Genomic DNA, 922,746 nt, shown 5'->3' with positions numbered 1-922,746 from the left:
TGAAATAATAGGAACGCCGCCACCTAAAGTTCTCAATTCTCATCCCGTTTGGGATCCTACTCTTGTAAGCCAGTATATCAGAGCTATTTTTCAGGATTCAAAAGGGAATTACTGGTTCGGTCCGGCTGGTCAAAGCGTAGCCAGATATGATGAAAAAACTTTAAGATACTACAGCAAACTTGAGTTTTTTCATGGTAACAGCAATAATGTAGAGAATGATTATGGCAATAGTGTACACGCTATTACTGAAGACAAGAATGGTAATATATGGTTTGGAACAGACTATGGAGCTATTAAATATGATGGAAAAACTTTTAGAAGTTATACAGAGAAGGATGGGCTGAGCAATATCAGGGTCGGCCGCAAAAGTATTCTGGTAGACAAAGCCGGTACTGTTTGGGTAGGCACTGTGGGTGGTGTTTTTCGATATGACCCGGCTGCCGACAGCACAGGCGGCAAATGCTTTTCGCTGTTTCATTTACTTCCTCCTGTAAATGTTAAAGACATAATGGAGGACAAAACCGGAAACATTTGGTTTGCTTCACAAGACAATGGGATTTTTCGGTATGATCCTTCGGCTTCGCTCAGGACAGGAGGAAAAGTGATCAAAAATATTACCGAGAAAGAAGGGTTGGGTGATAACTATGCAGGTGGCATGGCACAAGATAAAGCAGGGAACTATTGGTTTACCATGAAGGGTGGTATTTGCCGGTATGACCCTTCGGCTTCGCTCAGGCCGGGCGGAAAAACCTTTACTGAGTTCACAACCAAAGACGGATTAGGCGGAAGTGAAGTTTGGGGTATACACATGGAAAAATCGGGTATCATTTGGATTTCAGCCAGAGGCAGTATGACGAGATTCGACCCTTCTGTCGCCATTTCAGATTCAAAAGCATTTACCGTGTTTACAGAAAAAGACGGGATCAATTGTTGTGTCCAAAGTATGTACCAGGACAAGTTTGGAAATATGTGGTGGGGTGCCGGAGCCGGACTCTATCGCTTTGACGGCTACCGTTTTTATCAGGTTAAACAGAAAGGACCTTGGTAGTATCAACAATTTTAGGCGACAGCATTGAATTGAAAAACAAATATTCTGAATAATGAAAAAATGTTTCCCGAAAACCAACGCTTTTACCTATCTGATAATATTAATTATTGGCATTTCCTGCAACGGACAAGTTAAAAAAGACATACCAACAGAAAAGCCAAGTGATTCAAAAATACTATCCGACGGACAACCAAAACTTATAAAAACCCAAGGCTCACATAAAAGCAACAACGTTTGTTGCAGCCTGCAGGACAAAGCAGGCAACCTTTGGTTCGGCACATCAGGCGAAGGCGTTTATAAATATGACGGAAAATCGTTTAGCCAATTTACAGCAACAAATGGACTTAACAGTAATCATGTTTACTGTATTCTGGAAGATAAAAATGGTAAAATCTGGATAGGTACGGAAGCCGGAGTTTGTATTTACGATGGTAAGGCATTTGCTGAAATCCAAATCACTTTACGGAAAGACCTTCCCCCAAACAAGTATCCCAACACGCATGATGTATTCAGCATAATGCAGGACAAAAGCGGAAAACTATGGTTCGCAACAATTGATGGTGTTTATAGTTACGATGGCAAAACCTTTACATCTTTTATAGTTGGTAATGGCGGAGGTGGTTTTATGAGCAGCAACAATAACGTAGAATACATTTTAGAAGACAAAGCAGGCAACATTTGGTTTGGCGGGCGGGTTAACGATGGTGTGTTTCGTTACGACGGAAAATCTTTAACCAACCTTAAACTTAACAAACAAAAAGATTCCGGTTGGGCCTGGCCTGTTTTGCAAGACAAAAAAGGAAATATTTGGTTCAGCAATTGGAACGGGGCCTTCAGCTATGATGGCAAATCATTTACAAAAAATGAAGGCGTATCTACCGGTCCGATTACCCGAATTATAGAAGACAAAAAGGGTAATCTTTGGTTTGGAGGCGGTGACCGTGGCATTTGCCGTTACGACGGAAAGTCATTCACTTGTTTTACAACAAAAGACGGACTGATCAATAACGATATTTGGTCAATTTTGGAAGATAAAGCCGGAAATCTTTGGATAGGTTCAAGGGACACCGGTTTATGCCGTTACGATGGAAAAACCTTTACCCGTTTTTCGGAATAAACACAAGCAGGTAACGAAAGGAAGCAGTAAATCCGTACTATCGGATCGAAGCCACCTCCTACTTTCGATTACTTTTTAAAAACCACAGATTTAGTGATTGTACATATCTAACTTTATTCTTATATTTGATAGTGAGTTAGTTACATAAAAAACTGACAAAAGTCCCCATCTATATTTAAAGCCCTATTTTCAAAAGAATTAATAAGCTCGCACAGGGATTGCGCGAGGTCAAAGTTTTTTTGCATATACATATTTCATAATTTGTTTACAAAACACATTAAATAAACCGCAATAAATAACACAATATGGATAATCTGGATAATTACTCGTCAAAATTCATGGATTGGCTCACAACCTTCGGTCCAAAACTTATCGGTGCTTTATTAGTCTTTATCATAGGGCTTTATTTAATCAACATGGTGTCACGACTGCTTTCTAAAGGACTAATTAAACGTGGACTTGATGTATCCTTACAATCTTTTCTGGGAAGCGTAGTTAGTGTTGGGTTGAAAATACTGTTGCTTATTTCCGTTGCCGGCATGTTAGGCATTCAAACCACTTCTTTTGTTGCTGTGATTGGTGCCTTAGGTTTAGCTGTAGGTTTGGCTTTGCAGGGATCATTGGCCAATTTTGCAGGCGGCGTTTTAATATTGGTTTTTAAACCTTTTAAAGTCGGAGATGTAATTGAATCCGGCGGTCAAACAGGACGTGTTCAGGAAATCCAGATTTTCAACACTATTTTACTTACGCCTGAAAACAAAACAGTAATACTTGCTAACGGCGGCGTATCAAATAATACAATAGTTAATTATACCCGACACGGGAATCTGCGTGTGGATATTACAATGGCGGTAGCTCCGGACAGTGATATTGAAAAAGCGCGCAGTATTGCTATGCAGGCAATTGAAGCAAACAGATTTGTTTTAAAGGAGCCTGCTCCATCAGTAAATGTAATTAAAGTGGGTGATGGGATGATTACATTTGCAATTCGTCCTTATGCAGCATCTGACGACTACTGGGATGCATTTTTTACAGTACAGGAAGGTGTGAGAAATGCCTGGAATAAAAATGATGTTTCAGGACCAATTCCAACAAGGGTTATTATAAATAAATAACTGTTTGAATTGGAATTTAACCTCACACTACATGTGGTTAAAGTCCTTATTTTTTTTGCATACATAATTTCATAGCCAGCAGTAATGTACCACAATCGCCTAAAATAGCTTATGAAAATTTCTGCCTCAATAAAAAGTTCTCTTCAAATCCACGAAGTGAACGTTGAAACTGAAAACAATAAAAAAAGTATTTCGATTGCTCCAAAAATTGAAGGTTATGGTTCGTCAATTAATGGAGGTGAATTACTTTTCTTATCTCTGGCTACTTGCTTTTGCAATGATTTATATAGAGAGGCAACAAAGAAAAATATAAAAATTGATTCCTTAGAAATTATTGTTTCAGGAGAATTCGGAGGCGAAGGCGAGGCAGCAAAAAATATTACTTATAAAGTCCAAGTTCATGCAAAAGAACATTCGGACGCCCAAATTTGTGAGCTAATTGAGAAAGTTGACAAGATTGCAGAAATTCACAATACTTTACGGCAAGGCATAAATGTTAAATTAATAATCTAACATATTACTGTTAGCAACGATTTTACCAACATACAATAAAAAAGAACTAGCATTAAATTTTAAAACTTATAAACACTATAAAATGGCACAAATTAATCCTCATATTAACTTCAACGGAAACGCCGAAGAAGCATTTAATTTTTACAAATCCGTTTTTGGTGGCGAATTCGCCACGATTGTCCGTTTCAAAGATTTACCAAGCGACCCAGACAATACGTGGGCTGAAAGTGAAGCAAATAAAATAATGCACATTGCTCTGCCTATAGGCAAAAGCAATATGTTAATGGCAAATGATGTCCCGCAAAGTATGGGGCGGGTAAACGAAAACGAAAACAGAAGTAAAATTTCAATCAGCGCAGAAAGTAAAGAGGAAGCAGACAAATTATTTAATGGACTTTCAGCAGGCGGACAAATTGAATTCCCAATTGAAGACAGCCCCTGGGGTTCCTATTTTGGCATGTTTAGAGACAAATACGGTATTGAATGGATGGTAAACTTTGACCCGAGACTAACGGATAAAGAATAAACAGAGATATCGAAAACTGAATGGAAAAAGCAATAAATTCAAATAAAAATAAAAGTGGAAACATTTAGATTTATTACTATCATATCAATTATTACAACTATTTCGGTTACAGTTCTCTGTCTTATTGGTATTGCAATATATTTCTCTTTTCATCATAAAAACACGGAACGATTAATGAAAATTTTTAGACTTGCCACCTCTGTATCCATGATACTAATCATTACAATAGCTGCACTTAGCGTTATTGGCATTACAATTACAGGCCTTTATCCGGGGATTATTGTGTTATCATTAGTAACGCTGATTCCAATCGCCTCTAAGTTTTACGAGAAAAAAATTATTATCAAGTCCATTGCTTTTCAGAGAAAATATTACATAATGCTCACAATTATTAATTTACTATCAATCCTGCTTGTATTATTCATGACATTTGTAATTGTTCATGACCGTATTTTTCAAGACTGCTGTTAATTATTACAAAGTGACACAATGGTAATTCTGAATCCCAAACGACTTCCCGGCTATTCAAATTCGGGAAACTTTGCGGAGCAGGTTTTCAAGTATCCTGATAGCTATCGGGACTGTAAGCCTTTTTTGTATATTTGATATAGAAGTAAAACAAACTGAAGCCCTTTCCTTCTTATAACAGGCGGAACTTTAAGCATAGTTTATTTAAACCCTTAATCTAAAAAAAAATGAACCATACATTTTTAAAGATTGTAATGACAGTATTACTTCTTCATAGCTGCATTGGCAACGGAATCCATGCGCAGATTAAGGATGACACAGTTAAAAAAATTGAAGCCACCTACCCTGTTATTGACAAAATGTTTAGCGACTATGCCAAACAAAATCATTTTCCCGGATTGGTGTACGGACTGGTAGTAAACGGAAAGTTAATCCATACCGGGAATTTCGGTTATTTAAACACTTCACAAAAAAATACAGCAAATAGTAAATCAGAATTCAGGATTGCTTCAATGACAAAGAGTTTTACAGCTATGGCAATTGTAAAACTTAGGGATGAAGGCAAACTTAAGCTCGATGATCCGATATCCCTATATATTCCCGAAATGGCAGCGCAAAAGTATCTGACTACAGATGCCTCCCCCATAACTATTCGTCATTTACTGACTCACGCGGCGGGGTTTCCGGAAGACAATCCTTGGGGAGACCGCCAAATGGCTAAAACAGATGAAGAATTTATTGCTATGATTAAAAAAGGAATTTCTTTTTCAAATGACCCGGGATTAAAATATGAATACAGCAATATGGGTTATGCCATGCTGGGCTATATCATTAAAAAGGTTTCCGGATTGTCTTATCAAACCTATATCACTAAAAACATTTTGGAACCTCTCGGTATGATGCATACTTATTTTGAGTACAGCAAAGTACCTCCAAATGAACTCGCGCATGGATACCGTTGGCTCAATGACCAATGGGTAGAACAACCCATGTTGCATGATGGCACTTATGGAGCTATGGGCGGTATGATTACTTCCATTGAAGATTTCGGCAAATATACTGCATTGCATCTTTCTGCCTGGCCTCCGCGAAATGATACAGACAATGGCCCCATAAAAAGAAGCTCTATCCGTGAAATGCAGTTTCCTTCAAACATGGGTTCTTTTGATCCTCAAAACACTTATCCTTATGATCGTATATGCCCTACGGTAGGAGCCTATTGTTATGGTTTGGGCTGGAGAAAATATTGCAACAACAACGTATATGTCGGACATAGTGGCGGATTGCCGGGTTTTGGAAGCAATTGGAAAATAATGCCTGACTACGGAATAGGGATTATCTCTTTCAGCAATCTTACTTATGCCAATATGAATCTGATAAACTTAAAAGTTTTAGACACAGTTATATCCCTTGCAAAACTGAAACCACATCAATTACCCGTATCGGCTATATTAAATCAGAGAAAAAATGAATTAATCAGTTTATTGCCTGAATGGAAGAATCCAGAGGCAAAGCATATTTTTGCGGAGAACTTTTTTATGGATTATTTCCCAGATTCTTTAAGAAAAGAAGCAACTACCCTGTTTAATAAAGCCGGTAAAATAATTAAAACGGGAGAACTTATTCCTGAAAACAATCTGAGAGGATCATTCATTTTGGAAGGGGAAAATATTGATATAGAAATAAGTTTTACGCTAACACCTGAGAATCCGCCATTGATTCAGGAATATAATATTAAAGAAATAAAGAAAAGCAAAAAATAGATTAATCCCCGACAGCAAGGATTTGCAATTGAGTACAGCGATTGCTGAAGGAATACGTACCCGCCCACTAACACGAGTTTGGGATTATATGAACAAAACAACAGTTACTAACATTTAATTTATATGCTCATGAATAAATTTCTAATAAAAAATCAACGGTTAATTATTCTCATAAGCAGTCTGCTGACCCTGGCTTATTCCATCTTTTCCATCTATGGACGTGTACGCGTTACCATCCTCTCTCCTGCAGAAGACAGAGTTTGGGAAATGGTAACTATTATAGCGGATTTACCTATGTTGATACCCGCTTTTCTGGGGCTGTTTTATTTTGCAAAAAGGAATAATACAAAAGTATTAATTCCTATTGTTTACACCCTATTGCTATTTGCTATGCTTTTTACTTTCATTTTGCAGTTTACGCAAGATAATGCTTTGGGATTTGCCTTGCCAATGTTTTTCATTGTTATGCCAATTTGTATTTATGCAACTATTGCATTAATTGGCCAAATTTTCAAGAGCAAGAGCGCATAAAGTTTTAAATTAGCCATCATTTTGATAATTAATACATGAAAATGAAAACTCAAATAGGAGAACAAAATGTACAAGCTTGGATTGATGGAGTAAAACCCGAGCATAGTTCAATCGTGTCACGTATTGACAAACTCATAAGAGAAGTAATACCCGAAATTAGATCTACTACAAAATGGCATAAACCTTCCCAACCGCTTGGTGTGCCTTTTTACGGACTGCCAGATAAAGGTTGGATGATTGCTCTTTGGTCGTTCAAGGACAGCGTAGGGATTGGATTTATAGCCGGAACACTTCTGCACCCCGAACCTCCGGTGGCAAAAATGGCGGGACCATGGAACAGAGCGATAGAATACAAGGCTCGTAGAATTGATATTCATGACGACACAGAGTTCGATGAGAAACTGATACGTTCATGGTTGAAACAAGCCCTAGAATTACCTGGATGGAGTAAAATAGATTAATGGCAGCATAACTCCGCAAAACCTCCTGACTTTGGGCAGATGAGGGTGACTGAGTTTAGGGAAGAAATTAGCCATCAGACAGCTTTATTTTTTGACGATTATCTGAAAAACCAAAAGAAATGGCCATCACTTGATCTTCATGGTGGATAAGCTACTGCACACAACATTGCATTGACTTATATGTGGGGCTTCGGAAGTTACAGTTTGGAAGCCCCATATTTTTTTAGATAAAGTCTTGACCCCGATGGTCTCAGTTGTGAAGCTATTAAACCGTAACTTCACGAAGATAAAAGCATCGAACGAAATTATAAATTATTGTATCGTATAATCCCTGCTATCAACCTCAGACAGTCGGAAAAATCCTAAAGCATAGTTTTTAACATTGGTTTGATTGACAATATTACCTTTAACCGCAGTTGGAGTGGCTTGAAACGGATTACCATCATTTCCTGTTGCTAATAAGATTTTATTGAAATACTCATAAAACCGTTTCGAAACACCATACAGTTTTATGTTTACCAAATCACCTTGCTCAAGGTCTTCATTAAAATAAAATTCTACTATTTGGTTACCCTGATAAAATTCATCGGATTCAAGGGAATATTCCGGGAAAGCCACATGAACCGTTTTTATACCGGTCATATAATAATTCTCCTGAGCGCCATTATCCTGATATGAAAAGCGGATTTCCGTTTGATCTCCTCCAAAACCTCCCGCATCATTTTGGGTAATTGTGCTTTCAATTACCGGCACCTCAATTAAGGTTTCTGTTGCCGTGTAAGTTTCACCGTTTAAAACAACCGTTAACAGATAAGTTTCACCTATAACAGGCACAAAATCGGTACAAATGTATTCACCAACACCACCTGTTTCAAAAAAATTAAAAACCGTATTGGCTGAATTGGTTATAAAAACCGTTGCCCCGGAAACCGTAGGAAATTCAGAACTATAATATCCTGTTGTTGTAGACAATTTAATTTTCTGTTCGTTTCCCGGCGTGTTTTTAATCCAATCAATAGAGGCATCAATTACCAATTTCGGTGAAGCCGTATCTAAATCTACATCAATCACTTCTGTACAGGCTGTCAAAAACAGACCGAGCGCAAGGACTAAAATTCTGCTGAATATTTTCATTACTTCTATTTTTTTAATGCTGTTTTTAGAATTTAAAATTGTAGGTTACACTCGGAACAATTCCGAATATAGATGTCCTTTTGGCTTCACTTATACCGGTTTCCGTATTTTGTCCGAAAGAATATGCTGCGGCATTACTTCTGTTATAGATATTATAAATACTGAAAACCCATTCACTTTGCCACCCTTTTTTCTTTTCGGGTTTCGGTTTGTATGTTGCCGATACATCAAGATGGTGATAAGCCGACAACGAGTTCTCGTTCCTTAAACCATAACTTGCAACAGTTACCCCATAATACTGGTATTTTCCGTTAGGAAACGTTGCCGCCTTACCGGTCTGAAAAGTAAAAATCCCGCCGAAACTCCATTTATCGGTTAATTCATAAGAAGTCGTAACAGACAAATTGTGGAGTTTATCATAATTCGCACGGTACCATTCTCCTCCATTAATTCCAGTCTCATCCGGTGTTCTTCCCGGCGTCCTCTGCTCGGCTTTGGAAAGCGTGTAGGAAACCCAGCCGTTAAGCTTTCCAGTATTTTTCCTGAACATCATTTCCAATCCGTAGGAACGCGCTTCACCATTCAACAATACTTCCTCAATGGCATCGTTTGCGATTAATTGGGCTCCATCGATATAATCGGCTTTATTTTTTATCTTTTTATAAAAGGTTTCAACTTCCAACGAATAGGCTCCTTCTTTTATGTTCTGAAAATACCCCAATGCCACCTGATCTAAAATTTCTGGCTTTAAATATTGATCACTCGGGGCCCAAATATCAAGCGGAGAAACCGAAGCTGTATTAGAAATTAGGTGGATGTATTGGCTCATGCGGTTATAACTCGCCTTAAAGGATTGATTGTTGTTCAACGAGTAAGCCACCGCCAGACGTGGTTCGAGATGATCAAACCCAATAATTTTCTCGTTTTTACCATATTTTATGGTTCCTGTTGGTGTTGCGCTTTCGTAAATCCCCAATTCCGAATTGAACACAACGGGCTGATTATTGGCATAAGTGTTTATTTCCTGTTCGCCCATTCTTTGAAAATTGCTGTATCGGAGCCCATAATTCACTGACAGTTTGTTGGACAGCTTTTGTTCGGCACTGATGTATATCGCGTTTTCAAATCCGTATTTCTTTGGAATCTGGTCTGGAATAATAGTAGCCGATTCATTAAAAGCGCCGATAGTTCCGGGATTGAATTTGTAGTAAATCGAATTTATCCCATAATTTAAAGACAACTTGTCGGATACATAATGTTTGAAATCGTATTTGAAACTGTAATTTTTAATATCCGATTCCCAATTGATCCCAACAATTTTCAGCTTTAACCCATAAGTATAATCACTGTAGATTACCGAAGCGTTAGAAAATATTTTACCCGAAAACACATGATTCCATCTTACGTTGAAGAGCGAATTCCCATAAGTATTTATAATATCATCGTTAATATTAAAATTATCGTTGCCAAAATATCCGGAAACAAAAACATTATTCTTATCGTTGAACTTATAATTCAGCTTTGCATTGATATCGTAGAAATAAGCCGAATTAGACTCGTTGGCCATTTTCAGAAAAAGATGGGCATAAGAAGCTCTCCCGGCCACCACAAACGAGCTTTTTTCTTTGAAAATCGGACCTTCGGCTAATAAACGGCTTGATATTGCACCTATACCACCGTTCATATGAAATTCTTTATTATTTCCTTCCTTTTGATAAATGTCAAGTACAGAGGAAACTCTTCCTCCATAATTTGCAGGTATTCCTCCTTTGTATAATTTCAGGTCTTTAATTACATCTGAATTAAAAACGGAGAAAAAACCAAACAAATGCGAGGTATTGTAAACCGTAGCTTCATCCAGCAATACCAGATTCCCATCAACGGAACCTCCTCGAACATTAAAGCCCGTAGCTCCTTCCTGCGCGTTAGTAACGCCGGGCAGTTGTAAGACCGATTTTAAAACATCGACTTCTCCCATCACAGCAGGCATTTTTTTAATGGTTGCAATAGAAAGTTTGTTGGTACTCATTTCAGGTTTTCGGATGTTCACCTTGGTCTTATTGGATTGGATTACAACCTCATCGAGCGATTTGCTGCTTTCATTCATCACGAAATTTCTTTTTGTGTTTTGTACTAAAGAAATTTTTTCTTCCACACTGTCAAATCCCACATAACTGATCACAAGCGTATATTCTCCTTTTGGCAACGTTATAGAGTAGAAACCGTAGGAATTGGTCGCAACCGAAATATTTGCTTCGGGAATAGTAATGTTTACACCAATCAGCGTTTCGTTATTTGATTTGTTGGCTACTGTTCCGCTAAGAGTATACTTTTCGTTTGTTTCCTGTGCATATGCACTAAATACAAATGCAAAAAAGAACAGTAAGCAACCCTCGATTTTGTTTTTCATTTTAAAAAATTTAAATTAAAAAATCACATTTTCAGATAAACTATACTTTCCCTGAATAGCATTAATCTGAATTATACTAAACGGATTGTTTTTATATCAAAAGGGAATTTACAACTACTAAAAATACAGGCTGCAAAACTCGGAAATATTCAGAAATTTTTTATCTTTTTTTTCATATAAAAAGAACATGCTTTTGTATAAAATTTGAATTTTGCCCCTGTTTTATGCTTTCCTTTTGTTTGATATAGATTCACGGCTATGAAAAGAGATTTACCCGAACAGTTTATTAATGAAAATTGGGCAATTCAATTTCTAACTTCTGCCAAACTGAGGTTGTACAGGCTTTTGTTTATGATTGCTTTTTAAGGCCTAAAGGATTATGTAGTGATACACACCGAAAATCAAAAAGTGATTACAGCCATGAATATTAAAACCATCCAGGATCAGCTGCCCAAGGCTATATTTGTAAGAGTAAGCAAGTCTTACATTATTAATACAAAGCAAATAGAATCTGTGGATAACAATACGGTATACATTGGCAAAAACGAAATTCCCATCGGAAATATTTACAGGGATTACTTTTTTAATGAATTTGTCACTAAAAAAATTGTGAAGCGCTAGTTTCCTGCTATTAAATGCGGCTTTGAAAGCCCCATCACCAAGTTATTTCTTCCCAAAAAGCGATTTCGGCATGACCTCTTTCAACGGAATGATTTTGAAGATTTGATTACCCAAAGCAAAAATCACAAAAGCAACGGCTGGTTTATAACACAGGGTGATAAATTTATTGTCAAAATCCGGCAAGAATTTCCCAACGGCAAGAACAACAGTCAAAAGTCCCAAAACATAAAGATACTTACTGCTAAAAGGATGCACACCAAACTTTTTATAATTGAAACCTATTTTAATCAGATTGTAGACAGTTAATGAAATAGTGGTCGCAATGGCTACCCCGATAATTCCCATTTTGAAAATCAGAAGGAAAATAAGGTTGTTTACTACTGTCAGTAAAGCCAAAGCAATTGTGGTTGTATTATTGAATTTATAATATTTAGAATTTGTGATAATGTAACCATTAAATCCGGTGGCTAAATCAAACAAGAGCGCGAAGCCCAGAATGTAGACGACCGGAAGCCCTTGTGCCAATTCGCTGCCGTTTTTCATTAACCCGAACAAATCTTCAATACCTGAAGCGACCAATCCGAACAAAACCGCCCCCATGGTAAACAGATACAAAGAGGTTTTATGGTGCAGGTCTTTCAAATCAGACATATTGTTTTCTTCGATGTACTTTGCAATGATGGGTGCCGAAATCGTGTACACACCCAATGCCGGAACAGTAATCATGCGCACTAAATTGGCCGAAGTATTGTAAATGGCTAATTGGGAGAAATCGTCTATAAACTCGCCTATCATGAAAGCATCAATATTAAGCGCAACGATCGAACCTAAGCTTCCAAAGAAGGTGTAGAACGAATATTGCATCAGTTCTTTCTGGAAATTATTTTCTTTTAGGAAGGCAAACGATGTCTTTCCTGTGAATCGGTCCAAACGCTGCACGTAAAAGAACATTCCTATAAGTGCGAACACAAAAAACAACACCACGATCCAAATCGCTGTGGCGGCCTCCACTTTCAAAAAGAAATAAGCGCCGAAAGCAAAAATCAAACCTAATTTCGGAAAAACGTTTTCGAAAATATTGGGAACAACAATTCGTTTTCTAATCGAAATAAAGCGCGAAAACAGCTGAATCAAAGCCAAACACAACATCACCGGAAAAATGTATTCTCCAAAGGCGTAAAACTGGGTTTGCCTGATTTGTTCGATAAAATAAGAAAGCCCCCAAAACAAAACGGTGACAATCACAAAATTTCTAATAATAAACCAAATGGAATACTTCAAAAGATTGTGTTGGTTTTGCGACTGCTCCATTCTAGGGTAAAAGCGAACATTTGCGTGCATGATCCCAAATGTCACCAATGGTAAAGCAAGCAAAGCGGTGGGTAAAATGTATTGTATTTTCCCGGCAAAATCCAAATCATGCGGATATAAGAAAACCGTCGACAGGATACCTATCAACGTACTGAAATAGCCTACGATACTGTATTTTAAACTTTGACGCGCGACAACACTCATTTTTTTCAATTACGAATTACGAAGCTCAAATTCCAAATTATCAAACAGGAATCACAAACAACTTTAAAATTATCTCTTTTCTCTTTTCCCTTTTCTCTTTTCCCTTGTCCCTTGTCACTTATCACTCAAACTCAATTCGGAATAAAAATAAAGTTATTGATATATCGGTTAAAATCGTTCAGGTATTCGTCTTTTTGAAAATCGGCCATCTGGTTGTAATCAAACGGAACGGTTTTCAGGTTTTTTCTGTCGAAGTAAAATACTTCGTAACCAAAACCTTTTATGTATTCAAAAATTTCGTGAATGGGATAATGGGCGTGGCGCAATTCAATTTCTATGATGAAAATTGGTTTGATGGTTTTCAGGATGTTTTCGCAACCTTTTACCGAATCAAATTCGTGACCTTCCACATCTATTTTCACTACATCTATTTTCGAAAGGCTTTTCTCTTTTGCAAATCCATCCAAAGTCACCATTTGAATTTCGACTTTCTCCACGTCCTCCCCCATTGCTTCCAACGAGGCTCGAGTATCCTGCAGTCCATTCCCTTTTTTTGGAATGTTCAAAACCGCTGTTCCTGATTTTGACGAAACAGCAAACGGATAAATCTCTGCTTTCGGAAACAATGGTTTGATGTAATTCACCAAACTTTTGTTGGGTTCGAAACCGATTATCCTTCCGTTCGTAACCACCTTTTCTGCCTGATACAGATAAATCCCTTTGTTGGTTCCGATGTCGATAAACACCGAATCCGGTTTCAGGATTTGCTGGATATACAACAACTCGGGTTCGCATTTGTAATTCCCGGTTGACAATGAGTCCAGGGTTTTGTAATAACGCTTTTTGTATAACGACGGCCAAAATTGATAGGCCAAATTGATTAATAGTTTCAGCATTTTTTATGAGTTTGCCAATTGTAGCAATTGGTTTTCGAGATTATTTTTCACACTTTCAAAAGTATATTGCTCCAAATACGGTTGCAAATTTTCGTATTCCGATGAAAGTTGTTCGATAGTAAGGTTGTTTAAAATGGTTTCCAAATCCGACGCAGTTTCATAGTACAGATTGTGCCAGTTCATTTTTGGATACGATGTTGGAAACAAACCAATTTTTCCGTTGTATATGCAATCGCCTTCGCTGCCGCTAACTTTAGTTTTTCCGTAAATCTCATCCACCCAGTAAAACGATGTTTGGCTTTTAATCGGACACAGCAATAGATGGGCTTTCGCAACCGTTTGACTGTATTCTTCCCACGGAATAAACTGATTGTAATGGGTAATCTCAATATTTTCATTGCATTGCTTCTGCAAGGATTCAAGCTGACCTAAAACAGTATCGTTTTCAGGTTTTCCCAAAAAAGTAAAATGAAGTTTTGATTTCGGATGAAGTTTTGGCAATACCGAAAGTAACATCGTAACATCTTTGCGTTTGTTGGAAACATTGCCTGGCATTACAATATTGATGGTGTCGGATGGCTGAAAAGTACTCGACTGACAGTAATTCATCTGAACGAGTTGTGTCCGGTCTGCATACCTGCTTTTTCCGGCAACCTCATCCTGCAAACTTTTCGACAAGACTCCGAATCGGCCGGCTTTCAAAATCAGTTTTCGGTTTGAACCGACTTTTTCTTTCAGGTATAGTTTCAGGAAATACGTCAAACGTTCTTTTTCGCTTAAAACATTCCGCAATGAAATCCCTTTAAAAAAAAGACTGAAGTTGAGATTATGCAGCAAACACAATGTGGGCTTTTGGTCAAAAACTGCTTTGTATTGTTCAAAATTGCGATGAAAGGTATTTACAACCACTGCATCAAAATGGTGCACAGGAATTTCCAAAACCGATTTTACTACGGTTATCATTTCCTTGGGGATGCTGCTGAGTTTGTGCAGCACTTTTTCGTGGACAAAAAACTCAAATTCGATCTGATTCATCTCCTTCAGTAATAAATACCACTGTTCCAGCAGGACTGAATGGGTTTCCATTTCGATAAAGGCGAATCGTTTCTTTTCCACTACTGAATTTTCTAATCCCACAAAAATAAAGATATTTCCTCTTTAAAATTGATTATTCAAAGGAAACAAGTTAGTCAACCTAAAATTTATGTACGTTTGCAAACTCCTTTGGCTCAATTATGATATATTACTTTGAAATAATCATATAAAAGTTCCCCCAGAAAAAAATTATGTAAAGAAACATATATTTTCACTCACGATTCATCGACCAATATTAATCACTGACATTACATGAATAAAATTACACTTTTTACCCTATTTTTTTTGAGCTTGAATCTGAACGCTCAAACCGAGTTTTTTACTTCTGAAATTTATTTGTCTGAAAATAGCAAGCAAACTTTTTATTCTGCAATCAGCGTAAGCGACAACTATGCTTATTTTGTTGCTAATGATTACAACCTGTATGCTTTTGATAAAAAAAATGGCAGTTTGATCTGGAAGAAATATTTGGCCAGTAAAACGAATATGCCTCCAATAATTCATCAGAATACAGTTATAGCAAACAGATATCTTGATAATTCTGAAGCAAGCATTATGCTGGATGCTTTAACGGGAGATGAACTCAAAACCTTAAGCATAGGCCCAATAAAGACCGATCCGTTTTTTAAGGACAACATCATGTATTGTACGGCTTTACAGGACGGCGGAAATATTATGGCCTATGATTTAACTAACAATCAAATTGTCTGGAAAAAATTTATTGCTCACGGTGTAGAAGTTCAGCCGTATTTTTTTCAGGACAAAATTGTAGCCAATGCCGAAGGTGATAACTGGTTTGAAATGGATTATGAAGGAAAGTCGCTGGACACCCGTTGCAAAAACAAAATGACCCTTAACGATGACAGTGAAATATGTGTCAGAAATTTTAAGCGACTGACACATAATCAAAAAGAGATTTCTGAAAAGATTCTTCAACAGGATTATGACTTCGATATCCGTTACGAAAAGGATAAAACGATCCTTTTAAACCAAAATCAACTGACGATTATCAACAATAAAAATAAAGTTTTCAGACAAGTGGTTTTAGACGAGGTTCTCGAATTCCCCGAAACAGCTACTATCGAAAATGATTACAAAAGTATTTGTCAGATAACAGACAATAAGATTTGGGTTTTTTATCAGAACCTTTTAGCGCTTTACGATATTGAAAGCAATGCGGTTTTAAGGACGATTGATTTGACAAAATGGAATCCGCACAGAATAGCTATGGATGGAGACAATTTATGGATTATTTCCAGAAACGATGCTCAGTTGCATGGCATCAGAATAAATTAGTCCCGAAAAAACACACAGATACTTACCGAAAGAAACAACTACGAGGCTATCTCTCTGGAAAGAAACCATTTAATTTAAAGCTAAATCATCATCGAAAAAAGCCGATTATGTTTGAGTATTTTATGGTGATTTATTAAAAAGACATGCTTGACAAAGAAAAAATTTCTACAGGTTTTCATTCCGTTACTGGTGAGAAAATCTACCTTGGCGATAAAATCCGACAGTTTATTATTGGAGATATGTCAACAGCTTTTGTAGTTATGTATGACGATTCAGAGCAAAATTATGTGATGATACCAATAGGAAGAAATTCCAAAAATGGACTTTATCGAAAATATCCGTTAAAGGGCAATCTCGATTCACCGCATTCGAAATTTCACGTTGCCGGAAATGTTGTTTTTCTCATACGCCCAATATTGGAGATAAAGTAAAAATTATTGTCACCAATAAGGGCGAGAACTTTCCTTTTGGCAGTTTTGCCGAAGTTCTTTCAGTGGATGAATGGGCAATCCGGTTAAAATCTCCTTTAGCAGACGACGAAAAAGAATTTCAGTTCGGTGAATTCATGGAAAACCGAATATAGCAGGTAATTTCACTTATTAGCTCAGTACTCACTCTTTAAATTTGATTATTCAAAGGAAACAAGTTACTCAACATAAAATTTATGTACGTTTGCAAACTCCTTTGGTACAATTATGAGATATTATATTGTAATTCCTTCGCATAACGAAGAAAAATTTATGGCGCTAACACTCGAATCGTTGGTAAAGCAAACCGTTTTGCCTTCGAAAGTCGTAGTTGTAAATGATAATTCGACGGATCGGACTGCGGAAATCGTTCAGGCTTTCGCCGAAAAACACCCATGGATCTCATTAGTGAACAAAACTTCGGAAGCGATTCATTTACCGGGAAGCAAAGTGATTCAGGCGTTTCAGAAGGGATTTGAAACTGTCGACCAAAACTACGACCTCATCGTTAAGGCGGATGCCGATTTGATTTTTCCCGACAACTATTTTGAAACGATTATCAGCCACTTTGAAAGTGATGAAAAAATCGGTATGGTGGGTGGATTTGCCTACATCGAGAAAAACGGCGATTGGATTTTAGAGAGCCTGACAGACAAAGATCACATCCGCGGTGCTTTTAAAGCCTACCGAAAAGCCTGTTTTGAGCAGATTGGCGGATTAAAACCCGCTATGGGCTGGGACACCGTAGACGAATTATTGTGCAAATTCTACAATTGGAAAGTGGTTACTGATGAATCACTGAAAGTAAAACACCTAAAACCCACTGGAGCGAATTACAATCAAGCCTCCCGTTACAAACAAGGCGAAGCATTCTACACTTTGGGCTACGGATTTTTCATTACAGCGATTGCTTCCTTAAAACTGGCGATGCGCAAAGGAAAACCTTTTTTGTTTTTGGATTATATCAAAGGGTTCTGGAAAGCGAAATCGGAAAAGAAAACCATGTTGGTTACGCCAGAGCAGGCAAAATTTGTTAAGTCTTATCGCTGGAAGAAGATGAAAGAAAAGTTGTTTTAACAAGGCACCTTACTCCATAAAAAACAAACCATTCTTAAAATAAATCTCAAGAATGGTTTGCTCAAAAAGCAATAAACTGCCCTGATAATGCCTTAATTCAAAAAAGCTAAAGCAATGTATTTGTCTACAACCGCTTTAAACTCTTCTTTATTAACCGGTTTGGAAAGATAACCATTGAAAGCCTTGCGGTAATTCTCTTTGTCATCATTCTGTAAATAGGCAGATTGTGCTATGATCGGAATTTCCGGCGACTCATTTTTAATGAGTTGGGCAGCGGTATACCCATCAACTTGCGGCATGCGAAGATCCATTAAAATCAAATTGATGTCCGGGTTGTTTTTGTATATTTCGTATGCTTCTTCCCCGTTTTTGGCTCTTATGATTTCAACGTTCCCTTTTTCCAACAGTTTTTTCAAAAGCATATAACTAATTTCCTCGTCTTCAGCAATTAACACTTTAATCGTTTTTTTAGACGCTGTTGCTTCTACATCTGCCAGTGCCGGTTCATAAGGAACTTTGAAATAAAATTCGGTTCCAACGCCAGGTTCTGATTCTATTTCTAAATTTCCGCCCAATAAATCAACATAGTGTTTTACCATAAAAAGACCTAAACCAACATTATTATTCTCATCAGCAACTTTTTCCAGAGTAACCTTTGATGCCAATTGATCTTCTATTACTCTCTTATCGAAACCAACACCGCTGTCTTTTACATAAAATTTGATTTCATCTTTTTCCAATCGGTAACCCATTTCAACAAAACCTTTGTGCGTATATTTCAATGCATTGCTTAACAGACTGGTAAAAATGTGATTGATCTTAACTCCATCTACCATAACTAAATCGTCCCTATCCACCAAACCTTTTCCAGATCTGAAATTCAACCCTTTATACAACACTCTGCCAACAAATTTTACTTTTAATTCGTCCAGCAAATTATTTAAAGAAACCTTTTGTTTAGTAACGGTTTCATTTTGGGATTCGTAGGAATTATAATTGAGAAATTCAGAAAAAACTTCTTCCAACTCACTCGAACAATTAGCTATGATTTCAGCAAAATTATTTCTTTCTTCTAAATCTAATTTAGACGTACTCAACAGATTGGCTAGACCAACAATGGTATTCAAAGGTGTTTTGACTCTATGTAGAACAGATTCGATAAGCTCTGTTTTCAATGATTTACTTCCAGCGGATTCACCGCTCTCCAAATTATCCGAAACTCCTCTAACTCCTTTATAGGTTTCACTCAACACCAAAGACAAACTTGCCAACTGATCGCGCAATGCATTCACTTGGCTTTCTAACTCTTCATAAGATGGTTTATTTGCATTCATCTCCCTTGTTTTTTAATTAACTATTCCACTTTTAGACACAACAAAAACACATTAAATCAAATCCGAAACACACAAATAAAAACGTGTATCTATTTGATTCTTACAAAGTTACAACATTAAAAAATCAAAAGACAGAATTTTACAATTTCATGACAAACTAATATTCTTCTTTGCTTTAATATTTCACAATATCATGAAGCAGTATTCATATTTTATTATTTCCTAAATCAATTGGAATACCGGTTTCAAAATATTCATGAATCCAAATCCTAACTCATAACTATTTTCGTATTTTCGCTAAATATTTATAAGCATGATTCGATATTTATCCCAAATAGGAAAATACTTTTTGATGTTGAAGGAAGTATTCAACAAACCCACCAAATGGTCCATGATGAAACAGCTTATCATGAAGGAAATAGACGATTTAGTCATGGGGTCTTTAGGAATTGTAGCATTCATCTCGTTCTTCGTGGGCGGGGTTGTGGCGATTCAGACGGCATTAAACTTAACCAATCCATTGATTCCTAAATACCTAATCGGATTTGCAACCCGCCAATCGGTTATCCTTGAGTTCGCCCCTACCTTCATTTCCATCATTATGGCCGGTAAAGTAGGATCGTTCATAACTTCAAGTATTGGAACCATGAGGGTGACCGAGCAAATCGATGCTTTGGAAGTAATGGGTGTAAACTCGTTGAATTACCTGGTATTCCCTAAAATTGTCGCCATGATGTTATACCCGTTCGTAATCGGACTGAGTATGTTCCTTGGAATTTTTGGCGGATGGATAGCCGGTGTATACGGGGGGTTTGCTTCGAGTACCGAATTCCAAACCGGACTTCAGGTTGAATTCATACCGTTTCACGTGACTTACGCCTTCATCAAAACGGTTTGTTTTGCTTTTTTATTGGCGACAATTCCGTCTTTTCACGGGTATTACATGAAAGGTGGCGCTTTGGAAGTTGGAAAGGCCAGTACAACTTCGTTCGTTTGGACTTCCGTTGCCATCATTTTGGTGAATTATATCCTAACACAGTTACTTTTAAGCAAATAATAAGATGATTGAGGTAAAAAATGTAGAGAAATCCTTTGGAGAACAAAAGGTCTTAAAAGGAATCACAACCAGTTTTGAAACCGGAAAAACCAACCTGATTATTGGACAGTCCGGTTCCGGAAAAACGGTTTTGCTTAAAAGTTTATTGGGAATTCATAAAGTGGATTCAGGCACCATCTCTTTTGATGGCCGAATTTATTCTGACATGAATGATGATGAAAAAAGAGAATTGCGAACTGAAATCGGAATGGTATTTCAAGGAAGTGCGCTTTTTGATTCGATGACAGTAGAAGAAAACATCGGTTTCCCACTAAAGATGTTCTCAAACAAAAATGCACGTGAAATTAAAGAACGTGTCGATTTTGTAATTGATCGTGTAAAACTGATTAATGCCCATACAAAAAAACCTTCTGAAATATCCGGAGGTATGCAGAAACGTGTGGCGATTGCCCGAGCTATAGTAAACAATCCGAAATATTTGTTTTGTGACGAACCCAACTCGGGGCTGGATCCGAAAACTGCTGTAGTCATCGACAACCTTATTCAGGAGATTACAGAAGAATACAACATTACAACGGTTATCAACACGCACGACATGAACTCGGTAATGGAAATCGGAGAAAAAATCGTGTTCCTAAAAGAAGGCGTTTTGGCTTGGGAAGGCACTAAAAAGGAAATTTTCAAAACCGATAACGAAGCGATTGTAGACTTTGTTTACTCGTCGGAATTATTCAAAAAAGTAAGAAAGGCTCAAAACAGAGCTGACAAATTATAAAAAAAAGGAGTCAAAATTGACTCCGTTTTTTTATACAGTTCACTTACTTCAATTCGTTCGCCATTGCGGTTATCCTCTTAATGTCCTGCTCTTTGCCTTTTGGATAAATCAGCAATACATCTTCTTTATCAACAATAATGAAATCCTGAAGTCCATCAACAACAACAAGTTTCTTCCCTTCCGTACGGATTATGTTGTTAGACGCATTTTCAAGAATTACAGTAGCATTCACAACTGCATTATCCTGTTCATCTTTTGGCAATTTATCATATAATGAACCCCAGGTTCCTAAATCGTTCCAGTCGAATGTTGCCGGTAAAACATACACATTTTGAGCTTTTTCCAAGATGGCATAATCCACTGAAATATTTTCAGAATTAGGATAATATTCTTTTATGAACTGTTTTTCATCTGCAGTATTAAGAACATCAAATCCGTTCATAAATTCAGAAAACATCACCGGATTAAAATCCTCGTAAGCTTTCAAAATAGATTCTACGCTCCACACAAATATCCCTGCATTCCAAAGAAAATTTCTGCTTTGAATAAACTTTCTCGCCGTGGCATAATCCGGTTTTTCACGGAACTGCACCACTTTTTTTATCGGTCGCGAATCCAATTTATCGTACTCAATATAACCGTAACCTGTATTTGGGAATGTCGGCAAAATTCCTAATGTCATCAATTTGTCTTCACGCTCGCAAAAATCGAAGGCATGTTGCAAATTAGAGACAAACTGCAATTCATCTTCTATCCAATGGTCGCTGGGCGCCACCACCATAACAGCGTTCGGATTTTGTTTTTTTATTTTTAGCGATGCATATAAAATACACGGAGCGGTATTTCGCATAGCAGGTTCCAAAACAATCTGCTCCTGTTTTACCCCCGGAAGCTGTTCCAGAATCAAGTCGTTGTAGACTTCGTTGGTAAGGATTAAGATATTTTCTTTGGGAATCAACTGTGACAAACGGCTGAACGTTTTCTGAATCAGCGTTTCCCCTGTTCCCAACATATCGTGAAACTGTTTTGGAAATTCTGTTGTACTTACCGGCCAAAATCTGGAGCCTACTCCACCAGCCATTACTATTGCATAATAATTCTTATTCATCTGTTTTAAACTTGATAAGTTACCGAGTTGTTGGTAATTTAATTTGGCAGCAACTCTACTTCGGCATTGGGATTAAAAAGATAGATTCTTCCCGAATTTATCTCGACACACTCGTACCGTTTTGTTCGCAATGCCACTTTTTTAAATATTTTTCCATTATGGATGCGAAACACACTTCCGTACGGAATCTCAAAGATATAATTTTTATCGCTAACCGGATCGAATTGTTTCAAAGCCAGCGACAAGGTTGCATCGGTATCGCTGCTTGCTTTTGGATTCCTAAAATGCCTCGCAAGCAATGGCAGCAGCTGACTGGGAAAAATCTCCGGACGGATAAAAGATACCATCAAACGCTGGAATGTTATTTTCCATTCGTCCCCATGTGGTTTTATGTTTCTCCCGAATTTTTCGAACGCCACCAAATGAGCAATCTCATGGATCAACGTTATCAGAAAGCGGTATTTATTCAAACTTGCGTTGACAGTTATCTGGTGAAAGCCATCGGGATGTCTTCTGTAATCGCCATGGCGGGTCACACGCTCGTTTACGATTTTCAGGTGCACGTGATTGGCCCTGATCAGCTCAAAAACGGCTTCAACAGCAAGTTCGGGAATATACTTTTCTAAAATCGATTTCATTTACGGAGTAGTTGAGGACACCTGCAACACTTTTCCATTGTAATATTTATTTCCGGTAAGTGCGAAGTTAAAAATGTAATCTGCCATTTCTTTAGCTGTTATCGGTGCTTCATATCCTGGAAAGGCTTCTTGTAACATTTCTGTCTGAACCGCACCCAAAGCCAGCACATTGAATGCTATTCCCCTTTCTTTGTACTCTTCAGCCAATACCTCAGTTAAAGTAATTACTGCTCCTTTACTGGAACTGTAAGCCGTAAGCCCCGGAAACTTCATGCTGCCCTGAATTCCTCCCATGGAACTGATGGTTACCACATGGCTTCCTTTTTCAAGAAACGGAAGACAGATCCGCGTTAAATTAGCTACACCGAAAACATTTACTTTATAGACGTTTTCGAATTCTTCTGCAGACATCTTTCCGAAAGACTTCGACAAAAGCGATCCTGCGTTATGAATAATTACATCCACTCTCTTCCAGTCGGAAGCAATAAAATGAGTTACTTTTTCCAAATCCTCTTCTAAAGCCAGATCAACACTTAAACAAGTGATATTTTCATTTCCGAGCAGCTCTGGAGCAATTTTTCTGGAAATTGACAACACCCTGTGACCGGCTTCTGCAAACTGCAGGGCCAATTCACGCCCAATTCCTCGGGAAGTTCCCGTAATGATTATATTTTTCATATGGAATTTATTCTTTTTATGGTCTTAAGGAATTCGTACATTCATTAAAAACGATTCAATTATGCAAGTCCTTCATTCCTAAAACTAAAATACTAAAAATCCCGTTCTGAATTTCAAAACGGGATTTAATTTATTATAAACAACGGGCTTACGCCAACATTGTTACAGGGTTTTCTAAAAACAATCTTAGTGTTTGTAAAAACTGTGCTCCAGTTGCACCATCAACTGTTCTGTGATCACAAGCCAAAGTAAGCGTCATAGTGTTACCCACAACGATTTGCCCGTTTCTCACCACTGGTTTTTCTTCGATAGCCCCAACAGACAAAATAGCTGAATTCGGCTGGTTAATGATTGATGTGAATGACTGAATACCAAACATACCTAAGTTAGAAACAGTAAATGTACTACCTTCCATTTCTGCCGGTGTCAGTTTTTTGCTTTTCGCTTTTACCGCCAAATCTTTCACATTAGCACCAATTTGAGATAAACTCATTTGATCAGTAAAGTTCAATACCGGTACAACCAAACCGTCTTCAACAGCCACAGCAACCCCAATATTCACATGATGATTGATGATCATTGCATCTTCTCTCCATTGCGAATTAACTTGCGGATGCTTTTTCAATGCCATTGCACAAGCTTTCACCACCATATCATTGAATGAAACTTTCGTATCCGGAACAGTATTGATAACCGCTCTTGATTTCATTGCCTCATCCATTGCCACTTCAATAGTTAAGTAGTAATGAGGCGCCGTGAACTTCGATTCTGCCAAACGACGCGCAATCGTTTTACGCATTTGCGAATTTTTGATTTCTTCCTGGAATTTCTCTCCGGCCGGAACAAATGGTTTAACAGCAGGAGCTGCAGTAGAAGCCGCGGGGGCTGAAACCGCTTGTACAGCTGCAGCTTGAGGCGTGAACCCTTCCACATCGCTTTTCACGATTCTTCCGTTTTCGCCTGAACCTTTTACCTGAGAAAGGTCAATCCCTTTTTCCTGCGCAATTTTCTTTGCCAACGGAGATGCAAAAACTCTATCTCCTGTATTTGTATTTTGTACTGGAGCAGCAGGAGTTTCTGCTTTTACTTCAGCCGCTTTTTCAGTAACAGGAGCCGTTCCAGCACCACCTGATTTGAAACCGGCTACGACACCGGAAACATCTGTCCCCGCAGGTCCGATAATCGCTAAAATACTGTCAACCGGAGCTGTTTGCCCTTCGTCAACACCAATATATAAAAGCGTTCCGGAATTGAATGATTCAAATTCCATTGTCGCTTTATCAGTTTCAATCTCTGCAAGGATATCCCCTTCTTTTACTTCGTCACCAACTTTTTTCAACCAAGTTGCCACCGTTCCGTCAGTCATTGTATCACTTAAACGCGGCATGGTTACCACTTTTACACCTGCAGGAAGTGCAGCAGCCTCTTTCGGAGCTTCCTCTTTAGTTTCTGCAACAGGAGCAGACTCAACCTTAGGAGCAGGAGTATTTCCGCTTATCAAAGCCGAAATATCTTCACCCGAAGCACCAATAATTGCCAAAAGAGCATCTACCGGAGCCGACTCACCTTCCTGAATTCCTATATGTAATAATGTTCCCGCATTAAACGATTCGAACTCCATCGTAGCTTTGTCCGTTTCAATTTCAGCAAGGATATCTCCTTCTTTAACAACATCACCAACTTTTTTCAACCAAGTTGCCACAACGCCTTCGGTCATGGTGTCGCTTAAACGCGGCATTGTAATTACTACTGCCATAATCGATTATAATTTATGTGGTATAAATGGATAATTTTCCTGTTCGTAAACAACGTCATACAACTGATTCACTTCTGGAAAAGGAGATTCTTCTGCAAATTTTTCACATTCATCCACCAAATCTTTTACTCTTTGGTCGATAGCTTCGATTTCTGCTTCAGTTGCATAATTTTTTTCTTTGATGATATCAAGAACCTGAGTAATTGGGTCGATTTTTCTGTACTCGTCAACTTCTTCTTTGGTTCTGTAGTGTTGGGCATCCGACATGGAATGACCTCTGTAACGATACGTTTTCATTTCCAGGAAAGTTGGTCCGTCGCCACGACGCGCTCTATCGATCGCTTCGTGCATCGCTTCCGCAACTTTGATTGGGTTCATCGCATCTACCGGTCCGCATGGCATTTCATATCCTAAACCTAATTTCCAGATATCGGTATGGTTCGCTGTTCTTTCAACAGACGTACCCATTGCATAACCATTATTTTCAACGATGAATACCACAGGAAGTTTCCACAACATGGCCATATTGAAAGCCTCGTGAAGCGATCCCTGACGAGCAGCTCCGTCACCGAAATAAGTTAGCGTAACACCTCCGGTTCCGAAATACTTATCTGCGAAAGCAATTCCGGCTCCTACTGGAATTTGAGCACCTACGATACCGTGACCTCCGTAAAACCCGTGTTCTTTATCGAAAATATGCATCGATCCTCCCATCCCTTTCGATGTACCGGTAACTTTTCCTAACAGTTCCGCCATAACTCTTTTGGGATCTGTTCCCATACCGATTGGCTGAACGTGGTTACGGTAAGCCGTTATCATTTTGTCCTTAGATAAGTCCATCGCGTGTAAAGCTCCCGCTAATACCGCCTCCTGTCCGTTATATAAGTGCAAGAACCCACGAACTTTCTGTTGAATGTATAATGCAGCGAGTTTGTCTTCGAACTTTCTCCAGAACTGCATGTCTTCATACCATTTAAGGTAAACTTCTTTTGTAATTGGTTTCATTGTTGCTCTTTTAAGCTTTATTACACAATTTTGCGAAGGGCAAAAATAACACATCTTGTTAAGAAGTGAAAATTTAACCCCATTAAATTACTCTTTTTATAGAAAGTTTTTATCAAACATCAGTGGCAGCAAACTCTTCAGGGAATCTGATTTATACACTTCCCCCACAGCACCCATAAAATAAATCTCAATCGGCTGCTCCTGACGGATTTCATACTCTGCTATAGACTGACGACAGGCGCCACAAGGAGGAATAGGCTCCGACACCTCTTTACTGTCTCCCGTAGCGGAAATTGCCATTTTTAAAATCTTAGCATCCGGATAAATTGCTCCTGCCTGAAACACCGCTACCCTTTCAGCACACAATCCGGAGGGATAGGCAGCGTTCTCCTGGTTAGACCCCAGGACAACCTTTCCGTTATCCAGCAAAATTGCAGCACCTACCCTAAACTTAGAATAAGGAGCATAGGCTTTTTTACGTATCGCTACAGCCTGAGACATCAAATCATTTACCTCGCGAGCAAGTTCATCGACAGAATCATAAACTGTAAAAGAGGCAGTCACATTAACATTCTTCATCTGACAGATTATTACAGACAAAAAATCCAAACTCATTACAAGTTTGGATTTTTCATTCATTATTCTTTTCTACTAATATTCATCATAGGAATCTCCGAAACTAAATGTTAGAGAGAAACGCAATGTATTTTCCAGCGGATTTCTTACTGTAGATGTAGAGAACAAATACGAAACATCCACTTTAACGGTATTGTACTTAAATCCTGCACCAATAGTCGCGTACTGTCTTGCTCCTTTGTCTGGACTTTCATGGAAGTAACCCGTTCTGAAAGCGAAGGATTCCTGATACCAGTACTCCGCTCCTAATGCCCAAGCGATTTCTTTCATTTCTTCGCTGAATCCGCCCGGAGCATCACCAAACGATTTAAACATCCCTTCAAACCAGCCTATTTGCCTGTAATCCTCATTAACTATAGCCTCATCCGTCTCATCAATAACACCATTACCATCTTCATCACCAACTTCTTGAGGGGTCGGAACCATCAGTTTGTTTATTTCCGCTAAAGCCGTAATCTTATTATAATCATCCAAAATAAAATCAAAACTACCTCCTAACTTAAAATTAGCCGGGAGAAAGTTAGAACTTCTTTCAACATCACCATCATAGGAAATTTTTGGCCCCATATTCTGAAGATTCAAACCGATTCTGTATCTGGCATTAAAATCACTCATTGCAAATTCTTCCGACTGATAAAACCCTGAAACATCCACCGCAAATGAATTAGCAGAAGAAGCATCGGTATTACCATCAGGAATTTTTAAATTGGAACGGATATAACGACCGGCAACCCCCATTGAAAACTGATCGCTTAATTTCAACGCATAAGAAAGATCGAAAGCTAACTCATTCGGATTTACCTTATATAGCTCAGTTCCAATATCATCAGTTATGGTAATATCCCCTAAACCAAAGTAACGCAAACTGGCAGCAAAAGCACTTCGCTCGTTAAAACGATCATAGAAAGTAACCTGCCCTAACGATATATCATTGGCAATACTGGTCAAATAAGGCGTATAACTAACAGAAGCCCCATATTTAGTGGTTGCGAAAGCATATTTGGAAGGATTGTATTGTTGTGAAAAAACATCTGCTGAAGTTGCCGCCCCCATATCAGCCACACCAGCTGCACGGGCATCTGCAGCTATAAGCAAAAAAGGAACTCCTGTCGTAATCACATTTTCCTGAGCTTTAACCAACTGAAACACAAACAGGAACAAGGACACTATGACTATTTTTTTCATTTTTTTATTATAATTTATTTAACAAATATACTATTTTCTTAAAGTATTACAAGTTTCTCAATCTTTTCTGCAGTTTTATTCGAACTTAATGATTTTACGGTAAGCTTATAAACATAAACCCCTTTTCCGATTTTATCCCCAAAATCATCCCTGCCATCCCATTTAATACTACGAGATAAAAAACCTTCTGTCGCTAAAGACTGATTGATAGTTTTAACCACTTTTCCAGTAATTGTCATAATCTGAACCTGCACATCTAATGACTCAAAAGGTCGGTTATGAGAAAACCAAAACTCTGTATAATTCACAAACGGATTCGGGTAATTCAACACGTTTGAAAGCTCTACATTTTCATCCCCCATCACAATAAACTGAATTTCTGCCGTGGAAAAATTATTATACACGTCCCAAACCTTCAATGTAAGAGTATGCAATCCCTTAGCTAAATTCCTAAACGGATAGCGCACCTTTCCTTTTGTATAATCATTCGGATCGGTTTCAAAATAATCGTTCAGGATATAAGGCTTATTCTCGTTCCCATCCAAAATCGCCACGATATCATGACCGATTCCGCTGGCCGTATTGATTCCGTGCTCATCATCCAAAAAAGCCAGGAATATTGGAGAAGCATTAGTAATCCCTCCCGAAACAAACTTATCATCGTTCATGTACAACCTTATTTTAGGAGGCAGATTATCTGCTACTGCATTTTCATTAATCCCTCCCACCTTAACTGTTAAATCATGACCGGTATTATCAACTAAAGTTCCATTTTTTTTAGCATAAAAACTCACCCTCCCGGTTCCGACAGGAATCTTAATATCCCTTGGCACGACAAATCCAAATTCAAACAAACCATTAGTAACCGAAGCATTCCCTCTGAAAATCGTCTCCCCCAGGGTTTTAAATTCCATAATATCCAATTGCCCATTACCACCCAGAGCACCATCATTACCCAACGTTCTTCTGTCTATATCTTTATCAAAAATCTGAACCATTAAATCTCCGTTATAATCAGATTGCAGGTTGTCCGATTCATCCACCACTTCACCCGATATCTTAACATAACTCAGCGCTTCCAACGTATCTGTGGGCTGCGTTACTGGCACATCATTTATTTTTGTCAGCTTTATTTTCGGTTTAGGGATCGCCAATTTCAAAGCAGGATCTCCTACATAAAATGCAACATTCTGATCGCTCTGACTCACTTGATTTTTTGCCTGACGAAGCGCCTCAGCAATCGAAACTTCATTATTAGGCCCTAAACCATACAATATAGGAGTTAACGCCTCATTAATCAACTTGCCCGTCCATAATGTTATTTCCCTCGTAGTAGTGACTAACGAAATGGCACCTCCGGCTATATTCCAATACATGTACTCACCCGCGGTTGGGCGGCTTGGATTATCAAAACGAGTAAATTCACATGTAATGGTAATAAACAAAGGATATCGGTATCGGTTTTTAAGATTTTGTGCGGTTGTCTTTTCAAAAATGCGTTCCTGAGCCAATCCGTCCTCTCCACCATGCCCGAAATAATTGAACACCAATCCGCCACTTTCAAATTCATTCACAAAATCTGTATTAACGGATGGATAGCGTTCCCCTCCTGCAGCAGTAACCTGCACATAGGAATCGGAATGTATTTTTTTTACGTTAACAAATTGTTTTTGATCATATAAATCATCACTTATAACATCAATTATCCGCTGTATTGGCTCATCACCTTGTTTATCGATATCATCAGAAATAATAACGAATTTATTACGCCATCTTCCATAGGATTTCTCATTATGATATTCAAACACTTTGTTAACCATTTGATCAGCATCGACAGGAGAATTCACCAACATTCTTCCTACAGCCACATCTACCCCTTTAACAGAAGTCATCGTACCTTCATCATCACCCATCAAACCATAAAAATCATCTGACATAAAGGTCATGAAATTTGAAAAATTCAACGAATTAGTTCCGGAATTGGCCGCCACTTTATACAACGCTTGAAAAACAGGCACTACATTGGTATTTCCAACAATACGGTTTTTATAATCATAAGAGGCATCTCCGAAAAGATTCAAATATTTAATTTTTCCTGTCTCTGCCGGAAAAGTCGGATAACTGGTATAAATATATTTGACAAAATTACGAATCGCACCTATATCCTGCTTCCCAGAAGAAAACTCCTGATAAATCGAACCTAAATCCACAACTTTCACATTCAACTTTGAATAATTTCGGTGAAACTCAGCCAATTTTTCCGCCTGAGCTTTTAACCTGGACGGTGTCACAATTAAATAATCTATATCCTTTGGAATGCCCTGAGCATCATTAAAAATAGTTCCTTTCAGATTTTGATTAGCAATTCGTTCTCCCGATTGACTTGGAGGCGTATAAATATCGTCAACATCCAACGCTACATATTTTCTGACATCTCCTAAAGTCGATTTAAACGAAAAATTAGGTTGGCCGGAGTTAACAACTTTTGAAACATTATAAATATCGGTCACATCCCAAACCTGCGAAATTTTACCGGCACTTGACAATTGATATTCGCCTATCCCAAAATTGGTCCCAGCCAAATCATTCCTAAACAAAAACTGTTTCCCATAGCCTTGCAGCTTTCTTTTGGCTACCAAAGAAATATTATCCAAATAACCATTTGAAGAAGGCACTCCTCCATTATCATACTCTAATTGAATGGAAACATTAGAAGAAGACGAAGAAAAAACGCCTCCATAAACCGATTCATAACCTCCAACGTGCTCCGTAGGGCTTAAAGCAGGAAAATCCATAGTGGTTAAACTACTGCTGTTCGCCGAGATTTTAAAAGCAGTTCGCCCAAAAGAAGCAGAAACTGCATTGACTTTAATCTTCACAGGAACAGAAATTACAATATTTGGGAAACTAAAACTAAACGACTGGACATTCTCGATATTGAAATTTTCTCCCACCCATTTTCTTCCCAATTTCGCAACATTTGTTTTATCCACTTCATGATATTTGTAATCGTCAAAATCAGCAAAAACCATATCAGGAGAACCAACAGGCTGTTCATTCAACGCTATTCGTTTCCCCTCGCCTCCATGAGAAGTTACATAATAATAGGTTTTAGAATCATATAGATTGACGCTCGTATCACTGTCATCGTTCCAAACATCTACACCTTCCGCATAAAAGATTACATAATCATTATTATCAAAAGACCCGTCACTTTCCCCAATTACCTGAATGGCATTCTCTGCAAGATCCATTGGATAAGGGACAGAATTCAGCAACGGAATCATCCTACCTCCATTCCCGTAGATTTTTATTCGTCTCGGATCCACATTCACGTCAAATCCCATTTGCTGCAAAAAGCTCCTGGACAATTTATAAATCCCAGATTTTTCAACGTAAAAGCGATACCAATTGCCTGATGCCAATACAGAATTAACAATGGGATTTCTACGTACTTCCGATTTCCCGCTATTAGCATCCGGGGAGAAAGAAACAGAAAGAGATTTTACTCTTTTAATAACATTTCCTTCCTTAATAATAGGAGAAAAAGAAAGCAATACGCTTTTCAGGTCCCTTGCCACGATATAATCAATAGCAGCATTAAGCTTTGTTGGAAGTTTTGAAAAAGAAAGGTCTTTTAAATCTTCTTTAGATACCGTCTCATAAACTACATTCGAAACCAATAGCGATTTTTCATCAACCTCATACTGAACCGAAAATCTTTTTTTGAAAGTCAGAACTTTATCTATCGGATTAAATTCAAGATGTTCTTGCTTAAATTGAGGTATAAAAAACGGGATTGTATCTATATAATATTTGGAAGGGGATTTCCATTCAACAATAACATCCTCCTTCTGTTGGCTAAACCCAACAAAAGAGACGAATATCAATATGAGAAGCAGGCATTTTTTCATTATATTGAAAACGTATTATTTCAAAAGTTATTACAAATAGAAAAAATATTTTCATTAATAGCTAATTTTACACAATATATAATTATCACAAAGCGTTAAGATATTGGTCTTTAAACCAATTTTATATTTTTTTTAATAATTTACAAAAAACGTGTTGCGGTTTAATGGTTAATTACTATATTGCGGCACTAAATTTATTACCTACTTGAAGTATGAAAATTAGAAGAATTATGACCTTACAGATGTTTGCAGCGCTTGCGTTGACAGTGTCTTTTACTAGCTGTAGTAAGAAGGGGTCGTCCAAAGGAGGTTCACAGGCAACTGGATGGAAAATCAACGACAAAAAAGGTGGTTTCCAGTACAATGACAAGTTCAAAAAGCAAGAAACCCCTCCAGGAATGGTTGCTGTAGAAGGCGGAACCTTCACTATGGGTAAAGTCGAGGATGACGTAATGCACGACTGGAACAACACACCAAATCAGCAACACGTACAATCATTCTACATGGATGAAACAGAGGTTACCAATATGATGTATTCAGAATACTTATTTTGGTTAAAAACTGTATTCCCTCCAGATGATGAAAATTACAAAAATATCTATACAGGCGCACTACCTGATACTCTAGTTTGGAGAAATCGTTTAGGCTACAACGAAACGATGACAAACAACTACTTAAGACACCCAGCATATGGAAGCTATCCTGTAGTAGGTGTTAACTGGATTCAGGCTACTGAATTCTCTAAGTGGAGAACTGACCGTGTGAATGAGGCTATCCTTGAAAGAGAGCAGTACTTGAAAAAAGACTCTAAAGTAAACGAGGTTGACGCTTCTAACACTTTCAGTACAGAAGCTTATTTAGCAAGTCCATCTACTGCACGTGGTGGTAGCGAAGATATCGTTTACCGTGGAAAAGGCGCTAAGAAAGGAAAAAATACTAAGCCTCAAACTACTAAAGACGGTAAAACTATCGAGCCTAAAAATGTGTTCGCTCAAAGATCTTCTGGGATCATCTTACCAGAGTACCGACTACCAACTGAAGCAGAGTGGGAATATGCTGCTCTATCTTTAGGCGGAATCAGAGAGTACAACATTTACAAAGGGAAAAAGAAATATCCTTGGAACGGACAATACACTCGTAACGGCAAGAGAGCTCAAAGAGGAGATCAATTAGCCAACTTCAAACAAGGTAAAGGAGATTACGGAGGAGTTGCAGGATGGTCTGATGACGGTGCCGATATCACCAACAAAGTTAAATCTTACGCTCCGAATGATTTTGGATTGTACGATATGGCAGGTAACGTTGCAGAATGGGTACAAGACGTTTATCGTCCAATGGTTGATGACGAAGCAAACGACTTCAACTACTTCAGAGGTAACGTTTACACTAAAAACAAAATCGGTGAAGACGGAAAAGTTGAAATGGTTACTGCCGAAAACGTTAAATACGATACTTTAAGCAATGGTAAAGTAATGGCTAGAAATTTCCCTGGTCAGATTGCTCAAGTTCCGGTTGACGAAAACGAAACGTATTTAAGATACAACTTCTCTACTTCTGACAACAGAAACTACAGAGACGGTGACAAACAATCAACTCGTTATTTCAAATTCGCTGATACTGACGAAAGCGCTGGAGATCCAAAAGCTACTGACGGCAAAAGAATGTACGATTCTCCTAAACACCAGATTTCTGTTGACAGTTTAGGAACAATGAAAAGACAGTTCGACAAATCTTCAAAAAGAACCACTCTTGTTAATGACGACGCAAGAGTTTACAAAGGAGGTTCTTGGAGAGACAGAGCTTATTGGTTAGACCCTGCTTCAAGAAGATACTACCCACAAGATATGGCAACAGACTACATCGGTTTCCGTTGCGCAATGTCTAAAGTAGGTCCAAAAGACAACAAGAAAAAACCAAGAGGTTAATCTTTAAAATTTTCATACAATTATAATAAAAGCCCTAACTTAGGGCTTTTATTATTTTACACATTTTTCACATGAGAATAGAAGACATCTACCAATGCTTTTTACAAAGTACCGGAGTATGTACTGATACCCGAAAAATAACACCCGACTGTTTATTTGTCGCGCTGAAAGGCGATAATTTTGATGCTAATGAATTTGCTCAACAAGCTTTGAATAACGGAGCCGCCTTTGCTATTATTGACAACAAAAAATACTTCACAGACGAAGACAAAATGCTACTTGTTCCAGACAGCTTAAAGGCCCTACAGGATTTAGCAAACTACCATCGTCAGGAATTAGGCTTACCCATAATAGCATTAACCGGAAGCAACGGAAAAACCACAACGAAAGAACTAATTAACACGGTTCTTTCAAAAAAATACATCACCAAAGCAACCGTTGGAAATTTAAACAACCACATCGGAGTACCTTTAACCCTACTTTCATTTGATGAAAATACCGATATTGGCATAGTGGAAATGGGTGCGAATCATCAAAAAGAAATTGAAATGCTTTGCGAAATTGCAGAACCCGATTATGGCTATATAACCAATTTCGGAAAAGCACACTTGGAAGGCTTTGGTGGCGTGGAAGGAGTAATCAAAGGAAAGAGTGAACTTTACCAATATTTGGAAGCCCATCACAAAACTGTCTTTGTAAATTTAGATGATCAGATTCAAAAAGAAAAAACAGAAAAGCTGACCCGCTTCACTTTCTCAACTGGCAAAGGAAGCGATGTACAAATCAACGCTGTAACCGCCAATCCAATGGTTAAAATCGGATTCGAAAACATAGAACTTAATTCTCATTTAATCGGCATCTACAACGCTAATAACATAAATGCTGCAGTCACAATCGGCAAATACTTCAATGTAGACGATAATGATATCAAACAGGCAATTGAAGATTACATCCCCGCCAACAACCGCTCCCAATTAATGGAGAAAAACGGCAATCATATTATTTTAGACGCCTATAACGCAAATCCGAGCAGTATGGCAGCCGCTATAGAGAACTTTATTCAATTGGACGGAAGCCACAAAATTGCCATTCTAGGAGATATGTTTGAGCTGGGAAAAGAAAGCATCAACGAGCATAAGAAAGTTATCGATTTATTACTGAATCAAACCCAAATTGAAACTTACTTCGTCGGAAAAGATTTTTTCGCAAATAAAACCGAAAATAATCACCTTCACTTCCATGACAGTTACGACTCTTTTGCAACAGCTTTCCAAAGCAAAAAGCCCACTGGAAAAACCATACTAATTAAAGGATCAAGAGGCATGGCACTGGAAAGAACATTAGATATACTTTAAAAAACAAACGCTGCTTAACGCAGCGTTTGTTTTTTAACCTTACACCATAATGAACTTACCCAAAAGCAAATCCAAAATACACAATAACCTTTTTTGAGCACCTGTGCTTTAGCAAAATAGCTTTAGCCGTACTTTCTACCAGAAATCAAACAATCCCTGCTAACAAAAAAAGCAGTCGCCCTCAAAAACACTAACACCCAAACTACAAATAGCAGGTTATAGTCAAAGATAAAAACCTTCAGAGTACAAAATAAAAAAACTCCTTAATTGCTTAAGGAATTTGTTTTGTGGGCGATGAGGGGTTCGAACCCCCGACCCCCTCGGTGTAAACGAGGTGCTCTGAACCAGCTGAGCTAATCGCCCGATAATTCTTTTTATTATCAGTAAGTAGTGATAAAAGTGGTGGGCGATGAGGGGTTCGAACCCCCGACCCCCTCGGTGTAAACGAGGTGCTCTGAACCAGCTGAGCTAATCGCCCTTTTATCTTGCAACCGGTTTTACCCGTATTGCGAGTGCAAATATAGACGTATTTTTTACTTCTGCAAAATTATTTTACATAATTTCTGCGACTACAAACGTACTTCCTCCGACATAAATAAAATCATTTTTACCAGCAGCTTGCAGCGCTTCATTATAAGCTCCTGAAACAGAATCACATACTCTTCCTTCCAACCCAAAAACCGATGCCTTCTCACAAAGTTCTTCTGCATCAAGTCCGCGAAAAATATTTGGCTTGCAGAAAAAATAATTCGCATTTTTTGGAAACAAAGGCAAAATAGAATCCAAATCCTTGTCATTTACGACACCTAAGACGAAGAATAATTTTTCAAATTTTTCTTTTGCTATCTGATTCAGGACAATCTTAAGTCCGTGGCTGTTATGGGCCGTATCACAAATTACCTTTGGATTAGAACTAAGCTGCTGCCATCTGCCCAACAATCCGGTATTACTGACAACATTTAAAAGTCCGGTTTTTAAATCTTCTTCTGAAACCGCAAAATGTCCTTTTAAAACATCAATGGTTTTCACCACCGTTTTCTTGTTATGAAACTGATAATCGCCCAATAACCCACAAGGATAATCTTCCAGTATCAAATCTGAAGCAAAATAAATATCCGAACCACATGCTGCAGCTTTAGCCAAAAAAACCGGTTTTGTCTCAGGAGTATACTCTCCGACAACCACCGGAACATTCGGTTTGATAATTCCGGCTTTTTCACCAGCAATTGCTCCCAATGTATCTCCCAAAAACTGGGTATGATCAAATCCGATATTAGTAATCACCGAAACCAAAGGCGTGATGATATTGGTAGAATCCAATCGCCCTCCCATACCGACCTCAATAACGGCCACATCAACTTTTTCCTTGACAAAATAGTCGAAGGCCAAACCTACGGTCATCTCAAAGAAACTCAATTGATTTTCTTCAAAAAAAGACTTATTATCTGCTATGAAATCCACCACAAATTCTTGTGAAATTTCATTTCCGTCGATTTTGATACGCTCCCGGAAATCTTTTAAATGCGGCGAAGTATACAAACCCACTTTGCACCCAGCTTCCTGCAGTACTGAAGCAATCATCGATGAAGTAGAACCTTTTCCGTTGGTTCCTGCCACGTGTATAAATCGCAGCTTTTTTTCGGGATTTCCTAAACGCGTCGAAAGTAAAATCGTGTTGGTCAAATCCTTCTTATAGGCTGATGCACCCTGCTGTTGAAACATCGGCAATTGGGCAAACATCCAGTCTAAAGTTTCCTGATAAGTCATTTTGGAATACTATTTGATGTTAAAATCCGTACCCATAAAATAAATAACCTTTTTTTTAGTTTATTAGGGTATAGAAATTTATCTTTATTGCAAAATTGAGATTATTATTTAAAATAAATACAATTCCCAAGATTTTATGACTGGATTTTTTTTACAAGTACAAAATGACACCCTGACCAAAGCAACCGGCGCTGTTGTAGAAGGTGTAGTGAAAAACAACGAAATTTCCGTATTGGAGTTCATCTTAAAAGGAGGTATTTTCCTGATTCCGATTGCTGTCTTACTTTTCTATACGATATACATCATCATTGAACGATTCATGTACATCAAAAAAGCCACAAAAACCGATCCTCATTTAATGAAAGATATCCGCACGCATCTTAATGCCGGAAATATCGATATGGCAATTTCTTCTGCGGAACGTGACGGAGCCGCTTCAGCGATTGTTATCAAAGAAGGCATCCAAACCATTGGCCGCCCTATTTCCGAAATCGAGTCCAACATGGAAAAAATGGCTAACATTGAAATCGGGGAAATGGAGAAAAAACTGGGCGTTTTAGGCCTTGTTGCCGGTATCGCTCCCACTCTTGGGTTTATCGGTACGATTTCCGGGGTAATTAAAATTTTCTACAGCATTTCGGTTACGGAAAACATCAGTATCGGAAACATTTCCGGAGGTTTGTACGAGAAAATGATCAGTAGTGGTGCCGGACTTGTCGTGGGTATTATCGCTTATTCGGCGTACCACCTATACAACGGTATGATCGACAACTACTCACTGAACATGCAAAGACACGTGTTGGAATTCGTTAACATAATCCAGAGACCAAATGCCGATAAAACGAAATAAACGATTTCATGCAGAAGTCGCCACCAGTTCGTTGAGCGACATTATGTTCTTCCTGCTTTTGTTCTTTTTGATCATTTCGACCCTCGCGAATCCGAACGTTATAAAAATGACGCTTCCTAAATCGAAAAACAATGAAAAGACAAACAAGCAGCTTATCAGCCTGTCCGTTACGGAAGAGAAACGCTTTTTCCTTGACAAACAGGAAGTCCCGTTTGATCAATTAGAGAAAACCTTATTAACAAAGATAGGAGACAATAAAGAACAAGCCGTTGTGGTGCGCATCCCGTACAATCTTCAGGTGCAGGATTTGGTTGACGTATTACAGATCGGTGTAAAAAACAATTTGAAATTCGTAATTGCCACCAGTGCATCGAAATAGATATTTTCGGGAGCTTAATCCCGCTATCCACTATATCTTTTATAAAAAATCCCATTCCTGAGCGAATGGGATTTTTTATAAAAGGATGCCGCTACTCCCGATAGCTATCGGGACGGGGCTAGGGCATTATTTTTCATCACAAGAATTTCTACTATACATCTTTCATTTCGCGACAGACGTACGTTGAAAACAAAAACAACATCAGAAAAACCAAAACCTCAACCTGAGCAACAATTCCCATTTTCATCAAACAAATAAAAAAGCCGACTAAACTAGCCGGCCTTAATCTATTGTCAATTTTCTTTTTTCTATATTCTCAATCCTATCAATTCAAACTAAAGGTATAAATGATTTTCCCCACCTGACGTTCTGGAGCATCCTCGCTCGCCTGCCAACGGGTATTCATAGCCGCAATACGTGCCTGATCCAATAAACATTTAGCTGTATTTGTCGTTCCTTTAATTCCCGGAGTAACCGCAATAGTCTTACCTGTCTTATCCACAGAAACTTCTACCACAACTCTACCTTCTTCGTTACAAGTATATTTTGGATCTGGTGTAGATAATGCTCTTCTGTTTCCTAACGAATATCCACCACCATTTCCTTTACCTACGCCACTTCCGTTACCACCGCCAGAGCCGCTTCCGCTTCCCGGGCCTGTCCCTGTTCCATTTCCGGTTCCGTTACCTCCTCCAGTTCCTCCACCGGAGCCTCCAGAACCGTAATAGCCGTTAGAAGCTAAATCACCGTTTGCTTTTCCTTTGTTTCCGGCCTGGTTATCATCGCCATCACCACCTTTTTTAGAGCCGTTCAGCAAACTGGACAAGGCATCGTTGGTATTTTTGGAAACAGTCGGTTTTTTTACCTCAACCGGTTTCGGATCTGTCTTTACAATAGGTTTTGCTTTTACTGGGTTCGGATTTTTCGCTATCACTACCGCATTGTCTTCGGGCGTATCGCTTGAAATAATATCTTCTTCAGGAGCAGACTCAGCCACTACCTGTTTCACATCGTTCTTTACATTCAGCACTTCACTCTGAAAGTTATCCCCCATTCCGACGTCACTGTCACCAAAATTGATGGTCACACCTCCGCCACCGCCACCTCCGCCAAGCGCAGCCAATTCATTAATATTTGCAGGCGGCCAGAATCGTATAAAAAATAATATCAGCACCAGAAAGGCATAAATCACTACTGTCAACAATAATGACTTTCTTTTTTCTGCTGCTGATATATCAAACTGTACCATAATATCCGGTTCTTTATAACAATGATAACGAAAATACGCTTTTTTTGTTATGTTATCAGAGCCAAATATACAAGAATTATACCAATTGCTTCAATGCAATTTCAAAAGCTCTCGCGCTGATGTTTTTCTTGTCAGAACTTACATCGTATGTTTTTTGGATTGCTTTTTTGATGATATCAGAAGTATCGTTAAAAATTGACTCGTCTGTCATCGTTACTTTTTTCTCCATGAAATAAGCGAAAACGCGCGCCATTCCGCAGTTGGAGATAAAGTCAGGAATCAAACTTACTTTGCTGTCCACCTCTTCCATGATTGGTCCGAAGAAAATCTCCTTATCAGCGAAAGGCACGTTAGCCCCACAAGAAATCACTTCCAATCCTGCTGCTGCCATACTGTCAACCTGCGCTTTTGTCACCAAACGTGAAGCCGCACAAGGTGCAAAAATTTCAGCACCAACCGACCAGATTTTCTCGTTGATTTCCGCAAAAGGAATCATATTATCAGCCACCAAAGTGTTACCATTTTTATTTAAGAACAAGGTTCTGATTTCTTCAAAAGAGAACCCGTTTTCGTTGATAAGACCACCGTCTCTGTCTATGATACCTACCACTTTCGCTCCCATTTCTGCCAAATAGAACGCAGCTGCAGATCCAACATTACCGAAACCCTGAACGATAGCTCTTTTTCCGGCAACATTACCTCCGTAGATATCGTAAAAATGACGTACAGCCTGAGCCACCCCATAACCGGTAATCATATCTGCTACTGTATATTTTTTAGCAATGTCTGGAGAGAAAGTTGTGTTTTCAATCACCTTCACCACACCTTGACGCAATTGACCGATACGGTTGATTTTGTCAGCTTCTGTCGGTTTGAAATGTCCGTTAAAAACACCCTCCTGCGGATGCCAAACACCACAAGCTTCGGTCATCGGTATTACTTCGTGAATTTCATCCACGTTCAAATCACCTCCGGTTCCGTAGTAGCTTTTCAATAAAGGCGATACCGCTTTATACCAGCGCTGTAATACTTCTTTTTTTCTCGGATCGTTCGGATCAAAATTAATCCCGGATTTCGCTCCGCCGATTGCAGGCCCTGAAACCGAAAACTTCACTTCCATTGTTTTTGCCAAAGAAAGCACTTCATTCATATCCAAACCTTTACGCATTCGGGTTCCTCCACCGGCAGCACCGCCGCGAAGTGAATTAATAACTGTCCAACCTTCTGCATCCGTTTCTGCATCTTTCCAGTGAAACACTACTTCAGGTTCTTTATTTTCGAATTTCTTTAATAAATCTTTCATTATCTAAAATGTATTGTCTGTTTTAAAAGTGCTACAAATATACTTTGATTCTGCAAAAATCTCAAAGTTTTACAGGTTTATAATAAATTACACCGGAACTGTGATTAGTCGAAGCACCCGTTACACTCGCCAGGACATTCACTTCATTTTCAAGCCTTAAAACACCCAGTAACGCAAAAATAAGGGCCTCCTTAAATTCGATTGTTTTGGCATCCGGGACTACAATCTGCATTTCAGGAAGATAAACCCTCATCCTTTCAATCAGGAAAATATTGTAGGCCCCACCTCCTGTCACCAAGAGACTTCCTTCTTTTTCAGGCAAAGCGGCGGCAATCTGAAATGCAACATGTTCGGTAAAGGTTCGGAGTTTATCTTCAATCGAAATCGAATACCGTTCTATCATTGGTAATACCGTTTCCTTTACAAATTCAAAACCTAACGATTTCGGATACGTTTTTCGATAGAAATCCAATTCGTTCAATTCAAATAATAATTCTGCTGAAATTGTCCCACTTTTGGAAATTTGTCCTTTATCATCATACTTCAATCCTAATTTATCGGCATAAAAATTCAAAACCGTATTTACAGGTGAAATATCGAAAGCAATCCGGTTGCCATTCTCCTCAAAAGAAACATTCGAAAATCCGCCCAGATTCAAACAATAATCGTAATCCGAAAACAAAATACGGTCTCCAATGGGTACCAAAGGCGCACCTTGCCCGCCCATTTTGACATCCTGCACACGGAAATCGCAAACGACTTTCTGTTGGGTCAGTTCCGCTATTTCAGGAAGATTCCCAATCTGCAACGTAAACCCGTTTTGTGGCTGATGCAAAATCGTGTGCCCGTGTGAACAGACAGCATCCAAATCTTCCAGTTTATGCTTAGTTATGAAATCCGAAATAATACCGCCCAGTAACGCGGTGTATTCCTTATTAAGTGTTATCAGTTCTGCTTTCGAAAAATCGACAGCTTTTTTCAACAAACCTACCCATTCTTCCGGATAAGCAACGGTTTCACATTGAAATATCTGAAATTCCCATTTACCGTTTTCAATGGAAAAACGAATATGTGCCAGGTCAACACCGTCCAATGAAGTACCTGACATTACCCCTACTACGTTATACATCTTTTTTTGCATGGGTTAAAATTAGACAATCCTGTTGAAAATATGATATTTATGAAGTATCTTTGGGCACTTTTTTAAAGGACTTACAAACAAAACATAGAAAGTAAAATGAATTTTAATTTAAGCGAAGAACAGTTAATGATTCAACAGGCAGCAAGAGATTTTGCTCAGACTGAATTGTTACCGGGAGTTATTGAAAGAGACGAGCATTCAACATTCCCTACAGAACAAGTCAAAAAAATGGCTGAACTAGGTTTCTTGGGAATGATGGTGGATCCTAAATATGGTGGTGCCGGTTTGGACAGCGTTTCTTACGTTTTAGCGATGGAAGAAATCGCAAAAGTTGATGCTTCTGCTGCAGTAGTGATGTCTGTTAACAACTCTTTAGTTTGTGCCGGATTGGAAAAATTCTGTAACGAAGAGCAAAAAATGAAATATTTAGTGCCGCTTGCTAAAGGTGATGTAATTGGTGCTTTCTGTTTATCTGAGCCAGAAGCCGGTTCTGATGCAACGTCACAAAAAACAACTGCTATCGATATGGGCGACCACTATCTGATGAACGGTACTAAAAACTGGATCACCAATGGTGGAACTGCTTCTACTTATATTGTAATTGCACAAACAGATATTGAAAAAGGACACAAAGGAATCAATGCTTTCATCGTTGAAAAAGGATGGGAAGGTTTCTCTGTAGGACCAAAAGAAAAGAAAATGGGTATCCGCGGATCCGACACGCATTCTTTAATGTTCTCTGACGTAAAAGTACCGAAAGAAAACAGAATCGGCGAAGATGGTTTCGGATTTAACTTCGCGATGGCGGTGTTAAACGGAGGCCGTATCGGTATTGCTTCTCAGGCATTGGGAATTGCTTCAGGTGCTTATGAATTGGCATTGAAATACTCTCAGGAGCGTGTAGCTTTCAAAAAAGCAATTTTCCACCACCAGGCAATCGCTTTCAAATTGGCAGATATGGCTACGCAGATTACTGCAGCAAGAATGCTATGTTTCAAAGCAGCTTGTGAGAAAGATGCAGGACAGGATATTTCACAATCGGGAGCTATGGCTAAATTATATGCTTCTGAGGTGGCTATGAACACGACTGTTGAGGCAGTTCAGATTCACGGTGGAAACGGTTATGTGAGCGAGTATCATGTAGAGCGTATGATGCGTGACGCGAAAATCACTCAGATTTACGAAGGAACATCTGAAATCCAGAGAATCGTAATTTCAAGAGGATTGGTAAAATAATCCCTTCTTTCATAAAACGAAAAAGGCTGGTATTTAAACCAGCCTTTTCTTTTTTTGAATTAGAATTTATTGTTTGGATATGATTCGTTTCGTACCTACTTCATTATCAGTAATAACTTTAATGATATACATTTGGCCATCACCTTGAGTGAAGTCAACATCTAGTCTGACTTCTTTATTAAAGTAAGCATCGGCATCGTCGTAAGCTTTTACAAACATTCCTTTCGCATCGTATATTTCAATTCTTGCTTTAGAGTGATAATTAAACTCATAGCGAATATTTACATAGTCTCTGAAAGGAACTGGATACGCTTTAAACATGGTCTCAATAGGTTGATCAGACGGAACTGGAGCGTTATTTACCACTTGATCACCAACTGTACAAGCTGGCGGTAGAGGTGTATTGTCTGAACATCCAGGAACCGCGTCAATTGAACCATCACTTCCAGCAACAGGGTTACCTCCTATTGTAGTCACAAAATCATACGTACAAGTTGGCGCTGAGCCTACATATGTTGATGCAATAAGAGATTTAACATCGTATTTAACTCCCAGAACGTATTCTGTACCGGCAGTTGCTCCTGTAACCATCATCTGAGCCTGACCATTACTTGCACTTACAGTAACTGTACTCAATCTGGTACAGTTCGGACCAAACAATTTTATGTCTTTATTACCTTGAACTTGGAAATAATTGAAAGTACCGCAAGATTTGGTTTGCACCACATTTAGAGTAAAACTTGAACTTGGTGCTATCAATTTAGTATAGTAGAAGAATACCCCTGGGATTGCATTACTAACTTTACCATTTGCTGCTGTATAACAAACATTCTCCAACTCTGTAGCATTTCCGGCAACGATATTACAACAAGCGGTTTGTGTTGGGAAGATATGTCCTCCACATGGTAATGCGTCAATTGTTACAGTATCACTATCGGTACATCCAGCTCCAGGACTTTGCGCATAATTGGCATCATAAACTGTTACTGTATGTGGACCCGCTGCTACACCTGTAAATGTATGTGATGTACCTCCTGCACCATTTGGAGATACAGCCGTTCCATTGTCAAGTTTAATGGTATATGGCGGTGTACCACCAGAAATTAATGTAACGACAATGGTTCCATCATTTACGCCACAACTAGCAGGACTAGGAGTTAAGGTTCCCAAATTTAAAGCCGAGTCTGGTTGATCAATTACAAGATTATCTTTTTCACAGACAGCACCAATACCATCTATGACTCTTACTCTATATGTACCAGCTGGCAGATTTTCAAAAGTAACATTTGTATTCGAAGTAAGGCCTGTTAAATTTTGTAATGGATTCACTAAATCGGCAAAGCTGAATAATCGAATAATATAAGGTGTAACTGGTCCACCAGGAACAACTGTAATCGAACCTGTACCTCCGAAACATAATACATCATTAGGAGTTGCATCACAGGCAGGTGCACAAGGATTAACCACAGTAAACTTAGCCTGACATTCATCTTTACAACCAAGTGCCGTTTCCACTTCAATTTTTATTGCCTTGGTTCCTCCTGCTAAAAGTGATGGTGGTGTTGTGTCAGCTGTTTCAGTAAATACCTCCGTAGGCACACCATTAACAATTTCAATGGTCACATCATAATATGTCAGTGTTACCGTTGGTGCTGGATTTAGAGGTGAATAAGTAAAGCCTGCTACCCAAGCTGCCCAAGCAGCGGCTAAATTAGCTGCATTTTCTGCTGCAGTATCAGTACAAATAACTGTAAAGGTAGAATTACCCGGACAGGTTGCCTCAATATCCTCAACGGTCAATACCACAGTATCATCATCATTACCACACAACGCATTAGATGTAGTCAGTTTTAACGTAACAGTTCCAACACCGGAAACACTTACACCGGAAGTCAATGACGCAGGTGTAGTTATCGAAGCCTGTGCAGTACCTGTTTGTGCTATCTGTTCCCATAATGTAGTTCCTCCGCTGGAAGTACCGGCTAAGGTAAATGAAGTTGGGCCATCTGGCTGGGTCTGGCATAAAGTCTGATCAGGTCCAGCGTCGGCTGTAGCAAATTCATTTACTGTCAATACAACCGTATCATCAGCATTTGCACAAGGCGGAGTGGTGTTGCTTGTTGTAGTCAGTTTCAACGTAACAGTTCCGACACCCGAAACATTTACTAGAGAACTCAATGAACCAGGAGTAACTATCGAAGCACTTGCAGTTCCTGTCGTTCCGTCAACTGTCCACAATGTGGTTCCTCCGCTGGCGCTACCGGCTAAAGTAAATTGAGTTGGTCCCGATGGCGGGGTCTGACATTTATCCTGAGGAGGTCCTGCATCAGCCGTCGCATTTGCATTTACTGTCAATACAACCGTATCATCAGCATTTGCACAAGGCGGAGTGGTGTTGCTTGTTGTAGTCAGTTTCAACGTAACAGTTCCGATACCCGAAACATTTACAAGAGAACTCAATGAACCAGGAGTAACTATCGAAGCACTTGCGGTTCCTGTCGTTCCGTCAACTGTCCACAATGTGGTTCCTCCGCTGGCGCTACCGGCTAAGGTAAATTGAGTTGGCCCAGAAGGTGGAGTCTGACACAAAGTCTGAGGAGGTCCTGCATCAGCCGTCGCATTTGCATTTACTGTCAATACAACCGTATCATCAGCATTTGCACAAGGCGGAGTGGTGTTGCTTGTTGTAGTCAGTTTCAGTGTAACAGTTCCGACACCGGAAACATTTACAAGAGAACTCAATGAACCAGGAGTAACTATCGAAGCACTTGCAGTTCCTGTCATTCCGTCAACTGTCCACAATGTGGTTCCTCCGCTGGCAGTACCGGCTAAGGTAAATTGAGTTGGTCCAGAAGGTGGAGTCTGACACAAAGTCTGAGGAGGTCCTGCATCAGCCGTCGCATTTGCATTTACTGTCAATACAACCGTATCATCATCATTTCCACAAGGCGGAGTGGTGTTGCTTGTTGTAGTCAGTTTCAGCGTAACAGTTCCGATACCCGAAACATTTACAAGAGAACTCAATGAACCAGGAGTAACTATCGAAGCACTTGCAGTTCCTGTCGTTCCGTCAACTGTCCACAATGAAGTTCCTCCGCTGGCAGTACCGGCTAAGGTAAATTGAGTTGGTCCAGAAGGTGGAGTCTGACACAAAGTCTGATCCGGTCCTGCATTATTCGTCGCACCTACGTTTACAACAGTAGTGACGGGACAGGGCTCCGATGAAAGAAAGTCCTTTGTAACTACTACCGTAATTGTATAAGAACCAGGTCCAGCCCCAGAATTTACTGTTACACTAGCGCCGGTGGCACTACCAGGAATTGTCGCTCCTGAGGTATTATTTGATAGTGTCCACAGATAAGTAGCTCCTGTAATTGTCGGTGTAGAGTAAACATTCGAAGTACCGCCACAAATACTTGTGGGACCGGTAGCATCACACGTAGGAGGAACAAGAACAGCGTTCGATTTAAGCGAACGGTCTTGACTACCACCTGAAAGAGTTCCTCCTAATACACCAAGACCTACTATACGGCAATGGTATGGTGAACCACCTGGGTGTGCTCCGCCATTCCATTCACTTGCAGCATTGCTTGCGATATGCCCTCCCCATGCTAAAACAACAGTGGATGCATTAGCTGTGAAGTTTATTTGAATATTCGTTTTAGTACTTGCAGCGTTAAGTGCATCTTGCAAAGCATAAGTAATTGCACCAATGAATGTACCATTCCACATAGTAAAATTTCGCTCACCTGCAGGTAAATTATTAAAACTGCTTGCCGGCATACCTGCTACAGGTGTTCCTGAATTACTGGGAACCGGAATTGCAGAAGTAACAGGTCCAGAAAACGACCCGGACAAACCAAAAAGTGGATTAATAATCTCTTCAGCATGTCCAAACTGGGTATGAGGGGCGAGCCGCTGGTAGTGTGTAAAATAATCGAGCGCAGCTTTATTTTGGTCACGTGTATCAATCCCAATTACAATGGTGTATTGTGTTCCAGCAGTTAAACCGGTAACTATCGCACGGTATGGTACAGAATACCCTTCCAGTAAGTGTGTATTCTCAGGACCTAAATTCCCATTAGTCCAACCATTCGGTGTAGGAGTTTCACCAACTCCCCCATTTCGTACTTGATCAATGTCTGCAGCAATATTTTGCGCCCATGAAACATTACCAAACAATAAAAAGGCAAATAACAAAGCCGTGACTGTTTTCCAGTAACCGGATGCACTAAACTTTTTGCTTAAGTTTGAAGAGAAACCCGGTCTGCATTTGGATTCGGGTATTTCCTCCGACTGAAATAATATAAAATTTTTCATAATAATACGGTTTTAGAACCATATTATCAGTAGCGTTCAGATAGAAAAAGAGCTTCAAATAAATTGAGAACTTTCCAATCATGAATTGAAATTTTAAGTAATTTTTTGAAAATAAAAAAGAAGTAAAATGTTAATTGATTATGTGGAGGTATTATTGCACGTCGCAATCACAACTAACCATCAAACCGTCAAAAACTAATATAAATTAATTTATGTGGAGGTATTATTGCATATCGCAATCACAATTAACTGTTGAATCATCTGAAACTAATATAAAATGTTAATTGATTTTTGTGGAGGTATTATTGCACGTCGCAATCACAATTAACCATCAAACCGTCTGGAAGTAATATAAAATGTTAATTGATTCTGTGTGGAAGTATTGTTGTATATCGCAATCACAATTAACTGTTGAACTGTCTGAAACTAATAAATGTTAATTGATTTTTGTGGAGGTATTATTGCACGTCGCAATCACAATTAACCATCAAACCGTCTGGAAGTAATATAAAATGTTAATTGATTCTGTGTGGAAGTATTGTTGTATATCGTAATCACAATTAACTGTTGAACTATCTGAAACTAATAAATATTAATTGATTTTTGTGGAGGTATTATTGCACGTTGCAATCACAATTAACCATCAAACCGTCAATAACTTATTTCGTTATTATGTGACAAATTTAACACTAATTCGACTGAATTAACATATTTATTGTAAACATTCTAAAATATTTAACTTTTTTAACAATCCATTGATTACCAGATAGTTATACTTAAAAATACAGGTAAGAAGTTTCATTATAAATTTTTCGACAGGAATCAAAATATCAAAAAAATATATACTCCCTAAGTTTTACAACTTCAGTCAACCGCGTCAATATTAAACAAAAAACTTTACCGTTTCCAGTAATAAGAGTCTTCGAAAATCAACACACCCTCCAATAGGAAAGTATTTAAATTATTTCGTACATAAACAAGTCTATGATCGGTCCTAAAAAACAATACAAGATTAATAGACACAGATGAATAGGCTTCAAAAACATCCTGGGTTATTCTTACATTTTACGCAAGGTTTCAAATTCTTTTTTTCGAATACTTCTCCTTCTTAAAACTTAAAAAAACAAATAGCATTTTATTCAAAATCATATTATTACAGATTTTTTTTATCAATTTTTTTCTTAAAAAAAAGAAAACACGTAGTGTTAATCTTATAAATTTTGCAAAAAAGTGCATTTCATCGATTTTTTTGTTAATTTCATCGATATTTTATTCTAACTGATTAATTTTGAGCCGATTAATAAAAAATAATAGTCTATGAAAAGATTGATATGTGCTGCCCTATTATTTACCGTTACTTACGGAATCGCTCAAAGTAAAGATGCTTTATGGAAAAAGAATACTTCAAGCAATGCTTCAGGAAGAATTACGAAATCCGACTTGCCACAAAAAAATATTTTCGATTTAGATGTACCTGCTATGAAAAAGATGCTGGCCAAATCTCCTAAAAGAGAAGCTTCCAACATCACTTCTAATACAATCATTTCATTGCCCAACGGAGAAGGCAAATTGGAAAACTTTAAAGTTTACGAAAACTCCGTTATGGCTCCGGAACTTGCAGCCAAATACCCGGAAATCAAATCCTATGTTGCTGTTGGTGTGGACAACCCAAAGGCGCGAGCATATTTCAGCAATTCGCCGTTAGGGTTCAAATCCATGACATTATATCCGGATCAATCGGCGGTATTCATTGAGCCAATCACTGATGATTCGAACACGTATACTATTTATAAAAAATCAGACAAAAAGGATTCTTTAGACAAATTTGAATGTAGCACTATCGATCAGGCTATTCACAATATCCAACCCACAAACAATACCAGCGAATTTGCTAGAGGCGCCGATGATGCCAAACTACGAACTTTAAGACTAGCCTTGTCCTGTAATGGAGAATATGCCAGCTATTTTGGGGGTACCAAAGCTTTGGCATTAGCCGGTATGAATAATACTTTGACAAGGGTTAATGGTGTATTTGAAACCGACTTCGGCATCAAGTTAATTTTAATTGCTAATAATGATGCTGTTATCTTCACAAATGCAACGACCGATCCATATTCAGATGATAAGTCTGGTTGGGGGACATCAGTACAATCAACGTTAACATCAGCAATTGGAGAAGCCAACTATGATATGGGGCATTTATTAGCCGGAAATGTCGGTGGTGGAGATGCTGGATGTATAGGTTGCGTAGGTGTAGATGGAACTAAAGGAAGAGGATATTCTTCCACAGTAAACAACACTCCTGAAGGAGATGCCTATGACATCAGTTATGTTGCTCATGAGATGGGACATCAATTAGGTGCTAATCATACATTTACTCATGTCACGGAAAATGGAACAGGAGTTCAAATGGAACCGGGGAGCGGATCAACTATAATGGGGTATGTAGGAATTACTACCAAAGACGTTCAAAAACAAGCCGATGCTTATTTTCATACTGCCAGTATCTCACAGGTTACATATAATATTAAAAACAAAACATGTCCAGTTTTGATTTCTACTGGGAATGCTGTTCCGACAGTTAATGCCGGTTTAGATTATACAATTCCTAAAGGAACCCCTTTCATGCTTACTGGTTCGGCTTCAGATGCAAACACTGATGATGTGTTGACCTATTGTTGGGAGCAAATGAATGCAGGAAATGCCACAACATCAACACCTACGTCCACTGCAACCACTGGACCTCTTTTTAGATCTTATTTACCAAATTCAAACCCTACAAGATATTTTCCAAAAATGTCAACAATATTAGCTGGTTTAACCACTACTGCAGGAACTGACATTCCGGTAGAAGTTTTACCTTCTGTTGCCCGTACACTTAAATTTACATTAACTGTACGTGACAATAGAACGGGAGGTGCTGCTAACAATGGTGATGACATGTTTGTAACTGTGGATGGTGCATCTGGGCCTTTTACTGTTGACACTCAAAATGCCGCAGTATCTTATGCAGCCGGCACATCGCAAACCATCAACTGGACTGTTGCCGGTACTAACGCCAATGGTGTAAACTGTGCTAATGTAGACATTTTATTGTCTACTGACGGAGGACAAACGTTCCCAACAGTTTTATTGGCTGGAACTCCAAATGATGGTTCGCAAAGTGTAGTAATTCCAAATAAGCCCGGAACCACGAACAGAATCATGGTTAAAGGAAGCAACCACATTTTCTTTGATGTAAACAATGCTAACTTCACTATTACTGGTTCTGGTTCTGCAGATACTGCAGCTCCGACAGCTTCAACGCTTTCTGCTTCGGGAACTACCGCTTCAAGTACTAATCTGTCTTGGACTGCGGCTACTGACAATGTTGGTGTTACCGGTTATAACGTATATCAAAACGGTGTATTGAAAACAACAACTACCGCGACTTCATTGGCAGTTTCTGGTTTGACTGCTTCAACAGCTTACAATTTTTATGTAACAACTAAAGATGCGGCTGGAAATGTGTCAACGGCAAGTAATACAGTAAACGTTACTACATCAGCTTTAGCAGACACTGTAGTTCCATCAGCTTCAACACTTTCTGCTTCGGGAACTACTGCTTCAAGCACTAACCTGACTTGGACTGCGGCTACTGACAATGTTGGTGTTACCGGTTATAATGTATATCAAAACGGTGTATTGAAAACTACCGTGACTGGTACAACATTAGCCGTATCCGGTTTGACTGCTTCAACAGCTTACAATTTTTATGTAACAACTAAAGATGCGGCTGGAAATGTGTCAACGGCAAGTAATACAGTAAACGTTACTACATCAGCTGTAGCAGACACTGCTGTTCCGACAGTTTCAACGCTTTCTGCTTCGGGAACTACTGCTTCAAGCACTAATCTGTCTTGGACTGCAGCTACTGACAATGTTGGTGTTACCGGTTATAATGTATATCAAAACGGTGTATTGAAAACTACCGTGACTGGCACAACATTAGGTATATCTGGTTTGGCTTCTTCAACAGCTTACAATTTCTATGTAAAAGCTAAAGATGTAGCTGGTAATGTGTCAACAGCAAGTAATACAGTAAACGTTACTACATCAGCTTTAGCAGACACTGCTGTCCCGACAGTTTCAACGCTTTCTGCTTCGGGAACTACTGCTTCAAGCACTAACCTGACTTGGACAACGGCTACTGACAATGTTGGTGTTACCGGTTATAATGTATATCAAAACGGTGTATTGAAAACTACCGTGACTGGTACAACATTAGCTGTATCCGGTTTAGCTTCTTCAACAGCTTACAATTTCTATGTAAAAGCTAAAGATGTAGCTGGTAATGTGTCGTCTGCAAGTAATACTGTAAACGTGACCACACCTGCTTTAGCAGACACCTCAGTTCCATCAGCTTCAACGCTTTCTGCTTCGGGAACTACTGCTTCAAGCACTAACCTGGCTTGGACTGCCGCTTCTGATAATGTTGGTGTTACCGGTTATAATGTATATCAAAACGGAGTATTAAAAACTACCGTGACTGGTACAACATTAGCTGTATCTGGTTTATCTGCTTCAACAGCTTACAATTTCTATGTAAAAGCTAAAGATGCGGCTGGAAATTTGTCGTCTGCAAGTAATACTGTAAACGTAACTACATTGGGTGCAGGTATTACTTATTGTAATTCAAACGGTAGTACTTCTAGAGAATATATTAACCGTGTTCAATTGGGTTCTATCAACAATCTTTCAGGAAACAACAACGGATATGGTAACTACACAACACAATCAACCAGCTTATCAACGGGTTCCACAGCATCGATAACCATTACTCCGGGATGGAACGGTATGTCGGCCAATGAAGCTTATTGTGTTTGGATTGATTTTAACAAAGACGGTAATTTTGGTTCGAATGAACTTGTTTTCAGTAAATCAAAAACAAAATCTACTTCTGTAAGCGGCAGTTTCATCATTCCGTCTACAGCGTTAACTGGGGCTACACGTATGAGAATTTCAATGAAATATAATGCTTTCCCAACTGCCTGTGAAGTGTTTACTAACGGAGAAGTAGAAGATTATACTGTTAATATTACTAGTAATGCTACCGTTAAAATTGACAATGAAACCAGTGATGATTCAGCAGCGGTAGTTAAAGAAGAAGTTAGTACACTGTCATTTAAATTGTATCCGAATCCGGTAAAAGATGAAACATTACATTTCTCAGGAATTGAAAACAATGCTCCATACAGAATCTTTACTTTGACCGGACAACAAATAGCAAATGGCAATATTAACAACAATGCCATTAACGTAGGGACATTACCATTAGGAATGTATATTATAGAAATCACCGACGGTAAATCGGTTGGTACTAAACGTTTTATTAAAGAATAAAAGACCCCCCTTTTTAAACCAAATCTTTTTAAGCTGTCCAATCTTGGACAGCTTATTTTTTATAATCTAATTTAAATCCATTGGTTATCCAAAATAAAAAAGGCCGGTATTTAAACCAGCCTTTTCTTTTTAGAATTAGAATTTATTTTTTGGAAATTATTCGTTTCGTACCTACTTCTTTGTCGGTGATTACTTTTATAATGAATATTTGACCTTCACCTTGATTAAAGTTTACATCCAGTCTAACTTCTTTATTAAAGTACGCATCAGCATCGTCATAAGACATCACAAAAATTCCTTTCGCATCGTACACTTCAATTCGTGCTTTTGAATGATAATCAAACTCGTATTGAACATTAATATACTCTTTGAAAGGAACTGGGTACGCTTTAAACATTGAACTTTCCACTTGAGTATACACCGCTTGAAGATTAACCTGCGGCAATCTTGACAATGCACTACAGAATGGTCCGTCTAGGTTATTAATATTAGCCAAGGTCACTGCCAATTGATCACAAGTTGGATAACCTGGCGTACCCAAGAACGAATTACGTATAAGGTTATACAAAGTTGCAAAGCTGTTAGTACCGGCTGGATATGGATATTCACCCGGGAATGCCGCGGCGCCTAAAAGCGCTGAAACACCATGTCTTGCCAATGCTTTACAGCCTCCGCCACCCAAAGCAGTTGCTCCTAACATATCCAGATTAGCTTTGTTGGAAATACCACCAGTGTTCACCGGAATATTGAAATACGTCCAGAAATTCGTGGTTGTTATAAATGTATTACCCGGAGTTGAAGGTAAACTACCTGGCATATTGTTTACAGTAAAGTCATTTTGACCATCCCATAGATCTTTGTGGTTTTTCCAGAAGCCCGGTGTACAAGCTTTACCACAATCAGTAAGCAACACAGTAAAGTTACAAGACGCATCATTACCACAATCATCTGTAGCGGTATAAGTCACCGTAATTGTCTGACCAACTGGGAATGGTGCATTAAGAGCCAAGCCATCCGAACGCGTTGCAACTACCGCAACACTAGTATCACAATTATCTGTAGCTGTAGGAACAACTAAAGGAGTGAATGTATCACAAACTCTTTGCGAGATATTCGAAGGACATGCGATAACCGGATCGGTTTCATCGAAGAGACGGGTAATACGAACAGTTTGTTCTGCATCGTTTCCACAATCGTCGATTACACGGAAACGATAGATGCGGAATTGGGTACAGGCATTAACATTTCCTGAATCAATCAATACTCCCGCAACATTTCCTGATAAACTTGCGCCTACACCACAATTGTCTGTAAAGGTAGTCGATACAGAAGTTGGCCATGCAGTGTTACAGCCGCCTAAATCGTAATCCGGAACGTCGACCACTATCGGATCGGTTTCATCGAAGCGACGGGTAATGCGAACAGTTTGTTCTGCATCGTTTCCACAATCGTCGATTACACGGAAACGATAGATGCGGAATTGGTTACAAGTATCAACATTTCCTGAATCGATCAAGACACCGGCTACATTGCCACTTGTTTGTCCGCCAGCACCACAATTATCTGTAAAGGTAGTCGATACTTCTGTAGGCCATGCAGTGTTACAGCCGCCTAAATCGTAATCCGGAACGTCGACCACTATCGGATCGGTTTCATCGAAGCGACGGGTAATGCGAACGGTTTGTTCTGCATCGTTTCCACAATCGTCGATTACACGGAAACGATAGATACGGAATTGGTTACAAGTATCAACATTACCTGAATCGATCAATACTCCGGCTACATTGCCACTTGTTTGTCCGCCAGCACCACAATTATCTGTAAAGGTAGTCGATACTTCTGTAGGCCATGCAGTGTTACAGCCGCCTAAATCGTAATCCGGAACGTCGACCACTATCGGATCGGTTTCATCGAAGCGACGGGTAATACGAACGGTTTGTTCTGCATCGTTTCCACAATCGTCGATTACACGGAAACGATAGATACGGAATTGGTTACAAGTATCAACATTACCTGAATCGATCAAGACTCCGGCTACATTGCCACTTGTTTGTCCGCCAGCACCACAATTATCTGTAAATGTAGTCGATACTTCTGTAGGCCATGGGGTGTTACATCCTCCTAAATCGTAATCCGGAACGTCGACCACTATCGGATCGGTTTCATCGAAGCGACGGGTAATACGAACGGTTTGTTCTGCATCGTTTCCACAATCGTCGATTACACGGAAACGATAGATACGGAATTGGTTACAAGTATCAACATTACCTGAATCGATCAATACTCCGGCTACATTGCCACTTGTTTGTCCGCCAGCACCACAATTATCTGTAAATGTAGTCGATACTTCTGTAGGCCATGGGGTGTTACATCCACCTAAATCGTAATCCGGAACGTCAGCCACTATCGGATCGGTTTCATCGAAGCGACGGGTAATACGAACGGTTTGTTCTGCATCGTTTCCACAATCGTCGATTACACGGAAACGATAGATACGGAATTGGTTACAAGTATCAACATTACCTGAATCGATCAATACTCCGGCTACATTGCCACTTGTTTGTCCGCCAGCACCACAATTATCTGTAAATGTAGTCGATACTTCTGTAGGCCATGGGGTGTTACATCCACCTAAATCGTAATCCGGAACGTCAGCCACTATCGGATCGGTTTCATCGAAGCGACGGGTAATACGAACGGTTTGTTCTGCATCGTTTCCACAATCGTCGGTTACACTGAAACGGTAGATGCGGAATTGGGTACAAGTATCAACATTTCCTGAATCAACCAATACGCCAGGTACATTGCCACTTAATAGACCTCCGACACCACAATTATCTGTAAATGTAGTCGATACAGAAGTTGGCCACGCAGTATTACAGCCGCCTAAATCGTAATCGGGTATATCGACAATTGCCGGATCTTCTGTATCTCCTATTACTGTATAAGTACCTGTACAATCTCCATTTTGACCACAATCATCTTCATAGGTAACTGTTGCAGTATAAACGGCACCACATCTGGCTGGCGCAAATATACCATCTTCATCTACAATATTGTTTTGTGCATCTCTAACCACTATATGATATTCAAGATTTGTACCTCCAGTAGGAGCTAAACTATTAAACCAAGCAAGGTAATCGGCATTAATGGCTGCTTGTGTTAGGAGGCATGCAGTTATCTGGTCGTTACCGCAGTGTTCTACTACAGGGGTAGCTGAATCTCTAACCACTTCAATATTACATCTAGACGCATTATCCAAATTTTGTACTGCATCTGTAACAAGCACGGCATAAAAACCAGCAGCTAAACCTGTAAAGGTCACACTACCTGGGTCAAGGGGTGCAACATTATCTGTTAATGCATTACCAACTTGCTGTTGTAAAGCACCTCCTAGAGTATTTGTTTTATACAAATAAAAAGTATACTCAGGGATTCCATTTGTCGCAAAAGCTCTGATTTCACCAGCAACATTACAAGGCGTACGATCGGTTTCTAATCTACATTGTATAGTACAATCCCCTATGGTGAAAGTATTGCTAACTGTATCAGATTTTCCACAGGCATCTGTTATCGTCCAGGAAACAGTTACCTCACCACCATTAAACGGAGGAGGAAGAGGAGGGTCCGGGTTAGTTACAATAGTATAAGGTAGTGTACCAGTATCATTAATAATTAATGAATTCAACCAAGCAGCAAAATCAGTAGCTAATTGTGCCTCAGCCTGAGCCTGAGTTAATCCACAATACGTTCCGGAACCAGGACCTATTTCAATATCCGGCTGATCGGCTGGCGGCTCAGTAATCTCTTCTGTATCAGTATCTTTACAACCTTTATCATCTTTCACATATACAGTATAAGTACCTGCGGGTACCGTAAAAGTGTTAGTTGAAAAATAGTCAACATCATTAATAGAATAGGTATACGGAGTAGTCCCCCCTGAACCGGTTACAGTCAAAGTGGAAGTACCCCCAAAACATGAAATTGGCGTATGTTCAGCACTGGCGGTCGGATTTGGATTAATAGTAATTGTCAGTAGTTGAGAAGCAGAACAGCCGGTTGCATCGTTAGTCAATCTCACGATAAAACTGGTTGTTTGTGTAACGTCAATGTTCCCCGGAGTAGGCACTTGAACACTTGGATTGGCATTGGTCCAAAAAGTAAGCGTATAACCGGCAGGAACCGGAGCCGGAACAGAAACAAAACTGTTTAGATTAAGACTGAGTGCTGATGCACAATATTCGTGCGGACCTGCAGTCAAAGTCAAAGTTGGCAACTCAGGGGAAGACCCGGTTCGCCTGTCGCCATCAGCGCACGTTATGTAATCGTTGGTCGGCTTATACGTTGCATCGGCCGTGACCTCTATGTCATAACCGGTCCCTATCGGGTATGTGGCACATATCTTCGCAAAAACGGCCTGATTATTGGCCGGATTAATAGGATCATCTGAATCTGAAATAGTTCCCAAAGTAAAAGGACTGGTAGATGTTCCTTTTGAGTGCATGAACTGATCAAATAATTCACAAGTAACGCCAGTTGCCGATCCGGTTTTATCTGCGAAAAACCAACGACCGGCACTTCCTCCATAAGTAAGGCATGCAGTATAAGCATTGTTACCACTACAAGCCACTTGGGTTTCCAAATGTTGTAACGTACATGTTGCCCCACCACAACCAAATCTGGATTTATAGACCAAATTCATGCTATTAGGGAAAGTCGTAGCACTGGCATCAGCCATCCACATGGCAAGATAATAGTTGGTTGGTTTTTTAAAGGAAGGAACGGTAATAGTAGTCCATCCGTTACCGCTAAATCCACAGGCAGGGTGTGATACCCCACTGATATCAATAGTCGAGAAAACTAACCTTGTACAATCTCCGGATCCTGCTGAAGGATATTGTCCTGGCGGATATTCTGCCCCTCCAGTACCCGGAACCGGCTGTGCAAAATCCGGGTCAACATAAAATAGGGCAAATCCAACATTTTCATTTGTTACAATCTGAAACTGATAGGTTCCGGCCAGAGGGCGGATATCAAAATTAAACCAGACAATCTCTTCCCCTGGCGTTGGATCCGAAAGTGGATTACCAAATACTTCTGTTTTCATACTGAAACAGTCCGTTTGTGGTAGCGCGTTGGCTAAAAAAGAGTTCTGTGATGCATCATAAGTACCTTTAAACACTTCCAATTGACTTTCCGTTTCAGCGGAACTGGCACATCGAACTATTCCCTTGGGCTGATCACTGGGCTGCGGGGTTACGGTTGGTGTCCAAACAACATCAGGTGTGTTTCCGGTTCCTCGCCATCCATCACCTGCATCCCAACGGTGTGCAAGACAAGGTGTTGAGGCAGGTTCAAGCACTAATGCATCTAAAGTAATTGAATAGGATGATTCTTTATAAAATTTATTGTTTTCCAACACAAATCGCTCATAATCCTTTTTAACTGGATTTATCGGATCTTTTTGCTGAACATTAACTGCCACTGCAGTTCGTAATCCACCAAAATGCTGTGCAAATAATTGATTTGAAAAAAGGATTAGCATTAAAACAGCTAAACTTCTTAAAGTATTTCTTTTAATACATTTACTACATTCTTTTAAAAAAACAAACCAATTAGAGGGTTCTGACGTGGATCCAGTTCCTATATCAGGACCCGGATCTAACAAAAGGATATTTTTTTTCATAATAATACGGTTTTAGAGCCATACTATTAGAAGGAAGATCTATGACAGAAGAGGGGAATCTGAAAAAATGCCCTTTCAATCAAAAATTGAAACTTTAAGATTATTCAAAAAGTAACTAAAGAATTCTGTTAATTGATTTACGTGGAGGTATTATTGCACGTCGCAATCGCAATAAATCATCGAACCTTCTGAAAATCGTTTTTTTGAGGGAATATTATTGAACGTCGCAATCACAATTAACTGTCGAACGCTGAAGAAATATTGTAAAATATTAATTGATTTTTGTACAGGTATTATTGCACATAGCTATCACAATTAATCGTCGAACCATTTGAAAAGTATCGTAAAAATGTTAATTGATTTATGTGGAGGTATTATTGCACGTCGCAATCACAATTAACCATCGAACCTTCTGAAAATCGTTTTTTTGAGGGAATATTATTGAACGTCGCAATCACAATTAACTGTCGAACGTTTAAGAATTATTTTAAAATTTTAATTGATTTTTGTGCAGGTCTTATTGCACATAACTATCACAATTAATCGTCGAACCATTTGAAAAGTATCGTAAAAATGTTAATTGATTTTTGTGGAGGTATTATTGCATGTCGCAATCACAATTAACCATCGAACCGTCTAATAACCATATGAAGTTTATCGATACAAATTTAACACTATTTTAAGTAGCCTTACAAAAAAACAGAAACATTTTACGACTTTAACTTTTTTAGTAATCCATTAATTACCAATTACTTAACAATACGTTTAGAATCTCACAAAAACTTTAAATCTGAATATTAATGACATAAAAAATATGTATAATGTCTTTTAGATACAACATTTTATACTACTACAAAACAAAAAACTACGTTTTTAACAAGAACTTCAAAAAGGTATAGGCTTTATGACAGAATTGCAACAATTACCTTGATTTTCTATTCTAAAAAACAGTAGACCACACTTCAAAAATTGGTGCCGGATCATTGAAAATAAATATTCACACTTTACAATATTGCTATAATTTTCTCACTTTTTAAATAACAGTATTCGAAATATTTCTTAAATAAAGACAGTCATAAAATTGCAAAAATCCACAAAATAAATTCATTAAAAATCAAATAATTCAGATTTTTATTACCAATTTTTTCACAAGAATCATTCAAAACTATAGCGTGAATCTCACAAATAGAAAAAAAACATGCATTTCATCGATTTTTTAGTTAATTTCATCGATATTTTATTCTAACCGATTAATTTTGAGCCGATTAATAAAAAATAATAGTCTATGAAAAGATTGATATGTGCTGCCCTATTATTTACCGTTACTTACTACGGAATCGCTCAAAGTAAAGATGCTTTATGGAAAAAGAGTAATACAAAAGAAACCGCAGGTAGAATTACTCAATCTAACTTACCACAAAAAAATATTTTCGATTTAGATTTACCTACTATGAAAAAGATGTTGGCCAAATCTCCTAAAAGAGATGCTTCCAACATTACTTCTAATACAATCATTTCATTACCAAACGGACAAGGCAAATTGGAAAACTTTAAAGTTTACGAAAACTCCGTTATGGCTCCGGAACTGGCAGCCAAATACCCGGAAATCAAATCCTATGTAGCTGTTGGTATAGACAACCCAAATGCACGCGTTTACTTGAGCAGTTCGCCATTAGGATTTAAATCTATGACTATCTATCCCAATAAGGAAACAGTTTATATTGAGCCTATTAATAACAGCACTAACAACTATACTGTTTATAGAACTACAGATCATGTAGAAGATTTAGAAAAATTCGACTGCGGTGTAGATCATTCAGCCGAAAGCAACTATAGCTCTTCTAATACTTTTGTTGCACGTGGCGCAGATGATGCTAAATTACGCACATATAGATTAGCTGTTTCTTGTACTGGAGAATATGCCGCTTATTTTGGCGGCACCAAAGCTTTGGCTTTAGCCGGTATAACAAACACACTTACTCGTGTAAATGGTATTTTCGAAAGAGATTTCGGCGTGCGTTTGGTACTTGTTGCTAACAATGATGCGATCCTTTATACAAATGCTACGACGGATCCTTATTCAACAAAAGCGTATATCCCAAACGAGTTACAAACTAATTTAAATACAACCATTGGTGATGTTAATTATGATTTAGGTCATTTATTCGATTCTGTGATTGGTGGTGGAAATTCTGGCTGTATCGGTTGTATAGGTGTGACTAATTACAAAGGCAAAGCATACACATCAACACTATATGTTCCAGAAGGTGATCAATTTGATGTAGAAATAGCAGCACATGAATTAGCACATCAATTAGGTGCAAAACACACATTTACTTATGTGACTGAAAACAGTAATACAGCACAAATGGAGCCTGGTAGTGGTTCGACAATCATGAGCTATGCAGGTAAAACAGTGAAAGACATCCAAGCATACTCTGATGATTATTTTCATGCTATCAGTATCCAACAAGTTACCGATAATTTAAAAACAAAAACTTGCGGCACAATTACCAATACAAGTAATGCTGTGCCAGTGGTTAATGCGGGATTAGACTACACTATCCCTAAAGGCACTCCTTTCGTGTTAACCGGTGCTGCTACAGACGGAAACACAAATGACATATTAACGTACTCATGGGAACAAATGGATTTAGGTAGTGCTACTACTACAGTTCCTACAAATACCGCTACAAGTGGGGCTATTTTCAGATCATACCCGCCTACTACTTCTGCTACCAGATATTTTCCAAATATGAATACAATTTTGACAGGGGAAACAAGTACAGCTGGTAGATATATAACTTCAGAAACTTTACCTGGTGTTGCAAGAACATTAAACTTCCGTTTAACCGTTCGTGATAACAGAGCGGGAGGTGGTTCCAACAATACCGATGATGTTGTTTTGACCGTGGATGGTGCAGCTGGACCTTTTACTGTTGACACTCAAAATACCGCTGTATCATATGCCGCTGGCACCTCTCAAACCATTAACTGGACTGTTGCAGGAACTAATGCCAATGGTGTAAACTGTGCTAATGTAGATATTTTATTATCAACCGATGGTGGACAAACGTTCCCAATTGCTTTACTTACAGGAACTCCAAATGACGGTTCACAAAGCGTAGTAATTCCAAATATGCCAGGAACTACAAACAGAATTATGGTTAAAGGAAGCAACCACATTTTCTTTGATGTAAACAATGCTAACTTCACTATTACCGGTTCTGCAGATACTGCTGCTCCGACAGCTTCAACGCTTTGGGCTTCAGGAACTACTGCTTCAAGCACTAATCTGACTTGGACTGCGGCTAATGATAATGTAGGCGTAACAGGATACGATGTATATCAAAACGGTGTATTGAAAACAACAACTACTGCTACATCGTTGGCTGTAACGAGTCTATCGTCTTCTACAACCTATAACTTTCACGTAAAAGCAAAAGATGCGGCCGGAAACGTATCTTCTGCAAGTAACACGGCAAACGTGACTACACTTGCTCCGGCAGATACCACTGCTCCGACAGCTTCAACACTTTCTGCTTCGGGAACCACTGCTTCAAGCACTAACCTGACTTGGACTGCGGCTACTGATAACGTAGGTGTTACCGGTTATAACGTATATCAAAACGGTGTGTTGAAAACAACCGTTACTGGCACATCATTAGCTGTTTCTGGTTTGACTGCTTCAACAGCTTACAACTTCTATGTTACGGCAAAAGATGCAGCTGGAAACGTATCAACTACAAGTAACATTGTAAATGTAACCACATCTGCTCCGACAGATACCACTGCTCCCACAGCTTCAACGCTTTCTGCTTCGGGAACTACAGCTTCAAGCACTAATCTGTCTTGGACTGCCGCTTCTGATAACGTAGGTGTTACTGGTTATAATGTATATCAAAACGGAGTATTGAAAACAACAACTACTGCGACTTCATTGGCTGTTTCTGGTTTATCTGCTTCAACAGCTTACAATTTCTATGTAACCGCTAAAGATGCAGCTGGAAACGTATCTTCTGCAAGTAATACAGTAAGCGTGACTACGTCTGCTTTAACTGATACTGCAGCGCCGACAGCTTCGACACTTTCTGCTACGGGAACTACGACTTCAAGCACCAATCTGTCTTGGACTGTCGCTTCTGATAATGTCGGCGTTACCGGTTATAATGTATATCAAAACGGTGTGTTGAAAACAACCGTGACTGGAACTACATTAGCTGTTTCTGGTATGTCTGCTTCTACAGCTTACAATTTCTATGTAACCGCTATAGATGCAGCTGGAAATGTGTCAACGGCAAGTAACACTGTGAATGTAACTGCATTGGGTACAAGTATTACTTATTGTAATTCATCAGCAAGCACATCCAGAGAATATATAAACCGCGTTCAATTGGGATCAATTAACAATCTTTCAGGAAACAACAACGGATACGGTAATTACACAACACAATCAACCAGTTTATCAACAGGTTCTACAGCTTCAATTACTATTACTCCTGGATGGAATGGTATGTCGGCAAATGAAGCATATTGCGTTTGGATTGATTTTAACAAAGATGGAAATTTTGGTTCGAATGAACTTATTTTCAGTAAGTCAAAAACAAAATCTACTTCTGTAAGCGGTAACTTTATCATTCCGTCTACAGCAGTAACTGGAGCCACTAGAATGAGAGTTTCAATGAAATACAATGGTTTACCGACTGCCTGTGAAGTATTTACTAACGGCGAAGTGGAAGATTATACTGTTACTATTGTTAGTGGTGCTTTTGTTAAAAATGCCAACGAAATTAATGATGAATCTGTAGCGGTTACTAAAGGAGAACTTGGCACGCTGTCATTGAAATTGTATCCGAATCCGGTAAAAGATGGAACATTATATTTCTCAGGTATCGAAAGCAATGCTTCATACAAAATCTTTAATTTGACTGGACAACAGGTAGCCTATGGCGACACCAACAACAATTCCATTAAGGTAGACACGCTGCCTTCGGGAATTTATATTATAGAAATCTCTGACAGCAGATCGGTTGGTACAAAACGATTTATTAAAGAATAAAAGAACACCCTTTTTAAAACCAAATCTTTTGAAGCTGTCCAAGTTCGGACAGCTTTTTTTTATCACGACGTGAATCCGATTAATTATTGCGATCATCTTAAGAAGGATACACAAAAGTACTCCTTAATATATTATATACTTTTAACTCAACTCCGAAGAGAATAACAATTTAAAATAAACCCACATTTTATTTTCTTCGAAGCGAATAGTCGTTTTTGATTGCTATACGTCATTAACTCCGTTGAATCTTCGATTTCCCGTGTTCCATTGCAATCCGTCAATGCGAGTTTGCGCAGCAACCTCCCAATGCCGGGATTTCCACTCCACCCGGGGCTGGAGAGCAATCCTTTTTCGCCAATATTTCAGACCCTGTAGATTTTAAAAGAAAACAATCTGTTTTTTTACAGGCTTCTTCCCTATAAAGATTTTTAAAACAAAGCCAATACATTATCTGACAAAAACTTACGTTTATTTTAGCTTTATTTTTCACGAAAGCCAAACCGCTTAAAACAAAAAAACCTATCCAATGGACAGGGTTCCCAAAAGTAAACCATCTCATAATCTCTCACAGATTTGCTTTGATTTTACCTTTACTTTTCCTAAAAATAAAACGGTTTAAAAACAAAAAAATCCCCACCACATAGTGATAAGGATCTCCAAAAGCAAAGCTGCACATAGTTTTCCGCAGTTTTGCAGCAACTTTTACCTTCATTTTTCTAAAAACAAAACCGATATAAAACAAAAAAGCCCTTCACTTTCGTGAAGGGCTTTTCAAAAGAAAGGCGGCGACATACTCTCCCACAAGATTGCAGTACCATCTGCGCAGGCGGGCTTAACTACTCTGTTCGGAATGGGAAGAGGTGAGCCCCGCCGCAATAACCACCTTAAGTCGTTATGCAAGGGTAATTCCGATGTTATCGGAACTAACATTACAATAATATCTTAACATACTGAGATAAATAATCATTATTTAGAAAGTTTCTCCCTCCCGCCGAAGCGGGAGGAAAAGCGTACATAAGCTTACGGGTTATTAGTACTACTCGACTATGACATTACTGCCTTTACATCTATAGCCTATCAACGTGGTCATCTTCCACGACCCTTAAAAGAAATCTCATCTTGTGGTGGGTTTCGCGCTTATATGCTTTCAGCGCTTATCCCTTCCGAACGTAGCTACTCTGCGGTGCTCCTGGCGGAACAACAGATACACCAGAGGTTCGTCCAATTCGGTCCTCTCGTACTAGAATCAGATCCACTCAAATTTCTAACGCCCACAGTAGATAGAGACCGAACTGTCTCACGACGTTCTGAACCCAGCTCGCGTGCCACTTTAATGGGCGAACAGCCCAACCCTTGGGACCTTCTCCAGCCCCAGGATGTGACGAGCCGACATCGAGGTGCCAAACCCCCCCGTCGATATGAGCTCTTGGGGGAGATCAGCCTGTTATCCCCGGCGTACCTTTTATCCTTTGAGCGATGGCCCTTCCATGCGGAACCACCGGATCACTATGCTCTACTTTCGTACCTGATCGACCTGTATGTCTCTCAGTCAAGCTCCCTTATGCCATTGCACTCTACGCACGGTTACCAAGCGTGCTGAGGGAACCTTTAGAAGCCTCCGTTACTCTTTTGGAGGCGACCACCCCAGTCAAACTACCCACCAAGCAATGTCCCCCGCTTTGCGGGGTTAGATCTCAGATAAGCAAAGGGTGGTATTTCAACAATGACTCCACAACGCCTGGCGACGCCATTTCACAGTCTCCCACCTATCCTACACATCACTTATCCAAGACCAATACTAAGCTATAGTAAAGGTGCACAGGGTCTTTTCGTCCCACTGCGGGTAATCGGCATCTTCACCGATACTACAATTTCACCGAGCTCATGGCTGAGACAGTGTCCAGATCGTTACACCATTCGTGCAGGTCGGAACTTACCCGACAAGGAATTTCGCTACCTTAGGACCGTTATAGTTACGGCCGCCGTTTACTGGGGCTTCAATTCAATGCTTCTCCGAAGATAACATCTCCTCTTAACCTTCCAGCACCGGGCAGGTGTCAGGCCCTATACTTCATCTTACGATTTTGCAGAGCCCTGTGTTTTTGATAAACAGTCGCCTGGACCTCTTCACTGCGGCCAGCTTGCGCTGGCGACCTTTCTCCCGAAGTTACAGGTCTATTTTGCCTAATTCCTTAGCCATGAATCTCTCGAGCACCTTAGGATTCTCTCCTCGACTACCTGTGTCGGTTTACGGTACGGGTACTTATAATCTAAGTTTAGAGGTTTTTCTTGGAAGCCCTTAGGCACACTATCACTTTGTCCGAAGACTCCGTGTACTATCGTATTTCACCAGTTCCCGCGCATTTTACTACGGGACCTATAGCTAAGTACTTTAACGAACTATTCCGTCAGTTCGCGGTGCTTTCATCACTCCGTCACCCCATCACAATTATAAGTAGTACGGGAATATTAACCCGTTGGCCATCGACTGTCCCTTTCGGGTTCGCCTTAGGACCCGACTAACCCTCAGCTGATTAGCATAGCTGAGGAAACCTTAGTCTTTCGGTGTGCGGGTTTCTCGCCCGCATTATCGTTACTTATGCCTACATTTTCTTTTCTAACCGGTCCAGCATGAGTCGCCTCACACCTTCAGCCCTGTTAGAATGCTCCCCTACCACTTACGTAAAACGTAAATCCATAGCTTCGGTAGTATACTTATGCCCGATTATTATCCATGCTCGTCCGCTCGACTAGTGAGCTGTTACGCACTCTTTAAATGAATGGCTGCTTCCAAGCCAACATCCTAGCTGTCTGGGCAGACAAACCTCGTTTTTTCAACTTAGCATACATTTGGGGACCTTAGCTGATGGTCTGGGTTCTTTCCCTCTCGGACATGGACCTTAGCACCCATGCCCTCACTGCTGTGAAACATTATATAGCATTCGGAGTTTGTCAGGAATTGGTAGGCGGTGAAGCCCCCGCATCCAATCAGTAGCTCTACCTCTATATAACTATACACAGCGCTGCACCTAAATGCATTTCGGGGAGTACGAGCTATTTCCGAGTTTGATTGGCCTTTCACCCCTACCCACAGGTCATCCGAAGACTTTTCAACGTCAACCGGTTCGGACCTCCACTGTGTGTTACCACAGCTTCATCCTGCCCATGGGTAGATCACACGGTTTCGCGTCTACCACTACTGACTAAAGCGCCCTATTCAGACTCGCTTTCGCTACGGATCCACACCTGAAGTGCTTATCCTTGCCAGCAACGGTAACTCGTAGGCTCATTATGCAAAAGGCACGCCGTCACCCCACTAAAGGGCTCCGACCGCTTGTAAGCGTATGGTTTCAGGATCTATTTCACTCCGTTATTCACGGTTCTTTTCACCTTTCCTTCACAGTACTGGTTCACTATCGGTCTCTCAGGAGTATTTAGCCTTAGCGGATGGTCCCGCCAGATTCAGACAGGGTTTCACGTGCCCCGCCCTACTCAGGATACCACTATCCTTATCTTTTCTTACTTATACGGGACTATCACCCTCTATGGTTAACCTTTCCAGGTTATTCTAATTCAATCCGCAAGAAATGTCGTGGTCCTACAACCCCAACATTGCCGTAACAACATTGGTTTGGGCTAATCCGCGTTCGCTCGCCACTACTTACGGAATCACTTTTGTTTTCTTCTCCTCCGCCTACTTAGATGTTTCAGTTCAGCGGGTTTGCCCCCTATCGGGTACTATATCTTCAATATAGTGGGTTGCCCCATTCGGATATCTGCGGATCAATTCGTATGTGCCAATCCCCGCAGCTTTTCGCAGCTTATCACGTCCTTCATCGCCTCTGAGAGCCTAGGCATCCCCCATACGCCCTTATTTTGCTTATTGTACTTTCATTCTTACCTATAAATAGGCAAAAACTGTGTTCTTTCTACTTTTTAAATGTTTTTTTATCTCAATATGTCAATGAACTTTCGTCTCTTTCGAAACTCGTGGAGAATATCGGAGTCGAACCGATGACCTCCTGCGTGCAAGGCAGGCGCTCTAGCCAGCTGAGCTAATCCCCCGTTTCTAGTGTTCAGTTAACAGTTTTCAGTTAACAGTACTTCAAACGGCCACTCAACCTCTAAAATTTCCTTTTACAATCAAAAAACTTAGTAGTCCCGCCCAGACTCGAACTGGGGACCCCTACATTATCAGTGTAGTACTCTAACCAGCTGAGCTACGAGACTCTGTTTTTTAATTATTGTAATATTTGAACTAACAGCGAGAGTAATCTTCTTTCAATTAAAATCCCAGATCTTAATCTTTTCTCTAGAAAGGAGGTGTTCCAGCCGCACCTTCCGGTACGGCTACCTTGTTACGACTTAGCCCCAGTTACTAGTTTTACCCTAGGCAGCTCCTTGCGGTCACCGACTTCAGGTACCCCCAGCTTCCATGGCTTGACGGGCGGTGTGTACAAGGCCCGGGAACGTATTCACCGCATCATGGCTGATATGCGATTACTAGCGAATCCAGCTTCACGGAGTCGAGTTGCAGACTCCGATCCGAACTGAGAACGGTTTTGAAGATTCGCGCCCACTTGCGTGGTGGCTGCTCTCTGTACCGCCCATTGTAGCACGTGTGTAGCCCAGGACGTAAGGGCCGTGATGATTTGACGTCATCCCCACCTTCCTCACGGTTTGCACCGGCAGTCTTGTTAGAGTTCCCGGCATGACCCGCTGGCAACTAACAATAGGGGTTGCGCTCGTTATAGGACTTAACCTGACACCTCACGGCACGAGCTGACGACAACCATGCAGCACCTTGAAAGACGTCCGAAGAAAAAACTGTTTCCAGTCCTGTCGTCTCCCATTTAAGCCCTGGTAAGGTTCCTCGCGTATCATCGAATTAAACCACATGCTCCTCCGCTTGTGCGGGCCCCCGTCAATTCCTTTGAGTTTCATTCTTGCGAACGTACTCCCCAGGTGGGATACTTATCACTTTCGCTTAGCCACTCAGATTGCTCCGAACAGCTAGTATCCATCGTTTACGGCGTGGACTACCAGGGTATCTAATCCTGTTCGCTCCCCACGCTTTCGTCCATCAGCGTCAATATAGTGATAGTAACCTGCCTTCGCAATTGGTATTCCATGTAATATCTAAGCATTTCACCGCTACACTACATATTCTAGTTACTTCCCACTAATTCAAGTCTTACAGTATCAATGGCCGTTCCATCGTTAAGCGATGGGCTTTCACCACTGACTTATAAGACCGCCTACGGACCCTTTAAACCCAATGATTCCGGATAACGCTTGGATCCTCCGTATTACCGCGGCTGCTGGCACGGAGTTAGCCGATCCTTATTCTTACGGTACCGTCAAGTTCCTACACGTAGGAGTGTTTCTTCCCGTATAAAAGCAGTTTACAATCCATAGGACCGTCATCCTGCACGCGGCATGGCTGGTTCAGGCTTGCGCCCATTGACCAATATTCCTCACTGCTGCCTCCCGTAGGAGTCTGGTCCGTGTCTCAGTACCAGTGTGGGGGATCTCCCTCTCAGGACCCCTACCCATCATTGCCTTGGTATGCCGTTACCACACCAACTAGCTAATGGGACGCATGCTCATCTTGTACCGTTGGAACTTTAGTTATAATGTGATGCCACATCATAACACTATGAGGTATTAATCCAAATTTCTCTGGGCTATCCCTCTGTACAAGGTAGATTGCATACGCGTTACGCACCCGTGCGCCGGTCTCAAGTTAGCAAGCTAACTCTACCCCTCGACTTGCATGTGTTAGGCCTGCCGCTAGCGTTCATCCTGAGCCAGGATCAAACTCTTCATCGTATATTTTAATATTGTCGATAAAGATGCTAGGTTTTTTCTAATCTACTCGAGTCTTACTCTCTCTTAATCTTGAAACGAATTGCTTCGTTTCAATGCTGTCAATTCAATATGTCTATGAACGTGTCTTCTTATTTTTTCTCGCCAGCCTTTCGGTTAGCGGGTGCAAAACTAGAACTTAATTTTTAACTGGCAAAACTTTTTGAAACTTTTTTTTGAAAAAATTTTCTTTCCATTTTGTCGTCAGTATTTTTAAGAACTTCCCGTTTTAGCGGGCTGCAAAGGTAACTCCTTTTTTTAATCTCGCAAGCTTTTTTGAATTATTTTTCGATTTAATTTCTAAATCGTAATTCCAATCACTTACTCAATATTTCCAATGAACTTTACCGTGTTTTGCGGGTGGCAAAGATACTTTCTTTTTTCTTTACAAACCAAATCTTTTTTTAACTTTTTTCAAAATCTTTTCGATCCGTTTTGTTTCAAAATGTCAGTAGAACTGTGCCGTTATTGCGAGTGCAAAAGTAGCACTCTTTTGCGTAACTCCTAATTATTTCCGGTCTTTTTTTAATCTTTTTTCACTCCCTTTCCTTAACTCGCTGATAACCATTTCATAACCCTTGAAAGTTTTTTTTCGAAAATCGGAAAGAAGTAAAACAGCGGAGCAGTCAAGTTTGTTTCTACTATACTATATATAGGCAACAGTCCCAAAAAAGTTTACCGATAAATCCACAAAACCCATCCCCTAGCCCCGATGGGAGCGGCACCGCGTAGAGCGGACAGCGGGAACGACCATCACAAAATAGCCTGAACGCTTCGCTTCTAATCGAATCGGATTGCTTTTACCGGAGAAATTTTAGTAATTATATAGGAAGGAATCAGCAAAACGAACAGACAAACCAAAATCGTCCCCACATTTAAAGCTACTATATAAGGTATAGAAAATGAAACCGGAGCTTCGGTCACATAGTAATTTTCCGGATTGAGCTTGATGATACCAAAATACTTTTGTATAAACAGTACACCAAGACCGACAAGATTCCCCCAAAACAATCCGCGAAGAATCAAATGACCGGCATTGTACAAAAATATTTTTCGAATTGTCCAGTTGTTGGCCCCAATCGCTTTTAGGATCCCGATCATTTGGGTGCGTTCCAAAATAAGCACCAACAAAGCTACCACCATATTAATAGTAGCCACCACTATCATGATAATAAGAATCACTACTATATTGAAGTCGAACAATTTTAACCATTCAAAAATATTGAAATACTTTTCCTCGATGGTAATACTATTATAGGTCGGCGGAATTTCGTCATAGACTTCCTCTCCTTTTTCTTTTATCATTGAAAAGTCATCTAAAAAAACCTCGAAAGCACCCACTTCGTCTTTTTGCCATTTGTTGATTCGCTGCAAGTGGCGAATATCTCCTATTATATAGGTAGCATCAAATTCCTGGAAACCGGAATTGTAAATCCCGACAATTTTAAAATTACGAAGGTTGGGCAACTTCCCTTCTTCCTTCATAAAAAATGTATTGAACTTATCGCCCAGTTTCAACTGAAGGCGGTTAGCCATATATTCTGAAATAACAACTTCCGGATTCAAATTGCTTTTCAAATCAGGTATTCCCCCCGCAACTATGTATTCCTCCAAGTTTTGCCACCGGTAATCCTTTCCGACACCCTTGAAAACAATTCCTTCGAATGCTTTTTCGGTTCGGATGATCCCTGCCTTAGTGGCCACTGCCTGAATATGACTGATTCCTTCAACACTTTTGAACGTCGGGTAAAAATCCTGATGTATCGAAATAGGTTCCACACTGACTTCCGACTGATTATCGTCGTAGTTGGAAATAATCACATGACCGTTAAAGGCCGACACTTTCTGGCGTATTTTTTGCTGCAACCCCATACCGGTAGCCACGGAAACTATCATCATAACCATTCCAATAGAAATAGCGGCAATCGCAATTTTTATAATTGGAGCAGAAATACTACTTTTATAATTTTTAGCAGTAACGAGTCTTTTGGCTATAAAATATTCTAATTTCAAGATATATGATTTCAAATTCAGTCCTCAAAAATACAGTTTTATTCTTGGTTTTGTCGATAGTTTCCTGTGGAAATTCGATTAACAAGAAGATAGATAACCATCAAAAGACAAAAGACGAAGTTCTCGACTCCGATCGAATTGATAAAACAAAGGTCTCTTCCGAGATTCAAACCGGTGCTCAAAATTCCAATGCTTATTTACCTTTGTTGAAGGATAAAAAAGTCGGCATTGTAACCAACCAGACCGGAATCCTTTCCGACAAGACCCATTTGGTTGATTTTTTATTAGAAAAGAAAATCGGCGTACAGAAAATTTATGCTCCCGAACATGGTTTCAGAGGCACTGCCGATGCCGGCGAATTAATCAAAGACGGAAAGGACACCAAAACAGGCTTACCTATTATTTCGCTTTATGGCAGCAACAAAAAGCCAAAACCGGAACAACTTGCAGGAATCGATATCATGGTTTTTGACTTACAGGATGTTGGCGCACGATTTTACACCTATATATCTTCGTTGCATTATGTAATGGAAGCCTGTGCAGAAAACAATATTCCTCTTATTGTTTTGGACCGACCAAACCCGAACGGAGGTATAATTGACGGCCCCGTCCTGGAAAAAGAATATGCCAGTTTTGTTGGCATGCATCCGATTCCGGTTTTACACGGGATGACAATTGGAGAATATGCTAAAATGATCAACGGTGAAAAATGGCTAAAAAATGGAGTTCATTGTGTATTAACAGTGATTCCGTGTTTGAACTACAAGCATTCCCTACAATATAGCCTGCCGGTAAAACCATCACCGAATTTACCAAACGACCAAGCCATTAACCTATATGCGAGTTTATGCTTATTTGAAGGAACGAATGTAAGTGTTGGACGAGGAACTGACAAACAGTTTCAAATTTATGGGTCGCCTTTTTTACCTAAAGGTGATTTCAACTTCACTCCGAGTCCCAATTTAGGCGCCAAAGACCCAATGCATAATGGAAAACTATGCCACGGTGAAGATTTATCAAAAATTGAAAAAGCAAAACGTTTGGAACTAAAATGGCTGATCAAAGCCTATCAGACCACTTCGGATAAAACTAATTTCTATAATGACTTTTTCACTAAGTTGGCAGGAACCAAAAAACTCCAGCAGCAAATTGAGACTGGCATTTCGGAAAATGAAATCCGAAAAAGCTGGGAAAAAGGAATTGCCGATTTTAAGCTGATGCGAAAATCATACCTTATATATAGTGAATAAAAAAGGCTGTCCAAAAGACAGCCTTTTTTTATATGGTAACTTCTTGTCCGAATTGCAGTAAATAGCCGTTGTTGTCGTAAACAGCAAACTCGCGCATGCCCCATTCGAAAGTTTCAATCTCGTAGCACAAGTTGCATTTATCTTTCAGCTTTTCCCAAATTTCTTCCACGTTGTCCACATTAATATAAAAAGAACCTGTAAAAACAGGTTTTTCGAACGGAGTATGCTCATTGGGTTTGGCCAACATGATTTCGGCATCGTCTTTATATAAGGAAGCCCATCCCCAGTCTTCATTATATTCTCCGCAGGTAAAACCGAGAATATTAACGTAGAAAGCGATTGTTTCTTTTAATTCGGTGGTCCAAAGCATTGGACGGATTGGTTGAAATTTGGCCATCTCGATTGTTTTTTACAAAGGTAACTTCTTTTTCATTTCTTCCACAATATTGTAAGCAGCAGGACAAATGGCTACGTTTTTAAGTGTAAGATTTGAAATCTGCTGGAATTTCTTCCTGTCGGTATGCGGAAATTCACGGCAGGCCTTCGGACGTACATCATAAATCATACAGTAATTTTCGGCATCCAGAAAAGTACAGGGTACACTTTGCAGTACATAGTCATTATCTTCATCGATGCGAAGATATTGATCAATGAACTGTTGTGGTTTCTGCTTAAGATGTTTTGCAATACGCTCGATATCGGCCGAAGTAAAAAGCGGGCCTGTCGTTTTACAGCAATTGGCGCATTCTAAACAGTCGGTTCTTTTAAATTCGGCGTCGTGCAAATCCTGCATAACATAATCCAAATTCTTGGGTGTTTTCTTTTTCAGCTTATCGAAATACTTTTTGTTTTCGTTATGCTTATCTTTGGCTAACTTTGGAAGCTCCGATAAAGTTGGTTTTAACATGTCAAAACATTTATTTTGCAAAAGTACCAACTTTCAGGTTTAGACTTTCAAAATTTAAACTTAAAAAAATGAAAGACCTTTTTGGAAAAGCCATACTGGATTACCAAACCAATAACTCACCCGAGGACCTAATAACCGAAACTTCGATATCGGAAGCCGACGAAATGAGCGTTGCCTATTTGTTTCGCAATTACAAAGAAATGCCAAAAATAGAGCGAAAAGCACTGGATTTAGCCAAAGGAAAAATTCTGGATGTAGGTTGTGGCGCAGGAAGTCACGCCTTGTATCTGCAGAACGAAAAAAATCTGGATGTTACTGCTATTGACATTTCCGCCAACGGGATCAAAGCCTGTGAACTGCGCGGGGTAAAAAAGGCCCGGGTTCAAAATGTGATGGAGCTTGAAAACGAGACCTTCGACACCATTTTACTGATGATGAACGGAGCAGGCATGTGCGGAAAACTTAAAAAAATTGCCGGGTTTCTTCAGAAGCTAAAATCCCTGTTGAATGAAAACGGTCAGATTTTATTAGACAGCTCCGATATTATTTACATGTTCGATGAGGATGAAGACGGTGGAAAATGGATTCCGAGTAACATCGACTACTATGGTGAATTGATCTTTAACGTTACATACAAAGGTGAAAAGGAAGATCCGTTTGACTGGATGTATATTGATTACAACACCCTGCAGAACGCAGCCTATGCCAACGGGTTACAATGTGAATTGATTTTGGAAGGCGAACATTATGATTATCTGGCAAGACTGACGCACCTCTAAGTTTTTATAAATAAAAAAATCCCAAGCTGTAAAAGTTTGGGATTTTTTTATTTCTTTTTGAGATTTATTATTGCATGTATTTCATCACTATTGACTGTAATCCCATAGCCCATTCTTGACTGGCAGCAATATTTTTCTCTGTAATTACTACTGATTTCTCCGTCATCTTTTTCCCTAACGGTGTTTCATAGAATTTCAAAATAGCTTTAACATCATCATGCGTATACACTTCCATGTACACTCCTGCCAATTTATCGTAAAGTGCCGGTAAACTCGACTCGAATTCAACAAGGAATACAGCATGTTTTTCTTTTGGGACCATTTTCAAAATTTGGTCTTTTGCAATTTTCATTTGGTTAGCAGAACCCGTAGTTTCAATCATTTTCATTACGTCTTTTTTGAAAGCTTCGTTGGCTTGAGCCATGCCTAGGTTCGCTGCTAAAACAAGTGCAAAAGTTAAAAATAATTTTCTCATTGTTTTTGTGTTAGTTATAAATATTAAGGAATATTCAGATATTTATGTGTTTGTAAAGATACGCGCCATTTCGGATTATTCATAACATAATCCACGATTAAAGGGGTCATCTCTTCTTTTTTACTCCACTCGGGCTGTAAAAACAGGATTGCATTTTCATTTACTTTAGCCGCTTGTTCTTCTGCGAAGATAAAATCGTGCTTGTTGTGAATAATCACCTTTAACTCATGTGCAATCTTATAGGCGTCATCCACCGGAAGTTTAGTCTTTTTTGGAGAAAGGCAGAACCAATCCCATGTTCCCGTAACCGGATAGGCACCTGAACTTTCAATATGCACGCGTAAATTTTGCTCTTTTAGTTTTGAGGTTAAAGTTGTCATGTCCCAGGTCAAAGGCTCTCCACCTGTAACTACAACAGTTTCCGCATATTTTTTAGCGTTGGCCACAATGACGTCCGTGGTTGTTGGCGGGTGTAATTCGGCATTCCAGCTTTCTTTAACGTCGCACCAATGGCAACCAACGTCGCAACCGCCGATTCGGATAAAATAAGCCGCTGTACCGGTATGGTACCCTTCCCCCTGAATTGTATAAAACTCCTCCATTAAAGGCAGCATTTCTCCTTTTTCCACCGCAATTTGTATTTCTTTCTTAAGCATTTTATATAAAAATAGTCTGCAAAGGTAAGCAATTTGAAAATTAGATTGTTAGCTTTTTAACTAACCCTTTGCAAGTAGGCAAAAACATCACTTTCTAGCCCTGATGGAAGCGGCATTCCGTCTCGTTTTTTCTAACGGGTCGGCTACAGCTGACAGCAGGAACAGGGCTTCAAAATGGCACTGACCTCCCGATAGCTATCGGGACACTCCAAAAAAAAAACCGACAACTTTAGTCATCGGCTTTTTCATTATTTTATGCTTTTTAAGCTTTAAGTGCTTTTAACGTTTTGGTAGCGTAAGCATTAGCCGGATCGATTGCCAATAATTTTTCAAGGTTTTCGATCGCTTTTGCTTTGTCAGCGCTGTTAGCATAATGAGCACCAACAAAAGTATAGGCTTCGATTAGGTTTTTCTTAACGGCCGGTTTTGCTTTTTCAGCATCTCCTTTAGCATTAACCAATTTCACATACTCTTCATAACCTGCCAACGCCACTTTTGCTGATTCCGGTGTTCCCATTGCCTCATTTGCTCTTGCTTTGAACAAGTGCGCATCTTGTGTTGCCGCGTTCAATTCGATAACTTTTGAGAAAGCCGCATCCGCCTTAACCAACTGGTCTTTTGGAGAGGTTTTCGGATCGTAATCAAAATACAAAGCATATCCTAAATAGAAATTATCCGCAAAGTAATTTTTCGATTTTGGGTTTTTTACAGCCCCTTCGAATAATTTAGTAGCGTTTTTGTATAATTTCTCTTTGAACATTTTTTGTCCAAGCGGATTTAATTCAGCTGCAATTACCGGATCTTTTTCTACCGCTTTGTTCAATTCAACAACACCTTCGTTGAAGATTTTCTCGTCGTAAGTACCGTCTGCTTTTTTAGCTTCGGCCATTTTTGTCAAACCTAGATACAAGTAATCTCTTGCTATGATTCTTTTTGGCTCAACTTTGGCGAAAAATTCGGACATTGCTTTTGAACTTTCAGCATAGTTTCCGTTTTCGTAAGCAGCATAACCCAAGTAACGTAGAATACGCGGATTTACTTTATCCAGTTTTTTCATTTCATTAGCCTCGATTTCCAATGCTTTGTAATCTTTATTCACAATTAAGAAATCAGCGTGACGCATACGAGATTCAACCGAATACCCAGTTAAACTCATGTATTTTTCATAATACTGCAAAGCCTTTTTAACATACTCATCGTATTTTGTCGGTTCATTGCTTCCCCATAAATAATACGTTTCAGCCAATTCACGGTATGCAGGACCAAAGTTTGCATCTTTAGCTATAACTTCGTTCAGTAATTTAGCAGCGTCGGTAAAATTTTTTGCTCCTTTTTGGATTGCCGCATATTTTACACGGGCAATCAACAAGGATTTATCATATTCATAGGCCGATTCATAGGCACGGAAAGCTTCACCGGCATTTTTATTACCATACTGTGCATCTCCCATCGCTAGATAGGCACCAGGATTTTTATCATCGATCAACATCGCTTTGTTGATGATTTCGATAGCTTTTTTATAGTCTGGGTTTTCAGAATTAATGTAGGCCTTGGCGATTAACAACATTTCCTCAACATCCTTTTTCTTGATATTGGCAGAAGCTTTATCAAAATTAGCCTGAGCCGATTTATTATTATCCAGTTCGATTTGCCCTAAACCGATATAATTTAATGTCCCTTTATCTTTAGCGGCCAATCCTTTGTTAAAAGTCATAGACGCAGAATCAGCCTTAGCTTCTCTTAGGTACACATCACCTAAATAGAAGAAGTTCTTTCCGTTGTCTGGACTGGATTTTACTAATCCTTTTAATATTTTTTTTGCTTTGTCGTATTGTTCAGCATCAATAGCTTTTTTTGCCTGTTCCAAATCCTGAGCAAAAACTGCTGTTGAAAGTACAGACAACATTAAACTTAAAACTTTAGCATTTTTCATTTCTAAATACTTTTTTTTTATGGTTATTTCTTTACTATTCAACTTTATCCCTTACCGCTATCTGACGGGTAGGAAAATGTGTAGGGACCAATCCGGATTTTAAAATAATCCGTTGTCCCTGTTGACCTGCAAGATACGAAGCAAATCCCATGCCCAATCCGGTTGTCCCCTGAAAATTTAACATATACAACTTACGGGTAACAGGATAACTGCCATCTGCAATATTACTTTGATTCGGTTTAATAAACTTGTCCTTTGCGTTAACTTTAACATTCTCAACGGCCAACACTTTAACTTGACTTGTATAAGGCTCCAAATCCGAAGTCGGCTGTAACAACCAGTTTATTCCTAATATCCCAACAGCACCTTCATTCTCACTAACGTACTTTACCACTTCTTTATTGGAGTCCAAGGCAAATATATTTTGCTTTGGTAAATCATTGATCCCTGCCAATGATTTTAGTGTCCTAACAGTACTTGAATTAGGGTTATCAAAAACCAATGATTTTATTTTTGGATTGGCATCCCCTCTCAAAAACCGTAGTACGTCATTTAACACCAAAGTAGAATCGGATCTTTTTTTGTTGCCGATAAAAGCTATGGCATCCACTCCGAACTCGGTAATTTTAGGGTACACTTTTTTGGTCTTGTTAAAATAACTGATTTCTGAAGAATCAAGACTCTTGGCCATTATGGCAATTTGACCCTTTTTATTGTTGATCGCATTCAGTATCTCTGTTTCAGATTTACTCACTAAATTGATTTTCGTTCTTGTGTACTGGTCTTCAAAAAGAATGGCGACATCCTCAATTATAGGAAAGATAGTCTCATCGACCAATATAGTTGCCGATCCGGCAACTGCTGTTTCTTTTACTGTTGCTTTATCTTTGTTTTTTTGACAAGCTGAAAAAAGTAGTATAAGCAGAACGATTGAAATATATTTTTTCATTTACTCTTGAGATTGTTGCAGACGGATAAAACGGATTGCTGCATAAACAATTAATATCACCCCTAAAATCACTCTTCGTGAATAGGAAATCTCCACTGGCATACTTTTCCAGACAAACAAAGTTAAGCCTAAAAACACATACAATCCTAAAAAGACCAGGCCTAAAACAAACAGAAATCGCTGTTGTGGCGATTTCTGTTTAAAATTGTGAAATATTTTCATATTACTGTGCTACCTGAATAGTAATAGGTAATGTAAATTGTGATCTTACCGGACGACCATTTTGAATAGCCGGTTTCCAGTTAGGCATACTTTTCAATACGCGGATCGCTTCTTTTCCAGCACCATAACCAGGATCTCTCAATACTTTCACATCGGTAAAACTTCCGTCTTTTTCAACAACGAAGCTTAACATCACACGAATTTGAGAAACTCCTTCATCAACTTCCGGAGCACTAAAGGAACTTGCAAATTTTTTGTAGAAACCTGGCATACCTCCGTTAGGTCCTGCCTGCACTTCTACCGCAACATATACCTTATTATCATCTTCGACAACAGCTGCAGCTTTATCACCTTCACCAGTAGGTTGGTCGATAACGATTTCAGCATTTTTATCTCCTTTAACATCTTTTTGTCCCGGATCTGCTTCTTTCAAATCTTCCACTGTAGGTGGGTCCTCATCACGCACCAATTCCTTTTTCACTACTTCAGGTGGTGGGAATTTCACCTGATCGTTAACCGATTTAGGTGGTTCAGGCGGTGGAGGTGGTGGTAAATCTTCTTTTGGTGGAGGCGGTGGCAATAATGCTGTTTCAATTACCTTGTCCATATTCTCCTTTTCATCTTTAGCCAATCGCTGACTGATAATATTCTCAATTACCGGAGCAGCAATAACCGAAGCGAACAACAATGCACCAATCACAAGGGCTCTTGATGTAGTTTTAGGACTCTCTGAACGCAATTTATAAGCACCATACGCCTTATTACGACCTTCAAAGATTATATCAATCCACTCTGTCTTAAATAAGTTTAATTTTGACATGACTTTTTCTTTTTAAATGTTTGAAAAAAAATTACTCCGAAAGGATTTCCTCTTTCTTCAACATTGCGTTTTCTTCTGGTGTTATATCCACAATCGCATAGATTTTAACATCTGCGATAGCCATCTCGTCCAGAACATCTACTAAGTTTCTGTACGTAGACTTTTTACTAGCTTTAATCAAAACAATCAAATCCTGTTTTTTGGGCTGCCCCGCATATTTAGATTTAACCGTTTGTTTTTTCTCCAATATCTCTTTACGAATACCATTTTTTCCGTATCCGGTTTTCTCAGGTCCTTCAATTGGAGCAGTCGGTAAACCGTAATACCATACTAATTGGTTTTTCTCACCCAACAGCAAAGTTAAGGTACGGTCTTCAGAAACATCCAGTTTATCTTGGGTTTCTTTTGTTTCGTCTTTATCCGGCATTGCCAAATTCATGGACTGAGGCTTAGACAATGACGTAGTAAGCATAAAGAAAGTAATCAAAAGGAATGCCAAATCCACCATCGCTGTCAAATCGACACCCGCATTTTGTTTCTTACTTCTAATATGACCTTTCTTGCCACCGCCGTCGCCGGTATTTAATTCTGCCATTTTACAGTATTTTTTAATTAAAAATCATCAGTTCGTAAACCAGTGACTAAGAAAAACTTATTAATTTTTTGTTTCTGAAGAATATCAATTACTTTCTTAACTGTAGGATACTCCTCTTTTCCATCTGCTTTGATAGCAACTTTCAACTCCGTGTTATGCAATTCTTTTGTAGCATAACGCGCTGCCAAAACCCATTCTCTTAACTGATTATCAACTGAATCATAAGGAATACCAGGCTGTAGTCCCTCTTTGTTACGCTCTTCACCAGTCAAACTGATCAATTTATTCAAATTTCCAACCGGAACTCCGAATCCATCAATCAAAGAAAAACGTTTAGTTTCCTCTTCGGTGAACTGAACCTTATATTTTTCAGCTATCTTCCCCAAAGCATCTCTTCGAATATCCTGGCCAATCATACCAAAGAACACTTTCTCCTTACCAACGGTAATGGTCACTAAATCCGCATCCGGTAATTTAGTTTGCACTGTGGACGCAGGCGTATCAACCGGAAGTGGCTCAGGTATTTTAGCTGTAGATGTCATTACGAAGAAAGATAACAATAAGAACGCTACGTCACACATAGCCGTCATATCAATCTTCGTACTCTGTTTTGACATTTTTACTTTTGCCATTTTCTTTTGATTTTAGTCACGAGGAAACAAGGCGAAATCACCTTTTTACCTGCAACAAATTAATAATTAACTCTCTAAAACGGTACGCAGTAATTAAGCTGCGTGACCACCTTTCAAACGTCTGTAAGCCTGCGTGATAGCAAAACCAGCCTCGTCGATAGAGTAAGTTAATTTATCAATTTTAGATGTAAACACGTTATACATGATGATTGACAACGTAGAAGTACCAATACCAGTTGCTGTATTAATAAGAGCCTCAGAGATACCTGTCGCTAACGCAGCCTGGTCAGGAGCACCAGCAGCAGCTAATCCAGAGAACGCTTTAATCATACCCGATACCGTTCCCAATAATCCCATTAACGTACCGATTGATACCAAAGTAGCAATGATCGTCATGTTTTTCTCCAACATTGGCATCTCTAATGAAGTAGCTTCGTCAATTTCTTTTTGAATTGTTTCAGTTGCTTTTTCACTATCAAAACCTTCTCTTCTTACTTCTTGATATTTAGTCAAACCAGCTCTAACTACGTTAGCTACTGAACCTTGTTGAGCATCGCACTCAGCGATAGCCTCATCGATTTTTCCTTGTCCGATTAAAACCTGTACATTTTTAACGAATTTCTCAACATTGTTTTTACCAGCTGCTTTACTGATAACGAAGAATCTCTCAAAAGAGAAAACTACCGCCATTAAGAACAATCCCATTAACGCAGGTACGATAAACCCTCCTTTATAAACCATTCCTAAATAGTTTCCTGGTAGTGGGTGACCTGTATTGTCTCCGTTTTCAAAGTTTGATGGATGCCCCATTACGAATTTCCAGATTAGGAATCCAATCAATAAACAGATTACAATTGCAAAGGCAGCAAACATGCTTGTCCCTTTTGAGCTAGCTCCTTTTTCAACAGTTTCGTTAGATACTTTTGTCATTTTTTTAAATTTTAGTTTTTCAATTTTGTTATAACTATAGCCCCATAAGCCAAAATCTGTTTATGAGAGTCGCAAATTTATGTTTTTAGTGTAATAAAAAAAATAAAATCGTTTTTTTTTAAGGCCTAATGACAAATTATTTAACATTGAGGACACGATTAGTTTGATTTTACTATACAATCGTTAAGCTAATGTAAAGATAATAACGTTTTATTACCAATATTATTCTTACGCTTTCGTTTTTTTCCGATCTTTATCTAACAAATACTATTATTTTTTTTAGTTTTACTACTCTTTGAATTTAGTTTAAATTCGTTCAATTCTTACAAATTTACGAAAAGTATGTCCGCAGAAAAATTTATAGAAGAAATCAACAATGGTTATAACTGCAAAGGAGAATCCATTGCATTGGGCGGTGCCATTTTAAATGGGGAAGCAATCCCAAACACACCGATAAAAATTCCCTTAAAAACAATTAACCGCCATGGATTAATTGCAGGAGCCACCGGAACGGGTAAAACAAAAACGATACAGGTCTTATCCGAACAGTTGTCTTCCAACGGAATTCCGGTTCTGATGATGGATATCAAAGGTGACTTTTCGGGAATCGCGGCAGCCGGAGAAGAAAAACCATTCATAACCGAACGCCATGCCAAGATTGGTATTCCTTACCAGCCCAAAGCCTGTCCAGTAGAATTAATGACCATATCCGAACAGAATGGAGTCCGGTTGCGGGCTACTGTTTCGGAATTCGGCCCTGTCTTATTTTCCCGAATCTTAGACCTGAACGACACCCAAGGAGGAGTTGTTTCCGTAATTTTCAAATATTGTGACGACAACAAGATACCACTTTTGGATCTGAAAGACTTTAAAAAAACACTTCAATTCGCAACGGAAGAAGGCAAAGACGAGTTTGAAGCAAATTACGGTCGGATTTCAACAGCATCAACGGGTTCCATCCTTAGAAAGGTCATCGAGCTCGAACAACAGGGCGCCGATTTGTTCTTCGGTGAACTTTCTTTTGATATTGATGATTTGATGCGCATTGACGAAAACGGAAACGGCTATGTAAACATCATTCGTCTGACGGACATCCAAGACAAACCTAAATTATTCTCAACATTCATGCTGAGTTTATTAGCAGAGGTTTATCAGCAAATGCCCGAAATTGGAGATGCTGAGAGACCTGAATTGGTTATTTTTATTGACGAAGCCCACCTGATTTTCGATCAAGCCAGTGAAGCCTTGCTCGATCAAATCGAAACCATCATAAAACTAATTCGCTCTAAAGGTATCGGTGTTTATTTTATCACACAAAACCCAACCGATGTTCCTGCCGGTGTTTTGGCGCAATTAGGACTGAAAATCCAACATGCACTTAGGGCTTTTACGGCAAACGACAGAAAAGCGATAAAAATGACGGCCGAAAACTATCCATTATCCGAATATTACAAAACAGAAGATGTGATCACGCAACTGGGAATCGGGGAAGCTTTCGTTACAGCTTTGAACGAAAAAGGAATCCCCACCCCGCTTGTAGCCTGCATGATGCGCGCTCCAATGAGCAGAATGGACATTTTATCCGATAATGAAATCAACACCATCATCAGCAATTCGAAGTTAGCAAAAAAATACAATCAGGTAATCGACAATGAAAGTGCCTACGAAATCCTGACAGCCAAAATAGAAAAAGCCACACAACAGGCTCAAGAAGAAGAAACAGCCAAAGCCGAAGAAAAACAAAGAAAAAACGAACCAAGCACTACCGAAGCAATTGGAAAATCGGTTGTTAAAGTGGTTACCAGCGCTACATTTATACGCGGAGCTTTCGGAATTTTAATGAAAATGTTTAAAAAATAATGAGGGCTTTTTTCACTATTGGTTTATTAATCCTATCCAATGTTTTCATGACATTAGCCTGGTATGGTCATTTGAAGTTCAAAGAACTGAAATGGTTTGAAAATGCCGGACTGATAACTATTATCCTAATCAGCTGGGGACTGGCCCTGTTTGAATATTGCTTTCAGGTACCGGCAAACAAGATAGGCTTTAATGGAAACGGCGGCCCATTTTCACTATTGCAGCTAAAAGTCATACAGGAAGTTATCACCTTAATTGTTTTTGTGATTTTCTCCTTATTATTTTTCAAAGAAGAAGAATTCCGGTGGAACCATGTCATCGGCTTTTGTTTTTTAGTATTGGCCGTCTATTTTATTTTTAAGAAGTAAGCTATTCCTATAAAAAGAATACTACTGTTTTTTTATTTGGAAAAGACATCCGACGGAAACCGGAAATACATCTGGGATCAGATTAATTCATTTAAAATTAACGAGATTGCTTAGTGTCTCGAAAAAACAACATGAAAAAATATTTTATTCAAAAAGCCCCTTTTGTGGTTCCCACTACTGATGGCAAAGTCATTGAAGAACACCACGGACTATCGACCACCAACAATAAAGAAATATCCATCGCTCACATGATTGCGCCTCCGCGTTGGAGTGAACCATTTCAAACACCCGATTTTGATGAGTACACCTATATTATTAAAGGAAAAAAACAATTCATAATTGATGGTGAAACGGTGATTCTGGAAGCTGGCAAATCGATAAAAATTGAAAGAAACGTTCGGGTACAGTATTCCAACCCGTTCGAGGAACCATGCGAATACATTGCCATTTGCACTCCGGCTTTCAGTATGGATTTAGCACACCGCGAAGAATAAAAAAAGAGACTAATGCCTCTTTTATTTTTTTAACAATTCCAGTATTCTCTGCTCGATCACTTCGGTTTCCCAAATTTGCTCTATGTTTTCCATACCGAGAATTTCGTCCATGATTTTATTTTGCTTGTCTCCTTCTGCCAAGGCTTCTTTGTCTTTCAGGCTCTTTAAATTATACTATTCCTTTATAATCTTTCTGTTTGTTTTGATTTTGTCGCCTATGCTTAGAATATAAACCCCCTTGGAAAGATGGCTGGTTACTATAGTGGAATCCTGTTCCTCTAGTTTTCCTGACATAACAGCTCTTCCCAAATGATCGTAGAGCGTGTAGCGCATACCAAGCGTATTTTCCTTTGCATTTAAATGTATTTCATTGTTGGCGGGGTTTGGATACACACTAATCAGGTTTTCAGTGCTTGATTCGTTTGTGCTTAATGTACCGTCACTTAGTAGTTTGATTATCCAGGCATCAGAACCACCATGATTCCCGGTAACATTGCCATCATTTGACTCAGTGTATCCTGCAATTATGTATCCTCCATCAGTAGTTTGCTGTATTGAATTCGCATAATCAACCCCAGTACCACCTAAACATTTCTGCCATTGGATACTTCCCGTATTGGTCAGTTTAACTATCCAATAATCGGATAGACCATGATTTCCGGTAACATCACCATCATTTGAACGAGTGGATCCAGCAATTATGTAGCCTCCATCGGGAGTTTGCACTATTGAATACGGATCATCATCCCCAATACCACCCAAACATTTCTGCCATTGGATACTTCCCGAATTGGAAAGTTTAACTATCCAAGAATCAGATAATCCATGATTTCCGTTAACATCTCCATTATTTGACTGAGTGGATCCAGCAATTATGTAGCCTCCATCAGTAGTTTGCTGGATTGAATTAGCATGATCCCAGCCAGACCCACCTAAACATTTCTGCCATTGGATACTTCCAGTATTGGTCAGTTTAACAACCCAATAATCGGATTGACCATGATTTCCAGTAACATCACCATTAATCGAATAAGAGGATCCTGCAATGATATACCCACCGTCGGTAGTTTGCCGTATTGATCTTGCCTCATCACTATAACTGCCACCTAAAGATTTCTGCCATTCTATACTTCCCGTATTGGTCAGTTTAACTATCCAGTAATCATTACTACCATGATTTCCGTTAAAATCACCATCATTTGAACCAGTGTATCCAGCCATTATGTAGCCTCCATCACTAGTTTGCTGTATTGAATTCGCATAATCATAGTCAGTACCGCCTAAAGATTTCTGCCATTGGATACTTCCCGTATTGCTCAGTTTAACTATCCAGCAATCGTTACCACCATGATTCCCGGTAACATCACCATCATTTAAATTAGATCCTCCAGCAATTATGTAGCCTCCATCAGTAGTTTGCTCTATTGAACACGCATAATCACGCCCAGTACCACCTAAAGATTTCTGCCATTCGATACTTCCTGTATTGGTCAGTTTAACTATCCAAGAATCAAATTCGCCATGATTCCCAATAACATCAGCATCATTTGAATAAGTGAATCCAGCCATTATGTAGCCTCCATCAGTAGTCTGCTGTATTGATATCACCTCATCTAAGTCACTACCTCCCAAAGATTTCTGCCAACTTGAAGGCTGCGCATAACCACAAATAACCGATAAGAGTATTGATAATGATAGTAAATGTTTTTTCATGATATCGTAATTAAATGTTACGGGGAACTAAACTACGTATTTTTTTACAAAGACTGAGAATTTTGAATGCATCGATGGTCTATTTTTTGTCTGTTTAATGGAAGCAGGAGCCCTTGGTATGGTATTGATTCACTACATCGTGAAGCATAAAAAAAAGAGGCCTAAGCCTCTTTTATTTTTTTAATAATTCCAGTATTCTGTTCTCGACCACTTCGGTTTCCCAAATTTGCTCGATATTTTCCATACTGAGAATCTCTTCCATGATTTTATTTTGCTTGTCTCCTTCTGCCAAGGCTTCCGAATAGGGATGATGGCTAAAGGTAACCCGACTGTATAACGGAATCCATTTGTCCGGGTGTTTGTCGGAGAACCATTTTTCTATTTTCTTCTGCAAATGAAATTTCACATCAGCGGTTTTGGTACTCATTTCCATGAAATTGCGGAACGAAAGTTCAGCTATGGCATCTGCATTCGGTTTACGTGATTGCTGATATTCTTTAAAGATGGTCAACCAATCGTCTCCGTGTTTTTCCATCAACTGTTTTAAAATCGTAATATCTTCAAAACCGGCATTCATTCCGTGACCGTAAAAAGGAACAATTGCGTGGGCTGCGTCTCCTATCAAAGCTACCTTATCCTCATATGTCCAAGGATAACATTTCATAGTTACCAGATAACTGGTTGGATTTTTAAAGAAATCTTCCACTAAATCCGGAATCACTTCTTTAGTATCCGGAAAATACTTGGCAAAAAAGGCCTCTAATGTTTCTTTGTCTTTCAGGTTCTCAAATGAATTCTCTCCTTCATGTGGCATGAAAAGCGTACAGGTAAACGAACCATCAGGATTAGCCAGTCCCATTAACATGAATTCTCCTCTTGGCCAGATATGAAGCGAATTTTTATCTATTTTATGAGTCCCGTCCGCATTGGCAGGAATATGAAGTTCTTTATAACCTACTCGGATAAAGTCTTGCGAATAGTTGAACATGCTCTGACGCTGCATACGGTGACGCACTCTTGAAAATGCACCATCAGCCCCGAAAACAATATCGTAATCCAACTCTTCCCATTCACCTCTTTCGGTTTCTCCTTCGTGTAAGGTTGCTGTTGCCAGCGTTACATCCCACACCTTTTTATCGAAGAAAAACTCCACTCCTGCGGCTTCGGCTAAATCAACCATCTTGCGGTTCAATACTCCGCGGGACAATGAAAAAATTGCCTCGCCGTCTTTACCGTAGTACTGATAACTCAACTCGCTTCCCAGCATGTGAATGGCACGCTTGTCTACAGGAATACCGATTTTTTTTATTTCCTCATCCAACCCAATTTCCTGAAGCGTTCGCCACCCTCGGTCGGACATCACCAAATTTATGGATCGCCCGGAAAAGTCAATTTTCCTGATATCCGGACTTCTGTCGTAAACATGAACGGTATGGCCTTCGTTTTTAAGGTAAATCGCCAATAGAGTCCCAACCAATCCGGAACCCACTACAGCTATCTTCTTGGGAGTCTGCATCGAAATTTTCTTGAATAGAGCGTAAATTTACTCAATATTTATTTATTGAAACTGATATTTGGCGGAAAAGCGATTTCTTAAAAAAGAAAATCCCCCGAAGGAGGATTCTCTTATTATCTATTGAATTGTATTTTCTTTCCGATAGCCATTTTTTGTGATTTAGCCAAGACACCACACATATGGAACAACATTCTTGCTCCGACATTTCCGTCCCAATCATCGTCACCAGGTGCTACTTCCACTAAATCAAATCCGATAATTTCCTTATTGCTTTCTGCCAAACGGCTCAACAAATAAGCGGCCTGCTCAAATGAAAATCCGCCCGGAACCGGAGTACCTGTATTTGGACAATACCATGGGTACATTCCGTCAATATCGAATGAAATCAACACTTTCTCAGGTAACGAAGCGATAATATGATCACATTGTTGCTGCCACGTCTTTCCTTCGAACGTTTCCTTTTTTAAATCCATGTCGGTATGTACCAGAACGCGGTCTTTCAATGCTACTTCCACCTCCTGCTCGCAGAAGTCACGGATTCCTACCTGAACAATCTTTGAAATTTGCGGAATCTGCAAAGCATTATACATGATAGACGCGTGAGAATAAGTAAACCCTTCATAAGCGATTCGTAAATCCATGTGGGCATCCAAATGCAGAATTCCAAACGAATCATGTTTTGTTGCCATTGCCTGATAGTAACCAAGCGGCGTACTGTGATCTCCTCCTAAAAGAACCACTTTTTTTCCTTGTTTCATCCAATGAAGCGTGCGATTCTTCACTTCTTCATTCATATCCTTACATGCCTTGTTGATTTTATCAAGATCGGCTTGTAAGGCCGGGAACGTCGAAATATCTTCCCCTGCCTCTAAAGCTTCAATGATTGGCTGAGCCAACCCTTTATATTTTTCAGAATTTTTTGCCCAATGACCTGGCGCTTCGTCCATATAAATCCCTAATTTCCAAAGTTCCGGAAATTCCTGGTGATTTAAATCAACCTGAAAAGACGCATCCATGATAGCTGCAGGCCCTTCTGAAGCTCCTGCCCCGTAACTTACAGTTACCTCCCATGGCACCGGGATTACAACAATCTCGCTTTGCTCTGCCGAAAAAGGAAGTCCGAAAACGGTAGCATCAGCTAAGCCTGGTTGAGATGGGTCAAAATTTTCTAATATTTGTTCTTTTGTCATTTTATCAAATCTATTAAACCAAAGATTTATCTTTTACCAAAATGCCTTTCTTAAGCACCTGCCCGAACTCATACATATCTTCAAACGAACAATAGAATGGTGCCGGAGCCAAGCGAATCACATTAGGCTCACGCCAATCGGTAATTACTCCGTTTTTCATTAAATATTCAAACAAAGCTCTTCCCTGCCCATGAAGGAAAACAGAAAGCTGACAAGCTCTCTCGTCTTGATTCGAAGGGGTAATGATCTCAAATTCGGCTCCTTCAATTTCTTTATCAACTTCATGAAGTATAAATTCCAGATAAGAAGTAAGCAGATTACGTTTTTCAATCAACTTATCCATCCCAACTTCGGAAAACATTTCCACAGAAGCCAAATAAGGCGCTAATGACAATACTGGTAAATTACTGATCTGCCATCCATCTGCTCCGTTAACCGGATCAAATTGTGGTTCCATTTTGAATCGACGCTCCTTATTATGACCGTACCATCCTGCAAACCTTGGCAAATCGCTGTTTTGATGATGTTTTTCATGAACAAAGCAACCCGAAGCATTTCCTGGCCCTGAATTCATATATTTATAACTACACCATGCGGCGAAATCTACGCCCCAATCGTGAAGTTCCAATTTTATATTTCCAGCAGCATGAGCTAAATCCCAACCTACAAAAGCTCCAGCTTTATGGCCTGCAGCGGTAATGGTTTTCATATCAAAAACCTGTCCTGTATAGTAATTCACCCCTCCGATTAAAACCAATGCCAATTCATCACCAACCTCTTCAATCTTGGCTAAAACATCTTCCAGTCGGATATTGTGTTCTCCCTCGCGACGCTTGATTTCCACAATCGCATCCTTAGGATCATACCCATGGAACTTAACCTGGCTTTGAAACATATACTGATCGCTTGGGAATGCTTTTTCTTCACAAATGATTTTATATCTCTTTGATGTAGGCTGATAGAAAGTAACCATCATCAAATGTAGGTTAACTGTTAACGTATTCATAACCGTTATCTCACTAGGCAACCCTCCTACGATTTTACTTAACGGTGCCGAAAAACGCTCATGATAATCCCACCATGGCTTTTCGGCATAAAAATGACCTTCAACGGCAAGATTTGCCCAATCATTCATGACTTCATCCACATACGTTTTTGTTCTCTTGGGTTGCAATCCAAGAGAATTACCGACAAAGTAAATCACCTGTTTCCCGTCAACTTTCGGAAAGATAAATTCATCTCTATAGCTTCTTAGCGCATCCTTCGCGTCTAATCCTCGTGCAAATTCACGTGTATTTTCGAAATTCATCGACATTTATTTTTAAAAGGGGTGTAAAAATAAGAAAAAAAATATACTCGCATCCATAAATTTCTATTGACATTCAACACTTATCAAACAAAAAACATGAAAATACTATGAATGCATACAATTTTACCATTTTACCATAGAACCATGGGAGTTAGGCAGTTTTATGTAACATAAATAATCATTCCTGTGAAAAAACCTGAATAGCAAAAAAAATTCCGACCTTTTTGGGCCGGAATTACTTGTTCTTTATTGTTGTGATCTTACAAAATCAGCATAGCATCTCCATAAGAGTAGAATTTATACTTTTCTTTGATTGCTTCGTCGTATGCTTTACGCATTAAATCATGTCCACAAAACGCAGAAATCATCATCAACAACGTTGATTTTGGCGTATGGAAATTGGTAATCATACAATCGGCAACACTGAAATCATATGGAGGGAAGATGAATTTATTAGTCCATCCCTCATACGGATTCAATGTCTTTGAAGAAGATACCGAACTTTCCATCGCACGCATTGTCGTAGTACCAACAGCACATACGCGTTTTTTTGCGAATTTTGCCTTATTGACAATATCGCACGCTTCCTGCGTTATTTTTAATTCTTCCGAATCCATTTTATGCTTTGACAAATCTTCCACTTCCACCGGATTGAAGGTTCCTAAACCAACGTGAAGTGTAATTTCAGCAAAATCCACACCTTTGATCTCAAGGCGTTTCATCAGGTGTTTTGAAAAATGCAGACCTGCTGTAGGAGCAGCAACCGCACCTTCTTCCTTGGCATAAATTGTCTGGTAACGTTCCGCATCTTCCGGAGTTACCTCGCGGTTAATATATTTAGGGATTGGCGTTTCACCAAGTTCTAGCAATTTTGCACGGAATTCTTCATAAGAACCGTCATATAAAAAACGTAGCGTTCTTCCACGGGAAGTTGTGTTGTCAATAACCTCTGCTACCAATGAATCATCGTCGCCAAAATATAATTTATTACCGATACGGATTTTTCTGGCCGGATCAACCAAAACATCCCACAAACGCTGTTCAGCATTCAATTCACGCAATAAAAACACTTCAATTCTGGCACCTGTTTTTTCTTTATTTCCATAAAGACGGGCCGGAAAAACTTTAGTGTTGTTCAAAACCATCACATCACCTTCCCCAAAATAATCCAAAATATCTTTAAACAACTTGTGCTCGATAGTTTGAGTTTTTCGGTTTACGACCATAAGGCGTGCCTCATCTCTGTTTTCTGCAGGGAATTCGGCCAAAAGCTCTGCCGGGAGGTTGAAATTAAAATTGGATAACTTCATGTTTTTTTTGTAAATTTTAAATTAGAAGTTAGAATTCAGATAACTCCTGAATAATAAATAGGCTGCAAATATACTATTGCGAAAGAGGCCTTGTCAAGTGTTTTAGCTTTTATTTTTTAATTTAGCCATCAGAAAGCACTACACAGCACTTTAAAAACTAAACACTTCATTACTAATTATGCAATTTTTGTAAAAGTAAATAAATCAATAAAAAATCGGAAGATTAAAAAACAGACTAAACAGTTGCTTATAAAAAGAAGAAGATTAAATCAAACATTCCTGTTTTGTCCCGGGATTTTATTAATCGAAAACCTGAAACACTGATTCCCATAACGGAAATCAATGTTTCATTAGTTTTCATTTCCCCAAAAAAACTAACCCTACAATCCTAGACGAATTGCATTCTTAGAATCAGTATCAAATATACTATCTTAAATTTCTTAAAAAGAATGCCAGTTTACCAAACAACGTTTTCAGTTTACGAAATTTCAATATTTTTCTCACACATATAACTTTCATTGGGCAAGATATGGATTTCACCTATTCTCAATTTAATTAAATCCTGTAATTTCATATATTTGTTAGAAACAATTGCAATTGAAATCCCTATTCTACACACTCTTTTTTTTAATCTCAGGATTAGCAGTAAGTCAAAATCCGTACTATCACAGCATTGATAAATCATCCGGATTGCCCTCCAATAGTGTATATGATATCTTTCAGGACAGTAAAGGCTTTATGTGGTTTGCCACCGGGGACGGATTGTGCCGCTATGACGGAAATACTTTTAAAACATTTACCGCCGATTTCCAAACATCTAAATCAGGATCCTGCATCAAGGAAGATTTGTATGGACGAATATGGTATGAGAATTTTGACGGATACCTATATTATGTTGAAAAAGGAAAACTAAAAACCTTGACACAAACCGCTTCTGCCGGTTACTTTCCTTTTGGCATTATCAGGAACAAACTGTTTGCGATAAAGTCCGGACATCTGTTCATATACAATTTAAAAACACTAAAAGCCGAAAAAAAAATCCCTTTAAATTCCAATGAATTTGGAACTACCTTTTGTGACGGAACCACGTTTTATATTTTAAGTGAAAAACTCAATGAATTTAATGAACAAGGCCACAAAACAACCGTTGTGCTACCACAAAACGTTAAAGATTTTGAAGCGCCTGTGCTACAACATTCTTCTGAAGGCCTGATTATTGCCTCAAAATATTCCAACACCTACCATCTGTATAAAAAAGGGATGTTTACAAAAAAAACATTTCCTTTTTCGGCCAATTTCATCCAGAATATTGCCTCGATAGAAAACAAACACTGGCTTTGCACCACTAAAGGAGTTTTTCGTTTAAATACCAAAACAAACGAGTACAAAACTTTTTTCAAGAGACACAACATCTCTTATGTGTTCATGGACAATCAAAAAAACTATTGGATTTCCACTATAAACAAAGGACTTTTCTTTATTGAAAATTTCGACACAAAGCTTTACGAATTGACTCCCAGACCCATTGTTTTTGCTTCTTCACCATCCAATTTATTTATAGGCTCCGAAAAAGATGAGCTTTGGAAAATGGACTTATATACCAACTCCATATCTCCTATTTACAAAGGAAACAGTAGCCACAGCATCAATCAGTTAACTTACGATTCGGAAAACAAACAGTTTTTCTTCACTTCTTCAAAGTTTAAAAATCTAAAAGGAAATTTACGTTACGAACTTAAACTTTCCATTAAAGATATTTCCCGTATCGATTCAAAATACTTTAGTTATGCCGCAACCGGAATCTCAGGTATTTTTGGAATAAACAACAATGAGAAAAGCGAATGGGATCCTGTTTTTAACAAACATAAAGCCCTAACGACTCCTAACTTCAACCAGGCTTACCTTCTAAAAGATGACAATGGTAAATCAACAGCTTACAACCTTGCAAACAAAACCATTTATTTTGCAACCAATAACGGTTTAATTGCCTATTCCCTGAAAAAAAGCAAGGAAATTAAATACAACAACAAACCACTCTATATCACAAAATTAAAATATTTTAATTCGATACTGTATGCTGTGTCCAGTAATGAAAAAGTATATACGATAGACCGATTCAACAACGTAAAACCATACCTTTTACCAAAATCGATTCTTATTCCTAAGGCGCTTCAAAACGAGAAATTCGGAAAAATCGATTTGGAAAACAACTCCCTCTTTTTATTTAGCGATCAAGCCATTTATGAAGTCAACCTGATTACAAACCGATTCCGAAAAATAATCAATTTAACTCAAGACATTGAAATAACGGATCTTTCCCTAATTAACAACATTATCTATCTTGCATCGGCTAAGGGAATAATTGTAAAGCAAGTCAATCGTTATAAGGCTCCGATTCAACCTCAACTAAGCATTAATGAACTCTCGGTTGATGAAGAAAGTTTCAGCCCTGACAGTATTCCGACATTAAAATACAATCAGAATGATGTCCGGATAAATTTCTCCCTTTTATCATTTATACCAAACGAAAAATATGATGTCTATTACAAAATAAACAACTCTAAATGGAATCTGCTGGACGCCAACAACCGTAGCCTCATTTTATCATCTTTGTCTCCCGGCACATATAAGGTTGCCTTAAAAATAGGTCCCGAAAACAAAAAATTAAATATTCAGGAGGTCGAATTCACTATCAAAAGACCTTTTTGGTTAAGTCCTGTATTCATCATTTTAACTTCGGCCCTATTACTTTTCCTGATCTTTTCCTATTATAAAAAACAAATACAGAAGATCGAAAAAAGAAACCAATTGCAGCTAGACAAAATCAACCTGGAAAAGAATCTGAACCAGTCAAAACTTAAAGCTGTAAAATCGCAAATGAACCCGCATTTCTTTTACAATGCCTTAAACACCATCCAGTCATACATATTATCTAACGACAAGAGGCAAGCAGTAAATTACCTGTCCAAATTTTCGAATCTGACCCGAACAATTTTAGAGATGACGGAAAAAGAATCCATTACCGTTTCGGAGGAAGTAAAAACATTACGTTTATATTTGGATATCGAAAAAGCGCGTTTCGAAGATGACTTTGAGTATGAAATAACCGTAAAAGACAATGTTGATTCCGAAAGCATCAAAATACCATCCATGCTTTTACAGCCCTATGTGGAAAATGCCGTAAAACATGGTTTACTCCATAAAGAAGGTAAAAAGACGCTCCAAATCACATTTGAAAAAATAAACGACGACTTGAAAATCAGTATCGATGATAATGGCATCGGAAGAAAAAAAAGCGCCGAACTGAATGCGGTCAAAAATAAAAACCATCGCTCGTTTGCCACAAATGCCATTCAGAACAGAGTAGATTTATTGAACCAGTTCACCCAAAAGAACATAACTTTTTCGTATATTGACAAAATATCAGCAAACGATCAACCCGAGGGAACTACGGTAGTTTTCACCATTCCAATAACGCAATAAACCTAATGAAAGCAATAATTATAGATGACGAAAAAAGAGCAAGAGTTAACCTATCATTGCTTCTGGAGGAATACTGTCCAACCGTAGAGGTCATTGCCGAATGTGAAAATCTTTCATCGGGAGTAAAATCGATTAGAAAACTTCAGCCGGATTTGGTTTTTTTGGACATTGAAATGCCCGCACACAGTGGACTTGAATTATTGGATTTTTTTGATGATGAAGAAGTAAATTTCGGCATTATCTTCACCACAGCCTATAACGAATATGCAATTCAGGCATTTAAATTTTCCGCTATCGATTATCTGCTAAAGCCTATTGTTCCGGAAGAATTAGCCGAAGCAGTTAAACGCGCACAAAAGCAAAAACATAAAATGGAAAGCTTCAAGGTTTTAAAAGAAAACCTGCAACAGGAAACGTTAACTAAAATAGCAGTTCCTTCAGCCAACAGCCTAATATTTTTGGACAGCAATAAAATTCAGTATATCAAAGGCGAAGGCGCTTACTCAGAAGTATTTTTCACTGACAGCCCCAAACGTTTGGTGAGCCGTAATTTAAAAAATTTCGAAGATATTTTATGCCCGGATAATCGTTTTATAAGAGTCCACAAATCGTATATTGTGAATTTTGACCATGTGATTGCCTTTAATAAATCGGAAGGCGGTTTTCTGGAAATGGGAAACAACATCCAAATTCCCGTTTCGCCGGACAAAGCGCAAACAATCTTAGACAGGATTCAAATAGTAAAAAGGTAATTTATAGACGATTCACAATAATACCGATGCTTTTAAAATCCTCCCAAAAATTAGTGTAGGATTTGGAAACCACTTCCGCTTCTTCAATCACGACAGGTACTTTTAGCGCTAACGGAGCAAAGGCCATTGCCATGCGATGGTCCTGATAGGTTTTAATGCGTACGTTTTTATTAATTTCCGATGAAGGTGCTAAGGTTAGGCTATCTTTGGTCACAGAAACGCTTGCCCCTAATTTTCCCAATTCTTTTTTTAGGGCTTCCAGTCGATCGGTTTCCTTAATTTTCAGCGTATGCAATCCGGTTAAATAACATCTTATCCCTAAACCGAAACAGGTAACGGCTATAGTTTGTGCTATATCGGGCGATGCATTCAGATTCCGGTTTACTTCCTTTACCGGAACGTCTACTTTTTTTATAATGACGGAATCATCAACAAAGGTAGTAGACACTCCCAACTCATCATAAATTTCAGCCAGAATACTGTCTCCCTGCAAACTGTTTTGCTTGTAGCTCGACAATTTAATTTCAGTTCCAATAGCTGACAAAGCTACAACCGAATAAAAATAGGAAGCCGAAGACCAGTCGGATTCAACAGTGATAATTCTGGAATCAATTGCTTCTGCATGAGAAACCTTAATAACATTCCCTTCAAATGATGTTTTCACCCCAATTCCACTGAGTAATTGCAATGTCATCTTGATATAAGGCACTGAAGTTATGTTGCCTTCCAATGTCAGTTCCAATCCGTATTCCAGTTTTGGGGCAATTAAAAGCAATGCAGAAATGTATTGGCTGCTTACGTCTGCTTTTAGACTGACTTTATTTTTGACAAGCTTATCTCCTTTAATTCGCAACGGTGGATAACCTTCTTTTTCTTCGTACTCAATTTGAGCACCCAACTGACGTAAGGCATCCACCAGAATTTGTATCGGACGCTCTTTCATTCGGGAAGAGCCGGTCAGAACAACTTCTTTCCCTTCCTGAACAGTATAAAAAGCCGTTAGGAAACGCATTGCAGTACCGGCATGATGGATATCTTTCAACACCTCATCACTTTGCAATGCTTTAATCATTACTTTAGAATCATCAGAATCGGAACTGTTTTCCAAAACGATGCTCGGATACAGCGCCTGTAACAACAATAAGCGATTGGTCTCTGATTTTGAACCAGAGACACGAATTGCACTTTTCGGATTACAAACCGATGATTCTAAAAGTAAATCCACTTATTATTTCAATTTTTCGTTGTTATGATGACGGTCGTGATCGCGTTTGGTTTTCAGATCCATTTTCTTATCGAAAGCCGCCTGTAAATCCACTCCCGTTTGGTTGGCCAAACATAAAACCACAAAAACCACATCGGCCAATTCCTCGCCAAGATCTTTGTTTTTGTCGCTTTCTTTTTCTGATTGTTCGCCGTAGCGACGCGCAATGATTCGAGCTACCTCACCTACTTCTTCAGTAAGCTGAGCCATATTGGTCAATTCGTTAAAATAGCGGACACCATGGTGTTTGATCCAGTTGTCTACTTCTAGTTGGGCGTTTTTTATATCCATTATTCTTTATTCTTAGTATCAATTATTATGGTAACTGGCCCATCATTAATCAGAGCCACTTTCATATCGGCACCAAATTCTCCGGTCTGTACATTTTTACCCAAATCGCTTTCCATTTGAGCAACGAATTTTTCGTAAACCGGAATAGCATAATCAGGTTTTGACGCTTTGATGTACGACGGACGATTGCCTTTTTTAGTGGATGCATGCAGGGTAAACTGACTGACAACGATAACGTCACCATCCACATCTTTAACGGAAAGATTCATCACGCCATTGTCATCACCAAAAACACGCAGATTGATAATCTTTGAAGACAGCCAAACGATATCTTCCTGATTGGAAGTATCTTCCACTCCAACCAAAACCAACAATCCCTTTCTGATTTCCGCTACTTTATTTCCCTCAATGGTAACCGAAGCTTCGGAAACCCTTTGTATAACTGCTTTCATTAAAATTCAAAGTAAACTAAGACTGTCTTGTTCTGTCGCTTGCATCACGATCATCACCGTAAATATCAGAACGGTAATTCTCATCATCCCCTTCCAGAATCTGAAGATAACTTTTATAGCGCGACCAGGCAATTTCATCTTTTTCAAGCGCTTCCTTAACAGCGCAGTGCGGCTCGTCTTTGTGCAGGCAATTGTTGAACTTACACTTGTCTTTCAATGCAAAAAACTCCGGAAAGTAGTCTCCAATCTCCTGTTTTTCCATATCTACAATTCCGAAGCCGCGAATTCCGGGTGTATCGATAATCTGGGCACCGAAAGACAGATCGAACATTTCTGCAAAAGTCGTCGTGTGTTGACCTTGCTGATGTTGTTCCGAAATCTTTTTGGTTTTCAGGTTCAAAGAAGGTTCCAAGGCATTAACCAAAGTCGATTTTCCTACGCCCGAATGCCCCGAGAACATGGAAACTTTCCCTTTCATCATCTCTTTCAACTCCTCTGTCCCTTTACCCTCGGTGGAAGATACACGCAGGCATTTATAACCTATATTAGAATAAATGTATTGCAGATACAACTGCTCATCAAGCATCGCTTCGTCAAACGTGTCAATTTTATTGAATACCAAAACAGCTTCGATACCATAAGCTTCCGCCGTTACCAAAAAACGATCGATAAAACTCGTTGTTGTCGGAGGATTGTTTATCGTAACCAGTAAAAAAACCAAATCGATATTAGAAGCAATGATATGTGTCTGCTTCGATAAGTTTACCGATTTGCGGACGATGTAATTCTTCCGGTCATGAATTTTCGTAATCAATCCGGTAGTTACGTCTGCAGTTTCTTCAAGATCGTAATCAACAATATCTCCCACAGCAATCGGATTGGTACTTTTTATTCCTTTCATTCGGAATTTACCCTTAATACGGCTTTCTAAAAACGAATTGTCTTCGGTTTTTATGGTATACCAACTTCCTGTAGATTTATAAACGATTCCTGTCATATTTAATTACGAATTATGAATTCCAAATTACGCATGCCAAAATTACAACTATTATAATTGATAATCCGTAATTTGGAATTCGTAATTATCGCATCACTTTCTCTTGATGCGAAATACTTTCCTGGTGGATTGCCTTGAACAATTTCAGTACGAACTCCTCGCTCAGTCCTTTTTCTTCTCCTTCCAAAACCATTTTCCCTAAAATTTCATGCCAACGGCTGCTTTGTAAAATCGCCACGTTTTTCTCTTTTTTCAGTGTACCGATTTTCTCTGCAATCTTCATGCGTTTGCCTAAAATCTCCAACAGTTTAGCATCCAAATCGTCAATTTGGGTACGCAATTTATTCATTCGATTATTGAAATCATCCGCTTCATCGGTTTCCTTTCGTACGCGCAAATCCTTAAAAATTTGTTTCAAAGTATCCGGAGTCACTTGCTGTGCGGCATCACTCCAAGCATTATCCGGATCAGTATGTGTTTCGATAATTAGTCCGTCAAAATTCAAATCTAACGCCTGTTGAGAAATTTCCTGAATCATATCGCGTTTTCCGGCAATATGGGAAGGATCACAAATGATCGGTATATCCGGGAAACGATTCTGCAAATCGATAGCAATCTGCCATTCGGGATTATTCCTGTATTTTGATTTTTCGTAGGTTGAGAATCCTCTGTGGATTACCCCCAGTTTCTTTATTCCGGCATTGTACAACCGTTCCAATCCCCCCAACCATAACGACAGATCAGGATTTACGGGATTTTTCAACAATACGATTTTGTCCGTATTCTTCAAAGCATCGGCTATTTCCTGAATCGCAAACGGGTTCACAGCTGTACGCGCGCCAATCCACAACACATCAATATCATGCTCCAAAGCCATTTTAACGTGGGCTACATTAGCTACCTCGACCGCCATTAAAAGCCCTGTTTCTGCTTTGGCTTTCTGTAGCCATTTCAGTCCTGTTTCCCCAATACCTTCAAACCCTCCCGGACGCGTTCTGGGTTTCCAGATTCCGGCGCGGAAGATACTTACGTCTGAATTTTTTAATTCGTTTGCAATGGCCAAAACCTGTTCTTCAGTTTCAGCGCTGCACGGACCTGCGATTACCAGCGGATGCGACAATTTGAAATCATCCAGCCAAGCGCGCATATTTTTATTGTTTTCCATTACTTCTTTCTTTTTTAAGGTTAATACCTTCTAATATTTCTTTTATTCTGTTGGTTTGCTCCATCTCCGTATAAATTGCCTCAAAATCATCGTTTTCCAGCAATTCCTTAAAGCGATTCAAATTATCGATATACTCGGACAATGGCTTTAGCACCTCTTCTTTGTTTTGTTTGAAAATGGGCGTCCACATCGAAGGTGAACTTTTTGCTAAACGAACCGTACTCTCAAAACCACTCCCCGCCATATCAAAAATGTCGCGTTCGTTTTTCTCTTTCTCAATCACGGTTTTCCCCAACATAAAAGAACTAATATGCGACAAATGCGAGACATATGCAATATGTTTGTCGTGAGATTTCGGATCCATATAACGAATGTGCATCCCGATATCGTTAAAAAAGCCCAACACTTTTTCCTGCAGACTGGATGCCGTTTTTTCCACTTCACAAATAATGTTAGTTTTTCCAATAAACAAACCTCTTTGTGCAGCTGAAGGCCCTGAAAATTCAGTTCCCGCGATTGGATGGGCCGCTATGAAATTTCGTCGTTTCGGATGATTTTCAACCGATTTACAAATTTGTTCTTTCGTTGAACCTACATCCAAAACTATCGCTTCGTCTTTTATTTCATTTAGAATCTGCGGTAAAACCTCCGTCATTTTATCTACAGGGATGGCTAAAATCACCCAATCGGCTTGCGGCAAATCATCAAAAGTCGCTTTCTCATCTATTAGCCCCAATTCTAAAGCTTTTTCCAGATGCAGATCATTCGTATCGATGCCGAAAATTGTGGCCCGACTGTTTATTGCCTTCAAATCCAAAGCCAGAGAACCGCCTATCAGTCCCAAACCGATCACAAATACGTTTATCTTCTCATTACTTTCCATCAGAATCGTTTTAATGCTTCTTTAATTAATGCTTCATCAACACACAATGAAAATCGGATATATCCTTCGCCATTACTTCCAAAAATAGTTCCCGGCGCGAGAAACAGATCTTTTTCATGTAATAGTTTGTCCACATATTCTTTAGCCGAAGCACTGCCTTCAGGCAATTTCGCCCAAACGAACATACCCACCGATTTTTCATTATATGTACAGCCCAATCTCTTTGCCAATTCAAAAATTAAAATTCGTCTCTTGTTGTAAATCTCGTTCTGATCCTTAAACCAATCGGCTCCCAATTGCAAAGCTTCGACCGCACCTTTCTGAATACCATAGAACATGCCGCTGTCCATATTGCTCTTCACTTTCAACACCATTTCAATCAGTTTTGAATCGCCCAAAACCATCCCTACCCGCCAACCGGAAAGATTAAACGTTTTACTCAGTGAATTCAGCTCCAATGCCACTTCTTTGGCTCCATCAACCTGTAAAACCGAAATCGGATTATTATTCAAAACAAAACTATATGGGTTATCATTTACCAATACAATAGCATGCTTTTTGGCAAAAGCAACCAATTTCTCAAATAACTGCAAACTTCCGGAAGCACCTGTTGGCATGTTAGGGTAATTCACCCACATAATTTTCACTTTGGACAAATCCTGTTTTTCCAGTGATTCAAAATCAGGCTCCCAATTGTTTTCCGCTGTCAGATCGTAAAAAACCGGTTTAGCTCCAACTAATTCCGTCACTGAAGCATATGTTGGATAACCCGGATTCGGAATCAAAACCGCGTCACCCTCGTTCAAAAAAGCCAGTGAAATGTGCATAATTCCTTCTTTAGAACCCATCAAAGGCAATATTTCAGAATTAAAATCGACAGTAACATTAAAATTTTTGGCGTAAAAATCGGCCATCGCTTTTCGCAGTTCGGGTAATCCCTGATAACTTTGGTACTGGTGCGCTTTAGAATCACCCATCGAATTTTGAATCGCTTCGATGACTCTTGGTGCCGGTTTCAAATCAGGACTCCCGATCCCCATATTGAGAATAGGTTTCCCTTCCGAAAGCAACTTTCCTACTTCACGCAGTTTTTGCGAAAAGTAGTACTCCTGTACTTGGTCCAAACGTTTTGCTGCTACTATCATATACTTCCTTTTTTATATTCTCCTAAAACTTTAAAATCTGTCGTCATTAATTCCAATATCCTTTTTGCCTCTTCATAATGCTCATACTTTTCAAAAACCACATCCACGAAAAACGAATATTGGAACGGGGTTTCAATAACTGGCATCGATTGGATTTTGGTTAGATTCAGGTTGCAGTTGTTCATCACGTTTAACACGGTCGATAAATTTCCAGCCTTATCCTCTAACTCAAATTTTATGGACGCTTTATTTATTTCCTCTTTAGAAAGTTCATCTTTGCTGGTTTTCACAATTGCAAATCGGGTTTTGTTAGGTTTTACCGTGTGAATTCCTGAAGCGATTATTTCCAAATCGTACATTTTTGCAGCTATCGGACCTGCCACCGCACCTACTCCCAATAAATTTCCTTCATTAATACGTTTTGCTGTTTCTGCTGTGTCAACACTTTCCACTAATCTGATGTGTGGGTACTTTTTAAAGAAAACAGCACATTGCAATAAGGCAATCGGATGCGAATGAACTTCCTTTATATCCTCAATATTCTGTCCTTTAATGGCCATCAGATTCATATGGATATCGAGATAATGTTCTCCGACAATATGCAGATCGTTATTGTCAATCAGAGCATAATTCGGAATGATCGAACCTGCTATAGAATTCTCTAGCGCCATCACACCCTGCTGTGTTTTGTTTTCTTTCAAACTGGTCACCAGACTCTCAAACGACATACACTCGTCTAGAAAAGTATCTTCGTTAAAAAATTCTTTCGCTACCTGATGATGAAATGAACCTCTGATTCCCTGAATTGCAATTCGTTTTTCCATGATTTTGTCCAAAAAAAAATCCCGATGAAACATCGGGATTGTATTATGATAATTGTATTTACTTTTTCAGTTAAATAACCACACGACAATCCCTTTCCATTTTCCAATAGAAATAAAAGAAATTGTTGCTAAAAAATGTGTTATTTAAGTTCATTGCTTTTTTTGAGCTATTTTGAATTACAAACTTAGTGAAAAAATGTTTTGAAAAGATCTTTTTTGAAAATTTTAAGTTTTTTGCAAATCGTATACCTGCTTTTCTTCTTATTTTTGCTCCAAATCACGAGTTATGTCTATTGAAGTTCAGAATATTTCCAAGAATTACGGCGAACAAAAAGCGCTGGATAACGTTTCATTTTCAGTCAAAAAAGGTGAAATCGTTGGTTTTTTAGGTCCGAATGGTGCCGGAAAATCGACGTTAATGAAAATTCTGACTACCTATCTTACTTCCGATTCAGGTATAGCTTCGGTTAACGGCCATGATGTAAATACGGCTCCGAAAGAAGTACAAAAATCAGTTGGTTATTTACCGGAACACAATCCGTTGTATCTGGATTTATATGTACGCGAATACCTAGCTTTTAATGCCGATGTTTATAAAGTAGCCAAATCACGCATTGATGATGTGATTGCTTTAACCAGACTTACACCGGAAAGTCATAAGAAAATTGGTGAATTATCAAAAGGATACCGTCAGCGTGTGGGACTGGCTACGGCTTTACTTCACAATCCTGATGTTTTGATTTTGGATGAGCCGACGACCGGTTTAGACCCGAACCAATTGGTAGAAATCCGTGATTTGATCCGCAACATCGGAAAAGACAAAACCGTTTTTCTTTCAACGCACATCATGCAGGAAGTGGAAGCTATCTGCGACCGCGTGATCATTATCAATAACGGAAAAATTGTTACCGACAAAAAGCTGGACAACTTAGTTTCGGATGTTACTGAACAAATTATTGAAGTTGAATTCGACAAAGAAATCTCATCTGAATTACTGGCTACGATTCCGAATCTAAAATCTTCCAAAAACGTTCAGGGCGCAACGTGGGAGCTTTCTTTTGAAACCAATGATGATATGCGTCCGAAAGTCTTCGATTTTGCACACAACAATGGTTACCGTACATTACAGCTTACTTTAAAAAGCAAAAATCTGGAAACGATATTCCGCGAAAAAACGAAGAAAAAATAAGGAGATTACACTACTAATAATCTAAGGCTTTATAGATTTTATAAAATCCGAGTGAATTGCATTTATTGGTAGATAATATGTCCGGTATAATGCTGAACAACATTTACCACTGAAGGCCTGCTCAACAAGATAATATTCCCATTGCCATAAATATTCCCCTCAATTTTATTGCTTGGTTTTAGAATCATATCGTTGGAACTACGCTGAAAAACAGACGCGTCCTGAACAATCAAATTGGCTCCTTCAAAACGGGAAACGCCTGAATAAAATGCCACATACAGTGAATTCGTCATGCCTTTGATCCTGAAAATCGTCGTATTGTTATTTTCAACCACCAGATTCTGGCAATTTACATTCAGGTCAAAAATATTAGAAGCGGTTTCTCCGAACAAACCCTGTTGCAGTTTGAGATTCGGAAAATTCAAAACGCCTTCCGACTCAACGCTATATTGTGACGATGAGTAAATTTTAGTAATATCCGGTGTGGTAACGGTAACTCGTGCAGGAATCGTTGTTCCTAAATCGCATTCCAGTTTGTTTTTCACATATAAAATTCCGTTTGTTACTTCGGTGGTAACGTCTGCAATTATATTTTCTCCGGTTTCAATTTTCACCTCTGCAACTTCTCCTTGTTTTACCACCAAATTAATTCCGCCACCAATATAAATCTCATGGAACGCTGCAACGGCATCAATACGCGAAATAGTAGCACCCGGCTCTCTATAACAACCCGGAATGGTATCGGAGCTACAAGAAATCATCAAAAAAATTACTGCCAGTATCCAAATTATTCTCTCTCTCATAATCTCACTCCTAAACTAAATTCAAGCGCCTCGGCACGTGAAATGTGGGTTTTTAAACTCACCCCTGCCGAAACATTTTTAGCAATGTAATACTTCAATCCCAAACGCTGATATAATGGACCGAATTTATCCGAAGGGTCATAAACATAATATCCAAATTGGGTATCGACCGACAATTTATTGATAAATAATTCATGTCCGACAAAAATCCCCACTCTTCGGTAATCTGCATCGCCATCATAATTGTTTTCAAAATAAGCGATTGATTGGTAACGGATAAATTCTTCCAAATATAGCATCCAGAAAAAATCAGCTCCCGCCTGAATGGCACTTTTATGATTGATTCGTTTATCTGCATATAAAGAAGCCACATAAAAAGGATATTGTCCACTGTCTACAACATCACTTTCATTAATGCCACTCCTGAAAACGGCATTATAGCGAATCGGTTCCGTAAATTTCTCTTTCGGATGTTTTATATAAGCGATTGAATCTTTTGTAGGAATAGTGTAGTTTACTCCAACATTGAAAGCTATTGTATTTGTACTCGTGTTAGGTGCTTCAATATTTGCATTAGAATGATGCACAAAATTTACTCCCGTTTGAAATCCCAAACCTTTCCAAATATCAGGCTTGTAATAATTCAACATAAAGTACGTCGACGGCATATACCGGGCACCATATGCAAGATTTCGATAATTGGTTTCCCTATCATACGGATTGGTGCAATACGCTAGCCCCTGACCGACCCTAAATTGGAGGTTCCTCTTGAAAAAATAAAAATTGAAATGAGCATACAAACCATATAAATCACCCAATTCGGGATTTTTATTATCCTGATACTGAAATGAAAGTCCGTAATCCGGATAATTGTACCAAGCTTCCCATTTTTGCGACCCAAAGGTTTTTCGGTTAAAACTGATAACGATTCCATCAGGATGCCCTTTTATCAAATGAAGGATATTGGTGTCATGCGGCAAAATACTTCCGTAAAAGTAATTCGCTTCAACAGCATATTGTTTCATTTCTTTTTCCTGGGCGAAAAAGGGAATTGAAAGAAAAAGTAAAATATAGGTTAATAAGCGCATTTCGGATTTTGAAAATCAGACAAATATAACAGAATATTTTCCTGAAATAAAAACAAAAAACGGACTGAAAATTCAGTCCGTTTTTTGTTATATCCTAAATTTTGCTAACGGATCATTTCTACATATTCTTTTTTGTCAAATTTATCATTTTTCAAAAGATATATACGGCGCAAATCTTGATACTCCACATCAATCAAACCACTAACATTTGCTAAAAAATCCTTTCTTAAAATTTTAGTAGTCATAATATCTTCCAAGGTAGCCCCATAATTTCTAACCGCAATTTTGACGAATTTTAGGGCACTTTTTTCATCACCAGCTTTTAAAAAACAATCAGATATTTCAAAACACAGTGATTGAGCCAGGTATTTTTCATCTTCCTTCTCCTTTAAAGCCTTTAAAAAATACTTTGCAGCTTTTTGGTAGTTAGCTTCTTTTTTAAACTGCATCGCTGCTTCAAAATTTTGTTGAAAATCATTCGCAAAAATACTTCCCGAAAAAATCAACATAAAAACAAGTAGTAATCTTTTCATAGCAACACCTTTTAAGTCGTACAATTCTTACGTCTATATAAAATTAAAGCATTTCTTAAAACAACCTCATTAATTTTTTAAAAAAAACATCAAAAATCGAAAAACAAATACTTTTTCACGATGAATTACGAAAAGACTTACTATAATTAAAAAACTTCACTGGCAATCTGACGAATGTTGTCCGATTTCCCCATCGAATAGTAATGCAGTACCGGAATTCCGGCTTTTGCCAACTCTTTACTCTGTGTTGCACACCATTCAATCCCAATTTGGGAAACAGCCTCATTATCTTTTGCTTTCACTACTGCCATGATCAGATCATCAGGCAAATCCACTTTAAAGCGATGCGGAATCAAATTCAGTTGTTTTTTAGTCGAAATCGGCTTTAGTCCCGGAATAATTGGAACCGTAATTCCTGCGGCACGGCATTTATCTACAAAATCAAAAAACTTTTGATTATCAAAGAACATCTGTGTAATGATGTAATCTGCTCCGTTTTTGATTTTCTGTTTCAGGAAATAAATGTCGCTGTCCAGACTTGGGGCTTCCATGTGTTTTTCCGGATAACCGGCCACACCGATACAGAAATCCGTTTTGTTGGTATTCTGTAAATCCGAATCCAGGTAAATTCCGTTGTTCAGGTTACTGATTTGGGTCACCAATTCCGAAGCATAAGTATTCCCCTCTTTTTCCGGTTTGAAATAAATTTCGCTTTTTACGGCATCACCACGCAAAGCCACCACATTGTCAATTCCAAGGAAATCCATATCAATCAGGAAGTTTTCGGTATCTTCCTTTGTAAAACCGCCACATAAAATATGCGGGATAGCATCCACCTGATATTTGTTCTGAATTGCCGAACAGATTCCCACCGTGCCCGGACGTTTCTTCACAACTTTCTTTTCAAGTAAACCATTCGGAAGTTCTTTGTATTCGTATTCCTCACGATGATAGGTTACGTCAATAAAAGGCGGTTTGAATTCCATCAGAGGTTCAATATTATCAAAAATGCACTGAATGTTCTGTCCTTTCAACGGAGGAAGAATTTCGAAAGAAAACAAAGGCTTTCCGTTAGCTTTCTCTATATGTTGTGTTACTTTCATTCTGGTTATGAATTATAAATTATGAGTTATGATTGGTTCCGAAATCCTTAATCGGCGATGTTCGGATTCAGCCATTTCTCAGCATATTCGTATGTACAATTTCTTCGTTTGGCGTAATCGCGCACCTGGTCTTCCTTGATTTTCCCCAGTCCGAAATACTTACTTTCCGGATGTCCGAAATAATATCCTGAAACCGATGATGCCGGCCACATGGCCATACTCTCGGTTAATGTTACCCCGATATTTTCCTCCACATTTAAAAGTTTCCAGATTGTCGGTTTCTCCAAATGATCAGGACAGGCAGGATATCCGGGAGCCGGACGAATTCCTTTATATTCTTCTTTAATCAAATCTTCGTTAGAAAGCTGTTCTTGCGAAGCGTATCCCCAAATCTCCTTACGGATTTTTTCATGCAGATATTCAGCGAAAGCTTCCGCAAAACGATCTCCTAAGGCCTTTACCATAATGGAACTGTAATCGTCGTTGTTTTCTTCAAATGCTTTAGCCTTTTCATCTACGCCGAAACCGGTTGTGACACAAAAGGCGCCCATGTAATCTTCTTTTCCAAGTTCTTTTGGGGAAATGAAATCAGACAAAGCGATGTTGGGCGCGCCTTTGGTCTTTTGTGATTGTTGACGCAAGGTTAGGAAAGTCTCCAATTGTTTTCCGCTTTCGTCATACAACTCTATATCATCATCATTCACCTGATTTGCAGGAAAGATTCCGTAGATTCCTTTTGCTGTTAACCAGTTTTCCTCCAATAATTGATTTAACATTCTTTGCGCATCATTGAACAGAATCGTTGCCTGTTCGCCCACAACATTATCCTTTAATATTGCAGGATATTTTCCGAACAATTGCCACGAACCGAAAAACGGCGTCCAGTCGATGTACGGAACCAATTCCTCCAATTTCACTTCGATGGTTTTTGTTCCAATGAAATTAGGTTTCACAGGTTGGTAGTTTTCCCAATCCAACTGCAATTTATTGGCTCTCGCCTGCTCTATTTTCAAATAACTCTTATCTCGCTGACGGTTTAAAAACGTTTCACGAAACGCTTCGTATTCCGCTCGGATCGTACTTGCGTATATTTTTTTGTCCTTGTTCAGCAAATTTCCGGCTACCGTTACCGCACGGGATGCATCGTTCACATGGACCACAGTTTCCCTGTATTCGGGAGCAATCTTAACGGCTGTATGTGCTCTCGAAGTGGTTGCCCCACCAATCATAATCGGGATTTTGATGTTGCGTTTATCCATTTCTTTGGCCAGATACACCATTTCGTCCAGCGAAGGCGTAATCAATCCGCTTAAACCGATGATATCCACATTCTCAGCAATAGCAGTTTCAATAATTTTTTCTGGCGGCACCATCACTCCCAAGTCGATGATTTCAAAATTGTTACAGGCTAAAACCACGGAAACAATATTTTTACCGATATCATGAACATCCCCTTTTACAGTTGCCATCAATACTTTTCCGGCGCTTGATGATTTTCCGTCTTTTTCTGCTTCTATATAAGGTAGAAGATATGCCACCGCTTTTTTCATTACACGGGCTGATTTTACCACCTGAGGCAGGAACATTTTTCCGCTTCCGAACAAATCCCCCACTACATTCATGCCGGCCATCAGATTGATTTCGATAACCTCGATAGGTCTTCCAACCGATTGTCTTGCTTCTTCCACATCGATTTCTATAAATTCATCGATACCTTTTACCAAAGCATGCGTGATTCTATCTTGAAGTGAACCGTTACGCCATTCCTGAACAGCTTTTTCATGGGCTTTCACATCTCCCTTATAACTTTCGGCTAATTCCAAAAGCCTTTCGGTGGCATCATCGCGGCGGTCTAAGAGTACATCTTCAACATATTCTAATAAAATTGGATCGATTTCATCATACACCTCCAACATTTCAGGATTCACAATCCCCATCGTCATTCCATGTTTGATGGCGTGATACAAAAACGCGGAATGCATTGCTTCACGCACTTTATCATTTCCACGGAAGGAGAATGACACGTTACTCACTCCTCCGCTTATATTGGCATATGGAAGGTTTTCGCGTATCCATTTGGTAGCAAGAAAGAAATCCAACGCATTGCGACGGTGTTCTTCCATTCCTGTTGCTACCGGAAAAATATTCGGGTCGAAAATAATGTCTTCCGCAGGGAAGTTGATTTCATTCACTAATATATCATAGGAACGTTTGCAGATTTCAATACGACGTTCGTAAGTATCGGCCTGACCAACCTCATCAAACGCCATCACGATTACTGCGGCTCCATATCTTTTTACCAGTTTTGCATGATGGAGAAACGCTTCTTTCCCTTCTTTCAAACTGATGGAATTCACTACACATTTGCCCTGCGCCACTTTCAGTCCGGCCTCGATGATTTCCCATTTGGAACTGTCAACCATCACGGGAACTCTTGAAATATCGGGTTCGGAAGCAATCAGGTTCAGGAATTTGGTCATCGCATATACGCCGTCCAACATCCCTTCGTCCATGTTGATATCGATGATCTGCGCTCCGCCTTCCACTTGAGCTCTCGCGATGTCAAGTGCTTCCTCGTATTTTTCTTCTTTGATTAAACGCAGGAATTTTCGCGAACCGGTTACGTTAGTACGTTCCCCTACGTTCACGAAATTGGTCTCGGGCGTAACGATTAAAGGTTCTAATCCCGATAGTTTTAAATATTTATGGCTTGCTCTTTCGCTCATTATGCTTCCTCCAGTATTCTTGGTTTGTACTCTTTTGCTACTTCGGCAATTAAATTTATATGTTCCGGCGTTGTACCGCAGCATCCGCCTATGATATTGATCAGATTGTCGTCTAAATACTCTCTGATTAACGCCTGCATTTCTTCCGGAGTCTGATCGTACTGACCGAAAGCATTCGGCAATCCGGCATTGGGATGTGCAGAAATATTAAACGAGGTATTGTGTGCCAAACGTTTTAAATACGGTTTTAACTGATCGGCTCCTAAAGCGCAGTTAAAACCAACACTCAACAACGGTATGTGTGAAATCGAAATTAAAAATGCTTCGACAGTCTGCCCCGATAACGTTCTGCCCGAAGCATCGGTAATGGTACCGGAAACCATGATTGGAATGTCTATGTTTCGCTCTTCTTTTACTTCTTCGATGGCGAAAAGTGCCGCTTTGGCATTTAATGTATCAAAGATGGTCTCCACCAACAACACGTCGCAACCACCGTCAATTAAAGCTTCAACCTGCTCTTTGTAGGCGATGCGCAATTCATCGAAAGTCACGGCACGGAACCCCGGATCGTTTACGTCCGGGCTCATGCTAGCCGTTCGGTTGGTTGGTCCGATAGAACCCGCTACAAAACGAGGTCGGTCGGTAAATTCGTCCGCTACTTCTCTGGCTATTTTTGCCGATTGGTAGTTTAACTCATACACCAAATCTTCCATGTGATAATCCGCCATTCCGATCGTGGTCCCGGAAAAAGTGTTGGTTTCCACGATATCGGCTCCGGCAGTAAAATAAGCGCGGTGCACTTCTTTTACCGCTTCGGGTTGTGTAAGCGACAGTAAGTCGTTATTGCCCTTTAACGGATGCGCAAAATCCTTGAAACGCTCGCCCCGAAAATCTTCTTCTTCGAATTTATAGCGTTGCAGCATGGTACCCATCGCCCCATCGAGGATGAGGATTCGGTTTTGTATGGCTTCCTGTATTTTTGACATATTTTTTAAACTTTTAGCCAGCAGCTTTTAGCCACCAGCGATTCCAAAAATTCCATTTGTTTCTTATCTAGCCCCGATTACTTCACTAATTTAATATTTACTGCGGTGTTCAGTGAACACTTCGTGTTTGCAGCAACTACCTTGTAGTGCGGATAGCGGGAACACGGACAGCAAAAAAGCGCAAGCCTTTGCTTCGCCAATTCGCTATCGCTCGGGTTGCTCCCAATTCTAAACTATTTTGTTATCGTGAAATCAGAGAGATACCAAAAAAAGTATCCTGTTATCTGTCCACAATCAGTGGTAGAATGTAGCACCTTCTACGAGAGTAGGGTTGCCAAGGCTTCATCGGGTCTAGTCCCTCTGCCTTTCGTGATAACTCAGTCTGTATAAGAACGCTGCAAAGCTAACAACAAAAAATTAAATTCGGAAATTTTTTCTATTTTTAGCTTAATTTTTACGATTAAACAGATTTTTTTTCTTCAAAAATTTACGAAAACAATTTTTTAAACGGCCAACTAACTCAAAGCCTGTTGCAAATCGTTAATAACATCCTGAACCGTTTCCAATCCTACTGAAACACGAACCAGACCGTCGGTGATGCTTACCGCCAAACGTTCTTCTTCGGTTAATTTACTGTGGGTTGTAGAGGCAGGATGCGTCACGATTGTTCGCGTATCACCTAAATTGGCTGAAAGCGAGCACAGTTGAATTCTGTCTAAAAACTTACGGCCTGCTTCAATTCCGCCTTTGATTTCGAACGCCACAATATTTCCACCCAAACGCATTTGTTTTTTGGCGATTTCATACTGCGGATGCGACTTCAGGAACGGGTATTTCACCTGTTTTACATTCGGGTGATTTTCCAGAAATTCAGCGACTTTCAATGCATTTTCGCAATGTTTTTCCACACGGACTGGCAACGTTTCCAAGCTTTTTGATAACACCCAGGCATTGAACGGTGACAAAGCCGGCCCTGTATTTCTTGAAAACAAGTAAATCTCACGAATCAAATCGGTACGACCAACCGTGATTCCACCCAAAACACGCCCTTGTCCGTCGATTAATTTAGTTGCGGAATGCACTACCAAATCGGCTCCATACTGAATTGGATTCTGAATGTAAGGCGTAGCGAAACAGTTATCGATAATCAGAATCAGGTTGTGTTTTTTCGCTATCTGACCAAGTAATTCCAAGTCGATAATATCAACAGCGGGGTTAGTTGGCGATTCAGCGAAAAGTATTTTGGTATTGGGTTGAATAAAATTCTCTATCGTTTCCGGCTTGTTGATATCAAAATAACTGGTTGTGATGTTCCACTTCGGGAAATACTTTGTAAACAACGTGTGCGTCGAACCGAAAACACTGCCCACCGAAACGATGTGATCACCCGATTCCAGCAAAGCCGCGAAAGTGGAATAAATAGCCGCCATCCCGGTTGCAAAAGCATAACCCGCTTCGGCACCTTCCATCTGGCAGATTTTTTCCACAAACTCGCTCGTGTTTGGGTTTGTAAATCGGCTGTAGATATTTCGTTCTTTTTCTTCGGTGAAGGAAGCACGCATGTCTTCAGCATCTTCAAAGACGAAACTTGAGGTTAAGTATAAAGGAACGGAATGCTCCAAATATTGCGAACGTTCTGTTTGGGTGCGTATGGCTTGGGTTTCGAAACCGAATTCTGAATTACTCATTATATATATTGTTGTTGTTTATTTTAATTATTTAATTTTTTCAGCCAGACGTAAGATATCGCCAAAAACACCTCTGGCGGTTACGGCAGCTCCTGCTCCTGCTCCTTGGATTACGATTGGGTGTTCGCCATAGGATTCGGTGTAGATTTCAAAAATGGAATCCGAACCCTTGAGTTGTCCCAATGAACTTTCCTGCGGAACCGTCACTAGACTCACTTCCAGATTAGCACCGTTTTCCACCGATAAATCACCTGACAAATCTCCTACATAACGCAACACATGATTTTCGAATTGGTCTGTTTTTGTGTTTTGGTAAATCGGATTCAACTCTTCCAGTTGCGAAAGGAAACTATCCACACTGCCTTCGCGCAAGTTTTCCGGAATCAGGTTTTGGATTTTCACTTCGGAGAATTCATTGATTAAGTCCAGCTCCCTGGCAAGGATTAACAATTTTCGGCCCACATCATTTCCGTTCAGATCTTCGCGTGGATCCGGTTCTGTGAATCCTTTTTCAATAGCTTCCTTCAACACATCGCTGAATTTTTTATCCGATGCGGAAAACGTATTGAACAGATAGCTCAGTGTTCCTGAGAAAACGCCTCTGATACGGGTAATGTTTTCACCGGAATGATGCAGCAGACGAATCGTGTCGATTAGCGGCAATCCGGCACCCACGTTGGTTTCATACAAATAATTCTTCTGATAGAAATGAAGATTTTCACGCAGGTTTTTATAGAAACTGTATTCTTTAGTATTGGCAATTTTATTGGCCGAAACCAAATCGAAACCGTTTTTGATCAGTTCGACATAATTGGCGACGAAATCTTTACTTGCCGTAGTATCAATTGCGATTAAATTTCCTAAATGATGTTCTTTTACTGCATTTAGGATAGCTTCAACAGATGATTTTTGAGTTGTATTTTGCAATTCCGACTCCCAATTATTGGCAATACCTTTCGAATCGAAAATAAACTGACGGGAATTTGCGATTGCGACGATATTCAATTCGAGCCCCTTGCGCTGAATAATGTTTTCACGGCTTTCCAACAACTGATTGATCAGCGTTTTCCCTACAGTCCCGTGTCCGAAAATCACCAGATTTACTTTTTTGGTTATGCCGAAGATTTCACTGTGAATAACATTCAACGCTTTTTTAAGTTGTTTTCGCTCTACCACCAAACTCACATTTTTCCCGGTAACAGTATTGTTGAATAAAATCGGAACGATCTGGTTACGGATTAAAGCGTCGTAAGGTTTGTTGAAAGTAGCCAACTCCTGTCCGATGATTGAAATAACCGATACATTTTCTGTCAGATAAACGCAGCTCACATCTTGTGTATAGAAATCCAATTCGAATTCGGCCTCAATAGCATCTTTGGCTTTTTGGGCGTCTTTCGCATCCACCACCAAACCAATACCACGCTCTGAAGAACCTTGTGAAATGATGCTCACACTAATGTTGTTTTGTGCCAAAGCCCTGAAGATTCTGGCATCAATTCCGGGTTTCCCCAACAAACCACGTCCTTCCAGATTCACCAATACAACATTCTCCAAAACCGAAAGCGATTTGATTCCCTTTCTTGAATTTTCGGCATTGATTAATGTCCCGTTATGCGTATGATTAAATGTGTTTAAAATTCGCAATGGAATTTTCTTTTCTATCAACGGGATTATGGTTTTTGCATGCAGAATTGTAGCTCCGAAAGTAGCAATCTCATTGGCTTCCTCAAAAGACAACTGATCTATTTTTTTTGCGTCCGGCACTAAATCCGGATTGGCAGTAAAGATTCCGTCTACGTGAGTAAAGCTTTGCAGTTCTTCTGCTTCAAGATAATTAGCCAATAACGAGGCCGTAAAATTACTTCCGTTTCTTCCTAAAGTGGTAGTTTCGTTATCAGTACTTGAACCAATAAAACCTGTTACGATGTTTACCGTGGTACCATTGTTATTTTTGAAATGCGCCTGCACATTTTTGCGGGAAATAGTGTCTACTGGCTGAGCGTCTCCGAATTTAGCATCGGTTTTAATCAATTCTCGAGTATCTGAAAAATTAGCGTTCACTCCTTTCTCTTTCAATGCCTGCGTTACCACCTTCCCAGAAATCACTTCGCCTTGGGCCAACACATTGTCTTTTATTTTTTTGCTGTAATCCCCTAAAAGTGCAACACCTTCAAACAATTTTTCCAATAATGTGAATTCCGATGTCAAATCAACTGAAGAATTCCCACTCTGATAGTTTTTAAAATTTTCCAATTGCTCGCGGTAGACTTCATTCTTCTTTGCTTTTTCAAGAATTTCCTCTAATTCGTCAGTGGCATTACCGATAGCGGAAACAACCACCGCGATTTTCTCCTGCTTATTGACTTTATCTAAAATGATGCTTATTGCTTTATCGAAACCCTCGCCATAGGCTAAAGACTTTCCTCCGAATTTTAAAATTTTCATGCTAGTATAGTTTGTAGTTTAGTAGTTGTAAATATGTTTTTAAGAATAGTGCTTAATTGCTCAAACTCGATTAAAAAAGCGTCGTGCCCGTGAATGGATTGTATTTCCGAGTATACCACGTCTTTTTTTACAGTTTTCAGCATTTTATAAGTTTCCCTATTTTCTTCGGCTGTGAAGAAATAATCTGAATTCACTCCCACCAAATGAATCTTAGCAGAAGTTTCTTCTGCGAAAGCCAGCAGTTGTTCATTATCCATGTCCTCTCCAATGGTTTTCAACAAATGATTCATCAATTTGTAGGCTGCCAATTCAAAACGGCTTTCCAGTTTTTTTCCGTGATACTGAAGCCAACTTTCGATCTGATACAAATCCTGATCATCGTTTTTAGTACGGTTGAATTTCGCTTTCAGTGATTCCGGTGTTCGGTACAATAACATAGCGTGCATTCGGGCATCGTGGATTGGATTTTTTGAGTTGTTCAGAATCTGATCCTGCACCAAGACATTCGCAATCAACCAATCCGAAGATTTCCAGTCGGAAGCAATCGGGATCAAATGCTTAATACTGTTTGGTCTCAGAAAAGCCATTTCCCAGGCAATGCCACCACCAATACTTCCTCCAATCACTGCAAAAAGCTGTCTTATATTTAACGAATGAAGACCTTTCCAGATGAGTTTGGCTATATACCTTGTTGTTAAATCCTTATAATTCCCGATTAGATTTTCCGGATTTCCGTCGAAACCATTTCCGGGAATATTAAAGGAGATTACGGTATACGTATCTGTATCGATAGTTTTATTTTCACCGATTAGCTCATTCCACCATCCTTTTTCTCCGGTTACCTGTGAATTTCCGGTCAACGCATGATTCACCAGAACCACCGGAGCGGTACCGATTGGCTGGCCGAATACCTGATAATACAATGGTACCCATCCTTTATTTACCCCATTTTCAAGAGTGAAATCGAAAACATCTGTTCTTTGTAGTCCGTTCATTTATTATTCACTTTTTAAGACAACCAGCTTTTGCAACACAGAAAGATCTTTTTCAGCCAGTTATTATTTACCCTTTTTCGTTTTGATTTAAAAAATCTGTTTTTTGTATTCCACAAAAAAACCCCTGCGGAGTGCAGAGGTTTTAGCTGTGAATTCTATACTGATTAAATTAAGCATACAGCATCCTCTGCGGATATTCCCCCAACATCATACGCATCATCATTTGCTCAATTCTTTTCATTTTCATTTTTAATTATGGTGCAAATTTAGATATTTTTTCTAATTAAAAAAATAAAACAGTTATTTTTTCTAAAAACTTTCATTTTGAAGTGCTTTTGTAGATGTTTTTTCTGTTTATAAAAAACAACCTTGGCGAGTAAAAACAAAACTGCCTCCCTCAAAAACATATCGGGAGGCAGTTTAAAAACAAACAAACAATTTTTAACTAAGCAGCATTGTGCTGATTGTATTCTTTCAATAAAGTCAGCATGACCGGCGTGGAATTCATGAGATTATCACGCAGTGGACATCTTTCTTTTACGGTATCTATCCATTCCTTTAATAGCGTAAGCGGTGCCTCGGAAACAGGCTTCACAAGCACTTCAATTTTCCTGAAACCAGCCCTGGAACGGGTTTGCAGCCCTTCGATTTTTTTGGTTTCAAGTTCGCCGACAATTTCCACTTCCAGAGATTGCAATTCAATGCCCAATTCTTTCGCCACAATCAGACCTACGGCATTGATACTTCCGGCAAAACCCGCCAGAAGGTAATCGGTTGGACTCGGTCCTTCACCGGACTCTCCTGAAACCGAGTTACTGATAACAATATTGAAATTGTTGTTTTTTACCAGGAACTGATTGTCGGATCCCGAAACACCATTTATGGTTACAATTCTATTACTCATACCTTCTGATTTATCATTTAAGCATTAGACAAACAAGAATTCGTTTTCCTCTGCGTTGATTTGAAGGATTAACAATTCTGAATCAGCAATTAATCCTTCACTTACTGCTGCAACTGTAGTAAATAGACTTCCTAACAAATCGCTTTGTGCGTTTTCTATTGACGATACTATCGATTTAATTCTTCTTATTTTATTTTCTAAAACTGTCATGATATTATTTTTTATTGATTGAACTTAATTAGATGAACAGGAATTCATTTTCCTCCCCGTTGATTTGAACGATTAACAATTCTGAATCGGCAACCAATTCTTCACTTATTGCCGGTAATTGACTTACTAATAAATCGCTTTGCGCATTTTCTATTGATGACACTATCGATTTAATTCTTCTTATTTTATTTTTTAAAGCTGTCATGATTTTATATTTTTTTGATTGAATTTAATTTGAAATAAAAAAGTCCTTTCGGATTTGTTACCAAAAGGACTTTTACAGTTTGAACTATAACTTGAGATTAACTCATCCGATGTCGGTAACAACAATAATACAGGCAGTAGTGCTTACAAGCCCACTTCATGCGTTTCATAAATTTATTATTAATGGTTGTTGTTTTCATTTTTTATTTTTTTACGTATTTTTTTACGTTGTAATCGATTCAAAAAAAAAGCCTCTGCGATTTTGCAGAGGCTTAATTCTATATTTTAAATTTTACTTTCAATTTAAACAATAGCGCCCTCTGCGGATATATTCCACTTACAAGTATGCATATTTCGTTTAATTGAGTTCATTTTATTTTTCTTCTTATTTGATGGAGCAAATTTGATAACTAATTCTGGACTGACCAAATAAAAAAACAAATTTTAACATTTTTAATCACAGAAACACATCCAAACACCTCGTAATTACACTTTTATTGCGAATTCATAAAAATTAAAAAAATAACAAATTCCGTTTAAATATTAAATTTCTTTTATACATTTGCATCCGAAACAAGAGGAAAAATTTGAACTGATTGCAACCTCAATAAAAAATGCTAAAGCAGTACCCACTACTCCTTTAGGCAATCCCTGCAATTATTTTTCCTCACTAAAATTTAAAAATAATTAAATTATGGCTTATTTATTTACGTCAGAATCAGTGAGTGAAGGACATCCGGACAAAGTTGCGGACCAGATTTCAGATGCATTAATCGATAATTTTTTGGCCTTTGACGCCGATTCTAAAGTAGCTTGCGAAACTTTAGTTACTACAGGACAGGTTATTCTTGCAGGAGAAGTAAAATCCAAAACTTATTTGGATGTTCAGCAAATTGCGCGTGATGTAATCCGTAAAATCGGATATACAAAAAGCGAATACATGTTTGAAGCAAACTCATGTGGTGTTCTATCTGCCATTCATGAACAATCTCAGGATATCAATCAGGGAGTTGACCGTGCCAGCAAAGAAGAGCAAGGTGCCGGTGACCAGGGAATGATGTTTGGTTATGCAACTAATGAAACGTCTGATTACATGCCATTGGCTTTGGATTTATCACATAAGTTATTACAGGAGCTTGCTGCCTTAAGAAGAGAAAATTCCGCAATCACTTATTTACGTCCTGATGCAAAATCTCAGGTAACATTAGAATACGACAACAACAACAAACCGGTTCGTATTGATGCTATCGTAATCTCGACTCAACACGACGATTTCGATGCAGAAGCAGAAATGTTGGCTAAAATCAAGAAAGATATTATCGAAATTTTGATTCCGAGAATCATTGCGAAATATCCTCAATATGCACATTTATTCAACGATAAAATTCAGTACCACATTAACCCTACCGGAAAATTCGTTATTGGCGGACCTCACGGAGATACAGGATTAACTGGAAGAAAAATTATCGTGGATACTTATGGCGGAAAAGGTGCTCACGGTGGTGGTGCTTTCTCAGGAAAAGACCCTTCTAAAGTAGACCGTTCTGCAGCTTATGCTACGCGCCACATCGCTAAAAACCTGGTAGCGGCAGGAATCGCTGACGAGATTTTAGTTCAGGTTTCTTATGCTATCGGTGTAGCAAAACCAATGGGAATCTACATCAACACTTACGGAACTTCTAAAGTAAGTTTAACTGATGGGGAAATCGCTAAAAAAGTAGAAGCTATTTTCGATATGCGTCCTTACTTCATCGAACAGCGTTTGAAATTGAGAAACCCGATTTACAGTGAAACGGCTGCTTACGGACACATGGGACGTAAACCAGAAACCGTTACCAAAACTTTCAAATCACCAGGCGGAGAAGAGAAAACAGTAACCGTAGAATTATTTACTTGGGAAAAACTGGATTATGTTGACCAGGTAAAAGCGGCTTTCGGATTATAATCGAAAACTTTTAAACATAAAAAACCATCTGTAACAACAGATGGTTTTTTTATTATTCTTCACAGAGAATACTCTGCAAAAACATTCATAAAAGAGGATAAAATCACAAATCCAAAGACTTTATAATATCTTTTCAACGGCTTCTTTTTCTGTTCTGTTCATAAATTTATTAAAGATAACAAACCTGTTACAATGCATATTTAAGACTCAGAATTAAATAGCGTGACTGAACCGCATAACTCGAAAAACTACTCGTTCCTCCTAACTGATTAAAACTACTATCGTTAATCGATTTTGTATCTAATAAATTGGTTCCTGATAATTTCCATTCCCATTTACTGTCTTTCTTTTGATACATCAACGCAGCAGAAAGAAAATCGTATTCAGTATCTGACGTTTCCGATTTATTACGATTATGATAGAATGAATAGTCCGACGTAAACGAAAACGCATCAAGGAAATAATATTCCAACGTTACCGACGGACTGTCAACATAGAACGTATCACTTGAAAAATCATTAACGGTATAATTATAAGCCAACTGCACATTCGGAATCTTTTTGAAATTGGTTGAGAATTTCAGGTTATAATTTTGCGTATAGGATTCGGTAGTCTGCACCTCGCTTGGATTGTTGTCCGGATTGGCATCTGCGTCTGCAAAAACGCGGATGTTATTAAACTTACTCCAGTTCAGACTGGCACCGAAAGAAGCCTTGTAATAGCGAAGGAAAGAGCGCCCGTAAGTACCACTCCCCGAAATAGTCTCGTCCGCAAAATTCGAATTCATATTAACCGAAGACGAAATCTGATTAATCCCCACAAACAACACTTTGCTTTTTATCGCATCGACCTGCTTGGTATAAGTAAGATTAGCAAAAATATTCTCAAAATTGAACATATTATATTTAAAATAACGCAGGGAATGCACCTGAGACAATGAATTCTCAAGCATTCGGTTTCCTCCAAACAAACTGTTGTAATTAGAAAACACATATCCCTCCGCCAATTTATTGATATCGGTAAAATTATTGGTCATGGAATAGTTATATGTTAGTGTTTCTGATTTTTTCAGTTGCCAAAGCGCGTAGAAATCAGGCAGGAACCTATTGAACGAATTTTTGTTTGATGTGCCCAGCTGCTCATCATTAGTCTGATAATTGTGTACGCTGAAACCGGGATTGAACGTGAATTTTCCGGTCATGAATTTATAATGCAATGCTGCAAAAACATCATTAAAGGCATAATTCACATCATTGTTATTTGTCGGATCATTCAGATCGTTCTGCGAACCATTGTCTAAAATCTGGAAAATATGGGAATTAAAGTTCTGATACGAGTAGGTATTCCCGAAAGTAAAATTGATATTACTCTTTGGCGTTACCATGTAATAATAGTCAAATTTAGCATCTACCTTATTGGTTTTTACAAAACGATTTTGGTTGATATCATTTCGGCTCTGATCAGCATCATATCCCGGCAGTAAGATTGGCTGATCAGGTATGTTCACAAATGGCAAGAAGGCTAAATTTGCATTATAAAAAGGATCCTCATCCTGATATAAATGCTGCATTTCAAAAGCAAAAACATTCTTATCATCCAGCGTATAATAGTAATTCAGGTTCTGATTGAAAGAAAACGGATTTTGTTTCTTTTTCGAGTAAACATCATTGTACTGCGGTACTGAAACCCCGTTAAGAGTCGTCACGGAATTAGATATCAATGACGTGTTTTCATCCTGCTTAGAACCTTTAACCAAAGCATCATAGTCGAAATGCACTTTATCTGACGGCACATAACTTGAACTCAATTTAAAAAAGCCTAAATTACTGTCTTGTTTCGTAGCCGATGTTTCGTCATTAACCGTTGTTGACTGATCGGTTCCCCCTGTTGAATTTGGTCTTTCGTCAATACGTGTCGATTTTACATTGGTCAGCAAATCGGTTTTACTTCCCATTAAAATTCCGAAACCGCTTATGGTCCATGCTTTTGACGGATTATAACTGAAATTGGCTGCTCCGAATTTCGTATCGATTTCCTTTGCCTGATTGTTACGCAGGGTCATTATCCCCAAATCGTTGGAAGCCACGTTAAAACTGGTTCCGCCTCTCCGCATCATGTTTTTGAATCCACCCGTAAACTTGAAATAATCCTGCATTGTGAGTGGTAATTCACCGATGTTGTTGAAATTCCCGATGACGTTCACACTGTATTCCGGATTGTAGTAAAACAGCTTTGGATTGACAATATGCCGGTCTTCATCATGCCCGACGCCAATACCGGCTGTCATGTCACCAAACCAGAAGTTCTTTTTTCCTTCCTTCAACTTGATATTAATTGCTACATTTTCCTCGTTGTTTTCAAGGCCTTTCAGATTGCTCACTTCGTTATAATTTCTGAGTACCTGAATTTTATCTAAAGCATCGGCAGGGATATTTTTAGTAGCGATTTTGGTATCTCCATCAAAGAAATCCTTGCCTTCTACCATAATTTTCTGAACCTTTTTGCCTTCCACCTGAATCTCACCGTCTTTGTTCACCTCAACTCCAGGTAGCTTTTTCAGTACATCTTCCAGTTTTCGTTCGGTACCATTTCTGAAGGAATCCGAATTGTAAATAATGGTATCCCCACTGATGGAAACAGGCATTTCCTTTACGATTTCTATTTCGTTAAGCATCGTTCCTTCCTTCAGAACGATGTTTCTAACGATGTTTTCAGTTCCGGTTTTTATAGTGGTTTCATAAGGCTGAAACCCTACATAACTTACTTTTATGTCATAGACAGCATTAGGATGCAATGAAATCTGAAAACGTCCTTTTTCATTGGTGATGGAATAGCCATCCATAGCCTTTGTTGCCTGATTCACAGCCATAATATTGGCCATTTCCAAAGCTACTCCAGTCGTATCTTTGATCACGCCTTCAAATTTCACATCCTGCGCGAAAGTGATTGTTGTTATTAAGAACATAACAACAAGATATATTTTCTTCATAAAGCGGTTTTGAAATAACAGATTAAATGGTAATTAAATAATTATGCATTTTAGTGTACCATTCTGACTCCTCCTCTGTTTCCGCCTTGCGACTGCCATTGCTCGCGCATTTCTTCCATTTTCTTGGTTACGATTTCGTCGAATTCTTTTTGTTTGACAACCTTTCCGTTTTTAGGTGCTTTGATCTCAACCTTATCTTTCGTATTCATCACCAGTTTTGAACACATGATTACGGTTTTTCCATCGTTTACTTCAAGAATAAGCCCTGGCAATCCCCAGTAACCTTCAGGCCCCTGATTGATTGGGATTTCAGGAGCGTACCACGCCGTAATCTCGATTTCTTTCGGCATATCAAATTCAGACATCATAAAACCGCCTCTTCTTTCTTTAGAAGCCTCTTCTTTCTTACCTTCCTCTCCTTTTTTAGCCTCACCTTCTTTCTTGGCTTCTCCCTCTTTTTTAAGGCGTGCATTTCTGAAATCAGATGCGTCTACCGGTTTTATAGCCGTAGCTTTAAAGCAGTTATACTCGCCAATTTTTTTGGTTTCGCCAGTCATTTTCCATTTCAGTTTAGGCAAGGAATCAACGATCAAAAATTCTTTCCCCATAAATTCCTTATCAACGGTATAGGTTTTCTCCTTTACGTTTTTATAGTACGTTCCGCCGCCGCCCATCATGGAACTCATCATTCTCATTCGTCCCCCATTTTGACCCGGAGCCTCTAATTTTTCTTCTTCTTTATAAATCGAACTGGTTTTGTCAAAGTTGAGAATGAATGTTTTTTCGAACATTTTCTTCATTCGCTCTTCCATCATTTTTCTCATTTCCGGAGTAACATCTTTGTTTCCGTCCATTCGGGCTTTAAATTCGGCAGTACTCGTTTTGGATTCATACACGGCCATACCCTGGAATTCCTGTGCAAATGAGGCAAGTGAAGCACAAAATATTGCAATTAATGTCAACGAAAGTTTTTTCATAATTTTCTAAAGTTAATTGAGACTTATAAGACGTTTGAAACGCTGTTTTGTTACAAAATTCTTTGTTTGACTACAATTATGACAAAAGGTTTAAAACAGAAAAACTTATCATAAAAACAAGTTCTTACCATTGTAATTTTCTTCGTTATTTTTGTAATTTGTCACGCTATGCTCAGATTTTTAAAAATAACGCTGTTCTTGCTTTTTTCTTTTGGTTTTAGCCAGGAGAAAAAAATCAACATTACATTTATCTCTTCCGAAAAAACGGAGACCGATTCGTTTGTAGGCCGGGATGCCTTTGGCTTTAACTATTACGTTAAGGATAATGTTCTAAAAAAAGAAAGCAGCCTGAAAAAACAAGAGTACAAAAACCTGGCTTTGGGAAAAATCGAAAAAGTCGACCTACAGAATCCACTGCAACTGGTCCTGTTTTACAAAGAAATGAATGCCGTGGTTTTATTGGACAACCAACTGAATGAAACCGTAAAGATTAATTTTTCGGAAACCAATCCGGAATTACAACCGCAGTGGGTATGCATGGCTTCTCAAAACCAACTCTGGCTGTTTGATTTCGCCACCCAGAAATTAGGGCTTTACAATTACCTCAAAAGAACATTCAACCCCATTACCGTTGTTTTTGAATCGCCTATTGCCAAAACCCAATCCGACTACAACTATTTTTACTGGATCAACAAAGAGAATCAATTGTTTGCCTCTAATATTTTCGGCAAGATAAATTTCCTCGGTAATGTTCCGGAATATGACAGCATGCAGATTGTATCTTCAAAACAACTATTGTTAAAAAAAGGCACAATTTTAAGTATTTATGACTTAGAAAAAGAAACTTCACAAATCCTTCCGCTACAAGAAAAAAGCATTGAAAGTTTCTATTACAGAGAACAAATTTTATCTATTTTTACCGGCAACGAAATCAGGAATTATAAACTAATATTACCATAATGCATATAGCTGTAGCAGGAAACATTGGTGCCGGAAAAACGACTTTAACCCGACTTTTATCAAAACATTACAAATGGGAACCGCATTATGAAGATGTGGTAGATAATCCCTATCTGGATGATTTTTATCATTCGATGGATCGCTGGTCGTTTAATTTGCAGATTTACTTCCTGAACAGCCGTTTTCGCCAGGTATTGCAAATCCGTGAAACCGGAAAAAAATTCATTCAGGACAGAACAATTTATGAGGATGCTCATATCTTCGCCCCCAATCTGCACACTATGGGACTAATGAGCAATCGCGATTTCGAGAATTATTCCACTCTGTTTGAAATGATGGAGAATCTCGTAGGAGCTCCTGATTTATTGATTTACCTGAGAAGTTCCATTCCAAACCTTGTAGGACAGATTCACAAAAGAGGACGTGAATATGAAAATACGATTTCCATAGATTACCTGAGCCGATTGAACGAACGCTACGAAGCTTGGGCCCAAACCTACAACAAAGGGAAGTTATTGATTATCGACGTAGACACTACCGATTTTGTCAATAACCCGGAACATTTAGGAAATGTAATCAACAGAATTGATGCCGAAATAAACGGATTATTTTAAACTAAAAGCCTCTGATATTGAGGCTTTTTTTGTAACTTTATATACCTCTCTACCAAAGAATTCAAATGTTTATTGAAGGTTAATTTAAAGTCATTGGGTTATGAAAGTACTTTACAAAAAAGCCCCAATCGTAAGTATCTTTCTCTCCATGCCTTTACTTTTACAATGCTGTAGTACATACGACAAAGTTCCTATAAGTTTGGATAATGCAGTTGTGGCAAACACTAAAGTGAAAGTCACTACTGCCAGTAACAAAAAATACAAATTCCGAAAAATACAGAGAACTGACGGTGTATATTACGGCCTTGCTGAAGTTAGGGATCAAATAGTAAGAGTTCCTATAGAGAAAGATGAAATTCGAAACATTCGTGCAGCCAGCATACCGGCCTCAGCGGATTCATCCTCAGGGACAGCCAATATTGCCATCATGGTTCTATATGTAATAGGGCTAACCGCTCCAGGACATTAGACCAGCAGTGATAAGGCCAGTCTTTATACAACAAAGCACATTTTAAACAGAAAAGCCTCTCGTAACGAGGTTTTTTTTTTGTAATTTTATATACCCCACTACAAAACTGCTGATGCCCAGACGGATTATTAACATTAAACCGTTACGTCATGAAAGTACTTTACAAAAATGCCCGTATCCTAAGTTTACTTCTGTCCTTCATGTTTCTTTTGCAAAGCTGCGTAGTGTATCATAAAACAGCAATGAGTTTTGACGAAGCTGTTGCGGCTAATAAAAGAATGAAAGTCACTACTACAGACAACAAGAAATACAAATTCAAAAGAATCCTCAAATCGGACAGCACATATTACGGACTCACCTTAGTAAGAAATCAAATGGTAAAAGTTCCGCTGCACACGGATAAAATTCAAAGTATTCGTCCCGTTAACGGAGTAGCTTCTGTCTTTTTAACCATTGGAGTTGTTTTTATATCATATGTCGGATTAATTGCCCTAGCTTGGGCCGCCGACGACGACGACGTGTACATAGGGGGTGGGCACGTCCAATCTGGGCAACATCCATACTAATTTTCTAAAGCATACAGAAATTATAAAAAGAGAAATTTGATCCTCAAAACCTATTGAGGGTCACGGATTATTAACTATAAATCGTTGCATCATGAAAGTACTTTACAAAAAGATTCAAATCATAAGTTTACTTCTATCTTTTATTTTTCTTTTACAAAGTTGTCATGTTTATCATAAAGTTCCGATAAGTCTGGATGAAGCTGTCGCTGCTAATAAAAGAATGAAAGTCACTACTACAGACGACAAGAAACACAAATTCAGAAAAATAGAAAAGTCGGATAGCACCTATTACGGTATTGTCAAAACTAGGGGACAAAAAGTAAAAGTGCCATTGGAGATAGAAAAAATCAAGAGTATCCATCCGGTCAACAAAGAAGGTTCTACACTTTTATCGGTCGGAATTGTTGTGGTTCCAATTGGCATTTTAATGATCATTGCAATGACGTCTGACCTTGGTTACGCGGAAGTACCTAATTAACTTTTTCAAATGAACAAGACAAGAAAACAAGAAAAATCAATAACCCCGCGGATGATTAACTATAAATAGCTGAGTCATGAAAACACTTTACAAAAAGACCCAAATCCTTAGTATACTATTAGCCCTTATTTTTCTTTTTCAGGGTTGTCATGTTTATTCAAGCATCCCAATAAGTTTAGATGAAGCTGCCACAGCAAACAGAAGAATAAAAATCACCACTATAGATAACAAAAAACACAAATACCTGAAGGTCGAAAAATCAGACAGCATGTATTATGGACACACTAAAAACTATGGGAAGATGAAAAAAGTCCTGATTGAGAAAAACAAAATTAAAAGTGTCCGTCAAGCCGACAAAACAACATCAACAATTGCTACAGTTGGAACTATCACATTTGTTTCTGTAGTTGTTTTGGCTTTTATATTTTTCATAGAAAACGATGGCTTTTATTATTGGTAAACGAATGCATTCAGAGTCTTTAGCTGCATATTTTTCGAATCCCCTTTAATGTGAATCACCTTTTTTTCGTTAGGGAGCAAATCAAAATAATTATCACTAAAATGACCTCTATCGGATGAAAGAAAAACGTTTTTAGCTAAAACATCCGTAGTTAATTCCACCGTATTTTCATCTAAATGAGTTGCGGAGATTTTCGGCTGCTTCAATTCTAAATCTTTCGGCTTCACGAAATAATACAATGCAGATAAAATTTCTCTATCATAAAACTTAATTTTACCTGAAAGTACGATTTCTTTGTGATTGAAACTTGCAAATTCACTTTTATCGATTGAATAATACATTTTACTTGTATTTTCTTCCACTCGAATTTCCGAGGCCGATCTCCACAAGACTTTACCATTAAAATCAACCAATTCCAGTTGCAGCATTCCTTTTTTGGACTTCACGTCATCATTAACCACATAAACTTTATATTGATTATCTTCTTCTGCAACTGAAACCAAAATACTTTCAAAACTACGCTTCGCCTGATAATGAAAGGCTTTCCAGTTCCCAAAATAATCCACCGAACTCCACGAAGTCACCGGCCAACAGTCATTGAGCTGCCAATACAAACTTCCCATGCAATACGGTTTTGCCCTGCGATGGGCCTCAATAGTTGTTTTCATCCCTTCTGCCTGCAAAAGCTGCGAAACATAAACATAGTCCTCAAACGTTGAGGGCACCTTATAATCGCGCTCCATATACGTTTGAATGGTCTGATAACCTGTCGGATGCTTCTGATGGTTTTTTACGGCTTCGGAAGTAAGATTTAGATCGCTTTCATTGGCAAACGTTTTAAATGTTCTCATATCCGGCATTCCCTGAAAACCATATTCACTCATAAAACGGCCGACTTTCTTCTTGTAAATTTCAAAAGGTTCCATACCCCACCAAATGCCCCAATAATGGGAATCCCCCTGAAGCAAGCTCTCCTTTCTCCCCCAACCGATTGACGGTGATGACGGCCAATACAGGTTCTTCTCTTTTGACAAAAGACTGTCAAGTGTTTTCGGGATCAGTTCGTGAAACAATTTTTTATAGTCGTTCCAGATTCTAGCCGAATCTTTCTCAGAATATTTGTATTGTTTTTGCCAGCCCCAATTATGCCAGCCTTCATCGTTTTCGTTGTTCCCGCACCAGATGGCCAGACTCGGATGGTTCTGCAGTCGGTTGACATTATCGACAACCTCCATCTTTACATTACCCAGAAAGGCTTCGTCACCCGGATACATCGCACAGGCAAACATAAAATCCTGCCAGACCAGAATTCCGTTTTTATCGCACTCATTGTAAAAAGCATCGTCGGGATACACACCGCCACCCCAAACCCTCAACATGTTCATATTGGCATCGACAGCATTTTTTACGATATTTTTATAAACAGAATCGTTTACTTTTGGCAGAAAACTGTCGGGCGGAATATAGTTGGCGCCTTTCATGAAAACCGGAACACCATTGAGCTTAAAATAAAAGCTTTTTCCGAGATTGTCCTTTTCCTAAACCAGCTCAATGGTCCGCAAACCAATATTCAGTTCTTTTTTATCCAAAACAATTGTCCCACCAGAAAGAGTAATGGCAAACGGATACAAATAGGCCTCTCCCAAACCATTGCTCCACCAACGTTTGGGATTTCTGATTTCATATCCTATTTTCAGATTGTTCTTCCCATTTTTTAGCAGAAAAGCAACTGATTTTTCATTTATCGTCAACTGATAGTTTGCGGCTTTTTGAGAATTCACCACAACATCAAAAATCAATTCTGCTTTTTCATCGGTAAGTGACTTTTGCTCATACTTTATATTTTCGATGGTTGCCGAATTCCAGAAATGCAACTGCACTTTTTTCCATATTCCCGCTGTAACAAAACGAGGCCCCCAATCCCAACCGTACTGATATTGTGCCTTTCGGGAAAATATCTTTTCATCGCCGGGCAAGGTATAGGGAAGATTTTTAGCTGCTTTTTTCCCTTTTTTAACGGCCGACTGAAATACAACCTGTAATTTATTTTCACCCTGTTTCAAGTAATTCTTAACCTCAACTTTCCAGGTTCGGAACATATTATCGGCTTTCAAAACCGATTTCCCATTTAGAAAAACTTCGGCATACGTATCCAGACCATCAAACTGCAATTCGATATTTTCGCTTTCGGAATCTTTGGCAGAAACAGTAAACGAAGTTTCATATTCCCAGTCTTCATTTTCAATCCACTGCAGTTCTTTTTCATTGGCTCCGAAAAAAGGATCCGGAATCATTTTATTGCGCAACAAATCCGTATGAACCGTTCCCGGTACAGACGCCTGACTCCATTTAGCATCGCCTTCCTTTCTGAATTTCCAGTTTTCCTTTCCCAAATCGGAATAGGAATTTTGAGCCAAAATGAACATCGGCCAACAGAAAACAAAAAGAAATCTCAAAAAAACTTTCATTCGTTTAAATTAGATTTCAAGACCTTAACCTCATCAATGGAAGCTATTTCACTTCCATCTGTAATGGCAGAAGAATGGTAAAACCCGGCATTGGTTTGGTCTTGAAGTAACTCGATATTAGTCGAACGTAAGCCACCACCTGGCATTATTACTATTCTGTTACTCGCTTTTTGCACCAATTGCTTTAGCACAGTGATTCCTTCCACCACATTGGGCATTGTTCCGGAAGTAAGGATAGTTGAAAACCCGCATTGAATTACGTTCTCTAACGACAAAAAAACGTCGTGAACCTCATCAAAGGCCCTATGAAACGTACACGGAAGCGGTTTTGCTAATTCTACTAATTCAGAATTTCGCTGTACATCAATACTTTTATCCGCATTTAAAATTCCGAAAACAAATCCGTTTACACCAAGGGTTTTGAATTGCACGATTTCATTTTTCATCTGCTGAAATTCTTCTTCGGTATACACAAAATCACCACCTCTGGGACGGATCATCACATATAAATCAATATCTAATTTTTTGCGGGTTTGCCTTGTAGCCTCAAAATCTGGCGTGGTTCCGCCTTCTTTTATATTGTCGCAAAGTTCTACCCTGTCGGCTCCGCCTTGTTGCGCAATTATTGCAGACTCAGGATTAAAACAAGCTATTTCTAATTTCTTCATGATTTCAAAAAGTAATCGGCATCAATTAATTTATTTCCGGTTTCATCATATTTCGCATAATTGAACCCACCCTGAACGCAATATGCGCCGTGCTCTCCTTTTTTGTTCAATGCGATGAATCCGACTTGAATATCCTTAAGATTTTTGTTTCGGATTTTGGTCAGCTTTACAATTCGGGCAACCGCTTCCTCACATGCTTTTTGTGGAGATCTCCCCTGACGCATCAGTTCCACCACCAAATGGCAACCCGTAATTCGGATTACTTCTTCGCCGTGTCCTGTGGCTGTCGCGGCACCGATTTCGTTATCCACGTACAGTCCGGCACCTAATATTGGCGAATCACCCACGCGGCCATGCATTTTGTATGCCAATCCGCTTGTGGTACACGCACCTGAAAGGTTTCCGTGCGCATCCAAGGCAATCATTCCGATGGTATCGTGATTTTCTATATTTGCTTTGGGATGATATTGGCTGGTTTTCAGCCACTCTTTCCATTCTTTTTCAGAAGCTTCCACCAACAGATTTTCTTTTTTAAATCCTTGGTTCAAGGCAAATTGCAGAGCCCCATCGCCTACCAACATTACGTGAGGCGTTTTTTCCATCACGGCACGGGCCACACTAATTGGATGTTTGATGTATTCTAAACAGGCAACCGAACCGATATTGGAAAACTCATCCATAATGCATGCATCTAAAGTTACCCTTCCTTCACGGTCAGGACGCCCGCCGTAACCAACACTGCGCTCATTCGGGTCGCTTTCCGGGATTCTTACACCGGCTTCCACCGCATCGAGGGCACGTCCATTATTCTTAAGAACATCCCATGCCGCTGCATTGGCCGGAATTCCGAAATTCCATGTAGAAAGCACAATGGGTTTCTTTACTTTCCCTGAAGGAAAAATCACTTCGTTTCCTTCCGTTTTTCCACGGAAGCCATTCAAGGCTACCGCTACTGAAGCGATGGCTGTTGTCTTTAAAAAATTCCTGCGATTTGCCATATTTTTACTTTTTATTCCACCATAATTTCATCCACAAACAACCAGCAATCCGAGCCCGCACCCGGTTTCCCTTCCGGAATTTTGCCCGCGTTTGGAGCTGTAACTTTGATGTATTTTACTTTTTGCTTATCAAATGTGATTGCAGCCACACCTCTCTGTTGAATGATTTCCTCAACAGTGACTTTCTTCACAGAACGAAACATTTTACCATCTGCCGACACCAAAACTTCAACATACTTCGGATAATAGATCCAACTTCCTTCACTGGTTAAAACATCAACCGTTACTTTTGAAACATCTTGTTTCTTCCCCAAATCGATGGTCGCATCCAAATCTTTTCCCCAGAAACCAATCCAGTCGCGCCCGTATTTCTCCATATTTCCGCGCATTCCGTCTACCAGAGTAAATGAACCTCCGATTCCGTAATTCCCATGAGGCTGATTCACCAGACTTATTTTCTTTCCGGTTGATTTTGTAATGAAAAACGGTTGCTCGATTATGGCGCTTTTCTGTTTCCCATTTTCAAAATAAGCCGCTTTTACGGTTTGGCTTTCTGTAACTGAAATAGGTTTTTCATATTTATTCGAAGCTGCGGTCGGATTCGTTCCGTCAGTGGTAAAACAGATACCTTCTTTTGTCGATTTCAGCAGGAAGACAACGCCCTGCCTTTTATCAGACGGACTAACTTTGGAGGTCACTTCAAACAGTGCCTTACTGTAATTGATACCTTTTGCTTCATAAACCGAAAAATGCTGTATCAAGCGGTTTTGAAAATCCTGATACTTCGACGCATCGGAAGTTCCCCAAACCACTTCCGTCAAAGCGGCCATACGTGGCATAATCATGTATTCGACATGCTCAGGCGTATTCATGTATTCGGTCCAGACATTTCCCTGGGCGCCCAATATATATTTTGCTTCCTCCGAAGTCAGCTCTTTTGGAGTCGGTTCAAACGAATATACTTTTTCTACTGTTGTGTATCCGCCGATGGCAACCGGCTCGTTTTTGGGCTCTCCCTGATAATGGTCGAAATAACAATGCGAGCCCGGTGTCATTACAGCCTTATGTTTTTGTTTTGCCGCTGTAATTCCGCCTTCCGTACCACGCCAGCTCATTACAGCTGCATTAGGCGCCAATCCGCCTTCCAGGATTTCATCCCAACCGATAATTTGTCTTCCTTTGGAATTTAGGAATTTCTCAATTCGTCTGATGAAATAACTTTGTAATTCGTGTTCATCATTCAACCCTTCTTTTTTGATGAGTGCCTGACAGTGAGCGCAGTTCTTCCAACGTGTTTTCGGACTTTCATCACCACCGATATGAATGTATTCTGATGGAAATAAATCCAGAACTTCGGTCAGGACATTCTGCAAAAATTCGAATGTCTCTTCTTTAGGACAATACACATCATCCAAAACACCCCATTGCATCGCTACTTCAAACGGTCCGCCGGTACATGATAACTCCTGATACGCCGCTAAAGCCGCTTGGGAATGGCCAGGCATTTCAATTTCGGGAACGACAGTGATGTGGCGTTCATTGGCATAGGCAACGATTTCTTTAATTTCTTCCTGCGTATAAAATCCGCCGTACTTTTTGTCGTCAAACTTCTGATCGTTATAATGTCCTACCATAGATCCATTGCGCCAGGCGCCTACTTCAGTTAATTTCGGATATTTTTTGATTTCGATACGCCAACCCTGGTCTTCGGTTAAATGCCAGTGAAAAGTATTCATTTTGTACATCGCCAAATAATCTATATATTTTTTGATGAATTCCTTTGGAAAGAAATGACGTCCGACATCTAAATGCATTCCGCGCCAAACGTATTTTGGTTCGTCTTTTATTTCGAGACACGGGATTTTCAGTTCGGCTTTTTTTTCGACCGGAAGCAATTGTTCCAATGTCTGAAACGCGTAAAACAGTCCTATGTTCCCTTTGGAGAAAATCTGTATTTTTGAATTGCCTACTTTCAACTCATATTCACCCGATTGATTGTCTTTCGGATTTTCAACCTGGATCTGAATTGTCTTCAGCGGACTCTTGGAATTGTTTGTTGTTTTCAGTTCGAATCCGTATGCCGATTTTAAAAACTGGTTGAACAGCTTAATTTCTGTATTGCTTTCTGAATTACCAATCAGAATAAGTGTTGTATGGTTTAAAACGAAGTTCCCGTCTTTTTGAACCAATTCTTTGGGTTTCGGAATTAACGGCAATGGATTTTGCGAAAAGGCACTATTGAAAAGCAATACTAAAAATACAATTAGTCTAGAAGTCATGGAAGTGTTGTTTGTCTTTGGCTAATTTATATAAAAAAGATAAGAAAAATGCCCCACTTTCGTGAGGCATTTATCAATTTATCAAAAGAATTACTTTTTTATTATTCGAAGGGTTTTCGTTTTATCACCCTGACTTACTACAATATTGTAAATCCCTGAAGGGTATTTACCTCCTATTTGCCAATCGGAAACTGCATTTGGTAAAATTTGTCTTTCGTCAATTAATTTTCCTAACATATCATACACAAAAACACCAACTGTCTCTTGATTAGAAGTGGTTAAGTCGAGTTTGAAGTTTTCCTTAAAAGGGTTTGGATTAGCTGTAACCGAGTAACCATTTGCTGAATCAAGATTAACACTTAGAGTAGTAGTAGACACAACTAAATTAAATTGTGAAAGGCTAAAATAACCTGTTGTTTTGTTGGTGACCCGTGCATATATTGTTTGTGGGTTACTGGTGTTTGCATAAATATTTGGTAATGGCGAAACATAATCAACAGCATTGGCAAGTGTTGTAAAAAAATCAACAGAATTCGCAATCCAATCTGAATTTATTTCACTTCGTTTAACACCTAAATTAAAAAGGCCTACATTTGGTGTAGCATCGCTAACAATCGTATAATCGCTAGTGGGATTTGCTATCGGTCCCGGCACCAAAGCTGCAGAACCTGTCCAATGCAACTCAAATCCTTCAGTGTCATATGGCCTATCAATAGCGATGTAATAAATTTCACCAACTGCAACTGTCAGCCATTTTACATAGGCTAAATTATTACCTCCGGTACCAGACCAGGCAGATATACTATTAGTACTGCCATTCATGCCTGTAATGTTGTTGGGTAAATTAGCTTCTAGAGGATTAGTTACATTGCATCGGATTGCGCTGCCTAAACCAGTTCCACAAGTTCTGTTTGGTCCGTAAACCCAAAAATCATAATCACCATTAAGTAGATCGGGATTTTTTGGAATTAAATCAAACCCCAAGGTACCTGCCTGCCCAATAACAATTTTCAGCCAGATAGAATTATGCTCACGTCCTGGACCACATGCAATAACTTCCTGAACGTTACCAGCACCTGAGGCATTCGAGTTAAAAACACCACTTGCACTAATCGTAATGGCATTGACACAATCATTGGGTTGTTGTGCTTTAGCTATAGTAATAAACAACAGCAATAATGGGAAGTAAAAATATTTTTTCATATGTAATTTGTAAGGCATTTAATAAAAAACTAAGGTAAAACAATTTTTGATGTAAAAATAAAAAAGTCCCACAAATTGTGAGACTTTTATTTCTTATCAAACCGTTTATTTATTTTTTGAGGCTTCAATTTTAGCATCAACTTCGGCTTCGGTTCCTTCAAAAGTTTCTACTTTTTCTGTTTCCTTTCCGTTTTCTATAGTTGTCGTTTTAATTGTCGCTTTTGTTTTTCCGTCTTCCGTCTCTTTTTCGATGGAAACACGCTTCATCGTTTCTTTTTTCATCATCCCTTTTCTACCTTTGAATTTTCCGTTTTCGTCGTAATACGACGCACACATGGCTTTTTCTTCATCGGAACAGCCCATTTTCTCACACATTTTTGCGCATTCCTCCTTTGACATCATGGCCATTTTAGACATATCGCATTTCGTTTTATGCTGGGCGTACATTCCCTTTTGACCGCAACAACCGCCTTTAGCCATCACTGCAGAATCAGAATGTCCGTCGCCTAAAATTGGCGCAATAACCAATCCAATCAAACAGGTCAATTTGATTAAAATGTTCATTGAAGGACCGGAAGTATCTTTAAACGGATCTCCGACAGTATCACCGGTTACCGCTGCTTTGTGCGCATCGGAACCTTTAAAAGTCATTTCTCCGTTAATCATCACACCTGCCTCAAATGATTTTTTAGCATTGTCCCACGCACCACCGGCATTGTTTTGAAATATTGCCCAAAGCACTCCCGAAACAGTAACACCTGCCATATAACCGCCTAACATTTCGGCGATCATTTGATTATTACCTGAATACACCAGTTTACCTAAGATCACAATAAAAATCGGAAAACCGATGGTAAGTAGCCCCGGTAACATCATTTCGCGTAACGCGGCTTTTGTTGAGATTTCTACGCATTTTCCGTACTCCGGTTTTCCTTTACCTTCCATGATGCCCGGAATCTCTTTGAACTGACGGCGTACTTCGTACACCATGTCCATCGCTGCCTTTCCAACCGAATTCATAGCCAGAGCAGAGAAAACAACCGGAATCATTCCGCCTATGAATAACATCGCCAAAACCGGCGCTTTGAAAATATTGATTCCGTCAATTCCAGTAAAAGTAACATACGCAGCAAACAATGCCAATGAAGTTAACGCTGCCGACGCAATGGCAAAGCCCTTTCCGGTTGCCGCTGTAGTATTTCCTACCGAATCCAAAATATCGGTTCTGGTGCGGACTTCTTTTGGCAATTCGCTCATCTCGGCGATTCCTCCCGCATTATCTGAAATAGGCCCGAATGCATCAATGGCCAATTGCATAGCCGTAGTAGCCATCATTGCCGAAGCCGCTAAAGCTACCCCGTAGAATCCTGCTAAAGCGTACGATACCCAAATAGCTATCCCGAACAATAATACCGTTGGAAAAGTAGAAATCATTCCTGTAGCCAAACCGGCAATTACATTTGTTCCCGCTCCTGTAGACGATTTTTGTACGATTGCCAAAACAGGTTTGGTTCCTAATCCAGTGTAGTATTCCGTTACCGAGGAAATCACACCTCCTACCGTTAATCCTACGATTGTAGCATAAAACACTCTCATGGATGAGATTTCTTTTAGACCTTCTCCGTAAAAATTCATTTTCATGGTTTCAGGCAACAAGTATTGCACCAAAAAGTAGCAAGCCACTAATGTCAGTCCGATTGCAACCCAGTTCCCAACGTTTAAAGCAGCTTGAACCTGCTTTTCTTTGGCATCGTTGCTTGTAATTTTAACCAGCATCGTTCCTATAATCGAGAACAGGATTCCGAAACCGGCAATTGTCATTGGCAGTAAAATGGGTCCGATTCCGCCAAACTCATCCTGAATATTACCTCCCATATCTTTGATAACATAATTTCCGAGTACCATGGCTGCCAAAACCGTTGCCACGTACGAACCGAACAAATCAGCACCCATTCCGGCAACATCCCCCACATTATCACCTACATTATCAGCAATAGTCGCAGGATTTCGCGGATCGTCTTCGGGAATACCCGCTTCTACTTTTCCAACAAGATCGGCACCCACATCGGCGGCTTTAGTGTAAATCCCGCCACCCACACGAGCGAATAAGGCAATAGATTCTGCACCAAGAGAAAAACCGGCCAGCGTTTCCAACACGACAGTCATATCTTCGGTGGAAGTCCACGTGCCATGCATGAAGTAATTAAAGAAGAAAATAAAGAAAGACGTCAGTCCTAAAACGGCTAAACCGGCGACACCAAGCCCCATTACGGTTCCGCCTCCAAAGGAAATTTTTAATGCATCAGGTAAACTGCTGCGTGCTGCCTGAGTGGTTCTGACATTTGTCTTGGTTGCGATTTTCATACCCATATTTCCGGCCAAAGCCGAAAAAAAGGCACCAAAAACAAAGGCAACAACGATTAATATGTGCGTAGTTGGTACAATAAACGAAACGGTTGCCAGAATGATACTTGCCAGAATAACAAAAAGTGCCAGCAATTTATATTCTGCTTTGAGAAAAGCTAATGCTCCCTCGTAGATGTGGTCTGAAATCTCTTTCATTTTTCCATCACCCGCATGTTGCTTCAGAACCCAACTCCTTTTAACCCACATAAAAGCAAGTCCTAACAATGCCATTATGATTGGCACGTAAATCACCATTGATCCCATAAAATTTGTTTTTGGTATTCGGTTAATATTCGTAAATATATAGAAACAAAAACAAATAAAAAAGCAATACTCCTTGCGAAATATTGCTTTTTATATAAAATTTTAAGAAATCTTATTATTTAATACTGAATAATCCTTCCGGTTTATTTTCCACAGCATTGAAACGGTCAACGCACTCTTTCAAGATACGTTTAGCATCGTTTACATCTCCCCATCCTTCAACATCAACTTTCTTGTGTTCCAAATCTTTGTATACCTGGAAGAAATGTTCGATTTCTTTTACCAAGTGAGGATTCATATCAGACAAATCGTCTAATTTGTTCCAGATTGGATCCGATACCGGCACACAGATAATTTTCTCATCCGGTCCTTTATCATCTGCCATGTGGAAAACACCAATCGGCTTCACTTCCATAACACATCCAGGGAAAGTTGGTTCGTTAACCAAAACCAATACGTCCAACGGATCTCCGTCTAACGCTAATGTTTCAGGAATAAAACCGTAATCTGCAGGATACATCATAGACGAGAATAACATTCTGTCGAAACGCATTCTTTTCAATTCGAAATCGTATTCGTATTTGTTTCTGCTCCCTCTTGGGATTTCGATTAAAACATCGAAAGTTTTAATTTTATCAGCTGTCATTGTATTAACTTTTACGTATTTTTTTCGGGTGCAAAAGTAGTACAAAAACAACTCTCCAACAAGAAATTCAGACAATTATGAAGCATATTTCGCAATATTATAACAAAGATCTAATAAGGCTGTTGTCTTCCCCGTTTCTTAAGGTAGTAATGCCACAGAAAAAAAGTAGCAGCGGAACGGTACGGCTTCCAGTTTTCAGCATAAGTTGCCATAGCTTCTTTCTCGTGAATGTCAAACAATTCCTTAATAGTGTTTACAACTGCAATATCGCCAAGCGGAATAATATCGGGTGATTGCAGGCAAAACATCAGATACACGTCAATTGTCCAATGACCGATGCCTTTGATTTTTATCAGTTCATCCCTGATTTCCTCGGGTTCTTTAAAAGACAAACTTTCCACATCCAGCGTTTTGTCGGTAACAGCTTGAGAAAGCGCTTTTAAATAGGCTGTCTTTTGACGGCTTACCCCACAAGCCCTAAAATCTTCATCTGAACAAGCCAATAGTGTTTCAGGTAAAAAATCAGGAAGCTTATGTTTAATTTTATTGAATGTCGCTTTGGCCGAGTCTATGGAAACCTGTTGTTCCAGAATCAGCAGGCAAAGCGTTTCGAAACCCGGTGGGCGCTGTACAAAAGTAGGTTCGCCATATAACGCAACTATTTTCTGAAACTTATCTTCGTTTTTAAGAAGATGCGCTATTGCATTTTTCATTAGAAATAGAAGCCAAATGAACCTTTAACGGCGAATTTATTAGCATCAGGTACATTTAAGTAATTCCCTCTCCAACTGAAATCCAAGCGGAAACACTTGAAAATATTCCCAATTCCTGCATGGTATTCCCAATATCCGTTTTCCGGAGCGCGGTATTCCAATCCGGAAGCATTTATAGCTATATTTTCATCTGAAACAGTACCAACTACCCCTTTGACACCGACAATTTCCCTCCAGTTTAATTTTCGCAGCAGCGGTACCCTTGAAAAAAGCCTTCCGTTAAAATGGTGTTCTAAATGAAACGAGGCATATCGATCAACAAGGAACTCATAATACTGCAGATTACTGAATGTATTATCTATCTGAAACCATGATTGGTTACCTGGAACAACTCCCATTAAGCCCAAAGGCACTTCATTAAATATTTTCCCAAGTTCCATGGTAGTGAACAAACGGCCAAAACCTCCTATAAGAACAGGCTGTCTGTAATAAAACTGGAGTTTTCTATAATCAAAATCACTATCAAGAACACCTTTAAAACCGTGAGCGTAATTGACAAAAAAACGTGTGAAATTGTAATCTACCAGCAATCTTTCGACACCATGCCCAATGGTTCTTCGGTTTGGAGTATAATCCACCCTAAATTCGATTTCAGACTGTTTTACCTGACTCTGAATAGTGCCGTTTTCATCAAAATAATCCAAACTAAATTGATCGGACGCCGATTTTAAGGTTCGGTAGGTAAGATTTGCTTCAACTGTCAAATTTTTTACGACCTCCATTTCGGCAGAAAGCATTGACAGGTTAATTGAAGTCAGTTTATTATTGGTTCCGGTTGAAAACAAGGAACTGGATGCAAAACTACGCCCTAACACATCGTTTGTAGTGGTCAAACTCACCCCTATTTGCTCCACATCCCTTCTGTGCCCTGCCGATAGGATCAATCTGTTTTTCTTGTCAACCAACCACTTTCCGGAAATCCCGTATTTAAATTGATCGTCCTTTAAACCATAAGCGGCAAACCCTTGTAAGCGCCAAGGATCGTTGGGACCAAAATACGTTCTTCCTCCAACACGCAAACGCAACCCTTCAACATCATTATATCCGAAAGTGGAGTACACCGGTCCGTAATCAAACTTGTATTTGGGCATCTCTATATAACCACTAGCAAGAACAGTGGCCAGGCTATAGAACCTTTTGAACTTCGGAATCGTATTTAATGTATCCAAAAGCCCATAAATCCCTTTTTCATTCTTGCTGAGGCTTTCAAAACGATTTTCCTCCCAATACTCATCAGGTTTAGTATAGACTTCGCTGTCATAAGCATCCACTTCTTCCTTATAGAATTTCTCGTCTTTAGGAATATTGAACTTATGATTTTTCACCAAAGTGGTTCGTTTTCCATATACTCCTTTTGATTTTTCCTTTTTGGAGAAACTGAAATCCGACATCATATGATCCCTTTTCAATAAAAATACCGAATCGTTGAGCACATCGAATTCCTGTTCAATATAAATCTCTTTCACCCAGTTGATATTGGCACTTTTACTTGCCTCCATGTTGATTTTTTTAATGGCAAATGTGGAATCATTTACCCAAAAATCACCTTTGAACGTCAATTCATTTTTTCTTCGCGGATAGAAAATAATATTGTAGCACCATTTGTTGTCTATAAAAGCACTGTCTGACAACACATAATTATACACGTTGATACCGGTTCGGGAAAGCGGACTTACGAAATCCTTATCAAAAAATTTCAGGTAATTATTATAAATATCATACTCGGCATACAAATCTTTAATAAAGGTATTCACACCGTCTCCGGTTCCTAAACCCGAATTTTTATTAGCCTTGACTATTTCTTTCTTTTTTCCTTTGACATTATCAGCGTAAACTTCACTAAGCGTTTCGTTAATAAATATTGGCAAGAAAGCCTTTCCTGTGACTTTCGAAGTGTCAATTCTGTCCCAGATAAACTCCATGCCTTCAAAAATCTTATTTGCCTTGAAAGCACTATCGATGGAATTCAAGTCAAATTCCACTTTTTCGTATTTATCGTATTGATACTGATCAAACATGTGCAATCCATTTTTCCTCTTACGTTCCCATATTTTTCGGAGAATATCAATGGCTGGATTGTTCTTTTTTGAAGTTTTTCCGGTATAAATTTTAACTTCCTGAAGTTGATTATCCGGTTTGATGGTAATCTTCATGTTAAGATCAACCGATTTTGTCAAGGAGATTTCTACCGCCTTATATCCAACAAAGGACGCAACCAGTATCTTATAAGTTTTATCGGATTGAAGATAGAACCGCCCATTTTCATCCGAAACGATTCCTTCGGTCGAACCCTTAAAATATACATTGGCATAACTCATCGGCTGGTTGTTTTCATCATAGATCACTCCACCCACCTTGGTCTGTGCCGACATGCTGATATAAAAAATAAAAAAACTTAAAACCAGTAAAAACTTCTTCATAGGCCGATAAAAAAAAAACTTCACCAACAATTGCTGATGAAGTTTCAAATATACTAATTAGATTTTTAGATTTTTGGACTATTTAGATTTTTAGATGATTTATCCTTCAACAATTCAAAAAATCTAATATTCTAAAAAATCTTACAATCTATTTATACATTACTTTTCTAACCGCCTTAACCACGTCGTTTGCATTAGGCAACCACTCTTTCAATAAAGTTGGTGAATAAGGAGCTGGTGTATCTGCTGTTGTAATTCTTTGTACTGGAGCGTCCAAATAATCGAAAGCTTTTTCCTGAACCATATAGGTAATTTCAGAAGCTACCGACGCAAACGGCCAAGCCTCTTCCAACACTACCAAACGGTTTGTTTTTTTCACCGAGTTGATGATACAATCGTAATCCATCGGACGAACCGTTCTCAAATCGACGATTTCACAAGAGATACCTTCTTTTGCCAATTCATCTGCAGCGATAAAAGCTTCTTTGATGATTTTTCCGAAGGACACAATCGTTACATCGGTTCCTTCTCTTTTAACATCGGCAACACCAAGAGGAATCGTGTAGTCTCCTTCAGGCACTTCTCCTTTATCACCATACATTTGCTCTGATTCCATGAAAATTACCGGATCGTTATCGCGTATAGCCGATTTCAACAATCCTTTAGCATCATATACATTTGAAGGAACTACTACTTTTAAGCCAGGGGTATTGGCAAACCAGTTCTCGAAAGCCTGAGAGTGCGTAGCCCCTAACTGACCCGCCGAAGCTGTAGGTCCACGGAATACCATCGGCATTGGAAATTGTCCGGCCGACATCTGACGCATTTTTGCTGCATTATTGATAATCTGGTCAATACCTACCAACGAGAAGTTGAAAGTCATAAATTCCACAATCGGACGGCAACCATTCATTGCAGAACCTACTGCGATTCCTGCGAAACCTAATTCGGCAATCGGTGTATCGATAACCCTTTTTGGTCCAAATTCATCCAGCATTCCTTTTGATGCTTTGTAGGCACCATTATATTCCGCTACTTCTTCACCCATTAAATATACCGATTCGTCACGACGCATCTCTTCGCTCATCGCCTCACAAACCGCTTCTCTAAATTGTATCGTTCTCATAAGTTCTATGTATCTCTGTAAAATTGAAGAGCAAAAATAAAAATTTTATGTTACTTATCGGTTACGATATATAATATTAAGGTGAATTAATTCAAAAAAAATATTTTTAAAAGACATCAAAACATCTAAAAATCGGCTTTCATGAACGCTTCCCTAAAAAGCTCTGATAAAAACTTCGCAACCAAAACTCCAGATCACCTTCTCTTTTTGCGTTTAATAGGAATAATTTTTCAAATCACTAACAAATTCACAATTAATATGCACGCATACTATTTTATTTGAAATATTTACTTAAATTCGTCCCTTGAAATTGAAATATCAACTTTACACTTTATAAAAATGAAAATATTAGTTTGCATCAGCCATGTACCTGATACTACTTCAAAAATTAACTTCATTAATGGAGATTCCGAATTTGATACTAACGGTGTTCAGTTTGTAATCAACCCTAATGACGAATTCGGTTTAACAAGAGCCATCTGGTTCAAAGAACAACAAGGTGCTAACGTAACCGTTGTGAACGTTGGAGGTACTGATGCAGAAGCTACTTTAAGAAAAGCATTAGCTATAGGAGCTGACGAAGCAATTCGTGTAAACGCTAATCCTACTGATGGTTTCTTCGTTGCAAAACAGCTTGCTGAAGTAGTAAAAAACGGAGGTTATGATTTAGTAATTGCCGGTAAAGAATCGTTGGATTATAACGGAGGAATGGTTCCGGGAATGCTAGCTGCCTTAACAGGAAACGATTTCGTAAACTCTTGTATCGGTTTAGACATCAACGGAACAACTGCTAAAGCTGTTAGAGAAATCGACGGTGGTAAAGAAACCATTTCAGCTAACTTACCATTGGTAATCGGTGGTCAGAAAGGTTTGGTAGAAGAAAAAGATTTGCGTATCCCGAACATGAGAGGTATCATGACCGCGAGAACAAAAGCATTAACTATTTTGGAACCGGTTGGAGCAGACAACGCTACCAAAGCAGTAAAATTCGAAAAACCAGCTGCAAAAACAGCAGTAAAATTGGTTAGCCCGGACAACCTAGACGAATTAATCAACTTATTACATAACGAAGCGAAAGTAATTTAATTACGAGTTAAAAATTACGAATTACGAAATTTTTGATTCTTTAAATCTTTCAATTTTTAAATACTGAAAATATGTCAATTTTAATATACGCTGAATCAGCAGAAGGAAAATTTAAAAAAGTAGCTTTCGAATTGGCTTCTTATGCTAAGAAAGTTGCAGAAATGATGGGAACAACTGTTACGGCTGTGACTGTAAATACAGGTGATGTTTCTGAATTATCAAAATACGGAGTAGACAAAGTATTAAAAGTATCTAACGACAAATTGGCTTCTTTCAATGCAAAAGCTTACGCTGATGTTATCAAACAGGCTGCCCAGAAAGAAGGAACGAAAGTCGTGGTTTTATCTTCTACAACCGATTCTTTATACTTAGCTCCGCTTGTAGCAGTAGGTTTAAACGCTGGTTATGCTTCTAACGTAGTAGCATTACCGGAAAGCACTTCGCCTTTTGCAGTAAAAAGAAACGCATTTTCAAACAAAGCTTTCAACATCACTGAAATCACTACTGATGTTAAAGTATTGGGAATCGCTAAAAACTCATACGGAATCAAAGAATCGACTTCATCATTAACTGAAGAAGATTTTGCTCCATCATTAAACGATGCTGACTTCTCGGTAAAAATCGAATCAGTAGAAAAAGTAACAGGAAAAGTAACTATTGCTGATGCTGAAATCGTGGTTTCTGCAGGTCGTGGAATGAAAGGCCCAGAAAACTGGGGTATGATTGAAGAATTAGCTTCAGTTCTTGGAGCGGCAACAGCTTGTTCAAAACCAGTTTCTGATTTAGGCTGGAGATCTCACAGTGAACACGTTGGACAAACCGGAAAACCGGTAGCAGCTAACTTATACATTGCTGTAGGTATTTCAGGAGCTATCCAACATATTGCAGGAATCAACTCCTCTAAAGTAAAAGTAGCCATCAACACAGATCCGGAAGCTCCTTTCTTTAAAGTGGCTGATTACGGTGTAGTTGGAGATGCTTTCCAGGTAGTTCCTCAATTAATCGAAAAATTAAAAGCTTTCAAAGCGGCGCAACACTAAAATTCCGCTCATATTCTAATAGAAAAAACCATCTTTTTTAGATGGTTTTTTTATTTTCCGAAGCAAAACTTTTTCGTTACTTTGCAGTCAGCTTTTCTTATTTGATACTTATTTCTTACTTTCAGTACAGATATAGCGATTCAATCGGAAGAAGAGCACAATTCTATTATATTTTTATAATTTATTAATATAATTGACGTAAATTAGTATATCCAATAGCTATTAACAAACAAAAAACTTTGTGCCTCAAAGGCCTTAGTGGCTAAAAATATGAGCTTAGTAAAACTAACTATAAAGGGGATTTCATACAGCCAGACTCAAAATGGCGCTTATGCACTAATTTTAAATGAGGTGGATGGTGAGAGAAAATTACCTATTGTTATCGGTGCGTTCGAAGCCCAGTCCATCGCTATCGCTTTGGAAAAAGAAATTCGTCCCCCAAGACCTTTAACTCACGATTTATTTAAAAACTTTGCTGATCGTTTTGATATTGTGGTTAAACAGGTTATCATTCACAAATTAGTTGACGGCGTTTTCTTCTCCAGCATCATCTGTGAAAGAGACCGTATTGAAGAGATCATCGATGCCAGAACATCGGACGCTATTGCCTTGGCCTTACGTTTCAACGCTCCTATTTTTACCTACAAAAACATTTTGGACAAAGCAGGAATCTATCTGAAAATAAATCCGCCAGAAGAAAGCAAATCATCCGAAGAAAGCGATGATCCGCTGGAGAACCCTGAAACCTTCGGATTGGTAGGAGAAGAATCCGTAACAGGCGAATCCTATTCCCAATATTCTTTAGCCGAACTTTACGAACTTCTTGAAGGAACAGTTCAGAATGAAGATTATGAAAAAGCTGCTAAAATACGTGACGAAATTTCGAAAAGGGAATCCTAATTTCACAGCAAACCTCAGCATTACACTAACAAACAAACGCTTAGAGCTTAAAGCCTAAAGCAATAAAAAATGAAACAATATTTAGATTTAGTTAAGCACGTTTTAGAAACCGGAAATCAAAAAGGGGACAGAACAGGGACCGGAACGAAAAGTGTTTTTGGTTACCAGATGCGTTTTGACTTAAGCGAAGGTTTCCCGATGGTAACCACCAAAAAACTGCACCTGAAATCTATTATTCATGAATTGCTTTGGTTTTTAAAAGGCGAAACCAATATTGCCTATTTAAAAGAAAACGGCGTACGTATTTGGGATGAATGGGCAGACGAAAACGGCGATTTGGGTCCAGTGTATGGTCACCAATGGCGCAACTGGGACAGTGAGGAAATCGACCAAATCCAGGAGCTTATCGACACCCTGAAAAAAAATCCGAACAGCAGGCGAATGCTGGTTTCCGCATGGAACCCTTCCGTTTTACCGGATGATAAAAAATCATTTTCCGAAAATGTGGCCAATGGCAAAGCAGCCTTACCTCCTTGCCATGCCTTTTTCCAATTCTACGTAGCCGATGGAAAATTATCCTGTCAGTTATACCAAAGAAGTGCCGATATTTTCCTAGGCGTTCCGTTCAATATTGCGTCTTATGCCCTATTCACTATGATGGTAGCTCAGGTTTGCGATTTACAACCAGGAGAATTCATTCACACCTTTGGCGATGCCCACATTTACAACAACCACATCGAACAGTTGGAATTACAGCTTTCCCGCGAACCGAAACCACTCCCAAAAATGGTCTTAAATCCAAATGTGAAAAATATCTTCGATTTTAAGTTTGAAGATTTTACTTTGGTAGATTACGATGCACATCCTCACATTAAAGGACAGGTCGCCATTTAATTAACAAACACACATCAACACATTTCACTACAATGAAACATTTTTTATTGTCGGTTTTTCTATGCCTTTTTTCAACTATTTTTTATGCCCAGCAAGACAAAACCTTTTATTTAGACTCCATAGGAGGTGAAACACAATATGTCAATCACACAACATATCTGGTAATTAAAGATTTTCATAAAGAAAAAAAACAGTACAACGTTAGTGAATATTACAAATCAGGCAAATTAAAATCGGAAGGCATACTCAACAACAAATTATCCAGAACCAAAGAAGGAATACTTAACAGCTATTATGAATCCGGAAACTTACAATCGCGCACTATGTATGATAAAGGATTACCTTACGGCGATTTTTTTCTTTGGCATGAAAACGGGAACAAAAAGACAGATGGCGAGTATTTGATTTTTGAGGATGAGGACGGAAGAAAAACATCCGTATTACTAATAAAAAACTATTGGGAAGAAAACGGTACACAAAAAGTTTTTAACGGAAACGGAACTTATAATGAGGTTTCCGATCTGGAAAGTGCAAAAGGGGAAATCCTGAACGGATATAAAAACGGGTTGTGGGAAGGTACTTCAAAAATTGGCAACCTTGCTTTTAAAGAATATTACAAAAAGGGTCAATTAGTCGATGGGACCTCTGTAGATTCGATGAATAGCACTTATGCTTACACAAAAATCCAATCCCAGGCAGCACCTGTAGAAGGCATCCAGCATTTCTACAGAACATTCGTGTCTCACTTTGACGCTCCTGAAATTAGAAGCGGCATCAAAGAAATAAGAGTCCTATTTGGATTTGTTATTGAAAAAGACGGCAGTATCAACGAAATAACAACTTTACGGAGTGACAATGCGGAGATTGAAAAATCTGCAAAAAAAACACTTTATAAAATGAAGAACTGGATTCCGGCAGTTCACAGAGGCAAAATATTTCGTTCACAGTTCACCCTCCCTATTACAATAAAGATAAATTAGATCTACCAGAGGATAGATTGAAGCAAAAGTCTTAACTTTAATTCCGTAAAATCTATTTATGGAAATCGACCAACACGAATTGTACGAATATGCCCGTTTACGCTTAAAACAAAAAAAGAGACTTTACTTTCACTTTGTTTTGTTTTTCGTGGGGAGCATTTTCATGATTGTCGCCAACAAATTACTCGATGTCAAACCCGAAATCAATTGGTATCAATGGGGTATAGCCTTTTGGGGATTTATTTTCACACTGCATTTCATAAGGGTATTTATAACCGACAGTTTCATGAACAAAAAATGGGAACGCGCCCAAATTGACAAATTAATCATGAAACAGAAACGAAAACTGGAACAAATCGAAAGAGATTTTAATTCAAAAAACAACATTTCACAACAATGATTACTATAGTTGCTGCAGCTGCAGAAAATAACGCATTAGGAAAAGATAACGATTTGATCTGGCACCTTCCCGACGACTTCAAACGATTCAAGCAAATCACTACCGGCCATCACATCATTATGGGAAGAAAAACGTTTGAAAGCTTTCCAAAGCCGTTACCCAATCGAACCCATGTAATTATTACAAGACAGGAAAACTATGAAGCTCCTGAAGGCTGCCTTGTGGTTGGTTCTTTAAAGGAAGCCATAAACATTTGTCCGAAAGAAGAAGATTTTTTCATCATAGGCGGAGGGGAAATCTACAGTCAATCAATAAAAATTGCCGATAAAATTGAACTTACCCGCGTTTTTGCTGCTCCGGAAGCCGATGCTTTTTTTCCGGAAATCAATCAAAACGAATGGAAATTGATATTTGAAGAATTCCATCCGAAAGACGAAAAACACGCTTTTGATTTTTCATACCAAACTTATATACGGGCATAAAAAAACATCCCGATAAAAAATTATCGGGATGTTCAAACTAACAAACTAAAATGTATCTATTCTAACGTTCGGATTATTCAAGTGAAAGCACCTGATAACATAAAATAAAAATCACCACTGTTAACAATAAACCTGTTATGAATAATATAACATTGGCGAATTTCTGAGAATACATCTCAAAAAAGCCTCTAATACCAAATACCACAAAAGTACTAAAGACAAAAAAAACTAAAATTTCCAAAAACAAATTTAACCCAAAGAACGTTTGCGGCACCCCTGAACCAGCAGTGTCAAAAAAAACACCACTGTTGACGCTTTCCACAAGAACCAATGAGATTACAAGTGCCAGTAATACCCATTTAATTTCCGATGACATCAGCTTAGACAACATATCAGCCCGTTTGTATAATGACTGTAAAATTGCAACGAATTATAACACCAAACAATCACTAAAAAAGTGTATTTTTCATATCACTAATTTTGGTGATATCTTAGCTTTTCTTCCATTATGTAAAAGAACTTCGTCTTTCTTTATGTCTTAAAATTACAATTATTTCATTAGATTGAATATGTTAAAGTTTGTATTATCTTTGTACAAATATTTTTAATCGATGAACGACAACATCACTCCATACAAGACATCCAATCTAGGTAAAAAAGAACAGGTTACTAAAATGTTTGATACTATTTCAGGCAATTATGACAGCCTTAACCGGGTAATTTCTTTTGGGATTGATGTTAAGTGGAGAAAGAATGTTTTAAAGCTTATTACTGAAAAAAATCCGAATAATATTCTGGATATTGCAACCGGAACCGGAGACTTAGCAATCCTTATGGCCAATACCAATGCCGAAAAGATAATCGGTCTGGATATTTCCGCCGGAATGCTGGAAATCGGAAAGCAAAAAGTAGCCCAAAAACAGCTGAATGACAAAATCGAAATGGTTTTGGGTGATTCCGAGAAAATCCCTTTCGAAGACAATTATTTTGACGCTATAACTGTAGCTTTTGGTGTTCGTAATTTTGAAGATTTAGAATTAGGACTGTCCGAAATACTTCGCGTACTGAAACCAAACGGCCGTTTTGTAATTCTCGAAACATCTGTACCTACTAAATTCCCTTTCAAACAAGGATATAATTTCTATACCAAAAACATACTTCCGCTTATCGGCAGACTGTTTTCAAAAGACAAAGTAGCCTATTCTTACTTGTCTGAATCGGCATCACATTTCCCTTATGGAGAAGCCTTGAACAATATTTTGCGAAAAGTTGGGTTTATAGATGTTAAAGACATGCCTCAAACTTTTGGAGTAGCAACCATTTATTCGGCTTCAAAAAAATAATATGAAAAAATTATTTGTTTTACTTATACTTATTGTTTCTGGAAAAAGTTTTGCCCAGAAAGGGATAGGTATGTTTGGTAAAAACCCCATCATCAATCTTGAAAATTTCGACAAGCAACGTGTTCACTGGGGGTATTATTTAGGATTCAATTCATATGATTTCAAATTTGATTATATAGAACCAGACAAAGACATAGAAGTGCAATCCACAACAGGCTTCAATGTAGGCTTGATCGGAAACCTTCGCCTTATGGAGTACCTGGATTTGCGGTTCGAACCGGGCCTATCTTATACACAGCGTAATTTGACCTATCCTAACATTGAAGATTCTTTTGACAGACTAAGGGAGGTTAAATCAACCTACATCAATTTCCCACTATTATTAAAATTCTCGTCCAAAAGAATTGGAAACTTCCGCCCCTACCTTATTGGTGGTTTTTCAAAATCGATGAATTTAGGAAGTAACTCCGAATCCAAAGACGACAATTACAACGATAAATTCAGAATGGAAAAAATGACTTCCAATTACGAACTCGGATTTGGTATCGATCTCTATTTCGAATACTTCAAATTTTCACCTTCCATCAGAGGGGTTTTTGGTCTTGACGACGAACTTATCCGCGACAATAATCCGGATAGCCCATGGACCGGAAATGTTGAATCGATGAAAACCAGAGGTATTTTCATCAATTTTGCTTTCCACTAAAACAACCCAACAACCGTTTTAACTAAGTCGTTTAAACTCGCTCAGAATAATTGCCGTAGCGGTTGCTACATTCAGACTTTCGGTTTGCTGCAAGTCGCCAAAACGTGGTATGGAAATCCTGTTCCCAGTTAATTTTTCTATCGCCGGAGAAATCCCATTAGCCTCATTACCCATAACAAGAATTCCTTCACCGGGAAGTTTCGTTTCATAAATCGAATCCCCATCCATATAAGTCCCAAAAACAGGGAATTTAGTTTCAGTCAAAAATGTTTCAAGGTTAGTATAAACAACATTAACACGCGTTAAAGAGCCCATAGTAGCCTGAACAACTTTCGGGTTGTAAATATCTGCCGTTTCAGCCGAACACACAATTTGTTTCACTCCAAACCAATCACATAAACGCACGATGGTTCCCAAATTTCCGGGATCACGGATATCATCAAGAGCCACTACCAAACCTTTATCTGTAATAGGCAGTTCTTCAGGGATCTTAAATAACGCCAGACAGGTATTAGGTGTAGTCAGCACCGATATTTTTTTTAATTCCAATTCAGAAATTATCGAAAATTTGTTTTTCGGAATGTCATGAAAAAGCTCAGTTGTGCTAAAAATATGCTCCAGCTCAAAATTGGAATTCAACAATTCCTGTATTACCTTTACTCCCTCAGCAAAAAACAACTGATGCTGTTTTCGGTATTTTTTTTGCTGTAAACTTGTTATTAGCTTTATTTGGTTTTTACTAAGCATAAAAAACGTATTTTTGACCGACTTTTTGTTATTGACTTGAAAAAGAATTTTCCAAAAATAGCACTATTATTTGTATTAGGTGCAATTATATACTCTTGTTCCCTTGTTAAAAGGGTCCCGGAAGGCAAGCTCCTTTTAACCAAGAGCAATATTGTGGTCAATGACAAAAAAACAAACGAAGAAATTGTAGTCAACCAGCAACAGCAAAAGCCTAACAGTTCTTTATTGGGATTCCCGCTGCGTTTGCACATGTACAATCTGGCTAAAAAAAATGCAGATTCTTCTTATCATGTTTGGCTGGAAAGAAAACCAAGTCGTCACAAAACCCTGGCAGCTATACTCTCTGAAAAACAAGTTGATCGTCTTGGCCAATCATTTTTGGTTTCCGGTTTAAGCAACTTCCTTAAAAAAAGCGGAGAAGCTCCAGTAATAATAGACGATAAAAAAGCACAAAAAACCACTAATCGGTTTCTAAATTATTATATCAACAAAGGCTATTTCAAAACCAAAGTCGATTATAAAATTGACACTTTAAAAAAGAATAAACGCGGACAAATAAAATATCATATTGCAACGGGACAACCTTATAAAGTTGACAGTATTTCTGCTGTGGTTGAAAGTCCTGATCTCGATTCTCTGTATCAAAAAATAAAAAGTACATCCCTGATCAAAACGGGAAAACAATATGACGCTAATGATTTTATAGTCGAAAGAAAGCGAATTTCGACTTATTTCAGAGACAATGGCGCTTATAAATTTCAGGAGACAAACATCTCTTACAACGTTGACACTATTAAAACAGGGTATAAAGCCAATGTAGAAGTTATTGTTGAAAACCAGACAATCAAAACTGGAGATTCGCTAATAAAAATTCCCTTTAAACTGTACAAAATAAGCGAAGTAAATGTATTTACCGATACCCATGTGGGTAAAGACAAATTGAAAGTCGCTGACAGCGTTACCTATAAAGACATAAACCTATACAGTTCCGATAAATTAGCTTATCGCCCCAAAGCCATCACTGATGCAATATTCATCACCAAAGGAAGCGTGTTCAGCGACACAAAAAGAACATTGACATCCCGTTCGCTAAATAACCTGCGCATATTCAATTATCCTTCAATCGAATTTATAGAAGATCCAAAAGATTCTACCGGGACTTCACTAATAACCAACATTGTCCTGAGTCCGAGAAAAAAATACAGTTGGATTCCCGCCCTGGATTTCATGCATTCCAACATCCAGGATTTCGGAATCTCTGGTAATATGACACTGACCTGGCGAAATATTTTCAGGGGAGCCGAAATTTTGGACATCTCCACACGAGGAAGCATCGGCTCTTCAAAAGACATGGCCAACCCAAAAGGCGTATTTTTTAATATCTCCGAATATGGTGCCGATGTAAAACTGACTATCCCAAGGATTTTGGCACCAATAAAAACCGAAAAAATAATACCGAGATCCATGTTTCCATCTACAGTAGCGACTATTGGTTTTTCCCGACAAAGAAACATCGGTTTGGACAAAGAGAATTTCTCGGGAATAGCAACATACAACTGGTTTCCCAAAAGAACAAATACGGCCCGACTTGACCTGCTCAACATCCAGTTTGTAAGAAACCTGAACCCGCAAAATTACTTTAACGTTTATGAATCTTCCTATGAAACTCTGAATGATTATGCGCAGGTCTATAACACTAATCCGGATAACGTAGATCCAAACGGCGACCTTACTATCGAAGATGGTGGAGCGGATAATTTCATCAACGATGTTTTGACAGGACAAACTGTTTTGTCTCCAGAAGACGAAGCATACCAAGACATCCGAAGCATCGATGAAAGACAAAACCGATTAACGGAGAACAACTTAATATTTGCCACCAATTTCACCTATACAAAATCGTCAAAAACCGATCTTTTGGACAATTCGTTCAACATTTTCAAAACAAAAATTGAATCTGCCGGAGCCTTTTTGAATTTGGCATCCAATATCGGCCCGGAAAAACTAGGCCCAAATGGTAAAAAGACCTTTTTGGATGTAGAGTTCTCACAATACGTAAAAACCGAATTCGATTTTATAAAACATTGGGACTTGGGAAGAAGAGCCGTTTACGCCATGAGAGGTTTCTTCGGAATTGCCATCCCTTACGGAAATGCCGACAACGTTCCGTTTTCACGAAGTTACTACGGAGGAGGATCCAACGACAACAGAGCGTGGGAATCATATGGCTTGGGTCCGGGTACCAGTGGTGGTATCAACGACTTTAATGAAGCAAACATGAAATTGGCCTTCAGTGCCGAATACCGTTTTAATCTTTTCGGAAAATGGAATGCCGCTTTATTTGCCGATGCAGGGAACATCTGGAACATCTGGGACAACGTAGAAGACAAACGATACACCTTTAACGGATGGGAATCTTTAAAAGACGTTGCTTTGGGGACCGGACTGGGAATCCGATATGATTTCAACTTCTTCATCGGCCGTTTGGATTTAGGATTTAAGACCTACAATCCTGCTAAACCACAAAGCGAACGTTGGTTTAAAGACGTGCGTTTTGACAAGTCGGTTGTAAATATTGGAATTAATTATCCGTTCTAAGTATAGAAATTATTATTTTTGTCACCTAAAATAAAATTACAACACAATGGCTCACAATATTAAGCCCGGAGTAGCTACCGGAGATCAGGTTCAGGAAATCTTTAATTATGCAAAGGAAAAAGGATTTGCTTTGCCGGCTGTTAACGTTACCGGTTCCAGTACTGTAAATGGTGTTATGGAAACAGCAGCGAAGTTAAATGCTCCTGTAATCATTCAATTTTCAAATGGAGGTTGTCTTTTCAATGCTGGAAAAGGCCTGTCGAACGAAAATGAAAAAGCGGCTATTTTAGGAGGAATTGCTGGTGCTAAACACATCCATACATTAGCTGAAGCTTATGGAGCTACTGTAATTCTTCACACAGACCATTGCGCTAAAAAATTATTACCTTGGATTGACGGTTTATTGGATGCTAGTGAGAAACACTTCGCAGAAACCGGAAAACCTTTATACAGTTCACACATGATTGACTTGTCTGAGGAGCCAATCACAGAAAACATCGAGCTTTGCAAAGAATACCTGAAGCGTATGAGTAAAATGGGTATGACTTTGGAAATCGAATTAGGAATTACTGGTGGTGAAGAAGACGGTGTTGACAACACTCACGTAGACAGTTCTAAATTATATACTCAACCGGAAGAAGTAGCTTATGCTTATGAGGAATTGATGAAAATCAGTCCGCGTTTCACTATCGCAGCGGCTTTCGGAAACGTACACGGTGTATACAAACCGGGGAACGTGGTACTGACTCCGAAAATCCTTAAAAACTCTCAGGAATTCGTACAACAAAAATTCAACACTGGAAACAACCCGGTTGATTTTGTATTCCACGGAGGTTCAGGTTCTTCTTTGGAAGAAATCAGAGAAGCAATCTCTTATGGAGTAATCAAAATGAATATCGATACCGATTTACAATTTGCCTTCACAGAAGGAGTTCGTGATTATATCACTGATAAAATCGACTATTTGAAAACACAAATCGGAAGCCCAGAGGGACCAGATTCTCCAAATAAAAAACACTACGACCCAAGAAAATGGATGCGTGATGGAGAAATGACATTCAACAAACGATTAGAGCAGGCTTTCGCCGATTTAAATAACGTTAATACACTTTAATTATGTTATGATTAATGAATTATAGGATCAGACTTATAACTCATAACTTATAACTTTAAACACATAACTTTAAAATTATGGCCTGGTTTAAAAGAACAGAAAAAGGGATACAAACCGCAACAGAAGATAAAAAAGATGTTCCTAAAGGACTTTGGTATAAATCGCCAACAGGAAAAATCGTTGATGCAGATGAATTAGCCAGAAATCTTTGGGTAAGTCCGGAAGACGGATTCCACGTTCGTATCGGAAGTAAAGAATATTTCGAAATCTTGTTTGACAACAACGAATTCAAAGAGTTGGATGCTAACATGACTTCTAAAGACACTTTAGGCTTCATTGATTCAAAGAAATACAGCGAGCGTTTGAAAGACGCGATGGACAAAACCAAACTGAAAGACGCGGTTCGTACAGGAGTTGGCAAATCAAAAGGAAAAGACCTTGTAGTTTGCTGCATGGATTTTGCTTTCATTGGAGGTTCTATGGGAGCTGTTGTAGGAGAGAAAATCGCTCGTGGAATTGATTACTCTATCAAAAATAAAATCCCATTCCTTATGATTTCAAAATCAGGAGGGGCACGTATGATGGAAGCCGCTTACTCACTAATGCAGTTAGCAAAAACATCTGCAAAATTGGCTCAGTTAGCTGATGCAAAAATCCCATACATTTCATTGTGTACTGATCCTACTACTGGAGGGACGACTGCATCGTATGCAATGTTAGGGGATATCAACATCGCTGAACCAGGAGCTTTAATCGGATTTGCCGGACCACGTGTGGTAAAAGACACCACCGGAAAAGATTTACCGGAAGGTTTCCAAACTTCTGAATTCGTATTAGAGCATGGTTTCCTAGATTTCATCACCCCAAGAAAAGAATTGAAAGACAAGTTGAATTTGTTCATCGACCTGATTCAAAATCAACCGATCCGATAAAAACAAAAATCCCGAGAAGTTCTCGGGATTTTTTATTTAATAGACAATACAAATCAGTTCCCCCTTTAAATAACCATACTGTTTTCTTCAGTTAGACTTAAGTATTTCTTAAATTTACGTAAAGTAATCAGTTATGGAAACAACACTTCTTTACAGAACCCCCACTTTCATAATTATCATCCTACTCTTTTGTTCCTCTTTGTTTATCCATTGGCTCGGCTATAAGGCAAAACAAAAAAGAATTGCAGAAAACAAACTGATTGACAACACGAACTCGGGAACCATTCTGGGATCTCTTTTGGGATTATTAGCATTATTGCTCTCCTTTACCTTCAGCATGGCCTCTGCAAGATATGACAACCGAAGACAAATCCTAATAGAAGAAGCCAACGATATAGGGACCGCTGTATTAAGAGCCGATTTATACCCTGACAGCATCCGTAAACCTTTACGGGCCGACTTCCAAAAATATGTCGAATGCAGAATAGACTATTATGATGCCGGAATCAACAGTGAAAAAATAACCCAAGCGCTTCAGCAAGCAGATGAAATTCAACAAAGAATCTGGAAACGCGTAAGCGAAGCCGCTCAGGATCCCAAAAACCTAGTGCGTTCCAACCAAATGGTGCCGGCACTCAACAGTATGATTGACATTGTAACTACGCGCGAAGCCACTAATAATGAAACCGTCCCGGAATCAATCATATGGTTCCTCTTCATACTGCTGCTTTCCTCCAGTTTTATGATAGGCTTTTCCAATGAAAAGAAAATCAACTACGTTCTCATCAGCGGCTTCTCCATAATGATTTCACTGACAATCTTCATTATTTTGGATTTAGACCGACCAAGAAGAGGAATCATCACCACAAAAAGCTCACAACAAAAGCTTGTAAACCTAAGATATATGTTTGAGGAAAATAAAAAATAATCGTCTTGCGAAGCGAATCTAATTTTTCACAGAATCTTAGCACGAAAAATATTTTCATTTGAGAGCGAGTAGTAAAACTACATCCCGCTTCGGATGGCCTCTACCGGATCTAATTTAGAAGCCGCGATAGCAGGCACGATTCCGGAAACCAATCCGATAAAAGCCGCCAGGGAAGTTCCGATAAATATATTCCAGAAACCGAGTACAAATTCAAAATCCAGCATTTTGGACATTCCTACAGCTATACCCCAAACCAATAACATTCCAACGATCCCCCCAATTACTGACAGAATAATCGCCTCAAACAAGAACTGAAACATGATAAACCTGTTTTTGGCACCTAATGCTTTTTGGATTCCGATAAGATTGGTACGTTCTTTCACCGAAACGAACATGATGTTTGCAATTCCGAAGCCACCAACCAATAACGAGAACCCACTGATAATCCAACCCACCATATTCATTTGCCCGACAATATTGTCAATCATTTCTGTAAATCCGGAAAGAATATTAATAAAGAAATTATCCGGCTCACTGGTTTTCAAGCCTCTGAAATTGCGTAGTTTATAAGTTAACTCTCCTTTAAACTCTTCGATATCGGTTCCTTTCTCCGGTTTTAATTCGATAACCGGAGTTAAGGCGTCGTTATTGTCGCCAAAAATTCTTCGGAAGTTATTACTCGGAATATAAGCTCTGGTATCATTGCTTCCAAAAATGGATTCTCCTTGCTTTTTCAAAATCCCGACTACATTATAGCGTTGGCCGTACAAACGAACCGATTTACCGATAGGATTCATATCGCCAAAAAGCGTTGTCGCCACTTCACTACCCAAGACAATTACACCCAAGCCAGCATTGGATTCAGCTTCCGAGAAGAATCTTCCCTCACCCACTTTTACATCATCGATAATTTCTATTTCGTTTGTTGACGGAACAATTTCAATATCGCTGGCGGTTTGTTTTTCGAATTTAATGTTTTCCCTTTTGGTGAAATACGCGAAACAACTCTTATCCAAATTGGACATCGAACGTCTTAAATATAAATATTCGTCATAGGAAACATTGGGGAACTGCCCTACTTTCCAATCCGGCACATCGGTTGGTCCGAATGAATATTTGAATAGATAAATAGTGTTTTTGTCCAGTCCGCTCAAATCGCTTTTGATTTTTCGGTCCATGGAGTCAACAGCGGTCAGTACCGCGATAATGGAAAAAATCCCAATGGTCACCCCTAACAACGAAAGCAGTGTCCGTAACTTATTGTTTCGAAGCGCGTTAAGTGCAAAACTCAAACTTTCTTTTAAAAGACGGGCGTAAAGAACAGCATTGTTGTGATGACTCATGAATCTGTGATTTTGAAATTGCATAAAAGCGATACCTGATTTGTATAAAAAAAACCAAAAATGTTACAGAAATACACGACAAATCCTCCCTAGCCCTGATGGGAGTGACATCTTTTATGACGCACAGGTACTAAAAACCTGTGCGTCATAAAAATAAAACGGACAGCAGGAATATGGTTTACAAAAAAGCACCCTGCCTCCCGATAGCTATCGGGACGCTTCAAAAAAATACAAAAAACTATGTTATAATGTTTTAATGTTAACGTTACAATACCTACTTTTGCACCTTTAAAAATAACGACACAATGAACACTGCAAAAACTATTCAATCAGCGTTAATTTCGGTCTTCGACAAAGAAGGTTTAGAGCCAATCGTAAAAAAATTACACGAGCACAATGTAACGATTTATTCTACCGGCGGAACGGAAGAATTTATTAAAAGCTTCGGCATTCCGGTTGTGGCGGTGGAAGATGTAACTTCTTATCCTTCAATCCTTGGCGGACGAGTTAAAACATTACACCCGAAAATTTTTGGAGGAATCTTGAACCGTCAGGATCATGCAGGTGATGTGGCGCAGATGGAAGAATACCAAATTCCTCAGATTGATTTAGTAATTGTGGACTTATATCCGTTCGAAAAAACGGTAGCATCGGGCGCAAGCGAAGCAGACATCATCGAGAAAATCGATATCGGCGGAATTTCATTAATCCGTGCAGCGGCTAAAAACTTCAAAGACACCGTTATCGTGGCATCTGTGAATGAATACGCTTTATTCCTTGACATGATCACAAAAGGAAACGGAACAACGTCCCTTGAAGAAAGAAAACTTCTGGCTACTAAAGCATTCCATGTTTCTTCTCACTATGACGGAGCTATTTTCAACTACTTTAATACAGACGAAACTATCTATAAAGCAAGTATTGCTGACGGACAAATCTTACGTTACGGAGAAAACCCACATCAAAAGGGATTTTTCTTTGGAGAATTTGAAAAAATGTTCAACAAAGTTCACGGAAAAGAGCTATCTTACAACAATCTATTGGATGTAGATGCAGCTGTAAATTTAATGGGCGAATTCAAAAACGACAACCCTACATTTGCAATCTTAAAACACAACAACGCTTGTGGTTTAGCTACAAGAAACACTATGAAAGAGGCATATTTGGAGGCTCTTGCGGGAGACCCGACTTCAGCTTTCGGAGGTGTTTTGATTGCAAACGGAAATATTGATTTGGCTACAGCCAATGAAATCAACCGGTTGTTCTGTGAAGTAGTAATTGCACCAAGCTATGATGCTGAAGCAATTGCAGTTTTAGAAGAAAAGAAAAACAGAATCATTTTGATTCAAAACGAAGTAGTATTACCTACAAAACAAGTGAGAACTTGTCTTAACGGTTTGTTAATTCAGGATAAAGACAACATCACAGACAATAAAGAGCATTTGAAAGTCGTTACAGTAACATCGCCTTCAGAACAAGAAGTGGCTGATTTACTTTTCGCTTCTAAAATCTGTAAGCACACGAAGTCCAACACTATCGTTTTTGCTAAAAACGGTCAGTTATTGGCTTCTGGAACAGGACAGACTTCAAGAGTAGATGCTTTGCGTCATGCTGTTGAAAAAGCAAACTCATTCGGATTTGATCTGAATGGTGCCGTGATGGCAAGCGATGCGTTCTTCCCGTTCCCAGATTGTGTGGAATTGGCAAAAAATGCGGGGATTACTGCGGTTATCCAACCAGGTGGTTCCATAAAAGACGAATTGAGTATCAACTATTGCAACGAGAACAAAGTTTCAATGGTATTTACAGGAGTTCGCCATTTTAAACATTAATTTTATTATTTTTGTAGGCTAATTATTTATAAATAAATTAAACCCTCTTTTGAGTATGGGATTTTTTGATTTCATGACCGAGGACATCGCAATCGACCTTGGAACCGCAAATACCTTAATCATCCATAACGACAAGGTTGTTATCGACAGCCCGTCTATAGTTGCCCGCGACCGTATCTCAGGTAAAATCATTGCCGTTGGTAAGGAAGCAAACATGATGCAAGGTAAGACTCACGAGAATATCAAAACCATCCGTCCGTTAAAAGACGGGGTTATTGCTGACTTCGATGCGTCGGAGAAAATGATCAGCATGTTTATAAAAAGTATTCCGGCCTTAAAGAAAAGAATGTTTACACCGGCACTCCGCATGGTGGTTTGTATCCCTTCTGGGATTACCGAAGTGGAGATGCGTGCGGTAAAAGAATCGTGTGAGCGTGTAAACGGAAAAGAAGTATACTTGATCCACGAACCGATGGCTGCGGCTATCGGTATCGGGGTTGACATCATGCAGCCGAAAGGAAACATGATTGTGGATATAGGTGGAGGAACCACAGAAATTGCGGTTATCGCTTTAGGCGGTATCGTGTGTGACAAATCGGTTAAAATTGCCGGTGACGTTTTCACCAACGATATCATCTACTATATGAGAACCCAGCACAACCTTTTTGTCGGGGAAACCACTGCAGAAAAAATAAAAATTGCCATCGGAGCCGCAACAGAGGATCTGGAGACGCCACCGGACGACATGGAAGTACAGGGACGTGACCTTTTAACAGGGAAGCCAAAACAGGTTAACGTATCCTACCGCGAGATTGCCAAAGCGCTTGACAAATCCATCCAGCGTATTGAAGATGCAGTTATGGAAACCTTGTCCCAGACACCACCTGAATTAGCAGCAGACATCTATAACACAGGTATTTACCTTGCAGGAGGAGGTTCGATGTTACGAGGATTAGATAAGCGAATTTCACAAAAAACAGACCTGCCGGTTTACATTGCTGAAGATCCACTGAGAGCAGTTGTACGAGGAACCGGAATGGCATTGAAAAACCTACAAAAGTTTAGAAGTATTCTTATCAAATAACGAAATAATACATGCAGCAAATAATTAATTTTATATTTAAAAACAGCATCCGATTGCTGTTTTTGCTGCTTTTGACAACATCGTTAACACTTACAATTCAATCGCATTCTTATCACAGAAGCCAATTTGTAAGTTCCGCTAATGATGTGACCGGAGGGGTTTACCAGCGAATCAACAATGTGAAAGAATATTTTCATTTACGTACGCAAAACAACGACCTTGCCAAGGAAAATGCTTATCTGAAACAATTACTCTACAACAAACCTGATACCGTTATTGCTTCTACCGAACTGATTCCAAGGGGTTATGAAGACATCAAAGTGATCCAGTCGAAGGTGATCAATAACTCATTCAATGTACCGGAGAATTACCTCACCATTAACAGTGGATACAAAAAAGGCATTAAACCCGATATGGGTGTAGTGAACAGTTTGGGTATTGTTGGCATTGTTGAAAAAACAAGTGAGAATTTTTCAACGGTACAAAGTATTCTAAACCTGAAATCACAAATCAATGCCAAGATAAAAAAGTCGAATCACTTCGGCTCTTTAGTGTGGAATGCCAAAAATGTGGGTTATGCCCAGCTGATTGACGTTCCAAGGCTGGCAAGTGTCCGAAAAGGAGACACCATAGTAACCGGAGGTCGTTCGGTAATCTTCCCTGAAAACATTCCAATTGGCAAAATTGACAAAATATTTATCGACAAAGCAACAAACTATTACACGATCAACATCCGTTTGTTCAACGATATGACAAATTTAGGTCACGTTTATGTGATTGAAAATGTAAAACGAAAGGAAATCATTAAATTAGAAGAAGAAACAAAACCTGATGAATAGCACTTTTCTCCTAAATATTTTTCGGTTTGTGGCTTTGCTGGCCCTTCAGATTGTGCTGTTTAACAACATTAACTTTCTAGGGTTCGTAAATCCTTTCCCTTACATTTTATTTATAATCCTATATCCTGTAAACGGCAACAGAGCCGGATTGCTTACTGCAAGTTTTTTACTTGGTCTTGCCATGGATATGTTTCTTAATTCGGGAGGCGTGCACGCTACTGCCTGTTTAGTCTTGGCATTCATCAGACCTTCGATTTTTAAATTTTCATTTGGTGTCAGTTATGAATACCAAACCGTTAAAATTGCCGACAAGTTTTCCCCGGAACGCTTTTCTTTTATTCTTATCGCAGTATTATTACACCACATGGTGTTATATCTTCTAGAAATCTTCCGATTTAATTTCTTTTGGGAAATTTTATGGCGAACTTTGTTATCAACAACGTTTACACTGTTACTTTGCTTTATAATTATTTATTTGATTAAGCCAAGCAAGCGATGAGAAAGCTATTTTTACCCAGTTTTATTATTGTTATAGCAGTAGTGCTGATAGCAAGGCTTTTCTATTTGCAGATATTAGACGATTCTTACATCAAGAAATCAGACAACAATGCTATTAAAATAGTATACGATTATCCGGAGCGCGGTTATATTTATGATCGAAACGGAACTCTTTTGGTAGCAAACCAGCCCTCTTATGACATCATGGTTATCCCTAAAGAGATAAAAAACCTTGACACCTTAGAGTTTTGCACCATACTGAAGATCACCAAAGACGAGTTTATTAAGAAAATCGAAAAAGCTAAGGTATACAGTCCCCGACTTCCCTCTGTTTTTTTAGCTCAGCTTAATAAAAACGAATATGCCGCTTTTCAGGAAAAAATCAGAAAATACGAGGGCTTTTACATTCAAAAACGTTCGCTCCGTGATTATCAGGTCGAAGTGGGCGCCAATGTTTTTGGGTATATCACTCAGGTAAACGATGCTATCATAGAAAAGAATCCGTACTACAAAAGCGGTGACTTGATTGGAATGCAGGGAGTGGAGCAAATGTACGAAGAGGTTTTACGCGGAATCAAAGGTGTAAAATACCGTCAGCGTGATCGTTTCAATAAAGATATCGGCCCTTACAAAGAAGGCATTTACGATACGACTGCTGTTCAGGGAAAAGACATTACATTAACCCTTGATGCCGAACTTCAGAAATACGGTGAAGCCTTAATGAAAAATAAACGAGGCGGAATTGTGGCTATTGAACCGAAAACAGGCGAAATTTTAGCCTTAGTTACAGCACCATCATATGACCCAGCCATTTTAATCGGAAGAGAACGATCTAAAAATTATACAGCTTTGTATAATGATTCAATTGCCATGCCTTTGTTTGACAGAGGGTTATTAGCCGAATACCCGCCCGGATCACCTTTTAAAATATTAACCGCCTTAGTCGCTTTACAGGAAGGTGTTATTGATGAAAATACGCAATTTTCCTGTGGTCACGGGTGGTCTTATGGTCGTGGCTCTTTTATGAAGTGCCACTGCGGAGGCGGCGTGCGCAATCTGAATGTCGGAATTTACAAATCCTGTAATGCCTATTTTGGAAACGTATACAAACTAACAATAGATAAATACCAAAAACCACGATTCGGAGTAAATGCGTGGAGCGGCCACCTGAAAAGTTTTGGTTTAGGTAATTTTATGGGATATGATTTACCGCCCGGAAGAAAGGGACACATCCCTACCTCTAAATACTATGACCGTTGGTATCCTAATGGCGGTTGGAGAAGTTCAACCATTATTTCGAACTCAATCGGGCAGGGAGAGGTTTTGATGACGCCTATCCAATTGGCTAATATGATGGCCACCGTTGCCAACGAAGGTTACTATTACACTCCTCATATCATTAAAAAGATCAAAGGGCAGCAAATCGACAAAAAGTTCCGTACTAAACACATCACTACGATTGACAAGCAATATTTCACACCTGTAGTAAATGGTTTGTTTGACGTATTCAACCACGGTACCGCCGCCGGAGTGCGCGTGGAAGGAATAGAAATATGCGGAAAAACAGGTACCGCGGAAAACTTTACCAAAATTAACGGCAAACGCGTTCAGCTACAAGACCACTCTGTTTTCGTTGCTTTTGCTCCGCGTCACGATCCTAAAATTGCTATCGCAGTATTAGTTGAAAACGGTCACTACGGTGCAACTTGGGCAGCTCCGATATCGAGTTTGATGATTGAGAAATACATCAAGAAAGACACTATCACGCGCGTTGACCTTGAACGCCGCATGCTAGAAGGCAGCCTTCAGGCCGAATATGACAAAGTTATCAATGGTTTTTATGTCGATCCTAATTGGGAGAAAAAAACAGAGGTCGAGGATGACAAAAAAACTGAGGTTAAAGAAGATAAAAAAGCAAATAGTAAATCCAGCGCTAAAAAAGAAGAGAAAAAAGAAAGTCCTCAAAAAAACAATCCAAACGTAAAAACAACGGGTACGGATAAAAAAACAACCGTTACTACCAATAAAAAACAGAAGTCGGAGAAGAAATGAAAAATCAAAGCGTTGTAAATAACATCGATTGGATTACGGTACTCATCTACGCCATACTTGTGATTTTGGGTTGGATGAATATTTATTCCGCTTCGTTGCCTCTTGAAGAGACTTCCTTTTTCGATTTGACACAGATTTATGGAAAACAGATGCTTTTCATAATCATGGCCATTCCGTTGATTTTGGTGATCCTATCCATGGATGCTAAAATATTTGAAAAATACTCCACCGTCTTTTATATATTGGGAATCTTTTTACTGTTAGGTTTATTCGTATTTGGTAAAACGATTAAGGGACAAACCAACTGGTACCAGTTCGGGAGCTTTGGTTTTCAGCCTTCCGAGTTCGTAAAAACGGCCACGGCCCTTTTGTTGGCAAAATTGGTCAGCGACACTCAAATCAACTTAAAACTCTTTAAGCACCAACTGATTGCGCTGGCTGTTTTCGGCTTTCCGGTATTACTTATTTTAATGCAACCCGATGCAGGAAGTGCTATGATTTTCCTCTCGCTGGTTTTCGTTCTTCATCGAGAAGGTTTGCCCAGTTGGTATCTTTGGACAGGTTTTATCGGCATAGCACTATTTATACTTGCATTGATTGTGAAACCAACATTCCTTATCGGTTTTGTATTGGTAGTTATGATCATTCATTTCATTTTGAATGCGAGAATTACCAGAAACCCGATCATTTACGCCGTTCTGTTTGTAGCCATCACCGGTATGGTTTTATCGGTGGATTATGTTTATGAAAACGTATTGGAACCTCACCAAAAAGACCGTATCAACGTATTGATTGGCGAAGACGTAAACATGCAAAAAGAAGGTTATAACCTTAACCAATCGATGATTGCCATTGGCTCAGGCAGTTGGTTTGGAAAAGGATACCTTGAAGGAACACAAACCAAAGGAGGTTTCGTGCCTGAACAACACACCGATTATATATTCACAACAGTAGGAGAAGAATGGGGCTTTGTTGGCGCAGCTGCGGTCATTTTTCTGTTTGTATGTCTCTTTCTCCGTATCATTTATCTGGCCGAAAGGCAAAAAACGAAATTCAGCCGAATATATGGCTATTGCGTTGCCACCTATTTATTTACCCACTTTATGGTAAATATAGCAATGCTTATAAAACTATTCCCAACCATTGGAGTACCACTTCCATTCTTTTCCTATGGAGGATCGAGTCTTTGGGCGTTTACAATAATGCTCTACATTTTTATTAAAATGGACGCCAATAAGGTGAATGAATGGTAATTAAAAACTCCAGTTTTTATAATCGGAAGCCTTTTCCAACTGTTTTTCCTTTTCATCAGATAATTTTGGAAAGAAATCGATTCCGGTCATTTTTTCTATAGTATCTACAGAAACAACAAACTCGTACAGAGGAAGATCAGATTTTTCATGTGGAACCAGAAAACCAATCATTTTCTTGCCGTCTTTAGTCATTAGTATTTTGTAAAAATAATTCGGAACGGCCACTTTCTCTTTACCGATTGTTTTCATATTGCCCTTGAGCACGCCTCCGGTCACAACATAAAGTCCGTTATATTTTTTTGTCCAATAACGCGTCTTTTCCTCCAATCGATTCCAAACACCGTCATTAAAATCATGTTGTTGTGGAGTTACGTTGGATGTGAAAAAGGTTTCCACATAAGCCTGATAGGACCTTTTTCTATCGGCGGCCGGACACAGATGCCCTTTATCATATCCCGATTTTTTATAATTTCTCCAGTCTGCTGACTGGGTTTTTACTTTTGGATCCTGAACAAAATAAGGACGTTTGAAATCTCCATTTGAAAAATCTTTCGTCGACAATTCATAAGCCACCCATTCAGATTGTTCAAATTTTTCCGAATACGAAAAGGAATAGCCATCACGATGAACAATGGTTCCCGTTGAAGATGTTGGATAAAAATTAAATGAAGGAGCTGTCGAATAAGTTTTAATTCTTTCCTGCCTGATAGCATCTCCTGTCACAGGATCTGATTTGGTCATTGTGGATTCCGTTTCATTTTGACCACACAAAAAACATGATAATACTAAAAGCAAACTAAAAACTTTCATAACAATCAATTCTATAAGATTTATCGCAAATTGCTAATTTTATGATACAATATTTAATAAATTTGTAAAGGTATTAATTCAAAATAAGTCACTATGAAAATAAAGACAAATATAATCGTAATAATGGCTGTATTAGGATTCCAACTGGGATTCTCACAAGAGCCCGTAAAACCAGTCGAAAAGAAAATCGACGTTGGTGAAATACCCGCAGTTGATGCAGAAAAAGAAAAACAACTAGCTGAAAAAGAAAAGGCTAAAATGGATAAAGAGCTGAAAGAAAAAGAAAAAGAAAAAGAAAAGCTCGACGATGCGAAGAGAGATGTTGAAAAAGCCAAGGCCAGACTGAAAGACTCCAAAAAAGAACTGGAAGACGAACAGACAAAATTTGACCGAAAAATGGAAAAAGGTAAATTAGATACGGATGAGGAACTAAAAGCGAGAAAAAAACTTGTGAAACTTGCCGAGAAACAACAAAAATACCAACGTCAGCTGGAAAAAGAACAAAAAGCATTAGACAAACTAATGAAATAAAAAAAGCCATTCACAAATGTGAATGGCTTTTTTTATACATGTCAGAGATACTTTATTTTGCCTCTACCAATTTAACTTTTTTATCTTTCAAATTGATAGTTCCTTTTGCTACAGAAGTTGATTTCATATCCGAAAGAATATGCATTGCTTCTTCAACATAAACATCGTTGGCTAAACTCTCATGCCATCTTTCTCTTTTCTGAGCAAGCACCGTATCCTTTTTAAACATTTCCTGTTCGTATGGCAACGATGTAAACTTCAAAGTATTTTTGTAATCTGTAATTGCTTTGAATTTCTTAGCTGTCAACTCTACAGCATCTTCTTCGGCTTTGAATTTTTTAAAATTCAAACTGTAAGTGTTGATGTCCTTACGCTCATTAATCCATTTTGCATTCTCATCAATCAATTTGAATTGTGAACTATTTGCCATTCTGGCTTTGCTTTTTGAGATTACATCATCAAAAGAAGCAGTTTTACTAACTTTATAAGGCGCTTCGTCAATTTTATCCCATGGCATTGCATTGTCAACATCGCGTTCTCCCATTTCGATATACGAATATCTGTCCGGCATAACAATATCACTTAGCACCCCTTCTCTTTGCGTTGACCCTCCGTTTATTCTATAGAATTTTTGAGTCGTCGTTTTCAATGCTCCAAGGTCTCCAAAAGAACTGCTTCTTACAAACTGATTCAAATCAATAACGTTTTGCACGGTACCTTTTCCGTAAGTATGCTTGCTTCCGATTACGATTCCGCGTTTGTAATCCTGAATAGCAGCCGCAAAAATTTCAGATGCCGAAGCCGAGAAATTATTCACCATAACTACCAAAGGACCGTCCCACTGCACACGTGAATCTTTGTCGTATAAAATATCTTTTTTCTTTCCGGAGGATTTCACTTGAACTACGGGTCCGTCTTCAATAAACAATCCAACCATATCCACAACTGTCTGAAGCGAACCTCCACCGTTGTCTCTTAAATCCATAACAATACCCTCTACTCCTTGGGCTTTCAGTCTTTCAATTTCCTGAGCCACATCTTTATAGGCATCTCTTTTATCTTTATTTTCAAAATCGATGTAGAATTTCGGCAAATAAATAATTCCATAGGTTTTACCACCGTCTTTAACCACACTTGATTTCGCATAGGTTTCTTCCAATTCTACCACTTCACGGACAATGCTGATCACTTTTATTGTACCATCAACTTTTTTAACAGTTAAGCGTACCTCGGTGCCTTTTTTACCTTTTATCTTTTTAACCACATCATCGATTCGCATTCCCACAACATCAACAGCCTCTCCGTTTCCTTGGGCTACTTTCAGGATCAAATCACCTTGCTCTAATTCTTTTCCTCTCCATGCCGGTCCACCAGGGATCAATTCGGATACTTCGGTAATATCATTTTTCTTAACCAAACGAGCACCGATACCTTCAAGGGTTCCACTCATACTGATATCAAACTTATCCTTTTCTTCAGGAGCAAAATAGAACGTATGCGGATCGAAGCGTTCCACAATTGCATTTAAATACACTGAAAACCAGTCATTTCTATCCAATTCACCAACAAATTCAAAATATTCATTCAGTGATTTCATTGTGGTTTCACGTGAATTCTCTTCTAATTCGGCGAATGTTTTTGCTTTGTAATTCGGATCCTTTTTCTTTTTATCATCCTCTAATTTCAACTTATCAGTAATTGAAGACAAAACAGAAAGTTTTAGTTGTTTTTCCCAACGTTCCTTCAATTCAGCTTTGTTTTTAGAAAAAGGCAATTTTTCGTAATCCGTATTGATATTATCTTCTTTGTTGAAATCGAACTGTTTTTCAAGAATTTCTTTGTATATTTTCTTAGATTCTCCCATACGCTCCACAAGACGGCTGTATGTCAGTTCAAAAAATCGCAAATCTTTGTTTTTTATCATATCGTCAATCTGAGTTTCGTACTTTTTAAACTCATCTATATCCGACTGCACAAAGAAACGTCTGGAAGGGTCAATAGCATCTATATACTCCTTATAAACACTTTTTGAAAATGTATCATCCATCGCTATTGGGTCATAATGCCCTTTTTCCAGCACAAAAGAAAGCAACTCCAGCAAAAGTTTATCTTTTTCCGGATCCTCTTTTTTACTAGGCATAAAACTCCATAGTACCGCTGATAAAGCCATTATCAACAATACAATCTTATAATTTCTCTTCATAAACTGCCAAAAAGTGTTCATTACTATTTTTCACTAAATTACATAAAAAAGGAAGCCCCTTTCTTAATGTTCCAATAATTTTTTGTTAAAGGTTTCCTCGTACCAAACTTCAGTACTGCGAATTGAAGTCAAAAATTGTACCAGCATGCATTTAGAAATTGCTTACTTTAGCGAAAGTAAAAAAATAATGCCTGAATGACACAAAAACCTTTGATATTAGTCACGAATGACGACAGCATAACTGCACCGGGCATCCGTGCACTGATTGAAGTAATGAAAGAAATTGGCGAAGTCATCGTAGTGGCGCCCGACAGCCCGCAATCAGCCATGGGACATGCCATTACCATCAACAATACCCTTCATCTTGAAAAAGTCTCCATCGATAAAGAACTGAAAAACGAATACACTTGTTCCGGAACACCAGTTGATTGTGTTAAAATAGCGGTACATGAAATTTTGAAGCGCAAACCAGATTTATGCGTATCGGGCATCAACCACGGCTCCAATTCTTCCATCAATGTTATTTATTCCGGAACCATGTCGGCCGCCGTAGAAGCAGGTATCGAAGGAATTCCCGCTATCGGTTTCTCCCTTTTGGATTACAGCTGGAGTGCTGATTTTGAACCAGTTAAACCTTATGTTAAAAAAATAGTTCTGGAAGTCCTGGAAAAAGGATTGCCCGAAGGTGTTGTACTGAATGTTAATCTACCTAAAAAGCCCATAAAAGGAATTAAGGTATGTCGCCAGGCGAAAGCCGTTTGGGAAGAACGATTCGACAAACGAACAAATCCGCAAGGAAAAGAATATTACTGGCTTACCGGTGAATTCGTGAATTTAGACAAAGGAGAAGACACCGATGAATGGGCATTGAAACACGATTATATTTCAGTAGTCCCGGTTCAGTTTGATTTTACGGCGCATCATGCCATTCAGCAGTTAAACAGTTGGGAATTAGAATAACAGCAACAATTACAAAATGGATAAAAAAGATTTATTTATTGGTTTTTTAATCGGATTACTGGCAGCTACAATAGGCTGTATATTATTTTTATATTTTTTTGCCGATGCCCGTTCTCTGGAAGATGTTAAAATGGTTCGCGCTCAGGGATTAATGGGAAAATTAATCACTCTTGGCGCTATTTTTAACTTAATCGCTTTCTTTATTTTATTAAAACTCGAGAAAGAATTAATGGCCAGAGGCGTAATTTTGGCGACAATACTTTTGGCAATTCTAACGGTAATCATATAAGAATGAAATACTACATCATTGCAGGCGAAGCTTCGGGTGATTTACACGGTTCTAATCTGATGAAAAACATTTTCAGAGAGGATCCACAGGCGGAAATCCGTTTTTGGGGAGGCGATTTAATGCAACAGGCCGGCGGCACTTTGGTAAAACACTATCGGGATTTGGCCTTTATGGGTTTTGCCGAAGTGGCAATGAATTTAAAGACCATCCTGAACAATATTAAAATCTGCAAAAGCGATATTCTCAAATTTCAGCCCGATGTGATTATCTATATTGATTATCCGGGGTTCAATATGCGCATAGCAGAATGGTCTAAAAAACTCGGCATTAAAAATCATTACTATATTTCACCTCAAATTTGGGCCTGGAAAGAAAACCGCATCAAAGCCATCAAGCGCGATGTCGACAAAATGTATGTAATCCTTCCGTTTGAGAAAGATTTTTATGAGAAGAAACACCATTTCCCGGTTGAATTTGTAGGACATCCGCTGATTGATGCGATTCACAACCGCCAAAAAACCGATGCAACCCAATTCAAAAAGGAAAACGGTTTGGACGAAAGGCCTATAATAGCACTTTTGCCCGGCAGCAGAAAACAGGAAATTTCAAAAATGCTTTCTGAAATGCTCGCCGTGATGAAAGACTTCCCAGACTATCAGTTTGTGATTGCGGGAGCGCCAAGTCAGGAGTTTTCTTTTTACGAACAGTTTTTAACCAACGATCAGGTTCATTTTATTTCCAACAAAACCTATGATTTACTAAGTGTCTCTCATGCTGCATTAGTAACTTCAGGGACCGCCACCTTGGAAACCGCCCTTTTTAAAGTTCCGGAAGTTGTTTTATACAAAGGAAATTGGATTTCATACCAGATTGCCAAAAGGATTATCACCCTGAAATACATTTCCCTTGTGAATTTAATCATGGACAAGGAAGTCGTGACCGAATTGATTCAGGATGAATGCAATCCGAAAAAGATCAAAACCGAACTTGAAAAGTTGCTAAACCCAGAATACCGCACCAAAATTTTAAGCAATTATGATTTGCTTGAAGAGAAGTTGGGTGGTGAAGGAGCCAGCGAAAAAACAGCTCATTTGATTTATACTGCAATAAAATAATTTAGTGTTAATTAAATTTTATTAAAATGTAGGAATTTTCTTTTTTATTTGTTTCGTTCCGACTATCTTCGTTGGTATGAAAATAATAAAATTTCCTACATTTTTAATCACCTTGTCTTTTGTTTTTGGCATAGTTGTCAATTTTTATTGGCGACTGGATACGGCATGGATTGCGGTATCAAACCTTATAATACTAATTGTTTTCGGAATTCATTTCCGACTATCCAATAAGCATTTTTTTCAAAAAATTTACTTCAGTCTTTCTACCTGTCTGCTCTCTTTTTGCATTGGTATGCTGACGCATTCGCTTCATGATCATCGCGGCTATAAAAATCATTACAGTTATTCTACAACTGATGCCGATATATTAAAGGGCACAATCTCGGAAAGACTTAAACCCAATACCTATGCAGAAAAATATTATTTCAAAATAACCCGGTTAAACGAAAAAAAAGTCTTCGGAAAAATTCTTTTGACTGTTCCTAAAAGAGTCCAGGCTAAACAATTCAACGCCGGAGATCAGTTATTTCTTAAAGGTAAATTGTCCCCTATTGCAAAATCATTTAATCCTTACCAATTTGATTATGCATCTTATCTGGAAAAACAAAATGTATTCCATCAGCTAAATTTAAACTCTGGAACTTATCTAAAAACGGGGACCAATCACAATCTTGACTATTATGTAGAAACCTATCGGAATAAATTACTGAACAGCTTTGAAATCCATCATTTTCCAAAGAATGTCAATCTCATCATCGACGCACTGCTCTTAGGGCAACGACAGGATATGGATAGCCAAATGTCGAACAACTACACCAATGCAGGTGTCATTCATATTTTGGCTATTTCAGGTTTACATATTGCAATATTATATGCATTATTGCTTTTCATTCTCAAACCATTAAACCATTTTAAAAAAGGAAAACTGCTGCAATTCATAATCATAATAGCCTTTTTATGGATATTCGCCTTCTTGTCTGGTTTATCGGCGTCGGCAGTACGTTCTGTCGTTATGTTCAGCCTCATCAGTTTCGGTCTATATATTAACCGATCAGGAAACATCTATAATATACTGGCTGTTTCCATGTTGATTATCCTATTATGCAATCCGAATTTCTTATTCGATGTGGGTTTTCAGTTAAGTTATATTGCAGTTTTTTCTATCATTTGGCTGCAACCTTTCTACAGCGCATTCAAACCTTCCCGATTCAAACTGGTCAATTATTTTGTTGATCTTCTCACGATTTCATTTGTAGCGCAAATCGGGGTTTTACCACTGAGTCTGTACTACTTTCATCAGGTTCCTTTGCTCTTTTTCCTGGCGAATCTTGTGGTGATTCCGTTATCAAGTTTTGTACTGATTTTGGGAATTACTGTATTGGCTTTTAATTTCATTGCGTCGGGCTTGGCAATCATTTTAGGAAAATTACTCGGATTTGCCATCGAAATAATGAATCAGTACATTGCCGGGATTGCGTCCTTTAAAACATTTGTAATCAAAGACATTCCGTTTTCATTTTCGTTATTGCTGATTTTTTATCTGATGCTTACCGCTATCGTACTTTGGTTATACGAAAAAGAATATTCAAGACTCATTTTATTCTTAAGCAGCTCCTTTGTCTTTCAGATTTTGATTTTATTCACGCTGTGGCAATCCAAACAAGGAAGCGAATTTATCGTTTTCAACAACAAAAAAAGTCCATTGTTGGCAGAGAAACGAAATGACAAAATCCGTGTATATTCTAACGACAGTTTGCCGAAGGAAAATAAAAACCTGAAAGCCTATAGCTGCGGCAATTTCAATCAGACTCTAGAAGTGCAGCCACTTCAAAATGTATTGTTTTATGATAACCGAAAAATTTTAGTTATTGACAGTCTCGGCATTTATTCACTTAACCAGAAACCGGACATTTTGTTATTGATCCAATCGCCGAAAGTAAATTTGAATCGTGTAATTGAAACTATTCATCCGAAAGCAGTAATAGCGGATGCCACGAATTACAAAAGCTATGTAAACCGATGGAAATCCACGTGCGAAACAAAAAAAATCCCTTTTCACGCTACCGCAGAAAAGGGATTCTATAAAATTGAAAATTAATTTATCTTCTTGAGTTCTTCGATTACCTGATCGGCGGTTAGGTAACCTACTATCGGGTTTTTCACTTCCCCTGCTTTATCGAAAACATACATTGACGGATACCCTTGTACTTGCAAAAACATGGTAAACTCATGAACCGAATTTCGTCCTTTCCTGTTAGGGTCATATCCCGGATTCGCGTACTTCTTTCCTTTGTAAGTCACTTCAAAATTACCTTCTCCGTTAAATTTAACCGGATAATAATTCTCAGTGATGTATTCTACAAATTTAGGATCATGAAAAGTATTTTTATCCAACATCTTGCACGGTCCGCACCAGTCGGTATACACATCCATGAAAATTGGCTTTGCTTTTTTCGGTTTTTCCTTCTGAAGCTTTAATGCCTCATCCAAAGTCATCCACTTAATCTCTTTACCTACTGCATCTTGAGCTTGAACTGCCAGGTTTCCTAAAACGAAAAGCACGGCAAATAGTATTTTTTTCATTTATTATCCTTTTTTATTGTTTGTTAAAATCTGATCTGCTCCTGAAATCCAGGCTTCCGGTCCTCCGGCAACATAACCTGTTCTGCCAAGTTGGGTGAAATTTGTTTTTCCTTCCTTGATGTCGGCGTTCACAAACCAAACGGTTGGATATCCCTGAACTCCGAAGGCATTTTGTAAAGCATAATTTTGCTGCTGTAAAGTGGGTTCCAATTGTTTTTTTCTAGGAAAATCAACTTCCACCAAAACCACATTCTCCTTTGCCCATTTTACAAACTCCTCTTTATAAAAAACTTCTTTTTGCAAACGAACACACCAACCGCACCAATCGCTTCCGGTAAAAAACAACATCATCGGTTTTTTTTCCTTTTTGGAAACCTCCATTGCTTTATCGATGCTGGTATGCCATGTCAAATCGCCTTCCTGGGCCGACAAGACTAACGTGTTTAAGCAGATAAGTAATCCTAAAAGTATCTTTTTCATTGTATCCCTTTTTAAATCAGCTACTAAATAACAAAAATAATGCCGATTATTACTTAACGTCCTGCATTAATTTTTTCACGAACGGGGAAATAGCTATCAATACAATTCCGGCAATCACCGCATACACAGCCAATTGCTGGTAACCGTCTGCATACACATTTAACTTTTCAAGGTTCGTTGCATTCTCAGAAGCCTCTGCGATATTAGCCCCTAACAATCCTGCAAAATACTGTCCGTACGCACTAGCTAGGAACCACATCCCCATGATAACCGCTTGTGTTTTTTGAGGAGACAATTTGGTCATCGCACTCATTCCGATTGGAGATAAACACAATTCCCCAAAGGTTATGATGAACCAACCGAATGTGAACAGATCCAAGGATGTTCTCCCAGAAGCATCCGCGAAGAATTTTGTGTAATAAAACACATAGAAACCACCTGCCAGGAATAGAAATGCCAATCCGAATTTTACAACTGTATTAGGTTCGAATTTTCGTTTGTTCATCCACAACCACACCATTCCGATCAAAGCTGCAAAAGCAATTACGAATAACGAATTCGCCGAATTATTTACTCCGTTAGGATCCAGTTTCACTCCCAACACTGTATTGTGCAGATTGTTTGCTGCGAATAAACTCAGGGAACCGCCGCTTTGCTCAAAAAAGGCCCAGAAAAAAATAGAGAAGATGATAAACACCAAGGCAGCTAATAACTTTTTATTTTCTGCTGAAGAAAAATAACGCATTTCATAGAACAGATACAACAGCGAAGCAGGTCCGATAACAAACATAAAATAGTCTGTATATTCCGTTTTGGCCACCATCGTCATGATAACCGGAATAATTACCAAAGAACCTACGTAGGTAGCAATTTCAAATGTTCTTCGTTTAGAAATTTCCAAATGAGATAATGGAGACAAACCAATCTCTCCTAAACTTTTCTGGGTTTGGGTGAAAGTCAGCAAACTTATAATCATTACGATTGCTGCAAATCCGAAGGCTACATTCCAGCGCAAATGTTGCGGAACATAAGAAGCCAACATATTACCGTTAGCAACGGCAATACAGATATAACCACCAATCAAGGCCCCTAAATTCACCCCTGCATAAAACAAAGAAAAACCGGCATCCCTTCTGTGATCGTCGTCTTTGTATAACTTACCTACCATAGTGGAGATATTCGGTTTGAAAAAACCAGTTCCGATAATGGTGAAACTGATTCCAAAGAAAAAGAACTGTTTCGGATCCGCTGCCAAAATAATACTCCCGGCAATCATTAGCAATCCTCCCCAGAACAATGACTTTCTGTAACCTAAAATCTTATCGGCGAACAACCCTCCAATAAACGTGAAGGCATAAACGAATGCCTGAGTCGCACCATACTGCAGATTGGCTGTTTTTTCATCCATCATCAGCTGGCTAACCATAAAGACCACCAACATTCCGCGCATTCCGTAAAAACAGAAACGCTCCCACATCTCACTAAAAAATAAATACCAAAGCTGTTTTGGGTATTTCCCTTTAAAGTTCTGGATATCGTCCACCTTTATCCCTTTGAAATCCTGAACTTCGTCTATTGTTGAACTCATACTAACTTATTAATTTAATCCCTTTTCTTTCATTACGGCATTCAAACGTTTTAGGATAGACAACCCTAACAAAGTGGCGAACAACAGCAACAGGCAGTTTACCAAAAAGAAATTCGCTTTGTTCTCGTAATCATACCACATGCTTGCCAATACACCTGATAATTTATTTCCGATGGAAATAGACAAGAAGAATCCTCCCATCATCAGTGCAGTCAATCGCGGCGGGCTTAGCTTGGAAACAATCGAAAGTCCCATTGGAGACAAACACAATTCACCGATAGTAATAACACCGTAAGTACCCACTAACCACAGCGGCGATACTTTAACTGCGCCATTACTTCCGATATAAACCGCTGCCACCATAAACAGACAGGATAATGCGGAAATGAATAATCCAAGAACAATTTTTGATGGCGTTGAAGGTTCTTTGCCTCTTTTGCGCATAAACATAAAAAATCCCACTACAACAGGTGTCAGCAAAATAATCCAACCAGGGTTGACCGACTGAAACAATTCGGTATTGATTAATGAAACCGTCTGATTGGGATCTTTTTCCAGTTCGGCACGCTGCTCATTGGAAATATTGGTAAAATACACATCTTTTCCCTGAACCTTAATTGGTTCTCCAGCTTCGTCTTTTTCAGCCTGAAACTGGTTGTCGTATTTCTGAACTTCTTTGGTCTGGAAATCTTTTTTATCTACCAGATAAATAGAAGACAATGCCTGTTCTGTAGAACCGGTAACCTGTCGATCCGTATAATAGTTTGCCCAACGCGTTAAGGCTGTACCGTTCTGTTTGAAAACCGCCCAGAACAACATTCCAACTGCAAAGATTGCCAGCAAAGCGCCTAGCGGACGTTTGTCTTCATGATTCGCTTTAAGATACAATCGAACATAAAAAACGATAATAGGAATACAGGCGAAAATGAAAGCGTCTGTCGAATCACTTTTGAAGATATTATCCGGAATCATCCATCCTATAGCCCCACAAATAATGGCCGGTAAAAAAACCATTCCAAGAATTCGACCCAAACTGATATCTCCTTCCTGAACCGGTTTCATCACATTGGCACTGTGCAGATGTTTTCTCCCCAAAGTAAAAATGATAAGACCAATAAACATTCCGATACCCGCCGTAATAAAAGCGGCACTCCATCCGTATTGGTTACGCATAAAAGCGGCTATGATATTACAAATGAACGCCCCGATATTGATCCCCATGTAGAAAATATTGTATCCAGCATCTTTATTGGCTTTGTATTCATCGGTGGAATATAAGTTCCCAACCAGCGTTGAAATACTCGGTTTAAAAAATCCGTTACCTACAATAATAAGTGCCATCGACACATAAAAAGCGGTGGTATTGTGAAATCCTAATCCGATATAACCCAATCCCATCAGGAATCCTCCGAGATAAATCGCTTTAAAGTAACCCAAAACACGGTCGGCAAGGTAGCCTCCTAAAAAAGGGGTCAGATAGGTCAAGGCGATATAGGTTCCGAAGATGTCATCGGCATATTTATCGGAGAACGCCATCCCGCCTGTCGCAGCCGGATCGATCATGTATAAAACAAAAATTCCGATGATTAAATAGTACCCGAAACGCTCCCACATTTCGGTAAAAAACAAAAACAGTAATCCTCTAGGATGTTTATTCCTCATAATGATTTAATTAAAAAAAGCCCGTAGGTTTTCCTACGGGCTTGAAAGATATAAAATATTTTTGAAAGTGATTATTTTACACCGTGCATCATTTTCTTAAGTATCGGAGTAATTAAGAATAAGATAATTGACGCAATACCACACAATACAACGAATACCATGAAGAATTCGTATAAATTGTGAATCTCAAATCCAGCAAAAACTGGGTTCTCTGCACTGATTTGATTATCCGTCAATAATTTTAACTGTGCTTCTGTTGGAACCACTTTTTTATCCAAGACATCCTGAAGGTTAATTCCCAATTCCTGAGCTTTTTTGAATTTGTCCCCTGTTGCAGGTAAAATCGACCCTAATGTTCCAGACAAGGCATATCCGGCAGCATTCGAAATAAAGAACACCCCGTAAGCCAAAGAAGCGAAACGTTTTGGAGCTAATTTCCCTACCAATGACAGTCCGATTGGAGACAAACACAATTCACCAAACGTTTGAATCAAGTACAATAAGATTAACCAATAGATCGCTAACAACCCACTGTTCCCTAAATCTTTAACGTTATGAGCAATGATAAAGTAACTGATTGCAATTAACATTAATCCCATTGCCTGTTTGAATGGAGACGTTGGCTCTTTACCAGCATTTCTTAATTTATCCCAAAGTAAGCTGAACGGAACCGCGAACATTACCACGAATAAACCGTTAAAAATCTGTACCATTGAAGGCGGCATGTTCCAGCCAAAGAAGTTTCTGTCGGTTTGGTTATCAGCTATGAACGTTAATGACGATCCTGCCTGCTCGAATGCAGCCCAGAAGAAAATTACGAAAAATGATACGATATAAATTACCCAGATCCTCTGTGTTTCCACTTTGGTCAGGGTTTTATCCGATAAAATCAAACCAGCCAATGTTAAACCACTCGCGTAAATAATTGGATAGATAATTGTTTTTACAACGTTATCCCCTTCCGTTAAAAAATGGAACGTAAAAAATAAACCAAAGAACGCTAAAACCGCAATACCTAAGGACATTGGCGTGAAATGTGCTTTTTGTGATTCACCTTCTTCATAATCTCCTGAATCATGACCTGAAGGCACGCCTCCGATTGGTTTTCCTTCCGGAGTAACCACATATTTATTTTTAAGGAAGAAGAACACCAGAGTTCCGATTACCATCGCAATAGCTGCTGCCAGGAATCCCCATTTGAAAGCATGAATATCTCTCACCCCGCCACGGTCTTTAACGTCACCCACAAACGGACAGATAAACTGACCTAAGAAAGCACCGATATTGATTCCCATATAGAAAATGGTAAACGCAGTATCCAATTTTGTTTTTTCCTGTTTTGGATATAAACTTCCCACCATGCTGGAAATATTCGGTTTGAAGAATCCATTACCGAAGATAATAATGGCCAGCGCACTCCACATTAAAGTGGTTGCTAAAGAAAGATTGTTTGGAAAAACTGTTGCACTTGTAAAAAGCAACAATTGTCCTACAGCCATCATCATACCCCCTAAAAGAATACAGTTTCTGTTTCCGAAAAATCTATCGGCGATGAAACCTCCTAAAAGAGGCGTTAAATAACAAAGACCCAAAAATCCACCATAAATTAATGAAGCATCAGCTTCTTTCATTAATAATGAATTCACCAGGAACAGAGTTAATAATGCTCGCATTCCGTAGAAATTGAAACGCTCCCACATCTCGGTTCCGAACAATACCCAAAGCCCCTTTGGATGTCCTTGTTTTACTTCTTTTTCGCTCATTTTTTTGTTTTTGGTATTTGTATTTTAGTTAGCTATTATAATTTTTCTTTAAGGAAGTTGGTCATTTTTGTGTACAACTGTAAGCGGGTTTTCCCACCGTAAATTCCGTGATTTTTGTCGGGATAAAGCATCAAATCGAATTGTTTGTTTGCCTGCACTAATGCTTCAACCATTTTCATTGTATTCTGAACGTGAACGTTATCATCGCCTGTTCCGTGAACTACAAGTAGATTTCCTTTTAATTTACTTACGTGGGTGATTGGCGAATTGTTATCATAACCACTCGCGTTTTCCTGTGGTGTCTGCATGTATCTTTCAGTATAAATAGTATCGTAATTTCTCCAGCTAGTTACCGGCGCCACAGCAATAGCCGTTTTAAACACGTCAGCTCCCTGGAAAATACAATTTGCAGCCATGAATCCTCCGTAAGACCAACCAAAAATTCCGATTCTGGATTTATCAACATAAGAATATGATCCGAAAACTTTAGCGGCATCGATCTGATCCTCCACTTCAAATTTACCTAACTCTTTCTGAGTGCATTTTTTGAAATCAGCACCTTTAAAACCGGTACCGCGACCATCAACACAAGCAACGATATAGCCCTGCTGTGCCAGCATCATAAACCAATAATCATCAGAATTGCTCCAATCATTGTTCACCTGTTGTGACCCAGGTCCTGAATACTGGTACATTAATACCGGGTATTTTTTAGTTGTATCGAAATCCTTTGGTTTGATCATCCAGGCATTTAACTTGTGACCTTTCTCTGTGGTTAATTCCATGAATTCTTTTGAAGGCAAATCGTATTTAGCCAATTTAGTTTCTAAAGCTTCGTTGGAAACAATGGTTTTGATCAGTTTGCCAGATTTCGCTTCGTTCAAAGTATATTTAGGTGCATTTTTAGCGCTCGAATATGCATTGATAAAATACTGGAAATTAGGGCTGAAAGTAGCATTGTTAGTACCTGTTTGTGTAGTTAAACGTGTTTTGGAAGATCCGTTTAATTTAACACTGTAAACATCGCGGTTGATAGAACCGTTTTCAGTAGACTGGAAGAAGATTGTCCCGTTTTTTTCGTCAAAACCGTAATAAGAAGTTACTTCCCATTTACCTTTTGTAATTTGTTTTTTAAGCTTCCCATTTTTATCGTAGTGATAAATGTGGTTGAAACCATCTTTTTCGCTTGTCCAGATAAAGCTATTATCTTTCAGAAACGTTAAATCATCAGTTACTCCTACATAAGCTTTATCTTTTTCATTCAAAACAACACGGGTTGCACCTGAATTTCCGTCAACAAACAGCAAGTCCAGATTATTCTGGTGACGGTTTAGAATCTGGGCACTTAAAGTGTTTGCTTCGTTAGTCCACTCAATTCTTGCGATATAAAAATCGTTGTATTTGTCTAAGTTTATTTTTTTGGTTGTAGCCGATTTCACATCATAAACATGCAATGAAACCAAAGCATTTTTATCACCTGCTTTAGGGTATTTGAAAACATTTTGAGTTGGATATAATCCCTGAAGGTACATGTCCATAGAAAATTCAGGAACCTGCGATTCGTCAAAACGGATAAAACCGATCTTGTCGCTGGCTGCATTCCAGTCGAAAGCACGCACAAAAGCAAATTCTTCTTCGTAAACCCAGTCAGTAACACCATTAATTACGGCATTCTTCTTTCCGTCAGTGGTAATCTGAGTATGCTTTTTAGCTGCTAAATCGTATACGTATAAATTATTCTGATAAACATATCCGATTTTTGAACCATCAGGAGAGAAAGTAGGCTCCTGAACTTTGTAATCAGCTAATTTTGTCAATGATTTTGATGCAATATCATAAATAAAATAATCGGCAACAAATGAATGACGGAAAATATGATCAGTGTGGTTGGCGATTAGAATTTTCTTTTCGTCTTTACTGAACTTGTAACTGTCAACCCCTTCCAATTCCTTAAAATTTTTGGAATCGATCAAAGTTGCCACCTTCTCCAAAGTTCCAAAATCGTACAAATCGATTTGCGAAGATTTAGTAGCACGGTCAAAATTAAGTACCGTGTACTGATTAGTATTTTTCATTGCTTCCAAAGCAGTCATTCCCTGCGTTCTGAAAGCACCTCCCCAAATTTCTTCAAGGGTAATTTTTTGTTGTGCTATCGCCGAAAACGATGTTAACACGAACAAAAACAGGCATTTAAAAGTATTTTTCATAAATTTGATGGTAAAAAAACTCCCAATTTTAGTGAAATTTTATCAATTAACGCAATTTAATTTGTTAAATGGATAAAATATCCTCCCCCCTCTCACGTTTAATCGTCGATATTTTTTGTCTTTTATCGACAAAAAATACTTCATTAAAAATTTGAATTACAGACTGTAGGAAAGCTATTAATTTATTTACTATATTAAACCTCCCAACAAAAGACAATAATCGGAACTATGATAAAAAAAGTTGCGCTTTGTATCTATCTTCTGTTTTTTCTCCAAGGCGCCTTTGGACAAGTTTTTGATTATGAAATACTTAATCAAAAAAACGGACTTCCTTCTTCAACTGTCTTTGCTGTAATTCAGGACAGTCGTAACCTCATATGGATTGGTACGGACGGTGCCGGCTTGGTTCGTTACGACGGAAAAAATTTCGACATCATTGATAAATCAAAAAAAAGTGAAGGATTTTTCGTAACTGATTTAGTTGAAGACACCAACGCTAATATCATAGTTTCAACAAAATACAGCGGACTGCTGGTTTATAACGGAAAAGAGTTTATTAAACATTTCGACAGAAGCAACGCTCATCTAAAAGGAAACTTTGTGCAACGGCTTTTGGCAACTCCGAATGGTGTTTATTGTTTTACAGAGAAAGAAATGTTCCTGCTTAAAAAGGACTATTCTATTGAGCCCATTGCCAAATTTGATAAACCTACAACTATCAATTCCGTTTTTTGTGACAAGCACTTTACCTTTTTTGTCGGAACCGACGAAGGGCTCTTAAAAATTGAAAACAATTCAGCAAGCCCATTTAAGCCCGAACAGTTTTCAGGATACACCTGCATTGTATCCACAGACAAGGACAAAGCCTTGATAGGAAACCATAAAGGTGAAGTCTGGAGACACTCCTCCCTAGCAAAAGACACATATGATACTCAATTAGAAAGCAAAATTGTCCTTCCCAACAAAGAAGCTTTTTTCATAAAAAAAATGTTGCTTGGCAGAAGTGGTTTTGTCTGGATGGCCGGAGACAAAAAGCAAGGATTGGCCATGTACAAAAAAGATATCCTTAGTTTTATAAACAATACCAACGGTTTTACGGGAGAAAATGTATTGTGCATGTTTCAGGACAAAAGCAGTCAACTCTACCTTGGCACTTACGGCACCGGATTGTACAGAACACACTCGCAAATCTTCTACAATTACAATAATGTCCCGGAATTAAATACTCCTTATATATTTTCCATTCTAAACACAGAAAAAGGGATTTATACGGGAACGGTTAGCGAGGGAGTCTTTTATTTCGAGCCCAACCAAAACGGAGACCTTAAACTCAAAAGAAAATATCCACAGCTCGAAAGAGCGACAGCATTATACGAAAATCATAAAAAAGAAGTTTTGGCCGGATCCCTTAACGGGCTATTCAAAATTACTGAAGGCGGTCTCATTCCCTTGGCTGTCAATGCAAAACTCCCAGAAGAAAAATCCATTAGATTCATCTGGCAGGACAATCAAAAACGATATTTTGTAGGCTATTCAAAAGGACTGCTTTTATTAGACAAGAATGAGAATCTCATTAAACCCATCGACCTTTTTCAATCCCAAAATGTAACCACACTGGAACCTCTAAATGAAAAACAATGGTACATAGGAACAAACAATGGTCTATACCTTCTTTCTGAAACTACAACCAATACTTTTTCCGTTGAACCAATTATCCGAAAAACCATAAATACCTCATGCAAAGACAGTTTTGGTAATTTTTGGTTTGCCAGTGGCGACGGTCTTTACTATGTAAACAAAAAAAAGGTTAAAAAATACACCACAAAAAATGGCCTTACATCAACATTTATTTTTACGCTTTCGGCAGATAAAAAAGGGGCTATTTATACGGGACATAACCTTGGGATTTCAAAAATCACAGTTGACGAAGACGGAACAATCAAAAACATCTTAAACTATAATTCGGAAAACGGATTCACTGGTTTGGAAACCAATGCCAGGGCACAAACACAGGACAGCAATGGAAATCTGTTTTTTGGGACCGCCAACGGCCTTTACATCTACTTAACGAACTACACGCCAAAGGCAAAATCCACTCCGATATTAAAAATAACCAATATCGACGTTTTCAAACAATCAAAAAACTGGAAAAACTCAAATGAAACCGACAACTACTGGTTTAATATCCCAAGGCAAGGCTATACCTTTAATCCGCAGGAAAACCAACTCACGTTTACCTTTGGAGTGGTTAATTATTTAGAAGATGAGGAGCTAATGTATTCTTTTCTTTTAAAAGGAACGGATCAAAATTGGTCGAGCCCTTCCAAATCCAATGAGGTTACCTATTCCAATTTAAAATACGGATTTTATACCTTTCAGGTAAGATTAGTCGACAACCTTGGAAATATAAAAAGTTCCCCTGTATCCTATACCTTTAGGATTGACACACCGTATTACTTTAAGTGGTGGTTCCTGCTTCCGGTATTTTGTTTCATTGGGCTGTTCATGAAATTAATCTTTGACCGCGCTTCCACCTACAACAAAGATTTTATCAAGAATTTTTCGGAAAAAGGCGAAGACAACAAAGAAATACAGACTTTCTTTTTCTTTTTAGGGATCATTTTTCCGCTCACAGAAATCATAAATCTCTATTTTATAAAGCGGTCTAACTCTGAATTAATAGCTAACCTATTCATAGGGTTACTCTTCATTTCCCTTTATATAATATCCAAAAGATCTTCTCTGCTTGACAAATATCTCAGACCTTTATTTATTCTGATTTTAGTCAGCTATTCTATTCATGTCATTACTAAAATTGCTTCACAACCTTTCGACTTAATCACCTATACTGAGTTTCTACTGATTTTATTTTTCTCATATAGCGCATTTAAAAATGTAAAACAATATACAGCCTTTGTGATTGCACTACTGACCTCCCTTCTAATTTTACTTTTCAATATCCCTTCGGAAACAGAACAAATTATTACCTTAATCAACACTTCCTTTATTGTTTTGGTTATTAATTATGCCAGACGTATTTCCATATTAAACAATAACGACAAGTTTTTGTTTTCAAACAGCATTATCAACAACTCGAACTCATTAACCATAGCAACAGACAGAAAAGGAAAACTTACCTTCTGCGGAAAATCCATCGAAAAGATTTTAGGATACACACCCAAAGAAGTAATGGGAGAAAATTTCTGGAAACTGACACAAGATACCGAATTCCAAGATATTGACTACAACGATGTATATGTTCCGGATTCACTGTATACCCGAAAATTGAGATGTAAAAATGGAGATTATAAATACATCCAGTGGACCGACCAAAAATACAGTGATAACCTTTTTGTTGCCAACGGACAGGACATCACAGGCAAAATAATGGTGGAGGAGCAATACCGAAATTTGGTTCAGTTTGCTTCCGATATTATCTTCGAGGTTGACAAAAAAGGATTTTTCACTTTTGTAAATCAATTTGCTGAAAAATCGTTAGGTTACCCGACGGATTTTTTCATCGGAAAGCATTTTTCAACCCTTATCAAGCCTGAACACGCAAAGACTATTGAAGATTTCTACATTAGACAAAGTGGAAACCAAGCAGATTTTGACATTATCGAGTTCCCGATTTTAAAAAGCGATGGCGAAGAAATGTGGGTATCCCAGAAAGTTACCGTAAAAAAAGACGAAAACGGAAAAATAACAGGTTATTCGGCAATCGTAAGGGATATTACCAAACTAAAGAAAATTGAGATTGAGGAGAGTCAGCGCCAGAAAAAAAACCTCTTACTAAATCAAACGTTGAATCAGCTCTCTACACTAAATTTCTTTACTTACGGAAGCCAGGAAAAACTGATCCAGCATATTGTTAAAGAGGCCTCATTGGCATTGGATATAAGCCGGGTGAGCTTGTGGAATAAAACAGAAAAAGGGGTCGAACTGTTTTGCATGTATGAAAAGGACAACGACTGTTTTTCAAATGACATTTCCTTATACAAAACTGACTTCCCTCGATATTTCGATGCCATAGAAACCCAACCGTTTATTGTAGCTTCGGATGTTAAAACCGACCCTATTACCGCTGAATTCCTAGGAAACTACTTCGATAAATATGACATAAAGTCTTTACTGGATTTTCCAATTTATGTTTCAGGAGAACTGAAGGGGATCACCTGCTATGAAAACACCAAGGAAATAAGAAACTGGACAAGTGATGACATCAATTTTGCCAGAACCGTTTCGGATATCATCGCCTTGGCCATTGAGACCCTGAAAAGAAAAAGCGCTGAAGAACTTATCGTTTACAAAAGTGAGCTCCTGTCCTCTATTTCAAAAACGACTGAAGAACTGTTAAAAAGTAATAGTTTAAATGAAATTTTCGAAAAATCTATGGGTTATATCGGCGAGGCAACAAAAGCAGACCGATTGTATTACTTTGAAAATGACACCGCCACAAATAGAATCAGCCAGCGTTTGCAATGGGTAAGAAACACGGAATTCAATAAATTCGAGAATCATAAACTACAGAATTTCCCGCTTTCTGAATACCCTAAATTTGCGAATGACCTTTTTGAAAACAAACCTTACCAGGCAATTGTAAAAACAATGAATGATGGTGAAATTAAAACCGTTTTGGAAAATCAGAACGTAAAATCCTTCTTAATCTTACCCCTGTTCATAAAAAATGTACTTTATGGTTTTATCGGTTTCGACGACTGCATCACGGAAAGAGAGTGGGCAGTAGATGAAATAAACATCCTTCAGACATTCACCAACAACTTTGCCTCTACAATTGAACGAATCAATAACGAAAAAGCCATAACTGAAAGTGAAGAAAAATTCCGTTTATTAGCAAACAATATTCCGGCAACGGTATATATGGTTAAATACAATCCCGAGAGAACCAAACTCTTCCTGAACGATGAAATTGAAAAATTGACGGGCTATTCCAGAGAAGAATTTTTTGAGGGCAAAATAGACATCTTTGAATTGTATCACCCTGAGGAAAGAGAACAGGTTCGAAGAGAGATAGACGATGCCGTAAAAAATGGGGTTCCTTTCCATATTTCCTGCCGCCTTGTTAAAAAAAGCGGAGAAATTGCTTGGATAGACGAATACGGTGAAGTTATCGCGACTGAGAATGAAATACCGCAACTTGAAGGCGTTATAATTGAGACAACGGAAAAAAGAAAGATGCAGGAAGCCATCAAGGAAAAGGAAGTTGCGCAGGCAGCCAACAAAGCAAAAACGCAATTCCTGGCCAACATGAGCCACGAAATCCGAACACCATTAAACGGCATCATCGGCTTCAGTAATCTGTTATTGAAATCAAATCTGACTTCGGTACAGGAACAATACATGGTGACGGTAAACCAGTCGGCCGATGCCCTGCTGGAAATAGTAAACGATATTCTGGATCTTTCCAAAATTGAAGCCGGAAAACTAGAACTTTACATAACGAAAACCAATTTACACGACCTTATCAATCAGATTGTTGATATGGTTAAATATTCCGCACACGAGAAGAAACTCGATCTTATTGTAAATATTGATGAAAACATCCCTTGCCTTATTTGGATTGATGAAATCCGACTGAAACAAATTCTCATCAACCTGCTTTCCAACGCCATTAAATTTACTCAGGAGGGAGAAATAGAACTTGAAATCAAGCACGAACCGCTTCATGATGATCAATTCCGAATGAAGTTCTCGGTAAAAGATACAGGTATCGGAATTCGTCCGCAAAATAAAAAGAAAATATTCGAGGCATTTTCACAGGAAGACAACTCCACAACACGAAAATATGGCGGTACAGGACTTGGAATCCCAATTTCAGAAAGCCTGTTGCGCTTAATGAACAGCGGACTCCAAATTAAAGACCGTCCAACCGGAGGCACCATATTCTTCTTTGATTTGGAAGTAAAAGCAAAACCGTGCGGCTCACTGAATGAACTCGAAAACAATAAAATATCCAAAATTTTATTGATAGACGATAATGCAAGCAATTGCCAGGTTATCCAACGAATGATGAACCACTATAACATCGCATCGCTTGTCAATAAAAATTATCAGAATGCTTATAAATACACCCCGGAAGTCGATCTGTTCTTGGCGGATTATGAACTGATTGGAAAAAAGGGACTTGATGAACTATCAAAATTTGAAAAACCAATCATTCTGATGCAAAATTCAAATTCGACAGAAATTAAATACCCTAAAAACACGATCATAAAACCGATTGTAAAACCAGTTAAAATACATGTATTACAACATGTCCTCAACGAAATAAACAACAAAGAAACACAAGAAACGTATCCACAAAAAGAAAAGGGCGCTGACGCTATTGTAATAGACGCCACCTACAAAGTACTTATCGTGGAGGACAATAAAATCAATATGTTGCTTTCAAAAACGCTGATTCAGAAAATCATTCCTAATGCAATCATTTTAGAAGCGGTGAATGGAATTGAAGCCGTGAAACAGTTTGAACTCCATCATCCGGAAATCATACTGATGGATATCCAAATGCCGTTAATGAACGGATATGAAGCGACTCAAAAAATTCGGAAGAGAGACAAAGAGTCCATTATTATTGCGCTAACAGCCGGGATTATTGAAGGTGAAGAAGAATTATGCAAATCGATGGGAATGAATGACTATATAACTAAACCCATTGAAAGAAAGGTACTTGAAAATGCGCTTCTCAAATGGACTAATGAATTGAAAAATTAATTTATAATACCTGAAAATGTATCTTTGCACTCAAAAGTATTCAACTGAAATAAAATGACAAAAGCAGTTAGCGGTTTTTCGAAACTATCGAAAGACGAAAAAATAAATTGGATTGCAAACACACACTTTTCGAATCCGGCAGAAGCAATAAAAATTTTAAAAAAATATTGGAATTCTGATGCCGATTTACAAAAACTGCATGACGAATTCATTGAAAATACTATTACCAATTTTTATTTGCCGCTAGGTGTGGCACCCAATTTTTTAATCAACGGAAAAAACTACACCATCCCGATGGCCATAGAAGAAAGTTCGGTTGTGGCTGCTGCTTCTAAGGCAGCAAAATTTTGGTCGCATCGTGGAGGATTTAAAGCTACGGTAATCAATTCTGAAAAAATAGGACAGGTTCATTTTATCTACAACGGAAATAAAGAAACGCTGCATCAATTCATAAAAGAAATCAAACCTAAATTTTTCAGTGAAACTGAAAGCCTCACCAAAAACATGCAAAAACGGGGCGGTGGCATTTTAGATATTGAACTACGCGACAAAACATCTGAATTAGAAAACTATTACCAATTGCATGCAACCTTTGAAACCAAAGACAGCATGGGCGCAAATTTTATCAATTCCTGTCTGGAACAATTTGCCAAAACATTAAAAGAAGAGGCTCAAAAGAGTGCAATATTATCTGAAGAGGAAAAAAACATTCAGGTCGTAATGAGTATTTTGTCAAACTACGTTCCTAACTGTATTGTCAGAGCCGAAGTTTCCTGTCTGGTCTCCGAACTTAAAGAAGACAAACATATCTCACAGGAAGAATTTGCCGAAAAATTTATACGCGCAGTGCAAATTGCCGAAGTAGAACCTTTCCGCGCAGTGACACACAACAAAGGCATCATGAACGGAATTGACGCTGTCGTTTTAGCCACAGGTAACGATTTCAGAGCAGTAGAAGCCGGCGTACACGCCTATGCATCCAGAAACGGAAAATACTCAAGTCTTTCGCACGCCAAAGTGGAAAACGGTGTTTTTACTTTTTGGATGGAAGTCCCATTGGCTTTAGGAACTGTTGGCGGACTGACGAATCTGCATCCGCTTGTAAAACTGTCGATGGAAATGCTCGGCAACCCTTCTGCACATGAATTAATGCAGATAGTAGCTGTTGCAGGTCTGGCACAAAATTTTGCCGCTTTGCGCTCATTGACCACAACCGGAATCCAGTCAGGACATATGAAAATGCACCTGATGAATATTTTAAATCAGTTTAATGCCAATGAGGAGGAGCGAAAACAGGTAACAAAACATTTTGAAAAACATACGGTTTCCCATTCCGCAGTAGTTTCTTATTTGGAAGAAATCAGAAAATAATAATTTGTGAAACAATCATTTTACAGTAACGGTAAACTGCTAATAACAGGAGAATACTCGGTTCTTGATGGCGCTAAGGCATTGGCTTTACCTACAAAATCAGGGCAATATCTTCACGTTTCAGCTGGGAAAAACCAAATGATTTCCTGGAAGAGCTTTGATGCAGACGGTTCGATTTGGTTTGAAGACACTATTTTATTTGATGATGTAAAACGTAAAACAAGTTTTGATACGTCTCAAGGCATAAAAAATACCCTGATTGAAATCCTACATCAGGCTTATCTTCAAAACAATGACTTTCTGGATAATTCAGAAGGTTTTAATATAGTAACCGAATTGACTTTCCCACGATTTTGGGGACTGGGAACTTCTTCCACACTGATTAACAATATAGCCCAATGGCTAAAAATTGACGCCTTTGAACTGTTGAGAAAAAGTTTCGGAGGCAGCGGTTATGACATTGCCTGTGCGCAAAACGACACCCCAATTTTGTACTGTCTGGAAAACGATAAACCTATAGTAGCGCCAGTTCAATTTAATCCTGCCTTCGCCGATAATCTTTACTTTGTGTATTTAAATCAGAAACAGAACAGTAAAGAAGCCATAGCATTTTACTCTAAGAAAAGGCCACAAATGGCAAAAATAATTGAAAAAATAGACGCAATTACAAACATCGTAATAAACACTGAAAGCCTTTTAGAGTTTTCCGAAGCGCTCAATTTCCATGAAATAACCATGTCTCATGTCCTGGAAATGCAAACGGTCAAAGAAGCCTTTTTTTCGGATTTTACAGGCACCGTAAAAAGTTTAGGAGCCTGGGGAGGTGATTTTGTCTTAGCGATATCTGAAGAAAACCCCACACCATATTTTCAAACAAAAGGTTTTTCAATTGTAGTACCTTACAGAAATATGATAAAATAAAAAAACGCTCCTAAAAAGGAGCGTTTTTTATTTATATTCAATCAATAATTCTTCTTATTGAAATTCTACTCTGTTATCTTCGATAGTAGCAGCATTCTTAAGAGCCGTAACTGCTCTTCCGGAAGCCGAACCTTGACTTTGAGATTTAAGTCTTGTTACATAAGTAGTATAGTCAGGTAAAGCTGGTGCATTAGCAACTGCTTTTGTTCTGATCATGAAAACTCCCATTTCACCTTCGATTAATTTAGAAGTTTTACCCGCACCTAGTCCAAATGCTTTACCAACAACTTTTGGCTCGTAACCTGCGTTTGGAATAGATGGATTAGCAAGAACTACTGCTACAGCGTTTGATATAGTTGCACCCGATTTTTGTGCTACAGCCTCTAGCGTAGAACCTGCCATCTTAGCTTTGATTAATTCTGCTTTCTTTTTATTTTTCAAGATAGGCTCCACCATAGTTTTTGCCTGCTCCACTGACATAAGTCCAGTTTCGTTTTTAGCTTTAACTCTAGCAATGATATGTCCTTGCATGTTGTCAAATTTCTTAACATCTCCTACTTCAGTGTCTTTGTTAAATGCCCAAGTAACAACTGATCTTTGAGCACCAACTTCAGGAAGATACTCATCTGTACCTTTCACCGATGCCGGTTTCACAGTTAATTTAGCCTCTTTAGCAACTGTTGCGAAATCTTTTTCGTTAGCATCAGCTTCAAATTTAGTAGCTTGAGTATAAATCTGATCTGCAGTAGTTTCAGATGGCTCTATTTTTCTTGCCACTGTAGCTAATCTTACTGCATCGTATTTAGCGTCAACTTTAATAACATGATAACCGAATTCTGTTTCAACGATTCCCATTGCTCCAACAGGATTATTGAATAAGAAATCATTAAATGGTTTTACCATCTGACCTTTAGTAACGTTATCATAAGATCCACCGTTTTGTTTAGAACCAGTATCATCTGTATTCATCATCGCTAACATTGGGAAGCTTCCCGGATTAGCTTTAACCTGAGCCAATAACTCATCTGCTTTTGCTTTTGCCTCTTCTTTAGTGCGTTTAACAGCAGCAGGTGCTTTACTTCCTTCATAAGATAGTAAAATATGGCTAACTTTTGCAGAAGAACCTGATTGTCTTCCTAACATTTTAGATAAACAGTAGTGGCCATTGTAAATGTATGGACCGAAAACTTCACCTTGTGGCAAGTTGAATAACTGCTCTTGGTTTTCTAACGGTAAATCTTTTTTAGCTATATATGAAGAATCATATTTGATATCTGAATTTGCATTTACAAACTCTTCTGCGTTAACAGCTGCTTTAAATCCAGGTAATGTATCGTTTTTACCAGTTTTATCATTGTAAACAACTCTTCCTGACAATAAACCATTAATAGTAGTTTTCATTTCAGCTTCGTCAGCTGCAGAAGGTTTGTTTTCGATGAAAACGAACTCGATATCTCTTGAATTTTCAGACTTGTATTTTTTCTCGTTCTTTTTCATGAAATCCATGATTTCAGAATCAGAAACTTTTACCTGATCATCTTTAATTGTAGAATAAGCAACCGTTACATAATCAAAATCAACTTTGTTGTTTTCATTAGCGTAAGCCGTTTTAGCCTCAACTTTTGTAGTTACCAATCCCGATTTGATCATGGTTGTATACATCTGCTCAGTAGCCATTTGCTCAACTTGTTTTTCAAAGTCTAACCAAGCATTCCACTGTTCCGGCTGAGAACTTTTAATAGTCGCTAAGTATTCATTGAATTTATTAATGTCGAAAATTCCGGCAGAATTTAAAAACTGTGGATTTTGAGCAAAGTTAGGATTTTGCTTCATTACGTTCAATAATTGGTCTTTTCCAATTTTCAAACCTAATTTTTCGTACTCACCTTCTAAAAGGATTCTTTTTACTTCTTGTTCCCAAACGCCATTTGCAGCCTGAGTATTACTCGTTCCCTGGCCGTTTTTCTCCGCCATGGAAACTTTCTGTAAAAATTCCTGAGCCGAAATATCCTCACCGTTTACGCTCCCTACATTTCTTGAGGTTTGACTAAAACCTCCGTTTTGGATTACATCACCAACAACGAATGCCAATAAACAAAACCCAATCACCGCAATAAGCAATATGGAACGTTGTCTAATTTTTGATAAAACTGCCATTTTTATTTTAGTTAAATTTTTTATTCAGTGGGCGAAAATACAATTATCTATCAAATAATAAAATAGTATGCAAATTTTTTTACCCCTTACTTTAGAATTATTTGTTGTTATTTTTAATTTTTTCAGAAAAACGCCTTCTAAAGAAAAACATAAATACGGCAGCTGCCGCAAAAAGAAAACTCAATATTGAATTTTCATTATTCTGCACTCTGACAATTCCATCATAAATAAATAAAACTGCCATAATGAGATACATGTAATGTATGTATTGTAAAAATTTCATCTTTATTCTAATTTAGTTACTTCTCCCCTACTGTTCTGCATGTTAAAAACCTTGAAATCCCTACTGAAATCAACACCCGGCCCTTCTAAATAACCGCCGGCTTCATCGGTATACTTAAAATGTTTCTCCGTAAAGAACCATTCATTTTTTTGATCGTAATACAACTGATCTGTCTGTAGCAACTTCCCATCACTGGAAGTAATCTTCACATTACCCTGCAAATCGATAATATCCGTTCGCGCATAAGTAATGGCATAATCAGCATCCACAAAACTTTGTTTCTGATTATCGTCGTAAAGGGTTACATGGATCCCTTTAGGAAATTCGGTAAACGGATATTTGGCATTCGAATAATCCAACATTTTGGGACTGACCAATATCGCTTTGATTTTTCCAGAATCCGTGTACTTCAAATCAACATTATCCGCTTCTCCGGATGGAGAAAACGCAACGGAATTTATCCGCTTTACTTCCTTAAAATTACTTTCGCACGAAAAAAACACAGTCACGGCTAATACCGTGAACAATGTAATTATGCTATTTTTAAGAAAAACCCTCACTATCTGCTTAGATTTAGATTAATCGTATTTTGGCTTAATAAACCAACGGTCGCTCAATGACAAACCAACATTGATGGAAAAATAATTCTCCTGAATCAAGCTATTGCTCGTTGTTCCTTTTTTCCCGTATTCCAAACCTATGTTAATATTGGAAATACTGGCTCCCACCGGAAAACCAAATCCCATACTAACAGCAGTATCCCTAATAGTCTTATCATTAAGAACCAATCCTGTATTTTCATGTCGGAAACCTGCTCGGTACACAACGCGATCAAAATAACTTCTGAATGAATTGTATTTAGGAATATAAAACCCCCCTACAGCAAATCGTGTAGAACTTTCAAAACTTGCATTTGACAAATTACCCTGATTTCCTAAATCGTTACTGTCCTGAAATGTAAATTCTGTACCAACAAACCATTTTTTACTCTTACCAAATGCTGTTCCCACAGACACTTTTGAAGCCGCTTTTATTTTTGCATCCGGCACCTCAATATCCTTATTATCATCAACAATTTCGGTACCGTTAAAGCCATAGACAACAGTGGCAATATTTCTTGTTTTTTCAGCATTCAGATTAGTTGGAGGCGTATAAGTCAAACTACTGGACCATTCAAGCTTATTTTGCAATTTAGTCTGATAATACAACCCAGTCACCATACCAAAACCGCTGTAAATCGTTTTATCTTTAGTTCGTGACCCCAGCGGCACCTGAGGCGTAGTTACGAACACAACTGAAGATGTTTCCACTGTTCCGAAGTTATACTGAAAATCAACACCAAAACTCAATTTAGGTGTAATCTTGTATGCACCACCTAAGAAAACCTTATTAAGCCCTCCTTCACCTTCATTTGTAATAGTCCTAGTATCTTCACCGGTTACAATGTTTTGCACATTATATCCCACTGATGTATAAGGAACCAATCCGAAACCTACAGCTGCTTTACCAAAAGGCAAGCCTATTGCAAGATAATCTATCGAAGTTCTGTTTGCTTTCTCCTTTTCTGAATCTGTTTTAAAAGTACTTTTAATGTTTGTAGCACCAATCGTTAATGAAGTATATTTTAAAAATGAATAGGATGCTGGATTTTGCAAATTGATGTGGATACTGTCTACAAACACCCCAACACTCCCCATGGCTCTGTTTTCGTTTGTCCCTTTAAACTTTGCATCTCCGATTCCATAGAACGAATAAGGTGAGGCTACGCTTTCCTGAGCCAAAAGCCCAGCAGAAAAAAGCAAACTAATGCCTAAAATTATCTTTTTAATCATTTTCGATTTTATAATAGTGTATATGGCTCAAACTCTCCAAAAGAAAATTTGAATTGGCAAATATGGTGTTTTTTATGTTTTTAGCCAAAAATTCGGCATCGCCTCCTGTTAAAATTACTGTTAAAACTTGATATTGCTGACGGTATTGACTTACAAATCCGTCGATTTCATTTAAAATTCCGTTAACAACTCCAGAATGTATAGCCTCTTTAGTAGAATTCCCGATATAATGAACCGGCTGTTCCAACTCAAGTAACGGCAATTTGGCCGTATAATTGTGAAGGGCTTCATAACGCAATCGCAACCCTGGTGAAATGGCCCCACCAAGATAAACATCGTCAGCTGTAACAAAATCATAAGTAATGCAGGTACCCGCATCAATTATCAATCGGTTTTGATTCGGATACATAAGAGTCGCACCCGATGCAAGAACCATTCGATCTACACCCAAAGTTTTTGGTGTTTCGTAATTATTTTGAAAAGGGAAATGAGTTTCGGAAGAAATCACATTCAGAACAGAGTGTTTTTTTAGCAAATCAACAACCTCATCATCGAGTTTTCCGACCGATGAAAGTACCGATTCAGTAATTTTTGGATTTTTTTTAAAAATATTTTCAATTTTTTTTTGTGCCTCTTCTCTCAAAAAAACATCTTGAGTCAAAACGGTATGTTTCTCAAAGACAGCAACTTTAATTCGGGTATTCCCCACATCGACGGCTAAAAGCATATTTCTTGGATTGTGAAAACAAAGATACAAATTGATTTTTTTAAAAAATTGTTTTGGATAAATGAAAAATGACTCTATATTTGCACTCGCAATCAGCAAGCAACACACGCTTAACGAAAGCAGACATAATGGTGCCTTAGCTCAGTTGGTAGAGCAATGGACTGAAAATCCATGTGTCCCTGGTTCGATTCCTGGAGGCACCACAACAAAAACCACTCTTTACGAGTGGTTTTTTTGTTTTTATTCCACTAGAAAGTCACCGGCTACACAACGCATCTTCTTCCTATTTTCAGACAGACCTTAGCATCTGACCAACTACCAGACACTTAAACGCAATTCAGTAAACAATTAATTTACAATTTTTTCGTACTTTTAAGTAGCGAAAGCCAATCAGTATTCACTTCTACTTTTAATCAAGATAGTTTATGACATTAGACTACATTCCTATTTGGCTCTTTTTTTTACTGACATGCCTGTTGGTAGTTCTTTGTATTGAAGGAGGCTATCGAATTGGCGCCAAAGTCCACAAAAAATCCATCGAAGAAAAAGAATCACCTGTATCAGGTATTTCGGGTTCTATCTTGGGATTATTGGCATTTATTTTGGTTTTCACCTTTAACATCGTCTCCGAACGATATGATACAAAAAAAGCCATTGTACGCGATGAAGCGGCTGCAATTAGGGATGTATGGCTCAGATCGGAGTTTCTAGATGAGGCAAACCGCATTAAAAGTCAAAACTTAATTAAAGAATATGTGGCGATACGCGTTAATCTCCCACGCGGCAACGAATCTTTTAAAGAGAAAACGATACGAATCGAAAAAGCAATCGATCAGTCCATAAAAATACACACCCAACTTTTCGATATAGCGGTTGCCAATGGGAAAAAAGATCTAAACTCGGATATAGGTGCTTTATACGTTGAATCTGTAAACGAAATGACCAACATGCACTATAAAAGGGTGGCTATCTCCTGGCAAGCCAGAATTCCAAACGGATTTTGGTTTGTGCTTTATGTTCTCTTCATTCTCTCCATGTTTTCAGTTGGATACCGGACAGCCATTGCCGATTCCACACGATCATGGTCAACCCCTATCTTAGCACTCTCTTTTTCGATTGTCATAACTTTGATTGCAGTACTGGATCGTCCGGGAAACAATTTCATCAAGGTTTCCCAACAGCCGATGATTGATTTTCAGAAATTTATCAATTCAAAAAAGACAGATTAAAATCCTATTGTTTAATACTGCTGTTTACAGCAACACCCGTACCGGTAATCTCTCCATCATATTCCTTTTCTTCCAGATCTTCGGTTTCTTTACCGATTTTTACCTTAGGATTCTCCTGAGTTCCGGTAATAGTAATTGGAATTCCTATAATCCCAAACGGTGGCAATCCCAAACGCATCTTTAAATTCAGTTTTCCGTCAAGGGAAACCTGCCCTTCTATTCTCGGACGAAATCCGGAAACTTTAAATTTAAAGCGCTCAATAGTCATAATATTATTTTTGACAGTGGTTTTTATATCGATTTTCGAAAGCTTAGGGTCCTTGATCTCATCGTGATTCGTTTTACTTCCAACCGTATTAAACAATTTATAACCTTTCATTTTTACATCCCGAACCGACAAAACTCCTCCACCTTTCAACGACGGATAGATCGGATCCATATTCCCATCCAAATGACCGCCAATCTTATAATCCAAAGAAACAATTCCTTCAGCACTTTCAGCCGCAGAAGCCATTTCTCGAAACATCTTGATTTCGTTGTAGGCTTTTTTAACATCAAAATCTTCCGCCTTTATCGAATAGTCAAAAGCCGCTTTTTGAGTCGATAGTGCAGCATATGTTGCATTCATCGCAAACGGACTTCCGATCATCGCAAACTTCGTATCTTTCATCTTAATCGTTCCATCCTTCATCACTAATCCCCCATTCAGTTTATCAATATTCAATCCCTGAAAATTGACTTTTTGAGCCCTGGCCTTCAGATCAAAATCATAATTGGAAGGAATCACCACAACACCTGTTCCTGCAACCTCTTTTTTCGGAAGATTTTCGCCTGACGTTTCAACACTTACAGAATCCGCCGACACAGATGTCATAAATTCATCCACATTGATATAATCAGAATCAACCGTGAATTCCCCTTTTAGAACAGCTTTATCCGACATGATAAAATTGATGACATTCTGCATTTTACCATTCATTCTAAAATCAGACTGACCGTAAACAGCACGGAAATCTTTAAAATTCATATCATTCTGATTGAAAGTAAACAAACCTTCTTTGATAACAAACGGCAAAGGCAGGTAGTCCGATTTTGTTCTGATATTATGTAATACCAAAGTCCCTTTATTGTTCAGCCTGTTATAATTGCCATTTACCGCATCACTCTGTGTTCCCTTCAGACTCAAATCTGCTTTCACATTACCCTGTACATCCAAATCTTTTCTGGAGAAAACTTTATAAATACGCCCTAAATCCAATTCTCCTTTGGCCTTGATATCATATACAATGTCATCGAAATTCTTCAGATCTGCATCAATAAAAATCGGCTTTCCTTCGAAATTGAATTGCCCAGGTTTAATAGCTACTTGTAAATCCTTATACTTCCCTGTTGTATTTAAGACAGATGCATTAAGGTTTATGTTTTCAATCGGGTTCGGATAATACTCTGTTTTTATCGCCGCATTCTGTAATACCAAATCTCCCTTAGTCACCGGAAAGAGACGGGCTTTTTGGTCAAATTTCCCATTTGCCCTGATATCCGATTTCAAAATCCCTTTAAAACTCATATTCTGAATTCCTATCGCACGATGCAGTTTCCCTAAATCGAGCTGCGATTTTATTTTAGCATTGATATCAGGCGTTTCCATTCCCTTCACCTCAGCAATTCCGCTGAAATAATCTTTACCGACATTAAAAAACAGCGAATCAACTTTAACATACATATTGCCAGTATTTAACGCAGGGACTTTTGCATCAAAATTCAAGTAAATATTTGATGCCGGAATATTGGCTTTTTTATACGAAACAAAGCCATCGCGTACCTTCATGTTAAACATCAAATCCGGATTTTGGTTTTTAGATTCATCTGAAATCCCTTTAAAAACAAGTAAAAAATCGGTTTTGCCGCTCATTTCGGTTTGTTCCAACCATTTTATGTATTGAGGAGGCAATGCCGTAAAAAAATCGTGCAACTCACTGTTTTGTGATTTTACCTGCAAATCAATATCATAGCCACTCTTAAGGATGTTTAGTTTTCCTATAAAATCAATAGGAAGCTTGTTTAAAATCAGATTGTTCTGCTGAAAAACGAATTCCAGCGAATTGGTATTAATTCTGGTAATCAATTCCGCATCCACTTTTTTATGCTTAAGATATTCCTCCCCTTCAAAAACAAGGTCAAAGGAAGCAATGGACGCATCGGTTTTCAAATCAAAAATTGCCTCATGCAAATCGCCTTTTCCGATATACTCAAGCCCTTTGGCATTAATGAGAATTTCAGAGGATTTATCATCATACACTAAACGACTGTCCTGAATAACTATTTTATCAAGCCGAAGGGAAGCCGTCGAAGTATCTTTTTCTTTTTTAGTTTCGGAAACATAAACATTGTAATTCGCCTCACCTTTTTCATTTATTCTGATATGTATGTCGGCCTTAGAAATGAAAATCTCATCGATTTTAACCTCTCCTCCAAAAATAAGCGACTTAATATTGATTCCAAAAGAAACTTCTTCCGAAGAAACCAGATTCTGCTTGGTAAAAGGTGACGATCCTTTTAAAGAGAAATCCTCCACCGTAAGTGTTAATGAAGGAAAATGTTTGAAGAATGAAAGATTGGCTTTGCTAAAATTCAATTCGCCTTTCAGTCTTTTATTAGCCACCCCCCTAACCTCCTGACCTATTTTACCGGGGAACAAAATTGGCAATAAGTACATAAGAAGCAATAAGGAAGCGATCGCTATAAAAGAGACTTTTAAAAACTTGACTAATAAACCCTTACGATTCGACTCCATATTACAAAATTACAAAGTCATTTCGTTTTATAATGTATTTACCTACCTAACGCCTTATATATTCGTTAAAATGCTTCATTAAGAGAATAAAAAAAGAGGGAACTAATCCCTCCTCTATTCAATCGAAGATCTACCTCCATATAAATAAAATTTTATCCGTGATAAACTCTTGAGGCAATAATCTTTCCATCACGAACTTCCAGGACTTCTGCTACCAGCATATCTTCTTCACCATCTACCTTACGTATGTATTCCATAAAAACCCTGTCCGTATTTGCGGTTAACGAAGTGACTTTATAATGAAGGCTCGGCAAACGATCGAAGGCATCCTGCCACCAATCACGCATGGCATCTTTTCCGACAACCAGCCCGTTAGTCTCCGGTTTACGGATTTTTAATTTAGGACTGAAGTGCTGTGCCTCATCATCATAAAGGGCCAATAATTTTTCCAACTGTTTCGCATTGAACGCTTCAAACCAACGAAAGGCAATCGATTGTAATGTATCCGGACTCATATTGAATTGTATTAATAGCGCAAATATTGGAAATAAAATCCAAATTTACATCACTCCTTTTTTTCTTATCTTTGAAACTATGAAGATTGACAATCAAATAGAAAAAATATCCCGTTTTGAACATCTGGAACTTCTAGCCAACCAGATTGTGGAGGGCTTCATTTCCGGAATGCATAAGAGTCCGTTTCATGGTTTTTCTGCTGAATTTGCCGAACACAAAATCTACAATGCAGGAGAAAGCACCAAACACATCGACTGGAAATTATACGCCAAAACTGATCGATTGTATACAAAACGCTTTGAAGAGGAAACCAATTTGCGTTGCCATTTAATTATCGACAATTCGTCTTCCATGCATTATCCGAAACTGAAAGACGGGCAATTTTTCTATGAAAATAAAATCGGGTTTTCCGTTCTGGCTTCGGCTGTTTTGATGAATCTTTTGAAAAAACAACGGGATGCCGTTGGGTTGAGCATTTATTCCGACACCTATGACTATTATGCTCCGGAAAAAGGAAGCGAGCGCCATCATCGCATGCTTTTAAACCAGCTGGAATCGATTTTACAAACACCGAAAGAAGCCAAAAGAACAGACACTATCACGTATTTACATCATATTGCCGAAAAAATGCACCGCCGTTCCATGATTATTTTGTTCACCGATATGTTTCAGGGCGAAGATGACGAACGACTTTTTAAAGCACTGCAGCATTTAAAACACAATAAACATAAGGTGGTTCTGTTCCATGTTATCGACAAGAAAACAGAATTCAATTTTGATTTTGACAATGCGCCGAGAAAATTCATTGATGTAGAAACCGGTGAACAGGTAAACCTCTTTGCCGAAAACATTAAAAAAGACTATGAAAAACTGGTGGAAGCCTATTTTGAAAAAGTAGCCAACACTTGTTCACAATATAAAATAAAATACGTTCCCGTTTCTGTAGATGAAAAATTCGAAAAAATATTAACCACCTATCTTATTGAAAAACAAAAGTTTAGATAAACGAATCAGAAAAAACAAAATTATTTTCGCCAAAACATTTGGAAGACTTGAAAATGATTGTATATTTGCATCCGCAATAAAGCACTGGTTTGGTAGTTCAGTTGGTTAGAATACATGCCTGTCACGCATGGGGTCGCGGGTTCGAGTCCCGTCCAGACCGCCAGTCAAATGTAGAGTAAAAAGCCTTTCGAAAGAAAGGCTTTTTTGCCCTCAGAAACAAAATTAAAAACAGTTGTGTTGTTTAGGTACGAAAGTACCAGGTTTAGTAGTTAGACCAATGAAAAGCTTTCCATTTTTATGGAGAGCTTTTTTGATTCTGACTCGAATTAGTTCTTTTCGAAGTTTTAAAACACTTTTCAATTACTGAAAATCAACTGTTTAAAAAAAATATTGATTTTTTTTGAAAAAATATTGCACAAACACAAAATTAGACATACTTTTGCAACGCAATAAAGCACTGGTTTGGTAGTTCAGTTGGTTAGAATACATGCCTGTCACGCATGGGGTCGCGGGTTCGAGTCCCGTCCAGACCGCCAGTAACAAAAAAGCTTCGAGAAATCGGAGCTTTTTTTATTTTATACTACATTTGCCTGCAACTCGAAGACTATGAAAAATCCACGGCTGGCATTACTCATCGGTATTTTCTGCATCTCTGTTTTCCCGATCCTGGTAAGATGGACACCTGTTTCCGGTTTAAGCTCGGCATTTTACAGAATGGCCATCGCCGCCGCTATTGCTCTACCAGTTATGCTATTCCGAAAGAAACTGGAAATCCCAAATCACAAAACAGCACTGATTATAATACTTGGCGGAATCTGTTTTGGCTCGGATATCGCCGTTTGGAACATCGCCATTCAGCAATCCTCCGCCACACAGGCCACATTACTCACCAATCTGGCCCCTATTTGGGTCGGACTGGGCATGTTTTTCTTTCTTCCGAACAAACCCAAAAGGAATTTCTGGATTGGCGCATTCTTTGCCATTATCGGAATGATTGTCTTGATTGGCTATGAAACTTTTTATCAGTTAAAATTCGACATCGGGTTTGCATTTGGACTCCTGTCCGGAGTTTTTTACGCGGTCTACATCCTATTAAGCAAATATGTTCTTAACCAATTGCAGCCCACAAGTTTCATGACTTACAGCATGCTGGTTTCAAGTGTATTTCTTGCAATAATATGCCTGATTTTCAACCAGCCTTTTTACGGATTTTCAACAACGGTTTGGAGTGTTTTGTTTGTTCAGGGAATCCTGTGTCAGCTGATTGCATGGACATTGATCAGTTATGCGACGCAAAAAATGGAAGCCAACCGCGTTTCGCTCAGTCTTCTCAGCCAGGCATTAATCACTTCAATAATGGCATGGATTTTCCTAAAAGAAACCATCACCCTCCAAATGATAGTTGGCGGAATAATCATCTTATTAGGAATCGGGATAACTTTCCGCAAAAGCAATCAAAACTAAAACCAGGAACTTCGGTACTCCCACACTTTTGCAATAAATAATCCAAAGTAAATCACACAAACGACAAATTTCACAAAAGTTGAAGCCAGAAAACCAACAAAAGAACCAGTAGCCGCCTTAACTGCACGTTTATGATCCCTGCTGTCGTAAATCAATTCACCTATCAAGGCCCCAACAAACGGCCCAATTACAACACCTAAAGGAATCGGCGCAACTAAACCGACAATCAGACCGATATTCATTCCCCAAACACCATAAGAACTCCCTCCAAACCTTTTGGTTCCTTTGGCAGGAATAATGTAATCCAAAATGCCAACCACTATCGCAATAAGCAATGTGACACCCAAAATCCAATAATCATCAGGCACCGCTTTAGTGAGATACAACATAAGTAAACCCAGCCAACCGACAGGAGGCCCGGGCAATACCGGAAGAACACTTCCTAATAGGCCAACAATCATTAAAACGAAACCTGCAATTAATAAAAAGTATTCCATCTATTTTTTTACTATTTTTGACACTTAAAATTACACTTTTACGATGTCTAAAAAACTTTTTGCACTGACTATCTTTTCGCTAACGGTTATTTCCTGTCAGCTTTTTGACAAGAAAACACCGTCCGAAGACGAATTGCTGCAAAAAGAACTTAAGAAAATCGACTGGAAAAAAGTAGATGCCTTCCCATCTGTGGACGCTTGTGATGTACTGACCGACGAAGCCCAGCGCAAACAATGTTTCTTTGAATATCTGACACAAACCATTCAGGAAAAACTGAGTGTTGACACTTTAACCATACTCTATCCCGAAATCGACACCATCGAAGTTAAGGTGACGGTATTCCCGGATTCCCGTTTGGAATTCGAGCCGCAGTTCCCGAAAGACAGCGTGGCTTACGACAAAATCGAAATCGACAGCATCCTGCACGCTAAACTGGTAGACCTCCCGAAAGTAAACCCGGCCATAAAACGCGGAATCCCGGTAAAAACACAATTTATACTGCCGGTTATCCTAAAAACCAAATAAGCTATTTGATATTTTCGCGTTTCCACTCAAAACCTCCTACGAGCGAATACAGAGCTACGCACGTGCTGAAGAAAGGATAAATCAAACTGCTTACCACTACCGAATATACATGCATTTTGAGAAATCGGTTGGTTTGGATCATCAGAATAAAATCGACAACAAACTTTACCGAAAACAAAACCAAAAGGAATTGCCAATTCATCAGATTAAAAACTGTCAGTAATAAACCGGCAACCATAATAAAATTGGCCACAAAAACCATTATTGCCAATCCTTTGGCAAAATCACTCTGATACGCCGATGCTTTTGAAGCCCAACGCACCCTTTGCTTGAATAATTTAAACCAGCTTTTCTCAGGTTTAGTAGTTACTATCGCATCGTTATTTTTCAGATAATGCACTTTTTCAGGATGCTTAGCAATGGCTTTCTGCAACAGAAAAACATCATCTCCGCTGGCAATATGGTTATTACCGTAAAATCCCTTCAAATCGGAAAAAATCTCCTTCGTATAAGCAAAATTGGCTCCGTTACACATAAACGCTTCATTCAAACCAAAACTTCCTATACTGGCGCCCTGAAGACTCAATAAATCCATCTGCTGAAAATGCGACAGCAATCCTCCTTTCGTTGGAAACTTAACTGCTCCGGCAATCATTTCCGCACCATTATTCTGAATGTACACATCATAAACAGAAAGCCATTCCGGCTGAACCATACAATCTGCATCGGTAGTAATGATCCAGGGATGTTTTGCAATGGTCACGGCACGGGTAATTGCATCTTTTTTAGGCGATTTGGAAATTCGTACATTATCCAGGATTGTCAGATGCACCCATGGATTTTCCATACGCCAATTATTAATAACACGAACCGAATTATCCTTGGATTCATCATCAACAAAGATGACTTCGAATTGCTCTTTCGGATAATTAAGATGCGATAACGACTGTAATAAATCGGGAAGATTATGTTCTTCGTTGCGAAACGGAATCACGACTGAAAATCCGGTCTTGTTTTCCGAACCATTCGATTTCTGAAAATAGCTTACTTTCGAAAAACCCCAAATCAGCAATCCGATAAAAAACACGTAATTGATAAAAATCAACACAAAAAACAAGTTTACGATTTCCATTGCGCTTTAAAATTTAAAACAAAATAACTTCCGATTACTACCGGAATCACAACATTCAAAAACCACATTAGCGTACTGATAAACAACACAATCCATTCGTTTACGCCCATCAATCCAAAGAAATAAACGGCCACGCTTCCTTTTACCGCAAAATCGAGAAACTGAAACGTTGGTAAAGACGAAGCCAGAAAATAAACACTCGTTATGGCTGCCATCAGCATCAGATAAGGCAGCTGAACATCAAAAATTAAAAATAGGAAATAATACTGATGAGAGAAAACCAGATAGCGTCCTATAGCCAGCAATATGTTTTTCTGATGAATGCGCTTCGGAATCCCGTTAATTTTGTGAATCAATTTTTCAACAGAATAACCTCTGACACTAATCTTTTTCGTAAAAAAGAGAACAATTAGAATTAATAGTAAAATCCCAAACAGAATCCCGACCATTTTCCCTGTAACAATACTGAATTTCGCATTGAAATACATCAACCCGAAAATTCCGAACACAATGGTAAGCAGCATTTGAATTCCATTGCAGATAAGATTCAGAAAGACTATTTTCTTGGTTTGTGATTTATCAAAAAACAGGGCTTTGCCAGCGTATTCCCCTATTCCGTTTGGTGTAAACAATCCCGCCGTTAGCGCTCCTAAAACCTGCTTTGACGCTTCCCTTAGCTTTATTTTATTAATAACTTCCACCAGATTCTGCCATTTCAAAATCTCCAGAAAACGGTTCAGAAATGTCAGAAACAAAATAAAAGCTATGCTTCCGAAGGACTGTTTTTCCAGCACCAGCTCCTTAAACTTCATCCAATCCAGTTTATCATCATTGGCCAACCTGTCATAAATAAAATAAAATGCGCCGCCCACAACCAAAAGTTTGATCAGAAGAACGAGGAATTGCTTAGCTTTGTGGGGTACAGAAATCATCGGCACAAAATAACAAATTAAAATTGGCAAACGAACGCATCATATTAGGAATTGACCCAGGAACGACCATTATGGGTTTCGGACTCATTCGTGTCGTGAATAAAAAGATGGAATTCATTCAGCTGAACGAATTGCAGCTCAATAAAATGGAAGATCATTACATGCGTTTGAAACGAATTTTTGAACGGACCATTGAACTCATTGACACCTATCACCCTGATGAGATTGCCATTGAAGCACCTTTCTTCGGGAAAAACGTACAGTCAATGTTAAAACTGGGACGCGCTCAGGGAGTGGCTATGGCCGCTGGTTTGTCTCGCGGTATTCCAATAACCGAATACGAACCAAAGAAAATAAAAATGGCCATCACCGGAAACGGAAATGCCAGCAAGGAACAAGTGGCCAAAATGCTTCAGCAATTGGTCGGATTAAAAGAACTTCCCAAAAACCTGGACTCCACCGACGGACTCGCAGCAGCTGTCTGCCATTTCTTTAATTCGGGCAGAGTTGAATTAGGAAAAAGTTATTCCGGTTGGGATGCTTTTGTGAAACAGAATGAAAATAGAGTAAAGAAATAGTTTTCAGTCTCGGTTTTCAGTCTCCGCACTGTTAACTGCGACTGCAACTGAACACTAAATAATGAGCGGCATCTACATACATATTCCCTTTTGCAAGCAGGCTTGTTATTACTGCGATTTTCATTTTTCGACTTCCCTGAAGAAGAAAGACGAAATGGTACAGGCCTTAGCAAAAGAAATCCGCCTACGCAAAGACGAATTTGCAGATGAAGTAATCGAAACCATTTATTTCGGCGGCGGGACACCAAGCATTTTATCAATTGCCGATTTGAAAATGCTGATTGACCAAGTGTATGAAAATTACACGGTCACAGAAAACCCCGAAATAACAATAGAAGCCAATCCGGACGATTTATCGGAAGAAAGGATCATTGAGCTTTCCGAAACAAAAATCAATCGTTTAAGCATCGGTATCCAGTCGTTTTTTGAAGACGATTTAAAGTTGATGAACCGTGCTCACAATGCTGATGAAGCGAAAAAATGCCTCGAAATCGCCACCAAATATTTCGACAATATTACTGCCGATTTAATTTATGGGATTCCGGGACTGAGCAACGAACATTGGCGCCAAAACATTCAAACACTCCTGGATTTGAATATTCCGCATATTTCTAGTTATGCCTTAACGGTCGAACCGAAAACCGCATTGCAGAAATTCATTAAAAAGGGACTCGTTCCCCAACCCGATGATGCGGTGGCCCATGAACAATTCCTTATGCTTGTGGATATCCTTGAAGCCAACGGATTCATTCATTATGAATTGTCGAATTTCGGAAAGAAAGACTATTTCTCCCTGAATAATTCGGCCTACTGGCTCGGAAAAAAATACCTTGGCATCGGTCCGTCCGCACACAGTTATGACGGGGTCAACCGAAGCTGGAATATTGCCAACAACGCCATTTACCTCAAATCGTTAGCTGAAAACAAATTACCCAGCGAAACTGAAACACTGACAGTTACTGACCACTATAACGAATACATCATGACCGGTTTGCGTACCATTTGGGGCGTTTCTTTAGACAAAATCGAAACCGAATTCGGAGAAAACATGTTGCATTACCTGCTTGAAAATGCACAGCGTCATCTTGACGATGAAAAACTGATTCTGGAAAACAAGGTGCTTCGGACTACAAAAAAAGGAAAATTCTTTTGCGACGGAATTGCATCGGATTTATTTTATTTAAATTTGGAGGAATAAATACTTCCTATTTAATGTTAACTACGATTTTCCACAACAACAACGAATTCAAAATCGACTTATCAAAACCGCTTGATATTTCCCTGCCTCTATCCAATACAGACCAGAACCCGATTGCCTGGTACATAGAAAAACCGGAAATCGAACCTGTTCGTTTCGGGGATTGGGTCGGTAAAGTATCTGAAGGGAGTTCGTCTACGAATTTCAACAACATTTTTTTCAACCCGCACGGACATGGTACGCACACGGAATGTTTAGGACACATCACACGTGATTTTTACAGCATTAATCAATCTCTGAAGCAATTCTTTTTTACTGCGGAAGTGATTTCAGTACAGCCACAAGCGGATGGTGAAGATTTTGTAATTACCAAAGCACAGATTGAAAAGGCTTTACAGGGAAAATCTCCGGAAGCCATCATTATCAGAACATTGCCAAATTCTGCTGAAAAAACCTCAAAAAAATATTCGAATACGAATTGGGCCTATCTGTTGGAAGAAGCGGCAACTTTCATCCGCGAAAGCGATATCAAACATTTGTTAATTGATTTGCCTAGTGTTGATAAAGAACATGACGAAGGCAAATTATTGGCGCACAAAGCTTTCTGGAATGTAAAAGACGTAAATAATCTAAATAGTGATGCCAGAATGAATTGTACCATCACCGAACTGATTTATGTGGAAGATCAAATTTCTGACGGCAGTTACATACTAAACCTGCAAATTGCTTCGTTTGAAAACGATGCGAGTCCGAGCAAACCAGTTTTGTATAAAATAATGTAGCCATGACCATCGACGTGTATTACGATTACTGCCTGGCCAAAAAAGGCGTCACCGAACATTTTCCTTTCGATGAAGACACCCTGGTATTTAAGGTGGGCGGAAAAATGTTCGCTTTATCGTCGTTGCAGGAATGGGAAAACGGAACACCTTCGGTAAATCTGAAATGTGATCCGGATTGGGCTTTGGAATTGCGCGGACAGTATGATGACATCCAACCAGGCTATCACATGAGCAAAGTACATTGGAATACCGTCAAGATAAACGAATCGGTTACTGATGTGTTTGTAAAAGAACTTATCGACCATTCTTATGATTTGGTTTTTAAGACTTTAACTAAAAAACAACAGCAGGAAATTAACGAATCTTAAAAATAGGCATTACTTTTGATGCCGATTTCACGACAAATTTTATCAAAGAACGATGATTGACAATTTAAAGAAAATATTGAACGAAGACCAGGATCCGAAAGCGATTGAAAAAATCACTTCCAAACTGGAGAATTTATTAATGTCCAATGAAGAAGTTGGTTATATCGCCGTACAAAAAAAACCGGCGGTAACCATTTTACCGGACAGCATTGTGGTGACCAACAAGCGAATCATTCTGTGTAAACCGAAAAATTTAGGTTTGTCAATGGAATTCACAGATTATGATTGGGATGACATTGCAGCCGCGTTTGTAAAAGAAGGTATATTAGGTGCCGAATTTACGTTCAGCACTGAATCGGAACTTACGCATACCATTGATTATTTACCAAAAAATCAAGCCCGAAAATTATATACGTTCTCAAAAGAACAATTGGATTTATTAAAGAATCCAACATCAGTCACTGCAATTGCCGTAGAAGCAAAAGCGGAAATCCCCGCTGAAGAAACAGTTGAAGAAATGGAAACCGAAGAAGTAACGTCATTTGCCGAAATTATGCCGGTGACTCCTTTTGTTCAGGAAAGTATTTCAGAATCGGCGCCACAGCCAAGCGGTGATAAGAAATTAAGCGAAATGAGCCACGATGAACTGTTTGCCAAATTGCAGAATTACAAAAAACTGCTGGACAACGGATTGATCCTTCAGGGCGAATATGATAAACTGAAAGCGGAAATTTTACAGTACATGTAGAAAATAGTAACAAGGGATAAGCTAAAAGGGATAAGTGTTTTTGAAACCGCTTATCCCTTTTCTCTTTTTACTTTTCCCTAAAATTACATCACACTTTTCTGTTTCTCAGCATAAGCATCGGATTGCATTTTTAACAACTCGGCAGCGGCTTTTCGTTTGTAATCGTAAATTTCTTTGTCTTCCCGGATATCAGCATACACTTTATCATAAATCGCTGCATCGGTTTGTTTTTGAAGATTGCGTTGATACAAGTTTTGCTCGATCTGTACTTTTAAAGCCGTTTCATTATCTTCCAGCTTGAAATCATATTCTCCGCGGGGAGATAGTAATTTGGCAATAATAGGAGAGGTTTCCACAGCCAAAAACAACAGCATGATGAAAAATGACGGTAGCCATGGCAATTTATCCAAGGCTTTGATTCGTGCCATCAGTCCGTCGAAACCTTCGATAATCGGTTTGGAATCGGCTACTTTCTTATCTAAATCCGCTTGCAGGGTTTTTGATCGTGCTTCTTTTTCGACAATGGTTTTAGCCGAAGCCACTTTTAAAGAATCCAGTTGTTTGAGTGCCAGGTCATGAGCTGAACGTTTTTCTTTGTAAATAGGTCCTTTTCCCATTTTTTTGGTTCCGGCGGTTCCTTCGGCTTCGGTAATGTAGGATTGGTATAAATCAGCTACTTCTTTCTCTTTGCCCTTGATACTTGATTTGATGCTGTCTATTTCCGCCTGATTTTTAGTTACATCTCCTTTGAAATAATTGGTCACCTGATTTTTGTTGGCGATGGCCATTTCATTTTTTTCTTTCAACAAAACGGTATTGATTTCTTTTTCGAAGATTTTGATTTCCAGCGGCTTTGAAATTACAATGGCGATAATCATGGCCAGCACAATTCGGGGCGACGCCTGAAGCAATTCGCTGCGAAACCTGTCTCTTTTTCTGATGGTGGAAACGATGAATCGGTCTAAATTAAAAATGAGCAGCCCCCATACAATCCCAAAGAAAACCGCAAAATAGACATTATCGAAAACGGTAAACAGGGCGTAACTTCCCGCTATAAAAGCCATAACAGCCGTAAAGAAAACGGTGGCACCTACACCTACATACTTGGTTTGTTCCCCTTCGCTACAGGAGTCGAGAAGCGATCTATCTGCGCCGGAGCACAGAATGAAAAAGCGTTTTAACATGATGATGATTTTTGATTGATGATGATACTGCAAAGTTAACGCCAAATTTCATTTTTCGGCGTAACAATTTGATATAAATTTGGTTATAGAAAAAACAGTCTTTTTAAAAGTGGTTTTTATTTTCGAAATCAGTCAAAATTCACAATACCTACTTCAATCTTGATTCGAATAAATAGATTTGTAACTATTAAAGGCTAACCTTTTTAAGATGTCATTATTCCTAATTATTACAAACTGAAGATTCATATCGTTTTTCTTACTTTCCCTAGTTTTCTTGCCATTTTATCGGTAGACCCCTTCATCCTTTCCCTATTACTAAAATTTGAAAGTTTATTGCGTTTTTTCAGTTCTCTTAATCTTCTTGCCTGTTCATCGCTAATCTCCTCTGCCATTTCTTTCATAGCAACCGAATCTGCAACACGAACTCCTTTTTTATAGAAAATAATTTTCATAGTGTCCCTATCACACTTTAAATGCTTGTCTTTAAGATTTTTGTCAAAATAGGCATTAGTATACAACTGACATTGATAGGGTTGCGGGAATTTTTCACTTCTCTTTTTTTTATAAACATAAAAAGAAGTATAATAAGCAAAATCTGCTGGTTTATAATTATTCAAAGCCTTACTATCAACACTTTTCCCGTCAATCCAAACAGCATATTCCTTTGGGTTTTTATAACTGTCATAAATTCCTTGGTACAATTCTTTTTTCTTAAATCTGGAAGGAAGTCCCAAGTACTTTCTTTTTTCAGTCAGGGTCAATTCTTCGTAAACTTTATCGAATTTTATTCCATCCATTTGGTTGTCTACAATCACCCTGACTCCGGCATAATAGGAATCTCTTCGCTTATCCTCATCAAGATTTTTTTGGTAGTATTTTGATGATACTGAATTTGTTATTTCTTCCTCTACGGTTTCAACGCAAGAGAAAGAAATCAAGCCTGCCAATAAAGGCAGAATAGCAGTTTTTTTCAAAACAATTAACCCGTTAGAAGAGTTTTTCGTCATCATAAGTAGTCGTTTTTTGGTTACTGAATAATTCAAATTGCTAGTCAGGTAAATCGTTTCGTTCATGATTCCCTTCTGCAAAAGCAGATTCTGATAAAACGGTACATCGTCGTATGCGACCACTACTGCTTGGTCGGCAAGAAATTCATGATTAAGCTGAATCGCTTTTTTATAGAAGAAAAAAACAGGATTGAACCAGAAAATTGTTTTTAAAAATTCGATGAATAAGATATCCAATGTGTGTTTCTGATTCACATGGACCAATTCATGCGTAAACAATTCTTCTTCGATATCCATCGTGTAGTAATCCTTTTCGTTAACAAAAATTGTATTAAGAAAAGTGTGTGGAAGTATTTTCTCCTTTAACAAAACCAACCTTGCACCACCGTATTGTATTGATTGATTTGATTTGGATTTTATATGAATTTTCCAGATGTTTTTCCCAAAGCGGAATAGCATCAGTAAGGTAATCAAACCGAAGAGACTCCAAAAAATTATGGGTGTATAGTCGATTACTTCTTTCACAGGGATAGAGATGTTTTTAACCTCTTCAAAGTGTGGAAGATTCATAGGAGCTGGCGTCTGCACAGGAATCTCGTCTCTGATTTCAAAAGTCAGGAAAGGAATAATCATTGAAACCACCACCGAAACCAAAAGATAAAAACGGTTAAAACGGTGTGCCTTTTCATTTTCCAACAATAAATGATAAAAAGCAAGCAGTGCCACTAAACTGATAGATGATTTGATTAAAAAGCCGGTCATTTTTTCTTTTTTTGAAGTTCTGCATCTATTATTTTCTTCAACTCCTCCAATTCTTTTTCAGACAAATTGGTTTCTTTGGTAAAAAACGAAGCAAACTGAGAAGCCGAATTGTCAAAGAAATTCTTAATCAATCCCTTGACCTGTTTTGAGAAATAATCGTTCTTTTTAACCAAGGGATAATACTCTCTTGAATTACCAAACTCATTGTACCCAACGAATCCTTTGTCAGTCATTCGCTTCAAAAGCGTGGCAATGGTTGTTGTTGCCGGTTTAGGCTCCGGATAACTTTCAAGTAAATCTTTCATGAAGCCTTTTTCAAGTTTCCATAAATGTTCCATCAATTGTTCTTCAGCATTAGACAACGCCATGTGTTCTACAAGTTTAGAATTAACTCTACAAATGTAGAATAAAAAATTATCCTACAAAACAATTAGGTGAAAAATCTATTCATTTTTATCTTCTTGCTAATTTCAAAAGACAGTTTCCGATACATTTAATTAATAATCAATTATTTATGTTAAAATAATCGTAATTTTGCATTACATACCACATGATTTCAAATCCCACGCCGCCTCAAATTTCAAAATTGAATTTTCACTGATTCACCAACATAAATTTTGAAATTATGAAAACTGTCCATTACAAATTTTTCGCACTCATCCTGTTACTTTTCATACAATACTCTACCCTTCTGGCTCAAGAGACTAAAAAGTATTATTTGACGGTGACTACCATGCACAGAAATTTTGAACATAAAGAAGGGAAAGCCGAGGATTGGCTGGCTTTGGAGAAAGAATACTTCGATAAGGTCATCAAAAAGAACGATCTCATCCTGGCGACAAATGTCCTAAACCATTATTACACTGCAAATAACGACGAAATCCTTTTTGTATTTGTATACGATAGCTGGGACGCGATTAAAAAAGCCTGGGATAAAAATGAGGAACTTGTTAAACAAGCCTGGCCAGACGAAAAAGCCAGAAAGGCATATTTTGAAAAAAGAGACAAGTACTACAAACCTAACCATTCCGATGAAATCTATTCAAGTCATGGCAATCCCAAAAATTTTGCTAAAACTCCGGACAAACCAATGGTATATTATGTCCGAAAAAGCGAATTGGCCATGCCGAAAGACGGAACTGACAAAGAATTCGACGATTTAAGCAAACAGGTCTTTGATAATCTATACATGAAAAACGATGTAATAAAAGCCTACTACCCCCATAAACATGCATGGGGCTCAAACAATTTGGATTTTGTGGAAGTTTTCGTGGTGGAAAACCTTGGCGACCTTGAAAACTCCTGGAAGAAAGAAGAGGAATTGTTTAAAGCCAAATGGAAAGACGAAAAAAGCCAGAATGAATTCGAGAAAAAAATGGGCAAATATTTTACCGGCCAACATGGTGATTACATTTACCGCTCTGTTCCCGAATTAATCAAAGTAATGGTTCCCAAATAGACTATTTTCTTAAACAGGCCTATGAAGTGACTTTTCACAAAATAAAAAGGCGCCTTCTTAGGCGCCTTTTGTATTATTTAGAAAGTTCTGTAAAATATTTATAGAACAACGGAATGGTTTCAATTCCTTTCAGATAATTGAAAACCCCGAAATGCTCGTTTGGCGAGTGGATTGCATCACTGTCCAATCCAAAGCCCATCATGATGGTTTTTGATTTCAGTTCTCTTTCAAACAAAGCCACAATCGGAATACTTCCTCCGGAACGCACCGGAATCGGTTGTACTCCAAAAGTATCGGCATAGGCTTTAGCAGCTGCCTGATAGCCCACAGAATCAATCGGAGTCACATATCCCTGACCGCCGTGATGTGGCGTAACTTTCACTTTTACCGCTTTAGGCGCTATGCTTTCAAAATGCTTTTTAAATAATTCGGTAATCTCTTCCCAATCCTGATTCGGAACCAAACGCATTGAAATTTTAGCAAACGCTTTACTTGCGATAACCGTTTTAGCACCTTCTCCGGTATAACCACCCCAGATTCCGTTTACGTCAAGCGTAGGACGGATGGAGTTTCTTTCGTTAGTTGTATATCCCGTTTCTCCGTAAACTTCCTCGATATCCAAAGCTTTTTTGTAAGCATCTTCAGAATATGGCCGTTGCGCCATTTTTTCTCTTTCTGCCATAGAAAGCTCTTCTACTTTAGCATAGAAACCCGGAATTGTGATGTGATTGTTTTCATCATGTAAGGAAGCAATCATTTTTGTCAATACGTTGATTGGATTCGCAACGGCTCCCCCATACAATCCGGAGTGCAAGTCGCGGTTCGGACCGGTAACTTCCACTTCCACATAACTTAAGCCGCGAAGACCCGTTGTGATGGATGGTTGTTGGTTGGAAATCATTCCCGTATCGGAAATCAGGATTACGTCATTAGCCAATTTCGCCTGATTGCGCTCTACAAACCAGCCTAAACTTGCCGAACCTACTTCCTCTTCCCCTTCAATCATAAATTTCACGTTACATGGAAGACAGTTGTTCTGAATCATGTATTCGAACGCTTTCACATGCATGTACATCTGACCTTTGTCGTCACAAGCGCCGCGAGCGAAAATAGCACCTTCAGGATGCAAATCAGTAGCCTTGATAACTGGTTCGAAGGGAGGTGAAGTCCATAATTCAATCGGGTCTGCCGGCTGTACATCGTAATGTCCATACACCAAAACAGTTGGTAAATTTTTATCGATTATTTTTTCACCGTAAACGATTGGATAACCCGGAGTTTCACATAACTCCACAAAATCACAGCCTGCTTTTTCAAGACTAGCTTTTACAGCTTCGGCGGTGTCAATAACATCTTGAGCGTAAGCACTGTCGGCACTTACTGAAGGTATTTTTAATAATTCAATTAACTCATTAAGAAAACGTTCTTTATTTTCCTGAACGTACTGTTTAATATTGTCCATTATGTTTTTAAAATGATGAAAGCCAAATGTACAAAAAATCAAAAGGAAAATTACAAATTGAAAATTTCAATACTTAATTTGTATTTCGTCATAAAAAATAAAAAATTACAAATCACTAATACTAAAATAGTTATCACTTTTGCTATAATTTTTTAAGGATTTATTGTATTGAAAATTTGCATTTTTAAAAGTTATACCTATATTTGCACCCACTTACTGAAACAACTACTTGTTTTATAAGCCCGCGGGTGTGGTGAAATTGGTAGACACGCCAGACTTAGGATCTGGTGCCTCACGGTGTGTAGGTTCGAGTCCTATCACCCGCACAAAAAGCTTCTCAAATCGGGAAGCTTTTTTTATTCCCCTCCTTTACATCAAAACTCCTTCTCTAGGCAATTCAAAAAATATTAATTCTTTAAAACGACGTTCAAAAGAAAATTTAAACTAACTTTAAATTCAGTAAACGTTTTCAGTAAGAAAGACAAATCAAGCCAGAAGTCTATATTGAAAGCCAAAGAGACAATGAAAACTCATATCTGTCACACATAAGAGTACAGCTTTCTTTCAAAAAGATCAGCTAAAAACAAAATGTAAAGACATGCAAAAAATAATTTCATTTTTCGGACTGCAGAACACTGATTTGAACGACAAGAGATTAATCCTGGTAAAAATCATCCTGATTTTCCTTTCTATACTATCTGTTTCCCTCTTCATCGCCATGTTCGTCCTAAGCCAATATGCTTTACGCTATTCTATAATTCTTTTTATCGTTTGGACTATAAGCTTAATGCTGGCATCGCTCGCCAAAAGACAAAATGTACGTGTCATCGCCTCTATTTACATCTCTTTTCTGCTGATCATGATTATACTATTCTCCTGGAGCGGCGGAGGAATTAAAGCTCACGGTATAAAACTTTTACCGATTGTCGTATTATTTGCCGGCCTAACCATGGGAAAACGGGAAATATGGATATTTGGAATTATTGCAGCATTAGGAGGCCTTTTTCTTGTTTTTGCCGAACATAGTAATCTGCTCACCGGAAAAGAACCACTTGGCCTTAGCCCAATAATCCATTGGACATTCACAGCTACAGCAATTTTTTTACTGTGTTTTCTGGAGAACCTATCGGTTGAAGCGCTGCGAAAGGCCCTGGCAAAATCCCAGGAAGAACTCGAACGCCGTATCAAATCGGAAGAAGCCGTAAAGCGCCGAAACGAAAAACTGATCGAAATAGCCCAATTCCAATCACACATGGTAAGAGGACCCGTAGCCAGCATAGAGGGATTAATCAACTTAATTAATTTTGACAATCCTTCCGACCCGGCTAATCTTGAGGTAATCGACAAACTTAAAACCGCAACAGAAAATTTAGATTCCGCAGTAACCCAGATTGTACAAAAAACAAAAGAAATTGACGAAACAACAAAAAATGAGGGTTGAAAATAAAATCCAGATTACCGGATTCACTAAGAAACCTTTTATTTCAAAGGGCGAAGTTTATTGCTATAGGTTATCACATAAGGATTTCCCTGACGCGAAGGATCTTTCATCACATAAATAAACTTGTACTTTTCAGTGTTTTTAACATCCAGTACCGCTTCACTTTTACTTAATTCATCGGCAATTTTTGTATCAAGCTTATTATCAATGGTGATATAACCCGCAATCCCTGTACTCAAATTACTGATCGGAGTTCCCGAGTACACCAATTTATTCTCATTGGCCACAGTAACCTTTTCTCCTTTAAAACCTTTCGTTAGAATTAAAACAGATGCCGTTTCCCCGGTCGCTTTCATTTCCGTCAAAAACTTCTTTTTTGCAGCGTCAGAAACCGATCTGAAATCATCACGATACTGAACCGCTGGCTCTTTCTTCTCTTCGGCGACCTTTTTCTTAGACGAACAACCCAAAGCAAAAAGCCCAATCAGCAAAAGTATAACTGCATTTTTCATACCCTTTCATTATTAATCCTTACTATTTAACGAACCGAACTGCAATCTATTATATCTTTGTATAGTTAAATATACGTCAAAATTTTCATGTTTCAAAAAATCGGACATCGCGGCGCTAAAGGACATGTCGCAGAAAACACCCTGGAATCCTTCCAAAAAGCAATGGATTTGGGCGTAAACGGAATCGAACTCGATGTTCACGTTTGTGCTTCCGGTGAATTAGTAGTCTTTCACGATTTTACCGTAGAACGCATGACTAACGGTAAGGGTGAGGTCCATAAGCTGACATTATCCGAACTTAAAGAACTTACAGTCGCAGGAGAATTCAAAATCCCGACTTTAGCCGAAACCTTTGACCTGATTAACCGAAAATGTTGGATCAACGTAGAATTAAAAGGACACGAAACCGCACAGCCTGCCTGTGAACTGATTGAAAAATACATTAGTGAAAAAGGGTGGGAATACGAAGATTTCATCGTTTCCAGTTTCCAAAAAGAAGAATTGGAAAAAGCCCAGGCAATTAATCCCAAAATCCGACTGGCAACTTTATCTCAAGCAAGTGTTGAACAAGCTTTGGAATGGGCCGATCAACTTTCCGCCTACGCCATTCACCCGCATTTTTCCTTACTGACAGACGACAATATTCACGCAGCCAAAAAGAAAGGCTACAAAATCAACGTGTGGACCGTTAATCATTACGAGGATATTCAACACCTGGAAACACATATTATTGACGGAATTATATCCGATTTCCCAGACAGATTATGATTACAAATTACGATATACTTATCATAGGCGGCGGTGCGGCAGGATTTTTTACAGCCATCAACATCGCAGAAAACAATCCGAAGTTAAAAATCGCCATACTCGAACGCGGAAAAGAAGTACTTTCCAAGGTAAAGGTTTCCGGTGGTGGACGCTGTAATGTGACCCATGCCTGCTTTATTCCGAATGATTTGGTAAAGTTTTATCCGAGAGGCGAAAAAGAATTAAAAGGTCCGTTTCACCAATTTTGCTCTGGGGACACTATTGAATGGTTTGAAAAACACGGCGTTGAACTCAAAATCGAAGAAGACGGCAGAATGTTTCCGGTAACCGACAGTTCGCAAACCATTATCGACTGTTTTTTAACCGCCACAAAAAAATTGGGAATCGATATTTTGACCGGTCAAAGTGTCCAATCTATTCATAAAGGCGAAAACTACTGGAAAGCAGACACCAATCACCAATCGTTTAAATGTGGGACATTGGTGATGGCCACGGGAAGCAATCCGAAAATGTGGGAGCTGATAGAATCGCTGGGACATAACATCGAAGCACCCGTACCGTCATTATTCACCTTTAACATCAAAGACAATCGGATTAAAGATTTGATGGGTGTTTCCGCTTTTACATCCGTAAAGGTGAAAGACTCCAAACTAAAAGCGTCAGGACCTTTGCTGATTACGCATTGGGGCATGAGTGGACCCGGAATTTTACGTCTTTCTGCCTGGGGAGCACGTGAATTGGCTGCGAAAAGCTATAAATTCACATTACAGGTCAATTGGCTGAACGAAACCGATTTTGAAGAAGCATTGGACATTCTGAAAAACCTTAAAGATGAAAATGCAAAAAAACTCGTGGTGAAATTCTGCCCGTTTGAGTTTCCGAAGCGCCTTTGGGAAAGTTTGATTTCCGCATCAGGCATTTCAGCAGAAACAAAATGGGCCGACATTTCCAAAAAACAACTGACCGATTTAGCTAATCAGCTGACCAACGGACAATTTCAAGTAAATGGGAAAAGCACCTTTAAAGAAGAATTCGTAACTGCCGGCGGTATCAACCTAAAGGAAATCGACTTCAAAACCATGCAAAGCAAACTCCACGACAACCTTTATTTTGCCGGGGAAATTTTAAATATCGACGCCATAACAGGCGGATTCAATTTTCAGAATGCCTGGACAGGAGGTTTCTTAGCGGCAAGAGCCATTTCCGAAAAGTAAAATTTGCTTCATTATTCCAAGCCTCCCTGAAGCGATTCCTGCCAAACTTTTAAGTCCCGCCATTTTCCTTCATAGGCCAATCGAGCCTGACGTGGCCATGTTGACGGGTTATGACGAGCGAATTGGTCCCCCGCTTTATTTAGAATCTCATTGCAGCGGTCAACCGACATTTCTGCCAAACCTTTCCAGGTCAGAATTCCGGAGGTTTTAAACAATTGTTCAATTTTCGGACCAACACCCTCTATCACTTTCAGGTCATTTTCCTCAACATCTTTGCCTAAAACCGATGATGCTAAATCATGGTCAAATGGAGGATGAACCAAAGGTTCGGGAGAGAATCCTAAAACATGACTTCCTGAAGCTATTTTAGCCTTTAAAACTTCATTTTCCGATAAAAGCACAGCTATCTTTCTTTTAAGTTTTTCAACCTCAGAAGCTTCTTTAGAATTTGAATTTAATACTGATTTCCCAATGATGTAGCCTAATAAAACTCCAATTAAGCCTACAAGCAAAACTAAAAATGCGCCCATATCTCTAAATTTTAAGTTGATTCAAAAAACCATTTTGACAAATAGCATGGTTAAGAAAGTATACAGAAACCATTCAGAAAAATTGATTCCGGAGAGATTTTTGGGTAAGCGTAAAGATAATGATAAAAGAAATTACTGATTATCCGATAATTGCGGTTATAGATGAAATGCAAAAAAAATCGACAAAAAAACTATCTGTTTAACCAAAAAATGGCAGCGTTTAAAACCGCAGCAAAGCTAACCCAGGCCAGATAAGGCAAAAGCAACATCGATGCCATTTTATCCACTCTTTTAAAGACAACATAGGTTTCGAAAATCATCAGCCACAGAAGCGCTATTTCAGCCAAAGCCAACAACGGATTATGCAAACCGAAGAAAATATAAGTCCATAAAATATTCAACCCTAATTGAATCGCAAAAAACTGCAACCCCTTACGAACGTTGATTTTATCCAATTCCATTCGATCCCAAACCAAACCGGCAGCCACTCCCATCATTATAAAAAGTACTGACCAAACCGAAACAAAAACCCAATTGGGAGGATTAAAAACAGGCTTTATCAAATTGGAATACCAAGCTTCAATATTATTGCCAATTATGAGTTTTGAAAAATAACCTATACATAAACAAGTCACAACAACGGTAAGAATTCGGGTAATTTTTTGCATTTGGATAAATTAGGATTTCAAAAATAGAAAAAAACCACAGATCCCAAAGCACTTTGGCTACGAACTAACTAAAAATGTATCTTTGCTTAAATTTTTAAAGTTTATGATTTCCGAAAAGGATTTTATCCAAAACAATTATACTGCATCTGTAGAAAGTGGCAATTTTGAATGGAGTGCCCCGAGCAATATTGCCTTAGTGAAATATTGGGGAAAGAAAGACAAACAGATTCCAGCCAATCCTTCTATCAGTTTTACATTAAATAACTGTAAGACGATTACCAAACTGGGTTTTACAAAAAAAGAAAATACTTCGACAAACTCAGCACAGGCTCAATTCTCTTTCGACTTGTTGTTTGAAGGGCAACCTAAAGAAGATTTCAAGCCGAAAATCCAAAAATTTTTCGAGCGTATTTTTGAATATTGTCCGTACCTGAAAGACTTCCATTTTACGATTGACACGCAAAATACTTTTCCGCACAGCTCAGGAATTGCTTCCTCTGCATCGGGAATGGCTGCTTTGGCGATGAATATCATGAGCCTGGAAAAAGTTTTAAATCCAGCTATTTCAGAAGACTATTTCTACCAAAAAGCCTCTTTCCTTGCCCGATTGGGTTCCGGAAGCGCGTGCCGAAGCGTAAAAGGAAGCGTAGTGGTTTGGGGAAATCATACTGAAATTGAAGGAAGTTCCGATTTGTTTGGAGTTGAATTCCCTTCAACAGTTCACCACAATTTCAAAAACTATCAGGATACTATTTTATTGGTGGACAAAGGAGAAAAACAGGTTTCCAGCACCGTCGGACACGATTTGATGTTTGGGCATCCGTTTGCCGAGCAGCGTTTTTCTCAGGCACATCACAATTTATCGGCTATAAAAAACGTTTTGGAAAGCGGTGACGTGGAACAATTCATCAAAATAGTGGAGAGTGAAGCTTTAACACTTCATGCCATGATGATGACTTCAATGCCGTATTTCATTCTGATGAAGCCAAATACACTTGAAATCATCAATAAAATCTGGAAATTCAGAAACGAGACACAAACACCGGTATGCTTTACGCTTGACGCTGGCGCGAATGTACACGTACTGTATCCGGAAAACGTTAAAGAAAAAGTTCTGCAATTTATTAAGGACGAATTAGTTGGCTATTGTCAAAATGGTCAGTACATTTGTGACGAAATAGGATTAGGAGCTTTAATGATATAATTTTTGTATATTTAGCCCATAAACTGAATATCGTAAACTGTAGCCCAAATGAAAGGACCACTTTTTTACTCGAAAATCTTACTCTTCGGAGAATACGGAATCATCAAAGATTCCAAAGGTTTATCTATTCCTTATAATTTCTATAACGGAGCTTTAAAGGTAGAAGAAAATCCTTCAGAAGAGGCCCAAAAATCGAATGCAAGTTTAAAACGATTTGTATCGTACCTGAAAGACTTGCAAAGTGAACAGCCCGAGTTAGTGACTTTCAATCTGGCAACTTTAAAAGCCGATGTTGAGCGTGGCATGTATTTCGATTCCAGCATTCCCCAGGGATATGGTGTAGGAAGCAGCGGTGCGCTGGTAGCGGCGATTTACGATAAATATGCCAATAACAAAATCACGGTTCTGGAAAACTTAACACGCGAAAAGTTATTACAGCTGAAAGCTATTTTTTCAGAGATGGAATCGTTTTTCCACGGAAAAAGTTCGGGCCTAGATCCGTTGAACAGCTACTTGAGTTTACCGATTTTAATCAACTCCAAAGATAATATTGAACCAACCGGAATTCCTTCCCAAAGTACCGAAGGAAAAGGCGCCGTTTTCTTAATCGATTCGGGAATCGTGGGTGAAACTGCACCGATGGTGAGTATCTTCATGGAAAACCTGAAAGAAGAAGGGTTCCGCAAAATGCTGAAATCCCAATTCATTAAATACACTGACGCCTGTGTGGAAAACTTCCTGCACGGCGACATGAAATCCCTTTTTGAAAACACCAAGCAACTTTCCAAAGTGGTGTTGAATAATTTCAAACCTATGATCCCGGAGCAATTCCATAAGGTTTGGCAAAAAGGAATCGAAACCAATGATTACTATCTGAAATTGTGCGGTTCCGGTGGCGGTGGGTATATTTTAGGATTTACCCAAGACCTTGAAAAAGCGAAAAATGCATTAAAAGACTATAAATTGGAAGTGGTCTATCAGTTCTAAGTTTTTAAAAACTTTCAACACATAACGCTTAACTTTCAATATTAAATCATGCTCACACGTAAAACAAAAATACTACTGATGAAAATCCTCAGTTTGTTTTCTGTGGTGCGGGGTTATAACATTCCTATAATTGTCATAGCGCAGTATTTATCGTCAATTTTTATCCTGGCTCCCGAAAAAAGAGCCTTGGATGTGATACTCGATTGGCGTCTTTTCATTATCGTTTTTGTTTCAACGCTAACAATTGCCTCGGGTTATATCATCAATAATTTTTACGATTCAGAAAAAGACCTGATTAATCGCCCGAACAAATCAATGCTGGACAGATTGGTCAGCCAAAAAACAAAACTACAGGTTTATTTCGGACTGAATTTCCTGGCAACTGCCCTGGCGTTCATCATTTCATTCCGTGCCGCTTTGTTTTTTTCGGTTTATATTTTCCTGATTTGGTTCTATTCACACAAACTTAAAAAATATCCCATCATTGGCAATCTGACAGCTTCTTTGTTAGCTGTTTTGCCCTTCTTCGGTATTTTACTGTATTTCAAGAATTTTTATCATGTCATTTTTGTCCACGCAACATTCTTATTCCTGCTGATCTTAATTCGTGAAATGATTAAGGATCTTGAAAACATAAAAGGAGACGTGGCCAACGATTACCAAACCATTCCGGTGCGCTTCGGTGAAAAAATATCCAAAAAACTCATCACGGTCTTGACAATTTCAACGGCACTCCCGGTTTATATCCTCATTGACAAATACGATGTGGGTTATATGGACATTTATTTTTACATCAGCCTGATTGTAATGCTGTTCTTCCTGCAAAAACTCTGGAAATCCCAAACACACAACGAATATCTGCAATTGCACAACATCCTCAAATCACTTATTGTGGCCGGGGTATTCAGCATTGTCCTTATTGATCCGTCTGTATTGATTCACGGAAGGACTCTTTTAAAAATATGATCATGAAACATTTTTGCAGTTTTGTTTTTCTGACATTGACTCTTTTCACTTATGCCCAACAGCAGAACAGATTAAACGCTGATAAAAAGAAAGCTCAGGAAGCAATCGTCAAAGAATATTTATCAGATTGTGCTCTAAAATACAATTACTCTTATCAAATGGCTGAATGGCAAGCCTGCCTGGATGCCGGATTGAAAAAAGACAGTACGATTGCCTATTTATGGCAGCAAAAAGCAATGCCTTATTTTAAAGCCAGAAAGTATGAAATAGGAATGGTTTTTATTGATAAAGCTGTCAAATACGACGCGGAACGATGGCAGCCATACCGCGCTTTTATCAAGTGTATTTTCGTCAAAACCTACAAAGACGCCATTGCAGATTTTGAAGACTGCAAGAAAAAATTCGGCAATAATTATGTAATGGACCATACCTACGATTTCTATATCGCTTTGTGTTATCTGCAACTGAACGAATTTAAGAAAGCTGAAATATTGCTGCAAAACTATGTGGATACCACCTTAAAGAAAAATGGAGAAGACTGGGTACATCACACTGCCTTGTTCTATTTAGGAATTTCAATGTACGAACAAGAACGATGGATCGATGCCATAACCGTATTTGACCGATCCTTAGCAAGATACAAAAACTACTCCGACGTTAAATATTATAAAGGAATTTGTCTTTACAGATTAGGAAAAACGGAAGAATCCGACGCAATTATGAAGGAATCCAAAGCCGATTATGAGCTGGGTTACAAAATCAACGAAGACAATGTGGTTTATGAAATGTACCCTTATCAGGTAAGGCGAAAAAAATAACTAACAACTCCCTCATCCAATATCAATTAAAGAAACACTATCTTTGCATAAATTCACAGAAAAATGATCGGAAAAGGAAATAATAAAAAAGGTTCTACGTCTAAAAAACCAGGCTCGGGTTCCAAAAAAAGCGGACCGGCTAAGGCTACTTTTAAAAAAGACGATAAAAAAACAGGGTTCCCTAAAGCAAAACCTGCTTTCGATAAAAAACCCAAAGCACCTAAAAAACCTGCCAATCCGGACGAAATCCGTCTGAACAAATACATTTCTAATTCAGGTGTTTGCTCACGCCGCGATGCCGACATTTACATCCAATCCGGAAACGTAAAAGTAAACGGTGAAGTGGTTACGGAGATGGGCTACAAAGTACAACCGAACGACGTTGTAAACTTTGACGGAAGCCTAATCACTCCTGAGAAAAAAGAATACATTTTATTGAACAAACCAAAAGGATTCACGACTTCCAAAGAAGAAGACATGAATGCCAACAATGTATTGGATTTGGTTCGCGGTGCGACAAAAGCCAAATTACAGCCTGTTGGAAGAATGGATAAAACCACTACTGGTTTGTTGCTATTCACCAACGACACAGATATTGTCCGCAAGTTCACGATTCCAAACCAACGCTCTTCAAAAGTGTATCAGGTTACTTTGGACAAAAATCTGAAATTCGAAGATTTAGAGCGGATTTCCAGTGGATTGACCATTGACAATCACCGTGTTTTTGTAGAAGAAGTGTCCTACATTGAAGACCAACCGAAGAGTGAAATCGGTCTAAAAATGAAAACCTCCAACGTAAAAGTGGTGCGATCCATTTTTGAACATTTAAAATATGATGTTTTAAAGGTAGACCGTGTGGTTTTTGCAGGTTTAACCAAAAAGAATTTACCAAGAGGAAACTGGAGATTCCTGACCGAACAGGAAATCATCAACCTGAGAAATATATAAAAAACAAAAAGGCTAACGAAATGTTAGCCTTTTTTATGTTTTGATGCGATCGATTATAATAATGCGTCGATTGCTTCAGTGTATGTGTTTTTAGGAGCAACTCCTACCTGACGTCCTACCACTTCTCCGTTTTGGAAAACCAATACAGTTGGAATGTTACGAACACCATATTTCGCTGCAAACTCCTGATTCGCATCTACATCTACTTTACCGATTACTGCTTTTCCGGCATACTCTTCACTGATCTGATCAATGATTGGAGCTACCATACGACATGGTCCACACCAAGCTGCCCAAAAATCTACCAATACCGGTTTCTCTGATTTCAATACTACTTCATCAAAAGTTGCATCTGTTATTGCTAAAGCCATAATTTCATTTTTTAAATTGTCTGACAAAAGTAGAATATTATTTTGAATTGTTTACTTATTGAAAATCAGTTTTAATTATGATTAAATTGATATTCTTTATTCCTATCCTGTTTTATCAGATTGTTTTTCAAAGTTCTTCAAGAAAATCATCCTTTCCTTCTGAATGTAGTTTTAAATTATCCGTATTCAGATTCTAAAACAATTAATTCAATTTGAAGTTGATCTGCAAACGCTCCAACTCACTCAACATAGCATTTGAAATACCAATTTTGAGTTTTCGGCTTGGCATGGTGAGTTTGGTCACCACTTTAATTTCTTCTTTTTCTTCAGAAACGGTCATTTCTACTTCATCAAGTGAATCTTCAGAATCTGAAATTTCATCAACATCATTCATATCACTCACTATAGGCACTTCCACAATTTTTTTCACTCGTTCCAGCTCCATCACTTCAAAAGTCACAGTAGCTTCACCAGGATTTTCTTTGAAAATTTCGTTGAGTTCCATGATTAATTGTTCACGTAAATCAACCACAGAAAATTGCAGTATGAGTTTTTTGGCAAATTTCTGCAATACATCCTGAAGTTGTAAAACGTCAATAAACTGCAAACGCGGATCGGATTTCTTACCGGTTTCCTTGTTCGTCCAGCCTTCTTTTACATTCAAACGGATGTACACAAAGTGATTTTGCCCCAGATAATGACGGAACTTTAAGTATTCCTCATCAAAAATCCGGAATTCGTAACTCTCGTCGTAACCTTCCAAATTGAAAGTAGCCCAGCCTTTACCGTTCTTGGCAACCCGGTGTTGCACATTGGTTACAATTCCTCCCACTGAGATATTTTTCCCTACAAATGGCGTCAGATCTTTCAACGCATCCAGTTTCGTATTACAGAAATATTTCATTTCAAACTTGTAATCGTCAAGCGGATGACCGGAAATATAAATCCCCACCACTTCTTTCTCCTGCGCCAGTTTTTGCATCGTATTCCACTCTTCACACGGTGGCACGACAGGCTCAGGAATCTGCACTTCAGAGGCATCTCCAAACAAACTCACCTGCGACGAATTCTCATTCTCCTGAAACTTAGAACCATAACGCATGGCTTTCTCTAAGAACGTACTGTTATCGCCATCGGTATGGAAATATTGCGCACGATGGGTATTGGAAAAACAATCGAATCCACCTGCCAGAGCTAAGTTTTCGAATGCTTTTTTATTGGCAGCACGTAAATCGATACGCTTCGCCAAATCGAATATGGATTTGTATTTTCCGTCTTTTCGGCACTCTACAATAGTTCGTACGGCACCTTCCCCTACACCTTTAATTGCGCCCATTCCAAAACGAACTGCATACTCTTCGTTTACGGTAAACTTATAGAACGATTCATTCACATCCGGACCTAAAACCGCCAGTCCCATACGCTTACACTCTTCCATAAAGAACGAAACCTGCTTGATATCGTTCATGTTATTGGAAAGTACCGCCGCCATATACTCGGCCGGATAGTGTGCTTTCAGATAAGCCGTTTGGTAAGCAATCCATGCATAACAGGTGGAGTGGGATTTATTGAAGGCATAACTCGCAAACGCCTCCCAGTCGGTCCATATCTTATCCAGTTTTTTTGCATCGTGCCCGTTGGCCATTGCCTGATCGATGAATTTGGATTTCATCTTATCCAAAACATCTTTCTGCTTTTTACCCATCGCCTTACGAAGTACGTCGGCATCACCTTTGGAGAAATTCGCAAGCTTCTGTGACAAAAGCATCACCTGCTCCTGATACACCGTAATCCCGTATGTTTCTCCTAAATATTCTTCGCAGGCATCCAAATCATAGGTAATCTCTTCCAATCCGTTTTTTCTTCGGACGAAAGAAGGAATGTATTCCAAAGGCCCCGGACGGTACAACGCATTCATCGCGATAAGGTCACCAAAAACCGTAGGCTTAAGGTCCTTCATGTACTTCTGCATCCCGGCCGACTCGTATTGGAAAACCCCAACCGTTTCTCCTCTTTGGAACAACTCATATGTTTTTTGGTCATCAATTGGGAAATTGTCCGGATCGAGTTCGATTCCCAAACGGTATTTCACCAATTTAACCGTGTCTTTAATCAATGTTAGCGTCTTCAGCCCCAGGAAGTCCATTTTCAGCAAACCGGCACTTTCCGCTACAGAGTTGTCGAACTGTGTTACATACAAATCTGAATCTTTTGCTGTGGTTACCGGTACGTAGTTGGTAATATCACTCGGCGTAATGATTACACCGCAGGCATGGATTCCGGTGTTTCGAAGCGATCCTTCCAGAACTTTTGCCTGCTGGATGGTTTCCCCGGCAAGATCTTCTTCGTTGGCGATCGCTATTAGTTCTTTAACCCTGTCGAATTCTTCCGATGATTTCAGGGCTTTTTTGACTTCGCTTTCATCTTCCGCAAGGAAACGGGCCAGATTCCATTTACCTGGCATCATGGCCGGAATAAGTTTCGCAATCCTGTCGGCTTCAAATAAAGGCAAATCCAATACACGTGCCGTATCACGAATCGCCGATTTTGTTGCCATTTTACCATAAGTGATAATCTGTGCCACCTGATTGGCTCCGTATTTATTGATTACGTAATCCATAACCAATCCGCGGCCTTCGTCATCAAAATCGATATCGATATCGGGCATGGACACACGGTCCGGATTCAGGAAACGCTCAAAAAGCAAATCGTATTTAATCGGGTCGATATTGGTAATCCCTAAACAGTATGCTACCGCAGAACCCGCTGCGGAACCACGACCAGGCCCTACTGAAACCCCCATTTTTCGTGCCTCGGCAATGAAATCCTGTACAATCAAAAAGTAACCGGGATAACCTGAATTGGAAATAGTTAGTAACTCAAAATCCAGTCGTTCCTGAATATCGGGTGTAATATCTTCATACCTTCTTTTGGCTCCTTCCATGGTGAGATGTCGCAAATAAGCATTCTCACCTCGTACACCTCCATCCGCTTTATCTTCCTCTACCACAAATTCTTCCGGAATATCGAATTTAGGAAGCAATACGTCGCGGTACAACGAATACGCTTCCACTTTATCAATGATTTCCTGAATGTTGATGATGGCTTCCGGCAAATCAGAGAACAGCTTTTTCATTTCTGTCTCCGATTTGAAATAGTATTCCTGATTAGGCAATCCATAACGATAACCTCGTCCTCGGCCAATTGGAGTCGCCTGCTTCTCACCGTCTTTTACGCATAATAAAATATCGTGTGCATTAGCATCTTCCTTGGCAACGTAATACGTATTATTAGTTGCAATCAGTTTTATATTGTGTTTTCGGGCGAAATCGATAAGCGTTTTATTTACGCGGTTTTCATCCTCCTGATTATGACGCATGACTTCAATATAGAAATCCTCGCCAAATTGGGTTTTCCACCAAACCAACGCTTCTTCCGCCTGGTTTTCACCAATATTTAAAATTTTGCTCGGGATCTCCCCATACAGGTTCCCCGACAAAACAATAATGTCTTCTTTATATTTTTCGACTACCGCTCGGTCAATTCGCGGCACATAATAAAATCCGTCGGTATAGGCAATGGATGCCATTTTTGCCAGGTTGTGATAGCCCTTTTTGTTCTTTGCCAACAACACTACCTGATATCCGTTGTCTTTTTTGGTTTTGTCTTTGTGGTCGTCGCAGATGTTAAACGCACAACCTACAATCGGTTTTACTATCGTTTCGGATGGAGTTTCACCGTTTTCTTCGGCTGCTTTATTTTTGGCTTCGGCGCCTTTATTATGATTAAGAACGGCACTCACGAAGTGAAAAGCCCCCATCATGTTCCCTACATCGGTCATGGCAACTGCCGGCATTTTGTTTTTAACCGCCGCACTTACCAAAGCATTGATCGAAATAGTGGATTGCAGTACCGAGAATTGGGAATGATTGTGCAGATGCGCAAAAGCAGCATGTTCTAAATCCTTCTTAACTTCTTCTGATACAGACTGACCAACATCTTCGTGCTGGATCTTCTTTAAACGCTCACGAATTTCATCGGAAGCTTTTTTCAGGTTGATATGCTTTAACCCAATCAGCTTGATTTCCTGCGGATTGTTTTCACGGAAATCACGGTAATAATCTTCGTTAACATCAAGTTCTTCTTTGGTAAAAACCTCACGTTTGATTAATTCGAGGAAACATCTTGTGGTCGCTTCCACGTCGGCAGTCGCGTTGTGTGCTTCTGCAAAAGGCTCTCCGAATAAATATTGATGTAATTCGGTTAATGTAGGCAATTTGAATTTTCCGCCACGACCCCCGGGTAGTTTCAGCAATTCGGCCGTGGTTTCAGTACAAGTGTCCAAAACAGACATTTTTACCATATCCGAACCGATATTCATTCGGTGAAATTCACACCCCATGATATTCACGTCGAAACCAACATTTTGCCCGACGATAAATTTAGCTTTTGACAAGGCTAAGTTGAATTTTTCAAGCACTTCCATTAACGGAATACCTTGTTCCATAGCCAACTCCGTGGAAATCCCATGGATTCTTTCGGCATCATAAGGAATGTTGAAACCTTCAGGTTTTACCAGATAATCCTGATGTTCGACAAGATTCCCCATTTCATCATGTAACTGCCACGCAATTTGAATACATCGCGGCCAGTTATCGGTATCCGTAATAGGTGCCGACCAACTTCGTGGTAATCCGGTGGTTTCGGTATCGAAAATTAAATACATCAGGCTGATATTTAGATTGTAAGCGAAAGACTATAAGTCTGTCTTAGACAAAAACAAAAGTACATTTTAAGAAGCTGAATGTCAATTTTAGTTATTAACAAACACAAAAGACGTTTACTTTTTAGCCCCGGTTAAGCCGGTAGCTCCCGATTTATCGGGACTTGAGGCGAAGACGGGAATAGGGATTCCTGAAAAGCCAAAACCATTTGCTCCAAATAAAAAAATAAATTCCATAAAAAAAGCCGTCCCAAAATGAGACGGCTTGTATTTTTATCAATAAAAGAGATTTAGTATCTTCCTCCACGACTGTTTCCTCCACCGTAGTTTCCACCACCGCGGTTGTTTCCGTAACCTCCGCCTGAACGGTTGTTATTGAAACTTCTTCTTTCACCTTCCGGTTTCGGCTCTGATTTGTTTACCACGATCGCACGACCACCTACAGTAGCTCCGTTTAATTCTTCAATGGCTTTCTGAGCGTCAGCATCATTTTCCATTTCAACAAATCCGAAACCTTTACTTCTTCCAGTAAATTTGTCGGTAATAATTTTAACTGAAGTCACTTCTCCGTACACCCCAAATGATTCTCTTAAATCTGCTTCGTCAATTGAGAACGGAAGACTTCCTACAAAAATGTTCATATGTATTATTTAAATAATTTTGTCAAAGATAACCTTTTAATTTTGTAAATCACTCAATATTAAGCTTTTCTTTTGAAAATAAATTTCAGCTCAACAAAAAACCACTTCTTCCGAAGCGCTATAAATCATCTTTTCCTTACTGTCGCGGAGGAATCTGATAAAAATCACCATTCGTAAAATTCACTTCATTACCTTCCTCATCTTCAGCAATAAAATCAAACTTACCAGTTATTCCTCCCCCCGGAGCTATTACAATTTTCCCAGATCCGATTCCGTCACCCGTTTCAAATAAACGACCTTCACCTTCTACTGATTTATATGTTGCCTTGTTTGTAGAATTCTCTCCTAATACATATGTTCCCGGAGCAGCTGAACTCGTATGCAACGTTATAATGTCGGTTCCTACCGAGGCAGTTATCGTCAATCCCTCTGCATTTGAAAAGTAATCCATAGTATTTGCTTTCCAAAACGCACCATTTTTAGTAGCCTGAACTGCAGGGCTGTTAAATTGAATATCTTCACCGCAAGAAACAAATGCCGTCGCCAAAACAAATAATGATACTATTTTTTTCATTTTTACTGGGATTAATTGGAGTTAAATCTGTGTTATTACAAAAATAGTTTTTTATTGATTATTGGCAAGTTTTTTCATATCAATCTTCAAACATCAGGCAATCACTTAAGACATGACAAATAAAAAAGGATCGAAATTTATTTTATATACCAAAACTTTCTATCTTTGCACCCTTAAATAACCGAGGTCGAGTACCTCAAATTAATCAAATTAGATTATGTCAGTAAAAATCAGATTACAAAGACATGGTAAAAAAGGGAAACCTTTTTACTGGATCGTAGCAGCAGATGCTCGCGCGAAAAGAGATGGTAGATTCTTAGAGAAAATCGGAACTTACAATCCAAACACTAACCCTGCAACTATCGACTTAAACCTTGATAGCGCTGTACAATGGTTACACAATGGTGCTCAGCCAACTGACACTGCAAGAGCTATCCTTTCTTACAAAGGAGCTTTATTGAAACACCACTTAGACGGAGGTGTTCGTAAAGGTGCTTTAACTCAAGAGCAAGCTGACGCTAAATTGGCTGCTTGGTTAGAAGCAAAAGTTGGAACAGTTGACGCTAAGAAAGCTGGTTTAACTAAAGCTGAGGCTGATGCTAAAGCAAAAGCTTTAAAAGCTGAGAAAGAAGTAAACGCAAAACGTGTTGCTGCTCAGGCTGAAGCTGCTAAAGCTGCTGAGGCAACTGAAGAAGTAGCTGAAGAGGCTGCAACTGAAGAAGCTCCGGCTGTTGAAGAAAACAACGAAGAAACTCAAGCATAATTTTAAGGCGGTTCCATGCGTAAAGAAGATTGTTTCTATTTAGGCAAGATCGCCAAAAAGTTTAGTTTCAAAGGGGAAGTTCTGATCTATCTGGATACAGACGAACCCGAAATGTATGAAGATTTGGAATCGGTTTTTGTTGAATTCAACAAAAACCTGATTCCTTTTTTTATTGAAAAAGGCGCCCTTCACAAAGGAGACTTTCTTAGAGTTAAATTTGAAGAAGTGGACAGCGAGGAAGATGCAGACCGATTAATCGGATCAGCTGTGTACCTACCATTAAGCGCCTTACCAAAACTGGAAGGCAAGAAGTTTTATTTCCACGAAGTGATTGGTTTTGATGTAGAAGATGTGCGTTTAGGCAACATCGGAAAAATCGTTTCCATTAACGATTCCAGTGCACAGCCTCTTTTCGAAATCATGAAAGGAAACACAGAAATACTTGTTCCGATGATAGATGATTTCATCGTTCAAATTGACAGAACCAACAAAAAAGTGGTACTGAATACCCCTGAAGGATTGGTGGATCTTTACTTAGGATAGACCAAAGTCACAGCAGACAGAAACTCCCGAAACATGTTTCAATTTAAACAGTTCAAAATAGAACAGAACCGCTGCGCCATGAAAGTGGGCACTGATGGTGTTTTATTAGGAGCCTGGACTCCGCTTATCAACAATCCTTACAACATTCTGGATATTGGTGCCGGAACTGGTTTAGTTGCACTGATGTTAGCTCAACGCAGCCATGCCGAGCAGATTGACGCCATCGAAATTGATGACAACGCTTACGAACAAGCCACCGAAAACTTTGAAAACTCACCTTGGAACGACCGCTTATACTGTTATCACGCCGGACTGGATGAGTTTGTGGACGAAGTGGACGAGGAATTTGACCTGATTGTTTCTAATCCGCCTTTTTATACCGATGAGTACAAATCCGGAGACAATCAACGTGATAATGCCCGTTTTGAAGATTCTTTACCTTTTGAAGAACTAGTCGAAGCCGCTGATTTTTTCTTATCGGAAAACGGTATTTTTTCCTTGATCATTCCTTTCAAAGAGGAAGAAAAATTAAAAACCCTTTGCGCCGAAAGAGGCTTGTTTCCTCTAAAAATCACGCGTGTTAAAGGCACTCCTACTACCGAAATCAAGCGCAGTTTAATGGCATTCAGCCGAATTGAACAAACTCCGCTTGTTGATGAATTGGTTATTGAAACCGCCCGTCATCAATACACTCCGGAATATATTGAACTGACAAAGGATTTTTACCTGAAACTTTAATTCGGTTTAAAAACGTCCCGGAACTGATACAGGATTCGTTCCAGCAAACGTAAATCTTCCGTGATGATTTCGGCTGATCCTTTCATTTCCTGCTGAAATGGGATTTCTTTCTTATAAGTCGTTTTCAGGTTTTGAGGCAAGATAACATCCATCATGATATTTCCATCTTTATCCGGAACTAAAGAAATGTTTTTCACTTCGCCTTTCAGAATTCCGAATTCGCGATCAGGAAAATTAGCCAAACGGATATTCACCTGCTGTCCGACTTTGATTTTTCCTGAATTGTGCGCCGGCGCTTTTACTTTACCAATATAACCCCTTTCGGTTTTCGGAACAATTGAAAAAACGTTATCTCCCGCCGTTATTGTTTGATTCTCCACCCAAATCTGTGCAAATGCCACTTCACCTTCAATAGATGATTTCAAAACGTAATTAAGCTCCCAGTCTTTGATGGCTTTCTTCAGCTGGAAATACGACTGTGCAACATTCCGGCTCAACGTTACCCCTTCTTTGGTTCCGCCAATTTCCGTTCCCTTAACCGCCCTTTTGTTTTCAATTAAAGAGGATTGCAATTGCGAAATGGATGTCAGCAGGTTCTTATAATTTTTTTCCGATTGGAGGTAATTCAGTTTTTTGGTTTCAAATTCCTGATCGGATATCACCCCTTTTCCGTGTAATACGGTGTAGCGGCTGATTTCATTCTTCTGAAGTTTCAACTCTTGTTCATTAATACTTTTCTGCTGCAACAATAAATTTAATCGCTGCTGAATTTGTACGGTCTCTGATTTCTTAGCATTGCCTTCAACCTGAAACGGCTGTAAATCGGCATTTAAACCTTCTGCGATATAATCTTTCTGAAAAACCGCAAACGCACTTTCTATATCGCCTAATTGTGCATTATTCAATTTTTCAAACGGAAATTTCGCCCCTTGTTCTGAATCATTGATTAATTTACTGAGCAGAAAAACATCTTTATAATTTGCCGAATTTTCAATTACAGCCAATGATGTATTCTCCTTTATCGTCATTTTATCTTTCACCAGAATGGCTTCAATTCGTCCGGAAACCCTTGCCACCAATTTTTCAGGCGGAATATTGGTGGTAATCACAATCTCGGAAGCCACCACGTCCGGATATCTCAAAAACCAGGATATAGAAAACAACATGAAGACGATTCCGAAAATCAAAACCGTTCCCCAGCGGATCATCCAGTGAGGTACTCGCGTGAGTATATCTTGAACTTCTTCACTTCGCAATTCAAATGTGTCTTTATTCTTCTCTTCCATGATTAATTTCCTAACTGCAACTGATTTCTAACCAACTCGAAATAATTCCCTTTCTGTTCCACTAAGGCCGAGTGGTTACCCATTTCAATAATCCTGCCCTTATCTAACACAACAATCTGATCGGCATTCATCACGGTACTCAAACGATGTGCGATAACTACAACCGTTTTATTTTTGAAAAACAAATCCAGCTGCTCCATGATTTTCTTTTCGTTGTTGGCGTCCAATGCAGATGTCGCTTCATCAAAAAACAACATTTCCGGATTTTTATAAACGGCGCGTGCAATTAACAGACGCTGTTTTTGACCAGTACTCATTCCGAGTCCTTCCGAGCCAATTTTGGTATTATAGCCCAAGGGCAATCCTGAAATATATTCTTTAATATTGGCCACATCCGCAGCATAAACCAATCGTTTTTTATCTACAATATCTACGCCTACCGCTATATTATTGGCAATCGTATCATTAAAAATAAAACCTTCCTGCATTACCGCCCCTATGTTATTACGCCAAGCTTTTTGGGAAATATTTTTTAACTGCGTGTTTCCGAGATTGATTTCGCCGGAATTAGGCTCATAAAACTTGAGCAACAATTTCATTAAAGTTGTCTTTCCGCTTCCGCTGACACCCACAATAGCCGTTACTTTTTTTGCCGGTATTGTCAGATTCAGATTCTCCAGAACCGGAATATCTGATCCCAGATAACGGTACGACAGCTCTTTTATATGAATATCTTCATTTTGAGGCACATCATGTATCTGATGTTCTTCCTGTTGAACTTCATCTTCCTTTTCATGAATTTCAGACAAGCGGGCCAAGGAAATTTTGGCATCCTGCATTTCTCTGACAAAGCCGATGAGTTGCGTAATGGGTCCGTTTAAACTTCCCACTATGGAACTTATTGCCATCATCATCCCGAGTGTGATTTCACCGTCGATTACCAATTTCGCCGATAAAAAAATGATGAAAATATTCTTTAATTCGTTGATTACAGAAGAACCGATGGTTTGTGTCTGTTCTAAAACCAGCCCTTTTATGGAAACCCGGAACAATCGCGCCTGAACATATTCCCAACCCCAACGTTTTTGTTTTTCGGCGTTGTGGAGTTTGATTTCCTGCATCCCGTTGATAAGTTCCATTACTTTGCTTTGTTCCTGACTCACTTCGGAAAAACGTTTGTAATCCAAAGCTTCCCTTCGTTTCAAGAACAGGGTTATCCAACCGAAATATAAGATGCTTCCGGCAAAAAACACGAAAAAAATCTGCAGGTTATAATACGCCAATACACCTCCCATAATTATCATATTAATCAGGGAAAACAATACGTTTAACGACGATGTGGTAAGGATTCGTTCGATACGTCGATGATCGTTAATCCGCTGCATGATGTCACCGGTCATTCTTACATCGAAAAAGGAAATCGGGAGATTCATCAGTTTGATGAAGAAATCGGAAATCAGCGAAATGTTGATTCGTGTGGAAAGATGCAGCAAAATCCAACTTCGTATGAGTTCCAAACCTGTTCTTCCGGCAAACAAGAACAGCTGTGCGAACAAAATCATGTAGACGAAATGAATATTCTGGTTCTGTATGCCTACATCGACGATGCTTTGGGTAAGGAACGGAAAGATCAATTGCAGCAAACTGCTCGCTGACAAACCGATGCTTAACTGAATCAAAAAGGATTGATAACGCCAAAGATATTGATACAACATCCCGAAACCCAAGCCTTTTTTTTCTTCTTTATCAAAATCCGACTGGTGGAATTTAGGAGTAGGTTCCAATAATAAGGCGATGCCTTCCTGGGTGGCTTCATCGGCATTGTTTCCTATCCAGAATTTGATGAATTCTTCTTTTGAATACTCGAGTAACCCTTGAGCAGGATCGGAAATATAAAAAGTGTCCCTTTTTATTTTGTATAAAATGACATAATGATTGTTATTCCAATGCAAAACACACGGCAATGGAGCTTCCTCCAATCGCTCCAGACTAAGCTTTACACCAAGGGTCCGAAACCCAATTTTCTCAGCAGCATCGCTAAGAAAAAGTAGATTACTTCCCTCACGGGTGGTTTCGCTTAAGCTGCGTAATTCCTGAATATTAATGGTTTTGCCATAATACTTGGCAATTATTTTTAAACAGGTCGGACCACAGTCTTTTGCATCGGCTTGTTTGTAAAAAGGGAAACTTTTAAGCATTACTACTCATCCCAAAGTTGGGAATTAATTCGATTAATTTTTTCACTGTCAACATAAAATTCATTTAAGTCACTTCTTACTCCGCACTCAGACAATGATGCATAACCCTCCTCATGCTGCCATTTACTTATGTATGGATTATAATTACATTCCGTATTATACTTCCACTTACCTTCTCCCCTAATAGGAACACGATTATCGACACACAATCTTCTGAACTCGCAATCCGAGCACACAAATGTATCATCTTTTTTTACTTCCCAAAATTCATTGAGTCCTTTTAGTGATATTAAATTTTTTATATTTATGTTTGACAAATCCTTTAAGTATCCAAATACATTTACCGTTTCAAAGACATTTTTAATTTCAGAGTCTTTTCCAATAAATAATTTTCTATTAAAATAAACATGGCATTTTGCCGATTCAAAATAAGTTAACAAATTAGGAGATATCTTTAAACTTATTTCATCAATATCATTGTAAAATCTATTTTTCTTATTCGATCCATCGATAATTTTTACCCCTGAAAAATTGTTGATAGAAATGATTTTATTAGAAGGCTCAAGCAATTTGAAAAGCATTTCTGTAAGTTCAAACCCGTTAACTAAAGTCACTTCAAAAGTATCCGCTTCATTTTCATTAACAAAATCACTAAACAATTCTAAAGCCCTAACAGTAGTATATTCTGAAAATATAAAATTAAATTGTGGTATTTGCCCATTGACTCCATTTTCATTAAATTTATATAAATTGAGTGCATTTATTTCAGACAGTTCAACAACCGCCGTTATTATATCATATGGTATTTCAAAGTCATCATTAAACTGAGGAAAACAGTTTCTAATATCTTCATTTGAATCAAAGACTAAATTCTTTTCCTTTAGAAAACAAAGCAAATCTTCATCCACATCATTTCCTTTAAAAAAGAAATCTGTCGAATTTAATTGTTCAAAACAATGATTTGGAATAAAATGAATCTGTGATTTCAACGAATCGTAAATCAAAGTCCTGTTATACCCTTTACAAAAAAGGATGTTATTATAAATCTGATACATTTTATTTTCTGGGAAAGAAAGAGGTTCTTAAATATATTTCTCTTATTACATGCTTTGCTGTTTGGAGCTTTGCACTTTCTACAGTGTGAAAAATTAATTCAACAACCTCAGCAGATTGCATTTTTTGCACTACAACTGGCAACTTATTATTTTCTCTCATAAACTAACTGCAATTTCTTTATGTATGTTGTAATTACAAGGGGCAGACACCTGCTCAAACTGACCTACAGGATTAACTTCAAAAAGCACATATTCCCCTTCATTTGTGTAGGCAAAGTCAAAGCTCCCTGATTTCAAATCAAGCTTATTACATAATTTACTTATTTTTTCTTCTAAACTAATAGGAAACTTAAAGGGGACAACTCTATTCGGATTTTCAAAATCGTAATTTCTAAAATCTAATTTTGTTTTATCGTTTTCTTGCGAAAAAATTGCGGAGCTAAAAAACCTATTATTAAAATAGAAGCTCCGAATTTCAAATTTTTTCTGAACTTCTTTTTGAATTAATGAATACCAGATGTTTTTCCCATCGTCATAATTTACCCTCTGAGTCATAGAATAAAAAGTCGTATCATTATCAATTATCGCAAGATCTGAAATAGCTTTTGTTATATAACCCTCATTGCTAAAATCAAGCATACTAAAATCATTAAGCACATAAGTTTCCGGAACTTTTATCCCTAAGTCATTAGCTAGTGATAAAACTTGTAGTTTGTTTATATTATTGTCTTTAAATTTGTTTAAGATTGCCAACTGATTTAATTTCATCTCAAAAAACTCTACTACCTTATTGTATTCCTTTTCCAAAAAAACATTCATTTTTGAACTTATATCTTTACCATTGTAAAGGAATTTTACTTCCGAAAATATTGCGAACTTTAATCTTGACCTTCTATACCAATATGATTTAAAATCAGACAATTTATATCCTTCATTATCAATATTAAAATTTATGTCTATGTAATTATCTTTTATTACAATACTTTTTATATCAATAATATTCTCCGCTGAGACCCGAACAAACTTTTTATCGTAATAATTTAACCACGAACAGACTATATCGGTGCTTGGCTCAGAAACATCTGAGCATATCAATATTAATTTATCATTCATAATTTTTTGGTAATTTAATGTTGAAATTTTTACAAAACAGTTCAATATCAACAATCCAATATTCTTTTCTGATCTGATTCACATCATTTGGATTAATTAACTCCATTAACGTTAATTTCCCATCAATATCAGTGTACATTTTTGTACCGAACAAACTTTTATTTGCGTCTATAAAATACTGTACATAATGATCATATGCAGATGCATATTCGTCAGGCGTCAGTTCACCAATTTCAACAAGAGGCCAAAGCATCTGAACAAACTGCAAAGCGTCTTCCTTTTTTAAAAATCCAGCAATGGCATGATTCAACAATATTGTTATTGTCTGACCGTTAAATCTTCTGCATTTTCTCCGCTTGGGAAAAACACCTTTCTTTAAAAGCTCCAACATATAATAACTATTAGGCGTTGACCCGTATTTCCCAATATAATTAAAAGCCAAAGAATCTTTAACTTTATTGTCAAAAAAAAGAAACCGCAATTCTTGAAAATATTTTTCATTATGTAGTATATTTTCAAATAAAACATTGTCATTTTTATCTAACTCTTTTAAATATCTTTGCCTCAATCTTCTCATTTTATTTAGCTTTTTTTTGTAAAGCCCATTAAGAAACACACCATAATTGCTTTTATTTTCTAAACTCATATAACCCAAATCATATTCAACTGCAAATCTTTGTTGCTTGTTATTATCCGATTCAAATTGATATCCAAATCTTATAGATTTAAAAAATGCCTCTTTTGCTTTTACGTCATTTCCAGATTGGAAATAATAATAACTTAAATTTCTCAATTCATCCGGAAACGGAATGGCTATTTTAACTGCTTTTTCTAAATAAAAAATGGCAGAATCTTTTGTTGTTTTTTGTGACTTGATGCTTAAAGAATGATATTCTTTATAATTACTTTGAGAATATGAGATACAACTCAAAACGAACGTCGAAAAGAGCAATAATATTTTCATTTTTTTGTACGCATTCTTTTGATTTTTATTTTAATCCGTAGTTAATCAGCTTCATCAAATCCATTAAACAACCTTTCATCCAACTGAAATCATCTATATCAAACCGAAAAAAATCGGAATTATAAAGCATAGTCTACTTTTTTGAGTAGACTATGCTGCTGTAATGGATTACAACTTAATTTTGAGGCTGATCCTTTTCACCCCCTCCAGTATTCTCAGAATCAAAATGCCCATTGTTTCCATTGATATCTGTAGTCCAAAATACGACATCATAAGAAGTTGTACTTGCAGCAGTATCAGAATTTTTCGAGGTATATGCTAATCCTCCTACAACATTTTTAGCTTCATTTTCAGACAGTTTTAAACTATCAAACAATTTTGAATTCATTTTTTTCATCTTAATCATTTTTTTTAGATAATTAATAAATTATTTCTCTTGAAATCCAACTTCATCTCGCTACTCACTGCGCGCTTGCTTTGGTTAAATAAGTAGGAATTTCTTTGCAATTATACTTTACATTTTTCAAACAACCAAATCATACCTGTTAAATTTACAATAAATTCTTACAAATAAAGTTTATGAAATCATAGATAACAAAAAAAAAAACTGCCTGAAAGTAATTTCCAGGCAGCTTAACTACAACTCTTCAGTAGAGATTTGGGGCATCATCCTAAGATGATTCTAGTTAAAAACAAAATATTTAAAAAAAAATAATGACTCTGTATAAAAATCCCAATATCACGACAAAGTACTACTGCAGCAGTATCCTTCCGGACAAGGGTCTGGTTTACAAGCAACATTTCCTCTGTTGATTCTTTTTTGCTCGATTTTCGTAATTTCTTCTACGCCTTTTAATTTTAAAATGTTCTTTAACATAATCAATAATTTAAAATTTGACATAATACTCTGCCGTTAGAGACACTTGGGCTGTGTCTCTTTTGGCCTGAGATTTTTCATTTTATATGACTGAAACAAAAAATCTTCTGATTCAGTCATATAAGGATCAGTCTTTTCGGGGAAATGCTACTACGACTAATTCGGGGAAATATATTAAGACGATTTAAATAAAGTTTATCTCAAAATGAGGAATCTCTTTACAAGCAAGTTCATCACAATGCTTTCCATACTGTGCACACATATTGTTTTCTTTGCAAATAACCTTTTCGTTTCTAATACTTTTTTGCAGCTTTTGGGATATTTTTTCAACCCCGTCGATACTTAAGATGTCTTTTAATAACATAATTAAAGTTTTTATAACTGAATATTATCTCAATCATTTTAAGACATTTGAGACTTCTGTCCACTTTTATGTATGGTTTTATAATTTTATAAATCTGATTAAAATGCCGTTCCCAAAGACACACTTTCTTCTGAAAATTCATTTAAAAAATATCTCAACTCATCGATTTCATATCCATCAGGAAACAACTTATCGTTTATGACTTTAACAGGCGTATAATTGAATCCGTTTTCGCGACACCAATTATACTGTTGCTGAATTTGCTCTCTTGTCTTAATGCCGATGACATTATCCGCCCATTTCGCTTTCCACTCATCAAGTTCCATTTTCTCAATATGCCAATCCGTGATGGCTGCAAGGGCTTTTTCCGGAAAAGAATTACCTATAACCAGCAGATTCTCCACAACAGTCCTATATGGATTTTCATCGTTTTCCGGGTTGATATTAAACAATACTTTTAAAAATACCCGCTCCGGAAACTTTGTCATTAACTTATATGCGTCCTCGAATACTTTATGGCAGTGAACACAACTTGGACTGATTATAATCGTCAATTGGATATCTGCTTGTTTATTCCCGAAAGACAATCCTTTTAGTTGATCAAACCCCAAAGAATTCGGAATCTCTTTTGTCAGATGCATGAACAACTTATGATTCCTTTTGAATTTTATCAACCGGACAATTTCTTTCTCTGCAGCTATTTTTGCTTCAAAAATCGGTTTCACGACCATCCAAATTGAGGCGAAAAAAAAAACTGAGAACAAAAAGTCAAAAAGTTGGATGGAAGAAAAGGAAAATGACATTTGCGTTCCTATTCCAAAAAACAAACTTTGTGTAATCACTATAAAGGACACCATTAAACACAGGACACACCATTTTCTTAATTGGACTTTCTGCAGCCAAATGGAGTACAAAATAACCGGAAGAGACAATATGCTTATTATCCCGACAATTAAAGCAGCGTCTTGGGGTTGTATTATTATTGACATGACACTAATTCCGAAAAATAAAAATGGAAGGTCAGAAAATTGAATCCATTTTTTATCCGAATCCGATTGGATTAAGGAATTACAGGAAGTATTTGAATTAATGGTACAGATTTTCGATACCATTCCGTTTGCATATCCAAACTTTTCCTGAAGAATTAAAACGGCGGTACCCAATCCCAAAAGAGAAGTTAATAACAAAATCAGACTAGTGGTACTGTACTCATTATAAATAAGCGAAAAAGCAACTAAAACAATAACCGGAGCAACATAGCGAAGTCTTTTTATATTTAAACTTTTGCTTGCATCATTCATCACTTCATTAGGCTCAATAGCTATAACAACCTGACCCCAATCAGTAAGGAATTCGTTAAATGATAAATTTCTACCTTTCCCGTCTTCAAATTCAATCGTCACGCTAATGTCACTTTTCAGAACCAAAACCATACTTTGCTTAAAAATCGTCAAAAAGGAATCTGGTAATTCTATAAATTGTTCTTTTGGAATTTTAATCGCTACATTAGGAATCGATAATGAATCTAATGTATCGGTAATTGCAAATACACTTGGGTAATTAGGATGCGATGCATACAGATCCAAAAAATCTTTTTTCTGTTCTGAATAATGATTTATCGTCAAATATTTTTCGATCAAATCGGTCATAAAAAATCAATTGTTTAATTACAAAATCATTGTGATTTGATGACGAAATTCAGCCTTTTCAGATTAAAAAAAAAGAGTGAAGGGGCATAATTTGTAAATTATGAATAGATAATTTATAAATTATCACAGGTCTTTAAAAACACAACCCACTGAAAAACAGAACGCTATAACTAAAAACACATTTTTCAACTTTAAAAGGATGTCAAAACTACATTTCAGTCACTGCTCTTGATAAATTTGTTGAGCAAACCATTAAAACAACACTCTCATGAAACGATCATTCTTAAATTTTCAAAAATTCGAAGAAAACAAACTGAGTAAAAATGAACAAAAATCTATACGAGGAGGAGGAGATTCTACACAACAAGATGATTATGCTGTAAAAACACAAACTAAAGGAAGTACAGAAACGATTCAAAAACAGGATGAAGGCGGGGTTGTCCCTATTAAAGGGGTTGGTTCAATTTAAAGAAGACAAACAAAAGAACTAGTTAACCGCTTCTTCTTCTATCTTTTTTATAAAGCGGACTGGTGTAACGCCGGTTCGCTTACTAAAACTTTTAGTAAATGAAACGGCATTCTTATAGCCAACGCTTTCTGCCATGGCCTGAGTAGAATATTTTCTATAGGTCGAATTAGTGATCATCTCATTAATGACATAATTAATTTTTAGCTCGTTGGCATATTCACTGAAAGTCTTTCCGAAACGCTTGTTAACAACGTAAGAAAGATAAGTGGTATTTGTTTTTATTTTTTTTGCAATTACCTGTTGTGTAAAATCGGGATTAAGATAATATTGCTTTTTTTCCAGATTTATCAACTTTCTGACAATTTCATTTTCTTTTTCTTCGTCGATGCTTAATAAAGGCAGCTTGTTTTTAGAAGCTTCGTCATCTGAATATTCCTCTTTTGCAAGCAAGGTGATTTCATGTTCGCCATTATTTTTTTCTAAATTGGCCTTATGCTCGGCAATCATCGAACTGATTTTTTTCTCGACCTCCTTTCTTTGATTCACATTCCTCAACAAAACAAACAAAAGAGCCACAAATAATATAAAAATAAGAATGTACAAACCATTTCTCAGAAGTACTTTGTTCTTATATTTTACCTGCATATCATCCATTTCTTTTTTCAAGTTGGATAATCCTATCGAATAATTGACCTCCAAAACTTCTTTTGTAATTTTCGATTCATTTTTCTCAAAAGCATCCAAATAAATTTCGGAATGTTTATAAGCTTTCAAAGCATCATTTTTCTCACTGTAAATCTTTGATTGATAATAATTGGACATGATAAATTCCAAATTACCCATCTTTTTTATATTGTAAATCGAATCAACTTTATGAAAACAGGTCAATGCTTTATCATACCTTTTGGTAGTATAATATAAATTTCCCAGATTAAAATTGGTATTATAATACTCTTCCTCAAAATTATTATTTTTAGTAAGCAGTATAAGGTTATAATACACCTTTTCAGCTGTTGCAAAGTCTTTTTTCGTATTGTAGATATTGGCCAGGTTAATTTGCGCCCTTATTTTCCGGTCTGTGAATTTACTTGAGAAGGTTACTACTTTTTTATAGAAATATTCAGCAGAATCCAACAATTTAAAGTTAACGTCTGCCTTCTCGTTCTTACCCGTGAGTCGCAAATTCTTTTCAATATTGAAATAATACTGTTCATAAAAACTTGCCAGATTCATATAAACATTTCCTTTATCCCTTATGAATTGTTCTTCTGTATACTGGTGTTTTATCTTATCCGTCGTACGGTTTACTTCTCTTGAAACTGCAATCGCCTGTTTATAATTACCGACTTCAGCATTAATCATCGCGATGTTATTGTCGAATTTAATAACCTGCATATAGTCATCAATGCTCAACGAAAGATCTCTCCCCTTTTGATATTTCTCCAGAGCCTGATTATAATCAGTCCTTCTCCAGTCAATGAGTCCGCCAATGTTGAGTATGAAAGCATTCAGACTGGTTTTTTTATCTGAAACCGAAACTTTCTCCAGATGTATAAGTGATTTTTGATAGTATTTATCAGCTTCAAAAGGGCTGCTTTTTAACTGAAAAAAATAAGCTTTACAAGCAGTAGAAAATGCTTTATGAGAAGGATCATCCGAACTTTCAAGTTGGGATGCATAAACATAAGCACTATCGATATTCGAACTAAAAGACGATTTTATTTTTTCTTCAAGTACCGAAGCCCTTTCATCATTCAAAACACCTTTCCCTTGCGAAAAAAGAGTATTTGAAAAAACAAAAAACATAAAAAATAAAAATAACCTCATCATTTCACATTATTCTTTCCGCAAAAGTAACTATTATCCTTTGATTATCTAACTTAACAAAACGCAATCAACTTAAAATCGTAAAGCATAACATTACAAAAACGCACTATTTACAGAAACTTTTTATTGAAAAAGACTATTTATCGCTATCTATTTAAAATAACGTTATAATAATAAATCTTTTCACGACTGATTTCCGTTAATCTCAAGTACAATTACAAACCATCAACTGTCTTACTTAAGGCCGCCTAATCAGATAATTCCATTTTTATTTTTCGGCAACTCAAAAAAACAAAAATACACTCTTATTAAAAAATTCTGCTTTTTAAACTCTCCTTTTAAACTTTTGCATACCAAGAAAGAACACTCTCACTTTTTTAACCGAAAATCCGAAGTTGATTTTATCAATTAATAAGAATAAGATTTTACTGCAAAAATAAATGATTATTTCAGAAATCTGCAAAAACAGAAATTATTTTTAAAAACATTTCTTACTTAATCAAGAAAACACTTCATCTACAACCTACTTTATAGATAAAATTATAACATAGGTAAATTGAATAGTTAAATTTCTTTCTTACTTTTGTGAACCAAAAATTTTATATAATGAAACCAGACTTATTCCAAGCCCCTGATTATTACCTGTTAGATGACCTGCTGACTGACGAACACAAATTAGTACGCGACGCCGCACGCGCATGGGTTAAAAAAGAAGTATCCCCAATTATTGAAGAATATGCACAAAGAGCTGAATTCCCTAAACAGATTGTAAAAGGTTTGGGCGAAATCGGCGGATTCGGACCTTACATCCCTGTAGAATATGGAGGTGCCGGTTTGGATCAAATCTCATACGGTTTAATCATGCAGGAAATCGAGCGTGGTGATTCGGGAGTACGTTCCACTTCATCTGTTCAGTCTTCTTTGGTAATGTATCCAATTTGGAAATACGGAAACGAAGAGCAGCGCATGAAATACTTGCCAAAATTAGCTACCGGAGAATGGATCGGCTGTTTTGGTTTAACAGAGCCAGATTACGGTTCCAACCCAGGCGGAATGGTAACCAATTTTAAAGATATGGGCGACCATTATTTATTGAACGGTGCCAAAATGTGGATTTCTAATGCACCATTCGCCGATATAGCTGTGGTTTGGGCAAAGGACGAAAGCGGAAGAATCCACGGTCTGATCGTAGAAAGAGGTATGGAAGGATTCTCAACTCCGGAAACACATAACAAATGGTCTCTTAGAGCTTCAGCTACGGGAGAATTGATTTTCGACAACGTAAAAGTTCCGAAAGAAAACTTATTACCAAACAAATCAGGTTTGGGCGCACCACTTGGTTGTTTGGATTCAGCACGTTACGGTATTGCCTGGGGTGCTATCGGAGCAGCAATGGATTGTTATGATACTGCTTTACGCTATTCTAAAGAACGTATCCAGTTTGACAAACCGATTGGCGCATACCAATTACAACAAAAGAAATTAGCCGAAATGATCACCGAAATTACCAAAGCACAATTATTGACTTGGAGATTGGGGGTTTTGAGAAATGAAGGAAGAGCTACTACTGCACAAATCTCTATGGCAAAAAGAAATAACGTGAACATGGCAATCGAAATCGCCCGTGAAGCACGTCAAATGTTAGGAGGAATGGGTATTACCGGTGAGTATTCGATTATGCGTCACATGATGAACCTTGAATCGGTAATCACTTACGAGGGAACTCACGATATCCACTTGTTAATCACAGGAATGGATGTGACCGGATTCTCTGCATTCAAATAATTTTTATCAATTTCACAATTGATTAAATCAATGTTAAAAGCTTCCCTGCAATGGGGAGCTTTTTTTAATTTCGCATTTCAAACCCCAATTGCTATGAATATCCAAACCGTAAACAAAAGCATCCAACCCCAAAAAGATCTTTTACTAAACCACCCGCTGTACAAGCAAATTCAGAATGTAGACGACTTACGTCATTTCCTGGAAGGACATGTGTATGCCGTTTGGGATTTTATGTCGTTGTTGAAGGCGCTTCAGCAAAAACTTACGTGTACAACGATACCTTGGTTCGCTTCACCAAATGCTGAAATGAGATATCTGATCAATGAAATTGTCTTAGCTGAAGAGTCTGATATAAGTCTAGACGGAAAAAGACAAAGCCATTTCGAGATGTACCTGGATGCCATGAGAGCTAGTGGTGCAAATACTGCAAACATCGAAACTTTCCTGGAAAGCGTGATTTCGATGCAGAACATTTTCGTATCTATCAAAATCAGTGATTTACACCCAAAAATTAAGGAATTCCTTAATTTCACATTTGAAGTAATCGAACACGGTAAACCACACGAAATTGCCGCAGCATTTACTTTTGGACGTGAAGATTTAATTCCGGATATGTTCTCTGAGATATTGAAAAATTTTCAGGCGAATTTCCCGGAAACCGATTTAACGAAACTGATCTATTATTTCGAAAGACATATCGAACTGGATGCGGACGACCACGGACCAATGGCTATGCAGATGATAACAGAACTTTGCGGGAACGACAACCAGAAATGGAAAGAAGTGGAAAGTATCTCGATTCAAGCTCTGGAAAAACGCATCGGTTTATGGGATGCGATTGAAGAACACATCAACGAAACACATTTAGCTGTATAATAAAAAAGTCCCGATTGTATCGGGACTTTTATTTTTTATATTCTTAGTACTTACGATTCCGGAGCGAGTTCCACTTCCAAGCCGTTAATCTCGGGAGTAATGTGGATCTGACACCCTAACCTACTATTCTCTTTTACATTAAAAGCTTCCCAAAGCATCGCATCTTCATCAGCTGATTTTTCAGGTAGTTCCACATCGTTTAAAACATAACACTGACAAGAAGCGCACATAGCCATTCCTCCACAGATCCCAATGGTACCCTCCGGAGCCAGTTCATAGGCACGAACCAATTCCATGATATTCATGTTCATATCCGTTGGAGCCTGAACTTCGTGAGCAACACCTTCACGGTCGATTATTTTGATAGTTACGTCTTGTGACATGATTACTCTATTGATTTAACAACTGCTTTCTCTGCTTCTTTCCTTGTTCCGTCGAAACCGTCAACACCGGAAACGGTAGTATATTTTAACACATATTTTTTACCCGGATTCAGTTTATTGTATACCGACTGACACATTAACGTAGCTTCGTGGAAACCACACAGAATCAGTTTCAGTTTTCCCGGATAGGTATTTACATCTCCAATTGCGTAAATCCCCTCGATATTCGTCTGATAATCCAAGGCGTTATTTACTACGATGGCATTTTTCTCGATTTCTAATCCCCAATGTGCAATCGGCCCTAATTTTGGCGTAAGTCCGAATAACGGAATGAAATAATCCGTTTTGATATTACGATGGGCACCGTTTTCATCAATATCGATGGATTCTAAATGTTCGGAACCATTCAAGCCTACAACTTCGGCTGGAGTTACCAAGTGGATTTTCCCTTTGTGTTTTAACTCCGTTACTTTTTCTACAGAGTCCAATGCCCCGCGGAATTCGTTTCTTCGGTGAATTAACGTAACCTCTTTCGCTACATCGGCAAGGAAAATACTCCAATCCAACGCCGAATCGCCACCACCGGCAATTACAACACGCTTGTGACGGAACTTTTCCGGATCTTTTATAAAATAATCTACGCCTTTATCTTCGTAAAATTCAATGTCTTCGATCAATGGTTTTCTCGGCTCGAAACTTCCCAAACCACCTGCAATGGCAACTGCTTTAGCTTTGTGTTCGGTTCCTTTATTGGTCGTTACGATGAATGTGCCGTCTTCCAGTTTTTGGATTTTCTCAGCAACTTCGCCCAAAGTAAATCCAGGCTGAAACTGCTTGATCTGTTCCATAAGATTGTGAACCAAGTCTCCCGCCAATACAGAAGGAAACCCTGGAATATCGAAAATAGGTTTTTTGGGATATAATTCAGTTAACTGTCCACCCGGTTGTGGCAGACCATCAATGATGTGACATTTCAGCTTTAAAAGTCCTGCTTCAAAAACGGCGAAAAGCCCCGTAGGACCTGCTCCGATGATAAGTATATCAGTTTCAATCATTTTTCAAAAGTTTATTGCATCTGTTCGTCATTCTAACTTATGTCAGAGCAACAAAGTTACAAGGTGGCAGCCTCACAAAACATGATTTATGTCAGTTCTGCGTGAGGAATGGGAGCGGCATCCTTTTTATTGAGGTTGTTCTCAAAACAACCCCGATAAAAAGATATATCGTCCCGATAGCGATCGGGAAGCCCGACCCTTGTGGTCACGCCCAAAAATCAGGCGATATTCACAACGGTTTCTATTTGTGGAGCATACTTTTTAATGGTAGTTTCCACACCCGCCTTTAAGGTCATCTGGTTGATTTTACAGGAAATGCATGCACCTTCCAAACGCACTTTTACGTGTTTCCCGTCTTCAATTTCCACAAGCGAAATATCACCTCCATCAGAATTTAAAAACGGACGAATTTCATCCAGTGCCTTTTCTACGGTAGACTTAAGTTCTTCTGTATTCATCATTTTAGATTGTTGGATTATTGGATTATTGGATCTTCAGACATCAATAGTTTTTCTAACTATCGACTGGTCTAAAAAACTAAAAATCTATTTTTTAACAGCAGAGCATCCTGCCATTGTTGTAATTTTAATTGCTTCGGTTGGCGGAAGGCTGTCATTTCTTTTTACCGTTTCAGACACCACACTTCTGGCCAATTCTTCGAACGCTGCCTGTACTACAGTAGCGGTCTGTAACGCTGCCGGACGACCGTAGTCACCAGCTTCACGAATACTTTGAACGATTGGCACTTCACCAAGGAAAGGCACGTTCAGGTCGGCCGCAAGATTTTTAGCACCTTCTTTTCCGAAGATGTAATACTTGTTTTCCGGTAATTCCTCCGGAGTGAAATAGGCCATATTTTCGATAATTCCCAAAACCGGCACGTTGATGCTTTCGTTCTGGAACATCGCCACTCCTTTTTTCGCATCGGCCAAAGCCACTGCCTGAGGCGTACTCACGACGACTGCCCCGGTAAGCGGCAAAGACTGCATGATGGATAAATGGATATCTCCTGTTCCCGGTGGTAAATCCACCAACATGAAGTCCAGTTCGCCCCAATCCGCATCAAAGATCATTTGGTTTAAGGCTTTGGAAGCCATAGGCCCTCTCCAGATAACGGCTTGATCAGGACTGGTAAAGAATCCGATGGAAAGCAATTCCACGCCGTAGCTGGTAATCGGTTTCATTTTTGATTTACCTTCCACCTGAACTGAAATCGGTTTTGATTTTTCAACATCGAACATGATAGGCATTGATGGCCCGTAAATATCGGCATCCAAAACACCAACCTTAAAGCCCATATTAGCTAAGGATACTGCTAAATTAGCCGTGATCGTAGATTTACCTACTCCTCCTTTTCCTGATGAAACGGCTATAATATTGCTGATACCCGGAATAGATTTCCCTTTGATTTCAGGTTTTTCCGGAGCCTCCACCTTGATGTTGACTTTTACTTTTGCTTTTTCGTATATCTTTTCGTGGATTACTTTGATGATGTCTACCTCAGCACGTTTTTTAATATGCAGGGCGGGAGTATTCAATACTAAATCAACTACTACTTCGTCTCCGAAAGTGATTACGTTTTGTACCGCTCCGCTTTCAACCATATTTTTTCCTTCTCCGGCAATGGAAATGGTTTCCAAAGCACTAAGAATTTCTTTTCTGTCTAATTTCATATTGTGTGAAAATGCTTTAAATCTTTCTTTTACAGCCCTTTATTAAGACTGATTTTAGATTGCAAAGATAACTTGAAAAGTTCAATAGAGAAAAGGCTAAACGCAAAAGTTTTGTGAATTTTTAAGATAATATTGAACTTCCGGTTGCCAGAAATGCTTTTCAAAATCGACTATCTGATTATTGACCACCTTAATTCCTTCGCTCTCCAACAATTGCTGCATTAGGTTTGTTCCTTCAAAATAATGTTTTCCGGTAAGCATCCCTTTCCGATTAACCACCCTGTGCGCGGGAATATCTTCTTTTAAATGGGATGCATTCATGGCCCAGCCTACCATCCTTGCCGAACGTGCTGTTCCAAGTGCTTTTGCAATAGCGCCGTAAGACGTAACTTTTCCGTAAGGGATTTGGCGGGCAACCGCGTAGACTCTCTCGAAAAAATTATCGTTATCCGAAGCCATTTTTAACTGCTTATGATTCTAAAAATTGTAAACAATGAAATGATGCCGGTCACCGTCCCGATGATGTAATTCCCGTTAACCATAAGAAATGAGGGTTTATCAGTCTCTTTTCTCTTAAAAAACAAGATGTAGAGATAGAACATTAAAAAAGAACCGGTTACCGAGCCCAAAACGAAAAGGGAGATATCCGACTGATTAAAGAAAAACCATCCTTTCCGGGAACACCAAATACTTATGACCACATGGTACGGAATGGGCAACAAATTGAGAAACGCCAGCAACATTCCTAAAAAAAAACGACTGGTTTTACTCCTCTTTTTAAGGGTTTGTTCTTCCTTTTTTTTCTTTTTACCTGCCCAGAAAAAGTAAATGGTCAATGCTGAAAAAATAAAAACCCCGACTTCCTGTAAAAGAACCACAATACCAGGATTCCTATCTATGAATTTAGCGAATAATACAGCGATATAGGTTTGAAAAAAAACCGTGACACTGGCGCCCAGCGCGAAAATCACAGCCCGGTTTCTTCCGTCTACAGCGCTAACTTTTGCCGCCGTCATATTGAGCAGTCCCGGAGGAGCCACACCTACTGACGCTGCGGTAAAACCGATTATTAGCGGCAAAAAATAATTCATTATTTGATTTTGAATTGGATGTACGTAATCGGTTTATCCTGCTCCAAGTACTGGCTCTCATAGAATGTCTGAATCGCCGTAACCACTTCAGGCGCTCCTTCGTTTTTATACACGTTATGATTCGCATAAATCACTTCGTGCCCTTCTCCGTGAAGCAACCCAAGCGTATACCCGTGCATGAACTCGCTGTCCGTTTTCAAATTCATCAATCCGTCATGCTTTAAAATCTTCTTGTAACGTTGCAGGAACTCGGAATTCGTCATTCTGTGCTTTGTACGTTTGTATTTTATCTGCGGATCCGGGAAAGTAATCCAGATTTCATCTACTTCTCCTTCAGCAAAACAATTTTCTATCAATTCAATTTGAGTACGCAAAAAGGCTACATTGTGCATATCGCTTTCTACAGCAGTTTTTGCACCGCGCCAGAATCGGGCTCCTTTGATATCTATACCGATAAAATTCTTTTCGGGATAGCGATTTGCCAAACCAACCGAATATTCTCCCTTACCACATCCTAATTCCAAAACCAGTGGATGGTCATTTTTAAAAAACTCCTTGTTCCACTTGCCTTTCAACGGAAATGTATCATTTATTACTTCTTCTCTTGTTGGTTGGAAAACATTATTGAATGTAGCGTTTTCCTTAAATCTTTTTAATTTATTTTTACTTCCCACGACTTGATTTAAAATTTTTGTAAATTTAAGGAAATATACCGCAATAAAAATAGTTTTACCTTGCAGTATTATTTTGCGGCCAAAGATAAGCAATCCATTTAAAAGAATTGGTTATTAAACAGTTAAGCAGCTTTGTTGTCAACATTTAGCAAAAATGAACAAAAGAAGAATTTTAGTAGCACCTTTAAATTGGGGCTTAGGTCACGCCACACGCTGCATTCCGATTATTCAAGCCTTGGAAAACAACGGCTTCGAACCCCTGCTTGCTTCTGACGGGATTGCCCTGGCGCTATTAAAAAAAGAATTCCCGCACCTTACTGCATTGGAACTTCCTTCTTATAAAATTCAGTACGCCCAAAATGAAGCCTATTTCAAATGGAAACTGATTCAGCAAATCCCAAATATGGTCAAAGCTGTTCGTCATGAACGGAAAACCGTTGAAAAATGGATTCAGCAATTTGACATCTCCGGAATTATTTCGGACAACCGCTTAGGGGTTCATTCCAAAAAAACACCTTCGGTTTTCATTACCCATCAGTTGAATGTCTTAACCGGAAACACATCGTGGTTTACAACTAAAATACACCATTTCTTTATCCGAAAATTTGATATTTGCTGGGTTCCCGATGTAGCCAGAAAACCAAATTTATCAGGAAGACTGGGGCATTTAAAAGAAACAACTCTCAACCTGAAATACATTGGCCCATTGAGTCGTTTTCACAAGAAAGACCTTGAAGAAATCTACGACCTGATGGTTATTTTATCAGGACCCGAACCTCAACGAACTTTGCTGGAAGAAAAACTGCGGTTGGAATTAAAAAACTACAATGGCAATATTCTTTTCATTCAGGGTGTAATCGAAGAAGAACAAAAAAGCAGCAAACGCTTTAATCTGACCTGTTATAATTTCATGGGTTCCACCGAACTGGAAACGGCATTCAACCAAAGCAAAATGGTATTATCCCGTTCAGGTTATACTACTATTATGGATTTGGCAAAATTGGGCAAAAAAGCGTTTTTCATCCCTACACCAGGACAGTACGAACAGGAATATCTGGCGAAAAAACTCAAAAAGAAGGGAATAGTTCCTTCTTCAAAACAAAGTGATTTCAAAATAGAACATTTACTTCAGACAGATATTTATCAGGGATTGAAAAATATTGCAGATGAGGAGCCTGACTGGGAAGAATTATTTAGCCTTTTCTAAGGTGAACGAAAACTCGGAGCCAAAACCATATTTGCTCTCCACATAAATCTTCTCGTGATGTGCCTCGATAATATGTTTCACGATGGAAAGTCCTAATCCTGATCCGCCTTCCGAACGGGAGCCACTTTTGTCTACTCGAAAAAAACGCTCGAACAGTCTGGGAACATTGTGACTCTCTATCCCTTCTCCGTTATCGGTCACCCGGACAATCACCTTGTTATTGGTTAAATTCTCGATACTGACTTCCGTCGTACCTTTTTCTTTTCCGTACTTAACCGAATTCATAATCAGATTGGTCAGTACCTGTTCTATTTTTTCCTGATCGGCACGCACATAAATTGGCTTGGTGTATTTCATGTCGAACATGAGCATTATGTTTTTCTCGTCTGCTTTCATTTCCAACAGATCAAAAACATTCTGAACCACATCCACTATATTGAATTTGGAATAATTCAGATTCTGGTCGCCGGTTTCCAGTTTGGAAATCATGTCAAGGTCTTTAACTATATTAATCAGACGCTCTACGCCTTTTTCGGCACGTTCCAGATACTTTTTACGAATGGACTTGTCGTTCATGGCTCCGTCAAGCAGCGTTGACAGATAGCCCTGCACGGTAAACAATGGGGTTTTCAGTTCGTGAGAGACGTTCCCAAGAAATTCCCTACGGTATTCCTCACGAACTTTCAACATTTCTATTTCGATTTTTTTCTCCCGGGCGAACTTCTGAACATCAAGAGTCAACGTTGCCATATCGGTTGTAATTGGCTGGTTGCGCAACGTCGTGGAATCCAGAAGCGATACGTCATCGTAGATTTTCTTAACGCGTTTATAGATGAATTTCTCCACGCGGAATTGCAATACAAAAAAAGAAAAAAGAAAAATGGCAATAGTAAATACCGCCAGAAAGGGATAATTGATTTCAAGAAAAAAATACAGCAAAATAGCAACAAACCCTGTTGCAAACAACGTGATATAAAATGCAGATTTTACGGCAAATTTGTATGATTTCTTAAAGCTTATACTCATTTACAGCTCCAGCTTGTAGCCTACTCCTTTAATAGTTTTGAACAAATCGTCTCCGATTTTTTCTCTTAATTTTCTAATATGAACATCGATCGTCCTTCCACCCACAACCACTTCATTACCCCAGACTTTATCCAGAATTTCTTCTCGTTTGAAAACTTTCCCCGGTTTGGTAGCCAAAAGATAAAACAATTCAAACTCTTTTCTCGGCAGGATGATTTCCTTACCTGCGCTGATGATTTTGTATTCTTCGCGGTTGATTTCAATCTCCCCTACACGAAGCACATCACTTTTTGTATCTTCATCCTTAAGTCGGCGCAACAACGCTTTTACTTTGCTTACCAGTAATTTTGGCTTGATCGGCTTTGCAATATAATCATCGGCACCGGCATCAAAACCGGCTACTTGTGAATAATCTTCGTTACGGGCCGTTAAAAACGTTATGATAACATCAGCCAATTCAGGAATTTTTCGAATATTTTCACAGGCTTCCATCCCATCCATTTCCGGCATCATTACATCCATAATAATAAGTTGCGGAAGTTCTTTTTTGGCTTTGGCTATAGCTTCTTTACCGTTGTTTGCCGTTACCACCTGATATCCCTCTTGGTTTAAATTATAACCTACGATTTCCAAAATATCCGGTTCGTCATCAACCAATAAAATCTTTATGTCTTTCTTTTTCATAAATGGACACTATTATGTGTTTTCGGGATGTAAAGGTAAAGATAATACAAAACGATTAATCTTACATCCCCTGACTTAACGATTATTTAATGTAGTAACAATTTGATAACAGGACACAAACAAAAGCATAACAAGCCTATAACCTCAAATTAACGCATCAGGAGTTCCTTTGCCGAAAAATTAAACAACACGAAAATGAAACTTAACTTTTTAGTAACTACCCTTTTATTTACGGTTTTTGCATTTGCACAAAAAGGAACGGTTACAGGCAGCATTACGGACAAGGAAATGAATAATGAAGCACTTCCTTTTGCTACCGTAATGATTAAAGGAACAACCAATGGCGTTAACACAGACGAACAAGGACATTATTCGATTTCCGTTTCTGAAGGTAACCACGTCTTGCTTATTTCTTTCCTAGGTTATGAAAGTGCGGAAATTCCATTCACAATTAAAAGCGGTGAAACAAAAACAATAAACCAGGCCTTGGGCGCCAAAGGAGTCGAACTTCAGGATGTGGTCATTAAGGTTGACCAGAATCGGGAGAAAGAAACCGCACTTTTAGTGGAACAGAAAAAAGCGGTTGAAATCAAACAATCCATCGGAGCTCAGGAACTTTCCAGAAAAGGAGTGAGCGATGTAGAAGAAGGACTTACCAAGATGACCGGGATTTCTAAAGTAGGTTCAAGAGGTTTGTTTGTTCGCGGATTGGAAGACCGATACAACAATTTACTGATCAACAATTTAGCGGTACCTTCAAACAACCCATTCAAGAAGATCATACCGTTGGATTTAATCCCGACGGATGTGGTAAGCGTGATTGAAACATTCAAAACATTCAATCCTAATATTTACGGAGACTTTGCGGGAGCTACTTTTAATATTGCCACTTCCAAAGCAAACAACAGTATTACGAAATTATCCTTGGGAGCTGGCTTGGCAACCAACAACAACCTGAGAAATTTTTACATAACAAGTGATGCTGACAACGCAAAAGGATTTTTCGGTTTAACCGGAAACGACAGAGCTTTGCCTTCCGAATTTAGCGACAATCCTTTTCCGCCGGCAACGATTAGTGGCCAGAAAGCCGTCGATGCATTCAAAACCGGATTTGAGATTAAAAAAACCAAAAGTCCGTTAAATACCAGTGTCGGAATTTTGCATGCTGAGAAATTCAATCTGAAAAACAGCAATAAGATAAGCTACCTTTTATCTTTGAATTTCGACAACTCTTTCCAGTACAGGACAGGGGTTGACAGAACGCTAAACCAAGGCGACCTGATTCAGTATTCAAACAACTTTACGACCACGACTTATAATTACAAAACTAATTTCTCATCAATTTTAGGATTGAATTATTCTTCCGAAAGACTGAATTTATCAACAAACGTATTGTACCTTAAAACTTCAGAAAACCTGATTCAGGATCAGTTGGGATATCAGAATGCGCAACAGGATGTTAACGATTATCTGATCCGTACCAATCAATTGGATGAAACCAATTTTTTAAACGGTCAGCTATTTGGGGATTATGCCTTAACTTCAGACAAAAACCATTTGGTAAAAATGGGTGTTTCCTTAGCTAAAACAGCTTATGACCAGCCCGACAGAAATTCATATACTGGACATCAACTAGCCGAAGACAATGTATTGGTAAGTTACGGCGGGAACAATTTCCTGAGACAGTATTTAGATGTTAAAAACGACGTATTCAGTTCGGCTTTCCTTGAATACAACTTTAAATTCGGAAAAGAACACAAGTTGTCTGTCGGATACAACGGAAACACCAATAGCACCGAATCTTCCTATAGATTTATCCAGACCATCTCCCCCAACAATATCATATTTAATTTAAATCCGTTTACAGTCAACGAGCAGATTAAAACCGATTTATTAAACAACGTAATTTCGTATCAGGAGTCCAGTAATGCCAACTGGAAAGCAAAATTAGAGGAGAACAACAATGCCGGTTATGCTAACCTGTTTTACAAATTCTCAGAGAAATTCGATGTTAATGCCGGTTTCAGAGCTGAAAATTATGACCGCACAACCAAATACAAAGGCATTGGTTCATTCGACCAACCTTACATCACTGTAAATACAAACAAAATGTATTTTTTACCATCGGTTAACGCTAAATATGGTCTTAATGAAAATATGAACCTTCGTTTTGCAGCATCTCAAACGTACTCAAAACCGGTTATTCTGGAATCATACCCGTTACAGCTTGTTAACCCGGACAATACGGTTTTCCAAGGAAATCCATACTTGGTTAACAGTGACAACACCAATATTGATTTAAAATTCGAAATGTTCCCAACATCCAAAGAAATGTTTGCCGTAGGTCTATTTGGAAAAAATATCAAAAATCCTATCGAACGTTCTTACTTAACGAGCCCAGGCTCTACCATTACAACGTTCCTGAATTCCGAAAATGCAAAACTATACGGATTGGAAGCCGAATTCATATTAGACCTTCAAAGGGTATCATCTACATTCAAAGATCTTTCATGGGGATTCAACACTTCCTTGATGCATACGAAAGTAACGGTATCTGACGTAGTAACAAGTCCAAACGGAAACCCGATAGTTAATATCGAGACACACAAAGACCGTGAATTACAGGGAGCATCGAAATGGCTTATCAATTCTGATTTAAAATACCAGTTCAACATGAGCAACACCTGGACCAATACTCTTTCAGTAGTTTATTCTGTTTTCGGAAAACGTATTTACAGTGTGGGTACGACTGGTCTGGATCATATTTATGAATTACCGGTGAGCCGATTGGATCTCGTATTGAACAGTAAATTATCCAAACATTTCGATTTAAAATTATCGGCAGACAACATTCTGAACCCTCAAACAAAATTTGAATTGGGAAGAGAAAATACAAGCACCTTCAATGAAGCTTCGTACTTGATGAGAAATTTCAAAAAAGGAGTAGGATTCTCATTCAACCTTGGATACACTTTTTAAATCATACTGTATCACAAGTAAATAACTAAAAAGCAACGGTATCCGTTGCTTTTTTTGGTTACAATTACATAATCCCGATAACTTTTACTTTACCTAAAGTTGAAATTCCTTTAATGATAAGTTGATATTTACTTAACCACTCGTTTTCAAAATTAAAACACCTTTGTATCAACGAATTAAACTAAAAAACAACAAGAAACAAAAAACAAAAACAATGAAAAAATTAGTATTAAGCCTAGCTATTTTAGGCGCTCTATTCACAGGTTGTTCAAAAGACGATGAGGAGAACAACAGCACTCCAGCTACTCCAAAAGAAGGCGAAATCAGCGGAGACATCACAGCAAACACTTCTTACGAATATGGAAATTACACTTTAAAAGGAATCGTAAGAGTAAAACCAGGAGCAACATTAAAAATTGCTGCAGGAAGCACTGTAACATGTAACAAGATTAATGGCGACAACGCTTTAGTTGTTGAAAACGGTGGAAAATTAATCATCGATGGTACAGAATCATCTCCTGTTATCTTTACAGAAAATTCTAAAATCCCTGGTTCTTGGGGAGGAATTATCATGTATGGAGATGCTCCGGTGAAAGTTTTAGGAGGTGGAAATACTTCCATGTCAGAAGACGGTTTATCATTACCCTACGGAGGAAGCAACGCAGCACATAACGGAGGTTCGTTGAAATATGTTCGTGTGGAATATGCAGGAAAAAAATTAGCTGACGGAACAAAAGAATTAAACGGGTTTTCATTCTATTCAGTTGGTTCCGGAACTGTTCTTGATCACTTAGTATCTTATATGGGTGCTGACGATGGTTTCGAATTTTACGGAGGAACAGTAAGTTTGAAAAACGCTATTTCTTACGGAAATTATGATGATTCATTCGACTGGCAAGACGGATGGCAAGGTCAGGACAATATCAACTGGTTTGCTTACCAAGTAAACAAAGGTAACTTTGGTATTGAAATCGAAGCTTCTGCAAACAACAACGACTTTTATCCAAAATTCACTAACGTAACCTTGAAAAGAGCTGTAGGATGTACTCCGGAGTCTGCAGGTGACGTTCAAGTTGATGCTATCCAGTTCAAAAAAGAAGGTAACGGAGACTTTACAAATGTGGTTATCGACGGATATGGTTCTTACACAGAAGGCACTACAACTTACCAGGGTGCAGCTATTAAAATCCAAGATGCGAATACAAACAACAATCAGGTTAATGGTTCAAAAATTAAACTGACTGGCGTTAAAATAACTAACACAGCACAAGATATTGCGGGTGCAACACCTTCGATGACAGTAGCATTCCCTGCAGGTAAATTCACTACGAGTGCCGCTTCAACAGGAGCTTCCTTAGCCCCTGGAACATGGTCTACAGTTAGTGGAAACAGTTTACTTCAATAAACAAAGATTTAAAAACAGTCAAAAAACGCTCTTAATCGATTAAGGGCGTTTTTTTGGCATATGTTTTGAAAATAATTTTATATCTTTACACTAAATTAATCAGTTCACATGAAAAGAAATTACTTTTATATTATCCTTCTTTCTGCCTTTTTATTTTCCGCGTCAGCCATGGCTCAGGATAATAAGAATGCTTCCGTGAACAAAACCCAAGAAAGCACAATTGAAGGTTTAAGTATTTATCCTAACCCAACTACTGGTGACAAGATTTACATTGTCTCTAAATTATCATTGGATAAAGAAATTGAAATTTTCGATGTCCTTGGGAAAAGAATACTTCAAACTACAATTAGTTCTAAAGAACTAAACATAGGCAACCTTAATGCAGGTGTTTACATCATCAAAATCAAAGAAGGCGAAGCTTCAGCTACAAGAAAACTGATTGTTAAGTAATCGCTACGTAATCCCCTTTTTTCTTAATTTTAATTTCACGCAGAAAAGTTTTACAATCTACAAATCATTGTTATATTTGCTGACTAATTTTAACCATTTAGTTACAAATGAAACAAATCTACATGTTGATTGTGATATTTTTTATCACTTTGTCCTCTCAGGCACAAGTTGTAATCTCTCAGGTATTTGGAGGCGGAGGAAGTACTTCCAGCCCAACCTACAAGTACGATTTTATTGAAATCTTTAATCGAGGAACAGCACCCCAAAACTTGAAAGACTGGTCCATACAATACTCGGCCGATGTCGGAACTTCTTCTTGGAAAGTAACTAATTTGACCGACTTTACCTTACAACCTGGGCAATATTATTTAATCAAACAAAATTCAAGTTCTACCTCTAACGCACCGGACTTACCCGCTCCGGACGCCACCGGAAACATTAATATGAGTCAAGGCAATGGAAAAGTTGCGTTGGTAAACTCCATCACTGCTTTAACCGGAGCCAATCCAACTTCAACTTCTATAATAGATTTGGTAGGTTACGGCACAACCCCTAACGGATACGAAGGCTCCGGCCCAACCGGGACAGCTCTAACGATCACAACATCCTTTCAAAGAGTAGACGGCGGCTGCACAGACACCAACAGTAACCCTAATGATTTTGCCATAACAACACCTGCTGCCAGAAACTCAGCATCACCATTCAATGTGTGCCCAACTGCGCCAGCTTCTCCGTCTTTAACTATAAATTCTCCTGCTAACACGGCGGTCTTCTCCCCTGAAACAACAAGCGTTACTGTTGCGATGACCGTAAGCAATTTCAACGTGGCAAACGGCACAGGCGATGGACACATCCACTACACTATCAATGGTGGTGGCGTAGTTATGAAATATGACACCGCTCCAATTGCAATCCCTACTACTCCAGGAAACACTTACACCGTTTATATGGAATTGGTTGACAACTCTCACAACCCTATTTCCCCGGCAGTTAACAAAACAGTTACTTTCTCAGTAGCAGCCTATAATGTAGTTGCTAATTTAGCTGAATTAAGAGCCGATGTTATCGCTAATGGAGAAGGAAAATACTACCAAATCAACAGCAACCCCGTAGTGACTTACAAACGAACTACGAGAAACCAAAAATACATCCAAGATACAACAGCAGCTATCCTAATTGATGACAGCGCGGGAATCTTGGCTGGCCCAATAGCTATAGGCGATGCAGTATCAACCCTGAAAGGAAAAGCAACTTTATACTTCGGTACATTAGAACTAATCCCTACATCGAGTGCTTCTATAGCTTCTTCAGGAAACACAGTAGTTCCTCAAGTAGTGACCGCTGCAACTATCTCAGCTAATCTTGAAGCATACGAAAGCGAATTGGTTCAAATTAATGGAGTTTCCTTCACAACAGCTGACGGTACAGCAACTTTTACCACTTCCAACAGCTACATACTTGATGACGGAAGCAACATCACTTTCAGAACGCTTTTCTCCGAAGCTGATTATATCGGACAAGTTATCCCTTCAGGGCCAAGAAATTTAGTTGCCTTGGTTACTGATTTTAATGGTGCAGCCCAAGTAACAGCCAGAGCAATGAGCGACGTAACATTATCAACTGTTGGTTTTGACGCTATTGCAGGCTTACAGGTACACCCTAACCCGGTTAAAGACGGAAACTTATTTATATCATCAACTTCCGGATTAGAAAAATCAGTTGTAGTTTATGATATTCTTGGAAAACAAGTTTTAGCAAACAATGCGGTTAACAACATCTTTAATGTTTCTTCATTAAACAGCGGCGTTTATATCATTAAAATCACAGAAGAAGGAAAAACGGCGACCAGAAAATTGGTTATCAAATAGTTTTTTTTCCTAAAACAAAGAAAGCATCAGCGAAAGTTGGTGCTTTTTTATTTTTGTACATTTGCCTTATGCTATCAACGTCAGACATTTTTCACATCGCTTCCAAAAAAGAGTTTGAGAAAATCACACTCAAGGTGTTCCGTTATCAATACGACAACAATCCGGTGTACAAGAATTTTTGCAACCTCTTAAAGAAGGATAAGTCAAACGTAAAATCGATACAGGAAATTCCTTTTTTACCCATACAGTTTTTTAAGTCGCATGATGTGGTAAGTTCCTCCGAACCGGTACAAACAATATTTACCAGCAGCGGAACAACAGGAACAATCACCAGCCGCCATATGGTCACCGATTTGAATTTTTACGAACAGAGTTTCCGATCAGGTTTTTCCCAATTTTACGGTAATATTGAAGATTATGTGGTTTTGGCACTACTCCCTTCCTATTTGGAACGTGAAGGATCCTCTTTAATTTACATGGCAAAAGATCTGATTGAAGGCTCCAACCAACCCGACAGCGGCTTTTACCTGCATAATTACGACGAACTGATTCAAAAGTTAACCCAATTAGACCAATCGGGACAAAACATGATTTTAATTGGTGTTACCTATGCTTTACTGGATTTGATTGAAAAACAAAACTTTCAGCTAAAAAATACCATCATCATGGAAACCGGAGGCATGAAAGGAAAGCGAAAAGAAATCATCCGGGAAGAATTGCACGATATCCTTTGCAAAGGTTTCGGCGTATCCAAAATCCATTCGGAATACGGTATGACCGAACTACTTTCCCAAGCTTATTCCTTGGGAGACGGCATTTTCGAATGTCCTCCCTGGATGGAAATCCTTATCCGTGATACCGAAGACGCCCTGTCTTATGTAGCGGAAGGAAAAACAGGCGGCATCAATGTGATTGACCTGGCCAATATCAATTCGTGTTCGTTTATCGCCACTCAGGATCTGGGGAAAAAATATCCCAACCATTCTTTCGAAGTACTGGGTCGTTTTGACAATTCCGATATCCGTGGATGCAATCTGATGGTTATCTAATTAACCCTAAACTTTTAGAGCACAAAAAAACCTGCAAAATTTAAGATCCTGCAGGTCAATATTTGTTCTTAAAATGATTATTTCACTTTAATCACGTAGTAATTTTTCTTCCCTTTTTGCAAAAGTAAAAACTTTTCATTGATCAGATCCTCAGGCGAAATCATATAACTTTCCCCTACTTTTTCCTTATTTAGAGAAACTGCATTTTGCTTTAATTCCCTTCTGGCATCACTATTAGAAGCAAGAAAATTAGTTTTGGCAGCTAGGGCTGCAATCATATCCAAACCGGCTTCAACATCAGCCATTGTAACCTCTGCTTGCGGTACGCCTTCAAAAACCTCTAAAAAAGTCTTTTCATCCAACTTTTTTAATTCTTCCATACTCGGACTGAAAAATGCGTTGGAAGCTGCAATAGCATTATCCAGATCTTCTTTGGAATGTACCATAACTGTGATTTCATCCGCCAATCGCTTCTGCAAAACTCTCAAATGTGGCGCTTCATTATGTTCAGCGATTAATTTTTCGATTGTTTCTTTATCCAAAAAAGTAAAAATCTTAATGTATTTCTCAGCATCCACATCCGATGTGTTCAACCAGTATTGGTAGAATTTATAAGGCGAAGTCCTGTTAGCATCCAACCAGATATTTCCTCCTTCGGATTTTCCGAATTTGGTCCCGTCTGCTTTTGTAATTAGCGGACAAGTAAGCGCATAAGCCTTTCCACCTTCCATACGACGCACCAATTCCGTTCCGGTCGTGATATTACCCCATTGGTCACTACCTCCCATCTGCAAGGTACATTGTTTTGCTCTGTATAAATGCAAAAAGTCAAATCCCTGCACCAATTGATAGGTAAACTCCGTAAACGACATTCCTTCTGAGGTTTCGCCCGTTAAACGCTTCTTCACCGAATCTTTGGCCATCATATAATTTACCGTAATGTGCTTACCTACATCACGAATAAAATCAAGGAATGAAAACTCTTTCATCCAGTCATAGTTATTCACCAGTTCAGCAGCATTTGGCTCATTCGATGTGAAATCTAAAAATCGCGCTAACTGACCTTTAATTGCCTCCTGATTGTGTCGCAAACTGGTTTCATCCAACAAATTTCGCTCACTGGATTTACCTGACGGATCGCCAATCATTCCCGTAGCACCTCCTACAAGAGCTAGAGGCTTGTGACCGCTCAACTGAAAATGTCTCAGCATCATCACACCCACCAAGTGTCCTATATGCAATGAATCCGCTGTTGGATCGATACCCACATACGCAACACGCATCTGCTCCATCAAATGTTCTTCCGTGCCTGGCATTACGTCGTGGAGCATTCCTCTCCAAGTCACTTCTTCAATAAAATTTTTCATCTGTATACTCAATTTACTTTTGTCGCTTCGGCCATTTCAGCCTTGTGTGCACAAAGATAAAATTTATTGTTGATTCGATTATTTGTTTGTCCGGTTAATCGAAAAAAATTCGTAATTCATAATTCATAATTCGTAATTTCGCCATATGATATTAGTCACCGGCGGAACAGGACTAGTAGGCGCCCACCTCCTACTTCAGTTACTTCATGAAAATGAAGCCATTCGTGCTATTTATCGCAGTTCTTCTTCCATCGAAAAAACAAAAAATCTTTTCGACATCGAAAACAAATCGGATCTATTCGAAAAAATAGAATGGATTGAGGCAGACATTACTAATGTTCCCACACTGGAAAAGGCTTTCGAAAACGTTAATCAGGTGTATCATTGTGCCGCTCTCATTTCCTTTGACTCCAAAGATGAAGAGCAACTCCGCAAAATCAACATCGAAGGAACCGCCAATGTGGTGAACTGCTGCATCGATTTCAAGGTAAAGAAACTCTGTCACGTCAGTTCCATAGCAGCTTTGGGTGATGCCAGAGAAAACGAAAAAATCATTACCGAAGAAACCGAATGGAATCCAGAAAAAAATCATGGTGATTATGCCCTTACAAAATACGGCGCGGAAACTGAAGTCTGGAGAGGATCCCAGGAAGGACTTGACGTAGTGGTGGTAAATCCGGGCGTAATTTTCGGAAAAGGATTTGGTGATGCAGGAAGCGGCGAATTATTACAAAAGATCAGTAACGGATTTCCTTTTTACACCAAAGGTTCAACAGGAATTACTGCTGTGGATGATGTTGTAAAAATCATGATTCAATTGATGAAAACCGATGTTAGCGGCGAACGTTTCACCATCGTATCAGAAAATATAATCCTGCAAAACCTGTTAAATGACATTGCCGACAATATGCAGAAAAAAAGGCCTTACATTTACGCAAGACCTTTTATGACTTCTATTTACTGGCGAATGGACTGGTTATTTTCTAAGACATTCCTTAAAAAAAGGAGCTTTACAAAAGCCACTGCCAAATCATCCCATTCCACCGAAATTTACGACAATTCAAAAGTAATCAGTCAACTTGGACATTCATTTCAACCAATGAAAACTTATTTGACTACTGTATGCGAGGCATATCTTCCTCGTTAGACAATTCTTTACCGGTTTTTTCACCCATCTGTTCTCTAACCGTTTTTTTATTTGCCTCTATTTTTTCAGCTACTTTCTTAAACAATTTTTGGTAATTGTGCGGATCAGCAGCATAATAGCGATCATTTTTTGCAAACGTTAAACTATCGATACTATACTTCTTATAAATCAGCTCGTTTATCTTGATATTATTTTCAGAGAAGGCATGCGAATTTAGGTTTTCTGCCGATTGAAGCACGTTCAGATCATATAAAATATCAACCATAACCTCTTCACTCAAAAGGTTATCCGGTTTTTCCACTGCGCTGTCATTACAACTGAAAACAACCAGAAAAAGAAACAGAAATGCTATTTTTCTCATATTATCTTTCAAATAATAAACGCTGTCCAAAACAGCCATCTTTTACTTTAGCATTGGTATAAACCAATTGCCCGTTAACAAAAGTATGCGAAATCCTGGATTTAAAATTAACCCCTTCAAAAGGCGACCATCCGCATTTATACAAAGTATTTCCTTTATTTACATTCCAAGGATGGGCTGTGTTTACGATAGCTAAATCAGCATAATATCCTTCACGGATAAAACCTCTTTTTTCGATTTTGAAAATTTTAGCCGGGTTGTGCGCCATTTTCTCTACAATTTTCTCTACCGAAATTTTACCTTGCAAGTGTGCTTCAAACATAGCCACCACTGCATGCTGTACTAAAGGTCCGCCCGATGGCGCGCTGGTATATGGATTCTGCTTTTCCTCCAATGTATGAGGTGCATGATCGGTTGCGATTACATCGATTCGGTCGTCCAGCAACGCTTTCCAAAGTCCGTCTTTATCCGCTTGTGTCTTCACGGCCGGATTCCATTTAATCAACGTACCTTTCTTATCGTAATCCGCATCGGTAAACCAAAGATGATGCACACAAACTTCTGCCGTAATCTTTTTATCCTCCAACGGAATCTTATTGGTAAACAAGTCCGTTTCTTTAGCCGTCGAAACGTGGAAAATATGTAAACGAGCACCTGTTTTCTTAGCCAATTCAATCGCTTTTGAAGATGACAGGTAACATGCTTCCTCACTGCGAATCAAGTGATGAAACTTCATCGGGATATTATCCCCATATTCTTCTTTATAGTGCTCTAAATTAGCTTTAATGGTGGCTTCATCTTCACAATGCACAGCAATCAGCATAGGTGTACTCGAAAAGATTTTTTCCAATACTTCTTCATTGTCCACCAACATATTTCCGGTTGACGAACCTAAGAAAAGTTTAATTCCGGCTACATTTCTCGGATTAGTTTTTAAAACCTCTTCAAGATTATCATTGGTTCCACCCATCATAAACGAATAATTGGCATAGGAACTTTGAGAAGCAATCTCATATTTCTGCTCCAACAACTCCTGCGTAACCGCATTGGGAACTGTGTTTGGCTGTTCAATAAATGAAGTTATCCCTCCTGCAACCGCTGCACGCGATTCAGAGGCAATAGTACCCTTGTGCGTTAATCCAGGTTCACGAAAATGCACCTGATCATCAATAGCTCCAGGAATCAGATAGTTTCCTTCGGCATCAATAACCTGGGAAACAGAAGGTTTGTGACTGATACGATGTGCTATTTCTTTAATGAATTCACCTTCAATAAGCACATCGCCTTCAAAAATTACTCCTTCATTGACAATCTTTGCGTTTTTAATTAATGTAGAATTCATGCTTTTTATAATCTGTTGAATAATTTTCTGATTCGTAAAGTAATAACACCAAATATAGCCTCCTTAATGATGGCGTTACTCATTTTGGAATGACCTTTTGTCCGATCGGTAAAAATAATCGGCACTTCGACAATTTTGAATTTATTGATGAACGTTCTGTATTTCATTTCGATCTGGAAAGCATATCCGATAAACGAAATTTTATCCAGATTAATGGTTTCCAGCACTTTTCGCCTGTAACATACGAAACCAGCCGTGGCATCATGAATGCGCATTCCCATAATAAAATCAACATATGCGGATGCAAAATAAGACATCAAAACACGGTTTAGCGGCCAATTCACAACATTTACCCCAGTCACATAACGAGAGCCAATAGACAAATCTGCCCCATTCATGCACGCCTCATGCAAACGCTCCAAATCTTTAGGATTGTGTGAGAAGTCAGCATCCATTTCAAAAACATAATCGAAGCCTTTCTCCAGTGCCCATTTAAATCCGTGCACATAAGCCGTTCCCAAACCTGCCTTTTTTGCTCTTTTTTCGATATGAAGTCGATCAGGAAATTGCTCCTGTAGTTCCTCTACCTTCGAAGCCGTGCCGTCGGGTGAGTTATCGTCTACAATCAAAACATGAAAAGGGGTAGCTAAAGAAAACACAGCGCGCACAATGGCTTCCACATTTTCAATTTCGTTATAAGTAGGGATAATGACTACGCCTGAGTTCATTTTAGCTAAATTTACGTGCAAAAATACATTATTTCTATATCCGTATTCATAATAAAATTATAATAAATTAATCATCTGCCACAAAATTATTTTTCATTTCGAAAGCCGAATCAAAACAAAGTCTTCTCTTTTCTGAAAGTCAAAATCACAGCATGTGTGTTTCACGACAAAAATTAGTATTTTTACAACCGCTATGATGGATTTACTACTTAACGAAAGAGCAATTGAAAGCAAAGACTGGGCAACTGTATTGTTTGTCCTGTGTTTTACCATACTTGCCATTAACCGCACTGTTTTTGAGGTTCGTTTTACCGAATTTATCAAAATTGCCATTTCGGATAAGTATCTAAAAATATACAAAGACAGCGGAAACATGAACAGTTGGTTTACCATCTCTATGTTTATTGTTCAACTGATTTCGTTTGCTTTTCTGATTCAGATAACGCTGAGTTATTTCGGGCTGACAACAAAGTACAATTGGATTACTTACATCCAGGCCATCACATTGTTAGGGGTTTTTATACTCTCTAAATACCTGATCGAAAAAATTATTGCCACCACCTTCAACATTGAAGAATTCAATGAACAGTTTAATTTACAAAAAGTTAATTACCGAACCTACATCGGTCTTTTAGTTTTACCTGTTAATGTACTGCTTTTTTACAATGATTTTTTGTCAAAAACATTACTTCTCACCATAATTTCAATCATTTTGATAATTAACGTGATCACATACTTCTTTTCATTAAAGAATTATCAAAACTTAATCCTTAGCAAGTTCTTCTATTTTATTTTGTATCTTTGCGCACTTGAAATAGCGCCCTATTATTTCATGTATTATTGGTTTACAAAAAGTTAGAATAATTGATTTTATTTAGATTATGAAAGTGAAAACTATCTTGGTTTCTCAACCAGAGCCTAAAGTGGAGAATTCACCTTATTTTGAGCTTCAGCAAAAACTGAAAATCAAAGTTGACTTCAGGCCTTTTATTCACGTAGAGGGCGTTCCGGCCAAAGAAGTTCGAGCACAGAAGATCGACTTACACAACTTTACTGCAATTATCTTAACCAGTAAGAACTCTGTTGATCATTTCTTCAGAGTTGCTGAAGAGATGCGCTACAAAGTACCGGAAGACTTAAAGTATTTCTGCCAATCCGAAGCTATCGCTTTCTATCTACAGAAATATGTGGTATACCGCAAGCGTAAAATCTATGTGGGTCAGAAAGACTTTGTTGATTTGTCACCACTTATCAAAAAATACAAAGACGAGAAATTCCTTTTACCTTCTTCCGATCAATTGAATGCGGATGTCCCGCAAACATTAAACGCGTTGAAAGTAAACTGGGTACCGGGAACATTCTACAGAACCGTAATGAGCGATCTTTCGGATCTTAAAGATGTTTATTATGATGTTTTGGCTTTCTTCAGCCCAACAGGAATCAAATCGTTGTTTAAAAACTTCCCTGATTTCGTACAGAACAACACGCGAATCGCGGTATTTGGAAGCACTACTCAAAAAGAAGCTTTAGATCACGGCTTAAGAGTAGACATCATGGCTCCAACACCTGAAACACCGTCCATGACAATGGCTTTAGAAAAATATATCGTCAAAGCTAATAAAGAATCTAAGGATAAATAATATTACTACTTTATTCAAATTAAAAAGCAGCTGAATAGCTGCTTTTTTTTTCATCCCACAAATCCAAATCTTTAAAATACTAAAAAACAAAACCCCAACCTTGCGGTTGGGGTTATATATATAATTACAATTGTATTATAATTGAGGACCTGCCTTAACAAGGTTTTTACCTTCTTCGTTATCTGTATACTGAACGAAGTTGCTGATAAATCTACCCGCTAAATCAGTAGCTTTTTCAGCCCATTCAGAAGCATTAGCATACGTGTTTCTTGGATCAAGAATTCCTGTATCAACTCCTTCCAAAGCCGTTGGCACTTCCAAATTGAAAATCGGCACGATTTGCGTATCGGCTTTCTCCAAAGAACCGTCTAAGATTCTGTCGATGATTGCACGGGTATCCTTAATAGAGATACGCTTTCCTGTACCATTCCAACCTGTATTTACCATATAAGCTGTCGCTTTATGTTCTTCCATTTTCTTTACCAGTTCTTCTCCGTATTTTGTCGGGTGCAAGCACAAGAATGCTTTTCCGAAACACGCAGAGAACGTCGGCTCAGGCTGAGTAACTCCTCTTTCCGTACCAGCCAATTTAGCTGTAAACCCAGATAAGAAATAGTATTTAGTTTGCTCAGGAGTTAATTTCGAAACCGGTGGCATTACCCCGAAAGCATCAGCAGTCAAGAAGATTACTTTTGAAGCGTGACCCGCTTTTGAAACCGGCTTAACAATATTTTCGATATGTTCAATTGGATAAGAAACACGGGTATTTTGTGTTACCGAACCATCTTTAAAATCAATTACTCCGTTTGCGTCAAGCGTAACGTTTTCCAACAAAGCATCACGACGGATAGCACCAAAGATATCTGGCTCGTTTTCCTTGCTTAAATCGATTGTTTTCGCATAACAACCTCCTTCGAAGTTAAAAACACCATCGTTATCCCATCCGTGCTCATCGTCTCCGATTAATTCACGTTTCGGATCTGTAGATAAAGTGGTTTTACCTGTTCCTGATAATCCGAAGAAAACAGCAACATCTCCATCTTTTCCTTTATTAGCAGAACAGTGCATTGAAGCAATTCCTCTTAACGGAAGGTAGTAATTCATCATCGAAAACAATCCTTTTTTCATCTCTCCTCCGTACCAAGTACCTCCAATCAATTGGATTTTTTCAGTAAGATTAAAAGCAACATATACCTCCGAATTCAATCCGTGAGCCGCATAATCCTTGAAGCTTGTTTTTGAAGCGTTCATTACTACGAAATCAGGCTCACCGAAGTTTTCCAACTCTTCTTCTGTAGGGCGGATAAACATGTTTTTCACAAAATGTGCCTGCCATGCTACTTCCATGATGAAACGCACTTTCAAACGTGTATCTTCGTTAGCTCCACAAAAAGCATCTACCACAAACAATCTTTTTGAAGAAAGCTGGTTCACAGTAGTTTCTTTTAAAGCATTCCAAGTTTCTGTAGAAATAGCTTTATTATCGTTTACAGCTTTGTCTGATGTCCACCAAATTGTATCTTTAGTAACATCATCATTTACAATATATTTATCTTTTGGAGATCTTCCCGTGAATACACCTGTCATTACGTTAACCGCACCAAGCTCTGACAATTGCCCTTTTTCAAAACCTTCTAATGCAGGATTCAGCTCTTCATTATATAAGAAATCATACGACGGATTATAGACAACCTCTACAGTATTCTTAATTCCGTATTTCTCTAATGAAATTGTTTTGGTAACATTCATAATTAAAAAAATGTGTTGTTTGTTTGTTTTATAAGATTGCAAAAATAAAAAAAATTAATTCCAGTCCGTTTTTTTTAACCATTTATTCTGCTTTTTCACCCGAAATTTTAGAAAAAAGAACGACCCATGCCGAAATCATTAACAATCCACCCAAAGGCGTTACCGGACCAATGATTTTTGCATTAATCGAAGTTAGCGATGCTGTTGACAACAAATAGATTGAACCCGAAAACAAAACGACTCCAATGACAACCAGCCAGAAAACTATTTGTTTCGTTTTTATGGAAATGCAACTTGTTGTCCCAACAAAAAGAAGGAACAAAGCATGATACATCTGATAGCGCACACCGGTTTCAAAGGTTGCCAACTGCGTTTCATCCAGAACCGATTTAAGACTGTGCGCACCAAAAGCCCCTAAAATAATGGCCACAGCTCCCATAAAAGCCGCTGCCTTAATGATTTTTTTATCCATAATTTCAAATTGTACCCAAAAGTAGCATAATTTAAACGTTAAATAATAAAACTAACTGCTTTTAAATTTCGCAATAATATAACAATTTCCTATTTTCGTGAACTTTTTAAAACAAAAATGCGCCATGAGAAACATTCTGATAATAGGAGCGGGCCGTTCAGCATCTTCACTTATTAAATATTTGCTGGAGAAATCGGAAACCGAGAAATTGCACATCACCATTGGCGATTTGTCCTTGGAATTGGCTCAGAAAAAGACACAAAATCACAAAAATGCCTCTGCGATTGCATTAGATATTTTTAACGAAAACCAACGTAAAAAAGAAATCCAGAAAGCCGACATTGTAATATCGATGCTGCCGGCCCATTTACATATTGAAGTAGCCAAAGACTGTATCACATACAAAAAACATATGGTTACTGCCTCTTATATTTCCGACGCGATGCAAAACCTTGATGCTGCCGCTAAAGAAAACAATCTGGTCTTCATGAATGAGATTGGCCTTGATCCCGGAATTGACCATTTGAGCGCCATGAAGGTACTTGATGAAATCCGCGAAAAAGGAGGAAAAACCATTTTATTTGAATCCTTCTGCGGCGGTTTGGTTGCCCCGGAATCCGACAATAATCTTTGGAATTACAAATTCACCTGGGCGCCAAGAAATGTGGTTTTAGCCGGACAAGGCGGTGCTGCAAAATTCATTCAGGAAGGAACTTACAAATACATCCCATATCATAAATTATTCCGAAGAACCGAATTTTTAGAGGTTGAGGGTTACGGAAAATTTGAAGGCTATGCCAACCGTGATTCTTTAAAATACAGAGGCGTGTACGGTTTAGATGACGCCCTTACTGTTTACAGGGGAACTATTCGCCGTGTAGGCTATTCAAAAGCCTGGGACATGTTTGTGCAATTAGGAATGACAGACGACTCATATGTAATTGATGACTCAGAAACAATGAGTTATCGAGAATTCGTGAATTTATTCCTTCCTTACCACCCTACCGATTCTGTAGAAATAAAATTACGTTACAAATTAAAAATCGATCAGGACGATGTAATGTGGGACAAATTATTGGAATTGGATCTATTCAACCCTAATAAAATAATTGGCATTAAAAATGCGACTCCAGCACAAATTCTTGAAAAAATACTATCCGACAGTTGGGCATTACAGCCCGACGACAAAGATATGATTGTCATGTACCATAAAATAGGGTACGAATTAAATGGCAAAAGAAAGCAAATTGATGCTACCATGGTATGCCTTGGCGATGACCAAACCTATACCGCGATGGCCAAAACGGTAGGTTTGCCGGTAGCCATGGCCACTTTACAAATCTTAAACGGAAACATCAAAACACCTGGCGTACAGTTACCACTAAACAAAGAAGTGTATCTTCCCATTTTAAAAGAGCTGGAAGAATATGGCGTAAATTTCCATGAAAAAGAGGTAGAATACAAAGGATATAAATAGCAAAAAGCCCCGACGAATCGGGGCTTTTTTTATGAAACATCGACAAGCTCTCTTTTTTGCTTGTTAATTTCGTCCTGCAATTGTCGGCGCAGTTTCTGTTCGCGCTCTATTGCATTTCTTTTAAACGATTCGAATTCTTCTTCTACTTCAGCCAGTTTTTCTTTGGCTTCACGTGTAATGTTGTTAGCTTTTTTAAATCGTGTCGTTAAGAAAACAGCAAATATTACCAGCGTAAAGACCATTGACCACATCACGGAATGATACAATGCTTTAGACAATGACATACCAAGAAGCAAAAATGTTTCGTTCGCCGTATCGGTTGCCGCAACTTTTGAGTTTGCTTCATCCACTTTTGTCAAAAGATATTTTATCTCGGCTTTTTTAGATTCAATAGCCTCTTTTGATGCAGTCAAATCATTTTCATTTCGGGACAGCAAGGTAATCACATCGGAACTTAACGATTCCAAATCCACTTTCCGGACCATTTTGACACCATTCTGCTCGGCCGAATTGCTGACAATCATGTTCAACTGATTTTCGACAGTTGTTTTATTAATAGGCTTTTCAGTTACGGACTCTATATTTTGAGCTTTTACCGTAGCCAATGTCAGCAGTGAAATCAACGCCAACAGACATAATCTTGAATTTAAATTCTTCATGTTACTAGATTTGGGGGTTAGTAGTAATCTGATCTTAAAACATTTATTTTTAAACACCTATAACGGCAACCTATAATTTAAAGATGCGTAAATTTTTACACTTTTTCTGATTTTAAACTTATTTAATCTTTTTTTATTAAATTTGATATTAAATACCACAAACAACTTACATATTTAAAACTATGAAATTAAATCACCTACAAATAGAAATCGATGGTATTGACAAACAGATTCTTCGGGATTTGATGGAAGATGCCCGAAAACCCATTTTGCAGATTGCCCATAAGATTGGTATTTCGGGTGCAGCAATTCATCAGCGGTTACGAAAGCTGGAACAGGCCGGAGTAATTTCGGAATCGAGATTAGTGGTAAACACAAAAGTATTAGGGTACAGCACGATGGCTTTCGTAGGGATTTATCTTGACAAAGCAGCACGCAACCCCGAAGCGGTAAAAGAGCTGAAGAAAATCCCGGAAGTATTGGAATGCCATTACACCACAGGCAACTGGAGCATCCTGATCAAAATTCTCTGTCGTGACAACGAACATCTGATGCAGCTGCTCAACAAAAAAATCCAGGCTATTGATGGTGTTTCGAGAACAGAAACCTTTATTTCCCTAGACCAGCAGATTGAAAGACAGATACAGTTGTAGTTTATAGTTGAAGATTTCAGTCACAGTTTACGGCCCGTTTTGCAGAAAGTTTACAAAAAGTAAAATGGTTTCCTTCTTAGCCCTGATGGGAGTGACATCCTTTTAGCAGGACATTGAGGCTCTCGAAATGTCTCGCTAAAAGATTACTTCGTCAGTTCGCTTCGCTCGTGTTAGCGGACAGCAGGAACAAGGAAACCAAAAAATCCCAGACCATTCCCTTCCAAATAAAAAATCCGCTACTTATGCAGCGGATTTTCATTTTATTTTTATTCGTCAAGAATTAACGTCGGTTCATATAAATCATGATGTAGTACAACAAAGTACCTATCGAACCAATAGCCGCAACCACGTAGGTACGGGCAGCCCATTTTAAAGCATCCGCAGCACCATCATGCTCTGCCTGGTTCAACATGCGTTTGTTTTCCAGCCAAGCCAATGCTCTGTTACTTGCATCATACTCTACCGGCAAGGTTATAATCGAAAATAATGTGGTTAAGGCAAAAATCACTATCCCAATCAATAAAAGCTGTGGAAACACATTGATTAACAGAATCCCTGCCAATAAAATCCATTGCACAAAATTAGAAGTAACCGAAACGACCGGAACCAACTTGGAACGCATAGTCAGCCAACTGTAAGCCTGCGCATGCTGTACCGCGTGCCCGCACTCGTGAGCAGCAACAGCAGCCGCAGCAGCATTACGCTGATTGTATACTGCCTCACTTAGGTTGACGGTTTTATCCACCGGATTATAATGGTCGGTCAAACGCCCTGGGGTCGAAATTACACGCACATCGGTAATCCCGTGATCAGCGAGCATTTTCTGTGCGATTTCAGCACCACTCATCCCGTTTTGCAATTGCATTTTCGAATAATGATCAAATTTACTTTGAAGCCTGCTGCTCACCAACCAGCTCGCCAACATAATGGCTCCCATTAAAATCCATACCATAACTATGTGTATTTAATTGTTTTTTTTATGACTTACAGAATGTCAAATTTTGCGCCATGTTTTACAAATGACATTTTGACATTCTAAAATTTAATTGTTATACGTAAAATTAGCAAAAGAAAACAAAAAGAAATCCCAAATTCTTGTTAGAATCTGGGATTTCGTATTAAAATATTTTTGAAATTATCCTACCAGGTTAATGATTTTCCCAGGAACGATAATTACTTTATTTGGCGTTCTTCCCTGCAATTGGTTTTGCGTTCGTTCGTCAGCCATTACGATTTCTTCGATTTGAGCTGCGGTTAAATCCAATGGCAATTTAATGGTGAAACGCATTTTTCCGTTGAAGGAAACCGGATATTCTTTTTCCGATTCCACCAGATATTTCTCCTCAAATTTCGGGAACGCTACTGTCGACACAGAACCCTGATGTCCTAAAGCACTCCATAATTCTTCGGCAATGTGAGGAGCATAAGGTGAAATGATTACCGATAATGGCTCCAGAATCGCTCTGTGATGACACTTTTGTTGCGCCAGTTCATTCACACAAATCATAAACTGCGAAACGGAAGTATTGAACGAGAAGTTCTCGATATCTTCAGTAACTTTTTTAATGGTTTTGTGTAACGACTTGTACATGTCTTTTGTTGGTTCGTCATCGGTTACGATTAGGCCGTTATCGTCAAAATACAAACGCCACAGCTTTTTCAGGAAGCCTGATACTCCGGTAATTCCGGCTGTATTCCAAGGTTTAGCCTGCTCCAGCGGACCTAAGAACATTTCGTATAAACGCAACGTATCGGCTCCATATTGCTCGCAGATATCGTCCGGATTCACTACGTTGTATTTGGATTTTGACATTTTCTCAACCTCACGGCCAACAATGTATTTACCGTCTTCTAAAACAAATTCTGCATTGGCATAATCAGAATATAACGGATGTGCCTTGAATTTCTCGATGTCCAATTCGTTGGTGATATCGTTGATTACCGATAGATCAGCATGAATTGGATGCACATTATTATCCGTAATCAACCCTTTTGAAATCAATTTCTTAGAATCTTCTGTACGATACACAAAAGCACTGTTCCCCAAAATCATTCCCTGATTGATCAGTTTTTTGAACGGTTCTTCCGTTGGCGCAAAACCTCTGTCCTTTAAGAACTTATTCCAGAAACGAGAATACAGCAAGTGTCCGGTCGCGTGCTCGCTTCCGCCTATGTATAAATCGACATTCTCCCAATATTTCAAAGCATCTTCGCTGGCAAACTCCCCATTGTTAGACGCATCCATATAACGCATCCAGTACCACGAGCTTCCTGCCCAACCCGGCATCGTGTTCAATTCTAACGAAAACACGGTTTGATTATCGATTTTATCGTTGGCAACCACAGTATTGCTTACCGTGTCCCAAGCCCACACAGATGCATTTCCTAATGGCGGCTGACCGTCTTCGGTGGGTAAATATTTCTCTACTTCCGGTAACACGATTGGCAGATGTTCCTTTGCAATCATCTGTGGCAATCCATTCACATAATATACCGGGAACGGTTCGCCCCAATATCTTTGCCTAGAGAACACAGCATCACGCAAACGGTAGTTTACTTTTGCTTTTCCGGCTCCGATTTTTTCTAATTCTTCTATTATTTTTTTAGTTGCCTCTTTATAATTCAGTCCGTTCAGGAAATCAGAGTTCGCTAAGATTGTTGTGTTTTTATCATCGTGGGCGGCTTCGGAAATATCAACACCTTCCAAGATATTGATAATAGGAAGACCAAAATGCTTCGAAAAAGCATAATCCCTTTCATCACCACACGGTACCGCCATTACCGCTCCGGTTCCGTAACCTGCCAATACATAATCACCAATCCAAACCGGAATAGACTCTTTGGTAAACGGATGCTCTGCATACGCTCCGGTAAATACTCCGGAAATGGTTTTTACATCAGCCATACGCTCTCGCTCGGAACGTTTTGCAGTTGCTTCGATGTACGATTCTACAGCTGCTTTTTGCTCCGGAGTCGTGATTTTGGACACCAATTCGTGTTCCGGTGCCAAGGTCATGAACGTTACTCCGAAAATAGTATCAGGACGAGTCGTAAATACTTCAATTACTTCCTCATGCTTTTTCAAATTAAAAGTCACAGCAGCACCAACCGATTTCCCGATCCAGTTACGTTGTGATTCTTTCAACGATTCGGTCCAGTCAATGGTTTCCAAACCTTGAAGCAAACGTTCTGCATAAGCCGAAATACGCATCGACCATTGCGTCATTTTTTTACGAATCACCGGATGACCGCCACGCTCGGAAACGCCGTTAATGATTTCGTCGTTCGCCAATACAGTTCCTAAAGCCGGACACCAGTTTACTTCGGTTTCCGCCAAATAAGTCAAGCGGTATTTCAAAAGCATTAATTGTTGTGCTTCAGGTGACCACGAATTCCACTCTTCAGCGGTAAACGCAGGTACATCTTCATCGCAAACCGCATGGATTTTGGTATTTCCTTCTTGCTGGAAAACCTCAATCAATTCCGCTATTGGACGTGCCTGATCTGTATCTTTACAGTAGTAAGATTCAAACAACTGAATGAAAATCCACTGCGTGTGTTTGTAATAATCCGGATTTGAAGTACGCACCTCTCTGCTCCAATCGAATGAAAAACCGATTTTATCCAACTGCTCGCGGTAACGCGCAATGTTTTCTTTTGTGGTTTTCTCCGGATGCTGACCTGTTTGAATCGCATACTGCTCAGCAGGCAACCCGAAACTGTCGTAACCTTGCGGATGCAGTACATTAAAACCCTGATGTCTTTTATAACGTGCCACAATATCCGAGGCGATATACCCTAGCGGGTGCCCAACATGCAAACCTGCTCCTGATGGATACGGAAACATGTCCAATACATAATATTTTGGTTTATCGGAATTGTTTTGTGCCGCAAAAGTTTGATTTTTTGCCCAATACTGCTGCCATTTGGCTTCGATTTCGTTGTGGAAGTACTTCATTTCTTTTATAAGGTTCTAAGTCACTAAGCAACTAAGGTTCTAAGTTTTCAAGGGTGCAAATTTACATTATATTATAAGAAAGATAAAACTTTGACCGTTATAAAGGTTAAAAACGATTTTCTTTACTATTTTTACACCTTAAATCAGATTGCGTATGGCACCATCATTCGAGAACTTTCAGAGAAGACGCCTTATTTCTTCTTATTTTTCTGTTGTTTTAAGTATTTTTTTAGTGTTGTTCCTATTGGGAGCATTGGGTTTATTCGTAATCCATTCTGAAAAAATTTCAAACAGTTTTAAGGAAGATATTCCAATGTCGGTCTACTTTAAGGACGAAGCGAATGACACCATTTTAAAAGCTTTCGAAACAAAACTGAAAGGTTCTCCCTTTGTAAAAGATTTCGTTTTTGTATCTAAAGAAGATGCTGCCAAAAACAACAAAGACATTGTTGGAGAAGATTTCCTTGAGTTTTTAGGAATGAATCCGTTGCCGAATTCCTTTGACATTCATTTAAAAAGTGAATTTGTGGAAACGTCAAAAATCAGACAGATAGAAAGCGACATCAAAACCAATGAAATGGTTTCCGAAGTGATCTATGATAAAAAATTAGTGGACTTGGCCAATGAGAACATCAAGAAAATCAGTTTCTGGATTTTGGTTATCAGTGGTGTTTTCGCCTTGATTTCAATGTTATTGATTAACAGTTCACTGCGCCTTTCAGTGTATTCCAACCGTTTCATCATCAAGACAATGCAGATGGTAGGCGCCACAAAATCATTCATCAGAAAACCATTTATCTGGAGAAGCATCCGCTTGGGATTAATAGGTTCAGGACTGGCCATTATCGCTCTTATCGCTTTAACATTATACGTTGACGGAATGTTCCCTAAACTGGGTATTGCAAAAGATTATTTGTCTATGTTCATTATTTTAGGCGGTGTTTTGGTCGTGGGAATCGTAATCACTTGGATCAGCACTTACTTTGCAACGCAACGTTTTTTGAATTTAAGAACCGACGATCTTTATTAATTTAGAACCTTAATAATGAGGATTAGATTGCTTCGTTCCTCGCAATGACAATATGGAAAACAAACAAAAACCGGACTTTCTATTTGAAAGCATAAACTATAAAATTCTTTTAATCGGATTGGGTGTGATTGCCTTGGGCTTTATCCTGATGTCCGGCGGCGGAAGCGACGACCCGAAAGTGTTCAGCGATGCTATTTTTAATTTCCAAAGAATCCGATTGGCGCCAACGGTGGTCCTGATTGGTTTTGGCATCACGATTTATTCTATTTTTAAAAAATCGGATAAGAACTAAAAGCAATAATGGATTCATTTCACGCACTAATCATTGCCATCATTGAAGGTTTGACGGAATATTTACCTGTTTCCTCTACAGGACACATGGTATTTGCAAGTTCTTATTTTGGTATTCAGGAAGACGATTTTGTAAAGCTGTTCCAGGTTTCCATTCAATTCGGAGCGATATTGGCCGTAGTAGCATTATACTGGAAGAAGTTTTTTGATTTTACCAAACTGACTTTCTTCATAAAATTAGCCTGCGCTGTAGTTCCGGCCTTAATTCTCGGAAAATTGTTCGACGATAAAATCGAAGCGGTTTTGGGAAATCCAATTCCGATAGCCATCGTACTGATTGTTGGCGGAATCATCCTACTTTTCATTGACGGCCGATTCCACAATCCCACTATTTCCAGCGAAGAAGACATCACCATAAAAAAAGCAGTAACCATCGGTTTTTGGCAGTGTTTAGCCATGATGCCCGGAACCAGTCGTTCTGCTGCTTCGATTATTGGAGGGATGCAGCAAGGATTAACCCGGCATGTCGCTGCGGAATTTTCGTTCTTCTTAGCTGTTCCAACCATGTTGGCTGTAACGTGCTATTCTGTTTTCCTTAAAACGTATGATCATTCGCAGATGAAAGGATACGAGCTGATTTTACAATCCAACGATACGATAAAAATGTTCCTGATAGGAAATGTGGTTGCTTTTATCGTTGCGGTTCTGGCCATTAAATTTTTCATCGGAATCATAAAACAATACGGCTTCAAACCTTGGGGATGGTACCGCATCGTGACCGGAATAGGACTTTTGATCTACTTCTCTTACTTAAAATAAACCAACGTGCTGACTCCAGAAGATTACATAAACGGACAAGTTTTACTAATTGACAAACCTTTGAAATGGAGCTCATTTCAAGCAGTCAACAAATTAAAATACACGCTGATTAATAAAGTAGGACTTCCGAAAAAATTCAAGATAGGACACGCCGGAACGCTGGATCCGTTAGCCACTGGCTTATTAATCATCTGTACGGGAAAATTCACGAAACGAATTCCGGAATTGCAGGGCATGCCCAAAGAATACACTGGCACATTCCATATCGGCGGTACGACACCTTCCTACGACCTGGAAACCGAAATCGACACGACATTCCCTATCGAGCACATCACCAATGACCTGATTGAACAGGCACGATTGAGTTTTATAGGTGAAATCGATCAGAAACCACCGGTGTTTTCGGCTATTAAAAAAGACGGAAAACGCTTGTACGAACACGCCCGTGCCGGAGAAGAAGTAGAAATTGCCCACAGAAAAACCACTATTTACGAATTTGAACTTACGAGAATCGCATTACCTGAAATCGACTTCAGAGTGAAATGCAGTAAAGGCACATATATCCGTTCACTGGCGTTTGATTTCGGAATGGCTTTGAATTCCGGAGCGCATTTAACCGCTTTACGCCGAACCAAAATCGGTGAGTTCGATGTAGCCGATGCCACGCTGATAACCGATTTTGAAGCTACGTTTATTCCAGAGTAAGCATAATTTTTGAAATCTCGTCCATCGTAGATAATCCTTTATCGTGTAGATACCATTTCTGCAATTCGGCTTTGGCGATTTCATTGACCACACCAAATTTTGCTTTGAACTCCTTAATCAAACGTGTTGCACCTTCCGGTCTTGCGCCCCAGGCAGCCAACACATCATGGTTTTCGGAATTGACGATTATTAATTTCGGAATCGACCTGGCACCATTGCTTAAAAATTCCTGCATTAACGGATCGTTTTCATCACGAAAAACAATTCTCAGATTGACATTTTCAGCGATTGCATCCATTTTATTTATAATGGGAAGCACCTGAGCGGCATCCCCACACCAGCCTTCCGCCAACACCAACCAAGTATACTTATTTTTAAGCTTCCCGAGTCGGACTTTTACTTCATCCGGAACCACAAGTGTTTTATCCAAACGATTCATACGCACTTCGTTCAACTGACTGTAATGCAGCAAATCGTCAGATTGTTCATTTCCTGATGATTTTCCTTCACCCAGCAATTTGCTCACCTTAGCCCTGTATTCCGAATAATTTAAGCTGTTTGTAAGGCTATTTTCTATAATTGTTTTCATCCTACCACATTTATAGCTACAAATTTACTCCAAAAATTGCATTCTAATTGTGATAAAAATCAGGTTTAAAACACCAAAAAAGCGTATTTTTATAGCAAAGCTTTGAAATGGATTTAAAAACAAAATCAGTGGGTTTGGTATTTTCCGGGGGCGGCACCAAAGGCTTAGCTCATGCCGGAGCATTGCAATTCCTGGCAGAAAACAATATAAAACCCCACCACATTGCCGGGACAAGTGCAGGTTCTATCGTAGGTGCTTTGTATGCAAACGGAAAATCACCCGGAGAAATCCTGGAATTCTTTAAATCGATTTATTTTTTCAACTGGAAGCACTTCACATGGAAAAAAGCCGGCTTCATAGACTCCGATGCTTTTAAATTCTATTTTCACACTATTTTCGGAGATACGCGGATTGGCGATTTAAAAATCCACACCCACATCACCGCAACTGATCTTGTTAAAGGAAAACTCAAAGTTTTTGGCCCGGATACAAAGGTTGTTGATGCGGTACTGGCCTCCTCCTCGTTTCCAGGAGTGATTTCCCCTTATGAAATCAACGGGAATCTTTATAGCGACGGTGGAATCCTCAACCATTTCCCTACCGATATTTTACAAGGACGGTGTGAAACCCTTATCGGTGTTTATGTAAGTCCGATCCAGAAAATTCAGGCTAAGGATTTATCTTCGATAAAGGCGGTTACTTCAAGGGCTTTTGACTTGCTGTCCGCCAACTCCAATACGCATAAATTCAATATTTGCGATTGGGTTATCCAACCAGACGAACTTTCAAAATTCGGCACTTTCGAAACCAGCAAAATAAAAATGGAACAGATTTTCAAAATCGGATACGAGGCCGCTAAAAAATCCTACGAAGAACTTCTGCCATAAATTTCACCTAACCGCTTTTAGAAAAAGAGATTATAATTATATTTGCACCACTAAACGAATCATCGTAATGAAATACAAAAGAATTCTTCTGAAACTAAGTGGCGAAGCACTAATGGGCGAAAGACAATATGGTATTGACCCAAAACGCTTAGCAGAATATGCAGCTGAAATTAAACAGATTCACGACAAAGGCGTACAAATCGCCATCGTTATTGGAGGCGGTAATATTTTCAGAGGTGTGGCCGGAGCAAGCAACGGGATGGACCGTGTTCAGGGCGATTACATGGGCATGATGGCAACAGTTATCAATGCTATGGCCTTACAAGGCGCTTTAGAAGACTCAGGAATGCAGACACGTTTGCAAACTGCTTTAAAAATCGAAGCCATTGCTGAACCTTACATTAAGAGAAGAGCCGTACGCCATTTGGAGAAAAACCGAATCGTAATTTTTGGTGCCGGTACAGGAAACCCTTATTTCACTACAGATACTGCAGCGGTTTTAAGAGGAATCGAAGTAGATTGCGATGTAATTCTAAAAGGTACACGCGTAGACGGTGTTTATGATTCCGATCCGGAAAAAAACCCAAATGCCGTTAAATACGACAACGTCACTTTTGAGGATGTTTTGAGCAAAGGACTAAACATCATGGACACAACAGCATTCACGTTAAGTCAGGAAAATAAATTACCGATTATTGTGTTCGACATGAACAAACCAGGCAATTTATTGAAAGTTTGTGAAGGCGCAACCGTTGGAACAACCGTTAACATTTAATATTGATTTATAAAAATTAGTATCATGACCGAGGAAATTAATTTCATCTTAGATAGCACTAAAGAATCGATGGTCGGTTCTATTGCACACCTTGAAAAATCATTTTTAAACATTCGTGCCGGAAAAGCATCTCCGCAAATGTTGGGTAGTGTTTTTGTTGATTATTATGGATCTCAAACACCGCTTTCGCAAGTAGCTAACGTAAATACTCCTGATGCGAGAACAATTACTGTTACGCCATGGGAAAAAAGCATGCTTCATCCTATCGAAAAAGCCATTATGATAGCAAATTTGGGCTTCAACCCAATGAACAATGGTGACAACATCATCATCAGCGTGCCACCATTAACGGAAGAACGCCGTAAAGATTTGGTAAAACAAGCTAAAGCAGAGGCAGAGGATGCTAAGGTTAGTATCCGAAACGCACGTAAAGATGCAAATACCGATATCAAAAAATTAGAAAAAGAAGGTACTTCGGAAGACATCTGCAAAACAGCGGAAGACGATGTTCAAAAACTTACCGATACTTTCATCAAAAAAATCGACGAACATTTGGCAATCAAAGAAGCCGAAATCATGAAAGTATAATTTATAAGTCCCGGTTTTTAATCGGGATTTTTTATTTCATACATTTACTTACCTTTATACCTTCAATCCGAAAGTTCGTCTGTACTTTGAAGCGATTTTTTCTCTTATTGTTTTTCCTTTTCAGCATTTTGGTCAATGCTCAGCATCCCGTTTCCGGTATTGTTCGCGGCAGCAATGACAAACCGCTCCCCTTTGCCACCATTCACCTGAACAACGGAAAAACCATCATTGTGGATGTCGACGGAAAATTCATCATTGAAAACACTTCCGATGTAGCCAGCTTCACCGTTTCTTATACCGGTTATTTATCGGAACAAATTCATCTAAAAGCCAATCAAAAATTTTATGAGATAAAATTGAAAGAGAAATCCCTGCAACTCGACGAACTTGTTATCGGCGAAAATCCGGCATTAGGAATTCTCCGAAAAACGATTGCAGCCAAAAAAAGCAATGACCCTGAGAAGAAACTCAACAGTTTTCAGTTTAAAATGTACAACAAACTGATTATTACAGCCAATCCGGATTCGATTGCAGGAAAAATTGATTCGATTTTCATTTATGAAAAAATCGGGGCCCGCTTCAAAAAACTGGATTCTTCCGATTTCAAACTCAAAAAAATCATTCAGAAACAACACCTTTATCAAACCGAAAAAGTTTCCGAAATCCAGTTTAACAAAAAACAGGGGCGCAAAGAAACCATTTTAGCCACCCGAATGGCGGGTTTTAAACAACCCATTTATGAATTCATCGGTTTACAGTTGCAATCCTTTTCCGTTTACGACGAAAAAATTACACTCTTCGAGACCAAATATGCCAATCCAATTGCGGATGATGCTCTGGACCATTACAATTATAAAATTCTGGACACCGTTTTTCTGGGCAACCGAAAGGCATACATGATTCACTTCAAGCATAAAAACCAGAAAAAGAAATCGAAAATTGAAGGGATATTGTACATCGACAAAGAAAGTTACGCCATCGCAAAATCGATATACCGTTTTAAAGGGATATTAGACATCAGTTCGACCAACTATTTCACTTATCACAAGGAAGAAGAAACCTGGTTTCCGGAAAAAAATGTTTTTAAAATAGTAAAAGGGTCTAACAAAGAAGATGTAAAAATCTTGGGCGAAACTATAAAATTCACTGACGAAGAAGATGAAGACACTCCGAAAAAACAAAGCAAATCGGGTTCAGATTATATTTATATCCTTTCTGAATCCAAAAATTTCGAAACCGAATTCAACAAACCGGTAACCATCAAACATCCTTATATCGCAATCGATATTAACGAAGAAGCTATTTCCAAAAATGAAAGTTACTGGACACCTTTCCGGAAAGACAGTCTTGATATCCGAAGCATAAAAACCTATTCTACCTTGGACAGCTTGGTTTCCAAAGAAGGCTATGAGCAAAAGATTAAAATCGGACGAAAAGTAATTAACGGATTTGTGCCTCTTGGCCCTGTTGATTTAGATTTGCGCCAATTGATCAAATACAACAACTATGAAGGTTTCCGTTTTGGGCTTGGCGGGGTGACCAACGATAATTTTTCAAAAATAGTTCGGCTGAACGGTTATGGCGCGTACGGACTAAAAGACGATAAGTTTAAATTCAGCATCGGGGAAGCAACCCGGATTGGCAATTTTTCCAGTACCTGGCTTGGTGGTTCTTATACTGATGACATACAGGAAATAGGTAGTACGATTTTTGAAACAGACCGAAAAAAATTCCGTCTCTACGACCCCAGGCCTTTCAACTTAACGACCTTTTACAGCCATAAAACCTGGAAGGCATATATAGAAACCCGATTCATTCCGAAGACAGAAAGCATTTGGCAATTTTCCCGTACGAACATCGACCCTAAATTCGACTATGCTTTTTATGCTAACGGAACCACATACACCGATTATACCATCTCGATGGCTTCCGTTTCATTGCAATGGAACCCTTTCAGCAGTTACATGCATACTCCTTCGGGAAGAATCGAATCGGAAAAAAGATTCCCAAAATTCACATTTCAAATCTCCAAAACCCTTCCCGGTGTATTTGGTAACGATTTAGATTTTGCCAAATTCGACTTTAAAACAGAAATCGAAAAACAGTATCTCGACGGTCAAAAAACCACCTTCCTCGTTCAGGCAGGTATTGCTGTCGGAGACATTCCTATAACGCATCTTTACAGTATTTCGCCAAACAGCATAAACCGTGACGCTGTTTTACAACGTATTAACTTTGCCGGCAAGAACAGTTTTGAAACCATGCGTTTCAACGAATTTTTCTCCAGCGAATACGTTGCACTTCACTTTAAACATGCTTTCCGAAAGGTAAAACTGTTTAAAAAAGTCAACCCAACTTTTGTTGCCGTGACGCGAATGGCCTTAGGAACCTCTAGAGAACAGGACAATCACCAGGGATTTGATTATAAAACACTGGAAGACGGTTACCTTGAATCTGGTTTGGAACTCAACAATATATTTATGGGATTGGGTTTATCCGGATTTTATCGCTACGGCGCGAACGGATTTCCTCAAATACATGACAATATCGCCATCAAGGTAAGTTATGTACTTGACCTTGGACTCTAATGCGTTGAGACAAATTTCAAACCTATAATTGAGGCTATCAGAGTCGTCAGGAAGAAAACACGCCAAAAATCAGAAGGCTCTTTAAAGATAAAAATACCAACTAATACTGTCCCCACTGCACCGATTCCTGTCCAAACAGCATAAGCCGTTCCGATGGGCAGCGTTTGAGTTGCTTTGTACAGCAATGTCATACTGATGGTTAAACAAACGAAAAAACCAATCATCCATAAGGTCGAAGCCGTTCCGGATGTTTCCTTTGCTTTTCCCAAACACGAAGCAAAACCTACTTCAAAAAAACCTGCAATAACCAATAGTATCCAGTTCATTTGTATTAAAATTAAGTTGGGCACAAAGATAGCGCCGAAACTGAATTCTTTAGCAAAAACTAAACTTTAAAAGATACATTTACTACTCCTTTTTACTACATTTGCAAGCATTTAATTTTTTATTTATTGAAAACTCAATTTTCAAGCAGAATTGAGCAAAAAACAATTTAGAAATGAAACATACTAAAGTTAAAGACCTGCTAAACAGCGCTTCTGGATTACATGAAGTAAAAGCAAAAGGTTGGGTTAGAACATTTAGAAACAATCAGTTTATCGCGTTGAACGATGGTTCAACTATCAATAATATTCAGTGTGTGGTTGATTTTGAAAACACACCTGAAGAAATTTTAAAAAGAATCACTACAGGCGCAGCTATTAGTGTGAAAGGACATTTGGCTGAAAGTCAAGGTGCCGGACAAAAAGTGGAAATCCAGGTTTCGGAAATCAAAATTTTAGGAGATTCCGATCCGGAAAAATTCCCGATGCAGCCTAAAAAACACTCTTTGGAATTCCTTAGAGAAAATGCGCATTTGAGAATCCGCACCAATATGTTCGGAGCGATCATGCGTGTGCGTTCTACATTAGCATTTGCCGTACACCAATATTTTCAGGAAAAAGGATTTTTCTATGTAAATACCCCTATCATCACAGGATCGGATGCAGAAGGTGCAGGTGAAATGTTCCGAGTAACCGCTTTACCTTTTGACGGGACACCTAGAACCGAAGAAGGAAATGTAAATTACAAGGAAGATTTCTTCGGAAGAGAGACCAACTTAACCGTATCAGGTCAGCTGGAAGGAGAAACGTACGCCATGGCTTTAGGTCAGATTTACACATTCGGACCAACTTTCCGTGCCGAAAACTCAAACACATCCCGTCACTTGGCGGAATTCTGGATGATTGAGCCGGAAGTTGCTTTCAACAACCTGGCAGACAACATGGATTTGGCGGAAGATTTCATCAAATACGTTATCAAATATACGGTTGATAAATGTGGTGATGACCTGAAATTCTTAGAACAGCGATTATTGGAGGAGGAAAAATCAAAACCACAGGCAGAACGCAGCGAAATGGCGTTGTTGGAAAAACTGAGTTTTGTAATGGACAATAACTTCAAACGTGTTTCATATACAGAAGCCATTGACATCCTGAAAAATTCAAAACCAAATAAGAATAAAAAATTCCAGTACCTGATTGACGAATGGGGTGCTGATTTACAAAGTGAGCACGAGCGTTTCTTAGTGGAGAAACACTTCAAATGTCCGGTGATTTTATTCGATTACCCGGCAAAAATCAAAGCGTTTTATATGCGCTTGAATGACAATACAGAACCTGGAAGAGATACCGTCCGCGCGATGGATATCCTATTCCCAGGAATCGGAGAAATCGTGGGTGGTTCTCAGAGAGAAGAGCGTTACGATGTGCTTTTAGAAAAAATGAAAGCCCTTGAAATAGACGAGAAAGAATTATACTGGTATTTGGATACACGTCGTTTCGGAAGTGCGGTTCACTCCGGATTCGGATTAGGCTTCGAGCGTTTAGTATTGTTCGTAACCGGTATGTCTAATATCCGTGATGTGATCCCGTTCCCAAGAACGCCGCAAAACGCAGAATTTTAATAAAATACTTTGTGGATTTGGTTATTCGTAAATTTAGAAAATAGAAATTTCGTAAATTTGATTGTTAGATTTTCACACTGACAAATAACCAAATCTGCGAATAACCGAATATCCATAAAATGCTCAAACAGAATCTACAGTTCAAGTTATCCCAAAAATTATCGCCTCAACAAATCCAATTGATGAAGCTGATTCAATTGCCTACGCAGGCTTTTGAACAACGCCTGAAAGAAGAATTGGTTGAAAATCCTGCTTTGGAATCCGGCAAGGAAGAATCTTTGGAAAACGAAGAATATGAAGCGGATAATGATTTTGAGGATTACGATGATTATGACAGTGAGAAAATCGATGCCAACGAAATCAACATCGATGAGTACCTAAGCAACGACGAAACCCCAGATTACAAACTTCAGGCAAACAACTATAGCGATGACGATGAAGAGCGCAGCCTTCCTATTGCAGCTCCCATCAGTTTTCATCAGGACCTTATCAATCAATTAAATACGTTTATCCTGACAGAAGAAGAGCGTGAAATCGCAGAATTTCTCGTAGGAAGCATAGACGACATAGGTTACATCCGAAGAAGCGTACAGGACATTGTAGACGATATGGCCTTCACACAAGGTATTTATACCGACGAGAAAAATGTGGAGAGAATCCTGAACATAATTCATCAACTGGAGCCGGCAGGTGTAGGAGCAAGAGATTTACAAGAATGCCTTTTACTTCAACTCCGTCATAAAACCCCGACGGATCCTGTAAGTTTAGCCATAGCAATAATCGAACAGCAGTTTGAAGCGTTCACGAAAAAACATTACGATAAATTACTTCAGAAATTTGATGTTTCCCAGGAACAATTGCGTAAAGCGATAGACGAAATCGAAAAACTGAACCCTAAACCGGGAGGCTCTTTCGAAAGCAGTTCCAAGACCATCGAACATGTGGTTCCTGATTTCACAATACGCTTGATTGACGGTGATTTACAACTCTCCATCAACGGAAGAAATGCTCCGGAATTGCACGTATCCAAAGACTATCAGGAAATGCTGCAAACCTATAAGGATTCAAGAGAAAAATCGAATTCCCAAAAAGATGCCGTGCAGTTCATCAAACAAAAACTCGATTCTGCCAAATGGTTTATTGACGCCATTAAACAACGAAACGAGACGCTTTTGGTTACGATGAATGCCATCATGCATTATCAGCAGGAATATTTTATTGATGGAGACGAATCAAAGTTGAAACCAATGATCCTAAAGGACATTGCTGATATGGTAGGCCTTGACATTTCAACTATTTCCCGTGTTGCAAATAGCAAGTATGTGGAAACACCTTACGGAACTAAACTGATTAAAGAATTCTTCTCCGAAGCCATGAAAAACGATCAGGGTGAGGATGTTTCTACTATAGAAATCAAAAAGATCCTGAAAACAGTTATCGAAGAAGAAGATAAAAAGAAACCGCTCCCGGATGATAAATTAGCCGAAATCCTAAAAGAAAAAGGCTATCCGATTGCCCGAAGAACGATTGCAAAATACCGCGAGCTGATGGACATACCCGTGGCGCGCATGAGAAAAAAAATATAAAAACAATGGATCCAAAAAAGATACTCCCTTTTTTTTCCTATCTTTTTCATCCGTTGTTCATTTCGGTATATGCCGCTTTGTTTTATTTTTTTGTAACCCGCTCTTTTTTCTATCCCTACGAGATCTTTCTGATCTTGTTCCAGATTTCAATTTTGACGGTGTTTTTGCCCATTTCTATGTATTTCCTCTTAAAGTCATTAGGACTGGCAAAATCAAGCATTATGCTGCACGAAAAAAAGGAGCGACGTCTGCCATTGGCGTTTCAGGCCATGTTTTTTCTTATTCTGACACAACACAGTTTTTCCACTGTTGTAGTTCCGGAATTGTACTATTTCTTTTTGGGAGCCCTGATCAGCACACTCTTAACACTGCTCCTTATCGTATTTCATTTTAAAGCCAGCATTCACATGATTGGGATTACAGGCATGACACTTTTTATCATCGGTATTTCCATTCATTACGGAATCCCTTTAGTAAGTTTAGTATCCTTTTTTATTATTTCAATCGGATTGGTAGCTTCTTCCCGCTTGTATATGCAGGCTCATTCGATGAAGGAATTATTGGTCGGTATTGTCGTGGGTGCAATCCCTCAATTAAGCCTTTGGTATTTTTGGCTATAGAATATAGAACATGAACCCAAAATTAAGGTCGGCAAGTTTGGATCCGGATTTAAAAATCGGGTTTAGACCATAATACACATGAAGGTTCCAGGTATTATAGCCTGCAGAAACGTAAGTCCCATATTGCCATTTGTTGACATTATCAATAACATCTGCGGTAAAACCTCCATAGCTTTCGGAATCCAGTTCTATTTTGGTACCTAAAATATAACGCGCCTTGAATCCGGTATAAACCCTCCAGAACTTATGACTTTTTACAGGGGCATTTCTCCAACGGATTTCTAACGGAAGTTCAATGCTGTGGGTAATGATTCGGGTTTCTATATTTTCCGGAATAGCAGGTTGATTTTCCAAAAAAAGGTCATCAGTGCTAATAAACTGCTTAATATTGGTATAACAATACCCTACACCGGGAGCAAGTGCCCAATGACGGTTTTTTGAAACCGGAAAATCTCTTAGAAATCCACCTGTAAAACAAGGTGAAAATGAAAACTGCTTGAATCCCTCGGGGCTTTTCTGAACCAAGTTATAACTTATCGAAAAATAAAACTGATCTTCCCTGAAAAGCGAATCGGTTACTTTTATAGTTTCGTTTTTAGCTGCGTCACCTTCATCCTTTTGTGAAAAAACATGAAATGGCGCAACTACAAAAAAAGCCAACAATAAAAATCTCGTCATACCGTATTATTTTCCGCACTAAGGTAACTAAAAAAAGGCAATCCTAAGATTGCCTTTTTACATTTTGCAGAGAGGAAGGGATTTTAACCCATTCCAAAAACCCTGCTATATTGCGGTCTTACCTATAAATAATTTCAAGTGCACTAAATTGTGCACTAATATTTTTGTTTCAATTTGTATTAAGAACTGATTAATACAAAAATAATCAATCCTGACTCAAATTCCTACTTATACAAGGCTAATTTTTAAACTAGTGTTAGATAAAATGCCTTGGAAAATCATACAATTAATTCTTTCACTTGTTCAAAATTCAATCCAGTATAATTACAAAATTCTGTTACACTTATTAAGTGATTTTTAGGCTTATTAAGTGATTCTTTAATTTGCAGAAGCATTCTTGTGCTTTGGCGATAACTCTTCCCTGTAATACGCTGTATGTCCTTCGGGTAGATACATATCCTGGTTAATTCCTTACTCATAATATAAATAAATATTAATACATTATCTATGCCTTTGACTTGCCTTTGGTATCCTTTATCACTGTATAAAATTATTCAAAAAAATGATTTTTTGAGAGAGGTCATTTAAAGTGTAGTTAAGACAAATGAATTGCTTTTGGACGTATGGCACTCCCCTACTTCAAATCTTTTCAAAATTCAGCTCAAATTTGCTTCATAATCAATCGGGAAATGTTGCAACGCGATGATGATTGAATGAGTGTGAAACTATTTATTGAATTAAATTATTGAAGTTATGGCAAGACAAAAAGGCATAATTAAATTGAAAGGTACTATCGGGGATATTACCTTTTACAAAACACAGGACGGGCATTTGGCTCGTGAGAAAGGCGGAATCGATGCGAGCAGAATTGCGAGCGATCCTGCTTTCCAGAGAACCCGTGAAAACGGCTCGGAGTTTGGAAGGGCCGGTAAGGCCGGTAAGGTTTTAAGAACGGCCTTACGAACATTGTTGCTGAATTCTGCTGACAGCAGAATGGTAAGCCGTTTAACGCAAACCATGGTGAAGGTTATCCAGGCTGACACGGTTTCCGACCGTGGTTTACGAAACGTAATCGATGGGGAAATTGAGCTTGTTTTGGGCTTTGATTTCAATATTCGCGGAAAACTTGGTACGAGTTTGTTTGCACCTTATACCTCAACGATTGATCGTACTGCAGGTACGTTAGTTGTAAACATTCCGTCATTCATCCCGGGGAACATGATTGCAGCTCCCACTGGAACAACGCATTTCAAAGTAATTTCCGGTGGTTCGGAAATTGATTTTGAAAATGAAACATTTGTGATGGAGACAACCGAAACCGCAATTCTGCCTTGGGACACTACTGCTACGGCTGTAATCAACCTCAGCAATGCGGTAACGGCTAACTCAACTCATCCGCTTGTTTTGGCTTTGGGAATTGAGTTTTACCAACAGATGAACGGACAAATGTACCCACTTAAAAACGGTGCATACAACCCGTTGTCGATTGTGAATGTGGACGGAGGCGTTTAATCTTTAAAAAGGAAAGGAGTTTAAAATGAATGTAGTAGAAAGAGCAAAAGCCCCTACCCCGAAGTTTTTCAGGGTTTTGAGAACGGTTGGATTGGCCTTACTGGCTGTCGGTGGTAGTATTGCAGCTGCCCCGGTGGCACTGCCGGCGGTAGTGGTAACAGTGGCCAGTTATGCGGCAGTAGCCGGAGGCGTACTGTCGGCAGTTAGTCAGGTTACGGTGGACGAAGATGCGAAACTCGAAAAAGAGATTGTAAAAAGTCTACAGGAAGAAAATAAGAACTTACCTCGTGATGGAATCAAATAATTCCATTCCGGCTGGAACTGCTGCAGGAACCTTTTTAAGCATCGTGCCGAACATCACCTCCGAAGATGTGATAAAAACTATTATATTAGCGGTGGTCGGAGCGATTGTAAGTTTTTCGGTTTCGACGGTCTTAAAAAAGCTCATAAAGTCCAAAAATAAATAGTCCGGTTTTGATTGGTAACCTTTTCCGGATATTAAGAAAGCCTAGTCGTCAGACCAGGCTTTTTTTTATTTTCCTAATTTCTTTCAATATGAATTTTTAGCCGAATTAAGATAAATGATTAACTTTATGAAAAACCATAGTATTCGATATGGAAAATAAATATAATCTGGCCATCTTACCTTCTGAATCCCTTATAGAATTAATGAAGGGCATGAAGGATGAATTAGCACTCCAAGTAGGTCGCTTTTCAAGTAAAAATTCGGTAGGACATATTACAATCTGCAATTTCAAAGCCAATGATGAAGAATTGGTAAGTATAAAAAATAAATTGCAGCATTTGAGTAATTCAGTTGAACCTTTCGAAGTTCGCTTAAACGGATATGGTACTTTCCCCAACGGTGCTTTTTTTATATCGACTGACGAAAATTCCAAAGAGAAATTGGTCCCTATAATGATCCAATTTCAAGAGTCATTATACCCCAGGGAATTACAAATAAGTACTGATCCTCATCTGTCGATAGCCAGAAGATTATCTCCGCAAAAACTTGAAACAGCCAAGCAATTATTTACCGAAATCAATGAGACTTTTTTGTGTGATAGCGTTGTACTTCGAAAATTTGATACTAAAATAAGACAGTATTTTGTATCAGATACCTTTACATTTAGAAGCAACCACAATACTTAAATCAACCTAAGAGGCACTATATTTTAACCCTTTTGTTATTTTTTCCATATTGTATTATTATATGGTTTTCAAAACAGGACTATTGTAGATTGAAATGATTATCCTTTTTATTTGCTGGAATACCGATACAAAATAACTCTTCTTAAATTGTTAATTAAATTTATGTTTTCATTGAATTGCTTTTCTTTCAATTCCAAAAGTTTGAGTGCTTGTATATCTTTTTGGTGCTGCTCGTGGTCCTGAACTAAACGTGTGACTTTTGGAAAAAACTCTTTTTTAAAATCGTATAGGTTAATAAAGGGAATCACTGAATTGCGAAGGTACATATGCCAAAACTTTGACTACCATAAGCTGAACGCTATCCAATATACTGTTTCGCAATCTTCTTCGTTTGAAAAGATAATTACAAAACTGTTGGTAAATGGTTCTTTCTGCGGCTTTCCGCTGTTCATCCCTTTGTTTAGTATAAATAAATGAGGTTTGGCGTAAATTGTGTCCTTTCTGTGTGTTTTAATAATGTAGTTTGTCATGGCTATAAATTTTAAAAAGTTGTTAATCGGATATCCCGTATTTTTCCTTTTCACCATTTTTCTAACATCATTTTTTGAAAGAAAAAAAGAAAAAAAAGAAAGTGATATCTCTAGTGGAGGTTTCAGAAAAATCAAGTTTTTTAAAAGAAATACTACCCGGGTATTATTACCGAAATTGTTATGAAATATTGACTTGATTATTGCAGATTCGCCAATTAAAGAGATAAAGGAGGGTGGAGATTTCTTTTAAAACCGAAGGCTTGAACTTTATTTTTCTGAAACCGGAGCTTACCTTTACTTTCTTTTTATTTGTTTTTTCAAGCTGAACGTTCTTATGAAAGAACACCCCCAAGCACCGCAGCAAAAAATAATTGGAGTGATAACGGAGATTATTTTTTGTGAGGAGCGCAGTGGCGGTGTTGCGGCTCCGAACAGTTACCCCAGGGCGGGAATGGAACGGAGCTTTAGCGGAGTGGAGAGAAGCACTGGGAGCGTGAAACGGCGGGGACACAATAAAATTGCCGCTTGCGGTTACCTTGATTTAGGGCACAGTGAGGTTTTTCACCGAACGGAGCCACCCCGATAACTGGGCGGTTTAGCAACCGCTGAAACAACAAGGAGCGGCAGCTGTACTACTACTTTATGGAGTGTAACGGAATAAAGTTGTAGTGCAGATGGAGTAGCGACTACGAACGCAGGGGAGTGACCGTGTGGAGAGGAGGACAAAGCAGCGCAAAAAAATAGGTGCTTATTTTCAAGCTCCTATTTTTTGGTGATGATTTGTGAATTGCGGAACGGAGGTACGACTGGAGCAACCGACCGGAACAAAGGGCACGGACTGGAGAGAGACCGCTTTTTTGCCCGTGTCTTTTTATTGGACTTTCTTATGAAAACCTATCAGTGGATTTCTTAATTTTATTGTATGGAACTCATTTTTGAAGATATTGCCATCATTGTTAAAGCAGATGAACTTGATGTACCTAAAGGTTTGTCGGAGGAAAATTTGTTTTTATTTCTAAAACCTCAGATTAGTAATTTATTGGAAAAGGGAAATATGAACTTAATATATATTGGAATGGCACCCGATAACACAGCTGATGGAAATGATGAATTATTATACGATGGGCAGCTAGTTAGAATAATTTGCAATGAAAAATATCTTGGTATAAAACTGAATAATTCTGAAGATGAAATTATTGGAGCATTCCTAGATTTAATTTCAAATTACAGCCCATTTTGGACTACTATTATTAAAGAACGAGGCTTCATAAAGAAAGAAATAACAATCGATTTATTATATCGTAATCCTTTTACATTAGAATAATTAGAAAGCAGCATCTAAGTTTTTGGCGACTAAATTTACCTGATAGGGATATTCAAAATCGTGAATAGGGGCGTGTTCCAACCATTTAACCTCATCTTCCCTTTTTAAAATTACCGGCATTCTTTTTTTGGTATTGTGAATTTCGGCCATTAGAGGGTTGGCTTCTGTTGTTAAAATGGCGTAAGTGTTTCTTATTTCTCCTGTAGTTTTATCTTTCCATTGAGAATAAATACCAGCGAAAGCAAACAAGTCATCGTTTCCGATTCCAATTTCGTACTTGTTCTTTGTTTTTCCTTTTGGATCCAACCACTGCCATTCATAGAAACCATTTGCAATAACCAAACAACGTTTGTTTTCAGAATCCCGGAAAGATGGTTTTTCCTCAATTGTTTCAATCCTGGCATTCAAGGTCATTTTGCGAATTTCTTCGTCTTTGGCCCATGCAGGTATTAAACCCCAATTGAAGTGTGTTATTATTTCAGGATGTTTGTCAATTATAACAGGTGTTTTAGAATAGGAAAAACCATTTATACTTTCCTGAGGTTGAAATTCTGTTGGATTATCAATTTTGGCATTGAAACGGTTTTCTACTTCAAGTGCCAATTTGGTTTGTTTTGAATGGAAGCACATAAAATTTTTATTATTGAAGTGAATTGATTTTTTAAACGGTATAATTTATAGGAAGTTTACAATAGTAAATTCGTTTATTTTGTTTTGTATAGGCGGGCACTTTATTTACTGATGTTTACAAATAAACCGTAAAGTTTAAAAGAAAAAGTGGATAAATAGTAGAGGAGTACTAATTTAAACTCTTACCGTTACCTACCCAACAAATCTTTAACAAAACCACTGTTTTATGCAGTGATATTAGTTACCTTTTAAATTTGTTTCATCAAAATAAAGAAAATACAACGAAGTAATATTCCGAATATTTACAAAAAATATGTGTAATATTAGAAATATATCCATTGCTTTAAGAATTAGTACTGTATTACTATTAAAAAAATAACGCCAATGAATTAAATATCCAATTGTATTTAAAATTATAGTTATTAAACAAATTAAAATTGAATAACTAATAAGGATATATAATTTTCTGAAAAAGCTAACTTCTAAACCATCTACAATTATACCCGTTTTTTTTTCTTTTAGTTTTATAGTTGTTTCATTATTTGTTGTGGTTAAAATAGTTATTGCTGTAACACTAAAACCTGCTAAAATTCCTAATACTGTTATGGTATTAATGACAAAATCATTATCAAACCTTAATAAATTATTATTTAATAAAATTGATAAAATAAAAGTAACAACAAAAGGAATAATGAAATCAAAGATTACATTATTCTTCAAGGTTAAGAGATAGTCGTTAATTAATATTAAATAGCTTTTGTACATTATAAATTATTTATAGCAATTTAAGCAATTCTCTTTTTATACTATCGGAGATTAACGAAGCAGTTGTTGGATCTATGTCTATAGTGACAAATGTTGATTTTTGAATTTTATTTAAATAAAATTGACTCAGGTTGCCATTATGGTCTTTTCCTTCAACCCAAATTTTATCAATTTTAGTGTTATAAACTAAACGTTGTCTTACGTCTGAAAGCAAATCTCTTATATCTTGACCTTTCTGAGCTCTAATATCAATAATTAAATCTTCCCTGGCTTGTAAAGTTCTGTTTGCTAAGTTTAGCGAATCTTCACCTAAAATAGATTTATCAATAAAAATTTTTGTTTTCGTAACTCTATCTAGACGAGCTATCATAGTGTCTTCAGTTGATATTACGGCTCCTTCTACTAAATTAAATTCTTTCGATTCTCCTTTTGAATTTAAATATTTTTGCATGAATTTATCAAGATAATTTTTGAGATTTAACGATTTGATACCTCTTCCTGCGTTCTGCATTATCAAATCAATATCACCATTACTTTTAAATCCCAAAAGGAAATAGTTTTCCTGTTCTTCACCTTCTTCAATCCTTTTTGGATTTGGTCTTTTGGTGTTGCTTCTACTGTCTTTTAAATTTCGTCTGCTTCCAAAATTTCCTGTACTCATCATACCAAAGTATACATTTGGATGATTTTCAATATTTCTAAGACTAATTTTTTCTAATATATCTAATGATGTGAATTTGGTTTCTGTTAGATTGAATATTTTTTCTTTGTCATCAAGTTTATTAAACCACTTCATAAATGCTTCAAAATCAAAATCGTTATAAATTAAATCAGCGGAATTGTTTTTGTAGAATTTTAGAACATGAAATGTAATTTTTCTGCTTGTCATATAATTATTTTTACGTTTTGTTTTGGATTTATTGTATGCAACGTCCCGCTGGCCTTTTGACAGGGGAGATTTTTGTTTCTTTAGTATGTTTTATCACCGGGTATTTTATTTTTTTAGATACGGTAGAATTGTTTTTAATACAGTGTCTAATCCTGAAACTGAAATTTCATCGTCTTTTTGGTTAATTTCATCATCGACATGATTAGAATTATTACCAAAATATTTAGCAACTAATTTTTCTTTAACTTCATGTTTTTTATTTTCTGGTAACAACTCAATAAAAGGATTAATCGCAGTTAATTCAAGTTCAGCTTTGCGATTTATTATTTCTAACTTTCTATGTTTACTAGATTCTCTTGCTGCATAAGTTGCCGGATATGATAAAGCAGCAGCAGCTATAATCCTTATCAAAGATTTAGTCCAATCAAAATTAGCACTGCTAATATCCCAAATTGTAAAAATTAGTAATCCTGAAAGGAGAAGCATTAAAACTATTGCAAGTACTCTAAATGTATTTGCTGTTGATTTATTTTCATTTGCGAATTTGTGATAATTACCAGTTACTGAGATATCTCCAATAACTCCAACAATTTTTTTAGCTTCTTGAAGTTTGGAGTTTAGATCTTCAATTAGTATTTCTGTATTTGAACTTATTTCCCCTTTTGTAGTGTTGACCTCGTTAATTAATGATTGTTTCAAATTGTCAAATTCAATTCTAAATGCATTTCTATCATTTTCATAGTTCTGATTGGAAGTTGATTTAATATTTAAAAAATCAGTTTGAAAAGTCGAATTAAGATTTTGTATTTCTGACTCTTTTTGAGAAAGTTTAGTATTTATATTGTTTAGTTCATTGAGGTTATTGCTTATTTCGATTTTAAATCCTTCAATAGTTTCTTTTAACTTCTTATTTTCTGTTTCTATTTCTTTATATTTTTCTTGCACGACTTTTTCAAAATTTGAAATATTTTTTGAAAAATTAAAATCATTCTTAGAAAAAGGTAAAGGAAGGTTTCTTACTCTTGAGATAGCACTATGTAGATTGTTTATTGCATTGTTAATATGTCCTACATTTTTATTTCCAATAAATGCGTTTATTTGTGAAAGGGAACTTTCGATTTCAACTGAAATTTGTGATAGTTCAGATTCTTGTACAATTATAGGAATAGTTAATTTGAGTCTATCACGCAGATAATTCTCTGAAGTTTCAAAAAAATGAATAGTGTCAGCATCCATTAATTCACGAACTCCTTTCTCATTTATTCTATTTTTTAGCTGTTCAAGTTTATCAAAAACTTGGTGATTCTCAAATTCGATTGATGTCATATTTGTCGTATAATATTGTTCATAATACAGAAAAATAAGCTTTTCATTATTCAAAGATGTTTTTGAATAATTCAAACTATTTTGTATTGATTTTCTGTATTGCTAAGGTATTTAAATGTAATAAAATATATCAAATTAGTTATTGACAATACTTCGTAGTAATTAACAATTCCAATGTTTTACTAAACTTTTACAGTAATAATTTCTTTGATATTGGTGGTGAAACGGGGGGATAGTTTTTCCTGGCGCATTTTCCATTGGCGGCCGAGGGACTGACTTGCGAATTTTATTTTGTTTGTTCCGTAACTTCTGTTGAGTTTATCCACTACACTCATAATGGGTTGGTGTTTTGGATTTGAGGTATTGAACAATGATAGTTGTGTTTCGTTATTGGGGGTTAGGCCCATTACAATTACGCCGGCTTTTTTGTAGTGGTAGCCTTCTTTGAAAATAGCTTTAAGACCAATTTGTGCGTAATGGTTCAGCTCAATAGTTGAGTTTGTCGGGAAATCGGTTTTAATGACCATGTTTCGGGAATATTGCGGTAGGTCCTTGCGGTGGTAATTTGAAGTTACAAATACCATAATCATGTTGCAATGACTGTTTTGCTTGCGCAGCTTTTCGGAACAGGATGCTGTGAAGGTCGACACTCTTTCGGATAGTTCCTCCAGTTTGGTGTACATTTTTTCGAATGATCGCGTAGTGGCAATCATCTTTTTGCTTTTGGGTGTTTCCAAATCCAGTGTTGGTTTTCCCTCCAGCTCGTGTTTTAATCTCAGTCCAACTACGGCCATTTCTTTTCTTACCCATTCATCAGATAATTGGGTGAACTGATATGCATTGAGTACGTTTTTTGCCTGTAGTCGTTTCGCATGTTTTTGGCCAATACCCCAAACATCTTCTATTTTAGTCCATTTAAGCGCTTTTATTCTCTTACACTCAGTATCTATTACATAAACACTTTTGGTTCTTTCAGGGAACTTCTTTGCTATTTTATTTGCTACTTTGGCTAATGCTTTTGTTGGTGCGAAACCAACGCTGATAGGAATTCCCGTTCCTTTGGTTACGGTCTTCTGTATTGTTATTCCGTATTCCTCAAGATTGTATCTTTCGAAACCTGTAAATTTTAAGAAAGCTTCGTCAATACTGTACACTTCAATGTCGGGGGTAAAAGTAGCAAGTATGTTCATTACTCTACTGCTCATATCACCGTACAAGGCATAGTTGGAAGAATAGACAAATATGTTATTGTCTTCAAATGTTTTCTTGTATTCAAAGGCAGGCGCACCCATTGGAATACCTAACGCTTTGGCTTCGTTAGAACGTGCAATTACACAACCATCATTATTAGAAAGGATTACTACCGGTTTTCCAATTAAATGTGGTTCAAACACTCTTTGGCAAGAGGCGTAAAAGTTATTGCAATCAACTAAACAAAACATTAGAAAGATTTTATTGAATGGATCACTATTCCCCAAATCATGAATTCATTTTCGGGGGTTACTTTAATTGGTTCGTAATCTTCGTTTTCGGCGATTAACCAAACAATGTCTTTTTCTATTTTGATCCTCTTTACTGTGAATTCACCATCAATCTGACATACTGCAATCTTGTTGTCCTGCGGTGGAAGGCTTTTATCAATAACAAGCAGGTCGCCATCGTTAATGCCTGCGTTTTTCATAGAATGCCCTTTGACCTTAGCAAAATAAGTGGTGTCCTTATGTCTAATTAAGAGCTGATTTAAATCGATGCTTAATTCGATAAAATCATCTGCAGGAGAAGGGAAGCCGGCACTGATACCCACGTCAAAAAAAGGGATTTTCATTTCCGTGGAATAATCCGGAATGTAAAATTCTAAGGTTTTGGTTGTATGCAGGCTGCGGAGTTTCACTTTTATAAATTGATTTTACAAACTGATTAGGTGTTTTGGCTCTAGGAAATAGTTGCAATTTGCTTTCACAAGATTTGTGTATTCTTCCCAGGTATATTTGATTTCATCACCAAAATCGATGTCTGTAGCGGAAGTATTAGAAGTGTCAATAACATAGATCTTAGCAGCTCCTAATTTCTTTAATTCTTCAAAATAAATGGCAAAGTACTCGAAATGTGCTAATCCATTATCATAGTTTTTATGCAGCTTGATTAATGTACGGTAGTCCTCAGTTCGCGGTAATTGTAATGATATTATTTCCTGATAAATTATTTTAGCCTCATCACCTAATTCCAAAACATAATTGCATTGTTGGTTAATGTTTTTTTGGTCTGTTAAACGATATACAACTTCATTAGGGTGGTTTATTATTTTACCTGTTTCGCGAAAGCCGTTATCATGGAAACCGTATTCAATATTGATGTTTAATCTGTGCGCAATATCTTTTGCTAATGCCTCGACATTTGCAATATTTAAATTGTGTTTTCCAACAATTATAGCCTCGAAATCTTCCATTAGAATTTACGTTTAGATATCTACAAAGTTAGAAAGAGATAAACCAAATTAATACAAAATTGACTAAAATAGTTATTAACCCTCCGACAAAGCACTGGGCAGACTAGGAAGCAAACCGCAGGATCAGTTTAAGGGCTACCCTAACAAAGAAGGTTTTTGTGTAGCTATAGCAAGTATTTACTATTTGAACAGGTATTTATCAAGCAGTTCGACATGTTTGAATGCTATTCTTTCCAGAATAGTATTTCTGATGATGTCGTATTTGATTTCAATAAAGAAGTCGCTTAAAGCGTACAGATTGTATCGGTATTTATCGTCTTCATATGATTCTAAAAACTTTGCTGTATTCCAGACGGTATCGTTTTGTATTTCTTCAGATAAGCATAAAAAATCCTGCATTTTCATTTTTTTCGCCATTGGGAAGGTTCTATTGGGTTGGTATCTATCCAAAGACCGGTTTTGTTTTTTCTCGCCGTAATTTCGAGTTGCGCCAATTCTTTTGAGGTTGAATATTTTTTATAATGCCAACCCATACCATGTTTAATGATTTCTGCAGATAAGTATTTGTTATCATCATAATATACTTGCGCCACGGTGCGGCCATACCGGTCCACATCATAAACCTTGTAGCGAATTGTTTTTGAAAAAATTTCCTGTGAGGTAAACTGTTTCGCTTTGGTGCCGAAGGGTTGGTTTTTTTCCGGGCAATCGATTTCGGCCAAACGTAAGGTAGTTTGCTTGTTTAGGCTGTCTAATACTACGACTGTGTCACCGTCTTTAATGGCAATTACTTTTCCGGTGAAATAGGTTTGGCTATAACTGAAAAAGCAGCAGAATAGAAGTGTAAGGAGAAGGAATGTTTTTTTCATTTATTTTCGGATTACTTTTATTGTTTTAAAGCGATTATCTGACTGTATTGTAATAAAATAAAGACCTGTGTTGTATAGGGAAAGATCTATTTTATCGGTGGTCGTATTTTTTGTTAAGGTTTGTCCGAAAATGTTTTCTATTGTGTAACTGTACGTTTTGTTTTCCGGATTGGCAATGTTGACATATTCGGCAGTTATCGTTGGATATAAAGTTACATTAACCAAATTGATTTCGTTTGTAGACAATGCACCCCATGTGTCGGTTGCCGCAGGTCCGTTCCATATTAAAGTTGCAATATAGGGGTTGTCGATAAACGGGTTTCGGTTACCTTGTAGGTTTTGTAAAATATTGTTACGGTTTCTTTCATATTGTGAAACGGGATCCTGTGCGTTCCATTCCAAGAATACGTTTGGCATATCACCAAATGGTGAGAATGAGGAGCTACCAGCACCGACCGCAGAGGCTAGACATTGTGAAGGATAACGCACGTACATGTACATGATTATTCGTGCGACATCGCCTTTCCAATCGTTACCGGGATACCAGTTACCGGAGAGTGTTTGGTAAGACATTTGTATACCGGAACCTTCCTCGAATATCCTGTTGCTTCTTGCATTATTACGGTCGCTGTCAATGGAACGTAGGTTGTGGGCATCGCTACCGGCTCCAACAAAATCTAAATTGGGCGTACCCAGTGAACGCGGGTAAACGTGTTCACGCACCCATAAACCGCTGCAACTCGAAGTATGACAGGAAAGGTCTTTATTTCGGCTATAGTCGTTATTTACTTCTGTATCTGTGTCATTCCAACCGTAAAAAAGTAAAACGTTTTGGGTGTTGTTTGGGTTTAAATCGGTTTGCTTGAGTGCATCCCAGGTATCTGTTGAAGTGCTGGAAGTATACGGGAGTTCTGTCGTATGGGTATTTGTAATCAGGGTGGTTAACTGGTTTTTTAGGTTGTTCCCTGTTTGGGAAAAATTTATTGATGAATAATAGCTTGGTATTTGTGCTATTCCTGTAAGTGGGGCTAGTAGTAGAAAAAGTAGTTTTTTTGTCATGGCTTTTATTGTTTAATGTTTTTCAAATTTAAGGACTATATCTAGAGAATAATGTGATTTCATACAAATTGTAGCAGATTGATAATTTACGAGTACAAAAAATAAAAGCCAGTTCATGGGAACTGGCTTTAATATTAACAATCAAAGTAAAAGTTTGCCATTAAATTTCTCCATTTGATATATCAAAAAACCTATCAAAGTATTTTTTTAATTTCTCTAAAACGGTTTCTTTTTTTAGTGTTCTGTCGCCGGTTGGTGAAAAACGCGAAACCGGTGGTAAAATAGAAGCAAAGGCTGTTCCTGCTGCTTGGATTTCGCCGTTTTTGAACGAGTTATTTATAAAATTTACTGTTTCTTCCGGTTTTAGGTTTTCCTCTGAAATAATTTGTTCTAATTCGGCTTTCTTTTGTTCTTTAACGTATTGGTTCCATTCGTCTTCTATGTCTGACGATGGTGTTAATGAGGCTACGAACTTTTCAATTAGTTCCTTTTTATTACGCAAATCAATACTTGAGTCTATTGCTTTGTTGATACTTACGATTACTTCTTTATCTGCCAAATTACTGTCTTTGTATTTGCGAATTAGCATCAGGATATAATCAATATTGATTTCAACCTGTTTGATTAACTCCATTTCAAAAACAATGTCGTCGTTTACGTTTTCGCTATCGCCTTTTCCAAAATTTCTGAACTCGTTGTATAGTTCAATATACATACTATGGTAATCCTGGAACTCTCGTTCACTCAATATTTCATTACCCGCAAACTCATCAAATGAACGAAGAATGTTTAGTAATTTCAGAATAGCACCATACAATCGAATAAACGTCTTTTTGTTTTCTTCACCTAGGATTAATTGACCAATTGGGAATTTTTCCAATAACTCGTGAACTAATTCATAATAGCCCGGAACTACTTTTTTGCCATCATGATAACCATTATAATATTCGTCATAGGTTTTAAGTAATACAATACCACCGGCTTCTTTATTTCCGAATAACGCTAAACAATCATTAGTAGCTTTTTCCAAATTACGGAAACAAATAATATTCCCAAACGTTTTAATAGAATTCAGGATTCGGTTTGTTCTGGAGTAGGCTTGTAATAATCCGTGCATTCTTAAATTTTTATCTACCCAAAGCGTATTTAATGTAGTGGCATCAAATCCAGTTAGGAACATATTTACGACAATCAGCAAATCGATTTCTCTGTTTTTCATTCGCAATGAAATGTCTTTGTAGAAATTCTGAAATTTTTCGGGAGAGGTATCGTAATTGGTTTTAAAATTTACATTATAATCCAGTATGGCCTGATCCAGAAAATCTCTGTCGCTTGCATTTAGTCCTTCGGTTGATTCGGAGTTTTCATCCTCTACCCCATCTTCTTCCTCGTCATTTTGTCCGAAACTGAATATGGTGGCAACTTTTAACCGTGCTAATTCCGGAATATCTTTTTGCTGCTTTTTAAACTCGTTATAGTATAATTTTGCCGCATCAATAGAAGCTACTGCAAAGATGGAATTGAAACCGCTTAATCGTATTTTGTTTTTAACTTCTTCAATTTTATTGCGGTCTTTTGCTGAGGCCACTTCAAATACATTCGACAAAGCCGTCATCATGTAAGGCTTGCTGTTTCGACTTGTTTTCTGACTGAAATGTTTTAAAATATATTCTACATTATTATGAATTCTTTCGGGAGCCATAAAGGCTTTTTCGCGGTCTATATCGCGTACTTTTTCATCGTTAATATTGTCTTTTTCTCGCATTGTGCGGATATAATCCACACGGAAAGGCAATACGTTTTTATCTGCAATTGCATCTACAATAGTGTAGGTGTGAATTGCAGTTTGATGTTTTTCTTCCGGGCAATTTGCAACCTCACCATGCTTGTAACAACCAAAGGCCTGAACAGTAGTTTTAAGGTGTGCTTTTCCGCCACTGCTAGAGTTGATTGCAAAAATGGGCGTTCCGGTAAACCCGAAAAGGAAATATTTTTTAAATGTATCTGTAATGGCTTCGTGCATATCACCAAATTGTGAACGGTGACACTCGTCGAAAATAAAAACTACCTCTTTGCTGTATATGGAATGGTTTTTTTTGTTTTTTGATTAAAATAGACAGCTTTTGAATGGTTGTAATAATAATTTTGGAATTTGGATCGTCCAATTGTTTTTTCAATACAGCTGTATTGGTATTACTGTTGGCTGCTCCTTTTTCAAACTTATCATATTCCTTCATGGTTTGGTAGTCCAAATCCTTTCGGTCTACAACAAAAATTACTTTGTCTATAAAGTCTAATTTGCTGGCTAATTGTGCCGTTTTAAAGGAAGTTAAGGTTTTGCCGCTTCCGGTTGTGTGCCATATATAACCTCCGGCATCGATACTACCGTATTTTTTGTAATTGTATGATGCGTTTATTTTGGTCAAAACTCTTTCGGTGGCCACAATCTGGTAAGGACGCATTACCAACAGCAATTTATCTGAGGTAAATACACTGTACTTGGTTAAGATATTCAGTAAAGAATGTTTGGCAAAAAATGTTTTACCAAAATCCATTAAGTCTAAAATAGCTTTATTGTTAGCATCGGCCCACCATGAAGTAAACTCATAACTGTTACTGGTTTTTTTCTTATTACTGCTGCTTTCTTTCTCCTTTTCTTTGATGTGTGAAAAACGAGTTGTATTGCTGTAATATTTGGTTAATGTCCCATTGGAGATTACAAACAATTGTACATACTCAAACAAACCACTGCCTGCCCAAAAAGATTCCCGGTTGTAACGGTTGATTTGATTGAATGCTTCCTGCAAACTTACTCCACGTTTTTTTAACTCAATATGTACCAAAGGCAATCCGTTTACGAGTACTGTAACATCGTATCGATTGGCTCGTTTACCGTCTTCGGTTTCGTATTGGTTGATTACCTGAAGTTGGTTGTTATGAATATTCTGTTTATCGATTAATCGTATGTTTTTTACTGAGCCATCTTCACAATGTAATAGCTGGATATAATCTTCCTGAATGAGCGTAGTCTTTTCTTCGATACCGCTGTTTGGATTGGCGATTTTAAGATTGAAAAAATCCTTCCATTCCTTATCGGTAAACCGATATGAATTAAGTTTCTCTAATTGTACCCGAAGATTATTTACCAAATCTGATTCGGTAGTAATTGGAAGAAACTCATAGGCTTGTTTTTTTAGCAAGGCTATAAACGCTTTTTCCAATTCTGCTTCGGATTGGTACGATGCTTCTTTTTTAATTTCTGATTCGTACGCTGCGACTACAGTACTTTCGGTATTTTCTGCTATTACATTGTATTGGCTCATACTAATTAACGTTTTTGAAAGTTAATAGTTTGCTACGATAATATTCATATTGCTGTCTTCGTGCTTTTATCTCCGCAGGTAAACCTACCGATATATCATTGACCAATGCATCAAACTGATCTAAGATTTTCACTATTCGTTCTTGTTCTTTTAATGGTGGAACTGGAATTTTTGCCTGAGCAAGTCCTTTAGCATTTATAGCAGATATTTTACCCGATGAAATATGTCTTTTAATTTGATTGTGAAAAAGTTTCGTCCTCAAAAAATAGGATACATACTTTGGATTTAGTTCGCTTTTATAAGCAAAACATGCATCGTGAATAACAACATCTTCTTCACCAAGCCAAGCAGTTCCTTTTCCAATATCCTCTACTGTTTCTCCGGCAGCAACAATAACCACATCGCCATAATTAGCCACTCTTAATTTTTTTGCTAGTTCTGGACTTACAAATGATTTAGATTTTTTAGCGAAAATATTGTAATGTGTGTACATTTCTCCATAATGAATACAAGGTGTCCCTTCTTCAATCATATCCGTTCGCACAAATCTTTTACCTCTTATAAATTCACCAATATCACCTAATGTTTTCCAAGCTACTTCTTTGTCTTCAAATGCTAGTAGTTGGTTGCGATAAAACTCATATTGGCGCGTACGCGCCTCCAGCTCCGCCTCCAGCTCCGCCTCCAGCTGTGTGAATTTGTCGAGAATATTGACTATTTCTTCTTGGATTGGTAAGGGTGGGATGGGGATGGGGAATTTTTCAATCATTGGCTTTCTGATTGATGAAACAGTTGCATTAACAGCCACTTTATTAATAAAGCTCTTGAAACTAGTCCTCATAAAGTAATAAATGAATTTTACAGAAATATCATTTAAATTAATATGAATTCTATATGCTCTTTGATGTAATGCATATTTACCGTTTATGTAATGGAATATTTCACCAATACCACCTTCTCCTGGTATAATTATTGCTTCTTCATCAAAATCAAAAGAATCTAATGTTTTTATATTTTTTGATCTAACATACAAAGGATATTTTCCACCTTCAATTCCTTCATTTCCATTTCTATTGCCAGTACCTATATCTGCTACCTCTATTAGTTCTTTATATACAACACCATTCGGACAATACTGCTCAATTAATTCGTCTATTTTACTCATACCGTTACTGCTTCTAAATCGTTAACAATGGCATCAATAGCTTTGCGCAATTCTTTTTGTCTGGCAACAATTTCTTTAATGTGTTGATTCAGAATTACAATATCTGTTTCCACCTGAGTATTTTCCTGTTCCACATAGCTGCTAACGGCAATGTTATAGTCGTTCTCCGCTATGTCGCTGTTTTTTACCAGTTTGGCAAAATGCGGAACATCTTTTCGCTCTATAAAAGCGTTTAAGATTTTCTTACGTTGTGAATCGGATAATTTGTTTTTGTTTCCGCTGCGTACAAACTCGGCAGAGGCATCTATAAACAGAGTGGCGTTGTCGCTTTTACTTTTCTTCAATACAATAATGCAGGTGGCAATTGTTGTCCCGAAGAATAAATCGGGTGGTAGTTGTATTACAGTATCAACATAATTTTCATTGATAAGGTATTTCCGGATTTTTTGTTCGGCACCACCACGGTATAGTACTCCAGGGAATTCTACAATGGCAGCCGTTCCGGATGTTGCTAACCATGACAACATGTGCATTGTAAACGCTAAATCAGCTTTTGATTTGGGTGCTAAAACTCCTGCCGGTGAAAAACGAGGGTCGTTAATTAACAATGGGTTCGCATCACCTTCCCATTTGATTGAATACGGAGGATTGGAAACGATGGCATCAAATGGTTCGTCGTCCCAATGCATCGGGTCGGTTAAAGTATCACCATGGGTGATATTGAATTTTTCGAAATTGATGTCGTGTAAAAACATGTTGATACGACAAAGGTTGTAAGTCGTAATGTTTACTTCCTGTCCGTAAAATCCTTGTCGTACATTTTCTTTACCTAAGACTTTGGCAAACTTCAACAACAAAGAACCCGAACCACAAGCGGGATCATATACTTTGTTTACTTGTGTTTTTCCGACTACGGTAATTTCGGCCAATAATTCGGAAACTTCCTGAGGCGTGAAAAATTCTCCTCCTGATTTTCCTGCGTTGCTGGCATACATGGTCATTAAATATTCGTACGCATCACCAAAAGCATCAATGTTGTTGTCTTGGTAATTGCCTAATTTAAGACCTGCAATTGCGTTTAGAATTTTTACTAAGCGGGTGTTTCTTTGTTCAACGGTTCCACCTAGTTTGTTACTGTTTACATCTACATCATCGAAAAGCCCGGCTAAATCGGGTTCGCTATCGGTGCCTTTTGCTGAAGCTTCTATATCTTTAAAAATGGAGTGTAATTGTACGTTAAGGTCTTTATTGTACTCCGCGTTTTTCTGAACGTTTTGAAACAATTCAGAAGGCAAAATATAAAAGCCTTTTTCAGCAACGGTATCTTTACGACCAAACTCTGCATCTGCATCAGTAAGTTTTGCAAAGTCGAAATCTTTATTGCCTGTTTCCCATTCGGCTTTATTGATATGGCTAGTTAAATTTTCGGATATAAAGCGGTAAAACAATATTCCTAAAACATAGGATTTGAAATCCCATCCATCTACACTTCCTCTTAAATCGTTAGCAATTTGCCAAATGGTTCTGTGCAATTCGTCGCGCTCTTGTTCTCTGCTCATTATAGTAACGTGATATTTATATGTTTTTGAATTGTTTTATTCAAGGTTTCCAAATATAGGGTTTTGAAAGCATAAAAAAAATCACTAAAATGAGTGATTTTTTAAGTAATTATCTTTTGTCTGTTGATGTTTGACTGAAACTTAAAAGGTTAAACATTTGACGGAATCGAGAACGTAAACGATTGCCATAAAGCTGTTCTATTTCGGAAGCATTTAGGTTTGTGGTTATGTGGGTTATGGATTGATTAGTAATGAATTCTTCGTAACGACTGAGCAGGATTTCGGCCATTACGTTACAGTCGTTTCCGAAGTGTTTTATTTGCTGCTCGGCACCAAGATCATCAAAACAAAAGCCGGTTAGCCTGTATTGCATGTTTGATTTTTGGGTGTAGGGCTGCAATGCTTCAAAACCATTCTTGGCAAACTCGAAAGAGATTTCCCGACAGGTTTTAATTTTGTAATCGTCTTTGAGATACAAGAAAGGTTTGATTAGGCGCATTATGGACGTTTTACCGCAACCAATAGGACCGGATAATAAAATGCCTTTGTTGAGGTTGATTCCGTTTTCTGAGGCGTTTTTTTCGTCGCGAATAGCATAAATGAGGAGTTTGTATATGATAGGCTTGTCCTGTGGATGTATTTTGAAGCTTTGACCGTAGATTTGTTTTCCTATGGTTTCGAGGTAGTGGAAACATTTGTCCAGGTTGTAAACCTTGACATTGTTTTCGATTTGAAAGGTTTCGGAAATGTTATAAAGGCTCGGCATAATTTTTTTGTATTGTGGTGTGTAATTGGTTTGGTTGCGGTGCAGCATTTTGTTTATATTTGATGCTGTTTAGCATCCAGTTGGCGGCTGCAGCTTTCCAGTTTCTCATTTTGGTTTTTCCGCCTACAAGCCAACCGTTACTGTTGTAGTAGTTGAAAAACTTTTGGGCTTCGCTCTCGGGTTGGTTTTGTTGTTTAAAATGGGTGTTGAGTTCTTCCCAGGTTGGCGGGATTTGGTTTGTCTGATTTGTACCTTTTTTTTCGCGCAACTTTTTTTTGGCTTCCTCCGGTTTTTCATTTTTTAAAAATTCATTCTCATTTATTGTTTTTGTGGGTTCATCATCGTTTAAACTGTTTGTAATGTTTATATAGTTTATAGAAGATACCAGCGCTTGTTCAGTACCTGTCCCACTACTTGTACAGTGCTTGTTCAGTACTTGTTCAGTAACTTGTTCATTTTTTGTATCGGATTTTCTAGCCTTTAAAGAAGGTTTTAATTGCTCGGATAAGTTTACCATGTGGACGATACTTCCCTTAAACGGATTGTAGGACGGTTCGTAAATGATATACCCTTTTTCATGCAGCTCCCGGACGCATTTATGATATGTAGCTTTTGAACAAATTTTACTGATTCTCATGATTTCGTCTCGGTTGATACTGATAGGATTCTGGAACCGATTGAGGTTCCAGAATTGAAAAAAAGCAACGTAAAGACTGATGTGTGTTGGATTTAGTGAATGATCAGACGAAACGCGGTCGAAATAGGCTGTTAGATGTTTGATGTAGTTCATAATGTCAGGTATTAATTTTGACTTAACATTTTTTCTATATCCTCGTATTTGTAATAGATGGTTCCTCCTACTCGGTTGTACTTTAATGTTCCGTTGATGCGTAATGTCTGGAGTGTGCCCGGGGAAATTTTTAGGAGCTTGCGGACCTCGGAAGAACGGAGCCATTCGGGAGTTGGTTTTCTCTCGGAAATCATTTCTTTGAGTTCTGAAATGATTACGTTTGAAAGATTAAGCAAATCTCTTTTACTTACAACCTGATGATTTAACAATTCGATGTTTTCTACATCGGGAAATAGTTTTCTGGCATTGATACTCATTTTGTATTGTTTTAAATATTAATGCTGCAAAACAATTTCTTTTGAATGATTTTAATTTACAAGTTGTAAGAAGGTTGTATGTTTTTTTAACAAAAAAACCAAGTCGTAGACCTGGTTTTGGTGTTTATTGTTCTGATTCGATTACCTTGTTTAATGTGGCTGCCATAGAATGCAAAAAGGGTGTTTTTTCTTTTTTTCGGCGTTTGATATCAATGTAATATCGGTAAAGGTTGTCTTCCAGATCAATGTTAAAAGCAGTTCCGAATACTTTGGCAATTTCTTTTACTTCTTTCTTACCTCCGTTAATGATTTTATTGTGATGCAATGCGTAAATGAGCTCAATTAAATCAAGGTTGGTGCCGGTCCATTTCAAGTCGGATATGGTTTGTTTTTTTAGATTTTCAGTTTTGCTTTCTAAAACGTCAAGTTCAGTTTCCAAATAGTAAATGATTTGTTCTCTAGCTAAAAGTATTGCCAAAGTACATTCCATTTTTGTAGTAACCCTTTCATCAATGAATACTAATTGAAATTGCTCATTAATATGAGATTTATTGTTTCTTCTTAAAAAATACTCTTGGTCTCTGTGTGTAGAATGGCTACGGTAATATTTTAAAAACCTGTTGTACCCTTTTGGAGTTTGAATGTACTTTTCAAGTGTTTTTTGAAAATAATCTTGTTTTTTCTTTTTAGAAGTGGTCATTTTTACCTGTATATCCATCAGGTATTTGTAATAGAGGAGATTTGCTGTTAACTTGGTTTTATGAATTTTAAAGAATTCAATTTCTTCGTGGTCGTTGTCAAAGTCATGGTACCGCAACCATTCGTTTATTGTGGAAATTTCGGTTTCCAAATATTGGATTTTGTTTTGGCAGTTTGTGATGGTGTCTTTGGAAGAACTCTTTTTTAAGTTCTGTAAAATGTCTTCGATTAGGTTTTGATAATTTTGGCGCATAAAAAATGGTTTATTCTGATGTCAAAATAAACCATTTTAAACCAATTAATATAGTATTTTCTTACATTTTATAAAGATTTGTAAGTATTTGATTTTAATTTGTTGAAACGGAAATACTTACTGTTTCTGTGGATTGTAGTTTAAATTTTTCCTTTAAAAACTGCATGTCCTGACTTATTTTCTTATCTAATATTTTAGCGTAATGTTGGGTTGTTTTCAAATTTGTATGTCCTAACATTTTACTAACCGTTTCCAAAGGCACGCCATTTGAAAGCGTTACTGTTGTTGCAAAGGTGTGGCGCGCAATGTGGAAGGTTAAATCTTTATTGATGCCGCAAACGTCTGCTATTTCTTTTAAATAGGCATTCATTTTCTGATTGCTTAGGATTGGAAGCAGTTTGTTTTCGTTTTTACATACTGGATGATCTTTATATTTTTCAAGTATTGCCTGAGCTGTTGGTAATAAAGGAATTTTTGAAGTGGTGTCGGTTTTCTGGCGGTTTTTAAACAGCCATTTGTCGCCATCTATACCGATTGTCAGATTGTTATTTGAAAGCTGTTTTACGTCGATGTAGGCCAGTCCGGTAAAACAACTGAATATAAAAATATCACGGACTAAGGTAAGCCGCTCGGAAACAAATCCTTTGTCAATTATGTCTTGAAGTTCATGCTCTGAAAGAAATTCCCTTTCTACTTCTTTGACTTTTGATTTGTAGTTTCTAAACGGATCTTTAGTCAGCCAACCATTGGCTAGACAAATATTAATTATTTTGTGAAAGTTCTTGATGTACTTTACCGCTGTATTGTTAGCGCATTTACGTTCACTTCGCAAATAAAATTCGTAATCGGTAATAAAGGCATGGTCTATTTGTTCAATACCGATATTGGGCTTGTTGAATTTCCATTTTAAAAAGTCCTGTGTGTGTTTAAGTGAAGTCTCGTACCGCTCAAGGGTTCCGGCAGCATATTCTATTCCAACCAGTTCTTTTAATTTTTTATTGTGGTCCTGAAATATGGGGATTAACTGTCGGGTTCTTTCAGTTTTTCCAGTAAATTCTATTTTGAAGGATTCAAAGGTTAAGTCTATCCCTTTTAAGAAAAGTGCTCTTTCCGTAAGACTTACTTTCTCAATTAATTTGTCAAGGTGTTTATTTATTGTTCGGGCTTCTTCATTGTTCCGCTTAATTCTGTTCGTTTCCTTAGACCAGGAAGATTCTAAAACATAAAAGCCGGTACTAATATCAAATGGCTTTCTGTTAATCAAGATTTTCTGATAAACCGGTATTAATCCGTTTGCATTGATTTTTGACTTTCTTAAATAGAATTGTACTTTGATTTGTGTGTTCATGGTGGTAACCTTTTTATTGATTAATAATTTACATCGTTAATCAATTCCTTACAAGATGTTCATTTACTGAACCGCTTAATTTACAAGGTCTGAACAAAAATTTAGTGCACTTTCAAAGTTAAAAAACCAGTGCACTAAATAGTGCACTATTCATTTGAAAATATTTGAATATTTTGGGTTTTGACTAAAAACAAAAAACCCTGTAAACATTATATTTACAGGGTTTTGTTATAATTTGCTTTTGATTTAGCAGAGAGGAAGGGATTCGAACCCTCGATACAGTTACCCATATACAAACTTTCCAGGCTTGCTCCTTCAACCACTCGGACACCTCTCTAAATTCTGACGCGAAATAACGATTTTATTTTGTCATTTCGAAACTTTATTAAAAATATTTTATGTCAATTCACCACGTAAGGACGTTTCGAAAATCGTTTTAAAAACTGACTGTGAAACATTCTGTCCCAAAAGATACATAAGTTTGGTAACAGCCGCTTCAGTAGTAATATCATGACCCGAAATAACGCCTATTTTTTTAAGATGCATTCCTGTTTCGTATTTACCCATGTTCACGCTTCCGCCTGAACATTGCGTCACATTAACCACGTGAAGCCCTTTCTTTATAGCTTTTTTCAGGATGGAAATAAACCAATCTTCTGTAGGGGCATTCCCGGAGCCGTACGTCTCCAGCACTACTCCTTTCAAATTTGGGATTTGCAGAATGGCATTTAAAACACTTTCGTTAATCCCAGGAAACATTTTTACCACCGCTACATTATCATCAAAGCCTTTATTGACTTTTAATTTCTTTCCTGCTCCTTTTTTAAGCAGCAAATCATTATTCACTTTTAAATCAACACCTGATTCTGCTAATTCAGGATAATTAGGTGAAGCAAAAGCATTAAAATGTTCCGCGCTGATTTTGGTCGTGCGGTTTCCACGGTATAATTTATATTCAAAGTACAGACCAACTTCGGTAATGACTGCCTTGTTTTTATTTTGCAATGAAGCTACTTGAATAGCCGTAATCAGGTTTTCTTTAGCATCGGTACGCAAATCTCCGATTGGTAGCTGCGAGCCTGTAAAGATGACCGGTTTGGCCAAATTCTCCAACATAAAACTCAATGCCGATGCGGAATAAGACATGGTATCTGAGCCATGCAAAACCACAAATCCGTCAAATGCATCGTAATTCTCCTGAATAGCTTCGGCAATAGCCACCCATTTTTCGGGATTCATATTGGATGAATCAATGGGCTCGTTAAACGAAAAGGTTTCAATAATACAATCCAGCAATCGTAACTCCGGAATGTTATGCAGTAATTCGTCGAAGTTAAATGCCTTAAGCACACCGGTTTCGGAATCTTTAACCATTCCAATGGTACCACCGGTATACACCAACAGAATTTTGGGTTTAGTCGACATTTTGGTATTTCAATTGATTAACTACCGGATTAGCATACATGGCAAGGAAGCTTTCGCGAAGTACATCTTTTTCGCTCCCCAAACGCATTTCCAGACGGCGTTCGAAAAGTTGTTTTTCTTTTTCCGTATACTGGTTTTCAAATCGGTTGTCGTTGTGAAGCAGATCGTAAGCGATAAAATTCGTCGGCCATAGTTTATAAGTCGACAAAATGGAATCGTCGATTACCTGTGCAAGAGCCTGAATCTGCTTGTTGTTATTGTCGTTCTCAGCCGCAATTTTATCCAATTCCTTGTCTAAAATGTCGCCTACATGAATGTGGATTCTTTTCTTCTGACCAATGATCCCGCTAATCAGCGTGATAAAATCCTCGTTTTTCTCTTTGATATAAGTTTCATCATTGGCTTCTGCCATAATCTGAGGCATCTTTAAGGCATCAGTTGGATCGTATTCATAAGAAATCGATACCGGAACCACTCTGATTTTCTTGAAAAAATCCATCAGATTTGGTTCATCCGAAGCCATGCCCAACATTTTCAAAACGCCCTGATGTGTGGCATCATTCCCGTCTTTCGTTCTTCCTTCTCGTTGGGCAATCCACACCGAGCGGTTTTCTTTGGATAACAAATGATACATGAATTCCGACATCAATTTTGAACTATGTAATAGTTCACGTGGCGGCAATCCTCTTTTCACTAAAAAGTTCCTGTTTAGTTTGGAAAGCGTCAGCAAGAACGATTTCTGCACCAAATTATCTCCGATTGCCGAAGCCGTCATCACCAAACCGTGATCAAAAAGACTGACATTAAGCAATGAAGTATCTAAGATAATATCGCGGTGATTGGATATAAAAAGATAAGAAGTATTCGGATCTAATTTTTCGAAACCGGAAGTTGTCAGACCATCCGAACTGCGCTCTAAAACACGCTGAATGGACTGATAGATAAAGTTGACCTGAAAATCGCGAATCGAATGGATGCGTTTTAACTGTTCCATCCAAACTGATTCTTCCACATCAGGAAAAGTAAAGCTCATCAAAGCCTTCATCATGGGGTGATGGGCTATACCCTGAATAGCTGAATTTACTTCGCTATCATAAAACTGGCGTATCGAGTCGAACTTTGGCATTAGTTATTTTTTACAATCCACAAAAGAACGAAATTTTTATGAATGAAATCTTATTTCTTTATTAAATCCCGAAAATTTCACGGGAATTTTCAGTTGTGATCCGTGCAATTTCTTCTATTGGCAACTGATAAATTTCAGAAAGCTTTTCGGCGACCAATTTCACATAACTGCTTTCGTTGCGTTTTCCTCGGTAAGGTACTGGCGCCAAATAAGGAGAATCGGTTTCCAAAACAATGTGCTTGATATCAATCTGATTCAAAAACTGATCGATTTTTCCGTTTTTAAAGGTCACCACTCCGCCGATTCCTAACTTCATATTATAGGAAATAGCCTTTAGTGCCTGTTCATAGGTACCTGAAAAACAATGGAAAATACCGAACAGCTCCGGAGATTTTTCCAGTTCCAGTACTTCAAAAATTTCGTCGAAGGCATCGCGGCAATGGATATTTATAGGCAATTTGTATTTTTTGGCCCACTGAATCTGCTTCTGAAATGCGATTTTCTGAATATCCAAAGTAGTTTTATCCCAATACAAGTCAATCCCGATTTCACCGATGGCCGTAAATTTTCGTTTGGCTAATTCCGCTTCCACATAAGCCAATTCGGTTTCATAATTCTCCTTTACATAACACGGATGCAATCCCATCATCAGGAAAATATTTTCCGGATATTGCTTTTCCAGATCATACATCTTTTGGGTATAAGACGAATCGATTGCCGGAATAAAAAATCGTTTGACACCTTTTTCAAGGGCGCGCTCAATCATTTCGTTACGATCTTCCGCAAATTCTTCAGAATATAAATGGGTATGTGTATCGGTAAAAATTAAATTTGTTTCCAAGATTCAGATTTGAATAATTCAGGATGCAAAATTACGAAGATTGTTTCACACTATACAATTAAAGACCGCCGACTTCAAAAAGGATAACTTCTTTTAAAGGGAAGAAAATTATTTGGTTATTTTTGAGTTATGGAAAATCTGCACGAACTACTCAAAAAGAAAGGTTACAAAAAAATAAAGTTTAAAGTTTCCAAGACCCAGCACCTTTTAATCAAGGCAAAAATAAACGGGGTTGAAGGCGATTTTATACTAGACACAGGCGCTTCCAACAGTTGCATTGGTTTTGAAAGCGTGGAACATTTCAATATTACTGCCAAAGATTCTCCGACTAAAGCCGCCGGAGCCGGGGCCACAGGAATGTACACACAAATGGCAACTGATAACTTATTACAACTGTCCCATTGGAAAAACAAAGATTTTTCCTTGGTGATTTTCGATATGAGTCACGTCAACCTGGCGCTTCGTCAATACAAGGCAAAATCGGTACACGGAATTATTGGCGCTGACATTTTACTGAAAGGGAAAGCCATCATTGACTATTACAATCACTATGTATATCTGAAATAACTCAGAATTTGCTTTTCAGAGTTCGGTAAGCCACAACACTACTGAGAATCATCAAAATTCCGCCGAGAATAAAATGCGCACCCGCAAATTTAAATGGCGCTTCGTCGTGCGTGAAAAAATAAAACGTATTGGCCATCAAAGGAGGCCCGATGATAGACGTGGCACTCATCAAACTGGCCAATGTCCCTTGTATCCCTCCTTGTTCCGAAGGCGGCACGGTAGACGAAATCACCGATTGCAATGCAGGACCCGCAATACCTCCAAAACAATAAGGAATCAGGAACACCATCATCATCCAACCTTGTGAAGCAAAAGCAAAAAGAAACATTCCCACTGCATATAAGAACAATCCGAAATAAATACTTTTGTTATTACCTAATTTAGGATTTATCCAACGGATCAGTCCACCCTGAACGATTGCCACAAGCAAACCGATTACTCCTAATGAGATCCCCACCATCCTTTCGTTCCAATTAAAGCGGTACATCGTGAAATAAGTCCAATTGCTCTGCACCGCATGCCCACCAATATAAACCAATACCAACGCAATGACCAACCCGATTAAAGACGGATATTTTTTCAGGTTTAACAGTGCACTGACCGGATTGGCTCTTTTCCAGCTGAAACCCCTCCTGTTTTCTTTTGACAAGGATTCCGGAAGTATGAAATAACCGTATAAAAAATTAATCAGGCAAAGCAGTGCCGCAGCGTAAAAAGGAATACGGGAGCCATACTGTCCCAAAACACCCCCAATAACTGGCCCGATTATAAATCCTAATCCAAATGCAGCCCCAACCATACCAAAATTCTTGGCCCGATTGGTTTCATCGCTCACATCAGCAATATAGGCCGTGGCCGTGGTGATGCTGGCACCTGTCAGTCCGGCTAATATTCTTCCGACAAACAGCCAGGCGATAGTCGGTGCAAAAGCCAGCAAAAGGTAATCCAAAGCAAAAAAGAAAAGGGAAAACAAAATAACGGGACGACGACCGAACTTATCGCTGAGATTCCCTACCATCGGGGCACATAAAAACTGCGTGATGGCATAGGCAAAAGTAAGCCAACCCCCGTAACGGGATGCCACACTGATATCCCCATGAATAAGTTCTTCTATCAATTTCGGAATTACCGGTATGATAATCCCCCAACCGATAACATCAATCAGCATCGTAATGAATATAAAGCCCACCGCGGCCGATTTCTTATTCGCTTTCATAATCTGTTTTAAAAAAGTAAACCTACAAAAATCCTGTCTGAAAACCAGTTGTCGCCGTTAAAATATAATTTAAGCGCTTGAACTAGAATCACAAAAACAAAAATCATTGTTGCATTTTTACAACAACTTAACAAACAAAATCTTAACATGAAATAATTTCTTATTTTTATTTATAGAAAAATCAACCACTAACCTTTCTTATATGACAAAAAAATACTTTTTAACGCTGTTACTTTTCATCAGCGCTTTATCCGTCACTTTTGGACAGGTCGTGCCTCCAAGTGCCTTTGACGTTACCAACATCACACAGACGTCTGCTATGTTTGAAGGTGGTCCATGCCACGATTGGGAGATTCTGATCTTAGCCGCAGGCGCTTCAGAGCCTACACCTAACAGCACAGGAACTGTCGTCAATACAAACCCGGTTTTAATTACCGGATTAAATTCCTGTACCGCTTATAAATCCTATGCAAGAACCAACAGCTTCCCAGGCGTTTTCGATCCTTGGTGGGGACCTGTTTATTTTACTACGACGTCGATATCAGGCTCATGCTCGTATAACGCGACAATTAATGCCGCTCAAGGCACGCCTACCAGTTCCCTCTTTGCCCAGGTTATTGGCGGAACTCCACCTTACACATTTCAATGGAGCCTTAACGGAGCACCAATTCAGGGCGCAACCAATCAGACCCTTACGATTAATGGACAAGCCGGAACCTATCAGGTTATCGTAACCGATTCCGCTAATTTGATAACAACCGCTACCTATGTAGGAAGTAGCATTACGGCCAATAATGACACGATGACCGTTTATCCAACCAGCAATACGACAATCAATACTTCATCCGTATTGTCAAACGACCTTCTGAACGGTTACCCGATTAATCCGAACAATATAGGCAATGTGGTTTTAACTCCGTTGACGTTACCTTCCGGTTTTACAATCAATCCAAACGGTACAATCAGCGTTTTGCCCGGAACAGCACCAGGAGTTCACACCTTAACGTATAGAATTTGCGCCGTACAAAACCCCACAACCTGCTCGACTGCAACAGCTACCGTAACTGTAGCTAATGAGGGTTTTTTATTGAAGGCTTTTGTTGATACCAACAATAACGGCACACAAGATTCGGGAGAGACGAATTTCAATTTTGGTCAGTTCTCGTACCAGATAAACAATACCGGAGCGACAACTACCATTACCTCTTCAAACGGCATGTATTACATTCAGGAATCCAACCCTGCAAATTCCTATGACTTTGGTTTTACGATTGACAGCAACTACAGCAGCTATCACACCGTTACCCCTTCTTCGTATAACGATGTTAACTTTGTCCCAGGCTCGGGTATTACTGTTTACAATTTCCCGATAACACAATTGTCTTATTCGGACGCTATGGTTACCGTTTCTCCTTTTGGAACACCTCCAAGACCAGGCTTCACCTATCAAAATCGAATTGCATATAAAAACACAGGTAATCAGTCTATTGCTACAGGAACCGTCACTTTCAACAAAAGCAACACGGTAACGATAACGAATGTTTCACAAGCAGGGACTAACCCAACAGCTACAGGGTTTACATATGATTTCTCAAACCTGTTGCCAAATGAAACACGACAGATCATCGTGACAATGCAGGTTCCGACTATTCCGACAGTTAGCTTAGGGAATCTGATCACAAACACAGCCGCAATAACCGCGGCAAATGATGTAATGCTATCCAACAACAATAGCAGCCTAACACAAACAATTGTAGGTTCCTACGATCCGAATGACAAGACAGAAAGCCATGGAGGGAAAATCGTGCATTCTACGTTCGGCCCCAACGATTATCTGACGTATACCATTCAGTTCGAAAATACAGGAACCTATCCGGCAGAAAATGTAAAAATAACAGATATTCTTGATGCGAAATTAGATGAGAATTCCGTGAAGATAATTAATGCGAGCCACGCCTACACTTTAAACAGAGTTGGCAACACACTGAACTGGAACTTAAACGGAATCGACTTGCTTCCTAACGGAAAAGGACAGGTAACTTTCAAGATCAAACCAAAACCGGGTTATTTAATTGGTGATATTATTCCGAATATGGCATCCATTTATTTCGATTTCAATCCGGCGATTGTTACCAATACATACACAACCGAGTTTGTCAGCACCATGACAGTTTCGGAATTCGGAAGCACATCCTTATTGGTTTATCCTAACCCGACAAAAGGTTTGGTTTTCCTTTCCTCTAAGGACAATTCAGTTTTAATAAATAGCGTGATTGTTACGGACATTTTAGGTAAAACAATCCAAACAAAATCAGTCAACACTACTGAAGCGACTATTGATCTATCGGATTTGAGCAGCGGAATCTATTTCGCAAAAGTAAAATCAGACAATAGTGAAAGTGTTATAAAGATCGTTAAGCAATAATCTGACAACATAACAACAAAAAAATCCCGTTCAAATCGAGCGGGATTTTTTTTGTTTATGATGCAATTACTTTTTCATTTTTTGCTCCAGACTGATTTTTAAGGCCTCAAGGTTTTCCTTTTTCAGCTGTAACGCTTCTAAAACATACAGATTATGTTTCTTCAGGGTGTTGGTTGCTCTTACGCGAATACCTCTGATCAGAGAACTCCTATTGTCGTACTCTTTTTGCTGTTCTAAAAACGCAGCGACTTCCAAGGCCGCAAAACTCTCGTTACGTATATTTTCAATAGTGCTGATTTGTTTGACAACCTTATACAACTTGATTTGCACATCGCTATAGTCGCGCTGCAATTTTTCTTGAACCAGTTGTTTCTCCGCTTTGGCGATAGCCTGGCTTTCCTTGCAGACACTTTTCTTTTCCTTCAGATGTTCTAGTACAACCCCTAATTGCTGCACGGCTGCCAAGGGTAAATCACGTTTTCCGGAAACAAACATTGACCATTGTCCTCTATCAATACCTAACATGTAAGCAGTATCCTCTTGCGTTAATCCCAATAGGTTTTTTAAACTAGCACCTTCTTTCATTGTTGCATTTTCAAATAAAAAAACAATTTGAAACAAAAACTGTTTCATTTTTTCAAATATAAAAATTTTGAAACAGATTATGTTTCAAAATCTTAAAAAATATTCTTTTGAAACGCGTTTAGAGTATTCCATAAAACTTTTTGAAATATCACCAAATTTGGTGATTGTGTAAGTGTTTTATTATAGTTAGGTTTGCAGAGGCTCGTTAATGTATATATTTATGAGTTGTGGGAAATGCAGTGAGATGCGTAAAATTAAGAAAAAACTAACAGAAAATTACATATAAAACAATTCCTATGAAAACGATTTTTACAATTTTAATCTTAATATCAAATTTAACGTTATACTCTCAAGAGAATAAAGCTGTTGGCGATTACCTACTTTCAAGTAAAACTAAAGAAAGTGATTTAAAAGAATGGAAATTGACTTTAAACGAAAACGGAACATTTTTCTTCCACTATTATTCAAACGTTAAATTTGAAATTCCATCCGAAAAAAATATTTATGGTAAAGGAAAATGGACTATGAAAAACAACGTGATTTCATTCTATTCTGATAAACAAAAAGATTTAGAGGAAAAATATACTTTGAATTTTACTAATTCCAAAGCGAGATTTATAATAAAATCCCCTAGAGACAAAACTGATAAAATAGTTAAAACAAGGCTTCATTTCTTAGAATCTGAAATCTTCTGGATGAAAGGAACTGAGCTATTTAAAATATAAGAGCTCATTAAACATTATTAGCACTTCTCACAACAGCGGTTTTAAGAAATTGGGGTTTGGGTGTATAATGGAATGGTCTTTTTGTATATTTGACTTCAGTCCTAATGGAATGGTTCGGGAACAAAAATCCCCAACTTCTTAAAGCCGGCGGGACGTTATAGGTTTCCAACGTACCGAAAAAATAGATAATGTAAGGATTCTTTTAAAATAATTAACATTAAATTCGCGGCATCAAATTAAAAACCAAAATGAACAAACTGCATTCTTCCTTCGTTGTCCTTATCTTTTCCATCTTATTTTACAATGCAACACTTGCACAAGAAAAAAAATCCGAATACATAAACGTAGCTGTGGGACTTGGCATGTGCGCCCCCTATGATGAAGCGGATTTAACCGGATCAGGATTTTATGCACAGGGAGAATATGTGTGGAACTTGAAGAGCTGGTTCGCTTTCAGACCCTATGCCGGAGTTATCATAGCTTCAGGAGACTCTGATGAACCAGGCATGGAGGAATACAAAATTAAATCCAATGCCTTTTTACTTGGAGCAAAAGCTCGTATCAGTGCGCCCATTCCTTACGTTGCACCTTTTCTTGAATCAGGTGTGGGTCTGTCCGCAGGCTCATTTCAAACGTACACACCCTTTACAAACCTGAAAAAAAACGGAGTGGTGACACACATCCCCTTCTCAGTAGGTTTGGCGATAGGGCGTAGACACAATTTCGAAATTAAGTTCACCTACTATTACCACCCTACTGCAGAACAATTTTCGGGAGCATTCGCTGGAGGGTTTTCTATTCCGCTAAATAAAAAATAGGGAATTTATAACTACCTAAAAAAGAAACGTCGAACAACAGCAGTTTTCAAAAATTAGCTGGGTTCATTTTTTCATTTTAATATTTTCTTTCAAGCATTCAGCAAATATCAGAAACAAAAAAATCTCGCTCATTACTAAGCGGGATTCTTGATTTATAGAATAAAACTACTAAAGTTCTAAAGCTTTCTTAGGATTGTTGTCCATTAAGATTTCCATAGGGTTTTCCAATGCTTCTTTAACAGCCCCCGATAGCGCGGATTTACAATCCGTGCCCACAATCAAATTCAAAAAAACAACTAAACAACCTCTATAGCGGCAGTCAAACCAGCATGATTTCAAGCTTCTCCTGTTTTGGGCAGCACGGATTGCACCCGAGGCTTTAGCCGAACTGACGAAGTAAATCCGCGCTATCGAGTTTTCGAGCAACGCATTTCATAACATATTTTTCTTAAATTTACCGCAACGGCGGCCAAACCCCAAAACCATATGCGCCAGCTTAAAAAAACCTAATCTGAAATATGACAAAGAAAAAATACAAACCAGAATCCTTTCTGCCTGCAAAAATGGACACCTTATCAAAGAAAGATATTGAAGAAATTGCCATTAAAATTATTGCAAGTTTAGATTTCAAGTCTAAAAAACAAATGCAACTTTTAAATTCCATACCATTCAACACAACTACTTTTCGTAGAGACTTAAAAGATAAATTTGAAAGCTTGGAAAGTCTCGAAAATGAAAAACAACATTTAAGGAATCAGCTCTTTATTGTTGATCAGGTAATAATCTCAAAAAATTATAAAAGCCAATTCAGATTCAAACATTTTCTATCGGATAAACAGATCGACGTTACATCAAACCGACAACTCAAAGAGTTAATCCGAGAATATAAAAAACTGAAAAACCAAACCGGCTCCTAACAGCAAGTCGTGCCCACAATCAAATTCATAAAAAAATCCCGCTCATTACTAAGCGGGATTTTTTATATATCAAGAGATTGCTTCGTTGCCTCGCAATGACTATAGTTCTAAAGCTTTTTTAGGATTGTTGTCCATTAGGATTTCCATCGGATTTTCCAATGCTTCTTTAACAGCTACCAAGAAACCTACAGACTCACGTCCGTCGATGATTCTGTGATCGTATGATAACGCCACGAACATTACCGGAGCGATAACGATCTGACCGTTTTTAACGATAGCTCTGTCCACCACATTGTGCATTCCTAGGATACCTGATTGCGGAGGGTTGATGATTGGAGTTGACAACATACTTCCGAAAACACCACCATTTGAAATAGTGAATGTTCCTCCTGTCATTTCATCAACTGTAATTTGTCCGTCACGAGCACGTAAAGCCAAACGTTTGATTTCAGCTTCAACACCTCTGAAAGTTAATAACTCTGCACTACGAACTACCGGCACCATTAATCCTTTCGGACCAGAAACCGCTACCGAGATATCACAGAAATCATAAGAGATTTTCTCCTGACCGTCTATCATCGAATTTACATCCGGGTACAATTGTAATGCACGTGTAACTGCTTTAGTGAAGAATGACATGAAACCTAAACCTAAACCGTGTTTCGCTTTGAATTCTTCTTTATACTGATCGCGGATTGCATAGATCGCGCTCATGTCTACCTCGTTGAAAGTAGTCAACATTGCTGTTTCGTTTTTAGCCGATACCAAACGCTCAGCAACTTTACGACGCAACATTGATAATTTTGTTCTTTCAGCACCACGAGAACCTCCTGTTGGCGTACCCATTGAAGGAACAGCGTTTACTGCATCTTCTTTGGTAATTCTTCCACCTTTTCCAGTTCCAGTGATCTCTGAAGGCTGAATACTTTTCTCTTCTAATATTTTTCTTGCTGCCGGTGAAGGAGCACTTGTAGCATACGTTGTTGCTACAGGAGCCGGAGCCGCTTTCGGAGTCTCAGCCTTTGGAGCTTCAGCCGCTTTTTCCGCAACTGCAGGAGCACCATTTGCTTCTGGTTTTGCTGCCGCTGTATCAATTAAACACACCACCTGACCTACTGCCACTGCATCACCTTCTTCTGCTTTAAGCGTAATGATTCCGCTTGCTTCTGCTGGTAATTCTAAGGTAGCTTTATCAGAGTCAACCTCAGCAATTGCCTGGTCTTTTTCTACATAATCTCCATCTTTAACTAACCAAGTAGCGATTTCTACTTCTTTGATTGATTCTCCCGGTGAAGGGACTTTCATTTCTAAAATCATCAGTATATAATTTTATAGGTGTTGTTATTATCTTACTTTCTCAAAAATACAATTTTATTGGAATAAATTCTTGTCAAAAACCATAGCGATAGCCGCTGCATGACGCTTTTTAGAACGTACATAACTTCCTGCTGCCGGCGCACTGTATGCTTTTGGCGATGCCACTCTGAACTTCACTTCATGGAAATGCATCAACATATAGCCATAAGCACCCATGTTTCTTGGCTCTTCCTGTGCCCAAACGAAATCATCCGCATTCGGGTATTTAGCAATTATAGCTTTCATTTGCTCGACTGGTAACGGGAACAATTGCTCAACACGTACCAAAGCAACATCCGTTCTTCCGTTCGCTTCTCTTTCTGCTTTCAGGTCATAGTAGAACTTACCTGTACAGAATACTAACGATTTAACATCTGCAGGATTCACGTTCACATCGTCGATTACCTCCTGGAATTGTCCGTTTGCAAATTCTGCAACAGAAGAAACCGCTTCCGGGTGACGCAATAAACTCTTCGGTGTAAACACTACCAACGGTTTACGGAATTTCGTTACCAACTGTCTTCTCAACAAGTGGAAGAAGTTAGCAGGTGTGGTACAATCCGCTACATACATATTGTGGTGTGCACACAACTGTAGGAAACGCTCCATACGTGCAGAAGAGTGTTCAGCACCTTGGTTTTCGTAACCGTGAGGTAACAACATTACGATTCCGTTTTGATTGTTCCATTTGTCTTCCGCTGCCGAAATATACTGGTCAATCATGATTTGGGCTCCGTTTCCGAAATCACCAAACTGAGCCTCCCAGATAGTCAGCGCGTTTGGATTTGCAAGGGCATAACCATACTCAAATCCTAAAACACCGTATTCTGAAAGGTGTGAGTTATATACAAAGAAGTTTCCTTTTTTGTTTGGAATGTGATCCAACAAGATCACTTCTTCTTCTGAATCTTCAACTTTTACAACCGCATGACGGTGAGAGAACGTTCCGCGCTCTACGTCCTGACCGGAGATACGAACATCATATCCTTCCGTTAACAACGAACCGTAAGCCAACATCTCTCCCATCGCCCAATCCAATTTATCGTTTTCGAAGAACATGGTTTTTCTGTCACCGATAAGTTTTGTGATTTTGCTTATGAATTTTTTATCTGAAGGTAATTCAGTTACCGTTTTCGCGATATCCGTTAAGATTGCTTTATCAACTTTCGTATCAAACTTCTGAAGCATTACATCGGCTTCTGCCTGTTCGAAACCTTTCCACTCGTCCTGCATGAATGGTTTAATCACCGTCAAATCTCTTTTACGGGATTCTTCCAGACTCTGCTCCAGGTTCGATTTGTACTCAGCTTCCAATTGCGAAACGTAGTTTCCGTCGATAGAACCTTCTGCTTTTAATTTCTCAGCGTAGATATCTCTTGGGTTTTTCTGTCTCGAAATGGATTTGTATAATTTTGGTTGGGTGAAACGAGGCTCATCACCTTCATTGTGCCCGTATTTTCTATATCCTAATAAGTCGATGAACACGTCAGTTCCAAACTCCATTCTGTATTCCAAAGCAAATAACATAGCGTGTACTACCGCCTCTGCATCCTCTGCATTTACGTGTAACACAGGAGATAACGTTACTTTTGCAATATCTGTACAATAGGTAGATGAACGTGCATCAAGATAGTTTGTTGTAAATCCAACCTGATTGTTCAATACCACATGAATGGTACCATTGGTTTTGTATCCGTCCAATTTAGCCATCTGTATGATTTCATACACGATACCCTGGCCGGCAACCGCTGCATCTCCATGTACTGCAATAGGCAATACTTTTGAAAAATCTTGCGGGTAATATTTATCTTGTTTCGCTCTGGTAATCCCTTCGATAACCGCTCCTACTGTTTCAAGGTGCGAAGGATTTGGCGCTAAGTTTACATTGATTTTTTTTCCACTTTGGGTCTGACGATCGGCTGTTAAACCTAAGTGATATTTTACATCACCATCAAACAAAGCGTCATCGTCATAATCTTTCCCGTCAAATTCAGAGAAAATATCCTGAGTTGATTTTCCGAAAACATTCGCCAATACATTCAGACGACCACGATGTGCCATTCCCATTACGAATTGCTCCACACCTTTATCGGCAGCAGCTTCAATTAAGAAGTCCAATGCCGGGATAGCCGATTCGATTCCTTCTAACGAGAAACGTTTCTGACCTACATATTTAGTATGAAGGAAATTCTCAAAAGAAACCGCTTCGTTTAATTTTTTAAGAATGCGTTTTTTATCATCGGTATTGAAGCTTGGCTGATTATCATTGATATCCAAACGCTTTTGAATCCATTCCACCACTTTAGGGTCCGGAATGTACATATACTCGATTCCGATGGATTCGCAATATACCTTATTCAGGTGGTTTAAAATTTCCTGAAGCGAACACGGGTTTAAGTTTACTATTCGTGCCGCATCAAAAACCATATTCAGATCGGCAGAAGACAATCCGAAGTTCTCAATTGCCAAGTCCGGAGAATATGTTCTTCTTTCGCGAACCGGATTAGTTTTAGTAAATAAATGTCCTCGCGTTCTGTAAGCGTCAATCAGTTTTAAAACGTTAAATTCTTTTTGCAGTTTATCAGAAACTACAGAGCAATCAGCCCCATCAGCCATATTCATCAGTCCATCCACTGGGCTGCCATTAAATTCATTGGCGAAGTCAAACCCTTGGAAGAAACTTCTCCAACTTGGTTCTACACTGTCTGGGTTCTGTAAATATTGATCGTATAAATCGGCAAAAAAAGCCGTATGTGCTGCGTTTAAAAAAGAAAACCTATCCATAACTCTGTCGAATGACGATTTTGGGTTAAAAAAATTTTACGCAAAAGTACAACTCTTTAGAATAATCTTCTAATGTTTTTCATACTTTTATATCATAAAATATTCCTAATGATGAAGTTGAAAACAAAATTATCGCACTTTTTAACAATAGCTCTGACTTGTTTTCTTTTTTTAACACTTCCTCATTCCATTAAGGCACAGAATGACACCATACCCAAACAAAAAAGTGATTTTTGGAAAAGACTGCAATTTGGCGGCGGAGTCGGTTTAAGCATCAGCAACCAATATACTAATATCTATATTGCACCAGGAGCAATCTACCCTATTAATCAGTTTTTTGCAGCAGGAATGGGACTTCAGTACAGCTATGTACAAGAAGCAGATATTTACGATTCACATCTTTACGGCGTAAATTTCGTTACACTTATCAACCCGATTCCCCAGGCGCAATTTTCTGTGGAAGTGGAACAGTTACGTGCCAACAACACTTACAAGGCCACACCCTATGCTCCTGAATTTAAAGATAATTTTTGGAATACCGGTTTGTTTTTAGGCTTGGGCTATCAATCCCAGAATGTAACCTTTGGTTTTCGTTACAACATTTTGTACCGGGAAGATCATGACGTTTATGGCCAGGCCTGGATGCCTTTTGTCAGAGCTTATTTCTAAACCAGACTTTCTGCCATTCCCGTTTCAAAATCAAGAAGACAACCTGTTCGGACAAATCCACCAAATCGGAACCGTCCAGCTTTTTAACCTGATCTTCGGGAACATCGATAATGTATAATAAATTGAGATATTCGGCAAACTTATGCTGAATCAGTCGATAGATTTTTTCATGCAATTGCACTTTCAGATCAATCGGAGCAATGGCAACAGGGAAATCGACAGTTTCATTGGCAAACGTAAAATCTTTATTGATTTGTTCGACCAATTTCACATATAAAGCTTCTTTCTGCGCCTCAGAAAGCAACAAATCGGTATTTTGAGGTGCTATGTACATTTTATAAATAAAAGTTAGAATTTATATGTTTGTCATTAATATTTCTTAAACGTTTCGGCTCATCAAATTCTCGCCAAACGTTTTTAAAAGTTCTTTTTTATCGGTGTCAATCTGCATTTTTTCCAGCGTATCAAATGCCTTGAATGTATATTCCTTAATAGCATCCTGCGTAACTTCACTCGCTCCAGTTGTGTTGAAAATTTCCTTTACGGATGCAATTTTATCAGTATTGTCATTTGGCTGAATCGAAAACAAATGCAACAACTCTTCTTTTTCCGATGCTTTGGCAAATTCCATAGCTTTCAGATAAAGGTACGTTTTTTTATTCTCAATGATATCCCCTCCTACTTGTTTTCCGAAAGTCATCGGATCGCCGAACGCATCCAGGTAATCATCCTGCAATTGGAAAGCAATTCCGAGGTTTAAACCGAATTCGTAAATCAAATCCGCATTCTCTTCAGATGTTTCAGCTACAATTGCCCCCATTTTCATGGCAGCACCTACCAAAACAGCAGTTTTATACTCAATCATTTTAAGGTATTCCGGAATCGTAACATCTTCCCTGCTTTCAAAATCCACATCCAATTGTTGCCCTTCACACACTTCCAAAGCTGTTTTACTGAATAGTTTAGCCAACGAACGGAATATTTTTGGCTCGTATTGTTCGAAATATTGGTATGCCAAAATCAGCATGGCATCTCCCGACAAAATTCCGGTATTGATATCCCATTTTTCATGAACTGTTTCATGGCCGCGACGCAAAGGCGCATCATCCATAATATCATCGTGGATTAATGAGAAATTATGAAAAACTTCCACAGCTGTTGCAGCCGCCAATGCTTGTTTACAATCAGCATTAAATATCTCAGCAGCCATCAATGTTAAAACCGGCCTCATGCGTTTCCCGCCCAGACCCAAAATATAGCGAATAGGCTCATATAAATTTTCAGGTTCTCTATCGATTGAAATCGCTGAAAAATGGTCGGAAATTATATCCTGATAATCTGAAATGGAATGCATGAAATTAATTTTCGGCTAAAATACTTCAAAAGCGGGAGTTTATCAAATATTAAGCAAATGTTAATTTTTATTTAAAAACTAGGAAACTTTTTTAGTGTTTAAAGTTTCCGATTACATTTGCATGGAATTTTTTTTAAGATTATGAAAAACAAAATCATGTCCAAAGCCAAAGAAATGTTTTTAAAACTAGGTTTTAAGAGCGTGACGATGGACGACATTGCAAGTGAAATGTGTATTTCCAAAAAGACTATCTACAAATATTTCTGCAACAAAGAAATTTTAGTTGAAGAGACTACAGCCAGAATCCATAACGATGTCAATAATAAAATTGAAGCTTTAACACTGGAGAACTTCAACGCTATCGAAGAAAACTTTGAGATCCAGAAAATGTTTAAAGAGATGTTCAAATCTTACGACACCTCCCCGGTATACCAGCTGAAAAAACATTATCCGATGATTTATGTAAAAATTCAACAGAAAAGCATTGAATTCTGCAACGGAAGTTTCAGAAAGAATATTGAGAAAGGAATCAGCGAAGGTCTATACCGGACAGATTTAGACATCAAAACAGCTGTTGAATTTTATTACACATTGATATTCAACATTAATGAAAACACAATTTATGAAAAAGATGTACACGAGATGGAAATAAAAGCCCTGGAATATCACACTAGGGCAATCGCCACCCCGAAAGGGATTACAGAACTTGAAAAACACTTACAAAACCCTAATCTATAATGAGAAACTTATTTATAATTTCACTTTTGACCCTTGCTTTGTCAGCAAAAGCACAGGACGTAAAAGAGCTGACCCTGAGAGACGCTCTGCGTTACGCATTGGAAAATAAGGCTGAAGCCAAGAAAGCAAAGTTAGAAATGGAAAAGAGCGAATATAAAATCCAAGAAGTTCGCTCGCTGGCACTACCTCAGATCACAGCAAATGGAGGATTAACATACAATCCTGTTTTACAAACCAGCGTTATTGACGGATCTGCTTTTGGCGCTCCGGGAACTGCTATTCAGGCAACTTTTGGTCAAAAATGGGTTTCAACTGCAGGGATTGGATTAGACCAGACCCTCTTCGATTTAAGCGTTTTCACTGGACTAAGAGCAGCAAAATCTACTCGTGAATTTTATCAAATCAACAATGAATTGACTGAAGAACTGGTAATTGAGAGAGTTGCTACGAGTTATTACTCTGTGTATGTGCAACGCGAGAGATTAGCTTTATTGGACAGCACATATGCAAACACCGCTAAAGTGAGAGATATTGTTCAGGGACAATACAACAACGGAATAGCAAAAAAAATAGACTTAGACCGAATTGTAGTGCAGTTATCTAACATTAATGCAGATCGTCAACAAGTTAGCAATCAAATACAATTACAAGAAAACGCATTGAAATTCTATATGGGAATGCCAATAGAAACTCAATTCATCATACCAAAGTCGGAGTATGAAATAAACCTTGAAATCCTATCTGATGCCCCAAATACACAGAACAGATCGGAATATTTGCTTTTGAAAAAACAAGAAGAATTATTAGAATATCAAAAAACAGCAATCAAAGCCCAACTGTACCCAACGCTGTCTTTATTTGCAGGCTACAACTTTTTAGGACAAGGTCCCGAAATGCCATGGTTTGCAAAACCTGCCAATGGCGTGTATTGGTCTGATTATTCGTCTGTCGGATTAACCATGAGAGTGCCGATTTTTACGGGTTTTGGAACTCGTTCTAAAATAAAGCAAGCCGAGGCTGATATTAAATTACTTCAGGAAGACATTAAAGACACCGAACTTTCCCTTGATTTAGATTACAGAAACGCAAGAGCTCAAATTGAAAACAACTTGGTAATCATTTCAAACCAGAAAGAAAATATGCAATTGGCTATGGAGATTACGAAAAACACAAAAAACAATTATCTCCAGGGATTAGCATCATTGACAGACTTATTGGACGCTCAAAATGAATCACTTGAAGCCCAAAACAATTATACCAGAGCGGTTTTGAACTATAAAATAGCCGAGGTAGCATTAATCAAATCAAGAGCAGAACTAAAATCACTTATAAAATAACCAACCAAAATGAAAAAGACTATTATTACCATAACTATAATTATTACCTCATTAGGTCTAATAGGCTATATCCTGAATAAAAATAAAGCCGAGAACAAAGCCAAAACAGATATTGTTGCCGAAAAAAATGCAGCAGTCGCCGTAAAAGTAGCAACAGTAAAGACCGAAAATGTATCCTTAGATTTCAGCGCTAACGGTATTTTTTCACCAATTCAGGAACTTACTTTCTCTGCCGAAAAATCAGGAAAAGTAATCAAAGTTTTCGTAGACGAAGGAGATTACGTAACCGTAGGACAAACGCTTTTAACTATGAGAGCCGATGTTATCAACGTAAATGCTAATACTGCAAATGCAGTATATCAAAATGCTAAAGCTGACTACGACCGTTATGAAAACGCTTATAAAACAGGCGGGGTTACCAAGCAACAATTGGATCAGGCAAAATTGAATTTAACGAACGCTAAAGCTAGTTTAACTCAGGCAAATATTAATGTAGGCGATACTAAAGTTAAAGCACCTATCAAAGGATATATTAACAAAAGGTATATCGAGCCAGGTTCTATATTAACAGGGATGCCTGCCACTGAAATGTTTGATATTGTTGATGTTTCCAAATTGAAATTAAACGTTACTGTAACCGAAAATCAAGTGGCCAGCTTACAGCTAGGACAATCGGTAACTATTGTTTCCACAGTTTATCCTGATAAAACTTTTTCCGGAAAAATTACCTTCATTGCCCCTAAAGCAGACGCATCGTTAAATTTTCCTGTTGAAATCGAAGTAACCAACAACGCCAACAACAGCTTAAAAGCAGGTATGTATGGAACATCAAAATTTGGCTCAAACCAAAAACAAAATTTAAAAATTGTTCCAAGAACAGCTTTTTTGGAAAGTGTAAACAGCAACCAACTTTTTGTAGTTGAAAATGGTGTAGCCAAATTAAGAAAAGTGGTAGCCGGTAGAATTTTAGGAGATCAGGTTGAAATTATTGATGGATTATCGGATGGTGAAAGCGTAATTATTACGGGACAAATCAACTTGCAAGACGGCAATGCTGTAGAAGTTATTAAATAATCGCCCTGTAATTAAGAGTAAAAACAAAATTACACCAAGTAACCTGAAATCACTTGGTGGTAACAAAATAAACTAACATGAAACTAGCCGAAATATCCATTAAACGTCCTTCGTTGGTAATCGTATTGTTCACGATACTAACTTTAGGAGGACTTTTCACCTATAGCCAATTAGGCTATGAATTGATTCCGAAGTTCGAGTCAAACGTTATTACAATTTCTACCGTATATCCGGGAGCTTCTCCAAGTGAGATTGAAAATACGGTGACCAAGAAGATTGAAGACGGGATTGCCTCTTTGGAAAACATTAAGAAAATTGATTCCAAATCATATGAAAGTTTATCAGTAGTATCGATTACTTTAACCACTGAGGCCAACATTGACGTTGCGATGAACGACGCACAACGTAAAGTAAACGCTTTGATCAGTGATTTACCGGAAGATGCTAAGACACCCGCATTGAGCAAGTTCTCTTTAAGCGACTTGCCGATTATGACGCTTGGAGCCAATGCCAAAATGGACGAAGCTGCCTTTTATGATTTAATTGATAAAAAAGTGGCACCAGTACTATCTCGAGTACAAGGTGTGGCTCAGGTTAACATTATCGGTGGTCAGGAACGTGAAATTCAGGTGAATTTAGACGCTTTGAAAATGCAGGGTTACGGCATTTCTGTACCCCAAGTACAACAAATTATTCTGGCATCGAATCTTGATTTCCCTACAGGAAACATTCAAACCAGAAATCAAAAAATACTAATTCGTTTAGCTGGAAAATACAAAAATGTTGAAGAATTAAGAAACCTGGTAGTTTCTTCTCAAAACGGAATAGACATCCGTTTGAGAGATATTGCCGACGTTCAGGATGCTCAAAAATTAGCCGAAAAAATTTCCAGGGTAGATCAAAAAAGCGCCATCATCTTACAAATTGTAAAACAATCGGATGCGAATGCAGTTGCTGTAAGTGAACATTTAAAAGTATCTCTTGACAAACTGCAAAAGGAATACGCGGCAAACAATCTTACTTTAGAAATAGCCAAAGACAGTACGGTTTATACATTAGATGCAGCGGATTCTGTAATTCATGATTTATTTTTTGCAGTTATTCTTGTTGCTTTTGTAATGTTGTTTTTCCTGCATAGTATCCGTAACTCGCTTATTGTAATGGTATCTATTCCGGCCTCGTTAATTGCGACTTTCATCGGGATATATTTGATGGGATACACCCTGAACCTTATGAGTTTGCTGGGACTTTCTCTTGTTGTAGGTATCTTGGTGGATGATGCCATCGTGGTTCTGGAAAACATCTACAGACATATGGAGATGGGTAAAAGCCGAATCCGTGCTTCATTTGACGGAACAGCCGAAATTGGAGGTACGGTAACTTCTATCACCTTAGTAATTGTGGTTGTGTTTTTACCAATATCCATGAGCTCCGGATTAGTTTCAGACATTATCACACAGTTTTGTGTTACGGTAATGATTTCAACAATGTTGTCATTGTTAGCCTCATTTACCATTATTCCGTGGTTATCTTCACGTTTTGGTAGATTAGAACACATCGAAGGTAAAAACTTATTTGGAAGAATCATTTTAGGCTTCGAAAGGTATTTAACTCGTTTTACTAATTGGGTTACCGACTTGTTAACTTGGTGCTTGGATCATTACATCAAAACCATCTTAGTTGTTTTGGTCTTGTTTTTCGGTACTATTTTCGGACTCTTTGGCGGAGGATTTATCGGAGGAGAGTTTTTTGCCAGTTCGGATAGTGGGGAATTTTTAGTTCAGATTGAAATGCCAAAAGACGCTTCCTTAGAACAAACCAACTTCATGACTCAAAGAGCAGAAGCCTTTTTGAAAAAAGAACAATATGTTGAAAGTCAGTTTACCATTATTGGACAAACTTCCGAAGGATTTGCCGGGACTCAGGCTACGGCTTACAAAGCTGAAATTGATGTTAAAATGATTGATCAGTCAAAGAGAACCGATGACGCTTCTGTATATGCAGCGAAAATTAAACGTAAACTCGAAAAAGTTTTAGTCGGCGCTAAAGTAAAAACGGTACCGGTAGGTATTTTAGGAACTGCCGAAGATGCTTCATTAGCGCTAATTGTAACCGGTCCGGATGTAAAAACCGCAATGGGATTTGCCAAACAGGCCGAAGCACAATTGCGCACCATAGCCGGAACCACCGAAATCAAGTTAACGGTTGAAGAAGGTAACCCAGAGGTAAACGTACAGGTTGATCGTGATAAAATGGCCGCTTTAGGTCTTACTTTACAAACTGTAGGTACAACAATGCAAACTGCCTTCAGCGGAAATACGGACGGAAAGTTTAGAGCCGGTGAATACGAATACGACATCAATATTAAATACGATGCCTTTAACAGAAAAAGTGTTGAAGATGTCAGTAATTTGATTTTCGTAAACAGTGCGGGACAACAAATCAAATTATCCCAATTTGCTGCAATTTCCGAAGGTTCAGGACCAAGCCAGTTAGAGCGAAGAGATAAAACCGCTTCCGTAACCGTACAAGGACAAAACGTTGGAGTTCCTGCAGGAACGATTGTTAACGAATGGAAAACGAAATTAGAGAAACTTAAAAAACCAAATGGGGTAAATTATATTTGGGGAGGCCAGCAAGAAAACCAGGACGAAGGTTTTGGTACTTTGGGAATTGCACTGTTGGCAGCTATTATTTTGGTTTATCTGGTAATGGTAAGTTTGTATGATAGCTTTGTGCACCCGTTTGTGGTATTATTCGCTATCCCGCTTTCTTTCATTGGAGCTTTATTAGCCTTAGGATTAACCAATAACAGTTTGAATATATTTACCATTTTGGGTATAATCATGCTTATCGGTTTAGTGTGTAAAAACGCGATTATGCTGGTGGATTATACCAACCAGCGTCGTGCTGCCGGCGAAACAATCCGTACGGCATTGATACAAGCTAACCACGCTCGTTTGCGTCCAATCTTAATGACTACTATTGCCATGGTTTTTGGTATGTTCCCAATTGCATTAGCATCTGGAGCTGGTGCAGAATGGAAAAATGGTTTGGCTTGGGTAATCATCGGTGGATTAATATCCTCATTATTCCTAACCCTGATTATCGTTCCTGTGATTTATGAAATCATGGAGAAAATAGTTGCTAAATTCTCTAAAGGAGAAAAAATTGACTATGAAGCTGAAATGGTAGCCGACTATGTTCATAAAGAATTAAGTGAAGACGGTTTTAACCCGAAACACGAAATGTAATCCTTAAATTTAAATTGTTATAAAACCCGCTACAGTGATGCAGCGGGTTTTATTTTGCCCTTAGGACACCTATACAATCCGTCAAAACAACCAAATTTAGAAACATCCGGAAACAAAAATGGCTGTCACTACTCTGTAACAGCCATTCATTGTTTTAAAATTTCTTTCGTTTAATTTAACAACTTATCAAAAACGGAAGCTAATTCCGGAGAAGAAGGTCTTGGAGCATCCGCGTTTACCACTTTCCCATTCGGATCAATTAAAATAAATCTTGGAATACCAGTTACTTTAAAATCCTGCACAAATTTTGAATTCCATTCGTTGTCTGCGAAAAGCTGTACACCGCCTAATTCTTTGTCTTTAACCATTTTTTTCCATTTATCCATATCAGTCTGTTTGTCTATGGAGATACTCATGAACACAATATTTTTACCATGGTATTTTTTTTCAACATCCTTTAAAAAAGGAATTTCTGCACGACAAGGTCCGCACCAGGTAGCCCAAAGATCGATGTATACAAACTTTCCTCTAAAATCTTCCAGCTTTGACTTTCCGCCTTTGTAATTTACATAATCAAAGGAAGGCGCCACAGTATTGTTCATTTTCCCAACTTGTACTCTTTGATCGTAAATCATTTTTAACTGGCCGTATTTCATCTCCATTTGCTTTTTTTGAAGTGTTACGAAAGAAGTTGAAAGACTTTTATCGTCCAGACGAGACAAATTACTTTTTAATATTTCATTGTATTTTGCATTGAAATCTGCTTCATTGGAAGCCATCAATCCATTGAAATCAAGCTTTTCATCCAATAAAATCTGTTTAGCTAAAAAATTATTTTCCGGTGCCCCGATTCCTTCATAAACTACGGACTCATCAAACTGATTCACATCCATCTTCAATTTTAAATCATAGCCATTTTTCAGATACAAATCGGTATACTCCTCACCTACATGCAATTCATACAAACCCTCTTTTACTCTTAAAGTATCTTTAAAAACACCGTTTTTTCCACTGATTTTTTTAACCAATTTTCCTCTCGAAGTAATTGTGGCTTCGTTAGGGCCGTTTGCAATAGTGGCAGAAAAAGTAGCACAATCTTTATTCTGTGCGATAGCTGCAGCAGTCAGCAGCAAAGTAGTTACTGTTAAAAAAAGTCTCTTCATTATGTTATATTTTTTTGATTGAGAAATCAAATATATCAATTTTGTCAGATTTAACCCCTTTTTAAAATTTATTTTTCCGACTAAAAACAAGAATGGCTGTCACTACTCTGTAACAGCCATTCCCCCTCAAAGACGCTGGTATTGAATCCGTCTTTATAAACAGGTATAACCTTTTCTCGAAAGCAGACCGTGGTTAATTCCTGTTTACTATCGCGTCTTTAGTCCATTTTTTTATTTCAACGATCTTACTGTGGTTGTAATCCACTTCTGCCAGTGTGGCGTTGTTCCAAAAGAACCATTTTCCGGTTTTTACACCTTTTGAATATTCTCCTATCGATTGTTTGGAACCATCTTCGTTATAAGCTATCCATTTTCCGTTCAGTTTCCCGTCTTTGTAAAAACCTTCCTGTTTTATCTGACCGTTATCATAATAATAGGTCGCTTTTACCTGTTTCCCTACAGCCTGATATTTTGGTTCAATTTTCTGAGCGGAAACCACTCCTGCCATCAGCAACAATCCCACGAATAAAGTCTTTCTCATAGTATCTGTATTTTAATAGGTTAGCTAAAATATTACTCTAAATTACGACATATTTTACACTAAATAAACTTTTAGATAACAATTCGGTAACATAGAAACAAAACTTAACACGACAAAGTAAAATCCTACAAAATTAAAATTATCTCTAATATTAAAAACCCAACTTTCAAACTCAAAAAAAAACTTAAATTTGCATCAAATTTTATAAAAATGTACAGAAGTCATAATTGCGGAGCACTAAACGCTTCCAATATCAATACAGAAGTAACACTTGCGGGTTGGGTTCAAAAATCAAGAGACAAAGGTTTCATGATTTGGGTTGACCTTCGTGACCGTTACGGGATTACACAATTAATTTTCGATGAAAGCCGTACCGATAAAGCCGTATTTGAACTGGCCAAAACATTAGGCCGCGAATTCGTAATTCAGGTAAAAGGAAAAGTCATCGAACGTGAGTCGAAAAACCCGAACATGCCAACCGGTGATATTGAAATCCTGGTTTCGGAATTAACCGTTTTAAACGAAGCGATTACTCCCCCTTTCACTATCGAAGATGAAACAGACGGCGGTGAAGACATTCGTATGAAATACCGTTATTTGGATATCCGAAGAAATCCGGTTAAAAACAGTTTGTTATTCCGTCATAAAGTAGCACAGGAGGTACGCAATTATCTTTCGGCACAGGATTTCTGCGAAGTAGAAACACCTTATTTGATTAAATCGACTCCGGAAGGAGCACGTGATTTTGTAGTGCCTTCTCGTATGAATCCAGGACAGTTTTACGCCTTGCCACAATCACCGCAAACCTTCAAACAATTGTTGATGGTGGGCGGCATGGACAAATACTTCCAAATCGTAAAATGTTTCCGCGATGAGGATTTACGTGCGGACCGTCAGCCGGAATTTACGCAAATCGACTGTGAAATGGCTTTTGTAGGGCAAGAGGATATTTTGAATATGTTCGAAGGACTTACAAGACATTTATTAAAAGAAATAAAAGGTATCGAAGTAGATAAATTCCCGAGAATGACCTACGAACATGCCATGAAAACCTACGGTAACGACAAACCGGACATCCGTTTCGGAATGGAGTTTGGCGAATTAAATGCCGTTACACAACATAAAGATTTCGGCGTATTCAATTCGGCGGAATTAGTAGTTGGAATTGCTGTTCCGGGAGGAGCTGCTTATACGAGAAAAGAAATCGATGCTTTAATTGACTGGGTAAAACGACCTCAGGTTGGCGCTTCGGGAATGGTATACTGTAAATATGAAGCTGATGGAAGTCTTAAATCCTCTGTGGACAAATTCTACGATCAGGAAGATTTGAAGAAATGGGCCGAAGCGACAGGAGCAAAACAAGGCGATATTATTTTCGTGTTATCCGGACCGGCTAACAAAACCAGAGCACAATTAAGCGCACTTCGTATGGAAGTAGCTACACGCTTAGGACTGCGTAAACCGGATGAATTCGCTCCTTTATGGGTTGTTGATTTCCCGTTGTTGGAATTCGATGAAGAAAGTGGACGTTATCACGCGATGCACCACCCGTTCACGTCACCTAAACCGGAGGACATTGACTTATTAGCTACCGAACCAGGTAAAGTACGCGCCAATGCCTACGACATGGTTTTGAACGGAAACGAAATCGGAGGAGGTTCTATCCGTATCCACGATAAAGAAACACAACAATTAATGTTCAAGTATTTAGGTTTCACCGAAGAAGAAGCAAAAAACCAATTTGGATTCCTAATGGACGCTTTCCAGTTCGGCGCACCGCCGCACGGAGGTTTAGCCTTTGGATTGGATAGATTGGTAGCGATTTTGGGCGGACAGGAAACCATCAGGGATTTCATTGCCTTTCCAAAAAACAACTCAGGAAGAGATGTTATGATTGATGCACCATCCCACATAGACGACAAGCAAATGGATGAATTATCCATAAAACTTGACTTAAAACAATAAACAAAAGACGACCTCCGGGTCGTTTTTTTAATTATTTAACATTCAAATAACTTTCATCTGAATTTCTCAACACTTAAACAGTTTTTTTAAAAATATTTTATAAAAAACTTGTTTGCTCCATAAAAAAGTTTATCTTTGGAATATTATTAATTATTTTTTTTACAGAATGCGAACAGGTAAAGTAAAATTCTTTATTGAATCTAAAGGTTATGGATTCATTACAGACGACGAAACAGGTAAAGACATCTTCGTTCACGCAACAGGTCTTCAAGCTGAAGGTTTAAGCGAAGGAACAAGAGTATCTTACGTTGAAGAAGAAGGAAGAAAAGGTAAAGTAGCTGCTGAAGTAGCAGTTATCGAAAACTAATTATATTATTTTTTGATTACCGAATGAAGGGTTAAACCGCTCCAATTGGAGCGGTTTTTTTTATTCAGAAAATTCAGAAATATCCGCATAAGAGCAAGTTAATTATTTGTAATTAGTCTAAATATGTTTTACATTTATAGCTATTATAACGCCAAAATCATTAAAAAATTACGTTGCGTTTAAAGTTTAGGAATGTATATTTGTGGATTCTTTCAAAAAAAAGAGATTTAGTCATGCATACAAATCAAATCGATTACATTCCTATTGCGATGCAATTACTTTTGGCCGTGGGATTTGTGGTAACAACCATCATAATTTCAGGCTTTTTGGGACCGAAAAGACATTCTAAGAACAAGGATAAAACCTTTGAGTGCGGTATCGAGTCTGTAGGTAATGCCAGAATTCCTTTCTCGGTAAAATACTTCTTGGTTGCTATTCTTTTCGTGCTTTTCGATGTCGAAGTAATATTCATGTACCCTTGGGCAGTAAACTTCAGGGAAATGGGTCTTGAAGGACTGCTTAAAATGGGAATATTCATGACACTCTTGGTAATCGGTTTTTACTATGTTATCAAGAAAAAAGGTTTAGAGTGGGAATAACAATCCTATCTAAATATTGAATGTTGAATTACAGATTAACACTCTAACTCAGCATTCAAAATTTAAAATTTAAAATAGTTAAAATGAGCGATTCATCAAAATATACAACGGTAGCCCCTCCGGAAGGATATGCTGGAGAAGGTTTTTTTGCTACCAAACTAAGTGATGTGGTAGGACTTGCAAGAGCGAATTCCCTTTGGCCTTTACCTTTTGCCACTTCTTGCTGCGGAATTGAATTCATGGCCACTATGGCATCGCACTATGACGTAGCGCGTTTCGGATCAGAGCGTATGAGTTTTTCCCCACGTCAGGCCGATATGCTTTTGGTTATGGGTACCATTGCCAAAAAAATGGCTCCGATTTTACGTGAAGTATACGAACAAATGTCAGAACCAAAATGGGTTATCGCTGTAGGTGCCTGTGCTTGTTCCGGCGGTGTTTTTGACACATATTCCGTACTTCAGGGAATTGACAAAGTAATTCCGGTAGACGTTTACGTTCCAGGATGTCCTCCAAGACCAGAACAAATCCTTGACGGTATCATGAAATTACAGGAAATTGTAAAAAATGAATCCGTAAGAAGAAGAAGTTCTGAAGAATACAACGATTTATTAGGTTCTTATAACATCAAATAAAATGGCCTTAGAAACCTCGGTTATACAAAATAAACTAATTGAAAAATTCGGATTACAAGTGTCCGATTTCGTTCAAATCCACGATATTTTCACTTTTGAAGTAACGCCTGATTCCATCGTAGAAGTAATGCGTTATCTTAAAGAAGACCCAACGCTACGTTTCAACTTCCTTACTGATGTTTGTGGTATTCACTACCCTGACTATGAAGTAAACCGCCAATTTGCCGTGGTGTATCATATGCACAATTGGATTGACAATGTTCGTATCCGAATCAAATGTTACCTGAACGCAGAAAATCCTGAAATCGACTCAGTAACCGACCTATTCTTAGGGGCTAACTGGCAGGAAAGGGAAACCTATGATTTTTACGGAATCATCTTCAAAGGCCATCCGCAATTAAAGCGTATTTTAAACATGGATGAGATGACTTCTTTCCCGCTGCGAAAAGAATTCCCTTTAGAAGACGGAGGAAGAACCGACAAAGACGACCGTTTCTTCGGAAGAACTACACAAAACCGCTAATAGAACCCTGAAATACTATTAAAAAAATGTCAGACCTATTATTACCACCGGAAAAACGCTATGCCAACATCATCAATCAAAGAAGAAATGAGGATGGCAGCGAACTTTCTATACTGAATTTAGGACCTACTCACCCTGCTACTCACGGTATTTTCCAAAACATTCTTTTAATGGATGGAGAACGTATCGTGGACGGCGAAGGAACAGTTGGCTATATCCATAGAGCTTTCGAAAAAATTGCCGAAAACAGACCATTTTACCAAATCAACGTATTAACCGATCGTCTGAACTATTGTTCTTCTCCGATTAACAATATGGGCTGGTGGATGACATTGGAAAAAGCCTTGGGTATTGAAGTACCGAAACGCGTACAATACATGCGTGTTATCGTAATGGAATTGGCTCGTATAGCCGATCACATTATCTGTAACTCGGTTTTAGGTGTAGATACAGGAGCCCTGACAGGATTCTTATATGTATTCCAGTACCGCGAAAAAATATACGAAATCTATGAAGAAATTTGTGGTGCTCGTTTGACAACCAACATGGGCCGTATCGGTGGTTTTGAAAGAGACTGGAGCCCTGCCGCTTGGGCGAAACTGGATAAATTCATGGAAGAATTCCCTCCTATCTGGGAACAATTCGAAAACTTGTTAACGCGTAACCGTATCTTCATGGACCGTACCATTAATGTGGGCGCCATTTCAGCGGAAAAAGCCATTAGCTACGGATTTACAGGCCCGAACCTTCGCGCATCCGGTATAGACTATGATGTTCGTGTAATGCAGCCGTATTCTTCGTACGAAGATTTCGATTTTAATATTCCGGTTGGAAAATCAGGAGATACTTATGACCGTTTCTGTGTACGTAACCAGGAAGTTTGGGAAAGTTTAAGCATCATCAAACAGGCTTTGGCAAAAATGCCGGAGGGGCCTTATCATGCTGATGTTCCTGATTACTACCTTCCTCCAAAAGAAGATGTGTACACTACAATGGAATCGTTGATTTATCACTTTAAAATTGTAATGGGAGAAGTTCCGGTACCATTAACCGAAGTTTACCACGCGGTAGAAGGCGGAAACGGAGAATTAGGTTTCTACTTAATTACCGACGGAAGCCGTACCCCTTACCGTTTACATTTCAGAAGACCTTGCTTTATATACTATCAGGCTTTTAACGAAATGGTTAAAGGCCAGATGTTGTCCGACGCAATTGCAACCCTTTCAAGTTTGAACGTAATTGCCGGAGAATTAGACGCATAATGATTATGGAAAAATACACCTACAAACAGGAAATAAACATTACTCCGGAATTGATGGAACGCATCAATGAGTTGGCCAGCCACTATCCGGAAGATAAAAGAAAATCGGCTTTATTGCCGGTGCTTCATGAAGTACAGGATGCTCATGACAACTGGTTAAGCCAGGATTTGCAAATAAGAGTTGCCGAGATTTTAAACATACAGCCTATTGAAGTTTTTGAAGTGGTTACTTTCTATACCATGTTCAACCAAAAGCCAATCGGAAAATACATGTTCGAATTCTGCCGAACTTCCTGCTGTATGATTCGCGGTGCCGAAGACATGATGGATTATACCTGTCAGAAACTTGGCATCAAAGAAGGTGAAACGACCGTTGACGGAATGTTTACCGTAGTAGGTGTGGAATGTTTAGGTGCTTGTGGCTATGCTCCGATGATGCAATTGGGTGACTTCTACAAAGAACACCTTACGAAAGACAAAATCGATGAAATCATTACCGACTGCAGAGCCGGTAAAATAACTTTACACGATAAATAATACCATGGGAACAAAGATATTATTAGACAAGATAAATATTCCGGGTATCAAAACCTATGAAGTATATCGCGCTAACGGTGGCTATGCTTCTGTGGAAAAAGCATTGAAAACATTAACTCCGGATGAAGTTACCGAGGAAGTAAAAACATCAGGTCTTCGCGGACGTGGTGGTGCCGGTTTCCCGATGGGACTGAAATGGAGTTTTATTGATAAAAAATCAGGTAAACCAAGACATTTGGTTTGCAACGCCGACGAATCCGAGCCGGGAACGTTCAAGGATCGTTATTTAATGGAATACATTCCACACTTATTGATCGAAGGAATGATTACTTCAAGTTATGCCCTGGGTGCTAATTTGTCGTACATCTACATCCGCGGTGAGTATATGTGGGTTTACAAAATCCTTGAAAGAGCCATCAAAGAAGCATACGCTGCAGGTTGGTTAGGAAAAAATATTTTAGGAACCGATTTCTCCCTTGATCTGCACGTACACTGTGGTGCCGGAGCATACATCTGCGGTGAGGAAACGGCCTTAATCGAATCACTGGAAGGAAAAAGAGGAAATCCAAGAATCAAACCGCCTTTCCCGGCTGTTAGTGGTTTATGGACCAATCCTACAGTGGTAAATAATGTTGAATCGATTTCAGCTGTGCCTTGGATTGTAATGAATTCAGGTGAAGAATATGCTAAAATCGGAGTAGGACGTTCTACCGGAACTAAATTGATTTCAGCTTCAGGCCATATCAAAAATCCTGGTGTATACGAAATTGAATTGGGATTGTCAGTGGAAGAATTCATGAACTCCGACGAGTATTTAGGCGGAATGATGAATGACAGACCATTGAAAGCATTAGTACCGGGAGGTTCATCGGTGCCAATTTTACCGGCAAACCTGATTTACAAAACCGCAGCAGGCGAAGACCGCCTTATGACATACGAATCGCTAAGCGACGGTGGTTTTGCAACAGGATCCATGCTAGGTTCAGGAGGATTTATCGTTTACAACGACACGACTTGTATCGTTAGAAACACTTGGAATTTCTCCCGTTTCTATCATCACGAATCTTGCGGCCAATGTACACCATGTCGTGAAGGAACAGGATGGTTGGAAAAAGTGCTACACCGCATCGAGCACGGGCACGGAAGAATGGAAGACATCGATTTACTTTGGGACATTCAGAGCAAAATCGAAGGGAACACAATCTGTCCGTTGGGTGATGCCGCTTCATGGCCGGTAGCTGCTGCTATTCGTCACTTCAGGGAAGAATTCGAATACCATATTCGTTTCCCTGAAAGAATAAAAAACAGGGATCACTTTGTGAACGAACCTTTTGAAAAAGTAAGAAACTTAGTTTAAAGTTATTATAAGTGTTGAAGCCCCAAAATCTTCAACAACAAACAAAATAGTTATGAAAGTTACTATAGACGGTCAAGAAATAGACGTAGAACCAGGAACCACCATCCTGCAGGCTGCAAGAATGATTGGAGGTGACCTAGTGCCGCCAGCGATGTGTTACTACTCTAAACTGAAAGGCAGTGGCGGAAAATGCCGTTGCTGTTTGGTGGAAGTTTCCAAAGGAAGCGAAGCCGACCCAAGACCTATGCCAAAATTAGTGGCATCATGTGTTACAGGATGTATGGACGGTATGGAAGTTAACAGTTCCGCATCGCCAAGAGTGGAAGAAGCAAGAAAATCGGTTACCGAATTTTTATTGATCAACCACCCATTGGATTGCCCGGTTTGTGATCAGGCTGGAGAGTGTGATTTACAAAACCTGAGTTTCCAGCACGGAAAATCGCAAACGCGTTTCATCGAAGAAAAAAGAACTTTTGAACCGGAAGATATCGGTGATAAAATTCAGTTACATATGAACCGTTGTATTTTGTGTCAGCGCTGTGTTCAGTTGGCAGATCAGCTGTGTGACGGACGTGTTCACGGGGTAATGAACCGAGGTGATCACGCTCAGATTTCAACGTACATTACCAATGCGATCGACAACGAATTCTCCGGAAATATGATTGACGTTTGTCCGGTAGGTGCTTTAACCGATAAGACATTCCGATTCAAATCGAGAGTTTGGTTCAACAAACCATACAACGCACACAGAAACTGCGACAAATGCTGCGGAAAAACAACCGTTTGGATGTTTGGTGATGAAATCCAACGTGTAACCGCACGTAAAGATGAATACCACGAAGTGGAAGACTTCATTTGCAACACCTGCCGTTTCGACAAAAAAGACGTGAAAGACTGGGTAATTGAAGGCCCTCGTAAATTCGAGAAATTCTCGGTTATCAACAGAAACAAATACGCTCTGAACGCACCAAAAGTGGAAATCAAAACGGAAGACCAAATCTTACTTGGCCGTAAAGAGGACCAGAAAAAAATCAGTATGGTAAAAGTTCCTTTAAATAATACTAACGATAATTCTAAATCATAAGAAATGGATAGTGTAGTTATCATAGAAAAAGGAATTTTCATTGTAGCGATTTTTGCCATCACAATGATTATGGCGATGTATTCCACATGGGCAGAACGTAAAGTGGCCGCTTGGCTTCAGGATCGTATCGGTCCGAACAGAGCAGGACCTCTTGGTTTATTTCAGCCACTTGCCGATGGTTTAAAATTATTCTCTAAAGAAGAATTCATCCCGGAAACCCGAAATAAAATTTTATTCCTTGCCGGCCCTGCCATCTCAATGAGTGTGGCTTTAATGACCAGTGCGGTTATTCCGTGGGGTGACAAATTACATATTGCCGGAAGAGATGTTATCCTTCAGGCAACCGATATCGACGTAGCCTTGTTGTATATCTTCGGGGTATTGTCGGTAGGAGTTTACGGAATCATGATTGGAGGCTGGGCTTCCAACAACAAATTCTCGTTAATGAGTGCCATGCGCGCCGGTTCCCAAATGATTTCATATGAAGTTGCCATGGGATTAGCGGTTATTGCATTGATTATGATGTCCGGAACGTTGAGCTTACGCGAAATTGCGGCGCAACAATCCGGAATGAACTGGAATGTATTCTACCAGCCGGTGGGATTCATTATCTTCTTAGTATGTTCGTTTGCAGAAACCAACAGAACCCCTTTCGATTTAGCGGAATGTGAGGCGGAACTTATCGGAGGATACCACACCGAGTATTCTTCCATGAAAATGGGATTCTATTTGTTCGCTGAGTATGCTTCCATGTTTATCTCCTCTGCCATTTTAGCTATCCTTTATTTCGGAGCTTACAATTATCCGGGAATGCAATGGGTGATTGAAAATTGGGGTGTTAACATTGGAAACACTATCGGAATAGCGGTTTTATTTGCCAAAATCTGCTTCTTCATCTTCTTCTATATGTGGGTTAGATGGACGATCCCAAGATTCCGTTATGACCAATTGATGAATTTAGGATGGAAAATGCTGATTCCAATTGCCATTGCCAATATAGTTATCACCGGAATAGTAATTTTACTAGCCGATAAATTTTTATAAGAAATGTCACTAGATACAATTTCATTATCAGGAAAAAAAATGGAGGTTTCCAACAAAAAGATGTCTTTTTGGGAAAGCCTTTATTTGGTAGCGATAGTTAAAGGGTTATTTATTACGATTCGTCACTTGTTTACACGAAAAGTAACTATTAAATATCCGGAACAAAAACGCGAATTGAGTCCGGTTTATCGTGGACAGCACATGCTGAAACGCGATGACCAGGGAAGAGAAAACTGTACAGCATGCGGACTTTGCGCTGTTGCCTGTCCGGCGGAAGCTATCACCATGAAAGCAGCCGAAAGAAAACCGGGAGAAGAACATTTGTACCGCGAAGAAAAATATGCAGAAATCTACGAGATCAACATGTTGCGTTGTATTTTCTGCGGGTTATGTGAAGAAGCTTGTCCGAAAGACGCTATTTACTTAACCGAAACCAAAGTAATGGTAGCTTCAGCGAGCAAACGTGAGGACTTCATTTACGGTAAAGACAGATTGGTAATGCCTTTGGAAATGGCATTGCGTAACAGTAAAAACAAGGCAAGTTAATCATGGGACAGATTCTATTTTACATCTTAGCAACCATCACCTTGGGAACTGCTTTTTTTACAATCCTGAGCAGAAACCCTATTCATAGCGCCATTTCATTGGTAGTTTGTTTCTTTTCGATTGCAGGACACTATTTGCTGTTAAACGCTCAGTTTTTGGCAATCGTTCATATTATCGTCTATTCAGGTGCGATCATGATCTTGATGTTGTTCACCATCATGTTGATGAACCTCAATAAGGAAGATGAGTCCCATAAATCCACCGCTTCTAAAATCGCCGCCACCATAGCCTTCTGCTTGGTAGGTATCGTTTTATTAGCCGGATTACTAAGAACAAAACCGGTAGTGGAAAGTTATTTCCAATCAGGCGAAGACTTCCAATCTATCAAAGTATTGGGTCAGGTATTGTTAAACGAGTACATGGTGCCGTTTGAATTTGCTTCCGTGTTATTATTGGTAGCGATGATTGGAGCAGTATTAATTTCGAAAAAAGACAAACAAACAGAAGCATAATATTATATGGAAACAATTTTAAAGGAAATTGGAGTAGAGACCTACTTATATTTATCGGCTTTATTGTTCAGTATCGGAGTATTCGGAATTTTATTGCGAAGAAACGCCATCATCATGTTCATGTCGATCGAAATCATGCTGAACGCAGTTAACCTGATGCTGGTAGCCTTTTCTACCTTCCACCAGGATGCTTCGGGCCAGGTTTTCGTATTTTTCTCAATGGCGGTAGCCGCTGCGGAAGTTGCCGTAGGTTTAGCGATTTTGGTTTCCATCTTCAGAAATCACGGATCGATTGATATTGACAATTTAAAAAACTTAAAAGGATAACCCCTAATGGAGACAGGATTAGTTTTACTCTTATTATTGGCCCCGTTCGTTGGGTTTCTAACTAATATATTTTTAGGAAAACAGCTTGGCAAAAACGCTTCAGGATACTTAGGAAGTTTAGCAGTGATTGTTTCTTTCGTAGTGACAACCGTTTTCTTCTTACAGGTAAGCGCAAGCAAACAACCGATTACCGTTCATTTATTCGAATGGTTTACATTAGATACTTTCAATGTTAACTTCGATATCTTATTAGACCAGCTATCGTTGCTATGGTTGATGTTTGTAACTGGAATCGGTTCGTTGATTCACATCTACTCCATCAGCTACATGCATGATGACGAAAACATCCACAAATTCTTTTCTTACCTGAACCTGTTCATCTTCTTCATGATTACATTGGTTGTCGGAAGTAACTTACTGATCATGTTCATCGGATGGGAAGGCGTTGGATTATGTTCATATCTGTTAATCGGATTCTGGTATAAAAACCAAGATTATAATGATGCTGCTAAGAAAGCGTTCATCATGAACCGTATAGGGGATTTAGGTTTCCTGGTGGGAATCTTCATCATCGGATATATCTTCAACACATTGGATTTCATGACCATAAAACAAGCTGTTCTTGCCGGTGAAGCTAATGCGAATTTAGCGTGGCTTGGCATTGCTACTTTATGTTTGTTCATAGGTGCTTGTGGTAAGTCAGCGCAAATCCCACTGTACACATGGTTACCGGATGCGATGGCAGGTCCTACTCCTGTTTCGGCTTTGATCCACGCAGCGACGATGGTAACAGCGGGTATCTTCATGATCACACGCTTAAACTTCTTATTTGATTTAACACCGGATGTTCAGACCGTTATTGCAACCGTAGGTGTAGCCACTTCTGTATTGGCAGCTTCTATAGGTCTTATGCAAAATGACATCAAAAAAGTACTGGCGTATTCAACAGTTTCGCAATTAGGATTGATGTTCCTGGCCTTAGGACTTGGAGCTTATGAAGTTGCAGTATTCCACGTTGTAACTCACGCCTTCTTTAAAGCGTGTTTATTCCTAGGTTCCGGTTCTGTTATCCACGCATTACACGGCGAACAGGACATGAGAAGAATAGGAGGTTTGAAATCGGTAATGACAATTACATATATGACCTTCCTAATAGCAACTTTAGCTATTTCAGGTATCCCTCCGTTTGCCGGTTTCTTCTCTAAAGACGAAATCTTAATGGTCGCATTCCATAAGGATAAAGTGCTTTGGGTACTTGCATCTATTGCTTCTATCATGACTGCGTTCTATATGTTCCGTTTGTTATACCTGACCTTCTTCAAAGAATTCAGAGGAACCGAAGAACAAAAACATCACTTACATGAAAGTCCGACTTTAATCACTTTCCCATTGATTGTATTGGGAATACTTTCTGCTGTAGGTGGTGCTTTAAGTATACCGGGCAACAGTTGGTTAAACAACTTCCTTCAGCCGGTTTTCGCTCACAAAGCACATGCAGAACATCATTTAGATAACACGGCATATATGCTAATGGGTCTTGCTGTAGTAGGTGCTCTGATAGGTATCGGAATCGCTTATTCCAAATACATTAAAAAAGGAGAAATTCCTGCCGAAGACGATCAAATCACCGGTTTTGCCAATGTTGTATACCAAAAATACCATGTAGACGAAAGTTATATGCGAATCTTTGTGAAACCAATCTATGCTATTGCGAAGTTTTCCCGTGATTATATTGAAACAGGTCTTTCCAATTTTGTTTTCGGTTTCGGAAATGTTGCGGAAGGATTGTCCTTACAAGGTAAAAAACTGCAAAACGGAAATATCGGTTTCTATCTGTTTGCCTTCGTATTCGGACTGTGTTCGATAGTGTTTTATTTATTCTTCTTACGATAATCAATACATATAATGGACGTAACTATAGTACTAATTCTATTATTAATCGGAGCCTTAGCGACCTATTTCTCCGGAAATGCGTTGGCTTCCAAAGTAGCCTTGTTTTTCAGTGTGGCGGCTTTAGGTGCTTCTCTTGTTATTTTAAATCAATTTAATCAGGGTATCGACTGTGGTTTTTCCGCAGTTTGGATGAAAAACCCTAACGTTTTATTTTCCCTTAAAGTCGACGGACTGGCAATAGCTATGATCCTTTTAAACACGGCTTTAATACCGCTTATCATTCTGTCTTCTTTCGGAAACAACTTCAGCAATCCAAAAAATTTCTACGCTTTAGTGATGTTCATGGCATTCGCGATGGCGGGAACTTTCCTGGCATCAGACGGATTCTTATACTACATCTTCTGGGAGTTGTCATTAGTTCCGATCTATTTCATCGCCTTGATTTGGGGTAATGATGAGATTGCGGAACGTAAAAAAGCGGTAATCAAATTCTTCATTTATACTTTTGTAGGTTCATTATTCATGTTGGCTGCCTTCATCTATATGTACCAGAAAGCAGGAAGTTTCCAATTGGATAAATTATATGCTTTGGAATTAACGTCTAAAGAAGAATTTTGGATTTTCCTGGCGTTCTTCTTGGCCTATGCAATCAAAATTCCGCTTATTCCTTTCCACACTTGGCAGGCAAACGTATACCAAAAAGCACCTACTGTAGGAACCATGCTTTTATCAGGTATCATGCTGAAAATGGGATTGTATTCAGTAATCCGTTGGCAATTGCCTATTGCTCCTAATGCGGCAAAAGAATTACAATACACTATAATTGGTTTAAGTATCGCAGGAGTAATTTACGGTTCTATCGTAGCTCTAAAACAAAAAGATTTAAAAAGATTATTGGCGTACTCCTCATTGGCTCACGTTGGCCTTATCGCTGCAGGTTGTTATACGCTAACAGTTGATGGTTTACGTGGTGCTATTCTGCAAATGATCGCACACGGTTTCGTAATTGTTGGTTTGTTCTTTGCAGCCGAAATCATCTACAGACGTTACGAGACAAGAATAATCAGTGATATGGGCGGTATCCGTCAGCAAACACCAAAATTCTCATCGATGTTCATGATCTTGGTATTGGCTTCCGTAGCCTTACCGGGAACCTTTAACTTCATAGGTGAGTTTACCGTATTGTACAGTTTGTTTACCAAAAATATTTGGTTAGCTGCTTTGGGAGGAACCACAATCATATTAGGAGCTTTCTATATGCTGAGAATGTTCCAACACGCAATGTTAGGTGAAACCAATGCAAAAACTTTCGCGGATGTTACGCTGTCTGAAGGTATCGTAATGGTTGTAATCATCGGTTTCTTATTGTTCTTCGGATTGTTCCCGAAACCAATCATCGAACTGATTGCACCGAGTATCAAGGAGATTTTAGTACACATTAAATAAATTTAGTCAAAAGAATGAATACTTTAATAGCAATTGCAGTTTTAGGCGTTATTGTCCTTCTAGCTGAAATTTTTAACTTAAGAAAAGCCATTGTTCCTGTAACCATTGTAGGTTTACTGGCCATTTTAGGTATGACTGTGACTGAATTTGGAACAACCGGAAGCTACTACAACAACATGATTGCAGTAGACAACTTTTCGGTGACTTTTTCAAGTTTATTTATTGTGTTGACCATATTCCTGGTAATGTTGAGCCAGAATTTTTATGAGAATCAAGCCTCTAAAATTTCTGATTTTGTTTCCATCAAACTGTTTTTGTTAACCGGGGCAATTTCCATGGTTACTTTCGGAAACTTAGCGATGTTCTTCCTTGGAATCGAAGTCCTTTCCATCTCATTGTATATTTTGGCGGGAAGTGACCGTTTGAACATGAAAAGTAATGAATCCGGTATGAAGTACTTCCTTATGGGATCTTTCGCTTCGGGAATTATTCTTTTCGGAATTGCATTGGTTTATGGTGCTGTAGGTTCATTTGATATGGAAATGATTAATCAGGCATCAAATTCAGCAACAACGGTAGATTGGTTTTACATTGGTGTTTCCATGATTACTGTGGGAATGTTGTTTAAAATTGCGACAGTTCCGTTCCATTTCTGGGCTCCGGATGTTTACGAAGGCGCACCGACATTAACAACGGCTACTATGAGTACATTGGCAAAAGTTACTGCTATGGCAGCATTCTTCAAACTGAATATGGCCATGAACGGTAATATGAAATTTGCGTACGAACTAGTAATCGTAATTGTTTCTATCGCCTCGATGACCGTTGGTAACATTATGGCATTACGTCAGAACAATGTCAAAAGAATGTTGGCCTTCTCGGGTATTTCCCATGCAGGTTTCATGGTAATGGCCTTGTTGAATTTACAAAACGCAGCCGGAAGTTTGTTCTACTACACCGTAGCGTATGGCTTGGCTGGTGTTGCGGCTTTCACGGTAATTATATATGCTTGTAAAGGAAAAGACAACGAAGACATTGAAAACTTCAACGGATTAGGAAAAAGAAGTCCCCTATTGGCGATGATACTTACCACGTCCTTATTATCCATGGCAGGTATCCCAATTTTCTCCGGATTCTTCGCAAAATTCTTCATCCTGAATCAAACCTTACAGGCAGGCTGGTTAGTCCTAGTGATTGCCGGAGTTATCAACTCGATGTTGGCAGTGTACTACTATTTCAGAGTAATCAGCGCTATGTACACCAAAGAAGCCAGCGAAGAAACAACAAAAGTACCTTTAGAATTCTATTTCGTAGCAGTAGCAGCTATGGGATTGAATATCGCTATTGGTTTATTCCCTTCATCATTGATGGATTTGTTCTAATATAAAATTTTCAGAATATAGAAGGCTGCTCAAAATGGGCAGCCTTTTTTTATTTTCTCATCGCTATTAATCTCGTAGCAATCTATTTTTAAATCAAAAACTTAAGACAAACCATTATTGCCAAACCTTTTAATGACGCAAATAAGTCTGATATCTTCCAGAAAACTATATTAATTTTTACATAAATTATTCAGATAATTATCCAACTCAACCTGAAACAAAGTACCTGAAACCAAATCCTTAAGCTGTATCGCTTCGCTTTCGGAAACCGCTAATTCCAAACCGGGAAAAGGGGTCTCCAACAGAAATTTGTGACAATGCTCCCGAAGTTTACAGTCGGAACATTTGATATTTATACAGGTTGTTTCAATATTGGCTGAAAACCTCATCAATTCGGAAAACGAGAGATAAAAACCGGTTTCTTTAAAAACCAATTGCACTTTCTCTCTCAAAACCTTATCGTTTCTAATCCAATAAAAAGCCACACCAAAATCATTGTGATATAATTGTTCTATCTGTTCCATCGTACTCGATTTTGAACAAATATATAAATTATTTAAAATGATTCTAAATAAATATTATTGAATATCGCGAAGTCGTAATTGTAAGGAAACAGTACCGTTCCATTCATTTTCTTCTACCGAAAATACGGCATCAAACAAGTTTTTATTGTCGCTTATTTCTTTTTTAGCAGCCAAACCGAAGCCGATAGCGCCAAAACTATCCGTATTATTTTGTTTGACATACAATTTCAGATGTTCTTCGCCTGAGCCTATTTTCTTTCCATAACCGGTGTCTTGCAAACCTTTCGCTAAAAAGACCGGCGTCATGTTTTGTGGTCCGAAAGGCTCAAATTGCTTTAGGATACGCATGAATTTGGGATTGATATCCGACAACCCTATCTCGGCATCGATTGAAATTTCGGGTGTTAACAAATCGGGATGAATAGTGTCTGAAACCACCCTTTCAAAAGCATCTTTGAATTTTTCGTAATTCTCTTCCTTAAGCGTCATTCCGGCTGCATACATATGTCCGCCGAATTGCTCCAGGTGCTCTGAGCACGCTTCAAGCGCATTGTACACATCAAAATCCTTCACTGAACGAGCCGAAGCCGCCAGTTTATCTCCGCTTTTGGTGAAAACAAGAGTCGGTCGGTAATAGGTTTCCGTTAAACGCGAAGCCACAATCCCGATAACGCCTTTGTGCCAGTCTTCCTGATACACAACAGTGGTGAAACGATTTTGTTCCTCATTATCGATAATTTGCTGAAGCGCTTCTACCGTGATCTGTTTGTCTAAATCTTTGCGGTCGGTGTTTAACGATTCTATTTGGGATGCAAATTCTTCGGCTTGTTCCAAATCGAATTCCGTTAGTAATTCCACAGCATAATTTCCGTGTTTGATGCGTCCTGCGGCATTGATACGCGGGGCAATGACAAAAACCACATCGGTTATCGTAAGCACGCTTCGTTTTAAATTCTGAATCAGCGCTTTGATTCCCGGACGCGGATTCGAATTAATCACATCCAACCCGAATTTCGCCAAAACACGGTTTTCTCCTGTAATAGGAACAATATCCGCAGCAATGGCAGTAGCCACCAAATCAAGATAAGGAACCAAATCCTCAACCGTTTGGTTTCTGTTTTGAGCCAATGCCTGAATCAGCTTGAACCCTACTCCACAGCCACACAATTCATCATACGGATATGAACAATCGATTCGCTTCGGATCCAAAACAGCAACAGCATCGGGTAAAACATCTCCCGGACGGTGGTGATCACAGATTACGAAATCTATATTTTTCGCTTTTGCATAAGCTATATGATCGATGGATTTAATACCGCAGTCTAATGCGATAATAATAGAAAATCCGTTGTCTTCGGCAAAATCGATGCCTTGGTAAGACACACCGTAACCTTCTTTGTAACGATCCGGAATATAGGTCGCCACATTCGGATAAAAACTGCGCAGATAAGAGGACATAAGGGAAACCGCTGTGGTTCCGTCTACATCATAATCCCCGAAAACCAGTATATTTTCTTCATTGGCAATGGCACGCTCGATGCGTTCCACCGCCTTGTCCATATCCTTCATGAGGTATGGATCATGTAAATCCGCTAAAGTGGGGCGGAAAAAAGATTTCGCTTGTTCAAAAGTTTCGATTCCCCGTTGAACAAGCAAGGTAGCAATAATTTCATCTACCTGAAGTGCATTTTGTAAGGCTTGTACTTTTTCCTGATTGGGCTTAGATCTTAATTTCCAACGCATAATGGATTACGATTTTCAATTGACAATGAGTTATTTCGGCGTATATAATTTAAAAAAAATCCTATTACTTCGCAGTCAGGGCCGTTTTTTCGAAAACGATTCCACCCCATCCGAATTTCATAAAATTTCTGATATTCTGATGATCTGTTTCTTCTGGAGTTTCTAAAACTTTTTGATAATGCTCTCCGAATAGATACAACGTTTCGTTTTCTTTCAGTTCATGCATTTTTGCAAAGGAATACACTTTGCATGAGCCGTTATTAACTCCTTCTTCATTAAACATTTCTCCATTTTTAAAACCCGAAGGACTAAAGTCATAATGTCCGTCAATGATTTCGATAACCTCTGAAAAAGGCAAAACGGCATGATTCGAAACCTTTTCCAATAATTCAGCTACATTCATAATTTAACTATTGTGATATTCTATATTTATGTCAACTTTAGCAAACTGGCGGAACATCACCATCACACCGCAATATTTTTCTACGGATAGATTTACAGCTCTTTCCAGTTTCTTTTCATCAAGATTTTTTCCGTAAAAATGATAATTCACGCGAACGGTATGGTAGGTTTTCGGATGTTCTTCCGTTAGATCGCCTTCTGTATCAATTCGGAAATCTTCCACTTCCAGTTTCATCTTTTCTATAAGTGAAGCTACATCCAATCCGGTACAGCCCGCCAAAGCCGATAACATCATAGCTTTTGGTCGAAGTCCACATCCATCACCTCCACTGTCCGGTCCGGCATCAATGGCAATAATATCGCCGCTTGGGTTGTCTGATTCAAATTTCATTTTTCCTTTCCAGGAAGTTATCACTTTATGCGTATCCATTGTATTTATAAAAGTTGAAATAAAATTACTTGTTTGTTTTACCGCCTACAACCACCACGATTTCACCTTTAGGCGGTTTGGCTTCAAAGTGCTTCAGAACTTCTTCCGCAGTCCCGCGCACGGTTTCTTCATGTAATTTCGACAATTCCCTTGATACGGAAACCGGTCTGTCACCACCAAAATACTGAACAAACTCGGCCAACGTCTTCACCAGTTTATGAGGAGATACATAGAGAATCATCGTGCGGGTTTCTTCGGCTAAAGCCAAATAACGAGTTTGACGGCCTTTTTTATCGGGAAGAAAACCTTCGAAAACGAATTTATCGTTCGGCAAACCGCTGTTCACCAAAGCCGGCACAAAAGCCGTGGCTCCGGGAAGGCATTCCACCTCAACACCGTTTTCAACGCAGGCTCTTGTCAGCAAAAATCCGGGATCGGAAATGGCCGGTGTCCCCGCATCGGAAATTAAGGCGATGTTTTCTCCTGTTTGCAAACGCTTCACGATGTTTTCCACCGTTTTGTGCTCGTTATGCATGTGATGGCTCTGCATATGCGTGGCAATCTCGAAATGTTTGAGCAGTTTTCCGCTGTTGCGCGTGTCTTCGGCCAAAATTAAATCGACTTCCTTCAAAACCTTAATAGCTCTGAAAGTCATATCATCCAGATTCCCAATGGGCGTTGGTACTAAATACAATTTTCCCATTTAGGCAAATTTTTTCTCTACCAGTTCCATGAAACGCTCACTGTATTCGTCTTTCCCTTTCCAGTCGTTATAATCCGGTTTTACCAAATCATCTATAAAACTTTTTGCTTCTTCCAGCGTATTAAAGGTATTCAACTGAGATAATACACGATTTAAATCTTCGCCGCTTCCGCCAAAAAGATTTTTTTCAAAAGCGATACGGTCGTTTAAAGTAAGCGTAATCGTTTTGTTGAATTTATCGTTAAGCGATAAAGCGCGGTATTCGGCTTTTTCGGCTTCGATTTCTTTTTTAATGCTCTCTAATGGTCTGTGGCTTAATGGTTCTTCAACCACAACTTTATCCTTAACAGGTGCTTCTTTTACCTCAACCACTTTCTCAAAAATAGTTTCGGTTGCTTTTTCCATTTCTTTCGGAACATCGTTTACTTTAACGAAATCAGGCTCCGCATAGGTATTTCCCAACAGGTCCTCTAACGAAATTTGCTTGGGTTCTGCTTTTTTCTCCTCTTTTACTTCTTCCGAAACTGGTTCAAAAAAAAGCGTCTCAGGTTCTTCTGCAACTATGGTTTCCTCTTCAATTTCATCTTCTTCTTCAATCGCTATTTCCCCTACTACTATTTTTTCCTCTTCTTTCTCTGTTTCAGCCGGAGTTTCAATTTCTTCTGCTTTTTGCTCTACAATTGGAGCTTCTGCATTTTCTTCTTCGGCTGCAACTTCAACCGGAGCTTCAGCAACAATACTGCTGCTTACCGTTTCGGCAACTGCAGCTTTTACTTCCGGCGCAACTTCGGCCTTTTTCTCATTAGCCTTTTCCATTTTTTCTTCCAACGCTTCCTGAGACAGTCCCGGTTTCAATGCTTCAATGTTTTCTTCATAAAAACGAAGAATGGACAAATTCTCATATAATTTCTGGGCTTCCTGATGCAGCTGAACCACATCGTCCCTGTTTTTCATCTTTAAAATTCGGTGTGCGATACTGATTAATTCAGCTTCTAATTTTTTCTTCATAACGTTTTGAATTTATATGGGGCAAAGCAATGGTTTCACTATTTTTCCTGACGCTTTTATTTTACCAAGGAAAGAAAGAACCTTTGATAATTTTTTCTACATTTGAAACAATATAAAAATAGAAAAATTCCGTTAGTTTGTTTGAGTTACAAATCTAAACAGAAATTTCTCTGTTACGTCTGAAAATTACAAAATGTTTCTCGAAAATACAGTAAATCACAAAGAACAATTCGGATGGATCGAAGTCATCTGCGGTTCAATGTTTTCCGGCAAAACCGAAGAACTAATCCGTCGTTTGAAAAGAGCACAATTTGCCAAGCAGAGGGTTGAAATTTTCAAGCCAACGATAGACACCCGTTATCACGATGAAATGGTGGTTTCTCATGATGCCACGGAAATCCGCTCTACACCTGTTCCGGCCGCTACCAACATCCGCCTTCTTGCCGATGGTTGCGATGTGATTGGTATTGATGAAGCCCAGTTTTTTGATGATGAGATCGTTACGGTCTGTAATGATTTGGCCAATTCCGGAGTTCGGGTTATCGTAGCAGGTTTAGACATGGATTTCAAAGGCAACCCGTTTGGCCCTATGCCTGCCCTTATGGCCACTGCCGAATACGTGACCAAAGTACACGCTGTATGTACCCGTACTGGAAACCTGGCTCACTTCAGTTTCAGAAAAGCACACAACAACAACCTGTTATTGTTAGGCGAAACCGATGAATACGAACCCCTGAGCCGAGCTGCTTATTTCAACGCGATGAAAGAAGCGCAGGAAAATGAAACAGTCTATACCGATACAACAAAAACGCAAGAATAAATTTTGAGTTTATCACTTCACAATATCATCCCGGTCATTCACGCCAAATGGTTAGGGGTTGACGAAACCTGCCTGATTGACAATGTTTCCATAGACAGCCGTTCGCTGCAAAACAACAACGCTACCCTATTTTTTGCATTGGTGGGACAAAATCATGATGGCCACCAATACATCCCGGAGCTTATCGAGGCCGGTGTTCAATATTTTGTTGTGGACCATGTTCCTGAAAAGTTGACCTCCAGAGCCAATTTCCTTGTGGTGGAAAACACACTGGTGGCACTACAGCAATTTGCAACATATTACCGAAAACAATTCCAATTCCCCATTATAGGGATAACAGGAAGCAACGGAAAGACCATCGTAAAAGAATGGCTGAATTTCCTGTTGAGTCCCGAATACAACGTTATCCGAAGCCCGAAAAGTTATAACTCACAGGTGGGTGTACCGCTTTCCGTTATCGGGATTAACGAGCGTCACAACCTTGGTATTTTCGAAGCTGGGATTTCAATGATTGGCGAGATGGAAAAACTGGAGAAGATAATTCAGCCCACCCTTGGGGTTCTAACCAATATAGGCTCGGCACACAACGAAGGTTTTGCTTCGGAAGAGGAAAAAATCACCGAAAAACTAAAATTATTTCAGCATACCGAAGTTGTAATCCTCCAAAAAAACAAAAAAAACGAAGCACTATTACCTCCTTCCGTTAAAACATTTTCCTGGAGTTATACTGACACTTCTGCCGATGTTTTGATTTCAGAAAAAGGAAATTCCAATTTGGAAATCCTTTGGAAAGGAGAGCAATTCCTTGTCGAAATTCCGTTTCACGACAAAGCATCCGAAGAAAACGCGATTACCTGTCTGATGACATTGCTTCACTTCGGCTATGATCAAAAAACGATACAGGAACGCATCGCCCTTCTGTATCCGGTGGAAATGCGTCTGCAGGTAAAAAACGGCATCAACAACTGTACAATTATCGATGACAGTTACAGTTCCGATTACCAGTCACTGAAAATCGCATTGGATTTTCTGGAACAACACAAAACACATAAAAAGAAAACGGTCATACTTTCGGATATTTTCCAAAGCGGATTCCCCGTGGAAGAACTCTATGCAAAAGTTTCCAAATTATTGACTCACAATAAAATTGACACCGTAATAGGAATTGGCGAAGGCATCGGATCGCACTTAAAAGACTATCCGAATTTCATTTCATTTGCCACAACTCAGGATTTCCTGTTGCAGTTCAACAGTTCGCATTTTGCAAACGAAACAATCCTGATTAAGGGAGCCCGCAGTTTTCAGTTTGAAGAAATCGTCGTGGTGCTCGAAGAAAAAACACACGAGACCGTTTTGGAAATCAATCTCAACGCCATCAGTCACAACCTGAATTTCTATAAATCAAAACTGAAACCCACCACTAAAATGATGGTCATGGTCAAGGCGTTTGGCTATGGCAGCGGCAGTTTTGAAATCGCAAAATTACTGGCACATCACAAGGTTGACTATTTAGGTGTGGCTTTCGCCGATGAAGGAATTGCTCTCCGCAACTCGGGAATCACCATGCCAATCATCGTAATGAACCCTGAAAACAGTGCCTTTGCCGCCATGGTTGCTTATAATCTGGAACCGGAAATTTATTCGGTTTCCGTTTTAAAGAAGTTTATCCTTTTGGCCCAACAAAAAAACCTTTCCAATTATCCGATTCATTTAAAACTGGATACCGGAATGCACCGTTTGGGTTTTGAGGAAAAAGATTTGGACGAACTCGTTGGCTTGTTGAAAAACAACAACTTCGTTTTAGTCAAAAGCATTTTTTCGCATTTTTCAGCAAGTGATGATTTACAGTATAAAGATTTCACCTTGTTTCAAATACGCACATTTGATTCAATGTCACAAAAAATAATGTCGGAATTAAGCATAAGCCCAATTCGTCATATTTTGAACACTTCCGGAATTTATAATTTTTCTGAATATCAATTTGACATGGTACGCTTGGGCATTGGATTGTATGGGGTTGGCAACGATTCGGAAGAAATGAAACACTTAGAAAATATCGGCACACTAAAGACCATTATTCTTCAGATAAAAGATGTTGCCGTAGGAGAAAGTGTTGGATACAGCAGGAAATTCATGGCTACGAAACCTACCCGAACCGCTACAATCCCTATTGGTTATGCAGATGGAATTCCGAGAAGCTGGGGTAATGAAAAAGGTTATGTTATAGTCAATCGCCAAAAAGCCAGAATCGTGGGTAACATTTGCATGGACATGTTGATGATTGATGTTACCGACATCGACTGCAGGGAAGGCGACACGGCAATTGTCTTCGGAAAATCGCCCCGAGTAACCGAGTTGGCCGAAGTAGTGGGCACGATTCCGTATGAAATCCTGACCAGTATTTCGCACCGTGTGAAACGCGTTTTTTATAAGGAATAATGTGCTTTTTTGAATCAAACGTTAAAATGTAACTTATTTTTTACTAATTTAGTCTGACACGCATTTTAACTAACATCATATTCTATGGGATTTATTTCGGAATTTAAGGAGTTTGCCATGAGAGGCAATTTGGTTGACATGGCCATCGCATTTGTCATGGGAGGCGCTTTTGGCAAAGTAGTTACGGCTTTCGTTGAAAAAATGTTTGCTCCAATTGTCGGAACCATTATGGGCGGCATCGACCTTAACGATAAAAAAATTATACTAAAAGAAGGCATTGCCGAAGTTAAAGATGCGGCAGGAACGGTAGTAACCACAGCGGTACCTGAGCTAGCCATTCAGTGGGGAGCCTTTATTACTGCCCTGATTGATTTTATCATCGTTGCTTTTGCTATGTTTTTGGTCATCAAAGCCATGAACAAATTGAAAAAACCGGCTCCGGCTCCGGCTCCGACAGGTCCAACCCAAGAGGAATTATTAGGAGAAATCCGTGATTTGCTTAAAAAATAACCCGCTACACAACATATTCTAACATTAACCGCCTAAACAGGCGGTCTTTTTTGTTAACAAAATAATTCTTGTGATATTTTTTTCTTATCACTTTTTAACATCTTTATTATTTAATTTTGCAATTCGTAATAACACACTAAAAATCAATACGTAAAATGAGAGTAGCCGTTGTAGGTGCCACCGGAATGGTTGGCGAAGTAATGCTTCAGGTTTTGGCGGAAAGAAATTTCCCGATTACAGAATTAATTCCCGTAGCTTCAGAAAGATCTGTAGGTAAGGAAATTGAATTCAAAGGCTCTAAATATAAGGTGGTTGGAATGCAAACTGCTGTAGACATGAAGGCAGATATTGCTGTATTTTCTGCTGGCGGTGACACTTCTAAAGAGTGGGCTCCGAAATTTGCTGCAGCCGGTACGACGGTTATCGACAACTCTTCTGCTTGGAGAATGGATCCAACTAAAAAATTAGTTGTTCCTGAAATCAACGCTAACATTTTAACTAAAGACGATAAAATCATTGCCAATCCAAACTGTTCGACTATTCAGATGGTTATGGCTTTGGCTCCGTTACATAAAAAATACGATATCAAACGAATTGTGGTTTCTACTTACCAGTCCATCACAGGAACAGGTGTAAAAGCAGTTCAGCAATTGGAAAATGAATATGCCGGAATCAAAGGAGACATGGCGTATCCTTACCCAATCCACCGTAACGCAATTCCACAGTGTGACGTTTTCGAAGATAACGGATACACTAAAGAGGAAATGAAATTGGTTCGCGAAACGCAAAAAATCCTTGAAGATAACACTATCGCTGTTACAGCAACTGCAATCCGAATCCCGGTTGTGGGTGGACACAGTGAGGCAGTGAACGTTCAGTTTGAAAACGATTTCGACACTAATGAAGTTCGTTCTATCTTACACAACACATCAGGTGTTACCGTTCAGGATAACTTAGACACTAAAACATACCCGATGCCAATCTACGCTCAAGGTAAAGACGATGTTTTTGTTGGAAGAATCCGTCGTGATGAAAGCCAGCCAAACACATTAAACATGTGGATTGTTGCCGACAACTTAAGAAAAGGCGCTGCAACTAATGCGGTTCAGATTGCTGAATATCTTGTAGAAAACGAATTGGTATAATTCCATTCAAAATCATACAGAAATCCGTTTAGCGTAAAAGTTAAACGGATTTTTCTTTTGTGTTTCATATATTTGTGGTGAATGAATAAGAAACTGCAACATTTCAGCCTTTCTTTACTGATCGCATTATTGTTCGCAATACTGTTTCAATCAGTGCATTCCTATGAGCATTTGGCAAAGCAGTTTACAGAAGAACATTGCGACCACAAATACAACAGCTCTAAAACCGAATTCTCACACAGCCATCACAAATTTGAAGATTGTTTTACCTGTGAGTTTTCCTTCAGCAATTACATTCCGATTCAGTTTTTCGATTTCGATTTTATAAGAATTACAGAAACGAAAAACCCGCCTTTTTCTATTTCCGAAACCCCCATTGTCTTTTCAGGTAGCCTGAAACCGCTCCGGGGCCCTCCCTGTTTTATTGGATAATTAGTTTTTTGTCGAAAATCTCGGCACAATTTCTTATACAATAATTCAATCAAAAACATATGAAATCCTTTTTTACAGCCCTTTTACTGGGGTTTTCAGTCATTGCTATCGGACAGAACACACTCTCCGGAACCATTTCAGACCATAACAGTAAAGCCATTGAAAGCGTTACAGTTTCCATTCCGGAACTACACAAAGAAACTGTTTCCGACAGTATCGGAAGATACATTTTTAACGATTTACCCAAGGGAAATTTCAACATTTCTTTTTCGTCCATTGGCTATGCTAATAAAAACGTCGTGGTGACAATTAATGAGAAAGAAACTCTTTTAAACGTTATGCTGGAGGAAACATCAACCCACATGGACGAGATGATTGTTTCCACAGTATTTAACAAAGTACAGTCGCAAAACGTAATGAAAGTCGAACATCAGTCGGTTAAACAATTACAACAGAAAGGTGCGACCACTTTAGTCGAAGGTTTGGCAACCATTCCCGGAGTTTCTCAGATATCCACTGGAACTTCCATCGGAAAACCGGTAATCAGGGGTTTAAGCGGTAATCGTGTTTTGGTTTATTCACAAGGGATTCGCATGGAAAACCAGCAGTTCGGCGAAGAACACGGTTTAGGAATGAGTGATGCCGGCGTGGAAAGTGTTGAAGTCATTAAAGGCCCTGCTTCCCTGCTTTATGGTTCCGATGCCTTAGGTGGCGTATTGTATTTTAATCCAGAGAAATTTGCCAAAACCAATTCGTCCTCGGGAAATTTCAATCAGAAGCTGTTTTCCAACACCCAGGGAAGCAACACTACTTTAGGCCTGAAAACTTCTTCAGACAATTGGAAATTCCTCACCAGAGCAAGTTATTCCACACATGCCGATTATGAAATTCCGTCGGGCGAAAAAGTAACCAATACCCGTTTTATCGAAAAGGATTATAAAATCGGATTGGGGTATTCCAACATCCATTACAATTCGGAATTCCGATACAACTACAACAATTTAAACATCGGTTTACCCGAAGAAGACATTACACCGGAACATTTCCGAACGCCTTTGTATCCGAAACAGGACATCGGCAATCATATGCTAAGTCTGCACCAGAAATTTTTCCTAAAAAAAACGAAACTGGAAGCTGATTTGGGATACACCTACAACAACCGAAAGGAACTAGAAGCCGCCGATGAAACCGCGCTGTACATGAAACTGAAAACGGCAAGCTATAATGTAAAATTCTATCTGCCGAAATTCGGGAATCTGGAAACAATAGTAGGCGTTCAGGGACTTCATCAGATAAATGAAAACAATGGCGAAGAATTACTGATTCCAGATGCAACTACCAATGATATAGGTGTATTGCTCACTTCCAATTACGAATGGAAATCGCATACTTTACAGGCCGGAATCCGCTATGACAGCCGAAAGATCGATTCGGAAACCCACGGAACATTTGGTGAAGAAGGTTATTTTGAAGCCGTAAACAAAAACTTCGAGAGTTTTAATGCTTCATTGGGCTACAAAACAAAATTGCTTGAGAATCTAAACCTACGCGCCAATTTGGCTACCGGATTCCGTGCTCCCAATTTAGCGGAGCTGACGTCCAATGGTGTTCATGAGGGAAGTAACCGCTATGAAATCGGGAATCCGAATCTAAAAAACGAACAGAACCTGCAAGCCGATTTGAATTTGGAATATGGAAATGCCCATTTTGAGTTTTTTGCGAATGGTTTTTATAATCACATCAACGATTATATTTTTCTTTCTCCGACCGGAACTCAGATAGATGGTAACGATGTCTATGATTACGTTCAGGAAAACTCAAAATTATATGGCGGGGAAATCGGTATTCACTATCACCCACACCCGTTAGACTGGCTGCACTTAGTTAGCAGTTTTGAAAGCGTGACCGGCAAACAGGAAAACGGCGACTATTTACCCCTTATCCCGGCAAACAAAATGTCAAACACCATTCGTGGCGAATTTGACATTCAAAATTGGTTCAAAAACGGCTATGCTTTGTTCAACATCGATTATTTTCTGAAACAAAATAATATCAGTCCGTTTGAAACAGAAACAGGTGATTATGCGTTGTTAAACCTTGGATTTGGAGGAAACATCAACATCGGAAAAAACAAATTTGACCTTTCTCTGAACGCCAACAACCTGCTGGATAAAAAGTACATTTCCCATCTATCACGCCTAAAAACGGACGGAATTCCAAACATCGGAAGAAATATTATTTTGGGAATAAATTTTAACTTTTAATCAATCTTTAACGCTTAAGGTTTTCAAAAAGTAAGAATCTGCAAACAAAGTTTGACTATATTTGCGAAAACCAAAAACAAACAACGCATGAAAAACATAGTAACCGCAACTGCCGTAATCTGTAGTTTAACCATGAATGCACAAGCTCCCAAAGCCACCGGAGAGATCAAATATCCCGAAACAAAAAAAATTGAACACACCGATACGTATTTCGGTACAAAAGTAAACGATCCATACCGCTGGCTTGAAGACGACCGATCGGTAGAAACCGGCGCCTGGGTAAAAGCGCAAAACAACCTTGCATACGATTATTTAAAGCGAATTCCATATCGCGATGCCGTAAAGGCCCGCATGGAAAAATTGTGGAATTACGAAAAAATTTCCGCTCCTTTCAAAGAAGGCAAGTACACCTATTATTATAAAAACAACGGCTTGCAAAATCAGTCGGTTTTATACAGAAAAGACACTAAGGGTAAAGAAGAAATCTTTTTAGACCCGAATACTTTTTCCAAAGACGGAACGACCTCATTAGGAGGACTGGATTTCTCCAAAGACGGTTCGAAAGTGGCTTATGCGATTTCTGAAGGTGGAAGCGACTGGCGTAAAGTAATCATCATGGATGCTATTTCCCGAAAAGTTTTGGAAGATACGATTGTTGATGTAAAATTCAGCGGTGTTTCGTGGAAAGGCAACGAAGGCTTCTATTACTCGAGTTATGACAAACCAAAAGGAAGCGAACTTTCGGCAAAAACCGATCAGCATAAATTGTATTACCACAAATTGGGAACCGCTCAAAAAGAAGATAAAGTCATTTTCGGCTTGGACCAAAAAAGAAGATATGTTGGTGGAAGTGTAACGGAAGACGACCGATATTTGGTGATTACAGCAGCGAATTCAACCTACGGAAACGAATTGTACATTAAAGACCTGACTAAAGAAAACAGTCAGATCATTACCATACTTGACAATTTCAACACGTCTAGCTACATTATTGAAAACGAAGGAAGCAAATTGTTCATCGCGACCGATTACAAAGCGCCGAACAAAAAAATCGTTACTGCTGATATCAGCAATCCAAAACCTGAAAACTGGAAAGATTTCATTGCAGAAACCGAAAACGTATTGACACCTTCAACAGGCAGTGGTTATTTCTTTGCCAATTATATGAAAGATGCCGTTTCTATGGTAAAACAATACGATTACAACGGAAAACTGGTTCGCGAGATTACCTTACCGGGTCTTGGGACAGCAGGCGGTTTTGGTGGCAAAAAAGAAGAGAAAACGTTGTATTATTCGTTTACCAATTACATTACACCGGGAACCATCTACTCATTTGAACCAAAAGCAGGTAATTCTTCTGTATATGAAAAACCGAAAGTGGATTTCAAAGGAGAGAATTACGTTTCCAAACAGATTTTTTATACTTCCAAAGACGGAACGAAAATCCCGATGATTATTACCTACAAAAAAGACTTGAAACTGGACGGTAAAAATCCGACCATGTTGTATGGTTACGGAGGATTTAACGTAAGTCTGACTCCATCTTTCAGCATTGCTAATGTTGTTTGGATGGAAAACGGCGGAATTTTAGCGGTTCCAAACTTACGAGGCGGTGGTGAATATGGTAAAAAATGGCACGATGCCGGCACGAAAATGCAGAAACAAAATGTATTTGACGATTTTATTGCAGCGGCAGAGTACCTAATTAAAGAGAAATACACTTCTTCTGACCATTTAGCAATAAAAGGAGGTTCTAATGGCGGATTGCTTGTTGGTGCAACAATGACGCAACGCCCTGACTTGATGAAAGTGGCTTTACCGATTGTAGGCGTTTTGGACATGCTTCGTTACCACACCTTTACCGCAGGAGCAGGTTGGGCTTACGATTACGGAACTTCGGAAGAATCAAAAGAAATGTTTGAGTACATCAAAGCGTATTCTCCAGTTCACAATGTTAAGAAAGGAACGCAATATCCGGCGACTATGGTTATGACCGGTGATCATGATGACCGCGTGGTTCCGGCGCACAGTTTTAAATTTGCAGCCGAATTGCAGGACAAACAGACCGGAAACAATCCTACATTAATCCGTATCGATATTAATGCTGGTCACGGTGCCGGAAAATCGGTAGCCGCTACGATTCAGGAAAACGTGGACATGCAGGTATTTACATTATACAATATGGGAATTATGACATTGCCAAACGGCAAAATGTAATTCCAAAACAGATTCAATAAAAAAAGCGTTCAATTTCTGAACGCTTTTTTTATTGTATGCAACTGCTAGAATCCTTTGTCTCCTCTGCGCAAAGTCAAGAGACGCTGCAGAGCGTAGGACTCTCGCTAAAACAAAAAGTATTTAGCAATTATTACCTTATTTATCTTTACCTACATATTCATTATAGATGCTATACTTGTACTATACTAGTGCTATATCAGTGCTATATCTATTACTTACGCCTTTAGAAAAACGTAACTATAGGTAAATTAAAAGGAATACTGCAATTGACCGGGAACTTTGGCAGGGACTTTTTTTCGAGTCCCGACAACGTGGATTTACTTGGCCAGTTCGGGTACAACCTTCGGGTGTAATCTGCGCTAATAAAGAGCAACAATTGGTGATCGTAAGGCTCCCTATGTTGCTTAATAAATTCTTTAGATTTGTTTTAATACGATACATTCATTCTATGGATTGTAAATCCTTGTAAGCTAATAAATATGAAAATAATGACCATACTATTTAAAAATTCATAAGGTTTAGATTCTGTGCACGAGCGGGCCCCTCTCACTAGTGGCGAACTTTAATTGGTAAAAAGCAACTAGCTCATGTCAGACACAATGACTATACACTTGATTTACAATATGTTGAAAAATAAAAAAAGTTCACAAAAGCACTTATTTAAAAAAAAATAGTATATTTGTATACTATTTAACTAAAAAACCATATTATGAAAACGTTATCAAAATTTTTCGGTATTGCCGTATTGGCATTTGTATCGTTCTCTTGTGAAGATGACGATAATATCACTAAAGCACCTGAGCAAACTATTGCTGAAATTGCGGTACAAAATCCTAATCTGAGTATTTTGGTACAAGCTTTAGAAAAAGTAGATCTGGTTAGTACTTTTAACAGTCCGGGAGACTACACTGTTTTTGCGCCTACAAATGATAAATTTCAAGCCTTTTTAAGTGCTAATGGTTTTGCAAATTTAGATGCTGTTCCAAATGAAATATTGGCAGAAGTATTAAAAAACCATGTTTTGACCGGGTCTTTCACTAGTTCAGAACTTGAAACAGGGTATGTAAAAACACTTGCCAAAGGAAATGCCAGTTCTAGCAATACCTTGAGTATGTACATCGATTTAACTTCTGGAGTAAAATTAAATGGCGGAGCAGATAATGGTGGCGCTTCAGTCGTATTGAGCAGCGCTAATATTAAGGCTTCAAACGGAGTTATTCACGTAATTGATAATGTTATTGACTTACCAACAATTGTGAATCATGCAGTTGCCAATCCAAATTTTACAAATCTAGTAGCAGCACTTACCCGTCCCGATGTAACGGATCAAAATTTTACAGGTGTTCTTAATGGAACTGCTGGCTCTCCTTTTACCGTATTTGCGCCGACAAACGAGGCTTTTACCTCTCTGTTAGAGGAATTGGGATTAAGTTCATTGACTGCTGTTCCTAAAAATGTATTGGAAGAAACACTAAAATACCACGTGGTTACAGGAGCCAATGTACTATCGTCACAGTTAACGAATAATCAAATTGTATCAACACTACAGGGACAAAGCTTCACCATAGGACTGGCCGGAGGAGCAAAAATCACTGATGCCCAAAATCGCGTCAGCAACATTATTGCTACAGATGTTCAATGTACTAATGGTGTAATTCACGTGATAGACAAAGTAATACTGCCAACATTCTAAACACTGGTATCTTCAAAAAATGGCATTATTAAAATTTACATGCAAAACTTAGAATTAGGCTCCGCGTTTACCGGCGGAGCATTTTAAATTAAAAGGAACTGAAAGCTCCCTTTATTTAATGTTAAATATAGTATAATACACTCTACTTTAGTGTAAAAGTACTTGTTACATAAAACAGCAAAATGAACTATACATTATTAAAAGATTTCATCAATCTTTTGCAGGATTTTGAATCTGCTGCATCCGCCAACAACTATGAAAAGGACTTAACCGGATTTAAGAACTGGATTTATGCTGAGATGAAAAGTAAAGAGCATTTAACCGAACCCAATTGGGAAGGCAAAGAAAAGGGACGAAGTCCAGAAAGCGTCATTAACACCTTGATTGTTCATATGAACAGATATGCTAAGAGTTATTCCAGGTCTGCCATCTACGGTTCAGACTTTTCTTCTCAGGAAGATTTTATATATCTCATAAATCTTAAAGCCTTTGGTGAAATGACTAAAATGGACTTGATAAAAAAGAATGTCCACGAAAAGCCTGCCGGTATGCAAATTATCAATCGGTTAATTGCACAAGGTTGGGTAAATCAAACAGCTTCTGAAATTGATAAGAGAAGTAAGGTTTTAAAAATCAGCAAAAAAGGCCTTAAAGCTTTAGAAAGTCAAATGGGAAAGATCAGAGAAGCAACTCAAATTGTTACAGGAGATTTAACACATAATGAGAAGATGGATTTAATCAGATTACTAAGCAAACTCAATGATTTTCATCAACCGATTTATAACAAAAACATCGAACCCGAACATTTATTGAATGAATTTTTAAATGATAAAAAGCGATGAAAAAATTATCCCTGCTCCCGCTCGAAATGAAATTCAGCGACGCTAATCCTTTCGCGCGGTTTTATAGTCTAAAATTCTGAAAACACCAGTTAGCGCGGATTCGCGATCTGTGCCAATAAAGTACCTGCAAACAAAAAAGAGGCTGACTCAAAACTGATACAGCCTCTTTTCTTTATTATACATAACTCTTAGAATCGGTTGTCTCCGTCGATCATTCGTCCTAATCCGCCAAGCAAACTGCCTTCTTCCCTTCCGCTTCCTCCAGCTTTTGGAGCCGCTGCGATGATTCGATCGGCCAATCTACTGAAAGGTAACGATTGAATGTAAACGATTCCTGGTCCGCGAAGTGTCGCATAGAACAGTCCTTCCCCACCGAAAATCGAATTTTTGATTCCGCCAACAAATTCGATGTCATAATCGACATCTTTGGTGAATCCTACGATACACCCCGTATCAACTTTCAGAACTTCGCCCGGCTGTAATTCCTTACGCGCCAGAGTTCCGCCCGAATGCACGAACGCCATCCCGTCGCCTTCGATTTTCTGCATAATAAAGCCTTCTCCGCCGAATAATCCGCGGCCTAATTTCTGAGAGAATTCAATCCCAACAGAAACCCCTTTTGCAGCACAAAGAAATGAATCTTTCTGGCAAATGAATTTCCCTTGGTATTCTGTTAAATCGATAGGAACAATTTTTCCCGGATAAGGTGATGCAAACGACACTTTTCGTTTTCCTGCATCATTATTTATATAAGCTGTCATGAACAGACTTTCTCCAGTTAAAACGCGTTTTCCGGCGGTCATCAATTTACCTAAAAAACCTTGTTGCTCTCCGGAACCGTCTCCAAAAATCGTTTCCATTTTGATCCCGTTATCCATCATCATGAAACTGCCCGCCTCGGCAATAACCACTTCCTGAGGATCCAATTCGATTTCTACATATTGCATTTCTTCACCATAAATATGGTAATCTATTTCGTGTGATGTCATTTTATTTATTTTTTGATTAATGACAATTAGACGTATTGCTTTAAAAAATGTTACTGAAAATAAAAAAAGTGCTTCCTCATGGAAACACTTTTTTCTTGTATTTATCTAATAAATTCGAACTTACTTCCCGGAGTCATAATCTATCTTTCCGATATGACGCATGACGCGAACAATCTTATCCTTTCTTCTGTTAGTATATGACGAAGAATTAGACGCCTTAAATTTTCTTGGATTGGGAAGGATGGCAGCTATTCCTGCAGCTTGATATTTCGTTAAACTTTTTGCATCTTTTGAGTACCAATGTTCGCAGGCCGCTTGAGCGCCATACACGCCATCACCCATTTCGATACTGTTTAGGTAGACTTCCATGATACGTTCTTTGCCCCAAATCAATTCAATCATCACGGTAAAATAGGCTTCCAAACCTTTACGCAGATAACTTCGGCCCTGCCATAAAAAGACATTTTTAGCCGTCTGTTGGGATATTGTACTCCCACCTTTTAATTTTTTTCCTCTTTGATTGCTTTCGTATGCATTGGCCAAGGCTTTAAAATCGAAACCATTGTGTCTTAAGAAATTACCGTCTTCACTGGCAATGACGGCTTTTTGAAGATTTGTCGAAATATCTTCCAACGGCACCCAATCATGGCTGCAGGTCATTTCTTTTCCGGCTTCTTTTTGCTCCAATGCACGAGTTATCATTAAAGGTGTAAAGGGTACCGGAACGAATTTGAAAATAATAACCGATAGGATAGACAACCCGAAAAGCCATAAAAAAAGCTTCAGGAAAAATACAGCTATCCTTCTTCTCAAACTGCGTTTTTCGGTTTTGGGTTTTGCTTTAGCCGGTTGTTTTTTTACAGGTTTTTTGGCAGCCATATCTCTCTTTATACTAATTCTAATTTTTCACAATTTTAATAATTGCACTTTTATTATCACTTGTTACCCTGACAAAATAAACACTAACAGGGTAATTGGACAAATCTAATTTAACTTCAGTCTGATTTGGCTTATTAGAAAACAAAACTTGTCCAGCTATATTTATAATTTCAATTTTTGAAAGTATTTCACTGTTAGAAACTGTAATATGGTTTTTTGTTGGATTCGGATAGACTTTCAAATTACTCCATACAACTTCTTCACTAGAAAGCAGCGATGAAGGTGAAAAGACAATATTATCTAAAAAGGCCTTATCGCCTATAGTCCCGCCTGCAGATTTTCCGATGTGTTGAAGTGAAATTCTTAAATCACTGCCAAGGTATGGCGTTAAATCATATTCATAAGTTACAAAAGCATCCTGATTAGAAGTAGTCGGTCGAATTGTTTCCAGTACGTTCCCATTTACCAAAACCCTGAACATCGACTCATTATTGCTATTGATAAAGGTTTGCTTTAAATTAAATCGCAGATATAAGTTCCCTGAAACAGAACCCGAAGCCACTTTCATATTTACTTTCGTAATATTATTTACATTATTCTTCCAAACATCACCAATTGTAATTTCATTGTTCTTCAAAACATCACCCTTTGCCATCCATGCTGATGAATCGGTGGAACCATTCATTATTAAAAGCTTATTTGTTGAATTACCAGGTTCCCCCGAATTAAGGACCTTGCTCTGTAAAGTACTTTCAAGAATCAGCTTACTACTTACGCCCGATTGAAAATCAAATACCTCACTAGATTCTGTTATAAGATTCTCATAACCTTCTTCAAGTTGAAATTTATCAGCAATCATGTTAATGGAACTGCTTCCCATAAAATTAACCAGATAACTGTAATCACCTGATTCAACTGGTGTAAAATAGAAATTAAGCTGGTTATAGTTATATTCCGAGAGACTTCCAATGGTTTGAAGATTTGCCTCCATGTAATGTTCTTCCTGACCTCTACCTGCGGTAGCATAAATGGCCCCTGGGCCATACTGGTAAGAACATCTTGCAAAAAGACTGAATTTATATGTTGTCCCTGCAACCAGATTAAACATCGGAGTATGAATTTTAGTAGAAAAATTATTGATAAAATGAAGATATGTGCTGTCTCCAGAACCATTTATTATGTGATCATAATTATAACCACTAACAGTTTGCGGAGCATTTTTAGCCGAAAAATTACCATATAACATTTTAAAACAGTCAGGCAACAAATTGTTTCCGTAAGTGGACATATTACTAAAGTTTTCCACCCAAGGCAATGCATAAATATTACAGGTAGTAGTTATCTTCTTAGGCCCTACGATTATAGACTCTCCTGAACCACATAATGTCTTAAAATAAAAGTCGTAAGCGGTATTCTGAGAAAGTCCCTCGACTAAACTTTGATTCGTTGTACTGTAAGCCACAAGACCTGTCCCTGGTAAAAAACCTGTCGGACCATACTCAATTTTTACATTTTCGCCATTAGTGTTATTCCATTTCAATAAGACAGAATCATTGGATAAATTTAAAAATTCGATATTAACCGGCTCCATACAATTCTGTCGGCTCAGGTATTTGAAATCGTCAAAATAAACAGCCTTGGAATCGCCGTCACTGCTAACCAATTTGAAAGCAATGTATTTACCATTACCTGTATAGTTTGTAAAATCAATATTTACTTCTTTTCCGTATGGCGGTACATTATCGAAATAAATATTCTGATAATTTACAAATGTGTTTAAATCTAAAGGATTCGATAAAACACCAACCGATACATATTCACCACTTTTAACATTCCATGACTTTGCCCAAAATTTAATTCTCTTCGTATTGTCAAAATCACTTAAAAAAGGAGATATAAAATACGCCGTGCTCGCAACAGTATTGGAAGAAACGTTATAGCAGTATAATTGTGCAGAATTAGGTGAACTGCTAAAGTTATTAAAAGAATATTGCTTAACTCCACTGTAAGTCGATATCTGGTTAGGACTGGTACTACTCTCATAAACCGTCCAACAAAAACCTGGTATTAGATAAGCATTAGTGGGTGTATACTGATCGAATTTTTCTTCGAATGGAGCACTTACCATACATGAAATTTTAAAACTGTAAAGATTACTCCAGTTTACCACGTTTGAATCACAGATGTTTCTTACTCTAAACTGATATTTTGTATTGGGAGTCAGATTCGTAATGGTTAACGGAAGACTTGTTACAGTAACAACGGTACCTGTTCCCGGAGTAAAACCATATTCCCCGTATTCAACCTCACAATGAACCGGATTATTATTATTGATGTTCCAATTTAAAGCCACACGATCTGAACCGGACTGTAATGCAGATAAATTAGTTGGTTTTGCACAATTATGATTCTCGTACGCAAAATCATCGAGATAAACAATATAATTATCTCCATCATAGGTAAAAATTCGTATCCCTATAAACTTATTACTGCCATAGTATCCTGAGAAGTCAACTTCATACTTTTTCCAGGCATCCAACTGAAAGCCGGTCGTTATATCTTCAAAAGGCACAAAAGTTTGGTAATCTTCAGGATTACTAAGTGTCCCAACCTGAATATTTGTAAGCTTATTGTAAACACTTGATGGGACGTATGCCCAAAAAGAAATCTTCCTTTCATTGTTTAAATCAATAAGACGTGGTGGTACTAAAATGGTCTTCTCATTTTCATAATTATCCGGACTGCTGTTTGATGACATAATACTAATCATCTTGGTCCCGGAATGAGGAGTTGTCGGCGTGGAACCATATGGCGATGTATAATAAATAAAAGCATCTGGACTGTAAAAATTATTCCTAATTTTAGGTGTAATTCTTGCCCAACAGTTGGAGTCAAAATTCCCATTCTCAAAATCATGGGTATAACCAGCAGTAACTCCTTCGCATTTCGTTTTGAAAACACCACGGTCAGACCAATTGCTGAATCCGGCACCGCATTGGCTTCGAACATAAAATTCGTAATTCGTAAAAGGCAAGAGGTTTGTAAGTGTAGCTGTTGTTATCGAAGCATTTACAGTTACTCCGGTTCCTAATGTAAAGCCGGCAGGACCGTATTCTATTTGCCAGCTTCCATTGGAAGGCGTGTTATTATTTTCCCAACTCAATATCGCTGAGTCATAAGTCGATTTGACCATCTTAAGATTTACCGGCTCTTTACAGGACGGTATTACTTCGTAAGTAAAATCGTCAATATGAAAGGTGCTTCCGTCAGCAATATTGTTTTGCTTAATGGCAATATAGTGATGATTAATATTATTGTCGTAATTATCCAAATATACAATATGTTCTTTCCAAAAATCATTCACTTCAAAACCATTGATTTCATTCATTTCCAATGGTGAAATGGTCTTCAGGGGTACAAATGTGGTCTCGTCTGAAGGGTTTGACATTGTTCCTACAATTAATGAACTTGTAATATAATTGTAATTTCCTTTCGCTACCATGAAGAATTTCACCCTCTTATCGTTAGCAAGATCAGTTATATAAGGTGTTATCAGGTATGATTTATTTGCTGCTGAAACAGATGAATTGATCATCTGAATATACTTGCTTCCTGTTCTGGGTACTATACTAGTATTACCGCCAATAGGGGCCTGATAAACATTCGCACCAACTTCTATTCTGGACCAACAAGGATTGAAATAATTTTTCTCCAAAAAAGATGTCTGGTATCCCGCAGCGATTGTAGAACAAGAGGTTGTAAAAGATTGTGTCGGAGTCCAATTCGAGTACAGTCCTTCCGCACAATTAGCTCTTAGCCTTACCTGATAGGTAGTGTTCCCTGTTAAATTCTGAAGCTGGTAATCAACATTAGTACCAATCATCATAGTTTCCGTAATGCCGTAGGTCACGTTCTTAAGTTCCAGTTCCCAACTATTTTGAGCGGAATCCGCTGTAAAGTTAATTTTTGCAGTACTTTCCGTCACATCTGAAACTGCCAAATTGGTATTGTCAAAACAGTTCACTGACTGCTGATAACTGAAGTCATCAAAAAAAACTCTACCATAATTTCCCGAACTCTTAATGGCAATATATTTATCCTGTCCATTATAATTGTTTAGAAAAACCTTAATTTCCTTAAATCCCAATCCTGAAAGAGTAACCGTTTTTAACGGATGAAAAGTTGAAGAATCGTAAGGATCTGCAATGGTACCTAAAACAATAGAGCTATTCGATTGATCGGCCATAGCGTAAATCGAAAACTTCTTGTCTGTTGCTAAATCCGGAATTTTAGGAGAAACCAACATAGTACCATAACTAGAACCCCAACCCATAAACATGGACATTCCAGAAACACCATTATAGTAAGAGGTTGCTGGCTCAATATTACTATTTGTATTCGAAGTAACATTTTCCAGGCGATACCCACGCCATCCATCATTTAATGCATTTGAATTAAAATCAAACGTGTAACCAACGGATTTTGAAATTGCCGCATAATCCGAATTCACCGTAATATCAGAACCCCAAGGCCCCGGCTGGCCGGTATAACCATAAAAACGGATCCTGAAATCCCAGGAAACAAAAGGGTTGAGTCTAACCAAAGACGTAGTACCGCCCTGAATTATAGCTGATTGTGTATAAGTAGAGCTTCCAGTAGGCTTATACTGATAATCCCACCATATTGCGCTGGTTCCGGTCACCTTATAATTTCCGGACATATCCAACGTAGCTAACTGTGCCTTTACGTTAGCTTGAAAACTCAGAAATACTAATACAAATAAAACTTTAAACGATAGGTACTTTTTCATCATATCACTTATTATTTTTATACTAAATCTGCTAATTCCTGCCCGACCAGACTCCCTATGGCTACGCCCATTCCTCCTAGGCGAACACCGCAACACACATTTTCAGACAATTGTTCAATAATTGGTTTTTTGTGTGAGCCTAAGCCCATAATGCCGCTCCAGCGGTGCGCAATTTTATATTCGGTATTGGGCAAAATCACTTCGGAAAGCAATTGTTCCAAACGATTTTGGATTTTTTCGGTCAGGCCGAATTCGGAAGTGGCTTCTCCTTCAAAGTCAAGGTTTCTTCCACCACCCAATAAGATTCTGTTATCTATGTTGCGGAAATAATAATAGCCGCCGTCTATATGAAAAGTTCCCTTAATATCAAGGTTAGGAATCGGTTCTGTAATCAGGACTTGGGCTCTTGCGGGACGAACCTCTCCTTTAGTTAATTTATCTGCAAAACCGTTGGTAGCAAACAACAGTTTTTTAGAAGTGAACGAAAAATCAGTAGTATTCACCTGGACCCCATTTCCCGAATCATGAAAATCCGTTACGGTCTGCCGGTTTAAAATCAGAATATTGTTTGTGGATGCTTCTTTCAGCAAAGCCTGCATCATGTTTCCGGTATCGATTTGCCCTTCGAATGGATTAAAGATCAGATACTCATGAATTCCTTTAAAATCAAAACGATCTACTTCTTTGGCAAAAACATCGGTTCTGAAAAGCGGTCTCAGGATTTCATTAATGAAAGGCAATTTCTGAAGGCATTCGGCATAAGTACTTTCATCCTCCTTCAGAAAAACTTCATAACCTCCATAAGGTTTGAAATCGATGGTGGCATCACCTAAACGTTTGCGCAACAGATTAAGTCCGTTCCAGCGTTTCTGTATCAACTGAACAACTTCCTCTTCACTGTAATTTCGTAAATCCTCTATGATTTCGGACAAACTGCCAAAGCAGGCAAAACCGGCGTTTTTAGTACTGGCTCCTTCGGGCAGTGCCCCTTTTTCAAGTATGAGAATTTTGCTATCGGGAAAGCGTTCACGAAGACGTAAGGCAGCATGAAGACCCACAATACCGCTGCCAACAACCGTATAATCAACGTTGGTAAACCAATTCTTCAGTTCCCAATAGCTAACATCCATGGTCTTTACTTTCTGACTTTCATTTTATTTTTAATTGAATTGATCACTAAAGGCGCTGTTGAAATAACAATGATTCCAATTACGATCAATTCGATATTTTTCTTAAGGTCGATAATATTACGCTCTAACAAATAAGTATAAAGATAGTGTCCGGCGAATATTAACACGAACGACCAAAGGAATGAACTAAGTATGTTATAAAACATGAATTTTTTCTTTGGCATATGAACGATTCCGGCCACAATAGGAGCAAATGTTCTTATGATAGGTAAAAATCGGGCAAAAATGATAGCTCTTCCCCCATGTTTCTCAAAAAACAAACGGGATTGGATAAGGTACTTCTTTTTAAACCAGAAATTATCTTTTTTAGAGTACAGAAAATGTCCACTTTTGGCTCCAAACCAATATCCAAATATATTACCTATAATTCCGGCAATCCCCACCAAGGTTGCTAAAACAGCTACATTGGTAAATTCGTTCTCAATATGAATCAATTCCTGCATTAGCGTTTCGCTGTAAATTCCGCTAAGGAACAACAAACTGTCGCCCGGCAAAAAGAACCCAGCAAATAAACCGGTTTCGGCAAAAACAATAAACAGAACCACATAAATTCCAATGTGATGCCCGGCTATTTCAAGGTTAATGTAAAATTCAGGATTTAATAACTGTGTCCAGTGAAAATCTTCTTTCATTTGGATATTTATTTTATAATTAATTTACACTTTTAGTTTCCCATTTATCAACCGCACTGGTTGCCAACGCATTTCCTAACACGTTAGTCATACTTCTTGCCATGTCACAGAAATGGTCAATCGGTAAAATAAGTGCAATTCCTTCCGGCGGGATACCGAACATGGCACAAGTCGCCACAACAACAATTAAGGAAGCTCTCGGCACACCGGCTACACCTTTACTTGTAAGCATTAAAACCAGCAACATCGTCAGCTGTTTGTCCAACGGCATGTCAATTCCATAAACCTGTGCAATAAAAATACTGGCGAAGGTCATGTACATCATACTTCCATCAAGGTTAAACGAATATCCTAAAGGTAATGTAAACGACACAATTCTCGGCTGACAACCGAAACGCTCCAGCTCCTCCACCATTTTAGGGAAAACCGCCTCACTACTGGTTGTGGAAAAGGCAATCAGTAGCGGACTCTTGATTCTTCTTAACAAATCCCAAAGACGATTACCAAGTATCAGATAACCCACTAAAAGCAGAAGTATCCATAAGACAATAATTCCAAAGGCAAACGCTAAAAGATAATTCGCATACAAACTGAAGATTTCAAATCCGTAGCTTGCAACCGCAGCTGCAACAGCTCCAAAAACACCCAGCGGTGCCAACCACATAATATAGGTAACCATTTTCAAAACCACATGCGAAATGCGGTCGAAAAGTTTTAAAATGGGTTTAGCTTCTTTTTTACTGAACGAAGATAATGCAATACCGAAAAAGATAGAGAAGATTACAATCTGCAGGATTTCATTGGTGGCAAAAGACTCAAATACACTCTTCGGAACAACGTGTTTAACGAACTCCTCTAATGAAAAGGATTGTGTTTTTTCCAATAACTCGGAAGCCGAAGAAGCATCATCCATCTTAATATTGGTTCCTTTTCCTGGCGCTAAGGTATTTACCAGCACCATTCCCAACAAAAGCGAAATCAATGAAGCTGAAATGAACCATCCCATTGCTTTGGCTCCTACACGGCCAACCATTTTCATATCTCCCATTTTGGCAATTCCTACTACTAAAGTTGTAAAAACCAACGGCGCGATAATCATTTGAACCATTCGGATGAACACAGTTCCTAATAATTTAATATTTTTTGAAAAAACTTCCTTGGAGTCAATAAACTGGTAGTGAACAATCCCTCCCAAAATAACACCAAGAATTAGTGCGATAATAATCGCTATAAAGAGTTTGTTATTGCTTTTCACTTCGAAACAAATTTTAGTCCGTGAAAATAGTCATATTTTTTGAAACAGCCTTTCCTTTCTGTAATAAAAACCATATTGTACGCTAAATCTTTAGGAAACAAAGAATTATGAAATACATAATTTTTCACTCTCAAAAGGCTTTTCAAATACATATTTCACAATGAAAAAATATTTTCACCATGCATTTTTTTACCAAATCGATACTTTTTTACCTTCAATTTTGTGTAATTTCTGGCTTAAAACATAAAAAATGTTAAATTTATTTGCTTAATTAATAAAAATGTTAAATATATTTACGTCGAAAATTTGAAAAACAAATACCAACAAAAACCCAAAAAAAATTATGAAGTACAGACTACTCTCTATTGCTTTACTGGCATTTACGAGTTCCTCTTTCGCTCAAAGCGGAGGATCTTACTGGAAGCCTTCTTCAAAAAAAGGTAACGTTGTTACCACACAAAGAGGCGCTACCTTACCTACTAAAAATCTGTTTGATTTAGATATCAACGGATTAAAATCGGTTTTACTTAATTCACCTAAAAGAGGAATTAATGCTGAAAGATCGGCTGTAATTGTATCATTTCCTAATGCCGAAGGCCAAATGGAGCGCTTCCGCATCCTGGAAGCTTCCAACATGGAACCAGAACTGGCAGAACGTTACCCTGAAATTAAATCCTATGTTGGACAAGGACTTGACAACCCTTCTTCAACTATCCACTTCAGTATTTCTCCGCTTGGTTTACAAACAATGCAGATTAATGCAGACCAATCGGCAATATTTATCGAACCATATTCACAGGATTTGAATACCTACAGTGTTTTCAAAAAAGCAGATAAATTAAGATCACTTTCTCATTTTGAATGTAAGGTAATTGACGATGCAACAACTGCCGTTAGCAATTCGGGTGAAACATTACGACCAAATGCCGACGATGCTACCTTACGAAATTTCCGCTTAGCCATGTCGGTAACAGGTGAATATACCGCTTATTTCGGCGGGACAAAAGCATTAGCATTAGCAGCCATCAACAATACGATGACACGTGTAAACGGTGTTTTCGAAAAAGACTTTGGGGTTCACATGAATTTGATTGCTAATACTGATGCTGTAATTTACACAAGCGCATCTACTGACCCGTATTCTGCTGCAAGTTCAATGTCTAACTGGAATTCTCAGTTACAGTCGACTTTGACTTCGGTTATCGGAGAAGCAAATTATGACGTCGGACACCTTTTCGGAGCTACTGGTGGCGGTGGTAACGCCGGGTGTATCGGATGCGTTTGCGTAAATGGTCAAAAAGGAAGCGGATATACGTCTCCGGCGGATGGTATTCCTTCAGGAGATAATTTCGACATCGACTATGTAGCACACGAATTAGGACATCAATTCGGAGCCAATCACACTTTTTCAATGAACAACGAGGGTACTGGTGTAAACATGGAGCCAGGTAGCGGTTCAACCATTATGGGATACGCGGGTATCACCAGTCAGGATATCCAAGCCCATTCGGATGCGTATTTTCATGCCGTAAGTATTCAACAGGTAACTAACAACATCAAATCTAAAACCTGTCAGACCAATACCGCCACCGGAAATTCAGTACCAACAGCTAACGCGGGACTGGATTACACCATTCCGAAAAGCACACCATTCATGTTGGCAGGAACTGGTACTGACGCAAACGGCGATGCCCTTACCTATATTTGGGAACAAATGGACAACGCTACTTCCTCTCAAACTGGGGCAAGTTCAGCGGCAAGTACTACCAAAACTACAGGACCAACTTTCAGATCGTATTCACCGACCACCTCACCTACAAGATATTTCCCTATTATGTCAAGAGTTTTGGCGGGAGCAACTACTACCTCAGGATCGGAAATTACAGTAGAAGCAATACCTTCTGTAGCAAGAACATTAAATTTCAGGTTTACAGTTCGTGACAACAGAGCTGCAGGTCCGGCAAACAATAGTGATGATATGATTGTTACCGTAAACGGAACTGCAGGTCCGTTCTCAGTTAGCGCACCAAACACAGCTGTTTCATGGGTTGGCGGTTCATCACAAACGGTTACATGGAATGTTGCTGGAACAACAGCAAATGGTATTAACTGTGCCAACGTAGATATTCTAATTTCTACTGATGGCGGTTCAACTTGGTCAACTTTATTGGCAGCAACTCCTAATGATGGTTCTCAGGCCATTACAGTTCCAAACACAGCTGGTACACAAAATAGAATCATGGTAAAAGGTGCTAATCATATTTTCTTTGATGTTTCGAATACTAACTTCACTATTACTTCTGGAACATCCGATACAACTGCACCGTCAGCACCTACCAATCTAACGGCTTCAGGCACAACTGCAACAACAACAAACTTATCTTGGACTGCATCTACTGACAATGTAGGTGTAACCGGATATGATGTTTATCGTGGAACTACTTTATTAGGAACTGTTACCACTACAACTTATAATGCGGCAGGATTAACAGCAGCAACTGCTTATACTTTCTCTGTAAAAGCGAAAGATGCGGCCGGAAATATTTCTGCTACAAGCAATACAGTTAATGTAACCACATTATCAGCTTCAGACACAACAGCTCCAACTGTACCAACGAACTTAACTGCTTCGGGGACCACACAAACCGCAACCAACTTATCATGGACAGCTTCTACAGACAATGTTGGTGTAAGCGGATATGATGTTTATCGCGGAACTACTTTGTTAGGAACAGTTACTGCTACAACGTATAATGTAACAGGATTAACTCCTGCGACTGCTTATACTTTCTCTGTAATAGCAAAAGATGCAGCCGGAAATATTTCTGCAGCGAGCAACACCGTGAACGTAACGACTTTATCTACATCGATTACTTACTGTGCTTCACAAGGCAACAATACGTCGGATGAAAGAATAGGGAAAGTTGTTTTTGGCACTATCAACAATACCTCTACAGGTACTGCCGGATATGAGAACTTTACTTCTTTATCTACTAATGCTGTTCGCGGTACATCAAATACTATTACGATTACGCCGACTTGGACTTCAACAGTTTATCCTGAAGGCTATGCGGTTTGGATCGATTACAACCAGAATGGTGTTTTCACAGACGCCGGAGAATTGGTATGGAGCAAAACCGCTTCTACAACAACTCCAGTAAGCGGAACATTTACAATCCCTACTACGGCAACTTTGGGAGCAACAAGAATGAGAGTTTCATTGAAATATAATGGAGTACCAACTTCTTGCGAAACATTCACTTACGGACAAGTGGAAGATTACACTGTGAACATTACTTCTACTGTCAAAGCAACAGAAGCAAACAACACGCTAACTACCGTTAAATTATATCCTAACCCGGCAACTGATGTGTTGAACGCAACGGAAGTTTCAGAAAATGCAACTTACAAAGTTTATAATTTAATGGGACAAGCAATAGCAAATGGTAAATTCAACAATGGTTCGATTAACGTTTCAACTATCGGATCCGGAAACTATCTTTTGGAAATTTCTGATAACGGTAACGTAACCACAAAACGTTTCATTAAAAAATAATCTCCCTTTTCATTTGAGAATAAAAAAGCCCCGCCAAATGCGGGGCTTTTTGTTAATTCATACCAATTCAATAATCGATTCGATAAAATCATTAATTTTAGCCTTTCTTTTCAAAAAATAGCAACAATGAAAAAACTCCTTATTTTAACGCTTGGAATGATGGGACTATCAGCTTCTGCTCAGGATGTGATGACACCTGAACTATTATGGAAATTAGGCAGGGTAACACCAATCGGACTTTCCAAAGACGGTAAAAATATTGTTTACAAAGTATCAACTCCTTCAATCGAGGAAAACAAATCGAATTCAAAATTCTTCACCATTCCGCTAAACGGAGGGACAGCAACAGAGGTTCAGGACACCAAAGACCTGGTTAAAAATAAAAACCTTTCTTCCGACGGAAAATATACCCTTTCGCATAAAGAGGTGAAAGTCGAAAAAGTACTAGGCAAAGATTTGTATACCGACCTTAAAAAAGCAGATGCTCAGGTTTACGACGGATTGAATTACCGTCACTGGGATACTTGGAACGATGGAACGTACAACCATGTTTTCTTTGCTGAGAACAACGACAAAACGGTTCCTACAGATATTATGAAAGGAGAATCTTTCGATACACCGCAAAAACCACACGGAGGGGACGAAGACTATATCTGGTCACCTGACAGTAAAAGCATCGTATACGTTTGCAAAAAGAAATCGGGAACGGCTTATGCCATCAGTACCAACACCGATTTGTACGAATACAACATCGAAACCAAAATCACGAAAAATTTAACCGAAGGTAATTTAGGATACGATACACACCCACTATATTCACCAACCGGAAACCTAACCTGGCTGCAAATGAAACGCGACGGTTATGAAGCCGACAAAAATGACATCATTGTAAGCTTCAAAGGGATGGACATTAACCTGACTGCAGGTTGGGACGGCACCGTAGAAAGCTTCAAATGGAGTGAAGACGGCAAGAAAGTTTATTTCATTGCGGCTGTTGACGGAACTAAGCAACTTTTTGAAGTGAATTTCCCGGGGCTGACTAAAATTGCTGTTACCGTAAAACAAATTACAAATGGTGATTTCGACGTAACCGAAATTATTGGTTTCACTGAAGGAAAAGTGATTTTAGCACGAAACGACATGAACCATGCTTCGGAAATCTATTCGTATGAATTCAAGAAAAAAGCCTGGAAACAAATCACCAATGTAAACACGGATGTTTACAGTAAATTGGCTTTAAGCAAAACCGAAAAAAGAATCGTTACCACTACCGATGGTAAAAAAATGGTGGTTTGGGTAATCCTTCCTCCAAACTTTGACAAAACTAAGAAGTACCCTGCGTTATTATATTGTCAGGGCGGACCACAAAGTGCACTTACACAATATTATTCGTTCCGATGGAATTTCCAGACCATGGCCGCTCAAGGTTACATTGTTGTAGCGCCGAACCGTCGTGGTATGCCGGGGCACGGTGTAAAATGGAATGAAGACATCAGTAAGGATTGGGGCGGACAGGTTATGGACGATTATCTTTCAGCAATCGATGACGTAGCTAAAGAATCGTATGTAGACAAAACGCGTTTAGGCGCAGTTGGAGCGAGCTACGGAGGTTACTCTGTTTTCTATCTTGCGGGAATCCACAAAAACCGTTTCAAAACATTTATCTCGCACTGTGGTGTTTTCAACCTTCAAAGTATGTATGGAACGACTGAAGAAGTTTTCTTTAACAACTTTGATCATGGAGGTGCTTATTGGGAAAAGAACAATGCCGACGCCCAAAAAGCATACACCCAGTTCAATCCTATCAATATGGTAAACAACTGGAACACGCCGATTATGATCATTCAGGGCGGAAAAGATTATCGTGTGCCGATCGGACAAGGTCAGGAAGCCTTCCAGGCAGCACAATTAAAAGGCATTAAAAGCCGCTTCCTTTTGTTCCCGGAAGAAAACCACTGGGTACTGAAACCACAAAACGGTTTGGTATGGCAGCGTGAGTTCTTCAAATGGCTGAAAGAGACATTATAATAAAAGCACAAAATCCCTTCCTGATGTAAGTTCAAGAAGGGATTTTTTATATCATAATTAAAACCTAAATTGTTGTTAAAATGGATTTTGAATTGTAACAATTCATAATTTTACCAACCAATAGTGAAAATTAAAAACAAAACTATGTTATCAATTCCTATCAAACCTTTTCTTGTAGCATCTGCATTGATCGTGAGTATGTCGTCGGCTTATGCACAAGATAATTTAGTGAATTCGCTAAAAATCAATGCTAGCGAAAAAAGTAAAGAATCATTCAAATTTACTGATGTAGTTAACATCGAGAACACTTCGATTAAAAACCAAGGGTCTTCCGGAACATGCTGGAGTTATTCTGCTAACTCTTTCTTAGAGTCAGAAATGATCCGTATGGGTAAAAAACCGGTAGAATTATCTCAGATTTTCTCGGCAAGAAATGCTTATATCGAGAAAGGAAGAAATTATGTTCGTATGCACGGTGCTGTTTCTTTAGGTGACGGTGGTGCTTTCCACGATGTAATCAACATGTACAAAAAATACGGTGCTGTTCCTCAATCCGTTTATACTGGTTTGAACTACGGTACTGATAAAAATAAATTTGCTGAAATGGCTGCTATAGGAGAAGGAGTTCTTAAAGCAGTTGTAAGCAATCCGAACGGAGAACTAACTCCAAACTGGGAAAAAGCATATACGGCAGTAATTGATTCTTATTTGGGTCAGGCTCCGAAATCTTTCCAATACAATGGAAAAACATATACTCCTGAAACTTTCGCTAAAGAAGTAGTTGGAATTAATGCGGATGATTATGTTGAAATCTCTTCATTACAGGAATACCCATATTATACAAAATTCACTTTGATGGTACCGGACAACTGGTCATTCGATCAGGTTTACAACGTAAAAATGAACGAATTGACCGATATCATCGATAACGCATTGAAAAATGGCTATTCAGTGGCTTGGGCTGGTGACGTAAGTGAGAAAACTTTCTCTTGGAAAAACGGAGTAGCTTTCGTTCCTGAGAAAAAAGTAGAAGACATGACGGCTGACGAAAAAGCGGATTTGTTCAACGGCCCTAAAAAAGAAGCTGCTGTTACTGAAGAAATGCGTCAGAAAGCATTTGACAACTACACTACTACAGACGACCACGGTATGCACATCGTTGGAATCTCAAAAGATCAAACGGGTAAAGAATACTATATCGTTAAAAACTCTTGGGGAACAACAAACGACTACAAAGGTTATTTATACATGAGTAAAGAGTTCGCAAAATACAAAGCAACTGCGATCATGTTACACAAAAAAGCGGTTCCAACTGCTATCGCTAAGAAATTAGGCGTTTAAGAATACATACAATCATCAATCAAAAATCAAATCCCGAAGTCAAAACTTCGGGATTTTTTTATACCAAATCAATAAATAGGATTCACTTTTTTAAAAAACTTATATTTGTAAGTAAACTAAACTGTTTAATCCTATGACTTACAGCATTATTAAAAAAACGGTACCGCTACTGTTTTTACTATCACTGAATTTTGCCTCGTCTCAGAACACCATTAAAGCGACCGACCCTGTAGAATGGATTAATCCGCTGATGGGAACAGACAGTAGTTACGAGTTAAGCAACGGAAACACCTACCCTTCCATTGCATTACCCTGGGGTATGCACGCCTGGACACCTCAAACTGGCAAAAATGGTGATGGATGGCAATACACATATAGCGCTCAAAAAATAAGAGGATTTAAGCAAACACACCAGCCTTCACCATGGATGAATGATTACGGACAATTTTCGTTAATGCCTGTAGTAGGAAAACCTGTTTTTGAAGAAGGTGAAAGAGCCAGCTGGTTTAGTCATAAAACAGAAATTGCTAAGCCATACTACTACAGCGTTTACTTAGCCGATTATGACGTCACCGCTGAATTAACCCCAACCGAAAGAGCAGCTTCTTTTCGCTTCACTTTCCCAAAAACCATTGAAGGCTATATGGTTATTGATGCTTTTGACAGAGGCTCTTACATCAAAATAATTCCTTCCGAAAATAAAATCATAGGATACAGTTCACGCTACACCAGAGGGAAACTCAACAACTTCAAAAACTACTTTGTTATTGTTTTTGACAAGCCTTTTGAACAATCCAACATTTGGAGCGATAAAACAAAAATGGATGTTTTAGAGTTATCCGGAAGTCATGTTGGAGCAATCATTAAATTTAAGTCGCTTTCAGCTAATGAAAAAGTACATGCCAAAGTCGCTTCGTCCTTTATAAGTTTTGAACAAGCCGAAATTAATTTACAAGAAATAGGTTCGGATAATTTTGAAACCGTGAAGCAAAGAGCCAAAGAAACCTGGAACAAAACTTTAAGCAAGATAGAAGTAGAGAGTGACAACATAGACCATTTGCGCACTTTTTATTCGACATTATACCGCACTTTGTTTTTCCCGATGAAATTGTATGAGAAAGATGCTTCTGGGCAAATCGTACATTACAGTCCGCACACAGGTACAGTTTTACCGGGTTACCGATTTGGCGGAACCGGTTTTTGGGATACTTTCAGGGCTTTATACCCTTTTTTGAATCTGATGTATCCTTCTATCAACAAAGAAATGCAAGAAGGGTTAATAAACGATTATAAAGAAGGTGGTTGGCTGCCTGAATGGAGTAGTCCTTCATACAGCGACATAATGATTGGAAATAATTCAGCATCAGTCGTGTCTGATGCTTATATTAAAGGGCTAAGAGGTTATGACATCGAAAAATTGTATGAAGCATTACTACACGGAGCCAATAATGAAGGCCCTCAAGCCACGGGAAGAAAAGGCGTTGAGTATTATAACAAATTAGGTTATGTTCCTTATGATGTAAACATTAACGAAAGTGCTGCACGAACTCTAGAATATGCCTACGACGATTTTACAATATACCAATTAGCTAAAGCTTTACATAAACCACAGGCAGAAATTGATCTATATAAAACCAGATGTTTAAATTACAAACATCTTTTTGACCCGGAAACCAAGTTGATGCGTGGAAAAAACAAAGACGGCCCTTTCCACTCTCCATTCAACCCTTTTAAATGGGGAGACGAATTCACGGAAGGAAACAGTTGGCATTACACGTGGAGTGTATTTCACGATATTGATGGATTGGCACAACTGATGGGTGGCTATAATGAATTTGTAAAAAAATTAGACAGCGTATTTACCATGCCTCCTGTTTTTGACAATTCTTATTACGGCGAAACTATCCATGAGATAAGGGAGATGCAAATAGCCAACATGGGCCAATATGCACACGGAAACCAGCCTATTCAGCATATGATCTATTTGTATAATTATGCCGGTCAGCCTTGGAAAACGCAATATTGGATAAGAGAAACCATGAACAAACTTTACAAACCCACTCCGGATGGATATTGTGGTGATGAAGACAATGGTCAGACCTCCGCTTGGTATGTGTTTTCAGCGTTAGGCTTTTATCCCGTTTGTCCTGCTACCGATCAATACGTGTTAGGAACACCGCTTTTCAAAAAGGTAACATTACATTTAGATAATGGCAAAGATTTTATAATAAAAGCACCCAATAACAGCAAGACAAACAAATACATCGAACAAGCTGAGCTGAATAGAAAAGGTTATGATTATAATTGGATAAGTCATAATACAATACTCAATGGAGGAACTTTCTACTTAAAAATGAGCAGTGTTCCGAATTTAAAAAGAGGAACTACCAAAAAATCGTTTCCGTTTTCATTATCAACTCAAAAAAACGACTAAAATGAAAATAAACATTCTCTCGTTATTATTCATAGTACTCACATTATCTGTTTACAGCCAACATAAATATGTGAAATATGTGAAACCGATAATTGGAACACAAAGAATGGGACACGTTTATCCCGGTGCTTCAGTCCCTTTCGGAATGGTACAGTTAAGCCCCGATACAGACACTATTCCGTATGCCACAAACGGAAAATACAACCCTGATGTCTATAAATATTGCGCCGGTTATCAATACGATGACAAAACGATTGTTGGCTTTAGTCACACCCATTTTAGCGGCACCGGCCATTCTGACTTAGGCGATTTTTTAGTAATGCCAACTGTTGGAAAATTGCAACTAAATCCCGGAACAGCCGATAAACCTTTATCAGGATTTCGTTCCGCATTCTCCCATACCAACGAAACTGCAGAAGCCGGCTCTTATAAAGTAAAATTAGACGATGACAACATATTAGCCGAATTAACGGCTTCCAACAGAGTCGGATTTCACCAATATACCTTTCCAAAATCGGATGAGGCTCATATCATATTGGACTTAATGAGCGGTATTTATAACTACCCGGAGAAAAATGTATGGACCTATGTTCGCGTAGTTAACGACACTTTGATTACCGGATACAGGCAAACTAACGGCTGGGCCAGAACCCGCGCTCAGTATTTTGCCATGACTTTCTCAAAACCGTTTATAGAATATGGCAGTAAAAACTTTGAAGAAAAACAAGTTTACAGAGGATTCTGGGGAAAGTTTAACCAAGGAAAAAACTTCCCCGAAGCTGCAGGGAAACAAATCAGGATGTATTTTAACTTCAAAACCTCTGATTATGAAAAGATAAAAGTCAAAATGGCACTTTCTTCAGTAAGCATGGAGGGAGCGATATTGAACTTGAAAACGGAAATTCCACATTGGGACTTTGAGAAAGTTAAAAAAGAAGCTCAAAATTTATGGGAAAACGAATTGAAAAAAATAGAAGTTGAAGGAGATGAAGATTTGAAAACCAACTTTTACACTGCCATGTATCACTCGTTTTTAGCTCCAACTACTTATATGGATGTCGATGGCAAATACAAAGGATTAGACCAAAACATTCATCACGCGGACAGCTTTACAAATTTTACCACTTTTTCGCTTTGGGACACCTACAGAGCTTTACATCCTTTGTTTAATATTATTCAGCCCAAAAAGAACAATGACATGATTCATTCCATGATGAAACACTATGAGCAAAGCCCCCATAAAATGTTACCTATCTGGAGTCATTACGCTAATGATAACTGGTGCATGAGTGGATATCACAGTGCTTCAGCGATTTCAGATGCCATTGTGAAAGACATTTACACGGGTGATAAAAATAAAGCCTTAGACGCCTGTATTGCTACGGCAAACAAAAGGGACTACGAAGGTATTGGGTACTATATCGACAAAGGTTACATTCCTTCTGAAAAAAGCGGTGTCTCTGTTTCAAACACTCTTGAATATGCGTATGACGATTGGGCAATAGCACAATTGGCCAAAAAACTGAATCGATTAGATGTGTATGAGGCATTTTTAAAACGTTCTGAAAACTGGAAGAATAACTTTGATAAAACAATCGGATTTATGCGTCCAAAACAAGCTGACGGGACCTTTAAAAAAGAATTTGATGTATTGAGCACACACGGACAAGGATTTATAGAAGGCAATAGTTGGAACTATACTTTTTTTGTACCTCACAACCCAAACGCTTTAGTTCAGGCGATGGGAGGCAAAAAAGCGTTTACAAAAAAATTGGATGAGTTATTTTCGATGAATTTACCAGATGCCTTTTTTGCAGAAACCGAAGATATAACCCGAGACGGAATCATTGGTGGTTATGTTCACGGCAACGAGCCTGCACATCACGTGGCCTATCTGTATAATTGGACCGACCAGCCTTGGAAATCCCAGGAAATAATCAGAAGAACACTAAAAATGCAATACAAACCTACTCCAGATGGTTTGGGCGGCAATGACGATTGCGGACAAATGAGTGCCTGGTATATTTTCTCATCATTAGGATTTTATCCTGTTGCCCCAGGAAGCAATGAGTATGCCATAGGCAGTTCGACCGTTAGGAATGCCAAAATTAATTTAGAAAACGGAAAAACTTTTGAAATTAGAGTTCATAATCAAGTCGATAAAAATGTTTATGTTCAAAAATTGGTCTTAAACGGCAAAACATTAAACAAATATTTTATCAACTATCAGGACATACTCAATGGAGGAATTTTAGAATTCACCATGAGCAATAAGCATAACTAAAAAAGTAAAGAACCGCTTTAATCAAAGAAGCTGGACGATTTTCACGCCATGACCGTGATGAGTTTGCTAAAAGAAAAAAAGACGCAAAAGCATTGGCCAAACGTAAACAGGAAGAACAGGATTTTCAACCACCGTTGGATATTGTCGATGGAGCCGCACGAGTTATGGACCCGTTGTTTGACGGAATCAACACCGGAAAGCATTGGTGCGGAAAATTCCTGAAAGATTACAAGCCTATCGCCTGGTAAAAGAGATTTGCTTTTGAAACACAAAACCCACAACATAATTTGATTCTGTTGTGGGTTTATTTATTGCTCTGACGTTGGGAGACTTCGGAGAATGGTATAGCAGTTTTCCTTCTTCGTAAATAAATTTATTTTTTGAGGATTCCCATGTCCACACTTTCATTGATCAAATTCTCGGCATATTCCCAGATTACAGCGGAACCGTCTTTAATTGCTTTTTTCTTGTCATAAACTTTTTGATAAGGCACATTAAATTCCGCCCACGTTCCACCATTATTGGAGACATTTTGAAGTAATGGCTCAAATCTGTCCATTGATTTTGCAAATTTTGCCTCATCTGTAATACCCTCTTCAAATTCCTGCCAAATTACTATAAATTCTTCTGCTTGTTCTTTTGGTAAAAGCCCAAATATTCGTTTCGCTGCAATAAGCTCCTCATCGGTATTTGTGTGATTTTTTTGTGTGTCGTAAATAAACGTATCACCGGCATCAATTTCTACAATGTCGTGCATTAAAACCATTTTCAAAACTTTGAGAACATCTATTGGTTTGTCAGAATGTTCTGCTAACACAATCGTCATCATTGCCAAATGCCAACTGTGTTCTGCGTCGTTTTCGCGTCTGTCGCTGTTGAATAATTTAGTTTTACGTTGAATGTATTTAAGCTTGTCAATCTCTTTTATGAAAGCTACTTGTTTTAATAAATTTTCAGTCTGCATAGTCCAATAATAATTTTCAAGAGAATTCTACTGTTGAAGTGAGGTCGGTTAAAATTACCGGTAATAAACACCACCTAATTTAATAGGTGACGGATTTTGCTTCTTATTTTGGAACAAACTCAGTAAAAGATTTTCCATTGAATTTACATACACCATTTTCGTCTGTTCCAAACCAAAGGTCGCCTTTTTTATCTTTATAAATCGTGTTTACGGCATTACTGGTCAATCCATCTTTTGTGGTATAATTAGTTAAGTCATTCCCATTATATCTCCAAACACCGGCATCAACGGTTCCAACCCAAAGGCTTCCATTGCTGTCTTCGTTTATAGAATAAATACGAGCCAAGGTACCTAAACCTGCTTTACCTGAAGCCCTAAATTCTTTATTACCAAGTTCCTTTTCTTCTGTAAAATTGACTAACGATTTGCCGTCATATCTAAATAGACCGGCACCATTATTTCCAAACCAAATGTTCCCTTTACTATCTTCAAACAAACTAAGTACTGCCGGACCACTCAGACCTTTTTCAGTAAACCACATGAACGATTTTCCATCATATCGACAAACCCCTTTAGCCTGAGTGCCAAACCAAAGATTTCCTTTTTTATCTTTCAGAATAGAATATACCGCGTAGGGACTAAGGTTGAAGGGAGAATTTTGTGGATTTCCAGACTTATGACCAGTCTCCGCCAAAGGCAAATATTTAAGTGAATTGTTGCTATAGCGAAAAACTCCACCTCCGGCATAGAACCACAGGTCGTCAGGTTCTATTTTCCAATTGTTGACAGAACTATCATTTAAATGATTGATGAGCGTGGTAAAAGTTTTTCCATCAAAACGGCTGACGCGGAATAAACCTGTGCCAAACCAAATGTTTCCGAATTTGTCTTCTTGAATACTTTGAACTTGATTATTAGACAGTCCGTCTTTCTCAGTAAGTTGTATCAATGTTGTACCATCGTAGCGATACACACCGGCTCCATTTGTGCCAAACCAATAATTGCCATTTTTATCCTGAAAGATACTCCGAATGTTTTTGTCGATTTCGGTTGCTGAATTAGTTTTGAATTTGTTGGCGCTCTTAATAGTTTCCTTGTCAGTTGTACTACTGATACTATTTTCAGACTTGTTCTGTCCCTTGCAAGAAGAAAAACATACGCATATAAGCAATAAAAGGAATCTCATCATTCGCTTTACTATTTTCTTTTGATTAGCCATATCGTTTATCTTAAAGAAGTGTTGTCTCAGATGAGTCACTAACAATCAAATATACGCCTTTACAAATAAAAAAACCCAATCTTTCGACTGGGTTACTTTTTATTAATTAAGCTCTTTCATTTTGAAAGATTCCATAAACTTGGTGGTATAATTTCCGGCAACATAATCCGGCTCATCCATCAATTGTCTGTGGAACGGAATCGTAGTTTTTATCCCTTCGATTACGAATTCATCCAAAGCACGTTTCATTTTATTGATTGCCTCTTCTCTGGTTTGCGCAGTCGTGATCAACTTCGCAATCATTGAATCGTAATTTGACGGGATTGTGTATCCTGCATAAACGTGAGTATCCAAACGAACTCCGTGTCCTCCCGGTGCGTGTAAAACTGTAATTTTACCTGGAGACGGACGGAAATCATTGTAAGGATCTTCCGCGTTGATACGGCATTCGATAGAGTGTAATTGCGGCAAGTAGTTTTTACCTGAAATAGGCACCCCTGCTGCTACCATAATCTGCTCACGAATCAAGTCATAATCGATAACCTGCTCAGTGATTGGATGCTCTACCTGAATACGCGTGTTCATTTCCATGAAGTAGAAGTTTCTGTGTTTGTCCACTAAGAACTCAACAGTACCGGCTCCTTCGTATTTGATATATTCTGCAGCTTTAACCGCAGCTTCACCCATTTTTTCACGTAATTCATCCGTCATGAACGGAGAAGGTGTTTCTTCCGTTAATTTTTGATGACGACGTTGTACCGAACAGTCTCTTTCCGAAAGGTGACATGCTTTTCCATACGAATCCCCTACCACCTGAATCTCGATGTGACGAGGCTCTTCGATAAGTTTTTCCATGTACATACCATCATTACCGAATGCTGCTGCAGCTTCCATACGAGCGCTTTCCCAAGCTTTTTCAAGCTCTTCTTCTTTCCAGATAGCACGCATCCCTTTACCACCACCACCGGCAGTAGCTTTCATCATCACCGGGTATCCGATTTCTTTAGCTACTTTTTTAGCTTGTTTAAAATCTTCCAGGATACCGTCAGAACCCGGTACGCAAGGAACACCAGCTGCTTTCATGGTAGCTTTAGCCGTAGCCTTATCTCCCATTTTGTCAATCATCTCAGGAGATGCACCAATAAATTTGATATTGTGTTCCTGACAGATTCTGGAGAATTTAGCATTCTCAGAAAGGAACCCGTAACCCGGGTGAATTGCGTCTGCATTAGTTATTTCTGCAGCTGCAATGATATTTGACATCTTTAAATAGGAAAGATTACTGGGTGCAGGTCCGATACATACTGCTTCATCGGCAAACTTAACGTGCAAGCTTTCCGCATCAACTGTAGAATAAACCGCAACCGTTTTGATTCCCATTTCTTTACAGGTTCTAATCACACGAAGTGCAATCTCTCCCCTGTTTGCGATTAATATTTTTTTAAACATCTTTTTAAATTAGAAAATTAGACAATTTGGATTTTTGGACAATCAGATTATCAGACCTCTAAGAAATCTAACAATCTAACAATCTAATAATCTAAGAATTAAGATGGATCTACTAAGAACAATGGCTGATCGAATTCTACCGGAGAAGCGTCATCCACTAAAACTTTAACGATTTTACCGGAAACTTCCGCTTCGATTTCGTTGAATAATTTCATTGCTTCAATAACACAAACTACATCTCCTTTAGAAATTGTGCTACCTACTTCAACGAACGTTGGTTTGTCCGGAGAAGGTTTTCTATAGAAAGTACCAATCATTGGTGACTTGATAGTAATGTATTTCGAATTGTCATCTACTGCTGCAACTGGTGCTGCCGGTGCCCCCGGTGCTACTGCTGCTGGTGCCGCTGCTACAGGAGCCGCCATAGGCATTGCCTGCATAGGCATTTGCTGAATATAAGTTGTTTCAGCTGCTCCAGCTTCAGTTGTTTTAATGGTGATTTTAAAATCATCCATTTCTAATTTTACTTCTGTAGCACCTGATTTTGCTACAAATTTGATTAGGTTTTGAATTTCTCTGATATCCATACTATTCTAAATTTGGTTTTGTTTGTTTATTGTTTGTTATACGCCCATTTCAGGTAAACAGCTCCCCATGTGAAACCGCCCCCAAAGGCTGCAAAAATAATGTTATCTCCTTTTTTAAGCTGACTCTCAAAATCACTCAACAACAATGGCAATGTTGCTGATGTAGTATTTCCGTAACGATGAATGTTAATCAATACCTTTTCTTCGTCAAGCCCCATGCGGTTTGCTGTTGCATCAATAATACGTTTATTGGCCTGGTGTGCCACTAACCAATTCACATCTTCTTTCGTCAGATTATTGCGCTGCATGATTTTTTCACTTACATCTGCCATTCCCGACACCGCATATTTAAATACCGTTTTCCCGTCCTGGAACACATAGTGTTGTCTGTTTTTAACCGTTTCTTCCGAAGCCGGTAAAATAGAACCTCCTGCATCGATTTTAAGGAATTCCCTTCCGATACCGTCACTTCTCAAAAACTCGTCCTGAATACCTAAACCTTCATTATTCGGTTCAAACAATACAGCTCCGGCGCCATCTCCAAAGATGATGCAGGTTGCTCTGTCGGTATAATCGATAATGGAAGACATTTTGTCGGCTCCAATCAAAAGGACTTTTTTGTAACGTCCTGATTCGATGTAGGCTGAAGCGGTAGACATTCCGTAAAGGAAACTTGAACATGCTGCATGAAGATCGTAGGCAAACGCATTAACGGCCCCGATTTGAGTGGCAACATACACTCCTGTAGCGGCAACCGGCATGTCTGGTGTTGCGGTAGCCATTATTAACAAATCGATTTCTTTAGGATCAATTCCTGTTTTTTCGATTAAGTTTTGCGCTGCTTTTATCGCCATGAAAGAAGTCCCCTGCCCTTCTTCTTTTAGCATTCTTCTTTCTTTGATACCAGTACGGGTAGTAATCCACTCGTCGTTAGTATCCACCATGGTTTCCAATACTTGGTTTGACAAAACGAAGTCCGGAACATAGGCACCCACTGCTGTTATAGCGGCTGTTGTTTTATTCATAAAAGTTGTATTTTTCTTCCTGAAAAATATGATTTCAAAAAGTGGTGGAAATTACAAAAAAAATCCCAAACCAATATTCTTTTATACCTACTTAATTTACTTTCAATAGGTTTACAAAAAAAAACTCCCACACAGTGAGAGTTTTCTCTATTTGTTTTCGGACTATGCTTCCGCTACTTGTTTGTCAATAACAACTTGACCTCTGTAGTACATTTTACCTTCATGCCAGTAAGCTCTGTGGTATAAATGCGCCTCTCCTGTTACAGGACATGTTGCAATTTGAGGAGTTGTCGCTTTATAGTGCGTTCTTCTCTTATCTCTTCTTGTTTTCGAGGTTTTTCTCTTAGGATGTGCCATCTTACTATATTATTTATCCGTTAATAGTTGTTTTAATTTATCCCAACGGGGATCATTATTTTCTTCTTCTTTTTTATGTTGCTCTTTCGGAGCCAGTTCATTCAGTTTTTCAATCGCTTCGGTTTTTAATGTACCGTCTTTCACACCAGGATGGATACGTTTCGAAGGTACCGACAACACAATCATCTCATAGATATACTGTGCCACATCAACCTGAAATTCACCATGAGGCAAGATCAGTAATTCATCATTCTCATTATTAAAAGCATCACCGAATTTCACAATTAAATTCAGCTTTCCTTTTATTGGCAAATCGAATTCCTCACCGGTTAAATCACAAGGTACATTAATCGTACCCTTGTGTTTAAATGTAAGCTCAAGCAAAGTGCTTTTCTTTTCCAAAACCAAATCCACCTTGATATTGACATCATTATATTCGTCAAACTCAAAGCTCTCAAAGAACTCCTTACCTATTTGATAGTCAAACTGATGTTTCCCCAACTTTAATCCCACAAAAGGAATTAAAAAATCTTTCTGAATATTCATACCAACAGTTTTGAGCGTGCAAAGATATAAAATTATTGTAAATTCAAACGAGTTGTAAACATTTTTTTGTTTATAACTGTTTTTACTTTGTTTTCAAAGGATTTTTAACCAACTCCTTGTATTCGTTTCGGTTATGAAACACATCCAATGCCAGATAAACCGCCTCCTTAAACGAATTGAAATCCGCCATCCCTTTTCCGGCAATTTCATATGCTGTTCCATGGTCTGGTGATGTTCGTATTTTATTTAATCCCGCTGTATAATTAACTCCTTTTCCAAAAGACAATGTCTTAAACGGAATTAATCCCTGATCGTGATAAGTCGCAATCACGGCATCAAATTTTTCGTATTGCCCTGAACCGAAGAAACTATCTGCCGAATACGGTCCAAAAACCATAATTCCTTCGTCAAAAAGTTTCTGCAATGCCGGCCGGATTACCTCATCATCTTCCTTGCCTATCACACCATGATCGCCGCAGTGTGGATTCAATCCCAATACTGCAATTTTTGGCTTTGTGATTCCAAAATCCTGAATAAGTGTTTTATTAACCGTCTCCAGCTTGGTTCTGATCAATGCTTCCGTTAAATGAGCAGAAACCTCATTAACCGGCACATGATCCGTTAAAAGCCCGACCCGCAAATTATCCTGAACCATCAACATTAACGCATCGCCTTCCAATTCCTGATTCAGGTAATCGGTATGACCGGGAAAATGAAATTCTTCCGATTGTATATTATACTTATTAATAGGAGCCGTCACCAAAACATCTATCAACCCCTCTTTCAATGCCTGGGTAGCGGCGGTAAACGACTTAATCGCATACTTACCAACAGTTTCGTCATTCTCTCCGAATTGCAGATTCACTCCTTCTCGCCAAATATTAAGCACATTGATTCTACCAAACACTAATTGTTCCAATTTATCTATCCCTTGCAGATTAGATTCTAAATTCAGTGTTCTTTTAAGAAATGAAAGAATTTTTACATTCCCAAAAATAACCGGCGTACAAAGCTCAAGCATACGGGTATCTTCGAAAGTTTTCAAAATTACTTCACTTCCGATACCATTTAAATCTCCGATGGAAATCCCTACAATTATATTTTCTGCTCTTTTAACCATGCTGACTAGTTATTTATTCCTAATTTTGGATGTGCAAATTTAGCAAATTTAATAGTTATGTTTACAGGAATTATTGAAACTCTTGGAACGATTCAGGATATTCAGAAAGAAAACAACAATATTCACGTTACCATAAGTTCTTCAATCACCGGAGAATTGAAAATTGACCAAAGCGTAGCCCACAACGGCATCTGCCTAACCGTCGTTAATATCAGCCACGATAGTTATACTGTTACCGCCATTAAAGAAACCATCGATAAAACAAATTTGGGTGACTGGAAAGTGGGTGACTCTGTTAACATAGAACGCGCCATGAAATTAGGCGATCGCTTGGACGGTCATATTGTTCAGGGACATGTGGATCAGACCGGCATTTGCAAAAACATCGAAAATGCCGGCGGAAGTATTTATTTCACCTTTGAATACGATAGCAACCAAAACAACATAACCATCGAAAAAGGCTCCATAACCATAAATGGTGTCAGTCTAACAATCGTAAATTCAAAGAAAAACGAATTCAGCGTTGCAATAATACCTTACACTTTGGAACACACCAATTTTAAAAACTTTAAAATTGGCACAAAAATCAATCTTGAATTTGATGTTATTGGAAAATATGTCGCCCGATTGCAGGAACTGAAAAATTAAAACCACAAAAAAAGCTTCAAATCACTTTGAAGCTTTTTTTGTATAGATATTTTTGAAATAATAAAATGCTAAGCCTAAAGCACTTACTAACAGAAAAACCACACCTGTATCGATAGGCAGTCCTGGTAGCACTGGTGGCGCCATTGGTGGTGGCGGGCCTTCTTGGGAAAAGACCACTGTAGCATTCAACAATGCCACCATAATCATTAATAATTTTTGTAGGTTATTTTTCATGGGTGTAAAAATATAAAAATTAACTTCCTTGCAACAAGGAAATCTAATGTTTTGACAAAATTTAATGTTTTAATAAAAAATGCTTCCGAATAACCACCCTCTAAAACACCTCAATCACAAACCCGTTAGCGTTTCGACGAATGTAAAAATATTTTTCTAAAAATCAATAATTTTTATCAAAAAAATCGATTTTTTGTTAAATTCTTTGAATTCATCATTAAAAAAAAAGACCTTCTTTACGGAAGGTCTTTTGACTTTAGTGGTCCCACCTGGGCTCGAACCAGGGACCACCTGATTATGAGTCAGGTGCTCTAACCAACTGAGCTATAGGACCGGTTTAGAGGTTGCAATATTACTATTATTTTTTAATCCCACAAAAATTAATTCGGGATTTCTTGACATAATTCCACTAAAACGCCATTTGTTCCTTTTGGGTGAAGAAAAGCAACCAGCTTATTATCCGCTCCTTTCTTAGGTACTTCATTCAAAACCATAAAGCCTTCTTGCTGTAAACGAGCTATTTCCGCAACGATATCTTCCACATCAAAAGCGATATGATGAATCCCTTCTCCTTTTTTCTCGATAAACTTAGCTATCGGACTTTCCGGATTAGTTGCTTCCAATAACTCAATTTTATTAGGACCATTCATAAAAAAGGAAGTCTTCACCCCTTCGCTTTCCACTTCTTCCTGCTTGTAAGCTGGTGCTCCGAACAGTTTTTCAAAAACCAGATTGGACGTTTCCAGATCCTTAACCGCAATACCTATATGTTCTATTTTTCTCATATCTTTTTATTGAGCCGCAAAGTTCGCAAAGTTTTTACAATGTTTACAAAAAATAAAATGGTTTTTCCCATAGCCCTGATAGAGCGGATTAGCTCCCGTCTCGTTTTTTTTAACGAGACGGGACTATGAGCGATAGCAGGAAAATGGACTGCAAAAAACACACTGTCCGTTCGCTTCTTCTCATTTAACTTAAAAAAATCGTATTTTTGCAGTATGGAAACAAACAGACAAAAAAAGATAGGAACGCTTTTGCAAAAAGATTTGGTGGATATTTTGCAGGGTGAGGTACGTAAAAACGGAATCAGCAATCTGATTATTTCCGTGTCAAAAGTGAATGTGACGTCCGACTTATCCATTGCGAAAGTATATTTGAGCATTTTTCCGGTTGATAAAGGTCCGGAACTTTTAGCGGCAATCCGAACAAATACTCCATTAATTAGATACGACTTAGCACAACGCGTTAAACAACAGTTACGCCGTGTACCGAATCTGATTTTTTACATCGACGACAGTTTAGATTATATCGAAAAAATAGACAACGCTTTAAAAGGCGATGAAAACCCGATCGAAAACCGCGACCTTTTAGCTCGAAGAAAGAAATTATAAATTGAATTTTCCGTTCTACATAGCGCGTCGTTACACGGTTAGTTTCAGCAAAAGCACTGCCATCAATATTATTACAGGTATTGCGACACTTGGAATCATCGTGAGTTCCATGGCGCTCTTTGTGGTTTTGTCGGTATTCAGCGGTTTACGGGAATTCAGTCTTTCCTTTGCCAACGATACCGATCCCGACTTAAAACTGTCAAACTCGGTTGGCAAATCGCTGATGATTACCCCGCAGCAGGAAAACAAGTTAAAGACTTCCAAAAACATTGCCGTTTACAGTAAAACAATTGAAGAACGTGTACTATTCTCTTTCAACGAAAAACAGGAAGTAGCTTATTTAAAAGGTGTTGACGACGCTTTCAAAAAAACGACTCCATTCGAAAAGAAAATTTATGCCGGAGAATGGCTTAAACCCAATACCTCCCAGGTAGTTATCGGATATGGTATTGCCAACAAACTTTCCATGGGACTTTTCGACTTTAATAATGTTTTTGAGGTTTTCGTACCTAAACCCGGTAAAGGTGCAATAGAAAATCCCGAAGAAGCTTTCAACGAATCACCACTGACGCCTATAGGCATCTATGCCATCAACGACGATTTGGATAAAAAATATGTTTTTGCAGATCTGGGACTATCTCAAGAATTACTGCAATATCAATCCAATCAGGTCACTTCCATTGAAGTAAAACTAAAACCGTCAGCTTCTGAAGACGAAACCATCGAAGAACTGCAAACCATTTTCAACAATAAGGTATCGGTAAAAACACGGGCTCAATTAAACGACAGTTTATACAAAATGCTCAACACCGAAAACATTGCTGTTTACCTCATTTTCACCTTAGTGATAATCGTTGCCCTTTTCAATCTGGTGGGCGCGCTGATCATGATGATCCTGGACAAAAAAGCCAACCTTAAAACCCTCTTCAATCTGGGAGCGGAAATCCGACACCTGAGAGCTGTGTTTTTACTTCAGGGAAATTTGCTAACGTTTATTGGCGGAACCATCGGTTTATTATTAGGCATGCTGTTTGTTGTCCTGCAAAAAAAATATGCACTGATTATGATTACGCCTTCCATGGCCTACCCTATTGAATTTAGAACAATTAACGTTATCATTGTAATGGCTACCATCAGCATACTGGGATTAACAGCGTCTTGGATTGCTTCAAGCCGTGTCGGCAAAAGCCTGCTGGAGTAATTTTGCTTCAAAAATTAATTTTTATCTTTGCTGTTCAACAAAACGGAACGCCCATGATTGTTTTTGTCTAGTCCTTACTTATTTACCGCTGAGATAATTAGGACATTTTCACCTCATCCGGTTTCATCAATCCGGCTTCATTCATTTTATCCTAATTGATCATGACAAACACATCAAGACATACTACTTTTTCAAGAATATTCAACACCCTGAAAACCGCCATTAAAGGCGACGACTCTTTCGATTACACCAGCGGAAGCATCAAGAAAGCCGTTGTTCTCCTTGCCATACCCATGGTTTTGGAAATGATGATGGAATCGGTTTTCGCTTTGGTTGATTTATATTTCGTAGGGCATTTAGAACACAGTAGTTACGCCATTCAAACGGTAGGATTAACAGAATCTGTACTCGCCATTATCTACTCATTAGCCATCGGGATCAGTATGGCTGCGACGGCTGTAGTAGCGCGACGCATCGGTGAGAAAGACCCGGTAGCAGCATCCAAAGCCGGAATGCAGGCCATTATTATTGCTTTTGCAATCAATACAATAATCAGTGTTTTTGGGTTTATTTATGCCAAAGATATTTTGCTTCTAATGGGAGCCACACGGGAAGCTGCCGATTACGGAGTAAACTTTACCCGAATCATGATGGGCGGAAGCTTATGTATCATGCTTTTATTCCTGATTAATGGAATTTTTCGAGGTGCCGGAAATGCGGCTATTGCCATGCGCAGTTTGTGGCTGGCCAATGCCTGCAACATTATTTTATGTCCGATCTTAATTAACGGACTGGGACCGATTCCCGCGTTCGGATTAATTGGCGCGGCAATGGCCACCACCACAGGAAGAAGTATCGGAGTATTGTACCAGGCCTACCACTTGTTTAACGGGCGAAGCATTTTAAAAATTGTTCCTTCGTATTTCATTCCCGATTTTGAACAAATCAAACACATTGCCAAAATTGCCGCTCCGGGTGTTTTACAGTTCGTAATTGCTTCCTGCAGCTGGATTTTCTTAGCGCAGTTGGTCGCTACAACAGGAGGTGATCAAGGTTCGGCAGGTTATCAGACTGCCTTGCGGATTATGATGTTTTTCATACTTCCTGCCTGGGGACTGAGCAATGCCGCTGCGACTCTGGTCGGACAAAATCTGGGCGCTCAACAGATTGCACGTGCGGAGAAATCAGTATTCACCACTGCGAAATACAACACGGTTTTCATGGCAACCATCATGGTAATCACCTTATTGTTTTCCCATCACATCATCTCTTTTTTCTCGAACGATGTTATTGTACGGAAAATTGCCGTGGAAGCATTGCAAACCATGAGCCTGGGATATATTTTTTACGGTATCGGAATGGTATTGATCAACACTTTCAACGGAGCAGGCGACACCTGGACTCCTACATGGGTTAACTTTTTCGGATTCTGGCTGTTTCAGATTCCGCTTGCTTATGTTTTGGCAAAACAATTTAAAATGGGACCAACCGGAGTTTTCATGGCCGTCCCAATTGCCGAAACCGCAATTACACTTGCCAGCATTGTACTTTACAAAAAAGGAAGATGGAAGAAAGTACAGGTTTAAAAAAAGGCTCAACAATTGTTGAGCCCTTTTTTTATTTTCAAATCAGTTTTTATTCTTCTTTGCTATTACCAACAAATATATAATTATCAAAAATTGGAAAAATATAATCCAACTCAATGAATAAACATGATTATAGGACAACTCAATTATTTCATTACTAATCCCTTTTACTGATTCCATTGCATATTTAATGTCTAAGAGAAAACCCAAAAACATAAACACAAAAACAATGAATGATAAGATGGATGCGATTAATAAAGCGTACCAGATTTTATTACTATTCACTTCGTATTTATCTATTAAACCACTTGATAATCCGAAAAAGCATCACGGATTTCGTCAAAAATCTTGAATAATTCCTCGGCACTGTCGTTGGTTACTAACTGTTGACGGTATTCCTTGAAATTGTGAATCCCTTTGAAATAATTGGTGTAATGACGGCGCATTTCTACGATACCTACACGCTCGCCTTTCCATTCCATAGCCCAAGTCAGGTGATTTTGAGCAGCCTGTATACGGGCTTCCATGTCGGGAGGCGGCAATAATTCGCCAGTTTTGAAGTAATGTTTGATTTCGTCGAAAATCCACGGATAACCAATCGCGGCACGACCGATCATGATACCATCCAGACCGTATTTGTTTTTGTATTCCAACGCTTTTTCGGGAGAATCGATATCCCCGTTTCCGAAAATCGGCATCGTGATACGTGGATTGTTTTTCACCCTTTCAATATGCGACCAATCCGAATGCCCTTTATACATTTGGGCACGGGTTCGACCGTGAATCGTCAGCGCTTGTACACCAACATCCTGCAATCGTTCGGCCACTTCATCAATGTTGATGGAATCGTGGTCCCAACCCAAACGAGTCTTTACCGTTACCGGAAGATTCGTTCCTTTAATTACGGCTTTGGTAAGACGCACCATCAGGTCGACATCTTTTAAAACACCGGCACCGGCACCTTTACAAACTACTTTTTTAACCGGACAACCAAAGTTAATGTCTACTAAATCGGGTTGCACCGTGTCGACGATTTTAGCCGACATTTCCATCGCCTCTTCGTCTCCTCCGAAAATCTGAATACCTACCGGACGTTCGTAATCGAAAATATCAAGTTTCTTTTTGCTTTTCATAGCATCACGGATCAGTCCTTCACTGGAAATAAACTCCGAGTACATCAGATCGGCACCGTGCTGCTTGCACAAACGACGAAACGGTGGGTCGCTCACATCCTCCATCGGCGCGAGTAACAAAGGAAATTCGGGTAATTCTATGTTGCCAATTTTAACCATCTTCTTCAATTTGGCGCAAAATTACGAATTTAAACCTTAATTAATTGTTAGAAGCCATAACAAACAGAAAACTAATGAGTTCACGGCTTCGTTCGAGGATTTTCAGGAAGGACAACTTCGTTAGAAATATAATCAATGCTTATGACCGTATTTCGAAAAAATATAATCATAATTTCACAATAGAATTATTAAATTTAATAGTTTCTTTTGAACGTCACATTATAACTTTATTAAAAACGGGAAATGGAAAAGAGAATCACTATTGGCATTGTTTTCAGAATCCTGAAGGATACTTTTCAAAGTTTTATTGATGACCGCGCATTAAAACTTAGCGCATCTCTTTCCTATTATACCATTTTTTCGTTGGCTCCCCTTTTGCTATTAATAATTTCACTAACAGGAATTTTCTTTGGACGAGACGCTGTCCAAGGAGAGATTTTCAAAGAAATAAACGATCTAATAGGCAGTGAAGCCGCAGCCCAAATTCAGGATATTATCAAAAATATGGAACTCTCTGGAGAAACAAATGCAGCTATAGTTGTTAGCGGCATTATTTTACTCATCGGGGCGACCAGCGTTTTTGTAGAAATCCAGGATTCCATCAATATGATTTGGAAATTAAAAGCAAAACCAAAAAAAGGCTGGGTAAAATTAATCAAAGACAGGCTGCTTTCTTCTTCCCTAATTATCAGCCTTGGATTCTTACTCATTGTTTCATTACTGATAAATGGAGCTTTACTGGCATTAAGTGAATGGCTTAAAAATTATTTCCCGAGTGTAACTCTGGTTATTTTTCGGATTATCGATATATTGGTCAGTTTTGCAGTCATTACCACTCTTTTTGGCGTGATTTTCAAAGTACTTCCAGATGCAAAAATTTCTTGGAAAGATGTTAGATCCGGTGCATTTTTTACCGGATGCCTTTTTATGCTAGGCCGCTTTTTAATTGGTATTTATATCGATGTAGCAAGTACCGGCTCTGCTTATGGCGCTGCAGGTTCTTTAATCGTTATTCTAGTTTGGGTATATTATACCGCTGCTATTCTATATTTTGGCGCTGAATTCACAAAGATATACGCGGAATATATGGGCTTAAAAATTCAACCGTCAGATTATGCGGTCTATATTGAACAATACGAAAAGGAAAAAGAAGTAACAGTTTTGCCCAATACAGCAAAACCAGACAGCGAAGTAATCGAAAAGTGAAGCACTAGTCTTAATTCAATTTGTGAATTTTTCTTCAAAAACAAAAACGTTTTTTTTATGAATTCCTATTTTCAAAGGGTTCAAGACAAGTTTTACTGATTCTTACATTTTTTGAAATCACAAAATCTGAATTTAACGTAATTTGTTAACCTTCCCTTTTAAATCAAATCTTTAAGCTATATTTGCCGATTAATTCACTACCTTTATGAGTCGTGATGCGCGTTAGATTTGATATTAAGAGGAGGACAGCCAGTGGCTGTCAGGTAATTCAAAGACAACCATAGATTGCGTTAGGGATTGCAGCGGCATCCTTTTGTGGATCTCGTTTTTTACGAGAGGAACAAAAGATACAGCGGAAAGCCCGACCCTTGTGGGAACGCCCTAAATTAAGACAAAGAACGAAGATGAAGCATATTAGAAATTTCTGCATTATTGCACACATTGACCACGGAAAAAGTACGTTGGCCGACCGTTTGCTTGGTGCCACACAAACCGTTACGGCGCGTGAGGAAAAAGCACAATTGTTGGACAATATGGACTTGGAGCGTGAACGTGGGATTACCATTAAAAGTCACGCCATCCAGATGGAATACACCTATAAAGGCGAACAATATATCCTGAACCTGATTGACACTCCCGGACACGTGGATTTCTCGTATGAGGTTTCCCGTTCGATTGCTGCTTGTGAAGGCGCGCTTTTGATTGTGGATGCAGCACAGAGTATTCAGGCACAAACGATTTCGAATTTATACCTGGCTTTGGAAAATGACTTGGAAATTATTCCGGTATTGAACAAAGTGGATTTGCCAAGTGCGAATCCGGAGGAAGTGAGCGACGATATTATTGACTTGTTGGGCTGTAAATTAGAAGATATTATCCACGCTTCGGGGAAAACCGGATTTGGTGTGGAGAATATTTTAGCAGCGATTATCGAACGTATTCCGGCTCCGAAAGGCGATCCGAACGAACCGTTACAGGCGTTGATTTTTGACTCGGTGTACAATCCGTTCCGAGGTATTGAAGTTATTTTCCGAGTGAAAAACGGGGAAATCCGCAAAGGTCAGAAAATTAAGTTCATGGCAACAGGTAACGAATATTTTGCAGACGAAATCGGTACGCTGAAACTAAATCAAGTTCCGAAGCAGGTTATTTCTGCCGGAGATGTGGGGTACTTAATTTCCGGAATTAAAGAAGCGAAAGAAGTAAAAGTGGGTGATACGTTAACCGACGCAAAAACCCCTACAACCAATATGATTACCGGTTTCGAAGATGTGAAACCGATGGTATTTGCCGGAATTTATCCGGTGGACACCGAAGATTATGAAGACTTGCGTGCCTCGATGGAGAAACTGCAACTGAACGATGCCTCGTTGGTATTTACCGCGGAGAGTTCGGCGGCGTTAGGCTTTGGTTTCCGATGCGGATTCCTGGGAATGCTGCACATGGAAATTATCCAGGAGCGTTTGGAGCGTGAATTCGACATGACGGTAATCACAACGGTTCCCAACGTATCGTATTTGGCGTATACCAAAAAAGATCCAGAAACAGCACTTGTGGTTAACAACCCATCCGACTTACCGGAACCTTCAAAATTAGACCGTGTAGAAGAACCATATATTAAAGCTACGATTATCACCAAAGCGGATTTCGTGGGGAACGTAATGAGTTTGTGTATTGAAAAACGCGGACTGATTACCAACCAAACGTATCTGACTACGGAACGTGTGGAATTGAATTTCGATATGCCGTTGGCGGAAATCGTATTCGACTTCTACGACCGATTGAAAACGGTTTCCAAAGGATACGCTTCGTTTGACTATACGCCAATTGGCATGCGTACTTCGAAATTGGTAAAACTGGATGTGTTATTAAACGCACAGTCGGTGGATGCGCTTTCGGCGTTGATTCACGAAGACAATGCATATAATATCGGTAAAAAAATGTGTGAAAAACTGCGCGAACTGATCCCGAGACAACAGTTTGATATTCCAATTCAGGCTGCGATTGGTGCTAAAATCATCGCCAGAGAAACCATCAAAGCTTTACGTAAAGACGTTACCGCTAAATGTTACGGAGGAGATATTTCCCGTAAGCGTAAATTGTTGGAAAAACAGAAAAAAGGTAAAAAACGTATGCGTCAGGTTGGAAACGTAGAGATTCCACAAGAAGCGTTTATGGCCGTATTGAAATTGAACGATTAATTTTTCATTTAGATATTAGATAAAAGAAAATAGAATATAGAGAAGCCCGATTACCAAAGTAGTCGGGTTTTTTGTTTTTAAACTTTGTACCTTTGTCCCTCTGAAACTTAGTTCCTAAAAAATGATTGAAGATAAAAACCAACCACGAACCAATATTGCGCAATTAGGCGAATTCGGTTTGATAGACCACCTAACCAAACAGTTTGAAATCACCCAACCAACCACCATCAGGGGAATTGGCGACGATGCCGCTGTTTTAGATTTTAAAGACAAGAAAACCATTGTTTCCACGGATTTGTTAATCGAAGGTGTTCATTTCGATTTAGCTTACATGCCGTTAAAACATTTGGGCTATAAAGCGGTTGCGGCGAATGTTTCCGATATCTGCGCAATGAATGCGAAAGCAACGCAGATTACGGTTTCTATTGCGGTATCCAATCGTTTTCCGTTGGAAGCACTGGAAGAATTGTTTTCCGGAATTGCAATCGCTGCTAAAACTTACGAAGTGGATGTCATCGGTGGAGATACTACCTCTTCTCAAAAAGGATTAATTCTTTCCATTACTGCCATCGGAGAAGCCAATGAAGACGAGATCGTTTACCGAAGCGGTGCCGGTGCAACCGATTTACTGGTAGTTTCCGGTGATATAGGAGCTGCCTATATGGGATTGCAGGTTTTGGAACGCGAGAAACAGGTGTTTTTGGTGAATCCGAACAATCAGCCTGATTTAGACAATTACACTTATCTGATAGAACGTCAGTTAAAACCGGAAGCCCGTGTGGATGTACGTGAACTTTTGGAAAAACTGGAAATAAAACCAACTTCCATGATTGACATTTCCGACGGATTGTCTTCGGAGATTATGCATTTGTGTAAACAATCGGAAGTGGGTTGTAATTTATACGAAGACAAATTACCGCTCGACCCGCAATTCATTAATGTGTGTGAGGAATTCAACATCGACAGCACAACCGTTGCAATCAATGGCGGAGAAGATTACGAATTGCTGTTTACCATTAAAATGGAAGACTTTGACAAGATTAAAGGGAATCCGAATTTCTCCATCATCGGTCATATGACACAGCAAAGTGAAGGCATTCATTTGGTTACCCGTGCCAATACAAAAATTGAATTGAAAGCTAGAGGCTGGGATGCCATGAGCGAAGAAGAATAAAAAAAGGCTTTCCGATTGGAAAGCCTTTTTTTTTGATATCTAAAAGTATAATTACATCTTCATCAACCAGTTTCTCATGGAAACCTCGTTATTGATAATACCTCTTAATTCTTCAATTTTAACTCGGTCTTGTTGCATCGAATCTCTGTGACGAATCGTTACCGTCTGGTCTTCCAACGTTTGGTGATCCACCGTGATACAAAAAGGAGTTCCTAATGCATCCTGTCTTCTGTAACGACGACCTACCGCGTCTTTTTCGTCATAGGCTACGTTGAAATCCCATTTCAAATCTTCGATAATTTGTCTGGCCACTTCCGGTAAACCGTCTTTTTTCACCAATGGTAAAACGGCCGCTTTGGTTGGCGCCAATACGCTAGGCAAACGCAATACCGTCCTTGTGGAGCCGTCTTCCAAGGTTTCTTCTTTCAAAGAGTTAGAGAAAACTGCCAGGAACATTCTATCCAAACCAACAGAAGTTTCAACCACATAAGGGGTATAGTTTTGGTTTAATTCGGTATCGAAATACTGCATTTTTTTACCCGAATGTTGTTCGTGGGCTTTTAAGTCGAAATCGGTACGCGAATGAATTCCTTCCAATTCTTTGAATCCGAATGGGAAGTTAAATTCGATATCAGCCGCTGCATTAGCGTAGTGCGCTAATTTCTCATGATCGTGGAAACGGTAATTTTCTTTACCCAAACCAAGCGACAAATGCCATTTCAAACGCGTTTCTTTCCAGTACTCGTAATATTTCATTTCCTCTCCCGGACGAACAAAGAACTGCATTTCCATCTGTTCGAACTCACGCATACGGAAGATAAACTGACGCGCTACGATTTCGTTACGGAACGCTTTTCCGGTTTGAGCGATTCCGAACGGAACTTTCATACGACCGGTTTTTTGTACGTTCAGGAAGTTCACGAAAATACCTTGAGCCGTTTCCGGACGAAGGTATAAGTCCATTGCCGAATCAGCAGAAGCACCTAATTTTGTTCCGAACATCAAATTGAACTGACGTACTTCGGTCCAGTTTCTTGAACCTGTTTCCGGATCAGCAATTTCCAGTTCTTCTATTAACGCTTTCACGTCGGCCAGATTTTCTGTTTCCAGTGAACGGGCCATACGCTCCAAAATTTCTTTTTTCTTACCAAGATATTCCATCACACGCGCATTGGTGGTAATGAATTCCTGCTCGTTGAAAGCTTCTCCAAAACGGGTTCTTGCTTTCTCGATTTCTTTTTGTGCTTTCTGATTTAATTTTTCGGCGTAATCCTCAATTAAAACATCGGCACGGTATCTTTTTTTGGAATCTTTGTTGTCAATCAACGGATCGTTAAATGCATCCACGTGGCCGGAAGCTTTCCAGGTAGTTGGGTGCATGAAAATTGCAGAATCAATTCCCACGATATTTTCGTGCATCTGTACCATGGATTTCCACCAATAATCCCTGATGTTTTTCTTTAGTTCCACTCCGTTTTGAGCATAGTCATATACAGCGCTCAAACCATCGTAAATTTCGCTTGACTGGAAAATAAATCCATATTCTTTTGCATGCGAAACTACATTCTTAAATAAGTCTTCTTGTTTTGCCATAGTGACGCAAAAATATAAAAATAGGTCGGGAAAAAATAGCCGGAAAACTATCTTTTTGAAAGAATTTTAATTGACTCTGAAATTAGTGGTTCCAATAATTTGACCTTCGTGGATTAGATTGATTTTATAATCACCGACTATTAATTGGTATTGATAAAGATCTATAAATACACAGGCATCTGTGTTCAGCTTGTCGTAATAAATTTCTTTGACCAATTGAGTTCCGGATCCTCCTTTCAGTGTTAACAATCGATTTTTAGGATTGACTACCTGAATAAAAATTGTCTTGTTTCCAGGCCCGATATCCTTATTTTTCTCCAGAGTAAAACGGACGCGCACCTGATCGACTTTGGAAGACACGGTGGTTTCCACGGCATCATTTAAAACTATCCGAACGCCATGGGCATTTATGTTGACAGCAGACAACTTCTTTACGAGTTTTTTAGGTGTTGTTTTAACGACAGCTGGGTAATTTCCCTTAACAGAAACACCATCGTTTGTAGGCGATGCAGATACTTTAACCTGCGATGAATTATCCGCATATTTTTCATTCACGGAATCATAGCGCTTCAAAATTTCGGAAATCTGATTTTGATGGATTGATTTTTCCAAAGATATCTTATCTTTGAGCTCTTTATTTTTTAAGGAAAAATCGTACAGTTTAAAAGAAACCGTTATTAATCCTACTGCAAGAAACCCAACACCGAAAGTGGTCAAGAATAGTAATTTATTATGTGGCATTTTACAAAGTAATAATCGCGAATTTAACAATGCCTTAAATATTTGAATAAAAAAATCGATGAAATGATAAAAAACCTGATTAATCTCCTTTTTCCTGCGATTTGTAACGGATGTAACACCCTTTTGTTAACTAATGAAAGTGTTCTCTGTTCAAAATGCCGGCACGATTTACCGTTCACCAACCATTATCTGGCAAAAGACAATGAAACTTTTAAAAAATTCTATGGTAGGCTTCCGGTTTCGCATGCCTCTTCAGTTGTTTACTTTCACAAAAAAGGAATTGTACAACAACTCATCCACAACTTGAAATACAAAGGTGCGGAGGAAGTAGGAACATTATTTGGAATGCTTTATTACAGCAAACTGAAGGAAATCCATGCTTTCGAAAAATTTGACCTTGTAATTCCAGTTCCGTTGCACAAAAAGAAGCAGAATGAAAGAGGCTATAACCAGATTACCCAATTTGGCACAGCCTTAGCATCTGGGCTCGAAATTCCTTTCAACGAAAATTTACTGATCAGAAAATTATACTCGAAAACACAAACCAAAAAAAACCTGCTGGACAGAACCGAAATAAACCCCACCCTGTTCGAAGCAAAATTTTCAGAAAAAGACCATGGAAAACATTTTCTTTTAGTCGATGACGTAATTACGAGCGGTGCGACGTTGGAGGCCTGTGGGAAAGCCCTTTTAGAAATACCGAACGCCAAAGTAAGCATCATTACCATAGCCTTTGCACATTCATAATTTTACAGAAAACATTTCATTTCCTCTAAATATAATCGTTATTTTGTGCTGTTAAATGAAATTCAAGATGTTAAAATCAAAGATTATACTATTCGTCGTGTTCCTTTCCATTATAGCAACAAGTTGCGCTAAAAGAGGTACTATTACCGGTGGATCAAAGGACACTATCGCTCCCAAGATTGTAAGCAGCTTGCCAAAAAATTTCAGTACAAACTTTAAAGGGGATTTCATCAAGATAAACTTCGATGAGTTCATCAAAATAAAAGACATCAGCAAACAGCTGATTATTTCCCCGCCCATGAAAAATCCTCCGACAATAGTTCCGATGGGAAGCGCCAGTAAATTCATCACCATAAAAATACAGGACACTTTACAAGCCAATACGACCTACAGCTTTAACTTCGGACAAAGTATTACCGATAATAACGAGGGAAATCCCTATTCACAGTTTAAATATGTCTTTTCAACGGGAAGTTACATAGATTCACTAAAATTGGCCGGTACAATCAAGGATTCCTATTCCAAAAAACCGGACAACTTTGTAAACGTAATGCTTTATGAAGCCGAGACATACAACGATTCAACCGTTTACAAAAAACAACCGCGTTATGTAACCAATACGTTGGACAGCATCAAAGCCTTTGCGCTGGAAAACATCAAACCGGGGAAATACCGTCTTATAGCGCTAAAAGACAAGAATAACAATTATAAATTTGAACCACAAGAGGACAAAATCGGCTTTCTGAAACATGAAATAACAATTCCAACAGACACGTTGTACCAACTGGAATTATTCAAAGAAAAGTCGGTTTTTAAAGCATCAAAACCATCACAGGCCAGCAGCAACCGATTGCTGATGGGATTTGAAGGAAATCCGAAAAATACCAAGATAACCGTTAGGAAAGGCAGTGAAATAATCCCTTCCAAACTTACACGTTTTGCCGGGAAGGACTCATTACAGATTTGGATCCCAAAAATAAAAACCGATTCGGTTCATGTGGAAGTAACCAATGGTAATTACGCAAAAACTTTTACTTCGCGCATCAAAGAAATGAAGGCCGTCGACACCTTAAGCATTGAAACCAAACAAAAGGGCATTCTGCATTTCAGGGATATTTTTACGCTGACAACTGCTATACCCCTGTCCAAGGTCGATGCTTCTAAAATTTCAGTCACCAAAAAAGATTCAACCAAAGTTCCTTTTACTGCAGAATACAAAGAAATGGAAGAGGAAATCGCCCTCGATTTTAAGAAAGAAGAAAATCAGAAATACAATATCCGATTATTGCCGGGTGCTATAAAAGATTTTTATGATAAGGAGAATGACTCGTTAAAATTTTCCGTAATCACTAAGAATTTATCCGATTACGGCAATTTAAAGATCACTCTTCATAATGTGAAGCGATTCCCGATTATTCTGGAATTATTGGATGCCAAAGAAAAAGTGTTGGTTTCTGCTTATTCAGAAAAAGAAACCATTCTGAATTTCGATTCTTTAGAACCACAGAAGTACACCGTTCGCGTCATCTATGACGACAACAAGGACGGAGAATGGACAACGGGAAGTTTTCTTGAAAAACGTCAGGCAGAAGAAGTGGTTTATTATCCCACAGTAATTGACCTCCATGCCAATTGGATAATGGATGAAGATTTTGATTTAAAGCGATAAAAAACGTGAGTTAGTAAACTTTAAAATGCTTTATTTTTTTTACACACTTTATACAAATACAGAATAAGGGACACATTTGCATCAAAACAAACCTTTATTCTGTCAAAGTAAAGGAATCTCTGTCTCGTAAAAACCCTAACCTATTGCGGTTAGCCAGCATTAGTTCTTTATCCAATCGTACAGAATAGACCATTTCTTTTTCAGAAGGTTCAATCAAAAACGTTCCCAGATAATCAAGAATCTGAGAATGTCCCGGATAATTATTATCATTATCATCTTCACCAACGCGGTTTACCCCTACCACATAGCTCATGTTTTCAATGGCGCGCGCCTTAAGCAACGTATCCCAGGCACCTATCCTCGCCTGAGGCCAATTGGCAACATAAATCAGCAAATCATAATCGTCATTAATGCGAGAAAACACGGGAAAACGCAAATCATAACATATCAAAGGACAAATGCGCCATCCAAGATAATTGATGATTTTTTTTTCGATTCCTTTTTTATATATCTTATCTTCACCCGCAAAGGAGAACAAATGACGCTTGTCATAGTATTCCACTTCACCTGTCGGGAATACAAACAACAAACGGTTATAATAATTATCATCTTCCCGGATGATGACACTGCCGGTTAAGGCTATATTTCTGCTTGAGGCAGTCGATTTCATCCATTGCACAGTAGCACCATTCATATCCTCGGCCACTTCATGCGGATTCATAGTAAATCCAGAAGTAAACATTTCCGGTAAGACCACCAATAAAGTTTCTTCGGGGATATTCTGAATCTTGGCCGCAAAATAATTACGATTAGCTTCTGGGTTTTCCCAAAAAAGAGGTGCCTGTATGATAGAAATTTGCATAGCCGAACTTTTTGTTAAAAATAGTAAAAACAAAAAACGCATCCAACAATGCTGGATGCGTTTTTTAAAATTTATGAATAAAGTTTATTTCAAACTTGCTTTAAGGAACTCACGGTTCATACGAGCGATGTTTTCCAAAGAAATTCCTTTCGGACATTCGATTTCGCATGCACCAGTATTGGTACAGTTACCGAATCCTTCTTCGTCCATCTGACGTACCATGTTTAATACACGCTGAGTTGCTTCCACTTTTCCTTGCGGCAATAAAGCGAACTGAGACACTTTTGCCCCAACGAATAGCATAGCCGAACCATTTTTACATGTAGCTACACACGCTCCACAACCAATACAAGCTGCTGCTTCGAACGCTTTATCTGCATCGTGTTTCGGAACCGGAGTCGCATTCGCGTCAATTGTGTTTCCGGAAGTGTTTACCGAAACGAAACCTCCAGCCTGTTGGATTCTCTCGAAAGAAGTTCTGTCTACAACCAAATCCTTGATTACAGGGAAAGCTTTACTTCTCCATGGCTCAACGAAAATCGTATCTCCGTCATTGAACATACGCATGTGAAGCTGACAAGTTGTGATTCCTGTATCCGGTCCGTGAGCACGTCCGTTGATGTATAACGAACACATACCGCAAATTCCTTCACGACAGTCGTGATCGAAAGCTACCGGCTCGATTTGTTTGTTGATCAATTCTTCGTTCAATTGGTCTAACATTTCCAGGAATGAACTGTCTGTAGAAACGTTATCCAGTTTGTATGTTTCCATACTACCTTTGGCTTTAGCGTTTTTCTGACGCCAAATTTTAAGGTTTATATTGATGTTCTTTTTAGAAGCCATAATCTTTTCTTTTTGCTTTTCAACTATTATTTATAATTTCTAGCTGCAATTTTGATAAAATCGTATTTCAAATCTTCTTTGTGTAATACTTCTTTATTGATATCTGAACCTTGGTATTCCCATGCTCCAACAAATGAGAAGTTAACATCATCACGAAGAGTTTCTCCTTCTGAATCCTGATACTCCTCACGGAAGTGACCACCACAAGATTCTTTACGCTGTAAAGCATCCATAGCCATCAACTGACCCAATTCGATGAAGTCGGCAACGCGAAGTGCTTTTTCCAACTCAGGATTTAATTCATCGTTGCTTCCCGGAACGTAAACATTTTTGTAGAATTCTTCTTTTAAAGCAGCGATTTCAGAAATAGCTTCTGTCAGACCATTCTCGTTACGACCCATACCAACTTTATTCCACATGATGTTTCCTAAACGCTTGTGGAAGTGGTCTACAGACTTAGTTCCTTTATTGTTTATGAAACTGTTGATTTGATCTTTCACACGGTTTTCAGCTTCAACAAACTCTGGCAAATCTGTAGAAATTTTTCCTGTACGGATATCGTCTGCCAAATAGTTAGAAACCGTGTAAGGCAATACGAAATAACCATCAGCCAAACCTTGCATCAACGCAGAAGCTCCCAAACGGTTAGCTCCGTGATCAGAGAAGTTAGCTTCTCCTGCTACGAAACATCCAGGGATTGTAGACTGTAAGTTGTAATCAACCCAAACACCCCCCATAGTATAGTGAACAGCAGGGTAAATCTTCATCGGAGTCTCATACGGATTCTCGTCAGTGATTTTTTGGTACATTGTAAACAAGTTACCGTATTTCTCTTCTAACCATTGTTTACCTAAAGCAGTAATTTCTGCAGCAGATGGGTTGTGGTTCCCTTTTGCGTAAGCCGCCTGCTTACCTTTATTTTGAATTTCAGTAGAGAAATCTAAATATACACCTTCGTTAGTATCGTTAGCTTCGATTCCGAAACCAGCATCACAACGCTCCTTAGCAGCACGAGATGCAACGTCACGAGGAACAAGGTTACCAAATGCAGGGTATCTTCTCTCTAAGAAATAATCTCTGTCTCCTTCAGCAATTTGTACCGGTTTCAATTTTCCAGCACGGATTGCTTCAGCATCTTCTTTTTTCTTAGGAACCCAAATACGTCCGGAGTTACGCAATGACTCAGACATCAAAGTCAACTTAGACTGATTTGTTCCGTGAACCGGAATACATGTTGGGTGGATTTGTACGTAAGCTGGATTAGCGAACAAAGCTCCTTGTCTGTGGATTTTCCATGCAGCAGTAACATTTGACCCCATTGCGTTTGTAGAAAGGAAATATACGTTTCCGTATCCTCCTGTTGCAACAATCACAGCGTGAGCTGAATGTCTTTCGATTTCACCTGTAATAAGGTTACGAGCAATGATACCGCGGGCTTTTCCATCAACTTTTACCAATTCCAACATTTCGTGACGGTTGTACATTTCAACACGTCCTAATCCGATTTGACGGTTAAGTGCAGAATAAGCTCCAAGCAACAACTGTTGTCCTGTTTGCCCTGCAGCGTAGAATGTACGTTGAACCTGAGTACCACCGAAAGAACGGTTATCTAACATACCGCCGTATTCACGAGCGAACGGAACACCCTGAGCCACACACTGGTCAATGATGTTTCCGGAAACTTCAGCCAAACGGTGAACGTTTGCCTCACGTGCACGGTAGTCACCACCTTTGATTGTATCATAGAATAAACGATAAATAGAGTCACCGTCGTTTTGATAATTTTTAGCAGCATTGATACCCCCTTGAGCAGCAATAGAGTGCGCACGACGAGGAGAATCCTGATAACAAAACGCTTTTACGTTGTACCCCATTTCAGCAAATGAAGCTGCTGCAGAAGCACCTGCCAAACCAGTCCCTACAATAATGATATCGATTTTTGGTCTGTTGTTAGGTGCAACCAGTTTAAGGTTATTTTTATGATTAGTCCATTTCTCTGAAATGTGACCATCAGGTATTTTTGAATCTAACTTCATATATTTTGATGTTGATTATTTAACAAAGTGAATATAAACCGGAATAATTGCAAACAATAAAGGAACGATGATTGCAAATAAGGTTCCGAAAGACTTGATAGCCGGAGTAAATTTATTATTTACACCCAACGATTGGAATGCACTTTGGAATCCGTGTAATAAGTGGAATGCTAAAACTACCATTGCCAATACATACAAAATAGTTGCAATCAATCCTGTTTTTGGATTTTGGAAGAAAGCAAAAGTAATTTTATGCAAATCCTTCTGTCCTTCGAAAACAACATAACCGTCTTTATCAACAACAGTCGTAACCGTTTTCTGAGTCAACTCATTTCTTCTTATAACTTCTGCATTAAGTTTACCCTTAGCATCTAAAGGAAAATAAGGTGCTTGCGAACCCAAAACACCGACAGCTACTTTTTGACTCATACCCATCTCAGAAACTTCTCTGGATACTAACGGCATGTTTTTGTCAAAATGCATCACAGCCCAAAAGTTAACCATGTGCGTAACGATGAACACTAAAATTAACGTTCCTAAAACCGCCATGTTTCTTGATGAAAAACTGCTGCTTGCAGCAGGATTTGATTTTGCGTAACCGATTGGTCTTGCTTTTACGTTTTGATACGTTAACATAAACCCGTCAACTGCGTGAAACAAGATAGAGAAGTACGTTACGTAAGATAATAATTTTACTGCCGGATTGGAAGTCATGAATAATGCATACTGATTAAACTGTGATGCATTTCCGAAAATCAACTGAAGATTTCCAGCTAAGTGACCCGCCAAAAACAAGCATAAAAATAAACCCGTAAGAGCCATCCAGTATTTTTTTACGATAGACGACTTTAAAAGCGCAGATTTTGCCATAGTATTTGTTTGAATATAATAGTTTTTAAAAAAATCAAACAAAAATAAGGGTATTTCACTTTACCCGCAAAAGTTTGCCGCTTATTTATAATGAATTTAAAATGACAACACCCCTTCTTCTTTCCATATTTTTTTCTACAGATTAACATCTTTTGGCCCGAAAGTTTCTAAATTTGGGTTCTTGTAATTTTTATAAACCATTTCATTATGAAATGAGCATAACCATAATTGTCTGCAAACATCAATAATGTTATGCAAATTGCATATGATCAATAAAAAACAATAAAAATACACATATGAAATACCATCAGATATCCCGTGATTTATTTGTCAAAAACAGACAGAAATTCACGGCAAACATGAAACCCAACAGTGTTGCTGTTTTTAATTCCAATGACATCTACCCTGTTTCGGCCGACAGCACATTGCCTTTCGCACAACACCGAGATATTTTTTACTTATCCGGAGTAGACCAGGAAGAAAGCATCCTTTTACTTTTTCCGGATGCTCCTTACGAGCATTTAAAAGAAATCCTGTTCTTAAAAGAAACCAATGAACACATTGCCGTTTGGGAAGGTGAAAAGTTAACTAAAGAACGCGCCTTTGAAGTATCAGGAGTAAAAACAGTGATCTGGTTGCAGGATTTCCATAAAACACTGAAAGAAATCATGGCATATGCCGATACCATTTACATTAACACCAACGAGCATTACCGCGCTGCTATCGAAACCGAAACCCGCGAGGCCCGTTTTGTGAAATGGTGGAAAGAAAATTACCCGGCACACAAGATTGAAAAATCCAATCCGATTTTACAACGTTTGCGCTCAATAAAAGAAAGCGAGGAAATCGACTTAATCCAAAACGCTTGTAACATTACCGAAAAAGGAATCCGAAGATTATTATCGTTTGTGAAACCCAACGTAATGGAATATGAAATCGAAGCGGAACTGGCTCACGAATTCCTAAGAAACCGTTCCAAAGGTTTTGCCTATACACCAATTATCGCTTCGGGAGCAAATGCCAATGTTTTACATTATATAGAAAACAACCAGCAATGTAAAGCCGGCGATTTATTGCTTTTGGATGTTGGTGCCGAATATGCGAACTATTCCAGCGACTTGTCCAGAACGATTCCGGTTTCAGGACGTTTCACAGAAAGACAAAGAGCGGTTTACGATGCGGTTTTACGTGTGAAAAACGAGGCTACCAAAATGCTTGTTCCGGGAGCTTTATGGAAACAGTACCATCTTGAAGTGGGTAAAATAATGACCTCAGAATTACTAGGTTTAGGATTAATCGATAAAGCCGATGTGCAGAACGAAAATCCGGATTGGCCGGCTTACAAAAAATATTTCATGCATGGTACATCACACCACATGGGACTAGACACTCATGACTACGGTTTATTACACGAACCAATGCAAGCCAACATGGTCTTCACGGTAGAACCCGGAATTTATATCCCAGCAGAAGGTTTCGGAATACGTTTGGAAGACGATGTGGTGATTCAGGAAAAAGGAGAACCTTTCAACCTAATGCGCAACATTCCTATCGAAGCAGATGAGATTGAAACTTTGATGAATTCGTAATCCACAGAATAGAAAATAGAACAAAGAAGAAAGACGGCTTACGAAAGTGAGCCGTTTCTTTTTTATTACAAAAAATTCGTTTGTTCCTAACTAAACAGTATTTTTGGCCTGCAAAAGCATAATACCCTCGTGAGTAAATTCATCATTCATAAAAACACCAAAATCGCTTATTCCGAAAGCGGAAAAGGAACTGCTGTAGTTCTGCTTCATGGTTTTTTGGAAAATGCAACCATGTGGGATTTTTATGTTGCCGAATTCGCTAAAAAATATCGCGTAATCACAATAGATTTGCTGGGTCACGGACAAACTGAATGCATGGGCTACGTTCACACCATGGAAGATATGGCCGATGCGGTTCATGCGGTTTTGCACGAATTGCGCATACGAAAAGCCTTTTTTGTAGGACATTCCATGGGCGGTTATGTTTCACTGGCTTTCGCAGAATTATATCCCGACAACGTAAAAGGACTTGTGCTTTTGAACTCGACTTCCCGGGCCGACAGCGACGAACGAAAACTGAATCGCGACCGCGCCATTATCGCAGTAAAACAGAATTATTCGGCATTTATCAGCATGGCGATTGCCAATCTTTTCAGTGAAGAAAACCGCGATAGACTTACTGAGGAAATCGAATACGTTAAAGTCGAAGCATTAAAAACACCACTCCAAGGCATCGTAGCCGCTTCGGAAGGCATGAAAATAAGAAAAGACCGCGAAGTCATTCTGCATTTTGCCCCTTATCCCATACTACTGATTTTAGGCAAAAAAGATCCGGTTCTGATTTATGAAGATAACCTGGAACAAATCGAAGGAACAAACGTACAATTAGTTTCTTTCTCTGGCGGCCACATGAGCCATATTGAAAATAGAGACCAATTAGGAAAAGTTTTATTAGATTTTTTCAAGTCGGTTTAAAGCATTCCTTCTCTCAAATAACCTCGTTCAATTAATTCCTCTTTATCATTTAGAGAACGTGTTTTTCCACTTTCCATCAGGATTAATTTTGTGGATACATCAATAACATTTCGATAGTTATGATCAGTGATGATAACACCTTTTTGTTTTGCATTTTCCCTGATTAACTGATTCACTTTTTCTGCTATGATAGGTGACAAACCGTTATATGGCTCATCAAGCAGTACAAATTTGGAATCATTTGAAAGTATCAGTTTTATTTCAAGGTAACGTAATTCGCCACCAGACAGATGACTGATTTTTTTATCCAGCACCGACTGAATCATTTCGTCGTTACAAAAAGCATCCAATTTCTCTTTCGGAATGGACAACCGAATGGCTTTCTGAACCGAAAATTGCTTCGGAATAAAATTATCCTGAGGCAAGTAACTGATTTCTTTCAGCAACTCGGAGGTTTTCCGTTTCAGTTTTCCGTCGATGCGGACAAATTTATAATCGGCCGGAACAATTCCGAAAATGATTTTCAGCAAAGTCGATTTTCCGGAACCGTTTCTTCCCAACAATCCTATTATGTCGCCGGTTTCACATTTGAGATACACATCAGAAACTACTAATTTATGCTGATAGTATTTCTGAACACTGTCAATTTCCAGAATATGCCTCATATCAAAAAAGAGCAAAGTATAAATAGTATCACCCCAAAAACAAGATTCAGTATAACAGTATAAAACAACAACTGTTTTTTGGACAGTCCGTTATTATGATAGAACAAATAGTCTTCTTTATTTTTTAATTCCTTAAACAGAAGACTAATTCCAAATCCGAAACTAATGAATAGAAAAAATACTTCATAAAACCTTAAAAACAGTATAGGAAGTAGTGAGATAGCCAAATTCACCGGCAATGTGGTTTTATAAAACTCAAATATGTTATACAGTTTCCTAATCATTTATTTTTTGTAAAGAACCAAAATTAAAAGAAAACAGCTACATAATTAGTTGTTAAAATTTACTCCAACTCCTCCTCAAAAGGAATTTCAGCATCGAGAATCTCATTGATTAAGTTCACTACTTCGATTTTAAAATCCTCTAAAACCGCCTCATCAATCACGACATCTGCGTTTTTATCTTCCTTGACGGCAAAAGGCAAAAAACCTGCTTTCATATTTTTGAAGGAAATAATTCCGGCTTCCATTTCCATACCGCTCTTTTGCTTTTCAAACATAAAAGCATAACACAACAACTGGATGATCTTATCATTTTTAATGTCCGCCGTCAATCCTGCCCAATCTTTCAATTGAACGCTTTTCAGTTCTACTTTTCCGGTTTTGTAATCGATTATTCTGATTTTACCGTTACGTTGCTCGATACGGTCAACATTTCCGGCAATTTTTACAGGATAAGGTAATCGATTGTCATCCAGAATTCGCTCTAAAGAAGTTTCCAATGCCAGTACTTTAACCGCATCACCATTTTCAATCAGTCTTTTTTCCTCGTTTAAAAAATTGAAGACATTGCGTTTGGCCACCTCAAAAGCCAGTAGGTTTTTCCCTTTTTTGATTTCTCCTTCCTTATACACTTCACGGAATTGTTTTTCGACTTCAGCATTCGCTTTGGAAAGCATTTCGCTTATAATTTCAACCGACAGAAAACGATTCAGAAACGGTGTATACAATTCCTCCAACGCACCGTGAATGATAGTCCCAAGCGTATTCAAAGCAATGTTTTCTTCCACTTCTTCCACTTCTGAAATCCGCAATACACGCTGATTGTAAAATTGTATTGGATTGCGAATGTAACTCGTCAGACCCGAAGGCGAAAAACCTCTACCGGTAGCTATTTCCTTCAGGCGTTCCATCACGCGTTTTGATTTCGGGACCACGATTGGTTCATAGGCTTTCTCCGGCAAATAGGCATTGTAAATCTGATGCGTAATTATATGATTTGGTTGTTTTTCGATTTCAAGCTGTGTTATGAAACGGCTTTTTTCCCCTGCATCCAATCCTTCACTTTCTGTATTGTACAACAGATATATGTTCTTGGCACGCAACAGCAGATGATAGAAGTGATAGCAGTAGATAGCGTCTTTTTCTTTATAGGTCGGCAGCCCCAATTCACGTTTCACATCATACGGAATAAAGGAATTCGTCGATTTTCCGGCCGGGAACACACCTTCATTCATAGAAGTGATAATCACATTGTCAAAATCCAAAACACGGCTTTCCAACACCCCCATAATCTGAAGCCCTGAAAGCGGTTCGCCTTCAAAGGAAACTTCGGCTAAATCGATAATCTGCTTGTAAACGGAATGAAGCATCGCTACCGAATCGATTTGACCGTATTTCTCCTGATAGTTAATCAGTTTATTAATGGTTTTGAAAATCGAATACAGGAACGCTTTAGTTACCTTTTCTTCTTCGGTATCATTACCCAAAAACGATTTTATACTCAAAATTATTGAGGACAATCGATTTAGAACCGTGACAATATCATTATCCCAACGTTCAAATAACAATTGAAACAATTCAGATGTATTCTGATTAAGCTCGAGGAATTTCTTCTGCGAAAGAAACGTAATATTATTTTGGTTGATAATCCGAATAACGGAAGAAGCATTACTGTAAGGCTCCACCAGAGGATGAGTGAGTATATCTAAAACTTCCTTGTAGTAAAACGTATAACTTGTTTCACTACGCTGCAGTGCATTTGCATGCAACTTAAAAAGTTTGCTGATTAGAATTTGTGCGGGGTTGTTCTTGCTGCCATATCCCATGGTAATATTGAGACTTTCCACTGTATTAGGAAGTGCATATAAAGCCGGCAATAACAGGTTTTCCTCACCAAGAACAAGTGCTGTTTTGTCCAGACTTTCGCCATTGGCCTGAATTCCCTCAATAATCTTACCCGCAATTTTTGCCTGACCTATAGTTTTCGGCGTACCAATGATTTGAATATTCTTCTGCTGACTGAATTCGGTAGTAATCCATTCGAACGGCTGATTGACAAACTGCTTCCATTCCTTTTTGAACCTGCGGATGAACAAACCGGCATCATGCAGTCCATCATTTAAGAAAGCCGCATCAATATCCCAAAAAATATTAGCCTGTTCGTTAAACAGTAACTGCTGAATGATTTTTTCTTCCGCCTGATTCAGGGCATTGAAACCGGCAAAGACCAGCTGTTTATTTCCCAATGATTCGGAGAAATAGTGGAGGTTTTCCACAGCTTCGCGATAAATCAATCCCTGATACCCAATCCCTCTATTTTTTAAATGAAGATATAAAGTCTCATAATATTTCGGCAGGTGGCTCCAGAATTCCAGATGATTATCGATTAGCACAGTAGTTTGAGACGGCTGCAAATCCCAACGTTTTAACACCTCAATATCTTTCAGATAAGAGAAAACATGATTGGGTTTTAGTAAATAACGGTCGATTTCATTGAAATCCTGCAATAAGGTTTTGCCCCAATTAGCAAATAACTCGAATTCTTGTTGCTTCTCTGAAGGCGTTACCGAACGATAAACCTCGTAAAACTCAAAAAGCAACTCTATGGAGTCGACACTTCGGATTCCGGCGACATCCTGTATAAAATCTTCAATACTGATTATATCTGGAGCAAAAACAGTTTGATCCAACTGCTTTTTTAATGACTCTAAAAGAAAAACACGAGCCCTTTTGTTTGGTAGTATTATGGTTATTTCGGAAAGACGATCTCCAAATTGAGAAACTATCTCATGGCTTACTTTATCAAGGAATGAAAATTGTGTCATGCCATAAAAATAAAAAAAACGCCCCGATAAATCGAGGCGTTTTCATTATTTGTAAAGAAATAAATTATTTTACTAATTTAACTTCTACACGTCTGTTGTTAGCTTTACCAGCTTTAGTTTTGTTTGAATCGATTGGTTTAGATTCACCGAAACCTTTAGATGACAATCTATCAGCAGCGATACCGTTTTCGATTAAGTAATTTTTAACCGCAGCAGCTCTGTCTTCAGACAACTTCAAGTTGTATTTGTCATTACCGTCGCTATCAGTGTGACCTTCGATAGAGAATTTAGCCTCTGGGTATTCTTTCAAGATCGCAGTGATGTTTTTCAATACAGCGTAAGATCTTTGTTGGAACGTAGCTTTATTGGTTACGAACAAGATTGTCTTAGCGTAATCGTTCAACGATTTCATAACCGCTTCGCTTAACTCTGGACATCCGTTGTTAGCTACAGTACCCATTACATCCGGACACTTGTCATCTTTATCAGCTACACCGTCTTTGTCAGAATCTGGCCAAGGACAACCAGCGTTTTCAGCAGGACCTTTAACGTCAACACACTTATCAACGTTATCAGCAACACCGTCACCGTCAGTATCAGGACAACCGTTCATTGCAGCAGGACCAGCTACTTCAGGACAAGCATCGTCTTTATCAGCGATTCCGTCACCGTCAGTATCAGGACAACCGTTTAATTCTTTTGGACCAGCTACTTCAGGACAAGAATCGTCTTTATCAGCGATTCCGTCAGCATCAGTATCAGGACATCCTTGGAATTCTTTTAAACCAGCAACTTCCGGACAAGCGTCATCTTTATCATAGATTCCGTCACCGTCAGTATCTTTACCTCCAATTTTGAAAGAAAGACCCAAGAAATGTTGCATGTGTGAAGCCACATCATAATCAGGAGTTCTTGTATCGTCGAATGATTGTTTATATGTTGATTGTAAAGTCAAACCTACTTGGTCCGTAAACCAGAAGTTCATCCCCAAACCACCATTCACAGTACCTGCAGAAGCATCACCCATGAAAGTATAACCTCCACCAACGTGAACATACGGATCAAACCAACCTTTTAAGAAGCTGTATTTGATAATACCGTCGATTCCGTAGTACATCAAATCCCCAGGATTTGTTACAGGGTAATCTCCAGGAATAGTAGGTCTCTCTCCAACAAATTTATCAATTCTGTTTACTGATCCCGTAATACCAAAGGAGATATTGTTTCCAACAAGTCTTGATACGTTAACATAAGATATTGAAGGAATAATATTCCAATAATCTTTAGCATTAAAATACTGAGAAAACTGATCTTCTATGCTAGAAGCAGCACTCACTCTACCGCCGTCCATAGCGTTCGCACCGAATGTGATCGCCCAAGGATTGTTACTATCCTGCGCCTGAGAGTTTAAACCCGCAAACATAAGAGCAGCAACAAATAATTTGTTTAGATGTTTCATACTTTTTTTATTTAATTACAATACGTTATAATCAGGACAAAAATAATAGGTTAATTATTAATTACAAAGAGTTTTGTTAAAAAAAATACATTTTCTTACTAAAAAAAAGCTATATATTATATCACTTTTAACATTTTTCCAACTTCTGTAAATGCATTAATTGCCTTATCAAGATGTTCTTGTGTGTGAGCTGCTGATAATTGCACACGGATTCGGGCTTTATCTTTAGGCACCACTGGGAAGAAAAACCCAATTACATAAATTCCTTTTTTAAGCAGTTCATCCGCCATTACCTGCGATAATTTCGCATCGTACAACATAACCGGAACAATAGCTGAATCACCGTCAATAATATCAAATCCGGCTTTCTTCATTCCGTCTTTAAAGTAGTTGGTGTTCCATTCCAGTTTATCGCGTAAAGCAGTATCTTTTTCCAACAGCTCAAAAACTTTAATCGACGCTCCCACAATAGAAGGCGCTAACGAATTGGAAAACAAATACGGACGGGAACGCTGACGTAAAATTTCAATGACTTCCTTCTTAGCTGTCGTATAACCTCCCATGGCGCCACCAAGGGCTTTTCCTAAAGTCCCCGTGATAATATCCACACGTCCCATTACACCTTTAGCTTCAAGAGTTCCTTTTCCTGTAGCTCCGATGAAACCGGCAGCATGGCATTCGTCCACCATGACCATCGCATCATATTTGTCAGCCAAGTCACAGATCTTATCCAATGGCGCTACTAATCCGTCCATAGAGAACACACCGTCAGTAACTATCAATTTGAAACGACGTCCTTCGGCATTAGCCTGAATTAGTTGTTTTTCCAAATCTTCCATGTTGTTATTTTCATAACGGTAACGAGCCGCTTTACACAAGCGCACCCCATCAATAATGGAAGCATGGTTTAAACTGTCCGAAATAATACAATCTTCCTCGCCCAACAAAGGTTCGAATACTCCTCCATTGGCATCAAAAGCTGCAGCGTACAAAATCGTATCTTCTGTTCCGTAAAAATCGGCTATCTTTTTTTCCAGGGTTTTATGAATATCCTGCGTCCCGCAAATGAAACGCACCGATGACATCCCGAAACCATGCGTATCCAAAGCATCCTTAGCTGCCTGAACTACTTCCGGGTGTGACGATAACCCTAAATAATTATTCGCACAAAAATTCAAAACCGTCTCTCCAGTTGAAATCTTAATTTCTGCACCCTGAGGCGAGGTTATGATGCGCTCTTTCTTATACAATCCGTTTTCCTGAATCGCATTCAGTTCGTTTTGCAAATGCTCTTTAATTTTTCCGTACATATTGTTATGTTTTATTTCTATTTTTTGATTATTTGAACCTTATCTCTTCCTTTTTGACCCTTTTTTCAAAGATTACAAATGTACTACTTCTAATTTTTCCCCTATGTACACCAACGTTTTTTTCTCAATAGAAAAACCCATCTCCTGCAAAGCACTTTCGTATTCAGCTAATTGGAGTTCATATTTTTTCTGATGGGTTCCCGTTTTATAATCCAGTAAATAGGCCTTATCGCCTTTTACAGAAACACGGTCCGGTTTGATTGTAGCCGTTCCTTTCTTGATAATATTCTGTTCATTGTATACTTTTTTATCGGCTTCAAAAAACAGTTGCAATTCCGGATGATTAACGATCTGACTAACCATTTCCCGTACTTCCGGTTTTTGGCTTTCTGTGATTAATCCGTTTTCGACTGCCTTCATCAAGGACAGCTCCACATCGTCTTTGGTTCTTACAAACGATAAAATTTCATGAACCACTGTTCCGAATTCGATCGCTTTCATCCTATCCGTTCCCCACATCAAGGCTTCCCTTTGTGCAATTTTAATTTTTTTCGGATTAAAAACCTCATTGACGATTTCAATCACAGGCTGCTTTTCCTTTTCGTCTCTGACTGCCGACAACCTATTGCTGTCACCAAATTCAAATTCCATTTTACTATCATCGTACACCCCTTTAAAATCAAGGTATTTGATAAAATACGACGACATATTATTCGTAAGTTCGCCTTTACTGGTCAGGTTTTTATTCGAAATAATGTACAATTGTTCTTCGGCCCTTGTCAAAGCCACATACAGCACATTGATGTTATCTAAAAGCTCTTCCTGACTTTTCTCTTCATATACCTGAGCGGCGTTTTCACCATATTCGGCTACTTCTTTTTTGGTATCCACTAAAGCTTTCGGAATATTCAGCGTTTCGTCTTCCAATTCCAGCCACATTTTATTTCGTGGTGAACGGGCGTAATCTTCTTCGGCAAACGGAAAAATTACAACCGGAAATTCCAGTCCTTTCGATTTGTGGATGGTCATAATCCTAACCGCATCATTCCCTTCAGGTGAAGGAATACTGAACTTGACTCCGTTGTTTTCCCAATACTCCAGAAAATCCGAAACTCCGGCCTGAGTACGCACATCGCGTTCCAAAACCAGATCCATGAAATACTGCACATAAGAGACCGTACTTTTCTCCTTGATGAAGGTCGAAATGATAATCTCCACTGCTTCATACAACGACTTTTTACGGCAGTTTTTGAACGAAATGGAAATACCGGATTCCTTTAACCAATCCTCGAGTGCTTCTTCCGAGAATTTGGTCATCCCGACTTCGATAAAGTCATGAATCGGCAATTCGGCCTGTTTATTTTTGGCGATGAAATATAAAAATGCCGCTTTAGCTTCCTTATCGTTGTTGTTTTTCAGATAACGAAGTACATTCAGAATCAGTTTTACTTCGGTGGCATTATCAATCAGCAAGGTTTCCGAAGACAGAATCGGAACATCGTTTTCCGTTAAATAATTGGCAAGCGCAATACCCGATGAGCGCTTCCGCGTAAGTAAAACAACATCTCTATACTGAAACCCTTGCGCTTTCACTTTTTCGATGGTGGCTAAGGTCGCTTTCAAATACAACTGTTCTTTATCGTCTGCTTCTTCATCAGCCGTATCGCCATTTTTTTCCACTTTCGGAATAAAAGAAATATTCACATAACCGCCTTGCTTGCTGTTGACTTCCTGACTGCTTTTGTTTCGGTACAAATCCTGATAATCCTCATTGGAAAATTCATCGGCCAGCATCGCAAAAAACGCATTGTTGAATTCAATCACTTCGGAAAAACTACGGTAATTTTTTCCCAATCGCACCAGTTCTTTATCCGGATTGGAAAAAGGATTTTCATCTTTACTCAGACTGATGAACTGTTCGGCTTTACCGCCACGCCAACGGTAAATAGACTGTTTCGGATCGCCCACAATCATCAATGAGCCTTGTGTCCCAGACAAATCTTCGGAGGAAAGCGCATTGTCTATCAGCGGAACCAGATTGTGCCACTGCATTTCGGAAGTATCCTGGAATTCGTCGATAAAGAAATGTTTATATCGTTCCCCCAACCGTTCGTAAATAAACGGTGCGGGCTGATTCTGGATTTCGTTATGAATAATCGCGTTGAATTCTGAAATCGACAAAATGTTTTTCTCTTTCTGAATCGTGTCCAGTTCCTGAGCAATCGAGTTCAGCAGCGATAAGGGTGTGATGTTTTTCTGAAAAGCAGTGTAGAAATTCTTCTTTTCGTAATTTTTATACACTTTGGCCAGAATTGCAATCAGTTCCGGCGCTATGCTTTCGATGATGGCTTTATCTTTTGCCGCTTTATTCACCTGAATATCTTCAGCTTCAAAAAACTTTTTATGCGAACTTTTCAATTCACCATTTTGAATATATCCCAAATGATTAGGGAAGGTGCCGCGTGAAAACGATGCTTTATCAATGCTATTGTTTTCTATCAACTGTAGCGCTTCTTCGGCCAAAGCCACACATTCACTTTCTAATGTTCTTATAGCCTCGGACAGTTTTTCCCGAATTATCAAAAATTCATCAATGGTCTTTTCGTGGAAATGCGAAATTTCGTTACGGTTGTTTTCGTTGACCAAAAGTCGGCTCACATCGAGCAATTCATGCGTTACATCCCAGCTCTTATCGTTATCGGTTTTATCCACGGAGAAGTCAACCAAAATTTTAGTTAACAGTTCGTCTTCTCCTGCTTTAGCGACAATCGCATCAACAGCTTCCTGCAAAAGTAAATCGGTTTCCAGTGACACTTCGAATGTTACGGGAAGATTTAAATCGTGTGCAAAAGCACGGATAACCTTATGAGTAAATTTGTCAATGGTAGAAATATCAAAAGCCGCATAATTGTGAATGATATTTTTGATTATCGCTTTCGATTTACCTTTGATGGTTGCCAGAGAAAGTTTGGTTTCCGAGGCTATATCTTTCATGAAATCCTGCGCTTTTGGACTCGGATCCTCTTTGGAAAATTCATGTAACGAATTCACTATACGGGATTTCATTTCCTCCACCGCTTTGTTGGTAAAAGTGATGGCGAGGATTTTTTTATAGGCGTCGTTGGTGTTGGCCAACATCAGAATTTTTAAATACTCTTTTACCAGCGTATAGGTTTTTCCGGAACCGGCCGAGGCATCGTAAATGGTGAAAGCTTTTTTATCCAAATTATTTTGACTTCTATTGGTTTTGATACTGTAAGAATAGCCTAATACTATTTTCTTTTACGAAGATAAATTTATATTTTTGAATGCATTTAATTATTAATCTTTAAATATAAAAATATCATGGCATTCGAATTACCACAGTTACCATATGCATATGACGCCTTGGAGCCTCATATTGATGCAAGAACAATGGAAATCCACCATTCAAAACACCACAACGCTTATATCACCAACTTAAATGCCGCTATTGCCGGAACAGATTTAGAAGGAAAATCTATCGAGGATATCCTTAAAAATCTTGACATGAACAATATGGCAGTTCGTAACAACGGTGGCGGACACTACAACCACACTATGTTTTGGGAAATCATGGCTCCAAATGCCGGAGGCCTTCCTACAGGTGAGTTAGCTGAGGCTATCAACACGGCTTTTGGTTCTTTCGAACAATTCAAAGCAGAATTTGCTAAAGCCGGAGCAACCCGTTTTGGTTCAGGATGGGCTTGGTTGTGTGTGAAAGACGGTAAATTGGAGGTTTGTTCTACGCCAAACCAAGACAATCCAATCATGCCGGGAGTACCTTGCGGTGGTCAGCCTATTTTAGGAATGGACGTTTGGGAGCACGCATACTACTTAAACTACCAAAACAGAAGACCGGATTATATTGAGGCTTTTTTCAACGTAATTAACTGGGCAGAAGTTGCAAGAAGATACGCAGCTGCGAAATAAGAATTTCACAATACTTTGATAAACAAAAAGAGAACCAATTGGTTCTCTTTTTTTATGGATTTCCGCGATTTTTCCTAAAAATAAAAAGGTGGAATTGCTTCCACCCTTTTTGCCCCAAATCTACCATAAACTTAACCTACTAATGCTATGGTGATACGAATTTATGGCGACTATATTTCCCTTTCAAATAAATCAGATATACTACATTTTTTTTCGACGAAGTACATTTTCAGATAGCAGCAATCCTTCAATCAGTAAAAAAATATTCTTTAAATATAAAAATTGACCAAAATAAAAAAGGTGGAATTGCTTCCACCCTTTTTGCCCCAAATCTACCATAAACTTAACCTACTAATGCTATGGTAGTACGAATGTATCGCGATGCTCTTCATCTATCAAAAAAAACTGACGAAACGCACATAAAATCGACGAAAGGTAATTTTGTAAGATTTTTAGTAAGCGCGAGCGTCTTTACCTTCATAGTAGTTCATGAAGGCACGATTTACCACGCGATTACCGCCATCTGTAGGATAATTTCCTGTAAAATACCAGTCTCCTAAATTTTTAGGACAAGCAGTATGTAAATTTTCAACCGTCTGGAAGATAATTTTCACTTCTGTTTTTACCGAACTTTCCGTTAGCATCTCCGCAATTTTATCGGAGATTTCCTGATCCGTGAATGGATCGTAAATTTCTTTCACGTAATTCACCACTTCACTGTCATGGAAATTCTCTTGCGCCTTAGACTTCTTATAAACGTCTTCAACAATATGCATTAAATTACGTTCTTTCAACAATTCCATTGCCGCACGAAACGCAACTAATCCTTCCAATTTTGCCATATCGATACCGTAACAGTCCGGATAACGGATTTGCGGCGCCGAAGAAACAATCACTAATTTCTTAGGCTGTAATCGGTCCATCATTTTGATGATACTTTTCTGCAAGGTAGTTCCACGAACTATACTGTCATCGATAATAACAAGATTATCTGTTGGTTTCACTACGCCGTACGTTACGTCATACACGTGTGCCACCATATCATCGCGGCTACTGTCTTCCGTAATGAACGTTCTCAGTTTTACGTCTTTAATGGCGATTTTTTCCGAGCGCAATTTCACTGATAAAATTTTCTGTAATTTTTCAGCCGAAAGCGACTCTTTATTCGCTAAAATATCGTTGATCTTACGTTGGTTAAGGAAATCATTGGCTGCCTCAACCATTCCGTAGAACGAAGTTTCTGCCGTATTCGGAATGTAAGAAAATACAGTATTGTCCGTATCATTTTCAACGGCTTCTAAAACCGCCGGCATGATTAATTTACCTAAATCCTTACGCTCCTGATAAATTTCGGCATCACTTCCTCGGGAGAAATAGATTCTTTCAAAAGAACAGGCTTTCAACGGTAAGGCTTCGCGAATTTGTTCGTCGATTACACGACCGTCTTTTTTAACGATAATAGCATGTCCCGGTGTGATTTCCTGAATGGATTCGAAAGGAACATTGAAAACGGTTTGGATAACCGGTCTTTCCGAAGCTACTACTACGATTTCATCATCCTGATAGTAGAAAGCCGGACGGATTCCAGCCGGATCACGTGTTACAAAAGCGTCTCCGTGACCTAATAATCCAGCCATGGCATAACCACCATCCCAGTTTTTGGAAGCTCTTCTTAAAATTCTTCCTACATCCAATCTCTCAGCAATAACCGGAGAAGCTTCTCTTTTACTTAAACCTTCGTTTTTACAATCCTTATACAATTCATCAACTTCATCATCAAGGAAATGGCCAATTTTCTCCATTACCGTAACGGTATCTGCCATTTCTTTCGGATGCTGACCTAAACGTACCAAATCCTGGAAAAGCTCTTTAACGTTAGTCATATTGAAGTTTCCGGCCACAATCAGATTACGGTGCATCCAGTTGTTCTGACGCAAAAACGGGTGTACACTTTCTATGCTGTTTTTACCGAAAGTCCCGTAACGAACGTGCCCTAAAAACAATTCGCCAATATAGGGAACGTTCTCTTTCTGAAGCGCAACATTATCCTGGTATTCAGGATTCTGTTTCAACTCTTCATTGATACGCTGATTAATTTGTGCGAAAATATCCTGAATAGGCTGCGCCTGATTGGAACGCACACGGCTGATGTAGCGTTCTCCGGGTTCCATATCCAGTTTAATACTGGCAAGACCTGCTCCGTCCTGACCACGATTGTGTTGTTTTTCCATTAAAAGGTACATTTTCTGTACCCCGTAAAAAGCGGTGCCATATTTTTCTTTGTAGAATTCCAATGGCTTTTTCAATCTTAAAAGTGCAATGCCACACTCGTGTTTTAAAGCGTCGCTCATAATTATTGTGTGTTGTGTTGTTTATTAATCAAAAGAGCCCCGTTTCCGAGGCTCGTATGTAAGTGCTAGTTTTCCAGCGCAATATCAAATTGTGTTAAGGCCTTAAACTGTCGTAAACGAGCCGAAACCTCCTCTTTCTGTAACTTTTCCATTCTTTCCGTTCCAAATTTTTCCACACAGAAGGAGGCTAAATTAGAACCGTAAATAATGGCATTTTTCATGTTGTCAAACGAAATGTTTTCGCTTTGTGTGATAAACCCTGCGAAACCTCCTGCGAATGTATCACCGGCTCCTGTAGGGTCAAACACTTCTTCCAAAGGCAATGCCGGTGCAAAAAACACTTTGTCGCTATTGAAAAGTAAAGCCCCGTGTTCTCCTTTTTTGATTACCACGTATTTCGGCCCCATTTCATGAATCTTAGCAGCTGCTTTCACCAATGAATACTCTCCGGACAACTGACGTGCCTCTTCATCGTTGATTGTAATCACGTCTACGCGTTTGATTACGTCCAACAATTCCGGTAGTGCACAATCCATCCAGAAATTCATGGTATCCAAAACCACTAATTTTGGTCTCGATTCCATCTGATCCAAAACACTGCTTTGAACCAATGGGTGTAAATTCCCAAGCATTACCACATCGGCGTTCTTGAAATCGGCCGGAACTTTCGGCTGAAAATCGGCCAACACATTCAATTGCGTATCCAAAGTATCTCTGGAATTCAAATCGTTGTGGTAGCGACCGCTCCAGAAGAATGTTTTTCCGCCCTGAACTACTTCAAGACCTGAAATATCAATGTTTTTGGCTTTTAATAAATCTAAATATTCTTGTGGAAAATCGTCTCCTACTACGGAAACAATGGCTGATTTCAGGTTGAAATGAGAAGCTGAAAGTCCGATGTAAGTTCCTGCCCCACCTAAGATTTTGTCGGTTTTCCCGAAAGGTGTTTCAATGGCATCAAACGCTACCGTCCCTACAATCAATAATTTATTCATAAAATGATCCTAACTTTTGAAAGAGCAAATGTACAACATAGTTTTCGTTCTAAAAAGCCTATTTTTTGTTAAGATTTTCAACGTGTCGCCGAAGAGCCTTAAAAGAATCGAACGGACCTTTAGTTACCACCGCATTAACCATAAAGGCCGGAATCATCCCACCCGGATCTCCATATACCTGCTGAATCACCAGTGTTTGTTTGGCATCAATCCGTTTTAAATACCAAAAACCCTTAAAATTAGTTAATCGGACACGCCCTTCTTTTACTTTTAACAGTTTATTATCAGGGGTTATGGTAATGATTTGTTCATTCCCTTTTTTTATCAAAGTATACCGGGAAACATTATCCCGTTCCTGTATTGGCCACCCCAAATGATGCACTACATAAAATATCCAACTGGAATCCGAAACCTTTTTAACAAGCTCACTGTGACGGTTTTTGTAATTCCATTTCTGAAGACTTTTCACATCGATAAGCTGTTTTGCAACGGTATCAATGTTGGCATGAACCGTCATAACAGCCTTGTATTCCCTAAAAGCAGTGGTGTCAAATTTGGTCAAATAAATCTTTATACCCTCTTTATCAAGGGCAAGTTCCGTTTTTTTCTGTGAATGGACACAAAAACCCATCAAAAGAAAAAAAAGCGAGTAAAATAGATATGACAGGGACCATTTCATCCCTTAAAGTTATAAAAATCAAAGCAATTGACCTTCTTCTTTTTCATAAAAAAAATCAACTGAGAGCTTCTCCTGTTGTGAAGCCATAACTGCCAAAGCATCGCAACGCTCATTTTGAGGATGACTGCTATGCCCTTTGATCCATCGGAAATCAACCTGGTGCTTGCGGTAAATTTTAAGAAAACGCATCCATAAATCAGGATTTTTCTTTCCTGCGAAATTTTTCTTCTCCCAACCGAAAACCCAACCTTTCTGGACTGAATCTACAACATACTTAGAATCCGAGGTTATTAAAACGGTCGTCCCCTGCTTTTTTAACTTTTCCATACCCACAATAACAGCCAGTAATTCCATCCTGTTATTGGTCGACAACCGGAAACCTTCGTAAAATTCTTTTTTATAAGGAGTCCCTACCATTTCCATGATCACACCGTAACCGGCAGGCCCTGGATTTCCCTTGGACGCGCCATCGGTATAAATATGTACTTCGTAGGATTTCAATACTTTTGATTAATGAGTCAGGAGTTTTTCGATTACTTCAGGGAAATGCTTGTACTCCAATTCATGTACTTTTTCGGCGATTTCTTCTGGCGCTGTACAACCCTCAATTGAAGTAGTTGCCTGAAAAATTATAGCTCCCTCGTCATATTTTTCATTGACATAATGAATTGTGATACCGGTTTCTGCATCCTTATTGTCCAAAACCGTTTGATGTACTTTCATGCCGTACATCCCTTTTCCACCATATTTTGGCAATAAGGCAGGGTGGATATTGATGACTCTATCCGGATAGTTTTCGATAATCTCGTTAGGAAACATCAGAAGGAATCCTGCCAACACAATCAGATCCGGCTGCAACTCGTTGACCTTTCGCGAAACCAACCCGTCAGCCAACTCTGTTTTATCAAAAACAATTGCAGAAACACCATGGTTCTCAGCACGCTCTATAACTTTAGCCTTTGGATTGTTCGTTAATACCGCAACCACATCAGCCTTCTGGTTATTTTTGAAATGCAGTATGATATTTTCGGCATTCGAACCCGAACCGGAAGCAAAAATCACTATTTTTTTCATCTGACCCTTTACATTTAAATAGAAGGAAAACCATCGTTTTCACACTGCAAAAAAAAGAATTATAAACGATAATAAATAAAAATTAAGAGACTTTATAAAATTATTTTTTTAATTTCGTAGTCACATTTTTTCAGTAAACCGTTGTTTTAAAATAAAGTTTTTTATTTTTGCCAACAATTTAAATTTAAAATCAAAGATTATGTCAGACATTGCATCAAGAGTAAAAGCGATTATCGTAGACAAATTAGGTGTTGACGAAAATGAAGTTGTAACTGAAGCTAGCTTCACAAACGACTTAGGAGCTGATTCATTAGACACTGTTGAGCTTATCATGGAGTTCGAAAAAGAATTTGATATTCAAATCCCAGACGATCAAGCTGAAAACATTGCTACTGTTGGTCAAGCTATTTCTTACATCGAAGAAGCTAAAAAATAATAACTTACATAAACCTCATGCATTCTCCGGGATGCATGGGTGTTATTATTTTTCCATCTGAAAAAAACTGATTGGAAGCAATCAAAAAAATACAATCCATAGTACCCATGTTTCCTTTACAGACAAGAAAAAGCAACATGGGTATTATTTGTTTAAATACATTGTAAAAAATATATTATGGCATTAAAACGAGTTGTAGTAACAGGTTTAGGCGCTCTTACACCCATTGGAAATTCCATCGAAGAATACTGGGATGGATTGATTAATGGAAGAAGCGGCGCTGCCCCAATAACATATTACGATACCGAAAAACACAAGACAAAATTCGCATGTGAAGTAAAAAACTTCAACATCGAAACGTATATGGATCGTAAAGAAGCTCGTAGATTGGATAAATTTGCGCAATATGCCATTGCAGCCAGCGACGAGGCCATTAAAGATGCCGGAATTACTGGTGAAAATGTAGACAAATATCGCGTTGGCGTTATTTGGGGAGCCGGAATCGGAGGATTGGAAACTTTCCAGGAAGAGGTTATGTACTATGCTAAAGGCGACGGGACTCCTAAATTTAATCCATTCTTCATACCAAAAATGATTGCCGATATTGCCCCTGCGCACATTTCCATGCGTAACGGCTTTATGGGGCCTAACTATACTACTGTATCAGCATGTGCATCTTCTGCTAATGCATTAATTGACGCCTTCAACTACATCCGTTTGGGAATGTGCGACGTTATCATTTCCGGAGGATCTGAAGCAGCTGTAACCATTGCAGGAATGGGCGGATTCAATTCCATGCATGCTTTATCAACCCGAAACGAAAGTCCGGAAACCGCATCAAGACCATTCGATGCTACCCGTGACGGATTCGTATTAGGTGAAGGAGCAGGTGCATTGGTATTGGAAGAATACGAACACGCTAAAGCCCGTGGCGCAAAAATCTATTGCGAAATCGGCGGTGGCGGTATGTCATCCGATGCTTACCATTTGACAGCTCCGCATCCTGAAGGAATCGGTGTAATTGCTGTAATGAACAACACATTACGTGATGCAGGAATGAAACCGGAAGATGTTGATCATATCAATACGCACGGAACCTCTACTCCGCTTGGTGACGTTGCTGAATTAAAAGCAATCAGTGCTGTTTTTGGAGACCACGCTAAAAACATCAATATCAACTCGACAAAATCAATGACAGGTCACTTGCTTGGAGCAGCCGGAGCTATCGAAGCCATCGCTTCTATCTTAGCGATGAAACATGGTATTGTTCCGCCAACAATCAACCACTCTGTTGTAGACGAAAACATTGATCCAAGTTTAAATTTAACGCTAAATAAACCGCAAAAAAGAGACGTAAAAGTTGCTATGAGTAACACTTTCGGCTTTGGTGGTCACAACGCATGCGTTTTATTTAAAAAAATTGAAGAGTAATCTTTTGCTATGAAGAGAATCATCAAGAAAATATTTTCAAATTCCCGCTCTCCAGAAGACGGGATTTTTTTTGATGCCATCCATAAAATACTAGGCTTTCAACCGCTCGATTTGAGCAATTACCGCAAAGCTTTTACCCATCGCTCGTTAAATAAAGTGGACGAAAAAGGAAATCCCTTAAATTACGAGCGATTGGAATTTCTTGGTGATGCAATGCTGGGTTCAGTCATTGCCGCACACCTTTTTAACGAAGTACCCACCGGAGATGAAGGCTACTTAACTAAGATGCGCTCAAAGATTGTCAGCCGCGACCACCTGAACGAACTGGGAAAAGACCTGAATCTTATCAAACATGTTGAAAGTAAGGTAGCCACTCAGCACTTTGGCGAAAACATTCACGGCAATCTTTTCGAAGCATTGATAGGTGCTATTTACCTTGACCGTGGCTTTGCTTATTGCGAAAAATTCATCCACAAAAAAGTGATCCTCCCTTATGTAGACATCGCTAAACTGGAAGGCAAAGTAATCAGCTATAAAAGTTTGGTAATCGAATGGTGCCAGAAAGAAAAAAAATCGTTCCACTATGATGTATACGAAGATAGCGGAAACGAAGGCGTAAAATATTTTGGGGTAAAGCTTAAAATTGACAATAAAATAGTTGCTAAAGCCCGAGCCACTTCCAAGAAAAAAGCAGAAGAAAAAGCATCGCAACGTGCTTACTTTGTTTTTCAGGAAAAAATGAAATCCAACGACTGATTGCTACTTCACTAAATTATCGTTAACAACGCTGTTTTGCTGTTATTTTCCGACTATAATGTACTATATTTACATTATCTTTAACAGTACCTATGGCCATTCACAAAATCCAGATTGACGATTTTATTTCGATTGACTATCAGCTCGTCGCGATACATTCTTCGCTGGAGGATTACCGTCTGGCTTATTTTATCAATCAGAAACTGGCGATATCTTTCGAAAAAAGCAAGAACGATATCGGCATACAAATCCCTGAAGGTAAAAGCCATTTCACCCGCTTCGTTTTTGATGACGAAAAACACGAGTTGTATTGGAATTTAATTCCCAACAAAACAACTGTCGTAACCCAACAAACCCAAGCCACTTCCCTATTCGAAGAAACAGGATTGGACATTACCACCAATATTTTTCTGCTTCCCGAACTCAAGAAAGTAGACTATATCTTAAAAATTGAAAATACCGACGATTTTTTTGATACCAACAATTTAATCGATGAATTGCTCACGATTAAACAAATTACAACGGCTTATAAAATCGAACAAAATACGCTGAAATCGAAAAATAATTTAATTTTCTAATACAATGCCAACAAGAAAAAAGACAAAAATTGTAGCAACCCTTGGCCCGGCCTGCAGTACTAAAGAGGTACTGAAAGAAATGATAGATGCCGGGGTAAATGTTTTTAGAATAAACTTCTCCCATGCTGATTATACCGATGTACAACAACGCATCGACATCATCAGAGAACTGAATAAAGAATACGGTTACACCACCTCCATTTTAGCTGATCTTCAAGGTCCTAAATTGCGTGTGGGTGTAATGAAAGAAGATGTTGTGGTAAGCAAAGGCGACACCATCACTTTCACCACCGCTGAAGATATCCCGGGAACTGCCGAGAGAGTCTACATGAACTACAAAGAATTTCCTAAGGATGTAAATCCGGGGGAACGCATATTGCTGGATGACGGAAAACTTATCTTCGAAGTTCGCAAAACCGACAAAAACACAGAAGTGGAAGCAGTCGTAATTCAGGGCGGTCCGTTAAAATCAAAAAAGGGAGTTAACCTTCCAAATACAAAAGTTTCCTTACCGGCCTTAACCGAAAAAGACATCCGCGATGCGCTTTTTGCCATTAAAAGTGAAGTCGACTGGATCGCGCTTTCCTTTGTGCGAACTCAGGAAGATTTAAAGGATTTACGAGATTTAATTTCGGCCAACTCCACTCATAAAATTCCTGTTATCGCTAAAATCGAAAAACCAGAAGCGGTTGAAAACATTGACAAAATCGTGGCTTATTGCGACGGATTAATGGTAGCACGTGGCGACTTAGGAGTTGAAATCCCTGCTCAGGAAGTACCTTTGATTCAGAAGAAACTGGTTTATCGTGCAAAAACAGCACGCATTCCGGTAATTATCGCCACACAAATGATGGAAACGATGATTACCAGCCTGACTCCAACACGCGCAGAAGTTAATGACGTAGCCAACTCGGTTATGGACGGTGCTGATGCTGTAATGTTGTCGGGAGAAACGTCTGTTGGTAATTATCCAGTACAGGTAATTGAAAAAATGACACAAATCATTGAAGCTGTCGAAGATTCTCCACTGATTCAGGTACCCCAAAACCAGCCACAGATAAAAACAAACCGTTATATCACCAAAAACATCTGTTACCACGGCGCACTTTTAGCCAACGACATTAATGCCAAAGCCATCACAACACTTACGAACAGCGGTTATACAGCTTTTCAGGTTTCGGCGTGGCGACCTCATGCTCACATTTTGGTATTTACATCAAACAAACGAATCCTTACACAATTAAACCTGCTTTGGGGCGTTAAATCTTTCTTATACGATAAGTTTGTAAGCACCGATGATACCATTGACGATATCAACGCCATTTGCATGGAAAAAGGATTTGTTGAAAAGGGAGATATGCTGGTAAACCTTGCAGCCATGCCGGTTAATGCAAAAGGAATGGTGAACACGCTTCGTATTTCTGAAATTGAATAAAAAAAGTATATTTGAATAACTAAAAAGAAAACTATGAATTCAAACAATCCGTTTTTTAAGAACAAATCGTTCACCAATACAACACGTTATTCTGCAGACAATATTAACGAACCTCAAACCATTGTAGTTGATTATAATGACACCATGACGGTTCAGGGTACCATCAACAAAAGTTTTGTGATGTTGCTTTTACTAATTGCGGGCGCTGCAATCACCTGGACAATGACTTTCAGTGGCTACAACCCTATCGTTTTGACTATCGGCGGTGCTATTATCGGTTTCATATTAGTACTTATTGCATCTTTCAAACCGCAACACTCCGGCTATCTGGCACCGGGTTATGCCATTTTTGAAGGACTTTTCATTGGAGGAATTTCAGCTATATTCGAAACAATGTATCCGGGATTGGTTATTCAGGCAGTGGGAGCCACTTTTGTAACCTTTATTGTTTGTTTCGGACTATATAAATACAATGTTGTTCAGGTTACCGACCGTTTTCGTTCCGTTGTAGTGGGAGCAACTTTAGCCATTGCCAGTTTTTACATTCTTTCATGGTTATTTTCCTTATTCATTGACTTCCAGCCGATACACCACGGCAATTCCCTGATGAGCATCGGAATCAGTGCTTTCGTAGTTGTTGTGGCTGCTTTAAACTTATTCCTTGACTTTGATCAGATTGAAAAAGGAGCACAAAGAAGCCTTCCGAAATACATGGAATGGTTTGGCGCCATGGGATTGATGATTACCTTAGTTTGGTTATATGTAGAGTTTTTACGTTTACTTTCCAAGATTTCCAGCAGAGACTAATTTGCAAAAAAATATACCGAAAACCGATTTCAAATTGAAGTCGGTTTTTTTATGATTAAAAATCGAACTTAAGCTGTACTACAACAGATTTCTTCATTTCAGTGTTCAGGTTATGCAGTGAAATGCCGAGCAAGCGAACGGAATCTTTCATTTTTTCTTGGTACAGCAATTCTTTGGCCACTTCAAAAATAAGGCTCTTATCCGATATAAAATACGGCAGGGTTTTGCTACGAGTCTGCAAAGTAAAGTCAGAATACTTGATCTTGAGTGTAACCGTTTTTCCAGCTATTTTACTTTTACGGAGACGGCGCTCCAGTTCATTGGCGATATTCTCCAAACGTTCTTCCATGAAGATTTCAGAGGACAGGTTCACGTTAAAAGTCCGTTCAGCCCCGACCGACTTTAAAGTACGATTCGGTTTAACCTTGCTGTAACTTATCCCCCTTGCCAAATTATAAAAGGATCTTCCACTGTTACCAAAATGCTGTTCCAAGTATTCTATTGATTTGCTTTTTAAGTCAGCCCCCGTAAATATTCCCAGTTGATACATCCGTTCGGCGGTTACTTTCCCCACCCCGTAAAATTTCTTCACATCCAGTCCCTCCATAAAATTTTCCACTTCATCAGGATTTACCGTTTTCTGTCCGTTGGGCTTGTTGAAATCCGAAGCAATCTTAGCCACAAATTTATTAACCGAAATTCCAGCAGAAGCAGTCAGTCCAATTTCTTCAAAAATACGTTTGCGGATTTCTTGTGCAATTAACGTGGCACTGGGATTTCCCTTTTTGTTTTCGGTAACGTCCAGATATGCTTCGTCCAGCGAAAGCGGCTCCACCAGATCGGTATAGTCATGAAATATTTTTCGGATTTTATTTGAAATTTCCTTGTACCGATCGAAGCGTGGACGCACAAAAATCAGCTCCGGACATAATTTTCGGGCCATATAACCGCTCATTGCACTGCGAACCCCAAACTTCCGTGCCTCGTAACTAGCAGCTGAAACCACTCCTCTGGCCTCGCTTCCGCCTACTGCAATGGGCTTTCCTTTGAGCAAAGGATTATCCATCTGCTCTACGGAAGCATAAAAAGCATCCATGTCGACATGGATAATTTTTCTTTGCAGCATCTCTGGTTCCATACCGTAAATTTATGTATATTCAAGGAACATTTTTAAGCCGATGAAAAAAACAGCCATACTTTTGGGAGCCTCAGGATTGACAGGCAGTTTGCTTTTAGATTTATTGCTTTCCGATTCGGATTTTGATAAAATAAAATTGTTTTCAAGAAAAGAATCGGGACATTTGAATCCGAAAATTGAAGAACATATTGTCGATGTCCTCCATTTGGAAAACCATGCAGCCAATTTTACAGGTGACGTGGTTTTTTGCTGTATCGGAACCACCAAAGCCAAAACGCCGGATGAAAACGAATACAAATCCATCGACTTCGGAATCCCGGTAACTGCGGCACAATTAGCAAAACAGAACAATATTCCGGCATTCATCGTCATTTCCGCCTTGGGAGCAAACCCAAAAAGTCCTGTCTTTTACAATCGAATCAAAGGAGAAATGGAACGTCAGGTTCTCGATTTGGGAATCCCAAAAACTCACATTCTGGAACCTTCTCTAATCGACGGTGACCGAAATGAAGCACGGGTTGGCGAAACCATGGGGATCTACCTTATGAAAGTCATCAATCCGTTATTAATCGGGAAACTAAAAAAATTCCGAAGCATCCCTCCGGAAAATATCGCCAAAACTATGTGGCATCTGTCTAAAAACGATTATCCAAAAAACATTGTTTCGTCGGATGTCATTTATAATTTGGGACAATTGCAATGATTTTCCTTATCTTGGACACTTATTCCAACATAATTTAACCCATTCAAATGCAGGAAACAGAACGAAAATTTCTGGTAGTTTCAGATGGTTTTAAAGCAGCGGCTTTTACCAAAAACCGAATTGTACAAGGCTACTTAAACTCACACCCCGAGCGTACGGTACGTGTACGAATTAAAGGCGACAAAGGATATTTAACCATTAAAGGGAAGGGAAACGAATCCGGAACCACCCGTCTGGAATGGGAAAAGGAAATTCCACTGGCGGAAGCCGAACTATTGTTACCGCTCTGCGAACAAGGGACTATCGATAAAATCCGACATGAAATAGCAGTTGGAAATCATATCTATGAGGTCGATGTTTTTTCGGGCGAGAACCAAGGTTTGGTCATTGCGGAAATCGAACTTTCTTCGGAATCGGAATCATTCGAAAAACCAAATTGGCTGGGAAAAGAAGTTACCGGAGACCAACGCTATTACAATGCCTATCTAAGCAATCACCCATTTAAAAAGTGGTAAAACTTATTTTACCACATCGATGTTGACATCAATAAATCCGCGTCCTTTAGCATGGGAAATTTCCATAAAGGCTTTTTTTGACAGGTCGATTTCACGACCTCTTGTAAACGGGCCTCTATCGATAACCGTTACCACAACTGATTTATTATTAACCGGATTTGTTATCCTAAGCGCTGTCCCAAAAGGTAATTTCTTATGCGCAGCAGTATACTTTGTATTATCGAAACGTTTCCCGCTTGCCGTTTTCCTACCGTTAAATCTGTCGTGGTAGTACGAAGCGTGGACACTTTTTTTGTAAGGTTTGTATTTAAAACGGATTTGCGTAGAATCTATTTTTAAAGTATCCTGAAGCACTCTTTTTGTATTATCGTTCAGCCTCATTTTCTCGCTGGCGAAACTACTGACGAAAAAAACAAAAACAAAAAGCAGTAAAATTGGGGCAATAATTTTTTTCATGTTTTCAATTTTTAAATTACAGAACTAACAAGAAATATGCCATAGAAAGAAAAAGCCCTTTAAGGGCTTTTATAGTTTTAGAACCAAAGGTTCCAAGGAATTCTGCTAAGTATGAAAAGCAATCCGGCAAGGTATAAGAATGCAATTTTCTTAAATTTACCGTTACTGCTGTCTTCTCTTTTATGTTTTGACCAACCAACGGTAATCAATGCAATTGCGAGTATATTAATTAACGGATGTTCTAATGAAGTTAAACGTAAAGCAGCGTTACTCATATCTCCTAAAGCTGACATCCCCAAAGGAGAAAGAAAATAAACTACTAATCCCAAAAGCAATTGAATATGACAGAAGATTAAGGCGAACAAAGAAATTTTTCTGTCTTTCTCTTCAAATCCTCTTTTGGAAGAGATACCCATAAAGGCATTAATCACGGCAACTATCAATATTCCCAGAGCTAAATAAGCCACACCCGAATGCGCTTTCTGAATAATTTCGTACATATATTCGTTTTATTAGTTAAACAAATATATTGAAATAAAAACAAAAACCCGCTACTTTTTTAAAGCAACGGGTTTTTATTTAATGCTAAGGATATACTACAACTTCACTATTTTAAAGTTAACAATCTGATTGTCAATACTTATCTTGAAGAAATAAGTCCCCGATGCATAGCTGGAAATATCCACCTGCGTAGTAAGGTTATTTGCCTCTCCGGAGTACAATAATCGTCCTTCAATATTATATACCATTACATTTGAGATTATATCTTTAGAATTAATCGTTACTAAACCGTTAGTCGGATTTGGATAATACGAATAATCTAAATAGCTATTCTCATCAAGCCCAAGATTTGCAAGACATGATGTTGTTGCTACCCATCCCTGACTTGTTTGACCGCTATCGGAGAAAAACCTGATCGTTAAAGCCCCATCAGGTGATGTAGATTCGAAAGGTCCCGGAATCGTTGTACCTGTATAACCATTTGCTTCAAAAGACGGCGATGATGTACTGGATCCATTATAAACATACAGATAGTCATAATCACGCTCTAAAGAGAAACTTGAAAAACTTAGCTTGATCTTATTGCCGGTTAGATTAGGAACAATTGTTCTTACAAAATTTTGATTATCCTTATAATTTCCTGTCGACCCTCCGGTATCCGTTAAGGTTATCCCATTACAATAATCTGCAGATGTAAGAAAAACAAACTCACGTGTTGAAGGTGTCAAACTTCCGCAATTTGGCTTTACTCGAAATTTGTAATAGGTATTAGGCGATAACCCATTGACGGTAAACATAGGTGATGTCACCGAAGTCCATGAAGCTGAACTACTCGAAAACGGCATTACTGCCACCTGCCAGGCATCTTCATTGGTCATATCGGTCCAGGAAACAACCGCAGAAGTAGAAGCTGCATTGTACAGTGCATCGACAGCACTAACTCCATTTACACATACAGAAATGCAATCGGTACTTAAGCACGCTCTGGAATCAACAAAATCTAAAATTGCACTACTTGGCTGCGGGCCAAATCCGTTAGCGAAACTGATTCCAACACCTCCTACAAGATGACAATAGCTCATGATTGAACCCTTTTCCGAACTACTCGGGATAGTCGGCGGCGTAGTCATACAAGAATAGCCCTCAGCACTAGATCCCATCGCATAAGGCGCGCAGTTGTCAATAGCTGTATTGTTGCCATTCCACGCACAGGCATGTGTATGGCGTGAACCAATATTATGACCAAATTCATGTGTAACCACCATAACAGTCCATGAGTAGGTCGGCACACTGGAATAACTTAAAAAAACATCTGAATAAACATAATTGTTTGCTGTACACAAACCTCCAATTCCCATGGACACACCGCCTAAACCACCCGGATCAATTCCAACCAACTGACCAACATCACCATCAAAAACCGGACGAACTTCTTTAAACTTGTATAAGTAATCGGTGGAGTTTGGCCCTATTCCTTCATAAGGATCTTTTGATGTCCATATGTAAATCGATTTTAGTGCCAATGTAATTCCTTCATTGACATAAAGTGTTTGCATGTTATTAAAAACAGAAGTCATCCAATTGGTAGTGGTAGTGGTATTACTACCGTTTGAAACAAATAAATTATTATCTATTTCAAAATAGGTGGCTACACATTTGGTACTGGAAGGCGATTTTGCATCTTCTGACTTGTGATCCTTATACTCAGTAACCTCATCCGAAGTATGACAATCGTTCGGACTCGCCACCTTCATTTTCTGATCTTCGTAAATAACATAGTCACTGGTATTCCCAGGCACATCTATCCTTCCAACAACTAAATTGCTCAATGATGAATTTGAAACAACACCATTAAATTCTCCGTTGAAAAAATTAAAAGACACTAGCGAACTAGGATCATTTTTAACAATCCCTCTATAATAAACGCCTTTGTTGTATGAAATGTATTTTTGCTTGTCAGTATCGACATGAAAACCTTCTGAAAACAAATCAACTTTGTAAAGTTGCAAGTCAAGCATATTCCCATGATAAGGAATTTGCAGTTCGATGGTTTGATAGCCCTTAGCCACCACATCATTAACTATTGCTGTTTTGATTGTTGCCAACTGGGCTTCTGCCACCGTTTTTTCAATCTGGGCATTCGGAGCACTCTCAACAGGTATTAAAGGAAAAACGGGAACGAATTTTGTCTTAGACAAATTCAGTTCCCGTATTTTAGAAGCTACTTTATTTTGCGAAAACGCAAAAAAACAGCACAATAATGCTAAAATAGTAGTTAATTTTTTCATTTTTAATAGATAGTTTTGGTTTTAGTTGCGCCAAAAATAACCAAAAAAAACAAAAATCCTAACAGATATTCAATTGGTTAGACTTTTTTCAAATCTTTAATAACTTTGAATGCACTATCAATGTGCTCTTCGCTTACTACAATGGTAATTTCAAAATTTGTAGAAATTACTTCGTTAATGTTGATTCCGTCCCAAGCCAAACGTTGGAAAACGAAGTAGAAAAGACCCGGAGTCCCTACATTGTCTTTAGGTAATTTCACCGTAATCGATGCTAATTTATCCGTTTTTACCAACCATTTCTCATCCTCAAAATGCTTTTCAAGTACATCACTGATGGATTCACTAACGATGATATTGGTTTCATTAACTCCACGTGACGACGTATAAAAAACATCTTTAAGCGAACTGATTTCAGATAAAAAATCAGCCTGTCTGTTTAAAACCCTTTGATTAATCGGGAAGTTGTAGTTAACCAACGAGGAACGTACAGTGATTTCACCCATTCCTTTTAGGGTTTTCTCAATTTTATGGTTGATTCGGAAATCAAGCTCCTCAGACAAACGCTTCAAAGCCATTACAATAGCACCCTGCTTCACTTCCTTATCCATTTCATTCTCTAAATCGTGTTGAATAATTCTGGCCAATGACGTCAGATTCACTATTCCAAGTGTTAATCCGTTAAGTAAAAACGGCTTTGACTTAATATAATTCTCAACAACAGAAGAAATCGTTTTCATAAATAACTATTTTTAAAACAAATTTTAGGCAAATCTACAAAAAAAAACAAACTGTTACAATTATAACACGTCAAAAATAATAAAAAGCATCTTTTAGATGCAAAATTTCACAATGTGCCGCTTTATTTGTTACAGAAATTATATCGAAACGCACTGTAAAATCAAGGTTTTTGCTGATGACATATTCATCGACAGCTTTTACTAATAATTTTATTTTTTTTAAATTTACAAAGTCGTGAGGGTCGCCATAATCTAAATTTGTACGTGTTTTCACCTCAACAACAGCTAAAATATCATTTTTTTTGGCGATGATATCCACTTCGGCCTTTTGAAAAAACCAATTCCTTTCAAGAATCTCGTAACCTTCTTTTTTTAAAAATTCGGCTGCAAGGTCTTCCCCAAGCTTTCCTATATCATTATGGTTTGCCATTATTTTTTGAATTCCAAAATGATTTCCTCCGAATTCACTTCAAATTCCACTTCTTTTCCAAGAATCAATGTACGATTGTCTTTTTGATGTCCTGCAGGGAAATAAAAACAAACCGGGAAGTTATATTTTTTAGCTATTTCCATAATAATTCCTACTTCATTCTGTCCGAACGGAATTTCGTTATCATGCATATCCGTCATACTTCCAATGATTAATCCTTTCAGGTTTTCGAAATACCCGTTGCGTTTCAGGTTCTGCATCATACGGTCGATATGGTATAAATACTCATCCAAGTCTTCAATAAAAAGAATCTTCCCGTCGGTATCCAAAGATGACTTCGATCCTAACAAACTATATAATATTGAAAGATTGCCACCAACGAGTTGACCTTTGGCCTTACCTTTAATTTCATAACCTTTGGCAGGAACCACATATTTCAGGTTTTCTCCAAAAAGTGCCTTGCGAAGCGTTTCCTTAACCTCTTCCGGCGCCTTCGGAACAGTAAACGGCATGATGGAATGCAAAGTAGCAATTCCCATAGTATTCAGATGACTGTGCAATACGGTAACATCGCTAAAACCCATAATCCACTTAGGATGTTTTTTGAATTTGGAAAAATCAAGTGTATCGATAATACGTACCGTACCATAACCGCCACGGGCGCACCAAATCGCCTTGATATTATCATCGTCCAGCATTGCCTGTAGATCGGCAGTGCGTTCAGCATCGGTACCGCCTAACTGGCAACTGTCCAATCCTATGGTTTTGCCCAGTTTCACTTCCAATCCCCAGGATTTCAGTAAATCAATGGCCGGTTGCGCTTCTTCAGGAAAAAATTTTCTTGCGGTACATACTAAGGCAACAGTATCGCCTTTTTTAAGATACGGTGGAATTTTCATGCGTTTTTGAGAATAGGATACTGCACAAAATGATAGTGCAGTCAGTATTAAAATTGATTTCAAAAATAAGGATTCAGAAAATAGTTTGACTGTATTCATATCATAATTTTGAAATCATTCCTAACAAATTTAGAGAATAATCTCAAGAAAAAGTTATAAAAATCTATTTTCAATATGAAAATCAGACAGAAAATTTCTCTGAAATTCGCGAATTCATGCACAATAGATTATTTTTGCATTCAAATTGACAAATTTCCTATGATACAAGATCCGAAAAGATTTACGATAACTGCCGCTTTACCTTATACTAACGGCCCAATCCACATTGGACACCTTGCCGGTGTTTATGTGCCTTCCGATATTTATGCCCGTTTCCTTCGTATGCAGGGAAAAGATGTGGCCTTCATCTGCGGAAGCGACGAACACGGTGTGGCAATTTCAATGAAAGCCAAAAAAGAAGGAATTACGCCACAGCAGGTAATCGATAAATACGACGGAATCATTCGTAAATCGTTTGAAGATTTCGGAATTTCTTTCGACAATTATTCCCGTACTTCCGCTAAGATCCATCATGAAACGGCTTCTGCATTTTTCAGGAAATTGTACGACGAAGGGAAATTCATCGAAGAAACCACCGATCAATTGTACGACGAAAAAGCCGATCAGTTTTTAGCGGATCGTTTCGTAACCGGAACTTGTCCGAAATGCGGCAATGAAGAAGCATATGGAGACCAGTGCGAAAAATGTGGTTCGTCCTTAAATGCCACTGACCTAATCAACCCGAAATCAACTATTACAGGAACAAAACCGGTTTTAAAATCGACAAAACACTGGTTCTTGCCTTTAGATCAATACGATGCGTTCTTGAGAGAATGGATCTTGGAAGGCCATAAAAACGACTGGAAACCGAATGTTTTTGGTCAGGTAAAATCATGGTTGGAAGATGGCTTACGTCCGCGTGCTGTAACCCGTGATTTGGATTGGGGTATCGACGTTCCGGTGGAAGGTGCTGAAGGGAAAAAACTGTACGTTTGGTTTGATGCGCCAATCGGATACATCTCCTCTACCAAAGAATGGGCAGCCCGAGAAGGAAAAGATTGGGAACCATACTGGAAATCACAGGACACGAAATTGGTGCACTTTATCGGAAAAGACAATATCGTTTTCCATTGCGTGATTTTCCCTGCTATGTTAAAAGCAGAAGGAAGTTATATATTACCGGATAACGTACCGGCCAACGAATTCCTGAACCTGGAAGGCAACAAATTGTCGACTTCCAAAAACTGGGCGGTTTGGTTGCACGAATATTTATTGGATTTCCCTGAAAAACAGGACGTATTGCGTTACGCCTTAACGGCCAATGCTCCGGAAACGAAAGACAACGACTTTACCTGGAAAGATTTTCAGGCCAGAAACAACAACGAATTGGTAGCCATCTTCGGAAACTTCATCAACCGTGTGGTGGTATTGACCAACAAATATTACAGCGGTGTTATCCCGCAACCGAATGCGCTGACGGAAATAGACGAAGCAACATTAACGGAACTGAAAGCTTATCCGGCAGTAATTGCTTCTTCTGTGGAAAGATACCGTTTCAGAGAAGCGTTGAGCGAATTGATGAACGTGGCGCGTTTGGGTAATAAATATTTAGCCGATGAAGAGCCATGGAAAATCATCAAGGAAAACCCTGAGCGTGTACAGACACAAATGTATGTAGCATTGCAGATTGCGGCTGCTTTAAGTGTGTTAGCAGAACCGTTCTTACCGTTTACGGCAAACAAATTAAAGAACATCTTAAAACAGAATAATACTTTCGGCTGGAACAATATTTCCAACACATCCGATTTACTTCCTTCAGGACATCAGATTGGAGAAGCAGAATTGTTATTCGCTAAAATAGAAGACGAAGAAATTCAAAAACAAATCGACAAATTGGAAGCAACTAAAGTAGCCAACAAAGCAGAAAACGCTAAAGCAGAACCGCAAAAAGACATCATCACGTTTGAAGATTTTGCCAAAGTAGATTTACGTATCGGAACCATTATCGAAGCTGAAAAAATGCCGAAAGCCAACAAGTTACTGGTTTTAAAAGTAGATACTGGAATCGACGTGCGCACGATTGTTTCCGGAATTGCAGAACATTTCTCTCCTGAAGAAGTAATCGGGAAACGCGTTACCGTTTTGGTAAACTTAGCACCAAGAGCCCTACGTGGTGTGGAAAGCGAAGGCATGTTATTACTGAGCAACACAGCAGAAGGCAAACTTGTTTTTGTGAATCCGGATGCGGAAGGTGTGATTAACGGAGCGATGATAAGCTAAACTAAAAATAATGCAACCCTTTCAAAATAAATATTGAAAGGGTTTTTTAATATCAATAAACATGGATGTAAAAGTAATCGCCTTCGACGCCGACGACACGTTATTCATCAACGAACCCTATTTCGAGGAAACCGAAAGAAAATTTTGTGGCATGATGAGCGATTATCATTCCTATCAGACGCTGTCGCAGGAACTGCTAAGAACTCAGGTCGATAATTTGCCTTTGTACGGTTATGGAATTAAAGGCTATGTCCTTTCCATGATTGAAACGGCCATAAAAGTTTCCGATGGAACAATTGGTTCGAAAGGGATTCAGAAAATTACCGAACTGGGCAAAGAACTGATTCAAAAACCGATTGAACTGTTAGAAGGTGTAGAAGAAACACTCGAAGCGCTTCACGGAAAATACAAATTGGTTGTGGCGACCAAAGGCGACCTTAAAGACCAACAACGCAAACTGCACGATTCCGGTTTAGGATCCTACTTCCACCATATTGAAGTTATGGCCGACAAACAGGAACTTAATTATGAGAAATTATTACAGCGTTTGGAAATTCAGCCGGAAGAGTTTTTTATGATAGGCAACTCCTTGAAATCAGATGTGCTTCCTGTTTTGAACATTGGCGGTTTTGCTGTTCATGTACCTTTTCACACTACCTGGGCGCATGAGAAAATAGACCACGAAATTGTGCATCCGAAATTTAAAGCGGTTTCAAAAATTACAGATGTTCTTCCCCTGCTTTTAAAGTAATCTGAGGAATGTTTCCGATTGCCTATCACCCACTTTACAAACATCCGTTGCCGGAAGGACATCGCTTTCCAATGATTAAATATGAGTTGTTGCCACAACAACTTTTACACGAAGGAACCGTTCATGACAAAGCCTTTTTCGAACCGGGATTACCTGAAATGGAACATATTCTTGCCGTTCATGATAAAGAATACGTTACGGATTTGATTAACCTGACATTAGACCCACGGGCCGTTCGAAAAATAGGGTTCCCGCTTTCAGCGGAATTGGTGGAAAGAGAATTGCGACTGTCCCAAGGAACCATACTAGGAGCCGAAAAAGCATTGCAAACCGGCATTGCCTTCAACATAGCCGGAGGGACACATCATGCCTATTCCAACCGTGGCGAAGCTTTTTGTTTACTGAACGACCAAGCCATCGGTGCACAATATCTGTTAGGCAATAAATTAGCCAAAAAGATTTTGATTGTCGATTTGGATGTGCATCAGGGCAATGGAACGGCAGAAATTTTCCACAACAACGACAAGGTGTTTACGTTTTCGATGCACGGCAAGTCGAATTACCCGTTTAAAAAAGAAACCTCCGATTTAGACATCGCGCTCCATGATCATACTGATGATGAAAAATTTCTTGAGATACTGCAAAATACTTTGCCTTACCTCATCGAAAAACAAAAACCGGATTTTATTTTTTACCTGAGCGGCGTGGACATTTTGGCTTCAGATAAATTGGGAAAACTGGGCTGCAGTCTGAACGGATGTAAAAAAAGAGATGAAATAGTTTTTTCCCTTTGTAGTAAATATCAAATCCCTGTACAGGTGAGTATGGGAGGCGGTTACTCTCTGGACATCAAGACTATTATCGAGGCACATGCCAATACATATCGCATAGCGGCTTCCATCTATTAAAAACAAACAAACCACCAGCAACTGCTGATGGTCTGTTTCACTTAAACTACATTCAAAACCTCCATAAAATCATTCGCACATTTTTCAATTTTTTTTGGTCCAAAACCAATATGTTCTTAGAAGCTTCCTTATCTTATTGGACGCTAAAAGCAATATTTACCAATTCCGAATTATGACTCGGCATGTTTAATTCTTCTGCTTTTTCCGCTCTCCATTGTTTTAAACATTCCAACACATAAAGCTCCCGGAGTCAGGTCTGATTCTTCTACAGCCCTTGAGGTTTCTTTCACCTTCGAATTATCTTCATAATGGAGTAAAACAGACCAATACGGCTGCTTAGTCGATTCCACAAAATGGGTTGCTGATTTAACAAACTTGACCTGTTGTAGAAAATCGTCCAAAATCCACTGATCGTCCAAAAAAAGAGACGGGGCAACACGGATGGTAAATAACCGAACGAACATTTCTTACTTAATTCCCAAAAGCAATACTTCGCTGGCAACGATTTCCGTTATGTATTTTTTATTACCTTCTTTATCGTCATAACTACGATGCGTCAGTTTGCCCTCAATACCGATTTCCTTTCCTTTAACCACGAATTTTTCGATGATTTCAGCGGTTTTACCCCAGGCTGTAACACGATGCCATTCCGTTTGTTCAACCTTATCTCCTTTTTCATTATAATAAAAATCATGAGTCGCAATAGTAATGTTAGCTACTTTACGATCTCCATTGATGGTCTTCACTTCCGGCTCCTGGCCTACTTTTCCGATTAATTGTACTCTGTTTTTCATGGCTTATAAAATTTAAATGTTTCTGTTAAAAAAAATCTCTTCGAGATTATGATTGTGTGATTCGACATGGCAAAATTGCAAAATTGTACGAAAATTAATCGTTTGTAAGTCGTTTACTTTCGTTTGTAAGTATTTGTTGTCGTTTGTTATCAGGAATTTTCTTATATTTGATTACTATTTTTCATTCATCTGAAAAAAAGTATAAACAGTTGCAATCCTTACCCCGCCTTAACTTTTATACAAAAACAAACCAATAATCTTAAGCTTAGACAATTGCAGACAATTCAAATCATAAGCGCCATGAACAAACCTAGCGACATCGAAAAACTCAAATTCCCAATAGGCCGTTTTGCCTGTCCCGAGGAAATCACACAGGAACATCTTGAAACCTGGAAAAAAACCATTAGCGAATTTCCACAGGAATTAAAAAAAACTGTCGAAAATCTTTCCGCCACCGAAAAAAACTGGAAATACCGCCCGGAAGGCTGGACTATTAAACAGGTCATCCATCATTTGGCCGATAGCCACATGAACGCTATCATTCGACTGAAACAGACACTCACGGAGGACGCACCGGTAATTCGCCCTTATGAGGAAGCACTTTGGGCTGAACTGACAGACGGTTTACAGGACGATATTCAATCTTCCCTAAAAATTATTGAAGGCGTTCACGAACGTTGGTCGCAACTAATGGAAAATCTAATGGAAAACGATTGGAACCGTATATACTATCATCCGCAACATCAACGCCTCTTTTCTGTCAAAGAAGGATTAGGCATTTACCATTGGCACTGTAGGCATCATTTAGCACATATCAATCAGGCTTTTTCTTATAAAGGAGAATTTAATTTTTAACAAATGAAGAAGTGTTTAGAATGTGGCGATTCCTTCTCTGGCAGGGAGGATAAAAAATTTTGCGGAGACGGATGCAGGAATTCCTACAACAATAAAATAAATAAGGATAATACTAATTTGATGCGTAATATTAACAATAAGTTACGAAAAAATTACCGTATTTTGTCTGAACTGAACCCCACTGAAAAATCAGAAACTACTCGATCGAAATTGATAGACAAAAATTTTGATTTTTCCTTTTTCACATCTGTGTACCAAACAAAAAACGGCTACACTTATTACTTTTTGTATGACCAAGGATACAGAGCGATAGAAAATGACGGGTTTCTTTTAGTGAAGAAAGACAATAAATGGTGTGATTATGATACGATTTTATCCCGATGAAGTATTCAAAGAAATTCCTGAAGAAGTATTCAAACATCCTGATGTAGAAAAGAAATTTGAATTCCAGTATGCGCTTTCCAATTACGGTCGTTTAATGAGTTTTACCGACAACATGAAACACGGAAAATTATTGAAAGGCACTTTAACGGATGGCTATCGCACACTGCGTTTATACTATCCGAACAAGGGCAAGAGAATACAAAAAGCCGTATTGCTATACAAACTGGTTGCCGAACTTTTCATTCCAAAAACTTCTGAAGACCAATTGTATGTGATTCATATCGATCGTAAGAAAGACAACGACCACGTTAAAAACCTGAAATGGGTCAACTACGAAGGGAAAATGGAACACTATAGGAGCAGTCCCAAAGTGATTGCCGCTAAAAAGAAATTAATCGAGCACAATATCAAAGCCAACGGATCGAAATTAACGGAAACAACTGTAATTCGATTAAAAAAAATACTGCTGGACCCCAATCGAAAAACCCGAATGAAAATCCTGGCCAAACAGTTTGGCGTGAGCGAAATGCAGCTATACAGAATCAAGTCGGGAGAAAACTGGGGACACATTAAGGTCAATATTAAACCGAAGAATGATAACCAATAAACCGAAAATAGCTATATTGGGTTGCGGATGGTTAGGTTTCCCTCTAGCCGAAAAATTAGTTTCAGAAGGATTCCGCGTAAACGGATCGACCACTTCAGAGAAAAAAATCACCTTATTAAAAGAAAACGGAATAATCCCGTTTCAGATACTTTTAACCGAAAACGAAACACAAGGCACTGTTGACGCTTTTTTGGAAGATTCTGAAATCCTGATTATCGATATACCGCCAGGTTTGCGTAACGCAACTACTGAAGGCTCAGTCAAAGTTTTTGTTTCCAAAATCGAAAAACTGCTACCCTATATTGAAAAATCGTCGGTACAGAAAGTGATTTTCATTAGTTCCACATCGGTTTATCCGGATACTAATGCGGACATAACAGAAGAAATCATCCCTGCTCCCGACACCGAAAGCGGGAAACAACTGCTTGCTGTTGAAAAAATATTGCAACAGAATCCCAATTTTAAAACGACCATAATCCGTTTCGGCGGACTCATCGGCCCAGACAGACATCCGATAAAAATGCTGGCCGGAAAAGAAAACTTAAGTAATCCGGAAGCGCTGATCAATCTGATTCATCAGGAAGACTGCATTGGCATCATCACAAAAATAATCGAAGAAGAAGTGTGGGATGAAACCTTTAACGCCGTGACGCCTTTCCATCCGACGCGGCAAGAGTATTACAGTAAAAAAGCCGAGGAAATGAATCTGTTAATTCCTACATTTGCAAACGACAAACCTTCCGTTGGAAAATACATCTCAAGTGAGAAAACAGAGAGGCTTTTAAAGTATTCATTCCGGAAAAACAACCTGTAACGTGCTCAAAATCTTTAACCTGCATCTGACCGCCAAAAACAAACTGCAATCAATCGGATTACCAATGGCCGCTTTGATTTGGGTAAGTTTCTTTTGGGGAACCACATGGTTGGCTTCAAAGGAAGGTGTTAAGCACATGCCGGCATTACAATTGGCAGCGATTCGTCAGTTTTTAGGTGCGAGCATTTACATCTGCTATTTTCTCATAAAAAAAACACCCTGGCCACAAGGAAAGCAGTGGAAAACTATCGTTATCCTAAGTATCTTAAACTTTATGCTCAGTAACGGTTTAAGTACATGGGGCGTAAAATACATTTCCAGCGGACTGGGCGCCATCATCGGAGCCATGTTTCCGTTATGGATTGTGATAATTAGCCTTTTCAGAGGAGAGCGATTATCGAGATGGGCCATCCTCGGCATGATCATCAGTTTTGGCGGCGTATGCCTGATTTTTTATGATTACCTGGCCGATTTCCTGAAACCGGATTTTCAGTTTGGGATTTTCCTGTCGGTTTTAGCTACGTTTACCTGGGCTTTCGGAAGTTTGTACACCAAAAAGAAAGCCGCAAGCTTTAACCCCTATTTCAGTTTGGGATTACAAATGTTAATCTCCAGTATTTTACTTTTCGCTTATACCGGCGCTACGGGGACATCAGTAAGTTTAACCGAAATTCCGTCCGCTTCCTGGTGGTCCATCGGTTATCTGGTCGTATTCGGTTCTGTTTTCACGTTCATCGCTTTTATTTATGCGCTACAACATTTGCCCGCCGAGATAAGCAGTGTGTATGCATACATCAACCCGATTGTAGCGGTATTACTAGGTTCTCTCATTTTTAACGAACCACTGACGATAATGATTGGCATTGGCGGAAGCGTGACCCTTTTAGGGCTGTTTCTAGTGAACCGTTCGATGCGAAGAGGGTAATGATAAAATTCTAACTTACATTTAGAATTACAGCTGCAAAAAACGAACGATTAACGGGATTTTTTTGATATTGACGATGTTTTAGTATTTCCTGTAAATTTATTCATTACATTTTTAGGACTAAAAACAAATCCATCCGTAAATCATGAAAAAAACAAGAATCAGTTTGTTTGCGTTACTCTTCGTATTTTGTGTGCAGGCACAGGAAAAAAAGAATTTGATTTTGCCCAACGAAAATTTAATTACCGAAAACATTGCTGATATTCCAAAAGAGTTAGCAGTTCAGGTAAAAAAATATTCGGAGGCAAGAAGTGCCTCTCTGGCAGAAGTCCATCCCCTCAAGAATGAGATCATTATTGCAACCCGCTTCGGATCCGTCGCTCAGTTGCATAAAGTAAGCCAACCGATGGGTGCGAGGAAACAAATCACCTTTTTTGATGAACCTGTAGGCAATGCCAGTTACGAACCGACCAAAGGCGAATACCTGATTTATTCCAAAGACAGTGGCGGGAACGAATTCGGACAGCTTTACAAATTGGATTTAAAAACATTGCAATCTACTCTGCTTACTGATGGTGGCCGCTCGCAAAACGGCAATATAACTTGGAAAAAAGACGGCTCCGGATTTTATTTTTCATCCACAAAAAGAAACGGAGGGGACAGGGACATCTACCATATGAACCCCAACGATCCGAAATCGGTCAAATTGATTCTGGAAGTAAAAGGTGGTGGCTGGAGTATTCAGGACATTTCAAGGGACGGTAAAAAATTGTTAATCCAGGAATTTATTTCCGCCAACGAATCGCATATCTGGATGTTAGATAGCCAAACTGGTAAACTGACCGAAGTGACCAACAGAGCAGACAAAAGCATCGTGCAAATCGGTGCGGATTTCTCAAAAAAAGCCGATGAGATCTGGTATCTTACGGATAAGGACAATGAATTTCAGCGATTGGCAACATTCAACCTGAATACTAAAAAAACAACATACCACACTACTGCAATTCCGTGGAATGTTGAAAGCTTTACCTTATCGGAAGACAAAACGCAAATGGTTTTTACTACAAACGAAGGAGGTACCTCCAAAATGTATCTTATGAATCCGGAATCAAAAGTCTATAAGGAAGTGAAAAATATTCCGATAGGGTTGATTGGCGGAATAAGTTTCACAAAAGACGGACAAAGCTTCTTCTTTACACAATCTACCGCCGATTCTTCATCGGATGTCTATAAACTTACCTTAAAAACCAACAAAATAGAACGTTGGACAGAAAGTGAACTGGGAGAAATGCAAAAAGAAGATATGTCCTCGCCGAAATTTATCGAATGGAAAAGTTTTGACAATTTGAAAATTTCGGGTTTCTATTATCCCGCTTCACCAAAATTTACCGGAAAAAGACCTGTTTTGATCAACATTCACGGAGGACCGGAAGGGCAATCCAAGGCTTCATTTTTAGGCTCAAACAACTATTACACGAATGAAATGGGCGTTGCTGTAATCAACCCGAATGTTCGCGGATCTTCTGGTTTTGGCAAAACATATATTGCAGCAGACAATTGGTATTTAAGAGAAAATTCGGTGAAAGATATTGGTGCGCTGTTAGACTGGATAGCGCAACAACCAGAATTGGATAAAGACCGAATCATGATTATGGGCGGGAGTTATGGCGGCTACATGACCTTGGCAACCGCTTTCCATTATGCGGATAAAATCCGTTGTTCTGTAGATATCGTTGGGATTTCCAATTTCAATACTTTCTTAAAAAACACCGAAGAATACCGCCGTGATTTGCGAAGAGTGGAATACGGCGATGAAAGAGATGAAAAGATGCGTGCGTTTTTCGATAAAATCTCCCCCCTTAACAATACGGATAAAATCAAAAAACCGATGTTTATCATTCAGGGAACAAACGATCCCCGCGTGCCGGTTACCGAAGCTACTCAAATGCGTGACAAACTAAAAGCGCAAGGAAATACGGTTTGGTATCTGGAAGCGAAAGATGAAGGGCACGGTTTCTCGAAAAAAGCCAATGTCGATTACCAGCGTTTGGCAGTAATACGCTTTATGGAAGAATATTTGATAAAGTAATATTTCAATAAAAAATCCCAAGCCTATAATAAGCTTGGGATTTTCAAATCTTTATTAAAACAGATTACCAAATTTTCACTCGGTTTTCCGGTTTTACGTATAACTTCTGACCTTCTTTGATATCGAAAGCCTGGTAGAAAGAATCAACGTTCTGCAATGGCACATACGCACGGAACATTCCCGGTGTATGCGGATCGGTTTTCACCTGATTTTTGATTGCTTCGTCTCTCATTTTTGAACGCCAGATAGTTCCCCAAGAAATGTAGAAACGTTGTTCCGGAGTATATCCGTCAATCAAGCCCGGATTTCCTTTTTTCTTCAAAGCGATTTGTAAACCGTCATAAGCAGCGTTTACACCTCCTAAATCACCAATGTTTTCACCTAAGGTAAATTTACCGTCAACGAAAGTACCAGGAAGCGGCTCTAAAGCACTGTACTGAGCAGCCAAAGCACCACCAAGACCTGTGAATTGTTTCAAATCGTCTTCAGTCCACCAGTTTACCAAATTACCTTCAGCATTGTAACGCGCTCCTGAATCATCGAAACCGTGTGAGATTTCGTGACCGATAACAGCTCCGATTCCACCATAATTTACAGCATCATCTGCTTTATAGTCGTAGAATGGCGGCTGTAAGATAGCGGCAGGGAAAACGATTTCATTGTATGATGGATTGTAATATGCATTTACCGTTTGCGGAGACATACCCCATTTGGTTTTGTCTACCGGTTTTTTCAAATCAGCGATATTTTCAGCAAAGCCCCACTTAGCAACATTTTTCATGTTCTCATAGTACGTTCCGCCTTGCTCAACTCCTTTAATTTCCAATGCAGAATAATCTTTCCATTTGTCAGGATAACCAATTTTGATATTTACCTTATGTAACTTGTCAATAGCCCCCTTACGTGTTGCTGGTGTCATCCAAGGCAGGTTGTTGATGCGGTTTTCGAAGGCAAGGAATACATTTTCGATCATTTCTTTCGCTTTCGCTTTCGCCTCAGCCGGGAATTTTTGCTCTACATACAATTTTCCTAAAGCCTCACCTACAGTTCCGTTAACCACTTGTAAAGCTCTTTCCTCACGCGGACGCTGCTTTATAGCTCCGGTCAATGCTTTGCTGTAAAACTCCCAATTTGCCGTTTCGATATCGGTTGTCAATACTCCGGTAGATTTGTTGATTAACATCCAACGCATGTAAGCTTTCCAATCCTCTACTTTGTTTGCTTTGAAAATACCTTCCAATGCCGTCATGTATTTAGGCTGGGAAACAATCAAAGAATCGATCTTCCCGATCCCTACACCAGTCATATAATTATTCCAGTTTACTGATGGTGTTAATTTCTGCAAGTCAGCTACAGACATCGGGTTGTAGGTTTTTCTACGGTCACGACGCTCCACACGGTCTAAACGCGGGCGAGCCATTTCCGTTTCTAAAGCCAAAACCTTTTCTGCCTGAATTTTGGCATCCGCAGGTTTTACTCCTAAAAACTGAAGCATTCTTGCTACGTGAGCCACATATTTTTCACGCTTTTCTTTTGAGTCTTTTTCATCCGAAACATAATAATCCCTGTCCGGTAAACCTAAGCTCCCCAATCCAAGGTACACCACATTGCGGTTACTGTTTTTAGCATCGGCACTGATTCCGATTCCATAGAAACCTAAACCTCCCTGAGGTTCCATTTCAATCATCAACTTGTTTACATCAGAGATGTTTTTCACCGCATTGATCTTAGCCAAATAAGACTTCAAAGGTGTAATGCCTAATTTGTTTCTGCTAACGGTATCCATAAAGGTTTTGTACACGTTTACCGCTTTTGCCTGATCGGATTTCGGATCAAGATTTTTGTTGGCTGCGGCAGCCTTTAAAATAGCCAAAGCATCGTTATCGGTATTCTGGCGTAGTTCATCAAAACTTCCCCAACGGGTTTTGTCTGCCGGGATTTCCGTTTTATCATACCATGTTCCGTTTACATAACGAAAGAAATCATCTCCCGGTTTTACGGATTTATCCATCAAATCCAAATCGATTCCCGGATTTTTAGGTTTCGGACCTTGCGCAGATGCATCCATGCAAAGCAGCGAAAAAACGGCAAGCGAACCTGCAACTACAATGTTTTTTTTCATAAGCTAATAATTTGTTTTTGTTTCTTGGTAACCGAAGCAATTCAATCTTTGAGATTTTAAATTATAAATTACTCACAGTCAAATAGGTATCACAACTTCTCAAATTGTTACACCGCGAGCCAAAATTATGAATTATAACATACGATACCAATATTTAACATATTGTATTAAAAGGTTTTGCACTATTTTTTGTTACAAATTGTACATTTGCAAAAAAATTACGCATGCTATCTTTTTTTAAAAAATATATTCCTTTTTTCACCATCCTCGGAATCATATCCGTTATCATCATCGGCTTATTTTATACCGCACTGAAACCGAAGAAGACTTTGCCTATCTATACACCTTCCATGGTGAATCCGGAATTGGTCGATTCTACTATTCAGCATATTGCCAATAAGAACGAACATCATATTGCCGATTTTGCTTTTACCAATCAGAACGGGGAAACCATTACGCAGAAAAATTATGAAGGCAAGATTTATGTGGCCGACTTTTTCTTTACTACCTGCCAGACCATCTGCCCGATGATGACCGATAACATGTCCTGGTTACAACAACAAATCAAAGACAATCCGAAAGTAATGCTGCTTTCGCATTCGGTTACCCCGGACATTGACAGCGTATCCGTTTTGAAAGAATATGCAATAAATAAGGGCGTTATCGACAGCAAATGGAATCTGGTTACAGGAAATAAAAAAGATATTTACTACATCGCCCGAAAATCCTACCTAGCAGTAAAAACAGGGAGACCAGAAGAATTGTACGATATGGTTCACACCGAAAATTTCGTATTGGTAGACAGTAAACAACGCGTACGTGGATTTTACGACGGCACCAAAAAAGAAGAAGTGGAACGCTTATTGGCAGACATCAATTTCCTTAGTGAAGAAGATCAATAGCCAAACATATCTTAAATTTAAGCAAAATTGACTTTTATCACCTTTTCAAACGTTATAATCCTTATTTTTGCAATCTAAATTCAATCTAAATAAAGTTTGACTCTTACCTTAGCACAGTTGCAACGCAAACAAAAAGCCGTGATTCGAGATTTTAACGTCGATGAGATTCCGTTGAAATTAATCGAAATGGGCTGTTTGCCAGGAAACGAAGTTACGCTTTTACAAGTGGCTCCGTTTGGCGATCCGTTGTACGTTACTATTAATGACAGTCATGTGGCAATTCGATTGGAAACTGCAAAAGAGATTTGTATTGAAATCATAGAGGAGCCCTGATTTATGAACCGTAATACCATAAAAGTAGCCTTAATAGGAAATCCGAATGTTGGAAAAACTTCCGTCTTCAATGAATTGACAGGACTGAACCAGCAAGTAGGAAACTATCCCGGAATTACTGTTGATAAAAAAGTAGGTTTCGCAAAACTATCCGAATACAGCAAAGCAACAATTCTTGATTTACCCGGCACCTACAGTCTGAACGCGAGTTCGATGGATGAAAGCGTGGTAATCGAGTTGCTGATGAATAAAAATGACGCCAATTTCCCGGATGTGGCGGTCGTGGTTTCCGAAGTGGAAAACTTAAAGCGAAACCTGTTGCTTTTCACGCAGATTAAAGATCTGGAAATCCCGACAATCTTGGTGATCAATATGTCCGACAGGATGACTGCGAAGGGTATTTCCTTAGACATTCCGTTTTTGGAGGAACAACTTAAAACCAAGATTGCTCTGGTAAGTTCCCGAAAAAAAACCGGGATCGATGAGTTAAAAAAACTGATTATCAACCATCACGAGCTTCCTACGGAACCGTGTTTGAACGCATCCAGCATAGATCCCGAATATTTCGACAATCTTCGCCGTGCGTTCCCAAATCAGTTACTTTATAAATTATGGCTGGTTATCACGCAGGATGTGAATTTTGCCAACCTCCACCGTAATACTATTGAAGCCAATTCGTTTGCCAAACCGCAGGCCGAATTAAAAAGGCTTCAACAAAAAGAGACTGTTAAACGCTATCAGTTTATCAATGATACGCTGAAAATTGGTTATACTGTAGATAAATCGAAAGCAACCGATATCAGAGAACGGATAGACAGAGTACTCACCCATAAAGTTTTCGGCTACGTTATTTTCTTCGCCATAATGATGCTGATTTTCCAATCGATTTTTGATTGGTCCAGTATCCCGATGGATTTTATCGACAGTAGTTTTGCCGCATTAAGTTCCTATGCAAAAACGAATCTTCCGGCTGGTGTTTTAACCGATCTGATTTCCGAAGGAATTATCCCGGGCTTGGGTGGTATCATTATTTTTATCCCGCAGATTGCCTTCCTGTTTCTGTTCATTTCGGTCTTGGAAGAAAGCGGATACATGAGCCGTGTGGTTTTCCTTATGGATAAAATCATGCGAAAATTTGGTTTGAGCGGAAAAAGCGTTGTCCCGTTAATTTCGGGAACCGCCTGTGCCATTCCGGCTATTATGGCAACACGAAACATCGAAAACTGGAAAGAGCGCCTGATTACCATTCTGGTTACGCCGTTCACCACCTGTTCGGCACGTTTACCGGTGTATGCCATCCTGATTTCTTTGATTATACCGGAGAAGCGCCTTTTTGGAATATTCAACACACAGGGTTTAACCTTGATGACCTTATATCTTTTAGGATTCGGAATGGCTATCTTTTCAGCCTATATTTTGAACAAAATCCTGAAAATAAAATCACATTCGTACTTTGTGGTGGAAATGCCAAGCTATAAAGTACCGATGTTCAAAAACGTTGCCATCAACGTAGTTGAAAAGACGAAATCATTTGTTACAGGTGCCGGAAAAATCATTTTGGCCCTTTCGGTTATCTTGTGGTTTCTGGGTTCGCATGGCCCGGGCAGAACGTTTGAAGATGCCGAAAAAACCATTGCAACACAATTGCAGAAAAATGAGGTTTCGGGAGATAAAGACGATTTGGTAGCTTCATATAAACTGGAAAACTCTTATATCGGAATCGTGGGAAAATCCATTGAACCGATTATAAAACCCTTAGGTTACGACTGGAAAATCGGTATCGCCGTGGTCAGTTCGTTTGCGGCCCGTGAGGTTTTCGTTGGAACTTTGGCTACGATTTACAGCGTGGGAAGTCATTCTGACGAGGAAACGACCATTAAAAACCGAATGATTGCTGAAGTGCATCCGATAACCGGAACGAAAATTTTCAATCTGGCCACCGGGGTTTCATTACTGTTTTTCTATGCCTTTGCCATGCAGTGTGCTTCAACCCTGGCTATCACTAAGAAAGAAACCAATTCGTGGAAATGGCCATTGGTACAACTCGTATTCATGAGTGGTTTTGCTTATACCGTCTCGCTTATTGCCTATCAAATACTCAAATAAGATGATTGATTTTCAGGAAATAATTGTTTACTTACTGCTGGGATTTTCCCTTGCGTTTCTATGGAAGAAATTCGTTGGGAAAAAGAAGAAGAACAGCAAAAATTGCGGAAGTGACAATAACTGTGGTTGTAACTAATAAACCAGTTTGATGTAATACTCTTCCGGACGTATTTTTACACCGTCTTTAGGATAAGGCAAAACCCCTATTGTTTTAAGTTCCTTCTTGCTTTCCGGGAGATGAAGAACAAACCAGGCTTTAATGGCTTCGGAAGTATTCTTGTTTAAGGTGAATTGTACCTGCTCCATCACCTTCCCATTTTCATAGGCTGCGACTTCAAACGTAACTTCTCCGGCCCAAACACATTCCACACCCTCGGGACAACGGGAATCATTATTAACTTTTACCAAAACGATTTCCTTTCCGGATTTTGCATCCAGCTTCTGGTTGATGAGATCACCCTTAATTTTGGTGGTGCCACACGCTGCCATCAAAAGTCCGACACAGTAAACTAATATTTTATTTTTCATTGCTAAACTATTTATTAATGCTGAATAATCAGCAGCGGAATATGAATACTATGACGAACGGCATTCACGGTGGTTCCGAACAACATATCTTTAAACCAGTTATGACCATGCGCACCAAGAATCAGAATATCAAAGTCGCCTTCGTTAACCATTTTCGGTATGCTTGTCTTCGGACTTCCGAAATCCAATTGTACATTTACCTTAAATCCCTTTTCTTCCAAAGCAGCTTTGTATTTTTCCAGATAACCAAGATCGCTTGTGGTCTCAAAATCCTCGATTTCATCGCCATATACCATCGCCCCGACCGATTCCACTACGTGCATAATGGTATACTGCGCTTCCTTTCCGCCAAGTTGCAAAGCACTTTCAATACTTTTCTGATCGGTTTTCGAGAAATCCAAAGCGATGGCGATTTTCGAATAAACAATAGGTTTTTCTGCTTCCTTCACCACAATCTCTTTTATATGCGGAACAAGGGTTGGTGTTGCCATGGTCTTTTCAATGAAAGGCTTGACTATAATATAGATTAAAAGCAATGCCGCAGCAACAGCCATCGGAACCACAAAAACCCAGATATAAACCGGATTCTCGGATGTTTCAATCCACCCTTTGATTTCGTCAAAAACCAAACGGGCATTAAGCGAAACGATTACCAAAGCTATTAACCAGGAAGCAATTTTAGTGTATTTTCCAATCGCGAAACCTCTCATTTTTTTATCATCACTTACAAAATGGATTAAGGGAACAATGGCAAATCCCAATTGCAGACTCAAAATTACCTGACTTAAAATTAGTAATTTTCCCGTTGCGGATTCCCCAAAATAAACAATCGCAATAAACGCCGGCACTATGGCAATCAAGCGCGTGATAATTCGTCTCACCCAAGGCTGTATTCTCAGGTTCAGATAGCCTTCCATCACAATCTGTCCCGCTAAAGTTCCCGTAATGGTCGAACTTTGCCCCGCCGCTATCAAAGCTATGGCAAATAAAGTAGGTGCCCAATGACTCCCTAAAAGCGGCTCTAAAAATTTATAGGCGTCCTGAATCTCGGCCACATCAAACATTCCGTTTTTATAAAAAGTGGACGCAGCCAATATTAAAATAGCGGCATTTACAAAAAAGGCAAGGTTTAAGGCAATCAAAGAATCAAAGAAATTATAGCGGATGGCCTGTTTGACTCCTTTGGCCGTGCGGTCAAATTTTCGGGTTTGTACCAAAGAGGAATGCAGGTATAAATTATGCGGCATTACGGTGGCACCGATAATCCCGATAGCGATATACAAGGCAGTGCTGTTGGGAATAGAAGGAATGATTCCCTTGGCGATTTCGGTAATTTCCGGTTTCGCCAAAAACATCTCCACCAAAAACGAAAACCCGATAATAGCCACCAGCACTATGATAAATGCTTCCATTTTTTTGATCCCCTTATTCAGAAGAAAAAGCAATAAAAACGTATCCAGCATGGTAATGCTGACCCCCCAAAGCAGCGGAATATCAAAAAGTAACTGCAAACCGATGGCCATACCCAGCACTTCGGCTAAATCACAGGCTGCGATGGCAATTTCGGCCAAAAAATACAATACAAAATTAACCGGTCTGGAATATGTATCACGCGAGGCCTGCGCCAAATCACGCTGGCGGACAATCCCCAATCGCGCACTCAGACTCTGAAGCAATAAGGCCATGATGTTCGACATCAGCAAAACCCAAATCAGGGTATACCCGAACTGACTTCCCCCGGCGATATCAGTGGCCCAGTTTCCGGGATCCATATACCCTACACTTACCATGTAGGCCGGCCCGAAGAAGGCCAGTATTTTTTTCCAGATTGAGGTATTGTGAACAACCGATACCGACTCGTGTACTTCTTCTAATGATTTTGTTTTTGTTGCCATATTATTTTATGAAACTCTTTTTACAAAGAGATTACTTGCTATTTTATTCGAAATAATCATATGTTTCTTCTCCACTTCAATGGTTAGTGACATATCAAAACTTTCCTTTGCAATTATTTTGATTTTAGAACCTAAGGCAATCTGCTGTTTGTCTAAATATTGTAAAAAACTGGAAGACGAATCTTTAACGCCCACGCAAATTCCGGTATGACCCACTTCAAACTCCGATAACAGCTGTTTTTCCACTTTAACGATATTTCCGTTGCGATCAGGAATCGGGTCGCCATGAGGATCTTCTGTCGGAAAACCTAAAAAGGCGTCCAGTTTGTTTATCAGTTTTTCCGACTTTATATGTTCCAGTTCTTCGGCTACATCATGCACTTCATCCCAAGCAAAATCCAACTTTTCCACCAGAAAGACTTCCCACAAACGGTGCTTTCTCACAATCATTTTGGCCGCCAGCAATCCTTTATCGGTTAACATGACACCCTGATATTTCTGATAAATTACCAATTCCTTCTCTGCTAATTTTTTAATCATATCAGTCACAGACGAAGCTTTACTTTCTACCATGCCTGCAATAGCATTGGTACTCACGCCCTGTTTTTGGGTTAACGAAAGATGATATATCGCTTTCAGGTAATTTTCTTCAGAGTAGGTCATTATATTTTTTTTACGTTTCCAAAAATACAAATTTTTTTAATTCAAAATATATTTTTAGTTTTGCCTAAATTTTAATTTACACATCGGCTAAAATATAATTGTGAAAAAACTAATTTACCTAAGCTTCCTTTTACTCACTATCGTAACCTTCGGACAAACAACTCTTAAAGGAAAAGTTATGTCCTTAGGACTTCCGATTGAACTGGCCAACGTCTCATTAAACAAAACCAATATGAGAGCAACCACCGACAGCTTAGGAAACTACTACATAAACAAAATACCGAAAGGCAACTATGAAATCGTGGTATCGCATTCAGGATTCCGATCGGTTAGAAAAAAAGTAACGCTCTCAGATACGACAGAAATCATCATGGATTTTGACCTGAAAGAAACTAATTCGCTTGACGAAGTCGTGGTAACCGGGACCCTAAAAGCCGTTAATCGCTTGGAAAGTCCGGTGCCGGTAGAAGTTTACAAGCCCACTTTCTTCAAAAAAAATCCAACAGCTTCCATTTTTGAAGCCCTGCAAAATGTAAACGGCGTACGACCGCAATTGAATTGTAACGTTTGTAACACCGGAGATATTCACATCAACGGATTGGAAGGACCTTATACTTTAGTACTTATCGACGGAATGCCTATCGTAAGCGGATTATCAACGGTATATGGACTTTCAGGAATTCCGAATTCGCTTTTGGAGCGTGTTGAAATTGTAAAAGGGCCTGCCTCATCGCTCTACGGAAGTGAAGCAGTGGGCGGACTGATCAATATCATCACAAAAAATCCAAAAAATGCACCGCTTGTTTTTGCCGATGCTTTTGCGACAAAATGGGGAGAAGTCAATGCCGATGTAGGATTCAAAGCGAATATCAAGAACAATGCTTCGATTTTAACCGGGATAAATTACTTCAACTACAGTAATCCCATTGACAATAATCACGATAATTTTACCGATGTTACCTTGCAGGATCGCATTTCTGTTTTTCAAAAATGGAATTTCAAACGCAACAACAACAAACTCTTCTCGATGGCGGGACGTTACTTCTATGAAGATCGTTGGGGCGGTGAAATGCAGTGGGAAAAGAAATATCGCGGCGGGAACGAAGTTTATGGCGAAAGCATATACACCAAACGATGGGAGTTATTAGGTGCTTACGAACTTCCGGTTTCCGAAAAAATGCTGTTCACCTATTCATACACGGACCACGATCAGAATTCAGTCTATGGTAATGTTCCTTTCTTGGCGCAACAGAAAATCGGATTCGGTCAGCTTACCTGGGACAAAAAAATCAACCGTCATGATTTACTTTTCGGAACGGCAATCCGTTATCAGTTCTATAACGACAATACCCCGGCGACTGCTGCTGCAGATAAAAACTGGATTCCCAGTCTTTTTGTTCAGGACGAAATCCGTTTGGCAGCAAAACACACTGCGATGCTAGGTATTCGTTACGATTACAACGACAATCACGGAAACATTTTCACACCCCGTCTGGCCTACAAATGGGCTCCTGATGACAGTTCCATCCTGCGATTTAATGCCGGTACCGGATTCCGAATCGTAAACCTGTTTACCGAAGAACACGCCGCACTAACAGGAGACCGTGAAGTTATCGTCGAGGAAGAATTAAAACCAGAGCAATCGTACAACATGAATATTAACTATTTAAAGAAGTTTTATTCCAAAGACGGAGATTATATCGCCTTAGAAACTTCTGCCTGGTACACGCATTTCACTAATTCTATCAAACCTGATTACGATACGAATCCGAACCAGATCATTTATAAAAACCTTGACGGCTATGCCGTTACCAAAGGAATCAGTTTAAATGCCGATGCCGTTTTCCAAAACGGACTCAAAATCATTTTAGGCGCCACTTTCATGGATGTAACCAAAACAGAACACGGGGTAACAACCGATCAGATACTCACGGAGAAATTCTCAGGAACATGGGCTGTTTCCTATCGTTTGAGAAAATTATACCTCGACGTTGATTACACCGGTAACCTTTACGGACCGATGCGCTTGCCTTTGGCTGGCCATTTGGATCCGAGACAAGAATACTCGCCAACATGGAGCATCCAAAATATCCAGTTCACTTTCAATAAGTTAAAAAACTTTGAATTGTACGGCGGAATCAAAAATTTACTAAATTGGACCCCGAACAAAGGCAATCCGTTTATCATTGCAAGGGCTAATGATCCTTTTGATCAGAATGTAGAAATTTCCGATGGAACGGCTGTTGGTTTAGACGGACAAACTGTTCCCAAAGGCCAAGTCGTTTCTACAGCAGACAACCCATATGCATTAACCTTTGATACCGGTTATGTGTACGGACCAAATCAGGGAATCAGAGGGTTTTTCGGATTGCGCTATACGTTAAAATAAATGAAACAACTCAATCTCGTACTTTTCTTTTTCTTTTGGGCAACGCTGAACAGTTTTGCCCAATTGAAAACCCATTCATTTGAAGAAGCGGAAAAATTAGAACAGCAGCAACCCAAACCTATTTTCGTGTTTGTTCACACCTCGTGGTGCAAGTACTGCAAGATGATGGAAAACTCCACATTTAAAAACCCGGAGGTCGTTCAGTTGCTCAATGATAATTTCTATTTTGTTTCCCTGGACGCTGAAAGCAAGGAACCCATTATAATCAAAAACCGGACATTCACCTATAAACCGAAAGGCAAAAACACAGGCATACACGAATTGGCCGAAGAACTAGCCACAGTTGATGGCAATATAAGTTACCCTACGTTTTCAATCCTGGACAAAAACAACGCGATTCTGTTACAGATCAGCGAATTTACCGATGCCAAAACCATGATTGTTTTACTGAAAGAAGCTGCTGATTTTCATTAACAACATTCTAACAAAAATTACAATTTTACTTTGTAACTTTGCGCCACATTAACTTAGAAATTTAAATTATGTATCCAGAAGAAATGGTAAGACCGATGCGTGCTGAATTGACAGAAGCCGGTTTTCAGGATTTATATACCGCTGAAGAAGTAGAAAACGCTTTAGCAAAAGAAGGAACCACATTGGTAGTAGTAAACTCGGTTTGCGGTTGTGCGGCAAGAAATGCGCGTCCGGGAGCAAAAATGAGTTTGGAGAACAGTAAAAAACCGGACAACTTGATTACGGTTTTTGCAGGTGTAGACAAAGATGCGGTTGATGCAGCCCGTCAGCACATGTTCCCGTTCCCTCCTTCATCACCAAGCATGGCTTTATTCAAAAACGGAGAGTTAGTTCACATGTTGGAACGCCACCATATTGAAGGCCGTCCTGCGGAATTAATCGCGGAAAACCTTAAAGACGCATTCAACGAGTACTGTTAATACGTAAAAAAATCACAATTGAAGCCACGTTTTAACGTGGTTTTTTTATTTAATGCCTTATCTTTGTAGCAAATACCACGATAAATGCAAAAATTGATTTCGTATCCAATATCTGTTGTTTTCTATTTGGCTTTTGCGTTATGCCTAGTGATATTTCATCCGATACAATGGATATGTTTAAATTTATTTGGTTATCAGGCACACAAGAAAAGTGTCGATTATCTGAACTTTTTACTTGTAAAGTGTACCAATATTTTGGGAACCACTTATCATGTTGAAAATAGGGATCTGATCCCGAAAGACGCTCCGGTTATCTTTGTAGCCAACCATCAGAGTTTGTATGATATTATCGGGATGATCTGGTATTTACGCCGTTCGCATCCGAAATTTGTCAGCAAAAAAGAACTGGGCAAAGGAATACCGAGCGTATCGTACAACCTGCGTCACGGAGGTTCTGTTTTAATCGACAGAAAGGACGCAAAACAAGCCTTACCTGTAATTAAAGGTTTGGGCGAATATATTGAAAAACACAACCGTTCTGCCGTGATTTTTCCGGAAGGAACACGAAGCAGAAATGGGGTTCCGAAACGTTTTTCGGAAAATGGAGTAAAAATTTTGAGTCGCTATGCGCCATCAGCGTATATCGTACCTATATCAATAAACAATTCCTGGAAAATGGTTCGTTACGGACAATTTCCGATGGGATTGGGCAACCGATTACAATTCACCATTCATGAACCTATGGCTGTTAAAGACTATCCTTTTGCAGAACTAATGGAGAAAACAGAAAATGCAGTGGTTCAAGGAATAAAAAATTAAAGTTATGTCAGTACAAAATGTGCGTCTGGAAGTGATGCAATTTCTGGAAAAGGATATAGACACTTTCGTAGAAAACTATCTTATCCCGGTTGAACAAATTTGGCAGCCGACCGATTTATTGCCGAATTCAGAAAAAGATACCTTCCTAGACGAAGTTACCGAATTACGTGAGTTAGCCAAAGATTTACCCTATGATTTCTGGGTGGTTCTTGTAGGCGACACCATCACGGAAGAAGCCCTGCCTACCTATGAATCCTGGTTAATGGATGTTGAAGGTGTAAATCAGAAAACGCCACACGGAGATAACGGCTGGGCAAAATGGTTACGTCACTGGACCGGTGAAGAAAACCGCCATGGTGACTTACTGAACAAATACCTGTATTTATCAGGCCGTGTAAATATGCGTGAAGTGGAAATGACCACGCAGCATTTGATTAATGACGGTTTCGATCCGGGAACCGACCGTGATCCATATAAAAACTTTGTGTTTACCAGTTTTCAGGAATTGGCAACCTACATTTCCCACAACCGTGTAGCACAATTGGCTAAAAAATACGGTGATAAAAAACTGTCTAAAATCTGTAAGATTATTGCCGGAGACGAAATGCGCCACCATTTAGCATACAGCGAGTTCGTGGACCGTATCTTCAAAGTTGATCCGAGTCAGATGATGCTGTCCTTCGAATACATGATGAGACAAAAAATCACTATGCCGGCCAACTTGATCCGCGAATCAGGGGAAAGCATCGGAACGGCGTTTGAGAAATTCTCAGAATCCGCACAACGTATCGGGGTTTATACTGCAATGGATTATATTGAAATTCTTGAAAAATTAAACGAAAAATGGCAAATCGACAAAATCACAAACCTAACGGATGAAGCCGAAAAAGCACGTGATTACCTGTTGAAATTACCAGCAAGAATGACCCGAATTGCAGAACGTATGGTAGTTCCTACCGAAGAGAAAATCTTCAAATGGGTACAACCGGCTTTGGTTAAATAATCTCTTTAAGAGTATATAATAAAAAAATAGAACAAAGACAAAAATCCTTTCCCAACCGAAAGGATTTTTTTAATCCTCAAAGCAATGACACTGATAGACACTACCATCCAATTCGCAAAACAGCAACTCGAAAATACCGAAGGAGGCCACGACTGGTTTCACACCCAACGTGTTTACAAAAATGCGCTTCTGATAGCCCAAGAGGAAGATTGTGATTTGACCGTTGTAAAATTAGGAGCCTTGCTTCATGACATTGCCGACAGTAAATTTCACGGCGGTGATGAAAGTGTCGGACCCAAAACTGCCCGCGCATTTTTGGAAAGTCAAAATGCGGAAGAAGCCGTTATCCAGCACGTGATTCACATTATTGAGAACATTTCGTTTAAAGGAGGCAATTTTGAAAAGGAGTTCCATTCCAAAGAATTGGATATCGTTCAGGATGCCGACCGATTAGATGCTTTGGGCGCGATTGGCATTGCACGTACTTTTAACTATGGCGGATTCAAGAACCGACCTCTATACAACCCAAACATCCAGCCTAAACTTGGAATGAGTAAGGAGGAATACAAGAACAGCGAAGCGCCAACACTTAACCATTTTTACGAAAAACTGCTGTTGTTAAAAGACAAAATGAACACTGAAACCGGAAAGAAACTCGCGGAGAAGCGCCATGCGTATATGGTAGGTTTTCTGGCTGAGTTTTATGCGGAGTGGGAAGGGGAAAGATAGCAAACAGAGTACAGTCGCAGTGGACAGATAACAAAAACGGTCATCAATTGCAACTGATGACCGTTTTTGTTATCAATATAATTGTAACCTAACTACACCACTCCCTGCGCTAACATTGCATCAGCCACTTTTACGAAGCCGGCAATATTGGCACCTTTCACGTAGTCAATGTAACCATCTGAATTGGTTCCGTACAGTACACAAGCCTCATGAATGTCGTCCATAATCGCTTTCAATCTTTCGTCTACTTCTTCCCTTGTCCAAGTCAAACGCAACGAATTTTGCGACATTTCCAATCCGGATGTTGCCACACCTCCTGCATTAGAAGCTTTTCCCGGGGCAAACAATATTTTTGCATTGTGGAACGCAGAAACCGCTTCCGGTGTACACGGCATGTTTGCACCTTCCGCCACACAGAAACATCCGTTTGCAATTAATGTTTTTGCTTCATGCCCATTAAGTTCGTTTTGCGTAGCACACGGCATGGCAATATCACATTTCACTTCCCAAGGACGTTTTCCTTCCACGAATTTCGCGCTCGGATATTTAACGACATACTCATTGATGCGTCCGTAACGCTCGTTTTTGATCTCCATGATGTATGCTAATTTCTCAGCATCGATACCATCCGCATCATAGATATATCCAGAAGAATCCGAAGCTGTAACTACTTTTCCTCCTAATTGTGTTGCTTTCTCAATAGCGTACTGTGCCACGTTTCCGGAACCTGAAACCACAACAGTCTTCCCTGCGAAACTTTCACCTCGGGTTGCCAGCATGCTTTGCGCGAAGTACACATCACCGTAACCAGTTGCTTCGGGACGGATTAACGATCCTCCGAAAGTTATTCCCTTACCGGTCAATACTCCCGTGAATTCGTTGCGTAGTTTTTTGTACTGACCATACATGTAACCGACTTCTCTCCCTCCAACACCAATATCTCCTGCTGGCACATCCGTATCCGCACCTATATGACGCGCTAACTCAGTCATAAACGCTTGGCAAAAACGCATGATTTCAATATCAGATTTTCCTTTCGGATCGAAATCAGAGCCTCCTTTTCCACCACCCATCGGCAAAGTAGTCAAACTGTTTTTGAACACCTGCTCGAATGCAAGGAATTTCAAAATACTCAAATTCACTGAAGGATGAAAACGCAATCCTCCTTTATAAGGCCCGATAGCCGAGTTCATCTGAATACGGTATCCTTTGTTAACGTGAATTTGTCCGGTATCGTCAATCCATGCGATTCGGAACATTAAAACCCTTTCCGGTTCAACCATGCGCTCCAAAAGCATCTTGTCCTGGTATTTCTTGTTCTCTTCGATGAACGGGATTACCGTTTCAGCTACTTCCCTTACTGCTTGCAAAAACTCCGGCTCATTGGGGTTTCTTTGGGCTACTACCTCAAGAAAATCATTTACTTTCTGTGACATAATCGAAGATTGGTTTAATGTGATGTGTAATAAAAATACAAAAAAAGCGAACCAAAATAGGTTCGCTTTAAAATTATTTCCCAGGAAATTCTGCTTTTCTTTTTTCCAGAAAGGCTGTTGTCCCTTCCTTGAAATCTTCGGTTCCGAAACATTCACCGAAAGCTCTGATTTCCGATTGATATCCGTTTACGCCGTCTTCATAGTTGGCATTTACAACTTCAATCGCTTTAGCAATCGCTACACTTGAATTTTTAGCAATTTTCGCAGCAATCCCTTTTGCAAAATCAAGCAACTCGGCCTGCGTAACCACATGGTTTACCAATCCGTACTTCAATGCAGTATCAGCGTCAATCATACCTGCCGTCATAATCATTTCCATAGCACGGCCTTTACCCACCAATTGTGGTAAACGCTGTGTGCCTCCGTATCCCGGAATTACTCCTAAAGTCACTTCCGGCAATCCCATTTTGGCATTATCCGAAGCTACTCTGAAGTGTGCTGCCATTGCCAATTCCAATCCGCCTCCCAAAGCAAATCCGTTTACGGCTGCGATTACTGGTGTTGATAAATTCTGAACGAAATCAAACAATAATTCCTGACCTTTTGCTGCTAATTGTGAACCTTCCTCCACCGAAAAACTGGCAAACTCAGAAATATCAGCTCCGGCTACAAATGCTTTTTCCCCGCTTCCGGTTACGATAATTACTTTGGTTGAAACCTCTGCATTTTCTGCTTTAAAGGCAGCATGCAATTCTTCGATAGTCGCTTTATTTAACGCATTTAACTTTGTCGGTCGGTTGATTGTGATAACCGCAATACCGTTTTCTCTCTCGATTAAAATGTTTTCGTAGTTCATTCTTTAAGTATTTATAATGGGAAGTGTCACCGTAAATTCGGTTCCAATGCCTAATTCGCTTTCTAATGTTATAGTTCCGTGATAACTCTCCACGATATTTTTTATGATTCCTAAGCCCAATCCCATTCCGCTGGTTTTGGTTGTGAATTTAGGTTCGAAAATACGATTTTTATTTTCACTGCTGATACCTTTCCCGTTGTCTTTTACTACAATTTTTGCTGTATCATTATCACGGAAGACCTTAACCAAAACAAACGGATTGGTCTCTTCTTCCGAAATGGCCTCTATTGCGTTTTTAACCAGATTCGTGATGATCCGGATTACCTGCGTACGGTCAACTTTCGTTATGATTTCCTCTTCCTCTGCCGAGAAATGGATAAAATGTTCGTTGAAAATATCCAATGCTAACTGAACAACATACACAATATTCAGCGTCTCATTCTGCTGTGCCGGAAGCGAAGCAAAATTGGAAAATGCCGATGCCACCGAACTCATCGTGTCGATCTGCTGAATCAGCGTCTTGGAATAATCGTCCATTTTCTGCCGGACATTCGGATCGGTAGGATCGAATTTTCGCTGAAAACTCTGCACCGTTAAACGCATCGGTGTCAGCGGATTTTTAATCTCATGCGCCACTTGTTTTGCCATTTCGCGCCAGGCCTCTTCCCTTTCACTTTGCGCCAATAAAACCGCACTTTCTTCCAGCTTATCCACCATGCCGTTATAGGCATCAACCAATGATTTAATTTCATGACTGGTAGACAGCAACTGGATTTTCTCGTTCTTCTTATTCAGCTGTGTTTCACTGATTTTATCACTTATGGTTTGCAGAGATTTGGTAATGTAACTCGAAAGAAAATAAGCAATTACGAAAGAAATCAGCAACATGAACAAATACACTTGTCCGAAGCGCATAAGGAAATTACGGAGTTCGTTTTGATAAAAACTGGTTTCCTCCACATACGGAAGGTTTAAAATTCCCAAAGGCTTGAATTTGGTATCTTTTAAATAACTATAAGCAGAACGATATTTTTGTCCGTTGATCATCTGCAAATCCACGAAGCGCTTGCTGGTGGACGATTGCATTATTTTAAGAACAATGGGCTGAATAGGTTTGGCTACTTTATCGACGGAAAAAGCCCCTTTGGAAGAAATAAGCAATTTTCCGTTTAAATCGTATATATTGATTTCAAGACTATGAATGTTTGCCAATTCATAGATTTTTTCCTTAAAAATTAGTGAAAGATTTTCCGTGGTAAGCGGATAGGTTGTAGTGGAGAGAATGTAATTGATATGCTCGGTAATCGCATCTTCCTTTCGTTCCAAACGATCTTGATGATAATCGCGGGCTTCTTTCTTAAACTGATAAATTGAAACCGCAGCAATCAAAACCGAGGCAATCAACGTTAGCAATACCATCGAAAGAAAAATTCGTAATCGAAGGGACAACTGCGTTATTTTAATCGGTTTCGCCATAGTCTAAGACTGATTTTTTTCTCTCACTTTCTTATAAAATTTATAGCCGAGCATCAGTATAACCGAAAAAAGAAAAATCCCGATTACGCCATACACCCAATTGAAAGCATCTTTTACTATCACCAGAAAAACCACTGCAAAAAGAATCAGAGTAGCACCTTCATTCCACAATCGGAAGAAGCCGGAAGTGTGTTTCACTTCGTTCCGCTGCAATTGCAGGAAAATCTGATGGCATTTCAGGTGATATAAATACAATAAGAAAACGAATACTAATTTCACGTGCATCCATGACGTCTGCAGCCAAGTATCTCCCGGAGTAGTTCCGAACAACATCAAAAAGGCAAAAATACTCGCCAGAATTGACGATGGCCAAGTGATGATATACCATAAACGATACGACATTAACTGGTATTGTTTTATCAGGATATCCTGTTCCGGTTGTGGTTTTGCTTTAGCCTCAGCATGATAAACAAACAACCTTACAATGTAAAAAAGCCCAGCAAACCAAGTGATTACAAAAATGAGATGCAGGGATTTTATGTAGTCATAATACGCATCCATGATTAATTTTTAGCCCAGTCATTAATCCAGTCGGCCACCACCTGACACCATTGTTCGTCATTGTTTAAGCACGGAATCGTTAAGAAAGACTCTCCTCCATTTTCGATAAATTCTTCATTGGCGCGCATTGCAATTTCTTCGAGCGTTTCCAGACAGTCGGTCACGAAAGCCGGAGTTACAACAGCTACTTTTTTAATGCCCTGCTTCGGATAATCGTTTAAAACCACATCGGTATATGGTTCCAGCCATTTATCGCCAGCCAAACGGGATTGGAACGTCACATAATATTTGTCTTTCGGAATCTGAAGTTGTTCCACCACCAAACGGGTCGTTTCATAACAATGTGTACGGTAACAAAATTCCGCTTCCGGTGTTCCTACCTCACAACACATTTCATCCGTCACAAATTTTTTATGTTTTTTAGTAGGATCGGTTTTACGGACATGTCTCTCGGGAATTCCATGGTAGGAAAATACAAGTTTATCGTAATCGAAATCTCCTAAATATTTTTTTATGGAATCGGAAAGTGCCTTAATGTAATCGGGTTTATTGTAAAAAGCCGGTACATCGGTAATTTTCATATCCGGGAACTTCTCTTTACGGATTTCTTCAGCCAAAACCAAAATGGTTAAGGTCGAAGCCATGGCATACTGCGGGTATAATGGCAAAAGCAACACATCCCTCACACCTTGATCATACAATTCCTGTAATCCGGCTTCCATAGACGGTTTTCCATAGCGCATAGCCAAAGAAACGGGTAATTCGCTTTTTTCTATTACTTTTTCATGCATCCTTTTGGAAAGGACAATCAAAGGGGAGCCTTCTTTCCACCATATTTTCCGATAGGCTTCAGCTGCACTCTCAGGGCGGTTCCTCAAAATGATTCCGCGAACCAAAAAAGCACGTAATAAATAAGGTACATCTATTACGTATTTATCCATTAAAAACTCATCTAAATACGGCTTGACATCTTTTGGCTCCGGACTTTCAGGCGAACCAAGATTTACCAACAATACTCCCTTCATTATAATTTTTTTTCAAAGGTAGCATTTATTACAAATTTAATTAAAGCCTATTTCAATTTTATTAAAAACCCCAAATCTTAAAAAACAATGCCGTTTGTCGATTTTATGAACAGTTTATCTATTTTTTGTTAAATAATTGTTATACTAGCCATATAATTGCCGCTAAATCGAAAAATAAGTCCTAATACAACAAATACGCATGAAATTATTTAAAATTTAAACAATAATCAATTATTAAACCTTGTATGATATGACAAAACTTTACTCGCTACTTTCTCTTTTACTCTTTTGCCTTTGGTGCAATGAATCCTTTTCTCAACTGGCCGGTGTCGGAATAAAAACGACCAACCCACAGCAAAAACTCCATTTAGCCTCACAGACCGGAACAATAAGAGTTGACGGACTAAACACCCCGAACAATCCCTACAACGGTGGTGGTTCCGATAAAACCTATCCCGTTTACGTGAATGAAAACGGAGACCTAACCCTTAGCGTTTCTACTTTTCAAAACAGTGACGGCTCGGATGCTATAACATCATCAACCCCACTTTCAAACACCTCACTGATCATGACGGCAGGAAGCACTCCCACAGGGTCTCGTGATGCAGTAATCCTACCCTATACAATAACTGTAAACAGAAATGCAGTTCTAGAGGTAAAATACAACATCAGTTTTCAGGTATTAAAAGATGCAACAACAAAAATAAAAGATACCAAACCAAGACTAATATCAACCTTCTACACACTTGACACGTCTGTTTTAGCAGCAACAACTCCCAGATACGGCCAATCATCCAAATGCTATTACAACAACAATGACTTAAGCGCCACTCCGTCGAATTCAGCAGATATGGCGATGTACAATTGCAGCACTACTTATATCACACTCACACCAGGCACACACACATTACGATTTTATGGCGAATTAAAAACCGGATCAACTTCAATGGCCACTCTTGTCAATTTTGCAATAGGAAACGACTCGGTATTCATGAGACTATACTAAACTTCATCATTATGAAAAAAATAAAATACCTATTGCTGTTCGTCTCAGCCTCATTTTATGCGCAAGTCGGTATAGGAACTGCCAATCCTCAAAAAGACCTGCACATTGCCGGAACGACTTCGACTATACGAATCGAAAAACTAAATTCGGCAAACAACCCTGTTCTTAATAACGGCGTGAAATTAGCACCGCTTTATGTAGACAAAGACGGAGAACTAACTCTTTACCCTTCGAACTACCTTTCAAGCGCAGGTACACCAGGCGGCATCGTCCCTTTGAACTTTCTAATCAATGTTGGGAATTTTATTCCCGACGGACCAAACTACAATGGCGTCGTACTTAATAATGACCTGACTACCACTACCGCCTTTACGGAGTTAATCTCTGTACCTTTTAATTCTCCTCAAAATGCATTAATCGAAGTAAAATATGGCATCACCGTCGTAGTTTCAGATGTCGATATGATTGCAACACCAGCTGGTTCACCACTTGACGACAAATCCACAAGAACCTTTGAAGTATATTATTGTATCGATTTAAATAATGACGGATTAAATGCTATTGAACTTTCCAAACAATACGGCAATAAAGGACAGGCCATAGCTTCATTAACCCAGGGAATTATGGGCTACCCCTATATGAATGCGCACGGATATGCAAATATACCTGCCGGCAATCATTCATTGAGATTTTTTGCAAAAACATCGGACGGAACTAACAAATATACGAGTGTTGGTTTTGGAGGCGACTTAGATTATTTAAAAATCAGATTATACAATTAACTTATGAAACACTTTTACTACATATTAATTTCACTTCCCACCACTTTTTTTGCTCAAATTGGAGTAAATACAACAACACCTCTTGAAGAGGTTCATGTAGCCAGCAATACTTCTACAATTAGAGTAGAAGGGTTAAACGCCGCAAATAACACAGGAAACTTAGGCGCAGGAAACTCGACTAGGGTTTTTGTTGATGGCGATGGAGATTTGGTACTCGGCACAGTAACAAACAATATAGAAGTCTTGTTCAACCCCTTTAATTACCTATCCGATCCACAAGATACAGGTGGTGCCGATGCGAACGTAATCAACCAAACGGGAACAGGTTCCGGCTACACCAATGCAGGTTGGCCGAGACAATCAGGAGCTGGGCTTGATACATTTACGTTAACCAGAAATGCGATTGTAGAAATTAACTATTCCATTAGTTGGGAAATCGAAAAGTCAGGCAGCCCTGTAGATGATCAGCATGCCCGGGTAGTACAAACACTACTTTATTTAAGAAATGGCGGCCCTTCAGGACCTATCGTAACTAATGATTTAGATGGTGTGCCCTTAACCATAGGATATGCATTGGGGCTAAACGGACAATTTTACACATGCGGATCAACGACAGGAGCAAACAAACACGGCTTCAATACCGGTACAGACTATGTAAAACTAGGCCCTGGGACTTATTGTCCAATGTTTGCTGCTCAACTTGCTGTTGGTGACACCTCCGGAACAGGAGCCGTAAAAATGTTTTTAGGTGGCGGACAAGATGAAGTGCAGATAATTGCCCATTACTACAACTAACCAAACCATAGTTAAATAAAAAAGAGGCTGCCTTATGGGCAGCCTCTTTTTTATCACACCAATCAACAAATAGGGACAAAACGACTGAAAAAAGATCATTTTTGAAAACACAACCGCTTATTCTTAAAAAAATTTAAAATAATAAATGTAATTTGTGATAAAAAAGCACGAAAAACACTACAGTGACTAATGATTTTTTAATCATATTTGTATTACAATTGTCTCGTTAAAAAAACAAATATTTTCCTACGTATTTTTTTAACTATAACAAAATGTAGTAAAAAGGTTATATTTTTACTTTTCTCAAACATAATAAATGCTTTTTGTTATTTTTATACAAATACTTGTTTTTTAATACATTATTCAAATAAAATTAATATTTATTTAAAACATAACGCAACCATGTATAGTAATTTGCATCTTATTTAAACAATCCCAAAAAAATTATTAACCCCTAAAATCTGACGAGCATGAAAAACACCTACTTATCACTTTTATTGCTCCTTTCACTTTCCATACAGGCCCAAACAAAGGCTGTTGGAATTGGAACAACTAATCCACAACAAAAACTTCACCTGGACAAAACCGTTGGAACGGTACGCATTGAAAGTGTAGACAAAAACAACAACCCCGCGAACGGAGGAAACATAATCCCCACAGGCACTTTTCCGCTTTATGTAGATAGTAACGGAGTCCTTTCGTTAAAATTAGAAACTTTAACCAACAGCGACGGGATAGACGCCATCGACAACACAACAATTCCTACAAGTAATCTCAGGATGACCACTGGCGATGCAGATGGAAAAGTCGAAGCAACTTTTTACACTTACACTATTACCGTACCCAGGGCAGCCATTCTCGAAGTAAAGTATAGCGTAAGCTTTCAGGTTTATCAATATGAAGACCTTGCCCTAATTCGGGATGGAGGAGCAAGACGCATTTCGACCTATTACACACTTGACTCTTCCACTAGAAAGTACGGCCAAGCCTCAAGAAGCTACATGAACCTCAATACAAGCAACCCAGCTCCTTACGATAGTTATGCTCGGCTATGCGCAGCAGGTAATTTGTATAACACGAGTACAACCTATGTTCAGCTTACTCCAGGAACACACACCCTAAAGTTCAAGGCCGAAGTATCATCAAATTTACCCTCAATGGCAACCTATGTCAAAATGGCCATTGACACGGATTCCGTATTCATGAGACTCTATTAAAACCCCACTACCATGAAAACACTTTTACTTTTACTATTAGTCCCGACATTTACTTTTTCACAAATCGGAATAGGAACAAGCAATCCTGAAGCCACCCTGCACATAGCTGGAAACAACTCCACCATCAGAATCGAAAGTCTAAATGCGGCAAACAATCCCACACATAATGATGGAATAAAACCCTCTCTCGCTTATGTAACAGCACTCGGAGACATCACCTTAAATCCTTCAACAAATAACGGTACAGCACCAGATGGAAGCATTGCCCCTATCAATTTCTTACTCAACATCCCAAATTTCATCCCAAATGGCCCTCAAAATTTAGGAACCATAGTCTCCAGTCCTGCTTCAGAAACAAACACTACAGGATTAATCACAACATTTGGCTTCACATCTGCCGGATCCGCATTGGTGGAGGTAAAATACTCGATCACATCTATATTGTCTCCTTCCTCAAATATGTCAGCATCTTTGATACCGTTCAACGATTGCTCGGAAAGAATTTTCAAAATATACTTTTGCCTAGACATCGATGATGACGGATTAACCGCAACAGAACTTTCCAAAAAATACGGCTTTTCATCACAAAGTTATGCTTCACTTAATCAAGGCATCCTAGGATACTCCTTCACCAACGGACAAGGTTATACAACAGTACCTCCTGGGACTCACCGACTCTACTTTTTTACAGAAATATACGATGGTCCAACCAAAGTTACTTCTATCGGTTTCGGTGGCGCTGAGGACATACTAAAAGTGAGAGTTTACAATTAAAATGCATCCTATTATGAAAAAATACATTTACACCGCTTTACTACTTAGTCCAATAAGTATTTTTGCTCAAGTCGGCATTAACACAACCTCTCCACAACAAGGTTTGCATATTGCCGGCCCAACCGCTGCTGTTAAAGTAGACGGCTTAAGTTATCCCAACAACCCCAAAAATCTTGGTCCCGGAAATTCATCACGCGTCTTTGTTGATGCCAACGGAGACCTTGTGCTAGGACAAGTTCAGGACAATATTGCTATTTTATTTGACGCTGAAAATTACCTCAAAGACGAAAGAGAGGCATCTATCAACCTTATAACCCAACACGGTTACGGAGACGGTTTTGATTATACTGGGACCCCCAGAGATATCCCTAATTCAACTTTTACCTTGACTAGACCAGCAATTCTAGAGATTAACTACTCTCTTTCCTGGGATATTGAAAAAAATGCCAACATTCGGGTAAATGATGGACAAGCAAGAGTAATGCAAACACTAATGTATTTCAGACAAGGAAGCCACTTAGGTCCCGTTGTGACAAGAGACCTTGACGGAAATTTAATCGGAGGCGCATTTACGATTGACAATGGAACTTCAACCCTTGGCGGAGCATTAGGCATCAGTGGCCAATTCTACACCAATCGTGATGACAATAGGGGGGCCACGGATAACTTCCATACTAATGGCTCAGATTACGTAAAACTGCCGCCAGGAACTTATTGTCCAATGTTTTCGGCACAACTTGCAGTATCAGATACGAGTGGAGCGGGAGCTATGAAAATGTGGATTGGAACCAGTAACGACGAAGTTCAAATCATAGCTCACTATTATCAATAAAAAGAAAAAACACCCGAAAGGGTGTTTTTTTATTATACTGCTTTCTCAAGCAAATACTTTTTAGGTGTGGTTCCGTATTTCTTTTTAAAACCGGCAATAAAATGACTAGCCGTGCTGTAGCCAATTTTCAGCCCAACCTCGTTCACATTATACGAACCGGAATCCAGCAAACGACGCGCATATTCCATTTTGTAATCAAACAAGAAACCGTAAACCGTATCGCCGTAAATCTGCTTGAAACCCATTTTTAATTTCTTCAGATTCAATCCCACCTGGTCCGCCAATTCTTGCAATCCCGGCGGTTCACCCATATTGGCGATTATTATTTCCTTAGCTTTCTTAAGTCTTAATACATTTTCCTCGTCAATTAAAAAAGGACATTGCTCGGCATCTGGATCTTCGTTCCTGTTAAAAAACAAACTCAGCAACTCATATCCTTTCCCCTTGTAATACATGTTTTTAATCGACGGATTCAGCGAATAATGAAACATTTGGTTAAGCACAATAGCCATCGAGGGGCTGATATTTTCCTCACCGTAATATTTTTTACCCTGATTCTGATCACTTAGAAACGGAATATGCTCTGCCTGATCCGACAACAAACCGTGAAATTTCCTGATCGAAACCAAAACCGAAATTACCCATGATTTAGGTGCAATTTCCATCTGAAGTGGCAACTCTTTTTGCGGATTATATAGCAAAAGCGATTTCTCTTCATTCAAGGCTAACACATAAGCACCCTGATTAAAAACAAACTTCGCACTTCCTTTCAAGCCAAAATGAAATTGTATAAGCCCCATATTTACGGGACGTTCAAACCGAACAATCTCCTCCGAATCATTCTGAAAACGAAGTAAAATAAAGTCCTCCTCAATTTTTATCTCTTCCATAGAACCCATAGCGATATTTTTTTGTAACTTTATTTGAAAGACAATTAAAATTTATTTAGAATCACTCTAAATAAAATCTTTCTGAAAGGTTGATTTATATGCAAATTTACAAGAAATAACACAAATGAACCTTTTATGAGACAAAAAATCTCTCAGCGACACAAATAGTCCTTACAGCGTTATTTTTATAAAACGGTTAGCAGTACTTTTGTTCTACTTTTAGTAAAAAAGTGAAAAACATGGAAAACACTACTATATCAAAACCTACTTCTTTCTATGTTGTCGGATTGAGTTACAAGAAGGCGGATGCAGAGATCAGGGGAAAATTCAGTTTGGACAATGCGGCTAAGGAAGCATTACTGCTACAAGCTAAAAATGAAGGGATAGAAAGTTTAATTGTCACTTCCACCTGTAACAGAACCGAAATATATGGCTTTGCGCAACACCCGTTTCAGTTAATTAAACTGTTGTGCGAGAACAGCCAGGGAACTATAGAAGATTTTCAGAAAGTAGCTTATGTACACAAAAACACCGAAGCGATTGGCCACATGTTTCGTGTAGGAACCGGTTTGGATAGTCAGATCTTAGGCGACTTTGAAATCATCAGTCAGATAAAAAACAGTTTCGTAGCCAGTAAAGGCCACAACCTTGTCAATAATTATATGGAACGCTTGTGCAATGCGGTAATCCAAACCAGCAAGCGCATTAAAAATGAAACTGAAATTTCCTCGGGTGCCACTTCGGTTTCCTTTGCAGCCGTTCGATACATTTTCAACAACGTAGAAGACATTTCCAATAAAAATATACTGCTTTTCGGAACCGGAAAAATAGGAAGAAACACTTGCGAAAACCTGGTAAAACATACCAAACACGAGCAAATCACTCTTATAAACAGAACTAAAGATAAAGCCGAAAAATTAGCCCGAAAACTAAATGTTATCGTTAAAGACTATGCTAATTTAGAAGCAGAAATTCAAAAGGCCGATGTTTTGGTGGTCGCCACCGGTGCACAGAACCCAACAATCGACAAAGCAATCCTGAACCTTAAAAAACCGTTACTAATTCTGGATTTATCTGTTCCGAAAAACGTACACGAAAATGTTCAGGAATTAGACGATGTAACATTAATCCACATGGATCATTTATCGCAAATGACCGACGAAACCCTGGAAAATCGAAGAAAACACATCCCTGCAGCCGAAGCCATCATCGAAGAGATCAAAGACGAATTCATCAGTTGGACGAAAGCCCGAAAATTTGCGCCTACTATTCACGCTTTAAAAGAAAAGCTGAACACCATCAAGGACAAAGAGTTGACGCTTCATCGCAAAAAAATAAACAATTTTGATGAAGAACAAGCAGAATTGATAAGCAGCCGCATCATCCAGAAAATCACAAACCATTTTGCCAATCATCTCAAAGACGATAATACCATGGTCGATGAAAGCATCGAGTGGATCGAAAAAATCTTTCAGATAGAAACCGTAAAAAATGACTAAAACCATACGCATAGGAACCCGTGACAGTGAACTGGCCTTATGGCAGGCACACACCGTTCAACATCTATTACAGGAACTTGGGTATTCCACAGAAATAGTAGCCGTGAAATCAACCGGCGACATAATTCTGGATAAGCCCTTATACGAATTGGGCATCACCGGAATTTTTACAAAAACCTTGGACATTGCAATGATTTCGGGTCAAATTGATATTGCCGTTCATTCGATGAAAGACGTTCCGACCGCTTTGCCGCAAGGAATCGTCCAGGCAGCAGTCTTGGAAAGAGCCAATGTATTAGACATTTTAGTACATAGAGGCAATGTGGATTTTTTAAACGGATCAGGAACTGTAGCCACTGGAAGTTTACGACGTCAGGCACAATGGCTCAATAAATACCCCAATCACAAAACAGTGGATTTGCGCGGAAACGTAAACACGCGCATGCAGAAATTAAACGAAAGTGATTGGGATGGAGCAATTTTTGCCGCGGCCGGTCTGGAGAGAATCAACTTAAAGCCTGAAACCTTTATTGACTTAGATTGGATGATACCAGCTCCTGCACAAGGCGCTATGTTGGTTGTGGCTATGGAAAACGACGAATTCTCTTTAGACGCTTTAGCTCAACTGAACCATATCGAAACCGAAATCTGCACCTATATAGAACGCCAGTTTTTAAGAACCCTTGAAGGTGGTTGTACCGCACCTATTGGCGCCATTGCCAAATACAACGAAATTGATGACACCATTCATTTTAAAGGTGTTTTATTCTCGATTGATGGTCAAGAGAAAATTGAAATCGACCGTTCTTTTGATATTTCTGAATGGAAAAAACTCGGATTCAATTGTGCCAAAGAAATATTGGATAACGGCGGAACAGCTTTAATGGCCGAAATCAAATCGAAACTGAAAAAGTAATGAATGATTCTATCCGCATACTGTCCACGAAAAAATTGTTACCTAACCAGAAACAGTATTTATTGAATGCCGGTTTTTCAGTGGTTGAAGCCGATTTCATCACCACCAAACCCATAGCATTCGAATTAAAAAATATTCATGACTCGCTGATTTTCAGTAGCCAGAACGGAGTACAAAGTATCTTAGAACATCCAAAAGTTGCTGAACTGAAATCGAAGGACGTATTCTGTGTCGGATTAAAAACCAAAACCTTATTGGAAGAAAACGGTTTCAAAGTCGTAGCCTATACTGGTTATGCCGAAGACCTTGCGGAAATCATCACCTTGGTGTATCCGAACAACCAATACACTTTTTTCAGCGGAAACCTGCGTCGCGACACTTTACCGGAAATGATGAAGGAAGCCGGAGTTTCCTTTAATGAAATCAACGTGTACGAAACAGTACTGACACCACAAAAAATAAATACCAAACCTGACGGAATTTTGTTTTTTAGTCCGTCCGGTCTGGAAAGTTACCTGAAAGAAAATAAAATAACAAAGGAGATCGCCTTCTGCATCGGAAACACCACAGCAGAAGCAGCAAATCGCCTGGGAATAAAAAATATCGTAATCGCGAACCAACCGACCATTGAGAACACGATTATCCAATGTATAAACGAGTTTAAATAAAACTTTGCAACTAAGGACTTTGTCACTTTGCAACTATAAAAGAAATATGATTAAGAACGACCTATTTTTAAGAGCCCTAAAAGGAGAATCTGTAGAACGTCCACCAGTATGGATGATGCGTCAGGCGGGAAGATATTTACCGGAATTCCGCGCATTGCGTGACAAATACGATTTTTTCACCCGTTGTGAAACTCCGGAACTTGCTGCCGAAATCACCGTGCAACCAATCCGAATCGTAAAACCGGATGCCGCTATTTTGTTCTCCGATATTTTGGTGGTACCGAGAGCGATGGGCATTCACGTGGAATTGAAGGACAATTTAGGACCAATCATTCCGGATCCTATCCGTACGATGGAGCAAGTGGAAAAAGTGTTCATTCCGAATATCGAAGAGAGCTTAGGTTATGTAATGGATGCCATCAAACTGACCAAAGAAATGCTGAACGACGAAGTGCCACTTATTGGTTTTGCCGGTTCGCCTTGGACGATCTTCTGTTATGCTGTGGAAGGAAAAGGATCTAAGAGTTTTGATACTGCGAAAGGATTCTGCTTTTCGAATCCGGTAGCAGCACATACCCTATTACAGAAAATCACCGATACGACCATCTTATATTTAAAGGAAAAAGTAAAATCGGGTGTAAATGCCGTTCAGATTTTTGATTCTTGGGGAGGGATGTTATCACCGACCGATTATCAGGAATTCTCATGGAAATACATCAACCAGATTGTAGAAGCTTTAGCCGAAGAAACGGAAGTAATCGTATTCGGTAAAGGTTGTTGGTTTGCATTGAACGAAATGTCAAAATCGAAAGCATCTGCTTTAGGTGTTGATTGGACTTGTTCTCCTAAAAACGCACGTTATTTAACAGGCGGAAACATTACACTTCAAGGAAACTTTGACCCTTCAAGATTATTGTCGCCGATCCCGACCATAAAGAAAATGGTTCACGAAATGATTGATGAATTCGGAAAAGACAAATACATCGTAAACCTTGGCCACGGAATTTTACCTAATATTCCGGTAGATCATGCTAAGGCGTTTGTAGAAGCAGTTAAGGAATACCAAAAATAAACTAATAGCCATTAGCTGTTAGTGTTAGCCTAAAATGAAAGAACAATTCTATAAATACATTCAAATCCTTCAAGACCAAATCTGTAAAGGTTTGGAAGACTTGGACGGGAAAGCAAAATTTCGTCAGGATTTGTGGGAGCGTCCCGAAGGTGGCGGCGGAAGAACCCGCGTGATTGAAAACGGAAACGTTTTTGAAAAAGGCGGGGTAAATATTTCAGCCGTTCACGGAGCATTGCCAATAGCCATGCAGACCTATTTTGGTGTAGGCGAGGTAGACTTTTTTGCCTGCGGACTGAGTTTGGTAATCCATCCTAAAAACCCAATGGTACCGACGGTTCATGCGAACTGGCGTTATTTTGAAATGTATGACAAAGAAGGAAACACCATAAATCAATGGTTTGGCGGCGGACAGGATTTAACGCCGTATTATCTGTTTGAGGAAGATGCAAAACATTTCCACCAAACGTGTAAAACAGCTTGCGACAAACACAATCTGGAATTCTATCCGAAGTTCAAAAAACAATGCGACGAGTATTTCTGGAACGCACACCGTGATGAAGCCCGAGGTATTGGCGGTCTGTTTTTCGACCATTTGAAAGCCACTGAACAGATGTCTATGGAAAGCTGGTTCAATTTCGTGACCGAAGTCGGCAACAGCTTCTTATCGGCATATTTACCGATTGTAGAAAGAAGAAAAGATCTATCCTATACTGACGCCAACCGAACCTGGCAGGAAATCCGTCGCGGGCGTTATGTTGAATTTAATTTAGTTCACGACAAAGGCACCTTGTTCGGATTAAAAACCAATGGCCGAATCGAATCCATCCTGATGAGTTTACCACCACACGTACAGTGGGTATACGATCATCATCCGGAACCGGGTAGCGAAGAAGAAAAATTGATTAAAGTATTAGCAAATCCAGTTGCTTGGATTTAATAAATAAAAAGTTATGTTCCCATTACACAGAGGCAGAAGACTAAGAGTCAACGAATCAATAAGAAGTTTAGTTCGTGAAACCAGTTTAAGTCCGGCGGATTTTATGTTCCCGATGTTCATAGCTGAAGGCGAAAACGTAAAAGTGGAAATCCCTTCCATGCCAGGAATTTATCGTCGTTCGATAGATTTGACTGTGGAAGAAGTAAAAGAGTTGTTTGCTTTGGGCATTCGGGCCGTGAACATTTATGTTAAAGTCAACGACGATTTAAAAGACAATACCGGAAAAGAAGCCTGGAATCCAAATGGGTTAATGCAACAGGCCATCAAAGCCATCAAAGCAGCCTGTCCGGAAATGATTGTCATGCCGGATGTAGCCTTAGACCCGTATTCGATTTACGGACATGACGGCATCATTGAAAACGGCGATATCGAAAACGATAAAACCGTGGAAGCCTTAGTGAGAATGGCGGTTTCCCACGCTCAGGCTGGAGCCGATTTCGTAGCACCAAGCGACATGATGGACGGACGCGTAATGCGTTTGCGTGAAGGTTTGGATCAAGCTGGATTTCATAACGTGGGCATCATGAGTTATTCGGCGAAATATGCTTCGGCGTTTTACGGTCCGTTCCGCGATGCATTGGACAGTGCGCCGAAAAAAGCCGAAATCGAAGTTCCGAAAGACAAGAAAACCTACCAAATGGATTACGCTAACCGCATCGAAGCCGTGAAAGAAGCACTAATGGATGTGGAAGAAGGTGCCGATATGGTTATGGTAAAACCAGGAATCGCTTACCTTGATATCGTTCGCGAAGTGAAAAATGCAGTAAATGTCCCGGTAACCGTTTTCCACGTATCCGGAGAATATGCCATGATCAAAGCAGCTTCTGAGAGAGGCTGGTTGGATCACGACAAAATCATGATGGAGCAGCTAATGTGTATCAAACGTGCAGGTGCGAGTTTAATCTCTACGTACTTCGCTAAAGAAGCGGCAATCATACTGAACAAATAAGATTCTTTACAGGAGATTCTCGCAGTTTTTTCTTAACTTTGAGAGACGATGCTAACGTTAAAAGTTTAAGAAAATGAAAAAATATACATTCATTTTTTCCGTGCTGATAATGGTTTTCCTAATCGGTTCACTCGCATTGGTATCTTGTGGAAAAGAAAAAAAAGAGAAAGAAGAAGAACCTTTATACCCTGAGGTAAAAAAATCAGCAGAAGAAATTTCTTTTGAATTAGGAAAAGAAATCTTTAACGGAAGAGGTACGTGTCACACTTGTCACAAACCTAACGAGAAATTAGTAGGCCCGCCATTGGCCATAATCGCTAAAACCTATAAGGAAAAAGGAGCCAGTATTCCCGATTTTCTTACCGAGAAAAGCGAACCGATTGTAGATCCGTCGCAATACAAGGTAATGAAGGCAAACTTCACCATTACCAAAGCTCTAACCGACGAAGAACGTAAAGCACTGGAAACCTATATACTGAGTTTCGGAAAATAAAACCACTGGTCCTCTTCGGAGGACATTTTTATTTTACAAAATGTAAAGTTTGCTTGTCTTTTTGGAAAAGATGTTTTACATTTGATATTATAATTCTAAATGCTAGGCAATTATGAAAACAAAGTATTTATTTCCACATTCTTTTAAAAGAATCGGATGGTTGATTTTTGTCCCTTTTACAATAGCTTCAATCATTAGGCTTTGCATCGATTGGGAATTGGATTTCTTAAATGTTAATGTATTTTATTTCATCTATGATACTTTTTCTCGGAGCGGAACAACGTATTTTGACTTTGTTGAAAATAACATTACCGATGAAATTTTAATGATTGCATTAATCATAGGCGGTTTATTCACTGCATTTTCAAAAGAAAAAATCGAAGATGAAATGGTTGAAAAAATCAGGCTGGAAAGTTTGGTTTGGGCAACCTATTTCAATTATGCACTGCTTTTAATTTCCATCATTTTCATTTATGGAAATTCCTTTTTTACAGCCTTGCTAGTCAACATCGCTTCGCTACTCATCTTTTTCATCGTCCGCTTTCACTGGATGTTGTATAAATCATCTAAACTTACAACTGATGAAGAATAACATAAAAGTACAGCGTGCCATTGCAAACATGACCCAGGCGGAACTGGCCGAAAAAATCGGGGTAAGCCGGCAAACCATCAATGCCATTGAAGCCGGTAAATTCGTCCCTTCAACTGTATTGGCATTAAAATTAGCCAAACTCTTTGAAAAGTCTGTTAACGAGATATTCGAATTGGAAGCCACCGACTAATTCGTTACCTTTAGCAAATGCAAACAGTCTTTATCAATACGCCGCTTGGAACCGCCAAAATTAAAGGCGATGAAAACGGTATTTCGGTAATTTCGATTCTTCAGGAAGGTGAAATTTCGAAAGTGATTCCAGTGGAGCTAAAAGATGCAGTAAAACAACTTCAGGAATACTTTGAAGGAAAACGAACCAAATTCTCCATTCAACTCAATCCAAAAGGCACCGATTTTCAACAAAAAGTCTGGAAAGCCCTTTTGGAAATCCCATACGGGAAAACCACATCGTATCTGGAACTTTCTAAAAAATTAGGCGATGTGAAAGCCATACGCGCTGTTGCTTCTGCCAATGGTAAAAACCCGTTATGGATAGTCGTTCCGTGTCACCGCGTAATTGGTTCTGACGGCTCACTGACAGGTTACGCAGGAGGATTGTGGCGCAAGAAATGGCTTTTGGACCATGAAAATCCGGAGAAACAGCAAACCCTATTTTAAATTACGAAGCACAAATTAAATCACTTTCCAAAAACACTCTGGCTTATCCCCTAGCTCCGATGGAAGCAGCTACCGTATAGTGCGGACAGCGGGAACATGTCCCCGATAGCTATCGGGATCAAAAAAGCCCAAAACATTCGCTCCAAAAAAATAAAAACATATTTGGAATTTGCGTAAATTCGTTAAAACACCACTTTAAAACCCAATCTATGAAATTTCTGAAAAGCTTCCTAAAATGGTTTTGCATTATTATAGCTTCCATTGTTATCCTGATGTATATTTTCGATGTGGATTATATTTTACGAGCGGTGCGAACCATCTATTTCAGAGGTCATACTACAGCATTTTTAGAAGATTACACCCATTTCCCGAATCGTGAAATCAAAAAAGGTGCGGGACAACCTTGGGCGATTGCCAAAGATTACAATTCAGTTCCCGCTACCGAAGAATTGAACAAAGAGCATAAAGAACTGGGAACTGTTGCCTATCTGATCATTAAAAATGACAGTATCTGGCACGAAAGCTATTACGATGGTTATGATAAAAACTCAAAATCCAATTCGTTTTCCATGGCGAAGAGCGTTATTTCTGCAGCAATGGGCAAAGCGATCATGGAAGGAAAAATTAAAAGCCTAGACCAAAAAGTAACCGATTTTTTCCCTGATTTGAAAGGACAATATGCGAAAGAAGTCACCGTGGGTGATTTGTCGTCAATGGCATCCGGCTTGAACTGGGACGAAAAATATTACAGCCCGTTTTCCATTGTGACCCGCGCCTACTTCGATAATGATCTGAAGAAAGTGATTTTAGGCTTAGATGTTTCTGAAAAACCGGGACAATCCTTCAAATACTTAAGCGGCGCCACCGAATTATTAGCCATGTGTGTCGAAAAAGCGACCGGAGAACACGTTGCCAATTATGTTTCCGAAAAATTCTGGCAGCCAATGGGAGCAGAAAACGAAGCACTGTGGCAACTTGACCATAATCCGGACGGCATTGAAAAAGCCTACTGCTGTATTGCCAGCAACGCGCGTGATTTCGCCCGCTTCGGAAAACTCTACCGCGACTTTGGGAAATGGAACGGCAAACAACTTTTAGACAGCGCTTTTGTTGCCAAGTCCATCAGACCTCGATTTGCAAATAGTCCGCAATACGGCTACGGATTCTGGCTGCATAAAATCAACGGCAAACAATTGTTTTACATGCGCGGCCACCTGGGGCAATTCGTCATTGTGGTTCCGGAAGACAACGTGATCATCGTTCGTTTGGGACACGTCAAAGGATTGCAGACAGAGGAAGACCCGCACAGCAACGATTTGTACGTTTACTTCAATGAGGCTTATAAAATGTTGGAAAAAAGAAAATAATTCTTTTATTTGTAATAATTTTCACATACAAACCAAACGCATTAGTACAATCCATTCAAAATGATCGAGAAAATTAATCTGGAGAACATTCTCTTTTTAGACATCGAAACGGTTCCCGAAGAAGAAAATTTCAATAATCTGGACGAAACCAAACAATCTCTTTTCGACCAAAAAACCAAATACCAGCGCAAAGACGATTTCAGCGCCGAAGAATTTTATGAACGCGCCGGAATTTGGGCCGAATTCGGAAAAATCGTCTGTATTTCAGTGGGTTATTTTACATTTAAGGGCGATATCCGTCATTTTAGGGTTACTTCTTTTTTTGGAGACGAAGTAAAAATCCTGAAAGACTTTTCAAATTTGCTGAACAATCATTTTTCGCAACCGCAACATATTTTGTGCGGACATAATGCTAAGGAGTTCGACTTTCCTTTCATCGCTCGTCGTATGATAATCAACCAGATAGCAATTCCCCTAAAACTGAATCTGTTCGGTAAAAAACCATGGGAAGTTCCACATCTGGACACTATGGAATTATGGAAATTCGGCGATTACAAAACTTTTACTTCATTGAAATTACTCACCAATGTTTTAGGCATTCCGTCCCCTAAAGACGATATCGAAGGCAGCGAAGTAGCCCACACCTTTTATGTGGAAAAAGACATCGACCGCATTATCACCTATTGTGAAAAAGACGTGGTGGCCGTGGCCCAGATTCTCCTGAAATTCAGAAGGGAAGATTTACTCATTGCCGAGGAAGTTATACATATTTAGGAGCTAATTCCCGCTATCCACTCTATCTTTTTTGCTTATCTCGTTCGGTGGAATTACAGCTAAAGCAAAAAAGGATGCCGTTGCTATCGGGGCTAGTCGCCTTGCAAACTTTCCACTTTGATTGTGTTCTTTGCGCTAAATAATTACATTTACGAAAAATATTAAGTATGGTATTGAGCAGATTTTGGTTGGCAATTTTTATTTCTTCTATTGCCTTTGTGGTCATCGGTTTATTTTCCGGAAGCAGTTATTCGATTGACTATGTGCTGAACGGTAAAAAAGACGAACCGCTGTTAATCTCCGAAAAATACCTGAAGCAGGTTCCAGCCTTCATCAAAGACAGCATCGAGAAAGCGCCCGACAATACCATTGTTATCAACAAAATCGAAACCAATCCGGATACGACTTACGTTTACAAAAACAAAACCGTAAAGATTTTCAGTGGGGTCCAAAAATCGGATGGTTTGTTGCCAACGTGTAAAAGCACCTTACTTGATTTGATTCTTCCACTGATTGCGTACCTGGCTTTTTTCTGTGGTTTAATGGAACTTTTGATTATCTCCGGTGCTTCCGGAAAATTAGCTAAAGTACTAAGCCCCGTGTTTGTAAAAGTGTTTCCGAGTATTCCGAAAAACCATCCGTCTATTTCTTATATGACTTTAAATTTTGCTGCTAATTTCTTAGGATTGGATTCTGCGGCCACTCCATTTGGGTTAAAAGCCATGCAAAGTTTACAGGAAATCAATCCCGAAAAAGACAAAGCCAGCGATGCCCAAATTATGTTCATGTGTCTGCATGCTTCAGGGCTCACTTTAATTGCCACTTCCATTATTGGTTATCGGGCTGCTGCGGGTGCTACCAACCCAGCCGATGTTATGCTACCTTGTATTATCACTTCATTTATCGGTACGATTGCCGCTTTTCTGATTGTTGGCGTTAAACAAAAAATTAATTTCAAGAGCGCTTCTTTGGTGGCCGTCCTGATGGCATTAATTGCTGGAATCATTGGCTTGCTGATGTATGTAAACCATTTGGATCTAATCGGTAAAAACTATTTCACTTCCAATCTTTCCGCGTTAATATTAGTGGGAATTATTGCTTTTACTTTGATTTTTTCCTTCCGAAAGGAAAAGAAGTTTACTGAGACAAACACCACTGTTTTTGAAGCCTTTGTAACAGGTGCCAATAACGGAGTTAAAACTGGGGTTACTATTTTTCCTTATGTTTTGGGAATGTTAGTAGCCATTTCGTTATTCAGAAACAGCGGTTTATTTGAAATTATCAGTAATTGGATCGCGTTTGTTTTCTCCAATATGGGCGTAAGCAAAGAAATCACCGATGCTTTACCAGTTGCATTGCTTCGACCTTTCAGTTCTGCAGGATCACGAGGATTTTTAATCGATTCGATGAATACTTTTGGAGCCGATTCTATGACCGGAAGATTAAGTAGTATTTTCCAATGCAGCGCAGAAAGTACTTTTTATGTGATTGCGGTGTACTTTGGTTCGGTTAATATAAAAAATACCCGTTACGCCCTAGGAACGATGCTTTTGGTGGATGTAATTTGTGTGATTACGGCGATTTTCGTGGCTAGCTGGTTTTTTTAAACAAATTATTTGATCAATACTAATATCAACTGTAAAGTATGAAAACATTAATAGAAGATTTTTCGATAGGCCTTTTTCTTTGGCAATTTTTAATATATTCGGTTTTAATAGCATTCTGTTATATTGTTTTTAAAATGATTATAAAAATCTTACGCAAGAAAACCTAGTCTTTCAAATCATTTTCGATTCCCCAATATTCCTTATATTTACGCTCCTAAAATTACTGTTACAATGGACTTTATATACCAAGACCCGTATCCGATTACAAAAGACGATACACAATACCGAAAAATCACTTCCGACTACGTTAAAGTAGAAAAACTGGGCGACCGTGAAATCTTAACGGTGGACCCGAAAGGATTGGAATTGTTGGCGGAAGAAGCGATGACCGACGTATCGTTCATGCTGCGTTCTTCACATTTACAAAAATTAAGAAACATCATCGACGATCCGGAAGCGACCGATAACGACCATTTCGTAGCTTACAACCTATTGCAAAATGCCGTGGTGGCTGTAGACGGGCAATTGCCTTCATGTCAGGATACCGGAACGGCTATCGTAATGGCCAAAAAAGGCGAAAACGTATATACCGGTGCCGATGACGGCGAATGGTTATCAAAAGGTATTTTTAATACTTACGAAAAAAGAAACCTGCGCTATTCGCAGATCGTTCCTATTTCGATGTTCGAGGAAAAGAACTCCGGTTCGAACCTTCCGGCACAAATCGATATTTATGCTAAAAAAGGAAGCTCATATGAATTCCTGTTCTTAGCTAAAGGAGGCGGTTCAGCCAACAAAACCTTCTTGTATCAGAAAACGAAATCGTTGCTAAACGAAAAATCGTTAGACGAGTTCGTCCGCGAACGCATCATGGATTTGGGAACTTCGGCTTGTCCTCCGTATCACTTGGCTATCGTTATTGGCGGTACTTCAGCGGAAGCGAATCTTGCTGCCGTGAAAAAAGCATCTGCGGGTTATTTCGACAACTTACCAACCAGCGGAAACATGGCGGGTCAGGCGTTCCGTGATTTGGAATGGGAAAAACGTGTGCAGAAAATTTGTGAAGAAAGCCATATTGGAGCACAATTTGGCGGAAAATATCTAACGCATGACGTTCGTGTAATCCGTTTACCGCGTCACGCTGCATCTTGTCCGGTTGGAATGGGAGTTTCCTGTTCAGCCGACAGAAATATCAAAGGAAAAATTACCAAAGACGGTATTTTCGTAGAGCAATTGGAAGTGAATCCAAAGCAGTTCTTACCAGAAACAGCTCCGCATTTGGAAGATCCAGTAGAAATCGACTTGAACAGACCAATGTCGGAAGTATTGGCAGAATTGTCAAAATACCCGATCAAAACCCGTTTGAAACTGAACGGAACCCTGATTGTGGCTCGTGACATCGCTCATGCGAAAATCAAAGAATTATTGGATGCCGGAAAACCGATGCCGGAATACTTCAAAAACCACCCTATTTATTATGCCGGACCGGCAAAAACTCCGGAAGGAATGCCATCAGGAAGTTTCGGACCAACTACTGCCGGACGTATGGATGTCTATGTAGATGAATTCCAGAAAAATGGCGGAAGCATGATTATGCTGGCCAAAGGAAACCGTTCCAAAGATGTTACCAATGCGTGTAACAAATACGGAGGCTTCTATTTAGGCTCGATTGGCGGCCCAGCGGCTATCTTAGCCAAAGAAAACATCCTTTCGGTTGAAGTGGTTGATTTCGAAGAATTAGGCATGGAAGCAGTTCGTAAAATTACCATTAAAGATTTCCCTGCATTCATCATTACGGATGATAAAGGAAATGATTTTTTTGAAAACTTATAAAAGTTTAAAGTCACAGTATACAGAAAACCCCGAAAATAATTTTTCGGGGTTTGTTTTTTATAATAGTTTCAAAACTGAACTCAACTACTGTAAACTCATTTAATCCTACTCGACATACAATACCAAACCTTTCAGGTAATGTCCTTCCGGATGGTAAATGTTAGTTGGATGATCCGGTCCTTGCGATAATTTGTGCAATACACGGATATTTCTTCCTGTTTCGATTGCTGCTGCTGCCACCGTATTATAGAACAAAACATCGTCAATTACTTGAGAACAGGAAAAAGTGAATAAAATCCCTTTTGGAGCTAACGCTTTCAATCCAGCTATATTCAAACGTTTATATGCCTGAGTGGCCGTATGCTTGCTTTTAATGCTCTTGGCAAAAGCTGGCGGGTCAAGTACAATCAAATCGTATTGTTGGTTATGCTCTTTCAGGAAATCAAACACATCGGAAGCAACCGCATCGTGATTACAGTCGTCGTAATTCAGTTCCATATTTCTTTCGGCAAGTGCCACAGCTTTTTCCGAGATATCAACCGAAGTAACCAATTGCGCTCCGGCGCTCATCGCATAAATGGAAAAACCTCCCGTGTAACAAAACGTATTCAAAACGCGTTTTCCGTGTGCATAATGCGACAACAATTTTCTGTTATCGCGTTGGTCCAAAAAGAAACCTGTTTTTTGTCCTTCCACCCAGTTAACGGCAAATAAAATATTGTTTTCCTTGGCAACCGTTTCGGGTTTATCACCATATAAGAAGAAATCTTTTCCAGTATTTGGCAAAGTGCCGCTGCTTTTACAATAGATGGTTTCGCAGTAATCAGCGAAGTTCACTTTTATGGCTTCGGCGATTTGCTCCAATTGAAAATAAATCCCCGACGAATGTGCCTGCAACACCCAGTTTTTATCGTAATAATCGATAATCAATCCGGGAATGCCATCGCCTTCACCGTGAATTAAACGGAAGGCATTGGTTTCTTGTAATTTCAATAATTTCAAACGCAATTCCCAGGCTGATTTCAGTTTGTCTGCCCAGAAATTTTTATCAAAAACTTCATTTCCGAAAGTCAGCATTCGCACAACTATACTGCCACGGTCACTGAAATAACCGGTCGCCAGATGCTTGTTATTGGAATCCACCACATCCACCATTTCCCCGTCATTCAATTCCTGACTCACACCGTAAACAGCGCCACTGAACACCCATGGGTGACGGCGTTGCACGGATTTTTCTTTTCCCGGCTTTAATATTACTTTCGGATAACTCATCTTTTAAATTTTTTGACAAAATTACCGATTTATTTCCAGTTCATAAAAAAAGACGGAAGTAATCCAGTTGTGGTCGAAGATGACCTTGGCACGTCATTTCTTGCTTCAATTTTTGCTTGCCAAGCCAGCCAAATTTCACCAGGAGTTACAAGGATATCGATTTTATGGATGACAATATCACTATTTATTACAACAAAAAAGATTACACAGAGTATGTCAAAAAAAGGGAGCTATTTAAAGATAATGCTATAATTGAAAACTTTTTTGGAATTTTAAAATCGGAACGTAAAAGAAATGAGCCCGATACAATATCGGGCTCACCACTATCAAAATTAATTATAAATTTATCGAAACTATTGAGTCCGGTCTAAAATCACTCCCATATTATATGGATCTTCAGATTATTTTTTAATCACTTTTTCCGATAATACAACTGCATCATCCTGAGACAATTCCAACACATACATTCCTTTAGCAAGGCTTTCCACATTAATTATTTTGTCATGTAATTTACCTTCCTTCACTACTTGTCCCAAAAGGTTTGTGATTTTAAATGAAGTATTTTGGCTATCATTAATACTGATATAAATTACATTTTCAAATGGATTAGGAAATGCTTTAATTTCGGCTCCCTCACCTGCAAGAGCATAACTTGTTGAAACAGGCGTCCCTTCCTGATTTACAAGTGCAGAAGATGCAGATCCTACTCCCACCGCATACCAAGCGTTGGTGGTAGCAATCACTTCAGCTGAACCGGCACCAAACAAATCAGTAGCCGCCTGAATACCATAAGTTCTCGCATTTGAATAATTTGAATTGGCGGATAAATAAACACTCTCTAAACGATACGCAATTTTCGCCGCTTTGTCAATTCCTATTCCTGTTACATTGTAGGAGTTACCCAAATCATTAGTTCCTGCCTTACCTTCAGTTAAAATATAAAACCAATGGTTTAGGACTCCCGAGTTTGTGTGAACGCCACAATAGTCATTTCCACTTCTCGGACGACATCTGGATTGACTAACCCAGTAAGTTCCTCCATAAGTATCTGGTTGTCCTTCAGCGTTAGGATTACTCATAGAGCGTAAACCCACGTGACCGCTTCTCCTTTCAATGTCTTCTCCAATTATCCAGCGTTGTTTAGTTGGTGCGGCATAATATTCCACACACGCTCCCCAAATATCCGAAAAACCTTCATTCATTGCACCCGATTCTAATTGGTACGCAAGACGAGCAGTTTTTTCACAAACCGCATGACCGATTTCGTGACCGGCAACATCTATCGAAGTTAAGGCATCAAAATAAGTTCCTGAACCGTCTCCATAGGTCATTGCACTACCATTCCAGTATGCGTTATCGTAGTTACTGCTATAATGAACGTAACTTTTTAATGCTGTTCCCAAATTATCATAACTATTTCTTCCATGAACATTTTTCCAATAATCATAGGTTTTTTCTGCTCCCCAATGAGCATCCAAAGCAGCATTATCTTTGTTCGCATTATTAAATTCTGCAGCGGTCCAATTATTATCAGTATCCGTAAAATTTACCGCAGCAGAATAATTTGTTCCTTTTTTCATATTTAAGGTTAGAATTCCGTTTCCTCTTGTATTTTCCGACAGGATATAGGAATTCCCGTTTAAAATGGTTTCGATAACCTGAGTTCCACTGTATCGGGTTGCGGCATTTGCTGCAACCAACATGGATTCTTTTTTAAACAGATTGATACTTCCGGTTTTCTCAGCTTTTTGGCCATGGCTGAATTCATCTAAATGTTTGATCGTAGCGTTGTAAAATAATGACTCACCGGTAGAAGCATCTATATAAATATCACCCCTGCTAACAGGCTGTGTAGCATATATATCGAATTTATAGGCTAATTTTATTTCATCATCCACCGGCAACAGTACTAATTCCCCTTGTGGTTTAGTATATCCAAAAGCCTTGGAATCTTCAGGGTTGTCCCACATATAGCTTTTGGCGCCGATTTGGGCCACTGCCTTATTGAAAGCATCTTGTAAAGAAAGAGAAGGGCGGGTGTTTACTGTCCCGATAGTGTAAAACTCCCCGGACATACTTGCGACTTTTCCGCTCTTTGAATGCAATGTATAGGTTGCAAATTCGACTTTAAGTCCCTGGTGAAACAATTGAAACTTTTCATGTGAAAACCCCAATTTGTCCACATCGGATTTGACTTTAGAGAAGTTTTGTCCTTGTTTTAAACCTAACTGCTCTTTAAAAATAGTTTGAAAATCCGAACTTTTGTAACCTGCGGTCTCTTTAAAAGAAACAAAGCTTGCCAAACCGTTTGGATTTTTTTCGATTGAATTTACCTTCTTGCCAGATTCTTGCGCCAAGGCAGAACACGCAAAAAACGTTGAAACCGTTAATGTTCCAAAGTAATGTAATTGTTTTCTCATAGTTAAATAGGTTAAATTGGGTTAAAAATTAATCAGCAATAAAATTTAATCGATTATGTAATGTTTATAAAAGCTCCCTCTTATAATTTTATTTCCTACTGGTAAACATTATCGTTTCTCAAAATCGTCTACCCTACCTTCCAAACTACATTTTAACACGAATGAACAACTCGGTCATTCTTCCTTTGTATAATTTTTGTAAAAATTAAAAAGAATCCAATCCTTAACACATCTTGAAAAAACATCTTTTATTTTTTACAACCATCAATGATACAATAATACAATTTTTTTTAAATTTTTTAATATAATGTTTAATTTTTGTTAAAAAATTTCACCAAACAGATTTATGACGCCTTCAAATAACAAATTGCTCTCCATTTCGATCCTATGTAAAAAACAAAAGCATCTTTAGTATATTTTACCAAAGATGCTTTTTAATATATATTTTGATTGATTAATCGATTACCATTTCCGGAACCTCTCCTTCGATAATTAATTCGGCCTCGGTAGCCTTAATAATCTCTTCAACAGAAACACCGGGAGCTCTTTCCAAAAGTTTGAAGCCCTTCGGAGTCACTTCCAAAACAGCCAATTCCGTAACTACTTTTTTAACGCAGCCAACGCCTGTTAGCGGAAGCGTACATTTCTTAAGGATTTTCGATTCGCCTGCTTTGTTTACATGCATCATGGCAACGATAATATTATCGGCAGAAGCCACCAAATCCATGGCGCCACCCATTCCTTTCACCATTTTACCCGGAATTTTCCAGTTAGCGATATCTCCATTTTCAGAAACTTCCATCGCGCCTAAAATGGTTAAATCAACTTTCTGCGCCCGAATCATTCCAAAACTGAATGCCGAATCAAAGAAACTTGCTCCCGGTAATGTGGTGATAGTTTGTTTTCCGGCATTGATGATATCAGCATCTTCTTCGCCTTCAAAAGGGAACGGCCCCATTCCCAACACTCCGTTTTCGCTCTGGAATTCTACTGAAATATCATGTCTTACATAATTGGCTACCAAGGTTGGAATTCCAATTCCTAAATTCACGAAATAACGATCTTTAACTTCCTTGGCGATTCTTTTTGCAATTTGATTTTTATCTAAAGCCATGACTATTATCTTTTACGGGTTGTACGTTGCTCAATTCGCTTTTCAAATTTCTCACCTTGGAAGATGCGCTGTACCATAATTCCCGGAATGTGAATCTGGTTTGGATCTAAAGTTCCCGCAGGCACTAATTCCTCCACCTCTGCAATAGTAATTCTGGCTGCACCCGCCATACAACTGTTGAAATTTCTGGCCGTTCCCTTAAAAATAAGGTTTCCGGCATCGTCGCCTTTCCATGCTTTTACGATGGAGAAATCGGCTTTATAAGCCAATTCCATTATATGCATTTTTCCGTTGAATTCACGAACTTCTTTTCCTTCGGCTACTTCGGTACCATAACCGGCAGGTGTAAAAAACGCAGGAATTCCAGCTTGAGCAGCACGGCATTTTTCGGCTAAAGTTCCTTGCGGCGTTAATTCCACATCCAATTCGCCGCTTAACATCTGACGCTCGAATTCGGCATTCTCCCCCACATAGGAAGAAATCATTTTTTTAATCTGACGTTTTTGCAATAACAATCCCAATCCGAAATCATCAACCCCAGCATTATTTGAAATACAAGTCAATTCTTTTACATCTTTTCGGACAAGTTCGGCAATACTGTTTTCGGGGATTCCGCAAAGTCCGAAACCACCCAGCATGATGGTTTGCCCGTCTTTTATATCGTGTAATGCCTCCTGAACATTACCTACTTTCTTATTAATCATATGGCGATTGCGTTTGTTTAATTTTGGCCTTAAAAGTATAAAAAAAACGCCTTTTAAAAAAGGCGTTTCCTATTTAGAAATCGAATTCTTCGGTTTGTGTATCTTCCTCGACGGCAAGACTGTCTACAACCACTTTCCTAGGCACATAACAATCTACTTTAATGGCGAAGTTTTCAGGTTTTTCGAACGGTTTCTGTGAAACATCCAGACTTGCATCCTCGTAACATTTCTTCATGAATATTCCCCAAATAGGTAAAGCCATCGTGGCTCCCTGTCCCATATTGGTTTGTTCGAAATGGGCAGATCGATCCTCATTTCCGACCCATACTCCGGCACATAAATTAGGCACCATACCGATAAACCATCCATCTGAATTGTTTTGGGACGTTCCTGTTTTACCGGCTATTGGGTTTCTTAAATTATATGGAACCCCTGTAACTCTTGCCGATTCCGGCGCGCTTCCCCAACGTAAGCGGGAACCAGTTCCATATTCGGTAACTCCTTCCATTAGTTTGATCACGGTATAAGCAACGTCTTTACTCATCACGTCTCGGGATTCCGGCACCGGTTCATATAAGACCACTCCGTTTTTATCCACGATTTTCACAATCACCTGTGGCTTCATATACACACCCTGATTAGCGAATGTACTGAACGCAGCCACCATTTCCTCTACTGTAATATCTACTGCTCCTAAGGCAATAGAAGGCTGAACAGGGATTTCAGAGCTAACTCCCAATTTCTTGGTCATGTCTACCACCGCTTCCGGCCCTACTTTATCAATCAGTTTAGCAGAAACCGTGTTGATGGAATTGGCCAGCGCCGATTTCAGATTCACCATTCCGCGATAATTACCGGTTGAGTTTTTAGGTGACCAATCGGCATCGATGTTATAACGTCCTTTTGGCATTGTAAATGGCGAATCAACTATGGAATCACAAGGAGACATCTTCAACTGTTCTATAGCCGTGGCATATAAAAACGGTTTGAAAGTTGAACCAACCTGTCTAGCTCCCTGACCAACGTGGTCGTATTGGAAATGTTTGTAATTGATTCCTCCAACCCAGGCCTTAACATGACCGGTTTGAGGCTCCATCGCCATCATTCCTGTCTGAAGGAAATGCTTGTAATATAAGATGGAATCACGAGGTGTTAACAATGTATCTTTCTCTCCTTTCCATGTGAATACCTGCATTTTTGTCGGAACATCGAATGATTTCATGATTTTGTTCTCATCGAAACCTTTCTCGCTCATAATACGCCAACGCTCAGAATTTTTCATGGAACGTTCCATGATCTTTTTTGTTTCATCCGGCGTAATACCAGTAAAAGGAGCATTCGGATTATCCTTCTGTCTTTTGTTGAATTCCTGTTGCAGGTTAGCTAAGTGTTCTGTAGCTGCCTCTTCAGCATATTGCTGCATTCTGGAATCGATCGTGGTATAGATTTTCAATCCATCACGGTAAATATCATATTCGCCATCACCGTCCTTCTTTGGATTCTCTTTTACCCACTTTTTCATGAAGTCGCGTAAGTACTCTCTGAAATACGTAGCACTTCCTTCGATATGACTTTCCGGAGTAAATTTTAAAACGATAGGCTGCGCCTGGTAAAACTCTTTTCGTTCTTTGGTCAGGAACTTGTTTTTTTCCATCTGATGCAATACCACATTTCGTCTGTCGGTCACTTTCTGAAGGCGACGCACCGGATTGAACAACGATGGGTTTTTCAACATTCCCACGAACATTGCCGCTTCATCCACGGTTAAATCTTTTGGTTCTTTCCCGAAATATACTTTGGACGCCGAACGGATTCCCACCGCAGTATTTACGAAATCGACCGTGTTTAAATAGTGGGCAATAATTTCCTGCTTGGTATATTGTCTTTCCAATTTGGTGGCGATAATCCACTCCTTAGCTTTTTGAATGATACGGAACGGGAGGAACTTAGACCCTTCGCCGTGGAAAAGGTTTTTTGCCAACTGCTGGGTTAACGTACTTGCTCCTCCGCTGCGCCCTAAACTCAGGGCCGCACGTAATGTACCTTTTGTATCAATACCGGAATGCTCATAAAAACGCTCGTCCTCGGTAGCCACCAAAGCTTTCACCAAATGATCCGGCAATTCGGCGAATTTAACCGGCGTTCTGTTTTCAAGATAAAATTTACCAATGGTTACCCCATCGGAAGAGATGATTTCCGTGGCTACATTAGAGTTTGGATTTTCCAACTCATCAAACGAAGGCATCGAGCCGAAAAGTCCCCAGGATGCAAACAGGAAAAATAAAATCGCTCCGCCAAAACAGTAAATAAACAGTTTCCAGAATTTCTTTACATACGGAGAAAAATCTTCTTTTTTATTATTGATTTGAGCCATTTTAATTCGTTTTTTCTATTCTAAAACCTACTTCCGAAACACCCTGCAATTGTTCAACACCGGATACTTTTCCGGTTTCGCGAACAGCCTGCTGAATGCTTACCACATACTTCCCGGCTTTAGGAAACCTTGCATTTTCCTTATACCAGAGTTTGCTCTCTTTTACATCGGAAAACCCTTCCCCCATCAGCGTACCATCCGGATTAGCCATTTGATACTCTAACGTATCCACCTTGGTTACTCCATCCGGTTGCAGCATGGAAACGATAAGGAACAAATTACTGTATGGGTAATCATTATTGTTTCTGATGTTTACAAACATATTATAATCCTGGATCGTGTCCTTCTGCTCAAAAGCAAACGACACCTTCTGTTTTTTATGCCAGGAACCGTCTATTTCACGGTATTCATCAAAAACCCTTTTTTTGTCACAGGAAAAAAGCGACAGTGACAAGGCAAATCCAAAAATTAAAAATCTATTGTTTTGAATCATTTTTATCGTTCGATGGTTTATTTCTATTTGGTCGCGGTCTGCGGTTATTATTTCTTGGTTGTCCTTCGGAAGCAGGCTTGTTTTGTCCACCCTGTCCTTCAGAAGCCGGTTTATTTGGCTTTTCCGGTGCCCCTTTTTGTCTTTCAGGTACTACTTTTTGTCTCTCAGTTGTTCCTTTTGGCTTTTCGGTATCAGCCGCTTGACGTTTCTTGTTTGGACGTTTCTTTTTCTTAGGCTGATCAAAACGTGTCAAACTATCCTGTCCTACAGCATTTTGGAAGTTTTTCTCTTCTTCCACAATCGTCTCAACAGTATAATCCTCGAGTGCCGCAATACGTTTCTTCTCTTTGTTTAATGCCACGATTTCTTTAACCTGATCTATCTTTAAAACGTGCCATTGTGCAAAATTATTGGTATAGGCAAACCACATCAAACCTTTGAATATGTCAACCTTCTGACAAAGCGCATCGCCTTTTTCGGTATACAACTTGGTCTCCATATCCGGAAAACCTTTCAGAGCATCCAGATAAGTATCCAATTCGTAATTCAGACAGCATTTTAACTTACCACACTGACCGGCCAGTTTCTGCGGGTTCAATGATAACTGCTGATAGCGCGCCGCAGAAGTATTTACGCTTCTAAAATCGGTTAACCATGTGGAACAGCACAATTCGCGTCCGCACGAACCAATTCCACCCAAACGGGATGCTTCCTGACGGAAACCAACCTGTTTCATCTCGATTCGCGTATTGAATTCTTTAGCAAAATCCTTGATTAACTGACGAAAATCGACGCGGTCATTTGCCGTATAGTAGAACGTAGCTTTAGAACCGTCACCTTGGAACTCAATATCCGAGATTTTCATTTCCAGTTTTAGACTGATTGCCAATTCACGTGCGCGGACTTTCATCGGCTCTTCCCTGTCACGGGCATCACTCCAGATATCAATGTCTTTTTGGGATGCTTTTCTGTAGATTTTAGGAACCTCACCTTCGTGATTAACCCCTTTTTTCTTCATTTGCACCTTTACCAGTTCTCCGGTCAAGCTAACAATCCCAATGTCGTGGCCAGGGGACATCTCCGTGGCAACGATATCACCGATACCCAAAGTCAATTTTTCGGTATTGCGGTAAAATTCTTTGCGCCCGTTTTTAAAACGAACCTCAACACAGTCAAAAGGCTCCTGACCACCCGGAAGTGTCATATTGGAAAGCCAATCGAATACGGTTAATTTGTTGCAGCTATCGGTGCCGCAAGTCCCATTATTTTTACACCCCTTCGGCGCACTGCCATCGGAGGTTGAACAACTGTTACATGCCATAATTTGAATATATATTGATCGTCGGCCTCAAGCCAGACTACTTATTCGTAAATTGATTTTGTGTGTAAAGATAGTATTTTTTTATTTTGCGATGGACGGTTTAACTTTAAGTCCGAATTCTTCATAAATTGAGCATCGGCACAATTTAATTTTTGTTCGAAATCAACAAATCGGAAACTTAAAAATAACCGATTGTACTCTTCTATGTAAACCTCTGAACCCCATCTGTTTTATGTTTTTCCCGTTCAAAAGCAATTTATGACTGTCCAATGGCATCCGAAAATAATTTTAACGAGTAACCGAAGGTTTTTATTGTTAAATTATTTATATTTGATAACCAAGATATTAACATAATTACCCGTGTTTTTATTCTGATTCCTGAAAGCGATTTGTTATTAATATTTAAAACAATAATAATTGATAACTATTACCCTCTTACAACGCTTCAAATATGCCTTTCTGCTACTGATTGTCGCATTATTCGGCATGGAAAAAGGATACGGTCAGAACGACTCCTTAACAAACGTGCAAAGCATAACTTTAGAGGAAGCCTTAAAACTTGGTATTGAGAACAACAAGCAAATAAAAATTGCCAATACCGACGTTGCCATTGCCAATGAAAATGTCAGTCAGACAAAAATGGCGAAGATGCCGCTTGTCGGACTGAATATGAACTATAATCACATCGGTAATCCAAAAATATATGAGGGATTCTATGAAAAAAGCCTCACGGTAGATTACTTCGATTATCAGGCTTCTGCAAACATATTGGCCAGCATGCCCATATATACAGGAAACCTCATCAACAACAGGATAAGCAAACAGGAATTAATCCGAGAGCTACAGGAAGCCACTGTTAAAATGACGGAAGCAGAAATTAAACTGGCCATAGTACAGCAATATTTCACCCTTGAAAAACTTTACCGCCAGATTGAAGTCACCAAACAAAATATCATAAACACTAACCTGCGAATCAAACAACTACAATCGCGGGTGGCCAACGGACAAAACCTAAAAAGTGATCTATTACGAACCGAATTACAACAATCAAGATTTGAAGTTTCCGTGTTTGAAGACACTAACAACATCAAACTGGTCAGCAACTATCTAGATATTTTGATTGGTATTCCGACTGACACCGTACTAAAACCTGAAATGGCCGAAACCACAATTCCCAAGGAAGAACGGGATATTCAACAATGCCTGGCCGAAGCTTATGAGAACCGATATGAAATCAAACAATCGGAATTAAACGTGAAACTTTCCGAATCCAACCTCAGCATCACAAAAAGTGGATACTTACCCAATCTATACGCCGGTGCAATGCTCAATACCCAGTACCCAGCCCAATGGCCAGATTATCCAAACATCCTCAATTTCTGGACAGCAGGTCTATCGTTAAATTGGGATATTTCCAGTTTTTACAATCTGAAACATCAGGTGAGCGGTGACAAATTGGATATTGACCGAAGCAAAACGATTCTAGATGTGACCAAAGACCAAATTGACAAGGAAGTAAAAACCGTTTTTGTGAAGTATGTTGAAAGTCAAAAAAACATATCGACCTATAAAAAAGATGTGGAATTATCGGAGAGCAACTACAGAATCGTAAAAAGCCGCTACGACAATGACTTTGCCTTGATTAGCGATATGGTTGATGCCGAATTACAATTAAACGGCGCTAAAATTTCACTCATCAATGCCAATCTCGACTTGATCATTCAATATTACTCCCTGCAATATGCCATGGGAAAACTATAAACGAAGATGCTATGAGCCAGGAAAACCAAAACCCCGAAGCAGTTCAAAAATCAGAACGAAAAAGAAATACCATTCTGACCATCCTTTCTTTTGCTTTTCTGCTGGGAGGTGTTTTGTGGATATTGAGTCTGTTTTTTGACTTCAGCCAAAATGAAACCACCAACAACGCTCAGGTGGAATCCTATATGAACAATATTGCAGCCCGGGCGAGCGGACATATAAAAGAAATCCGTTTCGAGGCCAACCAGCCTGTGCATAAAGGCGATACACTGATTATTCTTGATGACCAAGAATACCAAATAAAAGTGAGACAGGCCGAAGCCGATTTAGCCATAGCCGAAGGAAATCTTCATTCTTTGGAACAAGCCATAATTACATCGACATCCAATCAGGCCGCTGCCAAGGAAAAATTGGCCGGCGATATGGCCGATCTGGAAAAAGCCAGAAAAGATTATCAGCGTTTTGAAAAAATGTTTGCCGATTCGGCTGTGACGAGAAACCAATACGATCAGGTACTGGCCAAGATGAAATCTACCGAAGCTTATCTGAAAGCAGGTCAAAACGAATTGTTGGCCAGCAGTTCCATTACCCAGCAAAGCAAAACCAATCTGGAAGCCGCAAAAGCAACTGTAGCCGGCAAAAAAGCCAATTTGGATAACGCAAAACTGCAATTATCATACACGGTCATAAAAGCTCCAATAGATGGTTTTGTGGGCGAAAGGGAACTTTCCGTAGGCGATTTGGTAAGTACAAATCAGGTAATCGCCTCCATTGTACTGAAACACAAACTATGGGTGACCGCCAACTTCAAAGAAACTCAGGTGGAGCGGATAAAAATAGGGCAACCGGTTACGATTACCATAGATGCGCTGGACGATAAAGAATTTAAAGGAAAAGTGGTCGGATTTTCGCCGGCCACCGGAGCCAAATTTTCGATGGTGGAACCGGATAATTCCACTGGTAATTTCGTGAAAATCACCCAACGCATTCCGGTAAAAATTGAATTTGAAGCCAGCCCTCAGGAACTCGAGCCCGTAAAACCCGGCATGAATGCAACTGTTGAAGTAGAAAAATAAGCGATGGTTAAGATAAAAAAAGGAAGCGTTTTCATTCTTATCGGGCTATATGTCCTGACCATTCCTTTTTTTAATACACTTAATATTACTGCTTACGATAATTCTCAAATTCTGGGTCATTTCGGAGAATCAACAACGGCTTTTACCTATTCGAGTTACATTCCGGTTTTTGCCATGTTGGCCTTTTTACCGTTAGGGATACGAATCGCCAAACAGCTTCCCCTTCGCACGATGGTTTTATCCGTCAGTTTTCTGGCGATACTATTCAATACCGCTTCACTATATACGACTTCCATCGGATGGTTCACGGTTTGGCGTTCGCTTTTATCCATCATTTCAATTGTCGGGATATTTGCGACCATGATTCCTATCATCCTAAAATACAATCCGGCGTTCAATATGGCCATCATGTACGGAATCATGCAATTCATCCTTCAGGGGAGCCAGCACATCTATAAATACCTTGGCACGAGCTTTACCAGTTTACACGATTGGACCTTTAGTGTTTACTTTCTAAATGCCAATTTTTTCATCGGCATTATTCTGGCCTGGATTTTTTACCGAAAAGATATTGCTCCGATGAAAGGCGTTTTCCAATTCGACTGGAGAGGCTGGTTCCTGATGATTTTATTGTTTACCGATATTCTTTTCCTGTGCGCCGAAGGACAAACCCGAAATTGGTTTCAGGATCCCAAAATAGCTTCTGCCGTTGCTTTTGGACTTATCATAATCGGAGTATACATCCTTCATACCCGTTTTACCGAAGATCCGCTGATTGACCCTGACGTATTCAAATACTCCAATGTGGCAATAGGCTCGTTTCTGTTTTTCTATATTGGAGCCATTAATGGCACAGGGAGCGTTGTTTCGGGATTCATGGGCAATGTGCTTGGCTTCGATCCTTTGTATGAAGCCCGGACCCATTTATCCATGCTGATCGGTATTTTCATAGCGATTCCATTAACAACCTATCTTTTATACAAAAAAATTTACATCGGTACAGTTTGGATTATGGGATTCACCTGCTACGGCCTATACCACATGATACTCTTCTTCAGGTTTTACCCCGAAATAAGTCCTTCCGATTTTATGGAACCTTTTGTTATCAAAGGATTGGCAATCGGGTTTCTGTATCCAACCTCATCGCTTTATTTAGCGGAAGGGATCCCTAAAAAATTAGGCGATTCCCGAATGATGAGCGGTGTCATTTGCCGTGTTGTTCTGGCCGTATTGCTGGGAAGTGCCATCTTGGGAACGATGATTAGCAACGCGAATATTCATCATAAAACAGGCCTAAGTCAGCAGTTATCCCCTACAAATCAGTTAGCTGAAGATCAGTTAATTCAAACAAAAAACGTATATTTACACAAAGGCTTGTCCGAAACAGAAGCGCAAAAAATGGCCGAGAAGAGTCTTTCCAACCAAACTTCCCAAGCTGCTATTTTACTTGCTTATAAAGATGTTTATCTGGTATTGTCTGCCATTTGTTTTTTACCGGTTCTGATTATTTTGCTTTTCCGATTGGGAAGAAGGCCGCTCGGAAGAGTTGAAGTCGAGCCTATACCCATTTAAGTGCAACTCGTTCTTTTTGTTTTTTTCAATTACTGATTGACTTCCATTTAAAAATAAAACCTTATGGTCAAAGCAAAACAATATCGATTATTCAATCACTTGTGGGACAAAGAAGACGGGCTTTTAAGCATGCTGGTTTTGCTTTTCATCATGCACTTTCTTTTTATTCCGTTGTTTGGAAGCTATTCCTTTTTAAAGTTAGCCATGCAGATTTTCTGGGTGCTCTTTCTTTTGTCGGGTATTTTTGCATTGGAGACCACTAAAAAGCAAGCCAAACTGATTTCCATTATTCCTGTTTTGTTTGTAGTTGTTGGCTGGATCAGTCTTTTCAATACCAGTAATTTCATTGTGGTTGCCGACTTCATCCTTTCGATTGCAGCCCTTTTGCTGCTTATCATATTAGTTCTCATAAAAGTATTCGAACCCGGGCCTGTAACTATTTTCCGTGTAGTGGGATCGGTGGTGGTTTATATGCTGATGGCCAACCTCTGGTCTATTATTTATTTATATATATTTCAAGATATTGAAGGGGCATTTCAGATTACCCTGCCTCCATTTGAACGAAACAGTCTGGAAGCCAATTTTTTGTATTTCAGTTATATCACAATCACCACTACAGGTTATGGTGAAATCCTTCCACTGCATCCGATAGCGCGCTCCATGGTACAGATGGAAGCAATTTTTGGCGTGTTGTATCCTGTTATTCTGATCGGACGTCTGGTATCGGACAGTAATACCCCTGATCTCAGAAAAAACAAAACCTGACAATTCAACTTTTATCCGATTCACTAACTTATAAAAACCAAAGGGCATGAAAAACAATTCCGATTTTAATAGCAAAACGCTATTCGACATCATCCTGCAATTGGGAATGATATTCCTTATCATGGGATTCTGTATTAGGCTATTACTCCCTTTTACAATGCCTATCCTCTGGGCAATCATCTTTGCCATTATAATACATCCCTTATATAATTTTGTCCAGAAAAAATTAAAGGGACGCAGAGGTCTGGCTTCATTTTTAATAATAACGGTCATATTGCTCCTTATCATTGTGCCTACTGTTACTTTTTTTAATTCAGTTGTTGGCAGCATTATTGACGTAAAAGACCAAATGGAAGCCGGAACATTAAAAATAGACACTCCGGCCGAAAAGATGAAGGATTGGCCTATTATCGGAGACAAAATATACAACTTCTTGAATGCGGCATCTGTTAATATTGAAAAAGCCGTTACGGACTACAAAGAACAAATTGTGGAGGTTTCCAAAATAGTATTGGGAAGCATTGTTAGTTCCGGACTGACGTTCCTTCAAATCATCCTTTCGCTTATTATCGCCGGATTCCTGATGACGTCCAAAAGCTCTCAGGATCTAGCCACAGATTTAATTATGAGAGTCGCCGGACCCAAAAAAGGAGAAGAAATTGTAGATATAACTGTTTCTACAGTATATCAGGTGGTGAAAGGAATTTTAGGAGTAGCGGTAATACAAACCATCATCCAGGCCTTTGGATTGTTTCTCTGTGGTGTCCCTTTTGCGGGAGTCCTGACTCTGATCTGTCTGATATTATCCATTTTACAAATCGGCCCTATCATCATTAATATCGGGGTAATCATTTACCTTTTTTCAAGCGGCGACAGTACTACTACAGCTATTTTATGGTCAATATTTTTCGCGGTTAGCGGCTTATCCGACAATGTGTTGAAACCACTGCTTTTAGGCAAAGGAGCCTCCGTTCCCGTACTGGTTATTTTCCTTGGTGTTATTGGCGGGTTCATGATGTCCGGGTTTATCGGTTTATTTGTGGGTCCAATCGTATTTTCCATTGGCTACCGATTGTTTGATGCCTGGATGCATGAAGGAAAAGTAGTTACAAAAGAGAATACAAACGTGAGTTCATCAGTTCCTGGAGAATCACATGAAGGGGTTGAGCTCTGATTCTGAATTTTTAAAATAAGTAAATCTATAACATAAAAAACCTGCCCAGTATTTATACAGGACAGGTTTTATAATTTGTATCGCGGCATTTTTGTCTCAAACTTCCTTTACCGAAATTATTTTCACAGGGCAGGCTTTTTCTGCCAGTTCACAATTTTCAACGATAGAATGATCAGGCGATTTTAAAGTATGGAATCCTTTGGTATCAACTGATTTCAGCAACACAGTTTTCCCGTCTTTTTTAGACATCTGAAACTGCGCCGGAGCCATTTCCACACAATAATTACAACCGATGCATTTGTCTCTTTGTAATGTGATGATGACCATTAGTTCTCTACAATTTTATACATCTTGTCCGACAAACGGATACGGAACGGAACTTTCAGCGTACAACTGTCGCCTTTGGTTGCCTTTTCGGAATCCTGATCGTTTACCAGCATTTCTTCTAAAACCAGTTCCTGAGCTCCCGTGCTTGGGCCTGTAATCAGAAGTTTATCGCCTTTTTTGATATCGTAAGCCTCTATTTTGAACTCGGCCACACCCGATTTCGGAAAATAATGCATTCCTTTACCAACATATACCTTTTTCTGAGTGGCGCTCGAACCCGGATTGTCTGACCATTCTCCTAATTTTTGTCCCAAGTAATAACCCGACCAAAATCCGCGGTTATACACAGTCGACAAATCTTCCATCCAAGTGTTTATCTTTTCTTTGGTAAACGTCCCCTCGTAATAGGCATCGATGGCTTCCCTGTAGGTTCTCACTACGGTTGCCACATAATCCGCAGCTCTTCCACGTCCTTCGATTTTCAGTACTTTGATGCCCGAATCAATTACCTGATCCAGAAAATCAATCGTACATAAATCTTTAGGCGACATCATGTATTCGTTATCGATTTCAATTTCAAATCCGCTTTCCTGATCGATAACCGTATATTTTTTACGGCAATTTTGTTTGCACGCCCCTCGGTTTGCAGACGAATTATGCGAATGCAGGCTCAGGTAACATTTCCCTGAAACTGCCATGCACAGAGCTCCGTGTCCGAATATTTCAATTTCCACCAGATTCCCTGATGGTCCTTTGATCTGTTCCCTTTCGATTTCATCGGTAATTTTCTTTACTTGACGCAAACTCAGTTCCCGAGACAATACGATAGTGTCGGCAAACAGACTGTAGAATTTTACGGTTTCAATGTTCGTAACATTCAACTGGGTCGAAATATGCACCTCAATCCCCATCGTTTTTGCCGTCATGATAACCGCCTGGTCCGAAGCAATCACCGCTGTTATTCCTGATTCCTTGGCTTTGGTAAGCAATGTTTTCACAACCGACAAATCGTGATCATAAATGATCGTATTTAAAGTCAGATAGGTTCTGACGTTTTTTTCGTTACAACGGCGGGCAATTTCCGGTAAATCATCCATTACGAAATTTACCGTGGCACGCGCACGCATATTCAGCTGCTCCACTCCAAAATAAATGGAATCACAACCATTGTCCAAAGCGGCCTGCATCGATTCGAAATTTCCTGCCGGCGCCATTAGTTCAATTCTTCCGGAAGTGGTCATTAGCTGATAATTTTAAATAATTTATCGGATAATCTCACTCGGAACGGCACTGCAAATGTCACTTTATCACCCGGTTTTGCCTCGGATGCTTCAGTTCCGTTAACGAACATTTTATCTAAAACCAGTTCTTCGTTACCTGTTGTTGGTCCGGAAATCAAAACTTTGTCCCCAAGATTCAACTCCTGATTTTCGATAATGAAAAGCCCGATCTGTGCTTTTACGTAGTAATGTTCAACTTTACCAAGTAACGTCTTTTTTATTTTTATTTTCTGACGGATGGTTTTCGGTTTTTGCTTCGCCAGTTCGCTAACGGTCGGGTCAGCTTTAGCCAAAGGAGTATCGGTTAACTCGCCTGATTTCTTGAATTTCAGCGATTCTGATTTTCCTTTTCGGAAGACTTTGTTCCCCACCTGTGCCCCTCTTCTGCGTTTAATCTGTTCCACTAGAGGCAAATGCGTAATTTCCAAACATTCTGTCGAACAACAGTTGTCCATCGCTTCTTTACATTCATCACACTGGATAAATAACAAGTGGCAGGCATCATTTTCGCAGTTCGTATGGTTGTCGCAAGGTTTTCCACACTGGTGGCATTGCGAAACGATATCTTCGGTGATACGTTCTCCCAAACGGTGGTCGAACACGAAGTTCTTACCTATGAATTTGCTTTCCAGACCTTCTTCCTTAATCTGTTTGGCGTAATTGATGATACCGCCTTCCAACTGAAAAACGTTTTTAAATCCCTGATGTTTGAAATAAGCCGAAGCCTTCTCACATCGGATTCCTCCTGTACAGTACATTACCAGATTTTTATCTTCTTTGAAGTCTTTCAACTGTTCGTTTATAATCGGAAGCGATTCACGGAAGGTTTCCACATCCGGGGTAATCGCGCCTTTGAAATGACCTACTTCACTTTCGTAATGGTTTCGGAAATCCACCACGATTGTATTCGGATCATCCAAAATTGCATTAAACTCTTTTGCTCTTAAGTGAACCCCTTTATTGGTTACGTCGAACGTTTCGTCATTTAAACCGTCGGCCACAATTTTGTGACGTACTTTTACTGTTAATTTTAAAAACGAATGATCATCGTGCTCCACAGCTACATTAAGACGGATGCCTTGCATGAAATCATAAGCTTCCAGAGTATCACGGAAGGCTTCAAGATTTTCGGCCGGAACCGACATTTGTGCGTTGATACCTTCTTTGGCTACATAAGTACGGCCCAAAGCATCAAGCTTGTTCCATTCAATAAATAAATCGTCTCTGATTTTTTTCGGATCTTCAATGTGCGCATAGGCATAGAAAGACAACGTAAGGCGTTGTTTTCCGGCTTGATCGATAAGCTCGGCTCTTTCTTCTGCGCTTAAGGTGTTATACAGTTGCATGCTATAAACTTTAAGTGAGAAATTATGTTATGAATTCTAAATGGAAGAATTCGGGTGCAAAAATAATCATTTTAAAATAATTTCAAAACGAATTGATTATCAATTACTTAAAAAAACAGACTCAAAAGACTTCAGGATTCATTTATTGAGAAATTTCAAACCGGTGTTTTTCAACGATAAAAAATGCCTGATATAAGAATAATCTTCTACTTCTGAATTATTTATTTATCTTTATTAGATTAAATACCAGTCTCTTAAAATGAGAAAACACTTAAAACCCTCTGTTTTTTGGCTCTTCATTTTTATTCCGATAACGATTATATTGGAAAAAACAGGCGTGGAAGATTCTCTCGTTTTCTTTGCCTCGGCACTTTCCATTATTCCCATAGCAAAACTGATTGGTGAGTCGACAGAAAATCTGGCCCATTATACCGGAGACGCCATTGGCGGTCTTTTAAATGCCACATTCGGCAACGCACCGGAATTAATCATCGCTGTCATTGCACTGCATGCCGGCCTACATGAAATGGTCCTAGCCTCCCTGGCAGGAGCAATCCTAGCTAATTTACTACTAGCCACTGGTGTTGCTTTTTTCATTGGAGGAATAAAATACCACAGTCAGGAATATAACCCCGCCACAATACATACCTACAATTCCATGATGTTTTTGGCGGTATGCAGCATGCTTATCCCCAGTGCCTTTAATCGATTTTTCATCGTCGAACTAGGCGATCTCTATAAAGAAAATCAGAGCAGCCTCAACATATTTCTTGCCATCGGTCTGTTGGTCGCGTATGTCGCTTATCTTTTTTTTATGATTAAAACACACCCTGACCTGTTTAAAAGCATAAATAAAAATACTGACAATCGAATGGGTGAAGAACACGAACCCTGGAGTAAAGAAAAAGCCATCGGTGCCCTTATTGCTGCCTCAGTTACAGCAGCATTTATGAGCGAAATATTGGTGGGCGCTGCAGAAGGAACCGGAAAAGAACTGGGCATGACTTCAGCCTTTATCGGAATTGTGTTTGTGGCTGTAATTGGTGGTGCTGCAGAAAGTCTCTCAGCCATTGCCATGGGAGCCAAAAACAAAGTGGACCTTACTATAGGGATAGCTCTTGGCAGCTCCATACAGATTGCCCTGTTTATAGCTCCCCTGCTTATATTACTGAGTTTTTTTATTGGACCAGAACCAATGTATTTAAACTTCAACCGGGCAGAAACGGGAGCTTTGTTTATGGCAGTCATACTTACTACGGTTATCTCCAATGACGGAAAATCAAATTGGTATAAAGGAATACAGATGATCACATTGTACATGCTTATTGCCCTGCTGTTTTATTTCATACCGGAACAAACATAACTCAAGTTCATAAAAACAATTGTAATAGTTTGAATTAAGTAAAAGGTTGTACATCGAAAATAAAATGTAATTATCTCAAAAACAGCTGAATTAATGTAAGATTTTTTATATTTGTATGAAAGCATACCAACTATTTTTTAAGAATTCACGGTGCCGCCAGTGGCATTTTTTAAAGTTATTGCCCCAATCACGTTTAAATTATTTCCAGGACTTAATTGTTTGTTTCAATTAAATTCCGAAAAGCATGCAACGTTATCAAATAATTGGCACTCAGGAAATGCCAAATTGGAAAGAAATAAGAATCGGCTATTATATAATTTTTAAAAAGGAAACCAAGATGAATGCTCTAAAAAAATCAAAAATCGTGTTGATACTGTTCTTCTTATCATGCATATGGATTTCCTGCAAGAAAGAAGAAAAAGTTATCCCTCCTATAAAAGTCCCATATGTAGTCGTTGAAAAAAGTGATGTCCCGGTTTTCAGGGAATATCCCGCACAGACATTTGGAGATTTAGACGTTGATCTAGTAGCGAGGGTGGACGGCATCTTGCAGGGCATCCATTTTAAAGAGGGTGACAGGGTACGAAAAGGACAGTTGTTATATACGATTGATCCTATCGAATATGACACAAAGGTTGAGCGTGAAAAAGGACAAGTAGCCGCCTTTAATAGCAACTACGTAAATGCAGAGGAAGAATTAAAAAGAATAAAACCTTTGGCCGAAATGAATGCGGTAAGTAAAAGAGAACTCGACGCCGCCATTGCCAGAGTAAAAACTACAAAATCCAGCCTTGCAAGTGCCCAAGCCAGTTTGAGAAACCAACAAATAGAACGAGGCTACTGTAACATTTACGCTCCCGTTGATGGTGTTATCGGAATAAGCAACGCCCGAATAGGTGATTATATTTCAAGAATAGGAAATACTGCACATTTGAACACCGTTTCCAGATTAAACGAAGTGCGTGTTCGTTTCGCTGTCAGTGAAGCTTCTTTTTTACAATATCAGAAAAAATTCGGAAGAACACAACCCACCCTAACCGATTTGGAATTGATCCTATCTGACGGAAGCACTTATGCCTACAAAGGAAAAATGAATTTTTCCGATGCCAAAGTCGATCCCACGACGGGAACCGTAACCTTCGAAGCCCAATTCCCTAATCCGGAAGGAATCATACGTGCCGGACAATTTGTAAAAATCCGTATTGTGGTAACGACTCAAAAAGACGCTGTTGTTATTCCGCAAAAAGCAGTTACAGAAATGCAGGGCATTTATCAGATTTATGCCATTGACCAGACCAAGAAAATTCAGGTAAAAGTGGTAGAAGTAGGTGAAAAAATAGGAACAGACTGGATCATATCCAAAGGACTGGAATCGGGTGACCGTGTAGCCATAGTAGGTACCTTATTTGTTCAGCCCGGCTCGGTTGTTGAACCCGTCCCATTTGCTGAAAGCAGTGAAAAAAATGTCTCAAATCAAACCGAATAATTATGGATCATTTTTTCGTAAGGAGGCCCATTGTCGCCATTGTGCTCTCCATTTTAATCGTAATTATCGGATTTCTCTCATTAAGGTCCACTCCTGTCTCTAAATTCCCGGACATTGCCCCGCCTATCATCAACATAAACGGAAGTTATAGGGGAGCTAATGCCATCAATGTAGAGCAGGCAGTTGCCACGCCGATAGAGCAAAAAGTAAATGGGGTGGAAAACATGCTCTACATGCAATCCACCAATGCGGGGGACGGTAACATGGGGCTTTCCGTTACATTTGATATTGGAACCAATTTGGATGTAGCCACTATGCTTACCCAAAACAGGGTTTCGGAGGCCACCCCTAAATTACCACAAGACGTAAGAACCACAGGGGTTTCCACCAAAAAATCGCTATTGGTTCCCATGCTTCTGATTTCATTGCATTCACCAAACAACACATACAACGCTGACTTTCTAAACAATTACGCTACCATCAATGTTGTAGACCCTTTGGCTCGTATTAAAGGAGTTGGAGAGGTACTGCTTTACGGAGGAAGTAATTACGCCATGCGTGTATGGATAAAACCGGATGTGCTGGCCAAATATGACATGACCGCACTGGATGTACTGAATGCCATTCAGGAGCAAAATGCAATTGCGCCCGGAGGTAAATTCGGAGGTCCTCCGGCAAAAAACGGAAACGAATTCACTTATAACGTAATGTTAAGTGACCGATTAGTCACACAGGAGGATTTTGAAAACATCATCGTCAAATCGAATATAAAAAACCAGCAAATCCGACTAAAAGATGTGGCCACGGTTTCGCTGGGAACTGAAAATTATTTCACCCAGGCCAGATTAAACGGCAAACCAGCTGGTGTTATCGGTATCAAACAAATGCCGGGATCCAATGCTTTGGAAGTAGCTGAAAATGTGAAAAAGACCATTGCACAATTAAGCGAAAAATTCCCGAACGATTTGAAATACGACGTTTCCTTGGATACCACTTTGGCTGTTTCTGAAGGGATTAATGAAATTGTTCACACGCTTTTTGAAGCCGTAATTTTGGTAATTCTCGTGGTATTCATCTTCCTTCAGAACTGGAAAGCGACTTTAATTCCGTTGATTACCGTGCCCGTTTCATTAATAGGGGTATTTATGTTCTTCCCGCTTTTAGGGTTTTCAGTAAATGTGCTATCACTCTTAGGTCTGGTACTGGCAATTGGGATCGTAGTTGACGACGCCATTGTTGTTGTGGAGGCGGTCATGCACCACATTGAACACGGAAAGACACCGAGGGAAGCCACCAATCAGGCCATGAAAGAAGTGGCCGGACCTGTAATTGCAATTGCCATTGTCCTTACGGCAGTATTCATACCTGTAGCATTGACTCCCGGAATTACGGGACGACTGTACCAACAGTTTGCCATCACCATTGCGATATCGGTTATTTTGTCTGCCATCAATGCCTTAACATTGAGTCCGGCTTTATGTGCATTGTTGCTTAAACCCGCCAAGGAACAAAAAGGCTGGCTAGCCCGATTTTTTGCTGGCTTTAACCGAGTATTTGATTCTGTCACTAATAAATACACCGGATTGGCAGGCTATCTGATTAAAAAAACCATGCGAAGCCTAATCTTCATCGGAATAGTTGTTGGCGTCATAGTTATTTTAGGAAAAAAAGTCCCAACCGGATTCGTTCCCGAGGAAGATGAAGGATACTTCTATATCAATGTTGAATTGCCTTCTGCCTCTTCATTGGAAAGAACGAGTGACGTCTGTAAAAAAGTAGAACAAATCCTTGCACAGGATAAAAACATCGAATTCTACACCACTAATGCCGGATTCAGTTTGCTGAAAAATTCCAATGCCACAAGTAATGCATTGATTTTCATTTCTCCGGTAGAATGGAGTCACAGAGACAAAAACGTGGCACAGATCATGAAGGAATTGAATGCCAAATTCCTAACACAAATCACAGATGCTACGGTCTTCGCCTTCGGTCCTCCGCCTATTGCAGGTATCGGAAATGCAGCCGGTTTTACCATGATGTTACAAGACAAAGGAGGAAATACTCCGCAATACCTGGCCGAGAATACCAAGAATTTTATGGATGCCGCCAAAAAACATCCGGAAATTGGTACCATCCGAACCACATTTAATGCCAATGTTCCTCAGATACGTCTGGAAATTGACAGAGACAAAGTAAAGGAGCTGAACCTTTCCCTAGCGGATGTTAACACTACCGTCGGAGCCAATTTGGGAGGACAGTACATCAACGAATTCAACCGATACGGCCGTCAGTACATCGTTTTGATTCAAGGGGTTCCAGATGAATTCATCAATCCTACGGATATCAGTAAAATTTTTATAAAATCGAAGGATGGCAACATGGTTCCGCTGTCTTCCATTGCGACAATCAAACGTGAAACCGGTCCCGAATTCACCAACCGATTCAATTTATACCGTTCGGCTGAAATTGGGGGAACGCCGGCTCCCGGATATAGTTCGTCTCAGGCATTAAAAGCGCTGGAAGAAACAGCCAAAGAAATCCTGCCTCAAAGTATGGGCTATGAATGGTCGGCCATGAGTTTTCAGGAAAAGGCAGCCGAAGGAAAAGGAAATGTCGTATTCATAATGGCCTTGGTCTTCGTGTTCCTGATTCTTGCCGCACAGTATGAAAGCTGGAAACTCCCATTCAGCGTTTTGCTGGGAACTCCGTTTGCCGTATTTGGGGCGTTCCTGGGATTGTTCCTCTGCAAACTGTTCAGTCCGGACTATGTAAACAACGTTTTTGCGCAAATCGGGCTGGTATTGCTCATCGGACTGGCGGCTAAAAATGCCATTCTGATTGTCGAATTTGCCAAAGCCGAATACGAAAAAGGGGTTCCGTTACTGGAGTCTGCATTAACGGCTGCTAAATTACGATTCCGACCTATTCTTATGACCGCGTTTGCCTTCATTTTAGGAGTAGTTCCATTATTAACGGCATCCGGTGCTGGTGCACAGGCACGTAAAGTAATGGGAACGGCGGTGTTTAGCGGAATGTTGGTCGCCACAGTATTGGGAGTGTGTTTTATCCCTGTACTTTTCGTATTCATAGAAAGTTTCGGGAAAAAGAAAGAAGAAGCCATTCCGCCTGAAAATAATAGTGAACCAAATTCCACAAGCCATGAGTAAGAGATTTAAAATAGGTATTGTCGTTTTAGGACTGGCACTGCTTCCGATGGGTTGTATGGTAGGTCCGAAATATTCAAGACCCGAGGAACAAAAAGCCGATCGGTATCAAAATACAGAAATCCCCATAGACACTGCCAAATCAGTTGTCAATCTGAAATGGTTTGATGTTTTCGACGACGATGTTCTTGAAGGGCTTATCAACAAAGGCATCGAAAACAATTACGACCTGAAAATAGCACTGGCCCGATTGGAACGTGCCCGGGCTGAATTAGGCTATTCGAAAGCCGATTTACTCCCTTCATTCTATTACAGCGGTACCGTAAACGCCAATAAGGACGCTTTCATCCCGTCTAATGTGGGTGCGAATATGAATTGGGAATTAGACTTCTGGGGTAAAGTACGCCACGAAAACAAAGCATTGAACGCCGAATTATTAGCCACCGATGAAGCCCGAAAAGTAATATTGACAGGGATTATCAGCAATATAGCCATTTCCTATTTTCAGTTAAGGGATCTCGACAATCAATTGGATATTACAAAGAAAACCTTAATTGCCAGACAAGAATCGTTCAACATTATTAACGAACGATTTATGAAAGGTTATACATCGGAAGTGGACAAAGTTCAGATTGAACAGCAGGTAGCCATTGCCGAAGCCGGAATTCCGCGTATCGAAAGACAAATCACTTTTTTGGAAAACGTTATTTCCGTTTTAATCGGACAGGTTCCAGGAAGAATTGAACGAGGCAAAGCCAACTACGATCAAAGGATTCTAGTCGACATACCGCTTTCACTCCCTTCAAAACTGCTCGAAAACCGACCGGACATCAGAGAAGCAGAATTACGTTATATGGCCGCCAACGAGAGAATCGGAGTAGCACAAGCCATGCGATACCCGTCTTTCAACATTGCGGCGATGGCCGGTTTTGCCAATTCTGAATTAAGCGACCTGTTCTTAAGCAGCTCCTACTTGCAGAATGCTTCCGCAGGTGTGGTTGGTCCGATATTTAATTTCGGAAAAAACAAACGCAGGGTAGAAATCTTCAGACAGGAAGCCGAACAATCCAAGTTCTTTTATCAGAAAATCTATCTGATAGCCGTTTCCGAAGTGGAGCAGTCGCTAAAAGATGTGAAAACGTATAAAGAAGAATGGCAGGCACGCAACAAACAAGTGATGGCGGCCAGAAAGAATCTTGAATTATCCAATGCCAGATATTACAATGGTTATGTTTCCTACCTTGAAGTACTGGATGTTCAACGAAATTTATATGAAGCCGAATTGGAACTTTCAAGACTGACTCAACAGCAATTAAGCGCTACAGTAGACTTATACAGAGCTTTAGGTGGTGGATGGAATTAATAGACGATTCTAAAAAAAACCTAAAGCAGACACCGGCCGCAAATTCACAAAAAGCCAATCGGCTAAATTTGTGAATTTGCGGCTAAGCTATTTTTATAAGAATACTCAAAAATAAAATGTAGTAAAATACTTTTCCGAAAAACAGCCGTAGTTTACCCTTTTAACAATTTAAAAACTACAATGTTATCGGGTTTTGAATGACGCTTCACCAGTAAGTATCAGCCTCTGCTGTTTTTTGAATCGGTATTGATAACATCTTATTTGAAACTTAAAAAAAAACATTATTTTTAGCAAAAATTATAGACCATGAGTTCAGAGAAAGAAGCCAAATTAAAAGCCTTACAATTAACTTTAGACAAGTTGGACAAAACCTACGGAAAAGGAACCGTAATGAAGTTGGGAGATGCCGCAGTGGAAGAAGTAGAAACCATTTCATCCGGTTCTCTTGGTGTGGATTTAGCCTTAGGGGTAAACGGATATCCGCGCGGAAGAATCATCGAAATTTACGGTCCGGAATCTTCAGGTAAAACAACATTAACCTTACACGCCATTGCTGAAGCTCAGAAAACGGGAGGAATCGCCGCGTTTATCGATGCGGAACACGCTTTCGATCGTTTTTATGCCCAGAAATTAGGAGTAGACATCGACAACCTGATCATTTCACAACCGGATAACGGGGAACAAGCTTTGGAAATTGCTGAAAACCTAATCCGTTCGGGAGCTATTGATCTGGTAGTAATCGACTCGGTTGCCGCTTTAACACCAAAAAGTGAAATCGAAGGTGAAATGGGTGATTCTAAAATGGGACTACACGCCCGCTTGATGTCACAGGCCTTACGAAAATTAACAGGTACCATCAACAAAACGAATTGTACTGTTTTCTTCATCAACCAGTTGCGTGAAAAAATCGGGGTAATGTTCGGAAATCCGGAAACCACTACCGGAGGTAATGCCTTGAAGTTTTATGCTTCGGTGCGTATTGACATCCGTAAATCGACCCAAATCAAAGACGGGGAAAATGTATTGGGGAACCGCACCAAAGTGAAAATTGTAAAAAACAAAGTTGCGCCACCGTTCCGTACGGCCGAATTCGACATCATGTATGGTGAAGGTATTTCAAAAACAGGAGAAGTTTTAGACTTGGCTGTGGAATTTGAAATCATCAAGAAAAGTGGTTCATGGTTCAGTTATGGAGACACTAAATTGGGTCAGGGACGTGATGCTGTAAAAGCTTTAATTAAGGATAATCCGGAATTAATGGATGAACTGGAGCAAAAAATTAAAGAGTTGATCAAAATCAACAACAACTAAATATAAAAATCCCGAAAAATTTTCGGGATTTTTGTTTTTCACACGCAACCTTTTAGACTCTATTTCATCTTAATAGCAACAACAACCTTTTAAATGAGAAATATTTTTTTATTACTTCTGATTCCTTTTCTTTATTTATCCTGCAGTAAAGAGTCGGAGACAGAAACTGTAACGTATGAATTGTTGCCGGTGAGCGAAGTGAACTTGCCTACTATTTTTAGAATTAACAAAGAAAGCAATATCAAAATAAAATTCCTTCAACCAACGGAATGTCACTCTTTTAATAAAATTTATTTCGAAAAAGACGGTTCCATAAGAACCATTGCAGTTGAATCAATTGTTTCCAAAGATTCTGAAGGAGGTTGTACTTCCTTACAAAACGGAAATATGACAACGCAGACTTTAAAATTTAATCCGGATCAAACGGGAGAATGCACATTAAAATTTTGGAAAGGAAAAAACAGTAACGGGGTCGATTTGTTCTTGACTTATACCATTTTTGTCGAATAAATTACAGTATCACATTGGGGTTAGAACAAATCATATATAACTGTCAAAAAAAGGATACGGCCGCGCAAGAGCAGCTGTACAGACTCCTTGCCCCCAAACTGTTTGGTGTCAGTTTAAAATATTCCAGAAATTACACTGAAGCCGAAGATAATTTGCAAGACGGATTTATATTGATTTTCGAAAAAATAAACAAGTTTGAATTTAAAGGTTCTTTTGAAGGCTGGGCTAAAAGAGTACTGATCAATCACATTTTGCAAAAATACCGCACAGAAGGCATTTTTGAAATTGTACATGAGAACATTCCTGACTCACCTGATGTAGAGATAGAAGAAGATTCACTCACCATGGATTTTCTGGTTTCCATAATCCAAAAGCTCCCTGACCGATACCGCCTTGTTTTCAATCTATATGTAGTTGACGATTATTCACACAAAGAGATAGCCGAAATGCTTAAGATAACCGTCGGAACATCCAAATCCAATCTGGCCCGGGCCCGAATGATTTTAAAAGACAAAATTGAATCGCATCACGCAAATAAAAAATTCTCATTCATAAAATGAGCGAATTAAATAACATAGACCGCCTTTTTAAAGAAAAATTCAAGGACTTTGAAGTGACTCCTTCCGATAGGGTATGGGAGAACATTCAGCCTAGCATCAATACTGGTAAAAAAGAAATCAAGCCTCTTTCATCATGGATCAGATTATGCAGTTATGTCGCCTTCGTTTTAATTGGGTTTTCTCTTGCCACAACCTTTGTTGCAGGACCTTTCGGCATTATGAATACTGCAGACAAAGCAACGGACGACAAATCAGCACTTGGAAACAATACGGAAACCAAAAGGAATATTTCTAAAAACACCATCGTTAAATCCGACTCATTCGAAAATACTGCAAATAAAAACAATACTGTTGTTCATAATGAAGAGAAAGCCGGTATTACCAATTCTAAAGATTCAGACAAAACGCATTTCAATGGAAATAACAAAAACGCTGTTGGTTCCGAAGACCTCTATCTAAATGACCGATTAAATGGCGCACATCCTTCTCGTTCAAAAACAAAAGATAAATCGGATAAAAACAGAATTGCGGTTTCTGAAACCTTATCAGAAAACAGTACCAATTCTTCTTTAGCTTTGAACACATCAAAAGCCACAACTGACAAGGACCATAAATTAAGTTCAACAGATAAGCACAACGTCATTAAGCAAGGCCCAATCACTAACCCGGAGGGGAAAAATATTTTGGTTGCAGCTAACGAAAATCCTTCTCAAGTTAACAGTATACAGGAAACAGATTTAAATGATGTAAATAACAATGATGCTGATTTTGACCCTTACATCAACACTTCTAAAGTGGCCTATGAAGCAGGCACCAAATACGTTCAGAAGAAAGAAGCTGCAACTTATAATACTGCAGCAATAACATTATCCGCGGAGACAAAAGAGAACACAAAAGTAGCGGTTGCCAATACCAACGCTAAATCTGGAATTGACAGCAAATCAAGCACCAGCTTTAAAGAAAATACTATCATAAAATCAGATTCTCTGGCGGCAAAACAAAACAAAATTGCCGAAAGCGCGAAGACTAAGAAAAAGACGGAAGAAAAAGATTCCAAAGACCAAACAGAGAAAAAATCCAAATGGGTCGTAAGCACCAATTTTTCACCTATCTATATGAATCTGAATGGTTCGAGATCTTCTTTGGATGCTAAATTCGATGAAAATTCCAAAAGCTACCAAACCAGCATGAGTTATGGTGCCGGACTAAAATACGAATTGAATAAAAAATGGTCCGTACGAACAGGGGTGAATGTTCTCAATATTGAATACAGCACCAATGATATCACCTACTATCGCTCTTCTGAAGGTTCCGGTTTAGAACATGTAAATGAAAACGGTAACGGATCCGGTCTTGTTATTGAAAACCCTAGTCCGAAAAGCATTGCCCATGACGAAAACGGCATTGTTACGACGCGTTACAGCGGTAATTTAAACCACAAAATAAATTATGTAGAAGTTCCTGTTGAACTTACTTATAAAATTTTAGATAGAAAATTTGGGATTGATGTAATCGGAGGAGTGAGCTCCTTTTTACTGAATGACAACAAAGTTTCGGTAGTTTCATCTGACACCAGTCTTATTATTGGCGAAGCAAACAATCTTAACAAATTACATTTCAGTACCAATATCGGATTGGGATTACATTACAGTTTCATGAGAAATCTTCATGCAAACGTTGAACCCATGCTAAAATACCAGATCAACACATACGACAATAACGCTGGAAATTTCAAGCCTTATTTTATGGGGATCTACAGCGGTATAAGTTATCGTTTTTAAGTTAAAGTTAGTTTAGTTAAGTTTTAGTTAAGTTTTAGTTAAGTAGTCATTTCTGTGGTGGGAAGTGACGTAAAAAGCACTCTTTTGGGTTAGAGTGCTTTTTTATTTCTATTATTTTCAAATTTTAAAAGCTGTTCTAAAATAACATGATGTACCTTTTCCTTGAGTTCTTTTTTATGGTTTAGTGTTTTACCGGATGTCTCGATTGGCTGATGGATTTTGATTCTCATTTTTCCGGGACTACCGCTGAAAAAAGTGAATGAAAAATGTTCTTTTGTTCCGCCGAAAGTCATTGGCAAAATAGACAATTGGTGCTCGATCGCGATACGAAAAGCACCGTCCTTAAACTCATCTAAAATAATGCTCTCGTCTTCCGGAACGCCCCCTTCGGGAAAAATACAGATGCTCAAACCCTGATTGATTCTTTTCTGTGCCCGTTCAAAAACAGCGAAACGACTTTTGAAACTGTTCCGATCCACTAAAATACAAGTACGTTTGTAGAAAAACCCAAAAATAGGCAGATTGACCAGTTCCATCTTACCAACAAAAACAAACGGATGTCTCTTCACCAAAAGAAACATAAGCATAATGTCCATCATTGATGTATGATTTGCCACCAGCACATAACTTTTGCCGACTTCCATTTTGTATTCTTCTTCGACCTCATAACGAAACCCCATTCCGTAAAAGATAATTCTTGCCCAAATTCGGGCCAGCACAAAAAACTGCGGATATGTTCTTTCAGAAAGGATTGATAAAAACAGTAAAGGAAACAACACTAGGATTGGTACCACAACCAATACGTAAAACCAAGTACGCCAAAGTGTCCAGAAAACAATCTTGAAAATTTTCATAGTATCAAAAGTAACAATTCAGGACAAACATTTTGGCAAAACGCTTACCTTTGCGTAAATTTTTTTACAAATGGCAAAAATATTAACCGGAGTTCAAAGTACAGGAACACCACACTTGGGAAATCTTTTGGGCGCGATTTTGCCTGCTATCGAAATGGCAAATCAACCCGAAAACGAACCGTTTCTTTTTATTGCCGATTTCCATTCGGTAACCCAGATTAAAGACGGAAAAACGTTACGTGAAAACACCTACAGTACTGCAGCTGCATGGCTTGCTTGTGGCTTAGATGTTGACAAAGTGGTTTTTTACCGTCAGAGTGATGTGCCGCAAACTGCCGAATTATCATGGTATTTGAGTTGTTTTTTTCCGTTTCAGCGACTGACATTGGCCCATTCTTTTAAAGACAAAGCCGACCGCCTAGAGGATGTGAATGCCGGTTTATTCACTTATCCAATGCTGATGGCAGCCGACATTCTATTGTATGATGCCGAATTTGTCCCGGTAGGGAAAGATCAATTGCAACACGTTGAAATCACACGCGATGTAGCATCCCGTTTCAATTTCCAGATGGGAGAAACATTTGTATTACCAGAAGCGAAGACCGACGAGGGCACGATGATCATTCCGGGAACTGATGGAGAAAAAATGAGTAAGTCCCGAAATAATTTCATCAATATCTTCCTTGACGATAAAGCGCTCCGTAAACAAGTAATGAATATCCAAACGGACAGCACGTCGCTGGAAGATCCGAAAAACCCGGACACTTGTAATGCTTTTGCCATCTACAGTTTATTGGCTACTCCTGAACAAATCGAAAAAATGAGAGCCAATTATTTGGGCGGAAATTACGGCTACGGACATGCAAAACAGGAACTGTTCGAACTGATTGTATCCAAATTTGAAACTGAAAGAACCAAATACAATCATTACATAAACAACTTGGAAGAAGTAGATCGCCTGTTAAAAATGGGTGCCGAAAAAGCGCATAAAATAGCGGATGCTGTTTTGGCCAGAGTCAGAGAAAAATTAGGATTTGAATAAATAGAAAAGCGACAATCATGTCGCTTTTTTTATACCGCTTCAAAAAGCTTGCCCGGAAGCGGGCGAATGACCCCCTTGAGTTCCATGTTCAATAACAGTGAGGAAATCCTAAAAATCGGCTGCTCACATTCCAAAGCGATGATGTCCAATAATTCCTTTCCGTTTTTTTGAAGATAGTCGTACACTTTTTGCTCCTCCGGTTCCAAAGAAACAAACAGTTGCTTCTGAACAGGTTTTCGGCTTTTTTCTTCTAGCTCCCAATTCAGCATATAAATGATATCAGCAGCGGAGGTCAGCAGATGTGCGCGTTGCGTTTTGATAAGATTGTTGCATCCCTGACTGTACTTATCGCTGCTTCGTCCCGGGACGGCAAAGACATCCCGGTTGTAGTCGTTGGCAATGTTTGCTGTAATCAGGGAACCTCCTTTTTCGGCACTTTCTATCACAATTGTTGCTTCCGTCATTCCGGCAACTATGCGGTTACGCCTGATGAAATTTTCCCTTTCCGGACTGGAAGAACTCCAAAATTCAGTAATAAATCCGCCATTTTGCTCCATTCTACAGATATATTTTTTATGCATTTTAGGATAGATCTGATTCAGTCCGTGCGCCAATACGCCGATGGTCTGTAAACCGAAATCGATAGCCGTCTGATGTGCGACGATATCCACACCGTAAGCAAAACCACTTACAATGACCGGATTTAAAGGCGCTAAATCTTCGATTAATTTTCTTGTGAAATCGGTTCCGTAACTGGTAATTTGGCGGGTGCCTACAATGGAAATAAGTTTCCGGTTCTGCAGATCAATGTTTCCAGATTGAAACAAAACCGCGGGACTGTCAATGCAATGTTTGAGTTTTTCAGGATAGTGAGTTTCCTGATAAAACGTAAAATCAATGTTTTCCCTTTCGATGAATCGGAGTTCGGATTGAGCCATATCGAACACGGAAGTATTCTGAAGATTTTTGAAAAGCACTTCTCCAACGCCATCGATGGCTAGAAGATGGGATTTTTTGGTTTTAAAAACCCTTTCGGCTGAGCCACAATGGTTAATAAGTTTTTTGGCGACAATGTCCCCAACTCCTTCTACTTTTAACAAAGCGAGTGTGTAATATAAATCAGATGTTGTCATGGCGTATAAATGAGCGTCAAAGGAAAACATTTTTTTTAAATATTGAAATAAAAAGATTACAAAAGAAAAAATAGCAACTCCCTTAGCCCCGTCTCGATAGCTATCGGGAGAATGGATCCCGATTTTTCTTCGCGAGGAAGGAAAGCGGGAAAATGGTCTCCAAAAACACCCAAGCCATTCGCTTCCAAAACTTTAGAACAAAAAACGCGATTGTTAATAAAATTTGTTGATAATTTTTGGTTGTGCTTATTGAATAATTAAATTTGTAGATATGAAGATTGAAAACTACATCTCGGCCCTACTCTACCGTTACCAGTGTGTTACTGTGCCCGGTTTCGGTGCATTTCTAACAGAAATCCAATCGGCAAAACTTGACGAAAACGCGAACACTTTCTTTCCTCCGAAGAAGGTTATTTCGTTTAATCCGCATTTGAAAAACAATGACGGACTGCTAGCAAACCATGTTTCATTACAGGAAAAAATTTCCTATGAAGAAGCCGTAAGTGCAGTACAGAGTGAGGTAGCCGTTTGGAAAGACCAATTGCAGCGAAGAGAAAACCTGATACTGAAAAACATTGGTGAAATTTCGGTAAACGCCGAATGGAATTGGGTTTTTGAACCTATCTCTTCTGTAAATTATCTGGCAGATGCTTTTGGATTGAGCCCTGTGGTTACTCCATCGATCCAACGTGAAGTTTTAAAAGCGCAGGTAGAAGCTTTAGAAGAGAAAGCTCCGATTGTTTTCACTCCGGAAAGAAAGAAAAATTATTCGTTCCTGAAATATGCCGCAGCCATTGTCATGACTCTTGGCGCTGGAGGAGCCGCTTATAAATACCAGTACGAGCAAGAGTTTGCCAACGATAGCCTGATGGTTGAAAAAGCCGTTCAGCAAAAAGTGGAAAACAAAATCCAACAGGCAACATTCTTTATTGAAAATCCGCTGCCGGCTGTTACGCTGAACGTTTCCGAAAATACTAAAAAACCATATCATATTGTAGCCGGTTCGTTCCGTAATGAGCAAAATGCAACCAAGATCTTTAATGAAATAAAAACATTAGGTTTTGAACCAATTCGTTTAGAGAAAAATCAATTTGGATTGTTCCCTGTTTTATATGGAAGCTATTCCAGCTATACAGAAGCACAAACCAAAATGAAAGAAATTCAAAAATCACACAACAAAGAAGCTTGGGTGCTGATTAAAGAATTATAAAATTATTAAATCCTCAATTTTTGAGGATTTTTTTATGCTTTTATTGCTAAATTTGCAAAAACATACATGCTATGCAAGACAAAAAACCAACCGACTCCGTAACCGTCTTAACCGACTTGGTTTTGCCTGGGGAAACCAATCCACTTAACAATCTTTTTGGAGGTGAATTGCTAGCGCGTATTGACCGTGCGGCCAGCATAACCGCACGAAGACATTCGCGCAGAATTTGCGTAACCGCCTCGGTAAACCATGTAGCTTTTAACAGAGCCATTCCTTTAGGCGCCGTGGTAACCATTGAAGCAAGGGTTTCAAGAACCTTTACCAGTTCCATGGAAATTGTGAGCGATGTATGGACTGAAGACCGAGAAACAGGAATTAAAAACAATGTAGGGCAAGCCATTTACACCTTTGTTGCGGTGGATGATACCGGAAGACCAGTCGAGGTTCCGCAAGTTGTACCAGAAACAGAAGAAGACAAAAAACGCTTTGAAGCGGCATTAAGAAGAAAACAATTAAGCTTGATTTTGGCCGGCAAAATGAAACCTGCAGACGCTACCGAACTGAAAGCCCTTTTTGCAATCGAATAACACATTTCATTAGATATAAATAAAAAAGCCGTTTGAGATTCAAACGGCTTTTTTATTACATATTACTAATCCAACTCTGCGGATTGAGCGTCGTCGTATTTTGGAAAATCATGAATTTGACAACCGCCTTACCACTGGAACTGGTATGGATTTTACCAATGGTTTGCTTGGCACTCACCTTGTCACCCTTGGAAACCGACACAGTCTTAAGGTTTTGGTACACGGTAATGTAATCCCCGTGTTGAATATAGACCGCCTTGTTGTTTGCATTGAGCACTTGAATCTGCAACACTTCTCCACTAAAAACCGCCCTTGCATTCGAACCCGATTCTGTTGCTATTTCCACACCACTGTTGGTAATGGTAAGATCCGGATACTCTGGGTGCTGATGCGTTCCGAAAGAAGAATAAACATATCCTTTTTCAACAGGCCATGGCAATCTTCCCCTATTCGCTTTAAAGTTATCTGCCAATTCTTTTCCTTCTGTCGTCAAGACAAATTTTGCCGGATCAGCCGCCCCAGAAGCGGATTTCACAATCGTTTTCCCGGAGGCAGCGGCTTTTTTGTTGGCCGCAGCAATCGCCTCACGAATCATTCGTTTGATTTGCTTGTCGATGGCTTTGGATTCCGCTTGCTTTTTCTTGATTTCAGCAGTTAGTTTTTTCTTGTCTTTCTGAACTATTTTGGCCAATCGCTGTTGTTCGGCTTTATCCTTTTCGTACTCGCGTTTTTCCTGCTCACTTTCTTTAATTACTTTCTCCTTTTCCTTTTTCTTAACTTCCAATACCGCTGTAACCTGGCTCAACTGATTGGTTTTCATTTTAATTTCCTCACCCTGCATTTTCCTGAAACTTGCATATTGTTTCATGTATTGCATGCGTTTGTAGGCCTGAAGGAAGTTCTGTGACGAAAGGATAAACATATAGCGGCTTTGCTCTGAACGGCTTTTGTATGACTTCACAATCATATTAGCATAATCCGCTTTCAGGTCTTTCAATTCCCTGTTCAGCTTATTGATTTCCAACTGTTTCAGATAAATGTCATCTGAAAGCACACGTTTCTGTTTTGAAGTGGTAGTAATCAGTTTTTGACTCAACTGAATTTTTTTATTCTGCTGCGCGATCTGACCCAAAATATTTTTTTCCTTTTTTCTTTCTTCCTGAAGACGAACTTGTGTTTCCTGAATTTCTTTCTGAAGCTGAGCTCTTCGTTCCTCCAATTGACGCTGTTTATCGTCATTAGATTGCGCCCACGCAACAGTGGCCAAACAGAAGAAAAATATAGAGAGCAGTAGTTTATGCATTGTAAATAATTTTGGCAAATTTAGTCAATAAAAATTTGTTCATAGCCATCCGGCACATCATAGGAAAAAGATAATTCTTCATCGAAGGAAACTGAATTATACCCTATTGCTATGTTAACTTTATCTTTTTGCAACGCCTGGATAGCAATATCAAACGGCATAATTCCTTTTGGAGATTCCTTGTGAGTAAGGTAATTGATTTCCAGTGATCTCCCTTCTCTTTTTTGGGTAAGAATTTCCTTTTTCAGGAGATAATTGGCTCCTTCAAATAAAAATTCCTTCTCAGTGTTCCCATTGGTTTCACTTCTTAATCTGTGCAGATTGTTATCAAGAGTTTCTACATAATGTCCTTTAGTAAGGTCGTCCAATGCCAATCCGAGGAACAAATTTTGGACTTTCTGAAAATCGAGGTCCGTTCCCAGCCATTTGCTTAAAAGCGAATAATTCCCCTCAAAATATTTTCCGTTGATTTTTTCGTAATAGCTTACTTTTTCCGGAGTAATCATCGCTTTTGCCATTGTAATCCCAAAGAAACGAACGATTACCAGAATTTTTTCATCTTTTTTGATACGGATTTCCGCAGTTACGTTCTGGGTTTGCTTATCGTCTTCATAACGGGCATTTGCCTTAATATTTAGCGTTTCAAAATCCTTACTGTTGGCATAATGGCCGGAAATGATTTTGGAAACCGCTACATTTTTGGAAACACCACTTTCAGCCACCATCTGTTTTGATTTACAGGAAAAAAGAAAAAGAAGTCCGAAGACCGCAAACCACTTCTGCATTATTTTTTTTGTTTTAACAATTGCTCCGCCCTATTGAAATAGGAATATTTTTTATTTTGATCCCCTAAGCCATTATAAGCTTCTCCCAACTGAATGTTGAAATTAATTTCCAGATCGATATCATCTACTACAAAATCTATTCCCGAATTTAAAATCGAAGCCGCTTTCTTATAATTCTTCATTTGATTTTGAGCCAAACCAGCGTAATAATAGAGTCGAGCCTGAGTGGGATATATTTCCATATAATCTTCGGCACATTTGTATACTTTGTCAAACTGATTGGTGTCAGTATAAGCCTGCAACAATAATTCTATGACGAGTATATCGTCTTTTTGTTTCAACAAACTTTTCTCAAAATAATGAATAGCCTTATCTGTTTTCTTTTTGTTTAAAAAGAAGATACCGATTTCCTTCGGTACATTTACGGTAGTATCATCGCTAAAATAATCTACAGCTAATTCCAGTTCTTTGTCGAATGCATTGGTATTGTTGACAAAAATCAGGAATTCGTTTAAAACCCGGTGTTTTATCTTTTGTTCTATTTTAGAACTCTTCATGATGGCATGCATCGCCTGAGCTGCTTTTTCACCGTTGCCGGCATTCAGATGGAACTTAAACAGACTTACCTGAGCCCAATCGGAATTTGGAATATTCTGTTCTAATTTCTTAGCCACTTCCATTGCTTTTTCCTCCTGATTGCTTTCGGAATACAGATAAATCAGCTGAATGTAGTTTTCTTCCACCTTCGGATATTTCGCAATAGCCTCTTCCAGTTGTTCCTTTTGTGGCTTTTTGTACTGGTTCTCGCTCAGGATCTGAAGTTTATAGGTTTCCATCATCTGAGAAATATTCGACGTGCGTTCCATTTCCTCAATCAATGCCAAGGCCTTTTCGAACTGACGGGTGTACATGTACAACGAAACCAAATCATCCTGAAATTCTTTATCAAATTCAATCAGTTTCTGAACCACGATAATCGAATTCGGATAATCTTTTGTTTCATAGTAAACGTCATACAGACCGTTCCAGTACCAGCGTTCTTTTGGATTCAGGTCGACCGCTTTCTGGAAAGCCCTTTGCGCTTCAGGATATTTTTTCAGCGCCAGGTAATTTTTTCCCAACTCGTGATGTAAAACCGGATTGTTGGGTTCTTTCACCAGGCATTTTTCAATCTCAACGATAGCTTTATCATAATTTTCGATGCCTTTTTGCTTTAACGCTTCAAAGAAATGCTCTTCGAATTCATTTTTGGCAATGGCAATGGAATCCGGTTCAGTTTGGGCAAAAGACAACCCTGAGAACAGCATGATTCCCAAAACAGTTACCCCTTTTATCCAAACCTTCACTTTCATATCTTATTCTAAAACGGAATAATCTCCGATGCTGACAGCTTTAAAATTTCCGTCGAAGGCAGCATGATTTCCAATCATTGCATTATCCAAATCGGCGTTTTTAATATGTGCATGCGTTTGCACCAAACTGTTTTTGATGGTTGTATTGGTAAGATGCGTTGCTCTTCCCAAAGACACATTTGGTCCTACAGTAGAGTTGATCAACACCACATCATCTCCGATGAAACACGGTGGGATAATGGTGGAATTTTCAATTTTAGCCGTAGCTGAAACCATATTAATACCGTCATTATGAAGAAAACGCAGCATACGTGAATTGGTATCTACCGTAACCTCTTTGTTACCGCAATCCATCCATTCATCTACTTTACCAGGCACAAATTTCATGCCTTTTTGTTTCATGTTCTCCAATCCGTCAGTTAATTGATACTCACCTCCTTTAACAACATTATTATCCAATAAATATTGTAATTCGGAACGTAAAGTTTCGCCGCTTTTGAAATAATAAATTCCGATGATCGCCAAATCTGAAACAAACTCTTTTGGTTTCTCCACGAAATCCACAATCTGATTATTTCCGTTCAGCTGCACGACACCGAAAGCTCTTGGGTCTTCTACTTGTTTTACCCAGATTACGCTGTCTGCCGAAGTATCAAGTGCGAAGTCGGCACGGAATAACGTATCTGCGTAAGCAACAACAATCGGACCTGACATGCTGTCTTTGGCACACATAATGGCATGTGCCGTTCCTAAAGCCTCATTCTGATAATAGATTCTTCCTTTGGAACCTAATTTCTCGGCAATGGCAATCAGATCTTCTTCCACCTGCTTACCAAAACTCTCATGAATGATAAATGCGATTTCTTCAATTTCCTGATTAATCACACCGGCGATATCCTCAACCAAACGGTGTACGATTGGTTTTCCGGCAATCGGGATCAATGGTTTTGGAATTGTCAATGTGTGTGGGCGAAGGCGTGAACCACGTCCGGCCATCGGTACTATTATTTTCATTTTATATTATTCGATTGAAAGTTCAAATGATTACAAATTCACACAAATCCAAAATCATTCAACCTTTAAATTATTTAAATTAATTTACTTCACTCCTGTACTACCAAATCCTCCTTCACCTCGAGACGTTTCGGTAAGTTCAACAGTCTCTAGCCATTCGGCACGTTCGTGTTTGGCGATGATTAACTGAGCAATACGCTCTCCGTTTTCAACCACAAAAGGTTCGTTGGACAAGTTTACCAATATCACTCCGATTTCACCACGATAATCCGCATCAACTGTTCCGGGGGAATTCAATACTGTGATTCCTTTTTTGAAAGCCAATCCGCTTCTCGGACGCACCTGAGCCTCATAACCGATTGGCAATTCGATAAAAAGTCCGGTTTTCACCAAAGCTCTTTCCAACGGTTTTAAGGTTATCGGTTCGGAGATATTGGCACGTAAGTCCATCCCTGCCGATGCATTGGTTTCATAATTTGGTAACGGATGTTCTGATTTATTGATGATCTTGATTGTCATTTCTGGTAATATTATTGTAATAAAAGTTTAAAAATATAAAAATTAAGCCACTTTTCTTCTCATTACACGAAGTAAAGTTTCTTTTTCGTTGTGATAAATAAAATAGGTGAAAATTAAAATGGCTACGATACCGAAAATATAGCTTTCGCGGAATACGTCAACGTAAAACGAAAGTCCGGATAAAAGCGTGGAAACTCCCAAATATCCAAAAATCCGCTTCTTATCGTAAGGAATCGGATAATGTTTATTCCCTAAATAATATGAAATAGTCATCATGGTTCCATAAGCAGCCAAAGTCGCTACTGCCGAGCCCATATAACCGAATGCAGGAATCATCAGGAAGTTTAAAGCCAAAGTCACCAAAGCACCAACAGTTGAGATATAAGCTCCAACTTTCGTTTTGTCGATCAGTTTATACCAAACAGACAGGTTAGTGTAAATACCCAGAAAGAAGTTGGCCAAAACAATCAACGGTACAACTTTCATGGCATCCCAATAATCTGAATTCGGGACTAAAAACAATTTTATGACATCCGAAAAAACTACAACACCTAAGAAAATCAGAGAACCAAAAATCACGAAATACTTGGTTACGGTAGCATAAGTCTGCTGGGCATTTTCTTTTCCGGCATGGCTGAAAAAGAACGGTTCGATTCCCAACGTATAGGCAGTCCGGAACAAAACCATGAACAAACCGATTTTATAGCAGGCACCATACGCTCCGATATCGGATAAACTTACACCTAAGAATTTCAGTAAGATTTTATCAAAATGCTCATTGATTCCAAAGGCGATTCCGGCAAATAAAATAGGGCCTCCATAACGAATCATCTTCTTCCAGAGTGGCACATTAAAATGCCATTTCATAGTAAAATAATCCGGGATAAACACCAATAAAGTCACAAAACTCGCTATTAAATTGGCTATAAAAATGTACCCAATCTGAAATTTGGGAACATAAATACCACCCCAAAAACCATCCGGATTTATTGCTGCAATTTTGGGAAGGAAAACAAGAAAGAAAACGTTCAGCCCCAGACTGATAATCACGTTCCCAATCTTTATAACAGCATATTTCATTGGCCGCTGTTCGGCCCTTAATTTAGAAAAAGGAATAACCACCAAGGCATCCAAAGCCAAAATCCATAAAGTATATATAAAATACTGAGGTTCGACCTCTATGGCCTGTGCCAGGCTGTTTTTGAAAAGAATGGCAATCAATAGAAATGCCACAGTAGACCATACCATGGAAATCGTTGCTGTTTCTATTACGCTTTTCTTATTCTCTTCCTTATTGTAAAATCGGAAAAAAGCCGTTTCCATTCCATACGACAACAGCACATTGAAAAAAACCATCCAGGAAAAAATCACAGTTATCTCACCGAATTCCCTCTTGTTGGGCAAATACTCAACATACAACGGATTAAGCAAAAAACTAATCATCCGTGGAAGCACCGTGGCGATTCCGTAAATAAATGTCTGTTTAAAAAGGTTTTTATAAAGGTTCAAAGTGTACTGTTTTGACAAATGATACGCAAAAATAAGCAATCCTACGGTTTATTTGGGAAGAATATTTACGTCAACCATTCTTTGACGAGGATTTTCACAAAGTGAAACCCTTTGGGAGCATAACCCTGATTGTAGTAGAAACGATGGGCCTTAAAATTTGTTGTGAAAGCATCTAAAACGATGTTGGTACAGCCTAAACCCAACGCTTTTTGTTCGACAAAATCCAACAGCATTTTACCGATGCCTTGAGAGCGGTGCGCTTCATCTACCACAAAATTGTCTATTTCCAGGTATTTCCCGCTCCAAAGTTTTGTCGAAAACCAGCAGCCGGTAATTCCGATACATTTATCATTATCAAAAACAGCAATCTGGGTATACTTATGCGGAATCATCTCCTTTAGAAACGATTCGTATTTCTGAAGCGTCATTTTAGGGTATAATTGACAAATCAGCTCTAATTGCGACGTCATTTCTTCCAACGTGGTAAGTTCTTTGATTTCCACTTTTTCGTATTTGAATTTTCGAATAAATGTAAACAAAAAAAGAGCCAACAAATGTTGACTCTCTTACTTTATTTAAAAATTGGCTTAGTTTTTCAAAGCTTCAGCTCCACCAACGATCTCTAAGATTTCGTTTGTAATGGCAGCCTGACGGGCTTTGTTGTAAGTCAATTTCAATTGATTTCTCAATTCGGTTGCGTTATCGGTTGCTTTGTGCATTGCCGTCATACGCGCTCCGTGCTCTGCTGCGAATGAATCTCTCACCGCCTTGTACAACTGTGTTTTTAATGATTTTGGGATCAATGTCAACACAATTTCTTCTTTTGTCGGCTCGAAAATATAATCCGAAGTAACTACCTGCTTAGTTTCTACAGGCGCCAATGGCAAGAATTGCTCGGTTACAACAATTTGAGTAGCGGCGTTTTTAAACTGGTTGTACACCACTTCAATTTTATCGTATTCACCTGTCACAAATAATTGTGTAAGTGTTTCAGCGATGTGTGCTGCGTTGTCAAATGTTAGATCATCAAAAATGGCACTTTGGTTAGCCACAATTGTGTTCGTTTTAACCAAAGCATCATTTGCTTTCTTACCGATGGCAAAAATACCTACCTCTTTTCCGGCATAAGTCGTTTCAGACAGATTTTTAACCTGCTTAAGTACGTTAGCATTGAAAGCACCACACAAACCTCTGTTTGATGTAACCACTACCAACAATACTTTTTTAACCTCTCTCTGCTCTGTGTATTGTCCGGCGAAATCACCTTCCAAAGAAGCACTAAGATTTTGGATTAACTCGGTTAATTTTTCGGCATAAGGGCGCATCGCTGTAATTGCATCCTGTGCTTTTTTCAACTTTGCTGCAGATACCATCTTCATCGCCGATGTAATCTGCATCGTAGATGAAACGGAAGTAATCCTGTTACGTATTTCCTTTAAGTTTGCCATTCTTCTTTTAGTAATTAGTTACCAGTAATTAGTAGCTGGCTTTTTACCAACTACTAATCACTAATCACTTTTTATTAATATTTTGCAGAAATCTCTTTTGCTGCTTTCTCTAAAACATCAGTGATGTTATCGTCGAATTTACCAGCTTTTAAAGCGTCAAGTATATCTCTGTGTTTTGCATTTAAGTACTCTAAGAAATCTTTTTCGAATTCTTTTACTTTGTTTACAGGAACGGTTCTCAATAAGTTTTTAGTTCCAGCATAGATAATCGCAACCTGATCTTCAACAGTAAACGGAGTGTTTACAGATTGTTTCAAGATTTCTACGTTACGTCTACCTTTTTCGATTACGTTCAAAGTAACAGCATCCAAGTCAGAACCGAATTTCGCGAAAGCTTCTAATTCACGGAACTGCGCTTGGTCTAATTTCAATGTACCCGATACTTTTTTCATCGATTTGATCTGCGCGTTACCTCCTACACGAGATACGGAGATACCTACGTTAATCGCTGGACGAACCCCTGAGTTGAACAAGTCAGACTCCAAGAAGATCTGTCCGTCAGTAATCGAAATTACGTTTGTTGGGATATAAGCAGAAACGTCACCCGCTTGCGTTTCGATGATTGGTAACGCTGTTAACGATCCACCACCTTTAACGATTGGTCTTAACGATTCCGGTAAGTCATTCATGTTTTTAGCAATGCTGTCATCAGCAATTACTTTACAAGCTCTTTCTAATAAACGAGAGTGTAGGTAGAATACGTCTCCAGGATAAGCCTCACGTCCCGGTGGTCTTCTTAACAACAAAGACACCTCACGGTAAGCAACCGCCTGTTTAGATAGATCATCATAGATGATCAAAGCAGGACGACCTGAATCACGGAAATACTCACCAATTGCAGCACCCGCCATTGGAGCGTATACCTGCATTGGAGCAGGGTCAGAAGCGTTAGCTGCAACGATAACTGTATAAGCCATTGCACCTTTTTCTTCTAATGTTTTTGCGATACCAGCTACTGTAGAAGCTTTTTGTCCTATAGCAACATATATACAGAATACTGGTTTACCAGCATCATAAAATTCTTTTTGGTTCAAAATGGTATCGATACATACTGTAGTTTTACCAGTTTGACGGTCACCGATAACCAACTCACGCTGTCCACGACCAACTGGGATCATCGCATCGATAGATTTGATACCTGTTTGTAGCGGCTCGTTTACCGGCTGACGGAAGATAACTCCAGGAGCTTTTCTTTCCAATGGCATTTCGTAAAGGTCACCACCGATTGGTCCTTTACCGTCGATAGGGAAACCTAATGTATCCACAACACGACCTACCATTTGCTCACCAACTTTTAAAGAAGCGATACGCTGAGTTCTTTTCACAGTTGAACCTTCTTTGATTCCTGTAGATGGTCCTAACAATACAACCCCTACGTTATCTTCCTCAAGATTCAATACAATAGCTTCCAACCCGTTATCGAATTGTACTAACTCACCGTATTGTGCATTAGACAAACCGTAAACACGAGCGATACCGTCTCCTACCTGAAGAACTGTTCCCACTTCCTCTAAAGTAGCACCTGATTCAAAACCAGATAATTGTTTCTTTAATATTGCTGAAATTTCAGCAGCTTTAATTTCTGCCATTCTGTTTATAATTTAACACCTTTCGGTATGGTAAATACTAATTTAAAAGTTCTCTTTTTAATGTTTGTAAACTGTTTGCTATAGAAGCATTGTACTGTTTGTCGCCAAGTCTCAAGATAAACCCGCCGATGATTGACTCATCTACAATGTTAACGATAGTAACGGATTTAGTTGAAAATTCCTTAACTTTTGCCAATACTTTTGCTTCCAATTCCGGAGTGATAGGAAAAGCAGTTGTTACTTTTGCCACTTCCACACCGCTTAACTCGTCAAACAACAGATTGTACTGAGAAGCTACCGCCGGTAAAATCTCGAATCTTTTGTTTTCCAATAACAATCGGAACAAACTTTTTGTTTCGTTTTGAACAGAAGCAAATACTTCTGATAAAGCCGACACTTTTACGTCACCCTTCACAGTCGGGTTTGATAAAAATTCTTTCAACTCTTTGCTTTCCGCTACAGCCGCAACGATAGACTTCATGTCGTCGTTAACGTTTGCCGCTTTTCCATTAGAGTTCGCAATATCTAAAATTGCTTTTGCATATCTAATCGCTGCTCTTGACATATACGATTAATTTAATTTTACTTCTTCTAACATTCTCTCAACCAATGCAGTTTGAGAAGATTTATCAGAAAGTTCACCTTTTAATAATTTTTCAGCGATTTGAACAGAAAGACCAGAAACCTGATTTTTCAATTCAGCCAAAGCTGCGTTTTTCTCGCTTTCGATAGTCGCTTTTGCCTGCTCGATCATTTTCGCTCCTTGTACTTGAGCTTCAGATTTCGCATCAGCAATCATTTTTTCTTTGATTTCACGTGCTTCTTTAAGCATAGTATCTCTTTCAGCACGAGCTTCGTCTAATAATCTTTGATTATCAGCTTTAAGATTCATCATCTCTTTCTTAGCTGTTTCAGCTGAAGCGATAGCATCTCTGATACCATCTTCTCTAGCCGAAATTGACGCCATAATTGGTTTCCATGCAAATTTCACCATAAGGAAAATCAACACCAATAAGATAATTGCTTGCCAAAAGAATAAACCGAATGAAAAATCGTTAATTAACTTCTCCATTGTAGACTATATTATGATTTAATTTTTTTACTTTTTTTAAAAACAACACCTGTAACCAACCGTTACAGGTATTGTCTGTTTTCTCTTTATTATTTTCCTAAGATCAAAGCAGCAAAGCTTAAACCTTCTAATAAAGCTGCGATGATGATCATCGCTGTTTGGATTTTTCCAGCAGCTTCTGGCTGACGAGCAATAGCGTCCATAGCAGATCCACCGATTCTACCTAAACCTAAACCAGCACCGATTACTACTAAACCTGCACCTACTAACGTTGGAATAGTTCCCATAAGTATATATATATAAAATTAAACTTCTAAATTAAACAATTGAATTATCTGTGAAATCATGTCCATCGTGGTGTTCGTGCTCATCATGATGATGATCCTGTACAGCCATACCAATGAACAACGAAGACATCATGGTAAAGATGAAGGCCTGCAAGAATGCTACCAACAACTCAATTAAAGAGATGAACAACGTTAAGCCAAAAGAGATTGGCAAATCAGCAGCCAGATTCTTACCTACGAAAATCATCGCAATTAAACTCATGATTACTACGTGACCAGCAGTAATGTTTGCGAACAAACGGATTAATAATGCGAAAGGTTTCGTTAATGTTCCCAAAATTTCAATTGGCGCTAAAATAATTTTCATCGGCACCGGCACTCCTGGCATCCAGAAGATGTGTCCCCAATAATCTTTATTTGCACTAAATTGTGTAATGAAATAAGTAAAAATTGCCAAACAAACTGTCACTGCAATATTACCAGTTACGTTAATTCCAAGAGGAGTCATCCCTAAAAGGTTCAACAACCAGATCAGGAAGAATACCGTTAACAGATACCCCATGAACTTTCTGTATTTTTTCTCACCGATGTTTGGAATCGCTATCTCATCTCTGATGAAAATAATAAGTGGCTCCAAAACTCTTCCGAAACCTGTTGGAACCGGACCTTTTTTATATGATTTCGCTAAGCTTGTAAACATGAATAGCAACATTGCAGAAACCACTAACAACGACAATACGTTTTTAGTTATTGAAAAATCAAGCGGTTTTGCATTCGTTGGGTGGTGGTGCTCATCAAGATTGATAGTCCCGGCAGCATCCGTTTTGTAGATTTTACCATGGAACAATTTATAATAGTTACCGTCTACTTCAGCAACAGCTTCACCATGGTGTAATTTTGAAGATGAAAAAACTTTTAATCCGCCATCCAATAAAATAACCGGCAAAGAAAATCCGTAATGTGCCGCTTCTTTCTCATCTGAGAAGAAAACGAAATCGTGAGAATCCTGAAGGTGGTGATCGATAAAAGCATCCACTTTCGTTCTTTTCTCCTCCTCTGGAGTTAGCGCTTTTTCTTCATGCCCTACTTCAGCATGAGCTGTTGGCGCAGTTGCTTGTACTTCGTGAGCAGTCTCAGTTTTTACTTGAGTAGAATCTGTTGTTGGATTTGCCATTGCAACAGAAGAAATCAATCCTACAAAAGCTGCTAACATAAATCTTACAGGTTGTTTTGAAATCACCATACCTTATTAAATATCTTAATTCTTAGGTCTTTAAATTTGGCGCAAAGGTACATTTAAAATTAATACCCCAAGAGTATTAAATGCTTTTTTTTGATGCATTTATGAATTTTAACCCTTTTTATCGTCCTCATTTAAAAATCTTGAAGTCAAAACAACTTCTATTGCTAAAAACAAAATGAAAATTACAAAAAAATTGATTTTTTCAAAATGTGCGCTTTGTGTGTCCGTATTCAGGACCGGTTGAATTAAGACATAGCACAATGCCATTTTAACCGAAGTCGTAACCAAAAAAACATTCCCAACCTGAACCGAACTTCTTTGTTTTGTTATTATTCCAATCAAAAGGATTACTACCGAAGCAGCCGTAAAAAGACAATACAGCAACGGTAAGGGATAATGGAATGATTCATAAATTTCAGCAGAAACCAAAGATTTAACAATCACTATATTGAATCCTGCTAGGATGGGCGCAATAATAAGTAAGGCAAAGACAGTCCTGAATTTTTTCCAATTCATTTATTTTGAGTTATTTAAGTCATTCACTTGTCGGATTACATTATACAGCGCGATAAAAACACCAACAAGCGTTAAGATTTTTACATACAAATCGTTCTCGTTGGGATATTTTTCATCAAGCCATGTACCCAGCCAGGCGAATGCAAAAATAATAATTCCCATTTGAAATGGAATGTTAATTAATGCCATCCACTTATTATAAGGTCTTTTTTTTTGGGGATCTTCCATGATTACTGATTTTTTAGGGCATTTCGCATTACACACGAAGCACTGAAGTCGGCACCGGGTTCCACCGAAAGTTTTCCGACTATCGCTTCCCCTTTAATGACAGCCTTAGAACGGATGTTCAACATTTCAGTAACATCAATTTTTCCGTCAAACTTTCCTTCTATATCTGCCGTTCTGCAAATAACATCCCCGGTAACACTCCCGGACGGACCAATAACCAAACGTCCCGCCGAGGAAAAGTTCCCCTTCAGATGTCCGTCCAGACGAAAATCAGCCTGGGAAACGATATTTCCTTCAATGGTTGTCCCTTCAACTATTCTATTGGTTTTACCCAATAAATCCGTATATGATTTTTGCGGTTTGTCGAACATACTATTTAATTGTTGCCAAATATTCTGAAAGGTTCTTCTTGATTTGAACTACCTTATAATCTTCATTCGAAATTACAAAAGCAGGTTCCTTCACCTTGTATCCTTTGAAGTCTCTTAATACTGATACAGTCGATTCAGCTCCATCTTTGCTTGCAAAACCATGAATCACAATAAAACTCTTATCCTTCAGATAAACATCGTTTGACATTACGATTTTCGTACTATTTCTATCCTTAATAAATGCAGCCAATTTATCGGTTAAGGCTTTAACTTTTGCATCGCCGGCATTCGGATACGGAATTTCGTATACGATTTTCCAGCTAACCGGCGTTCCTTTACCTAATTGCATCTGTTCCAGTTTCGGAATGTCGTTTTTCACCAAAGCATCAGCCTCTTTGCCTTCTTCGATGGTCGGATAATTTTTGGCTATACTTATTAATTCATTTTTATACTGATCAAGGCCTTCCAATCGGGCAATGATACGCGCACGCAACAATTCAAATTTTGCTGCCATCGAATCTCCTGCAAAATTCTGAATCATCCGATCCGCTTCGATCAACGCCTCCTGATAAAGTCCCTGCTCATATTTCTTAAACAAGTTGCCATATGCAACTTCTGGGGTATCGGTAATTTGACCAACCGCTGAATTGGATAAAATCTGTGCATAATGACTGCTTGGATAATTCGCAATAATGTCGTTTTTCATCGCTTCCGCCTTAGACGGATTGATGATTTCATATATTTTATACAGATTATATTTTGCGGGCAATACCAACCGTTCTTCCGGATTCTTCGTTAAAAGCGTTTCCAGTCTTGAAGCGGCCAATTCGTATTCTTTGAACTTCTCCTTATAAATATTGCCCAACTGGAAATAGGCAAAATTTCGGTCTTTAACCAAACTGTCCAATACTTTCTGATCACTTGGCAGCTGACTGGTATAAAAATCGACCGAATATTGCGGTTTTTCGACTTTAATTACAGGAATTTCATCCGCTTTAGCCACCTCTTGGGCAAGTGTATCGTTTTCTTCATTAACATCAGTCGATTCTTCAGCTGAAGCCCAACGCCAATTATCCTTTAAAGTTCGGTTACCCCATTTTTTTCGGAATTCACCTTTTCCAAAAGCTACCGTATTTGGATTATAGAAATAAAAACTAGACTGGTTCCCCATCGCAACAGGAGGTTGGCCGGTTGGCGGCTGCATGGTTGGCGGCTGCATCGGCATTGGTTCGCTGGACACCGGAAGCTTTTTACCTCCTTTTAATCCCTCTTGATTATCGCCACCCTGAATCATGCTTTGAGGGTTTACCTGATTTTGTCTTTGTCCTTCTTCCGCTCTTTTAGCGGCTTCTAATGCTTTCTTCTCGTCTTCGATCTTTAGTTTAGAAATGTAGGCTTCGTAGAAATTTCTTCTCTCATTTTCGCTCATGGCAACGACTTTAAGAATACTGTCGTTATTAGTAATGATATCTTCGTACTTTATTACATCGGCAAGATTTTCTCTTTTCTTCTTAACACTGTAATGCTCTCTTGATCTCTCGTCCAGACGAAGCAATGTACTGTCATAATACTGACCGGCCATTCTGTATTTTGCTTCCTCAAAATAAATTGCAGCCAGATTGCGGTAATTGGAAGCCACCAGGTAATTATCCTGAGATACGGAGCGTAACGAATTATTATAATGTTTTTTGGCTTCTCGGTTTTTTCCCAACTTGTCATAAAACATTCCTTTTTGATGATTGATCACGTCAAGATAAGGTCTGTTCTCTCTGTCTTTAAGCAAATCATCATACTTTTCAGAAAAAGCAAGCGTGTCTCCGCTTTTGTAATCAAACTGTTGCGCTTGTTTGGCATGCGCCCATATTACGTAACGTCGTGGTGATTTACGCTTCATATCGATTACTTCCTGAAAAGCAGCATAGGCACTGTCGGGATAATTCAGGCTCTCATACAATTGTCCCAGAATAAAATTATAACGGGCTCTTTCTTCTTTATGTTTAGTCAGGTCGCGGGCAATTTTTAGTTTGGCTATTGCGGTGTCCTTAACGTTGGTGTTCATGTAAGCCTGCGCCAGAATAGCATTAGCATCGGCATGCAGCTGATCTTGCAGTTTGCTACCCTTAAGAAGTAATTTTAAGTTCTTGATGGCCTGAGCATCATTTTCGAGACGGATGTTGGTTTTTTCCCTCCAGATTTTAGCTTCGTAAATCTTATCGCTATTGGAATACTTATACAATATATAGTTGAAGGCATCCAGCGCCGGAATAAAACGATTGTCATAATAACGCGCTTTTCCTAAAAGCAAATGCGCCTCGTCCATCTGCGGATTCTTTTCGCTTCCGTCAATATACATGGAATGTTTCTGGATGGCTTTTGTTGCCTTCTCCTCCGCTCTTATAAAGTTGGGATTTTTACTTTCACCCGGAAGTATTGCCTCGGTCTTTTCCTGCATACGTTCTACCGGAAGAATGTCCCAAAAATTATCCTTGTAGGTTGCTTTCACATCCTCCACTCCCTTATCAAAGGCTAAATACCCATTGTATAAAATATTATCTTTGGCGGAAAGAGCATGGGAATTTCGGCTGAGCCATGTATTCTTTTTTGTAGAGCACGCTATCAGCAATGCCAAAAATGAAACCGCAAACAGATATTTTAACTTTTTGTCTTTCAAGGTGAAACGTTTTATTCCTTTAACTTTTAAACTCTTTTTTTAGTATAACTAAGGGTAAAAATACGTTTCTTTTTAATATGTGGGAAATTTGCGGATAAAAATCGGCTCAACGGAAAAAAAAATCCCCTGAATTTTCAGAGGATTAGAAATTATACTGCAAAAAAGGCTTCCAGTTCTTTGAGTGTTTCCGGAGAGGTCTGGATGTCTCCAACTATTTTTCCTTTCTCTAGCGTTACAATTCTATCTGAAACTTCTACCGTATGCTGCAAATCGTGACTGGAAACTAAAATGGTAACGTCAGGCATGGCAGCCAGTTCCTTGATAATTTTCTTTAAACGAATTTGTGTGGTCGGGTCAAGATTAGCAAAAGGTTCATCCAGAATAATCACTTCCGGATTCCCGATCAATGTGGCGATGATACCCACTTTTTTCATATTCCCTTTCGAAAGATCTCGCAGGTATTTTTTCTTTTTCAGAATTTCACCATTGAAAAAATCCTCATGTTTTTCAAGCAAAGCATCCACGTCAGCTTTATTTTGTCCGCGCAATTCACCTATAAAATAAAAATACTCTTCCGGGGTCAGATAACCGATAAGAAAACTTTCGTCTAAAAAAGCGGCCGTGAACGGTTTCCATGCTTCACTTGTATTGATCTGAATGCCGTTACTGGTAATTTTTCCGCTTGATGGCTGAATCAAATCCAACAACAAACTGAAGAAAGTGGTTTTTCCGGCACCGTTGTTCCCGACCAAACCAAAACTCTCACCTTTTTTAATTTCCAGATTTTCGATATTCAATACGGTAATTCCATTATACGTTTTTGATAAATTGGTTGCTTGTATCATTGATTTGTTTTTTTAGAAATTAGTCATTTTGAGTATAAGCCGCAATCGTTTTGTATTTTTCCTTTTTGTAGACATTTTCGATGATTCGGAACATTTTGTTGCGAAAAGCAAATCCGATGATGCCCGCTAATGCCACAAAAAGCAATCCGATTTCAAAACCGAAAAAGGCCTTTCCAACTGCGTACAATGCCATTGGCAGAAGTAATTTCGGGATGGAAATCAGGAGTGTCCTCACATTGAATCCCTGCCGGTTACCAAAAGCACCTTTAGCTGAAGCCAAATCAATTGGTGTTTTTACATATGCCCCTCCTAAAAGTACCAAATGCGCATTTACGCCAATGTTATAGATCGCTCCTACCACAATCAGTAAATAAGTTTGCCAACCGAAATACAGATAAAAAGAAGCCAAAAGGGTTGAAATGACCGTAGCAATCACAATCAGACACCATTTTGAATTCAGATAGTCCTTATATTGAACGTTTTGGCTCATCATTAACGGATAGTAAGAGCTGTCCCAACTCGGCACAAATTGTCCGAAGGTAAAAAGGAAACCTCCCGAAACAAAAATACCCGCAAAAACCTGCATCATCGGATTTTGATACGCTTCAATACCACCGCTGTAAAACAACAATCCGTAGAAAATAAAAATAACACTCATAAAAACCGTGGTTCGGGATCGTTTGTTTCTTTTTAAAAGTTTAATGTCATTTTTAAGGAACGTCCCCAAAGTCCCAAACTGATTCAGCCAGATTAACTCTTCGGTTTTCGCGATATCTTCTTTTACGGAAAGTCCCTGGTCGAGATACAGATTTTTTCGGAAGAAAATAAAGGTGACGACATACACTCCTGAAAAAAGGATCAATGGTAAGATCATCATCCATTTCGTTTCATAAATCCCATTGAAAAACTGAGCAGTATATTGTGTAACATCGAAAACACTGTAAAACTGTAAGATTCCCAAGCCTGCAAAAAAGACAAGAGCCGCATAAAAAACACTGTCTTTTTTATCAATCAGGATATTTATGAAATTATTCAGCATAACCATCGTAAACATGGTCACCAACCAGGACACCACACCTAAAAAATCAAACCCTTCCCTCAAAAGAACAATAGAAAAAGGGATGAAAAAGAAACCATGAATGAGGTTAAAAAACGACAACATTGTTTTTCCCAAAGCAAAATTCACGATGCTTTTCCTCTTGATATTGATGTATAAAAGCGGTTTAATATTCATGACAGGCGTTTTCTGCATAAAGAACCGGATGACCAAATCAAAAAAGAAATAATAAATCAGGTATTTATTGACGGTTTCCAATGGAGGCAAACCATAATCCTGCAGCAAATAATAGGAAGCCGCACCAAGAATCAGAAAGCAACTTCCGAAATAGACAGCCCCTAAAATCATTACAATTTTAAGAACGAGATTGGTGGAAAGGGAAGCAGATCGCAAAAACGATTTCCATTCCAGTGTGATAAAATGTTTGAACATACTCTATTACTTATCTATTGTAAGAAGTTAGTTGCAAAAAAACAAAAATGTTACACTCTTATGTTAATTTATATTCCGGATAAGTGGCAATGAGATACTCTTCGGATTTTTTGGGAATTTTTACAAGCATGATATATTCCAAAAGCGCCATCAACACAATCATTATGCTAAAAAACCAAATTGCATAATCGCTTTCGAAATGCCTTGGGACTTTATTAAAAACACACATTACAACATAAATGTATCCCACAAAAGAACCATTACTGAAGATAACCTTTTCGAAAAGCCATTTTTTACCGGAAGCTCTTGTTTTTCTCCGGTTTTTGTACTGCAGGTAAACCATTCCTGCGAAGAATGTCAGCAGCATTGCGATAAAAGAGGTTATGATCAGTTCTTCCAAAAAAGAAATCTTTTCCAAAAATAATTTTAGAAGCACTATCGCGACCAAGCTCCCGATAATTTTCGGAAGTTTAAAGAAATCCTTAAAGTGTTGCCAGACCAATTGATCGTATTTTTTGGTCAGTGTCTCCTGTCTTTGTTCCACAACACTCGTGAATCCAAATATGCCAAACTTCTTGAATTCAATTTGCAACGCTTCCTCAAAAGACAGGTTGGGATTCTGTTCCCATTGCGTTTCAATCCCATTGGCTAAATGATCAACCAGTTCGGTCTGCAAATCGTAATATTCCACGTAATGCTGACGGGTGAATTGGTAAAGTCGTTCTATTTGTTCTGAAGTAAGTTTCATCTTTAATAACTTAATTTAGGATTTACTAATGCCTGCATGTTCCGGATAAATTCTTCCAGTTCCGATAATCGATTAACGGTTTCCGTTTGGCCGCTTTCGGTAAGCTTATAATATTTGCGAAGCCTGTTGTCAACTTTTTCCACCTCGACCTCCAAAAAGCCTTCTGCTTCCAACTTATGAAGTGCCGGATAAAGAGCCCCTTCCGTTATTCTGAGTTCTCCTTTGGTTATTTCCTTCACTTTCTGTGTAATCTCATACCCATACATGCGCCCTTTTTCTTCCAGAAGCTTCATGATTATGGTATTCAGGCTGCCTTTATACAACTGCGAATTTTTCATGCAAAATTATTTTCACCAAAAATACCTAAATTTCTTATACATAAATAACTTTGGTATTAATTTCTGATTTTTATCATATTTAAAAAAATTAGAATAGTTATTTTTGCTACTTAAACAAACTATACCATGTCGACATTTTATAAACTAGTGATAAAAGAAGTTTACCGAGAAACGCCAAGTGCGGTCTCTGTTTCCTTCAATGTTCCTGAAGAATTAAAATCAAACTATACCTTTATAGCAGGGCAGTACGTTACTTTAAAATTAACGCTAGACGGAACTGAAATACGAAGAGCTTATTCTTTGTGTTCTTCTCCGAACAGTGGCGATTTACGTGTTACCGTTAAAGAGGTTGCCGACGGTGTTTTTTCATCATTTGCTAACAACCGTCTAAAACAAGGCGACGTAATCGAAGTGGGTTCGCCGGAAGGGAAATTCACCTTTGAACCTAAAGCCGATGCCCAGAAAAATTATGCTGCTTTTGCGGCAGGAAGCGGTATTACTCCGATCATGTCCATCATAAAATCGGTACTGGAAAATGAACCAAAAAGTACGTTTGTGCTGACTTACGGTAATAAAAATCCGGAACAAACTATTTTTTACGATCAGCTTCACGATTTGCAGTTAAAATATGTGGGTCGTCTTTTCGTTCAGTTTGTATACACTAAAGTCAATGTTGAAGATGCTTTGTTTGGGAGGGTTGATAAGTCAGTGGTGAATTTTGTACTGAATAACAAACATGCCGAAAAGGAGTTTTCGAAATTTTATTTGTGTGGTCCCGAAGACATGATTGCCAATGTGAGCAATACCCTGAAGGAAAACAATGTACCCGAGAAAAACATCAAATTTGAATTATTCTCCACTTCAACTACCGAAACCAAAATTGAGAATACGTTAGGAGGGCACACCAAGATTACCATAATGGTCGATGACGAGGAAACCACCTTCGAAATGGCGCAGAAGCAAACCCTTTTGGAAGCAGCATTAAAACAAGGAATTGATGCACCGTACTCTTGTCAGGGCGGAATCTGCAGCAGTTGTTTAGCAAGAATAACAAAAGGTGCGGCAGAAATGAAGAAAAACTCTATTCTGACCGATGCGGAAATCGAAGAAGGATTGATTTTAACCTGTCAGGCCCATCCGACCACCGATGAAATTTATATCGATTTTGACGATGTATAAAATAGAAAACAAAAGGGGCTTTATCTAAAGCTCCTTTTTTATTTTGGCTAAAACCGTTTCCGGTGATATACTCCTCATAGCATCTTCGTAGCCTTCCACTTTTTTGTTTCCGTAAACGGATGTTGGCAGGAGCGGGTATTTTTCCCTGTCGGAAGTAAGACAGAAATCATCTGGCTGATTAAAGGGTTTGAATCCTGAATAAGGATGCGTGGCACCCCAAAGCGTAATCACTTTTACGCCCAGCATGGCAGCAATGTGTGCATTTCCTGAATCCATTGAAAGCATTAAATCCAAATTGGAAATCACTTCCAATTCTTGTTTGAATTTCAGTTTTCCCGCCAGAACAGTTACGTTAGAATGATTGCCCTTCAATTTCGTTAACAGTTGAATTTCCTTCTCTCCTCCCCCGAACAACAGTACGTTCAGGTTGGCTTCTTTGGCCAATCCGTCAATTAGCTGCTGCATTAAATCGACGGGATAGACTTTGCTTTCATATTGGGCAAAAGGAGCGATTCCCACCCATTTTTTATCTCTATTTCCGATAACCGAAACGATTTCATCAGACAAAACGGATTTTGGCGGAAACTGCGGATGCGACAAATCAATCTTAAAACCCAATTGTTCAAACGTATCAGCATGGCGTTCGACCATCGGCTTGACCGGGGAAAAAATTTTGTCTTTGAAGCGGGTCAGTGCTTTTTTATCGGCGCGGCCTTTATCAGTCGCCGCAACTTTTTTTCCGCTCAGCATAAAAAGGTTGCGAACTACTTTAGAACGCAGTACGTTATGCAGATCGGCTACGGCGTCAACCTTCAATTCACGTAAATCGGAATACAACCGCAGCAAACCCGGAAGTCCTTTGTGGCGTTTATTCAAATCGACGGCAAAGAAACTGACATTCGGAATTCCGTCAAAAAAAGGCTTGAAAAAAGGTCTGGAAACCACGGTCACTGTAATCTCAGGGTGTTGCAAAACTAAGGCTCTCAACACAGGAACCGTCATTGCGACATCACCCATGGCTGAGAGCCTTATTACAGCAATATGTTGTTTTTTAGACATCCGTTACGATGACTATTTTTTATTCTGATACAATACCGGATTCAATTCCTCGTCGTTGTACATTTTCATTTGCTTGTACACTTTCATGTACTTGTCGCCTTTTTCGATATCCTCGATCAACTGGCTGATAGATGTAAACATGTCGTTTTTCTGATCCAAAAGCACATTCAGTTTCTCCTGGCATTTAGCACGGTGCTCCTCAGTAGCTTCTGCACGAGTCGCCTCTTCGTTCATGTGGTAAATTTTCAAAGCCAGAATCGACAAACGATCGATAGCCCAAGCCGGACTTTCTGTATTAATTCTTGCCTCCGGTTTTACCTGAACGTCTTTGTATTTCTGAAGAAAATAACTGTCGATGTATTCCACCATATCGGTACGAACCTGATTGGACGCATCAATTTTGCGTTTTAAATCCAATGCGGCTACCGGATCGATATTCGGGTCACGAACGATATCTTCGTAATGCCACTGAACGGTATCCACCCAGTTTTTAGCGTACAATAAATGCTCTAACGAGCCTTTTTCATAAGGATTTAATGTTGGTTGATACACATCGTCAATGACATGATAATCCTTGATACTTTGTTCAAAAATAGGAAATGCAAATTCAGCAAACATAGCTCTTAATTTTATTTACAAATATAGTTTTTATACTTTTACTCTTTACCTTAGAACTCCAACTTTAAACAAAATTTATGCACATCCATTATATTTCCGAAAAAAACAGTATTCTGAACCATTTTTTAACGCAGCTTCGTGACGTTACCATTCAGAAAGACAGCATGCGTTTTCGAAAAAACATCGAGCGCATTGGAGAAATAATGGCCTATGAACTTAGCAAGACCCTTGAATATAAAGATGTTGCCGTTCAGACGCCGCTGGGCATAAAACACACTACAACCATTGCCGAACCTGTGGTCTTGTGCTCTATTTTGAGAGCAGGCTTGGCTTTGCACCAAGGGTTTATGAACTTTTTTGACGATGCCGAAAACGGTTTTGTATCGGCGTACCGCCATCATTACGACAATGACGATAAGTTTGAAATACTTGTGGAATATAAGGCAGCACCATCATTTGACGGAAAGAACCTGATTTTAGTCGACCCGATGTTAGCCACAGGACAATCACTGGTTGCGGTTTTGAAGAAACTTCATCTGGAACAAAATCCTAAAGAAGTTCACATTGCAGTGGTTATTGCTGCTCCCGAAGGAATTGCGTATTTAAAAGAAAACCTTCCTTCCAACTGCCATTTGTGGGTGGCCGCTTTGGATGAAAAACTGGACGAACACAACTACATCGTTCCCGGATTGGGCGATGCAGGAGATCTAGCTTACGGAAATAAATTATAACTGCCCGAAGAAGATAATCAGGGCAATCAATAATAAGCCGATCACAATGGTTTCCTTAAGCCATTGCTTATCCAATCCTTCCAGAAAGTTAGCCCCTAATACCGATAACGGAAAAAAGGTATACATCAAAAAGCTATTGTTTTTACTGGCCGACAAAACATAAATAGCAACCCCAAAGAGAAAACCGAAAATAATTTTCTTATAAGAAGCCTGCATGTTTAACGGCCGGTTTTGCAATACTAAAACCTGAGTGGAAAAGAACAGCACCGCTATCGAAGAAAAAATAGCCAGTGCAATATTCTGAAACACATTTTCAAAATAGGTAAAATCGAAACTGACTTGCGCTTTTTCCATCACGATAGCCAATAGACCATGATCGAAAATAAGCACTGCCATGGCAAACAACACTAATACGGTAAAAAAGGCAATAAATGGCACTAGCCAGTTACGATAATCACCGGATACGTGAAAGACAATGGAAATGAATACGAGGATCAGGAACAATATGCACCAAAAGTGAAATAACGCGGCAACAAAAATCCAAAACGACGCGTCAAAAATCTTTTCTTTCGGAGTAATCAGCGATTGCATAGAAACCAATCGGCGCAAAGCCAGCAACAGGAAAAAATTGGACAAAATAACATTGGTATTGACCAAAGTTGTCGGGAAAAAAATCAGAAAAATAACAAATATAAAAGCCGCAAAACTATTGTCTTTGCTCAATCCGTTTCGTTTAGTGATAAACCTTACCAGGAATAAAGACCCAGTAAGAATAAGCAGCAACCCTGATTTCAGGATAATCGTATGGTAGTGTTCCGTCCATGAAAAATCCTTGGTTAGGTACAAAAAGTAAAAGCCAATCAGCAATAAACTGATTAAAACGTAATTAATTGGCCGAGATTTATTAAAAAGGCTTGCTATCATGCAGATATTTTATATTTTTGTGACTGTAAAGATAACACTTGTATAAAAATGAGACTAACAAGACGTAAGAAGTTTTATTTTCTTTGCTTGTAAGTTCGAAATAAACTAAAACAAAAACACTATGAAAGCTTTTTTTGAAGGAATAGCCTATTTATTCGAAGAAATTCTTTTCGCACCTATGAACTGGATGGCTGAACTGGAATTATCTAACTGGTGGACCGCAAACATTATCAACTGGATTTTTCTCGTTATCTGTTGCGCAGCTACATGGTACTGGACAAAAGAACTAATGATCTTCAGGGCCAAAGGGGACGATGACCAAGACACTACAGCACACTCATTCTTAAAATAAGAATTCTAAAAAATCCCGATATCAATCGGGATTTTTTTTTGCCTTTTCCTAGGTAAAAAAATGCGCAATTTTAAAATACCGTCAAAAAAAGCGGTTTATCGATAAAAAGGATAATGTTGAAAGACTTAAGGCATTTCTGTATAATTTTATTAATAAGAAAAAACCAAAAGAGTCTACCATGATCATTTTAAACAACAAATTACTGAAAATTCTTTGTACCTTTTTATTGGTGGAAACCCTGTTTATAGGCAACATAACTGCTCAGACTAGTATAGACTCGGTCAGCAAATGCCCCATAGTTTCTGTTCCAGATCTTTTCAGAAAAAAAGATTCCACCACCATCCTCAAGCCGATCAAAAACAGTTTTTTAATTGTGATGCCGATCATCGGTTCCCAACCGGCAACGGGATTTATGTACGGCGCCGTGGCCCAATATACCTTTAAAGGCGACCAGCCAAAAGATAAATATTCTACTGTAAGCCTTAACGTGACCTATACCACGAAAAAACAATTAATGATAAACCTTAAGAATAACGTTTTGTTGAAAAACAATTCTATATTCCTGAGCGGTGATTGGCGTTATTACATTTTTACACAATCCAACTACGGATTGGGTACTGATATTATCCCGCCTAACAGTTCCGATGATGGATTCAATTTGGACGCTATTACTGAACCCATGGACTATGACTATTTTAAGTTTCACCAAACGATCTCCTGGGAATTTGAAAAAGATTATTACATCGGTGGAGGCGTTGCATTTGACATTTATACCAATATAGATGACAAGAACCTAAACATCGAAGGAGAACATTATACGGAGCACTATAATTACAGCCAGCGGCACGGCTTTGACCATAAGGAATATATAGTGAATGGCTTGAGTTTTAACATGGTCCACGACTCGCGAGACAATCAGATAAATCCGAACAATGGATGGTTTGCGAACTTTAATTATCGGTTCAATCCAAGTCTGAACGACAGACAGCAAAAAAGCCAGGTGCTTTTCGGCGAGTACCGCCATTTTATCCCGTTAAGCCATACTAACAAGCAACACGTACTGGGTTTTTGGACATATGGACAATTCCTGATACAAGGTGACCTGCCCTATCTTAATTTACCGGCTATCGGATGGGATCAGCGCAGCAGGGGCGGTAAAGGATATACCCAAGGTTTGTTCCGCGGTTTTGACCTCGTTTACTTTGAAACCGAATACCGTTTCCCAATTAGCTGTAACCAACTCATCAGTGGAACCGTATTCGCCAATTTCACAACCGCCAGCAATCATGATACTGACGTCAATCTGTTCCAATACATCCAGCCGGCTGGCGGTATCGGGCTTCGCATTTTGCTTGACAAACCTACAAGGACCAACCTGATTCTAAATTATGCATGGGGCCGTGATTCCAACGCATTTTACCTGAATGCCGGGGAAACATTTTAGGAGCCTAAAATGCTGATTTAAAATCAATTAAATTTAATTCTATAATTTGTCTGTCATGAAAATTATAATTACTGCACCTTGGACCAAAGGGATTGGCATTACAAAGACCCTCTTTTTCTTTTTAGTTTTGACATCTATCGCAACGGCACAGTCCACGGATACAATTCCGAAGACCAAAACAAAGCCGGAGCATCCAAATTTGGTAAAAATTAACGTCACCAATCGCATCTTCTATGATAATGCGCTTCAATTTTCATATGAACGGGTAATAAAAGAAAATCAAAGTATCGCGGTTTTCGGAGGATATCAGGAATTCAAAAATTTCAATTTGGACATTACAGGTGTCAATTTCTCGAAATCAAGTGATCGATCTGGATACTCTATGGGTGCTGAATATCGATTTTATTTGGGTGACCTAAATAAATACTCAGCACCACGAGGCGTTTACCTGGCTCCTTATGTATCATATTACAAGTTCAAAAATTCAAGGGATTATTCTTATACCGATGAAGCAAATGGTACCCAATCCGCAACCCTGGACACTAAAGTCCATTTTCTTAATTTCGGAGGTGAATTAGGCTATCAGTTTATAATCGCCAAACGATTTGTGGTCGATTGTATATTATTCGGACCCTCGTTTACTGCGTACAAATTCGAAGCAAAGGCAAGCGCTGATCTATCCGGATTAGATGACAACGAAATGTTGGATGAGGTAATTGATAAATTAAAAGACCGATTCCCTTTTTTGAATGATATTGCAGACGATGGCTCAGCTTCCGGCTCAGGGGTTAGCACATTCGAGAGCCTCGGATTCCGTTACTCCATAAGTATTGGCTATCGTTTTTGAAAATATCCGATTTCGTTCTCGAACCTTTCTTTAAGAGTCTTCAATATCCTGTCATAAAAAAAGAGCAGAAATGAATCTGCTCTTTTTTATATTATAAATGTACAAACATCGGCTTATAAGTCAAACCCAATATCTTTTCTGTAGTACATCCCGTCAAAATGGATTTTTTCGATGTTGGAATACGATTTTGCAATAGCATCCTTAAAGGTTTCACCATACGAAGTCACGGCTATAACACGTCCACCGTTACTTACGATCGTTCCGTCATTTAATGCGGTTCCTGCGTGAAATGCAATTGAACCATCTACTTTATCCAAACCTGAAATCACTTTGCCTTTCGTATAATCTTCAGGATAACCGCCCGAAACAACCATAATTGTAGTAGCACTTCTTGGGTCGATTTCAAAAGCTACCTGGTCTAAGGTTTCTGTCGCAATCGCCTTGAAAATTTCAACCAAATCCGATTTCAAACGTGGCATTACCACTTCTGTTTCGGGGTCACCCATACGGACATTGTACTCGATTACGAAAGGATCGTTTCCAACTTTGATCAGTCCGATAAACACGAAACCTTTGTACTCGATATTGTCTTTTTGAAGTCCATCGATTGTAGGTTTCACGATGCGTTCTTCAATCTTTTGCATGAATTCAGCATCAGCAAACGGAACCGGAGAAACAGCTCCCATTCCACCAGTATTCAAACCGGTATCACCTTCGCCAATTCGTTTATAATCTTTCGCTGTCGGCAATATTTTATAGCTCTTTCCATCAGTAAGCACGAAACAGCTCAATTCGATTCCATCCAAAAATTCTTCGATTACCACCTTGGAAGAAGCATCTCCAAATTTTGCATCCACCAACATATTACGTAATTCCTGTTGTGCTTCAGCTAAATCATTCAAAATCAAAACACCTTTACCAGCCGCCAATCCGTCTGCTTTTAAAACGTAAGGAGCATTTAAAGTCGTTAAAAATTCACAACCCGCTTCCACCGTATCTTTAGTAAAACTCTGGTAACGCGCTGTAGGAATGTTGTGTTTCACCAAAAATTCTTTAGCGAACTCCTTACTTCCTTCCAATTGTGCCCCGTGTTGTGAAGGGCCAATTACAGGGATGTTTTTTAAATCAGCGTCGTTTTTAAAGAAATCATACACACCATTTACCAAAGGATCTTCAGGGCCTACCACTACCATTCCGATGTTTTCGGAAAGTACCAGGTTTTTTACAGCTGCAAAATCATTTGGATTGATGGCAACATTAGTAGCAATTGAAGCAGTTCCGGCATTTCCCGGTGCTACGAAAAGTTTTGAGCAATGAGAACTCTGAAGCATTTTCCAAGCCAAAGCATGTTCTCTTCCGCCTGAACCTAACAATAAAATAGTCATGTTGTTGAGTTGTTGATTTGGATGCAAAAATAGTCCGTTTTGAACGGAAAAAAAAGTTTATGTCGATAGTTTATGAATACGGTTTTACTATTTTTGGAAAAATTTCCCTGAACGTGTTCCGATTATTCGACTTTTCGCTTAAAATGAGTGGTTTTCCGATGAAGGAAGCCCATGCCACTTTCGATGCAATTCTGGCCATCCCGGAAGCTGATTTTTCGACTTATCTCGAAGCACAACGAAAAAAAATAGTGGTTTTTCACTTGGAAAACAATCCATTTTACAAAGAATTGGTTGGAGAAAAAAGCAATACAGATTGGAACAACCTTCCGGTTCTGACTAAAAAAGATCTGCAAAAACCATTAAAAGAACGGCTTTCAAAAGGATATACCCAAAAATCTGTTTTTGTCAACAAAACATCAGGTTCCAGTGGTGACCCCTTTATTTTTGCCAAAGATAAAGAAGTACATGCACTCACTTGGGCTTCGATAATTTATCGTTTTGGTTGGTTCGGCATCGATTTCAACTCTTCCTATCAGGCACGGTTTTACGGTATTCCTTTGGATTTCATCGGTTACCGAAAAGAACGTTTGAAGGATTTTCTGGGACAACGTTACCGCTTCCCGATTTTTGATTTATCGGATGCCTTTCTTGAAAAAGTACTGAAGCATTTCAAAACCAAAAAATTCGATTACATCAACGGCTACACCAGCTCGATTGTTTTGTTTGCCAAATTCCTTCAGAAAAAAAACCTTATACTGAAAGATATTTGTCCGACATTGAAAGTCTGCATGGTTACTTCCGAAATGCTTTTTGATTCCGACAAAGAACTGTTGGAAACGCAATTCGGTATTCCTGTTGTAAACGAATATGGCGCTTCCGAACTCGATCTGATTGCATTTCAAAATCCCAAAGGAGAATGGCAGGTGAATTCGGAAACCCTTTTTGTTGAAATTTTGGATGAAAACAACCTGCCGGTTCCTAATGGCCAGGAAGGACGTGTCGTTATCACTTCGCTATATAACAAAGCCCATCCTTTCATTCGTTATGACATTGGTGATGTTGGTGTTTTGGACGAAAAAAGCACACCCAAAAAACCAATCCTCAAACAACTGGTCGGACGTACTAATGATATTGCGCTTTTGCCAAGCGGAAAAAAATCGCCTGGCCTTACTTTTTACTATGTGACCAAAAGCATTATTGAAGACGACGGCAATGTGAAGGAATTCATCATTCGTCAGACAAAAACTGATGCGTTTGAGATTGATTATGTAAGTGAAAAGGAACTTACAGAGGAACAAATCAAAGGAATCCAAAAAGCGATTGACACTTATTTGGAGCCGGGGCTCAATTTCTCGTATCATCGAAAAGAAACCCTTACACGGACTGCGCGTGGGAAACTAAAACAATTTAAATCTGAACTTTAATTTCTGTATTTCATAAAGCCACGATACATCCAGTGCAGCATATAATACGACGATTGTAAAGTGTTTAGTTTTTCCACTTCCCTGTAAAATTGCCACTGGTATTTTATAAGATTCTTTTTATTTCTCGAGAGTGAGTTTTCGCGAATCCGATAGACTGCTTTTGTCTCCTGAATTCCGTATGCGAAAGGAATTTCTTTGAGATATTTTAACCACAATCCCATGTCCTGCCGCTTCCGGATTTCCGGCATGGTCTTCTTTCCTAAAGTCTTAATATCTACAAAAGCTGTAAGACAACTGATGGAATTCGATTTAAGAATATCCGTATAGGTAACTTTTTTAGGAACAATAAAATCGGAATAAACAAATTCTAAATTTTCATCTGAACGCCTATATGATGAAAACACGAAATGGACTCCAGATGCCTGAATGTTTGTAATACTATTTTCAATAAAATCCGAAAACCAAATATCATCAGCATCAAGAAAGGTCATATAATCACCGCGAGCATTCTCAATTCCGATATTACGGGCTTTAGCAGGCCCCACATTTTTATCGAGCGGAAAAAATTTAATTCGGGATTCTTTCTTTAAAAATTCAATTATAACTGCAACTGTATCGTCGGAAGAACCATCATCCACGATAAGCAATTCCCAATTTTTATGTGTCTGATTCTGGACAGAGCGTATCGTTTCAACAATATATTTTGCCGAATTAAACGTAGGAGTTATTATTGAAACAAGACTATTCATTAATACGCTTTTTCTTCGCCTCTAATTGCATTAAAGACTGTCATGAATATTATTTTAAGATCCAACAGAAGCGACCAGTTTTCAAGGTAGAAAATATCATATTTTACCCTGTTGATAATATCGGCATCGTTTTCCACCTCACCACGGTAACCATTGGTTTGTGCCAATCCCGTAATTCCCGGTTTCACAAAATGCCGTACCATGAATTTATCCACACTTTTGGCGTACATCTCGGTATGACTCACCATGTGGGGTCTCGGTCCTACTACAGACATATCTCCGATAAGCACGTTAAAGAATTGAGGTAATTCGTCAATGCTGGTTTTACGGATAAAGCGCCCAACGTTGGTAATTCTGGGGTCGTTTTTGGATACCTGTTCCAAATCGGCAATTTCGTTAGGTCTCATGGAACGGAATTTATAGCAATCGAATTCGTGATAGTTCAGACCATTTCTCCTCTGTTTAAAAAAAACAGGGCCTTTCGATTCCTTTTTTATCAGAAAAGCCAAAATTGGGATCAGCCAAGACAATAAGCCAATGATTACCAATAACGAAAAAATAATATCAAATCCTCTTTTGACAATCATGTTTATCATTTTGTCCAACGGGATATCCCTTAATGATGCCACTGGTATATAGCCATAAAAATCTAACTTCATATTTCTCGATAACACCTCATCATCATCCGGCAAGAACTTCAAAACCTTTAAATTGTTATCCGTAAAATCAATGAACCGATTGATATCCTCACTCTCCATATCGCAAAGTGAACAATAAATTTCATCAATTTTTTGCTCTAGGACGAATGAGAAACAATCGCTGATCTTTTCATTCTTATTACCTTCCAAATCGAAATGAGAAACCAGGTTATACCCATAATCTGGATTTTCATTGAAAAAATGAGTTAACTCAGCAACATTTTTTCCTTCACCTATAATAACAACCCTTCTGAAGTTTCCTCCAAAAACAACCCTGAAACGCTTTAAAAAATAAAATATAAAAAGTTTCGCGAGGGAAATTAAAACAATCGCAAGTGTAACGAATTTTAAGATTTTGGAAGGTTCTGAAAACTTTAAAAAATAACCCAGATATGCAAAATTCAAAATAATAAACAGCACATACTGATTTAAAATCTTCCCTAAAATTTCCAGTGCTTTTGTAAAGCGATAAACCTCATAAAACCCAACATTCCAAGCTATTAACACCCATGAAACGGAAAGAAAAAGGTGGTAATTGATAACATTGGGCGGATCCAATAGCAGCACTGTCGCTAAGACATTAATAATCATTAAGTCCAGCAAATATGAAAATGGCCTAAGATAGCCTGAATATCTTCCAGTGTGTCTTCCCAATTAAAAAATGTATTTAGAAAAATCCTTATGTTCTTCTTTTGCCAATTCTTCCGGGGAAAGCGATTTAAAATATTCGTACGTGATTTTCATTCCTTCGGAACGGGATATTTTTGCCTCCCATCCTAATATTTCTTTAGCCTTAGTAGTATCCGGCTGGCGTTGCATAGGATCATTAACTGGCAATGGAAGGTAGACCACTTTTTGATTGGTACCTGTGAGTTTTATAATTTCTTCTGCAAAGTCCTTTATGGTAATTTCATCTGGATTCCCAATATTCACAGGTAAATGATAATCCGAATGTAACAGACGGAAAATCCCTTCCACCTGATCATCTACATAGCAAAACGAACGGGTTTGGGAGCCGTCTCCAAAAATGGTTAAGTCTTCGCCGCGAATTGCCTGTCCGATAAACGCCGGAATTACACGGCCGTCATTTAATCGCATTCGCGGACCGTAGGTGTTAAAGATTCTAACGATTCTTGTTTCTACACCGTGATACGTATGATACGCCATGGTAATTGATTCCTGAAAACGCTTGGCTTCGTCATAAACACCTCGTGGACCAATCGTATTTACATTACCATAATACTCTTCCGTTTGTGGATGTACTAAAGGATCTCCATAAACTTCAGATGTAGACGCAATAAGAATTCTTGCTTTTTTAACTCTAGCCAGCCCCAAAAGGTTATGGGTTCCCAAAGATCCCACTTTCAATGTCTGAATAGGGATTTTTAAATAATCAATTGGACTTGCAGGTGAAGCAAAATGCAAAATATAATCTAATTTACCTGGAACGTGAACAAATTTTGTAATATCGTGATGATAAAATTCGAAATTTTCAAGTTTAAAAAGATGCTCAATGTTTTTCAGATCACCTGTAATAAGATTATCCATGCCAATTACATGGTACCCTTCTGCTATAAAACGATCACATAAATGCGAGCCTAAAAATCCGGCTGCTCCCGTGATTAAAATTCTTTTCATAATTATAAATTATACTTTTCCTCTGTCGGCTTCAGTGTCGAATTAAAGACACAATAGAGTGTAATAAAAAAAAGCACCCCTCTTTGCCTGCAAAAAAAGGATTCCGTCAAAAATAAAACTATCATCGTTACTGCGAAAGCAATATGCAAAAAATCTTCATTTTTCCAGGCATTTTTAAGATTAGAATATAACATCGTAATCAAAACGAAAAAACCAAAAATCCCTATTTCGGCAAATGTCTGCACATATTGATTATGAAAGTTAAAATCACCATAACCCAGATTCAGATTATGTTCAGCCACCTTTTCTCTTATTTTATTCTGGGACGCTTGCAATCCGAATCCAGTCAAAAGAATACTGTTCCCGTCAAGCATCTCCTTAAAAGCTCTTATCTGAAAAATTCTCAGGGCTGTCCCCGGAAAAAAATGATTTGGCTGAAATTTATCGTTGTGCCATGCTTGTTTCAAGCTAACGTTAAAAACTTTTGCATTGTCATTCCCTATTTTATTATTGACCGTATTATCCACAAATGCCGTTTCGTATTCCAATAAAAATCGTTCCCTTACTTCTTTCACATAGACCAATGAAAAAAACAAAAACGAGAAAACAGCAATGACAGTGGTTCCTTTAACACTCTTTGGGATGTCCGAAAAAAAAGAATAGTAACAGACAATCAGGATAAAATCAATGGTTATAATACTTTTCGATGACAAAAGAAAAACCAAAGCTATCAAAATAAACAAAGCTGCCTTTTCAAAATAATTTTTGTTCTTTTTAGCTACAAAATAAAAAATGGCAAAAGACGCAAAAACAGATACATAAATGGCACTGAGATCCTGAGTTACCAATTCATGATAGAAAAAAACAGAAATATCCCCTGTAGTCCTATAGCGCAGCGCTGCTTTCACAAAATAAAAGAGCGCATAAAAAACCATGCTTAAACTAAATAGCCTAAAAACAAGATGCCTGTTTATTTTTTTTATGTCCGGAATAAACAAAAAAGGTAGTGGAACAAACAAAAAGGCCAATTCTTTTTGCAATCCGCCCGAAGTTAATTCCGTGTCACTTGTCCACATCAGTGAAGTCAGCATGATCAAATAGAATATAACCGGAAGAAATAAATGCGTATTAAATGAAAATTTAATTTTAAAGAAAGAAGAAAAGGCAACGGTAATCAGTAATATAGTTGCTAAACTGCTGAATGCGTACTTTAAGGGTATTGCTATTAAAATTCCTGCTAGAAGGCAGCTAAAAACACTCTCCTTATTTATCAGGCCTCTTTTTTCCAGCCAGGCATTTTTGAAATAACTACAAGTCTTCTCCATCTATGTTTACCCACAATTAATCTCAGTAGCTATAGCCTTAAAGTGATTTTGTATAAATGCGCAAGTTATCATTTTTTTTGTTCCGGAAATTATTCTTTTAGCATCTTTATTACAGAAAACAATATGTATTCCGCTTTAAGCGGTGACATACTGCTCCAGTTGATTTCGATAACCTAAATCTCTGCCCTCAAAACAACAAGATTTGTAAACAGTTATTAAACGCTATCAAATCTTCTCCTGACAATAAATCGTTTATAGGCATACAAATCTGATCACATCTTTGGTCACATACGTGTACTGGAATATTTTCTATAAATAGCTTCTAATTTTTCTATGTTGTTATCCATATTGAAATGTTCTCCAAATATTTTTAGAGAGTTTTCACCAAAATTCTCTTCAACAGCTTTGTCGTTTAAAATATGCAAAAGTTTATCCTTAAACTCCTCCACATTTTCGTTTTTGATAACATAACCGTTAACGTTATTTGTAACCAAATCACGGTTGCCATCACAATCAGTAACCACACATGGCTTTCCCAATGCCAAGCTTTCTATTATAGAATAAGGCAAACCTTCGTATCTTGCTGTAGAGATGTAAAGTTTAGCGTGCTTTATAATGTTAAAAATATCGCCTCTTTCTGTCCACTTTAAAAGTGTGACATGGTTTTCAAGGTTGTATTTTTTGATCAGATTCAATACCGAATCCAAACGGTCGTGGTGAAAACCCAACCCGATGACTAGTAGATGTATGTCATTTTCTTTACGAACCTGATCAAAAACTTCAATCATAAGTTCAATGTTTTTCTGATAAGATGGTCTGCCTACAGAACAGATGTAATTATCGGGCCACGTTTTTTCAATCGATAAAGACGGTATAATTTGAATTGGTTTTATCGAGTTGTTAAATAACAAAACTTTATCTCCAGGATATTTTACTTCATTTAAGGCTCGGTCTCTTTCAGAATTTGAAGAGGCAAGCACATAGCTGTTTGAAAACCTTGTTAATTGTTCTATTTTTAAAAAAAGTGATTTTTTCAATTTACCCGAAGCACTCAGATAAGAAAAAGCCTGAGGCGTGTATAGAACATTCACCTTAAGCAACCATCCAACAATTCGTCCGATCACACCACCCTTTGCACTATGTGCATGGATAAGATCCGGTTTTTCTTTTTTGAGAATAGCATATGCCTTAACCACGGCCTTTATATCCTTAATAAAGGATATATTCCTGAAAATGGATATGGAATAATCAGTTAGTTTTCTTCCGGTTTTATCATGAAATCCGGCTTTAACATCGTCTGTTCCGTGAATAATTATATTTTCAAATTCTTTCGGATTGATGTTTTCCAAAATCAACCTTAAAGAAACATCAACTCCTCCAACAGAATGTAAAACGTGAGCAACCTTTATTTTATGATTCATTATTTTTTTTAACTAAGCTCAAAATTAAGCCAACTATATAGCATCCGAGCTGCCTGTACAATACGCATTCAAAGATAAAAAAGATTGTTAAAGCTAAAACTATAGAGAAAAAAATAAAATTATCTGCCCGTTTAAAAAGGAAATAAACGAAGGCTACAAAAAAAGACAAGCCAATTATTCCACCAACCAGTAAAATCCCTAAAAATTGATTATGAGAATTATACCTGATTTTTACATACCAGTCTCGTTTATCTTCTTTGGTTATACTGGTCGAATAACATTCAGTTAAGGCGCTTATCGTTTCATCAAAACCGCCTGACCCGATAGTGATGCTCTTGAAATCTTTCGTAATAATTTCAGAAGAGCATGGCCATATCACAAATCGAGGTTCATAATCCACAAATGTTTCAATCCCCTCGTTAAATTTGAACCTGCGTTTGATGTTATCTATAAAATACACCGAACTGAATAGAATCAGGATCAGAACGACAATACCGCATACTTTTTTGGTAAAAGATATTTTAGAATATTTCAAAACATATAGCCCCCCAATTAAGACATAAGAAATCAACGCCAACCGCGCTGCTATATAAACGACAAAAAACACATTTAAAACAATCAATGCAACACCTAAAGGTTTAAGCATTTGTCGGTTCTTTATTTTATGAAAGGTAAAAAGACTGGCCAACAAAATAAAAAAACCTAAATAAGGCCTGTCGAAAGGTAATACCTCATAAATATCCTCGCCGTTGGCTAAATCCAGGTTTCCTTCTTTTAGCAAAAGGAGAATCTTGACAAAAGAAACCAAAATAGCAAGATTAATCGTAAAAATATATGACTTAATTAACTTAGTGGAATTGCTATTCAAAAAGACCAACCCTGCCAGGATAACAATTGAAATTCTCGAAATTGTTGTGACATCTGCCGCCAAACTTCCTTTGAAAACTGCCAATAGTACAATTACAGCTACAAAAAGCATATAAGGAATAAGAGTTTTGTAAACCAGTTCCTTTTTATAAACTACTCTTTGAATTATTAAAACCGCTAACGATATCGCGAAAAGAATGTTGGGAAGAGCCTTTGAATAAGGAATCAAAAAAATGGCTGCTATCGCGAGACAATCAACAATATTGAGGTTTTTTAACTTTTCCATTTTTTTAAAGTCTGAATAAGGATATTAGGGATATACAGCAACAAGTAATTTCTAACCAATCCATAACAAGGCCAAAAACCAAAGTAAAAATGTTTTCGGATAATCTGTATTCTGCTTTTCACTTGTTTTTTGCGTTTAGACAAAGAAATGCCATTAGGATTAATCTCATACTTTACAAGAAAATCCTGCAGATTATGTGTTTTGTATTTTTCCATTATGCTAAAAAAATAGGCATAATCTTCCGCTGCTTCAAATTCTGTCGGGTACACTCCAATTGTTTTCAAAACCATTGACCTGAACATTACGCAGGGATGAAGAAACATAGCATTTAAATACATTTTGTGCTTTATGACTTCGTGTTCTTCCGGGAAAACAGTACGGTAGAGTTCATTATCATTTATGTCGACTGCAATGGCATTACAACCAAGCAGGGCTACATCGGGATTTTCCGTTAAAAAACATTCCTGTTTTTGAAATCGTTTACCAACAACAACATCACCACAATCAATTCGGGCAATGAACTGATATCTACTTTGTTGTTTAACAAACATAAGCCCTTTGTTCAATGCCTCTTCAATTCCGGAATTTATAGGGAGGTATTCTATATGTAACTGCCCATTGAATGAAACGCTTTTTTTTAAAACATCTGCATTTATTGTATCGGTATTGCTTCCGTCATCTACAATTAAAACATCAATTTTTTCATCGGCGTTAATAGATTTTATGGTTTTTAAAAGGCCAGTAAAATTATTGTAATGTGGTATTAAGACTATTGTGTTGTTCATTATTATTCCTTGAACTTATAATTAAAATCGCCAGTGAAATCCAAACACCATATATCCTGAAAGAATCTATTTGCATCCAATTGATAAACAAACCTACTAGTGATATGTATGTTGCTAATCCCAAAATTTTGCGATTATTATCTTCATTTTTAATTAGCTTTTTTGCTTTTGAAAGCATTCGATATTGCAAAAATAGAAATATCCCGAAACCGATTATACCTAACTCGGCAAGAATTCTCGTATATATATTATATCCCGGGGGAAATGATTTTTCTTTTTTGTTTTTATAAAAAATATAAAATTCATAGTTATTTTTGGTTGCCCATCCAGGATAACGCCCTCGGGCCACATAAGCTTGCTGCCCCAGACCAACACCTGAAACTGGGTTTTCAGCAAAAATCAGCAATGATGTATATTGGATACCCAATCTGGATTTATTTGAAGGATTGCTTTTTAAATTTCCGAGAAAATTTAAGGATTCTACTTTCTCTTTAATAGCATCATAAAACTTGACTCCAGATACAATACCGACGGCTAATGTAAAAAACAGCGCATATTTGACAAAAAGCAATACAATTCTTTTTTGAGCATAATGGAAATAAAGGAAATACAGAAAAACTATAAACTGTATTGTAACTACAATTAAGGCCGTTCTGGAACCTGAAAAAAAAGTAAGAAGCAAAACAGCAACCGCCGGAAAATAACGTTTGTATCCTTTATCCGTAATTATAAAGCTAAACATCCAGCCTGCTATGGTAATAAGATAAATAGCTAAAAATGGAGGCTCGTATGACACACTGGAAATCCTTCCTTCAACATGAAGTTCTGGCTCTAAAAAAGGTAAATATCCGAACAGATCCAATAACGGTTTTAAGAAATATAACCCGAAAAAAGAAATCAATGTTTCAATAAAGCCATAAATTGAAACAACAACCAAAGAGGTAAAAAATGTTTTTCGAATTAAAAGAAAAATCTGCTCTGCGGTTTTATCCTTAAAAACAAACCAATATACTTGAAAAAAAATGACACTAGATAAAATCAGTGAAAACAGCTGCCTTATAAACCTGCTTAATCCCGAAGTCCCTTTAAAATAGAAGGAATAAACATTTGAGGCATTCAGCAAAGTACTAATTATACACCAAATTATAAAAAGCAATAAAACTAAATAAAGATTATTCCTGTATGGAAAATTTAGTTTTTTGACGAATAGAGTATATAAAACTATTAATAAAAAAGCGGGAATAAAAAATAACACTGCAGATTCAGTGCTATATTCCCCTAAAAAAGAGAGACCTTCGTACTCATTAAACGGTATGAAAAACAACCCCAATACAAAAAAATATGTAATTAGTTTTCTAACGGGCATATCGCTTAATTCTTCTTATTATTTTTGAAATTATACTAGTCCCAAATATACTAATTAAAAAAATTTTTAATTTCATTATTGTTTTCTGTCCCGAAGACATCCAAGATGAATCATAATGATGTATTGTCATTGTTTTCTCGGTGATACTTAATTTTCCCGTAAAATAGTTCAGGGGATAAAAGTACTCGGAAGGATAAATGATAACTGAATCATTTAAAACTTGTTTTGTGTTATCTAATTTTAATCCATACTTAACAAGTTCGTCGGTAAAAATTTTCGGAATCGTATACTCCCGTAACTTGTCGATGCACTTATTAAAACTCAATTCCCTATATTTTTCCAAAACTGATGTAACAAACTTATCTTCTTTTGGAGATATTATTATTCCGGCACCAACATATTTTGAATCTTCAAAACCACTTATAAAATTTGGGGATATTATGCTTAAAGGTTTTAAAAGTTCCATATCTGTATCTAAATAAATACCTCCAAACTTGTGTAACACATCCAGTCGGCAAATATCAGCAACAAAAGCATACTTCCTTGCTTCATAAGCTTCTTTGGAAAAAGTATATGAATTAACATCAAAATTGTCCTCATTCCATTGGATTATTTCATAATCCGGAAGAAATTTTTTCCAGCTTTCTATACATTTTAATGTTAAATCTGATAAAGGTCCTCTGCCAAACCAACAATAATGTATCTTTTTAGGAATCATTTATTTTCTTTTTTTTATTAATCGGGCAGGCACCCCTGCATAAATAGTATACGGCTCAACATCCTTTGTAACAACAGCGCCTGCAGCAATTACCGAATGTTCACCTATTCTAACACCATTCAGAACTATTGCGTTAGCTCCAATCCACACATGATCTTCAACAATAACACTTTTTTGCGGCACTTCTCCATAAAACCTAGGGTGTGTTGACTCTCTGTCCAATGGGTGCTCATCAAGACCAATTTTGACATCAGGCCCCAAAGAACAATAGCATCCAATTTTCGCTCTATGAATATTTACATTACGTCCGTATGTATATGCTCCAATCGTCGAAAAACTTGAAATTTGTGATGTCCCTGTAAAAAAACAGCCTTTATCAATAGTTGCATTAATGGAAACATCACTCAAAAATGAAATTCTAACACCTTTAATATTCCAATAGAAGTATCTATAAATTTTTTTTATCAGACGGATAAAATCCTCTAAAATAAACTTCATTTTCAAATGTTTTTGTTCTTTAATGCTTGATAAGAGTAATACCCCATTCCTACTAATAAAATTACTTGAGAAATCATCTGCGAAATTGAAGCCCCTATATAACTGTATTTTAATGATAGAATATAAATCAGTGGAATATTAATCAATGCAGCAAACAAAACTACTCTAAAAAATTCTTTTTCTTTTCTCAAATTTAACAAAACCTGTTTTCCAAAAAAAGAATCAAAAAAAGACAAAAGTGGAATAAATGCCAATATTTTGAAAACAATAACACTATTTTTCATTTTGCTTCCTAAAATAATGTCAACTATATATTCTGACGATAGAAGTAATAATACAGACAAAATGGAAATTATAATAAAAGATGCTAAAACAATTTTTTTGATTAAAGCTATACCTTCCCCGATATTTGTATTTAATTTAATCGCCAACACCGGAAACAAACTATTTTGAACGGGAACAAAAATATTGCTGACGGCACGCAAAATTTTTTCTGCACCAACAAAATAAGCAACTGCAGTATTCCCAGATAAAATTCCTAAAATAAATATATTGAAATAAGATATAAAAAAAAGTTTAACCTCAGACAGAAACATGTATTTTCCCATTCTTAAATGACTCTTAAAAGCCGAAAATGACGTAAATTCATATTTGACATCGTACTTCTTGTATATAATTACCGAGGCTATAATAAAGGTAATAAAATATGCAATAAAATTATATATTGGTACAAGTACGTAATCATTCTCGTCTTTTAAAAAAAATAAAACTGCAACCAAATAAAACGATTTTCCGATAGCGCTTGAAATGGTTAAGAATTTTGACTCTTGAAGCCCTTGAAAAAACCAAATCGGAATTAAAGATTGCCCTACCAGAGACAACAGTGTAAAAAGATATATTTCGGGGGTCGTGTTGAACTTTTCAAAACTATAAACAATTAAGGAAAAGACTATAAAACAAATTAATGATAAAATGAATTTTGAATTGATTGTATCGTTATGTATTTTTTTAAGTTTTAAAAAATCATCTTTATAAATAGAAATTTCTCTTACCGATATTGTATTAAAACCAAAGTTGATAATCAATTGAAAAAAAACAGCAAAAACTAAAGCAAAACTCAACAATCCGAATTTTTGGGGGCCTACTCTATCAATAATAACAGGGATTGTCAGTAACGGAATAATAAGTTCAATTACCTGAAAAACAGTAAGCGAGAAAAAATTTCTAATAAAATCTTTTCTCGCCCAAAAGTTAATTTTGTTCTTTAAGTCTTCTCTTCCGTTCATCTATTGAACTTCCAATCTTAGAACTGAGTCTTCAAGACTCTCTCCATTTCTGGATAAATTTGAGGATTTGTAAATAAAATTGGATCGTAAGCCTGATTGATTTCCTTGGTAACAATTTTACCAGAAAGAGAATCTAGCTGAGCAAACTCATTTGTTCTGAAATAATGTGAAATTTTATCTTTTCCAATGACAAATGAACGATCTTGTTGTTCTAACTTAATATAATTCAACATTATCTCATTCTGTTCTTTTTTGGAACTCACGTCAAATCTTATATCATTCGGGATTTCTCCTTCATTAAATTCAAAAACTATTTTCTGAGGAGAATCACTCCCTTTAATTCCTTGATAAATAGTGTGTTTATCATCAAAATAAGAAATTGAAGGATCTTTCCAGAACAAAATTAATTCATCATCTTTTTTAAAAATTCCCTCAACCTCCACTTTAAAAGTATTAGGATTAACAACTACTTCTTGTTCTTCTTGAACCTCTTTTTGTTCATTAGCTTCTTTTTTACCGCAAGAAAAGCTTAATACTGAAACAACCAATAATAAGAATATCTTTTTCATTTTTGCTTTTTATTAATTTTTGCACAAAAATATAATTTTTATTGATTTAAATAAGCATATAGGAAAACTTTAAAGCTGTATAAAAACTTACATTCATTTACCCTCATTTCCATTCATCGTTTATATCGCACCTTAACCGGAAAAATGAAACCATCATGTTTTTATTAAATAAATTTATACGTTTAATAATCAACATGTTGCGTTATGAAATCGATATTTACATTACTGGTCGCCACATTTCTTTTTTCCAATATAGCTTTTGCACAAAGCATTACCATAAACGAAGTACTGGCTTCCAATACGTCTGTAAATCAGGATGAAGACGGGGATTATGAGGACTGGATAGAAATATATAATTATGGTACCACTGCTGTAAATCTAAACGGCTTCGGACTTTCCGATGATGCAGCCTTAAGACACAAATGGTCCTTTCCTGCCATTACCATAAATCCAGGGCAATACTTGTTGGTGTGGTGTTCCGATAAAAACAAGAGAATCGTACCAGGTCAGTTGCATACCAATTTTAAAATTGATGCCGATCCTGGTGAAACTCTATACCTTACCAATCAGTCTACCTTAAATCTGTCCACCTTTCAGGCCATAAAACTGCCAGAAAATATTTCCTATGGAAAATCCCCCAACGGAACAGGAAGTTATTTTTATTTTGACACACCCACACCCCGACAGCCTAATCCAACTACGGGGGGATATTCCGGAATTTTGGAACCACCCGAATTTTCAAAAGCTGGTGGATTTCACCCCGCTGGATTTAATCTTAGCTTTATCAACTTACCGCCGGGAGTTACCATTATCTATACTCTTGACGGTTCCGATCCCGATCCCGACAACCTTGGAGGTAAAACTTATTCCTATAAAAACAAATACAGAGAAATGGTAGGAAATCAGGATGGTTCTTTAGTGCCAAACAGCTATCGTTCCTTTACTTATTCCAGCCCTATACAAATAGTTGACCGCTCACCGCAGGCCAACGACTTGGCTAATATGCCTTCCACCTTTCATAACGTTCCATTTTATATTCCTACGGCTCCTATTTTCAAAGGGACTGTTGTACGGGCCAAGGCCTACAAAAGCGGTTTCCTTCCCAGTAAAATAGCTACCACAACCTATTTTATCACTCCAAACGGAGCCAGTGAATTTTCATTGCCGGTAGCATCTTTAAGTATAACCGAGAGTAAACTTTTTGATTATACCGACGGTATTTTTGTGGCGGGAAAAACCTTTGACACATGGCGAAATAATAATCTAGGAGTGGATGCCTTTAGTTGGAACAGTGAAGGCAATTACTCAATTCAAGATGACCCTTCCGAACGGTCCGCTCACATAAGCTTCTTTAAAAACGGTTCTGAGTTTTTTAATCAAGATATCGGCGTCCGAATTAACGGCGGTAATTCACGAGCGTACCAAAGCAAATCGTTTCGATTGATAGCAGATAACGATTATGGAAAGAAAACTATGAATTACAGGTTTTTTGACGATGAAGAACAAACTGTTTTTAACCGACTGATTTTACGAAACGGGGGCAGTGATTTTGAAAGTGCCATGTACAGGGATGCGCTTGCCGATGAATTAATGAAAGGAACCGGAATAGAAAGTATGGCTTATCAGCCCATGATTGCCTTTGTTAACGGCGAATATTGGGGTATTTTAAACCTTAGAGAACGCATAGATAAATATTACTTCGAAAACCTGTGTGGCATCGAGGAAACAGAATTAGACTTACTCGAAGATGATATGACGGCAACCGTGGGCGACAAGGACCACTATAACAGTATGACTTCCTTCTTAACCAACAACAGCCTGGCAATATCGGGAAATTATGAGTACATAAAAACACAGATGGATGTCGATAATATGAAGGATTACTATATTGCAAACATTTACTATGACAATAATGACTGGCCGAGCTGGAACGTGCTCTATTGGAGAAAAAGAACGGCATACAACCCTAATGCGCTATATGGACTGGACGGACGATGGCGGGCCGCCTTAAGAGACAATGACGACTCCTTTGGTTATGCAAAAGGCAACAGCCTTCACGATAATTTAGCGCAGGCTACGGCGCCTAACAGCACCTCATACCCTAATCTGCCAAAATCTACTTTAGTTTTACGAAGTTTATTAGATAATCCTACTTTCAAAAATGATTTCATCAACCGATTTGCCGATTTGATGAATACCTATTTTCTTCCAAGTAGGGTCATAGAGGTTTCCACAGCTATGAAAAACAAAATTCAGCCTGAAATGCAGGAACATTATGACCGATGGAAATCCGTCCAATATACCACTTGGCTGGACGTTGTGACCAGTATCCACAATTTTGCCAACACCCGTCCCGCCAATCAAAGACAACATATCCGTCAAAAATTCGGAATCAGCAGTAATATAAATGTATCCTTAGATGTAGAAGGTACAGCACAAGGTTATATCAAAATAAATACGATTGATATTCTTTCCTCTACTCCGGGAGTACCTGCCAATCCGTATCCTTGGAACGGTATTTATTTTCACAACATCCCTATAAAGTTAAAAGCAATTCCAATGTCGGGATATGTGTTTAGCCATTGGAGCGGTGCTAACAGCAGCACAACGGCCGAAATAACCATTACACCGACTTCGAATATTTCGCTGACGGCTCATTTCATTCCTGATACGAATAACAATGCCCCTGAAATATTTTACTTCTGGGTAATGGATACCGATATACCTAACGACACCCCGCTGACCTCACTTGCATCGACTTTTGACATTCCCGCAGATGGCTCAATACAGTTCCAATCGTGCTTAGTCGGATATCCTTTTACCAATGCAAGTTCAAATTGGCGCAAAGCATCTATGGAACGACGAAACAACCCGACACCGCTAAACTATTATCCGGAAGTGAACCAAAACACTGCTTACATCAATTCCAACATGCGAGGACTTCAGATAAAACAGCCTTTTCAAAGCGGCGGATTGCAAAACACCATGATATTTAATCTTTCCACAGTAGGATATAAAAACATTAAGTTTGCCTTTGCGTTTGTAGATGGAGGCGCCGCCACCGGTATTAAACTAGAGTATTCAACAAATACTGGTACTCCTGTATGGACAACTGCAGGGCTGACACCTTCGGCTTTCCCGATCACAACGTCCTACCAACGTATTGTGGCGGATTTTTCACTGATACCGACGATAAACAATAATCCGAATTTTAAAATTCGCCTGCGTTTTACCGGACCCAATATGACAGAAGATGCCGGAAAAGAAGTCACGTTCAACAATATCAGTTTAGAAGGTGTGGCACAAACATTAAGTAACGAGGAAAATACAGTTTCTAATTTTATTGTGTATCCTAACCCTGTCACAGATATTGTTCATATTTCGCATCGTCTTAGCAATCTCAGCTACAAACTTTTTGGCATCGACGGAAAAATGATTCAGGAAGGTCAACTCGAAAATAATGAAATTAATCTGAGTCATTTAACGGCAGGTTTATACTTATTACAACTGGAAGGAGACGGCAAATCGGAGACAAAAAAAATACTTAAACGGTAATAAGGATCACTCTTTCATTACAAAGGGAGGTAAAAAACACCTCCTTTTACTTTGAAAAAAACATTCTAAAGAGGTGTAATTTATCGTTTTTAACCGCATCGTGTTGACTATAATCAACTGATTGTGGTCATGGGCCAACTCTATGTGAAATCTCTATCGTAAAAAAATTGCCAAACAATAACCGACAATCACTCAGCAGATGGGAAAGGGTCTAATGCCTCTTCCCATCTTTTTATATCCAGGCCAAAAGTATTTTTAATCTTGGTCTTGTCTAAAACACTGTACTTCGGCCTTTTGGCAGGTGTTGGATAATTCGAAGTCGAAATCGGGTTTAGGTTAATTGCAACCTTATTGACTTCAAAGATTTTTTTGGCGAAATCAAACCAGCTGCATTGTCCTTCATTACTGAAATTATAAATCCCGTACAGAACTCTTCCGACAGGTTTGGCATCACAGAATATTATCATTCCGACAAGTGCTTCCGCTAAATCGACGGCATTGGTTGGGGTTCCGATTTGATCATTCACTACCGAAAGCGTATCCCTATCTGAGGCCAATCGCAACATGGTTTTCATAAAATTATTTCCGAATTGCGAATACACCCAGGAAGTACGAATGATAAAAAAGTGTTGCAAAATCGTTTGAATTATCTTCTCACCTTCTAATTTGGTCTGACCATAAACACCTGTTGGGTTTGGAATATCATCTTCCGAATAAGGTGTTGTTATTTCTCCGTCGAAAACAAAATCGGTAGAAATATGGAGTAAAACGGTCTGGTACTTTTTACAGCATTCGGCAATATTTTTGGCCCCCAAAACATTAACGGCATATGCCTTATCATGTTCTGCTTCGGCTTTGTCGACCGCAGTGTATGCCCCAGCATTAATGCAGAACTTCGGCTGATATTTTTCAAAAACCGATTCGCAACTGGCTGAGCTGGTAATATCCAGTTCGGAAGAGGAACAAAAAACAAAATCGATGGCAGGATAATTACCTGCTATGTATTGCAACGCTTGCCCTAGTTGTCCGTTAGCTCCCGTCACTAAAACTACCATACTTTTCTGGCATTTTCAAAAGTCGGCAAAATCATATCTTTTTCCGAAATCAGCAATTCGCTCAACGGTAAACCCCAGTCAATACCCAAAGCAGGGTCGCTGTATTGAATTCCTCCTTCAGATTCCTTACTGTAGAAGTTATCACATTTATAGAAAAAAGTAGCCGTTTCACTCAATACGACAAAACCATGAGCAAATCCTCTTGGTATAAAAAGTTGTCTTTGATTTTCAGCTGATAAAATTTCCGATACATACTGTCCAAACGTTTCAGACCCTGGACGAATATCTACAGCTACATCCAAAACTTCACCCTGCAGTACGCGTACCAATTTTGCCTGCGCATGTACGCCACACTGATAATGCAATCCGCGAAGCACTCCTTTAGTGGAGTACGATTGGTTATCCTGGACAAAATGCACATGTTGTCCCGTTTCCTCTTGAAAGGTATGTTCATTGAAACTTTCCATGAAATAACCACGGGAATCATTAATTACTTTTGGCTCCAGAATAAAACAACCGGATAATTTTGTCGGTATGACATTCATTTTTTAAAATTCCTCAGATTAATTTGAAAGTAAACTCACTAAATGTTTTCCGTAACCACTTTTCAATAAGGGTTCAGCCAACTCCTTTAACTGGGTTGCATCGATAAACCCCATTTTATAAGCCGCTTCTTCAATGGCACCAATTTTTAATCCCTGACGTTCCTCGATTACCTGCACAAACTGTCCCGCCTGCATTAACGACTGGAAGGTACCAGTATCCAGCCAAGCGGTTCCTCGATCGAGAATGCTCACCTGAAGTTTCCCTCTATCAAGATATTCTTTATTTACATCGGTGATTTCCAATTCGCCTCGATGACTCGGTCTTATATTCGCTGCAATTTCCAACACATCGTTATCGTAGAAATAAATTCCAGGTACTGCATAATGGGATTTTGGCTGAAGCGGTTTTTCCTCTATGGAAAGCACCTTGCCATTGGTATCAAAATCAACTACTCCGTAACGCTCCGGATCGTGAACATGATAGGCATAAATAATTCCGCCATCCGGGTTGTTATTTGCCTGAAGCAATTCCGCCAAACCGGTTCCGTAGAAAATATTATCACCCAGAATTAAAGCTACTTTATCATTTCCTACAAATTCTTTCCCGATGATAAATGCCTCAGCCAACCCGTTAGGCTGTTCTTGTACGGCATATTCAAATCGGCAGCCTAAAGAACTTCCGTCTCCCAATAACTGCCGAAACAAAGGCAAATCGTGCGGAGTTGAAATGATTAGTATTTCACGTATTCCTGCCCACATTAAAGTTGATAATGGGTAGTAAATCATTGGTTTATCATAAATAGGCATCAGTTGCTTGCTAACCGCTAATGTTAACGGGTGCAAACGTGTTCCTGAACCTCCAGCTAATATAATTCCTTTCATTTTCAGTTTAAAAATTTAAAGTCTTAAAAGTTTAAAGTTGTGGGCTGCTTTCATAAGAATCCTTATACTTTAACATTTAAGCTTTCTAAGTACCAGGCAATTGTTTTTCGGATTCCGGTTTCAAAATTTTCGTCGGCTTTCCAGCCCAATTCGGTTTCGATTTTTGTCGCATCAATAGCATAGCGCAGATCGTGACCTGGGCGATCTTTCACGAAAGTGATCTGATCCTGATATTTCCCTTCCGATTTTGGTTTCAACTCGTTTAACAACTCACAGATAGTGTTAGCAATATACAGGTTGTTACGTTCGTTTCTTCCGCCAATATTATAGGTTTCACCAGCTTTTCCGTTGTGAAACGCCAATTCGATTCCTTTGCAGTGATCCAGCACATACAGCCAGTCGCGCACATTTTTACCGTCTCCATAGATTGGTATATTTTCTCCTGTCAACGCTTTACGGATAATTGTCGGAATCAGTTTTTCATTGTGCTGCTTCGGACCATAATTGTTAGAGCAGTTCGTAGTTACCACATTCATTCCATAGGTATGGAAATAGCTTCTCACAATCATGTCAGAGCCAGCTTTCGATGCAGAATAGGGACTATTGGGTGCATAAGGTGTAGTCTCTTCGAATAAACCTGTTTCTCCTAAAGTTCCGTAAACCTCATCGGTGGAAACATGGTGAAAGCGGCAATTTTCGTAACCCGGTTTGTATTGGTTTGGTCCTATCATCCAGTGTTTTCTGGCAGTATCCAAAAGGTTAAACGTTCCCAATACATTGGTTTTGATAAACGCTTCGGGTCCGGAAATCGAGTTGTCCACATGGCTTTCGGCAGCAAAATGGATGACATCTTTAAAATCAAAATTGCGGAACAATTCTTCAATAAAAAAACGATCACAGATGTCTCCTTGAACAAAGGTGTAGCGAGAATGGTTTTCCACCTCCTTCACATTGGCCAGGTCTCCGGCATATGTTAACAAATCCAGATTTACCAAATGATACTCCGGATTATTTTCTATAAAATGAGGGACAAAATTAGCACCTATAAATCCGGCGCCTCCCGTTACTAAAATATGTTTCATTATATCAAATTTCGCTTTGCCAGTTGTTTTCTGTAAAAATCCCTTATCATTCCAAACAGAGCGAAAAGTCCTATGAATAAAACCGGTAACATCAATTTCATTTTACCTCTTGTGGCTTTGTTATTCCTTATGTTTAAAATATGACTGATCTCTTTGATAATTTTGTCGGAAGTAATCAGTTCCAATCGTTTATCTCCCTGTTCGTTGATTAATATTTCTTTTGTTTTAAGAACATCGTTCAACTGTGTATTTTCATTGTAATACACCAATTTATCGCTTTTCTGATTACTGCCGACTGCATTTGAAAATTGATTCATTACCCCATTAATTTGTGAAATAATGCTGTCATTCTCCTTAACTTTAACAGCTAAATTGTTGAGATGTTCCTTCTGTATCTTTCGATAAAATTCACTTTCATTCAGATAGTCCAGTAAAGGTGTCAGCGTCATTTTCTCTGAGGTAACCTCATTTGTTGTATACGAAATGGTATGATAGGTATAATTCTTACTGGTTATATTGTCTTCAACTATTTTCTTAAAATCACCGTCTTCCGCCATTAATTTCAATAATTCAAAATTTTGCTCATTTCCGCTGATAAAACGATAGATATCCGTAATAGGTTCGATTTCTATTTTTGAAAATTTCTTTGGGTTTACAATTCCGATTTGTTTTAAAAAAACAGTATCCCCTTCTTTAATTTTAGCTGATATAAGGTTGATCTTAGAATACAGGTAATCCGTACTTCCGAAATTTGGTTTCACAATCACTTCATGATCATATACTTTGATATTCTTGTCCAGATAAAAACCCAGGCCGGCACCAATAACAAATAAAATTCCGATAAGTATAATGTTTCTTCGAATGAATAAAATTCCGTCAAACAGCCAGTCGATAAATGACTGTGCCATTTCACCTATCTTTTTTGAAAGTTGGCCTAAATCTATTTCCTGATCATTTGAACTGATCTGAGGGCTATCGCTCATAAAAATGAATTATTGTATGTTAAAAATTTGTTCTAATATCTTAATAGTAATCAGATAGGTAGGCTTTACTCCTGTCGTCCCCAATCCTCCTGATGCCAGTGTGCTTCCCGTTTCCAAAGGGTTATCCGAAGCATAGTAAGCATAACGTACTTTCACATTCGGATTGATGCTCTTGCGTATTTTAGATGCCGACTGTACAGCTTTCTGGTAATAAGCCCCTTCCATTTCAAGTCCAATGGCTCCCCAGGTCGAGTCATGAAAAAACTGCAATAAATCTTTATTCTGGAGCGAGGTCCCCAAAACGGTAACCATTGGTCCGGTAAAAACAGGAATGCCGTTTCCTTGAAACATTTCTGTCGTCAGTTTATTTTCAAAAGGATAATTATCCGCTGTTCCCTCATTCACGTGAGCATTCGGAATCATGATATCGCCTTTTCCTCCCTGAAGGATTCCGGCTTTCCCCATTATGGAAACCGATTCTACATTTAGGAATATCTTCCCGCTAGGCGTTTTATAAGGTTTCAATAACTCGTCAATCGTCTCATAAGCCTGCTCACCGAAGGCATAATCCATCACGATCAGCACGGGTTGTTCTTTCCCTAACATTGCCTTTGGAAAGCCTGATTTCTTTAGGTTGAATTTTGCCGTATCAAAAATCTGAACGTCGATATTGGTTCCTGAGGTATCCGGCAGGGAAATCATTCCGTGTTGTAACGCAAATTCTTCCACTTTCTTGCGTAGGGTATCATTTCCCGATTTGCTCAAATCTCCGAAAATCTGAAAATCATCGCCTCCATTGTATTTGCTTCCCAAGACCGGTTCGGCAAAAATCGAATTCATCACACTGTGCATGTTCGCACTGATAATGTGAATCGGCCTAACCAATAAATCATTTTTCTCTAAAACTTCTTTGATGTTATTGGCCCAGATTTCACCATAAATATGATGTCCCAAACGTTCTCTTAAAATCGGACTGAAGGTAATTGTGCGTCTGTTGTTATCCGTGACTTCTTCAATGGCTAATTTCCCTAACCAGTAAATCACATGTAAAAAACGATCCGGTTTTTCTTTGCTGCCAAAGCCTTCATAGATGTCCATTACCTCGGCGAAGGTTCTTCCCAAAACATTGGAAGCATGAGAAATAGCTTGTTCCCTATCCACCAGGGTTAATTTTTTATTCTGAAGAACAACCTGTTCCAGTTTTTCCCAATCACGGGTTAATCTTCCCTCTTCATCAATCATCACACGGTCTTTGATTTTGTGCGATTCGATAAAGATGAACGTCAAATGCGTTAAAATGTCATAGATGTCCGAACGTCCTCTTGTAATTTCGATATTCATCTGTTCGTCGTCAATGCGATAACAGTTTCTTTTTCTTTTTGGAGGAACGATAGGCTGAAAATGCGATTTCGAATAGCCTTCATCAGAAGTTAGGTTGATGTAGCGGCACTCTTCAATGCCCACTGGAAGTCGTTCTATAACATACAACAATCCGTTTAATTCTACTTTCTCATCGGCTATGGAACCATAAATTTCAGGGCGTAACGATAATAATGCTTCACGTAAGGTCTCGCCCGAAACCCCCATTGGTTTATAAAAACCCCGGTTAAACAAATGACGCATGGTAATGTACAGTCGTTCAATAGCTGCCGACGACTCTTGCGCCCGAGAGCGCGAAATGTTCTTTAATTCTCTCATGAACTTTTTCTGTTTCTAACCCACAAATATAGTTTTTTATTTTTTTGTGAGTTCGTCGACGATTTTTCTGTCATTGCACAATCTCGGCAGTTTATTTTGCCCGCCCAGTTTGCCGATGGATTTCATGTACTCCTGAAATCCGTTCTTAGGAACTTTCGTGATTACCAGGGTGCGTAAAACATGGCCTGCAATCAGGTCATCGTAATATACATTTTGTTTTCTCATAGCCTGATCTATGCGTAAGGCGAATTCATCATGATTATCAGGTTCATTTTCAAATTCAATGAACCACTCGTGATATGGCAAGCCATCTGTAGGGCTAACCTGCGGCGCCACGGTAAATTCGTTTATGTGTACTTCGGTTCCTTCCATCGCCTGCTGCAAAGCCGCTTCCACCTCTTTTCCGATAACGTGTTCGCCGAAAGCGGAAATATAATGCTTAATGCGACCGGAAACGATAATACGGTACGGTTTTAAACTGGTGAACTGAATGGTGTCTCCAATATTATAGGCCCAAAGTCCGGCGTTGCTTGATAAAATCAATACATAATTAATCCCCAATTCCACTTCGCCGATGGTGTAGCGTTTCGGGTTTTCGGTAAAAAACTCTTCGGATTTGATGAATTCATAGAAAATTCCGGAATTCAACAACAACAACATGCCTTTTTCCTTTTGGGAATCCTGATAGGCAAAAAAACCTTCGGAGGCCGGAAACAATTCGATGGAGTCAACTTTCCTTCCGATAAGACTTTCAAATTTGGCGCGGTACGGTTCATAATTCACTCCGCCATAAATAAACAGATTGAAGTTTTTGAACAGTTCCCCGACCGGCTTGTTAGCTCTGGCCTTCAATTTCTCGAAATACATCTGCACCCATGATGGAATTCCGGAGATAACTGCCATGTTTTCATGGAAAGTTTCTTCCACTATGGCATCGACTTTTGTCTCCCAATCCTCTATGCAATTGGTTTCCCAGCTGGGCATGCGGTTTTTCTGCAGATACTTCGGAACGTAATGCGCTACTATTCCCGAGAGACGGCCTAGTTTAATTCCGTTTTTCTCTTCCAGAATTGGACTTCCCTGAAGGAAAATCATTTTTCCATCGACAAAATCAGCATTTCCGGTTTCGTGTATGTAACTCAAAATCGCATTTCGGGCTGCTTCGATATGAAATGGCATCGACTCCTTGGTAAGCGGAATGTATTTGGCTCCCGAAGTCGTTCCGGAAGTCTTGGCGAAGTAAATTGGTTTGCCTTTCCAGAGAATGTTCTCTTCGCCTTTTACTACACGATCAACATAAGGCCGCAACGCTTCATAATCGCGAACGGGCACTTTTTGAGCAAAATCCGCAAAGGTTTTTATGTGAACAAAATGATGGTCTTTCCCAAACCGAGTGTTTTTCGCTTCGGCTATCAAACATTCGAAAACACGCTGCTGCGTTGCCACCGGGTTGCTGGCCCATTTTTGGGTTTTATGATGAATGACTGCCGCAAACTGTTTGGCAATGAAAGCTTTTAATGACATTGATTAAGTATTTGGGAATTTATTTTTAAGGGCGCTTTCAGTTGTAAAAAGAATAAAAAACACCACGAGTAACGGAAACAATATTCCCGGTATCAGCGCTGCTTTCCCATCCAGTTTTAAAAGCAATCCCAAAAAAGAGGAAAGCAGTAAAAAAACACTTCCCTGCATCATTTTTAAAGCTGAAAAACGTTGGGCAAAATGCCATCGTTCGATCGATTTCATAGAGCCTGACGTCCTATAACCGTAAATTGAATTTATTTTTTTTGGCGGAAAAACATACAATACCAACCCGGCTATCATAAAAATAATGCCGCACAACAGAGGCATTTGCAATAAATTGGTTGTCCACTCCATTAGTTCTTTTTGTTTTTGGATTCGACTTCCTTGCGCAATTCCATTTCGGATTTGGAAGGTTCCATCACAAGGGTTTCCGAATCAATCTCTTCAGCAACTATAATGGAATCGATGTTGAGTTTGGCATATTCCAAATCGCCATTGAGTACTTTTTTAATCGATTCCACATACAAATTATTACGCTTCATAGCTTTTTCAAGCGAATCGGATTTTATGGCCAGCTCGATTGCCTGACGTTTCAGTTCTGTTGAGGCATAACCGGGTATGTATTCGCGAAGCGGCGTAAAAGCAATAATATACGTAGTCACAAAAATAATCAGCAAAGCACCCACTGTTGCCACAATAAAGACATTCATCAGGGTTAACCGTAACGAAAAAATTTCTGCGAAGGTGTCTTCGTTCAGTATCACCAGACGGTTTTTACTAAAGAGTTTTTTTCGGATTAGTTGTCGTTTCAGTCTTTTTCCGGACATGCATAGTGGTTTGATTCACAAATATAAAAATATCACTTTGGATTAACCTAAGTTTACTTAACCCTTTTCGCTATTTGGTTAAAGAAAACCTAAATTTCAGGTAGTTTATTCAAAAACAAGGGGCTGAGTGTTTGCAAAATCGATTTTATGGCTACCTTTGTCCGAAATTAAGTAACTAAAATATTCAAAATAAAATAGTAAGTCATGGGAAAATTAGGAGCAACCGAAATAATCTTAATCGTTGTAGTGATTGTTTTGCTTTTTGGAGGTAAAAAAATTCCGGAATTGATGAAAGGTTTAGGAAGCGGAATCAACGAATTTAAAAAAGCATCCAAAGGAGAAGATCAGGCTCCCGCTGCTAAAAAAGAAGACGAAGAAAACAAACAATAGTTTTTTCTATATCAAATAAAAATCCCAAATACCATTATGGCATTTGGGATTCTTTCTTTATAGTATCATTGTAAGCTGAATGCGCTTTCGGTCTTCATCCACTTCGGTTACTTTCACCTGAACGTGCTGGTGCAGTTTCACCACTTCATTCACGTCGGAAACAAAGCCTTCCTTGAGTTGGGAAATGTGTACCAATCCGCTTTCCTTAATACCTAAATCCACAAAACAACCAAAATTGGTAATGTTATTCACGATGCCCGGCAATACCATTCCGGTACGCAAATCCTTGATCGATTTCACATTCGGGTCGAATTCAAAAACCTTAGCTGCTTTTCTCGGATCCAGTCCCGGTTTTTCCAATTCCTTCAAAATATCTTTTAACCCGAGGATTCCAATATCGTTGGTGATATAATTTTCCGGTTTTATCTGTCCGATTTTTTCTTTGTTCGCGATCAGTTCACCAACTTTCACCCCTAAATCTTTAGCCATTTTTTCTACGATGCCATAAGCTTCCGGGTGTACCGCCGAATTGTCCAATGGGTTTTTCCCTTCTTTGATTCGGATGAACGCCGCCGCCTGCTGAAAGGCTTTTTCACCCAAACGTGGCACTTTTTTTAGTTGCTTGCGGTCTTCGAACGGACCGTTTTCACTTCGGTAGGTTACGATATTCTCGGCCATCTTTTCCCCTATTCCCGACACATAACTTAGCAACGACTTACTGGCCGTGTTAATATTGATTCCAACCGAGTTCACACAACGGATTACGGTGGTATCCAATTCTTCTTTTAATTTCGTCTGATCCACATCATGTTGGTATTGGCCTACGCCGATAGATTTCGGATCGATTTTAACCAGTTCGGCCAAAGGATCCGACAAACGTCTTCCGATGGAAACAGCCCCACGAACCGTCACATCGTAATTCGGGAATTCCTCTCTTGCAATTTTAGAAGCAGAATATACGGACGCTCCTGCTTCGGAAACCACGAATACCTGAACGGGTTTATCAAAGGCAATTTTCTTGATGAAAAATTCCGTTTCACGGGAGGCCGTTCCGTTTCCGATAGAGATAGCTTCAACGTTATAAGCATTCACCATCGAACGGATTTTCTTCATTGCCATTGCCGTTTCATTCTGGGGTGCGTGCGGGAAAATGGTTTCGTTGTATAATAAATCGCCTTTTTCATCCAGACAAACCACTTTACAACCCGTTCGGAATCCCGGGTCGATTGCCAAAATTCGCTTTTCACCAAGAGGTGATGCCAACAGAAGCTGACTAAGATTCGCCGCAAAAACCTGGATGGAATTCACATCGGCTTTGGCTTTGGCTTCTTGTAATGTTTCGTTTGAAATCGCAGGTTCCAGCAAGCGTTTGTAACTGTCCTTGATGGCCAGTTTAAGCTGACCTATCGAGTCATTATTGTTTTTGATAATATTGTCTTCGATAAAACCAATAGCTTCTTCTTTTTCTACGTCCACGGAAAGTTTGATGAAACCTTCATTTTCAGCACGTAGCATGGCCAGCAATCGGTGTGCAGGCGCTTTGGTAACCGGTTCGCTCCAGTCGAAATACTGTTCGAATTTTTTGGCGCCTTCCTCTTCTTTCTTAGCTTTTACCACTTTTGTACTGATAGTGGCTTTGCGTTGAAACATTCGACGCAGGTTTTTACGGATGAAGATATTTTCATTGATCCATTCGGCAATGATATCGCGAGCGCCTTGTAAAGCTTCGTCTTCATTGGCCACTTTATCATTCAGATACTTGGAAGCGATATATTCAACATCATCACTGTTTTGTGCCATGATGATTTTTGCCAGCGGTTCCAATCCGTTTTCACGGGCGGTATCGGCTTTGGTTTTCTTTTTCTTTTTATAAGGCAAGTAGAAATCTTCCAGTTCCTGCATGTCGAAGCTGTTTTCGATTTTCTGCTTCAATTCCGGTGAAAGCGCATTTTGTTCTTCAATCGATTTTAAAATGCTATCCTTACGTTTTACGATTTCGGCAAACTGCTTACTGTACTTAGCGATGCTTTCAATCTGAACCTCATCAAGGTTTCCGGTTTTATCTTTTCGGTATCGGGCAATAAACGGAATGGTACAATCTTCAGCCAATAATTGAAGGGTAGCTTCTATGTTTTTGGAAGCCGTCGGAACAAACTTCAGGATGTATTCTGTTGGTGTCATTGTATTTTGAAATAAGAGTGCTAAAATAACATCTTTGGTCTAAATCTTCCCCATTCCCCTCACTTTATCTTTTTATACAGATTATCCGAAACTTTTGCCTGTTGCCGATATTCGGTTGGTTTATCAATGTAAACTCCTACCTTTTTCGTAATTTTATAAGTATCTGATTTACAATGATTAATACTGTGTTCTTACTACCTATAAAAATGTAAATATTAATTAAAACTCCATGAAATGAAAACAACTACTCTTAAAATTTTTCCATTATTGGGACTAATAGGAATACTACTTTCTTTTGAGGCTCTTGGTTCTTTTGAGATTCCTGTCGGCTGGTACAAAACCGGAACTAAAGCGGAGAGTTATGACATGGGAATCGATAAAGGATCCGGGATGGACGGAAAGAATGCGGCCACCATCAAATCCATAGACAAGACAATTGACGGTTATGGTACGCTTATGCAAAGTTTTAAGCCGGATAAATTTACGGGACAACGAGTTCGTTTATCGGGTTACATTAAAACAAACGAAGTGGAAGGAAGGGCTGGCTTCTGGTTTAAAATTGAACAGGCCAATTCGCAAAACTTTATTTCTTTTGACAACATGCGCAATCGTGCCGTTGGCGGTACCAGTGATTGGAAAAAATATGACCTTGTTTTAGACGTTCCTTCACACGCTTCAAAAATATCGTATGGTGCGTATTTAAGAGGAACCGGACAAATGTGGTTTGATAATTTGTCTTTCGAAGTTGTTGATCCTTCGACACCTATAACTGGTAAAAAACCGGAAAAATTGAAAGTGATCAATGAACCCGCAAACCTTGATTTCGAAAATTAGTCGAAAGTACTTCTAAAAAAGATTATAGAACTTTTAGGTACAATTAAGCCTTCCTCTAAAGGGAAGGCTTTTTAATTTATGCTTTTCATTTGACCGATAAAAGTATCTTTGCCTCAAAGTCATAACAAATGCCTCCTGTTTTCATTTATTTATTGGCAATTAACGGATTCGCTTTTTTACTGTATGGAATTGACAAATGGTTAGCGATAAACCAGAAGTCCAGAATTCCCGAAAGATTCTTGCTGGTCTTTACCTTCATAGGAGGAAGCATTGGTGCTCTGTCTGGAATGGTGCTTTTTCGGCATAAGATTTCAAAACTGTCATTTTTGTGGAAGTTTTTCACTATCCTCATTTTTCAGGCTATACTTGTTTACTACCTATTGACTAAAATCTAGAAGTTATTAATCGCCGCCATGTGTATGATAATTACGCTTGATGAAATTGAGTGCCGCTTCGACGATGTCACTCATAGAGTTCGCGTTCTTGAAATTCTTATCAAAAGTCACTTCGTAGGTTTCCCGTCTCAGACGTTCAAAATTAATAGAAGGAGACAATTCACTTGCTTTCATTGCCTGCAATAATTCACTCAAACGTTCCTCGAAACCGGCAATTCTTCTAACCAAAATAGAACGTTCTTCGTTCTGATACTGTTCAATGGAATTTTTCATAAGTTTCTCTTTCACCAATTGGGTAAAACGAAAATTCTCCTTGAAAAGATGCGGCTTATACAATTTGAAATTACCTTCATAACATTGCTGATCAAAATCAATCGCCCTAATCTTGTACACAATATGGTCGTAATCGTAAATGGGAATGACAACAAAATTATACGAGCGCATGTCGCCCAAAAGACCTATCATACAGCGCTCATTGAATTTTACGAATTCCTTTGCTATTTGTGCCTTTTCGTTTTCGGTACACTTATCCAGGTGATGCTTTAAAAAGACATCCCCCGGAATTCCCACGATATGTTCTTCAATCAGGGTTTCTTTATGAACCAGAAAATTGATACTGTTCGGGGACATGATGTGTTCCAACTCCAATCCGAAAATTCGGGAGGCATCGGCGATTTTTACATAAAAATGCGTATAATTATCGTTCAGGAGGTTCCGGATCTTCACGCGAAACGGTTTGGAATTTCCGAAAGTGCAAAAATCGATATAATCGACCGTCAGATTAATAATATTCCGCTCGTCTCCGTCGGAATGCAGCAGGGTATAGATTTTCTTAAGACTTAAATCAATTTCCTTTTTTTCCAGTTCATTGTAGAACACCCGAACCCAAAGTGTGTCTTCTTTGTTGGAGTCATACACTACAACACTTCCTTGAAAGCGCAATAAATCATCATAAAAAACATTCGTTTTTGCCACCCGTCTGTATTTCTCCAGATAGGCGTAAAGTGGTGCGCTTATTGGATAGTACTGCTTTTTTAATAACGGACCACTGCTGCTCATGATTCTGATTTTACACTTACTGTCTTCCAAAAATTACTGAATCTTCATCACACAGTCATCCTGCTCAATCATGGCATTTTGCTTCAATATAATTTTAGCTACTTTCCCTTTTTTAGGAGCACAAATGGTGGTTTCCATTTTCATGGCTTCAATCACAAAAAGCGGATGGTCTTTTTCAACTTCCTGATTCTCGTCCACCAAAATCTTAATGAGTCGGCCTTGCAAAGGCGAACCAATGTCATCGGATCCTGAAACTTTTTCATTGGTTGGTTTGGTTGACTTAACCGAATTGTCTTTTATTACAATGTTTCGGGTCTGTCCATTGATCCGAAAATAAACTTCACGGATACCATCTTCATTAGGTTCACTCATGTAGCGGAAATTGATCAACATGTTTTTTCCCAAATCAAGGTTGACAATCAGCTCTTCATTGGTTTTCAACGGATAATAAAAATAAGGTGTCGGAAGTTTTTCAACCTTACCAAAATACTTTCTGAATTTGTAAAAATCTTCAAAAACTTTCGGGAACATGATATAGGACAATAAATCCTCCATGGTGAGTTTATCATCGAATTTCTGATGAAACAATTTCAGTTCCAAATCGAAATCAATAGGTTTAATATGTGCATTAGGTCTTTCGGTGTACGGAATTTCCTTTTTCAGGATTATGCTCTGAAGGGCTTTTGGAAATCCACCGTAAGGCTGACCCAAATCGCCTCTAAAAAGTTGTTTCACTGATTCGGGAAAAGCCAGCGTATCTCCTCTTTCCAATACATCGGCTGCGGTCAGGTTATTCGAAGTCATGAAAAGCGCCATATCCCCTACCACTTTTGAAGACGGGGTTACTTTAACGATATCGCCGAACAATTCGTTAACCACCACATAATTCTGCTTGATGGTTTCAAATTTGTCTTCTAATCCCAATGATCGGGCCTGCGGCAATAAATTGGAATACTGTCCGCCCGGAATTTCATGATCATACACCTCGGCAGTTCCGGCTTTAAGTTCGCTTTCAAAAGGATAATAGTATTCGCGTACAGCTTCAAAATAATTGGAATATTCATTCAATTTTTTGAGTGATATCGGATTTTCCCTTTCAGCACCATGCATCACTGCTACCAGCGAATTGAAATTCGGCTGCGAGGTTAAGCCGCTCATCGATGCGAGGGCACAATCCACCACGTCAACGCCGGCTTCAATCGCTTTTATGTAGGTTGTGGACTGTACCGAAGACGTGTCATGTGTATGCAGATGAATCGGGATGGAAATGTGTTTTTTAAGTTCCTTGATCAATACTTCGGCGGCATACGGTTTGAGCAAGCCCGCCATGTCTTTAATCGCCAACATGTGGGCTCCCGCCGCTTCAAGTTGTTTTGCTAAATCGACATAATACTGAAGGTTGAATTTCTGCCTGTCCGGATTAAGAATATCCCCGGTATAACAGATGCAGGCCTCGGCAATGGCATTGGTTTTTTCTCTGACGATTTCTATACTGTGGGCCATCCCTTCAACCCAATTCAGCGAATCAAAAATTCGGAAAATATCGATTCCGTTTTCAGCACTTTTAATGATAAATTGTTCCAGCACATTGTCTGGATAAGCTGCATAACCAACCGCATTACTGCCCCGGAAGAGCATCTGAAGTAAAATATTCGGAACCGATTTTCTAATCATGCGCAAGCGTTCCCAAGGGTCTTCGTGCAGAAAACGCATAGTTACATCAAAGGTCGCGCCTCCCCATACCTCCAATGAAAATATCTCAGGAAGGTCTTTTGCAATGCCTTCTGTGATTTTCAGGATGTCGTAATTACGCAAACGGGTGGCAAAAAGTGACTGATGCGCATCACGTAACGTAGTATCGGTATAGAAAATTTTCTTTTCATTTTTAATATAGTCGATGAAAGCCTCCCTTCCCATTTCAGTAAGCAGATCCTTGGTTCCTTTTGGAAAATCGTTTCGGCTGACTTCCGGAACTATAGGTGTCCTGAAAACCTTTTCGGAATCAAAACGCTTAACGTCCGGATGACCGTTTACTTTCAGTTCGGCAAGGTATTTCAGCATTTTGGTGCCTCTGTCATTGAAATATTCCGGGTCGGGAATCATAAGTTGAGGGTTTTCCTGAATGAAATTCACAGTAGCCCTTCCTTCGCGGAAAACCTCATTTGACAATACATTGATAAGAAAAGGCATGTTGGTTTTCACGCCACGTATTCTGAACTCTTCCAACGTTCTTCGTAAACGGTCGGAAGCACCTTTTAAAGTACGGCCACTGGAGGAAACTTTCACCAGCATGGAATCAAAAAAAGGAGAAACCGTTACACCCGTATAGCAATTCCCTTCATCCAAACGAATACCATAACCTCCGGCATTTCGGTAAGCGATGATGGTTCCGTAATCGGGTTTGAAGTCGAGCTCGGTGTCTTCCGTGGTAATTCGGCATTGAATGGCCCAGCCATTGCACTGAATGTCTTCCTGACGATGGATAAAAATCTGACGGTGTGTGAGCGGATATCCGGAAGCGATGATAATTTGCGAACGGACAATGTCAATCCCCGTAATTTCTTCCGTAATAGTATGTTCCACCTGGATACGCGGATTGACTTCGATAAAAAAGATATTTTCGTCTTGGTCGACTAAAAATTCAACCGTTCCGGCATTGCTGTAGTTCACATACTTAGCAATCTTAACGGCATAGTCGAATAATTTATACTTGGTTTCCGGACGCAAAACCGAAGGCGCAATCTCGATGACCTTCTGAAAACGGCGTTGCACGGAACAGTCACGTTCATATAAATGTACAATATTCCCGAAATTATCCCCTAGAATTTGTACCTCAACATGTTTTGGGTTATCGATGAATTTTTCCAGAAATACGGTATCATCACCAAACGCTTTCAACGCTTCTCCTTTTGCATTATTAAAAGCCGTGCTCATGTCTTCCGCATTGCGAACCACGCGCATTCCTCTTCCACCGCCTCCTGCTGCTGCTTTTAACATTACGGGATAGCCTATTATTTCCGCCTCGGATAATACGTCTTCTTCGGTGTTCAAGTCTTTTTTAGAATCGGTAATTACCGGAACACCTATTTCTTTAGCTACTTTTTTGGCCGCTACTTTGTCTCCCAACTGCATCATGGCTTCCGCCTTCGGGCCAATAAAAATGATGCCTTCCTCTTCGCATCTTCTTACAAAATCCACATTTTCAGACAAAAATCCGTAGCCGGGATGAATGGCATCCACCTGGTTGTCTTTAGCTACTTTTATAATTGCTTCAATATCCAGATAGGGTTTCAGCGGTTCCGATTCGTCGCCAATCTGAAAACTCTGGTCGGCTTTAAAACGATGCAGTGAATACCGGTCCTCATGTGTAAAAATGGCAACGGTTGCTATTTTTAATTCGGTTGCTGCCCTAAAAACACGTATAGCAATTTCGCCTCGGTTAGCCACAAGTATCTTTTTAATAGTAAAATTATCGCCCATAATAGTAATGCTTTTTGTTAATACCGACTTGCTTCCTTCTTATTCCCTTAAATTTAAAGAGTAATAATGAATAAAAAGCATATAGTCTGTGAACTGCATTTTTTTCCATTTTAAGTGAAAAAACAGCAAACACAAATTATTGTAAATTATTGTAAATTATTGTAAATTATTGCAAATTATTCGAAAGTGATTTTTATTAATCCTGAACAATAAAATCCTTATCATCTTCTCTGTGGAATTCCGGTTGGATAGTAATGTGATTGATACCGAATTTTTCCTGAAGGACTTCTTCCGCCTTTTCCAATATCAGGTTGAATTCACTCATTTTGATATCCTCCGTACATTCTATATGAGCTTCGAGGTGTAATTCTTCTTCGTTTAGATGCCAAACATGGATATGATGCATGTTGCGGACACCCTTGATCTTATGTACTTCAGCAATGATTTCATTGATGTCTATATTTTCGGGTGTGAAAAGCATCAGCATTTTGGTGGATTTTTTAAGTAAATCGGCACCAACAATGATTAAGTAAATGGCGATGACCAAAGTCAGTACACTGTCGATCCAATAAATCTGATAGTATTTCATCAGCAATCCGCCAATCAAAACGGCCACCGAAGCCAGCATATCACTGAATAAATGCAGGTAGGCCGATTTCATGTTCAGGTTGTGATCGGCATCTTTCTTAAGCAGTAAAACCGAAAAGCCATTAGCAACGATTCCTAACAATGCAAGCCAAATCACTATCTCGGTACCGATTTCCTTTGGATGAAAAAAACGGTCAATAGCTTCATAAATCAGGTAAAAAGCGACAATTACCAAGGTAAAGGCATTTACAAAAGCGGCAATCAATTCAGCTCTTTTCAGTCCGAACGTCTGATGCATGGAAGCTTTATGACGAGACAATTTATGTGCCACAAGACTAAACAACAAAGAAAGTACGTCGCTGAAATTGTGCAGCGCATCAGAAATCAAAGCCAAACTTCCGGAAATGATGCCTCCTATCACCTGGGCCACCACAATGATCACATTCAGCAAAATGGAATACACCAGGTTTTTTCCTTCCACGTGGTGTTTGTGAATGCTGTGGTCGTGATGGTGTTCCATATCTAGACTTCTTAGATTGTTAGAAAGTTAGACTTCTCAGATTGATAGAAAATTAATTTTTAAACGAAATAAAACTTCAAACCTTTCTAACCTTGTAAAAATCTAAGATGTCTAAAATTCTTTACTGACAGGCAATTTTATTTACTCTGGTAGCGTGTCTTCCACCTTCAAAATCGGTGTTTAAAAACGTATCTACCATTTCCACGGCCTGTTTTATATTGGTATAACGTGCCGGAATACTTATAACGTTAGCATCGTTGTGCTGACGGGCCAATGCCGCAATTTCATTCATCCAGCACAAAGCAGCGCGAACGCTCTGGTGTTTATTGGCTGAAATGGCTATTCCGTTTCCGCTTCCGCAGATGACAATACCGAAATCGGCCGTCCCGTTTTGTACATCTGTAGCTACTGCGTGACCGAAATCAGGATAATCCACACTGTCTGTAGAGTCGGTTCCGTGATTGATCACGGTATGTCCTTGTGCTTCCAAATGTTGAACAATTGCTTTTTTGTAATCTGGTCCGGCGTGGTCGTTTCCGATGGAGATTTTCATTGTTGTTGTGTTTGCAGTTATTTTATACAAAGGTAAATCAAACGATTCTCAAATGCGAATCGTCCTTTAATTTTTTTAAAATTTCCCGTACAGTTTCCACATCATCCGGATGCACCTTCAGCCGAATGCCTCCCAACGCCTGCGAATACATAGGCGCAATAGCTGTCATTGTTTCATTCTCAAAGAAATACTGGATTTCTGTTTGATCCAAAAGATGCTTCAGCACGGTAATTTCGTGCGGATAATCAAAAACGGCTATGGTGATGAATTCGGTCATAAAAATTCTTTTTCTAAAGATACAAAAGTTATTTTTAGTATAAATCTGATGCGTAAATTCTGATTTGTTATTTGTTATTCGTAATTTTCAACAATAATAAGAAATGAAAAATGAGTAAGAAGTTTCACAAAGCCGGAAAAAAACAAAAAGATTTTTCCGCAAAGATTTTTAAAATTTTAGCCCAAGACCCAAATAAAACGTTCAACTACAAACAAATAGCGGCCGCACTGGATGTCGACGACACCAAAAGCCGCAACGAGATCATCAAAGAACTAGGCCATCTGGCTTCCAAGGAAAAAATTCAGGAAGTTGAACGAGGCAAATACAAAATCATCTCCAAAACCGAATACTACGAAGGAACCGTCGACATGACCAGCCGAAAAACCGGTTATCTGGTTTCCCCGGATCTGGAGCACGATGTATTCATTCCGTTTCAGAACCTCAACCACGCGCTGGATGGCGACAAGGTAAGGGCTTATGTGTATAACCGAAGAAGTTCCCGAAGACCGGAAGCCGAAGTGCTTGAAGTCCTCGAGCGTGCCAAAACCGAATTTGTAGGCGTAATCGACATACAGAAAAATTTTGCCTTCCTTACAACGGCCAATGCTAAAATGTACACTGACATTTTCATCCCGAAAGATAGAATTGGAGCAGCCGAAAATGGTGATGTGGTTTTGGTGAAGATGCAGGACTGGCCGAAGAAAGCCGACAGCCCTTTCGGAGAAGTCATCAAAGTATTGGGTAAACCGGGCGAACATGATACCGAAATTCATGCGATTCTGGCGGAATACGGATTGCCGTATGACTTCCCTATTGAGGTGGAAGCCTATGCCAAAAAACTGGATACTTCCATAACGGCAGAAGAAATTGCCAAACGCCGTGACATGCGCGACACCTTAACATTCACCATTGACCCTAAAGACGCTAAAGATTTTGACGATGCACTTTCTTTTAAAGTGTTGGAAAATGGTAATTACGAAATCGGGGTGCATATCGCTGACGTGTCGCATTATGTGCAGGAAGGAACTATTTTAGAAGAGGAAGCCTATAAACGTGCTACCTCCGTTTATCTGGTAGACCGTGTGGTTCCGATGTTACCGGAAGTACTGAGTAATTTTGCCTGTTCGCTTCGCCCTAATGAAGAAAAATATACCTTTTCCGCGGTTTTTGAACTGAATGATAAAGCCGAATTGATCAACCAGTGGTTTGGAAGAACGGTAACTTATTCCGACCAGCGTTTTGCATACGAAGAAGCCCAGCACATCATCGAAACCAAAGGTGATATTATTCCTGAGGAACTCTCTTTAACAGGTGCCAAATATCAGGTTCCAAAAGAAATTGTGGAAGCCACTTTAAAAATGGACGAACTGGCTAAAATCATGCGTAGAAAACGTATGGCTGCCGGCGCTATCTCTTTCGATAAAGTGGAAGTAAAATTCAAACTGGATGAAAACGATGAACCTGTAGGAGTATATTTCAAGGTAGCAAAAGACGCCAACCATTTGATTGAAGAATTCATGCTTCTTGCCAACCGAAAAGTGGCGGAGTTCATCGGAAAACAAAAGAAAACTTTCGTCTACCGTATTCACGACGAACCGAACGAAGACAAACTGATCAACCTGCAAACCGTGATTTCGAAATTCGGCTATAGCCTAAACTTCAAATCGCGCGACAGTATTTCCAAATCATTGAACACGTTGTTAGAAGACGTTAACGGTAAAAAAGAGCAGAATTTAGTCGATACCTTGGCCATCCGAAGCATGAGCAAAGCGGTATATTCAACTGATAACATAGGCCATTACGGATTGGCATTCGATTACTATTCGCATTTTACCTCTCCGATCCGACGTTATCCCGATGTGATGGCTCACCGTTTGTTACAGCATTATCTCGATGGTGGAAAAAGTGTTAGCGAAGAAGATTACGAAGAAAAATGTATGCATTCCTCCCAGATGGAAAGTATGGCGGCCAATGCCGAACGCGATTCCGTGAAGTACATGCAGGTAAAATACATGCAGGATCATCAGGATCAGGAATTTTTAGGGGTAATTTCCGGAGTGACCGAATGGGGAATTTACGTGGAAATCATTGAAAACAAATGTGAGGGAATGGTGCGCATCCGTGAAATCCGAGACGACTATTACACGTTTGATGAAAAACAATATGCCTTAGTGGGCGAAGTTTCCCATAACATATTACAATTAGGTGACGAAGTTTACGTTAAGGTGAAGAACGCCGATTTAGTTAAAAAACAATTGGATTTCCATTTTATCAGAAAACAAGAATAAAATTCAACTTATGAAGAAATTAGTTTTTGCAGTATTGCTTTTTGCAGCACAATTAGGTTTTTCGCAGACAAAAATCACTAAAACTGTAGGTGACTTTACCACCGTAAAGGCCTTTGATAAGATTTCCGTTCAGCTCGTGGAAAGCAATGAAACCAAAGTAGAACTTTCCGGAGATCGCAGTGGCGATGTGGAATTGATAAATAAAAACGGTGAACTGAAGATACGAATGGCAGTGGATAAATTGTTAAAAGGAGAAGAAGTGACTGCCATCGTTTACTTTAAAAAAATAGACGCCGTTGAAGCCAGCGAGGGAGCTTATGTTTCGAGTCCGGCCACTTTTGACAGCGTTGATTTTATGGTAAGCGCCAAAGAAGGAGCCGAAGTCAAACTAACCCTGGATGTAAAAAAAGCTAACATTAAAGCTAATTCCGGAGGTATGGTCCGATTAACAGGAAAAGCCCAGAATCAGGACATCGTGGTTACTTCGGGCGGAATTGTAAAAGCCAGTGCCCTGGAAGGCGAACAAACAGTAGTTGCTGTTAATGCTGGTGGCGAAGCCGATGTTACAGCATCCGAACTGGTTGAAGCAAAAACCAGAGCCGGAGGAACAATTACCATTTATGGGAATCCACGACAAATTAACCAAAAAACGGTTGCCGGCGGAACGATTCAACAGCACAAACTGAGTAAAAAAACAATATAAAAAACTTAAAAAACAAGTCCCAAATCTTACTTGTAAAACCTAATGGTATTTGCAGAGTTCGATTTGGGATTTAATTTTTCTTACCTTTGTGGGTATAACAGCTTTTAAATGATTGACGATATCCTGACAGGAATTCCATTAGGGTTCTTTCTTAGTTTTATGATTGGACCTGTTTTTTTTGTATTGCTTGAAACCAGTATCACCAAAGGTTTCCGGGCTGCCATGTCTTTTGATTTCGGGGTTGTTATTGCTGATATTTTCTTCATTGCGGTGGCCTATTTCAGTAGTTACCGTCTGATTCAGAGCATTAAAGATGATCCGGCTTTATTCATCTTTGGCGGTATCATCATGTTTACTTATGGGATGATCACTTTTCTGAAACTTCGAAAAGCGCACAAACTCATCGACCCCGATGAAGAGGTTGAAGAAATAATCCTTAAAAAGAATTATTTAAGCCTTTTTATGAAAGGGTTTCTGCTGAATTTCATCAATATCGGTGTACTTGGTTTCTGGTTAGCCATCATCATTACCTTCGGACCTAAATTCGATATGGAAACCTCGCGAATGGCAATATTCTTTGCAGCGGTATTGGGAGCTTATTTATTTACCGATATATGTAAAGTACTTTTAGCAAAACAATTACGCAGCAAATTAACCCCTGTAAATATCATTAAAGTCAAAAAAACCAGCAGTATTTTACTGATAATTTTTGGTACAGTGCTGATGATTCAGGGCTGGTTTCCGAAAGAGAAGGAATTTGTTAAAGATCAGCTGGAAAAAATTGAACAATCAAAGTAATATGTTTCGAACTGTTCTTTAATTCAATTTAAAAAATAAAAACGCCGCTAAGCTTAGCGGCGTTTTACATTATTGTCCTGACTTATATTCAAGAATGTGATTTTTCCATGCAGTCAGTAATTCGGATTCTGTTGTGTTTAATGCCATAAGTAATTCTGATTTTTTATTTAGCGGTAACAGCGTTTTAAGTTTTTCTCTTCCGTAGGTCTTGTCGATAAACATCACAACCGAGCCGGAAAGCCCGTATTTTAATTTCCCTTTCCAAAAATCATCCAGTTTTTCAGGTATTTTGTTTTCTATAATTGCCTTTTTCACTTCTGAAATACGTTTCGAATCACACTGTCCTGAAGCATATGTGGCCAAACCTTCAACAAACCAGTCCATTCCCTGAACATCACTAAAATCAGGGCTGACGTTTAACTGTCCGTGATACACGTGAACCAATTCATGAGTAATTAAGTGTTGTGTTTTTTTGGTATCGGAATAAAGATGTTCACAAGCCTCTTTGTCCCAGTGTTTGGGTGATATGACGTCCAATTTTGTAGCTACTCCGCTTGCCACCATCCAGCATTCCGATTTAAAATCCGGCATGTTCCAATCCTTTTGCCAAGCCTTGTCTAAGGAAAGTCGGTTGGGATGAATGTAAACATCAAACTCTTTATTAAAACCATCACTGAAGAAAAACTCAACCGAAGACATACCGTTTTCAATAAGTTGTCGGTATTCCTTCTTATTTTTCTTATCACTGGAAGTGTACTTTAATGTGTATCCTTTGCGTTTTTCAGTTAACCATTCCTGGTCGATTGTTTTCCAACCAATGAACAACAGAGACGAAAACAATACGGTAATTACTATATGTCGTGACTTCATATCAAATTTCAATTAGTTGTAAAGGTTAAAATTGCTACTTATCAATGGTGCATTGAAGTAACGAATTATTCCTGTCTTATCATAAAAAATAAACATAAAAAAAACCTCCAAGTTTCCTTGAAGGTTTTTGAGGCATCGAGCGGATTCGAACCGCTGTAGACGGTTTTGCAGACCGCTTCCTAGCCACTCGGACACGATGCCATTGTTGTGGATGGCAAATATAGCAATAAATTTGAAATTCCAAATTCCAAATTCCAAATTAATTGCGGTATTCTTCAATCTGAATGGTAACTGCCTCAACATCACCTCCAATAGGTGGATTCAATTTGGAAACCGCTACAATAATTCTGGAAACCGAAGGCGTTTCTTTAAAAATACGTGCAATAATGCGTTGTGCCACGTGCTCCAACAACTTGGAACGAATATCCATCTCTTCAACCACAATTTTGTTCAGGTGTACATAATCAACGGTATCATTCAATTCATCTGAAAAAGACGATTTGCGTAAATCGGTCTTAATTTCCAAATCCACCGAATAATCCGACCCAATTTTACCTTCTTCTACCAGACAACCATGATAGGAAAACGTTCTGATATTTTTTAATTTTATAACTCCCATGCGTACTTTTCACTGTCATTTTCAAATCTTCCGATTTCCAAATTGACGAATTAAACTTATCTTTGCTAAAATTACATAAAATCTATGTCTACGAAAGAAAAATCATTGAATTTTATAGAGCAAATCATTGAAGACGATTTAAAAAATGGTTTGTCACCTGATAAATTGCGTTTTCGTTTCCCACCTGAACCAAATGGTTATTTGCACTTGGGTCATGCCAGTGCCATTTGTTTGAATTTCGGTTTGGGGATTGATTATAAAGCTCCCGTAAACCTGCGTTTTGACGATACCAATCCGGCCAAAGAAGAGCAGGAATATGTAGATGCCATCAAACGCGACGTGAAATGGTTAGGCTTCCAATGGGCCGAAGAATGTTATGCTTCGGATTATTTCCAGCAGTTATATGACTGGGCAGTGCTTCTTATCCAAAAAGGAAAAGCTTATGTAGACAGCCAGTCTTCTGAAGATATGGCAAAACAAAAAGGAACGCCAACGCAGCCTGGTACCGATAGTCCGTACCGAAACCGTTCGGTAGAAGAAAACCTGGATTTATTCGAACGAATGAAAAACGGTGAATTCGAGGAAGGTACTCATATTTTGAGAGCCAAAATCGACATGGCTTCTACCAATATGCTGATGCGCGATCCTATTATTTACCGAATTTTACATAAACACCATCACAGAACCGGTGATAAATGGTGTATCTATCCAATGTACGATTGGGCACATGGCGAAAGTGATTATTTAGAACAGATTTCGCATTCCTTTTGTACTTTAGAGTTTTTACCACACAGAGAATTATACGATTGGTTCCTGGATCAGGTTTATGATTCTTCCAAAACACGTCCGAAACAACGTGAATTTGCACGAAGAAATCTGTCACACACTGTGGTTTCCAAGCGTAAACTATTACAATTAGTACAGGAAAATTATGTAACGGGATGGGATGATCCTAGGATGTCGACCATTTCCGGCATGCGAAGAAGAGGTTATACACCGGCTTCCATCAGGAATTTTGCGGAAACCATCGGAATCGCAAAACGCGATAACCTTATCGATGTTTCCTTATTGGAATTCTGTGTCCGTGAAGATTTGAACAAAGTGGCACCACGCGTTATGGCGGTTATAGATCCGGTAAAATTGGTCATCACCAACTATCCGGAAGGAAAAACCGAATGGCTTGAAGCCGAAAATAATCCGGAGGAAGAAGTAATGACTTTCAGAACAGTACCGTTTTCAAAAGAACTGTATATTGAAAGAGAGGACTTTTTGGAAGAAGCGAGCAGCAAATTTTTCCGTCTGACTTTAGGAAAAGAAGTGCGTTTGAAAAATGCCTATATTATTAAGGGTGAGAGAGTTGTAAAAGATGCCGACGGTAAAATCACCGAAATTCATGTTACCTACGATGACGACAGCCGAAGCGGAAGCGGAAGCGAAGCCAGCAACCGTAAAGTTGCTGGAACCATTCACTGGGTTTCTGTGGAACATGCCGTAAAAGCCGAAATACGTTTATACGACCGACTGTTCATCGATGAGTCTCCGGACACGCACAAAGACAAGAACTTCCTTGATTTTGTGAATCCGAATTCATTGAAAACGGTTACCGGATTTGTAGAACCGAGCTTGGCTGATGCCAAAGAAGGCGACAGTTTCCAGTTCCAGAGAACAGGTTATTTCTGTGTAGACAAAGACAGTACTGCTGAAAATTTAGTTTTCAACAAAACGGTAGATTTAAAGGATTCATGGGAAGAAAAAGGTAAAAAAGAGGAAAATACCATCAACAACTCACTGAAAGAAATCAATAAGTACTTCAAAGTGAACACGGATGAAGAAAGAGCTGCTATTGAAAATATGATTGGTGAAAACATCAAAACCATCAACAATTACAGTCTGCTGCAGAATTCACTGAAGAAAAATGTCAACAATAATAAGAGTTCTTTATTGTTTTCCAATTTTATCATGAAATATTCCGAAAGTATAAAAGCTTCGGATGTCGATGGTGAACTGCTTCAAAAATTCTACGCCATGTCTTTGAAAAGCGAATCACCATTTGTTCGTTATGAAGTAATCCAGAATCTGAAAAGAGATGGTAAAAATTTCGAAATTTTCAAAACGCAGCTTTCGGAAATGAAATCGGTCGAGAAAAATGAAACCGTACTTCATTTGTTGTCTGAAGTTGTATAAAAACACTGTCATAAATTTTATCAATTAAAAACCTGCTTATTAGGCAGGTTTTTTTATTATTTATATTTTAAATACAATTTATAGTTTTAATAGAAATTATTTATTAAAATCGGCTTTCATAATTTTATTTTAAGACATTTTAAAAAAATCAGAAGGTATTTCTGTGTCTAATTGCCGTTTAACCCCTAAAAAGTGCTTTAAAACGATTTTTAACTTTTTCGCTCTAATTATTAACCGCCGATTAACAAAAATCTGCTTTCGAATAAGTAATTTTAAAGTTAGTAACTAAAATCGTAACATCATGTCTGACAACACAGGAAAAACAGTATTGGCTCTTTTGGCTGGAGCAGCAATCGGAGCCGGACTCGGAATCTTATTTGCCCCAGATAAAGGTTCAGAAACAAGAAGAAAAATCAAAGAAGGTCTTGACCACGAAAAAGACGTTCTGAAACATCGCTTAAGTGAAGTTACGGATAATATCAAATCGAGATTTTCAAGAGCAAAAATGGATCTGGAAAGCGAATTTGACCATTTGCTTGCCAGCAACAATCATAAGAAAGAAGAAATTATTGAAACCTTAGAAAAAAAATTGGCCGAATTGAAAAACCAGGCTGCAAACGCTAGTAAATAAGTATGCCTTTTGAAAGCCTGAAAGAAAAAGCCGAAAATATTCAGGATAACCTGAAAAATGCCATCGACAGCAGTATCGAGTACTATAAACTATGGTTGTTTAAGGTTTTTATGAAATCAACAACCATGGTGGTCAGAGTACTGCTGATGTTGGTATTTTTTCTGTTTTTCATGTTTTTTGCTTCCATAGGATTAGCCTTGTATTTAGGTAAATTAATGGATAACACTGTTTTAGGTTTTTTGGCTGTGAGCAGTATTTACCTGCTTCTGGTACTAGTCGCCTACTTGATAAAAGACAAAATCGTGGAAGGCACTATGTTGCAAAGATTTTCGAAAATATTTTTTAACGAATAATCCGATATATGAAACCTAAAGTGTATTCCTCATATGACGAAATTGATCGTGATTTGGAAATCTTAAAACTCCAGAAAGAAATCGATGTGAGAAAATTGGCCCTTACCATGGAAAAAACTATGGAAGGTATAACACCGATAGGAATGGTAAAAAACTTTTTAGGAAACACCGGAGAAATCATAAGTAAATCTGGATTATTAAAAAACATACTGCTTCCGCTACTTATAAGGAAGTTCACGAAATTTATGGAATAAAAAAAGAGGCCTTTTGACCTCTTTTTGTTTTTTAATAAACTATTATTCAGGATCTGACGGATTGTAATCCAAAGACGTGTGGTCATCTTTTTTCTTAGTTCGTTTCGGTTGATTTTTCATGGTTTCACCAATCTGATTGCTGGCCGAAAAAGAAGCCACCATGTTGTTCAACATATCACTTCCCGCCTGTGGTGAATTTGGCAACAAAATCAGGTTTGAATTAGTATCAGCTCCAATAGACTGAAGGGTATCATAATGTTGCGTCACCACTATTAAAGCCGATGCCTCCTGAGAATTAATTCCAACATTATTCAACACTTCCACACTTTCCACCAAACCACGAGCTATTTCTCTTCGCTGATCGGCAATACCTTGGCCTTGCAAACGCTTGCTTTCTGCTTCCGCTTTGGCTTTGGCTACAATTCTTATACGTTGAGCTTCCGCTTCATATTCGGCAGCAGTTTTCTCACGGTCGGCAGCATTGATACGGTTCATGGCGTTTTTCACCTGAATATCCGGGTCAATATCGGTAACCAATGTATTGATAATTTCATATCCGTAAGTAGTCATCGCCTCATTCAGTTCACGTTTTACCGCAACTGCTATATCATCTTTACGCTCAAAAACATCGTCCAAAATCAACTTTGGCACCTCGGCACGTACCACGTCGAATACATAGGAAGTAATCTGATCATGAGGAAATTCCAATTTGTAAAAAGCATCATACACTTTCTCCTGCAATACTTTAAACTGAACAGAAACTTTCATTTTTACGAATACGTTATCTTTCGTTTTTGTTTCAATGATAACATCCAATTGCTGTATTCTCAGATTTACACGTCCGGCAATACGATCAAAAACCGGAATTTTAATCTGTAAACCGGATTGTCTGATACTGTTAAACTTACCAAAGCGCTCTACAATTACAGCCGTTTGCTGTTTAACAGTGAAAAAAGAGGCCAGAAACAGAAAGAATCCGATCACTAATAAAATAGGAAGTGTTATCATAATAAATAGTTTAGTTATTTATAGGATTATACGTATACTGTAGTTAAATGTTACAATTGTTTATGAAATAAGTTTACATTTGCCGAAATTTTTGATTTTCTTCAAATGAAAAAACTACACATTATTTTATTCTTATTGGCTGCCTTACAAGGATTTGCACAATACGGATATCGCGACGGAAACCGAATCGGTATTTATGCCGGTGTAAATCAGAGCTCACTGATGACATCCAATTTTAATACCCAACCGGAAATGGGCTGGTCGGCCGGAATGCAGGTTAGAGGTAATTATTATAACGATTTCAGCATGATTTATGGAATGCAGTTTTCGGAAAATAATTTTACTGTGGCTACGCTTTCCCCTTTAATGCAAAAAGAGAATGTAGAATACAAACTGATGGCTGTTCAAATTCGTTTATTGCTAAGTTATAACATAGTAAAAGACCATGTTTCATTGGATTTAGGTCCGGTACTTCAGATAAACGACAAACTGAAATTTGACGGTAAATACGAACACAATCTTTTAGAAGACAATATTCTTCTGACTGCAAAGGACATAACAGACATTACCAAAATAAACGGTAACCTTTATATCGGTTTTTCTGCAGGTAACCGACGCGTTCGTGCTTTGGTTAATTACCAATACGGGATGAACAACATCCTGAACAACCTGAATAATAAAGAGGAACTCGAATTAAAAACCAACGGAGATTTTAAAGGACATATCGGTATTCTTACCGGACAGCTGTTGTTTAATTTGTAACAATTTTTTTAATAAAAATAAAGAGCAGACAAATATATTTACATATACTTGTCTGTTTTTATTTTATTACTAACCTTAATCTATTTTTTGATGAAAAAAAATATTCTTATTTTTAGTTTGTTGACGGGTTTGGGCTTGAGCGCACAAACAACTATAATTGAAGATAAATTCGAAAAAGATAATGTTCCTTTATCTTATGATTTTTTATATTCTAAAAACAAGTTTGTTATAGAAAAAGGAAAACATGTCGCGCTTTCAACTAACCGAATGATTACTTCTTTACACACCTATGACAGTAATGGAAATAAGGAAGAATTAGTTTCAAATGCTGAACTGATGAATGTGAAATTTTCCGAATCAGGAAACATTTTTTCAGCAGTTGACTATAGTCCAATGAGTTATCAAGGTAATACCTATAAGTATTTTGTAGATAAAAAATTCCTTTCAAAAATCAGCACTTCCGAGAAAACAAGATTCAATCGCATTGATGTAATGGAGTACGATTTTAACGATTTATACGAAATTGGTTTATCAAACGAAAAAGGAAAGGAAAAAATAGACATTGAGAAAAACGATATCTATCTTGAACTAACCGAAATTACGACAAAAAAGAAGCACAAAAGGATAAAACTGGAAAAACCAGATATTGAAAGGCTGAAGGGTAAAGACCTTATCAAACCAACTGAAGACTTAGGTTTTTATGTACGACCGCTTAACAACGAAACTTTTGAAATCGTAACAAAGTCAATCAGTAAGGATTATAAAACTACAACCATATACCGAACTATCTATGATTTTGAAGGAAAAAAAATAAATGAGCTTAGTTACACGGTAACTTTAAACAACTTCTTTCATATTTATTCCAACGTTGGACTATCAAAATTTAAAGACGGAAAGTTTGATAAAACACTTCAGGTTTTTTCCAACGATTTAGGGATTAATAACTTCACAGTCGATTCAGAAACGGGTGATGTATATGTTTTCGGACTACTTGGAAAAAAAGCAAAAGAATTGAACGATTACAATCAACCAGGAGGTTATTATGTTTTCAAATTCGATAAAACCGGTAAGAAAATATGGCAGTCTGAAAATGAAATCATCGATAAAGAAGAATTTAACGATAAGGTGCATCTTATAAGAATATCGAATGGCTTGCGTTTGGAAAAAAACAGAGTAATGTTTACAGTCGCATCTGGCTATCACAACAACTATGTTCATTATGCATTTTTAGATGTAAATACCGGACAAATAATAAAGGCTAATAAAATAAGCTTAAAAGCCAAAGAAAAAGTCAACTTAATGAGCGGTAACAGAGATTTTATACAGTCTTTTTACACAAACGATCAAATAAAAGTAAAAGGTAAAATGTTTGATCCTAATGGGTTGATTGCTTACGAAACGAATGAAAATTATAAAAAGTATATCAATTCATTAAATTCTGATACAAAAAAATATTTCGGTACCACATTCGGCAATAATGGCAGTATCTGGTCAGTAGAAACCGATAACGAAACCTATTACAAATTGAACTACTTTGAATAATAAAAAAGCCCCGAAATTCTCGGGGCTTTTTCTTTCTTATAATGTAGCGATTGCTTTCTGTAGTCGTAAAATAGTTTCTTCTTTTCCAATCATTTCCACAATGTCAAAAAGATGCGGACCTTTCAAGGCACCCACCAAACTCAATCGGAACGGCTGCATCACTTTCCCCATCCCTATTTCGTTTTTCGTCATCCAGTCTTTTACAATGGTTTCGATGTTTACCGAAGTGAAATCTCCAATATTTTCCAATACCGAAATCAATTCCTGCATTAAATGAGGCGTTTCTTCCTTCCAGTTTTTGGCCGCTTTTTCATCATAAGTGGTTGGTGCCACAAAGAAGAAATCGCTCAATTCATATAAATCGGTTACGAAAGTCGCACGTTCTTTTACCGAAGCCACCACTTTGGTCACATAATCGATATCGGTTTCAATCCCTTTTTCAGTTAAAATAGGCATGAATTTTTCAGCTAAAGAAGCATCCGACTGTAATTTAAGATAGTGCTGATTGAACCATTTGTTTTTTTCAGGGTCGAATTTAGCTCCGGCTTTGTGTACTCGGTTCAGGTCGAATTTAGCCACTAACTCTTCCAATGAAAACAATTCCTGGTCGGTACCATCGTTCCATCCCAATAACGATAAGAAGTTTACCACAGCTCCCGGGAAAAATCCTTTTTCTCTGTATCCCGAAGATTTTTCACCTGACACAGGATCATTCCAATCCAATGGGAAAACCGGGAATCCTAATTTATCCCCATCACGCTTGGATAATTTCCCATTGCCCACCGGTTTTAAAATCAACGGTAAATGCGCAAATTCAGGCGCTTCCCAACCAAAAGCTTTATATAACAAATCGTGTAACGGTAACGAAGGTAACCATTCTTCTCCGCGGATTACATGCGAAGTTTCCATCAAATGATCGTCTACAATATTGGCCAGGTGATAGGTTGGCATCCCGTCACTTTTAAACAATACTTTATCGTCTAATAAGTTCGTGTCAAATTTAATATCACCTCTAATAATATCTTTCAGATGTAACGTTTCGTTAACCGGCGTTTTAAATCGGATTACAAATTCTTCACCATTGGCAATTCGCTCTGCTACTTTTTCAGCCGAATTTGTAAGCGAAGTATCCAAATGTTCGCGAACGGTATGATTATAGATAAATGTTTTACCTTCTTCTTCAGCATTTTTACGCAACTGATCCAAATCGGCTGCCGAATCAAAAGCATAATAAGCCCAACCACTGTTAACAAGTTGATCAGCATATTGTTTGTATAATGGTTTACGCTCGCTTTGACGGTAAGGACCAAATTTTTCATTTTTACCCACGGTTTCATCCGGAGCAATCCCCAACCATTCCAAAGCTTCCATAATATATTGTTCAGCTCCTGGAACAAAACGGTTCTGATCGGTATCTTCTACACGTAAATAAAAGGTTCCGCCGTGTTTTTTAGCAAATAAATAGTTGAATAAAGCGGTTCGGACACCACCTATGTGTAAAGGTCCTGTTGGACTGGGTGCAAAACGCACTCTTACCGGTTTTGACATTTTATATCTATTTTTGTTTTTATTTCACACTAAAGTTGTCGAAATGTGATGCAAAGATACTATTTCGATATGGCAATTGAAACGATAGTGAATTTGAAATATGAATTACACCTATATATTATTAAAAATTGATAATACTGACTGTTTAACTAAATAAGAAATGTACATTAAAACGTATTGTTGCAGTAATAGCTTAATACTACGATAATTATGCAACTAATAGCTTTTTTAGGATTATCAAATACTTAATAAAATAGCTGATTTTCAGTTAATTATATAATAATTTGACAGCAGATATCAATATTGTTAATTAAAATTCAGTTATCGTTGAAAAACAAGCTTTTACCGATTAACAACATTTGTTGATAACTTCGAATAGAATTTTACAACTGTTTTTTGTTTGTATCGGGAATTTTTCTAATCAAAAACCGGAATGGAAAATCCTAATGAAGTTTTTATATTTTACTTTTTATTTATCAAGAGCAAATAACAAGTTATCAACAGGAAACCGCATTGTTAATTATTAAGATCATCGATAAAAAAATACATTTCAACGATTGTTAATAACCTAAAACTTACTTTTGATTTACAAAGCTTTAACTTGAAATAACACTGTTGATAACCCGGTATAAAAAAGGATAAACTCAAAACAAAGCCTTTAAAAGCAAAGTTATTCCAACTATTAACAGACTATAATAACAAATCATTTATTTAAATTTTAAAAAAATATTTTTTGTTGTTTTTAATATATGTTGACAACTTCGAATGAAGCTTTTCAAATTTTTAGAATGGAATGATTTGCTTTTCGATGTTTAACTTATTTTTTTGATTTTCGTTTTAATTTAAATTGTAGTTTTATCGGTTATATAGAAAGAAGTGATTTTGGAAAACAAAAATCTGATATTTCAAAAACTGGAAGCCTTCATTAAGAAGTTTTATACCAATGAGTTACTCAAAGGTACGTTGCTTTTTATTGGATTGGGAGTATTGTATTTTATAGGTACGCTCTTGGTGGAATATTTTCTTTGGTTGTCGCCAAAAGGAAGAACTTTCCTATTCTGGTTGTTTGTTTCGGTTGAAATTTTCCTTTTACTTCGTTTTATTCTGTTTCCGGTTTTTAAATTGTTCAAACTTCAGAAAGGAATCGATTATACCGAAGCTTCAAAAATTATTGGGAATCATTTTTCTGAAGTCAGTGATAAGCTTACCAATTTCCTTCAGCTTAATGATCAGTCGAATCCTTCCGAATTGTTATTGGCTTCGATCGAACAAAAGGCAGCTTCATTGAAACCTATCCCTTTCGGGAATGCCATCAATTTTAAAAAGAATCTAAAATTTGTACCTTATGCTGTAGTGCCGCTATTAATTCTGCTGTTGTTTTTCGTCAGTGGTAATTCCGGAATGATAACGCAGAGTTTTGACAGAATGGTGCATTTTAAAAAACAGTACACACCTCCTGCCCCATTTGAATTCGAAATTTTGAATCCTTCATTAAAGGCTGAGCAAGGTCAAGATTTTCTACTTCAGGTAAAAACCATAGGTAAAATTGTTCCTGAAAATGCGATGATCAACATTGGTGAGGAAAGTTATTATTTGGAATCGATTAAACCCGGATTGTTTCAGTACAAATTTGAGAAACCTTCTGCAGATGTAGAATTTCAGTTATCTGCCAATGATATCTATTCAAATTCGTTTGAATTACAGGTAGTTGCCGTTCCGACTATTGCCAGTTTTGAAATGGTGGTTCATTTCCCTTCGTATTTAGGAAGAAAAGCGGAAATTATTCTAGGAACTGGAAATGCTGTGGTACCTGAAGGTTCCAAAGTGACCTGGAAAGTTAACGCCTTAACAACGACTGAAGTGGTTTGGAAAAGCAATGAGCTATCATTTCCGTTTACAAAAAATGAATCGTATTTCAGTTTATCTAAAAGTATAGTACAAAATACTGATTATCAAATTTTTACTTCTAATAAAGCGGTTAAAAATCACGAAAAACTACATTATCAGATTACAACGGTTAAGGATCAGTACCCTACGATTTCAATCGAACAGGCTCCTGACAGTTTAAAACTGAAAGGAAATATGATTTTAGGTCAGGTTTCCGATGATTATGGCTTAACGAAACTTCAGGTTATTTTTTATCCGAGGGATAATCCTAAACAGGCCCGTCGCGGGAACATTCCGGTTAAGCAGAGTTCGTTTGACCAGTTTGTGTACAGTTTTCCTTCCGGATTAACATTACAGCAAGGTGTGGATTACGATTATTACTTTGAGATTTTTGATAATGACGCGTTGCATAATTATAAAAGCACTAAGTCTTCCGTTTTCAGTCATCGAGAATTAACGGAGAATGAAAAACAGGAAGAAAGTCTTCAGGAACAGAATTCCAATATCAACAGTTTAGAAAAATCGATTAAAAATCAGGACAAGCAATTATCCGAATTGGAAAAACTCCAAAAAATGGGTAAAGAAAAAACGAACCTTGATTTTAAGGATCAGAAGAAAGTTCAGGATTTCATCAACCGTCAGAAACAGCAGGATGAAATGATGAAGGAGTTTTCTAAAAAGCTGGAAGATAATTTAAAAGAATTCAACCCGGAAAAAAAAGATGAATTCAAAGACGAATTATTGAAGCGTCTGGATAAGAATGAAAAGGAGATAGAAAAAAATGAAAGGCTTCTTAAAGAATTAGAAGAGCTGACCAATAAATTACAAGAAGAGGAACTTTTTGATAAAATTGACAAACTAAAACAAAATACGAAAGACCAAACGAAAAGTCTGGAACAGTTGGTAGAAATGACCAAACGTTTTTATGTTGAGAAGAAAGCCGAACAGATTGCTGAAAAATTAGATCAGCTTTCTAAAAAAGAAGATAAACTGGCTGAGAGCAAAGACAATGATTCTAAAGAACAAAATGAAATCAATAAAGAGTTCGACAAGATACAGGAAGAGCTGAACGAACTTGATAAGGAAAACAAGGAATTAAAAGCCCCGATGGATATTCCTAATGATAAGCAGGAACAGCAAAGTATTGAAGAGGATTTAAAGAATGCTTCCGAAGAATTACAGAAAAAAAATCAGTCCAAAGCTAAACCTAAGCAAAAGTCTGCAGCTCAAAAGATGCAGCAGATGAGTCAGAAGATGCAGCAGTCTATGGAAATGGGTGACATGGAACAAATGGAAGAAGATGTCAAAATGTTACGACAGATTTTGGATAACCTCCTCGCCTTTTCTTTCTCTCAGGAAGATGTTATGAAAGATTTTAAATCGAGTACATCGCGAACAATTGGGTTTAACAAGCTTTTGAAGAAACAGCAGGATTTAAAAAATCAGTTTAGGCATGTTGATGATAGTTTGTTTGCGATGTCGCTCCGTAATCCGAAAATATCTGAAATGATTACCAAAGAGGTTGGTAATGTTCAATACAATATTGAAAAATCGATTGATAACCTATCTGATAACAACATTCCAAAAGGTGTTTCACATCAGCAGTATACCATTACTTCTGCAAATAAGCTTGCCGATTTTTTGAGTGATGCTATGAATCAGATGCAGATGGAGTTGAATATGCCGGCACAAGGTCAAGGTTCTGGTAAAGGAAAACCCAAACCTGGTCAGGGTCAAGGCGGCATGCAGTTACCGGATATCATTAAAAAACAGGAAGGCCTCGCTCAAAAAATGCAAAAGGGTATGAAGAAAGGTCAAAAACCCGGAGAAGGTCAACCCGATAAAAACGGAAACAAAGGGAGTAAGGAAGGTGAAGGCGGACAGGATGGCGAAGGAAATGCTGGGGAAGTACTTGAAATTTATAAAGAACAGCAACGTCTGCGCGAAGCTTTGCAAAAGGCTTTGGAAAAAGAAGGTATGGGAGGAATGGGCCAGAATGCTGCCAAACAGATGCAGGACATTGAAAAGCAATTATTGAACAAAGGCTTTAAAAACGAAACGATGCAAAAGATGTTGAATCTTAAACATGAACTTTTAAAGTTAGATAAAGCGATTCAGCAACAGGGTGAAGAAAACAAGCGTCAATCCCAAACAAACCAGAAAGTATTTAATAATCAGGCGAATCAAATACCGCCGGCTTTGAAAGAATATTTAAACAGTGTTGAAATTTTAAATAGACAAAGCTTACCTTTGCGCCCAAATTTTAATCAGAAGGTGCAAACCTATTTTAAAAATAATGATAAACTTTAATTACGAAACCGACTTCCAGTTATACAATGAGGAAAAGTTCGAAAACTGGATTTCGCGTGTTATTGCCTCTGAAAGCAAAGATGAAGGAGAGATAAGTTACATCTTTTGTGATGACGAATACCTTCATAAAATCAATGTAGAGTACCTTAATCACGATGATTTGACCGATATCATCAGTTTTGATTATTCTGAGGGAAATTTATTACAAGGCGATATTTTTATTTCCGTGGAACGCGTTCGCGATAATGCGCTGGATTTCGGCGTTACTTTTGAAGAGGAACTTAAAAGAGTTATCATTCACGGCGTATTGCATTACTGCGGCTATAAAGATAAAAGTGAAGCCGACGAGCAGTTAATGCGTGCTAAAGAAGATGAAAAAGTTTTATTGTTCCACGTGGAACAATAAGTAGAATACTAAATTAATATTGAAACAGTAAAATGTTTCACGTGGAACAATGAGTTTATTTCAAGATGTATATGATGTAATCGTGGTGGGTGCAGGTCACGCCGGATCTGAAGCGGCAGCTTCGGCTGCTAACATGGGTTCGAAAACACTGTTGATTACGATGAGTTTGCAGAACATTGCTCAGATGTCGTGTAACCCTGCCATGGGTGGAATTGCAAAAGGACAAATCGTCCGTGAGATTGATGCCTTGGGTGGATATTCGGGAATTATATCGGATAAAACGGCCATCCAATTCAAAATGCTGAACAAATCCAAAGGACCTGCGATGTGGTCACCGCGTGTGCAATCTGACCGTATGCGTTTCGCTGAAGAATGGCGCATGATGTTAGAGCAGACTCCTAACCTGGATTTTTACCAGGAAATGGTGTCCGGAATTTTAACGGAGAACGGAAAAGTTACTGGTGTACGTACTTCGCTTGGAATTGAAATCAAAGCTAAAACGGTAGTGTTGACTAACGGGACTTTCCTGAACGGTTTAATCCATATAGGAGAAAAACAATTTGGAGGAGGACGTGCAGGAGAAAGCGCTGCGTACGGAATCACCGAAGATTTGGTTAAGTTAGGATTTGAATCCGGACGAATGAAAACGGGTACTCCCCCACGTGTTGATGGCCGCTCGTTGGATTATTCCAAAATGATCGTTCAACCTGGAGATGATAATCCGGATAAATTTTCATTTTTGGAATCAATTAAACCATTAACCGTTCAGAAGGATTGTCATATGACGTATACTTCCGAATTGGTTCATGATTTACTTCGCGAAGGTTTTGATCGTTCGCCCATGTTTAACGGACGTATTAAAAGTTTAGGTCCGCGTTACTGTCCGTCTATCGAAGATAAAATTAATCGTTTTGCCGACAAGGATCGTCATCAATTGTTTGTTGAACCGGAAGGATGGAACACGGTGGAAGTATATGTAAACGGATTTTCAACTTCGCTTCCGGAAGACGTTCAGTTTAAAGCGTTGCGTTCGGTTGCTGGTTTTGAAAACGTGAAATTCTTCCGTCCTGGTTATGCGATTGAATATGACTACTTCCCTCCTACGCAGTTGCAACATACTTTAGAGACTAAGTTAATCGAAGGTTTGTATTTCGCAGGACAGATTAACGGTACCACTGGATATGAAGAAGCTGCTTCTCAAGGACTGATGGCTGGAATCAATGCAGCCCTAAAAGCTCAGGAACGAGATCCGTTTATTTTAAAACGTAACGAGGCATATATCGGAGTTCTTGTAGATGACCTAATAACGAAAGGGACGGAAGAACCTTATCGTATGTTTACTTCGAGAGCGGAATACCGTACGTTATTACGACAGGATAATGCCGATGATCGTTTGACACCGATGTCTTATGAAATTGGTTTGGCCAGTGAAGAACGTATCCGAAGAATGGAGAAAAAACGTGACCAGTCGGAAGCCTTTGTAAATTTCTTTAAGGAAACAAGTTTAAAACCTGAAGAAGCAAATCCGGTTTTAGAAAGCAAAGGATCTTCACCGATGGTGCAACCTGATAAAATGTTCAAAGTTTTTTCAAGACCTCAATTGGATTTGGAAGACTTTGTAAAATTCAAAAAAGTAACGGATTACATCGAAGAACATAATCTGGATCGCGAAGTTATCGAACAGGCCGAAATTTTGGTAAAATATTCCGGATACATTGAGAAAGAAAAAAGTAATGCGGATAAATTGAATCGTTTGGAAGATTTAAAAATTCGTGATGATTTTGATTATGATTTAGTAAAATCGATTTCGTTCGAAGCGCGTGAGAAATTGAAAAAAATCCGGCCAATTACCATATCGCAGGCTTCCCGTATCAGCGGAGTATCACCTGCCGATATTTCCATATTATTAATTCATATGGGACGATAATATAGTTTATAGTTGATGTCTCAGTATAAAGTCTAAAAAACTGTATACTAAGATTTTTCACTAAGACTTTAAAAAATGTTCCACGTGAAACTACGGCGCTAACCCCTATAAACAAAGAGAACCTTTAAAAAAAAATATTTTTATAAATGAATTTTTCAAACGCTAACGTTTTTATCAGTGTAAAGGATTATTCTGTTTCCGGCGAAAATTTTAATTTGCTTTTGGACGAAGAATTACAACTTTTAAAAACCGATCCACAACCGTCATTGGAATTACTTCCGAAGTATTACGAAAGTGAGGATTACATTTCGCATACCGACAGCAAGCGATCGTTGTTTGAAAAAGCGTATCATTTTATAAAAAGAAAAGCTATTCGCGATAAGGTTAATTTAATTACTAAGTTGCAGCCTAAAAAGGGATCGCTTTTGGATATTGGCGCCGGAACCGGGGATTTTCTTCATGAAGCCATAAAACAAAATTGGAATTGTACAGGCATTGAACCAAGTGAAAAAGCTAAAGCGATTGCCATCAGTAAAGGGGTTTCCTTTGCTGTGGATTTGGCCTCGCTTGAAAATGAATCGTTCGATGTGATTACTATGTGGCATGTTTTAGAACATGTGCCCGATTTACAAAAACAAATAGCGGAATTAAAACGACTTCTGAAACCTACTGGGACTATTATAATTGCTGTACCTAATTACAAATCGTATGATGCACAGTATTACGGAAAATTTTGGGCTGCCTATGATGTACCCCGCCACCTTTGGCATTTTTCAAAAACTTCAATTGAAAAATTATTTGCTAAAGAAAATATGCAATTAAAGGAAGTGCTTCCGATGATTTTCGACAGTTTTTATGTAGCCCTTTTATCGGAAAAATACAAATGCGGAAAAATGAATTTTGTGAAGGGATTTTTCATCGGTTTGCAGTCTAATTTGAAAGCAAAACGTAATTTTGAGTATTCTTCGCATATTTATGTGATCGAAAACGAAAGAAAATCAAAATAAAGACCAATTTTAAACGAAATACTGTTTCAATATCCGAAATCCTTCCCTTTTTTTAAAAGTGTCTTAAAAGGCTTTATATGAATCCGTTTTTAATAGTGGTAATTTATAGCTGTTTTTAATGCCATAAATTTAATTTATACTATATTTTTTTGATAAAATTCCTCTTCAAGAACTTGAAATTTGCCATCTTTGGTACGTCAAATGGAATTATTACTTTTACACCGAAATTTAAACTGACTAATAAAAAATGAAAAGACTGATTTTACTAACGATTGCTTCTTTGGCAATGATCTCTTGTAACAAAGAAACTCCTTCAACTGAAAAAACGAAAACCGCTTATGTGGATATTTCAAAATTGTTGAAAGAAAATAAGGAAGCTAAAGACATAGAAGATAAATACAAAGTAAAATCGGAAGAAATGGGCCGCGAACTTCGCGGTGAAGCATCTCAATTTCAAAGTGAGGCTGCTTCATTCCGTCAAAATGCTCAGTTGAAAGGACCGGCATGGGCTCAGGCCAAAGGTGCTGAACTTCAAAAAAGAGAGCAGGAATTAGGCATGAAGCAAGAGTCGATGATCAGAATGCTGCAAGAGGAAAGCGGAAAAGAAAATGACAGCCTGGTAACCAGAATTAAAGATTATATTAAAGAATACGGAAAGAAAAACGGTTATGATTATATCTACGGAACGGGAGATATGTCAGCTACTGTTCTTTATGCAAAAGATGGTTATGATATTACAGCTATTCTTAGTAAAGAGTTGAATGACAATTACAAAGGTCCTCAAGCTGCTAAGAAAGAAGAAGAAAAAAAATAGTAACAAGCCTCCAATCGGAGGCTTTTTTATTTGTTAACGGACTGACTTTTTACTACTTTCACATTTTAAATTACACGCCATATGGAACAAGTATCTGCCGCGGCTTCTTATACGCTGCGATTTATCAATCAAACAAATAAATCGATTTTCCTGACGGGTAAGGCCGGAACCGGTAAAACGACACTCCTTCGCGAAATAATTGCGACGACCCACAAAAACACTGTCGTCGTGGCACCAACCGGAATTGCCGCATTGAATGCTGGTGGGGTTACCATCCACTCTATGTTTCAATTGCCTTTTGCTGCCTTTATTCCTGATAGTAAACCTCTACCCCATTTTTCGGAAACGATGAAATTTGAAACTCAAACTTCATTGTCGCGGCATTTCAATATGAGCGCGCAAAAACGTGCCGTCATCCGGAATATGGAGCTGCTTGTAATCGATGAAGTGAGTATGCTTCGGGCCGACACGCTTGATGCAATGGATTTTATGATGCGCAGAGTACGCCGCAACGAACGTCCGTTTGGTGGTGTTCAGGTATTGTGTATAGGAGATTTATTACAATTACCGCCCGTTGTTAAAAATGATGAATGGAATGTGTTGCAAAAATATTACCGTGGAATGTTCTTTTTCCATTCCCATGTAATTCAGCAATTTCCGCCTTTGTACATTGAGTTGGATAAGATTTTCCGTCAGACAGATGATGAATTCATTTCGGTTTTAAATAACTTGAGAAATAATACCATTACCCAAAAGGATATTCAGGTTTTAAACCAATTCGTGCAACCTGGTTTTGATGTCAAAGACAATAAAGGATATATTATTTTAACGACGCATAATGCTAAGGCAGATGGGATTAACAGCGAATCACTTGCGGCCTTATCTGGAAAACAGTACACATATAAACCCCTTATTGTGGATGATTTTCCTGAAAAAATTTATCCGGTGGATCCGAATCTGCAGCTGAAAGTAGGTGCGCAGATCATGTTCATCAAAAACGACCCTTCACACGAGAAACAGTTTTTCAACGGTAAAATGGGGGTTATCAAATCGCTTGCTGAAAATGAAATTCTCGTGCATTTCCCTGATGAGAATAAAACCATCGAAGTGGAACGCTATGAATGGGAGAACATTAGGTATAAAATTAATGAAAACACCAAGGAAGTTGAAGAGGAACTATTAGGAACTTTTACCCACTTCCCTATAAAACTGGCTTGGGCCATTACCGTTCATAAGAGTCAGGGATTGACTTTTGACAAGGCTGTATTGGATGTATCACAAGTTTTTGCCCCTGGGCAGGCCTATGTAGCTCTTTCGCGTTTACGTTCCTTAAAAGGGCTTATTTTGCTTTCTCCGCTACGGATGAATGGTATTTCCTCAGATGAGGATGTACTTCAGTATGCAGCTAACAAAGCTAACGAAGCAATTTTAGCTGAATCACTTACCTCTGAAACTTCGCAATATTTACGCAATACCTTGATTAACAGTTTCGATTTCAGACAATTGATACAGGAATGGCGTAATCACAGTTACAGTTACAAGCAGGAGGCTCCTAAATCGCCTAAATCCAAACACAAAAATTGGGCGCAATCGAATGTTGATAGTATGGAGCAGTTGGCAGACGCGTCGAGTAAATTTCAGAGTCAGTTGTATCAATTGTTTTCAGCTGACCCTGTTGATATTGCCTTTATCAGACAGCGTTGTGAAGCGGCTTATAATTATTTTTTTTCCCCTTTGGATACTGTGGTAGAAGCTGTTTTGCTGAAAATAGAAGAAATCAAACGTGTAAAAAAGGTAAAGGCATTCTATGATGAATTGTTGGTTTTAGAAGAACTTCAAATTAAAACCGTGCTGCAATTGAAGAAAGCACTGCAGTTGTTAAAAATCATTGTGGAAGGCAAAGAGATTTCAAAACAGAATTTAATTTCTCAAGACAGTAGTCAGTATAAAATCAATAAGTTAGTCATCGTCGCAGAACGATTCAGGGAGATGAGTGCCTCTTTGGTTGACGATGATGATACCTCATATTACAAACCGAAAGCCAAAAAAGAAAAACAGCCAAAGAAAGCGACCATCGAAGAAACCCTGGAATTATGGAAACAAAACCATTCGATCCATGAAATAGCCAAGTTGCGCAAACTCACAGCGGGTACTATTTTCAGTCATTTCACAAAGCTGATTCAGATGGAAGCGCTTCAACTTTCGGATATTTTACCGGATGATAAAATTGCTGCATTGCGCGAAGCGTTCTATGACTTTAAAGGGGAAAGCCTGGGCGAACTCAAAGATATTCACGGCGATAAATTCACCTGGGACGAACTGCGGTTGTATAAGGCGACTTTGAAATAGGCTTTATCCCAGCCAGGAAACCGCTAAAATTGCCAGAATGTAATAGATCGCTATGTTGCGTGCCCCATCATAATCCTTAGCCAGCCGCTGACCGAAAAGCATTAACAACAGTGTGATGCAGGACATTACGGCGCCATAATAACCAATGGTTGTAGCTCCGGTAGCTACTATCTGAATGATTCCCGTTGCACAGAAAGCACCTGCAATGACTTCAGTAATAAGAAGAAATCCCAAAGCGGCCGGAACTTGGTTTCGGATTAAAGTCGACTTAAAGTGTTCTTTCAGCCAGGCTACGTTTTCTTTCCATTCGGCTACTTTTTCATAACCGGAATGCAGGAACGTAAGCGTTAAAAAAGACAGAATAAGGATACCGAAAATTTCTGTGTGGGTCATGGGTTATTTTTTATGGATTAAACGGGTAAGTTTTATCGATAAATCGGTTAAAATGATTTTAGCATTTCCGTTGCGTTCGATGTGATAAATGGCATCCGAAAGTTCGGCAAAAATCTCGTTGATGTTATTGCCGTTCACGAAAGGTGCAAAATTTTCCAATTTGAATGTATCCACGGCAGGCTCAATATACACCAGCGAAGGAGATTGATAATTCAACAACAATGCCTGACGGAACATTTCCACGCAAAAATGGAGGAACTGTTTTTGAGCTTCACGGCCTATACCAGCGATTTCCTCACTCCAGCTGGTCAGATCCAAAATGGCAGATGCATTTCCTTTGGCACGGAAGGCGGCACGCACCCATTGTACGAACCATTCTTCAAACGGAAATTCGCTATCGTCTTTGTGCAGCAGATGAAGTGCTCTGTTATAATTTCCTTGTGATTGGTGGGCAATTCGCAAAGCGAGTTTTTCTTCGATTTTTTCACGTGAAACCAAGGCTTCGGCAATAACTTTTTCGGGTAGTCCCTTAAAATCCAATACCTGACAGCGCGATAAAATGGTCTGCATGATATCGTCTTGATTTTCAGTAACCAAAAGGAAAACTGTTTTTTGAGGCGGTTCCTCCAGTAGTTTTAAAAGCTTGTTGGAAGTGGCGGTATTCATTTTGTCAGCCATCCAGATAATCATCACTTTGTAACCACCCTCGTAGGATTTTAGTGAAAGCGATTTCATGATTTCCTGGGCCTCGTCCACCCCTATTTGCCCCTGTTTATTCTGAATTCCCAGTGATTTCAGCCAATCGAATAAACTTCCGTACGGGTTTTCGGTTACGAATTCCCGCCACTGTTTCATGAAATTAGCACTTACCGGATGGCTTTTAATTTGATCGTTTGTCGCGACCGGAAAAACAAAATGCAGATCGGGATGCGAAAAATGTTCAAATTTCAGATTGCAGGCTTCGTTTCCGTTGGTGTTTTCTCCGGAAGTATTTGAACATAAAATATTGCGGGCATAGGCAATAGCCATCGGTAAAGTCCCCGATCCTTCCGGTCCCACAAACAATTGGGCGTGGGGAATACGGCCTGAATCGGCACTTTTTGTCAAATGGCTCTTGATATGCTGTTGGCCTAGAATTTCTTGAAATAACATGTAGCAAAGATAACAGAAAGTTTAGTCAGGGCAAGGGAAAATGGCGTGGTAAAAACCCGATTTTGTAACGTTTTTTTATTGCAAGAATCAACAATGGACGGTGGATTTATGTGTCAGGATCAGATTTTCCTTTTTTTGTGCAATTTGTTTAAAATTGTTAATTCATCTGAAAAATTGTGAATTCGTCTAAAAAAGCCTGCGCAAAAGAGCTAAAAAAAGAAAATTCGTATATTTGCTGATTATAGACTAAATAATTAATAAAAATATACAGAATGAAGACTCTTGCCGATTTTAATTTTGAAGGAAAAAAAGCCATAATCCGTGTCGATTTTAACGTTCCGTTGGATGAGAATTTTAACGTAACCGATGCGAACCGTATTGAAGCTGCTAAGCCTACTATCGATAAAATTTTAAAAGACGGCGGAAGTGTGGTCCTGATGTCGCATTTGGGAAGACCAAAAGGCGTTGAAGCAAAGTATTCATTGAAGCACATTGTGGCTAAAACATCAGAAGTATTGGGTGTTGCGGTGAAATTTGTTTCTGATTGTATCGGAGAAGTGGCTGAAAAAGCTGTGGCTGATTTACAAGCAGGAGAAGTGCTGTTGTTGGAAAACCTTCGTTTCTATGCAGACGAAGAAAAAGGCGATCTGGCTTTTGCGGAAAAATTAGCGAAACTGGGTGACATCTATGTGAATGATGCTTTCGGTACAGCACACAGAGCGCACGCTTCGACGACTATTATTGCACAGTTTTTCCCGGAAAATAAATGTTTTGGAACTTTATTGGCGAAAGAAATCGAGAGTTTGAATAAGGTATTGAACAATTCCGTAAAGCCTGTAACTGCAGTACTTGGAGGTTCAAAAGTATCTTCTAAAATTACGGTTATTGAAAACGTTCTGGATAAAATCGACCATATGATTATCGGGGGTGGAATGACATTCACGTTTATCAAAGCCCTGGGAGGAAACATTGGAAATTCAATTTGTGAAGACGATAAAATGGCCTTGGCGCTGGAAATCCTCGAAAAAGCCAAAGCTAAAAATGTTCAGATTCACTTGCCTGTGGATGTAGTGGCTGCCGATGCGTTTTCGAATGAGGCCAATACGCAGGTTGTTGATGTTAACAATATTCCGGACGGATGGCAAGGATTGGACGTAGGTCCGAAATCGTTAGAAGCTTTGGAAGACGTAATCAAAAATTCAAAAACCATTCTTTGGAACGGACCATTAGGTGTTTTTGAATTGGAAAAATTTGCAGGCGGTACCATCACGTTGGGTAATTTCATCTCTGAAGCGACTCAAAATGGAGCTTTTTCTCTTGTGGGAGGAGGTGATTCGGTTGCTGCGGTAAAACAATTTGGGTTAGAGCCAAAGATGAGCTATGTATCCACTGGTGGCGGGGCAATGCTGGAGATGTTAGAAGGAAAAACATTACCAGGAATTGCGGCGATAGAAAATTAATTTACGAGTTTTAACAATATTTTTTGAATTTATCAGTTATTAGATATTATGTTTGCATCGCGTCTAAATGATTGAATAATAGTTGATTATAAAAAAAAGTATGAAGATGACAAAGGTATTTTCACTAATTTTCGGAATCTGTTCTCTGGCTGTAATGGCTCAGGAGACAGCGGAACAAGAGGTTGCTATTACTTCTGCTCCAAAACTTTCGTATCTTGATTCCATCAAAGCTACGTTCGCTCATCATGAGGCTGGAAAGCACATCGACGAAATGTGGTTGAAAGAATTGAATAATCAGGAACTTTTTGATGAAATGCAGGCAGCAGTTACTCAAGGAACCGCTGACGAAGCCGTTTCGTATAATTTGTCGACTGATCTTCTAAAAGAACGTTTGAAAAAATTAGATGAAAAATCGCCTTTTCGTGTAGAGTATAATCCAACGATAGAAAACGTAATCAAATCGTTTTTGAAAAACCGTCCTAGAGCTTTCGAGCGTCTGATGGCGCTTTCGGAATATTACTTCCCGATGTTCGAGGCGAGTTTGTCAAAATACGATCTTCCTTTGGAAATCAAATATTTAGCTATTGTTGAATCGGCTTTAAACCCGTTAGCAAAATCCAGAGTGGGTGCCAGCGGTTTATGGCAGTTCATGTACGAGACCGGAAAACAATATAACCTTGAGGTGAACTCCTATGTGGATGAGCGTTATGATCCGTTAAAAGCAACGGAGGCTGCTTGTCAGTATTTCACCAACATGTATAGAATCTTCGGTGACTGGGATTTGGTTTTAGCGTCGTATAACACCGGACCTGGGAATATTGCCAAAGCGATTCGTCGTTCTGGCGGGCAAACGAATTACTGGAACATCAGAAAGCACATGCATCCGGAAACGCAAGGGTATTTACCTGCTTTCTATGCTACCATGTATGTGTATGAGTACAGAAAAGAGCACGGAATTGTTCCTAAAAGAGCATCGGTGACTTATTTCGAAACGGATACCGTAATGGTTAAGAAGCAAATGACCTTCAAGCAGATCGCTGATTTGTTGGACATGCCGGAAGAGCAGTTGCGATTTTTGAATCCGATTTATAAAAGAAATGTAGTGCCATTCGTATCCGATAAAGCACATTTCATTCGTTTGCCGAAAGATAAGTTAGCGATATTTACATCGAACGAAGATAAGGTATACGCTTACGTCGATTACGAAGAAAGCAAAAGAGAAAAACAGCAATTCAAAGTGAAAAAACCGAGAACTATTGTTTCGGATTCTATTCAGACAGCGGTTGCTTCTAATGACAACAACGCTTCTGAGTCTGAAGATGAAGAAGTGGCGATGAAATCGGTTAAAAAGACCAAAATTAAATATTATACGGTAAAACGTGGAGATAATCTTTCTGAAATAGCAGAGAAGAACAACGTTACCATGTCAGAAATGAAAAAGTGGAATAAACTAAAAAGCTCTACTGTTAATACCGGTCAAAAATTGAAGATACAGTATGAGACTTCGGTTTTAGTCGCTGATAAAACTGCTTCAAAGAAAAAAACAGATACGCTTAAAGTGGCCGATCCGGTGGTTAAAACGTCAGAACCTGCTACTGCGGTTGTCGCAAACGAAAAAGTTTATACTGTACAACAAGGTGATAATCTTACCAAAATTGCTGCTAAAAACAACGTAACGGCAACTCAGTTGAAAGAATGGAACAACCTTAGCGATGAAGGAATCAGAGCAGGTCAGGAACTAAAAATTCAAGCTTCTGATGATGCAGTGGCTTCAGTGGAAAAAACGGAAGCTAAAGTGAACAAGAAGTCGGTTAAGCAGAAGAAACTTGAAGAGGAGCGCCTATATGTGGTACAGAAGGGAGATTCATTACTTAGAATTTCAAAAAAAATGGGTACTACCGTAGCAGAGATCAAAAAACTCAATAACATTAAGGGTGATGGCGATGACATCAGACCTGGAATGAAACTCAAAATCAACGGATAATTTAGTAAATTCGCTTTTCAAAACAATACTGTGAGAAAAGCGAATTTTTTTTTCGGCCTGTTTTTAGTTCTTTTCCTGTCCGCTTGTGAGAAAACAGCAAAGCAGGGAGAATTGATTTTGCCCCCATCTACCGGGAATATAAATTCGGTTTCTGTCATTATCGATGACGTCTTATGGAATGGCGAAATCGGTGACGAACTAAGAAAAAAACTTGCTGCACCTGTAGATGGCCTTCAGGAAGAGGAACCGCTTTTTACGCTCAATCAGTATTCACCAAAAATTTTCGGTGGTAACGTAAAACTTGCCCGTAATATTGTCATAATTACCAAATCGCCTGAACCCGAATTCAAGCATGTGATGGATAAATATGCCGTGCCTCAAAACATTTTTTATATCAGCGGGCACAATTTGAGCGAAATTATTGAAACCATCGAATTGCACGCACCGGCTTTAACCAGCAGCATTAGTTATTCAGAAATCATCGAATATCAGAAGGTTAACGGTAAAACTTTGTTTGATGATAAGAAAATCAAGCAGAAATTCAATATCACCCTGCAGATCCCGAACAGCTTTTCGTATGCACTTATGAAGAATAAGTTCGTATGGCTTAAGAAGGACATTCCATCGGGCAATTCCAGTCTGCTTATTTATCAGGTACCATTTTCTTCTTTCAAAAAAGGCGATGCGGTTCATAACACCATTCGCCTCCGGGATTCCATCGGGAGGAAATACATCCATGGTTTGATGGACGAATCAAGCATGCAAACGGAAGAGAGTTACTACCCCTATGTTTCGAAAACTAAAATCGATGGAATGACTGCTTTTGAAACACGTGGAACCTGGGAACTGCAAAATAACTTCATGAATGGTCCTTTTTTGAATTATGTGATCAAAGACGTGAAAAACCATCGCTATATCATTGTGGAAGGTTTCGTTTACAACCCTTCAAGCACAAAAAGAGACCAGATTTTTGAATTAGAATCGATCATTAAATCCACTCAGTTTTTAAATTCGAAACGAAAATGAAGCCAGAATTCGAAATAAAGCCTTTTAAGGCACTTTCTACAGCAGAGATATATCAAATACTGCAATTGCGCTCAGAAGTGTTTGTAGTGGAACAGAATTGCGTTTACCAGGACATTGACGGTAAAGACGACAAAGCGTTGCACCTTCTTGGGATGTATAACGGGGTTTTGGTAGCCTATGCACGCCTGTTTGCGCCGGGAGATTATTTTGAAAATGCTTCCATAGGACGAGTGATCGTAAAATCTGATTTTCGCGACAAGAAATGGGGACATGATCTTATGAAGGAAGCCATTGTAGGAATTTCGGAGCACTTTGGAGAATCTAAAATCACGATTTCGGCACAGTTATACCTGAAAAAATTCTACGAAAGCCACGATTTTGTTGCAACCAGCGAAGTGTATCTGGAAGACGATATCCCGCATATAGAAATGAAAAGGGGTTAATCGATACTTGTGATACAGATTTCCACGCGTTTGTTGTTGCGCTCTTTCTCCCCTTCCAAAGGATAATCACGGCCAAAACCTTTGTACGACATGCGCTCTTCCGGTATTCCGTTGGCTTTTAGATAAGCGAAAATAGCTTTGGCCCTAGCCTCGGAGAGATTGTTTATCCCAGTGTCTTCATCCACCGCATCACGAAAATATTCGGTATCGATACAGCAAACATGACCCTGGATCTGAAATTTAAAGTTCGGATTGTTTTTGAGTTCGTTCAAAAGTTTGTCAAGCTGTTTTTCTGATTTTCTCAATAAAACAGCGCGGCCGCCTTCGAAATACAAATCTTTTAATTTGATGATATCCCCTACTTTCAAGGGTTTTTCTTCAAACGTTTTCAAACGGAGCTGTCGGTTTTCCACTTGAATTTTTGACGGCAGGGAATCTTTCGGCTTACTTAAATCGATGAAATCATTATGAAAATATTCCAGATAGATGTCTACCCTGCGGTTTAACTGTCGTGTGGCATCCAATTCGTCATCACTGAGCTGAAGTTCGGTAATCCGTAAATCGATCTTTCCCTTCCCTTCCACGTTTTTTTGTTTGGAAGCTATTTCCTGAAGGATGTCGGAAACCGTTTTTGCGCGGCGTTGCGACAATCCCCTATTGTATTCGATACTTCCCCTATCATCGCAAAAACCTTCCAGACCAATGGAAAGGATTACGATATCTCCCAAACTTTTTACGTAGTCGTTAAGCCTTTTATTTTCCTCATCGGTTAATTTAGATTTGTCAAAGTCAAAATAAACGGAGTATTTATCGGTTTTCACTTGAGTTAATTCCTGTGAATAACCCAAGGTAAGACTGAATAAAAAAAGGAAAGTAAAAAGCTTCTTCATACGCCTAAGCTGTTAGATTTTCGTAATAACAAATTCTACTCGTCTGTCCTGATCCGGACCATTTCCTAAAGGCATTGTGTTTCCATAGCCTTTGTAGGTCATCCTGCTTTTGTCGATTCTCTTATAAACAAGGTATTTGTAAACGGCTTGCGCCCGGTTTATGGAAAGCATTCTTTTACGGGTATCTTTATCGATAGCTTCCTTTTGAAACGTCGGAGTACAACAGATGTGCCCTTGAATTTCAAATTGTATGTTTTTGTACTTGTGGAGGATGCGTGCTATACGGTCCAGTTCCAGTTTGGATTTTGACGTAAGTTTACTGCTTCCGTTGTCGAAAAAAATCTTTTCAAGATAGATACGGTCGCCCACGATCATGTCTTTTTTGATGTCCTTATAGACACCGGGCATTGGCTTGGGCGGGACCGGTTTGAAGTTCATCACCACATCGACACGTCTGTTTTTCTGACGTACTTCAGGAAGGTTGTCGACTATGTCGTCATCGATTAAGATGCGTCCTTTCCCTTCTATTGTGATGATAATCTTGTTTTTGATTCCTTTTTCAATCAGCTTGTTTTTTATCGTATTCGCCCTGTTGTTGGAAAGCTTGTAATTGTAAGCGTCTTTTCCTCTGTCGTCACAATAACCGTAAATCTGAACGCTTTCTATTCTTGATGTGTCAATTGCTTTTACGAAAGTGACTACTTCATCAGCCTGTTTTTCATCAAGATTGTGTTTGTCGAACTCAAAATATACGGAATGCACCACTTCTTCCTGCGCATAGGCAAGTGGCGTAAGTAACAACAAAAAGAAAGCTAATTTCTTCATCTTATTAGTGATGGGTACGGTCTTTAATTCGCTGTAAATTAATATCTGCCGGAGGACTAATCAAAATCGGGTATTGTTCTACTTTTACCGAACTGCTGTCCAATCCAAACGCTTCTTCTTCCGATAAACTGACTTTTTTCAATAAAAAGTAAAGATCTAAAATTATTCGCTGATACCAAGGGAAATCGTTATCATAGGATATGAATTTCTCAATCAATACAAATTTAAAATCACCAATTACGTTGTTTCGTTGCAGCGATTCGTATCGGCTGGTGATATCCACTTCCCCATTTTTCACCATGTCCTGGACTACTTTTTTGAAAAGCAGGTTAATTCTCGGTGCTACACGGAAACCTAAATAGAAATCCACACGGATAATGTCGTCTTTAACCATTTCGCGTACGCGGTATTCCATCTCATATGGTTCATCGGTAACATTCACGTGAACAAACCAGTAAATATCGGCACGTTTTGGTCTTTTCTGTAAAATCGAATATACAATTTTTGATTCAATTTCATTGCTCATTTCCGCATTAGTTAAATAAACTAAATGCGTAGCATATTTTGGTATGGAAAGATCGTTACTCAGTTCGGAAATTACATTTTTGAAAGTGTCTACTTTGACAAATTCCGTATATTCTTTTCTGATTTTCTTCGCTGTGAACCATATAATCATTACAATTGCCAATATACCGGCTATAAATACAGAAACGTAACCGCCGTGAGGGAATTTGCTGATATTGGCAGCAAAGAAGGAAAGCTCAATCGATAAATACATCAGCAGTACCGTAACGATGAAAATTGGGTTGTAACGTTTTAAAACCATGAAAAAACCTAACAGAATGGTTGTCATGATCATACAAAGTACGATAGCTAAACCATAAGCCGCCTCCATATTTCCGGATTCCTCGAAATGAACCACGATGAAAACACAGCCAATGAATAGCAACCAGTTGATGGATGGAATGTACAACTGTCCCTTTAATTCTGTCGGATATTTAATACGGGCTTTTGGCCATAAATTCAATCGCATTGCCTCTGAAATCAGTGTAAAAGAACCACTGATCAATGCCTGTGAAGCAATAACGGCCGCCGAAGTTGCAATCGCAATCCCGAAGGGCAAAAACCAGTCCGGCATCACAAGGTAGAAAGGGTTCCCCGGGTTGCTGGGACTACCGCTCAATTGAGTCAAGGTTTTACCGTGGTTTGCAATCAGGTATGCTCCCTGGCCGAAATAGTTGATTACCAACATGGTTTTTACGAAAATCCAACTTACACGGATATTTTTGATTCCGCAGTGACCTAAATCACTATATAAAGCCTCTGCTCCTGTGGTACAAAGGAATACGTACCCCAAAACATAAAAACCTTCGTGGTGTATTTGCAGTAAATGTATCGCATAATACGGATTTAAGGCTTTAAGGACCGCGATGTTTCCAAAAAGATGGATGGATCCCAAAACGCCTAACATTCCAAACCAAAGCAACATCATCGGACCGAAAAATTTACCAACAAACTTACTTCCAAATCTTTGGATGAAGAAAAGGACGAACAGGATGGCAATTACGATAGGAATGGTGTTCAGTTCGTGATTATAGGTTCGCAAACCTTCAATGGCCGAGGATACCGAAATGGGCGGCGTAATGATTCCATCTGCTAGAAGGGCGCTTCCTCCAATAATGGCAGGAACAAGCAGCCATCTTTTCTTTAGCTTTTTAACCAAAGTGTACAGCGAGAAAATTCCGCCTTCCCCTTTGTTATCTGCCCGAAGTGTTAAGATTACGTATTTGAATGTGGTTTGTAAAGTCAGTGTCCAGAAAATACAGGAAATAGCACCTAGTATGACGTCTTGGTCAATTGCCTGCTTGCCTATAATGGCTTTCATTACGTAAAGCGGAGATGTACCAATATCTCCGTAAATAATCCCTAAGGTTACAATTAAACCGCCTAATGTTAGTTTATTCAGGTGGTTGCTACTGTGTGAACTCACTTTTAAAAAATTTAAATTAGCGCAAAATTATCATAAAATATCACAGCAAGACTAAAAAGGCTGTGAAATTTAGTTTTTAAGAATTTTATTATACTCTGCGCTGTTGTTAAGAATAGAAACGGCCTTTGAAATTTCCGTATTGCTTTTGGTGTAATATTGATACAAACCTTCCCTGTACTGGTAGCGTTTTATGATTTCATCCAACAACAAATCTTTTATTTCGGTTTTGTTCTTTTCAAGTTCTTTTTCCTCGCTTCGCTGTAATGCAAGTTGCAATTGCTGGTATTCTGTCGCTATAGATTCGTCGATTTTCTCTTTTTTAGCAGTAGCCAATGTGTTTTTCAAAGCAATTTCCGTTTCGGTATCCAACTGGAAGTTATCCTTTTTGAGAAAAGTTTTGAAAGCTGTAAAATCGGCATCGGTCAGCGTTGGGACCGTATTGCCCAGATTTGGGTTTTTATAGTAATACTCGGTTGCAAAATTAAAGATGCCGTCGTTTTTCAGCAAGGCAGCTGCAACGGTACTTTGTTTAGCTTCCGGTAATTCCACATCGGGCTGAATACCTCCGCCGTCGTAAACGGTTCGTCCTTTACGGGTTTTAAACGCGTTGTAGTTTTTGGATTCGGTGCGGATGGCTTTGCCGTCTTTGTCTTTATGGGTGTAATCTAAAGCCTGAATGCATCGTCCGGAAGGCGTGTAATATCTGGAAATGGTGACTTTTACCTGGGTGCCGTAAGTAAGATCCAGTGGGCGTTGTACCAATCCTTTTCCGAAACTGCGCGCCCCTACAATAACAGCTCTGTCAAGATCCTGCAGGGCACCGGCCACAATTTCGGAAGCCGAGGCGCTTTTTCCGTCCATCAAAACCACCAGCGGAATCTCTAAATCTACCGGAGCTCTTTGCGTTTTGTAGGTATTGTTGTGTTTTTCATTTTTCGATTTTGTGGTTACAATCACTTCATTTTGCGGTACGAACAGGTTACAGATGTTTACAGCTTCATGCAATAAACCGCCTGGATTGCCGCGTAAATCGAGGATTATTTTGCTGGCGCCCTCCCCTTTCAGTTTGGATAAGGCTTCTTTTACTTCAAAGGAAGCTTTGGTATTGAATTGCGATAACACAATATAACCGGTGGTCTTATCGGAAAGCAACGAATAAAACGGAACGGCCTTCACCTCCACTTCATCGAGTACAATCTGCGTGGTCATCATTTTGCCCTGTCGTTTGTATTTGATGTCGACCTTTGTGTTTTTTGCCCCGCGTAAAAGGGTTCCGGCATCTTCTTTGAAATCCACCAGATTCACATCGCCTATCTGTACAATTTCGTCACCGGCTTTGAGTCCAGCTTTGTCGGCAGGAAAGTTTTTGTAAGGTTCCACCACGATTAACCGGCCTTCTTTTCGGTTTATCATGGCACCGATTCCGGTGTATTCGCCGGTAGAATTGATTTTGAAACGGGCCACATCCTGCTCGTTGAAATAGTTGGTGTACGGATCCAGATCGGCCAGCATGTTTTTGATGGCTTTGTCCATTAATTCGCCTGGATTCACTTCGTCAACGTAATTCTGATTTACGGTTTTGAAAAGTGTGGTAAAAATTTCGATTTGTTTTGCGATTTCAAAAAAATCCTGTTTGAAACTCGCGCCCACAAACAAAAATCCGCCCGCCAAAACAGGAAGGACGTATTTTCTCTTTAGCAATGCTACCATTTTTAAGTCGTTTTTCATAGGAGTTGCCCTCGAATCAGAAGGAACCTAACTACGAAAATAAGGATAAAAGGGCAAACGCGTAACATTCAGGGTAAGAAAGTTGTAATGTTGTTGCTACCTTTCTAGTGTATTGTGCTTTTTTGTATCGACGAGATGTGTTTCGAAGCGTTTATTTGCAATCGAAAGGTTGTATTTTGCTTCTTTAATGCAACAGTGTTTGCTAAAACCAAATGAAGAAGAGCGGTGTTTGCTTTGTACGGAAATTATATGTCTTTAGTTTTAGTTGCCTCGATAAACTTCTCAAACAACTGTACGGTTTTTTTGTTGATTTCCTGATAGGAGAGGCGTTCTTTGCTCTGGTAGAAAAACATAAAAGCATAGGGTTGTTGCATGTTATCCAGAAGCAATGACTTGTTTAAGCGATAGGTTTCGCGCAATACCCTTTTGAAATAGTTGCGGTCAACGGCTTTTTTGAAGTATTTTTTGGAAACGGAAACCCCCATTTTCAGCTGGGTATCATTTTCCAAGGGAATTGGCACAAATACTAAGCGCAAAGGATACTTCGACACCGATTTACCTTCAGAAAATAGTAAATCGATAGTGGTTTTGCTTTTCAGCTTTTCGAGCTTTGGGTATGTGTTTTTCATTTCAGGACAAAGATACAAACTTCAGCATGAAAGCCGGACTAAGGTTTATTTTTTTCTCTTGTCGGGAGGTTGTGTTCAGTTACCGATATTATTCGTCAAAAGTCAGAACGGCATCCGTTTTTTTGTAAATTTACGATGCATTTCTATTTTTACTTTGCGGTGTACCCAATTCTGCTTCATAGTCTTTTAGAATTACTTTTTCCTTAATGTTAGGTTATCGACAGATGCTTTGTATTGTTTTTTCTGCTTAGGATTTTGTCGATACGTAAAATACGATAGTTTATTTTAATACAAAACATTATGAAGACAGCACAGCAATCAATTCAACAAACCGGGATCTGGATCGATGCTTCCAGAGCGATTTTGGTTACCCTTCAAGACGGCAAACAACAGATAACCGAAGTGGGTTCTGTTATGGAAAATCAGATTTATCACGATCATGGAGGGAATAAGGGCGCTTTTATGGGAAGACAGCATGTGAATGATGAGCATAAATTTGAACACCGCAAAAAACATCAGCTTCACGGTTTTTTGGAAAACGTGGTTAATCATGCCAAAGACGCCGACGAACTTTACGTGTTTGGCCCGGCCGAAACAAAAAATGAGCTGAGAAAACTTATCCATGAAAACAGAATGCACTCACCGATGAGACTGAAAGCGATAGAGTCTGCTGATAAAATGAGTCTCAATAAGATAGTCGCAAAAGTGAAGAAGTTTTATCTGCATTAATAGGCAGGTTTCATTTACAGCAAACGCAACTTTTGGGTTGCGTTTTGTTTTTTTGTTAGATTGTATGGTTTGCGGCAACGATTTAAGTAAAAAATGAACGGTTTATGAAGAACAGTCGCTTCTTTATTCTGGTTTTTCTGTTACATTTTTGCGCTGTTTACAGTCAGTTGCAAAAAGACCGGTTCGTATTTGGTTTTGCTTGCGGAACAGGGGAAGAGCTTAAAAACAAAGATTATACCTATACCAACAGCTTTTACAAAATCCATCTTGGATATGTGGTGGGAAAAATTAAACATGTTAGTTTTGAAGCCGTCCTTCAGCCCGAGATTAACTTTGGAACTCACCAACTTTTGAATAAATATTTTGTAAAACCGGATGAGCCAGATTATGAAGCATTGCGCGGAAAGTATACCAAACTTAAAGACGTTAACAGTTATATTTTGAATATAGGTGTCATAGTGCGGGCACCGGTTTGCGAAGGCGTAAGTGTTTATGCTTTGGGTAGTATCGGTCCGATGATTACCGATACTGAAACGGAGCATTTGTCGGACGGGTTTGCTTTTTCAGATGTGATTGCCCTTGGTGTTTCCTTAAAAATGACTAATAAAATATATTTTGATCTTCGACCGAGTTTACGCCATATTTCCAATGCGGGATTTCAGGGAATAAATTCCGGTATTAATACCATGAATATGGAATTTCAGGTTTCGTTTGTGCTATAGATGCTTTTTCTCTAGTAGTTGTCCTTTGTCAATTTTTGTTTTTCATTCATTTTGGATTCCAACAAACGAGTGTTGATCTTGATGGATTTTAAGGCTATTGGCATTCCACAAGAAATGATAACTGGAATGGCCTATTAATTATTTCGTAAATTTAGTTATAGATCAAGTCTAAAAAGTACTGAATGAAAGGAAAGTATTTGCTTCTGTTGGTCTTTGCTTTATGCTATCCCAAGGCATTGATCTCGCAGGTTAAAGAAGAAGATGAAAAAAAAATTGGTGCATCCTTGGCGACCAATCCATTAGCCTATGTAACCAAATTGCAGTTTCAGCCAAATTTCACTTTTCTGGATAATGGAGGAAAGCAGTTTGCCTTTTTTAGCCGAATTGTTCAGCCTTCAAAATCATTGGGTTTACCCTTTATCAAATCCAAAAATCCGGATAAATTCTACACGATTTACCGACTGGAGGCACCCATTATAAGCCAGACAGTAACAGATCACGGAAGCAAGTTCAACGCTACAGGAACCGGAGATTTTATTTTGCTGGATGCCGTTGCACTCAAAAGTAAATGGGGGATAGCGGGTGTTGGCGGAGGTGTGCTTATTCCTTTGGGGTCGCCAAATGTTCTGGGTTTTGGCAAGTGGTGCGCCGGTCCTACAGGAATATTATTTTATAATAAAATACAGAAAGTCCAGTTAAGTTTGCTTGTGCAGCAATTTTTTTCTTTTGCTGGTGACTCTGACAGACCGGATCAAAACTTCATGTATTTTCAGCCACAGGTTACCAAACTGTTCCGAAACGGTTATTTTATTCAATCCTTTCCCATTATGAAATTTGACTGGGAAAATGATAAGTGTACCATTCCTGTGAATTTATTGTTTGGAAAAGCTTTTGCCAAAGACAGGTCTATGTTTATAGGGCCTCAGTATGTTGTGAATGGACCGGCCGGAATAAAAGACAGTTGGACTATTATGCTTAATATCAACACAATGTTTAAATAAATAAACTAATCACATCTATACAATTTTGAATTAATTCTTAAAAGAACAGATATCCGGCATAGCAATAATAAGCACAAGGAAGATGTAAATATGGTTGCTTTAATCAGAAGATTTTAAGAATCCGAAATTAGTTTGTTTGCGGAGCAGTTGACTTTTACAAGTAAAATTATGAATACAAAGGTGTTTTTTCTCGGCCCTATGGTCTCCATTGTTTTTTCTTGCCACACCGTACGAAAAGATAAGACTTCAAAGCATACGGATTGTATCAGTCATGTTATTGCGGCTGATGATTCTCTCGGAAAAATAAGGAACACGGAATGTGAAACCCTTCCACTGAGTCAGACTATAGTAAATTATACGCATGGAATGCAGAAAATCAATATGCGTAACTGTCCTAAAGCGTTCATCAAAGTCTTTCAGGATCATGTTAATGCCTGGAATGCGATTCGGGTCGTTACAGATCGCTATCCCGAGAAAAGAGGGGAGATGCACGTATTGTTCAAAGAACTTGAACAGAGTAAGGATTCAGTGGAATTTAAAAAATTGCAGGGAAATATTTGGGCTACTTGGACGGAAGTAGAAAGGGCTACAAAAAAATAAAGCTGCCTTTTCAGACAGCTTTTGTTGTTATTTGTTGTAAACATTATTCACTTTATCGAAATCGGCCATCAGTCCGCTCGGATCAATCACAATCGATTTTATGTTTGCTTTTTCTTTATTGATTGTAAATTCAAAAGTAGGGTAGGCCCAGTCCCAACCTTCCGTAACAGTTCGTTTTAACGAAGTTTGGTTTGGTTTGTTCCAACGCATTAACGTCTGTGGGATGTAGAAGCTTTCCTGAGTACCGTCCTGATAAGTTACCACAATATCTAAAGGCATTGGCATTCTTCCCAAACGCTCCAGTGTCACTTTAGTGTTCTTTTTGTTTTCTTCCACCGATTTGATGCCGTAATCGATCGTATTGGTGGTTTTGGTCCATTCCATCAGATACCAGTCTAAATTGGCCCCTGAAACCTTTTCCGCAACGTGTTTGATATCGTTGGGAGTAGGGTGGGTCATTTTATAGTCGGAATAATATCTCTTGATGGTTTTCATCAGATTTTCTTTTCCGATAAGGTATTCCAACTGGGATAAGAAAACATTCCCTTTGCTGTACGCTTGGATACTATACGGACGGTTTTCGTCGTAACGGTCAGCGTGTGTGGTCTGAGGCTGTTCTTTACCTGATTTTACAAGGGAATAATAGCCTTTGTATGAATCTTCGTGTGGGTTATCGATCTTTTTATCGGCGATTTCATTTAAACCGTAGTTTTCCAGCCAAGTGGTGAAACCTTCGTCCATCCAGCTGTTTTTAGCCTCGTTGGAAGCCAAAACGTGCTGGAACCACGAATGGGCCATTTCGTGCGCTGTAACGCCAACCAATCCCTCAAAAGTACCTTCTCCAAGGATAAGTGTACACATCGCATATTCCATTCCACCATCTCCACCCTGAATAACCGAATATTGGTCATACGGATATTTGCCCACTGTAGCGTTGTAGATTTCCATCAGTTTGACAGTAGCCGGTTGTAATTTTTTCCAGTTATCGATGATTTTCGGATTGTTTTTGTACAGGAAATGAATAGTGGCGCCACCCGGAACCTGAGCGATGTCGTGCAGGTAGTTCTTATCGGAAGCCCATGTGAAATCATGCACTTTCGGTGCAATAAAATGCCAGGTTAATTTTTTCTGTTTTTTCGGAAGCGTCACAACTACGCCATTATCCTGATAGCCGTGTCCGATTTCATTTTTGTTTTGAAGATATCCCGTACCGGCCAAAACATAGTCTTTGTCGATGGTGATTTTTACGTCAAAATTCCCCCAAACACCGTGAAATTCCCTTCCGATGTAAGGGTCTGCCTGCCATCCTTCGAAATCGTATTCCGCCATTTTCGGATACCATTGTGACATCGAAAGTTCCACACCTTCTTTGTTATTGCGTCCTGAACGACGTATCTGTACCGGCACTTGTCCGTTAAAGTCCAGGGTAAAAGTGGTTGAGGCATGTGGTAATAATGGTTTCGCCAAATCCACTTCCATAATGGTTCCGACTACTTTATTGTTCGCCGTCATACCATCCTGTTTCAGGTTGGCAATTTTCAGAAATCCTATTTCGTTAGGTTTTAAAGCGGCAATGCGGCTTTCTTTGATTTCTTTATCGCCCACTTTTACTTTGTTTACCATACGACCGTCAGGATCTTTGATGCTTTTGAGACGGGCATCCATGGCGCTGTTCGGCTGAAACGCATTGTTGAATAAATGATAATACACACGACGTAGGGTGTCTGGCGAATTATTGGTATAAACCAAGGTTTGTTTTCCTTTGTATTGGTAGGTTTTCATATCCATGGAAACCTCCATTTTGTAATCGGCATGTTGTTGCCAGTACCCCGGATTCGGGTTGTTCTGTGCGAATACTGCACCGGTAATGAACAGCGACAGTAAAAGGTATTTTTTCATTTTTGATCAAATAAAAAGGAAGGGAAAAATCCCTTCCGATTATACAATTTTCAAATATAATTATTTTTTTGCCATCTTGGATGCCATTAACAGTGCGTTATAAGCATTTACTATTTTTCCTGATTTGGAAACTTCGCTAAAAGGTTTGACGTCTCTTCCTTCTCCTACGTTAACTTTATTAGTTAAAGGTGTTCCTGAGTCCATGATAATCTGTTTTACCTGAGCTGCAGTCAGACTCGGATAATAGGATCGGATCAAGGCTGCAACTCCGGCAACATTTGGTGATGCCATTGAAGTTCCCTGTAGGTATTGGTAAGTATTGCTTGGCGTAGTCGCATAGATTTTATCTCCGGGAGCGAAGATATCCACGCTTGTTTTTCCGTAGTTGGAGAAAACAGCCACCATTTCCGTACCGTAAGTTGGTGCCGTTGCTCCGATAATCAATACGTTATTGGAAATTTCAGGTTGGTTGTTATACGAATCGGTCGGGTATTTGTTCATCGTATCCAAATCATAAGATTCATTTCCGGCAGCAAAAATTACCAAAACGTCTTTTGAAGCCGCATATTTAATGGCATCGTGCACCCATTCCGGATGTGTTGAATAGTATTTCCCGAAACTTCCGTTGATTATTTTAGCTCCATTGTCTACCGCATAACGGATACCCAAAGCGATATCTTTATCATACTCGTCACCATCCGGAACGGCACGAACGGCCATGATTTGCACATTGTTGCTTGCTACCCCGTCACCGCCTTTATTGTTGGCACGGGTTTGTGCAATAATTCCCGCCACGTGTGTACCGTGTTTTGCACCTTTTTTCTCAGGACCGATTACGTTATTGTTACCGTATTTTTTGTTATTAAGGTCTTCCGGATTGTCTCCTACCGCTTTTCTTCCGTCAAACTGAAGGTTCAAATGGTAATTTACCTGTCCGTAAACATGATCTTTGTATTCCTCGATTTCTTTATCAAATTGTTCTTTGGAACCACCGGTTTGTGCCAAAATCTGCATCATCATGTCTTTGTATTGCAGTAAAGTTTGATCAGTGGTTTCGATCTTTTTAACATCGTCCAAAGTGTAATCTTTCTTTTTCAGATGATCGGCAATGGCTTTATCTCCGGCCATGATGAAATCCACCTGCATTTTGCCCTGCATGGCTTCCTTCATTTCTTTTTCAAGCTCGGCTTTTGCTTTGCGGTATGTCGCTGAACCATCATCTCCTTTTTTTACGATACGTACATATTCCATGTTTTCATGTTCGGCATCACCAAGGAAGTTCCAGCCGTGGATGTCGTCGATGTAACCGTTGTTGTCATCGTCTTTTCCGTTTCCGGCTATTTCTTTTGGATTGATCCAGATAGAAGGTTTTAAGTCTTCGTGATCAATGTCGACGCCGGAATCAACAACTCCGACAATAACTTTAGTTCCTTTTTTACCTTTAAGCAATTCAGCGTAAGCTTTATCCACGCTCATTCCCGGAATAGTGTCTTTGCCTAAATCCAAATGACTCCAGCGTTTTAAATCGTTTTCGGCAATTTTGCCTGTTTTCATCGGCATTTTATCAATGTTCTCAACCGGAGTGGAAACCATTTTTTGCGTTCCGCAACTCGCCAGGGCTAAAGCCAGTCCTGCGCACAGGTAATAAGATCTAAGTATATTCATAATTATTCTTGGTTTTTGAGATATGTCTGAAGTATTCGAAATTGTTACAAAATCGAAAAAGAATAACAATTTTTTGTATTAAGCAGCAATTTAAGATTTTTTTTGAAACCGAACCGAATGTAGTAAGGTAAAAAAAAGAGCTACTCTTAGATGAAAAGGTAGCTCACTGCTGTGATTACTATGGTAATCAGGAATAAAATAACCTTAATCATAACAGTTCGTTTTTGATTGATGATTCTTTTGTTTTTTGACTGATGTTATTGTTTGCAATTTGCAATTATCTTTCTTAATACCGCATCGGCTGTTTCCAGTTCTTTCTGGTTGATTCCGTTCAGCGCTATGCTGCGGTTTTGCAATACTACTTCGTGAACGTTTTTTATGACTTCTTCGCCCGCTTTGGTAACATGAAGCATAAATTTTCTTCTGTCTTCCGGATTGGTTTCTTTTTCCAGATATCCGGCTTTTATCAGTAATTCAATGATTCGCGTAACCGAGGCATTGTCCTTGAAAACCAACTCACTCAATTCGTGCTGGGTGATGGTTGGGTTTTCCAGTATGCATTTGATTACAAGCCACTGATCGATGGTTATTTTAAAACCATGTTCGCGCAGTTTTTTCTGGGCAAACATCCGATACAGTCTGATGCTGTGATCAATGTTGTAAAAGATGATATTGACTAACTTCTCCACTTATGATTTCTTTACCCAAAGTTAAGAAGGATTTTTAAGTAATTGATATGTCAACTAAATTTTAATATAAAATTAACGCCTTCTGTTGATCGGAAGGCGTTTAATCGTTTATCCGAGTATGTCTTCACAGGTAAAAACCTCTTTAAGGCGTACCCCTTTTTCGGTTTGTTCCACAGTGATGATTTGGTTGTGGGCGTCGTGTTCCAGAAACAGATAGTAATTCTTTTCTGCTGCCGTGTTTAAAAATTTTGCTTTTTCAGGAAGCGTTAACAACGGTCGGGTATCATAACCCATTACATACGGTAAGGGAAGGTGACCGGCTGTTGGAAGCAAATCCGCCATGAAAACGATGGTTTTGTCCTGGTATTGAATATGCGGGATCATCATTTTTTCCGTATGCCCGTCTACGTACAAAATCCCGAGATCCAATTCTTTTGAAATCCCGAAATCGGCTTGAGGGCGTTCAATAAATTTGAGCTGGCCGCTTTCCTGCATCGGCAGAATGTTTTCCGCCAAAAAAGACGCTTTTTCTCTCGGATTCGGTGTTGTGGCCCAATCCCAATGGTTATCGTTGGACCAGAAAGTGGCATTTTTGAAAGCAGGCCGGTAACCGGTGCGTTCTTTGTTCCATTCTACGCTGCCACCGCAATGGTCGAAATGCAGGTGCGTCATAAACACATCAGTGATATCATCGCGGTGAAATCCGTATTTGGCCAGGGACTTGTCAATAGTATCGTCACCCCAAAGCGAATAATAGCCGAAAAACTTTTCGGATTGTTTGTCGCCCATGCCTGTGTCAATTAAAATCAGGCGTTTGCCATCCTCAACTAAAAGACAACGTGCAGCTATATCGATAAGGTTATTTTCGTCGGCCGGATTGGTCTTATTCCATAGGGTCTTCGGTACCACTCCAAACATGGCACCGCCATCTAATTTAAAATTTCCGGCTTCTATCGGGTAAAGTTTCATGGTTTTCTGCTTAAAAATTGCGTCTGCAAATTAGTAAATCTTCAGAGAATCCGCAATCTAAATCCCTTTATAAGAAATGACTATGCGTGAATAAGTTATAAAAATGTTAGTAGTTAGGTATTAATCGTTTTATGTAATATCTTTGCACTAAATTAGAATTAATCTGTATTAACATTATGATTAAAGTTTCAGAAAGCGCAAAAAAGCGAATCGCACTTTTAATGGAAGATGACGGTTTTAACACCGCAACCGATTACGTTCGTGTGGGCGTGAAAAGTGGCGGGTGTTCGGGCTTGTCGTATGAACTAAAGTTTGACAAAACTTTAGGTGAAGATGATAAAGTGTTCGAGGACAACGATATAAAAATTGCCGTGGACAAAAAAAGTTTCCTTTATTTGGTGGGAACCACCTTGGAATATTCAGGAGGCTTGAACGGAAAAGGATTCGTGTTTAACAATCCGAATGCACAAAGAACCTGTGGATGTGGCGAATCATTTTCGCTATAAAATTTAGTTACAAGAAATTATGTCAAAATACACAGAAGACGACTTAAAAGTCGAACTCGAAAACAAAGAATACGAATACGGTTTTTATACCGATATCGAATCGGAGACGTTTGCTGCGGGATTGAACGAGGATATTGTTCGCGCGATTTCCAAAAAGAAAAACGAGCCGGAATGGATGACCGAGTGGCGTTTGGAATCATTCCGCGCCTGGGAAGAAATGACCGAGCCGCATTGGGCAAACGTACACTACGAAAAACCGGATTTTCAGGCGATTTCGTATTATTCGGCGCCTAAGAAAAAAGATAAGTACGAGAGTTTGGATGAGGTAGATCCGGAATTACTGGAGACCTTCAAAAAACTTGGTATTTCCATCGATGAGCAAAAAAAACTGGCCGGTGTGGCGGTGGATATCGTAATGGACTCAGTTTCCGTAGCGACGACATTCAAGAAAACCCTGGCTGAAAAAGGTATTATCTTCTGTTCGATTTCCGAAGCAATTCAGGAACATCCGGAATTGGTTCGCCAATACATCGGATCGGTCGTGCCACAACGCGATAATTTCTATGCAGCGTTGAACTCGGCCGTATTCTCAGACGGATCGTTCTGTTATATTCCGAAAGGCGTAAGATGTCCAATGGAATTATCAACCTATTTCCGTATTAATCAAGGAGGAACCGGACAGTTTGAAAGAACGTTGGTAATTGCCGATGAAGGCAGTTATGTTTCTTATCTGGAAGGTTGTACAGCACCTAGCCGTGACGAAAATCAGCTACACGCTGCGGTAGTAGAACTAATTGCACTTGACAATGCCGAAATTAAATATTCAACCGTACAGAACTGGTACCCTGGAAACAAAGAGGGTAAAGGAGGGGTTTTCAACTTCGTGACCAAAAGAGGTTTGTGCGAGAAGAACGCAAAAATTTCATGGACACAGGTAGAAACCGGTTCAGCCGTAACCTGGAAATATCCGTCATGTATATTGAAAGGGGATAACTCCATCGGGGAATTCTACTCTATTGCCGTGACCAATAACTATCAACAAGCAGATACTGGAACCAAAATGATTCACTTGGGTAAAAACACTAAGTCAACCATTATTTCCAAAGGTATTTCTGCCGGAAAATCGCAAAACAGTTATCGTGGTTTGGTACAGGTTTCATCAAGAGCCGATAATGCACGTAACTTCTCGCAATGTGACTCGTTATTGATGGGTAACAATTGTGGGGCGCATACTTTCCCATATATCGAATCTAAAAATACTTCCGCTAAGATTGAGCACGAGGCGACAACTTCAAAAATTGGGGAAGACCAAGTGTTTTATTGCAACCAGCGCGGAATCCCGACTGAGAAAGCCATTGCGTTAATCGTAAACGGTTTCAGTAGAGAAGTGTTGAACAAGTTGCCGATGGAATTTGCCGTGGAAGCTCAGAAATTATTGGAAATTTCGTTGGAAGGTTCAGTAGGATAATCAGAATATAAAATAAAAGACACATATAGCATGTTAACTATAAAGAATTTACACGCTTCAGTAGAAGATAAAGAAATATTAAGAGGGATTAACCTTGAAATCAAAGCGGGCGAAGTACATGCCATCATGGGACCTAACGGTGCCGGAAAAAGTACACTTTCATCCATCATTGCCGGAAACGAAACCTACGAAGTAACCGAAGGGGAAATCGTTTTAGATGGTGAGGATTTATCGGAATTGGCTCCAGACGAAAGAGCGCACAAAGGTGTATTCTTATCGTTCCAGTATCCTGTGGAAATCCCGGGGGTTTCGGTAACGAATTTCATCAAAACGGCCATCAACGAAAAACGTAAAGCAAATGGTCAGGAGGAGATGCCGGCTAATGAAATGCTGAAGCTGATCCGCGAGAAATCGGAATTACTGGAGATGGACCGTAAGTTTTTATCACGTTCGTTAAACGAAGGTTTTTCGGGAGGTGAAAAGAAACGTAACGAGATCTTCCAAATGGCGATGCTAGACCCTAAAATTGCGATTCTTGACGAAACGGATTCTGGTTTGGATATCGACGCGTTGCGTATCGTGGCTAATGGTGTTAACAAACTTAAAAACGAGAATAACGCTGTGTTGGTAATTACGCACTACCAACGTTTATTGGATTATATTATTCCTGATTTCGTACACGTTCTTATTGACGGGAAAATCGTGAAAACAGGTGGTGCTGATTTAGCATTGGAACTGGAAGAAAAAGGATACGACTGGATTAAACAAGAACAGGAAGCATAATATGGAATTGAGAGAAAAACTGCTTGCTTCTTTCATGGCCTTTGAAGAGAAAGTTGATGTGGCGGATGCGCTGCACAATGTTCGTACCGAAGCCTTAAAGAATTTCGAAGAAAAAGGGTTTCCGACCAAAAAAGAGGAAGCCTGGAAATATACTTCACTGAACGCGTTGTTGAAAAACGATTTCAGCATCTTCCCGAAAAAGGAAAATAACATCGATATCAAAGATGTAAAGAAATATTTCCTGAACGATTTAGATACCTATAAAGTAATCTTTGTAGACGGGATTTTCAATACCTTTTTATCTTCCACTACGCACGACGGATTGGATGTTTGCTTGATGTCTTCGGCACTGACCAAACCAAAATACAAAATGGTGATTGATACTTACTTCAATCAGGTGGCCAGCAAAGATGAAAGCCTAACGACGTTGAACACGGCTTTTGCGTTTGAAGGCGCTTACATCAATATCCCAAAAAGCAGGGTGGTTGACAAACCGATTGAAATTATTTATTTCTCAACCGGCAATGAAGCCGCATTGATGGTACAGCCGAGAAATCTTGTTATCGTTGGTGAAAACGCACACGTACAGATCGTGGAGCGTCATCAGAGTCTGAATGACAATCCGGTGCTGACCAATTCGGTTACCGAGATTTTCGCCCAAAAGCGCGCTATTGTGGATTACTACAAAATTCAGAATGATGTACAGACGGCGAACCTGATTGACAATACATATATTTCACAAAAACAGGAAAGCCGCGTTGCTGTGCATACGTTCTCTTTCGGAGGAAACCTTACTCGTAACAATTTGAATTTCTACCACCATGGGGAAAGAATTGATTCTACGTTGAAAGGAATTACAATCATTGGCGACAAACAGCACGTAGATCACTATACTTTAGTGAACCACGAGCAACCGAACTGCGAGAGCCACCAGAACTACAAAACTATTTTGGACGGACAATCCACAGGGGTGTTCAACGGAAAAATCTTCGTGGAAAAAGAAGCGCAGAAAACAGATGCTTTCCAGCAGAACAACAATATTTTATTGAGCGACAAAGCAACGATTAACGCAAAACCGCAATTGGAAATTTTCGCGGACGACGTGAAATGTTCCCACGGTTGTACAATCGGTCAGTTGGATGAAAACGCGATGTTCTACATGCAACAGCGAGGAATCCCGAAAAAAGAGGCAAAAGCGCTTCTTATGTACGCGTTCACCAGCGAAGTGACCTCCAGTATCAAAATACCGGAATTAAAGGCTAAAATCGCCAAAATCATCGCTGCAAAGCTTGGTGTGAACATGGGATTTGATTTGTAAGAGAGAAAACTATATCAAATAAGAAGAAAACCGCTGTAACAGGCGGTTTTTTTATTCCTGTTAATTGTGTAAGATTTTGTCGTAAATTTAGACATATCAAATTCTTATCGTATGGATAAACAGGAAGAAGTGATTGTCGAAAAGCTTGCCGAGAAAGACTTTATTTCGGAGGCGCAGCATCGGGAAGTAAAAGAATACAATGACTTAGGAATTTTTTCCCTGAACACCGAACTGCTTTTCCTGATGTATTTGTCGGTGCTCTTGTTTACGGGCGGGGTAGGAACTTTGGTTTATAAAAACATTGACAGTATCGGGCACATCACTATTTTGGCAGTGAATTTTTCGCTGATGCTGGTGTGTTTTTACTTCAGTTTCAAAAGAGCCAAGGGATTTTCGAAAGAGGGAGTGCTTTTCGATAATCCCATTTACGATTATGTTGTGCTTACGGGCAGTATTCTTGGTTGTATTTTTATAGGCTACCTTCAATACCAATTCGCTGTTTTTGGCAATGATTTCGGTTTGGTTTCCCTAATGTCAGCCGCATTTTGTTTCGCATTCGCCTATTATTTCGACAGTAGGATGGTACTCTCAATGGGCATTACTGCTTTGACAGCCTTTGTCGGAATCACCCTCACGCCCAAAACTGTTTTTGAAAACGAAATTTATTCCAATCCCACACTCAGTTATTACGGAGTGGCGCTCGGTGTTCTGATCATTCTCTGGACCATATATTCTCTTCGGTCTAACCTGAAAAAACACTTTCATTTCGTGTATTACACTTTCGCACAGCATTTGATAGGATTGTCTAGTATTGCAGGGTTACTGGAAACTTATTGGGTTGCTTTTATACCTGTTATGGCTGGGGGAGTCTATTATTTTTACCGTATCGGTCACCAACTGAAAGCGGTTTCTTTTTTTGTGTTTTCATTAGTTTACGGGTATATCGGTCTGAATATCCTATTGTACAAATTTATAGAGTATGTGGATTCGGCTGATCTGTATCAGTTTGCGATGATGCTTTCCCCGGTTTATGTGGTCGGTTCAATACTTTTATTCATCAAGTTGGTTCGTAATTTTAACAAGAAGCGAAATGATAGCATACGATAAAACAACAGTGGAAAACGAGGCCCTGCTTTCAGAATCAAAATCCTTATATGAAAAAAAATTCATTTCCAAAGCGCAATTGGTCGAAATAGCTGCCAAAATCCCGATTCTGCATTCTAATGGGAACCTGTTGATGCGTTTCGGTTTTTTCTTGTTGGGGTGTTTTCTGTTTTCTTCTGCAGTGGGTTCGCTAGCTGTTTTCCTGAGTCTGTTAATGGGAGATAATGTCGATAGTTATAATATGTTACTATACTTTGACGTACTAATCGGTCTTGTTGGAACCGAATTCTTAGCGGCAAAAGGATACTATAGACACGGGTTGGACGATGCATTTATCTTATGTATGCAAGTTGCCTTTTTCTGTGCTATAGGCGTTTCTTTTGAAGCTGCCCTACCGGTCTTTGCTTCGATGATTATATTCGGGTTAGTGTGTTGTATCCGTTATATATATGCCTTATCGGCCTTGATAAGTTGTTTTGGATTGGCAGGCTTGTTGTTTATTCTGGTTACGGAATACCATCTTCTAGATACTTTGTTTTTACCTTTTCTGGGCTTCTTACTGGCCATTGCTATTTATGCGCTGTATCTTAAATTGAACGCTAATCTGAAATATTATCTGTATGCGAATGCTTTTCGTATCTTAAAAGGTTTCGCTTTGGTGTTGGGATATTTTTCGGTTAATTACATGGTTGTTCGCGAACTTTCACAAAATCTGATGGGTATTGTGGTTGAAGAGGGCGGCGATATTCCGCTGGCATTTTTGTTTTATGGGCTGACGTTTATCGTCCCGCTGTTTTATATTGGCTATGCGATTTATTCCAAAGACCGATTAATGCTGATTGTAGGTTTGTTAACGTTAAGTTTTTCCATTTTCACCATACGGTATTATTATCAGTTAATCCCTTTGGAAATTGTCCTGATTTTTGGCGGAATTGTATTGTTTGCGATCGCGTTTGTCACGATTAGAGCATTGAAGGATAAAGAAATAGGAATCACATTCAAACCCGAGCGAGGTTCCGACAGTAATTTGCTTTTAAATGCTCAGGCTCTTATTTTGAGTATGCAAACCGAAACAAAACCACCTATAACTGAAAGTAAGCTGCCTTTTGGTGGCGGAGGTTTCAGCGGTGGCGGAGCAGGAGGAGAATATTAATATTTTATCATTTATTTATACCAATTTTAAATAAACAAGATGTAAATTTGCAGAAATTAGTAGTAGTAAAATGTTTGATGTTCAAAAAGTAAGAGCACAATTCCCGATATTGTCCCAAACCGTAAACGGAAAACCACTTGTGTATTTTGATAACGGCGCTACGGCCCAGAAACCTCAGGTGGTCATCGATGCGATTTCCCAATATTACAGCGAGATCAATGCCAACATCCATCGCGGTGTGCATACGTTGAGTCAGCTCGCAACGGATGCCTATGAAGTTTCCAGAAATACAATCCAGGCACACCTGAACGCGAAACACAATCACGAAATCATCTTTACTTCAGGAACGACCCAAGGGATCAACCTGGTAGCGAATGGTTTTGCATCGATTGTAAAAGCAGGGGATGAGGTAATGGTTTCCGCTTTAGAGCACCACAGCAACATTGTGCCGTGGCAGTTTTTGTGCGAAAGAACCGGAGCGAAGCTTGTTGTAATCCCAATGGATGACAAAGGAGAATTGATTATTTCCGAATTCGACAAATTACTTTCTGAGAAGACTAAAATTGTAGCGGTTAACCACATTTCCAACGCATTGGGAACGGTGAACCCTATTAAATATATTATCGATAAAGCGCACGGCGTTGGTGCCGCTGTTTTAATTGACGGCGCACAGGCTACACCGCATTTGCGTCCCGATGTACAGGAGTTGGATTGTGATTTCTACGTGTTTTCAGGGCATAAAGTATGCGGACCAACCGGAGTAGGGATTTTGTACGGAAAAGAAAGTTGGCTGAACCAATTGCCGCCTTATCAGGGTGGAGGTGAAATGATTAAAGAAGTTACTTTCGAGAAAACTACTTATGCCGACTTACCACATAAATTCGAAGCGGGAACACCTAATATTGTGGGTGGAATTGTATTAGGAAAAGCAATCGATTATCTGAATGATATCGGTTTTGGTAATATTGCAAAATACGAACAAGAATTATTGGAGTACGGCACGAAACGCCTGATGGAGATCGAAGGGTTGAAAATCTATGGAACCGGTGAAAACAAGGCTTCCGTAATTTCGTTCAACATCGAAGGGATTCATCCTTATGACATAGGCACGATTATAGATAAATTAGGTATAGCGGTGCGAACCGGCCATCATTGTACACAGCCGATTATGAATTACTTCAATATTCCGGGTACGATACGAGCCAGTTTTGCGTTCTACAATACCAAAGAAGAAATTGATATCTTTGTGGAAGCGGTTAAAAAAGCGCAGCGAATGTTATCTTAAAACCTGTAAACTATGAAAAGAATCACTCTTTTAGTGGCCCTGACACTGACTTTCGCAAGCTGCAACTGTCAAAAAAAGGCTGCCGAACAATCGAATGCGACTGAAATGAAAACAGCGGATCAGCAAAATGTAATGCCGGTTATCGAATACGAAGCGAATTCAAGAGGTTTTTTTCTTTTTATAAGAGCTGAGGATCATAAATTATACATCTCAACAAATAGGGATGAAAATAAAAAGTCACTTCCTGCAACTCCGGTAAGCGATGCCGACTGGAAAGAGATAGAGAAACTTGCAAAAGTTGTAAATCTCCAAACGGTGAAAGATTTAAAATGGCCAACGGAAAAACGTTTTTATGATGGGGCAGCACATGCCAACATCGCGTTTCTGGTAGACAGCAACCGATATGAAACGCAAGGTTTCGATCATGGTTATCCGCCTGCAGAAATTGAAAAATTAGTAAATAAGATAGTTGCTTTGGCCAAAAAGACACAATAAAATGACAATTAAGGAAATACAGAATGAGATTATTGACGAGTTCTCCATGTTTGATGATTGGGATGAACGTTTTCAATATGTCATTGACTTAGGAAAAGATCTTCCGTTGATTGATGAACAATTCAAGACGGATGAGAATACAATAAAAGGGTGCCAGTCTAAAGTATGGGTTCACGCCGAAGAAAAAAACGGGAATATCATATTTACAGCGGATAGTGATGCGATCATCACCAAAGGAATCATCGCTATTTTAGTGCGCGCCTTTTCGAATCAGTCGCCGAAATCGATTTTGGACGCAGATACGGCTTTTATCGACGAAATCGGATTAAAAGAGCATTTGTCGCCTACCCGTGCCAACGGACTGGTGTCGATGATAAAACAAATTAAAATGTATGCTTTGGCCTTTCAGGCTAAGAATTAATTAACAGAAATAGCTTTGCGAACTCGCAATGAAATAAAAATGGAAGAATTTAACGATACAATCAATTTAGGAGAGGATGTTGTAAAAGTATTAAAAGGCATTTACGACCCGGAAATCCCTGTGGATATTTACGAATTAGGATTGATTTACGACGTAATGATCAATGAAGACAATGAAGTAAAAATCCTTATGACTTTAACATCTCCAAACTGTCCGGTAGCTGAGACTTTGCCAATGGAAGTAGAAGAGAAAATAAAATCCATAGATGCTGTAAAATCATGTGAAGTGGAAATCACTTTCGATCCGCCTTGGAGCAAGGATTTGATGAGTGAAGAAGCGAAATTGGAATTAGGAATGTTATAATTTGCAAACAGTTTTTAGTCGCAGTAGTTAGTTTTTCTGTTGCTGCGACTGTAAACTGCAACTGAAATTACACAATGGACGAAATTGTAAACAGAGTCGCTAACAGCGCATTACAGGTTTTTGATCTGGAAGATTATTTCCCGAAGCACCCTATTGTTGAATTGGACGTTTCACAATGGCTTTTTGGTGGATTTATTCTGAAGGAAACCGAATTTCGTGACCATCTAAAAAACCACGATTGGTCACAATATAAAGATGTTTATGTTGCTTTGTATTGTTCCGAAGAAGCTATTCTGCCCGCGTGGGCTTATTCTTTGGTTGCTGTTTTTTTGCAGCCGTTTGCTTTAAAAGTAGTTAACGGAACCAAGAAAGAACTGTTACTGACAGTGTACCAAGAAACGCTTGAGTCGCTTGATTATGCTCCTTTTCAGGGAAAACCCTTAATACTGAAAGGATGTTCCAATAAACCTGTCCCTCAGGAAGTATACGTATTGGCGGTGCAAAAATTGATGCTATTTGCCAAGAGTATCATGTTTGGAGAAGCCTGCTCTTCTGTTCCGCTTTACAAGAAAAAATAAAGTAGTCAGCGAAAAGTACTTTTTTTCTGAATTTTACAGGATTTTTGCTATTTTAGTAATAGCAAAAAAAGAACTGATTATGAAAAAAAGGATTACACTTTTGTTATGTTTTATAGGAATAATTAGCAGTTCTGCCCAGGAAGTTATCGTTCAGGACACCACGAAAAACTGGATGACAAAGGGAAACGCTTCCTTGCTTTTCAATCAGTCTAGTTTTAACCATTGGGTTTCCGGAGGTGAAGACAGTTTTGCCGGAAATCTGGGTGTTAATTACGATTTTAATTATAAAAAAGACGATTGGACCTGGGACAATAAGATAATTGCAGCCTATGGACTGGTGAAAACCGCAAATTCCGCTTTTGAAAAGAAAACTGATGACCGACTGGAATTATATTCTCTCTTAGGTAAAAAAGCAAAGGGTTATTGGTCGTATTCTTTCTTTGCCAACTTCAAGACACAATTTACAGTGGGCTACATTTATGATAAAGATGCTAACGGTACTGAAATCAGAACCGAATACTCCGATTTCCTTTCTCCGGGATATCTTACTTTCGGACCCGGAATGCTTTGGAAAAAGAATGACAACATAAGGTTTAACATTGCTCCGCTTACCTCTAAGTTTACATTTGTTGACAGTGGGCACACATTGCCCAATGAGGCTTATTTCGGTGTAAAAGAAGGGGAAAGCATGCGATATGAATTAGGAGCTTATGTCGCGGGTTATTATAAGATTATTATCATGGCCAATGTTTCAATTGAAAACATTCTGAGCTTGTACTCAAATTATCTGGAAGATACCCAGAATGTTGATCTGGATTACCAGATGAATGTAGTCATGAAAATAAATAAGTACTTGACAACTAATTTTGCCTTCCAGACCATTTATGATGATAATGCTTTTCGTGGATTTCAGACCCGTCAGGTTTTTGGTCTAGCTGTAAACTTTGGCTTTTAGATAAAAAAATCCCATCGATATCGATGGGATTTTTTTATTCGTCTTCTTTTTCAATAGCATCCTTATAATCGGGATAAAGGAATTTGTTGTAAGGGAAGCGGGTGATATGAATTTCCCTCACTGCTTCATATGCTTTTTCACGGAACTCTTCAAAATTCTCTTTTTTCTTGGCAGATATGAATAAAGCGTGGTCTTCTCCGACTTTAGACATCCAGGTGTTTTTCCATTCCTCAAGAGTGTAGTGTTTTGTTGTTTTTTCGGTTATCAGATCGTCTTCAGCAATCGTCAGGTGCTTATAGGAGTCAATTTTGTTGAAAACCATGATGGTTGGCTTGTCAGCGCTTTTAATATCCTGTAAAATCTGATTTACCGAAGTAATATGATCCTCAAAATCAGCATGCGAAATGTCTACCACATGTAATAGCAAATCTGCTTCGCGTACTTCATCTAAGGTACTTTTGAATGATTCTACCAGCTGAGTAGGTAATTTACGTATGAATCCAACCGTATCAGACAATAAAAAAGGAAGGTTTTTTATTACCACCTTGCGCACGGTCGTGTCTAGGGTTGCGAAGAGTTTGTTTTCCACAAAAACATCGCTTTTCCCTACTGCATTCATTAAAGTAGATTTTCCTACATTGGTGTAACCCACTAAAGCCACTCGAACCATGGCGCCACGGTTGCTTCTCTGCACCGACATCTGCTTGTCGATGGTTTTAATTTTCTCTTTCAGCAAGGCAATACGGTCGCGGACAATTCGACGGTCGGTTTCTATCTCAGTTTCCCCGGGACCACGCATACCGATACCTCCTCGCTGACGTTCCAAGTGCGTCCACATACCGGATAGTCGGGGTAGTAAATATTGACATTGAGCTAATTCTACCTGGGTTCGCGCATACGATGTTTCTGCACGCTGCGCAAATATGTCAAGGATGAGGTTGGTTCGGTCCAGTACTTTACAATCTAGAATTTTGGTGATGTTCTTTTGTTGTGCGGGAGTAAGCTCATCATCAAAAATTACCGTGGCGACATCATTCTCCTTTATATATAGATTGATTTCTTCCATTTTCCCTGTCCCTACAAAAGTTTTTGGGTTGGGTTTGTCCATTTTCTGAGAAAATCGTTTAACTACCTCTCCGCCGGCGGTGAAGGTAAGAAATTCCAATTCGTCCAGGTATTCGTTGAGTTTGTCTTCGTTTTGCTGTTGCGTGACAATCCCTACGATGACAGTTTTCTCAAAGTTATGTGTTACTTTTTCTAGCATATTTCTGAATTGAACTGCAAAAATAAGTAATTAATGTAACAATAAGCTATTTTGCAAAATAGCCACAAAATGTTATGAGTATAATTACATTTTGATTTTATGTTGTTAATTCCATTCCTCGGTTTTAGTCAAATCCAAAGGCGGTGAAATGCCTATTGTGGCGGAATTGGATCCAATCGATGTTATCGTAAGGGAAACAGAGGTATCTTAAACGATATCTTCTTTAAATACAACAAGAGTAACATCACCAAGCAAGGTATATTTGAGTTAGACAAATTGTTTCAGGTAATGAAAAACAGCCCGAACATGGTGATTATGGTTAATCGCACACGGTCAACCGCGGAACGGATCAGTTAAACATGAACTTGTGCGATCGTCGTGCCAAAGCTACGGTGCAGTACATGATTCCGAAAGGAATTGCTAAAGACCGCATCTCCGGCAAAGGATCAGGTAGAGCGGGCCGAAAGTACAATGTGACCAATGTACAGACGAGGAACATGTTAAAAACAGACGTTCTGAGTTCATGATTGTGAAGAAATAGCCAATCTTGTAAAATGATTGAAAAAGCGCCCTCATTAAGCGCTTTTTTTGTTTACACGTTTTTTGTTCACACTTTCTTTGCCAGTCCAAAACTTCATAAGATAAATGAGATTTGTCTATTTCTTTTTTTGAAAGGAAAACATAGGATTTGGATTATTAATCATATTAAATATTTCGTTTCTTTCTTAATTATTAGTAATTAAACACAGATTTTTCTGTTTTTTTTATAAATAAACGAAAAGTTAACTAAAATTAACAAATACATAATATTTTGTGAATATGATTATTTAGGATGAATATGCCAATAATTTTAATATAAATTTGGAAATTATACAAACAAAAAACTGTTTTATTATTGTTATGAAAAAAAATACATTGTTAATTATCATGTCGTTGTTTTCTGTGCTGGTGTATTCCCGGCTTATAGGAGGCGTGAGTGATGAAGGGATTTTTTCTTCAGGATGGTTTGTGGAAAACAATGGTTTTGAAAAAAACAGAGTACCGAAAACTGGTGGTTTTTTATCAACAACTCCAGATGCAGCCAATTTAGTAGTAAACGCAACGAAGCAAACAAGCGTTGGTTTGTCCTCGAATAAGTTGGGGGGAACACCAACAAGCAATCTGGCGTTAGCTTGTCCTCAACCAACAGGTTTGACGTTAGTAAGTGCTACAGGAACTACCGCTACATTACAGTGGACTGCGGGCTCAAGTGAAACGCAATGGGAAATTGTTATTCAGGATGAGGGATATGGTTCACCAACAGGAGGTACTATTATACCCGTTACAAATCACCCATTTACAGTATCGAATTTAAGTCCATTAACTGGGTATGAGTTTTACGTAAGAGCGGTATGTTCTGCCAGTGACGTGAGTGCTTGGTCCGGGCCGTTTATTTTTTATACAACATGTGATATGTTTCCTGTTACTTTTAGGGAAGGTTTCAACTCGATTTCTATTAGCCAACAGTGCTGGACTGTTTCAAACGTAAATGGAGATGCGGATTCGTGGAACATGGACTGGGCAACTACTCCTATTGAAGGGAATCAATCTGCCTCGATATTAACAGATGGCAATAATGGTAACAATAACGATTGGTTGATTTCGCCAAAGATTAATTTAAATTCGTCGCCTCGTCCGAAGCGATTAAGGTTTCTGTATAAAGTTCAGTCGGCAACCGATGCTAATGATTTTAAAGTTATGTTATCGACGACGGGCTCAGCTGTTGCGAATTTTACTCAGACAATAGTTCCTTTAACATCTTACAGTAATACTACGTATGCTGAGAAAATCGTAAATTTAGTTGACGCTTCAAACAACCCGTTAACAGGTGCGGTGTATATTGCTTGGAACGTGCCGGCTGGAGGTCTGGACGGTAACAGATTGTATATCGACGATGTAATTGTTGAAGATATTCCGACATGTCCGAACCCAACGAACTTAACTGCAAGTAGCATGGGGTATACAAGCGCAACATTAAACTGGACGCCGGGTTACAATGAAACGAAATGGGAAGTTATTGCATTACCAACGGGGTCGACTGCGCCGAATGCCACTTCAACGGGCACGGTGGTGAATACCCCGCCTCCGTATGTGATGAATGGTTTACTGGCAACCACAACATATGATTTTTACGTGAGAGCAGTATGTTCTACCACCGATGTGAGTACTTGGTTAGGTCCGGTAACAGCAACGACCTTGACTGGATATGACCAATGTTCGATGCCGTTAGATATTCCGGCTAGTAATACAAATTCATGTACTGTAGTACGAAATATGTCAATGATAGGATCAACAGTTTCTCCGCAAGGAGGTACTTGTGGAACCAATAACTCGGGTGATGTCTGGTTTCAATTTAGAGCGATCAATCCGTCACACACTATTGATTTACTGAACTTCACATTTCCGCCAGCGCCAGTCCAACAAGGGGTTGCGCAACCAATCGCACTAACACTCTATTCAGGAACGTGCGGGAGCTTAACTCAGATTGCATGCAGTTTGAACAACTCAATAACGGCAACAGGACTGCAGGTAAACACCGTTTATTTGGTGAGAGCATCTATAAATACCACTACTACGAACCTGAATGTAAAGTTTGATGTATGTGTTAAGACGCCACCGCCTCCTTCAAATGGAAGTACGTTGAACTGTATGATCAATACGGTTAACTATGATTTCGAATTACCGGTGATTGGCGGTACTGGTCCAAGTTTTCCAATTGACCATACGATGTTGGGATGGAGAACAACCGCTCCGGATCATGTTATAGAAGTTTGGCCTGCACCTAACTATGAAAATCATCCGGCTTATTCCGGAAGACAGTTTATAGAATTAAATGGTACTACAGATTCTGAGGTGTATCAGGATTATGCAACACCTACGACAACTGTATTTAGCTATGGATTTGCCCATAAAGGAAGATGGGGTGTTGACATTGTTGAGCTTTTGGCAGGACCTCCGGGCGGACCATATACTTCAATTACTACTAAACCTACTGGAGCGGCAGCTTGGGCTTATTATACAGGCACTTATGTGGTTCCTAATGGTCAGCCGGTTACCCGTTTTATTTTCAAGGCACTAGACTCTTCTAATCATAATAAGACTGTTGGAAATTTCTTGGATGCGATTACCTTTACGGCAGACAACAGTATTATTTCTGCAAGTCCTTATACTTTAGACTGTAATACTAATACAACGACAGTGACTGCTGCAGGGATGGGAATCTGGTCTGCTGACAGTACCAATCCGGCAGCTGCAGTTATTGCTAATACTACGGCAAATACTACTGCTATCACCGGTTTTACTGTGCCGGGGACTTATAAATTCAAATGGACTACCTTATATTGTGTAAGTGAGGTTGTAATCACCTATATAAATAATGGCAATGTGGTGCCTAGTTTTACTCAGGTAGCGCCGGTTTGTTCTTCAGCGGCTATACCTGCTTTACCGACAACTTCTATCAATGGGGTAACAGGAACTTGGTCGCCGGCAATTAATAATATGGCAACCACTACCTATACGTTTACACCAAACGCTGGACAATGTGCAAGTGCTGTACCGATGACCATTACGGTAAATCCTGGTGCGACACCTACATTCACACAAGTGGCAGCAATCTGTCCTGGCGATACATTAGCGGCTTTACCTACAACTTCCATTGAAGGTATAGCAGGAACCTGGTCGCCGGCCTTAAATAATATGGCTACAACCAATTATATATTTACGCCTACTACAGGGCAGTGTGCAAGTGCAGCTCAGATGACCATTACGGTAAATCCGGGTGTGACACCTTCATTTACGCAGCCTGCACCAATTTGTTCAGGTGGTACATTATCGGCATTGCCAACAACTTCCAACAATGGAATAACAGGTACTTGGGCTCCGGCGTTGAATAATACAGCTACAACTGTTTATACATTTACACCTACGGCTGGTCAGTGTGCAAGCGCTGTTCCGATGACCATTACAGTGGACCCTAAAGTTACACCTTCATTTACGCAGCCTGCGCCAATTTGTTCAGGAAGTACATTAGCAGCATTGCCAACAACTTCTAACAATGGTATAACAGGTACTTGGGCTCCGGCGTTGAATAACACGGCTACGACGAACTATACATTTACACCTGATGCAGGTCAGTGTGCAATTGCTGTTCCGATGACCATCACGGTGGACCCTATAGTTACACCTACCTTTACGCAGCCTGCACCAATTTGTTCTGGAAGTACATTGTCAGCATTGCCTACAACTTCCAACAATGGAATCACAGGTGTTTGGACTCCGGCATTGAATAACACGGCTACGACGAACTATACATTTACACCTGATGGGGGTCAGTGTGCAAGTTCTGTTCCGATGACCATTACAGTAAACCAGTTACCAACCGTTACGGTAAATGATGCGGGAATATGTACAGGAGATACAGCTACAATTCAGGCGACAGTATTGCCGGCAGGAGGAACATACAGCTATGCATGGACAGTTCCTGCAGGATTCCCTGATCCGGGAAATGTACCTAGTTTTACAACCACTACTTTGGGCAGTTATAGTGTAGTTGTTACCAATACGGCGACAAACTGTAGTGCTGGTGATTCTGGAAATGTAACGGCAAATTCAAGCGGCGGTAATTTGAATTTACACTGCGGCGGTTATAATAACGATCCTGATCATCCTAATGCCATATATATGGACTGGTCGAATCTTCCGGGTATAACTAGTTTTAATTACAGTTATTCTATTGCAGGAGGGCCAGTGGTAACAGGAAGTCAGAATGCTCCAAGTTCTATTTATATAGTGACAAACGGACAGCCAATAACATTTACTGTATCTGGGGTAGGAAGCGCATGTGTGGCACCGCAGACTGTCACTTGCGGATGTCCATCGCCGATGATTAACGCGGTTCCGAATGTGTCTGCATGTTCAGGACAATCCGTTAATCAGGTTAATTTTGCAACCAGCGACGCGTTTGATACAATTAGCTGGACAAACAGTAATCCGGCAATTGGTTTGGCAGCCAGCGGAACATCCAATTTTATTCCGTCATTTACGGCAGCTACGGTAACAACGCCTCAAACAGCAACAATTACAGTTGTTTTGACGAAATTCGGTTGTACCGGTCCTGCAAGAACATTTACTATTACGATTAATCCATTGCCTACAGTAACGGTTAATGATCCGGTTACTTGTTCTGGAATAAATACCACTGTGACAGCTGTACCAGGTACAGCCGGAACATATAATTATGCATGGACTGTTCCTGCAGGATTCCCTGATCCGGGTAATGTTGCGAGTTTCCCAACTTCAACTGCAGGTACTTACAGCGTAGTTATTACAAATTCAGTGACTGGCTGTGTGAGCGCCAGCGATTCCGGTACGGTAACAGTAAATCCACTTCCGTCCGCTTCGATTGCTATTTCGGGAGCATCTACAATCTGTACAGGAACATCCACTGGTATTGCTATATCAGGGACTCCTAACGCAACAGTTAATTATACAATAAACGGAACTCCGGCTTCGGTTACTATACCGGCATCGGGAGGTCCTGTGAATATCAGTACTGGAATTTTATCGGCTCAGACAACCTATCAGTTGACTAACGTTACAGCAGGAGGGTGTACAGCGTCATTATCGCAACAATTTGTTGTTGTAAATATCGCGCCTCAGCCTACCGCTTCGATTTCAGGTGCAACATCGGTTTGTTTCAATTCTTCGGCTGACATTAAATTTGAAGGTACGGCTGGAGCAACTGTGGGTTACACCGTTAACTCAGGTGCCATCCAAACGGTAGTTCTTGGGGCAGGGGGAACGGCAACTGTTAGTACAGGTAATTTAACAGCAAATGCTACCTATACGTTGGTGAACGTGACTGCAGCAACCGCTCCAAACTGTGTTCAGCAGTTAACAGGGTCGGTGACCGTAACTGTGGTGCAGACACCTACAGTAACGGATCCAGGACCACAAACATTGTGTTCCGGACAGTCTACAGGAATTCGCTTACAAGGTCCTGTTCCGAATACCACTTTCACATGGACATATACTCAAACAGGAGGTGTAACAGGAGCATCTAACGGAAGCGGAAACATTATTTCTCAGGTTCTTACTTCAGGAACTGCTTCAGGAACCGTGACCTATACTATTACACCGGCTGTAGGAAGCTGTATAGGAACACCAATTACGGTGACCGTGACAGTAAACCCTGTGCCTGTTGTAAATGTTATTAATGCAGCACCATCTATTTGTACAGGAGGTTCTACTAATATCACTATGTCAAGTACAATTCCAAGCGCGACTTTCAGCTGGAATGTTACTCAGACAGGCAGCGTAACGGGAGCGACAAGCGGAACTGGATCATCAATCAATCAGCTTCTTACAGCTTCTGGTACTACTGTTGGTCAGGCTGTTTATACAATTATTCCATATATCAACGGTTGTCAGGGAGCACCAAAAACGGTAACTGTTACCGTTTACCCGAAACCGACAATTACAGCGAGTCCTTCGTCGACAATCTTATGTTCGGGCGGAAAAACCAATATTGTGTTGAACAGCAATGTTCCTAATACCGTGTATACCTGGACTGCTTTACCGAACGGCGTATTTGGGGCTTTATCCGGCACTGGAAATATTATCAGTCAAACGCTGACTACCGCTGGTTCAATCGCAGGAACGGTTACATATACTATCACATCAACTGTTAATGGATGTACTGGTAATACGGTTACAGCAACGGTAACGGTTAATCCGACACCGGAGATATTTAGTGATGCGAACCCGCCGGCTATTTGTAGCGGCGATTCATCGGGTATTACTGTTAATCCGAATATTGTGGGAACATCCATTTCCTGGACAGTTGTTCAAAACGGAGTAACCGGAGCATCTGACGGCAGCGGTTCTGAAACCACTCCGGGAGCGGGAATTCCAATCGGTCAGATTTTAACCACTACAGGAAATGCACAAGGAACGGTAATTTATACCATTACACCTATAAATAATGGTTGTGCCGGCGATCCTAAAACCGTAACTGTTAGGGTGAATCCGACACCGAAAATCAACATTCCTGACGGATTGATTTGTGTTGATGCAACTACCGGAGCATTGATGTACGGATATCCTATGAATACCGGTTTAAGTGAAGCGGATTATGACTTCCAATGGTATTTTGAAAACAACATGAACAATGTGATTGCTATGACCAGCTCTTATACGGCTACTAAAGCAGGTATGTATACTGTTTCTATCATGAATGCGGTTACAGGTTGTACTGATGTGTTCATGATTGAAGTTAAAGCTTCTAATCCGGCGACTACTGCAACAGCTGTAGTTACAAATTACTTTGAGGACACTCAGGCAATTACAGTAACTGTAGCCGGAAACGGATCATATTTGTACAGTTTGGATGGCGGAGCCTTCCAGACCAGCAATGTCTTTGTGAATGTATTACCGGGAGAACATACCGTAACGATTCATGATGAAGCGGGATGTACAGATATTACTCTTGAGCATATCGTGACCATTGGTTATCCGCGTTTCTTTACACCGAACGGTGACGGTTACAACGATACCTGGAACATCTGGTCGTTGAGTGATGATCAGCCGAATGCAGAAATCCATATTTTCGACCGCTACGGCAAACTGATCAAACAGATTGTTCCCGGCGGAAACGGATGGGACGGATTGTTCAACGGACAAAATTTACCATCGACAGATTACTGGTTCACTGTTAAATACAAAGAGAACGGCGCTGAGAAATTATTCAAAGCACACTTCTCGATGAAACGATAATCATCTGATGATCTTAATACTAAAAACCATCTCTTTATTCGTAACGAGATGGTTTTTTTATTGCTTTGAAGAATGGTTGCAAAAGGGAAATGGTATACTGAAATAGAACTGTTCCAATGGTTATCGTGTGTAACGATATCTTTTGCACCAATATTGAATCACTCGAAATAACCAGATTAAACTTCAGTACCCAATTAGCGAACGACAGTTTTTCTTTGTGACAAAAAAAATTTTTGAAAAAAATGCAACAGTTTTTGTGGCAAAATTTTTGTGACAAAATTTTCATTTTAAAAAAATTGCAACAGTTTTCGTGACAAAAAAAATAAATTAAAAAAATTGTCACAGCATAATATAGAGAACTAGAATAAAGCTGCCGGTATTTCAAATGCACCGATTGCGCCCGAATCGTAAGCTAAACTGACGGAGTAAATGCTTACTTAGGTTCTCGATCTCTTTTCCAAATAAAAAAATGACTTCCTCTCCAGCCCTGTCCCGATAACCATTGGGATGAGCGGATCGTCTTTTGGGACGAGATAGCGGACAGCAGGAACATGTCCCGATAGCTATCAGGATGTAAAAAAAACCAAGCCTTTCGCTTCAAAAATTAAAAAAACGCTTTCTGTATTGGGAGGTGGGAAATCTTTGGTTTAGCCGCAGTTATGAAATTGTGTTATTTTAACATTTTACACATAAAAACTGATGATTTTTGTTATTTTTTAATGTAAAAATACTGATAATAAAAAAAAATAAACAATATTTTAATTTTTGTGAAACGGGTTTTATCGGGATATTATCCCATAAAAATTAATATAAATTTGGGAATTCAACTATTTCAAAACCAAATATTAATTATGAAAAAAATTACTCTTGTAATTTTCATGTCGTTACTTTCTTTCTTGGGATATGCACAGTTCCCGGAAAGTTTTGATACGGGAATTCCCGCGGCATGGCACGTTACGGATAACGGAGTTGGTCTCACCAAAAGCTGGGTGGGAACAAACGTTTTCGGCCTTCCGCATAGTGGTGCACAGCACGCTATGGTTGATAGGGAAGATTTAGGTGTGAATAACACCTCTGAGGATTGGTTAGTCACGCCTCAGTTTACTGTGCCAACTAATGCGCAGCTTCGTTTTTGGACGAAGACAACAGCGCAAGGCGATTCTGGTACGCTTTACCAATTGCGAATTTCAACAACATCGCAAACCGATCGATCAAGTTTTACCACATTCAAGCAATGGACTGAGCTAGATTTAGAAGCACTGGCGGGAGGCACATACAATGTATATGGTGAAGCTGTGCAGTCATTAACTGCTTATGCAGGACAAAGCGTTTACATTGCCTTTGTAAAATTGCATACTCAAACAGCAGCTGGCCCACCAAATCCAGCCTATGGAGACCGCTGGATACTTGATGATGTAAATGTTCTTCAGCAATGTACAGATCCTTCAACATTAACAGCTACACAAATTACCCCAACTACAGCACAATTAGGCTGGACAAGTCCAGGCCCGGCTACGTCGTGGGATATTGAAATGATGCTTAGTACCGATACTCCAACTGGGATACCAACTCCAATACAGGGTGTTGGAGTTACCAACCCGGTTGTTTGGACCGGACTTACTCCGGCAACGAATTATAAGTACTATGTGAGATCTGTTTGTAGTACAGGGGCTACCAGTAACTGGGTTGGCCCGTTTGCTTTCAAGACAATTCCATACGGTCAAACTTGTGCAGCGCCTATCGCGATAACTACAGCACTTCCGTTCACGCACACAAGTCATACCAATTTGTATGGTGATGTTGTTGATGGTAGCCCGGGAGCTTCTTGTGGTATTACAGCGAACTATCTAAACGGTAATGATGTATTCTATGCATTCACACCTTCTTTCACAGGGGTGGTGGATATCACTATGACACCTACAGGAAATGCTTCAGGTCTTTTTGTTTATGGAAGCTGTGCCAATGTAGGTTCAATATGTTTGGCAGGAGTTGCCAATGCAGTTGGGACGCCTAGAAATATTCCATTTTTTGCTGTTACAGCAGGAACTACTTATTATATAGTAATTTCGACATCAGGAACGCCACAAACGATTCCTTATACTTTAAACATTCAGCAAGTTGGATGTCCGCCGCCTAATAATTTAGGTGCATCGGGAATTTCTCAAACAGGAGCAACGCTAACTTGGGGTAACCCGAGTGGGGCTACGGCTTGGGAATATGTATTCCAAGCTCAAGGAGGCGGATTGCCTACCGGGGCAGGAACTCCTTCATCAACAACTTCGGCTACGGTTGGCTCTGTAACACCTCTAATACCAAATACGAGCTACGAATTCTACGTAAGAGTAGATTGTGGAGGCGGAACATACAGCGTATGGGCAGGGCCTTTCGTTTTCAGAACCTTGTGTGCTGCATATTCTGTTCCTTTTACGGAAGGATTTAACAGTGCTTCTACAACACAAGCGTGTTGGACTGTGTTGAATGTAGACGGGGATACGAATTCATGGAACATGAATTATACAGCTAACCCGGCTGAAGGAAATGAAGTGGCAAGTATCCTTTCAGGTTCAGTATCTAACAATGACTGGTTGATTTCACCGCAAATTACATTGAATGGTAATCAGCGTTTGAAATACAGATACCGTGTTGAATCAGCTGCTTCTGTATGTACTTTTGAGGTTAGATATTCTACAAACGGAACATCGCCTGCGGATTTGACAAATGTGCTTGTAGCACCGGCAACATATAACAATACAACTTATATCGATAAAACGGTGAACATGACTGGTGTAACCGGAAACGTTAACATCGGTTGGTATGTGGCACCAGGTACAAACGGTTCTAGAATCTACATCGATAACGTAATCGTTGAAGATATCCCTGCATGTCCGGAGCCAATGGCTTTAGCAGTTTCAAATATCGGGCCTACCTCTGCGACAATTTCGTGGACTCCGGGTGGTACAGAATCATCATGGCAGGTTTTGGTTCAGCCTGCAGGCTCACCGGCACCAACACTTCCAACGCTAGGGGTAAATGTAACCACAACTCCACCTTATAATTATACATTATTAAATGGTTCTACTAATTACGATGTATATGTATTGGCAAATTGCGGTGCTAGCGGACCAAGTGTTTGGATTGGGCCGGTTACTTTCAGAACGCCTCAGCTTCCTGGAACATTACCGTACTCAGATACTTTTGAAGGTACCTTTGAATGGGATTTAGTTAACGGAACGCAGGTTAACCAATGGCGTGCTGGTACAGCGGCTAATAATGGTGGTACACGTTCGATGTATATCTCCAATGATAATGGAGTGACAAACTTTTATCGTTTTAACGGAACTCCAACGGCTCTTTCGATAGTCCAAGCATATAGGGATATTCAAATTCCTGCCACTGCGAGCCAGGTAAATGTAGCCTTTGATTGGCGTGCTGTGGGCGAGTCAATAGGAGCGACGCAATATGATTATTTCAGAGTGTGGCTTGTACCGGCAACATTTGTGCCGACCGCAGGAACACAAATAACAGCTGCCTCTGGAGGAATTAATCTTAGCGGAAATATGAACTTAGGTTCAGCAACAGCATTCGCAAGAAGAAATATAGTTGTAAATACTGGAACGTTTGCAGGACAAACAGTTAGGCTTGTTTTTGAATGGAGAAACGATGGTACGGGAGGTGCAAATCCACCGGCAGCTATTGATAATATTGATGTGACAGTTATTACATGTCCGGCTCCTACTGCTCAGACAGTAACAGCTGTAACACAAACATCTGCAACGTTCCAATGGGCTGCAGGTGCTGCTGAGACACAATGGGAAATTGTTGTTCAACCGGTAGGTGCCGGTCAGCCAACAGCATCAAGTACTATTATTCCTGCAGGAACAAATCCGTTTACTGTTTCAACGGATTTACTTCCGGCTACCAATTATGAATATTTTGTTAGAGCGGTTTGTACTCCTGGTACAGATGTAAGTACTTGGACAGGACCATTTGCATTTTCTACGACGCAATATCCTGTAACAATGCCTTACACAGAAGATTTTGAGGGAACATTTGGATGGAATATAGTTAACGGAACTCAGACAAACAAATGGGTTGTGGGCTCTGCAGTTTATTACGCTGGTTCAAAATCATTATACATCACTAATGATAACGGGACTTCTAATGCGTATACTTTAACGGCGGGTTCTACAGTTCAGGCATATAAAGACATTCAAATTCCGGCTGGAACTAACCAGGTTAATGTAGCCTTCGATTGGAGAGCACAAGGTGAGGGTGCTATTGACTACTTCAGAGTATGGGCAGTGCCTACAACATATGTTCCTACAGCGGGTACACAAATAACACCTGTAGCTAACGAGAGGATCAATCTTAGTGGGAACATTAATCAAGGAGCTGCATGGTCTCGTAGAAATTTAGTTTTCAATGTTGGTGCTTATGCAGGTCAGACATTCAGACTTGTTTTTGAATGGAGAAACGACACTTTTGGCGGAACACAACCACCGGCAGCTATAGACAATGTTAATGTTACCGTTATTACTTGTCCGGCGCCTACTGCTCCGACAGTAGTAAGCGTAACTGATTCTACAGCAACAGTACAATGGACTGCAGGAGCTGCTGAGACACAATGGGAAGTTGTGGTTCAACCGGCAGGAACAGGTCAGCCAACGGGATCTAGTACTATACTTCAGGCAGGAGTAAATCCGTTTACAATTACAGGATTGAGTGCAAATACTAATTATGAATACTACGTTAGAGCGGTTTGTACCCCTAGTACTGATGTAAGTACATGGACCGGACCAAAAACATTTATTACTTCACAAGTTGCAGCAACAATACCTTATACAGAAGGTTTTGAGGGAACTTCAGGCTGGGCAACAGTGAATGGAGCTCAGACTAACAAATGGTTTGAAGGGATTGCTGCTAATAACGGTGGTACCAGAGCACTATATGTAAGTAATGATAACGGAACTACCAATGCGTATACGAATACAACTACATCAACAGTTCATGCTTACAGAGATATTGCTGTACCGGCAACTTGTGCTCAGGAAATTAAAATTTCGTTCGATTGGCGTTCTGTGGGACAAGCGGCTCAAGATTATTTAAATGTTTGGCTAGTGCCTTCAACATACCTTCCAGTGGCAGGTACTGCAGTCAGTGTAGCTGCAAGTGGAGGAGCACAATTAGCGAACCAGTTAAGTCTTGGAGCAAGTTTCGTAACTAACACCTATACGTTTAACGCAACGGCTTATGCAGGACGTAATATGCGTGTGATTTTTGAATGGAGAAATAATGCATCAGCGGGAACAAATCCACCAGCGGCTGTTGATAACTTTAAAGTAGAACTTCCTACTTGTCCTAAACCTTTCAATTTATCAGTTGTTGGGACACCGGGCCAAACCACTACAAACGTGACTTGGTCAGTTGGATGTACTGAAACAGCATGGGAAGTTATTGCTTTACCTGCTGGTTCTCCGGCACCAACTGCAGCTACTGCAGGTACATCGGTTACGACTCCGCCGCCTTATACCATTACTGGTTTACAGCCAGCTACAAATTATGATTTTTATGTAAGAGCGGTTTGTATAGCTGGTACAGATGTTAGCGGATGGTCTGCACCAAAAGCGTTTATGACTTTCATTGAAAACGATGAATGTGATGGAGCTATGACAGTTCCTGTTAATGCTAATGATCAGTGTACTCAGGTAAAAGCCGCAATGTTTAATGGGGCTACTGTTTCAACTGTGGGTGGCACAACTTGTGGGGCCAACAACTCAGGTGATATCTGGTTCAAGTTTACGGCTACTAATGCTTCACATACTGTTGATTTTAGAGATTTTAATGCAAACATGACTCTACCGATCATGATGACCGTTTATTCTGGAGACTGTGGTAGTTTGACTCAGATAGCTTGTAACTATAACAACTCATCTACGGTTACAGGATTACAGATTGGTAATACTTATTTTGTTAGAGCATCAATCAATACGGTTACTACCGTTACCAACGTGAATTTCAAAGTTTGTGTTAAAACACCGGTGGCGCCTGCCAGCGGAACCAGTCTAAGCTGTAAGATCAATACGGTTAACCCAAGTTTTGAGGAGGGTGTGTTGTTTACCACGGGTAGTTCTCCAAGATGGGCGGATTTATATGACCATATGTTTTTGGGTTGGAGAACAACCGCTGCGGATAACCATATGGAACTTTGGTCTAGCGCTTCTGGTGTTCTAGCTCATGATGGCGATAAGTTTATCGAATTAAATGCTACTCTGGTTTCGGGAGTGTATCAGGATTTCCCAACGCCGGTAACTACCGTGTTCAGTTATCAATATGCACACAGGGCCAGACGAGCTAACATGCCTCCTGACGTGGTTAAAGTTATGGCAGGTCCTCCTGGGGGGCCATATGTGGAGATTGACAGGAGAACTTCAGATACGTCGAAATGGACGTATAATCAGATTCCACGTACCTATACGGTTCCTGCAGGTCAGACGGTTACCCGATTTATTTTTGAGGCGGTTCGTCCTAATCCTGAGCCGGCTGGTTATGATATAACGCAAGGAAATTTCTTGGATAACATTACATTTACAGCAGATAACAGTATTGTTTCGGCGTCTCCTTTAAGTTTAGATTGTTTGAGTACCAATGTGACGAATGTGGTAGCTGCAGGAGCAGGAACTTGGTCTGCTGACCCTAGCAACCCGGCTGCAACAACTATTGCAAACCCAGATGATAATGCTACTACAATTAGCGGATTCACTGTTTCGGGTACTTACAGATACAACTGGACAACATTATATTGTACAAGTTCGGTAGATATTGTTTATACGGATAACGGAAACAGATTACCTGAGTTTACTCAGCCAGCTCCGGTTTGTGCTTCAACAACGGCGACTGATTTACTACCAACGACCTCTAATAACGGTATTGTTGGAGTATGGTCTCCTGCATTTGATAACACGGCTACGGCTATGTATACCTTTACACCAAACGCAGGTCAGTGTGCGGTTCCAACGACAATGACTATTACAGTTGATCCGAACACTACGCCAACATTTGCTCAGCCAGCAGCTATTTGTGCAGGAGAAGTGTTAGCGGCATTACCAACGCAATCAGAAAATGGTATCAATGGAACTTGGTCTCCGGATTTGGATAATACAACGACGACTGAGTATACCTTTACACCGGATCCGAATGGTCCGTGTGCTGTTCCAACTAAAATGACTATTACGGTAACACCGAATACAACGCCAACATTTGCTCCAGTAGCGCCTATTTGTAGAGGTGAAGCGTTAGCAGCATTGCCAACGACTTCAGATGATGGAGTAACTGGAACATGGGATCCGGCGTTAGACAATACACAGACAACTGAGTATACATTTACACCGGATGCTGGACAATGTGCTGTTGTAACGAAGTTGACTATTACAGTTAATCAGTTAGCGACAGCTACGTTTGCGGCAATGGATCCAATTTGTATGGGTGATACTTCTGCGGTACTTCCTGCAACTTCAGTTGAAGGTTTTACAGGAGTTTGGACGCCTGCTGCTTTGGACTATACAAATACAACGACATATCTCTTTACACCGGATGCAGGACAATGTGCTGCGGAAGGTACCTTGACTGTCGATGTTATTGAGAAGGTTGCACCAACTTTTGCTGATGTGACAGCTATCTGTCCGGGAGAAGCTTTAACGGCATTGCCAAAAACTTCACTTAACGGTATTACAGGAACATGGTCACCGCCGTTGAATAACATGGCTACAACTATATACACCTTTACGCCTGATGCTGGTCAGTGTGCGACTTCGAAAACACTGCAAATTGAAGTTAAATCTGATTGCGATATTCCACGCGGTATTTCTCCAAATAACGACGGTAGCAACGATGAACTTGATTTGACAGATTATGGTGTTAACAAATTGTCTATCTTTAACCGTTATGGTGTGACAGTTTACAGTCACGGAGCTGGTTATACCAAGCAATGGCATGGTCAGTCTGACGCAGGTCAGGAGTTACCGGACGGAACCTATTATTATGTGATTAATTTGGGAACTGACGTAACGAAAACCGGTTGGATCTATATCAACAGAGAGCAATAAAAGAAAAGAACAGGAGTCACTGCTCCCTTCACCGGGGGCAGTGTTTTCTAAAAGGTAAAGAAAATAACATGAAGAAAATTTATTTGACCGTTTTAGTAGCCTTAGCGGGCTTATTAGAAGTTCAAGCCCAGCAGGATCCTCATTATACTCAGTACATGTACAATCTGAGTGTTGTGAACCCAGCCTATGCGGGATCGAAAGATGCGCTATCGATGGGATTATTATACAGAAAACAATGGGTAGACATTGAGGACGCTCCAACTACGGGAACATTTTTCGGTCACAGTCCTATTGGTAAGAACGTTGGTTTGGGTTTGTCTGTAATCAACGATAAGATCGGTCCTGTTGAGGAGACCAATTTTTACGGGGATTTCTCCTATACGCTTAACTTAGGCGAGGTACACAAATTAGCCTTCGGTATGAAAACGGGAGCTACGATGCATAAGGTTGGGTTGTACGATGATATCGGAAACGGCCACGTACCTGATGATAATGACCCTGCGTTTGCTGAGAATACAAGCAATACGTTTTTCAACATTGGAGCGGGATTGTTTTTCTACACAGATAAGTACTACATCGGAGCTTCGGTTCCGAACATGCTGAAATCGAAACACCTTGACTTTGACGGCAGGGAGTTCGGATCTGAGACTTCGCACTACTTTGTGACGGGAGGTTACGTTTTCGATATCAGCGAGAACGTGAAGTTAAAACCGTTTGCGATGGTAAAATCGGCTTTCGATGCGCCGGTATCAGTAGATGCTTCCTTAAATACGATGTTGTACAATAAGCTTGAGCTTGGAGTAACCTACCGTTTGGAAGATTCATTCGGGGCGATGGTGAACTTTATGGTTACACCGAACATGCGTATCGGTTATGCATATGACCATATCGTATCGGATTTGGATGCTAAGACCAAATCTTCTCACGAGTTTATGTTGTTGTATGACCTGAACTTCTCTAAGAAGGCATCGAGCTCACCACGATTTTTCTAATTTAACCACGATTTTAAAACATGAAGAAAACATATATCACTCTGAGTTTTGTATTCGCTGGTTTAACCTTATCAGCACAAAACAAACACACGCAGGCAGCAGACAAACTGTATAATCGTTACGAGTATATCGATGCAGCCGAAGAATATTTGAAATTGGTCAGCAACAACAAGGCAGACAACTACGTTTACCGCCAGTTGGCCGACAGCTACTACAATGTCTTCAATACTGTTGAAGCAGCTAAGTGGTATGCTAAGGCTACGGAAGAGAAACAGGATGCCGAGGTGTATTACCGTTATGCACAAATGCTGAAAGCCAACGGCCAGTATGAAGCATCGAACAAACAGATGGAGAAGTTTGCCTCTATGGCGCCAAGCGACCAAAGAGCAATGGCTTTCAAAAAGGAGCCTAACTACATCCCGAGACTTACCGACCAGCAGAAGATGTTCGATTCCAAAAACATGGACATCAACAGCGAGAAATCGGATTTCGGAGCGGTGCTTGCCAACGACAACACCCTGTATTTCGCTTCGGCCAGAAACACATCCAAGAAAAGCTACGGCTGGAATGACGAGCCTTATCTGGATCTATACAAAGCCACCAGAAACGAAGACGGTACTTTCAGCAAACCAACCGAAGTAGAAGGCATGAACAGTAAATGGCATGACGGACCTGCAGCTATCAGCGAAGACGGGAACACGATGTACTTTGCCAGCGAAACCTTCCGCGATAAAATCTTCGACAAGAGCAAGGAAAAGAGAATCAAGTATGGCAAGGTAGGTTTGTTCAGAGCTACCAAAGCAGACGGTAAATGGGGCAACGTACAGGCGCTTCCATTTAACAACAAAGACTACCAGGTAGGAAACCCGAGTTTGTCCAAAGACGGAAAAACATTGTACTTCTCATCAGACATGCCAGGCACCATGGGTGGGGCAGACATCTGGAAAGTTTCCATCACGGGCGATAACACTTACGGTACGCCGGAAAACCTTGGTGCTAAGGTGAACACTGAAGGAAGAGAGAACTTCCCGTTCATTAGCGATGACAACAAATTGTACTTCTCATCCGACTCAAGACAAGGATTTGGTGGATTGGACGTATTTGTGATCGACCTTGAGAAAGGCACAGAGGCTAAAAACGTTGGAAAACCGATCAACTCGGAGAGAGACGATTTTGCCTTTACCTTCGACAGAGATCAGAATATAGGATTCTACTCCAGTAACCGAGGAGGACAGGATGATATATACATGGCGGTTCCGCTGTGTAACGTACAACTGAACACTACGGTTAAGAATGCTAAAACGGGCGCTATACTATCGGGAGCTACTGTAGCTATCTTAGACGAGAGAAACAATATGATCGAACACAAAACCACAGGAGCTGACGGCTTGGTACAATACGGAACGGAGTGTGATAAAGCATACACGTTACAGGTATCGAAAGACGGCTTTGTGAGCAAAACCATCGCGGTGGCCAAATCCAAAGGCGGTGAAATGCCGATTGTGGCGGAATTGGATCCGATCGATGTAATTATTACTGATACAGAGGTTATCTTAAACGATATCTTCTTCGAATACAACAAGAGCAACATCACCAAACAAGGTGCATTTGAGTTAGACAAATTGGTTCAGGTGATGAAAAACAGCCCGAACATGGTGATTATGGTTAAATCGCACACGGACAACCGCGGAACGGACAAGTTCAACATGGACTTATCCGATCGTCGTGCCAAATCTACGGTGCAGTACGTGGTTTCGAAAGGAATCGCTAAAGACCGCATCTCGGGCAAAGGATACGGTGAGAGCGAACTGAAGGTACAATGCGACCAATGTACAGACGAGGAACATGCTAAAAACAGACGTTCTGAGTTCATGATCGTGAAGAAATAACCAATCTTGTAAAATGATTGAAAAAGCGCCCCAATGAGGGCGCTTTTTTTGTTATAGATAATCGTGTTTAATGTATGAAGATGTTTGTCGCTTTTTGTTAGTTTTTCTTTGATTTAAGCAATAAATAGTTTGTTAGTGGATAATTGATGTTTCTGGTCCTGTCTTTGAGTCTTCGCACCAATCGCAGTAGTAACAGTAAAATAAAAAAGCACCTAAAGAAAGGTGCTTTTTTGAGAGTTTCAATTTTATTATTCTGACTTAAGAAACTTTACGAATGTTACAGCATTTGTGTTTTCATCAGTATACGAAATTTCCATAGTGTCATAGGTTAAAGACACTATATTTTGCATCGTTTCCACTTCAGTAGGCACTCCGTTGATTTCTTTCATTGTTGTTAGAATCAATGTTCTTCCTTCTTTTCGGTAATCACCTTCAGTGATATTACTTTCGCAGAAGCTTCCGCTATATTGGAAATCAGTATTGCTAAAAGTAAAATTTTCATTAAAGACGACATTGTCTGAATCACATTGGGCATCATTTTCGTAAGGCAGGTAATCCAAGATGTTTTCCTCGTTTAAAGTTCCTTTTTCAACAGGAACCCATTTCCCTGCCAGATAATTTGGCTGAACGAAGTTTGTATCATCGTCCTCTTCACAGGATGCAGTTAATGCCATAAAAGCTAATGCAAGTGAAATTTTAAATATGTTTTTCATGTTTCTTAGCTTTTAAAAACCGTACATTTTTACATTATCAACTTGGAATGCCCCATCTAAAGTTAAGTCAGTTCCCGATCCTTTGAATTTGAATGCTACATAAATGTTGCCACTGTAAGATGATAAATCAACGGCAGAAGTAAGGAATTCATACCGTGCTGTTGCTTTTGTTGGTTTGTTGAAAGGGACTGATGTCCAAGTCGCTGCCAAAACATTTGTTCCGTTAAAATCTGTTGAAACCAAAACTTCTAAAGTATTGTTCGGAGAGTCTACATCCAAATGGTGCTGGGCAGCCTCGAATTTGAGGATTTTATTTGTATAGGTTCCCAGATTGATAGCCGGACTTACCAACCAAACGATATTGGTTGCATCTCCTGAATTCAAAGCGCTGAACTCAGCACATCCGTTAGTTACTCCGTTCGAAGTAAATGTTTTTTCTTTCCACAAATCGTTGCCTGACTGAGCGAAGTTAACCCAACCCGGAATGTTTAGATTAGTGTTGTTTGTAGCTGTTTCAAAATCTTCTGAAAAGAAAGGAGGAACCGTGCCAAAACGAGGGTTGTTTAACATGATGTCTCTCTCATAGCGAGCCATAAACTGATAAGTATCCCCATAACGGGTTAGTACGCCTCTTATTTTTCCGCTGCCGGTTGCTACCAACTTATGTGCAAATCGTGCATACGAACTTGTTCTGAAAACCATCGGCGTTCCCGTTTTGTCGGTAATGTAATGGTTTGTTCCGCTGCCCGTTTCATTTGTTTTTTCATAATAATGTTTGCCAACTGCCACATCGGAAAACTGAACGTCATCTACTTCGATTAGTTTGTTCAGGTAGCTGTCGGTGTTAGCAGTTAACTGCCCGAGGGTTACATGATTTACCAATTGTTCCTCGCTTACCAACGTGCATGAACCTTTCAAAGCATTTTTTGTTTGAGACATGGAAAGACGACCAACTTCTGCCACACCGTCGGAAACATAAATACCGCCAATGCGCATGCCACCGTCTTTACTATCTGTATAAAGGCCTTTCATTTTGATCAGCACTTTTTTACCCGGTTGATAGTCGATAAACGAAGAAGTTCGTTCGGTCGGAACGCTGAATGCTTTTGTTCCATCCAACGTCTGGAATGAAATCGATTTGAAGAAATTTCCAGCTTCATCACTTGAAGTTACGTAAGCCTCAATTACGTCGTCTTCCGAATATTGAGCCACCTGAGACGATGCCGGGATTTCGGAAACCTCTCTAGTTTTCACCAAAGTAGTTTCGATACATTGTAAGTCAGGAGTGTTATAATCGTCACCATTTACACATCCGGTTAAAGCCGTTCCCAAGAACGTAAATAAAAGAGCTGATTGTATAATTCTTGTTTTCATTTTTTTAAGATTAGAAGTTAATGTAAAGGTTAACGAAGTATGTTCTTCCGTAACCGTAAAAATATTTAGGCGCAAATGCAGGGGTACCGCTGGAAACATCCTGGTTTAATTCTCTGTACGATGCATTTCGTGCCTGTTCGTAACCACCTGTTTTGTATTTGATGTCGAACACGTTGTTTAACGAGGCAAAGAAACCAATCATTTGTTTTCCTATTTTCCATGACTTACCACCGCTTAGGTTAACCAGTGTTAAATCGTCGAATTTCTCTTGTTTTAACAATTGGCGCGCTCTTTCCTCTGTAGCTTCAGGGAATGGATTTCCGTTGGTGCTCTCCGGGTTTTTGAAGAAGTTATCGGTTCTTAAAATCGGAGCGATATCAAGGTAACGGTCCGCTAAATAGTTCACATTGGCACCAATCCACCAGAAATGAGGGTCGCGGTATTCCAATCCGAAGGAAGCGGCTTTTTGAGGCATACCAGCCTGGTAATAATTTTTAATTTTCGCCTCTCCGTAGTTGGTAACCGGAGCTAGGTTAAAACTTGAACCTTGAGCATCCACGGTCAAGGCTACATTTGGATTGTTATCGTACGTATATTCGCCGTAAGAAGCAGTAGCCGTTGCTTTGATCGTTGAAGTTACTTGGTATTCGATTCCGAATTCAGCCCCAATATTCTTCTTGTCGATTCCGGTTACAGTTTCGGCAACAAAGTTACTGGTCTCATCGGCCGCATCAGGGTTGCCATCGTCTATAGTTACACCATCGGCAAAGAAGAAAGAGGTTTCTGTAGCATTTTCTATTTTCGAATAGAAAGCGGTTAAACGAGCTTTTACTTTCGGTGTTCTTAAAATGTAACTTGCATCAGCACTTGAAACGGTTTCATTTCGTAATCCCGGTACGATGTTATTGTTTACACGTGCGTTAGGGAAAGTGTTTCTTAAAGTCGGCGCTTTTGTCATTCTTACACCGTTAAAGGTAAATAAATGATTACCGGAAAGTTTATAGGTCAACCCACCTTTAAAACCAAAGTTATCGAATGCGATTTTTTTGCTGTCTCCAAAAGAGTTTGAAGGATAGTAGCCGTTTCTGTATAATCCTTCTCTCTGATATTCGTTTCTTGCGTAAGATTGCGACAAGTAGAAGTCAAATTTTCGGTAGGTGAATTTGAATTGCGTGAATGCATCGATGGCAGTGGCGTATAAATTATAGTTATAGCCATATGAATCGCCTTCTCCAACTGTTCTTCCCGGATTATTCAAATCGGATTCTATCTGGTTTTCATTATTACCGAATGTATTGATGTCGTTGTAGTATTGTCCTCCCAATAAATCCAATAAATATTTGTGGTTGTGGGATTTTAAATGTCTGAAAGTACCTCCTGCGTTTAAAGTGATATTATCAGCTATCTGCGAATTTAAAATGGTATTTGCTGTCCATTGTGTATCGTCTGTACGGTCTTCGTATAAAACATAAACGCTGTTTTTGGCATCGGTTTTTGAATTGGCATTATACATTCCGTCCCAATTAACCTGTCTTTGGTTGGGATCCAGGAAAGTGGCTACATTCGGATCAGATGCGCTCACTAAATCCGGTGTGTGGATACCTCCCAAACCACCCGGTGCATACGCCGAAGGATCGTTTGCCAATACATAACCCGGGTCATTGTTATATAAGGAAAGATAGTAACTTGGCAGATTTCTGTAATAAGTAGGATCCGGGTTGTTAACGCCCTGGAAGTCGATTCTGCTGTTGCCAACGGTTCCTGTCTGATAAGCAACGTTGGTGTTTAAACTTGTTTTTTCGTTCATTCTCCAATAATGACTTAACATCATGATGGGCTCCTGTACGTCTTTATCTCTGGAATTTCTTTTTTTACCGTCTTGCCAGCCCCAGTAGGAATTATATTTTATTCCTGCCATATCAGTTACTTCATCCGTGTTTGGAGAATTTTTTCCTCTGCTGTTCTGTGCGTAAATAGATGTGAAATTTAAACTGTGGCTGTCGTTGAATCTTTTTTCAACACTTGCGAAAAGTGACACTGCGCCATAATCGGTTCCTTCAAAATATCCTTCTTCCGCCCATCTTCTTGAACCGGATACCACAAAGGCCCATCCTTTACTGTTCATTCCGGATGCGTAGGTTCCCATACTTCTCCAGCTGTAATTTGTATTTGTACTTGAGAACGAAACTCGCGCTCCGGGTCTGTAGTAAGAGGCTCTCGTGCTGATTTGCTGCGAACCTAATATACCTCCGAAAGTATAATCCGAGGGAGCTGAACCCATGGTGAATTCCTGATTTCGCATCGCATCATTTAGACCGCCCCAGTTGCTCCATTGTGGTCGGCCATCATAAAGTTTGTTCATTACGATACCATTAATCATGGTGTTTCCGTACTGGTTGTCTAAACCACGAATTTGGAAACGGGCCTGACCCCAGTTGAACGCTGCTGCCTGTTGGTAAGCATCGCGTGAAGCCTGCAACAATCCCGAAGTACTTTCAGAACCGCTGTTGTCATCCCCCAAATCGTTGTCGGTGATTACAACCAAGGCCAAGCGTTGCTCTGTGGTAACGTCTTCTTCCAAAACCACAATGCCCAAATCAAGGGTTTGTCCTTTTTTGATTTCGATTGGAAACGATTGCGGTAAATAACCAGTGCTGCGAATCAGCAAGATCTGATTTCCCTCTGCCGCAGTTGGGAAGATGAATTCTCCCAGGGCATTGGTAACCGTCGACTGGTTCGTGCTTTGAATAGTCGCCAAAACATTTTGTAGTGCTTTCTGTGTTTTTGAGTCGATTACCTTCCCTTTTACGGCAGGGGTTTGTTGCGCCCAGGCAAAAGCGACTTGCATCACAAGTAAAGTAAAGAGTACAAGTTTTTTCATAAATAAGATTAAAGTTAATTCCTTGTGTTTTAGTGAAAAAACGAACAAAGGGGCGCAAATTTACACGTTTTATAACAACTTGCAATATGGTTGTTATAAATTTCCTAAAAACTTGATCTTAACTTAATCATAAAGTTTTATTATAAAAAATATAACAAAAACAAAAAGATTGGTAATAATTTGAAAATCAAATAATTGTATTGAATTTTGAATTTTGGTTGTGTTATTTTTTCACTTAAATCTATTAATGTTATAAAAACATCTATTTTGATAATATTGTGTTACATTTGTCGCCCGATAATAAAAAATGGAAAATGGGATTTGATTCTTTTGCCCAACATATGTGTGGTGATCAGATAGTTTTCCTTCGATTTGAAAAGTGTTTTTAGAAAAGGATAATCAGTTATGAGATGTATGAAAAATAGCGTTGTTTTTTTGTTTCTTTTATTTATTTCGATGCAGTCTGCTATGGCGCAGCAGAAGAAGTATAATGTTCAGACAGTGGCATTTTACAATTTTGAAAACTTGTTTGATACCATAAACGGACCAAATATTGACGAAGAGTGGCTGCCAAACGGGGTGCAGAACTGGACCGGCGAAAAGTATAAAAAGAAGCTGGAAAACTTAAGCCGGGTGTTGTCTGAATTAGGTACGGGCGAATCTCAAACAGAATCTCCGGTACTAATTGGAGGCAGTGAGATTGAAAACAGAGGTGTTTTGGAAGATTTGGTAAAACAACCCAAATTGATCGACAAAGATTACGGCATTGTGCATTTCGATTCACCGGATAAACGCGGAATCGATGTGGCTTTGCTTTATAAGAAAAAAGATTTCCAGCCGCTTAGTTATAAAAACATCCCTTTGGTGATTTATGAAAAAAACGGTGATAAAAAGGATAAAAAAGATACGGAAGAGAAAACGGACGATAATTCACAGGTTGATGTAAAATCAAAAAGAATCTACACCCGTGACCAACTGTTGGTTACCGGTTTATTAGATGGCGAAGAAATCAATGTTATTGTGTGCCACTGGCCATCGCGTTCGGGAGGAGAAAAGAAAAGTGCTCCTTACCGTGAAGCCGCAGCGGCATTAACCAAAAAGATCACCGATTCACTGCAGCGAATCAAGCCGGATGCTAAAGTTATTATCCTTGGGGATTTGAACGACGGAAGTTTCAACAAGAGCGTTAAGGAAGTGATTGGAGCAAAGGGGAAGAAGACCGATGTGAAACCTTTGGGTGTTTACAATCCGTTTGAAAGCATGGCCAACCAGGGAATGGGGACTATCGGTTACCGTGATGCTTGGGATATCTTCGATATTATCATGATAACCGAACCGCTCATTAAAAATGATTACAGTTCTTGGAGATATTGGAAGGCAGGTATTTACAATAAACCGTTCCTGATTACAACTACAGGTCAGTATAAAGGATATCCATTGCGACATACGTTGACCGAAGTAGGTTTCAGTGACCACTTCCCGGTTTACATTTATTTGATACGCGAAGGGAAATAAAATAATGAGGTCGACTGAAGTCGGCCTTTTTTATTTTGTAAATTAGCAAGGCTAAAAACTGAAATTATGGCGATTTTAAAACCATTCAATCTTAATCAGTGGATTGAAGACAACCGACATTTGCTGAAACCACCGGTGGGCAATAAAAATGTTTACGTGGATTCCGAAGATTATATCGTGATGATTGTGGCAGGTCCCAATGCCCGAAAAGATTATCATTATAACGAGACCGAAGAATTGTTTTATCAGCTCGAAGGCAATATAAAAGTGGTGATTCAGGAAGACGGTCAGCGCAAGGAAATGGAACTGAAAGCGGGAGACATGTACCTTCATCCTGCACGTGTACCGCATTCGCCGGTGCGCAGCGAGGGTTCCATCGGATTGGTCATCGAACGCAAAAGAGCCGGAAAAGGATTCACCGACGGATTGCTGTGGCATTGTGATAACTGCAATCACAAGTTGTACGAAGTGTACTTCGAATTAAAAGATATCGAAAAAGATTTTCTGCCTCATTTTCAGCATTTTTACAATTCGGAAGTACTGCGAACCTGTTCTGAATGTGATACCGTGATGGAAGCAGATCCGCGATTTGTGGCCAAGTAGATCATTTTAAACCTTTGATTTCCTTTGGGTTAGTTTTAACGCCTGTAATATTATTTATTTAACAAAAAAACGTAGCTTTGCAAAAAATATAAAAAAACACTATTAATCAACAATAATGATAACAACAGCAGTAGACCAATTTGGTATTCAGGAAGCCTTGGATCAATTAGGCTTAAAAGAGATAAATGAAGGAGCTTCAACCGGTTCCAACTGGTTTTCTAACGGGAAAATCATCGAATCGTATTCTCCGGCAACCGGCGAATTGATCGGAAAAGTAAAATCTGCTACAAAAGAAGATTACGAAACCGCTATGAAAGCCGCTGAAGAAGCGTTCAAAACATGGCGTTTGGTTCCGGCTCCGAAACGTGGTGAAATCGTTCGCCAGATGGGAGAGGAGCTTAGAAAAAATAAAGAAGCACTTGGTAAACTGGTTTCTTACGAAATGGGGAAATCATACCAGGAAGGTTTAGGAGAAGTTCAGGAAATGATCGACATCTGTGATTTCGCAGTAGGTCTTTCCCGTCAATTACACGGTTTAACGATGCACTCTGAGCGTCCGATGCACAGAATGTACGAGCAATGGCATCCGTTTGGAATCGTAGGAATCATTTCTGCGTTCAACTTCCCGGTAGCCGTATGGTCTTGGAACTCGATGATTGCCTGGATTTGTGGTGACGTTTGTATCTGGAAACCAAGCTCTAAAACACCGTTGTGTGCTGTAGCTTGTCAGAACATCATCCAAACCGTATTAAAAAGAAATAACTTGCCGGAAGGATTAAGCTGCTTGGTAGTAGGTAATGAATCCGGAGACTTGATCAACAACGATAAACGTATTCCATTGGTGTCCTTTACAGGTTCTACAAGAATCGGTCGTCACGTATCGCAAGTGGTGGCTTCCCGTTTCGGAAACACGATTTTGGAATTAGGAGGAAACAATGCGATTATCGTTTCAGAAAATGCCGATTTATCCATGGTATTGGTTGGAGCAGTGTTCGGAGCGGTTGGTACTGCAGGACAACGTTGTACATCAACACGTCGTTTAATCGTTCACGATAGCGTGTATGACAAAACATTAGATGTATTGAAAAACGCTTACGGTCAGTTGAAAATCGGAAATCCTTTGGATGAAACAAACCACGTAGGACCGCTAATCGATAAAGGAGCAGTTCAGGATTACCTAAGCGCTATCGAAAAAGCAAAAGCCGAAGGCGGAAGAGTTATCGTTGAAGGCGGCGTTTTAGAAGGAGAAGGCTACGAAAGCGGATGTTATGTAAAACCATGTATCATCGAAGCGAAAAACGAATTCGAAATCGTGCAGCACGAAACCTTTGCACCGGTTTTGTATGTGATGAAATACAGCACGATTGAAGAAGCGATTGCGATTCAAAACGGCGTTCCTCAAGGTTTGTCATCTTCGATCTTTACCAACAACATGAGAGAAATGGAGTTGTTCCTTTCTGCAGCCGGTTCGGATTGCGGTATCGCGAACGTAAACATCGGAACTTCCGGTGCGGAAATCGGTGGTGCTTTCGGTGGTGAGAAAGAAACCGGTGGTGGTCGTGAGTCAGGATCAGATGCTTGGAAAGCTTACATGAGAAGACAAACCAATACGATTAACTACGGAACAGCGCTTCCGTTGGCACAGGGAATCAAATTTGATTTTTAATCGATTGCTTTAAATAAACAGGAAACCGACTTTCATAAGTCGGTTTTTTTATGCAATTTTATGTGGTATTTTAATCAGTATGTGATGAAAAAACTTCTTCTTCTCCTGTGTTTGATGCCGTTGCTGATGGCTAGTAGCTGTAATGATCATGATGATAACCAGGTTAATTGCACCCAGGAGGCCCGCGCCGGACTCAATGTAACGGTTCAGGACGCTGTCACCCATGCGGTTCTGACCGAGGACGTTGCGGTATTTGTCACGGATGGGCCATATTATGAAACGCTGAAGCTCTTCCCGGGGACGGATGTTTTTTCCGGTGCATGGGAAAGGAAAGGTAATTATCTGCTGACGGTTTCCAAAGAAGGCTATCAAACTTATACATCTGAAACCATAACAGTTGGTGCCGATGTTTGCCATGTAATACCGCAAATTATTACGGTGCAGTTAATTCCTGAATAGTAAAATTGGTTTTTAATCCTTAAATAATGAATTTTCAAAGCGACTCATGTGGGTCGCTTTTTTATTTTTAAAAAATAACAAAAAAGCTTACAATTGTTTTAAAATCTTTTATTTAGATTTGCCCGAAATTTAAAGAAAGGCCTTACTTAAAAATATGCAATTGGAAAGAAAAGATTAGCTTTTTGCTTGTATTTGGGTTTTCAATCAATTCAAAAATTATCATAATACTCATATTTTAAAATAAAATTATTCAAAACGTGAAAATCATTAAATTTCTATTATTCATCACTTTAGTTTCATTTTTTACTTCAAATGCCCAAATTACCAAAGGAAATTGGATGGTGGGAGGGGATGCAAGCTACACCAATTCGAAAGTAACTGATAGCAATAATAAAATTATTGGGAGTAGTAATTCGGTTAGAATTTTTCCAAATATTGGATATTTTGTAATTGATAAGTTTGCGTTAGGGATTAATGGGAATTTTAATTATGGCAAAGGTAACGGTAGTGCATCAAGCATTGGATATGGTGCCGGTCCATTTGCAAGATATTATTTTTTAGACACCGAAAATAGTATAAATCTTTTTGCCGAAGCAAACTACAATTATTGGATTTCTAAAACTCAAGGATTTGATTCCGGGAATGGTAGTAGTTATAAGTTTAAAGTTGGACCTGTGATTTATTTTAATAGTAGCGTAGGTTTAGAGATGTCTTTGAGCTACAATACAGAAAAATTATCGGATTATACTTCAAAATACTTTATAGTAGGCTTTGGTCTACAAGTACATTTAGAAAAAGAATAAACAAATTAAACTTTATTTTCTCAAAATACACATTCGTAATAAAAGATGTAAAAGTTAACAATATCTAGATTCCTGTTGGAGCGCCAATCGTATTAAATGGTGGAAGTTCTCTAACTGTAAGATTTAAAGTTGATTTATCAAACAAAAAGAAACCCGATTCAGACGAATCGGGTTTCATGTTTTATATAGAATCGAAATTACTTCGTCTTCTTCACATACTGCGTAAGGATAACGATATGCTGTCCTTCGACTCTTCCTTCAATCTGTTCGGCGTTGTCCCAAACCAGTTTGATGTTGTGTACCGCTGCACCACGCTTAGCCGTGAAATTGGCTCCTTTTACATCCAAATCTTTAATCAGTACTACGGAATCCCCGTCGAACAAAATATTGCCGTTAGAATCCTTGTGGACGATTTTACCTTCGTCTTCGTCACCTTCCCCGGTAGCTTTTGCCCATTCCAAAGCTTCTTCGTCCAGATACATCATCTCTAACAGGTCGTTCTTTTTTAAACGGGTAAGCATTCTCCAGGAAACGATCTGCACCGGCAGATGCTCGTTCCACATGCTGTCAGAAAGACAATGCCAGTGGTTAGCGTCGGTGGTTTCCGGATTTTCAATCTGACCTACACAGGTTTTGCAGGCTAAAATACTGGTTTCTAAACTTTCTTTATTCTCAGGAGGAAGGTTGTATACTTGTAAATCATGCGGATTACCACACAATTCGCATTTCGAATCGCTGCGGTCTTTTAGTTTTTTTTCAATTACGCTCATCGTTGTTGTTTTAAGAGGAAGCCATTTACTTTGCTTAGGCGTTTGCTATGGCTGAAATCATTGGCAAATATACAAATTTAGTTCCGACCTCTCTCGTTGGGATACAAATCGGGCAGAGGCGAACTTTGCCAGAATTCTTTGGTGTCCACATTCATGATGGTCAGTCGTCCTTTGAAGGCTGCACCGGTATCGACGTTCCAAACATTGGCACGGTTAACCGGAACCGAATACCCAATTCGGGTTACAGGCGTGTGACCGATGAAGATTTCTTCATATAGAGCAAGTCGCTTCGGGTAAAACAAGTCTTTTCGACAAAGCGTTTTGTCCATTGCCAATGCGGCTTCCCATAGGGTACGGTCCCAGCAGAACATCCCTTTGAAGTATTCAAATTCCACTCCCTTTTGGTTAGTAAAACCGGCGTGTACAAACAGTCGGTTTTGTTCGTCCAGATGATAGTCGTTCAGAGCGGTTAGGAATTCGATGTGCGCCGAAATCCTGTCATCATCAATGTTTCCGTAAACATCTACCGTCGATTGTCCGCCGTGCAAGCGCCATTCATCATTGTCGTGTCCTTCTGAAAGCCAGCGCAGGAGCATCTCTTCGTGGTTCCCCTGAATGAAAATGCAATGATGTGTTTTGTCCAGTTTGATCAGGAAATCAATCACAAAAGGCGTATCGTTCCAGCCATCAACAAAATCACCCAGAAAAATGAGTTTGTCGTTGGTGGTCACATGGGCCCGTTCCAAAACCTGTTCCAAGGCTTTGAGTCCGCCATGTATGTCGCCGATTACCAGAGTTCTGCTCATTGCTAGTCTGAATTTTATTCAAATTTCTTAAAAACAATTGGGATAATCAAATGCTAAAGAAAAAAGCTACAAAATTAACATTTTTTGAAGGAAAGCCTCAATGGCAGGGTAGGGCGAGAGGGTAGTTTTGGGCCTTTAAAAAAAAATACCCACTAACTAAAAATTATCCTAAAAATGAAAAAAATTACTCTTGTATTTACTGTTATGATTTATGTTCTTTTATTGTCCTCCTGTTCTGTTGAAGAGGTGGATACCTCTAAACCAAAATCTATTGTAATGAAAACTGATTTTAGTGAGACAATAAAGCAGGGAGATTCGGTTTCTAATGAAGAAGATGAAATTGATCCTCCAAAATCAGGAACACCACCTATTAAAATATAATGATAAGTTTCTTAAAATAGTCAACTTTATTAATTTCTTCATTATTTTTGGGACTATTAATCTTACAAATGAATCTAAAACCCTTTTTCATATTAATTATTTTATCTTTCTTTTTTTGGTGTTGTGAAGACAAAATAGACGAGAACTTGGTTTTTCCGAAAAATTATTTGAATGATATTCTCTTTCGGAAATTTGACAGTAAATCTTTTGATGACAATCAAAAGAAGGTCATTTTAAATAAAATAAAGATTGGATTAGATTCACAAAATTTCGATACTGTTTCTAGAAGATATTATATAAATCTCGCTTTGAAATACTGTCAGATAAATGACTTAGAGTCCTTTAAAAAAGTTTCATATCAAACTGAAAAAAAATGTTTGTTTATTAAAGATACTATTGGAGCAATCCAATCAAAATGTTTTATTGCTTCTTATTACATAGAGAAATATCAAAATGATAGCGCTTACTTTAATTATTTAAAAGCGCAAAAACTTTCAGAAAAATATAAAGGAAAGCCTTTTCTAGGTTCCATACTGTTGAATAAAGCAGAATTGCTTACTTATCAAAAAGATTTTGCAGGAGCTGAAACGTTGGCAACTCAGGCTTTAAGAATTGGTAATGAAAGAAACAATAATTCTTTAGTTTACGAATGTAATCTTGTTTTAGGTAAGGCTCTAAAAGGGATGAACCAAGACAAGGAAGCTATGAATTATTATTTAAAAGCACTAAAAAATACTGATGATTTGAAAGCAGATTATCAGTATTTAGTCTTAAAGGCTCAGATCTATAATTATATTGCATTATTATATCAAAAACAAGATAATTATAAAGAATCTATCAAATATGTTGAAAAAGCATTGTGTCTTGAGGATTTTAAGGCAAAGAACATAACGCGTTATGTGTATTTGCTAAATACCTTAGCTTACTCCAAATTTAAATTAAATGACAACAGTTGTTTGGAACTGTTTAATACAACTTTAGAGTTAGGCGATAGCCTGCAGAACATTCCGACACAGCTTACCGCTAGATTGCACCTATCTGAATATTACTTGTCAAAAAAGAAAACAGCATCAGCAAAAAGTTTTGCCGAAGCAGCTAGGATGATGTCACACCAAAATGAGGTTTTCGAAGACGAACTAGAAGCACTCGAACTGCTGGCTAAGATTGACCCCAGTCACGCTTCGGATTATAACAAACGTTATATTGTTCTTAACGACAGTTTACAAAATGTAGAGCGCGCCACCCGTAATAAATTTGCCCGAATTGAATTCGAGACCGACGAAATCACCAATGAGAAAAACATCGCGGAGGCGGAAAATGAAAAGATGGCCATGCAGCGCTGGATGATAATTGCGTTTGGTTTGTCTTTCATAGTACTGATCATCCTGTTTTATGTGTCCCGTCTGCAGCGTGCCAAAAACAGAGAGTTGCGTTACCTTCAGCAACAACAGATGGCCAATGCAGAAATCTATCAATTAATGCTCGACCAACAACAGAAAATCGAAGAAGGGAAGCAGATCGAAAAAAGAAGAATCGCCAAGGAACTTCATGACGGTATTATGGGGAAATTGAGTGCTATCCGCCTAAACTTATTTGTGTTAAGCAAAGCAAACAACCCTGAAACCATTGCCCGATGTTCGGAATACATTGATGAAATTCAGAATGTCGAGAAGGAAGTCCGCAAAATCTCACATGATTTGAGTCAGAATCTTTTTGCCCACGTTTCCGATTTTACGCTGATGGTTACCAATCTGATGGAGGCAGCCAAAGGGCATTCCCAGTTACAGTTTAAGCTGATTATCGATGAGAAAATTGACTGGAATTCTGTACCCAGCGTTGTAAAAATGCAAGTGTATCGTATTTTGCAGGAGGCCCTACACAATATTCAAAAATATTCTGAAGCCAAGAGTGTTTGTATTCGTATAACCCGGGAAGATGATCTTCTGACGATCTCAGTTGCTGATGATGGTGTTGGATTTGACCCTAAGACCATTAAACCTGGTATAGGACATAAAAACATGAGAGAACGTGCTGCCGAAATTAATGCTGAACTTGCAATTTGGTCTGAGGTCGGAAAAGGAACTCAAATTGATTTGAAAATTGTAACATAGTTTTATATTTTTGTGCGAAATATAACACATAATGACTGTCAAAATATTGTTTGTAGACGATCATCCGCTACAAATCCTGGGTTACAAGACGATTCTGGACTACAACAACCACGGCTTTTGTATTGAAGCAACGGAATGTTACAACTGCAAAGATGCTTTTTCGATAGTAACCAATACGGTTAATCGTCCTGATTTTGATATGGTCTTTCTCGATAGAAGCATGCCGGCCTATGAAGAGGAAGGTATTTACTCCGGAGAAGATTTGGCCATACTGGTAAAAAAGAACGTTCCGAAAGCAAAAATTGTAATTCTTACCTCACACGCTGAGTCCTTCATTATTTATGATATTATGAAGAAAGTCAATCCGGCCGGGTTGCTTATTAAATCTGATTTCAGTGGAGAGGAATTATTGTTGGCTTTCGATTCGATCATAAACGATGAAACTTATCATAGTGAGACGGTTCAAAAAGCGATTAAAGAACTCCTTTCCAGAGAAGAGTATCTGGACAGCATCAACCGAAAAATCATCATGCTGATCTCTCAAGGTTTTAAAACCAAAACCATTGCCGGAGAAGTCAAACTGACGGAAAGCGCCGTGGAGAAAAGAAAAGCCAAAATAAAAGACTATTTCTGTATCGGCAAAGGCAATGATGAAGACATTATTCGCGAGGCAAAACGATTGGGGTTTATTTGATTTAACATTAATTACGGAAAAACCACAACATGTTCTTTTTTTCTGATGCTAGTTTTATCAAATCAAATTGCTGCTGATTATTAAAACATTATAAGCAATGATGTTGAGTACGGATTATTATTTTGCTTTAGTTCAAATGCTTAAAGAAACATTACAATAACAAATTCAAGACAGTGCCCAGATACAGTAAGTTAAAGAAGTAGTAAACGCCAGAAAAAATGTAAAACAAGCCTTAATTTAGCTTCTGTATTGGGTGCTAATCCAAATGTTATGATTCAAATGCCGAAAATAATCGCCGGACTCATCCTTTGGATGTTCAGGGTCATCACCGAAAATATGATTCCCTAATTGTATTTCATTTTCCGCAAAATACGCATCACTTCTTTAAATGAAACATAGGCCACAGGATTATTATAGGTCTTTAAAAACGGTTTGGCGTCAATCAGTTTTTGCTTGGCATCCTGAAAACCGTTGAGGTAGCAAATCATCAGTATGGCAGGAAGGTTTTCCAGATCCTTCTCTTCCCGGGTAGTTAATGTCAGCCCTTTTTCGAGTTTGCTCACCAGAGCAAGATTGGAATTGTAAATGTGGAACAGCATTTTCCGGTTGTACTCTGGCGGTTCAAACAACATTTTGGTTTCCATCTTGTAATAGCCGTTTTCATAAAAGTGCAGCGTTACCTTTTCCAGCGGATAATAACTCGTTTTATCGTTCAGTCCTAAAGGGACATACTCGGTAATCGTGAAAGCATTTTCAGAATATTCCACCGTTACTTCATCCAGGGCCGAATAAAAAAGTTTGACCTGTTCGTTGATCAGTTCAATATCCACCCGGGAATAAAACGTTTTGTCGCGCAGTTTTTTCTTGTTTCCCGCCCAGCACACTACAAAAAGTTCTTTGAATACTTTATATTTCGGGCTCATGTCCGGATGACGGTTGTTGATAAAGTCAATCACGCCTTCCAGCGTATGCGCGATACTGTTGTGTGAATTGTTTTCTATGCTGATAACCGTTTCGGCATTCAGATTCTTCGTTTTAATCGACATCGAAACTTCCGATACGGTCTCAACCGGCATAGTCGAACTTCCCCGTCTCATGAAAATTGTTTTGGCGACAATGGTGTGGATCCCTTTTTTAAAAGATGAGATTTTATTGTTGGGTTTGATGGTTACCAATCCGACAACCTTGTCTTTCGGAAGATTCGGAAATGGGACGTTTTCGTACTGGATTTTCGGCGCATTGTCCAAAAAGGCATTTACAAGGTTCTGAATACGACTGTCGTCAAAAAAATCGTCACCCACAATCTCATTGTCCTGGTCTTCAACACCAACAACAATGTAGGAATTGTTCAGAGGGTTAGAGTTGGAAAGCGCACAAATGTGTTTCAGAAACTTGGCCTTGCCTTCTTTTGTGTGTAAGTTAAGCTGTCTTTTTTTATCATAAAAAGTGCTTTCGTCACTGTGGGCGAGCAAATTTTTTATAAGAAGACGCTTATTGATCATCCTGAGAAAGCGTTTTGGTTTACAACACAAAGTTTGTATAAAGTTCGTTAAAATTTTGTTAAGGCTTATAAGATTATAGTAAAACAAACGTTTTGAAATTATAACCCTAAAAAAATAACCTAAAAAGAGTCACTTATGAAAATCTTAAAAAACTGCATGTTGGCATTTTTTGCAATGGCCTGCATATCTGCTTTACTAGCAAGCTGTAACGACAATGATGATAATTCCCAAGTGTCGGGAACTTCGAAAATTACGGTCAGTATGACCGATGCTCCGGGAGATTATGACGAAGTTAACGTTGAGGTGGTTGATGTGGAGATTAAATCCCCTGAAGGTGGGTGGATGAGTATTGGTAATAATCCAGGAGTTTACAACCTGTTGGATTTAACAGGAGGCGTAAGTGTAATCTTGGCCGATAGTATTGTACCGTCGGGACATTTGGGTCAGATGCGCCTAATCTTAGGTGAGAACAATACTGTTGTGAAAGAAGGGGTAACTTATCCTTTACGAACTCCGAGCGCGCAACAATCCGGTTTGAAACTACAGATCAACCAAACGTTGCAACCGGATTTTACCTATAATTTTCTATTGGATTTCGACGTGCATCATTCCGTTGTGGTTGAAGCCGGGAATTCAGGAAATTATAACCTGCACCCTGTAATCAGAGTAACAACTGAAACAATGTCGGGTGCAATCAAAGGAACGGTAGAGCCAATTGATGTTCCAACAGAAGCTTCGGTTATGGTTAACGGCGTTTTGGTTACTGCAAATACTAACGATTTGGGTGTGTTTCAGTTAAACGGAATCCCTTCAGGAACTTATACGGTAACTTTAACACCGGACATTGCTTCTGGGCATGCTGTTTTGGTGGTTGATAATGTTGAAGTTATAAACGGACAAATCACCAACATGGGAACCCTGACACTGCCATAAGTTAACAGGAAATAAAAATTTTATTAAAAGACAGCTAAAACCATGGCTGTCTTTTGTTTTTTAACCAATCGTTAACAACTTAACAGCAAATTAATTTTCAATTTGCAGTGTTAAAATATCTTATTAATTTCACGGCTCAAAAAACACACGCAAATGGAAGATACGACAGCTACTATGGACATTAGGGCAATTAATGAAAAAATAGAGAGAGAAAGTGCTTTTATTGACCTTCTGACAATGGAGATGAACAAGGTAATCGTTGGTCAGAAAACCATGATCGAACGTTTACTTATCGGACTATTGGCGCAGGGGCATATCCTTTTGGAAGGCGTTCCCGGGTTGGCAAAAACATTAGCCATCAACACCCTTTCTCAAGCAGTTCACGGTACCTTCAGCAGAATCCAGTTCACACCCGATTTGCTTCCGGCCGATGTGGTGGGAACCATGATTTACAATATGAAAGTGAATGACTTTTCCATTAAGAAAGGTCCTATTTTCGCCAATTTCGTTCTTGCCGATGAGATCAACCGTGCTCCAGCCAAAGTACAGTCGGCACTGTTGGAAGCCATGCAGGAAAAGCAGGTAACCATCGGAGATGAAACTTTCAAATTGGACAGACCGTTTTTGGTAATGGCTACGCAAAACCCGGTGGAACAGGAAGGAACTTATCCGTTACCGGAAGCTCAGGTAGACCGTTTCATGTTAAAAGTGGTTATCGATTATCCTAAAATGGAAGACGAGCGCTTGGTTATCCGTCAAAACCTGAACGGTGGATTTGAAAAAGTGAGCCAAGTGGTGTCTTTGGAACAGATCTTACGTGCACAGCAAGCTGTTCGTGAGGTCTATATGGACGAAAAAATTGAGAAATACATCTTAGATATAATTTTCGCAACCCGTTACCCGGAAAAATACAAATTAGCCGATTTAAAACCATTAATCAGTTTCGGAGCTTCTCCTCGTGGAAGTATCAACCTGGCTTTGGCGGCAAAATGTTATGCTTTCATCAAGCGCCGTGGGTATGTAATTCCGGAAGACGTTCGCGCTGTAGTGCACGATGTGTTACGTCACCGTATCGGGATTACTTATGAGGCAGAAGCGGAAAACGTTACTTCGGTAGACATCATCAACAAAATAGTTAACGAGGTTGAAGTGCCTTAAAATTTAGTTTACAGCTAACCGTCTCAGTATACAGCTTTTTGAAAACTAAGCAACTGCGACTGAAAACTGCGACTGAAAACTAAAAATATGGATACCAAAGAATTACTGAAAAAAGTACGGAAAATTGAAATCAAAACCCGAAGATTGAGCGATCATGTCTTTTCGGGCGAATATCATACGTCGTTTAAAGGACGGGGAATGACTTTTTCCGAAGTACGCCAATATCAGTTTGGAGACGATGTTCGTGCTATCGACTGGAATGTAACGGCGCGTTGTAACGAACCGTACATAAAAGTATTCGAGGAAGAACGTGAATTGACGATGATGCTGATGGTGGACTGCAGCGGATCGGAAAGTTTCGGGACCAAAAATCAGCTGAAAAGCGAAATTGTTACCGAAATAGCAGCCACTATGGCTTTTTCAGCGACACAAAACAATGATAAGATTGGATTGATTTTATTTTCCGATCAAATCGAATTGTTTATTCCTCCTAAAAAAGGAAAATCCCACGTGCTTCGAATCATCCGTGAACTGATCGAATTTCAGCCTAAAAGCAGAAAGACAGATTTGTCTCAGGCCCTGAAGTTTCTTTCGGGCATTCAGAAAAAGAAAGCCATCGTATTCGTAATTTCCGATTTCATGACCAATGATTACGAACATACGCTAAAAATTGCCGGAAAGAAACATGATGTAACTGGTGTCCGCGTTTATGATCATCGCGAAGAAATGATGCCAAACATCGGTATGGTACCGATGGAAGATGCAGAAACAGGTGAAATCATGTTGGTAAATACCAATTCGAAAAAGGTACGTATGGAGTACGAGAAAAATTACCTTGATAACGTAAAATATTTTAACGAAACGTTTTCCCGTTGTGGTTCCGGAGTGGTAAGCACAAGGGTAGATGAGAGTTATGTAACCAAATTACTGGGCTATTTCAAATCGCGATAACAGCGTCGGTGCCGAATAAGTTTAAGTAGTGACAAAAAATGACAAACAGAAAACAATACATATTCCTTTTTTTACTGATCGCAACCTTGGGTTTTGCGCAACAGCCAGTACAAACCAGTGTTGATTCAACCAAGATTAAAATCGGTTCTCAGTTCAATCTGACTTTAAAGGTAAAAGGAACAAAAGAAACCCGCGTGGCTTTCCCTGAAAGCAAAAATTTAGGGCAGTTGGAGGTGCTGGAGTCGTATCCGATTGATACGATAAAAAAAGACGCGACTTTCGAGTTCATCAAGAAATACGGTTTAACACAATTCGATTCGGGACGTTACGTGATTCCGAGAATTCCGGTGTTAATCGGAAACAAACAATTCTTGTCGGATTCGGCCGTAATTGTAGTTAACAACGTAGTAGTTGATACACTCAAACAGAAAATGCACGATATCAAACCGATTGTTGAGGTTAAGGATTCGTCGTCTGATTTCTGGTGGTATTTGTTGGGAATCGTGCTATTGGGCGGATTGGGATTCTTAGGTTATTGGCTTTACAAAAAGTATAAAAACCGTCCGAAAGAAGAAGTGATTGTTTATGCTTCGCCAATTGAAAAAGCAACTAGTTTACTTCAGAATCTGGAAAAAAAATCACTTTTGGAACACGGTGATGTTAAATCGTACTATTCTGAAATGACAGATATCACACGTACGTACATCGAAGAAACCGTGCATATTCCCGCCATGGAGAGTACCACCGACGAGCTTTTGGTAGCGATGAAACAAGCGGCGATGAAGAAGAAAATGGGTATTCGTCAGGAGACCATGGAAACTTTCGAGAAAATCCTTAAAAATGCTGATCTGGTAAAATTTGCCAAATCCAAACCTATGGATTTTGAGATTACGGACGACCGCAAAAACATCGAAAAAATAATTTTTACTATTGATAAAGCCTTGCCGAAAGAAATCGAAGAGGACGAGGTTGATTCTGATTACGAAAGGCAACAGGAAGAACTGAAACGCAAAAAGATTAAGAAACGCAATACCATGGTTGGAGTCGCGTCCGGTTGTATTGCTTTACTTGTAATCGGATTCGTATTCTTAAACGGAACGAGTCTTTTTGGAAGTTCGACTAAGGAATTGTATGATCAGGATTGGATTACCAGCGAATACGGAAATCCCGGCGTGATTATAGCTACCCCGAATGTTTTGATTCGTAAGGATGCAGATAAAGAACTGCCAAAAGGGACAATGGCTTTGTTGAAGGAAATGCAAATGTTTGAATATGGAGGTTATTTTGATGATTACTATATCACGGTAAGTACTTCAAAATTCAAACAGCCAATGAAAGACAGTGAAAATGCCGCCATGCTGGATAAAGCATTGGAGGGTGGACTGAAAGCATTGGAATTGAGAGGAGCTCAGGATATCATCGTGAAAACAGAAGATTTCAATACCGGTAACGGATTTTCCGGAAGAAAAGCGTACGGAACCATGAATATGCTTGACCCAATTAAACGTAAATCAGAGAAAGTATATTACGAATACATTGCCTTCGGACAGGAGGGTGGTTTACAGCAAGTACTTTTGGCTCACAAAGAAGGTGATGAATTTGGAAGTAAAATCACGTCCAGAATTTTAGAATCAGTCGAACTTAGAAAAGCAGCACAATAATGAAAAACATCACGTTTGCCAATCCGGAATTCTTCTGGCTGTTTTTGGTTCTGCCTATAGCCATTGGCTGGTATTTTTGGAAGGGAAAAGAACATTCAGCTGCGTTAAAAGTCAGCTCGGTTAAAGGGTTCAAAGTGTCTAATTCGGTACTGCCAAAGCTAAAGCCGATGTTGTTCGTTTTACGTCTGTTGGCTCTAAGTGCCTTGATCGTAGCGATTGCCAGACCACAATCCACTGATGTTACCAATAAATCCAGAACAACACGCGGAATAGATATTGTAATGGCAATAGACGTTTCCGGAAGTATGCTGGCCAAGGATTTAAAACCAAACCGTATGGAAGCTTTGAAAAGAGTTGCTTCCGAATTCGTAGAAGAACGTCCCAATGACCGTATCGGTTTAGTGGTGTATGCCGCTGAAAGTTACACCAAAACACCGGTAACCAGCGACAAAGCTGTGGTTTTAGATGCTTTGAACAGCGTTAAATACGATAATGTGCTGCAGGATGGAACAGGTATCGGAGTAGGATTGGCTACTGCGGTAAACCGTTTAAAAGACAGCAAAGCAAAAAGTAAAGTCATCATTCTTTTAACAGACGGGGTAAACAATTCTGGATTTATCGACCCAAGAATGGCTTCGGAAATAGCTAGGGAATATGGTATTAAGGTCTATACCATCGGAATCGGAACCAATGGAATGGCGGAATCCCCATATGCAATTGCTCCAAACGGGCAGTTTCTATTCCGTATGATGAAAGTGGAAGTTGATGAAAAACTGATGAAGGAAATCGCTTTGATGACCGATGGCAAGTATTTCAGAGCCACCAGCAATAAAAGTTTGGAAAGCATTTATAACGAAATCAATAAATTGGAAACCACAGAGGTTCAGGAACAGCGTTTTTATAATTATGACGAAAAATACAGGTTGTTCGGATTTTTTGCCCTTGGGTTGCTGAGTTTGGAATTAGTGTTAAGAAAGACCTTGTTTAGAGGTTTTATATAAGTGATCATGGAGAATTTTGAATTTGACGAGCCGAAATATTTTTATTTAGCAGCTATCCTGCCGATTCTGTTGCTGCTTTTCCTGATCAATTTGTATTGGCAGAAGAAAAAGCAACGGGAATTCGGTGATTTGGAGTTGCTAAAACAATTAAGCCCCGAAAAATCGACATTCAAACCGGTGCTGAAATTAGTCGTAGTCTTATTGGGATTGGCGGCGTTGGTTCTTGCTTTGGTGAATCCGAAAATTGGGACCAAAATGGAAACGGTAAAGCGCCAAGGAGTGGACATCGTTTTTGCGGTTGATATTTCCAAAAGTATGTTGGCGGAAGACATTGCGCCGAACCGTCTGGAAAAAAGCAAACAGGTGGTTTCGCAAATCATCAATCAATTGGGCAGTGACCGCATCGGAATAGTTGGATATGCTGGAAGTGCCTACCCGGTTTTGCCAATAACCACCGATTACAGTGTAGCCAAAATGTACCTCCAAAGTATGAACACCGATATGGTTTCGTCCCAGGGAACAGCATTGGGCGAAGCGTTGAAACTGGCCAGTTCATATTTTGACGATCCGCAAACAAGCAAATTGATTATCATGCTTTCAGATGGCGAGGATCACGGTGAAGGGTTTGAAGAAGCTCTGGATGAAATTAAGGACAAAAAAATAAAGGTGATAACAGTTGGTATCGGAACCGAAAAAGGAGGCCCGATTCCATTACGCCATAATGGAGTTATTGAAAGCTTCAAAAAAGACCGAGAAGGAGAAACGGTTATCACGAAGTTATATCCTGAAACACTGAAAACAATCGCCAAAAATGCCGGTGGAGGTTATGTTTTCGGCGGAAATACCAAAAATGTCCTTGATTATGTGAAAAACGGATTGGACAATTTAGAAAAAACCGATTTCGAAAGTCAGCAGATAGCCGATTTTGAATCGCAGTTCCAATGGTTTTTAGGCATCGCCTTTTTCTTGCTGCTTTTGGATGTTTTCTTTTTGGAAAGAAGAACAAAATGGGTGAGAAGACTGAATTTGTTTAATGAGGAGAAAAAATAAAAGTCGGATGAAACATTTAATTCTATGTGTCTTTTTATTGTTTTCTGCGGGACTTTTTGCTCAAAAAAAGGATAAAAACCTGCCGAAAGGAAATGAAGAGTTCAACGATAAAAAATTCGCGGAAGCGGAAGCGGATTACCGTATTTCACAATTCCAGAACCCGCAAAGAGCAACGGCTTCTTACAACTTAGGTAATGCGATTTACCGTCAGAAGCAACCCAGCGAAGCCAAGCATTCCTATCTGGAAGCCATTGAAAATGCCAAGGGGAAAAAACAAAAGCACAAAGCCTATCACAATTTAGGGAATGTTCTGATGACGGAAAAAAACTATCAGGGCGCTGTAGAAGCCTATAAAAATGCGCTTCGCAATAATCCAAGCGATGAGGAAACCCGTTATAATTATGCGTTGGCGAAGCAAAAATTAAAAGAAAATCCGCCTAAAAAAGACGATAAAAACAAGGATAAGGACAAAGATCAAAACAAAGATCAGCAGCCGAAAGACAATAAAGACCAGAACAAGGACCAACAGGATAAGAATCAGGACAAAAATCAGGATAAGAAAGACGATCCTAAAAATCCGGACAAGAAGGAAGGTAAAGGCGATGAGGATAAACAACCTCAAAAACCACAGCCTAGTGGCGCTTCGAAACAACGAATGGAAAATTTGTTGGATGCGCTAAACAATGAGGAAAAGAAAATTCAAGATAAAGTTAAGGGAAGGGAAGTCAAAGGAAGACCGACTCAAAATGAGAAAGATTGGTAATCGATTTGAGAATAATGCGTGTTGATTTTATGAAAGAAATTAAATTGATGGGAAGTAAGAGTTTTATTCTGTTGTTGTTTTTAGCCGTTCAATCGGTTTTTGCTCAAGTGGAGTTCAAAGCCACCGTGAGTAATAACAACATTGGAATCAATGAGCGTTTGCGAATCGATTTTACTATGAATGATGATGGTGATAATTTCGAAGCACCATCGTTTGAAGGATTCCGGATTTTTGGCGGCCCCAATCAGTCTGTTAGCTATTCATGGGTGAACGGTAGAAAGTCCTTCAGCAAATCTTACTCTTTCTTTTTGATGCCTACTAAAAAAGGAACATTTGTCATCAAACCCGCTTCGATAGAAATCGCGGGGAAAATCTATAAAACCAATCCGGTAAAGGTGACTGTTGGAAATGCGGTGGTACAGCCGGAACCGGAAGAGGAAGAAGATCCGTTCGCAATCATTTTTGGAAATCAGCGCAGAAGACAACAGCAACAACAGCAGCAGCAACAATTACCGCCTTCATTAAAAGATGGCGACGGGATTCATTTGGTAGCAGAAATTTCCAACCCCAATCCGTATATGAATGAACCAATTACGGCTGTTTATAAATTGTATGTGAGTCCGTATGTGAGCGTGAGTGATTTCCGTGAAACGGCCAGCCCGAAATACAACAATTTCTGGAGCCAGTCCATCGATATTAAAAACCTATCAGTTCAGATGGGCAAATTCAACGGAGAAGATTATCGTTATGTGGTCCTGAGAAAAACCGTTTTGTATCCGCAAAAGACAGGGAAATTAAGGATTGAGCCTTTAACATTGGATATTACTATGCAGGCACCAACCGGTCGTCGAGATGTTTTTGGCCGAATGGAGATTACCAACGGAACCAAAAAAGTATCAGCGGGTGCCAAAATGATTAACGTGAAAGCTTTACCAGAGGCTGGAAAACCAGAAGGATTTGATGGTGCGGTCGGTTCTTTCGACTTCAAGGTAAAACCTTCAAAAACGACTTTAAAATCAGGTGAATCGCTGCAATTAGTTGTAAGTGCTGCCGGTAAAGGGAACATGAAGTTGTTTACGTTGCCTAAGCCTGTAGTCCCAAGCGCGCTGGAAATGTATGATCCAGAACATCAGGAAAATGTAACCACACCTTTGTTGGGAATGCAGGGGACAATTTCCGACACCTATACGATAGTGCCACAATACAAAGGAGTTTATACGATTAAACCATTGACGTTTTCCTACTTCGATTTAAATACGAAGGCTTATAAAACCATTACTTCTGAAGAGATAAAAATCAATGTTTTGGATGGGCAAATGCCGACTTCAGGTGATCAGGTAGCATCGTCAGGCAAACAGGCGGTTGTGAAAAGCGATCAGTTTGCTTTTGTGAAAGCCAAAACAGATTTGTCTCCCATCCATGCTGATGATTTTCTGGGTTCCAGTTTGTTCTATACCCTTTTATTCGGTCCTTTCTTAATCATTCCGGTGATTGTATTAGCAAAAAAGAAAAAAGAAGCCATCGATAGTGATGTGGCTGGAAATAAAATCCGTCAGTCAAACAAACTGGCTAAAAAGTTCCTTTCTGAAGCCAACAAACAATTGGGTAATAAAGAACCGTTTTATGATGCTATGGAGCGCGCAATGCACAACTTCCTAAAGGCAAAACTGTCTATTGAAACATCCGAAATGAGCAAGGATAATATTCAGGAATTGCTGGTTTCGAAAAATGCACAAACGGAGACTGTCAACGATTTTATGAACTTGATGGGTAACTGCGAATTTGCCCGTTACGCGCCATCAACCAGTGTAGCTATGCAGCAGGATTATGATAAGGCAGTAAGTGTGATTTCCGATTTGAGCAAGCAGATTTAATTTTGAAAGCGATGAAAAAGTTGTTCTATATAGTTTTATTGGTTTCTCAGGCCATTTTTGCCCAATCCGCTTTTGAGAAAGGAAACGAATTGTACCGTAAAGAGAAATACGAGGAAGCCGTGGTTTTGTATGAAGGAATCCTGAGATCTGGCGAACAGTCGGCAGAGTTGTATTTCAATTTGGGAAATGCTTATTATAAACTTCATAAAGTGGCGCCGTCAATTTATAATTACGAAAAGGCGCTGCTGCTGAATCCCGACGATGCCGAAATACAGACCAACCTAAAATTCGCCCAAAAAATGGCGATAGACGAAATAAAAGTGGTTCCTGAGGTAGGCTTTTCAAAAATGTTGAGTGACCTTTTGGATGTGTTCCATTATGACACTTGGGCGGGAATTGCCACGGGTTTCTCGGCTTTGTTTCTGTTGTTTTTTATCGGCTACTATTTCGGAAGCACCTCTTTGGTGAAACGTTCGTTTTTTGTGGCGATGATTCTTTCTTTGGTGGTTATACTGATAAGCGTTGCTTCGGCCATGACGGAACGAAATAATTATAATAAGGAACGCCCGGCGATTGTATTTGCTGAATCAATTTCAGTAAAAAGCGAACCGATGGCTTCTGCACCAGAAGCGTTCGTGTTGCATGAAGGGACTAAGGTTTTCGTTTTGGAGAATCGTGAAAAATGGCGTAAAATCCAGCTAACCGATGAAACCGAAGGCTGGATTGAAAAAGATGCCATTCGTGAGTTGAAATCCAGTGATCAGTAATTGGATTTCAGTAGACAGTGTTTATGAACTTTTTAGCGTGCTTTCTTTTAAATTACTGAACCAATCGGTTAAGACGGGTAATAGAAATTCGGAAGTTTTTAATATCGGATTAAAAAGCAGTGACTCATCCTGAGTTTCTTTGGAAACCATCATGTTGTTGATGTTCACTTTCTGGAACAAGCACAAAACAACACCTAGGAGCAAAATCGTTTTTATCGTTGCAAAAAGTCCGCCACCTAAGTTGTTCAACCATCCCATAAAGGCCATACTAGCCACACCGGACAATGCTTTGGCTAACAAATGAATGGCAACCACGACGGCTATCAATGTCAAAATAAAAGCCGTAACCTGAATGGTTTTTGGCGACCATGACACCACGCTGCCTACTGCGGAGCGAACCGCATACGAAAATTTAATGGCAACATATATTCCGATGAAAAGCGAAATCAGTGAAGCTATTTCCACGAAAAGTCCGTTGCGAATACCTTTAATCAATCCAAATACCAAAAACGCGGCCAACACAATATCAATAAAACCCATAACAAGAGAATATAAAAAAGCGCAAAGATAGAAGAACGAGAAGAAAAGAGGGGTAAGGGAAAAGTAAAAAAGGGATAAACTCGCCTTTAAAAGTATAATTCTCGATGTACAACTCACTATCTTTGCAACATAATTTTATGATGTGTGGATTCATAACTCATAACTCATAACTCATAAATTCAAAAAATGTCAAGAGACGAACAATTAAAATCACGCTGGGAAACAGTGGTCACCATACTTTCCAATCAATTTGCCGATGGCGAAATATTGGATTTGGATGCCATAATTTATCTGATAGGTGTTCAGGAATTAGGGCAATTCAGCAAGACTTTCAAAAAGGACGAAAAGGTAAACCTGATGCATATCGCGATTTGCCGATTGTTAGAGCCTTATGGTTACTATGAATTCGATTATTTTGACAATGACGGCTGGCCGCATTACAAGGTTAAGGAACAGCTTCCGCCGTTGAAAGCTGGTGAACAATCGGTGCTGATGAAAGAAGCGATTGTGAATTATTTTCTGGAAAAACAGCTTATTGAATAGTAATCAGATGAAAGAACACAGATTTCAGACCTAAAACTTCTGATTTCTGACTTTTAACTTCTAACTTTTTCCTAAATTTGCATCCAATTACAGAATGACGATGACAGACAAGATTAAAGAATACATTGGTGAAGCACAGTCTTTTACTACCGATAATAAAGAAACCTTAGAGGCTTTCCGAATCAAGTTTTTGGGAAGTAAGGGCTTGTTGAAAGACCTTTTCGCTGAGTTTAAAAACGTACCGAACGACCAGAAAAAAGAATTTGGTCAGGTAATCAATTTGCTGAAGGTAACTGCAGAGGATAAAGTAAAATCCATTCAGGAAGCCTTGGAAAGTAAGGAGGTTGCAGGCGGGGTTTACGGTGATTTGACACGTCCGGGCGAGCCTTTGGTTATCGGTTCACGTCATCCAATTTCTATCGTAAAAAATCAAATCGTCGATATTTTTTCCAACATCGGATTCAATGTTTCCGAAGGTCCGGAAATCGAAGACGACTGGCATAATTTTACTGCTTTGAACCTTCCGGAATACCATCCGGCAAGAGACATGCAGGATACGTTCTTCATTCAGAGCAATCCGGATGTATTGTTGCGTACGCACACTTCGTCGGTTCAGGTACGTTATATGGAAGACAACAAACCACCAATCCGTACAATTTCACCGGGTCGTGTGTTCCGTAATGAGGCCGTTTCGTCACGTTCACACTGTATTTTCCACCAGGTGGAAGGTTTGTACATCGACCATAATGTTTCATTTGCCGATTTGAAACAAACGTTATTGTATTTCACCAAAGAGATGTTCGGAAAATCGAAAATCCGTTTGCGTCCGAGTTACTTCCCGTTCACAGAGCCAAGTGCCGAAGTGGATATTTACTGGGGATTAAAAACTGAAACCGATTACCGCATCACCAAAGGAACCGGTTGGTTGGAGATCATGGGTTGTGGAATGGTAGATCCGAATGTTTTGAAAAACTGCGGTATCGATGCCGACAAATACAACGGTTTCGCTTTCGGTATGGGGATCGAACGTATCGCAATGTTGTTGTACCAAATTGGAGATATCCGAATGTTCTATGAGAACGATGTACGTTTCCTGGAACAATTCAAGTCAAGTATATAAAAGTAAGGCTCCTTTTTGGAGCCTTTTTTATTGCGTTTTATTTAAGATATATTTTTCTGCCATCGCGCCTTCAATCCTTTTGCCTTCCCGATCCAGCATCCATATTCGGCCTTCCCCAACTTTGTACTGCGTTTCCGTTCCGACTTTGTCTAGTTTTATAACGCTTCCCGAAGCATCCCAAGTAAAAGTTCCTTTGGTAATTGTTGGCTTCTTTTCCCTGTCTTGATATAAAACGGACAACTCATAAGTTTTATCTTTGTTAACGGTGATTTTGGTTTCAATTCCGGGGCAATCGGCACACGGAATAACTCCTTCGTAAGAACCGTTCCAATCCACGGCATTTTCAGAAGTATGTCCATCGTTAGCCAAAGTTGTGGTGTCCAGCTCCCTTTCAGTTGTTTCCGATTCTTTTTTATTGCCAAATTCACAACCAAATACGGTTATGTTGAGGGAGAACAGTGTTGCAGTAAGTAGTTTCATATCTTTTTTATGAGCAGTTGGATTGCGATAAAAGTTGTAAATAAAATTACGGAATAATATAGTAAATTTGTGCACTTTTAATTTTTACAACGCTATGCAAAAAGATATTATTATACCAAAAGTGGAAAATGTGTATGTGGCCGCCATTCAAGAATGGAATGACGATTTTATGGAAAACTCATGGTATGCATATCTGGTTAATGATAGTGATGAAAAACTGGAAATGGCCATTGTGGTTACAAGAGCTTACGGTCAGATTAATGGGGAAGAACGTAAAACTGGGACTTTCCGTCACGCTTTTAAAGAAGTGGAGCCCAATTCGGCCGTGAAAATCGAATTGCTGGAAAACAACGTACTTCAATTGAACAACGAGTTTCTGGTAACGTTCTTTATTGGCGACAAGTTATACGACAAGAGTTATGTTTTCAGAGGCAATACCATAAACGATCGTGCTATGACCGACATTCCGGTGATGAACAAACGTGGTGTATTGGTAAAGTAACGCCTGCAAATCAATTCATAAAGAAAAGATAAGCTTCTCACAAAAGCTTTTAGTGTTGTTTTTATGTATCCAAAGCAAATGATTTTAGGGATATAAATTTGAAAACGGGATTGAAAGGATGCTGGAATATTTCCTACTTTAGGAAAATTTTTCAGCAAAAACCCAAATGAGAAAAACAGCTTTTCTATTTATTACAGCATTACTTTCTGTAAGCGCTTTTTCGCAAAATAAAAATTATGCACAATATGTAAATCCGTTTATTGGTACGGGAGGTCATGGGCACACATTTCCAGGAGCTACAATGCCTTTCGGGATGGTGCAATTATCGCCAGATACCCGAATTGAAGGTAGTTGGGACGGTTGTGGCGGTTATCATTATTCGGATAATATCATTTACGGTTTTTCCCATACGCATCTCAATGGCGTGGGGGTTTCAGATTTTGGCGATATAATGCTGATGCCAACGATGGGCGAACCTTCATTGGATAATAAAATCTATTCTTCCTCTTTTTCGCATGCCAATGAAAAAGCTAAAGCCGGATTTTATGCTGTGAAATTGGACAAGCATAATATTGACGTAAGACTGACGGCTTCCACAAGAGTAGGTTTTCATGAATATACTTTCAGCAAGGATGGCCGGGCTAATATCATTCTGGATTTAAATCACCGCGATAAGCTTTTGCAGGGCGAGGTTAAAATTATCGATAACAAAACCATCGAAATTCTCCGCAGAAGCGAAGCCTGGGCGCGCGATCAGTACGTTTTTGCCCGTATCGAGTTCAATGTTCCGATGAAAGTAAGCAACTCTAAAAACAGTAAGCTTTTTTCTGATAATCAAGCTGATAAATATTTGGCGTTGAGTTTTTCCAAACCTGTAAAAAAAGGTGAAAAGATTTTAGTGAAAGTGGCGTTATCACCCACTGGTTATGAAGGCGCCAAACTGAACATGTCCGAAATCAAACACTGGGATTTTGAAAAAGCCAAAAAAGATGCTGAAGTGCTTTGGAATAAAGAACTGTCCAAAATCGAAGTGACTTCTTCAAACAGTGACAAGCTAGCCATTTTCTATACGGCTTTGTATCACACGATGATGCAGCCTAACATTGCTGAGGATATCGACGGAAAATATCGCGGACGTGATAACAAAATTCATATCGCGGATAACTTCGATTATTACACGGTTTTCTCGCTTTGGGATACTTTCCGTGGGGCACATCCGTTGTATACTCTTATTGATAAAAAACGTACTTCCGATTACATCAATACATTTATTAAACAATACGAACAGGGTGGAAGGCTTCCGGTTTGGGAACTGGCTTCAAATGAAACGGATTGTATGATAGGCTACCATTCTGTTTCGGTTATTGCTGATGCGATGGTAAAAGGAATCAAAGGATTCGATTACGAAAAAGCATTTGAAGCAGCTAAACATTCTGCTATGTTGGATCATTTGGGATTGGAAGCTTATAAGAAAAACGGTTTCATTTCCATTGACGACGAACACGAAAGTGTTTCAAAAACACTAGAATATGCATACGACGACTGGTGTATTGCTCAAATGGCTTATTTGCTGAACAAACCGGATGATTATAACTATTTCATGAAGCGTTCGCAAAACTGGAAAAACCTTTTCGACAAGGAAACAGGTTTCATGCGTCCGAAGAAAAACGGCGGTTGGGACAAGCCTTTTGAGCCGCGTGAAGTAAATAATAATTTTACGGAAGGGAATTCATGGCAGTATTCGTTTTTTGTGCCACAGGATATTTCGAGGCTTATCGAGGCTCATGGCGGAAAAGAAAAATTTGAAGCAAAACTGGACGAATTATTTTCTGCTCCCTCAGTGACGACAGGTCGTGAACAGGCTGATATTACTGGTTTGATAGGGCAGTATGCGCATGGGAACGAACCAAGTCATCATATGGCCTATTTATACAATTACGTGGGTAAACCGGAAAAGACAAAGGAAAAAGTACATTATATCTTAAATGAATTCTATAAAAATGCACCGGACGGATTGATTGGAAATGAAGATTGCGGACAGATGAGCGCTTGGTATGTGTTGAGTTCGATGGGGATCTATGCTGTGACACCGGGAAGTAATGAATGGGATTTAACCGAGCAATATTTTGATAATATAAAGGTCAACTTTGAAGACCGACCGGCTGAATTTATCAAAAAAGATTCCAAGACTAATTTTTTGCCACAGTTTTCTATGGAGAAAGATGAGAAATCACAAATGGTTTTCTCAAAAATGGTTGTTGTTCCAGTAATCCAATCCGATAGCAAAGCGTTTAAAGATAAACTGAAAGTCAGCATTGAATCAAATTCGGGCAATAAGACGTATTATTCGTTTTCTGATAAGGGAGATTTCAAAGAATATACACAGCCCTTCGAAATTGATAAAACAACTTCCGTTTTTGCGTATTGTCTGAACAGTATCGGAGAGAAAAGTAGTATCGTTAGCGCGACGTTCTTTAAAAAACCAAACGATTATACTGTCGACATCAAATCGAAATATTCGGCTCAATACCATGCCGGAGGGCCACAAGGTTTATTGGACGGTGTATTGGGTAACGAAAACTGGCGTAAAGGAGATTGGCAAGGCTATCAGGGGCAGGATTTCGAGGCAGTTATTGATCTGAAAAAGGTAACGAATTTACATGAGCTGTCGGGTCGCTTTTTGCAGGATACCCGTGCTTGGATTGTGATGCCGACCAAAGTGGAATATTATATTTCCAATGACAATGTGAGTTTTGAATTAGTCGGTGCGGTTTCCAATACTGTTGCGGTTGATAATTATAACGAACAGATCAAAGGTTTTGCCTTAAATTTAAAAGAAAGTAAAGCAAGATACGTTAAAGTGAAGGCCTATAACTTAGGTAGATTACCGGAATGGCATCAGGGAGCTGGCGGAGATGCTTATATTTTTGTGGATGAGATAACCGTGAAATAGTTAAATTATAAAGGCGTTAGAAATTCTAACGCCTTTATAATTTTATTTATGGTTTATAATTTTATTCTTTAACCGGGAATAATAGCGAAGTAAGAACCGAAAGTGCCAAAACCGTACCCACGATCAGTAGAGAAACCGGTGATGAAATATGGTAGAAAGGAGCAATAATCATTTTTACTCCGATAAAAGCCAAAATAAGGGCTAATCCGTACTTCAAACGGCTGAACATATACATGAAGTTAGCTAAGAGGAAATAAAGTGCTCTAAGGCCTAGAATTGCGAAGATGTTAGAGGTGTAAAGGATGAAAGGATCGTTCGGGGCAATCGCAAAAATGGCGGGGATACTGTCTACTGCAAAAATTAAATCGGTAAACTCGATTACAGCTACCACGACCAATAAGGGTGTAGCCATTTTTACACCATTTTCTACAGTAAAGAATTTTCCGCCATCATAGTTTTCGCTCACGGGGAAAAAACGGTGTACCAAACGAGCTCCCGGGCTTTTGGTAAAATCTTTGTCGCCTTCATCATGTTCTGAAAACCAGGATTTTATTCCGGCATAAATAAGGAAGAATCCGAAAACAGAAAGAATGACGTTGATTTTTACCAGATATCCGAAGATGTGCATTTCCGGCAGGTAGGTCATGTTAATAAGTTCGACACCCGTAAAAATAAAGATTGCACGAAAGACTAAGGCACCAAGAATTCCCCAGAAAAGTACTTTGTGGTGGAGTTCCCGTTGTACGTTGAAGAACCCGAAAACCATGATGAAAACGAAAAGGTTGTCTACCGAAAGGGCTTTTTCAATCCAATAGGCAGATTGGAACTGCGCAAACTTTTCTACCCCCATGTAATGATAAATCACTCCGCTGAAACCCATCGCAAGCGAAATCCAAATTGTTGATGCTATAAATGCCTCACGACTGCTGATGGCATGAGGGTCTTTTTTGAAAACACCTAAATCCAACAGCAACATAGCTAGAATTACCACTGTAAATACTGTTAGAATTACCGGGTGATCGATCAAATTGTCTATTTTATGTGCATTGCTTTCCATCGGGTGTAAAATAAAGTTCTGTGTAAACAGAAGTGTTTTTTTTCTAAACTTTTGTCAAAAATGTTGTGCTGGTGTTTCCTGAAACTTATGAAAAAACAGGAATCTGAAAAATTAATCCAGCTTCTCGGTTAATTTCTTGAAAACCTTTTTAGGTTCTTTTCCTTCATACAAGATGTCGTAAACGGCATTAATGATAGGTGTTTTGGCTTTGTATTCTTCATTAAGTTTGTAAGCACTTTTGGTAGCATAATACCCTTCGGCCACCATGCTCATTTCCATTTGTGCTGATTTAACGGTGTAGCCTTTTCCAATCATATTTCCGAACATACGGTTACGGGAAAAGATAGAATAACCAGTTACCAGTAAGTCCCCTAAATATGCCGAATCATTGATGTTGCGTTTCATTTTGTGGACTTTCTTGATGTATTTCTTCATCTCACGGATGGCATTACTCATCAGCAAAGCCTGGAAATTATCCCCATATCCCAATCCATGGGCAATACCTGCAGCAATGGAATAGATGTTTTTCAGCATGGCGGCATATTCCGTACCGATGATGTCATCAGAAGTTTTGGTTTTGATGTAATGACTGTTAAGGTTTTTTGCCATCACCTTCGCTTTTTCATCATCACCGCAGGCAATGGTAAGGTAGGAAAGGCGTTCCAAGGCAACCTCTTCAGCGTGACACGGACCGGTAATAACTCCGATATTGTCATAAGGGATATCATAAATTTTATGAAAATGTTCGCCAACGATTAAACTTGTTTCCGGAACAATACCTTTGATGGCTGAAAAGATCACTTTGTCTTCCAAACTCACGGTCAGTTTTTCCAATTCCCCTTTTAAGAAAGCCGAAGGAATCGCGAAAATGACATAATCCGCATAGGCTACTGCCTCATTGATGTCATTGGTAAGTTTAAGTTTATTGGTGTCAAACTCCACCGAGCTCAAATAATTCGGATTGTGTTTATTTATTTTGATATGTTCAATAGCGTAGGTGTTTCGCATGTACCAGGCGATTTCAGGAAGATTTACGCAAAGCATCTTTGCAATCGCCGTCGCCCAGCTTCCGCCGCCAATTACCGCAAATTTCGGGTTGTCAGTCATTTTCTTTTCATGATTTGAATCTCCAAAAGTACTCAAATTTGATGAAAGTGAAAAACTTTGCTTTTTGCAATTTCAGCGCTTTTTGCCGTAACGAGCTTTTGTCGCCATCTGATAGTGATGTTGTTAACCCAATGATTGTCAAATAAAAAATTTAACATTAGATTATGATTTGCGGAGCAATGATTTGACTTGACTCTCGTTATTATTTCCGGTTAAGAATGATAATGTAGCGATACATTATCGCAAGTTAGAATAGTTAATATTTTTTGTTTTTGGTGAGGAAGGCGCTCTTGGAATTTATTTCAGTGCGCCTTTCGTTTTTTGATGCTCCACAAAGTGAATCTTTGGGCTGAAAAGAAAACACCATCTCATGGAAAAATTAGGATGGGGAATAGTAAAAAAAAAACGCTCCAATCGGAGCGTTTTCGGAAATTTAGTAACTCATTTTTACTATTTCGCGTACTTTTTCCGGTGTGATGTTTTGTTGTTCTCCCAATCCTTTCCAGCCGCGCTCCTCAAATCGGTTTGCGATGAAGTCGGCAGTATTTTCATAATTCTCGGTGTTTTCAGAAAGTTTGGTTTTCATTCCCATGGCATGCAGAAAATCAACTGTTTTTTCGATTGCTTTTTTGGCTTTCTCTTCCACTGAAGTTCCCTGTATTCCAAAGACACGTTCACCGTATTGTGCCAGTTTTTCTTTCTTGGTGTCGAACATTACACGATAAAGATTCGGACCAATAATCGCCAATGTTCTGGCATGATCGATTTCGTATAATGCAGTCAATTCATGCCCGATCATGTGGGTAGCCCAATCGGTTGGAACGCCTTTATTCAGTAATCCGTTTAATGCCATCGTCGCACACCACATATAGTTCGAAGCCAATTTGTAGTCGGTTGGGTTTTCAACCACACTTGGACCTATTTCCACTAACGTCTGTAAAATACTTTCGGCAATCCTGTCCTGAAGCAAAGCGTCGTGCGAATAGGTTAAATACTGTTCCATTACATGGGTGAAAGCGTCCACCACGCCGTTTTGGATTTGTCTTTTCGGTAACGATTCAATCACCGTTGGGTCACAAATGGAGAATTTAGGGAATAGCGCACTGCCTCCAAATGAAAGTTTTTCCTGCGTTTCGTTGATGGTTATCACGGAACCCGAATTCATTTCACTTCCGGTCGCTGGGAGTGTCAGAACGGTTCCGAACGGAATAACCTGCGATACATCTTTCATCAGTATTCGTTTGTGCAGGATGTCCATTGGATTGCCCTCAAATTTTACGGCAGCCGAGATGAATTTTACCCCGTCAATCACACTTCCTCCGCCCACGGCCAAAATAAATCCTATATTCTGTTCGCGGATGATTTCTACGGCTTTCATCAGGGTTTCGTAGCGCGGATTCGGTTCGATGCCGCCAAATTCGACTATGTCAAAACCGGAAAGTGCCGCTTTTACCTGATCGTAGATTCCGTTTTTAAAAATGCTTCCGCCGCCGTAAGCCAGTAAGATTTTGGTGTTTTTGGGTGCTAAATCGCTGAGTTTGGATATCTGTTCTTTTCCAAAAACATAATTAGTAGGATTGTATAATTCGAAGTTTAACATAAGTAACGATTTAAAGATTAAGATTTTAAAAACCGAAAGTAATTACTCATTTTTAAAATTAGTACAAATTATTGTTAACTTCGCAAAAAAAATAAAAGTATGAAAAAGGTAGCCTTATTGATGATATCATTTTTGTTAATCAATTGTGATAAGCAGAGTGAAGATTCAACGCAACAGGAAAAAAGTGGAGTTTTGATCGATAGCCCTGTTATAAATATAGGATATAGAACGCAAACTTATGAAGGTAGAACAGATGCAGAAGGGAAATATCGTTTTAAAGAAGGCGAAACTGTAACATTTTTTATCTGTGATTTGGTTTTTCCAGCGGTTCCTGCAACAGGATATGTTACACCGTTTGATATGGCCGGATCAACGGATATTACAAATAGTACGGTTATAAATATCAGCAGATTTTTACAATCAATCGATGCCGACGGTAATCCCGAGAACGGAATTTCTGTTCCTGAGGTATTACACAATTGCGGAAATGATATTGTTTCCCCGGTTAATTTTCATAGCACCGTTTCCGGGTTTGAAAATGACTCGGCAGTAATTCACACTATTGAGAATTCGACCTCTCCAACCACTGAACTATTGCCTACAGATCAATGTATCACTCATTTGATCAACAACGTGTATGCCACTGCGAAATATTTCGAAGTATATGGGAAACACAAGGGGGATTTCGGATTTAATACTAATGGGACATTGTTGGGTACGTCAGCATCTGCGCAAAAAACTATTTCGGGAGGACATATAATTTTCAATTTTAATGTGTCCGGATATGAAAGGTTTGTGATTTACGTACCTTCAACATCGCAAAAAATTTATGTAGACGCAGTTCTTTTTGACGATGAGCATTGGTTAAATAGCACAGTAGGTGTTGAGGGAATGCATAGAAGTCAAAACTTTAATCCAGCCAATACAAGTTGTAATTGGGCAGATAGCGGAACGCAGTGTCCGTATAATTCCGGTGGATATCCTTTTGACGGATATGTTGAAAACGGACCAGACAATATAACTATTACTAATGATTTGGGAGAAACTGCCTTTTATAATTATTCTACCAGAAAAATGCAGTATCCGACCCCAATTGAAGATTCTCCATTGGCAGCGAATATGAAAATCTATATTAAAATGTAAGTTTATGAAGGGATACTGAAAGGTATCCCTTTTATTTTTTATAAAACAAATTATGTTCCACATACTCCCAAACCTTATGTGGCAACATGGGCTGAATATTTTTTCCGGTTTTAATGCCTTCACGGATGAAAGTCGACGATAATTCTATAATTGGCGCATTAATCGTATGGATTTTGTGATGACTGACAAATTGCGGATCGATTGTGCCTGCAGCTGCTCTCGGATAAACATAAATATCGTGATTTTGCAGAATCACTTCAAAATTTTTCCATTTATGCAATGAGTTCAGATTGTCTTCACCCATAATCAGGCAAAATTCATGGGTGGGATATTTTTCCTGTAAATGGGCCAAGGTGTTTACCGTATAGTTAGGCTGGGGCAATTTGAATTCTATGTCGGACGGCTTTATTTTCGGATAGTCTTCCGTAGCCAGATGTACCATGTGCAAACGATGGTAATCGTCTAACAGCGTTGTCTTTTGTTTGTGTGGATTGTGCGGCGTCACCATCATCCAAACCTGATCCAAACCGGAATGTTCCGCCATATGGTTGGCGATAATCAGATGTCCTATATGGATAGGGTTGAATGTTCCGAAATAGAGTCCGATTTTCATTTTTTCTGGCTGTAAACTGACAATTTTTTGCTTATTTAGTTACAAAATTCTTTACCAATTCATAAGCTTCCTGCTTCGCCGTATCCAAATCGTAATTCTTGATAATGGTGTCGAATTGCGGTGCAGTAGCCAATTCTACGTGAGCTTTAGCGATGCGCATATTGATTTTGTCTTCGCTTTCTGTAGAACGTTCTTTTAAGCGGCGTTTCAGTTCGTCCACGCTTGGCGGTTTTACGAAAACAGCCAACGTTTCTTCCGGGAATTTGTGCTTGATGCGCAATCCACCGGCCACATCGATATCGAAAATCACATTTTTGCCTTGAGCCCAAATGCGTTCTACTTCGCTTTTCAGGGTTCCGTAGAAATTATCGCGGTAGACTTCTTCCCATTCCACGAAATCCTCGTGTTTGATATGTTGTTTGAATTCTTCGGTCGACATGAAGTAGTAGTCCTTCCCATTTACTTCTTCTCCGCGCGGATCACGTGTTGCGGCCGAAATGGAAAATTCCAGATTCAAATCTTCCAATCCTAATAAATGACGTACTATGGTAGTTTTTCCCGATCCGGATGGAGCCGAGAATACGATCAGTTTTCCTTTGTTCATTATTATTAACTTTTAGCTTTCAGCGGTTAGCTTTTGCCTTTTGTAATTGTGTTGTTGTTTTTATTTTAAAGCTACAGGACGTTTAACACCTGTTCCTTGATTTTTTCCAGTTCGTCTTTCATTTGAACGACCAATTTCTGCATTCCGGCATGGTTCGATTTGGAGCCCATAGTGTTGATTTCACGTCCCATTTCCTGAGTGATAAAGCCTAGTTTTCTGCCGTTGGCTTCGGTTCCGTTCAACGTTTCGATGAAATAATCCAGGTGATTAGTCAAGCGTACTTTTTCTTCGGTAATATCTAATTTTTCAAGATAATAAATAAGTTCCTGTTCAAAGCGGTTTTCATCAACGGTCACTTTCAACTCGTCAATTGCAGTTTGCAGTTTGTTTTTGATGTTCTGAACGCGTTCCGGATCCAGTTCCAAAGCCTGTTCCATATACGAACGGATATTGGCGATGCGTAATTGGAATTCTTTTTCCAATGATAAGCCTTCGTCGGTTCTGAAATTATTGATGTTGGCAAGCGCTTCGTTAATAACTGTCAGGATTTGTTTCCATTCGTTTTCATCTAGTTCATCGCGTTCCGTTTTTAATGCGTCAGGCATGCGAACGGCCATTTTCATCAGTTCCGTTTCATCGGCATCGGCTAAAATGTCCCGCATTTGCGACATGTAAGCCTTTACAATCGGGGCGTTTACTTTGGTGGAAGTTTCCTCTCCGGTTACTTCAATATAAAGGGCAAAATCGACTTTACCGCGTTCCAGTCGTTGGGAAATCTGATTGCGCAGACTCAATTCCATTTCGCGGTACACAGAAGGCATTCGGACATTAAGGTCCATTCCTTTGCTGTTTAACGATTTTACTTCCACTGTGATTTTTTTGGTAGCCAACTGTAGGGTTGACTTCCCAAATCCGGTCATCGATTGTATCATGTTTTTCTAAATAGACTTCAAAGATAAATAAAAGTATTCAGTGTTTGATGCTTAGTGTTGGCTTGGATCAGTAACTGCCATCGATTCGCTAAAGGTTTTCGGTTTTTTCTTTATTACCAGATACACGCCTGCGAAAATCAGCGCTGCGGAACCAATTTTGACCCAGCTCAATTCGTCTTTCCCTAATCCGATGGCAAAAACCGTAGCGAAAAATGGCTGCAGATAGATAAATACAGCTACCATTGTCGGTTTCAGTTCTCTCATCGAAAGCAGGTTCAATAAATAAGTCAGAAAAGTGGAAACGACGACCACGAATCCTATTTTCCAGTAAATGTTCATCGGGACCAAAGCCCAGTCAACGGCTTGAAATTCGCTCCATCCGAAAGGAATTACCATAAGAAATCCAAAAAGGTAGATCCATTTTACAAATGAAAAGGCGTTGTATTTGTCCATCAGTTTTTTAACCAGAATCAGATAGAAACCATAAGAAACGGCATTGACAAACACCAGAAAGTTTCCTAAAGAGGCATTAGGCGCGTTTACCATCGATTTTCCGTATAAAATCAGGGTTACGGTTCCTGTCAGTCCAAGAAGTATTCCGATTATCTTGTTTTTTTGCATATGCTCTTTCATGATGATGGCCGACAGGACCAATACAATCATCGGAGTAGTCACCATCAGGACGGCACCCATTATTGGAGAAGTATAGCTCAGTCCTTTGAAGAATGTCAGCATGTTGAGGGCTACACCAAAAAAGGCGGCAGCTAATATGCGTGGAAAATCCTTTCTGTCAATTTTTTCGGTTTTTACAAAAAGTGTGGCCAGCCAAAACAAAATAGTGGAACCGCCTACGCGAAGAAAAATAAAGCCGAACGCGTCAATGTATTTTGGCATTACGTCTTTGGCGATGGTAAAGGTCACCCCGTAAATGATGGCTACCATCCACGCAGCGATCAGGGCATAAGTACGCGCTTTCATTTAACTTAAAACGGCGATCACTTCGTTAATATTTTTCTGGCTGTTGCCGATGTATATTTTTCCGTCGATAATGAAAACCGGACGGCTTAGAAAGGTATAGTGTTCCAAAATATATTTCTTGAAATCGGCTTCGGTCAGGTTTTTGTTTTTCAGATCCATCGACTTGTATAACTGTGCTTTTTTGCTGAAAAGCGCTTCATAACTGCCCGAAAGCCGGTACATTTCCTCCAATTGCTCCGGAGTAATCGGATCCTGACGAATATCCTGAAATACCAGACGGTTGCTGTTGGGTAAGGATTTGATGATTTTGCGACAGGTGTCGCACGAAGCGAGGTAGTATATTTTATCCATGGAATTCTTTTTTGCAAAAATAGGCTTTTCGTTAAAAAAGATTTAATTTAAATCTGCTGAAAACAGATAAGCGGGTTTTTCTTGTTATTTTTGAGTAAATTTTACAAAAGATGAATGATTTTACTAGAGAAATTTCCATTCGCTGGGCGGATTTGGATCCGAATTTTCACGTGCGCCACAGTGCTTATTATGATTATGGAGCCCAACACCGTATTGAAATTCTGGAACGCGAAGGACTGACGATGAAAATCATGCAGGAGCAACATTTCGGACCGATTATTTTCAGGGAGGAATGTGTCTTCCGAAGAGAAATGCATTTGGGTGACAAGATTTTTATCAGTACAAAAATGGGAAAGATGAAGGCGGATGCTTCCCGTTGGACTATCGTACACGAATTAAAAAATGAGAAAGATGAACTTTGTGCAAAAATTACTCTTGACGGAGCATGGATAAATACTAAATTGCGAAAACTGGCGACTCCAACACCCGAAATTGTGAGAAAGGTAATGAGCACCTTTCCGAAAACCGATGACTTTATTGCCTTATAAACCCAATAAATTATGGAAGCAACTTTTAAAATTTTAGTAACCAACCGCAACCTCTATTTGAGATTTCTGGATGATTATTCCCTGGAACAGCTTAATGCGATTCCGCAAGGTTTTAGTAATAACCTGATTTGGAATATCGGGCATATAGTGGTGGCACAGCAAGGTTTGGTGTACCGTCTTTCGGGATTGCCAACGAATGTTTCTGCGGAGATGACCGAAAAATATAAGAACGGTTCCAGACCCGACGGCAAAACAACTCAGGAAGAAGTGGATGAAATCCGAGCACTGTTAACGTTCTTGCCCGAGCAGACAAAAATGGATTTTGAAGCAGGGAAATTTCAGCATTTCAACGAATACCAAACGCAGACTGGTTTCCATTTGGGGAGTTTTAAAGACGCGATGGAATTCAATAACTATCACGAAGGACTGCATTTAGGATTTATGATGCAGATTCGTAAGTTTATTTAAGCTGCAGGAATTTGTCGGCTTCACTAAACGGAATTGTCAGTTCAATAGGGCCGTCGGCATAAGAAGCGATTTCATACTGGTTGTAAAGCAGTAGTATTCCTTTATCGGTATAAAAAATGTTTTCCGGTAAATGGAATCTGTCTTTTTCAAACCAATAGCCCGTTTTGTTAATGTTCGATTGGGCCGGCACTTCTTGTTGTATTCTGAATTTTTGTTCTGCAAGTTTGGTGAAACCTTTTACATCGGTAAATAAATCTTCTTTTTTGATTTGTTTTCCGGTTTCGGGATCGACAAAATAAGACAATGATCTGCCATTGCCATGAGCGCCTCCTGTGAAGGAATAATAGTCTAGGGTCAGGTTGATGACTTTGTCTGAATGGTATCCGATTTTTCCGGAAGCAGTCGCCTCCCAAGGTGTGCTGTAGTCGGGCATCTCTTTCTGAAAACTGACGTATTCTTTAATAAAATCCGAACAAACAGCGGGATAATTTTTGACAGTTGCTGCCGAGTCAAAAGAGAATAAGAAGGTAATTTCTTTTAAAAACAAGGTATTAATGCTGTCTGCCGCTGCCGATTTGTTTTGAGCGACAGCCACTTCAATCTCAATTGCAGTAGTGTCCTTATTTTGTGTAATTTCTTTATGGAATTTCTTTGTTTTAAAGGTTAATTCCTCTTTTTTACAGCTTAATAAGCTCAGCGCAGCAATAGTTACTATTAATAAGTTTCTCATGGCAGAAATTGTTTGTTCATGACTCATTTCACAAAATTAAACGATAAATTTGTTCTTTTATTGAAAATTTAAACAGAATACTAATATGAAATTCAATACGAAAGTAATACATGGTGGGCAACATCATGAAAAAGTGACCGGAGCGGTAATGCCACCGGTATTTCAGACTTCTACTTTTGCTCAGGTTTCTCCGGGACAGCCTGTTGGAGAATATGAATACAGTCGTGCGGCCAACCCGACACGCCAGGCTTTGGAAGACGCTTTGGCTTCTATCGAAAACGGAGCCCGTGGATTAGCGTTTGCTTCGGGATTAGCAGCAACCGATTGTTTGCTGCGTTTGTTCAAAGCAGGTGATGAAATCATTGCAATGGACGATTTGTACGGAGGGACTTACCGTTTGTTCACGCGTTTGTACAAAGACAGTGGAATAAAATTCCATTTCGTGGATATGAATGATCTGGCAGGGTTCGAAAAGTTGATTAATGAAAATACGAAGTTGGTTTGGGTAGAAACACCGACCAATCCCTTAATGAAATTGGCAGATATTGCCGAGATCGCCAAAATCACTAAAAAACACAATATTTTATTTGCGGTCGACAATACTTTCGCTACACCATATCTTCAAAAGCCATTGGATTTAGGTGCGGATATTGTAATGCATTCGGCGACAAAATATTTAGGAGGGCACAGTGATGTAATTGCCGGTGCTCTGGTAATCAAAGATAAGGCTTTAGGTGATGAGTTACATTTTAAACAATTTGCGACGGGAGGAACATTGGGTCCGATGGATAGTTTCCTTGTTTTAAGAGGTATCAAAACGTTGCATTTACGCGTGCAAAGACACTGTGAAAATGGTGTAAAAGTAGCGGAATTTTTAATGAATCACCCTAAAGTGGAACGAGTATACTATCCGGGACTGGAAAATCATCCGTTTCATGAGATTGCCAAAAAGCAGATGATCGGTGGTTTTGGAGGAATGGTGACGTTCACTTTTAAATCGGGTGCGAAACAAGATGCTATCAGTTTCCTGGAAAAACTTAAAGTGTTTACTCTGGCAGAATCTTTAGGTGGTGTGGAATCGTTGGCAAATCACCCAGCTTTGATGACACATGCATCCATACCGGAAGATAAGCGAAAAGAAATCGGAATCACAGATGATTTGGTTCGTTTGAGTGTAGGTGTAGAAGACGCTGCCGATTTGATTGAAGATTTAAAACAGGCATTAGGATAAAACAAAAAACCACGCTTTACGCGTGGTTTTTTTATGTCTTTTATTTCGGTTATTCCAGATAGTAAATGTATCCGAAGTTTAACCAAACCAACCATTCGTTGGCTTTGTTTTCCGGGTAAAGATTCGGATCCGGATTTACGCCGTCCACCCAGTTGGAGAAGTAATATTGCCAACGTAAATCAAGCATCAAGTCTGAAAGTTCTGTTAGTTTGTATCGGGTACCAACACTGGCTACAACAGACCAAGTGCTTCCACCGTCATTAGAAGTGGCTCCAACGTATTTTGGATATAACACTCCCGGCTGGTTTAAACGTCCTCTCGTAGAAGTAACTTCCGGACTGTAAAAAGTATAATGGGCTCCTAAACTCGCAAAAGGGCCTAATGATCCGATAGTGGCCGTAAAATCCCTGATGCTCAGGGGAAAATATTCCAACTGCATTCCTATGTCTGTGTTGGATGCAGTACCTTTCATGGCTCTTAATTGATCTGCATAAACTGAGGTTTTCTCAGGGGCCACCCATTCTCCGTAATGTTCAAGATTTGTTCTGTTGTAAGAAAGTTCAGTCCTTAACTTGAAGTGGTCATTAAAATAGGTTTCAGGCTTATAACAGTTACATTCAGCACTGTATGAAAAATTTAAGTAATGAATAATGCCTATCCCAATACCGGTATTTGATGCGTTTGTTTTCCAATCATATCTTTCACCGAAATCCGACATGAACATTACTGGTCCTGCAATTGCTCCAATTTCATGGGAAAAACCAAATTGGGCTCTAACAGCACTATTGATTCCAAAAGCCATTAGTAGGGTAAATAAAATTTTTCTGGGCATTTTACTCTATTTTAGTCAATATCTGACAAATATATAAAAACATATTTCTCCTCAAAAAAAAAGTAAAGAAAAGACTTTTAAAAAAATGTAAAAATTCTTTTTGGTTGTGTGATATATTTTGCTTTGCCGCAGCAATTTTTATTAAAGCAAAATATACAAAAAACATTAATAGGCCGTTTTAGACTATATTTGTAAAACAAACCTACATTGATGAGAAAATTTAACTGTTTCGTTCTGCTGGCTTTCATCTGTATTAATTGCTTTTCGCAACAAAACCAATTATGGAAAGGTTTTTTTTCCTATGCTGCAATTAAGGATATTTCACAGGCTGTCGACAAAGTGTATGCTGCTCCTGAAAACACCGTTTTTTCTAAAAATACAGTTACCAATGAATTAAAAACCATAAATTCCATTGACGGATTAAAAGCTGATATTATTACCGCTGTACATTATAGTGAGGCATTTCGCAAAATAGTGGTTGGTAATCAAAACGGATTGCTTCTGGTGGTGAATGAAAATGATGGTAGTGTTTTAAATGTAATTGATATTCTGAACAAGCCTTCTATTTCGCCAAGTAAGAAAAAGATTAATCATATTTACGAATATAACGGTAAAGTGTATTTATCTTGCGATTTTGGTATCTGTGTTTTCGATTTGGCCACATCGCAATTTGGCGATACTTATTTTATAGGACCTGCAGGTGAAGAGGTTCAGGTTTATCAGACAACAGTTCTTGACGGTTTTATTTATGCCGTAACGCAATTAAATGGTATTCGTAGGGCAGATTATTCCAATCCGAATTTAGTGGATTTCAGTCAATGGACCACATTTGACTCGGGGTTCTGGAGCGGTATTGTTACATTTCAGAATCAGTTGATTGCGTCCAATACAAATAATCGCGTTTATCGTCATAATGGTAGTGTTTTTCAGCAAATAGCCGATGTCGGCCAGTCCATAGTTGATTTGAGGGCGTATAATGATCGTTTGATTTTTACTTCGCCCAACCATGTTTATATTTACGATAATCAGTTGCTTCAACTGTCTCACATAACTCAGATTCCGGATGTAGCGTCGTCGTTTACCTGTGCTACTGCAATCAACGATAAAATATTTGTCGGAACGTTAGATAAAGGGTTGTATCAAACAACAAGCACCAATCCGACTGTATTTGAGAACTGTACGCCAAATGGTCCGGCTAGAAACAGTATTTTTAATGTAAAAAAAGCGCCTAATTATTTGTGGGCAGTTTATGGTGATTATTCAAAGGAGTATAATCCATATCCTTTGGACGAATACGAAATCAGCAAATTTTCGGATAAACAGGGTTGGGAATTTATTCCTTACACTGATTTACAGGGTGCAAAATCCCTTGCCCGGATTGTGCTGAATCCAAGTAACCCAAATCAGGCCTTTGTGAGTTCATTTTTTTCAGGGTTGCTGAAAATTGACAGTAGTAACCAAATAACATTGTTTAATGAGGCAAACACGGGTAGCAACGGATTGGAATCAATGGTGCCTCCTCCTGGAGTCGATGTCAGGGTTAACGGTCCGGCTTTTGATAAAAAAGGAAATCTATGGATGACAAACAGCCGCATTGACAGAGCTATTAAGGTAATGAGATCGGACGGACAATGGCAGTCCTATTCTCTTGATAATATAACTGCGACGCCAAAAGAAGACAGTTATGCTGGTATGGTGATAGACAAAAACAATACGAAATGGATTCCATCCTATCGAAACGGGGTTATCGCTTTTAATGAAAATTACGGAAATAAGTTTGTCCTGATAAAAAATGGAGCCAATGAGGGCAATCTTCCTATCGCCGATGTACGATGTGTAGCGGTCGATAACCGAAACCAATTGTGGATCGGTACTTTTGCAGGATTGCGAGTTTTGCCGAGTGTTGACCGTTTTTTGTACGATAATGAGTTGGAAACCAATCCAATTATTATACTCGATAATGACTTGGCTCAAGAATTGTTTTTTCAGCAAAGTATTATGGATATCGTGGTAGATGGAGCAAATAATAAATGGGTGTCCATCGATGGGGCTGGGGCATTCTTGGTTTCTTCTGACGGACAAGAAACACTTTATCATTTTACAAAAGCGAATTCACCGCTTCCAAGCGACAATATTTTGGATATTGAAATCGACGGTGCTACAGGTGAAGTGTTTTTTGCAACTGATAAAGGACTTGTTTCCTTTAAGGGAATAGCGACCAAACCCGCCGAAGATTTGAGTCAGGTCTACATATATCCGAATCCCGTACGTCCAGAATACAACGGTACTGTTAAGATCAGCGGTTTGATTGATAATGCCAATGTGAAAATAACCGATATCGGAGGGAATTTAGTGTATGAAACCACATCTGAAGGCGGAACAATAGAGTGGGATACTAAAGCTTTTGGAAAACACAAAGTAGCTTCCGGAGTATATATGATTTTCATTGCCTCAGAAGATGGGACAGAAACCAAAGTCAAAAAAGTGATGATAGTCCGATAAGGACCGCTTTTAAAATTTAAAATCCCAATGCTGGTTAAAACCAAAGCCATCGTTTTAAGTGCCATAAAGTATCAGGAAAAAAGCCTGATTGTGAAATGTTTTACCCAATCGGACGGATTAAAATCCTATTTTGTTCCCAGTGCTTTTTCGGGTAAAAAATCGAATCAGAAAATTGCCTATTTTCAACCATTGACTATTCTCGAAATAGAAGCCAATCACAAAAATAAAGGTACGTTGGAACATTTTAAGGAAATCCGATTGGCGGTGCCTTATCATTCTATAAATACCGATATTTTTAAGAGTACGATCATAATTTTTTTATCTGAAATGCTCCATCACAGTATTCGTGAAGAAGAGAAAAATGAAAGCCTGTTTTCTTTTCTGGAGACAACTTTGCTTTGGCTGGATACTCACGAGGAAATGGCTAATTTTCACCTCATTCTCTTGTTGGAAGTGACCAAATACCTTGGATTTTATCCCGATACTTCCGACATGGATTTGCCTTTTTTTGAACTTAACGATGGGGTGTTTTCTTCTTTTCACGGCATCAGTTGTCTTTCCGATCATGAAACCTTTCTCTTCAAAAAACTGATTGGCTTAAAACTGGATTCCGACCAAAAGATTTTCGCCGGTACAGAGCGACAGATATTGCTCAAAATTCTACTGAATTACTATTCTGTTCATCTTGACGGATTTAAAAAACCGAAATCCCTGGAGGTGCTTAAAGAAGTTTTTTCATAGTTTATGAGATAATTGTTTTGGCAAACTATTAAAACTGTAGTGTTTAATCGTCTTTTTTCTTGCTTCGTTTCTCTATTTTCTTTAAAATTCCTTACTTTCGCACATTGATTTTAGAAAACGACAAAATGAGTACAAAATTCACTGAATACAAAGGACTTGATTTGCCAACTGTGGCTTCTGAAGTGCTTGATTTCTGGAAAAAGCAAAACATCTTTGAACAAAGTGTTACTTCGCGAGAAGGAGCAACGCCGTATGTGTTTTTTGAAGGCCCGCCTTCAGCTAACGGATTGCCGGGTATTCACCACGTGATGGCGCGTGCGATTAAAGATATTTTCTGTCGCTATAAAACTCAAAAAGGATTCCAGGTAAAGCGTAAAGCGGGCTGGGATACACACGGATTGCCGGTTGAATTGGGTACGGAAAAAGAATTGGGTATCACCAAAGAAGATATCGGAAAAACCATTTCCATAGCCGAATATAACGAAGCGTGTAAAAAAACCGTAATGCGTTATACCGACGTATGGAACGACCTTACCGAAAAAATGGGTTACTGGGTTGATATGGAGGATCCGTATGTGACCTACAAGTCCAAATACATGGAAACGGTTTGGTGGTTACTGAAACAGATTTACAACAAAGATTTATTATACAAAGGCTACACAATCCAGCCATATTCGCCTAAAGCGGGAACTGGTTTGTCTTCACACGAAGTAAACCAGCCGGGTTCATACCGTGATGTGACCGATACGACAATCGTGGCGCAGTTCAGGGTTTTGGACAACCAAAGAAAACTGACCTTCGCCAAATTTTACGATTACATTACTACCAATAATTTAAAACAATACAAATTTGAGTCACTGGAGTTGGATGAAATCCATTTCCTGGCTTGGACGACAACCCCATGGACATTGCCAAGTAATACAGCGTTGACTGTTGGGCCGAAGATCGATTATGTGTTGGTGAAAACTTTCAACCAATATACGTTCCTTCCAATCAATATTATTTTGGCTAAAAATCTTGTTGGTAAGCAGCTGTCTAAAAATTATTTCGAGACAAGTGAAGCTGCTGATTTTGATAACTTCCAAGAAGGTGATAAAAAAATCCCTTTTGAAGTATTGGCTGAATGTAAAGGTGCTGACTTAGTCGGAATCCAATACGAGCAGTTGTTGCCATATACGTTGCCGTATCAAAATCCGGAAAATGCATTCCGTGTAATTTCGGGTGATTTCGTTACGACGGAAGACGGTACTGGTATTGTGCACACAGCGCCAACATTTGGTGCGGATGACGCGAAAGTTGCCAAAGAAGCATCTCCGGAAGTGCCACCAATGTTAGTGTTGGATGAAAACGGAAATCCGGTGCCATTGGTGGACCTTCAAGGACGATTTGTTCGTCAGATGGGTGAATTGGCGGGTAAGTATGTTAAAAATGAATATTATAACGAAGGCGAGGCTCCTGAGAAATCAGTGGATGTGGAAATTGCCATTCGTTTGAAAGAGGAAAATAAAGCCTTTAAGGTTGAAAAATACGTGCACACCTATCCGCATTGCTGGAGAACCGATAAGCCGATTTTATACTATCCGCTGGATTCGTGGTTTATCAAAGTAACAGATGTGAAAGACCGCATGTTCGATTTGAACGATACCATCAACTGGAAGCCAAAAGCAACCGGTGAAGGGCGTTTCGGGAATTGGTTGAAAAATGCGAACGACTGGAACTTGTCACGTTCAAGATACTGGGGAATTCCATTGCCAATCTGGAGAACCGAAGATAAGACAGAGGAAATATGTATTGGTTCTGTTGAGGAATTATACAATGAAATTGAAAAAGCCGTTAAGGCAGGTTTCATGGCGGAAAATCCATTCAAAGGATTTGAAATCGGAAACATGAATGAAGCGAATTACGATTTGGTCGATCTGCACAAAAATGTGGTAGATAACATCATATTAGCTTCACCATCCGGTAAACAAATGAAGCGCGAGAGCGATCTAATCGATGTTTGGTTTGATTCGGGCGCTATGCCTTATGCACAGTGGCATTATCCGTTTGAAAATAAAGCGTTAATTGACGAAAGCAAATCTTTCCCGGCTGATTTCATTGCAGAAGGAGTGGATCAGACCCGTGGATGGTTCTATACGCTGCATGCCATCGGAACGTTAGTTTTTGATAAAGTGGCTTATAAAAATGTGGTTTCCAATGGATTGGTTTTGGATAAAAACGGGCAGAAAATGTCCAAACGCCTTGGAAATGCAGTAGATCCGTTTACGACATTGGCAGAATACGGTCCCGATGCTACACGTTGGTACATGATTGCCAACGCAAATCCTTGGGATAACCTGAAATTTGATATCGAAGGAGTAGCCGAAGTAAGAAGAAAATTCTTCGGAACTTTATATAATACCTATTCGTTTTTTGCGTTGTATGCTAATATAGACGGTTTCCAGTACGCCGAAGATGAAATTCCGTTAAACGAAAGACCGGAAATAGACCGTTGGATCCTATCCGAGCTAAATACTTTAATAAAAGACGTAGATAGTTTTTATGCCGATTATGAGCCAACGAAAGCGGCTCGCGCTATCTCTGATTTCGTTCAGGAAAACTTAAGTAACTGGTATGTGCGTTTATGTCGTCGCCGTTTCTGGAAAGGGGAATACGCTCAGGATAAAATTGCGGCTTATCAGACATTATACACCTGTTTGGTTGCCGTTGCTAAGCTTGGAGCGCCTATCGCACCATTCTTTATGGATAAACTTTACGGAGACTTAACACGAGCAACACAAGGAGAAAAATTTGAAAGTGTACATTTGGCAGAGTTTCCGATATGCGTTGAAAACTTTGTTGATAAATCGTTAGAAAGCAAAATGCAGAAAGCGCAAACGGTTTCATCATTGGTTTTGTCACTTCGTAAAAAGGAAATGATCAAGGTGCGTCAACCGCTGCAAAAGGTTATGATTCCTGTACTTGACGAGAATCAACGAGCGGAAATCGAAGCGGTTTCCGACCTTATTAAAGCAGAAGTAAATGTGAAGGAAGTGGAGTTGTTGGATGATGCTTCCGGTATATTGGTGAAGCAGATTAAGCCGAATTTCAAGGCATTAGGGCCTCGTTTCGGTAAAGATATGGGATTGATTTCCAAAGAAATACAGAATTTGAATCAGGAGAGTATTGCTAAATTGGAAAGAGAAGGCGCTATAAGTATTGTTATTTCAGGAAATAGTGTTAACTTAACATCTGAAGAAGTAGAGATTTCTTCACAGGATATTGAAGGATGGCTGGTTGCTAATTCAGGCGGATTAACCGTTGCTCTGGATATAACAATTTCGGACGAATTGCGTAAGGAAGGTATTGCCAGAGAGTTGGTTAACCGAATCCAAAATATACGAAAAGACTCAGGTTTTGAAGTTACGGACAAGATTAAGGTGACGATGCAGAAAGACGGTATTATTCAAGAAGCCGTGAAAGATAATGAGGCATACATAAAATCGGAAACGTTAACGGAAGAGCTTATTTTTGAGGACCATATTGAAAATGGTACGGAAATTGAGTTTGATGAACTAAAAACAAGAATATTAATTTCTAAATAGAGAAAAAGGATCTCTTGAAAACCTATTAATAACCAAAAACAGAGGAAATTATGGTGGATGAACAAATAAGATATTCCGACGCGGATTTGGCGGAATTCAAAGAATTGATTCAGAAGAAACTGGAAAAAGCGAAAAACGATTTGGATTTAATAAAAAGTGCTTACCTAAACGACCTAAATAACGGAACTGATGATACATCGCCAACATTTAAGGCTTTCGAGGAAGGTAGCGAAACCATGAGTAAAGAAGCTAATTCACAGCTTGCTATTCGTCAGGAGAAATTTATACGTGACTTGAAAAACGCGTTAATCCGAATTGAAAATAAAACTTACGGAATCTGTAAAGTAACCGGAAAATTAATCAATAAAGAAAGACTGAAACTGGTTCCTCATGCAACCATGAGCATCGAAGCAAAGAACCTGCAACGTTAATCTTTTCAAAAATTTTACTAAACGCTCCTCATGGGGCGTTTTTTATTTGGTTTAAATAGTTATTTTTGTAACTCAAATTTGCAAAATGTCGTTAAAAAAGGCCTATTTATTGGTAATTCTCGTTCTGGTTATTGATCAGATCTCCAAAATATACATTAAAACCAGTTTTAAACTTGATGAAGAAATCTATGTTTTTGATTGGTTCCGCATTCATTTCATAGAAAATTCAGGGATGGCATGGGGTGCTGAAATTCCTGGTGCTTTCGGAAAACTTTTGCTTACGCTTTTCAGGATTGTTGCTGTAGGCGGTATCGGATACTGGTTGTACGATGCAGTTAAGAAACAATCGTCTAATTTCCTTATCGTTGCTGTAGCACTTATTTTGGCTGGTGCTGTCGGGAATATTCTTGATTCCGTGTTTTACGGAAGGATGTTTAATGACAGCTACGGACAGGTAGCAACATTGTTCAGTGATGATCCTTACGGGAAATGGTTTCACGGTAAAGTGGTGGATATGTTCTATTTTCCTATTTGGGAGGGAAATCTGCCTTCATGGTTACCGGTATGGGGCGGAAATCATTTTACGTTTTTCAACGCGATTTTTAATGTAGCCGATGTGGCAATTTCTACCGGAGTCGGAATTTTGATTGTATTTAATAAAAGAGCTTTTGGAAAATAACTCTTGGGCTTTAAACCAGCAGTTTTTTTGAGTATATTATCTGTTAAATCAATAAATAAAAAAAGGTTGCTATCAGCAACCTTTTTTTATTTATTATGTCCTGGTGCGTGGTGTTTGGCACTTTTTGAACCTGTCATTTTTTTGGCGTGACCCGGTGGTACTTTTTTCGCTTTGTAGTGATGATGATGATGTGATGCAATACAACTGGTGAAACTGATGGCCATACCTGCCATTAGTAAGCAGCAAACGATTTTTTTGGTTAATATTTTTTCCATGAAAAGGGGTTTGATTTTTGCGAATATACTTAAATATTTATTTGAATTCAAAAATACCGTAAGGTGTTACACAAAAATTCAACGGAATGTCATTCTCGCGAACATCAGAAATAGCTTCTTCCGGATCGAAGCAGGATAGGCCTATTTTAATCACGTCTTCTTTACATTCCGAAAGAAACCCATCATAAAATCCTTTGCCGTAACCCACGCGATGTCCTTTTTTATCATAGGCTAAAAGCGGAATAAAAACCACATCAATTTTATTCGATGGCACCTCGATGCCATCAACGGGCTCCGGAATGTTGTATTCGTTTTTTTGGATTTTGGTATTATCCGTGAGGAGAAAATGGGTCATTTTTCTGGTCTGCCACCCGGTTTCTTCATCAGTTGGGCCGAATTGTGATTTAGAGATGATGATTTCCTTATCCCTTCCCGAAAGAATCTGTAGAAGGAATTCAGTGTTCACTTCTCGTTGTTCTTCGATGGGTAAAAACAAATGGAAATAGGTTTTGTCCCAAACCGATAAAGAGAGACAATTATTGGCAATGCTCAGGCTCATGTCCTGGATTTCTTCAGATGTCAACTCTTTCCGTAGTTTTTTATACTTCAGGCGCAGTTCTTTTTTCAGCATGATAAGTACTTTTCAAATCGGATATAAAAGTACTCAAATGATCTGCTTTTACATGATCCATTATTACAATTTTATACCATTGATTACCCTCGCCGTGTTTTTGAGGAACCAAGTCGTATTTCTTTTCCAGTCCTTTCGGGATATAATCCGCATTGATGGTTACGATATTCATGTTTTGATCCCTGAAGTAACGCACACCTAAAGCGTCAAGTTCGCTGCACAGCCAGTCGGTACGTTTTAGCAGGGCCTGGATTTTTTCATGCCATCCGGCAGGACCATAAGTAAACAATATCATCCAGACTGCTACTGCGTTGGCTCCGCTACGGCTTCCGCATAGGGTCAAGTCCATGCCTTCCACGTATTCCGCTTCTTTGGTCAGCACGTTTTCGATCAGTCCTTTGCGGCAGATAAAAATGCCGGTCCCGTAAGGCGCCTGAAGCATTTTGTGGGCGTCAATAGTGATGGAGCTGACTTTAGGATTTTCAAATGATATAGTTGAGGCATTATTGGTGAAGGGATATACAAATCCGCCATAGGCCCCATCAATATGAAGTTTGTAGGTTACTTGGTGATTTTCCAATGCGTTGATATAATCTTCCGGATTGTCAATAGAGCCAAACATTGTCGTTCCCATATTGGCCACCACGATGAAATAGTTTTTTCCTTTGGCTTTAGCTTCGGAAATCAGATTGTCAAGTTCTAAGATATTCAAAGCACGGGTCTCGAAATCCACAGGAACTGAAAGCCAGTCGAGCATCAGTAAGTTGGCTGATTTCGGAATCGAATAATGCGTGTCTTCCGAAGCGATGATGACAATCTCACTCAGTTTTGCCTGATGTTCATTCATAAAGTGATTGCGGTACATCCATATTGCCTGAATGTTGGCCTCTGTCCCGCCCGGAGCAATATAGCCGTCGTATCCGTTTGTTTCGGCTTTAAAAACATCAATAGCTAGCACTTTTAAAACTTCGCGTTCCATTTCCTGTGTACCGCTAAATGCGCTCTCGGAATCGCCGTATGTATGGCAGCCGATATGATTCGGATTGGCAACATATGTTTGCAAAAGAGGTGCATCTTTCAAAAAAGGGACATCACTGCGAAACACTTCTCTGTCCAGTCTGGAGCCCGGATATCCCAATGAAATGTCTTGGGCAAAATTCACATTTTCTCGTAATGCTTCTTCAATGCGTAACTGCTGTTCGGTCTGCGAAAGTTTTTTCCAGGTAATCATAAGAAATTGTTTCGGCAAAATTAAGGTCTTCCGAATCAATAAAATATGATAATTGTTAGGTTTTATAAGGGTCTGGCAGGCTATCTCTTTTCCAGTTCGGTGGAAATGTGGTAAATGGCGTCGCCCTGATAAACAATTGGCGCTTCATTTACGTTGATGATGTAGCCGGCATTCGGTGCTTTCATTTTGTGTTCGATCTTTCCGTACGGATCGGAAATGGTTGCCAGCAGTTGCCCTTTTTCCACGAAACTTCCAATGGCGCTATACCCGTGAAACATGCCGGAATATTTTGCCCGTATCCAAGTCGACTTTTCGATATAAGTACTGTCTGATTCCGCCGGTATGGCTTTTTTTCGGTTGTTGAGCATGCCTAGATTTTCCAAAACCCGCTTGGTGCCTTCGATGCCTTTTTGAGTAACGTCTTCATTAATATCGATGGATTTTCCGCCTTCAAACAACAGCATTTTTACGCCGAGCTTGTCGCAGGAATTTCGAAATGAACCGGTAATGTTGTTGGAATATAAGGTGAAAGGAGCATTAAAGATTGAAGCCAAATCACGCAGTTCCGGATTGTTAGGCGCAATTCTGATTTGGGCAGCATTAAATCGCGATGCACCGCCGGCATGGAAATCGATCGCATAATCCACGTGTGGAATGACCTCCTTTAGTAGATAATAGGCAAATCGGCTGGCCAGGGAACCGTTTTTACTTCCTGGGAATACGCGGTTCAGATCTCGTCCGTCCGGGAATTCCCTGGTCTGGTTCACGAATCCGAAAACATTGATAATTGGAATGCAGATAATCGTTCCGATTTTGGGTTTGTTGATTTTCTGTACGATCATTTGCCGTACGATTTCAATCCCGTTGATTTCGTCCCCATGCAGTCCTGCCGTCAGCAAAACCGTAGGGCCATGAACCTTAGAACGTTCCACGATAATCGGAATCTTCAGTTTGGTCATGGTGTGGAGTTTGGCAATTTCCATGTTTATGGTTTTGCTTTCTCCGGGCAGAATTTCTTCTTTTAGAATTTTCAGGACGTTATTGCGGTAATTCATAGCAGGTTAAAACGCTAAAATAGAAAATAAGTTTTGAATTATGAATGAGGATTATTATTTGTAGGATAATTTCTTTTACTTGGGATGAATTCGTAAATTTGAAACAGTCAAAGACGAACAATCCAAAAGTCTAAATTTCCAACATAGAATTGCTATAATGTCGCTTTCCGCTTTAGAACTCCAAATCCAAACCCTGCCCGACAGTCCGGGGGTGTATCAGTATTACGATAAGGAAGGTAAAATTCTATACGTAGGAAAAGCGAAGAACCTGAAAAAAAGGGTTGCTTCCTACTTCAATAAAGTACACGACAATGCCAAGACCAATGTGCTGGTAAAGAAAATCGTTTCCATCAAACACATCGTCGTTCCAACTGAAACCGATGCGCTATTGTTGGAAAATAACCTTATTAAAAAACTTCAGCCACGTTATAATGTGATGCTGCGTGATGACAAGACTTATCCGTGGATCTGCATCAAGAACGAACGTTTCCCTCGCATTTTTTCCACCCGAAAAATGATTAAGGACGGTTCGGAGTATTTCGGACCATATACCAGTTTTAAAACCGTACACACGATTCTGGATTTAATCAAAGAACTTTATCCTTTGCGCACCTGCAATTACGATTTGAGCAAAGTCAATATCGACAGCGGAAAGTTCAAGGTTTGCCTGGAATACCATATCGGAAACTGCAAAGGTCCGTGTGAAGGATTGGAAACGATTACGGATTATGAAAAAAAGGTGCAGGCCATCCGCGAAATCCTGAAAGGGAATTTTAAAGACAGTTTAAAGGATTTCAAAAAACATATGGGCGAACTGGCAGCTGAAATGAAATTTGAAGAGGCTCAGAAAATCAAGGAAAAAATTGAAGTGCTTGAAAATTATCAGGCTAAATCGACTATCCTGAACCCGAAAATTTCCAATATTGATGTGTTTTCAATTGTATCAGATGAAGCGATGGCATATGTCAACTTTCTGCAGATTTCCCATGGTGCCATTGTGCGTTCGCATACGATGGAACTCAAAAAGAAACTGGAAGAAACCGACGAAGAGTTGCTGGAACTGGCCGTGGTGGAACTGCGCGAGCGTTTTCATCTGAATTCCAAAGAAATCATTCTTCCGTTTGAATTGGATTTCGGCGAAAAAATAAAAGTGACCGTTCCGAAGTTGGGCGATAAAAAACAGATTCTCGATTTGTCCGAGCGCAATGCCAAGTTTTATCGTATGGATCAACTGAAACAGATCAAAATTGTCGATCCCGAACGTCATACCAACCGAATCATGTCGCAGATGCAAAAAGATTTGCGGCTTTCGGTAGAACCGCGACATATCGAATGTTTTGATAATTCGAACATCCAGGGTACGAATCCGGTTTCGGCCTGTGTGGTATTCAAAGACGGAAAACCCAGCAAAAAAGATTACCGTCATTTCAATATTAAAACCGTTGAAGGTCCGAATGACTTTGCCTCGATGGAAGAAGTGGTATACCGAAGATACAAACGATTGTTGGACGAGAACCTGCCATTGCCACAACTGATCATCATTGATGGCGGAAAGGGGCAATTATCTTCAGCCCTTAAAAGTATTGATGATTTGGGGCTACGCGGAAAAATTGCCATCATAGGTATTGCCAAACGCTTGGAGGAATTGTTTTATCCGGGCGATTCGGTTCCGTTGTATCTGGACAAGAAATCAGAAACGCTTAAAATTATCCAGCAGCTGCGTAACGAAGCCCATCGATTCGGAATCACATTTCATCGTGACAAACGAAGTAAAGCCGCATTGAATTCTTCGATAGAAAGTATACCAGGAATCGGCGAAAAAACGATGCAGGCACTGATTTTACACTTTAAATCGGTGAAACGACTAAAAATGGCGACAGAAAGAGAAATTTCTGACGTCGTAGGTCTTTCAAAAGCCAAAAAAATTGTCGAATTTTACAATAAACCCAACCCAACAGAATAAAATGAAGAAACATCTTGCGCTGATATTAATTTTTGGCCTGATTTTTCATGCTTTTGCCCAAGATCAAAAAAGACCTAAAATAGGACTGGTTTTGAGTGGCGGCGGGGCTAAAGGATTGGCGCATGTTGGTGTATTGAAGGTGTTGGAGGAAGCCGGCGTAAAAGTGGATTATATAGGCGGAACGAGTATGGGTGCTATTGTCGGTGGATTGTATGCCGCGGGTTATACGGCCAATCAGCTGGATTCTATTTTCAGGGCGGCTGATCCTGATGCCTTGATTCAGGATTACATCCCCAGAACGTCCAAGAACTTTTTCGAGAAAAGAAATGATGAGCTATATGCCTTGACGCTGCCGTTCAATAATTTTAAAATCGGCGTTCCCGCTGCGCTTTCCAAAGGGATGTATAACTATAACATGCTCAGCAGATTGACGAATCACGTTCGTTATACGCGGGATTTTAACCAGCTTCCGATTCCGTTTGTGTGTATTGCTACCGATATAGAAACCGGACAAGAGGTGGTGATCAGAAACGGGATTTTGCCTAAAGCCATTTTAGCGAGTGGTGCATTCCCTTCATTGTATACTCCTATTGAGATAGACGGAAGATTGCTTATCGATGGTGGGGTGACTAATAATTATCCCATCGAAGAAGTAAAGAAAATGGGTGCGGATATCATTATTGGTGTGGATGTTCAGGACGGATTGAAAGACAGAAGTAATCTCGGTGGTGCCACGGGAGTCCTGGTGCAGATTGCCAATTTTGAAATGATCCAGAAAATGAGCGAAAAAAGAAAGGCTACCGATATTTATATTAAGCCCGACGTAATGGGTTATTCTGTTATTTCATTTGATTTGGGAAAAGATATCATTACCAAAGGGGAGGAGGCCGCTTTTTCTGTATATGAAATTCTTTCCAAGTACGGAGGAACTGATGTAAAGCCGGCCAAAAAGATTAATGGCCCCGAACTAACGGATGTGATCACTATCGATACTGTTAAAATCAATGACCTCAATAATTTTACAAGACCCTATGTCTTGGGGAAATTGCGTTTTAAGAATAATTCAAAAGTTTCATTTCAAAAGCTGAGCGACGGTATTGGGAATCTTAGTTCGACACAAAATTTCAGTGCCATTACCTATTATTTTGAAAAAAATGACGGTAAGGACAACATCGTGTTTGATTTAAAGGAGAATCCGATTAACCGCTTCCTGAAATTCGGTTTGCATTACGACGGTTTGTATAAAAGTGCCGCACTGATCAATGTGACACAGAAAAAACTATTTTTTAAAAATGACAATCTTTCCGTTGATCTTATTTTAGGAGATAATCTCCGGTATAATCTGAATTATTATTACGACAACGGATTTCTTTGGAGTTTTGGTGTGAATTCACGCCTCAATCAATTCGAAAAGAAGAGTATGGTTGATTTCAGTAACGGAGAAGCGCTGGAGTCTTTGGGTATTCATTCCATTCCTCTTACATACCTCGATTTTACCAATCAGGTATTTGCTCAAACTGTTTTTGCTCAAAAATTCCTTATCGGAGCAGGTGGTGAGTGGAAGTATTTAAATATAGAATCGGAAGCATTGGAAAATACCGACCCGGTTATTGAAAACAGCAATTATCTTTCCTTCTATGGATACATGAAATTTGATACTAGGGACAAAAATTATTTTACCACAAGAGGATTGCATTTTTTTGGTGATTTTAAAACGTTATTCTATTCCAGTGATTACACTAATACTTTTGAGCCGTTTTCAATTGCAAAAGGTGATATTGCATTTGTGGAAACCTTTTTTAAACGTTTGGCTTTTAAAATTCAGTCGGAAGCCGGATTTTCGATTGGAAAACATACCGTGCCTTTTCATGATTTCGTTTTAGGGGGATACGGTTATAATATGATTAATAATTTCCGACACTTTTACGGATATGACTTTTTAAGTGTTGCCGGGGACAGTTACATAAAAGGAGAATTTGGTTTTGATTATGAATTTTACAAAAAAAATCATTTTAATGCTTATGCCAATTATGCTAATGTGGGCAATGCTATATTTGAAGATAACCGCTGGATTTCCCATCCCAAACTTTCCGGATATGCTCTTGGTTACGGTTTAGAAACGCTGATCGGACCGATAGAGTTGAAACATAGCTGGTCTCCGGAAACCAAAGATCATTTCACTTGGATTAGTGTAGGGTTCTGGTTTTAACTGTTTGTGGCAAACTTCCGTCACTTTTTGTGTTTTAATTTCTTTTTTTTGTGACATTGTTTCAAAAAAACTCTACTTTTGGGAACTTATAATACCAAAAACTCAATTTATGTCTATTTGGAAAACTAAATCATTGGCGCAATTGTTAGGTGAAGCGTCAGAATCTGAAAAAGGTTTAAGAAGAACCCTTTCTTCCCGTGCTCTTGTTGCCTTGGGTATTGGAGCCATCATTGGAGCGGGACTGTTTTCATTAACCGGAATCGCTGCTGCAGAACATGCAGGGCCTGCCGTAACATTATCTTTTATTTTGGCAGCTGTGGGTTGTGCTTTTGCAGGACTTTGTTATGCTGAGTTTGCCTCAATGATTCCTGTTGCCGGAAGTGCCTATACCTATTCTTATGCAACAATGGGTGAGTTTATGGCATGGATTATTGGTTGGGATTTGGTTTTGGAATATGCTTTAGGTGCAGCCACAGTTGGTGTGAGCTGGTCGAGATATTTTCTGGAATTGCTTAGTAAATTAGGCGTTCATTTACCGCACAGTCTTATCTGTTCCCCTTGGGAAACGTTAAAATTGAGTGACGGTACTGTAATAGAAGGAGGAATCATCAATCTTCCTGCTATTTTTATCGTGGTGATGCTTTCGTTGATTTTGATCAGAGGAACAAAGGAGTCGGCATCGATGAACAATTTCCTTGTAATCCTGAAAGTGTCTGTGGTAATATTATTTATCGTATTAGGGTGGAATTATATTGATCAGGCTAATTATCATCCGTACATTCCTGAAAACACAGGAGTGAAAGGGCAGTTTGGTATTTCCGGAATTGCGGCAGGAGCTGCAACGGTTTTCTTTGCCTTCATCGGTTTCGATGCGGTTTCAACTGCGGCTCAAGAGGCGAAAAACCCTCAAAAAGGAATGCCGATTGGTATTTTAGGTTCGTTAGTAATTTGTACTATTTTATATGTTTTGTTTGCACACGTAATGACGGGTCTTGTGCCATATTACGAATTCGTGGGTGATGCAAAACCGGCTGCAACTGCATTCGCTAAAACGCCATACGGATTTTTACAAACCGGTTTGATTGTTGCGATTCTTGCAGGTTATACTTCTGTTATCTTGGTAATGTTAATGGGGCAAAGTCGTGTATTCTATTCCATGAGTAATGACGGTTTGCTGCCGCGTTTCTTCGGAGAAGTTCATGCTAAGTTCCATACGCCTTGGAAAACAAATCTTTTCTTCATGGTGTTTGTGAGTTTGTTTGCTGGATTTGTACCGGTAAGTGATTTAGGTCACATGGTGAGTATTGGTACATTACTGGCTTTCGTGTTGGTATGTATCGGGGTGTTGGTAATGCGTAAAAAAATGCCGGACGCGCCAAGATCTTTCAAAACTCCGTTAGTGCCGTTTGTGCCAATTGCTGGAGTCTTGGTGTGTGTGTATCTAATGTACTCACTTCCGCAGGAAAGCTGGATTCGACTTGTGGTTTGGATGATAATCGGAGTGATTATCTACTTCATGTACGGTAAAAAGAACAGTAAGGTCAATAACCAATAGGCTTTAAAATAATATTAAAAAAACCCAAAAAGTATAACAAAGCTGTTTCTTTTTGGGTTTTTTTATTTTATTCAGTTTCAATATAATTTCCGATATTTGTACTGTTATGAATGAATATTGGACAGGTTTATTAGCCCATCTTAAATTCCTCATCAAGAGAAATCCTGAATGAGGCGTTTTTCTTTTTGATTCATTGAACTAAGCTCATTTGGAGCTTTAATTGCAATAATTTAAAAAAAAGAACATGCCTATATATCATAAACTTGGGGATTTTCCTCAAAAAAGACATACTATATTCGAGAAACCCGACGGAGGGTTGTATTACGAGCAGCTTTTTGGCACCGAAGGTTTTCACGGACATTCTTCTTTGTTGTACCATGTATATCGACCTACTCAGGTAAAAGAGATTGTTAAATCCTATTCGGTGGAACCCAAAATAGCCATCGGGAAAAACATTAAATCATTGTTGTTTAAAGGGTTTGAGTTAAAACCGGAAGATGATTTTCTGGACAGCCGCAAAGCGATGCTTGTTAATAAAGACTGTACCATCGGACTGGCGGCTCCAAAAAAGTCCTTACGCGATTATTTCTATAAAAATGCCGATGCCGATGAAATGATTTTCATCCACAAAGGAAAAGGGAAATTGCGCACCATGATGGGGAATATCGACTTCCAATACGGTGATTATCTAATTATCCCGCGCGGAATGATTTATCAAATCGATTTCGAAACTTCCGAAAACCGATTATTTTATGTCGAATCGTTTGCCCCGTTCTATACGCCAAAACGTTATAAAAACCAATCGGGACAGCATCTGGAACATTCTCCGTTTTGCGAGCGTGACTTTATCTTGCCAAATGAAATCGAAACCTACGACGAAAAGGGTGACTTCCTGATCAAAATCAAAAAGGAAGGGATGATTCACGAAGTAGTCTATGCAACGCATCCTTTTGATGTGATTGGTTGGGATGGATATAATTTTCCTTATGGATTCAGTATTCATAATTTTGAACCGATTACAGGACGTGTGCACCAGCCGCCTCCGGTACACCAGACATTCGAAACCGCTACGTTTGTAGTATGTTCGTTCTGCCCGCGTTTGTACGATTATCATCCAAAAGCCATTCCGGCGCCTTACAACCACAGCAATATAGACAGTGATGAAGTGTTGTATTACGTTGACGGCGATTTCATGAGTCGAAACAATATCGAACAGGGTCATATTACGCTGCATCCAAAAGGCATTCCACACGGACCTGCACCAGGCGCGATGGAAAGAAGCATCGGGCAAACCATAACGCATGAATTGGCGGTAATGGTAGATACATTCCGACCGTTAATGGTAACGGAAGAGGCTATGGGATTGGACGACGGGCAATATTATAAATCCTGGGTAGAGTAATTAAAGTAATTAGAAGCTGTTCCTGCTGTACGCTAACTCGAGCGTAGCGAACAGGCGAAGCAATCTTTTTTTTGCCACTTATAAAAGCAAAAAAAGATGACGCTTTTCCCGATAGCTATCGGGACAGGATTAAAATAATCAATAACACATCGCGTTCGGAACCATAAAAAGTGCAGTACGTTCGCATTAAAAATACAGAATTATGGCAGATGAAATTAAATCCGTTGAATACGGCTTAGAGAAAATATTTGAAGGGGCACAGGATTTTTTACCCCTTTTAGGAACTGATTATGTAGAATTCTACGTAGGGAACGCTAAACAGGCAGCTCACTTTTATAAAACCGCATTCGGATTCCAGTCCTTGGCTTATGCAGGTTTGGAAACAGGTGTGAAAGACCGTGCATCTTATGTGTTGAAGCAGGATAAAATCCGTTTGGTTTTAACTACGGCTTTGAATAGTGGTTCTCCAATCGGCGAGCACGTGAAAAAACATGGAGATGGGGTTAAAGTTATTGCACTTTGGGTAGAAGATGCACGTTCCGCTTTTGATGAAACTACAAAACGTGGAGCAAAACCTTATTTTGAACCTGTTGTTGAAAAAGATGATGATGGGGAAGTAGTGCGTGCTGGTATCTATGGTGCTTATGGGGAAACAGTTTTCGTTTTTGTTGAACGCAAAAATTATAATGGAATCTTTTTGCCTGGATATAGTGAATGGAAATCTGATTACAATCCTGAACCTGTTGGACTTAAATATATTGACCACATGGTTGGGAATACTGGATGGAACAGAATGAATGAAGCTGTAAAATGGTTTGAAGATGTTATGGGGTTTGTGAATTTCCTTTCTTTTGATGACAAACAAATTACGACAGAGTATTCCGCTTTAATGTCTAAAGTAATGTCCAATGGAAACGGCCGTATCAAATTCCCAATCAACGAGCCGGCAGAAGGGAAAAAACGTTCGCAGATTGAAGAATACTTAGATTTTTACGAGGATGAAGGAGTTCAACATATTGCTGTTGCTACCGATGATATCATTAAAACCGTTGCCGACATGCGTGCCCGTGGTGTGGAATTTTTAAGCACACCGCCTCAAGCGTATTACGATGCAATTCCGGAGCGTTTGAAAGATCATATGAATAAATTCAAAGAAGATATTCATGAGCTTCAGAAATTGGGAATTATGATTGATGCCGATGAAGAAGGTTATTTATTGCAGATTTTTACCAAGCCGGTTGAAGACCGTCCGACACTTTTCTTCGAGATTATTCAAAGAATGGGAGCAAAAGGATTTGGTGCAGGTAACTTTAAAGCGCTTTTCGAATCGATAGAAAGAGAGCAACAATTAAGAGGAACGTTATAGAAATTATATTTTTATTGCGAATAATGCAAAATCAGGCTTTTTGAAAGCCGAAATTTTGCTAATGTTGTGTTAAAGTTGAAATTTCGGTTGCAATTATGCAATAAAACCAGCTACATTTGCACTACGAAAATGAGGAAGTCATAACCCCTCATTGGAGTAAGTAAATTTTTCATAATTTATAGTTTTTTGGTTGGTTAATAGCATAAAAACTCAGTCATTTTTTTGACTGAGTTTTTTTGTTTTCCTAATTTTGGAATAGAAATTGTGATTTTGGTTGTAAATTACATAAAATTTGACCAATGAAAAAAGGTATACTACTTCTCTTCCTTCTCTGTTTACTAGTGTTTGCGGTGTCTTTTACTTCCGCACGACAGGAAGATGCCTTCACAACCGGGGAATTTTTTAAATTCCGGATTCACTACGGACTTGTAAATGCCGGCTTTGCAACGCTGGAAATTAAGGAAGCTGTCCGCAACAACAGAAAAGTACATCATGTTATTGGAAAGGGTTACACGGTAGGGATGACCAAATTCTTCTTCAAGGTTGCAGATGATTATCAAAGTATGTTTGATAAGGAAACCGGCAAGCCGTATCAGTACCTCCGAAAAATCGACGAGGGCGGTTATACTAAAAATCAGGAGGGTTTTTTTAATCAAACAAAAAACACGGTCCTTGTTAAAGACTACAAACATAGAACCGAAAAAACGTTTACCGTGCCTGAAAATGTTCAGGATATTGTATCTTCGTTTTATTATTTAAGAAACCACCCAAGAATCGATAAAATGGTTCCGGGGGAATCGGTAGTTATTGATATGTTCTTTGATGATGAGGTGTATAAATTCAAGCTCAAATACATCGGAAGAGAAGATATAGATACCAAATTCGGCATTATTCCAACGATGGTTTTCAGGCCGTATGTTCAATCCGGAAGAGTGTTTAAAGAACAGGAAAGTTTGACTGTTTGGATTTCGGACGACGACAATAAAATGCCGATTCGAATAAAAGCCAGTTTGGCAGTAGGTTCTTTAAAAGCGGACTTGGACGGATTCAAAGGATTAAAAAACTCATTTAAAGTTAAAGTAAAAAAACAATAATGGAAATTACACCAGAAATTCAGAATAAACTGGATCAGATTGATGCGAAATTCCAGGCAATCAATCAAAAAACCGAAACGCATTTAGAAGGCCTTTTATGGGCTAAACCAATCACTTATTGGGATTATATACAAACGGACGCTCTTCTAAACTTACAGATTCAACGTACAACTTTACCGGATGAAATGGTTTTCATAATGTATCATCAGGTAAATGAATTGTTGTTCAAAATGATTCTGTGGGAAATTGAACAGGTTTCGAATGCAACAACGTTGACTACCTCATTTTTTGCAGAACGTCTTCACAGAATCAGTCGTTATTTCAACATGCTTACCACCTCTTTTGATATTATGGGGGACGGAATGGAAGTGGAGCAGTATTTAAAATTCCGAAACACATTAACACCAGCCAGTGGTTTCCAAAGTGCCCAATACCGTTTGATTGAATTTGCTTCAACGGATTTAATCAATCTTATAGATCACCGTTTCAGAGCTACCATTGATCGTAATACGCACTACGAACATGCCATGGAGCATTTGTACTGGCAGGCAGGAGGAAAAGATTATGCTACGGGTGAAAAGTCTTATCTGTTAAAAGGGTTTGAGAAGAAATACAAAGCTGAATTTCTTGCTTTCATGGAAGAATACAACCAGAAAAACCTTTGGCAGAAATTCAAGCAATTGCCGGAAGAAGATCAGAAAAATGCCGATCTGATTGCCGCTATGCGTCACTATGATAAAACGGTAAACATCACTTGGGTTATGGGTCATTACAATGCTGCAGTGAAGTATATTGAGAGTGTTCCTGGAGCTCATGAAGCCACCGGAGGAAGTGACTGGAAAAAATATATGTTGCCAAAATACCAAAGAAGGATATTTTTTCCCGAACTTTGGACGAAAGAAGAATTGGATAAATGGGGAGAATAAAAAAGTAACCAACCTAAACCAACAAAATTGAGATACGTCACAATCATATTATTATCATTAATATTATTTGCTTGTAACAAAAAAGAAGAAAAAGAAGGAACAAAAAAAGCCGAAGCCCCGAAAGAGAAGATTGTTATTGAATTCGGATTCAAATTAAATGATTTTAAAGTCGTTCACGATACAGTTCAATCGGGTGACAGTTTCGGGAAAATATTAAGCGAACAAGGGTTTGATGCTGCTAAGGTGCATGAAATCAACGAAAAAGTAAAAGACTCTTTCGATGTCCGCAACATCCGAATCGGAAAACCGTTTACCTTACTTCAAAATAAAACAGCGCCCAACGATTTAAAAGTATTCATCTATCAGCCTGATAAGATGAGCTATTATGTCGTGGACTTGCGCGACTCTATCCCATTGGTTTATAAAAAAGAACGTCCGGTAGTTATCAAGCGCCGAACGATTGCTGCTGCCATTGACGGTTCTGTTTCCAGTACCCTTAGCCGGTCTGGGGTTTCTCCAGCATTAGCTCCCGAATTATCGAAAATTTACGCTTGGTCCATCGATTTTTTTAAAATCAAGAAAGGTGACAAGTTCGCGGTAATCGTGAATGAAAAATACCTTGAAGGCGGAGAATATCTAGGCGTTGAAAATGTTGAGGCTTCTTACTTTGAGTACAAAGGGAAAAAAATCTATGCGTTTCCGTTCAAACAGGATGAGAATTCTAAAAGAGTCGATTATTTCGATGAAGAAGGAAAAGTGCTTAAGAATATGTTCTTGAAAGCGCCACTGAAATTCGTAAATATTACCTCGCGATTTGCTAAAAGCCGTTTTCACCCTGTCCAGTTGCGCTGGAAAGCACACAATGGGACTGATTATGCGGCAGCGACCGGAACTCCGATCATGACCACCGCCTCAGGAACGGTTGTGCAGACAGGGTACACTGGTGGTAACGGTAATTTCGTGAAAGTGAAACACAACGGGACTTATTCCACGCAATATCTTCACATGTCAAAGATACTTGTCAGACAAGGACAGCATGTTCAACAGGGGCAAGTGATTGGGAAGGTTGGTAGTACTGGTTTGGCTACTGGGCCTCATGTTTGCTACCGTTTCTGGAAAAATGGGATTCAGGTTGATCCACTCCGTCAAAAATTACCCAATTCTGAACCTATGAGCCCAAAATACAAAGCCCGATTTATAAACGAAATGACTCCGTTAAAAAAAGAATTGGATAGTGTTTCATTAGCTAAATTTGGAGAATAATGGCGTTGATAAACACTAATCCCATAAGAACCGAATCCTGGAGAAAATTACAGGAACATTTTGCTGAGATGGAACATGCTTCCATGCAGGAAATGTTTTCCGGAGATCCGAACAGAGTACAGAAATTCCATATTCAATGGAATGGCTTTCTGCTGGATTTTTCGAAAAACCGAATCAATTCTGAAACGTTGTCATTGCTTTTGGGGTTGGCTGATGAGATTCATCTGAAAGATGCCATCCGGAAGTATTTTTCGGGTGATAAAATCAATGCGACCGAAAACAGGTCCGCGCTGCATACCGCTTTGCGTACTTCGCAGGAATCACTTGTTGTGGATGGAAAGGATATTATTTCAGAAATTGAAGAGATTCAGCGAAAGATAAAGTCATTTACTGAATCTGTTATTTCAGGTGACCGTAAAGGTTTTTCCGGTAAACGTTTTACCGATATTGTAAATATTGGTATCGGTGGTTCTGACCTGGGTCCGGATATGGCTGTGGAAGCTTTGCAGTTTTATAAAAATCACTTAAATCTTCATTTTGTTTCCAATATTGATGGTGATCATATTGCCGAAACCGTTAAGAATCTGAACCCTGAAACCACCTTGTTTGTTGTGGTTTCGAAGACTTTTACCACCCAGGAAACCATTTCCAATGCGACTTTCCTGAAAAGGTGGTTTTTACGTTCGGCTAAAAATGAAGATATCGCCAAACATTTTGTGGCCGTTTCCACCAATATTGAAAAAGTTACCGAGTTCGGTATCGCTCCCGATAATATATTCCCAATGTGGGATTGGGTAGGTGGTCGTTTCTCGATGTGGAGCGCCGTGGGATTGTCCATTGCTCTGTCGATAGGATATGAAAACTTTGAAGAATTACTCGAGGGGGCCAACAAGATGGATTCCCATTTCGAGCAACAGCCTTTTGAGCGTAACATACCGGTGATATTGGCCTTGCTGAGCGTTTGGTACAATAATTTCTTCGGATGCGAAACCGAAGCGGTCATCCCATACTCACAATACCTGAAAAAGTTAGCGACGTATTTGCAGCAGGCAGTAATGGAAAGTAACGGGAAGCGAGTGGATCGTGACGGTAATCCGGTCAATTACCAGACAGGAAACATTATCTGGGGCGAACCGGGCAGTAATGCCCAGCATGCGTTCTTCCAGTTAGTTCACCAGGGAACCAAATTGATTCCGTGTGATTTTATCGGCTTTATTGAGCCGCTTCATGGCAATAAGGAGCATCATGATAAGCTCATGTCGAATTTCTTTGCCCAAACCGAAGCTCTGCTTTTAGGGAAAAGCGATGACGAGGTATCAGCAGAAGGTGTTAAAAATGAATTTTTAGCCCCTTTTAAGGTTTTTGAAGGTAATAAGCCTACGAATACACTGCTTATTCAAAAATTGACCCCTAAAGCGCTTGGATCGTTAATTGCGATGTACGAGCATAAGATATTTGTACAGGGTGTCATCTGGAATATTTTCAGTTATGATCAGTTTGGAGTGGAATACGGAAAGCAATTGGCTTCAACCATACTAGATGAAATTAAAACCGGAATTTCAAAACCACATGACAGTTCCACCGAATTCCTTTTGAATTACTATTCGAATATAAAGAAAATAGAAAAGCCTCAAGTCTGAGGCTTTTTTTATATCATTTCTATTAGTTCCAATGCGCGTTTTACTGATTTTACATTTTCGAAAGTCAGTAGCAATCGCAAACCGTTTTTGGTTTCTTTCTCCTTCATTTTGCAGAGGTTTCCGTTTTGTTGTACGAACTGCAACACTTTCATGAATTTGGCCGACTGGTAGAAATCCGATTGCTGGTCGGAAACAAAATAACCAACCATTTTTCCTTGCTTCAGTACCAATTTTTCAATTCCGATATGGGTCGCTTTCCATTTGATACGAATGCTGTTCAGTAAAGCCACCGCTTGTTTTGGCAGGGCACCGAAACGGTCAATCAGTTTTTGTTCGTATTGCTGAAGCGCTTCTTCCGTTTTAATCAAACTCAATTCATTGTACAGGTTCAGTCGTTCCGAAATGTTGTTAATGTATTCGTCCGGGAACAATAATTCGAAATCGGTATCAATCTGAATATCTTTGACGTATTCCTTGGTTTCGATGTCGTTTTCTTCCGGATACAAGTCCTTGAATTCGTTTTCTTTTAATTCCTCGATGGCTTCGTTCATGATTTTCTGATAGGTGTCGAAGCCAATGTCATTGATGAAACCGCTTTGTTCTCCACCCAATAAATCCCCTGCGCCGCGAATTTCCAAATCTTTCATGGCAATGTTGAAACCGCTGCCCAGTTCGCTGAACTGCTCTAAAGCCTGAATTCGTTTTCGGGCTTCTTCGGTCATAGCAGAATAGGGCGGACAAATAAAATAACAGAACGCTTTTTTATTGCTTCGTCCCACACGGCCACGCATCTGATGCAAATCAGACAATCCGAAATTATTGGCATTGTTGATGAAAATCGTATTGGCATTCGGTACGTCTAAACCACTTTCAATGATGGTTGTGGCTACCAAAACATCAAATTCGCCGTCCATAAAGGCCAACATCAGTTCTTCGAGTTTTTTACCGTCCATCTGACCGTGTCCCACGCCAACTTTCGCTCCGGGAACCAAACGCTGAATCATACCGGCAATTTCCTTGATGTTTTCAATACGGTTGTTGATGAAATATACTTGTCCGCCACGCTCGATCTCATAAGAAATCGCATCACGAATCACTTCTTCGTTAAAACCAACAACCTGTGTGTCTATCGGATAACGGTTCGGTGGCGGCGTTGTTATAACCGATAAATCACGTGCCGCCATTAGCGAAAACTGAAGGGTTCTCGGGATTGGTGTCGCCGTTAAGGTCAGCGTGTCTACGTTATGCGCGATGGTTTTCAGTTTATCTTTTACATTTACACCGAACTTTTGCTCCTCGTCCACAATAAGTAGTCCCAAATCCTTGAAAACTACATTTTTATTGACCAACTGATGAGTTCCGATAAGAATGTCGAGTTTTCCTTCTTCAAGTTGTTTCAGGGTTTCTGCTTTTTGTTTGGCGCTACGGAAACGATTGATGTATGCAACATTCACCGGCATTTCTTTTAAGCGTTCACGGAAGGTTTTATAATGCTGAAACGCCAAAATGGTTGTCGGAACCAAAACGGCCACTTGCTTTCCATTATCGACCGCTTTAAAAGCCGCACGGATAGCGACTTCGGTTTTTCCGAAACCAACGTCACCACAAACCAAACGGTCCATCGGGCGGTCGTTCTCCATGTCGGTTTTTACTTCCTGTGTAGCTTTTAACTGATCGGGCGTGTCTTCGTAAATAAAGGAGGATTCCAGTTCGGCCTGCAAATAACTGTCCGGTGCAAAAGCAAAACCTTTGTCTAAACGGCGTTTAGCGTATAGCTGAATCAGATTGAACGCAATGTGTTTTACACGGGCTTTGGTTTTTTGTTTTAAAGTTTTCCAGGCTGTTGAGCCTAGCTTGTATATTTTTGGAGGCGCTCCGTCTTTTCCGTTGTATTTCGATATTTTGTGCAGCGAGTGAATGCTTACGTACACAATATCGTTATCGGCATAGACCAATTTGATGGCTTCCTGCGTTTTGCCTTCCACCTGAATTTTTTGCAATCCGCCAAATTTCCCGATTCCGTGATCGATGTGTGTCACATAATCACCCACGGAAAGGGTGGTAAGTTCCTTCAGTGTGATAGTCTGCTTCTTCGAATACCCATTTTTCAGATTGAACTTATGATAACGCTCGAATATCTGATGATCGGTATAACAGGCAATTTGGTTTTCTTCGTCGATGAACCCCTGAAACAACGAAAAAACAATGGTGTGGTATTGTTTGCGAATGTTTTCGTGATTCGCTTCATCCAGACTTTCAAAAATATCGTGGAAACGTTTTGCCTGTCCGTCATTGGAACAGAACAAATAGTTTTTGATGCCGTTAAAATGATTGTCGTTTAGATTATTTAACAATAAATCAAACTGCTTGTTGAACGATGGTTGCGGCTGTGTGTGAAATTCAAACGTTTTTTCGGTTCGGAAAATGGGTTTGGTAGCCAATTCCACTAACGTAAAATCCAAAGCCTTTTTTACGAAAGCCTGCTGGTTTAAAAACATGGCTTCCGGAGCTGTATGCTGAATGTCTTTTGAGAGTTTTTCAAAGGCTTCCGTGGCTTTTCCGAACAATTTGTCCAATTGTGTTAACAACAAATCTGTGTTCTGAATGAAAAGCACAGTTTGCGGATTTATGTATTCCAGGAAACTTTCGCGGTTCTCTTTCAGGAATTTATTTTCAACATTCGGGATAATGGTGATTTTCTTCTGTTTTTCGATGGAAAGCTGTGTTTCGACATCGAAACTTCGTATGGAATCCACTTCGTTGCCAAAGAATTCAATTCGGTACGGATTGTCATTGGAAAACGAAAACACGTCAATGATTCCGCCTCGTACGGAAAATTCGCCCGGTTCGGAAACGAAATCCACGCGTTTGAAATTGTATTCAAAAAGTACCTCGTTAATGAAATCGATGGAAATAGAATCGCCAACAGCTACTTTCAGCGTGTTTTTGTCCAATTCCTTTCGGGTAACCACCTTTTCAAAAAGTGCATCGGGATAGGTAACGATGATGGCCGGTTTTTTGCGCGAATTTATACGGTTCAGTACTTCGGCTCGTAATAAAACATTGGCGTTGTCAGTTTCTTCAATTTGATATGGGCGACGATACGAGCCCGGATAGAATAACACGTCCTGATCGTTGATCAGGCTTTCCAGATCATTAAGATAATAGGCCGCTTCTTCCTTGTCTTGAAAAATCAGTAAGTAAGGGAGGTCGGTTTTTTGGAAAAGGGTTTCGATGACAAACGACAACGACGAACCGATTAATCCTTTCATTTGGATTTTCGATTCGCGTTTTTGAAGTTGTTCCGCTATCTGGGTAACTTTCGCCGATTTATTATAGATATTTTGAATGTCGGTTTTCAATGTAAACGTTTTATATTTAAACAAATAAGTCATATAAGGATTGGGTAAACTTATATGACTTATGTGATTTAGTAAATATTAGGGTTGTGGTTCCTGAATTTCACGACGGGCATGACGGGTGGTATCCAACGCCTGAAGCATGATCACTTCCCCTTCTTCTTTCGGGATTTCACTTTTTACGATTATTTCATTCATCTGGTTTTGAATTGAAATAACCTCTTCGGTGATATCCTGTATCAATGGAATTACTTTTTTTGTCGGAATGTATTCAAGTGAGATATATGTTTCCAGCGATTTCAGTTTGGTGTTCAGCGTGGAAATCCTGCTTTTTACGGCCGGTTTGTTGAACATAGCCGGAATGTTGTTGTTGATCATTTCACCTTTTACCGTTAAGCTTTTGGATTTTAGTCGAAAGGCATTCAGTGAACTCTTTGGTTTTTGTTGCAATTCCTCATTAAAGGCACGCCATTCCTGCCATCTGTTTATTTTGGTTTGTACTTTCGAATTTACCGGCGGTATGTTGAATTTCCAGTTTTGGTTGATCACGGCAAATACCGAATCATTATGTTTTGCCGCTTTATCACTGTCGGCGATTCTTTCCTCTTTGTTTTGGCAGGAAAAAATCAACAGGGACAATAAAAGCAACAGCGACGACTTGATTTTCATAATAAAAGTTTAGAAAGCAAATTTACAAATGTTATTGAAAACTCCTTTTTTTGAGGGGAATATGTTAACTAAAATCTGATTTTTTGTGAATTGAAAATTTTCAGATTGAAATTGAATTCTAAATTTTAGCAAAAGAGTATCTTTGTGGGTACTAAAAAAATAGAAATGAGCACGAAAATTTTAATCATTGGCGCTTGCGGGCAAATCGGTACTGAACTGACTGCAAAACTGAGAGAAACCTACGGAGTTGATAATGTAATAGCTTCGGACATCCGAAAACTGGAGAACGATGTGGTGCATAACGGAATTTTTGAAGTTGTGAATGCCCTTGATTATAATCAGATTGAACATCTTATTGAGAAATATCAGATTACCGATGTGTATCTGATGGCAGCTTTGCTTTCGGCTACAGCAGAAAAGAACCCTGCTTTTGCCTGGGATCTGAACATGAACTCGTTGTTTCACGTACTTAACCTGGCGAAAGACGGAAAAATCCAAAAGATTTTCTGGCCATCGAGTATAGCGGTTTTCGGTCCTACAACTCCGAGAAATAATACGCCGCAGTACACTGTGATGGAGCCATCGACAGTTTACGGAATTTCGAAACAATCCGGTGAGCGTTGGTGTGAATACTACAATACTAAATATGGGGTAGACGTGAGAAGTATCCGTTATCCGGGACTTATTTCATGGACAACTCCTCCTGGTGGCGGTACTACGGATTATGCTGTGGATATCTACTACAAAGCGCTGGAAGATAAAAAATACACTTGTTTCCTTTCGGAAAATACCGGTTTGCCGATGATGTACATGGACGATGCAATTAAAGCAACGATCAGTATTATGCAGGCACCTGCAGAGAAAATTAAAATCCGTTCGTCTTATAATTTATCCGCGGTAAGTTTTACGCCGAAGGAAATCGCAGAATCGATCAAAAATCACATTCCGGAATTCACAATCGATTATGCTCCGGATTTCCGTCAGGCGATTGCTGACAGCTGGCCTGCAAGTATTGACGACTCTTCTGCAAGAACAGACTGGGGTTGGCAGCATGATTTCGACATGGAACGTATGACCACTACGATGTTAGAGAACCTGGCTAAGAAATTATAATAATAAAAACGCTACCGAGAAGGGTAGCGTTTTTTGTTTGGTTTAGGATTAATTTTATTTGCTGCTTTTTATTTGTTGCAGCTGTGCATCTTCCTTCGGTGCAATAATTTTGATAACGTCTTTAACATCGTCATTCGGAACCGTCATTGAAAGTACGTAGTGTTTTACTTTCCACACTTTTCCTTCTTTTACCATAACACCCGAACCGCGACAGATTTTCATCCAAGTGTCCAATAATTCATCAAACCACGCTATTTTTCCGGATGGATCCATATAGATATGGCGTTCAACAGGTTTAAAGTCCCAGGCATGGCCTTTGTCGAAATACGGTTTGGCAAAATCAATAAATTGTTTTTTGTTCCAGTTTTCGGTTGCATCGGTACCAATGAAGATGGATTCGTCTGACATCGTACCGAAATACTTATCGAAATTTCCTTCCGCAGCATCTTTATGCCAATTGTTCAAAGTAGTGGCAATCGCCTGTTTTTCTGCTTCGATTTTTTTTTGTGCTGTGGATTCAAAGGAAATCAGCATTAGGGCCGATAACAAAAAGAATAATTTTTTCATAATGGTTAGTGGTTTGTGTTTAATCCCTGCAATTTAGGAAAAGTTTTTAATCTCCTTGTTTGTAGGAACAGGTCACAAAAGAGTTTCACATTTTTTCTTCTTTTGGTGGGAAATTTAAGACTTCTGGATTACAACTGTTTTGATATTAACGAATTCTTTAATACCTTCTTCAGATAATTCCCTTCCGTAGCCGGATTTTTTAACTCCTCCGAAGGGTAAACGCGGGTCGGATTTGACCATAGTGTTGATGAAGACCGCTCCTTCCTCGAATTTGCTTATATGGTTTCTGAGGGTATCGATATCTTCGGTAAAAATGCAAACGCCTAAGCCGAATTCGGACTGATTGCTGATCTCGATGGCTTCGGTCAAGTCTTTGAAAGAAATCAGAGCCGCTACTGGGCCAAAGGTTTCTTCTTTGAAAACTGGCATCTCGGTGGTAACGTTGATCAGTATAGTTGGATCGTAAAAAGCGTCTTTTCGTTTTCCACCCAGTATTATTTTCGCGCCCATGGCAACGGATTGTTCGACTTGTTTTTCCAATTCTATGGCTAAGTCAACACGGGCCAGCGGACCAATTTGTGTTTCTGCCAGCATGGGGTCACCACAAACGAGCTGGCTGACGGCTTGTTTGTATTTTTCGGTGAAATCGTCGAAAATGTTCTGCTGAATTAAAAAACGTTTGGCTGCAATACAGCTTTGTCCGGTATTTTGCATGCGTGCGTTAACGGCTGATGCTACAGCTTTGTCTAAATCGGCATCTTCGCAAACGATAAAGGCATTGCTGCCTCCGAGTTCCAGTAACGACTTTTTAAGGTGCTTTCCGGCCTGTGCTGCTACAGAACTTCCTGCGGCTTCACTTCCGGTGAGGGAAACTCCTTTGATTTCAGGATGGGCAATCACGTCGGCTACTTTATCACTCGATAAATGGAGGTTTTGATACACACCGATTGGAAAACCGCTTTCTATAAATAAGGCTTCAATGCTTTCGGCTGATTCAGGTACATTGCTTGCATGTTTAACCATTATGACGTTCCCAGCAATGATTGACGGTATCGCAAAACGGCAGACCTGCCAGAAAGGGAAGTTCCAAGGCATAACGCCTAGTAGTACGCCCAGCGGTTCGTAGGTTACGAAATTTTCATGGCCTTCGGTATGGATATGTTTGGTTTGTAGTATGGTGGCTGCATTTTGACAATAATAGTCGCAAAGCACGCCGCATTTATCTACTTCGGCAAGGGATTGTGTGATGGGTTTGCCCATTTCCTTTGTGATTAGGGTGGCATATTGTTCGCGGTTTTGATGGAGCACTTTTTTTAGCTCCTGAACCATGGCAACGCGTTCTTCGATTGATGTCGCCTTCCAGTAGACAAAAGCTTCCTGGGCGGTATTTATTTTGGTTTGCATAACAGTTTTGTTGTGAAGGATAAAGTTACGGTTTTTGGCGAAAAAAAATGAGAGTTGTTTTTAAGCAGCTGTTTTTTAATTACTCGGCTTATGTATGGCTTATATATGGCTTAAGTATGGCTTAAGTATGGCTTAAGTATGGCTTAAGTATGGAGCAAGTATATAAGAGCTGCAATGTAGGTGAAGGTTGCTTTTTGGATTTTTTAAATCGATTGTAGCTTTGTTTGAAAAATCCCTCGTTATGAAATCAGAGTTTTGACTTTTCAATTTTTTGACCTTTTGGGATAATGCAAAAAAAAACAGTGGCAAACTACAATTTGCCACTGTCTTTAGAATCGTATTTTTTATTGATTTACTTTTTTATCACTTTCAGCGTTTTTGTTTCCTTGCCTTGCACCATTGTAACATTGTAAACCCCTGAAGGGAATTGGTTACCCATTTGAAGTTTAGATGCTTCACTCGGTTTAACCTCATGTTGTTCAAGTTGTCTTCCAATCATATCATAAACCGTTATTATTATTGTTTCTTCATGTAAAGTAGATATGTTTAATTTGAAGTTTTCGCTGAACGGATTTGGATATGCTACCACGTTACTAAACATGTAGGCAGCTTGATTGCTTGATAGGGATGTGTTTCCGTGTATCCTTGCAATCCTATTGCGTCCTGCGCCGTTATAGGAAGTAAAATCCCCGCCAATAATGATTTTGCCATCGGGTTGCAGGATGATCGCTGAAACGGCTCGATCCACCCCTGTGCCCGGATTAAAAGTGGTCTCCAGTGACCCATCCGCATTAAGGAGGGCTATACCGTGGAGAGGAACACCATTATAAGACACGAACCTCCCGCCAATAATGATTTTGCCATCGGGTTGCAGGATGGTTGACTTAATTTCACTAAAATCCCCGGGGCTGACACCCGGGTTAAAAGAAGTGTCCAGAGAGCCATCCGTGTTCAGGCGGATGATCTTGCCGGTACTGATCATATAGTCTTCATCGTATAATCCTCCGCCGACAATGATTCTGCCATCGGGCTGCAGGGTGGCTGTGTTAACAAAATCAGGTACCCCTGTGCCCGGATTAAAAGAGGTGTCCAACGAGCCATCGGCATTCAGGCGGGCGATATTATTGCGTACTGTACCATTATAATAAGTAAATTTTCCACCAATAATGATTTTGCCATTGGGTTGCAGGGCGATTGAAATTGCATTATTGCCAAACACCCCGCTACCCGGATTGAAAGAGGTGTCCAGAGAACCATCGGCATTCACGCGGGCGATTTTATTGCGTGCCGTACCGTTATACGAGGTAAAAAGACCGCTAATAATGATTTTGCCATCGGGTTGCAGGGCGATTGCTGAAACGCCGCTATCCGCTCCTATACCCGGATTAAAAGAGTTGTCCAGAGAACCATCGGCATTCAGGCGGGCAATTTTATTGCGTGTCGTACCGTTATACCCCCAAAACCACCCGGCAATAATGATTTTTCCATTGGGTTGCACGGTAGTTGAATTAACTTGGCCAATAACCCCGGTACCCGGATTAAAAGTGGCGTCCAACGAGCCATTGGCATTCAGACGGGCGATATGATTGCGTGTTGCACCATTATAATAAGTGAAATCCCCTCCAATAATGATTTTGCCATCGGGTTGCGGGGTTATTGAAGTAAGTGAGCTATTCGCTCCGGTACCCCCCGGATTAAAAGCGGTGTCCAGCGAGCCATCGGTATTCAGGCGGGTGAAATTATCCCCGCCAATAATGATTTTACCATCGGGTTGCAGGACGATTGAGTCGACAGGACCAACTGATAAGGTACCCGGATTAAAAGAGGTCTCCAACGAGCCATCCCCGTTCAGTCGGACGATTCCCTTGCGGAGACTACCGTTAATCCTTAAAAAATTCCCGCCAATAATGATTTTTCCATTGGGCTGCAGTGCGATTGAATAGACTCCATTATCCGGCCCTGCGGGATTGAAAGCGGTGTCAAGGGAGCCATCGTTGTTCAGGCGGGCGATATGATTGCGTGCTGTACCATTATAGTGATCAAAATCCCCGCCGATAACGATTTTTCCATCGGGTTGCAGTGCAATGGACATAACTCTGGAAGTTGCCCCTGTCCCGACATTAAAAGAGGAGTCCAGTGAGCCATCGGTGTTCAGGCGGGCGATATGTAAGCGTTCCGTACCATTATACGAACCAAAAAGTCCACCAATAATGATTTTTCCGTCGGGTTGGCAGGATATTGCGTAAACAGGGCCACTCGACCCATAACCATGACTAAAGGAGGAATCCAGCGATCCATCTGCATTCAGTCGGGCGATTCTAAATCGTTCCGTACCATTATATGATGTAAATGCCCCGCCGATAATTATTTTCCCATCGGCTTGCAAGGCGATTGACCAAACAACTGAATTAGAAGAGTCATTCGTCGGGCCGATACCCGGATTAAAAGAGGTGTCCAGTGAGCCATCGGCATTTAGGCGGGCAATTTTATTGCGCGTCGTACCGTTATACGACGAAAATTCCCCGCCAATAATAATTTTTCCGTCGGGCTGCAGGGCGGTTGACCAAACAGCATTATCCGCACCAGTGCCGGGATTAAAAGAAGCATCAAGCGAGCCATTTGGGTTCAGACGGGCGATTCTATTTCGTGTCTTACCATTATAGGACGTAAAAATCCCACCAATAATGATTTTACCATCGGGTAGGAGGTTGGTTGAGGAAACAGAAGCATTTGGTCCGTCTCCCCAACCAAAACCTGCATCTGTTGGGTTAAAAGAGAGGTCCAGTGCTCCGGGCTGGGCAAATCCAAATAAACAAGCCATCAGGCTTACCAAAAGAATAATTTTTTTCATGATACAGTTGTTTATTTTTTTTAATAGATGTGCGAAATTGTCATGAGATTACCAGTGCGGTGATTTCTCATGCAAATCATGGGCATTTCACAATGTGAATAAAAGTTTGAGGGGCTTTACTATAAGAGTGTAGTAAATTTACGAATAAATCGAATGGAAAAGACAGTAAATGCGATTAAATACCTGTATGTCAGTTGTATAGGGTAGCGATTTGAAATGATAGCGCTATTTTCGGCAAAAGAAATAAAAGTTTTTTACGATTTACAACGTAATGATAGGAGTTTTGATATAGTAAAAAACCCCTGCATACAGCAGGGGTTATAGTGTAGTGAAAACCATCCAACGGTTTATTTTTTCTTCTTCGTGTCAAACATGGAGAACAGGAGTCCGCCCATAACGGTTCCGTAAAGTGTGCTGTTAATCGGACTTGAAGTAATGGTACAGGAATCTTTGCATCCAAAGTACAAGAAATAGAAATAGCCCGCCGTAGCACCTATGACGCCGCCGACTAACCAAAGCAGTACTGTTTTATTTTTCATCAGTTGTTTTTGGTGTGGTTTTTATGCCCAGCAGTGAGTACAATGGGCAAAAACTGATGGTGCTGGTTAATAGAAAGACTGCTCCTATGCCCAATGCAACAAAACCTAGTGTTCCGGTAATGACTTCAGTTGCGACCAATATTGCTAAAATGATCGAAATTCCAATGCGGATGAATTTATCGCGATTTCCCATGTTTGCTTTCATATTTTTCGTTTTATTGTTTCGTTTTATTGTTTCGTTTTATTGTTTCGTTTTTAATAGACCAGCTTTGATTGAACAGCTGCTTAGCTGTATTGTTTGAAAACGTTAAGGAGGTCGCTTTTCGAAAGTATTCCTGATTGACGCCACAGTTGTTTTCCGTTTTTGAACAACAGCATGGTGGGTACGCCCCGAACCTGAAACTGTTCCGCGATTGCGGGGTTTTTATCGACGTCGATTTTTATTATCGATATGCTGTCGCCCAATTCGTCTTTGACTTGTTTGAGAATAGGGGAAAGTGTTTGGCAGGGACCGCACCATGTCGCGTGAAAATCGATTAACACGGGTTGGTTTTTATTGATTATTTCTGAAAAGTTGCTCATAGTTATTTCTTGCTTCTTTTTTGGGGCACTGTACAGCTTTGTGATCTGCATCCGAAATTAAAGATGGCCTGGAAAAGAAAAAAGGCTGCAAAAGCCATAAAAAACCACTCATGCGTACGGACGGCTTCGTATCCTAAAAACAGGGCTAATGCCAATCGGAAGTAACGCATGAAATGCCAGTTTTTAAACAATATGTTCATGGTTGAATTTTAATATTTCCGTAAAGTTACGAAATAGTCGAATAATAAATGTAACTGTTGTTGCTTTGGAGCTAAAGAGCGTTTGGATAAGTTTAAGGAATTGATGTTGTCTTTAGCTTTAGTAAACATACAAGCAAAATGTCTGGGTAGAATTGTTAGAAATAAAAAAAGCCCGACATTGCTGTCAGGCTTTAAAAGCTCCCCCTCTTGGGCTCGTCCCGATAGCTATCGGGACAAGGACCCTTATAATTGGTTGTATTTTTCCAGTAATCTGATTGTTATGTCTGGGTAAATAGTCAGGTTTTGGATGTATTTTTTGGACTTCATCGCTTTAATGTGGTTTTCGATCTTTCTTGCTTGAGTGATGTTTTTGCAGTTTATCTTGAAAAATAGTTGCCAGTCTTCAGCGATTGCAGAATGAGCATTTTTGAATTCTTTTGAAAGGTGCCACTGAAGTCTTCTGTCTAGGTCGGCAGTTTCTCCGATGTAAAAAGTTTCTTTTTGGGGCGAGTAAAGAATGTAAACGTAGTGCATGGCTTGGAGTTTTATTTGTACAAAAAAAGCCCGACATTGCTGTCAGGCTTTAAAAGCTCCCCCTCTTGGGCTCGTCCCGATAGCTATCGGGACAAGGACCCTTATAGTTGGTTGTATTTTTCCAGTAATCTGATTGTTATGTCTGGGTAAATAGTCAGGTTTTGGATGTATTTTTTGGACTTCATCGCTTTAATGTGGTTTTCGATCTTTCTTGCTTGAGTGATGTTTTTGCAGTTTATCTTGAAAAATAGTTGCCAGTCTTCAGCGATTGCAGAATGAGCATTTTTGAATTCTTTTGAGAGGTGCCACTGAAGTCTTCTGTCTAGGTCGGCAGTTTCTCCGATGTAAAAAGTTTCTTTTTGGGGCGAGTAAAGAATGTAAACGTAGTGCATGGCTTAGAGTTTTATTTGTACAAAAAAAGCCCGACATTGCTGTCAGGCTTTTAAAAGCTCCCCCTCTTGGGCTCGAACCAAGGACCCTCTGATTAACAGTCAGATGCTCTAACCAACTGAGCTAAGGAGGAAACTGTATTTTTTATGTAAAGAACTTTTTAATTTTAAAGATATAAAAAGCCACTCTTGCGAATGGCTTTTTTTGCTCCCCCTCTTGGGCTCGAACCAAGGACCCTCTGATTAACAGTCAGATGCTCTAACCAACTGAGCTAAGGAGGAAGGTGAGTTACCTTTAATGCGGTGCAAATATAAGCTGAAATTTTATACTCGCAAATAAAAAATTAAAAATTTTTATAAAAGTTTATCGGCGACCAACTGGTAAATGTCTTTCCCGAAGGTTAAAACCATTAAAGTCAGTAAGATAATCATTCCGGCTGTTTGTACATGTCCCATCGCTTTTTCGCTTAAAGTTTTGCCGGTTATCATCTCAGCAATGGTAAACAGGGCATGACCACCGTCTAATCCCGGGATTGGTAATAGGTTCATAAAGGCCAAACCAATCGAAAATAAGGCGGTAAAATTCCAGATGAACTCCCAGTTCCACGTGTCTGGTAAAGCGCGTGCAATCCCAACCGGACTTTTTACATGTTTGTAAGCTTCGGTTTTTGGACGTAAAATCAATTTGAATTGCTTTACGTTATAGATCAACAACTGCCATGATTCTTTAACGGCTTCAGGAAAAGCTTCTGCAACACTCAGTTTGTTTACGATTTCGTAGCTTGGCTGATTGTTCGGTTTTAATATAAATCCAAGTTTTCCGTTTTTGCCAACATGGGCCGGTAAATTCATTCTTTGTGTCCCTCTTAAGATATTCAGCGTTATATCTTTGTTGGCAGACTGGCTTAATTTCGCTTTAAAATCAAAGAAATTTTCGTAAATCCTATTGTTGAAGCCTAAAATGACATCTTTTTCCTGAAGTTTTGCTTTGTCTGCTTCCGAACCCGGAACAATTTCATTAACAGAAGAATCTGTCATATCCATTGATTGTGCTAAAAAGATGCTTTTGCCGAATCCAGCCTCTCCATCTTTGTCAATCGTAAGGGAAAGAGTGACTGGAGCGTCTTTTCTTAAAACGGTAACCGGAACAGTTTTGCCTTTTTGGTTTTTCAATTCATCTGTAAACTCATCAAAATATACGAATGATTTGTTGTTTAGCATCTGTATCTTATCTCCAGCCATAAAAACAGAAGGGTTGTTTTTTACAGGCGCTACACTGTCTATTACGATTTGTGAAATCAGATTTCTTGCACCAACAAAATCGCGTCCTTCTTTTGCCAGGATTTGAGCTTTGTGTTCATCTGACAGTACGATGGTTTTCTTTTCGCCGTTTCTTTCGATTTCAATATTGTCACCTAATAAAGCATCCAATACCATGCGGTTGAAACGAGGTTGGTAAGTTCCGTCTACAGCAAGGATTTTATCGCCGTTTTTGAAGCCTGCACTCAATCCGGTTTCGCCGAAGGATAATCCGTTTTGCTGAATTTTTTCAGTAGATACATATTTTTGTCCGTAAGTGGTATAAACCACAGTGTATAGGAACCAAGCCAAAAGAACATTTACAATGATACCGCCCAACATGATAATCAGACGTTGCCAGGCCGGTTTAGAACGGAATTCCCAAGGCTGAGGCTCTTGTTTCATCTGCTCCATATCCATGCTTTCATCCACCATTCCTGCCAGTTTTACATATCCTCCGATAGGCAGCCATCCGATTCCCCATTCGGTATCGCCAATTTTTTTCTTTAATAAAGAGAAACCGGCATCCATGAAAAGATAGAATTTCTCCACTCTTACTTTGAACATTCGCGCCGTGATATAGTGGCCAAATTCGTGTAGAATTACTAATACGGATAATATGAAAAGGATTTGTCCTACTTGTATCATTTTTAAACAGTAAATTTTATTATAAACGACAAAAGTAAGGTTTTAACCGTACTTTTTATCAAGTTATTTTGGTTTGCTTATTTTTTTATAAAATTTTTTTGAATTACGCCTTTCGAGGTTTTTATTTTAATCGGATGAACGCCGTTTGACAGTTGATTTACAGTGAAGTCCGCATTCGTTTCTGTTGCGACAAATTGCCCCAATGTATTGTAAATTTCGGCTTTCTGCAATTGGATGATTGCCGACAACTGAATTGTTATACGGTCATTAACCGGATTAGGATAGAAACTGACAATCTTGTTGGGTTCGAAGGGAATGTTTCCTAAGTGATAACTGTCAACTTGCAGTAGCAATTTAGTTTAAAGATGTAGTGCTTTCTTATGCAGAACAAACAGGCCCTTATTTTTTTATTATATTTTTATAAAATGTTCCTGTTGAAGTATTGACGATTAGCGCATAAACACCATTTGATAATGGACTGATGTTTATGATGGCATTGTTTTCCTTTAGAATCAACTGGCCCAACATATTGTATAATTCCACTTTTTCCAATTCAGAGTTGGCGGGAAGTTTTATGGTTAAGATGTCGTGGCTAGGATTCGGATAAATGGCTAAATCTGAATTGTCTGTCACAATTGCGGTGCTATTTCTGGAAATGATATTTTTTTTTGGATCAAAATGAATCTCCGAAACCTTGAAAGGCACTTCGATAATGAATTCCTGAGCGTTAACATTGTTTTTCAGAACAAGGTCTCGTTTTTCCCCGTTTTCCCCAATTAATTGAATTGGAACGGGCATTTCAAAAAAAGGTACAGACGGATGCGAGGTAGTTTGGTTGATTGTTATTTTTGCCAGCCCGGCTCCCCAGTTTTGAGCTATTATGTTGTAAGTTGGGTAACCTTCTTTGTAAACCCAATCATTGAAAAAATCGGTAAAGTCCATTCCTGAAGCGGCTTCCAGATGCGCTTGTAGCTGTGGTGTTGTCGCATATCCATAAGCCAAAGCAGGGTCGTTCAGGTAGTTTCGCATCGCCTGAAAGAAATTATCATCGCCCATTTTAAACCGAATCATGTTTGTTACCATAGAACCTTTATCGTAAGTAAGTCTGGAACTAAATATTCTGTTGATGTCCGTTAGTTGTTCGTCGGTTAAATATAAATTTCCATCGGGTCGTGATGTAACGCTGTTGATTTTGTTGGACTTCCAGGAAAGAAAATCCGCTTCGCCATCCATGTTTTCTACAATCAATCCTGATAAGTATTCGGTAATGCCTTCATTTAGCCAAATATCTTTCCAACTGCCGCAGGTAACTTTGTCACCAAACCACTGATGGCCCATCTCGTGTGATATCAAATCCCTGTTCCAACCGCCCATAAAGGATACAGTGGTATGTTCCATTCCGCCTCCCCAGCCAAATTGAGCATGCCCGTATTTTTCATTTCTAAACGGATAGGGTGTAAAAAGGGATTCGTACGTATTGATGATTCCCGGGGTAACCGATAAGCTGTTTTGGGTCGATGACGCGGTTTCGGGGTAGATGTAATTAACAATTGGGAAGAAAGGGCTTTCTGTCGTTCCTAGTCCTCCCTGCTGGTTGTATATTTGGTAATTGGTTACGGCAATAGCGATGAGGTAAGCCGGGATGGGATAGCCATGATGGAAATGAGTGGTTTTGTTTGTGCCGTTTATGGTTTGAGATTGTTCCAGGCCATTGGAAACACTTATGTATTGGGAAGGGGCGGTTATGTAAACGTCAATGCTGCTCACCTTGTCGTTTAGGTCCTGTTTGCAGGGCCACCAGTCTCGGGCTCCATAAGGTTCGGAAAGTGTCCACATCACAGGAATCCCATTATGGGAAGAGGTTGCAAAAGCACTAAAGCCACTTACTGGGGGTGCGCCGGAATAGGATATTTCCACACTGTTTGTTGTACCTGATGCTTGCTCAGTCGGTAATGTTATTACCAATTCGTTGTTTCCGTTTTGCAGATAGGTTAAATCTGTCGTTCCTTGTTTTACACTGTTTACGATCATTTCAGTTGTCAGGTCAAAAGTGATGCTGGTCATATTCTCCAATACGGTGTATGTGGTGGTGACTTTTCCCGTGATGAAATAAATAGCCGGATCGACTGTGAATTCAAGCTTGTGATAGGTGATGTCGTAGTTTTGAGTATTGGGATTTTCCCTGAAATTCATTTTTCCTGCCGCTGCTTTCATCTCGGCATGCACTAATTGATGAAATTCATTTTGGTTATCTTGGGAAAAGCCAATCGATGTTGTTGCTAGTGCTAAAAAGAGGGCGATATACTTCATAATCAAGGGGAAATCCGTCAAAAATAAAAAATAATCTGTTCGATGATTACGGTTTTGCTAAATATTACTGTTTTAATCAAAAGGATAATAGCTAACTTTCGCTGTTTACTGTCAAATTAATAAAACAAATCCTTAAATTTGCTCACCTTAAAAATCAATATATATGTTACAGATAGCTTTTATCAGAGAAAACCAGGAAAAGGTAATCCAGGCTTTGGCAAAAAGAAATTTAGATGCTAAAGAATTGGTTGCGACTGTGGTGGCACTGGACGAAAAACGTCGTGCAACTCAAGTGGAATTGGACAATATTTTAGCCGAGTCGAACAAGCTGTCCAAAGACATCGGAGCAATGATGAAAAGCGGCGAAAAAGCCAAAGCGGAGATTTTAAAGGAAAAGTCGACACAATTGCGTGAAAAAGGAAAAGAACTTACCGAAGTTTTAAACACGGTTTCCGAAGAGCTTACGCAGGAATTATATAAATTACCAAATACACCAGCCGATATTGTGCCAGTAGGGAAATCTGCTGACGATAACATTAACGTTTACGAGGAAGGCGAGATTCCGGTTTTGCACGAAGGTGCCTTACCGCATTGGGAACTGATTAAAAAATACGATATCATCGATTTCGAATTGGGTACGAAGATTACTGCTCCCGGATTCCCAGTATACAAAGGAAAAGGAGCGAAGTTGCAACGTGCTTTGATTTCTTATTTTCTTGATAAAAATACCGAAGCGGGTTATCAGGAAGTTCAGGTGCCGCATTTGGTTAATGAGGCATCCGCTTATGGAACCGGTCAGTTGCCGGATAAAGACGGACAAATGTATCACGATGCCAAAGACGATTTGTATCTGATTCCTACAGCCGAAGTTCCGGTGACGAATATTTACCGTGATGTTATTTTGCAGGAGAGCGAATTGCCTGTTTTGGCAACTGGATATACTCCATGTTTCCGAAGAGAAGCTGGTTCTTGGGGAGCTCACGTTCGCGGATTGAACCGTTTGCATCAGTTTGACAAAGTGGAAATCGTTCGTATCGAGCATCCTGAAAAATCACACGAAGCTTTGGACGGCATGGTGGAACACGTAAAAGGATTATTGAAAGAATTGAAATTACCATACCGTATTTTACGTCTTTGCGGTGGTGATATGGGCTTCGCTTCTGCGTTAACGTACGATTTTGAGGTGTTCTCTACAGCGCAGGACCGTTGGTTGGAAATTTCATCGGTTTCTAATTTTGAAACGTTCCAAGCGAACCGTTTGAAATTACGTTTCAAAGGAAAAGACGGTAAAACGCAATTGGCACACACCTTAAACGGAAGTTCGTTAGCGTTACCACGTGTATTGGCAGGAATCCTGGAAAATTACCAGACACCTGAAGGAATCGTTATTCCGGAAGTACTACGTAAATACACCGGTTTTGATATCATTGATTAATACAATATTCAACTATAAAAAAAAAGCAGACTGAGAAGTCTGCTTTTTTGTTGTTTTCTTGTTTTTATTGAGCCGTGGCAACATCTAATCCTACGCCAAAGACATTCGGTAAATAAGGTCCGTGGAAGGAATTTGATACCTTCAGTTTGTAATTTCCTTTGGTTAGTTTTGCGTTTTCTTTGATGATATGGTGCAAATCGCATAAATCCCCTATGCAATCGCCGAGTTCTTTTCCGGAACTGTCTTTTATCTGGAGGGCCAGTGAAAATTTTTCTTCTTTTCCGGAAGGATCTGTGATGGTAAAATCCAAGGGAATACTTTGGAATTGGTAATCATACGAATAGCTGAATCTGAAAATCAGATCATATAATTTTGTGTCATCTGTAATCGTAAACTCATAGGTTTTTGCATCAGTCTGTTCCCATCGGTTATGCGGAAAATCTTTATCTAATTTGCTGTAAACATCAGCCTTGTTGCAGGAAACTAAAAGTGCTGTCGCACAGACCAGTAGTAATGTTTTAATGTTCATACTTTGTGATAGTTAATTAGACGATATTTTTTATGGTCCTAATAAGATTGTCTATCCAAATAATTCCGAAACGACATCTTCAACCTTCGCCACCATTTTTATTTCGATAAGCGTATTTTTTAGTGATATTTTATTGTATTTGGAAACGAAAATGGTCGAAAAACCTAATTTTTCGGCCTCTTGTATGCGTTGTTCTACACGGTTTACCGGACGGATTTCTCCCGAAAGTCCTACTTCGCCTGCAAAACAAAAGTTTTTTTCCACCGGAATATCTTCGTTGGATGAGAGTATCGCTGCTACAACCGCCAAATCAATAGCCGGATCGTCCACGGAAATTCCTCCTGTAACATTTAAGAACACATCTTTGGAACCCAAATGAAAACCGGCGCGTTTTTCCAGTACTGCTAAAATCATGTTGAGTCGCTTGGCGTTGTAACCGGTGGTGCTGCGTTGTGGCGTTCCGTAGACAGCGGTGGAAACTAAGGCCTGTATTTCAATCATTAGCGGTCGCATACCTTCTAATGTAGAGGCAATGGCAGTACCCGAAAGTTCCTCGTCTTTATGGGAAATCAAAATCTCCGACGGATTGGCTACTTCGCGCAATCCGGAGCCAAGCATTTCATAAATGCCCAGTTCGGCGGTGGATCCAAAACGGTTTTTAAGCGATCGTAAAATGCGGTAAACATGATTTCGGTCGCCTTCAAATTGTAAAACGGTATCTACCATGTGCTCCAGAATCTTCGGACCGGCAATGTTACCATCCTTTGTAATATGTCCGATAAGGATAACCGGAGTATTGGTTTCCTTGGCGAATTTTATCAGTTCTGCCGTGGTTTCCCTGATTTGAGATATGCTTCCGGGAGACGATTCGATGTAATCGGTATGAAGTGTCTGAATGGAGTCGATAATCACGATTTCCGGTTCGATTTCTTCAATCTGACGAAATATATTCTGAGTTTTGGTTTCGGTCAGGATATAACAGTTATCGCTGTTGGCTGTAATCCTTTCGGCGCGCATTTTTATCTGCTTCTGACTTTCTTCCCCAGAGACATAGAGGGTTTTATAGGGTAATTTCAAAGAGATTTGCAAAAGGAGCGTACTCTTTCCAATTCCGGGTTCGCCACCTAAAAGGGTTAAGGAGCCCGGAACGATTCCGCCGCCCAAAACTCGGTTTAACTCTCCGTCTGTAGTGTTTAACCGAATTTCTTCGACAGAATCAATTTCTTTTATTTTTAAAGGTTTAGCGGCTTTTTTGACTGGAGAAGTTTCTGTCTTCCAAGCTACTTTTTCTTCTTTGTGAATGACTTCTTCTACAATGGTATTCCATGCCTTACAGGATGTGCACTGTCCTTGCCATTTGGCAAACTGGGTGCCGCAGCTCTGGCAGAAAAAGGCGGTTTTTATTTTCGACATTATTATTGTTTCGGTTGTTCGGCAGGCGTTTCTGTTGGCGTTTCTGTTGGAGCATCGGCCGGAGTTTCCGCAGGGGCTTCGGTCGGCTCTTCAGTGACTTCTTTGTCGCGATTCTTTTCTTTTTTCAATTGTCCTTTGATGGCATCGGCACGTTCCAGCATCATGTCTTTGGTTAGGTCACGAATCGGAGCTTGTCCAAAAGCGGTCATAAATGCTTTTTGGGCTTTGGCCGGTTCGCCCATATTGTCATAATACATGGCTTTGTGGTATTCACTCAACATGGTTTTAGGGTAGTTTTTCTTTGCCAATTCTGAGAGCGGAAGAAAATCTTCGTAGTTCTTGTTTTTCATGATAGCCGCTTCAATGGCTTTGAAATCGGAAAGACGGATCCTCGGCATAAAGCCCAGTTTCTTTTGGATATTGGCGTATTTGTCCACAAGATATTGGGTGTGTCCTTTTTCCTGTTTGCCCAGTTTCTCTTGGAATTCATTCATTGAAATCGGTTGGTAGCCTTCAAAAATTGTAGCTATAGCACTATTGATAGCAGCCGGAACCAAGGAGTAGTGCGATGTGTTTTTAAAATCATCAAAAGAGTATTTTACAAAATCTGATTTTACGGCTTTTGCTCCTTCATCAAGGACTTTAATACGTTCTCTCATCGGTTTTAAATCACCATCCGCGGTAGCCAGATAGTAGAAGATTGGTTTTTGAGCAATTTTAAGTCGCTCAGGAATTCTGGTTTCCATTTCAGCCGGTAATTCAGGGCTTAAGCATAAATAAGCATTAAAAACAGGGTTGTCTTTATACAGATAAGCATTTATGAAAGAAGCTGTCAAATCGTGTCCGACAATCATTCGGAAAGGCGCCACACGGAATTTTTTCTCTATAAACGGTAGCAATTCCATTCCGACAAACTCGAAGAATTTCGCTCCCTGCTCAGTAGGAAGTCCGTCTTCGTCAAATTGCGTGTCATATTCGCGTTCGTTTCCTTTGTTCTGATTGATTCCGACGATAATCACTTCTGGAAGATCATCCCAATAAGCACCGTATTTCATTGTTCCCAATACCGGGTCCAATAAATATTCACTGTCCAAAACTACGAAAACAGGGTATTTTTTCTCCTTGGCCGATTCGTATGAAGGCGGAAGAATGATACTGATATCGCGAGCAACGCCCAGTTTTTGAGATTCAAACGGTTCGTCAAAGCGCTGTGCGAACAAGGAACCCGTTACAAACGTGAGGAGTAGGAGCAATTTGGTTTTCATGAAATTTACTGTATTTAACTGTTAAAAAAGAACAGCAATATAGCAAATTATTTTTTTCGATTGAAAACAGGTAAAAGTAAAAACGAAATGCCACCCAAAAGTACAACAAGCGCGGTTTGTGAGCTCCATAAAATCCATCCGAAGGCTGTTCCGGCGGTTTCAGGAATGTTATAAAGCAGCAGGATCTGTGCAATCATTAAAGGGAAGGCTCCAAATCCACCATTAGTGAAGGTAACGGCTAAACTTCCAACCACGAATGCAGTGATGATTACGCCTAAGCTGATGCCGCTGGTTTCCGGTAAGGCAAATACGGCGGAATAGAATGTCAGTACGTAAGAAATCCAAATGACTGCCGTATACATCATAAAAGGTACACGGTGTGGCATTTTGAATGCGCTTAAAAGACCTTCAACTAAACCTGTAATTTTCTCTTTTATGAATAAAATTGGTTTCCAATTCGAAAAAATGAAGAGCAAGATAACGCTAATGAACCCGAACATGCCAATAAATCCAACGTATATTAATTTTTCAACCGGGATGATACTGGAAAGAAAGGCCTGCAGTTGGTCAAATTGGAGTATGAGCGCCGTAAGAATGAATCCAATAAGGATAAACAGGTCGATTACTCGTTCGGCAATAATGGTTCCGAAAGCTTTGTCAAACGGAATGTCGTTGTATTTTTTCAGTACAAGGGCACGTGATACTTCGCCCGAACGGGGAACCGTGTAATTCATCAGATAGCCGATGCATACTGCGGAAAAATTATTCGGGAAACTGGAAAGGTAACCCATGTGCTCGAGGCTGTAGCGCCAACGGTAACCCCTGGCAGCCAGGCTTACAATGGAAAAGAAAGATGAAATTGCAATGAAACTGTAGTTGGCATTTTTAAAATAGCCTTTCATTTCTTCCAATTGCTGGTCGGTAAACTTGTTGTAAGTGTAAAAAACCAAAAAAACTCCCAGCAGAAGCGGGAGTACAATGCCTAATGTTTTTTTAACTTTTTCGTTCAAGCTATGTTAGTGAATTATCATTCTCATTAGGGAATACAATGGCTGGCTTGAAGGTTTTGGCTTCTTCGCAGGTCAGGATTCCGTAGGCAATAATAATGATGATATCACCTTTGTGTACTTTCCTCGCGGCCGGTCCGTTCAGGGTGATTTCCCCACTGTTTCTTGGTCCGGTAATTGCGTAAGTTTCCAAACGTTCGCCGTTATTCAGGTTTACGATGGATACTTTTTCGCCTTCATGAATGTTGGAAGCTTCCATTAGAGCTTCGTCAATGGTAATGCTTCCGATATAATTTAAATCGGCTCCAGTCACCTTTACGCGGTGAATCTTGGATTTAACAACGTGAATTTGCATACTGCAAAGTTATATCAATTTAGTGAAATATTATCTATTAATCTGATGTTGTTTATGAAAACAGCTACGAAACCACGATATTTTCTGGTTTTACTTTTTCTTTTGCAAGGAAGTAAAGTGTCCTCGTCTGCGATTTCAAAATACTCCAGTTCGAAATTCGGGTATTTATTGAATTCGTTAGTAACAAAAGTGCTGACTTCTTTTGCTGTTTGTTTTTCGAATTTCGTTTTGGCTGCTTTTAAGATCTTGTAGATTATTGCTGCTTCGTTTCTTGCTTCTTCCGAAAGACGCTCGTTGCGGGAACTCATCGCCAGGCCGTTGGGTTCGCGATGAATCGGACAGCCGTGAATGACTACCGGTAGCTTGTGTTTTTCGGTCATTTTTTTCACGATCTGCAACTGCTGAAAATCCTTTTCGCCAAAATAGGCGTTGTCGGGAGTTACAATTTCAAATAATTTTTTCACGATGGTTCCCACGCCGTCAAAATGGCCGGGACGGTGTGCGCCTTCCATTTGAAATTCCAGCCCGTCGTAATTAAAGGCTGATGATTTTGTGTTGCCCTCATAGATATCGTCTATAGAAGGTGCATATACGATGATGTTGTCGGAAAGTGTTTTTATTTTTTCCACATCGCGCTCGAGTGTTCTCGGATATTTGGCTAAATCCTCGGCGTTGTTAAACTGTGTTGGATTTACAAAAATACTTACCACCGTTATGGTGTTATTTTTCAGGGATTCCTGCATCAGCGACAAATGTCCTTGGTGTAGGGCACCCATGGTAGGGACAAAGCCGATTTTGGTTTTTTGAGAACGAACTGTTGCCAAATGTGCCGTTAAATCAGACTTTTTATTGAAGATTAACATTTTCTTCCGGTTTAAATTGAGTGCAAACTTACTATTTTGTCAAATAACTGCATAAATTTTTGTAATTTTGCATGTTTTTTGTACCCAATTTTTAAAAATAAAATACAAATGGAGGATAAGAGGATATTGTATGTATCATCTGAAGTAGTGCCTTACTTGGCTGAAAATGAGGTTTCTTTAATGTCGTATGATGTGCCTAAAATGATCAACGATCAGGGAGGCCAAATACGCATTTTCATGCCGAGATACGGAAATATTAATGAGAGAAGACATCAATTGCATGAGGTGATTCGATTGTCGGGGATGAATTTGGTGGTGAATGATATGGACATGCCTCTGATTATTAAAGTTGCTTCGATCCCGAAAGAGCGCATTCAGGTTTATTTTATCGATAACGATGAATACTTCAAGCGCAAAGCTACCTTTACCGATGAGGAAGGTGTTTTGTATCCGGATAACGACGAGCGCGCCATTTTCTTTGCTAAAGGGGTGGTGGAAACTGTTAAAAAACTTAACTGGGTTCCGGATATTATCCACGTTCACGGATGGATGGCGGCGATGTTGCCAGTTTATATGAAACATTTCTACAAAAACGAAGCGCTTTTTGCCGATACCAAAATTGTTACATCAGTTTATAGTCAGTCTTTTGACGGTACGTTAGATATGGAGATGCTTAAGAAAGTAACTTTCGACAATGTGCCTCAAGAATCAGTGAATGATTTGGCCGAGCCGAATTTCGAAAACATCATGAAAGCATCAATCCTGCATTCGGATGCGGTTATCATTGCTTCCGAAGAAGTGTCGCCAAGTTTAACAAAATTTATAGAAACTTCAAACAAACCTTTTTTACCTTTCGTACCGAAAGATCAATTTGCAGAGGTATATACTAATTTCTACAAAACACAGGTTTTATAATAAACTGATTTACAAAACATGAATAAATTTACATTGGCTAAGAAGCTTTTATTGTTGGTTACCATCGTTCTTTTTGCTTCTTGTGATAAGGATTTTAATTCTATAGGTTCTGATATTGTTGGGGATGATCATTTTGCGCTTGAAAAAACAACTTATGAAGTAAAAACCAATAACTTTCTTACCGGTCCGGTACAGACCAATAACCTTAGTTTAAATTCCCTTGGAACGTATGTTGATCCGGCTTTCGGAAGAACTACGTCTCATTTCGTTACACAAGCCGAGATGGAGGTTGAAAATGTTACTGTAAATACGCATCCGCAAGTTGATTCTGTTTGGGTGTACGTGCCGTTCTACTACGGTAAGCAAACCGGAACAGATGCTAATGGAGTAAGAGAGTATGAATTGGATTCGATTTATGGAGATGGTGTTAAAAATGACATAGATCTGGCAACTCAAAAGTTCAAGTTGAAAATTTATGAAAACGGTTATTATCTGGAAAATTACAATCCTAATAATCCGTTTGGTGTTCAGCGCTTTTACTCTGATGATAAGGGTGCAATCGAGAGTAATTTGAGAGGTGCAGCGGCAGACGGAAGTTCTGTTCTGAACGGTCAATACCTGAATAACAGTGTGAATGAATCTGAAAATGAAGAGTTTTTCTTTGATAAAAAAGAACACATTATTTATAAAACAAATGATCAGGGGAAATTTGTTGATGCAGATGGTGAAGAGTTGACGGATCAGATTACTATTTCAAAACGCGTTGTTAAAGAGCGTTTTACTCCGGGGATATGGCTAAATCTGAATAAAGAATATTTTACAAAAAGAATCTTGGAGGCGGACCCTGGGAATTTAATCAATAACAATACCTTTAAGAAGTATTTCAGAGGGTTGTACTTTCAAGTCGAGGCATTGGATAGTCAACAAGGGGCTTTGGCGTCGTTGGATTTTACCAAGGGATATATAATGATAAAATACAACATGGATAATGTTGCTAATTCACCTACGCCTACGCAGGCTAGGAGTAAAGGGTCTTTGAAGCTCAAATTGGGAGGAAATTGCATTAATTTCTTTGATAATAATCATACATTGCCAGCTGCTTCAAACAGGATTAGTTTAAAAGGAGGGGCGGGTTCTGTTGCTACTATTGATTTGTTTGATTTGTCTAAGGATGCGAACGGTAACCAGGTGCCGGACGAATTGGATAAAATAAGAGAAGACTTTGTGGAAAACAATTGGATGATCAATGAAGCGAATCTTACTTTTTATGTGGATAAAAGCGAAAGTAGCGGTATGGGGAAATCTAACCAGGAGGAGCCTACCCGAATTTATGTTTACGATGCCAAAAACAAAAGACCTGTCGTGGATTATTTTAGCGACGGTTCTACCAATAGTTCAAATCCAAAATTAAGTAAAATAGGTTTTGGTGGAATTATTGAAAAAGATGCATCGGGTCATGGAGTGAAATACAAAATCCGAATTACGGATCACATGAAGAATTTGATCAAGAACGATTCGACGAATTATACGCTTGGTTTGTCAGTTACGGAAAGTATTAATGTGTCAACCAACGCTTATCGAAAACCCGCTGGTGGGCAGCCTACTGAAGTAGTTCCGCTTGGATCGGTGCTTAGTCCGCTAGGGACTATCTTGTATGATGCTACTGTTCCTGCTTCGGATACGGATAATTATGACAAAAGAATTAAATTAGAGATTTACTATACAAAACCTGACTAATTATGTGTGGAATTGTTGGATATATAGGTCACAGAGAAGCTTATCCTGTGATTATTAAAGGATTAAAAAGGCTGGAGTACCGTGGGTATGACAGTGCTGGCTTGGTTTTGTGTGAGGAAGGGAAGTTTAATCTTTCCAAGACAAAAGGAAAAGTTTCTGATTTGGAAGCCAAAGCCGAAAAAGAATTGTCATTAAAAGGAACTGTAGGTATGGGGCACACCCGTTGGGCTACACACGGAGTTCCTAATGATGTGAATTCACACCCTCATTTTTCGAATTCCGGTGAATTGGTGATTATCCATAACGGAATTATCGAGAACTATGAGCCGCTTAAGAAAGAATTAATGAACCGTGGCTATGTTTTTCATTCTGATACAGATACCGAAGTTTTGGTTAATCTTATTGAAGAGGTTCAGAAAAAAGACAATCTTAAATTAGGAAAAGCGGTTCAGGTTGCCTTGAACCAAGTGATTGGAGCCTATGCTATTGCGGTTATGGATACAAAAACGCCTGAGGAAATGGTCGTGGCGCGTTTAGGGAGTCCGTTAGCTATCGGAATCGGAGAAGATGAATTCTTCGTTGCATCGGATGCTTCTCCTTTTATTGAATATACGACGAATGCTATCTATCTGGAAGATGAGGAAATGGCGATAGTTCGTTTGCATAAACCGATGAAGGTTCGCAAGATAAAAGACAATTCGTTGGTGGATCCATACATTCAGCAATTGCAGATGAATTTGGAGCAGATTGAAAAAGGAGGCTATGATCATTTCATGTTGAAAGAGATTTACGAGCAGCCGAGTGTGATCAAAGATACCTACCGTGGTCGTTTGCATGCCAATAAAGGTATTATTCAGATGGCAGGTGTGGAAGATAATATTGAGAAATTCACCAATGCCAGCCGAATCCTTATCGTTGCCTGCGGAACTTCGTGGCACGCCGGATTGGTGGCAGAATATATAATTGAGGAATTTGCACGTATTTCTGTTGAAGTAGAATATGCGTCTGAATTCCGTTATCGCAATCCGATTATTAACTCTGATGACGTGGTTATTGCCATTTCGCAATCAGGAGAAACGGCTGATACGTTAGCGGCTATTAAGTTGGCGAAAGAAAAAGGTGCGTTCGTTTTCGGAGTATGTAATGTAGTTGGATCTTCCATTTCCCGTGAAACCCATGCCGGAGCTTATACGCATGCCGGACCGGAAATCGGGGTGGCATCCACAAAAGCGTTTACTACGCAAATCACAGTGTTAGCCATGATTGCGCTTCGTTTGGCTAAAGCCAAAGGAACGATGAATAATTCTGATTACCAGCGTTATTTGCTGGAATTGGAATTGATTCCTGAAAAAGTGGAAGAAGCATTGTTGAGTAATGATGTAGCCAAAACCATTGCAGGAATTTATAAAGATGCTCCTAACTGTCTTTATTTAGGACGCGGTTATAATTTCCCTGTAGCATTGGAAGGTGCGTTAAAATTAAAAGAGATATCCTACATACATGCGGAAGGTTATCCTGCAGCTGAAATGAAGCACGGACCAATCGCGTTAATCGATGAGCACATGCCGGTTGTGGTGATTGCGCCTAAGCAGAACCATTACGATAAAGTGGTAAGTAATATTCAGGAAATCAAAGCCAGAAGCGGAAAAATCATTGCGGTGGTTACCAAAGGTGATACTCAGGTGCGTGCATTGGCAGATCACGTGATTGAAGTGCCTGATACTTCGGAAGCATTAACGCCATTATTGACAACAATCCCGTTACAATTACTTTCATACCACATTGCGGTGATGAGAGAATGTAATGTCGATCAGCCAAGAAACCTTGCAAAATCGGTTACTGTGGAATAAAATTTAAAGCGGATTTTTACGATCCGCTTTTTTATTGTAAAAAATTCAATAATTAATTTTCTTTTTTTTAATTTAAAAACTATCTTTGCGCTCTGAAAAAAGAGGTTTTTTCAAGAAACGTAAATAGCTGTTTAATAAATACATAAGCAATGTCTAAAGTTACAGGAAAAGTTGCACAGATTATCGGACCGGTGGTTGACGTGGTTTTTAACACGCAAAATGCCGAACTTCCAAAGATTTATGATTCATTAGAAATCATTAAAAAAGATGGTACAAAATTAGTACTTGAAGTACAGTCTCACGTTGGTGAGGATACGGTTCGTACTATTTCGATGGATTCAACGGATGGTCTAAGCAGAGGTACAGAAGTGGTTTCAACAGGTAGTCCAATCCAAATGCCGATCGGTAAAGATATCTATGGTCGTTTGTTCAATGTAATGGGAGACGCTATTGATGGGCTTGGAGATTTGCCAAAAGATGGTGCGAATGGTTTGCCAATTCACCGTCAGGCTCCTAAATTTGAAGATTTATCAACTTCGACTGAAGTTCTATTTACAGGTATTAAAGTAATCGATTTGATCGAGCCTTACGCAAAAGGGGGTAAAATTGGATTGTTCGGTGGTGCTGGTGTAGGTAAGACAGTATTGATTCAGGAGTTGATTAACAATATTGCAAAAGGTCACGGTGGTCTTTCTGTATTCGCTGGAGTAGGTGAAAGAACACGTGAAGGAAATGACTTGCTTCGTGAGATGTTAGAGTCAGGTATTATCAAATATGGTGATGATTTCATGCACTCTATGGAAAATGGAGGATGGGATTTATCAAAAGTTGATAAACCAGGAATGAGAGAGTCTAAGGCTACTTTCGTTTTCGGACAGATGAATGAGCCACCAGGAGCTCGTGCTCGTGTAGCTTTATCTGGTCTTTCTATCGCTGAGTACTTCCGTGATGGAGCTGGTGAAGGTCAAGGAAAAGACGTACTTTTCTTCGTTGATAACATCTTCCGTTTTACACAGGCAGGTTCTGAGGTATCGGCACTATTAGGTCGTATGCCATCTGCGGTAGGTTACCAACCAACATTGGCAACTGAGATGGGTACAATGCAGGAGCGTATTACTTCAACAAAAACGGGATCTATTACATCTGTACAGGCGGTTTACGTACCTGCGGATGACTTAACTGACCCGGCACCGGCAACTACGTTTGCTCACTTAGATGCTACAACAGTATTGTCTCGTAAAATTGCTGAGTTAGGTATTTACCCTGCGGTAGATCCATTGGATTCTACTTCTCGTATCCTTACTCCGGAAATCTTAGGAAAAGAGCACTACGCTTGTGCGCAAAGAGTAAAAGAGATTCTACAGAAATACAAACAATTACAGGATATCATCGCGATCTTAGGTATGGAAGAATTATCAGAAGATGATAAATTAGCTGTATCAAGAGCACGTCGTGTACAACGTTTCTTATCTCAGCCGTTCCACGTAGCTGAGCAGTTTACAGGTATCCCGGGTGTATTGGTTGATATCAAAGATACTATCAAAGGATTTAACATGATTATCGACGGTGAGTTAGACCACTTACCGGAGGCAGCGTTCAACTTGAAAGGTACCATCGAAGAGGCTATCGAAGCTGGACAAAAAATGTTAGCAGAAGCATAATTTTAATTGCTTAAAGCCTAAAGCTTAAAGCTCTAAAGCAAATAAAAGATGATTGTAGAAATTGTATCACCAGAAGCCACATTATTCAGCGGTGAAGTTACTTCGGTAGCAGTTCCGGGAGTGAATGGCGAGTTCCAGATGTTGAACAACCACGCGGCTATCGTGTCGTTGTTAGGAAAAGGAAACGTAAAAATCGTTGGTTCGGGATTGAAAATCGCAAAGGAATTTGCGCATAAATTCCACAAAGTAAACGAACAGACGTTTTGGTTACCTATCGAATCAGGAACTGTCGAAATGAACGACAATAAAGTAATTGTTTTAGCTGACTAAGGCAATTTGAAATAAGAAAAAAGTCTCGAGAAATCGGGACTTTTTTTATAATATAAAGCGTCAGAATCACTAATTGGGTTCTTTCCGAACAGGTGTCTGTAGCTTTTAAACTATAAATTAACAGATGAATGTGGCTTTAATACAAATTCAATGTTTAAATTTATAGTTTATTATCACCGATGAGATTCAACTTCGTTTACATACTGCTTTTTTTCTCGCTAACTGTTTTTTCGCAAAACGAACAGTTGGCGCAGAATTATTTTGACCGTGGCGAATTTGAAAAAGCCATAGTGGTGTATGAGGATGTCTTAAAAGCACAACCTTACAATTACCCGGTTTTGCTTAAATCCATTGCCTGTTACCAACAGTTGAAGCAATACGAAAAGGCAGAACAACTGATTCAGAGCCGAATCGAAAAAATGAAATTGGATAATCTTTACGTAGAACTTGGGTATAACTATCAACTGCAGAAAAATCAGGAGAAAGCGGATAAAAATTACGCCAGCGCGTTGGAGAAAATTCGCGAAAACCCCAATAATGTTTATGGTATTGCTTATGCTTTCGAACAAAAGGTACTTGTGGAAAAAGCAATTCAGGCCTACGAAATCGGAAAATCGGTTAACCCTAATTTGAATTTCGATTACCAACTGGCTTTGTTGCAGGGGCAATTAGGGAATATGGAGCTGATGACCGATAAGCTTCTTGATTTTGCTTTTTCTAATCCGGCCAACCTTCCGATGGTTCAAAATCAGTTGATGCGATTCATAACCGAGGATGCCAGCGAAAGTTTCAACGCTTACCTGAAAAAAGCCTTATTACTTCGGACACAAAAAACGCAAGATATTTTCTGGAACCAGTTTTTGAGTTGGTATTTTGTTCAACAGAAAGAATTCGGAAAAGCCTTCATTCAGGAGAAAGCCATTTTTAAAAGACAGCCCGATAATTTCTATACAATAATCAATCTGGCAAAACTGGCGGTTCAGGAAGACGAAAACGAAGCGGCAACCGAAATATTGCAGTTCATACTGGATAATACACAGGATTTGGGATTGCAAATGGAGGCGCATCATCATTTGTTGTCCATGGAAATTGAAAAGGCTTCAGAAAAAGAATTTCCGGGAATAAGAGAAAAACTTAACCTGTTGTTGAAGAAGTACGGTATTTCCCCTTACTCCTTGCAATTACAGATTTTGTCCGCGCATTTCGATGCGTTCTATCTGAAGCAATTTGAATCGGCTAAAAATACGCTAACCAAAGCATTGGAATTGCCTTTGAATAATTACCAAAAAGCGGAAGTGAAAGATGAACTGGCTGATATTTTATTATTGGATGAAAAATTCAATCAGGCAATCATCTATTATGCTCAGATCGAAGATGATTTGAAAAACGATGAAATAGGACATCAGGCCAGTCTGAAAATGGCTAAAGCGAGTTATTTTAAAGGCGATTTCGAATGGGCGCAGAAACAGTTTAAAGTTTTGAAATCTTCATCGTCCCAATTAATCGCCAATGATGCGCTGGAATTGTTTCTGCTCATCAGCGACAATACTGTAGAAGACAGTACGCAGGTCGCTCTGAAAAAATTCTGCAAAGCCGATTTCTTACTTTATCAAAATAAAACTGCCGAAGCGCTAAAAGCATTTAAGGCCATATTGACTGAACATAAAGGTCAGGCGATTGAGGATGAAACTTTGCTGAAGGTCGGACAATTGTATGAAAAACAAAACGATTTCCAACAGGCATTACTGCTTTATCAGCAGATTTTGGACAATTACAAAGAGAGTATTTATACCGATGAAGCTTTGTTCTATTCAGCGGAAATTTACCGCAAGAATCTGCAGGATGTAGAAAAGGCAAAAGCACTTTACGAAAAGGTGATTTTTAACCATCAGGACAGTATTCACTTTGTGGATGCCCGAACGAATTTCAGAAAACTTAGAGGGGACACAAATCTGTAACAGAGTACATTGCTACAGTTGCAGTTTTCAGGTTTTTATCCATAACTAATACACAATTAAATAATCAATAATGATAATCTACAACGTAACTATCAATATACACGAAAGCGTCCACGATCAATGGATGAAATGGATGCAGGAAAAACACATCAAAGACGTTTTGGCTACTGGAAAATTTACGTCGGCACGTATGGTTAAAGTATTGGTGGAAGAAGATATGGGAGGAGTGACATATTCCATTCAGTATACCACTGATTCTAAAGAAACCTTGCAGCGTTATTACGACGAAGATGCAGCAAGGCTTCGTGAAGAGGGATTGCGTCTTTTCGGTGATAAAATGTTAGCCTTCCGTACCGAACTGGAGTTGATTTCAGAACATTAATTCAGATAGTTTAGATTTTTAGACTGACTTAGACTACTTAGATTTTTTGAATGAATATTGTTTTTGAAAAGCAATAATTTAAAAGTCTAATATTCTGACTTTCTAAGAAGTCTAAATATCTATCAATCTAAATAATCTAAGAAGTCTAAATAATGGACAAAGTAAAAGCAAAAAAACACCTCGGACAGCATTTCCTGAACGATGAAAGCATAGCCAAAGACATAGCCGATGCACTGACATTGAAAGGCTATAAAAACGTATTGGAGATCGGTCCGGGAATGGGTGTGCTTACCAAATATCTGTTGGAGAAACCCATCGATACCTATGTGATCGAGATTGATACCGAATCGGTGGCTTACCTCGATGCACATTATCCTAAATTGCACGGAAAGATCATCTCCAAAGATTTTTTAAAATACAATATCAAAGAAGTTTTCAACGATGAGCCTTTCGCTATCATCGGAAACTTTCCGTATAATATTTCCACACAGATTGTGTTCAGGACTTTGGAGCTTCGTGACCAGATCCCGGAATTTTCTGGAATGTTCCAAAAAGAGGTGGCAGAGCGTATCTGTTCCAAAAAAGGAAGTAAGGTTTACGGTATTTTGTCGGTATTGGCGCAGGCCTTTTACGATGTAGAATACCTTTTTACGGTAAGCGAACACGTGTTTACACCACCGCCAAAAGTTAAATCTGGGGTGATGCGAATGATCCGTAAGGAAAATTACCATTTGCCTTGTGATGAAAAATTGCTGTTCACCGTCGTGAAAACATCCTTCAACCAAAGAAGAAAGACACTTCGAAATAGCTTAAAATCGATGAATCTGTCGGATAATTTAAGAGAAGATAGTATCTTTGACCTCCGTCCGGAACAGCTTTCCGTAGAACAATTCATAGAACTTACTCAAAAAATAGGAGCCGATGGAGTTTAAAATCAGCAAAGACCTAATTCAACAATTAGAGCAACTTATTCAAAGCAAAAACGACCAGCAACTGGAAGTATTGCTGAATGATTTGCACCATGCTGATATTGCCGAAATCCTTGACGAACTGGATTTTGATGAAGCAACCTATATTTTTAAAGTCCTGGATTCCGAGAAAACAGCGGAAATCCTGTTGGAATTGGAAGACGATTTGCGTGAAAATATTTTGCAGCGTCTTTCAGCCAAAGAAATTGCAGAAGAGCTCGACGAGTTGGATACCGACGACGCGGCCGACATTATTGCCGAACTTCCACAGTCTAAAATGGAAGAGGTTATCTCCGAGCTGGAGGATGTTGAACACGCCAAAGACATTGTCGATTTGTTGCGTTACGACGAAGATACCGCCGGAGGTTTGATGGGAAAAGAGTTAGTGAAAGTGAACGAAAACTGGAACGTACTCACCTGTGTTAAAGAGATGCGCCAGCAGGCTGAACACGTAACCCGCGTGCACTCCATTTATGTGGTGGATGATGAAGATCGCCTGAAAGGCCGTTTGTCGCTGAAAGACTTGCTTACCACTTCAACCAAAACGCCTATCAGTGATGTCTATATCAAAAAAGTAGATTACGTGAAAGTGGATACCCCCGATGTGGAAGTAGCCCGTATCATGCAGAAATACGACTTGGAAGCCATTCCCGTGGTGGACGAAATGGGACGTCTTGTGGGTAGAATTACCATCGACGATATCATCGATGTAATTAAAGAAGAAGCTGATCAGGATTATCAGTTAGCGGCCGGTATCTCGCAGGACGTTGAAGCGGATGACAGTATTTTGGAACTTACGCGTGCCCGCTTGCCTTGGTTGGTTTTGGCTCTGCTGGGTGGTTTTGTCAGTGTGAAAGTTTTAGGGCTTTTCGAACCGGCGATGGAAGGCCATAAAGCCTTGTTCTTTTTTACTCCGTTAATTGCGGCGATGGGTGGGAACGTTGGAGTACAGTCTTCTGCGATTATCGTACAGGGTTTGGCGAACAATGCCATAACCGGAAGTATTATCCAACGCTTGTTGAAAGAGTTGTCTCTTAGTTTATTAAACGGATTGATATTGTCGTCGATCCTTTTTGCCGGCAGTTACTTTTTGTTAGGATACGAAATCCATATTGGGATTACCGTTACCATTGCACTGTTGTCAGTGATTATCATTGCCTCCCTTAACGGAACTTTTATTCCCATCATTCTGAATAAGTATGGGATCGACCCCGCTTTGGCTACGGGGCCGTTTATAACCACAACTAATGATATCCTCGGAATTCTGATTTATTTCAGCATCGCCCGACTGATTCTTGGGTTTTAAATTTTTGCAGGGCAGCATTGCCATAAAACTACTATCTTTATTCCTTTAACAAGAAACATGACACCCATCATGAATAAAGATTTGCAGCCGATTTCCCAAACCAAAATACTCCATATCGACAGCAACCATCCGTTGTTGTGGGAACAATTGGTAAAAGCCCGATTTCAGAATTTTGAAGATTTTAAATCATCAAAACACGAAATCGAAGCAAAGATTCACGACTATCACGGTATTGTTATCCGAAGCCGTTTTAAAATTGATAAAAACTTTCTCGACAAAGCCGCCAATCTGCAATTCATCGCTAGAGTAGGTGCCGGCTTGGAAAGCATCGACTGTGAGTATGCCGAAAGTAAAGGCGTACATCTTATTGCTGCTCCCGAAGGCAATCGCAATGCTGTTGGAGAACATGCTTTGGGGATGCTGTTGTCGCTTTTCAATAACCTGAACAAAGCCGACCGGGAAGTGCGCAGTGGTCATTGGAACCGTGAAAGTAATCGTGGTCACGAACTCGACGGAAAAACGGTGGGTATCATCGGTTATGGGAATATGGGAAAATCTTTTGCCAAAAAACTCCGTGGTTTTGATGTCGAGGTTTTGTGTTACGATATTTTAGACGATGTGGGCGACGAAAATGCGTGTCAGGTAAGTTTGGGTGAATTTCAGCAGAAAGTCGATGTAGTGAGTCTGCATACGCCATGGACGCCTGAAACTGATAAAATGATCAATACCGACTTTATCAATGCCTTTGCCAAACCGTTCTGGTTCATCAATACGGCAAGAGGGAATAGTGTCGTAACCGCTGATTTAGTAGCTGCCTTGCAATCAAAAAATATTCTTGGAGCAGGGTTGGATGTACTGGAATACGAAAAGCTTTCGTTCGAACATTTGTTTGAAGGTGAAAAACCAGCCGCCTTCGAGTACCTGCTAGAAGCCAACAATGTTCTTCTTACACCACACATCGCCGGTTGGACAATGGAAAGCAAGGTGAAACTAGCACAAACCATCGTGGATAAAATTATTCAGATGTACAGTGAGGTTTAAAAGGTCATGGACTTTCGATTCAATAGTAAATATCTATTCAAATAATTGTCTGTCGCCTTTTTTGGCAGAATGATGATCCTTTTTTTATTGATAGTCAGCTAAGTATTTTTGAGAATATAATTTGATTCTCTGTTTATTCCTGTCGAAGGGGCTTCATCGGGTACTGGATTTCGAAAAATGTTGAGCCTGCCCCAATGCCTCCCAAGCAGTTGGTGGTACAAAGTTGTCTTGTCGAATTGCATTCGGCAGCCCAAAACATATATCCCAGCATTCCTGATGAGACTCCGGCTCCATTAGGCATGACCCGGGTAACGTAATCCTGGGTCTTAGATTGGATGGATGTGTCAAAGTTATTGCATTCCGGCACCAGCTGATTGCCTGTCATGTAGAGTGATCCGGTAAATTTACACGGAGCTAATGGCGGAATTGGAGGTGCATATTGTGGTTTGCCATCGATATGTTCGTCCCAGTTGGTGATGGCGCCCGAAGCTGACGGCTGTCTTGCCGGCACCATGGCATTGGCATAATCGAGAACCGGAGCTGTCGTTGTGAGCCAGTCTTTTGTCGCTTTTTGACAGATGGCAATCAGCCATCGGTCTCCTGCAGCCAAATCGATGGTAAGCCTGGCAGCGTGATTATAACCGTATGGGTCATAGGGGTGTCGAGCTCTGTAAGTACTGATAAAAGTTTGCAATCCTTCCAGGTTCGGGCTTCTGTTTTCTTCATAATCAATTTCAATGCCCACGCCAAGGGTGTCGGCAACCATGGCGGCATTTTCAGCTAGCAACGTCGGATTTGATCTTAGTGCCGTATTCCAGTCGTCGGTATATGTTATTCCTCCGATGGAGAGCATAACCCTGATTTTTCGACACTTGAAATAATCAACAATAGCACGGGTCATGCCTTTGGGAAGACCATTCTTGGTGGTTGCATCATTTGTTCCGTTCATCAGCTTTAATGGATTCACAAAACTGAGTACGACCAGATTAACTGAAGGCAGTCCGTCACCTCGATCAATGATCCAATGGTTTTTCGAATCGAATTCGTTTATGGTACGGGGAGTTCCCCAAGTGCAATAATCATTTCCGGCATGCCAGACACCATAAACGTCCAGTTGTGTTCGAGAAGATGCTAAAACGTAAGGTGGTTGTGATGGTGATGTCGGTTTGCCATTCGCATCCAAAACAGCAGGTTCGCCCGATGATGATTCTGTTCGAAAATCCTCTTTCTGGCAGCTGATGCTCAGTGCTAAGACAGGAATCAAAAAGCTAAGAGTTTTAAGTATTTGTTTCACAGTGAGATACGATTGAATTAACTCGTTAAAGTTAAGATAATTAACTACGAAAAACAATCAGTACTGGGTCGATAAACTGGTTAAATATCGATTTTATATGTTGATAATCAGGTATTTGATTAAAATGGGGTTAGATGATGGAGAATAGGGGTGTCTAATTTAAAATGTGACTTAATCTTCATGATGGTTTGCGAGAAGAATAGTAGATGAGATAATTTTCTGTAGGAATCAATCGCAGAATCCATAATATTTCTATTATATTTATGAATCAAAAAAGTGAACATGAATAAAATTGCCTATTACCTGATGCTTTTTGTTGCGGGAATTACTTGTTTGCAGTTTATTCCTCACGCTTTTTTAGGGTTTCCGGCAGTTTTGGAACACATTGCTAAAGGAGAAATTCAGGAACCGGCTGCAAAAGGCATGCAAATGATTTGGATGTATTCGTCGATTATGATGTTGTTGTCTGGAATCTGGATGTTGTTTTTGGCCAAACCCATTAAAGAAGGGAACCCTTCGGCTCGACTTCAGGCGTTGCTTTTGTCTTTGGGGTTAATTCTCTTCGGAATGGCCTGCAGTTACATCACAAAGGATGTTTTCAATCATTTGTTCTTTTTTACCGTGGAGGGAATTTTACTGCTTTTGGCTGTAACGGTCTTCTTTAATATCAAAAAAAATGAGTAAGATTTAATATTAAAAAGATGAGTAAGAACGACATTAAAAGAGTAACGGGATTGGGTGGTTTTTTCTTCAAATGCGACGATTCCAATGCGACTAAAGACTGGTACAAAAATCATTTGGGTATTCCGGTAGATCAGTATGGATGGACATTTTGGTGGAAAGACAGGGAAGGAAATGACTGTTCAACACAATGGTCGCCTTTTCCGGCCGAAACCAAGTATTTTGAGCCGAGTCAGAAGCAATTCATGATGAATTTTCGAGTAGATAATCTCGAGGAATTGTTGAAAGTTTTAAAGGAGGAAGGTGTAACTATCGTTGATGAAATGGAATCTTATGACTACGGTAAATTCGGGTTAATCCTTGATCCGGAAGGAAATAAAATTGAACTTTGGGAGCCTGAGGATGAGGCTTTTCTGTAAAAAAAATGTAATTTGGTACGCTATTAATTAATTAAAAACAAAAAATATGGAGGTTACAAAACCGAAGGAAGACTGGAACCAACCGCAGCCGCCTCAGCAGCATAATAAAAAATTGGCTTGTGGTTTATTGGCTATATTGTTAGGTCCGTTTGGAATACATAAGTTTCATCTGGGTTATCAGACAGAGGGTATTATTACTTTAGTGATTTCGTTAGTTACGTGTGGTATTGTAACTACTCTAACTGGTCTAATTGAAGGAATTCTCTATTTGATAAAATCAGATGAGGAATTTTACGAAACGTATCAGATGAACAAACGTCCATGGTTTTAAGAGATTGTTGTTTTATTTGACTAAATAAATAATAAAAAGAAAAGCGCCTATACAGGCGCTTTTCTTTTTATATAAGAAAATAATTATCGGATAACGATTTTCTTAGTTTCTTTTTTGTCACCATCCTGAACAGTCACGATGTAAATTCCTGCCTGAACATTGTTCAATTGGATGTTTTGGCGGAATGTTGCTGTGTTCTCATATCCATTCTCGAATACTAAACGGCCTCTCAAATCGTGAACACCGATTTTAATTTCGTTCGATGTGTTTGATGTAAACTGAACATTGAAATTACCGTTGTTCGGGTTAGGATATAATGTGAAATCCTGTAATCCGAAAGTGTCAGTAGAAAGAAGAGGAGTTGTTTCTCTACGGCACAACGTTAAAGTTGCGCTTGAAATCTTATTAGTTGTGATAGTGCTTTTTGCGGCAAGATACCACGTTCCGGTATAGTTCAATCCGTCTAAACGGTAAAGTGGAACTCTTGGAGCATAGGTTGCACCAGTGTTGGTCGCAGCACAGTTGAAAGGAGCGCCTTCATCATCAAATAAAGCGTCTAAATTAGAAGACGTAGAAGTGCATCCCGAAGTAGGTCCATCAAAAGCAACCACCTCAATAAAGTTTGAGTTTGGTTTTACTATTGCGAAAGATACCTGATTTGTAAGTGCTGCCGTACTAACCACTTTTAATTTAGCAGAAGAAACTGTGTAATTGTCAGTGATAGCAGGGAAAGCATAACCAGACCATCCAGTAGTCATCGCTTGAGCAGGGCTGAAAGTTTTTACATAATCGGTACAAGTAGACGTTACAGAATATCCGATAGCAATAGGTTTCATGTTTACGTTAAAGAAAATGTTTCCGGATGCTTTAACCATAATTCTACAGTTAGGAGCAGCAATGTTTGGAACTGTAATAGTTGCTGACCCGTTATTAGGAATGCCTGTTGCTAAAGACGTTGTAAATGTTTGGCCACCGTCTGTAGATAATAAGATATCTACATTGTTACCGCCGTTAATTGTATTAGTATTGTTTACTGCCCATGTAATTGTTTGCGTTGATCCTTGCGGCCACGAAATATTGTTTGTTTTCTGAGAAGTAACTGCAAGAGGTCCTTTTGTGTCATCTACGGTAACTATCATATCGTCGAAACTGGTCTGTCCTACTTTAACAGGAGATGTGCTGTAAGCAGAGTTGTCTCTAACTGTTAGTCTGAACTTTAACTGTCTTGCGACAGAGCTTAATGCTTCAACAGCGATTTCTTGACCTAGAGTAGTGGTTGAGCCGACTAATACGGAACTCATAACAGGGAAATAACGTTCTTTGCTTGCAGTCGGAGAATAGGATCTCCAGTTTGGTCCGACTGTTTTTGTTGATGATGCACCGCTTGCGGAACCTGTTTGACTGGCACTGTCATAATCGAACTGCTCCCAGCTGTAAGTAAGCGCGTCACCAGCGTTAGCGTCTGTAGCATTTCCTGTCAATTTGAAAGGAGTGCTTTTTGGGATAGTATAATCCGAACCGGCTTGGGCAACAGGAGTAGCGTTGTTAGCTCCTATGTTGGTGGTAACCGGACAGGTTTTTCCGTTTAAATTGCTTTGGATTTGACTGATAGAAACAGCGTGATAAACATCAATAGAGTGCGCTGCTATGTCTTGGTTAGTGATTCCAGCATACCCCATAACAGTTATACCAGAACCTACTTCCATGTTTGCTCCTGATCTTTCACCACCCATTGTGAAAGTATGGCTTGCTCCCAATTGATGACCTATTTCGTGAACTACAAAGTCAATATCGAAATTGTCTCCCATAGGGATATCGTCAAATGGAGAGGTAATACCTTCTCCTTTACCTCTTTGGTATGAAGGAGACGAGTCTGATGGGCGTAAATCATCGCACACACATCCTATACAACCTGCGTTTCCGCCGCCGCCGCTGGCTCCGAATAAATGTCCAATATCGTAATTAGCTTCTCCGATAACACTTGTTAAAGTGCTTTGTAACTGAGTGTTCCAAGTGCCTGGACAGTCATTATAAGCACTTGTACATCCGGCAATATCAGTCAATCCTTGCGCTGCTGGAGAATATGGGTCAGTGGATGGGTTGAAATAGAGGATATTTGTGTTGTTAGCAACCAAATTTAGATGGAGTCCTAAATCTTTTTCATACACTCCGTTACAACGGGTCAATGTATTGTTGATGGCAGCTAAAACAAGAGATTTATCTGCTGTTGTTCCTGCTGTACTTGCACCGAAAAAAGCGGAATATTCTGCTGTAACAGACTGTGCCAAGCGTAAGGTTTTTAACTTACCATCGCTGGCTCTTCCGGCAAAACTCTGTGCTTTTGGGGTAATTTCCGCAAACATTTCATTTTCTTTTACAGAACAAGTCCAAGGCATTTTTCCTTTCTCTCTTTGTGATTTGAAAACCGCATATACTCTGTGGTCTTGAGAATAAGCCTCGATAAATTCATTTGGTTTGTCGGTTCTGAAAACCATTGTCTGTATTCCTTGTGGAGAAATACTTAATTTTAAAGTAGCATATTTGTCTGTTATACCTTTTCCTGAATAAGCTCTGATTTCTGGGAATTGTGCCTGTAACTCCGGGTCGAAGTTAGAAGCTTCATACATTTCGAATTGCTCTAAACCACCATCAACATTAGGTAAAGTAATGATAACTTTTTGGTTTGATGATCTGTTTTGAGTTCCAACTAATGTTTGTTGCATATGATCTAAATTTAGTTCATATAAATCAAACTGTTTTGGGAACGAAAGGCGCGAAACTGCCTTGTCTGTAGCCATTTTGCCACTATCTCCCTTGTGGGATGACCAAAACTTGTCATTTTGCGCATATCCAGCGGATATTGCAAAAGCAGTAATGGCAAGGAGTAGAATTTTTTTCATTTTATAGTTTATGTAATGTTAAGTTTGTGACAAAATTATGAGGTTTTTATAAAAACTCAAATTAAAATAAGTTAAATAAAGAAAGTCGTTAAAAAATATCACTTTTTTTTGTCAAATTAATAATTTTAAAGTAAGGTTTTTTTTACTTAAAATGTTTTCTTTATTTCTTTTCTGTCTCCTTCCTGAACGATTACCTTGTAAAACGACTGAATATTCTTAAGTTTAATATTTTGTTTAAATAGTGCTGAATGTGATATTTTTAAAAACAAACCTGCTTCTCATATCATGAATTCCTATTTTAACACTGTTTCCTGTGCTAGACGCGAATTGTGCATTGAAGTTTTCCGTTATTTGGATTCGGACATAAGGAAAAGCATTCTGGGTTTAAGTTTTCAAGGCATTAGTAAAGTTTGTGGAGTGTTATTACCCCATAAAACTTATGTAGTGCTTTGTGATGTTACATTTAAAGGATCTTTTGTGTTGTCAAAAGCGACAACTACATTGTCAAAATCGTTTGCTTTCAATAGCTGATCTGCTTCCTCAACTACATTATTCGCTTAATTAAAAGAATAAAAAAAGCGCCATTATAGGCGCTTTTTTTATTAGAATATGATTTTTACTTAATAATGATGCGTTTTGTTGTTTGTTTGTCTCCATCCAGCACACTTATTAAGTAAACACCCGTTTGAGTGTTGTTTAATTGAATGTTTTGGCTGAAGTAACCGTTGTTTTGATACGATTTTTCGAAAATTAACCTTCCGCTTATATCATGTATATTAATCTTAATATCATTGCTTGAACTGGATTCGAACTGAACTTTAAAATTACCATTGTTAGGATTAGGGTAAAGAGTAAAATTCTTTATAGTGTTGTCTGTAACTCCCGCTGTTTGTACTGTACAGATATTTAAATTCCAGCTGTTAAGGGTTCCGGAATCGTTTGTAGCTCGGTCGGTTACTTTTAAAGTCCAGATACCAGTGGAAGTTTGTCCGTTAAATGCAGATAGTGGTGATGTCGGAATAACTGTTCCGGTAAGTCCCGGACAAACAGGAATAGCTCCTGAATCGTCAAAAGTTGCATTAGCGTTTTCATTACCTGAAGCTGCTGAATCACAAGGCCTGTCGAATAATTTAACAATAGTTCCCGCCGGGCTTGTCAATGTTGCATCTGTATCACCAATCCAGGAGTGACTTACATTCAGCGTAATATTTACATCCGATATGATTCCACCATTGGCAATAGTGATTGTCGATGTTGCTGTTGTGTTATCAGGAATTGTAACCGGAATATTTGTAGAGTTGACTGTGGCACAGGATAAAGTTCCCGTTGTGAATTTAAACGCAGAACTGTATGTTCCGGTGCAGCCATTGTTTTTTGGTGCAACTCTCCAATAGTAATTAGTGGCTTGTGACAACCCTGATACATTGTAAGAAGTTGTCGTAGCGTTACCTGAACTGATGATGTTTGTGAAAGCCAGATCAGTGGCAACTTGAACGTCGTATGAAGATGCGTTGCTGTTTGTAACCCATTTCAGGCTTAAGTTCATGTTTTGACCAACGGCATTATTGGCTGGTGTAGTTAATGACATAGCCGGGAATGCTGCGTTTAGCAATTCAAGATAATAGGGAACTGTTTTGCTTGTAGTTCCTGAAGTTGCCTTTGCAACGATTTTATAAACACCGGGAGTTTTTCCTGCAGTATTGCTAACAGTCATGGTGACGGTTCCGTTTGAGCTGCTCATTGAAGTCGGAGCGAACGTTACTGTTAATCCGGTTGGAGTACTGGTAGCGCTAAATGTTGTTGTGGCGCTGAAGCCTCCGAAGACTTTGTAATCGATTGAATAGGAGGTGGTTCCGCCTTGACAAACCGATTTAAATTGCTGACCGGCAACACCGTTAAATCCAACCGAAAAAGATGATGTAGGAGCAGTAATTGTAAAGTTGTTGTTTGAGATATCATAGAAAATATGGTTATTTCCTTTAACCATGATTCGATTTGTTGTCCCTGTGTTATTTGGAACAGTTATCGTTTCAGATCCGTCATTCGGAACTTTGCTTGCCAATAAAATTGGGTAAGTATTTCCACCGTCAGTAGACAAATAAATATCAACATAATTACAGTTTACACCATTTGCGGTGGTTCCGGCAACATTCCAGGTAACCGTTTGATTGGTTCCAGCCACCCATGAAACAGCTGTGTTGGGAACGCTAACTGTGAAAGGCCCCGCAGTTCCGTTAACAACTACTCTCATGTCGTCATAGTTGGTTTGTCCAACTTTAATTGGTGCAGTAGAACTGTATGGAACATTGTCTCTTACTGTTAATCTGAAATTCAGGGTTCTGGCAACGGAACTTAACGCTTCAACATTAATAGTCTCATCTCCTGTTCCGGCAGTAGTTTGTCTATTGGCGATAACAGTAGATAAAATAGGCATGTATCTGATTGGTGAAGTTGTTGGGTTCCAAGATCTCCAGTTTGGTCCGGAGTTTTTGGATGTGCTGGCGACACTGCTAGCTCCGGTTTGAATTCCTGCGTTATCATTTTGCTCCCAGCAATATGTTAAGGCATCACCTGCATCTGCGTCGGTAGCCGAACCCGTAAGGATAAAAGGTGTGCTTTTCGGAATAGTATAATCAGGTCCCGCATTGACAACAGGAGCTGCATTATTTCCAGCCAATGAAGTTGTTGCCGGACACGTTTTTCCAGCCAGGGTTGCCTGAATCTGAGCAATTGACGCTTGATGGTAAATGGCGATGGAATGAGGAGCGACATCCTGATTTGTAATTCCGGCATATCCCATGATAGTTACTCCTGAGCCTACTTCCTTATTTACTCCGGTACCTTCGTTGCTGATTGAAAAAGTATGATTGCCTCCTAATTGGTGTCCAATTTCATGAACTACATAGTCAATGTCAAAGTTGTCTCCCATTGGCACACCGTCAGCCGGTGAAGTGATTCCGGCACCTTTGTTCAAGTCAGATGCACTACTAGTATCGTCAACGCACACACAACCGATACAACCTGCATTCCCACCGCCCCCGCTTGCTCCGAACATGTGGCCAATATCATAGGCTGCATTATTCTCTGCTAAAGAAGTAGAAGGGCCGGTAAGGTTTGTACTCAAAGTATTTTGCAATTGAGCATTCCACTGACCTAAGTTTGTAGAATAAGGGTCGCTTGCCGGATCACAATAAATAACGTTTGTAGTGCTGGCGATGAGGTTAAGATGCAACGCTAAATCTCTTTCGTAAATCCCGTTACAACGTGTAAGAGTTGCGTTGAATGCGGCTAGTACCAAAGCTTTATCTGCATCATTTCCTGCAGTACTGGCTCCAAAATAAGCAGCATATTCACCATTACAGGATTGTGCCAATCGTATGGTTTTTAATTGCCCTGCACTAGATTTATTGGTGCTTGGAAGTTGTTTGTCAATGTCGGTCATCATGCCGTGGTCATCTGTGGAGCAGGTCCATGACAATTGGCCTCTTTCTCTTTGTGAATTGAAAACGGCGTAGGTCTCTCCATCTACAGAATACGGTTCCATGAATTCATTTTCATTGTCGGATCTGAAAACCATTGTTTGGATTCCCTGTGGTGATATGCTTAATTTAATGGTAGCATAACTGTCGGTAATTCCTTTTCCTGAAAAAGCTCTGATTTGCGGATACTGTGCCTGCAAATCCGGTTCAAAATTAGACGCTTCATACATTTCAAATTGTTCCATTTGTCCTTTGGTGTTAGGCAATGAAATAATTACGGAATGTTTTGATGATTTGTCAACAATGGAGAATAAAGTTTCTCTTATCGGGTTAATGTTTAAATCGTATAAGTCAAACTTTTTAGGGAAAGAGAGTCTTTTTACGTTTTTCGAAGCCACAATTTTTTCGCCCGAATTACGTTGCCATGCTTTATCGGTCTGTGCTTCTGCGGATAATGACCCTATAAAAGCAATGAGCGAACAGAGTAAAATTCTTTTCATTTTTTAAGTTAGAATGTTAGTTTAGATTCAAAAGTACATTTATTTTTCACTTTTTTAACAAGAATGTTACAATTTTTTATACGCAATGAATTGTGAGTCAGAAAATAAAAACAATCGGCATCTTATTTTGAAATAGAATTACAATAATTACCTTTGCGCAAACATCATCTATTGAAAATAGTTTCATCCATACAGGAATTCAGTACATCGGCAGGAACCGTAGTTACCTTGGGGACTTTTGACGGCGTTCATATAGGGCATCAGAGTATATTGGATAAAGTGATTTCTTCAAGTAAAAGATTGGGTTGCGAAAGCTTAGTGCTTACTTTTTTCCCCCACCCAAGAATGGTACTGCAGCACGATTCTGAAATTAAACTATTAAACACTATAGAAGAAAAATCCCTCCTACTTGAAAAAGTCGGAATTGATAACTTGGTCATTCATCCTTTTGATCAGGCTTTTTCGCAGCTTACGGCAGAAGAATTTGTCAGGGATATACTGGTGAACAGGTTTAAAGTTAGAAAGATAATCATCGGCTACGATCATCGTTTTGGTAAAAACCGCACGGCCACTATCGATGATTTAATTCGTTTCGGCACACAATATGGTTTCGAAGTGGAGCAGATTTCTGCACAGGAAGTAGATGCTGTCTCTGTGAGTTCCACTAAAGTACGAAATGCTTTGGATGAGGGTAATGTTGTCCTGGCCAGTCAGTATTTGGGTTATGATTACTTTTTCTCCGGAACGGTTGTCGAGGGCAGGAAACTCGGACGCACTATAGATTTTCCTACGGCAAATATCAAAATTGATGAAAGCTACAAGTTAATCCCTAAAAATGGCGTTTACATCGTTTCTTCCGAAATCGGAAATGAAAAGGTTTACGGGATGATGAATATCGGAATCAATCCGACCGTTGGCGGAAAAACCCAAAGCATTGAAGTGTATTTTTTTGACTTCGACCAGGATTTGTACGGTAAAAGAATAACGGTTACCGTTTATGAAAAAATCCGGGACGAACAGAAATTTGCTTCGGTGGATGACTTAAGAATGCAGTTGGGGAAAGACAAAGAAATATCACAAAAATACATTGCTAGCCGGTTTTCGAGATGACTTCCCGATTGTTCAAATCCATAGATAACGCCCCGTTAATTGTTTTCCGGATTTTTTTCGGATTATTGTTTGCCTGCGAAACTTTTGGCGCTATTTTAACCGGGTGGGTAAGGAATAATTTTATCAGTCCCGAATTTACATTTTCACATATTGGCATGGATTGGCTTCAGCCGTTACCGGGATATGGAATGTATCTTTATTTCGTTATTATGGGGTGTTTGTCGTTGGCGGTAATGCTGGGGTACAAGTACCGTTACACTCTGGGTTTGCTTACGCTTTTTTGGGCGGGAGCCTATTTCATGCAGAAAACGTCCTATAACAATCACTACTACCTGCTGTTGCTTATATCTATTATCATGCTTTTTCTTCCGGCTAACCGATATGCTTCTCTCGATGTGAAGCAAAATCCCGGGCTGGAAAAATTGACCATGCCTGCCTGGTGCTCTTGGGTGATGATTTTTCAGGTGGCGATTGTATATTTTTTTGCAACAGTGGCAAAATTTTATCCTGATTGGCTCGATGGAACGTATACCGGAATTTTGTTTTCTGAAATTAGGACCTTCTCGCTGATAAGAAAACTGTTCCGCAATCCCGATTTTCATATTTTCATAGCTTATGCCGGAATCGCTTTTGACGGATTAATTGTCCCATTGCTACTTTGGAAACGTACAAGGACTTTGGCGCTTATTGCCTCATTTTTGTTTCATCTTTTTAATTCTGTCTTCCTTAAAATCGGGATATTCCCATATTTTGCTTTGAGTTTTGCGGTCTTTTTCTATGCGCCGGAAACCATCCGTGGAATTTTTCTAAAACGCAAACCGGCTCTTGTGCCTGAAACTGAGAGTAACAACTATTCCGGAAAATCATTGCTTTACTTTTTCTTTATTCCTTATTTTATTCTTCAATTAGCATTGCCTCTGCGTCACTGGTTTATTAAAGGCGATGTTTTATGGACCGAAGAAGGGCACCGCTTGAGTTGGCGGATGATGTTACGCGACCGAAACGGTACAATTGATTTTCGGATTATTGATAAAAAAACCAAAAAACGTATTTATTATCCGATTGAAAGCCATTTAACCCGCAAGCAATTGGCAGGAATGTCCACCAAACCGGATATGATTTGGCAAATGGCACAGCGTATTAAGTCGGAATTTCAAAAAAAAGGAATTCAGGTCAGTATTTATGCCGATTGCTATGTTTCCATAAATCGAAAAACTCCTCAAGCACTTATAGATCCGAATGTTGATTTGGCAGCTGCTCATTGGGATTATTTCCTCCATAATGACTGGATACTGCTTCCCGTAACCGATAAAGAGATTGGGCGGTAATTTTTAAATTCGTATCGTAAATTTTTGTAACTTAGTAAGTGACTGAAAATTAAGCTTTTATGGTTTTCAGGACTTCTTTGTTTAACTAAAAATTTACTATCATGTTCAACAGAAAAGAATTTAAAAACGGGTTTATTATTTTCCTTGGAATCGGACTTTATTTTCTGGTAATGGAGATGCTAGGTCTGGCCGGTCATTTGTATTTGCGATTCTTTAATATTTTCATCGTTCTTTACGGTGCCAGCAGAACCATCAGAGCTAATTATGCTGAGGGGAAATACGAATACATGAACAATTTCATGTCCAGTGTCTTAACATGCGCAATTGGGGTAGCTTTGAGTGTTTTCGGGTTGATGGTGTATATCCACGCTCGCGGAGGTGAGGCCTATCTGGCTAGTCTTTCCGATGGGTTTATATTCGCCGGAGGAAAAGCCCGTATTAACGAATATTGTATTGGACTACTGTTTGAAGGAATTGCTTCTTCACTCGTTGGTAGTTTATTGCTGATGCAATACTGGCATGGAAAAATTCCGAAAACGGAACATTCTACAGACGCCTAATAATCGTTAATGATTGTGACGTTTCAATTCAAAATTGGTTCCGTCGAATACACCATAGGAAAAATACCCTATCCAGTCGCCCAGGTTAAAGTAATGGGAATCCTCTTTGAGCAAAATCTCAAGGGGTAAATGTCTGTGTCCAAAAACGAAGAAATCATAATGTTTGGTTTCCAGTTTTTTCTTGGCATACTGATATAGCCATTCATTTTCTTTGCCTAAATATTTTACATCTTCCGCACCCGAAATCAACTTGTTTTTTACCGAAAGGTATTGGGCAAGTTTAACTCCTATGTCCGGATGCAGCCATCGGAAAAGCCATTTCGAAAAGGGATTTGTAAAAACCTTTTTCATTCGTTTGTAACCGACATCGCCCGGGCCTAAACCATCACCGTGACCGATGAAAAATTCTTTGCCGTTAATGGTGAAATGTTTTGGTTTGTGGTATACCGGTATGTTTAATTCTTTCTCAAAATAGTCATACATCCATAAGTCGTGGTTTCCTACGAAGAAAAAAATATGTATTCCGCTGTCACGAAGTTCGGCCAATTTTCCAAGAACCCTCACAAATCCTTTAGGAACAACCGTTTTGTATTCGAACCAAAAATCGAATAAGTCACCTAACAGGAATAAAGCATCGGCATCCTTCTTGATTTCGTCAAGCCAGGCTACGAATTTTTGTTCCCTGGGGAAACTTGTTTCCGCAGTTGGAGCGCCAAAATGCTGATCGGACGCGAAATAAACTTTTTTGGCTTCAGGAAGATTCATAGGTATAACGATGAGGAGTCAAATATAAAAAATGTAAATTATTATTTACAGGTAATTCGGTTAAAGTCAAATAAATGTGTTGAAAAACGTTCAGTCGGTTTTTTATAATTTCTGGTTTTTCACCACAACTTTTGAATGCCTGTTTGAAAAAATCAATTATCGGAATGATACCATTCGGCAAAAGACGACTCAGTTTCCTGAAGCTTCAACGAATGCAAGTGAATGTCCTGCGGCAATCGACTTTTTATCTTCCCGGCAAAATCAATCACCATATTTTCACTTGTCGGCTGATAATCGACTAAGATAACATGATGGCCTCTGTTTTTAAGTTCGTTGGCCAATTCAATATGAGGCGTGTTTTTGTTGAAAACCGTAGCATGGTCGAACAGATCAACAATTTCTTCTTTCACGATTTTTTTCAGATCACCAAAATCGATCACCATTCCGTATTTCACGTTTGATGTGTCGGTTATGGGCTTTCCGATAACGGTAACCGAAAGTTTGTAACTGTGACCGTGAACGTTTTTGCACTTTCCGTCATAACCGTATAAGGCATGACCGGTTTCGAAAGAAAATTGTTTTGTGATTCTGATGTTGCTCATCGCGCTTTATTTAGAGGACAAATTTAGTAAATTAATTCGAGCGAGGCATTTTGAGTTTTTCATCTTATCTTTGGTAGTATAAATACGAATCTATGGCCGATTTTGAAATCAACCCGAAGTATGAGATGATTATTGATGATTTGATGAATCAAAAATTCAGTATCGCTGATAATTTTTTTACACCCGATGAGGTGGCACTGTTGCGGAAAAACCTCTTACGAAAGTTCGATGAAAAGAACTTCAAAAAGTCAGCTATCGGAAATCAGGACAGGGAACAGATTGTGGATGAAGTTCGCGGCGATTTTATTCTTTGGTTGGATGAGCAGAATGCCGACGAAGCAGAACAATTATATTTTGACCGGATCAATGATTTTGTCCACTATCTGAACAGAACCTGTTTTTTGGGAATTCAGGATATGGAATTTCACTATGCATTGTATCCGGAAGGGACTTTTTACAAGAGACATCTGGATACTTTTCAAAACGATAGCCGCCGTAAACTTTCTATGGTTTGTTATTTGAATGAGGAACATTGGCAAATGGATTATGGAGGGGAACTGACGATTTACCAAAATGAGGGCGGTAACGAAACCGAGCTCAATGTCGTTCCTATGCAGGGAAGAATGGTGATTTTTGAAAGTCAGGTGTTAGAACACGAAGTAAAGCCTGTAAGACAACCTCGTTTAAGTATTACGGGCTGGTTAAAAACGCGGTAATATTATTGGTTGTTTTCTTTTTTTCTGGCGCGATAATACATCCAGTAAGCGATTCCTACAAGAACAGCGAAAGGAAGGAAAGTGCCTATGAATACACCTATTTCATAACTCGAATCGGGTGCGTTTTTTATTTTTTCTTCGATAGCTGTATTTTGGGTTAAAAGAAAGAAAAGTTTCATGTGGTATAATAGTTTATCGACATAAACAAAGTTAATTAAAAAGGGACAGCTTTAAACTGTCCCTTTTTGATTTATTAATAAATGATTGGTTATCGTTTTAAGGTGAAATGACTTCTGAACTCGTTTCGGGCATTATTTACAGTGAATTCAATTTTGAACCAATAATCGGTTGCAGGAAGCGTAGTTCCGTTGAATGTGCCATCCCAGCCAGCCCCGTTCGGACTGATTTCTTTTATCAATTTACCGTATCGGTCGAAAATATAAATTTTCGCTTCATAAGTAGGCAGTAAATTGTCTATATTCCAAGTATCATTGTAGCCGTCACCATTTGGCGTGAAGTAATTCGGGTAGGTTACTGTGTAAACTGTATTGGAAACCTTTATGCCGCATTCGGATTTGTCTCGGACTGAAATAGTATAACTTCCGTTAGTAAGTCCGGTGAAAATATTGCTGCTTTGCCAGTGAACGCCGTCTATATTGTATTCATATGTTCCATATCCGCCAACTGCAGTAGCCTGTATGGTGGCAAGTCCACTGGAAAACAAAGGTGAGATAAGTACAGCTGAAACGGAAAGTGGCTCCGATGACGAATCTATTACAATACTGTCTGAATTAGTACATCCCGTCGTGGTTTCGGTTACTATTACAGAATAGGTGCCAGCCTGTGTTATATTGTAAACAGCATTTTGATTTCCATTGCTGTCAACGCTTGGATTAGCTGGATTCCAGTCGTAATGGTAATTACCCGGATTTGATGGTGTAGCATCAATGTTTTGAGAGCCTAAGCCAGTTGCAGGATCTAAACAAAGCGTAAAGTCGTCACCCAATTCTACCTTCGGAAGCGGATTTACGACAAGGGTTAAAAAAGGGCCTAATCCAACGCATTCATTGTTTAGGTTGCTGTCCACGCGGATATAAAGGGTTTGTGTGTTTGCTGTTATATTTCGGTATGGGTTTGCTGCTGTTCCGGTAACTGCATTTTCTTCAGCAAGTGCATCATTTAAATTTTCATAGTAGGTAACTGTCAGGTTTTGACTGTTAGTAAAGGAGTTTAAAATAGCGGTAGTAGCCGAATCGAAGTTAAAATACGCATATCCGTCATTTGCTGGATCGTTCTGGTCGATATGCACATCGCATTCTTCCAGTATTTGTGCCATGGAAGCGTTTATTTGAGTCGCCGACACAACAAGTGTTGTGGTTGCAATTCGGAAACATCCGTTAGGATTCGTTACCCTTATCCAGATGATTTCCCCTCCGGATGTATAGTTGGTGACGTTGGTTATAGGGTTTGTGTTCGCCTGAGCGTCCGCATTGGTCCTGAAGTAGCCAAATTGTACATTTGGATCAATGCTTATCAAAGCATTGGCTTCTGTCAAATTAAAAATAGTAATTGCATCCTGGTTGTCATCGCATTGTTTTAATGTGATGGTGTTGTTTATTGCCGGTAAAGGCTGTACAAACAGGTTAAATGATGAAGTGACAAAACAGTTTGTCAATGAATTCGTTAAACGTACATATATAGTTCTGTCATTAGTGTCTAATGTTGTTTGAGGGTTGTTCCCAGTGTTTGCATCATTTTGATTTAGATGATAGGTTACTTGGATACCAGTTTGATCGTTTAAAATTTCGCTTGTTTTTGTACTGAAATTAAACATTGCGGATCCGTTAGTGTCGTTTCCGTCCAGATTATCATCACAGATCTTGTAGTCAGATATAGCAGCTACAGTTGGAGCGGGATTCACGGTTACTGTCACAGTAGCGGAAACCGCTGCGCAGACATTATCCCCGGCAAGGGTGTAGGTGTAAATTCCTGAACGATCAACCGCAGGGTTAAAAATAGATGTGCCACTGGCCAAAGCAGGTGACCAGGTTCCTCCTGAGTTGGCTCCTGTTCCCAAAAGTGGGAATAAATCAAAGGTTGGGTTGTTGTTGCAGACATCTATTTGGGCGTTGTTGCCGGGATTCTGGGGTTGCTGAATGGTTACAGTAACCTGAACGTTTACAATTGCACACAGACCTGTAAAATTATAATTGTAAATTCCTGGTGCGTCTACTGCCGGGTCGAAAACGCCGGTGCCACTCGCTAAAGGTGGTGTCCATGTTCCTCCTGGCTCCGGATTTCCATCAATTTTGGTAAATAAATCGGTTGTGGTATTGGAGCAAACGGCTACTTGGGTATCTTTTGGTTCGGAACCAAAACCAGAGTAATAGGCTGCAAAACCAACTGCACCGCTTGATCCAAACAGTCCGACTGCCAACGGGCCGCTTGATTCGACTTTAATATTTCCGGCGTAACCTTGAAGTCTGTAGGTAACCCATTGGGCGTTTCCTAAAACGGGTTCCGGTAGTGCTGATATAGTATTTCCGTTTATTTTTATGGTTGATCCGGCATATGTTACTGCGATAATTTCGCTGGTATAAGTGGTTGATCCGATTGAATTAATGCTTGGAATTAAATCCACTGTTTTTTGGAAAAAGCAACTCAGAGGAGGGATGAAATTTAAACCTGATGTGGCATCGGATGTGGTTCCTCCTAATATCTGATACATGTATATAGGTTTGGATGAAGTAATGTACATGTTTTTGTTGTTTGTCCCCTGATAAAATGAAGCAGGGAGCAATACATAATCGCCGGCATTAATTGTTGCAAATGCTGTTGATGATCCATTGATGAAAATTTGGGTGTTGTCCTGTGTGGCTATGGCTAGCGGATGCTCAACATTGTCGCTTCCATTTCCTTTCACAACAATGTATTCCGTTCCAACTTCTTCTATTGGAACAATCTGGTCAAAAGTAAAGTCTTGTCCATCTCGTGGGGTGGACATGCCGGCCAAGGCGTTTCCGGTATTTACGGCGATAGGTTTGGTAGAGGTGACTAATGCTCCTATGAAGCCAGTTAAGTTGCCTGGTATATTCGTATATCCGGATACTGTAACGGATTGTCCGGCGTTCATTATAAATGTCTGGGTGTCTGCATCTATTGTGGTGCCATTCATTGCAAATTCAACATCAGGCGAGTAATCCGAAAGAATTACGGTTGTATTATTTTCGGTCGCCATAAAACTGGCGAAAAAATTCCGGAGATCACCGTCTTCGTTTTGAGGTAAACCCCCAAGGCGAAATTCTGTTCCGATGCCCTGATATCCTTTGGCAACTAAGATTTCTGCATGATTTTGTGCACGAACCTTAAAGGTGGCGTAAAATTCTTTACTGCCTTCCAATATCAATCCTTTGTCTTGTTTTACGATGTTGAGGTCGCTGTTCGACAGAAACATTATTGAAGGCTGGCTGAAACCTATGCTTACAGTAGCTGGGTTTCCGCTAGAGATTGTAAACGGGGAGCCATCAACAGGAGTTCCGTCTCCTCCTGTAACGGTAACTTGAAATGGCGTTGTTTCTGGAGTTGATAGATAGATATAATGATCAGCAACAAAGGTTTCTCCGATTCGGGCGTGAATTGGGGGAATCCAATGCTTTTTGCTTAGCTGGGCACTCGTTATATTGTAAGTGATTAATAATATGAAAAGTAAAAGTCTCATTTCGTGGTGGTTGGTTTTAGCTACGCAAAAATAGAAGAATATTGCAATGTTTTAGCATTTGGTAATAAAGTAATGGGGAGATTTTGTTGTTTTCTTACGGATTATCAGTGAATTTGTGTTTTACTTAGATTTTTATTTTTTCAGCTTAACAATTAATGTAAGAAATTTATAGAGGATTGTTTTAACTAGACGAAAGTGAAAAATTTTTACAGATTATTGTATGTTGCTTGAAGATGAAATTTCTTTTAAACTGTCTTTAGAAGAAGTGGAATATCATTAAATGATTAAAAGGTGGTGATTCGTTTAAATAAAAAAGTCCCGAAAATTTCGGGACTTTTTTTATGATTGTATTGCTCTTCTTTTACTTATTTTCTTGTAAATATTAGCGGCAATTATTGTTTTAATCCAAAGTTTAGTGGTTTTCCCCTTTTTCTGCTAGTTTACGTTCCAGTTCGGCCTGAAATTCCTCGATAACCGGTTTCATGGTGCTTTCAGGAATATCGGCTATGCGGATGTACATCAGCCCGTCAACAGCATTGTTGAATAGCGGGTCGACGTTGAAAGCGACAACACGAGCATTCTGTTTGATGTATTTTTTGATCAATACCGGCAAGCGCAAACTTCCAGGCTCCAATTCGTCAATAATTTTATCAAACTTGTTTAAGTCATGCTCCGCTTCATCAAAAATAAAATCTTTGTCGGCGTCTTTTAATTTTACTTTGTATTCTTTTTTAGGATGTACATATTGTGCAATATATGGATCATAATAATTCGATTTCATGAATTCAATCATCAGCGATTTCGAAAATTCTGAAAACTGGTTGCTAATACTTACGCCGCCAATTAGGAATTTATGCTCCGGATAGTGTAAGGTTGTGTGAACAATACCCTTCCAAAGCAAAAACAAAGGCATTGGTTTCTGTTGGAATTCTTTGATAATGAACGCACGGCCCATTTCGATGGATTTGCTCATCATGTCAAACAACTCCGGCTCGAATCGGAACAACTCCTGAAGATAAAAACCGTCGATGCCGTATTTGGCAAAAATCTGCGATCCTAATCCCATACGATAAGCTCCTGCTATCTGTTTGGTGTCGTCATCCCACAAGAACATGTGGTGGTAATAGTTGTCGTATTTGTCCAGGTCGATGGCTTCATTGGTTCCTTCGCCAACTTCGCGGAACGTAATTTCACGCAAACGTCCTATCTCATGAAGGATGTTCGGAATCTTATCTGCTGTCACAAAGAAAACCTCGTAATTCTTGCTTTGCAGAAAACGATAGTCTCCCTTTCGTAGTTCGGTTATTTCCTGGATGATCAGGTCTTGTTTAGCAGGCGTGACAATCTGTTTCGGATTTTTCGGTAATTTTAAACTTGGAGCCGAAAGCAGTTTGTTTTCTGTTTCGAAAGGGTTGGCCAGCATATAGGTTTTCCGGCGTAAAAATTCAGAATAAGCATCCAGCGATTCGTATTCATTTTGTTCCGTTACGGGAATAGGTTTTCCGATGCGGACCTTAATCACACGGTCTTTCTGTGTTAATAATTCCGAAGGTAATTTTGCCGTGCGTAGGGTGTCATCTATTTTTGAAAGTAAATAAAATAACCTGCTGTTTTTGGCATGGAAATAAATCGGTACCACAGGAACCTGTGCTTTTCGGATGACTTTGATGGCGCCTTCTTCCCAAGGTTTGTCTACGACTAACTCGCCGTCTCTGTAGGTGGAGACCTCTCCGGCGGGAAACATCCCCAATGGTTTTCCATCACTTAAATGACGAAGGGTTTCTTTGATTCCGATAACGCTTGACTTTGCGTCTTTGTGGTTTTCGAACGGATTCACCGGCATGATGTACGGTTTCATCGGCTCAATACGATGCAAAAGGAAATTGGCAATAATTTTGAAATTCGGTTCTCTTTCCAGCATTAATTTTAAAAGTAAAATGCCGTCTATTCCACCCAGCGGATGGTTGGAAACCGTAATATACGCTCCTTCCTTTGGTAGTCGTTTTAAATCTTCTTCCGGAATTTCAAATTTAATCTGAAATTCATCCAATATAGCATTGAGGAATTCAAGGTCCTTTAAGTGCTTGTTCCTGTTGTAAATCTTATTAAGGGTGGAAATTTTAAGCGCCTTCATCAGTAACCAGCCTGAGAAGGTTCCTAAAAAACCATATTTATCAGCATTTATTGCTTTTGCAACTTCTTTCGCAGTAACTAAACCCATTTATTTTTTGGTTTTTGGGAAAAAACAAAGATAGGAATAATAGTCTAATCGTTAAAATGTTTCAGAAGTATAAATGTAAAATCTGATTCCTTTGTTGTTATTTATTTGAGGGTTAATTGTTTATAAGTAATTGAAAATAGTGTTTCGAATTTGGTGGTTTTTTCTATACATTTGGGAAAAGATTAGCCCTAGAATGAAGATTATATCCTATAACGTCAACGGAATACGTGCTGCCATCACCAAAGGTTTTATCGAGTGGCTGCAAAGCGCTAATCCTGACGTGATTTGCCTGCAGGAAATTAAAGCTACTCCCGAACAGATTCCTACGCTAGATTTCGAACTTTCAGGTTATCCATATCATTATTGGTTCCCTGCGGAAAAGAAGGGTTACAGTGGTGTGGCCATACTTTCAAAGGTAGCGCCTAAGAATGTAGTGTATGGAACCGGAATCGATTATATGGACAAGGAAGGACGAAACCTGAGAATTGATTTCGATGATTTTTCGGTGATGAGTTTGTATTTGCCTTCCGGAACGAACATAGACCGTTTAGATCATAAGTTTCAGTATATGGACGACTTTCAAGCCTATGTCAATAATCTGAAAAAAGAAGTTCCGAATCTGATCATCGGCGGTGATTATAATATCTGTCACGAAGCGATTGACATTCATGACCCAATCCGAAATGCTAAAGTATCCGGGTTTTTACCTGAAGAGCGTGCGTGGCTGGATAATTTCATGAAAAGCGGTTTCATCGACAGTTTCCGTCATTTCAATAAGGAGCCGCATAATTACAGCTGGTGGAGTTATCGCGCTAACGCTCGTAACAATAACAAAGGGTGGAGGATTGATTATAACCTGGTGAGTGAACCGATGAAAAACCGTTTAAAACGTGCCGTGATTTTACCGGAAGCCAAACATTCCGATCATTGCCCTGTATTAGTAGAAATAGAATAACAATAAATACCACGAAAATATGATAAAACATGTGTCTGCGGGAATTTTGGCGTTAGCCTTAACAACCTCTTGTGTTTCTAAAAAAATGTATACGGATTTAGAAACCAAATTCGCCGATTTAAAGAAAGAAAACCGTCAGTTGGCCGATGATAATGCTGCATTATCAACATCTAAAAGCCAATTGGAGAATGATAAAACCACATTGCAGGCGGAACTGGATAAACTGAAAGCCGAAAGAGACAAACTGGCTTCGGATTATGCAGCGGCAAGTAATAATTTGAAAACGTTGCAGTCTTCGTATAACGCTTTGGAAAAAAACAGCGACGAAGCTTTAAAATCCAATATGGATAAAAACCGTGATTTGTTGGCTCAATTGGAAGCGAAAGAAAAAGCTCTTGCTGCTGAAAGAACGCGTTTGGACAAATTAAACAGAGATCTGAAAGACCGTTCCGACCGTGTAAACGAATTGGAAAGCATGATTGCAGCCAAAGAAGCGGCTATGAACAAGCTGAAAGAAACTTTGTCAAAATCACTACGAGCGTTTGAAGGTAAAGGTTTGACTGTGCAACAAAAAGACGGAAAGGTTTATGTTTCCATGGAAAATAAATTGTTGTTCCAATCTGGTAGCTGGGTAGTAAATCCAGACGGAAAAAAAGCGGTGGACTTAGTGGGGAAAGTTTTGGGGGATAATCCTGATATTTCCGTATTAATTGAAGGACATACCGATAACGATAAGATAAATGGAGCTATTGGCGGAGGTGTGGAAAATAACTGGGATCTGTCTACCAAACGGGCCACAGCAATCGTGAATATCCTTACATCAAATGGTATGGTTAGAAAAGAAAATTTAACTGCGGCTGGTCGTGGAGAGTATTCGCCTTTAATGAGCAACGAAACAGTGGAAGGTAAAGCGAAAAACCGTCGTATTGAAATCATCCTGACACCAAAATTGGATGAAATCACCAAGATGTTAAACGAAATTTAATCACGATTTCAAATTAAATAACAAAGGTTCAGAGTTTATTCTGGGCCTTTTTTATTTCAGCAGATTTGTCAACTTTGTATCTTTGCGACTCAAAATAGGAAACGAGCTTGTGAGTTCCATGAGTCACTCAAAAAACAATAAAAACCTCAAATGAAATATACCACTTTACCTCATACCGATTTAAAAGTAAGCGAAATTTGTTTAGGCACGATGACCTTCGGAAACCAGAATACGGAAGCCGAAGCCCATTCTCAATTGGACTATGCCATAGAAAGGGGAATTAATTTTATCGATACGGCCGAAATGTATCCGATTGGAGGTAACGAGCATATTTTTGGAAGTACCGAACGTTTTATTGGAAGCTGGATTAACAAAATCGGAAATAGCAGAAGGGAAGAACTGATCGTGGCGACTAAGATCGCCGGACCTAACCGCGGATTGGGCTATATTCGTAAGCCGCTCGATTTCTCAAAGAAAAGCATACATGAAGCGGTAGACTTGAGTTTGAAAAACTTGCAGACGGATTACATCGATTTGTATCAGATGCATTGGCCTGAGCGTGTGATGAACATGTTCGGAAAGCGAGGGGTTTCGGAAATAGACAATCAATGGAATGATAATATCCTGGAAGTTCTGACTGTTTTTGATGGTTTGATTAAAGAGGGTAAAATCAAACATATCGGGGTTTCCAATGAAAATCCTTGGGGTGTAATGAAGTTTTTGAACGAAAGTGAAAAACATAATTTGCCGCGAATTGCCACTATTCAAAATCCTTATTCGTTATTGAACCGATTGTTTGAAGTGGGACTTTCTGAAATCTGTGTGCGAGAGAAAGTTAGTTTGTTGGCCTATTCACCGCTTGGGTTCGGTTTCATCACCGGAAAGCATTTAAATGGTATTGTGCCAAATTCCCGCCTGGATTTGTTTCCTCAATTTACCCGTTATACGAATGAAAACTGCCATAAGGCGACAAAATTGTATCAAGATCTGGCTCACGATAATGATCTGGCGCTAACGGAAATGGCAATTGCTTTTGTGCATCAGCAGCAATTTGTAACATCAACAATCATTGGGGCTACGACAATGAGTCAATTGGAAGAAGACATCAATGCCTTCGATGTGGTTCTGACCGATGCGGTTTTAGCTGAAATCAATAAAATTCAGGAATCAGTTCCGAATCCGGCGCCTTAATTAATTTTAGATAAAAGACCGAAAAGCTTCCGTTCTTCAAGTGATCGGGAGCTTTTTTGTTTTATTTTTTTGAAAATTTGTAGGTTGAAACGAGACCTGAATTAGTAAACACTTTCAACAAATAAAGGCCAATCGCCAGGTTTTCCGTTTCAATGGAATGCTGAGGCATTTTTTCAGCCCGATGGGAAATCAGCTTTTTTCCGTTGAAGTCCAAAATCTCTGCATGAGTCATATAAGTGGATTCATCATTGCTTCGTATAAAAATTTGCGATTTTGCAGGATTAGGATAAATCGTAAATGATTTTTTGTTGTTTTTTGTGACCGACATAACAGTTGTGTCAACCAACTTGTAAATAACCCCATTATTGATAGAGCCGACATACAGCTCTCCGTTTACATCTTCCCCAAAAGTCACAAAGCTGTTGCCGCTGAAGGTTTGTGAAAAGAAAACATTCCCTGATGCGTCTGCCATGCAGATTTGTGGTTTGCAATAATCCGAAAAGAAGTATTTACCCTGAAAACCGGGATAGCTGGTACCCCTATAAACATATCCTCCCGTGATAGAGCAGAATCCGGAAGAGTGATCCGTTACTATTAAAGGGGTTTTATAAGTAGCCTGCGGTGCACAACCAGACGTATTGTAAGCGGAATTTCCTTCATAACATCGCCATCCATAATTGAGCCCTGCTTCGCTACTTCCGGCACGATTGACTTCTTCATGTAGGTTCTGACCCACATCTGCTATCCATAAATCGCCGTTTTGTCTGTCGAAAGAGAATTTCCAAGGATTTCGAAGTCCGAGCGCCCATATTTCATCAGCTCCTGCAACACTTGCATAGGGATTGCCTGGTGGAATTCCATAAGGCGAACCTGAATCGACATCAATACGAAGCATTTTTCCAAGAAGTTCGTCAATGTTCTGAGCTCTGTTGCCTGGATCACCGCCGCTTCCGCCATCACCCATGCCAATGTATAAGTAACCGTCGGCGCCAAATTTCAGCGTACCGCCATTATGGTTGGAATAGGGCTGAGGTATGGTTAATAGAATGCTTCCTGTAGGATTGGCCACATTGGGATTTTCGGCACTTACCGAATATCTGGCAATAACGGTTGCTCCGTCGCTGGCTTTGGTGTAGTTCACATAAAAATAACCGTTTGAATCATAATTGGGATGGAATGCCAATCCAAGTAATCCCTGTTCGCCGCCGGCATTAGTCAAGGAAGAAAGGTTTAAAAATGGAGTTGCATTAGTAGTTCCGTTGGAATTAAGGATTTTGATAAGACCGTCCTGTTCCACTACAAAAAGTCGGCTGTCTCCGCAATGCGTTATTTCTACCGGCAATGAAAATCCAGTTGCAAAACTTTGCAAATCAATAACCGGAGGCACGGTTTGGGAATGCTGTGTACATTGGATAAATACCAAAGAAAATAAAAGGAATACTGCTTTCATTGCTTAATGGTTTGATTACTATAAATTTATAAAAAAATCCCGACATAAAGCCAGGATTTTTATTATGGAGATTAATGTTTATTTTTCTACTGTGTAACCTTTTGTTTTTGCAAAAGCGATGACCGAACTGTTAATTGCTCCGCCTAAATCATCCTGAGCGTTGGTTTTCTTCATTTCAGCATCGATGTATGTTTGGCGTTTTTTTGCCAATTCGCCAATTTCTTTCTGAATAACTTCGCGTTCTTTCGCTTTTTTATCGACGTAAACTTTGATTTCTGCTTTGGACTTGTTTTGCAGTTCTTTCGGCAATTCCTCTTTTTTGAGTTTATCAATGGCACTTTCATCGTCTTTTACTTTATCTACCAAATCCCAGCTGTCGTTTTTGTAAACTGCTTTTGATTTACTTACGGCGCGTTCTGCGTAATTTGCTGCCGAAACTCCTTGCGCATTGGAATCTTGCATTTCCTGATTTTTCTTTTTTTCGGCCCCTTTATACCCATAGCTTACATATGTTTCGTTGATTTTGGCATTGCACTCCGAAATTCGGACATCATAAGGGGTAACAATGTAAATCACGGCTTTGTTGGAATCGATGTTGAAGTATTTTCCTTTTCCGGCATCGGCTCCGTCTTTCCAGAAAGTCCGAATTCCTTCTTCCTGATTGCCGCAGAAAATTGTATTGATGTAAATATCTTTTTTCAGTGCATCACTGATGGCTTCTTTATAGTTGATGCCGCCTTGGTTGAACGGTTCGTTTCCGGCAATGTAAATCAATTTCATGTTCGATTGGTCCTTGCCCCAATTTAATTGTTTGGTGGCATCGGCTATCACGGCACCGCAATATTCCGAACCGCCGTTGGTGCGAAGGGAGAACAGTTTTTCGGAAATAAGGTCCAGATCGGTGGTCAGAGGTGCAACTTGTCGGATGTAATTGGATTGAGCGGATAAACCGTCGTTACCGTATTCATATAAACCGATTTCGATGTCCGGGGTTTTGCCGTGGTATTTCAGTGTTGTTAATGTGTTAACGATGTTCCACAGACGTGATTTTGCCTGTTCAATCAAACCGTCCATGCTGTTCGATGTGTCCAAAAGGATCGCCACCTGGATTTTGGTATTCTCTGTTTTGGCTGTTTTGGCATAAGTGATTGGCATGGAAGCATTGTCGTTTTTAACGTTACTGCAGGCGCTGATCCCATTCGTAAAAGATAAGGCGGCTGCAAAAAGGACGGAAGTAATAAGTGTAGTTCGCATGGTGTTTTAGTTTTAGTTATTGTTGTAAGGTTTTGATATCATTTTCAATAGTTAAAATCAACAGAGCTGTAGCAGTACAAAATACCGGACTGGTAATGCAGTGATGCCCGTTCCAGCTGCCGTCCTGATTTTGGATTTTTATCATCTTGCCGCTCACGTTGTCGTACCAGGTTTTCCAGTCGTCGTCTTTTTTCACGATCATCGATTCACCGGTTTGAAGGAAACTCAGGAATTCTTCACCACCATTGTTCCCGAACCCGTTCATTACTTTGTTGTCCATGGCCTGTACTTTGGCTGCCTTGTAAACTTTATCCGCTACTTCATAGCTGGCTGCTTTTTCCTTCGGAATACCTATTTTCTCCAGATTATCACGGTTTAAAACCGCTTTTTTATCGATTTTACCCGATGCTTTGGCTTCTTCAAACACAGTTTCGGCTTCTTTGGCTTCAGCGGCGCTCCCTCTGACCGAACTGCTCACGGCATAGAGCATAATTCCGGCCCCGTCTTCGGTTTTGGCCGTTTTGCTGTCAGCATTATAATTGCCTTTCTGGTAGTTTCTTGCCGCTGCGATTTTGTCTTTGTCTACCTTGATGTTTTTGTTTTTGGAAGCCTGCTCCAGTCCGGCGTTGGCAAATGACGATTGCAGCACGCCCGCCCAACCGGCTCCGCTTACTCTTCCGCTGGCATCATATGATTTTTCTACTTTGTCCACGCAAATCTGAATTGCGTTTTCGACTCTTTTAGTCAATTTTTTATCAGATAAAGTCGGAACTACCTGATTTAGGAATTGCAGTGTGAGTACCGCATCGATATTCTGACCCAATTTGGTTTGAATCTGTGTCCCGCGTACCTGCGTGATGTAGTCGCTGTTTTTGTTTTTTTCGACTTCCGATAAAAGAAAGTCAAGTGCACTTTTCAATTGATTTTTGTATTTTCCTTTTTCGATAGAGTAGCCCATGCGATATAGTGCCATGGAAACCATAGCCGTAGTTGCCGGATCCGAACTTACCGCGTGTGGGTTCATTTCGGCTTGATTGCCATGAGAACCAGCCCCCCAACCGCCATCGATGTTTTGGGCTTCGATTAACCATTTTTCACCTTTGTCGATGGCAGAAAGGTTGTTGGAGTCATTTTTGTATTTCGCATAATCGGTAACGGATTGTTCACCCATCACCGACATAAATACGCAAGGTTTTTCTTTGTCTACTGGTTTTTCATGAGTTGCGATAAATTTGTTTTCAGGTGTGATTCTGTCTTTCAAGATGATGCCTGTAAGTAATGCTGTGGCACTTAATACTATTGCTAAATTTTCCGTTTTCATGATTTTTTGGTTTAAGATTCTATCTCAAAATTATCCAGAGAATCAGCATCTTTTTTGCAGAATGGGTGAAACCGGGTTTTGACTTGGTGAAACAACTTGCGGGACCGTTTTTAAAATATTTACTTTACATTTACATAGAAACACTGTAGTATGTCACTGAAAAAGGCCCTTTTTGCTTTTATTTTTTTACTGCTGAACCTTGCGTTTGAGGCTTCGGCGCAGGACACTATTCAGCCTTCCGCAGTAAAAAGTAAAAAAGCAGCTTCACATAAAATCAGCAAAGCGGCCGATGATCTGAAGGAGTCTTTGGATGCTAACGATGAGGTGGAAATTGCCAAAAATTATGAAAAGCTGGCCGACGGATTCATCGAAAAAGGCGACAACGCCAAAGCGGAAGAATACCTGAAAAAGGCATTGACTACGTATACGAAACTGAAACGCAATCGCGATCAGACAAGAGTTACAAGAAGTTTGGCCAAAGTGCAGGAATCACAAAAAAAAATCAGTTCGGCAATTCAGAATTATGAAGCGGCAGGAGCAGCTTCTATGGAAAAAAGTGAAGAGCAGGTAAACAGAAACGACGCCAATCGCCTGCGAAGTACCAATAGTCCGGCGGCTCAGATGAATTATTCCAATGCGAACATTAAGTTGCTGGAAAAAGAAGATAAAAAAGCCGAAGTAGCCGATGCTTATGTGCAACGGGCGGAAGCCAATCTTCAGCAAAAGAACAAGGAAGTAGCAATTCAGAGTTATGAGAAGGCTATTTCTTATGTGAAAGACAAACCTGAAGAAGTGGTCAAGCTGAAAACGGAGATTGCTAAAGTATATGCTTCAGACAACCAGTTCGATAAGGCGTTGGGGATCAGTGAAAAATTATTGAACGAAGCTAAAAAAACGAACGATTTCGATACGCAAATCAAGCAGTTGCAAACGCAGGCGACCATCTATTTTAAGAAGAACGAACCAGAAAAAGCGATTCACTGTTTAAAACAAGCCTATCAGTTGGCATTGCAGCAAGGGAAAACCGCTGAGGTGAAAACAAGTGTCTTGCAGTTGCTGCAATATTACAAAGCCAATGGGAAGGACAAGGAAAGCATCACCTTATACGACGATTTCTTTCAGAATTTCGACAAACTCATCCGAAACGACAGCTCTTTAATAGATGAAAAGACCTTTCAGGTTACCGAGGAAAAAATCCGTCAGCTGGAAAAGGAAAAAGGGCTGAAAGACGAGCTCATCGCCAAGAAAAATACATTCAATTATGTGTTGATGGGATCACTATTGTTATTGCTTTTGCTGGTAGGATTAATTGTGAAGGCACTGTATTCCATCAAAACCAAGAACAAGGAAATTGCCTTGCAGTCGCTGCGCCGGGAGATGAATCCGCATTTTATTTTCAACAGCCTGAACAGTGTGAATCAGTTCATTTCGCAAAATAAAGAACTGGAAGCCAATAAATACCTGACATCCTATTCGCACCTGATGCGCAACATGATGGAGAATTCCAACAAGGACTTTATCGGTTTAGGCAGTGAAATAGAACAGATGAAAAAGTATCTGGATTTGGAACACTTGCGTTTTCAGGATAAATTCGACTATCAGATTGTAGTAGATGATGCCTTGGATACAGAAACGACTTTCGTGCCCAACATGCTCATTCAGCCGCATCTGGAAAACGCGATTTGGCACGGATTGCGTTACAGAGAAACCAAAGGGGTGTTACTGTTGAAATTCGAACTGAACCGCGGGAAAGTTTCCGTGATGGTAGACGATAACGGCATCGGACTGACCGAAAGTGCCGCACTGAAAACCCGTAACCAGAAAGTACACCAGTCGCGCGGCGTGACCAACACCAAGGAACGCATCAGTTTATTGAATGAATTGTACAAAACACAAATCGATTTTTCCGTTACTGAAAAGAACTGCGGGACTACAGGAACCTTAGTGACTATAACTTTTCCATTGCTAGACAAAATATGATGAACATACAGAAAATAAAAGCCGTAATTGTTGAAGATGAAACTGCCGCGCGGGAAGTGCTCAAAAATTATTTGGGTAAATATTGCCCGCAGGTGGAAGTCATCGGCGAAGCACAAAACATAAGAGAAGCAGTTCCATTATTGCATGAAGTGACCCCACAATTGGTTTTTCTGGATGTGGAAATGCCTTTCGGAAATGCTTTTGACGTGTTGGAAGCCTGTAAGGATTTGCATTTCGAGACGATTTTCGTGACCGCTTTTTCCGAGTATTCGCTGAAAGCCCTCAACCAAAGTGCAGCTTATTATCTGCTAAAACCCATCAGCATTGAAGAACTGATCGTGGCGGTCAATAAAGTACAGCAGCATATTCTGAACCATGAGCTTTTCAATCGGAATAAAATCATCGTTGAAAATTTCAGGGAAACCCAACCGGAAAAGAAACAGGTCATTCTTCCTACCCTGGAGGGTTTCGAAGTGGTAAAGATGGAAGATATCGTCCGATTGCGCGGTAATGGTAATTTCACCGATTTACACCTGGCCGATGGCAGCAAAAAAATGGTCTGTCGATTCCTGAAACATTTTTCGGAGATCTTGCCGTTTCCTTTTTTACGTGTGCACAAATCGCACATCATCAACATCAATTTTGTGAAATCATACAACAAAGGCGGCTACATCATGCTGAATGACGGTGCGGAAATCGAAATTTCGCCTACTTATAAAGATGAGTTTCTGAGGAATTTTAAGTAGGAATGGTGATATTATGGCACGCGGATTAAACGGATTATAATAAAGGATCTTTAAACTTACACCTTTCCTAAAAATCAAACTCATCCGCCAAATTCGTTTCGGTCGGAATAGTGTCCTGAACCACTTTTATCTTTAAAAACGAGCGGGCACGACCGGAAATATAAATTGGAGCCGATTGTCCAATGGTGTCTTCCGAGGTAATCAACGCGCGGCGCAGCATCAGGTTTTTAATGTAGTTCTGATTTTTTTGCGCGTATGATTTCTGGTTTCCTTCGTCGTCAAACTGCCACATGAATTTCTTTGGTTTCGGTACTATGGAAGCCAGGTATAAACACTCGTTCAGTGTTAAGTCATTCGGACTTTTCTGGAAATAAAAATGTGCTGCTTCGCCGATTCCATATACATTCGGACCCCATTCAATCACGTTGAAATAGACTTCCAGCATTCTGGATTTGGTAGCAATACGGTTGTTTTCCAAAACATACACCAACAGGATTTCTTCCAGTTTTCGTGAGAGTGTTTTTTCGCGGGTCAGAAATACGTTTTTCACCAGCTGCATGCTAATGGTGCTGGCGCCTCGGGCAAATTTCTTGGTTCGGATGTTTTTGACAATCGACTGTTTAAAGGCTTCGTTGATAAATCCGTGGTGACGACGAAATGAAGGATCCTCGTTGGTTAAAACGGCTTTTTCCAGGTAAGGCGAAATCTGATCCAGCGGGGTATAATTCGGATTGCCGGCTCCCACCAAAATAGGGCGCTGCTCAACACCGTTTTCAATCGCTCGATAGGTGAATTCTCCGTTGAGTTTCGCTAGATTGGCTTCGCCATATTTCAAAATGCGAAGGTTTTCTTTATTGAGTTTGACGTCGAAAATCAGCTTGTCCGGTTTGTTCGTGTTGTATTCGAAATTCAGTTTATAATCAAAACCTCCTTCGACTTCCATCCCTTCAAAATGCCTAAACAAACCTTGCGGAAGTGACACAATGAAATCCTGGGCTTTCATTTTTGGGATGTGTAGCTTCAGTTTGTAAATCGTGTCTTCTTCGGTGTTATACTCTGCAAACGGATGGACTTTGATTTTGTTCAGTTGTGCCGATGAGGTGCTATCAATCGAAATGAAATCGCGTCCCAATAGGAAACGGTAATCAAAACGGGCATTTTTAATCACCACGTCTTTTTTGGCTATTTTCGGATGATTGATGGTGAAATTTTCAATCGAAGTAAAGCCATCGATGTGCAATTCGCCGCTTTCCATTTCTAGTTTGTCCAGCTTTATGTGGATATTGTCAAAACTCGATTTGAGTCCGAAACGCTCGTCAATATATGGCAACTGAATTTTGGAAGTATCGCTGTTGAAGAATTTCAGGTCGGCTTTTTTCTCGCGGGGATTGGCAAAACCTTTGATGTTCCAGTTTTGCGAAAACGTATTGGTTTTTACAAGGATGGCCGTTTGCAGCTGATGATCTTCCAGGCGCAAATCGTTCATGTGTAAAGTAACTTTGCGTCCCATATCATCCATGCGGAGTGACAGGTTTTTTAGTTTCATTTCGGTCGGAACCAGGTTCAGTGCTTTCGATAATAGTCGGTAGGCCACTTTGGCGTAATTGCGTTTTTTATTTGATTTTTCCTCTGTTTGTCCGTTGAGAAAAGCATCAAAATTACGGCCGTTTTTATTTTTAACGAATTGAATAAAACCGTTGTTCATTTCGAGGCTCTTCAGTTGAATATCCCCCGTAAGCAACTCCAAAATATTATAACTGGTTTTTATATTCTGGACAGATAAAAGCGTGTCTGCTTTTTTTGGGACTAAGACAATATCATGAAGTTCTACACCGGTAGCTCCAATGAAAGCCGCCTTTTTAACTGAAAAATGGCAGTTGTATTCGGTATCGAATTTGGATTTTACTTTGGCGATTGCTTTTTGCAATAACATATCGCGGAAGAAATACATTCCGGCCAGCGCCAGCAGTAACAGTACTGCCAGGATTTTTAGGAAAAGAAAAAACTTTTGCTTTCTGGATCGTAGTGCCATTGAAAAATGATGTTATTGTTAAAGCGAAACTACTAAATTTTCCACGTTTTACCTCTGCTGAGGTTTGTTTTGTTGGAGTTTCTTACTTTTTCTGAAAATTTTAATTTCAAAATCAGGCTCTCAGATAGCATTCAGATGATAAGGGTAGTCAAGGCGTTTTGGGAATTTATGTGTCATTTTTCACATCAATCCCTTTGAAATTAAACTATAAAGGTACGAGTATTTGTTGTGCTTTTTTTATTTTTGAACCATGAAACATTTCCCAAAATTATTAAGCAGCAAGTTAAACCAGCGGATTCAGAGTCATTCCCTCCGTAAGTTATCGGAAGCAAATACGCTGATTGATTTTTCGTCCAATGATTATTTAGGTTTTTCCAAAAGTGAACTCATTTTTGATGCCACTCACAAGTTTTTATCGGAAAGAAATTTGAAAAGCAATGGGGCTACCGGTTCGCGTTTGCTTTCGGGGAATCATATTTTGTATTCGGAAGCGGAGGAGTTTATTGCAAAATTCCACGAGTCGGAAAGTGCGCTGATTTTTAATTCGGGTTATGATGCCAATGTTGGGTTTTTCAGTTCCGTGCCGCAACGAAGTGATGTGATTTTGTATGATGAACTGAGCCATGCATCCATTCGAGACGGGATTCAGTTGTCGAATGCGAAATCCTATAAGTTCGAGCACAATGATTTTGAAGCGTTGGAAAAACTGATTCTTCGGTTTAAAAATGACAATTCCGAAATCTACATCGTAACCGAAAGCGTTTTTTCTATGGATGGTGATTGTCCGAACATAGAAGAATTAATCACTTTATGTGAAAAATACCAATGTCTTTTGGTGCTTGACGAAGCCCATGCTCTCGGTGTTTTTGGTGAAAAAGGCGAAGGATTGGTGCAGAGCATAAACTTACAGGATAAGGTTTTTGCCCGAATCATGACTTTCGGTAAAGGCTTGGGTTGTCATGGCGCGGCTGTTCTGGGAAGTCAGGACCTGAAAAACTATCTGATTAATTTCGCCCGAAGTTTTATTTATACTACTGGCTTGTCCCCGCATTCCGTAGCGACGATTTTGATGGCCTACCGGCAATTGAAAGCGGAGAATATCAATCAACTTCGAGAAAATATTGTTCATTTCAATCAGGAGAAAAACCTGTTCGGGTTGAAGCCGTTGTTTGTGCGAAGTAAGTCGGCCATCCAGTCGGCGATAATCCCGGGAAATGAAAAAGTCAAAATCATGGCAGAAAAACTTCTGGAGAATGGATATGATGTAAAAGCGATTCTGCATCCTACAGTGCCGCAAGGGCAGGAGCGGTTGCGTTTTTGTCTGCACAGCTATAATTCGAAAGAAGAAATCACTGAAGTGTTACAATTGTTAAGTAAGTTTGTTTTTTAATACCATATGAAATTATTCATTACAGGAATCGGAACGGATGTTGGGAAAACCATAGCTTCTGCCATCATCACCGAAGCGTTGGAAGCGGATTACTGGAAACCGGTTCAGGCTGGTGACTTAGCACATTCCGACAGTCATAAAGTCGAGAAATACATCTCAAACAAAAAAACAAAATTCCACCCGAACGCATATGCACTCAATACACCGGCCAGTCCTCATTTGGCAGCCGAATTGGAAGGAATCACCATCGATATAAAAAATATAAAAGAACCGAATCCCGAGAGCTATCGGAACAACAGCCATCTTGTGATTGAAGGAGCAGGAGGTGTTTTTGTGCCGTTGAATGATGCGGATTGTGTTATCGATCTGATTCAACCCGATCATAAAGTGGTAGTCGTTTCCCGTCATTATTTGGGGAGCATTAATCATACGTTGTTGACGGTGGAAGCTTTGAAAAGCCGTAAGCTGGATATAGTCGGAATCGTTTTTAATGGCGATGATCCCGATAGCTATCGGGATAAAGCTTCGGAAGATATTATCCTGAAGAAAACCGGACTGAAAATGATCGGACGTATCGAAAACGAACCGTATTTTGATCAGAATGTTATCCAGTATTACGCAGATAAATTCAGAGAGAGCTTACTCGAATTGTCGTAATTCGTAATTAATAATTCGTAATAGAAAATGAATCTATCCGAAAGAGATATACAGTACAACTGGCACCCGTATACCCAGCATAAGACGGCACAGGCGCATATTGCCATCGCTAGAGGCGAAGGTGCTTTATTGTGGGATGAAAACGGTAAAGAATACATTGATGCCATTGCGTCCTGGTGGGTGAACCCTTACGGGCATTCCAATAAGTTTATCGCCGACGCGATTTACAAGCAATTGACCACTTTGGAGCACGTTTTGTTTGGCGGTTTTACACATGAACCGGCGGTTCAGGTAGCCGAGAAACTGATGCAGATTTTACCTGATAATCAGAAGAAATTGTTCTATTCTGATAATGGGTCGACCGCAGTTGAAATTGCGATTAAAGTGGCCTTACAGTTTTTTTACAACAAAGATGAAAAACGTACAAAAATTATCGCTTTCGAAAATGCATTTCACGGGGATACCTTTGCCGCTATGGCGGCCAGTGGGATTTCCTTTTTTACGGAAGCTTTCAGAGGTTCGCTAATTGAAGTGGTTCGGATTCCCGTTCCGACGCAAGGAAATGAACAGGCTAGCTGTGATGTTTTAGAGGCGTTGGCGAAGACAGGTGAATTTGCCGGATTTATCTTTGAACCTTTAGTGCAGGGAGCTGCAGGAATGGTAATGTATGATGCCGCTGAACTGGATAAACTCATCACAATTTGCAAAAAACACAAGGTGTTCACCATTGCCGATGAGGTAATGACCGGATTCGGGAAAACAGGAAAAAATTTCGCCTGCGATTACCTGACAGAACAACCTGATATGATGAGTTTGTCGAAAGCCTTGACCGGCGGAACGATCCCGATGGCAATCACGACATTCACTCAGGAATTGTTTGACGGTTTTTATGACGACGATGTAAACAAAGCGTTGTTTCACGGACATACCTTTACGGCCAATCCGACCGGATGCGCAGCGGCTCTGGCGAGCATGCAGTTGCTGGAAACCGTGGAAATGCAGGAAAACATTCAGCGTGTAAACCGTAAGCATTTGGAGTTTCAACAAAAGATTCAAAATCATGCGAGGGTTGAAACTACAAGAGTTCTGGGTGTGATTTTTGCTTTGGAAATCAAAACAGGCGAAGCGGAAAGCTATTACGGAAATTTCAGAAATAAACTTTATAATTTCTTTATTGATAAAGGGGTAATCCTCCGTCCTGTGGGAAATATCGTTTATGTGTTGCCACCTTACATTATTTCGGATGCGCAATTGGAAAAAATTTACCAAACCGTTGAAGAAACATTGGAGGAATGTTAACTTTGCAAAAAAATAATTGATTTTGAAACCGATTGCCATCACTGCCTTAGCATCTTTCTCTCCTCTTGGAAATCAACCTGAACGAATTTGGGAAGAATATCTTAAAAATACCTCCTCGATTACAGAAAAGGAAATAGGCGGCCAAAAAGTTCCGGTAGCGGCATTATCTGAATCGTTACAGCAATTGGTTTCCGATTTAAAAGGATCTGATTACAAATACAAACCCCTGGACAGTTCTGTTTTATATGCGATGTTAGCTTCAAGACAAGCTGTAGAACAGGCGGGCTGGTCGGAAGCGGATACTTTCGGAATTAATATCGGTTCCTCACGCGGGGCTACCGAGCTATTTGAGAGTTATTTTGAAGAATTTCTGACTACAGGCAAGACGTCAACACTATCTTCTCCTACAACCACCTTGGGGAATATCTCGTCTTGGGTAGCCCACGATTTAAAGGCAAGCGGCCCGGAAATTTCGCATTCTATTACGTGCTCGACTGCGCTTCATGCGTTGTTAAATGGTGTGGCATGGCTGCGTTCCGGTATGGCGGATAAGTTTTTGGTGGGTGGTAGTGAAGCGTCACTGACACCTTTTACCATCGCACAAATGCAGGCGCTGAAGATTTATTCAAAAGAGAATTCCGAATTTCCATGTAGGGCCTTCGATTTCGAAAAAGATAAAAACACTATGGTTCTAGGAGAAGGGGCTGCCGTTGTTTGTCTTGAAGCCGGTATCAACGACAATGCATTAGCGTATGTGGCGGGTGTTGGGTATGCAACGGATATACTGGAGCACGGGATTTCCATTTCCACGGAAGCGGAATGTTTTAAAAAATCAATGCGAATGGCTATAGGATCTGTTCCTTTAGAGGAAATTGATGCGATAGTGATGCATGCCCCTGGGACAATCAAAGGCGATTTATCAGAGTACAAAGCCATTCAGAGTATATTTGGGGACAATCTTCCGATGTTAACCACCAATAAATGGAAAATAGGCCACACTTTCGGTTCTTCCGGGATTTTAAGTATGGAAATGGCACTGATGATGATTCAGCATCAAAAGTTTATCGATGTTCCTTTTGTGCCTGTGCAACCAAAACGAAAAGCCATTCGTAAAGTACTTGTAAATGCCGTTGGATTTGGAGGAAACGCCGTAAGTGTTTTGATTTCGAAGTCGGCTTAATCTTCCTCTTCTGTCAAATCGTTTATTTTTTCTAAAATAAGGTTGCTTTCGAAACCTTTACGCAGTAAGTAATCGCAAAATTTCTTTTTCTTTTTTTGAGGGTTTCCTTCTTTGGTGGATTCCCAGTGCCTTTCAGCTAAGTCATGAAAGTTTCTTAAGTATTCTTCCGTTGGAATTTCTTTCAACGCCCTTTCTATGTTGTATTTAGATATCTGACGAAATTTAAGTTCGTTCACGATACGCACTTTTCCCCATTTCTTAATGTTGTGTTTTCCGCGGGCAAAACTCATTGCAAAACGTTCCTCGTTTAAAAAATTATGTTCAATAAGATGTACAGTTATGGCATCAACCACCTGCGGAATCATGTTGAGCGATCTTAGCTTTTCCGTAACCTCATAATGGCAACGATCCTGATAGCTGCAATAGTGTTCTAATTTTCGTTTGGCTTCTTCCACCGTGTGGGTCTTTAGTGTGTTAGAATTCATAAGTTATTTGCAGATTGACATTGATTTAATCACAAAGGCTTTGATTTGTGTTATATTTTATTAATTTTGCTGTCCGCTTTGAACAGACTCTTTTGAAAGAGAGGATTAAATATAGCGAATAATATGAAAGTCCGTCATATTGTGTGAAATTAAAATAAGGGTTAATGCTTTTTTGGAAGATGGTTTTAGATAATGGATAAACCGAAACTATCAAGGCTCCTTATTGATTGTTACGTATTAGTCACTTCTGTTATTAATAAATTTAGTTAAGTTGAAAGATCCCGATGGTTCGCTGTCGGGATTTTTATTTGAAGATGTTCAGGTTGCGCAATGGGTGCGTGAGTCTTTTTTAGAGATGATTTTAGAATGTTCAATTTAAGTTAACTGTAACTTCATGTTGGACAAGTAATAGCGTTTTGCAATAAAAAAAATACTCCCAGCCTTGGGCTGAGAGTAAATTTGAGAAAAAACCTTTGTATTAGGGTAAAATATGTTTTGAATAAATCAGAGTTTATTTCTGTATTTCTTTTCCTTTTGCCTGCGCTTCAAGGTTTCTTTCGATTTTGTGTTCAGGACGCGACCATTTTGGTTTTTCGCCTAATGCCTGGAATTTGGAATCTTCAGCTTCTACAGTTTCCGGTTGCATTAATTTGATGAATGGTTTTTGCGGCTGTAGACCCAATAATTCGAACATTTTCATGTCTTCGTTTACATCCGGGTTCGGAGTCGTTAGCAATTTATCACCGGCAAAAATTGAGTTCGCACCGGCAAAAAAGCACATCGCCTGTCCTTCTCTCGACATTTGTGTTCTTCCGGCAGAAAGACGAACCTGAGTTTCCGGCATTACAATACGTGTAGTAGCAACCATACGAATCATTTCCCAGATTTCAACTGGTTTTTCGTCTTCCATCGGTGTTCCTTCTACCGCTACCAAAGCGTTAATCGGCACAGATTCCGGTTGCGGGTTCAATGTAGATAAAGCTACCAGCATTCCTGCGCGGTCTTCAATGCTTTCTCCCATACCGATGATTCCGCCACTACAAACCGTTACATTCGTTTTACGAACGTTTTCGATCGTTTGCAAACGGTCTTCGAATCCGCGAGTGGAAATAACTTCCTTATAATATTCTTCTGAAGTGTCTAAATTGTGGTTGTAAGCATACAAACCGGCTTCGGCTAAACGTTGCGCCTGGTTTTCGGTTAACATACCTAAAGTACAACATACTTCCATGTCCAGTTTGTTGATGGTACGTACCATTTCCAATACTTGGTCAAATTCCGGTCCGTCTTTCACGTTTCTCCAAGCCGCACCCATACATACACGGGATGAACCGCTGGATTTAGCCCTTAAAGCTTGTGCTTTCACCTGTGGAACCGACATTAAGTCGTTGCCTTCAACATCTGTATGATAACGGGCTGCCTGTGGGCAATATCCGCAATCTTCCGGGCAACCGCCAGTTTTGATTGATAATAAAGTGGAAACCTGAACCACATTTGGGTCGTGATTTACTCTGTGGATTGACGCTGCTTCGAAAAGCAAATCCATTAGAGGTTTGTTGTATATCGCAATGATTTCTTCCTTCGTCCAGTTGTGTCTAGTTGTTGTACTCATACTACATTTTTTGATGGCTCAAAAATAGGTAATTCAAAACGAAGTAAAAAATTTTGTTTTAAAGTGATTTAAAGCCTTTTTGCCTGCTTGTTGGATATTGTAAATTAAAAAAATGATTGTGCTTTTTGTGAAAACAACTTGAAACTTCAATCTTTATTATCAATGCGTTAAGAATATAACTGTATGGATTAGTGGGATTGACTTAAGCATTGAAAAAATAACCGGATAATATTGACTAAAAAACGGAATGAATTAACAAAAGAACTGTATTCTTTGTTTTGTTAGTTTAATAATATTGATGGGGATGAGGTGGAGGAGTGATTGGTCTCTTCTTAATGCTGTTGAGTTTAAATCGATGAGGTATGGAAATAAAAAAACCTCTCATTGCTGAGAGGTTTAGTACCCGGAGTGGGAATCGAACCCACACACCTAAGTACACGAGTTTGAGTCGTGCGCGTCTACCAATTCCGCCATCCGGGCTTCGGATTGAGATACTTTTAAAAGTGTCTCGGACATTGATTGTTTCAATCTGGGTGCAAATGTAAATAAAAAATATTCAAACAATCAAATTTAACTTGAAAAAATATCTGAAAAAATTGCTTTCAGAGTTGAATTTAATTTCTAAATTTGCACCGCGTTACAGCAACACAACACTAAGTAACTACATAACAACGAATTAAGATGTCGCACATTGAACCGGAAGCAAAAATTTTTGCATGTTCACAAAGTACCTACCTTGCTGAAAAAATTGCAAAGCACTATGGTGCGGAGCTTGGTAAGGTAACGTTCTCAACATATAGCGATGGTGAGTTTCAGCCGTCATTTGAAGAGTCAATCCGCGGATTGCGCGTGTTCTTGGTCTGTTCAACATTTCCAAGCGCTGACAATCTGATGGAACTTTTGTTGATGATTGACGCTGCGAAAAGAGCATCGGCAAGACATATTACTGCAGTAATTCCGTATTTCGGATGGGCACGTCAGGACAGAAAAGATAAGCCAAGAGTTCCGATAGGGGCAAAATTGGTAGCTAAATTATTGGAAAGTGCAGGAGCAACCCGAATCATGACCATGGATTTACATGCGGATCAGATTCAGGGATTCTTCGAAAAACCGGTAGATCACCTGTTTGCATCGACCATTTTCTTGCCATATGTAGAGAGCTTGAATTTAGAGAACCTTACTATTGCATCCCCGGATATGGGTGGTTCAAAAAGAGCCTATGCCTATTCTAAATTCTTGGAGTCTGATGTGGTAATCTGTTACAAACAAAGAAAAGCGGCTAATGTAATCGATACAATGGAGCTGATCGGAGATGTTCGTGGCAGAAATGTAATTTTGGTAGATGATATGATCGATACCGGAGGTACTTTGGCAAAAGCAGCCGATATGATGATGGAAAGAGGTGCGTTAAGCGTGAGAGCGATTTGTACGCATGCGATTTTATCAGGTGAGGCGTATGAGAGGATTGAAAACTCAAAAATTCAGGAATTGATCGTAACCGATTCAATTCCGTTGAAACGAGAAAGTGCTAAGATAAAAGCAGTAAGCTGTGCTCCATTGTTTGCAGAAGTAATGCACATGGTACAGAACAACAACTCTATCAGCAGCAAATTTTTAATGTAGTATTTTATTAATTTTTTAAATATTTCAAATGAAATCAATTACGATTAAAGGATCAGAAAGAGAAAGCGTGGGCAAAGCTTCAACGAAAGCGGTACGTAATGCTGGAATGGTTCCTTGCGTGTTATACGGAGGAGATCAGCCAGTACATTTTTCAGCTGAAGAAAAAGCATTTAAAGGTTTGGTTTACACTCCTAACGTACACACTGTTGTGGTTGAGTTAGAAAGTGGAAAATCATACAACGCTATTCTTCAGGACATTCAGGTACACCCTGTGTCTGACAAAATTTTACACATCGATTTCTATCAGTTACATGATGAGAAAGAAATCACTATGGAAGTACCAGTTAAAGTTACGGGAACTTCTCCAGGTGTATTATTAGGAGGTGTTTTACGTTTAAACCAACGTAAACTTAAAGTTAGAGCTTTACCTGCTAACTTACCTGACTTCGTAGAGGCTGATATTACTCCTCTTGAAATGGGTAACAAATTGTATGTGACTAAAATCCCTACAAACAACTTCAGATTATTACACCCAGACAACACTGTAGTTTGTCAGGTGAGAATCTCACGTGCTGCAATGAAAGCTGCTCAAGAAGCTGCAAAAGCAGAAAAAGGTGGAGGAAAAAAGAAAAAATAATTTCAATTTTTCGAAATATCAAAGAGTCCCGGTTTTTATCGGGACTCTTTTGTTTTGGATAACTAGCGAAAATGTTAAAATATTTATCTTTGGCAACCTTAAACCATATAATTAATGAAAAAACTATTTGTATTTCTAATCATTTGCGTAATCGGAATAAGTGGTTATGCCCAAAAAAAATCCGTTGAGGATTACTCCTATGAAGTGAGCAGTCCGTATAAAGTTTTTGACGCAAGAAATAAATTTTATCTCTCGAAAAATAACGAAGCAATTGCGTTAAAATTTGACAGGGCTAATGTAATGATCCAAAAATTCAGCATCGACAAGCCCTCACTTATTAAAGAGAAAAGATATGAAGCCTTTTTTCCGAAAAACTATTCTGTGGAAACCATTTTGGAGTTGAATAACAAATATTATTTTTTCTTTTCTTCTTGGGATGGAGATATGGAGAAGGAACAAATGTTTTCCGTGGAAATTGATTTCGCAGCAGGAGAGTTTGTTGGTGCTCCAAAATTAATGTTGCAGGTAGAAGGTAAGGTGACAGGAAGTTATACTTCTCCATTTAGTATTGGTGACAAGTTCAATCTTATAGCATCTCAAGATAAGAAAAGTCTGTTAATTAAGTATACCAAAAAGTCCCTGATTAAGGATAAGTCGCAATACGCAGCTATTGTCGGGTTATATAAATATGATGGCGATCTGAATAAAATTTCTGGAAATGAAATCACTATGCCTTACAAGCAGATTATGATGAAAGATTTGGATTATATGTTGGACAATGCAGGGAATATTTACGTACTGACCAAAGTTTTTCATGACAATACTGAAGAAAACAGGAAAGAGGGGGAGCGTATGCCTAACTACCATGCGGAATTGTTTGTAATTCGATCTGGTTCGACTAACATTGCAATTTCAAAACTAGACAACAAAAACAAATTCATTACAAAACTTGTGTTTGTGGGTACAGACAAAGACTATCAGCTTTGTGCAGGATATTATAATAACGGAAGTCAACAGGACGAAAGTTCGGATACGTCCTTTATTGAAGGAGTAGTTTCTTTCAAAATAAAACCTGATGGGGTTATTTATGATCATGTTTTGCATGAGATCCCATTGGAGGTAATTACCCAATATGAAAACAAAGTAATTCGAAAAGAAAAGGAAGAATCTAAGAAGGAGTGGGGCAGTGTAGTAATAGGGCTGATTAAACTTAATGATATTGTTTTGGATACTGATGGTGATTTGCTATTGGTGGGCGAACAACAATATTACTCTCGTCCATATGGAAATGGTAACGCAACTTACAAATATGATAATATCATAGTGTCTAAGATTAAAGCGAATGGTGAATTGGCATGGATGAAGAAAATCCCAAAACTTCAATATAGCAGTCATGGAAAAGGAGGTATGTCCTATAAATACATAAAGGGAAATGAAAACCATTATTTTGTGTTTTTGGATGATGAAAAAAATCTGAATCCTATTCCGGATCAAGAACCAGAGATATATTCGGATAGTGCTAAAAAAGATTGTCGTCTAATGGTGGCTAGACTTGATGATCATGATGGTTCGTTAAGTAAAAAAATGGTGTTGGATATGCAGGCGGTGAACAATTACGAACTAGAACAATTCGCTGTTAATAGGGTTTTTTGTGCGAGTGACGCTTTGTTTATGTTTGAAGCATATAAAAACAAGAAAGAAGATGTCATGGTGAAAGTTATGTTGAATTAAGACTATCTAACAGAAATGAGCCCTTGAATTTATTCAGGGGTTTTTTATGTTGAATCGGTTGTAACCTTATATAGTTTACCGTTGCTAAGCTGACTCTTTCTTCGGGGCTAATGGAGCAGCTTTTTGGTCTTTTTTGGAAAGGTTTTGTATTTCCACTACTTTTGCTCCATGAAATGAGTATTTTTTAAAATACGAATTCCATATGCACATTCAACAAAAACAGAACTCGCATATGAAATGGCTGACACAATTATTTAAAAAAGAAAAAACAGTTACAGATACGATCGATCCCATGAAATCGGAGATTCTGCGAACTCCACAAAACAATATAAAAGAAGTGAGCAAAAAGTTTTTAATTGTCGGTTTAGGCAATATCGGCGCCGAATATGTAAACACCCGACACAATATCGGATTCAAAGTCGTGGATCATTTGGCCAAACAGGAAAGCGTTTCTTTTGAAACCGTAAAATTAGGAACGTTGGCCGAATGCAAAATCAAAGGCAGAACCCTTTTGCTGCTGAAACCGAACACCTACATGAACCTGAGCGGGAAAGCACTTCAGTACTGGATGGAAAAAGAAAAAATTGCCAAGGAAAACGTATTAGTAATTACCGACGATTTGAATTTACCCTTTGGAACCATCCGCATCAAACCCAAAGGAAGCGACGGTGGACATAATGGTTTAAAAAGCATACAACAAATTTTAAATTCGGCGGATTATCCCCGTTTTCGTTTTGGAATCAGCGATGAATTCAAAAAAGGAAAACAGGTGGATTATGTCCTTGGGGAATGGGACGATCAGGAGAAGGCCGCTTTACCGGAGCGTTTGGATATTGCGGTTGAAGCAGTGAAATCATTCGCCTTGGCTGGTTTAGGAAATACGATGAGCGACTTTAACGGAAAATAAAATATAAAAACCCGGATTATTCCGGGTTTTTTGATGATTGTTCTTTTTCAAGATTTAATAAGTAGGCCATGTTTTTAATGACGCTATCATGTTTTTTTACAAAAGGATTCTCCTGGTCCCAGACATAACCGGCTAAAACTGCACATATTTTTCTTTTTACATCCGGGTTTTCTGGTTGGTGGAAGAATAACGTCTGAAGGTTTCCGGTGTACCATTCTTTTACATAGGTGGTGAAAACGCCGATACCGCTTTTCATGTATTCCGTGAATTCGGTTTCCCAATCTATTTTTTCGCCTTTCAGCTGACGGTGTACCAATTTTGCGGATAACATTCCGGATTCCGTGGCAAAAGCTACTCCGGAAGAGAAAACAGGGTCCAAAAACTCAGAGCTGTTTCCGGTCAATGCAAACCCTTCGCCATACATTTTCTTTACCGAGCGAGAATAATTTTCCAATTTTACCGGTTCGAATAAAAATTCCACACCGCCAAAACGTTTTATATAATAATCCGATAATTGGATAGCGTTTTTTAAGGCTTCCGCATTGTCTTTGTTTTCGGAAAGCGAATTGATAAAGGTCGTAGGGCCTACAACTCCTAAACTGGTGTTTCCGTTAGAGAAAGGAATTACCCACAGCCATACTTCCGTTTCCAGAATGTCAAAAGAAATCAAAGTGCCTTCTTCTCCTTCCGGACGGTTAATGTCTTTTACGTGTGTGAATATAGAGGAGTGTGGATCTAATTTGGAAGGAGTATCCAAATCTAATAAACGCGGTAAAACACGTCCGTATCCGCTGGAATCAATAATGAATTTCGCGTGAATTTCCTTGATATTGCCGTCTTTGTCTTTAACGGTGGTTATAGAGTCGCTTCCGTTGAATTTAACATCCAGTACTTCACTTTCAAACTCCAAATCAATTCCTTTTCGGATCACTTCCTGAGCCAAAGTGTTATCGAAGTCGGCTCTTGGTACCTGCCAGGTCCAATCCCAGCCTTCTGAAAATTTATTACTGAAGTCAAATACGCAGATTTCTTCTCCCCGGATAAAACGCGCACCCAATTTTTTCTCGAAATTCATGGCGTCGAGCGCGGGGAATAAACCGGCTTCGTCAAAATGATCCATTACTCTAGGAATAAGGCTTTCACCTACTACCAAACGTGGGAATTTTGTTTTTTCAACCACCTTAACTTTTGTGCCGTTATTGTGTAAATAAGATGCTGAAACACAGCCAGAAGGACCGGCTCCGATAACGAGTACATCAACGAATTCCTGTTTCATATTTTTCTTTTTTCTTTATGGGAATATGTTACCTTTGCAAGCGTTCAAATGTAAATACATAAATTCAATTTTTAAATAAAAAATTGCTTATTATATCTAAGCAAAAAAAGAGCCTTTAATGAGTACTATAAACGAATATTTAAGCCTGGAAGAATTCGCTGGAATTGTGTTTAAAAACAATAAAGTTGATGTTAGTGATGCGGTGATAAGCAGAGTAGAAGCCAGTTTTAATTTTTTAAAAGAATTTTCAGGTAATAAAGTAATTTATGGTGTGAATACCGGTTTCGGGCCAATGGCTCAATACCGTATTAAGGATGAGGACAGGTTGCAGTTACAATATAATTTAATCCGAAGCCATTCTTCGGGTACCGGAAAACCTTTGAGTCCGGTTTGTGTAAAATCAGCCATCTTAGCTAGATTGAACACGCTTTCATTGGGGAATTCAGGTGTTCATCCGTCGGTAATTCATTTAATGAAAGAATTTATCAACAGGGATATTACACCGCTTATCTTCGAACATGGCGGAGTTGGTGCCAGTGGTGATTTGGTTCAATTGGCTCACTTGGCTTTAACGCTGATTGGTGAAGGAGAGGTTTTTTATAAAGGAGAACGCCGAGCGACCAAGGAAGTTTTCGAACTGGAAAATCTGCAACCGATCAATGTGGAAATTCGCGAAGGACTTGCATTGATGAACGGAACATCCGTAATGACCGGAATCGGAATCGTGAACGTACACAATGCGGAAAAGGTTTTGGACTGGGCCATAAAATGTTCTTGTGCAATTAATGAAATAGTTCAGGCTTACGACGACCATTTGTCGGCTGAATTAAATAACACGAAACGTCACTTCGGGCAACAGGAAATCGCCAAAAGAATGCGCGATAACCTTGCCGACAGTACGTTGGTAAGAAAAAGAGAAGATCACCTTTACACGGGAGAAAACACCGAAGAAGTGTTCAAGGAAAAGGTTCAGGAGTATTATTCGTTGCGCTGTGTGCCTCAGATTTTAGGTCCGGTTCTGGATACTATAAATGCGGTAGCCGATGTGATGGAAAATGAGATCAACTCTGCTAATGACAACCCGATTGTGGACGTGAAGAATCAGCATGTTTACCATGGTGGGAATTTCCACGGGGATTATATTTCGCTTGAAATGGATAAGCTGAAGTTGGTTATCGCTAAACTGACTATGCTGGCAGAGCGTCAGTTGAATTATTTGCTGAATTCTAAATTGAATGAGATACTTCCTCCGTTTGTGAATTTAGGGACGTTAGGGTTTAACTTCGGGATGCAGGGCGTTCAGTTTACGGCAACGTCAACAACGGCGGAAAGCCAGATGCTGTCAAATTCCATGTATGTGCACAGTATTCCAAATAACAATGACAATCAGGATATTGTAAGTATGGGTACCAATGCGGCAGTGATTACAGGAAAAGTAATTGAAAATGCCTTTGAAGTTTTGTCCATCGAATTAATAACGATTGTTCAGGCGATAGATGCTTTAGGGTATAAGGATCAGGTTTCTTCAGTAACGCGAAAAATGTATGATGAAGTGCGAAATATTATTCCTGAATTCAAAGAAGATCAGGTAATGTATCCGTTCGTACAACAAGTGAAAGATTATTTGATAAATAACTAACTTTTTAATCTGGCAAAAGATAATAAACTAATAAAAAAAATGAAATTAAAAATTATCATAATAGTTCTAATATTTTCATCAATTGCGAATGCACAGAAATACATGAAGATTGATTCATTAGAAGTTAGTGCAGAGGATCAAACTGGCAAAAGACCTAACTTTAATGTTTTTAGTATTAAGAGTCATATTAATACAATTACTTACGGAGCATCTTCAATAAAAAAGACGATTGTTAATAAAAAGAAAAGAGAAGGGAATTTATTAGAAACACAGGCAAAAGTTAATTTAATCAAAAAAACTTATAATGATTCTGAGCATTATCCTGCAAAAATTATTGATGGTTGGCATTCAATTGTCGCTACTGATAGTTATAACTATTGTGCTCCTGCAAAAGTGTTGATAAAAAACAATGAAATTAAAGAATTTGTAATTGATAATTGGGCCCGAATGTCGATGTCATTTAATGTTCTATCGGCTATTAAAAAAGGGAAGGGTTTGATTAGTGTTGATTTTGAAGGGGAAACAGTAACTTTAGAATTATATTTTACAAATGATTTAGAGCAGCCCTCAGTAGTTGACAAACCTTTAGATTCAGGTTTTATTTCATTTTGGTGTGATTCAAAAAAAATAAAAGAAGTAAAAGTATTCTTAGATAAAAAATATTACGGAGAACTTGGTGAAGCATTTGCTTCTCAACCTCAATGTTCTGCCGCTGGAGTAGTTACTATAGAAGTTAAACCTGGGAGGCATCGTTTTACCGCTGCTGGTAAGGGTACTATTAATTGGGAAGGTGATGTTGAAGTTAAAGAAAATCTTTGTTTAAGTTATTTATTAAATAGCGATAATAAAAAAGAATAGTTTGATTTACATGTGTTTAGACTTCATCTTGTTTTTAAATGTTTGTCCCTTTTTTTAGAACTTCATTTTTTGCTAGTTGAAAAAATGGGATTTTCTTAAGCTGAGAGGGGAAGTGTGACGAAATCTATGTGAAGTAAAGCTGAATTGTTTCAAAAATAAAGAACTATGAAATGTGCTCTAATCACAGGTGGCTCCCGTGGAATCGGAAGTGCTATCTGTCAAAAATTAGCTGAAAATAAAAAGTATCATATATTAATTAATTATCAGTATAATCAGGAAGCTGCCGAAAAAACTTTGGAAGAAGTGGTTAAAAAGGGAGCGACCGGAGAGATAATTCAATTTAATGTCTCCGATGCGGAAGAAGTTAAAAATGTATTGACTGCCTGGCAGGAAGCTAATCCCGATGCCGTGGTGGAAGTTATTGTAAACAATGCCGGAATCACACGTGACGGTTTGTTCATGTGGATGTCGCATGAGGATTGGAACAATGTTATAAACACCAGTTTGAACGGCTTTTTTAATGTAACAAATTTCTTCATTCAGAGAATGTTGCGTAATAAATATGGTCGTATTATAAATATGGTTTCCGTGTCGGGAGTAAAAGGGACGGCAGGACAAACGAATTATTCAGCTGCGAAAGGCGCCGTGGTTGCGGCTACCAAGGCTTTGGCTCAGGAAGTGGCAAAGCGTAATATAACGGTTAATGCCGTGGCGCCGGGCTTTATCCGTACGGATATGACCAGTCAGCTGGATGAAAAAGAATTAATTAAAATGGTACCGGCCAATCGTTTTGGAGAAGCCGAAGAAGTAGCCGAATTAGTAGGCTTTTTGGCTTCCGATAAAGCAGGTTACATTACCGGAGAAGTTATTAATATTAACGGAGGAATTTATTCGTAACTATTCAGTTAATCTGAAAATGAGTTGTTTACAGGTTTTAGCCTAAATTTGGATTCACAGAAATAATAAAATGAGCAGAAGAGTTGTAATTACCGGGATGGGAATTTATTCCTGTATTGGAACTTCAATAGAAGAGGTGAAACAATCACTTTATGAAGGGAAATCGGGAATCGTGTATGATGAGGAAAGAAAAGAATTTGGTTTTCAGTCGGCCATAACAGGCATGGTTCCGAAACCAAATCTGAAAAACCTGTTGAATCGTCGTCAGCGCATTAGCGTTGGTGAAGAAACCGAATATGCTTATATGGCTACCATAGAGGCATTGAAAAACGCTAAGATTGAAGATAGTTTTTTCGACGAAAACGAAGTGGGAATCCTATACGGAAATGATAGTGTTTCCAAGTCGATTATTGAAGCTACAGATATTATACGTGATAAGAAAGATACCGCTTTAATTGGTTCGGGAGCGATTTTTAAATCGATGAACTCAACCGTTACCATGAATTTGTCTACTATTTTTAGATTACGAGGCGTGAATATGACCATAAGTGCTGCCTGTGCGAGTGGATCACATTCTATAGGACTTGGGTTTTTGTTAATCCAAAGTGGGATGCAGGATATGATTATTTGCGGAGGTGCTCAGGAAATCAACAAATATGCTATGGCCAGTTTCGATGGTTTGGGTGTTTTTTCCACTAACGAAGCAGAGCCCGCTAAAGCATCACGCCCTTTTGATTCCGGTCGTACCGGATTGGTGCCAAGTGGAGGAGCTGCGACATTAATCATTGAAAGTTATGAGTCGGCGGTAAAACGCGGTGCTCCCATAATAGCCGAAATTATCGGATATGGTGTTTCTTCTAACGGAGGTCATATCTCGACTCCAAATGTTGAAGGGCCTGCTGCTGCCATGCGTCGAGCTTTGGAACAGGCAGGTATTCAGCCGCATGAAGTAGATTATATCAATGCGCATGCAACGTCAACACCACTTGGGGATGCAAACGAAGCTAAAGCTATCTATGAAGTTTTTGGTGACAGTAACCCTTACGTAAGTTCAACAAAATCGATGACGGGCCACGAATGTTGGATGGCAGGCGCCAGTGAGGTGATTTATTCTGCTATTATGATGCAAAATGATTTCATAGCTCCTAATATCAATTTCGAAAATCCTGACGAGGATTCTAAAAAGTTAAATATTGCGACTAAGACTGTAAATAAAAATTTTGACATATATTTGTCGAATTCTTTTGGATTTGGTGGGACAAATTCAGCAGTTGTGGTTAAAAAATTTAAAGAATAGTTATGAGTACCGATTTGATTTTAGAGAAGATTAATGAAATTTTTGTTGATGAGTTTGAAGTAGATGCCGACATTATCTCCCCAGAATCAAACCTTAAAGATACATTGGGTTTAGACAGTTTGGATTATGTTGATTTGGTTGTGGCAATTGAGTCTAATTTCGGTGTAAAGCTGGGAGAAGCTGATTTTGCAGGAATTTCTACATTTAATGATTTTTATAAACTGATAGAGACTAAAATCCAGAATAAGAAATAATGCGCTATGAGTCAATGGGATGGTAAGTCTAAAGGGACTCTTTTAGGGTATAAAATATTTGTTTTTTGTATAAAAAAGCTCGGAATCAAAGCGGCTTATTCTGTTTTGGTTTTTGTAGCTTTTTATTATTTTATATTCGAACGGAATTCCAATCGGGCAATGTTTTATTACTTCCAGAATCGACTTGGGTATTCCTTTTTTAAATCGAAAGTAATGGTTTATAAAAGCTATTTTACTTTCGGTCAGACACTGATTGATAAAACAGCAATTGCCGCCGGTTTACGTGATAAATTTACCTATGAGTTTGACGGGATTGAATTGCTGCGAGAACTTTTGGCTGAGAAAAAAGGAGGCGTTTTAATCAGTGCACACCTTGGGAATTTTGAAATAGCCGACCGTTTTTTCGAGGAAATCGATTTTGATTGCCAAATCAATCTGGTAACTACAGACATGGAACATTCTCAGATAAAAGAGTATCTGGAAAGTGTTACAAAGAAATCTTCCGTTAAATTTATTGTAATTAAAGAAGATCTGTCTCATATCTTCGAAATTAACAATGCGCTTTCAAAAAATGAACTGATATGTTTTACCGGAGACCGCTATTTTGAAGGAACCAAATACATGACAGAAACGCTTTTGGGAGCGGAAGCCAATTTTCCAGCGGGCCCGTTTTTGATTGCTTCCCGTTTAAAAGTTCCGGTTGTTTTTGTTTACGTAATGAAAGAACCGAATCTTCATTATCATCTTTATGCCCGAAAAGCTGATGTTAAACAACGCGACGAAAAAGGACTTTTAAAGGCTTATACTGAAAGCGTTGAGGGTATGCTTCTGAAATATCCTTTACAGTGGTTTAATTACTTTATGTTCTGGAACCAACCTGAAAAATAAAACAGGTCTTTATGAAATTTATTCAGGATTTCAGTCGGTTTTTTATTTTGATTCCTCACCAAATAAAATACTTATTTTTACAGCCCGAAAGTTAATGCAGGTTGAATTTTAAATAAGTCTGCATTGTCCTTTAGTCTATATATCAAAGACCTATGAAAAACGTACTCGTAGTTTATTATTCACAGTCAGGGCAATTGGAAGAAATTGCGCGAACCGTCGCGAAACCTTTGTTGGAGGATTCTGAAGTTTCAGTCACTTTCTGTCCCATCGTATTGGAAAAATCATTTCCTTTTCCATGGGAAAAAGAAGCTTTTTTCGATGCTTTTCCCGAGTCGTTTCTTCAGGTTCCGTCTAAAATTGTAACGCCTTCTGAGGAGGTTTTGGCTAAAAAATACGATTTGGTACTTTTGGCTTATCAGGTTTGGTATTTATCACCTTCCATTCCGGTAAATTCTTTTCTCAAAAGCGACTTTGCCAAACGATTATTAGAAAGTACACCCGTGGTTACGGTTATAGGTTGTCGTAATATGTGGGCTTTGGCACAGGAAAAAATGAAAAAACTGTTACAGGAAGCCGGTGCAAAATTAGTGGGTAATGTGGTGTTGGTAGACAGACATATCAATCACATCAGTGTTATAACTATCGTAAAATGGATGTTTTCGGGAGAGAAAAAGAAGTATTTGGGGGTTTTTCCGAAGCCAGGAGTTTCAGAAAAAGACATTAAGGAATCTTCAAAATTCGGAAAAATCATTTTAAAGTACCTGAAAAGTAATTCGTATACCGATTTACAGACAGATCTTGTCGCAAAAGATGCTGTCGAAATTCGCCCATTTTTAATTGAAATGGATAAAAAAGCCAATAAAATGTTCAAAATTTGGGCTAATTTAATAATCGGAAAGACCGATTCACGTCCGGCTTGGCTTAAGGGCTTTAATATTTATTTGTTGGTGGCAATTTGGGTAATGTCACCAATTGTCTATATCTTGCACCTTTTTACATATCCTTTGAAATTCGCCAAAAGAAGAAAAGAAAAAGCCTATTTTCAGGGGGTTTAAAAGAATTATGGAATACTATGTTTGAAGTCTACATAACAAAATCCGGGAAATATTTGCCTAACGAAGTGGTTTCGAATGACGAAATGGAAACGTTTCTTGGATTAATAAATAATACTGCCTCAAAAGCCAGAAGAATAATCCTTAGAAATAACGGAATTTCTTCTCGCTACTATGCATTAGACAGGGAAGGAAAACCTACTCATACCAATGCCCAACTGACTAACAATGCGATAAATACCCTTTTTGATGCTACTTTTACGGCCAATGATGTAGAACTGCTTTCATGCGGAACATCTACGCCAGATACGTTATTGCCATCGCATGCGGCCATGGTGCACGGATTGATGAAAAATAAATCCGTAGAACTGAATTCGTCTTCCGGAGTTTGCAATGCGGGGATGAATGCTCTTAAATTTGGGTATCTTTCCGTAAAATCGGGAAACACTAAAAATGCCATTTGTTCCGGTTCGGAGAGGGTGTCAACGTGGATGCTTGCCGGAAAGTTTCAAAACGAAGTTTCAAGCCTAAAAAGCCTTGAGGAACAACCAATAATTGCCTTCAAAAAAGATTTTTTACGTTGGATGTTGTCTGACGGCGCTGCAGCTTTTTTACTTGAAAATAAACCCAGAGGTAAAAATTCTTTAAAGATTGAATGGATGGAAGCCTTTTCCTATGCACATGAATTGGAAACCTGTATGTATGCGGGCGGCGATAAGCTGGAAAATGGCGAAATCAAGCCTTGGAGTGATTACAGTTCCACCGAATGGTTGTCTGAGTCAATTTTTTCAATCAAACAGGATGTGAAACTTCTCGATAGCTATATTCTTGAAAAAGGCGCTGAAAGTATGAAGGCTGCCATGGATAAAAATAATGTCACGGCAGAAGATATAACCTATTTTCTTCCCCATGTTTCTTCCCATTATTTTGTGGAAGGATTGGCTAAATCACTTGCTGAAAGAGGGATTGAAATTCCAAGCGAAAAATGGTTCATGAACCTGAAAAAAGTGGGTAACGTGGGTTCAGCATCTATCTATCTGATGTTGGAAGAATTAATGAATTCCGGAAAACTGGTTAAGGGCGATAAAGTAATGTTGTCGGTACCTGAAAGCGGACGATTCTCATATTCTTATGCTTATTTAACCGTATGCTAATGGAATATGTACTTCCTATATCGGATAAAGTTTTTGTCGGTAACCTTATACCGCAAAAATTCCCATTTGTGATGGTGGATAAATTACTGTCTTTTTCAGAAAATGAAGTGATAGCAGGTTTAACTGTTACTGCAGATAATATTTTTGTAAGGGGAGATTTGTTTCAGGAATCCGGCGTTATTGAGCATATGGCGCAATCCGTAGCTTTGTATACCGGTTATCAGTTTTATTTAAAAAACGAACCGGCCCCAACAGGGTACATAGGTTCGATAAAGTCGATTGAGATCACCTCTTTGCCTAAATTAGGTGATACGATTGTAACTACAGTGAATGTGCTTCATGAATTCATGGGGGTTACACTGGTCGATATAGTGACGAAAATAGATGATAACGAGATAGCCCGCGGGCAGATGAAAACGGTTTTGGCATCCTAAATAATGGAACAGTTCGAAAATGTAATCGATATAAAATTGTTTTTACCGCATCGTGAACCGATGCTGATGGTTGATTATATATTAGAGCTGACCCCGACTGAAGTTAAAACGATTTTTGAAATAAAAAATGACAATCTTTTTGTTGCCGATGGCTTTTTTTCGGAAACAGGACTTGTTGAAAACGGAGCACAGACTTGTTCTTCCATTGTCGGGCAATTCTTTTTTTTAGATGAAAACCAACAGGTAAAAGAAGGTGTCGAAGTAATCGGTTTTATCAGCGGCATAAAGAAAATAACAGTATATGAATTGCCAAAGGTTGGAAGTATCATTACAACCAATGGCGTTTTGCTTTCCCGTTTTGATACAGATGAATACAGTATTGGTACGATGGTGTGTCATACGTTTTGTGAGGAAGCACTGCTTTTCGAAGCAGAAATAAATTTATTCATTCAGGAGAAAAGATAAATGAAGAAGGAAGAAGTACCGCAGGACAAAAGCAATCTTTCAAAAAGCAATATGAAAGAGCTTTGTTATGCAACCGACGAAAACGGGAATTATACCACAGCTTTAAGTTCGGGATGGGAGCCAAAGACGATTGCTCTTGAAAATTCCATTCAGGATATCAATGAAAGAGTGGAAGAAGCCAAAAATGATGTAAAAGCAGGGATTTCCAGTCCGATTGTATATTTTATGGAAGTGCATAAAATGGATTGGAATATTTTGGCAAGTTATGTGGGTATGTGGGTTTGGCGTGTGAAACGTCATGGAAAACCCACGGTATTTAAAAAATTGAATGATAAAATTATGGCGAAATACGCTGAAGCCTTCGAAATTTCAGTGGAAACGCTAAAAAACTATAAAGGAGACTAATGGAAACCAATTTCATCCATCATCAGTCCGCACACTGCGAAAACGGAGTAGCCTCCAATTTGCTTAAGCATCACGGAATCAATATCAGCGAACCGATGGTTTTCGGTATTGGATCCGGACTTTTCTTTTTCTTTCTGCCGTTGCTGAAGGTAAATCATGCACCGGCAATCAGTTATCGTCCCATGCCTGGTTCTATTTTCAATAAAGCGGCCAAGCGATTGGGTATTAAAGTAAAAAGAGTAAAATTTTCCAATCCGCAATCGGCGCAAAAAGCGTTGGAGGAAAATCTAGATAACAAGATACCGTCAGGATTACAGGTTGGTGTTTATAATTTAACCTATTTTCCGGACGAATACCGCTTTCATTTCAATGCACACAATCTGGTTGTGTATGGAAAAAATGAAGATACTTTTTTAATCAGCGACCCGGTAATGGAAACCGTTACGACGTTGACCGAAAAAGAATTGGAGAAAGTACGTTTTGCCAAAGGAGCTCTGGCACCTAAAGGACAAATGTATTACCCGACTGTAATTCCGGAGAATATCGACTGGGAAACTGCCATCAGAAAAGGGATAAAAAATACCTGCAACGATATGTTGGCTCCTATGCCGATTATTGGCGTAAGAGGAATGCGATACGTAGCAAGCAGTATCCGAAAATGGCCTGTTAAAAAAGGTGCCCGAGTAGCGAATCATTATTTGGCTCAGATGGTACGCATGCAGGAAGAAATCGGTACCGGAGGCGGTGGTTTCAGGTTCATTTATGCGGCTTTTCTTCAGGAAGCTTCCGTTATTCTTAAAAATGATGCGCTAAAGGAACTTTCTATTGAAATGACAGCTATTGGGGATCAATGGCGTGATTTTGCAGTAAACGCTGCGCGAGTTTATAAAAAGAGAAGCAATCAGGCAGATGTCTATAACAGCTTGGCTGATGAACTGCTTCAATTGGCTGATCTAGAAGAAGCTTTTTTTAAAAAACTTAAAAAAGCAATTTAAGTCTTTATGAATGAGCCGATAATACATATCACCGAACTTTACAAGAAGTACAAAGAGGCCGATGATTTTTCAGTGAACAACCTGAGTCTGTTGATTGAAAGAAGCGAAATCTTTGGTTTGCTGGGACCTAACGGAGCTGGTAAAACCACGCTGATTTCAATGCTATGCGGACTAATAAAACCAACTTCCGGAAAGTTTACGATTGACGGACTCTCATACGACAAAAATGCCACTCTAATTAAGGAAACAATTGGTGTTGTTCCTCAGGAATATGCTTTGTATCCAACGTTGACGGCACGTGAAAACCTGCGTTACTTTGGAAGTATGTATGGTTTGAAAGGTAAAAACCTGCACGATAAAGTGGATGAGGCACTGGAACATTTGGGCTTGTTAAAATTTGCAGGTAAAAGAATAGAAACTTTCTCTGGAGGAATGAAGCGACGTGTAAATCTGATAGCCGGAATATTACACGAGCCTTCGGTTTTGTTTTTAGACGAGCCTACCGTCGGAGTTGATGTACAATCCAAAAACGTTATCATCGACTATCTGAAAGAACTCAATTCAAAAGGAACTACCATCATTTATACCTCACACCATTTGTCGGAAGCTCAGGATTTCTGCAGTCATATTGCCATCATCGACAGAGGGAGGATTTATGCCCAGGGAGCACCAAACGAGTTAATTTCAAATACGCCCAATGCTCATAATCTTGAAGACGTGTATATTTCATTAACCGGTAAAGAACTACGCGATGATGTATAAGTTTTTAATGTCGGTTCAAAAAGAAATACTTCTGCTGAGAAGGGATTTGGGCGGATTGGTAATCTTGTTCGTGATGCCATTGGTCTTAATTGTTACCATTACCTTAATTCAGGACAGCACTTTTAAATCGGTTACCGAAAGTAAAATTCCAATACTTTTGGTGGATAACGATAATGGCGAAATATCCAAAACGGTAAAATCCAGTTTAAACGAAAGTGGTTCTTTTGAAATTGTTACGGAAATAAAAGGAGCTGCCTTAACCGAAGCAACGGCAAGGGAAGCTGTTTTTAAAGGAAAATACCAATTGGCGATTGTCATCCCCGAAAAATTAAGTGTTGATCTGGAAAAGAAAGTAACCCAGAATGTAGAAGACATCGTCAGCAAATTCGGTTTGGAAGACACTATTTCGAAAGCTGAAAAAGAAAAGGCTGTCAAGACAAAGGAAATCAAGATGTACTTTGATCCGGCAACTCAACTTACTTTTAAAAATGGGGTGAAAAGCGCCATCGACAAAATGATATCCCAAGTTGAAACGAAATCTATTTACAAAGCATTTCAGGATCAGTTGGGAGAAGAAGGAGAGCCTATTTTCGAACAGGAAAACTTCATCACCTTCAAAGAAATAGTTCCTAAAGTGGACAATAAAGAAATCCTTCCTAATTCGGTACAGCATAATGTTCCGGCGTGGTCATTGTTTGCGATATTTTTTATCGTGGTGCCGCTTTCGATCAACATCGTAAAGGAAAAAGGGCAGGGAACCCAAATCCGATTGATCACAAATCCGGTTCCGTATGCCGTTGTCATTGCAGGGAAAACCGCTACCTATCTGATAATCTGTATGATTCAGTTTTTGCTTATGGTGGCCGTTGGGGTTTATCTTTTTCCTTACTTAGGACTGCCTGTTCTGGAAATTGAAGGCAAACTGATTTTAATGAGTGTTGTCGCACTTTTTTCAGGTTTGGCTGCGATCGGATTCGGTATTTTATTGGGAACTGTTGCAAAAACACAGGAACAATCGGCACCGTTCGGGGCAACATCTGTTGTTATTTTGGCGGCTATCGGGGGTGTTTGGGTCCCGGTTTTTGCCATGCCGAAAATCATGCAGTTCGTATCGCACATCTCACCCATGAATTGGGGATTGAACGCATTTTACGATGTGCTGTTGCGCAACGGAGGTATTGTCGAAATCCTTCCGGAAATTAATTTATTACTTTTGTTTTTTATACTTACAATAACCATTGCAATCGTCTATGATAAAAAGAAAAGAGCAGTATAAGGAAGCGGCGGAACTTACGGTTACCCAGGAAATTCGTGTTCGTTTTAACGAAACGGATCCATTGGGAATTGTATGGCACGGTTATTATATCACCTATTTCGAAGATGGCCGAGAGGCGTTTGGCCGAAAACACGGCATTTCTTATTTGGATGTTGACAAACACGGCTATACGACACCAATCGTTAAGTCATCTTGCGAACATAAATTGTCACTACGTTATGGCGATGTGGCTCGCATTGAAACCACTATAGTAGATTCGCCTGCGGCTAAAATGATTTTCAGATACAAGATTTACGATGCTAATAATGAAATTGCCTGTACAGGAGAAACAGTTCAGGTATTTGTAGATGAAACGGGAACATTATCGTTAAATCTTCCTCCTTTTTTTGAAGAATGGAAGCGAAAAGTAGGCTTGCTGAAGTAATGGCGAAGAATGTTTATATAACCGATACCAATTGCATTACTCCTTTAGGGTTTGATGTTGCATCAAATTGGGAAGCATTACTGAAAGGGCAATCCGGAATTCAGCGGTTTGAGAAATTGGGCATGCTGAAATCGTTTTATGCTTCTGTTGTAAATTCCGATGAGATTGATGCGGCTTTTGCTCCGATTTCAAACGAGAATCATTTCACCAAACTGGAAAAAATGCTGATTTTGGCATTGGCGCCGATAATCGGAAATTATACGATTACAAACAAAACAGCTTTTATATTTTCAACAACTAAAGGAAATATTGAGTTGTTAGAAGATAAAAATAATACTGTCGAAGCGGCTCATTTAGCTGTTTTGGCAAAAAAAATCAGTTCATTTTTCGGATTTTCTACGGAACCGATTGTGGTTTCCAATGCCTGTGTGTCGGGAGTTTTAGCGATTGCGGTTGCCAAAAGAATGATTCAGGCGGGCGCATACGACAATGCTTTTGTGGTGGCCGGAGATGCGGTTTCGGAGTTTGTTTTGTCGGGATTCAATTCCTTCCAGGCGATGAGTGAAGTGCCTTGTAAACCTTACGATGAAGAAAGAAACGGTGTGACACTGGGAGAAGCTACAGCAGCAGTTTACCTGACAGCAATAGGAACAGAAGTTCGTCCGGGAGCCGTTAAGGTTATTGGGGATGGAGCAGTTAATGACGCTAACCATATTTCAGGGCCATCGCGTACCGGTGAGGGATTGTTCCGAAGTATCGAAAGCGCTTTCACGGAAGCCGGCATGGCTAAAGAAAAATTGGACTATATTTCGGCCCACGGAACAGCAACACTTTACAACGATGAAATGGAAGCGGTGGCATTCAACCGATTGGGAATCAACAAAGTTTCCGTGAATAGTTTGAAGGGATTTTACGGACATACGCTTGGAGCATCGGGACTTTTAGAAACAGTAATAGCTATTGAAAGTACCAGGAATAATCAGCTGATTGCTTCAAAAGGTTTTGCTAAAATGGGGGTTTCACAGCCTATTTCGGTTATTACCAAAAATGAAGAAAAGGAAATTAATTGCTTCCTGAAAACAGCCTCAGGTTTTGGCGGGTGCAATACCGCTGTTTTATTTGAAAAAGTAGTTTAAATTTGCAGACAAAAAATTACATATCAGGTCATTGCGTAATCGAAAACAACTCGGTTATGGTTAATGGCGTGAAACAATTTGAATTGGAGCATGTTCCTTTTTCGGAATTTGCAAAAGCGGCCTATAAAAATTTCAACATGGATTATCCTAAGTTTTTCAAAATGGATAATCTGAGTAAACTGGCCTTTTTGGCTTCGGAAATTATTTTGGGGAGCAAGGTAAAAGAAGGAGAGGATAATAATATTGCGTTGGTGTTCGCCAATAAGTCCTCCAGTCTGGATACCGATGTCAAGTACCAGGGCTCAATTGCAGACAAGGAGAATTATTTTCCGAGTCCGGCAGTTTTTGTGTATACCTTACCGAACATTTGCATCGGCGAGATCAGTATCAGACACAAATTGCAGTCCGAAAATGCTTTTTTTGTTTTTGAGGATTTCAATGCGGAATTTATGACCAATTACGCAAACGGGCTTTTGGCAACAAACAAAGCGGATAAAGTGTTGTGCGGCTGGGTGGAATATTATCAGGAAAATTACAAAGCAATCCTTTATATGGTTGAAAAACAAGGGGATTTGAACATAATAAAGAAATAGTAAATACATTATACAATAAATAATCATGGAAGCATTAAAGCAGGAGTTAAAGGGGAAAATTATTGAAGTTTTAAATTTGGAGGACATTGCTGTTGAAGAAATTAACGATAACGACGCTCTTTTTGGAGATGGTTTAGGATTGGATTCTATTGATGCTTTGGAATTAATTGTACTGTTGGATAAAGATTACGGAATCAAATTGACCGATCCGAAAGCAGGAAAAAGCATTTTCCAGTCAGTTGAAACAATGGCAAGCTATATTACAGAAAACAGAACAAAATAATTTAATTCAGGTTTGTCAGACAGCCTCGCAAACCTGAATCAATAATTTAATAATCCGGATAGTTCAGATGAAAGTTGCAATAACAGGGATGGGGATAATCTCTTCGATTGGAAACAATGTCGAAGAGAATTATGCTGCTTTGATAAGCGGTAAAACCGGGATTTCTTCTATAGAAAATTTTGACACGGCCCATGCTGCTGTTATCAAAGTCGGGGAAATTAAAAAAAGCAACCAGCAGTTAGCGCAACAATTGGGACTTCCCGCTGACAATGATTTTTCCAGAACATCGATGTTGGGTGCCATAGCGGCACAACAGGCACTGGAAAATGCCGGAATTAAAGATTGCAACGAATACAGAACAGGGTTGGTTTCGGCGACGAGTGTGGGCGGGATGGACATGACTGAAAAATTCTATTACGATTATTTTGAAGATGAATCTTGCAGAAGATACATTACCAGTCACGATTGTGGAGAAGTCACTCATAAAATAGCCGAACACATTGGCCTGAAAGGATTGGTAACTACGGTAAGTACAGCCTGTTCTTCGGCGGCAAATGCCATTATGATTGGTGCCCGCCTTATTCAATCCGGACAGTTAGACCGTGTAATTGTTGGTGGAACCGATGCTTTGGCTAAATTCACCATCAACGGTTTCAAAACCCTGATGATTTTATCGGATACCTATAACACGCCTTTTGATAACAATCGCAAAGGATTGAATTTAGGCGAAGCCGCCGCTTTTTTGGTTTTGGAATCGGATGCGATGGTTCAGAAAGCGAATAAAAAAGTTCTGGCATATGTTTCCGGTTTTGGTAATGCCAACGATGCCTACCATCAAACGGCTTCTTCGGAAAATGGGGAAGGCGCTTTTCTGGCCATGCAAAAAGCATTGAAAATGTCGGGTTTAAATGTATCTGACATCGATTATATCAACGCACACGGAACGGCAACACCCAATAACGATTTATCGGAAGGGCGAGCTATACTTCGGGTTTTCGGTGAGAATGTTCCGGAATTCAGTTCGACTAAAGGATTCACCGGACATACATTAGCCGCAGCAGCTGCCATTGAAGCGGTTTACAGTGTTTTGGCATTGCAGAACAATGTTGTCTTTCCGAACCTGAATTTCAAAACCCCAATGGAAGAATTTGATTTGATTCCGCAAACAACGCTGAAAGAAAAATCGATTTCGCATGTACTTTCCAATTCTTTTGGATTTGGAGGGAATTGTTCAACCGTATTATTTTCTAAAAACTGATGAAGACTTGTTATATCAACGGGACAGGATGTATTTCAAATCAAAATACTTTTGAAACGGAATTTTTATCGGAAGTAACGATCAATACTACGGAGAACGTGATTTACGCCAACCAGCCTTCATATAAGGAATTTATTTCTCCTGGGGCTAGCCGTCGCATGGCAAAAGGGGTGAAAATGGGAATTGCTGCTTCTTCCAAAGCACTGAAAGAGGCAAATGTTGAGATACCAGAAGCCATTATTATCGGAACCGGAATGGGTTGCGTTGAAGATTCCGAAAAGTTCCTGAAATCCATCTTGGATAACAAAGAAGAATTTCTGACACCAACATCGTTCATTCAATCGACCCACAATACAGTTGGAGGTCAAATCGCATTGGGATTACAGTGTAAAGGCTATAATTTTACGTATGTAAATGGTGCGGTATCTTTTGAGACGGCTTTGATGGATGCTAAAATGCAGATTGAAAATAATGAAGCCGAAAGTATTCTTGTAGGAGGAATTGATGAAACCGGAGCTTATACCTTATCGCTTCACAAGTTGATTAATTTGGTTAAGTCGGAAGAAGATAAACCTTATTCGGTTTTAAATTCTGATTCAAAAGGGATTGTCCACAGTGAAGGAGCGGGTTTTTTTGTGTTGGAAAACGAGAAAAAGGAAAGCTCTTATGCTTCGGTTGAGGCGGTTTCCTTGCAGAGTTCTTTGGATGCAGAAGAGGTTTCTGATTTTATCGCCAACTTTTTGGAAACTAATAATTTGAAAATATCCGATATTGACGCTGTTGTATTAGGAAACAATGGAGATATAGAATTTGATAATTATTATGATGTTTCAAATTCTCTTTTTGAAAAAACTCCTCAGGTATATTACAAACATTTAAGCGGTGAATACAACACTGCCTCGGCATTTGGTTTTTGGACGGCTGCGAATATTATTAAAAATCAGAGTATTCCTGAAACTGTGAGTATGAATGCTCTAAAAAGTGAGACATACAATACGCTTTTGCTGTACAACCAGTATCGCGGAAAAGACCATAGCTTAATCTTACTCAAAAAATGCTAAAACATAAAAATACACTTCTTTTTTTCGTTTCTGCATTTGCTGTTCTTTCCGTTTTAAGTTTTTATATTGATCTGAAATGGTGGAGTTTTCTGCCGTTTTTTGCTTTTTGGGTGGGGCTGACCATTTTCGGGTCGTGGAATATTAAAACAGGTTATTTCGTAAAAAGCTATTGTAGTAATCCAGCTGAAAAGAATCTGAAAATAGCCATTTCATTTGATGACGGACCGCACCCGATGACTGAAAAAGTTCTTGATTTGCTAAAGAAATACAATGCAAAAGCCACTTTTTTCTGCATTGGAAGTCAAATTGAAAAGCACCCCGATATTTTTAAACGAATTTTGGCAGAAGGTCATGTTGTTGGAAATCACTCGTATTCCCATTCGAATCGTTTCGGGTTTTTTTCGACTCAAAAAGTTGTCGATGAACTTGTTCAGACCAATGCAATCATAGAACGTATTTCGGGTAAGAAAGCATTGTATTTCCGTCCGCCTTTCGGTGTGACGAATCCCAATATAGCCCGAGCTGTTGCCAAGACAAACCAATATGTTATCGGATGGAATAATCGCTCTCTCGATACCGTTATTGAAGACGAAACGAAGATTCTGGAAAGAATTAAAAGCAGAATTGCGCCCGGCGGGATTATTCTGCTGCATGACACTTCGTTAAAAACGGTGAATGTTTTGGAACAGTTATTGTTATTTTTGCAGTCAAAAAAGTATGAATGTGTAACCATTGATGCTTTGTTAAACATCCCAGCGTATGAAAACTAGAATTTTTTTAATGTTGCTTTTGATTGTCAACACTGTTTTTGCCCAGGAAAAGAAAATGTCAGCGGCAGAAATTGATGTTTTTAAGGCAATAGTTGAAAAAGAAACCAAAAACATAAAAACATTAAAAACGGATTTTATACAGTACAAACACCTTGATTTTTTATCGAAAGATATTGAAACTTCAGGGAAAATGTATTTTAAACAACCCAATTGGCTTAATTGGCAATACACGAAACCATATCAATACAGTATTGTTTTTAAGAACAACAAAGTATATATCAACGATCAGGGGAATAAAAGCACTGTAGACGCGAACAGTAAGATGTTCGAAAAGATTAATAAGCTGATTATTGGCAGTGTAAGTGGGAATATGTTTGATGATAAGGAGTTTTCGATTGCTTATTTTAAAAACAAAGAGTCATTTATCGCCAAACTGACACCCAAAACGGCAACCATCAAGAAGTACATCCAACAGGTGGATTTGTATTTCCCAATGAATGATACAACCGTTTCCCAAGTGAAATTAATTGAACCTTCTGGCGATTTTACCCGTATCGTATTCAAAAACAAACAGATAAATGCCAAAGTCGATGATTCGGTTTTTACTAATTAGTTCTTTCTCGGTTCTTCTTTTTTCGTGTAAACCGTATGAAATTACTAATGCAGTTAAAAAAGAAACTTCAATAAAGGAATTCCAAAACCAATATTTTGCCAATCCGGAAATGGATTATGTCTATAAAGCGCATATTGATGTCTATGGGAATGAGCTTAGTGGTATTTTTATCGCTAAAAGAATAAATGATTCAATCCACAGAGTCGTTTTTACAACTGATTTCGGTAATAAGTTGCTCGATTTTGAACTGTCGGAAACCGATTTTAAAGTGAATTACATAATGGAGGATTTAGACAAGAAAATGGTTGTAAATACTTTAAGGGATGATTTCAGGTTATTGCTGAGAGTAGATTATTCGATAGTGGAATCACTTGATAATGAGGAATACTATATTTACAAATCAGCAGATAAAAAACGATTTAATTACTTTTTCGTCAATAAAACTGATGGAAAACTGGTAAAATTGATTAATGCTTCAAAGTGTAAGGAAAAAGTTGTCTTCGAATTTGCCTCAGAAAACAGTACTTTTGCGGAAAATATTACAATTCTCCATAAAAACATTAAACTAAAGATAGAACTTAATCAAATCAGTAATCAATCAAATTAAAAATGAAAAAATTATTTGCTACAGTCTTGCTGTGTTTCTTTGGATTAGCTCAGATGAATGCTCAGGTAACTGTTAAACCAGGTCTTAAGGGAGGTGCAACATTTTCAAAGTTTACAAACACCAACTCGGATTTTGTAACTGATTTCTATGTAGGCGCTTTTGCGGCAATTAAGTTGGCTAAATTTTATACACTTCAACCGGAATTGCTTTATACGGCACAAGGATCTGAAGTAAGACATAGAAACTTCGATCCTATGAATGGTCTGAATACTTTTAGCGAAAAGAAGTATTCATTGGATTATTTGTCTATGAGTGTTGTCAATAAATTTAGTTTCGGACACGGGTTCGAAGCGGTTGTAGGGCCAACTTTAGATTTTCAGGTAGGCGATAATTTTGAATGGCCTCTTAGTGAAGACCTTATTGGGTTTGATATGGGAATCGTTGGAGGAATCGGATATTCTCTTCCGAATGGTCTGACTTTTGAAGCGCGTTACAAACAAGGATTTATTGATATTTTTGGTGCTGAGTATTATGATGAATATGATGTTGACGGAAACGGAAATTTTGATGACATTTACTTAAATCAGGTTTTCCAACTGGGTATTTCATATACATTTGATGTAAAACAAAAATAAAGACTTATGTTACTAAAGGATTTTTATACCGTTCAAAAATTAGAGAATGTTTCGGAGGGGAAATATGATGCTGTCGTGTCTCTAAATCGGCAACATGATATTTTTAAAGGACATTTTCCAGGGAATCCTGTAACGCCCGGAGTTTGCATGATGCAGATAGTTAAAGAGCTTACCGAGGAAATCCTGGGAAGTTCTTTGTTTATGGCAAATTCGTCCAATGTCAAATTTATGGCGCTTATCAATCCGGACATCAATCCGGTATTACGATTGGAGCTGGAAATTTCAGGTGATTTGGAAACCGGGATAAAAGTGAAAAATACCACGAGTTTTGATGATACAGTCGCATTAAAACTCACCAATACTTATAAAAAAGCATAATTTGAAACTTCTGTTTTACATAGCAGCCATTTTTTTTTCGTTGCTTGCCCAAGAATTGCCTGAGGTAAGGGAAAGCTACTATGCGGCGTCAAAATCTAAGCAAAATTCCGAGAAGTTTCACGCGATGCTTTCCGGATACAACAAAAACAATGCGACCTTGCTGGCCTATAAAGGAGCTGCTATCGTACTTAAATCCAGATATGCTCCCAAAGCAAAGCAAAAGAAAGAATTGCTTGTGGAAGGGGTAACCATTTTGGAGAAAGCATTGAAATCCGAACCGACTAATGCTGAAATTCGCCTTATACGTCTCAGTATTCAGGAAAATACTCCTAAAGCATTGAAGTATAAAGGAAATATCGAAGAGGATAAAAAACTGATTATTAATTCTTTTGATAATCAATCAAAAGAGGTGAAGGAATGCATTAAAAAATACGTTAAGCAATCGGCAGTTTTTTCCGAAAACGAAAAAAAGCTGATTTTAAAATAACACATCATGAATGCCAATCCATCTTTAAGCGAGCGAATTGAAAAGCATAAGCTGTGTGTTATTATTCCAACCTACAATAACCACAAAACGCTGCGTCGTATTGTTGACGGGGTTTTAAATTATACTCAAAACTGTATTGTTGTCAATGACGGTTCAACCGATACCACCAAAGAAATTTTAAGTTCGTATCCGAATATTACCCAAATTCATATATCGAAAAATCAAGGGAAAGGAAATGCCCTTCGTGAAGGTTTCAGAAAGGCAAAAGAATTAGGGTATCGTTATGCTATCACGATTGATTCCGATGGTCAGCATTTTCCAAGTGATATTACTGTTTTTCTGGATAATCTGGAAAATTCTGAAAAAGAAGTACTGCTAATTGGTAACCGAAACATGAATCAGGACGGAATCCCTAAAAAGAGCAGTTTCGGGAATAAATTTTCCAATTTTTGGTTTTGGTTTGAAACCGGAATCGAACTGGAAGACACGCAATCTGGTTATCGCTTGTATCCGCTGGAATCGATTCCAGAGCGCTTTTTTACCAAAAAATTTGAATTTGAAATCGAAGTCATTGTGCGAGCTGCATGGAATGGCGTCGAGGTAAAGAATGTTCCGGTAAACATTTTATACGATCCGAATGAAAGGGTAACCCATTTCCGCCCTTTTAAAGATTTTACCCGAATAAGTATCCTAAATACCGTTTTGGTTATCATCACCATTTTGTATATCAAACCAAGAGACTTTTTTAGAAGTTTTAAAAAAAAAAGTATAACGGAGTTCGTTCGTGAGGACATTTTAGCCAGTTCCGATTCGTATACCATCAAAGCCCTTTCCATCGGGTTGGGGGTTTTTGTTGGAATTGCCCCTTTTTGGGGGTTTCAAACGCTGATTGTCATTTCTTTAGCTGTACTGTTACGCTGGAACAAGGCATTGGCCTTCGCGTTTTCCAATGTGAGCGTTCCGCCGATGATTCCTTTTATCATTTATGGTTCACTTCAAACCGGTGCTTTCTTTGTAGGAAATAAAGCCCAATTTACTTTGGGAAGTCCGATAACAATGGAACATGTAAAAGAACATGTCATTCAGTACATAATCGGGAGTTTTGTTTTAGCTACTGTAATGGCAATTCTTTTCGGAGTTGGAAGTTATTTGTTACTTTCGCTCTCGAAAAAATCAGGGACTTAAATGCACATTTATTTTATAAGAATTCATCATTTTGTTCAGCGAAATAAGCTGGCAGCTGTAGGAATTGCATTGGCTTTCCTTTTGGTTTTTGGTTTTTTCGCTTCCAAAATTAAATTTGAAGAAGATATTACCCGTATCATTCCGAAAAACGACCAAGCCGATGTTACGGCAAAAGTGTTGCAGCAACTTAATTTTTCGGATAAAATAACCGTAATTATTGAGAAAGGGAAAGGCGGAACGGTAGATGATATGGCTGAAACGGCGACTGTTTTTTTAGACAGTGTGGCTTCCTGCAATGCCTATATAAAAGACATACAAGGAAAGGTAGACGAAGAAAGTATTCAGGAAACATTTGATTTCGTGTACAATAATCTTCCTTTGTTCCTTGAAGATAAAGACTATGATCGCATTGAGCAGAAACTCAATAAAGACAGTGTGGCAGTTCAGGTCGATAAAAATTACCGCACCCTTATTTCGCCTACCGGAATCGTAGCGAAAGATTTTATTTTAAATGACCCTCTCGGCATCTCATTCATTGCTCTGAAAAAGCTGCAACAGTTGAGCATAGGCGACGAGTTTCAACTTAAAAACGGTTTTCTGGTTACTAAGGATGAGTCGAAACTGCTGCTGTTCATCAATCCTAAATTAAGCGGAAGCGAAACCGAAAAAAACACGCTTTTCGTTGATAAACTTACCGCTATAAAAACCAATTTAAACAAACAGTTTGCCGGAAAAGCAAGTGTGGATTATTTTGGGGCTTCCCTGATAGCCGTGGCCAATGCAAAGCAGATTAAGCGGGACATCATCACAACCATTCTGGTTTCGCTGGGAACCCTTATGCTGATCTTAATACTGTTCTACCGGAAATTGCTTGTGCCGGTAATTATTTTTATTCCGTCTGTTTTCGGAGTGCTGTGCGCCATTGCCTGCCTGTATTTTATCAGAACCACAATTTCGGCCATTTCATTAAGTGTTGGTGCTGTATTGCTAGGTGTAACTATTGATTACTCCCTGCATATTCTTACGCATTACAAGAATAACAGCGATTTGAAAACACTGTACAAAGACATTACCATGCCGTTGATCATGAGCAGTAGCACGACGGCTTTGGCATTTTTGTGTTTATTGTTTGTGAATTCCGAAGCGCTTAAGGATCTGGGGATTTTTGCCGCGATTAGTGTAGTGGTTTCGGCCTTGTTCTCTTTGCTGGTTATTCCGCATTTGTATTACCCTAAAGTCGGCGAACAGGACCGAAAAACAATATTGGACAAGGCGGCAGGCTTTTCATTTGAGCGAAATAAGTTTCTGATTGTTTCAAGTATAGTTGTCATCATTGTCAGCTTTTTTACTTTCGGAAAAGTGAAGTTCAATAACAATCTTTCCGAATTGAATTTTGTCCCAACCGAAATCAAAAAAGCAGAAGCCAAGCTGGAAAAAGCGACTAATTTAACGTCAAAGTCCATCTATCTGGCGTCTTATGGTAACTCGGCTGAAGAAGCGGTTTCAAATGCCAATTCATTGTTTCGTACCTTGTCATCGGATAAAAAGAATAATACGATCCTGAATTTCAGTTCTATTGGAGGTGTGGTGCTTTCAAAGGAAATGCAGCAACAGAAAATAGCAAAATGGAATGCTTTCTGGACGCCTGAAAAAAAGAATATCCTTCAGCATAATTTAATTTCAGAGGGGAGCGTGATCGGATTTAAACCTCAATCGCATCAAACGTTCTACGATTTACTGCAAAAGGATTTTTCGCCAATCGGTTTTGAAACGTACGCAAAAGTGAAAGCTTTGTTTTTAGATGAATTTGTCGCTTCCAAAAATGGATTTTATACGGTTTCATCGGTTGTAAAAGTCTCCAATGAACAGCGTGACGCTTTTGTGCAGAAAGTTTCAAAGGAGAAGAACGTGTTGGCAATTGACAGGCAGCAAATGAACGAAACCTTTTTGGGGAAACTCCGCGACGATTTCAATGATTTGGTAAACTATTCCTTTGTAGCGGTAATTCTTATTTTGTTTGTGTTTTTCCGCCGTATTGAACTGGTAATTGTCAGCACCATTCCAATTGTGATTACCGGATTGGTTACTGCCGGGGTGATGGGGATTTTGGGTATTCAGCTGAACATTTTCAGTACGATTGTATGTACGCTTATTTTTGGACACGGAGTCGATTTCAGTATTTTCATGACCAGCGCACTGCAGAAGGAATACACCACCGGAAAAGATGAAATGCCGACCTACAGGACTTCAATTATATTGGCTGCTTTAACAACAATTCTTGCCATCGGCGCCTTGATTTTTGCTGAACATCCGGCATTAAAATCGATTTCGTCGGTTTCATTGATTGGTGTTTTTGCGGCCCTGCTGATTACGTTTATATTCTATCCAATTTTGTTCAGAATCTGTTTTATAAACAGGGCCAAAAAAGGAAAATCGCCTATATCGTTAAGGTTGTTGCTGCATTCTACGCTTTCATTTCTTTATTACGGATTGGGTGGACTCTTTTTTTCATTGACAGGAAAAATGTTGTTGAAAATCTTGCCGGTTAAGAAGGAAGTGAAGATGATGTGGTTTAGGATGATCATTTCGAAATTCATGAAATCGGTTTTGTATTCCAATCCATTTGTGAAAAAACAGATTATCAACAGACATGTTGAAACGTTTGATAAACCTTCGGTAATTATTTCCAACCACACTTCCTTTTTGGATACGTTGGCTGTTGGTATGGTAACGCCGAAAATCATTTATTTGGTTAACGACTGGGTTTATAACTCACCTATTTTTGGACGTGTTGTAAAATTGGCGGGTTATTATCCGGTTTCACAAGGTGTGGAAGGCAGCGTAGAACATTTGAGGGAGAAAGTGGAGCAAGGTTATTCTCTGATGGTTTTTCCGGAGGGTTCTCGCTCGGAGGACGGTGTAATCAACCGTTTTCACAAAGGAGCTTTTTATCTGGCAGAACATTTTAATCTTGATGTACTTCCGGTATATATCCACGGAAATGCAGAGACTTTGCCTAAAGGTGATCACATTATTTATGATGAAAATATATCGGTGGTTATCGGTAAACGAATCAAAGCTGATGACATTTCTTTCGGGTTGAATTACTCAGAACGCACCAAAAAAATAAATAAGCATTTCAGGGAAGAGTATGCTCTTTTGCGCACGGAATTGGAAGATGAAAATTATTTCAAAAACAAGTTACTGCTCAGCTTTCTCTATAAGGAACAGGAAGTGAGAAGAGTCGTGAAATCCAATTTCGCGCAGAGAAAATCATTATACTTCCGATTGAATAAAGTATTGAGCGATGATGCGAAAATTTTACATATCGCGGATGACTTCGGCCAGTTGGACGCATTGTTAGTGCTTCAGCAGCCAAAAAGAAAAATCGAGAGTTTTATGCAGGATCCGGAGAAAAGAGAGATAGCTTCGTCAAATTATATTTTGAAAAAACGACGACTTACTTATCTGGATTCGGTTTCGGAAAATAATAAGAAAGCCAATGTTTTATTGGTTTCATCCCAACGTTCTGATTTTGTCAAGCAGATGGAACTGGACAATGTGAATAAAATTGTTTTAATTGATAATTTTGAATTGAGAAGCCATTTTGTAAATCAGGGTTTTGAAGTAAGCAGTAAGGAAGAAGGTTTACTGGTTTTAAAGAAATAAAAAGTGGATAAAAAATACGATGTAGTAATTGTTGGTAGTGGTTTGGGAGGACTGGTTTCGGCCATTATCCTTGCAAAAGAAGGAAAAAGCGTTTGCGTATTGGAAAAAAATAACCAATATGGAGGCAATTTGCAGACTTTCGTGCGCGAAAAAACCATCTTTGATACCGGTATTCACTATATTGGAGGGTTGGAAAAAGGTCAGAATCTTCATAGATATTTTTCGTATATTGGCATCATGGATCATCTTAAGCTCAAAAAGATGGATGAGAATGGGTTCGATATTATTTCTTTTGGCGATGATGGAACCGAGTATCCTCATGCGCAGGGCTACGAGAATTTTATCCAGCATTTGCTGGTACATTTTCCGGATGAGGAAAAAACTATCCGAACGTATTTAGATAAGCTGATTCATACCTGTGATTCCTTTCCGTTGTATAATTTAAAGCGAGGTGAAGGGTATCAAAACGAAATCTTGTCCATCAACGCAAAAGCTTATCTAGATGAGTTAACCGACAATGAAAAACTTAAAGCGGTTTTGGCAGGATCCAATTTTTTATATGCCGGAATTGCTGATAAGACGCCGTTTTATGTTCATGCACTTTCTGTAAACTCATACATTCAAAGTTCGTGGCGTTGTATAAATGGGGGGAGTCAGATTACAAAACAACTGATTAAGCAACTCCGAAAATATGGTGGTGAAGTATACAAACACCGGGAGGTAGTTGCCTTTGATTTCGAAGACGGGAAACTGGCTTCGGTAAAAACACGAAATGGAGAAGTTTTTTTCGGAGATATTTTTATTTCCAATATAGAGCCGAAAACGACCCTTAAAATGATAGGTGAGGATAAGTTTAGAAAATCCTATTACAGCAGAATTCAGGGTTTGGAAGTGCTGCCCTCTGCTTTTAGTCTGTATATTGTTTTTAAACCGGAATGTTTTCCTTATCTGAACCATAATTATTATCATTTCAAAGACAGCAGCAGGGTTTGGAATGCGAACGAATACGCCGATGCTTCCTGGCCCGAGTCATATATGGTTTCAATGAATATATCTGAAGAAAATCAGGTCTGGGCCGAAAGCCTAACGGCAATAACGTATCTGAGATTTGAAGAATTTTCCGCATGGGAAGATACACATAATACCGTTTCCCAAAAGGAAGATCGAGGGGCTTCGTATGAAAAATATAAAAGAGAAAAGGCGGAAGTTTTCATTGCCGAAATTGAGAAAAAATTTCCTGGGATACGTGATTGCATTCAATCAATGCACACGTCGACTCCGCTTTCCTATCGGGATTATATCGGAGGGTATCACGGAAATTTATATGGTTATATGAAAGATTCGAACGATCCCATGAAAACGTTTATTTCGCCAAGAACCAAAATAGATAACCTTTATTTCACAGGACAGAGTGTCAATATGCATGGTGTTTTAGGGGTAACAATTGGGGCCGTTGCCACTTGTTCGGAAATTTTAGGAGGAGGCGATTATCTTATAGATAAAATCAACCGGGAATCGGGACAGTAAAATGAAAAAAAGGATTCAAATATTGCTTTTTATAGGACTGGCTTTTTGCTTGTTTTCCTGTGGTACGTATAATTCGGTACACCATCGACCTCAAATTGAGGTATATAATCAGGAAAAACCTATAATTACAAAATATTCGGACACCCTTTTTTCTTCGGGAACTAATTATCTCATTAAGAACAAACAACAACTTTGGGAATTGTATGTTTCCGGAGATGCGCTTCAGCTCGGACTTATAAACGGCGGTCTTAGTGATACATTGATAAAAAAACAGGAACGCGTATTTTTTACCAAAATTAAGGACATTATTCCGTCTAAATTTAAGCAAAGAATATTGCGAAATTTTCTGAAATGGTACAATCGAAAATTGTATCTCAATGTTCCGGAAGAATACCAAACGGAAATTTATGGCATTTCACGATACAATTCTGACGATTACCAGTTTATAGCTCCCAATTATTTGCGATCGTTATATCTTCATGCAGCCCATGATATCGGACATGCTTTGCAGGATCTGGCTTTGGTGGGATGCTCCTCAATGGCTGCCTGGGATGACAAAACTACTGATGGTGAATTGTTGATCGGAAGAAATTTCGATTTTTATGCGGGAGATGAATTTGCTCAAGATAAAATAGTCGCTTTTGTAAGGCCGGAAAAAGGCCATCCGTTTATGTCGGTGACCTGGGGCGGAATGATAGGAGTGGTGTCAGGTATGAATCTGGAAGGATTGACCGTAACGATAAATTCGGGCAAATCGGAAATTCCTTTTGTTGCAAAAACACCTATCTCAATTGTGGCGAGAGAAATTTTACAGTATGCTTCAACTATTGACGAAGCAATTGCCATAGCTAAAAAAAGAGCCGTTTTTGTGTCCGAATCCATTATGATCGGCAGCGCGAAAGATAAAAAAGCGGTTCTGATTGAAGTTTCTCCTGAAAAATTTGGTATTTATGAGGTGGTAAACAGTAACCAATTGGTTTGTTCCAATCATTTTCAGAGTGAAGCCTACCATTCAGACGAACGAAATCAGGATCATATTGTCCAAAGCCATTCCAAATATCGTTTTGATCGTATGCAGGAATTGTTAGCTGAGAAAGACAAGATGGATCCCCAAAAAATGGCTGAAATAATCCGAAATACAGGAGGGTTGAAAAATGCTCCGTTAGGCTATGGCAATGAAAAATCGGTAAACCAGCTATTGACACATCACAGTGTTATTTTTAAGCCTGAAAGCAGAATGGCATGGGTGTCTTCCAATCCCTACCAATTGGGTGAGTTTGTGGCCTATGATCTCAAAGCTATTTTCAGTAAAAAAGGAAATGATTTTGTGGTTTTAGGAACGGATTCTCTAAACATTCCTAAAGATCCTTTTTTAAGCACGGAAACTTACCGCAATTATGAGGAATTCAGAACTCAGGACGGAGTTATGGATGAGGCCATTAAAGAAGATCTTAATTTAAGTGCAGGTTTTATCAAAGATTATCAGAATAACAACCCTGATTTTTGGCGTGTGTACTTTAAAACGGGGAAATACTATTATGAAAAAGGATGGGATGCAGCCGCTAAAATAGAATTTGAAAAAGCCCTCACCAAAGAAATTACAACAGTCCCGGATCGATTACTTATTGAAAACTATCTGAGAAAAATAAATAAAAGACGCTGATGATACCGGCAATAGAAAAAGCAACGTTACAGGAAATCAATGCACTTCAGGAGCAAAAGTTGCAGGAAACACTAGCATATTTAAGTGAAAAATCACCTTATTACAAGGCGCTGTTCGCTCGTGAAAAAATCGATATTCAGTCTGTAAAAACCATTAAGGATTTACAGCAGCTGCCCACCACTTCCAAAACAGACCTTCAGGTTGATAATGACGCCTTTTTTTGTGTGCCCATGCATGAAATTATTGATTATGCGACTACTTCGGGGACATTGGGCAGTCCGGTTACCTTTGGTTTGACCGATAAGGATCTGGACCGTTTGGCTTATAATGAAGCGATTTCGTTTGCTTGTGCCGGAATCCAAAAAGGGGATGTAGTACAGCTGATGACGACATTGGACAGAAGGTTTATGGCAGGTCTTGCTTATTTTCTGGGATTGCGAAAACTGGGAGCGGGCATTATCAGGGTTGGAGCAGGTATTCCCGAATTGCAATGGGATTCGATTCTGAAATACAAACCCAAGTATCTGATTGCCGTTCCATCTTTTTTATTGAAAATGATTGAATATGCAGAAAATAAAGGGATTGACTATAACGCTTCAAGTGTAAAAGGTGTGATTTGCATTGGGGAATCATTGCGTAATCAGGATTTTTCACCTACGGTATTAGCAGAAAAAATTACCTCAAAATGGAATCTGCAGTTGTTTTCGACTTATGCTTCAACGGAGATGAGTACCGCTTTTACGGAATGCGAATATTTTCAGGGAGGTCATCAGCATCCGGAACTAATCATCACCGAAGTTCTGGACGACAACGACAACCCAGTAGCAGAAGGGGAGAGCGGAGAGTTGACTATTACTACTTTAGGAGTAGAAGCAATGCCATTATTGCGTTTTAAAACGGGAGATATCGTTAAGTTGCATACCTCACCGTGTGCATGCGGAAAAAATACGCCACGTGTTGGTCCGGTAATTGGCCGCAAGCAACACATGATAAAATACAAAGGAACGACACTTTATCCGCCGGCCATGCATGATCTGCTGACTTATTTTGAAGGAGTTCAAAGCCATTTGATTGAGATTTCCTCCAACGAGTTGGGTACCGATGAGATTTTGATCCGTATAGCTTCTAATAATCCTTCAGAAGAGTTGCTGAATCATATTAAAGATCATTTTAGAGCCAAACTTAGGGTTTCGCCAAAAGTTGAATTTGTTGCAAAAGATATCCTAAATAATATTATATTTGCACCAGAAAGCCGCAAACCTATAACTTTTATAGACAAACGGGTTTAAAATATTGGGGATGTAGCTCAGTTGGCTAGAGTGCTTGACTGGCAGTCAAGAGGTCGTGGGTTCGAGCCCCATCTTCTCCACAGTTAAAATTTAAGACCCTTGCAAACGCATTGTTTGCAAGGGTCTTTTGTTTTTGCATCAATTGTTTATCTGTAAACTTCTCTGAACAACTTCCTTTATTCGTCAAGCGTACTGAATATTCGGATAAACGCTATCGGAAATTTCATGTTTTTTTAATAAATTTATCAGCCTGCTTTTCAAAGGTTTAGAATGTGTTTACCGTGCCCTGATTCTTTAAGTCGAGTTCAATATTAAAAATGAATATTATGAATGGAATCAAAAAAACACTGTTGATTTTGGGATTGCTTTTAATTGTTGTGGTTTTCTCGGCAATGCTGTATGTAAAAATGGCGCTTCCCGATGTGGGTGAGCCCCCAGCCATGAAAGTGGTAGCTACCCCCGAAAAAATTGAAAGAGGAAGATATCTGGCCAACCACGTTACTATATGTATCGACTGTCATTCCAAAAGGGATTGGTCTAAATTTTCAGGGCCTATAGTACCTGGCAGTACTGGAATGGGGGGTGAGTTGTTCGATCAGAAATTTGGTTTTCCCGGCTCGTATTTTTCCAAAAACATTACGCCTTCAGGAATCAGCGATTATACAGATGGAGAGCTTTACCGTGCTATTACTACCGGTGTGAACAAAAAAGGGGAAGCGATGTTCCCTGTGATGCCATTTCATAATTACGGTAAGATGGATCCCGAAGATGTTAAGGCAATCATTGCATATGTCCGTACATTGGCGCCAATCGAAAATAAAATCCCGGAATCTTCATCAGACTTCCCTATGAATTTCATCATTAATACCATACCGAAAAAAGCAAATCCTTCCAAAAGACCGGATCCGAACAATACTGTGACATATGGGAATTATTTGGCTACGGCTGCTTCCTGTGTCGATTGTCATACCCAATTTGAAAAAGGGAAATTTGTTCCCGGTATGGAATTCGGCGGCGGAAGGGAATTTCCGTTCCCGGATGGTTCTATAGTGCGTTCCGCTAATATCACGCCCCACGGGTCAGGAATCGGGCAATGGTCTAAGGAAACCTTTATCACTTTGTTTAAGTCACATGAAGACCTCTCAAAAATTCAGACGGGTATTAAACTTGGAGAATACAATTCCATAATGCCCTGGACTATGTATGCAGGCATGAAAAACGAAGATTTAGCGGCTATTTATGATTATTTGAAAACATTAAAACCTATTGATAACAAAGTCGAAAAATTTACAAAAGGGGGATAATTACTCTATCAGACGTTTTTTGATAAAGCAATTGTCGGAAAATAAAAACACGAAAAGCTGCGATACTCACGTAGCTTTTCGTGTTTTTTATTATTGGATAAAGTGTTTTTTATGATTTCGGTAAAGGAGCTCCAACGGCAATATCACAACGGTGACCGGCCTGACCATGCGGAGGGTTCATTCCCGGTGCTGTTTCAGTTGTAGGAGTACTCAACAGTTCCGGAACCGCTGAATTTTGGGACGATGTAGTCGTATTTCCTGTTGGAGTAAGGCTTGTCGGGGTAACTGTGAAGTTCTGACTGTTTGTTTTTTGAGCTTGTGTTACTCCTTGAGGTGGTGTCGGTTTCCCTGGAGGTGAATTCAAAGGAGCCCCCACCGGGATGTCACAACGGTGTCCGGGTTGCCCGTGAGCCGGATTCATTCCTTTAGCAACAACAGGCTGAGCCGGAGGTGTAACCGTTGTAGTCGTTTGAGTCGGCGTAACGGTCATATTTTGCTGCGGTTGTACAGGCTGTTGCGACACATTAGTTCCGTTTACGATCTCATACACTGAAGGTACCGGTTTTTGATCTGCTGTATTTTTTTCGGCTGTTTCCTCTTTTTTACAGGAAACTAAGGATATAGTGGCTACTATAAGCAAGCCTGATATGGGTTTTATAGTCATCTTTCAAAATTTGATAAACTCAAAGATAGTGTTTATTACGTTGTTTTTGAAATGTAACCTGTTAAAAATAAGCTCTTAATTGAATGCTTCCCGTATGGATGGTCTGACTGGTTTCACTTTTTCGTCCCTGATAATTGACATTCACATCCAGATATTGGGTTAAATTTTTCTGAAGAAGTAAATTCCACGTCAGGTTTTTTCCGGGCTGCAGCCCTTCCAGCATCTGGTAAGCTACAGGTGAGAACTGATTACCATCAAAGGCATTTTTATAAAATGAAAATTCTCCGTTAGCTGTAAATTTCTTTTCAGAGGAATAGTTGAATGAAGTTCCCATCCTGTGCCGGTTTAGTTTTTCCATGGCATTAATCTGGTTTTCTTTATTCTGAAATTCATAGAAAACATCCCAGCTGGCATTTTGCGAAAAAAGATAGGAAACTTTCGGAGCCAACAGATAGCCTTTTAGGACATAGTTTTTACTGGCATAATTTTCGGAATCGACCCTGCTTGAAAGGGTTTGTCCGTCAAAATTGAATAACCATATTTTTTGCACCAGATGTGCATATTGCAGTTGATGGGAATACGATCGGTTTTCTTGCGATCCGGCAGAAAGAAGTGCTTTAGCATGGATGTTAAGGTAAGTATACGTTACCGAATGAAGTTGTTTTCCTCTGTTGTAAAATAAACTGTTGCGGAAGGTTGAATTCATCCCTAACAAGTCTTTGTCACTGGAAGAAAACGGATTTAGGTCAAAATTGTCGCCTTTACGTTCAATTTTACGATCCATCAAAAAAGAAGTCTGATTGTAAAAATAGGACAGTATTTTTTTGTAATCCGTTGCATTTTGCCACTGGATCGGATTCAGAGTGAGGGATTGCGAAAATTTATTCTGGTGGGTTTTTACATAAATCTGATTCGGAAGAAAAACGCGCACATAGATTGCCAAATCCGGATACGGCGCTACTTCGAACTCCTGCAATTCCTGAACGCCGTTGCCGTTATAATCGTTCCAGGTGTAAACTCCCTGGCCGGGTTCGACCTCCAGATAAGTATATTCCTGTTGTGCAAGGGTTCCTGAGCCTGTTTCGTAAGTCGTAGCGGTCTGAATCAACTGATTGAAAAAACGATCGGTATACAATATGCGGGAATTCAATGAAGGCTCATCCGCGCGTGCAGGGTCCTCAAACTTAAGATTACGGTAGTTAACAAAAACACCCAAATCACTCTTTTCGGTTTGTATCAGTTTCGATTTGAGATAATAAGAATCCGAGGTGTTTACTTTTTGAATAAAACCGTTCTGCAAACTGTCATTACTTCGATGCAAATACCCGATTTCGGTAAATACTTTGGTGCTGTCGCCGCGTCCAATGAAAGTGCCGAATTCTTTGTAGCGCTGACTTAAAGGCGAGAATGCATCGGTAGCCTTGTTTTTTTCTTTATTGTTTTCCATACGGAAACTGCCGCCCACCCAATTCCTTTTGAAATGGTATTTTGCCAGGGTCTGACTTCGGATAAAACGGGAATCAGTTTCCCTTGAATCACTCTGTAAGGCACTGCTGTTGTTGGAGAAGGTCCATTGGTTCAGTTTGAATAAACCATCGACTACATGGCGGGTTCCCGTAAAGTTTTCCGTAAAGTCTAATTTTTCCAGTTGATAACGGGCGAATCCTTTACCGGGTAGTTCAAAGTTAACTCCGGAAATCAGCAAACTCTGATCGCCTTGCGGATTGGTTAAATTCCAGTCACGATTAAACTCAATGGTAAACAAACGCTCAATGGTTCTGAATTCTTTCTGTACGAATTGGTAATCGGCAAATGCATCCACATTCCATTTACGAGAGAAAAGACGTTGTTTTGCATTGATTTTTCCCGCGACACCCTGATTGTCATTGTCGTCAATGGAAGAAAACATGTTTTTATCGTTATTGCTTAGACCGAATTCAAAATCAACATGGGTTTTTTCACTCGGATTGTATTTTCCCAAAACGGTCGCAATCTGAATTTTCGTGGGCGGAACCAATCGTGTAATGGGTTCATAATTTCCTTGTGGAATACCTGCAATCGGTGCCACATATTCGTAAATTCGACCGATAGCCTGATTGCTTGACAAAACATAATTCCCGAGATTGTTGCCTAACAGCGTAAATTTTACATTATACAGCACATCGCCTGGATTGTTGGAATATTCAAAAACTTCTATGCTGCCTAGCAGTACTTTTTTATACAGAATTTTATTTTCCGAATAGCTGTCTTCGTAGGCAGAAGGAGATATCATCAAGTCGGGATTGTCACCCGCATCAACTAGTATCTGGGCCTGTTCCGGAGACAAGCTTTGCTGTAAAGGCTGGTTTTTTACATCGTTTTCAGAATATAGAAAAGTGCCTATGCTCCATTTCTCGCGTTCGTGGGTTACGCCTCCATAAGTTACGAATCGGGTGTAGCTCCTTTCGGAATATTGATATTCTACGTTGATACGCATTTCCGAAGTTATCGGGAACAAAGAAGTAAATCGGATTTCACCGGCGTTGTAATCGATGATATAATCGTTGTTTTCGCCGCGTTCCAGCAGTATTCCGTTCACATAAACCCGTTCAGAACCAGAGATTACCAAAACATACAATTCGCCGTTAGGTCCGGTTAGTTTGTATGGTCCCTGATTACCCTCCTGTCCCGTAAAGGTACTTTTGGCATATTGCCCGCGAACAATGGCTCCAGATACAAATAAATCGGTTTTGTTTTCCGGTTGCCCAAAGGTAAAATGTGTGGAGAGGCCTTGTACTTTCTTGTTGAAATTCAAAAAGCGGGATTGCCGGTTTTCCAGAAACAGGTCACCGGCGCGAATGGCCCAACTGTCGGAAAACAATTCCACGAAAATCTGGTCGAATTCATCCAGTTTTTGCGAATAACCACCTTCCTGTAGCGGAATATTACTGTCTTGCAAGGAAGCACGCAGACTTACTTTTTCCGAAATTTTTCCGGTAATCTGTAAGTCGAGATTGGAATTTACCACCACGTTCTGATTGTTTCCCACGGTAACCCCGCGCGAAATACTTCCCGAGGTGTTCAATCCGTCAAAAGGTTTGAAGGTTGTAATCGGCTCCCGGGAAACCCGGTACAGATTCTGGCCTGCTTCGTTGCTGACAACCCGGCTTTGGTCGTAAATGCTATATTTTTTGGTCAGATATTCGGGAAATTTTAAATAGCGTACCGTAAGCGTGTCCTGGGTTTGAAAATCGTTTCGGAAAACCAAGGTTCCTTTCTGATAATCGACTTTGTAATAAAGGGTGTCGATTTCGTTGCCGGATCGGTCTAAAAGTTTAAAAAATTCCTTGTTGATACTAGTGCTGTCAATCGAAACCGGCTTTTCGGATACCGCAATTTTTTTGGTTTGATAAGGCGTTTTGATTTCCTGAGCCCATACGACAGAAAAACAAAGAAAAAAAAGAAGTAAATACGCCTGTTTCAACATAACTACTATAACTCGAATTTGCCAAAAGTAGTGTAATTAATCGAGAAATTCTCCCCGTTTTATACCAATGAAAGCAGATAACCCAAAAGCGAGCCTCCTAAAACCACCCATGCGCTGTTTGTTTTTCGAAAACCAAAGGTTATTATCAGGCTTATGGATGCAATGAGTATGGTTTTCCATTCGGTTACAGATTCTTTTCCCATAATGAAACAGACAACGATGATCAATGCCACCGAAGCCACATTTACGGCATCCAGGAAGGAAGAGAAAAGAACGGAATTCCGCATTCTCTTCACCAAAGGATTCAATGCAGCCACAAAGACAAAAGATGGAAGAAATATTCCGATAGTTGCCACCAAAGCGCCCGCATAACCATTAATCTGATAACCAATGAACGTTACGGAAGAAAAAACTGGGCCGGGACTAAATTGCCCGACAGCTATGGCGTCAATGAGTGTTTGTCTTGAAAGCATGCCGGTTTGTACCAGTTCCGAATCCAGAAAGGCGAACAGGACATAGCCGCTACCGTATAAAATCGAACCAATTTTCAGAAAGATGAAAAAGAGTTGGCTGTTGGAAGCTGTAATCAGGCCAATAGGTATAAAACTGTTGGCGTGTTTTCGGGAATTTTTTAAATAATGTACGGTCAAAGCCAGCAATCCGGATCCGAAAAGCACGACGATTTCGTTAATTCCTAAAAAAGAAGCGGTCAATGCAAGGAGACCTATTACAACCAGGAAATTGGATTTTAAGGAAGTTTTTGCCAGAGGATAAATTGCGGAAAGGATGATGGCAATAATGGCGGGTTTTATGCCGTAAATGAACGGTTGAATTTCAGGTAACGTTCCGTAGTTTTTATACAGCCATGCCAAACCCAGTGTGATGAATACAGCGGGAAGGATAAAGCATAGGCCTGCGAGTACAAGGCCTTTCCAGCCTCCTTTTTCTTTGCCCAAGTGTATTGCCAATTCCGTACTGTTCGGACCGGGAATCAGGTTGGTGGCTCCCACTAAATCCATAAAGTGGTCGTCGTTCATCCATTGGCGTTTGCGAACGACTTCATCCCGCATCATGGCAATATGAGCGGCGGGTCCGCCAAAAGCAATCAGCCCCAGTTTTAAAAACAGTTTTCCGATTTCTTTCAGCGAACCCTGCTGCATAAAATTATTCTTGTGTTACGATCTGCATCGTTTCGCGGCTCATTTGTTTTACCAGAACCGTTTTGTCTTTCTCTACCATGCTGATGGCTTTGTCGGTAAAATGACGAATGGTGTATAGCGATACATTTTCGTTGTAGAAAATTTTGAATTTCTTCGCCAAGATGTTTTTCAGTTCTCCAAAATTACCAAACTTGTCTTCAATACAAACAGAGAAACTGATGGCAGTATTCTGAATCAAACTTACCTTGATTTTGTATTTGTGGAACAAAGCGAAAATTTCACTGATGTTTTCCTCCATGATAAATGAGAAGTCGATGGAAGAAAGGGAAAGCAACAATTGGTTTTTCTTTACAATGAAACATGATGTTTCCGGTTCCAAATGGCTTCCTTTGGCAATGCTGGTCCCTGGTAAAAGCGGATTCAAAAACGATTTTACATACAACGGAATCTCTTTGCTTTGAAGCGGCTGTAACGTTTTCGGGTGGATAACCGAAGCTCCGTAAAACGCAAGCTCAATAGCTTCACGATACGAAATCTGATTTAATAAAGTCGTGTTCTCGAAATATCTCGGATCGGCATTTAAAACTCCCGGAACGTCTTTCCAGATGGTTACGCTTTCGGCGTTTAAACAGTAAGCAAAAATAGCAGCTGTATAATCGGAACCTTCACGACCTAAGGTAGTTGTGAAGTTGTTTTCATCCGAACCCAAGAATCCCTGAGTGATGTTCAATACTTTTCTCTTTATGTTTTTGGAGATCGTTTTCTGAGTAGTATCCCAGTCTACGATAGCATCACGATAGGTGTTGTCGGTTTTGATGAAATTACGAACGTCAACCCAATGGTTTTTAATGCCCGCATGATTGAAGTAATGACTTAAAATGGTAGTCGAAATAATTTCTCCCATACTTACAACCTGATCATACACGAAGTTGTAATTTGGAGATTTGTTCGAGCTTAAGAAGTACTCTAAGTCAAGGAAATGTTTGTTTACGGCAGTGAAGACAGCGTTTTTATCATCTTCAAACAAATCCAACAAAATTTGGTTGTGGTATTTCTTTATTTCCTGAATCGAAGCGTTCAATTCCTTGGACTTCTCGAAATAGTTCTTGATTACCAACTCCAATGCATTGGTTGTTTTTCCCATAGCCGAAACTACAAGAAGTACATCTTCATAACCTACCTGTTGTAAAACACTGTGTACGTTTTTAATACCGGCGGCATCTTTTACGGAGGCTCCTCCAAATTTAAAAATTCTCATGTTGTTTAAAAATTTCAATCCCGAAAATCACTTCGCAATCCGAAATCACCCTTTGGGATTGATCGTTGTTAAATATAGTTAGTTGCCATTTAAAAAGGCTTCAATTCCTTCTTCGTTCATTTGGACCACTCTCCAGTCGTCCAATACTTTTGCTCCCGATTTTTCATAGAAATCAATGGCGTTCTGATTCCAGTCCAATACATTCCATTCGATTCTTCGGACACCGTTGGCTTTTCCTTGTTTCATGATTTCGGTATAAAGGGCGATTCCCAAACCGGTACCACGCATCTTTTCTTTTACGATAAGGTCCTCCAAGTGAATGGTTTTTCCCTTCCAGGTCGAATATCGGTAATAATACAATGCCATGCCTACAATGTCACCATCCACTTCTGCAATGAAAGTGTGGAATAATGGATTGGTGCCAAAACCGTCGCTTACCAAATCGGCTGCAGTAACCACTACGGCATCGGGTTCCTTTTCGAAAACAGCCAGTTCGCGGATTAAATCCAATACGGCCGGCATGTCTTTTTCTGTTCCTTTCCTGATGAGCATTGTTTTATTTTTTCTTTTTCTTAGTTGTTGTAGTCTTTTTGGCTGCCGGTTTTGCCGTTTGTTTTACGTAAGGCTTGTATAAGCCGTCTTTCTCAGCTCTGGCTTTTGCATTGGCAGCTCTCTTTTTTGGATCAGGGTGAGAACTCATCATTCTTTCAATGAAAGAGGATTGTTGTCCTTCACTTAATTTGGCAAGAATGGTAAAAGCCGATTCGACAGCATTCACATTGTATCCGTTACGTTTCATGAAATCATACGAATACATATCGGCATCCGATTCCTGTTTCTGGCTGTATTGGCTGTCGATAACCGCGCTGCCTATTTTGGCTAACTGACTGTCGGTAACTTTTGCTACACTGGCAGATTGTGAAGCAGCAGCATCGGTTAAAGCTTCTTTCTGATAGGCTGTCTTTATGGCGTCTCTAGAATCGTGATTGGCTACGTGTCCGATTTCATGTCCGATTACGGCTAAAAGTTCGTTGTCGTCCATGATGTCCATCAGTCCGGAGAAGACTCTTACGCTTCCGTCGGCGGTTGCAAACGCATTTACTTCTTTTAATTTGTACACTTTGAAGTTAAGTGTCAAGCCTTTTTCGCTGGCGTGTTTTCCGAAAACTCTCTTTAAGCGGATGGCGTAAGGATCTTTGTCGTCGGCTACCGGATTTTCCTTGTCCATTTTGGCAACCGCTTCTCTGGAAAGGTTTGCAGCATCGGCATCGCTAAAAGTAAGGCCGGTAACTCCTTTTTGAACCGCTCCTAAAGCTTTTTCTCCTAAATTGATTTGTGCACTAACAGTTTGCAATCCTAAAACCGCAAATAATGTAGCAAGAAGTAAAGGTGTTTTTTTCATATCGAAATTATATTAAGATGGAACACATTAATATTTATTTTTATATTCGTTCAGAAGTGAATATTATTTGAAAAAGTTGCTTTAAAAATCAAAAATATGATTAATATTTGCAACTGCAAAAATGACATGCTAACAATGAAACAGCGCAAAAATACCTTAGGTGAGTTTATCATCGAAAAACAAGAGGAATTTAAGTATTCCTCCGGAGAATTATCACGTATTATCAATGCTATCCGTTTGGCTGCAAAGGTAGTAAATTATAAAGTAAATAAAGCCGGTTTGGTTGATATTGTTGGAGCAGCCGGAGAGCAGAATGTGCAGGGTGAAGACCAGCAGAAATTAGACGTTTATGCCAATGAGGTTTTTATTCAGACGTTGATCAACCGTGAAATCGTTTGTGGTATTGCTTCAGAAGAAAATGATGATTTTATTGCGATTCACGGAAAAGCTGGAGACGATAATAATAAATATGTGGTTCTGATGGATCCTTTGGACGGGTCTTCTAATATCGATGTGAATGTTTCTGTAGGGACCATTTTTTCGGTATACCGAAGAGTAACACCTATCGGAACCCCGGTTACCTTGGAAGATTTTTTACAGCCAGGCGACCAGCAAGTGGCAGCGGGTTATGTAATTTACGGTACGTCAACTATGTTGGTGTATACTACCGGACACGGCGTAAACGGATTTACATTGAATCCGGCAATCGGAACGTTCTACCTTTCGCACCCAAACATGCAATATCCTAAAGACGGTAAGATTTATTCGGTAAATGAAGGAAATTATATCCACTTCCCGCAAGGAGTGAAAGATTATATCAAATATTGTCAGATGGAAGAAGGCGATCGTCCGTATACTTCTCGCTATATTGGTAGTTTGGTATCCGATTTCCACCGAAATATGATTAAAGGTGGTGTCTATATTTATCCGACAAGTTCAAAAGCTCCAAAAGGAAAACTGCGTTTGTTGTACGAATGTAATCCGATGGCTTTTATTGCAGAACAGGCAGGAGGAAAGGCTTCAGACGGTTATCAAAGAATCATGGAAATAAAACCAACCGAACTGCATCAAAGAGTTCCGTTTTTCTGCGGAAGCCAGAACATGGTGGAAAAGGCAGAAGAATTTATGACGAAATACAAGTAAAATAAAAACTCCCGATTCCGGGAGTTTTTTTATTTATTCATGTGCTGCATCTCATATAAAAATGTATCCAGATCTACATTTAGTACCAAAAGGGATAATGCTTTTTCAACAATTAATTTTACGTTGCCCGGAGTGAAACCAAGGGCTAAAGCAAATTTTGCCAAGAGGTCCTTTTGTTTTGGACCCAAAACGTGGTCGACAAATACCATTCGGGATAAATCATATAAGCGCTCCAGTCGGTGAATATAAATGGACGGTGCGTTAATGGGGTATTTCATGGGGTTTTCCATGATTTCCTCGTATTCGTCTTTGGAAATCTCCAGTTTGACTGCAAGCTTGTCCAGGAACGCCTTTGCTTCGGTACTCATGTCGCCATCGGCCATGGCTACTCTTACAATAGCAGAGAAATGACCTTTGTTACGACTCTTGAATTCGCTATCAAATAAATCTGAAATTGACATAGATGTGTGTTTTTGTTTAACTCAAATTTACGAATTTTCTGTTTCCTTCGGATTAAATTGGTAAGCTTTTCTTAACGGAAGAAAGCAATTATCAAAATAAGTTGTAAGTTTGATAACCCAATCTTAAAAAACTGTTTTGAATGTCCGAATTTCTAACGTATTTTAATATCGGCCTGCATCATGTGCTGGATATTAATGCTTACGATCATATATTGTTTCTGATTGCCCTGGTTACTCCATATGCCTTTAAAGACTGGAAAAGAGTACTTATACTGGTGTCATTGTTTACGCTTGGTCATACATTGTCACTGATTCTTTCTGTTTTTGGTGTGGTTTACATCAAACCCGGACTGGTAGAGTTTTTAATTCCAATTACTATTTTAGTTACTGCTTTGTTTAATTTGTTTACGGCGGGAAAATCGGGTAAAAACGAAAGCATTACGTTTATAGCCATGGTAACGGTTTTTTTTGGGATCATTCACGGATTAGGTTTTTCAAGCTATTTTAAATCGATACTGCCGGGGAGTGCTACCGAAAAATTGGTTCCAACATTGGAATTTGCCGTAGGAATTGAAGCGGCACAGATTATAGTAGTGTTAGCGGTTTTGATAATATCCTATATTGTGCAGACGTTTTTCAGGTTTTCAAAACGGGACTGGTCTTTGGTTATGTCGGCTTTTGTGGCCGGAGTTGTGCTGCCGATGATAATTGAAAGTGATATTTGGAACAGATAATTTGATAATGAAAGTAGAGAAGAAAGAAAAATACGATAAAGCTTATTTGCGCATTGCTAAAGAATGGGGGCAATTGTCCTATTGTCAGCGCAAAAAAGTAGGAGCAATTATAGTAAAAGACCGAATGATTATTTCCGATGGATACAATGGGACACCATCAGGGTTTGAAAATTGCTGTGAAGATGATGAAGGGCTGACTAAATGGTATGTGCTTCATGCCGAGGCTAATGCGATTTCCAAAGTGGCCCGTTCCACCCAGTCGTGTGAAGGAGCTACGTTGTATATTACGCTTTCGCCTTGCAAGGAATGCAGTAAACTGATTCATCAGTCGGGTGTGAAACGTGTGGTATATCACGAAGGGTATAAGGACGATTCCGGATTGGATTTTTTGAGAAAAGCCGGTGTTGAGGTAGATATCATTACTGAATTGGATTTGGATTAAGAGATAATGAGAGTTAAAAAAATATACTTGCCGATTATTCTTGCAACGGCTTTGGCGGTGGGCGTACTCATTGGTGGTTACCTGAATTTTTCGGGACCAGGCAGAGGATTTACGTCGAATTCGAACCGAAGCAAGCTGAATAAGCTTATCGAACTAATTGAAAGCGAGTATGTTGATGATGTGAATACCGATTCGATTGTAGATTTGACGGTAAACGGAATCCTGGAGAAACTGGATCCGCATTCGGTATACATTGCGAAAGGCGAAATGGAGCAGGTGTCCCAAAGCATGAAGGGAGATTTTGTGGGTATTGGTGTAAATTTCTATATGTATAACGATACGGTTGCCATCATTAAGCCGATTGAAAAAGGGCCATCGGAAGCAGCCGGATTAAAAGCCGGTGACCGAATTCTGTACGCCGGTAAAACAAAACTCTTCGGAAGGAAATTGCCAAGCGACAGTTTGTTTTCAAAACTGAAAGGGGAAGAAGGTTCGAAAGTGCAACTGACCATCTATAGAAAATCAGAAAATAAAAAATTCAACGTTACTATTACCCGAGGAGTCATACCGATAAAAAGCGTGGATATTGCCACTATGTTGGATAAGAAGACCGGTTACATTAAAGTTAACCGTTTTGCCGAAACCACCTATAAAGAATTTCATAACGGTTTGCTTGGATTAAAAAAACAAGGAGCAACGGAGCTTATTGTTGATGTTCGCGACAATGGAGGCGGTTATATGGAAATGGCAGACGAGATAGCCGACGAATTCCTCAAGAATGACGAACTCATTGTAAAAACAAAAAATAAAAAAGGCAATATCGATAAGACCTATGCTACAGAAGCCGGGAATTTCGAGAACGGAAAAGTCTATGTGCTGATCAACGAAAATACGGCCTCGGCGAGCGAGATTTTGGCTGGTGCCATTCAGGATAACGACAGAGGTACTATTGTAGGACGTCGTTCTTTTGGAAAAGGTCTGGTGCAAAAAGAAATACCATTGGGTGATGGTTCGGCGGTGCGATTAACGGTGGCGAGATATTATACGCCTTCGGGACGTTCAATCCAAAAGCCTTATAATCATGGGACGGAAGAATATTTTAATGATTTTCAAAAACGTTTTGTGAGTGGGGAGCTTTTTGCTGCTGACAGTATAAAAGTGGCCGACAGTTTAAAGTTCAAGACCAAAAAAGGGCGTATCGTTTATGGTGGCGGAGGGATAATTCCCGATGTTTTTGTGCCGATTGAAGGCGGTCACGGCGATGAGGCTTTAGGGATGTTGATGCAATCCGGACTGCTGAGTTACTTCGTCTTTGAACAATTGGATAAAGATCGAAAAGTATTCCAAAACCTTACGTTTCCTCAATTAGTGCAAAAATTAGAGGCGACGGATGTGTACTTCCAGAACTTCAAAAGCTATATTTCGAAAAGCGGATTGGTTATTAATATGGATAATCAGAAACCAACTGTAAAACGGTTTATAGCTGCTGAATTTGCAAGACAGCTGTTCGATGAAAGCAAGTATTTCGAGATGGTGCTGAAAGAAGATGCGATGATAAAAACAGTATTGAAAAAGAAATAAAGAAAAAGGGTTTTCCAAATACGAAAACCCTTTTTTGATTTATTTACGGATGCTGTCGTGTGAATGTGTTTCAATGCCGTCATTCCACAAAACCAACAAGTCTGTTGCTACTGCGGCTCCGCTTCCGGCAGCTATGGTGAGCTGGCTGCGGTGTCCGGCCAAGGTACCGCAAACGTAAATACCGTCTGCAACCTTATGGTCGATGTTTTTGAGTTGGATTCGGTTTTTTTCAGCCAACGATTTTTTGTGCGGTTCGATGTAGTGCATTAAGCCTTCAATTGCAAACAGATTGGAAGAGCCAATAGCAACCACAATATTTTTTGAAGTGTACGATTTTTTATTGGTGTGGACGGTAAAATTTCCGGCTTCCCCTTCTACTTTAAGTGCTTTCTCGTCTTCTATCTGTTGAACATGCGGATAGATATCCGCTAAATGGTGCGTACTCTCAGTTAGTAACTCGGAACCTAATTTCCCATTCGGGATCCCATATGCATTATGAAAAATAGCATCCTGTAATGAGGATGCTTTCTGATGGGTTATGATTCCGATTTGTTTTTCGGCAGCAAAAGCTTTTTTACGGGCAGACCCCAAAATCAGGGCACAGGAAACACCTGAAACGCCGCCACCAATGATAAGGACGTCAAACATAAATTAATTTCCTCGGGTTTTCTCGTCAATCAGTTTTGACATACGGAAAATCAATAAAATGCAAACCGCGCATAATGAAGCGGCAATTCCGATCAATGCGACTAAACTGTTGCCTTCGAAAAGGTTCTTGAAATCAAGTAATGTAACGTTGAAAATAACCAGACCTAAGGCTAGGGCAATCATGATATAGGTAAAAATTTTCATTTTTGCTATTTAATTTGTTAAACGTATTTGATGTAATTTGTGTATGCGTTGTCTTTGGTAAGGAAAATCGCGTGCTTTTGGAAAGCTGTCAAATAATAGGTGAAATTAGTAAAAATCTGGCTAAACGAACAAACCTTTAACATTGCCGGCAAATAATTTAACAGCAATGGCTAAAAGTATTACGCCAAAGACTTTTCGGATAACGCCAAGACCTGTTTTTCCTAACAAATGTTCGATTTTCCCGGATAATTTTAATACGACATAAACAATGATGATGTTGATGAGAATCGCGATTACAATGTTTATCGATGCGTATTGTGCTCGAAGGGAAAGCAAAGTGGTCATGGTCCCTGCCCCGGCTATGAGGGGAAAGGCCAAAGGGACAATGCTGGCTGTTTTGGGTTCTTCATCTTTGTATATACTTATGCCTAGGATCATTTCGAGTGCCAGAAAAAACAATATAAAGGAACCGGCCACTGCAAAGGATTTTACATCCACTCCCATGAATTTCAGGATTTCTTCCCCTACAAAAAGAAAGGTAATCATGATGATTCCTGAGACAATCGATGCTTTTTCCGATTGAATGTGTCCCACTTTCGTGCGCAAATCCACTATGATGGGAATCGTTCCCACAATGTCGATTACCGCAAAAAGTACCATTCCGATCGTTAAAATTTCTTTCCAGTCAAATCCCATAAGGCTGTGGTTTTTTTGATGGCGCAAAAGTATTTCTTTCCGAAACTAAATTTAACTAATAAATCGTTAATTTTTGATATTTAGGAAAATATGGTTTTAAACTTTGTAACTTTGCGGCAAATACAAGTTTTAATTATGTTTCAGTTAGGGAAAACCATAGTGTCGGAGGAGATTTTAGAGAAGGAGTTTGTGTGCAATTTGTCTGCTTGTAAAGGGGCTTGTTGTGTGGATGGAGATGCCGGTGCACCTTTAACGGAAGAAGAAACAAAAATTTTAGCCGAAATTTTCCCGAAAGTAAAACCCTTTTTGCGTCCGGAAGGCATTGCGGCCATCGAGGAGCAAGGTACTTTTGTAGTGGGAGAAGACGGTGAGTTTGAGACGACACTTATAGACGGTGCTGATTGTGCATATGTGATTTTCGACGGAAAGACCGCGCTTTGTGGTATCGAGCAGGCTTATAATCAAGGTTTGGTCGACTGGAAAAAACCGGTTTCCTGTCATTTATATCCTGTCCGTGTTAAGGAGTTTTCAGAGTTTTCTGCGGTGAATTATCATAAATGGCATATTTGCGATGATGCCTGTTCACTTGGAAAAGAACTGGGGGTTCCGGTATACAAATTTGTCAAGGAAGCTCTTGTTCGAAAATTTGGTCAGGAGTGGTATTCGGAATTGGAAAAAGTAGCCGAAGAACTTGAAAAATAAGCCCTCATTTTTTAGATTGTTAATAAGCTTTTGAGCCTTTGTTTTTACTGTGTTTTTGGTGAAATACCAAAAAAGGTGTATATTTGTAAAATACTGAAAAACAGTGTTTTATGATGTAAAATTTAAGTCAGAAAGAAAATTCTTCATTGTTAAAAACTCGGTCAAATTGTGAATAAGTTTGACTTTCTTTTTACAATTCAAATAACAATCTTTGTAAACCCCAATCTAGTTAATTAATCAATTTTTAATCCTATAAAAGTCAGCATACTATGTCAGTAGTCGAACCTATATTGCAAGAAAACAAAGATCGTTTCGTGATTTTCCCTATCAAACATCATGATATCTGGGAATGGTACAAGAAATCGCAAGCCAGTTTCTGGACTGCGGAAGAAATTGACTTGCATCAGGATTTAACCGACTGGAACACTAAGCTGAATGATGAAGAAAAGTATTTCATCAAGCATATCCTGGCGTTCTTTGCTGCTTCAGACGGAATCGTAAACGAGAATTTAGCGGAGAATTTCGTAAATGAAGTGCAGTACCCGGAAGCTAAATTTTTCTATGGTTTCCAAATCATGATGGAAAACATTCACAGTGAGACTTATTCATTGTTGATTGATACCTATGTGAAAAATGAAGAGGAAAAAGACCAGTTGTTCCATGCTATCGATGTGTTTCCGGCAATCAAGAAAAAAGCCGAATGGGCATTAAAATGGATTGAGTCGGATTCGTTCGCCGAAAGATTGATCGCTTTCGCGGCGGTGGAAGGTATCTTCTTTTCCGGAGCATTCTGTTCTATTTTCTGGTTGAAAAAACGCGGATTGATGCCGGGCTTAACGTTTTCCAACGAGTTGATTTCCCGTGATGAAGGAGTTCATTGTGATTTCGCGGTGCACTTGCATAACCATCACTTGGTAAATAAGGTTTCTAAATCAAGAATTACCGAGATTATCACCGATGCGTTGAATATCGAGAGAGAGTTTATCACTGAATCATTGCCGGTAAGTTTGATCGGAATGAACTCAGTGCTAATGACACAATATCTAGAGTTTGTGGCCGACCGATTATTGGTGGAGTTAGGTTGTGCGAAAGTGTACAACTCAGCCAATCCGTTTGATTTCATGGATATGATTTCGCTTCAAGGGAAAACCAATTTCTTCGAAAAACGAGTGTCAGAATACCAAAAAGCAGGAGTGTTGAACAAAGACACTGATTCGCAAAAAATTAGCTTCGACGCTGATTTTTAATGAAATAAAAAATAGACAATTCACGGCCAAGCGCCATTATAAATAGATAACCTTCAAAACAGTAACCCTATGTATGTAGTAAAAAGAGACGGAAGAAGAGAACTGGTAATGTTCGATAAGATTACGGACCGAGTTAGAATCCTATGTTATGGATTAAATGATTTGGTTGATCCGGTAAAAGTGGCTATGCGCGTTATTGAAGGTTTGTACGACGGAGTAACCACTTCCGAATTGGATAATCTAGCGGCTGAAACTGCGGCTTCCATGACGGTAACTCATCCGGATTATGCGCAATTGGCAGCGCGTATTGCTGTTTCCAACTTGCATAAAAACACGAAAAAATCGTTCTCGGAAACGATGTCCGATATGTATCATTACGTGAATCCGAGAACAGGGCAGGATTCGCCTTTGTTGTCTGATGAAGTATATGAAGCTATTATGGCTAATGCGGAAATCCTTGATTCTACAATTATCTATAATCGTGATTTCAACTACGATTATTTCGGATTTAAAACCTTAGAGCGCTCGTATTTATTACGCATAAACGGAAAGATTGTTGAGCGTCCGCAGCACATGTTAATGCGTGTGTCTGTTGGAATCCACTTAAATGATATTCCTGCTGCGATTGAAACGTATGAGTTGATGTCGAAGAAATTCTTCACGCATGCAACGCCAACGCTTTTCAATGCCGGAACACCAAAACCGCAAATGTCGTCTTGTTTCCTGTTGACTATGCAGGATGACAGTATCGACGGAATTTATGATACATTAAAACAAACAGCTAAAATCTCGCAATCAGCGGGAGGAATCGGTTTGTCTATCCATAATGTAAGAGCGACAGGTTCTTATATCCGCGGAACTAACGGAACTTCAAACGGTATCGTACCGATGTTGCGCGTATTCAACGATACGGCTCGTTATGTAGATCAGGGTGGAGGAAAACGTAAAGGAAGTTTTGCGATTTACATCGAACCTTGGCATGCCGATATTTTCGATTTCCTGGATTTGAAGAAAAACCACGGAAAAGAAGAAATGCGAGCGCGTGATTTGTTCTTCGCCATGTGGATGAACGATTTGTTCATGAAACGTGTGCAGGATGATGCACATTGGACGTTAATGTGTCCGAACGAATGTCCGGGATTGTATGATGTATACGGCGATGAGTTCGATGCGATGTACATTAAATATGAACAAGCCGGAAAAGGAAGAAAAACTATCAAAGCCCGTGAGCTTTGGGAGAAAATCCTTGAATCGCAAATTGAGACAGGAACGCCATACATGCTTTATAAAGATGCGGCGAACCGTAAATCAAACCAGAAAAATTTAGGAACTATCCGTTCATCAAATTTATGTACGGAGATTTTAGAATATACGTCTGCTGATGAAATTGCAGTATGTAACTTGGCATCGATTTCATTGCCAATGTTCGTGGAAAACGGACAGTTCAATCATGAGTTGTTGTATGATGTAACCAAACGTGTTACACGCAACCTGAACAAGGTGATCGACAGAAATTATTATCCGGTGCAGGAAGCTGAAAATTCGAATCTGCGTCACCGTCCTGTAGGATTGGGCGTGCAAGGTTTGGCGGATGCATTCATTTTGATGAGAATGCCGTTTACCTCGGATGAAGCTAAAAAATTAAACCAGGAAATTTTCGAAACCATTTATTTCGCAGCGGTTACTACTTCGATGGAAATGGCTAAAGAAGAAGGTCCATACTCAACATTTGCAGGATCGCCTATTTCTCAGGGTGAATTCCAATATAATCTTTGGGGATTAAACGACGGTGACTTAAGCGGTCGTTGGGACTGGACTTCACTTCGTAAAGAAGTAATGGAGCACGGTGTTCGCAACTCGTTGTTGATGGCTCCGATGCCAACAGCTTCTACGTCACAAATCCTTGGAAACAACGAAGCGTTTGAACCGTATACTTCCAATATTTATACACGTCGTGTATTGTCTGGCGAGTTTATCGTTGTAAACAAGCATTTGTTGCATGATTTAGTGAGCTTAGGATTGTGGAATGAGACGCTGAAACAGGAAATCATGCGTGCCAACGGTTCGATTCAGGATATCAACGGAATTCCGCAGGATATCAAGGAATTGTACAAAACGGTTTGGGAAATGAGTATGAAAGATATTATCGACATGTCTCGTCAGCGTGGTTATTTCATTGACCAGTCACAATCATTGAACCTGTTCATGGAAGGGGCTACGTTTTCTAAACTGACATCAATGCACTTTTACGCTTGGCAGTCTGGTTTGAAAACGGGAATGTACTATTTGAGAACTAAATCTGCAGTAGATGCGATCAAGTTCACATTGAGCAACGATAAAAAATCAGAAACAGTACCTGTGCCGGCTGAAGTAGCCAACGAAAGCGCACCGATGTCTGAAGATGAATTCAGAGCGATGCTGGAACGTTCTAAAACTGCAGGACCTGAAGATTGCGAAATGTGTGGTTCATAATAACAGGATTTGATTTGTAATTTGAATAGAAAGCAGCCGTCATTTGACGGCTGTTTTTATTTTACCGCAAGCTTTTGAAGTGTTTTTCATTTTTTGTGGTAATTTCCTTCTTTAGAATCATTTGAAAAATTTTCGTAACTTTATGATTGTCAATAAAATAGATAATTAAAAAAGATGAAGGTATGAAAACACTATTTACTTTGGTTCTTATTTTGTCGGTAACTTACAACGTTTATTCCCAAGTATTGTATAATGAAAATTTTGAATCTTATACAGCTGGAGATTTTGCTGACCAAGCTACATCTATTGCTTATGGGTCGCCTTATGATGCTTTTGAAGTAATTCAGGATGGAACAGGGAAAAGATTAAGTATTCGTCCTGATTGCATTCTTTATATAAATTTAGAGCAGTGGCCTTTACGAAACTCTGGAAATAATGTTTTAGAGGTGGAATTTGATTACTTTACAGGTCCTGACTCTGATTTCACCGCAAGGGGAGGATTAGCTCTTCTAGCTGATCAGACGCAAACGATTGGAGTCATGATGCGGTATAATTCAAAGGTTGTTTACGCTGCTAATAATCTGAGTCAGGAACGGGAATTGGGGGATGGCAATACAAGTGTTGTATTGCCGAAAAATGTATGGTTAAGGTTGATGTTTTCGTATAACACGGTTACTAGAGAGGCTATTTTTAAAGGTCCTGGGTTTTATAAGGTGTTTCCTGATTTTACTCAGGCGAATAATTATACCCGATATTGGGTTGGGTATTTGGGTTACCCCGCCTATCCTATTCGATTTAATTATGATAATGTGGTGGTGAAAGCCGTTCCGTCCTCTACTTTAGGAACCGAGGTGTCATTGCAGGGACAGGAGGGTTTACAATTGTATCCAAATCCTGCCACCGATTATGTGATGGTTGAAACTTCAGATAAGATTTTGAACGTGTATATTTATGATGTTGAAGGCAAACGATCAGAGTTGGTGTTAAATGACGGCAAGATTGATATTTCGCAATTTCCAGCAGGAAACTATATTGTAGGTTTGAAAACCGACAAAGGATTTGTTTCTCAAAAGATTATTAAGCGCTAGTAATCTTTATCAGTCATAGTTATGATGCAGGAGATAACTATTTATCTGAAATAGTAAATTAAAGTGCAAAATTATTTTAGTGCAGTTCTTCAATAATTTTAAAAATATAAGCAAACAGCTGTCATTAAGACGGCTGTTTTTTATTTTACGGCAAATCGACGCACTCTTCGTACCTTTGTAATTCTAAAAATGACAATCATGACAAAAGACAAGAAAAAAGGTGTTTACACTGGAATCATTGAACAAGATGCTGACGGGAATTATTTCTGCGGGGAATATTTATTGGATTATCAGTATACCGTAGCTAACTTTAAACTGGGTGATGAAATCAATATCAAATCGGTAATAGAAAATCCGAGTGATAAAAGTTATGATCAATACCCAAAGAAATCGCGAAATTTCTTCCTGTCCAACCAAAAAGAATAAGATTTATTATTAAAACTTTTGCCATTGAGTAATTTATATTTCATAGACCGAAGCAATGTTAAGCTGGAAGATGTGGTTTTTAACGAAGCAGTGTCCGAACAGATCGGTCAGTTCCTGAAAGAATACCAATTCCGTGAAGTGCTGGAAAAGTACGATTTGCCGGTCGTAAATAAAATGCTTTTGTACGGCAAAACCGGCTGCGGGAAAACCATGACGGCTAAAGCTATTGCGAAACAGTTGGATAAGAAATTGATTATTGTCAATCTGGCCAGTATTGTTTCTTCTAAATTGGGGGAAACCGCTAAAAACGTCGAAGGATTGTTTAAGGAGGTCAATTACGAAAGCGCCGTGTTGTTTTTCGATGAATTTGATTCGTTGGGTCAGATCCGAGATTACGACAATAAGGACAGCAGCGAAATGAAACGTGTTGTAAACGCAATTCTGCAGTTGATTGATAATTTCCCTAAGAAATCGATCCTGATTGCAGCAACCAATCAGATTCAAATGATCGATGATGCGCTTGTACGTCGTTTTGAACTGAAACTTGAATTCACATCTCCTTCAAACGAGGTGTTGGATAACTATTATGATACATTATTGTCGAAATATCCGGTTCAATTTCAGCAGTTGGACCGTATTTACGATGTTTCCTTTGCCGAAGCTAAGAGCCAGGTTTTCAAATCGGTAAAAAACAATATTATTCAGGCGGAGATCCACAAACAGGCAAATAAATAAATGATGATACTCCTTCGAACGACTTCGGAAAACCAGGATTTCAAATACCTTACCCAATTATTTGATACTTATCTGATAGATATTGATGGTGATGAGAAGGATTTCTTCGCACAATACAATCAGATTTACTTCGAAAATGCAATCGTTTGTTACGAAAACAATATTCCGGTAGGATGTGGTGCGCTCAAACCGTACGATTTGCAAACCGGTGAAATCAAACGAATGTTTGTGCATCCGGACCATAGAAATAAAGGTGTGGCTATGGCTGTTTTACAGGAGTTGGAAGTCTGGGCGAAAGAATTGCATTTTACTTCCTGTATACTGGAAACTTCTTTCAAACTTGAAAATGCCATTGCTTTGTATAAAAAAGTTGGCTACCATCAAATACCTAATTACGGTCAATATGTTGGCGTGGAAAGCAGTGTTTGCATGCGAAAAGATTTATAAGAGATTTCGGTTTTCAATTTGTACATTCGTAACGCTAAAAATTTCAAACTTTAGGTTATGATGCAATGGGAACAGCTACTGTCATTAAGGAGACAAGGCGATACGAGTAAACGATTACGAAAAGAACAGGATGATACCCGTCTGGGATTTGAAGTCGACTACGACCGAATCATATTTTCTTCTGCTTTCCGAAGCCTGCAGGATAAAACGCAGGTAATTCCGCTTTCCAAAACTGATTTTGTACATACCCGATTAACGCATAGTTTGGAAGTTTCCGTTGTTGGGCGTTCTCTTGGGCGTTTGGTTGGTAAGCAGCTGCTTGAAAAATACCCTCATTTAAAAGAAGTACACGGTTATCACATGAACGATTTCGGTGCGATTGTGGCGGCAGCTGCGTTGGCGCATGATATCGGGAATCCGCCTTTTGGACATTCCGGGGAAAAGGCTATTGGCGAATATTTTATAACCGGAGCTGGGCAACAATACAAAGAAAAATTAACAGACAAAGAATGGCAGGATTTAATCGATTTTGAAGGGAATGCTAATGGTTTTTCTGTTCTGACAGGTTCTCGTCCTGGTGTGGAAGGAAGTCTGCGTTTGACCTATGCTACCTTAGGTGCTTTTATGAAATATCCGAAAGAAAGCCTTCCTAAAAAACCAACTGCAAACATTGCTGATAAAAAATATGGGTTCTTTCAACAGGACAAGCCGTTTTTCAATGAGGTAGCTTCCGAATTGGGATTGATTTCTAATAAAACCGGAAATGATGTAGGTTTTGAAAGGCATCCTTTGGCTTATTTGGTGGAAGCGGCCGATGATATCTGTTATACGATAATCGATTTCGAAGACGGAATCAACCTTGGTCTGATACAGGAAGAGTTTGCTTTGGAATATCTTATCAAGCTGGTTAAAAATAATATTGATGCTGATAAGTATAAGTCTCTGATCACCAAAGAAGACCGAATCAGTTACCTGCGGGCTTTGGCTATCGGTAGTCTGATAAATGATGCGGTGAAAGTCTTCATAGCTAATGAAAAACTGATACTGGAAGGTAAATTTCCTCATGCTCTAACCGATAAAAGTGAGTTTAAAGCACAGATGAATGATATTATCAAAATCAGTATAAAAAATATTTACCAAAGTAGGGAAGTGGTTGAAAAAGAAGTGGTCGGCTATCAGGTTATCAATACACTTTTGGATAAATTTTCATCGGCCTATAATAATAAATTTGAAGGGAAGTCCAGTAATTATGATGAATTGATACTGAAGTTGTTACCTGAAAAATTTGTAACCGAAAAAATGAGTTTGTATGAACGACTGATGCATATTTGCCATTTTGTTTCGATGCTTACCGATGGAAAGGCTTTGCAGTTATTTAAAATAATCAAGGGAATTAGTTAAATATTTTATTTTTTTTAAAATACGGAATTAATTATTTAATTTTGTGGAACTTAACTACAAAAAATTTAATTAAAAAGCTATGAAAAAAATTACTATCGGGGTGTTTTTGTTAGCTTCGCTTTTTGGGTTTTCTCAAAATCCTTTGGATAAAATTAAAGCGTATGCAAATAAAAACACTGCTAAATCTTCATTACTGACGGAGGATGTTTCTGATTTGGTTATAGTTAATGAATTTAGTTCCGAAACGACGGGAATAAACAATTATCACGTTAAGCAGCGTTGCAACGGGATCGAGGTTTATAATTCGGATTCCAATTTCTTGATTAAAAATGGCCAGGTTTTTAAAGGAGGAGAAGATTTTATTCCTAACATAAAAAGAAAAGTTAATGCTTCTGTTCCGGTATTTGAGGTGCAGGCTGCATTGTTAAATATTCTGCCGCAACTCAATGAAACTAAATTAACTTCTGTTCAAATTCTTGAAAAGTCGCAGTATGAATACAAATTAAGTAATGGGGCGCTTGCAGACTACCCAATCACTGCAGAGTTGGTTTATTTCAAAACGGATGAAAATACGTTGAAATTAGCTTGGGATTATGAGTTTTATTCTCAGGACTTGCAACATTTATGGAATTTGAAAGTTGATGCTTTAACTGGCAAACTTTTAGAGAAAAATGACATGGTGTTGACTTGTAATTTCAGTGGTAATCATGTAGGACATGCTCATTATTCTAATAAATTTACAGAAACTTTCTTTAAAAACAGTTCAGCTGCATTGACCCCAGGAACAACAAATTACCGAGTTATTCCATGGAATTTTGAAAGTCCAAACCATACTTCGAGACAACTTGTTACAAATCCTGAGACTGCCAACGCTTCGCCTAATGGATGGCACAGTACTGTGACTACTATTGGAGGTACTGGCGACTCCTCAAACCAGTTTACTAGGACTCAGGGAAACAATGTCAATGCATACGATGATGTTTATGGGTCTAACACAGTAGGGTCTCAACCTACCGGAACAGGAACTTTCCCTAATCTTACTTTTGATTTTCCTTATCCTGGAACTACGGTAGAGGCTTTTACTTATATGCCTGCGGCTCTTACGAATTTATTCTACATGAATAATATCATGCACGACTTATGGTATCAGTATGGTTTTGATGAGAGAAATAAAAATTTCCAAATGGCCAATTATGGTCGTGGAGGAACAGGGAACGACGCTGTTAATGCAGAGGCACAGGATGGTTCTCAAGCATCACCACCAAACTTAAATAATGCAAACTTTTCTACACCAGCGGAAGGTCAGAAGCCAAGAATGCAAATGTATTTATGGAATGTTGCACCGACGACAACTTTGACTATTAATGCACCATCTGCTGCTGCTGGAGCATATGCTATTGTTGACAATAACTTCAATCCGGGACATGTGGGATTACCGATTGCTCCGGCAGGTTTAAGCGGTACATTAGTATTGTATAATGATGGTACGCCTGACACTTCAGATGCTTGTACAGCGCCTGTTAATGCTGCTGCTTTAAGTGGTAAGATTGCGGTTATCAGAAGAGGTGACTGTGAGTTTATTGCAAAGGTTAAACGCGCTCAACTAGCCGGAGCAATAGCTGTATTAATAGTTAACAATGTTGATGGGAATATTTCCATGGGTGGTGCAGATGGCACTATTACAATTCCGGCAGTAAGTATTAGTAAGGAAGATGGAGAAAAAATCATCGCTGCTTTGACAGCAACTACAACAGGTACAATGTCTGCTCCCGCACCTGGATTTGTTAATTCTGACGGAGATCTGGATAATGGAATCATTGCTCACGAATATGGTCACGGAATTTCAGCAAGATTGTCTGGTAACTGTTTGAATGGTTCTGAACAAATGGGTGAGGGATGGTCAGATTGGTATTGGTTAATGATGCAAATCAAACCAGGAGATACCAGAAACGATGCTAGAGGATTTGCTACTTTCGCTGTGGCTCAACCGCCATCAGGGCCTGGTATTAGACCATTTAGATATTCTCCAAATATGTCTGTAAATCCGTTAACGTACGGAGATACTAATGAGATGTGGTACAACGACGGAAGTCAGGATAGAATAGATGTTCACTCGGTGGGTTCTGTTTGGTGTACTATCTTATGGGATTTAGCTTGGAATTATATCGATAAATACGGTTATGATCCAAATATTTATACAGGTACGGGTGGTAATAACAAAGTGATGCGATTGGTTTTGGACGCTATTAAAATAGATGGCTGTACACCAACGTTTGTAACTGGTCGTGATGCTCTTATTGATGCAGATCAGGCAACTACTGGAGGGCAAAATTATTGTTTGATATGGCAGACATTTGCTAGACGTGGAGTTGGACTTTACGCTGATTCAGGAACTAACTCAGGAGCTGCCGGGATCCAGGATCAGATTGAAGATTTTACAGTACCGGCACCTAAACCGAGCTGTACTCTGGCAGTTGACCAATTCCAAAACGAAAAATCAATTCGTGTGTATCCTAACCCAACAAAAGGTTTGGTGAATATTGCAATCAGTGATTACTCAGGGGAATTATCTATTCAGGTTTTCGACCTAAACGGAAGAAAAGTTTACAGCCAGGATGTTAATAATTTCAGCATTGAAGGTGCTATTCAACTTGGAAACCTTCAGTCAGGTATATATCTGATTAAAGTTAACGGAGAGAATATCAATTATACTCAAAAAATCATTCTTAACTAAGAATACTTTGATACAATCAAAAAGGGAATCCAATTGGATTCCCTTTTTTTGTTTTAAATGAGCACATGTACTTTAAGAGTTATTTCTTCGGCTTTGGTGAATAACCCTTGTAATCGGGATTATGATTGTTCCATATTTTCCAGACACCATCTTTTTTCTTTATGAAATAGGTTTGTTTATTTTAAAATCATATACTTCGAAGTTGGAACGGTTGTCAATGGTATTGATCTTAAAGTTTAGAGCCAAATATCTCTGGAGTGCATCGCTAATCCTTTTTATCAAAGGACTGTCGGCAAACAAGTAATTCTTCAGGTTGGCTAATTCAACGTTTGGAGGCTTTTGGATGCATTTAAATCCCTCTTCGTAGAGTTGAGTGCCAATCTTTCAAATTCTTCTGAAAAAGGCTTGTTTTGATCTGCTTTTAAGTTTGTTTCTTTATTTTATTGATGGGAAAAAAAATCGTTTAGGGAAGGATGTCCTAGAAGGACGGCGAGTTTGTCCAATGTTTTAAGAAATCTCAAATCGGGATTTACTTTTTCCATATAGGGATCATTGAAAATTCGTTGTAGAGTTATGCTGGAAATGGTCAGGCTTGTTTTGCTCTTTTTGGAATTTTTCAGGGAGTTTGCTTTTGTCAGCGCGATTGGAAATGATTTTTGAAAGAACTATGCATTGCGTTCTGCTCCAGTTTAGATTGCTCCCGATAGACTGTATACAACGGAAGGATTTGACCTTATACTCTCCTTGAGTTGGTCAATAATAGATTTCATTTGTTGTTGTGTTCGTGTTTCGGGTTTGTATGTTATTTTAATTCAACAGTTGAGGAATTTAAACTAAAAATGTAAATGTAAGATTTTTAGCTTAAAAAGAATAACTTAGTCCTAAGCCTAATATTTGTTTTAACTGAACCTTTGGTCCTCGCGTTACTACTGCGCCGTCAACTTCATCTTTTGATTTGATATCGTCGTCATAAATCAGGTTCGTGGAAATATTGGCTCGGACATGTGAATTGACGATCATGTTCATCTGCACTTGCCAATCTATGTCTATGTTTCCGAAATTTTTAATGTAATCGGTGTAAAGTACCAGGCGGTGGTCGAGCATAATGTTTTTGAAAATCTCTTTTTTGTACTGATTAGTTACTAAAAAGCCCATTTCAGTTCTTGTTTTTTTACCGTGACTTATAAGGTTTCCATTAGCGTCATAGATTGCTTTGTCAACTCCAAAAGCTCCCTGATCTGCTAAGCGATCGTCTAAAACTAAGGTAGTTTTGAAGGTTAAAGGCGAAATATAGATCCTAAGGCCGTTTTCGCCTTCTTTTTTAAAGTATTCGGTTCCTAGTCCCAAAAATATATAGGCCGGGGCAAAAGGTTTTGAAATGGCTAAATCGGTATTTGGATAAGCATAACCGTTCGTAAATTGGGTGTTAAAATTAAATTTAGCAGAATAATACCAATTCGAGATCGAGTCTGTCTTAAATCCGGCTGTAGAGTTAAACTGAATCACGTCGTCTGTTTTTCTCGCTTCTATTCCGTCTTGTTTGTTTAAACCATAACGGGCAATAAGTTCGTTATGCCATATGAAACGGCCTTTTTTGTACTTTCGGATAAATGCACCTTTTAGAATTCCGGAAATTGCATTTTCTCCACCGGCACTCCAATTTACAAACGCAATCTGAGTTAAATCAAGGCCTAAGTCGTTTTTTGATTCCCATCGTTTAATAGTATCCGGAACTGCTGTTCGGATAACATTTTGGGCGAAACTTTGTTGAAATGCTACAATGCAGATTAATCCTAATAGATAGGTTTTCAAGGTATTCATGGCAACAGGTAGGTTAAATTTGGTGCAAAAATGAACATTTTCAACGACTTGAGAAAATCGTTTCCAAACTATTAACGTCTATGCCGCAAATTTGTTGTTGTTCTAAAATGGTGCCTTGTTCTATAAAAATATCAGGAATTCCCAATTTTTTTACAGATATTGAATAATTGTTCTCCGTGCAGAAAGAAGCAACCATACTTCCAAAACCGCCGATGACAGTTCCTTCCTCGACTGTAATTATATGTTTATGTGTTTCGCAGATTGTCTTTAATGTTTCGTTATCCAACGGCTTTACAAAAGGGAAGTGGTAATGAGAGTATAATTCGCTGTTTTTAGTGTTTTCTAGTGCTGCGGCGACATTGTTGCCTACAAAGCCGGTTGAAAGTATTGCTGTATCAGATCCTTTTCGAAGTTGTTTTGCCTTTCCGATTTCGACTTTCTCAAATGGTTGTTTCCAGTCCAAAATAATGCCTCTGCCGCGCGGATAACGAATGGCAATCGGATGTTCCAGACCGAGTTGGGCAGTGTACATAATGTTGCGTAACTCCAATTCGTCTTTTGGGACAGAAAGTATCATGTTCGGGATGCAATTCAGATAGGCTGTATCGTACGCGCCATGGTGGGTGGCACCGTCTTCTCCAACTAATCCGGCACGGTCCAAACAGAAAATTACCGGTAAATTTTGCAGTGCAACATCGTGTATCAATTGATCGTAGGCTCGTTGCATGAAAGTAGAGTAGATGTTGCAAAAGACGATCATGCCCTGCGTAGCCATACCGGCTGCTAAGGTCACTGCGTGTTGTTCCGCTATCCCAACGTCAATGGCGCGGTCAGGGAAAGCATCCATCATGAATTTCATCGAGGAACCCGTTGGCATGGCGGGTGTGATTCCGATTATTTTTTCGTTTTGTTGTGCTAATTCCACTAAAGTATGTCCGAACACATCCTGAAATTTGGGAGGTAGGTTATCTTCTGATTTCGGCAGAATTTCTCCTGTTTCCTTGTTGAATTTGCCTGGAGCATGGTATTTGACCTGATCTTCTTCAGCCAATTGCATTCCCTTGCCTTTGGTGGTGATGATATGCAGGAACTTAGGTCCTTTTTTATGTTTTAACCGGTTCAATTCTTTCAAAAGCGCGTTAAAATCGTGACCGTCGATTGGACCGGAATAGTCAAAATTCAGCGACTTAATGATGTTGTTAGCTTTTGGATTTTTTCCCTCTTTAACCGAAGTGAGATAATCTTTTAAAGCACCAACACTCGGATCTATTCCAATGGCGTTGTCGTTCAGGATAACCAATAAGTTGGCATCGGTTACACCAGCATGGTTGAGTCCTTCGAACGCCATTCCCGATGCGATGGAAGCATCGCCGATGACTGCAATATGTTGTTTTTCGGTTTCGCCTTTTAAATTCGAGGCCAAAGCCATTCCCAATGCTGCGGAAATCGAAGTGGAAGAATGACCTACACCAAACGTGTCGTAAATACTCTCGCTTCGTTTGGGGAATCCGGAAATTCCATGCAGCTGGCGGTTCGTGTGAAAAACGTCTCTCCGTTCGGTTAATATCTTATGCCCATAAGCCTGATGCCCGACGTCCCAAACCAATAAATCTTCCGGTGTGTTGAAGACGTAGTGAAGCGCAATGGTCAGTTCAATAACGCCTAAACTTGCTCCAAGATGACCTTCTTTACGTGAAACGATGTCGATGATGAATTCGCGCAACTCTTTGGCTAAAGACGGTAATTGCTCCGGCGAAAGTTTTCTTAAGTCGGTTGGGTTATGGATATTTTGTAAGAGATTATCAGACATAAGACAAATGTACGATTTGAAATTGTATTTTTGTTTTCATGGAAAATATTTTCACCGACGAATATTTTATGAAAAAAGCCTATCAGGAAGCCGAAATAGCTTTTGAAAAAGGCGAGATTCCTGTAGGAGCCATTGTGGTGGTGGATAACCGGGTGATAGCCCGTACTCATAACCTGACCGAATTGCTCAACGATGTTACAGCTCACGCCGAAATGCAGGCCATAACTTCTTCGGCGAATTTTTTGGGCGGAAAGTATTTAAAGGATTGTACGCTGTATGTGACCTTAGAACCCTGTCAGATGTGTGCCGGTGCTTTGTATTGGGCACAGATTACAAAAATTGTTTACGGAGCTCGTGATGAACACCGTGGCTTTATGACTATGGGAGGGAAATTACATCCGAAAACTGTCGTTGTTGGAGGTGTAATGGAAAACGAATGTGGTAGTCTGATGAAACGTTTTTTTGCTGAAAGACGAAAATAAAAAAACTGCTATTTGAGAGAATAGCAGTTTCGTTTAAAATATCAGGCTAATATTATGTTTTATTCGCAACCTTCGATGTGACAACTGTTCTCTCCGGTTGAATTTTGAAAGTCCAAAGTAGCATCAAAGCTACCTTCTTCCCATGTTTTTTGCAAAGTTTGTAGAAATACTTCGGGAGATTGCGCTCCGGAAACCGCATATTTATCATCAAAAACAAAAAATGGAACACCGTTTGCGCCAAGGCTTTGTGCTTCGTTCATTTCTTGTTCTACCTCGTTAATATAGGCATCCGAATTTAAAACGGATTCAATTTCTTCCAGTTTCAGTCCAACTCCTAAAGCGAGTCGTGTCAATGTTGGTTTATCGTCAATGTCCAAACCTTCGGTGAAATGTGCTTTAAATAACGATTCTTCGAAAGTGTCACCCAAATGATACTTTTTAGCGAGATGAGATAAACGATGCGCGTTTAAAGAATTAGCTAAAATCAGTTTTTCGAAATGATAATCCAATCCTACAGCTTTGGCTTGTTGTGTAACGCTTTCGTGCATAGCAACGGACCAATTTCTGTCCCGGCCGTATTTTTTTGCCAAATAATCAAACGTGTTGTCTTCGGGCTGATACTTGGCTCTTGGGTCGAGCTGAAAACTCTTCCATTCGATAGTAACAGCATCTTTATTCTCGAATTGTTGTAATGCTTCTTCCAGTTTTCGCTTTCCGATATAACAAAACGGACACATTACATCGGACCAAATTTGTATTTTTAATTGATTATTCATTTTCGCAAGGTTTTTTATGCAGCTGAGCCAAATGTTTTGACATGGCAAAATTAACGAATTTGTTTGCGGGCCGTTTTGTATTTAGGTTTTTATTAGGATAATATAAACTTAAAAAAGGGCATAAAAAAACCGCCTCGTTTTACAACGGGCGGTTTGTTTTTTATCGAACTTCATTTCCTTCTTTGTCAAAGAAATGATATTCAAGGAACGTGTAAGCGTCACGCGGTATGATTTTTACCCATTTTTTATGTTCAAAAAACCATTTTGAACGTATTGATGGAAAACCTTTGGTAAGGTAGGCTGCCACAAAAGGGTGTGCGTTTAAAACAACCTTTTTATGGTCTTTGATAATTCTTTCAAGGTCAACCACTATTTTATCAACGATTGAGATTGGAGCTTCGATTTCCCCATTTTCTTTGTTGGGGTCCTCTTCTCTTGTTTTGATACTTACTTCGGGTCTGACTCTTTGTCTAGTAATTTGAATTAATCCAAATTTGCTAGGAGGCAAGATCTTATGTTTCGCCTTGTCATCGCTCATTTCCTCTTTCAGAAAATCGTATAATTTTTTACGATTGTCCGGATTCTGCATGTCTATAAAATCGACCACAATAATCCCGCCCATGTCGCGAAGTCTTAGTTGTCGCGCTATTTCTGCTGCGGCAATCATGTTTACTTCCAGTGCGGTGTCTTCCTGATTGGTTGCTTTGTTTGATCGGTTACCGCTGTTAACATCGATAACGTGCAAAGCTTCCGTGTGTTCTATGATCAGATAAGCTCCTTTGCTCATAGAAACTGTTTTTCCGAAAGACGTTTTTATTTGTCGTTCTATATGATACTTTTCAAAAAGAGGTAAATCCTTTGATTGGTAATGCTTGACAATTGAGACTTTAGAAGGAGCTATTTCTTGCAAATAGTCCTTAGTTTGATAATACAAATCTTCATCATCGACATAAATTCCCGTGAAGGTGTCGTTAAACACATCTCGTAATATGGAAGAAGCTTTGTTTACTTCGCCCAAAATTCGGGACGGATGATGTGCGGTGGGTATTCGTTTGCATGTTGCTGACCATTTGTCGAGCAAGTTTTGCAAATCTTTATCCAGTTCGGCCACTTTTTTGCCTTCTGCTACTGTGCGAACAATAACACCAAATCCTTTTGGCTTGATAGATTGAACCAATCGTTTTAATCGGTCTTTTTCTTCTTTAGAATCGATTTTCTGTGAAACCGAAACCCTGTCCGAAAAAGGGACTAAAACCACATATCTGCCGGCCAGTGAAAGCTCAGAGCTTATTCGTGGACCCTTGGTCGATATTGGTTCTTTAACTACCTGAACGAGAATAGACTGATTGGCGCTCAGCACGTCGCTGATGGCTCCATCCTTGTTTATTTCCGGCTCAAAAGGAAAGTTTTTTAGGGAGAAATCTTTTAGTTTACCTGCGCTTACAAGTTTGATGAATTTTATCATCGAAGAGAGGTTTGGGCCTAAATCGTGATAGTGCAGGAATGCATCTTTCTCGAAACCTACGTTTACAAACGCAGCATTAAGTCCCGGAACCGGTTTTCTGATTTTGGCAATAAAAATATCGCCAACCTGAAAGCCGCCTTTTTCCTCGCCACCTTCTTCTTTGTGCAATTCAACTAGTTTTCCATCTTTTAATAAGGCAAAATCTACGGCATCTGAACTGGTTCGAATAATTAATTCTTTGTTCAAAATGTGTACATTTTTATCCATACAGTTAAGTGAAAAGTGAAAAAGTGAAAAGTGAAAAGTTGCAAATCTTTAAAAAAGATGACTTATTCTTTATTCCTTGTTCCTTATTCCAGAATTGTACAGATGGATTAAACAATTTTTTACAGGTATTGTACCCGGTTGGATTATAGATGTCAGATTACAGATTTTAGACCGCAGAAATAATCTGGTGTCTGAAAGCTGCGATCCGCAGTCTTAATCCAAATTTCAATGAACTTTTAATTTTAAAAAAGAAAAAGTAGTTTTAAACTACTTTTTCTTTTTGTGACGGTTAGCTCTCGCTCTTTTTTTACGTTTGTGAGTAGCTACCTTATGTCTTTTTCTTTTTTTACCACTTGGCATAACTTGTAGTGTTTAGTGATTAATAATTAGTTAATTTTTTGCTTCTGTATTCGTTTTTACTCCATCAACAAATATTTTCGCCGGTTTGAAAGCCGGAATGTTGTGAGCAGGGATTTTAATTGTAGTGTTTTTAGAGATGTTTCTTCCGGTTTTCTCAGCTCTAGTTTTGATGATAAAGCTACCGAAACCTCTTAAATATACATTATCTCCAGTTTCTAGTGAGTTTTTCACCTCGTCCATAAAAGACTCCACTGTTGCTTGAACGTCTCCTTTTTCAAGACCCAATTTCTCAGAAATTTTCGCTACGATGTCTGCTTTCGTCATTTTCTTTCGTTTTATATTGATGTGTAATTTTTTGAGTGTGCAAATATAGCAATTAAAAAAACAATTTTTCAAGGTTAATCGATTAAAATTTAATTACATAAAGTTTTATTTTTGTTTTCCAATTTTTAAAGATGGAATTTACTAACAATCTAGTCCAATGGTATTTACGTAAAAAACGCGATTTGCCTTGGAGAAAAACTCCTGATCCGTATCCGGTCTGGCTTTCTGAAATCATGCTGCAACAAACGCGAGTTGCTCAGGGATTGCCTTATTTTTTGCGTTTTACAGAGGCATTTCCTACTGTTTTTGATGTAGCTTCAGCCGATGAAGAGCAGGTGTTGAAACTCTGGCAGGGTTTGGGGTATTATTCCCGTGCACGAAATCTGCACGCTACTGCAAAACATGTCGCTTTTGATTTAAATGGAAAGTTTCCCGATAAATATAAGGACTTGTTGAAGTTAAAAGGAGTGGGTGAGTATACCGCTGCGGCTATCGCCTCTATTGCCTATGGCGAAGCGGTTCCGGTAGTTGATGGAAACGTGTATCGTGTACTTTCGCGCTATTTTGATGTGGAAACCGATATTGCATCCGCTTCGGCTAAAAAGGAATTTTTTGAATTGGCGGCTTCTTTGATGCCAAAGGACAAGGCATCCGAGTTTAATCAGGCAATGATGGAATTTGGGGCTTTACAGTGTGTGCCCAAAAATCCGGACTGTCAAAGTTGTGTTTTCAATGGAAGCTGCCTTGCATTGAAATATGGTAAAGTAGGTGAGCTTCCGGTAAAAATGAAGAAGACCAGGGTGATTAATCGTTATTTTAACTACCTTATAATTAAGGACGGTCAGGGGAATACCCTTATTCGGAAAAGAACCGGAAAAGGGATCTGGCAAAATCTGTATGAATTTCCAATGTTGGAAACAGCACAAGAAGATGATTTTGATAGTATATATCAGTCAATTGAAAAGTTTTCTTCAGACTTCAAGCCGACGCATATCAAACCATTGCATCATAGTCTAATAGTTCATAAACTTTCTCATCAGCATTTGAATATCCGTTTTTGGGAAGTAGAAACCGATCAAAAGTTGTCGTATGCGATGTCAGTTGGAGAAATAAAAAAATATCCGTTCCCAATCGTAATCCATAATTTTATAGAGGAACATTGGGCGGATGTTTAGAAATTACTATATTTGAGTACAACTAAAAGATATAAGCCATGAACGGTACATTGAATAAAGTGATTTTAATAGGACATTTGGGTGACGATGTTAAAATGCACTATTTTGAAGGAGGGAATTGCATCGGACGATTTCCGTTAGCGACAAATGAAGTTTATATTAATAAAACTACAGGTGAAAAAATCACTTCTACCGAATGGCATAATTTAGTAGTGCGTAATAAAGCAGCCGAAATCTGTGAAAAGTATCTTTCCAAAGGTGATAAAATTTATGTGGAAGGCCGAATCAAATCGCGTCAGTGGCAGGCCGAAGATGGTACGACCAAATACACTACCGAAATACAAGTGACAGAGTTCACCTTTCTGAACGTCAAAAAAGAAACAGAACAAAAGCAAGGGGGTTATTCATCACAGACCAATGAGCCTCCAATTGCGCCGACCGGCAGCGAGGATATGCCGTTTTAATCTGTAAATCAAATAAACTTTCCAAAACTGCGTTTCACATTGTATCTTTACGCCCTAATTTAGCGTAAGGATTTCTGTTATGATAAAAAATAAGAGTATCGTTCTGTTGTTTGGGGTTTTTGTTTCTCTGCTGTCAGTGGGTTGTCAGGACGAAACGGTTCCAAAACCAAAAAGTCATTTGCGACTGGAGTACCCATCAGCAAAATACAATGCCTTTAATTTTCAAGGCAATTGTGGTTATGAATTTGAAGTGAATGAATTTTCAAAAGTAAAGACTAAAGGAGACTGCTCAATGGAGATTCAGTATCCTAAAATGAAAGCGACGGTCTATTTGAATTATAAAACCGTAAATAACAATATAGATCAGCTACTTCGAGATGCTCAGAAATTAACCTATGAGCACGTAATCAAAGCTGATGATATAGCCGAACAGCCATTTTTGAATCCGGAGCATAAAGTTTACGGAATGTTCTATCAGGTAGGAGGGAATGCGGCTACGAATGCGCAGTTTTATGTAACTGACAGTACGCGTCATTTCCTTGTTGGATCGGTTTATTTTTATGCAAAACCGAATTACGATTCCATACTTCCGGCTGCGGCCTATATCAAGAATGATATGCGAAAGATTATGGAAAGTGTGAGATGGAAATAAGATTTTAAAGTAAAAAAAGGAACTCAGTTGAGTTCCTTTTTTGTTATGCCTTCTTAAAGTTGGCTACTTTATATGTTTTACCGTCGGCAACCGCTTCCACTAATTTGGTTAACGATTCCTGATTGTTTACGGTTTTGTCAAAAGATACGGTGGCGGTTTTGGTATCGAAGTCAACTTTCGCTTCTTTCACGCCTTCAGTTTCAGTTAATTTTTTCTCGATGGTGGCAGCACAGCCCATTGCACAAGTCATGCCTTCGATCTGAAAGTTTGCTGTTTCCAGATTTTGAGCAGCAATTTCTTTTTTAGGTGCTGCAGCTACAGTTTCAGTTGCAGTGGTTTCTGCTGTTTTTTCTTCTTTTTTACAGCTTACAAATGTTAAAGCCGCAAGTGCAAACATTAGGGTTACTTTTGAAAATTTCATATTTGTTATTTTTTTGATTTTGAATCGGATAAATGATTGACGGCAAAATTACCCAAAAAAAGAACTGATTTTCATTTAAATAACAGAATTTTGACATTTTAAAATCATCTTTATGGAATCAAAGCAACTGAAATGGATTTTACTGGCCGCACTTTCGCTTATCTGGGGAAGTTCATTCATTCTGATAAAACGAGGGCTTGTTGGTTTAACGCCGCTTCAGTTAGGTTCGCTGCGGATGTTATTTGCAGCGTCTTTTCTGGTTATTGTTGGATTTAATAAGATTGCCCTGATTCCTTTGGGTAAATGGAAGTACATTGCTTTGACCGCTTTAATGGGGACTTTTATCCCGGCATTCTTATTTGCTTTGGCGCAAAGCGAAATCGACAGTTCCATTAGTGCGGTTTTGAATTCCTTGACTCCGTTAAACACACTGATTCTGGGAATCCTGTTTTTTGGAATGACCTTCCAGCGCAGTCAGTTGATGGGAGTGTTGATTGGTTTGTTAGGTAGTTCGGTGCTGATTTTAAGCGGGGCGGCGCATCACCCAGAGCAAAATTATTTTTATGCGCTTTTTGTGGTAGTAGCTACATTTTGTTATGCCACCAATGTGAACCTGATAAAAAAATATTTGTCAGACGTTAATCCGATAAGTATTACGGTTGGTAATTTTCTGGTAATGGTCATTCCGGCTTTAATTATTTTGATTTCTACGGGATTTTTTGGTGAACTTCACAAGCCGGAAGTGCGGCATTCTGTTATGTTCATTGCGATTTTGGGGATAGTAGGCACTGGGATTGCTAATATTTTGTTCTTCAGACTGATCCAGATTACCACTCCGGTATTTGCTTCGTCATCAGCCTATCTGTTTCCGATTGTGGCCATTTTTTGGGGATTTCTGGATGGGGAAACCTTAACGTTTGCTCAGATTGTCGGAGCGGGAGTGATTTTGCTTGGGATTTATCTTTCTTCTAAGAAATAGGACTTCATAAATGACATAATAAAAAAAAGACTGTCCATTACAGACAGTCTTTTTCTTTTTTGAAACCAATGTTTCTTATTTGAAATCTTCAGCAGTTACGCCTTCGTTGATTTTCACTTCAGTCGTCATTAATTTGATTTCAACACCTACATTCATGTCAGTTGTATGAGGGAATTTGATTCCTTTCACTTCTTTGTAATCACTGTAGTAAGTGGTTTGTGTCATTTTCTGACCCATTTGCTCCATCTCTTTAGCTTCTGCTGTTTTTAAGCCGGTTTTAACATCATAGTAGTATGTTGTTTTGCCTTCTTTGATTACATAGACGTCGTTTTCGTTCATGGTTTCGATGCCTTCAAGCTTAGCGTTTGGATTGTTAGCCAAATTCATTTCTTCAAAAGGAGCAGCACCTTGTTTTTGTTCTTTGAATTCTTCTGGAGTCAAGTCTTTTCTTTGCCCTTGAGAAACACGGTATCCTGATTTGTCGCCAACAACCTGTTTCATCATCGACATGCCCATTGCTTTCATTTCAACGCACATTTTGTTGTCGGAAGTCACTTTAGTTGTTAATTCAACAGGTGTTCCCTGAACGGTTCCTGAAGAAACTGTCGCTACTGATTTTACAGCTTTCACTGCTTTTTCACCACCAATTGCTTTGATGTAGTTGTTTAAAACGGTTTTAGATGTAACGCCTGCAGGAATTGGAATGTTTACTTTTGGTTTTTCAACCGGATTACCGAATTTGTCGAAAAACTGAATTGGTAATTTCTGCTTAGCACTCATTTTTTCAAGGCTTGGAAGTACATCTGCTGCTTTTCCTACAACTACAATTCTTGTATTGTCTGCTAAGAAATATTTGTTAGCCACAGCTTTGATGTCTTCAGCAGTTACCGCGTTGATGTTCTTGATATAGTTTTCGTAGAAATCCGCCGGTAATTTTTCTGTTTCGGTATTTAATGCATAACGAGCGATGGTGGCTGGTTTTTGAATCTGCATTACAAAGTTTCCGATATATTTTGCTTTAGCGATTTTTAATTCGTCAGCAGATACTGATTCGGTTCTGATTTTTTTCAATTCGTTCATGAATTCCACTACAGCGCTGTCTGTAACTGCATTTCTTACTGAAGCCCCTGAGCGGAATTTCGATACGTACCTTCCTGTTCCTAATGAAGAATAGGCACCGTAAGTCCAACCGTGTTTTTCGCGTAAGTTCATGAACAAACGGCCTTCACCGCCACCGCCAAGGATTTGGTTCGCTAAGATTCCTGCGAAATATTCTTTGTCGGTCATTTTTAAAGTTTCAGTATTTACCAAAGCGATTTCAGACTGAACCGCATTAGGCATATCAACGAAATTGATTTGACTGTACTGAACGTTTTTAGGATCCGGATACGTTAATGCCGGAACAACTGCTTTTTCCCATGGGCCGAATTGCTTTTCAACCATTTTTTTAACGTCTTTCAGTTTTACATCACCAACGATTACTAGATAAGCGTTTCCTGGTACGAAATAGGTGTTGTAGTTTTGGTTAACGTCGTTTAAAGTAACGTTTTTGATGGTAGTCTCGCTTAAATATTCTCCGGCTGGATGTGTTTTTCCGAAAGCCAGAACGTCTTCCACACGACCTGCAACTGCTGAAACGCTTTTTTCTTCCGACTTAAGGTTCTCGAGCATTTTTTCTTTTTCTTTGTCTAACTCAGTCTGAGTGAAAACAGGATTCAATAAACCATCGGCCATTAATTCCATGATTCTCCCTGAATATTTAGACAATCCGCTTGCGAAAGCACCATTTGAGTTGAAATTGATGTTGGCGCCTAAGAAATCTACTTCTTCGTTAAAAGCGTCTTTCGACATTTTTTCGGTTCCTTTACCAATCATGGAGCTTGTTAAATCAGATACGCCTTTTTTGTCGCCTTCCGCATAAGGCGGGTAGTCGATAGTAAGGCTGTAGCTTACGCGGGGAAGTTTGTGGTTTTCAACAACCAATACTTTTAAGCCGTTTTTTAAGGTAAAAGTGCTAGGTTTTCCAACGTTGATGGTTGGAGATGGTCCCGGTTTTGGTTGTGGTCTGTCTTGTGCTTGCATGGATATTGCTAAAAATAAACTTGCTGCTATATAAATATATTTTTTCATAGTGATTCTCAACTTAGTTTTGTGCTTTGTCTTTTGCAGGTACGTAATCTAAAAGCAGACGTTGGTTTGGGTTCAGATATTTTTTTGCAACTTCTCTGATTTCCTCTCTGGTGATTGAATGGTAAATGTCAATTTCAGTATTGATAAGGTTCACATCGCCATACAATAAATAGAAAGTGGCAAGGTTTTCAGCGATACCTTCAACGTTAGCGTTAGCATTTACGTATTGGTTGTCGAATTTGTTTTGCAGTTTCTGGAAATCTTTTTCGGAAATTAATTCTGTTTGCAATTTCACGATTTCCTCGTCTACCTGCTTAAGTAAATCCTCGGTAGTGTTTTTACCCATTGGAAGTCCGTATAAAATATACATTCCATAGTCTTCCTGACTGTAGTTGAAAGCTCCAACTTGTAGCGCCATTTTCTTGTCGTCTACTAATTTTTTGTATAATCTTGAGCTTTTTCCGTCTGAAAGGATTGAAGAAATCATATCTAAAACTCTTGCGTCACGAGTCTTCATTGAAGGTGTTCTGTAAGTGGCAACCATCATAGGAATCTGAATGTTCGGATCTTGGTAAGTGGCTTTGATTGTTTGGGTGATAGGAGCTTCTTCGAATTTTTGTCTTTGAACATCTGCTCCTTTTGCAATTGGACCGAAATAATCTTTAACCCATGTTTTTGCCTGAGCAGGATCAAAATCACCGGCAACAACCAGAACGGCGTTGTTAGGAGTGTAGAATTTTTTGTTGAATGCTTGGAATTCTGCTAAAGTAGCTGCATCCAAATGTTCCATTGATCCGATAGGAGCCCAACGGTAAGGGTGAACTTTGTAGATATTTTGCTTAACAGCAGCGATCAGGCTTCCGTAAGGCTGGTTGTCTACACGAAGCCTTTTTTCTTCTTTTACTACTTCGTTTTGTGTGTCAACACCAATCTGGTTGATTACCGGATGCATTAGTCTTTCCGATTCCATCCATAAGGCTAATTGTAAGTTGTTGGATGGGAATACTTCGTAGTAATACGTTCTGTCTTCTGTAGTGTTGGCATTGTTGTTACCTCCGTTGGCTGTTACGATTTTAAACCAGTCACCGCGGCCGATGTTTTTAGTTCCTTCGAAAAGCAGGTGTTCGAAAAAGTGCGCAAATCCTGTTCTTTCAGGGTTTTCGTCTTTCGATCCCACGTGATACATTACCGATGTGATTACTACCGGAGCCGATTTGTCCTGATGCAAAATTACATGCAGACCGTTGTCCAGTGTGTATTCTTCAAATGCTACTTTCTGAGCGGAAGCAACACCTCCAAGCATTAAAAGCGAACTCAAAGCCATTAAAGATTTTTTCATAGAGTTATTGTTATTTTATAATAAAGGAATTTGTGTGCAATTTCGTGAATTTGTTACAATGGTGGTGATTTTTTTTTAACTGGGCTGATTTTAAAGTTTTTAGGCGTGAATTTTTATCGGAATGTTGTAAGGTAAAGAAATAGTTGTATATTTGCGGACTTAAAAAATTAATTAAACATTATTGTTATGTACGCAATCGTAGAGATAGCAGGGCAACAATTCAAAGTAAGCAAAGACTTAAAGGTTTATGTTCACCGTTTAGCAGTAGAAGAAGGTGCAAAAGTTTCTTTTGACAAAGTTCTTTTATTAGATGATAACGGAAACGTAACTTTAGGCGCCCCAGCTGTAGAAGGTGCTTCAGTAGAAGCTAAAGTGTTACAACACTTAAAAGGTGATAAAGTAATCGTTTTCAAAAAGAAAAGAAGAAAAGGTTACAAAAAGAAAAACGGTCACAGACAATCTTTAACTCAAATTGTAATCGAAGGTATCGTTGCAGGTGGAGCTACAAAGAAAAAAGCGACTAAAAAAGCGGAAGCTACAGAAGAATAATTAACATTAAAAACTAGTACGTCATGGCTCACAAGAAAGGTGTCGGTAGTTCCAAGAATGGTAGAGAATCAGAATCGAAACGTTTAGGTGTTAAGATTTATGGTGGACAAGCTGCAATTGCTGGAAACATTATCGTAAGACAAAGAGGTTCTAAGCACAATCCAGGTGAAAACGTTTACATGGGTAAAGATCACACTTTACATGCAAAAGTTGATGGAGTAGTGAAATTTCAGAAAAAAGGAGATAACAAATCTTTCGTTTCTGTAGTTCCATTCGAAGCATAAGAATATACTCTTAAACAATACAAAACCCCATTTCGAAAGAAGTGGGGTTTTTTGTTTTGTAATGAAAAGTAAATGTTACTTCGGTTACTTTATTTAATGATTATTTTTTCTGATTCTTCATTATTCAGTTTTAGAAAATAGATTCCCGGTACTAAATTTTTAATGTTTAGCATATTCAATTCGGATGAATTTTTAGCACCTGCCAATACGATTTTTCCATTTATATCGGAAAGTTGGTAGTTTATAGTTTCGGTGGTGTTGTCATTTTGTATATAAATTGCTTCTGAGGCAGGGTTAGGGTATATTCTGAAGGATTTCTTTTGTGATACCTCATTTGTTGATAAAGTGGCCTGATAGACCTGTGTTACCTCTGCAGGGGTAAGTGCACGGTTCCAAATGGCTACGTCATCAAGTGAGCCGTTAAAGTTGCCTCCTGACGGTCCTTTTCCTATCCAAAGCGGTAGGGGGGCAGAATTTACGCTTGTGTAGCTGTCGGCGGTCCTAGTGCCTACTGATACGCCGTTTTTATACAGCGTCAAATTTTGGTTGTTGTATACGGCTGTATAATGTTCCCATTGTCCGACGGTAACTGCAGGTCCGTATGCCCAGGCCCATGAGCTACCTTGTTTGTTTACTCCGGTCTGTGTGGCTGTGTCTGTGGATTGAACGTTCCAGATAAAATTTCCGTTTGCAGTGGATCCGCTCATGATGGCAATACTTATGGCGGTATTGTTTTTTTTCATCCAGAATGATACAGAATGCGCTCCAGTATATGAAAATACTGTAGGAAATGAACTTAGCATTAAATAGGACGTGCTTCCGTTAAAAGAGTATGCGGAATTTGCTGTTCCGTTTCTGTCGGTGGTTAATGATGCACCATAGTTGGTAAGGTGATAGTTGTTGGCTGTTGCATCATTTGCGTTTCCGTTAAAACCATAATAAGCAACCAGGCCTGATGATGGTACATAGTTAGGCACTTGAGCTTTTAATGCTGTAATGCCAAGAGTCAAAAGTGACAATAGAAAGTAATTTTTTTTCATAAAAGCTGTTAATTAAATGAGAAATAGATTGATTTTAATATTAAAGTTAATTAAAAAGCTAATAATTTATCTAGAAGTAATTCGATATCACAAAAATTGATAATTGGTGATATTTTTTTGATAAATGAGTTAAAGTAATGGGGAGGTTGCCTGCGGAAATCCAATCTAGTGCTTGCTTGTCTTTCTGGTGATATATTCTTGTGGTACAATTGATCTATTAAGAGATTGTGGAAATTATTGTGTAGGACAAGGTAAGCCTTTGTTAGTGTGTTTGTTGTGTGTTTTTTAAGTGTTTCTGGGGGTAATAATTCCTGTTAATTTCGTAACTTGTATCGTAATCTGAAATTCCTGTGGCGATGTTTTATTCAAATTCACAGTTGGAAGTATTGGTAATCACCATCGTACTAATCTTGGTGTATATAGTTGGTTATGAGTTAATCCGTAGACTTGAGGCGCCTATTGAAAAAAAGTATGAGCTGTCTCTGCGTCTCATGGCATCGCTTTCCTTTTTTCTTGTGATTTATAATATCTATGTGTCCATTCGATCTAACGACAGAATAGAGCTGAATAAAGCTGCCTATAACACCGTGCAAAACATCCAGCGCAATTGGCTCGATCCCCAAAGTGAATTGCTTCAGAAGTATCCCGAAGGTTATTTCCTGTATTCCAGTATGACGCCTGATGCTGATTTTGGGATGGCAGTCCCTGAAAAATATGATCCGCTTAAAAGAAAACAGTTAGAGGTTTATTATTCGCTGAGAGTGTTTCAGTCGATGGAGGATTTCCTCACTACCGGGAAATTCGATACGACAGGTAAAGATGTATGGGTGAATAATTATCTGATGTGGATGCAATCGCCGATACTGCGCTCTTATTGGAATAAACTGTCGTTTAATTACGCTAAAGATACTCGGCAATTTGTCGGAAAAATTATTAAGGAAAGCTATGGGCTCATTGCCCTACGTAAAAATAAAGGTAAACTCATGGTGCGGGACTATGACAGTGTTTCAGCTAGAATTGAAGTCGCTTTTCGTTAAGGAATTTTTTAGCTCACTGCTTGTGTTGTCTGTGTTATTTGAAGCAGGGCCGAGGCAAGGCGGATAAATTAAAACCTAACGGTGTATTTCAGACCCAAAACAGATTCCGGCTTATTTGAACGGTTGTAAGGAATTGGTGCGATACTAAGATTGGATTTCATTTTTGGCTTATACCCAAAACCATCTACAGCGGTGCTAAAAGGGTCTATTACTAGCAGGCAGACAAAACCCAATGCTTTTGATTTTAAAACTTTAGAATGGTTTTTTAAAATGCCTCTTTTAGCATGGAAAAAAACTTCTCCCAACAGCGATCCCACGGTAGGGGTAATGATCAGATCCTGCCAGGAAGGAGCTTCGGCAAAGGCTTCAATGCCGTATTCCCAAACAAGAGTTGAAAGGATTGCTGAGTAAGCGAAAGATCCCAAAGGTCTAAAGCCACTACTGCGTGCAGCCATATAATACACTGCGCCGGCATAAGGATGTGTCACATAATTGTAGTAATCTGAGTCTTCGTCTACAACCGGGCCCGTGGTCACATTTTCGTGCCACATTGTGAATAATCCTGTGTCTTTAATTTCTTTTTTGTTCCATCCTGATGCGCTTTCGGGCAATGTCCACACTACAGCAGCAACGACAATGGATGTGCCTACAAATACCAGGGTACAGTAGCCTAATTTTCGAAAGTCGGCTTTTTGGGGAGGATATGCTTTTTGATAGGTTAGGGAGGAATCTTTTTTTATATGAAATAGCTGATATCTGTCTGTTATTTTCCTTTGCTGATAGGCTGTTAATTCTGTGATCAGCATCCTTTCTTTTGAAAATTGGGTCGGTTCGGAATCCTGTGTCTGGTTAGGCTGAATCTGGGAAATGAAAATAAAATCGGATTTAATAAAAGGATTAAGTGTGAATGTGAACCGTGTATTAAAGTCTTGTGCTTGTAAGTCCGAACAGGCAATAAGGAAAACAACAAGCCAAAAAACCCGTTTTCTAATGGATGCTATCAATAACCGGCACGACATGGTCATTGGATTGGAATATAAATACAGCTGAGATTTTCTCAAAATCAAATATAAGCAATTCTTATTGAACTTGTGGTGTGGCTGCTGAAAGTCTCCGTGCTCTGATCAAAACCAAACAAAAAACCCTCACATTACTGCAAGGGTTTCTAAATATCTAAAAATCTAACATTCTAAGAAGTCTAAATGAGTTACGGATTGAATGAGAAACCAACGCTGAAAAACACCCTCACTTTGTTGACATCATTTATCCATGAAGTATCAAAGTGGATGGGGCCTAAAATGGACTGGTAAGAAATAGAAGCTCCTCCGGACATCACAAGACTTTCTTCGGTGTTGTTGTCCCAATTTCCTTTTGGATTGAATATATTGTCTACATAATCATTGAAAGTATCAAAGCCAACAGTGGCAATATTAAAATGAGGTGTTAGGTAAAATTTGCCGATGGGGTTGATTTGAGCTCCAAGTTTGACTCCCGTGAACTGAGTTGCATTAAGTTCATCTTCGGTTAAACCCGGAAATGTAAAACGATTGCTTCCGGAAAAAGGAATAATACCTCCTAAGAAGTATTTTGAAGCATACCCATAATCCGTAAAAGAGAGTTGGTTGTTTTTAAGCTTGTCCTGAAAGATATAATTGGCATCAAATCCTATCATTCCATTGATTTTTCTTTTTAAAGGTACTCGTTTTTCAAATCCGAAACCAAGTTTTGTATAGCCATTAGTGGCATCGGAAACATTTGCTATGTTTGGATCGATGAAAGTGGCAGTAATATCAGTTAGTAATGATCGGTTTACATTGGCTTTTAGGATGGTTCCGTTAGTGGCGAAAAATACTTTATCCATGTCGTTATATGAATAGTGCATGTTTACCTCTAAGCCGTCGAAAATATATTTGGTAAGGAAAAACACATTGGGGTTGTAGTAGGGGTCGTATTTTGGTTTTATTTTTGTGTGATTGTAGTTTAAACCAAAACCAATGTAGTTTTTTAACGGATTTATATTTCTGTTAAATTCATTATTGAATTCAATGGCATCATATAACATGTTATCTACCGAATTGCCATCTATAAAAACTTCTTGTTTTAAAAAAGCTGCATAAAGTTCAGATGCCCACCACCAATCTTTCTTTTTTCCGAAATTTTTCTGAAATTGGATTCTGCCTTTTGGTTGTTCGGCAATATCGGCAGTAATGAGCAGGCGGGAGGATTGGGCAAGCACATTTCTGGCGGTATAATTGAGAATCAAACCTACTCCTCGGTAAGTGTCATAATGCACTGAGGCGTTTAGTTGGTTTTTTGGCTGTTCAAATCCATCCAAAATCATTCCTAATTTGCCTTCTTCATTTATAAAATAATTATAGGTGATTTGGTTGAAAAGGTTAGTGCCCATTGCTCTGTTAACACCTGCAATTAAATCTTTAGGGGTGTATTTTGTGTGCGATTTGAAATTGGTCCGGGCAATTACAAGCGGCATGTTTTCTTTGCTGATGTTTTTGTAAATAATGGTGTCAATAACGAATTCATTAGGGGTGTTGGGCAGTTGGTGGGTTCTTTGCTGATACCCTTTTATCTTTTCTGCTAATGCTATTAAAGCAGATAGGTTTTTTGATGCAGCAATTTTACCATCGTTGTAGATTTCTTCACTTTTTGCAAAATCAGCGGTGGAAAAACGAAGATTGGGCAGGTGATCGACCAAAATATCGCAAAGTGCCCGGTTGTCGGGATTTTTAATATTGCTCGGAAACGTACTGGTTTGCATCAGAACCGTTGCGAAATTGTCCAGTTTTTCCTTGGGTTCCATTCCGCCGCCTACATCGCTGCCAATTATGATGTCGGCCCCCATTTGTTTGGCAATATCTGTAGGGAAATTATTCATTACGCCTCCGTCAACCAAAACGGTATTTTCATATGGCATGGGTTTGAAAACGGCTGGTAGGGACATACTGGCTCTCATGGCAAAAGCCAAACTCCCTTTGCTTAGAACGACTTCTTTTCCCTCCACCAAATCGGTCGCCATGGCTCGAAATGGTATTGGCAGATTATCAAAATCTTTGACATTGTAAACAGGATAGGTTAATTCGAAAAGATATTCTCTTAAGTTTTGGTCGTTTAATATGGCACCGGTACTTTTTGCTTTCCCGTCTTTAATTCCTATGCCCGCTAAATATCGTTGAAATTCCCTTTTTTCGTCTACGCTGACGTTTCTCAGGGACATGCCGCCCCCCAGTATTTTATCCCAATCGATATTTTTGGTGATACTGGCGATGCTGTCTCCGGAATATCCCATCGCATACAAACCTCCGATGATGCTTCCCATGCTGTTTCCGATGATAAGATCGGGAACAATATGTAAAGAGTCGAGTTTTTGTAAAAGCGGAATATGAGCAATCCCTTTGGCTCCGCCACCGCTGAGGACCAGTACGACTTTTGGTTTCTTATCTTGCGCGAAAAGATTTAACGAAAAGCACAGAAAAAATATGAGGGTAACTAAGGGAGTTGTCTTTTTCAAGTCATAGTGTATTTTCGTGGTTGGGAAATAGAAGCTAATTGGTTGTATTAAAATTAGTTAGTTATTTTTTGATGTGCAACATTTTTTAATACGAAAATTTTGCTATTTACCACAAGTAAAAAACAAAAAACCCTCGCATTACTGCAAGGGTTTCTAAATATCTAAAAATCTAACTTTCTAAGAAGCCTAAGTAAGTCCGATTAATATCTGTAATATTCTGGTTTGAACGGACCTTTAACATCCACTCCGATGTAAGCAGCCTGCTCATCATTTAAAGTCTCTAATTCAACACCTAATTTCGCTAAGTGTAAAGAAGCTACTTTCTCATCCAAATGTTTCGGTAACATGTACACTTCATTCTTGTATGCTGCTGAGTTTGTCCATAATTCGATTTGTGCTAAAGTCTGGTTCGTGAATGAGTTAGACATTACGAAAGATGGGTGACCTGTAGCACAACCTAAGTTAACCAAACGGCCTTCTGCTAAGATAAGAATGTCTTTTCCTGCGATAGTATATTTGTCAACTTGAGGTTTGATTTCGATTTTAGATGCACCGTGGTTTTTGTTTAACCAAGCCATGTCGATTTCGTTATCGAAGTGACCGATGTTACAAACGATGGTTTTGTCTTTCATCGCCTCGAAGTGTTTTCCGATAACGATGTCTTTGTTTCCTGTAGTTGTGATGATGATATCAGCATTTGCAACAACAGTGTCTAAACGTTTTACTTCAAAACCGTCCATAGCAGCCTGTAAAGCACAGATTGGGTCGATTTCAGTAACAGTAACGATAGAGCCTGCACCACGGAAAGAAGCTGCAGTTCCTTTACCTACGTCACCGTATCCGCAAACAACTACTCTCTTACCAGCCAACATAACGTCAGTAGCACGACGGATTGCATCTACAGCAGATTCTTTACATCCGTATTTGTTATCAAATTTCGATTTTGTAACCGAATCGTTTACGTTGATTGCCGGCATGAACAAAGTTCCGTTTTTCATTCTTTCGTATAAACGGTGAACTCCTGTTGTAGTTTCTTCTGATAAACCTTTGATGCCAGGGATTAATTCAGGGTAACGATCGAAAACCATGTTGGTTAAGTCACCACCGTCATCCAAGATCATGTTCAATGGTTTTCTTTCTTCACCAAAGAATAAAGTTTGCTCAATACACCAGTCAAATTCTTCTTCGTTAAGACCTTTCCAAGCGTATACCTGAATCCCTGCAGCAGCTATTGCAGCAGCAGCCTGATCCTGAGTAGAGAAAATATTACAAGACGACCAGGTAACTTCAGCACCAAGGGCGATTAATGTTTCAATTAAAACCGCAGTTTGGATAGTCATGTGTAAACATCCTGCGATACGGGCGCCTTTTAAAGGTTGGCTTGCACCATATTCAGCACGAAGCGCCATTAGTCCAGGCATTTCAGCTTCTGCCAATTCGATTTCTTTTCTTCCCCACGCAGCAAGATTGATATCTTTTACTTTGTAAGCAACAAATGGTAATGTCGTTGTACTCATCTATTTAGTATATTTGTTATATATTTTTTGAACTTAATAAAGGTAGCAAAATTAAGCATTTCCTTTGTATTTCCTAAGGCATTTAGCTTATTTTGTGATTTGTTTAAGTTCTAATCTTTTGAAAAACAGTAAAATATAATATGCCGCTTTTTAAAGTTATTGATATCAATTCAACGTCAAAGGTTTTTCTTTGGAAAATAACCGAAGATTTCAACGAACTTTTCCGAAATGTTGCGCTGAAAGACACCTCATTGGCGCGATTGGAAGGAATGAAATCGGAAGGGCATCAAAAGGGTTTTTTGGCGGTACGGATGCTGTTTCAGCACGCTGGTTATGATGATTTCGATTTGTATTATGACGATTTCGGGAAACCGCATTTAAAAGATGGAACGCACATCTCCATCTCGCATTCGTTTGATTTTGCGGCCATTGTTCTTAGTGGATGTAATATCGGAATCGATCTGGAGCAGATAAAGGAAAAGATAGTGCGGCTTGCTCCCCGTTTTATGGATGTATCGCATCTGGAAAATTTATCGGAAACGGATACCATGAAAAAGGCAACCGTGGTTTGGGGCGTAAAAGAGGCTATTTTCAAACTGAAAAATGAAGTTGGTATCAGTTTTCTGGATCATATTTTTGAAGATCCTTTTCAGTTATCTGATAAAAAATGCAGCGCCGAACTACACTTTAATGATGTAATCCGGCACTACGATATTATTTTTGAGGAAATCGATTGTGGTAACGGAGAAGAAAAAGAGCACAATTATATGCTGGTTTGTGCCGTGGAATCGGAATGATTAGGTTTTCTGCTTTCATAAATATACATCATAAAAACAGTTCCCATTTTTCGGGCGCGGAATTTTAAGGTTTCCACATTTTCTCCTTCAAACAATTCTTCCAGGGTTTCAAACCAAAGGTTCAGCCATAAGCCGAAAATATTCGGACTGACGCTGTGATCGAATTTCTCGTCAACCTCTATGTGAGCCTGAATTGGGTTTCCGTAATATTTTCGGATTCCAAAGAGATTGTTCTCCCAAAAATCGGTCAGCTTTTCCAGATGGGCTTCCCAGTCTGGAATGGTCTCATTGAAAAAATGACCGATTTCTTCGTTGGTCCTGATTTTTGCGTAAAAGGAGTGAATTAGTTTCGATAAATCCTCTCTGTTCTGAATATCGCTTTTCACTATTAAATTACAAGCGTGTTAAGGATGATCATTACCGTGCTGGTGATTGCGCTGGTCAGAATCAGATTGAAGACCAATTTGTGTTTTTGGGTTGCTAAGATTGAGCCGTTAACAAAACTGCAGACTAAAACAACCAAAGCCAGTTGGATCATTTGTGAAAAAGAAGTCCCATTCTTTAAAATGTACATGGCTGCAGCACCACCCAGACAACTTTGTCCGATAATGGCTAAAGTGGCATAGGCATAATACTCTTTTTGAAAGTTTTGAAATGTTTTTTGATAAAGTGTCATGTTTTTTTGTTTTTTAGTGAGTCAAAATTAACATGCCTTATATCTTACATTTCATGATTTAAATCATGTTCTAAAAAATTATCGATACACTTTTCGGTTGATGATTTTTATTTCGTTTTTTTTCTCCAGGCCTTTAATGGTACGGATGACGGTTTCAACGCGAAGCCCCGTTAAATCAGCCATCTGCTGTCTGGTCAGATCTATTCGATAACCATCGGTTTCTTTTTCGATTTTGAAAAAAGTAATGGAATAATCGAAAAGTTTCAAGAGTCGGTGCTCTGGTTCCTGCGAGGAAATCTCGGCAGCCATAACCGATTTGTAATGCAGTCGTTGCGCCAGGTTTTCGATAATGGAAAGCGAAACTGAAGCATTTTCCTTTACGAGGTTTAGAAAGGAGGATTTTGGCAGTACAAACAATTCACAATCGGTAACAGCAATCGCGTTGGCCGGATATACGCGGTTCAGAAACAAAGGAGGTTCTCCGAAACTTTGTTTCGGATGAAAAATACCTTGTATGAACTCTTTGCCGTCGTCATTGAAATTGGACATTTTTACATCTCCGCTTATGATCTGAAAGTAATTGACAGGTAAATCGCCTTCGTGAAAAATAGTATCGCCTTTAGCATATTTTTTTTGTAGAGCATGGTGTGATTCCAATAATTCTTCGGGGATCATAAGAAAGGTTCTAAAGATTCATTACAAAAATATAATTAAAATTTTACGGATTTTAAAAATAAGCTACTTTTACCGACTTATTAATAATGAAATCAACAGATGCTTTACAATCAGATTTTGTCGGCGAAAAATAACAACCAAAAACTTTTGGCCATACTTCTCGATCCCGATAAGATTGTCTTGGATGAGGTTGCGGTTTTGGCTGATAAAATAAATAACTCGCCGGCAACACATGTTTTTATTGGCGGAAGCATCGTGGAAACGGATATTATAGATGAACTGATTGTCTGCTTAAAACAAAAAACCGAATTGCCGATTTTCTTGTTTCCCGGAAATCCATCTCAGATTTCAGATAAAGCCGATGCGATTTTGTTTCTGACCCTGCTTTCCGGAAGGAATTCTGATTATCTGATCGAGTATCAGGTTAATGCGGTTCCGATTTTAAAGAAAACCAAATTGGAAGTAATTTCAACAGGCTATATTTTAATAGAAAGCGGAACTCAAACTGCTGTGGAGCGCGTCAGTAAAACCAATCCGTTGGACAGGGAAGATCCTGATTATGCGGTTCAGACAGCTCTGGCCGGAGAGTTTATCGGAAATAAATTGGTCTATCTTGAAGCGGGAAGCGGAGCTAAAAATGCGGTTCCTTTGGAAATGATCCGCAAAGTTTCGGATAATATTCAGGTTCCGGTAATTGTCGGAGGTGGGATCCGTTCCAAAAAAGCTATTGATGATGCTTATGATTCAGGAGCGGATTTGGTGGTTATCGGTACGGCTTTCGAAAATGATCCTGATTTTTTTAATTTCAGCTCCCATGCTTGATTTTTTTCTCGACGCATATAAAGAAGCTTCGATTACGAGAATCGTTTTAGAGTCGCTGGCCTTTGTGTTCGGGATTCTGAGTGTGATCTTGGCACGAAAAGAGAGTATTCTGACTTACCCCACCGGATTGATTGCCACAGTGATAACAACCTACCTGCTTTGGTTGGCGGGCTATTTGGGCGATATGATGATCAATTTGTATTTTTCGATTATGAGTGTTTACGGTTGGTGGAATTGGGCCCGAAAAAGAGGGAATAAGGAACTTCTGCCGATAACACGTACGGATTTCAAAGAAAAAATAATTGGGATTGCATTGTTTTTAGTGACAATTATTGTAGTTTTCGGCATCTATAATTTCTTTGATTACGAAATAAAAAAAGAAAATTATGTAGATATCCTGGCTTCCGGGATTTTCTTTACGGGAATGTGGTATATGGCCCATAAAAAGATAGAAAACTGGACGCTTTGGATTATTGGCGATATAATCGTAACGCCGATTTATGCTTACAGAGGCTTGGGAATGTTGTCGTTACAATATTTAATTTTTACGGTTTTAGCCATTTTGGCTTACAAAGAATGGAGAAAGATTTTACAACAAAGAGTAGCTTAACACAGCAGTACGGTTTTTCGGAAGCTGATTTTAAATACATAGAGGAATACGGTATCACAATTGAAAAAATTGCTCGTGAACTTGAGATGTTCCAGTCAGGGATCGCTATGATTTCATTGGGAAAAGTGGCGACCGTTGGAGATGGTATCATGACCTTTTCCGATGAGGAAGCTTCATCCTTCAGTGATTATTTCGAAAAAGAAAGAACGAACTATACGATTGAAAAATTTGTCCCTGCTTCGGGAGCGGCGAGCCGAATGTTTCAATTCCTGATTGAATTCATCAATGAATTTCAGTTGGGCGAAGAAACTATCAATGCTTATGTCAACCGACGCAATGCTAATAAGCTGTCTGTTTTTCTCGTCGGTATCGAAAAATTACCTTTTTATGAGATGGTCCTTGAGGAAGTTAAGAGCCTTTATGCCAATTATGAGGAATTTACTCAGGACGAAAAATACTATTATTTCATAAATACACTTCTTTCTGTGGAAGGTTTTTATTTTTCCAATAAGCCTAAGGGAGTGCTTCCTTTTCATAAAAAAGAAAATGAGGTTACTACCCCAATTTACAAGCATCTTAAAGAAGCTATCGAATATTCGAATGTCAATGGAAAGCCTCAAATTCATCTGACGGTTTCCGAGGAGCATCTTGAAGATTTCAAAACGGTTGTCAATGGTTTGGCAGACGATGTAACTGTAAACTATTCTTTTCAGCAAAAAGCAACCGATACTTTAGCTGTGGATATGGATAACAAACCATTCCGTTTGGATGATGGTCAGTTGTTTTTCCGTCCGGGCGGACACGGTGCTTTGATTGAAAACCTGAATCAGTTGGAAAGTGATATTGTTTTCATTAAAAATATCGATAATACAGCCTTCAATCACTTTGAAGAAATAGTTTTTTATAAAAAAGTGCTTGGGGGATTGTTGCTGAAACTGCAGAAAGAAATTTTTGCGCATCTTGAAGTTTTAGAAACGTCAAATGGTAATCTTGATGAAGTTATTTCTTTTGTAACTGATAAACTCGATGTTGTCCTGCCGAAGGACTTTTTAAAATATTCTCCGGAGAATCAAAAAACCGAATTGGTTCAATTGTTAAACCGTCCAATCCGTGTTTGCGGAATGGTGAAAAATGAAGGCGAACCCGGTGGTGGACCTTTCTGGGTTGATGAAGACAACGGAACCGTTTCACTGCAAATCGTGGAATCTTCGCAAATTGATCTGCAGAGCGAAAGCCAAAAGAAGATATTTTCAGAATCAACACATTTTAACCCGGTGGATTTGGTGTGCGGTTTGAAGGATTACAAAGGACAAAAATTCAATTTGTCGGATTTTGTGAACCACAATGCCGGTTTCATAGTTGATAAAACCAAAAACGGCAAAGACATCAAAGCCTATGAGCTTCCGGGTCTTTGGAACGGAGCAATGGCGAATTGGATAACTATTTTTGCCGAAGTGCCTTTGGTAACTTTCAATCCGGTAAAAACAGTAAACGATTTGCTTAAACCGGCCCATCAGCACGAATAATTGTGGATAAGGAAAAACTTGTATCGGAATTACAGTTCAAGGCGGTCCGAAGCAGCGGTGCCGGTGGGCAGAACGTAAATAAGGTTGCTTCGAAAGTGGTGTTGCAGTTCGATTTGAAGAACTCGGAGGCTTTTTCTGAGGACGAGAAAGATCTGATTTTGGTCAAACTCGAAAACAAACTTACCAAAGAAGGTGTGCTGATCCTGAATTGCGACGAAGATCGAAGTCAGCTCCGCAATAAGGAAATCGTGATTAAACGATTTTTGCTGATTGTGGAAGGCGCCTTGAAAGTACAGAAAAAAAGAAAGCCAACTAAAATTCCGCGTTCGGTCATCGAAAGAAGGCTTAAGGAAAAGCGAAGTCAATCCGATATAAAACAATCGCGTCGAAAACCGAAATTTTAATTATTTGAAATTCTGTTTGGATAGTTGTTTTTTATAACTCTATCTTTGCAACGTCTCAAAGGGGTGCTCTAAAATAACGAGCTGAGATCATACCCAACGAACCTGGAACAGGTAATGCTGTTTAGGGAAAATGACAAGTTTGACGTAAATAGCGTCAAGGTCACGTTACAATCATTAATTAATTTTTTTAAGAATAATTACCCCTTTTATTCGTACTTATTACGGATGAAAATTCTATTGAAAATGTTCTTTGCAGGAGTGATGCTGCAAACTTCTCTAAGTTTTTCTCAGGAAAAAGAAAAAGATACGGTAAAAGTGAAAGTGCTTGATGAAGTCTTGGTTTCAGCTGTAAGAGCTACCGAAAAACAGCCTGTGACGTTTACCAACATGAGCAAAAAAGAACTGGCAGAGCGTAATTTAGGTCAGGACATTCCTGTTTTGATGAATTATATGCCTTCGGTAGTAACGACAACCGATGCAGGGAACGGAGTGGGTTATACAGGGATCCGTGTACGTGGTAGTGATGCTACGCGTGTGAATGTAACCATCAATGGAATTGCTTACAACGACTCGGAATCGCATGGAACGTATTGGGTGAATATGCCGGATTTCGTTTCTTCGGTGGAAAACCTTCAGTTGCAACGCGGGGTAGGTACATCAACCAACGGAGCAGGTGCTTTCGGAGCGAGTCTTAACATGCTGACCGATTCGTATGCGACAAAAAGTAACGGCGAAATTTCCAATTCCTACGGAAGTTTTAATACACATAAACATACGGTGAAATTCAGTACCGGTTTGATGAACGAAAAAGTTGAATTGGCTGGTCGTTTCTCGAAAATCAATTCTGATGGGTATATCGACAGGGCATCTTCCGATTTGAAATCTTATTTTTTGCAGGGGACATTCGTTGGAAAAACCACTTTGATAAAAGCATTGGTCTTCGGTGGAAAAGAAAAAACGTATCAGGCTTGGAACGGGATTGATGCAGAAACGTTGGAAAACGACCGAACCTTCAATCCGGCGGGTATGTTTACCGATGAGTTCGGTAATGTACGCTTTTACGATAATGAAACCGATAATTATCAGCAGGATCACGCGCAATTGCATTGGAGTGAAAAAATTAATTCCAATTGGAATATCAATTCGGCCGTTCACTACACCAAAGGAAGAGGTTATTACGAAAATTATATAGAAAACGCTGATTTTACTGAGTATGGAATGGCGCCGGTTGCCGGACAAACTTCTACAGATTTGGTTCGTCAGAAGTGGTTGGATAATGATTTCTACGGAGCTACCGTTTCAGCCAGTTACAAAAATGAAAATCTGGATTTAATCTTTGGTGAGGCTTGGAATAAATATGAAGGGTTGCATTTTGGAAAAGTGATTTGGTCTAGATATGCTTCCTCAAGTGAATTAGGGGATAAGTATTATAATGACCGCGCTGTAAAAACTGATGCTAATGGTTTTGTTAAAGCAGGTTGTAAAATCAGCAAGAGCTTTAGTCTGTTTGGAGATCTGCAGTTAAGAAACGTAAATTACAAAGCCGATTCTCCGGAAACCGGTTTGGTTGATGATACGTTTAATTTCTTTAATCCAAAGGCGGGAGTTACTTATACGCTGAATGAAAAAAATAATTTTTATTTCTCGTATGCCAGAGCAAATCGCGAGCCTAACCGTACTGATTATGAAAATGGAAGTCCGAAACCGGAACAATTGAACGATTTTGAATTGGGTTGGCGTTACGCTTCTCCAAGAACAAAATTAAATGTAAACGCTTATTATATGGGGTATAAAGATCAGCTGGTGTTAACTGGTGAGTTGGATGAAGTGGGTTCGCCCATCCGTGAAAACAGCGGTGACAGTTACCGATTGGGTCTTGAGTTGGATGCTGCTATTGTAGTTTTGGAGCAGTTGGCCATTCGTCCGAATGTTACGGTCAGCGTGAATAAGAACAAGGATTTTGTGTTTCAGAGAGATGGTGTTCTGCAAAATTTAGGTGATACGAATATAGCTTACTCGCCAAATTTCATCGCAGGAAACATAATTACATATTCTCCGATAAAAACGGTTCAAATATCGTTACTGACTAAGATCGTGGGAGAACAATTTATGGGGAACATAGATTCGGATGCGTCTAAATTGGAGGGTTATTTTGTAAATGACTTTTCGGTGAATTGGGTAATCGAGCCTAAATCTGTTTTGCAGTCAATTGTCGTAACCGGATTGGTCAATAATATCTTTGATTATAAGTATGTGTCAAACGGATATTTCTATACGTATGATGACGATTTCAGTAATCCGGGAACTATTACCACAATCGAAGGCGCTGGCTATTATCCGCAGGCAGGTATAAATGCTATGATTGGGCTAACGCTTAAATTCTAAATAGTCAATTTGATGGCGATTAAAAAATCCTGACAGGCTGTTCCTGTCAGGATTTTTTAATTGTAAACATGAATAACGTTGTTGCTAAACGAAGTTCGATATTGTTTCATAGGATATTGCGCGTCATCAGCCAGGCCGAGAAATAGGTTGTATTTTTTCTGATCGCATGAACAAACTGCGTTGGTTCCCTCTATGGTCATTGTGGAACAACTGCTTAATGACTGATTCGGGCAAGCTGCATCGAATGCATTGTATACGCTTCCTGCATTGAAAACAATAATGCCTCTGACACCGTTTCCAGGGATATAAACTCCGTTGCCTGGAACCAGGAGTTGGCTATTAGCCGGGAGGTTCATGTTGACCTGAAGGTTTACGGTATAATTTGGCAGGTACGGATTGTTGTTGTTAGGACCGTCGTCTTTTTGGCAGCCAATGAATGTAATGACAGTTAACAGTATAAGGGAAAAGTAGCGTTTCATTTATTAAATAATTTAAGAAAACAATTGATAAACAAATTTAAATTAATTAACTTTGACAAATGCAGTAATGCAGCAATAAAATTTGAAATAAAGTAAAAACAATATCTTTGTGGAAAGAAATCCCGTTCCGATGGGATTTTTTCTATTTATATAAACGATGAAGTTATGAGTACAGTATCTTATTACACGGCAGAAGGATTAAAAAAATTAAAAGATGAATTAGACCATCTTAAAAGTATAGAAAGACCAAAAGCATCTCAAGCTATTGCAGAAGCAAGAGATAAAGGTGATTTGTCTGAAAATGCAGAATACGATGCAGCAAAAGAAGCGCAGGGATTGTTGGAAATGAAGATTTCGAAAATGGAAGAAGTGGTTTCCAACGCGCGACTGATTGATGAATCACAATTGGATGTTTCAAAAGTATTGGTGCTTTCCACGGTTAAGATTAAAAATCAGACCAACGGAATGGAACTGAAATATACTTTGGTTGCTGAAAGCGAAGCCGATTTAAAAACCGGAAAAATCTCTGTAACCTCTCCAATCGGAAAAGGATTGTTGGGGAAATCAGTTGGGGAAATCGCTGAAATCAATGTGCCAAACGGCGTGTTGAAGTTTGAGGTTTTAGAAATCACCCGCGATTAATTCAGTATTCTCACTATTTAAATCAGGCATTATGGCTTCTATTTTTACAAAGATCATCAATGGAGAGATTCCTTGTTACAAAGTAGCGGAGGATGATAATTTTATTGCGTTTCTGGATGTGAATCCAAATGCAAAAGGGCATACGCTTTGTGTTCCGAAACAGGAAATTGATAAGATTTTCGATATGGAAGAAGATCATTATCTGGCTTTGATGAAGTTTTCCCGTAAAGTGGCCAAAGCTTTGGAAAAGACCGTGGCGTGTAAACGTATCGGGGTTTCTGTAATCGGACTGGAAGTGCCACACGTTCACGTGCATTTAATTCCGTTGAACGAAATGGGTGAGATGACTTTCAAACAAAAGGTGAGTCTTACTCAGGAACAGTTTGAAATTCTGGCTAAAGATATTCAGGCTAATCTATAGGTTGAACAGAAGAAGCATAAAAAAAGCGAAATCATTTGATTTCGCTTTTTTTATGCTTCTTCTTTATTAAAGGTTATCTGCATGGTGGTTCCTTTGCCTATTTCGGAAGAAGCGACTTTAATCAATCCGTTATGATACTCTTCAACGATTCTTTTGGTTAACGACAGTCCAAGGCCCCATCCTCGTTTTTTGGTAGTGAATCCGGGTTCGAAAACGCTTTTAAATTGGTTTTTTGGGATTCCGCTTCCGGTGTCTGTAATTTTAATTTTTATAAAGCGCCCCATATCTTCAATGGCAACCGTCAGTTTTCCTCTTCCCTTCATTGCATCAATAGCATTTTTAACCAGGTTTTCTATAGTCCAGCTGTGCAAAACAGGGTTTAGTCTGATGTAAATCGGGTATTGGGGCGCCGTAAAAGAGAATTCGACCTGTTTCGATGTTCGTGATTTTAGATATTCGAAGGATTGTTCGGTTTCCTGAACAAGGTCGCGGCGTTCCAAAACAGGTTCTGAGCCTATTTTTGAGAATCTGTCCGTAATGGTCTGCAGTCGGTTAACGTCCTTTTCGATTTCAGATACTGTGGTTTCGTCCACATTGTCTGCTTTCATGATTTCGAGCCAGCCGATTAATGATGATAGCGGGGTTCCAATCTGATGCGCCGTTTCTTTTGCCATACCGGCCCAAAGACGGTTTTGTGTTGCCATTTTGCTGGCACGGTAAAAGTTGAAAATCATTCCACTGAAAAAGAGTCCAACAAGTACTAGGGCCATCGGGTAGTATTTTAATTTTGTGATCAGCGATGAGTTCCCGTAATACAGTAAATGTTTTTTGCCGGCATAGTCAATTGCAATTGGCGGGTTTTCCGATTTCAGACGGTTCAGAAAGGCAATTGATTTGGCTTTGTCCTTTGTAATCTCATCCTCCACGTTGATCATATTCACAATACTGTCCCTTTCGTTGATCTGGATGATGGGAATGGTTTTGTTATTGCTTATAATCTGCAGCGGTAAATCCAGCTCGGTGTTTTCATCGGCATTGTTCAGTGTTTTTGAGGCTGCCGCCCAAAGTTCCATTTTCAGACGTTCTTCGCTTTTAAACGTTTGAAAGAAAGTATAGGTATTCCAGAGTATCAGCACTAAAAAATTGAAAGAAGCGAGAATGATGATCCAGCGTACTAAATTGCGTCTGTCTGAAGAAAAGTTCATACTTTGTTTGGGATGCCTGGGTTATAGAATAGCTAAGTTACTAAGTTTATCGGTACAGGCAAAGTTTATTTTCAAACGATAAATTTTCCTACATTTGTTTTGAGTTAAAATTGAGGGAAGTTTCAAGTCAAAAAAGTATCTTTGACAAAATTTTTCAGATTATGATTAGCGTTGATCCGAAGGAATTGGCTCCGACGAAATTACAGGCATACCTTCAGGGTGCCGTTGGACCAAGACCGATAGCTTTTGCAAGTACGTTGGATAAAAACGGAAACCCGAACTTATCGCCGTTCAGTTTCTTTAATGTGTTCAGTTCCAATCCCCCAATATTGATTTTTTCACCTGCCCGACGTGTGCGTGACAATACGATTAAGCATACCTTGATCAATGCAGAAGCTACCCGTGAAGTGGTTATTAATGTGGTGAATCATGATATCGTGCAGCAAGCCTCTTTATCGAGTACGGAATATGGTGATGGCGTTAATGAATTCGAAAAGGCCGGGTTGACTATGGTGCCTTCCGATATTGTAAAACCATACCGTGTAGGAGAAAGCCCGGTACAGTTTGAATGTAAGGTAAATGAAATCGTTTCACTAGGTGATCAGGGTGGAGCAGGAAACTTGGTTATTTGCGAAGTAGTGAAAATCCATATCAACGAAGAAGTGCTGGATGCTAACGGAGCGATAGATCAGCACAAAATCGATTTGGTGGCCCGTATGGGTGGAAACTGGTATACCCGCGCCAATATGGGATTGTTCGAAGTAGAAAAACCGCTGACAACTTTAGGTGTAGGCGTAGACGTAGTGCCGGATTTCGTAAAAGGAAGTCCTGTTTTCGACGGCAATGATTTAGGAAAATTAGGGAACATTGAAGCTGTGCCAACTGAAGAAGAAATTGCTATATTTGTAAAAGAGGATTTCGGAATCAAAGCAGTTTTAAGCTCAGACGATGAGGAGAAGAAGTTCCAAATGGCCAAGGAATATTTAGATAAAAACGAAGTGCTAACCGCATGGAAAGTACTTTTAGCAAAACAATAATTAATACAGAAGATGGAAGTTACAGGTAAAGTAAAAGTGATCAATGCAGCACAACAGGTAAGTGCTTCATTTAGAAAAAGAGAAATGGTAGTTACTACGGACGAGCAGTATCCACAACACATTATGATTGAGTTCACTCAGGACAAATGTGATTTATTGGATAGCTACAGAGTAGGTGAGGCCGTTAAAGTTTCCATTAATTTAAGAGGAAGAGAATGGGTAAATCCGCAAGGAGAAACTAAATATTTCAACTCAATCCAAGGATGGAGAGTAGAAAGATTGCAAGCTGAAGCTCCGGCAGGTGCACCACAAATGCCACCAATGCCCGCAAGCGAAGCGTTCGAACCGGTATCGAATTTCAAAGAAGAAGAGCACGACGATTTGCCTTTCTAATTGAGAAATAAGAATTGAAAGAGAAGTCAGAAATTTGAGTAACTTTAAATTTCTGACTTTTTTGTTTTTGTAAAGATTTTATTTGTGCCGCAAAGAATACACTTTTTAGACAAGGAACTTTGGTTCCCGCCCGTTTCCGAAACACATCCGTCCGGTATCATTGCCGTGGGTGGCGATTTGTCTGTGGAGCGGCTTTTGTTGGCCTATAATAGCGGGATATTCCCTTGGTTTGAAGATGGTGAACCCATTACATGGTGGGCTCCCGAAGACCGCATGGTACTGTTTCCGGATGATTTCAAAACTTCCAAAAGCATGCGGAACATCCTCAACCGCAATATTTTTAAGGTAACCTTTAATATGGATTTCAGAGCGGTGATTTCCAATTGCCAAACCGCCAAGCGCGAAGGACAAAACGGAACCTGGATTACCGACGACATGATTGAAGCCTATTGTAAATTGCACGAACTAGGTCGCGCCAAATCCGTTGAGGTATGGCAAAATGATGAACTCGTAGGAGGTTTGTACGGCATCGATTTAGGTCATGTTTTCTGCGGAGAAAGTATGTTTTCCAAAGTGTCCAATGCCAGTAAAGTAGCTTTTGTATCACTGGTAAATTACCTCAAAGAGAATCACTATCTCTTACTCGATTGCCAGGTGTACAACGAGCATTTGGAAAGTTTAGGCTGCGGAGAAATAGACCGGGACGACTTTATGCAGATTCTGAATTACCGTCCTAAGTAAATCTTACTCTTTTTTCATTTTTGGCAACGTTCGGATATACAATTCTTCCACTTTTGTTCTGGCCCAATCGGTTTTTCTCAAAAACGTCAGACTCGATTTTACCGATGGGTTTTCCCTAAAACATTTGATATTAATCAGTTCACCTAATGTGTCAAATCCATAGAAATTTACTAAGTCTTCAACTATGGTTTTTAGGGTTATTCCGTGTAGTGGGTCTTTGCTCATTCGTTTTTTCTTTAATCCGTTTCGGATCTTTGAGTGTTTGTTTTTCGTTTGAATTTTCTTCGTGCGAAAATATAATATAATATCAGATTATCCATGGTTAAGGTGATGGTGAGCAGTATGGCTGCAATGAGCAGTGCTCGGGTGCCAATCTGGTAAAACAATACAGCACCTGTAATGCAGCCTGCAAAAAAGAATACTACAATAGAAAGTTTCAGGAAAATATTTTTTTTCAGGTTGACCGTATTCGGATGGTTTCTGTAGAAAAAATACTGAGAGGTTTCGATTCCCAAATCGGTAAAGAGTCCGGTCAGGTGTGTGGTGCGAACCGTAGACTGCGATATCTTGGTTACCAAAGCATTCTGTAACCCCATGGAGAATAAAAGAAGATAGGCGATTTGGGTGGCATTTCCATTATCCGTAAAATTCCAATAGCTCCAGAAACTTGCCAGAACGAGCACGGTTATTTCCAATAGCATGGGAGTAGTGTGAATGTACTTCTTTTTGTTGATTACGGCTATTTCAATAAAAAAATTCGAAATGAAAGCCCCTAAAAAGAAAAAGCAAATGTAAAGGAGGTAAGGAATGGCTTTAATATATTGTCCGATAATTAATTCTTCGGCAAAATAGGCAAAATGTCCGGTTACGTTAGTGGTTAATGTGCTAATAGCCAAAACACCTACGCTGTTCACTATTCCGGCAACCAATGAGAGATTGGAAGCCAATCGTAAGTTGTGCCGGAATGTTCTGTTCTTGCCTCGGTGTCTAAACATTGATAAAAGAAGATTTTGATAAATTCTGTCAATGTATAAATATAGTTAAAATTTCATCTTGTTGTAACTCCAGCTCAATGCGTTAAAGAGCACAAGCTCATTTTCCAGCGTTGGTAAATCCATAATCAACTTTAAGGTTTCGTGTGCCATCATGGTTCCGATAATTCCCGGTAACGTTCCCAAAACACCATTCAGACTGCAATTGGGCACATCTTCCGGATTAGGCGGCTCGGGAAATAAATCCCTCAGGTTTTTGGAACCTTTATGGTTGAAAACGGCGATTTGTCCTTCGAATTTCAGGATGCTTCCGTAAATCAGGGGTTTGTTTAGTTTGACGCAGGTATCGTTTACAAGATAACGTGTTGAGAAATTATCACAACCATCGACAATCACATCAAAGTCTGAAAGCAATTGATCTGCGTTTTCAATCGTAAGTTTTTTATCAAAAGCCTGTACTTTAATATGGGGATTCAACGTTTCTAAAACCGTTTTGGCAGTAACGGCTTTGGAATTATTGATATTGTTTTCGGTGTATAAAATCTGACGGTGAAGGTTGTGCAGTTCCACTTTGTCAAAATCGACAAGGCCTATGGTGCCAACTCCGGAAGCCGCCAGATATTGTAATGCCGGACAGCCTAAACCGCCAGCACCAATAACCAATACTTTAGCTTCTTTGAGTTTCAATTGTCCTGCTTCGCCAACTTCCGGAAGGAGCATGGGTTTGCTATAGCGTAAGTAATCGTGTATGTTAATCATAATTTAATTTTAAGGGAAAAGGTGAAAAGGGATAAGTAAAAAGGTGTTTAGGTGGTGTAGGCTTTATCCCAGTCTTTCCAGACCGGTTCATAACCTTTGCTCGTAATTATGGAAGCAATTTCTTTGGCAGAACGGTCGTCGCTCGTTTCAAATTGTTCCAGAGATTCCACATCCACGGCATAACCGCCCGGATTCGTCTTGGAGCCTGCGCTCATCGAAGTCACGCCAATCGGAATTACATTGTTTCTGAATTTTTCGTTTTCCCTCGTGGAAATAGATATTTCCAGATCTTCGTTCCACAGTCGGTACGCACATATCAGTTGGAGCAAATCACTGTCTTCCATGATAAAGTTTGGCTCGATGATTCCTTCGGCCGGACGCAATCGCGGAAAGGAAACGGAGTATTTACTCTGCCAATACGTTTTCTGAAGATAGTCAAGGTGCAAAGCATTGAAAAAGCTGTCGGTGCGCCAATCTTCCAATCCAAGCAGAACGCCCAACCCAATTTTGTGGATGCCTGATCTACCAACCCGATCTGGTGTTTCCAAACGGAAATCGAAGTTGGATTTTTTCCCTTTTGGGTGATATTCTTTGTAAACTTCCCGATGGTAGGTTTCCTGATACACTAAAACTGTATGAACACCGGCTTCATGCAACTGAAGATATTCCTCTTCCAATAATGGCTGAACTTCAATCGATATGGAAGAAAATTGCTTTTTGATTTGCGCTACGGCTTTTAGAAAATAATTGATGTTTACGGTGTAATTCGCTTCTCCGGTAACCAAGAGCACATGATCGAACCCGGCCTTTTTCAGTTCGGCTATTTCGATTTCTATTTCTCTTTCCGTCAGCGTTTTTCGTTTGATTTTGTTATCCAAACTGAAACCGCAATAAGTGCAAATGTTCTGGCATTCGTTGCTCAGGTACATGGGAGCGTACATCTGTATGGTTTTTCCGAAACGCTTTTTGGTTAAGACATGACTTTGCTGTGCCATTTCCTCGAGAAAAGGTTTTGCTGCCGGGGAAATTAGAACCAGGAAATCATCGAGTGTCCTTTTGTTTTTGGACAATGCCGTTTCAACCTCCTTGGATGTGGTTTGATTGATTTTGGTTTGTACCGAATCCCAGCTGTAAGTTTCAAAAGCAGATTTAAAAGTATTCATGCTATTCATATAAAAATGCAGTCAACGGACTCGAAGCTATTGCTTTGTTCATTGTTTGTGCCAATTGGGCTTCGTAGGCTTTTCTTCCCGCAATAACGGCTTCCTTAAAAGCTTCTGCCATAAGTTTCGGATTTCCGGCTACGGCAATAGCGGTATTAACCAAAACAGCATCGGCACCCATTTCCATGGCTCGTGTGGCATGAGATGGTGCTCCAATTCCAGCGTCGACAATAACCGGAACTTTGCTTTGCTCGATGATGATTTCCAGAAAGTCTTCGGTTTTTAAACCTTTGTTGCTTCCTATAGGCGAGCCTAAAGGCATAACGGCGGCTGTTCCGGCATCTTCCAATCGTTTGC

802 protein-coding genes, 15 tRNA genes, 3 rRNA genes, 2 pseudogenes and 1 riboswitch (2 of these 823 cut by a window edge) are annotated in these 922,746 nt (G+C 39.1%); of the genes and pseudogenes, 419 read left to right on the top strand and 403 right to left on the bottom strand.

What is annotated here, in order from left to right; all coding sequences use genetic code 11:
• The 8 genes from LZF87_RS05910 to LZF87_RS05875 form a co-directional block, all read left to right on the top strand.
• Positions 1–1,048, top strand: the 3' portion of a protein-coding gene (locus tag LZF87_RS05910) for a ligand-binding sensor domain-containing protein (protein WP_244342927.1). It extends 128 nt beyond the left edge of the window; the window shows 1,048 of its 1,176 coding nt (coding positions 129–1,176); the start codon falls outside the window, past its left edge; it ends in the stop codon at positions 1,046–1,048.
• A gap of 52 nt (positions 1,049–1,100) precedes the next feature.
• The gene (locus LZF87_RS05905; RefSeq protein WP_244342926.1) at positions 1,101–2,165 is read left to right on the top strand and encodes a ligand-binding sensor domain-containing protein; all 1,065 of its coding nucleotides are present in this window, start codon (positions 1,101–1,103) and stop codon (positions 2,163–2,165) included.
• A gap of 305 nt (positions 2,166–2,470) precedes the next feature.
• A complete protein-coding gene (locus LZF87_RS05900) occupies positions 2,471–3,280 on the top strand; it encodes a mechanosensitive ion channel family protein (protein ID WP_244342925.1) in 810 nt (269 codons plus the stop codon).
• A 111-nt stretch (positions 3,281–3,391) separates the two neighbouring features.
• On the top strand, positions 3,392–3,793 hold the full coding sequence (locus LZF87_RS05895; protein WP_244342924.1) for an OsmC family protein: 402 nt from the start codon (positions 3,392–3,394) through the stop codon (positions 3,791–3,793).
• 82 nt (positions 3,794–3,875) lie between these two features.
• The gene (locus LZF87_RS05890; protein WP_244342923.1) at positions 3,876–4,319 is read left to right on the top strand and encodes a VOC family protein; all 444 of its coding nucleotides are present in this window, start codon (positions 3,876–3,878) and stop codon (positions 4,317–4,319) included.
• A 695-nt stretch (positions 4,320–5,014) separates the two neighbouring features.
• A complete protein-coding gene (locus LZF87_RS05885) occupies positions 5,015–6,550 on the top strand; it encodes a serine hydrolase domain-containing protein (RefSeq protein ID WP_244342922.1) in 1,536 nt (511 codons plus the stop codon).
• Between the two features lie 129 nt (positions 6,551–6,679).
• Complete coding sequence (locus LZF87_RS05880) at positions 6,680–7,081, top strand: hypothetical protein (protein ID WP_244342905.1); 402 nt, start codon at positions 6,680–6,682, stop codon at positions 7,079–7,081.
• A 113-nt stretch (positions 7,082–7,194) separates the two neighbouring features.
• Complete coding sequence (locus tag LZF87_RS05875) at positions 7,195–7,542, top strand: DUF1801 domain-containing protein (protein ID WP_244342898.1); 348 nt, start codon at positions 7,195–7,197, stop codon at positions 7,540–7,542.
• Between the two features lie 312 nt (positions 7,543–7,854).
• Here the strand turns inward: LZF87_RS05875 and LZF87_RS05870 are convergent, their stop codons facing one another.
• Positions 7,855–8,676 (bottom strand): DUF4249 domain-containing protein, encoded by an 822-nt coding sequence (locus tag LZF87_RS05870; protein WP_244342885.1) that lies wholly within the window; start codon positions 8,674–8,676, stop codon positions 7,855–7,857.
• A gap of 25 nt (positions 8,677–8,701) precedes the next feature.
• A complete protein-coding gene (locus tag LZF87_RS05865; protein WP_244342882.1) occupies positions 8,702–11,086 on the bottom strand; it encodes a TonB-dependent receptor in 2,385 nt (794 codons plus the stop codon).
• Between the two features lie 384 nt (positions 11,087–11,470).
• On the opposite strand from LZF87_RS05865, the gene LZF87_RS14775 reads away from it, so the two are divergent.
• The gene (locus LZF87_RS14775) at positions 11,471–11,707 is read left to right on the top strand and encodes a LytTR family transcriptional regulator DNA-binding domain-containing protein (protein WP_413614298.1); all 237 of its coding nucleotides are present in this window, start codon (positions 11,471–11,473) and stop codon (positions 11,705–11,707) included.
• Positions 11,708–11,749: 42 nt separating this feature from the next.
• Here LZF87_RS14775 and LZF87_RS05860 read toward each other — a convergent pair whose 3' ends face one another.
• From LZF87_RS05860 to LZF87_RS05850, 3 genes are all read right to left on the bottom strand, one after another.
• On the bottom strand, positions 11,750–13,222 hold the full coding sequence (locus LZF87_RS05860; protein WP_244342880.1) for a lipopolysaccharide biosynthesis protein: 1,473 nt from the start codon (positions 13,220–13,222) through the stop codon (positions 11,750–11,752).
• 131 nt (positions 13,223–13,353) lie between these two features.
• Complete coding sequence (locus LZF87_RS05855; protein WP_244342878.1) at positions 13,354–14,118, bottom strand: FkbM family methyltransferase; 765 nt, start codon at positions 14,116–14,118, stop codon at positions 13,354–13,356.
• 3 nt (positions 14,119–14,121) lie between these two features.
• Positions 14,122–15,255, bottom strand: coding sequence for a hypothetical protein (locus LZF87_RS05850; RefSeq protein WP_244342876.1), 1,134 nt, complete (start codon positions 15,253–15,255; stop codon positions 14,122–14,124).
• A gap of 210 nt (positions 15,256–15,465) precedes the next feature.
• Between LZF87_RS05850 and LZF87_RS05845 the strand changes: the two genes are divergently transcribed.
• The 3 genes from LZF87_RS05845 to LZF87_RS05835 all read left to right on the top strand — a co-directional run bounded on the left by LZF87_RS05845 (position 15,466) and on the right by LZF87_RS05835 (position 18,053).
• On the top strand, positions 15,466–16,509 hold the full coding sequence (locus LZF87_RS05845; protein WP_244342875.1) for a PQQ-binding-like beta-propeller repeat protein: 1,044 nt from the start codon (positions 15,466–15,468) through the stop codon (positions 16,507–16,509).
• Positions 16,510–16,652: 143 nt separating this feature from the next.
• On the top strand, positions 16,653–16,940 hold the full coding sequence (locus tag LZF87_RS05840) for a hypothetical protein (protein WP_244342873.1): 288 nt from the start codon (positions 16,653–16,655) through the stop codon (positions 16,938–16,940).
• Positions 16,941–17,204: 264 nt separating this feature from the next.
• Positions 17,205–18,053: a glycosyltransferase gene (locus LZF87_RS05835; protein WP_244342871.1), complete on the top strand. Its 849-nt coding sequence runs from the start codon at positions 17,205–17,207 to the stop codon at positions 18,051–18,053.
• A gap of 92 nt (positions 18,054–18,145) precedes the next feature.
• Here the strand turns inward: LZF87_RS05835 and LZF87_RS05830 are convergent, their stop codons facing one another.
• Positions 18,146–19,387 carry a response regulator gene (locus LZF87_RS05830; protein ID WP_244342869.1) on the bottom strand — a complete coding sequence of 414 codons (1,242 nt, stop codon included), beginning with the start codon at positions 19,385–19,387 and terminating at the stop codon, positions 18,146–18,148.
• Positions 19,388–19,700: 313 nt separating this feature from the next.
• Here LZF87_RS05830 and LZF87_RS05825 point away from each other — a divergent pair, with 313 nt between their 5' ends.
• Positions 19,701–20,444 (top strand): MlaE family ABC transporter permease, encoded by a 744-nt coding sequence (locus LZF87_RS05825; protein ID WP_205622819.1) that lies wholly within the window; start codon positions 19,701–19,703, stop codon positions 20,442–20,444.
• A 4-nt stretch (positions 20,445–20,448) separates the two neighbouring features.
• Positions 20,449–21,219, top strand: a complete 771-nt coding sequence (locus tag LZF87_RS05820; RefSeq protein WP_244342868.1) for an ABC transporter ATP-binding protein — start codon at positions 20,449–20,451, stop codon at positions 21,217–21,219.
• Positions 21,220–21,262: 43 nt separating this feature from the next.
• Here the strand turns inward: LZF87_RS05820 and LZF87_RS05815 are convergent, their stop codons facing one another.
• The 8 genes from LZF87_RS05815 to porU all read right to left on the bottom strand — a co-directional run bounded on the left by LZF87_RS05815 (position 21,263) and on the right by porU (position 32,139).
• On the bottom strand, positions 21,263–22,327 hold the full coding sequence (locus LZF87_RS05815) for a mannose-1-phosphate guanylyltransferase (protein WP_244342867.1): 1,065 nt from the start codon (positions 22,325–22,327) through the stop codon (positions 21,263–21,265).
• Positions 22,328–22,365: 38 nt separating this feature from the next.
• Positions 22,366–22,965, bottom strand: coding sequence for a SprT-like domain-containing protein (locus LZF87_RS05810; protein ID WP_244342866.1), 600 nt, complete (start codon positions 22,963–22,965; stop codon positions 22,366–22,368).
• A complete protein-coding gene (locus tag LZF87_RS05805) occupies positions 22,966–23,643 on the bottom strand; it encodes an SDR family NAD(P)-dependent oxidoreductase (protein ID WP_244342865.1) in 678 nt (225 codons plus the stop codon).
• A gap of 148 nt (positions 23,644–23,791) precedes the next feature.
• The gene (locus tag LZF87_RS05800; RefSeq protein WP_244342864.1) at positions 23,792–25,399 is read right to left on the bottom strand and encodes a pyruvate dehydrogenase complex dihydrolipoamide acetyltransferase; all 1,608 of its coding nucleotides are present in this window, start codon (positions 25,397–25,399) and stop codon (positions 23,792–23,794) included.
• A 6-nt stretch (positions 25,400–25,405) separates the two neighbouring features.
• Positions 25,406–26,404 (bottom strand): pyruvate dehydrogenase (acetyl-transferring) E1 component subunit alpha, encoded by a 999-nt coding sequence (pdhA, locus tag LZF87_RS05795; RefSeq protein WP_244342863.1) that lies wholly within the window; start codon positions 26,402–26,404, stop codon positions 25,406–25,408.
• A gap of 96 nt (positions 26,405–26,500) precedes the next feature.
• Positions 26,501–26,983, bottom strand: coding sequence for a cytidine deaminase (gene cdd, locus LZF87_RS05790; RefSeq protein WP_244342861.1), 483 nt, complete (start codon positions 26,981–26,983; stop codon positions 26,501–26,503).
• A gap of 72 nt (positions 26,984–27,055) precedes the next feature.
• Positions 27,056–28,225, bottom strand: coding sequence for a type IX secretion system outer membrane channel protein PorV (gene porV / locus LZF87_RS05785; RefSeq protein ID WP_244342860.1), 1,170 nt, complete (start codon positions 28,223–28,225; stop codon positions 27,056–27,058).
• A gap of 38 nt (positions 28,226–28,263) precedes the next feature.
• Entirely contained in the window at positions 28,264–32,139 is a 3,876-nt protein-coding gene (gene porU, locus LZF87_RS05780; protein ID WP_244342859.1) for a type IX secretion system sortase PorU, read from the bottom strand.
• Positions 32,140–32,351: 212 nt separating this feature from the next.
• On the opposite strand from porU, the gene gldJ reads away from it, so the two are divergent.
• Positions 32,352–34,064, top strand: a complete 1,713-nt coding sequence (gene gldJ, locus LZF87_RS05775; protein ID WP_244342858.1) for a gliding motility lipoprotein GldJ — start codon at positions 32,352–32,354, stop codon at positions 34,062–34,064.
• A gap of 71 nt (positions 34,065–34,135) precedes the next feature.
• On the top strand, positions 34,136–35,419 hold the full coding sequence (locus tag LZF87_RS05770) for a UDP-N-acetylmuramoyl-tripeptide--D-alanyl-D-alanine ligase (RefSeq protein ID WP_244342857.1): 1,284 nt from the start codon (positions 34,136–34,138) through the stop codon (positions 35,417–35,419).
• Positions 35,420–35,707: 288 nt separating this feature from the next.
• Here the strand turns inward: LZF87_RS05770 and LZF87_RS05765 are convergent.
• The 3 genes from LZF87_RS05765 to LZF87_RS05755 form a co-directional block, all read right to left on the bottom strand.
• Positions 35,708–35,782, bottom strand: a tRNA-Val gene (locus LZF87_RS05765).
• A 37-nt stretch (positions 35,783–35,819) separates the two neighbouring features.
• Positions 35,820–35,897 (bottom strand) — tRNA-Val (locus LZF87_RS05760).
• A gap of 74 nt (positions 35,898–35,971) precedes the next feature.
• On the bottom strand, positions 35,972–37,186 hold the full coding sequence (locus tag LZF87_RS05755; protein WP_244342856.1) for a bifunctional folylpolyglutamate synthase/dihydrofolate synthase: 1,215 nt from the start codon (positions 37,184–37,186) through the stop codon (positions 35,972–35,974).
• A 136-nt stretch (positions 37,187–37,322) separates the two neighbouring features.
• On the opposite strand from LZF87_RS05755, the gene LZF87_RS05750 reads away from it, so the two are divergent.
• Together LZF87_RS05750 and LZF87_RS05745 are read left to right on the top strand one after the other, a co-directional pair.
• Positions 37,323–38,036: a MotA/TolQ/ExbB proton channel family protein gene (locus LZF87_RS05750; protein ID WP_244342855.1), complete on the top strand. Its 714-nt coding sequence runs from the start codon at positions 37,323–37,325 to the stop codon at positions 38,034–38,036.
• Positions 38,017–38,415, top strand: a complete 399-nt coding sequence (locus LZF87_RS05745) for an ExbD/TolR family protein (RefSeq protein WP_244342847.1) — start codon at positions 38,017–38,019, stop codon at positions 38,413–38,415. The genes LZF87_RS05750 and LZF87_RS05745 overlap by 20 nt, the downstream gene beginning before the upstream one ends.
• 325 nt (positions 38,416–38,740) lie before the next feature.
• On the opposite strand, the gene LZF87_RS05740 is transcribed toward LZF87_RS05745, so the two are convergent.
• The 3 genes from LZF87_RS05740 to LZF87_RS05730 form a co-directional block, all read right to left on the bottom strand.
• Positions 38,741–39,664, bottom strand: a complete 924-nt coding sequence (locus LZF87_RS05740) for an energy transducer TonB (RefSeq protein WP_244342845.1) — start codon at positions 39,662–39,664, stop codon at positions 38,741–38,743.
• A gap of 76 nt (positions 39,665–39,740) precedes the next feature.
• Entirely contained in the window at positions 39,741–40,967 is a 1,227-nt protein-coding gene (locus tag LZF87_RS05735) for a Glu/Leu/Phe/Val dehydrogenase dimerization domain-containing protein (RefSeq protein WP_244342843.1), read from the bottom strand.
• A gap of 61 nt (positions 40,968–41,028) precedes the next feature.
• Entirely contained in the window at positions 41,029–42,108 is a 1,080-nt protein-coding gene (locus LZF87_RS05730; protein WP_244342841.1) for an anhydro-N-acetylmuramic acid kinase, read from the bottom strand.
• Between the two features lie 96 nt (positions 42,109–42,204).
• Between LZF87_RS05730 and LZF87_RS05725 the strand changes: the two genes are divergently transcribed.
• On the top strand, positions 42,205–43,344 hold the full coding sequence (locus tag LZF87_RS05725; RefSeq protein ID WP_244342840.1) for an acyl-CoA dehydrogenase: 1,140 nt from the start codon (positions 42,205–42,207) through the stop codon (positions 43,342–43,344).
• A 66-nt stretch (positions 43,345–43,410) separates the two neighbouring features.
• Here the strand turns inward: LZF87_RS05725 and LZF87_RS05720 are convergent, their stop codons facing one another.
• On the bottom strand, positions 43,411–47,664 hold the full coding sequence (locus tag LZF87_RS05720; protein ID WP_244342839.1) for a T9SS type A sorting domain-containing protein: 4,254 nt from the start codon (positions 47,662–47,664) through the stop codon (positions 43,411–43,413).
• A 1,317-nt stretch (positions 47,665–48,981) separates the two neighbouring features.
• Here LZF87_RS05720 and LZF87_RS05715 point away from each other — a divergent pair.
• Entirely contained in the window at positions 48,982–53,046 is a 4,065-nt protein-coding gene (locus LZF87_RS05715) for a fibronectin type III domain-containing protein (RefSeq protein ID WP_244342838.1), read from the top strand.
• Between the two features lie 142 nt (positions 53,047–53,188).
• Here LZF87_RS05715 and LZF87_RS05710 read toward each other — a convergent pair whose 3' ends face one another.
• On the bottom strand, positions 53,189–58,732 hold the full coding sequence (locus LZF87_RS05710) for an HYR domain-containing protein (RefSeq protein WP_244342837.1): 5,544 nt from the start codon (positions 58,730–58,732) through the stop codon (positions 53,189–53,191).
• Between the two features lie 1,285 nt (positions 58,733–60,017).
• Between LZF87_RS05710 and LZF87_RS05705 the strand changes: the two genes are divergently transcribed.
• On the top strand, positions 60,018–63,791 hold the full coding sequence (locus LZF87_RS05705) for a reprolysin-like metallopeptidase (RefSeq protein ID WP_244342835.1): 3,774 nt from the start codon (positions 60,018–60,020) through the stop codon (positions 63,789–63,791).
• Positions 63,792–64,568: 777 nt separating this feature from the next.
• Here the strand turns inward: LZF87_RS05705 and rrf are convergent.
• The 6 genes from rrf to LZF87_RS05675 form a co-directional block, all read right to left on the bottom strand.
• A 5S ribosomal RNA gene (gene rrf / locus LZF87_RS05700) occupies positions 64,569–64,678 on the bottom strand.
• Between the two features lie 123 nt (positions 64,679–64,801).
• Positions 64,802–67,677 (bottom strand): 23S ribosomal RNA (locus LZF87_RS05695).
• 105 nt (positions 67,678–67,782) lie between these two features.
• Positions 67,783–67,856 (bottom strand) — tRNA-Ala (locus LZF87_RS05690).
• 91 nt (positions 67,857–67,947) lie between these two features.
• Positions 67,948–68,021, bottom strand: a tRNA-Ile gene (locus LZF87_RS05685).
• Positions 68,022–68,107: 86 nt separating this feature from the next.
• Positions 68,108–69,623: ribosomal RNA gene (locus LZF87_RS05680) — 16S ribosomal RNA — on the bottom strand.
• Together the 16S, 23S and 5S rRNA genes with 2 tRNA genes alongside form the textbook arrangement of a ribosomal RNA operon.
• A gap of 816 nt (positions 69,624–70,439) precedes the next feature.
• The gene (locus LZF87_RS05675) at positions 70,440–71,672 is read right to left on the bottom strand and encodes an ABC transporter permease (RefSeq protein ID WP_244342834.1); all 1,233 of its coding nucleotides are present in this window, start codon (positions 71,670–71,672) and stop codon (positions 70,440–70,442) included.
• A gap of 5 nt (positions 71,673–71,677) precedes the next feature.
• Between LZF87_RS05675 and LZF87_RS05670 the strand changes: the two genes are divergently transcribed.
• Positions 71,678–72,922 carry an exo-beta-N-acetylmuramidase NamZ family protein gene (locus tag LZF87_RS05670; RefSeq protein WP_244342833.1) on the top strand — a complete coding sequence of 415 codons (1,245 nt, stop codon included), beginning with the start codon at positions 71,678–71,680 and terminating at the stop codon, positions 72,920–72,922.
• Between the two features lie 28 nt (positions 72,923–72,950).
• Here the strand turns inward: LZF87_RS05670 and LZF87_RS05665 are convergent, their stop codons facing one another.
• Positions 72,951–73,319 carry a bleomycin resistance protein gene (locus LZF87_RS05665; RefSeq protein WP_244342832.1) on the bottom strand — a complete coding sequence of 123 codons (369 nt, stop codon included), beginning with the start codon at positions 73,317–73,319 and terminating at the stop codon, positions 72,951–72,953.
• A gap of 12 nt (positions 73,320–73,331) precedes the next feature.
• The gene (locus LZF87_RS05660; protein ID WP_244342830.1) at positions 73,332–73,829 is read right to left on the bottom strand and encodes a YkgJ family cysteine cluster protein; all 498 of its coding nucleotides are present in this window, start codon (positions 73,827–73,829) and stop codon (positions 73,332–73,334) included.
• Between the two features lie 68 nt (positions 73,830–73,897).
• Here LZF87_RS05660 and LZF87_RS05655 point away from each other — a divergent pair, with 68 nt between their 5' ends.
• Positions 73,898–74,608, top strand: a complete 711-nt coding sequence (locus LZF87_RS05655; RefSeq protein WP_244342829.1) for a class I SAM-dependent methyltransferase — start codon at positions 73,898–73,900, stop codon at positions 74,606–74,608.
• 67 nt (positions 74,609–74,675) lie between these two features.
• On the opposite strand, the gene LZF87_RS05650 is transcribed toward LZF87_RS05655, so the two are convergent.
• The 9 genes from LZF87_RS05650 to LZF87_RS05610 all read right to left on the bottom strand — a co-directional run bounded on the left by LZF87_RS05650 (position 74,676) and on the right by LZF87_RS05610 (position 81,820).
• Entirely contained in the window at positions 74,676–75,083 is a 408-nt protein-coding gene (locus LZF87_RS05650; protein WP_244342828.1) for a DUF2059 domain-containing protein, read from the bottom strand.
• Between the two features lie 23 nt (positions 75,084–75,106).
• Positions 75,107–75,739, bottom strand: coding sequence for a 7-carboxy-7-deazaguanine synthase QueE (locus tag LZF87_RS05645; protein ID WP_244342827.1), 633 nt, complete (start codon positions 75,737–75,739; stop codon positions 75,107–75,109).
• Positions 75,740–76,001: 262 nt separating this feature from the next.
• Positions 76,002–77,672 (bottom strand): tetratricopeptide repeat protein, encoded by a 1,671-nt coding sequence (locus tag LZF87_RS05640; protein ID WP_244342826.1) that lies wholly within the window; start codon positions 77,670–77,672, stop codon positions 76,002–76,004.
• 34 nt (positions 77,673–77,706) lie between these two features.
• Positions 77,707–78,621 carry a PstS family phosphate ABC transporter substrate-binding protein gene (locus LZF87_RS05635; protein ID WP_244342825.1) on the bottom strand — a complete coding sequence of 305 codons (915 nt, stop codon included), beginning with the start codon at positions 78,619–78,621 and terminating at the stop codon, positions 77,707–77,709.
• Entirely contained in the window at positions 78,622–78,843 is a 222-nt protein-coding gene (locus tag LZF87_RS05630; RefSeq protein ID WP_244342824.1) for a hypothetical protein, read from the bottom strand. It lies immediately after the preceding gene.
• A 1-nt stretch (position 78,844) separates the two neighbouring features.
• Positions 78,845–79,663 (bottom strand): energy transducer TonB, encoded by an 819-nt coding sequence (locus LZF87_RS05625; protein ID WP_244342790.1) that lies wholly within the window; start codon positions 79,661–79,663, stop codon positions 78,845–78,847.
• A gap of 31 nt (positions 79,664–79,694) precedes the next feature.
• Positions 79,695–80,258, bottom strand: coding sequence for an ExbD/TolR family protein (locus tag LZF87_RS05620; RefSeq protein ID WP_244342775.1), 564 nt, complete (start codon positions 80,256–80,258; stop codon positions 79,695–79,697).
• 17 nt (positions 80,259–80,275) lie between these two features.
• Positions 80,276–80,890, bottom strand: a complete 615-nt coding sequence (locus tag LZF87_RS05615) for a biopolymer transporter ExbD (RefSeq protein ID WP_244342745.1) — start codon at positions 80,888–80,890, stop codon at positions 80,276–80,278.
• A 93-nt stretch (positions 80,891–80,983) separates the two neighbouring features.
• Complete coding sequence (locus LZF87_RS05610) at positions 80,984–81,820, bottom strand: MotA/TolQ/ExbB proton channel family protein (RefSeq protein WP_023574571.1); 837 nt, start codon at positions 81,818–81,820, stop codon at positions 80,984–80,986.
• Between the two features lie 342 nt (positions 81,821–82,162).
• Between LZF87_RS05610 and LZF87_RS05605 the strand changes: the two genes are divergently transcribed.
• From LZF87_RS05605 to LZF87_RS05595, 3 genes are all read left to right on the top strand, one after another.
• Positions 82,163–83,680 (top strand): helicase HerA-like domain-containing protein, encoded by a 1,518-nt coding sequence (locus LZF87_RS05605; RefSeq protein ID WP_244342729.1) that lies wholly within the window; start codon positions 82,163–82,165, stop codon positions 83,678–83,680.
• A complete protein-coding gene (locus LZF87_RS05600) occupies positions 83,680–84,048 on the top strand; it encodes a DMT family protein (protein WP_244342715.1) in 369 nt (122 codons plus the stop codon). The genes LZF87_RS05605 and LZF87_RS05600 overlap by 1 nt, the downstream gene beginning before the upstream one ends.
• 131 nt (positions 84,049–84,179) lie before the next feature.
• Positions 84,180–84,542 (top strand): cupin domain-containing protein, encoded by a 363-nt coding sequence (locus tag LZF87_RS05595; RefSeq protein ID WP_244342714.1) that lies wholly within the window; start codon positions 84,180–84,182, stop codon positions 84,540–84,542.
• Between the two features lie 174 nt (positions 84,543–84,716).
• Here the strand turns inward: LZF87_RS05595 and LZF87_RS05590 are convergent, their stop codons facing one another.
• From LZF87_RS05590 to queA, 5 genes are all read right to left on the bottom strand, one after another.
• On the bottom strand, positions 84,717–86,255 hold the full coding sequence (locus LZF87_RS05590; RefSeq protein ID WP_244342713.1) for a T9SS type A sorting domain-containing protein: 1,539 nt from the start codon (positions 86,253–86,255) through the stop codon (positions 84,717–84,719).
• A 172-nt stretch (positions 86,256–86,427) separates the two neighbouring features.
• Positions 86,428–87,771: an FAD-dependent oxidoreductase gene (locus LZF87_RS05585; RefSeq protein ID WP_244342703.1), complete on the bottom strand. Its 1,344-nt coding sequence runs from the start codon at positions 87,769–87,771 to the stop codon at positions 86,428–86,430.
• A gap of 113 nt (positions 87,772–87,884) precedes the next feature.
• Positions 87,885–88,961, bottom strand: coding sequence for an agmatinase family protein (locus tag LZF87_RS05580; RefSeq protein WP_244342702.1), 1,077 nt, complete (start codon positions 88,959–88,961; stop codon positions 87,885–87,887).
• Positions 88,962–88,974: 13 nt separating this feature from the next.
• Complete coding sequence (gene kynU / locus LZF87_RS05575) at positions 88,975–90,270, bottom strand: kynureninase (protein ID WP_244342695.1); 1,296 nt, start codon at positions 90,268–90,270, stop codon at positions 88,975–88,977.
• Between the two features lie 260 nt (positions 90,271–90,530).
• On the bottom strand, positions 90,531–91,580 hold the full coding sequence (gene queA / locus LZF87_RS05570) for a tRNA preQ1(34) S-adenosylmethionine ribosyltransferase-isomerase QueA (RefSeq protein ID WP_244342684.1): 1,050 nt from the start codon (positions 91,578–91,580) through the stop codon (positions 90,531–90,533).
• Positions 91,581–92,177: 597 nt separating this feature from the next.
• Between queA and LZF87_RS05565 the strand changes: the two genes are divergently transcribed.
• Positions 92,178–95,063, top strand: a complete 2,886-nt coding sequence (locus LZF87_RS05565) for a sensor histidine kinase (protein ID WP_244342683.1) — start codon at positions 92,178–92,180, stop codon at positions 95,061–95,063.
• Between the two features lie 5 nt (positions 95,064–95,068).
• The gene (locus LZF87_RS05560) at positions 95,069–95,815 is read left to right on the top strand and encodes a LytR/AlgR family response regulator transcription factor (RefSeq protein ID WP_244342682.1); all 747 of its coding nucleotides are present in this window, start codon (positions 95,069–95,071) and stop codon (positions 95,813–95,815) included.
• 1 nt (position 95,816) lies between these two features.
• On the opposite strand, the gene LZF87_RS05555 is transcribed toward LZF87_RS05560, so the two are convergent.
• The 8 genes from LZF87_RS05555 to LZF87_RS05520 all read right to left on the bottom strand — a co-directional run bounded on the left by LZF87_RS05555 (position 95,817) and on the right by LZF87_RS05520 (position 102,836).
• A complete protein-coding gene (locus LZF87_RS05555; protein ID WP_244342681.1) occupies positions 95,817–97,040 on the bottom strand; it encodes a 3-phosphoshikimate 1-carboxyvinyltransferase in 1,224 nt (407 codons plus the stop codon).
• Positions 97,041–97,043: 3 nt separating this feature from the next.
• Positions 97,044–97,370 (bottom strand): nucleotide pyrophosphohydrolase, encoded by a 327-nt coding sequence (locus tag LZF87_RS05550; RefSeq protein ID WP_244342680.1) that lies wholly within the window; start codon positions 97,368–97,370, stop codon positions 97,044–97,046.
• Positions 97,370–97,822 (bottom strand): D-aminoacyl-tRNA deacylase, encoded by a 453-nt coding sequence (gene dtd / locus LZF87_RS05545; RefSeq protein WP_244342678.1) that lies wholly within the window; start codon positions 97,820–97,822, stop codon positions 97,370–97,372. The genes LZF87_RS05550 and dtd overlap by 1 nt, the downstream gene beginning before the upstream one ends.
• Before the next feature lie 16 nt (positions 97,823–97,838).
• Positions 97,839–98,819 carry a ribosome small subunit-dependent GTPase A gene (gene rsgA, locus LZF87_RS05540; RefSeq protein ID WP_244342677.1) on the bottom strand — a complete coding sequence of 327 codons (981 nt, stop codon included), beginning with the start codon at positions 98,817–98,819 and terminating at the stop codon, positions 97,839–97,841.
• Positions 98,820–98,904: 85 nt separating this feature from the next.
• On the bottom strand, positions 98,905–99,984 hold the full coding sequence (locus LZF87_RS05535) for a bifunctional 3-deoxy-7-phosphoheptulonate synthase/chorismate mutase type II (protein WP_244342676.1): 1,080 nt from the start codon (positions 99,982–99,984) through the stop codon (positions 98,905–98,907).
• Complete coding sequence (locus tag LZF87_RS05530) at positions 99,971–100,849, bottom strand: prephenate dehydrogenase (protein ID WP_244343730.1); 879 nt, start codon at positions 100,847–100,849, stop codon at positions 99,971–99,973. Before LZF87_RS05530 ends, LZF87_RS05535 begins: the two co-directional genes overlap by 14 nt.
• A 17-nt stretch (positions 100,850–100,866) precedes the next feature.
• Positions 100,867–102,012: a pyridoxal phosphate-dependent aminotransferase gene (locus tag LZF87_RS05525; protein ID WP_244342667.1), complete on the bottom strand. Its 1,146-nt coding sequence runs from the start codon at positions 102,010–102,012 to the stop codon at positions 100,867–100,869.
• Complete coding sequence (locus tag LZF87_RS05520) at positions 102,009–102,836, bottom strand: prephenate dehydratase (RefSeq protein ID WP_244342664.1); 828 nt, start codon at positions 102,834–102,836, stop codon at positions 102,009–102,011. The genes LZF87_RS05525 and LZF87_RS05520 overlap by 4 nt, the downstream gene beginning before the upstream one ends.
• Before the next feature lie 286 nt (positions 102,837–103,122).
• Between LZF87_RS05520 and gldA the strand changes: the two genes are divergently transcribed.
• Positions 103,123–104,025, top strand: coding sequence for a gliding motility-associated ABC transporter ATP-binding subunit GldA (gene gldA / locus LZF87_RS05515; RefSeq protein ID WP_244342662.1), 903 nt, complete (start codon positions 103,123–103,125; stop codon positions 104,023–104,025).
• A 62-nt stretch (positions 104,026–104,087) separates the two neighbouring features.
• Here the strand turns inward: gldA and LZF87_RS05510 are convergent, their stop codons facing one another.
• From LZF87_RS05510 to LZF87_RS05455, 12 genes are all read right to left on the bottom strand, one after another.
• Positions 104,088–104,828, bottom strand: a complete 741-nt coding sequence (locus LZF87_RS05510; RefSeq protein ID WP_244342654.1) for a head GIN domain-containing protein — start codon at positions 104,826–104,828, stop codon at positions 104,088–104,090.
• Complete coding sequence (locus tag LZF87_RS05505; protein ID WP_244342651.1) at positions 104,825–105,853, bottom strand: acyloxyacyl hydrolase; 1,029 nt, start codon at positions 105,851–105,853, stop codon at positions 104,825–104,827. Before LZF87_RS05505 ends, LZF87_RS05510 begins: the two co-directional genes overlap by 4 nt.
• A gap of 167 nt (positions 105,854–106,020) precedes the next feature.
• Positions 106,021–106,449 (bottom strand): hypothetical protein, encoded by a 429-nt coding sequence (locus tag LZF87_RS05500; protein WP_244342649.1) that lies wholly within the window; start codon positions 106,447–106,449, stop codon positions 106,021–106,023.
• A 146-nt stretch (positions 106,450–106,595) separates the two neighbouring features.
• Positions 106,596–107,552, bottom strand: a complete 957-nt coding sequence (gene metF, locus LZF87_RS05495; RefSeq protein ID WP_244342647.1) for a methylenetetrahydrofolate reductase [NAD(P)H] — start codon at positions 107,550–107,552, stop codon at positions 106,596–106,598.
• A gap of 47 nt (positions 107,553–107,599) precedes the next feature.
• Entirely contained in the window at positions 107,600–110,278 is a 2,679-nt protein-coding gene (metH, locus tag LZF87_RS05490; RefSeq protein ID WP_244342645.1) for a methionine synthase, read from the bottom strand.
• On the bottom strand, positions 110,278–111,264 hold the full coding sequence (locus LZF87_RS05485) for a homocysteine S-methyltransferase family protein (RefSeq protein WP_244342643.1): 987 nt from the start codon (positions 111,262–111,264) through the stop codon (positions 110,278–110,280). The genes metH and LZF87_RS05485 overlap by 1 nt, the downstream gene beginning before the upstream one ends.
• Positions 111,265–111,541: 277 nt before the next feature.
• Positions 111,542–111,643: riboswitch (SAM riboswitch) on the bottom strand.
• Positions 111,644–111,779: 136 nt separating this feature from the next.
• The gene (locus tag LZF87_RS05480) at positions 111,780–112,952 is read right to left on the bottom strand and encodes a trans-sulfuration enzyme family protein (protein WP_244342641.1); all 1,173 of its coding nucleotides are present in this window, start codon (positions 112,950–112,952) and stop codon (positions 111,780–111,782) included.
• Between the two features lie 27 nt (positions 112,953–112,979).
• Positions 112,980–115,397 carry a bifunctional aspartate kinase/homoserine dehydrogenase I gene (thrA, locus tag LZF87_RS05475; protein ID WP_244342639.1) on the bottom strand — a complete coding sequence of 806 codons (2,418 nt, stop codon included), beginning with the start codon at positions 115,395–115,397 and terminating at the stop codon, positions 112,980–112,982.
• Entirely contained in the window at positions 115,394–116,392 is a 999-nt protein-coding gene (locus LZF87_RS05470) for an alpha/beta fold hydrolase (protein ID WP_244342637.1), read from the bottom strand. Before LZF87_RS05470 ends, thrA begins: the two co-directional genes overlap by 4 nt.
• Before the next feature lie 445 nt (positions 116,393–116,837).
• Positions 116,838–117,296 carry an OsmC family protein gene (locus LZF87_RS05465; RefSeq protein WP_244342635.1) on the bottom strand — a complete coding sequence of 153 codons (459 nt, stop codon included), beginning with the start codon at positions 117,294–117,296 and terminating at the stop codon, positions 116,838–116,840.
• Positions 117,297–117,320: 24 nt separating this feature from the next.
• The gene (locus LZF87_RS05460; RefSeq protein ID WP_244342633.1) at positions 117,321–117,506 is read right to left on the bottom strand and encodes a hypothetical protein; all 186 of its coding nucleotides are present in this window, start codon (positions 117,504–117,506) and stop codon (positions 117,321–117,323) included.
• Between the two features lie 28 nt (positions 117,507–117,534).
• The gene (locus LZF87_RS05455) at positions 117,535–117,711 is read right to left on the bottom strand and encodes a hypothetical protein (protein WP_244342624.1); all 177 of its coding nucleotides are present in this window, start codon (positions 117,709–117,711) and stop codon (positions 117,535–117,537) included.
• A 693-nt stretch (positions 117,712–118,404) separates the two neighbouring features.
• On the opposite strand from LZF87_RS05455, the gene metK reads away from it, so the two are divergent.
• Positions 118,405–119,655 (top strand): methionine adenosyltransferase, encoded by a 1,251-nt coding sequence (gene metK, locus LZF87_RS05450; protein WP_244342623.1) that lies wholly within the window; start codon positions 118,405–118,407, stop codon positions 119,653–119,655.
• Positions 119,656–119,842: 187 nt separating this feature from the next.
• Here metK and LZF87_RS05445 read toward each other — a convergent pair whose 3' ends face one another.
• Positions 119,843–122,644, bottom strand: a complete 2,802-nt coding sequence (locus LZF87_RS05445) for a TonB-dependent receptor (protein ID WP_244342614.1) — start codon at positions 122,642–122,644, stop codon at positions 119,843–119,845.
• Between the two features lie 50 nt (positions 122,645–122,694).
• Positions 122,695–123,621, bottom strand: coding sequence for a GLPGLI family protein (locus LZF87_RS05440; RefSeq protein ID WP_244342612.1), 927 nt, complete (start codon positions 123,619–123,621; stop codon positions 122,695–122,697).
• Positions 123,622–123,789: 168 nt separating this feature from the next.
• On the opposite strand from LZF87_RS05440, the gene LZF87_RS05435 reads away from it, so the two are divergent.
• The 6 genes from LZF87_RS05435 to LZF87_RS05410 all read left to right on the top strand — a co-directional run bounded on the left by LZF87_RS05435 (position 123,790) and on the right by LZF87_RS05410 (position 127,168).
• Complete coding sequence (locus LZF87_RS05435) at positions 123,790–124,581, top strand: hypothetical protein (RefSeq protein WP_244342603.1); 792 nt, start codon at positions 123,790–123,792, stop codon at positions 124,579–124,581.
• On the top strand, positions 124,581–125,195 hold the full coding sequence (locus LZF87_RS05430) for a deoxynucleoside kinase (protein WP_023574610.1): 615 nt from the start codon (positions 124,581–124,583) through the stop codon (positions 125,193–125,195). Before LZF87_RS05435 ends, LZF87_RS05430 begins: the two co-directional genes overlap by 1 nt.
• A gap of 100 nt (positions 125,196–125,295) precedes the next feature.
• Positions 125,296–125,664, top strand: a complete 369-nt coding sequence (locus tag LZF87_RS05425; RefSeq protein WP_244342602.1) for a hypothetical protein — start codon at positions 125,296–125,298, stop codon at positions 125,662–125,664.
• A gap of 149 nt (positions 125,665–125,813) precedes the next feature.
• Complete coding sequence (locus LZF87_RS05420; protein ID WP_244342600.1) at positions 125,814–126,230, top strand: hypothetical protein; 417 nt, start codon at positions 125,814–125,816, stop codon at positions 126,228–126,230.
• Between the two features lie 91 nt (positions 126,231–126,321).
• On the top strand, positions 126,322–126,708 hold the full coding sequence (locus LZF87_RS05415) for a hypothetical protein (protein ID WP_244342591.1): 387 nt from the start codon (positions 126,322–126,324) through the stop codon (positions 126,706–126,708).
• A 76-nt stretch (positions 126,709–126,784) separates the two neighbouring features.
• Positions 126,785–127,168 (top strand): hypothetical protein, encoded by a 384-nt coding sequence (locus LZF87_RS05410; protein WP_244342589.1) that lies wholly within the window; start codon positions 126,785–126,787, stop codon positions 127,166–127,168.
• On the opposite strand, the gene LZF87_RS05405 is transcribed toward LZF87_RS05410, so the two are convergent.
• The 11 genes from LZF87_RS05405 to LZF87_RS05355 form a co-directional block, all read right to left on the bottom strand.
• Entirely contained in the window at positions 127,159–128,649 is a 1,491-nt protein-coding gene (locus LZF87_RS05405; protein WP_244342571.1) for a beta-mannosidase, read from the bottom strand. The genes LZF87_RS05410 and LZF87_RS05405 overlap by 10 nt on opposite strands.
• 57 nt (positions 128,650–128,706) lie before the next feature.
• Positions 128,707–129,636, bottom strand: coding sequence for a glycosyl hydrolase 2 galactose-binding domain-containing protein (locus LZF87_RS05400; RefSeq protein ID WP_244342559.1), 930 nt, complete (start codon positions 129,634–129,636; stop codon positions 128,707–128,709).
• Positions 129,633–130,304, bottom strand: coding sequence for a copper homeostasis protein CutC (locus tag LZF87_RS05395; RefSeq protein WP_244342557.1), 672 nt, complete (start codon positions 130,302–130,304; stop codon positions 129,633–129,635). Before LZF87_RS05395 ends, LZF87_RS05400 begins: the two co-directional genes overlap by 4 nt.
• Positions 130,301–131,302 (bottom strand): isoaspartyl peptidase/L-asparaginase family protein, encoded by a 1,002-nt coding sequence (locus LZF87_RS05390; RefSeq protein WP_244342550.1) that lies wholly within the window; start codon positions 131,300–131,302, stop codon positions 130,301–130,303. The genes LZF87_RS05395 and LZF87_RS05390 overlap by 4 nt, the downstream gene beginning before the upstream one ends.
• An 11-nt stretch (positions 131,303–131,313) precedes the next feature.
• Positions 131,314–133,581 (bottom strand): glycoside hydrolase family 20 protein, encoded by a 2,268-nt coding sequence (locus LZF87_RS05385; RefSeq protein ID WP_244342540.1) that lies wholly within the window; start codon positions 133,579–133,581, stop codon positions 131,314–131,316.
• Positions 133,582–133,671: 90 nt separating this feature from the next.
• Positions 133,672–134,784, bottom strand: coding sequence for a T9SS type A sorting domain-containing protein (locus LZF87_RS05380; protein ID WP_244342528.1), 1,113 nt, complete (start codon positions 134,782–134,784; stop codon positions 133,672–133,674).
• A gap of 105 nt (positions 134,785–134,889) precedes the next feature.
• Positions 134,890–137,454 (bottom strand): sodium-translocating pyrophosphatase, encoded by a 2,565-nt coding sequence (locus LZF87_RS05375; RefSeq protein WP_244342517.1) that lies wholly within the window; start codon positions 137,452–137,454, stop codon positions 134,890–134,892.
• Positions 137,455–137,569: 115 nt separating this feature from the next.
• Complete coding sequence (locus LZF87_RS05370; protein ID WP_023574621.1) at positions 137,570–138,100, bottom strand: inorganic diphosphatase; 531 nt, start codon at positions 138,098–138,100, stop codon at positions 137,570–137,572.
• 110 nt (positions 138,101–138,210) lie between these two features.
• The gene (locus LZF87_RS05365) at positions 138,211–138,813 is read right to left on the bottom strand and encodes a DNA-3-methyladenine glycosylase family protein (RefSeq protein ID WP_244342497.1); all 603 of its coding nucleotides are present in this window, start codon (positions 138,811–138,813) and stop codon (positions 138,211–138,213) included.
• On the bottom strand, positions 138,813–141,293 hold the full coding sequence (locus LZF87_RS05360; RefSeq protein WP_244342475.1) for a DUF5686 and carboxypeptidase-like regulatory domain-containing protein: 2,481 nt from the start codon (positions 141,291–141,293) through the stop codon (positions 138,813–138,815). Before LZF87_RS05360 ends, LZF87_RS05365 begins: the two co-directional genes overlap by 1 nt.
• Positions 141,294–141,441: 148 nt before the next feature.
• Entirely contained in the window at positions 141,442–142,419 is a 978-nt protein-coding gene (locus LZF87_RS05355; protein ID WP_244342473.1) for a pyruvate dehydrogenase complex E1 component subunit beta, read from the bottom strand.
• A gap of 339 nt (positions 142,420–142,758) precedes the next feature.
• Between LZF87_RS05355 and LZF87_RS05350 the strand changes: the two genes are divergently transcribed.
• The 7 genes from LZF87_RS05350 to LZF87_RS05320 all read left to right on the top strand — a co-directional run bounded on the left by LZF87_RS05350 (position 142,759) and on the right by LZF87_RS05320 (position 148,201).
• Complete coding sequence (locus LZF87_RS05350) at positions 142,759–143,505, top strand: electron transfer flavoprotein subunit beta/FixA family protein (protein WP_244342457.1); 747 nt, start codon at positions 142,759–142,761, stop codon at positions 143,503–143,505.
• Between the two features lie 71 nt (positions 143,506–143,576).
• Entirely contained in the window at positions 143,577–144,545 is a 969-nt protein-coding gene (locus tag LZF87_RS05345) for an electron transfer flavoprotein subunit alpha/FixB family protein (RefSeq protein ID WP_244342430.1), read from the top strand.
• A gap of 270 nt (positions 144,546–144,815) precedes the next feature.
• Positions 144,816–145,445, top strand: coding sequence for a bifunctional nuclease family protein (locus tag LZF87_RS05340; RefSeq protein WP_244342427.1), 630 nt, complete (start codon positions 144,816–144,818; stop codon positions 145,443–145,445).
• A gap of 69 nt (positions 145,446–145,514) precedes the next feature.
• Positions 145,515–146,339, top strand: a complete 825-nt coding sequence (locus LZF87_RS05335) for a thymidylate synthase (RefSeq protein ID WP_244342399.1) — start codon at positions 145,515–145,517, stop codon at positions 146,337–146,339.
• A gap of 32 nt (positions 146,340–146,371) precedes the next feature.
• Complete coding sequence (locus tag LZF87_RS05330) at positions 146,372–147,319, top strand: hypothetical protein (protein ID WP_244342372.1); 948 nt, start codon at positions 146,372–146,374, stop codon at positions 147,317–147,319.
• Between the two features lie 58 nt (positions 147,320–147,377).
• Positions 147,378–147,719: a 2TM domain-containing protein gene (locus tag LZF87_RS05325; protein WP_244342369.1), complete on the top strand. Its 342-nt coding sequence runs from the start codon at positions 147,378–147,380 to the stop codon at positions 147,717–147,719.
• A complete protein-coding gene (locus LZF87_RS05320) occupies positions 147,716–148,201 on the top strand; it encodes a dihydrofolate reductase (protein WP_244342366.1) in 486 nt (161 codons plus the stop codon). The genes LZF87_RS05325 and LZF87_RS05320 overlap by 4 nt, the downstream gene beginning before the upstream one ends.
• A 73-nt stretch (positions 148,202–148,274) precedes the next feature.
• On the opposite strand, the gene LZF87_RS05315 is transcribed toward LZF87_RS05320, so the two are convergent.
• Positions 148,275–148,592 carry a hypothetical protein gene (locus LZF87_RS05315; RefSeq protein ID WP_244342363.1) on the bottom strand — a complete coding sequence of 106 codons (318 nt, stop codon included), beginning with the start codon at positions 148,590–148,592 and terminating at the stop codon, positions 148,275–148,277.
• Positions 148,593–148,812: 220 nt separating this feature from the next.
• Here LZF87_RS05315 and ubiE point away from each other — a divergent pair, with 220 nt between their 5' ends.
• On the top strand, positions 148,813–149,544 hold the full coding sequence (ubiE, locus tag LZF87_RS05310) for a bifunctional demethylmenaquinone methyltransferase/2-methoxy-6-polyprenyl-1,4-benzoquinol methylase UbiE (RefSeq protein WP_244342360.1): 732 nt from the start codon (positions 148,813–148,815) through the stop codon (positions 149,542–149,544).
• A 1-nt stretch (position 149,545) separates the two neighbouring features.
• Positions 149,546–150,250, top strand: coding sequence for a porin family protein (locus LZF87_RS05305; protein WP_244342357.1), 705 nt, complete (start codon positions 149,546–149,548; stop codon positions 150,248–150,250).
• 18 nt (positions 150,251–150,268) lie between these two features.
• On the opposite strand, the gene LZF87_RS05300 is transcribed toward LZF87_RS05305, so the two are convergent.
• Entirely contained in the window at positions 150,269–150,997 is a 729-nt protein-coding gene (locus LZF87_RS05300) for a TrmH family RNA methyltransferase (protein WP_244342350.1), read from the bottom strand.
• Positions 150,998–151,033: 36 nt separating this feature from the next.
• Here LZF87_RS05300 and LZF87_RS05295 point away from each other — a divergent pair, with 36 nt between their 5' ends.
• The 4 genes from LZF87_RS05295 to LZF87_RS05280 all read left to right on the top strand — a co-directional run bounded on the left by LZF87_RS05295 (position 151,034) and on the right by LZF87_RS05280 (position 156,569).
• Positions 151,034–153,595 carry a BamA/TamA family outer membrane protein gene (locus LZF87_RS05295; RefSeq protein ID WP_244342337.1) on the top strand — a complete coding sequence of 854 codons (2,562 nt, stop codon included), beginning with the start codon at positions 151,034–151,036 and terminating at the stop codon, positions 153,593–153,595.
• Between the two features lie 46 nt (positions 153,596–153,641).
• Complete coding sequence (fbaA, locus tag LZF87_RS05290) at positions 153,642–154,709, top strand: class II fructose-bisphosphate aldolase (protein ID WP_244342335.1); 1,068 nt, start codon at positions 153,642–153,644, stop codon at positions 154,707–154,709.
• A 77-nt stretch (positions 154,710–154,786) separates the two neighbouring features.
• Positions 154,787–155,641 (top strand): acetyl-CoA carboxylase, carboxyltransferase subunit beta, encoded by an 855-nt coding sequence (gene accD / locus LZF87_RS05285; RefSeq protein WP_244342333.1) that lies wholly within the window; start codon positions 154,787–154,789, stop codon positions 155,639–155,641.
• 133 nt (positions 155,642–155,774) lie between these two features.
• Positions 155,775–156,569, top strand: a complete 795-nt coding sequence (locus tag LZF87_RS05280; RefSeq protein ID WP_244342332.1) for a hypothetical protein — start codon at positions 155,775–155,777, stop codon at positions 156,567–156,569.
• A 77-nt stretch (positions 156,570–156,646) separates the two neighbouring features.
• Here the strand turns inward: LZF87_RS05280 and LZF87_RS05275 are convergent, their stop codons facing one another.
• Positions 156,647–157,912 carry an ABC transporter permease gene (locus tag LZF87_RS05275; protein ID WP_244342331.1) on the bottom strand — a complete coding sequence of 422 codons (1,266 nt, stop codon included), beginning with the start codon at positions 157,910–157,912 and terminating at the stop codon, positions 156,647–156,649.
• Positions 157,913–158,217: 305 nt separating this feature from the next.
• Between LZF87_RS05275 and purH the strand changes: the two genes are divergently transcribed.
• Genes purH through rodA form a run of 6 tightly spaced genes read left to right on the top strand, consistent with a single transcriptional unit; the run spans position 158,218 to position 165,470 of the window.
• On the top strand, positions 158,218–159,744 hold the full coding sequence (gene purH / locus LZF87_RS05270) for a bifunctional phosphoribosylaminoimidazolecarboxamide formyltransferase/IMP cyclohydrolase (protein ID WP_244342330.1): 1,527 nt from the start codon (positions 158,218–158,220) through the stop codon (positions 159,742–159,744).
• A 55-nt stretch (positions 159,745–159,799) separates the two neighbouring features.
• On the top strand, positions 159,800–160,828 hold the full coding sequence (locus LZF87_RS05265) for a rod shape-determining protein (RefSeq protein ID WP_244342329.1): 1,029 nt from the start codon (positions 159,800–159,802) through the stop codon (positions 160,826–160,828).
• An 11-nt stretch (positions 160,829–160,839) separates the two neighbouring features.
• Positions 160,840–161,667 carry a rod shape-determining protein MreC gene (gene mreC, locus LZF87_RS05260; protein WP_244342328.1) on the top strand — a complete coding sequence of 276 codons (828 nt, stop codon included), beginning with the start codon at positions 160,840–160,842 and terminating at the stop codon, positions 161,665–161,667.
• Positions 161,660–162,166 (top strand): rod shape-determining protein MreD, encoded by a 507-nt coding sequence (locus LZF87_RS05255; protein WP_244342327.1) that lies wholly within the window; start codon positions 161,660–161,662, stop codon positions 162,164–162,166. The genes mreC and LZF87_RS05255 overlap by 8 nt, the downstream gene beginning before the upstream one ends.
• The gene (gene mrdA, locus LZF87_RS05250) at positions 162,163–164,217 is read left to right on the top strand and encodes a penicillin-binding protein 2 (protein WP_244342318.1); all 2,055 of its coding nucleotides are present in this window, start codon (positions 162,163–162,165) and stop codon (positions 164,215–164,217) included. Before LZF87_RS05255 ends, mrdA begins: the two co-directional genes overlap by 4 nt.
• A complete protein-coding gene (rodA, locus tag LZF87_RS05245) occupies positions 164,214–165,470 on the top strand; it encodes a rod shape-determining protein RodA (protein ID WP_244342313.1) in 1,257 nt (418 codons plus the stop codon). Before mrdA ends, rodA begins: the two co-directional genes overlap by 4 nt.
• Here rodA and LZF87_RS05240 read toward each other — a convergent pair whose 3' ends face one another.
• On the bottom strand, positions 165,471–166,211 hold the full coding sequence (locus LZF87_RS05240) for a DNA/RNA non-specific endonuclease (protein ID WP_244342302.1): 741 nt from the start codon (positions 166,209–166,211) through the stop codon (positions 165,471–165,473).
• A gap of 162 nt (positions 166,212–166,373) precedes the next feature.
• On the opposite strand from LZF87_RS05240, the gene LZF87_RS05235 reads away from it, so the two are divergent.
• The gene (locus LZF87_RS05235; RefSeq protein WP_244342301.1) at positions 166,374–166,811 is read left to right on the top strand and encodes a hypothetical protein; all 438 of its coding nucleotides are present in this window, start codon (positions 166,374–166,376) and stop codon (positions 166,809–166,811) included.
• A gap of 52 nt (positions 166,812–166,863) precedes the next feature.
• Here the strand turns inward: LZF87_RS05235 and LZF87_RS05230 are convergent, their stop codons facing one another.
• Positions 166,864–169,035, bottom strand: a complete 2,172-nt coding sequence (locus tag LZF87_RS05230) for a carboxy terminal-processing peptidase (protein ID WP_244342299.1) — start codon at positions 169,033–169,035, stop codon at positions 166,864–166,866.
• A 174-nt stretch (positions 169,036–169,209) separates the two neighbouring features.
• Between LZF87_RS05230 and surE the strand changes: the two genes are divergently transcribed.
• From surE to LZF87_RS05210, 4 genes are all read left to right on the top strand, one after another.
• A complete protein-coding gene (gene surE / locus LZF87_RS05225; RefSeq protein WP_244342297.1) occupies positions 169,210–169,974 on the top strand; it encodes a 5'/3'-nucleotidase SurE in 765 nt (254 codons plus the stop codon).
• Between the two features lie 16 nt (positions 169,975–169,990).
• A complete protein-coding gene (locus LZF87_RS05220; RefSeq protein ID WP_244342295.1) occupies positions 169,991–170,263 on the top strand; it encodes a hypothetical protein in 273 nt (90 codons plus the stop codon).
• 2 nt (positions 170,264–170,265) lie between these two features.
• Positions 170,266–171,378 carry a lipid-A-disaccharide synthase gene (gene lpxB / locus LZF87_RS05215; protein ID WP_244342293.1) on the top strand — a complete coding sequence of 371 codons (1,113 nt, stop codon included), beginning with the start codon at positions 170,266–170,268 and terminating at the stop codon, positions 171,376–171,378.
• Between the two features lie 76 nt (positions 171,379–171,454).
• On the top strand, positions 171,455–173,476 hold the full coding sequence (locus tag LZF87_RS05210) for a ComEC/Rec2 family competence protein (protein ID WP_244342289.1): 2,022 nt from the start codon (positions 171,455–171,457) through the stop codon (positions 173,474–173,476).
• Here LZF87_RS05210 and LZF87_RS05205 read toward each other — a convergent pair.
• The 6 genes from LZF87_RS05205 to LZF87_RS05180 form a co-directional block, all read right to left on the bottom strand.
• Complete coding sequence (locus tag LZF87_RS05205) at positions 173,473–173,961, bottom strand: thioredoxin family protein (RefSeq protein ID WP_244342280.1); 489 nt, start codon at positions 173,959–173,961, stop codon at positions 173,473–173,475. The two genes, LZF87_RS05210 and LZF87_RS05205, sit on opposite strands and share 4 nt — an antisense overlap.
• Before the next feature lie 3 nt (positions 173,962–173,964).
• Positions 173,965–174,441 (bottom strand): thioredoxin family protein, encoded by a 477-nt coding sequence (locus LZF87_RS05200; RefSeq protein WP_244342278.1) that lies wholly within the window; start codon positions 174,439–174,441, stop codon positions 173,965–173,967.
• Positions 174,442–174,490: 49 nt separating this feature from the next.
• Positions 174,491–176,029 (bottom strand): peptide MFS transporter, encoded by a 1,539-nt coding sequence (locus LZF87_RS05195; protein ID WP_244342276.1) that lies wholly within the window; start codon positions 176,027–176,029, stop codon positions 174,491–174,493.
• 9 nt (positions 176,030–176,038) lie between these two features.
• A complete protein-coding gene (locus LZF87_RS05190) occupies positions 176,039–177,691 on the bottom strand; it encodes a peptide MFS transporter (RefSeq protein WP_244342274.1) in 1,653 nt (550 codons plus the stop codon).
• Between the two features lie 71 nt (positions 177,692–177,762).
• Positions 177,763–179,454 carry a peptide MFS transporter gene (locus LZF87_RS05185; protein ID WP_244342272.1) on the bottom strand — a complete coding sequence of 564 codons (1,692 nt, stop codon included), beginning with the start codon at positions 179,452–179,454 and terminating at the stop codon, positions 177,763–177,765.
• Between the two features lie 35 nt (positions 179,455–179,489).
• Positions 179,490–181,661, bottom strand: a complete 2,172-nt coding sequence (locus LZF87_RS05180; protein WP_244342270.1) for a S9 family peptidase — start codon at positions 181,659–181,661, stop codon at positions 179,490–179,492.
• A 228-nt stretch (positions 181,662–181,889) separates the two neighbouring features.
• Here LZF87_RS05180 and LZF87_RS05175 point away from each other — a divergent pair, with 228 nt between their 5' ends.
• From LZF87_RS05175 to LZF87_RS05165, 3 genes are read left to right on the top strand one after another with little or no spacing between them, the layout of a single operon-like run.
• The gene (locus tag LZF87_RS05175; protein WP_244342268.1) at positions 181,890–188,396 is read left to right on the top strand and encodes a PAS domain S-box protein; all 6,507 of its coding nucleotides are present in this window, start codon (positions 181,890–181,892) and stop codon (positions 188,394–188,396) included.
• A 54-nt stretch (positions 188,397–188,450) separates the two neighbouring features.
• Positions 188,451–189,767 (top strand): hydroxymethylglutaryl-CoA reductase, degradative, encoded by a 1,317-nt coding sequence (locus tag LZF87_RS05170; RefSeq protein WP_244342260.1) that lies wholly within the window; start codon positions 188,451–188,453, stop codon positions 189,765–189,767.
• Positions 189,768–189,773: 6 nt separating this feature from the next.
• On the top strand, positions 189,774–190,688 hold the full coding sequence (locus tag LZF87_RS05165) for a GYDIA family GHMP kinase (RefSeq protein ID WP_244342256.1): 915 nt from the start codon (positions 189,774–189,776) through the stop codon (positions 190,686–190,688).
• Between the two features lie 54 nt (positions 190,689–190,742).
• Here the strand turns inward: LZF87_RS05165 and LZF87_RS05160 are convergent, their stop codons facing one another.
• From LZF87_RS05160 to LZF87_RS05145, 4 genes are all read right to left on the bottom strand, one after another.
• Entirely contained in the window at positions 190,743–192,845 is a 2,103-nt protein-coding gene (locus tag LZF87_RS05160) for a peptidylprolyl isomerase (RefSeq protein WP_244342252.1), read from the bottom strand.
• Between the two features lie 285 nt (positions 192,846–193,130).
• Complete coding sequence (lptC, locus tag LZF87_RS05155; RefSeq protein WP_244342250.1) at positions 193,131–193,655, bottom strand: LPS export ABC transporter periplasmic protein LptC; 525 nt, start codon at positions 193,653–193,655, stop codon at positions 193,131–193,133.
• Positions 193,656–193,706: 51 nt separating this feature from the next.
• On the bottom strand, positions 193,707–194,960 hold the full coding sequence (locus LZF87_RS05150; protein WP_244342248.1) for a hypothetical protein: 1,254 nt from the start codon (positions 194,958–194,960) through the stop codon (positions 193,707–193,709).
• Positions 194,953–195,687: a type III pantothenate kinase gene (locus LZF87_RS05145; protein ID WP_244342246.1), complete on the bottom strand. Its 735-nt coding sequence runs from the start codon at positions 195,685–195,687 to the stop codon at positions 194,953–194,955. Before LZF87_RS05145 ends, LZF87_RS05150 begins: the two co-directional genes overlap by 8 nt.
• Before the next feature lie 130 nt (positions 195,688–195,817).
• Between LZF87_RS05145 and LZF87_RS05140 the strand changes: the two genes are divergently transcribed.
• Both LZF87_RS05140 and LZF87_RS05135 read left to right on the top strand, forming a co-directional pair.
• A tRNA-Phe gene (locus tag LZF87_RS05140) sits at positions 195,818–195,890 on the top strand.
• 222 nt (positions 195,891–196,112) lie between these two features.
• Positions 196,113–196,916, top strand: a complete 804-nt coding sequence (locus LZF87_RS05135) for a DUF4239 domain-containing protein (RefSeq protein WP_244342244.1) — start codon at positions 196,113–196,115, stop codon at positions 196,914–196,916.
• Between the two features lie 4 nt (positions 196,917–196,920).
• Here the strand turns inward: LZF87_RS05135 and LZF87_RS05130 are convergent, their stop codons facing one another.
• Positions 196,921–199,710 carry an AsmA family protein gene (locus LZF87_RS05130; protein WP_262917908.1) on the bottom strand — a complete coding sequence of 930 codons (2,790 nt, stop codon included), beginning with the start codon at positions 199,708–199,710 and terminating at the stop codon, positions 196,921–196,923.
• Positions 199,711–199,862: 152 nt separating this feature from the next.
• Entirely contained in the window at positions 199,863–200,225 is a 363-nt protein-coding gene (locus LZF87_RS05125) for a nuclear transport factor 2 family protein (RefSeq protein WP_244342240.1), read from the bottom strand.
• Between the two features lie 79 nt (positions 200,226–200,304).
• Here LZF87_RS05125 and LZF87_RS05120 point away from each other — a divergent pair, with 79 nt between their 5' ends.
• From LZF87_RS05120 to LZF87_RS05105, 4 genes are all read left to right on the top strand, one after another.
• The gene (locus LZF87_RS05120) at positions 200,305–201,231 is read left to right on the top strand and encodes a DUF58 domain-containing protein (RefSeq protein WP_244342238.1); all 927 of its coding nucleotides are present in this window, start codon (positions 200,305–200,307) and stop codon (positions 201,229–201,231) included.
• Positions 201,232–201,317: 86 nt separating this feature from the next.
• Positions 201,318–201,394 (top strand) — tRNA-Asp (locus LZF87_RS05115).
• Positions 201,395–201,690: 296 nt separating this feature from the next.
• A tRNA-Asp gene (locus tag LZF87_RS05110) sits at positions 201,691–201,767 on the top strand.
• Positions 201,768–201,837: 70 nt separating this feature from the next.
• Positions 201,838–202,695, top strand: a complete 858-nt coding sequence (locus LZF87_RS05105; RefSeq protein WP_244342236.1) for a DMT family transporter — start codon at positions 201,838–201,840, stop codon at positions 202,693–202,695.
• Here the strand turns inward: LZF87_RS05105 and LZF87_RS05100 are convergent.
• A complete protein-coding gene (locus LZF87_RS05100; protein ID WP_244342235.1) occupies positions 202,692–203,192 on the bottom strand; it encodes a DUF456 domain-containing protein in 501 nt (166 codons plus the stop codon). The two genes, LZF87_RS05105 and LZF87_RS05100, sit on opposite strands and share 4 nt — an antisense overlap.
• Positions 203,193–203,235: 43 nt before the next feature.
• Here LZF87_RS05100 and LZF87_RS05095 point away from each other — a divergent pair, with 43 nt between their 5' ends.
• Positions 203,236–203,718 (top strand): hypothetical protein, encoded by a 483-nt coding sequence (locus LZF87_RS05095; RefSeq protein WP_244342230.1) that lies wholly within the window; start codon positions 203,236–203,238, stop codon positions 203,716–203,718.
• A gap of 1 nt (position 203,719) precedes the next feature.
• Here LZF87_RS05095 and LZF87_RS05090 read toward each other — a convergent pair whose 3' ends face one another.
• Entirely contained in the window at positions 203,720–204,850 is a 1,131-nt protein-coding gene (locus LZF87_RS05090; protein WP_244342219.1) for a glycosyltransferase family 2 protein, read from the bottom strand.
• Positions 204,838–205,782 (bottom strand): lysylphosphatidylglycerol synthase domain-containing protein, encoded by a 945-nt coding sequence (locus LZF87_RS05085; protein ID WP_244342217.1) that lies wholly within the window; start codon positions 205,780–205,782, stop codon positions 204,838–204,840. The genes LZF87_RS05090 and LZF87_RS05085 overlap by 13 nt, the downstream gene beginning before the upstream one ends.
• A 23-nt stretch (positions 205,783–205,805) precedes the next feature.
• Between LZF87_RS05085 and ruvC the strand changes: the two genes are divergently transcribed.
• From ruvC to LZF87_RS05060, 5 genes are all read left to right on the top strand, one after another.
• On the top strand, positions 205,806–206,360 hold the full coding sequence (gene ruvC, locus LZF87_RS05080) for a crossover junction endodeoxyribonuclease RuvC (protein WP_244342216.1): 555 nt from the start codon (positions 205,806–205,808) through the stop codon (positions 206,358–206,360).
• Positions 206,361–206,421: 61 nt separating this feature from the next.
• Positions 206,422–207,558, top strand: a complete 1,137-nt coding sequence (gene hemW, locus LZF87_RS05075; RefSeq protein ID WP_244342215.1) for a radical SAM family heme chaperone HemW — start codon at positions 206,422–206,424, stop codon at positions 207,556–207,558.
• Between the two features lie 14 nt (positions 207,559–207,572).
• The gene (locus tag LZF87_RS05070; protein ID WP_244342214.1) at positions 207,573–208,340 is read left to right on the top strand and encodes a cyclase family protein; all 768 of its coding nucleotides are present in this window, start codon (positions 207,573–207,575) and stop codon (positions 208,338–208,340) included.
• A 2-nt stretch (positions 208,341–208,342) separates the two neighbouring features.
• Positions 208,343–208,708, top strand: coding sequence for an MmcQ/YjbR family DNA-binding protein (locus LZF87_RS05065; protein ID WP_244342213.1), 366 nt, complete (start codon positions 208,343–208,345; stop codon positions 208,706–208,708).
• A 52-nt stretch (positions 208,709–208,760) separates the two neighbouring features.
• On the top strand, positions 208,761–209,456 hold the full coding sequence (locus LZF87_RS05060; RefSeq protein WP_244342212.1) for a PH domain-containing protein: 696 nt from the start codon (positions 208,761–208,763) through the stop codon (positions 209,454–209,456).
• 83 nt (positions 209,457–209,539) lie between these two features.
• On the opposite strand, the gene LZF87_RS05055 is transcribed toward LZF87_RS05060, so the two are convergent.
• The 3 genes from LZF87_RS05055 to LZF87_RS05045 all read right to left on the bottom strand — a co-directional run bounded on the left by LZF87_RS05055 (position 209,540) and on the right by LZF87_RS05045 (position 212,777).
• Positions 209,540–210,640, bottom strand: coding sequence for a DUF4407 domain-containing protein (locus LZF87_RS05055; protein WP_244342211.1), 1,101 nt, complete (start codon positions 210,638–210,640; stop codon positions 209,540–209,542).
• A gap of 242 nt (positions 210,641–210,882) precedes the next feature.
• Positions 210,883–212,409 (bottom strand): M56 family metallopeptidase, encoded by a 1,527-nt coding sequence (locus LZF87_RS05050; protein ID WP_244342210.1) that lies wholly within the window; start codon positions 212,407–212,409, stop codon positions 210,883–210,885.
• Positions 212,406–212,777, bottom strand: a complete 372-nt coding sequence (locus LZF87_RS05045; RefSeq protein ID WP_244342209.1) for a BlaI/MecI/CopY family transcriptional regulator — start codon at positions 212,775–212,777, stop codon at positions 212,406–212,408. Before LZF87_RS05045 ends, LZF87_RS05050 begins: the two co-directional genes overlap by 4 nt.
• Before the next feature lie 257 nt (positions 212,778–213,034).
• Here LZF87_RS05045 and LZF87_RS05040 point away from each other — a divergent pair, with 257 nt between their 5' ends.
• Positions 213,035–213,868, top strand: coding sequence for a hypothetical protein (locus LZF87_RS05040; protein ID WP_244342208.1), 834 nt, complete (start codon positions 213,035–213,037; stop codon positions 213,866–213,868).
• A 73-nt stretch (positions 213,869–213,941) separates the two neighbouring features.
• Here LZF87_RS05040 and LZF87_RS05035 read toward each other — a convergent pair whose 3' ends face one another.
• On the bottom strand, positions 213,942–215,330 hold the full coding sequence (locus LZF87_RS05035; RefSeq protein ID WP_244342207.1) for a dipeptidase: 1,389 nt from the start codon (positions 215,328–215,330) through the stop codon (positions 213,942–213,944).
• A 244-nt stretch (positions 215,331–215,574) separates the two neighbouring features.
• On the opposite strand from LZF87_RS05035, the gene LZF87_RS05030 reads away from it, so the two are divergent.
• Together LZF87_RS05030 and LZF87_RS05025 are read left to right on the top strand one after the other, a co-directional pair.
• Positions 215,575–215,656: transfer RNA gene (locus tag LZF87_RS05030), tRNA-Leu, on the top strand.
• Between the two features lie 272 nt (positions 215,657–215,928).
• Positions 215,929–216,771, top strand: coding sequence for a hypothetical protein (locus LZF87_RS05025; RefSeq protein ID WP_244342206.1), 843 nt, complete (start codon positions 215,929–215,931; stop codon positions 216,769–216,771).
• Positions 216,772–216,809: 38 nt separating this feature from the next.
• On the opposite strand, the gene LZF87_RS05020 is transcribed toward LZF87_RS05025, so the two are convergent.
• On the bottom strand, positions 216,810–217,283 hold the full coding sequence (locus LZF87_RS05020) for a hypothetical protein (RefSeq protein WP_244342205.1): 474 nt from the start codon (positions 217,281–217,283) through the stop codon (positions 216,810–216,812).
• Positions 217,284–217,370: 87 nt separating this feature from the next.
• Here LZF87_RS05020 and LZF87_RS05015 point away from each other — a divergent pair, with 87 nt between their 5' ends.
• Together LZF87_RS05015 and LZF87_RS05010 are read left to right on the top strand one after the other, a co-directional pair.
• Entirely contained in the window at positions 217,371–218,051 is a 681-nt protein-coding gene (locus LZF87_RS05015) for a glycerophosphodiester phosphodiesterase (RefSeq protein WP_244342204.1), read from the top strand.
• Positions 218,048–219,265: an NAD(P)/FAD-dependent oxidoreductase gene (locus LZF87_RS05010; RefSeq protein ID WP_244342203.1), complete on the top strand. Its 1,218-nt coding sequence runs from the start codon at positions 218,048–218,050 to the stop codon at positions 219,263–219,265. The genes LZF87_RS05015 and LZF87_RS05010 overlap by 4 nt, the downstream gene beginning before the upstream one ends.
• Positions 219,266–219,276: 11 nt before the next feature.
• Here the strand turns inward: LZF87_RS05010 and LZF87_RS05005 are convergent, their stop codons facing one another.
• Both LZF87_RS05005 and LZF87_RS05000 read right to left on the bottom strand, forming a co-directional pair.
• Positions 219,277–219,795: a hypothetical protein gene (locus tag LZF87_RS05005; RefSeq protein WP_244342202.1), complete on the bottom strand. Its 519-nt coding sequence runs from the start codon at positions 219,793–219,795 to the stop codon at positions 219,277–219,279.
• 191 nt (positions 219,796–219,986) lie between these two features.
• On the bottom strand, positions 219,987–220,463 hold the full coding sequence (locus LZF87_RS05000) for a TspO/MBR family protein (protein WP_244342201.1): 477 nt from the start codon (positions 220,461–220,463) through the stop codon (positions 219,987–219,989).
• A gap of 103 nt (positions 220,464–220,566) precedes the next feature.
• Between LZF87_RS05000 and LZF87_RS04995 the strand changes: the two genes are divergently transcribed.
• From LZF87_RS04995 to LZF87_RS04975, 5 genes are all read left to right on the top strand, one after another.
• A complete protein-coding gene (locus LZF87_RS04995) occupies positions 220,567–221,667 on the top strand; it encodes a diphosphomevalonate/mevalonate 3,5-bisphosphate decarboxylase family protein (RefSeq protein ID WP_244342200.1) in 1,101 nt (366 codons plus the stop codon).
• A 48-nt stretch (positions 221,668–221,715) separates the two neighbouring features.
• Complete coding sequence (locus LZF87_RS04990; RefSeq protein WP_244342199.1) at positions 221,716–222,654, top strand: mevalonate kinase family protein; 939 nt, start codon at positions 221,716–221,718, stop codon at positions 222,652–222,654.
• A 48-nt stretch (positions 222,655–222,702) separates the two neighbouring features.
• Positions 222,703–223,620, top strand: coding sequence for a geranylgeranylglycerol-phosphate geranylgeranyltransferase (locus LZF87_RS04985; RefSeq protein WP_244342198.1), 918 nt, complete (start codon positions 222,703–222,705; stop codon positions 223,618–223,620).
• Positions 223,621–223,622: 2 nt separating this feature from the next.
• A complete protein-coding gene (locus tag LZF87_RS04980) occupies positions 223,623–224,438 on the top strand; it encodes a tetratricopeptide repeat protein (protein ID WP_244342197.1) in 816 nt (271 codons plus the stop codon).
• Between the two features lie 63 nt (positions 224,439–224,501).
• Complete coding sequence (locus LZF87_RS04975) at positions 224,502–225,386, top strand: pseudouridine synthase (protein WP_244342196.1); 885 nt, start codon at positions 224,502–224,504, stop codon at positions 225,384–225,386.
• A gap of 53 nt (positions 225,387–225,439) precedes the next feature.
• Here the strand turns inward: LZF87_RS04975 and trxA (LZF87_RS04970) are convergent, their stop codons facing one another.
• The 4 genes from trxA (LZF87_RS04970) to LZF87_RS04955 form a co-directional block, all read right to left on the bottom strand.
• Positions 225,440–225,757 (bottom strand): thioredoxin, encoded by a 318-nt coding sequence (gene trxA / locus LZF87_RS04970; RefSeq protein ID WP_023572993.1) that lies wholly within the window; start codon positions 225,755–225,757, stop codon positions 225,440–225,442.
• A 202-nt stretch (positions 225,758–225,959) separates the two neighbouring features.
• On the bottom strand, positions 225,960–230,483 hold the full coding sequence (gene dnaE / locus LZF87_RS04965) for a DNA polymerase III subunit alpha (protein ID WP_244342195.1): 4,524 nt from the start codon (positions 230,481–230,483) through the stop codon (positions 225,960–225,962).
• Between the two features lie 287 nt (positions 230,484–230,770).
• Positions 230,771–231,121 carry an RNA recognition motif domain-containing protein gene (locus tag LZF87_RS04960; protein ID WP_244342194.1) on the bottom strand — a complete coding sequence of 117 codons (351 nt, stop codon included), beginning with the start codon at positions 231,119–231,121 and terminating at the stop codon, positions 230,771–230,773.
• 136 nt (positions 231,122–231,257) lie between these two features.
• A complete protein-coding gene (locus tag LZF87_RS04955; protein ID WP_244342193.1) occupies positions 231,258–231,695 on the bottom strand; it encodes a DUF6252 family protein in 438 nt (145 codons plus the stop codon).
• A gap of 217 nt (positions 231,696–231,912) precedes the next feature.
• Between LZF87_RS04955 and LZF87_RS04950 the strand changes: the two genes are divergently transcribed.
• The 3 genes from LZF87_RS04950 to LZF87_RS04940 are packed head-to-tail and all read left to right on the top strand — an operon-like array spanning position 231,913 to position 233,739.
• The gene (locus LZF87_RS04950) at positions 231,913–232,458 is read left to right on the top strand and encodes a 30S ribosomal protein S16 (protein ID WP_244342192.1); all 546 of its coding nucleotides are present in this window, start codon (positions 231,913–231,915) and stop codon (positions 232,456–232,458) included.
• Between the two features lie 15 nt (positions 232,459–232,473).
• A complete protein-coding gene (gene rimM / locus LZF87_RS04945) occupies positions 232,474–233,001 on the top strand; it encodes a ribosome maturation factor RimM (RefSeq protein ID WP_244342191.1) in 528 nt (175 codons plus the stop codon).
• Between the two features lie 33 nt (positions 233,002–233,034).
• Positions 233,035–233,739, top strand: a complete 705-nt coding sequence (locus LZF87_RS04940) for a tRNA1(Val) (adenine(37)-N6)-methyltransferase (protein ID WP_244342190.1) — start codon at positions 233,035–233,037, stop codon at positions 233,737–233,739.
• Here the strand turns inward: LZF87_RS04940 and LZF87_RS04935 are convergent.
• The 9 genes from LZF87_RS04935 to LZF87_RS04895 form a co-directional block, all read right to left on the bottom strand.
• Positions 233,736–235,025, bottom strand: a complete 1,290-nt coding sequence (locus LZF87_RS04935) for an HlyD family secretion protein (protein ID WP_244342189.1) — start codon at positions 235,023–235,025, stop codon at positions 233,736–233,738. The genes LZF87_RS04940 and LZF87_RS04935 overlap by 4 nt on opposite strands.
• Positions 235,026–235,027: 2 nt before the next feature.
• Positions 235,028–237,223 (bottom strand): peptidase domain-containing ABC transporter, encoded by a 2,196-nt coding sequence (locus LZF87_RS04930; protein WP_244342188.1) that lies wholly within the window; start codon positions 237,221–237,223, stop codon positions 235,028–235,030.
• Positions 237,224–237,225: 2 nt separating this feature from the next.
• Entirely contained in the window at positions 237,226–238,212 is a 987-nt protein-coding gene (locus LZF87_RS04925; protein ID WP_244342187.1) for a hypothetical protein, read from the bottom strand.
• Between the two features lie 222 nt (positions 238,213–238,434).
• Positions 238,435–239,391 (bottom strand): grasp-with-spasm system ATP-grasp peptide maturase, encoded by a 957-nt coding sequence (gwsG, locus tag LZF87_RS04920; protein ID WP_244342186.1) that lies wholly within the window; start codon positions 239,389–239,391, stop codon positions 238,435–238,437.
• Complete coding sequence (locus LZF87_RS04915) at positions 239,384–240,355, bottom strand: hypothetical protein (RefSeq protein ID WP_244342185.1); 972 nt, start codon at positions 240,353–240,355, stop codon at positions 239,384–239,386. The genes gwsG and LZF87_RS04915 overlap by 8 nt, the downstream gene beginning before the upstream one ends.
• A gap of 175 nt (positions 240,356–240,530) precedes the next feature.
• Complete coding sequence (locus LZF87_RS04910; RefSeq protein ID WP_244342184.1) at positions 240,531–240,761, bottom strand: hypothetical protein; 231 nt, start codon at positions 240,759–240,761, stop codon at positions 240,531–240,533.
• A gap of 333 nt (positions 240,762–241,094) precedes the next feature.
• The gene (locus LZF87_RS04905; RefSeq protein WP_244342183.1) at positions 241,095–241,232 is read right to left on the bottom strand and encodes a hypothetical protein; all 138 of its coding nucleotides are present in this window, start codon (positions 241,230–241,232) and stop codon (positions 241,095–241,097) included.
• 184 nt (positions 241,233–241,416) lie between these two features.
• The gene (locus tag LZF87_RS04900) at positions 241,417–241,596 is read right to left on the bottom strand and encodes a hypothetical protein (protein WP_244342182.1); all 180 of its coding nucleotides are present in this window, start codon (positions 241,594–241,596) and stop codon (positions 241,417–241,419) included.
• Positions 241,597–241,694: 98 nt separating this feature from the next.
• Positions 241,695–243,245, bottom strand: coding sequence for a vitamin K epoxide reductase family protein (locus LZF87_RS04895; RefSeq protein ID WP_244342181.1), 1,551 nt, complete (start codon positions 243,243–243,245; stop codon positions 241,695–241,697).
• A gap of 268 nt (positions 243,246–243,513) precedes the next feature.
• Between LZF87_RS04895 and LZF87_RS04890 the strand changes: the two genes are divergently transcribed.
• Positions 243,514–243,714 carry a hypothetical protein gene (locus LZF87_RS04890; RefSeq protein ID WP_244342180.1) on the top strand — a complete coding sequence of 67 codons (201 nt, stop codon included), beginning with the start codon at positions 243,514–243,516 and terminating at the stop codon, positions 243,712–243,714.
• 18 nt (positions 243,715–243,732) lie between these two features.
• On the opposite strand, the gene LZF87_RS04885 is transcribed toward LZF87_RS04890, so the two are convergent.
• Complete coding sequence (locus LZF87_RS04885) at positions 243,733–245,544, bottom strand: tetratricopeptide repeat protein (RefSeq protein ID WP_244342179.1); 1,812 nt, start codon at positions 245,542–245,544, stop codon at positions 243,733–243,735.
• A 603-nt stretch (positions 245,545–246,147) separates the two neighbouring features.
• Between LZF87_RS04885 and LZF87_RS04880 the strand changes: the two genes are divergently transcribed.
• Both LZF87_RS04880 and LZF87_RS04875 read left to right on the top strand, forming a co-directional pair.
• Positions 246,148–247,326: an acyl-CoA dehydrogenase family protein gene (locus LZF87_RS04880; protein WP_244342178.1), complete on the top strand. Its 1,179-nt coding sequence runs from the start codon at positions 246,148–246,150 to the stop codon at positions 247,324–247,326.
• A gap of 93 nt (positions 247,327–247,419) precedes the next feature.
• Positions 247,420–248,202, top strand: a complete 783-nt coding sequence (locus LZF87_RS04875) for a DUF3050 domain-containing protein (protein ID WP_244342177.1) — start codon at positions 247,420–247,422, stop codon at positions 248,200–248,202.
• Positions 248,203–248,252: 50 nt separating this feature from the next.
• Here LZF87_RS04875 and LZF87_RS04870 read toward each other — a convergent pair whose 3' ends face one another.
• The 7 genes from LZF87_RS04870 to trmB all read right to left on the bottom strand — a co-directional run bounded on the left by LZF87_RS04870 (position 248,253) and on the right by trmB (position 253,078).
• Positions 248,253–248,585 carry a 2Fe-2S iron-sulfur cluster-binding protein gene (locus LZF87_RS04870; RefSeq protein WP_244342176.1) on the bottom strand — a complete coding sequence of 111 codons (333 nt, stop codon included), beginning with the start codon at positions 248,583–248,585 and terminating at the stop codon, positions 248,253–248,255.
• A 2-nt stretch (positions 248,586–248,587) separates the two neighbouring features.
• On the bottom strand, positions 248,588–249,640 hold the full coding sequence (locus LZF87_RS04865) for an NAD(P)/FAD-dependent oxidoreductase (protein WP_244342175.1): 1,053 nt from the start codon (positions 249,638–249,640) through the stop codon (positions 248,588–248,590).
• Between the two features lie 218 nt (positions 249,641–249,858).
• Positions 249,859–250,098: a NifU family protein gene (locus LZF87_RS04860; protein WP_035630849.1), complete on the bottom strand. Its 240-nt coding sequence runs from the start codon at positions 250,096–250,098 to the stop codon at positions 249,859–249,861.
• 87 nt (positions 250,099–250,185) lie between these two features.
• Positions 250,186–251,313, bottom strand: a complete 1,128-nt coding sequence (locus LZF87_RS04855) for an Mrp/NBP35 family ATP-binding protein (RefSeq protein ID WP_244342174.1) — start codon at positions 251,311–251,313, stop codon at positions 250,186–250,188.
• A 96-nt stretch (positions 251,314–251,409) separates the two neighbouring features.
• On the bottom strand, positions 251,410–251,772 hold the full coding sequence (locus tag LZF87_RS04850) for an MGMT family protein (protein WP_244342173.1): 363 nt from the start codon (positions 251,770–251,772) through the stop codon (positions 251,410–251,412).
• A 2-nt stretch (positions 251,773–251,774) separates the two neighbouring features.
• Positions 251,775–252,404 carry a lysine transporter LysE gene (locus LZF87_RS04845; protein ID WP_244342172.1) on the bottom strand — a complete coding sequence of 210 codons (630 nt, stop codon included), beginning with the start codon at positions 252,402–252,404 and terminating at the stop codon, positions 251,775–251,777.
• Positions 252,404–253,078, bottom strand: coding sequence for a tRNA (guanosine(46)-N7)-methyltransferase TrmB (trmB, locus tag LZF87_RS04840; protein ID WP_244342171.1), 675 nt, complete (start codon positions 253,076–253,078; stop codon positions 252,404–252,406). Before trmB ends, LZF87_RS04845 begins: the two co-directional genes overlap by 1 nt.
• 154 nt (positions 253,079–253,232) lie before the next feature.
• Here trmB and LZF87_RS04835 point away from each other — a divergent pair, with 154 nt between their 5' ends.
• Entirely contained in the window at positions 253,233–254,285 is a 1,053-nt protein-coding gene (locus LZF87_RS04835) for a glycosyltransferase (RefSeq protein WP_244342170.1), read from the top strand.
• On the opposite strand, the gene LZF87_RS04830 is transcribed toward LZF87_RS04835, so the two are convergent.
• Positions 254,268–255,311, bottom strand: a complete 1,044-nt coding sequence (locus LZF87_RS04830; protein WP_244342169.1) for a sensor histidine kinase — start codon at positions 255,309–255,311, stop codon at positions 254,268–254,270. The two genes, LZF87_RS04835 and LZF87_RS04830, sit on opposite strands and share 18 nt — an antisense overlap.
• On the bottom strand, positions 255,312–255,995 hold the full coding sequence (locus LZF87_RS04825; protein ID WP_244342168.1) for a response regulator: 684 nt from the start codon (positions 255,993–255,995) through the stop codon (positions 255,312–255,314).
• 195 nt (positions 255,996–256,190) lie between these two features.
• Here LZF87_RS04825 and LZF87_RS04820 point away from each other — a divergent pair, with 195 nt between their 5' ends.
• From LZF87_RS04820 to LZF87_RS04800, 5 genes are all read left to right on the top strand, one after another.
• Positions 256,191–258,974, top strand: coding sequence for a TonB-dependent receptor (locus LZF87_RS04820; protein ID WP_244342167.1), 2,784 nt, complete (start codon positions 256,191–256,193; stop codon positions 258,972–258,974).
• A gap of 214 nt (positions 258,975–259,188) precedes the next feature.
• The gene (locus tag LZF87_RS04815) at positions 259,189–260,379 is read left to right on the top strand and encodes a hypothetical protein (protein ID WP_244342166.1); all 1,191 of its coding nucleotides are present in this window, start codon (positions 259,189–259,191) and stop codon (positions 260,377–260,379) included.
• Positions 260,380–260,487: 108 nt separating this feature from the next.
• The gene (locus LZF87_RS04810) at positions 260,488–260,829 is read left to right on the top strand and encodes a T9SS type A sorting domain-containing protein (protein WP_244342165.1); all 342 of its coding nucleotides are present in this window, start codon (positions 260,488–260,490) and stop codon (positions 260,827–260,829) included.
• 107 nt (positions 260,830–260,936) lie between these two features.
• The gene (locus LZF87_RS04805; RefSeq protein ID WP_244342164.1) at positions 260,937–262,697 is read left to right on the top strand and encodes a lamin tail domain-containing protein; all 1,761 of its coding nucleotides are present in this window, start codon (positions 260,937–260,939) and stop codon (positions 262,695–262,697) included.
• Positions 262,698–262,765: 68 nt separating this feature from the next.
• Positions 262,766–263,746 (top strand): acyl transferase, encoded by a 981-nt coding sequence (locus LZF87_RS04800; RefSeq protein WP_244342163.1) that lies wholly within the window; start codon positions 262,766–262,768, stop codon positions 263,744–263,746.
• A 77-nt stretch (positions 263,747–263,823) separates the two neighbouring features.
• Here LZF87_RS04800 and tyrS read toward each other — a convergent pair whose 3' ends face one another.
• Positions 263,824–265,113 (bottom strand): tyrosine--tRNA ligase, encoded by a 1,290-nt coding sequence (gene tyrS, locus LZF87_RS04795; protein WP_244342162.1) that lies wholly within the window; start codon positions 265,111–265,113, stop codon positions 263,824–263,826.
• A gap of 145 nt (positions 265,114–265,258) precedes the next feature.
• Between tyrS and LZF87_RS04790 the strand changes: the two genes are divergently transcribed.
• The gene (locus tag LZF87_RS04790) at positions 265,259–266,260 is read left to right on the top strand and encodes an NAD-dependent epimerase/dehydratase family protein (protein ID WP_244342161.1); all 1,002 of its coding nucleotides are present in this window, start codon (positions 265,259–265,261) and stop codon (positions 266,258–266,260) included.
• Here the strand turns inward: LZF87_RS04790 and LZF87_RS04785 are convergent.
• From LZF87_RS04785 to LZF87_RS04775, 3 genes are read right to left on the bottom strand one after another with little or no spacing between them, the layout of a single operon-like run.
• Positions 266,229–266,621, bottom strand: coding sequence for a DUF4296 domain-containing protein (locus tag LZF87_RS04785; protein ID WP_244342160.1), 393 nt, complete (start codon positions 266,619–266,621; stop codon positions 266,229–266,231). The genes LZF87_RS04790 and LZF87_RS04785 overlap by 32 nt on opposite strands.
• Position 266,622: 1 nt before the next feature.
• Complete coding sequence (locus tag LZF87_RS04780; RefSeq protein WP_244342159.1) at positions 266,623–267,963, bottom strand: dihydroorotase; 1,341 nt, start codon at positions 267,961–267,963, stop codon at positions 266,623–266,625.
• A 5-nt stretch (positions 267,964–267,968) separates the two neighbouring features.
• Positions 267,969–268,691: a polyprenol monophosphomannose synthase gene (locus LZF87_RS04775; RefSeq protein ID WP_244342158.1), complete on the bottom strand. Its 723-nt coding sequence runs from the start codon at positions 268,689–268,691 to the stop codon at positions 267,969–267,971.
• A gap of 193 nt (positions 268,692–268,884) precedes the next feature.
• Here LZF87_RS04775 and LZF87_RS04770 point away from each other — a divergent pair, with 193 nt between their 5' ends.
• Together LZF87_RS04770 and LZF87_RS04765 are read left to right on the top strand one after the other, a co-directional pair.
• A complete protein-coding gene (locus LZF87_RS04770) occupies positions 268,885–269,550 on the top strand; it encodes a DUF4271 domain-containing protein (RefSeq protein ID WP_244342157.1) in 666 nt (221 codons plus the stop codon).
• Between the two features lie 22 nt (positions 269,551–269,572).
• On the top strand, positions 269,573–270,331 hold the full coding sequence (locus LZF87_RS04765; protein WP_244342156.1) for a uroporphyrinogen-III synthase: 759 nt from the start codon (positions 269,573–269,575) through the stop codon (positions 270,329–270,331).
• A 135-nt stretch (positions 270,332–270,466) separates the two neighbouring features.
• On the opposite strand, the gene pckA is transcribed toward LZF87_RS04765, so the two are convergent.
• Both pckA and LZF87_RS04755 read right to left on the bottom strand, forming a co-directional pair.
• Positions 270,467–272,080 carry a phosphoenolpyruvate carboxykinase (ATP) gene (pckA, locus tag LZF87_RS04760; protein ID WP_244342155.1) on the bottom strand — a complete coding sequence of 538 codons (1,614 nt, stop codon included), beginning with the start codon at positions 272,078–272,080 and terminating at the stop codon, positions 270,467–270,469.
• A gap of 82 nt (positions 272,081–272,162) precedes the next feature.
• Positions 272,163–272,552 (bottom strand): DUF423 domain-containing protein, encoded by a 390-nt coding sequence (locus LZF87_RS04755; RefSeq protein ID WP_244342154.1) that lies wholly within the window; start codon positions 272,550–272,552, stop codon positions 272,163–272,165.
• 124 nt (positions 272,553–272,676) lie between these two features.
• Here LZF87_RS04755 and LZF87_RS04750 point away from each other — a divergent pair, with 124 nt between their 5' ends.
• Positions 272,677–274,029: a saccharopine dehydrogenase family protein gene (locus LZF87_RS04750; protein WP_244342153.1), complete on the top strand. Its 1,353-nt coding sequence runs from the start codon at positions 272,677–272,679 to the stop codon at positions 274,027–274,029.
• 29 nt (positions 274,030–274,058) lie between these two features.
• On the opposite strand, the gene LZF87_RS04745 is transcribed toward LZF87_RS04750, so the two are convergent.
• Positions 274,059–274,688: a hypothetical protein gene (locus LZF87_RS04745; RefSeq protein ID WP_244342152.1), complete on the bottom strand. Its 630-nt coding sequence runs from the start codon at positions 274,686–274,688 to the stop codon at positions 274,059–274,061.
• 182 nt (positions 274,689–274,870) lie between these two features.
• On the opposite strand from LZF87_RS04745, the gene LZF87_RS04740 reads away from it, so the two are divergent.
• Positions 274,871–275,341, top strand: coding sequence for an Lrp/AsnC ligand binding domain-containing protein (locus tag LZF87_RS04740; protein ID WP_023572939.1), 471 nt, complete (start codon positions 274,871–274,873; stop codon positions 275,339–275,341).
• Between the two features lie 280 nt (positions 275,342–275,621).
• Here the strand turns inward: LZF87_RS04740 and LZF87_RS04735 are convergent, their stop codons facing one another.
• Both LZF87_RS04735 and leuS read right to left on the bottom strand, forming a co-directional pair.
• The gene (locus LZF87_RS04735) at positions 275,622–276,293 is read right to left on the bottom strand and encodes a zinc metallopeptidase (protein ID WP_244342151.1); all 672 of its coding nucleotides are present in this window, start codon (positions 276,291–276,293) and stop codon (positions 275,622–275,624) included.
• A gap of 183 nt (positions 276,294–276,476) precedes the next feature.
• Positions 276,477–279,299: a leucine--tRNA ligase gene (leuS, locus tag LZF87_RS04730; protein ID WP_244342150.1), complete on the bottom strand. Its 2,823-nt coding sequence runs from the start codon at positions 279,297–279,299 to the stop codon at positions 276,477–276,479.
• A 154-nt stretch (positions 279,300–279,453) separates the two neighbouring features.
• Here leuS and LZF87_RS04725 point away from each other — a divergent pair, with 154 nt between their 5' ends.
• The 4 genes from LZF87_RS04725 to truB are packed head-to-tail and all read left to right on the top strand — an operon-like array spanning position 279,454 to position 282,144.
• Positions 279,454–280,329 carry a cell division protein FtsX gene (locus LZF87_RS04725; RefSeq protein WP_244342149.1) on the top strand — a complete coding sequence of 292 codons (876 nt, stop codon included), beginning with the start codon at positions 279,454–279,456 and terminating at the stop codon, positions 280,327–280,329.
• A gap of 52 nt (positions 280,330–280,381) precedes the next feature.
• Positions 280,382–280,621, top strand: coding sequence for a DUF3098 domain-containing protein (locus LZF87_RS04720; protein WP_244342148.1), 240 nt, complete (start codon positions 280,382–280,384; stop codon positions 280,619–280,621).
• 8 nt (positions 280,622–280,629) lie between these two features.
• The gene (locus LZF87_RS04715; protein WP_244342145.1) at positions 280,630–281,439 is read left to right on the top strand and encodes an undecaprenyl-diphosphate phosphatase; all 810 of its coding nucleotides are present in this window, start codon (positions 280,630–280,632) and stop codon (positions 281,437–281,439) included.
• 9 nt (positions 281,440–281,448) lie between these two features.
• Positions 281,449–282,144, top strand: coding sequence for a tRNA pseudouridine(55) synthase TruB (truB, locus tag LZF87_RS04710; protein WP_244343728.1), 696 nt, complete (start codon positions 281,449–281,451; stop codon positions 282,142–282,144).
• On the opposite strand, the gene LZF87_RS04705 is transcribed toward truB, so the two are convergent.
• Complete coding sequence (locus tag LZF87_RS04705; RefSeq protein WP_244342138.1) at positions 282,131–282,733, bottom strand: thioredoxin family protein; 603 nt, start codon at positions 282,731–282,733, stop codon at positions 282,131–282,133. The two genes, truB and LZF87_RS04705, sit on opposite strands and share 14 nt — an antisense overlap.
• Positions 282,734–282,840: 107 nt before the next feature.
• Between LZF87_RS04705 and LZF87_RS04700 the strand changes: the two genes are divergently transcribed.
• The 4 genes from LZF87_RS04700 (at position 282,841) to LZF87_RS04685 (ending at position 287,571) form a co-directional block, all read left to right on the top strand.
• Entirely contained in the window at positions 282,841–283,620 is a 780-nt protein-coding gene (locus LZF87_RS04700) for a patatin-like phospholipase family protein (RefSeq protein WP_244342137.1), read from the top strand.
• 67 nt (positions 283,621–283,687) lie between these two features.
• Positions 283,688–284,395, top strand: coding sequence for a UMP kinase (gene pyrH, locus LZF87_RS04695; RefSeq protein ID WP_244342135.1), 708 nt, complete (start codon positions 283,688–283,690; stop codon positions 284,393–284,395).
• Between the two features lie 24 nt (positions 284,396–284,419).
• Positions 284,420–284,983 (top strand): ribosome recycling factor, encoded by a 564-nt coding sequence (frr, locus tag LZF87_RS04690; protein ID WP_244342133.1) that lies wholly within the window; start codon positions 284,420–284,422, stop codon positions 284,981–284,983.
• An 86-nt stretch (positions 284,984–285,069) separates the two neighbouring features.
• Entirely contained in the window at positions 285,070–287,571 is a 2,502-nt protein-coding gene (locus tag LZF87_RS04685) for a DUF5686 family protein (RefSeq protein WP_244342131.1), read from the top strand.
• Here LZF87_RS04685 and LZF87_RS04680 read toward each other — a convergent pair.
• A complete protein-coding gene (locus tag LZF87_RS04680; protein ID WP_244342129.1) occupies positions 287,568–287,897 on the bottom strand; it encodes a DMT family transporter in 330 nt (109 codons plus the stop codon). The genes LZF87_RS04685 and LZF87_RS04680 overlap by 4 nt on opposite strands.
• A gap of 173 nt (positions 287,898–288,070) precedes the next feature.
• Between LZF87_RS04680 and asnS the strand changes: the two genes are divergently transcribed.
• The 3 genes from asnS to LZF87_RS04665 all read left to right on the top strand — a co-directional run bounded on the left by asnS (position 288,071) and on the right by LZF87_RS04665 (position 291,722).
• A complete protein-coding gene (gene asnS / locus LZF87_RS04675) occupies positions 288,071–289,516 on the top strand; it encodes an asparagine--tRNA ligase (protein WP_244342127.1) in 1,446 nt (481 codons plus the stop codon).
• A gap of 119 nt (positions 289,517–289,635) precedes the next feature.
• Entirely contained in the window at positions 289,636–291,102 is a 1,467-nt protein-coding gene (gene rpoN, locus LZF87_RS04670) for an RNA polymerase factor sigma-54 (RefSeq protein WP_244342125.1), read from the top strand.
• 221 nt (positions 291,103–291,323) lie between these two features.
• Positions 291,324–291,722 carry a hypothetical protein gene (locus LZF87_RS04665; RefSeq protein WP_244342123.1) on the top strand — a complete coding sequence of 133 codons (399 nt, stop codon included), beginning with the start codon at positions 291,324–291,326 and terminating at the stop codon, positions 291,720–291,722.
• Here LZF87_RS04665 and LZF87_RS04660 read toward each other — a convergent pair.
• Positions 291,717–292,400, bottom strand: coding sequence for a porin family protein (locus tag LZF87_RS04660; protein ID WP_244342111.1), 684 nt, complete (start codon positions 292,398–292,400; stop codon positions 291,717–291,719). The two genes, LZF87_RS04665 and LZF87_RS04660, sit on opposite strands and share 6 nt — an antisense overlap.
• 753 nt (positions 292,401–293,153) lie before the next feature.
• On the opposite strand from LZF87_RS04660, the gene LZF87_RS04655 reads away from it, so the two are divergent.
• The 4 genes from LZF87_RS04655 (at position 293,154) to LZF87_RS04640 (ending at position 295,064) form a co-directional block, all read left to right on the top strand.
• Positions 293,154–293,912 carry a hypothetical protein gene (locus LZF87_RS04655; RefSeq protein WP_244342109.1) on the top strand — a complete coding sequence of 253 codons (759 nt, stop codon included), beginning with the start codon at positions 293,154–293,156 and terminating at the stop codon, positions 293,910–293,912.
• A 25-nt stretch (positions 293,913–293,937) separates the two neighbouring features.
• Positions 293,938–294,216, top strand: coding sequence for a hypothetical protein (locus LZF87_RS04650; protein ID WP_244342107.1), 279 nt, complete (start codon positions 293,938–293,940; stop codon positions 294,214–294,216).
• Positions 294,203–294,379 (top strand): hypothetical protein, encoded by a 177-nt coding sequence (locus LZF87_RS04645; RefSeq protein WP_244342105.1) that lies wholly within the window; start codon positions 294,203–294,205, stop codon positions 294,377–294,379. The genes LZF87_RS04650 and LZF87_RS04645 overlap by 14 nt, the downstream gene beginning before the upstream one ends.
• Before the next feature lie 148 nt (positions 294,380–294,527).
• On the top strand, positions 294,528–295,064 hold the full coding sequence (locus LZF87_RS04640) for a 2'-5' RNA ligase family protein (RefSeq protein ID WP_244342103.1): 537 nt from the start codon (positions 294,528–294,530) through the stop codon (positions 295,062–295,064).
• A gap of 107 nt (positions 295,065–295,171) precedes the next feature.
• On the opposite strand, the pseudogene LZF87_RS14770 reads toward LZF87_RS04640, so the two are convergent.
• Positions 295,172–295,594: pseudogene (locus LZF87_RS14770) on the bottom strand (DUF6943 family protein).
• Between the two features lie 922 nt (positions 295,595–296,516).
• Between LZF87_RS14770 and LZF87_RS04630 the strand changes: the two are divergent.
• Positions 296,517–296,918 (top strand): hypothetical protein, encoded by a 402-nt coding sequence (locus tag LZF87_RS04630; RefSeq protein ID WP_244342099.1) that lies wholly within the window; start codon positions 296,517–296,519, stop codon positions 296,916–296,918.
• Here LZF87_RS04630 and LZF87_RS04625 read toward each other — a convergent pair whose 3' ends face one another.
• The 23 genes from LZF87_RS04625 to LZF87_RS04515 form a co-directional block, all read right to left on the bottom strand.
• A complete protein-coding gene (locus LZF87_RS04625; protein ID WP_262917905.1) occupies positions 296,919–297,548 on the bottom strand; it encodes an SOS response-associated peptidase in 630 nt (209 codons plus the stop codon).
• 237 nt (positions 297,549–297,785) lie between these two features.
• On the bottom strand, positions 297,786–298,268 hold the full coding sequence (locus LZF87_RS04620) for a hypothetical protein (protein ID WP_244342094.1): 483 nt from the start codon (positions 298,266–298,268) through the stop codon (positions 297,786–297,788).
• Between the two features lie 55 nt (positions 298,269–298,323).
• On the bottom strand, positions 298,324–299,202 hold the full coding sequence (locus LZF87_RS04615) for a hypothetical protein (protein ID WP_244342090.1): 879 nt from the start codon (positions 299,200–299,202) through the stop codon (positions 298,324–298,326).
• 105 nt (positions 299,203–299,307) lie between these two features.
• The gene (locus LZF87_RS04610) at positions 299,308–300,528 is read right to left on the bottom strand and encodes a hypothetical protein (RefSeq protein WP_244342088.1); all 1,221 of its coding nucleotides are present in this window, start codon (positions 300,526–300,528) and stop codon (positions 299,308–299,310) included.
• Between the two features lie 182 nt (positions 300,529–300,710).
• Positions 300,711–301,970, bottom strand: coding sequence for a Y-family DNA polymerase (locus LZF87_RS04605; protein ID WP_244342082.1), 1,260 nt, complete (start codon positions 301,968–301,970; stop codon positions 300,711–300,713).
• On the bottom strand, positions 301,970–302,419 hold the full coding sequence (locus LZF87_RS04600) for a LexA family protein (RefSeq protein WP_244342070.1): 450 nt from the start codon (positions 302,417–302,419) through the stop codon (positions 301,970–301,972). The genes LZF87_RS04605 and LZF87_RS04600 overlap by 1 nt, the downstream gene beginning before the upstream one ends.
• A gap of 15 nt (positions 302,420–302,434) precedes the next feature.
• On the bottom strand, positions 302,435–302,974 hold the full coding sequence (locus tag LZF87_RS04595; protein ID WP_244342068.1) for a hypothetical protein: 540 nt from the start codon (positions 302,972–302,974) through the stop codon (positions 302,435–302,437).
• Between the two features lie 180 nt (positions 302,975–303,154).
• Positions 303,155–303,373, bottom strand: a complete 219-nt coding sequence (locus tag LZF87_RS04590) for a hypothetical protein (protein ID WP_244342066.1) — start codon at positions 303,371–303,373, stop codon at positions 303,155–303,157.
• Positions 303,374–303,375: 2 nt separating this feature from the next.
• The gene (locus tag LZF87_RS04585) at positions 303,376–303,843 is read right to left on the bottom strand and encodes a thermonuclease family protein (protein ID WP_244342064.1); all 468 of its coding nucleotides are present in this window, start codon (positions 303,841–303,843) and stop codon (positions 303,376–303,378) included.
• Positions 303,844–304,902 (bottom strand): endonuclease, encoded by a 1,059-nt coding sequence (locus tag LZF87_RS04580; protein WP_244342062.1) that lies wholly within the window; start codon positions 304,900–304,902, stop codon positions 303,844–303,846. It abuts the gene before it with no gap.
• A 160-nt stretch (positions 304,903–305,062) separates the two neighbouring features.
• Entirely contained in the window at positions 305,063–306,961 is a 1,899-nt protein-coding gene (locus LZF87_RS14755) for a type I restriction endonuclease subunit R, EcoR124 family (protein WP_345945646.1), read from the bottom strand.
• Positions 306,927–308,225, bottom strand: a complete 1,299-nt coding sequence (locus LZF87_RS04570; RefSeq protein ID WP_345945645.1) for a type I restriction endonuclease — start codon at positions 308,223–308,225, stop codon at positions 306,927–306,929. Before LZF87_RS04570 ends, LZF87_RS14755 begins: the two co-directional genes overlap by 35 nt.
• Position 308,226: 1 nt before the next feature.
• Complete coding sequence (locus tag LZF87_RS04565) at positions 308,227–309,390, bottom strand: restriction endonuclease subunit S (RefSeq protein ID WP_244342061.1); 1,164 nt, start codon at positions 309,388–309,390, stop codon at positions 308,227–308,229.
• A complete protein-coding gene (locus LZF87_RS04560) occupies positions 309,387–310,949 on the bottom strand; it encodes a type I restriction-modification system subunit M (protein ID WP_244342060.1) in 1,563 nt (520 codons plus the stop codon). The genes LZF87_RS04565 and LZF87_RS04560 overlap by 4 nt, the downstream gene beginning before the upstream one ends.
• A 109-nt stretch (positions 310,950–311,058) precedes the next feature.
• Positions 311,059–311,715: an ATP-binding protein gene (locus LZF87_RS04555; RefSeq protein WP_244342059.1), complete on the bottom strand. Its 657-nt coding sequence runs from the start codon at positions 311,713–311,715 to the stop codon at positions 311,059–311,061.
• Positions 311,699–312,505 (bottom strand): transcriptional regulator, encoded by an 807-nt coding sequence (locus LZF87_RS04550; protein WP_244342058.1) that lies wholly within the window; start codon positions 312,503–312,505, stop codon positions 311,699–311,701. The genes LZF87_RS04555 and LZF87_RS04550 overlap by 17 nt, the downstream gene beginning before the upstream one ends.
• A gap of 11 nt (positions 312,506–312,516) precedes the next feature.
• Positions 312,517–312,822: a helix-turn-helix domain-containing protein gene (locus LZF87_RS04545; protein ID WP_244342057.1), complete on the bottom strand. Its 306-nt coding sequence runs from the start codon at positions 312,820–312,822 to the stop codon at positions 312,517–312,519.
• A gap of 124 nt (positions 312,823–312,946) precedes the next feature.
• The gene (locus LZF87_RS04540; protein WP_244342056.1) at positions 312,947–313,774 is read right to left on the bottom strand and encodes an RteC domain-containing protein; all 828 of its coding nucleotides are present in this window, start codon (positions 313,772–313,774) and stop codon (positions 312,947–312,949) included.
• Between the two features lie 94 nt (positions 313,775–313,868).
• Positions 313,869–315,122, bottom strand: a complete 1,254-nt coding sequence (locus tag LZF87_RS04535; protein ID WP_244342055.1) for a site-specific integrase — start codon at positions 315,120–315,122, stop codon at positions 313,869–313,871.
• 250 nt (positions 315,123–315,372) lie between these two features.
• Positions 315,373–315,459, bottom strand: a tRNA-Ser gene (locus LZF87_RS04530).
• 59 nt (positions 315,460–315,518) lie between these two features.
• A complete protein-coding gene (locus tag LZF87_RS04525; RefSeq protein ID WP_244342054.1) occupies positions 315,519–316,547 on the bottom strand; it encodes an asparaginase in 1,029 nt (342 codons plus the stop codon).
• Positions 316,537–317,673 carry a 1-acyl-sn-glycerol-3-phosphate acyltransferase gene (locus LZF87_RS04520; RefSeq protein WP_244342053.1) on the bottom strand — a complete coding sequence of 379 codons (1,137 nt, stop codon included), beginning with the start codon at positions 317,671–317,673 and terminating at the stop codon, positions 316,537–316,539. Before LZF87_RS04520 ends, LZF87_RS04525 begins: the two co-directional genes overlap by 11 nt.
• A 61-nt stretch (positions 317,674–317,734) precedes the next feature.
• Complete coding sequence (locus LZF87_RS04515; protein ID WP_244342052.1) at positions 317,735–318,514, bottom strand: TatD family hydrolase; 780 nt, start codon at positions 318,512–318,514, stop codon at positions 317,735–317,737.
• A gap of 129 nt (positions 318,515–318,643) precedes the next feature.
• On the opposite strand from LZF87_RS04515, the gene LZF87_RS04510 reads away from it, so the two are divergent.
• Positions 318,644–319,081, top strand: a complete 438-nt coding sequence (locus tag LZF87_RS04510) for a retropepsin-like aspartic protease (protein WP_244342051.1) — start codon at positions 318,644–318,646, stop codon at positions 319,079–319,081.
• A gap of 1 nt (position 319,082) precedes the next feature.
• Here LZF87_RS04510 and LZF87_RS04505 read toward each other — a convergent pair whose 3' ends face one another.
• Positions 319,083–320,297, bottom strand: coding sequence for a TCR/Tet family MFS transporter (locus LZF87_RS04505; protein ID WP_244342050.1), 1,215 nt, complete (start codon positions 320,295–320,297; stop codon positions 319,083–319,085).
• 202 nt (positions 320,298–320,499) lie between these two features.
• On the opposite strand from LZF87_RS04505, the gene LZF87_RS04500 reads away from it, so the two are divergent.
• The gene (locus tag LZF87_RS04500; protein ID WP_244342049.1) at positions 320,500–322,722 is read left to right on the top strand and encodes a DUF7619 domain-containing protein; all 2,223 of its coding nucleotides are present in this window, start codon (positions 320,500–320,502) and stop codon (positions 322,720–322,722) included.
• Positions 322,723–322,788: 66 nt separating this feature from the next.
• On the opposite strand, the gene LZF87_RS04495 is transcribed toward LZF87_RS04500, so the two are convergent.
• Complete coding sequence (locus LZF87_RS04495) at positions 322,789–323,355, bottom strand: helix-turn-helix domain-containing protein (RefSeq protein WP_244342048.1); 567 nt, start codon at positions 323,353–323,355, stop codon at positions 322,789–322,791.
• A 248-nt stretch (positions 323,356–323,603) separates the two neighbouring features.
• Between LZF87_RS04495 and LZF87_RS04490 the strand changes: the two genes are divergently transcribed.
• The 3 genes from LZF87_RS04490 (at position 323,604) to LZF87_RS04480 (ending at position 325,767) form a co-directional block, all read left to right on the top strand.
• Positions 323,604–324,032 carry a hypothetical protein gene (locus tag LZF87_RS04490; RefSeq protein WP_244342047.1) on the top strand — a complete coding sequence of 143 codons (429 nt, stop codon included), beginning with the start codon at positions 323,604–323,606 and terminating at the stop codon, positions 324,030–324,032.
• A gap of 248 nt (positions 324,033–324,280) precedes the next feature.
• Positions 324,281–324,850: a hypothetical protein gene (locus LZF87_RS04485; RefSeq protein WP_244342046.1), complete on the top strand. Its 570-nt coding sequence runs from the start codon at positions 324,281–324,283 to the stop codon at positions 324,848–324,850.
• Between the two features lie 518 nt (positions 324,851–325,368).
• Complete coding sequence (locus tag LZF87_RS04480; RefSeq protein ID WP_244342045.1) at positions 325,369–325,767, top strand: hypothetical protein; 399 nt, start codon at positions 325,369–325,371, stop codon at positions 325,765–325,767.
• Between the two features lie 99 nt (positions 325,768–325,866).
• Here LZF87_RS04480 and odhB read toward each other — a convergent pair whose 3' ends face one another.
• Both odhB and LZF87_RS04470 read right to left on the bottom strand, forming a co-directional pair.
• On the bottom strand, positions 325,867–327,084 hold the full coding sequence (gene odhB, locus LZF87_RS04475; RefSeq protein WP_244342044.1) for a 2-oxoglutarate dehydrogenase complex dihydrolipoyllysine-residue succinyltransferase: 1,218 nt from the start codon (positions 327,082–327,084) through the stop codon (positions 325,867–325,869).
• 54 nt (positions 327,085–327,138) lie between these two features.
• Entirely contained in the window at positions 327,139–329,907 is a 2,769-nt protein-coding gene (locus LZF87_RS04470) for a 2-oxoglutarate dehydrogenase E1 component (RefSeq protein ID WP_244342043.1), read from the bottom strand.
• A gap of 108 nt (positions 329,908–330,015) precedes the next feature.
• Here LZF87_RS04470 and LZF87_RS04465 point away from each other — a divergent pair, with 108 nt between their 5' ends.
• The gene (locus LZF87_RS04465; RefSeq protein ID WP_244342042.1) at positions 330,016–330,576 is read left to right on the top strand and encodes a hypothetical protein; all 561 of its coding nucleotides are present in this window, start codon (positions 330,016–330,018) and stop codon (positions 330,574–330,576) included.
• On the opposite strand, the gene LZF87_RS04460 is transcribed toward LZF87_RS04465, so the two are convergent.
• Both LZF87_RS04460 and LZF87_RS04455 read right to left on the bottom strand, forming a co-directional pair.
• Complete coding sequence (locus tag LZF87_RS04460; RefSeq protein WP_244342041.1) at positions 330,560–330,910, bottom strand: hypothetical protein; 351 nt, start codon at positions 330,908–330,910, stop codon at positions 330,560–330,562. The two genes, LZF87_RS04465 and LZF87_RS04460, sit on opposite strands and share 17 nt — an antisense overlap.
• 45 nt (positions 330,911–330,955) lie before the next feature.
• Positions 330,956–331,930: a polyprenyl synthetase family protein gene (locus LZF87_RS04455; protein WP_244342040.1), complete on the bottom strand. Its 975-nt coding sequence runs from the start codon at positions 331,928–331,930 to the stop codon at positions 330,956–330,958.
• A gap of 141 nt (positions 331,931–332,071) precedes the next feature.
• Here LZF87_RS04455 and LZF87_RS04450 point away from each other — a divergent pair, with 141 nt between their 5' ends.
• The 4 genes from LZF87_RS04450 (at position 332,072) to LZF87_RS04435 (ending at position 338,333) form a co-directional block, all read left to right on the top strand.
• Positions 332,072–332,668: a TetR/AcrR family transcriptional regulator gene (locus tag LZF87_RS04450; RefSeq protein WP_244342039.1), complete on the top strand. Its 597-nt coding sequence runs from the start codon at positions 332,072–332,074 to the stop codon at positions 332,666–332,668.
• Positions 332,668–334,005 (top strand): TolC family protein, encoded by a 1,338-nt coding sequence (locus LZF87_RS04445; protein ID WP_244342038.1) that lies wholly within the window; start codon positions 332,668–332,670, stop codon positions 334,003–334,005. Before LZF87_RS04450 ends, LZF87_RS04445 begins: the two co-directional genes overlap by 1 nt.
• 9 nt (positions 334,006–334,014) lie before the next feature.
• The gene (locus LZF87_RS04440; protein WP_244342037.1) at positions 334,015–335,079 is read left to right on the top strand and encodes an efflux RND transporter periplasmic adaptor subunit; all 1,065 of its coding nucleotides are present in this window, start codon (positions 334,015–334,017) and stop codon (positions 335,077–335,079) included.
• Positions 335,080–335,156: 77 nt separating this feature from the next.
• A complete protein-coding gene (locus LZF87_RS04435) occupies positions 335,157–338,333 on the top strand; it encodes an efflux RND transporter permease subunit (protein WP_244342036.1) in 3,177 nt (1,058 codons plus the stop codon).
• Positions 338,334–338,503: 170 nt separating this feature from the next.
• Here the strand turns inward: LZF87_RS04435 and LZF87_RS04430 are convergent, their stop codons facing one another.
• On the bottom strand, positions 338,504–339,496 hold the full coding sequence (locus LZF87_RS04430) for a TlpA family protein disulfide reductase (protein WP_244342035.1): 993 nt from the start codon (positions 339,494–339,496) through the stop codon (positions 338,504–338,506).
• Between the two features lie 193 nt (positions 339,497–339,689).
• Positions 339,690–340,037, bottom strand: a complete 348-nt coding sequence (locus LZF87_RS04425) for a toxin-antitoxin system YwqK family antitoxin (protein WP_244342034.1) — start codon at positions 340,035–340,037, stop codon at positions 339,690–339,692.
• 210 nt (positions 340,038–340,247) lie between these two features.
• Here LZF87_RS04425 and aspS point away from each other — a divergent pair, with 210 nt between their 5' ends.
• The 16 genes from aspS to LZF87_RS04345 all read left to right on the top strand — a co-directional run bounded on the left by aspS (position 340,248) and on the right by LZF87_RS04345 (position 355,515).
• Complete coding sequence (gene aspS, locus LZF87_RS04420; RefSeq protein WP_244342033.1) at positions 340,248–342,002, top strand: aspartate--tRNA ligase; 1,755 nt, start codon at positions 340,248–340,250, stop codon at positions 342,000–342,002.
• Positions 342,003–342,168: 166 nt separating this feature from the next.
• A complete protein-coding gene (locus LZF87_RS04415; protein ID WP_244342032.1) occupies positions 342,169–342,369 on the top strand; it encodes a cold-shock protein in 201 nt (66 codons plus the stop codon).
• A gap of 233 nt (positions 342,370–342,602) precedes the next feature.
• Positions 342,603–342,968, top strand: coding sequence for an NADH-quinone oxidoreductase subunit A (locus LZF87_RS04410; RefSeq protein WP_244342031.1), 366 nt, complete (start codon positions 342,603–342,605; stop codon positions 342,966–342,968).
• Between the two features lie 83 nt (positions 342,969–343,051).
• Positions 343,052–343,603, top strand: a complete 552-nt coding sequence (locus LZF87_RS04405) for an NADH-quinone oxidoreductase subunit B (RefSeq protein WP_244342030.1) — start codon at positions 343,052–343,054, stop codon at positions 343,601–343,603.
• A gap of 1 nt (position 343,604) precedes the next feature.
• On the top strand, positions 343,605–344,126 hold the full coding sequence (locus LZF87_RS04400; RefSeq protein WP_244342029.1) for an NADH-quinone oxidoreductase subunit C: 522 nt from the start codon (positions 343,605–343,607) through the stop codon (positions 344,124–344,126).
• A 26-nt stretch (positions 344,127–344,152) separates the two neighbouring features.
• Positions 344,153–345,388: an NADH-quinone oxidoreductase subunit D gene (locus LZF87_RS04395; RefSeq protein ID WP_244342028.1), complete on the top strand. Its 1,236-nt coding sequence runs from the start codon at positions 344,153–344,155 to the stop codon at positions 345,386–345,388.
• A 5-nt stretch (positions 345,389–345,393) separates the two neighbouring features.
• Positions 345,394–345,924 (top strand): complex I 24 kDa subunit family protein, encoded by a 531-nt coding sequence (nuoE, locus tag LZF87_RS04390; protein WP_244342027.1) that lies wholly within the window; start codon positions 345,394–345,396, stop codon positions 345,922–345,924.
• 4 nt (positions 345,925–345,928) lie between these two features.
• Positions 345,929–347,281, top strand: a complete 1,353-nt coding sequence (gene nuoF, locus LZF87_RS04385; protein ID WP_244342026.1) for an NADH-quinone oxidoreductase subunit NuoF — start codon at positions 345,929–345,931, stop codon at positions 347,279–347,281.
• A gap of 52 nt (positions 347,282–347,333) precedes the next feature.
• Positions 347,334–348,365 carry a 2Fe-2S iron-sulfur cluster-binding protein gene (locus LZF87_RS04380; protein WP_244342025.1) on the top strand — a complete coding sequence of 344 codons (1,032 nt, stop codon included), beginning with the start codon at positions 347,334–347,336 and terminating at the stop codon, positions 348,363–348,365.
• 3 nt (positions 348,366–348,368) lie between these two features.
• Positions 348,369–349,409 carry an NADH-quinone oxidoreductase subunit NuoH gene (gene nuoH, locus LZF87_RS04375; RefSeq protein ID WP_244342024.1) on the top strand — a complete coding sequence of 347 codons (1,041 nt, stop codon included), beginning with the start codon at positions 348,369–348,371 and terminating at the stop codon, positions 349,407–349,409.
• A gap of 3 nt (positions 349,410–349,412) precedes the next feature.
• Positions 349,413–349,955: an NADH-quinone oxidoreductase subunit NuoI gene (gene nuoI / locus LZF87_RS04370; RefSeq protein WP_023572889.1), complete on the top strand. Its 543-nt coding sequence runs from the start codon at positions 349,413–349,415 to the stop codon at positions 349,953–349,955.
• Positions 349,956–349,957: 2 nt separating this feature from the next.
• On the top strand, positions 349,958–350,467 hold the full coding sequence (locus tag LZF87_RS04365) for an NADH-quinone oxidoreductase subunit J family protein (protein WP_244342023.1): 510 nt from the start codon (positions 349,958–349,960) through the stop codon (positions 350,465–350,467).
• 6 nt (positions 350,468–350,473) lie between these two features.
• Positions 350,474–350,794: an NADH-quinone oxidoreductase subunit NuoK gene (gene nuoK / locus LZF87_RS04360; RefSeq protein ID WP_023569448.1), complete on the top strand. Its 321-nt coding sequence runs from the start codon at positions 350,474–350,476 to the stop codon at positions 350,792–350,794.
• 6 nt (positions 350,795–350,800) lie between these two features.
• Complete coding sequence (gene nuoL, locus LZF87_RS04355) at positions 350,801–352,687, top strand: NADH-quinone oxidoreductase subunit L (protein ID WP_244342022.1); 1,887 nt, start codon at positions 350,801–350,803, stop codon at positions 352,685–352,687.
• 12 nt (positions 352,688–352,699) lie between these two features.
• Positions 352,700–354,133 (top strand): complex I subunit 4 family protein, encoded by a 1,434-nt coding sequence (locus tag LZF87_RS04350; protein ID WP_244342021.1) that lies wholly within the window; start codon positions 352,700–352,702, stop codon positions 354,131–354,133.
• A gap of 14 nt (positions 354,134–354,147) precedes the next feature.
• The gene (locus LZF87_RS04345; RefSeq protein WP_244342020.1) at positions 354,148–355,515 is read left to right on the top strand and encodes an NADH-quinone oxidoreductase subunit N; all 1,368 of its coding nucleotides are present in this window, start codon (positions 354,148–354,150) and stop codon (positions 355,513–355,515) included.
• Between the two features lie 170 nt (positions 355,516–355,685).
• On the opposite strand, the gene LZF87_RS04340 is transcribed toward LZF87_RS04345, so the two are convergent.
• From LZF87_RS04340 to LZF87_RS04315, 6 genes are all read right to left on the bottom strand, one after another.
• Positions 355,686–356,039, bottom strand: a complete 354-nt coding sequence (locus LZF87_RS04340) for a hypothetical protein (protein ID WP_244342019.1) — start codon at positions 356,037–356,039, stop codon at positions 355,686–355,688.
• 54 nt (positions 356,040–356,093) lie between these two features.
• Positions 356,094–357,782: a single-stranded-DNA-specific exonuclease RecJ gene (gene recJ, locus LZF87_RS04335; protein ID WP_244342018.1), complete on the bottom strand. Its 1,689-nt coding sequence runs from the start codon at positions 357,780–357,782 to the stop codon at positions 356,094–356,096.
• Between the two features lie 64 nt (positions 357,783–357,846).
• Positions 357,847–358,185, bottom strand: coding sequence for a HopJ type III effector protein (locus tag LZF87_RS04330; protein ID WP_244342017.1), 339 nt, complete (start codon positions 358,183–358,185; stop codon positions 357,847–357,849).
• Positions 358,186–358,188: 3 nt separating this feature from the next.
• Positions 358,189–358,614 carry an OsmC family protein gene (locus LZF87_RS04325; RefSeq protein ID WP_244342016.1) on the bottom strand — a complete coding sequence of 142 codons (426 nt, stop codon included), beginning with the start codon at positions 358,612–358,614 and terminating at the stop codon, positions 358,189–358,191.
• Positions 358,615–358,639: 25 nt separating this feature from the next.
• Entirely contained in the window at positions 358,640–359,317 is a 678-nt protein-coding gene (gene rsmI / locus LZF87_RS04320) for a 16S rRNA (cytidine(1402)-2'-O)-methyltransferase (protein ID WP_244342015.1), read from the bottom strand.
• Positions 359,318–360,325 carry a hypothetical protein gene (locus LZF87_RS04315; RefSeq protein WP_244342014.1) on the bottom strand — a complete coding sequence of 336 codons (1,008 nt, stop codon included), beginning with the start codon at positions 360,323–360,325 and terminating at the stop codon, positions 359,318–359,320.
• A gap of 193 nt (positions 360,326–360,518) precedes the next feature.
• Here LZF87_RS04315 and LZF87_RS04310 point away from each other — a divergent pair, with 193 nt between their 5' ends.
• The 9 genes from LZF87_RS04310 (at position 360,519) to LZF87_RS04270 (ending at position 372,708) form a co-directional block, all read left to right on the top strand.
• The gene (locus LZF87_RS04310; RefSeq protein ID WP_244342013.1) at positions 360,519–361,145 is read left to right on the top strand and encodes a thymidine kinase; all 627 of its coding nucleotides are present in this window, start codon (positions 360,519–360,521) and stop codon (positions 361,143–361,145) included.
• Positions 361,146–361,148: 3 nt separating this feature from the next.
• The gene (locus LZF87_RS04305) at positions 361,149–363,584 is read left to right on the top strand and encodes a bifunctional UDP-N-acetylmuramoyl-tripeptide:D-alanyl-D-alanine ligase/alanine racemase (RefSeq protein ID WP_244342012.1); all 2,436 of its coding nucleotides are present in this window, start codon (positions 361,149–361,151) and stop codon (positions 363,582–363,584) included.
• An 84-nt stretch (positions 363,585–363,668) separates the two neighbouring features.
• The gene (gene mscL / locus LZF87_RS04300) at positions 363,669–364,094 is read left to right on the top strand and encodes a large conductance mechanosensitive channel protein MscL (RefSeq protein ID WP_244342011.1); all 426 of its coding nucleotides are present in this window, start codon (positions 363,669–363,671) and stop codon (positions 364,092–364,094) included.
• A gap of 155 nt (positions 364,095–364,249) precedes the next feature.
• Positions 364,250–365,239: an aspartate-semialdehyde dehydrogenase gene (locus LZF87_RS04295; RefSeq protein ID WP_023572873.1), complete on the top strand. Its 990-nt coding sequence runs from the start codon at positions 364,250–364,252 to the stop codon at positions 365,237–365,239.
• Positions 365,240–365,320: 81 nt separating this feature from the next.
• Positions 365,321–365,671, top strand: coding sequence for a hypothetical protein (locus LZF87_RS04290; RefSeq protein WP_244342010.1), 351 nt, complete (start codon positions 365,321–365,323; stop codon positions 365,669–365,671).
• A 59-nt stretch (positions 365,672–365,730) separates the two neighbouring features.
• Positions 365,731–367,935, top strand: a complete 2,205-nt coding sequence (locus LZF87_RS04285) for a TonB-dependent receptor (protein WP_244342009.1) — start codon at positions 365,731–365,733, stop codon at positions 367,933–367,935.
• A 132-nt stretch (positions 367,936–368,067) separates the two neighbouring features.
• Positions 368,068–370,152, top strand: coding sequence for a prolyl oligopeptidase family serine peptidase (locus LZF87_RS04280; RefSeq protein WP_244343724.1), 2,085 nt, complete (start codon positions 368,068–368,070; stop codon positions 370,150–370,152).
• A 730-nt stretch (positions 370,153–370,882) separates the two neighbouring features.
• Positions 370,883–371,866 carry a fasciclin domain-containing protein gene (locus LZF87_RS04275; RefSeq protein ID WP_244342008.1) on the top strand — a complete coding sequence of 328 codons (984 nt, stop codon included), beginning with the start codon at positions 370,883–370,885 and terminating at the stop codon, positions 371,864–371,866.
• Between the two features lie 182 nt (positions 371,867–372,048).
• On the top strand, positions 372,049–372,708 hold the full coding sequence (locus tag LZF87_RS04270; RefSeq protein ID WP_244342007.1) for a MarR family winged helix-turn-helix transcriptional regulator: 660 nt from the start codon (positions 372,049–372,051) through the stop codon (positions 372,706–372,708).
• A 188-nt stretch (positions 372,709–372,896) separates the two neighbouring features.
• On the opposite strand, the gene LZF87_RS04265 is transcribed toward LZF87_RS04270, so the two are convergent.
• The 6 genes from LZF87_RS04265 to LZF87_RS04240 all read right to left on the bottom strand — a co-directional run bounded on the left by LZF87_RS04265 (position 372,897) and on the right by LZF87_RS04240 (position 382,463).
• A complete protein-coding gene (locus LZF87_RS04265) occupies positions 372,897–373,697 on the bottom strand; it encodes a TIGR00266 family protein (RefSeq protein WP_244342006.1) in 801 nt (266 codons plus the stop codon).
• 120 nt (positions 373,698–373,817) lie between these two features.
• Positions 373,818–374,576 carry a monofunctional biosynthetic peptidoglycan transglycosylase gene (gene mtgA / locus LZF87_RS04260; RefSeq protein ID WP_244342005.1) on the bottom strand — a complete coding sequence of 253 codons (759 nt, stop codon included), beginning with the start codon at positions 374,574–374,576 and terminating at the stop codon, positions 373,818–373,820.
• A gap of 19 nt (positions 374,577–374,595) precedes the next feature.
• Entirely contained in the window at positions 374,596–379,389 is a 4,794-nt protein-coding gene (locus tag LZF87_RS04255; RefSeq protein WP_244342004.1) for a T9SS-dependent choice-of-anchor J family protein, read from the bottom strand.
• Between the two features lie 14 nt (positions 379,390–379,403).
• Positions 379,404–380,516, bottom strand: coding sequence for an NAD(P)/FAD-dependent oxidoreductase (locus LZF87_RS04250; RefSeq protein ID WP_244342003.1), 1,113 nt, complete (start codon positions 380,514–380,516; stop codon positions 379,404–379,406).
• 5 nt (positions 380,517–380,521) lie between these two features.
• A complete protein-coding gene (locus tag LZF87_RS04245) occupies positions 380,522–381,208 on the bottom strand; it encodes a DedA family protein (protein ID WP_244342002.1) in 687 nt (228 codons plus the stop codon).
• A gap of 19 nt (positions 381,209–381,227) precedes the next feature.
• Positions 381,228–382,463 carry a dicarboxylate/amino acid:cation symporter gene (locus tag LZF87_RS04240; protein WP_244342001.1) on the bottom strand — a complete coding sequence of 412 codons (1,236 nt, stop codon included), beginning with the start codon at positions 382,461–382,463 and terminating at the stop codon, positions 381,228–381,230.
• A 343-nt stretch (positions 382,464–382,806) separates the two neighbouring features.
• Between LZF87_RS04240 and LZF87_RS04235 the strand changes: the two genes are divergently transcribed.
• The 6 genes and pseudogenes from LZF87_RS04235 to LZF87_RS04210 form a co-directional block, all read left to right on the top strand.
• Positions 382,807–386,019: a reprolysin-like metallopeptidase gene (locus tag LZF87_RS04235; protein WP_244342000.1), complete on the top strand. Its 3,213-nt coding sequence runs from the start codon at positions 382,807–382,809 to the stop codon at positions 386,017–386,019.
• 126 nt (positions 386,020–386,145) lie between these two features.
• Positions 386,146–388,047, top strand: coding sequence for a S9 family peptidase (locus tag LZF87_RS04230; protein WP_244341999.1), 1,902 nt, complete (start codon positions 386,146–386,148; stop codon positions 388,045–388,047).
• Positions 388,048–388,245: 198 nt separating this feature from the next.
• Complete coding sequence (locus tag LZF87_RS04225; RefSeq protein ID WP_244343720.1) at positions 388,246–389,388, top strand: aminopeptidase C; 1,143 nt, start codon at positions 388,246–388,248, stop codon at positions 389,386–389,388.
• A gap of 133 nt (positions 389,389–389,521) precedes the next feature.
• Positions 389,522–391,822, top strand: coding sequence for a GH92 family glycosyl hydrolase (locus tag LZF87_RS04220; protein ID WP_244341998.1), 2,301 nt, complete (start codon positions 389,522–389,524; stop codon positions 391,820–391,822).
• A gap of 1 nt (position 391,823) precedes the next feature.
• Positions 391,824–394,106 carry a GH92 family glycosyl hydrolase gene (locus LZF87_RS04215; RefSeq protein ID WP_244341997.1) on the top strand — a complete coding sequence of 761 codons (2,283 nt, stop codon included), beginning with the start codon at positions 391,824–391,826 and terminating at the stop codon, positions 394,104–394,106.
• An 89-nt stretch (positions 394,107–394,195) separates the two neighbouring features.
• Positions 394,196–394,354 (top strand): annotated as a pseudogene (locus LZF87_RS04210) (oxidoreductase); the annotation flags it as partial.
• Positions 394,355–394,479: 125 nt separating this feature from the next.
• Here the strand turns inward: LZF87_RS04210 and LZF87_RS04205 are convergent.
• From LZF87_RS04205 to pdxA, 8 genes are all read right to left on the bottom strand, one after another.
• Entirely contained in the window at positions 394,480–395,070 is a 591-nt protein-coding gene (locus LZF87_RS04205; RefSeq protein WP_244341996.1) for an HD domain-containing protein, read from the bottom strand.
• A gap of 103 nt (positions 395,071–395,173) precedes the next feature.
• Positions 395,174–396,259 (bottom strand): ligand-binding sensor domain-containing protein, encoded by a 1,086-nt coding sequence (locus tag LZF87_RS04200; RefSeq protein WP_244341995.1) that lies wholly within the window; start codon positions 396,257–396,259, stop codon positions 395,174–395,176.
• Positions 396,260–396,391: 132 nt separating this feature from the next.
• Positions 396,392–397,738 carry an acetyl-CoA carboxylase biotin carboxylase subunit gene (gene accC / locus LZF87_RS04195; RefSeq protein ID WP_244341994.1) on the bottom strand — a complete coding sequence of 449 codons (1,347 nt, stop codon included), beginning with the start codon at positions 397,736–397,738 and terminating at the stop codon, positions 396,392–396,394.
• A 98-nt stretch (positions 397,739–397,836) separates the two neighbouring features.
• Positions 397,837–398,325: an acetyl-CoA carboxylase biotin carboxyl carrier protein gene (gene accB / locus LZF87_RS04190; RefSeq protein WP_244341993.1), complete on the bottom strand. Its 489-nt coding sequence runs from the start codon at positions 398,323–398,325 to the stop codon at positions 397,837–397,839.
• Between the two features lie 26 nt (positions 398,326–398,351).
• Positions 398,352–399,350: a beta-ketoacyl-ACP synthase III gene (locus LZF87_RS04185; protein WP_244341992.1), complete on the bottom strand. Its 999-nt coding sequence runs from the start codon at positions 399,348–399,350 to the stop codon at positions 398,352–398,354.
• Positions 399,351–399,512: 162 nt separating this feature from the next.
• Positions 399,513–399,707 (bottom strand): 50S ribosomal protein L32, encoded by a 195-nt coding sequence (rpmF, locus tag LZF87_RS04180; RefSeq protein WP_081694205.1) that lies wholly within the window; start codon positions 399,705–399,707, stop codon positions 399,513–399,515.
• Between the two features lie 9 nt (positions 399,708–399,716).
• Complete coding sequence (locus tag LZF87_RS04175) at positions 399,717–400,253, bottom strand: YceD family protein (protein ID WP_244341991.1); 537 nt, start codon at positions 400,251–400,253, stop codon at positions 399,717–399,719.
• Positions 400,254–400,335: 82 nt separating this feature from the next.
• On the bottom strand, positions 400,336–401,373 hold the full coding sequence (pdxA, locus tag LZF87_RS04170; protein ID WP_244341990.1) for a 4-hydroxythreonine-4-phosphate dehydrogenase PdxA: 1,038 nt from the start codon (positions 401,371–401,373) through the stop codon (positions 400,336–400,338).
• Between the two features lie 57 nt (positions 401,374–401,430).
• On the opposite strand from pdxA, the gene LZF87_RS04165 reads away from it, so the two are divergent.
• The gene (locus tag LZF87_RS04165; RefSeq protein WP_244341989.1) at positions 401,431–402,021 is read left to right on the top strand and encodes a riboflavin synthase; all 591 of its coding nucleotides are present in this window, start codon (positions 401,431–401,433) and stop codon (positions 402,019–402,021) included.
• A 21-nt stretch (positions 402,022–402,042) separates the two neighbouring features.
• Here the strand turns inward: LZF87_RS04165 and LZF87_RS04160 are convergent, their stop codons facing one another.
• From LZF87_RS04160 to mce, 3 genes are all read right to left on the bottom strand, one after another.
• Positions 402,043–402,255 (bottom strand): hypothetical protein, encoded by a 213-nt coding sequence (locus LZF87_RS04160; protein ID WP_244341988.1) that lies wholly within the window; start codon positions 402,253–402,255, stop codon positions 402,043–402,045.
• A gap of 260 nt (positions 402,256–402,515) precedes the next feature.
• Positions 402,516–402,589: transfer RNA gene (locus LZF87_RS04155), tRNA-Ile, on the bottom strand.
• A gap of 46 nt (positions 402,590–402,635) precedes the next feature.
• Positions 402,636–403,040, bottom strand: a complete 405-nt coding sequence (gene mce, locus LZF87_RS04150) for a methylmalonyl-CoA epimerase (RefSeq protein WP_244341987.1) — start codon at positions 403,038–403,040, stop codon at positions 402,636–402,638.
• 213 nt (positions 403,041–403,253) lie between these two features.
• Between mce and rbfA the strand changes: the two genes are divergently transcribed.
• From rbfA to LZF87_RS04135, 3 genes are all read left to right on the top strand, one after another.
• Positions 403,254–403,646: a 30S ribosome-binding factor RbfA gene (gene rbfA, locus LZF87_RS04145; protein WP_244341986.1), complete on the top strand. Its 393-nt coding sequence runs from the start codon at positions 403,254–403,256 to the stop codon at positions 403,644–403,646.
• A 1-nt stretch (position 403,647) separates the two neighbouring features.
• Positions 403,648–404,847, top strand: coding sequence for an ABC transporter permease (locus tag LZF87_RS04140; RefSeq protein WP_244341985.1), 1,200 nt, complete (start codon positions 403,648–403,650; stop codon positions 404,845–404,847).
• A gap of 161 nt (positions 404,848–405,008) precedes the next feature.
• Positions 405,009–406,433 (top strand): MATE family efflux transporter, encoded by a 1,425-nt coding sequence (locus tag LZF87_RS04135; RefSeq protein WP_244341984.1) that lies wholly within the window; start codon positions 405,009–405,011, stop codon positions 406,431–406,433.
• A 299-nt stretch (positions 406,434–406,732) separates the two neighbouring features.
• Here LZF87_RS04135 and dusB read toward each other — a convergent pair whose 3' ends face one another.
• Entirely contained in the window at positions 406,733–407,725 is a 993-nt protein-coding gene (dusB, locus tag LZF87_RS04130) for a tRNA dihydrouridine synthase DusB (protein WP_244341983.1), read from the bottom strand.
• Positions 407,726–407,968: 243 nt separating this feature from the next.
• Here dusB and LZF87_RS04125 point away from each other — a divergent pair, with 243 nt between their 5' ends.
• From LZF87_RS04125 to thiL, 3 genes are all read left to right on the top strand, one after another.
• The gene (locus tag LZF87_RS04125; protein ID WP_244341982.1) at positions 407,969–408,931 is read left to right on the top strand and encodes a YihY/virulence factor BrkB family protein; all 963 of its coding nucleotides are present in this window, start codon (positions 407,969–407,971) and stop codon (positions 408,929–408,931) included.
• A gap of 404 nt (positions 408,932–409,335) precedes the next feature.
• Positions 409,336–411,132, top strand: a complete 1,797-nt coding sequence (gene lepA, locus LZF87_RS04120) for a translation elongation factor 4 (protein ID WP_244341981.1) — start codon at positions 409,336–409,338, stop codon at positions 411,130–411,132.
• 121 nt (positions 411,133–411,253) lie between these two features.
• The gene (gene thiL, locus LZF87_RS04115; protein WP_244341980.1) at positions 411,254–412,306 is read left to right on the top strand and encodes a thiamine-phosphate kinase; all 1,053 of its coding nucleotides are present in this window, start codon (positions 411,254–411,256) and stop codon (positions 412,304–412,306) included.
• A 51-nt stretch (positions 412,307–412,357) separates the two neighbouring features.
• On the opposite strand, the gene LZF87_RS04110 is transcribed toward thiL, so the two are convergent.
• A complete protein-coding gene (locus tag LZF87_RS04110) occupies positions 412,358–413,899 on the bottom strand; it encodes a glycine--tRNA ligase (protein ID WP_244341979.1) in 1,542 nt (513 codons plus the stop codon).
• Between the two features lie 66 nt (positions 413,900–413,965).
• On the bottom strand, positions 413,966–414,640 hold the full coding sequence (locus tag LZF87_RS04105; protein ID WP_244341978.1) for a hypothetical protein: 675 nt from the start codon (positions 414,638–414,640) through the stop codon (positions 413,966–413,968).
• Between the two features lie 63 nt (positions 414,641–414,703).
• On the opposite strand from LZF87_RS04105, the gene LZF87_RS04100 reads away from it, so the two are divergent.
• Together LZF87_RS04100 and LZF87_RS04095 are read left to right on the top strand one after the other, a co-directional pair.
• Positions 414,704–415,387, top strand: a complete 684-nt coding sequence (locus LZF87_RS04100; RefSeq protein ID WP_244341977.1) for a ComF family protein — start codon at positions 414,704–414,706, stop codon at positions 415,385–415,387.
• Between the two features lie 67 nt (positions 415,388–415,454).
• Positions 415,455–417,056 (top strand): Ig-like domain-containing protein, encoded by a 1,602-nt coding sequence (locus LZF87_RS04095; protein ID WP_244341976.1) that lies wholly within the window; start codon positions 415,455–415,457, stop codon positions 417,054–417,056.
• 94 nt (positions 417,057–417,150) lie between these two features.
• On the opposite strand, the gene LZF87_RS04090 is transcribed toward LZF87_RS04095, so the two are convergent.
• The 4 genes from LZF87_RS04090 to LZF87_RS04075 all read right to left on the bottom strand — a co-directional run bounded on the left by LZF87_RS04090 (position 417,151) and on the right by LZF87_RS04075 (position 421,670).
• Complete coding sequence (locus tag LZF87_RS04090) at positions 417,151–417,918, bottom strand: amidohydrolase (protein ID WP_244341975.1); 768 nt, start codon at positions 417,916–417,918, stop codon at positions 417,151–417,153.
• 84 nt (positions 417,919–418,002) lie between these two features.
• On the bottom strand, positions 418,003–418,764 hold the full coding sequence (locus LZF87_RS04085; RefSeq protein WP_244341974.1) for a succinate dehydrogenase/fumarate reductase iron-sulfur subunit: 762 nt from the start codon (positions 418,762–418,764) through the stop codon (positions 418,003–418,005).
• Positions 418,765–418,790: 26 nt separating this feature from the next.
• On the bottom strand, positions 418,791–420,800 hold the full coding sequence (locus tag LZF87_RS04080; protein ID WP_244341973.1) for a fumarate reductase/succinate dehydrogenase flavoprotein subunit: 2,010 nt from the start codon (positions 420,798–420,800) through the stop codon (positions 418,791–418,793).
• A gap of 15 nt (positions 420,801–420,815) precedes the next feature.
• A complete protein-coding gene (locus tag LZF87_RS04075; protein WP_244341972.1) occupies positions 420,816–421,670 on the bottom strand; it encodes a succinate dehydrogenase cytochrome b subunit in 855 nt (284 codons plus the stop codon).
• Between the two features lie 296 nt (positions 421,671–421,966).
• On the opposite strand from LZF87_RS04075, the gene LZF87_RS04070 reads away from it, so the two are divergent.
• Entirely contained in the window at positions 421,967–423,259 is a 1,293-nt protein-coding gene (locus tag LZF87_RS04070) for an aminopeptidase P family protein (RefSeq protein ID WP_244341971.1), read from the top strand.
• Positions 423,260–423,388: 129 nt separating this feature from the next.
• Positions 423,389–424,174, top strand: coding sequence for an alpha/beta fold hydrolase (locus LZF87_RS04065; RefSeq protein WP_244341970.1), 786 nt, complete (start codon positions 423,389–423,391; stop codon positions 424,172–424,174).
• Here LZF87_RS04065 and LZF87_RS04060 read toward each other — a convergent pair.
• The 5 genes from LZF87_RS04060 to LZF87_RS04040 all read right to left on the bottom strand — a co-directional run bounded on the left by LZF87_RS04060 (position 424,171) and on the right by LZF87_RS04040 (position 433,939).
• Entirely contained in the window at positions 424,171–424,839 is a 669-nt protein-coding gene (locus LZF87_RS04060; RefSeq protein ID WP_244341969.1) for an ATP-binding cassette domain-containing protein, read from the bottom strand. The genes LZF87_RS04065 and LZF87_RS04060 overlap by 4 nt on opposite strands.
• Positions 424,840–425,182: 343 nt before the next feature.
• Positions 425,183–427,945 carry a PD-(D/E)XK nuclease family protein gene (locus LZF87_RS04055; protein WP_244341968.1) on the bottom strand — a complete coding sequence of 921 codons (2,763 nt, stop codon included), beginning with the start codon at positions 427,943–427,945 and terminating at the stop codon, positions 425,183–425,185.
• Positions 427,946–428,009: 64 nt separating this feature from the next.
• Positions 428,010–429,404 carry an OmpA family protein gene (locus tag LZF87_RS04050; RefSeq protein ID WP_244341967.1) on the bottom strand — a complete coding sequence of 465 codons (1,395 nt, stop codon included), beginning with the start codon at positions 429,402–429,404 and terminating at the stop codon, positions 428,010–428,012.
• Positions 429,405–429,520: 116 nt separating this feature from the next.
• A complete protein-coding gene (kbl, locus tag LZF87_RS04045; RefSeq protein WP_244341966.1) occupies positions 429,521–430,714 on the bottom strand; it encodes a glycine C-acetyltransferase in 1,194 nt (397 codons plus the stop codon).
• A gap of 72 nt (positions 430,715–430,786) precedes the next feature.
• On the bottom strand, positions 430,787–433,939 hold the full coding sequence (locus tag LZF87_RS04040) for a UvrD-helicase domain-containing protein (RefSeq protein ID WP_244341965.1): 3,153 nt from the start codon (positions 433,937–433,939) through the stop codon (positions 430,787–430,789).
• Positions 433,940–434,059: 120 nt separating this feature from the next.
• Here LZF87_RS04040 and LZF87_RS04035 point away from each other — a divergent pair, with 120 nt between their 5' ends.
• Complete coding sequence (locus LZF87_RS04035) at positions 434,060–434,665, top strand: superoxide dismutase (protein WP_244341964.1); 606 nt, start codon at positions 434,060–434,062, stop codon at positions 434,663–434,665.
• 452 nt (positions 434,666–435,117) lie between these two features.
• Here the strand turns inward: LZF87_RS04035 and LZF87_RS04030 are convergent, their stop codons facing one another.
• From LZF87_RS04030 to LZF87_RS04010, 5 genes are all read right to left on the bottom strand, one after another.
• Positions 435,118–437,016, bottom strand: coding sequence for an amidophosphoribosyltransferase (locus tag LZF87_RS04030; protein WP_244341963.1), 1,899 nt, complete (start codon positions 437,014–437,016; stop codon positions 435,118–435,120).
• Positions 437,017–437,081: 65 nt separating this feature from the next.
• The gene (locus LZF87_RS04025; RefSeq protein WP_244341962.1) at positions 437,082–438,011 is read right to left on the bottom strand and encodes a PfkB family carbohydrate kinase; all 930 of its coding nucleotides are present in this window, start codon (positions 438,009–438,011) and stop codon (positions 437,082–437,084) included.
• A 58-nt stretch (positions 438,012–438,069) separates the two neighbouring features.
• Complete coding sequence (locus LZF87_RS04020) at positions 438,070–438,642, bottom strand: START domain-containing protein (RefSeq protein WP_262917911.1); 573 nt, start codon at positions 438,640–438,642, stop codon at positions 438,070–438,072.
• Positions 438,643–438,708: 66 nt separating this feature from the next.
• Positions 438,709–439,191 (bottom strand): ribonuclease HI, encoded by a 483-nt coding sequence (locus LZF87_RS04015; protein ID WP_244341960.1) that lies wholly within the window; start codon positions 439,189–439,191, stop codon positions 438,709–438,711.
• Between the two features lie 9 nt (positions 439,192–439,200).
• Entirely contained in the window at positions 439,201–439,764 is a 564-nt protein-coding gene (locus tag LZF87_RS04010) for a phosphoribosylglycinamide formyltransferase (protein WP_244341959.1), read from the bottom strand.
• Between the two features lie 199 nt (positions 439,765–439,963).
• Between LZF87_RS04010 and LZF87_RS04005 the strand changes: the two genes are divergently transcribed.
• From LZF87_RS04005 to LZF87_RS03980, 6 genes are all read left to right on the top strand, one after another.
• Positions 439,964–440,200, top strand: coding sequence for an acyl carrier protein (locus LZF87_RS04005; RefSeq protein WP_007137004.1), 237 nt, complete (start codon positions 439,964–439,966; stop codon positions 440,198–440,200).
• A gap of 177 nt (positions 440,201–440,377) precedes the next feature.
• Positions 440,378–441,631, top strand: a complete 1,254-nt coding sequence (gene fabF, locus LZF87_RS04000) for a beta-ketoacyl-ACP synthase II (RefSeq protein WP_244341958.1) — start codon at positions 440,378–440,380, stop codon at positions 441,629–441,631.
• A 9-nt stretch (positions 441,632–441,640) separates the two neighbouring features.
• On the top strand, positions 441,641–442,387 hold the full coding sequence (rnc, locus tag LZF87_RS03995; RefSeq protein WP_244341957.1) for a ribonuclease III: 747 nt from the start codon (positions 441,641–441,643) through the stop codon (positions 442,385–442,387).
• Between the two features lie 92 nt (positions 442,388–442,479).
• The gene (locus LZF87_RS03990; RefSeq protein ID WP_244341956.1) at positions 442,480–442,965 is read left to right on the top strand and encodes an IPExxxVDY family protein; all 486 of its coding nucleotides are present in this window, start codon (positions 442,480–442,482) and stop codon (positions 442,963–442,965) included.
• A 4-nt stretch (positions 442,966–442,969) separates the two neighbouring features.
• Positions 442,970–444,400: a pyruvate kinase gene (pyk, locus tag LZF87_RS03985; protein ID WP_244341955.1), complete on the top strand. Its 1,431-nt coding sequence runs from the start codon at positions 442,970–442,972 to the stop codon at positions 444,398–444,400.
• Positions 444,401–444,433: 33 nt separating this feature from the next.
• Positions 444,434–445,207 (top strand): Bax inhibitor-1/YccA family protein, encoded by a 774-nt coding sequence (locus LZF87_RS03980; RefSeq protein ID WP_244341954.1) that lies wholly within the window; start codon positions 444,434–444,436, stop codon positions 445,205–445,207.
• Positions 445,208–445,262: 55 nt separating this feature from the next.
• Here LZF87_RS03980 and dinB read toward each other — a convergent pair whose 3' ends face one another.
• Positions 445,263–446,345 carry a DNA polymerase IV gene (gene dinB / locus LZF87_RS03975; protein ID WP_244341953.1) on the bottom strand — a complete coding sequence of 361 codons (1,083 nt, stop codon included), beginning with the start codon at positions 446,343–446,345 and terminating at the stop codon, positions 445,263–445,265.
• Between the two features lie 40 nt (positions 446,346–446,385).
• On the opposite strand from dinB, the gene LZF87_RS03970 reads away from it, so the two are divergent.
• Positions 446,386–447,048, top strand: a complete 663-nt coding sequence (locus tag LZF87_RS03970) for an NAD(P)H-binding protein (protein WP_244341952.1) — start codon at positions 446,386–446,388, stop codon at positions 447,046–447,048.
• Between the two features lie 47 nt (positions 447,049–447,095).
• Entirely contained in the window at positions 447,096–447,563 is a 468-nt protein-coding gene (locus LZF87_RS03965; protein WP_244341951.1) for a CYTH domain-containing protein, read from the top strand.
• A gap of 3 nt (positions 447,564–447,566) precedes the next feature.
• Here LZF87_RS03965 and LZF87_RS03960 read toward each other — a convergent pair whose 3' ends face one another.
• The 6 genes from LZF87_RS03960 to LZF87_RS03935 form a co-directional block, all read right to left on the bottom strand.
• On the bottom strand, positions 447,567–448,019 hold the full coding sequence (locus LZF87_RS03960) for a septal ring lytic transglycosylase RlpA family protein (RefSeq protein WP_244341950.1): 453 nt from the start codon (positions 448,017–448,019) through the stop codon (positions 447,567–447,569).
• A 77-nt stretch (positions 448,020–448,096) separates the two neighbouring features.
• Positions 448,097–448,519 (bottom strand): hypothetical protein, encoded by a 423-nt coding sequence (locus LZF87_RS03955; RefSeq protein WP_244341949.1) that lies wholly within the window; start codon positions 448,517–448,519, stop codon positions 448,097–448,099.
• A gap of 96 nt (positions 448,520–448,615) precedes the next feature.
• Positions 448,616–450,808, bottom strand: coding sequence for a M12 family metallo-peptidase (locus tag LZF87_RS03950; RefSeq protein ID WP_244341940.1), 2,193 nt, complete (start codon positions 450,806–450,808; stop codon positions 448,616–448,618).
• A 77-nt stretch (positions 450,809–450,885) separates the two neighbouring features.
• Positions 450,886–451,545 carry an aspartate kinase gene (locus LZF87_RS03945; protein WP_244341936.1) on the bottom strand — a complete coding sequence of 220 codons (660 nt, stop codon included), beginning with the start codon at positions 451,543–451,545 and terminating at the stop codon, positions 450,886–450,888.
• A gap of 70 nt (positions 451,546–451,615) precedes the next feature.
• The gene (locus LZF87_RS03940; protein ID WP_244341935.1) at positions 451,616–451,975 is read right to left on the bottom strand and encodes a YraN family protein; all 360 of its coding nucleotides are present in this window, start codon (positions 451,973–451,975) and stop codon (positions 451,616–451,618) included.
• Positions 451,975–452,874, bottom strand: coding sequence for a S66 peptidase family protein (locus LZF87_RS03935; protein WP_244341934.1), 900 nt, complete (start codon positions 452,872–452,874; stop codon positions 451,975–451,977). Before LZF87_RS03935 ends, LZF87_RS03940 begins: the two co-directional genes overlap by 1 nt.
• 258 nt (positions 452,875–453,132) lie before the next feature.
• On the opposite strand from LZF87_RS03935, the gene metG reads away from it, so the two are divergent.
• From metG to LZF87_RS03920, 3 genes are all read left to right on the top strand, one after another.
• Entirely contained in the window at positions 453,133–455,193 is a 2,061-nt protein-coding gene (metG, locus tag LZF87_RS03930) for a methionine--tRNA ligase (RefSeq protein WP_244341933.1), read from the top strand.
• Between the two features lie 61 nt (positions 455,194–455,254).
• Entirely contained in the window at positions 455,255–455,944 is a 690-nt protein-coding gene (locus LZF87_RS03925; protein WP_244341932.1) for an HAD family hydrolase, read from the top strand.
• A gap of 8 nt (positions 455,945–455,952) precedes the next feature.
• Positions 455,953–456,852, top strand: a complete 900-nt coding sequence (locus LZF87_RS03920; protein ID WP_244341931.1) for a histone deacetylase family protein — start codon at positions 455,953–455,955, stop codon at positions 456,850–456,852.
• A gap of 170 nt (positions 456,853–457,022) precedes the next feature.
• On the opposite strand, the gene LZF87_RS03915 is transcribed toward LZF87_RS03920, so the two are convergent.
• Together LZF87_RS03915 and LZF87_RS03910 are read right to left on the bottom strand one after the other, a co-directional pair.
• Positions 457,023–457,316 carry a hypothetical protein gene (locus LZF87_RS03915; RefSeq protein WP_244341930.1) on the bottom strand — a complete coding sequence of 98 codons (294 nt, stop codon included), beginning with the start codon at positions 457,314–457,316 and terminating at the stop codon, positions 457,023–457,025.
• Between the two features lie 3 nt (positions 457,317–457,319).
• A complete protein-coding gene (locus tag LZF87_RS03910; RefSeq protein ID WP_244341929.1) occupies positions 457,320–457,646 on the bottom strand; it encodes a single-stranded DNA-binding protein in 327 nt (108 codons plus the stop codon).
• Positions 457,647–457,946: 300 nt separating this feature from the next.
• On the opposite strand from LZF87_RS03910, the gene LZF87_RS03905 reads away from it, so the two are divergent.
• From LZF87_RS03905 to LZF87_RS03880, 6 genes are all read left to right on the top strand, one after another.
• The gene (locus LZF87_RS03905; RefSeq protein ID WP_244341928.1) at positions 457,947–458,501 is read left to right on the top strand and encodes a YfiT family bacillithiol transferase; all 555 of its coding nucleotides are present in this window, start codon (positions 457,947–457,949) and stop codon (positions 458,499–458,501) included.
• A gap of 3 nt (positions 458,502–458,504) precedes the next feature.
• Positions 458,505–458,885 (top strand): hypothetical protein, encoded by a 381-nt coding sequence (locus LZF87_RS03900; RefSeq protein WP_244341927.1) that lies wholly within the window; start codon positions 458,505–458,507, stop codon positions 458,883–458,885.
• Positions 458,863–459,492: an NUMOD4 domain-containing protein gene (locus LZF87_RS03895; RefSeq protein WP_244341926.1), complete on the top strand. Its 630-nt coding sequence runs from the start codon at positions 458,863–458,865 to the stop codon at positions 459,490–459,492. The genes LZF87_RS03900 and LZF87_RS03895 overlap by 23 nt, the downstream gene beginning before the upstream one ends.
• Positions 459,479–460,306: an SDR family oxidoreductase gene (locus LZF87_RS03890; protein WP_244341925.1), complete on the top strand. Its 828-nt coding sequence runs from the start codon at positions 459,479–459,481 to the stop codon at positions 460,304–460,306. Before LZF87_RS03895 ends, LZF87_RS03890 begins: the two co-directional genes overlap by 14 nt.
• A 64-nt stretch (positions 460,307–460,370) precedes the next feature.
• Positions 460,371–461,231 carry a DMT family transporter gene (locus LZF87_RS03885; protein ID WP_244343719.1) on the top strand — a complete coding sequence of 287 codons (861 nt, stop codon included), beginning with the start codon at positions 460,371–460,373 and terminating at the stop codon, positions 461,229–461,231.
• Positions 461,232–461,376: 145 nt separating this feature from the next.
• The gene (locus LZF87_RS03880) at positions 461,377–463,320 is read left to right on the top strand and encodes a S9 family peptidase (protein ID WP_244341924.1); all 1,944 of its coding nucleotides are present in this window, start codon (positions 461,377–461,379) and stop codon (positions 463,318–463,320) included.
• Positions 463,321–463,384: 64 nt separating this feature from the next.
• On the opposite strand, the gene LZF87_RS03875 is transcribed toward LZF87_RS03880, so the two are convergent.
• Positions 463,385–465,442 carry a M13 family metallopeptidase gene (locus tag LZF87_RS03875; RefSeq protein WP_244341923.1) on the bottom strand — a complete coding sequence of 686 codons (2,058 nt, stop codon included), beginning with the start codon at positions 465,440–465,442 and terminating at the stop codon, positions 463,385–463,387.
• Positions 465,443–465,666: 224 nt separating this feature from the next.
• Here LZF87_RS03875 and LZF87_RS03870 point away from each other — a divergent pair, with 224 nt between their 5' ends.
• The 3 genes from LZF87_RS03870 (at position 465,667) to feoB (ending at position 468,783) form a co-directional block, all read left to right on the top strand.
• On the top strand, positions 465,667–466,344 hold the full coding sequence (locus LZF87_RS03870) for an SCO family protein (RefSeq protein ID WP_244341922.1): 678 nt from the start codon (positions 465,667–465,669) through the stop codon (positions 466,342–466,344).
• A gap of 96 nt (positions 466,345–466,440) precedes the next feature.
• Positions 466,441–466,677 (top strand): FeoA family protein, encoded by a 237-nt coding sequence (locus tag LZF87_RS03865; protein ID WP_244341921.1) that lies wholly within the window; start codon positions 466,441–466,443, stop codon positions 466,675–466,677.
• A gap of 3 nt (positions 466,678–466,680) precedes the next feature.
• Positions 466,681–468,783: a ferrous iron transport protein B gene (gene feoB, locus LZF87_RS03860; RefSeq protein WP_244341920.1), complete on the top strand. Its 2,103-nt coding sequence runs from the start codon at positions 466,681–466,683 to the stop codon at positions 468,781–468,783.
• Positions 468,784–468,915: 132 nt separating this feature from the next.
• Here the strand turns inward: feoB and LZF87_RS03855 are convergent, their stop codons facing one another.
• Genes LZF87_RS03855 through LZF87_RS03845 form a run of 3 tightly spaced genes read right to left on the bottom strand, consistent with a single transcriptional unit; the run spans position 468,916 to position 471,869 of the window.
• A complete protein-coding gene (locus LZF87_RS03855) occupies positions 468,916–469,311 on the bottom strand; it encodes a hypothetical protein (RefSeq protein ID WP_244341919.1) in 396 nt (131 codons plus the stop codon).
• 14 nt (positions 469,312–469,325) lie between these two features.
• A complete protein-coding gene (locus LZF87_RS03850) occupies positions 469,326–471,206 on the bottom strand; it encodes an Nramp family divalent metal transporter (protein WP_244341918.1) in 1,881 nt (626 codons plus the stop codon).
• A gap of 6 nt (positions 471,207–471,212) precedes the next feature.
• Positions 471,213–471,869, bottom strand: coding sequence for a metal-dependent transcriptional regulator (locus LZF87_RS03845; protein WP_244341917.1), 657 nt, complete (start codon positions 471,867–471,869; stop codon positions 471,213–471,215).
• 100 nt (positions 471,870–471,969) lie between these two features.
• Between LZF87_RS03845 and LZF87_RS03840 the strand changes: the two genes are divergently transcribed.
• From LZF87_RS03840 to LZF87_RS03815, 6 genes are all read left to right on the top strand, one after another.
• Positions 471,970–474,258 carry a TonB-dependent receptor gene (locus LZF87_RS03840; protein WP_244341916.1) on the top strand — a complete coding sequence of 763 codons (2,289 nt, stop codon included), beginning with the start codon at positions 471,970–471,972 and terminating at the stop codon, positions 474,256–474,258.
• Positions 474,259–474,732, top strand: a complete 474-nt coding sequence (locus tag LZF87_RS03835) for a thioredoxin family protein (RefSeq protein ID WP_244341915.1) — start codon at positions 474,259–474,261, stop codon at positions 474,730–474,732.
• A gap of 68 nt (positions 474,733–474,800) precedes the next feature.
• Positions 474,801–475,211, top strand: coding sequence for a BrxA/BrxB family bacilliredoxin (locus LZF87_RS03830; RefSeq protein ID WP_244341914.1), 411 nt, complete (start codon positions 474,801–474,803; stop codon positions 475,209–475,211).
• Positions 475,212–475,295: 84 nt separating this feature from the next.
• Positions 475,296–476,030 (top strand): lysophospholipid acyltransferase family protein, encoded by a 735-nt coding sequence (locus tag LZF87_RS03825; protein ID WP_244341913.1) that lies wholly within the window; start codon positions 475,296–475,298, stop codon positions 476,028–476,030.
• Between the two features lie 4 nt (positions 476,031–476,034).
• Positions 476,035–477,033 (top strand): acyl-ACP desaturase, encoded by a 999-nt coding sequence (locus LZF87_RS03820; protein ID WP_244341912.1) that lies wholly within the window; start codon positions 476,035–476,037, stop codon positions 477,031–477,033.
• Between the two features lie 84 nt (positions 477,034–477,117).
• Positions 477,118–477,762: an HD domain-containing protein gene (locus LZF87_RS03815; RefSeq protein WP_244341911.1), complete on the top strand. Its 645-nt coding sequence runs from the start codon at positions 477,118–477,120 to the stop codon at positions 477,760–477,762.
• 92 nt (positions 477,763–477,854) lie between these two features.
• On the opposite strand, the gene gdhA is transcribed toward LZF87_RS03815, so the two are convergent.
• The 5 genes from gdhA to hemH form a co-directional block, all read right to left on the bottom strand.
• Positions 477,855–479,198: an NADP-specific glutamate dehydrogenase gene (gene gdhA, locus LZF87_RS03810; protein WP_244341910.1), complete on the bottom strand. Its 1,344-nt coding sequence runs from the start codon at positions 479,196–479,198 to the stop codon at positions 477,855–477,857.
• A gap of 73 nt (positions 479,199–479,271) precedes the next feature.
• Entirely contained in the window at positions 479,272–480,054 is a 783-nt protein-coding gene (locus LZF87_RS03805; RefSeq protein WP_244341909.1) for an enoyl-CoA hydratase/isomerase family protein, read from the bottom strand.
• 3 nt (positions 480,055–480,057) lie between these two features.
• A complete protein-coding gene (locus tag LZF87_RS03800) occupies positions 480,058–481,473 on the bottom strand; it encodes an ATP-binding protein (RefSeq protein WP_244343707.1) in 1,416 nt (471 codons plus the stop codon).
• A gap of 60 nt (positions 481,474–481,533) precedes the next feature.
• Complete coding sequence (locus LZF87_RS03795) at positions 481,534–482,091, bottom strand: CopD family protein (protein ID WP_244341908.1); 558 nt, start codon at positions 482,089–482,091, stop codon at positions 481,534–481,536.
• Between the two features lie 2 nt (positions 482,092–482,093).
• A complete protein-coding gene (hemH, locus tag LZF87_RS03790; RefSeq protein WP_244341907.1) occupies positions 482,094–483,116 on the bottom strand; it encodes a ferrochelatase in 1,023 nt (340 codons plus the stop codon).
• Between the two features lie 250 nt (positions 483,117–483,366).
• On the opposite strand from hemH, the gene LZF87_RS03785 reads away from it, so the two are divergent.
• From LZF87_RS03785 to LZF87_RS03760, 6 genes are all read left to right on the top strand, one after another.
• Positions 483,367–484,122: a hypothetical protein gene (locus LZF87_RS03785; RefSeq protein ID WP_244341906.1), complete on the top strand. Its 756-nt coding sequence runs from the start codon at positions 483,367–483,369 to the stop codon at positions 484,120–484,122.
• A gap of 11 nt (positions 484,123–484,133) precedes the next feature.
• Positions 484,134–484,904 carry a hypothetical protein gene (locus LZF87_RS03780; RefSeq protein ID WP_244341905.1) on the top strand — a complete coding sequence of 257 codons (771 nt, stop codon included), beginning with the start codon at positions 484,134–484,136 and terminating at the stop codon, positions 484,902–484,904.
• 3 nt (positions 484,905–484,907) lie between these two features.
• Positions 484,908–485,699 (top strand): hypothetical protein, encoded by a 792-nt coding sequence (locus LZF87_RS03775; RefSeq protein ID WP_244341904.1) that lies wholly within the window; start codon positions 484,908–484,910, stop codon positions 485,697–485,699.
• Positions 485,700–486,169: 470 nt separating this feature from the next.
• Positions 486,170–486,916 carry a hypothetical protein gene (locus tag LZF87_RS03770; RefSeq protein WP_244341903.1) on the top strand — a complete coding sequence of 249 codons (747 nt, stop codon included), beginning with the start codon at positions 486,170–486,172 and terminating at the stop codon, positions 486,914–486,916.
• Positions 486,917–486,928: 12 nt separating this feature from the next.
• Entirely contained in the window at positions 486,929–487,690 is a 762-nt protein-coding gene (locus LZF87_RS03765; protein ID WP_244341902.1) for a hypothetical protein, read from the top strand.
• Between the two features lie 13 nt (positions 487,691–487,703).
• Positions 487,704–488,522, top strand: a complete 819-nt coding sequence (locus LZF87_RS03760) for a hypothetical protein (protein WP_244341901.1) — start codon at positions 487,704–487,706, stop codon at positions 488,520–488,522.
• 32 nt (positions 488,523–488,554) lie between these two features.
• On the opposite strand, the gene LZF87_RS03755 is transcribed toward LZF87_RS03760, so the two are convergent.
• Entirely contained in the window at positions 488,555–489,421 is an 867-nt protein-coding gene (locus LZF87_RS03755; protein WP_244341900.1) for a helix-turn-helix transcriptional regulator, read from the bottom strand.
• Between the two features lie 230 nt (positions 489,422–489,651).
• Between LZF87_RS03755 and hemA the strand changes: the two genes are divergently transcribed.
• From hemA to LZF87_RS03685, 14 genes are all read left to right on the top strand, one after another.
• A complete protein-coding gene (gene hemA, locus LZF87_RS03750; RefSeq protein ID WP_244341899.1) occupies positions 489,652–490,911 on the top strand; it encodes a glutamyl-tRNA reductase in 1,260 nt (419 codons plus the stop codon).
• Complete coding sequence (gene hemC / locus LZF87_RS03745) at positions 490,904–491,827, top strand: hydroxymethylbilane synthase (RefSeq protein ID WP_244341898.1); 924 nt, start codon at positions 490,904–490,906, stop codon at positions 491,825–491,827. Before hemA ends, hemC begins: the two co-directional genes overlap by 8 nt.
• Entirely contained in the window at positions 491,827–492,495 is a 669-nt protein-coding gene (locus LZF87_RS03740) for a uroporphyrinogen-III synthase (RefSeq protein ID WP_244341897.1), read from the top strand. Before hemC ends, LZF87_RS03740 begins: the two co-directional genes overlap by 1 nt.
• 46 nt (positions 492,496–492,541) lie before the next feature.
• Complete coding sequence (hemE, locus tag LZF87_RS03735) at positions 492,542–493,567, top strand: uroporphyrinogen decarboxylase (RefSeq protein ID WP_244341896.1); 1,026 nt, start codon at positions 492,542–492,544, stop codon at positions 493,565–493,567.
• 34 nt (positions 493,568–493,601) lie between these two features.
• Complete coding sequence (hemF, locus tag LZF87_RS03730) at positions 493,602–494,504, top strand: oxygen-dependent coproporphyrinogen oxidase (protein ID WP_244341895.1); 903 nt, start codon at positions 493,602–493,604, stop codon at positions 494,502–494,504.
• Between the two features lie 13 nt (positions 494,505–494,517).
• Complete coding sequence (gene hemB, locus LZF87_RS03725) at positions 494,518–495,513, top strand: porphobilinogen synthase (RefSeq protein ID WP_244341894.1); 996 nt, start codon at positions 494,518–494,520, stop codon at positions 495,511–495,513.
• A gap of 73 nt (positions 495,514–495,586) precedes the next feature.
• Complete coding sequence (locus LZF87_RS03720; RefSeq protein WP_244341893.1) at positions 495,587–496,006, top strand: c-type cytochrome; 420 nt, start codon at positions 495,587–495,589, stop codon at positions 496,004–496,006.
• 112 nt (positions 496,007–496,118) lie between these two features.
• Positions 496,119–496,598 (top strand): hypothetical protein, encoded by a 480-nt coding sequence (locus tag LZF87_RS03715; RefSeq protein ID WP_244341892.1) that lies wholly within the window; start codon positions 496,119–496,121, stop codon positions 496,596–496,598.
• Positions 496,588–496,788, top strand: a complete 201-nt coding sequence (locus LZF87_RS03710; RefSeq protein ID WP_244341891.1) for a helix-turn-helix transcriptional regulator — start codon at positions 496,588–496,590, stop codon at positions 496,786–496,788. Before LZF87_RS03715 ends, LZF87_RS03710 begins: the two co-directional genes overlap by 11 nt.
• 17 nt (positions 496,789–496,805) lie before the next feature.
• Positions 496,806–497,276 carry a methylated-DNA--[protein]-cysteine S-methyltransferase gene (locus LZF87_RS03705; protein ID WP_244341890.1) on the top strand — a complete coding sequence of 157 codons (471 nt, stop codon included), beginning with the start codon at positions 496,806–496,808 and terminating at the stop codon, positions 497,274–497,276.
• 209 nt (positions 497,277–497,485) lie between these two features.
• Positions 497,486–498,643 carry a serine hydrolase domain-containing protein gene (locus LZF87_RS03700; protein ID WP_244341889.1) on the top strand — a complete coding sequence of 386 codons (1,158 nt, stop codon included), beginning with the start codon at positions 497,486–497,488 and terminating at the stop codon, positions 498,641–498,643.
• Positions 498,644–498,703: 60 nt separating this feature from the next.
• Positions 498,704–499,417, top strand: coding sequence for a 3'-5' exonuclease (locus tag LZF87_RS03695; RefSeq protein WP_244341888.1), 714 nt, complete (start codon positions 498,704–498,706; stop codon positions 499,415–499,417).
• A gap of 167 nt (positions 499,418–499,584) precedes the next feature.
• Positions 499,585–501,024 (top strand): nucleoside recognition domain-containing protein, encoded by a 1,440-nt coding sequence (locus LZF87_RS03690; RefSeq protein WP_244341887.1) that lies wholly within the window; start codon positions 499,585–499,587, stop codon positions 501,022–501,024.
• A 231-nt stretch (positions 501,025–501,255) separates the two neighbouring features.
• On the top strand, positions 501,256–502,857 hold the full coding sequence (locus LZF87_RS03685; protein WP_244341886.1) for a fumarate hydratase: 1,602 nt from the start codon (positions 501,256–501,258) through the stop codon (positions 502,855–502,857).
• 105 nt (positions 502,858–502,962) lie between these two features.
• Here the strand turns inward: LZF87_RS03685 and LZF87_RS03680 are convergent, their stop codons facing one another.
• From LZF87_RS03680 to LZF87_RS03650, 7 genes are all read right to left on the bottom strand, one after another.
• Entirely contained in the window at positions 502,963–504,129 is a 1,167-nt protein-coding gene (locus LZF87_RS03680) for a class I SAM-dependent rRNA methyltransferase (protein WP_244341885.1), read from the bottom strand.
• Between the two features lie 401 nt (positions 504,130–504,530).
• Positions 504,531–506,549 carry a M4 family metallopeptidase gene (locus LZF87_RS03675; RefSeq protein ID WP_244341884.1) on the bottom strand — a complete coding sequence of 673 codons (2,019 nt, stop codon included), beginning with the start codon at positions 506,547–506,549 and terminating at the stop codon, positions 504,531–504,533.
• Between the two features lie 454 nt (positions 506,550–507,003).
• The gene (locus tag LZF87_RS03670) at positions 507,004–507,663 is read right to left on the bottom strand and encodes a CoA transferase subunit B (protein ID WP_244341883.1); all 660 of its coding nucleotides are present in this window, start codon (positions 507,661–507,663) and stop codon (positions 507,004–507,006) included.
• A 5-nt stretch (positions 507,664–507,668) separates the two neighbouring features.
• Positions 507,669–508,367, bottom strand: coding sequence for a CoA transferase subunit A (locus LZF87_RS03665; RefSeq protein WP_244341882.1), 699 nt, complete (start codon positions 508,365–508,367; stop codon positions 507,669–507,671).
• Between the two features lie 73 nt (positions 508,368–508,440).
• Positions 508,441–510,741 carry a penicillin-binding protein 1A gene (locus LZF87_RS03660; RefSeq protein WP_244341881.1) on the bottom strand — a complete coding sequence of 767 codons (2,301 nt, stop codon included), beginning with the start codon at positions 510,739–510,741 and terminating at the stop codon, positions 508,441–508,443.
• 1 nt (position 510,742) lies between these two features.
• On the bottom strand, positions 510,743–511,234 hold the full coding sequence (locus tag LZF87_RS03655) for a gliding motility lipoprotein GldH (protein ID WP_244341880.1): 492 nt from the start codon (positions 511,232–511,234) through the stop codon (positions 510,743–510,745).
• Positions 511,218–512,555 (bottom strand): PSP1 domain-containing protein, encoded by a 1,338-nt coding sequence (locus LZF87_RS03650; RefSeq protein ID WP_244341879.1) that lies wholly within the window; start codon positions 512,553–512,555, stop codon positions 511,218–511,220. The genes LZF87_RS03655 and LZF87_RS03650 overlap by 17 nt, the downstream gene beginning before the upstream one ends.
• Positions 512,556–512,972: 417 nt before the next feature.
• Here LZF87_RS03650 and LZF87_RS03645 point away from each other — a divergent pair, with 417 nt between their 5' ends.
• The 5 genes from LZF87_RS03645 (at position 512,973) to LZF87_RS03625 (ending at position 518,903) form a co-directional block, all read left to right on the top strand.
• A complete protein-coding gene (locus LZF87_RS03645; protein WP_244341878.1) occupies positions 512,973–514,316 on the top strand; it encodes a TolC family protein in 1,344 nt (447 codons plus the stop codon).
• Positions 514,317–514,327: 11 nt separating this feature from the next.
• Positions 514,328–515,392 carry an HlyD family secretion protein gene (locus LZF87_RS03640; protein ID WP_244341877.1) on the top strand — a complete coding sequence of 355 codons (1,065 nt, stop codon included), beginning with the start codon at positions 514,328–514,330 and terminating at the stop codon, positions 515,390–515,392.
• A 3-nt stretch (positions 515,393–515,395) separates the two neighbouring features.
• Entirely contained in the window at positions 515,396–516,964 is a 1,569-nt protein-coding gene (locus LZF87_RS03635) for an MFS transporter (protein WP_244341876.1), read from the top strand.
• A 63-nt stretch (positions 516,965–517,027) separates the two neighbouring features.
• Complete coding sequence (locus LZF87_RS03630; RefSeq protein WP_244341875.1) at positions 517,028–517,729, top strand: potassium channel family protein; 702 nt, start codon at positions 517,028–517,030, stop codon at positions 517,727–517,729.
• Between the two features lie 46 nt (positions 517,730–517,775).
• Positions 517,776–518,903 (top strand): AI-2E family transporter, encoded by a 1,128-nt coding sequence (locus LZF87_RS03625; protein WP_244341874.1) that lies wholly within the window; start codon positions 517,776–517,778, stop codon positions 518,901–518,903.
• A gap of 96 nt (positions 518,904–518,999) precedes the next feature.
• Here LZF87_RS03625 and LZF87_RS03620 read toward each other — a convergent pair whose 3' ends face one another.
• The 3 genes from LZF87_RS03620 to LZF87_RS03610 are packed head-to-tail and all read right to left on the bottom strand — an operon-like array spanning position 519,000 to position 521,856.
• Complete coding sequence (locus LZF87_RS03620) at positions 519,000–519,230, bottom strand: ferredoxin (RefSeq protein ID WP_244341873.1); 231 nt, start codon at positions 519,228–519,230, stop codon at positions 519,000–519,002.
• On the bottom strand, positions 519,230–520,471 hold the full coding sequence (locus LZF87_RS03615; protein WP_244341872.1) for a peptidase U32 family protein: 1,242 nt from the start codon (positions 520,469–520,471) through the stop codon (positions 519,230–519,232). The genes LZF87_RS03620 and LZF87_RS03615 overlap by 1 nt, the downstream gene beginning before the upstream one ends.
• The gene (locus tag LZF87_RS03610; protein ID WP_244341871.1) at positions 520,471–521,856 is read right to left on the bottom strand and encodes a rhodanese-related sulfurtransferase; all 1,386 of its coding nucleotides are present in this window, start codon (positions 521,854–521,856) and stop codon (positions 520,471–520,473) included. The genes LZF87_RS03615 and LZF87_RS03610 overlap by 1 nt, the downstream gene beginning before the upstream one ends.
• A gap of 259 nt (positions 521,857–522,115) precedes the next feature.
• Here LZF87_RS03610 and cax point away from each other — a divergent pair, with 259 nt between their 5' ends.
• The 8 genes from cax (at position 522,116) to LZF87_RS03570 (ending at position 533,394) form a co-directional block, all read left to right on the top strand.
• Complete coding sequence (gene cax / locus LZF87_RS03605) at positions 522,116–523,219, top strand: calcium/proton exchanger (RefSeq protein WP_244341870.1); 1,104 nt, start codon at positions 522,116–522,118, stop codon at positions 523,217–523,219.
• Between the two features lie 244 nt (positions 523,220–523,463).
• Positions 523,464–524,705, top strand: a complete 1,242-nt coding sequence (locus tag LZF87_RS03600) for an efflux RND transporter periplasmic adaptor subunit (protein ID WP_244341869.1) — start codon at positions 523,464–523,466, stop codon at positions 524,703–524,705.
• Between the two features lie 2 nt (positions 524,706–524,707).
• Positions 524,708–527,872, top strand: coding sequence for an efflux RND transporter permease subunit (locus LZF87_RS03595; protein ID WP_244341868.1), 3,165 nt, complete (start codon positions 524,708–524,710; stop codon positions 527,870–527,872).
• The gene (locus LZF87_RS03590; RefSeq protein WP_244341867.1) at positions 527,865–529,232 is read left to right on the top strand and encodes an efflux transporter outer membrane subunit; all 1,368 of its coding nucleotides are present in this window, start codon (positions 527,865–527,867) and stop codon (positions 529,230–529,232) included. The genes LZF87_RS03595 and LZF87_RS03590 overlap by 8 nt, the downstream gene beginning before the upstream one ends.
• A gap of 306 nt (positions 529,233–529,538) precedes the next feature.
• Positions 529,539–530,543 (top strand): recombinase RecA, encoded by a 1,005-nt coding sequence (gene recA, locus LZF87_RS03585; protein ID WP_244341866.1) that lies wholly within the window; start codon positions 529,539–529,541, stop codon positions 530,541–530,543.
• A gap of 93 nt (positions 530,544–530,636) precedes the next feature.
• On the top strand, positions 530,637–531,053 hold the full coding sequence (locus LZF87_RS03580; RefSeq protein WP_244341865.1) for a hypothetical protein: 417 nt from the start codon (positions 530,637–530,639) through the stop codon (positions 531,051–531,053).
• 14 nt (positions 531,054–531,067) lie between these two features.
• A complete protein-coding gene (locus tag LZF87_RS03575; protein WP_244341864.1) occupies positions 531,068–531,613 on the top strand; it encodes an RNA polymerase sigma factor in 546 nt (181 codons plus the stop codon).
• Entirely contained in the window at positions 531,610–533,394 is a 1,785-nt protein-coding gene (locus LZF87_RS03570; RefSeq protein ID WP_244341863.1) for an outer membrane beta-barrel protein, read from the top strand. The genes LZF87_RS03575 and LZF87_RS03570 overlap by 4 nt, the downstream gene beginning before the upstream one ends.
• A gap of 89 nt (positions 533,395–533,483) precedes the next feature.
• Here the strand turns inward: LZF87_RS03570 and LZF87_RS03565 are convergent, their stop codons facing one another.
• Positions 533,484–534,248 carry a lysophospholipid acyltransferase family protein gene (locus tag LZF87_RS03565; RefSeq protein ID WP_244341862.1) on the bottom strand — a complete coding sequence of 255 codons (765 nt, stop codon included), beginning with the start codon at positions 534,246–534,248 and terminating at the stop codon, positions 533,484–533,486.
• Positions 534,249–534,318: 70 nt separating this feature from the next.
• On the opposite strand from LZF87_RS03565, the gene trpS reads away from it, so the two are divergent.
• Positions 534,319–535,290, top strand: coding sequence for a tryptophan--tRNA ligase (gene trpS / locus LZF87_RS03560; protein ID WP_244341861.1), 972 nt, complete (start codon positions 534,319–534,321; stop codon positions 535,288–535,290).
• A 29-nt stretch (positions 535,291–535,319) separates the two neighbouring features.
• On the opposite strand, the gene dprA is transcribed toward trpS, so the two are convergent.
• Positions 535,320–536,423 carry a DNA-processing protein DprA gene (gene dprA, locus LZF87_RS03555; protein ID WP_244343699.1) on the bottom strand — a complete coding sequence of 368 codons (1,104 nt, stop codon included), beginning with the start codon at positions 536,421–536,423 and terminating at the stop codon, positions 535,320–535,322.
• A 271-nt stretch (positions 536,424–536,694) separates the two neighbouring features.
• Here dprA and LZF87_RS03550 point away from each other — a divergent pair, with 271 nt between their 5' ends.
• Positions 536,695–537,633, top strand: a complete 939-nt coding sequence (locus tag LZF87_RS03550; RefSeq protein WP_244341860.1) for an SPOR domain-containing protein — start codon at positions 536,695–536,697, stop codon at positions 537,631–537,633.
• A gap of 71 nt (positions 537,634–537,704) precedes the next feature.
• Entirely contained in the window at positions 537,705–538,220 is a 516-nt protein-coding gene (locus tag LZF87_RS03545; RefSeq protein ID WP_244341859.1) for an acyl-CoA thioesterase, read from the top strand.
• A 55-nt stretch (positions 538,221–538,275) separates the two neighbouring features.
• Here the strand turns inward: LZF87_RS03545 and LZF87_RS03540 are convergent, their stop codons facing one another.
• The 21 genes from LZF87_RS03540 to LZF87_RS03440 all read right to left on the bottom strand — a co-directional run bounded on the left by LZF87_RS03540 (position 538,276) and on the right by LZF87_RS03440 (position 557,607).
• Complete coding sequence (locus tag LZF87_RS03540; RefSeq protein ID WP_244341858.1) at positions 538,276–539,523, bottom strand: murein hydrolase activator EnvC family protein; 1,248 nt, start codon at positions 539,521–539,523, stop codon at positions 538,276–538,278.
• A gap of 20 nt (positions 539,524–539,543) precedes the next feature.
• On the bottom strand, positions 539,544–540,308 hold the full coding sequence (locus LZF87_RS03535) for a DUF4292 domain-containing protein (RefSeq protein WP_244341857.1): 765 nt from the start codon (positions 540,306–540,308) through the stop codon (positions 539,544–539,546).
• Positions 540,308–541,660 carry a tetratricopeptide repeat protein gene (locus LZF87_RS03530; protein ID WP_244341856.1) on the bottom strand — a complete coding sequence of 451 codons (1,353 nt, stop codon included), beginning with the start codon at positions 541,658–541,660 and terminating at the stop codon, positions 540,308–540,310. The genes LZF87_RS03535 and LZF87_RS03530 overlap by 1 nt, the downstream gene beginning before the upstream one ends.
• A 3-nt stretch (positions 541,661–541,663) precedes the next feature.
• Complete coding sequence (locus LZF87_RS03525) at positions 541,664–542,674, bottom strand: sugar phosphate nucleotidyltransferase (protein WP_244341855.1); 1,011 nt, start codon at positions 542,672–542,674, stop codon at positions 541,664–541,666.
• A gap of 84 nt (positions 542,675–542,758) precedes the next feature.
• The gene (dut, locus tag LZF87_RS03520; protein WP_244341854.1) at positions 542,759–543,193 is read right to left on the bottom strand and encodes a dUTP diphosphatase; all 435 of its coding nucleotides are present in this window, start codon (positions 543,191–543,193) and stop codon (positions 542,759–542,761) included.
• Between the two features lie 42 nt (positions 543,194–543,235).
• Positions 543,236–544,702, bottom strand: coding sequence for a lipopolysaccharide biosynthesis protein (locus LZF87_RS03515; protein ID WP_244341853.1), 1,467 nt, complete (start codon positions 544,700–544,702; stop codon positions 543,236–543,238).
• A gap of 65 nt (positions 544,703–544,767) precedes the next feature.
• On the bottom strand, positions 544,768–545,205 hold the full coding sequence (locus LZF87_RS03510) for a GNAT family N-acetyltransferase (protein ID WP_244341852.1): 438 nt from the start codon (positions 545,203–545,205) through the stop codon (positions 544,768–544,770).
• An 84-nt stretch (positions 545,206–545,289) separates the two neighbouring features.
• Positions 545,290–546,150 carry an ATP synthase F1 subunit gamma gene (gene atpG, locus LZF87_RS03505; RefSeq protein ID WP_244341851.1) on the bottom strand — a complete coding sequence of 287 codons (861 nt, stop codon included), beginning with the start codon at positions 546,148–546,150 and terminating at the stop codon, positions 545,290–545,292.
• A gap of 74 nt (positions 546,151–546,224) precedes the next feature.
• Positions 546,225–547,799, bottom strand: coding sequence for a F0F1 ATP synthase subunit alpha (atpA, locus tag LZF87_RS03500; protein ID WP_244341850.1), 1,575 nt, complete (start codon positions 547,797–547,799; stop codon positions 546,225–546,227).
• 37 nt (positions 547,800–547,836) lie between these two features.
• Positions 547,837–548,364 carry an ATP synthase F1 subunit delta gene (gene atpH, locus LZF87_RS03495; RefSeq protein WP_244341849.1) on the bottom strand — a complete coding sequence of 176 codons (528 nt, stop codon included), beginning with the start codon at positions 548,362–548,364 and terminating at the stop codon, positions 547,837–547,839.
• A 6-nt stretch (positions 548,365–548,370) separates the two neighbouring features.
• Complete coding sequence (locus tag LZF87_RS03490; protein WP_244341848.1) at positions 548,371–548,871, bottom strand: F0F1 ATP synthase subunit B; 501 nt, start codon at positions 548,869–548,871, stop codon at positions 548,371–548,373.
• Positions 548,872–548,960: 89 nt separating this feature from the next.
• Positions 548,961–549,158, bottom strand: coding sequence for an ATP synthase F0 subunit C (gene atpE / locus LZF87_RS03485; RefSeq protein WP_023572684.1), 198 nt, complete (start codon positions 549,156–549,158; stop codon positions 548,961–548,963).
• 31 nt (positions 549,159–549,189) lie between these two features.
• A complete protein-coding gene (gene atpB, locus LZF87_RS03480; RefSeq protein WP_244341847.1) occupies positions 549,190–550,401 on the bottom strand; it encodes a F0F1 ATP synthase subunit A in 1,212 nt (403 codons plus the stop codon).
• 108 nt (positions 550,402–550,509) lie between these two features.
• Complete coding sequence (locus LZF87_RS03475; protein ID WP_244341846.1) at positions 550,510–550,917, bottom strand: hypothetical protein; 408 nt, start codon at positions 550,915–550,917, stop codon at positions 550,510–550,512.
• Positions 550,918–551,145, bottom strand: a complete 228-nt coding sequence (locus LZF87_RS03470; protein WP_244341845.1) for an AtpZ/AtpI family protein — start codon at positions 551,143–551,145, stop codon at positions 550,918–550,920.
• A gap of 2 nt (positions 551,146–551,147) precedes the next feature.
• Entirely contained in the window at positions 551,148–551,516 is a 369-nt protein-coding gene (locus LZF87_RS03465) for a bactofilin family protein (RefSeq protein WP_244341844.1), read from the bottom strand.
• A 1-nt stretch (position 551,517) separates the two neighbouring features.
• Positions 551,518–554,187 (bottom strand): gliding motility protein, encoded by a 2,670-nt coding sequence (locus LZF87_RS03460; RefSeq protein ID WP_244341843.1) that lies wholly within the window; start codon positions 554,185–554,187, stop codon positions 551,518–551,520.
• 149 nt (positions 554,188–554,336) lie between these two features.
• On the bottom strand, positions 554,337–555,032 hold the full coding sequence (locus LZF87_RS03455) for an ABC transporter ATP-binding protein (RefSeq protein WP_023572678.1): 696 nt from the start codon (positions 555,030–555,032) through the stop codon (positions 554,337–554,339).
• A gap of 19 nt (positions 555,033–555,051) precedes the next feature.
• The gene (locus LZF87_RS03450; RefSeq protein ID WP_244341842.1) at positions 555,052–556,521 is read right to left on the bottom strand and encodes a DUF5687 family protein; all 1,470 of its coding nucleotides are present in this window, start codon (positions 556,519–556,521) and stop codon (positions 555,052–555,054) included.
• A 58-nt stretch (positions 556,522–556,579) separates the two neighbouring features.
• Positions 556,580–557,269 (bottom strand): hypothetical protein, encoded by a 690-nt coding sequence (locus LZF87_RS03445; RefSeq protein ID WP_244341841.1) that lies wholly within the window; start codon positions 557,267–557,269, stop codon positions 556,580–556,582.
• Positions 557,270–557,271: 2 nt separating this feature from the next.
• Positions 557,272–557,607, bottom strand: coding sequence for a PadR family transcriptional regulator (locus tag LZF87_RS03440; RefSeq protein WP_244341840.1), 336 nt, complete (start codon positions 557,605–557,607; stop codon positions 557,272–557,274).
• A 126-nt stretch (positions 557,608–557,733) separates the two neighbouring features.
• On the opposite strand from LZF87_RS03440, the gene LZF87_RS03435 reads away from it, so the two are divergent.
• Entirely contained in the window at positions 557,734–558,786 is a 1,053-nt protein-coding gene (locus tag LZF87_RS03435) for a ferredoxin--NADP reductase (protein WP_244341839.1), read from the top strand.
• Between the two features lie 24 nt (positions 558,787–558,810).
• Here the strand turns inward: LZF87_RS03435 and LZF87_RS03430 are convergent, their stop codons facing one another.
• The gene (locus LZF87_RS03430) at positions 558,811–559,845 is read right to left on the bottom strand and encodes a glycosyltransferase family 9 protein (protein WP_244341838.1); all 1,035 of its coding nucleotides are present in this window, start codon (positions 559,843–559,845) and stop codon (positions 558,811–558,813) included.
• Positions 559,846–559,857: 12 nt separating this feature from the next.
• Positions 559,858–560,463, bottom strand: coding sequence for a DUF4254 domain-containing protein (locus LZF87_RS03425; protein WP_244341837.1), 606 nt, complete (start codon positions 560,461–560,463; stop codon positions 559,858–559,860).
• A 77-nt stretch (positions 560,464–560,540) separates the two neighbouring features.
• Here LZF87_RS03425 and upp point away from each other — a divergent pair, with 77 nt between their 5' ends.
• Positions 560,541–561,194, top strand: a complete 654-nt coding sequence (gene upp / locus LZF87_RS03420) for a uracil phosphoribosyltransferase (RefSeq protein ID WP_244341836.1) — start codon at positions 560,541–560,543, stop codon at positions 561,192–561,194.
• On the opposite strand, the gene LZF87_RS03415 is transcribed toward upp, so the two are convergent.
• A complete protein-coding gene (locus tag LZF87_RS03415; protein ID WP_244341835.1) occupies positions 561,189–562,118 on the bottom strand; it encodes a DUF6427 family protein in 930 nt (309 codons plus the stop codon). The genes upp and LZF87_RS03415 overlap by 6 nt on opposite strands.
• Positions 562,119–562,239: 121 nt before the next feature.
• Here LZF87_RS03415 and LZF87_RS03410 point away from each other — a divergent pair, with 121 nt between their 5' ends.
• From LZF87_RS03410 to LZF87_RS03400, 3 genes are all read left to right on the top strand, one after another.
• Positions 562,240–562,470, top strand: coding sequence for a DUF6341 family protein (locus LZF87_RS03410; RefSeq protein ID WP_244341834.1), 231 nt, complete (start codon positions 562,240–562,242; stop codon positions 562,468–562,470).
• A 178-nt stretch (positions 562,471–562,648) separates the two neighbouring features.
• Positions 562,649–563,914 carry a BamA/TamA family outer membrane protein gene (locus tag LZF87_RS03405; RefSeq protein ID WP_244341833.1) on the top strand — a complete coding sequence of 422 codons (1,266 nt, stop codon included), beginning with the start codon at positions 562,649–562,651 and terminating at the stop codon, positions 563,912–563,914.
• Positions 563,915–563,969: 55 nt separating this feature from the next.
• Positions 563,970–564,761: an autotransporter domain-containing protein gene (locus LZF87_RS03400; protein WP_244341832.1), complete on the top strand. Its 792-nt coding sequence runs from the start codon at positions 563,970–563,972 to the stop codon at positions 564,759–564,761.
• 113 nt (positions 564,762–564,874) lie between these two features.
• Here the strand turns inward: LZF87_RS03400 and purD are convergent, their stop codons facing one another.
• Positions 564,875–566,146 carry a phosphoribosylamine--glycine ligase gene (purD, locus tag LZF87_RS03395; protein ID WP_244343698.1) on the bottom strand — a complete coding sequence of 424 codons (1,272 nt, stop codon included), beginning with the start codon at positions 566,144–566,146 and terminating at the stop codon, positions 564,875–564,877.
• Positions 566,147–566,259: 113 nt separating this feature from the next.
• On the opposite strand from purD, the gene LZF87_RS03390 reads away from it, so the two are divergent.
• Positions 566,260–567,570, top strand: coding sequence for a phenylacetate--CoA ligase family protein (locus tag LZF87_RS03390; RefSeq protein ID WP_244343697.1), 1,311 nt, complete (start codon positions 566,260–566,262; stop codon positions 567,568–567,570).
• Here the strand turns inward: LZF87_RS03390 and LZF87_RS03385 are convergent.
• The 12 genes from LZF87_RS03385 to LZF87_RS03330 all read right to left on the bottom strand — a co-directional run bounded on the left by LZF87_RS03385 (position 567,567) and on the right by LZF87_RS03330 (position 579,776).
• Complete coding sequence (locus LZF87_RS03385) at positions 567,567–568,319, bottom strand: glycosyltransferase family 2 protein (RefSeq protein WP_244341831.1); 753 nt, start codon at positions 568,317–568,319, stop codon at positions 567,567–567,569. The two genes, LZF87_RS03390 and LZF87_RS03385, sit on opposite strands and share 4 nt — an antisense overlap.
• Entirely contained in the window at positions 568,319–569,671 is a 1,353-nt protein-coding gene (locus tag LZF87_RS03380; RefSeq protein WP_244341830.1) for an undecaprenyl-phosphate glucose phosphotransferase, read from the bottom strand. The genes LZF87_RS03385 and LZF87_RS03380 overlap by 1 nt, the downstream gene beginning before the upstream one ends.
• A complete protein-coding gene (locus LZF87_RS03375; protein WP_244341829.1) occupies positions 569,672–570,655 on the bottom strand; it encodes a UDP-glucuronic acid decarboxylase family protein in 984 nt (327 codons plus the stop codon). It abuts the gene before it with no gap.
• Between the two features lie 2 nt (positions 570,656–570,657).
• Positions 570,658–571,980 carry an O-antigen ligase family protein gene (locus LZF87_RS03370; protein ID WP_244341828.1) on the bottom strand — a complete coding sequence of 441 codons (1,323 nt, stop codon included), beginning with the start codon at positions 571,978–571,980 and terminating at the stop codon, positions 570,658–570,660.
• Positions 571,981–572,264: 284 nt separating this feature from the next.
• The gene (locus tag LZF87_RS03365) at positions 572,265–573,401 is read right to left on the bottom strand and encodes a glycosyltransferase (protein WP_244341827.1); all 1,137 of its coding nucleotides are present in this window, start codon (positions 573,399–573,401) and stop codon (positions 572,265–572,267) included.
• The gene (locus tag LZF87_RS03360) at positions 573,391–574,353 is read right to left on the bottom strand and encodes an O-antigen ligase family protein (protein WP_244341826.1); all 963 of its coding nucleotides are present in this window, start codon (positions 574,351–574,353) and stop codon (positions 573,391–573,393) included. Before LZF87_RS03360 ends, LZF87_RS03365 begins: the two co-directional genes overlap by 11 nt.
• A gap of 188 nt (positions 574,354–574,541) precedes the next feature.
• A complete protein-coding gene (locus tag LZF87_RS03355) occupies positions 574,542–575,339 on the bottom strand; it encodes a glycosyltransferase (protein ID WP_244341825.1) in 798 nt (265 codons plus the stop codon).
• The gene (locus tag LZF87_RS03350) at positions 575,302–576,705 is read right to left on the bottom strand and encodes an O-antigen ligase family protein (RefSeq protein WP_244341824.1); all 1,404 of its coding nucleotides are present in this window, start codon (positions 576,703–576,705) and stop codon (positions 575,302–575,304) included. The genes LZF87_RS03355 and LZF87_RS03350 overlap by 38 nt, the downstream gene beginning before the upstream one ends.
• Positions 576,695–577,423 (bottom strand): glycosyltransferase family 32 protein, encoded by a 729-nt coding sequence (locus LZF87_RS03345; RefSeq protein WP_244341823.1) that lies wholly within the window; start codon positions 577,421–577,423, stop codon positions 576,695–576,697. The genes LZF87_RS03350 and LZF87_RS03345 overlap by 11 nt, the downstream gene beginning before the upstream one ends.
• Positions 577,424–577,921, bottom strand: coding sequence for a CatB-related O-acetyltransferase (locus LZF87_RS03340; RefSeq protein WP_244341822.1), 498 nt, complete (start codon positions 577,919–577,921; stop codon positions 577,424–577,426).
• A gap of 2 nt (positions 577,922–577,923) precedes the next feature.
• Positions 577,924–579,207 (bottom strand): flippase, encoded by a 1,284-nt coding sequence (locus LZF87_RS03335; RefSeq protein ID WP_244341821.1) that lies wholly within the window; start codon positions 579,205–579,207, stop codon positions 577,924–577,926.
• Between the two features lie 17 nt (positions 579,208–579,224).
• Positions 579,225–579,776, bottom strand: a complete 552-nt coding sequence (locus tag LZF87_RS03330) for a hypothetical protein (RefSeq protein ID WP_244341820.1) — start codon at positions 579,774–579,776, stop codon at positions 579,225–579,227.
• A gap of 204 nt (positions 579,777–579,980) precedes the next feature.
• On the opposite strand from LZF87_RS03330, the gene LZF87_RS03325 reads away from it, so the two are divergent.
• The gene (locus tag LZF87_RS03325; protein ID WP_244341819.1) at positions 579,981–583,331 is read left to right on the top strand and encodes a CotH kinase family protein; all 3,351 of its coding nucleotides are present in this window, start codon (positions 579,981–579,983) and stop codon (positions 583,329–583,331) included.
• A gap of 188 nt (positions 583,332–583,519) precedes the next feature.
• On the opposite strand, the gene rfbD is transcribed toward LZF87_RS03325, so the two are convergent.
• The 9 genes from rfbD to LZF87_RS03280 form a co-directional block, all read right to left on the bottom strand.
• A complete protein-coding gene (gene rfbD / locus LZF87_RS03320) occupies positions 583,520–584,386 on the bottom strand; it encodes a dTDP-4-dehydrorhamnose reductase (protein ID WP_244341818.1) in 867 nt (288 codons plus the stop codon).
• Positions 584,380–584,931, bottom strand: coding sequence for a dTDP-4-dehydrorhamnose 3,5-epimerase (rfbC, locus tag LZF87_RS03315; RefSeq protein ID WP_244341817.1), 552 nt, complete (start codon positions 584,929–584,931; stop codon positions 584,380–584,382). The genes rfbD and rfbC overlap by 7 nt, the downstream gene beginning before the upstream one ends.
• Positions 584,932–584,949: 18 nt before the next feature.
• Positions 584,950–585,813: a glucose-1-phosphate thymidylyltransferase RfbA gene (gene rfbA, locus LZF87_RS03310; RefSeq protein WP_244341816.1), complete on the bottom strand. Its 864-nt coding sequence runs from the start codon at positions 585,811–585,813 to the stop codon at positions 584,950–584,952.
• A 62-nt stretch (positions 585,814–585,875) separates the two neighbouring features.
• Complete coding sequence (rfbB, locus tag LZF87_RS03305; protein WP_244341815.1) at positions 585,876–586,895, bottom strand: dTDP-glucose 4,6-dehydratase; 1,020 nt, start codon at positions 586,893–586,895, stop codon at positions 585,876–585,878.
• Positions 586,895–587,878, bottom strand: a complete 984-nt coding sequence (locus LZF87_RS03300; protein ID WP_244341814.1) for a hypothetical protein — start codon at positions 587,876–587,878, stop codon at positions 586,895–586,897. Before LZF87_RS03300 ends, rfbB begins: the two co-directional genes overlap by 1 nt.
• A 9-nt stretch (positions 587,879–587,887) precedes the next feature.
• Positions 587,888–589,576 carry a DUF6909 family protein gene (locus tag LZF87_RS03295; protein WP_244341813.1) on the bottom strand — a complete coding sequence of 563 codons (1,689 nt, stop codon included), beginning with the start codon at positions 589,574–589,576 and terminating at the stop codon, positions 587,888–587,890.
• Between the two features lie 36 nt (positions 589,577–589,612).
• A complete protein-coding gene (locus LZF87_RS03290) occupies positions 589,613–591,100 on the bottom strand; it encodes a GH3 auxin-responsive promoter family protein (RefSeq protein WP_244341812.1) in 1,488 nt (495 codons plus the stop codon).
• 3 nt (positions 591,101–591,103) lie between these two features.
• On the bottom strand, positions 591,104–591,454 hold the full coding sequence (locus LZF87_RS03285) for an SdpI family protein (RefSeq protein ID WP_244341811.1): 351 nt from the start codon (positions 591,452–591,454) through the stop codon (positions 591,104–591,106).
• A complete protein-coding gene (locus LZF87_RS03280; protein WP_244341810.1) occupies positions 591,454–591,927 on the bottom strand; it encodes a peptidase in 474 nt (157 codons plus the stop codon). Before LZF87_RS03280 ends, LZF87_RS03285 begins: the two co-directional genes overlap by 1 nt.
• 204 nt (positions 591,928–592,131) lie before the next feature.
• On the opposite strand from LZF87_RS03280, the gene tatA reads away from it, so the two are divergent.
• A complete protein-coding gene (gene tatA, locus LZF87_RS03275; protein WP_023569666.1) occupies positions 592,132–592,317 on the top strand; it encodes a twin-arginine translocase TatA/TatE family subunit in 186 nt (61 codons plus the stop codon).
• 57 nt (positions 592,318–592,374) lie between these two features.
• Here the strand turns inward: tatA and LZF87_RS03270 are convergent, their stop codons facing one another.
• Complete coding sequence (locus tag LZF87_RS03270) at positions 592,375–594,498, bottom strand: Tex family protein (RefSeq protein WP_244341809.1); 2,124 nt, start codon at positions 594,496–594,498, stop codon at positions 592,375–592,377.
• Between the two features lie 234 nt (positions 594,499–594,732).
• Between LZF87_RS03270 and LZF87_RS03265 the strand changes: the two genes are divergently transcribed.
• Both LZF87_RS03265 and LZF87_RS03260 read left to right on the top strand, forming a co-directional pair.
• Entirely contained in the window at positions 594,733–595,332 is a 600-nt protein-coding gene (locus tag LZF87_RS03265; RefSeq protein WP_244341808.1) for a hypothetical protein, read from the top strand.
• 128 nt (positions 595,333–595,460) lie between these two features.
• Positions 595,461–595,727, top strand: coding sequence for a DUF1294 domain-containing protein (locus LZF87_RS03260; RefSeq protein WP_244341807.1), 267 nt, complete (start codon positions 595,461–595,463; stop codon positions 595,725–595,727).
• 6 nt (positions 595,728–595,733) lie between these two features.
• Here the strand turns inward: LZF87_RS03260 and LZF87_RS03255 are convergent, their stop codons facing one another.
• From LZF87_RS03255 to LZF87_RS03235, 5 genes are all read right to left on the bottom strand, one after another.
• On the bottom strand, positions 595,734–596,786 hold the full coding sequence (locus LZF87_RS03255) for a hypothetical protein (protein ID WP_244341806.1): 1,053 nt from the start codon (positions 596,784–596,786) through the stop codon (positions 595,734–595,736).
• A 33-nt stretch (positions 596,787–596,819) separates the two neighbouring features.
• On the bottom strand, positions 596,820–600,266 hold the full coding sequence (locus tag LZF87_RS03250; protein WP_244341805.1) for a pyruvate carboxylase: 3,447 nt from the start codon (positions 600,264–600,266) through the stop codon (positions 596,820–596,822).
• A 196-nt stretch (positions 600,267–600,462) separates the two neighbouring features.
• Positions 600,463–601,374 carry a cation diffusion facilitator family transporter gene (locus LZF87_RS03245; RefSeq protein WP_244341804.1) on the bottom strand — a complete coding sequence of 304 codons (912 nt, stop codon included), beginning with the start codon at positions 601,372–601,374 and terminating at the stop codon, positions 600,463–600,465.
• Between the two features lie 121 nt (positions 601,375–601,495).
• Positions 601,496–601,927 (bottom strand): ribose 5-phosphate isomerase B, encoded by a 432-nt coding sequence (rpiB, locus tag LZF87_RS03240; RefSeq protein ID WP_244341803.1) that lies wholly within the window; start codon positions 601,925–601,927, stop codon positions 601,496–601,498.
• 37 nt (positions 601,928–601,964) lie between these two features.
• Complete coding sequence (locus LZF87_RS03235) at positions 601,965–602,204, bottom strand: putative signal transducing protein (RefSeq protein WP_244341802.1); 240 nt, start codon at positions 602,202–602,204, stop codon at positions 601,965–601,967.
• 110 nt (positions 602,205–602,314) lie between these two features.
• Between LZF87_RS03235 and rnr the strand changes: the two genes are divergently transcribed.
• The 3 genes from rnr (at position 602,315) to LZF87_RS03220 (ending at position 605,993) form a co-directional block, all read left to right on the top strand.
• Entirely contained in the window at positions 602,315–604,492 is a 2,178-nt protein-coding gene (gene rnr, locus LZF87_RS03230; protein ID WP_244341801.1) for a ribonuclease R, read from the top strand.
• A 10-nt stretch (positions 604,493–604,502) separates the two neighbouring features.
• Positions 604,503–605,195 carry a head GIN domain-containing protein gene (locus tag LZF87_RS03225; protein ID WP_244341800.1) on the top strand — a complete coding sequence of 231 codons (693 nt, stop codon included), beginning with the start codon at positions 604,503–604,505 and terminating at the stop codon, positions 605,193–605,195.
• Between the two features lie 108 nt (positions 605,196–605,303).
• Positions 605,304–605,993: a LysE family translocator gene (locus LZF87_RS03220; protein ID WP_244341799.1), complete on the top strand. Its 690-nt coding sequence runs from the start codon at positions 605,304–605,306 to the stop codon at positions 605,991–605,993.
• A gap of 69 nt (positions 605,994–606,062) precedes the next feature.
• Here LZF87_RS03220 and LZF87_RS03215 read toward each other — a convergent pair whose 3' ends face one another.
• The 3 genes from LZF87_RS03215 to folB all read right to left on the bottom strand — a co-directional run bounded on the left by LZF87_RS03215 (position 606,063) and on the right by folB (position 607,482).
• Positions 606,063–606,863 carry a hypothetical protein gene (locus LZF87_RS03215; RefSeq protein ID WP_244341797.1) on the bottom strand — a complete coding sequence of 267 codons (801 nt, stop codon included), beginning with the start codon at positions 606,861–606,863 and terminating at the stop codon, positions 606,063–606,065.
• 130 nt (positions 606,864–606,993) lie between these two features.
• Positions 606,994–607,064, bottom strand: a tRNA-Cys gene (locus LZF87_RS03210).
• A 58-nt stretch (positions 607,065–607,122) separates the two neighbouring features.
• Positions 607,123–607,482 (bottom strand): dihydroneopterin aldolase, encoded by a 360-nt coding sequence (gene folB / locus LZF87_RS03205; RefSeq protein WP_244341790.1) that lies wholly within the window; start codon positions 607,480–607,482, stop codon positions 607,123–607,125.
• 84 nt (positions 607,483–607,566) lie between these two features.
• Between folB and LZF87_RS03200 the strand changes: the two genes are divergently transcribed.
• The 4 genes from LZF87_RS03200 (at position 607,567) to LZF87_RS03185 (ending at position 610,904) form a co-directional block, all read left to right on the top strand.
• The gene (locus LZF87_RS03200) at positions 607,567–609,666 is read left to right on the top strand and encodes a glutamine--tRNA ligase/YqeY domain fusion protein (protein ID WP_244341779.1); all 2,100 of its coding nucleotides are present in this window, start codon (positions 607,567–607,569) and stop codon (positions 609,664–609,666) included.
• Positions 609,667–609,967: 301 nt separating this feature from the next.
• Positions 609,968–610,297, top strand: coding sequence for a YtxH domain-containing protein (locus tag LZF87_RS03195; RefSeq protein ID WP_244341772.1), 330 nt, complete (start codon positions 609,968–609,970; stop codon positions 610,295–610,297).
• Between the two features lie 2 nt (positions 610,298–610,299).
• Entirely contained in the window at positions 610,300–610,650 is a 351-nt protein-coding gene (locus LZF87_RS03190) for a competence protein (protein ID WP_244341770.1), read from the top strand.
• Between the two features lie 8 nt (positions 610,651–610,658).
• Positions 610,659–610,904, top strand: a complete 246-nt coding sequence (locus LZF87_RS03185; RefSeq protein ID WP_244341768.1) for a DUF6327 family protein — start codon at positions 610,659–610,661, stop codon at positions 610,902–610,904.
• A gap of 42 nt (positions 610,905–610,946) precedes the next feature.
• Here the strand turns inward: LZF87_RS03185 and LZF87_RS03180 are convergent, their stop codons facing one another.
• Positions 610,947–611,912 carry an SPFH domain-containing protein gene (locus LZF87_RS03180; protein WP_244341754.1) on the bottom strand — a complete coding sequence of 322 codons (966 nt, stop codon included), beginning with the start codon at positions 611,910–611,912 and terminating at the stop codon, positions 610,947–610,949.
• A 105-nt stretch (positions 611,913–612,017) separates the two neighbouring features.
• On the opposite strand from LZF87_RS03180, the gene LZF87_RS03175 reads away from it, so the two are divergent.
• Both LZF87_RS03175 and LZF87_RS03170 read left to right on the top strand, forming a co-directional pair.
• Positions 612,018–612,674 carry a PorT family protein gene (locus LZF87_RS03175; protein ID WP_244341748.1) on the top strand — a complete coding sequence of 219 codons (657 nt, stop codon included), beginning with the start codon at positions 612,018–612,020 and terminating at the stop codon, positions 612,672–612,674.
• Positions 612,675–612,764: 90 nt separating this feature from the next.
• A complete protein-coding gene (locus LZF87_RS03170) occupies positions 612,765–614,216 on the top strand; it encodes a hypothetical protein (RefSeq protein ID WP_244341746.1) in 1,452 nt (483 codons plus the stop codon).
• A 36-nt stretch (positions 614,217–614,252) separates the two neighbouring features.
• Here the strand turns inward: LZF87_RS03170 and gltX are convergent, their stop codons facing one another.
• Entirely contained in the window at positions 614,253–615,764 is a 1,512-nt protein-coding gene (gene gltX / locus LZF87_RS03165) for a glutamate--tRNA ligase (protein WP_244341744.1), read from the bottom strand.
• 882 nt (positions 615,765–616,646) lie between these two features.
• Here gltX and LZF87_RS03160 point away from each other — a divergent pair.
• From LZF87_RS03160 to LZF87_RS03135, 6 genes are all read left to right on the top strand, one after another.
• Complete coding sequence (locus tag LZF87_RS03160) at positions 616,647–619,961, top strand: DUF4175 family protein (protein WP_244341743.1); 3,315 nt, start codon at positions 616,647–616,649, stop codon at positions 619,959–619,961.
• The gene (ybeY, locus tag LZF87_RS03155) at positions 619,948–620,367 is read left to right on the top strand and encodes an rRNA maturation RNase YbeY (protein WP_244341741.1); all 420 of its coding nucleotides are present in this window, start codon (positions 619,948–619,950) and stop codon (positions 620,365–620,367) included. Before LZF87_RS03160 ends, ybeY begins: the two co-directional genes overlap by 14 nt.
• A gap of 49 nt (positions 620,368–620,416) precedes the next feature.
• Complete coding sequence (mnmG, locus tag LZF87_RS03150; protein WP_244341739.1) at positions 620,417–622,294, top strand: tRNA uridine-5-carboxymethylaminomethyl(34) synthesis enzyme MnmG; 1,878 nt, start codon at positions 620,417–620,419, stop codon at positions 622,292–622,294.
• A 146-nt stretch (positions 622,295–622,440) separates the two neighbouring features.
• The gene (locus LZF87_RS03145; protein WP_244341737.1) at positions 622,441–623,301 is read left to right on the top strand and encodes a class I SAM-dependent methyltransferase; all 861 of its coding nucleotides are present in this window, start codon (positions 622,441–622,443) and stop codon (positions 623,299–623,301) included.
• Between the two features lie 247 nt (positions 623,302–623,548).
• Positions 623,549–624,115: an OmpH family outer membrane protein gene (locus LZF87_RS03140; protein WP_244341735.1), complete on the top strand. Its 567-nt coding sequence runs from the start codon at positions 623,549–623,551 to the stop codon at positions 624,113–624,115.
• 81 nt (positions 624,116–624,196) lie between these two features.
• Positions 624,197–626,464: a helix-turn-helix domain-containing protein gene (locus tag LZF87_RS03135; protein WP_244341731.1), complete on the top strand. Its 2,268-nt coding sequence runs from the start codon at positions 624,197–624,199 to the stop codon at positions 626,462–626,464.
• 3 nt (positions 626,465–626,467) lie between these two features.
• Here LZF87_RS03135 and LZF87_RS03130 read toward each other — a convergent pair whose 3' ends face one another.
• Positions 626,468–626,857, bottom strand: a complete 390-nt coding sequence (locus LZF87_RS03130; protein WP_244341708.1) for a DoxX family protein — start codon at positions 626,855–626,857, stop codon at positions 626,468–626,470.
• Between the two features lie 3 nt (positions 626,858–626,860).
• Complete coding sequence (locus LZF87_RS03125) at positions 626,861–628,009, bottom strand: ATP-binding protein (protein ID WP_244341694.1); 1,149 nt, start codon at positions 628,007–628,009, stop codon at positions 626,861–626,863.
• 272 nt (positions 628,010–628,281) lie between these two features.
• On the opposite strand from LZF87_RS03125, the gene LZF87_RS03120 reads away from it, so the two are divergent.
• The 4 genes from LZF87_RS03120 (at position 628,282) to LZF87_RS03105 (ending at position 632,922) form a co-directional block, all read left to right on the top strand.
• Positions 628,282–629,469: a phosphoglycerate kinase gene (locus LZF87_RS03120; protein WP_244341692.1), complete on the top strand. Its 1,188-nt coding sequence runs from the start codon at positions 628,282–628,284 to the stop codon at positions 629,467–629,469.
• A gap of 106 nt (positions 629,470–629,575) precedes the next feature.
• Positions 629,576–631,453 (top strand): LysM peptidoglycan-binding domain-containing protein, encoded by a 1,878-nt coding sequence (locus tag LZF87_RS03115; protein WP_244341690.1) that lies wholly within the window; start codon positions 629,576–629,578, stop codon positions 631,451–631,453.
• Positions 631,454–631,483: 30 nt separating this feature from the next.
• Positions 631,484–632,479, top strand: coding sequence for a DUF4837 family protein (locus LZF87_RS03110; RefSeq protein ID WP_244341688.1), 996 nt, complete (start codon positions 631,484–631,486; stop codon positions 632,477–632,479).
• On the top strand, positions 632,476–632,922 hold the full coding sequence (locus LZF87_RS03105; protein WP_244341686.1) for a GNAT family N-acetyltransferase: 447 nt from the start codon (positions 632,476–632,478) through the stop codon (positions 632,920–632,922). Before LZF87_RS03110 ends, LZF87_RS03105 begins: the two co-directional genes overlap by 4 nt.
• On the opposite strand, the gene LZF87_RS03100 is transcribed toward LZF87_RS03105, so the two are convergent.
• From LZF87_RS03100 to rnpA, 5 genes are all read right to left on the bottom strand, one after another.
• Positions 632,919–633,812 (bottom strand): OmpA family protein, encoded by an 894-nt coding sequence (locus LZF87_RS03100; RefSeq protein ID WP_244341681.1) that lies wholly within the window; start codon positions 633,810–633,812, stop codon positions 632,919–632,921. The genes LZF87_RS03105 and LZF87_RS03100 overlap by 4 nt on opposite strands.
• Before the next feature lie 12 nt (positions 633,813–633,824).
• Positions 633,825–634,637 (bottom strand): OmpA family protein, encoded by an 813-nt coding sequence (locus LZF87_RS03095; protein WP_244341671.1) that lies wholly within the window; start codon positions 634,635–634,637, stop codon positions 633,825–633,827.
• Between the two features lie 4 nt (positions 634,638–634,641).
• Complete coding sequence (locus LZF87_RS03090) at positions 634,642–636,627, bottom strand: KUP/HAK/KT family potassium transporter (protein ID WP_244341667.1); 1,986 nt, start codon at positions 636,625–636,627, stop codon at positions 634,642–634,644.
• A 69-nt stretch (positions 636,628–636,696) separates the two neighbouring features.
• Positions 636,697–638,337: a S41 family peptidase gene (locus LZF87_RS03085; RefSeq protein ID WP_413614302.1), complete on the bottom strand. Its 1,641-nt coding sequence runs from the start codon at positions 638,335–638,337 to the stop codon at positions 636,697–636,699.
• Positions 638,338–638,600: 263 nt separating this feature from the next.
• The gene (gene rnpA / locus LZF87_RS03080; protein ID WP_244341665.1) at positions 638,601–638,984 is read right to left on the bottom strand and encodes a ribonuclease P protein component; all 384 of its coding nucleotides are present in this window, start codon (positions 638,982–638,984) and stop codon (positions 638,601–638,603) included.
• 300 nt (positions 638,985–639,284) lie between these two features.
• Between rnpA and LZF87_RS03075 the strand changes: the two genes are divergently transcribed.
• From LZF87_RS03075 to LZF87_RS03060, 4 genes are all read left to right on the top strand, one after another.
• A complete protein-coding gene (locus LZF87_RS03075; protein ID WP_244341664.1) occupies positions 639,285–639,713 on the top strand; it encodes a hypothetical protein in 429 nt (142 codons plus the stop codon).
• Positions 639,714–639,817: 104 nt separating this feature from the next.
• Complete coding sequence (locus LZF87_RS03070) at positions 639,818–640,435, top strand: acyloxyacyl hydrolase (protein WP_244341663.1); 618 nt, start codon at positions 639,818–639,820, stop codon at positions 640,433–640,435.
• Between the two features lie 182 nt (positions 640,436–640,617).
• Positions 640,618–641,436: a hypothetical protein gene (locus LZF87_RS03065; RefSeq protein ID WP_244341662.1), complete on the top strand. Its 819-nt coding sequence runs from the start codon at positions 640,618–640,620 to the stop codon at positions 641,434–641,436.
• A gap of 168 nt (positions 641,437–641,604) precedes the next feature.
• Positions 641,605–642,036: a hypothetical protein gene (locus LZF87_RS03060; RefSeq protein WP_244341661.1), complete on the top strand. Its 432-nt coding sequence runs from the start codon at positions 641,605–641,607 to the stop codon at positions 642,034–642,036.
• A gap of 27 nt (positions 642,037–642,063) precedes the next feature.
• Here the strand turns inward: LZF87_RS03060 and LZF87_RS03055 are convergent, their stop codons facing one another.
• From LZF87_RS03055 to LZF87_RS03040, 4 genes are all read right to left on the bottom strand, one after another.
• Positions 642,064–643,935 carry a M1 family metallopeptidase gene (locus tag LZF87_RS03055; RefSeq protein ID WP_244341660.1) on the bottom strand — a complete coding sequence of 624 codons (1,872 nt, stop codon included), beginning with the start codon at positions 643,933–643,935 and terminating at the stop codon, positions 642,064–642,066.
• Positions 643,936–643,995: 60 nt separating this feature from the next.
• The gene (locus LZF87_RS03050) at positions 643,996–645,600 is read right to left on the bottom strand and encodes a S8 family peptidase (protein ID WP_244341659.1); all 1,605 of its coding nucleotides are present in this window, start codon (positions 645,598–645,600) and stop codon (positions 643,996–643,998) included.
• A 257-nt stretch (positions 645,601–645,857) separates the two neighbouring features.
• Positions 645,858–646,289, bottom strand: a complete 432-nt coding sequence (locus LZF87_RS03045; protein WP_244341658.1) for a MarR family winged helix-turn-helix transcriptional regulator — start codon at positions 646,287–646,289, stop codon at positions 645,858–645,860.
• Between the two features lie 108 nt (positions 646,290–646,397).
• Positions 646,398–647,258 carry an MBL fold metallo-hydrolase gene (locus tag LZF87_RS03040; protein WP_244341657.1) on the bottom strand — a complete coding sequence of 287 codons (861 nt, stop codon included), beginning with the start codon at positions 647,256–647,258 and terminating at the stop codon, positions 646,398–646,400.
• Positions 647,259–647,434: 176 nt separating this feature from the next.
• Here LZF87_RS03040 and LZF87_RS03035 point away from each other — a divergent pair, with 176 nt between their 5' ends.
• From LZF87_RS03035 to LZF87_RS02980, 12 genes are all read left to right on the top strand, one after another.
• Positions 647,435–647,764: a HesB/IscA family protein gene (locus tag LZF87_RS03035; protein ID WP_244341656.1), complete on the top strand. Its 330-nt coding sequence runs from the start codon at positions 647,435–647,437 to the stop codon at positions 647,762–647,764.
• Positions 647,765–647,783: 19 nt separating this feature from the next.
• On the top strand, positions 647,784–649,232 hold the full coding sequence (gene sufB, locus LZF87_RS03030) for a Fe-S cluster assembly protein SufB (RefSeq protein ID WP_244341655.1): 1,449 nt from the start codon (positions 647,784–647,786) through the stop codon (positions 649,230–649,232).
• A gap of 30 nt (positions 649,233–649,262) precedes the next feature.
• Entirely contained in the window at positions 649,263–650,015 is a 753-nt protein-coding gene (gene sufC / locus LZF87_RS03025) for a Fe-S cluster assembly ATPase SufC (protein ID WP_244341654.1), read from the top strand.
• Between the two features lies 1 nt (position 650,016).
• On the top strand, positions 650,017–651,333 hold the full coding sequence (gene sufD, locus LZF87_RS03020) for a Fe-S cluster assembly protein SufD (protein WP_244341653.1): 1,317 nt from the start codon (positions 650,017–650,019) through the stop codon (positions 651,331–651,333).
• A 111-nt stretch (positions 651,334–651,444) separates the two neighbouring features.
• Positions 651,445–652,440 carry a DUF2157 domain-containing protein gene (locus LZF87_RS03015; RefSeq protein ID WP_244341652.1) on the top strand — a complete coding sequence of 332 codons (996 nt, stop codon included), beginning with the start codon at positions 651,445–651,447 and terminating at the stop codon, positions 652,438–652,440.
• The gene (locus tag LZF87_RS03010) at positions 652,424–653,590 is read left to right on the top strand and encodes a hypothetical protein (RefSeq protein ID WP_244341651.1); all 1,167 of its coding nucleotides are present in this window, start codon (positions 652,424–652,426) and stop codon (positions 653,588–653,590) included. The genes LZF87_RS03015 and LZF87_RS03010 overlap by 17 nt, the downstream gene beginning before the upstream one ends.
• A 70-nt stretch (positions 653,591–653,660) precedes the next feature.
• Positions 653,661–654,875 (top strand): aminotransferase class V-fold PLP-dependent enzyme, encoded by a 1,215-nt coding sequence (locus LZF87_RS03005; RefSeq protein WP_244341650.1) that lies wholly within the window; start codon positions 653,661–653,663, stop codon positions 654,873–654,875.
• A gap of 12 nt (positions 654,876–654,887) precedes the next feature.
• Positions 654,888–655,370 (top strand): hypothetical protein, encoded by a 483-nt coding sequence (locus tag LZF87_RS03000; RefSeq protein ID WP_244341648.1) that lies wholly within the window; start codon positions 654,888–654,890, stop codon positions 655,368–655,370.
• 1 nt (position 655,371) lies between these two features.
• A complete protein-coding gene (locus LZF87_RS02995; RefSeq protein WP_244341646.1) occupies positions 655,372–655,791 on the top strand; it encodes a SufE family protein in 420 nt (139 codons plus the stop codon).
• A gap of 39 nt (positions 655,792–655,830) precedes the next feature.
• Positions 655,831–656,154 (top strand): SUF system Fe-S cluster assembly protein, encoded by a 324-nt coding sequence (locus LZF87_RS02990; RefSeq protein ID WP_023569718.1) that lies wholly within the window; start codon positions 655,831–655,833, stop codon positions 656,152–656,154.
• 74 nt (positions 656,155–656,228) lie between these two features.
• Positions 656,229–656,732 (top strand): DUF2480 family protein, encoded by a 504-nt coding sequence (locus tag LZF87_RS02985; protein WP_244341645.1) that lies wholly within the window; start codon positions 656,229–656,231, stop codon positions 656,730–656,732.
• A gap of 79 nt (positions 656,733–656,811) precedes the next feature.
• On the top strand, positions 656,812–657,687 hold the full coding sequence (locus LZF87_RS02980; protein ID WP_244341644.1) for a DUF3078 domain-containing protein: 876 nt from the start codon (positions 656,812–656,814) through the stop codon (positions 657,685–657,687).
• Positions 657,688–657,721: 34 nt separating this feature from the next.
• Here LZF87_RS02980 and hflX read toward each other — a convergent pair whose 3' ends face one another.
• Positions 657,722–658,951, bottom strand: a complete 1,230-nt coding sequence (gene hflX / locus LZF87_RS02975) for a GTPase HflX (RefSeq protein WP_244341643.1) — start codon at positions 658,949–658,951, stop codon at positions 657,722–657,724.
• Positions 658,952–659,310: 359 nt separating this feature from the next.
• Here hflX and LZF87_RS02970 point away from each other — a divergent pair, with 359 nt between their 5' ends.
• The 5 genes from LZF87_RS02970 (at position 659,311) to LZF87_RS02950 (ending at position 677,746) form a co-directional block, all read left to right on the top strand.
• Entirely contained in the window at positions 659,311–659,478 is a 168-nt protein-coding gene (locus LZF87_RS02970; protein ID WP_244341642.1) for a hypothetical protein, read from the top strand.
• A 373-nt stretch (positions 659,479–659,851) separates the two neighbouring features.
• The gene (locus tag LZF87_RS02965) at positions 659,852–666,763 is read left to right on the top strand and encodes a PKD-like domain-containing protein (protein ID WP_244341641.1); all 6,912 of its coding nucleotides are present in this window, start codon (positions 659,852–659,854) and stop codon (positions 666,761–666,763) included.
• An 851-nt stretch (positions 666,764–667,614) separates the two neighbouring features.
• A complete protein-coding gene (locus LZF87_RS02960) occupies positions 667,615–674,865 on the top strand; it encodes a choice-of-anchor J domain-containing protein (RefSeq protein ID WP_244341639.1) in 7,251 nt (2,416 codons plus the stop codon).
• 68 nt (positions 674,866–674,933) lie between these two features.
• Positions 674,934–675,857 carry a PorP/SprF family type IX secretion system membrane protein gene (locus tag LZF87_RS02955; RefSeq protein ID WP_244341636.1) on the top strand — a complete coding sequence of 308 codons (924 nt, stop codon included), beginning with the start codon at positions 674,934–674,936 and terminating at the stop codon, positions 675,855–675,857.
• Between the two features lie 20 nt (positions 675,858–675,877).
• On the top strand, positions 675,878–677,746 hold the full coding sequence (locus LZF87_RS02950; protein ID WP_244341634.1) for an OmpA family protein: 1,869 nt from the start codon (positions 675,878–675,880) through the stop codon (positions 677,744–677,746).
• A 248-nt stretch (positions 677,747–677,994) separates the two neighbouring features.
• Here the strand turns inward: LZF87_RS02950 and LZF87_RS02945 are convergent, their stop codons facing one another.
• The 3 genes from LZF87_RS02945 to LZF87_RS02935 are packed head-to-tail and all read right to left on the bottom strand — an operon-like array spanning position 677,995 to position 682,714.
• Positions 677,995–678,459 carry a lipocalin family protein gene (locus tag LZF87_RS02945; RefSeq protein ID WP_244341632.1) on the bottom strand — a complete coding sequence of 155 codons (465 nt, stop codon included), beginning with the start codon at positions 678,457–678,459 and terminating at the stop codon, positions 677,995–677,997.
• A 12-nt stretch (positions 678,460–678,471) separates the two neighbouring features.
• Positions 678,472–679,833 (bottom strand): DUF5689 domain-containing protein, encoded by a 1,362-nt coding sequence (locus LZF87_RS02940; protein WP_244341630.1) that lies wholly within the window; start codon positions 679,831–679,833, stop codon positions 678,472–678,474.
• 10 nt (positions 679,834–679,843) lie between these two features.
• Positions 679,844–682,714, bottom strand: a complete 2,871-nt coding sequence (locus tag LZF87_RS02935) for a TonB-dependent receptor (protein ID WP_244341628.1) — start codon at positions 682,712–682,714, stop codon at positions 679,844–679,846.
• 414 nt (positions 682,715–683,128) lie between these two features.
• Between LZF87_RS02935 and LZF87_RS02930 the strand changes: the two genes are divergently transcribed.
• From LZF87_RS02930 to LZF87_RS02910, 5 genes are all read left to right on the top strand, one after another.
• Positions 683,129–684,229 (top strand): endonuclease/exonuclease/phosphatase family protein, encoded by a 1,101-nt coding sequence (locus LZF87_RS02930; RefSeq protein ID WP_413614297.1) that lies wholly within the window; start codon positions 683,129–683,131, stop codon positions 684,227–684,229.
• Positions 684,230–684,295: 66 nt separating this feature from the next.
• The gene (locus LZF87_RS02925) at positions 684,296–684,832 is read left to right on the top strand and encodes a 3-hydroxyanthranilate 3,4-dioxygenase (protein WP_244341624.1); all 537 of its coding nucleotides are present in this window, start codon (positions 684,296–684,298) and stop codon (positions 684,830–684,832) included.
• Positions 684,833–684,950: 118 nt separating this feature from the next.
• A complete protein-coding gene (gene amaB / locus LZF87_RS02920; protein ID WP_035630372.1) occupies positions 684,951–686,498 on the top strand; it encodes an L-piperidine-6-carboxylate dehydrogenase in 1,548 nt (515 codons plus the stop codon).
• Between the two features lie 84 nt (positions 686,499–686,582).
• On the top strand, positions 686,583–686,957 hold the full coding sequence (locus LZF87_RS02915; RefSeq protein WP_244341622.1) for a hypothetical protein: 375 nt from the start codon (positions 686,583–686,585) through the stop codon (positions 686,955–686,957).
• A 257-nt stretch (positions 686,958–687,214) separates the two neighbouring features.
• Positions 687,215–687,760 carry a hypothetical protein gene (locus LZF87_RS02910; protein ID WP_244341620.1) on the top strand — a complete coding sequence of 182 codons (546 nt, stop codon included), beginning with the start codon at positions 687,215–687,217 and terminating at the stop codon, positions 687,758–687,760.
• Positions 687,761–687,957: 197 nt separating this feature from the next.
• Here LZF87_RS02910 and LZF87_RS02905 read toward each other — a convergent pair whose 3' ends face one another.
• Complete coding sequence (locus LZF87_RS02905; protein WP_244341618.1) at positions 687,958–688,530, bottom strand: PhnA domain-containing protein; 573 nt, start codon at positions 688,528–688,530, stop codon at positions 687,958–687,960.
• 77 nt (positions 688,531–688,607) lie between these two features.
• Positions 688,608–689,336 carry a metallophosphoesterase gene (locus LZF87_RS02900; protein WP_244341617.1) on the bottom strand — a complete coding sequence of 243 codons (729 nt, stop codon included), beginning with the start codon at positions 689,334–689,336 and terminating at the stop codon, positions 688,608–688,610.
• Positions 689,337–689,510: 174 nt separating this feature from the next.
• On the opposite strand from LZF87_RS02900, the gene LZF87_RS02895 reads away from it, so the two are divergent.
• The 3 genes from LZF87_RS02895 (at position 689,511) to LZF87_RS02885 (ending at position 692,522) form a co-directional block, all read left to right on the top strand.
• Positions 689,511–689,717 (top strand): hypothetical protein, encoded by a 207-nt coding sequence (locus LZF87_RS02895; protein ID WP_244341616.1) that lies wholly within the window; start codon positions 689,511–689,513, stop codon positions 689,715–689,717.
• 377 nt (positions 689,718–690,094) lie between these two features.
• Positions 690,095–691,828, top strand: a complete 1,734-nt coding sequence (locus LZF87_RS02890) for a tetratricopeptide repeat-containing sensor histidine kinase (protein ID WP_244341615.1) — start codon at positions 690,095–690,097, stop codon at positions 691,826–691,828.
• 31 nt (positions 691,829–691,859) lie between these two features.
• The gene (locus tag LZF87_RS02885; protein WP_244341614.1) at positions 691,860–692,522 is read left to right on the top strand and encodes a response regulator; all 663 of its coding nucleotides are present in this window, start codon (positions 691,860–691,862) and stop codon (positions 692,520–692,522) included.
• A gap of 344 nt (positions 692,523–692,866) precedes the next feature.
• Here LZF87_RS02885 and LZF87_RS02880 read toward each other — a convergent pair whose 3' ends face one another.
• Positions 692,867–694,024, bottom strand: a complete 1,158-nt coding sequence (locus tag LZF87_RS02880) for an ATP-binding protein (RefSeq protein ID WP_244341613.1) — start codon at positions 694,022–694,024, stop codon at positions 692,867–692,869.
• A 135-nt stretch (positions 694,025–694,159) separates the two neighbouring features.
• Between LZF87_RS02880 and LZF87_RS02875 the strand changes: the two genes are divergently transcribed.
• The 9 genes from LZF87_RS02875 to LZF87_RS02835 all read left to right on the top strand — a co-directional run bounded on the left by LZF87_RS02875 (position 694,160) and on the right by LZF87_RS02835 (position 704,182).
• Positions 694,160–694,957, top strand: coding sequence for a DUF4382 domain-containing protein (locus tag LZF87_RS02875; RefSeq protein WP_244341609.1), 798 nt, complete (start codon positions 694,160–694,162; stop codon positions 694,955–694,957).
• A gap of 153 nt (positions 694,958–695,110) precedes the next feature.
• Positions 695,111–696,115 (top strand): AAA family ATPase, encoded by a 1,005-nt coding sequence (locus LZF87_RS02870; protein WP_244341607.1) that lies wholly within the window; start codon positions 695,111–695,113, stop codon positions 696,113–696,115.
• 87 nt (positions 696,116–696,202) lie between these two features.
• Positions 696,203–697,066: a DUF58 domain-containing protein gene (locus tag LZF87_RS02865; protein WP_244341605.1), complete on the top strand. Its 864-nt coding sequence runs from the start codon at positions 696,203–696,205 to the stop codon at positions 697,064–697,066.
• Positions 697,067–697,104: 38 nt separating this feature from the next.
• Entirely contained in the window at positions 697,105–698,727 is a 1,623-nt protein-coding gene (locus tag LZF87_RS02860) for a BatD family protein (protein WP_244341604.1), read from the top strand.
• Positions 698,727–699,728, top strand: a complete 1,002-nt coding sequence (locus LZF87_RS02855; protein WP_244341603.1) for a vWA domain-containing protein — start codon at positions 698,727–698,729, stop codon at positions 699,726–699,728. Before LZF87_RS02860 ends, LZF87_RS02855 begins: the two co-directional genes overlap by 1 nt.
• 6 nt (positions 699,729–699,734) lie before the next feature.
• Positions 699,735–700,778 (top strand): VWA domain-containing protein, encoded by a 1,044-nt coding sequence (locus LZF87_RS02850; protein WP_244341591.1) that lies wholly within the window; start codon positions 699,735–699,737, stop codon positions 700,776–700,778.
• Between the two features lie 7 nt (positions 700,779–700,785).
• Positions 700,786–701,541 (top strand): tetratricopeptide repeat protein, encoded by a 756-nt coding sequence (locus LZF87_RS02845; RefSeq protein ID WP_244341576.1) that lies wholly within the window; start codon positions 700,786–700,788, stop codon positions 701,539–701,541.
• A 29-nt stretch (positions 701,542–701,570) separates the two neighbouring features.
• A complete protein-coding gene (locus LZF87_RS02840; protein ID WP_244341573.1) occupies positions 701,571–703,415 on the top strand; it encodes a BatD family protein in 1,845 nt (614 codons plus the stop codon).
• Between the two features lie 11 nt (positions 703,416–703,426).
• Positions 703,427–704,182: a tetratricopeptide repeat protein gene (locus tag LZF87_RS02835; protein WP_244341570.1), complete on the top strand. Its 756-nt coding sequence runs from the start codon at positions 703,427–703,429 to the stop codon at positions 704,180–704,182.
• Between the two features lie 21 nt (positions 704,183–704,203).
• Here the strand turns inward: LZF87_RS02835 and LZF87_RS02830 are convergent, their stop codons facing one another.
• A complete protein-coding gene (locus tag LZF87_RS02830) occupies positions 704,204–704,722 on the bottom strand; it encodes a CvpA family protein (protein WP_244341568.1) in 519 nt (172 codons plus the stop codon).
• Positions 704,723–704,908: 186 nt separating this feature from the next.
• Here LZF87_RS02830 and LZF87_RS02825 point away from each other — a divergent pair, with 186 nt between their 5' ends.
• Both LZF87_RS02825 and pheS read left to right on the top strand, forming a co-directional pair.
• Positions 704,909–705,265, top strand: coding sequence for a hypothetical protein (locus tag LZF87_RS02825; protein WP_244341565.1), 357 nt, complete (start codon positions 704,909–704,911; stop codon positions 705,263–705,265).
• A 100-nt stretch (positions 705,266–705,365) separates the two neighbouring features.
• Positions 705,366–706,385, top strand: a complete 1,020-nt coding sequence (gene pheS, locus LZF87_RS02820) for a phenylalanine--tRNA ligase subunit alpha (protein WP_244341557.1) — start codon at positions 705,366–705,368, stop codon at positions 706,383–706,385.
• Between the two features lie 27 nt (positions 706,386–706,412).
• Here the strand turns inward: pheS and LZF87_RS02815 are convergent, their stop codons facing one another.
• Positions 706,413–706,865, bottom strand: a complete 453-nt coding sequence (locus tag LZF87_RS02815) for a copper resistance protein NlpE (RefSeq protein ID WP_244341549.1) — start codon at positions 706,863–706,865, stop codon at positions 706,413–706,415.
• Positions 706,866–706,959: 94 nt separating this feature from the next.
• On the opposite strand from LZF87_RS02815, the gene LZF87_RS02810 reads away from it, so the two are divergent.
• Both LZF87_RS02810 and LZF87_RS02805 read left to right on the top strand, forming a co-directional pair.
• Positions 706,960–707,367, top strand: coding sequence for a hypothetical protein (locus LZF87_RS02810; RefSeq protein ID WP_244341546.1), 408 nt, complete (start codon positions 706,960–706,962; stop codon positions 707,365–707,367).
• A gap of 166 nt (positions 707,368–707,533) precedes the next feature.
• On the top strand, positions 707,534–710,320 hold the full coding sequence (locus LZF87_RS02805) for a GH92 family glycosyl hydrolase (protein ID WP_244341543.1): 2,787 nt from the start codon (positions 707,534–707,536) through the stop codon (positions 710,318–710,320).
• Between the two features lie 61 nt (positions 710,321–710,381).
• Here LZF87_RS02805 and LZF87_RS02800 read toward each other — a convergent pair whose 3' ends face one another.
• The 3 genes from LZF87_RS02800 to LZF87_RS02790 all read right to left on the bottom strand — a co-directional run bounded on the left by LZF87_RS02800 (position 710,382) and on the right by LZF87_RS02790 (position 714,084).
• Entirely contained in the window at positions 710,382–711,356 is a 975-nt protein-coding gene (locus LZF87_RS02800; protein ID WP_413614301.1) for a TerC/Alx family metal homeostasis membrane protein, read from the bottom strand.
• A gap of 132 nt (positions 711,357–711,488) precedes the next feature.
• Positions 711,489–712,484, bottom strand: a complete 996-nt coding sequence (locus LZF87_RS02795) for an NAD(P)H-dependent glycerol-3-phosphate dehydrogenase (protein WP_244343696.1) — start codon at positions 712,482–712,484, stop codon at positions 711,489–711,491.
• A gap of 433 nt (positions 712,485–712,917) precedes the next feature.
• Positions 712,918–714,084, bottom strand: coding sequence for an iron-containing alcohol dehydrogenase (locus LZF87_RS02790; RefSeq protein WP_244341537.1), 1,167 nt, complete (start codon positions 714,082–714,084; stop codon positions 712,918–712,920).
• Positions 714,085–714,183: 99 nt separating this feature from the next.
• Between LZF87_RS02790 and LZF87_RS02785 the strand changes: the two genes are divergently transcribed.
• Positions 714,184–715,227, top strand: a complete 1,044-nt coding sequence (locus LZF87_RS02785) for a hypothetical protein (RefSeq protein WP_244341534.1) — start codon at positions 714,184–714,186, stop codon at positions 715,225–715,227.
• Positions 715,228–715,258: 31 nt separating this feature from the next.
• Here the strand turns inward: LZF87_RS02785 and nadD are convergent, their stop codons facing one another.
• The 5 genes from nadD to LZF87_RS02760 all read right to left on the bottom strand — a co-directional run bounded on the left by nadD (position 715,259) and on the right by LZF87_RS02760 (position 718,705).
• The gene (gene nadD, locus LZF87_RS02780; RefSeq protein ID WP_244341532.1) at positions 715,259–715,840 is read right to left on the bottom strand and encodes a nicotinate (nicotinamide) nucleotide adenylyltransferase; all 582 of its coding nucleotides are present in this window, start codon (positions 715,838–715,840) and stop codon (positions 715,259–715,261) included.
• A 31-nt stretch (positions 715,841–715,871) separates the two neighbouring features.
• Positions 715,872–716,444 (bottom strand): guanylate kinase, encoded by a 573-nt coding sequence (gene gmk, locus LZF87_RS02775; RefSeq protein ID WP_244341530.1) that lies wholly within the window; start codon positions 716,442–716,444, stop codon positions 715,872–715,874.
• Positions 716,445–716,515: 71 nt separating this feature from the next.
• Positions 716,516–717,376, bottom strand: coding sequence for a YicC/YloC family endoribonuclease (locus LZF87_RS02770; RefSeq protein ID WP_244341517.1), 861 nt, complete (start codon positions 717,374–717,376; stop codon positions 716,516–716,518).
• A gap of 51 nt (positions 717,377–717,427) precedes the next feature.
• Positions 717,428–718,354, bottom strand: coding sequence for a DMT family transporter (locus LZF87_RS02765; RefSeq protein WP_244341516.1), 927 nt, complete (start codon positions 718,352–718,354; stop codon positions 717,428–717,430).
• Positions 718,355–718,705: an arsenate reductase family protein gene (locus LZF87_RS02760; protein WP_244341515.1), complete on the bottom strand. Its 351-nt coding sequence runs from the start codon at positions 718,703–718,705 to the stop codon at positions 718,355–718,357.
• 110 nt (positions 718,706–718,815) lie between these two features.
• Here LZF87_RS02760 and LZF87_RS02755 point away from each other — a divergent pair, with 110 nt between their 5' ends.
• Both LZF87_RS02755 and LZF87_RS02750 read left to right on the top strand, forming a co-directional pair.
• On the top strand, positions 718,816–719,253 hold the full coding sequence (locus LZF87_RS02755) for an acyl-CoA thioesterase (protein WP_244341513.1): 438 nt from the start codon (positions 718,816–718,818) through the stop codon (positions 719,251–719,253).
• Between the two features lie 12 nt (positions 719,254–719,265).
• On the top strand, positions 719,266–719,721 hold the full coding sequence (locus tag LZF87_RS02750; RefSeq protein WP_244341511.1) for a DinB family protein: 456 nt from the start codon (positions 719,266–719,268) through the stop codon (positions 719,719–719,721).
• On the opposite strand, the gene LZF87_RS02745 is transcribed toward LZF87_RS02750, so the two are convergent.
• On the bottom strand, positions 719,714–720,451 hold the full coding sequence (locus LZF87_RS02745; RefSeq protein ID WP_244341497.1) for a DUF3298 and DUF4163 domain-containing protein: 738 nt from the start codon (positions 720,449–720,451) through the stop codon (positions 719,714–719,716). The genes LZF87_RS02750 and LZF87_RS02745 overlap by 8 nt on opposite strands.
• 85 nt (positions 720,452–720,536) lie before the next feature.
• On the opposite strand from LZF87_RS02745, the gene LZF87_RS02740 reads away from it, so the two are divergent.
• A complete protein-coding gene (locus LZF87_RS02740; protein WP_244341479.1) occupies positions 720,537–721,682 on the top strand; it encodes a cystathionine gamma-synthase in 1,146 nt (381 codons plus the stop codon).
• A gap of 49 nt (positions 721,683–721,731) precedes the next feature.
• Here LZF87_RS02740 and LZF87_RS02735 read toward each other — a convergent pair whose 3' ends face one another.
• Positions 721,732–722,514: a THC0290_0291 family protein gene (locus LZF87_RS02735; protein WP_244341477.1), complete on the bottom strand. Its 783-nt coding sequence runs from the start codon at positions 722,512–722,514 to the stop codon at positions 721,732–721,734.
• Positions 722,515–722,724: 210 nt separating this feature from the next.
• Between LZF87_RS02735 and LZF87_RS02730 the strand changes: the two genes are divergently transcribed.
• The 5 genes from LZF87_RS02730 to LZF87_RS02710 all read left to right on the top strand — a co-directional run bounded on the left by LZF87_RS02730 (position 722,725) and on the right by LZF87_RS02710 (position 730,451).
• A complete protein-coding gene (locus LZF87_RS02730) occupies positions 722,725–725,016 on the top strand; it encodes a T9SS type A sorting domain-containing protein (protein WP_244341476.1) in 2,292 nt (763 codons plus the stop codon).
• Positions 725,017–725,043: 27 nt separating this feature from the next.
• Entirely contained in the window at positions 725,044–725,757 is a 714-nt protein-coding gene (gene recO / locus LZF87_RS02725; RefSeq protein WP_244341475.1) for a DNA repair protein RecO, read from the top strand.
• 125 nt (positions 725,758–725,882) lie between these two features.
• Positions 725,883–729,341 carry an isoleucine--tRNA ligase gene (gene ileS / locus LZF87_RS02720; protein ID WP_244341473.1) on the top strand — a complete coding sequence of 1,153 codons (3,459 nt, stop codon included), beginning with the start codon at positions 725,883–725,885 and terminating at the stop codon, positions 729,339–729,341.
• A gap of 50 nt (positions 729,342–729,391) precedes the next feature.
• The gene (locus LZF87_RS02715) at positions 729,392–729,772 is read left to right on the top strand and encodes a TraR/DksA family transcriptional regulator (RefSeq protein ID WP_237790972.1); all 381 of its coding nucleotides are present in this window, start codon (positions 729,392–729,394) and stop codon (positions 729,770–729,772) included.
• Between the two features lie 85 nt (positions 729,773–729,857).
• Complete coding sequence (locus tag LZF87_RS02710; protein WP_244341471.1) at positions 729,858–730,451, top strand: lipoprotein signal peptidase; 594 nt, start codon at positions 729,858–729,860, stop codon at positions 730,449–730,451.
• Between the two features lie 86 nt (positions 730,452–730,537).
• Here the strand turns inward: LZF87_RS02710 and LZF87_RS02705 are convergent, their stop codons facing one another.
• The 4 genes from LZF87_RS02705 to LZF87_RS02690 form a co-directional block, all read right to left on the bottom strand.
• Positions 730,538–730,726 carry a hypothetical protein gene (locus LZF87_RS02705; protein WP_244341469.1) on the bottom strand — a complete coding sequence of 63 codons (189 nt, stop codon included), beginning with the start codon at positions 730,724–730,726 and terminating at the stop codon, positions 730,538–730,540.
• A gap of 37 nt (positions 730,727–730,763) precedes the next feature.
• Complete coding sequence (locus tag LZF87_RS02700; protein WP_244341467.1) at positions 730,764–731,357, bottom strand: 5-formyltetrahydrofolate cyclo-ligase; 594 nt, start codon at positions 731,355–731,357, stop codon at positions 730,764–730,766.
• On the bottom strand, positions 731,326–732,588 hold the full coding sequence (locus LZF87_RS02695) for a pyridoxal phosphate-dependent decarboxylase family protein (protein WP_244341465.1): 1,263 nt from the start codon (positions 732,586–732,588) through the stop codon (positions 731,326–731,328). The genes LZF87_RS02700 and LZF87_RS02695 overlap by 32 nt, the downstream gene beginning before the upstream one ends.
• Positions 732,589–732,668: 80 nt before the next feature.
• Complete coding sequence (locus LZF87_RS02690) at positions 732,669–733,643, bottom strand: succinylglutamate desuccinylase/aspartoacylase family protein (protein WP_244341463.1); 975 nt, start codon at positions 733,641–733,643, stop codon at positions 732,669–732,671.
• Between the two features lie 157 nt (positions 733,644–733,800).
• Between LZF87_RS02690 and uvrC the strand changes: the two genes are divergently transcribed.
• From uvrC to pgi, 9 genes are all read left to right on the top strand, one after another.
• A complete protein-coding gene (uvrC, locus tag LZF87_RS02685; RefSeq protein ID WP_244341455.1) occupies positions 733,801–735,606 on the top strand; it encodes an excinuclease ABC subunit UvrC in 1,806 nt (601 codons plus the stop codon).
• A 1-nt stretch (position 735,607) separates the two neighbouring features.
• A complete protein-coding gene (locus LZF87_RS02680; RefSeq protein WP_244341449.1) occupies positions 735,608–737,815 on the top strand; it encodes a patatin-like phospholipase family protein in 2,208 nt (735 codons plus the stop codon).
• Between the two features lie 109 nt (positions 737,816–737,924).
• Complete coding sequence (locus LZF87_RS02675) at positions 737,925–739,370, top strand: amino acid permease (protein WP_244341447.1); 1,446 nt, start codon at positions 737,925–737,927, stop codon at positions 739,368–739,370.
• 244 nt (positions 739,371–739,614) lie between these two features.
• Positions 739,615–740,772 (top strand): homogentisate 1,2-dioxygenase, encoded by a 1,158-nt coding sequence (locus tag LZF87_RS02670; RefSeq protein ID WP_244341445.1) that lies wholly within the window; start codon positions 739,615–739,617, stop codon positions 740,770–740,772.
• A gap of 202 nt (positions 740,773–740,974) precedes the next feature.
• On the top strand, positions 740,975–742,138 hold the full coding sequence (gene hppD, locus LZF87_RS02665; RefSeq protein ID WP_244341443.1) for a 4-hydroxyphenylpyruvate dioxygenase: 1,164 nt from the start codon (positions 740,975–740,977) through the stop codon (positions 742,136–742,138).
• 299 nt (positions 742,139–742,437) lie between these two features.
• Positions 742,438–743,232, top strand: coding sequence for a DUF3108 domain-containing protein (locus LZF87_RS02660; protein WP_244341441.1), 795 nt, complete (start codon positions 742,438–742,440; stop codon positions 743,230–743,232).
• Positions 743,232–744,158, top strand: a complete 927-nt coding sequence (locus LZF87_RS02655; protein WP_244341439.1) for a tryptophan 2,3-dioxygenase family protein — start codon at positions 743,232–743,234, stop codon at positions 744,156–744,158. The genes LZF87_RS02660 and LZF87_RS02655 overlap by 1 nt, the downstream gene beginning before the upstream one ends.
• A gap of 27 nt (positions 744,159–744,185) precedes the next feature.
• Complete coding sequence (locus LZF87_RS02650; protein WP_244341437.1) at positions 744,186–745,421, top strand: peptidoglycan DD-metalloendopeptidase family protein; 1,236 nt, start codon at positions 744,186–744,188, stop codon at positions 745,419–745,421.
• Positions 745,421–747,061, top strand: a complete 1,641-nt coding sequence (pgi, locus tag LZF87_RS02645; protein ID WP_244341435.1) for a glucose-6-phosphate isomerase — start codon at positions 745,421–745,423, stop codon at positions 747,059–747,061. The genes LZF87_RS02650 and pgi overlap by 1 nt, the downstream gene beginning before the upstream one ends.
• Before the next feature lie 8 nt (positions 747,062–747,069).
• Here the strand turns inward: pgi and mfd are convergent, their stop codons facing one another.
• Both mfd and LZF87_RS02635 read right to left on the bottom strand, forming a co-directional pair.
• Positions 747,070–750,333, bottom strand: a complete 3,264-nt coding sequence (mfd, locus tag LZF87_RS02640) for a transcription-repair coupling factor (protein WP_413614300.1) — start codon at positions 750,331–750,333, stop codon at positions 747,070–747,072.
• A 168-nt stretch (positions 750,334–750,501) separates the two neighbouring features.
• A complete protein-coding gene (locus LZF87_RS02635; RefSeq protein ID WP_244341426.1) occupies positions 750,502–751,089 on the bottom strand; it encodes a hypothetical protein in 588 nt (195 codons plus the stop codon).
• Between the two features lie 165 nt (positions 751,090–751,254).
• On the opposite strand from LZF87_RS02635, the gene LZF87_RS02630 reads away from it, so the two are divergent.
• The gene (locus tag LZF87_RS02630; RefSeq protein WP_244341421.1) at positions 751,255–752,202 is read left to right on the top strand and encodes an L-threonine 3-dehydrogenase; all 948 of its coding nucleotides are present in this window, start codon (positions 751,255–751,257) and stop codon (positions 752,200–752,202) included.
• Between the two features lie 54 nt (positions 752,203–752,256).
• Here LZF87_RS02630 and LZF87_RS02625 read toward each other — a convergent pair whose 3' ends face one another.
• From LZF87_RS02625 to LZF87_RS02560, 14 genes are all read right to left on the bottom strand, one after another.
• Positions 752,257–752,769, bottom strand: a complete 513-nt coding sequence (locus LZF87_RS02625) for a nuclear transport factor 2 family protein (RefSeq protein ID WP_244341419.1) — start codon at positions 752,767–752,769, stop codon at positions 752,257–752,259.
• Positions 752,770–752,883: 114 nt separating this feature from the next.
• The gene (locus LZF87_RS02620; RefSeq protein ID WP_244341417.1) at positions 752,884–754,173 is read right to left on the bottom strand and encodes an NAD-dependent succinate-semialdehyde dehydrogenase; all 1,290 of its coding nucleotides are present in this window, start codon (positions 754,171–754,173) and stop codon (positions 752,884–752,886) included.
• A 352-nt stretch (positions 754,174–754,525) separates the two neighbouring features.
• Positions 754,526–757,024: a T9SS type A sorting domain-containing protein gene (locus LZF87_RS02615; RefSeq protein ID WP_244341415.1), complete on the bottom strand. Its 2,499-nt coding sequence runs from the start codon at positions 757,022–757,024 to the stop codon at positions 754,526–754,528.
• A gap of 347 nt (positions 757,025–757,371) precedes the next feature.
• A complete protein-coding gene (locus LZF87_RS02610) occupies positions 757,372–757,563 on the bottom strand; it encodes a hypothetical protein (RefSeq protein ID WP_244341406.1) in 192 nt (63 codons plus the stop codon).
• Complete coding sequence (locus LZF87_RS02605) at positions 757,553–757,768, bottom strand: YgaP family membrane protein (protein ID WP_244341397.1); 216 nt, start codon at positions 757,766–757,768, stop codon at positions 757,553–757,555. Before LZF87_RS02605 ends, LZF87_RS02610 begins: the two co-directional genes overlap by 11 nt.
• An 80-nt stretch (positions 757,769–757,848) precedes the next feature.
• A complete protein-coding gene (trxA, locus tag LZF87_RS02600) occupies positions 757,849–758,145 on the bottom strand; it encodes a thioredoxin (protein WP_244341395.1) in 297 nt (98 codons plus the stop codon).
• Between the two features lie 2 nt (positions 758,146–758,147).
• Positions 758,148–758,345, bottom strand: coding sequence for a hypothetical protein (locus LZF87_RS02595; protein WP_244341393.1), 198 nt, complete (start codon positions 758,343–758,345; stop codon positions 758,148–758,150).
• 243 nt (positions 758,346–758,588) lie between these two features.
• Positions 758,589–758,879, bottom strand: a complete 291-nt coding sequence (locus LZF87_RS02590) for a GIY-YIG nuclease family protein (protein ID WP_244341391.1) — start codon at positions 758,877–758,879, stop codon at positions 758,589–758,591.
• A gap of 101 nt (positions 758,880–758,980) precedes the next feature.
• Positions 758,981–759,271 (bottom strand): GIY-YIG nuclease family protein, encoded by a 291-nt coding sequence (locus tag LZF87_RS02585; RefSeq protein WP_244341391.1) that lies wholly within the window; start codon positions 759,269–759,271, stop codon positions 758,981–758,983.
• A 57-nt stretch (positions 759,272–759,328) separates the two neighbouring features.
• Positions 759,329–759,402, bottom strand: a tRNA-Asn gene (locus tag LZF87_RS02580).
• Positions 759,403–759,476: 74 nt separating this feature from the next.
• Positions 759,477–759,550: transfer RNA gene (locus LZF87_RS02575), tRNA-Asn, on the bottom strand.
• Positions 759,551–759,622: 72 nt separating this feature from the next.
• A complete protein-coding gene (locus LZF87_RS02570) occupies positions 759,623–761,215 on the bottom strand; it encodes a site-2 protease family protein (RefSeq protein ID WP_244341389.1) in 1,593 nt (530 codons plus the stop codon).
• Positions 761,216–761,292: 77 nt separating this feature from the next.
• Positions 761,293–761,568: a T9SS type A sorting domain-containing protein gene (locus tag LZF87_RS02565; protein ID WP_244341387.1), complete on the bottom strand. Its 276-nt coding sequence runs from the start codon at positions 761,566–761,568 to the stop codon at positions 761,293–761,295.
• Positions 761,569–761,614: 46 nt separating this feature from the next.
• Positions 761,615–763,525, bottom strand: a complete 1,911-nt coding sequence (locus LZF87_RS02560; RefSeq protein ID WP_244341385.1) for a M1 family aminopeptidase — start codon at positions 763,523–763,525, stop codon at positions 761,615–761,617.
• A 163-nt stretch (positions 763,526–763,688) separates the two neighbouring features.
• Here LZF87_RS02560 and serS point away from each other — a divergent pair, with 163 nt between their 5' ends.
• Positions 763,689–764,960: a serine--tRNA ligase gene (gene serS, locus LZF87_RS02555; RefSeq protein WP_244341378.1), complete on the top strand. Its 1,272-nt coding sequence runs from the start codon at positions 763,689–763,691 to the stop codon at positions 764,958–764,960.
• Positions 764,961–765,024: 64 nt separating this feature from the next.
• Here the strand turns inward: serS and LZF87_RS02550 are convergent, their stop codons facing one another.
• The 6 genes from LZF87_RS02550 to panC are packed head-to-tail and all read right to left on the bottom strand — an operon-like array spanning position 765,025 to position 770,392.
• Entirely contained in the window at positions 765,025–765,489 is a 465-nt protein-coding gene (locus LZF87_RS02550; RefSeq protein WP_244341372.1) for a gliding motility lipoprotein GldH, read from the bottom strand.
• Positions 765,490–765,540: 51 nt separating this feature from the next.
• Positions 765,541–766,902, bottom strand: coding sequence for a DNA repair protein RadA (radA, locus tag LZF87_RS02545; RefSeq protein WP_244341370.1), 1,362 nt, complete (start codon positions 766,900–766,902; stop codon positions 765,541–765,543).
• Between the two features lie 2 nt (positions 766,903–766,904).
• Positions 766,905–768,167 carry an alpha/beta hydrolase-fold protein gene (locus tag LZF87_RS02540; RefSeq protein ID WP_244341368.1) on the bottom strand — a complete coding sequence of 421 codons (1,263 nt, stop codon included), beginning with the start codon at positions 768,165–768,167 and terminating at the stop codon, positions 766,905–766,907.
• A 47-nt stretch (positions 768,168–768,214) separates the two neighbouring features.
• Positions 768,215–769,177, bottom strand: a complete 963-nt coding sequence (locus LZF87_RS02535) for a lysylphosphatidylglycerol synthase transmembrane domain-containing protein (RefSeq protein ID WP_244341365.1) — start codon at positions 769,175–769,177, stop codon at positions 768,215–768,217.
• Position 769,178: 1 nt separating this feature from the next.
• A complete protein-coding gene (gene panD / locus LZF87_RS02530; RefSeq protein WP_023573119.1) occupies positions 769,179–769,529 on the bottom strand; it encodes an aspartate 1-decarboxylase in 351 nt (116 codons plus the stop codon).
• 14 nt (positions 769,530–769,543) lie between these two features.
• On the bottom strand, positions 769,544–770,392 hold the full coding sequence (gene panC, locus LZF87_RS02525; RefSeq protein WP_244341362.1) for a pantoate--beta-alanine ligase: 849 nt from the start codon (positions 770,390–770,392) through the stop codon (positions 769,544–769,546).
• A gap of 108 nt (positions 770,393–770,500) precedes the next feature.
• Between panC and LZF87_RS02520 the strand changes: the two genes are divergently transcribed.
• The 10 genes from LZF87_RS02520 (at position 770,501) to LZF87_RS02475 (ending at position 782,540) form a co-directional block, all read left to right on the top strand.
• A complete protein-coding gene (locus tag LZF87_RS02520; protein WP_244341360.1) occupies positions 770,501–771,307 on the top strand; it encodes a glycogen/starch synthase in 807 nt (268 codons plus the stop codon).
• 18 nt (positions 771,308–771,325) lie between these two features.
• A complete protein-coding gene (locus LZF87_RS02515) occupies positions 771,326–773,044 on the top strand; it encodes a DUF4270 domain-containing protein (RefSeq protein ID WP_244341357.1) in 1,719 nt (572 codons plus the stop codon).
• 2 nt (positions 773,045–773,046) lie between these two features.
• Entirely contained in the window at positions 773,047–774,894 is a 1,848-nt protein-coding gene (gene glmS / locus LZF87_RS02510; RefSeq protein ID WP_244341354.1) for a glutamine--fructose-6-phosphate transaminase (isomerizing), read from the top strand.
• Positions 774,895–775,043: 149 nt separating this feature from the next.
• Positions 775,044–776,555: a F0F1 ATP synthase subunit beta gene (gene atpD, locus LZF87_RS02505; protein ID WP_244341353.1), complete on the top strand. Its 1,512-nt coding sequence runs from the start codon at positions 775,044–775,046 to the stop codon at positions 776,553–776,555.
• 48 nt (positions 776,556–776,603) lie between these two features.
• On the top strand, positions 776,604–776,885 hold the full coding sequence (locus tag LZF87_RS02500) for a F0F1 ATP synthase subunit epsilon (protein ID WP_244341339.1): 282 nt from the start codon (positions 776,604–776,606) through the stop codon (positions 776,883–776,885).
• Between the two features lie 179 nt (positions 776,886–777,064).
• Entirely contained in the window at positions 777,065–778,843 is a 1,779-nt protein-coding gene (locus LZF87_RS02495) for a tetratricopeptide repeat protein (RefSeq protein WP_244341321.1), read from the top strand.
• A 70-nt stretch (positions 778,844–778,913) separates the two neighbouring features.
• Positions 778,914–779,225, top strand: a complete 312-nt coding sequence (locus tag LZF87_RS02490) for a DUF4286 family protein (protein ID WP_244341318.1) — start codon at positions 778,914–778,916, stop codon at positions 779,223–779,225.
• 152 nt (positions 779,226–779,377) lie between these two features.
• Positions 779,378–780,157, top strand: a complete 780-nt coding sequence (rsmA, locus tag LZF87_RS02485; protein WP_244341315.1) for a 16S rRNA (adenine(1518)-N(6)/adenine(1519)-N(6))-dimethyltransferase RsmA — start codon at positions 779,378–779,380, stop codon at positions 780,155–780,157.
• Complete coding sequence (mgtE, locus tag LZF87_RS02480; RefSeq protein WP_244341313.1) at positions 780,147–781,499, top strand: magnesium transporter; 1,353 nt, start codon at positions 780,147–780,149, stop codon at positions 781,497–781,499. Before rsmA ends, mgtE begins: the two co-directional genes overlap by 11 nt.
• 69 nt (positions 781,500–781,568) lie before the next feature.
• The gene (locus tag LZF87_RS02475; RefSeq protein ID WP_244341310.1) at positions 781,569–782,540 is read left to right on the top strand and encodes a 2-hydroxyacid dehydrogenase; all 972 of its coding nucleotides are present in this window, start codon (positions 781,569–781,571) and stop codon (positions 782,538–782,540) included.
• A 133-nt stretch (positions 782,541–782,673) separates the two neighbouring features.
• On the opposite strand, the gene LZF87_RS02470 is transcribed toward LZF87_RS02475, so the two are convergent.
• Positions 782,674–783,723 (bottom strand): hypothetical protein, encoded by a 1,050-nt coding sequence (locus LZF87_RS02470; protein WP_244341308.1) that lies wholly within the window; start codon positions 783,721–783,723, stop codon positions 782,674–782,676.
• 393 nt (positions 783,724–784,116) lie between these two features.
• On the opposite strand from LZF87_RS02470, the gene LZF87_RS02465 reads away from it, so the two are divergent.
• From LZF87_RS02465 to LZF87_RS02455, 3 genes are read left to right on the top strand one after another with little or no spacing between them, the layout of a single operon-like run.
• A complete protein-coding gene (locus LZF87_RS02465) occupies positions 784,117–784,518 on the top strand; it encodes a hypothetical protein (protein ID WP_244341305.1) in 402 nt (133 codons plus the stop codon).
• A 17-nt stretch (positions 784,519–784,535) separates the two neighbouring features.
• Positions 784,536–784,934 (top strand): VOC family protein, encoded by a 399-nt coding sequence (locus LZF87_RS02460; protein WP_244341296.1) that lies wholly within the window; start codon positions 784,536–784,538, stop codon positions 784,932–784,934.
• 46 nt (positions 784,935–784,980) lie between these two features.
• Positions 784,981–785,265 (top strand): TM2 domain-containing protein, encoded by a 285-nt coding sequence (locus LZF87_RS02455; RefSeq protein WP_244341285.1) that lies wholly within the window; start codon positions 784,981–784,983, stop codon positions 785,263–785,265.
• Positions 785,266–785,348: 83 nt separating this feature from the next.
• On the opposite strand, the gene LZF87_RS02450 is transcribed toward LZF87_RS02455, so the two are convergent.
• Positions 785,349–788,165, bottom strand: a complete 2,817-nt coding sequence (locus tag LZF87_RS02450) for a zinc-dependent metalloprotease (RefSeq protein ID WP_244341282.1) — start codon at positions 788,163–788,165, stop codon at positions 785,349–785,351.
• 616 nt (positions 788,166–788,781) lie between these two features.
• On the bottom strand, positions 788,782–792,144 hold the full coding sequence (locus tag LZF87_RS02445) for a reprolysin-like metallopeptidase (protein ID WP_244341279.1): 3,363 nt from the start codon (positions 792,142–792,144) through the stop codon (positions 788,782–788,784).
• Between the two features lie 171 nt (positions 792,145–792,315).
• Between LZF87_RS02445 and LZF87_RS02440 the strand changes: the two genes are divergently transcribed.
• From LZF87_RS02440 to LZF87_RS02430, 3 genes are all read left to right on the top strand, one after another.
• Positions 792,316–793,254 (top strand): bifunctional riboflavin kinase/FAD synthetase, encoded by a 939-nt coding sequence (locus LZF87_RS02440; RefSeq protein ID WP_244341277.1) that lies wholly within the window; start codon positions 792,316–792,318, stop codon positions 793,252–793,254.
• Complete coding sequence (locus tag LZF87_RS02435) at positions 793,251–794,582, top strand: HTTM domain-containing protein (protein ID WP_244341275.1); 1,332 nt, start codon at positions 793,251–793,253, stop codon at positions 794,580–794,582. The genes LZF87_RS02440 and LZF87_RS02435 overlap by 4 nt, the downstream gene beginning before the upstream one ends.
• Before the next feature lie 101 nt (positions 794,583–794,683).
• The gene (locus LZF87_RS02430; RefSeq protein WP_244341272.1) at positions 794,684–795,142 is read left to right on the top strand and encodes a hypothetical protein; all 459 of its coding nucleotides are present in this window, start codon (positions 794,684–794,686) and stop codon (positions 795,140–795,142) included.
• Positions 795,143–795,148: 6 nt separating this feature from the next.
• Here the strand turns inward: LZF87_RS02430 and LZF87_RS02425 are convergent, their stop codons facing one another.
• Both LZF87_RS02425 and LZF87_RS02420 read right to left on the bottom strand, forming a co-directional pair.
• Positions 795,149–795,907 (bottom strand): UDP-2,3-diacylglucosamine diphosphatase, encoded by a 759-nt coding sequence (locus tag LZF87_RS02425; RefSeq protein WP_244341254.1) that lies wholly within the window; start codon positions 795,905–795,907, stop codon positions 795,149–795,151.
• A 152-nt stretch (positions 795,908–796,059) separates the two neighbouring features.
• Positions 796,060–796,509 (bottom strand): 6-pyruvoyl trahydropterin synthase family protein, encoded by a 450-nt coding sequence (locus LZF87_RS02420; protein ID WP_244341248.1) that lies wholly within the window; start codon positions 796,507–796,509, stop codon positions 796,060–796,062.
• 92 nt (positions 796,510–796,601) lie between these two features.
• Between LZF87_RS02420 and LZF87_RS02415 the strand changes: the two genes are divergently transcribed.
• Complete coding sequence (locus LZF87_RS02415; RefSeq protein ID WP_244341245.1) at positions 796,602–797,225, top strand: 2OG-Fe(II) oxygenase; 624 nt, start codon at positions 796,602–796,604, stop codon at positions 797,223–797,225.
• A gap of 2 nt (positions 797,226–797,227) precedes the next feature.
• Here LZF87_RS02415 and LZF87_RS02410 read toward each other — a convergent pair whose 3' ends face one another.
• From LZF87_RS02410 to LZF87_RS02400, 3 genes are all read right to left on the bottom strand, one after another.
• Positions 797,228–797,404, bottom strand: a complete 177-nt coding sequence (locus LZF87_RS02410; protein ID WP_244341242.1) for a hypothetical protein — start codon at positions 797,402–797,404, stop codon at positions 797,228–797,230.
• A gap of 89 nt (positions 797,405–797,493) precedes the next feature.
• Positions 797,494–800,943: a T9SS type B sorting domain-containing protein gene (locus LZF87_RS02405; RefSeq protein ID WP_244341223.1), complete on the bottom strand. Its 3,450-nt coding sequence runs from the start codon at positions 800,941–800,943 to the stop codon at positions 797,494–797,496.
• A 412-nt stretch (positions 800,944–801,355) separates the two neighbouring features.
• Complete coding sequence (locus LZF87_RS02400; protein WP_244341206.1) at positions 801,356–803,164, bottom strand: GNAT family N-acyltransferase; 1,809 nt, start codon at positions 803,162–803,164, stop codon at positions 801,356–801,358.
• A 193-nt stretch (positions 803,165–803,357) separates the two neighbouring features.
• Between LZF87_RS02400 and LZF87_RS02395 the strand changes: the two genes are divergently transcribed.
• From LZF87_RS02395 to LZF87_RS02385, 3 genes are all read left to right on the top strand, one after another.
• Complete coding sequence (locus LZF87_RS02395) at positions 803,358–804,119, top strand: exodeoxyribonuclease III (protein WP_244341204.1); 762 nt, start codon at positions 803,358–803,360, stop codon at positions 804,117–804,119.
• A 19-nt stretch (positions 804,120–804,138) separates the two neighbouring features.
• On the top strand, positions 804,139–805,104 hold the full coding sequence (locus LZF87_RS02390) for an OmpA family protein (RefSeq protein WP_244341183.1): 966 nt from the start codon (positions 804,139–804,141) through the stop codon (positions 805,102–805,104).
• A gap of 150 nt (positions 805,105–805,254) precedes the next feature.
• On the top strand, positions 805,255–806,295 hold the full coding sequence (locus LZF87_RS02385) for an aldo/keto reductase (protein WP_244341158.1): 1,041 nt from the start codon (positions 805,255–805,257) through the stop codon (positions 806,293–806,295).
• A gap of 61 nt (positions 806,296–806,356) precedes the next feature.
• Here LZF87_RS02385 and LZF87_RS02380 read toward each other — a convergent pair whose 3' ends face one another.
• The 3 genes from LZF87_RS02380 to LZF87_RS02370 all read right to left on the bottom strand — a co-directional run bounded on the left by LZF87_RS02380 (position 806,357) and on the right by LZF87_RS02370 (position 810,320).
• Positions 806,357–807,745 carry a PQQ-dependent sugar dehydrogenase gene (locus LZF87_RS02380; RefSeq protein WP_244341155.1) on the bottom strand — a complete coding sequence of 463 codons (1,389 nt, stop codon included), beginning with the start codon at positions 807,743–807,745 and terminating at the stop codon, positions 806,357–806,359.
• A gap of 78 nt (positions 807,746–807,823) precedes the next feature.
• Positions 807,824–808,999 (bottom strand): vWA domain-containing protein, encoded by a 1,176-nt coding sequence (locus LZF87_RS02375; RefSeq protein WP_244341152.1) that lies wholly within the window; start codon positions 808,997–808,999, stop codon positions 807,824–807,826.
• A gap of 16 nt (positions 809,000–809,015) precedes the next feature.
• A complete protein-coding gene (locus tag LZF87_RS02370) occupies positions 809,016–810,320 on the bottom strand; it encodes a hypothetical protein (RefSeq protein WP_244341149.1) in 1,305 nt (434 codons plus the stop codon).
• A 150-nt stretch (positions 810,321–810,470) separates the two neighbouring features.
• On the opposite strand from LZF87_RS02370, the gene LZF87_RS02365 reads away from it, so the two are divergent.
• Together LZF87_RS02365 and LZF87_RS02360 are read left to right on the top strand one after the other, a co-directional pair.
• Positions 810,471–812,300, top strand: a complete 1,830-nt coding sequence (locus LZF87_RS02365; protein ID WP_244341145.1) for a tetratricopeptide repeat-containing sensor histidine kinase — start codon at positions 810,471–810,473, stop codon at positions 812,298–812,300.
• Positions 812,297–813,046: a LytR/AlgR family response regulator transcription factor gene (locus LZF87_RS02360; protein ID WP_244341142.1), complete on the top strand. Its 750-nt coding sequence runs from the start codon at positions 812,297–812,299 to the stop codon at positions 813,044–813,046. The genes LZF87_RS02365 and LZF87_RS02360 overlap by 4 nt, the downstream gene beginning before the upstream one ends.
• A 67-nt stretch (positions 813,047–813,113) precedes the next feature.
• Here LZF87_RS02360 and LZF87_RS02355 read toward each other — a convergent pair whose 3' ends face one another.
• Positions 813,114–815,078, bottom strand: coding sequence for a transglycosylase domain-containing protein (locus LZF87_RS02355; protein ID WP_244341138.1), 1,965 nt, complete (start codon positions 815,076–815,078; stop codon positions 813,114–813,116).
• 250 nt (positions 815,079–815,328) lie between these two features.
• On the opposite strand from LZF87_RS02355, the gene LZF87_RS02350 reads away from it, so the two are divergent.
• From LZF87_RS02350 to LZF87_RS02335, 4 genes are read left to right on the top strand one after another with little or no spacing between them, the layout of a single operon-like run.
• Positions 815,329–816,468 carry an aminotransferase class I/II-fold pyridoxal phosphate-dependent enzyme gene (locus tag LZF87_RS02350; protein WP_244341135.1) on the top strand — a complete coding sequence of 380 codons (1,140 nt, stop codon included), beginning with the start codon at positions 815,329–815,331 and terminating at the stop codon, positions 816,466–816,468.
• A gap of 6 nt (positions 816,469–816,474) precedes the next feature.
• Positions 816,475–817,125 (top strand): dethiobiotin synthase, encoded by a 651-nt coding sequence (bioD, locus tag LZF87_RS02345; protein ID WP_244341132.1) that lies wholly within the window; start codon positions 816,475–816,477, stop codon positions 817,123–817,125.
• A gap of 27 nt (positions 817,126–817,152) precedes the next feature.
• On the top strand, positions 817,153–818,424 hold the full coding sequence (bioA, locus tag LZF87_RS02340; RefSeq protein WP_244341129.1) for an adenosylmethionine--8-amino-7-oxononanoate transaminase: 1,272 nt from the start codon (positions 817,153–817,155) through the stop codon (positions 818,422–818,424).
• A gap of 19 nt (positions 818,425–818,443) precedes the next feature.
• On the top strand, positions 818,444–819,604 hold the full coding sequence (locus LZF87_RS02335) for a beta-ketoacyl synthase N-terminal-like domain-containing protein (protein WP_244343695.1): 1,161 nt from the start codon (positions 818,444–818,446) through the stop codon (positions 819,602–819,604).
• Here LZF87_RS02335 and LZF87_RS02330 read toward each other — a convergent pair.
• The 3 genes from LZF87_RS02330 to LZF87_RS02320 form a co-directional block, all read right to left on the bottom strand.
• On the bottom strand, positions 819,601–820,089 hold the full coding sequence (locus tag LZF87_RS02330) for a regulatory protein RecX (RefSeq protein WP_244341126.1): 489 nt from the start codon (positions 820,087–820,089) through the stop codon (positions 819,601–819,603). The two genes, LZF87_RS02335 and LZF87_RS02330, sit on opposite strands and share 4 nt — an antisense overlap.
• 511 nt (positions 820,090–820,600) lie before the next feature.
• Positions 820,601–821,701, bottom strand: coding sequence for a biotin synthase BioB (gene bioB, locus LZF87_RS02325; RefSeq protein WP_244341123.1), 1,101 nt, complete (start codon positions 821,699–821,701; stop codon positions 820,601–820,603).
• Between the two features lie 400 nt (positions 821,702–822,101).
• Positions 822,102–822,181 (bottom strand) — tRNA-Leu (locus LZF87_RS02320).
• A 201-nt stretch (positions 822,182–822,382) separates the two neighbouring features.
• On the opposite strand from LZF87_RS02320, the gene LZF87_RS02315 reads away from it, so the two are divergent.
• From LZF87_RS02315 to pth, 4 genes are all read left to right on the top strand, one after another.
• Positions 822,383–823,324, top strand: coding sequence for a ribose-phosphate pyrophosphokinase (locus LZF87_RS02315; protein WP_244341109.1), 942 nt, complete (start codon positions 822,383–822,385; stop codon positions 823,322–823,324).
• Positions 823,325–823,352: 28 nt separating this feature from the next.
• Positions 823,353–823,961 carry a 50S ribosomal protein L25/general stress protein Ctc gene (locus tag LZF87_RS02310; protein ID WP_244341095.1) on the top strand — a complete coding sequence of 203 codons (609 nt, stop codon included), beginning with the start codon at positions 823,353–823,355 and terminating at the stop codon, positions 823,959–823,961.
• Between the two features lie 114 nt (positions 823,962–824,075).
• On the top strand, positions 824,076–825,692 hold the full coding sequence (locus LZF87_RS02305) for a hypothetical protein (RefSeq protein WP_244341092.1): 1,617 nt from the start codon (positions 824,076–824,078) through the stop codon (positions 825,690–825,692).
• Positions 825,693–825,984: 292 nt separating this feature from the next.
• Positions 825,985–826,599, top strand: coding sequence for an aminoacyl-tRNA hydrolase (pth, locus tag LZF87_RS02300; RefSeq protein WP_244343694.1), 615 nt, complete (start codon positions 825,985–825,987; stop codon positions 826,597–826,599).
• Between the two features lie 16 nt (positions 826,600–826,615).
• Here the strand turns inward: pth and LZF87_RS02295 are convergent, their stop codons facing one another.
• Positions 826,616–827,875, bottom strand: coding sequence for an NAD(P)/FAD-dependent oxidoreductase (locus LZF87_RS02295; RefSeq protein WP_244341090.1), 1,260 nt, complete (start codon positions 827,873–827,875; stop codon positions 826,616–826,618).
• Positions 827,876–827,993: 118 nt separating this feature from the next.
• Here LZF87_RS02295 and LZF87_RS02290 point away from each other — a divergent pair, with 118 nt between their 5' ends.
• From LZF87_RS02290 to LZF87_RS02130, 33 genes are all read left to right on the top strand, one after another.
• A complete protein-coding gene (locus LZF87_RS02290) occupies positions 827,994–829,514 on the top strand; it encodes an HAL/PAL/TAL family ammonia-lyase (RefSeq protein WP_244341088.1) in 1,521 nt (506 codons plus the stop codon).
• Positions 829,515–829,553: 39 nt separating this feature from the next.
• A complete protein-coding gene (locus LZF87_RS02285; RefSeq protein ID WP_244341086.1) occupies positions 829,554–830,372 on the top strand; it encodes a hypothetical protein in 819 nt (272 codons plus the stop codon).
• Positions 830,373–830,537: 165 nt separating this feature from the next.
• Positions 830,538–831,269: a 3-oxoacyl-ACP reductase FabG gene (fabG, locus tag LZF87_RS02280; protein ID WP_244341084.1), complete on the top strand. Its 732-nt coding sequence runs from the start codon at positions 830,538–830,540 to the stop codon at positions 831,267–831,269.
• 70 nt (positions 831,270–831,339) lie between these two features.
• Positions 831,340–832,566, top strand: coding sequence for a beta-ketoacyl-[acyl-carrier-protein] synthase family protein (locus LZF87_RS02275; protein ID WP_244341074.1), 1,227 nt, complete (start codon positions 831,340–831,342; stop codon positions 832,564–832,566).
• Positions 832,567–832,568: 2 nt separating this feature from the next.
• Positions 832,569–832,820: an acyl carrier protein gene (locus LZF87_RS02270; protein ID WP_244341048.1), complete on the top strand. Its 252-nt coding sequence runs from the start codon at positions 832,569–832,571 to the stop codon at positions 832,818–832,820.
• A gap of 6 nt (positions 832,821–832,826) precedes the next feature.
• Positions 832,827–833,708 carry a lipid A biosynthesis acyltransferase gene (locus tag LZF87_RS02265; protein ID WP_244341046.1) on the top strand — a complete coding sequence of 294 codons (882 nt, stop codon included), beginning with the start codon at positions 832,827–832,829 and terminating at the stop codon, positions 833,706–833,708.
• Positions 833,709–833,860: 152 nt separating this feature from the next.
• Complete coding sequence (locus LZF87_RS02260) at positions 833,861–834,763, top strand: dialkylrecorsinol condensing enzyme DarA (RefSeq protein ID WP_244341044.1); 903 nt, start codon at positions 833,861–833,863, stop codon at positions 834,761–834,763.
• 17 nt (positions 834,764–834,780) lie between these two features.
• Positions 834,781–835,914: a beta-ketoacyl-ACP synthase III gene (locus tag LZF87_RS02255; RefSeq protein ID WP_244341042.1), complete on the top strand. Its 1,134-nt coding sequence runs from the start codon at positions 834,781–834,783 to the stop codon at positions 835,912–835,914.
• Positions 835,914–836,348, top strand: a complete 435-nt coding sequence (locus tag LZF87_RS02250; RefSeq protein ID WP_244341040.1) for a hypothetical protein — start codon at positions 835,914–835,916, stop codon at positions 836,346–836,348. The genes LZF87_RS02255 and LZF87_RS02250 overlap by 1 nt, the downstream gene beginning before the upstream one ends.
• Before the next feature lie 3 nt (positions 836,349–836,351).
• On the top strand, positions 836,352–836,813 hold the full coding sequence (locus tag LZF87_RS02245; RefSeq protein ID WP_244341038.1) for an ABC transporter permease: 462 nt from the start codon (positions 836,352–836,354) through the stop codon (positions 836,811–836,813).
• Positions 836,814–837,218 (top strand): hypothetical protein, encoded by a 405-nt coding sequence (locus LZF87_RS02240; RefSeq protein WP_244341036.1) that lies wholly within the window; start codon positions 836,814–836,816, stop codon positions 837,216–837,218.
• On the top strand, positions 837,218–838,213 hold the full coding sequence (locus tag LZF87_RS02235; protein WP_244341034.1) for a BtrH N-terminal domain-containing protein: 996 nt from the start codon (positions 837,218–837,220) through the stop codon (positions 838,211–838,213). Before LZF87_RS02240 ends, LZF87_RS02235 begins: the two co-directional genes overlap by 1 nt.
• A gap of 6 nt (positions 838,214–838,219) precedes the next feature.
• A complete protein-coding gene (locus LZF87_RS02230; RefSeq protein ID WP_244341032.1) occupies positions 838,220–838,975 on the top strand; it encodes an ABC transporter ATP-binding protein in 756 nt (251 codons plus the stop codon).
• On the top strand, positions 838,965–840,251 hold the full coding sequence (locus LZF87_RS02225) for an ABC transporter permease (RefSeq protein ID WP_244341030.1): 1,287 nt from the start codon (positions 838,965–838,967) through the stop codon (positions 840,249–840,251). Before LZF87_RS02230 ends, LZF87_RS02225 begins: the two co-directional genes overlap by 11 nt.
• Positions 840,226–840,675, top strand: a complete 450-nt coding sequence (locus LZF87_RS02220) for an acyl-CoA thioesterase (RefSeq protein WP_244341028.1) — start codon at positions 840,226–840,228, stop codon at positions 840,673–840,675. Before LZF87_RS02225 ends, LZF87_RS02220 begins: the two co-directional genes overlap by 26 nt.
• On the top strand, positions 840,645–841,811 hold the full coding sequence (locus LZF87_RS02215; protein WP_413614296.1) for a beta-ketoacyl synthase N-terminal-like domain-containing protein: 1,167 nt from the start codon (positions 840,645–840,647) through the stop codon (positions 841,809–841,811). The genes LZF87_RS02220 and LZF87_RS02215 overlap by 31 nt, the downstream gene beginning before the upstream one ends.
• Positions 841,812–841,813: 2 nt before the next feature.
• A complete protein-coding gene (locus LZF87_RS02210) occupies positions 841,814–842,404 on the top strand; it encodes a 3-oxoacyl-ACP synthase (protein WP_319800049.1) in 591 nt (196 codons plus the stop codon).
• A gap of 25 nt (positions 842,405–842,429) precedes the next feature.
• Positions 842,430–842,687 carry a phosphopantetheine-binding protein gene (locus LZF87_RS02205; RefSeq protein ID WP_244341026.1) on the top strand — a complete coding sequence of 86 codons (258 nt, stop codon included), beginning with the start codon at positions 842,430–842,432 and terminating at the stop codon, positions 842,685–842,687.
• 67 nt (positions 842,688–842,754) lie between these two features.
• Positions 842,755–843,945 (top strand): beta-ketoacyl-[acyl-carrier-protein] synthase family protein, encoded by a 1,191-nt coding sequence (locus LZF87_RS02200; RefSeq protein ID WP_244341017.1) that lies wholly within the window; start codon positions 842,755–842,757, stop codon positions 843,943–843,945.
• A complete protein-coding gene (locus tag LZF87_RS02195; protein WP_244341008.1) occupies positions 843,945–845,006 on the top strand; it encodes a beta-ketoacyl synthase N-terminal-like domain-containing protein in 1,062 nt (353 codons plus the stop codon). The genes LZF87_RS02200 and LZF87_RS02195 overlap by 1 nt, the downstream gene beginning before the upstream one ends.
• Positions 845,000–845,776 (top strand): polysaccharide deacetylase family protein, encoded by a 777-nt coding sequence (locus LZF87_RS02190; RefSeq protein ID WP_244341006.1) that lies wholly within the window; start codon positions 845,000–845,002, stop codon positions 845,774–845,776. Before LZF87_RS02195 ends, LZF87_RS02190 begins: the two co-directional genes overlap by 7 nt.
• Positions 845,766–846,389 carry a LolA family protein gene (locus LZF87_RS02185; protein WP_244341004.1) on the top strand — a complete coding sequence of 208 codons (624 nt, stop codon included), beginning with the start codon at positions 845,766–845,768 and terminating at the stop codon, positions 846,387–846,389. Before LZF87_RS02190 ends, LZF87_RS02185 begins: the two co-directional genes overlap by 11 nt.
• Positions 846,355–846,996 (top strand): hypothetical protein, encoded by a 642-nt coding sequence (locus LZF87_RS02180; RefSeq protein WP_244341002.1) that lies wholly within the window; start codon positions 846,355–846,357, stop codon positions 846,994–846,996. The genes LZF87_RS02185 and LZF87_RS02180 overlap by 35 nt, the downstream gene beginning before the upstream one ends.
• 2 nt (positions 846,997–846,998) lie before the next feature.
• A complete protein-coding gene (locus tag LZF87_RS02175; protein ID WP_244341000.1) occupies positions 846,999–847,631 on the top strand; it encodes a porin family protein in 633 nt (210 codons plus the stop codon).
• Between the two features lie 6 nt (positions 847,632–847,637).
• A complete protein-coding gene (locus LZF87_RS02170) occupies positions 847,638–848,009 on the top strand; it encodes a 3-hydroxyacyl-ACP dehydratase (RefSeq protein WP_244340998.1) in 372 nt (123 codons plus the stop codon).
• A 1-nt stretch (position 848,010) separates the two neighbouring features.
• The gene (locus tag LZF87_RS02165) at positions 848,011–848,496 is read left to right on the top strand and encodes a hypothetical protein (protein ID WP_244340996.1); all 486 of its coding nucleotides are present in this window, start codon (positions 848,011–848,013) and stop codon (positions 848,494–848,496) included.
• A 6-nt stretch (positions 848,497–848,502) separates the two neighbouring features.
• Positions 848,503–849,681: a DUF2062 domain-containing protein gene (locus LZF87_RS02160; protein ID WP_244340994.1), complete on the top strand. Its 1,179-nt coding sequence runs from the start codon at positions 848,503–848,505 to the stop codon at positions 849,679–849,681.
• Positions 849,682–853,350: an MMPL family transporter gene (locus LZF87_RS02155; RefSeq protein ID WP_244340992.1), complete on the top strand. Its 3,669-nt coding sequence runs from the start codon at positions 849,682–849,684 to the stop codon at positions 853,348–853,350.
• 3 nt (positions 853,351–853,353) lie between these two features.
• Positions 853,354–854,877 (top strand): phytoene desaturase family protein, encoded by a 1,524-nt coding sequence (locus LZF87_RS02150; RefSeq protein ID WP_244340974.1) that lies wholly within the window; start codon positions 853,354–853,356, stop codon positions 854,875–854,877.
• A 1-nt stretch (position 854,878) separates the two neighbouring features.
• The gene (locus tag LZF87_RS02145; protein ID WP_244340956.1) at positions 854,879–856,540 is read left to right on the top strand and encodes a C45 family autoproteolytic acyltransferase/hydolase; all 1,662 of its coding nucleotides are present in this window, start codon (positions 854,879–854,881) and stop codon (positions 856,538–856,540) included.
• Positions 856,540–857,829 (top strand): phenylacetate--CoA ligase family protein, encoded by a 1,290-nt coding sequence (locus tag LZF87_RS02140; RefSeq protein ID WP_244340953.1) that lies wholly within the window; start codon positions 856,540–856,542, stop codon positions 857,827–857,829. The genes LZF87_RS02145 and LZF87_RS02140 overlap by 1 nt, the downstream gene beginning before the upstream one ends.
• Positions 857,830–857,835: 6 nt before the next feature.
• A tRNA-Ala gene (locus tag LZF87_RS02135) sits at positions 857,836–857,909 on the top strand.
• A 246-nt stretch (positions 857,910–858,155) separates the two neighbouring features.
• Positions 858,156–859,133 (top strand): c-type cytochrome, encoded by a 978-nt coding sequence (locus LZF87_RS02130; RefSeq protein WP_244340951.1) that lies wholly within the window; start codon positions 858,156–858,158, stop codon positions 859,131–859,133.
• A 109-nt stretch (positions 859,134–859,242) separates the two neighbouring features.
• Here LZF87_RS02130 and LZF87_RS02125 read toward each other — a convergent pair whose 3' ends face one another.
• The 6 genes from LZF87_RS02125 to LZF87_RS02100 all read right to left on the bottom strand — a co-directional run bounded on the left by LZF87_RS02125 (position 859,243) and on the right by LZF87_RS02100 (position 867,083).
• The gene (locus tag LZF87_RS02125; protein WP_244340949.1) at positions 859,243–859,797 is read right to left on the bottom strand and encodes a hypothetical protein; all 555 of its coding nucleotides are present in this window, start codon (positions 859,795–859,797) and stop codon (positions 859,243–859,245) included.
• Between the two features lie 61 nt (positions 859,798–859,858).
• Positions 859,859–863,263 carry a hypothetical protein gene (locus tag LZF87_RS02120; RefSeq protein ID WP_244340947.1) on the bottom strand — a complete coding sequence of 1,135 codons (3,405 nt, stop codon included), beginning with the start codon at positions 863,261–863,263 and terminating at the stop codon, positions 859,859–859,861.
• A 59-nt stretch (positions 863,264–863,322) separates the two neighbouring features.
• Positions 863,323–864,423 carry a chromate efflux transporter gene (gene chrA / locus LZF87_RS02115; protein ID WP_244340945.1) on the bottom strand — a complete coding sequence of 367 codons (1,101 nt, stop codon included), beginning with the start codon at positions 864,421–864,423 and terminating at the stop codon, positions 863,323–863,325.
• A gap of 4 nt (positions 864,424–864,427) precedes the next feature.
• The gene (locus tag LZF87_RS02110; RefSeq protein WP_244340943.1) at positions 864,428–865,681 is read right to left on the bottom strand and encodes an aspartate kinase; all 1,254 of its coding nucleotides are present in this window, start codon (positions 865,679–865,681) and stop codon (positions 864,428–864,430) included.
• A gap of 78 nt (positions 865,682–865,759) precedes the next feature.
• Entirely contained in the window at positions 865,760–866,233 is a 474-nt protein-coding gene (locus tag LZF87_RS02105; protein ID WP_244340941.1) for a GNAT family N-acetyltransferase, read from the bottom strand.
• A 4-nt stretch (positions 866,234–866,237) separates the two neighbouring features.
• Positions 866,238–867,083 (bottom strand): M48 family metalloprotease, encoded by an 846-nt coding sequence (locus LZF87_RS02100; RefSeq protein WP_244340939.1) that lies wholly within the window; start codon positions 867,081–867,083, stop codon positions 866,238–866,240.
• A gap of 135 nt (positions 867,084–867,218) precedes the next feature.
• Here LZF87_RS02100 and fbp point away from each other — a divergent pair, with 135 nt between their 5' ends.
• Positions 867,219–868,226, top strand: a complete 1,008-nt coding sequence (gene fbp / locus LZF87_RS02095) for a class 1 fructose-bisphosphatase (RefSeq protein WP_244340937.1) — start codon at positions 867,219–867,221, stop codon at positions 868,224–868,226.
• Between the two features lie 29 nt (positions 868,227–868,255).
• On the opposite strand, the gene LZF87_RS02090 is transcribed toward fbp, so the two are convergent.
• Positions 868,256–868,687: a TerB family tellurite resistance protein gene (locus LZF87_RS02090; RefSeq protein ID WP_244340935.1), complete on the bottom strand. Its 432-nt coding sequence runs from the start codon at positions 868,685–868,687 to the stop codon at positions 868,256–868,258.
• 140 nt (positions 868,688–868,827) lie between these two features.
• On the opposite strand from LZF87_RS02090, the gene LZF87_RS02085 reads away from it, so the two are divergent.
• The 3 genes from LZF87_RS02085 to LZF87_RS02075 are packed head-to-tail and all read left to right on the top strand — an operon-like array spanning position 868,828 to position 871,444.
• Entirely contained in the window at positions 868,828–869,421 is a 594-nt protein-coding gene (locus tag LZF87_RS02085; RefSeq protein ID WP_244340933.1) for a HupE/UreJ family protein, read from the top strand.
• A gap of 7 nt (positions 869,422–869,428) precedes the next feature.
• Entirely contained in the window at positions 869,429–869,863 is a 435-nt protein-coding gene (locus LZF87_RS02080; protein WP_244340929.1) for a deoxycytidylate deaminase, read from the top strand.
• A gap of 6 nt (positions 869,864–869,869) precedes the next feature.
• The gene (locus LZF87_RS02075; RefSeq protein ID WP_244340927.1) at positions 869,870–871,444 is read left to right on the top strand and encodes a S41 family peptidase; all 1,575 of its coding nucleotides are present in this window, start codon (positions 869,870–869,872) and stop codon (positions 871,442–871,444) included.
• A gap of 39 nt (positions 871,445–871,483) precedes the next feature.
• Here LZF87_RS02075 and LZF87_RS02070 read toward each other — a convergent pair whose 3' ends face one another.
• From LZF87_RS02070 to LZF87_RS02060, 3 genes are all read right to left on the bottom strand, one after another.
• On the bottom strand, positions 871,484–872,092 hold the full coding sequence (locus LZF87_RS02070) for an FAD-dependent oxidoreductase (RefSeq protein WP_244340912.1): 609 nt from the start codon (positions 872,090–872,092) through the stop codon (positions 871,484–871,486).
• 3 nt (positions 872,093–872,095) lie between these two features.
• On the bottom strand, positions 872,096–872,296 hold the full coding sequence (locus LZF87_RS02065; protein ID WP_244340900.1) for a hypothetical protein: 201 nt from the start codon (positions 872,294–872,296) through the stop codon (positions 872,096–872,098).
• Positions 872,297–872,416: 120 nt separating this feature from the next.
• Positions 872,417–872,992: a MarC family protein gene (locus tag LZF87_RS02060; protein WP_244340892.1), complete on the bottom strand. Its 576-nt coding sequence runs from the start codon at positions 872,990–872,992 to the stop codon at positions 872,417–872,419.
• 135 nt (positions 872,993–873,127) lie between these two features.
• Here LZF87_RS02060 and LZF87_RS02055 point away from each other — a divergent pair, with 135 nt between their 5' ends.
• From LZF87_RS02055 to LZF87_RS02015, 9 genes are all read left to right on the top strand, one after another.
• Positions 873,128–873,694: a DUF3109 family protein gene (locus LZF87_RS02055; protein WP_244340886.1), complete on the top strand. Its 567-nt coding sequence runs from the start codon at positions 873,128–873,130 to the stop codon at positions 873,692–873,694.
• Positions 873,695–873,963: 269 nt separating this feature from the next.
• The gene (locus LZF87_RS02050; RefSeq protein ID WP_244340874.1) at positions 873,964–874,941 is read left to right on the top strand and encodes a ribonucleotide-diphosphate reductase subunit beta; all 978 of its coding nucleotides are present in this window, start codon (positions 873,964–873,966) and stop codon (positions 874,939–874,941) included.
• 69 nt (positions 874,942–875,010) lie between these two features.
• Positions 875,011–877,413, top strand: coding sequence for a ribonucleoside-diphosphate reductase subunit alpha (locus LZF87_RS02045; protein ID WP_244340850.1), 2,403 nt, complete (start codon positions 875,011–875,013; stop codon positions 877,411–877,413).
• Between the two features lie 182 nt (positions 877,414–877,595).
• Positions 877,596–878,501: a T9SS type A sorting domain-containing protein gene (locus LZF87_RS02040; RefSeq protein WP_244340841.1), complete on the top strand. Its 906-nt coding sequence runs from the start codon at positions 877,596–877,598 to the stop codon at positions 878,499–878,501.
• A 198-nt stretch (positions 878,502–878,699) separates the two neighbouring features.
• Positions 878,700–878,927 (top strand): hypothetical protein, encoded by a 228-nt coding sequence (locus tag LZF87_RS02035; protein WP_244340839.1) that lies wholly within the window; start codon positions 878,700–878,702, stop codon positions 878,925–878,927.
• 24 nt (positions 878,928–878,951) lie between these two features.
• Entirely contained in the window at positions 878,952–879,662 is a 711-nt protein-coding gene (locus LZF87_RS02030) for an AAA family ATPase (RefSeq protein WP_244340837.1), read from the top strand.
• Positions 879,663–880,109, top strand: a complete 447-nt coding sequence (locus LZF87_RS02025; protein ID WP_244340835.1) for a GNAT family N-acetyltransferase — start codon at positions 879,663–879,665, stop codon at positions 880,107–880,109.
• 60 nt (positions 880,110–880,169) lie between these two features.
• Positions 880,170–881,510 carry a deoxyguanosinetriphosphate triphosphohydrolase gene (locus LZF87_RS02020; protein WP_244343691.1) on the top strand — a complete coding sequence of 447 codons (1,341 nt, stop codon included), beginning with the start codon at positions 880,170–880,172 and terminating at the stop codon, positions 881,508–881,510.
• A gap of 79 nt (positions 881,511–881,589) precedes the next feature.
• Positions 881,590–884,244, top strand: a complete 2,655-nt coding sequence (locus LZF87_RS02015; protein ID WP_244340833.1) for a T9SS-dependent M36 family metallopeptidase — start codon at positions 881,590–881,592, stop codon at positions 884,242–884,244.
• Between the two features lie 861 nt (positions 884,245–885,105).
• Here the strand turns inward: LZF87_RS02015 and LZF87_RS02010 are convergent.
• A complete protein-coding gene (locus LZF87_RS02010) occupies positions 885,106–886,065 on the bottom strand; it encodes a DUF3078 domain-containing protein (protein ID WP_244340831.1) in 960 nt (319 codons plus the stop codon).
• A gap of 40 nt (positions 886,066–886,105) precedes the next feature.
• Positions 886,106–887,875, bottom strand: a complete 1,770-nt coding sequence (locus LZF87_RS02005; RefSeq protein WP_244340829.1) for a 1-deoxy-D-xylulose-5-phosphate synthase — start codon at positions 887,873–887,875, stop codon at positions 886,106–886,108.
• Positions 887,876–887,913: 38 nt separating this feature from the next.
• On the opposite strand from LZF87_RS02005, the gene LZF87_RS02000 reads away from it, so the two are divergent.
• A complete protein-coding gene (locus tag LZF87_RS02000) occupies positions 887,914–888,357 on the top strand; it encodes a nucleoside deaminase (protein ID WP_244340827.1) in 444 nt (147 codons plus the stop codon).
• A 59-nt stretch (positions 888,358–888,416) separates the two neighbouring features.
• Here LZF87_RS02000 and LZF87_RS01995 read toward each other — a convergent pair whose 3' ends face one another.
• From LZF87_RS01995 to LZF87_RS01985, 3 genes are all read right to left on the bottom strand, one after another.
• Complete coding sequence (locus tag LZF87_RS01995) at positions 888,417–889,133, bottom strand: DsbA family oxidoreductase (RefSeq protein WP_244340825.1); 717 nt, start codon at positions 889,131–889,133, stop codon at positions 888,417–888,419.
• Positions 889,134–889,293: 160 nt separating this feature from the next.
• Positions 889,294–890,844, bottom strand: a complete 1,551-nt coding sequence (locus LZF87_RS01990) for an Rne/Rng family ribonuclease (protein ID WP_244340823.1) — start codon at positions 890,842–890,844, stop codon at positions 889,294–889,296.
• 411 nt (positions 890,845–891,255) lie between these two features.
• Entirely contained in the window at positions 891,256–891,564 is a 309-nt protein-coding gene (locus LZF87_RS01985) for an HU family DNA-binding protein (protein WP_262486475.1), read from the bottom strand.
• A gap of 116 nt (positions 891,565–891,680) precedes the next feature.
• On the opposite strand from LZF87_RS01985, the gene mutY reads away from it, so the two are divergent.
• The 3 genes from mutY to gldD all read left to right on the top strand — a co-directional run bounded on the left by mutY (position 891,681) and on the right by gldD (position 893,840).
• Positions 891,681–892,724: an A/G-specific adenine glycosylase gene (mutY, locus tag LZF87_RS01980; protein ID WP_244340821.1), complete on the top strand. Its 1,044-nt coding sequence runs from the start codon at positions 891,681–891,683 to the stop codon at positions 892,722–892,724.
• A 38-nt stretch (positions 892,725–892,762) separates the two neighbouring features.
• A complete protein-coding gene (locus tag LZF87_RS01975; RefSeq protein WP_244340819.1) occupies positions 892,763–893,188 on the top strand; it encodes a single-stranded DNA-binding protein in 426 nt (141 codons plus the stop codon).
• Positions 893,189–893,267: 79 nt separating this feature from the next.
• Positions 893,268–893,840, top strand: coding sequence for a gliding motility lipoprotein GldD (gene gldD, locus LZF87_RS01970; RefSeq protein WP_244340817.1), 573 nt, complete (start codon positions 893,268–893,270; stop codon positions 893,838–893,840).
• A gap of 43 nt (positions 893,841–893,883) precedes the next feature.
• Here the strand turns inward: gldD and LZF87_RS01965 are convergent, their stop codons facing one another.
• The gene (locus LZF87_RS01965; RefSeq protein ID WP_244340803.1) at positions 893,884–894,261 is read right to left on the bottom strand and encodes a heavy-metal-associated domain-containing protein; all 378 of its coding nucleotides are present in this window, start codon (positions 894,259–894,261) and stop codon (positions 893,884–893,886) included.
• A 112-nt stretch (positions 894,262–894,373) separates the two neighbouring features.
• On the opposite strand from LZF87_RS01965, the gene LZF87_RS01960 reads away from it, so the two are divergent.
• Positions 894,374–895,240 carry a DMT family transporter gene (locus LZF87_RS01960; protein WP_244340792.1) on the top strand — a complete coding sequence of 289 codons (867 nt, stop codon included), beginning with the start codon at positions 894,374–894,376 and terminating at the stop codon, positions 895,238–895,240.
• 75 nt (positions 895,241–895,315) lie between these two features.
• Here the strand turns inward: LZF87_RS01960 and LZF87_RS01955 are convergent, their stop codons facing one another.
• Positions 895,316–897,370 carry a M16 family metallopeptidase gene (locus LZF87_RS01955; RefSeq protein ID WP_244340788.1) on the bottom strand — a complete coding sequence of 685 codons (2,055 nt, stop codon included), beginning with the start codon at positions 897,368–897,370 and terminating at the stop codon, positions 895,316–895,318.
• Positions 897,371–897,383: 13 nt separating this feature from the next.
• The gene (locus tag LZF87_RS01950; RefSeq protein WP_244340786.1) at positions 897,384–898,709 is read right to left on the bottom strand and encodes a M16 family metallopeptidase; all 1,326 of its coding nucleotides are present in this window, start codon (positions 898,707–898,709) and stop codon (positions 897,384–897,386) included.
• Positions 898,710–898,895: 186 nt separating this feature from the next.
• Here LZF87_RS01950 and rplU point away from each other — a divergent pair, with 186 nt between their 5' ends.
• Both rplU and rpmA read left to right on the top strand, forming a co-directional pair.
• Positions 898,896–899,258 (top strand): 50S ribosomal protein L21, encoded by a 363-nt coding sequence (gene rplU / locus LZF87_RS01945; protein ID WP_023573268.1) that lies wholly within the window; start codon positions 898,896–898,898, stop codon positions 899,256–899,258.
• Positions 899,259–899,281: 23 nt separating this feature from the next.
• Positions 899,282–899,542 carry a 50S ribosomal protein L27 gene (gene rpmA, locus LZF87_RS01940; RefSeq protein ID WP_023573269.1) on the top strand — a complete coding sequence of 87 codons (261 nt, stop codon included), beginning with the start codon at positions 899,282–899,284 and terminating at the stop codon, positions 899,540–899,542.
• A gap of 89 nt (positions 899,543–899,631) precedes the next feature.
• Here rpmA and LZF87_RS01935 read toward each other — a convergent pair whose 3' ends face one another.
• The gene (locus LZF87_RS01935; RefSeq protein WP_244340784.1) at positions 899,632–900,582 is read right to left on the bottom strand and encodes a LamG domain-containing protein; all 951 of its coding nucleotides are present in this window, start codon (positions 900,580–900,582) and stop codon (positions 899,632–899,634) included.
• Between the two features lie 533 nt (positions 900,583–901,115).
• Between LZF87_RS01935 and LZF87_RS01930 the strand changes: the two genes are divergently transcribed.
• Positions 901,116–901,619: a hypothetical protein gene (locus tag LZF87_RS01930; RefSeq protein WP_244340782.1), complete on the top strand. Its 504-nt coding sequence runs from the start codon at positions 901,116–901,118 to the stop codon at positions 901,617–901,619.
• A gap of 68 nt (positions 901,620–901,687) precedes the next feature.
• On the opposite strand, the gene LZF87_RS01925 is transcribed toward LZF87_RS01930, so the two are convergent.
• The 3 genes from LZF87_RS01925 to ahcY form a co-directional block, all read right to left on the bottom strand.
• Positions 901,688–902,425 (bottom strand): DUF3943 domain-containing protein, encoded by a 738-nt coding sequence (locus LZF87_RS01925; protein ID WP_244340780.1) that lies wholly within the window; start codon positions 902,423–902,425, stop codon positions 901,688–901,690.
• Positions 902,426–902,826: 401 nt separating this feature from the next.
• On the bottom strand, positions 902,827–905,145 hold the full coding sequence (locus LZF87_RS01920; protein ID WP_244340778.1) for a patatin-like phospholipase family protein: 2,319 nt from the start codon (positions 905,143–905,145) through the stop codon (positions 902,827–902,829).
• A 200-nt stretch (positions 905,146–905,345) separates the two neighbouring features.
• Positions 905,346–906,662, bottom strand: a complete 1,317-nt coding sequence (gene ahcY / locus LZF87_RS01915; RefSeq protein WP_244340776.1) for an adenosylhomocysteinase — start codon at positions 906,660–906,662, stop codon at positions 905,346–905,348.
• A 140-nt stretch (positions 906,663–906,802) separates the two neighbouring features.
• On the opposite strand from ahcY, the gene LZF87_RS01910 reads away from it, so the two are divergent.
• Entirely contained in the window at positions 906,803–907,459 is a 657-nt protein-coding gene (locus LZF87_RS01910) for a 4'-phosphopantetheinyl transferase family protein (protein ID WP_244340774.1), read from the top strand.
• On the opposite strand, the gene LZF87_RS01905 is transcribed toward LZF87_RS01910, so the two are convergent.
• The 3 genes from LZF87_RS01905 to LZF87_RS01895 all read right to left on the bottom strand — a co-directional run bounded on the left by LZF87_RS01905 (position 907,426) and on the right by LZF87_RS01895 (position 908,810).
• Positions 907,426–907,845: a group III truncated hemoglobin gene (locus LZF87_RS01905; protein WP_244340772.1), complete on the bottom strand. Its 420-nt coding sequence runs from the start codon at positions 907,843–907,845 to the stop codon at positions 907,426–907,428. The two genes, LZF87_RS01910 and LZF87_RS01905, sit on opposite strands and share 34 nt — an antisense overlap.
• Positions 907,846–907,847: 2 nt before the next feature.
• A complete protein-coding gene (locus LZF87_RS01900) occupies positions 907,848–908,135 on the bottom strand; it encodes a hypothetical protein (RefSeq protein WP_244340770.1) in 288 nt (95 codons plus the stop codon).
• A gap of 78 nt (positions 908,136–908,213) precedes the next feature.
• Positions 908,214–908,810 carry a Crp/Fnr family transcriptional regulator gene (locus LZF87_RS01895; protein WP_244340768.1) on the bottom strand — a complete coding sequence of 199 codons (597 nt, stop codon included), beginning with the start codon at positions 908,808–908,810 and terminating at the stop codon, positions 908,214–908,216.
• Positions 908,811–908,909: 99 nt separating this feature from the next.
• Between LZF87_RS01895 and LZF87_RS01890 the strand changes: the two genes are divergently transcribed.
• The 5 genes from LZF87_RS01890 to LZF87_RS01870 all read left to right on the top strand — a co-directional run bounded on the left by LZF87_RS01890 (position 908,910) and on the right by LZF87_RS01870 (position 914,557).
• Positions 908,910–909,632 (top strand): geranylgeranylglyceryl/heptaprenylglyceryl phosphate synthase, encoded by a 723-nt coding sequence (locus tag LZF87_RS01890; RefSeq protein WP_244340766.1) that lies wholly within the window; start codon positions 908,910–908,912, stop codon positions 909,630–909,632.
• Entirely contained in the window at positions 909,625–910,242 is a 618-nt protein-coding gene (gene pnuC, locus LZF87_RS01885; RefSeq protein WP_244340751.1) for a nicotinamide riboside transporter PnuC, read from the top strand. The genes LZF87_RS01890 and pnuC overlap by 8 nt, the downstream gene beginning before the upstream one ends.
• Positions 910,209–911,768, top strand: a complete 1,560-nt coding sequence (locus tag LZF87_RS01880; RefSeq protein ID WP_244340724.1) for a DUF4301 family protein — start codon at positions 910,209–910,211, stop codon at positions 911,766–911,768. The genes pnuC and LZF87_RS01880 overlap by 34 nt, the downstream gene beginning before the upstream one ends.
• Positions 911,769–911,770: 2 nt before the next feature.
• Positions 911,771–912,172, top strand: coding sequence for an alternative ribosome rescue aminoacyl-tRNA hydrolase ArfB (arfB, locus tag LZF87_RS01875; RefSeq protein WP_244340722.1), 402 nt, complete (start codon positions 911,771–911,773; stop codon positions 912,170–912,172).
• A 225-nt stretch (positions 912,173–912,397) separates the two neighbouring features.
• Positions 912,398–914,557 (top strand): TonB-dependent receptor, encoded by a 2,160-nt coding sequence (locus tag LZF87_RS01870; RefSeq protein ID WP_244340720.1) that lies wholly within the window; start codon positions 912,398–912,400, stop codon positions 914,555–914,557.
• Positions 914,558–914,613: 56 nt separating this feature from the next.
• Here LZF87_RS01870 and LZF87_RS01865 read toward each other — a convergent pair whose 3' ends face one another.
• The gene (locus LZF87_RS01865; RefSeq protein WP_244340718.1) at positions 914,614–915,036 is read right to left on the bottom strand and encodes a hypothetical protein; all 423 of its coding nucleotides are present in this window, start codon (positions 915,034–915,036) and stop codon (positions 914,614–914,616) included.
• A 165-nt stretch (positions 915,037–915,201) separates the two neighbouring features.
• Here LZF87_RS01865 and greA point away from each other — a divergent pair, with 165 nt between their 5' ends.
• Complete coding sequence (gene greA, locus LZF87_RS01860; protein WP_023573284.1) at positions 915,202–915,678, top strand: transcription elongation factor GreA; 477 nt, start codon at positions 915,202–915,204, stop codon at positions 915,676–915,678.
• Positions 915,679–915,709: 31 nt separating this feature from the next.
• Entirely contained in the window at positions 915,710–916,099 is a 390-nt protein-coding gene (locus LZF87_RS01855) for an HIT family protein (RefSeq protein WP_244340716.1), read from the top strand.
• Between the two features lie 50 nt (positions 916,100–916,149).
• Here the strand turns inward: LZF87_RS01855 and LZF87_RS01850 are convergent, their stop codons facing one another.
• Complete coding sequence (locus tag LZF87_RS01850; RefSeq protein ID WP_244340714.1) at positions 916,150–917,304, bottom strand: sensor histidine kinase; 1,155 nt, start codon at positions 917,302–917,304, stop codon at positions 916,150–916,152.
• 161 nt (positions 917,305–917,465) lie between these two features.
• Between LZF87_RS01850 and LZF87_RS01845 the strand changes: the two genes are divergently transcribed.
• The 3 genes from LZF87_RS01845 to aat all read left to right on the top strand — a co-directional run bounded on the left by LZF87_RS01845 (position 917,466) and on the right by aat (position 919,475).
• Positions 917,466–918,341 (top strand): flavin reductase family protein, encoded by an 876-nt coding sequence (locus tag LZF87_RS01845; protein WP_244340712.1) that lies wholly within the window; start codon positions 917,466–917,468, stop codon positions 918,339–918,341.
• A 12-nt stretch (positions 918,342–918,353) separates the two neighbouring features.
• On the top strand, positions 918,354–918,734 hold the full coding sequence (locus LZF87_RS01840) for a DUF3127 domain-containing protein (protein WP_244340710.1): 381 nt from the start codon (positions 918,354–918,356) through the stop codon (positions 918,732–918,734).
• Positions 918,735–918,830: 96 nt separating this feature from the next.
• Entirely contained in the window at positions 918,831–919,475 is a 645-nt protein-coding gene (gene aat, locus LZF87_RS01835) for a leucyl/phenylalanyl-tRNA--protein transferase (RefSeq protein ID WP_244343690.1), read from the top strand.
• Positions 919,476–919,478: 3 nt separating this feature from the next.
• On the opposite strand, the gene LZF87_RS01830 is transcribed toward aat, so the two are convergent.
• The 5 genes in view from LZF87_RS01830 to LZF87_RS01810 are tightly spaced (at most 47 nt apart) and all read right to left on the bottom strand, a layout consistent with a single transcriptional unit that may run on beyond the window.
• Positions 919,479–919,700, bottom strand: a complete 222-nt coding sequence (locus LZF87_RS01830) for a VF530 family DNA-binding protein (RefSeq protein ID WP_244340708.1) — start codon at positions 919,698–919,700, stop codon at positions 919,479–919,481.
• An 11-nt stretch (positions 919,701–919,711) separates the two neighbouring features.
• Entirely contained in the window at positions 919,712–920,470 is a 759-nt protein-coding gene (locus LZF87_RS01825; RefSeq protein WP_244340706.1) for a YoaK family protein, read from the bottom strand.
• A gap of 45 nt (positions 920,471–920,515) precedes the next feature.
• The gene (locus LZF87_RS01820; protein ID WP_244340704.1) at positions 920,516–921,226 is read right to left on the bottom strand and encodes a HesA/MoeB/ThiF family protein; all 711 of its coding nucleotides are present in this window, start codon (positions 921,224–921,226) and stop codon (positions 920,516–920,518) included.
• Positions 921,227–921,273: 47 nt separating this feature from the next.
• On the bottom strand, positions 921,274–922,389 hold the full coding sequence (gene thiH, locus LZF87_RS01815) for a 2-iminoacetate synthase ThiH (RefSeq protein ID WP_244340702.1): 1,116 nt from the start codon (positions 922,387–922,389) through the stop codon (positions 921,274–921,276).
• 1 nt (position 922,390) lies between these two features.
• Positions 922,391–922,746 carry the final stretch of a thiazole synthase gene (locus LZF87_RS01810; protein ID WP_272494292.1) on the bottom strand. The gene runs 415 nt beyond the window's last position, so 356 of the gene's 771 nt are visible here — the last part of the coding sequence; its start codon lies beyond the right edge, outside the window; it ends in the stop codon at positions 922,391–922,393.

It is taken from the genome of Flavobacterium enshiense (assembly GCF_022836875.1).
In the GTDB taxonomy this organism is placed as follows: Bacteria; Bacteroidota; Bacteroidia; order Flavobacteriales; family Flavobacteriaceae; genus Flavobacterium; species Flavobacterium enshiense_A.
Note: the sequence above shows the minus strand (reverse complement) of the source record. Positions and strands in the feature narration are given on the sequence as shown.

Bases quoted from the DNA above. Each gene is read 5' to 3' on its own strand.
- LZF87_RS04950 (WP_244342192.1), top strand. From the start codon at position 231,913: ATGTCAGTAAAAATCAGATTACAAAGACATGGTAAAAAAGGGAAACCT.
- LZF87_RS02465 (WP_244341305.1), top strand. From the start codon at position 784,117: ATGAATAAAATTGCCTATTACCTGATGCTTTTTGTTGCGGGAATTACT.
- LZF87_RS04290 (WP_244342010.1), top strand. From the start codon at position 365,321: ATGAATAAGAAACTGCAACATTTCAGCCTTTCTTTACTGATCGCATTA.
- LZF87_RS04090 (WP_244341975.1), bottom strand. From the start codon at position 417,918: ATGCAAATTTCTATCATACAGGCACCTCTTTTTTGGGAAAACCCAGAA.
- sufD (WP_244341653.1), top strand. From the start codon at position 650,017: ATGGAATTGAGAGAAAAACTGCTTGCTTCTTTCATGGCCTTTGAAGAG.
- pdxA (WP_244341990.1), bottom strand. From the start codon at position 401,373: ATGGTTAAAAGAGCAGAAAATATAATTGTAGGGATTTCCATCGGAGAT.
- LZF87_RS04640 (WP_244342103.1), top strand. From the start codon at position 294,528: ATGGAAAATAAATATAATCTGGCCATCTTACCTTCTGAATCCCTTATA.
- thiL (WP_244341980.1), top strand. From the start codon at position 411,254: ATGATTGAAGATAAAAACCAACCACGAACCAATATTGCGCAATTAGGC.
- LZF87_RS05800 (WP_244342864.1), bottom strand. From the start codon at position 25,399: ATGGCAGTAGTAATTACAATGCCGCGTTTAAGCGACACCATGACCGAA.
- LZF87_RS04555 (WP_244342059.1), bottom strand. From the start codon at position 311,715: ATGCCGAGCCTTTATAACATTTCCGAAACCTTTCAAATCGAAAACAAT.
- rsmA (WP_244341315.1), top strand. From the start codon at position 779,378: ATGGACAAAGTAAAAGCAAAAAAACACCTCGGACAGCATTTCCTGAAC.
- LZF87_RS02420 (WP_244341248.1), bottom strand. From the start codon at position 796,509: ATGAGCAACATCAGAATCACAAAACAATTTTCTTTCGAAACCGGTCAT.
- LZF87_RS05405 (WP_244342571.1), bottom strand. From the start codon at position 128,649: ATGAAAGGCGCCAACTATATTCCGCCCGACAGTTTTCTGCCAAAAGTA.
- LZF87_RS05255 (WP_244342327.1), top strand. From the start codon at position 161,660: ATGAATAGCACTTTTCTCCTAAATATTTTTCGGTTTGTGGCTTTGCTG.
- LZF87_RS03895 (WP_244341926.1), top strand. From the start codon at position 458,863: ATGATACGATTTTATCCCGATGAAGTATTCAAAGAAATTCCTGAAGAA.
- LZF87_RS05625 (WP_244342790.1), bottom strand. From the start codon at position 79,663: ATGTCAAAATTAAACTTATTTAAGACAGAGTGGATTGATATAATCTTT.
- LZF87_RS05860 (WP_244342880.1), bottom strand. From the start codon at position 13,222: ATGAGTGTTGTCGCGCGTCAAAGTTTAAAATACAGTATCGTAGGCTAT.
- LZF87_RS03455 (WP_023572678.1), bottom strand. From the start codon at position 555,032: ATGATACAAGCAACCAATTTATCAAAAACGTATAATGGAATTACCGTA.
- LZF87_RS05440 (WP_244342612.1), bottom strand. From the start codon at position 123,621: ATGAAAAAACTTTCGTTGACATTAATTGCAATATTTTGTGCTTCACTT.
- LZF87_RS03280 (WP_244341810.1), bottom strand. From the start codon at position 591,927: ATGTCCGGAAAAAGACTGAAACGACAACTAATCCGAAAAAAACTCTTT.
- LZF87_RS02855 (WP_244341603.1), top strand. From the start codon at position 698,727: ATGAAAAACATCACGTTTGCCAATCCGGAATTCTTCTGGCTGTTTTTG.
- LZF87_RS03615 (WP_244341872.1), bottom strand. From the start codon at position 520,471: ATGACCACTTCCGGAAGAATTGAACTAATGGCGCCGGCAGGAAATTTC.
- LZF87_RS02615 (WP_244341415.1), bottom strand. From the start codon at position 757,024: ATGAAAAAAATTATTCTTTTGGTAAGCCTGATGGCTTGTTTATTTGGA.
- LZF87_RS01845 (WP_244340712.1), top strand. From the start codon at position 917,466: ATGATTAGCGTTGATCCGAAGGAATTGGCTCCGACGAAATTACAGGCA.
- atpG (WP_244341851.1), bottom strand. From the start codon at position 546,150: ATGGCAAACTTAAAGGAAATACGTAACAGGATTACTTCCGTTTCATCT.
- LZF87_RS04485 (WP_244342046.1), top strand. From the start codon at position 324,281: ATGAACAAACTGCATTCTTCCTTCGTTGTCCTTATCTTTTCCATCTTA.
- rfbD (WP_244341818.1), bottom strand. From the start codon at position 584,386: ATGGTAGTTTTAGTGACGGGAGCTAACGGACAACTAGGGCAAGCGTTG.
- tatA (WP_023569666.1), top strand. From the start codon at position 592,132: ATGGGAAAATTAGGAGCAACCGAAATAATCTTAATCGTTGTAGTGATT.
- LZF87_RS03140 (WP_244341735.1), top strand. From the start codon at position 623,549: ATGAAAAGACTGATTTTACTAACGATTGCTTCTTTGGCAATGATCTCT.
- LZF87_RS04810 (WP_244342165.1), top strand. From the start codon at position 260,488: ATGAAAAGAAATTACTTTTATATTATCCTTCTTTCTGCCTTTTTATTT.
- LZF87_RS02840 (WP_244341573.1), top strand. From the start codon at position 701,571: ATGAAAGAAATTAAATTGATGGGAAGTAAGAGTTTTATTCTGTTGTTG.
- LZF87_RS04720 (WP_244342148.1), top strand. From the start codon at position 280,382: ATGGAAAACAAACAAAAACCGGACTTTCTATTTGAAAGCATAAACTAT.
- dut (WP_244341854.1), bottom strand. From the start codon at position 543,193: ATGACAATCAAGATCATCAATAAATCAGAACATCCGTTACCAAATTAT.
- LZF87_RS02560 (WP_244341385.1), bottom strand. From the start codon at position 763,525: ATGAAGTATATCGCCCTCTTTTTAGCACTAGCAACAACATCGATTGGC.
- LZF87_RS04650 (WP_244342107.1), top strand. From the start codon at position 293,938: ATGAATGTAGTAGAAAGAGCAAAAGCCCCTACCCCGAAGTTTTTCAGG.
- LZF87_RS04535 (WP_244342055.1), bottom strand. From the start codon at position 315,122: ATGAACACACAAATCAAAGTACAATTCTATTTAAGAAAGTCAAAAATC.
- LZF87_RS03955 (WP_244341949.1), bottom strand. From the start codon at position 448,519: ATGTACGAAATTATTCAGAAAGCGCATTCGGGTGTGGCTTATTTAGCT.
- thiH (WP_244340702.1), bottom strand. From the start codon at position 922,389: ATGAATACTTTTAAATCTGCTTTTGAAACTTACAGCTGGGATTCGGTA.
- LZF87_RS03265 (WP_244341808.1), top strand. From the start codon at position 594,733: ATGAAAACAACTACTCTTAAAATTTTTCCATTATTGGGACTAATAGGA.
- LZF87_RS02350 (WP_244341135.1), top strand. From the start codon at position 815,329: ATGAAACATTTCCCAAAATTATTAAGCAGCAAGTTAAACCAGCGGATT.
- LZF87_RS05410 (WP_244342589.1), top strand. From the start codon at position 126,785: ATGAAAACACTTTACAAAAAGACCCAAATCCTTAGTATACTATTAGCC.
- LZF87_RS03945 (WP_244341936.1), bottom strand. From the start codon at position 451,545: ATGAAAACGATTTCTTCTGTTGTTGAGAATTATATTAAGTCAAAGCCG.
- LZF87_RS04930 (WP_244342188.1), bottom strand. From the start codon at position 237,223: ATGCTTAAAAGTTTCCCTTTTTACAAACAAGCCGATGCAAAAGACTGT.
- LZF87_RS04940 (WP_244342190.1), top strand. From the start codon at position 233,035: ATGTTTCAATTTAAACAGTTCAAAATAGAACAGAACCGCTGCGCCATG.
- LZF87_RS05660 (WP_244342830.1), bottom strand. From the start codon at position 73,829: ATGTTAAAACCAACTTTATCGGAGCTTCCAAAGTTAGCCAAAGATAAG.
- LZF87_RS03440 (WP_244341840.1), bottom strand. From the start codon at position 557,607: ATGAAAAATTCGCAGTTGTATAAAGGCAGCCTGAATACCATAATCATG.
- LZF87_RS05710 (WP_244342837.1), bottom strand. From the start codon at position 58,732: ATGAAAAAAAATATCCTTTTGTTAGATCCGGGTCCTGATATAGGAACT.
- LZF87_RS04935 (WP_244342189.1), bottom strand. From the start codon at position 235,025: ATGGAAGAGAAGAATAAAGACACATTTGAATTGCGAAGTGAAGAAGTT.
- dtd (WP_244342678.1), bottom strand. From the start codon at position 97,822: ATGAAAGCAGTTATACAAAGGGTTTCCGAAGCTTCGGTTACCATTGAG.
- LZF87_RS02795 (WP_244343696.1), bottom strand. From the start codon at position 712,484: ATGACTGACAACCCGAAATTTGCGGTAATTGGCGGCGGAAGCTGGGCG.
- LZF87_RS03620 (WP_244341873.1), bottom strand. From the start codon at position 519,230: ATGGTCATCATCACATTACAAAGAGACAAATGCATCGGTTGTAATTAT.
- LZF87_RS02375 (WP_244341152.1), bottom strand. From the start codon at position 808,999: ATGCGAACTACACTTATTACTTCCGTCCTTTTTGCAGCCGCCTTATCT.
- LZF87_RS05840 (WP_244342873.1), top strand. From the start codon at position 16,653: ATGCTTGACAAAGAAAAAATTTCTACAGGTTTTCATTCCGTTACTGGT.
- LZF87_RS02995 (WP_244341646.1), top strand. From the start codon at position 655,372: ATGACAATTAAGGAAATACAGAATGAGATTATTGACGAGTTCTCCATG.
- LZF87_RS04765 (WP_244342156.1), top strand. From the start codon at position 269,573: ATGAAAGTGAAAACTATCTTGGTTTCTCAACCAGAGCCTAAAGTGGAG.
- LZF87_RS01850 (WP_244340714.1), bottom strand. From the start codon at position 917,304: ATGAACTTTTCTTCAGACAGACGCAATTTAGTACGCTGGATCATCATT.
- LZF87_RS02715 (WP_237790972.1), top strand. From the start codon at position 729,392: ATGGTGGATGAACAAATAAGATATTCCGACGCGGATTTGGCGGAATTC.
- LZF87_RS05160 (WP_244342252.1), bottom strand. From the start codon at position 192,845: ATGGCAGTTTTATCAAAAATTAGACAACGTTCCATATTGCTTATTGCG.
- atpH (WP_244341849.1), bottom strand. From the start codon at position 548,364: ATGTCAAGAGCAGCGATTAGATATGCAAAAGCAATTTTAGATATTGCG.
- LZF87_RS03470 (WP_244341845.1), bottom strand. From the start codon at position 551,145: ATGGAAGATCCCCAAAAAAAAAGACCTTATAATAAGTGGATGGCATTA.
- atpD (WP_244341353.1), top strand. From the start codon at position 775,044: ATGTCTAAAGTTACAGGAAAAGTTGCACAGATTATCGGACCGGTGGTT.
- rodA (WP_244342313.1), top strand. From the start codon at position 164,214: ATGAAAAATCAAAGCGTTGTAAATAACATCGATTGGATTACGGTACTC.
- LZF87_RS05370 (WP_023574621.1), bottom strand. From the start codon at position 138,100: ATGACAGCTGATAAAATTAAAACTTTCGATGTTTTAATCGAAATCCCA.
- LZF87_RS05145 (WP_244342246.1), bottom strand. From the start codon at position 195,687: ATGCTTTTAGCCGTCGATGTGGGGAATACCCGAATTAAAGTTGCTGTC.
- atpE (WP_023572684.1), bottom strand. From the start codon at position 549,158: ATGGGAACTATTCCAACGTTAGTAGGTGCAGGTTTAGTAGTAATCGGT.
- LZF87_RS01910 (WP_244340774.1), top strand. From the start codon at position 906,803: ATGCCGCTTTTTAAAGTTATTGATATCAATTCAACGTCAAAGGTTTTT.
- LZF87_RS03820 (WP_244341912.1), top strand. From the start codon at position 476,035: ATGTCAGTACAAAATGTGCGTCTGGAAGTGATGCAATTTCTGGAAAAG.
- LZF87_RS02070 (WP_244340912.1), bottom strand. From the start codon at position 872,092: ATGTTTGACGTCCTTATCATTGGTGGCGGCGTTTCAGGTGTTTCCTGT.
- LZF87_RS02050 (WP_244340874.1), top strand. From the start codon at position 873,964: ATGTCAGTAGTCGAACCTATATTGCAAGAAAACAAAGATCGTTTCGTG.
- LZF87_RS03015 (WP_244341652.1), top strand. From the start codon at position 651,445: ATGGATAAACAGGAAGAAGTGATTGTCGAAAAGCTTGCCGAGAAAGAC.
- mfd (WP_413614300.1), bottom strand. From the start codon at position 750,333: ATGAAAGGATTAATCGGTTCGTCGTTGTCGTTTGTCATCGAAACCCTT.
- LZF87_RS05560 (WP_244342682.1), top strand. From the start codon at position 95,069: ATGAAAGCAATAATTATAGATGACGAAAAAAGAGCAAGAGTTAACCTA.
- LZF87_RS02145 (WP_244340956.1), top strand. From the start codon at position 854,879: ATGAAAAAAAGGATTCAAATATTGCTTTTTATAGGACTGGCTTTTTGC.
- LZF87_RS04855 (WP_244342174.1), bottom strand. From the start codon at position 251,313: ATGAAATTAGACAGAAAAGAAATTCTTAGTGCTTTGGAAACCATTTCC.
- LZF87_RS04400 (WP_244342029.1), top strand. From the start codon at position 343,605: ATGGCCTTAGAAACCTCGGTTATACAAAATAAACTAATTGAAAAATTC.
- LZF87_RS05590 (WP_244342713.1), bottom strand. From the start codon at position 86,255: ATGAAAAAACATTTACTATCATTATCAATACTCTTATCGGTTATTTGT.
- LZF87_RS02405 (WP_244341223.1), bottom strand. From the start codon at position 800,943: ATGAGACTTTTACTTTTCATATTATTAATCACTTACAATATAACGAGT.
- serS (WP_244341378.1), top strand. From the start codon at position 763,689: ATGTTACAGATAGCTTTTATCAGAGAAAACCAGGAAAAGGTAATCCAG.
- accB (WP_244341993.1), bottom strand. From the start codon at position 398,325: ATGGATATCAGAGAAATTCAAAACCTAATCAAATTTGTAGCAAAATCA.
- LZF87_RS05500 (WP_244342649.1), bottom strand. From the start codon at position 106,449: ATGAAAAGATTACTACTTGTTTTTATGTTGATTTTTTCGGGAAGTATT.
- LZF87_RS02045 (WP_244340850.1), top strand. From the start codon at position 875,011: ATGTATGTAGTAAAAAGAGACGGAAGAAGAGAACTGGTAATGTTCGAT.
- LZF87_RS02965 (WP_244341641.1), top strand. From the start codon at position 659,852: ATGAAAAAAAATACATTGTTAATTATCATGTCGTTGTTTTCTGTGCTG.
- LZF87_RS05055 (WP_244342211.1), bottom strand. From the start codon at position 210,640: ATGTTAAAACGCTTTTTCATTCTGTGCTCCGGCGCAGATAGATCGCTT.
- LZF87_RS03130 (WP_244341708.1), bottom strand. From the start codon at position 626,857: ATGACCCACACAGAAATTTTCGGTATCCTTATTCTGTCTTTTTTAACG.
- odhB (WP_244342044.1), bottom strand. From the start codon at position 327,084: ATGATTTTAGAAATGAAAGTCCCTTCACCGGGAGAATCAATCAAAGAA.
- LZF87_RS05350 (WP_244342457.1), top strand. From the start codon at position 142,759: ATGAAAATATTAGTTTGCATCAGCCATGTACCTGATACTACTTCAAAA.
- LZF87_RS05050 (WP_244342210.1), bottom strand. From the start codon at position 212,409: ATGACCGGCTTTTTAATCAAATCATCTATCAGTTTAGTGGCACTGCTT.
- hemC (WP_244341898.1), top strand. From the start codon at position 490,904: ATGACTAAAACCATACGCATAGGAACCCGTGACAGTGAACTGGCCTTA.
- LZF87_RS02785 (WP_244341534.1), top strand. From the start codon at position 714,184: ATGAAAAAGGTAGCCTTATTGATGATATCATTTTTGTTAATCAATTGT.
- LZF87_RS02830 (WP_244341568.1), bottom strand. From the start codon at position 704,722: ATGGGTTTTATTGATATTGTGTTGGCCGCGTTTTTGGTATTTGGATTG.
- LZF87_RS03540 (WP_244341858.1), bottom strand. From the start codon at position 539,523: ATGCATAAACTACTGCTCTCTATATTTTTCTTCTGTTTGGCCACTGTT.
- mreC (WP_244342328.1), top strand. From the start codon at position 160,840: ATGCAGCAAATAATTAATTTTATATTTAAAAACAGCATCCGATTGCTG.
- LZF87_RS05090 (WP_244342219.1), bottom strand. From the start codon at position 204,850: ATGGAAATCGTAAACTTGTTTTTTGTGTTGATTTTTATCAATTACGTG.
- LZF87_RS04980 (WP_244342197.1), top strand. From the start codon at position 223,623: ATGAAACATTTTTGCAGTTTTGTTTTTCTGACATTGACTCTTTTCACT.
- LZF87_RS04915 (WP_244342185.1), bottom strand. From the start codon at position 240,355: ATGAAAATATTATTGCTCTTTTCGACGTTCGTTTTGAGTTGTATCTCA.
- accC (WP_244341994.1), bottom strand. From the start codon at position 397,738: ATGTTTAAAAAAATATTAATCGCAAACAGGGGAGAGATTGCACTTCGT.
- LZF87_RS02250 (WP_244341040.1), top strand. From the start codon at position 835,914: ATGGAATATGTACTTCCTATATCGGATAAAGTTTTTGTCGGTAACCTT.
- LZF87_RS03010 (WP_244341651.1), top strand. From the start codon at position 652,424: ATGATAGCATACGATAAAACAACAGTGGAAAACGAGGCCCTGCTTTCA.
- ahcY (WP_244340776.1), bottom strand. From the start codon at position 906,662: ATGAGTACAACGACATTACCATTTGTTGCTTACAAAGTAAAAGATATC.
- LZF87_RS03050 (WP_244341659.1), bottom strand. From the start codon at position 645,600: ATGAATATACTTAGATCTTATTACCTGTGCGCAGGACTGGCTTTAGCC.
- LZF87_RS04030 (WP_244341963.1), bottom strand. From the start codon at position 437,016: ATGAGCGACGCTTTAAAACACGAGTGTGGCATTGCACTTTTAAGATTG.
- LZF87_RS04350 (WP_244342021.1), top strand. From the start codon at position 352,700: ATGGACGTAACTATAGTACTAATTCTATTATTAATCGGAGCCTTAGCG.
- LZF87_RS02880 (WP_244341613.1), bottom strand. From the start codon at position 694,024: ATGATCAATAAGCGTCTTCTTATAAAAAATTTGCTCGCCCACAGTGAC.
- LZF87_RS03825 (WP_244341913.1), top strand. From the start codon at position 475,296: ATGCAAAAATTGATTTCGTATCCAATATCTGTTGTTTTCTATTTGGCT.
- LZF87_RS05510 (WP_244342654.1), bottom strand. From the start codon at position 104,828: ATGAGAGAGAGAATAATTTGGATACTGGCAGTAATTTTTTTGATGATT.
- LZF87_RS02380 (WP_244341155.1), bottom strand. From the start codon at position 807,745: ATGAAAGCAGTATTCCTTTTATTTTCTTTGGTATTTATCCAATGTACA.
- LZF87_RS02790 (WP_244341537.1), bottom strand. From the start codon at position 714,084: ATGTTAAACTTCGAATTATACAATCCTACTAATTATGTTTTTGGAAAA.
- LZF87_RS04605 (WP_244342082.1), bottom strand. From the start codon at position 301,970: ATGTTTTGTTTAGTTGATTGCAATAACTTTTACGCCTCTTGCCAAAGA.
- LZF87_RS02450 (WP_244341282.1), bottom strand. From the start codon at position 788,165: ATGAAAAAAATTCTACTCCTTGCCATTACTGCTTTTGCAATATCCGCT.
- LZF87_RS05705 (WP_244342835.1), top strand. From the start codon at position 60,018: ATGAAAAGATTGATATGTGCTGCCCTATTATTTACCGTTACTTACTAC.
- LZF87_RS03900 (WP_244341927.1), top strand. From the start codon at position 458,505: ATGAAGAAGTGTTTAGAATGTGGCGATTCCTTCTCTGGCAGGGAGGAT.
- LZF87_RS03855 (WP_244341919.1), bottom strand. From the start codon at position 469,311: ATGAAAAATAAAATATTAGTTTACTGTGTCGGACTTTTGATGGCAGCG.
- LZF87_RS04315 (WP_244342014.1), bottom strand. From the start codon at position 360,325: ATGAAGAAAAAATTAGAAGCTGAATTAATCAGTATCGCACACCGAATT.
- LZF87_RS04700 (WP_244342137.1), top strand. From the start codon at position 282,841: ATGGATTTAAAAACAAAATCAGTGGGTTTGGTATTTTCCGGGGGCGGC.
- LZF87_RS03085 (WP_413614302.1), bottom strand. From the start codon at position 638,337: ATGGTAGCATTGCTAAAGAGAAAATACGTCCTTCCTGTTTTGGCGGGC.
- LZF87_RS05240 (WP_244342302.1), bottom strand. From the start codon at position 166,211: ATGACCAAATCAGATCCTGTGACAGGAGATGCTATCAGGCAGGAAAGA.
- LZF87_RS02205 (WP_244341026.1), top strand. From the start codon at position 842,430: ATGGAAGCATTAAAGCAGGAGTTAAAGGGGAAAATTATTGAAGTTTTA.
- LZF87_RS05020 (WP_244342205.1), bottom strand. From the start codon at position 217,283: ATGAAAAATGCAGTTATACTTTTGCTGATTGGGCTTTTTGCTTTGGGT.
- ileS (WP_244341473.1), top strand. From the start codon at position 725,883: ATGAGTACAAAATTCACTGAATACAAAGGACTTGATTTGCCAACTGTG.
- LZF87_RS03710 (WP_244341891.1), top strand. From the start codon at position 496,588: ATGAAGAATAACATAAAAGTACAGCGTGCCATTGCAAACATGACCCAG.
- LZF87_RS03365 (WP_244341827.1), bottom strand. From the start codon at position 573,401: ATGAATCATAAAATAAAGGTTGCTCACGTTTTACATTCTGTTGGAGGA.
- LZF87_RS03410 (WP_244341834.1), top strand. From the start codon at position 562,240: ATGAAAGCTTTTTTTGAAGGAATAGCCTATTTATTCGAAGAAATTCTT.
- LZF87_RS05885 (WP_244342922.1), top strand. From the start codon at position 5,015: ATGAACCATACATTTTTAAAGATTGTAATGACAGTATTACTTCTTCAT.
- LZF87_RS05100 (WP_244342235.1), bottom strand. From the start codon at position 203,192: ATGGAATACTTTTTATTAATTGCAGGTTTCGTTTTAATGATTGTTGGC.
- LZF87_RS03405 (WP_244341833.1), top strand. From the start codon at position 562,649: ATGATCATTTTAAACAACAAATTACTGAAAATTCTTTGTACCTTTTTA.
- LZF87_RS02695 (WP_244341465.1), bottom strand. From the start codon at position 732,588: ATGATTACCTGGAAAAAACTTTCGCAGACCGAACAGCAGTTACGCATT.
- LZF87_RS05550 (WP_244342680.1), bottom strand. From the start codon at position 97,370: ATGGATATAAAAAACGCCCAACTAGAAGTAGACAACTGGATCAAACAC.
- LZF87_RS05385 (WP_244342540.1), bottom strand. From the start codon at position 133,581: ATGACTTCTAGACTAATTGTATTTTTAGTATTGCTTTTCAATAGTGCC.
- gdhA (WP_244341910.1), bottom strand. From the start codon at position 479,198: ATGTCACAGAAAGTAAATGATTTTCTTGAGGTAGTAGCCCAAAGAAAC.
- LZF87_RS05890 (WP_244342923.1), top strand. From the start codon at position 3,876: ATGGCACAAATTAATCCTCATATTAACTTCAACGGAAACGCCGAAGAA.
- LZF87_RS05895 (WP_244342924.1), top strand. From the start codon at position 3,392: ATGAAAATTTCTGCCTCAATAAAAAGTTCTCTTCAAATCCACGAAGTG.
- mtgA (WP_244342005.1), bottom strand. From the start codon at position 374,576: ATGGCTGCCAAAAAACCTGTAAAAAAACAACCGGCTAAAGCAAAACCC.
- LZF87_RS02400 (WP_244341206.1), bottom strand. From the start codon at position 803,164: ATGGGTTTAGTTACTGCGAAAGAAGTTGCAAAAGCAATAAATGCTGAT.
- LZF87_RS03890 (WP_244341925.1), top strand. From the start codon at position 459,479: ATGATAACCAATAAACCGAAAATAGCTATATTGGGTTGCGGATGGTTA.
- LZF87_RS04890 (WP_244342180.1), top strand. From the start codon at position 243,514: ATGAAACGATCATTCTTAAATTTTCAAAAATTCGAAGAAAACAAACTG.
- LZF87_RS02850 (WP_244341591.1), top strand. From the start codon at position 699,735: ATGGAGAATTTTGAATTTGACGAGCCGAAATATTTTTATTTAGCAGCT.
- LZF87_RS02635 (WP_244341426.1), bottom strand. From the start codon at position 751,089: ATGAAAATCAAGTCGTCGCTGTTGCTTTTATTGTCCCTGTTGATTTTT.
- LZF87_RS04590 (WP_244342066.1), bottom strand. From the start codon at position 303,373: ATGCAGGATTTTTTATGCTTATCTGAAGAAATACAAAACGATACCGTC.
- porU (WP_244342859.1), bottom strand. From the start codon at position 32,139: ATGAAAAAATGCCTGCTTCTCATATTGATATTCGTCTCTTTTGTTGGG.
- LZF87_RS02355 (WP_244341138.1), bottom strand. From the start codon at position 815,078: ATGGCACTACGATCCAGAAAGCAAAAGTTTTTTCTTTTCCTAAAAATC.
- nuoH (WP_244342024.1), top strand. From the start codon at position 348,369: ATGGATAGTGTAGTTATCATAGAAAAAGGAATTTTCATTGTAGCGATT.
- LZF87_RS03720 (WP_244341893.1), top strand. From the start codon at position 495,587: ATGAAAAAATATACATTCATTTTTTCCGTGCTGATAATGGTTTTCCTA.
- LZF87_RS04395 (WP_244342028.1), top strand. From the start codon at position 344,153: ATGTCAGACCTATTATTACCACCGGAAAAACGCTATGCCAACATCATC.
- LZF87_RS02235 (WP_244341034.1), top strand. From the start codon at position 837,218: ATGGAAACCAATTTCATCCATCATCAGTCCGCACACTGCGAAAACGGA.
- LZF87_RS04425 (WP_244342034.1), bottom strand. From the start codon at position 340,037: ATGAGAAAGACTTTATTCGTGGGATTGTTGCTGATGGCAGGAGTGGTT.
- LZF87_RS03715 (WP_244341892.1), top strand. From the start codon at position 496,119: ATGAAAACAAAGTATTTATTTCCACATTCTTTTAAAAGAATCGGATGG.
- LZF87_RS04790 (WP_244342161.1), top strand. From the start codon at position 265,259: ATGATATTAGTCACCGGCGGAACAGGACTAGTAGGCGCCCACCTCCTA.
- LZF87_RS03655 (WP_244341880.1), bottom strand. From the start codon at position 511,234: ATGATTCAAAACAATAGATTTTTAATTTTTGGATTTGCCTTGTCACTG.
- LZF87_RS04615 (WP_244342090.1), bottom strand. From the start codon at position 299,202: ATGACAAGCAGAAAAATTACATTTCATGTTCTAAAATTCTACAAAAAC.
- LZF87_RS02610 (WP_244341406.1), bottom strand. From the start codon at position 757,563: ATGAAAAATAAAACAGTACTGCTTTGGTTAGTCGGCGGCGTCATAGGT.
- LZF87_RS03910 (WP_244341929.1), bottom strand. From the start codon at position 457,646: ATGAAAAACAGAGTACAATTAATCGGAAAAGTAGGCCAGGAGCCGGAA.
- LZF87_RS04985 (WP_244342198.1), top strand. From the start codon at position 222,703: ATGCTCACACGTAAAACAAAAATACTACTGATGAAAATCCTCAGTTTG.
- LZF87_RS05170 (WP_244342260.1), top strand. From the start codon at position 188,451: ATGACAAAAGCAGTTAGCGGTTTTTCGAAACTATCGAAAGACGAAAAA.
- rimM (WP_244342191.1), top strand. From the start codon at position 232,474: ATGCGTAAAGAAGATTGTTTCTATTTAGGCAAGATCGCCAAAAAGTTT.
- LZF87_RS05460 (WP_244342633.1), bottom strand. From the start codon at position 117,506: ATGACAGTTTTAGAAAATAAAATAAGAAGAATTAAATCGATAGTATCG.
- bioD (WP_244341132.1), top strand. From the start codon at position 816,475: ATGAAATTATTCATTACAGGAATCGGAACGGATGTTGGGAAAACCATA.
- LZF87_RS04110 (WP_244341979.1), bottom strand. From the start codon at position 413,899: ATGGCAAAACAAGAAGACTTATTTAAGAATGTAGTTTCGCATGCAAAA.
- LZF87_RS04560 (WP_244342060.1), bottom strand. From the start codon at position 310,949: ATGAGCAGAGAACAAGAGCGCGACGAATTGCACAGAACCATTTGGCAA.
- LZF87_RS02960 (WP_244341639.1), top strand. From the start codon at position 667,615: ATGAAAAAAATTACTCTTGTAATTTTCATGTCGTTACTTTCTTTCTTG.
- LZF87_RS03885 (WP_244343719.1), top strand. From the start codon at position 460,371: ATGGCCGCTTTGATTTGGGTAAGTTTCTTTTGGGGAACCACATGGTTG.
- LZF87_RS02515 (WP_244341357.1), top strand. From the start codon at position 771,326: ATGAATAAATTTACATTGGCTAAGAAGCTTTTATTGTTGGTTACCATC.
- LZF87_RS02455 (WP_244341285.1), top strand. From the start codon at position 784,981: ATGGAGGTTACAAAACCGAAGGAAGACTGGAACCAACCGCAGCCGCCT.
- LZF87_RS05455 (WP_244342624.1), bottom strand. From the start codon at position 117,711: ATGACAGCTTTAAAAAATAAAATAAGAAGAATTAAATCGATAGTGTCA.
- LZF87_RS03760 (WP_244341901.1), top strand. From the start codon at position 487,704: ATGAAAAAATACATTTACACCGCTTTACTACTTAGTCCAATAAGTATT.
- LZF87_RS04430 (WP_244342035.1), bottom strand. From the start codon at position 339,496: ATGAAGAGACTTTTTTTAACAGTAACTACTTTGCTGCTGACTGCTGCA.
- LZF87_RS02220 (WP_244341028.1), top strand. From the start codon at position 840,226: ATGATAAAAAGAAAAGAGCAGTATAAGGAAGCGGCGGAACTTACGGTT.
- LZF87_RS03190 (WP_244341770.1), top strand. From the start codon at position 610,300: ATGCCTTTTGAAAGCCTGAAAGAAAAAGCCGAAAATATTCAGGATAAC.
- LZF87_RS05135 (WP_244342244.1), top strand. From the start codon at position 196,113: ATGACATTAGACTACATTCCTATTTGGCTCTTTTTTTTACTGACATGC.
- LZF87_RS02760 (WP_244341515.1), bottom strand. From the start codon at position 718,705: ATGGATAAAATATACTACCTCGCTTCGTGCGACACCTGTCGCAAAATC.
- metK (WP_244342623.1), top strand. From the start codon at position 118,405: ATGGCTTATTTATTTACGTCAGAATCAGTGAGTGAAGGACATCCGGAC.
- LZF87_RS04990 (WP_244342199.1), top strand. From the start codon at position 221,716: ATGAAAGGACCACTTTTTTACTCGAAAATCTTACTCTTCGGAGAATAC.
- LZF87_RS04100 (WP_244341977.1), top strand. From the start codon at position 414,704: ATGATAAAAAACCTGATTAATCTCCTTTTTCCTGCGATTTGTAACGGA.
- LZF87_RS03610 (WP_244341871.1), bottom strand. From the start codon at position 521,856: ATGCAACTGTATAACACCTTAAGCGCAGAAGAAAGAGCCGAGCTTATC.
- LZF87_RS05395 (WP_244342557.1), bottom strand. From the start codon at position 130,304: ATGAAGAAATTAGAAATAGCTTGTTTTAATCCTGAGTCTGCAATAATT.
- LZF87_RS02460 (WP_244341296.1), top strand. From the start codon at position 784,536: ATGAGTAAGAACGACATTAAAAGAGTAACGGGATTGGGTGGTTTTTTC.
- LZF87_RS03370 (WP_244341828.1), bottom strand. From the start codon at position 571,980: ATGGAGAAGACTTGTAGTTATTTCAAAAATGCCTGGCTGGAAAAAAGA.
- LZF87_RS04440 (WP_244342037.1), top strand. From the start codon at position 334,015: ATGAAAAAGACTATTATTACCATAACTATAATTATTACCTCATTAGGT.
- LZF87_RS04410 (WP_244342031.1), top strand. From the start codon at position 342,603: ATGCATACAAATCAAATCGATTACATTCCTATTGCGATGCAATTACTT.
- LZF87_RS05010 (WP_244342203.1), top strand. From the start codon at position 218,048: ATGATTACAAATTACGATATACTTATCATAGGCGGCGGTGCGGCAGGA.
- LZF87_RS02085 (WP_244340933.1), top strand. From the start codon at position 868,828: ATGTCCGAATTTCTAACGTATTTTAATATCGGCCTGCATCATGTGCTG.
- LZF87_RS02915 (WP_244341622.1), top strand. From the start codon at position 686,583: ATGAAAAAACTTCTTCTTCTCCTGTGTTTGATGCCGTTGCTGATGGCT.
- LZF87_RS04850 (WP_244342173.1), bottom strand. From the start codon at position 251,772: ATGGCTTCGGATAACGATAATTTTTTCGAGAGAGTCTACGCGGTTGCC.
- LZF87_RS02110 (WP_244340943.1), bottom strand. From the start codon at position 865,681: ATGAGAATTTTTAAATTTGGAGGAGCCTCCGTAAAAGATGCCGCCGGT.
- LZF87_RS02315 (WP_244341109.1), top strand. From the start codon at position 822,383: ATGTCGCACATTGAACCGGAAGCAAAAATTTTTGCATGTTCACAAAGT.
- LZF87_RS03525 (WP_244341855.1), bottom strand. From the start codon at position 542,674: ATGAAAATAATAGTACCGATGGCCGGACGTGGTTCACGCCTTCGCCCA.
- hemE (WP_244341896.1), top strand. From the start codon at position 492,542: ATGATTAAGAACGACCTATTTTTAAGAGCCCTAAAAGGAGAATCTGTA.
- LZF87_RS04660 (WP_244342111.1), bottom strand. From the start codon at position 292,400: ATGACGAGATTTTTATTGTTGGCTTTTTTTGTAGTTGCGCCATTTCAT.
- LZF87_RS03695 (WP_244341888.1), top strand. From the start codon at position 498,704: ATGATCGAGAAAATTAATCTGGAGAACATTCTCTTTTTAGACATCGAA.
- LZF87_RS04055 (WP_244341968.1), bottom strand. From the start codon at position 427,945: ATGACACAATTTTCATTCCTTGATAAAGTAAGCCATGAGATAGTTTCT.
- LZF87_RS02805 (WP_244341543.1), top strand. From the start codon at position 707,534: ATGAGAAAAACAGCTTTTCTATTTATTACAGCATTACTTTCTGTAAGC.
- LZF87_RS02710 (WP_244341471.1), top strand. From the start codon at position 729,858: ATGTCGTTAAAAAAGGCCTATTTATTGGTAATTCTCGTTCTGGTTATT.
- LZF87_RS04435 (WP_244342036.1), top strand. From the start codon at position 335,157: ATGAAACTAGCCGAAATATCCATTAAACGTCCTTCGTTGGTAATCGTA.
- rfbC (WP_244341817.1), bottom strand. From the start codon at position 584,931: ATGAATGTCATACCGACAAAATTATCCGGTTGTTTTATTCTGGAGCCA.
- sufB (WP_244341655.1), top strand. From the start codon at position 647,784: ATGTCAAAATACACAGAAGACGACTTAAAAGTCGAACTCGAAAACAAA.
- LZF87_RS02905 (WP_244341618.1), bottom strand. From the start codon at position 688,530: ATGAGCGTAATTGAAAAAAAACTAAAAGACCGCAGCGATTCGAAATGC.
- LZF87_RS05335 (WP_244342399.1), top strand. From the start codon at position 145,515: ATGAAACAATATTTAGATTTAGTTAAGCACGTTTTAGAAACCGGAAAT.
- LZF87_RS02275 (WP_244341074.1), top strand. From the start codon at position 831,340: ATGAGCAGAAGAGTTGTAATTACCGGGATGGGAATTTATTCCTGTATT.
- LZF87_RS04465 (WP_244342042.1), top strand. From the start codon at position 330,016: ATGATGAAGTTGAAAACAAAATTATCGCACTTTTTAACAATAGCTCTG.
- LZF87_RS03845 (WP_244341917.1), bottom strand. From the start codon at position 471,869: ATGACCTACTCTGAAGAAAATTACCTGAAAGCGATATATCATCTTTCG.
- LZF87_RS05630 (WP_244342824.1), bottom strand. From the start codon at position 78,843: ATGAAAATATTTCACAATTTTAAACAGAAATCGCCACAACAGCGATTT.
- LZF87_RS05380 (WP_244342528.1), bottom strand. From the start codon at position 134,784: ATGAAAAAATATTTTTACTTCCCATTATTGCTGTTGTTTATTACTATA.
- LZF87_RS03135 (WP_244341731.1), top strand. From the start codon at position 624,197: ATGGAACAAGTATCTGCCGCGGCTTCTTATACGCTGCGATTTATCAAT.
- chrA (WP_244340945.1), bottom strand. From the start codon at position 864,423: ATGCAGCAGGGTTCGCTGAAAGAAATCGGAAAACTGTTTTTAAAACTG.
- LZF87_RS03255 (WP_244341806.1), bottom strand. From the start codon at position 596,786: ATGAGCAGCAGTGGTCCGTTATTAAAAAAGCAGTACTATCCAATAAGC.
- LZF87_RS05365 (WP_244342497.1), bottom strand. From the start codon at position 138,813: ATGAAAAATGCAATAGCGCATCTTCTTAAAAACGAAGATAAGTTTCAG.
- LZF87_RS03260 (WP_244341807.1), top strand. From the start codon at position 595,461: ATGCCTCCTGTTTTCATTTATTTATTGGCAATTAACGGATTCGCTTTT.
- LZF87_RS03425 (WP_244341837.1), bottom strand. From the start codon at position 560,463: ATGTTTGCTGAATTTGCATTTCCTATTTTTGAACAAAGTATCAAGGAT.
- gltX (WP_244341744.1), bottom strand. From the start codon at position 615,764: ATGTCAAAACCGGTAAGAGTGCGTTTTGCACCCAGTCCAACAGGACCT.
- leuS (WP_244342150.1), bottom strand. From the start codon at position 279,299: ATGAAGTACTTCCACAACGAAATCGAAGCCAAATGGCAGCAGTATTGG.
- LZF87_RS05645 (WP_244342827.1), bottom strand. From the start codon at position 75,739: ATGCTTAAGAAAGAAATACAAATTGCGGTGGAAAAAGGAGAAATGCTG.
- gldA (WP_244342662.1), top strand. From the start codon at position 103,123: ATGTCTATTGAAGTTCAGAATATTTCCAAGAATTACGGCGAACAAAAA.
- LZF87_RS03570 (WP_244341863.1), top strand. From the start codon at position 531,610: ATGAGCGAATTAAATAACATAGACCGCCTTTTTAAAGAAAAATTCAAG.
- LZF87_RS02990 (WP_023569718.1), top strand. From the start codon at position 655,831: ATGGAAGAATTTAACGATACAATCAATTTAGGAGAGGATGTTGTAAAA.
- fbaA (WP_244342335.1), top strand. From the start codon at position 153,642: ATGGCTCACAATATTAAGCCCGGAGTAGCTACCGGAGATCAGGTTCAG.
- LZF87_RS01820 (WP_244340704.1), bottom strand. From the start codon at position 921,226: ATGATTAACATACACGATTACTTACGCTATAGCAAACCCATGCTCCTT.
- LZF87_RS03450 (WP_244341842.1), bottom strand. From the start codon at position 556,521: ATGTTCAAACATTTTATCACACTGGAATGGAAATCGTTTTTGCGATCT.
- LZF87_RS03850 (WP_244341918.1), bottom strand. From the start codon at position 471,206: ATGGCAACAAAAACAAAATCATTAGAAGAAGTACACGAGTCGGTATCG.
- LZF87_RS02155 (WP_244340992.1), top strand. From the start codon at position 849,682: ATGCACATTTATTTTATAAGAATTCATCATTTTGTTCAGCGAAATAAG.
- LZF87_RS05190 (WP_244342274.1), bottom strand. From the start codon at position 177,691: ATGAGGAATAAACATCCTAGAGGATTACTGTTTTTGTTTTTTACCGAA.
- LZF87_RS02885 (WP_244341614.1), top strand. From the start codon at position 691,860: ATGACTGTCAAAATATTGTTTGTAGACGATCATCCGCTACAAATCCTG.
- LZF87_RS02310 (WP_244341095.1), top strand. From the start codon at position 823,353: ATGAAATCAATTACGATTAAAGGATCAGAAAGAGAAAGCGTGGGCAAA.
- rsgA (WP_244342677.1), bottom strand. From the start codon at position 98,819: ATGACAGGAATCGTTTATAAATCTACAGGAAGTTGGTATACCATAAAA.
- LZF87_RS03665 (WP_244341882.1), bottom strand. From the start codon at position 508,367: ATGATTAATAAGAAAGTAGGTAATGTTCAGGAGGCATTACACGATATA.
- LZF87_RS05430 (WP_023574610.1), top strand. From the start codon at position 124,581: ATGCATATAGCTGTAGCAGGAAACATTGGTGCCGGAAAAACGACTTTA.
- LZF87_RS03590 (WP_244341867.1), top strand. From the start codon at position 527,865: ATGAGTAAGAGATTTAAAATAGGTATTGTCGTTTTAGGACTGGCACTG.
- LZF87_RS02365 (WP_244341145.1), top strand. From the start codon at position 810,471: ATGTCACTGAAAAAGGCCCTTTTTGCTTTTATTTTTTTACTGCTGAAC.
- LZF87_RS04825 (WP_244342168.1), bottom strand. From the start codon at position 255,995: ATGAAAAAGAAAGACATAAAGATTTTATTGGTTGATGACGAACCGGAT.
- LZF87_RS04135 (WP_244341984.1), top strand. From the start codon at position 405,009: ATGACAAACACATCAAGACATACTACTTTTTCAAGAATATTCAACACC.
- bioA (WP_244341129.1), top strand. From the start codon at position 817,153: ATGAATCTATCCGAAAGAGATATACAGTACAACTGGCACCCGTATACC.
- dusB (WP_244341983.1), bottom strand. From the start codon at position 407,725: ATGGTTAAAATTGGCAACATAGAATTACCCGAATTTCCTTTGTTACTC.
- LZF87_RS02200 (WP_244341017.1), top strand. From the start codon at position 842,755: ATGAAAGTTGCAATAACAGGGATGGGGATAATCTCTTCGATTGGAAAC.
- hemW (WP_244342215.1), top strand. From the start codon at position 206,422: ATGAGCGGCATCTACATACATATTCCCTTTTGCAAGCAGGCTTGTTAT.
- LZF87_RS02950 (WP_244341634.1), top strand. From the start codon at position 675,878: ATGAAGAAAACATATATCACTCTGAGTTTTGTATTCGCTGGTTTAACC.
- LZF87_RS04405 (WP_244342030.1), top strand. From the start codon at position 343,052: ATGAGCGATTCATCAAAATATACAACGGTAGCCCCTCCGGAAGGATAT.
- LZF87_RS04500 (WP_244342049.1), top strand. From the start codon at position 320,500: ATGACAAAAAAATACTTTTTAACGCTGTTACTTTTCATCAGCGCTTTA.
- LZF87_RS04645 (WP_244342105.1), top strand. From the start codon at position 294,203: ATGGAATCAAATAATTCCATTCCGGCTGGAACTGCTGCAGGAACCTTT.
- LZF87_RS02475 (WP_244341310.1), top strand. From the start codon at position 781,569: ATGAATAAAGATTTGCAGCCGATTTCCCAAACCAAAATACTCCATATC.
- LZF87_RS04160 (WP_244341988.1), bottom strand. From the start codon at position 402,255: ATGAAAAATAACCTACAAAAATTATTAATGATTATGGTGGCATTGTTG.
- LZF87_RS02925 (WP_244341624.1), top strand. From the start codon at position 684,296: ATGGCGATTTTAAAACCATTCAATCTTAATCAGTGGATTGAAGACAAC.
- LZF87_RS01825 (WP_244340706.1), bottom strand. From the start codon at position 920,470: ATGTTTAGACACCGAGGCAAGAACAGAACATTCCGGCACAACTTACGA.
- LZF87_RS02585 (WP_244341391.1), bottom strand. From the start codon at position 759,271: ATGCACTACGTTTACATTCTTTACTCGCCCCAAAAAGAAACTTTTTAC.
- trpS (WP_244341861.1), top strand. From the start codon at position 534,319: ATGGCAAAAATATTAACCGGAGTTCAAAGTACAGGAACACCACACTTG.
- LZF87_RS03340 (WP_244341822.1), bottom strand. From the start codon at position 577,921: ATGAAGTTTATTTTAGAGGATTTTATCCGTCTGATAAAAAAAATTTAT.
- LZF87_RS02415 (WP_244341245.1), top strand. From the start codon at position 796,602: ATGGCCGATTTTGAAATCAACCCGAAGTATGAGATGATTATTGATGAT.
- LZF87_RS05720 (WP_244342839.1), bottom strand. From the start codon at position 47,664: ATGAAAAATTTTATATTATTTCAGTCGGAGGAAATACCCGAATCCAAA.
- LZF87_RS02750 (WP_244341511.1), top strand. From the start codon at position 719,266: ATGGAAGCAACTTTTAAAATTTTAGTAACCAACCGCAACCTCTATTTG.
- LZF87_RS03345 (WP_244341823.1), bottom strand. From the start codon at position 577,423: ATGATTCCTAAAAAGATACATTATTGTTGGTTTGGCAGAGGACCTTTA.
- LZF87_RS03550 (WP_244341860.1), top strand. From the start codon at position 536,695: ATGAAGATTGAAAACTACATCTCGGCCCTACTCTACCGTTACCAGTGT.
- LZF87_RS02195 (WP_244341008.1), top strand. From the start codon at position 843,945: ATGAAGACTTGTTATATCAACGGGACAGGATGTATTTCAAATCAAAAT.
- LZF87_RS02935 (WP_244341628.1), bottom strand. From the start codon at position 682,714: ATGAAAAAACTTGTACTCTTTACTTTACTTGTGATGCAAGTCGCTTTT.
- LZF87_RS03100 (WP_244341681.1), bottom strand. From the start codon at position 633,812: ATGAAGAAGCTTTTTACTTTCCTTTTTTTATTCAGTCTTACCTTGGGT.
- LZF87_RS02700 (WP_244341467.1), bottom strand. From the start codon at position 731,357: ATGCTGAAAAAAGAACTGCGCCTGAAGTATAAAAAACTACGGAAAGAG.
- LZF87_RS05880 (WP_244342905.1), top strand. From the start codon at position 6,680: ATGAATAAATTTCTAATAAAAAATCAACGGTTAATTATTCTCATAAGC.
- LZF87_RS05755 (WP_244342856.1), bottom strand. From the start codon at position 37,186: ATGACTTATCAGGAAACTTTAGACTGGATGTTTGCCCAATTGCCGATG.
- LZF87_RS02065 (WP_244340900.1), bottom strand. From the start codon at position 872,296: ATGAAAATTTTTACCTATATCATGATTGCCCTAGCCTTAGGTCTGGTT.
- LZF87_RS05085 (WP_244342217.1), bottom strand. From the start codon at position 205,782: ATGATTTCTGTACCCCACAAAGCTAAGCAATTCCTCGTTCTTCTGATC.
- LZF87_RS05640 (WP_244342826.1), bottom strand. From the start codon at position 77,672: ATGAAAAATGCTAAAGTTTTAAGTTTAATGTTGTCTGTACTTTCAACA.
- pth (WP_244343694.1), top strand. From the start codon at position 825,985: ATGAAATCGGAGATTCTGCGAACTCCACAAAACAATATAAAAGAAGTG.
- LZF87_RS02390 (WP_244341183.1), top strand. From the start codon at position 804,139: ATGATAAAACATGTGTCTGCGGGAATTTTGGCGTTAGCCTTAACAACC.
- LZF87_RS03145 (WP_244341737.1), top strand. From the start codon at position 622,441: ATGAATTTTTCAAACGCTAACGTTTTTATCAGTGTAAAGGATTATTCT.
- LZF87_RS04225 (WP_244343720.1), top strand. From the start codon at position 388,246: ATGTCGTCGGCTTATGCACAAGATAATTTAGTGAATTCGCTAAAAATC.
- LZF87_RS01870 (WP_244340720.1), top strand. From the start codon at position 912,398: ATGAAAATTCTATTGAAAATGTTCTTTGCAGGAGTGATGCTGCAAACT.
- LZF87_RS04020 (WP_262917911.1), bottom strand. From the start codon at position 438,642: ATGGGTTTTTGTGTCCATTCACAGAAAAAAACGGAACTTGCCCTTGAT.
- LZF87_RS05615 (WP_244342745.1), bottom strand. From the start codon at position 80,890: ATGGCAAAAGTAAAAATGTCAAAACAGAGTACGAAGATTGATATGACG.
- LZF87_RS04505 (WP_244342050.1), bottom strand. From the start codon at position 320,297: ATGAAAGCGAATAAGAAATCGGCCGCGGTGGGCTTTATATTCATTACG.
- LZF87_RS04330 (WP_244342017.1), bottom strand. From the start codon at position 358,185: ATGAATGTAGCTGAATTATTGGAAAAGGTTTCGAATCATGCCGTTTTG.
- LZF87_RS02970 (WP_244341642.1), top strand. From the start codon at position 659,311: ATGAACTTGTGCGATCGTCGTGCCAAAGCTACGGTGCAGTACATGATT.
- LZF87_RS01960 (WP_244340792.1), top strand. From the start codon at position 894,374: ATGGAATCAAAGCAACTGAAATGGATTTTACTGGCCGCACTTTCGCTT.
- LZF87_RS02090 (WP_244340935.1), bottom strand. From the start codon at position 868,687: ATGTCAATTTCAGATTTATTTGATAGCGAATTCAAGAGTCGTAACAAA.
- dinB (WP_244341953.1), bottom strand. From the start codon at position 446,345: ATGGAACCAGAGATGCTGCAAAGAAAAATTATCCATGTCGACATGGAT.
- LZF87_RS03545 (WP_244341859.1), top strand. From the start codon at position 537,705: ATGCAAGACAAAAAACCAACCGACTCCGTAACCGTCTTAACCGACTTG.
- LZF87_RS02940 (WP_244341630.1), bottom strand. From the start codon at position 679,833: ATGAAAACAAGAATTATACAATCAGCTCTTTTATTTACGTTCTTGGGA.
- LZF87_RS04785 (WP_244342160.1), bottom strand. From the start codon at position 266,621: ATGAGAAAAATAGCATTTCTGTTTCTTTTTCTGGTTGTTTTCAGTTGT.
- LZF87_RS03000 (WP_244341648.1), top strand. From the start codon at position 654,888: ATGAAAAGAATCACTCTTTTAGTGGCCCTGACACTGACTTTCGCAAGC.
- hppD (WP_244341443.1), top strand. From the start codon at position 740,975: ATGGCAGATGAAATTAAATCCGTTGAATACGGCTTAGAGAAAATATTT.
- asnS (WP_244342127.1), top strand. From the start codon at position 288,071: ATGAAACATACTAAAGTTAAAGACCTGCTAAACAGCGCTTCTGGATTA.
- pnuC (WP_244340751.1), top strand. From the start codon at position 909,625: ATGCTTGATTTTTTTCTCGACGCATATAAAGAAGCTTCGATTACGAGA.
- LZF87_RS05315 (WP_244342363.1), bottom strand. From the start codon at position 148,592: ATGTTGTCTAAGCTGATGTCATCGGAAATTAAATGGGTATTACTGGCA.
- panC (WP_244341362.1), bottom strand. From the start codon at position 770,392: ATGTTAATCTTCAATAAAAAGTCTGATTTAACGGCACATTTGGCAACA.
- LZF87_RS05665 (WP_244342832.1), bottom strand. From the start codon at position 73,319: ATGGCCAAATTTCAACCAATCCGTCCAATGCTTTGGACCACCGAATTA.
- atpB (WP_244341847.1), bottom strand. From the start codon at position 550,401: ATGGTGATTTCAAAACAACCTGTAAGATTTATGTTAGCAGCTTTTGTA.
- LZF87_RS03940 (WP_244341935.1), bottom strand. From the start codon at position 451,975: ATGGCAAACCATAATGATATAGGAAAGCTTGGGGAAGACCTTGCAGCC.
- rfbA (WP_244341816.1), bottom strand. From the start codon at position 585,813: ATGAAAGGAATTATATTAGCTGGAGGTTCAGGAACACGTTTGCACCCG.
- LZF87_RS04035 (WP_244341964.1), top strand. From the start codon at position 434,060: ATGGCATTCGAATTACCACAGTTACCATATGCATATGACGCCTTGGAG.
- LZF87_RS05725 (WP_244342840.1), top strand. From the start codon at position 42,205: ATGAATTTTAATTTAAGCGAAGAACAGTTAATGATTCAACAGGCAGCA.
- cax (WP_244341870.1), top strand. From the start codon at position 522,116: ATGAGAAAACACTTAAAACCCTCTGTTTTTTGGCTCTTCATTTTTATT.
- LZF87_RS04205 (WP_244341996.1), bottom strand. From the start codon at position 395,070: ATGCAGACTGAAAATTTATTAAAACAAGTAGCTTTCATAAAAGAGATT.
- LZF87_RS03670 (WP_244341883.1), bottom strand. From the start codon at position 507,663: ATGGCTTTAGATAAAAATCAAATTGCAAAAAGAATCGCCAAGGAAGTT.
- aspS (WP_244342033.1), top strand. From the start codon at position 340,248: ATGTACAGAAGTCATAATTGCGGAGCACTAAACGCTTCCAATATCAAT.
- LZF87_RS05420 (WP_244342600.1), top strand. From the start codon at position 125,814: ATGAAAGTACTTTACAAAAATGCCCGTATCCTAAGTTTACTTCTGTCC.
- LZF87_RS03755 (WP_244341900.1), bottom strand. From the start codon at position 489,421: ATGGGTTCTATGGAAGAGATAAAAATTGAGGAGGACTTTATTTTACTT.
- rpmF (WP_081694205.1), bottom strand. From the start codon at position 399,707: ATGGCACATCCTAAGAGAAAAACCTCGAAAACAAGAAGAGATAAGAGA.
- LZF87_RS02230 (WP_244341032.1), top strand. From the start codon at position 838,220: ATGAATGAGCCGATAATACATATCACCGAACTTTACAAGAAGTACAAA.
- pyrH (WP_244342135.1), top strand. From the start codon at position 283,688: ATGAAATACAAAAGAATTCTTCTGAAACTAAGTGGCGAAGCACTAATG.
- LZF87_RS03430 (WP_244341838.1), bottom strand. From the start codon at position 559,845: ATGTCTAAAAAACAACATATTGCTGTAATAAGGCTCTCAGCCATGGGT.
- LZF87_RS04755 (WP_244342154.1), bottom strand. From the start codon at position 272,552: ATGGATAAAAAAATCATTAAGGCAGCGGCTTTTATGGGAGCTGTGGCC.
- LZF87_RS03675 (WP_244341884.1), bottom strand. From the start codon at position 506,549: ATGAGAAAACAATTACATTACTTTGGAACATTAACGGTTTCAACGTTT.
- recO (WP_244341475.1), top strand. From the start codon at position 725,044: ATGCTGGTTAAAACCAAAGCCATCGTTTTAAGTGCCATAAAGTATCAG.
- LZF87_RS04165 (WP_244341989.1), top strand. From the start codon at position 401,431: ATGTTTACAGGAATTATTGAAACTCTTGGAACGATTCAGGATATTCAG.
- LZF87_RS03115 (WP_244341690.1), top strand. From the start codon at position 629,576: ATGACAAAGGTATTTTCACTAATTTTCGGAATCTGTTCTCTGGCTGTA.
- LZF87_RS05390 (WP_244342550.1), bottom strand. From the start codon at position 131,302: ATGGCAAATCGCAGGAATTTTTTAAAGACAACAGCCATCGCTTCAGTA.
- LZF87_RS03680 (WP_244341885.1), bottom strand. From the start codon at position 504,129: ATGAGTTATCCGAAAGTAATATTAAAGCCGGGAAAAGAAAAATCCGTG.
- LZF87_RS04005 (WP_007137004.1), top strand. From the start codon at position 439,964: ATGTCAGACATTGCATCAAGAGTAAAAGCGATTATCGTAGACAAATTA.
- LZF87_RS01900 (WP_244340770.1), bottom strand. From the start codon at position 908,135: ATGACACTTTATCAAAAAACATTTCAAAACTTTCAAAAAGAGTATTAT.
- LZF87_RS05605 (WP_244342729.1), top strand. From the start codon at position 82,163: ATGTCCGCAGAAAAATTTATAGAAGAAATCAACAATGGTTATAACTGC.
- LZF87_RS02240 (WP_244341036.1), top strand. From the start codon at position 836,814: ATGAAGAAGGAAGAAGTACCGCAGGACAAAAGCAATCTTTCAAAAAGC.
- LZF87_RS05220 (WP_244342295.1), top strand. From the start codon at position 169,991: ATGGATAAAAAAGATTTATTTATTGGTTTTTTAATCGGATTACTGGCA.
- LZF87_RS04995 (WP_244342200.1), top strand. From the start codon at position 220,567: ATGATTTCCGAAAAGGATTTTATCCAAAACAATTATACTGCATCTGTA.
- LZF87_RS05730 (WP_244342841.1), bottom strand. From the start codon at position 42,108: ATGCAAAAAAAGATGTATAACGTAGTAGGGGTAATGTCAGGTACTTCA.
- LZF87_RS04625 (WP_262917905.1), bottom strand. From the start codon at position 297,548: ATGTGCTTCCATTCAAAACAAACCAAATTGGCACTTGAAGTAGAAAAC.
- LZF87_RS05810 (WP_244342866.1), bottom strand. From the start codon at position 22,965: ATGAAATCGATTTTAGAAAAGTATATTCCCGAACTTGCTGTTGAAGCC.
- LZF87_RS04010 (WP_244341959.1), bottom strand. From the start codon at position 439,764: ATGAAAAAAATAGTGATTTTTGCTTCCGGTTCGGGTTCGAATGCCGAA.
- LZF87_RS04470 (WP_244342043.1), bottom strand. From the start codon at position 329,907: ATGGATAGGTTTTCTTTTTTAAACGCAGCACATACGGCTTTTTTTGCC.
- LZF87_RS03105 (WP_244341686.1), top strand. From the start codon at position 632,476: ATGAAGCCAGAATTCGAAATAAAGCCTTTTAAGGCACTTTCTACAGCA.
- LZF87_RS04455 (WP_244342040.1), bottom strand. From the start codon at position 331,930: ATGCATTCCATTTCAGATTATCAGGATATAATTTCCGACCATTTTTCA.
- LZF87_RS04085 (WP_244341974.1), bottom strand. From the start codon at position 418,764: ATGGCTTCTAAAAAGAACATCAATATAAACCTTAAAATTTGGCGTCAG.
- LZF87_RS01995 (WP_244340825.1), bottom strand. From the start codon at position 889,133: ATGAATAATCAATTAAAAATACAAATTTGGTCCGATGTAATGTGTCCG.
- LZF87_RS04215 (WP_244341997.1), top strand. From the start codon at position 391,824: ATGAAAATAAACATTCTCTCGTTATTATTCATAGTACTCACATTATCT.
- LZF87_RS03060 (WP_244341661.1), top strand. From the start codon at position 641,605: ATGAATACAAAGGTGTTTTTTCTCGGCCCTATGGTCTCCATTGTTTTT.
- LZF87_RS05770 (WP_244342857.1), top strand. From the start codon at position 34,136: ATGAGAATAGAAGACATCTACCAATGCTTTTTACAAAGTACCGGAGTA.
- LZF87_RS05275 (WP_244342331.1), bottom strand. From the start codon at position 157,912: ATGAGTCATCACAACAATGCTGTTCTTTACGCCCGTCTTTTAAAAGAA.
- LZF87_RS05525 (WP_244342667.1), bottom strand. From the start codon at position 102,012: ATGATAGTAGCAGCAAAACGTTTGGACCAAGTACAGGAGTACTACTTT.
- LZF87_RS04680 (WP_244342129.1), bottom strand. From the start codon at position 287,897: ATGAACTGGATACTATTGGTTATTGCAGGTTTTTTTGAAGTAGGTTTT.
- LZF87_RS05375 (WP_244342517.1), bottom strand. From the start codon at position 137,454: ATGGGATCAATGGTGATTTACGTGCCAATCATAATGGCATTGTTAGGA.
- LZF87_RS03335 (WP_244341821.1), bottom strand. From the start codon at position 579,207: ATGAACGGAAGAGAAGACTTAAAGAACAAAATTAACTTTTGGGCGAGA.
- LZF87_RS02270 (WP_244341048.1), top strand. From the start codon at position 832,569: ATGAGTACCGATTTGATTTTAGAGAAGATTAATGAAATTTTTGTTGAT.
- LZF87_RS04705 (WP_244342138.1), bottom strand. From the start codon at position 282,733: ATGAAAACAATTATAGAAAATAGCCTTACAAACAGCTTAAATTATTCG.
- radA (WP_244341370.1), bottom strand. From the start codon at position 766,902: ATGTCGAAAATAAAAACCGCCTTTTTCTGCCAGAGCTGCGGCACCCAG.
- rpiB (WP_244341803.1), bottom strand. From the start codon at position 601,927: ATGAAAATCTCCATCGGAAACGACCACGCCGGACCAGATTACAAAAAA.
- LZF87_RS05210 (WP_244342289.1), top strand. From the start codon at position 171,455: ATGAAAATAATAAAATTTCCTACATTTTTAATCACCTTGTCTTTTGTT.
- LZF87_RS03040 (WP_244341657.1), bottom strand. From the start codon at position 647,258: ATGAAACTTTACCCGATAGAAGCCGGAAATTTTAAATTAGATGGCGGT.
- kbl (WP_244341966.1), bottom strand. From the start codon at position 430,714: ATGTACGGAAAAATTAAAGAGCATTTGCAAAACGAACTGAATGCGATT.
- LZF87_RS01855 (WP_244340716.1), top strand. From the start codon at position 915,710: ATGGCTTCTATTTTTACAAAGATCATCAATGGAGAGATTCCTTGTTAC.
- nuoL (WP_244342022.1), top strand. From the start codon at position 350,801: ATGGAGACAGGATTAGTTTTACTCTTATTATTGGCCCCGTTCGTTGGG.
- LZF87_RS03075 (WP_244341664.1), top strand. From the start codon at position 639,285: ATGAAGACAGCACAGCAATCAATTCAACAAACCGGGATCTGGATCGAT.
- LZF87_RS02410 (WP_244341242.1), bottom strand. From the start codon at position 797,404: ATGAAACTTTTCTTTCTTTTAACCCAAAATACAGCTATCGAAGAAAAA.
- LZF87_RS05320 (WP_244342366.1), top strand. From the start codon at position 147,716: ATGATTACTATAGTTGCTGCAGCTGCAGAAAATAACGCATTAGGAAAA.
- LZF87_RS02500 (WP_244341339.1), top strand. From the start codon at position 776,604: ATGATTGTAGAAATTGTATCACCAGAAGCCACATTATTCAGCGGTGAA.
- LZF87_RS03185 (WP_244341768.1), top strand. From the start codon at position 610,659: ATGAAACCTAAAGTGTATTCCTCATATGACGAAATTGATCGTGATTTG.
- LZF87_RS02540 (WP_244341368.1), bottom strand. From the start codon at position 768,167: ATGAAAACCAAATTGCTCCTACTCCTCACGTTTGTAACGGGTTCCTTG.
- LZF87_RS04960 (WP_244342194.1), bottom strand. From the start codon at position 231,121: ATGAACATTTTTGTAGGAAGTCTTCCGTTCTCAATTGACGAAGCAGAT.
- LZF87_RS04880 (WP_244342178.1), top strand. From the start codon at position 246,148: ATGAAACCAGACTTATTCCAAGCCCCTGATTATTACCTGTTAGATGAC.
- LZF87_RS03795 (WP_244341908.1), bottom strand. From the start codon at position 482,091: ATGGATGCGTATTATGACTACATAAAATCCCTGCATCTCATTTTTGTA.
- LZF87_RS02185 (WP_244341004.1), top strand. From the start codon at position 845,766: ATGAAAACTAGAATTTTTTTAATGTTGCTTTTGATTGTCAACACTGTT.
- LZF87_RS05065 (WP_244342213.1), top strand. From the start codon at position 208,343: ATGACCATCGACGTGTATTACGATTACTGCCTGGCCAAAAAAGGCGTC.
- LZF87_RS04820 (WP_244342167.1), top strand. From the start codon at position 256,191: ATGAAACTTAACTTTTTAGTAACTACCCTTTTATTTACGGTTTTTGCA.
- LZF87_RS02745 (WP_244341497.1), bottom strand. From the start codon at position 720,451: ATGAGAAACTTATTAATAGTAACTATTGCTGCGCTGAGCTTATTAAGC.
- LZF87_RS04280 (WP_244343724.1), top strand. From the start codon at position 368,068: ATGAATGCACAAGCTCCCAAAGCCACCGGAGAGATCAAATATCCCGAA.
- LZF87_RS04495 (WP_244342048.1), bottom strand. From the start codon at position 323,355: ATGAAACAGTTTTTGTTTCAAATTGTTTTTTTATTTGAAAATGCAACA.
- LZF87_RS03195 (WP_244341772.1), top strand. From the start codon at position 609,968: ATGTCTGACAACACAGGAAAAACAGTATTGGCTCTTTTGGCTGGAGCA.
- rfbB (WP_244341815.1), bottom strand. From the start codon at position 586,895: ATGAAACATATTTTAGTAACGGGAGGCGCCGGATTTATAGGTGCTAAT.
- LZF87_RS03880 (WP_244341924.1), top strand. From the start codon at position 461,377: ATGAAAAAAACAAGAATCAGTTTGTTTGCGTTACTCTTCGTATTTTGT.
- LZF87_RS03950 (WP_244341940.1), bottom strand. From the start codon at position 450,808: ATGAAAAAATTAACTACTATTTTAGCATTATTGTGCTGTTTTTTTGCG.
- LZF87_RS02445 (WP_244341279.1), bottom strand. From the start codon at position 792,144: ATGAAAAGAATTTTACTCTGTTCGCTCATTGCTTTTATAGGGTCATTA.
- LZF87_RS04270 (WP_244342007.1), top strand. From the start codon at position 372,049: ATGAACTATACATTATTAAAAGATTTCATCAATCTTTTGCAGGATTTT.
- LZF87_RS04220 (WP_244341998.1), top strand. From the start codon at position 389,522: ATGACTTACAGCATTATTAAAAAAACGGTACCGCTACTGTTTTTACTA.
- LZF87_RS03635 (WP_244341876.1), top strand. From the start codon at position 515,396: ATGGTTAAGATAAAAAAAGGAAGCGTTTTCATTCTTATCGGGCTATAT.
- LZF87_RS04780 (WP_244342159.1), bottom strand. From the start codon at position 267,963: ATGAATTCTACATTAATTAAAAACGCAAAGATTGTCAATGAAGGAGTA.
- pdhA (WP_244342863.1), bottom strand. From the start codon at position 26,404: ATGAAACCAATTACAAAAGAAGTTTACCTTAAATGGTATGAAGACATG.
- LZF87_RS03925 (WP_244341932.1), top strand. From the start codon at position 455,255: ATGGATGTAAAAGTAATCGCCTTCGACGCCGACGACACGTTATTCATC.
- LZF87_RS03960 (WP_244341950.1), bottom strand. From the start codon at position 448,019: ATGAAAAAAATTATTGCCCCAATTTTACTGCTTTTTGTTTTTGTTTTT.
- LZF87_RS03875 (WP_244341923.1), bottom strand. From the start codon at position 465,442: ATGAAAAAAAACATTGTAGTTGCAGGTTCGCTTGCCGTTTTTTCGCTG.
- bioB (WP_244341123.1), bottom strand. From the start codon at position 821,701: ATGAGTACAACAACTAGACACAACTGGACGAAGGAAGAAATCATTGCG.
- LZF87_RS05465 (WP_244342635.1), bottom strand. From the start codon at position 117,296: ATGAGTAATAGAATTGTAACCATAAATGGTGTTTCGGGATCCGACAAT.
- LZF87_RS02075 (WP_244340927.1), top strand. From the start codon at position 869,870: ATGAGAGTTAAAAAAATATACTTGCCGATTATTCTTGCAACGGCTTTG.
- LZF87_RS03835 (WP_244341915.1), top strand. From the start codon at position 474,259: ATGAAACAACTCAATCTCGTACTTTTCTTTTTCTTTTGGGCAACGCTG.
- lepA (WP_244341981.1), top strand. From the start codon at position 409,336: ATGAAGCATATTAGAAATTTCTGCATTATTGCACACATTGACCACGGA.
- LZF87_RS04340 (WP_244342019.1), bottom strand. From the start codon at position 356,039: ATGGAACAGATAGAACAATTATATCACAATGATTTTGGTGTGGCTTTT.
- ybeY (WP_244341741.1), top strand. From the start codon at position 619,948: ATGATAAACTTTAATTACGAAACCGACTTCCAGTTATACAATGAGGAA.
- LZF87_RS04460 (WP_244342041.1), bottom strand. From the start codon at position 330,910: ATGTACATAGCACCTCAAAATACCGATTTGTTGCTTTCTGAGGCGCAG.
- LZF87_RS01950 (WP_244340786.1), bottom strand. From the start codon at position 898,709: ATGAAAAAATCTTTAATGGCTTTGAGTTCGCTTTTAATGCTTGGAGGT.
- LZF87_RS05825 (WP_205622819.1), top strand. From the start codon at position 19,701: ATGATTCGATATTTATCCCAAATAGGAAAATACTTTTTGATGTTGAAG.
- hemB (WP_244341894.1), top strand. From the start codon at position 494,518: ATGTTCCCATTACACAGAGGCAGAAGACTAAGAGTCAACGAATCAATA.
- LZF87_RS01880 (WP_244340724.1), top strand. From the start codon at position 910,209: ATGGAGAAAGATTTTACAACAAAGAGTAGCTTAACACAGCAGTACGGT.
- fabF (WP_244341958.1), top strand. From the start codon at position 440,378: ATGGCATTAAAACGAGTTGTAGTAACAGGTTTAGGCGCTCTTACACCC.
- LZF87_RS02100 (WP_244340939.1), bottom strand. From the start codon at position 867,083: ATGAAAAAAACACCTTTACTTCTTGCTACATTATTTGCGGTTTTAGGA.
- LZF87_RS03565 (WP_244341862.1), bottom strand. From the start codon at position 534,248: ATGAAAATTTTCAAGATTGTTTTCTGGACACTTTGGCGTACTTGGTTT.
- sufC (WP_244341654.1), top strand. From the start codon at position 649,263: ATGTTAACTATAAAGAATTTACACGCTTCAGTAGAAGATAAAGAAATA.
- LZF87_RS02175 (WP_244341000.1), top strand. From the start codon at position 846,999: ATGAAAAAATTATTTGCTACAGTCTTGCTGTGTTTCTTTGGATTAGCT.
- panD (WP_023573119.1), bottom strand. From the start codon at position 769,529: ATGCAAATTCACGTTGTTAAATCCAAGATTCACCGCGTAAAGGTGACT.
- LZF87_RS02395 (WP_244341204.1), top strand. From the start codon at position 803,358: ATGAAGATTATATCCTATAACGTCAACGGAATACGTGCTGCCATCACC.
- LZF87_RS05745 (WP_244342847.1), top strand. From the start codon at position 38,017: ATGCCGATAAAACGAAATAAACGATTTCATGCAGAAGTCGCCACCAGT.
- LZF87_RS03990 (WP_244341956.1), top strand. From the start codon at position 442,480: ATGGCCATTCACAAAATCCAGATTGACGATTTTATTTCGATTGACTAT.
- LZF87_RS03245 (WP_244341804.1), bottom strand. From the start codon at position 601,374: ATGGAACACCATCACGACCACAGCATTCACAAACACCACGTGGAAGGA.
- LZF87_RS04480 (WP_244342045.1), top strand. From the start codon at position 325,369: ATGACAAAGAAAAAATACAAACCAGAATCCTTTCTGCCTGCAAAAATG.
- LZF87_RS05595 (WP_244342714.1), top strand. From the start codon at position 84,180: ATGAAAAAATATTTTATTCAAAAAGCCCCTTTTGTGGTTCCCACTACT.
- LZF87_RS04380 (WP_244342025.1), top strand. From the start codon at position 347,334: ATGAAAGTTACTATAGACGGTCAAGAAATAGACGTAGAACCAGGAACC.
- LZF87_RS02490 (WP_244341318.1), top strand. From the start codon at position 778,914: ATGATAATCTACAACGTAACTATCAATATACACGAAAGCGTCCACGAT.
- LZF87_RS03815 (WP_244341911.1), top strand. From the start codon at position 477,118: ATGACACTGATAGACACTACCATCCAATTCGCAAAACAGCAACTCGAA.
- porV (WP_244342860.1), bottom strand. From the start codon at position 28,225: ATGAAAAAAATAGTCATAGTGTCCTTGTTCCTGTTTGTGTTTCAGTTG.
- LZF87_RS05060 (WP_244342212.1), top strand. From the start codon at position 208,761: ATGATTGACAATTTAAAGAAAATATTGAACGAAGACCAGGATCCGAAA.
- LZF87_RS02875 (WP_244341609.1), top strand. From the start codon at position 694,160: ATGAAAATCTTAAAAAACTGCATGTTGGCATTTTTTGCAATGGCCTGC.
- LZF87_RS03920 (WP_244341931.1), top strand. From the start codon at position 455,953: ATGTTTCCGATTGCCTATCACCCACTTTACAAACATCCGTTGCCGGAA.
- greA (WP_023573284.1), top strand. From the start codon at position 915,202: ATGAGTACAGTATCTTATTACACGGCAGAAGGATTAAAAAAATTAAAA.
- LZF87_RS03445 (WP_244341841.1), bottom strand. From the start codon at position 557,269: ATGAAACTTACTTCAGAACAAATAGAACGACTTTACCAATTCACCCGT.
- LZF87_RS02705 (WP_244341469.1), bottom strand. From the start codon at position 730,726: ATGGAAAAAATATTAACCAAAAAAATCGTTTGCTGCTTACTAATGGCA.
- LZF87_RS04365 (WP_244342023.1), top strand. From the start codon at position 349,958: ATGGGACAGATTCTATTTTACATCTTAGCAACCATCACCTTGGGAACT.
- LZF87_RS03200 (WP_244341779.1), top strand. From the start codon at position 607,567: ATGTCTACGAAAGAAAAATCATTGAATTTTATAGAGCAAATCATTGAA.
- LZF87_RS03220 (WP_244341799.1), top strand. From the start codon at position 605,304: ATGATTGACGATATCCTGACAGGAATTCCATTAGGGTTCTTTCTTAGT.
- LZF87_RS05300 (WP_244342350.1), bottom strand. From the start codon at position 150,997: ATGCTTAGTAAAAACCAAATAAAGCTAATAACAAGTTTACAGCAAAAA.
- metG (WP_244341933.1), top strand. From the start codon at position 453,133: ATGATACAAGATCCGAAAAGATTTACGATAACTGCCGCTTTACCTTAT.
- LZF87_RS03400 (WP_244341832.1), top strand. From the start codon at position 563,970: ATGAAAATTATAATTACTGCACCTTGGACCAAAGGGATTGGCATTACA.
- mgtE (WP_244341313.1), top strand. From the start codon at position 780,147: ATGGAGTTTAAAATCAGCAAAGACCTAATTCAACAATTAGAGCAACTT.
- LZF87_RS05125 (WP_244342240.1), bottom strand. From the start codon at position 200,225: ATGAGTCCGGATACATTACAATCGATTGCCTTTCGTTGGTTTGAAGCG.
- LZF87_RS04815 (WP_244342166.1), top strand. From the start codon at position 259,189: ATGAAAAAATTAGTATTAAGCCTAGCTATTTTAGGCGCTCTATTCACA.
- LZF87_RS05855 (WP_244342878.1), bottom strand. From the start codon at position 14,118: ATGCTGAAACTATTAATCAATTTGGCCTATCAATTTTGGCCGTCGTTA.
- LZF87_RS05345 (WP_244342430.1), top strand. From the start codon at position 143,577: ATGTCAATTTTAATATACGCTGAATCAGCAGAAGGAAAATTTAAAAAA.
- LZF87_RS04900 (WP_244342182.1), bottom strand. From the start codon at position 241,596: ATGTTATTAAAAGACATCTTAAGTATCGACGGGGTTGAAAAAATATCC.
- LZF87_RS02865 (WP_244341605.1), top strand. From the start codon at position 696,203: ATGGATACCAAAGAATTACTGAAAAAAGTACGGAAAATTGAAATCAAA.
- LZF87_RS03765 (WP_244341902.1), top strand. From the start codon at position 486,929: ATGAAAACACTTTTACTTTTACTATTAGTCCCGACATTTACTTTTTCA.
- ubiE (WP_244342360.1), top strand. From the start codon at position 148,813: ATGAACGACAACATCACTCCATACAAGACATCCAATCTAGGTAAAAAA.
- dnaE (WP_244342195.1), bottom strand. From the start codon at position 230,483: ATGTATTTAATTTTCGATACCGAAACCACCGGATTACCACGAAGTTGG.
- LZF87_RS03350 (WP_244341824.1), bottom strand. From the start codon at position 576,705: ATGCCCGTTAGAAAACTAATTACATATTTTTTTGTATTGGGGTTGTTT.
- LZF87_RS05845 (WP_244342875.1), top strand. From the start codon at position 15,466: ATGAATAAAATTACACTTTTTACCCTATTTTTTTTGAGCTTGAATCTG.
- LZF87_RS05600 (WP_244342715.1), top strand. From the start codon at position 83,680: ATGAGGGCTTTTTTCACTATTGGTTTATTAATCCTATCCAATGTTTTC.
- LZF87_RS05650 (WP_244342828.1), bottom strand. From the start codon at position 75,083: ATGAGAAAATTATTTTTAACTTTTGCACTTGTTTTAGCAGCGAACCTA.
- LZF87_RS03290 (WP_244341812.1), bottom strand. From the start codon at position 591,100: ATGTCATTAAAAGCTTTCATTGCCAAACAGTTTGCGGCAGTCATTCAT.
- LZF87_RS03580 (WP_244341865.1), top strand. From the start codon at position 530,637: ATGAGAAATATTTTTTTATTACTTCTGATTCCTTTTCTTTATTTATCC.
- LZF87_RS03070 (WP_244341663.1), top strand. From the start codon at position 639,818: ATGAAGAACAGTCGCTTCTTTATTCTGGTTTTTCTGTTACATTTTTGC.
- LZF87_RS04800 (WP_244342163.1), top strand. From the start codon at position 262,766: ATGCTATCAACGTCAGACATTTTTCACATCGCTTCCAAAAAAGAGTTT.
- trxA (WP_244341395.1), bottom strand. From the start codon at position 758,145: ATGAGCAACTTTTCAGAAATAATCAATAAAAACCAACCCGTGTTAATC.
- LZF87_RS02180 (WP_244341002.1), top strand. From the start codon at position 846,355: ATGCCAAAGTCGATGATTCGGTTTTTACTAATTAGTTCTTTCTCGGTT.
- LZF87_RS03285 (WP_244341811.1), bottom strand. From the start codon at position 591,454: ATGGAGTGGACAACCAATTTATTGCAAATGCCTCTGTTGTGCGGCATT.
- LZF87_RS04525 (WP_244342054.1), bottom strand. From the start codon at position 316,547: ATGTCGACTAAACCCAAAATTCTGTTGGTGTATACCGGTGGTACCATT.
- LZF87_RS02655 (WP_244341439.1), top strand. From the start codon at position 743,232: ATGGAAATTACACCAGAAATTCAGAATAAACTGGATCAGATTGATGCG.
- LZF87_RS04310 (WP_244342013.1), top strand. From the start codon at position 360,519: ATGTTTCTCGAAAATACAGTAAATCACAAAGAACAATTCGGATGGATC.
- purH (WP_244342330.1), top strand. From the start codon at position 158,218: ATGAACACTGCAAAAACTATTCAATCAGCGTTAATTTCGGTCTTCGAC.
- mscL (WP_244342011.1), top strand. From the start codon at position 363,669: ATGGGATTTATTTCGGAATTTAAGGAGTTTGCCATGAGAGGCAATTTG.
- LZF87_RS05130 (WP_262917908.1), bottom strand. From the start codon at position 199,710: ATGGAGTCGAATCGTAAGGGTTTATTAGTCAAGTTTTTAAAAGTCTCT.
- folB (WP_244341790.1), bottom strand. From the start codon at position 607,482: ATGGGAGTTATAAAATTAAAAAATATCAGAACGTTTTCCTATCATGGT.
- frr (WP_244342133.1), top strand. From the start codon at position 284,420: ATGACCGAGGAAATTAATTTCATCTTAGATAGCACTAAAGAATCGATG.
- LZF87_RS03770 (WP_244341903.1), top strand. From the start codon at position 486,170: ATGAAAAACACCTACTTATCACTTTTATTGCTCCTTTCACTTTCCATA.
- LZF87_RS02680 (WP_244341449.1), top strand. From the start codon at position 735,608: ATGAAGAAACATCTTGCGCTGATATTAATTTTTGGCCTGATTTTTCAT.
- LZF87_RS03600 (WP_244341869.1), top strand. From the start codon at position 523,464: ATGCAACGTTATCAAATAATTGGCACTCAGGAAATGCCAAATTGGAAA.
- metH (WP_244342645.1), bottom strand. From the start codon at position 110,278: ATGAGCGAAAGAGCAAGCCATAAATATTTAAAACTATCGGGATTAGAA.
- LZF87_RS05230 (WP_244342299.1), bottom strand. From the start codon at position 169,035: ATGAACACTTTTTGGCAGTTTATGAAGAGAAATTATAAGATTGTATTG.
- LZF87_RS05580 (WP_244342702.1), bottom strand. From the start codon at position 88,961: ATGACAAAAGAACAAATATTAGAAAATTTTGACCCATCTCAACCAGGC.
- LZF87_RS03120 (WP_244341692.1), top strand. From the start codon at position 628,282: ATGAAGACTCTTGCCGATTTTAATTTTGAAGGAAAAAAAGCCATAATC.
- LZF87_RS05180 (WP_244342270.1), bottom strand. From the start codon at position 181,661: ATGAAAAATACTTTTAAATGCCTGTTTTTGTTCGTGTTAACATCGTTT.
- LZF87_RS05035 (WP_244342207.1), bottom strand. From the start codon at position 215,330: ATGGACAATATTAAACAGTACGTTCAGGAAAATAAAGAACGTTTTCTT.
- hemF (WP_244341895.1), top strand. From the start codon at position 493,602: ATGAAAGAACAATTCTATAAATACATTCAAATCCTTCAAGACCAAATC.
- LZF87_RS04715 (WP_244342145.1), top strand. From the start codon at position 280,630: ATGGATTCATTTCACGCACTAATCATTGCCATCATTGAAGGTTTGACG.
- mnmG (WP_244341739.1), top strand. From the start codon at position 620,417: ATGAGTTTATTTCAAGATGTATATGATGTAATCGTGGTGGGTGCAGGT.
- rpmA (WP_023573269.1), top strand. From the start codon at position 899,282: ATGGCTCACAAGAAAGGTGTCGGTAGTTCCAAGAATGGTAGAGAATCA.
- LZF87_RS01955 (WP_244340788.1), bottom strand. From the start codon at position 897,370: ATGAAAAAATATATTTATATAGCAGCAAGTTTATTTTTAGCAATATCC.
- LZF87_RS04490 (WP_244342047.1), top strand. From the start codon at position 323,604: ATGAAAACGATTTTTACAATTTTAATCTTAATATCAAATTTAACGTTA.
- LZF87_RS05105 (WP_244342236.1), top strand. From the start codon at position 201,838: ATGAAAAATCCACGGCTGGCATTACTCATCGGTATTTTCTGCATCTCT.
- LZF87_RS05025 (WP_244342206.1), top strand. From the start codon at position 215,929: ATGCAAAAAATAATTTCATTTTTCGGACTGCAGAACACTGATTTGAAC.
- LZF87_RS02770 (WP_244341517.1), bottom strand. From the start codon at position 717,376: ATGATACAATCGATGACCGGATTTGGGAAGTCAACCCTACAGTTGGCT.
- LZF87_RS02130 (WP_244340951.1), top strand. From the start codon at position 858,156: ATGAATGGAATCAAAAAAACACTGTTGATTTTGGGATTGCTTTTAATT.
- LZF87_RS02895 (WP_244341616.1), top strand. From the start codon at position 689,511: ATGAAAAAAATTACTCTTGTATTTACTGTTATGATTTATGTTCTTTTA.
- LZF87_RS02860 (WP_244341604.1), top strand. From the start codon at position 697,105: ATGACAAACAGAAAACAATACATATTCCTTTTTTTACTGATCGCAACC.
- LZF87_RS05435 (WP_244342603.1), top strand. From the start codon at position 123,790: ATGCTCAGATTTTTAAAAATAACGCTGTTCTTGCTTTTTTCTTTTGGT.
- LZF87_RS02495 (WP_244341321.1), top strand. From the start codon at position 777,065: ATGAGATTCAACTTCGTTTACATACTGCTTTTTTTCTCGCTAACTGTT.
- LZF87_RS04070 (WP_244341971.1), top strand. From the start codon at position 421,967: ATGAAATACCATCAGATATCCCGTGATTTATTTGTCAAAAACAGACAG.
- LZF87_RS02570 (WP_244341389.1), bottom strand. From the start codon at position 761,215: ATGATACAAGTAGGACAAATCCTTTTCATATTATCCGTATTAGTAATT.
- LZF87_RS02605 (WP_244341397.1), bottom strand. From the start codon at position 757,768: ATGAAAGCAAACATGGGAAATCGCGATAAATTCATCCGCATTGGAATT.
- LZF87_RS04080 (WP_244341973.1), bottom strand. From the start codon at position 420,800: ATGAAGTTAGATTCAAAAATACCTGATGGTCACATTTCAGAGAAATGG.
- gwsG (WP_244342186.1), bottom strand. From the start codon at position 239,391: ATGAATGATAAATTAATATTGATATGCTCAGATGTTTCTGAGCCAAGC.
- LZF87_RS04265 (WP_244342006.1), bottom strand. From the start codon at position 373,697: ATGACATCACACGAAATAGATTACCATATTTATGGTGAAGAAATGCAA.
- LZF87_RS05235 (WP_244342301.1), top strand. From the start codon at position 166,374: ATGAAAATAAAGACAAATATAATCGTAATAATGGCTGTATTAGGATTC.
- LZF87_RS03915 (WP_244341930.1), bottom strand. From the start codon at position 457,316: ATGTTCGTTCGGTTATTTACCATCCGTGTTGCCCCGTCTCTTTTTTTG.
- LZF87_RS02980 (WP_244341644.1), top strand. From the start codon at position 656,812: ATGAAAAAAAGGATTACACTTTTGTTATGTTTTATAGGAATAATTAGC.
- LZF87_RS05000 (WP_244342201.1), bottom strand. From the start codon at position 220,463: ATGCAAAAAATTACCCGAATTCTTACCGTTGTTGTGACTTGTTTATGT.
- hflX (WP_244341643.1), bottom strand. From the start codon at position 658,951: ATGCTAGAAAAAGTAACACATAACTTTGAGAAAACTGTCATCGTAGGG.
- LZF87_RS02740 (WP_244341479.1), top strand. From the start codon at position 720,537: ATGAAATTCAATACGAAAGTAATACATGGTGGGCAACATCATGAAAAA.
- LZF87_RS03175 (WP_244341748.1), top strand. From the start codon at position 612,018: ATGAAAAAACTACACATTATTTTATTCTTATTGGCTGCCTTACAAGGA.
- LZF87_RS02595 (WP_244341393.1), bottom strand. From the start codon at position 758,345: ATGAACATATTGTTTAAAAACTGGCATTTCATGCGTTACTTCCGATTG.
- rnc (WP_244341957.1), top strand. From the start codon at position 441,641: ATGAAGAGAATCATCAAGAAAATATTTTCAAATTCCCGCTCTCCAGAA.
- LZF87_RS02360 (WP_244341142.1), top strand. From the start codon at position 812,297: ATGATGAACATACAGAAAATAAAAGCCGTAATTGTTGAAGATGAAACT.
- LZF87_RS05815 (WP_244342867.1), bottom strand. From the start codon at position 22,327: ATGAATAAGAATTATTATGCAATAGTAATGGCTGGTGGAGTAGGCTCC.
- LZF87_RS02425 (WP_244341254.1), bottom strand. From the start codon at position 795,907: ATGAATCTTCCTGAAGCCAAAAAAGTTTATTTCGCGTCCGATCAGCAT.
- LZF87_RS05305 (WP_244342357.1), top strand. From the start codon at position 149,546: ATGAAAAAATTATTTGTTTTACTTATACTTATTGTTTCTGGAAAAAGT.
- LZF87_RS05150 (WP_244342248.1), bottom strand. From the start codon at position 194,960: ATGATTAAAAAGATAATTTTAGGCATTAGTTTGCTTTTTTCTGCTGGG.
- hemA (WP_244341899.1), top strand. From the start codon at position 489,652: ATGGAAAACACTACTATATCAAAACCTACTTCTTTCTATGTTGTCGGA.
- LZF87_RS03705 (WP_244341890.1), top strand. From the start codon at position 496,806: ATGCAAACAGTCTTTATCAATACGCCGCTTGGAACCGCCAAAATTAAA.
- cdd (WP_244342861.1), bottom strand. From the start codon at position 26,983: ATGAAGAATGTTAATGTGACTGCCTCTTTTACAGTTTATGATTCTGTC.
- LZF87_RS04775 (WP_244342158.1), bottom strand. From the start codon at position 268,691: ATGAACTCAGGCGTAGTCATTATCCCTACTTATAACGAAATTGAAAAT.
- LZF87_RS03775 (WP_244341904.1), top strand. From the start codon at position 484,908: ATGAAACACTTTTACTACATATTAATTTCACTTCCCACCACTTTTTTT.
- LZF87_RS04295 (WP_023572873.1), top strand. From the start codon at position 364,250: ATGAGAGTAGCCGTTGTAGGTGCCACCGGAATGGTTGGCGAAGTAATG.
- LZF87_RS04415 (WP_244342032.1), top strand. From the start codon at position 342,169: ATGCGAACAGGTAAAGTAAAATTCTTTATTGAATCTAAAGGTTATGGA.
- pckA (WP_244342155.1), bottom strand. From the start codon at position 272,080: ATGAATGTTACCAAAACAATTTCATTAGAGAAATACGGAATTAAGAAT.
- LZF87_RS05620 (WP_244342775.1), bottom strand. From the start codon at position 80,258: ATGGCAGAATTAAATACCGGCGACGGCGGTGGCAAGAAAGGTCATATT.
- LZF87_RS05470 (WP_244342637.1), bottom strand. From the start codon at position 116,392: ATGAACGGACTACAAAGAACAGATGTTTTCGATTTCACTCTTGAAAAT.
- LZF87_RS03385 (WP_244341831.1), bottom strand. From the start codon at position 568,319: ATGAATAGTCTTGTTTCAATAATAACTCCTACGTTTAATTCGGCAAAA.
- LZF87_RS05750 (WP_244342855.1), top strand. From the start codon at position 37,323: ATGACTGGATTTTTTTTACAAGTACAAAATGACACCCTGACCAAAGCA.
- LZF87_RS02930 (WP_413614297.1), top strand. From the start codon at position 683,129: ATGAAAAATAGCGTTGTTTTTTTGTTTCTTTTATTTATTTCGATGCAG.
- LZF87_RS02625 (WP_244341419.1), bottom strand. From the start codon at position 752,769: ATGAAAAAATTATTCTTTTTGTTATCGGCCCTAATGCTGATTTCCTTT.
- LZF87_RS05015 (WP_244342204.1), top strand. From the start codon at position 217,371: ATGTTTCAAAAAATCGGACATCGCGGCGCTAAAGGACATGTCGCAGAA.
- LZF87_RS04580 (WP_244342062.1), bottom strand. From the start codon at position 304,902: ATGACAAAAAAACTACTTTTTCTACTACTAGCCCCACTTACAGGAATA.
- LZF87_RS05805 (WP_244342865.1), bottom strand. From the start codon at position 23,643: ATGAAAAATATAATCATTACGGGAACTTCCCGAGGAATTGGGCGTGAA.
- LZF87_RS05610 (WP_023574571.1), bottom strand. From the start codon at position 81,820: ATGACAAAAGTATCTAACGAAACTGTTGAAAAAGGAGCTAGCTCAAAA.
- LZF87_RS03295 (WP_244341813.1), bottom strand. From the start codon at position 589,576: ATGAGAGAATTAAAGAACATTTCGCGCTCTCGGGCGCAAGAGTCGTCG.
- LZF87_RS02255 (WP_244341042.1), top strand. From the start codon at position 834,781: ATGTTTGAAGTCTACATAACAAAATCCGGGAAATATTTGCCTAACGAA.
- LZF87_RS04665 (WP_244342123.1), top strand. From the start codon at position 291,324: ATGCTGCACGAAAAAAAGGAGCGACGTCTGCCATTGGCGTTTCAGGCC.
- LZF87_RS03625 (WP_244341874.1), top strand. From the start codon at position 517,776: ATGAAAAACAATTCCGATTTTAATAGCAAAACGCTATTCGACATCATC.
- LZF87_RS05400 (WP_244342559.1), bottom strand. From the start codon at position 129,636: ATGAAAGTTTTTTTGAGATTTCTTTTTGTTTTCTGTTGGCCGATGTTC.
- LZF87_RS05360 (WP_244342475.1), bottom strand. From the start codon at position 141,293: ATGAAGAAGTTTTTACTGGTTTTAAGTTTTTTTATTTTTTATATCAGC.
- LZF87_RS01895 (WP_244340768.1), bottom strand. From the start codon at position 908,810: ATGATCCCCGAAGAATTATTGGAATCACACCATGCTCTACAAAAAAAA.
- LZF87_RS05585 (WP_244342703.1), bottom strand. From the start codon at position 87,771: ATGCAGACTCCCAAGAAGATAGCTGTAGTGGGTTCCGGATTGGTTGGG.
- LZF87_RS03805 (WP_244341909.1), bottom strand. From the start codon at position 480,054: ATGAACTACGAAAACATTTTAATCGAGAGAGAAAACGGTATTGCGGTT.
- LZF87_RS05355 (WP_244342473.1), bottom strand. From the start codon at position 142,419: ATGAGAACGATACAATTTAGAGAAGCGGTTTGTGAGGCGATGAGCGAA.
- LZF87_RS04870 (WP_244342176.1), bottom strand. From the start codon at position 248,585: ATGTCACAAGACGTAACTATCAAAATAATCGACCGTGAAGGTGTTGCT.
- LZF87_RS02035 (WP_244340839.1), top strand. From the start codon at position 878,700: ATGACAAAAGACAAGAAAAAAGGTGTTTACACTGGAATCATTGAACAA.
- metF (WP_244342647.1), bottom strand. From the start codon at position 107,552: ATGAAAGTAACACAACATATAGAGAAAGCTAACGGAAAGCCTTTGTTT.
- LZF87_RS05120 (WP_244342238.1), top strand. From the start codon at position 200,305: ATGAAGATTGACAATCAAATAGAAAAAATATCCCGTTTTGAACATCTG.
- LZF87_RS02060 (WP_244340892.1), bottom strand. From the start codon at position 872,992: ATGGGATTTGACTGGAAAGAAATTTTAACGATCGGAATGGTACTTTTT.
- LZF87_RS01975 (WP_244340819.1), top strand. From the start codon at position 892,763: ATGAACGGTACATTGAATAAAGTGATTTTAATAGGACATTTGGGTGAC.
- fabG (WP_244341084.1), top strand. From the start codon at position 830,538: ATGAAATGTGCTCTAATCACAGGTGGCTCCCGTGGAATCGGAAGTGCT.
- nuoI (WP_023572889.1), top strand. From the start codon at position 349,413: ATGTCACTAGATACAATTTCATTATCAGGAAAAAAAATGGAGGTTTCC.
- LZF87_RS04235 (WP_244342000.1), top strand. From the start codon at position 382,807: ATGAAGTACAGACTACTCTCTATTGCTTTACTGGCATTTACGAGTTCC.
- LZF87_RS04550 (WP_244342058.1), bottom strand. From the start codon at position 312,505: ATGAACTACATCAAACATCTAACAGCCTATTTCGACCGCGTTTCGTCT.
- LZF87_RS02025 (WP_244340835.1), top strand. From the start codon at position 879,663: ATGATGATACTCCTTCGAACGACTTCGGAAAACCAGGATTTCAAATAC.
- LZF87_RS04770 (WP_244342157.1), top strand. From the start codon at position 268,885: ATGATGGATTTACTACTTAACGAAAGAGCAATTGAAAGCAAAGACTGG.
- LZF87_RS03935 (WP_244341934.1), bottom strand. From the start codon at position 452,874: ATGAAAATTCCACCGTATCTTAAAAAAGGCGATACTGTTGCCTTAGTA.
- LZF87_RS04735 (WP_244342151.1), bottom strand. From the start codon at position 276,293: ATGGTATGGATTTTAATGGGAGCCATTATGTTGGCGAGCTGGTTGGTG.
- LZF87_RS04845 (WP_244342172.1), bottom strand. From the start codon at position 252,404: ATGAATTATTTTTTGCCGCTAATAATCGGTTTTACCGCAGCGTCAGTA.
- LZF87_RS03215 (WP_244341797.1), bottom strand. From the start codon at position 606,863: ATGAAGTCACGACATATAGTAATTACCGTATTGTTTTCGTCTCTGTTG.
- LZF87_RS02125 (WP_244340949.1), bottom strand. From the start codon at position 859,797: ATGACTATAAAACCCATATCAGGCTTGCTTATAGTAGCCACTATATCC.
- LZF87_RS03250 (WP_244341805.1), bottom strand. From the start codon at position 600,266: ATGGGCGATAATTTTACTATTAAAAAGATACTTGTGGCTAACCGAGGC.
- rnpA (WP_244341665.1), bottom strand. From the start codon at position 638,984: ATGAAAAACACATACCCAAAGCTCGAAAAGCTGAAAAGCAAAACCACT.
- tyrS (WP_244342162.1), bottom strand. From the start codon at position 265,113: ATGAAAAATTTTATTGAAGAAGTGACTTGGAGAGGAATGCTCCACGAC.
- pgi (WP_244341435.1), top strand. From the start codon at position 745,421: ATGGCGTTGATAAACACTAATCCCATAAGAACCGAATCCTGGAGAAAA.
- LZF87_RS02870 (WP_244341607.1), top strand. From the start codon at position 695,111: ATGGAAGATACGACAGCTACTATGGACATTAGGGCAATTAATGAAAAA.
- LZF87_RS05655 (WP_244342829.1), top strand. From the start codon at position 73,898: ATGAAAGACCTTTTTGGAAAAGCCATACTGGATTACCAAACCAATAAC.
- LZF87_RS02120 (WP_244340947.1), bottom strand. From the start codon at position 863,263: ATGTTGAAACAGGCGTATTTACTTCTTTTTTTTCTTTGTTTTTCTGTC.
- LZF87_RS03830 (WP_244341914.1), top strand. From the start codon at position 474,801: ATGTATCCAGAAGAAATGGTAAGACCGATGCGTGCTGAATTGACAGAA.
- LZF87_RS02305 (WP_244341092.1), top strand. From the start codon at position 824,076: ATGAAAAAACTATTTGTATTTCTAATCATTTGCGTAATCGGAATAAGT.
- lpxB (WP_244342293.1), top strand. From the start codon at position 170,266: ATGAAATACTACATCATTGCAGGCGAAGCTTCGGGTGATTTACACGGT.
- LZF87_RS05005 (WP_244342202.1), bottom strand. From the start codon at position 219,795: ATGGGCGCATTTTTAGTTTTGCTTGTAGGCTTAATTGGAGTTTTATTA.
- LZF87_RS05095 (WP_244342230.1), top strand. From the start codon at position 203,236: ATGTCTAAAAAACTTTTTGCACTGACTATCTTTTCGCTAACGGTTATT.
- trxA (WP_023572993.1), bottom strand. From the start codon at position 225,757: ATGGCTTTAGCAATAACAGATGCAACTTTTGATGAAGTAGTATTGAAA.
- LZF87_RS02330 (WP_244341126.1), bottom strand. From the start codon at position 820,089: ATGAATTCTAACACACTAAAGACCCACACGGTGGAAGAAGCCAAACGA.
- glmS (WP_244341354.1), top strand. From the start codon at position 773,047: ATGTGTGGAATTGTTGGATATATAGGTCACAGAGAAGCTTATCCTGTG.
- LZF87_RS02295 (WP_244341090.1), bottom strand. From the start codon at position 827,875: ATGAAACAGGAATTCGTTGATGTACTCGTTATCGGAGCCGGTCCTTCT.
- nuoK (WP_023569448.1), top strand. From the start codon at position 350,474: ATGGAAACAATTTTAAAGGAAATTGGAGTAGAGACCTACTTATATTTA.
- LZF87_RS05040 (WP_244342208.1), top strand. From the start codon at position 213,035: ATGAAAACTGTCCATTACAAATTTTTCGCACTCATCCTGTTACTTTTC.
- LZF87_RS04570 (WP_345945645.1), bottom strand. From the start codon at position 308,225: ATGAGCCAATACAATGTAATAGCAGAAAATACCGAAAGTACTGTAGTC.
- LZF87_RS05045 (WP_244342209.1), bottom strand. From the start codon at position 212,777: ATGGCGTTGTCTAATGCTGAAGAACAATTGATGGAACATTTATGGAAA.
- LZF87_RS04585 (WP_244342064.1), bottom strand. From the start codon at position 303,843: ATGAAAAAAACATTCCTTCTCCTTACACTTCTATTCTGCTGCTTTTTC.
- fbp (WP_244340937.1), top strand. From the start codon at position 867,219: ATGAAACAGCGCAAAAATACCTTAGGTGAGTTTATCATCGAAAAACAA.
- LZF87_RS04175 (WP_244341991.1), bottom strand. From the start codon at position 400,253: ATGAATATTCAGAAAGATTTTTTAATTCCTTTTGTGGGATTAAAGTTG.
- LZF87_RS02835 (WP_244341570.1), top strand. From the start codon at position 703,427: ATGAAAAAGTTGTTCTATATAGTTTTATTGGTTTCTCAGGCCATTTTT.
- LZF87_RS01925 (WP_244340780.1), bottom strand. From the start codon at position 902,425: ATGCTGATCACAGAATTAACAGCCTATCAGCAAAGGAAAATAACAGAC.
- LZF87_RS05740 (WP_244342845.1), bottom strand. From the start codon at position 39,664: ATGGTACAGTTTGATATATCAGCAGCAGAAAAAAGAAAGTCATTATTG.
- LZF87_RS03800 (WP_244343707.1), bottom strand. From the start codon at position 481,473: ATGGTATTGCTAACGTTGATTGCCTCGGTTTTGATTGCTGCGGTTTCA.
- LZF87_RS03065 (WP_244341662.1), top strand. From the start codon at position 640,618: ATGAAAGGAAAGTATTTGCTTCTGTTGGTCTTTGCTTTATGCTATCCC.
- LZF87_RS03465 (WP_244341844.1), bottom strand. From the start codon at position 551,516: ATGTTCGACAAACCGCAAAAATCATATACGGATTTATTGGGTAAAACC.
- LZF87_RS01935 (WP_244340784.1), bottom strand. From the start codon at position 900,582: ATGAAAAAAAATTACTTTCTATTGTCACTTTTGACTCTTGGCATTACA.
- LZF87_RS04075 (WP_244341972.1), bottom strand. From the start codon at position 421,670: ATGGCAAAATCTGCGCTTTTAAAGTCGTCTATCGTAAAAAAATACTGG.
- LZF87_RS04830 (WP_244342169.1), bottom strand. From the start codon at position 255,311: ATGAGTATAAGCTTTAAGAAATCATACAAATTTGCCGTAAAATCTGCA.
- LZF87_RS03660 (WP_244341881.1), bottom strand. From the start codon at position 510,741: ATGGCTCAAATCAATAATAAAAAAGAAGATTTTTCTCCGTATGTAAAG.
- LZF87_RS02945 (WP_244341632.1), bottom strand. From the start codon at position 678,459: ATGAAAAACATATTTAAAATTTCACTTGCATTAGCTTTTATGGCATTA.
- LZF87_RS03970 (WP_244341952.1), top strand. From the start codon at position 446,386: ATGAAAAAAACAGCCATACTTTTGGGAGCCTCAGGATTGACAGGCAGT.
- LZF87_RS02735 (WP_244341477.1), bottom strand. From the start codon at position 722,514: ATGCCCAGAAAAATTTTATTTACCCTACTAATGGCTTTTGGAATCAAT.
- LZF87_RS03180 (WP_244341754.1), bottom strand. From the start codon at position 611,912: ATGATAACACTTCCTATTTTATTAGTGATCGGATTCTTTCTGTTTCTG.
- LZF87_RS02955 (WP_244341636.1), top strand. From the start codon at position 674,934: ATGAAGAAAATTTATTTGACCGTTTTAGTAGCCTTAGCGGGCTTATTA.
- LZF87_RS04025 (WP_244341962.1), bottom strand. From the start codon at position 438,011: ATGAATAAATTATTGATTGTAGGGACGGTAGCGTTTGATGCCATTGAA.
- gldD (WP_244340817.1), top strand. From the start codon at position 893,268: ATGATAAAAAATAAGAGTATCGTTCTGTTGTTTGGGGTTTTTGTTTCT.
- LZF87_RS05900 (WP_244342925.1), top strand. From the start codon at position 2,471: ATGGATAATCTGGATAATTACTCGTCAAAATTCATGGATTGGCTCACA.
- LZF87_RS02005 (WP_244340829.1), bottom strand. From the start codon at position 887,875: ATGTCTGATAATCTCTTACAAAATATCCATAACCCAACCGACTTAAGA.
- LZF87_RS02260 (WP_244341044.1), top strand. From the start codon at position 833,861: ATGAAAAACGTACTCGTAGTTTATTATTCACAGTCAGGGCAATTGGAA.
- LZF87_RS02225 (WP_244341030.1), top strand. From the start codon at position 838,965: ATGATGTATAAGTTTTTAATGTCGGTTCAAAAAGAAATACTTCTGCTG.
- LZF87_RS03375 (WP_244341829.1), bottom strand. From the start codon at position 570,655: ATGAAAAGAATTTTAATCACGGGAGCAGCCGGATTTTTAGGCTCGCAT.
- LZF87_RS05340 (WP_244342427.1), top strand. From the start codon at position 144,816: ATGAGCTTAGTAAAACTAACTATAAAGGGGATTTCATACAGCCAGACT.
- LZF87_RS03035 (WP_244341656.1), top strand. From the start codon at position 647,435: ATGATTAAAGTTTCAGAAAGCGCAAAAAAGCGAATCGCACTTTTAATG.
- LZF87_RS02010 (WP_244340831.1), bottom strand. From the start codon at position 886,065: ATGAATACCTTGAAAACCTATCTATTAGGATTAATCTGCATTGTAGCA.
- LZF87_RS02815 (WP_244341549.1), bottom strand. From the start codon at position 706,865: ATGAAACTACTTACTGCAACACTGTTCTCCCTCAACATAACCGTATTT.
- LZF87_RS02245 (WP_244341038.1), top strand. From the start codon at position 836,352: ATGGAACAGTTCGAAAATGTAATCGATATAAAATTGTTTTTACCGCAT.
- LZF87_RS04200 (WP_244341995.1), bottom strand. From the start codon at position 396,259: ATGATGAGATTCCTTTTATTGCTTATATGCGTATGTTTTTCTTCTTGC.
- LZF87_RS02285 (WP_244341086.1), top strand. From the start codon at position 829,554: ATGAAATTAAAAATTATCATAATAGTTCTAATATTTTCATCAATTGCG.
- upp (WP_244341836.1), top strand. From the start codon at position 560,541: ATGCACATCCATTATATTTCCGAAAAAAACAGTATTCTGAACCATTTT.
- LZF87_RS04325 (WP_244342016.1), bottom strand. From the start codon at position 358,614: ATGGATACGCATAAAGTGATAACTTCCTGGAAAGGAAAAATGAAATTT.
- purD (WP_244343698.1), bottom strand. From the start codon at position 566,146: ATGACTATTTTATTGTTAGGTTCAGGCGGAAGAGAACATGCTTTGGCT.
- LZF87_RS02675 (WP_244341447.1), top strand. From the start codon at position 737,925: ATGTCTATTTGGAAAACTAAATCATTGGCGCAATTGTTAGGTGAAGCG.
- LZF87_RS04520 (WP_244342053.1), bottom strand. From the start codon at position 317,673: ATGCCAAAGTTCGACTCGATACGCCAGTTTTATGATAGCGAAGTAAAT.
- LZF87_RS03595 (WP_244341868.1), top strand. From the start codon at position 524,708: ATGGATCATTTTTTCGTAAGGAGGCCCATTGTCGCCATTGTGCTCTCC.
- accD (WP_244342333.1), top strand. From the start codon at position 154,787: ATGGCCTGGTTTAAAAGAACAGAAAAAGGGATACAAACCGCAACAGAA.
- rbfA (WP_244341986.1), top strand. From the start codon at position 403,254: ATGGAAACAAACAGACAAAAAAAGATAGGAACGCTTTTGCAAAAAGAT.
- LZF87_RS04725 (WP_244342149.1), top strand. From the start codon at position 279,454: ATGGCACCATCATTCGAGAACTTTCAGAGAAGACGCCTTATTTCTTCT.
- LZF87_RS04610 (WP_244342088.1), bottom strand. From the start codon at position 300,528: ATGACATCAATCGAATTTGAGAATCACCAAGTTTTTGATAAACTTGAA.
- LZF87_RS04510 (WP_244342051.1), top strand. From the start codon at position 318,644: ATGGAAAATCTGCACGAACTACTCAAAAAGAAAGGTTACAAAAAAATA.
- LZF87_RS03235 (WP_244341802.1), bottom strand. From the start codon at position 602,204: ATGACCGAATTCATCACCATAGCCGTTTTTGATTATCCGCACGAAATT.
- LZF87_RS02845 (WP_244341576.1), top strand. From the start codon at position 700,786: ATGAAACATTTAATTCTATGTGTCTTTTTATTGTTTTCTGCGGGACTT.
- mrdA (WP_244342318.1), top strand. From the start codon at position 162,163: ATGAGAAAGCTATTTTTACCCAGTTTTATTATTGTTATAGCAGTAGTG.
- LZF87_RS03095 (WP_244341671.1), bottom strand. From the start codon at position 634,637: ATGAAGAAATTAGCTTTCTTTTTGTTGTTACTTACGCCACTTGCCTAT.
- LZF87_RS04245 (WP_244342002.1), bottom strand. From the start codon at position 381,208: ATGAAAGAAGATTTTCACTGGACACAGTTATTAAATCCTGAATTTTAC.
- LZF87_RS04860 (WP_035630849.1), bottom strand. From the start codon at position 250,098: ATGAATACAGAAGAACTTAAGTCTACCGTAGAAAAGGCACTGGATGAA.
- LZF87_RS05830 (WP_244342869.1), bottom strand. From the start codon at position 19,387: ATGAATGCAAATAAACCATCTTATGAAGAGTTAGAAAGCCAAGTGAAT.
- LZF87_RS04595 (WP_244342068.1), bottom strand. From the start codon at position 302,974: ATGGAAGATTTCGAGGCTATAATTGTTGGAAAACACAATTTAAATATT.
- LZF87_RS04050 (WP_244341967.1), bottom strand. From the start codon at position 429,404: ATGAAACATCTAAACAAATTATTTGTTGCTGCTCTTATGTTTGCGGGT.
- LZF87_RS04255 (WP_244342004.1), bottom strand. From the start codon at position 379,389: ATGATGAAAAAGTACCTATCGTTTAAAGTTTTATTTGTATTAGTATTT.
- LZF87_RS04740 (WP_023572939.1), top strand. From the start codon at position 274,871: ATGAAATTAAATCACCTACAAATAGAAATCGATGGTATTGACAAACAG.
- LZF87_RS03535 (WP_244341857.1), bottom strand. From the start codon at position 540,308: ATGCAGAAGTGGTTTGCGGTCTTCGGACTTCTTTTTCTTTTTTCCTGT.
- LZF87_RS05735 (WP_244342843.1), bottom strand. From the start codon at position 40,967: ATGAAAGATTTATTAAAGAAATTCGAAAATAAAGAACCTGAAGTAGTG.
- LZF87_RS05265 (WP_244342329.1), top strand. From the start codon at position 159,800: ATGGGATTTTTTGATTTCATGACCGAGGACATCGCAATCGACCTTGGA.
- LZF87_RS05670 (WP_244342833.1), top strand. From the start codon at position 71,678: ATGATTTCAAATTCAGTCCTCAAAAATACAGTTTTATTCTTGGTTTTG.
- LZF87_RS05070 (WP_244342214.1), top strand. From the start codon at position 207,573: ATGTTAACTACGATTTTCCACAACAACAACGAATTCAAAATCGACTTA.
- LZF87_RS02055 (WP_244340886.1), top strand. From the start codon at position 873,128: ATGTTTCAGTTAGGGAAAACCATAGTGTCGGAGGAGATTTTAGAGAAG.
- LZF87_RS02435 (WP_244341275.1), top strand. From the start codon at position 793,251: ATGACTTCCCGATTGTTCAAATCCATAGATAACGCCCCGTTAATTGTT.
- LZF87_RS04885 (WP_244342179.1), bottom strand. From the start codon at position 245,544: ATGATGAGGTTATTTTTATTTTTTATGTTTTTTGTTTTTTCAAATACT.
- LZF87_RS03170 (WP_244341746.1), top strand. From the start codon at position 612,765: ATGAAAAAAAATATTCTTATTTTTAGTTTGTTGACGGGTTTGGGCTTG.
- dprA (WP_244343699.1), bottom strand. From the start codon at position 536,423: ATGACAACATCTGATTTATATTACACACTCGCTTTGTTAAAAGTAGAA.
- LZF87_RS01840 (WP_244340710.1), top strand. From the start codon at position 918,354: ATGGAAGTTACAGGTAAAGTAAAAGTGATCAATGCAGCACAACAGGTA.
- LZF87_RS05415 (WP_244342591.1), top strand. From the start codon at position 126,322: ATGAAAGTACTTTACAAAAAGATTCAAATCATAAGTTTACTTCTATCT.
- LZF87_RS02290 (WP_244341088.1), top strand. From the start codon at position 827,994: ATGAGTACTATAAACGAATATTTAAGCCTGGAAGAATTCGCTGGAATT.
- LZF87_RS05535 (WP_244342676.1), bottom strand. From the start codon at position 99,984: ATGGAAAACAATAAAAATATGCGCGCTTGGCTGGATGATTTCAAATTG.
- LZF87_RS03530 (WP_244341856.1), bottom strand. From the start codon at position 541,660: ATGAAAGTGAAGGTTTGGATAAAAGGGGTAACTGTTTTGGGAATCATG.
- LZF87_RS02105 (WP_244340941.1), bottom strand. From the start codon at position 866,233: ATGCTCATCAGGAAAGGAACAGAAAAAGACATGCCGGCCGTATTGGAT.
- LZF87_RS02755 (WP_244341513.1), top strand. From the start codon at position 718,816: ATGAATGATTTTACTAGAGAAATTTCCATTCGCTGGGCGGATTTGGAT.
- LZF87_RS03325 (WP_244341819.1), top strand. From the start codon at position 579,981: ATGAAATCGATATTTACATTACTGGTCGCCACATTTCTTTTTTCCAAT.
- LZF87_RS02170 (WP_244340998.1), top strand. From the start codon at position 847,638: ATGTTACTAAAGGATTTTTATACCGTTCAAAAATTAGAGAATGTTTCG.
- LZF87_RS02000 (WP_244340827.1), top strand. From the start codon at position 887,914: ATGGAAAATATTTTCACCGACGAATATTTTATGAAAAAAGCCTATCAG.
- LZF87_RS05870 (WP_244342885.1), bottom strand. From the start codon at position 8,676: ATGAAAATATTCAGCAGAATTTTAGTCCTTGCGCTCGGTCTGTTTTTG.
- LZF87_RS04185 (WP_244341992.1), bottom strand. From the start codon at position 399,350: ATGAATAAAACAACAGCCGCTATAACAGCAGTGGGTGCCTATGTTCCG.
- thrA (WP_244342639.1), bottom strand. From the start codon at position 115,397: ATGAAAATTTTAAAATTCGGAGGAAAGTCTTTAGCCTATGGCGAGGGT.
- mce (WP_244341987.1), bottom strand. From the start codon at position 403,040: ATGAGAAAAATAGAACATATAGGTATTGCGGTTAAGGATCTGGAAACG.
- LZF87_RS03965 (WP_244341951.1), top strand. From the start codon at position 447,096: ATGCAGGAAACAGAACGAAAATTTCTGGTAGTTTCAGATGGTTTTAAA.
- recJ (WP_244342018.1), bottom strand. From the start codon at position 357,782: ATGCGTTGGAAATTAAGATCTAAGCCCAATCAGGAAAAAGTACAAGCC.
- LZF87_RS04060 (WP_244341969.1), bottom strand. From the start codon at position 424,839: ATGAGGCATATTCTGGAAATTGACAGTGTTCAGAAATACTATCAGCAT.
- LZF87_RS03700 (WP_244341889.1), top strand. From the start codon at position 497,486: ATGAAATTTCTGAAAAGCTTCCTAAAATGGTTTTGCATTATTATAGCT.
- LZF87_RS04250 (WP_244342003.1), bottom strand. From the start codon at position 380,516: ATGGATGTTAGCTATTGGGAACTGAAGAATTGGTTTACCAACGTTGAT.
- rsmI (WP_244342015.1), bottom strand. From the start codon at position 359,317: ATGGGAAAATTGTATTTAGTACCAACGCCCATTGGGAATCTGGATGAT.
- LZF87_RS03055 (WP_244341660.1), bottom strand. From the start codon at position 643,935: ATGAAAAAATACCTTTTACTGTCGCTGTTCATTACCGGTGCAGTATTC.
- LZF87_RS04540 (WP_244342056.1), bottom strand. From the start codon at position 313,774: ATGCGCCAAAATTATCAAAACCTAATCGAAGACATTTTACAGAACTTA.
- LZF87_RS02520 (WP_244341360.1), top strand. From the start codon at position 770,501: ATGGAGGATAAGAGGATATTGTATGTATCATCTGAAGTAGTGCCTTAC.
- LZF87_RS05480 (WP_244342641.1), bottom strand. From the start codon at position 112,952: ATGAGTAATTCAGAATTCGGTTTCGAAACCCAAGCCATACGCACCCAA.
- LZF87_RS04745 (WP_244342152.1), bottom strand. From the start codon at position 274,688: ATGAAGAATTTAAATTCAAGATTATGTCTGTTGGCGTTGATTTCACTG.
- LZF87_RS03685 (WP_244341886.1), top strand. From the start codon at position 501,256: ATGGACTTTATATACCAAGACCCGTATCCGATTACAAAAGACGATACA.
- LZF87_RS04750 (WP_244342153.1), top strand. From the start codon at position 272,677: ATGAGAAACATTCTGATAATAGGAGCGGGCCGTTCAGCATCTTCACTT.
- LZF87_RS04805 (WP_244342164.1), top strand. From the start codon at position 260,937: ATGAAACAAATCTACATGTTGATTGTGATATTTTTTATCACTTTGTCC.
- LZF87_RS02160 (WP_244340994.1), top strand. From the start codon at position 848,503: ATGAATGCCAATCCATCTTTAAGCGAGCGAATTGAAAAGCATAAGCTG.
- LZF87_RS03270 (WP_244341809.1), bottom strand. From the start codon at position 594,498: ATGACACCAACAGAATACATCCTGAAGTTTGTTCCGACGGCTTCCAAA.
- LZF87_RS04450 (WP_244342039.1), top strand. From the start codon at position 332,072: ATGAAAAACAAAATCATGTCCAAAGCCAAAGAAATGTTTTTAAAACTA.
- LZF87_RS04895 (WP_244342181.1), bottom strand. From the start codon at position 243,245: ATGACCGATTTGATCGAAAAATATTTGACGATAAATCATTATTCAGAA.
- LZF87_RS03005 (WP_244341650.1), top strand. From the start codon at position 653,661: ATGTTTGATGTTCAAAAAGTAAGAGCACAATTCCCGATATTGTCCCAA.
- rplU (WP_023573268.1), top strand. From the start codon at position 898,896: ATGTACGCAATCGTAGAGATAGCAGGGCAACAATTCAAAGTAAGCAAA.
- LZF87_RS02140 (WP_244340953.1), top strand. From the start codon at position 856,540: ATGATACCGGCAATAGAAAAAGCAACGTTACAGGAAATCAATGCACTT.
- LZF87_RS02215 (WP_413614296.1), top strand. From the start codon at position 840,645: ATGGAAGCGAAAAGTAGGCTTGCTGAAGTAATGGCGAAGAATGTTTAT.
- LZF87_RS02040 (WP_244340841.1), top strand. From the start codon at position 877,596: ATGAAAACACTATTTACTTTGGTTCTTATTTTGTCGGTAACTTACAAC.
- LZF87_RS01830 (WP_244340708.1), bottom strand. From the start codon at position 919,700: ATGAGCAAAGACCCACTACACGGAATAACCCTAAAAACCATAGTTGAA.
- LZF87_RS03905 (WP_244341928.1), top strand. From the start codon at position 457,947: ATGAACAAACCTAGCGACATCGAAAAACTCAAATTCCCAATAGGCCGT.
- LZF87_RS02620 (WP_244341417.1), bottom strand. From the start codon at position 754,173: ATGCAAACCAAAATAAATACCGCCCAGGAAGCTTTTGTCTACTGGAAG.
- nadD (WP_244341532.1), bottom strand. From the start codon at position 715,840: ATGAAAATCGGACTCTATTTCGGAACATTCAACCCTATCCATATAGGA.
- LZF87_RS02660 (WP_244341441.1), top strand. From the start codon at position 742,438: ATGAAAAAAGGTATACTACTTCTCTTCCTTCTCTGTTTACTAGTGTTT.
- LZF87_RS05505 (WP_244342651.1), bottom strand. From the start codon at position 105,853: ATGAAACAATATGCTGTTGAAGCGAATTACTTTTACGGAAGTATTTTG.
- LZF87_RS02370 (WP_244341149.1), bottom strand. From the start codon at position 810,320: ATGAAAACGGAAAATTTAGCAATAGTATTAAGTGCCACAGCATTACTT.
- LZF87_RS05835 (WP_244342871.1), top strand. From the start codon at position 17,205: ATGAGATATTATATTGTAATTCCTTCGCATAACGAAGAAAAATTTATG.
- LZF87_RS03740 (WP_244341897.1), top strand. From the start codon at position 491,827: ATGAATGATTCTATCCGCATACTGTCCACGAAAAAATTGTTACCTAAC.
- LZF87_RS02550 (WP_244341372.1), bottom strand. From the start codon at position 765,489: ATGAACATTAAAACATTACTACTGGTCTGTGCGACAGCACTTTTAGTT.
- LZF87_RS03330 (WP_244341820.1), bottom strand. From the start codon at position 579,776: ATGAAAAAGATATTCTTATTATTGGTTGTTTCAGTATTAAGCTTTTCT.
- LZF87_RS05635 (WP_244342825.1), bottom strand. From the start codon at position 78,621: ATGAAAAAATATATTTCAATCGTTCTGCTTATACTACTTTTTTCAGCT.
- LZF87_RS05325 (WP_244342369.1), top strand. From the start codon at position 147,378: ATGGAAATCGACCAACACGAATTGTACGAATATGCCCGTTTACGCTTA.
- LZF87_RS02690 (WP_244341463.1), bottom strand. From the start codon at position 733,643: ATGAATTACCGCAATAACGTCCTGAAAATTCTAAAAGAAGAAATTCTG.
- LZF87_RS04095 (WP_244341976.1), top strand. From the start codon at position 415,455: ATGTTAAAATCAAAGATTATACTATTCGTCGTGTTCCTTTCCATTATA.
- LZF87_RS03355 (WP_244341825.1), bottom strand. From the start codon at position 575,339: ATGAACAACACAATAGTCTTAATACCACATTACAATAATTTTACTGGC.
- pyk (WP_244341955.1), top strand. From the start codon at position 442,970: ATGCCAACAAGAAAAAAGACAAAAATTGTAGCAACCCTTGGCCCGGCC.
- gldJ (WP_244342858.1), top strand. From the start codon at position 32,352: ATGAAAATTAGAAGAATTATGACCTTACAGATGTTTGCAGCGCTTGCG.
- mutY (WP_244340821.1), top strand. From the start codon at position 891,681: ATGGAATTTACTAACAATCTAGTCCAATGGTATTTACGTAAAAAACGC.
- LZF87_RS04125 (WP_244341982.1), top strand. From the start codon at position 407,969: ATGGAAAAGAGAATCACTATTGGCATTGTTTTCAGAATCCTGAAGGAT.
- LZF87_RS03690 (WP_244341887.1), top strand. From the start codon at position 499,585: ATGGTATTGAGCAGATTTTGGTTGGCAATTTTTATTTCTTCTATTGCC.
- LZF87_RS05330 (WP_244342372.1), top strand. From the start codon at position 146,372: ATGAAACATTTTTTATTGTCGGTTTTTCTATGCCTTTTTTCAACTATT.
- LZF87_RS03415 (WP_244341835.1), bottom strand. From the start codon at position 562,118: ATGATAGCAAGCCTTTTTAATAAATCTCGGCCAATTAATTACGTTTTA.
- LZF87_RS03630 (WP_244341875.1), top strand. From the start codon at position 517,028: ATGGTCAAAGCAAAACAATATCGATTATTCAATCACTTGTGGGACAAA.
- LZF87_RS04285 (WP_244342009.1), top strand. From the start codon at position 365,731: ATGAAATCCTTTTTTACAGCCCTTTTACTGGGGTTTTCAGTCATTGCT.
- LZF87_RS05485 (WP_244342643.1), bottom strand. From the start codon at position 111,264: ATGTCAAAAATACAGGAAGCCATACAAAACCGAATCCTCATCCTCGAT.
- LZF87_RS04630 (WP_244342099.1), top strand. From the start codon at position 296,517: ATGGAACTCATTTTTGAAGATATTGCCATCATTGTTAAAGCAGATGAA.
- rnr (WP_244341801.1), top strand. From the start codon at position 602,315: ATGAGTAAGAAGTTTCACAAAGCCGGAAAAAAACAAAAAGATTTTTCC.
- LZF87_RS02900 (WP_244341617.1), bottom strand. From the start codon at position 689,336: ATGAGCAGAACTCTGGTAATCGGCGACATACATGGCGGACTCAAAGCC.
- LZF87_RS02385 (WP_244341158.1), top strand. From the start codon at position 805,255: ATGAAATATACCACTTTACCTCATACCGATTTAAAAGTAAGCGAAATT.
- LZF87_RS03650 (WP_244341879.1), bottom strand. From the start codon at position 512,555: ATGGCATGTAACAGTTGTTCAACCTCCGATGGCAGTGCGCCGAAGGGG.
- LZF87_RS03980 (WP_244341954.1), top strand. From the start codon at position 444,434: ATGAATTCAAACAATCCGTTTTTTAAGAACAAATCGTTCACCAATACA.
- LZF87_RS03640 (WP_244341877.1), top strand. From the start codon at position 514,328: ATGAGCCAGGAAAACCAAAACCCCGAAGCAGTTCAAAAATCAGAACGA.
- LZF87_RS05820 (WP_244342868.1), top strand. From the start codon at position 20,449: ATGATTGAGGTAAAAAATGTAGAGAAATCCTTTGGAGAACAAAAGGTC.
- LZF87_RS05905 (WP_244342926.1), top strand. From the start codon at position 1,101: ATGAAAAAATGTTTCCCGAAAACCAACGCTTTTACCTATCTGATAATA.
- LZF87_RS04445 (WP_244342038.1), top strand. From the start codon at position 332,668: ATGAGAAACTTATTTATAATTTCACTTTTGACCCTTGCTTTGTCAGCA.
- LZF87_RS03780 (WP_244341905.1), top strand. From the start codon at position 484,134: ATGAAAAAAATAAAATACCTATTGCTGTTCGTCTCAGCCTCATTTTAT.
- LZF87_RS03125 (WP_244341694.1), bottom strand. From the start codon at position 628,009: ATGTTATTTCAAGAAATTCTAGGCCAACAGCATATCAAGAGCCATTTG.
- LZF87_RS02810 (WP_244341546.1), top strand. From the start codon at position 706,960: ATGCAAAAAGATATTATTATACCAAAAGTGGAAAATGTGTATGTGGCC.
- LZF87_RS02630 (WP_244341421.1), top strand. From the start codon at position 751,255: ATGAGCACGAAAATTTTAATCATTGGCGCTTGCGGGCAAATCGGTACT.
- LZF87_RS03490 (WP_244341848.1), bottom strand. From the start codon at position 548,871: ATGGAGAAGTTAATTAACGATTTTTCATTCGGTTTATTCTTTTGGCAA.
- LZF87_RS02190 (WP_244341006.1), top strand. From the start codon at position 845,000: ATGCTAAAACATAAAAATACACTTCTTTTTTTCGTTTCTGCATTTGCT.
- LZF87_RS01890 (WP_244340766.1), top strand. From the start codon at position 908,910: ATGCTTTACAATCAGATTTTGTCGGCGAAAAATAACAACCAAAAACTT.
- LZF87_RS04835 (WP_244342170.1), top strand. From the start codon at position 253,233: ATGAACAAAAGAAGAATTTTAGTAGCACCTTTAAATTGGGGCTTAGGT.
- LZF87_RS05175 (WP_244342268.1), top strand. From the start codon at position 181,890: ATGATAAAAAAAGTTGCGCTTTGTATCTATCTTCTGTTTTTTCTCCAA.
- feoB (WP_244341920.1), top strand. From the start codon at position 466,681: ATGAACCGTAATACCATAAAAGTAGCCTTAATAGGAAATCCGAATGTT.
- LZF87_RS05520 (WP_244342664.1), bottom strand. From the start codon at position 102,836: ATGGAAAAACGAATTGCAATTCAGGGAATCAGAGGTTCATTTCATCAT.
- LZF87_RS04975 (WP_244342196.1), top strand. From the start codon at position 224,502: ATGATCGGAAAAGGAAATAATAAAAAAGGTTCTACGTCTAAAAAACCA.
- gmk (WP_244341530.1), bottom strand. From the start codon at position 716,444: ATGAACAAAGGAAAACTGATCGTATTCTCGGCTCCATCCGGATCGGGA.
- LZF87_RS04955 (WP_244342193.1), bottom strand. From the start codon at position 231,695: ATGAAAAAAATAGTATCATTATTTGTTTTGGCGACGGCATTTGTTTCT.
- atpA (WP_244341850.1), bottom strand. From the start codon at position 547,799: ATGGCAGAAATTAAAGCTGCTGAAATTTCAGCAATATTAAAGAAACAA.
- LZF87_RS02020 (WP_244343691.1), top strand. From the start codon at position 880,170: ATGCAATGGGAACAGCTACTGTCATTAAGGAGACAAGGCGATACGAGT.
- LZF87_RS04905 (WP_244342183.1), bottom strand. From the start codon at position 241,232: ATGTTAAAGAACATTTTAAAATTAAAAGGCGTAGAAGAAATTACGAAA.
- LZF87_RS02985 (WP_244341645.1), top strand. From the start codon at position 656,229: ATGGACGAAATTGTAAACAGAGTCGCTAACAGCGCATTACAGGTTTTT.
- LZF87_RS02015 (WP_244340833.1), top strand. From the start codon at position 881,590: ATGAAAAAAATTACTATCGGGGTGTTTTTGTTAGCTTCGCTTTTTGGG.
- uvrC (WP_244341455.1), top strand. From the start codon at position 733,801: ATGTCGCTTTCCGCTTTAGAACTCCAAATCCAAACCCTGCCCGACAGT.
- pheS (WP_244341557.1), top strand. From the start codon at position 705,366: ATGACAGACAAGATTAAAGAATACATTGGTGAAGCACAGTCTTTTACT.
- LZF87_RS05865 (WP_244342882.1), bottom strand. From the start codon at position 11,086: ATGAAAAACAAAATCGAGGGTTGCTTACTGTTCTTTTTTGCATTTGTA.
- nuoE (WP_244342027.1), top strand. From the start codon at position 345,394: ATGGAAAAATACACCTACAAACAGGAAATAAACATTACTCCGGAATTG.
- LZF87_RS05200 (WP_244342278.1), bottom strand. From the start codon at position 174,441: ATGAAAAAGATACTTTTAGGATTACTTATCTGCTTAAACACGTTAGTC.
- LZF87_RS04545 (WP_244342057.1), bottom strand. From the start codon at position 312,822: ATGAGTATCAATGCCAGAAAACTATTTCCCGATGTAGAAAACATCGAA.
- LZF87_RS04865 (WP_244342175.1), bottom strand. From the start codon at position 249,640: ATGATTGAAACTGATATACTTATCATCGGAGCAGGTCCTACGGGGCTT.
- LZF87_RS05280 (WP_244342332.1), top strand. From the start codon at position 155,775: ATGGAAACAACACTTCTTTACAGAACCCCCACTTTCATAATTATCATC.
- LZF87_RS04275 (WP_244342008.1), top strand. From the start codon at position 370,883: ATGAAAACGTTATCAAAATTTTTCGGTATTGCCGTATTGGCATTTGTA.
- queA (WP_244342684.1), bottom strand. From the start codon at position 91,580: ATGAAGTTATCCAATTTTAATTTCAACCTCCCGGCAGAGCTTTTGGCC.
- LZF87_RS04655 (WP_244342109.1), top strand. From the start codon at position 293,154: ATGGCAAGACAAAAAGGCATAATTAAATTGAAAGGTACTATCGGGGAT.
- LZF87_RS05205 (WP_244342280.1), bottom strand. From the start codon at position 173,961: ATGAAAAAAATACTATTTGCCGTGCTTTTCGTTTTAGGAAACCTGGCA.
- LZF87_RS03785 (WP_244341906.1), top strand. From the start codon at position 483,367: ATGACAAAACTTTACTCGCTACTTTCTCTTTTACTCTTTTGCCTTTGG.
- LZF87_RS02265 (WP_244341046.1), top strand. From the start codon at position 832,827: ATGAGTCAATGGGATGGTAAGTCTAAAGGGACTCTTTTAGGGTATAAA.
- LZF87_RS02590 (WP_244341391.1), bottom strand. From the start codon at position 758,879: ATGCACTACGTTTACATTCTTTACTCGCCCCAAAAAGAAACTTTTTAC.
- LZF87_RS02670 (WP_244341445.1), top strand. From the start codon at position 739,615: ATGCCTATATATCATAAACTTGGGGATTTTCCTCAAAAAAGACATACT.
- LZF87_RS02430 (WP_244341272.1), top strand. From the start codon at position 794,684: ATGTTCAACAGAAAAGAATTTAAAAACGGGTTTATTATTTTCCTTGGA.
- LZF87_RS05445 (WP_244342614.1), bottom strand. From the start codon at position 122,644: ATGAAGAAAATATATCTTGTTGTTATGTTCTTAATAACAACAATCACT.
- LZF87_RS03225 (WP_244341800.1), top strand. From the start codon at position 604,503: ATGAAGAAATTAGTTTTTGCAGTATTGCTTTTTGCAGCACAATTAGGT.
- surE (WP_244342297.1), top strand. From the start codon at position 169,210: ATGACACAAAAACCTTTGATATTAGTCACGAATGACGACAGCATAACT.
- LZF87_RS04345 (WP_244342020.1), top strand. From the start codon at position 354,148: ATGAATACTTTAATAGCAATTGCAGTTTTAGGCGTTATTGTCCTTCTA.
- nuoF (WP_244342026.1), top strand. From the start codon at position 345,929: ATGGGAACAAAGATATTATTAGACAAGATAAATATTCCGGGTATCAAA.
- LZF87_RS04230 (WP_244341999.1), top strand. From the start codon at position 386,146: ATGAAAAAACTCCTTATTTTAACGCTTGGAATGATGGGACTATCAGCT.
- hemH (WP_244341907.1), bottom strand. From the start codon at position 483,116: ATGAAGGGAGTATTGTTGGTAAATCTTGGTTCGCCTGAAAGTCCGGAG.
- LZF87_RS02825 (WP_244341565.1), top strand. From the start codon at position 704,909: ATGTCAAGAGACGAACAATTAAAATCACGCTGGGAAACAGTGGTCACC.
- LZF87_RS01965 (WP_244340803.1), bottom strand. From the start codon at position 894,261: ATGAAATTTTCAAAAGTAACCCTAATGTTTGCACTTGCGGCTTTAACA.
- LZF87_RS05195 (WP_244342276.1), bottom strand. From the start codon at position 176,029: ATGAGTTCAACAATAGACGAAGTTCAGGATTTCAAAGGGATAAAGGTG.
- LZF87_RS03870 (WP_244341922.1), top strand. From the start codon at position 465,667: ATGCTATCTTTTTTTAAAAAATATATTCCTTTTTTCACCATCCTCGGA.
- LZF87_RS05185 (WP_244342272.1), bottom strand. From the start codon at position 179,454: ATGAGCGAAAAAGAAGTAAAACAAGGACATCCAAAGGGGCTTTGGGTA.
- LZF87_RS05425 (WP_244342602.1), top strand. From the start codon at position 125,296: ATGAAAGTACTTTACAAAAAAGCCCCAATCGTAAGTATCTTTCTCTCC.
- LZF87_RS05715 (WP_244342838.1), top strand. From the start codon at position 48,982: ATGAAAAGATTGATATGTGCTGCCCTATTATTTACCGTTACTTACGGA.
- LZF87_RS04875 (WP_244342177.1), top strand. From the start codon at position 247,420: ATGAATATCCAAACCGTAAACAAAAGCATCCAACCCCAAAAAGATCTT.
- kynU (WP_244342695.1), bottom strand. From the start codon at position 90,270: ATGAATTTCGAAAATACACGTGAATTTGCACGAGGATTAGACGCGAAG.
- LZF87_RS04910 (WP_244342184.1), bottom strand. From the start codon at position 240,761: ATGATTAAGATGAAAAAAATGAATTCAAAATTGTTTGATAGTTTAAAA.
- LZF87_RS03300 (WP_244341814.1), bottom strand. From the start codon at position 587,878: ATGAGCGATAGCCCTCAGATCAGTTCAAATGATCAGGAAATAGATTTA.
- LZF87_RS04105 (WP_244341978.1), bottom strand. From the start codon at position 414,640: ATGCCACATAATAAATTACTATTCTTGACCACTTTCGGTGTTGGGTTT.
- LZF87_RS02080 (WP_244340929.1), top strand. From the start codon at position 869,429: ATGAAAGTAGAGAAGAAAGAAAAATACGATAAAGCTTATTTGCGCATT.
- LZF87_RS01865 (WP_244340718.1), bottom strand. From the start codon at position 915,036: ATGAAACGCTACTTTTCCCTTATACTGTTAACTGTCATTACATTCATT.
- LZF87_RS02730 (WP_244341476.1), top strand. From the start codon at position 722,725: ATGAGAAAATTTAACTGTTTCGTTCTGCTGGCTTTCATCTGTATTAAT.
- recA (WP_244341866.1), top strand. From the start codon at position 529,539: ATGAGTTCAGAGAAAGAAGCCAAATTAAAAGCCTTACAATTAACTTTA.
- LZF87_RS02765 (WP_244341516.1), bottom strand. From the start codon at position 718,354: ATGAAAGCGCGTACTTATGCCCTGATCGCTGCGTGGATGGTAGCCATC.
- LZF87_RS03435 (WP_244341839.1), top strand. From the start codon at position 557,734: ATGTCGACATTTTATAAACTAGTGATAAAAGAAGTTTACCGAGAAACG.
- LZF87_RS03475 (WP_244341846.1), bottom strand. From the start codon at position 550,917: ATGAATTGGAAAAAATTCAGGACTGTCTTTGCCTTACTTATTATTGCG.
- LZF87_RS04565 (WP_244342061.1), bottom strand. From the start codon at position 309,390: ATGAGTAAAATAGACGAATTAATTGAGCAGTATTGTCCGAATGGTGTT.
- rpoN (WP_244342125.1), top strand. From the start codon at position 289,636: ATGCTCAAACAGAATCTACAGTTCAAGTTATCCCAAAAATTATCGCCT.